The sequence below is a fragment of the Pandoraea sp. XY-2 genome (genome assembly GCF_004193915.1).
In the GTDB taxonomy this organism is placed as follows: domain Bacteria; phylum Pseudomonadota; class Gammaproteobacteria; order Burkholderiales; family Burkholderiaceae; genus Pandoraea; species Pandoraea cepalis.
In genome coordinates this window covers 3,456,002-4,378,747 of the sequence record NZ_CP030849.1, presented here as the reverse complement: position 1 = coordinate 4,378,747, position 922,746 = coordinate 3,456,002, and the positions used below count along the sequence as shown (strand labels likewise).

747 protein-coding genes, 17 tRNA genes, 3 rRNA genes, 92 pseudogenes and 3 riboswitches (2 of these 862 only partly in view) are annotated in these 922,746 nt (G+C 64.0%); of the genes and pseudogenes, 452 read left to right on the top strand and 407 right to left on the bottom strand.

The window, feature by feature from the left end; translation table 11 throughout:
- Positions 1–465: the 5' portion of a mechanosensitive ion channel family protein gene (locus DRB87_RS19740; protein WP_130027129.1), read on the bottom strand. It extends 411 nt beyond the left edge of the window; 465 of the gene's 876 nt are visible here — the first part of the coding sequence; its start codon is at positions 463–465; its stop codon lies off the left edge, out of view.
- A gap of 178 nt (positions 466–643) precedes the next feature.
- Here DRB87_RS19740 and pyrF point away from each other — a divergent pair, with 178 nt between their 5' ends.
- Positions 644–1,456 carry an orotidine-5'-phosphate decarboxylase gene (gene pyrF / locus DRB87_RS19735; protein WP_130027127.1) on the top strand — a complete coding sequence of 271 codons (813 nt, stop codon included), beginning with the start codon at positions 644–646 and terminating at the stop codon, positions 1,454–1,456.
- A gap of 55 nt (positions 1,457–1,511) precedes the next feature.
- Here the strand turns inward: pyrF and DRB87_RS19730 are convergent, their stop codons facing one another.
- From DRB87_RS19730 to thiL, 3 genes are all read right to left on the bottom strand, one after another.
- On the bottom strand, positions 1,512–2,015 hold the full coding sequence (locus tag DRB87_RS19730; protein ID WP_130027126.1) for a CinA family protein: 504 nt from the start codon (positions 2,013–2,015) through the stop codon (positions 1,512–1,514).
- Positions 2,016–2,151: 136 nt separating this feature from the next.
- Positions 2,152–2,673, bottom strand: coding sequence for a phosphatidylglycerophosphatase A (locus tag DRB87_RS19725; protein ID WP_130027124.1), 522 nt, complete (start codon positions 2,671–2,673; stop codon positions 2,152–2,154).
- Positions 2,670–3,671, bottom strand: a complete 1,002-nt coding sequence (thiL, locus tag DRB87_RS19720; RefSeq protein ID WP_130027122.1) for a thiamine-phosphate kinase — start codon at positions 3,669–3,671, stop codon at positions 2,670–2,672. Before thiL ends, DRB87_RS19725 begins: the two co-directional genes overlap by 4 nt.
- Before the next feature lie 430 nt (positions 3,672–4,101).
- On the opposite strand from thiL, the gene DRB87_RS19715 reads away from it, so the two are divergent.
- The 3 genes from DRB87_RS19715 to DRB87_RS19705 all read left to right on the top strand — a co-directional run bounded on the left by DRB87_RS19715 (position 4,102) and on the right by DRB87_RS19705 (position 7,649).
- Positions 4,102–6,405: an NADP-dependent malic enzyme gene (locus DRB87_RS19715; RefSeq protein ID WP_130027120.1), complete on the top strand. Its 2,304-nt coding sequence runs from the start codon at positions 4,102–4,104 to the stop codon at positions 6,403–6,405.
- Between the two features lie 292 nt (positions 6,406–6,697).
- Positions 6,698–7,093, top strand: coding sequence for a ribonuclease domain-containing protein (locus DRB87_RS19710; RefSeq protein ID WP_130027118.1), 396 nt, complete (start codon positions 6,698–6,700; stop codon positions 7,091–7,093).
- Positions 7,094–7,142: 49 nt separating this feature from the next.
- Complete coding sequence (locus DRB87_RS19705; protein WP_017231753.1) at positions 7,143–7,649, top strand: barstar family protein; 507 nt, start codon at positions 7,143–7,145, stop codon at positions 7,647–7,649.
- A gap of 167 nt (positions 7,650–7,816) precedes the next feature.
- Here the strand turns inward: DRB87_RS19705 and DRB87_RS19700 are convergent, their stop codons facing one another.
- From DRB87_RS19700 to DRB87_RS19685, 4 genes are all read right to left on the bottom strand, one after another.
- Positions 7,817–8,461: a YidB family protein gene (locus DRB87_RS19700; RefSeq protein WP_130027116.1), complete on the bottom strand. Its 645-nt coding sequence runs from the start codon at positions 8,459–8,461 to the stop codon at positions 7,817–7,819.
- A gap of 48 nt (positions 8,462–8,509) precedes the next feature.
- Positions 8,510–9,247, bottom strand: a complete 738-nt coding sequence (locus tag DRB87_RS19695) for a 16S rRNA (uracil(1498)-N(3))-methyltransferase (protein ID WP_130027114.1) — start codon at positions 9,245–9,247, stop codon at positions 8,510–8,512.
- Between the two features lie 79 nt (positions 9,248–9,326).
- A complete protein-coding gene (locus DRB87_RS19690) occupies positions 9,327–9,749 on the bottom strand; it encodes a glyoxalase/bleomycin resistance/extradiol dioxygenase family protein (protein WP_130027112.1) in 423 nt (140 codons plus the stop codon).
- A gap of 161 nt (positions 9,750–9,910) precedes the next feature.
- On the bottom strand, positions 9,911–10,615 hold the full coding sequence (locus DRB87_RS19685) for a polyamine aminopropyltransferase (protein ID WP_130027110.1): 705 nt from the start codon (positions 10,613–10,615) through the stop codon (positions 9,911–9,913).
- 399 nt (positions 10,616–11,014) lie between these two features.
- Between DRB87_RS19685 and tkt the strand changes: the two genes are divergently transcribed.
- On the top strand, positions 11,015–13,027 hold the full coding sequence (tkt, locus tag DRB87_RS19680) for a transketolase (RefSeq protein ID WP_130027109.1): 2,013 nt from the start codon (positions 11,015–11,017) through the stop codon (positions 13,025–13,027).
- 28 nt (positions 13,028–13,055) lie between these two features.
- Positions 13,056–14,066 carry a type I glyceraldehyde-3-phosphate dehydrogenase gene (gap, locus tag DRB87_RS19675; protein ID WP_017231759.1) on the top strand — a complete coding sequence of 337 codons (1,011 nt, stop codon included), beginning with the start codon at positions 13,056–13,058 and terminating at the stop codon, positions 14,064–14,066.
- A 91-nt stretch (positions 14,067–14,157) separates the two neighbouring features.
- On the opposite strand, the gene DRB87_RS19670 is transcribed toward gap, so the two are convergent.
- Together DRB87_RS19670 and fur are read right to left on the bottom strand one after the other, a co-directional pair.
- Positions 14,158–15,153, bottom strand: coding sequence for a hypothetical protein (locus tag DRB87_RS19670; protein WP_130027107.1), 996 nt, complete (start codon positions 15,151–15,153; stop codon positions 14,158–14,160).
- A 26-nt stretch (positions 15,154–15,179) separates the two neighbouring features.
- Positions 15,180–15,617, bottom strand: a complete 438-nt coding sequence (gene fur / locus DRB87_RS19665; protein ID WP_017231760.1) for a ferric iron uptake transcriptional regulator — start codon at positions 15,615–15,617, stop codon at positions 15,180–15,182.
- A gap of 166 nt (positions 15,618–15,783) precedes the next feature.
- On the opposite strand from fur, the gene DRB87_RS19660 reads away from it, so the two are divergent.
- The 13 genes and pseudogenes from DRB87_RS19660 to DRB87_RS19600 all read left to right on the top strand — a co-directional run.
- Positions 15,784–16,452, top strand: a complete 669-nt coding sequence (locus tag DRB87_RS19660; protein WP_240756070.1) for an outer membrane protein assembly factor BamE — start codon at positions 15,784–15,786, stop codon at positions 16,450–16,452.
- A 27-nt stretch (positions 16,453–16,479) separates the two neighbouring features.
- The gene (gene dapB / locus DRB87_RS19655) at positions 16,480–17,277 is read left to right on the top strand and encodes a 4-hydroxy-tetrahydrodipicolinate reductase (protein WP_130027984.1); all 798 of its coding nucleotides are present in this window, start codon (positions 16,480–16,482) and stop codon (positions 17,275–17,277) included.
- A gap of 315 nt (positions 17,278–17,592) precedes the next feature.
- A pseudogene (leuS, locus tag DRB87_RS19650) lies at positions 17,593–20,185 on the top strand (leucine--tRNA ligase).
- A gap of 95 nt (positions 20,186–20,280) precedes the next feature.
- Positions 20,281–20,796, top strand: coding sequence for an LPS assembly lipoprotein LptE (lptE, locus tag DRB87_RS19645; protein ID WP_165385375.1), 516 nt, complete (start codon positions 20,281–20,283; stop codon positions 20,794–20,796).
- Between the two features lie 11 nt (positions 20,797–20,807).
- Positions 20,808–21,887, top strand: a complete 1,080-nt coding sequence (holA, locus tag DRB87_RS19640; protein WP_130027103.1) for a DNA polymerase III subunit delta — start codon at positions 20,808–20,810, stop codon at positions 21,885–21,887.
- 208 nt (positions 21,888–22,095) lie between these two features.
- The gene (locus tag DRB87_RS19635; protein ID WP_130027102.1) at positions 22,096–23,364 is read left to right on the top strand and encodes a glutamate-5-semialdehyde dehydrogenase; all 1,269 of its coding nucleotides are present in this window, start codon (positions 22,096–22,098) and stop codon (positions 23,362–23,364) included.
- Between the two features lie 22 nt (positions 23,365–23,386).
- Complete coding sequence (locus DRB87_RS19630; RefSeq protein WP_130027101.1) at positions 23,387–23,995, top strand: HutD family protein; 609 nt, start codon at positions 23,387–23,389, stop codon at positions 23,993–23,995.
- A 233-nt stretch (positions 23,996–24,228) separates the two neighbouring features.
- Entirely contained in the window at positions 24,229–25,170 is a 942-nt protein-coding gene (locus tag DRB87_RS19625; protein WP_130027099.1) for an AraC family transcriptional regulator, read from the top strand.
- 171 nt (positions 25,171–25,341) lie between these two features.
- The gene (locus tag DRB87_RS19620; protein ID WP_130027097.1) at positions 25,342–25,785 is read left to right on the top strand and encodes a (2Fe-2S)-binding protein; all 444 of its coding nucleotides are present in this window, start codon (positions 25,342–25,344) and stop codon (positions 25,783–25,785) included.
- Positions 25,766–28,059 (top strand): annotated as a pseudogene (locus DRB87_RS19615) (molybdopterin cofactor-binding domain-containing protein). The gene DRB87_RS19620 and the pseudogene DRB87_RS19615 overlap by 20 nt, the downstream one beginning before the upstream one ends.
- A complete protein-coding gene (locus DRB87_RS19610) occupies positions 28,059–29,069 on the top strand; it encodes an XdhC family protein (RefSeq protein WP_130027095.1) in 1,011 nt (336 codons plus the stop codon). Before DRB87_RS19615 ends, DRB87_RS19610 begins: the two are co-directional and overlap by 1 nt.
- Positions 29,070–29,112: 43 nt before the next feature.
- A complete protein-coding gene (locus tag DRB87_RS19605) occupies positions 29,113–29,325 on the top strand; it encodes a hypothetical protein (RefSeq protein WP_130027093.1) in 213 nt (70 codons plus the stop codon).
- Positions 29,325–30,167 (top strand): annotated as a pseudogene (locus DRB87_RS19600) (porin); the annotation flags it as partial. The gene DRB87_RS19605 and the pseudogene DRB87_RS19600, both read left to right, overlap by 1 nt.
- Before the next feature lie 87 nt (positions 30,168–30,254).
- On the opposite strand, the gene purH reads toward DRB87_RS19600, so the two are convergent.
- The 7 genes from purH to DRB87_RS19565 form a co-directional block, all read right to left on the bottom strand.
- Positions 30,255–31,820 (bottom strand): bifunctional phosphoribosylaminoimidazolecarboxamide formyltransferase/IMP cyclohydrolase, encoded by a 1,566-nt coding sequence (gene purH, locus DRB87_RS19595; protein ID WP_130027089.1) that lies wholly within the window; start codon positions 31,818–31,820, stop codon positions 30,255–30,257.
- A 143-nt stretch (positions 31,821–31,963) separates the two neighbouring features.
- The gene (locus DRB87_RS19590; RefSeq protein WP_010803993.1) at positions 31,964–32,197 is read right to left on the bottom strand and encodes a Fis family transcriptional regulator; all 234 of its coding nucleotides are present in this window, start codon (positions 32,195–32,197) and stop codon (positions 31,964–31,966) included.
- Complete coding sequence (gene dusB, locus DRB87_RS19585) at positions 32,194–33,222, bottom strand: tRNA dihydrouridine synthase DusB (RefSeq protein ID WP_370363116.1); 1,029 nt, start codon at positions 33,220–33,222, stop codon at positions 32,194–32,196. Before dusB ends, DRB87_RS19590 begins: the two co-directional genes overlap by 4 nt.
- Positions 33,223–33,330: 108 nt before the next feature.
- A complete protein-coding gene (locus DRB87_RS19580; protein WP_240756069.1) occupies positions 33,331–34,617 on the bottom strand; it encodes a UbiH/UbiF/VisC/COQ6 family ubiquinone biosynthesis hydroxylase in 1,287 nt (428 codons plus the stop codon).
- A gap of 47 nt (positions 34,618–34,664) precedes the next feature.
- A complete protein-coding gene (locus tag DRB87_RS19575; protein WP_130027084.1) occupies positions 34,665–35,996 on the bottom strand; it encodes an aminopeptidase P N-terminal domain-containing protein in 1,332 nt (443 codons plus the stop codon).
- Positions 35,997–36,038: 42 nt separating this feature from the next.
- Entirely contained in the window at positions 36,039–36,779 is a 741-nt protein-coding gene (gene murU, locus DRB87_RS19570) for an N-acetylmuramate alpha-1-phosphate uridylyltransferase MurU (protein ID WP_130027983.1), read from the bottom strand.
- 19 nt (positions 36,780–36,798) lie between these two features.
- Positions 36,799–37,884, bottom strand: coding sequence for an aminoglycoside phosphotransferase family protein (locus DRB87_RS19565; protein ID WP_206100039.1), 1,086 nt, complete (start codon positions 37,882–37,884; stop codon positions 36,799–36,801).
- Positions 37,885–38,047: 163 nt separating this feature from the next.
- Between DRB87_RS19565 and DRB87_RS19560 the strand changes: the two genes are divergently transcribed.
- From DRB87_RS19560 to rsmA, 5 genes and pseudogenes are all read left to right on the top strand, one after another.
- Complete coding sequence (locus tag DRB87_RS19560; RefSeq protein ID WP_165385374.1) at positions 38,048–40,069, top strand: LPS-assembly protein LptD; 2,022 nt, start codon at positions 38,048–38,050, stop codon at positions 40,067–40,069.
- Positions 40,066–40,407: an LPS-assembly protein LptD gene (locus DRB87_RS19555; protein ID WP_165385373.1), complete on the top strand. Its 342-nt coding sequence runs from the start codon at positions 40,066–40,068 to the stop codon at positions 40,405–40,407. The genes DRB87_RS19560 and DRB87_RS19555 overlap by 4 nt, the downstream gene beginning before the upstream one ends.
- Positions 40,400–41,767, top strand: coding sequence for a peptidylprolyl isomerase (locus tag DRB87_RS19550; protein ID WP_130027078.1), 1,368 nt, complete (start codon positions 40,400–40,402; stop codon positions 41,765–41,767). Before DRB87_RS19555 ends, DRB87_RS19550 begins: the two co-directional genes overlap by 8 nt.
- A gap of 51 nt (positions 41,768–41,818) precedes the next feature.
- Positions 41,819–42,897 (top strand): annotated as a pseudogene (pdxA, locus tag DRB87_RS19545) (4-hydroxythreonine-4-phosphate dehydrogenase PdxA).
- Positions 42,898–42,907: 10 nt separating this feature from the next.
- The gene (rsmA, locus tag DRB87_RS19540) at positions 42,908–43,741 is read left to right on the top strand and encodes a 16S rRNA (adenine(1518)-N(6)/adenine(1519)-N(6))-dimethyltransferase RsmA (RefSeq protein WP_130027074.1); all 834 of its coding nucleotides are present in this window, start codon (positions 42,908–42,910) and stop codon (positions 43,739–43,741) included.
- On the opposite strand, the gene DRB87_RS19535 is transcribed toward rsmA, so the two are convergent.
- On the bottom strand, positions 43,716–44,606 hold the full coding sequence (locus DRB87_RS19535) for a DMT family transporter (protein ID WP_130027072.1): 891 nt from the start codon (positions 44,604–44,606) through the stop codon (positions 43,716–43,718). The two genes, rsmA and DRB87_RS19535, sit on opposite strands and share 26 nt — an antisense overlap.
- A gap of 240 nt (positions 44,607–44,846) precedes the next feature.
- On the opposite strand from DRB87_RS19535, the gene DRB87_RS24045 reads away from it, so the two are divergent.
- Complete coding sequence (locus DRB87_RS24045) at positions 44,847–45,284, top strand: rubredoxin (RefSeq protein WP_130027070.1); 438 nt, start codon at positions 44,847–44,849, stop codon at positions 45,282–45,284.
- Between the two features lie 108 nt (positions 45,285–45,392).
- On the opposite strand, the gene gloA is transcribed toward DRB87_RS24045, so the two are convergent.
- The 16 genes and pseudogenes from gloA to DRB87_RS24015 all read right to left on the bottom strand — a co-directional run bounded on the left by gloA (position 45,393) and on the right by DRB87_RS24015 (position 60,988).
- Positions 45,393–45,794, bottom strand: a complete 402-nt coding sequence (gene gloA / locus DRB87_RS19525) for a lactoylglutathione lyase (protein WP_026132205.1) — start codon at positions 45,792–45,794, stop codon at positions 45,393–45,395.
- Between the two features lie 111 nt (positions 45,795–45,905).
- The gene (locus DRB87_RS19520) at positions 45,906–46,784 is read right to left on the bottom strand and encodes a M48 family metallopeptidase (RefSeq protein WP_240756068.1); all 879 of its coding nucleotides are present in this window, start codon (positions 46,782–46,784) and stop codon (positions 45,906–45,908) included.
- Positions 46,785–46,869: 85 nt separating this feature from the next.
- Positions 46,870–47,672, bottom strand: a pseudogene (locus DRB87_RS19515) (lysophospholipid acyltransferase family protein).
- Positions 47,673–47,763: 91 nt separating this feature from the next.
- Entirely contained in the window at positions 47,764–48,357 is a 594-nt protein-coding gene (gmhB, locus tag DRB87_RS19510; RefSeq protein WP_017235209.1) for a D-glycero-beta-D-manno-heptose 1,7-bisphosphate 7-phosphatase, read from the bottom strand.
- 32 nt (positions 48,358–48,389) lie between these two features.
- Positions 48,390–50,519, bottom strand: coding sequence for a glycine--tRNA ligase subunit beta (glyS, locus tag DRB87_RS19505; RefSeq protein WP_130027068.1), 2,130 nt, complete (start codon positions 50,517–50,519; stop codon positions 48,390–48,392).
- Positions 50,516–51,454, bottom strand: coding sequence for a glycine--tRNA ligase subunit alpha (gene glyQ, locus DRB87_RS19500; protein ID WP_017235211.1), 939 nt, complete (start codon positions 51,452–51,454; stop codon positions 50,516–50,518). The genes glyS and glyQ overlap by 4 nt, the downstream gene beginning before the upstream one ends.
- A gap of 207 nt (positions 51,455–51,661) precedes the next feature.
- Positions 51,662–53,217: pseudogene (gene lnt / locus DRB87_RS19495) on the bottom strand (apolipoprotein N-acyltransferase).
- A gap of 48 nt (positions 53,218–53,265) precedes the next feature.
- Entirely contained in the window at positions 53,266–54,141 is an 876-nt protein-coding gene (locus DRB87_RS19490; RefSeq protein ID WP_130027067.1) for an HlyC/CorC family transporter, read from the bottom strand.
- A gap of 152 nt (positions 54,142–54,293) precedes the next feature.
- Positions 54,294–54,979: pseudogene (locus tag DRB87_RS19485) on the bottom strand (gamma-glutamylcyclotransferase).
- Positions 54,980–54,990: 11 nt separating this feature from the next.
- Positions 54,991–55,518, bottom strand: a complete 528-nt coding sequence (ybeY, locus tag DRB87_RS19480; RefSeq protein WP_130027065.1) for an rRNA maturation RNase YbeY — start codon at positions 55,516–55,518, stop codon at positions 54,991–54,993.
- Positions 55,515–56,576 carry a PhoH family protein gene (locus DRB87_RS19475; RefSeq protein WP_130027980.1) on the bottom strand — a complete coding sequence of 354 codons (1,062 nt, stop codon included), beginning with the start codon at positions 56,574–56,576 and terminating at the stop codon, positions 55,515–55,517. Before DRB87_RS19475 ends, ybeY begins: the two co-directional genes overlap by 4 nt.
- A 120-nt stretch (positions 56,577–56,696) precedes the next feature.
- Positions 56,697–58,040, bottom strand: a complete 1,344-nt coding sequence (miaB, locus tag DRB87_RS19470; protein WP_017235217.1) for a tRNA (N6-isopentenyl adenosine(37)-C2)-methylthiotransferase MiaB — start codon at positions 58,038–58,040, stop codon at positions 56,697–56,699.
- A 212-nt stretch (positions 58,041–58,252) separates the two neighbouring features.
- Entirely contained in the window at positions 58,253–59,113 is an 861-nt protein-coding gene (locus tag DRB87_RS19465; RefSeq protein ID WP_370363115.1) for a metal ABC transporter substrate-binding protein, read from the bottom strand.
- 80 nt (positions 59,114–59,193) lie between these two features.
- The gene (locus DRB87_RS19460) at positions 59,194–60,057 is read right to left on the bottom strand and encodes a metal ABC transporter permease (protein ID WP_130027061.1); all 864 of its coding nucleotides are present in this window, start codon (positions 60,055–60,057) and stop codon (positions 59,194–59,196) included.
- The gene (locus DRB87_RS19455; protein WP_130027060.1) at positions 60,054–60,869 is read right to left on the bottom strand and encodes a metal ABC transporter ATP-binding protein; all 816 of its coding nucleotides are present in this window, start codon (positions 60,867–60,869) and stop codon (positions 60,054–60,056) included. The genes DRB87_RS19460 and DRB87_RS19455 overlap by 4 nt, the downstream gene beginning before the upstream one ends.
- The gene (locus DRB87_RS24015) at positions 60,866–60,988 is read right to left on the bottom strand and encodes a hypothetical protein (protein ID WP_255501307.1); all 123 of its coding nucleotides are present in this window, start codon (positions 60,986–60,988) and stop codon (positions 60,866–60,868) included. The genes DRB87_RS19455 and DRB87_RS24015 overlap by 4 nt, the downstream gene beginning before the upstream one ends.
- A gap of 1,059 nt (positions 60,989–62,047) precedes the next feature.
- Here DRB87_RS24015 and DRB87_RS19450 point away from each other — a divergent pair.
- The 4 genes and pseudogenes from DRB87_RS19450 to DRB87_RS19435 all read left to right on the top strand — a co-directional run bounded on the left by DRB87_RS19450 (position 62,048) and on the right by DRB87_RS19435 (position 67,246).
- A pseudogene (locus tag DRB87_RS19450) lies at positions 62,048–63,968 on the top strand (PrkA family serine protein kinase).
- A 15-nt stretch (positions 63,969–63,983) separates the two neighbouring features.
- Positions 63,984–65,245: pseudogene (locus DRB87_RS19445) on the top strand (YeaH/YhbH family protein).
- A gap of 37 nt (positions 65,246–65,282) precedes the next feature.
- Complete coding sequence (locus tag DRB87_RS19440; RefSeq protein WP_130027059.1) at positions 65,283–66,827, top strand: SpoVR family protein; 1,545 nt, start codon at positions 65,283–65,285, stop codon at positions 66,825–66,827.
- A complete protein-coding gene (locus DRB87_RS19435; protein WP_130027058.1) occupies positions 66,827–67,246 on the top strand; it encodes a VOC family protein in 420 nt (139 codons plus the stop codon). Before DRB87_RS19440 ends, DRB87_RS19435 begins: the two co-directional genes overlap by 1 nt.
- Before the next feature lie 13 nt (positions 67,247–67,259).
- On the opposite strand, the gene DRB87_RS19430 is transcribed toward DRB87_RS19435, so the two are convergent.
- Entirely contained in the window at positions 67,260–68,627 is a 1,368-nt protein-coding gene (locus tag DRB87_RS19430; protein WP_130027057.1) for a diguanylate cyclase, read from the bottom strand.
- Positions 68,628–69,515: 888 nt separating this feature from the next.
- Between DRB87_RS19430 and DRB87_RS19425 the strand changes: the two genes are divergently transcribed.
- From DRB87_RS19425 to DRB87_RS19400, 7 genes are all read left to right on the top strand, one after another.
- Positions 69,516–70,250, top strand: a complete 735-nt coding sequence (locus DRB87_RS19425; RefSeq protein WP_206100038.1) for an ABC transporter permease — start codon at positions 69,516–69,518, stop codon at positions 70,248–70,250.
- A 20-nt stretch (positions 70,251–70,270) separates the two neighbouring features.
- Positions 70,271–71,212 carry a glycine betaine ABC transporter substrate-binding protein gene (locus DRB87_RS19420; protein WP_240756067.1) on the top strand — a complete coding sequence of 314 codons (942 nt, stop codon included), beginning with the start codon at positions 70,271–70,273 and terminating at the stop codon, positions 71,210–71,212.
- A gap of 48 nt (positions 71,213–71,260) precedes the next feature.
- On the top strand, positions 71,261–71,908 hold the full coding sequence (locus tag DRB87_RS19415) for an ABC transporter permease (RefSeq protein WP_130027056.1): 648 nt from the start codon (positions 71,261–71,263) through the stop codon (positions 71,906–71,908).
- Positions 71,905–73,104, top strand: coding sequence for a betaine/proline/choline family ABC transporter ATP-binding protein (locus DRB87_RS19410; RefSeq protein WP_130027055.1), 1,200 nt, complete (start codon positions 71,905–71,907; stop codon positions 73,102–73,104). The genes DRB87_RS19415 and DRB87_RS19410 overlap by 4 nt, the downstream gene beginning before the upstream one ends.
- Positions 73,105–73,271: 167 nt before the next feature.
- Positions 73,272–74,519: a mechanosensitive ion channel family protein gene (locus tag DRB87_RS19405; protein WP_130027054.1), complete on the top strand. Its 1,248-nt coding sequence runs from the start codon at positions 73,272–73,274 to the stop codon at positions 74,517–74,519.
- A gap of 184 nt (positions 74,520–74,703) precedes the next feature.
- Complete coding sequence (locus tag DRB87_RS23135) at positions 74,704–74,847, top strand: hypothetical protein (RefSeq protein WP_165385372.1); 144 nt, start codon at positions 74,704–74,706, stop codon at positions 74,845–74,847.
- Positions 74,848–74,921: 74 nt separating this feature from the next.
- A complete protein-coding gene (locus tag DRB87_RS19400) occupies positions 74,922–75,185 on the top strand; it encodes a type II toxin-antitoxin system PemK/MazF family toxin (protein ID WP_240756066.1) in 264 nt (87 codons plus the stop codon).
- 115 nt (positions 75,186–75,300) lie between these two features.
- Here the strand turns inward: DRB87_RS19400 and DRB87_RS19395 are convergent, their stop codons facing one another.
- Both DRB87_RS19395 and DRB87_RS19390 read right to left on the bottom strand, forming a co-directional pair.
- Positions 75,301–76,425, bottom strand: a complete 1,125-nt coding sequence (locus tag DRB87_RS19395; RefSeq protein ID WP_130027053.1) for an alkene reductase — start codon at positions 76,423–76,425, stop codon at positions 75,301–75,303.
- Between the two features lie 174 nt (positions 76,426–76,599).
- Positions 76,600–77,886 (bottom strand): MFS transporter, encoded by a 1,287-nt coding sequence (locus DRB87_RS19390; RefSeq protein WP_130027052.1) that lies wholly within the window; start codon positions 77,884–77,886, stop codon positions 76,600–76,602.
- A 210-nt stretch (positions 77,887–78,096) separates the two neighbouring features.
- Here DRB87_RS19390 and DRB87_RS19385 point away from each other — a divergent pair, with 210 nt between their 5' ends.
- On the top strand, positions 78,097–78,864 hold the full coding sequence (locus DRB87_RS19385; protein WP_130027051.1) for a TetR/AcrR family transcriptional regulator: 768 nt from the start codon (positions 78,097–78,099) through the stop codon (positions 78,862–78,864).
- 36 nt (positions 78,865–78,900) lie between these two features.
- On the opposite strand, the gene DRB87_RS19380 is transcribed toward DRB87_RS19385, so the two are convergent.
- Positions 78,901–79,497, bottom strand: coding sequence for a helix-turn-helix domain-containing protein (locus DRB87_RS19380; protein WP_370363114.1), 597 nt, complete (start codon positions 79,495–79,497; stop codon positions 78,901–78,903).
- A gap of 204 nt (positions 79,498–79,701) precedes the next feature.
- Between DRB87_RS19380 and kbl the strand changes: the two genes are divergently transcribed.
- From kbl to DRB87_RS19365, 3 genes and pseudogenes are all read left to right on the top strand, one after another.
- A complete protein-coding gene (gene kbl, locus DRB87_RS19375) occupies positions 79,702–80,919 on the top strand; it encodes a glycine C-acetyltransferase (protein ID WP_130027050.1) in 1,218 nt (405 codons plus the stop codon).
- Positions 80,920–80,921: 2 nt separating this feature from the next.
- Positions 80,922–81,886: pseudogene (locus DRB87_RS19370) on the top strand (NAD-dependent epimerase/dehydratase family protein).
- Between the two features lie 743 nt (positions 81,887–82,629).
- Positions 82,630–83,514: an outer membrane protein gene (locus DRB87_RS19365; RefSeq protein ID WP_130027049.1), complete on the top strand. Its 885-nt coding sequence runs from the start codon at positions 82,630–82,632 to the stop codon at positions 83,512–83,514.
- 71 nt (positions 83,515–83,585) lie between these two features.
- Here DRB87_RS19365 and DRB87_RS19360 read toward each other — a convergent pair whose 3' ends face one another.
- Both DRB87_RS19360 and DRB87_RS19355 read right to left on the bottom strand, forming a co-directional pair.
- Positions 83,586–84,902, bottom strand: coding sequence for an AAA-associated domain-containing protein (locus DRB87_RS19360; protein WP_130027048.1), 1,317 nt, complete (start codon positions 84,900–84,902; stop codon positions 83,586–83,588).
- A 10-nt stretch (positions 84,903–84,912) separates the two neighbouring features.
- The gene (locus DRB87_RS19355) at positions 84,913–86,652 is read right to left on the bottom strand and encodes an ABC transporter permease subunit (RefSeq protein ID WP_130027047.1); all 1,740 of its coding nucleotides are present in this window, start codon (positions 86,650–86,652) and stop codon (positions 84,913–84,915) included.
- Positions 86,653–87,264: 612 nt separating this feature from the next.
- On the opposite strand from DRB87_RS19355, the gene DRB87_RS19350 reads away from it, so the two are divergent.
- A complete protein-coding gene (locus DRB87_RS19350; protein WP_165385370.1) occupies positions 87,265–88,719 on the top strand; it encodes a tetratricopeptide repeat protein in 1,455 nt (484 codons plus the stop codon).
- On the opposite strand, the gene DRB87_RS19345 is transcribed toward DRB87_RS19350, so the two are convergent.
- Positions 88,701–89,774 (bottom strand): AI-2E family transporter, encoded by a 1,074-nt coding sequence (locus tag DRB87_RS19345; protein ID WP_130027045.1) that lies wholly within the window; start codon positions 89,772–89,774, stop codon positions 88,701–88,703. The genes DRB87_RS19350 and DRB87_RS19345 overlap by 19 nt on opposite strands.
- Positions 89,761–90,726, bottom strand: a complete 966-nt coding sequence (locus DRB87_RS19340; protein ID WP_130027044.1) for a LysR family transcriptional regulator — start codon at positions 90,724–90,726, stop codon at positions 89,761–89,763. The genes DRB87_RS19345 and DRB87_RS19340 overlap by 14 nt, the downstream gene beginning before the upstream one ends.
- A gap of 185 nt (positions 90,727–90,911) precedes the next feature.
- Between DRB87_RS19340 and DRB87_RS19335 the strand changes: the two genes are divergently transcribed.
- Positions 90,912–91,691, top strand: coding sequence for a TerC family protein (locus DRB87_RS19335; protein ID WP_130027043.1), 780 nt, complete (start codon positions 90,912–90,914; stop codon positions 91,689–91,691).
- Between the two features lie 193 nt (positions 91,692–91,884).
- Complete coding sequence (locus DRB87_RS19330; RefSeq protein ID WP_130027042.1) at positions 91,885–92,778, top strand: transporter substrate-binding domain-containing protein; 894 nt, start codon at positions 91,885–91,887, stop codon at positions 92,776–92,778.
- A 222-nt stretch (positions 92,779–93,000) separates the two neighbouring features.
- Here the strand turns inward: DRB87_RS19330 and DRB87_RS19325 are convergent.
- The 4 genes and pseudogenes from DRB87_RS19325 to DRB87_RS19310 form a co-directional block, all read right to left on the bottom strand.
- A tRNA-Met gene (locus DRB87_RS19325) sits at positions 93,001–93,077 on the bottom strand.
- A 179-nt stretch (positions 93,078–93,256) separates the two neighbouring features.
- The gene (locus DRB87_RS19320; protein ID WP_130027041.1) at positions 93,257–94,915 is read right to left on the bottom strand and encodes an MFS transporter; all 1,659 of its coding nucleotides are present in this window, start codon (positions 94,913–94,915) and stop codon (positions 93,257–93,259) included.
- 171 nt (positions 94,916–95,086) lie between these two features.
- Positions 95,087–96,645: pseudogene (locus tag DRB87_RS19315) on the bottom strand (sensor histidine kinase N-terminal domain-containing protein).
- A pseudogene (locus tag DRB87_RS19310) lies at positions 96,629–97,468 on the bottom strand (response regulator transcription factor). Before DRB87_RS19310 ends, DRB87_RS19315 begins: the two co-directional pseudogenes overlap by 17 nt.
- A gap of 202 nt (positions 97,469–97,670) precedes the next feature.
- Between DRB87_RS19310 and recA the strand changes: the two are divergent.
- The 9 genes and pseudogenes from recA (at position 97,671) to DRB87_RS19265 (ending at position 106,224) form a co-directional block, all read left to right on the top strand.
- Positions 97,671–98,735 (top strand): recombinase RecA, encoded by a 1,065-nt coding sequence (recA, locus tag DRB87_RS19305; protein ID WP_017232934.1) that lies wholly within the window; start codon positions 97,671–97,673, stop codon positions 98,733–98,735.
- A 99-nt stretch (positions 98,736–98,834) separates the two neighbouring features.
- Entirely contained in the window at positions 98,835–99,380 is a 546-nt protein-coding gene (gene recX / locus DRB87_RS19300; protein WP_130027040.1) for a recombination regulator RecX, read from the top strand.
- Between the two features lie 309 nt (positions 99,381–99,689).
- A complete protein-coding gene (locus DRB87_RS19295) occupies positions 99,690–100,376 on the top strand; it encodes a DUF2889 domain-containing protein (protein WP_017232936.1) in 687 nt (228 codons plus the stop codon).
- Positions 100,373–101,538, top strand: a pseudogene (sucC, locus tag DRB87_RS19290) (ADP-forming succinate--CoA ligase subunit beta). Before DRB87_RS19295 ends, sucC begins: the two are co-directional and overlap by 4 nt.
- Positions 101,539–101,620: 82 nt before the next feature.
- Positions 101,621–102,502: a succinate--CoA ligase subunit alpha gene (sucD, locus tag DRB87_RS19285; protein WP_017232938.1), complete on the top strand. Its 882-nt coding sequence runs from the start codon at positions 101,621–101,623 to the stop codon at positions 102,500–102,502.
- A 155-nt stretch (positions 102,503–102,657) separates the two neighbouring features.
- Entirely contained in the window at positions 102,658–103,386 is a 729-nt protein-coding gene (locus tag DRB87_RS19280; protein ID WP_130027039.1) for a TerC family protein, read from the top strand.
- Positions 103,387–103,615: 229 nt separating this feature from the next.
- Positions 103,616–104,140: a pilin gene (locus tag DRB87_RS19275; protein ID WP_130027038.1), complete on the top strand. Its 525-nt coding sequence runs from the start codon at positions 103,616–103,618 to the stop codon at positions 104,138–104,140.
- A gap of 312 nt (positions 104,141–104,452) precedes the next feature.
- A complete protein-coding gene (locus DRB87_RS19270; protein WP_165385369.1) occupies positions 104,453–104,914 on the top strand; it encodes a hypothetical protein in 462 nt (153 codons plus the stop codon).
- Positions 104,872–106,224, top strand: coding sequence for a PglL family O-oligosaccharyltransferase (locus tag DRB87_RS19265; RefSeq protein ID WP_165385368.1), 1,353 nt, complete (start codon positions 104,872–104,874; stop codon positions 106,222–106,224). Before DRB87_RS19270 ends, DRB87_RS19265 begins: the two co-directional genes overlap by 43 nt.
- Before the next feature lie 81 nt (positions 106,225–106,305).
- On the opposite strand, the gene DRB87_RS19260 is transcribed toward DRB87_RS19265, so the two are convergent.
- Complete coding sequence (locus tag DRB87_RS19260) at positions 106,306–107,148, bottom strand: hydroxymethylpyrimidine/phosphomethylpyrimidine kinase (protein WP_130027035.1); 843 nt, start codon at positions 107,146–107,148, stop codon at positions 106,306–106,308.
- A 217-nt stretch (positions 107,149–107,365) separates the two neighbouring features.
- Between DRB87_RS19260 and DRB87_RS19255 the strand changes: the two genes are divergently transcribed.
- The 7 genes and pseudogenes from DRB87_RS19255 to DRB87_RS19225 all read left to right on the top strand — a co-directional run bounded on the left by DRB87_RS19255 (position 107,366) and on the right by DRB87_RS19225 (position 113,484).
- Positions 107,366–107,536, top strand: coding sequence for a rubredoxin (locus DRB87_RS19255; RefSeq protein WP_006400971.1), 171 nt, complete (start codon positions 107,366–107,368; stop codon positions 107,534–107,536).
- Positions 107,537–107,776: 240 nt separating this feature from the next.
- Positions 107,777–109,174 (top strand): hypothetical protein, encoded by a 1,398-nt coding sequence (locus tag DRB87_RS19250; RefSeq protein WP_130027034.1) that lies wholly within the window; start codon positions 107,777–107,779, stop codon positions 109,172–109,174.
- Between the two features lie 144 nt (positions 109,175–109,318).
- Complete coding sequence (locus tag DRB87_RS19245) at positions 109,319–109,888, top strand: YqgE/AlgH family protein (protein WP_130027033.1); 570 nt, start codon at positions 109,319–109,321, stop codon at positions 109,886–109,888.
- Positions 109,885–110,313 (top strand): Holliday junction resolvase RuvX, encoded by a 429-nt coding sequence (ruvX, locus tag DRB87_RS19240; RefSeq protein ID WP_130027032.1) that lies wholly within the window; start codon positions 109,885–109,887, stop codon positions 110,311–110,313. The genes DRB87_RS19245 and ruvX overlap by 4 nt, the downstream gene beginning before the upstream one ends.
- A gap of 98 nt (positions 110,314–110,411) precedes the next feature.
- Positions 110,412–111,365, top strand: a pseudogene (locus tag DRB87_RS19235) (aspartate carbamoyltransferase catalytic subunit); the annotation flags it as partial.
- 7 nt (positions 111,366–111,372) lie between these two features.
- The gene (locus tag DRB87_RS19230) at positions 111,373–112,641 is read left to right on the top strand and encodes a dihydroorotase (RefSeq protein WP_130027030.1); all 1,269 of its coding nucleotides are present in this window, start codon (positions 111,373–111,375) and stop codon (positions 112,639–112,641) included.
- A 12-nt stretch (positions 112,642–112,653) separates the two neighbouring features.
- The gene (locus DRB87_RS19225) at positions 112,654–113,484 is read left to right on the top strand and encodes a 1-acyl-sn-glycerol-3-phosphate acyltransferase (RefSeq protein ID WP_130027029.1); all 831 of its coding nucleotides are present in this window, start codon (positions 112,654–112,656) and stop codon (positions 113,482–113,484) included.
- Between the two features lie 220 nt (positions 113,485–113,704).
- Here DRB87_RS19225 and DRB87_RS19220 read toward each other — a convergent pair whose 3' ends face one another.
- The 7 genes from DRB87_RS19220 to DRB87_RS19190 are packed head-to-tail and all read right to left on the bottom strand — an operon-like array spanning position 113,705 to position 120,557.
- Positions 113,705–114,730 (bottom strand): symmetrical bis(5'-nucleosyl)-tetraphosphatase, encoded by a 1,026-nt coding sequence (locus tag DRB87_RS19220; protein ID WP_130027028.1) that lies wholly within the window; start codon positions 114,728–114,730, stop codon positions 113,705–113,707.
- Positions 114,731–114,756: 26 nt separating this feature from the next.
- Positions 114,757–115,917, bottom strand: coding sequence for a glycosyltransferase (locus DRB87_RS19215; RefSeq protein ID WP_130027027.1), 1,161 nt, complete (start codon positions 115,915–115,917; stop codon positions 114,757–114,759).
- Positions 115,911–117,053, bottom strand: a complete 1,143-nt coding sequence (locus tag DRB87_RS19210; protein ID WP_130027026.1) for a glycosyltransferase family 4 protein — start codon at positions 117,051–117,053, stop codon at positions 115,911–115,913. The genes DRB87_RS19215 and DRB87_RS19210 overlap by 7 nt, the downstream gene beginning before the upstream one ends.
- 19 nt (positions 117,054–117,072) lie before the next feature.
- The gene (locus DRB87_RS19205) at positions 117,073–117,837 is read right to left on the bottom strand and encodes a glycosyltransferase (protein WP_130027025.1); all 765 of its coding nucleotides are present in this window, start codon (positions 117,835–117,837) and stop codon (positions 117,073–117,075) included.
- A 38-nt stretch (positions 117,838–117,875) separates the two neighbouring features.
- Complete coding sequence (locus tag DRB87_RS19200) at positions 117,876–118,202, bottom strand: glycosyltransferase (RefSeq protein ID WP_165385367.1); 327 nt, start codon at positions 118,200–118,202, stop codon at positions 117,876–117,878.
- Positions 118,199–119,335 (bottom strand): glycosyltransferase family 4 protein, encoded by a 1,137-nt coding sequence (locus DRB87_RS19195; RefSeq protein ID WP_165385366.1) that lies wholly within the window; start codon positions 119,333–119,335, stop codon positions 118,199–118,201. Before DRB87_RS19195 ends, DRB87_RS19200 begins: the two co-directional genes overlap by 4 nt.
- Before the next feature lie 4 nt (positions 119,336–119,339).
- Positions 119,340–120,557 carry an oligosaccharide flippase family protein gene (locus DRB87_RS19190; RefSeq protein ID WP_130027022.1) on the bottom strand — a complete coding sequence of 406 codons (1,218 nt, stop codon included), beginning with the start codon at positions 120,555–120,557 and terminating at the stop codon, positions 119,340–119,342.
- 359 nt (positions 120,558–120,916) lie between these two features.
- Between DRB87_RS19190 and DRB87_RS19185 the strand changes: the two genes are divergently transcribed.
- From DRB87_RS19185 to waaA, 4 genes are all read left to right on the top strand, one after another.
- On the top strand, positions 120,917–122,314 hold the full coding sequence (locus tag DRB87_RS19185; protein ID WP_130027021.1) for a phosphomannomutase/phosphoglucomutase: 1,398 nt from the start codon (positions 120,917–120,919) through the stop codon (positions 122,312–122,314).
- A gap of 252 nt (positions 122,315–122,566) precedes the next feature.
- Positions 122,567–123,535, top strand: a complete 969-nt coding sequence (gene waaC, locus DRB87_RS19180) for a lipopolysaccharide heptosyltransferase I (RefSeq protein WP_240756337.1) — start codon at positions 122,567–122,569, stop codon at positions 123,533–123,535.
- Positions 123,536–123,540: 5 nt separating this feature from the next.
- Positions 123,541–124,428, top strand: coding sequence for a Kdo hydroxylase family protein (locus tag DRB87_RS19175; protein WP_130027975.1), 888 nt, complete (start codon positions 123,541–123,543; stop codon positions 124,426–124,428).
- A 3-nt stretch (positions 124,429–124,431) separates the two neighbouring features.
- The gene (gene waaA, locus DRB87_RS19170) at positions 124,432–125,739 is read left to right on the top strand and encodes a lipid IV(A) 3-deoxy-D-manno-octulosonic acid transferase (RefSeq protein ID WP_165385454.1); all 1,308 of its coding nucleotides are present in this window, start codon (positions 124,432–124,434) and stop codon (positions 125,737–125,739) included.
- A gap of 12 nt (positions 125,740–125,751) precedes the next feature.
- On the opposite strand, the gene DRB87_RS19165 is transcribed toward waaA, so the two are convergent.
- The 3 genes from DRB87_RS19165 to DRB87_RS19155 are packed head-to-tail and all read right to left on the bottom strand — an operon-like array spanning position 125,752 to position 127,524.
- Positions 125,752–126,075, bottom strand: coding sequence for a rhodanese-like domain-containing protein (locus tag DRB87_RS19165; RefSeq protein ID WP_017232120.1), 324 nt, complete (start codon positions 126,073–126,075; stop codon positions 125,752–125,754).
- A 33-nt stretch (positions 126,076–126,108) separates the two neighbouring features.
- Positions 126,109–126,777 carry a protein-L-isoaspartate O-methyltransferase gene (locus DRB87_RS19160; RefSeq protein ID WP_130027019.1) on the bottom strand — a complete coding sequence of 223 codons (669 nt, stop codon included), beginning with the start codon at positions 126,775–126,777 and terminating at the stop codon, positions 126,109–126,111.
- A 60-nt stretch (positions 126,778–126,837) separates the two neighbouring features.
- A complete protein-coding gene (locus DRB87_RS19155; RefSeq protein WP_130027018.1) occupies positions 126,838–127,524 on the bottom strand; it encodes a TetR/AcrR family transcriptional regulator in 687 nt (228 codons plus the stop codon).
- Positions 127,525–127,622: 98 nt separating this feature from the next.
- On the opposite strand from DRB87_RS19155, the gene DRB87_RS19150 reads away from it, so the two are divergent.
- The 4 genes from DRB87_RS19150 to DRB87_RS19135 all read left to right on the top strand — a co-directional run bounded on the left by DRB87_RS19150 (position 127,623) and on the right by DRB87_RS19135 (position 130,314).
- Positions 127,623–128,405, top strand: coding sequence for an SDR family NAD(P)-dependent oxidoreductase (locus DRB87_RS19150; RefSeq protein WP_165385365.1), 783 nt, complete (start codon positions 127,623–127,625; stop codon positions 128,403–128,405).
- Positions 128,406–128,410: 5 nt separating this feature from the next.
- Positions 128,411–128,674 (top strand): YkgJ family cysteine cluster protein, encoded by a 264-nt coding sequence (locus DRB87_RS19145; protein ID WP_130027016.1) that lies wholly within the window; start codon positions 128,411–128,413, stop codon positions 128,672–128,674.
- A gap of 68 nt (positions 128,675–128,742) precedes the next feature.
- Complete coding sequence (locus tag DRB87_RS19140) at positions 128,743–129,384, top strand: DUF1439 domain-containing protein (protein WP_130027015.1); 642 nt, start codon at positions 128,743–128,745, stop codon at positions 129,382–129,384.
- Between the two features lie 87 nt (positions 129,385–129,471).
- Positions 129,472–130,314 carry an undecaprenyl-diphosphate phosphatase gene (locus DRB87_RS19135; protein ID WP_130027014.1) on the top strand — a complete coding sequence of 281 codons (843 nt, stop codon included), beginning with the start codon at positions 129,472–129,474 and terminating at the stop codon, positions 130,312–130,314.
- A gap of 48 nt (positions 130,315–130,362) precedes the next feature.
- Here the strand turns inward: DRB87_RS19135 and trmB are convergent, their stop codons facing one another.
- From trmB to DRB87_RS19095, 8 genes and pseudogenes are all read right to left on the bottom strand, one after another.
- The gene (trmB, locus tag DRB87_RS19130) at positions 130,363–131,163 is read right to left on the bottom strand and encodes a tRNA (guanosine(46)-N7)-methyltransferase TrmB (protein ID WP_130027013.1); all 801 of its coding nucleotides are present in this window, start codon (positions 131,161–131,163) and stop codon (positions 130,363–130,365) included.
- A gap of 286 nt (positions 131,164–131,449) precedes the next feature.
- Entirely contained in the window at positions 131,450–132,010 is a 561-nt protein-coding gene (locus DRB87_RS24010) for a DUF2894 domain-containing protein (protein ID WP_130027012.1), read from the bottom strand.
- A 50-nt stretch (positions 132,011–132,060) separates the two neighbouring features.
- Positions 132,061–132,321: pseudogene (locus tag DRB87_RS24360) on the bottom strand (DUF2894 domain-containing protein); the annotation flags it as partial.
- 4 nt (positions 132,322–132,325) lie between these two features.
- Entirely contained in the window at positions 132,326–132,994 is a 669-nt protein-coding gene (locus DRB87_RS19115) for an OmpA family protein (protein WP_130027011.1), read from the bottom strand.
- A complete protein-coding gene (locus DRB87_RS19110) occupies positions 132,991–136,017 on the bottom strand; it encodes a DUF802 domain-containing protein (RefSeq protein ID WP_130027010.1) in 3,027 nt (1,008 codons plus the stop codon). Before DRB87_RS19110 ends, DRB87_RS19115 begins: the two co-directional genes overlap by 4 nt.
- Positions 135,998–136,795, bottom strand: a complete 798-nt coding sequence (locus DRB87_RS19105) for a DUF3348 domain-containing protein (RefSeq protein WP_130027009.1) — start codon at positions 136,793–136,795, stop codon at positions 135,998–136,000. The genes DRB87_RS19110 and DRB87_RS19105 overlap by 20 nt, the downstream gene beginning before the upstream one ends.
- A gap of 117 nt (positions 136,796–136,912) precedes the next feature.
- Positions 136,913–137,869, bottom strand: coding sequence for an endo alpha-1,4 polygalactosaminidase (locus DRB87_RS19100; RefSeq protein ID WP_130027008.1), 957 nt, complete (start codon positions 137,867–137,869; stop codon positions 136,913–136,915).
- Positions 137,870–138,005: 136 nt separating this feature from the next.
- Positions 138,006–138,079, bottom strand: a tRNA-Gly gene (locus DRB87_RS19095).
- Between the two features lie 333 nt (positions 138,080–138,412).
- Here DRB87_RS19095 and DRB87_RS19090 point away from each other — a divergent pair.
- A complete protein-coding gene (locus DRB87_RS19090) occupies positions 138,413–139,201 on the top strand; it encodes a deaminated glutathione amidase (protein WP_130027007.1) in 789 nt (262 codons plus the stop codon).
- A 91-nt stretch (positions 139,202–139,292) separates the two neighbouring features.
- On the opposite strand, the gene DRB87_RS19085 is transcribed toward DRB87_RS19090, so the two are convergent.
- From DRB87_RS19085 to DRB87_RS19075, 3 genes are all read right to left on the bottom strand, one after another.
- Positions 139,293–141,209: an EAL domain-containing protein gene (locus tag DRB87_RS19085; RefSeq protein WP_130027006.1), complete on the bottom strand. Its 1,917-nt coding sequence runs from the start codon at positions 141,207–141,209 to the stop codon at positions 139,293–139,295.
- A 360-nt stretch (positions 141,210–141,569) separates the two neighbouring features.
- Positions 141,570–141,761, bottom strand: coding sequence for a hypothetical protein (locus tag DRB87_RS19080; RefSeq protein WP_017234820.1), 192 nt, complete (start codon positions 141,759–141,761; stop codon positions 141,570–141,572).
- Positions 141,762–142,141: 380 nt separating this feature from the next.
- Positions 142,142–142,918, bottom strand: coding sequence for an NAD(P)H-dependent oxidoreductase (locus DRB87_RS19075; RefSeq protein ID WP_130027005.1), 777 nt, complete (start codon positions 142,916–142,918; stop codon positions 142,142–142,144).
- Positions 142,919–143,024: 106 nt separating this feature from the next.
- Between DRB87_RS19075 and DRB87_RS19070 the strand changes: the two genes are divergently transcribed.
- Positions 143,025–143,918, top strand: a complete 894-nt coding sequence (locus DRB87_RS19070; RefSeq protein WP_130027004.1) for a LysR family transcriptional regulator — start codon at positions 143,025–143,027, stop codon at positions 143,916–143,918.
- A 3-nt stretch (positions 143,919–143,921) separates the two neighbouring features.
- Here DRB87_RS19070 and zapE read toward each other — a convergent pair whose 3' ends face one another.
- Positions 143,922–144,956: a cell division protein ZapE gene (gene zapE, locus DRB87_RS19065; RefSeq protein WP_130027003.1), complete on the bottom strand. Its 1,035-nt coding sequence runs from the start codon at positions 144,954–144,956 to the stop codon at positions 143,922–143,924.
- A 232-nt stretch (positions 144,957–145,188) separates the two neighbouring features.
- Here zapE and DRB87_RS19060 point away from each other — a divergent pair, with 232 nt between their 5' ends.
- Positions 145,189–146,046: an arylamine N-acetyltransferase gene (locus DRB87_RS19060; RefSeq protein WP_130027002.1), complete on the top strand. Its 858-nt coding sequence runs from the start codon at positions 145,189–145,191 to the stop codon at positions 146,044–146,046.
- Between the two features lie 126 nt (positions 146,047–146,172).
- On the opposite strand, the gene DRB87_RS19055 is transcribed toward DRB87_RS19060, so the two are convergent.
- Positions 146,173–147,411, bottom strand: coding sequence for an MFS transporter (locus DRB87_RS19055; RefSeq protein ID WP_130027001.1), 1,239 nt, complete (start codon positions 147,409–147,411; stop codon positions 146,173–146,175).
- Between the two features lie 98 nt (positions 147,412–147,509).
- On the opposite strand from DRB87_RS19055, the gene DRB87_RS19050 reads away from it, so the two are divergent.
- A complete protein-coding gene (locus DRB87_RS19050) occupies positions 147,510–148,490 on the top strand; it encodes a LysR family transcriptional regulator (protein ID WP_165385364.1) in 981 nt (326 codons plus the stop codon).
- 6 nt (positions 148,491–148,496) lie between these two features.
- Here the strand turns inward: DRB87_RS19050 and DRB87_RS19045 are convergent, their stop codons facing one another.
- Entirely contained in the window at positions 148,497–149,474 is a 978-nt protein-coding gene (locus DRB87_RS19045) for a LysR family transcriptional regulator (protein ID WP_130027000.1), read from the bottom strand.
- Positions 149,475–149,615: 141 nt separating this feature from the next.
- On the opposite strand from DRB87_RS19045, the gene DRB87_RS19040 reads away from it, so the two are divergent.
- The 3 genes from DRB87_RS19040 to mmsB all read left to right on the top strand — a co-directional run bounded on the left by DRB87_RS19040 (position 149,616) and on the right by mmsB (position 153,497).
- Positions 149,616–150,854 (top strand): ABC transporter substrate-binding protein, encoded by a 1,239-nt coding sequence (locus DRB87_RS19040; RefSeq protein ID WP_165385363.1) that lies wholly within the window; start codon positions 149,616–149,618, stop codon positions 150,852–150,854.
- A gap of 178 nt (positions 150,855–151,032) precedes the next feature.
- Positions 151,033–152,532 (top strand): CoA-acylating methylmalonate-semialdehyde dehydrogenase, encoded by a 1,500-nt coding sequence (locus tag DRB87_RS19035; RefSeq protein WP_130026999.1) that lies wholly within the window; start codon positions 151,033–151,035, stop codon positions 152,530–152,532.
- Between the two features lie 35 nt (positions 152,533–152,567).
- Positions 152,568–153,497, top strand: a complete 930-nt coding sequence (mmsB, locus tag DRB87_RS19030; protein WP_130026998.1) for a 3-hydroxyisobutyrate dehydrogenase — start codon at positions 152,568–152,570, stop codon at positions 153,495–153,497.
- An 85-nt stretch (positions 153,498–153,582) separates the two neighbouring features.
- Here the strand turns inward: mmsB and DRB87_RS19025 are convergent, their stop codons facing one another.
- Positions 153,583–153,957, bottom strand: a complete 375-nt coding sequence (locus DRB87_RS19025) for a hypothetical protein (RefSeq protein WP_130026997.1) — start codon at positions 153,955–153,957, stop codon at positions 153,583–153,585.
- A 235-nt stretch (positions 153,958–154,192) separates the two neighbouring features.
- Between DRB87_RS19025 and DRB87_RS19020 the strand changes: the two genes are divergently transcribed.
- The 4 genes from DRB87_RS19020 to DRB87_RS19005 all read left to right on the top strand — a co-directional run bounded on the left by DRB87_RS19020 (position 154,193) and on the right by DRB87_RS19005 (position 157,089).
- Positions 154,193–155,107, top strand: a complete 915-nt coding sequence (locus DRB87_RS19020) for a bestrophin family protein (RefSeq protein ID WP_130026996.1) — start codon at positions 154,193–154,195, stop codon at positions 155,105–155,107.
- 55 nt (positions 155,108–155,162) lie between these two features.
- Positions 155,163–155,519: a helix-turn-helix transcriptional regulator gene (locus DRB87_RS19015; protein WP_017234833.1), complete on the top strand. Its 357-nt coding sequence runs from the start codon at positions 155,163–155,165 to the stop codon at positions 155,517–155,519.
- Positions 155,503–156,450, top strand: a complete 948-nt coding sequence (locus DRB87_RS19010; RefSeq protein WP_130026995.1) for an SRPBCC family protein — start codon at positions 155,503–155,505, stop codon at positions 156,448–156,450. Before DRB87_RS19015 ends, DRB87_RS19010 begins: the two co-directional genes overlap by 17 nt.
- A 231-nt stretch (positions 156,451–156,681) precedes the next feature.
- Positions 156,682–157,089 (top strand): DUF4148 domain-containing protein, encoded by a 408-nt coding sequence (locus tag DRB87_RS19005; protein ID WP_017234835.1) that lies wholly within the window; start codon positions 156,682–156,684, stop codon positions 157,087–157,089.
- Positions 157,090–157,183: 94 nt separating this feature from the next.
- On the opposite strand, the gene kefC is transcribed toward DRB87_RS19005, so the two are convergent.
- Genes kefC through DRB87_RS18995 form a run of 3 tightly spaced genes read right to left on the bottom strand, consistent with a single transcriptional unit; the run spans position 157,184 to position 159,842 of the window.
- Positions 157,184–159,103: a glutathione-regulated potassium-efflux system protein KefC gene (kefC, locus tag DRB87_RS19000; RefSeq protein ID WP_130026994.1), complete on the bottom strand. Its 1,920-nt coding sequence runs from the start codon at positions 159,101–159,103 to the stop codon at positions 157,184–157,186.
- Positions 159,103–159,279 carry a hypothetical protein gene (locus tag DRB87_RS24355; RefSeq protein ID WP_370363113.1) on the bottom strand — a complete coding sequence of 59 codons (177 nt, stop codon included), beginning with the start codon at positions 159,277–159,279 and terminating at the stop codon, positions 159,103–159,105. The genes kefC and DRB87_RS24355 overlap by 1 nt, the downstream gene beginning before the upstream one ends.
- The gene (locus tag DRB87_RS18995; protein WP_370363112.1) at positions 159,276–159,842 is read right to left on the bottom strand and encodes an NAD(P)H-dependent oxidoreductase; all 567 of its coding nucleotides are present in this window, start codon (positions 159,840–159,842) and stop codon (positions 159,276–159,278) included. Before DRB87_RS18995 ends, DRB87_RS24355 begins: the two co-directional genes overlap by 4 nt.
- 284 nt (positions 159,843–160,126) lie before the next feature.
- Between DRB87_RS18995 and DRB87_RS18990 the strand changes: the two genes are divergently transcribed.
- On the top strand, positions 160,127–160,420 hold the full coding sequence (locus DRB87_RS18990) for a hypothetical protein (protein WP_130026993.1): 294 nt from the start codon (positions 160,127–160,129) through the stop codon (positions 160,418–160,420).
- 57 nt (positions 160,421–160,477) lie between these two features.
- Here the strand turns inward: DRB87_RS18990 and DRB87_RS18985 are convergent, their stop codons facing one another.
- The 5 genes from DRB87_RS18985 to DRB87_RS18970 form a co-directional block, all read right to left on the bottom strand.
- Positions 160,478–161,893 carry an amino acid permease gene (locus DRB87_RS18985; RefSeq protein ID WP_130026992.1) on the bottom strand — a complete coding sequence of 472 codons (1,416 nt, stop codon included), beginning with the start codon at positions 161,891–161,893 and terminating at the stop codon, positions 160,478–160,480.
- A gap of 613 nt (positions 161,894–162,506) precedes the next feature.
- Positions 162,507–163,277, bottom strand: coding sequence for an SH3 domain-containing protein (locus DRB87_RS18980; protein ID WP_130026991.1), 771 nt, complete (start codon positions 163,275–163,277; stop codon positions 162,507–162,509).
- 78 nt (positions 163,278–163,355) lie between these two features.
- The gene (locus DRB87_RS18975; RefSeq protein WP_130026990.1) at positions 163,356–164,462 is read right to left on the bottom strand and encodes an S-(hydroxymethyl)glutathione dehydrogenase/class III alcohol dehydrogenase; all 1,107 of its coding nucleotides are present in this window, start codon (positions 164,460–164,462) and stop codon (positions 163,356–163,358) included.
- A gap of 146 nt (positions 164,463–164,608) precedes the next feature.
- Positions 164,609–165,223, bottom strand: coding sequence for an EAL domain-containing protein (locus tag DRB87_RS23775; RefSeq protein WP_370364027.1), 615 nt, complete (start codon positions 165,221–165,223; stop codon positions 164,609–164,611).
- Complete coding sequence (locus DRB87_RS18970; protein WP_240756065.1) at positions 165,202–166,329, bottom strand: sensor domain-containing diguanylate cyclase; 1,128 nt, start codon at positions 166,327–166,329, stop codon at positions 165,202–165,204. The genes DRB87_RS23775 and DRB87_RS18970 overlap by 22 nt, the downstream gene beginning before the upstream one ends.
- A gap of 603 nt (positions 166,330–166,932) precedes the next feature.
- On the opposite strand from DRB87_RS18970, the gene DRB87_RS18965 reads away from it, so the two are divergent.
- The 4 genes and pseudogenes from DRB87_RS18965 to DRB87_RS24350 all read left to right on the top strand — a co-directional run bounded on the left by DRB87_RS18965 (position 166,933) and on the right by DRB87_RS24350 (position 170,891).
- Positions 166,933–167,379 carry a YfiR family protein gene (locus DRB87_RS18965; protein WP_240756064.1) on the top strand — a complete coding sequence of 149 codons (447 nt, stop codon included), beginning with the start codon at positions 166,933–166,935 and terminating at the stop codon, positions 167,377–167,379.
- Positions 167,380–167,513: 134 nt separating this feature from the next.
- Positions 167,514–168,746, top strand: a complete 1,233-nt coding sequence (locus DRB87_RS18960) for a diguanylate cyclase domain-containing protein (protein ID WP_130027972.1) — start codon at positions 167,514–167,516, stop codon at positions 168,744–168,746.
- 81 nt (positions 168,747–168,827) lie between these two features.
- Positions 168,828–169,427, top strand: a complete 600-nt coding sequence (locus DRB87_RS18955) for an OmpA family protein (RefSeq protein WP_305037076.1) — start codon at positions 168,828–168,830, stop codon at positions 169,425–169,427.
- Between the two features lie 196 nt (positions 169,428–169,623).
- Positions 169,624–170,891, top strand: a pseudogene (locus tag DRB87_RS24350) (SGNH/GDSL hydrolase family protein).
- 18 nt (positions 170,892–170,909) lie between these two features.
- On the opposite strand, the gene DRB87_RS18945 reads toward DRB87_RS24350, so the two are convergent.
- On the bottom strand, positions 170,910–171,572 hold the full coding sequence (locus DRB87_RS18945; RefSeq protein WP_130026988.1) for a 2-hydroxychromene-2-carboxylate isomerase: 663 nt from the start codon (positions 171,570–171,572) through the stop codon (positions 170,910–170,912).
- Between the two features lie 256 nt (positions 171,573–171,828).
- On the opposite strand from DRB87_RS18945, the gene DRB87_RS18940 reads away from it, so the two are divergent.
- Together DRB87_RS18940 and DRB87_RS23130 are read left to right on the top strand one after the other, a co-directional pair.
- The gene (locus DRB87_RS18940; protein WP_130026987.1) at positions 171,829–172,881 is read left to right on the top strand and encodes a YeiH family protein; all 1,053 of its coding nucleotides are present in this window, start codon (positions 171,829–171,831) and stop codon (positions 172,879–172,881) included.
- Between the two features lie 123 nt (positions 172,882–173,004).
- On the top strand, positions 173,005–173,175 hold the full coding sequence (locus DRB87_RS23130) for a hypothetical protein (protein WP_165385362.1): 171 nt from the start codon (positions 173,005–173,007) through the stop codon (positions 173,173–173,175).
- Between the two features lie 93 nt (positions 173,176–173,268).
- Here the strand turns inward: DRB87_RS23130 and DRB87_RS18935 are convergent, their stop codons facing one another.
- The 4 genes from DRB87_RS18935 to DRB87_RS18920 all read right to left on the bottom strand — a co-directional run bounded on the left by DRB87_RS18935 (position 173,269) and on the right by DRB87_RS18920 (position 176,234).
- Positions 173,269–174,162, bottom strand: a complete 894-nt coding sequence (locus DRB87_RS18935; RefSeq protein WP_130026986.1) for a glycosyltransferase family 2 protein — start codon at positions 174,160–174,162, stop codon at positions 173,269–173,271.
- A 16-nt stretch (positions 174,163–174,178) separates the two neighbouring features.
- Positions 174,179–175,369, bottom strand: coding sequence for an O-antigen ligase (locus DRB87_RS18930; RefSeq protein WP_165385361.1), 1,191 nt, complete (start codon positions 175,367–175,369; stop codon positions 174,179–174,181).
- 242 nt (positions 175,370–175,611) lie between these two features.
- The gene (locus tag DRB87_RS18925; protein WP_130026984.1) at positions 175,612–175,959 is read right to left on the bottom strand and encodes a hypothetical protein; all 348 of its coding nucleotides are present in this window, start codon (positions 175,957–175,959) and stop codon (positions 175,612–175,614) included.
- Positions 175,960–176,021: 62 nt separating this feature from the next.
- A complete protein-coding gene (locus DRB87_RS18920; RefSeq protein ID WP_130026983.1) occupies positions 176,022–176,234 on the bottom strand; it encodes a hypothetical protein in 213 nt (70 codons plus the stop codon).
- Between the two features lie 285 nt (positions 176,235–176,519).
- Here DRB87_RS18920 and DRB87_RS18915 point away from each other — a divergent pair.
- The 3 genes and pseudogenes from DRB87_RS18915 to DRB87_RS18905 all read left to right on the top strand — a co-directional run bounded on the left by DRB87_RS18915 (position 176,520) and on the right by DRB87_RS18905 (position 179,754).
- Positions 176,520–177,472, top strand: a pseudogene (locus DRB87_RS18915) (LysR family transcriptional regulator).
- Between the two features lie 214 nt (positions 177,473–177,686).
- Entirely contained in the window at positions 177,687–178,340 is a 654-nt protein-coding gene (locus tag DRB87_RS18910; RefSeq protein ID WP_130026982.1) for a DUF4286 family protein, read from the top strand.
- A gap of 65 nt (positions 178,341–178,405) precedes the next feature.
- Positions 178,406–179,754, top strand: a pseudogene (locus tag DRB87_RS18905) (MFS transporter).
- A 108-nt stretch (positions 179,755–179,862) separates the two neighbouring features.
- Here DRB87_RS18905 and DRB87_RS18900 read toward each other — a convergent pair.
- The 3 genes from DRB87_RS18900 to DRB87_RS18890 form a co-directional block, all read right to left on the bottom strand.
- Positions 179,863–180,459, bottom strand: coding sequence for a sensor histidine kinase KdpD (locus DRB87_RS18900; protein ID WP_240756061.1), 597 nt, complete (start codon positions 180,457–180,459; stop codon positions 179,863–179,865).
- Between the two features lie 445 nt (positions 180,460–180,904).
- The gene (locus tag DRB87_RS18895) at positions 180,905–182,206 is read right to left on the bottom strand and encodes a UDP-N-acetylglucosamine 1-carboxyvinyltransferase (RefSeq protein WP_130026980.1); all 1,302 of its coding nucleotides are present in this window, start codon (positions 182,204–182,206) and stop codon (positions 180,905–180,907) included.
- Between the two features lie 205 nt (positions 182,207–182,411).
- The gene (locus DRB87_RS18890) at positions 182,412–183,212 is read right to left on the bottom strand and encodes a GntR family transcriptional regulator (RefSeq protein WP_240756060.1); all 801 of its coding nucleotides are present in this window, start codon (positions 183,210–183,212) and stop codon (positions 182,412–182,414) included.
- 314 nt (positions 183,213–183,526) lie between these two features.
- On the opposite strand from DRB87_RS18890, the gene DRB87_RS18885 reads away from it, so the two are divergent.
- The 8 genes and pseudogenes from DRB87_RS18885 to mdoH all read left to right on the top strand — a co-directional run bounded on the left by DRB87_RS18885 (position 183,527) and on the right by mdoH (position 193,455).
- Positions 183,527–183,751, top strand: a complete 225-nt coding sequence (locus tag DRB87_RS18885; protein ID WP_130026979.1) for a DUF3311 domain-containing protein — start codon at positions 183,527–183,529, stop codon at positions 183,749–183,751.
- Positions 183,748–185,222 (top strand): annotated as a pseudogene (locus DRB87_RS18880) (sodium:solute symporter). Before DRB87_RS18885 ends, DRB87_RS18880 begins: the two are co-directional and overlap by 4 nt.
- Before the next feature lie 20 nt (positions 185,223–185,242).
- A pseudogene (locus tag DRB87_RS18875) lies at positions 185,243–186,432 on the top strand (amidohydrolase family protein).
- Positions 186,429–186,998, top strand: coding sequence for an MFS transporter (locus DRB87_RS24005; protein WP_130026978.1), 570 nt, complete (start codon positions 186,429–186,431; stop codon positions 186,996–186,998). The pseudogene DRB87_RS18875 and the gene DRB87_RS24005 overlap by 4 nt, the downstream one beginning before the upstream one ends.
- Positions 186,950–187,699, top strand: coding sequence for an MFS transporter (locus DRB87_RS24000; RefSeq protein WP_130026977.1), 750 nt, complete (start codon positions 186,950–186,952; stop codon positions 187,697–187,699). The genes DRB87_RS24005 and DRB87_RS24000 overlap by 49 nt, the downstream gene beginning before the upstream one ends.
- Positions 187,700–187,970: 271 nt before the next feature.
- Complete coding sequence (locus DRB87_RS18860) at positions 187,971–188,933, top strand: alpha/beta hydrolase (protein ID WP_130026976.1); 963 nt, start codon at positions 187,971–187,973, stop codon at positions 188,931–188,933.
- Between the two features lie 323 nt (positions 188,934–189,256).
- Complete coding sequence (locus DRB87_RS18855; protein WP_370363111.1) at positions 189,257–190,816, top strand: glucan biosynthesis protein G; 1,560 nt, start codon at positions 189,257–189,259, stop codon at positions 190,814–190,816.
- Complete coding sequence (mdoH, locus tag DRB87_RS18850) at positions 190,813–193,455, top strand: glucans biosynthesis glucosyltransferase MdoH (protein WP_130026975.1); 2,643 nt, start codon at positions 190,813–190,815, stop codon at positions 193,453–193,455. The genes DRB87_RS18855 and mdoH overlap by 4 nt, the downstream gene beginning before the upstream one ends.
- A gap of 112 nt (positions 193,456–193,567) precedes the next feature.
- Here the strand turns inward: mdoH and DRB87_RS18845 are convergent, their stop codons facing one another.
- Positions 193,568–194,317, bottom strand: a complete 750-nt coding sequence (locus tag DRB87_RS18845) for a M23 family metallopeptidase (RefSeq protein ID WP_130026974.1) — start codon at positions 194,315–194,317, stop codon at positions 193,568–193,570.
- Positions 194,318–194,655: 338 nt separating this feature from the next.
- Between DRB87_RS18845 and DRB87_RS18840 the strand changes: the two genes are divergently transcribed.
- The 3 genes from DRB87_RS18840 (at position 194,656) to DRB87_RS18830 (ending at position 196,754) form a co-directional block, all read left to right on the top strand.
- The gene (locus DRB87_RS18840) at positions 194,656–194,859 is read left to right on the top strand and encodes a cold-shock protein (protein WP_010805153.1); all 204 of its coding nucleotides are present in this window, start codon (positions 194,656–194,658) and stop codon (positions 194,857–194,859) included.
- A 222-nt stretch (positions 194,860–195,081) separates the two neighbouring features.
- Entirely contained in the window at positions 195,082–195,717 is a 636-nt protein-coding gene (locus DRB87_RS18835) for a LysE family translocator (protein ID WP_130026973.1), read from the top strand.
- 269 nt (positions 195,718–195,986) lie between these two features.
- Complete coding sequence (locus DRB87_RS18830) at positions 195,987–196,754, top strand: flagellar brake protein (RefSeq protein ID WP_017232471.1); 768 nt, start codon at positions 195,987–195,989, stop codon at positions 196,752–196,754.
- A gap of 98 nt (positions 196,755–196,852) precedes the next feature.
- Here the strand turns inward: DRB87_RS18830 and DRB87_RS18825 are convergent.
- The 8 genes and pseudogenes from DRB87_RS18825 to DRB87_RS18795 form a co-directional block, all read right to left on the bottom strand.
- A pseudogene (locus DRB87_RS18825) lies at positions 196,853–198,201 on the bottom strand (hemolysin family protein).
- Positions 198,202–198,344: 143 nt separating this feature from the next.
- Positions 198,345–199,256 carry a LysR family transcriptional regulator gene (locus DRB87_RS18820; protein WP_130026972.1) on the bottom strand — a complete coding sequence of 304 codons (912 nt, stop codon included), beginning with the start codon at positions 199,254–199,256 and terminating at the stop codon, positions 198,345–198,347.
- Positions 199,257–199,380: 124 nt separating this feature from the next.
- The gene (locus DRB87_RS18815; protein WP_130026971.1) at positions 199,381–200,208 is read right to left on the bottom strand and encodes a dioxygenase; all 828 of its coding nucleotides are present in this window, start codon (positions 200,206–200,208) and stop codon (positions 199,381–199,383) included.
- Positions 200,209–200,255: 47 nt separating this feature from the next.
- Positions 200,256–200,660, bottom strand: coding sequence for a DoxX family protein (locus tag DRB87_RS18810; RefSeq protein WP_130026970.1), 405 nt, complete (start codon positions 200,658–200,660; stop codon positions 200,256–200,258).
- A 183-nt stretch (positions 200,661–200,843) separates the two neighbouring features.
- Entirely contained in the window at positions 200,844–202,094 is a 1,251-nt protein-coding gene (glcF, locus tag DRB87_RS18805) for a glycolate oxidase subunit GlcF (protein ID WP_130026969.1), read from the bottom strand.
- Between the two features lie 8 nt (positions 202,095–202,102).
- The gene (locus tag DRB87_RS24345) at positions 202,103–202,321 is read right to left on the bottom strand and encodes a hypothetical protein (protein ID WP_370364059.1); all 219 of its coding nucleotides are present in this window, start codon (positions 202,319–202,321) and stop codon (positions 202,103–202,105) included.
- A pseudogene (glcE, locus tag DRB87_RS18800) lies at positions 202,270–203,226 on the bottom strand (glycolate oxidase subunit GlcE); the annotation flags it as partial. The pseudogene glcE (DRB87_RS18800) and the gene DRB87_RS24345, both read right to left, overlap by 52 nt.
- Positions 203,226–204,720 (bottom strand): annotated as a pseudogene (locus DRB87_RS18795) (FAD-linked oxidase C-terminal domain-containing protein). The pseudogenes glcE (DRB87_RS18800) and DRB87_RS18795, both read right to left, overlap by 1 nt.
- Before the next feature lie 368 nt (positions 204,721–205,088).
- On the opposite strand from DRB87_RS18795, the gene DRB87_RS18790 reads away from it, so the two are divergent.
- Together DRB87_RS18790 and oxlT are read left to right on the top strand one after the other, a co-directional pair.
- The gene (locus tag DRB87_RS18790; RefSeq protein WP_165385359.1) at positions 205,089–205,895 is read left to right on the top strand and encodes a FadR/GntR family transcriptional regulator; all 807 of its coding nucleotides are present in this window, start codon (positions 205,089–205,091) and stop codon (positions 205,893–205,895) included.
- 992 nt (positions 205,896–206,887) lie between these two features.
- A complete protein-coding gene (gene oxlT / locus DRB87_RS18785) occupies positions 206,888–208,213 on the top strand; it encodes an oxalate/formate MFS antiporter (RefSeq protein ID WP_130026967.1) in 1,326 nt (441 codons plus the stop codon).
- A gap of 154 nt (positions 208,214–208,367) precedes the next feature.
- Here the strand turns inward: oxlT and DRB87_RS18780 are convergent.
- The 3 genes from DRB87_RS18780 to fdxA all read right to left on the bottom strand — a co-directional run bounded on the left by DRB87_RS18780 (position 208,368) and on the right by fdxA (position 209,032).
- Positions 208,368–208,443, bottom strand: a tRNA-Asn gene (locus DRB87_RS18780).
- Positions 208,444–208,529: 86 nt separating this feature from the next.
- Positions 208,530–208,605, bottom strand: a tRNA-Asn gene (locus tag DRB87_RS18775).
- Positions 208,606–208,708: 103 nt separating this feature from the next.
- The gene (gene fdxA / locus DRB87_RS18770; protein WP_130026966.1) at positions 208,709–209,032 is read right to left on the bottom strand and encodes a ferredoxin FdxA; all 324 of its coding nucleotides are present in this window, start codon (positions 209,030–209,032) and stop codon (positions 208,709–208,711) included.
- 263 nt (positions 209,033–209,295) lie between these two features.
- Here fdxA and pncB point away from each other — a divergent pair, with 263 nt between their 5' ends.
- The 5 genes and pseudogenes from pncB (at position 209,296) to rmuC (ending at position 215,576) form a co-directional block, all read left to right on the top strand.
- A complete protein-coding gene (gene pncB / locus DRB87_RS18765) occupies positions 209,296–210,489 on the top strand; it encodes a nicotinate phosphoribosyltransferase (protein WP_130026965.1) in 1,194 nt (397 codons plus the stop codon).
- Positions 210,490–210,679: 190 nt separating this feature from the next.
- Positions 210,680–211,342, top strand: coding sequence for a lactate utilization protein C (locus DRB87_RS18760; protein ID WP_130026964.1), 663 nt, complete (start codon positions 210,680–210,682; stop codon positions 211,340–211,342).
- 245 nt (positions 211,343–211,587) lie between these two features.
- The gene (locus DRB87_RS18755) at positions 211,588–213,006 is read left to right on the top strand and encodes a sodium:proton antiporter (protein ID WP_130026963.1); all 1,419 of its coding nucleotides are present in this window, start codon (positions 211,588–211,590) and stop codon (positions 213,004–213,006) included.
- 38 nt (positions 213,007–213,044) lie between these two features.
- Positions 213,045–214,000: pseudogene (locus DRB87_RS18750) on the top strand (2-hydroxyacid dehydrogenase); the annotation flags it as partial.
- 122 nt (positions 214,001–214,122) lie between these two features.
- A pseudogene (rmuC, locus tag DRB87_RS18745) lies at positions 214,123–215,576 on the top strand (DNA recombination protein RmuC).
- Between the two features lie 121 nt (positions 215,577–215,697).
- On the opposite strand, the gene DRB87_RS18740 reads toward rmuC, so the two are convergent.
- The 7 genes and pseudogenes from DRB87_RS18740 to DRB87_RS18710 form a co-directional block, all read right to left on the bottom strand.
- Positions 215,698–216,204, bottom strand: coding sequence for a GNAT family N-acetyltransferase (locus tag DRB87_RS18740; RefSeq protein ID WP_130026962.1), 507 nt, complete (start codon positions 216,202–216,204; stop codon positions 215,698–215,700).
- 115 nt (positions 216,205–216,319) lie between these two features.
- Positions 216,320–216,604 carry a hypothetical protein gene (locus tag DRB87_RS18735; protein WP_130026961.1) on the bottom strand — a complete coding sequence of 95 codons (285 nt, stop codon included), beginning with the start codon at positions 216,602–216,604 and terminating at the stop codon, positions 216,320–216,322.
- A 103-nt stretch (positions 216,605–216,707) separates the two neighbouring features.
- Positions 216,708–217,990: pseudogene (glp, locus tag DRB87_RS18730) on the bottom strand (gephyrin-like molybdotransferase Glp).
- 86 nt (positions 217,991–218,076) lie between these two features.
- Positions 218,077–218,723, bottom strand: a pseudogene (mobA, locus tag DRB87_RS18725) (molybdenum cofactor guanylyltransferase MobA).
- A gap of 41 nt (positions 218,724–218,764) precedes the next feature.
- Positions 218,765–219,622, bottom strand: coding sequence for a hypothetical protein (locus tag DRB87_RS18720; protein WP_130026960.1), 858 nt, complete (start codon positions 219,620–219,622; stop codon positions 218,765–218,767).
- A gap of 93 nt (positions 219,623–219,715) precedes the next feature.
- Positions 219,716–220,842: pseudogene (moaA, locus tag DRB87_RS18715) on the bottom strand (GTP 3',8-cyclase MoaA).
- A gap of 297 nt (positions 220,843–221,139) precedes the next feature.
- Positions 221,140–224,364 (bottom strand): Rne/Rng family ribonuclease, encoded by a 3,225-nt coding sequence (locus DRB87_RS18710; protein WP_130026959.1) that lies wholly within the window; start codon positions 224,362–224,364, stop codon positions 221,140–221,142.
- Between the two features lie 621 nt (positions 224,365–224,985).
- Here DRB87_RS18710 and DRB87_RS18705 point away from each other — a divergent pair.
- The 4 genes and pseudogenes from DRB87_RS18705 to DRB87_RS18690 form a co-directional block, all read left to right on the top strand.
- Entirely contained in the window at positions 224,986–225,990 is a 1,005-nt protein-coding gene (locus DRB87_RS18705) for an RluA family pseudouridine synthase (protein ID WP_130027968.1), read from the top strand.
- Positions 225,977–226,639 carry an HAD family hydrolase gene (locus DRB87_RS18700; RefSeq protein WP_017232494.1) on the top strand — a complete coding sequence of 221 codons (663 nt, stop codon included), beginning with the start codon at positions 225,977–225,979 and terminating at the stop codon, positions 226,637–226,639. Before DRB87_RS18705 ends, DRB87_RS18700 begins: the two co-directional genes overlap by 14 nt.
- A pseudogene (locus DRB87_RS18695) lies at positions 226,636–227,051 on the top strand (Rieske (2Fe-2S) protein). Before DRB87_RS18700 ends, DRB87_RS18695 begins: the two are co-directional and overlap by 4 nt.
- Positions 227,052–227,194: 143 nt before the next feature.
- Positions 227,195–228,169, top strand: a pseudogene (locus tag DRB87_RS18690) (S49 family peptidase); the annotation flags it as partial.
- Between the two features lie 90 nt (positions 228,170–228,259).
- On the opposite strand, the gene DRB87_RS18685 reads toward DRB87_RS18690, so the two are convergent.
- Entirely contained in the window at positions 228,260–228,976 is a 717-nt protein-coding gene (locus tag DRB87_RS18685; protein ID WP_130026958.1) for an SAM-dependent methyltransferase, read from the bottom strand.
- Complete coding sequence (locus tag DRB87_RS18680) at positions 228,973–229,575, bottom strand: Maf-like protein (RefSeq protein ID WP_130026957.1); 603 nt, start codon at positions 229,573–229,575, stop codon at positions 228,973–228,975. Before DRB87_RS18680 ends, DRB87_RS18685 begins: the two co-directional genes overlap by 4 nt.
- A 202-nt stretch (positions 229,576–229,777) precedes the next feature.
- On the opposite strand from DRB87_RS18680, the gene DRB87_RS18675 reads away from it, so the two are divergent.
- The 21 genes and pseudogenes from DRB87_RS18675 to nagZ all read left to right on the top strand — a co-directional run bounded on the left by DRB87_RS18675 (position 229,778) and on the right by nagZ (position 249,392).
- Positions 229,778–230,380: a DUF177 domain-containing protein gene (locus tag DRB87_RS18675; RefSeq protein ID WP_130026956.1), complete on the top strand. Its 603-nt coding sequence runs from the start codon at positions 229,778–229,780 to the stop codon at positions 230,378–230,380.
- A 128-nt stretch (positions 230,381–230,508) separates the two neighbouring features.
- Positions 230,509–230,688 carry a 50S ribosomal protein L32 gene (gene rpmF / locus DRB87_RS18670; protein WP_017232500.1) on the top strand — a complete coding sequence of 60 codons (180 nt, stop codon included), beginning with the start codon at positions 230,509–230,511 and terminating at the stop codon, positions 230,686–230,688.
- 120 nt (positions 230,689–230,808) lie between these two features.
- The gene (gene plsX, locus DRB87_RS18665; protein ID WP_051060079.1) at positions 230,809–231,861 is read left to right on the top strand and encodes a phosphate acyltransferase PlsX; all 1,053 of its coding nucleotides are present in this window, start codon (positions 230,809–230,811) and stop codon (positions 231,859–231,861) included.
- A gap of 39 nt (positions 231,862–231,900) precedes the next feature.
- Positions 231,901–232,890, top strand: coding sequence for a beta-ketoacyl-ACP synthase III (locus DRB87_RS18660; protein ID WP_130026955.1), 990 nt, complete (start codon positions 231,901–231,903; stop codon positions 232,888–232,890).
- 140 nt (positions 232,891–233,030) lie between these two features.
- Positions 233,031–233,960, top strand: a complete 930-nt coding sequence (gene fabD, locus DRB87_RS18655; protein WP_130026954.1) for an ACP S-malonyltransferase — start codon at positions 233,031–233,033, stop codon at positions 233,958–233,960.
- A 24-nt stretch (positions 233,961–233,984) separates the two neighbouring features.
- Positions 233,985–234,734, top strand: coding sequence for a 3-oxoacyl-ACP reductase FabG (fabG, locus tag DRB87_RS18650; RefSeq protein ID WP_017232504.1), 750 nt, complete (start codon positions 233,985–233,987; stop codon positions 234,732–234,734).
- A 136-nt stretch (positions 234,735–234,870) separates the two neighbouring features.
- The gene (acpP, locus tag DRB87_RS18645; protein ID WP_017232505.1) at positions 234,871–235,110 is read left to right on the top strand and encodes an acyl carrier protein; all 240 of its coding nucleotides are present in this window, start codon (positions 234,871–234,873) and stop codon (positions 235,108–235,110) included.
- Between the two features lie 147 nt (positions 235,111–235,257).
- Positions 235,258–236,496, top strand: coding sequence for a beta-ketoacyl-ACP synthase II (fabF, locus tag DRB87_RS18640; protein WP_130026953.1), 1,239 nt, complete (start codon positions 235,258–235,260; stop codon positions 236,494–236,496).
- Positions 236,497–236,663: 167 nt separating this feature from the next.
- Positions 236,664–237,263 (top strand): RNA polymerase sigma factor RpoE, encoded by a 600-nt coding sequence (gene rpoE, locus DRB87_RS18635; protein ID WP_017232507.1) that lies wholly within the window; start codon positions 236,664–236,666, stop codon positions 237,261–237,263.
- A gap of 38 nt (positions 237,264–237,301) precedes the next feature.
- Entirely contained in the window at positions 237,302–237,997 is a 696-nt protein-coding gene (locus DRB87_RS18630) for a sigma-E factor negative regulatory protein (RefSeq protein WP_130026952.1), read from the top strand.
- Positions 237,998–239,056, top strand: coding sequence for a MucB/RseB C-terminal domain-containing protein (locus DRB87_RS18625; protein WP_130026951.1), 1,059 nt, complete (start codon positions 237,998–238,000; stop codon positions 239,054–239,056).
- A gap of 130 nt (positions 239,057–239,186) precedes the next feature.
- Positions 239,187–240,674, top strand: a complete 1,488-nt coding sequence (locus DRB87_RS18620) for a DegQ family serine endoprotease (RefSeq protein WP_206100037.1) — start codon at positions 239,187–239,189, stop codon at positions 240,672–240,674.
- Positions 240,675–240,686: 12 nt separating this feature from the next.
- Positions 240,687–240,932: a glutaredoxin family protein gene (locus tag DRB87_RS18615; RefSeq protein WP_130026950.1), complete on the top strand. Its 246-nt coding sequence runs from the start codon at positions 240,687–240,689 to the stop codon at positions 240,930–240,932.
- A gap of 199 nt (positions 240,933–241,131) precedes the next feature.
- Entirely contained in the window at positions 241,132–242,937 is a 1,806-nt protein-coding gene (gene lepA, locus DRB87_RS18610; protein WP_130026949.1) for a translation elongation factor 4, read from the top strand.
- Between the two features lie 18 nt (positions 242,938–242,955).
- The gene (gene lepB / locus DRB87_RS18605; protein ID WP_130026948.1) at positions 242,956–243,870 is read left to right on the top strand and encodes a signal peptidase I; all 915 of its coding nucleotides are present in this window, start codon (positions 242,956–242,958) and stop codon (positions 243,868–243,870) included.
- A 275-nt stretch (positions 243,871–244,145) separates the two neighbouring features.
- Positions 244,146–245,096 (top strand): annotated as a pseudogene (rnc, locus tag DRB87_RS18600) (ribonuclease III); the annotation flags it as partial.
- A 58-nt stretch (positions 245,097–245,154) separates the two neighbouring features.
- Positions 245,155–246,048, top strand: coding sequence for a GTPase Era (gene era, locus DRB87_RS18595; RefSeq protein ID WP_130026946.1), 894 nt, complete (start codon positions 245,155–245,157; stop codon positions 246,046–246,048).
- A gap of 241 nt (positions 246,049–246,289) precedes the next feature.
- Positions 246,290–247,047, top strand: a pseudogene (recO, locus tag DRB87_RS18590) (DNA repair protein RecO).
- Positions 247,044–247,805, top strand: coding sequence for a pyridoxine 5'-phosphate synthase (pdxJ, locus tag DRB87_RS18585; protein ID WP_130026945.1), 762 nt, complete (start codon positions 247,044–247,046; stop codon positions 247,803–247,805). Before recO ends, pdxJ begins: the two are co-directional and overlap by 4 nt.
- Before the next feature lie 37 nt (positions 247,806–247,842).
- Complete coding sequence (gene acpS / locus DRB87_RS18580) at positions 247,843–248,361, top strand: holo-ACP synthase (RefSeq protein ID WP_281352555.1); 519 nt, start codon at positions 247,843–247,845, stop codon at positions 248,359–248,361.
- Positions 248,358–249,392, top strand: a complete 1,035-nt coding sequence (nagZ, locus tag DRB87_RS18575; protein ID WP_130026944.1) for a beta-N-acetylhexosaminidase — start codon at positions 248,358–248,360, stop codon at positions 249,390–249,392. The genes acpS and nagZ overlap by 4 nt, the downstream gene beginning before the upstream one ends.
- A 123-nt stretch (positions 249,393–249,515) precedes the next feature.
- Here nagZ and efp read toward each other — a convergent pair whose 3' ends face one another.
- Together efp and earP are read right to left on the bottom strand one after the other, a co-directional pair.
- Positions 249,516–250,073 carry an elongation factor P gene (gene efp, locus DRB87_RS18570; RefSeq protein ID WP_017232520.1) on the bottom strand — a complete coding sequence of 186 codons (558 nt, stop codon included), beginning with the start codon at positions 250,071–250,073 and terminating at the stop codon, positions 249,516–249,518.
- 139 nt (positions 250,074–250,212) lie between these two features.
- Positions 250,213–251,448, bottom strand: coding sequence for an elongation factor P maturation arginine rhamnosyltransferase EarP (gene earP, locus DRB87_RS18565; RefSeq protein ID WP_370364025.1), 1,236 nt, complete (start codon positions 251,446–251,448; stop codon positions 250,213–250,215).
- Positions 251,449–251,599: 151 nt separating this feature from the next.
- Here earP and uvrC point away from each other — a divergent pair, with 151 nt between their 5' ends.
- The gene (uvrC, locus tag DRB87_RS18560; protein ID WP_240756058.1) at positions 251,600–253,819 is read left to right on the top strand and encodes an excinuclease ABC subunit UvrC; all 2,220 of its coding nucleotides are present in this window, start codon (positions 251,600–251,602) and stop codon (positions 253,817–253,819) included.
- Positions 253,820–253,832: 13 nt separating this feature from the next.
- Here the strand turns inward: uvrC and kch are convergent, their stop codons facing one another.
- A complete protein-coding gene (kch, locus tag DRB87_RS18555; protein WP_240756057.1) occupies positions 253,833–255,059 on the bottom strand; it encodes a voltage-gated potassium channel protein in 1,227 nt (408 codons plus the stop codon).
- A 176-nt stretch (positions 255,060–255,235) separates the two neighbouring features.
- Between kch and pgsA the strand changes: the two genes are divergently transcribed.
- The 5 genes from pgsA to DRB87_RS18530 all read left to right on the top strand — a co-directional run bounded on the left by pgsA (position 255,236) and on the right by DRB87_RS18530 (position 257,247).
- On the top strand, positions 255,236–255,829 hold the full coding sequence (pgsA, locus tag DRB87_RS18550) for a CDP-diacylglycerol--glycerol-3-phosphate 3-phosphatidyltransferase (protein ID WP_130026942.1): 594 nt from the start codon (positions 255,236–255,238) through the stop codon (positions 255,827–255,829).
- Positions 255,830–256,006: 177 nt separating this feature from the next.
- Positions 256,007–256,082: transfer RNA gene (locus tag DRB87_RS18545), tRNA-Gly, on the top strand.
- 49 nt (positions 256,083–256,131) lie between these two features.
- Positions 256,132–256,207, top strand: a tRNA-Gly gene (locus DRB87_RS18540).
- 113 nt (positions 256,208–256,320) lie between these two features.
- A tRNA-Cys gene (locus DRB87_RS18535) sits at positions 256,321–256,394 on the top strand.
- Positions 256,395–256,593: 199 nt separating this feature from the next.
- Positions 256,594–257,247, top strand: a complete 654-nt coding sequence (locus tag DRB87_RS18530) for a glutathione S-transferase family protein (RefSeq protein WP_130027962.1) — start codon at positions 256,594–256,596, stop codon at positions 257,245–257,247.
- A gap of 136 nt (positions 257,248–257,383) precedes the next feature.
- On the opposite strand, the gene DRB87_RS18525 is transcribed toward DRB87_RS18530, so the two are convergent.
- From DRB87_RS18525 to DRB87_RS18510, 4 genes are read right to left on the bottom strand one after another with little or no spacing between them, the layout of a single operon-like run.
- Positions 257,384–258,145, bottom strand: coding sequence for an MBL fold metallo-hydrolase (locus DRB87_RS18525; protein WP_130026941.1), 762 nt, complete (start codon positions 258,143–258,145; stop codon positions 257,384–257,386).
- Between the two features lie 41 nt (positions 258,146–258,186).
- Positions 258,187–259,089, bottom strand: coding sequence for an alpha/beta fold hydrolase (locus DRB87_RS18520; protein WP_130027961.1), 903 nt, complete (start codon positions 259,087–259,089; stop codon positions 258,187–258,189).
- Positions 259,090–259,141: 52 nt separating this feature from the next.
- Entirely contained in the window at positions 259,142–259,837 is a 696-nt protein-coding gene (locus DRB87_RS18515; protein WP_130026940.1) for an alpha/beta fold hydrolase, read from the bottom strand.
- Between the two features lie 38 nt (positions 259,838–259,875).
- Positions 259,876–260,535: an HD domain-containing protein gene (locus DRB87_RS18510; protein WP_130027960.1), complete on the bottom strand. Its 660-nt coding sequence runs from the start codon at positions 260,533–260,535 to the stop codon at positions 259,876–259,878.
- Between the two features lie 232 nt (positions 260,536–260,767).
- Between DRB87_RS18510 and DRB87_RS18505 the strand changes: the two genes are divergently transcribed.
- On the top strand, positions 260,768–261,733 hold the full coding sequence (locus DRB87_RS18505) for a GlxA family transcriptional regulator (protein ID WP_130026939.1): 966 nt from the start codon (positions 260,768–260,770) through the stop codon (positions 261,731–261,733).
- A gap of 96 nt (positions 261,734–261,829) precedes the next feature.
- Here the strand turns inward: DRB87_RS18505 and DRB87_RS18500 are convergent, their stop codons facing one another.
- Positions 261,830–262,735 (bottom strand): LysR family transcriptional regulator, encoded by a 906-nt coding sequence (locus DRB87_RS18500; protein WP_130026938.1) that lies wholly within the window; start codon positions 262,733–262,735, stop codon positions 261,830–261,832.
- Between the two features lie 116 nt (positions 262,736–262,851).
- On the opposite strand from DRB87_RS18500, the gene DRB87_RS18495 reads away from it, so the two are divergent.
- Positions 262,852–264,018 carry a mandelate racemase/muconate lactonizing enzyme family protein gene (locus DRB87_RS18495; RefSeq protein WP_130026937.1) on the top strand — a complete coding sequence of 389 codons (1,167 nt, stop codon included), beginning with the start codon at positions 262,852–262,854 and terminating at the stop codon, positions 264,016–264,018.
- A 159-nt stretch (positions 264,019–264,177) separates the two neighbouring features.
- The gene (gene dctA / locus DRB87_RS18490; RefSeq protein WP_130027959.1) at positions 264,178–265,494 is read left to right on the top strand and encodes a C4-dicarboxylate transporter DctA; all 1,317 of its coding nucleotides are present in this window, start codon (positions 264,178–264,180) and stop codon (positions 265,492–265,494) included.
- A gap of 92 nt (positions 265,495–265,586) precedes the next feature.
- Here the strand turns inward: dctA and DRB87_RS18485 are convergent, their stop codons facing one another.
- The gene (locus DRB87_RS18485; RefSeq protein ID WP_130026936.1) at positions 265,587–266,792 is read right to left on the bottom strand and encodes an MFS transporter; all 1,206 of its coding nucleotides are present in this window, start codon (positions 266,790–266,792) and stop codon (positions 265,587–265,589) included.
- A gap of 318 nt (positions 266,793–267,110) precedes the next feature.
- Between DRB87_RS18485 and DRB87_RS18480 the strand changes: the two genes are divergently transcribed.
- Entirely contained in the window at positions 267,111–268,379 is a 1,269-nt protein-coding gene (locus DRB87_RS18480) for a M20 family metallopeptidase (RefSeq protein ID WP_130026935.1), read from the top strand.
- Positions 268,376–269,020: a trimeric intracellular cation channel family protein gene (locus DRB87_RS18475; protein ID WP_130026934.1), complete on the top strand. Its 645-nt coding sequence runs from the start codon at positions 268,376–268,378 to the stop codon at positions 269,018–269,020. The genes DRB87_RS18480 and DRB87_RS18475 overlap by 4 nt, the downstream gene beginning before the upstream one ends.
- Before the next feature lie 97 nt (positions 269,021–269,117).
- On the opposite strand, the gene DRB87_RS18470 is transcribed toward DRB87_RS18475, so the two are convergent.
- From DRB87_RS18470 to DRB87_RS18460, 3 genes are all read right to left on the bottom strand, one after another.
- The gene (locus tag DRB87_RS18470) at positions 269,118–269,864 is read right to left on the bottom strand and encodes a FadR/GntR family transcriptional regulator (RefSeq protein ID WP_130026933.1); all 747 of its coding nucleotides are present in this window, start codon (positions 269,862–269,864) and stop codon (positions 269,118–269,120) included.
- 237 nt (positions 269,865–270,101) lie between these two features.
- Positions 270,102–271,262, bottom strand: a complete 1,161-nt coding sequence (locus tag DRB87_RS18465) for a porin (RefSeq protein ID WP_130027958.1) — start codon at positions 271,260–271,262, stop codon at positions 270,102–270,104.
- 71 nt (positions 271,263–271,333) lie between these two features.
- Entirely contained in the window at positions 271,334–272,626 is a 1,293-nt protein-coding gene (locus DRB87_RS18460; protein WP_130026932.1) for a glucarate dehydratase family protein, read from the bottom strand.
- A 311-nt stretch (positions 272,627–272,937) separates the two neighbouring features.
- Between DRB87_RS18460 and DRB87_RS18455 the strand changes: the two genes are divergently transcribed.
- From DRB87_RS18455 to DRB87_RS18425, 7 genes are all read left to right on the top strand, one after another.
- Entirely contained in the window at positions 272,938–274,113 is a 1,176-nt protein-coding gene (locus DRB87_RS18455) for an ABC transporter substrate-binding protein (RefSeq protein ID WP_130026931.1), read from the top strand.
- A gap of 21 nt (positions 274,114–274,134) precedes the next feature.
- Positions 274,135–275,217 (top strand): ABC transporter ATP-binding protein, encoded by a 1,083-nt coding sequence (locus DRB87_RS18450; RefSeq protein ID WP_130026930.1) that lies wholly within the window; start codon positions 274,135–274,137, stop codon positions 275,215–275,217.
- A complete protein-coding gene (locus DRB87_RS18445) occupies positions 275,214–276,095 on the top strand; it encodes an ABC transporter permease (protein WP_130026929.1) in 882 nt (293 codons plus the stop codon). The genes DRB87_RS18450 and DRB87_RS18445 overlap by 4 nt, the downstream gene beginning before the upstream one ends.
- A 110-nt stretch (positions 276,096–276,205) precedes the next feature.
- Positions 276,206–277,048 (top strand): ABC transporter permease, encoded by an 843-nt coding sequence (locus DRB87_RS18440; RefSeq protein ID WP_240756333.1) that lies wholly within the window; start codon positions 276,206–276,208, stop codon positions 277,046–277,048.
- Positions 277,049–277,266: 218 nt separating this feature from the next.
- Positions 277,267–277,659 (top strand): hypothetical protein, encoded by a 393-nt coding sequence (locus tag DRB87_RS18435; RefSeq protein WP_240756055.1) that lies wholly within the window; start codon positions 277,267–277,269, stop codon positions 277,657–277,659.
- A gap of 176 nt (positions 277,660–277,835) precedes the next feature.
- Positions 277,836–278,399 carry an RNA polymerase sigma factor gene (locus DRB87_RS18430; protein WP_130026927.1) on the top strand — a complete coding sequence of 188 codons (564 nt, stop codon included), beginning with the start codon at positions 277,836–277,838 and terminating at the stop codon, positions 278,397–278,399.
- Positions 278,399–279,394 (top strand): anti-sigma factor, encoded by a 996-nt coding sequence (locus DRB87_RS18425; RefSeq protein WP_206100036.1) that lies wholly within the window; start codon positions 278,399–278,401, stop codon positions 279,392–279,394. The genes DRB87_RS18430 and DRB87_RS18425 overlap by 1 nt, the downstream gene beginning before the upstream one ends.
- A gap of 144 nt (positions 279,395–279,538) precedes the next feature.
- On the opposite strand, the gene DRB87_RS18420 is transcribed toward DRB87_RS18425, so the two are convergent.
- Positions 279,539–281,113, bottom strand: coding sequence for an aldehyde dehydrogenase (NADP(+)) (locus DRB87_RS18420; protein WP_130026926.1), 1,575 nt, complete (start codon positions 281,111–281,113; stop codon positions 279,539–279,541).
- Between the two features lie 11 nt (positions 281,114–281,124).
- Complete coding sequence (gene kdgD, locus DRB87_RS18415; protein ID WP_017232956.1) at positions 281,125–282,036, bottom strand: 5-dehydro-4-deoxyglucarate dehydratase; 912 nt, start codon at positions 282,034–282,036, stop codon at positions 281,125–281,127.
- A gap of 386 nt (positions 282,037–282,422) precedes the next feature.
- Between kdgD and garD the strand changes: the two genes are divergently transcribed.
- Positions 282,423–284,030 (top strand): galactarate dehydratase, encoded by a 1,608-nt coding sequence (gene garD / locus DRB87_RS18410; RefSeq protein ID WP_130027956.1) that lies wholly within the window; start codon positions 282,423–282,425, stop codon positions 284,028–284,030.
- A 16-nt stretch (positions 284,031–284,046) separates the two neighbouring features.
- On the opposite strand, the gene DRB87_RS18405 is transcribed toward garD, so the two are convergent.
- Positions 284,047–284,523, bottom strand: coding sequence for a nitrate reductase associated protein (locus DRB87_RS18405; RefSeq protein WP_130026925.1), 477 nt, complete (start codon positions 284,521–284,523; stop codon positions 284,047–284,049).
- 579 nt (positions 284,524–285,102) lie between these two features.
- Between DRB87_RS18405 and DRB87_RS18400 the strand changes: the two genes are divergently transcribed.
- The 3 genes from DRB87_RS18400 to DRB87_RS18390 all read left to right on the top strand — a co-directional run bounded on the left by DRB87_RS18400 (position 285,103) and on the right by DRB87_RS18390 (position 287,281).
- Entirely contained in the window at positions 285,103–285,309 is a 207-nt protein-coding gene (locus tag DRB87_RS18400) for a hypothetical protein (protein WP_130026924.1), read from the top strand.
- Positions 285,306–286,286 (top strand): hypothetical protein, encoded by a 981-nt coding sequence (locus DRB87_RS18395; RefSeq protein WP_130026923.1) that lies wholly within the window; start codon positions 285,306–285,308, stop codon positions 286,284–286,286. The genes DRB87_RS18400 and DRB87_RS18395 overlap by 4 nt, the downstream gene beginning before the upstream one ends.
- A 101-nt stretch (positions 286,287–286,387) precedes the next feature.
- Positions 286,388–287,281 carry a DMT family transporter gene (locus DRB87_RS18390; protein WP_130026922.1) on the top strand — a complete coding sequence of 298 codons (894 nt, stop codon included), beginning with the start codon at positions 286,388–286,390 and terminating at the stop codon, positions 287,279–287,281.
- 48 nt (positions 287,282–287,329) lie between these two features.
- On the opposite strand, the pseudogene DRB87_RS18385 reads toward DRB87_RS18390, so the two are convergent.
- The 3 genes and pseudogenes from DRB87_RS18385 to egtB form a co-directional block, all read right to left on the bottom strand.
- Positions 287,330–288,156 (bottom strand): annotated as a pseudogene (locus DRB87_RS18385) (DUF4088 family protein).
- Positions 288,157–288,588: 432 nt separating this feature from the next.
- Positions 288,589–289,572 carry an L-histidine N(alpha)-methyltransferase gene (gene egtD, locus DRB87_RS18380; RefSeq protein ID WP_130026921.1) on the bottom strand — a complete coding sequence of 328 codons (984 nt, stop codon included), beginning with the start codon at positions 289,570–289,572 and terminating at the stop codon, positions 288,589–288,591.
- Positions 289,572–290,780: an ergothioneine biosynthesis protein EgtB gene (gene egtB / locus DRB87_RS18375; protein ID WP_130027955.1), complete on the bottom strand. Its 1,209-nt coding sequence runs from the start codon at positions 290,778–290,780 to the stop codon at positions 289,572–289,574. Before egtB ends, egtD begins: the two co-directional genes overlap by 1 nt.
- 523 nt (positions 290,781–291,303) lie before the next feature.
- Here egtB and DRB87_RS18370 point away from each other — a divergent pair.
- Positions 291,304–291,388 (top strand) — tRNA-Leu (locus DRB87_RS18370).
- 359 nt (positions 291,389–291,747) lie between these two features.
- Here DRB87_RS18370 and DRB87_RS18365 read toward each other — a convergent pair.
- The gene (locus DRB87_RS18365; RefSeq protein WP_130026920.1) at positions 291,748–292,359 is read right to left on the bottom strand and encodes a DUF2239 family protein; all 612 of its coding nucleotides are present in this window, start codon (positions 292,357–292,359) and stop codon (positions 291,748–291,750) included.
- A gap of 470 nt (positions 292,360–292,829) precedes the next feature.
- Between DRB87_RS18365 and DRB87_RS18360 the strand changes: the two are divergent.
- Positions 292,830–293,695, top strand: a pseudogene (locus tag DRB87_RS18360) (crotonase/enoyl-CoA hydratase family protein).
- A 40-nt stretch (positions 293,696–293,735) separates the two neighbouring features.
- Here DRB87_RS18360 and pdeR read toward each other — a convergent pair.
- Positions 293,736–295,739, bottom strand: coding sequence for a cyclic di-GMP phosphodiesterase (gene pdeR / locus DRB87_RS18355; RefSeq protein WP_130026919.1), 2,004 nt, complete (start codon positions 295,737–295,739; stop codon positions 293,736–293,738).
- Between the two features lie 525 nt (positions 295,740–296,264).
- Between pdeR and katG the strand changes: the two genes are divergently transcribed.
- Entirely contained in the window at positions 296,265–298,439 is a 2,175-nt protein-coding gene (gene katG, locus DRB87_RS18350; protein WP_130026918.1) for a catalase/peroxidase HPI, read from the top strand.
- A 48-nt stretch (positions 298,440–298,487) separates the two neighbouring features.
- Here katG and DRB87_RS18345 read toward each other — a convergent pair whose 3' ends face one another.
- Positions 298,488–299,672 (bottom strand): chromate transporter, encoded by a 1,185-nt coding sequence (locus tag DRB87_RS18345; RefSeq protein WP_130026917.1) that lies wholly within the window; start codon positions 299,670–299,672, stop codon positions 298,488–298,490.
- Positions 299,669–300,647 (bottom strand): annotated as a pseudogene (locus tag DRB87_RS18340) (chromate resistance protein ChrB domain-containing protein). Before DRB87_RS18340 ends, DRB87_RS18345 begins: the two are co-directional and overlap by 4 nt.
- Positions 300,648–300,776: 129 nt before the next feature.
- Between DRB87_RS18340 and DRB87_RS18335 the strand changes: the two are divergent.
- Positions 300,777–301,838: a DMT family transporter gene (locus DRB87_RS18335; protein ID WP_130026916.1), complete on the top strand. Its 1,062-nt coding sequence runs from the start codon at positions 300,777–300,779 to the stop codon at positions 301,836–301,838.
- A 123-nt stretch (positions 301,839–301,961) separates the two neighbouring features.
- Positions 301,962–302,735: a hypothetical protein gene (locus DRB87_RS18330; protein ID WP_130027954.1), complete on the top strand. Its 774-nt coding sequence runs from the start codon at positions 301,962–301,964 to the stop codon at positions 302,733–302,735.
- Between the two features lie 35 nt (positions 302,736–302,770).
- Here DRB87_RS18330 and DRB87_RS18325 read toward each other — a convergent pair whose 3' ends face one another.
- From DRB87_RS18325 to DRB87_RS18300, 6 genes are all read right to left on the bottom strand, one after another.
- The gene (locus tag DRB87_RS18325; protein WP_130026915.1) at positions 302,771–303,163 is read right to left on the bottom strand and encodes a hypothetical protein; all 393 of its coding nucleotides are present in this window, start codon (positions 303,161–303,163) and stop codon (positions 302,771–302,773) included.
- A gap of 72 nt (positions 303,164–303,235) precedes the next feature.
- Positions 303,236–303,904, bottom strand: coding sequence for an RraA family protein (locus tag DRB87_RS18320; protein WP_130026914.1), 669 nt, complete (start codon positions 303,902–303,904; stop codon positions 303,236–303,238).
- The gene (locus DRB87_RS18315; RefSeq protein ID WP_130026913.1) at positions 303,901–304,941 is read right to left on the bottom strand and encodes an amidohydrolase family protein; all 1,041 of its coding nucleotides are present in this window, start codon (positions 304,939–304,941) and stop codon (positions 303,901–303,903) included. Before DRB87_RS18315 ends, DRB87_RS18320 begins: the two co-directional genes overlap by 4 nt.
- A 30-nt stretch (positions 304,942–304,971) precedes the next feature.
- Entirely contained in the window at positions 304,972–306,294 is a 1,323-nt protein-coding gene (locus DRB87_RS18310) for an MFS transporter (RefSeq protein ID WP_130026912.1), read from the bottom strand.
- 170 nt (positions 306,295–306,464) lie between these two features.
- Positions 306,465–307,385: a LysR family transcriptional regulator gene (locus tag DRB87_RS18305; RefSeq protein WP_130026911.1), complete on the bottom strand. Its 921-nt coding sequence runs from the start codon at positions 307,383–307,385 to the stop codon at positions 306,465–306,467.
- 58 nt (positions 307,386–307,443) lie between these two features.
- A complete protein-coding gene (locus tag DRB87_RS18300) occupies positions 307,444–308,427 on the bottom strand; it encodes a LacI family DNA-binding transcriptional regulator (protein ID WP_370363110.1) in 984 nt (327 codons plus the stop codon).
- A 347-nt stretch (positions 308,428–308,774) separates the two neighbouring features.
- Here DRB87_RS18300 and DRB87_RS18295 point away from each other — a divergent pair, with 347 nt between their 5' ends.
- The 4 genes from DRB87_RS18295 to DRB87_RS18280 all read left to right on the top strand — a co-directional run bounded on the left by DRB87_RS18295 (position 308,775) and on the right by DRB87_RS18280 (position 314,149).
- The gene (locus DRB87_RS18295) at positions 308,775–310,070 is read left to right on the top strand and encodes an MFS transporter (protein ID WP_130026909.1); all 1,296 of its coding nucleotides are present in this window, start codon (positions 308,775–308,777) and stop codon (positions 310,068–310,070) included.
- A 102-nt stretch (positions 310,071–310,172) separates the two neighbouring features.
- A complete protein-coding gene (locus DRB87_RS18290) occupies positions 310,173–311,192 on the top strand; it encodes an SMP-30/gluconolactonase/LRE family protein (protein ID WP_370364021.1) in 1,020 nt (339 codons plus the stop codon).
- A gap of 46 nt (positions 311,193–311,238) precedes the next feature.
- A complete protein-coding gene (gudD, locus tag DRB87_RS18285; protein ID WP_130026907.1) occupies positions 311,239–312,588 on the top strand; it encodes a glucarate dehydratase in 1,350 nt (449 codons plus the stop codon).
- A gap of 73 nt (positions 312,589–312,661) precedes the next feature.
- Positions 312,662–314,149, top strand: coding sequence for a SulP family inorganic anion transporter (locus DRB87_RS18280; RefSeq protein ID WP_130026906.1), 1,488 nt, complete (start codon positions 312,662–312,664; stop codon positions 314,147–314,149).
- Positions 314,150–314,179: 30 nt separating this feature from the next.
- Here DRB87_RS18280 and DRB87_RS18275 read toward each other — a convergent pair whose 3' ends face one another.
- The 5 genes and pseudogenes from DRB87_RS18275 to DRB87_RS18255 all read right to left on the bottom strand — a co-directional run bounded on the left by DRB87_RS18275 (position 314,180) and on the right by DRB87_RS18255 (position 317,815).
- A complete protein-coding gene (locus DRB87_RS18275) occupies positions 314,180–314,638 on the bottom strand; it encodes a cytochrome c family protein (protein ID WP_370363109.1) in 459 nt (152 codons plus the stop codon).
- Between the two features lie 159 nt (positions 314,639–314,797).
- A pseudogene (locus DRB87_RS18270) lies at positions 314,798–315,594 on the bottom strand (transporter substrate-binding domain-containing protein).
- A 43-nt stretch (positions 315,595–315,637) separates the two neighbouring features.
- Positions 315,638–316,366, bottom strand: coding sequence for an amino acid ABC transporter ATP-binding protein (locus tag DRB87_RS18265; protein ID WP_017232990.1), 729 nt, complete (start codon positions 316,364–316,366; stop codon positions 315,638–315,640).
- Positions 316,350–317,003 (bottom strand): amino acid ABC transporter permease, encoded by a 654-nt coding sequence (locus DRB87_RS18260; RefSeq protein ID WP_017232991.1) that lies wholly within the window; start codon positions 317,001–317,003, stop codon positions 316,350–316,352. The genes DRB87_RS18265 and DRB87_RS18260 overlap by 17 nt, the downstream gene beginning before the upstream one ends.
- Positions 317,000–317,815, bottom strand: coding sequence for an amino acid ABC transporter permease (locus DRB87_RS18255; protein WP_130026905.1), 816 nt, complete (start codon positions 317,813–317,815; stop codon positions 317,000–317,002). The genes DRB87_RS18260 and DRB87_RS18255 overlap by 4 nt, the downstream gene beginning before the upstream one ends.
- A 419-nt stretch (positions 317,816–318,234) precedes the next feature.
- Here DRB87_RS18255 and DRB87_RS18250 point away from each other — a divergent pair, with 419 nt between their 5' ends.
- The 6 genes from DRB87_RS18250 (at position 318,235) to ubiA (ending at position 323,315) form a co-directional block, all read left to right on the top strand.
- Complete coding sequence (locus tag DRB87_RS18250) at positions 318,235–318,708, top strand: Lrp/AsnC family transcriptional regulator (RefSeq protein WP_130026904.1); 474 nt, start codon at positions 318,235–318,237, stop codon at positions 318,706–318,708.
- A 175-nt stretch (positions 318,709–318,883) separates the two neighbouring features.
- Complete coding sequence (locus tag DRB87_RS18245; RefSeq protein WP_130026903.1) at positions 318,884–319,507, top strand: iron transporter; 624 nt, start codon at positions 318,884–318,886, stop codon at positions 319,505–319,507.
- A gap of 100 nt (positions 319,508–319,607) precedes the next feature.
- Entirely contained in the window at positions 319,608–319,931 is a 324-nt protein-coding gene (locus DRB87_RS18240) for a cupredoxin domain-containing protein (RefSeq protein ID WP_240756331.1), read from the top strand.
- A gap of 58 nt (positions 319,932–319,989) precedes the next feature.
- Positions 319,990–320,826 (top strand): FTR1 family protein, encoded by an 837-nt coding sequence (locus DRB87_RS18235; protein ID WP_130026901.1) that lies wholly within the window; start codon positions 319,990–319,992, stop codon positions 320,824–320,826.
- Positions 320,827–321,022: 196 nt separating this feature from the next.
- Positions 321,023–322,366: a 4Fe-4S binding protein gene (locus DRB87_RS18230; RefSeq protein WP_130027952.1), complete on the top strand. Its 1,344-nt coding sequence runs from the start codon at positions 321,023–321,025 to the stop codon at positions 322,364–322,366.
- 76 nt (positions 322,367–322,442) lie between these two features.
- The gene (ubiA, locus tag DRB87_RS18225) at positions 322,443–323,315 is read left to right on the top strand and encodes a 4-hydroxybenzoate octaprenyltransferase (RefSeq protein ID WP_130026900.1); all 873 of its coding nucleotides are present in this window, start codon (positions 322,443–322,445) and stop codon (positions 323,313–323,315) included.
- A 147-nt stretch (positions 323,316–323,462) separates the two neighbouring features.
- Here the strand turns inward: ubiA and proC are convergent.
- Together proC and DRB87_RS18215 are read right to left on the bottom strand one after the other, a co-directional pair.
- Positions 323,463–324,274 (bottom strand): annotated as a pseudogene (gene proC, locus DRB87_RS18220) (pyrroline-5-carboxylate reductase).
- A 91-nt stretch (positions 324,275–324,365) separates the two neighbouring features.
- Positions 324,366–325,079, bottom strand: a complete 714-nt coding sequence (locus DRB87_RS18215; RefSeq protein ID WP_130026899.1) for a YggS family pyridoxal phosphate-dependent enzyme — start codon at positions 325,077–325,079, stop codon at positions 324,366–324,368.
- 227 nt (positions 325,080–325,306) lie between these two features.
- Between DRB87_RS18215 and DRB87_RS18210 the strand changes: the two genes are divergently transcribed.
- A complete protein-coding gene (locus DRB87_RS18210; RefSeq protein ID WP_130026898.1) occupies positions 325,307–325,804 on the top strand; it encodes a glutathione peroxidase in 498 nt (165 codons plus the stop codon).
- A gap of 53 nt (positions 325,805–325,857) precedes the next feature.
- On the opposite strand, the gene DRB87_RS18205 is transcribed toward DRB87_RS18210, so the two are convergent.
- The gene (locus tag DRB87_RS18205; RefSeq protein ID WP_130026897.1) at positions 325,858–326,349 is read right to left on the bottom strand and encodes a hypothetical protein; all 492 of its coding nucleotides are present in this window, start codon (positions 326,347–326,349) and stop codon (positions 325,858–325,860) included.
- 176 nt (positions 326,350–326,525) lie between these two features.
- Here DRB87_RS18205 and DRB87_RS18200 point away from each other — a divergent pair, with 176 nt between their 5' ends.
- Positions 326,526–328,058, top strand: coding sequence for a PLP-dependent aminotransferase family protein (locus tag DRB87_RS18200; RefSeq protein ID WP_370363108.1), 1,533 nt, complete (start codon positions 326,526–326,528; stop codon positions 328,056–328,058).
- Between the two features lie 51 nt (positions 328,059–328,109).
- On the opposite strand, the pseudogene glcE (DRB87_RS18195) reads toward DRB87_RS18200, so the two are convergent.
- The 4 genes and pseudogenes from glcE (DRB87_RS18195) to DRB87_RS18180 all read right to left on the bottom strand — a co-directional run.
- A pseudogene (glcE, locus tag DRB87_RS18195) lies at positions 328,110–329,114 on the bottom strand (glycolate oxidase subunit GlcE); the annotation flags it as partial.
- Positions 329,115–329,190: 76 nt separating this feature from the next.
- Positions 329,191–330,060 carry an ion transporter gene (locus tag DRB87_RS18190; protein WP_130026895.1) on the bottom strand — a complete coding sequence of 290 codons (870 nt, stop codon included), beginning with the start codon at positions 330,058–330,060 and terminating at the stop codon, positions 329,191–329,193.
- Between the two features lies 1 nt (position 330,061).
- Complete coding sequence (locus DRB87_RS18185) at positions 330,062–331,597, bottom strand: FAD-linked oxidase C-terminal domain-containing protein (protein ID WP_240756054.1); 1,536 nt, start codon at positions 331,595–331,597, stop codon at positions 330,062–330,064.
- 7 nt (positions 331,598–331,604) lie between these two features.
- Entirely contained in the window at positions 331,605–333,026 is a 1,422-nt protein-coding gene (locus tag DRB87_RS18180) for an FAD-binding oxidoreductase (RefSeq protein ID WP_130026894.1), read from the bottom strand.
- 334 nt (positions 333,027–333,360) lie between these two features.
- Between DRB87_RS18180 and DRB87_RS18175 the strand changes: the two genes are divergently transcribed.
- Positions 333,361–333,921 carry a cob(I)yrinic acid a,c-diamide adenosyltransferase gene (locus DRB87_RS18175; protein ID WP_130026893.1) on the top strand — a complete coding sequence of 187 codons (561 nt, stop codon included), beginning with the start codon at positions 333,361–333,363 and terminating at the stop codon, positions 333,919–333,921.
- Positions 333,922–334,035: 114 nt separating this feature from the next.
- Here DRB87_RS18175 and aroG read toward each other — a convergent pair whose 3' ends face one another.
- Complete coding sequence (gene aroG / locus DRB87_RS18170) at positions 334,036–335,109, bottom strand: 3-deoxy-7-phosphoheptulonate synthase AroG (protein ID WP_017235820.1); 1,074 nt, start codon at positions 335,107–335,109, stop codon at positions 334,036–334,038.
- Here aroG and DRB87_RS18165 point away from each other — a divergent pair.
- Entirely contained in the window at positions 335,108–335,509 is a 402-nt protein-coding gene (locus DRB87_RS18165) for a hypothetical protein (protein WP_130026892.1), read from the top strand. The two genes, aroG and DRB87_RS18165, sit on opposite strands and share 2 nt — an antisense overlap.
- A gap of 53 nt (positions 335,510–335,562) precedes the next feature.
- On the opposite strand, the gene tldD is transcribed toward DRB87_RS18165, so the two are convergent.
- The 3 genes from tldD to DRB87_RS18145 form a co-directional block, all read right to left on the bottom strand.
- On the bottom strand, positions 335,563–337,023 hold the full coding sequence (gene tldD, locus DRB87_RS18160) for a metalloprotease TldD (RefSeq protein ID WP_017235819.1): 1,461 nt from the start codon (positions 337,021–337,023) through the stop codon (positions 335,563–335,565).
- A 420-nt stretch (positions 337,024–337,443) separates the two neighbouring features.
- Entirely contained in the window at positions 337,444–338,793 is a 1,350-nt protein-coding gene (locus DRB87_RS18150) for a YhdP family protein (RefSeq protein WP_130026891.1), read from the bottom strand.
- Entirely contained in the window at positions 338,772–341,813 is a 3,042-nt protein-coding gene (locus tag DRB87_RS18145; protein WP_165385357.1) for a YhdP family protein, read from the bottom strand. The genes DRB87_RS18150 and DRB87_RS18145 overlap by 22 nt, the downstream gene beginning before the upstream one ends.
- A 155-nt stretch (positions 341,814–341,968) precedes the next feature.
- Between DRB87_RS18145 and glnE the strand changes: the two genes are divergently transcribed.
- On the top strand, positions 341,969–344,848 hold the full coding sequence (gene glnE, locus DRB87_RS18135) for a bifunctional [glutamate--ammonia ligase]-adenylyl-L-tyrosine phosphorylase/[glutamate--ammonia-ligase] adenylyltransferase (RefSeq protein ID WP_130026888.1): 2,880 nt from the start codon (positions 341,969–341,971) through the stop codon (positions 344,846–344,848).
- Between the two features lie 89 nt (positions 344,849–344,937).
- Here glnE and recN read toward each other — a convergent pair whose 3' ends face one another.
- Together recN and DRB87_RS18125 are read right to left on the bottom strand one after the other, a co-directional pair.
- Entirely contained in the window at positions 344,938–346,602 is a 1,665-nt protein-coding gene (recN, locus tag DRB87_RS18130; RefSeq protein ID WP_130026887.1) for a DNA repair protein RecN, read from the bottom strand.
- 23 nt (positions 346,603–346,625) lie between these two features.
- Complete coding sequence (locus tag DRB87_RS18125; protein ID WP_130026886.1) at positions 346,626–347,534, bottom strand: NAD kinase; 909 nt, start codon at positions 347,532–347,534, stop codon at positions 346,626–346,628.
- On the opposite strand from DRB87_RS18125, the gene hrcA reads away from it, so the two are divergent.
- The 4 genes from hrcA (at position 347,533) to DRB87_RS18110 (ending at position 353,156) form a co-directional block, all read left to right on the top strand.
- Entirely contained in the window at positions 347,533–348,675 is a 1,143-nt protein-coding gene (hrcA, locus tag DRB87_RS18120) for a heat-inducible transcriptional repressor HrcA (RefSeq protein ID WP_085982686.1), read from the top strand. The genes DRB87_RS18125 and hrcA overlap by 2 nt on opposite strands.
- 261 nt (positions 348,676–348,936) lie before the next feature.
- Complete coding sequence (locus DRB87_RS23125; protein ID WP_165385209.1) at positions 348,937–351,351, top strand: DUF6600 domain-containing protein; 2,415 nt, start codon at positions 348,937–348,939, stop codon at positions 351,349–351,351.
- A 202-nt stretch (positions 351,352–351,553) separates the two neighbouring features.
- Positions 351,554–352,627 carry a ferrochelatase gene (gene hemH / locus DRB87_RS18115; RefSeq protein ID WP_130026885.1) on the top strand — a complete coding sequence of 358 codons (1,074 nt, stop codon included), beginning with the start codon at positions 351,554–351,556 and terminating at the stop codon, positions 352,625–352,627.
- A gap of 124 nt (positions 352,628–352,751) precedes the next feature.
- The gene (locus DRB87_RS18110) at positions 352,752–353,156 is read left to right on the top strand and encodes an RNA-binding S4 domain-containing protein (RefSeq protein WP_130026884.1); all 405 of its coding nucleotides are present in this window, start codon (positions 352,752–352,754) and stop codon (positions 353,154–353,156) included.
- 117 nt (positions 353,157–353,273) lie between these two features.
- Here DRB87_RS18110 and DRB87_RS18105 read toward each other — a convergent pair whose 3' ends face one another.
- Positions 353,274–353,462: a hypothetical protein gene (locus DRB87_RS18105; RefSeq protein ID WP_130026883.1), complete on the bottom strand. Its 189-nt coding sequence runs from the start codon at positions 353,460–353,462 to the stop codon at positions 353,274–353,276.
- A 298-nt stretch (positions 353,463–353,760) separates the two neighbouring features.
- On the opposite strand from DRB87_RS18105, the gene grpE reads away from it, so the two are divergent.
- The 4 genes from grpE to DRB87_RS18085 all read left to right on the top strand — a co-directional run bounded on the left by grpE (position 353,761) and on the right by DRB87_RS18085 (position 359,714).
- Entirely contained in the window at positions 353,761–354,306 is a 546-nt protein-coding gene (grpE, locus tag DRB87_RS18100; RefSeq protein WP_017232022.1) for a nucleotide exchange factor GrpE, read from the top strand.
- 243 nt (positions 354,307–354,549) lie between these two features.
- Positions 354,550–356,475 (top strand): molecular chaperone DnaK, encoded by a 1,926-nt coding sequence (gene dnaK, locus DRB87_RS18095; protein WP_130026882.1) that lies wholly within the window; start codon positions 354,550–354,552, stop codon positions 356,473–356,475.
- Positions 356,476–356,602: 127 nt separating this feature from the next.
- Positions 356,603–357,754 (top strand): molecular chaperone DnaJ, encoded by a 1,152-nt coding sequence (gene dnaJ, locus DRB87_RS18090; RefSeq protein ID WP_017232024.1) that lies wholly within the window; start codon positions 356,603–356,605, stop codon positions 357,752–357,754.
- 4 nt (positions 357,755–357,758) lie between these two features.
- Positions 357,759–359,714 carry a chorismate-binding protein gene (locus DRB87_RS18085; protein ID WP_165385356.1) on the top strand — a complete coding sequence of 652 codons (1,956 nt, stop codon included), beginning with the start codon at positions 357,759–357,761 and terminating at the stop codon, positions 359,712–359,714.
- Positions 359,715–359,844: 130 nt separating this feature from the next.
- On the opposite strand, the gene DRB87_RS18080 is transcribed toward DRB87_RS18085, so the two are convergent.
- The 3 genes from DRB87_RS18080 to DRB87_RS18070 form a co-directional block, all read right to left on the bottom strand.
- Positions 359,845–360,873: an ABC transporter substrate-binding protein gene (locus tag DRB87_RS18080; RefSeq protein ID WP_130026881.1), complete on the bottom strand. Its 1,029-nt coding sequence runs from the start codon at positions 360,871–360,873 to the stop codon at positions 359,845–359,847.
- A 90-nt stretch (positions 360,874–360,963) separates the two neighbouring features.
- Entirely contained in the window at positions 360,964–361,875 is a 912-nt protein-coding gene (locus DRB87_RS18075; protein WP_206100120.1) for an ABC transporter permease, read from the bottom strand.
- Positions 361,876–361,894: 19 nt separating this feature from the next.
- Positions 361,895–362,695, bottom strand: a complete 801-nt coding sequence (locus tag DRB87_RS18070; RefSeq protein WP_130026880.1) for an ABC transporter ATP-binding protein — start codon at positions 362,693–362,695, stop codon at positions 361,895–361,897.
- Between the two features lie 244 nt (positions 362,696–362,939).
- On the opposite strand from DRB87_RS18070, the gene DRB87_RS18065 reads away from it, so the two are divergent.
- Both DRB87_RS18065 and DRB87_RS18060 read left to right on the top strand, forming a co-directional pair.
- Positions 362,940–363,602 carry a response regulator transcription factor gene (locus DRB87_RS18065; RefSeq protein ID WP_130026879.1) on the top strand — a complete coding sequence of 221 codons (663 nt, stop codon included), beginning with the start codon at positions 362,940–362,942 and terminating at the stop codon, positions 363,600–363,602.
- Positions 363,599–364,966 carry a sensor histidine kinase gene (locus tag DRB87_RS18060; RefSeq protein WP_130026878.1) on the top strand — a complete coding sequence of 456 codons (1,368 nt, stop codon included), beginning with the start codon at positions 363,599–363,601 and terminating at the stop codon, positions 364,964–364,966. Before DRB87_RS18065 ends, DRB87_RS18060 begins: the two co-directional genes overlap by 4 nt.
- A 143-nt stretch (positions 364,967–365,109) precedes the next feature.
- On the opposite strand, the gene panB is transcribed toward DRB87_RS18060, so the two are convergent.
- The 6 genes and pseudogenes from panB to hda all read right to left on the bottom strand — a co-directional run.
- Entirely contained in the window at positions 365,110–365,928 is an 819-nt protein-coding gene (gene panB / locus DRB87_RS18055; protein WP_130026877.1) for a 3-methyl-2-oxobutanoate hydroxymethyltransferase, read from the bottom strand.
- A gap of 54 nt (positions 365,929–365,982) precedes the next feature.
- Positions 365,983–366,639, bottom strand: coding sequence for a deoxynucleoside kinase (locus tag DRB87_RS18050; protein ID WP_026131614.1), 657 nt, complete (start codon positions 366,637–366,639; stop codon positions 365,983–365,985).
- A complete protein-coding gene (gene folK, locus DRB87_RS18045) occupies positions 366,636–367,148 on the bottom strand; it encodes a 2-amino-4-hydroxy-6-hydroxymethyldihydropteridine diphosphokinase (RefSeq protein WP_130026876.1) in 513 nt (170 codons plus the stop codon). The genes DRB87_RS18050 and folK overlap by 4 nt, the downstream gene beginning before the upstream one ends.
- Complete coding sequence (gene pcnB / locus DRB87_RS18040; protein WP_370364018.1) at positions 367,108–368,634, bottom strand: polynucleotide adenylyltransferase PcnB; 1,527 nt, start codon at positions 368,632–368,634, stop codon at positions 367,108–367,110. Before pcnB ends, folK begins: the two co-directional genes overlap by 41 nt.
- A gap of 20 nt (positions 368,635–368,654) precedes the next feature.
- Entirely contained in the window at positions 368,655–369,335 is a 681-nt protein-coding gene (locus DRB87_RS18035) for an HAD family phosphatase (RefSeq protein WP_130027947.1), read from the bottom strand.
- A gap of 75 nt (positions 369,336–369,410) precedes the next feature.
- Positions 369,411–370,100: pseudogene (hda, locus tag DRB87_RS18030) on the bottom strand (DnaA regulatory inactivator Hda); the annotation flags it as partial.
- A 146-nt stretch (positions 370,101–370,246) separates the two neighbouring features.
- Here hda and purM point away from each other — a divergent pair.
- Positions 370,247–371,293 (top strand): phosphoribosylformylglycinamidine cyclo-ligase, encoded by a 1,047-nt coding sequence (purM, locus tag DRB87_RS18025; protein WP_130026874.1) that lies wholly within the window; start codon positions 370,247–370,249, stop codon positions 371,291–371,293.
- Positions 371,294–371,385: 92 nt separating this feature from the next.
- Here the strand turns inward: purM and DRB87_RS18020 are convergent, their stop codons facing one another.
- The 9 genes and pseudogenes from DRB87_RS18020 to mutL all read right to left on the bottom strand — a co-directional run bounded on the left by DRB87_RS18020 (position 371,386) and on the right by mutL (position 382,138).
- Positions 371,386–372,300, bottom strand: a complete 915-nt coding sequence (locus tag DRB87_RS18020; protein WP_130026873.1) for a LysR substrate-binding domain-containing protein — start codon at positions 372,298–372,300, stop codon at positions 371,386–371,388.
- Between the two features lie 47 nt (positions 372,301–372,347).
- A complete protein-coding gene (locus tag DRB87_RS18015; RefSeq protein WP_130026872.1) occupies positions 372,348–373,589 on the bottom strand; it encodes an amidohydrolase family protein in 1,242 nt (413 codons plus the stop codon).
- A gap of 74 nt (positions 373,590–373,663) precedes the next feature.
- Positions 373,664–374,860: a Xaa-Pro peptidase family protein gene (locus DRB87_RS18010; protein WP_130026871.1), complete on the bottom strand. Its 1,197-nt coding sequence runs from the start codon at positions 374,858–374,860 to the stop codon at positions 373,664–373,666.
- 117 nt (positions 374,861–374,977) lie between these two features.
- Positions 374,978–375,898, bottom strand: coding sequence for an ABC transporter permease (locus DRB87_RS18005; protein ID WP_240756052.1), 921 nt, complete (start codon positions 375,896–375,898; stop codon positions 374,978–374,980).
- Positions 375,899–375,924: 26 nt separating this feature from the next.
- Positions 375,925–376,989 carry an extracellular solute-binding protein gene (locus tag DRB87_RS18000; protein WP_130026870.1) on the bottom strand — a complete coding sequence of 355 codons (1,065 nt, stop codon included), beginning with the start codon at positions 376,987–376,989 and terminating at the stop codon, positions 375,925–375,927.
- A gap of 76 nt (positions 376,990–377,065) precedes the next feature.
- Positions 377,066–378,118, bottom strand: coding sequence for an ABC transporter ATP-binding protein (locus DRB87_RS17995; protein ID WP_130026869.1), 1,053 nt, complete (start codon positions 378,116–378,118; stop codon positions 377,066–377,068).
- Position 378,119: 1 nt separating this feature from the next.
- A complete protein-coding gene (locus DRB87_RS17990) occupies positions 378,120–378,995 on the bottom strand; it encodes an ABC transporter permease (protein ID WP_130026868.1) in 876 nt (291 codons plus the stop codon).
- A gap of 233 nt (positions 378,996–379,228) precedes the next feature.
- A complete protein-coding gene (gene miaA / locus DRB87_RS17985) occupies positions 379,229–380,176 on the bottom strand; it encodes a tRNA (adenosine(37)-N6)-dimethylallyltransferase MiaA (RefSeq protein ID WP_130026867.1) in 948 nt (315 codons plus the stop codon).
- Positions 380,177–380,183: 7 nt separating this feature from the next.
- Positions 380,184–382,138 (bottom strand): annotated as a pseudogene (gene mutL, locus DRB87_RS17980) (DNA mismatch repair endonuclease MutL).
- A gap of 353 nt (positions 382,139–382,491) precedes the next feature.
- On the opposite strand from mutL, the gene DRB87_RS17975 reads away from it, so the two are divergent.
- Positions 382,492–383,160, top strand: a complete 669-nt coding sequence (locus tag DRB87_RS17975) for a VTT domain-containing protein (protein WP_017232728.1) — start codon at positions 382,492–382,494, stop codon at positions 383,158–383,160.
- Between the two features lie 101 nt (positions 383,161–383,261).
- Here the strand turns inward: DRB87_RS17975 and DRB87_RS23120 are convergent.
- The 3 genes and pseudogenes from DRB87_RS23120 to tsaE form a co-directional block, all read right to left on the bottom strand.
- Positions 383,262–383,336 (bottom strand): annotated as a pseudogene (locus DRB87_RS23120) (IS3 family transposase); the annotation flags it as partial.
- A gap of 8 nt (positions 383,337–383,344) precedes the next feature.
- Complete coding sequence (locus DRB87_RS17970) at positions 383,345–384,799, bottom strand: N-acetylmuramoyl-L-alanine amidase (RefSeq protein WP_240756051.1); 1,455 nt, start codon at positions 384,797–384,799, stop codon at positions 383,345–383,347.
- Complete coding sequence (gene tsaE / locus DRB87_RS17965; protein WP_130026865.1) at positions 384,793–385,317, bottom strand: tRNA (adenosine(37)-N6)-threonylcarbamoyltransferase complex ATPase subunit type 1 TsaE; 525 nt, start codon at positions 385,315–385,317, stop codon at positions 384,793–384,795. Before tsaE ends, DRB87_RS17970 begins: the two co-directional genes overlap by 7 nt.
- Positions 385,318–385,334: 17 nt before the next feature.
- Here tsaE and queG point away from each other — a divergent pair, with 17 nt between their 5' ends.
- Both queG and xerD read left to right on the top strand, forming a co-directional pair.
- Positions 385,335–386,597 carry a tRNA epoxyqueuosine(34) reductase QueG gene (gene queG / locus DRB87_RS17960; protein ID WP_240756050.1) on the top strand — a complete coding sequence of 421 codons (1,263 nt, stop codon included), beginning with the start codon at positions 385,335–385,337 and terminating at the stop codon, positions 386,595–386,597.
- Between the two features lie 98 nt (positions 386,598–386,695).
- A complete protein-coding gene (xerD, locus tag DRB87_RS17955) occupies positions 386,696–387,583 on the top strand; it encodes a site-specific tyrosine recombinase XerD (protein WP_240756329.1) in 888 nt (295 codons plus the stop codon).
- 109 nt (positions 387,584–387,692) lie between these two features.
- On the opposite strand, the gene DRB87_RS17950 is transcribed toward xerD, so the two are convergent.
- The gene (locus DRB87_RS17950) at positions 387,693–389,258 is read right to left on the bottom strand and encodes a class I adenylate-forming enzyme family protein (RefSeq protein ID WP_130026863.1); all 1,566 of its coding nucleotides are present in this window, start codon (positions 389,256–389,258) and stop codon (positions 387,693–387,695) included.
- Positions 389,259–389,372: 114 nt separating this feature from the next.
- On the opposite strand from DRB87_RS17950, the gene ybaK reads away from it, so the two are divergent.
- Together ybaK and plsY are read left to right on the top strand one after the other, a co-directional pair.
- Positions 389,373–389,867, top strand: a complete 495-nt coding sequence (ybaK, locus tag DRB87_RS17945; RefSeq protein WP_130026862.1) for a Cys-tRNA(Pro) deacylase — start codon at positions 389,373–389,375, stop codon at positions 389,865–389,867.
- Positions 389,868–390,000: 133 nt separating this feature from the next.
- Complete coding sequence (gene plsY / locus DRB87_RS17940; protein WP_017232735.1) at positions 390,001–390,609, top strand: glycerol-3-phosphate 1-O-acyltransferase PlsY; 609 nt, start codon at positions 390,001–390,003, stop codon at positions 390,607–390,609.
- 100 nt (positions 390,610–390,709) lie between these two features.
- On the opposite strand, the gene DRB87_RS17935 is transcribed toward plsY, so the two are convergent.
- Positions 390,710–391,195 (bottom strand): YajQ family cyclic di-GMP-binding protein, encoded by a 486-nt coding sequence (locus DRB87_RS17935; protein WP_017232736.1) that lies wholly within the window; start codon positions 391,193–391,195, stop codon positions 390,710–390,712.
- 253 nt (positions 391,196–391,448) lie between these two features.
- Between DRB87_RS17935 and murB the strand changes: the two genes are divergently transcribed.
- The gene (gene murB / locus DRB87_RS17930; protein ID WP_130026861.1) at positions 391,449–392,465 is read left to right on the top strand and encodes a UDP-N-acetylmuramate dehydrogenase; all 1,017 of its coding nucleotides are present in this window, start codon (positions 391,449–391,451) and stop codon (positions 392,463–392,465) included.
- Here murB and DRB87_RS17925 read toward each other — a convergent pair.
- From DRB87_RS17925 to argF, 3 genes are all read right to left on the bottom strand, one after another.
- Positions 392,455–393,456, bottom strand: coding sequence for a patatin-like phospholipase family protein (locus tag DRB87_RS17925; RefSeq protein ID WP_240756049.1), 1,002 nt, complete (start codon positions 393,454–393,456; stop codon positions 392,455–392,457). The two genes, murB and DRB87_RS17925, sit on opposite strands and share 11 nt — an antisense overlap.
- Positions 393,457–393,991: 535 nt before the next feature.
- Positions 393,992–394,315, bottom strand: a complete 324-nt coding sequence (locus DRB87_RS17920) for a pyrimidine/purine nucleoside phosphorylase (RefSeq protein WP_130026860.1) — start codon at positions 394,313–394,315, stop codon at positions 393,992–393,994.
- A gap of 470 nt (positions 394,316–394,785) precedes the next feature.
- Positions 394,786–395,712 carry an ornithine carbamoyltransferase gene (argF, locus tag DRB87_RS17915; protein ID WP_017232740.1) on the bottom strand — a complete coding sequence of 309 codons (927 nt, stop codon included), beginning with the start codon at positions 395,710–395,712 and terminating at the stop codon, positions 394,786–394,788.
- A 351-nt stretch (positions 395,713–396,063) separates the two neighbouring features.
- On the opposite strand from argF, the gene DRB87_RS17910 reads away from it, so the two are divergent.
- Complete coding sequence (locus DRB87_RS17910) at positions 396,064–396,378, top strand: DUF3579 domain-containing protein (RefSeq protein WP_130026859.1); 315 nt, start codon at positions 396,064–396,066, stop codon at positions 396,376–396,378.
- Positions 396,379–396,705: 327 nt separating this feature from the next.
- Here DRB87_RS17910 and rpsT read toward each other — a convergent pair whose 3' ends face one another.
- Positions 396,706–396,978 carry a 30S ribosomal protein S20 gene (gene rpsT, locus DRB87_RS17905; protein WP_130026858.1) on the bottom strand — a complete coding sequence of 91 codons (273 nt, stop codon included), beginning with the start codon at positions 396,976–396,978 and terminating at the stop codon, positions 396,706–396,708.
- A gap of 179 nt (positions 396,979–397,157) precedes the next feature.
- Between rpsT and murJ the strand changes: the two genes are divergently transcribed.
- Both murJ and DRB87_RS17895 read left to right on the top strand, forming a co-directional pair.
- Positions 397,158–398,708: a murein biosynthesis integral membrane protein MurJ gene (gene murJ / locus DRB87_RS17900; RefSeq protein ID WP_026131734.1), complete on the top strand. Its 1,551-nt coding sequence runs from the start codon at positions 397,158–397,160 to the stop codon at positions 398,706–398,708.
- A 46-nt stretch (positions 398,709–398,754) separates the two neighbouring features.
- Positions 398,755–399,621, top strand: a complete 867-nt coding sequence (locus DRB87_RS17895; protein WP_130026857.1) for a SirB1 family protein — start codon at positions 398,755–398,757, stop codon at positions 399,619–399,621.
- A gap of 112 nt (positions 399,622–399,733) precedes the next feature.
- Here the strand turns inward: DRB87_RS17895 and DRB87_RS17890 are convergent, their stop codons facing one another.
- The 7 genes from DRB87_RS17890 to DRB87_RS17860 all read right to left on the bottom strand — a co-directional run bounded on the left by DRB87_RS17890 (position 399,734) and on the right by DRB87_RS17860 (position 404,632).
- Positions 399,734–400,228 (bottom strand): DUF962 domain-containing protein, encoded by a 495-nt coding sequence (locus DRB87_RS17890; protein WP_130026856.1) that lies wholly within the window; start codon positions 400,226–400,228, stop codon positions 399,734–399,736.
- Between the two features lie 296 nt (positions 400,229–400,524).
- The gene (gene adk / locus DRB87_RS17885; protein WP_130026855.1) at positions 400,525–401,190 is read right to left on the bottom strand and encodes an adenylate kinase; all 666 of its coding nucleotides are present in this window, start codon (positions 401,188–401,190) and stop codon (positions 400,525–400,527) included.
- Positions 401,191–401,495: 305 nt separating this feature from the next.
- On the bottom strand, positions 401,496–402,275 hold the full coding sequence (kdsB, locus tag DRB87_RS17880; RefSeq protein WP_130027944.1) for a 3-deoxy-manno-octulosonate cytidylyltransferase: 780 nt from the start codon (positions 402,273–402,275) through the stop codon (positions 401,496–401,498).
- Between the two features lie 8 nt (positions 402,276–402,283).
- On the bottom strand, positions 402,284–402,490 hold the full coding sequence (locus DRB87_RS17875) for a Trm112 family protein (RefSeq protein WP_017232748.1): 207 nt from the start codon (positions 402,488–402,490) through the stop codon (positions 402,284–402,286).
- The gene (gene lpxK, locus DRB87_RS17870; RefSeq protein ID WP_130027943.1) at positions 402,471–403,487 is read right to left on the bottom strand and encodes a tetraacyldisaccharide 4'-kinase; all 1,017 of its coding nucleotides are present in this window, start codon (positions 403,485–403,487) and stop codon (positions 402,471–402,473) included. The genes DRB87_RS17875 and lpxK overlap by 20 nt, the downstream gene beginning before the upstream one ends.
- A 53-nt stretch (positions 403,488–403,540) precedes the next feature.
- On the bottom strand, positions 403,541–404,002 hold the full coding sequence (locus tag DRB87_RS17865; protein WP_130026854.1) for a biopolymer transporter ExbD: 462 nt from the start codon (positions 404,000–404,002) through the stop codon (positions 403,541–403,543).
- Positions 404,003–404,017: 15 nt separating this feature from the next.
- Positions 404,018–404,632 (bottom strand): MotA/TolQ/ExbB proton channel family protein, encoded by a 615-nt coding sequence (locus DRB87_RS17860; RefSeq protein ID WP_130027942.1) that lies wholly within the window; start codon positions 404,630–404,632, stop codon positions 404,018–404,020.
- Positions 404,633–405,081: 449 nt separating this feature from the next.
- Here DRB87_RS17860 and xseA point away from each other — a divergent pair, with 449 nt between their 5' ends.
- The 3 genes from xseA to DRB87_RS17845 all read left to right on the top strand — a co-directional run bounded on the left by xseA (position 405,082) and on the right by DRB87_RS17845 (position 408,218).
- Positions 405,082–406,455, top strand: coding sequence for an exodeoxyribonuclease VII large subunit (xseA, locus tag DRB87_RS17855; RefSeq protein WP_130026853.1), 1,374 nt, complete (start codon positions 405,082–405,084; stop codon positions 406,453–406,455).
- Positions 406,456–406,658: 203 nt separating this feature from the next.
- Positions 406,659–407,237 (top strand): superoxide dismutase [Fe], encoded by a 579-nt coding sequence (gene sodB / locus DRB87_RS17850; RefSeq protein ID WP_017232754.1) that lies wholly within the window; start codon positions 406,659–406,661, stop codon positions 407,235–407,237.
- A 240-nt stretch (positions 407,238–407,477) separates the two neighbouring features.
- Positions 407,478–408,218 carry an HD-GYP domain-containing protein gene (locus DRB87_RS17845; protein ID WP_130026852.1) on the top strand — a complete coding sequence of 247 codons (741 nt, stop codon included), beginning with the start codon at positions 407,478–407,480 and terminating at the stop codon, positions 408,216–408,218.
- A gap of 15 nt (positions 408,219–408,233) precedes the next feature.
- Here DRB87_RS17845 and DRB87_RS17840 read toward each other — a convergent pair whose 3' ends face one another.
- The 4 genes from DRB87_RS17840 to DRB87_RS17825 form a co-directional block, all read right to left on the bottom strand.
- Positions 408,234–408,713 (bottom strand): DUF192 domain-containing protein, encoded by a 480-nt coding sequence (locus DRB87_RS17840; RefSeq protein WP_017232756.1) that lies wholly within the window; start codon positions 408,711–408,713, stop codon positions 408,234–408,236.
- Positions 408,714–408,849: 136 nt separating this feature from the next.
- A complete protein-coding gene (locus DRB87_RS17835; RefSeq protein WP_130026851.1) occupies positions 408,850–409,059 on the bottom strand; it encodes a hypothetical protein in 210 nt (69 codons plus the stop codon).
- Between the two features lie 127 nt (positions 409,060–409,186).
- The gene (locus DRB87_RS17830; protein ID WP_174966570.1) at positions 409,187–409,438 is read right to left on the bottom strand and encodes a hypothetical protein; all 252 of its coding nucleotides are present in this window, start codon (positions 409,436–409,438) and stop codon (positions 409,187–409,189) included.
- A 50-nt stretch (positions 409,439–409,488) separates the two neighbouring features.
- On the bottom strand, positions 409,489–410,079 hold the full coding sequence (locus tag DRB87_RS17825) for a pseudouridine synthase (protein ID WP_130026850.1): 591 nt from the start codon (positions 410,077–410,079) through the stop codon (positions 409,489–409,491).
- Positions 410,080–410,362: 283 nt separating this feature from the next.
- Between DRB87_RS17825 and icd the strand changes: the two genes are divergently transcribed.
- The gene (gene icd / locus DRB87_RS17820; RefSeq protein ID WP_130026849.1) at positions 410,363–411,616 is read left to right on the top strand and encodes an NADP-dependent isocitrate dehydrogenase; all 1,254 of its coding nucleotides are present in this window, start codon (positions 410,363–410,365) and stop codon (positions 411,614–411,616) included.
- A 74-nt stretch (positions 411,617–411,690) separates the two neighbouring features.
- Here icd and DRB87_RS17815 read toward each other — a convergent pair whose 3' ends face one another.
- Both DRB87_RS17815 and DRB87_RS17810 read right to left on the bottom strand, forming a co-directional pair.
- Complete coding sequence (locus DRB87_RS17815) at positions 411,691–412,119, bottom strand: hypothetical protein (protein WP_130026848.1); 429 nt, start codon at positions 412,117–412,119, stop codon at positions 411,691–411,693.
- A 163-nt stretch (positions 412,120–412,282) separates the two neighbouring features.
- Complete coding sequence (locus DRB87_RS17810) at positions 412,283–413,206, bottom strand: LysR family transcriptional regulator (RefSeq protein ID WP_130026847.1); 924 nt, start codon at positions 413,204–413,206, stop codon at positions 412,283–412,285.
- Between the two features lie 108 nt (positions 413,207–413,314).
- On the opposite strand from DRB87_RS17810, the gene DRB87_RS17805 reads away from it, so the two are divergent.
- Entirely contained in the window at positions 413,315–414,058 is a 744-nt protein-coding gene (locus tag DRB87_RS17805) for an SDR family oxidoreductase (RefSeq protein ID WP_130026846.1), read from the top strand.
- 27 nt (positions 414,059–414,085) lie between these two features.
- On the opposite strand, the gene DRB87_RS17800 is transcribed toward DRB87_RS17805, so the two are convergent.
- Complete coding sequence (locus DRB87_RS17800) at positions 414,086–414,997, bottom strand: LysR family transcriptional regulator (RefSeq protein WP_130026845.1); 912 nt, start codon at positions 414,995–414,997, stop codon at positions 414,086–414,088.
- A 166-nt stretch (positions 414,998–415,163) separates the two neighbouring features.
- Here DRB87_RS17800 and DRB87_RS17795 point away from each other — a divergent pair.
- The 5 genes and pseudogenes from DRB87_RS17795 to DRB87_RS17775 all read left to right on the top strand — a co-directional run.
- A pseudogene (locus DRB87_RS17795) lies at positions 415,164–415,996 on the top strand (2Fe-2S iron-sulfur cluster-binding protein); the annotation flags it as partial.
- 168 nt (positions 415,997–416,164) lie between these two features.
- Positions 416,165–416,353: pseudogene (locus tag DRB87_RS24340) on the top strand (naphthalene 1,2-dioxygenase); the annotation flags it as partial.
- 74 nt (positions 416,354–416,427) lie between these two features.
- A complete protein-coding gene (locus DRB87_RS17785) occupies positions 416,428–417,717 on the top strand; it encodes an aromatic ring-hydroxylating dioxygenase subunit alpha (protein ID WP_240756047.1) in 1,290 nt (429 codons plus the stop codon).
- 12 nt (positions 417,718–417,729) lie between these two features.
- Entirely contained in the window at positions 417,730–418,203 is a 474-nt protein-coding gene (locus tag DRB87_RS17780) for an aromatic-ring-hydroxylating dioxygenase subunit beta (protein WP_130026844.1), read from the top strand.
- 13 nt (positions 418,204–418,216) lie between these two features.
- Positions 418,217–418,531 carry a non-heme iron oxygenase ferredoxin subunit gene (locus tag DRB87_RS17775; protein WP_130027940.1) on the top strand — a complete coding sequence of 105 codons (315 nt, stop codon included), beginning with the start codon at positions 418,217–418,219 and terminating at the stop codon, positions 418,529–418,531.
- 593 nt (positions 418,532–419,124) lie between these two features.
- Here DRB87_RS17775 and cspD read toward each other — a convergent pair.
- Positions 419,125–419,331 carry a cold shock domain-containing protein CspD gene (gene cspD / locus DRB87_RS17770; RefSeq protein ID WP_017232769.1) on the bottom strand — a complete coding sequence of 69 codons (207 nt, stop codon included), beginning with the start codon at positions 419,329–419,331 and terminating at the stop codon, positions 419,125–419,127.
- Between the two features lie 438 nt (positions 419,332–419,769).
- Between cspD and clpS the strand changes: the two genes are divergently transcribed.
- Both clpS and clpA read left to right on the top strand, forming a co-directional pair.
- On the top strand, positions 419,770–420,084 hold the full coding sequence (clpS, locus tag DRB87_RS17765) for an ATP-dependent Clp protease adapter ClpS (RefSeq protein WP_010807118.1): 315 nt from the start codon (positions 419,770–419,772) through the stop codon (positions 420,082–420,084).
- On the top strand, positions 420,081–422,378 hold the full coding sequence (gene clpA / locus DRB87_RS17760) for an ATP-dependent Clp protease ATP-binding subunit ClpA (RefSeq protein ID WP_017232770.1): 2,298 nt from the start codon (positions 420,081–420,083) through the stop codon (positions 422,376–422,378). The genes clpS and clpA overlap by 4 nt, the downstream gene beginning before the upstream one ends.
- Positions 422,379–422,469: 91 nt before the next feature.
- Here clpA and dut read toward each other — a convergent pair whose 3' ends face one another.
- The 7 genes from dut to DRB87_RS17725 all read right to left on the bottom strand — a co-directional run bounded on the left by dut (position 422,470) and on the right by DRB87_RS17725 (position 431,317).
- On the bottom strand, positions 422,470–422,916 hold the full coding sequence (gene dut / locus DRB87_RS17755; protein ID WP_130026843.1) for a dUTP diphosphatase: 447 nt from the start codon (positions 422,914–422,916) through the stop codon (positions 422,470–422,472).
- 86 nt (positions 422,917–423,002) lie between these two features.
- Complete coding sequence (locus tag DRB87_RS17750; protein ID WP_130026842.1) at positions 423,003–424,037, bottom strand: LLM class flavin-dependent oxidoreductase; 1,035 nt, start codon at positions 424,035–424,037, stop codon at positions 423,003–423,005.
- A 56-nt stretch (positions 424,038–424,093) separates the two neighbouring features.
- Positions 424,094–425,314 carry an MFS transporter gene (locus tag DRB87_RS17745; protein ID WP_130026841.1) on the bottom strand — a complete coding sequence of 407 codons (1,221 nt, stop codon included), beginning with the start codon at positions 425,312–425,314 and terminating at the stop codon, positions 424,094–424,096.
- A gap of 180 nt (positions 425,315–425,494) precedes the next feature.
- Complete coding sequence (coaBC, locus tag DRB87_RS17740; RefSeq protein ID WP_130026840.1) at positions 425,495–426,706, bottom strand: bifunctional phosphopantothenoylcysteine decarboxylase/phosphopantothenate--cysteine ligase CoaBC; 1,212 nt, start codon at positions 426,704–426,706, stop codon at positions 425,495–425,497.
- Positions 426,707–426,782: 76 nt separating this feature from the next.
- Positions 426,783–427,328, bottom strand: a complete 546-nt coding sequence (lspA, locus tag DRB87_RS17735) for a signal peptidase II (RefSeq protein WP_206100035.1) — start codon at positions 427,326–427,328, stop codon at positions 426,783–426,785.
- A complete protein-coding gene (ileS, locus tag DRB87_RS17730) occupies positions 427,328–430,165 on the bottom strand; it encodes an isoleucine--tRNA ligase (RefSeq protein WP_130026839.1) in 2,838 nt (945 codons plus the stop codon). Before ileS ends, lspA begins: the two co-directional genes overlap by 1 nt.
- Before the next feature lie 159 nt (positions 430,166–430,324).
- The gene (locus DRB87_RS17725; protein WP_130026838.1) at positions 430,325–431,317 is read right to left on the bottom strand and encodes a bifunctional riboflavin kinase/FAD synthetase; all 993 of its coding nucleotides are present in this window, start codon (positions 431,315–431,317) and stop codon (positions 430,325–430,327) included.
- Between the two features lie 238 nt (positions 431,318–431,555).
- Between DRB87_RS17725 and purN the strand changes: the two genes are divergently transcribed.
- The 6 genes and pseudogenes from purN to nadC all read left to right on the top strand — a co-directional run bounded on the left by purN (position 431,556) and on the right by nadC (position 438,752).
- Entirely contained in the window at positions 431,556–432,206 is a 651-nt protein-coding gene (gene purN / locus DRB87_RS17720; protein WP_130026837.1) for a phosphoribosylglycinamide formyltransferase, read from the top strand.
- A gap of 194 nt (positions 432,207–432,400) precedes the next feature.
- Positions 432,401–433,671 (top strand): annotated as a pseudogene (locus DRB87_RS17715) (RsmB/NOP family class I SAM-dependent RNA methyltransferase).
- A 46-nt stretch (positions 433,672–433,717) separates the two neighbouring features.
- Positions 433,718–435,111, top strand: a pseudogene (locus tag DRB87_RS17710) (mechanosensitive ion channel family protein).
- A gap of 313 nt (positions 435,112–435,424) precedes the next feature.
- On the top strand, positions 435,425–436,621 hold the full coding sequence (locus DRB87_RS17705) for an acyl-CoA desaturase (RefSeq protein ID WP_017232781.1): 1,197 nt from the start codon (positions 435,425–435,427) through the stop codon (positions 436,619–436,621).
- Positions 436,622–436,716: 95 nt separating this feature from the next.
- Positions 436,717–437,850, top strand: coding sequence for a quinolinate synthase NadA (gene nadA / locus DRB87_RS17700; protein ID WP_130026836.1), 1,134 nt, complete (start codon positions 436,717–436,719; stop codon positions 437,848–437,850).
- Between the two features lie 14 nt (positions 437,851–437,864).
- Positions 437,865–438,752: a carboxylating nicotinate-nucleotide diphosphorylase gene (nadC, locus tag DRB87_RS17695; RefSeq protein ID WP_130026835.1), complete on the top strand. Its 888-nt coding sequence runs from the start codon at positions 437,865–437,867 to the stop codon at positions 438,750–438,752.
- 108 nt (positions 438,753–438,860) lie between these two features.
- On the opposite strand, the gene nadB is transcribed toward nadC, so the two are convergent.
- The 4 genes from nadB to radC all read right to left on the bottom strand — a co-directional run bounded on the left by nadB (position 438,861) and on the right by radC (position 442,025).
- On the bottom strand, positions 438,861–440,465 hold the full coding sequence (gene nadB, locus DRB87_RS17690; protein WP_130026834.1) for an L-aspartate oxidase: 1,605 nt from the start codon (positions 440,463–440,465) through the stop codon (positions 438,861–438,863).
- Between the two features lie 242 nt (positions 440,466–440,707).
- On the bottom strand, positions 440,708–440,875 hold the full coding sequence (gene rpmG / locus DRB87_RS17685) for a 50S ribosomal protein L33 (protein ID WP_017232785.1): 168 nt from the start codon (positions 440,873–440,875) through the stop codon (positions 440,708–440,710).
- Between the two features lie 16 nt (positions 440,876–440,891).
- Complete coding sequence (rpmB, locus tag DRB87_RS17680) at positions 440,892–441,125, bottom strand: 50S ribosomal protein L28 (RefSeq protein WP_017232786.1); 234 nt, start codon at positions 441,123–441,125, stop codon at positions 440,892–440,894.
- A gap of 225 nt (positions 441,126–441,350) precedes the next feature.
- Positions 441,351–442,025, bottom strand: coding sequence for a DNA repair protein RadC (radC, locus tag DRB87_RS17675; RefSeq protein ID WP_130026833.1), 675 nt, complete (start codon positions 442,023–442,025; stop codon positions 441,351–441,353).
- A gap of 162 nt (positions 442,026–442,187) precedes the next feature.
- Between radC and DRB87_RS17670 the strand changes: the two genes are divergently transcribed.
- The 7 genes from DRB87_RS17670 to DRB87_RS17640 all read left to right on the top strand — a co-directional run bounded on the left by DRB87_RS17670 (position 442,188) and on the right by DRB87_RS17640 (position 449,379).
- Positions 442,188–442,643 (top strand): peptidylprolyl isomerase, encoded by a 456-nt coding sequence (locus DRB87_RS17670; protein ID WP_130026832.1) that lies wholly within the window; start codon positions 442,188–442,190, stop codon positions 442,641–442,643.
- 8 nt (positions 442,644–442,651) lie between these two features.
- Positions 442,652–443,626, top strand: coding sequence for a 4-hydroxy-3-methylbut-2-enyl diphosphate reductase (gene ispH / locus DRB87_RS17665; protein ID WP_130026831.1), 975 nt, complete (start codon positions 442,652–442,654; stop codon positions 443,624–443,626).
- Positions 443,627–444,345: 719 nt separating this feature from the next.
- Complete coding sequence (locus DRB87_RS17660) at positions 444,346–445,554, top strand: branched-chain amino acid ABC transporter substrate-binding protein (protein ID WP_130026830.1); 1,209 nt, start codon at positions 444,346–444,348, stop codon at positions 445,552–445,554.
- 211 nt (positions 445,555–445,765) lie between these two features.
- The gene (locus DRB87_RS17655; protein WP_130026829.1) at positions 445,766–446,716 is read left to right on the top strand and encodes a branched-chain amino acid ABC transporter permease; all 951 of its coding nucleotides are present in this window, start codon (positions 445,766–445,768) and stop codon (positions 446,714–446,716) included.
- Positions 446,717–446,734: 18 nt separating this feature from the next.
- Complete coding sequence (locus tag DRB87_RS17650; RefSeq protein ID WP_165385355.1) at positions 446,735–447,871, top strand: ABC transporter ATP-binding protein; 1,137 nt, start codon at positions 446,735–446,737, stop codon at positions 447,869–447,871.
- Positions 447,872–447,892: 21 nt separating this feature from the next.
- A complete protein-coding gene (locus DRB87_RS17645) occupies positions 447,893–448,666 on the top strand; it encodes an ABC transporter ATP-binding protein (protein WP_130026828.1) in 774 nt (257 codons plus the stop codon).
- Entirely contained in the window at positions 448,666–449,379 is a 714-nt protein-coding gene (locus tag DRB87_RS17640) for an ABC transporter ATP-binding protein (RefSeq protein ID WP_017232794.1), read from the top strand. The genes DRB87_RS17645 and DRB87_RS17640 overlap by 1 nt, the downstream gene beginning before the upstream one ends.
- 118 nt (positions 449,380–449,497) lie before the next feature.
- Here the strand turns inward: DRB87_RS17640 and DRB87_RS17635 are convergent, their stop codons facing one another.
- The 4 genes from DRB87_RS17635 to DRB87_RS17620 all read right to left on the bottom strand — a co-directional run bounded on the left by DRB87_RS17635 (position 449,498) and on the right by DRB87_RS17620 (position 453,142).
- Complete coding sequence (locus tag DRB87_RS17635; RefSeq protein WP_130026827.1) at positions 449,498–449,977, bottom strand: GNAT family acetyltransferase; 480 nt, start codon at positions 449,975–449,977, stop codon at positions 449,498–449,500.
- Complete coding sequence (locus DRB87_RS17630; protein WP_130026826.1) at positions 449,974–450,471, bottom strand: GNAT family N-acetyltransferase; 498 nt, start codon at positions 450,469–450,471, stop codon at positions 449,974–449,976. The genes DRB87_RS17635 and DRB87_RS17630 overlap by 4 nt, the downstream gene beginning before the upstream one ends.
- Before the next feature lie 83 nt (positions 450,472–450,554).
- A complete protein-coding gene (locus DRB87_RS17625) occupies positions 450,555–451,787 on the bottom strand; it encodes an acetylornithine transaminase (RefSeq protein ID WP_130027937.1) in 1,233 nt (410 codons plus the stop codon).
- 320 nt (positions 451,788–452,107) lie between these two features.
- Positions 452,108–453,142: a CDP-6-deoxy-delta-3,4-glucoseen reductase gene (locus DRB87_RS17620; RefSeq protein WP_130026825.1), complete on the bottom strand. Its 1,035-nt coding sequence runs from the start codon at positions 453,140–453,142 to the stop codon at positions 452,108–452,110.
- Positions 453,143–453,157: 15 nt separating this feature from the next.
- Between DRB87_RS17620 and DRB87_RS17615 the strand changes: the two genes are divergently transcribed.
- Complete coding sequence (locus tag DRB87_RS17615; RefSeq protein ID WP_240756043.1) at positions 453,158–454,366, top strand: SDR family NAD(P)-dependent oxidoreductase; 1,209 nt, start codon at positions 453,158–453,160, stop codon at positions 454,364–454,366.
- Here DRB87_RS17615 and DRB87_RS17610 read toward each other — a convergent pair.
- Together DRB87_RS17610 and DRB87_RS17605 are read right to left on the bottom strand one after the other, a co-directional pair.
- Positions 454,288–455,517, bottom strand: a pseudogene (locus tag DRB87_RS17610) (MFS transporter); the annotation flags it as partial. The gene DRB87_RS17615 and the pseudogene DRB87_RS17610 overlap by 79 nt on opposite strands.
- A 233-nt stretch (positions 455,518–455,750) precedes the next feature.
- The gene (locus DRB87_RS17605; RefSeq protein ID WP_206100034.1) at positions 455,751–456,326 is read right to left on the bottom strand and encodes an isochorismatase family protein; all 576 of its coding nucleotides are present in this window, start codon (positions 456,324–456,326) and stop codon (positions 455,751–455,753) included.
- A 162-nt stretch (positions 456,327–456,488) separates the two neighbouring features.
- On the opposite strand from DRB87_RS17605, the gene DRB87_RS17600 reads away from it, so the two are divergent.
- The 3 genes from DRB87_RS17600 to DRB87_RS17590 all read left to right on the top strand — a co-directional run bounded on the left by DRB87_RS17600 (position 456,489) and on the right by DRB87_RS17590 (position 460,085).
- Positions 456,489–457,103, top strand: a complete 615-nt coding sequence (locus tag DRB87_RS17600) for a LuxR C-terminal-related transcriptional regulator (RefSeq protein ID WP_130026822.1) — start codon at positions 456,489–456,491, stop codon at positions 457,101–457,103.
- 802 nt (positions 457,104–457,905) lie between these two features.
- On the top strand, positions 457,906–458,748 hold the full coding sequence (locus DRB87_RS17595) for a response regulator (protein WP_130026821.1): 843 nt from the start codon (positions 457,906–457,908) through the stop codon (positions 458,746–458,748).
- 2 nt (positions 458,749–458,750) lie between these two features.
- Positions 458,751–460,085 carry an ATP-binding protein gene (locus tag DRB87_RS17590; RefSeq protein WP_130027936.1) on the top strand — a complete coding sequence of 445 codons (1,335 nt, stop codon included), beginning with the start codon at positions 458,751–458,753 and terminating at the stop codon, positions 460,083–460,085.
- 72 nt (positions 460,086–460,157) lie between these two features.
- Here DRB87_RS17590 and ppk2 read toward each other — a convergent pair whose 3' ends face one another.
- Positions 460,158–461,078, bottom strand: a complete 921-nt coding sequence (ppk2, locus tag DRB87_RS17585; protein WP_130026820.1) for a polyphosphate kinase 2 — start codon at positions 461,076–461,078, stop codon at positions 460,158–460,160.
- A gap of 333 nt (positions 461,079–461,411) precedes the next feature.
- Between ppk2 and DRB87_RS17580 the strand changes: the two are divergent.
- A pseudogene (locus DRB87_RS17580) lies at positions 461,412–462,427 on the top strand (transporter).
- 37 nt (positions 462,428–462,464) lie between these two features.
- Here the strand turns inward: DRB87_RS17580 and DRB87_RS17575 are convergent.
- From DRB87_RS17575 to DRB87_RS17560, 5 genes and pseudogenes are all read right to left on the bottom strand, one after another.
- Positions 462,465–462,881, bottom strand: a complete 417-nt coding sequence (locus tag DRB87_RS17575) for a VOC family protein (protein ID WP_130026819.1) — start codon at positions 462,879–462,881, stop codon at positions 462,465–462,467.
- On the bottom strand, positions 462,878–463,405 hold the full coding sequence (locus DRB87_RS17570) for a helix-turn-helix domain-containing protein (RefSeq protein WP_130027935.1): 528 nt from the start codon (positions 463,403–463,405) through the stop codon (positions 462,878–462,880). Before DRB87_RS17570 ends, DRB87_RS17575 begins: the two co-directional genes overlap by 4 nt.
- 129 nt (positions 463,406–463,534) lie before the next feature.
- Positions 463,535–464,511: pseudogene (locus DRB87_RS17565) on the bottom strand (autotransporter strand-loop-strand O-heptosyltransferase).
- On the bottom strand, positions 464,484–464,795 hold the full coding sequence (locus tag DRB87_RS23750; protein ID WP_240756042.1) for a hypothetical protein: 312 nt from the start codon (positions 464,793–464,795) through the stop codon (positions 464,484–464,486). The pseudogene DRB87_RS17565 and the gene DRB87_RS23750 overlap by 28 nt, the downstream one beginning before the upstream one ends.
- Positions 464,796–465,025: 230 nt before the next feature.
- On the bottom strand, positions 465,026–465,988 hold the full coding sequence (locus DRB87_RS17560; RefSeq protein ID WP_130027934.1) for a LysR family transcriptional regulator: 963 nt from the start codon (positions 465,986–465,988) through the stop codon (positions 465,026–465,028).
- A gap of 205 nt (positions 465,989–466,193) precedes the next feature.
- Between DRB87_RS17560 and DRB87_RS17555 the strand changes: the two genes are divergently transcribed.
- Positions 466,194–468,482 carry an NADP-dependent malic enzyme gene (locus DRB87_RS17555; protein WP_130026818.1) on the top strand — a complete coding sequence of 763 codons (2,289 nt, stop codon included), beginning with the start codon at positions 466,194–466,196 and terminating at the stop codon, positions 468,480–468,482.
- Positions 468,483–468,623: 141 nt separating this feature from the next.
- On the opposite strand, the gene DRB87_RS17550 is transcribed toward DRB87_RS17555, so the two are convergent.
- Together DRB87_RS17550 and DRB87_RS17545 are read right to left on the bottom strand one after the other, a co-directional pair.
- On the bottom strand, positions 468,624–469,019 hold the full coding sequence (locus tag DRB87_RS17550) for a YXWGXW repeat-containing protein (protein WP_130026817.1): 396 nt from the start codon (positions 469,017–469,019) through the stop codon (positions 468,624–468,626).
- Between the two features lie 194 nt (positions 469,020–469,213).
- Positions 469,214–469,615, bottom strand: a complete 402-nt coding sequence (locus DRB87_RS17545; RefSeq protein ID WP_130026816.1) for a 4-oxalocrotonate tautomerase family protein — start codon at positions 469,613–469,615, stop codon at positions 469,214–469,216.
- Between the two features lie 129 nt (positions 469,616–469,744).
- Between DRB87_RS17545 and DRB87_RS17540 the strand changes: the two genes are divergently transcribed.
- The gene (locus tag DRB87_RS17540) at positions 469,745–470,632 is read left to right on the top strand and encodes a LysR family transcriptional regulator (RefSeq protein ID WP_240756041.1); all 888 of its coding nucleotides are present in this window, start codon (positions 469,745–469,747) and stop codon (positions 470,630–470,632) included.
- On the opposite strand, the gene DRB87_RS17535 is transcribed toward DRB87_RS17540, so the two are convergent.
- Positions 470,619–471,488 (bottom strand): MBL fold metallo-hydrolase, encoded by an 870-nt coding sequence (locus DRB87_RS17535; RefSeq protein WP_130026814.1) that lies wholly within the window; start codon positions 471,486–471,488, stop codon positions 470,619–470,621. The two genes, DRB87_RS17540 and DRB87_RS17535, sit on opposite strands and share 14 nt — an antisense overlap.
- 109 nt (positions 471,489–471,597) lie before the next feature.
- Here DRB87_RS17535 and DRB87_RS17530 point away from each other — a divergent pair, with 109 nt between their 5' ends.
- The 3 genes from DRB87_RS17530 to DRB87_RS17520 are packed head-to-tail and all read left to right on the top strand — an operon-like array spanning position 471,598 to position 472,858.
- The gene (locus DRB87_RS17530) at positions 471,598–471,969 is read left to right on the top strand and encodes a helix-turn-helix transcriptional regulator (protein WP_130026813.1); all 372 of its coding nucleotides are present in this window, start codon (positions 471,598–471,600) and stop codon (positions 471,967–471,969) included.
- Between the two features lie 23 nt (positions 471,970–471,992).
- Positions 471,993–472,439: a YeeE/YedE family protein gene (locus tag DRB87_RS17525; RefSeq protein WP_130026812.1), complete on the top strand. Its 447-nt coding sequence runs from the start codon at positions 471,993–471,995 to the stop codon at positions 472,437–472,439.
- Complete coding sequence (locus DRB87_RS17520) at positions 472,436–472,858, top strand: DUF6691 family protein (protein WP_130026811.1); 423 nt, start codon at positions 472,436–472,438, stop codon at positions 472,856–472,858. The genes DRB87_RS17525 and DRB87_RS17520 overlap by 4 nt, the downstream gene beginning before the upstream one ends.
- A gap of 10 nt (positions 472,859–472,868) precedes the next feature.
- Here DRB87_RS17520 and DRB87_RS17515 read toward each other — a convergent pair whose 3' ends face one another.
- Positions 472,869–474,203, bottom strand: a complete 1,335-nt coding sequence (locus DRB87_RS17515; RefSeq protein ID WP_240756328.1) for an MFS transporter — start codon at positions 474,201–474,203, stop codon at positions 472,869–472,871.
- A gap of 124 nt (positions 474,204–474,327) precedes the next feature.
- On the bottom strand, positions 474,328–474,936 hold the full coding sequence (locus DRB87_RS17510; RefSeq protein ID WP_174966574.1) for a GNAT family N-acetyltransferase: 609 nt from the start codon (positions 474,934–474,936) through the stop codon (positions 474,328–474,330).
- 774 nt (positions 474,937–475,710) lie between these two features.
- Between DRB87_RS17510 and DRB87_RS17505 the strand changes: the two genes are divergently transcribed.
- The gene (locus DRB87_RS17505) at positions 475,711–476,001 is read left to right on the top strand and encodes an H-NS family nucleoid-associated regulatory protein (RefSeq protein WP_017232823.1); all 291 of its coding nucleotides are present in this window, start codon (positions 475,711–475,713) and stop codon (positions 475,999–476,001) included.
- A 282-nt stretch (positions 476,002–476,283) separates the two neighbouring features.
- Here DRB87_RS17505 and DRB87_RS17500 read toward each other — a convergent pair.
- Together DRB87_RS17500 and DRB87_RS17495 are read right to left on the bottom strand one after the other, a co-directional pair.
- A pseudogene (locus tag DRB87_RS17500) lies at positions 476,284–477,556 on the bottom strand (ATP-binding protein).
- 121 nt (positions 477,557–477,677) lie between these two features.
- On the bottom strand, positions 477,678–478,397 hold the full coding sequence (locus tag DRB87_RS17495) for a response regulator (protein WP_017232825.1): 720 nt from the start codon (positions 478,395–478,397) through the stop codon (positions 477,678–477,680).
- Positions 478,398–478,925: 528 nt separating this feature from the next.
- Here DRB87_RS17495 and DRB87_RS17490 point away from each other — a divergent pair.
- From DRB87_RS17490 to DRB87_RS17470, 5 genes and pseudogenes are all read left to right on the top strand, one after another.
- Positions 478,926–480,275, top strand: coding sequence for an MdtA/MuxA family multidrug efflux RND transporter periplasmic adaptor subunit (locus tag DRB87_RS17490; protein ID WP_240756040.1), 1,350 nt, complete (start codon positions 478,926–478,928; stop codon positions 480,273–480,275).
- Between the two features lie 91 nt (positions 480,276–480,366).
- Positions 480,367–483,548, top strand: a pseudogene (locus DRB87_RS17485) (MdtB/MuxB family multidrug efflux RND transporter permease subunit).
- Positions 483,545–486,683, top strand: a pseudogene (locus DRB87_RS17480) (multidrug efflux RND transporter permease subunit). Before DRB87_RS17485 ends, DRB87_RS17480 begins: the two co-directional pseudogenes overlap by 4 nt.
- A gap of 199 nt (positions 486,684–486,882) precedes the next feature.
- Positions 486,883–488,382 carry an efflux transporter outer membrane subunit gene (locus tag DRB87_RS17475; protein WP_165385354.1) on the top strand — a complete coding sequence of 500 codons (1,500 nt, stop codon included), beginning with the start codon at positions 486,883–486,885 and terminating at the stop codon, positions 488,380–488,382.
- A gap of 551 nt (positions 488,383–488,933) precedes the next feature.
- Positions 488,934–489,572, top strand: a complete 639-nt coding sequence (locus DRB87_RS17470) for a response regulator (protein ID WP_017232830.1) — start codon at positions 488,934–488,936, stop codon at positions 489,570–489,572.
- A 57-nt stretch (positions 489,573–489,629) separates the two neighbouring features.
- Here DRB87_RS17470 and DRB87_RS17465 read toward each other — a convergent pair whose 3' ends face one another.
- A complete protein-coding gene (locus DRB87_RS17465) occupies positions 489,630–491,852 on the bottom strand; it encodes an FUSC family protein (RefSeq protein WP_130026809.1) in 2,223 nt (740 codons plus the stop codon).
- A gap of 256 nt (positions 491,853–492,108) precedes the next feature.
- On the opposite strand from DRB87_RS17465, the gene recC reads away from it, so the two are divergent.
- From recC to recD, 3 genes and pseudogenes are all read left to right on the top strand, one after another.
- A complete protein-coding gene (gene recC, locus DRB87_RS17460; RefSeq protein ID WP_130026808.1) occupies positions 492,109–495,534 on the top strand; it encodes an exodeoxyribonuclease V subunit gamma in 3,426 nt (1,141 codons plus the stop codon).
- Positions 495,531–499,270: pseudogene (recB, locus tag DRB87_RS17455) on the top strand (exodeoxyribonuclease V subunit beta); the annotation flags it as partial. The gene recC and the pseudogene recB, both read left to right, overlap by 4 nt.
- Positions 499,271–499,347: 77 nt before the next feature.
- Positions 499,348–501,492 carry an exodeoxyribonuclease V subunit alpha gene (gene recD, locus DRB87_RS17450; protein WP_130026807.1) on the top strand — a complete coding sequence of 715 codons (2,145 nt, stop codon included), beginning with the start codon at positions 499,348–499,350 and terminating at the stop codon, positions 501,490–501,492.
- Here recD and DRB87_RS17445 read toward each other — a convergent pair.
- A complete protein-coding gene (locus tag DRB87_RS17445) occupies positions 501,443–502,801 on the bottom strand; it encodes a hemolysin family protein (RefSeq protein WP_130026806.1) in 1,359 nt (452 codons plus the stop codon). The two genes, recD and DRB87_RS17445, sit on opposite strands and share 50 nt — an antisense overlap.
- Before the next feature lie 469 nt (positions 502,802–503,270).
- On the opposite strand from DRB87_RS17445, the gene DRB87_RS17440 reads away from it, so the two are divergent.
- Positions 503,271–504,374: a hypothetical protein gene (locus tag DRB87_RS17440; protein ID WP_130026805.1), complete on the top strand. Its 1,104-nt coding sequence runs from the start codon at positions 503,271–503,273 to the stop codon at positions 504,372–504,374.
- 139 nt (positions 504,375–504,513) lie between these two features.
- Here the strand turns inward: DRB87_RS17440 and thiC are convergent, their stop codons facing one another.
- On the bottom strand, positions 504,514–506,430 hold the full coding sequence (gene thiC, locus DRB87_RS17435) for a phosphomethylpyrimidine synthase ThiC (RefSeq protein WP_130026804.1): 1,917 nt from the start codon (positions 506,428–506,430) through the stop codon (positions 504,514–504,516).
- Positions 506,431–506,503: 73 nt separating this feature from the next.
- Positions 506,504–506,602, bottom strand: a riboswitch (TPP riboswitch).
- A gap of 392 nt (positions 506,603–506,994) precedes the next feature.
- Between thiC and DRB87_RS17430 the strand changes: the two genes are divergently transcribed.
- On the top strand, positions 506,995–507,450 hold the full coding sequence (locus DRB87_RS17430; protein WP_130026803.1) for a carboxymuconolactone decarboxylase family protein: 456 nt from the start codon (positions 506,995–506,997) through the stop codon (positions 507,448–507,450).
- Between the two features lie 37 nt (positions 507,451–507,487).
- Here the strand turns inward: DRB87_RS17430 and DRB87_RS17425 are convergent, their stop codons facing one another.
- Entirely contained in the window at positions 507,488–509,059 is a 1,572-nt protein-coding gene (locus DRB87_RS17425; protein WP_130026802.1) for a hypothetical protein, read from the bottom strand.
- A 331-nt stretch (positions 509,060–509,390) separates the two neighbouring features.
- On the opposite strand from DRB87_RS17425, the gene blaOXA reads away from it, so the two are divergent.
- Complete coding sequence (gene blaOXA, locus DRB87_RS17420; RefSeq protein ID WP_130026801.1) at positions 509,391–510,257, top strand: class D beta-lactamase; 867 nt, start codon at positions 509,391–509,393, stop codon at positions 510,255–510,257.
- A 73-nt stretch (positions 510,258–510,330) separates the two neighbouring features.
- On the opposite strand, the gene wrbA is transcribed toward blaOXA, so the two are convergent.
- The 3 genes from wrbA to DRB87_RS17405 form a co-directional block, all read right to left on the bottom strand.
- A complete protein-coding gene (gene wrbA, locus DRB87_RS17415; protein ID WP_017232841.1) occupies positions 510,331–510,963 on the bottom strand; it encodes an NAD(P)H:quinone oxidoreductase in 633 nt (210 codons plus the stop codon).
- 121 nt (positions 510,964–511,084) lie between these two features.
- On the bottom strand, positions 511,085–511,378 hold the full coding sequence (locus DRB87_RS17410) for a hypothetical protein (protein ID WP_130026800.1): 294 nt from the start codon (positions 511,376–511,378) through the stop codon (positions 511,085–511,087).
- Positions 511,379–511,610: 232 nt separating this feature from the next.
- Positions 511,611–512,579, bottom strand: a complete 969-nt coding sequence (locus DRB87_RS17405; protein WP_130026799.1) for a LysR family transcriptional regulator — start codon at positions 512,577–512,579, stop codon at positions 511,611–511,613.
- 213 nt (positions 512,580–512,792) lie between these two features.
- Here DRB87_RS17405 and DRB87_RS17400 point away from each other — a divergent pair, with 213 nt between their 5' ends.
- A complete protein-coding gene (locus DRB87_RS17400; RefSeq protein WP_130026798.1) occupies positions 512,793–513,860 on the top strand; it encodes a bile acid:sodium symporter family protein in 1,068 nt (355 codons plus the stop codon).
- A gap of 307 nt (positions 513,861–514,167) precedes the next feature.
- Positions 514,168–515,630: pseudogene (locus DRB87_RS17395) on the top strand (DEAD/DEAH box helicase).
- A gap of 112 nt (positions 515,631–515,742) precedes the next feature.
- Here DRB87_RS17395 and gluQRS read toward each other — a convergent pair.
- The gene (gene gluQRS, locus DRB87_RS17390) at positions 515,743–516,588 is read right to left on the bottom strand and encodes a tRNA glutamyl-Q(34) synthetase GluQRS (protein ID WP_130027930.1); all 846 of its coding nucleotides are present in this window, start codon (positions 516,586–516,588) and stop codon (positions 515,743–515,745) included.
- A gap of 113 nt (positions 516,589–516,701) precedes the next feature.
- Positions 516,702–517,601, bottom strand: coding sequence for a sulfurtransferase (locus DRB87_RS17385; protein ID WP_130026797.1), 900 nt, complete (start codon positions 517,599–517,601; stop codon positions 516,702–516,704).
- 217 nt (positions 517,602–517,818) lie between these two features.
- Between DRB87_RS17385 and dnaE the strand changes: the two genes are divergently transcribed.
- A complete protein-coding gene (gene dnaE, locus DRB87_RS17380) occupies positions 517,819–521,439 on the top strand; it encodes a DNA polymerase III subunit alpha (protein WP_130026796.1) in 3,621 nt (1,206 codons plus the stop codon).
- Positions 521,440–521,513: 74 nt separating this feature from the next.
- Positions 521,514–522,365: a glycosyltransferase family 2 protein gene (locus DRB87_RS17375; protein ID WP_130026795.1), complete on the top strand. Its 852-nt coding sequence runs from the start codon at positions 521,514–521,516 to the stop codon at positions 522,363–522,365.
- 102 nt (positions 522,366–522,467) lie between these two features.
- Here DRB87_RS17375 and DRB87_RS17370 read toward each other — a convergent pair whose 3' ends face one another.
- Both DRB87_RS17370 and recQ read right to left on the bottom strand, forming a co-directional pair.
- Positions 522,468–523,268 (bottom strand): glycosyltransferase family 2 protein, encoded by an 801-nt coding sequence (locus DRB87_RS17370; RefSeq protein WP_370363107.1) that lies wholly within the window; start codon positions 523,266–523,268, stop codon positions 522,468–522,470.
- Positions 523,269–523,315: 47 nt separating this feature from the next.
- Positions 523,316–525,135 (bottom strand): annotated as a pseudogene (gene recQ, locus DRB87_RS17365) (DNA helicase RecQ).
- Positions 525,136–525,297: 162 nt separating this feature from the next.
- Between recQ and msbA the strand changes: the two are divergent.
- The 5 genes from msbA to rfbC are packed head-to-tail and all read left to right on the top strand — an operon-like array spanning position 525,298 to position 530,271.
- Entirely contained in the window at positions 525,298–527,049 is a 1,752-nt protein-coding gene (msbA, locus tag DRB87_RS17360) for a lipid A export permease/ATP-binding protein MsbA (RefSeq protein WP_130026794.1), read from the top strand.
- A gap of 57 nt (positions 527,050–527,106) precedes the next feature.
- Positions 527,107–527,691, top strand: a complete 585-nt coding sequence (locus tag DRB87_RS17355; protein WP_130026793.1) for a peroxidase-related enzyme — start codon at positions 527,107–527,109, stop codon at positions 527,689–527,691.
- 28 nt (positions 527,692–527,719) lie between these two features.
- A complete protein-coding gene (gene rfbB, locus DRB87_RS17350) occupies positions 527,720–528,784 on the top strand; it encodes a dTDP-glucose 4,6-dehydratase (RefSeq protein WP_130026792.1) in 1,065 nt (354 codons plus the stop codon).
- Between the two features lie 7 nt (positions 528,785–528,791).
- Complete coding sequence (gene rfbA, locus DRB87_RS17345) at positions 528,792–529,679, top strand: glucose-1-phosphate thymidylyltransferase RfbA (protein WP_130026791.1); 888 nt, start codon at positions 528,792–528,794, stop codon at positions 529,677–529,679.
- Positions 529,680–529,722: 43 nt separating this feature from the next.
- On the top strand, positions 529,723–530,271 hold the full coding sequence (gene rfbC / locus DRB87_RS17340; protein ID WP_130026790.1) for a dTDP-4-dehydrorhamnose 3,5-epimerase: 549 nt from the start codon (positions 529,723–529,725) through the stop codon (positions 530,269–530,271).
- Positions 530,272–530,328: 57 nt separating this feature from the next.
- Here the strand turns inward: rfbC and DRB87_RS17335 are convergent, their stop codons facing one another.
- From DRB87_RS17335 to DRB87_RS17265, 15 genes and pseudogenes are all read right to left on the bottom strand, one after another.
- Positions 530,329–531,621 (bottom strand): cation diffusion facilitator family transporter, encoded by a 1,293-nt coding sequence (locus tag DRB87_RS17335; protein ID WP_130026789.1) that lies wholly within the window; start codon positions 531,619–531,621, stop codon positions 530,329–530,331.
- Positions 531,622–531,653: 32 nt separating this feature from the next.
- Entirely contained in the window at positions 531,654–533,123 is a 1,470-nt protein-coding gene (gene rng / locus DRB87_RS17330; RefSeq protein ID WP_017232858.1) for a ribonuclease G, read from the bottom strand.
- Positions 533,124–533,168: 45 nt separating this feature from the next.
- Complete coding sequence (locus DRB87_RS17325; protein ID WP_017232859.1) at positions 533,169–533,768, bottom strand: nucleoside triphosphate pyrophosphatase; 600 nt, start codon at positions 533,766–533,768, stop codon at positions 533,169–533,171.
- A 203-nt stretch (positions 533,769–533,971) separates the two neighbouring features.
- Positions 533,972–534,751, bottom strand: a complete 780-nt coding sequence (gene ugpQ / locus DRB87_RS17320; RefSeq protein WP_130026788.1) for a glycerophosphodiester phosphodiesterase — start codon at positions 534,749–534,751, stop codon at positions 533,972–533,974.
- A complete protein-coding gene (locus DRB87_RS17315) occupies positions 534,748–535,845 on the bottom strand; it encodes a sn-glycerol-3-phosphate import ATP-binding protein UgpC (RefSeq protein ID WP_130026787.1) in 1,098 nt (365 codons plus the stop codon). The genes ugpQ and DRB87_RS17315 overlap by 4 nt, the downstream gene beginning before the upstream one ends.
- Before the next feature lie 2 nt (positions 535,846–535,847).
- On the bottom strand, positions 535,848–536,693 hold the full coding sequence (gene ugpE, locus DRB87_RS17310) for a sn-glycerol-3-phosphate ABC transporter permease UgpE (RefSeq protein ID WP_017232862.1): 846 nt from the start codon (positions 536,691–536,693) through the stop codon (positions 535,848–535,850).
- Positions 536,690–537,586, bottom strand: a complete 897-nt coding sequence (ugpA, locus tag DRB87_RS17305; RefSeq protein ID WP_130026786.1) for a sn-glycerol-3-phosphate ABC transporter permease UgpA — start codon at positions 537,584–537,586, stop codon at positions 536,690–536,692. The genes ugpE and ugpA overlap by 4 nt, the downstream gene beginning before the upstream one ends.
- 157 nt (positions 537,587–537,743) lie before the next feature.
- Positions 537,744–539,075 carry a sn-glycerol-3-phosphate ABC transporter substrate-binding protein UgpB gene (gene ugpB, locus DRB87_RS17300; protein ID WP_130026785.1) on the bottom strand — a complete coding sequence of 444 codons (1,332 nt, stop codon included), beginning with the start codon at positions 539,073–539,075 and terminating at the stop codon, positions 537,744–537,746.
- Positions 539,076–539,340: 265 nt separating this feature from the next.
- Positions 539,341–539,811: a 23S rRNA (pseudouridine(1915)-N(3))-methyltransferase RlmH gene (gene rlmH / locus DRB87_RS17295; RefSeq protein WP_130026784.1), complete on the bottom strand. Its 471-nt coding sequence runs from the start codon at positions 539,809–539,811 to the stop codon at positions 539,341–539,343.
- Positions 539,812–539,838: 27 nt separating this feature from the next.
- Entirely contained in the window at positions 539,839–540,279 is a 441-nt protein-coding gene (rsfS, locus tag DRB87_RS17290; protein WP_130026783.1) for a ribosome silencing factor, read from the bottom strand.
- Between the two features lie 205 nt (positions 540,280–540,484).
- Entirely contained in the window at positions 540,485–541,000 is a 516-nt protein-coding gene (locus DRB87_RS17285; protein WP_370363106.1) for a nicotinate-nucleotide adenylyltransferase, read from the bottom strand.
- An 84-nt stretch (positions 541,001–541,084) separates the two neighbouring features.
- Positions 541,085–542,018, bottom strand: a pseudogene (hemF, locus tag DRB87_RS17280) (oxygen-dependent coproporphyrinogen oxidase).
- A 125-nt stretch (positions 542,019–542,143) separates the two neighbouring features.
- Positions 542,144–543,028 carry a mechanosensitive ion channel family protein gene (locus tag DRB87_RS17275; RefSeq protein WP_130026782.1) on the bottom strand — a complete coding sequence of 295 codons (885 nt, stop codon included), beginning with the start codon at positions 543,026–543,028 and terminating at the stop codon, positions 542,144–542,146.
- A gap of 279 nt (positions 543,029–543,307) precedes the next feature.
- The gene (gene purD / locus DRB87_RS17270) at positions 543,308–544,585 is read right to left on the bottom strand and encodes a phosphoribosylamine--glycine ligase (RefSeq protein ID WP_130026781.1); all 1,278 of its coding nucleotides are present in this window, start codon (positions 544,583–544,585) and stop codon (positions 543,308–543,310) included.
- A gap of 1 nt (position 544,586) precedes the next feature.
- Positions 544,587–545,312: a YebC/PmpR family DNA-binding transcriptional regulator gene (locus DRB87_RS17265; RefSeq protein ID WP_130026780.1), complete on the bottom strand. Its 726-nt coding sequence runs from the start codon at positions 545,310–545,312 to the stop codon at positions 544,587–544,589.
- 466 nt (positions 545,313–545,778) lie between these two features.
- On the opposite strand from DRB87_RS17265, the gene DRB87_RS17260 reads away from it, so the two are divergent.
- Together DRB87_RS17260 and DRB87_RS17255 are read left to right on the top strand one after the other, a co-directional pair.
- Entirely contained in the window at positions 545,779–547,263 is a 1,485-nt protein-coding gene (locus DRB87_RS17260) for a helicase HerA-like domain-containing protein (protein ID WP_240756327.1), read from the top strand.
- 118 nt (positions 547,264–547,381) lie between these two features.
- Entirely contained in the window at positions 547,382–548,317 is a 936-nt protein-coding gene (locus DRB87_RS17255) for a DMT family transporter (protein WP_130026778.1), read from the top strand.
- Between the two features lie 62 nt (positions 548,318–548,379).
- On the opposite strand, the gene upp is transcribed toward DRB87_RS17255, so the two are convergent.
- The gene (gene upp, locus DRB87_RS17250) at positions 548,380–549,030 is read right to left on the bottom strand and encodes a uracil phosphoribosyltransferase (RefSeq protein ID WP_130026777.1); all 651 of its coding nucleotides are present in this window, start codon (positions 549,028–549,030) and stop codon (positions 548,380–548,382) included.
- A gap of 210 nt (positions 549,031–549,240) precedes the next feature.
- Between upp and DRB87_RS17245 the strand changes: the two genes are divergently transcribed.
- From DRB87_RS17245 to DRB87_RS17235, 3 genes are read left to right on the top strand one after another with little or no spacing between them, the layout of a single operon-like run.
- On the top strand, positions 549,241–550,020 hold the full coding sequence (locus DRB87_RS17245) for an SDR family oxidoreductase (protein WP_130026776.1): 780 nt from the start codon (positions 549,241–549,243) through the stop codon (positions 550,018–550,020).
- A gap of 19 nt (positions 550,021–550,039) precedes the next feature.
- Positions 550,040–550,453 carry a methylglyoxal synthase gene (locus DRB87_RS17240; protein ID WP_130026775.1) on the top strand — a complete coding sequence of 138 codons (414 nt, stop codon included), beginning with the start codon at positions 550,040–550,042 and terminating at the stop codon, positions 550,451–550,453.
- 52 nt (positions 550,454–550,505) lie between these two features.
- A complete protein-coding gene (locus tag DRB87_RS17235) occupies positions 550,506–551,480 on the top strand; it encodes a quinone oxidoreductase (RefSeq protein WP_130026774.1) in 975 nt (324 codons plus the stop codon).
- A 131-nt stretch (positions 551,481–551,611) separates the two neighbouring features.
- On the opposite strand, the gene DRB87_RS17230 is transcribed toward DRB87_RS17235, so the two are convergent.
- Entirely contained in the window at positions 551,612–551,902 is a 291-nt protein-coding gene (locus DRB87_RS17230) for a YkvA family protein (RefSeq protein ID WP_130026773.1), read from the bottom strand.
- 580 nt (positions 551,903–552,482) lie between these two features.
- Here DRB87_RS17230 and DRB87_RS17225 point away from each other — a divergent pair.
- Positions 552,483–553,616 (top strand): gamma-glutamyl-gamma-aminobutyrate hydrolase family protein, encoded by a 1,134-nt coding sequence (locus DRB87_RS17225; protein ID WP_370363105.1) that lies wholly within the window; start codon positions 552,483–552,485, stop codon positions 553,614–553,616.
- A 113-nt stretch (positions 553,617–553,729) separates the two neighbouring features.
- Here the strand turns inward: DRB87_RS17225 and DRB87_RS17220 are convergent, their stop codons facing one another.
- On the bottom strand, positions 553,730–554,890 hold the full coding sequence (locus tag DRB87_RS17220) for a porin (protein WP_130026771.1): 1,161 nt from the start codon (positions 554,888–554,890) through the stop codon (positions 553,730–553,732).
- A gap of 832 nt (positions 554,891–555,722) precedes the next feature.
- Entirely contained in the window at positions 555,723–556,958 is a 1,236-nt protein-coding gene (locus DRB87_RS17215) for a sigma-54-dependent Fis family transcriptional regulator (protein WP_370363104.1), read from the bottom strand.
- A 181-nt stretch (positions 556,959–557,139) separates the two neighbouring features.
- Between DRB87_RS17215 and DRB87_RS17210 the strand changes: the two genes are divergently transcribed.
- Positions 557,140–558,084, top strand: a complete 945-nt coding sequence (locus tag DRB87_RS17210) for a LysR family transcriptional regulator (protein ID WP_130026770.1) — start codon at positions 557,140–557,142, stop codon at positions 558,082–558,084.
- Positions 558,085–558,110: 26 nt separating this feature from the next.
- Here the strand turns inward: DRB87_RS17210 and DRB87_RS17205 are convergent, their stop codons facing one another.
- The 3 genes and pseudogenes from DRB87_RS17205 to DRB87_RS17195 all read right to left on the bottom strand — a co-directional run bounded on the left by DRB87_RS17205 (position 558,111) and on the right by DRB87_RS17195 (position 561,865).
- Positions 558,111–558,866, bottom strand: a complete 756-nt coding sequence (locus DRB87_RS17205; RefSeq protein ID WP_130026769.1) for an SDR family NAD(P)-dependent oxidoreductase — start codon at positions 558,864–558,866, stop codon at positions 558,111–558,113.
- A 102-nt stretch (positions 558,867–558,968) separates the two neighbouring features.
- Positions 558,969–560,830 (bottom strand): annotated as a pseudogene (locus DRB87_RS17200) (TRAP transporter large permease subunit).
- Between the two features lie 15 nt (positions 560,831–560,845).
- A complete protein-coding gene (locus DRB87_RS17195) occupies positions 560,846–561,865 on the bottom strand; it encodes a TRAP transporter substrate-binding protein (protein WP_130026768.1) in 1,020 nt (339 codons plus the stop codon).
- Between the two features lie 586 nt (positions 561,866–562,451).
- Here DRB87_RS17195 and DRB87_RS17190 point away from each other — a divergent pair.
- The 4 genes from DRB87_RS17190 (at position 562,452) to DRB87_RS17175 (ending at position 566,221) form a co-directional block, all read left to right on the top strand.
- Entirely contained in the window at positions 562,452–563,618 is a 1,167-nt protein-coding gene (locus tag DRB87_RS17190) for an acetyl-CoA acetyltransferase (protein WP_130026767.1), read from the top strand.
- 82 nt (positions 563,619–563,700) lie between these two features.
- Positions 563,701–565,278 (top strand): acyl-CoA synthetase, encoded by a 1,578-nt coding sequence (locus tag DRB87_RS17185; protein WP_240756039.1) that lies wholly within the window; start codon positions 563,701–563,703, stop codon positions 565,276–565,278.
- Positions 565,275–565,811, top strand: coding sequence for a hypothetical protein (locus DRB87_RS17180; RefSeq protein WP_240756038.1), 537 nt, complete (start codon positions 565,275–565,277; stop codon positions 565,809–565,811). The genes DRB87_RS17185 and DRB87_RS17180 overlap by 4 nt, the downstream gene beginning before the upstream one ends.
- A complete protein-coding gene (locus tag DRB87_RS17175; RefSeq protein ID WP_130026765.1) occupies positions 565,808–566,221 on the top strand; it encodes a PPC domain-containing DNA-binding protein in 414 nt (137 codons plus the stop codon). Before DRB87_RS17180 ends, DRB87_RS17175 begins: the two co-directional genes overlap by 4 nt.
- A gap of 80 nt (positions 566,222–566,301) precedes the next feature.
- Here the strand turns inward: DRB87_RS17175 and alaC are convergent, their stop codons facing one another.
- Positions 566,302–567,519, bottom strand: a complete 1,218-nt coding sequence (gene alaC / locus DRB87_RS17170) for an alanine transaminase (RefSeq protein ID WP_130026764.1) — start codon at positions 567,517–567,519, stop codon at positions 566,302–566,304.
- 175 nt (positions 567,520–567,694) lie between these two features.
- On the opposite strand from alaC, the gene DRB87_RS17165 reads away from it, so the two are divergent.
- Positions 567,695–568,024, top strand: coding sequence for a multidrug efflux SMR transporter (locus tag DRB87_RS17165; RefSeq protein WP_130026763.1), 330 nt, complete (start codon positions 567,695–567,697; stop codon positions 568,022–568,024).
- A 93-nt stretch (positions 568,025–568,117) separates the two neighbouring features.
- Here the strand turns inward: DRB87_RS17165 and rocD are convergent, their stop codons facing one another.
- Positions 568,118–569,323, bottom strand: coding sequence for an ornithine--oxo-acid transaminase (gene rocD, locus DRB87_RS17160; protein WP_130027926.1), 1,206 nt, complete (start codon positions 569,321–569,323; stop codon positions 568,118–568,120).
- A 187-nt stretch (positions 569,324–569,510) separates the two neighbouring features.
- Here rocD and DRB87_RS17155 point away from each other — a divergent pair.
- Positions 569,511–569,587: transfer RNA gene (locus DRB87_RS17155), tRNA-Arg, on the top strand.
- A 280-nt stretch (positions 569,588–569,867) separates the two neighbouring features.
- Here the strand turns inward: DRB87_RS17155 and DRB87_RS17150 are convergent.
- Positions 569,868–570,794: a LysR family transcriptional regulator gene (locus tag DRB87_RS17150; protein ID WP_130026762.1), complete on the bottom strand. Its 927-nt coding sequence runs from the start codon at positions 570,792–570,794 to the stop codon at positions 569,868–569,870.
- Between the two features lie 307 nt (positions 570,795–571,101).
- Here DRB87_RS17150 and DRB87_RS17145 point away from each other — a divergent pair, with 307 nt between their 5' ends.
- Positions 571,102–573,150 (top strand): 3-hydroxyacyl-CoA dehydrogenase NAD-binding domain-containing protein, encoded by a 2,049-nt coding sequence (locus DRB87_RS17145; RefSeq protein ID WP_130026761.1) that lies wholly within the window; start codon positions 571,102–571,104, stop codon positions 573,148–573,150.
- 21 nt (positions 573,151–573,171) lie between these two features.
- On the opposite strand, the gene DRB87_RS17140 is transcribed toward DRB87_RS17145, so the two are convergent.
- The 4 genes from DRB87_RS17140 to DRB87_RS17125 form a co-directional block, all read right to left on the bottom strand.
- A complete protein-coding gene (locus tag DRB87_RS17140; RefSeq protein ID WP_130026760.1) occupies positions 573,172–574,671 on the bottom strand; it encodes an MmgE/PrpD family protein in 1,500 nt (499 codons plus the stop codon).
- A gap of 188 nt (positions 574,672–574,859) precedes the next feature.
- A complete protein-coding gene (locus DRB87_RS17135) occupies positions 574,860–575,597 on the bottom strand; it encodes an extracellular solute-binding protein (RefSeq protein WP_130026759.1) in 738 nt (245 codons plus the stop codon).
- A 76-nt stretch (positions 575,598–575,673) separates the two neighbouring features.
- Positions 575,674–576,936 carry an MFS transporter gene (locus DRB87_RS17130; RefSeq protein WP_305037075.1) on the bottom strand — a complete coding sequence of 421 codons (1,263 nt, stop codon included), beginning with the start codon at positions 576,934–576,936 and terminating at the stop codon, positions 575,674–575,676.
- 400 nt (positions 576,937–577,336) lie between these two features.
- Complete coding sequence (locus DRB87_RS17125) at positions 577,337–578,356, bottom strand: IclR family transcriptional regulator (RefSeq protein ID WP_370363103.1); 1,020 nt, start codon at positions 578,354–578,356, stop codon at positions 577,337–577,339.
- A 109-nt stretch (positions 578,357–578,465) separates the two neighbouring features.
- Here DRB87_RS17125 and DRB87_RS17120 point away from each other — a divergent pair, with 109 nt between their 5' ends.
- The 9 genes from DRB87_RS17120 to DRB87_RS17085 all read left to right on the top strand — a co-directional run bounded on the left by DRB87_RS17120 (position 578,466) and on the right by DRB87_RS17085 (position 588,866).
- Positions 578,466–579,470, top strand: coding sequence for a tripartite tricarboxylate transporter substrate binding protein (locus DRB87_RS17120; RefSeq protein WP_240756037.1), 1,005 nt, complete (start codon positions 578,466–578,468; stop codon positions 579,468–579,470).
- The gene (locus tag DRB87_RS17115) at positions 579,467–580,258 is read left to right on the top strand and encodes an enoyl-CoA hydratase/isomerase family protein (RefSeq protein ID WP_130026757.1); all 792 of its coding nucleotides are present in this window, start codon (positions 579,467–579,469) and stop codon (positions 580,256–580,258) included. The genes DRB87_RS17120 and DRB87_RS17115 overlap by 4 nt, the downstream gene beginning before the upstream one ends.
- A gap of 6 nt (positions 580,259–580,264) precedes the next feature.
- Entirely contained in the window at positions 580,265–582,349 is a 2,085-nt protein-coding gene (locus tag DRB87_RS17110; RefSeq protein WP_130026756.1) for an acetate--CoA ligase family protein, read from the top strand.
- A gap of 78 nt (positions 582,350–582,427) precedes the next feature.
- Complete coding sequence (gene pcaF / locus DRB87_RS17105) at positions 582,428–583,627, top strand: 3-oxoadipyl-CoA thiolase (protein WP_130026755.1); 1,200 nt, start codon at positions 582,428–582,430, stop codon at positions 583,625–583,627.
- Between the two features lie 96 nt (positions 583,628–583,723).
- Complete coding sequence (locus DRB87_RS17100; protein ID WP_130026754.1) at positions 583,724–585,064, top strand: MmgE/PrpD family protein; 1,341 nt, start codon at positions 583,724–583,726, stop codon at positions 585,062–585,064.
- 175 nt (positions 585,065–585,239) lie between these two features.
- The gene (locus DRB87_RS17095) at positions 585,240–585,668 is read left to right on the top strand and encodes a tripartite tricarboxylate transporter TctB family protein (RefSeq protein WP_165385353.1); all 429 of its coding nucleotides are present in this window, start codon (positions 585,240–585,242) and stop codon (positions 585,666–585,668) included.
- Positions 585,669–585,670: 2 nt separating this feature from the next.
- A complete protein-coding gene (locus DRB87_RS17090; protein WP_174966577.1) occupies positions 585,671–587,218 on the top strand; it encodes a tripartite tricarboxylate transporter permease in 1,548 nt (515 codons plus the stop codon).
- A 38-nt stretch (positions 587,219–587,256) separates the two neighbouring features.
- Positions 587,257–587,562 carry a hypothetical protein gene (locus tag DRB87_RS23745; protein ID WP_240756036.1) on the top strand — a complete coding sequence of 102 codons (306 nt, stop codon included), beginning with the start codon at positions 587,257–587,259 and terminating at the stop codon, positions 587,560–587,562.
- Positions 587,559–588,866 (top strand): methyl-accepting chemotaxis protein, encoded by a 1,308-nt coding sequence (locus DRB87_RS17085; protein ID WP_240756035.1) that lies wholly within the window; start codon positions 587,559–587,561, stop codon positions 588,864–588,866. Before DRB87_RS23745 ends, DRB87_RS17085 begins: the two co-directional genes overlap by 4 nt.
- Before the next feature lie 36 nt (positions 588,867–588,902).
- On the opposite strand, the gene DRB87_RS17080 is transcribed toward DRB87_RS17085, so the two are convergent.
- Entirely contained in the window at positions 588,903–589,847 is a 945-nt protein-coding gene (locus tag DRB87_RS17080) for a LysR family transcriptional regulator (protein WP_130026752.1), read from the bottom strand.
- A 246-nt stretch (positions 589,848–590,093) separates the two neighbouring features.
- Between DRB87_RS17080 and DRB87_RS17075 the strand changes: the two genes are divergently transcribed.
- The 9 genes and pseudogenes from DRB87_RS17075 (at position 590,094) to DRB87_RS17035 (ending at position 599,023) form a co-directional block, all read left to right on the top strand.
- Entirely contained in the window at positions 590,094–591,404 is a 1,311-nt protein-coding gene (locus DRB87_RS17075; protein ID WP_130026751.1) for a cation:dicarboxylate symporter family transporter, read from the top strand.
- Positions 591,405–591,424: 20 nt separating this feature from the next.
- Positions 591,425–591,985: a carboxymuconolactone decarboxylase family protein gene (locus tag DRB87_RS17070; RefSeq protein ID WP_130026750.1), complete on the top strand. Its 561-nt coding sequence runs from the start codon at positions 591,425–591,427 to the stop codon at positions 591,983–591,985.
- A 12-nt stretch (positions 591,986–591,997) separates the two neighbouring features.
- Positions 591,998–592,831, top strand: a complete 834-nt coding sequence (locus DRB87_RS17065) for an SDR family NAD(P)-dependent oxidoreductase (protein WP_240756034.1) — start codon at positions 591,998–592,000, stop codon at positions 592,829–592,831.
- Between the two features lie 14 nt (positions 592,832–592,845).
- Positions 592,846–593,648: pseudogene (locus DRB87_RS24335) on the top strand (amidohydrolase).
- A gap of 24 nt (positions 593,649–593,672) precedes the next feature.
- Positions 593,673–594,967, top strand: a pseudogene (locus DRB87_RS17055) (MFS transporter).
- A 6-nt stretch (positions 594,968–594,973) separates the two neighbouring features.
- Positions 594,974–595,911 (top strand): annotated as a pseudogene (locus tag DRB87_RS17050) (SMP-30/gluconolactonase/LRE family protein).
- Positions 595,912–596,033: 122 nt separating this feature from the next.
- Positions 596,034–596,765 (top strand): extracellular solute-binding protein, encoded by a 732-nt coding sequence (locus tag DRB87_RS17045; RefSeq protein WP_240756032.1) that lies wholly within the window; start codon positions 596,034–596,036, stop codon positions 596,763–596,765.
- A 341-nt stretch (positions 596,766–597,106) separates the two neighbouring features.
- Positions 597,107–597,988 (top strand): alpha/beta fold hydrolase, encoded by an 882-nt coding sequence (locus DRB87_RS17040; RefSeq protein ID WP_130026748.1) that lies wholly within the window; start codon positions 597,107–597,109, stop codon positions 597,986–597,988.
- A 78-nt stretch (positions 597,989–598,066) separates the two neighbouring features.
- Positions 598,067–599,023, top strand: a complete 957-nt coding sequence (locus DRB87_RS17035; RefSeq protein ID WP_130026747.1) for an amidohydrolase — start codon at positions 598,067–598,069, stop codon at positions 599,021–599,023.
- Positions 599,024–599,163: 140 nt separating this feature from the next.
- On the opposite strand, the gene DRB87_RS17030 is transcribed toward DRB87_RS17035, so the two are convergent.
- The 5 genes and pseudogenes from DRB87_RS17030 to DRB87_RS17010 all read right to left on the bottom strand — a co-directional run bounded on the left by DRB87_RS17030 (position 599,164) and on the right by DRB87_RS17010 (position 603,781).
- The gene (locus DRB87_RS17030) at positions 599,164–599,973 is read right to left on the bottom strand and encodes a fatty acid hydroxylase family protein (protein ID WP_130026746.1); all 810 of its coding nucleotides are present in this window, start codon (positions 599,971–599,973) and stop codon (positions 599,164–599,166) included.
- A 274-nt stretch (positions 599,974–600,247) separates the two neighbouring features.
- Positions 600,248–601,629, bottom strand: a pseudogene (locus DRB87_RS17025) (MFS transporter).
- Between the two features lie 130 nt (positions 601,630–601,759).
- A pseudogene (locus tag DRB87_RS17020) lies at positions 601,760–603,024 on the bottom strand (iron-containing alcohol dehydrogenase).
- Entirely contained in the window at positions 603,021–603,458 is a 438-nt protein-coding gene (locus tag DRB87_RS17015; protein WP_165385352.1) for an alpha/beta fold hydrolase, read from the bottom strand. The pseudogene DRB87_RS17020 and the gene DRB87_RS17015 overlap by 4 nt, the downstream one beginning before the upstream one ends.
- The gene (locus tag DRB87_RS17010; protein WP_165385351.1) at positions 603,413–603,781 is read right to left on the bottom strand and encodes an alpha/beta fold hydrolase; all 369 of its coding nucleotides are present in this window, start codon (positions 603,779–603,781) and stop codon (positions 603,413–603,415) included. Before DRB87_RS17010 ends, DRB87_RS17015 begins: the two co-directional genes overlap by 46 nt.
- A 312-nt stretch (positions 603,782–604,093) precedes the next feature.
- On the opposite strand from DRB87_RS17010, the gene DRB87_RS17005 reads away from it, so the two are divergent.
- Positions 604,094–604,729 carry a GntR family transcriptional regulator gene (locus DRB87_RS17005; protein ID WP_130026743.1) on the top strand — a complete coding sequence of 212 codons (636 nt, stop codon included), beginning with the start codon at positions 604,094–604,096 and terminating at the stop codon, positions 604,727–604,729.
- 48 nt (positions 604,730–604,777) lie between these two features.
- Here the strand turns inward: DRB87_RS17005 and catC are convergent, their stop codons facing one another.
- The 4 genes from catC to DRB87_RS16985 form a co-directional block, all read right to left on the bottom strand.
- A complete protein-coding gene (gene catC / locus DRB87_RS17000) occupies positions 604,778–605,053 on the bottom strand; it encodes a muconolactone Delta-isomerase (protein WP_130026742.1) in 276 nt (91 codons plus the stop codon).
- A 114-nt stretch (positions 605,054–605,167) separates the two neighbouring features.
- A complete protein-coding gene (gene pcaD, locus DRB87_RS16995; protein ID WP_130026741.1) occupies positions 605,168–606,004 on the bottom strand; it encodes a 3-oxoadipate enol-lactonase in 837 nt (278 codons plus the stop codon).
- Between the two features lie 154 nt (positions 606,005–606,158).
- A complete protein-coding gene (locus tag DRB87_RS16990) occupies positions 606,159–607,304 on the bottom strand; it encodes a muconate/chloromuconate family cycloisomerase (protein WP_130026740.1) in 1,146 nt (381 codons plus the stop codon).
- 105 nt (positions 607,305–607,409) lie between these two features.
- Complete coding sequence (locus tag DRB87_RS16985; RefSeq protein WP_130027922.1) at positions 607,410–608,336, bottom strand: LysR family transcriptional regulator; 927 nt, start codon at positions 608,334–608,336, stop codon at positions 607,410–607,412.
- Positions 608,337–608,517: 181 nt separating this feature from the next.
- On the opposite strand from DRB87_RS16985, the gene catA reads away from it, so the two are divergent.
- From catA to DRB87_RS16955, 6 genes and pseudogenes are all read left to right on the top strand, one after another.
- On the top strand, positions 608,518–609,453 hold the full coding sequence (catA, locus tag DRB87_RS16980; protein ID WP_130026739.1) for a catechol 1,2-dioxygenase: 936 nt from the start codon (positions 608,518–608,520) through the stop codon (positions 609,451–609,453).
- A gap of 108 nt (positions 609,454–609,561) precedes the next feature.
- Positions 609,562–610,920, top strand: a complete 1,359-nt coding sequence (locus DRB87_RS16975; RefSeq protein WP_130026738.1) for a Rieske 2Fe-2S domain-containing protein — start codon at positions 609,562–609,564, stop codon at positions 610,918–610,920.
- Entirely contained in the window at positions 610,917–611,405 is a 489-nt protein-coding gene (gene benB / locus DRB87_RS16970) for a benzoate 1,2-dioxygenase small subunit (protein WP_130026737.1), read from the top strand. Before DRB87_RS16975 ends, benB begins: the two co-directional genes overlap by 4 nt.
- A gap of 40 nt (positions 611,406–611,445) precedes the next feature.
- Positions 611,446–612,468: a benzoate 1,2-dioxygenase electron transfer component BenC gene (gene benC / locus DRB87_RS16965; RefSeq protein WP_130026736.1), complete on the top strand. Its 1,023-nt coding sequence runs from the start codon at positions 611,446–611,448 to the stop codon at positions 612,466–612,468.
- Positions 612,465–613,246 (top strand): annotated as a pseudogene (benD, locus tag DRB87_RS16960) (benzoate diol dehydrogenase BenD). Before benC ends, benD begins: the two are co-directional and overlap by 4 nt.
- Positions 613,247–613,401: 155 nt before the next feature.
- Positions 613,402–613,860, top strand: a complete 459-nt coding sequence (locus tag DRB87_RS16955) for a YaiI/YqxD family protein (RefSeq protein ID WP_130026735.1) — start codon at positions 613,402–613,404, stop codon at positions 613,858–613,860.
- 32 nt (positions 613,861–613,892) lie between these two features.
- Here the strand turns inward: DRB87_RS16955 and DRB87_RS16950 are convergent, their stop codons facing one another.
- Positions 613,893–614,765 (bottom strand): LysR family transcriptional regulator, encoded by an 873-nt coding sequence (locus tag DRB87_RS16950; protein ID WP_165385350.1) that lies wholly within the window; start codon positions 614,763–614,765, stop codon positions 613,893–613,895.
- A 301-nt stretch (positions 614,766–615,066) separates the two neighbouring features.
- Here DRB87_RS16950 and DRB87_RS16945 point away from each other — a divergent pair, with 301 nt between their 5' ends.
- From DRB87_RS16945 to DRB87_RS16920, 6 genes are all read left to right on the top strand, one after another.
- The gene (locus tag DRB87_RS16945) at positions 615,067–616,344 is read left to right on the top strand and encodes an efflux RND transporter periplasmic adaptor subunit (RefSeq protein ID WP_240756031.1); all 1,278 of its coding nucleotides are present in this window, start codon (positions 615,067–615,069) and stop codon (positions 616,342–616,344) included.
- Between the two features lie 2 nt (positions 616,345–616,346).
- Complete coding sequence (locus DRB87_RS16940; RefSeq protein WP_130026734.1) at positions 616,347–619,484, top strand: multidrug efflux RND transporter permease subunit; 3,138 nt, start codon at positions 616,347–616,349, stop codon at positions 619,482–619,484.
- Positions 619,481–620,941: an efflux transporter outer membrane subunit gene (locus DRB87_RS16935; RefSeq protein WP_130026733.1), complete on the top strand. Its 1,461-nt coding sequence runs from the start codon at positions 619,481–619,483 to the stop codon at positions 620,939–620,941. Before DRB87_RS16940 ends, DRB87_RS16935 begins: the two co-directional genes overlap by 4 nt.
- 110 nt (positions 620,942–621,051) lie before the next feature.
- On the top strand, positions 621,052–621,945 hold the full coding sequence (locus DRB87_RS16930; RefSeq protein WP_130026732.1) for a LysR family transcriptional regulator: 894 nt from the start codon (positions 621,052–621,054) through the stop codon (positions 621,943–621,945).
- A 159-nt stretch (positions 621,946–622,104) separates the two neighbouring features.
- Complete coding sequence (locus DRB87_RS16925; protein ID WP_130026731.1) at positions 622,105–622,872, top strand: LuxR family transcriptional regulator; 768 nt, start codon at positions 622,105–622,107, stop codon at positions 622,870–622,872.
- Positions 622,873–623,141: 269 nt separating this feature from the next.
- The gene (locus DRB87_RS16920) at positions 623,142–623,402 is read left to right on the top strand and encodes a DUF4148 domain-containing protein (RefSeq protein ID WP_130026730.1); all 261 of its coding nucleotides are present in this window, start codon (positions 623,142–623,144) and stop codon (positions 623,400–623,402) included.
- A gap of 212 nt (positions 623,403–623,614) precedes the next feature.
- Here the strand turns inward: DRB87_RS16920 and DRB87_RS16915 are convergent, their stop codons facing one another.
- The 6 genes from DRB87_RS16915 to DRB87_RS16890 all read right to left on the bottom strand — a co-directional run bounded on the left by DRB87_RS16915 (position 623,615) and on the right by DRB87_RS16890 (position 629,548).
- The gene (locus DRB87_RS16915) at positions 623,615–625,126 is read right to left on the bottom strand and encodes an efflux transporter outer membrane subunit (protein WP_130027919.1); all 1,512 of its coding nucleotides are present in this window, start codon (positions 625,124–625,126) and stop codon (positions 623,615–623,617) included.
- A 17-nt stretch (positions 625,127–625,143) separates the two neighbouring features.
- Complete coding sequence (locus DRB87_RS16910; RefSeq protein ID WP_130026729.1) at positions 625,144–626,127, bottom strand: efflux RND transporter periplasmic adaptor subunit; 984 nt, start codon at positions 626,125–626,127, stop codon at positions 625,144–625,146.
- Positions 626,124–626,333: a DUF1656 domain-containing protein gene (locus DRB87_RS16905; protein WP_130026728.1), complete on the bottom strand. Its 210-nt coding sequence runs from the start codon at positions 626,331–626,333 to the stop codon at positions 626,124–626,126. The genes DRB87_RS16910 and DRB87_RS16905 overlap by 4 nt, the downstream gene beginning before the upstream one ends.
- Positions 626,330–628,339 carry an FUSC family protein gene (locus DRB87_RS16900; protein WP_130026727.1) on the bottom strand — a complete coding sequence of 670 codons (2,010 nt, stop codon included), beginning with the start codon at positions 628,337–628,339 and terminating at the stop codon, positions 626,330–626,332. The genes DRB87_RS16905 and DRB87_RS16900 overlap by 4 nt, the downstream gene beginning before the upstream one ends.
- Positions 628,340–628,342: 3 nt before the next feature.
- The gene (locus DRB87_RS16895) at positions 628,343–628,816 is read right to left on the bottom strand and encodes a MarR family winged helix-turn-helix transcriptional regulator (protein WP_130026726.1); all 474 of its coding nucleotides are present in this window, start codon (positions 628,814–628,816) and stop codon (positions 628,343–628,345) included.
- 180 nt (positions 628,817–628,996) lie between these two features.
- On the bottom strand, positions 628,997–629,548 hold the full coding sequence (locus DRB87_RS16890; protein ID WP_130027918.1) for a MarR family winged helix-turn-helix transcriptional regulator: 552 nt from the start codon (positions 629,546–629,548) through the stop codon (positions 628,997–628,999).
- A gap of 145 nt (positions 629,549–629,693) precedes the next feature.
- Between DRB87_RS16890 and badH the strand changes: the two genes are divergently transcribed.
- The 11 genes from badH to DRB87_RS16835 all read left to right on the top strand — a co-directional run bounded on the left by badH (position 629,694) and on the right by DRB87_RS16835 (position 644,342).
- A complete protein-coding gene (gene badH / locus DRB87_RS16885) occupies positions 629,694–630,461 on the top strand; it encodes a 2-hydroxycyclohexanecarboxyl-CoA dehydrogenase (RefSeq protein ID WP_130026725.1) in 768 nt (255 codons plus the stop codon).
- 108 nt (positions 630,462–630,569) lie between these two features.
- The gene (gene badI, locus DRB87_RS16880; protein WP_130026724.1) at positions 630,570–631,352 is read left to right on the top strand and encodes a 2-ketocyclohexanecarboxyl-CoA hydrolase; all 783 of its coding nucleotides are present in this window, start codon (positions 630,570–630,572) and stop codon (positions 631,350–631,352) included.
- A gap of 14 nt (positions 631,353–631,366) precedes the next feature.
- Positions 631,367–632,521, top strand: a complete 1,155-nt coding sequence (gene aliB, locus DRB87_RS16875; RefSeq protein WP_130026723.1) for a cyclohexanecarboxyl-CoA dehydrogenase — start codon at positions 631,367–631,369, stop codon at positions 632,519–632,521.
- Positions 632,522–632,603: 82 nt separating this feature from the next.
- Positions 632,604–634,247 (top strand): cyclohexanecarboxylate-CoA ligase, encoded by a 1,644-nt coding sequence (gene aliA, locus DRB87_RS16870; protein ID WP_130026722.1) that lies wholly within the window; start codon positions 632,604–632,606, stop codon positions 634,245–634,247.
- A gap of 42 nt (positions 634,248–634,289) precedes the next feature.
- Complete coding sequence (locus DRB87_RS16865) at positions 634,290–635,459, top strand: acyl-CoA dehydrogenase family protein (RefSeq protein WP_130026721.1); 1,170 nt, start codon at positions 634,290–634,292, stop codon at positions 635,457–635,459.
- Between the two features lie 378 nt (positions 635,460–635,837).
- Positions 635,838–638,297, top strand: coding sequence for a nitrite reductase large subunit NirB (gene nirB, locus DRB87_RS16860; protein WP_130026720.1), 2,460 nt, complete (start codon positions 635,838–635,840; stop codon positions 638,295–638,297).
- A 10-nt stretch (positions 638,298–638,307) separates the two neighbouring features.
- A complete protein-coding gene (gene nirD / locus DRB87_RS16855) occupies positions 638,308–638,673 on the top strand; it encodes a nitrite reductase small subunit NirD (RefSeq protein WP_130026719.1) in 366 nt (121 codons plus the stop codon).
- Between the two features lie 46 nt (positions 638,674–638,719).
- Positions 638,720–641,437, top strand: coding sequence for a nitrate reductase (locus DRB87_RS16850; protein WP_130026718.1), 2,718 nt, complete (start codon positions 638,720–638,722; stop codon positions 641,435–641,437).
- Between the two features lie 90 nt (positions 641,438–641,527).
- Positions 641,528–642,331, top strand: a complete 804-nt coding sequence (cobA, locus tag DRB87_RS16845; RefSeq protein ID WP_130026717.1) for a uroporphyrinogen-III C-methyltransferase — start codon at positions 641,528–641,530, stop codon at positions 642,329–642,331.
- A 247-nt stretch (positions 642,332–642,578) separates the two neighbouring features.
- Positions 642,579–643,154 carry an ANTAR domain-containing response regulator gene (locus tag DRB87_RS16840; RefSeq protein ID WP_130027917.1) on the top strand — a complete coding sequence of 192 codons (576 nt, stop codon included), beginning with the start codon at positions 642,579–642,581 and terminating at the stop codon, positions 643,152–643,154.
- A gap of 9 nt (positions 643,155–643,163) precedes the next feature.
- Positions 643,164–644,342, top strand: a complete 1,179-nt coding sequence (locus DRB87_RS16835; RefSeq protein WP_130026716.1) for a CmpA/NrtA family ABC transporter substrate-binding protein — start codon at positions 643,164–643,166, stop codon at positions 644,340–644,342.
- A gap of 94 nt (positions 644,343–644,436) precedes the next feature.
- On the opposite strand, the gene DRB87_RS16830 is transcribed toward DRB87_RS16835, so the two are convergent.
- The gene (locus tag DRB87_RS16830) at positions 644,437–644,778 is read right to left on the bottom strand and encodes a zinc ribbon domain-containing protein YjdM (RefSeq protein WP_130027916.1); all 342 of its coding nucleotides are present in this window, start codon (positions 644,776–644,778) and stop codon (positions 644,437–644,439) included.
- 296 nt (positions 644,779–645,074) lie between these two features.
- Here DRB87_RS16830 and DRB87_RS16825 point away from each other — a divergent pair, with 296 nt between their 5' ends.
- Positions 645,075–645,410 (top strand): hypothetical protein, encoded by a 336-nt coding sequence (locus tag DRB87_RS16825; RefSeq protein ID WP_240756030.1) that lies wholly within the window; start codon positions 645,075–645,077, stop codon positions 645,408–645,410.
- A gap of 136 nt (positions 645,411–645,546) precedes the next feature.
- A pseudogene (locus DRB87_RS16820) lies at positions 645,547–646,532 on the top strand (GNAT family N-acetyltransferase).
- 203 nt (positions 646,533–646,735) lie between these two features.
- Here DRB87_RS16820 and DRB87_RS16815 read toward each other — a convergent pair.
- From DRB87_RS16815 to DRB87_RS16805, 3 genes are all read right to left on the bottom strand, one after another.
- Positions 646,736–647,548 (bottom strand): class I SAM-dependent methyltransferase, encoded by an 813-nt coding sequence (locus DRB87_RS16815; RefSeq protein ID WP_130026714.1) that lies wholly within the window; start codon positions 647,546–647,548, stop codon positions 646,736–646,738.
- A 156-nt stretch (positions 647,549–647,704) separates the two neighbouring features.
- Positions 647,705–647,781: transfer RNA gene (locus DRB87_RS16810), tRNA-Met, on the bottom strand.
- Positions 647,782–647,934: 153 nt separating this feature from the next.
- On the bottom strand, positions 647,935–648,663 hold the full coding sequence (locus DRB87_RS16805; protein ID WP_130026713.1) for a transporter: 729 nt from the start codon (positions 648,661–648,663) through the stop codon (positions 647,935–647,937).
- A gap of 479 nt (positions 648,664–649,142) precedes the next feature.
- Between DRB87_RS16805 and DRB87_RS16800 the strand changes: the two genes are divergently transcribed.
- Complete coding sequence (locus tag DRB87_RS16800) at positions 649,143–649,601, top strand: metal-dependent hydrolase (protein WP_130026712.1); 459 nt, start codon at positions 649,143–649,145, stop codon at positions 649,599–649,601.
- Between the two features lie 413 nt (positions 649,602–650,014).
- On the opposite strand, the gene DRB87_RS16790 is transcribed toward DRB87_RS16800, so the two are convergent.
- Positions 650,015–651,025 (bottom strand): serine/threonine protein kinase, encoded by a 1,011-nt coding sequence (locus DRB87_RS16790; protein ID WP_130026711.1) that lies wholly within the window; start codon positions 651,023–651,025, stop codon positions 650,015–650,017.
- 605 nt (positions 651,026–651,630) lie between these two features.
- Between DRB87_RS16790 and DRB87_RS16785 the strand changes: the two genes are divergently transcribed.
- The 5 genes from DRB87_RS16785 (at position 651,631) to rrf (ending at position 656,897) form a co-directional block, all read left to right on the top strand.
- Positions 651,631–653,162 (top strand): 16S ribosomal RNA (locus tag DRB87_RS16785).
- Between the two features lie 65 nt (positions 653,163–653,227).
- Positions 653,228–653,304: transfer RNA gene (locus DRB87_RS16780), tRNA-Ile, on the top strand.
- A gap of 112 nt (positions 653,305–653,416) precedes the next feature.
- A tRNA-Ala gene (locus tag DRB87_RS16775) sits at positions 653,417–653,492 on the top strand.
- Positions 653,493–653,775: 283 nt separating this feature from the next.
- Positions 653,776–656,653 (top strand): 23S ribosomal RNA (locus DRB87_RS16770).
- 131 nt (positions 656,654–656,784) lie between these two features.
- A 5S ribosomal RNA gene (gene rrf, locus DRB87_RS16765) occupies positions 656,785–656,897 on the top strand.
- Together the 16S, 23S and 5S rRNA genes with 2 tRNA genes alongside form the textbook arrangement of a ribosomal RNA operon.
- Before the next feature lie 724 nt (positions 656,898–657,621).
- Here the strand turns inward: rrf and DRB87_RS16760 are convergent.
- Both DRB87_RS16760 and DRB87_RS16755 read right to left on the bottom strand, forming a co-directional pair.
- Positions 657,622–659,367 (bottom strand): 3'-5' exonuclease family protein, encoded by a 1,746-nt coding sequence (locus DRB87_RS16760; protein ID WP_130026710.1) that lies wholly within the window; start codon positions 659,365–659,367, stop codon positions 657,622–657,624.
- Positions 659,355–659,879: a DUF2471 family protein gene (locus DRB87_RS16755; RefSeq protein ID WP_130026709.1), complete on the bottom strand. Its 525-nt coding sequence runs from the start codon at positions 659,877–659,879 to the stop codon at positions 659,355–659,357. The genes DRB87_RS16760 and DRB87_RS16755 overlap by 13 nt, the downstream gene beginning before the upstream one ends.
- Positions 659,880–660,023: 144 nt before the next feature.
- Between DRB87_RS16755 and DRB87_RS16750 the strand changes: the two genes are divergently transcribed.
- Complete coding sequence (locus DRB87_RS16750; RefSeq protein WP_130026708.1) at positions 660,024–660,743, top strand: glutathione S-transferase family protein; 720 nt, start codon at positions 660,024–660,026, stop codon at positions 660,741–660,743.
- Between the two features lie 105 nt (positions 660,744–660,848).
- On the opposite strand, the gene DRB87_RS16745 is transcribed toward DRB87_RS16750, so the two are convergent.
- Positions 660,849–662,027: a GGDEF domain-containing protein gene (locus DRB87_RS16745; RefSeq protein ID WP_130026707.1), complete on the bottom strand. Its 1,179-nt coding sequence runs from the start codon at positions 662,025–662,027 to the stop codon at positions 660,849–660,851.
- 127 nt (positions 662,028–662,154) lie between these two features.
- Here DRB87_RS16745 and DRB87_RS16740 point away from each other — a divergent pair, with 127 nt between their 5' ends.
- A complete protein-coding gene (locus DRB87_RS16740) occupies positions 662,155–662,706 on the top strand; it encodes a DUF4019 domain-containing protein (protein WP_130026706.1) in 552 nt (183 codons plus the stop codon).
- 74 nt (positions 662,707–662,780) lie between these two features.
- Here the strand turns inward: DRB87_RS16740 and DRB87_RS16735 are convergent.
- Both DRB87_RS16735 and DRB87_RS16730 read right to left on the bottom strand, forming a co-directional pair.
- A pseudogene (locus DRB87_RS16735) lies at positions 662,781–662,984 on the bottom strand (GNAT family N-acetyltransferase); the annotation flags it as partial.
- Between the two features lie 20 nt (positions 662,985–663,004).
- Complete coding sequence (locus DRB87_RS16730) at positions 663,005–663,595, bottom strand: helix-turn-helix domain-containing protein (RefSeq protein WP_130026705.1); 591 nt, start codon at positions 663,593–663,595, stop codon at positions 663,005–663,007.
- A 91-nt stretch (positions 663,596–663,686) separates the two neighbouring features.
- Here DRB87_RS16730 and DRB87_RS16725 point away from each other — a divergent pair, with 91 nt between their 5' ends.
- From DRB87_RS16725 to DRB87_RS16700, 7 genes and pseudogenes are all read left to right on the top strand, one after another.
- Positions 663,687–664,199 (top strand): GNAT family N-acetyltransferase, encoded by a 513-nt coding sequence (locus tag DRB87_RS16725; protein ID WP_017235074.1) that lies wholly within the window; start codon positions 663,687–663,689, stop codon positions 664,197–664,199.
- A gap of 556 nt (positions 664,200–664,755) precedes the next feature.
- The gene (locus DRB87_RS16720) at positions 664,756–667,575 is read left to right on the top strand and encodes a xanthine dehydrogenase family protein molybdopterin-binding subunit (RefSeq protein WP_130026704.1); all 2,820 of its coding nucleotides are present in this window, start codon (positions 664,756–664,758) and stop codon (positions 667,573–667,575) included.
- Positions 667,572–668,258 (top strand): (2Fe-2S)-binding protein, encoded by a 687-nt coding sequence (locus DRB87_RS16715; RefSeq protein ID WP_130026703.1) that lies wholly within the window; start codon positions 667,572–667,574, stop codon positions 668,256–668,258. Before DRB87_RS16720 ends, DRB87_RS16715 begins: the two co-directional genes overlap by 4 nt.
- Positions 668,259–668,388: 130 nt before the next feature.
- Positions 668,389–669,641: pseudogene (locus tag DRB87_RS16710) on the top strand (cytochrome c).
- 46 nt (positions 669,642–669,687) lie between these two features.
- Complete coding sequence (locus tag DRB87_RS24330; RefSeq protein ID WP_370363102.1) at positions 669,688–669,870, top strand: helix-turn-helix transcriptional regulator; 183 nt, start codon at positions 669,688–669,690, stop codon at positions 669,868–669,870.
- A 26-nt stretch (positions 669,871–669,896) separates the two neighbouring features.
- Positions 669,897–670,370, top strand: coding sequence for a helix-turn-helix transcriptional regulator (locus DRB87_RS16705; protein ID WP_370363101.1), 474 nt, complete (start codon positions 669,897–669,899; stop codon positions 670,368–670,370).
- Positions 670,371–670,532: 162 nt separating this feature from the next.
- On the top strand, positions 670,533–670,910 hold the full coding sequence (locus tag DRB87_RS16700) for a VOC family protein (protein WP_017235070.1): 378 nt from the start codon (positions 670,533–670,535) through the stop codon (positions 670,908–670,910).
- A gap of 85 nt (positions 670,911–670,995) precedes the next feature.
- Here the strand turns inward: DRB87_RS16700 and msrA (DRB87_RS16695) are convergent.
- The 3 genes and pseudogenes from msrA (DRB87_RS16695) to msrB all read right to left on the bottom strand — a co-directional run bounded on the left by msrA (DRB87_RS16695) (position 670,996) and on the right by msrB (position 674,239).
- Positions 670,996–671,783, bottom strand: a pseudogene (gene msrA / locus DRB87_RS16695) (peptide-methionine (S)-S-oxide reductase MsrA).
- Between the two features lie 113 nt (positions 671,784–671,896).
- Positions 671,897–673,719: pseudogene (locus DRB87_RS16690) on the bottom strand (cytochrome c biogenesis protein DipZ).
- 76 nt (positions 673,720–673,795) lie between these two features.
- Positions 673,796–674,239 carry a peptide-methionine (R)-S-oxide reductase MsrB gene (msrB, locus tag DRB87_RS16685; RefSeq protein ID WP_370364011.1) on the bottom strand — a complete coding sequence of 148 codons (444 nt, stop codon included), beginning with the start codon at positions 674,237–674,239 and terminating at the stop codon, positions 673,796–673,798.
- A 389-nt stretch (positions 674,240–674,628) separates the two neighbouring features.
- Here msrB and DRB87_RS16680 point away from each other — a divergent pair, with 389 nt between their 5' ends.
- Together DRB87_RS16680 and DRB87_RS16675 are read left to right on the top strand one after the other, a co-directional pair.
- Positions 674,629–675,372, top strand: coding sequence for a response regulator transcription factor (locus DRB87_RS16680; protein WP_130026702.1), 744 nt, complete (start codon positions 674,629–674,631; stop codon positions 675,370–675,372).
- Positions 675,369–676,849 (top strand): annotated as a pseudogene (locus DRB87_RS16675) (ATP-binding protein). Before DRB87_RS16680 ends, DRB87_RS16675 begins: the two are co-directional and overlap by 4 nt.
- Here DRB87_RS16675 and DRB87_RS16670 read toward each other — a convergent pair.
- The 7 genes and pseudogenes from DRB87_RS16670 to DRB87_RS16640 all read right to left on the bottom strand — a co-directional run bounded on the left by DRB87_RS16670 (position 676,833) and on the right by DRB87_RS16640 (position 682,502).
- Positions 676,833–677,753 carry a hypothetical protein gene (locus DRB87_RS16670; protein ID WP_165385349.1) on the bottom strand — a complete coding sequence of 307 codons (921 nt, stop codon included), beginning with the start codon at positions 677,751–677,753 and terminating at the stop codon, positions 676,833–676,835. The pseudogene DRB87_RS16675 and the gene DRB87_RS16670 overlap by 17 nt on opposite strands.
- A gap of 200 nt (positions 677,754–677,953) precedes the next feature.
- On the bottom strand, positions 677,954–678,142 hold the full coding sequence (locus DRB87_RS16665; RefSeq protein ID WP_130026700.1) for a DUF2256 domain-containing protein: 189 nt from the start codon (positions 678,140–678,142) through the stop codon (positions 677,954–677,956).
- Positions 678,139–678,719: pseudogene (locus DRB87_RS16660) on the bottom strand (lipocalin family protein). The gene DRB87_RS16665 and the pseudogene DRB87_RS16660 overlap by 4 nt, the downstream one beginning before the upstream one ends.
- A 107-nt stretch (positions 678,720–678,826) precedes the next feature.
- Entirely contained in the window at positions 678,827–679,513 is a 687-nt protein-coding gene (locus tag DRB87_RS16655) for a sigma-70 family RNA polymerase sigma factor (RefSeq protein ID WP_130026699.1), read from the bottom strand.
- A gap of 39 nt (positions 679,514–679,552) precedes the next feature.
- A complete protein-coding gene (gene folE / locus DRB87_RS16650; protein WP_130026698.1) occupies positions 679,553–680,284 on the bottom strand; it encodes a GTP cyclohydrolase I in 732 nt (243 codons plus the stop codon).
- 41 nt (positions 680,285–680,325) lie between these two features.
- Entirely contained in the window at positions 680,326–681,285 is a 960-nt protein-coding gene (locus DRB87_RS16645; RefSeq protein ID WP_130026697.1) for a MerR family transcriptional regulator, read from the bottom strand.
- A gap of 206 nt (positions 681,286–681,491) precedes the next feature.
- Positions 681,492–682,502 carry a LysR family transcriptional regulator gene (locus DRB87_RS16640; RefSeq protein WP_130026696.1) on the bottom strand — a complete coding sequence of 337 codons (1,011 nt, stop codon included), beginning with the start codon at positions 682,500–682,502 and terminating at the stop codon, positions 681,492–681,494.
- Positions 682,503–682,636: 134 nt separating this feature from the next.
- Here DRB87_RS16640 and DRB87_RS16635 point away from each other — a divergent pair, with 134 nt between their 5' ends.
- The 10 genes and pseudogenes from DRB87_RS16635 to groL all read left to right on the top strand — a co-directional run bounded on the left by DRB87_RS16635 (position 682,637) and on the right by groL (position 693,338).
- Positions 682,637–683,971, top strand: a complete 1,335-nt coding sequence (locus tag DRB87_RS16635; RefSeq protein WP_130026695.1) for an MFS transporter — start codon at positions 682,637–682,639, stop codon at positions 683,969–683,971.
- 98 nt (positions 683,972–684,069) lie between these two features.
- Positions 684,070–685,143 carry a porin gene (locus DRB87_RS16630; RefSeq protein WP_130026694.1) on the top strand — a complete coding sequence of 358 codons (1,074 nt, stop codon included), beginning with the start codon at positions 684,070–684,072 and terminating at the stop codon, positions 685,141–685,143.
- Positions 685,144–685,157: 14 nt separating this feature from the next.
- Positions 685,158–685,724, top strand: a pseudogene (locus DRB87_RS23995) (FAD-dependent oxidoreductase); the annotation flags it as partial.
- Positions 685,725–685,777: 53 nt separating this feature from the next.
- Positions 685,778–686,698 (top strand): FAD-dependent monooxygenase, encoded by a 921-nt coding sequence (locus tag DRB87_RS23990; RefSeq protein WP_255501271.1) that lies wholly within the window; start codon positions 685,778–685,780, stop codon positions 686,696–686,698.
- 4 nt (positions 686,699–686,702) lie between these two features.
- Positions 686,703–688,040, top strand: a complete 1,338-nt coding sequence (locus tag DRB87_RS16620) for an amidohydrolase family protein (protein ID WP_130026693.1) — start codon at positions 686,703–686,705, stop codon at positions 688,038–688,040.
- The gene (locus DRB87_RS16615; protein WP_240756028.1) at positions 688,037–689,026 is read left to right on the top strand and encodes an alpha/beta hydrolase; all 990 of its coding nucleotides are present in this window, start codon (positions 688,037–688,039) and stop codon (positions 689,024–689,026) included. Before DRB87_RS16620 ends, DRB87_RS16615 begins: the two co-directional genes overlap by 4 nt.
- Positions 689,027–689,063: 37 nt before the next feature.
- Positions 689,064–689,911, top strand: a pseudogene (locus DRB87_RS16610) (fumarylacetoacetate hydrolase family protein).
- Positions 689,912–689,969: 58 nt separating this feature from the next.
- Positions 689,970–690,916, top strand: a pseudogene (locus tag DRB87_RS16605) (VOC family protein).
- Between the two features lie 436 nt (positions 690,917–691,352).
- Entirely contained in the window at positions 691,353–691,643 is a 291-nt protein-coding gene (gene groES / locus DRB87_RS16600; protein WP_017231613.1) for a co-chaperone GroES, read from the top strand.
- A 48-nt stretch (positions 691,644–691,691) separates the two neighbouring features.
- Positions 691,692–693,338 carry a chaperonin GroEL gene (gene groL, locus DRB87_RS16595; RefSeq protein WP_130026692.1) on the top strand — a complete coding sequence of 549 codons (1,647 nt, stop codon included), beginning with the start codon at positions 691,692–691,694 and terminating at the stop codon, positions 693,336–693,338.
- Between the two features lie 142 nt (positions 693,339–693,480).
- Here the strand turns inward: groL and DRB87_RS16590 are convergent, their stop codons facing one another.
- The gene (locus DRB87_RS16590; protein ID WP_130026691.1) at positions 693,481–694,440 is read right to left on the bottom strand and encodes a LysR substrate-binding domain-containing protein; all 960 of its coding nucleotides are present in this window, start codon (positions 694,438–694,440) and stop codon (positions 693,481–693,483) included.
- Positions 694,441–694,543: 103 nt separating this feature from the next.
- Between DRB87_RS16590 and DRB87_RS16585 the strand changes: the two are divergent.
- A pseudogene (locus tag DRB87_RS16585) lies at positions 694,544–695,754 on the top strand (nitrate/nitrite transporter).
- A gap of 91 nt (positions 695,755–695,845) precedes the next feature.
- Here the strand turns inward: DRB87_RS16585 and moaC are convergent.
- Positions 695,846–696,325, bottom strand: a complete 480-nt coding sequence (moaC, locus tag DRB87_RS16580) for a cyclic pyranopterin monophosphate synthase MoaC (protein WP_130026690.1) — start codon at positions 696,323–696,325, stop codon at positions 695,846–695,848.
- Between the two features lie 317 nt (positions 696,326–696,642).
- Between moaC and DRB87_RS23735 the strand changes: the two genes are divergently transcribed.
- The 3 genes from DRB87_RS23735 to DRB87_RS16565 all read left to right on the top strand — a co-directional run bounded on the left by DRB87_RS23735 (position 696,643) and on the right by DRB87_RS16565 (position 699,811).
- Positions 696,643–697,062 (top strand): hypothetical protein, encoded by a 420-nt coding sequence (locus tag DRB87_RS23735; RefSeq protein WP_130026689.1) that lies wholly within the window; start codon positions 696,643–696,645, stop codon positions 697,060–697,062.
- Positions 696,987–698,216 (top strand): M48 family metalloprotease, encoded by a 1,230-nt coding sequence (locus tag DRB87_RS16570; RefSeq protein WP_370364009.1) that lies wholly within the window; start codon positions 696,987–696,989, stop codon positions 698,214–698,216. Before DRB87_RS23735 ends, DRB87_RS16570 begins: the two co-directional genes overlap by 76 nt.
- A 371-nt stretch (positions 698,217–698,587) precedes the next feature.
- Positions 698,588–699,811 (top strand): hypothetical protein, encoded by a 1,224-nt coding sequence (locus DRB87_RS16565; protein WP_130026687.1) that lies wholly within the window; start codon positions 698,588–698,590, stop codon positions 699,809–699,811.
- Positions 699,812–699,823: 12 nt separating this feature from the next.
- Here DRB87_RS16565 and DRB87_RS24325 read toward each other — a convergent pair whose 3' ends face one another.
- The 6 genes and pseudogenes from DRB87_RS24325 to DRB87_RS16540 all read right to left on the bottom strand — a co-directional run bounded on the left by DRB87_RS24325 (position 699,824) and on the right by DRB87_RS16540 (position 703,391).
- Positions 699,824–700,045: a hypothetical protein gene (locus DRB87_RS24325; RefSeq protein ID WP_370364057.1), complete on the bottom strand. Its 222-nt coding sequence runs from the start codon at positions 700,043–700,045 to the stop codon at positions 699,824–699,826.
- A gap of 119 nt (positions 700,046–700,164) precedes the next feature.
- Positions 700,165–700,464, bottom strand: a pseudogene (locus DRB87_RS24320) (DUF2946 family protein); the annotation flags it as partial.
- Between the two features lie 33 nt (positions 700,465–700,497).
- Complete coding sequence (locus DRB87_RS16555) at positions 700,498–701,529, bottom strand: YheT family hydrolase (RefSeq protein ID WP_130026686.1); 1,032 nt, start codon at positions 701,527–701,529, stop codon at positions 700,498–700,500.
- Between the two features lie 16 nt (positions 701,530–701,545).
- Positions 701,546–702,001: a nuclear transport factor 2 family protein gene (locus DRB87_RS16550; protein WP_130026685.1), complete on the bottom strand. Its 456-nt coding sequence runs from the start codon at positions 701,999–702,001 to the stop codon at positions 701,546–701,548.
- 60 nt (positions 702,002–702,061) lie between these two features.
- Positions 702,062–703,087 (bottom strand): lipopolysaccharide heptosyltransferase II, encoded by a 1,026-nt coding sequence (gene waaF / locus DRB87_RS16545; protein WP_130026684.1) that lies wholly within the window; start codon positions 703,085–703,087, stop codon positions 702,062–702,064.
- A 106-nt stretch (positions 703,088–703,193) separates the two neighbouring features.
- The gene (locus DRB87_RS16540) at positions 703,194–703,391 is read right to left on the bottom strand and encodes a zinc-finger domain-containing protein (RefSeq protein WP_130026683.1); all 198 of its coding nucleotides are present in this window, start codon (positions 703,389–703,391) and stop codon (positions 703,194–703,196) included.
- Positions 703,392–703,840: 449 nt separating this feature from the next.
- On the opposite strand from DRB87_RS16540, the pseudogene DRB87_RS24315 reads away from it, so the two are divergent.
- The 5 genes and pseudogenes from DRB87_RS24315 to fba form a co-directional block, all read left to right on the top strand.
- A pseudogene (locus DRB87_RS24315) lies at positions 703,841–704,275 on the top strand (AzlC family ABC transporter permease); the annotation flags it as partial.
- A 352-nt stretch (positions 704,276–704,627) separates the two neighbouring features.
- Positions 704,628–704,951: an AzlD domain-containing protein gene (locus tag DRB87_RS16530; RefSeq protein ID WP_017231600.1), complete on the top strand. Its 324-nt coding sequence runs from the start codon at positions 704,628–704,630 to the stop codon at positions 704,949–704,951.
- 86 nt (positions 704,952–705,037) lie between these two features.
- Positions 705,038–706,242, top strand: a pseudogene (locus DRB87_RS16525) (phosphoglycerate kinase).
- 233 nt (positions 706,243–706,475) lie between these two features.
- Entirely contained in the window at positions 706,476–707,909 is a 1,434-nt protein-coding gene (gene pyk, locus DRB87_RS16520) for a pyruvate kinase (protein ID WP_130026682.1), read from the top strand.
- 125 nt (positions 707,910–708,034) lie between these two features.
- Positions 708,035–709,099: a class II fructose-bisphosphate aldolase gene (gene fba, locus DRB87_RS16515; RefSeq protein ID WP_026131529.1), complete on the top strand. Its 1,065-nt coding sequence runs from the start codon at positions 708,035–708,037 to the stop codon at positions 709,097–709,099.
- A gap of 101 nt (positions 709,100–709,200) precedes the next feature.
- Here the strand turns inward: fba and DRB87_RS16510 are convergent, their stop codons facing one another.
- Positions 709,201–709,809, bottom strand: coding sequence for a hypothetical protein (locus tag DRB87_RS16510; protein WP_130026681.1), 609 nt, complete (start codon positions 709,807–709,809; stop codon positions 709,201–709,203).
- A 199-nt stretch (positions 709,810–710,008) separates the two neighbouring features.
- Between DRB87_RS16510 and DRB87_RS16505 the strand changes: the two genes are divergently transcribed.
- From DRB87_RS16505 to DRB87_RS16485, 5 genes and pseudogenes are all read left to right on the top strand, one after another.
- Positions 710,009–711,574 (top strand): hypothetical protein, encoded by a 1,566-nt coding sequence (locus DRB87_RS16505; RefSeq protein WP_130026680.1) that lies wholly within the window; start codon positions 710,009–710,011, stop codon positions 711,572–711,574.
- Between the two features lie 205 nt (positions 711,575–711,779).
- Positions 711,780–712,685, top strand: a complete 906-nt coding sequence (locus DRB87_RS16500; protein ID WP_240756027.1) for a phosphoribosylaminoimidazolesuccinocarboxamide synthase — start codon at positions 711,780–711,782, stop codon at positions 712,683–712,685.
- 15 nt (positions 712,686–712,700) lie between these two features.
- Positions 712,701–713,207 (top strand): 5-(carboxyamino)imidazole ribonucleotide mutase, encoded by a 507-nt coding sequence (gene purE, locus DRB87_RS16495; protein WP_130026679.1) that lies wholly within the window; start codon positions 712,701–712,703, stop codon positions 713,205–713,207.
- A gap of 41 nt (positions 713,208–713,248) precedes the next feature.
- Entirely contained in the window at positions 713,249–714,442 is a 1,194-nt protein-coding gene (locus DRB87_RS16490) for a 5-(carboxyamino)imidazole ribonucleotide synthase (protein ID WP_130026678.1), read from the top strand.
- A 3-nt stretch (positions 714,443–714,445) separates the two neighbouring features.
- Positions 714,446–715,497 (top strand): annotated as a pseudogene (locus DRB87_RS16485) (L-threonylcarbamoyladenylate synthase).
- A gap of 43 nt (positions 715,498–715,540) precedes the next feature.
- Here DRB87_RS16485 and DRB87_RS16480 read toward each other — a convergent pair.
- Positions 715,541–716,479: a sterol desaturase family protein gene (locus DRB87_RS16480; RefSeq protein WP_130026677.1), complete on the bottom strand. Its 939-nt coding sequence runs from the start codon at positions 716,477–716,479 to the stop codon at positions 715,541–715,543.
- Between the two features lie 176 nt (positions 716,480–716,655).
- Positions 716,656–718,171, bottom strand: a pseudogene (dacB, locus tag DRB87_RS24310) (D-alanyl-D-alanine carboxypeptidase/D-alanyl-D-alanine-endopeptidase).
- Positions 718,172–718,565: 394 nt separating this feature from the next.
- On the opposite strand from dacB, the gene DRB87_RS16470 reads away from it, so the two are divergent.
- Both DRB87_RS16470 and DRB87_RS16465 read left to right on the top strand, forming a co-directional pair.
- Positions 718,566–719,273 (top strand): response regulator transcription factor, encoded by a 708-nt coding sequence (locus DRB87_RS16470; protein ID WP_130026676.1) that lies wholly within the window; start codon positions 718,566–718,568, stop codon positions 719,271–719,273.
- On the top strand, positions 719,273–720,682 hold the full coding sequence (locus DRB87_RS16465) for an ATP-binding protein (RefSeq protein ID WP_130026675.1): 1,410 nt from the start codon (positions 719,273–719,275) through the stop codon (positions 720,680–720,682). The genes DRB87_RS16470 and DRB87_RS16465 overlap by 1 nt, the downstream gene beginning before the upstream one ends.
- Positions 720,683–720,712: 30 nt before the next feature.
- Here DRB87_RS16465 and DRB87_RS16460 read toward each other — a convergent pair whose 3' ends face one another.
- Positions 720,713–721,111 carry a hypothetical protein gene (locus tag DRB87_RS16460; protein ID WP_206100033.1) on the bottom strand — a complete coding sequence of 133 codons (399 nt, stop codon included), beginning with the start codon at positions 721,109–721,111 and terminating at the stop codon, positions 720,713–720,715.
- A gap of 253 nt (positions 721,112–721,364) precedes the next feature.
- On the opposite strand from DRB87_RS16460, the pseudogene DRB87_RS16455 reads away from it, so the two are divergent.
- Together DRB87_RS16455 and DRB87_RS16450 are read left to right on the top strand one after the other, a co-directional pair.
- A pseudogene (locus DRB87_RS16455) lies at positions 721,365–722,899 on the top strand (DegQ family serine endoprotease).
- 128 nt (positions 722,900–723,027) lie between these two features.
- A complete protein-coding gene (locus DRB87_RS16450; RefSeq protein ID WP_240756025.1) occupies positions 723,028–723,471 on the top strand; it encodes a carboxypeptidase regulatory-like domain-containing protein in 444 nt (147 codons plus the stop codon).
- Positions 723,472–723,630: 159 nt separating this feature from the next.
- On the opposite strand, the gene DRB87_RS16445 is transcribed toward DRB87_RS16450, so the two are convergent.
- Positions 723,631–724,650: an XdhC family protein gene (locus tag DRB87_RS16445; RefSeq protein WP_130026672.1), complete on the bottom strand. Its 1,020-nt coding sequence runs from the start codon at positions 724,648–724,650 to the stop codon at positions 723,631–723,633.
- Between the two features lie 301 nt (positions 724,651–724,951).
- On the opposite strand from DRB87_RS16445, the gene DRB87_RS16440 reads away from it, so the two are divergent.
- The 5 genes from DRB87_RS16440 to DRB87_RS16420 all read left to right on the top strand — a co-directional run bounded on the left by DRB87_RS16440 (position 724,952) and on the right by DRB87_RS16420 (position 728,050).
- Positions 724,952–725,569 carry a CoxG family protein gene (locus DRB87_RS16440; protein ID WP_130026671.1) on the top strand — a complete coding sequence of 206 codons (618 nt, stop codon included), beginning with the start codon at positions 724,952–724,954 and terminating at the stop codon, positions 725,567–725,569.
- A complete protein-coding gene (locus DRB87_RS24305) occupies positions 725,559–726,083 on the top strand; it encodes a winged helix-turn-helix domain-containing protein (protein WP_206100032.1) in 525 nt (174 codons plus the stop codon). Before DRB87_RS16440 ends, DRB87_RS24305 begins: the two co-directional genes overlap by 11 nt.
- A gap of 153 nt (positions 726,084–726,236) precedes the next feature.
- On the top strand, positions 726,237–726,827 hold the full coding sequence (locus tag DRB87_RS16430) for a cytochrome b/b6 domain-containing protein (RefSeq protein ID WP_130026670.1): 591 nt from the start codon (positions 726,237–726,239) through the stop codon (positions 726,825–726,827).
- 119 nt (positions 726,828–726,946) lie between these two features.
- Positions 726,947–727,675 (top strand): molybdopterin-dependent oxidoreductase, encoded by a 729-nt coding sequence (locus DRB87_RS16425; RefSeq protein WP_370364007.1) that lies wholly within the window; start codon positions 726,947–726,949, stop codon positions 727,673–727,675.
- Between the two features lie 81 nt (positions 727,676–727,756).
- Positions 727,757–728,050: a hypothetical protein gene (locus tag DRB87_RS16420; RefSeq protein ID WP_130026669.1), complete on the top strand. Its 294-nt coding sequence runs from the start codon at positions 727,757–727,759 to the stop codon at positions 728,048–728,050.
- A 114-nt stretch (positions 728,051–728,164) separates the two neighbouring features.
- On the opposite strand, the gene modC is transcribed toward DRB87_RS16420, so the two are convergent.
- From modC to DRB87_RS16400, 4 genes are all read right to left on the bottom strand, one after another.
- Positions 728,165–729,271: a molybdenum ABC transporter ATP-binding protein gene (gene modC, locus DRB87_RS16415; RefSeq protein ID WP_130026668.1), complete on the bottom strand. Its 1,107-nt coding sequence runs from the start codon at positions 729,269–729,271 to the stop codon at positions 728,165–728,167.
- Positions 729,261–729,959, bottom strand: coding sequence for a molybdate ABC transporter permease subunit (gene modB, locus DRB87_RS16410; protein WP_130026667.1), 699 nt, complete (start codon positions 729,957–729,959; stop codon positions 729,261–729,263). Before modB ends, modC begins: the two co-directional genes overlap by 11 nt.
- Positions 729,960–729,978: 19 nt before the next feature.
- Entirely contained in the window at positions 729,979–730,803 is an 825-nt protein-coding gene (modA, locus tag DRB87_RS16405) for a molybdate ABC transporter substrate-binding protein (RefSeq protein ID WP_240756024.1), read from the bottom strand.
- Between the two features lie 399 nt (positions 730,804–731,202).
- A complete protein-coding gene (locus DRB87_RS16400; protein WP_026131538.1) occupies positions 731,203–731,865 on the bottom strand; it encodes a TetR family transcriptional regulator in 663 nt (220 codons plus the stop codon).
- Positions 731,866–732,348: 483 nt separating this feature from the next.
- Between DRB87_RS16400 and DRB87_RS16395 the strand changes: the two genes are divergently transcribed.
- From DRB87_RS16395 to DRB87_RS16365, 8 genes and pseudogenes are all read left to right on the top strand, one after another.
- A complete protein-coding gene (locus DRB87_RS16395; RefSeq protein ID WP_130026666.1) occupies positions 732,349–733,623 on the top strand; it encodes an efflux RND transporter periplasmic adaptor subunit in 1,275 nt (424 codons plus the stop codon).
- Positions 733,581–736,760 carry an efflux RND transporter permease subunit gene (locus DRB87_RS16390; RefSeq protein ID WP_130026665.1) on the top strand — a complete coding sequence of 1,060 codons (3,180 nt, stop codon included), beginning with the start codon at positions 733,581–733,583 and terminating at the stop codon, positions 736,758–736,760. Before DRB87_RS16395 ends, DRB87_RS16390 begins: the two co-directional genes overlap by 43 nt.
- 3 nt (positions 736,761–736,763) lie before the next feature.
- A pseudogene (gene adeC / locus DRB87_RS16385) lies at positions 736,764–738,253 on the top strand (AdeC/AdeK/OprM family multidrug efflux complex outer membrane factor).
- A gap of 315 nt (positions 738,254–738,568) precedes the next feature.
- Positions 738,569–738,826, top strand: a complete 258-nt coding sequence (locus DRB87_RS16380; protein ID WP_017231656.1) for an acyl-CoA-binding protein — start codon at positions 738,569–738,571, stop codon at positions 738,824–738,826.
- Between the two features lie 349 nt (positions 738,827–739,175).
- On the top strand, positions 739,176–739,520 hold the full coding sequence (locus tag DRB87_RS23110; RefSeq protein WP_165385348.1) for a hypothetical protein: 345 nt from the start codon (positions 739,176–739,178) through the stop codon (positions 739,518–739,520).
- A complete protein-coding gene (locus DRB87_RS23105) occupies positions 739,517–740,470 on the top strand; it encodes a PilW family protein (RefSeq protein ID WP_165385347.1) in 954 nt (317 codons plus the stop codon). The genes DRB87_RS23110 and DRB87_RS23105 overlap by 4 nt, the downstream gene beginning before the upstream one ends.
- Positions 740,449–741,102, top strand: coding sequence for a pilus assembly protein (locus DRB87_RS16370; protein WP_130026662.1), 654 nt, complete (start codon positions 740,449–740,451; stop codon positions 741,100–741,102). Before DRB87_RS23105 ends, DRB87_RS16370 begins: the two co-directional genes overlap by 22 nt.
- Positions 741,092–741,619 carry a GspH/FimT family protein gene (locus DRB87_RS16365; protein WP_165385346.1) on the top strand — a complete coding sequence of 176 codons (528 nt, stop codon included), beginning with the start codon at positions 741,092–741,094 and terminating at the stop codon, positions 741,617–741,619. Before DRB87_RS16370 ends, DRB87_RS16365 begins: the two co-directional genes overlap by 11 nt.
- Positions 741,620–741,711: 92 nt before the next feature.
- Here DRB87_RS16365 and DRB87_RS16360 read toward each other — a convergent pair whose 3' ends face one another.
- The 3 genes from DRB87_RS16360 to DRB87_RS16350 form a co-directional block, all read right to left on the bottom strand.
- Positions 741,712–742,230: a DUF3318 domain-containing protein gene (locus DRB87_RS16360; RefSeq protein WP_165385345.1), complete on the bottom strand. Its 519-nt coding sequence runs from the start codon at positions 742,228–742,230 to the stop codon at positions 741,712–741,714.
- 13 nt (positions 742,231–742,243) lie between these two features.
- Positions 742,244–742,627, bottom strand: coding sequence for a phage holin family protein (locus DRB87_RS16355; protein WP_130026659.1), 384 nt, complete (start codon positions 742,625–742,627; stop codon positions 742,244–742,246).
- Between the two features lie 95 nt (positions 742,628–742,722).
- Entirely contained in the window at positions 742,723–742,998 is a 276-nt protein-coding gene (locus tag DRB87_RS16350) for a YqjD family protein (RefSeq protein WP_017231663.1), read from the bottom strand.
- A gap of 238 nt (positions 742,999–743,236) precedes the next feature.
- Between DRB87_RS16350 and DRB87_RS16345 the strand changes: the two genes are divergently transcribed.
- Positions 743,237–743,875, top strand: a complete 639-nt coding sequence (locus tag DRB87_RS16345) for a peroxiredoxin (RefSeq protein WP_130026658.1) — start codon at positions 743,237–743,239, stop codon at positions 743,873–743,875.
- A 258-nt stretch (positions 743,876–744,133) separates the two neighbouring features.
- Here the strand turns inward: DRB87_RS16345 and DRB87_RS16340 are convergent, their stop codons facing one another.
- Positions 744,134–745,327, bottom strand: a complete 1,194-nt coding sequence (locus tag DRB87_RS16340; protein WP_130026657.1) for an acyl-CoA dehydrogenase — start codon at positions 745,325–745,327, stop codon at positions 744,134–744,136.
- A 231-nt stretch (positions 745,328–745,558) separates the two neighbouring features.
- Here DRB87_RS16340 and DRB87_RS16335 point away from each other — a divergent pair, with 231 nt between their 5' ends.
- The gene (locus DRB87_RS16335) at positions 745,559–746,407 is read left to right on the top strand and encodes an IclR family transcriptional regulator (RefSeq protein ID WP_240756023.1); all 849 of its coding nucleotides are present in this window, start codon (positions 745,559–745,561) and stop codon (positions 746,405–746,407) included.
- A gap of 564 nt (positions 746,408–746,971) precedes the next feature.
- On the opposite strand, the gene kynA is transcribed toward DRB87_RS16335, so the two are convergent.
- The 5 genes from kynA to DRB87_RS16310 all read right to left on the bottom strand — a co-directional run bounded on the left by kynA (position 746,972) and on the right by DRB87_RS16310 (position 751,205).
- Positions 746,972–747,940: a tryptophan 2,3-dioxygenase gene (gene kynA / locus DRB87_RS16330; RefSeq protein WP_130026656.1), complete on the bottom strand. Its 969-nt coding sequence runs from the start codon at positions 747,938–747,940 to the stop codon at positions 746,972–746,974.
- A gap of 16 nt (positions 747,941–747,956) precedes the next feature.
- Positions 747,957–749,210, bottom strand: a complete 1,254-nt coding sequence (kynU, locus tag DRB87_RS16325; protein WP_130026655.1) for a kynureninase — start codon at positions 749,208–749,210, stop codon at positions 747,957–747,959.
- A gap of 82 nt (positions 749,211–749,292) precedes the next feature.
- Entirely contained in the window at positions 749,293–749,958 is a 666-nt protein-coding gene (gene kynB, locus DRB87_RS16320; protein WP_130026654.1) for an arylformamidase, read from the bottom strand.
- A 255-nt stretch (positions 749,959–750,213) separates the two neighbouring features.
- Positions 750,214–750,678: a MarR family winged helix-turn-helix transcriptional regulator gene (locus tag DRB87_RS16315; RefSeq protein WP_130026653.1), complete on the bottom strand. Its 465-nt coding sequence runs from the start codon at positions 750,676–750,678 to the stop codon at positions 750,214–750,216.
- A gap of 8 nt (positions 750,679–750,686) precedes the next feature.
- Positions 750,687–751,205, bottom strand: a complete 519-nt coding sequence (locus DRB87_RS16310; RefSeq protein WP_130026652.1) for a flavin reductase family protein — start codon at positions 751,203–751,205, stop codon at positions 750,687–750,689.
- Between the two features lie 160 nt (positions 751,206–751,365).
- Here DRB87_RS16310 and DRB87_RS16305 point away from each other — a divergent pair, with 160 nt between their 5' ends.
- The 13 genes and pseudogenes from DRB87_RS16305 to msrA (DRB87_RS16250) all read left to right on the top strand — a co-directional run bounded on the left by DRB87_RS16305 (position 751,366) and on the right by msrA (DRB87_RS16250) (position 761,077).
- Entirely contained in the window at positions 751,366–752,415 is a 1,050-nt protein-coding gene (locus tag DRB87_RS16305; RefSeq protein WP_130026651.1) for a peptidase M29, read from the top strand.
- Positions 752,412–753,209, top strand: a complete 798-nt coding sequence (locus DRB87_RS16300) for an alpha/beta fold hydrolase (RefSeq protein WP_130026650.1) — start codon at positions 752,412–752,414, stop codon at positions 753,207–753,209. Before DRB87_RS16305 ends, DRB87_RS16300 begins: the two co-directional genes overlap by 4 nt.
- Positions 753,210–753,218: 9 nt before the next feature.
- Positions 753,219–754,462, top strand: a pseudogene (locus DRB87_RS16295) (acyl-CoA dehydrogenase family protein).
- Between the two features lie 45 nt (positions 754,463–754,507).
- Positions 754,508–754,702 (top strand): hypothetical protein, encoded by a 195-nt coding sequence (locus tag DRB87_RS23715; protein WP_130026649.1) that lies wholly within the window; start codon positions 754,508–754,510, stop codon positions 754,700–754,702.
- Positions 754,618–754,809 (top strand): annotated as a pseudogene (locus DRB87_RS23985) (hypothetical protein); the annotation flags it as partial. The gene DRB87_RS23715 and the pseudogene DRB87_RS23985, both read left to right, overlap by 85 nt.
- Positions 754,810–754,994: 185 nt before the next feature.
- Complete coding sequence (locus DRB87_RS23980; RefSeq protein WP_255501265.1) at positions 754,995–755,531, top strand: class I adenylate-forming enzyme family protein; 537 nt, start codon at positions 754,995–754,997, stop codon at positions 755,529–755,531.
- The gene (locus tag DRB87_RS23705) at positions 755,516–756,058 is read left to right on the top strand and encodes an AMP-binding protein (protein WP_165385343.1); all 543 of its coding nucleotides are present in this window, start codon (positions 755,516–755,518) and stop codon (positions 756,056–756,058) included. The genes DRB87_RS23980 and DRB87_RS23705 overlap by 16 nt, the downstream gene beginning before the upstream one ends.
- 243 nt (positions 756,059–756,301) lie before the next feature.
- Positions 756,302–757,048 carry an IclR family transcriptional regulator gene (locus tag DRB87_RS16275; protein WP_130026647.1) on the top strand — a complete coding sequence of 249 codons (747 nt, stop codon included), beginning with the start codon at positions 756,302–756,304 and terminating at the stop codon, positions 757,046–757,048.
- Between the two features lie 37 nt (positions 757,049–757,085).
- Entirely contained in the window at positions 757,086–757,823 is a 738-nt protein-coding gene (locus DRB87_RS16270; RefSeq protein ID WP_130026646.1) for a transporter substrate-binding domain-containing protein, read from the top strand.
- 111 nt (positions 757,824–757,934) lie between these two features.
- Positions 757,935–758,603: an amino acid ABC transporter permease gene (locus DRB87_RS16265; protein ID WP_017235007.1), complete on the top strand. Its 669-nt coding sequence runs from the start codon at positions 757,935–757,937 to the stop codon at positions 758,601–758,603.
- Positions 758,600–759,376 (top strand): amino acid ABC transporter ATP-binding protein, encoded by a 777-nt coding sequence (locus tag DRB87_RS16260; protein WP_130026645.1) that lies wholly within the window; start codon positions 758,600–758,602, stop codon positions 759,374–759,376. The genes DRB87_RS16265 and DRB87_RS16260 overlap by 4 nt, the downstream gene beginning before the upstream one ends.
- A gap of 19 nt (positions 759,377–759,395) precedes the next feature.
- Positions 759,396–760,343, top strand: coding sequence for a formimidoylglutamase (hutG, locus tag DRB87_RS16255; RefSeq protein ID WP_130026644.1), 948 nt, complete (start codon positions 759,396–759,398; stop codon positions 760,341–760,343).
- A 158-nt stretch (positions 760,344–760,501) separates the two neighbouring features.
- The gene (gene msrA / locus DRB87_RS16250; protein WP_240756022.1) at positions 760,502–761,077 is read left to right on the top strand and encodes a peptide-methionine (S)-S-oxide reductase MsrA; all 576 of its coding nucleotides are present in this window, start codon (positions 760,502–760,504) and stop codon (positions 761,075–761,077) included.
- A 90-nt stretch (positions 761,078–761,167) separates the two neighbouring features.
- On the opposite strand, the gene DRB87_RS16245 is transcribed toward msrA (DRB87_RS16250), so the two are convergent.
- Both DRB87_RS16245 and DRB87_RS16240 read right to left on the bottom strand, forming a co-directional pair.
- Positions 761,168–761,992 (bottom strand): hypothetical protein, encoded by an 825-nt coding sequence (locus DRB87_RS16245; protein WP_130026643.1) that lies wholly within the window; start codon positions 761,990–761,992, stop codon positions 761,168–761,170.
- 94 nt (positions 761,993–762,086) lie between these two features.
- Positions 762,087–762,428, bottom strand: a complete 342-nt coding sequence (locus DRB87_RS16240; RefSeq protein ID WP_130026642.1) for a hypothetical protein — start codon at positions 762,426–762,428, stop codon at positions 762,087–762,089.
- 586 nt (positions 762,429–763,014) lie between these two features.
- Between DRB87_RS16240 and DRB87_RS16235 the strand changes: the two genes are divergently transcribed.
- Positions 763,015–764,553, top strand: a complete 1,539-nt coding sequence (locus tag DRB87_RS16235; RefSeq protein WP_130027907.1) for an MFS transporter — start codon at positions 763,015–763,017, stop codon at positions 764,551–764,553.
- Between the two features lie 168 nt (positions 764,554–764,721).
- Positions 764,722–765,915, top strand: a complete 1,194-nt coding sequence (gene fabV, locus DRB87_RS16230) for an enoyl-ACP reductase FabV (RefSeq protein ID WP_130026641.1) — start codon at positions 764,722–764,724, stop codon at positions 765,913–765,915.
- 278 nt (positions 765,916–766,193) lie between these two features.
- On the opposite strand, the gene DRB87_RS16225 is transcribed toward fabV, so the two are convergent.
- From DRB87_RS16225 to DRB87_RS16210, 4 genes are all read right to left on the bottom strand, one after another.
- A complete protein-coding gene (locus tag DRB87_RS16225; RefSeq protein WP_130026640.1) occupies positions 766,194–767,327 on the bottom strand; it encodes a DUF72 domain-containing protein in 1,134 nt (377 codons plus the stop codon).
- Positions 767,324–768,535, bottom strand: a complete 1,212-nt coding sequence (locus tag DRB87_RS16220) for a cyclopropane-fatty-acyl-phospholipid synthase family protein (protein ID WP_130026639.1) — start codon at positions 768,533–768,535, stop codon at positions 767,324–767,326. Before DRB87_RS16220 ends, DRB87_RS16225 begins: the two co-directional genes overlap by 4 nt.
- A 113-nt stretch (positions 768,536–768,648) precedes the next feature.
- Positions 768,649–769,296, bottom strand: a complete 648-nt coding sequence (gene pdxH, locus DRB87_RS16215; RefSeq protein ID WP_130026638.1) for a pyridoxamine 5'-phosphate oxidase — start codon at positions 769,294–769,296, stop codon at positions 768,649–768,651.
- 283 nt (positions 769,297–769,579) lie between these two features.
- Positions 769,580–771,616 carry an AsmA family protein gene (locus DRB87_RS16210; protein WP_240756021.1) on the bottom strand — a complete coding sequence of 679 codons (2,037 nt, stop codon included), beginning with the start codon at positions 771,614–771,616 and terminating at the stop codon, positions 769,580–769,582.
- A gap of 40 nt (positions 771,617–771,656) precedes the next feature.
- Between DRB87_RS16210 and tcdA the strand changes: the two genes are divergently transcribed.
- Entirely contained in the window at positions 771,657–772,493 is an 837-nt protein-coding gene (tcdA, locus tag DRB87_RS16205; protein WP_130026637.1) for a tRNA cyclic N6-threonylcarbamoyladenosine(37) synthase TcdA, read from the top strand.
- Between the two features lie 210 nt (positions 772,494–772,703).
- On the opposite strand, the gene DRB87_RS16200 is transcribed toward tcdA, so the two are convergent.
- Positions 772,704–774,356, bottom strand: coding sequence for an AMP-binding protein (locus DRB87_RS16200; RefSeq protein WP_130026636.1), 1,653 nt, complete (start codon positions 774,354–774,356; stop codon positions 772,704–772,706).
- 406 nt (positions 774,357–774,762) lie between these two features.
- Here DRB87_RS16200 and DRB87_RS16195 point away from each other — a divergent pair.
- A tRNA-Arg gene (locus tag DRB87_RS16195) sits at positions 774,763–774,839 on the top strand.
- 154 nt (positions 774,840–774,993) lie between these two features.
- A tRNA-Arg gene (locus DRB87_RS16190) sits at positions 774,994–775,069 on the top strand.
- Between the two features lie 273 nt (positions 775,070–775,342).
- On the opposite strand, the pseudogene DRB87_RS16185 reads toward DRB87_RS16190, so the two are convergent.
- From DRB87_RS16185 to DRB87_RS16175, 3 genes and pseudogenes are all read right to left on the bottom strand, one after another.
- Positions 775,343–776,787 (bottom strand): annotated as a pseudogene (locus DRB87_RS16185) (efflux transporter outer membrane subunit).
- A 6-nt stretch (positions 776,788–776,793) separates the two neighbouring features.
- Positions 776,794–778,307: pseudogene (locus DRB87_RS16180) on the bottom strand (DHA2 family efflux MFS transporter permease subunit).
- A gap of 297 nt (positions 778,308–778,604) precedes the next feature.
- Positions 778,605–779,840 (bottom strand): HlyD family secretion protein, encoded by a 1,236-nt coding sequence (locus DRB87_RS16175; protein ID WP_130026635.1) that lies wholly within the window; start codon positions 779,838–779,840, stop codon positions 778,605–778,607.
- A gap of 102 nt (positions 779,841–779,942) precedes the next feature.
- Here DRB87_RS16175 and DRB87_RS16170 point away from each other — a divergent pair, with 102 nt between their 5' ends.
- The 5 genes from DRB87_RS16170 to DRB87_RS16150 all read left to right on the top strand — a co-directional run bounded on the left by DRB87_RS16170 (position 779,943) and on the right by DRB87_RS16150 (position 783,510).
- Positions 779,943–780,692 (top strand): CerR family C-terminal domain-containing protein, encoded by a 750-nt coding sequence (locus DRB87_RS16170; RefSeq protein ID WP_130026634.1) that lies wholly within the window; start codon positions 779,943–779,945, stop codon positions 780,690–780,692.
- A gap of 201 nt (positions 780,693–780,893) precedes the next feature.
- Complete coding sequence (locus DRB87_RS16165) at positions 780,894–781,367, top strand: Lrp/AsnC family transcriptional regulator (protein ID WP_017235024.1); 474 nt, start codon at positions 780,894–780,896, stop codon at positions 781,365–781,367.
- Between the two features lie 65 nt (positions 781,368–781,432).
- Complete coding sequence (locus DRB87_RS16160; RefSeq protein ID WP_130026633.1) at positions 781,433–782,620, top strand: alpha-hydroxy acid oxidase; 1,188 nt, start codon at positions 781,433–781,435, stop codon at positions 782,618–782,620.
- Between the two features lie 241 nt (positions 782,621–782,861).
- A complete protein-coding gene (locus DRB87_RS16155; protein WP_130026632.1) occupies positions 782,862–783,047 on the top strand; it encodes a type II toxin-antitoxin system HicA family toxin in 186 nt (61 codons plus the stop codon).
- A 43-nt stretch (positions 783,048–783,090) separates the two neighbouring features.
- A complete protein-coding gene (locus DRB87_RS16150; RefSeq protein ID WP_130026631.1) occupies positions 783,091–783,510 on the top strand; it encodes a type II toxin-antitoxin system HicB family antitoxin in 420 nt (139 codons plus the stop codon).
- Positions 783,511–783,599: 89 nt separating this feature from the next.
- On the opposite strand, the gene DRB87_RS16145 is transcribed toward DRB87_RS16150, so the two are convergent.
- Together DRB87_RS16145 and DRB87_RS16140 are read right to left on the bottom strand one after the other, a co-directional pair.
- A complete protein-coding gene (locus DRB87_RS16145; RefSeq protein ID WP_130026630.1) occupies positions 783,600–784,037 on the bottom strand; it encodes a hypothetical protein in 438 nt (145 codons plus the stop codon).
- A gap of 135 nt (positions 784,038–784,172) precedes the next feature.
- Positions 784,173–785,099 (bottom strand): LysR family transcriptional regulator, encoded by a 927-nt coding sequence (locus DRB87_RS16140; protein WP_130026629.1) that lies wholly within the window; start codon positions 785,097–785,099, stop codon positions 784,173–784,175.
- A gap of 305 nt (positions 785,100–785,404) precedes the next feature.
- On the opposite strand from DRB87_RS16140, the gene DRB87_RS16135 reads away from it, so the two are divergent.
- The 3 genes from DRB87_RS16135 to DRB87_RS16125 all read left to right on the top strand — a co-directional run bounded on the left by DRB87_RS16135 (position 785,405) and on the right by DRB87_RS16125 (position 789,345).
- Positions 785,405–786,724 (top strand): MFS transporter, encoded by a 1,320-nt coding sequence (locus tag DRB87_RS16135; protein WP_130026628.1) that lies wholly within the window; start codon positions 785,405–785,407, stop codon positions 786,722–786,724.
- Between the two features lie 107 nt (positions 786,725–786,831).
- Positions 786,832–787,647, top strand: coding sequence for a substrate-binding domain-containing protein (locus DRB87_RS16130; protein WP_130026627.1), 816 nt, complete (start codon positions 786,832–786,834; stop codon positions 787,645–787,647).
- Between the two features lie 240 nt (positions 787,648–787,887).
- Positions 787,888–789,345, top strand: coding sequence for an amidase (locus DRB87_RS16125; protein WP_130026626.1), 1,458 nt, complete (start codon positions 787,888–787,890; stop codon positions 789,343–789,345).
- A gap of 32 nt (positions 789,346–789,377) precedes the next feature.
- On the opposite strand, the gene DRB87_RS16120 is transcribed toward DRB87_RS16125, so the two are convergent.
- Entirely contained in the window at positions 789,378–789,620 is a 243-nt protein-coding gene (locus DRB87_RS16120) for a DUF3820 family protein (RefSeq protein ID WP_130026625.1), read from the bottom strand.
- Positions 789,621–789,763: 143 nt separating this feature from the next.
- Between DRB87_RS16120 and DRB87_RS16115 the strand changes: the two genes are divergently transcribed.
- The 4 genes from DRB87_RS16115 to DRB87_RS16100 all read left to right on the top strand — a co-directional run bounded on the left by DRB87_RS16115 (position 789,764) and on the right by DRB87_RS16100 (position 793,497).
- Positions 789,764–790,336 (top strand): cysteine dioxygenase, encoded by a 573-nt coding sequence (locus DRB87_RS16115; protein WP_130026624.1) that lies wholly within the window; start codon positions 789,764–789,766, stop codon positions 790,334–790,336.
- A 284-nt stretch (positions 790,337–790,620) separates the two neighbouring features.
- Positions 790,621–792,201, top strand: coding sequence for a rhodanese-related sulfurtransferase (locus DRB87_RS16110; RefSeq protein ID WP_130027905.1), 1,581 nt, complete (start codon positions 790,621–790,623; stop codon positions 792,199–792,201).
- A gap of 172 nt (positions 792,202–792,373) precedes the next feature.
- A complete protein-coding gene (locus tag DRB87_RS16105) occupies positions 792,374–793,309 on the top strand; it encodes a heptosyltransferase (protein ID WP_130026623.1) in 936 nt (311 codons plus the stop codon).
- Positions 793,309–793,497: a hypothetical protein gene (locus DRB87_RS16100; RefSeq protein WP_130026622.1), complete on the top strand. Its 189-nt coding sequence runs from the start codon at positions 793,309–793,311 to the stop codon at positions 793,495–793,497. The genes DRB87_RS16105 and DRB87_RS16100 overlap by 1 nt, the downstream gene beginning before the upstream one ends.
- A gap of 340 nt (positions 793,498–793,837) precedes the next feature.
- Here the strand turns inward: DRB87_RS16100 and DRB87_RS16095 are convergent, their stop codons facing one another.
- Positions 793,838–794,998, bottom strand: a complete 1,161-nt coding sequence (locus tag DRB87_RS16095) for an iron-containing alcohol dehydrogenase (RefSeq protein WP_130026621.1) — start codon at positions 794,996–794,998, stop codon at positions 793,838–793,840.
- A gap of 149 nt (positions 794,999–795,147) precedes the next feature.
- Positions 795,148–796,595: pseudogene (locus tag DRB87_RS16090) on the bottom strand (NAD-dependent succinate-semialdehyde dehydrogenase).
- Positions 796,596–796,841: 246 nt separating this feature from the next.
- Here DRB87_RS16090 and DRB87_RS16085 point away from each other — a divergent pair.
- Both DRB87_RS16085 and DRB87_RS16080 read left to right on the top strand, forming a co-directional pair.
- Entirely contained in the window at positions 796,842–797,672 is an 831-nt protein-coding gene (locus tag DRB87_RS16085; RefSeq protein WP_130026620.1) for an IclR family transcriptional regulator, read from the top strand.
- Positions 797,673–798,143: 471 nt separating this feature from the next.
- Positions 798,144–798,791, top strand: a complete 648-nt coding sequence (locus DRB87_RS16080) for a flavodoxin family protein (RefSeq protein ID WP_165385342.1) — start codon at positions 798,144–798,146, stop codon at positions 798,789–798,791.
- A gap of 54 nt (positions 798,792–798,845) precedes the next feature.
- Here the strand turns inward: DRB87_RS16080 and DRB87_RS16075 are convergent, their stop codons facing one another.
- Positions 798,846–799,553 carry a GntR family transcriptional regulator gene (locus DRB87_RS16075; RefSeq protein WP_130026618.1) on the bottom strand — a complete coding sequence of 236 codons (708 nt, stop codon included), beginning with the start codon at positions 799,551–799,553 and terminating at the stop codon, positions 798,846–798,848.
- A 185-nt stretch (positions 799,554–799,738) separates the two neighbouring features.
- Between DRB87_RS16075 and DRB87_RS16070 the strand changes: the two genes are divergently transcribed.
- The 3 genes from DRB87_RS16070 to DRB87_RS16060 all read left to right on the top strand — a co-directional run bounded on the left by DRB87_RS16070 (position 799,739) and on the right by DRB87_RS16060 (position 805,587).
- Positions 799,739–800,959, top strand: coding sequence for an alanine--glyoxylate aminotransferase family protein (locus DRB87_RS16070; RefSeq protein WP_130026617.1), 1,221 nt, complete (start codon positions 799,739–799,741; stop codon positions 800,957–800,959).
- A gap of 188 nt (positions 800,960–801,147) precedes the next feature.
- Positions 801,148–802,425 (top strand): MFS transporter, encoded by a 1,278-nt coding sequence (locus DRB87_RS16065; RefSeq protein ID WP_130026616.1) that lies wholly within the window; start codon positions 801,148–801,150, stop codon positions 802,423–802,425.
- 165 nt (positions 802,426–802,590) lie between these two features.
- Positions 802,591–805,587: an FAD-binding and (Fe-S)-binding domain-containing protein gene (locus DRB87_RS16060; protein WP_240756324.1), complete on the top strand. Its 2,997-nt coding sequence runs from the start codon at positions 802,591–802,593 to the stop codon at positions 805,585–805,587.
- Between the two features lie 24 nt (positions 805,588–805,611).
- Here DRB87_RS16060 and DRB87_RS23295 read toward each other — a convergent pair whose 3' ends face one another.
- Positions 805,612–805,848: a hypothetical protein gene (locus DRB87_RS23295; protein ID WP_206100127.1), complete on the bottom strand. Its 237-nt coding sequence runs from the start codon at positions 805,846–805,848 to the stop codon at positions 805,612–805,614.
- Here DRB87_RS23295 and DRB87_RS16055 point away from each other — a divergent pair.
- The 3 genes from DRB87_RS16055 to DRB87_RS16045 all read left to right on the top strand — a co-directional run bounded on the left by DRB87_RS16055 (position 805,790) and on the right by DRB87_RS16045 (position 807,164).
- Positions 805,790–806,875, top strand: coding sequence for a DSD1 family PLP-dependent enzyme (locus DRB87_RS16055; RefSeq protein ID WP_130027904.1), 1,086 nt, complete (start codon positions 805,790–805,792; stop codon positions 806,873–806,875). The genes DRB87_RS23295 and DRB87_RS16055 overlap by 59 nt on opposite strands.
- 121 nt (positions 806,876–806,996) lie before the next feature.
- Positions 806,997–807,072, top strand: a tRNA-Ala gene (locus DRB87_RS16050).
- Between the two features lie 16 nt (positions 807,073–807,088).
- Positions 807,089–807,164, top strand: a tRNA-Glu gene (locus DRB87_RS16045).
- A 175-nt stretch (positions 807,165–807,339) separates the two neighbouring features.
- Here DRB87_RS16045 and DRB87_RS16040 read toward each other — a convergent pair.
- The 4 genes from DRB87_RS16040 to DRB87_RS16025 all read right to left on the bottom strand — a co-directional run bounded on the left by DRB87_RS16040 (position 807,340) and on the right by DRB87_RS16025 (position 809,642).
- Positions 807,340–807,636: a YciI-like protein gene (locus tag DRB87_RS16040; protein ID WP_130026614.1), complete on the bottom strand. Its 297-nt coding sequence runs from the start codon at positions 807,634–807,636 to the stop codon at positions 807,340–807,342.
- A 71-nt stretch (positions 807,637–807,707) separates the two neighbouring features.
- On the bottom strand, positions 807,708–808,025 hold the full coding sequence (locus tag DRB87_RS16035; RefSeq protein ID WP_130026613.1) for a hypothetical protein: 318 nt from the start codon (positions 808,023–808,025) through the stop codon (positions 807,708–807,710).
- A gap of 219 nt (positions 808,026–808,244) precedes the next feature.
- On the bottom strand, positions 808,245–808,757 hold the full coding sequence (locus tag DRB87_RS16030; protein ID WP_130026612.1) for a hypothetical protein: 513 nt from the start codon (positions 808,755–808,757) through the stop codon (positions 808,245–808,247).
- Positions 808,758–808,907: 150 nt separating this feature from the next.
- Positions 808,908–809,642: a YoaK family protein gene (locus DRB87_RS16025; RefSeq protein ID WP_130026611.1), complete on the bottom strand. Its 735-nt coding sequence runs from the start codon at positions 809,640–809,642 to the stop codon at positions 808,908–808,910.
- 275 nt (positions 809,643–809,917) lie between these two features.
- Here DRB87_RS16025 and DRB87_RS16020 point away from each other — a divergent pair, with 275 nt between their 5' ends.
- Entirely contained in the window at positions 809,918–810,439 is a 522-nt protein-coding gene (locus DRB87_RS16020) for a DUF1993 family protein (protein ID WP_130026610.1), read from the top strand.
- Positions 810,440–810,546: 107 nt separating this feature from the next.
- Here DRB87_RS16020 and DRB87_RS16015 read toward each other — a convergent pair whose 3' ends face one another.
- Positions 810,547–811,257: a type 1 glutamine amidotransferase domain-containing protein gene (locus DRB87_RS16015; RefSeq protein ID WP_130026609.1), complete on the bottom strand. Its 711-nt coding sequence runs from the start codon at positions 811,255–811,257 to the stop codon at positions 810,547–810,549.
- Between the two features lie 239 nt (positions 811,258–811,496).
- Between DRB87_RS16015 and DRB87_RS16010 the strand changes: the two genes are divergently transcribed.
- On the top strand, positions 811,497–812,111 hold the full coding sequence (locus DRB87_RS16010) for a glutathione S-transferase (protein WP_130026608.1): 615 nt from the start codon (positions 811,497–811,499) through the stop codon (positions 812,109–812,111).
- 57 nt (positions 812,112–812,168) lie between these two features.
- Here the strand turns inward: DRB87_RS16010 and DRB87_RS16005 are convergent, their stop codons facing one another.
- From DRB87_RS16005 to DRB87_RS15990, 4 genes are all read right to left on the bottom strand, one after another.
- Entirely contained in the window at positions 812,169–812,930 is a 762-nt protein-coding gene (locus DRB87_RS16005; RefSeq protein WP_026132215.1) for an ABC transporter permease, read from the bottom strand.
- 8 nt (positions 812,931–812,938) lie between these two features.
- On the bottom strand, positions 812,939–813,868 hold the full coding sequence (locus DRB87_RS16000) for an ABC transporter ATP-binding protein (RefSeq protein WP_130026607.1): 930 nt from the start codon (positions 813,866–813,868) through the stop codon (positions 812,939–812,941).
- A gap of 148 nt (positions 813,869–814,016) precedes the next feature.
- A complete protein-coding gene (locus DRB87_RS15995; RefSeq protein WP_130026606.1) occupies positions 814,017–814,445 on the bottom strand; it encodes a VOC family protein in 429 nt (142 codons plus the stop codon).
- A gap of 58 nt (positions 814,446–814,503) precedes the next feature.
- Positions 814,504–814,923, bottom strand: a complete 420-nt coding sequence (locus DRB87_RS15990) for an SgcJ/EcaC family oxidoreductase (protein ID WP_130026605.1) — start codon at positions 814,921–814,923, stop codon at positions 814,504–814,506.
- Between the two features lie 165 nt (positions 814,924–815,088).
- Here DRB87_RS15990 and DRB87_RS15985 point away from each other — a divergent pair, with 165 nt between their 5' ends.
- Positions 815,089–815,751, top strand: coding sequence for a TetR/AcrR family transcriptional regulator (locus DRB87_RS15985; RefSeq protein ID WP_130026604.1), 663 nt, complete (start codon positions 815,089–815,091; stop codon positions 815,749–815,751).
- Between the two features lie 79 nt (positions 815,752–815,830).
- On the opposite strand, the gene DRB87_RS15980 is transcribed toward DRB87_RS15985, so the two are convergent.
- On the bottom strand, positions 815,831–816,736 hold the full coding sequence (locus tag DRB87_RS15980; RefSeq protein WP_130026603.1) for a LysR family transcriptional regulator: 906 nt from the start codon (positions 816,734–816,736) through the stop codon (positions 815,831–815,833).
- A gap of 275 nt (positions 816,737–817,011) precedes the next feature.
- Here DRB87_RS15980 and DRB87_RS15975 point away from each other — a divergent pair, with 275 nt between their 5' ends.
- Complete coding sequence (locus DRB87_RS15975) at positions 817,012–817,770, top strand: SDR family NAD(P)-dependent oxidoreductase (protein ID WP_130026602.1); 759 nt, start codon at positions 817,012–817,014, stop codon at positions 817,768–817,770.
- Between the two features lie 71 nt (positions 817,771–817,841).
- On the opposite strand, the gene DRB87_RS15970 is transcribed toward DRB87_RS15975, so the two are convergent.
- Positions 817,842–818,798: a DMT family transporter gene (locus DRB87_RS15970; protein WP_130026601.1), complete on the bottom strand. Its 957-nt coding sequence runs from the start codon at positions 818,796–818,798 to the stop codon at positions 817,842–817,844.
- Positions 818,791–819,270 carry an Lrp/AsnC family transcriptional regulator gene (locus DRB87_RS15965; RefSeq protein ID WP_130026600.1) on the bottom strand — a complete coding sequence of 160 codons (480 nt, stop codon included), beginning with the start codon at positions 819,268–819,270 and terminating at the stop codon, positions 818,791–818,793. The genes DRB87_RS15970 and DRB87_RS15965 overlap by 8 nt, the downstream gene beginning before the upstream one ends.
- 343 nt (positions 819,271–819,613) lie before the next feature.
- Between DRB87_RS15965 and DRB87_RS15960 the strand changes: the two are divergent.
- The 3 genes and pseudogenes from DRB87_RS15960 (at position 819,614) to DRB87_RS15950 (ending at position 823,181) form a co-directional block, all read left to right on the top strand.
- Positions 819,614–821,841, top strand: a pseudogene (locus DRB87_RS15960) (TonB-dependent siderophore receptor).
- 194 nt (positions 821,842–822,035) lie between these two features.
- Entirely contained in the window at positions 822,036–822,620 is a 585-nt protein-coding gene (locus DRB87_RS15955; protein WP_130026599.1) for a TetR/AcrR family transcriptional regulator, read from the top strand.
- Positions 822,621–822,755: 135 nt separating this feature from the next.
- Entirely contained in the window at positions 822,756–823,181 is a 426-nt protein-coding gene (locus DRB87_RS15950) for an organic hydroperoxide resistance protein (RefSeq protein ID WP_017234280.1), read from the top strand.
- Between the two features lie 114 nt (positions 823,182–823,295).
- Here the strand turns inward: DRB87_RS15950 and DRB87_RS23700 are convergent, their stop codons facing one another.
- From DRB87_RS23700 to DRB87_RS15940, 3 genes are all read right to left on the bottom strand, one after another.
- Positions 823,296–823,454 carry a hypothetical protein gene (locus DRB87_RS23700; RefSeq protein ID WP_240756020.1) on the bottom strand — a complete coding sequence of 53 codons (159 nt, stop codon included), beginning with the start codon at positions 823,452–823,454 and terminating at the stop codon, positions 823,296–823,298.
- A complete protein-coding gene (locus DRB87_RS15945) occupies positions 823,451–823,873 on the bottom strand; it encodes a twin-arginine translocation signal domain-containing protein (protein ID WP_240756019.1) in 423 nt (140 codons plus the stop codon). The genes DRB87_RS23700 and DRB87_RS15945 overlap by 4 nt, the downstream gene beginning before the upstream one ends.
- Positions 823,874–824,110: 237 nt before the next feature.
- A complete protein-coding gene (locus tag DRB87_RS15940; RefSeq protein WP_017234278.1) occupies positions 824,111–824,323 on the bottom strand; it encodes a SlyX family protein in 213 nt (70 codons plus the stop codon).
- Positions 824,324–824,425: 102 nt separating this feature from the next.
- Here DRB87_RS15940 and DRB87_RS15935 point away from each other — a divergent pair, with 102 nt between their 5' ends.
- Complete coding sequence (locus DRB87_RS15935; RefSeq protein WP_026132006.1) at positions 824,426–824,743, top strand: YnfA family protein; 318 nt, start codon at positions 824,426–824,428, stop codon at positions 824,741–824,743.
- Between the two features lie 23 nt (positions 824,744–824,766).
- On the opposite strand, the gene DRB87_RS15930 is transcribed toward DRB87_RS15935, so the two are convergent.
- A complete protein-coding gene (locus tag DRB87_RS15930; protein ID WP_130026598.1) occupies positions 824,767–826,332 on the bottom strand; it encodes a GGDEF domain-containing protein in 1,566 nt (521 codons plus the stop codon).
- Positions 826,333–826,409: 77 nt separating this feature from the next.
- Positions 826,410–826,874: an Lrp/AsnC family transcriptional regulator gene (locus DRB87_RS15925; protein ID WP_130026597.1), complete on the bottom strand. Its 465-nt coding sequence runs from the start codon at positions 826,872–826,874 to the stop codon at positions 826,410–826,412.
- 267 nt (positions 826,875–827,141) lie between these two features.
- Between DRB87_RS15925 and DRB87_RS15920 the strand changes: the two genes are divergently transcribed.
- The 5 genes and pseudogenes from DRB87_RS15920 (at position 827,142) to DRB87_RS23285 (ending at position 832,308) form a co-directional block, all read left to right on the top strand.
- Positions 827,142–827,771 carry a LysE family translocator gene (locus DRB87_RS15920; RefSeq protein WP_130026596.1) on the top strand — a complete coding sequence of 210 codons (630 nt, stop codon included), beginning with the start codon at positions 827,142–827,144 and terminating at the stop codon, positions 827,769–827,771.
- A gap of 510 nt (positions 827,772–828,281) precedes the next feature.
- Entirely contained in the window at positions 828,282–829,319 is a 1,038-nt protein-coding gene (cyoA, locus tag DRB87_RS15915) for a ubiquinol oxidase subunit II (RefSeq protein WP_130026595.1), read from the top strand.
- Between the two features lie 15 nt (positions 829,320–829,334).
- Positions 829,335–831,313: pseudogene (gene cyoB / locus DRB87_RS15910) on the top strand (cytochrome o ubiquinol oxidase subunit I).
- A 2-nt stretch (positions 831,314–831,315) separates the two neighbouring features.
- A complete protein-coding gene (locus DRB87_RS23290) occupies positions 831,316–831,942 on the top strand; it encodes a cytochrome o ubiquinol oxidase subunit III (protein ID WP_017234270.1) in 627 nt (208 codons plus the stop codon).
- Positions 831,943–832,308: a cytochrome o ubiquinol oxidase subunit IV gene (locus tag DRB87_RS23285; protein ID WP_017234269.1), complete on the top strand. Its 366-nt coding sequence runs from the start codon at positions 831,943–831,945 to the stop codon at positions 832,306–832,308. It abuts the gene before it with no gap.
- Positions 832,309–833,220: 912 nt separating this feature from the next.
- On the opposite strand, the gene DRB87_RS15900 is transcribed toward DRB87_RS23285, so the two are convergent.
- Both DRB87_RS15900 and DRB87_RS24300 read right to left on the bottom strand, forming a co-directional pair.
- The gene (locus DRB87_RS15900; RefSeq protein WP_130026594.1) at positions 833,221–835,008 is read right to left on the bottom strand and encodes a penicillin-binding protein 2; all 1,788 of its coding nucleotides are present in this window, start codon (positions 835,006–835,008) and stop codon (positions 833,221–833,223) included.
- A 243-nt stretch (positions 835,009–835,251) separates the two neighbouring features.
- Positions 835,252–836,102, bottom strand: a pseudogene (locus tag DRB87_RS24300) (DUF3047 domain-containing protein).
- Between the two features lie 151 nt (positions 836,103–836,253).
- On the opposite strand from DRB87_RS24300, the gene DRB87_RS15890 reads away from it, so the two are divergent.
- Positions 836,254–837,603 carry a hypothetical protein gene (locus DRB87_RS15890; RefSeq protein WP_130026593.1) on the top strand — a complete coding sequence of 450 codons (1,350 nt, stop codon included), beginning with the start codon at positions 836,254–836,256 and terminating at the stop codon, positions 837,601–837,603.
- Positions 837,604–837,630: 27 nt separating this feature from the next.
- On the opposite strand, the gene DRB87_RS15885 is transcribed toward DRB87_RS15890, so the two are convergent.
- Together DRB87_RS15885 and DRB87_RS15880 are read right to left on the bottom strand one after the other, a co-directional pair.
- Entirely contained in the window at positions 837,631–838,161 is a 531-nt protein-coding gene (locus tag DRB87_RS15885; protein WP_017234266.1) for a chromate transporter, read from the bottom strand.
- Entirely contained in the window at positions 838,158–838,760 is a 603-nt protein-coding gene (locus DRB87_RS15880; protein WP_206100030.1) for a chromate transporter, read from the bottom strand. The genes DRB87_RS15885 and DRB87_RS15880 overlap by 4 nt, the downstream gene beginning before the upstream one ends.
- Positions 838,761–838,918: 158 nt before the next feature.
- On the opposite strand from DRB87_RS15880, the gene DRB87_RS15875 reads away from it, so the two are divergent.
- On the top strand, positions 838,919–839,842 hold the full coding sequence (locus tag DRB87_RS15875) for a LysR family transcriptional regulator (protein WP_130026592.1): 924 nt from the start codon (positions 838,919–838,921) through the stop codon (positions 839,840–839,842).
- A 60-nt stretch (positions 839,843–839,902) separates the two neighbouring features.
- On the opposite strand, the gene DRB87_RS15870 is transcribed toward DRB87_RS15875, so the two are convergent.
- Together DRB87_RS15870 and DRB87_RS15865 are read right to left on the bottom strand one after the other, a co-directional pair.
- Positions 839,903–840,502, bottom strand: coding sequence for a TlpA disulfide reductase family protein (locus tag DRB87_RS15870; protein WP_130026591.1), 600 nt, complete (start codon positions 840,500–840,502; stop codon positions 839,903–839,905).
- A gap of 26 nt (positions 840,503–840,528) precedes the next feature.
- On the bottom strand, positions 840,529–841,404 hold the full coding sequence (locus DRB87_RS15865) for a transglutaminase-like domain-containing protein (RefSeq protein WP_370363100.1): 876 nt from the start codon (positions 841,402–841,404) through the stop codon (positions 840,529–840,531).
- Positions 841,405–841,979: 575 nt separating this feature from the next.
- Between DRB87_RS15865 and selD the strand changes: the two genes are divergently transcribed.
- A complete protein-coding gene (selD, locus tag DRB87_RS15860; RefSeq protein WP_130026590.1) occupies positions 841,980–843,059 on the top strand; it encodes a selenide, water dikinase SelD in 1,080 nt (359 codons plus the stop codon).
- A gap of 170 nt (positions 843,060–843,229) precedes the next feature.
- On the opposite strand, the gene DRB87_RS15855 is transcribed toward selD, so the two are convergent.
- The 4 genes from DRB87_RS15855 to DRB87_RS15840 form a co-directional block, all read right to left on the bottom strand.
- The gene (locus DRB87_RS15855; RefSeq protein ID WP_370364001.1) at positions 843,230–843,808 is read right to left on the bottom strand and encodes an alpha/beta fold hydrolase; all 579 of its coding nucleotides are present in this window, start codon (positions 843,806–843,808) and stop codon (positions 843,230–843,232) included.
- 149 nt (positions 843,809–843,957) lie between these two features.
- Positions 843,958–845,529: a benzoate-CoA ligase family protein gene (locus tag DRB87_RS15850; RefSeq protein WP_130026589.1), complete on the bottom strand. Its 1,572-nt coding sequence runs from the start codon at positions 845,527–845,529 to the stop codon at positions 843,958–843,960.
- 136 nt (positions 845,530–845,665) lie between these two features.
- On the bottom strand, positions 845,666–847,252 hold the full coding sequence (locus tag DRB87_RS15845) for a 3,4-dehydroadipyl-CoA semialdehyde dehydrogenase (RefSeq protein WP_130026588.1): 1,587 nt from the start codon (positions 847,250–847,252) through the stop codon (positions 845,666–845,668).
- Positions 847,253–847,288: 36 nt separating this feature from the next.
- Positions 847,289–847,759, bottom strand: a complete 471-nt coding sequence (locus DRB87_RS15840) for a DUF4863 family protein (protein ID WP_130026587.1) — start codon at positions 847,757–847,759, stop codon at positions 847,289–847,291.
- A gap of 160 nt (positions 847,760–847,919) precedes the next feature.
- On the opposite strand from DRB87_RS15840, the gene DRB87_RS15835 reads away from it, so the two are divergent.
- The 11 genes and pseudogenes from DRB87_RS15835 (at position 847,920) to DRB87_RS15790 (ending at position 862,244) form a co-directional block, all read left to right on the top strand.
- Positions 847,920–848,834: a helix-turn-helix transcriptional regulator gene (locus DRB87_RS15835; protein ID WP_017234256.1), complete on the top strand. Its 915-nt coding sequence runs from the start codon at positions 847,920–847,922 to the stop codon at positions 848,832–848,834.
- Positions 848,835–848,946: 112 nt separating this feature from the next.
- The gene (gene boxC / locus DRB87_RS15830) at positions 848,947–850,602 is read left to right on the top strand and encodes a 2,3-epoxybenzoyl-CoA dihydrolase (protein ID WP_130026586.1); all 1,656 of its coding nucleotides are present in this window, start codon (positions 848,947–848,949) and stop codon (positions 850,600–850,602) included.
- A 99-nt stretch (positions 850,603–850,701) separates the two neighbouring features.
- Positions 850,702–852,129 carry a benzoyl-CoA 2,3-epoxidase subunit BoxB gene (gene boxB / locus DRB87_RS15825; protein ID WP_130026585.1) on the top strand — a complete coding sequence of 476 codons (1,428 nt, stop codon included), beginning with the start codon at positions 850,702–850,704 and terminating at the stop codon, positions 852,127–852,129.
- Between the two features lie 47 nt (positions 852,130–852,176).
- Positions 852,177–853,432, top strand: a pseudogene (boxA, locus tag DRB87_RS15820) (benzoyl-CoA 2,3-epoxidase subunit BoxA).
- Positions 853,433–853,677: 245 nt separating this feature from the next.
- Positions 853,678–854,259 (top strand): DJ-1/PfpI family protein, encoded by a 582-nt coding sequence (locus DRB87_RS15815; RefSeq protein ID WP_130026584.1) that lies wholly within the window; start codon positions 853,678–853,680, stop codon positions 854,257–854,259.
- A gap of 305 nt (positions 854,260–854,564) precedes the next feature.
- A complete protein-coding gene (locus tag DRB87_RS15810) occupies positions 854,565–855,914 on the top strand; it encodes a hypothetical protein (protein ID WP_130026583.1) in 1,350 nt (449 codons plus the stop codon).
- 135 nt (positions 855,915–856,049) lie between these two features.
- Positions 856,050–856,157: riboswitch (ZMP/ZTP riboswitch) on the top strand.
- A gap of 98 nt (positions 856,158–856,255) precedes the next feature.
- A complete protein-coding gene (gene glyA, locus DRB87_RS15805; protein WP_130026582.1) occupies positions 856,256–857,503 on the top strand; it encodes a serine hydroxymethyltransferase in 1,248 nt (415 codons plus the stop codon).
- A gap of 18 nt (positions 857,504–857,521) precedes the next feature.
- Positions 857,522–858,004 (top strand): transcriptional regulator NrdR, encoded by a 483-nt coding sequence (gene nrdR / locus DRB87_RS15800; RefSeq protein ID WP_130026581.1) that lies wholly within the window; start codon positions 857,522–857,524, stop codon positions 858,002–858,004.
- Positions 858,005–858,463: 459 nt separating this feature from the next.
- A complete protein-coding gene (locus DRB87_RS15795) occupies positions 858,464–858,877 on the top strand; it encodes a hypothetical protein (RefSeq protein WP_130026580.1) in 414 nt (137 codons plus the stop codon).
- On the top strand, positions 858,874–861,285 hold the full coding sequence (locus DRB87_RS23695; RefSeq protein ID WP_240756018.1) for a hypothetical protein: 2,412 nt from the start codon (positions 858,874–858,876) through the stop codon (positions 861,283–861,285). Before DRB87_RS15795 ends, DRB87_RS23695 begins: the two co-directional genes overlap by 4 nt.
- On the top strand, positions 861,213–862,244 hold the full coding sequence (locus DRB87_RS15790) for an autotransporter outer membrane beta-barrel domain-containing protein (RefSeq protein ID WP_370363999.1): 1,032 nt from the start codon (positions 861,213–861,215) through the stop codon (positions 862,242–862,244). The genes DRB87_RS23695 and DRB87_RS15790 overlap by 73 nt, the downstream gene beginning before the upstream one ends.
- A gap of 636 nt (positions 862,245–862,880) precedes the next feature.
- On the opposite strand, the gene DRB87_RS23095 is transcribed toward DRB87_RS15790, so the two are convergent.
- On the bottom strand, positions 862,881–863,288 hold the full coding sequence (locus DRB87_RS23095) for a hypothetical protein (protein ID WP_165385340.1): 408 nt from the start codon (positions 863,286–863,288) through the stop codon (positions 862,881–862,883).
- On the opposite strand from DRB87_RS23095, the gene DRB87_RS15785 reads away from it, so the two are divergent.
- Both DRB87_RS15785 and DRB87_RS15780 read left to right on the top strand, forming a co-directional pair.
- Entirely contained in the window at positions 863,268–866,543 is a 3,276-nt protein-coding gene (locus DRB87_RS15785) for an autotransporter outer membrane beta-barrel domain-containing protein (protein ID WP_165385339.1), read from the top strand. The two genes, DRB87_RS23095 and DRB87_RS15785, sit on opposite strands and share 21 nt — an antisense overlap.
- 572 nt (positions 866,544–867,115) lie before the next feature.
- On the top strand, positions 867,116–869,101 hold the full coding sequence (locus DRB87_RS15780) for an autotransporter outer membrane beta-barrel domain-containing protein (RefSeq protein ID WP_130026577.1): 1,986 nt from the start codon (positions 867,116–867,118) through the stop codon (positions 869,099–869,101).
- Between the two features lie 231 nt (positions 869,102–869,332).
- Here the strand turns inward: DRB87_RS15780 and DRB87_RS15775 are convergent.
- Together DRB87_RS15775 and DRB87_RS15770 are read right to left on the bottom strand one after the other, a co-directional pair.
- Positions 869,333–870,395: pseudogene (locus DRB87_RS15775) on the bottom strand (porin).
- A gap of 519 nt (positions 870,396–870,914) precedes the next feature.
- On the bottom strand, positions 870,915–871,844 hold the full coding sequence (locus DRB87_RS15770; protein WP_130026576.1) for a LysR family transcriptional regulator: 930 nt from the start codon (positions 871,842–871,844) through the stop codon (positions 870,915–870,917).
- 175 nt (positions 871,845–872,019) lie between these two features.
- Here DRB87_RS15770 and DRB87_RS15765 point away from each other — a divergent pair, with 175 nt between their 5' ends.
- From DRB87_RS15765 to DRB87_RS15755, 3 genes are all read left to right on the top strand, one after another.
- Positions 872,020–872,901 carry an NAD(P)-dependent oxidoreductase gene (locus DRB87_RS15765; protein WP_130026575.1) on the top strand — a complete coding sequence of 294 codons (882 nt, stop codon included), beginning with the start codon at positions 872,020–872,022 and terminating at the stop codon, positions 872,899–872,901.
- Positions 872,902–873,003: 102 nt separating this feature from the next.
- Complete coding sequence (locus DRB87_RS15760) at positions 873,004–874,518, top strand: aldehyde dehydrogenase family protein (RefSeq protein ID WP_130026574.1); 1,515 nt, start codon at positions 873,004–873,006, stop codon at positions 874,516–874,518.
- Between the two features lie 395 nt (positions 874,519–874,913).
- Positions 874,914–876,281, top strand: a complete 1,368-nt coding sequence (locus DRB87_RS15755; protein ID WP_130026573.1) for a DUF3100 domain-containing protein — start codon at positions 874,914–874,916, stop codon at positions 876,279–876,281.
- Positions 876,282–876,385: 104 nt separating this feature from the next.
- Here DRB87_RS15755 and DRB87_RS15750 read toward each other — a convergent pair whose 3' ends face one another.
- Both DRB87_RS15750 and DRB87_RS15745 read right to left on the bottom strand, forming a co-directional pair.
- Positions 876,386–876,958: an EF-hand domain-containing protein gene (locus DRB87_RS15750; protein WP_130026572.1), complete on the bottom strand. Its 573-nt coding sequence runs from the start codon at positions 876,956–876,958 to the stop codon at positions 876,386–876,388.
- Positions 876,959–877,053: 95 nt separating this feature from the next.
- The gene (locus DRB87_RS15745; RefSeq protein ID WP_165385338.1) at positions 877,054–877,320 is read right to left on the bottom strand and encodes a glycine zipper 2TM domain-containing protein; all 267 of its coding nucleotides are present in this window, start codon (positions 877,318–877,320) and stop codon (positions 877,054–877,056) included.
- Between the two features lie 765 nt (positions 877,321–878,085).
- On the opposite strand from DRB87_RS15745, the gene DRB87_RS15740 reads away from it, so the two are divergent.
- Together DRB87_RS15740 and DRB87_RS15735 are read left to right on the top strand one after the other, a co-directional pair.
- Positions 878,086–878,760 carry a TetR/AcrR family transcriptional regulator gene (locus DRB87_RS15740; RefSeq protein ID WP_130026571.1) on the top strand — a complete coding sequence of 225 codons (675 nt, stop codon included), beginning with the start codon at positions 878,086–878,088 and terminating at the stop codon, positions 878,758–878,760.
- 11 nt (positions 878,761–878,771) lie between these two features.
- On the top strand, positions 878,772–879,728 hold the full coding sequence (locus DRB87_RS15735) for a LysR substrate-binding domain-containing protein (protein WP_130026570.1): 957 nt from the start codon (positions 878,772–878,774) through the stop codon (positions 879,726–879,728).
- A gap of 210 nt (positions 879,729–879,938) precedes the next feature.
- Here the strand turns inward: DRB87_RS15735 and DRB87_RS15730 are convergent, their stop codons facing one another.
- From DRB87_RS15730 to DRB87_RS15675, 13 genes are all read right to left on the bottom strand, one after another.
- The gene (locus tag DRB87_RS15730) at positions 879,939–880,298 is read right to left on the bottom strand and encodes a DNA-binding transcriptional regulator (RefSeq protein ID WP_130026569.1); all 360 of its coding nucleotides are present in this window, start codon (positions 880,296–880,298) and stop codon (positions 879,939–879,941) included.
- 212 nt (positions 880,299–880,510) lie between these two features.
- Positions 880,511–881,221: an ABC transporter ATP-binding protein gene (locus DRB87_RS15725; RefSeq protein ID WP_130026568.1), complete on the bottom strand. Its 711-nt coding sequence runs from the start codon at positions 881,219–881,221 to the stop codon at positions 880,511–880,513.
- Positions 881,218–881,988 carry an ABC transporter ATP-binding protein gene (locus DRB87_RS15720; protein WP_130026567.1) on the bottom strand — a complete coding sequence of 257 codons (771 nt, stop codon included), beginning with the start codon at positions 881,986–881,988 and terminating at the stop codon, positions 881,218–881,220. The genes DRB87_RS15725 and DRB87_RS15720 overlap by 4 nt, the downstream gene beginning before the upstream one ends.
- Positions 881,985–882,959, bottom strand: a complete 975-nt coding sequence (locus DRB87_RS15715) for a branched-chain amino acid ABC transporter permease (RefSeq protein ID WP_130026566.1) — start codon at positions 882,957–882,959, stop codon at positions 881,985–881,987. Before DRB87_RS15715 ends, DRB87_RS15720 begins: the two co-directional genes overlap by 4 nt.
- Before the next feature lie 8 nt (positions 882,960–882,967).
- A complete protein-coding gene (locus DRB87_RS15710; RefSeq protein WP_017234233.1) occupies positions 882,968–883,888 on the bottom strand; it encodes a branched-chain amino acid ABC transporter permease in 921 nt (306 codons plus the stop codon).
- Positions 883,885–884,757 (bottom strand): alpha/beta hydrolase, encoded by an 873-nt coding sequence (locus DRB87_RS15705; protein WP_130026565.1) that lies wholly within the window; start codon positions 884,755–884,757, stop codon positions 883,885–883,887. The genes DRB87_RS15710 and DRB87_RS15705 overlap by 4 nt, the downstream gene beginning before the upstream one ends.
- Before the next feature lie 159 nt (positions 884,758–884,916).
- A complete protein-coding gene (locus tag DRB87_RS15700; RefSeq protein WP_017234231.1) occupies positions 884,917–886,110 on the bottom strand; it encodes an ABC transporter substrate-binding protein in 1,194 nt (397 codons plus the stop codon).
- Between the two features lie 209 nt (positions 886,111–886,319).
- The gene (locus DRB87_RS24295; protein ID WP_370363997.1) at positions 886,320–886,823 is read right to left on the bottom strand and encodes an amidohydrolase family protein; all 504 of its coding nucleotides are present in this window, start codon (positions 886,821–886,823) and stop codon (positions 886,320–886,322) included.
- Entirely contained in the window at positions 886,778–887,314 is a 537-nt protein-coding gene (locus DRB87_RS24290; RefSeq protein WP_370363099.1) for an amidohydrolase family protein, read from the bottom strand. Before DRB87_RS24290 ends, DRB87_RS24295 begins: the two co-directional genes overlap by 46 nt.
- Positions 887,315–887,348: 34 nt before the next feature.
- On the bottom strand, positions 887,349–887,903 hold the full coding sequence (locus DRB87_RS15690; RefSeq protein ID WP_130026564.1) for a 3-hydroxyanthranilate 3,4-dioxygenase: 555 nt from the start codon (positions 887,901–887,903) through the stop codon (positions 887,349–887,351).
- A 44-nt stretch (positions 887,904–887,947) separates the two neighbouring features.
- Positions 887,948–888,382 carry a RidA family protein gene (locus DRB87_RS15685; protein WP_130026563.1) on the bottom strand — a complete coding sequence of 145 codons (435 nt, stop codon included), beginning with the start codon at positions 888,380–888,382 and terminating at the stop codon, positions 887,948–887,950.
- Between the two features lie 89 nt (positions 888,383–888,471).
- Entirely contained in the window at positions 888,472–889,944 is a 1,473-nt protein-coding gene (locus tag DRB87_RS15680; protein WP_130026562.1) for a 2-hydroxymuconic semialdehyde dehydrogenase, read from the bottom strand.
- 170 nt (positions 889,945–890,114) lie between these two features.
- Positions 890,115–890,681 (bottom strand): SRPBCC family protein, encoded by a 567-nt coding sequence (locus DRB87_RS15675; protein WP_130026561.1) that lies wholly within the window; start codon positions 890,679–890,681, stop codon positions 890,115–890,117.
- Positions 890,682–890,993: 312 nt separating this feature from the next.
- Between DRB87_RS15675 and DRB87_RS15670 the strand changes: the two genes are divergently transcribed.
- The 6 genes from DRB87_RS15670 to DRB87_RS15645 all read left to right on the top strand — a co-directional run bounded on the left by DRB87_RS15670 (position 890,994) and on the right by DRB87_RS15645 (position 896,860).
- Positions 890,994–892,037, top strand: a complete 1,044-nt coding sequence (locus DRB87_RS15670; protein ID WP_130026560.1) for a LacI family DNA-binding transcriptional regulator — start codon at positions 890,994–890,996, stop codon at positions 892,035–892,037.
- Positions 892,038–892,223: 186 nt separating this feature from the next.
- Complete coding sequence (locus DRB87_RS15665; RefSeq protein WP_017234224.1) at positions 892,224–893,237, top strand: extracellular solute-binding protein; 1,014 nt, start codon at positions 892,224–892,226, stop codon at positions 893,235–893,237.
- 55 nt (positions 893,238–893,292) lie between these two features.
- Positions 893,293–894,117, top strand: a complete 825-nt coding sequence (locus DRB87_RS15660) for an ABC transporter permease (RefSeq protein WP_130026559.1) — start codon at positions 893,293–893,295, stop codon at positions 894,115–894,117.
- The gene (locus tag DRB87_RS15655; RefSeq protein WP_370363098.1) at positions 894,057–894,938 is read left to right on the top strand and encodes an ABC transporter permease; all 882 of its coding nucleotides are present in this window, start codon (positions 894,057–894,059) and stop codon (positions 894,936–894,938) included. Before DRB87_RS15660 ends, DRB87_RS15655 begins: the two co-directional genes overlap by 61 nt.
- A 43-nt stretch (positions 894,939–894,981) precedes the next feature.
- Positions 894,982–896,025, top strand: coding sequence for an ABC transporter ATP-binding protein (locus DRB87_RS15650; RefSeq protein WP_130026557.1), 1,044 nt, complete (start codon positions 894,982–894,984; stop codon positions 896,023–896,025).
- 7 nt (positions 896,026–896,032) lie between these two features.
- A complete protein-coding gene (locus tag DRB87_RS15645) occupies positions 896,033–896,860 on the top strand; it encodes a phosphodiesterase (protein WP_130026556.1) in 828 nt (275 codons plus the stop codon).
- 106 nt (positions 896,861–896,966) lie between these two features.
- Here DRB87_RS15645 and hmpA read toward each other — a convergent pair whose 3' ends face one another.
- From hmpA to DRB87_RS15625, 4 genes are all read right to left on the bottom strand, one after another.
- On the bottom strand, positions 896,967–898,169 hold the full coding sequence (gene hmpA / locus DRB87_RS15640) for an NO-inducible flavohemoprotein (protein WP_130026555.1): 1,203 nt from the start codon (positions 898,167–898,169) through the stop codon (positions 896,967–896,969).
- A gap of 201 nt (positions 898,170–898,370) precedes the next feature.
- Positions 898,371–898,640, bottom strand: coding sequence for a hypothetical protein (locus tag DRB87_RS23090; RefSeq protein ID WP_165385337.1), 270 nt, complete (start codon positions 898,638–898,640; stop codon positions 898,371–898,373).
- Between the two features lie 54 nt (positions 898,641–898,694).
- On the bottom strand, positions 898,695–900,272 hold the full coding sequence (locus DRB87_RS15630) for a hypothetical protein (RefSeq protein WP_165385336.1): 1,578 nt from the start codon (positions 900,270–900,272) through the stop codon (positions 898,695–898,697).
- 334 nt (positions 900,273–900,606) lie between these two features.
- Entirely contained in the window at positions 900,607–901,842 is a 1,236-nt protein-coding gene (locus DRB87_RS15625) for a hypothetical protein (RefSeq protein WP_130026553.1), read from the bottom strand.
- Between the two features lie 32 nt (positions 901,843–901,874).
- Between DRB87_RS15625 and DRB87_RS23085 the strand changes: the two genes are divergently transcribed.
- On the top strand, positions 901,875–902,027 hold the full coding sequence (locus DRB87_RS23085; protein WP_165385335.1) for a hypothetical protein: 153 nt from the start codon (positions 901,875–901,877) through the stop codon (positions 902,025–902,027).
- Positions 902,024–902,665 carry a DUF1415 domain-containing protein gene (locus DRB87_RS15620; RefSeq protein WP_240756017.1) on the top strand — a complete coding sequence of 214 codons (642 nt, stop codon included), beginning with the start codon at positions 902,024–902,026 and terminating at the stop codon, positions 902,663–902,665. Before DRB87_RS23085 ends, DRB87_RS15620 begins: the two co-directional genes overlap by 4 nt.
- A gap of 380 nt (positions 902,666–903,045) precedes the next feature.
- On the opposite strand, the gene DRB87_RS15615 is transcribed toward DRB87_RS15620, so the two are convergent.
- From DRB87_RS15615 to DRB87_RS15605, 3 genes are all read right to left on the bottom strand, one after another.
- Positions 903,046–903,121: transfer RNA gene (locus DRB87_RS15615), tRNA-Thr, on the bottom strand.
- A gap of 203 nt (positions 903,122–903,324) precedes the next feature.
- A complete protein-coding gene (locus DRB87_RS15610; protein ID WP_130026552.1) occupies positions 903,325–904,347 on the bottom strand; it encodes a class 1 fructose-bisphosphatase in 1,023 nt (340 codons plus the stop codon).
- A gap of 150 nt (positions 904,348–904,497) precedes the next feature.
- Positions 904,498–905,781 (bottom strand): aspartate carbamoyltransferase, encoded by a 1,284-nt coding sequence (locus tag DRB87_RS15605; protein ID WP_026131998.1) that lies wholly within the window; start codon positions 905,779–905,781, stop codon positions 904,498–904,500.
- A 134-nt stretch (positions 905,782–905,915) separates the two neighbouring features.
- Here DRB87_RS15605 and DRB87_RS15600 point away from each other — a divergent pair, with 134 nt between their 5' ends.
- The 3 genes from DRB87_RS15600 (at position 905,916) to DRB87_RS15590 (ending at position 909,420) form a co-directional block, all read left to right on the top strand.
- Positions 905,916–906,836, top strand: coding sequence for a LysR substrate-binding domain-containing protein (locus tag DRB87_RS15600; RefSeq protein WP_130026551.1), 921 nt, complete (start codon positions 905,916–905,918; stop codon positions 906,834–906,836).
- Positions 906,837–907,350: 514 nt separating this feature from the next.
- Complete coding sequence (locus DRB87_RS15595) at positions 907,351–908,769, top strand: MFS transporter (protein ID WP_130026550.1); 1,419 nt, start codon at positions 907,351–907,353, stop codon at positions 908,767–908,769.
- Positions 908,770–908,826: 57 nt separating this feature from the next.
- Positions 908,827–909,420, top strand: coding sequence for a bifunctional 2-polyprenyl-6-hydroxyphenol methylase/3-demethylubiquinol 3-O-methyltransferase UbiG (locus DRB87_RS15590; protein ID WP_130026549.1), 594 nt, complete (start codon positions 908,827–908,829; stop codon positions 909,418–909,420).
- Positions 909,421–909,454: 34 nt separating this feature from the next.
- Here the strand turns inward: DRB87_RS15590 and DRB87_RS15585 are convergent, their stop codons facing one another.
- Positions 909,455–910,378, bottom strand: coding sequence for a LysR family transcriptional regulator (locus tag DRB87_RS15585; protein WP_130026548.1), 924 nt, complete (start codon positions 910,376–910,378; stop codon positions 909,455–909,457).
- A gap of 132 nt (positions 910,379–910,510) precedes the next feature.
- On the opposite strand from DRB87_RS15585, the gene metE reads away from it, so the two are divergent.
- Positions 910,511–912,823 carry a 5-methyltetrahydropteroyltriglutamate--homocysteine S-methyltransferase gene (metE, locus tag DRB87_RS15580; protein ID WP_130026547.1) on the top strand — a complete coding sequence of 771 codons (2,313 nt, stop codon included), beginning with the start codon at positions 910,511–910,513 and terminating at the stop codon, positions 912,821–912,823.
- 108 nt (positions 912,824–912,931) lie between these two features.
- Here metE and pepN read toward each other — a convergent pair whose 3' ends face one another.
- The gene (gene pepN, locus DRB87_RS15575; RefSeq protein ID WP_130026546.1) at positions 912,932–915,643 is read right to left on the bottom strand and encodes an aminopeptidase N; all 2,712 of its coding nucleotides are present in this window, start codon (positions 915,641–915,643) and stop codon (positions 912,932–912,934) included.
- 116 nt (positions 915,644–915,759) lie between these two features.
- On the opposite strand from pepN, the pseudogene DRB87_RS24285 reads away from it, so the two are divergent.
- A pseudogene (locus tag DRB87_RS24285) lies at positions 915,760–916,460 on the top strand (DUF4136 domain-containing protein).
- Between the two features lie 172 nt (positions 916,461–916,632).
- Here DRB87_RS24285 and DRB87_RS15565 read toward each other — a convergent pair.
- From DRB87_RS15565 to xdhC, 5 genes and pseudogenes are all read right to left on the bottom strand, one after another.
- Positions 916,633–917,190 (bottom strand): TMEM165/GDT1 family protein, encoded by a 558-nt coding sequence (locus DRB87_RS15565; RefSeq protein WP_130027900.1) that lies wholly within the window; start codon positions 917,188–917,190, stop codon positions 916,633–916,635.
- A gap of 17 nt (positions 917,191–917,207) precedes the next feature.
- Positions 917,208–917,391, bottom strand: a riboswitch (yybP-ykoY riboswitch).
- A gap of 324 nt (positions 917,392–917,715) precedes the next feature.
- Entirely contained in the window at positions 917,716–919,053 is a 1,338-nt protein-coding gene (gene guaD, locus DRB87_RS15560) for a guanine deaminase (RefSeq protein ID WP_130026544.1), read from the bottom strand.
- Positions 919,054–919,072: 19 nt separating this feature from the next.
- On the bottom strand, positions 919,073–920,497 hold the full coding sequence (locus DRB87_RS15555) for an NCS2 family permease (protein WP_240756015.1): 1,425 nt from the start codon (positions 920,495–920,497) through the stop codon (positions 919,073–919,075).
- A 277-nt stretch (positions 920,498–920,774) separates the two neighbouring features.
- On the bottom strand, positions 920,775–921,815 hold the full coding sequence (locus DRB87_RS15550) for an adenosine deaminase (protein ID WP_130026543.1): 1,041 nt from the start codon (positions 921,813–921,815) through the stop codon (positions 920,775–920,777).
- An 86-nt stretch (positions 921,816–921,901) separates the two neighbouring features.
- Positions 921,902–922,746, bottom strand: a pseudogene (xdhC, locus tag DRB87_RS15545) (xanthine dehydrogenase accessory protein XdhC); it runs 234 nt beyond the window's last position.

Genomic DNA, 922,746 nt, shown 5'->3' with positions numbered 1-922,746 from the left:
GAGGGTGGTGGTGAACAAGCCAATCTCGTCGACCGTGCCGGCCACCGTCGTGCCGGCCGTGATGTAGTCGCCGTTGCGGAACGGTCGCAGTACCAGCAGCATCGTGCCCGCCGCAATATTCTGCAACGTGCCCTGCAGTGCCAGACCGATGGCCAGGCCTGCCGCGCCCAGCACCGCGATGATGCTGGCGGTCTGCACACCGAATTGAGCGAGCACGGCAACGAGCGTGATGATGCGCACCGACCACAGCGCGATCGACTCGATGAGCGGCTTGAGCGTTGCGTCGAAGTGTGGTGAACGGCTCAGCGTTCGGTGTACGAAGCGCGCCAATCGCTTTGCGATCCAGAAGCCGATCAACAGAATCAACACGGCCTGTACTAGCGACAGACCGTAGCGGACGGCGTTGGCCGCGAGAAAGCCCATCACGGCGTCGAAGGACGCGAGAGGGGGGGTAACCTCAGTCATATGGGGGTTCTCCGTGTTGATGGGGGCCCGAGAGCACCGATATCAAGATTGACGCGAAGCGCGCGGATTGGTTCGGCCGGCACGCGGAGCAGGTAAAATGTCGGCCTTGCTGGAACGAATCAGTCTCGAATCACCCGCCGTCGGAATACCGCCGCCGGAACCCCGCCGGAACCCCGTCATGACATTCACCGAAGTACTTAACGCGGCCTGGACGCGCAACAATTCTCTGCTTTGCGTGGGCCTGGATCCCGAGCCGTCGCGCATTCCCGCGCATCTGCAAGCGCAGCCGGACGCGATTTTCGAGTTCTGTCGCCAGATTGTGGATGCCACTGCCGCCTACGCGTGTGCATTCAAGCCGCAGATTGCCTATTTCGCCGCGCATCGCGCCGAGGAGCAGCTCGAACGGCTGATCGCCCATATCCACGCCGATCATCCGGGCCTGCCAGTGATTCTGGACGCCAAGCGTGGCGACATCGGCAGCACCGCCGAGCAGTATGCGCGCGAAGCGTTCGAGCGCTATCGTGCCGACGCCGTGACGGTGAATCCCTATATGGGCTTCGATTCGCTGGAGCCGTATCTGGCGCACGCCGAGAAGGGTGTCGTCGTGCTGTGCCGTACGTCGAACCCGGGCGGCAGCGATCTGCAATTCCTCGATGTCGACGGCAAACCGCTGTATCAGACGGTGGCGCGCCTGGCCGCTGGGCCGTGGAATACGAGCGGGCAGATCAGCCTGGTGGTGGGGGCGACGTTCCCGGCAGAAATCGCTGCCGTGCGCAGCATCGTCGGCGATATGCCGCTGCTGATTCCCGGCGTGGGTGCTCAGGGCGGGGACGTCGAAGCGACGGTCAAAGCCGGTCGCACCGCGAACGGGACGGGCATGATGATCAACTCGTCGCGTGCCATCATCTACGCCGGTCGCGACGAGCACTTCGCTGCGGCGGCTGCCACCGCTGCGCAAAAGACGCGCGACAGCATCAACGCCTATCGATGATCGGTCCGCGTGCCGATGCGCGGACGTCGTCAAACGTCGCAGGGCGGCGCGACGATTACGCCTCGGCCTGGTCGAGGAATTCGACGACACCGCGCAGCGCGTGCTGTGCGGCCTGACTGCGCACCTGTGTGCGATCGCCCTTGAAGCGCTTCGTCTCGACAAGGGTCGTGACGCGGTTGCTCCACGCGAAGCACACCATACCCACCGGTTTTTCGGGCGAACCGCCGCCCGGTCCGGCCACGCCGGTGATCGACAGCGAGATCTGTGCACGACTGTTCAGCAGTGCGCCTTCGGCCATGGCACGTGCCACCGGTTCGCTCACGGCGCCGTGCTTGTCGATCAATTCAGGCGGAACGCCGATCATTTCGGACTTGGCTTGGTTCGAATACGTCACGAAGCCACGCTCGAACCATTGGCTGCTACCGGAAACGTCGGTGATTGCTACCGCAACGAGGCCGCCGGTGCATGACTCGGCCGTGGTCAGCATCAGGCGTTCGTCACGCAGACGATTGCCGACTTTGACCGACAGTTGGGCCAGAAGATTTTGTTCGGAGACCACGGGACGGCGCCTTCAATAAGTCAATGCAACGAATAGGTAACGGGTATCGGTGCGCGTACCCGCGGGGACGACGCCAGCGAGGCACCCGTCATGAATGATGCGGCTTGCACCATCGCGCGGCGGCAAGCCCGGTCGATCAGATCGAGCGCCACAGCGCAATGACGAGCAACGTGCAAAAGGCGGCGACGAGATCGTCCAGCATGATGCCGAGGCCACCCTTGACCGTGCGGTCGAAATATCGGATCGGCGGCGGCTTGACGGCGTCGAAGAATCGGAACAGCACGAAGGCCACCAATTGGCCGACAAAGCTCGCCGGCGTAATGAGCAGCAGCACGATCCAGAACGCGACAATCTCGTCCCAGACGACGGGGCTCGGATCCGATGTGCCAAGTTTGCGCGCCGTGTAGGCGCAGATCCAGATGCCGCCAGCGATGGACGCGGCGATCAGCACGCCCCACCCCGTGACCGTCAGGTACAGATTGAGCACCAGATACGATGCCCATCCGAAAAGCGTGCCCACGGTGCCCGGCGCGAACGCCGACAGGCCCGTGCCAAAGCCGAGCGAAAAGAGGTGGGCAGGGTGCGACAGCAGGAACCGCGAGTTCGGCCGGCGCGGGCCGCTGCCCGAGTTGACGGCGGCCGGTTGATCAGTGCTCATTGGAAATGGTCGAAACTTTTGAAATCGGCAGCGACGGACGCGCCAGTCTTGTCTTGGAGGTGGAGCCGGGCGAGGCGCGCGTCGGGAAGCGCTATTGTACCGATACGCGTGAGGCGTATGCCGAGTTCGTTGCCGATCGCCTCGATATGCGGCCGTTGCGCACGGTCGGCGCAGAAGCCCAGTTGATAGTCGTCGCCGCCCGCCAGCGCACACATTCTCTGAATCGCCGGCGTTTGCGCGGTCAGCAGGTCGGAGCACGGTACATCATCGACGTTCACCGTCGCGCTCACGCCGGAGCGCTCCAGAATATGGCCGAGGTCGCCCAGCAGCCCATCGGAGATGTCGAGGGCGGCGCGAGCCACGCCGCGCAGCGCCAGTCCGAGTGTCACCTGCGGCTCGGGCCAGTCCAGCGCGCGGCGCGCGAGGGCGAGATCGACGTCCGACAAGGTCCATTCCCCACGTATCGCACCAAGCGCCAGCCGGGCATCGCCGAGGGTGCCGGAGACCCAGATGTCGTCGCCGGGCTGCGCGGCGTCGCGACGCAACGCCTGGGCGCCGGGCACGCTGCCGAAGACGGTCACGCAAAGATTGCGTGGGCCGCGCGTGGTGTCACCGCCGACAAGCGGGCAGGCGTAACGGTCGGCCAACGCCGACAGGCCCTCGGCAAAGGGCGCGAGCCAGGCCGGGTCGCTCTCGGGCAGGGCAATCGCCAATGTGAAGCCCATGGGCCGCGCGCCCATGGCCGCGAGATCCGACAGATTGACCGCGAGGGTCTTGTGACCAAGCGCGCGCGGGTCGACGTCGGCAAAAAAGTGGCGGCCCTCCACGAGCATGTCGGTCGAAATCGCGAGCTGCTCGCCGGCGGGGGGACGCAGCAACGCGCAGTCGTCTCCAATGCCGAGCGTCACATGCTCGCCCGGCCGGGTAGCGTGGGCGAAGAAGCGGTCGATCAGCGAGAACTCGGACAGCGGTGAAGTTGAGGCAGACGTCTGGGTCATGAGCAACGGCGCGGTTGCCCGCCTGGACCGAGCGCATCGCGTTGCGGGACCACTCCGGTGCAACGCGCGACGCCAGGGAGCATTAGGCGGTGGGCAATGAGTAAAGGGCTGCGGTGATGCACAGGCAAGACCCTATTCTAAGAGGCGACCCCGGCTTTCCCAAGCGGACAAAGCACGGACACCCGGAATTCAGACGGATTCTCATGCCGGTCTCGGATCCCCCCACGTTGCGAGACGTCCGTGGTCCGAAAAGGCGGGCGATGGTGCAGCGCAGCGTTGAAATCGCCAGCAATTTTGGCCACTATCGGCGAGGAAGCCGTACCGCGCAGGTGCAGCCCCTATTCGCTTTTTGCATAAGTGGCGTGAATAAATGGGGCTACAATTTGCACTGAAAATCCGACCCCATTTTGTTCGTCAAGAGCCTCCCCTCATGCCCACGCCGATCGATCCGAAACTGCGCGAAGCTGCGCTCGAGTATCACGAATTTCCCACGCCCGGCAAAATCGCCATCGCGCCGACCAAGCAGTTGCTCAACCAGCGCGATCTGGCGCTGGCGTATTCGCCGGGCGTTGCCGCCGCGTGTGAGGAGATCGTCGTCGACCCGCTCAATGCATCGCGCTACACGGCGCGTGGCAATCTGGTCGGCGTGATCACGAACGGCACGGCTGTACTTGGGCTGGGTGATATCGGCCCGCTGGCATCCAAGCCGGTGATGGAAGGCAAGGGCGTATTGTTCAAGAAATTCGCGAATATCGACGTGTTCGATATCGAAGTCGACGAGAAAGACCCCGAAAAGCTCGTTGACATCATTGCGGCGCTGGAGCCGACCTTCGGCGCCATCAACCTCGAAGATATCAAGGCGCCCGAGTGCTTCATCGTCGAGCGCAAGTTGCGCGAGCGCATGAAGATTCCGGTCTTTCACGACGATCAGCACGGCACGGCGATCGTGGTGGCCGCCGCGCTCATCAACGGCCTGAAGGTCGTCGGCAAGGATCTGAAGTCCGTGAAGGTGGTAACGTCGGGCGCGGGCGCAGCCGCGCTTGCGTGCCTGGACCTGCTCGTCGACATGGGGCTGTCCATCGAGAACATCTGGGTGACGGACCTGGCGGGGGTGGTGTACGAGGGCCGCACCGAACTGATGGATCCGGAGAAGATCCGGTTCTCGCAAAAGACCGATGCGCGCGGGCTGGCCGACGTGATTGGCGGCGCCGACGTGTTTCTCGGGCTGTCGGCTGCCGGCGTGCTGAAGCCGGAAATGGTCAAGACGATGGCCGACAAGCCGCTGATCTTCGCGCTGGCCAACCCGAATCCAGAGATCACACCGGAACTTGCGAAGGAAGTGCGTCCGGATTGCGTGATGGCGACGGGCCGCACCGATTACCCGAATCAGGTCAATAACGTCCTTTGCTTTCCGTTCATCTTCCGCGGTGCGATCGATGTTGGCGCCACGACGATCACGCGCTCGATGGAAATCGCGGCGGTGAATGCGCTGGCGGAATTGGCGCGTCAGGAGCAGAGCGATATCGTGGCGTCGGCCTACGGGATCAAAAACCTGTCGTTCGGCCCCGACTATCTGATTCCGAAACCGTTCGATCCGCGTCTACTGGTCAAGGTCGCGACCGCGGTGGCCGAAGCGGCGATGGCTGCCGGTGTCGCCACGCGTCCCCTTGCGGATGTGGAAGCCTATGCGCAATCGCTCCAGCAGTTCGTGTACCACAGCGGCGGTCTGATGAAGCCGCTGTTCTCGGTGGCGCGCAGCGTGCCTGCCAACATGAAACGGATTGCGTTTGCCGAGGGCGAAGAGGAGCGCGTGCTGCGTGCCGTACAGGTGCTTGTGGATGAACGTGTCGCCACGCCGATCCTGGTGGGGCGCCCGGCCGTGATCGAGCACCGTGTTCAGCAATATGGCCTGCGCCTGACACCGGGTGTCGACTTCACCGTCGTGAACCCGGAGCACGACGAGCGCTATCGCGATTACTGGGAAACGTATCACCAGTTGACCAACCGCAAGGGCGTGACGGCGTCTTATGCGCGCGTCGAGATGCGTCGCCGCACGACCCTGATTGCCGCCATGTTGGTGCGCAAGGGCGAAGCCGACGGCATGATCTGCGGCACGGTGTCGACGCCGGGTCGTCATCTGCATTTCATCGATCGCGTGATCGGCAAGCGGGCTGGCGGGCACGTCTATGCGGCGATGAATGCCCTGATTTTGCCGAACCGCCAGATATTCCTGGTCGATACGCACATCAATCAGGATCCGAGCGCAGAGGAACTGGCCGAAATCACGTTGATGGCCGCCGAGGAGATTCGCCGCTTCGGTATCCAGCCGAAGGTGGCCTTGTTGTCGCATTCGAACTTCGGTACCAGCGACGCCGCGTGCGCCCGTAAGATGCGCGAAACGCTGGCGATCCTGCAGGAACGTGCGCCCGATCTGGAAGTTGATGGCGAAATGCACGGCGATTGCGCTCTCGACCCGGAACTGCGCGCACGCATCATGCCGGAGTCGACGCTGACCGGTGCTGCGAACCTGCTCATCATGCCGAATATCGACGCCGCGAACATTGCGTACAATCTGCTCAAGACGGCGGCGGGCAATAACGTGGCGATCGGGCCGATCTTGCTGGGCGCTGCCAAGCCGGTGCATATCCTGACCGAGTCGGCCACGGTGCGACGCATCATCAACATGGTGGCGCTGGTGGTGGCCGATGCGGCGGCGCAACAACAGGCGCGCTGACGTCTGGCGAGCGCGCGGCGGTTCGCCACCGTTCGGCACATGTTAGCGACAAATCGCCGCCCCTTTTGGGGGCGGCGATTTGCATTCCGGCGAGACATTTTGCGCACTCACGCCGTCATGTGTGCGCTCACTCTCTTGAAAATCCTTTATTTTCAATAATTTGTGGCGTTGTTTCGTTGCAAAATGTAAGCCGACATTGATTCTCTGGACCAATAGCGATAACCTTACGGCTTCAACCACCAGAACAAGCCCGCGGCGCAATACGACGTCGGGCGACAGGCTAGCTATGACCATGGCACGTTGGCTTCACCGGAGCATCGTGGCGCTGACGGCGGCTGGTAGTGTGTTTCTGTGGTCCAATGCTGTGGCGCGCGAAACCGCGCCATACGTCACGGGTTCAACGGTCACAGTGTCCGTTGCCGAGTTGCCTCGCGAAGCACAGCGCACGCTGACGCTGATTGCCCAGGGCGGGCCGTTCCCCTACGCCAAAGACGGCGTTGTGTTCGGGAACTACGAAAAGCGGCTGCCCAAAATGCGGCGTGGCTATTACCATGAATATACGGTGCCGACCCCCGGTGCCCGCAATCGGGGCGCCAGACGCATCATCTGTGGCGGGGACCAGCGGTCGGTCGATCCTTGTTACTACACACAAGATCACTACAACAGCTTTAGACGCATAAGGGAATGACAGCAGTATGAGTGAGCCGGTTTTCGCACAGGAACGCGGGAAAGATCGTATGGCAGATCCATTCGGTGCGGGCGAGGGCAACTTGTTCAAGCAGGTGCTGGGCCTGCATGCTGTCGCGCGGGCCGGCCGCCGCCATACCTTATCGGAAGAGGGAGATATGAGTCTTTTCAAGACCGTCAGGCCGAATATCGTGCAGTCGATCCGCGCATTCCGCGTGCCGGAATTGGCCGCAGAGGCCGAGCGACTCGGGCAGCACTTCCTCTACGCCAATTGTTCGCAGGCGCAGAGCAAGGCCGAGGTGCTGGAGACGATCGCCACGTCGTTCCTGTTTCCCAAGCATTTCGGAAAGAATTACGACGCCTTGCACGATTGTCTGACCGATCTGGTGCATCACGCTGGCCCGCAGCCCGGTTTTGTCGTCGTGCTCGAGGGATTGCCGGTGGCGACGAAGTTCGATAAGGACGGTCGTGAAACCCTGCTGGACGTGTTTCGCGATGCCGCCGAGTTCTGGGCGGAGCGTCGTATCACGTTCCGCGTCTTTTACTCGTTTGCCTGACGGGCCGCCACGCGAATCGTCGGTGAGTGGCCTCGGAAACATCGTCTGACGTCACCGGTCTCGCCCCGACGCGAACATGCGTCACGTCAGCCTCACGAAAAAGGTCCGCATTGCGGACCTTTTTACGTTTTCAGCCTGGGATTATCTGATGCCTGGATGGCCTTGCCTCAACCGGGTCGTCCACCGAGGAATTGCTGGGCGAGACTCGCGAGGTCGAGATGACCTTGCGGTAGATCGCCGTTCGGGGTGAGGTGATTGACCACCTCCGGCAGCAGCGATGACAACTGCTGTGCTGCCTCATCCTGGCTTACGCCCGCCGAATCGGCCAGTTGCTGCAGATGTCCTCCCGGGCCAAGCGCCTGGGCCACCTGATCGGCCGACACTGGCTGATTGCTGCCGGTGCCGACCCACGAGCGCATCGCATCGCCCAGGCCGCCGTTTTCCAGCACCTGCGTCAGTCCGCCCAGTCCGCCGAGCGCGCCCACCAAGTCACCAGGGGATGTCGCGGGGTTGCCGGCGGCATCCTGCTGCGGTGCTTGTCCTCCGCCCAGCAGCCCGCCCAGCAAACCGCCAAGACCGCCGGCACCACCGCCGCCCGCCGCCGCGCCGCCCAGCATCCCGCTGAGTGCGCCCCCCAATGAGCCGATCAGGTCGCCGCCTTGACCGCCCTGTGCCTGCGCGTTGCCGGAACGGTTGGCGATCATCGCCAGCAAACCCATCAGCAGCAACATTTTGGTATTGCCGCCGCCACCGTTACCGCCTTCGGCCGAGTTGCCAGAAATGCCGCCGAGAATGGAATCCAGGATACCCATGGGATGACTCCTTTAGGCTTGTGAAGCCAATGTTCAAATCGTCGAGGCTTACCAACCGCCCCAGCGCGCGGCCAATGCCGCGAGGACCGCGATACCCGCCGTTTCAGTTCGCAAGATGCGTTCGCCCAGGTGAATCGCCGTAAAACCGGCCTCCCGCGCGAGGGATTCTTCGTGCGGTGCCAGTCCGCCTTCCGGGCCGAACAGCAAAACGCCTGGCTGAGACGGTGCGTGCAGCGGCAGCGAGTCGAAACCGCTGTCCGCTCTGGGTGACAATAGCACACGCCATCCGTCGTCTGTCACCGCGCCTTGCTCGCGCAGCCAAGCGCCGATCGGGCGAATCGGCAGGACGCGTGGCACGCGATTTCGGCCGCATTGTTCGCAAGCGGCCTGTGCCAGGGCCTGCCAATGGGCAACGCGCTTCGCCGCACGTTCTCCGTCGAGCCGGATCACCGAGCGCTCGGTGATCAGCGGCTGAATGTCCGTCACGCCCAGCTCGATGGCCTTTTCCATCAGCCAGTCCATCTTGTCGCCGCCAGCGATGCCCTGTGCCAGGGTGACGCGGTACGGCGTCTCCACCTCGCGCGCCTCCCGTTCGCCGAGTTGCGCCGTGGCGTGGCGCTTTTCCAGCGTCGTGAGCACTGCCGGATACTGGCCGCCCGTGCCGTCGAAAAGCGTGAGCGCATCGCCGATCTTCAGGCGCAACACGTGAACGTGACGCACCACCGTCTCGGGAAGATCAAGCAGTGAGCCGGCGTGCAGCGGCACATCGATAAAGAAGCGAGGCATACGGACGGGAGTCGAAAGGGAGCGGTCGGGCGTGGCGCCGGGGACAGAAGCATACCCCAACGCCAGAGGGAGAAACGGCTCAGCTTCGCGCAGCGACGGGGCGGGCGAAGCCCCAGCGATAGCCGTCCGGGTCTTCCAGTTGGCAAAAGCGGTCGCCCCAGAATTGGTCGCTGGGAGGCGTTAGCCCCTTCGCGCCGGCGGCGATCGCCTGCGCGTATAGCGCATCGACGTCTTCCGTATAGACATAGAAGCTCTGCGACGCCTCCACACCGGAGGTGCGCGGTGTGCGCGCGGTGCTCGCGAACGCGCCCTCGGGGGCGAACATCACGATCAATTGCCCTTGATAAAACATTTCCACGTGCATGACGATGCCGTCGTCGTTCACCATGTCATGCACCGAGAAGCCGAACGCCTGCGCATAGAACGTCGCGGCCGCCCTGGCGTCGCGAACGGTCAGGTAGGGCGTCAACCACGGCACATGGGCGGGGCGGGGATCGGGCATGACGGTGCTCCGGTATGAGCTTCGGCTGTGGACAAAGCAGACGCGTCCTGGCGCTTGCATACGCGAACGGTCCGCCGCCAAGGGTTGCGATGAGTTTTCAATATACAAGGAATGCGGGCTTGGTTCACTTGCGTCGCGTCATCTCGTCGTCGCGCGGTTTGTTATCGATCGCCGAACACGGCCATCAGTTCCGGCGGGATGTCGAAAAGCGCGGCACGCCGGGCCGGCGAATAGTGGCGCAGGGATTCTCGCGATAGCAGAGCCTGCGTGGCAACGGTTGCCTCGCTACCTCGCACGTCGAGCGAATCGCTGGCGAACGCGAGCGCCCACAACGTGCCGTACAGCGGCACATACGTGTTTATCGGCTGGACAAATTTGAACACCGAGCGCAGGGCATCGAGCATGCGTGCGACTTGATCGGCTTCGAACCATGGCGCCCCGAGTTGCAGGGCGATAGCGCCGCGTGGGCCGAGTAACGCGCGGAGTTTGGCGAAGAACGGCGCGCCGTGCAGCGTGGCCGCTTCGCCGTCAGCGTCGGTCAGGTCGAGAATCACGGCGTCGAACGCTTCTGCGCGAGCCAGCGCGGCGTCGACGAGAACCCGGGCGTCGCCGATGACAAGCGTGGTGCGCGGATCGTCGAATGCGCCGTCCGCCAACGTCGGCATGTACTGCAGGATCGTCGCGGGCACCTGGGCATCGAGTTCGGCGACGACAACCTCGCGCACGCTCGGGTGACGCAAGGCTTCGCGGGCCGAGCCGCCATCACCCCCGCCAAGCACCAACACACGCTGGGCGTTGCCGTGCGCAAGCAAGAGCGGATGCACCATGCATTCGTGGCAGATATGCGCATCGGCGAGCGAAGCCATGAACCGGCCGTCGAGTCGATACGCCCGCCCAAGTGCCCGAATGCCGGCAAATCCACGACCTCGATGTGCTGATAGGCCGACGTGGCGGCGAATACCGGGCGCGCGGCGAACACATAACCGGCCCAAGGCCCGAGCGGCGCCGTGCACGGGCGCAATGCGGCGGTCGATAGGTCGTCGCTGATGTCACGTTTGGCGGGCATTGGCGAGGCAACTTCCTCTAATGGGTGGCGATCATGCCTGTTCTTTGCATGATTCCACGTTCCCGTCATTTGGGGAAGTTCGCCGCGAGCGACCCGGGCAACGGCCGTATCTGGTAAAATCTTGGACTTTATTCCGCATTCGAATTTCGCGCGGCAGCTCGCGGCAACGGGGGCACGCCCGCTCTTCCGGCTGTTCACCATGACGAACTCCTCTTCTGCTACGCCTGCGCTGATGGCCTCTGCCATTCGCGTCCTCTCCATGGACGCGGTCCAACAGGCCAACTCCGGTCACCCTGGCGCGCCGATGGGCATGGCCGATATCGCGGTCGCTCTCTGGGGCCGTCACCTCAAGCACAACCCCGTCAACCCGCATTGGTTCGATCGCGACCGCTTCGTGCTGTCGAACGGTCACGGCTCGATGCTCATCTATTCGTTGCTGCATCTGACGGGCTATGACCTGCCGATCGAAGAGCTGAAGCACTTCCGCCAACTGCACAGCAAGACGCCGGGGCACCCGGAAGTGGGCGTCACGCCGGGCATCGAGACGACCACGGGCCCGCTGGGTCAGGGCATCACCAACGCGGTGGGCTTCGCGCTGGCCGAGGCCCTGCTCGCCAAGGAATTCAACCGCCCGGGTAACGATATCGTCGACCACTACACGTACGCGTTCCTTGGCGACGGCTGTCTGATGGAAGGCATCTCGCACGAAGCGTGTTCGCTCGCGGGAACGCTGCGCCTGAACAAGCTCATCGCGCTGTACGACGATAACGGTATCTCGATCGACGGCGACGTCGAATACTGGTTTGCCGACGACACGCCGAAGCGATTCGAAGCGTATGGCTGGAACGTGATTCGCGGCATCGACGGCCACGATGTCGACGCCGTTGATGCCGCCATTGCGCGGGCCAAGACCTCGGATCGTCCGACGCTGATCTGCTGCAAGACGTTGATTGGCAAGGGCGCGCCGAACAAGCAGGGCGGTCATGATGTGCACGGCGCGCCGTTGGGTGCCGACGAAATCGCCGCCACGCGCGCGTCGCTCGGTTGGCACCTGCCGCCGTTCGAGCTGCCGGCCGATGTCTACGCCGCATGGGATGCCAAGGCCGCCGGTCAGCGCGCCGAAGGCGCATGGAACGAGCGCTTTGCCGCCTACCGCAGCCAGTTCCCGGCAGAGGCCGCCGAATTTGAGCGTCGCATGAAGGGCGAGCTGCCCGGCGACTTCAAGTCGGCCGCCGCCGCGTTCATCGCCAAGACCAACGAGAAGGGCGAGACGGTCGCCACGCGCAAGGCCTCGCAGCTTGCGATCGAAGGTCTGGCCGCCGTACTGCCGGAGTTCCTGGGTGGCTCGGCTGACCTGACCGGCTCGAACCTCACGAATTGGAAGGCCAGCAAGGCGGTGCGCGCCAACGCGGAAGGCGTGCAGTTTGGCAATCACATCAACTACGGCGTGCGCGAGTTCGGCATGAGCGCCATCATGAACGGCATGGCGCTGCATGGCGGCTACATCCCGTTCGGTGGAACGTTCCTGACGTTCTCGGACTACAGCCGCAATGCGCTGCGTATGGCGGCGCTGATGAAGTTGCGCTCGATCTTCGTGTTCACGCACGACTCGATCGGCCTGGGTGAAGACGGTCCGACGCACCAGTCCATCGAGCACGTTTCGAGCCTGCGCCTGATCCCGCAGATGGACGTGTGGCGTCCCTGCGATACGACGGAGACGGCAGTCGCCTGGGTGGCAGCCGTCGAGCGTCACGATGGTCCGTCGAGCCTGGTGCTCAGCCGTCAGAACCTGCCGTTCGTCTCGCGTGACGATGCGCAGATTGCCGATATCCGTCGTGGCGGCTATGTGCTGCGTGACGTGGCGAATCCGAAGATCGTGCTGATCGCGACCGGCTCGGAAATCGAGCTGGCGCTCAAGGGCGCCGAGGCGTTGGCCGCCGAGGGCATCGCGGCGCGTGTCGTGTCGATGCCGTCGGCCAACGTGTTCGACCGTCAGGACAAGGCGTATCGCGAGCGCGTGCTGCCGCGTGGCGTGTCGCGCGTGGCGATCGAAGCCGGTGTGACGGCGTATTGGCATAAGTACGTCGGCCTGGAAGGCGGCGTGGTCGGCATCGACACCTTCGGCGAGTCGGCCCCGGCCGGCGTGCTGTTCAAACACTTCGGCTTCACCGTCGACCACGTGGTCGCGACGGTCAAGTCCGTGCTTGGCTGATTTCGTTAGACCTTACGGAGAAACCCCCATGACCATTCGCGTCGCTATCAACGGCTACGGCCGTATCGGCCGCAACGTGCTGCGTGCCCATTATGAAGGTGGTAAGAAGCACGACATCGAAATCGTCGCCATCAACGATCTCGGCAACGCGCAGACGAACGCTCACCTGACGCAATACGACACGGCGCACGGCAAGTTCCCGGGCACGGTGTCGGTCGACGGCGATTTCATGATCGTCAACGGCGACAAGATTCGCGTGCTGGCCAACCGCAACCCGGCCGAACTGCCGTGGGGCGAGCTGGGCGTGGACGTCGTGCTTGAGTGCACGGGCTTCTTCACGACGAAGGAAAAGGCTGGCGCTCACCTGAAGGGCGGCGCGAAGAAGGTCATTATCTCGGCCCCGGGCGGCAAGGATGTCGACGCCACGATCGTGTTCGGCGTGAACGAAGGCGTGCTTAAGTCGACCGATACGGTCATCTCGAACGCCTCGTGCACCACGAACTGCCTGGCGCCGCTGGTCAAGCCGCTGCACGAGAAGATCGGTCTGGAAACGGGCCTGATGACGACGGTGCATGCCTATACCAACGATCAGGTGTTGACGGACGTCTATCACGAAGACCTGCGTCGTGCGCGCTCGGCCACGATGAGCATGATCCCGACCAAGACGGGCGCCGCGTCGGCCGTCGGTCTGGTGTTGCCGGAACTCAATGGCAAGCTCGACGGTTACGCCATTCGCGTTCCGACGATCAACGTGTCGATCGTCGATCTGTCCTTCGTTGCCAAGCGCGACACGACGGTTGACGAAGTCAACGCGATTCTGAAGGAAGCGGCCGAGGGTTCGCTCAAGGCCATCGCAACGTACAACACGGCACCGCTGGTGTCGGTCGACTTCAACCACAACCCGGCCTCGTCGAACTTCGACGGCACGCTGACCAAGGTGTCGGGCCGCCTGGTGAAGGTTGGCTCGTGGTACGACAACGAGTGGGGCTTCTCGAACCGCATGCTCGACACGACCGTTGCGCTCATGTCGGCGAAGTAATCGCGTTTGACGCCCAGTCGTAAAAAAAAGCCGCTGTCGTGAGACAGCGGCTTTTTCGTTTTTGCGCGGCGTTGTGCTGGGATTTCGCGGTTTATGCGCTGCGTGCGCGGCCCTTGCGGCAGAGGCCGACGATAACGCCGACGACGGCGCCCAACACCAGCCCGCCGAGGCCGAAGTACGATTTTCGGGGAAAGACGGCGTTCTGGCCGACCTGAATTGCGCTGACGATGCGCGTGTTGTACGACTGATCCGGGGCAAGCATCTGTGAGACGCGAAAGCGACTTTCGTTGAGCGTCGCACGTTCTGTCCGGCTGCTCTGCAATGCGCCCAACGCGATGACCGAATCCGAATTTTTCGATCGAGCCAATGCGGCGCTCAATTGCTCCTGCGCTTTGGTGTTCGCCTCAATGGCGGTGTCAATGACGCTCAACTGCTGCTTGGGAAGCATGCGTGCGCGTTCGAGGATTGCCGCGTGTTCGGTTTCGATTCGTTGCGATGCGGCGTTGAGGACCTGTTCGGCTTGCTCGGGCGACGTGCCACGCGCGGTGATCTCGATGTACGCAGTACCCGGAAGCGACCGTGCCTTCATGGCGTTCCAGGCAACGGTTTTGCGCAGAGCGGCTTCGTCGCCCTGAAACTGGGGAAGTACCTCTGCGGTGACTTTGTCCCGGAACGTGCTCAGTTGCACTCGACCGACCGTTTGCTGAATCGACTCGATCAAGGGGCCATCAGGGCCGGCGACGGGCGAGCCGGCCGCGCGTCCGATCTGCAGCGTTACTGTGCCTTCCCATTTCTTGTGGAGTGCAAAGGTGCTGCCAACGCCGATGATGGCGCCGACCACGGCAAGTCCAGCAATCACTTTGACGTTGTCGCGGGCAAAATCGAGAATATCCGCCAGCGAAATTTCGTCGTCGTCGCTCTGAGCCATGTTGTTGGGCGATTCTTTGTGATTCATGTGAAGAATGGGGGGCTTCGATATCGTAGGGAGCGCCAGCAGGTCACATTCGACCGCCTCTGACGGCGGATGCGTATTAGCGCTCAAAGCATCAATGGCTGGGCCTTGGGGAAGATCCCAGAATGTCTTCATCAGAAGACATTCGGCCAAAACAACGTTTAATTCTTTTGACGATGCGGGCAGGGGTTTTTCGTGCAGCTCCCGTACATCGCTAGCGAGTGGTCCTGGAGCGCGAAGCCACGTTCCTTGGCGATCATTTTCTGGCGGCGTTCGATCTCGGCGTCGAAGAACTCTTCGACACGCCCGCAGTCGAGGCACACGAGGTGATCGTGGTGATGGCCTTCGTTGAGCTCGAAAACGGCCTTGCCGGACTCAAAGTTGCTGCGCGACAATAGGCCCGCTTGCTCGAACTGCGTCAGGACACGGTACACCGTGGCCAGACCGATATCGAGGTTTTCGTTGAGCAGATGACGATAGACGTCTTCAGCGGTTAAATGGTGCACCTCGCTCTCGCTGTTCTGGAAAATCTCCAGAATTTTGAGGCGCGGAAGCGTGGCTTTCAGTCCGATATTTTTCAGATCGGCGGGATTCGGCATCGCTCTACGTCCCTAGAGTACAATACAGCCGCAATAATAATGCCTTTTTGCCTTGCCCGGGCGCAAACCAGGGCAATCGGGACGGTTTGTGCCGTCAACGGGGGCGATGTGGCGGCGCGCCCGGCGTGCCGGATTCAAGGTCGATTTTTTTGAAAGCGAGTCAGATTTGCGTCGTTATCTCTCCCTTCCGCTCTCCGTCTGCGCTGCAGCGGCATTCCTGGTCCTGGCCGGTTGCTCGACGTATGACAGCGTGACCGACAAAGTGATCGGCGTGGTCACGCCGTATCGAATCAACATCGTTCAAGGCAACTTCGTCTCGAAAGAGGCCTATGAGCAGCTCAAAGCCGGCATGACACGTGATCAGGTCCGTCAACTGCTCGGCACGCCGCTGCTCACGGACATCTTCCACGCGAATCGCTGGGACTATGTCTTCTATTTCAAGCGCGGCAACGCGTCGGTGGTCCAGGAGCGTCACCTGAAGGTGTACTTCGATGGCGACACGCTGGCGCGCTGGGAAGGCGGAGAAAATCTGCCGACCGAATATCAGTTGGTGCGGGAAATCGATGGTCAGAAGGGCAAGACCGTAACTACCGACGCCTCGGCCCCGTCGACGGCGAGTGCTGCGACCGCGGAGACTGCCGCGCCTGCCGCGTCCGACGTCGCGGCCGTGTCGACCGCTGCGGCGGCTACCGCTTCCGAACCGGCCCCTGCGTCCAACGCACAGTCCACCGCTGGCGACAGCGCATCGGGCAGCGCGACGACGGCCACGGGCACGGGGCTTGTCCCGTCGCCGCGGGTGACTTCCGGCGGTGGCCTGTTCTCGATGCCCAAGTAAGCTGTCTGAAGAGTCAAGAATTCCATGATGAAGATTGCGATTGCTGGCGCCTCCGGCCGTATGGGCCGGATGCTGATTGAAACCGTACTGGCCACCGACGACGCCGAACTGGTCGGTGCGCTCGACCGCGAGGACAGCCCGGCGCTGGGACACGACGCCGGCGCCTTCCTGGGGCGCGAGACGGGCGTGAACATCACCGCCGATCTCGATGTCGCGCTCGCCAACGCGCAATATCTGATTGACTTCACGCGTCCCGAAGGCACGTTGGCGCATCTGGCTGCCGCCGAAAAGCACGGTGTCAAGATGATCGTCGGCACGACTGGATTCTCGGAAGCCGACAAGGCGCGTCTGGCCGCGGGGGCCGAACGCGTGGCCGTGGTGTTTGCGCCGAACATGAGCGTGGGTGTGAATGCCACGTTCAAGCTGCTCGAAGTCGCGGCGAAGATTCTGAACACGGGCTACGACATCGAGATCATCGAAGCGCATCACCGCCACAAGGTCGATGCTCCGTCGGGCACGGCGCTGCGCATGGGCGAAGTGGTGGCCGACGCGTTGGGTCGCGATCTGAAGGAATGCGCCATCTACGGGCGCGAGGGTGTGACGGGCGAGCGCGATCCGTCGACCATCGGGTTCGCGACCGTGCGCGGCGGCGATATCGTGGGCGATCACACGGTGCTGTTTGCCGGCATCGGTGAGCGCATCGAGATCACGCACAAGTCGTCGAGCCGCCTGTCGTATGCGCAAGGCTCGCTGCGTGCTGCCCGTTTCCTCGCGCAACACAACACGGGCCTGTTCGATATGCAGGACGTTCTGGGCCTGCGCTGATTCAGCCCTTGCCGGCGTGCGGGGCGCGGATGGCCCGTCGAGGTGGCGCATGAGAGGGCAGACGGTGCGCCAGCCGGCACCGGACGCCGACATCAAAGACGCACGACGCCACGGATCGCATGACGCATCGGGCGGCAGCCGCGCCAAGGCGGCCCCCAGACCGCATCTGCTCTCTACCGTCGCGCCGAATCCGTTGCCGTCGGCGTTATAATCATCGTTTTCCCCGGATTTGCCCCCAAACGCTTGCGTGCTGCGCGCCCTTTGCCGCGCACCGGCGGGGCCGAAGCCGAGCCGAATCCTACCCGCCGACCCATCATGCAAGAAAAATACGTTCCCGCCGACGTCGAAGCCTCCGCCCAGTCTCACTGGCAGGCCATCGATGCCTACAAGACCACCGAGCGCGCGGACAAACAGAAATTCTATTGCGTCTCGATGCTGCCGTATCCGTCGGGCAAGCTGCATATGGGCCACGTGCGCAACTACACCATCAACGACGTGATGTATCGTCAGATGCGCATGCGCGGGTACAACGTGCTGATGCCGATGGGGTGGGACGCCTTCGGCATGCCGGCAGAAAATGCGGCAATGGCCAACGGCGTGCCGCCGGCCAAGTGGACGTACGACAACATTGCGTACATGAAGAAGCAGATGCAGGCGATGGGCCTGGCGATCGATTGGTCGCGCGAAGTGGCCACCTGCAAGCCGGACTATTACCGCTGGAACCAGTGGCTGTTCCTGAAGATGCTCGAGAAGGGCGTCGTCTACCTGAAGACCGGCACGGTGAACTGGGACCCGATCGATCAGACCGTGCTCGCCAACGAGCAGGTGATCGACGGTCGAGGCTGGCGCTCGGGTGCGCTCATCGAGAAGCGCGAAATTCCGATGTATTACATGCGCATCACCGAATACGCCGACGAACTGCTCGGCGACCTGGACGACCTCGGCTGGCCTGAGCGCGTGAAGGTGATGCAGCAGAACTGGATCGGCAAGAGCTTTGGCGTGAACTTTGGCTTCCCGTACGAGCTGGACGGCGAACGCAAGTTGCTGCGCGTGTTCACTACGCGTGCCGACACGATCATGGGGGTGACCTTCTGCGCAATTGCCGCGGAGCATCCGCTGGCAACGCGTCTGGCCGCCGAGCGTCCCGACCTGCAGGCGTTCATCGCCGAATGCAAGCAGGGTGGCGTGGCCGAAGCCGACATCGCCACGATGGAAAAGAAGGGCATGCCGACGGGCTTTTTCGTCACGCATCCGCTGACCGGCGACAAGGTCGAGGTGTGGATCGGCAACTACGTGCTGATGGGGTATGGCGAGGGCGCGGTGATGGGCGTTCCGGCCCACGACGAGCGTGACTTCGCGTTTGCGCGCAAGTACGACCTGCCGATCAAGCAGGTTGTCGCGGTGGCCGGCGAGACCTATTCGACGCAAGCCTGGCAGGCCTGGTACGGCGACAAGGAAAACGGCACGCTGGTCAACAGCGGCAAATACGACGGTCTGGCCTTTGCGGCGGCCGTCGACGCCATCGCCGCGGATCTCAAGGCCCAGGGTGCCGGTGACAAGCAGGTCACGTTCCGTCTGCGCGACTGGGGATTTCGCGCCAGCGTTACTGGGGCACACCGATTCCGATCATTCACTGCGCGTCGTGCGGCGCGGTGCCGGTTCCCGAAAAGGACCTGCCGGTCGTGTTGCCCGAAGACCTCGTGCCGGACGGCACCGGCAACCCGCTGGCCAAGTCGGAAGCGTTCCTCAAGTGCGATTGCCCGAAGTGCGGCAAGCCGGCGCGCCGCGAGACCGACACGATGGACACGTTCGTGGACTCGTCGTGGTATTTCTCGCGCTATGCCTGCCCGGACGCCGACACCATGGTCGACGCGCGCACCGATTACTGGATGCCGATGGATCAGTACATCGGCGGCATCGAGCACGCGATTCTCCACTTGCTGTATTCGCGCTTCTGGACCAAGGTCATGCGCGATCTGGGCTTGGTGAGTTTCAAGGAGCCGGCGCAGAACCTGCTCACGCAGGGTATGGTGCTCAACGAGACGTACTATCGTGAGGATGCCGCGGGCAAGAAGACGTGGTTCAACCCGCTCGACGTGCAAGTGCAGTTCGACGACAAGGGCCGTCCGGTCAGTGCAACGTCGAAGGCTGACGGTGCGGACGTGACGCTCGGCGGTATAGAGAAGATGTCGAAGTCCAAGAACAACGGCGTGGATCCGCAGTCGCTGATCGATCAGCACGGCGCCGATACGGCGCGTCTGTTCGTGATGTTCGCGGCACCGCCCGAACAGCAACTCGAATGGTCGGGGCCGGTGTGGAAGGCGCGAGCCGCTTCCTGCGCCGCCTGTGGGGCTTCGGCCAGTCGCAGGCCGCGCTGCTGCGTCAGGCGGACGCCGCCATCGATACGGCGAACCCGGCGGCCAAGGCGCTGCGTCTCGAGATTCATGGCGTGCTCAAGCAGGCCAACTACGACTATCAGCGTGTGCAGTACAACACGGTCGTGTCCGCGGCGATGAAGATGCTCAACGCCATCGAGAGCGACAAGGGAGCGGCGGGCGCCGGTGCGGTGCGCGAGTGCTACGGCATTCTGCTGCGCGTGCTGTACCCGGTGGTGCCGCACGTCACCCACGGCTTGTGGGTCGAGTTGGGCTACGCGGCGCAACAGGGCGATCTGCTCGACGCGCCGTGGCCGGAAGTCGACGCCGCCGCGCTGGTGCAGGACGAGATCGAACTCGTGCTGCAGGTGGCGGGTAAGGTGCGTGGCGCCGTGCGCGTGGCGAAGGACGCTTCGCGCGAGGTCATCGAACAAGCCGCGCTGGCGCACGAAATGACCGCCAAGTTTGGCGAAGGTAAGCCGGTGAAGAAGGTCATCGTTGTACCGGGCCGACTTGTGAACGTAGTGCTTTGAAGCGGCCTTCGCAGCCGCCGGTCGATGAATTGATGACGTTTGGTGACAAGAGGGCACATCGCGTGCAAATGACATCCGGACAACGAAGCGTCGGTATGACGCGCAGAGTCTTCGGCGGCATCGCCCTGCTGAGTTGCGCGTTGATACTGTCGGCGTGCGGCTTCCAACTGCGCGGCGCGAGCGAGTATGCGTTCCACCGTTTATATATCTCGGGCGGTGGCCAGATGGCGACCGACATCTCGCGCTACATCCGTTACGGCAGCAAGGACACCGTTGTGGTGACCGAGCCTAAGGATGCCGATGCGCGGTTGGAATTCGTGAACACTACGTCGTCGCGTACGGCCATCAGTCTTGATGCCAATGGCCAGGCACGCGAATACGAGCTGCGTAGTGCGTTCACCTTTCAACTCGTGACACCGGACGGCATGCCGATCATCCCGTTGAACACGATTCGCCTGACGCGCAATCTGCCCTACAGCGACAGCGAAACGACGGCACGCGACGCGGAAGGCGCGCTGCTCAACCGCGACATGCAGAAAGATGCCGTCGACCAGATTATTCGTCGCATGGAAGCGGTGAAATCCTTGCCGGCGACAAAACCGGAAGAGTAACGCCTGCCACCATGCAATTGCGTCCCGACGCGCTTGACGCGCACCTCGCCAAGACCCTCTCGCCGATCTATACGATCTACGGCGACGAGAGCCTGCTCGTTCAGGAGGCGGTGGATCGTGTACGCGCAGCGGCACGTGCGGGCGGTTTCACCGAGCGTGATGTGCTCAGCGTCGAGCGCAGCTTCGACTGGGGCGCGCTCGCGAACGCCGGCCAGTCCATGTCGCTGTTCGGCGACCGCAAACTTATCGAGTTACGCATTCCCGGCGGAAAGCCCGGCAAGGACGGCGGCGCAGCGCTCAAGGCGCATGCCAGTGCCGCGAACAGCGACGTCCTGACCATTGTCACGCTGCCCCGGCTCGATGCGGCAGCGACCAAATCCGATTGGTTCACGGCGCTCGATCGCGAGGGCGTGACGATCAAGATTGACCCTGTCGACCGGAGCCGTCTGCCGGACTGGATTGCGCAGCGTCTCGCCGCACAAGGGCAGCGCGTCGAAGCCGGCGAGCCCGGACGACGTGTGCTGCAGTTCATCGCGGATCGCGTCGAGGGCAACCTGCTGGCGGCCCATCAGGAGATTCAGAAGCTGGGTCTGCTGTATCCGGCGGGTGCGCTCGCGTTCGAGCAAGTGCAGGATGCCGTGATGAACGTGGCGCGTTATGACGTCTTCAAACTCAGTGAAGCCGTCCTCGCAGGCGATACCGCTCGGCTCGTGCGCATGCTCGACGGCCTTCGCGGCGAGGGCGAAGCAGCACCGCTGGTCCTGTGGGCGTTGACCGAAGAAGTGCGCACGCTCACCAAGATCACGCGCGGGATGGCGTCGGGCAAGCCGCTTGCGATGTTGCTGCGCGAGTATCGTGTCTGGGGGCCACGAGAGCGCCTGATGGAGCAGGCGGTCCACCGAGTCACACCCGCCAAGCTGGCGCAGGCCCTGCAATTGGCCGCGCGTCTGGACCGGCAGGTCAAGGGGCTGCGGGCCGACGGTCTGTCCGGCGACCCGTGGGACGGCATGCTGCAACTCGGGCTACTGCTCACAGGCGAGCGACCGCCGATGGCGCGCTCCGCTCGCGCACCCCGTCCGGTGCACGCGTAGACCGCGCCCAAGCGCTGCCAAACGCCGGAACCCACCTCCCGGGGCACGGGAGCCGCGCCAGCAAGATCCCCACATTTGACGGACAATCTGGCGCATGACTGGCGACGTGCCGTGTGCCACCGCCCGAATTTCGTGACGATGGCCGTCACCGAAGACCCACCGAATGCACTGGCGATTGCGTCGCCAAGAGAACTGCGAAACAGACGATATGGATATCAAAGCCTACATGCAATCGTTGGGCCAGCGCGCCCGTGAGGCATCGCGCGCCATGGCGCGTGCCGACACCGCAGCCAAGAATCGCGCGCTGCTCGCGATTGCCGATGCCATCGAGCGCGATGGCGCGGCGTTGCAGGACGTGAATCGCCGCGATCTCGAGCGCGCCCGCGCCAATGGTCAGGATGCCGCCTTCATCGATCGTCTCACGCTGTCGGACAAGGCGCTGCGCACGATGATCGAAGGACTGCGTCAGATCGCGGGCCTGTCGGACCCCATCGGCGAGATCAGTAACGTGCGCGTGCAGCCGAGCGGTATTCAGGTCGGTCAGATGCGTGTGCCGCTGGGGGTGATCGGCATCATTTATGAATCGCGTCCCAATGTGACCATCGACGCGGCCGCGCTTTGTCTGAAGTCCGGCAATGCGACCATTCTGCGTGGTGGCTCCGAAGCCATCGAGAGCAACACGGCGCTGGCGGCCCTGATTGCGCAGGCGCTGGCGGCCAGCGGGTTGCCTGGCGATGCCGTGCAAGTCGTGAGCACGCCTGATCGTGCCGCGGTCGGCGAACTCATCACGATGACCGACTACGTCGACGTGATCGTGCCGCGCGGCGGCAAGAGCCTGATCGCGCGTTTGATGCAGGACGCGCGCGTGCCGATGATCAAGCACCTCGACGGCATCTGCCATGTCTACGTCGACGGTCGCGCCGATCCGGCGAAGGCGCTGGCGATTTGCGAGAACGCCAAGACGCATCGCTATGGCACCTGCAACACGATGGAAACATTGCTCGTCGACCAACAGGCCATCGACCAGTTGCCCGCCATCGCGCGCATGTTCCAGGATAAGCAGGTCGAGCTGCGCGGTTGCGGCCGAACCCTGGCTGCGCTCGGCGACGCCGGCGTGACGGGCCTGGTGGCGGCGACCGAAGAGGATTGGTCGACGGAATATCTGGCACCGGTGCTGGCGCTGAAGATCGTCGATGGCATGGCGCCGGCCATCGCGCACATCAATCGCTACGGCTCGCATCACACCGATGCCATCGTGACCGAGGATTACTCCGCCGCCATGCAATTCCTGCGCGAAGTCGATTCCGCGAGCGTGATGATCAACGCGAGCACGCGTTTCGCCGACGGCTTCGAATTCGGCCTGGGTGCCGAGATCGGTATCTCGAACGACAAGCTGCACGCCCGCGGTCCGGTGGGTCTCGAGGGCCTGACGAGTCTGAAGTACGTCGTGTTCGGACACGGCGAAGTCCGCAAGTAAGCCAATTCGTCAGAGACGTCGCATGAAACTGCAAACGCTCGGCCCGGCCGATTTTCAGAAGATGCCGTGGAAGAACGGCCTGGGGGTCACGACCGAGCTGGCGGTGGCGCGACGTCCCGGTGAAGACGGCTTCGATTGGCGCATCAGCACGGCCACGGTCACGAGCCCTGGGCCGTTCTCCGTGTTCCCGGGCGTCGATCGCTCGCTGGCCATCGTGCGGGGCGGCACGCTCACGCTCACGGTCGAAGGCCGCCCGGACGTGACGCTCTCGACGCGCACGCCTCCATATGCCTTCGGCGGCGAGTTGACGGTGAGCAGCACACCGATGCTGGAGACGTCCGGCGTGCCCATCGACGACTTCAATGTCATGACACGTCGCGCCGCATGGCAGCACACGCTGGCGCAGCATCGGCTCGATGGAGACGCCGTGACGTGGTCGCTGCCAGCGGACGCCGACGCCGTCGCCTTCCTTTACTGTGCGCAAGGGCAGGTGCGAGTGATCTTCGCGGACGGCCAAGCCGTAAGCGTTCCCGAGGGACATGCGCTTCGCGTCGACGGTGGCGATGCCTGTGAACTGCGGGCCGAGGCAAGCCCTGCCCACCTCTTCCTGACGACGCTCTCGCGACGATGAACCCCTTGGCCTGTGCCGCGCAGACGCTTACAGGCCGGTCTCACCCCATCCCATCCCCTCCGCTCGCGTGACACCGCGCCCCAACGCGCGCCCTCCGTCGTCTTCGTATTTTCCCTAGGCCGATCCCGATACTTTTCCAGTGAGCGAAACGGCATACTTCGGTTTATCCATATGTAAATCAAAGTTCCACCCATGAAACGAATGAATCTTCACGTCGTGCAACGCGGGGTGGCATGGATCCGCTGAGCGACGTTCTCCACGATTTGCGGGCGGATGCGGTCGTGACAGGTCGCTTCACGTTCGGGGCCCCCTGGTCTCTGCGCAAGCCCGCGATGGACGGTGCGCCGTTTCGCACGGCGACGGGAGAGCCGTTCTATCTTGTCGTGGCTGGCATGGCGCCGGTGCGCGTGGAGCCGGGCGACTGCGTGCTGTTGCCGCATGGACACGAGCACGTGATGTGCTCGTCGCTGGACGAGCCACCGGTGGTCTTCGAGCAGTTGATGACGGCGCAGGGTATCGAGCCCAGGCTCGACACACCTCTCGCGTTCCGCGCGGGCGGCGCGGGGCCGGTGAGCGACCTTTACACGGGCGTAGTGATGTTCCGTGAGCGCGTTCGCAATCCCTTGCTCGCGTCGCTGCCGCCGCTCATCCATATCCGCGCCGGCGATCCGGCCGTTCCCGCGCGGCTGACCACGACGCTGGCGGGCTTCATCGAAGAGTCGATGCAGTGCGGTGCGGGATGGCGCGTGGCCGTCGCGCGTCTGGCTGACGTGCTGTTCATCCAGATCCTGCGTGCCTATCTCGGTGCCAGCGGCGGCGCGACGACGCATTGGCTGCGCGGCATGACCGATCCGCAATTGGGGCGCGCCATCGCCTCGATGCACGACGCGCCGCAAAGGCCTTGGACGGTCGAGCAACTGGCCGACATCGCCGGCATGTCGCGCTCGAAGTTCTGCCTACGCTTTCGCGAACTCGTGGGTGAATCGCCGATGTCGTATCTCACGACGCATCGCATGTACCTGGCTGCGGAGCGTCTGGCGGGCGCGGGCGTGCGCATCGCCGACGTGGCCGATGCCGTCGGCTACGCGTCGGAGAAGGCGTTCACCCGCGCCTTTCGTCGCTGCTACGGCTTGCCGCCGCGCGAATATCTCAGACACTGCGGCCCGGCCAACTGACGCGACCGTCGCGCCTCGCGCGTGAGGGTTTTCCCGTCTCTGGACGAACGGCATCCTTTTCGGGCCGAGCGGTCGTTGTTCGCCAATTTTCTCGTTGTGAGAATTCACTCACCCTCTGCCGGCACGTCGTAAGGCACGCCGAGGCAGACGGCAGTCACAACGGGAGAGTCAATGGAATTCCAACTCAACGGGCGGCCCTTCGTCTTCGACGGCGATGACGGCACGCCTTTGCTGTGGGTCATCCGCGATGCCGCGGGGCTGACCGGCACCAAATACGGCTGCGGTATCGGCGCATGTGGTGCGTGCACGGTGCACCTCGATGGCGTAGCCACGCGCACCTGTGTGCTGCCGGTCTCGGCGGTGGCGGGCAGGCGCATCACGACCATCGAGGCCCTGTCGCCGACACGCGCGCATCCGATTCAGCAGGCGTGGATCGCCACGGATGTGCCGCAGTGCGGCTACTGCCAGTCCGGCATGGTGATGGCCGCGGCGGCGCTGCTCGACAAGCATCCGCATCCGACCGACGCCCAGATCGACGAGGCGATGACCAACCTCTGCCGTTGCGCGACCTATCACCGTATCCGGGAGGCGATCCATGCCGCTGCCAAACGCTGAGCGCACCACGGCCGATGTGAACGAGGCGGCTTCCCAGGCCCCCACGTCGCCGTCCCGCCGTCACTGGCTCAAAGGGATGTCGCTGGCAGCGGGCAGTCTGCTGGTTCCGATTTCGGCGTCGTGGGTGGTCAGTCCCGAAGCGCGTGCGGCGGGCGAGACCCTTGTCGAAATCAACGACTGGATTCGCATCGATGCCGACGGCACGACCGTGCTCGGTCTCTCGCAATGCGAAGTCGGACAGGGGGTCTACACCGGTTTGCCCCAGGTGCTGGCCGATGAACTCGACGCCGATTGGCGTCGGGTGCGCGTCGAATTCGTGACTGCGCGCGACGCCTACCGAACGGCTGCGGCCAACGAGGCGTTGCAGCAGTTCGTGGGGGCGTCGATGTCGGCCACGTTGTTCTATGAGCGTCTGCGAATCGCCGGGGCGCAAGCGCGTGAAGCCTTGGTCGCCGTGGCTGCACGACGGTTCGGCGTTCGCACGACCAACTGTGTGACGCGTGAGGGCCGCGTCATTCATCCGCAATCGGGCCGCTCGCTTGGCTACGGTGAGCTGGCCGCCGAGGCCGCGAAGCTGCCGCTCAATTCGCATCCGCGATTGAAGAACGAAGCCGCCCATGCATTGATCGGGAAGTCGGTGTCGCGTCTCGATACGCCGTCGAAGGTCGATGGCTCGGCCGTCTTCGGTATCGATGTGAAGGTGCCCGGCATGCTCTTCGGCGCCGTGCGCATGGCCCCGACCACAGGTGGCGTTCCGCTGTCGGTGCGCAATCGCGACGCGATCAAGGCGCGCAAGGGGGTGCACGACGTCGTGCAGGCGAGGGACGCCATCATCGTCGTCGCTAGCGATTACTGGTGTGCAAAGCAAGCGTGCGATGCCCTCGATATCGAATGGAAAGCGGGCGCCGCGGCCGACAGTGCGACGATACTCGCGCAGCGCCGTGCCGCGCTTGTCGACGGGAAGGCGGGCATTGCGACCGATGTCGGCGATGCCCCGGGCCTTATCGCTGCCGGTGTCTCAGGTGTCGCCGGCGGCAAGCGCGTGACGGCCGAATACCACACTCCATACATCGTCCACGCGACGATGGAGCCGGTGAACGCCACCGTGCACGTGCGCAAGGCGCAGGGTGAGATCGAGGTCTGGGGGCCGATCCAGGGCAGGACAAAGTTCGCTGGGCGCTAGGTGGCATCTTCAAGCTGCCACCGGAGAGGGTCATCGTGCACACGACGTTCCTCGGCGGCAGCTTCGGACGCAAATACGTGCCCGATTTCGTGATCCATGCGGCGGCGGCATCGGCGGCGGTCGGGCGTCCCGTCAAGGTGATCCGCTCGCGCGAAGACGACATACGACACGGCTTCTATCGCCCCTGCGCCTCCGGTCGTTTCGAGGCGGTGCTCGGTCACGACGGGCTGCCCACGGCGCTGCATGCGCGCGTGGCGGGGCAGTCGCTCTACAACGTCATCAAGAAGGACCACTACGAGAAGGCCGGCTATGACGAGACCATGCTCGACGGGCTCTACGACCTCGCGTACGCGGTGCCGAACCTGCGCGTCGAAGGCATCGACGTGCCGCAGCCCAACATTCCCGTGAGCTTCATGCGCTCGGTCGGCTCGACGTCGAGCGTGTTCTTTCTCGAGAGCTTTATCGACGAGATGGCCGACGCAGCCGGCGTCGATCCCGTCGAGTATCGCAAACGACTGCTCAAACACGATGCGCTGGCAACACGGGTGATCGAGACGACGGCGGCGTCTGCCGGTTGGCACACGTTGGCGAAGCCCGGTGTGCATCGCGGATTCGGCTACTGCACCTACACCGGACGCGGTGGCGCCTTCTCGACCTATGTCGCGCTCGCCGTGGAGCTGCGCGTCGTGAACGAGCGCTTCAAGATCGAACGCGTTGTGTGCGGCGTCGATTGTGGCCGTGCAATCAACCCGAACCTGATCCGCGCGAACATCGAAGGCGGCATCGGATTTGCGCTCACCAATACGTTCAAGAGTCAGATTACCTTCGCCGAGGGCGGCGTGGAGCAAAGCAACTTCGCCGACTATCCGCTGCTGTATCTCGTCGAGATGCCGACGATCGAGACCGTGATCGTGCCGAGCGACCGCCCGCCGCAGGGGTGTGGCGAAGTGTCGTTGCCGCCGGTGGCGCCGGCGGTGGCGCAGGCGATCCGTCGCGCCACCGGTGTGCGCTCGCGTTCGATGCCGCTGCCGCAGACCGTCGCGCAGGCGCGCGCGCTCGCCCGTGAAGCGCATGACGAGGGACACGCCTGATGGACGCGCTCGACGCTGAAGTGCTCGATGCCGTCGCTCGCTGGCAGGCCCAAGGCGACGACGTGCTGCTCGCGAGCGTCGCGCGGACATGGGGCTCGGCGCCGCGTCCCGTGGGCGCGATGATGGCGCTCGCCACGCGCGGGCGCATCGCCGGGTCGGTCTCCGGCGGTTGCATCGAGGACGACCTGCTCGCGAAGGTCGCCGGTGGTTTCCGGCCGGGCTTGCGACCTCACTTGCAGACTTACGGCCTTAACGCCGATGAGGCGCACCGCTTTGGCTTGCCGTGCGGCGGCACGCTCGAACTGGTCGTCGAGCGCGTGACCCCGCGCAGCGGACTCGACGCCATGCGCGAGGCCATCGGCCAGGGTCGACTCGGTGTGCGTGATCTGGATCTGCGCACGGGGGTGGCGCGTGTGCGCAACGTTACGCAGCCGGCAGCGTTCGACTATTCGCCAACGCGCCTGACGGTGCCGTTCGGCCCGCGCTGGCGAATCATCGTGATCGGCGACGGGCAACTGACGCAGCATCTGGTGACGATGGCGGTGCCGCTGGGTTATCGGGTCGTCGTCTGCGATCCCCGCGATATCCACGAGGTGATGCGAGACGCGATGGGCAGCGCCCACGTCTCGCATTCGCGAGAGATGCCGGACGACTTGATCGCGCGTTTGCGTCCCGATGGCCATACGGCGATTGTCGCGCTCACGCACGATCCGAAGCTCGACGATATGGCGCTGCTCGAAGCGCTCAAGTCCGACGCGTTCTACGTCGGTGCGATCGGCTCGCGCCGCAATCAGGCGTCGCGTCGCGAGCGTCTGGCGATGTTCGATCTGAACGCCGCGCAGATCGCCCGCTTGCACGGGCCGGTCGGCCTGCCGCTCGGGGCGCGCACGCCGCCGGAAATCGCGCTGGCGATTCTGGCGGAGATCACCGGGCTGCGCAACGGCGTCTCAAATGCCGTCTCAGTCGGTCACTTGCAGGGAAGTCGGGAATGTCGAACGCGTATTGCATGAGGCGTTTGTAATTCGTTATCCAATATAAAAAATAGGGAATGTCATGAAACACAAGGTTTGGTTGGCAATGGCGTTGACGCTTGCGGCGGGCTGCGCCAAAGCGGATGGGCTGCAGATCTACGGCATTCTGGACAACAGTCTGGAATACCTCAGTAACGCAGCCGCTGGCGCGAACGGCAGCAAGGCGTCACTCTTTCGCGTGAGCAACGGGTCTCAGGCGGCGAATCGCTTCGGCTTCAAGGGGCGGAAGATCTAGGCGGTGGGCTCAAGGCGATCATGCAGCTCGAAGCGGGGTTCAATCTCGACTCGGGACAGCTCCAGCAGGGCGGACGCATGTTTGGCCGCCAGGCGTATGTGGGTTTGCAGAATCAATGGGGGGCACTGACTTTCGGCCGACAGAAGAACCTGATTTACGATGCGTTCCTCGAACTCGATCCGCTTTCGTACTACAGCTATTCGCTGCCCGCACTCGATGCTCAGTTCGTTGGCAAGGCCGACAACTCGATCAAGTACGCCGGCAACTTCAACGGCATCAAGGTCGCTGGCCTGTTCTCGACGGGTTACGACGCCAGCATTGCCAATGGTGCGCAGGTGCCGGGGCAGTGGCGTGTGGGCAAGGAGTACAGCGTGTCGGTCGGGTACGGAAACGGTCCGCTCAATGTCTCGCTGGTGTACGACCAGCAACGTGGCACGTCGGTCGCGACGCAGGGCAATACCACGCAGCGGGTGGCGGCGGGGGCGAGCTATGCCGTCGGTAACTTCAAGCCGTTCGTGGGATATCAGTGGTATCTGAGCGACGTGCCCGGCGTCGCGGGCCGCAATGAACTGATCTTCGCCGGGTTGCAGTACCGGCCCGTGACCGAAGTGATTCTCTCGGGGGCGATCTACTACAACAACATCACGTCGGCCAATCAACATCCGTTTTTGCTGGCGGCCAATGCGGCGTATCTGCTTTCCAAACGCACACAACTGTTCGCGGAAGTCGGTTTATCGCGCAATCAGAACGGCTCCAATCTGGGCGTGACCGGCTATGGCGCGAGCATCCTGCCGGGCAGCAATCAGGTCGGTGTGGCCGTGGGTCTCGCACACTACTTCTGAGGCTGAGAAAAAAAAGACACCCGGGGATCCTGGGTGTCCTCTCATATCGCCTGTCGATGACCCGGCGAGGGCCATCGCGGCGAGGGCTTAGTGACGGAAGTGACGCGTGCCCGTCATCAGCATGGCGACGTTGCGCTCGTCGGCTGCGGCGATGACTTCGTCGTCGCGCATCGAGCCACCCGGGTGAATCACGCAGGTCGCGCCTGCGTCGACCACCACGTCGAGGCCGTCACGGAACGGGAAGAATGCGTCAGAGGCCACGGCGGAGCCGCTCAGCGACAGGCCGGCGTTCTGGGCCTTGATGCTGGCGATGCGCGCCGAGTCGACACGGCTCATCTGACCAGCGCCCACGCCCAGCGTCATACCGCCGGCGCAGAACACGATAGCGTTCGACTTGACGTACTTGGCCACGCGCCAGGCGAAGAGCAGGTCTTCCATTTCCTTCGGCGTCGGATGACGCTTCGTCACCACGCGCAGTTCATGCGGGGCCACGTTCTTGGCGTCCGGCGACTGAACGAGCAGACCGCCACCCACACGCTTGAAATCGTACTGGTTTACGCCGTTGCCGAGCGGCACTTCGAGCACGCGCACGTTCTGCTTGGCCGCAAAGACTTGCTTGGCGGCGTCGGTGAACGATGGCGCGAGGAGCACTTCCACGAACTGCTTGGCGACCGCTTGCGCGGCCGCTTCGTCGACTTCGCGATTGAACGCGATGATGCCGCCGAAGGCCGACGTCGGATCGGTCTGGAATGCCTTGGCGTAGGCGTCGACCGGCGATGCGGCCACGGCCACGCCGCAAGGATTGGCGTGCTTGATGATGACGCAGGCCGGCGCGTCGAACGTCTTCACGCATTCCCACGCGGCATCGGCGTCGGCGATGTTGTTGTACGACAGTTCCTTGCCCTGGAGCTGGCGATAGTTCGCCAGCGAGCCTTCCGGCGTGACGATGTCGCGATAGAACGCAGCGCTCTGATGCGGGTTCTCGCCGTAGCGCATGTCCTGCACCTTCGTGTACGCGAGATTCAGCGTGGCCGGGTAGGCGGAGCGCTCGGTGTGACGCAGCGACTCGCCCAGGCTCGTGAGGTAGTTCGTGATCGCGCCGTCGTACTGGGCCGTGTGAGCGAACACCTTCGTGGCCAGACGGAAGTTCGTGGCGTAGCCGACCGTGTTGCCGTTCGCCTTCATTTCGTCGAGCACCACGGCGTAGTCGGCCGGATCGACGATCACGGTGACGTCGCGATGGTTCTTCGCGGCCGAGCGCAGCATCGTCGGGCCACCGATGTCGATGTTCTCGATGGCGTCTTCGAGCGAGCAGTCATCGCGCGCGATGGTCTGCACGAACGGGTACAGGTTCACCACGAGCAGGTCGATCGTCGGAATGTCGTGCTTCGCGAGCGCGGCCATGTGCTCGGGCAGGTCGCGGCGGGCCAGAATGCCGCCGTGAACCTTCGGATGCAGTGTCTTCACGCGCCCGTCGAGCATTTCCGGGAAGCCGGTGTAGTCGGCCACTTCGGTCACCTTGAGGCCGGCTTGCGCCAGCAACTTGGCGGTACCGCCAGTGGAGAGGAGCGACACGCCCTGGGCAGCGAGCGACTTGGCGAAGTCGACGATACCAGTCTTGTCGGAGACGGAAATGAGAGCTTGCTTAATCATGACGGACAGTAGTGAAGCGGCAAAAACGGGCGAGTTGAGCAAATGGGGCGGGCGCGATGCGACGTCATCGACGCAGGCGCACCCCGCGATGGGGCTGACGGGCGGCGCGCGGGTCCAGCGGGCCTCCCGTTCGCGCGCAACGGCTAGAGCAGGCCGTGCTGCTGCAACTTCTTGCGCAGCGTGTTGCGGTTGATCCCCAGGTATTCGGCAGCGAGCGACTGGTTGCCGTCGGCCTTGCCGAGCACGAACTCGAGCAGCGGCTTCTCGACGACCGAGACGACCATATCGTAGACATCGTGTGGTCGTGCGCCGTCCAGATCGCGGAAATACGAATCCAGACTGTCGCGCACGCATTGTTCTATGTTTGTTTTGCTCATGCGGCTAATAGCTCCCTCGGCGATTCTTGTTCATAGCAGAGACGGTCCGAGTGCGCCTTCTGCTGTTCGAAAAACTCGTTGACCGCAGCCAACTGTTCCTGCGTGGTGTCGAGCGTATTCATACGCTGGCGGAACGTGGCTGCCCCCGGCAGGCCACGCGAATACCACGCGATATGTTTCCGCGCGGTCCGCACACCGGTGTATTCCCCGTAAAACTCGTAATGATCCTCGAGGTGTTCGTTCATGATTTGCTGGATCTCGTCGACGCGCGGCGGCAAGGCGATCTCGCCCGTCGTGAGAAACAGCTCGATGTCGCGGAACAACCACGGACGCCCTTGGGCGGCGCGGCCGATCATGATGGCGTCGGCGCCCGTGACGTCCAGCACATGCCTGGCCTTTTGCGCCGAGTCGATATCGCCGTTGGCGACGACCGGAATGCGGGCGGCGGCCTTGACGGCGGCGATGGTCTCGTACTCCGCGTCGCCGTGATACAGGTCGGCGCGCGTGCGCCCGTGCACCGTGAGCATGCTGATGCCGCAGTCTTCGGCAATACGGGCGACCGTGAGGGCGTTTTTGTGCTCACGATCCCAGCCTGTGCGAATCTTCAGCGTGACCGGTACCACATCGCCCACGGCGCTCACGACGGCGGACACGATGCGGGCCACGAGCGGTTCGTTTTGGAGCAGGGCCGAACCGGCGGCGACGTTGCACACCTTCTTGGCCGGACAACCCATGTTGATGTCGATGATCTGGGCGCCGCGCTCCACGTTGTAGCGGGCGGCCTCGGCCATCATGGCCGGGTCGGCGCCTGCGATCTGCACGGAGATCGGCGCGACTTCGCCCGCGTGATTGGCGCGGCGCATCGTCTTCTCGCTCTTCCAGAGCTGGGCGTTCGAGGCCACCATCTCCGAGACGGCATAGCCCGCACCGAGTCGCTTGCACAACTGGCGGAACGGCCGATCCGTCACACCCGCCATGGGGGCGACGAACAGGTTATTGCGGAGTTCGTGGGGGCCGATATGCACGATGTAGGGAAAAGGCGGGAAAAAGTTGGCATTTTACTGCGAAAACCCATTCTCGTCGCCTAAAAAATGAGCAGGCGGTCCGATCGTCGCGCCGGGGAAGCCGCACACTTAGCCGCGCTGGCCGAACATCATCTGGCGGGCGAAGGCGGATTTGAGCGGCGGAACGAGGTCGAGGCTGGCGAGGGCTACACTGCGCAGCAGGGCGACAGGGGCAGCGTCGATGCCGAAGACGCGGGGCAGCAGGTCGGTGATGCCGATCGTCAGACCGCGGTCGGCGCGGCGTCGGCGGGCGAAGGCGGTGAGGGTCGCCGGGCCCGGCACGCCGTGGTGCGGGGTGCCGCCGCGAATGTCGCGAACGAGAGCGTCGGCCAGGTCGAAGGCGTCGCGCAGGCCGAGGTTCAGGCCTTGTCCCGCCACCGGGTGGAGCGTTTGCGCGGCGTTGCCGATGGCGGCGATCCGGCCGTCGACGACCTGGCCGAGCGCGTTGAGGCCCAACGGGAAACCTGCACGGCCGACAATCGAGGTGAAGCGGCCCATGCGGTCGCCGAAGGCGGCGTGCAGCTCGCTCAGGAACTGGGCGTCGCCCAGTTCGCGCCGACGTTTCGCCTCGGCGTGCGGGCAGCACCACACCAACGCGTAGCCGTTTTCCTGCGGCAGCAGCGCCAACGGGCCTTCCGGCGTGAAGCGCTCCCATGCCCAGCCGATGCGGGGCCGCTCACAGGTGACGAACCCGACGAGCGCGGTCTGGCCGTAGTCGCGCGCGTGAGGGCGCGCCATCTGCCGCTCGAACAACCCCCCTTCGGCATTGACGGCGAGCGCGGCGTGCAGCGTTTGCGCGCGATCGTCGACGGACGTGCCGAGGGTCATCGTGACCTGCTGTGCGTCCTGGCTCAGGGCAATGGCTCGGTACGGGCGGAAGTGATGCAGACCCGGTCGATCCGGTGCGGGCAACGCGTCGGACCCCTCCGGCGAGACGGACGCTGGCGGCGGCGCGTGCTCGACGTGGGCGGGAACGCGCGACATGGCGGTGTCCAGTGCGCGCATCAGGGCGCCGTATCGCACCACGTAACCGAGTGCGGGGACGCCGTGATCGAGATAATCAATTTCAGTGCTGCCGAAGCGCCGCGCTTGCGAGACGTGAATATGTTGAATCGGTGTGCTGTCGAGACCGGCCGCGTTGTGCGGCCAGACGCCGGCGCGCGCAAGAATCTCACGGCTGCCATGCGAGAGCGCGAGCGTGCGAGGGTCGTCGTACCCGACCTGCGCGCCGCGCGCATCCACCAGCGCGATCCGTAGCTGCGGCGCGCGCTGCGCGAGCACAAGCGCGAGCACCGTGCCGACCGGGCCTGCGCCAACGATCGCCAGATCGAACCGACGCGCGCGAGCGTCGCCCACCGCGTGGGACGCGTGTGTGGAAGCTGCGGGAGCCTGAACGTCAGTCATCAGCCACGCATCAGCGCTTCGATCTCGTCGGCATCCACGGGCACGTCGCGGGTGAGCAGCGTGCAGCCGTCGGCGGTCACGACCGCATCGTCCTCGATGCGAATGCCGATGTTCCAGTAACGCTCGTCGATGTCCGGCGCGGGGCGCACGTAGATGCCCGGCTCGATGGTCGTCACCATGTTCGCGGCCAGTGTGCGCCACGGACGTTCGCCGTTCGGACCGTCTTCGCGGTACTCGCCGCAATCGTGGACATCCATGCCGATCCAGTGCCCCGTGCGGTGCATGTAGAAGCGGCTGAACGACTTGTTGGCGATCACGTCGTCGAGGCCGCCCACCGCATCGCGCTTGAGCAGGCCCGTGTCGAGCATGCCCTGGGCAAGCACGCGCACGGCGGCGTCGTGGGGGGCGTCGAAGCGCGCGCCTGCGCGCGTGACGTCGATGGCGGCCTGTTGCGAGGCGAGCACGATGTCGTACAGCTCGCGCTGCGCCGCGGTGAACTTGCCGTTGACCGGGAACGTGCGGGTGATATCCGACGCGTAGCCATCGAGTTCGCAAGCGGCATCGATCAGGCACAGATCGCCGTCACGCAGCTTGGCGTCGCCTGCGCGATAGTGCAGCACCGTGGCATTGGCGCCGGTGGCGACAATCGAACCGTAAGCGGGGAACTGCGAGCCGTTGCGGCGGAATTCGTACAGCAACTCGGCTTCGAGATGATATTCACGCAGCCCTGGGCGCGACGCTTTCATCGCGCGCACATGGGCTTCTGCCGAAATCTTGCCTGCGCGGGCCATGATGTCGATTTCAACCGGGTCCTTGATCAGACGCATCTCGTCGAGGATCGCGCGGATATCGCGTGCGACGGACGGTGCCGACACGCCCGTGCGTCCTTGCGCCCGCACGGCGCTCAGCCAGTGACGGACCTGACGATCCTGCTGCGCCGAAGCGCCGAGCGCATAGAACAGCGCCGGCGCGTCGGCCAGCAGTTGCGGCACGCGCGTATCGATCTCGTCGATGGGGTAGGCGGCGTCGAAGCCGAAGGTCTCGCGCGCGGCTTCCGGGCCGTAACGATAGCCGTCCCAGATCTCGCGTTCTTCGTTCTTCGCGCGGCAGAACAGGATGGAATGACCCGTGCGGCTGTCGAGCACCACGACCGCATCGGGCTCCGTGAAGCCTGACAGGTAATAGAAATAACTGTCGTGACGATAAGGGTAGTCGCTGTCGCGGTTGCGCGGCACTTCCGGCGCCGTCGGCAGGATGGCGACACCGCCACCGGCCTTGCGCATCTGTTCGATGACGCGCTCGCGGCGGGCGCGGTACGGAGAATCAGTCATCGCGGGCTCCATTTCGGTGGGTTCGGTCGATTGAATACGTTGTCAGGCGATTCTACTGCCGGGTGGGCGGTTGTGCCGGGCCTGCACGTCGGCATTCAAGGCAGCGAGTTGTGCCGGGGTGCCAACGTTTTCCCACAGGCCATCGAAACGTTCGCCGCTGACGCGCCCGGCGGCGATCGAGCGCTGGTACAGCGGCGTGAGCGCCATGCGCGTGCCCGAGGCGATGTCGGCAAAGAGTCGGAGGTCGTACAGCGCGATGCTGCCGAACGTCAGCGCCTGGGCCGTTGGCGGGGCGGCCTCGGGGAGATGCAGTTGGCCACCCGGATCGAGGGCGAAGTCACCTTTCGGATGAAACGGTGGGTTCGGCACCATCACCAGGTGCATGCCGGGCGCAGGCTGCGCGGCCATGCGTGCCGCATGAGGGCGCAACGCCGCGTAGTCGAACGAGGTGAAAATATCACCGGCGATCGCCAGGAACACATCGCCGGCGCCTTCGAGCAACGGGCGTGCGCAGGCGATTCCGCCGGCGGTTTCCAGGGCTTCGCGCTCGGCCGAGTAGGCAAGCCGAACGCCAAATGCGCTGCCGTCGCCGAGCGCAGCTTCGATCTGCGCGCCCAGCCACGCGTGATTGATGACGATGTCGGTGAACCCCGCGCGCGCCAGCGCTTCGATCTGCCAGACGATGATCGGCTTGCCGCCGACACCGAGCAGCGGCTTCGGTGTGGCGTCGGTGAGCGGGCGCATGCGCTCGCCGCGCCCGGCCGCGAAGATCATCGCCTTCATTGCGGACATGCGGTGCGCCTCAGAACGTGTAACCGACATCCGTGCCCTGGCCGGTCAGTGCATCGAGCAACTGGGCGAGCGGGCGGAGCGGCGCGTAGCGGTCGGCGACCTTGCGCGCGTAGCCGAGGAAGCGCGGCGTGTCGGCCAGATAGCGCGGCTTGCCGTCACGATAGTTGATGCGCGCGAAAATACCGAGCACCTTCAGATGACGCTGCAGCCCCATCCATTCCGCCTGACGGTAAAACTCGCCGAAGTCGGCGTCGACCGGCAGGCCGGCCTTGCGGGCGCGTTCCCAGTAATACGCCAGCCAGTCGAGCTGACGCTCCTCGTCCCAACTGAGGAAGGCGTCGCGCATCAGCGAGATCACGTCGTACGTGAGCGGTCCGTAGACGGCGTCCTGGAAGTCGAGAATGCCGGGGCCCGTGGTGCCCGGCAGGCCCGGCATCAGATTGCGCGGCATGTAATCGCGGTGCACGAACACCTTGGGCTGCGCGAGCGCATTGTCGATGAGCAACTGATTGACGCGGTCGAGCGTCGCCCGTTGGTCCGCGCTCAGCGTCACCTTCAGGTGCTTGCCAACGTACCAGTCCGGGAACAGATCGAGCTCGCGTTGGAGCAGCGCCGTGTCGTAGGCGGGCAGCACGTCCGGGCGGGACTGCCTCTGCCAGACGATCAGCGCATCGAGCGCGGCGCGCATGAGCGGGCGGGCATTGTCCTCGGTGATGACGTCGAGATACGTCTCGCACCCGAGGTCCGTGAGCAGCAGGAAACCCTGCGCGAGATCTTCGGCGAGCACCTTCGGCGCCTGCAGGCCCGCGTCGGCGAGCAATTGGGCGACGTGCACGAACGGACGGCAATCCTCCTGCGGCGGCGGCGCATCCATCACGATCAGGCTCGGATGCGCAGGATCGTGGCTGCCGATACGGAAGTAGCGCCGGAAACTGGCGTCCGCGGAGGCCGGCGCCCACTGCGCCATATCCAGCGCGAATGGTTCGGCGATGCTGGCGAGCCAGTGGCCGAGGGCTTGCAGGCGAGAATCGGTGGCGTTGGAGAGCGCGTGGGAAGCGTCGGAAACACTCGCGGAGGCGGCGGGATGTGCGGTCATGATGGGGGTCGTAAACGTCTTGCCATATAATACCCGATCATGTTTTCCAGACGCCCTGTTTCTCGACCTCGATCGACCGTCCCGAATGTCCCGGCAACGCCGTGCAGACAGGCGGGATTGGCTGCCTGCAAGCGGCGCCTCGATTGTCACGCTGTTTGCGTACATGCCGGATAAACAAGTCCATACGAATGAAGTTTCTTCGCTGCGGCGCCTGATGCGCGCGCGCCGAAAGCCGCTGGCCCTCCTGCTCTCCCTGCCGGGGGTGTGGTGTTCGCTCGCCGGTGCGCAGGAAGCCCCCCCTCCCGATATTGCCAAGAGCGATGGGTTGGTATTGCGCACGGTGCCGGCGCTCGTCGACAACCCGTTGGGTGCCGGAGACGACGTGCCGATGTATGTGCGCGGCATGCACCTCACTGGCCGGACCAACGTGGATGCGACCGTCGATGGGGACGCCGAGGCGCGCAAGTACCGTTCGTTCGTGAAGGGCGATCGCCTCACGTACGATCAGGACTCTGACGAGGTCGTGGCGCGTGGCAATGCGCGCCTGTCGCAAGGGGGCAATCTGTTCCTCGGCCCCGAGGCGCATATGTACACCGGTGCGGGCGACGGCTATATGCTGACGCCGACCTACAAGCTCGTGACGGGCGGGGGCGGAAAATCGGAGCGCGCGGACGTCGAGGCGAGCAACGTGGTGACCTTGCAGCGCGGCACGTATTCCGCCTGCGCGTGCACGGACGACGGCAAGACGCCGGCCTGGTACATCAAGGCGTCCGAGTTCGAGTTCGATCAGGAGCAGCAGGAAGGCACGGCGTACAACGGCATCCTGTTTTTCCAGGGCGTGCCGATTCTCGCCAGCCCGTATCTGTCGTTCCCGACGTCGAACGAGCGTCGCTCGGGCTTCCTGGCGCCGACTTTCACTCAGTCGACCCGCACCGGTTTCGAGCTGGCGACGCCGTATTACTTCAATATCGCGCCGAACCGTGACCTGACGCTCACCCCCCGCTTCATGACCAAGCGCGGTGTGATGCTCAACGGCGATTTCCGCTACCTCGAGCCGACGTACGCAGGGTTGTTCCATTTCGAATACCTGCCGAAGGACCGAATTACGGGGGACGCCCGCTACACGTTCACATGGCAGCATAGCCAGGCGCTCGGCTACGGCGTGAATGGCTACGTTAATTTCACGAAGGTCTCGGACGACACCTATCCGGACGATTTTGGTGCGGGCACCAACTTCCAGACCGGTGTGCAGCGCGTCTACAATCGCGAAGCCGGTTTGACGTGGGGGTACGGCAATTGGTCGTTCCTCGCCCGAGTGCTGAAGTATCAGACGCTCGCGCCGTCTGCGCCGCAGTACGAATCGGTGCCGGAACTGTCGGCGACCTACAGCAGGTTGGACTTCCACGGCTTCGATTTCACGATGCCGATCCGGTACAACCGGTTCCAGATTGCGTCGTCGACGGGGCAGCCGAATGGCGAGCGCATTTACGCGCAGCCTACGTTGAGCTACCCGATCCTGACGCCCGGCTACTTTATCGTGCCGAAGGTCATCTTCAACGCGGCCGCGTACAACATCGATTATCCAAACGGCTCGACAATGCAGTCGTCGATCACGCGCACGGTGCCGACGCTCAGTCTCGATACCGGACTGACGTTTGAGCGCCCGCTGAACCTGTTCGGCTCGGCGATGCGGCAGACGCTGGAACCGCGCCTGTTCTATGTCTACACGCCGTATCGAAATCAGAGTTCCATTCCGATATTCGACAGTGCGGTTTCCGACTTCAACCTGGCGGAAATCTTCAGCGAGAACTCGTTCATCGGCGTCGACCGGATTCAGGATGCCAATCGCGTGACGGCGGCACTGACCTCGCGCCTGATCGATGCGGAGTCGGGGGTGGAGCGAGGCCGTGTCTGGTACGCGCAGCGCTACAACTTCACGCGCTCGCTCGTGACGATGCCGGGCGGCACGCCGGAAGACGCCGGCATATCCGATTTTCTGGTCGGTGGTTCGGCATTGCTTTACCGAAACATCACGTTCAGCACCGCCGTGCAATACAGCCCGAGCACGTCGCAGTTCAACCGCTCGGATGTCGGCGTGACATGGCGCCCGGGGAGCGACGGGTGTTCAACGTGTATTACCGCTACCTCCGAAACCCTGTGCCGGTCGTGGGACAGACGGCATTGACCGTCACGCCGATCAATCAGGTCGAACTTTCCGGTCAGTGGCCGATCACACCGCGGTTGGGCGTTGTGGGGCGCCTGAACTACAGCATTACCGACAAGACCTTCATCGATGCCCTGGCGGGTTTCGAGTATGATGCCGACTGCTGGGCCTTCCGGGTGGGGCTCCAGCGCTATGCGACCAATGCCACCACGACAACTTCGCGTATCTTCGCGCAGTTGGAGCTAAAAGGCTTGACGAAGTCCGGCAACAGCGCCACAGAAGCCTTCAAGGTCGGGGTGCCGGGTTATCAGGCGCCGCCGACGAACCAGATTCCTTCTCGATTCAGCAACTATGAATGACATGTTTGTGAAGCGTGCCTCGCTGCTGGCGAGCCTGTGTCTCGCCGCCGGGGTGGCGGTGGCCCAGCCGGCGCCGGTGGGTAGCCGTGTCGCGGGAACGCCTGCATCGTCCGTGCGCGCGGTCGATTCCATCGTGGCCGTGGTCAACGACAGCGTGATCACCCGGAAGGAACTCGACGCGCGTATCGAGGAGGCCAAGCACCAGCTCGTGCTCGCCAAGCGCCCGATTCCGGACGCCGATCTGCTGCAGCGCCAGGTGCTCGAGCAATTGATCGTCACGCAAGTGCAGCTTCAACGCGCGAAGGAAGACGGCATCGTCGTGAAGGACGCCGACGTCGAGCAGGCCCTGCAACGCATCGCCGCCGACAACCATCTGAGCATCGATCAGTACAAGGCGAGACTGTCGCAGGCCGGTGTGCCGTGGGATGCCTTCCGCAAGGAAGTGCGCGAACAGATCGTGATGGCACGCCTGCGCGATCGCGAAGTCGACAGCCAGGTGCAGGTCAGCGATTCGGAAGTCAACACCTTCCTCGCCGCACAGCGCGGCGCCACGGCTACGCCGTCCGAGACCGAGTACCGTCTGAGCGAAATCCTCGTGAAGCTGCCCGAGGGCGCTTCGCCCGACCAGGTCAGCGCGGCGCAGAAGAAGGCGGACGAAGCGCTGGACAAGGCGAAAGCCGGCGGAGATTTCGCCGCGCTTGCCAAGCAGTATTCAGACGCCTCCGATGCCGCCAGCGGTGGCGACATGGGCTTTCGCATTCCCGAACGCATTCCCGATCTGTACCTGAGCCAGATTCAGAAGCTGCAGCCAGGGACGGTGGTTCCGCAGGTGCTTCGCAGCAACAACGGTTTCCACGTCATCAAGTTGGTCGAGACCCGCAAGCAGGGCGGTGAGCAGGGCATGACCGTGCCGCAGATCCACGCGCGTCACATCCTGATCCGGGTGGGCGATGGTGTGTCGGAAGCGCAGGCGCGTCAAAAGCTGCTCGATATCAAGGCCAAGATCGAAGCGGGCAAGGGCGATTTCGCCGACTTCGCGCGGCAGTTCTCGGCGGACGGTTCGGCATCGCAGGGCGGTGATCTCGGCTGGATCTCGCCGGGCGAGACCGTACCGGCGTTCGAGCGTGCCATGTCCGAACTCAAGGACGGCCAGATCAGCGACCCGGTGCGCTCGGAGTATGGCTATCACCTGATTCAAGTGCTGGGTCATCGCGAGACGCAGGTCTCGGGCGATCAGGAGCGCAATGTCGCCATGCAGGAACTGCGTGGCCGCAAGGCCGAGCAGCAGTACCGCGACTGGTTGCAGCAACTGCGCGACAGTGCTTACGTCGACTATCGTCTCAATAACGCGCAACAGTAAGCGGCGTGTGAGACATTTCAGTCCCCCTCTCCTTTCTCTCTCGTCCCAGGCATGACTTCCGACCGGTCCTTCGTCCTCGCCATCACCACGGGTGAACCGGCGGGCGTCGGGCCGGAGCTGACGGTGCAGGCACTTGTGAAGTGCCTGTCGCCCACGGAAGGTGCCACCGAGATCAGCGTCAACGCCCCCTTCTCCGTTGCCAGTTCGCCGTGCTCGGCGATGCGTCGCTGCTCGCGGCACGCGCGCAGGCGGTGGGGCTTGGCGACGCATGGCAGGCATTGCTGGCCAGTGCTCGCGTGCGCGTCGTGCATCATCCACTTGCCGTCACGGCACAGCCAGGTAAGCTAGACGCCGCCAATGGCCGTTACGTGCTGGCCCTGCTCGACGATGCCATCGATGGTGCGCTGGCCGGCGCCTATGACGCCATTGTCACGGCACCGCTACAGAAGAGCACGATCAACGACTGTGGCGTGGCCTTCACCGGCCACACCGAGTACCTTGCCGAGCGCACCGGCACGCCACGTGTCGTGATGATGCTGGCCGGCGGTGGACTGCGCGTGGCGCTGGCGACGACGCATCTGCCGCTCGCGCAAGTGCCGGGTGCGATTCGTCGCGACGATCTGCTGCAAACGCTCGTCATCCTCAATCAGGATCTGATGCGTCATTTCGGCGTGACGCGTCCGCGCATTCTCGTCACGGGTCTCAACCCGCATGCGGGTGAGTCAGGCTACCTCGGCCGAGAGGAAATCGACGTCATTACACCGGCCCTCGACGACGCGCGTGCTGCCGGCATCGACGCCCGCGGCCCGTATCCCGCCGATACACTCTTCCAGCCACGCCACCTCGAAGGGGCCGATGCGGTTCTCGCCATGTACCACGACCAGGGACTGCCGGTGCTCAAGTACGCGAGCTTTGGCGCAGGCGTGAACATCACGCTAGGCCTGCCGATCATCCGCACGTCGGTCGATCACGGCACGGCCCTCGATCTCGCCGGCACCGGGCAAGCCGAGAGCGGCAGCCTGCTTGAAGCCTTGCGTACGGCCGCCACCATGGCAGCCAATGCCGCGACACACGCATCATTGACCGCAGGCGCGAGCGGCGATCCGCACGCCGCAAAACCGCGTTCATAAGGAATTTCACATGAGTAGCGCATCGAAGCGCACGGGCGTCCAACAGGGCCACGTGGCGCGCAAACGTTTTGGTCAGAATTTTCTCGTCGACATGGGCGTGATCGACGCGATCGTGGGCGCGATCTCGCCGCGCACCGACGACCTGATGGTCGAGATCGGGCCGGGGCTGGGCGCGCTGACGACGCCGCTCACGGAGTGGCTCGCGCATTTGCATGTGGTCGAACTCGACCGCGACCTGGTTGCGCGCCTGACGCGCAAGTTCGGTGAGCGCGTGAGCGTGCATGCGGGCGACGCGCTCGACTTCGACTTTGGATCGCTTGTTCCGGCGGATCGACGCGACGAAGCCCCGCTGCGCATCGTCGGCAACTTGCCGTACAACATCTCCAGTCCGCTGCTTTTCCATCTGATGCGCTACGCTGCGCTCGTGCGCGATCAGCACTTCATGCTGCAGGACGAGGTTGTCGAGCGCATGGTCGCACCCGCGGGGTCGAGCAACTATAGCCGGCTCTCGGTCATGCTTCAGTATCGCTACTGGATGGACAAGGTGCTCGACGTACCACCGCAGGCGTTCAATCCGCCGCCGAAGGTCGACTCGGCCGTGGTGCGGATGATTCCGCGTGCCGTGGCCGATCTGCCGCAGGTCGATCTGGACGTGTTCGGCGCGGTGGTGGCGCAGGCGTTCTCGCAGCGCCGCAAGATGCTGCGCAACACGCTGCACAGTTACCGCGATCGTGTCGATTTCGACGCGCTGGGATTCGATCTCACGCGCCGCGCCGAGGACGTTCCGGTCGGCGAATACGTGAACCTCTCACGTGCCATCAGTGGCGCCGGTTCACCAGGCTGATCCCGGCGAACACGAGCACGACGGCGCCCGCGAAGCGCCAGCCGACCGATTCGCCCAGCACCAGCACGCCGAACGTTACGCCGAAGAGCGGGCTCAGGAACGAGAACGACGCGAGGCGGGCGGCGCTGTAGCGCGTCAGCATCCCGAACCAGATCAGGTAACTGGCAAACGCCACGCCAATGGACTGATAGGCGAGACTGACCCATGTCGTGGCCGTCATCGGACCGACGTGCACGCTGCCTGTCCCCAGTGCCAGTGCGCACAGCAACACGGCCGAGACGGCGAGCTGGTAAAGCAGCGTCTTCGACGGCGCGGCGCTCGCCAGGCGTGATGCCCGGACGATCACCGTCGTCATTCCCCAGAACACGCCGGCGAGGAGGCCGAGCAGGTCGCCGGGCCACGTTTTCGCGAGGTCTGAGCCGCTGCCGTCGGAGAACGCCACCACGATGCCGCAGAAGGCGACGGCCATGCCGAGCCATTGCATCGGTCGCAGCCGTTCGCTCGGCACCGTCCAGTGAAGGCCCATGGCGGTAAAGCAGGGGGCCGAGTACAGGAAGACGGCCATGCGCGAGGCCGTCGTGTGCGTCAGGCCGACGAAGATGCAGAGGAATTCCAGCGAGAAGAGCAAGCCCGCAAGGAGGCCCGCCGGCAAGGTGCCGTCGCCGGTGAAGAGCTTCTGACGGCGCCACAGCATCCAGCCGCCGACAAGCACGGTCGCGATCAGCGAGCGCAGGCCGGCTTGCAGCACGGGAGGCACGACAGGCACGGCCAGTTTGACGGCGACCTGCTGGCCGCCCCAAACCGCACATAGGCCAAACATGATGGCGAGCGCGGCGGCATCGATCGGACGCGGAGTGGTTTTCATGAAATTGGTTCGGATGGCGACGTATCGTGAGCCCGATACGCTGTGTGGCTCATTGTCTCCGATCCCGGTCGCCCGGGCATCATTCTGGTGCAGGCAACAGGGGTAATCCGGGACGCATTGTTTCGTCTCGCGACATTATGTTTCCCTATTCCACGGGTTTATTGCACATAGCCGTGGCGATACAATGCTCCGCGCGGGCCGTGGTGCCTGCCTCCGCCGTCATTTTTCGCACTATTGCGCATGTACAAGAAAGGCTCCGCCGTCGAACTTCAGTTCTCCCCGTCACGACTCAACGACGGGGCGGGCGATCCGTACTGGATCGATCTCACTCGCGATGAGGCGCAAGCACTGCTCGCCGCGCTCCAATCGCATTTGAGCCGGCGAGAACCCGTTGCCTCGGGCACCGAATCGCCGCTCGTGTTCCCTCTGTTGGATCCGGCGGCACCGCAGAAGACCGAAACGACACAGCACGACGGTGCTACGCCCGTCGTGTCCGGCGACACGGCGCCGGCCTACCGCCAATGGGTCTGTGTGATCTGTGGCTGGATTTACGACGAAGCGCTCGGCTGTCCGGACGACGGCATTGCCCTCGGAACCCGCTGGGAAGATGTGCCGGAGGACTGGCGTTGCCCGTTGTGCGACGTGGGCAAGGAGGACTTTGCGATGGTGGAGTTCTGACGCGTCGGGCCGGTCTGCACGGAGGTGGCCGGCACGCTGTTGTGTCATCCGGGTAACGGCCACCGCAAATGGGCGGCCGTTACCGCGTGGCGCGCGGATTGGCGGGCTTTACAAGCCGCCCTTGGCCGAATGCTTCTGGATCAATTCGATCTTGTAGCCATCCGGATCTTCGACGAAGGCGATGACCGTGGTGCCGCCCTTGACGGGTCCGGCTTCGCGGCTGACCTTGCCACCGGCCGCACGGATCGTGTCGCAGGCGACGTAGGCGTCGTCGACTTCGATCGCCAGATGGCCGAACGCGGTGCCGATTTCGTACTTCTCCACGCCCCAGTTGTAGGTCAGTTCAAGCACCGTGTGTTCCGACTCGGCGCCATAGCCGACAAAAGCCAACGTGTACTTGTACTCGGGATTCTCGCTCTGACGCAGCAGTTGCATGCCAAGCACACGCGTGTAGAAATCGATCGAGCGCTGCAGGTCGCCGACGCGCAGCATGGTATGGAGCATTCGCATGGTGTTTTTAACCGATGGGGACAACGAGAACTCAATTGTACCCGCGCGCATGAAAATGAGCTGCATTCACGCAGCGTTGAGCCATGCTAACGATCAGACGCGACCGTGCGGTCAGAATTCCGGTAGCCACTCGGGCGCATGCGACTTGAGCGTATCGCGCGCCGACTCGAACTCCGGGAAGATCGACGCCACGGCTTGCCAGAAACGAGGCCCGTGGTTCATCTCCTTCAGATGTGCCAGTTCGTGCGCGACCACGTAATCGATCACGCCCAGCGGGAAGTGAATCAGCCGCCAGTTCAAGCGGATACGCCCGTCAGCGCTGCAACTGCCCCATCGCGTGGTGGCCGATGACAGCCCCAGCGCCGAATGACGCACGCCGAGGCGCTCGCCATAGACTTCCAACCGCGTTGTAAAAAGTTTGCGGGCCTCCTGCTGCAGCCAGCCCTGCACGCGGTCGCGCATCTGCTCCGGCGCGGCTTGCGGCGGCAAATCGAGCCACAACGTATGCGTATGGATGTCGTACTGTGCAGCGCGAGCGCTCGCGCCGAGCCGAATCGTCAGCGTGTGGCCGAGGAACGGCAGCGTGGTGGCGTCGGCCCAGATCACACGCGGAATCACTCGACGCGCGGCGCGATCGCGAAATTCGGCGATCTTGTTGAAGATCCAGCGCTTTTTCTCGACCACGGCGGCTTCGACGTCCGCGAGCGTGACCCAGCGCGGGGCCGTGACGGCCAGTCCCGATTCGTCGATCATGAACCCGATGGTGCGTCGTGACGAGCGCTTGAACCGGTAGTAGATGGCATGGCCGTCGAGCACGATCACCCGCTCGCCGGCGGCGGGCAGGCGACGCGGACCCGGGGCCGCCGCCGTGGGCTCGTGGCGTGTGCTCGTGTCGCTTGCCGAGGGACTCTGTGTTACGGAAGGGCCTGGCACGTCCGTGGCCACCCCATTCGCTTCGGCCGCCGGGTTGCCGAACAGATCGAGTTCCATCTGGGGAACAGGTGTCTCATGCCGGGAGCGAGTGTCGCGCATAGCGGATTGGACTTTCGACATGAGACGGTTCCGGGAGATAGCGTCAGGTCCGTGGCGTGGTGTCGGGCTTGTCCGACGAAGCGGGTGAATCCGGCGATTGGGACGCGGTCTTCGCCGGCGTTGCCGTATAGGCACTCGGGTCGATGCGCACCATTTCGCGCTCGATCCATTCGGTCACGTCGGCGTTGACGGCCTCGGCCGTGCGGCCGCCGTCTCGATGACCGGCCCGATCGACACGATCACTTCCCCGGGCTTTTTCATGAACGTGTTGCGCGGCCAGACGCGCCCGGCATTGTGCGCGATGGGCACGACAGGGGCGCCGGTCGCCGTTGCGAGGCGCGCGCCGCCCGACTTGTACTTGTTGCGCGAGCCAGTCTTCGTACGTGTGCCTTCCGGGAACATGATGATCCACGATCCTTGGGCCAGGCGCTCGCGACCCTGCGCAACGACCGACTGAAACGCATCGGTGCCTTTGCTGCGATTGATGTGAATCATGCTGAGCAGGCCCAGCGTCCAGCCGAAGAATGGCACGTAAAGCAGCTCGCGCTTGAACACGAAACACAGCGGGCGCGGCATGAGCGCCGGCAGCGCAATCGTCTCCCAGGCCGACTGATGCTTCGACAGCAGGACCGCGGGGGTATCGGGCAGATTCTCCCAGCCGATGACCCGGTAGCGCATGCCACACAGCTTGTCGCCCACCCAGATGACCACCTTGCACCAGCCCGCCGCGACCCAGTAGCGTTGCACGCGCGAGAGGAACGGGAAGGAGACGATGCACGCGATGGCGTACGGAATCGTCCAGACGATCTGGAAGATGAAGAAGAGAATCGAACGAAGTTGCAACATCGGATCTTGGCCTGAAATAGGGTGCCGGAGCGATTGTCCTACGCGCGCCGATGCGCGTCCTGAGTAATGTGGCGGGCAAGCGCCGCGCCGCTCACGCGCTCTTGGCGTCCTCTTCGGCGAGCAGGTCGTTCACAAACGCCTGCAGGCTGTCATGCACACGCGTGCCTTCGGGCAGATTACCTGCGGCGAGCGTCTTTTTGCCCTTGCCGGTCAGCACCAGATGCGGGCGTGCGCCGACCGCCGCCGCCGCCTGCAAATCGCGCAGCGAATCGCCCACGGCCGGCACGCCGGTCAGGTCGACCTCGTAGCGGCGCGCGATTTCCTGAAACAGACCGGGCCGCGGCTTGCGGCAGTCGCAGGCGTCGGCGGCGGTGTGCGGGCAGAAGAACACGGCGTCGATGCGGCCGCCGGCGGCGACGGCCAGCTTCGACATCTTCGTGTGCATGGCACCGAGCGTCGCCATGTCGAACAGCCCGCGCCCCACGCCTGACTGGTTCGTCGCCACGACGACCCGGTAGCTGGCCTGATTCAGGCGGCCGATGGCCTCCAGACTGCCGGGCAACGGTACCCACTCATCCGTCGACTTGATGAACTGGTCCGAGTCGGCGTTGATGACGCCGTCACGGTCCAGAATCACGAGCTTGCGGGCGGCGGGGCCGGGGGTGCGGTCTTTACGCGAATCCATGACGAACGGGCTTCCGGGACATTAGGCCGCGATCAAGCGGCGAGCTTCGAGAGATCGGCCACGAGGTTCATCTTCAGATGCAGATGGCTGAGCAGGGCGAGGCGATTGTTGCGCAGTGCCTCGTCGTCGGCCATCACCATCACGTCGTTGAAGAACGCGTCGACCGCATCGCGCAGGTCGGCCAACGCCGACAGCGCTTGTGCGTACTCGTGCGCCCTGAACTTTTCATCCACCACCGGGGTGACCTTGTCCAGTGCGGCGGCGAGCGCCTTCTCGGCCGGCTCGATCAGCAGCGACGCCTTGATGACGCCCTCGGGCGGCGGCGCCGTCTTCTTAAGGATGTTGCCGATGCGTTTGTTTGCCGCGGCAAGCGCGTCGGCTTGCGGCAGCGCCGAGAACGTACGCACGGCCTCCAGGCGCTCGATTACATCGCTCAGGTCCAGGTAGATCGACGGGGATACCAGAACCGCCTCGATCTCGTTGGCGGCGTAGCCACGCTCGCGCAAATAGCCACGCAGGCGATCGAGCACGAACTGGTAGACGTCGTTCAGGTACGCGTCGCTGGCGACACCCGACGTAAATTGCCGGTACGTCACGTTCAGCAAGTCCGACAGCATGACCGGCAGGCGCCGCTCGACGAGCATACGCGCGATCCCCAGCGCATGGCGGCGCAGCGCGAACGGGTCTTTCTCTCCGGTCGGTTGCAGGCCGATGCCCCAGATGCCGACGAGCGTCTCGAGCTTGTCGGCCAGCGCCACGAAGAGACCCGTGTCGCTCGCGGGCAGGGCGTCGCCCGCGAAGCGCGGCTGATAATGTTCCGAGCAGGCGCGCGCGACGTCTTCGGCTTCGCCGTCGTGACGCGCGTAATACGTGCCCATCGTGCCTTGCAGTTCCGGAAACTCACCGACCATGTCGGTCAGCAGGTCAGCCTTGGCCAGCAGGGCGCCGCGCTCGGCCATCGCCACGGCGTTCTGGTCCGCGCCACGGATCATCTGCGCAATGGCACCGGCCAGTCGCACCAGACGTTGCGTACGCTCGAACTGCGAGCCCAGCTTGTTGTGATAAACGACGTTCGCGAGCTGGGGCACACGGTCCGCGAGCGGCTTCTTCTTGTCCTGCTCGAAGAAGAACTTCGCATCCGCGAGGCGCGGGCGCACCACGCGCTCGTTACCCGTGACGATCTGTTCGGGCGTGTCGGTCGCAATGTTGGAGACGATCAGGAAGCGGTTCGTCAGACGGCCGCCCTCGGCGAGCGGCTTGTCAGTGAGCGCGAAGTACTTCTGGTTCGTCTGCATCGTGAGAATCAGACATTCCTGCGGCACCGCGAGGAATTCCTCTTCGAAGTGGCAGGCGTAGACCGCCGGCCATTCGACGAGAGCGGTCACTTCGTCGAGCAGTGCGTCGGGCATGATCACATGATCGTTGCCCGCCGCGTCAAGCAACTGCGTGCGAATCGCATTGCGGCGATCCGCGAAACCGGCAAGCACCTTGCCTTCGGAGGCGAGGGCCGACGCGTAAGCGTCGGCATGCGCGACGACGACTTCGCCATTCGACAGGAAGCGATGTCCCAGTGTCTTGTTGCCCGAGGCGAGGCCGATGGCCGTGGCGGGCACGACGGTGTCGCCATGCAGCGCGATCAGGCCATGCACCGGGCGCACGAATTGCACCGTCTCGCCGTCCGGACGCTGGTAGCTCATGACCTTCGGGATCGGCAGTTTGCCCAGCGTCTCGTTGAGCGCCCCTTGCAGCGCGTCGCCCAGTTGGGCGCCCGCCGCCGTGTAGGTGTGGAAGAAGGCCTCGGCCTTGCCATCCATCGAGCGCTCCAGGCTGGCGACCGGCAGGTCGGCAAAGCCCATGGCGGCAAGCTTCTTCGCCAGCGGCGGCGTCGGGTTGCCGTCAGCGTCGAGGGCGACGGAGACCGGCAGTACCTTGGCGCGGATGCTCGCGTCCGGGGCGCGTTCGAGCACATTCGAGATCGAGACGGCCAGGCGTCGCGGCGTGGCGTACGGCGTGACGACGCTGACGTCCGTGGTCAGGCCGCGCGCGCGCAGGCCGTGGGCAATGCCGTCGGCGAACGCGTCGCCCAGACGCGCCAGCGCCTTCGGCGGCAATTCTTCGGTCAGCAGTTCGACCAGCAGGGTGCGTTGTGCGGTGCTCATCATGCGGCTTGCGTTTGGGTTGGGGCGGCGGGGGCGTTCAACATCGGGAAGCCGAGCTTCTCGCGCGAAGCGTAGTAGGCCTGTGCGATCAGGCGCGACAACGCCCGGATACGGCCGATATACGCCGCACGTTCCGTCACCGAAATGGCGCCGCGCGCGTCGAGCAGGTTGAACGTGTGGGCAGCCTTCAAAATCATCTCGTAGGCGGGCAATGCGAGTTCGGCTTCGATGAGGCGCTTGGCTTCGCTCTCATAGTTATCGAAGAAGCCGAACAGCATCGGTTGATTCGAATGCTCGAAGTTGTACGTCGATTGTTCGACTTCGTTCTGATGGAACACGTCGCCATAGGTCAGGCGACGCGTGACGGGGCCCTCGGCCGTTTGTTCTTCCCATTCGGTCCACACGAGGTCGTAGACGTTCTCGACCTGTTGCAAATACATGGCCAGACGTTCGATCCCGTAGGTGATTTCGCCGAGCACCGGCTTGCAGTCAAGCCCGCCGACTTGCTGGAAATACGTGAACTGGGTCACTTCCATGCCGTTGAGCCACACCTCCCAGCCCAGGCCCCAGGCGCCGAGCGTGGGGTTTTCCCAGTCGTCTTCCACGAAGCGCACGTCGTTTTCGGTCAGATCGAGGCCGAGCGCGCGCAGCGAACCCAGGTACAGGTCGAGAATGTTTTCCGGTGCCGGCTTGAGCACCACCTGGTATTGGTAGTAGTGCTGCATGCGATTCGGATTCTCACCGTAACGGCCATCCTTGGGACGGCGCGACGGCTGCACATAGGCGGCGCGCCACGGCTCCGGGCCGATCGCGCGCAGGAACGTGGCAGTGTGCGAGGTACCGGCGCCGACCTCCATGTCGTAAGGCTGGAGCAACGCACAGCCTTGCTTGTCCCAGTAATCCTGCAAAGTCAGGATGACTTGTTGAAAGGTAAGCATGATGAATTCGCGCGGACGAACAGAAAAAAATGCGGATTTTGCGCAGTCTTCTGGCCCGGCCGCGAGCGCGGCCAAAAGACTAAAACATTGAATTTTAGCGGGAATTCGACCCGAACGGGGCGTCGATGCCCTTCGGGTAGCCAGACAGGGGGATTTTCACGGCCCCCCGCGTCATTTCGATGTCGCCGTCGCGACGGCGGCTCGGACTCAGCGCACCCTGCGCGACATGGCCAGTCCGAGGCCCAGCGCGATCAGGGCGAGCCCCAGCGCGGGCAGGTTGCCGAAGCGGACGTACGGCGTGAGGCCGCTGTAGGGCTGCACGCTGCCCGTGAGAGCGCCTGTGGCCATCGTCGGCAGACGGCCCTGTACGCGGCCGTGGGCATCGATGATCGCCGTCGTGCCGGTGTTCGTCGCCCGCAGCATCGGACGTCCCGTTTCGAGCGTGCGCATGCGTGCAATTTGCAGATGCTGGTCGAGCGCGATGGTGTCGCCGAACCACGCCAGGTTGGTCGAGTTGGCGAGCACCGTCGCGGGCTCGGGCATGCTGCGCAGTGTCTGGGCGATTTCCTCGCCAAACAAGTCTTCGTAGCAAATGTCGAGCGCCACGCGCTGGTCGCCGACCGCGAAGCCGCTCGGCGTGGCCGTGCCGCGCAGAAAGTCGCCCAGCGGGATGTGCATCATGTCGACGAACCAGCGAAAGCCCCACGGAACGAATTCGCCGAATGGCACGAGATGATGCTTGTCGTAGCGATGCAGCGTCATGTCGCGCGGCGTGACGCCGAACAGGCTGTTGGTCAAGTCCGTCGGGCCGCGATCGGTGAGCGTGGCGCCGACGGCCCGAGCACCACGTGCGAGCCGGTGCGATCGGCGAATTCGCGGATCGGGCCGGCCACATCGGGCGGTATGCCTTGCAGCAACACGGGGAAGGCCGTCTCCGGCGTGATGATGAGGTCCGCCGGTGCGGCCACGATCATGTCGCGATACAGTGCCATCGCGTGATCGATCCCCGCGCGCTCGAACTTCATGTCCTGCGCGATATTGCCTTGCAGCAGCCGAACGGTGAGCGGCTTGCCCGACGGGGTGGTCCAGGCGTGGCGCGCAAGCCCGGCGCCCGCGCCGAGCAGCGCCAGCACGCTGACGACAGCCGCCAGCCGCCGGGCGGGCCCGGCCGGTGGTGTCGTGCCGGCGACGGGAAGCACCGCGCGGGCGAGCCAGGCCGCCGCGAGTGCGGCGAGTCCGCCAATGCCGTAGACCCCGATGAGCGGCGCAAAGCCTGCCAGTGGGCCATCGACATGGGCGTAGCCGGGCGACAGCCACGGGAAGCCCGTGAACACGGTGCCGCGCAGCCATTCCGCGAGCGTCCATGCCCCCGCGAACGCGAGGGTACGCCACAGGCCGCTGGGGGAGACCCCACGCGTGATGAACGTCGCCAGCGCAGGATAGATTGCGAGATAGATCGAGAACAGCAGCACGGCTGCACCGGCCATGATGCCGGGCATGCCGCCGTACGTATGCATGCTGATATAGAGCCACCAGATGCCGGACGCGAACGACGCGACGCCGAAACTGCCGCCTAGCCAGAGGGCGTCGCGGCGCGACGCGCTGCGCTCGACGAGCGCGAACAGCCCGGCCATGGCCAGCAGTTGCAGCCACCAGACGTCGCGCGGCGCGAAGGCGAGGGTCTGGGCGATACCGGCCAGGCCGGCGAGCGCGCGGGCACGCCAGGCGGGCCACGAGCGCCGCTCGGGCGCGTGGAGGGTCATTTCCTGCATGGGTCGATGAAGACGTTGATCGGAGCGTGAGTCAAGACGTCAGGCAGTCGGATCGGCGCCAGCCGTTTCCATGCGCCGCAACAGCAGCACGTGAATCTGACGGCCGTCGGCACGCAGCACTTCGAACACGAGATTGCCTAAACGCATGCGCTCGCCGCGACGTGGCACTCGGCCGAACTGGTGCGTGATCATACCGCCGATCGTGTCGTTCTCGGCGTCGGCGAACTGCGTGCCGAACGCCTCGTTGAACTGCTCGATCTCGGTGAGGGCACGAATGCGATACGTGCCGTCGGGCGCGGCAATGATGTTGTCTTCTTCCTCGTCGAAGTCGTACTCGTCCTCGATATCGCCGACGATCTGTTCGAGCACGTCTTCAATGGTGATGAGGCCGGCCACGCCGCCGTATTCGTCGACGACGATGGCGATGTGATTGCGATTGACGCGGAAATCGTGCAGCAGCACGTTAAGACGCTTCGACTCGGGAATGAACACCGCCGGGCGCAGCATGTCGCGCACGTCGAAGTCGTGATTGGCGTAGTAACGCACCAGATCCTTCGCGAGCAGAATGCCGATGATGTTGTCGCGATTGCCTTCGTACACCGGATAGCGCGAGTGCGCCTGTTCCAGCACGAAGGGGACGAACTCTTCGGGTGTCTGTTCGATGTTGATGGCGTCCATTTGCGCGCGCGGCACCATGATGTCGCGGGCACACAGGTCGGCCACCTGGAATACGCCCTCGATCATCGCCAGCGAATCGGCGTCCATCAGGTTGCGGGCGTGGGCGTCTTGCAGAATTTCTAGCAGCTCCGCACGCGACTCCGGCTCCGGGGAAATCAGATCGGTGAGGCGTTCGAGCAGCGAGCGGGGTTTATCGGTGTTTTTTCGACCGGGTCGACTGGGATATGGGTCGTTCATGACGGCGCGTCCAAGGTGGGCGGACGCCGAGCTGTTACAGGAAGCTAAAGGATACACCAGATGTACGGCAATTCTGCGTCAGTACCGCAGCCTGTCGCCTCGCCGGGTTCGTGTCTGCGCGATGCTACGGATTTCAGGACGGACGGGCCATGTCAGCGCGCACCGCAGCGGTGCAGCACGGCTTCCAGCGCCGGGTCGGGCATGCCGGCTTCGCGCAGCGCCTTGACCGTGCGCGCGACGTAATCGTGCGTTGTGCCGTAGCGTCCCTGCGCCTGATCGAAGACCTTGCGGATGATGTCGTCGGGCAGGCGGCCCGCGTAGCTCTTCACGTCGCGTCGCATGACAAACGCGAGTGCGGGCGCGCTGCGTCCGTCGGCGAGGCAGCAATTGAGCCATGCAGGACGATACGAGCCCATCGCCATCTCGCGATACCAGAGCGTTTCGAGTTCGGCGCGCGCCTTCGCTGCCGAGAGCCGCAGCGCCACACCCGCGCAGGACCCGCCACGGTCGAGGGCCAGCACGAGTCCCGGTTGCTCGGGGTGCCTCGATTGACGCGCGACCACAGATACAGCCCCCGGTGGTAACCGAAGACGCGAGCACGCAGGCTCTCCTCGACGGGCAGGCCCGGATTCCAGATGAGCGAGCCGTACGCGAAGATCCACAGATCCTCGCGACCATCCCAGTGGGCGAGCGCGGTATCCAGCGAGCCCGCGAGTTCTTGCTGGCTCAGATGACGGGCGTCGCCGAGATCCGGCGGGTACTGGTTGCACCCGGGGCCGCTCGACACACTGGCCGGTGGCGTCTCGGGGGCCGTCGGGCGATTGGGGAAGCGGTCCATGCGATATCGTTTCAGGCGCGGCGCGTGTTGGCCGGTGTGCGGGCCGTCGGGGACTTTTCGACCAAGTAAGGGTCGGCGTAGCCGAGACCGGTGAGAATCTCCGTTTCGAGGCCTTCCATCTCCTGTGCCTCATCGTCCGCTTCGTGGTCGTAACCTTGCGCGTGAAGCACGCCGTGCACGATCAGATGGGCGTAATGCGCTTCGAGCGTAATGCCCTGTTCGCTCGCTTCGCGCTCGACCACCGGACAGCACAACACGATGTCGCCCGTTACCGGGTCGCTGTCGTGCTGCGCATAGGCAAACGTGAGAACGTTGGTCGCGTAGTCTTTGCCGCGATAGCCGCGGTTCAGCGTCTGTCCTTCTTCCGCGCCGACGAAGCGCAGGGTCAGTTCGGCGTCGGCGAGCAGCGCGGCCTGCACCCAGCGGCGCAGCGTGGTGCGCGTGAGCAATGCCTTGTGCGTGGCGAACGCGGGACCGGCCACGAACTGGTGCGTCAGCGTGAGCGCATGACGCGGCGAACGCGAGGCCCGCTCGCTCATGCCTTGCCTCGCGATGCGCGGGCGGCGCGCGGGGCGCGTTCGGCCGACACGCGCGCCTCGAGGCTGGCTTCGTCAAGCTGCGCGTGAGCGTCGTATGCATCGACGATGCGGGCGACCAGCGGATGACGCACCACGTCCACGCTGGTAAAGCGGGTCACGGCGATGCCGCGAACGTTCTTCAGGATCACCTGCGCTTCCATCAGGCCGCTCTTCTGGCCGCGCGGCAGGTCGACCTGCGTGGTGTCGCCGGTCACGACCGCCTTGCTGCCGAAGCCGATGCGCGTCAGGAACATCTTCATCTGTTCGGGCGTGGTGTTCTGCGCCTCGTCAAGAATGATGAACGCGTGGTTGAGCGTGCGGCCACGCATGTACGCGAGCGGCGCGATCTCGATCATCTGCTTCTCGAAATACTTCTGCGTCTTGTCGAAGCCGAGCAGATCGTAGAGTGCGTCGTAGAGCGGGCGCAGGTACGGGTCGACCTTCTGGGCCAGATCGCCGGGAAGAAAGCCCAGGCGCTCGCCCGCTTCGACGGCGGGGCGCGTCAGGACGATGCGCTTGACGGCGTCGCGCTCCAGGGCGTCGACGGCGCAGGCCACGGCCAGATAGGTCTTGCCCGTGCCCGCCGGGCCGATGCCGAATGTCACGTCGTGCGACAGGATCTGCTTGAGATAGTCGCGCTGCGCCGGCGTACGACCGTGCAGATCGCTGCGGCGCGTGTGCAGCACGGGCGATCCGTCTTCCGTCTCGCCGGCGGCAAACGGGTTGTCGTCGCCGTGACGCACGCTGGGTACGAGCCCCTGACGCGACTCCACGAGTCCCAACTGGATATCGTCGACCGACAGCGGCTCGGTCGCGCGGTTGTAAAAGCTCTCGATGGCCTGGGTGGCGATCGCGGCGCTCTTGCCGCGAACGGCGAAGCGATGGCCGCGGCGGGAAATGGAGACGTCGAGCGCCTGTTCAATCTGACGCAGGTTCTCGTCGAGCGGGCCGCAGAGGTTGGCCAGACGGCGGTTGTCGTCGCGCGGTGCGGTGAATTCTTGGACGGGTGCTTTCAAGATGATCCGGTCGGGTGCCTGTTCAGATCGTTCGATGGAGTCGCCGGGGACAGGCTCGGGCACGCGATGCATGAGGTGGGTGCGCCCGAATCTGCCGGATCCGATCATAGTCGCAAATTTCGGTCAGTGCGTGGTGAGCAATTCGCCACGCAGCGAGTGCGGGTAGGCGAGCGTGATCACGACGTCGGTCATCTGGCCGATCAAGTGGGCGCGCTGGGCTTCGGTTGCCGGGAAGTTCACCACGCGGTTGTTCTCCGTGCGGCCTTGCAGCTCGTTGGGGTCCTTGCGCGACACGCCTTCGACGAGAATACGCTGACGCGAGCCGACCATGCGCTGGCTGATGCGCGCGGCGTTCTCCTCGATCACCGCCTGCAAATGTTGCAGACGGCGCAGCTTGACCTCGCGCGGCGTATCGTCCGGCAGGTTGGCGGCCGGCGTGCCCGGGCGCGGGCTGTAGATGAACGAGAAGCTCGTGTCGTAGCCGATCTCGTGAATCATCGCCATGAGCTTGTCGAAATCCTCTTCCGTCTCGCCGGGGAAGCCGACGATGAAGTCCGACGACATCGACATGTCCGGGCGCACCTGGCGCAGGCGGCGGATGATCGACTTGTATTCCAGCGCGGTATAGCCGCGCTTCATCGCCGAGAGCACGCGGTCGGCGCCATGCTGCACGGGCAGGTGCAGATGGCTCACGAGCTTGGGCACCTTGGCGTACGTGTCGATCAGGCGTTGCGTGAATTCCTTCGGGTGGCTGGTCGTGTAGCGGATGCGCTCGACGCCAGGCACCTCGGCCACGTATTCGATGAGCAGCGCGAAGTCGGCGATCTCACCGTCGGCCATCGACCCGCGATAGGCGTTCACGTTCTGACCCAGCAGCGTGATTTCGCGCACGCCTTGCTCGGCCAGGCCGGCAATCTCGGTGAGCACGTCTTCGAATGGGCGCGAGACTTCGTCCCCTCGCGTGTAGGGCACCACGCAATAGCTGCAGTACTTCGAGCAGCCTTCCATGATCGAGACGAATGCGGTCGCTCCCTCGACCTTGGCGGGCGGGAGGTGATCGAACTTCTCGATTTCCGGGAACGAGATGTCGACCTGCGAGCGCCCGGTGGCGCGGCGCGCTTCGAGCATCTGCGGCAGACGGTGCAGGGTCTGCGGGCCGAACACCACATCGACGTAGGGGGCGCGCTGCACGATGGCGGCGCCTTCCTGGCTGGCGACGCAGCCGCCGACACCGATGACCAGATCCGGCTTGATTTCCTTGAGCGCGCGCATGCGGCCCAGATCCGAGAACACCTTTTCCTGCGCCTTTTCGCGTACGGAGCAGGTGTTGAACAGGATGACGTCGGCGTCTTCGGGAGTGTCCGTCTTTTCCAGACCTTCGGCGGCGCCGAGTACGTCCGCCATCTTGTCGGAGTCATACTCGTTCATCTGACAGCCGAACGTCTTGATATAAATCTTCTTTGCCATTGAGTGTGCGCCGTTCGCAGTGGTTGACCTGGGGGCGTCCGTAATGAATGTTTCAGGGGTTCAGTCTTGCCCGGCCGCGAGAGAGAAGCGGCGGCCCAAACGCAAAAGCCGGCGTGGCCGGCCTGTCCGGACCTCCTTGGCGGGGCCGGTGTGTGGTGCACGCATTATAGCGCGTATAGCGCGTGCACCGTGGCGGGCGGGGCGGCGGCCGACTAGCGGTTGTCCTTCATCGCGGCGGCGATGGCGCGCACGTTGTGCTGGAACAACTGAAGGTAGGTCGTGGCTTCCGGATTCTGTGACAGGGCGTCGGAATACAGTTTGCCGTCGACCGTCACCTTGGCGTCGCGGGCGATGCGCTGGATCAGGCGCGGATTGGAAATGTTTTCCATGAAAACGGCCTTGATACCTGTGCGGCGAATTACGCGGATCAGGTTCGCCACGTCCCGGGCGCTGGCTTCGCTTTCGGTCGACACGCCTTCCGGGGCAAGGAACCTGACGCCGAAGCGCTGGCCGAGGTAGCCGAAGGCGTCGTGCGAGGTGAGGACAACGCGGCGGGCCGGCGGAATCGGGGCGAACTGCTTGTTCGCCCAGGTGATCAGGTCATCGAGTGCGCCGCGGTAGTTCCTGGCGCGGTCCGCGTAATAGGCGCTGCCGGACGGGTCCGCTTGCGACAGGGCGGCGGCGATGTTATCGACCATCGTTTTGACACGTTCCGGATCCTGGAACATGTGCGGGTCGGGCACGGTCCTTCCCTCGTCGACCATCGTGCGCGCTTTGAGGCCCTTGGTGACGGTGACGAGCCTGCCGGGATAGTGGCTCGCCTTCATTAGGCGAGGCATCCAGCCTTCGAAGCCCAGGCCATTGACGAAGAAGAGCTTGGTTCCCGAAATCTTGGCGACATCCGCCGGCGTGGGCTCGTAGACGTGCGTGTCCTGGTCGGGACCGACGAGCGTCGTCACGTCGACCCGGTCGCCACCGACGGCCTTGACGATGTCGGACAGGATGCTGAAGCTTGCGGCAACAGGCAGGTGCGTGTCCTGCGCGCGTGCCGGGCTGGCGAGCGCCAGCGCCATGGCGAGCAGTGCGGCGAGGCGCGCTGCGCCAAACCACGATTTGCCAGCCGATTGACCCAATCCGAACATGTTTTCCTCTCTCAAAGCGCCGGGGCCCTGGCCGTATTGGCGTGGCCCGGCGTGGCGAGCAGCGCGCCCAGGTAGGCGATGCCCGCCGTCAGAATGATGGCCGGTCCCGAAGGGCAGGCCAGATAATACGAAAGCAGCAATCCGATCACGCTCGACGCGCTCGCGACCAGCCAGGCCACGAGCAGCATGCCCGGCAGCGTGCGGGCGACGAGCCGGGCGGTGGCCGCCGGCAGCATCATCAGTCCCACGGCCATGAGCGTGCCCATCGCCTGAAACCCCGCGACGAGGTTCATCACCGTGAGCACCGTAAAGCCCAGGTGATAGCGCATGACGCCCCTGCCGTGGCCGTGACCGAGGAACGCCGGATCGGCGCTGTCGAGCACGAGACCGCGATAATGCCATCCGAACCATAGGAGCGTCACGGACGCGATCGCGGCCACGAGAATCAGCGACGGATCGTCCACCGCGAGCACCGAGCCGAAGAGCAGGTGCATCAGGTCGACGCTGTTGCCCCATTTCGAGACAATCACCACGCCACCGGCCAGCGCCAATAAATAGAAGCCCGCGAACGATGCCCCCTCGTCCAGCCGCGTGCGGCGGCTCGACAGTCCGGCGAGCAGGGCCACCAGCAAGCCCGCTACCATCCCGCCGCCCGCCATCCACGGCAGCGACAGGCCGCCAATCAGATAGCCGATGGCAGCGCCCGGCAGCACCGCATGCGAGAGCGAATCGCCCATCAGGCTCATGCGCCGCAGCAGCAGGAAAACGCCCACCGGCGCGCAGCCGACCGACAGCGCGAGGCTGCCGACCAACGCGTGGCGCATGAAGTCGAACTCGGAGAACGGGCCGACGATCAGATCCAGAATCGCGCTCATCGGTGGCTTCTCCCCGACGTCGCGATGGCGCCTGACGCGCGCGAGCCCCCGTGGGACGGCAAGCCATAGGCCGTCGACGCGGCACCTGCAACGCGGGCGGTATAGCCGCCGGCGCCGGACAAGCCCGCATGCGCGCCGCCGCCCGCGCTGTCGGCGGACGGCAACCCACCGTTCAGACACTCGGCCGGCGTACCCGTCGACACCAACCGACCGGCCATCACGGCGACGTGCGCAAAGCGCTCGCGCACGAGCGGCAGATCGTGGAGCACCGTCACCACCGTGCGTCCCTCGTTGCGCCATTGATCCAGCAAGGTGAGCAACAGTTCCGCAGAAGGCAAGTCGATGCCGGTGAGGGGTTCATCCAGTAAAACGATCGGGGTGTCTTCCACGATTAGCCTTGCGAAGCGGGCGCGCTGCCATTGCCCGCCGGACAAGGCCTCCAGGGCTTGCGTCCGTTTGTCGGCAAGACCGACGCGTGCAAGGGCGTCGAGAGCGCGCTCGACTTCGTCGCGTCCGAGACGTCGTGCGTCGCCCGTACGCCGCCATGTGCCGGTCAGCACGTATTCTTCGACGCACATGGGGAATCGGTGGTCGGTCTCGGGCCGTTGCGACAGGTAGGCGACCGGCCCGTCGCAGACGATCTTGCCCGTCGAGGGCTTTTGCAGGCCCGCGAGTGCGCGCAGCAGCGTGGTCTTGCCTCCGCCATTGGGGCCGACGACCGCGCAGAGCATGCCGGGCGCAAAGGTTGCGCTCACGCGATCGAGCGCTACGTTCGGTCCGAAATGAACCGAGAGATCCTGGCAGCCGATCACGGGGCGACCCCCTGCAAAGCCCAGCAGACGAGCGCCCAAAGCGGCACGAGCACCAGCAACGTCAGGACGGTGCGTTCCCAGCCAGCCAGGCGGTAGAGCCAAACGGAAAAACGAATCATGGACGACGCGTGGATGGATTAGGCGTCGGCGCGGCGACGCTCAGACACAGTTTGCAACTGTGTAATAAATGCAACAAGGTTGCATTATGGCATGAATTGATGCGTGTCGCTGTGCTCGTGGATCGTCGGGGCCCCTGGGTTCGAGCGGTCTGCGAGGCGTGCCGGGACACAGCACGTTACATATCGGCGCAGCAGAGTCGGGCGAACCGGCGTAACATGGGTTCAAGCTCGAGTCACTGGCACGCTGTTCGCTTCATTCCAGGGATCGGCAATTTGCAAGGCATTGATGAGACGGTGGCATGGTGGGGTGCAACGGCCCGGGTCGGAACCTTCCGACAGACGGTAGGGCAAGCGCCGCAGGCATGCCGAAATCGCCGAGGAGGTTCGCTCGTTCAGACATCCGGCCGTCGTCGACTTTCCGCTCGCGACACCATGCTTCGCTGCATGACGATCGCACGACCTTCGCGACTTCGCGCAGTCGCGTCGCCTCGACAGGAAAGCACCCCATCACGCGCCCACGTCTTCGCGTTCGTCGACGTCGTCGGGCCGCCCACTTTTTTCTGCAAACGCGTGCTCACGGCGCGCCGAATGTGCGTGGAAAAATCTATCGGATAGATAGCATTCCTTAGTAAGCGTCGACGAATTCAAACGCGGTCGAATGCAGATAAACCCGAGTGCGCATTGCGTGGAAGAATTGCCGAAAAATCGCGCGGTTTGTGAGGCGGTTCCGCTGACGTGCGCAATGCGTAGATGAGGCGCAAACCCGCGTGGAATATGGCGGATAGACGATGCTTAGCGCTGCGGAAAATATCTAGCGACAGTTTTTTTGTTTTGTGCATATGATGAGGTAACGGTTGCAATTTTCAGCGACAAGTTTAAAGTCAACCTAAACCTATTTTGAGTCGTTCATGTGAGGGAGGGGGCCGTGCGAAAGGTTTCGCGACAGTCGCTCCGGCATGCAGTGAGCCAGGTCGAAACCTTTGCGCAGTCATCCAGGTCTTAGGCAACAGAGCGGACATCGCGTCGCGATGTTTTCCGATGAGGCGGGGGGTGAGGCATATGGATATTTTCAGCCACTACACGACACGTTTCGAAGCACGCAAGGAAGAGGAATACAGCATCCAGGAGTATCTGGAAATCTGTAAGAAGGACGCGACGGCTTACGCATCGGCTTCCGAGCGGATGCTGCGCGCCATCGGTGAGCCTGAACTCATCGACACGCACCACGACCCGCGCCTTTCGCGGTTGTTCTCGAACAAGATCATCAAGATCTATCCTGCCTTCCGTGACTTCTACGGCATGGAAGACACGATCGAGCAGATCGTGTCGTTCTTCAAGCACGCCGCGCAAGGGCTCGAAGAGCGCAAACAGATCCTGTACCTGCTGGGCCCCCGGGCGGCGGCAAGTCGTCGCTGGCGGAGAAGCTCAAGGCGTTGATGGAAGACGTGCCCATCTATTGCCTGAAGGGATCGCCGGTGCACGAATCACCCCTGGGCCTGTTCTCGCCCGACGAAGACGGCAAGATTCTGGAGGAGGACTTCGGCATTCCGCTGCGGTATCTCAATACGATCCCGTCGCCGTGGGCCACCAAGCGCCTGAACGAATTCAACGGCGATATCACCAAGTTCCGCGTGGTCAAGGTGCGGCCGTCGGTGCTGCAACAGATCGCCATTGCCAAGACCGAGCCGGGCGATGAAAACAACCAGGACATTTCGTCGCTGGTCGGCAAGGTCGACATCCGCAAGCTCGAGGAATTTCCGCAGGACGACCCGGATGCCTACTCGTATTCGGGGGCTTGTGCCTGGCCAACCGCGGCCTGCTCGAGTTCGTGGAAATGTTCAAGGCGCCGATCAAGGTGCTCCACCCGCTGCTGACCGCCACGCAGGAGGGCAACTACAAGGGCACGGAAGGCTTCGGTGCGATTCCGTTCGACGGGATCGTGCTGGCGCACTCGAACGAGGCCGAGTGGCAAAGCTTCAAGGGCAACCGCAACAATGAGGCTTTCCTCGACCGGATCTACATCGTGAAGGTGCCTTACTGCCTGCGGGTGACCGACGAGGTGAAGATCTACGAGAAGCTCGTCAAGAACAGCTCGCTCTCCAACGCGCCACGCGCGCCGAATGTGCTCAAGATGCTCGCCCAGTTCGCGGTGCTCACGCGTCTGAAAGAGCCCGAAAACTCCAACATCTTCTCCAAGGTCCGAGTCTACGACGGTGAGAACCTCAAGGACATCGACCCGAAGGCCAAGTCGTACCAGGAGTATCGCGACTACGCCGGGGTAGACGAGGGGATGACGGGGATGTCCACGCGCTTCGCCTTCAAGGTGCTCTCCAAGGTCTTCAACTTCGACAACACGGAGGTGGCCGCCAACCCGGTGCACATGCTGTATGTGCTTGAGCAGCAAATCGAGCGCGAACAGTACCCGGGAGAAGTCGAGAAGCGGTATCTCGCCTACATCAAGGAGTATCTGACGGCGCCGTTCGTGGAGTTCATCGGCAAGGAGATTCAGACGGCGTACCTGGAGTCGTATTCGGAGTACGGTCAGAACATCTTCGATCGCTATGTGAACTTTGCGGATCTCTGGATTCAGGATCAGGAATATCGCGATCCGAACACCGGCGAGATCCTCGACCGCAACGCCCTCAACGACGAACTGGAGAAGGTCGAGAAGCCGGCCGGGATAACGAATCCGAAAGACTTCCGCAACGAGATCGTCAACTTTGTCCTGCGCGCGCGCGCCAACAACGCGGGCAAGAATCCGCTCTGGACGAGTTACGAGAAGCTGCGCGCGGTCATCGAAAAGCGCATGTTCTCGACCACCGAGGACTTGCTGCCGGTGATCTCGTTCAACGCGAAGTCGTCCAAGGAGGATCAGGAAAAACACGCCAACTTCGTCAACCGTATGGTGGAAAAAGGCTATACCCCGAAGCAGGTTCGCCTGCTCGTGGAATGGTATCTGCGCGTGCGCAAATCCTCGTAACCAATCGGGGCCACTATGTCAGCAATCATCGACAGACGGCAAAACGGCAAGAACAAAAGCGCCATCAACCAACAGCGCTTCATCAAGCGCTATCGCGATCAGATTCGACGCGCGGTAGCGAAGGCGGTGGCTGGGCGCAAGATTACCGATATCGATGGCAGCGGACAGGTCTCGATCCCGGTCAAGGACATTTCGGAGCCGTTGTTCCACCATGGACCCGGCGGGCGGCGGGAGATGATTCATCCCGGCAATCGCGAGTTCGTGGTGGGCGACAATTTCGAGCGTCCGCCGTCGGGCGCGGGGGCGGCGGCAGCCGCGCCAGCGACTCGGGAGAGGGCGAGGACGATTTCGTCTTCAACCTCTCGCGCGAGGAGTTCCTGAAATTCTTCTTCGAGGACATGGCCCTGCCGGACCTCGCGAAACGCCGGCTCGCGCAGATTCCGGAGTTCCGCAAGGTTCGCGCGGGCTATTCCGTCGACGGCACGCCGTCGAACCTCAACGTCATTCGTACGATGCGCAGCTCGCTGGGTCGCCGCATCGCGCTCACGGCGCCGTACCGCAAGCAGTTGCGTGAGCTGGAGGCCGCGTACGCGGACATTGTCTCGCGTGAGGGCGACACGTCGCCGCGCGCGCTGGCGATGTTGCCGGAGATGTCGCGCCTTCGCACGCGCATCGAAGCCATTCCGTACATCGAGAAGCTGGACCTGCGCTATTCGAATCGGGTCATGCAGCCTCGGCCGCAGGCGCAGGCTGTCATGTTCTGCCTGATGGACGTCTCCGGGTCGATGGACCAGAGCCGCAAGGAGTTGGCCAAGCGCTTTTTCATGCTGCTCTATCTGTTCCTGCGGCATAACTACGAGCGCATCGATCTGGTGCTCATCCGGCACCACACGACGGCGAAGGAAGTCAACGAAGACGACTTCTTCTATGCCCGCGAGTCTGGAGGGACGGTCGTCTCCAGCGCACTCAAGCTGATGACGGAAATCATCGCGGATCGCTATTCGCCGAGCGATTGGAATATCTACGGGGCGCAGGTGTCCGATGGCGATAACTGGGACGGCGATTCGCCCATCTGCCGCGATATCCTGATGCAGTCGATCATGCCTGCCGTGCAGTACTTCGCGTACGTGGAGGTGGCCAGCGCCGAGCCGCAGAACCTGTGGAACGAATACTTGTCGGTCAAGCAGCGGCACCCGAATTTCGCGATGCAGCGCATCATGGAGGCGGCCGAGATCTATCCGGTGCTGCACGACCTGTTCAAGAAGAAGGCGGCCTGAAAACCGCCCGGCGTCGGCCCCGCAACGAGGACGCATCATGGCGTATATATCCACCGGATCGGAATGGACGTTCGAGCTGATTCAGCGCTACGAGCATGAGATCGCGCGCATCGCGGCGAATTTCAGGCTCGACACGTATCCCAACCAGATCGAGATCATTACCGCCGAGCAAATGCTCGACGCCTATGCGACCGTCGGTCTTCCCATCGGCTATCACCATTGGTCGTACGGCAAGCACTTTTTGTCGTCCGAGCGCGGGTACAAGCGCGGACAGATGGGGTTGGCATATGAAATCGTCATCAATTCGAACCCCTGCATCGCGTATCTGATGGAGGAGAACAGCATGACCATGCAGGCGCTGACCATCGCGCACGCCAGCTACGGTCATAACTCGTTCTTCAAGGGCAACTACCTGTTCCGCACCTGGACGAGCGCCGACGCCATCGTCGACTACCTGCTGTTCGCGCGCAACTACATCACCGAGTGCGAGCAGCGCTACGGCGAACAATCGGTCGAACTGCTGCTCGACTCTTGTCATGCGCTCATGAACTACGGCGTCGACCGCTACAAGCGGCCAAAACGCCTGTCGCTCGCGCAGGAACAGGCGCGCCAGAAAGAGCGCGAGAACTATCTGCAAATGCAGATCAACGATTTGTGGCGCACGTTGCCTCATCACCCCTTGCACGATGACGAAGAGGACGACGGGCTCGACCCCACCGAGTCCGAAGAGGCGCCGTTCCCGGGCGAGCCTCAGGAAAACCTGCTGTATTTCTTCGAGAAGAACGCCCCCAAGCTGGCCCCCTGGCAGCGCGAGATTGTGCGCATCGTGCGCAAGCTCGCGCAGTACTTCTATCCGCAGCGTCAGACCAAGGTGATGAACGAGGGCTGGGCAACGTTCTGGCACTACACGATTTTGCAACAGCTCTACCAGGAGAAGCTCGTCAACGACGCGTTCATGATGGAGTTCCTGCATGCGCACACGAACGTGGTGTATCAGCCGTCCTTCGACAGCCCGTACTACAGCGGCCTGAATCCGTATGCGCTGGGCTTTGCGATGTTCCAGGACATTCGCCGCATGTGCGAAGCGCCGACCGAGGAAGATCGCCAATGGGCGCCGGACATCGCCGGCACCGACTGGTTGACGACGCTCGACTTCGCCATGCGCAACTTCAAGGACGAGAGCTTCATCCAGCAGTTCCTGTCGCCCAAGGTCATTCGCGATCTGAAGCTGTTCTCCGTGCTCGACGACGACCGCGACAGCCGCCTGCGCGTGACGGCCATTCATAACGACGCCGGCTATCGTGAAATTCGCGAGATGCTCGCGCAGCAATACAACCTCAGCCAGTTGGAGCCGAACATTCAGGTCTCGCACGTCGATCTGCACGGCGATCGATCGCTCACGCTGCGCCATGTGCAAAGTGAGCGCAAGCCGCTCGACGATAGCTTCGAAGAGGTGCTCAAGCACGTGGCGCGCCTGTGGGGCTTCACGGTGCGCTTGGAGACGGTGTTCGAGGATGGCCGCAACGAGATGACGCACGAGACCAAGGTCGAGAAGCGGCGGCGCTATGCGCTGAGTGCCTGATGAGGATTCCGCTCGTTGCGCTTGATCACGTGGTGCTGCGCACCAACGATGTCGAGCGGCTCCAGCACTTCTATATCGACGTCCTGGGCTGCACGCTGGAAAAGGTGCAGGCCGACCTCGGGCTAGTGCAACTGCGCGCGGGAGACGCGTTGATCGATCTGGTCGACGTCGCCGGCGAAATCGGCCGCCGGGGCGGCGCGGCACCCGGCCCCGAGGGGCGCAATCTCGATCACTTCTGTCTGCGGGTCGAACCGTTCGACGCGGTGGCCATCCGTCAGGAACTGGCCTTGCATGGGGTGACGCTCGGTGAGGTCGTGCCGCGCTATGGGGCGCACGGCGAAGGGCCGTCGTGCTACGTCGACGATCCAGACGGCAATACCGTCGAACTCAAGGGGCCGCCGTTCGGTCCGCTTCGTTGAGTCGGGCGCGACATCAGGCCGCCAACTGCCCCAGCACGCTTTGATCGCGTCCCTTGTGCTTGGCTTGATAGAGCGCCCTGTCGGCACGCTCGAGCATCGCGCTGATGACGAGCGGCGCGCCGGGTTGCCACGTTGCTATGCCCACGCTGATCGTGATGGCCTCGCCTCTGTCGCGCGCCTTCTCGGGAAGTAGCTCGGTGCTCGCGCGCTTGACCGATTCGCGAATACGGTCCGCCACGCGCAGGGCGGCCTGTTGATCGATTTCCGGCAGCACCACCGCAAACTCCTCGCCGCCCAGGCGCACCGCGAAATCGCTCGGCAGCCGAATACAGTGCTGGATCGTGCCGGCGATACGTTGTAGCACGGTGTCGCCGAATGGATGCCCGTAGCGGTCGTTGACCTGTTTGAAGAAGTCGATGTCGATCAGTAGCACCGACAGGGGGATCGCACGTTGCTGAACCCGGTCGGCCACGAGGCGGATGCGATTGTCGAAATAGCGGCGATTGTAGATGTGCGTGAGTGGATCGACGAAGACCTTCTCGACCAGGTCCGTATTCGTGAGCGCGAGCGACTGATACTGGCGCGTGATTTCCCAGACCAGGGCGAGCGTTGCCACACCGGGCGATGCCAACGCCAGCAGGCGTGCGGCATACCATTGATACGACGCGTCGTTGGGCGCTGTGAGCGAAAGCAGCAACTGGCACAGCGAGATGCTGACGACCACCCACACGAGCAGAAACAGCTTGTGAGACAGGCGCGTGACGGTCGCGACACGCCACCACAGCGCGACATAGGCGATGAAAAGTGCGTATAGGGCGAGCGTCTCGACGCCGATGCCATCGACCGGAGGCGCCATGATCAGCGGGCGGCCGGTGCCGATCAACGCCAGCGACACGGTCGCCCAGATGACGAGCACGGTAGCGCCATACCACGCCGCTTCCTTGTAGCCGGGACGGATGTGCGGATCGCTGCGCGTGCGTGTATAACTGCGCACGCTCAGCATTACGTACGCCGCGAAACTCGCTTCGGCCATCAACCAAAGCCAGAAGGGCGCGTGCGTGACATGCGTTGCAATGCCGGCGAGCTGGTTCGCGAGCAACACCCCTTCGGTAAACATGAAGAGTCCGCGCAGCAGAAAGGCGCATCCGAATTGCGCGAAATATCGCTTGCCGTTGTAGAGGTACTGCACGCCGAGCAGACACGCGGTCGACAGGTTAAGAATCCCGCCGGCCGAGACGAGGAAAAACGTCAGTAAGGGGTTGACCTCGCCCTGGATGGCGCGCGCGAAAAATCCGGCGAGCGTGAGTGCGGCGCACGCGACCAGGATGGTGGTTGCGGCGACACGATTGCCGGGTTCGGTACGGCTGATGGTAGTTTTCATAGTTCTTATTCGCCAATCAACGACCTCGTGCTTCGCGCACGATCGCCCTTTTGCCGTTCAACCATCGCGCCTGAGACTGGCCGCAAGATCGTTGCCTCACGTGACCGTCCCGTTTCCCCGATTTTTCGCTAAATAGTTGAAAACTAAGATAAACGTCGCAGAATACACGAGTTTCTTCGGGTTGGCATCCGTTTCGAATGGCGCGCGTTGCATTCCCGTTCGACCCTCGCCGAGGCGCGGATTTCGGACTGCCCGCGCAACGTTTTCGGGCGCGCGAAAGCGCGATGCCGTCGTCACGGAAAATAAATCAGAGTGGCACACTGATCCGCTGTGCGGAACTGTGCGTCGACGAAATTCGGGGCGCGCGCGGGGGAATTCCCGCAACGCCAGTGATGACGGTGGATTGAAGCGCGTGCAATTGATTTGGTATCCGATGCATTGTTCGTGATGAGAGCGGAGATTGCACGGAAATGCATGGGATTTCCCCCGTAAGGTGGGCGGCGGCTTGGCAGCGACGCACTATCTGTACTAGAATAAAAAAAGCCAATCGCCGCGATTGGCCCATAGAAGCAGAAGTCAAAGGGTTGTCGGTGTTCCTCGTTGCGCCGACATTCCGTTCCATCACGCAATGAGTTCATGCAGTAGAACATTCGCGCGCTTTCAATGAGCGTGCACCGAGAGGCCCAGGCGCTCATGGCGTCGAAAGCTTGTCTCTCATGTCGCATTTCGCGACGCCTGGTTCGTCACCGTCGTCTTCCACAGACCTTCGGAGCGAACACTTCACAATTCGCAAGGCAGCTAACAGTTGTCATGCTTGTTTGACCGCGTTGTCACGCGGGGCGATTGCTATTGCCCTGCGCCAACGCTGCCAACCCATTCAAAGGGAGCATGAACGTGGCGAAGCAGTACCGCATTTTCTATTTGGCAGGCTTCGGACTGCTCGGCGTTGCCGCCGCAGTCACCGGTCTGCTGTATTGGCTGGGTGTCGATGCGCTCGTCAAGTACCGGGGTGATCTGGTCTATTACACGCAGCAGCACCTCAAGCTCGTGGCGATCTCGATGACGATGGCGATCGTGGTCGGCGTGCCCGCCGGCATGCTGATCTCGCGTCCGAAGTTTGAAAAGCATGCCGAGCGCGCCGTGCAGATCTTCAATATCGGCAATACGCTGCCCTCGCTCGCCGTGCTGGCGCTGTCGATGGCCGTGCTGGGTATCGGTGATCGGCCCGCCATTCTCGCGCTTTGGCTCGCATCGTTGCTCCCTATCGTGAGAAATGCCTATGAAGGCCTGCGGCAGGTACCGCCCGCCTTGCGGGAGTCGGCGCGCGGCATGGGCATGACGCCCGCGCAAGTGCTGTTCCGTGTCGACATGCCCAGCGCCATGCCGGTCATCGTCGGCGGCATTCGCACCGCCCTTGCGATCAACGTCGGCACCGCGCCGCTCGCGTTCCTGATCGGCGCAGACAGTCTGGGGCAACTGATCTTCCCGGGCATCTATCTGAACGACCCGACGAAGCTGCTGCTCGGCGCCGGCGGGACCGCACTGCTCGCGCTAATGCTCGACGGCATCGTCGCCTTCGCCAGCGGCCTCTGGTTCGCGCGTCACGGCGCCCCTGCCCGCTAAGGCAAAGGAGATCCATACTTATGCAAGTTTCATTATTTCGTCCACGCAAGGGCATGACGCCGCGCTGGATACGACGACTCGGCGCGGCCTGTCTGGCGCTTGGCGTGATCGTCGCGGGCGCCGTGTGCGGCACCGCGCATGCCGAGACCCTCACGGTCGGCGGCAAGAACTTCACCGAGCAGTTGATCCTCTCGGAAATGACGACCCAGTATCTGCGCAGCCTGGGGTACGACGTCGAACTCAAGAACGGTCTGGGCAGTGTCGTCATGCGTCAGGGCATGGAGAGCGATCAGCTCGACATCGTCTGGGAGTACACCGGTACCTCACTGATCGTCTACAACAAGGTCACCGAGAAGCTCGATCCACAGCAGACCTATGCGCGCGTGAAGGAACTCGACGGCAGGATCGGCCTCGTCTGGCTCAACCCTTCGACGCTCAACAATACGTATGCGTTTGCCGTGCCGGGCAATATCGCGCGCGAAGCGGGCATCGAGACGGTGTCGCAACTCGTGGACCGGTTTCGAGCCAATCCGAAGATGCAGTTCGCCTTCGATTTTGAGTTTGTCGGCCGCTCGGACGGGCTTGTGCCGATGGAGAAGCTCTACGACTTTCATCTCGCGCGACGCAACATCAAGCAGATGGATCCGGGCCTCGTTTATACGGCGCTCAAGAACGCGCAGATCGACGCCGGCCTCGTCTACACGAGCGACGGGCGCAACAAGGGGTTCGACCTGAAGGTGCTGGCCGACGACAAGGGCTTCTTCCCGGCGTACGCGGCCACCCCTGTCGTGCGTCAGGCGGTGCTCGACGCCCATCCCAACCTCGCCGACGAACTCAACGCGCTGTCCGCGAAGATCAACAACGAGAACATGCGCGACATGAATGCGATGGTCGACATCGATCATCGTGCCGTTTCGCGTGTGGCGAGTGACTTCCTCAAGCAGGAAGGACTGGTGCAGTGACGGCGATCGCCCGTTGCGTGCCCTGAAAGTGACTGACCGAGGAGTCCCATGATTGAATTTCTCACCTATAACTGGCACCGCATTCTGATCCTCACCGGTCAGCATGCGTGGCTGGTGGCCGCGTCGGTAGGGGCGGCCATTGTGGTTGGCGTACCTCTGGGTGTGCTGGTCACGCGTTATCGCTGGCTGTCGGGCGCCGTGCTCGGCCTGGCCACCGTCGTGCTCACCATTCCGTCGATCGCGCTGTTCGGCCTGATGATTCCGGTGCTGTCGATCTATGGCATGGGCATTGGGCCAGCGCCGGCCGTTGCCGCCGTGTTCCTGTATTCGCTGCTGCCGATCATGCGCAACACGAGCCTCGCGTTGCAGCAGATCGACCCGAGCATTCGCGAAGCGGGCATCGGCATCGGCATGACCTTCTGGCAGCGCCTGCGCCTGGTTGAATTGCCGCTGGCCGTGCCGGTGGTGCTGGGCGGCGTGCGCACGGCCGTCGTCATGAATATTGGCGTGATGGCCATTGGCGCCATCGTCGGGGCTGGCGGTCTCGGGGTGTTGATCACCCAGGGAATCAGTCAGAGCGATACCCGGCAGCTTGTCGCGGGTGCGGTCATGGTGAGTGTGCTCGCCATCGTCGCCGACACCCTGTTGCACCGCCTGCAGCGCGTGCTGACACCCAAAGGAATCCGAACCGTATGATTACACTCGACAATCTCACCAAGCACTTCGTCCAGAAGGACGGCACGCCCATGACCGCCGTGAATTCGGTCAGCCTTGACGTGCCGCCGGGCGAGATCTGCGTCTTCCTCGGCCCGTCGGGCTGCGGCAAGACGACCACGCTCAAGATGATCAACCGGCTCATCAAGCCGACGTCCGGGCGCGTTCTGCTCAACGGCGAAGACACCGGCAACATCAACGAAATCGAACTTCGTCGTCACATCGGCTATGTGATTCAGCAGATCGGCCTGTTCCCCAATATGACCATCGAGGAGAACATCACCGTCGTGCCGCGTTTGCTCGGCTGGGACAAGACACGTTGCCGTGCCCGCGCGACCGAACTGATGGCGATGGTGGCGCTCGATCCGAAGCGCTATTTGTCGCGTTACCCGCGCGAGTTGTCGGGCGGCCAGCAGCAGCGTATCGGCGTGATTCGCGCGCTGGCCGCCGATCCGCCCGTGTTGCTGATGGACGAACCGTTCGGTGCGGTCGATCCGATCAACCGCGAATCGATCCAGAACGAGTTCCTGCAGATGCAGCGTCAACTGGGCAAGACCGTCATCATGGTCAGCCACGATATCGACGAGGCGATCAAGTTGGCGGACCGCATTGCGATCTTCCGTCAGGGGCGGCTGGTGCAGTGCGCGCAACCGGATGCGTTGCTGGCACGTCCAGTCGACGAGTTCGTGGCGAGCTTCGTGGGACATGACCGAATTCTCAAGCGCCTGTTGCTGGTGCGCGCAGAAGACGCGGCCACGCCGCAGCCGACCGTCAAGCCGCAGACGACGCTGGCCGAGGCCTACGGCATGATGGACGAACTCGACACACGCTCGTTGGTTGTCGTTGACGAGAATGCGCGCGCGTTGGGTTATGTTGCGCGTCGTGACACGCGCCATGCGCTCGGGGCGTGCGGTGAGCGGGTGCGCGAATTCAAGGCGTCGGCGGTGGCGGGCGACAACCTCCGGGTGCTCCTCTCGCGCATGTATGAGCACAACCTGGCGTCGTTGCCGGTGCTGGGCGACGACAACCAGTACCTCGGCGAGGTCACGCAGGATTCCATCGCGGACTATCTGAGTTCAGGCAAGTCGCGTGGCAACGGGGGCGGAACGATCACCGTGCCGCCGCCGCCAGGTGCGCCGCATGTGATCGCGAGTGTTCCGTTCGGTGCGACGGTGTAACCTGGCGCCTGATTCGAGACGATGGCTTGCGCGGTCGTCGATGGGTGAATGTCACTGACATTCGCCCGGCAAGTCAACGAATGACGGCCCGATGTCTGGCCGTCATTTTTTTGTATTCACCTGCGCGGCGTAACGCTCGGGACAATCAGCAGGCAAGGAGTTGCAGGATGACGTGGGAAGCAATGATGGCGTGGCTCGACAACGCGCCGTGGGCACGGTTGGCCGGTGCGTTGGCGATACTGTTCGCGGTGGCGCTGCTGGCGCAGGCGGTGGCGCAGTGCCTGATCGTTCGCGTGGTGCGCATCGTCGTGCAGCGCACGGCGAATCGCTGGGACGACGCTTTGCTCGCCCATCGCGTTTTTCACCGCGTGGCGCGGATCTTGCCGTACCTCGTGATTCAGTTCGGCATCGCGTGGGTGCCGGATCTGCCGGCGAAAGCGCTCATGATCGTCGGCAACGTCGCACTTGCGATGACGCTGCTCTACGCCACGCTGGCCATCGCAGGCATTCTCGATGCCGCACAAACGGTCTACGCGCTCTCGGAGCATGCGCGCACGCGCTCGATCAAGGGATACGTGCAGTTAGGCAAGATCGCGCTGTATGTGGTCGCGGCGATCGCGATCGTGGCGACGATCATCGACCGTTCTCCATGGCTGCTGCTCTCCGGTCTGGGGGCGATGTCGGCGGTGCTGCTGCTGGTGTTCAAGGACACGATCATGTCGTTCGTCGCCAGCGTGCAACTCACGTCGAACGACATGCTGCGCGTGGGCGACTGGATCGAAATGCCGCAAGTGGGCGCCGACGGCGATGTGGTCGACATCGCCCTGCATACCGTGAAGGTGCAGAACTGGGACAAGACGATCACCACGATCCCGACCTGGCGGTTGATTGCGGAGAGTTTTCGCAATTGGCGCGGCATGCAGCAGTCGGGCGGACGCCGCATCAAGCGCACGCTGTGCGTCGATGCGGGGAGCGTCGGGTTTCTCGACGAGGCGGAGATTGCACGCCTGTCGCGGCTGCATCTGCTCGGGTCGTATTTGACGGACAAGCAGCGTTCGTTGGCAGAGGCGAATGCGGCGCTGGGGTCGTTGGGTATTGCGGCGGCGGTACCGGCCAACACCCGGCGGCTGACGAACATCGGCACCTTCCGCGCGTATGCATTGGCGTATCTGAAGGCGCATCCGAACATTCACGAGGGCATGACGTGCATGGTGCGCTCGCTCGAGCCGTCGTCCACGGGCATCCCGGTCGAACTGTATTGCTTCACCAACACGACGGTGTGGGCCGAGTACGAACGCGTGCAGGGCGATGTCTTCGATCATCTGCTCGCGATCCTGCCCGAGTTCGGCTTACGCATGTACCAGAATCCGGCAGGCGCGGATCTCGTGCGCTGGCAAGGGCAGCGGGCGGCGTAACCGCGCAATGACGGGGAGTGACCTCGAATGCTGGTGAGTCCGAAACACATCTCGGATTGCCGGCGCTTTGCTTCAGGAAACTTCCGGAATACTTTCGACGTCGTTTACTTCGACCGTCCGGGCTGCGACGATGCCATCCAATCCACACAAGAGGGATCACGGGGGAATGACATCGGAGTGGAATATGGATGAACGAAACGAACAGGGTTGTGTGGGGAGTGAGCAGCGCGAATTGCCACCGATTGAACTGAGCGACATGGACAGCGACGAGGAGCGGCAGTTGTGGCGTTTCGGCAACGGCTTCGATGAGGAGGCGCGGGCGTGGTGAAACGAGGCGAAGTGTAGGTCGTTTTACTGGACCCCGCCATTGGGTGTGAGATCAGGAAGACGCGGCCATGTGTCGTGATCTCTTCCGCGAATATGCACAAGCACACGTGCACGGTGATCGTTGCGCCGATGACGTCATCATTGCATGCGTCTCGATATCGCGTCCCGACGAGGTCTGCCGGGCGGCCCGGATCGGTGACGCTTGATCAAGTCAGGGCAATTGATCGACGACGTCTGGTGCGCCGCGTCGGAGCGCTTGACAGCGGGGCGTTGAGGGCGACGATGGGAGGACTCCGGGGCGTCGTCTCGGACGACTTGCACGACGCATGCCGCGATTGATATGGCACTCAGCAGACAGAAAGGGCTCCCGCAGGAGCCCTTTCTGACGCAGCGCAACGATCCGACGCGAGGGCGTTACGGAGCGTTACGGGGCGTTGTGGAGCGTTACAGAGCGTTATGCCGCCGAATCTTCAAGCGTCGGATAGTCGAGATAGCCGTGCGCGTCGCCGCCGTAAAGCGTGGCGCGATCCAGGTCGTTGAACGGGCCGCCGCGCTGGAGGCGCTCCACCAGATCCGGATTGGCGATGAACGGTTTGCCGAACGCGATCAGGTCAGCTCGGTTCTCCTTGCGCGCCTCGATCGCCAGCGCGAGGTCGTAACCGTTGTTGGCCATGAAGGTGCCAGTGAAGCGTTGACGAAGCTTCTGCAGATCGAAGCCGTTTTCAACCTCACGCGGACCGCCCGTTGCGCCTTCGACGATGTGCAGATACACGAGGCCGAAACGGTTGAGCTGTTCAACCGCGTACGTGAATACCGGTTCCGGATGGCTGTCGCCGCAATCGTTCGCCGGGCTGACCGGTGAGAGGCGAATGCCGACGCGATCGGCGCCCCATACATCGACGACCGCCTGCGTGACTTCCAGTGTGAGCCGCACGCGATTCTCAATGCTGCCGCCGTACTGGTCGGTGCGATGGTTCGTCTTGTCGCGCATGAACTGATCGAGCAGATAGCCGTTCGCCGCATGGATTTCCACCCCGTCGAAACCGGCGCGCTTCGCGCACTCGGCGGCGTGACGATACTGCTCGACGATGCCCGGGATCTCGGCGGTCTCCAGCGCGCGTGGCGTCGGGTGCGGCTCGAAACCGTGTTCCGTGAAGGCCTTGCCCGCCGGTTGAATCGCCGAAGGCGCGACCGGCAGTGCACCGTCGGGCTGCAGCGACGTGTGCGAGATACGGCCGACGTGCCAGAGCTGGCAGAAGATCTTTCCGCCCTTGGCGTGGAGCGCGTCCGTCACCCCTTTCCAGCCGGCGATCTGCGCTTCGGTGTAGATGCCCGGCGTGAAGGCATAGCCCTTGCCTTGCTGCGAGATGTTGGTCGCTTCGCTGATGATGAGTCCTGCCGACGCGCGTTGCACATAGTACTCGGCGTTCATCGGGCCCGGCACGTCGCCGGCACCGGTGCGGCTGCGCGTAAGCGGTGCCATCACGATACGGTTGCGCAGTTCGAGCGGACCCAGCCGGTACGGCGAGAAGAGGTCGGTGTCGAGCGCGGTGAGTTGTGGGTGTTGCGAGTCCGTCATTGTTCAGGGTCCTGTGAAAATGGGGGGATGCTGTCCTGCACAAAACTTGAATAGGTTATGGCAATTGCTGAAATCTCGCCGACGTCACCAAAGGCGCCGTCTGTCGATGCCAAAACGCGCCTCGACGCTTGGCCATGCGTGTGCCGGTGCGAGGCATCATGGCGACCCGATGGATTACGCGCCGGCCGGGACGGGCTGACTCGGTGCGCGCCTGTTAATGCGCAGCACCATGAACGCGCCGATGATGCACACGCCGCCCGAGAGCATCGATGCCATTGTGTAGTTGCCGAGCGTGGCGCGCAGCGAACCGGCGACCAGGGCGGCCGTCGCTGCACCGAGCTGGTGCCCCGCGACGATCCAGCCGAACACGATCGGGGCCGCCGTTTTGCCGAACACATCGGTCGTCAGGCGCACGGTCGGCGGCACGGTCGCGATCCAGTCCAGGCCGTAGAACAGCGCAAAGAGCGGCAAGCCGAAGAAATCGAAGCCGAACGCATACGGCAGGTAAATCAGCGACAGCCCGCGCAACCCGTAATACCAGAACAGCAACACGCGACTGTTGTAGCGATCGGAGAGCCATCCCGAAAGCGTGGTGCCCACGAGATCGAGCATGCCCATCGCCGCGAGAATGCCGGCTCCCTTGACTTCGGAGAGCCCGTAATCGCTGCACATCGCGATGAAGTGCGTGCCGATGTAGCCGTTGGTGCTCGCGCCGCAGATGAAGAAGCTGAAGAACAAGAGCCAGAAGTCGCGCTTGCCGGCCGCCACGCGCAGTACCGACAACGCGTGGGTCAGCGGATTGCCTTGCGCGAGCGGAATATCCGGCGCGTCTTCAGGGGCGCCGACCGGGCGCAGGCCGACCGACCCCGGACGCTCCGGCAAGAGGAAGGCCACGAGCGGCAGCACCAGCGCCGCCACGATCGCCACGATCAGCACCACCGGTCGCCAGCCGTGACGCTCGGTGATCGCGGCCATCATCGGCAGAAAGACCATCTGACCGGTGGCCGAACTCGCCGTCAGAATGCCCATCGCCAGACCGCGATGCGTGTGGAACCAGCGGTTCGCCACGGTGGCGGCCAGCGTGATGGCCGCCACACCCGTGCCGCCGCCGACCATCACGCCCCAGATCAACACCATCTGCCAGGGGGCGGTCATCAGCGACGAAAGGGCCGTGCCCGAGGCGAGCAGCAGCAACGCCACCATGACTGTCGGGCGAATGCCAAAACGCTGCATTGCAGCCGCGGCGAACGGGCCGGTCAACCCATATAGCGCCAGATTCACCGAAATGGCCAGCGAGATGGTGGCGCGGCTCCAGCCGAAGTCGTGCTCGAGCGGCACCATCATCACGCTGGGCGTCGCGCGAATGCCCGCCGATGCGAGCAGAACCAGGAATATCACCCCGACCACGACCCAGCCATAGTGGAAGTGACCGTTGATGCGCCTTGCGATGGCTGCCTTCATGGCGGAAATCCTTGCGGGGGATCGGTCTCGTCAGCCGTCCCGGGAACGTTTGCGCGAACCGTGCTGTCCATGGTCAATCGTTAGCTTGTGACAGATCGGTAACATTAGGTTGCCATGGTATGAACCGATCGGTAACATGTCAAGTATTCGTTTGCGACATCCGGGTGCTGCCCGACATCGCGAATCACCGCTTCAGGGGAGTGCCGGATCATGGCCAAATCGACAACGCCTGTCATGCCCGATGTGCCTGGGACGCCGGATCCGGCGAAATCAGGGGGAGAAACGACCGCGGTCGCGAAGGCCACGAAGGATGCCAAGCGCGAAGGCACGGTGGTCCCTGCGCGCCGGGGCCGAGCAGCGACGCGCTCGGGCAAGACCGAGCGGCATGTGACGCCAGCGTCCGTCGCGCAGCAGTATCTGCTTAACGCTGCCGTGGAACTTTTCCATACGGAAGGGGTGCGCGCCGTGGGCGTGGACGCCGTCGTCAAACGCGCCGGTGTCAACAAAATGTGCCTCTATCGCCAGTTCGCGTCGAAGGACGAGCTGATTCTGGCGTATCTCGATCACATGCAGACGGCGAGTCTGGCGCGTATCGACGAAAGCGTTGCAAAACGGCGCGGCGAGCCGCGCGCACAATTGCTGCAAATCTTCGTGGATCTCTCCGAGCGGGCGAGTCATCCCGGCTATCGCGGGTGCCCGTTCGTGAACGTGGCCGCTGAATTCCCCGACCCGGCGCATCCCGCGCGCCAGTCGGTGGTGAATTACAAGGCGGAAATGGTGCGGCGTTTCACCGAACTCGTCACGGCCGCGGGTTTGCGGGAGCCGTCGCCGTTGGTCGATGCGCTCTCGCTGATTCTCGAAGGCGCTTATGCAGCGAGTCAAACCTTCGGACCCGGTTCGCCGCCGCTACGCATTTTACCGACGGTGGCGCGTCAGATCATCGACGCCGGAATGTCGGGTGCGCTGGCTGCCGACTGACTGCGTTCAGGCTGCTGCTGCCGTGGCGGCCCGCGCTTATCCGTGGATCACCACGAGCAGACCCCGTGCGACGGATTTACCGACATTGAGGATCGCGTGGGCGCGGTCGGCGGGATAGCGGGCGGTCTCGCCCGGCTTGGCGCGTCGCGCGAAGTGTTCGACCTCGATGTCGACCTGGCCGTCGAACACCGTGAAGTGTTCGCGCGTGCCCGGATCGTGCGGCTCGGAGACGAGTGCGGCGCCGGGTTGCAGCGTCAATTCATACCACTCATATTTGCCCGCCAGCTCCATCGGTCCGAGGATCTTGAGCTGATACGCGTGCTCCGCGCCCGCCAGTGTCGGAATTTCATGCTTGCCGATCACGCGTACCGGCTCGGGGTCGCCCGCCGGGGCGCCCAGCAGTTGGTCGAGGCGCACACCTAACGCATTGGCCAGCCGCCACGCCACGGCAATGGTCGGATTGGCCTTGTCGCGCTCGATCTGCGACAGCATCGACTTGGAGACGCCGGACGCGCGTGAGAGCGTCTCCAGCGTCATGCCGCGCTCTTTGCGCAGTTGCTGAATCATGTCGCCGACCGGCGGCGGGGCGACCGGTGACATCGCCGATGCTGCGGGAGTACTTGCCATATGCATTCCGGGATATTAGAATTTTTCAATATATTGAAACTAGTTCAATATAAAGTATAGTTTCCGATAAGGTGAATGGCTGCATGGTAGCAGAGCAAGCGCTCAATGCCGGGTAGCCCTTCGCGACCGGTCGGTATCCACCGATGCCGCAGGAATCCCACGACGGCGCTGCATAACGGCGCCGTCGCCCGCACCAAGGAGAGGCGCACGATGACCGCACATACCCCTGAAGCCCGCGAGGGCTTCTACCGTCAACTGACCGAACGACTCGAAGACACGCGCCGTCAGGGCCTTTTCAAGCAGGAACGCGTGTTGATGTCGCGGCAGGGGCCGGAGGTCATGTGCGACGACGGGCAGGCGCGTATCAACCTGTGCGCCAACAACTACCTCGGGCTTTCGGGCAGTGAAACGCTCGTCAAGGCCGCACAGCAAGCGCTGGAAGACTTTGGATTCGGCTTGTCGTCGGTGCGCTTCATCTGCGGCACGCAAGGTCCGCACAAGGCCCTTGAGGCTCGCATCGCCGCGTACCTCGGCACGGAAGACGCCATCCTGTACGCCGCAGCGTTCGACGCCAATGGCGGCGTCTTCGAACCGTTGTTCGACGAGCAGGACGCGATCATCTCCGACGCCCTCAACCACGCCTCGATCATCGACGGCGTGCGTCTTTGCAAGGCGCAGCGTCTGCGCTATGCCCACAACGACATGGACGACCTGGAGCGCCAGTTGCAGTCGGCGATGGGGGCGCGCCATCGCATCATCGTGACCGACGGTGTGTTCTCGATGGATGGCACGATTGCCCAGCTCGATCGCATCGTGGCACTGGCCGAGCAATACGGCGCGCTCATCATGATCGACGAGTGTCACGCGACCGGCTTCATGGGGCCGACGGGGCGCGGCACGCACGAGCATCATGGTGTGCTCGGCAAGATCGACATCATCACCGGCACGCTGGGCAAGGCGCTCGGCGGTGCGATGGGGGGCTTCACGGCCGGGCGACGCGAGGTTATCGAGACGCTGCGTCAGCGCTCGCGCCCGTACCTGTTTTCGAATAGCCTCGCGCCGGCCATCGTCGGCACGTCGCTCGCCGTGTTCGACGAACTCGAACACTCATCGGCGCGACGTGAGCAATTGCATGAGAACACCGCGTTCTTCCGCCGCGAAGTGGCGGCGCTGGGCTTCACCATCAAGCCCGGCACGCACCCGATCGTGCCGGTCATGCTCTTCGACGCTACGCTCGCTCAGCGCTTCGCGCAGCGGCTCTATGAGCTGGGCGTGATCGCCACAGGCTTCTTCTATCCGGTGGTGCCGCACGGACAGGCGCGCGTGCGCGTGCAACTCTCGGCGGCCCACACGCGCGATCAACTGAACCGGGCGCTTGCGGCGTTCGCCCAGGCCGGCAACGAACTCGGCATTCTCAAGCAAGGTTGAACATGGAACGCATCCTCATCATCGGCGCCAACGGTCAAATCGGCAGCGAACTCGTCGACGCGCTGGCCGCGCAGTATGGCAACGAGAACGTCATCGCCACGGACATCGCACCGGGACCGTCACGTCACGCGGTGCATTACGAGACGCTCGACGTGCTCGACGGCGCACGACTGGCCGCGCTGGTCGAGCGCTTCGGCATTACCCAGATCTTCCATTTGGCAGCGCTGCTCTCTGCAACGGGCGAGACCCGGCCGCTCCAGGCCTGGACGCTCAACATGAACGGCTTGCTGAACGTGCTCGAACTGGCGCGCGAACGCCAGGGACTGCGCGTGTTCTGGCCGTCGTCGATTGCCGCATTCGGTCCGCATACGCCGGCCGTCGAAACGCCCCAGCTCGCCATCATGGATCCGACCACGATGTACGGCATCAGCAAGCAGGCGGGCGAGCGGCTGTGCGAGTACTACTTCTCGAAGTTCGGCGTGGACGTGCGCAGCCTGCGTTATCCCGGCGTCATCAGCTACAAGACGCCCCGGGCGGCGGCACGACCGATTACGCCATTGAGATCTTCCAGGCGGCGCGTCGCGGCGAGACGTACACGTGTTTCTTGAAGGACGATGCGACGCTGCCGATGATCCACATGCCCGATGCGGTGCGTGCCACACTAGCGTTGATGAATGCCGACGCCTCGCGCCTGCGCGTGCGTTCTTCGTACAACGTGGCGGGGGTGAGCTTCGACCCGGCCACGCTGGCGGCGGCAATTGCACGTCGTGTGCCGGGCTTCACGGTGAAATACGCCCCGGACTTCCGCCAGGCGATTGCCGAGACCTGGCCGCATACGCTTGACGATACCCATGCCCGATACGATTGGGACTGGCAGCCGGCCTTCGGACTGGACGCGATGGTCGACGACATGCTCGCCAACGTGCCGCTCGACTGGCATGCGCCGGTCTTGGGAAACGCGGCTTGATCGGGAACGGGGAGGTGACGGCGGCGCTGAGGAGGAGGTGATGGCGCCGAAAGGCGAACCGGTCACTGCCAGGGAAATCGAGACAAGCCGAGCAAGGCGCGTGCGATATCGAGTCGTACGCGCCTTGTTGCGTTGCGCGCGGGGATTGCCGTGAGCCTTATTTCGGGTGGTGCACCGCGTAATAAGCCAGTGCGGCGATGACCGCACAGGTCACAGCAAAGGCGCGTCGGCGCCAGCGGTACGCGGGGGTCAAGCTGATGGCCCGCCCGCGGACGGCTTCTTTCGAATGGTAATAGCTCATATTGCGTCTTCTCGGGTCTGATGCACGGTCTTCGCCGCGGAAAGAACCTGCATGACTGCGCGTCGCTGCGCCCCCCGGTGCATGACCAGCAGGTTCCGTATTCATTATGCGACCGCATAAAAACGACCGCGAATCAGTATCTATACCGATACGTGTGGCCTTTTTGACACGGTCGGATCGTTTGATTCTCCTCAGCGATGACCGCTTCGGCCGGGGAAAATTTCCCGCCGTTTGCGCATCTGCCAATCGCCACGGCCATGCCGCCGACGTTTCCCGTTTCGATCGCTCGAACCGCGTGAATCTCAATTTGCCAAGGATCCGAAGAATCCACATTTCTCCGCTTGCATGCCACTTCACGCGCTGAAACAATGCCGAAAAACGGTGGCCACGCCGATGGCCATTTTCGAGTCGTCTGAGAGAACACGCCTGGGAGGGACGTGCCATGACGCCTAGTACCCGCCGCACCATCGCTTGCGGCCATCGCGGAAGCGCCATCAAGCGCGCCGCGTTCGTCTTCGTTGCCGCCAGCGTGTGTGCGGCCAACGTCTCTGCGCAGCAAGCCATGCTGCGCGCCAACAATCAGGTCTGGGTCGACGCGGGTGCCCAGCAATTGCATTACTGGGAAAATATCGCGCCCGGCAAGAGCGACTCCGAACGGGGAACGATCGCCGCGTTCGCGCTGGGGGCATCGACCCAGCGAGAGCTGTTCGGCGTGTCCAACCTCTATTTCGCTGGCTCGGTGCGTGTCTCGCACGGCAACGTTGATTACGGCGGTTATCTGCAAGATCTGACGGGCCGTGTTGTCCAGCCGAACTATCAGATGAGCACGCGTTCGACCGCGACGGACGTCACGCTCAAGGCCGGCAAGGCGATTCCATTCCAACTCGGCACCTGGCATGCGCAGATGATTCCCTATCTGAGCTACAGCTACCGGGACTGGATTCGCGACAGCAGTCGCGACCCGAACGGCTTTTACGAGCGCTATCGCCATCACGTGATCGGAGGCGGTCTCATGGGGCAGCTTGAAGTCACACCTAAGCTCGTGGCGACGGCGGACGTTCGCGCGGGCGCGATGGTTGGCGCCTCGATGACGCTGGCGGGCTCGCAGAACACGTTCAGCCTCGGCAACAAGCCGGTCGTCGTGGCTGGCTTCGGGCTCGACTATGCGATCGCGCGCAACTTCCACGTGAACGCGAGCTACGAGTGGTCTCGCTTCCAATACGGGCGCTCAAGTGTCACGCAGGTTGCGCCGGGCACGAACGCCTACGAACCCGATTCGAAGACGATCAACCAGACGTGGATGGTCGGTGCGGGCTACGCCTTCTAAAAATGACAACGCCGCGCGCTCAGTCGAGTCGCGCGGCGTTGGATTCCCGGCCGGACGCCGGCGGACGATAATCAGGTCGCGCCTTCCACGTCTTCCAGACTGAACGTCTCCGTGTGGTCGTTGTACGAGAAAATCTCGGCGTAACGTCCCCAGTTGATGGCGGTATCGAGCGTTTCCTGCGCGAGATCGTCCGACATTGAATCTTCCAGCTCCTGCTCGAACCGTACGCGCGGGGCGCGTTGCCCGCGGCGTTCCTGCAGCACGGCGCGAATCTTCGCGGCGAGCGGCACGTGACGCAGCAGATGCTCGGCGAACAGCACCTTGCGTTCCTGCGTGCTCACGTCCACGAAACGTTTGCCTGCGACGGTCAGCAGGATGTCGCCCTCCTTGAGTTCGGCGAAGCCCAACTGGTCGAGGATTTCGGCCACGGGGAAGAGGTCGTCGACTTCGAGCAGCAGCGTTTGCGCGATTTCCGGCAAGTCGGCGCGGCCGTTGTATGGAGGCCCGGCCAGCGCTTCGAGCAGACCGGCCATCAGGTTGGTCGACACTTCGTGCAGCGGGCTCGACAACTCCAGCGCCATCTTCTGCGTGGTGTGTGCGTTGCGACGCGACGTCATCAGTGCATAGATGTCGTCGACCATCTTGCGAAAGGCCGGGTCGAGACGGTTGCGCCGATGTGGGAACGGTACCTTGATCTCGGCGACCACGCGGCCGGGATTGGACGACAGCACCAGAATCCGGTCGCACATGAACACGGCTTCTTCAATATTGTGCGTGACGATCAGGATCGACTTGATCGGCAACTGCCGCTGGCTCCATAGGTCGAGCAAGTCGGTACGCAGCGTCTCAGCGGTGAGCACGTCGAGCGCGGAAAACGGCTCGTCCATGAGCAGCAGCGTGGGATTGACCACGAGCGCACGCGCGAAGCCCACCCGCTGGCGCATGCCGCCCGAGAGTTCGCGCGGATAGGCGTTCTCGAAACCGTCCAGACCGATCAGGTCGATCGCGGCGAGGGCACGGCGGCGACGCTCCTTCGGCTCGACGCCAAGCGCTTCCAGTCCGGCTTCCACGTTTTGCAGCACGGTCAGCCACGGAAACAGCGCGAAGGTCTGGAACACCATCGCCACCCCTTCGGGCGGTCCTTCGAGCGGTTCGCCGAGATAGCGGATGTCGCCCGCGCTCGGCTGAATCAGGCCGGCGATGATACGCAGCAGCGTCGACTTGCCCGAGCCCGAGCGGCCGAGCAGGCCGACGATTTCGCCTTCGTGCAGTTGCAGATTCACACCGTCGAGCACTTGCCGCTCGTCGCTGCCCTTGCGGAAGCCGCGGCCGACGTTGGCGAGCGAGAAGATCTCTTTTCCGGCAATCGGTTGGGTATCGTTCGGCATCACGGTCCCTTTAATTCAGGCGAAGCTTGTTTTCAGCGATGGCGTACATCGGACGCCACAGCAAGCGGTTGAACAGTACAACGAACAGCGCCATCACGGCGATGCCCAGCAAAATGCGCGGATAGTCGCCCGCTTCCGTCATTTGCGCGATGTAAGCGCCCAGGCCGTGCGCGGCAACCTTGTCGTTGCCCCATTGCACGTATTCCGAGACGATCGACGCGTTCCACGCGCCGCCCGACGCCGTGATCGCGCCCGTCACGTAGTAGGGGAAGATGCCCGGCAGCATGATCTGACGCCACCACTGCCAGCCGCGAATGCGGAAGTTGGTGGCGGCTTCCTTGAAGTCGTTGGGAAACGCCGTCGCACCGGCGATGACGTTGAACAGGATGTACCACTGCGTGCCCAGCACGATGAGCGGCGAGAGCCAAATGTCCGGATTGGCGTGGAAATGGACGATCGCCACCACGAAGACCGGGAACAACAGGTTGGCCGGGAACGCCGCGAGGAACTGGGCAACCGGCTGGATGCGTTCGGCAAGCTTCGGGCGCAGCCCGATCAGCACGCCCAGCGGCACCCACACCACCGAGGCGATGCCAATGAGCACCACCACGCGAATCAACGTGACCAGCCCCAAGCCGAACACGCGCAGCACTTCGGCGACGCCGACTTCGGCCGTCACGAAAGCGTAGATCTTCCAGGCGGCGACCACGCCCAGCACTACCAGCAGCGCGGCCCACACCCAATCGATCACGCGCGAAAGCGGGGTTTTCGATTCGGAATGCATCGCGGCGGGCAGCGAGAGCGGCATGCGTGCACGCGCGAGCGTACGCAGCAGCTTGCCGAACGGGCGGAGCAGGAACTGAATCGCGCGGGTGCGTTGAATCAGGTTGAGCACCCACGACTCGGGCGCGGCCTGCGAGACGGTGTCTTCCAGACGGAATTTGTCGGACCAGGCGACCATTGGCCGGAACAGGAACTGGTCGTAGATCACAATGACGACGACCATCGCCAGAATCACCCAGCCCACGGCATGCAGATTGCGCTGCACGATGGCCGTGGCGAGATAAGCGCCGATGCCAGGCAGCGTGACCGTCTTGTCGCCCACGGTGATCGCCTCGGACGCCACCACGAAGAACCAGCCGCCCGACATGCTCATCATCATGTTCCAGATGAGGCCCGGCATCGAATAAGGCACGTCGAGTTTCCAGAAGCGCTGCCACGGCGAGAGCCGCAGATTCACCGCCACTTCCGACAGATCGCGCGGCTGGGTGCGCATCGACTGATAGAACGAAAACGTCATGTTCCACGCCTGGCTCGTGAAGATCGCGAAGATGGCTGCGCATTCGGCGCCGAGCACGCGTCCCGGGAACAGGGCGAGGAAGAAAGTGACCGTAAACGAGATGTAACCCAGCACGGGCACCGACTGGAGGATGTCGAGCATCGGCACGAGCAGCGTCTCGGCCCGTCGGCTCTTGGCCGCAAGCGTGCCATAGACGAGCGTGAAGACGAGCGAGGCGACCATCGCCGCGAGCATGCGCAGCGTGGTGCGCAACGCGTACTCGGGCAGGTTGGCCGGATCGAGCGAGATGACTTCGGTTTGCAGGTTGGCCAGCGGGGCCAACGTCTGACGGATGCCCGACGAGCTGACCATCAGGAAACCGATGATGATCGGGAACGCAATGAAATCCCAGCGGTTGGGAAGCAGGCGTCGCGCAGTGGCGGGGATGAACGGACGGGCTACGCGCGTCATCAAGACCTCTTGAGGATGAGGGGTCGGACGGATAACAAGATTCGGCGTCGGCATGCAGCGCGGCAGCGACGTTGCGCGCGCGCAGGGACGGCAGCGGATGCTACCAGATTGCCCCGTAAAAATATGTTAAAGCGCGTGTCATACGCTGGCAAACCGGATCTTCCAAGAGGAATTGTGGTTTTTATGTTGCACTGCGGGAAATCAAGATTTCGACAGATGATACCCGAGGTGTGCGCTAAGACCGTTTGCGCCGACGCCGTGCCGCAAAATGAGGCTGGGATGATGTGAACTTTATGAGCGTTGCGCGGACCAATTCCCGCGGCTTGCTTCGCGCCGTGCGGTCGTGTAGTGTGCACCGCTCGATCGGGCCACGGCGCCAGTGGCCGGTGGCGCAAGGCGCCCCCGGTGGTCGTGTGGCTTGCCGGCCCGACTCCCTCTCATTCCAAGACAAGCAAGGATGCGCCGCATGACGACGCCATTAGACGCGCGTTGCGAGCGTGCACGACAACTGAGTGCCGCCGGCCGGCTCGACGAGGCGATCGCCGAGTTGCGCCAAGTACTGAAACAATCCCCGAATTCCTGCCGGCCCTCGAGGGCCTCGCCTACGTCTCGTTGCGCACCAACGCCTTCGAGTCGGCCGCCGACGCCTTCGACCGCCTGATCGCGCTCGTGCCGCAACCGGGCGCGCAGGCGAGTTTCGACGCTGCAATGGCCAGCCTCCAGGCCGGGCGCCAGATGCGTGCCGAGGCGTTGTTCGACGCCACCGTGCAGCAGTCGCCGGACGTCATCGGCACGATGCACACCATTGGTCTGACCTGGGCGCAGGCGGGCGACAACGCGCGTGCGCTCGGCTGGTTCGAGCGCACGTCGGCCAAGGCGCCGGCGTTGTGGCAGGCGCATTTCAACCGTGGCCGCGCGCTCGGTGCCCTGGGCCGCTACGACGAAGAGATCGACGCGTACCGGCTGGCCAACGCCATCGCCCCGCAGCAACCCGATCCGCTGGTGAACCTGGGGGTGGCGCTGCGTGAACAACACGCGTTCGGCGAGGCGCTGCAATGTTTGCGCGAGGCGGTGAAGCTCGCGCCGGACCATGCGGGCGCGCGCACCAACCGGGCGCAGACGAATCTGCTGCTGGGCGACTTCGAGCATGGCTGGCATGACTACGAGTGGCGCTGGCAGGAAGGCGGTCAGCGGCGGCGCTTCAGCGACCGGCTCTGGGACGGCCGCGCGCCGCTCGCGGGCAAGACGGTGTTCGTCCATAGCGAACCGGGCCTGGGTAATACGTTGCAGTTCGTGCGGTTTGTGCCGCGTCTGGTCGAGATGGGGGCGAACGTCGTGCTGTCGGTGCAAGCGCCGCTTGTCACGTTGCTGGGCGGCTTCGCGCGCGGGGTGACGGTGCTTGCCGAGCACATACCGGTGCCGTCGTTCGACTGGCAGTTGCCGCTGCTCAGCCTGCCGCATCTGTTGAAAGCAGGGGGCGATGTGGCAACCGCTTTGCCCTACGTGCGCTCGAGCGCAGGGCGGGAGATGATCTGGCGGTCGATGCTGGGCAAGCCGCAGGAAGGCGCGTTGCGGGTGGGCTTCGTGTGGCGCACCGGGCCGTTTCCGCCGCATCGCGACGTGGCGCTTGCGCATTGGGCACCGGTCTTCGGCGCCGACGCGCATTTCTACGCGTTGCAGGTCGATGTGACCGACGACGAGCGCGCCGAACTGGCCCGGTATGCCAATGTGCATGACATCGGCGCGAAACTCAGCGATTTTGCCGAGACGGCGGCCGTCATGGCGCAGATGGATCTCGTGATCTCAGTGGACACGGCGGCGCTGCACTTGGCCGGAGCGCTGGGAAAACCGGTCTGGGGACTCGTCGGCTTTACGCCGGACTGGCGCTGGCAGTTATCGCGTCGGGACAGCGACTGGTATCGGTCGCTCACGCTTTATCGCCAGTCGCCGCGCGGCGACTGGGATGGACTGACGGCGCAGGTCGGGGCCGATCTCGCTACCCTTGTGCATGAAGCGCGGGCGGCAGTGCCGATGAAGGCCCACGGATATCACCCGGCGTCGGCCTGATCGCTGTCGTCGTCGCGCAGGCGCGTGTAGATATTCCAGCTCGAGATGAACAGAGCGGCGATGAGCGGTCCGATCACGAAGCCCGTCAGGCCGAAGAGCGACATCCCGCCGAGGGTGGCGATCAGCACGACCCAGTCGGGCAGCTTCGTGTCCTTGCCCACGAGAATCGGACGCAGCACGTTGTCGACCAGGCTCACAATGGTGCCGCAGAACGCAAACAGCACCACACCCTTCCAGACTTCCCCGGAGAGCAACAGCCAGGTCCCCACGGGCACCCACACGACGGCCGCGCCCACGGCGGGTAAGAGCGACAGGAAGGCCATCACCACGGCGGCGAGCACGTAGCCCTGGATGCCGAGGACGGCGAAGATGAAGCCGCCGAGTACACCTTGCACCACGGCGACGGCAATGTTGCCCTTGACGGTGGCGCGCACGACCGTGGTGAACTGCCGGATCAGTTGGGTCTTGTGGCGTTCTTCGAGCGGCAGGGCGCGTCGGACCATCACGCCGAGCACTGTACCGTCGCGCAGCAGAAAGAACAGCAGGTAGAGCATTACGCCGAAGCTCACGAGCAGTTGCGCCGTGTTCTGACCGATGCTTACCAGATAGACCGCGACCAGGCGGCCGATTTGCGCGGCGCCGTCGCCGAGCTTTTGCTGGATCGCGTTGACGTCCTGCACACCGGCCAGGTCCATCACCCGATGCACACTCGCGGGCATCCGGTCGAGCAATTGCTGGAACGCTACCGTGAGTTGGGGAAGATCGGCTCGAAAACGAACGAGTGCCGTGCTGATTTCCTGCGTCAGCATGCCGATCACGAGCGTAAGCGGCAGGATCACGATGAGCAGGATCAGCGCCAGCGTGGCGAGGGCGGCCAGATTCGGCCGGCCGCGCAGACGAGTGAGCATGTGGCGCTGCACTGGCTGGAACAGCACGGCGAGAATCGTGCCCCAGAAGACGGCGCCGAATAGCGGAAACAGAATCCACCCGAACACGATCGTCACGACGAACAGCATGAGGTGGAAGAACTTGCGCTGATCGCTACGACTCGACATGGGGTTTCCTCGAAGATGACGGCGGCGCAGACGGAGACGGTGCGCCAGTCGTTCTTATAGCAGAACCGGCCATCGGGCCGATTTCACGGATGATTTGCGTCACGAGCGGATGGCATTCGCCACGTCGCGAGCGAATGGCGTAGATGTCCTCGAAAACCTCGGCAGGGCGGCCCAGCCAGCGCAGGCCGCGCAGTAGCGAGACGTCGCCCGCGCCCGCCTCGCTCAGCGCAAAGACGCCCATGCCTCGTGTGGCAAAGACGGCCATGAGCGCGCTGTCTTCGAATTCACCGACGATATTCGGGCGAATGCTCTGTGCCTCAAACCATTGGTCGAGTCGGGCGCGCAGGGCCGAGTGACCGGTTGGCAGCACGACGGGGAGGTCTGCCAGGCATTGAGGAAACGCGGCTCGCGCGGATTGGCGTACCAGCGATGCCGGCCCATACCAGTCGACCGGCGACGCGACCAGACGTTCGCTCGAGAGTCGCAGCGTAGGGTTATACGGGGCGGGCTGGCTCGCGAGCACGAGGTCGAGCTTGTGTAGCGCAAGTTCGGCGAGCAACTGCTCGTGCTCGCCTTCATGGCAGACGAGCCGCAGCGAGGGCGTGTCGAGCACCGGCGCGAGAATCGCGTGCGCGGCCAGTTTGGAGATACCGTCGGCCAGCCCGATGGCGAGCCTTGCCACACGACCGCTGGCGGCCTCGCGGACGTCGTCGGGGATCGACTGGCCGAGGCGAAAAATCTCTTCTGCACGCCGAAACGCCGCCTGCCCAGGGTCGGTCATTGCGACACCGCGTCCGGCGGGCTTGAGCAACTGGTGGCCGAGTGATTTCTCGAGCTCGCGCACCTGGGCGCTGATCGTCTGCACGGCCATGTCGAGACGCTCCGCCGCGCGCGAAAAGCCCCCTTCCTTGACGACGACCCAAAAATAGTAAAGATGACGGTAGTTCAACATATCAAATAGACTTCGGAAAAACCGAACTATTTTGAAGTATATAACTGGTTTTTGCGAAACTTGAGTTCGGGGATCATGCTGTCCTGGACCCGCACCTTGCGTTAGGTGTGGGATAACGAAGGGGCATGGCCGCTGTCGACCGGCGGCGAATGTTCCGATCACCCTAGGGAATCTCTGGCGCACATATGGACTATCTGCTTGCTTTGGCGGTTGACCCGGCGGTATGGGCGGCGCTTGTCACGTTGGTCGTCATGGAAGTCGTGCTTGGCATCGACAACCTGATCTTCATCTCCATCTTGACCAACAAGTTGCCGTTGTCGATGCGTGCGCGCGCGCAGCGCATGGGCATCGGTCTGGCGCTGGTTATGCGTTTGGCGCTGCTGGGTACGGTGGCATGGATCGCCAAGCTGACGACACCGCTCTTCGAGTTGTTCGGCCACGGCTTTTCGTGGCGCGACCTGATTCTGATCGCCGGTGGCCTGTTCCTCGTGTGGAAGGCGACGAAGGAGATGCATCAGCATGTGGCGTCGGCCACGGACGATGCCGAGCATGGCGAGGGCGCATCGACGGCGGGTACGATGGCGACGATCACCGCGCGTGCCGCCGTGGTTCAGATCCTGATGCTGGACCTCGTGTTCTCGATCGACAGCATCGTGACGGCCGTGGGCATGACCGAGCACATCCCGATCATGTTCGTTGCGGTGATTGCCGCCGTGACGGCAATGTTGTTCATGGCGGGGCCGCTCTCGCGATTCATCGAGGCGAATCCGACGGTCGTGATGCTGGCGCTGGGCTTTCTGCTCGTGATTGGCATGACGCTGATCGCGGAAGGCTTTGGCTCACATATCCCGAAGGGTTACATCTACGCGGCGATGGCATTTTCGGCGTTCGTGGAGGGGCTGAACATGTTGACGCGTCGCGCCAAGGCGCGCCGTAAGGCAGAGGCGGGGCGCGTATTGCATTAAGCCGCGTGGCGGTGATCGGGTGGGACGGGGGCGGTGATTGGGCGCCAGCAGACCGCGGCGTTGACCTGGATCAACGGCGCTATCGGATTGGCGCCTAGATTGAGACCAAACAGGTCAGAGATTCCTTTCGCGGCGCCCGCCACCGGTGGCGGGCGCCGCGCGCGAACGTTCCTCGCCTCCACGGAGAACAACAATGAAAACATCGTTCAAGATGGCTTATGCCTTCCTCGCGGGCGGAGTGTCGGTCGCGGCGGCGAATGTTCATGCTCAGACCTTGGAAAAGGTGGCTGCGGCGGACAAAATCACGGTCGCCTATCGTGAGTCGGCGGTTCCCTTCAGTTATTTGCTCGGCCCGCACAAAGCCGTTGGATTTTCAGCCGACCTGACGGAAGCCATTCTTGACGATGTGCGAAGCCGGCTTAAGCGGCCTGGTCTCAAAGTCGAATACATCCCGGTAACCGGACAGAATCGTATTCCGATGCTGGTCAACGGTACCTACGATTTGGAGTGTGGCTCGACCACGAATACCAGCGCGCGTGGCAAGGAGGTGGCGTTCTCGATCAATTTCTTTTATGCGGGAACGCGTCTACTGACCAAACGTGATTCTGGCATCAAGGGTTACGCGGATCTGGCGAACAAGACGGTAGCCAGCACGGCCGGCAGCACGAACGAGAAGGTGCTGAAAAAGTACAGCGCTGATCACAACATCGACGTACAGGTCGTTTCCGGCAAGGACTATGCCGATGCCCTGCAACTGGTGGAAAGCGATCGCGCGTCGGCGATTGCCCTGGATGACGTTCTGCTTTTCGGCTTGCGTGCCAATTCACGGAACCCTTCGTCGCTTGAGGTCGTGGGCGAAACGCTCCAGGTGGAGCCGTACGCTTGCATGGTCCGCAAGGACGATGCCGAATTCAAGAAATTGGTGGATGGAACGCTGACGAGGCTGATGAAATCAGGGGAATTTACGCGGCTCTATAAGAAGTGGTTTGAATCGCCGATTCCGCCGGCCGGCGTGAATCTGAATATGCCAATGAGCGAGCCGCTGCGCGCCAACATCAAGGCACGTAGCGACAAGCCGGCGTTCTGACGAGATACCCGTGCCATATAGAGTGTCAAGGGCGTGCGGTGCTCGCGAGGATGGCTGCGGTAAAAGACAAGCTAGGCCACGCTGACGAACAGATGACGCGGCGGTATGCCCGGCACCGCAAAGGGAAGCGGGTCATGGCAACTAAGTGATCGGTTTGCGGAACAGCCCCGTTTTTGCGGGACCAAAAAAAACGGCTCCCATCACTGGGAGCCGTTTCAAATTTGGTGGCGAATCAGGGACTCGAACCCCGGACCTGCGGATTATGATTCCGTCGCTCTAACCAACTGAGCTAATTCGCCGTAGAAGAAAGAGTATAGGTAAGCCCCCATGGGCTGTCAACATATTTTTGCGGGACAGCGCAAATAATCGCCGCCACCGCCCATCCCGCCGCGCCATCCGGGTGCCAGAAACGACAACGCCGAGACCCGAAGGCCCCGGCGTTGTCGATCCGTTTCAACCTGTCGGGCAGGTCACCCCATCAATCGTTGGCGTAGATATCGACGTCCTTGGTTTCCTTGATGAAGAGCATGCCGATCACAAAGGTCGCCAGGGCGATGATGATCGGGTACCACAGGCCGGAGTAAATGTCGCCCTTGGCGGCCACGATCGCGAACGCCGTGGCCGGCAGGAAGCCACCGAACCAGCCGTTACCGATGTGATACGGCAGCGACATCGACGTGTAGCGAATGCGCGTCGGGAACATTTCCACCAGCATCGCGGCAATCGGCCCGTACACCATCGTCACGAAGATCACCAGAATCGTGAGCAGCACCACGACCATCGGCTTGTTCATCTGCGCCGGGTCAGCCTTCGGCGGATATCCGTCGGCCTTGAGCGTACCGGACATGTCGGCCTCGAACGCCGCAGTCTTTTGCTTCGCATCCGCCGCTTTGCCATCGACCGACGAAATCACCTTGTCGCCGATCTTCACCGTGGTCATCGTGCCCGCCGGCGCTGCTTGATTCTCATAGTTCAGGCCGGAACGCGACAGGTAGCTCTTTGCGATGTCGCACGAACTCGTGAACTTCGACGTGCCCACCGGGTTGAACTGGAACGAGCACTCGTTCGGATCGGCGATCACCGTGATCGGCGAGCGAGCGGTTGCCGCTTCCAGGGCCGGGTTGGCGTAGTGCGTGAGTGCCTTGAAGATCGGGAAGTACAGCAGCGCGGCGATCAGACAGCCCCCCATGATGATCGGCTTGCGCCCGATCTTGTCCGAGAGCGCGCCGAAAAACACGAAGAACGGACTGCCGATAAGCAAGGCCAACGCGATCATGATGTTCGCGGTATTGCCATCGACCTTCAGCACCTGCGTCATGAAGAACAGCGCATAGAACTGGCCCGTGTACCACACGACCGCCTGACCGGCCGTCAGGCCGACGAGCGCCAGGATCACGATCTTCAGGTTCTTCCACTCGCCGAACGACTCCCTGAGCGGCGCCTTCGAGGCCTTGCCCTCGGCCTTCATGCGCTGGAACGCCGGCGATTCGCTCAATTGCATGCGGATCCACAGCGACACCAGCAACAGCAGGAGCGACAGAACGAACGGCACGCGCCAGCCCCAGTTGGCAAACGCTTCTTCGCCAATCACCGTGCGGGTGCCAAGAATCACCAGCAGCGAGAGGAAGAGACCCAGCGTGGCAGTCGTCTGAATCCACGACGTGTAGAACCCGCGGCGGCCATGCGGCGCGTGTTCGGCAACGTACGTGGCGGCACCGCCGTATTCGCCACCGAGCGCCAGACCTTGCAACAAACGCATGGCGATGAAGATCACCGGGGCGGCAATCCCCCACGACGCGTAGCCCGGCAGCAAACCGACAACCAGCGTCGACAGCCCCATCAGCGTGATGGTCACCAGGAACGTGTACTTGCGACCGACCAGGTCACCGATGCGGCCGAACACGATGGCGCCGAACGGACGCACCGCGAAACCCGCCGCGAACGACAACAACGTGAAGATGAAAGCGGCCGTCGGGTTGATCCCCGAGAAGAACTGCCGGCTGATGAAAACGGCCAACGACCCGGCCAGATAGAAGTCGTACCATTCGAACACCGTGCCCAGCGACGACGCGAAGATGACCTTTCTTTCTTCGGCGGTCATCGGCGCATGGGAGGTGGCTGTCGTTGTAGTAGCCATGCGGTTGTCTCCTGTAATGTAAGCACGCCCCTGGGTCGTGCCCGGGCCGCTACAACTGATTATTGGAGGACAACCTTACCGACGTCTGACGCCAAACTGACTCGAAGCTTACGTTGCTAGGGACTTACCCTCGACTTTGGCCCGATATTGAACGTATTTCGCGTGAATTCGTCACGCATGCGGGTTTTCGATAGGCGCATCGGCGAGGGGGAACGTGACACGAATGAGCGTGCCGGTTGCTTCGGGGTGCTGCGCGTCAACATGGTCGAGCACGCTCACGTCGCCCCGATGGATCTGCACGATCTCGCGCACGATGGCCAGACCCAGGCCGCTGCCGTCGCTGTCGCTGCCGAGAATGCGATAAAAGCGCTCGAACACCCGTGGACGCTCTGATGCCGAAATGCCCGGCCCGGTGTCCTCGACTTCGAGATGAACAAAGCCATCGGACGCCTCATGCCGCAGACGTACCGTCACCTTCCCACCCGTCGGCGTGTAACGGATCGCGTTATCGATCAGGTTGTTGAGCAATTCGCGAAGCATCACCGGTTGACCCGACAGATGCACCGAAAACGGCGGCTCCTCGAAGCCCAGATCGATCCGCTTGGCGAAGGCGGCCTGGAACCAGTCCTGCATGGCGCTTCGGGCAAGCACGCTGAGATTGACCGGCGTGAAGGCGGCGGCGTCGTTCGCGCTGTTCTCCGCGCGGGCCAGCGCCAGCAACTGGTTGACGAGGCGCGCCGCCTGCTCGGAACTTACGGCGATCTGCGACAGCGAACGGCGTAATTCGTCGGGAGACGTCTGGCGCAAGGCCAGTTCGGCCTGCATGCGCAGCCCCGCGAGCGGCGTTTTCAGCTGGTGCGCGGCATCGGCGATGAAACGCTGTTGAAGTTTCATGTTCTGCTCCAGCCGACCGAGCAGATCGTTCAGCGAACCCACGAGCGGTGCAATCTCCGGCGGGGCCTGGCGCGCTTCGAGGGGCGACAGATCGTCGGGACGCCGGGCGCGGATGTGTTCCTGCAACGCATGCAGCGGCGCAAGGCCGCGCGACAGGCCGAACCACACGAGCACGATGGCCAGCGGCAGGATCACGAACTGCGGCAGGATCACGCCCTTGATGATTTCGTTCGCCAGTTGGCTGCGCTTGTCGAGCGTCTCCGCGACCTGCACGAGCGCCATGCTGCCGGCGGGCGTCACACGCGGCAAGTCGACGTAGGTGAATGCCACGCGGATGTCGTTGCCGCCCACGGTTTCGTCGCGAAACTGTACGACGCCGGGTTGCGGACGGTCGTCTTCGTGCGGTAGCGGCAGGTCGGGCGTGCCGCCGACGAGTTCGCCCTTCGCCCCAGCACCTGGAAGTAGACGTTGTCGGTGGCGTCGGCGCGCAGCAGATCGCGTGCCGGCATGGGCAGCGTCAGGATGACTTGGCCGCGGTCCGAATGGACTTGCTGCGCGAGAACGTAAGCGTTGGTCTCGAGCGCCCGGTCGAAGGGCCCGTTGGCAATGGATTTCGCGACGAGGTACGTCACGGCAATGCTCATCGGCCAAAGCAGCAGCAGCGGCGCGAGCATCCAGTCGAGGATTTCACCGAAGAGCGAGCGCGGGGGCGGCTCCGCCTCGTGCTCGAGCGGCGCGCCAAAGCCGGGCCGTACGAACGGATCGGCGTAAGGGTCGAGCCGGTCGAACGGATCGTCGGCGCCGGGCGGCGAGGCGGTGTTAGGGCGTGGGGACACGCGCGCTGATGATGGAGGCGAGTGCGACGACGCGTCCGGGTCCGCAGGCGTGGCGCGATGATGGTGGCGAAAGCTCAGACGCATCGGACGGAAAGGCTAAAGAGGCTGGGGCGGCCGCGGCCGCATTCGGCGAACTATGCCGCATTGGCAGGCGCGGCGGCAGGCTTCTCCAGACAATACCCCAACCCGCGGATCGTGGCGATGCGCACGCCACTCGGCTCGATCTTCTTGCGCAGCCGGTGCATGTACACCTCGATGGCGTTGTTGCTCACCTCTTCGCCCCAGCCGCACAAGTGGTCTACGAGCTGCTCCTTGGAAACAAGCCGGCCGGTACGCAGCAGCAGGACTTCGAGCAATTCCAGTTCGCGGGCGGACAGGTCGAGCATCTGCTCATGAATATAGGCGGTGCGTCCGACCTGGTCGAAGCTGAGCGGGCCGTGACGGATGACCGTCGAGCCGCCGCCCGCGCCGCGCCGCGTCAGCGCCCGCACGCGTGCTTCGAGTTCGGCCAGCGCGAACGGCTTGGCCATGTAGTCGTCGGCACCGAGATCGAGCCCCTTGACGCGGGCGTCGACACTGTCCGATGCGGTCAGGATCAGTACGGGCAGATGGGAATTGCGCGCGCGCAAGCGGCGCAGGACCTCGTGACCGGGCAGGCGCGGCAGGCCGAGGTCGAGAATCAGCAGGTCGAACGTCTGGGCGCAGAGCGCGGAATCGGCTTCGAGCCCCGTCTTGACGTGATCGACGGCATAGCCCCCTGGCGCAGCGAGCGGGTCAGGGCGTCGGCCAGAATGCTGTCATCCTCTGCGATGAGAATTCGCATGGGCGTGATAGGCTCGTATTGGCACCGTCGCCTGACGGCTGCGGTGTGTCTCCTGTGATGTTGCGGCGCGTGGTTCGCGGCTTTTTTTGTCGTTTCGGCGCTTTCGGACAACAGGCACTTGCAAACAGCACTGGTTTTTTATACAGTACTGGCATTCACGCCTCACCCGAGCCGTCTCGCTCATCATATCAAAGGACGATTCATGGAAGAAAGCAAGAAAGGGTCTGCCAATCTGTCGGCCGAGAAAGGCAAGGCGCTGGCCGCCGCCCTCGCGCAGATCGAAAAGCAATTCGGCAAGGGCTCGATCATGCGTCTGGGCGACAGCGAGGTCGAAGCGGACATCCAGGTCGTCTCGACCGGCTCGCTGGGCCTGGACATCGCGCTGGGCGTGGGCGGCCTGCCGCGTGGGCGCGTGATCGAAATCTACGGTCCGGAATCGTCGGGTAAGACTACGCTCACGCTGCAAGTCGTGGCGGAAATGCAGAAGGTCGGTGGCACTTGCGCGTTTATCGACGCCGAGCACGCCCTCGATGTCGGGTACGCCAACAAACTGGGCGTGTCGGTGCCGGAACTGCTGATCTCGCAGCCGGACACGGGCGAACAAGCCCTCGAAATCGCCGACGCGCTGGTGCGCTCGGGCTCGATCGACCTCATCGTCATCGACTCGGTGGCGGCGCTGGTGCCGAAGGCCGAAATCGAAGGGGAAATGGGCGATTCGCTGCCGGGTCTGCAGGCCCGTCTGATGTCCCAGGCCCTGCGCAAGCTGACCGGTACCATCAAGCGCACGAACTGCACGGTGATCTTCATCAACCAGATTCGGATGAAGATCGGTGTGATGTTCGGTAACCCGGAAACCACGACGGGCGGTAATGCACTGAAGTTCTACTCGTCGGTGCGTCTGGACATTCGCCGGATCGGCTCGATCAAGAAGGGTGACGAGGTCGTCGGCAACGAAACTCGCGTCAAGGTTGTCAAGAACAAGGTGTCGCCGCCGTTCCGCGAAGCGATTTTCGACATCCTTTACGGCCAAGGGATTTCGCGCGAAGGCGAAATCATCGATCTGGGCGTGAACGCGAAGATCGTCGAGAAGGCTGGCGCCTGGTACAGCTACAACGGCGAGAAGATCGGTCAGGGCAAGGACAACGCGCGTGAATTCCTGCGCGAAAATCCGGATATCGCCCACGAGATCGAAAATAAGGTACGCGCATCGCTCGGCGTCACGGCAATCAACGAGACCGGCGAGATCGAAGCAGACGACGAGGTCTGAGGACTTCCCGCCTGTTCCGGAGCGGCAACGCGAAGCCAGTCGGCGCCGCGTTGCCGTTTTGCTTTTCCGGCCCCGCTTTGATGGCATCACGATGACGTCATGATCACTCGCCGTCCTCCCCGAGATCCGAACGCGCCGCCACCTCCGCCGGGCGACGCCGCCGTTGCGGCCAAGCCGTCGCGCAAACCCGTGCTGAGCCTCAAGGCGCGCGCGCTGTCCTATCTCGCGCGTCGCGAACACAGCCGAGCTGAGCTGCGTCGCAAGCTTGCGCCGTTCGCCGATGCCGACGATCCCGAGGCGCTCGATCGCGTGCTCGACGGTCTTGAGCAGGAGCGCTGGCTGTCCAATGAGCGATTTGCGCAAAGCGTCGTGCATCGGCGAGCGTCGCGCATGGGGACGACGCGTATCGTCAACGAACTCAAGCAGCATCAGGTCGACGCCGATACTGTGACGGCCCTCGCGACACAACTGCGCGAAACGGAACTCGTCCGGGCCCGCGCCGTATGGCAGAAGAAGTTCGGCGAGATTGCCACGACGCCCGAGGCGCGCGCCAAACAGATGCGTTTTCTCGCCTCGCGCGGTTTCTCGCGTACCGTTATCAGCAAAATCGTGTGGGGTGCCGACGAATTCTCGGACGACTTTTGACGCGACATCCATCACTTTCCTGATGGATGTCGCATCATTCATCGGGGAAGTGCGGGTGACGCCCGTGGGCTCGCAAGCCGCATGAATACTGGCGTGACATGACGCGGTATCTCGCGTGTCGCGTCATGCCACAGTTATCGCGATATGGCGTTGCACCATACGCCCATCACCCGCGGAATTTTGATAATCCGACCCATTGGTCGGGTAATTCGACCTTATGCGGCGGGCTTCTGTTGCGCTGCGGCAATCGCCCTCGCTGCCTATGCTAGAATTCAGATCTTTCCGCGTTCATGCATTGCACACTCTCGCATGCCGCTCTCTGAGCCCGCCTCTCGTACCCTGCGTCACCGCCGCGCGATCGCTGTCGAAGCGTTTTCGCGCGACGATGGCCTATGGGACATCGAAGCCTGTCTAACCGATCACAAGGATCGCGATTTTGCATTGGCAACGGGCCTTCGAAAGGAGGGCACGCCGATTCACTCGCTGTGGCTGCGTCTGACGATCGACGAGAGTTTCGAGGTGCGTGACGCCGAGGCCGTCTCCGACTGGGTGCCTTATCCCGGCATTTGTGACCAGATTGGCCCAGACTATCGTCAATTGATCGGACTTAACCTGCGACGCGGGTTCCGCCATGCGGTGCGCGAGCGCCTCGGCGGCGCGGCGGGCTGTACCCATCTGACCGAACTTTGCAGTGTCCTGCCCACGGCAGCGATTCAGGCCTTCGCCGGCGAGGTGATCCACACCCCCGACACGGCGCTCAAGGCCGCCCATGAGGCCGATGTTTCGGCGCCTCCTTTCCAACTCGGACATTGTCACGCCCTGCGGTTTGATGGCGAGGCGGTGCGCCGGTTTTACCCGCGCTGGTTCAACGGCCGCGCAAACGATCGAGCGAACGAGCCCACGACGCCCGCCACAACCGAAGCGGTGCGCGATGGTGCCTCGACTCGCCAGCTCGAACCCAAACTTCCAACTCAGCAAGAAGGGAATCACGCATGAAGATTCATGAGTATCAAGGCAAGGAAATCCTCCGAAAATTCGGAGTCGCGGTGCCCGCGGCATTCCGGCGTTTTCCGTGGACGAGGCCGTGAAGGCAGCCGAAGAACTCGGCGGTCCGGTTTGGGTGGTCAAGGCCCAGATTCACGCAGGCGGTCGCGGTAAGGGCGGCGGCGTGAAGGTTGCCAAGTCGATCGAGCAAGTGCGCGAATACGCCGGCCAGATCCTCGGCATGCAACTGATCACGCACCAGACGGGCCCGGAAGGTCAAAAGGTCAATCGCCTGCTGATCGAAGACGGCGCCGACATCAAGAACGAACTCTACGTCAGCCTCGTGGTCGACCGCATCACGCAGAAGATTGTGCTGATGGGTTCGAGCGAAGGCGGCATGGACATCGAAGAAGTCGCCGAAACGCATCCGGAACTGATCCACAAGGTCATCGTTGAGCCGTCCGTAGGTCTGACCGACGCGCAAGCCGACGACCTGGCCAAGAAGATCGGCGTGCCCGACGCTTCGATCGCCCAAGCCCGCACGATCCTGCAAGGTCTGTACAAGGCGTTCTGGGAAACCGATGCGTCGCTGGCCGAAATCAACCCGCTGAACGTGAGCAGCAACGGCACGGTCACCGCGCTGGACGCCAAGTTCAACTTCGATTCGAACGCGCTGTTCCGTCACCCGGAAATCGTGGCTTACCGCGATCTGGACGAAGAAGATCCGGCAGAAGTCGAAGCCTCGAAGTTCGATCTGGCCTACATCTCGCTCGACGGTAACATCGGCTGCCTGGTGAACGGTGCCGGTCTGGCCATGGCTACGATGGACACCATCAAGCTGTTCGGCGGCGAACCGGCGAACTTCCTGGACGTGGGCGGTGGCGCCACGACCGAGAAGGTCACCGAAGCGTTCAAGATCATGCTGAAGAACCCGAACCTGACCGCCATTCTGGTCAACATCTTCGGTGGCATCATGCGTTGCGACGTGATCGCCGAAGGCGTGATCGCAGCCTCGAAGGCCGTCTCGCTGAAGGTGCCGCTGGTCGTGCGCATGAAGGGCACGAACGAAGACCTGGGCAAGAAGATGCTCGCCGAATCGGGTCTGCCGATCATCTCGGCGGACAGCATGGAAGAAGCTGCCCAGAAGGTTGTCGCGGCTGCCGCAGGCAAGTAACCAGAACAGTCGAAGCCGCAGCGGCGCGACCCCAAAGGGGTGTGCGAACGCTGCCCGGCAACCGGATGAAGGAAATCAAGCAATGTCGATTCTGATCAACAAAGATACAAAGGTCATCACCCAAGGTATCACTGGCAAAACCGGCCAGTTCCATACCCGCATGTGCCGCGAATACGCGAATGGCAAGAACGCGTTCGTCGCCGGCGTGAACCCGAAGAAGGCTGGCGAAGACTTCGAGGGCATTCCCATTTTCGGTTCGGTCAAGGACGCGAAGGCACAGACCGGCGCGACCGTGTCGGTGATCTACGTGCCGCCCGCAGGCGCTGCCGCCGCGATCTGGGAAGCCGTCGAAGCCGATCTGGACCTGGCGATCTGTATCACGGAAGGGATCCCCGTTCGTGACATGATCGAAGTGAAGGACCGTATGCGTCGCGAAGGTCGCAAGACCCTGCTGCTCGGCCCGAACTGCCCGGGCGTGATCACGCCGGACGAACTGAAGATCGGCATCATGCCGGGTCACATCCACAAGAAGGGTCGCATTGGCGTGGTGTCGCGCTCGGGTACCCTGACGTATGAAGCCGTGGGTCAACTGACCGCCCTGGGCCTGGGCCAATCGACTGCCGTCGGTATCGGTGGCGATCCGATCAATGGTCTGAAGCACATCGACGTCATGCAAATGTTCAATGACGATCCGGATACGGACGCCGTGATCATGATCGGTGAAATCGGTGGCCCGGACGAAGCCATGGCGGCCGAGTGGATCAAGGGCAACATGAAGAAGCCGGTCGTCGGTTTCATCGCGGGCGTGACGGCGCCCCCGGGCAAGCGCATGGGCCACGCCGGCGCGCTGATCTCGGGCGGTGCCGATACGGCCGAAGCCAAGCTGGAAATCATGGACGCCTGCGGTATCAAGGTGACCAAGAACCCGTCGGAAATGGGCCGTCTGCTCAAGTCGGTGCTGTAATTCCCGTCGGACGACCGGCTCGTGCGCGCCGGAACTGGCGCGCACGAGCGAGGTCATGAAAAGGGAGCCCGGGACATCGGGCTCCCTTTTTTGCTATGGCGTTTCACAAGCCATTCGCGTCCATCGTTGCATTCGTTCCTGAGGATATTCCCGCCATGCTTGCGTTTTTTGCCGAGCTGAACTGGGCTGCGGTTCTGCAGATCATCATGATCGACATCCTGCTGGGTGGCGATAATGCCGTGGTGATCGCACTCGCCTGCCGTAACTTGCCGGCCAAACAACGTTTGCAGGGCGTCGTATGGGGCACGATCGGCGCCATCGTACTGCGCGTGATCCTGATCGCGTTCGCCGTGACGCTGCTCGCAGTGCCCTATCTCAAGGCGGTGGGCGGCGCGTTGTTGCTCTGGATCGGGATCAAGCTGCTGGTGCCCGACCATGAGGCTCACGATAGCGTACAGCCGGCCGACAAGCTCTGGACGGCGGTCAAGACCATCATCATTGCGGACCTGGTGATGAGTATCGACAACGTCATCGCCATTGCCGGCGCCGCGGAAGGGGCGGCCAAAGACCATCAGTTGCCGCTCGTCATCTTCGGTCTGCTCGTGAGCATTCCGCTGATCGTCTGGGGCTCGCAACTGGTGCTCAAGGCTCTGGACCGGTTCCCATTCATCGTGATGGCCGGGGCGGCATTGCTCGGCTGGATTGCGGGCGGGCTGATCGCGTCGGATCCGGGCATCGGCGACTGGTTGCATCTGCCGGGCGCCGCGGCCGAATATACGCATTACGTGGCGGCTGCGATCGGCGCACTGCTCGTCGTGGTGGTGGGGCGCGTGCTCAAGCGTCGGGCCGATGCACGTCAAATGCGTGCAACCTCTTCGGAATGATCGGGTCCATCCCCGGGACCGACATCGTCGGTCCGCGGTGGTTTTTCCAGGAGCCACTGTGCTGTTCGGCTGAATTGTCCCGCCTCTGAATAGGACGATTCTCCTCACCCATACGGCCCCGCCCGATTTTGATCTATGGCAGGGCGCTGGCCGAAGGGGGTATGGCATACTCCGCCCACTTCCCCCCGATGTCCCTTTTGTTTTCATTGCTTTCGCAGGGAGTTACACAATGCGTCGTTTCGGCCACCGGACCTCCGGTATTGCCAAGTCTCGGGGTTTCACCCTGATCGAGTTGATGATCGTGTTGGCGATCATCGGTGTGCTGGTCATGGCAGGGGTTCCGTATCTGCAGAGTTATCTGGTACGTGCACGTGTTGTCGAAGGGCTGGGGGCTGCGGCGTCCGCCAAGGCACTCGTGAGCGAGAACGCCATGCACGGCGCGCCGTTCAACAGCGGCTGGCAAGCGCCGAGCGCCACTGACAACGTGAATGCGGTGAGTATCGATGCCGTGACCGGCAACGTGACGGTCGCCTATACGCAACGTGCAGGCGACGGCGCCCTTGTGCTGGTGCCGACGAGCGCCGCTGCCGATGGCTCGCCGAAGGCGCTGACGGTCGGCAAGGCGCCCGAAGGCCAGATCGTCTGGACGTGTTACGCCCAAGGCCGCGAAGGGGCCCCGAATGGCGCGACGCTGCCGGGCAAGCTGGCGCCGCCCGAGTGCCGTGCGGCGGCGGTCACCGGCAAGTCGGGCTGAGACCGGTGCTCGGACGGCCGGATTGCGTCGATCCGTATCGGCGCGACATCCATGCAGCGTCGGCACGACGTCGGCCGACGCGGGCCCGGCGCTGGCGTTGATTTAGTGACGACCTGGCGTTGACGCACCGGCGGCGCAACCTTGACGTGCCCCCCGCGTGGCCTGCCGAGATGGCGGATTTGTCGACGGCAAAGTCATATACGTCCGCTGTGAAATGGCTGCCCCTGGGGCAGCCATTTTTCGTTATGCTTGCGCATCTTCCAACGGGTGCATTGCACGGCGGCGATCTTGTTTCCTCCTCTGCTTCTCTCAATGATCGGGCTCACGCTGACCCTGATCTGGGCCTTGCCCTATAACCTCGTCAAGCACACGTATCCGATTTCCACCTTCTATGCGGAAGCGCTGACATTCTCGCTGTTCGCGTTGCTCGGTGCGCTCTCGATGATCGCCGTGTGGCAACGCGACGCACGCGCGCTACGGATGCCTCGCGTCACCTGGATGCCGCTCGCTTTTGTGGCGGTCATCCTTGTGCAGCGTGCCACGATGCCGACCGAGCTGCCGCAACTGATGATGACTGCGCTGCTCTATGGCGTGGCGATGATCGTGGCCGTGAATGCCGGGTTCTGGCTGGCACAACTCGGGTGGCGCGACGTGCTCATGCGATGGAGTGCGATGGCGCTCACGCTGGGGGGCTGTACGCCGTGGGCGCGCAGGTCTTGCAAGCGTTTCATATGGAAGCCGACGTTCCCTGGCTGGTGGCCAAGTACTCCGTGACGGTCGCGCGCCGACTGTTCGGCAATATGTATCAGCCGAATCACCTGGCAACATATTTGTCGCTCGCCAGCGCGGGGGCGTTCTATCTCTGGTATCAGCGTAAGCTGCCCGCCTGGCTGTGGCTTGTGGTGTGTGCGACGTTCGACATCGGTATCTGCCTGACCGGCTCGCGCACCCCGTGGCTGCAACTGGCGCTGTTGTCGGCATTCGGGGTGTGGCTCGTGTGGGTGGCGCGTGCCGAGACGGCGCGCAACATGCGCCGGTCGACGCGCTGGTTCGTGCCCGTTGCCATCCTTCCGTTGCTCGCGCTGATGACGATGTTCGTCGGATGGGCGAATGTTGCCTGGGGGTTGCAGCTCGACGGCAGTGCCGTGGCCCGCATGCAGCAGGCCGGTCAAGTGACGGGACGATTGAACCTGTGGGAGTACGGTCTGGCAATCTTCCGCGAGCATTGGTGGTTCGGCGCGGGCTGGTCGAACTACATCGACGCGCAGTTTGCGTTGGTCGACAAGCTCGGCCCCGTTGAGATGGCCGACAACGCCCATAACGTGCTGCTTGATCTGCTCGCGAAGACCGGTATCGTCGGTGCGTTGGCGGTATTGGCGCCGCTGGCGTTCTGGTTCGCGCGCGCGGTGCGCGGCATCAAGGTGGCGTCGGTCGCGCTCGCCTTCGTTCTGCTGGGCATGCTCGCGGTGCACGCCATGCTGGAGTATCCGCAGCACTACGCATTCTTCCTCTTGCCCGCGCTGTTCCTGCTCGGTTTGTGCGAGACAAAGGCGATCGATAGCGTGTCACCCACCGCCGTCGGTGCCATCAATGGCGTGATCGTGCTGTTTGCATGCGTGGCGATTCCTTGGCTCTACCACGACTACCAACGCGTCGAAGTGGCCTATCGCGCCGGCAAGATCGAGGCCTATCGCACGGATCCGGCGCTCTTCTTCACCCCGTATGGCGACTACGCGGTCACGGGGGCGTTGTTCCTGAATCGCGATCAGCTCGACGAAAAGCTGGCGGCGCATCGTGAAGCGCTGGCGCTGGGTGCCGGGCCGACCATGATCAAGCGTTATATCGTGCTGCTCGCCCTCGCAGGGCGTGACGACGAAGCGCTCGAAGACATTCAGCGCCTGAAGAATTACAACTCGGCGATTTTCGATGGGCAGTACGCTGCGCTCGTCCGGATGTTACGTGAGCAGGGCGATACGCTGAAGCCGTTCGTCAAACGGGTCATCGAGGCGTGGGGGCGGCCGAAGGGCGAGGCCGACGAGGACGCGAGCGCCGCGCCGCGAGAGAAGACGTCATCGATGTCATAAGGTCAGTGGCGACCCTGCCATGAAACACAACGCCCGTGAATTTCACGGGCGTTGTGTTTTGCGGCGCCGTCGAACAACGGCTCAAGCCTTGGGGGTATCGCCTTCGTCGTCTTGATCGGTCTCTTCGCTACGCGCCCAGAAGAAACGGTCGGGGAAATGGCGCCCCATGCCCGGGCGGAATGCGTTCTCCAGAACCTGCTGCAGATACTCCTGTGCTTCACTGACCGCTTCCGGCACGGCGAGGCCGTTGGCGAGCATCGCGGTGACGGCGGCCGCCAACGTGTCGATGGCGCCGGCGACGTTGTGCGGCGGCCGGTCCCAGGCGTCCTCGCGCACGACGCCACCCTCGGTGTAGAGCGTATGCGTGAATTGCGGTGCGTTGTTGTCGCTCACCAGGATGAACTCGCAGCCGTTTTCCAGCAGGATGGCAACCGCGTCGTCGAGAGAAACGTTTTCGTTCTCCGTGACGGTCTGTGCCAGCGCGATGGCATTGGCCGGGCTCACCACGAGCACGCTGGCCTGCGGCACGAGCAGACTGGCCGTGGCCTCGCGCAACTCGTCGGCCGAGAGCAGATGCTCGCCGGCCAGGCCGAAGTCGGGTGCCACCACAAGGGGCGTCTCGTCGTAATCGGCCACGATCTCGGCAATGGCCGCGACGTTTTCCGCATTGACAGCGCTTCCGACCTTGAAGGCGGCGACCGGCATGTCTTCGAGCAGCATGCGGGCCTGATCGACGACCCAGTCCGGGTCGACCGGCTGTACGTCGTTGCAGGTGCGCGAGTCCTGGGAGGAATAGCCGGTGAGTACCGACACGCCGTAGCCGCCCATGCTCGCGAACGTGAGCAGGTCAGCCTGGACGCCGGTTGCCGAAGTCGGGTCGGAGAGTCCGAAGGTCAGGAGAATGGGAGGGGATTCAGTGTGCATGGAGGCAGGATAGACGGCGATCTGGTCACGCCTTGGGTTCGTTGGTACCATCACGCCTTAAATGCCCGTTTCGGAGCGCTGGAAAGCGTCGTGGGCATCGCCCGCCGGCGAACGAATGCACCGGCAGGTTCCCACTCCACCGTACGACATTTTTGTCTGCGGGGCCCGAAGCGGTTGACAAAGCCATTGTAACGGAACGCTCGTCGCTGAAGAAAGCATGGAATACAAGAGCTGGATGTGCCTCATTTGCGGTTGGATTTACGACGAAGAGGCCGGTTTGCCCGATGAGGGGATTGCGCCCGGCACGCGCTGGGAAGACGTGCCCATCAATTGGACCTGCCCCGAGTGCGGCGCGCGCAAGGAAGATTTCGAGATGGTGCAGATCTGAGGACGGGCGGCCCAGCCGCCGCCTGTTCCTCAAGGTCCTTGCGCGTCCTCCGCGTTTGTCGCGTTTGTCGCGCGCTCCGAAGCATCGGGTGCCTTCGATGCCTCTGATGTACCCGATCGCCGTTTCGCCGTCGTTACGGCATGGCGCTCGACGATCTGCCCGGCCTTCGGCCGGGACGATCACGCCGCGGACTTCCCGCCCGAATTCACGAAGACCGGCCGCATGGCCAGGAGATGGCCTATGGTGACGCCGCAAACGCCTTCCGACACCACCATCAACACGCCCGAAACGTCCGCGCGCGAAACTCGCGACACACGCGACACGCCCTTGTGGCGTTTGCCCGAAGTGGCAGATGCGCTGACCGAGGCGTCCGACGCCTGGTCGAACGGTCCGGCGGCCTCGCTCGGCCCGCTGCGACGGGCCAACCGGCTGCTCCAGTCGAGCGGCCACGCCGATTGGGCGCTGCACGGCGAGCGCCTTGTGCAGGCAATCGCCGAAGCGGCCTATGGGCAGCCGGCCAGCCAGGACACCCAGCGTAATGCCCTGCGTCAGTTCGAGCGCGACATCTGGCAGGCGGGGACGGCACCGGGTTCATCCACTGTGGCGGCCGATGATGCTCCTCGCGCTTCCGAGAGCTGGCCAGGCGCGCCGTCGCTGGGTGAGCTTCGTATGGCAGGCTGGCCGGCCGCGCACCCACGCCTGGACGGTCTGCCGGCGGGCACGGCACCGTTGCGAGCGGACGTCGAGCGCGTGCTGTTGCGACTGCTGCGTCCCGACGCGCAGGCCACCGACACCACGGCGGCCCTCGGTGAACTGGCTGATCTGGCGGCCGATCTCCACCGTGCGGGGGGTACGGCGCCGCTCGACTACTGGCGTCTGGCGGCCGCATGGCTGCGATTGGCCCGTGCGCCGTTGAGTCTGGCCGACAAGCGCCAGATTGGCCGGATGAATATGGCGTTACGCAAGCAACTGACGCGTGCGGTTGTGCCGGACGTCGGGGCCCCCGCCGCAACGCCTTCGTCCGCCACGGTGGGTATCGGCGCAAAGGGCGTGAACGAGGCCATTCCCGGCCACGATTTGCTCGAGGCGCTCGCCACGTGGCATGCGCAAGCCCCGGATCGCTGGCTGGGCGCGTTGCTGAGCGATTTCGGCGTACTGCGACATCCTGGCCATCTGCCCGAGCCGCTGGTCGATGCCGCACAGGTCGGTCAGAAGCAAGGCACGGGAAGCAGTTCGCGCGATTGGCTGCGCATTGGGCCGCTGGCGGTACGGCAGGACGTCTGCCAGACGTTCCTGAGCCTGGCGGACGAGGCGCTGCCCAATCTGAACGATCCGGCGGTGGCCGCGAAGGTGGCGCAATACTCGGCAGGCATCGGGCTGGCACCGGTCGCGCGGCTCGCGGCGGCGGTGGCGGCCACCGGCGAGCGGCTTGCCGCCTCGCCGCCGGCGGAGCCAGGGGGGCCGGCGGCGCTGGCGATGACGGTCAAGGCGTTGCGCGGCATGCTGCATCAGTTTGCCGCCGATACTTATCCGGAGTCGCGGCCCGACCTGATCGCGGAAATGGCGATGTGGCGCGAGCGTGCGCTGGACGCCAGCGTATTCGGACAGCGGCTCGTCACCGGGCGCGACGTTCCGTGATAAAGTCGGCGCAAAGGCTGCCATTGGCAGCCGATGGCCGTATCACGATGCGGAAAAAGTTCGTCTGCTGACCCGCAGCACCCGCTGCGCGAGGCAACATCCGGGCAGCAGACCGTCAAACAGCTTCCGATAAACTTTGGCCCTATGCCGAGCGACCGTATCAACCTCACGAATCAGTTCCTCATCGCCATGCCGGGCATGGCCGATCCGACGTTTTCCGGTACCGTCGTCTACCTTTGCGAACACAGCGAAAAAGGGGCGATCGGGCTGGTCATCAATCGTCCCACCGACATCGATCTGCAGTCGCTCTTCGAGCGGCTCGATCTCAAGCTGGAAATCGATCCCCTCGCGCATCAGCCGGTGTTCTTCGGCGGACCGGTGCAGACCGAGCGCGGCTTCGTGCTGCATGAGTCGACCGGCGCGCCCTATAGCTCCTCGCTGTCGGTGCCGGGCGGTCTCGAAATGACGACCTCGAAAGACGTGCTCGAAGCCGTCGCGAATGGTCAGGGACCGCGTCGTTTCCTGCTGACGCTGGGACATTCGGGTTGGGGCGCCGGGCAGCTGGAAGACGAGATCGGCCGCAACGGCTGGCTGACGGTCGCAGCGGATCCGGGCATCGTGTTCGACGTGCCGCCGGCCGAGCGCTTCGATGCTGCGTTGGCGTTGTTGGGCGTTACCTCGTCGATGCTGTCCGCCGACGCGGGTCACGCATGACGGCTGGCAGTGCCACGGTCCTCGCCTTCGATTACGGCGAGCGCCGAATCGGGGTCGCAATCGGCAATCTGATGTTGCGCGAGGCCAGCGCATTGACCGTCGTGGCCAATCTCAATCGTGAAGTCCGGTTCGCCGAGACCGGTAAGCTCATCGCCGAATGGGAACCCGAACTCATCGTCGTCGGGCTGCCGTGCCATCCAGACGGCACGCCGCACGAGATGACCCAGCAAGCCAAGCGCTTCGGCAACCAACTCAACGGACGATTCAACGTGCCGGTCGTGTGGGTCGACGAGCGTTACTCATCGGTCGCTGCCGCCGCGGCGCTGGCCGAGGCGGGCGTCAAGGTTTCGCAAAAGACATCGCTCGACGCCGAGGCCGCTCGCATCATCCTTCAGCAATATTTCGACGAGCATGGTCCTGTCTGATATCCCGAGCGGCATTCCGCCCGCGCGCCGCCAATGCGACGCCGCGCAACGCCATCTCGCCGCGGAGCCCCTGCATGGCTAACGGAATCCTGGGCCGGCGCGGCCACCCGCAGCTCAACCGCAACGGCGAGCTGAAGCATTTGCTGACGGTGGAAGGGCTGCCGCGCGCCGTATTGATGCACATTCTCGACACCGCCACGCAATTCGTCGGCGTGAACGATGCCGACGTGAAGAAGGTGCCGCTGCTACGCGGCAAGTCGGTCTTCAATCTCTTCTTCGAGAATTCGACACGTACGCGCACGACGTTCGAGATTGCCGCTGCGCGTTTGTCGGCCGATGTGCTGAATCTGAATATCAACGCGTCGTCGACGAGCAAGGGCGAAACGCTGCTCGACACCATCGGCAACCTGTCGGCCATGCACGCGGATCTGTTCGTCGTGCGTCACGCCCAATCGGGCGCACCCTATCTGATCGCGGAGCATTGTGCGCCGCACGTGCATGTCATCAACGCCGGCGACGGGCGTCACGCGCACCCGACGCAAGGCTTGCTCGACATGTACACGATTCGTCATCACAAGGGTGAATTTCAGAATCTGACGGTAGCGATCGTCGGTGACATTTTGCATTCGCGCGTGGCGCGCTCCGACATTCACGCGCTCACCACGCTGGGCGTGCCGGAAGTGCGCGCCATCGGGCCGCGCACGCTGTTGCCCGAGGGCCTCGAACAACTCGGCGTGCGCGTATTCCACGACATGGATGAAGGGCTGCGCGACGTCGACGTCATCATCATGCTGCGGTTGCAAAACGAGCGAATGAGCGGCGCGTTGCTGCCGTCGGCGGCCGAGTATTTCAAATATTACGGCCTGACGCCAGCGCGTCTCGCTTTGGCCAAATCCGATGCCATCGTCATGCACCCCGGACCGATGAACCGGGGTGTGGAAATCGATTCGGCGGTTGCGGACGGTCCGCAGTCGGTCATTCTCGAACAAGTGTCGTTCGGCATTGCCGTGCGCATGGCGGCGATGAGTATCGTTGCCGCGACTCACGGGTGAGGGCGCCATGAAACTGCATCTGAAGGGCGGCCGCGTCATCGATCCCTCGACCCGAACCGATCGTGTCCAGGACGTCTTCATCGCGGCGGGCAGTATTGCTGCGCTGGGCGCGCCGCCGGCCGACTTCGTCGCTGACCGAACCGTCGACGTGGCGGGGCTGGCGGTCATCCCCGGGCTGGTCGACTTGGCGGCACGTCGCATGACGGCGGCCAGCGAAGCTGCGGCGGCGCTTGCGGGTGGGGTCACGCGCGTCGTTTGCCCGCCCGATACCGACCCTGTGCTCGACGCGCCGGATCTCGTCGAAATGCTGCAGTTGCGCGCCCGTGCCGTGCACCGTGCGCAGGTGCATCCGCTGGGCGCCTTGACGGTGGGACTTGCCGGCCGAGAACTCACGGAAATGGCGCAGTTGGCGCGAGCAGGCTGCATCGGACTGTCGCAGGCCAACGCGTCGATCACTGACAACCGCACCTTGTTGCGCGCGATGCAGTACGCGGGCACGTTTGGGCTGACTGTCTGGTTGCGCCCGCAGGACGCCGCGCTGGCGGCCGGGGGCGTGGCGGCCAGCGGTGCCGTTGCCTCCCGTCTCGGACTGGCGGGCATTCCGGTGGCGGCCGAGACCATCGCGCTGCACACCATTTTGGAACTTGTACGCGTGACCGGCACGCGTGTGCATCTGTGCCGTCTGTCGTCTGCGGCGGGGCTGGCGCTCGTGCGCTCGGCCAAGGCCGAAGGGTTGCCGGTGACGTGCGACGTCGCCGCGCATCATCTCCACCTGAGCGATATGGACATCGGCTATTTTGATGCCCAGTACCGACTCGATCCGCCACTGCGAGGGCAACGTGACCGAGAGGCCATCCGCGACGCCGCGCGCGACGGCACGGTCGATGCCATCTGCTCGGACCACACGCCGCTGGCGGCCGACGCACGTCTCGTCCCGTTTGCCGAAGCCGAGCCGGGCGCGAGCGGTGTGGAGTTGCTGCTGTCGCTGGTGTTGAAGTGGGCCGACGAGTCGCGCGTGCCGCTGGTCGATGCGCTGGCGCGGGTGACGTACGGGCCGGGACAGCGGCTCGCGACGGTGGCCCCGGGCGCGGGCCGGCTTGCGCCGGGACGACCGGCAGATCTATGTGTCTTTGCGCCGTCGACACACTGGACGGTGGCCGCGCAACAGATGCGCAGTGCCGGCCACAACACCCCGTTTCTGGGTTACGAAGTGCCGGGGCGTGTAGGTCTCACGCTGGTGGGTGGCCACGTGGCGCACGAAACCCTCGCCGTCTAGGATGCGATTGTCGTGCTGCTAATCAAAAAAATTCGTCTTGGCTTGCACCTCACGCGCGGTCTGCTGACCGCGCTGCTGTTTTTCCCGTTCCTGTCGGAAGCGGCGAAGCATCGTCGCATTCGCGCATGGTCGCAAAAGCTGTTGAAGCTGTGCGGCATGCGTCTCGAAGTCGAGCAGCGTGCGCCGTTGCCCGACAGCGGCGTGATGCTGCTGTGCAACCACGTGTCGTGGATCGACATCTTCGCGATCAATGCGTGGCAGCCGGTGCGGTTTGTCGCCAAGGCCGAGATTCGCCACTGGCCGTTGGTCGGCTGGCTGTGCGTGCAGACGCGCACCATCTTCCTGCAACGTGAGCGCCGTGCCGACGCGCGCCGCATCATGCATTACCTATCCGATTGCCTGCGTGATGGGGACATCATCACGGTTTTCCCTGAAGGCACGACCACGGACGGTCGAAGTTTGTTGCCGTTCCACGCCAATCTGCTGCAGGCTCCGGTGGCTACGTCCAGGCCGGTGCAGCCGCTGTGTCTGTTCTATTCTGATGCCGAGAGCGGGCGCCATACGATGGCGCCGGCGTATATCGGCGAAACGAGTCTGATCGAGTCCATCGACATGATTCTGCGCGCGCCGCCCATGACGGTGCGCTTGTCGGTGGGCGAACCGCAGCATCCGCAAGACGGTCAGCACCGTCGCGAGTTTGCGCTCGGCGCGCAGCGGGCGGTTGGCGATGCCTTGCAGGGGTTTCTGCCCGAGGCAGTGTTGCCGCAGAGCGGCTCGGTCGGCTCGCGTGACTCGGCATTGGGGGACGAAGACGACGATACGGTGCGGGCCGTTCAGGTCTGACGCGTGTCGCGATAGTGCAGTAGCGCAGACGAAAACGGCGCCCATCGGGCGCCGTTTTTGTTGGTTGGGGTGATGGCCTTCGCGCCGCATACGTCACAGAGGCAGGCCATACGTGCAGATGTCGGAGGTAGTCCACAGGTGCGGATCTCAGAGGCACTCCAAAGAGGCAAGCCAAAGGGACCGGTCACGAGACAGACCACGAGTCCAAGCCTGCACGCGATCAATTGCCTTTGCGCTTCGCTCTTTTTTCGTCGCGTGCGCGCTTCTCGATTTTTTCCGCTTTCTCTGATTTCCCGGTCTTCTCGACCTTTCCGACCTTGCTTGCGGCGGGCCGACTGGGCTTCTCGGCTTTCGCGGCCTTGGGCGCAGCTTCCGACTTGCCGGTCTTGTTTATCTTGTCGCGCGCCTTGTCATCCGCAAATGCCAGCGGATCTCGAATCTGCGGGCAGTCGACCTGTATCAGCTCGCGCGCGGCGGGCGAGCCAGCCAGCTTCACCGCCGTCAATTGCCCGCCCCAGACACAGCCGGTATCGAGTCCAAGCAGATTGTCGCGCATGAGCAGTCCGAGCGCGGACCAGTGACCGAACGCCACCGTGACGTTGGCCGTGCGACGGTTCGGCGCGTCGAACCAGGGCTTCAACTCATCCGTGGCCGCGTTGGCCCCTTCCTTGATCTTGAAGTCGATGCGCCCGTCCGCTGTGCAAAAGCGCATGCGCGTGAGGGCGTTGATCGTGAGACGTTGACGGTCTTCGTCGCTCAGATCGTCGTGCCACCGATCGGGCTGATTGCCGAACATGCGCGACAGGAACGTTCTCCAGTCCGGGCCACGCAACTGCCGCTCCACGTCGCAAGCGAGCGTGATGACCTGCGCGGCGTCCCATTGGGGGAGGACGCCGGCATGCACCATCAGATGGCCCTTTGCGAAATGCGCGAGCGGTCGATGGCGTACCCAGTCGATGAGGGCATCGCGGTCGGGGGCCTTGAGAATGTCATCGAGGGTGTCGCTGCCGTGGGTCTGGCGCACACCGGCCGCCACGGCCAGCAGATGAAGATCGTGATTGCCGAGCACGGCCGTGACGCGATCGCCCAGCGCGATGACTTGGCGCAACGTATCGAGCGAGCGCGGCCCGCGATTGACGAGGTCGCCTGCCAGCCAGAGATCCGCGTCCTGAGGCAGGTGCGCGAGCAGTTGTTCAAACGACGTCTGGCAACCCTGCAGGTCGCCGATAGCATAGATGTCACGCATGGCGGAGGTGGCGCTGTCTCGTCTGTCTAGTTGTCCCGATCATGGGGATGGCGGGTGCCGCGGCTTCGCGCCTGCGATGCGTTGCCCTTGGGACGTTCATTTTTTGAAAATGAGCCAGCGGGTGCTTTGAAGCGAACGATGCGCAGATACAGCCAGACATACGTCACCATGAAGGCGACGCAGCACAGCGCGAGCACCAGACTGTGTCGCCAGAACACCGTCGCCGGGATCACTGCCAGCAAGCATAGCAGCCAGAGGTACGGTGACGTCAAGGAGTTGCGTTGCGTCAGCGCGCTTGCCGTGCGGGCGCCGACGGCCCAACGCATCAGCCGCTTGTAGACGAGCATGTGCAGGTGCACGCCATCGGGAATGCCGGGCGACATGCCGCGTACGAAGCGCTTGCGATAGATCGAGAAACAGACCTCGAAGGCGGGGTAAATCACCATCAGTGCCGGGTACCACGGCGACACCTGCGGGTTGCGCATGACCAGCAACACGGCAATTTCGGCCAGCATGAAGCCGATGAAATACGCGCCGCCATCGCCGAGAAAGATCAGTCCGCCGGGAAAATTGAAGATGAAGAATCCGAGGATCGCGCCCACCATGATCATTGAAGTAGTGAGCACAACGGGGTCTTGTACCTGAAACCCGACATAGCCGAGCGAGGCGAACATGATCATCGCGACCATCGCGGCGAGCCCGTTGAACCCGTCGATGATGTTGACGGCATTGGCCATGCCGGCCACGCAGAGCACGGTGAGTGGTACCGACACGGCGGCGAGCATCAGCGCGTGGTCGGCCAGGCCGATGTCGATGCGCGTGATATGAATGTCGAGCACAAGCCACGCCAGCAGCGCGGCGAACATCGTGCAGATGAGACGCACCGTCGGCGTCACTTTCTTGGTCAGGTCTTCGACGAAGCCGGAGAAGAATGCGGGCAGGCCGCAGGCGACGAGCAGGAGGATATCGCGCGAGACGACGGGATACGAGAAACCGAGCGCCGTGGCGGCCACGATCAGGCCCGCCAGAATGCCGACGCCGCCGATGCGCGGCACCGGACGCACGTGAAACTTCTGCACGCCGGCAACATCGCTATCGCCGGAGAAACGGGCGTGAACGTGCGCATAGCGAACGATCAAGAGCGTCGCGATGAACGACACGAGCAGGGCGATGGCGAGACTCAGCATGATGCGGGGAGGGATCCGAGAATCCGAAAATACTCTGCAATGACGACATGTTCGTCGAATTCGCGCGCTACTTTAGCACGCCCGGCATCGCCCATCCGGACGAGCTGGCTCGCGGGTATTTGGGCCATGTCCCGCAGGCAGGCGGCCAGTGCGGCGGCGTCGCGTGCGCGCACGAGCCGGCCGGTCGCTCCATCGTCGATCACGTCGCGGCAACCCGGCACATCGCTCGCGATGAGTGGTCGCCCCATCGCGCTGGCTTCGAGTAAGGTGCGCGAGAGGCCCTCGCGGTACGACGGCAGTACCACGCAATGCGCATTCGCAATAATGGGCCGGACGTCGCGGGTCGTGCCGAGATACTCGACGACGCCTTCGCGCTGCCAAGCGTCGACCTCGCTGCGTGTGACGGCCGTGGGATTCTCGACATCGGTCGCGCCGAGCATTTGAAAGGTCAGGTGCGGCATCTCGGCGCGTAGAGCGCGCGCGGCCTCCACATACTCCAGCACGCCCTTGTCGCGAAGCAGACGGGCGATGAGGAGAAAGCGCATTGGTTCGGGCGGAGCGTCGGCGGGCGCGTTCGATTTCGGCCACGGCGCCTTGGCGAAGTGAGCGAGATCGACACCCTCTCCCGGCAGCAACCGGGTCTTGTCGATCGCAACAAGCCCGCCTTCGACAAACGCGCGATGGTCTTCGGCGTTGAGAAACCAATTCTCGAGCGTATGGCGAAACGCGATGCGGTAGAGCTGTCGCGCCAGCCTCGTGGTCAGCGATTCGCGAATGAAGACGTATCCAAGCCCCGTGGTCATCGACACGCACGGAATACGAGCAAGGCGTGCGGCGATGGATCCGTAGATGTTCGGTTTGATCGTGTAGTGGAAGATCACCGCCGGACGAACTTGTCGGTAAAGACGAAAGAGTCGCCACATCAGTCCGAGATCCTGCAGCGGATTTTGTCCCTTGGCGGCCATCGGGACGCGATGGACGACGCAGCCCATTTCGGCAAGCTGCGTGGCGAACGCATCGTCTGGCGCCGCGACGTGCACCGGATGGCCCGCCGCCAACAGCGCGGCAATCGGGCCACGCCGGAAGTTGTAGATCGACCAGAAGGTGTTGGAGCAGAGCAGGACAGGCGATGTCATTGACAGGGTCGTGGTGTAATCAGGAACGGTTGCGACGCGTTTCGCGCAAACGCGCATAGACCGCGATCCAGCGCGTCACGACTGCATCGAGAGAGTAATGGGTGATGATGCGCTCGCGATTGGCGACGCCGGTCGCGTGACGCGCGCTCGCGTCGGCGCGCAGATGGCGAATCAGGGCGTCGCCGAGCGCCTGCGCATTGCCTACCGGCACGAGCGTGTTGCCCGAGACGGCGCCCAGCAGTTCACGCACCCCTCCGCAGTCAGTCGACACCACGGGCAAGCCGCTGGCCATCGCCTCGCCAATCACGAGCGGCAATCCTTCCCAGGCGGACGACATTGCATAGACGTCCGCAGCACACATCCATTGCGCGATGTCGTTGCTACGCCCGAGCAGCGTAATCGCATGGGCCAGCCCGCGTGCGTCCACGAGCGCCTGCATGGCGCCGCGCAGCGGCCCGTCTCCGGCGATCGCGAGGCGTGCTTCGGGCACCGCCAGGAGCACGTGCGAGAACGCGTCGATCAGCGTCGGATAGTCCTTCGCTTCAACCATCCGGCCCGCCGCGAAGACGATGGGCGTCGCCGTCGAGGGCAACGTGGGCATAGCCGCGCGCCACTGCGACCGAACTTGCTCGTCCGGACGGTAGCGATCCGTGTCGATGCCGTTGGGCACGCTCACGATACGTTCCGCCGGCGCGGCGCGTTGCGCAACGAAGGCGGCCACCGCGTCACCGCTGACGTTCGTCGTCAAATCCGTCCACCGATCCGTCAGCCGATAGGCCAGCATCCGCAGACGTCCGCCTTCATTGCGGCTGTGCGCGCTTGTCACCAACACCGGCACGGGGCAAACCACCGCGCCACGCGAGCCAGCAGATTGGCATGCACCATGTGGGCGTGCACGACGTCGGGCCGCCACGCGCGCACGTGCGTGACGAGGCTTCGTAACGCACACGCGAGGGACCACGGCGTCTTGCCCGCCTTCAATTCAATGAGCGTGAGCCGCGGCGATTCCGGCAAGGCGATCGCACAGGTGCCCGTGAGCGAGATGAGTGCGACATCATGCCCGTGCGCGAGGAAGCCCCGGGCGAGATCGGCCACCTGCGTCTCCGCTCCCCCCAATTGCAGACCGGTGACGAACAGGAGAATCTTCATCGCGCGCTCCCCGGTGTCGAAACCCCCTCGGCCCATAGCGCTTCCCAACGCGCCGCGATGGCATCCGCGCCGAAGTCCCGCGCATGGGCGTAGCCCGCCAGGCCAAGTCTGCGTCGCAGGGAGGCGTCGCCGATCAGTCGTTTGAGCCCGCCAGCCAACCCCTCGATATCACCGTCGTCGATGATCAGACTGTCGACCTCGTCATGCAACAGCGCGCGGGGCCCCGCATCGGCAGCGTAGGCCACGATGGGCACCGCATATGCCTTGGCTTCAATTAACACGAGTCCGAAACTTTCACGTCGCGACGGGAGACAGTAGATCGCCGCCCGCGCATAGTGCTGCGCGATGTCGGCCACGGCGGGCAGCACCTGCACGCTGTCGCCGACCCCGATGTCGCGCGCTTGCGCGAGCAGCGCGTCGCGCTGCGGGCCATCGCCCACGATACGCACCTGCCAGCCAGGGGCGTCGCGGGCAATACGCGCCCAAGCGTCGATCAGGCGGTCGAAGCCCTTCTCCGGAACCAGGCGCCCGACGGCGAGAATGCCGCCCTCGCCGCTGGGCTCGGGAGGCTCGTCAGGGATCGCAAGGCCCAGCGGATTGGGTAGCGTGACGAACTGCGCTCGAGCGTGGGGATGATGCGTTCGCCACGCGTCGCGGTCGGCGTCGGTGAGCACGACCACGGCGTCGTACCGACGTGCCGCCAGCGCACGCGCCCATCGGCGGGCGCGTCGGCCTAGGTCGCTGGCGTAGGTGCTGTGCTCCCAGGCGATGCGTTGCAGCGGTAGTCCGATCGTGGCGGGCACGGTGTAGAGCGCGAGCATCGGATCGACGTCGATCAGCACATCGATGGCGTGCTCGCGCACATAGCGCCGCACCTGCCGGACGATGGAAACGTAGTGATGCTTGAACGCCAAACGCTCGGCGAACATCGCGTGATGCGCGACACCGGGCGCCAACGGGAAGACGGGCGTATGGCCCCACAACGACAGCACGTGCACGCGATGCCCGCGCGCCGCAAGCGCGTTCGCGAGCGTGGCCGTCGCGCGTTCGGCGCCGGCGAAGGCCGCGAGTGTACCCGTGAACAGGCAGAGGGTACGGCCGACGTGGTTGTTCGGGGAATGAGACAGCGTCATCGCATCAGTCTCGCCGGAGCAACCAGACGCCGAGCACCAGCGCGGCCGCATACCCCGCGCCGTAGCCAAATGCTCCGGCGAGTGCCCCGAAGTGCGGGGCCAGGCCGCGCACGACCGTAAAGGCCACCACGGCCGCACACAGCCACTTCGCGATGACCCAGCGTCCGGCGCCGCGACGAATCAGCGTGAGGTTCAGGGCGGCGTCGGCGAACACCAGAATCCCCATGAGCGCCGAGACGCGAAGAATTTGCGCCGACTCCGCGAACCCGGCGCCATAGATCAGGTGCACGATCCAGGGCGCCAGCAGCGCAATCGGCATCGCCAGGCAAGCGCCTGCGGCGACCATCAGCCACACCGCCCGCACGGTATTGCGTCTCGCGGTCGCATTGTCGAACGTCTGAAAGATCAGTTGCGGCGCGAGCGAATTCGCGATGATCGGCGCCACGAGCACGAAGTTTTCCGTGATCTGCATGGCGGCGGCATACGCGCCGAGTTCCGCGAGCGGGATGAGCGGCTTGAGCACAAGCTGGTCGATACGCTTGAAGAGGATCATGAGCATCAGGCCACCCCAGAACGTCATGCCGCTCGAGAGCAGGTCGACCAGCAGCGTGCGCCGCCAGATCACAGGCGTCTTCGGCGAATGCCTGAAGTAATACCGAACCAGCAGCGCGGCGGCCACGACGGCCTCGACGGCGTAGACGAGCGCGAACGCGGCAACGCCCGCGTGCGTCACGAACAGGAGCGCCACGAGGGCGAGTTTGACGCCGAGACCGCAGAGGTTGGCCGCGACGCTCGGCCGGTTGAACGTGCGCGCCTGCAACCATGCGATGACAATGCCGGCAGGCTCGCGGAACCAGAGCGCCACGCCGAGCCAGAGGGCAACGGCGACCAGCTCGGACTCGGCAAACCCGATGACGTAGATGGCCAACGCCGCGTAGGCGACGGCCGCCGCGGCCAGGCGCAGCACGAAAGCATGGGCGATGACCGTGCGTTGCTCTGCCTCGGTCTTGCCGACCAGTCGCGGCACCACGACCTCGCTGCCGCACAACAGCGTGAGGGACGCGGCGAGGAACACGAGCGATTGCGCGTACTGAAACAGGCCGAACTGCGCGGCGCCGAGACTGCGTGCCAGAAGCCCGGAGACGGCAATGCCACCGGCGATCTGCGCGCCGCGCTCGGTCAGCATCCAGAGGATGTTGCGAATGATGGTGCGATAGGGCATGTGGCGCTCGCGCGGCTCACTCGTTCTCAAGTCAAGATAAGCAAAACCGGCCTCGCGAGGCCGGTGCTGGGGGACGTCACACGCTTGTCACGATGCGCGGACACCGATTGTAGGCGATCATTGACAAGGGTTTGGGGGGAAATGCCGCAGTGCGGCGATGTCCCGTATAATTTTAGCGTAATGCAGCCGATCCCGGCCGGGCTTCCTGCCGGGATTTCACGTTTGCTGCGCGGCCGATGCTGGCTTTCCGGCCGACGCGCTTCGCCACTTCCGGTACGCATGGGGTTCGCTCAGGCGACACGCCCGGCCCCTCGCGTCGGATGACGACTTTTTCCCTCGTTTCCGAGAGATCCTCCCCCATGACGCAAACCACGCAAGTTTCACCTGCGATTTTCAAGGCATACGACATCCGCGGCATCGTCGGCAAGACCCTGGATGCCAACGTCGCGCACCTGATCGGACGCGCGTTCGGCACGGCGGTGCGTCGCGAAGGCGGCAACGCGGTCGTGGTCGGTCGCGACGGCCGCCTGTCCGGACCCGAACTGGTCGGCGCGCTCTCTGACGGCCTGCGCGCCGCCGGCGTCGATGTGGTCGATATTGGCGTCGTCGTCACGCCGATGGTGTATTTCGCGACGAATGTCACACTGCACGGCCGCATCGTCGACTCCGGCATCATGGTCACGGGTAGCCACAACCCGCCCGACTACAACGGTTTCAAGATGGTCTTGCGCGGCCGGGCGATTTACGGCGATGCGATTCAGGGCCTCGCGACGCTGATCGACCAGCAGGACTTCGAGACGGGGCAGGGCACGTACACGGCCGACGAGATCGGTGAATCGTATCGCGCGCGCATCGCGGGCGACGTGCATCTGGCGCGGCCGATGAAGATCGCCGTGGACTGCGGCAACGGTGTGGCGGGCGCGTACGCCCCGGCGCTGTTCCAGATGCTCGGCTGCGATGTCATCGAGCTGTTCTGCGAGGTCGACGGCACGTTCCCGAACCATCACCCGGATCCCGCCCATCCGGAGAACCTCCAGGATCTGATCCGCACGCTGCAGACGACCGATGCCGAGATCGGCCTTGCGTTCGACGGCGACGGCGACCGTCTCGGCGTAGTCACCAAGGACGGTCAGATCATCTATCCGGATCGCCAATTGATGCTCTTCGCCGCCGAGGTGCTGAGCCGCCATCCGGGCGAGAAGATCATCTACGACGTGAAGTGCACCCGCAACCTCGCGGATTGGGTGCAAAAGCACGGCGGCGAGCCGCTGATGTGGAAGACGGGGCACTCGCTGGTCAAGGCCAAGCTCAAGGAGACGGGCGCACCGCTCGCGGGCGAGATGAGCGGCCACGTGTTCTTCAAGGACCGCTGGTACGGTTTCGACGACGGCCTGTACACGGGCGCGCGTCTGCTTGAAATCCTGTCGAAGGCGGCCGATCCGAGCGCGGTGCTCAATGCGCTGCCCAACTCGATTTCGACGCCTGAGCTGCAGATCCCGCTGGCCGAAGGCGAGAACTTCGCGTTGATCGACAAGCTGCGCGAGACCGCCAAGTTCGACGGGGCGCGGGACATCGTCAAGATCGACGGCGTGCGTGTCGAATATGCGGATGGCTTCGGTCTGGCCCGTTCGTCGAACACCACGCCGGTCGTCGTGCTGCGTTTCGAGGCCGATAGCGATGCGGCCATCGCGCGCATTCAAGACGACTTCCGCCGCGCCATCCTGGCCGTCAAGCCCGACGCGAAGCTGCCGTTCTGAGGCGAGGCCTGGGAGTCCCAGCGCCGGGCAACCGGCGCGGGGCGTCTTAAGGGATGCCTGATGGGCGTCGAGTGGACGCCATAAGATACGCCGTAAGGGGACCGCTGCAAGAACGGCGCAATCAACGCTGTTCGGCGGGCCGGGTCGGGGTAAAATCGCGGTTTTGCTCACGAGGCCCGGCCGAACCGCCGGGGCGTGCGGTTGCAGGTTCTGATCGTCAAAGTCTCGTCGCTCGGCGACGTCGTCCATAACATGCCCGTCGTGCAGGATATTCTGCGCCACCATCCCGACGCCCAGATCGACTGGGTGGTGGAAGAGGGCTTCGTCGACCTCGTGAAACTCGTGCGCGGTGTGTGCCGGGTCATTCCTTTCGCGCTGCGCCGCTGGCGCAAGCAGCCGCTCGCGGCGCGCATCTGGCAGGAAATCGGCGCATTCCGTCGCGCCTTGCGCGAAACCCCTTACGACTACGTGATCGACACGCAAGGCCTGATCAAGACCGGCTGGATCGCGCGAACGGCGCGCGGCACCGTGTGGGGGTTGGGCAACCGGACCGAGGGGGCCAGTTACGAATGGCCGGTGCGTTACCTCTACCGGCATACCGTGCGCATCGAGCCGCACACGCATGTGGTTACGCGCTCGCGGCTGCTGGTGGCTGAAGCGATGGGGTTCAAGGTCTCGGACGAGATCGACTTCGGCATTGCCACCGAGCGCGCCGACCACAGCCAGTGTCCGGACTATCCGTATGCGGTGTTCGTGCACGCCACGTCGCGCGACGACAAAACCTGGCCGGAAGACGACTGGATTGCGCTGGGTCGCGATCTGGCGTCGCAAGGGTTGCGGATCGTATTGCCGTGGGGCAGTGCGGCGGAGCGCGAGGTCTCGCTGCGATTGGCCACCGCGCTGGGTGACGACGCCTGGGTGCCGCCGAAGATGAATCTGTCGCAGGTCGTTGGCCTCATCGATCGCGGCGCGATCACCGTTGGCGTGGATACGGGGCTGGTGCATATTGCCGCAGCGCTGAACCGTCCCACCATCGAGTTATACAATTTCAGCACCGCGTGGCGCACCGGCGGATTCTGGTCGCCGCGCATTGTCAATCTTGGCGACGCCGCGCACAAGCCAACGCTCGCGCAAGTCCGCGACGCCGTGCGCCAGCTCGCACCGTCGCTGCGGCCTGTGCCGAGCGGCGACGGCGCGCCCCGGGAGGACCGAAGCGCATGAGCCAAATGAATGAAAGCGGCCAGATCGTTACCGTGGATTCCGGCGACTGGCAGGCAGGGCAACTGTCGGTGCCGCGCGAGACGCTGGTGGCCGATGTGGAGGCCGGCAAGGTGCTGTATTTCCCGCACCTGGCTTTCGCGATCGATGCCGCGGAGCAGCGCCTGCTCGATCCGGCCATTGCCGATCCGAAGCGCAAGAACATCAGCCTCGATCCCAAGTCCGACGTGCTGGTCGGCGTGGCCGCCGACGACAGCACGCAGCGCGCCGTCCATGCGCTGGTCAAGCGTTACTACACGCAGGCGTGCAGCCTGATCGACGGTCTGTTGCCCGAGTATCGCGGCAAGTTGCGCGCGGCGCCCACGAGCCTGCGTCTGCATCGGGTTGAAACGCGGCAGACGTCGTGGCGCAAGGACGACAACCGACTGCACGTCGACGCCTTTCCGTCGCGCCCGAACTACGGCGAGCGCATTCTGCGCGTGTTCACCAACGTCAACCCGGCAGGGCAGCCGCGGGTCTGGCGTGTGGGCGAGCCGTTCGAAACGGTGGCCAAACGCTTCCTGCCGAAAGTGCCGACCCAATGGCCAGGCTCCGCGTGGCTGCAGAACGCGGTGGGCATCACCAAGCGCAAACGCAGCGGCTATGATCACATCATGCTGCATCTGCACGATGGCATGAAGGCCGACATGGACTACCAGCGCGACGCCGAACAGCAGACCATGCCGTTCCCGCCGGGCTGTGTGTGGATCTGCTTTTCGGACCAGACGTCGCATGCGGTGATGTCGGGCCAGTTCATGATGGAGCAGACCTTCTTCCTTCCCGCCGAAGCGATGGTGCACCCCGAGTGCTCGCCGCTGGCGGTTTTGCAACGTCTCACGCATCGGGCGCTCATCTGAATGTTGCTGCGTCTCGTTTATCGCGCGCTCTGGTGGATCGTCGCGCCGCTGGCAGTGGTGCGGCTATGGTGGCGCGGCCGCTTCGAGCCCGGATACCGTCGTCACATCGGCGAACGCTTCGGGTTTTACGACGCGCCGCCCTACACCGGTCGGCCGCTGATCTGGGTGCACGCCGTCTCCGTCGGCGAGACGCGCGCCGCGCAGCCGCTCATCGACGCACTGCTCGAACGTTACCCGTCGCACGGCATCCTGCTCACGCACATGACGCCCACCGGGCGCGCGACCGGGGAGACCCTGTTCGGTGATCGCGTGCTGCGCTGCTATCTGCCGTACGACATGGTCGGACCGATTCAGCGCTTCCTGAAGCAATGGCGGCCGAGCGTTGGCGTGGTCATGGAGACGGAAGTCTGGCCGAATCTGATCTTCACCTGCCGTGAGCGCGGCGTGCCGCTGGTGCTGACCAACGCGCGGATGTCGGCGCGGTCCTTCCGGCGTGCCGCGCGCTTCGGCGATGCGGCCAAGCCCGTCTTCGGCGGGTTCAGCCGCGTGTTCGCGCAGAGCGATGCGGATGCCGAACGTTTGCGCATGCTGGGCGCGAACGACGTCGACGTGATGGGCAACCTCAAGTTCGACATGACGCCACCGCCCGCGCAGCTTGCGCTGGGGGCGCGCTGGCGCGAACGTTTCGGCGAGCGCAAGGTCTGGCTGGCCGCGAGTACGCGCGACGGCGAGGAGTCGCTGGTGCTTCACGCGCGCGCCATGTTGGCGGCGTCCTCGGAGGTGGGGCGGCGTTCGTTGCTGGTGCTCGTGCCGCGACATCCACAGCGCTTCGACGAGGTGGCCGAGATGCTGGATCGAGTGCGAATTCACTACGTTCGTCGCAGCACATGGGCTGACGACGACACGCCGCTGCCCGCGGACGTCGATGTTGTTCTCGGCGATTCGATGGGTGAGATGGCCGCGTATTTCTCGGCGGCGGACGTCGCGTTCATTGGCGGCAGCCTGCTGCCGCTGGGCGGTCAGAACCTGATCGAAGCCTGTGCGGCGGGCACGCCCGTCGTCTTCGGTCCGCACATGTTCAATTTCACGCAGGCCAGCGAGAACGCATTGACGGCGGGCGCCGCGCGACGGGTAAGCGACGCCGGTGACCTCGCGACGGTACTGGCCGAATTGCTGGTCGACGACGACCGGCGGCTCGCGATGCGCACGGCCGCCATGCTGTTCGCGAAACAGCATCAGGGCGCGACCGCGCGTACCGTTACCGCGCTGGGGCGTTGGCTCGACGCGGGCCTTGCCGTCCCGCAGGACTGACGCCGCGCAGGTTCAGTAGGTCGGCATCGACGGGTCGACCTGGCGAGCCCAGGCATCGATTCCGCCGTCCAGATTGAACAGTTGGGTAAAGCCTTGTTGTTCCAGGAACATCGCGGCGCGAGCGCTGCGCATGCCGTGATGGCAGATGCACACGATCGGCGCTTCGGCGTCGAGTTCCGTCAGACGGGCGGGCACGTCGCCAAGCGGTACGTTCCGGCTCTCGGCGATGCGGCACGTCTGCACCTCCCAATCTTCACGCACGTCGAGAAGCGTGGGTTGGCCGCGCTCCCCGTCCGCGAGCCACTGGGCCAATTGCGCCGGTGTAATGTTTTGCATGATGGTCGTGTGTCGTTTGGGTCGCGGCCCAGCTCAGAACTTGAAGCTGGACGGCTTCGTCGCGACCAGATAGGCCACTTGCGTCTCGAACAGGTTTTCGCGGCGGTATTCGGTCTCGGACACGCGCGTGATGAGCACGGCTTCCATGACCGGGCTACCCCCGATGAACGCTGCCAGACGGCCGCCAACCTTGAGTTGATCGAGGAACGCCTGCGGCAGTTCGACCAGCGCGCCCGAAATGGCGATCACGTCGTAGGGCGCGGCGGCGCTCCAACCTTGCGCGCCGTCGGCGTTGACGACTTCCACGTTGGTCACGCCATTGGCACGCAGCGTCTGCTGGGCCGTCTGGGCGAGATTGGCGTCGAACTCGATGCTCGTCACGTGGTGCGCATTGTAGGCCAGCAGCGCGGCCATATAGCCCGACCCCGTGCCGATTTCAAGCACGTTCTCATGCTTCTTCGGCGCGAGCGCTTGCAGAATGCGCGCTTCCACACGCGGAAACATCATGTGCTGGCTCTTGTCGGCAATCGCTGCGCCCGGCAGCGGCAGTTCGACGTCGGTGAACGCGAGTGCGCGCTGGGCCGTCGGCACGAATTCCTCGCGCTTGACGAGCTTGAGCAGATTGAGCACTTCTTGGTCGAGCACATCCCAAGGACGGATCTGCTGCTCGATCATGTTAAAGCGGGCCTGTTCGTAATTCATTTCGATTACCGTGGGTAGTAGGCAAACACAACCCGGCATTTTACCAGTTCCGGGCGGTAGTCATGTTACTGCGTGAACTTTTGTCGCCGCGACGTCGTCGGCCGCCCTGGCCACGCGATGCAGATAGGCGCCGCACATCGTCGCCATCTGATCGGCGATCTGGCTGGCGAGCGTCGCATAACAGGTGCCTGCGGGCGCGCGATTCTCCAGAATCGCCTTGATGGGCCCGGTCATCGAGTTCAGGAACACGAACGCGACGGTCTCGGGATCGTCGAAATGCGCGTTTTGCGCCGTTTTCAGCATAGCGACGACAGCCACGTGCATGCGCGTGGACGCCCCCGCAAACACTTCCCGCCCATCGAGATCTTCCGAGAGCCGGTACAGCGCCTGGGCTTCTTCGATGTCCGTCATCTTCGCGCCGACATACGCCTTGGCGAGCGTCTGCGCCATCGTTTCCAGCGGCTGGGCGTGCGAGGCCAGACAGGTCGCCTCCACCGTCTCGACGATCCGGTCGATGTGCCGCTCGAGCACCGCATAGAGCAGCACCTGTTTGTTCTGGAAATACTGGTACAGCGTGCCCACCGACACGCCCGCCCGTTCGGCCACACGCGTCGTGGTCAATTGACGCCCGCCATCGAGCAGCAAAACCTGAAGCGCCGCTTCGAAAATGGCGTCGATGGTGACCCGCGAACGCGCCTGCTGCGGCGTCTTACGGGGCGTTGCGGGGCCTCGGCTGTCAGGTTTCATATGCGAATGGAAAAACTGAAGGATTCTTCATAAACTCGATGCTAACAAATTTGCGTGCGGCCGGGCGCAACACGACAGGTCAATCGACGGGAGCAGGGATGAAACGGGACGCCATCGAGAATACGGTGCGCGCGGATGCCGAACGCCATCTGGGACGTGTGGCGCTGGTCACGGGCGCGACCCGGGGTATTGGGCAGGAAGTCGCGCGGGGGCTGGCCGAGGTGGGCATGACGGTGCTGGTGGGCGCCCGCGAACCCGCGAAGGGCGACGAGGTGGTCGAGCCGTTGCGCAAGGCGGGTTTTCAGGCAGAGACGCTCGTGATCGACCTGCTGCAGCCCGAGACGTTGCATGCGGCGGCCTATCGGATTGGCCGCTACTACGGTCGACTTGACCTGCTGATAAACAACGCGGGCGTGACCGATCCGCGCGACGACGCGCCTGAGAAAGCCTCCATCGAAGCCGTCGAGCGGGTGTTCGCGACCAATTTCTTCGGCACCTTGCGCGTCACGCAAGCCATGCTGCCGTGGCTCGCGCGCTCCGCGCGGGCACATATCGTCAATGTGTCGAGCGGCCTGGGCTCGCTGGCGCACAACAACGATCCGGCGTGGGAGCATGCGGCGTTCCGGCAGATCGGGTTCAACGCATCGAAGGCGGCCTTGAACATGCTGACGGTGCAGCTCGCGCAAACCTTGCGTGAGACATCGATTACGGTGAATTCGGTCGATCCGGGCGCGCCCGCGGATCTGACGGTCGATGCGGCCGGCAAGCGTGCGCGGCAGGGGGTGGCCCAAGGCGCGCGCAGTGTGCTGACGCTGGCGCTCGGCGAGCGCGGGCCGGTGACGGGCGGCTTCTTCGACGGCGCGGGCCGCTTGCCGTGGTGAGCGTCATGCAGTGTCGTCCTCACTGCGCGGCCTGCTGCATCGCGCCTTCCATCTCGACGCCCATTCCCGGCATGCCGAACGGCAAGCCGGCGAACACCCGTTGCGTGCAACTGGACGACGAGGACCGTTGCCGGATTTTCGGCAGCCCGCTGCGTCCGGCGGTCTGCGGATCGTTGCAGCCCTCGGCCGAGATGTGCGGGAACGATCGTGCGCGGGCCATTGCCTGGCTAACGCAGCTCGAAACGATGACCGCGCCGGCGACGCCGTAGTGGCGCGCCGCATGCGAATGCTATAGTCGCGCGTGTCGGGCGCCGGGCGCCCAGTCGCGGACTTTGTCATGCCGGGTAGTGCTCATCCAGATCAGCGAATTCGTCAGCAGTGCGATGGGCTTGCGTCGCAGGACATCTCGTGCTTCCCGTGCCGCCTCACGCGCCGCCGTTGGCTGACGCTTACCGGCGCGACGGCGCTTGCCGCCGGGCTGGCTGCCTGTGCGGGATTGCCGTTCGGCAACGACTACACCTTCTCCGAAAGCCAGTTGCAGCGCGCGCTCGAACGCAAGTTTCCGTTCGACCGTCGCGTGCTGGCGGTGCTCGACGTGAACCTCTCGCATCCGCGTCTGACCTTGCTGCCGGAGCGCAATCGTCTGGCGGTGTCCGTCGACGCGACGGTGACGCATCCGTTCGGTGGCGCGCCGCTCACCGGCACGCTCGCCATCGACAGTGCGCTTGCGTACGACCCGGCGACGATGTCGATCGTGTTGCGCGATCCGGAAGTCGAGACGTTCACCATCGACGGATTACCCGAGCGCTGGTCGCGCCAATTGAACGCCGCCGGGGCATTGATTGCGACGCAATTGCTGCAGGACGCGCCCCTCTATAAGTTCAAGCCCGAGCAACTCAGCGTTGGCGGCGTGGCGCGTCAGCCCGGCGCGATCACCGTGCGCTCGCATGGCGTGAACGTCAAACTCGATGCGCGCTGACGGCGTCGTCCGACGCGGACTGCCCCATCGCGCTCGCCCCCCGTTTTCCCGTTATTCGCGATTCGCAATTTCTCAGGAACTCATTGCATGGACTTGTTGCTGGCGTTCAAAGCCCTCATTCTCGGTGTCGTGGAAGGTCTGACCGAGTTTTTGCCGATCTCCTCGACCGGACACCTGATTTTGGCGGGCAGCCTGCTCGACTTCAACGACGAGAAGGGCAAGGTCTTCGAGATCGTGATTCAATTCGGCGCCATTCTTGCGGTGTGCTGGGAGTATCGCGAGAAGATCGTGCAGGTCGTGGCCGGCCTCGGCAGCGATGCCAAGGCGCGTCGCTTCGCGGTGAACGTGATCGTCGCGTGCCTGCCCGCCATCGTGCTCGGCCTGTGGCTCGGCAAGCACATCAAGGCCGCGCTGTTCAACCCCACCGTCGTCGCCACGGCGTTTATCGTCGGTGGCGTGGTCATCCTGCTGGTGGAGCGGCATAACCGTCGCAACACCGAAGCGGGCAAGCGCCCGCGCGTCAATTCGATGGACGACCTGTCGGTCGCCGACGCGTTGAAAGTTGGCCTCGCGCAGTGTCTCGCCCTCGTGCCGGGCACGTCGCGCTCAGGGGCGACGATTATCGGCGGCATGATGTTCGGGCTCGAGCGCAAGGTGGCGACCGAGTTCTCGTTCTTCCTCGCCATCCCGATCCTGTTCGGCGCGACCGTGTACGAGCTCTACAAGGCGCGCGCAACGCTGTCGGTCGACGACCTCAGCCTGTTCGGCATTGGCTTCATTGCCGCCTTCATCAGCGCCTTCATTTGTGTGCGCTGGCTGTTGCGCTACATCGCGTCGCACGACTTCACGGCGTTCGCCTGGTATCGCATCGTGTTCGGTCTAGTGGTGCTGGCGACGGGCTACAGCGGATGGGTGGTCTGGGCCGACTAAGAAAAAGGGGCACCGTGTGGTGCCCCTTGTTGCCTCTTGCGACGCGTCTCAGCCGCGTTTGCGGAACACGAGGTCCCACACGCCGTGACCGAGGCGCAGGCCGCGATTCTCGAACTTCGTCACTGGACGATAGTCGGGACGCGGCGCATAGCCGTCCGCCGTGTTTTCGAGCGTGGGTTCGCCGCCGAGCACTTCGAGCATCTGCTCGGCATATTCCTGCCAGTCCGTTGCGCAGTGCAGATAACCGCCCGGCTTCAGGCGCGACGCGAGCAGCGCGACAAAGGGAGGCTGAAGGAGGCGGCGCTTGTGGTGGCGCTTCTTGTGCCACGGATCGGGGAAGAAGACGTGCACGCCGTCCAGCGAGCCTTCGGGCAACATGTGCTGAACGACTTCCACGGCATCGTGCGCAATGATGCGAACGTTCGACAACGGCGTTTCGCCGATGCGCTTGAGCAATGCGCCCACCCCCGGCTCGTGCACCTCGACGCCAAGGAAATCGTCTTCCGGACGCAGCTTCGCAATGTACGCCGTGCCGTCACCCATGCCGAAGCCGATCTCGAGAATGCGAGGCGCATCGGCGCGCGCGAAGGCGGCGGGCCAGTCGAGCGGCTCAGGCGCGTAGGGCAGCAGGAACTGCGGGCCGAGGACATCGAACGCGCGCTTTTGCGCCTCCGAGCTGCGGCCGGCGCGACGCACGAAACTGCGAATGCGGCGCGGGTGCGCCACGTCGTTCGGGTCGACGTGTGTATCGTGGTCGCCCGTGGCGTTGGATTGCGGCGCGCTCAGGTCGGCGTCGTCGTCGTGGGCCGGGTGCGCGTCGTCAGCCGGCGGATGTCCGTGGTTCGTCATGGAAACAAAAAGCCGTCTGGGCGACGGCTTGTCGAGGAATGCTGCGGCGGGCGGCACATCCGGCATTGCGGCCTGATTCGGCACCCAACACGATGATTTTTCGAAAGTTTTTCCCGTGCCATGGCGGCGGGAACGGGCCCGATTATCTCCCGGAACGTCCTCCACTGGCAAGTTGACGTCGTGCACAGGCCGGGCAGGCGGCCCGCAATAAGCGTAGACGCATGGCACGAGGGCCTGGAATCTGTGCCTGCGACGGCAACCGACGCGGGCGATGTCCGCGCGGGCGTCAGCGCGTCTTCGTGCGCGACGGCTTGGCCGCCACGCGAGCCGCCGGCTTGTTGCCAAGCACGCCGGTGGTCTCCATATCTTCGAGCCAGGAGAGCGCGTCGGCGTGGCGCAGGAAGTGCCGCAGGTAGTCGGGCGAGATGTCGTGCATCAGCGACAGTGCGCGGTGTACCAGATGGCTGGAGTTGAGCGGTCCGGCGTTCTCCGGCACCTGGGCAAGCGACTGGCGCAGATTGCCGTCGGTGCTCACTTTCGACCACGTCTCGCGGAAATATTCGAGGACGTCGAGGTCGTCGAAGGCATCGTCGGTGGTGATGACCGTCGGTGTAAGCGCCACGGGGGCGGGCGGCGCGACGGGGCGTTTCGGCGGTGCCGTGGTCCCGCTGACCGGCTGAACGGTATCGGCGGTGCGGGTGCTGGAGCCATCGCGCAGCGTCTGGCTCGGCGGTGTTGCGGCCTTAACGGCGTGAGACGTCGTCGGCGGCGGCGCGGACCGTTCACGGGGGGGGCCACGCGCTGCGCAATGCTCGCCGTCAATTCCGCAAGCGGTGAGGCGAGACATTGTGTCCTCCGGGCAGCATCATCGGCGGACGCGGGCGATGCGTCAGATGCGTCAGATTCGGCAGATTCGGCAGATTCGGCGCCGGCCGCGCCAAGCGCCTGCGCAAACTCTTCCACGAGTGCCGTCAACCGTTCGTCGAGCACCCGTCGCACGTCGCCACGAAAGGCACGGCTGCGCAGCGCCAACGCCTCGATGCGATGAAAGCGCACCGGGTCTCGTTTGTCGGCCCCGTGCGCCCGCCATGCGGCGAGTTGCTCGGACAACGTGTCCGTTGCCTCGTGCGCCTGCGCGTCGCCAACCTCGGCGTGCATAGCGTCACGCATGGGGCTTGCCCGCGTTGCTGGCGCTGCTGCGTGGCATCGGCGCGATTTCCACGCGGCGGTTCTTCGCGCGACCGGCCTCGTCGCTGTTCGACGTGACGGGTTGTTCCGAGCCAAACGCCGCGGAAAAGACCGACGAAGGGGGCACGCCCGCGGCGATCAATTCGCGCGTAACGGTGAGCGCACGCTGGGCCGACAACTCCCAGTTATCGGCAAATCGCCGGTTCGTTTCTCGCACCTGTTGATCGTCGGTGAAGCCGCTGACCATGAGAATCTCGTCGCTCGCGCGCAGATAGGCGGCCAGCGGGGTGGCCAGGCTGCGCAGCACTTCACGCCCCTGCGGTTGCAACTGGTCCGAGTTCAGCGCGAAAAGCACATTGCCGCTGATGCCGATACGGCCGTTCACCAGTGTGACGCGTCCGCCCGCGAGGGGGCCGGCCAGCGCTTTCTCGAGCGTCTCGCGGCGTTGCGTTTCGGCTCGGCGCTCCTTGACCTCACGATCGAGCTTGGCGGACAGTTCGATCTGCACGCCGATCACACCGAGCATGATGAGCACGAACGCGCCGAGCATCACCGACATCAGGTCGCCGAAGACGGCCCATGTCGGCGCTGCCGCACCGACCTCGCCGCTGTCCCCGATGTCCGCGTCGAAATCGTCTCTCATGCTGCCGCGCTACCCGGTTGCGAGCGCGTCTGCGCCAGTTCCTGAAGGTTTTCGAGGATCTGCTTCTGCGACATCACGCTCAGCTCCACGACCTCGCGCGCCTGCGCAACGTAATAGCCGAGTTGTTCGTCGCTGCGCGCCATCGACTTGTCGAGCGCGGCTTCGATGCGTTGCAGATGGTCGAGCAGTTGTGAGTTAGATTCGCCGAACGATTGCACGGCGGCCCCGAAGGCGTCGCCCAGGCTCGCGATCTCCACCGCGCTGCCGGTGACTTGTGCCGAGGCGGCGGTGAGCTTCTCCGTTTGCGCGGCGATGGCGTCGCCCAGATGCGTGCCGGCACGTTCGAGCAGTTGTGCAGACGTCGTCACGAGGTCGTCGACCGCGGCGCGTTGCTCGTTGCCCGCGAGCTTGACGGTGTCGAGCAGCGTGCCCAGCGTGTCGAGCAGACGTGAGCGCTCTTCGAGCATGGCATTGTCGCGCACCATGCTGTCCGAGAGTTTCTGGCGTAGCTCGCCGATGATCTCGGCGGCGGCCTTCGGCGCCTCGGACGCGGTCTGCACCAGACGCGAAATTTCGGCGAGCGTGTCGCTGGCGTGGGCGCGCGTCTGTTCGGACATCTCCAGCGCGGTGCGCGCGAGCGTGTCGCAGATGGCCTGTTGCTGGCTGGCGCTGTGCTCACCGACCTGCTGCCATTCCGAGCGCAGCGTGGCGAGCGTGCCTTCGAGCGTTTGCGTCCACGCGGACAGGCGTTGCGTTTCGCGCTCGGCCGTGGCGTCGTGATGGGCCGCGTTGGCTTCCTGAAGCGCTTGCAGCAATGACGCGCTGTGGTCCGTGAAGACGCTGGTCGTCGCGGCCACGAGTTGCTGGTTGCCGTCGGCCAGCCGTTCGCTCGTGCGCGCGTGCTCCGCGATCGCGTCGCGCCACGTTTGCGCGACGTGGGTCGACGTTGCATCCATCTGCGCCGAGACGCTTTGCAGCAATTGCGAAGCGCGTGCCTCGAAGGTGTCCGCAAAGCGGGCAAGCGCGCTCGCCAGATCGCGGGCGAGGGCGTCATTGGCGGACTGCTGCGCGGTGAGGGCTTGCTTCCACTCGCCGGACACGACGCTGGCCGTCTCCGACACGCTGTGCATCGCGCCTTCCGTGCGCAGGCTCACGCCATCGATCAGATGCGCCGAGCGTTGCTCGAAGGTCTCGGTGAAGCGCGCGAGTGCGGCGCCGAGTTCGGTATTCAGGGCGGCGTTGGCTTGCTGTTGCAGCGCGATCGATTGATCCCACGCCTGGGCGACGCGCTCATGCGCGCCGCTGACGTTCCCGCTGGCGGCGTCGAGCTTGGCGGCCACGTCGCCGAGCAATGCCGTGGAGCGGGCTTCGAACGTCTGGGCGAAGCGTTCCAGCGCGGTGCCGAGGTCTTGCGTCAGGGCGTTGTGCGAGCGCTGCTGCTGGGCGAGGGCTTGCTCCCATGCTTGGGCGACGGTTGTCTGCGCCGTGGCGATGCTGCCGGTCGCATTGTCGAGACGCGAGGCGACGTTGGCCAGCAGGTCGGTGGAGCGGGTCTCGAAGGTCTGGGCGAATTGCGCAAGCGTGGCGCCGAGATCCCTGGCGAGCGCATCGTTGGTCTGTTGCTGTGCCGCGAGCGAGGTTTCCCACGTTTGTGCAACGCCGGCGTGCGAGGCGCTCACTTGTCCGGCTGTGGTTTCGAGACGCGCGGCGACCTCGTCGACGAGTTTGGCCGAGCGGGCCTCGAAGGTTTGGGCGAACTGGGCCAATGCGCCGCCGAGTTCCTTGGCGAGGGCATCGTTGGTGCGCTGCTGCGCGCTGAGCGACGTCTCCCAGGTTTGCGCGACACCCGCATGCGCGGCGCTGACGTGTCCGGTCACGGTTTCGAGCCGGGCGGCGACGTCGTCGACCAGTCGGGATGAGCGCGTCTCGAACGTTTGCGTGAATTCGCCCAGCGCGGCGCGCAGATCAGTGGCGAGCGATGCGTTGGTGCGCAACTGGGCGTCGAGCGAATCCGTCCAGACGTTTGCCACGCGGGCGGTGGTGGCCTCGAAGCGATCCGACAGGCCGTCCATTCGATCCTGCATGGCGGTGGACACGGTCTGGTGCCACGCGGCCGACTCGCGCGCGAGGCTGGCCATCGTCGCCTCGACCTCGGGGCGGATGGCGGCACTGGCCGCGTTGGCCGTCGTTGCCACGCTGTCCTTGAGGTACTGCTGCATGGCGCCCGTGAGTTGCGCGTACGAGGCGTCGGTCTTGGCGTGCAGGGCGTCTTGATTCGCGACGAGCCGTTCGCCAAGCGACTGACTCTGGCGCTCCATGGCGGCCATCATGTCCTGCAGACGGTCGACGAGGGCGGGCATGACCGTCGCCTGCTGTTGAAGCAATTGCAGCGTGGTGTCGCGCTGATGCTGTCGCGAGAAGGCGCGCAGCGTCGTGACGATGCGCGCGTCGAGCGATTGCACGACCTGGGCGCGTTGCTTGCGGGCGAGCGCGGCGAGCAGGCCGAGCATCGCGGACGTGGCGACCCCGGCCACCGACGTGCCGAACGCAAAGCCGAGGCCTCTGACGGGTGACGCGAGCGAGGCGCGGATGGCTTCGAGATCGGTGGCGCCTTCGAGCGCGAGACCGGTGCCGCGCAAGGTGGCGGCCATGCCGAGGAAGGTGCCGAGCATGCCGAGCAGCACGAGCAAGCCGACCAGATAGGGCGTGAGGGCGGGGCCGGGCAGGCCGACGCGTTCCCCTTCGACGCGCAGGCGCACGGGGGTGCGCAGGCCGGCCGGCAGCGTGTCGAGCCACGACGGCAGCGACGCGGGGGGCGAATTCAGGCCGGAGACGGCGTTGGCGAGAGCATCCGTGGCTTGATGGAAGCGTTTGAGTTCGAGCGCGCCGAAGAGATAGACGGCGGCGATGAGCAGGGCGACGGCCAGCGCGAGCGGGTTGGTGCCTGCATAGCCGATGGCGATCCAGCCGACGACGGCCAGGCCTGCGACAAAGGCGACGAGATCAACGAGGTAACGGGTCATGTTGTCCGGGTTCACTAACGTTTTCGCCGGGGGGCGCCGAGGCGAGGGCGGCGATCAGCCCTTCGATCGGTTCGAGGCGTATATCCAGTTCTGCGAGCAGGATGCTCTGCATGTCCCGGTGAAAGGTGTCGAGCCATGTGCCGGCGGGCGCGAGTGGCGGCGCGCCGGGCACGCGCGGGGCGGCCATGGCGGCTTGTTCCGTATCGCGCAGTCGCACGAAGTGCCCTTCGAGCAGATTCGGTACGCCGGCGAGAAGTGTGCGCTCACGGGCGGCCATCACGCGTTCCATGACGGCGTCGACGCTGGCGAGCCGCGCGGCGTGCGGCGCGCGGCGTGCCAACTGGCCGCGCAGGCGGGTGCGCAGGGTGCTGATTGCCGTATCCATCGTCTGTTGCGAGGTCGCGTAGCGCTGACGATAGGCGGGAAATTCCGCGAAGGACGCGGCTCGTTGACGCTCGGCGGCGCTCAGGGCGCGGATCTGCCCGCCGGGCGCGGCGGCAAGGCCGCAATCGCGGGCGATGGCGGCGGCGAGGTCTGCACGCACGCGTGCGAGTTCGCTCGCCGGATCGTGCGCAGCCGCGTGCGCGCCGGGCGTTGCGGCCGGCGGGGCGGATTTGAGGGCCGACGACAGGGCGATGGCGTCGGTCCAGCCCAGCCACTGGCTCATGCGGTCCGAGAGCGACGGCGCGGCCTCAGGTGGCGCGAACGTGCTCAGACGGGCCAGCGAGCGTATGAGTGTCGGGGCGCTGATAACGGGACGCCGGGGCACTTGCACCATTTCACTGGGGGGTCGAAAACCCAGCAGTTTACACTGCGCGCGGCCTTTCCCCGTCCTTCATTCCCCCTTCGCTCGTTGTCAGCTCGTTCTTCGCCTTCTTCGCGCCCGCCCGTCGCCTCAGAAGCCCCAGTAGCACACCACGTTCTGGCCTGCGCTGGCGTCGCTCACTGACGGGCTGAAGCCGCGCGCCCGGCTGCGGGAGAAGACGATTTTCGCCTGGCGCGCGTTGCCGCATCCGCCGACGTAGTCGAGCGTGCCGATCCAGAGCTTGCGACCTTGCATGCCTGGGTGCTCCCGTGACCACGTCAGCAATTCGCGCTCGACGGCGGCGTCGTACGTTGGCGCGTAGACCTCCTCATGCGCGATGCCGTCGAGCAGAGACGCGAAGGCGACACCGCCGGTGAGGCCGTGGCGCGTTGCCGGGCCGGTGGCGTTTTGCATGACGAGGATCTTGTCGGGAAAGGCTTCACGCAGTTCGCGCACGAGGTCGAGCGCGCCTTGCTGGCAGGCGGTGTCGCAGGGGCCATTGCGGGTGCGCACGCCATGCTCGATCAGTTCGAGATTGTCGAGGTAGAAGCCTTCGACGCCCTGTGCAATCAGCCGTGGCGCTACGTACGAGACGATGAGCTTGCGGTACGCCGGGTCGGACGGGTTCATCCAGGTTTCATCACGGTAGCCGTCATAGCGGCCCAGATGCGCGCGGCGATTGCGGCCGCAGGGGAGGAAGCCGGCGGGGGCGTGCTGCCAGTACGAACGAAAGCGCTCACAGGCGCCGAGATTGAGATAACTGATGACGCGGTTCGTGCCGTCGGCCTTGAGTGTGGCGATTTGAGCGGGCGTGACGTTGCCTTGATCAGGGTCGGCGTCGATATCGATGAGGCGGAAGGTGCTCGCCATACGGGCGAGGTCGAGATGGGCGACGTTGCCGTAGTAGCTGACCCATGGGGCACCGATACCGATATCACGCCCGGTCGGTGCGGCGACGGCTGCCCGGGGCTGTGTGGGCGTTTGCGCGGACGACACCAGGGCCGTGAGAGCGAGGAGAACGCACAGAACGCAGCGCAGCCATGACATCGGGGCTCGCGCACGCTGTGGAAACCCTTGTAGATCGACCTGCCGGGCGTGAGTCGTCATGGATGCGATGGACGCAAAAAAGCCGTCTGCAAGACGGCTGATCGATGAGTGCTACGAGCGTTGCTGAAGAATGCTGTGGAGCGGGCGATGGGAATCGAACCCACGGCTCTAGCTTGGGAAGCTAGGGTATTACCATTATACGACGCCCGCGAAGGGTGCCATTCTACGCGGGGATTGTGGCGTTTGGCAATCCACGCGTTTTACCGGTGGGTACGATTCTGGGGTGAGGGCTGACCTGACTGGTTTTTTCGTACCGCTGGCGTCTAGAGATTTACGGCCCCTGAACCACGCCGTGAATCGTGGAGGCCGTGCCGCAGGCGATGCCGAGCGGGTGCCCCTTTCGCGTGGGGTGGCCTGATTGCCGAACTGGCATACTTAAGCAAAGTTGAGCCACTTTCCCCGTTTCCATGTTCTGGAATTCAGCCGAGCCGCGCCCCATCCTCCGCTTGGGCCTGAGTCGCATCCGTCTTGAGAGAGAAAGTCATGAAAGCAGCTATTGGACAATTCGCCGTTGCCGCTGACGCGTCGATCAACGCGCAGACCTGCCTGCAATGGATGGCCAAGGCACGCGCCGCCGGTGCCGACCTGCTGGTACTCCCCGAGGGCGTGCTGGCGCGCGACATCGCCGACCCCGACCTCGTGCGCCGCGCCGCGCAACCATTGGACGGCGAGTTCGTGACCACCTTGCGCGAAGCAAGTCGAGGCAACAACCTCACGACGATGATGACGGTGCACGTGCCCGCGACCGCCGACGGCAAAGTGTGGAATGTCCTGATCGCACTGCGCGACGGTGAAATCATCGCCGAGTACAAGAAGATCCACCTTTACGATGCGTTCTCGGTGAAGGAGTCGACGAACGTGGTCCCGGGTAACGAGGTACCGCCGCTGGTCGACGTCTGCGGACTCAAGGTTGGGCTGATGACGTGCTACGACGTGCGCTTCCCCGAACTGGCGCGACGCCTCACGCTCGATGGCGCCGACGTGTTGGTGTTGCCGGCCGCGTGGGTGAGGGGACCGCTCAAGGAGGCGCATTGGGAAACCCTGTGCACCGCGCGTGCGCTGGAGAACACGTGCTATTTGGTGGCGTCGGGGGAATGCGGGCCCCGCAATATCGGCGCAAGCATGGTCGTTGACCCGTTGGGCGTGATTGTCGCGCGCGCCGCGGAAGCGCCCGCATTCCTGCTTGTCGACCTCGATCCGGCCCGCATCGCCGAAGCGCGCCGCGTGCTGCCTTGCAACGAAAATCGTCGTTTCGCGGCGCCGCAACTTTAGGGCGTGTCGGGCCGGCTCAGCGCATGGCATGAACGGCTGACGTGCCGGGCAAGCCGAGTGACGATGTCGGCCACGTCGGACGAAGCCGCCATTACATCAACCGATTGCGCGCTTCGAGCAGCAACTGCGCCGCCAACTTCCCCAGCACGGTACTTGGCGCGTGAGTATCGGGCACGCTCGGCACGCACGCCATCCATTCGGTCAACGCTTCGGCCGGCATCGGGCGCGCAATCGCATACCCTTGGGCGATATCGGCGCCGAGAATCACAACCGCCTCGAGCATGCCCTCGTCTTCGATGCCCTCCACCACGACGGCCTTGTTCAACGAGTGTCCCAGCTGGATCAACTGATAGGTGAAGCGCAGGGTCTCCAGGGGATCCCGACCGACAGCGCTAACAATGTCCCGGTCGATCTTGACCAGGTCGAACGGCACTTCGCGCAGACGCGTCAGACTGCTATATCCCGAACCAAGATCGTCCTCTGCCAACTGGATCCCCAGGGCTTTGAATTTCGCCAGTTCGTGCGATACGTCCACGCCGAGCGGGAAGGCATCGGTTTCCAGCACTTCCAGCGTCAACTGGTTTGGCGCGGCACCGCTCTTTTTGAGCGCCCGCTCCGTGACTTTGAAATAGCGGATGTCGCCGAGTGCACTCGATGGCAAGTTCACGGAGACGCTCAGCGGGAAACCCGCCCGCAGCCAGAGGCGGCGCTGCGACAGCGCTTGCTCGAGCCCGCGCTTGTATAGCGTGAGGAAGTCCTCGGACGACAGGGCCGGGAAGAATTCGCCAGGTGCCAGAAGGCGATCGCCATCCTGCAAGCGGGCCAATGCCTCCACCTTGGTCACTTGCCCTGTTTTGAGATCGAGCAGCGGTTGATAGTGGATCTTCAGCGCGTCAGTCCCGAGAAGCTTGGACCACCGCTGCCGAACGGTATAGGGCACGGTGCGGGTATTGCCGGCCAGGCGCTCGGTGCCGGCAATGGCGAAGCCCAGAATCGTCTGCAACAGGGAAACGAAGGCAATCTGATCGGCCCCGGTGAGTGCGCCGGGCAAGGGGCTGTACAGGTTCAGGATGGCGGCCGTGGGTTCGCCCGGCTGGTGCAGGGGAATCGCAATGCAGGAATGAAAACCGACCGGCAAGGCCGCGGCCCGCCACGGCACCATCTTCGGATCGTTCGCAATATTGAGCGAGCGCACCACATGGCCGCTGCGCCAGGCACGCCCCGTGGGCCCCTGACTGCCGAACGAATTGCCCACCGTGATGGGCGCCGTCTTTTCGATCCCGGCCAGATAGCGCTCGATGGTGCCGCCAGCCGCCAATTCGAAGCGAAACACCCCCTGACGATCAGGCCGGCCCACCGCACAGCCGGCGATCTCGTCATGTTCGCCCAGAATCTGGACCACCTGGCTGATCAGGTCGGTATAACTTTCCGTTCTCCACGCCAGCAACGTGACGCGCTGCAATACCTCATGACGGGAGATCTGCAGGCGCTGATAGGCCTCGGCCTGCCAGGCGAGATCCTGGTTCATGCGCCGGCTCAGCAGGCATAGCGCCTCGCCATGCGCCGCTGTATCGATGTACTTGACGATGGCTTCGCCAAGGACCCCTCGGGCGCGAACCAGATCTTCCCAGTTGAGACCGACAATGGCATGCGTACGCCCGGCCCTGATGGCTTGCGCACGATGATCGGCAGCCGTTAGCGCAGGGGCCGAAAGTGCGCATAGTCGGCGGGTCTGACGCGATTTGGCATACCGCATTTCCGCTGGCGTCAGGTGACCCAGGATGCGCTGGGACGCCGGCAGGCATGCAAGTCCATCGTGGAACTGGCTGACGATAGCTGCGGCGTGGCGTTGCACCTCTGCGAAGAGCGCCGTGAGTTGTGGCGTCCCTGCCATGCCGTACATCTCTCGTCCCTCGCTCACGGACGCAGGATCCTGAAGCGGGTGCCAGAACTTCTCGACGTTCGCTGAAACACCGGGAGATTGCATCTCGTCGTCTTGCGTGACCATGAACGTCGGCGGATCTGTGGTTTGCCTTGAAGGAATTAACGACCGGCAGTTGGAAATCCGCAGGCCGCGTCCAGCGACGAGCATACTGCACGGCCGGCCGCCATGCTACCGTGGTTTCACCTGACGATCCCAGCGGGGATCGTGGAAAATAGATGGCGCGCGGAGATGGATTGGCGAGAGCGCATCGTGCATGGAGCACCGATGGCCGCAAAGAGAGGGTGCCGGCAGAGGGTGCCGACAGAGCGCGCAGGCACCTTGACACGCCGACACGCTGACGTGCGGCATGTCCTGGAGACCGGCCACACGGCCATGGGAGGCCGCATTGTCGCGGTAAGGCGCTAACGCGTTACCGCGTTGCGATCAGCACCAGGCGGGGACGTAGGCGGACCGGCAGTACGATCTGCCATACGGCGTCAATTCGAGGCGCTCGCCCACTCGGCAGACCAGTTCACGCGCCAGCAGCGCGTTAATGATGGCATCCGAAGGGGGGTCGTCATTTCGAATGACGCGATAAATGGCAGCGACTATGGCCTGCTTCGACAGCGTGAGCATTCGTGCTCCTGACATGGATGAGATAACTGCGAGCCGCGTTGACCGACGCACATTTCGCGTCGGGCCTGAGATACCCGCACATGGCTCACGAACAAGATCGGTCGCGTAGCGATGGGCTATTGAGTTGGGTGGGTTTGTCGATGCCTGCAACGCTATTGGACCGTGCACCTCATCAAACGACGTAGGTCGGTTCTCGCGAAGTGATCGAATTCGCTTCGACCGACTGATTGAATCTCGCAAGGATCGAGGAGATTGACGCGGTGTGGACAAGCGTCAGACTTGAGATTCTCTTTGTCACTTATACGCGTGTTCCGCGCATCGCGCAATGCTTTGTGCCGCCGAACGCCCGCCGACTGTGGCATCCGACGACACGCCCCCTGTCAGCCGATATGCGCGGCAAACCCCGTCTGTCCGTTGGCGACGTTGTCCTTGAGCGTGAGCGCCGGAATGTCGTATTCGCCGTGGTTCTGCCGCCGATAGGGAATCGGCGCCGTCGTGGCGAGTGTATCGAGACGCTCGCCCAGCTCGCGCTGAATCTGTGCAAAGCGCTCGGCGTCGATGCGTCCCGTCCGGAAGGCGACGTAGGGTGGCAACACGTCGAACCCCGGGTAGAACAACATGCCGTGCTGAATCGGGAACAGCACATCGTCAATGGGACCGTTGATGCCGCGATCGCTGTAGTGCGAGTCCCAGCCGCCGGTCGTCACCACGAGCATTGCGCGCTTGCCCGCCATCGACCCTTCGCCGTAGCGGTCGCCCCAATGCGTATTCGAGTGCTCGCCAACGCCATACGCGAAGCCGTAGGCATACACGCGATCAAACCATCCCTTCATGATCGCCGGCATCGAGAACCACCACAGCGGGAATTGCAGGATCACCGTGTCCGCCCAGCGCAGCTTCGCCTGCTCGCGGGCGATGTCGGCGCGCTGCGTGCCGCTCGCGAACGCATGCTTCGAGTCGAGCGATGCATGGAACGGCTCGCTCGCATTGCGTTGCGGCGCGTCGTCCTCGTCGATGGTGCTCTTCCACTGCATTGCATACAGATCCGAGACTTGCACGTGGTGCCCGGCCGCTTCGAGTCGCTGCACAGCAAAGTCGCGTAATGCGCCGTTGAGCGAGCGCGGTTGCGGGTGGGCATAAACAATCAGTACATTCATTTTTCAAACTCCGTTGCGATTGGGTTCATTCGTTTCAGTGAACACATGCAGGTTAGGCGCACGGGAGGTATATTAGAAATGAATTCCTGATATGCCAGGTATAACGATGAATAATTTGCGACGTATCGATCTGAATCTGCTGGTCACGCTCGATGTTCTGCTTGCCGAACAGAACGTGACACGTGCCGCCGAGCGGCTGTACATGTCTCAGCCGGCGGTCAGTGTGCATCTGGCGAAGTTGCGCGATTTGCTCGGCGATCCACTGTTGCTCCCGGGGCCGCGTGGCATGCGCCCTACCGCGCGCGCAGAGGCGCTGCGCGAGCCGTTGCGCGATGCGCTTGAATCGCTCTCACGTGCCGTCTCACCCGCTGCGGCTTTCGATCCGGCCAACGCTGAATTGACCTGGCGTATTGCCGCCACCGATTACACGGAGTCGACCCTGGTACTGCCGGTGCTTCAGCGCCTGCGAGCGGCGGCGCCACGCACGCGCCTGGCGGTGTTCGATCTGTCGCCGTCGCGCGTTGCCCGGCAGGCGGAGCAGGGTATCGTCGATATCGCGTTTCACACAACGGATGGCGCACCACAGGGCTTGCGTCGCAAGGCCCTGTTCGCGGAGCGCTACGTTCTGGTGGGACGGCGTGGGCATCCGAAGCTCAAGCGACGGCCCACGCTCAAGCAGTTCTGCGAGCTGGAGCACGTCATTGTGTCGCAGGACGGCGGCGGCTTCCACGCGAGCACCGACGATGCCCTCGCGAGGCTAGGGGCATCGCGGCGCGTCGTCCTGTCCGTGCCGCATTTTCTCTTCCTGCGATCCGCGCTCGCCAGCACGGATCTGGTGGCGATGGCCCCCGAACGCCTCGTTCGCGACGATCCGGCGTTGCAGGTGACGCCGTCGCCCGTCGACCTGCCGGGCTTCGAGATCTCGATGTACTGGCACGAGCGTGTGCATCGCGATTCGTCGCATCAATGGCTGCGGGAATGCATCGCGAGCGTCGTGTGACCCTCAGCTCGGGCGAACGAGCGTACGGCGCTCGTAGTCGCGCGATCCCATCTCGGCCAGTCGGCTGATCGTGCGCGACAGATCGCGCCAGTCGCGCAGCGCATCGAGCGCGGGAATGAGCGGCATGTCGGACGCGATCAGCAACGTGCGTTGGCGGTCATAACAAATGTCGATCAGCCACAGGAATCGTTGCAGCGTGTCGGGGCGCCGGAGCCGTTCGACGTGCAGATCGCCCACGATCAAGGATGGCCAGCGCTCGGCAAGCGCGAGGTAATCCAGATGCGAGCGATGTGCGACGCAAAGGTCGTCGAAATTGGCCCACAGCACGCGCGCGCCTGCGCTTTGTGCCGGCAGTGCACGGCCGGCGATCGTCACCGTCGACGGATTTGACGCGGGTCGCCCCTCCAATTCGGCATAACGTAGCGGCAAGAGGTCGCGGGCTTCGTCGGGGGGGGCGATCCAGCGCGGTAGCCGTGCCGCTTCGCCGCCCATGCGGTAGTCGGTGGCGCCGTCGAAATGCACGACCGCGAAGCGTTGCAGAATCACGGCGATGGTCGGCTCGAAACGCTCGTGAAACTCGGGGTCCGGCAACAACTGCTGCGGCGCATAGTTCGACGTCAGCACCAGCCGCACACCCCGCGCCAGCGCGATGTCGAGAAATCGTCCGATCAGGAAAGCATCGGCAATGTCGTGGACGTGAAACTCATCGAAACACAGTAACGCGACGCCGTGGAGCCAGCGATTCGCCACCGCCAAGAGTCGGTCGTCGCATGCCGGTTCGCGCACGAGTTGCCGATGGATGTCGCGCAGGAATTCGTGAAAGTGCACGCGCCGCTTCTCGCACTCGGCGACGGCGAAGGCGGCGTCCACGACGAGGCTCTTGCCGCGCCCGGGGCGTCCGTAGCAGTACACGCCGTCGAAGGCCGGCCTGGTGGTCCCCAGCAGCGCGGTGAGCGCGGCGAGGGCGTCGCGTTGGCGAAGGTCGGGACGGACGTGGCGCTCAGCCAGCGCCCGCGTCACGCGCGCAATGTCGATCATGTAAAGCAGACTCCGGATAGCAGCAGCCGGCATACCCGGCCGGCCAATGGGGGCCACTATACCGACGCTGCGCGGTTCGGGCTAATTTGGACTGCGGTGCGAAATCCGCGAATTTCGGCATCGCCTGATCGCCCGCTCACCTCGTCGCCGTGACGGCATCGCGCAAAGACGCGGCGGATGCGCTAACGTATGGGCTCTGCGTAGGTCCGCATCCCTCAAGAGGACGTCAGGCATGTCTCATCCCTTCGATCCGGAACGCTATTTTCAGCGCATCGGCTACACCGGCCCGCGTGAAGCAACGCTCGATGTTCTGCGCGCCATCCACTCGCTGCATCCGCTGGCCATTCCGTTCGAGAATCTCGATCCGATTCGTGGCCAGCCGGTCGACGTCGATCTGCCGTCGGTCGTTGCCAAGTTGCTCGATGGCGGACGCGGCGGCTACTGCTTCGAGCAGAACGCGCTGTTCGCCAACGCGCTGACCCATCTCGGATTCGCGGTCACGCCCTTGATCGGCCGCGTCGTGTGGGGGCGCGCGTTTGATGGGGAAGCGCCGCTCACGCACATGCTGCTGCGCGTCGATCTCGACGGCGAGGCCTGGCTGGCCGATGTAGGTTTCGGCTCCGTCACGCTCACGGCACCGCTGCGCCTGCATTCGGCGCAACCCCAGTCGACCCTGCTGGAAACGTTCCGACTGGAGACGGTTCGCACGGAGGCCGGCGGGCCACCCAGCGAGTACCGCCTGAGCGTGCGCTCCGCCGACAAGTGGTTGCCTGTCTATCGCTTTGCGCCGAAGCCCGCCGAGTGGATCGACTACAAGCTGGGCAATTGGTATACGTCGAGCGCGCCCGATTCCATCTTCCGGAATCAGCTCATTGTCTGCCGTGTGCTGCCGCTGGGACGCATTGCGCTGCTCAACACCACGCTGACGGAGCGCTCGGCGCAAGGCGACGTCGTGGCGCAAACCGACATCGCGTCGGCGGCGCAACTCGCGCAGGTGCTGCAGGAACGTTTCGGACTGAGGCTTGACGGCATCGATATCGACGCTTTGTACGACCAGGTGCGCGCCTGTGCCGCAAAGGCCGCCAGCTGAGCGTTGTCGGCGCCATGCACTCGCCCAGCGCTCCCTAATTACCCAACGCGCCAAACGACAAGGCCGCCTCCCGAGGGAAGCGGCCTGGGTATCTTTGTCCCGTCGTCGTCAGCGGCGGGCTACGCGTCAGTGCGCCGACGTCGTGCCGGGCCACAGTCGCACGGCGAGCGCGGCGAGGGCCGCCAGCGTGGCGAGCGATGCGACGCCCGTCCAGCCCCAGTGGGCCAATGCCTGGGCACCGAGTGCCGCGCCGATCGACATGCCGATGAAGACACCGACGAAAAGCACAGCGTTCAGGCGGCTGCGGGCGGCGGGCTCGATGCCGTACACGATGGTTTGATGCGAGACCAGCGCGACCTGCACACCCAGGTCGAAGCCGATGGCGGCCAGACCGATCAGCCACAGTTGGGCATGGGCGCCGAGCATGGGCGCTAAGAGCATCGCCGCGAAGGATACGGCCACCAGGCTCGCCCCAAGACGGGTGACGATCTGCGGACCCTTGCGATCCGCGATGCGGCCGGCCAGCGGTGCGCCGAGCGCCCCGGCCGCGCCTGCCAGACCGAATGCCCCCGCCGCGGCCGCGCCCAGATGGAACGGAGCGTCGTGCAGCATGACGGCGAGCGTCGACCAGAAGGCGCTGAAGCCGACCGACAGCAGGCCCTGCGCCAACGCCGCCCGGCGCAGCGCCGGATGACGACGCCACAGGCCGGCCACCGAACCGAGCAATTGGCGATAGGTCATCTGCGTCGTCGGATGAAACGACGGCAGGCCGCGCCATGCCACCACGCCGAAACCGGCCACGCTGATGGCGGCGACGACATACATCGCCCGCCAACCGAAGTTCTGGGCCACGAAGCCGGACACCACGCGCGAGAGCAGAATGCCCAACAACAGTCCGGTCATCACGGTGCCGACGACTCGGCCCCGGATCGATTCGGGCGCGATCGCGGCCGCGGCGGGCACGATGTCCTGTGCCATCGTCGCGGTCAGCCCAATGGCCAGACTCGCGACGAGCAGCGTGCCAATGCCCGGCGCAAAGGCGGCCAGCAGCAGCGCGAGCGTGAGAATCGCGCCCTTGACGAGCACGATACGACGCCGGTCGATAATGTCGCCGAGCGGCACCAGCAGCAGAATGCCCAGCGCGTAGCCGAGCTGCGTGAGCGTCGGGACCCAGCCGACCGTCGTGTTGGCGGCGTGGATGTCGTCGGTCATGATGCCCAGCATCGGCTGGGCGTAGTACAGCGAGGCGACCGTCAGGCCGGTGCCCGTTGCCAGCAGCAGGATAAGCCGGGCAGACAACTCGGGCTGCGCTCGCGTGGCGACCTGATTCGCGCCAGTGGCGCTGGAAATCTGAGCAGAACGCATGAAGTGAGGCTCCAGTAGCAAGGTACGGGCCGTAGTGTCGCGCTTGGTGCGGTGCGGTGGTAGGCCTATAATCCGTACAACCTTTATACGTGTTACGTATGACAGAGCCCCTTCATTCCCCTGCCTTTGGTACCGATGGGCCCGCCGGCCGAGGCGGCGGCGCCGACCGCGTCGAGCTGATGCAGACGTTCGTGCGCATCGTCGAGGCTGGCAGTCTGTCGGCCGCCGCAGCGCTGCTCGGCACCACGCAGCCGACCGTCAGCCGGCGTTTGCAGATGCTCGAACGCTCGCTGGGACTTCGCTTGCTGCAACGCTCGACGCATCGCATGAAGCTCACCGAGGACGGTGAGCGTTGCTTCGTTCGGGCGAAGGAACTGGTGACGAGCTGGGAGGCGTTCGAAGCCGATCTGCGCGGCACCGGCGACGACCCGGAGGGCACCTTGCGCGTGCTCGTGCCCCACGCGTTCGGTCAGGAAATGATGATCGGCCCGCTCGCTGACTTTCTAGAGCGCTACGCCGGGATGAAGGTGCATTGGTTCTTGCAGGACCGCGAGCCCGATTTCATTGCGGAAGGCATCGACTGCGCGATTCACGTGGGCGAACTGCGCGACCCGTCGAATGTAGCGATTTCGCTGACCGACGTGCCGCGCATCGTCGTGGCGTCGCCCGATGTGCTGCGCGGACATCCACTGCCCTCGCATCCCTCGGATCTCGCCTCGTTGCCGTGGCTCTCGCTCACCACGTTCTACCGCAACGACATCACGCTCACGCACGAGCAAACGCACGAGACGGCCCGCGTCACATTCGATCCACGCATGAGCACGGACAACCTCTATGCATTGCGCAGTGCCGCATTGCGCGGGTTGGGGGTGGCGGTCTGTTCGGCATGGCTGATGGCCGAAGACGTGGCGCAGGGGCGCCTGATCCAACTCATGCCGCCATGGCGCTCGACGGCCTTGCCGATGTACCTCATCTACCCGTATGCGAAGTACTATCCGGCCCGGCTGCGCCGCTTCATCGAAGCGATGCGCTCGGCCATTCCCGCCGTGATCGACGCCGAGCAACGCAAGATTCGCTGATCGGAATCAGACCAGCCGCAGTTGCCCGGATTGGCCTTGCAACAGGGCGTCATTACGCTGGGCGGCGTCGCGTAAATAATCCCAAAGCACCGTAATGCGCTTGAGCGAGCGCAATTCCTCGTGGCAATAGATCCAGAAGCTGCGCGTGACGACCACTTCGTCGACGAGCAGCGGCACCAGCCGGGCATCCTGCGCGGCCATGAAGCACGGCAGGATCGCCAGCGCCTCGCCCTGCAACGCCGCCTGATACTGGGCGATGACGCTCGTGCTGCGCAGCACGACGTTGCCCCCGGGCACGATGTCCTCCAGATAACGCAGCTCCTTGCTGAACGTGAGTTCGTCGACATAGCTGATGAACCGGCGTCCGGACAGATCCGCGAACGTCGCGACATCGCCGTATTGCGCGAGATAACCGGGCGTCGCATACAACTGCAGACGGTAGTCGCACAGCTTGCTGCACACATACGGCCCGCGCTGAGGGCGTTCGATGGTGATCGCCAGGTCGGCCTCTCGCTTCGACAGGCTCACGAAGCGCGGCACCGGCAGCACGTCGAAGGCGATGGCCGGGTATTCGCGCTGAAAGCGTGAGAGGACCGGTGTGACGAAGTACGTGCCGAACGCTTCCGTCGAGCCGATACGAACGTGGCCCGAGAGCGTTTGCCCGAGCCCCGCCACCTGCTCGCACGCCGATTGCAGCGTGGTCTCCATTTGCTCCGCGTAGACGAGGAGCTGCTGCCCCTCGGGCGTCAGGGCAAAGCCCGCGTTGCGCGATTTGTCGAACAACAGCGTGCCGAGCGACTGCTCCAGCGCGCGCACCCGTCGCGAGACCGTCGTGTGATCGACCCCCAGGCGCTGCGCCGCCGCGCTTACGCGCTGTGTGCGCGCGACCTCCAGGAAGTAGCGCAAGTCGTCCCAGTCGGGACGCGGCTCCGCCCCCGAAGCGCCAGCGATGCCCGACGGCCGTGCCGCGGCGGTGCGAACCATTGCGCAACCTCCTATGTGTATTTATGCACAAAGTAGATGCATATATTCGCTATGTAAAGCAAATTCGCACAAATACAATTCATGAGCGCCGCGCATAGACGGCGACGACGAACGCATAAAAGACCTGAAGGAGACGAAGCGATGAAGATCAAGCCGTGGCTGCTCGCGCTGGGATTCGGCGTGGGCTTGGGGTTGATGTCGGTGGCGGGTATGGCGCAGTTGCCGGATCGCCCGGTGAAGGTGGGCGTACTCACCGACATGTCGGGACCGTATTCGGCGATGGGCGGTGCCGGCTCGGTGGCGGCCGCGCAAATGGCGATCGACGATTGTCTGGCGGCCGAGTGCAAGGGCATGAAGATTGCCCTGGTGTCGGCCGACAACCAGAACAAGGCCGATGTCGCCGCCAACAAGGCCCGGGAATGGTTTGATCGCGACAATGTCGATGCGATTGCCGATCTCACGAACTCGGCGGCCGCCCTGGCGGTGCAGAAGATCGCCATGGACAAGCAACGCGTGACGTTGTTCTCGGGCCCGGCGACCACGCGACTGACGAACGAAGACTGTTCGCCCACGGGCTTTCACTGGATGTTCGACACCTACTCGCAGTCGGCGGCAACCGCGCGCGCCGTGGTCGGCGACGGTGGAAAATCGTGGTACTTCATCACCGTCGACTATGCCTTCGGGCACTCCCTGGAGAAAGACGCCGCCGATATCGTGAAGACGCTCGGCGGCACGGTCCTGGGACAGTCGCGACATCCGCTCAATGCGTCCGACTATGCGTCGTTCCTGTTGCAGGCGCAAAGCTCGAAGGCACAGGTCGTGGCGCTCGCCAACGGCGGGCAGGACACCGTCAACGCGCTCAAGCAGGCACGCGAATTCGGCATTGTGCAACGCGGGCAGAAGTTGGCGGCGCTGCTGGTCTTCCTGTCGGATGTTCATGCGCTCGGCCTGAACACGGCGCAGGGCTTGTTGTTTACCGATGGCTTTTACTGGGATCAGGACGACGCCTCGCGTGTCTGGTCGGCCCGCTTCCAGAAAAAGTACAAGGATCTGAAGCCGACGATGGTGCAGGCGGGCGTGTATTCGAGTGTGCTGCATTACTTGCGTGCGGTAGCGGCGTCTCAGAGCGTGGATGCCAAGGTGGTCGCGCAAAAAATGCGGGAAATGCCGATTCGCGATCCGATCATGCACAACGCCTCGATTCGTCCGGACGGGCGGGTGATCCACGACATGTACCTGTTCCGCGTAAAGTCGCCGGCCGAGTCGAAAGGCCCGTGGGACTACTACACCAAGGTCGCCACGGTGCCCGCGACGCAAGCCTTCCAGCCGTTGTCGAAATCGACGTGCTCGCTCGTGAAGACGAGCACGGCGGCGAAGTGAGTGACGCTTGATCGTCACGGGATCGTCGCGGCGCAGGCCTCGCTGCGATTGCCTATCTTGTAATTGCCGGCGGCGCTGCGCGCTCACTCACCGCAGCCCGCCTTCCACCGAACTCTGAAATCATTCGCAGTCTTTTCGCCCCGAATCCTCGCATTCGTTTCCATCAGGAGAGCATGTCATGTCCCTACCCACCATTCCGCTGCTGATCGACGGCAAGCGCGTCGAGTCGAAGTCCTCGCAGTGGCGCGACGTTGTGAACCCGGCCACGCAGGAAGTCGTCGCACGCGTGCCGTTTGCCACGACGGAAGAACTCGATACCGCCGTGGCGTCGGCCAAGGCGGCCTACAAGGGCTGGCGCAATACGTCGCAAGCCAACCGCATGCGTGTGATGCTGCGCTTTCAGCAACTGCTGCGAGAGCATACCGGCGAACTCGCCGAGTTGATCACGCGTGAGCACGGCAAGACGTTGCCCGACGCCGAAGGCGAAGTCGGGCGCGGCCTCGAAGTCGTCGAGCACGCATGCTCGATTGCCTCGCTACAGTTGGGCGAGTACGCGCAGAACGCCGCGGGCGGCGTTGACGTCTACACGCTGATCGAGCCGCTGGGCGTGTGCGCCGGGATCACCGCGTTCAACTTCCCGGTGATGCTGCCGTGCTTCATGTTCCCGCTGGCGGTGGCCACCGGCAACACGTTCGTGCTCAAGCCGTCCGAGCAGGATCCGAGCGCGTCGCTGCGCCTGGCCGAACTCGCACTCGAAGCCGGCCTGCCGCCGGGCGTGCTCAATGTCGTGCATGGCGGGCCGGACATCGCCAACGGCATTTGCGATCACCCGGACATCAAGGCCGTGTCGTTCATCGGCTCGACGCACGTTGGCACGCATATCTATCGTCGCGCCTCGGAGGCGGGCAAGCGCTGCCAGGCAATGATGGGCGCGAAGAACCACTGCGTGATCCTGCCCGACGCGGATCGCGAGCAGGCCATCAACCATCTGCTGGGCGCGGCGTTCGGCGCGGCGGGGCAGCGTTGCATGGCCACGTCCGTGGCGGTGCTCGTGGGCGAGGCGCGCGCGTGGGTGCCTGAGCTGGTGGCCCGTGCGCGCGCACTCAAGGTCGGTCCGGGCTCCGACCGCACGGCGGATCTCGGCCCTGTGGTGTCGAAGCAGGCGCGTGCGCGCGTCGAGAAGCTCATTGGCGCGGGCGTGGAGGAGGGCGCGAAACTGCTGCTCGACGGCCGCGGCCACACGGTCAAGGAAGCGCCCGACGGCAACTTCGTCGGCCCCACGATTTTCGACGATGTCACGGCTGACATGTCGATCTACCGCGACGAGATTTTCGGACCGGTGCTGTGCATGACGGGCGTCGATACGCTCGATGAAGCGATCGCCTTCGTCAACGCCAATCCCAACGGCAATGGCGTGGCGCTGTTCACGCAGGATGGCGGGGCGGCGCGTCAGTTCCAGAACGAGATCGACGTTGGGCAGGTCGGGATCAACCTGCCGATTCCGGTGCCGGTCGCCTGGTTCAGCTTCACCGGGTCGCGTGCGTCGAAGTTGGGCGATCTGGGGCCGAACGGCAAACAAGCGATTCTGTTCTGGACGCAGACCAAGACCGTGACGGCACGCTGGCAAGCGCGCGGCACGGGCCCGGCGGGCGTGAACACGACGATCACGTTGAAGTAACGCGCACGACTCTTTCGAAGATTCGGAGACAGACGATGGCTACGGAAACGCAACAAGACGCCTGGCGTGTCGCCTTCATCGGGCTCGGCAACATGGGCGGGCCGATGGCGGCGAATCTGGTGAAGGCGGGGCACGCGGTGCGCGGCTTCGACTTGTCGGACGCGGCGCTCGCGCGACTCACAGCGGCCGGTGGCACGGCGGCCACTTCGATTGCCGACGCGGTGCGAAACGCTCAGGTGGTCATCACGATGCTGCCCGCCGGCGAGCATGTGCTCGCGGCGTACGATGGTCCGGACGGTGTGCTCGCGCACGCCGCGCCGGACGCGGTGCTGATCGACAGCAGCACGGTGCCGCCGGAAATTCCGCGCCAGTTGGCGACGCTCGCGCGTCCGGGCACGCCGTTGCTCGACGCGCCGGTCTCCGGCGGCACGGCGGGGGCGGCCGCGGGCACGCTGACGTTCATGGTGGGCGGCGATGCAGCGCTCGTCGAGCGCATGCGGCCGCTGCTCGGCAACATGGGGCGAGCGATTCATCACGGTGGGCCGCTGGGCGCGGGACAGACGCTCAAGCTGTGCAACAACATGCTGCTCGGTATTCTGATGGCGGGCACGAGCGAGGCGCTGCGTCTGGGGATCGCCAACGGACTCGACCCGAAGGTGCTCTCGGCGGTTATGCAGCAGAGCTCCGGGCGCAATTGGACGCTGGAGGTCTACAACCCGTGTCCGGGCGTGATGGAGAATGCGGCGTCGTCGCGCGGTTACACCGGCGGTTTTGCCACCGATCTGATGGCGAAAGACTTGCGTCTCGCCCACGGGGCGGCGGTGGCCGGCGACGTGGCGACCCCGCTCGGCGATCTGGCGCGGCGCATCTTCGAGGTGCATCGGGCCAACGGGCACGGCGCGCTCGACTTCTCGAGCATTTTCCAGGATCCGGTCACGCTGGCGCAGGCATTGGCCGTGAAGTAACGGTTGTCCGGCAAGGCCATTGAAACGCCCGTCGGCTAGCGGCCGACGGGCGTTGTCTTTGCGGATCGCGGCAGCCGTGTCGACGTCAGCCGGCGATCATGCGATGCAGTTGGTCGAGTTCCTGATTGAGGGCACGTTGCTCGTCGCCCGACAGGCCACCGCCGTGTTGCGCGGCCATGTCGCGGGTTTCCTGCGCAATGGCGCCAAGGCGGCGGTGCAACTCATTGCCGCGCGGCGGCGGGTAATAGCCGTGGTTGACGTGATTGTCGATGTCGCGCGATTCATTGCCGATACGGCGGTCGATTTGCTCGCGGCGTTGCACGGCCACGGTATGCGGGTCCGGCTCCACGATGACGCGCGCCGCAGGCGCTTGACGCGGCGGTTCGACCACGCAGCCCGACAGACTGCCGAGCGCGCCGGCGAGTCCGGTCAGCAGCGCGATGGCCGCCAGTCCGCGCATCTTGCCGGTCCCCCGGCGGTGTGAGGCGTGAGGTATGGGACGTTCATGATCGTTATTGAGTCCTGGTGTACGCCAAGGCGGCGTAATGCGATTTTCACCAGCCGTCCGGGCGGCGCACAGCGATGTTGCAATCGGTTGCAACCATTTCAAACCGGCCGATATGGGCGTATCATCCCGGCGCAACGGCTTCCCCCACAGCCAGTCCTTCCGCGCTTGCGAGCGCCTCCATTCCCCCATGATCGTCCGACCCAATCTGAACTGGCTGCGCATGCTCTTCGTCGTGCGCGGCTCGATCGTTCCCAAGATTGCCCCGCAGCTCATTTTTACCACCCTCATCTCGATCGCCGTCACGCTGGCCCACGGGCGCGTCTTCGAATGGAAGATTCCGCTCACGTTCGTGCCGTTCTCGCTGATCGGCATCACGCTCGCGATTTTCCTCGGCTTTCGCAATACCACGAGCTACGCCCGCTATTGGGAAGCCCGGATGCTCTGGGGCAGCGTGCTCAACGAGACGCGCGCGCTGGCCCGCCAGTCGATGACACTGGTGTCCGATACCTCGGATTCGTCGCGCTTCGTCGCCTATCTCATCGCCTTCGTGCATGGCATGCGTCATCAGTTGCGCGGCACGGACCCACAGGCCGACTTCGAACGGCTGCTCGACAAAGCGGACGTGGCCTGCCTTGCCCGCAAGCAGTTCAAGCCCATCGCGATCCTGCTCATGGCGGGCGAATGGCTCCGAGAACGCCGCTCGCGCGGGCAGATCGAAGCGCCGCTTGCACAGGTCATGGAGATGCATCTGGATCGGCTCGGCGAAGCCATCGGCGGCTGCGAGCGGATCGCCACCACGCCGATTCCGTTCACTTATGGCGTGATCCTGCACCGTGTGACCTATCTCTACAGTCTGCTGCTGCCCTTCGGTCTGGTCGATTCGATCGGTCCGATGACGCCGGTGGTCGTGGCCTTCCTCTCGTACACCTTCTTCGCGCTCGAAGCGGTCAGCGCCGAAATCGAGGAGCCGTTCGGACTGGAGCCGAACGACCTCGCGCTCAACGCCATGTCCGAGACCATCGAGCAATCGCTGCGGGAAATCCTCCATCGCCAGCACACGGCCCACCTGCGCCCACGCAACGCGCATCACATCATTACCTGACGAAATTGATACTAAAGTGCTTGCTTTACTTTTCTGAGCATCTATACTCAAGTACATGCTTGACCATGACATCACCCTCGATCTGACCTTTCAGGCGCTGGCCGACGCGTCACGCCGCGCGATGCTTGCGCGGCTGGCGCAGGGGCCGGCGTCGGTGAGCGCGCTCGCGCAACCGCTGGCGATGTCGTTGCAGGCGGTCATGCAGCACCTGGCCGTACTTGAGAGTGCGGGGCTGGTGCGAACGGAAAAGGCCGGACGCGTGCGAACGTGCCGGATCGAACCCCAGGCGCTGAGCCTTGCCGAGCGATGGATTCATCAGCGCCGTCACGAGTGGGAGGGCCATCTCGACCGATTGGGCGAGTATCTGGCCAGCCTGCCGCCCGAAGGAGGAGTTCATGAGGACAGCCAGTGAAGCCACACCCGAAACGCAGCCGCGTCCGTTGAGCGTCGGTCGGACTTACGCAACCACCCGCGAAACCGTATTTCTCGCCTGGACCCGCACCGATGCCGTGAAGCGCTGGTTTTGCCCGACCGGCTACACCGTGCCCGAAGCGAAGATCGATGCCCGTGTGGGCGGCGTTTTCGACCTGCGCATGCAATCGCCCGAAGGGGAGTCGCATTGGATTCGCGGGCGTTTCATCGAGATCGACGCTCCGGCACGTCTGGTGATCGACATGGAAGTGACCGACGCGAAGGGACAGGCTCTGTTCGGCGCGCGCACGACGGCGCAATTCACGGAAGTGGGGCAAGGCACGCGGTTGGATGTCGAGCAGCGCTACACCATTCACGATCCCGCATTCGCCTCGATGCCCGCGGGTGCCGGTCAGGGCTGGGCACAGACACTCGACAAGCTTGGCCGCGAGGTCATGCGCGACGCGGAGGCGCCAACGCAGCGCAGTGTGGTGCATGCGACCTTTCGCATCGAGCGTCAGTACGCCGCGTCGCCTGCACGCGTGTACCGTGCGCTGACCGAGCGCGACGCCAAGGATCGCTGGTTCGCCAGAAGCGATGGCCTGACGTTGCTCGAGCGCTCCATGGATGTGCGTCCCGGCGGCCGCGAGTTGGCGAAAGGGCGGTGGGCTAGCGGCATGGTGTCCACGTTCGACGCGGTGTACTTCGATGTCGTGCCCGATGCGCGGCTTGTCTACACCTACGAGATGCATCTGGATACGCGCAAGATCTCCGTGTCGCTCGCGACGATCGATCTTCGTGCGCACGATGGCGGCACGCAACTCGTCATGACCGAGCAGGGCGCCTTTCTGGACGGCTACGACGACGCGGGCTCGCGCGAACGCGGCACCCAGCAGTTGCTCGATGCCCTCGGCGCCTCGCTCGCCGACTGAGCCCCCGCACGTTTCCCCAACGCTTGCGACGCCGTTGCGCCCCGTCTCTCGGGGGCAGCGGCGTTCGTCGCAGCGCGATTGCCCCATTGTGGTGCGTCGATTCTCATCGAAAGCCGCAATAGTTCCTCGACAAATATCGCGTTTTTCATCTCGGCGGCGAGTTCTAGACTTCCTTCCATCGACGGCGCAATTGAAAACAAAGTCGTCGCAAACTAGACAGGAGTTAAGAAAATGAACCGCAAGAACATCGCAATCGCCCTTATCGCCGCCGTGGCTTCGTTCGGTGCTGTGGCCAGCAACGCTGCCGAGAACGGCAACAACTACCCCGAGATCGCCTCGCAAGGTCAGCCGCTCACGCGTGCCGCCGTGCTCGCTGATCTGGCACAAGCCCGCGCTCAAGGGCTGATCCCGAACGGTGACGCCGATTATCCGGTCTATGTCGCTTCGGCCTCGACCAAGAGCCGCGCCGACGTGAAGGCCGAGCTGGCCCAGGCACGCGCGCAAGGCCTCGTGCCGCAGAACGACGTCGACTACCCGATCGTCGCCTCGCAAGGCCCGAGCGCAACGCGCGCTGGCGTGAAGCAGGAACTGGCGCGTGCCCGCGCCGCAGGTGAGCTGAACGTCAGCCAAGGCAGCTGATCGCCGGCCGGCGGTCGCCGTAACGTCAAAAGCCGTCCCGAGGGAAAATCCTCGGGACGGCTTTTTGTTCGTCCGACGAATCGTGATTCGTCGCTCAGGCGCGCTGGTCTTCGGCCGCGGGCTTGTCCTGGGTTCGTGACGCCAGTGCGTCGGTGGGCGCCGGGGCAGGGGCCGTGTCGGTCGCGTGCTCGCCGTCCCAACCGAACGTGACGTGTCGCCGCGCATGACGCTGCGCGCGCTCGCGTGCCATCTGCTCTTCGAACTGGCGGCGGCCTTCCTTGGCCGCGGCGACCATTGCCTTGCGATCCTGGTATGCGGGATACATCTCGTCGGTCAGTTGCTGATTGGCGCGCCGGAAGGCCATCGCCGCCTCTCTCGCCTCGGCCGCCGGCCAGCCCAGGGTTTCAAGCACCGAGCGCGCACTGCGCAACGACGACTCGAAGACTTCCCGTTCAATGTGTTCGACACCACGATCGCGAAGCTGGAACAGATGGCCGACGTTGCGCGCCCGCGCCACGATGGGCACGTCGGGGAAGTGTTCGCGAAGCAGGTCGACGATTTCCAGGGACTGATCGACATCATCCACGGCGACGACCACCGCGCGCGCGTGCGCCACGCCCGCGATACGCAGCAGATCGAGTCGTGTCGCGTCGCCGTAGAACACCCGGAAGCCAAACTGGCGCAGGCTCTCGATGGTGTCGGGGTCGTGATCGAGCACGGTCACCGAAACGCCCTGCGGCACCAGCGTGCGGCCGACGATTTGCCCGTAGCGTCCAAAGCCGCAGATCACGACGCTGGCCGACTGCGGCTCGTCGATCTCTGCCATGCGGGGCGATCCCGTCACGCTGTAGCGCGGCAGCAGCCACTTGTCGATGGCCACGAGCAGCAGCGGCGAGACCAGCATCGAGAGCGCGACGGCGCCGATGAGGAACGACGACACCTCGGGCGGCAGCACTTGCGGTCCGGCCGACTGGAACACCACGAAGGCGAATTCACCGCCCTGTGCGAGCAGCAGCGTGAAGATCGGCCGTTCTTGATAGGGCAGTTGCATCCACCGCGACACCCCGTAGATGGCCAGTCCTTTGAGCGCCATGAAGCCGATGACGACGGCGATCATGCGCAGCGGTTGCGCGAGCAGTACACCGAAGTCGATGCTCATGCCGACGGCAATGAAGAACAGCCCGAGCAGAAGCCCCTTGAACGGTTCGATGTCGGTTTCCAGCTCCCGTCGGTATTCGCTCTCGGCGAGCAGCACGCCGGCGAGGAACGCGCCGAGCGCCATCGACAGGCCGACCCATTGCATCAGTGCCGCGATGGCGACGACGAGCAACAGCGACGCCGCCGTGAAAATCTCCGGCGTGCGGCTGTTGGCGATCCAGCGCAGCAGCGGGCGCAACGCCAGCCGCCCGCCAAGGATGATCGCCGCAATCACGCCGACGATTTTCAGGGCTTCGAGCGCGCGCGCCGTCCCGGTCATCACGTGGCTGTCGAACGAATTGGCCAGCAAGGGCAGCAGCGCGAGGATCGGGATCGCGGCAACGTCCTGGAACAGCAGGATCGAAAAGCCCGCCTGGCCGCTCGGGGTGCCGAGCAGATTGCGCTCGGCCATCACCTGCAAGGCGATCGCGGTCGACGAGAGCGCGAGGCCCAGGGCCGCGACGAGGGCGATGCGCCACGGCGCGCCGAGTGCGACGCCCGCCGCGAAGAGCAGCACCGCGCACCCGACGACCTGCGCCGAGCCCCATCCAAAGATCGGCCGTCGCAGATTCCACAGGCGTCGTGGTTCCAGTTCGAGGCCGACAAGAAAAAGCATCAGCACCACGCCGAATTCGGCGAAATGCAGCACGTCTTCCACGCGCGCGACAAGACCGAGTCCCCAGGGACCGATGGCAATCCCGGCGGCGAGATAGCCGATGATCGCGCCGAGTCCCAGCGCACGCGACAGCGGCACCACAATGACCGCCGCTGCGAGGTAAATCAGGCTGGCGAGCAACCAGGCGGGTACGTGTTCCATCAGGCGACCCTCCCTGGGCTTGCATTCATGGCGCGGGTGTCCTCCACGTCGGCGACGCCGGTTGCGCAGCGCGGACGATCGGCGAGCGGAATGTCCTGACACTCGGGCGCGTCTGCCATGGAAATCAGCTCGGGCCATTGCGGGTACGTGGCGAGCTTGCCGGCAAACGCGCTCACGTGGGCGTCGAGTGCGGCATCGTCGCTGCGTCGCGCGCCAAAGAACACGTGCGGGGCAGGAAACGCATGTTGCACAGGCGCGCCATCTGCTCGTAGGGCGGCAGGAACGCCGAGAACTCGTGCTCGTTGTAGCCCTCGGGGCGATAGCTCGCCTGTGGCCCGCCGGCACTCGCCACGAGCCAGAAGTCCTTGTTCGCGAGCGCATGTCCGTCGTGGCCGTAAGCCCAGCCCCACGACAGCACTTCGTCGAGCCAGAGCTTCTGCAACGGCGGCATGCTGTACCAGTAGATCGGGTGGACGAGCACGACCAGATCGGCGCGCGCAACGCGCCGTTGTTCGGCGGCAATGTCGATGCTGAAGTCGGGATACGTCGAGTACAGGTCGTTGACGTCGACACCTGCGATGCTGCGAGCGGCGTCGAGCAAGCGGTGATTGACGCGTGAGTCCCGCCAGCGCGGGTGCGCCACGATGACATAGACGGCTCGCGTCGGCGCATCGTGACGGGAGGCGCCATCGATGTCCGGGACGGCGGTGGGGAGAGGGGAAGGCGCGGGGGCAGTCATGCGGGGGAGCATACCGCATTCGTCTGGCGCCCGACATCACGTCGGGCATCGCCGGGGGTGGCCTGCGGCAGTCCCTTCGATATCGCGTCCGATACTGCCGCGTGGCGAACACAAACGCGATGTCAGGCTAAAGACTGCGGTCGCGAAAGCCGTTAAGCCAGGATAAGCGCTGCGCAGATTCTGCAGGCGGCGGCAGGCCGAACGGCATACCGCACGTCACACGACGAATAACCAGAACCCTGGCGCCGGTGGAGCATCCCTGCTCACGCCGGCGCAACACCGACATGTCGCCGCAATCCTTTCGTACTACCGTCAATCTGATCTATCACGGCCGCAACGTCGCGCTGGCGCTTTTGCTCGTCGCGCTGATGTACAACCAGACGTTCTGGATCGTCGTGAGCGTTGCGGCGGCGGCGCTTTGCACCGGTGCGTTGCGCGAAGCGGCGCGGATGCCGGAGGAGGACGATCTGCCGCCGCGTTCGCTGGTCATCCAGGTACTGCGCATCTCGGTGCCGTTGCTGCTCACCATGTTCGCGCTCGGCTACGGCGCCGTGTGGATCAATCGCAATTTCGGCTGAGCGGGGCCTGCCCGCGCACTCGCGCCTGGGCGCGAGGCGGGACAGCAAGCGGCGCGATTACGACTGCGCCGCAAGCGCGTCGCGCGACTTGTGCAGCAGCGCGTTGCGGCGTGCATACGTGAAATAGATCCCCAAGCCGATGACGAGCCACACCACGAAGGCGACCCATGTGGTCGCTTGCAGGTGCGCCATCAGGAACAGGCACAGACCGGCGGAGATAAGCGGCACGACCGGGGCGCCGGGCACGCGGAACGCGCGCGGCAGGTCCGGGTGCGTGCGACGCAGCACCAGCACGGCTACCGACACCAGCGCGAACGCCGACAGCGTGCCGATGTTGATCAGCTCGGCGAGCACGCCCAGCGGCACGAAGCCCGCGATGACGGCGAACACCACACCAATGATCCACGTGCCGGCGAATGGCGTCTTGTGCGTCGGATGAATGCGCGAGAGCAGCGGCGGCAGCAGACCGTCGCGCGACATGGCATACGTAATGCGGGTCTGGCCGTAGGTCATCACCAGGATCACGGTCGTCATGCCGAGAATCGCGCCCAGATCGACGAAGCCCGCGATCCAGTTCTGACCGGCGTATTGCAGCGCCAACGACACCGGGTGGTCCACGCCCGCGAACTTCGCGAACGGCACGATGCCGGTCATGATCGCGGCGACCGCCACATACAGCAGCGTGCAGACGATGAGCGAGCCGATAATGCCGATGGGCAGATCGCGGCCCGGATTGCGGACTTCCTCCGCTGCCGACGTCACGGCATCGAAGCCGATGAACGCGAAGAACACGAGCGCGGCGGCATTGAACATGCCGCGGGTGCCGAACGGCATGAACGGTGTCCAGTTGGCCGGCTTCACATGCCACACGCCCACCGCGATGAACAGCAGCACGACGCCGATCTTGATCGCCACCATCAGATTGTTGATGCGGGCGGACTCACGCACGCCGTACGACAGGACCCACGTGATGAGCAGCATGATGACGACGGCCGGCAGGTTGATGAAGGTCGTGATGCCGGGCACGCTGCCTGGTGCTGCCGTGATGGCGGCGGGCAAATGTAGACCGAACCCTGCCGCGAGCGACTGGAAGTAGCCCGACCACCCGACCGAGACGGCCGACGAGGCCAGCCCATACTCGAGCATCAGATCCCAGCCGATGATCCACGCGACGATCTCGCCGAGCGTGGCGTAGCTGTAGGTGTAGATCGATCCGGAGACGGGAATCGTCGACGCGAATTCCGCGTAGCACAGGGCCGCGAAGCCGCAAGCGGTTGCCGCGATGATGAACGAGAGCGTGAGCGCGGGGCCGGCGGTGAGGGCGCCGGTGCCTGTGAGCACGAAAATGCCGGTGCCGATGATGGCGCCGATGCCCATCAGGACCAGATCGACCGGGCCCAGCACCTTTTTGAGACTGCCGGTACGGCTTGCGACCAGCATGTTCTCGATGTTTTTGGTTCGAAAAAGACTCATGACCTGCAAAAGGTTCCTGCAACGTATGCCCCTGGCGTGCGCGTGGCACGCCATCGGGGAATCCACGGGAGAGGCCTCCCGCGACCTGGCTGCAAGGGCACCCCGGGCTTGTGGCCGCTCGTTCCCATGCCTGGCGGAACACCACAGGGTGGGTCGAACCTCCTCGTTGCGCTAACGTCGCGCGGTGCGCGTGGCACCGGCCTGTCGGCCGTCGGTGGCATGCGCGGGGGGCGCGCGCCGGATGCGGCAAGACGATAGACAACCACGGCGCGCGCAGTGCGCACCGGGGCGGGACGAACACGATCGAGACTTACGGAGGATCCTGCCGGACTGCCGTGTGCGTGACGACTGTCGCCGCGGCACATCGGAGAAGGGTGGGTCTGCAAGGTGGGTGCCCGTTCGACGCCGTGGCGTCGTTCGGGCGAAGGCTCGCTGTCCTGCGGTCCGGCCATCGGTGCCTGATCGGCGCCTCCGCCTGGCCGGAATTGCTCATATTTTAAGCGATTTTTCCCAAGGTGCGTACAACGTCTGCTGAATTGGGGGCACATCGATGGGGAGCCGCGGCGCGAGGGCCGCCGCGTCGCGGACAGGGCGACGCGCGCGGTTGGCGGGGTCAGTGGTTGGAACCACCGGGGCCACCGCCCCCCGGACCGCCGCCGGGCGGACGTCCACCGTGTCCACCGCCTTGTCCACCTGCGCGTCCCCCGCCCCGCCCACGATCATAGTCTGCGCGATTCCCCCCACCCGGCGGACGCGGACCCGCACTACCGCCGCCTCCCTGTGGACGCGGCCCCGGATTGGCGTTGTGCCCCGGGGGACGCGGCCCGGGCCCCGGGCCCGCACCGTGACCGGGCGGGCGGTGCCCCGGTCCGGCCCCCGGTCCCGGCGGGCGAGGCCCTGCGCCGGGATAGTGGCCCCCGGGCGGACGTGGTCCGGCGCCTGGAGAGTAGTGCCCCGGCGGCCGCGGTCGCGGAGGCGGGCGTTGCCAGTAGCGCTGATCGTGATACCACGGCCGGCCACGATAATAGTTGCCCCAGTACGCGCCGATCGAGAACGTCACGATGGGCAGCCCGATCATCGGGCCGTAGTTGAGCACGGGCACCGGGTTGCCCTGATACGGATAGCTGAGCAGCGCCGCGTAGATCCAGCCGCGCGTGCCGGGCAGGCCGATGTCGCACCACGAGTAATCGGACAGACAGCCGTAAACCGTCACCGGCATGCCCGCGCCGGTCTGGGCGACAACCGGGTAATCGACGGCCGGACCGGCGCGCACGTTGGCCGGCGCGTTGATCACCGCCTGCCCGGACTGCGCCGACGCCGCCTCCGGCAGCGCGACCAGCATCATGGCGCCCGCGAGCACGAGCGGCAAAGTCCATGTCTTCATGTCCGTCTCCTTGTCGTGACGGCGGTGCGTCCGGCACCCGTGACGCGCGGGCGGAACAGCGCCTTCGAAACGTGTCGATCAGTACAGCACGACCGAGCGGATCGACTCGCCGCGCTTCATCAGATCGAAGCCTTCGTTGATCTGGTCCAGACGCAGCGTGTGCGTGATCAGGTCGTCGATGTTGATCTTACCCTCCATATACCAGTCGACGATCTTCGGCACGTCGGTGCGACCGCGCGCCCCGCCGAACGCCGACCCTTTCCACTCGCGGCCCGTCACCAACTGGAACGGACGCGTACTGATCTCCTGACCCGCGGCGGCCACGCCAATGATGAACGACTGGCCCCACCCCTTGTGGCAGCATTCGAGCGCCTGACGCATGGTCGTCACGTTGCCGATGCACTCGAACGAGTAATCGGCGCCGCCGTCGGTCAATTGCACGATCGTGTCGACGACGTTTTCGACGTCATTCGGATTGATGAAGTGCGTCATGCCGAACTTCTTGGCGAGCGCCACGCGCCCCGGGTTGATATCGACGCCAATGATCTTGTCGGCACCGACCATCTTTGCGCCCTGGATCACGTTCAGGCCAATGCCGCCGAGGCCAAACACCACGACGTTCGCCCCTGCCTCGACCTTCGCCGAATAGACCACGGCGCCCACGCCGGTCGTCACGCCGCAACCGATGTAGCAGACTTTGTCGAACGGCGCGTCCGAGCGCACCTTGGCGACGGCGATTTCCGGCACGACGATGTAGTTCGAGAACGTGGACGTGCCCATGTAATGGAAGATGGGCTTGCCGTCGAGCGAGAAGCGAGACGTGGCGTCCGGCATCAGGCCGCGGCCTTGCGTACTGCGGATCGCCTGGCACAGGTTGGTCTTGCGCGACAGGCAGAACTTGCACTGGCGGCATTCGGGCGTGTACAGCGGAATGACGTGATCGTCTTTCTTCAGGGTGGTGACGCCCGGACCAACGTCGACGACGACGCCTGCGCCCTCGTGGCCGAGAATGGCAGGGAAGATGCCTTCCGGATCGGCGCCGGAGAGTGTGTAGTAGTCCGTATGGCAGATGCCGGTGGCCTTGATCTCGATCAACACCTCGCCGGCGCGCGGCCCTTCCAGATCGACTTCCTCGATGGTCAGGGGTTTGCCGGCTTCCCAGGCAATGGCGGCTTTGGTCTTCATGGCGATAATCCTCGTTGCAACGTCGTTCGGGGGAGTCCCTTCGCGACGTAACATACCGCGTTCTCAAGACGCGCGCGAGTCTTGACACGCCATGTCAGCGGAAATAGCGGGGCCGGGGGCACGGATTGCGTGACGGCGGCGCGAGGTCAGCGTCGGGCGCCGCTGCCCAGCGGTGCCACGAGGTGATAAAAGCTGCGCATGTCGACGGGCCGGGCGAACCAGAATCCCTGCGCTTCGTCGCATCCCAGCTCGGTGAGCCGCTGGGCCTGCGCCTGGGTCTCCACGCCCTCGGCCGTCACGCGCAGGCCCAGCGAGTGGGCCATCGCAACAATCGCGCTCACGATGGCATGGCTGTGGGCATGCGTGAGCATGTCGCGCACGAAAGTCTGGTCGATCTTGAGGCGATTGACGGGGAAACGGGTCAGGTAGGCGAGGCTGGCATACCCCGTGCCGAAGTCGTCGACCGCGATCTCCACACCCATGTCGTGCAGTGAGCGCAGACAACCGACCGCGGCGCTCGAGTCCCCGAGCAGCACGGTTTCCGTGATCTCGATCTCCAGGTGACGAGGTTCCAGCGCATGCGCGCTCAGGGCACGCTCGACCATGCCCACGACGTCCTGCCGTGCGAACTGCTGCGCCGACACGTTGACGGAGATGCGCGGCAGATGGCCGCACCGCCGCAGCAGACGGCTCGCCTCGCGGCAGGCGGTTTGCATCACCCATTCGCCCAGCGGCAGGATCAGTCCCGAGGTTTCCGCGATCGGGATGAATTCCGCCGGCCCGATGGCCCCAGCGCCGGGTGACGCCAGCGCAGAAGTGTTTCCGCGTGGCGGATCTCGCCGTCGGACAGACTGACTTGCGGCTGGTACACGAGATGCAGTTGCGCGTGCGTCTGCTCATGCACCGCGACGCGCAACAGACTCTCGAGTTCGTTGCGCCGCCGCGTCTGCGCGTCCATCTCGCTGCTGAAGACGCGCAGTCCGCCACCGGCGGCGCTGGCGATACCCAGCGCAATGTGGGCGCGGCGCAGCAGCGTGTCGGGGGTATGGCCGTGTTCGGGATAGCTGACCGCGCCGATGCTCGCGTCGAGCGCGACGGCATTTTGGTCGACGTCGGCCCATTGGGCGAGCCGTGCCTGAATTCGAGCGGCGAACAGACGCGCGCCGTCGCCCGTTTCGTTGGTGACGATGACGAACCGGCTGCCGCCGAGGCACGCGAGGGCGTCTTCGGGGCCGCTGGCTTCGCGCAGGCGTTCGGCGGCGATGCGCAGCGCCAGCTCTGCGGTCGGTGGACCGAAGGTGCTGCGCAATTGGCGCAAGTGATCGAGTTCGACCAGCAAAACCGTCAGCCCGACCTGCTGGCGCGCGCAACGATGAATCGCCAGTTCGAGCCGTTCGTTGAGCAGCGTCTGGTTGGGCAACTGGGTGACCGGGTCGTGATGCGTAACGTACCAGAGCCGGGACGCCACCTGCACCTGTTGCGAGAGGTCGAGCACGATGCCCACCCAACGTCGTTCGCCGGGGGCATGTTCGACGCAGGAAAGCGCCAGCCGTACGGGCAGCCAACTGCGCACATGTGTGAGCAGATGCCATTCGTCGTCATACGGTACCGCTTCGGTGGCCGACAGACTGGCCAGCGCTGGCAGGCGACGACGCGTCAGCTCGGACGGATCGAGCAACGACAGGAAGCTGCGCTTGCCCAGCAGGTCATCCGGGCGATGGCCCGTCAGCCGCGTGAACGCGCCGTTCATTCGCTCGAGCATGCCGTCGTCCGTGCAAACGAACATGGCATAGGGCGCACTGTCGAGCGCGGCGCGGCTCAACTCGGCTTGTACGTCGGGCACCCGACGAGGCACGGGATCGTTCATGCCCGGCCCCCCCGAAAGCCGGCCAAGCCGGACTTCAGGAACGTCATGCAATACCTCCCTGGCGTCGTGATTTTTATCTCGAAAATCGAGAGATCCGATCGCCGAATTTCTTTTGTTTTTCAAATGGTTGTGCGTACCATTCTGCCATGAGGAATGCGCGCGCGGGCAAGGGAAAACGCGGGGGCGATGGGGTTCCGAAAATGCGTGGGCACGCGCATGCTGTGGGCTGCGATCCGCCGCGGGCGCGCCTTGAATCGAGGCGGCCAGCGACGGCAAAACGCCGGCCGCGGCGAGGGGTGACCGGGGCATTCCTATGGCCCGAGCGCGATCCCTTCGGTATGATGCGGCCTGATTCACGCGGGTTTGCGCAGCACGCCGGTCAAGCCTCGCGTGACGTGCCCGCCACCACCGACATTCGGCAAAAGGAAGATAGCGTTGCATAACGCGTGGACATCGACGAGCGGTATGACCCGGGGCCTCTGGCGAGAACGTCGGACGCCTCGTCGTCTGCGCGCGCCCCTGGCGTGTTTTCTGTGGTTTGTGTGTTGGGCCACGTTTGGCAACGCATTTGCACAGACGCCGGAGGCCGCCACTGCACCCAACGTGCGGGACGCCAACGTGCGACAGGTGGTGCTCGGCATCATCAGTTTCACCCGCTGGCCGACGGACCCCGCCAAGGTGCGACTGTGCGTGGTCGGCAATACCGACTACGCGCGCGATCTGCTCGCCGGGCCGTTGCCCACCCTGGGCTTGCCGGTCGAGGCGAAGCGTGTTGCGGTGACGGAGCCTGCCATTGGTTCGTTGTGCGACGCGTTGTATCTCGGTGCCGTGAGCGACACCGAGCGTCGCCAATTGCTGGCGAACCTCGCCGGTCACCCCATTCTGACGATCAGCGAGCGGAACGACTCGTGCACGCTCGGGGTCATGTTCTGCCTGAACGTCGATTCGGAGCGAGTGACGTTCGACATCAATCTCGACACCGTTGCGCGTAGTGGCGTTCGTGTCCACCCCAACGTGCTCAAGCTGGCACGAAAGCCGGGGACACCATGACGACCCACCGTCCTTCATCCTCGCCCATGCCGCCCGGCGCTTCGTCGGTCGCCGGCCTGCTGCCTGCCGACGCATCGGCCGAAGGCGAACGTGAGCCGCCGTTGGCGACATCGCATGTCGCGGCTCCCGACCCGATGCGCGGTCGCCGGCCGTCGTTGCAGGGCATGCTGCGCCGTACCCACTTGCGCCTGGCCGTGTCCGCCGTCGTGCTCGCAGCGGTCTCGCTGTCGCTGGTGGCATGGATCGCCTTGCGCGCGTATGCCGAGAACAATCTTCTGCTGATCGGGCGCTCGCTTGCCTACACCACGGAGGCCGCCGTCGTGTTTGGCGACCGCGTGGCGGCTCAGGAAGCGATTGCGCTCATCGCGAGCGACGAGGACCTTGTTCAGGTGCGGGTGTTCGATGCGAACAATGCGCCGTTCGCGCAGTGGCGTCGTCCAGACGGCGGGGCCCTGACACAAGTCGAGCGCGTGATCGCGAACTTCGCGCTGCCCGGACCCGTGACAATGCCGATTCGTCATGACGGAAAAGTCGTCGGCACGATCGATGTGCAGGGGCAGGGGCATCAGTTCTTCCTTTTCCTGCTGAGCGGGGTGGGCGGCGTGCTCGCCTGCCTGCTGGTGACATTCGCCGTGGCGAACGTCCTGGCCAAACGGATGCACCGCGATATCGTCAAACCGTTGCGGGCACTGGCGGAAGTGGCCCACGCGGTGCGCCGCGAGCGAGCGTTTCATCAGCGCGTGGCGGCGACGCCACTGGCCGAACTGAAGGAACTCGGCGATGACTTCAACGCACTGCTCGACGAATTCGAGGGGTGGCAGAATCACTTGCGCGCGCAGAATGCCACGCTCGCGCACCAGGCCAATCACGATCGGCTGACGGGGCTGCCGAACCGGGCGTATTTCGAATCGCGCCTGGTGCAGGCGCTTGCCGACGCGCGCGAAATGGGCACGCACGTCGCGCTGCTCTATCTCGACAGCGACCGTTTCAAGGAAATCAACGACCAACTAGGGCACGGTGCGGGTGACGTGGTGTTGATGACCATTGCCGAGCGTCTGCGCCAGCCGCTGCGCGAGGGCGATCTGGTGGCGCGTCTGGGCGGCGACGAGTTCGCCGTCATGCTCGTGGGCGTGCGACAGACGTCGAATGCCGTGCGTCTCGCGCAGAGCCTGCTCGTGGCGATGGAAAAACCGATTGTGCTGCCGGATGGCGGCGAAATCGTCACAACGATGAGTATCGGTGTCGCGTTGTACCCGACCCACGCCGAGGACGCCGCCGCGCTGCTGCGCACGGCGGACGCGGCCATGTATCAGGCCAAGCGTGCTGGCGTCGGCACCTGGTTTGTGGCGGGTAGTCCCAAAGGGTGAACCAACGTGAATTGCGCCATGCTGAATTAGCACCATAACCATAATTGACGACCGGATGACACACTGCCATGGGGATCTGCTTTGGACTTCGCTGTTGAAACGCACGACACGCACGACACGCACGACTCGCATTCTGACCTTTCGCGCCGCGCAATGGTGGCCCATGGCGCTCGCGTCCTCGCTCGATGGAAGGCGTTGGCTCGCAAGCTGATGGGGCTGGTGTGCCTAGTGGGATTTGCCGCCCTGACGGGCTGCCAGACCACGCCCGTGCACGGCCTGACGGCCGAGCAGATCGCGGCGCTGAAATCTGAGGGCTTTACGCAAACCGAAGACGGTTGGGAGTTCGGCTTGTCCGACAAGGTGTTGTTCGATACCGACGAGTTTGTGATTCACGATGCGGCGCGCCAGACAGTGGCTCGCATCGGCCGCACGCTCCTGAAGGTTGGCCTGAACAGTGTGAGCGTCTATGGCTATACGGATTCAATGGGCAGCGACGCCTACAACGAGCAGCTTTCGGCACGCCGCGCCGACGCGGTGGCCGACGTGCTGGTCGAGGCGGGCATGCAGCGCGCGGCCATTCAGACGATCGGGGCAGGCAAGCGCAATCCCGTTGCGGATAACAGCACGGCGACAGGCCGCGCGCAGAACCGGCGCGTTGCCATCGTCATCTCTACGCGCTGAGCGACGACACATCCCGTTTCGTTCTGCCAAACCCGAGGGTGCCGCGGTACCCTCGGCGGTGACGTCAACCGTTGCCAACGACCACAATCAGGCACAATGACGGCTGCCGCCGGGCGATTCCGGCTGAACTGCCTACGTTGTCCCGATGCTCCCGACGTTTCTGATTCCCCGGTCTTCCTCTGCCGACGGCAGGCCCATGCGCACGCTCCGTGCGCTGCCCGTTGTCCTGATCCGTGGGGTGCTCGCCGTCGTGGCGACGGCCACGGTGACGACGGCCTTCGCGCAGAACGCGCGCGTCGGCGTGTGGGCGACGGCGCCGCAAGCGGTGGCGCAACATCCGGCGGCGCCGTCTTTCAACCGAGCGCCGGCCGTGGGCGGGCGCACCGTGCGTCAGATTGTCTATCCAACACTCTCGGGAAGTGAAGTCCGCGTGCGTTTCTCGAACGCTTACGGCACGCAGCCGCTGGTGATCGAGCGGGCAAGCCTCGCCGTGGCGCTACGCGGCGCGGCTGTCGATGCCGGTAGTCTGCGCGAGATGACGTTCGGCGCTCAGCCGACGGCGCGGATCGCACCGGGGGCCTCGCTCGAGAGCGACCCGTTGCCGTTCGCAGTTCGCGCCGGAACGCCACTGGCGGTGAGCCTCTTCACGCGCGAAGCCACCCCCCGACGACTTGGCACAAGATTGCGCAAGAGACGGCGTTTCTGAGTGGCGCCGGTGACTTTGTCGATGCCGCACAGGCATCGGCTTATCCGAAGCGCTTCACGAATACACTTTGGCTGGCCGGCGTCAGCGTGGTGCCGGCGCTTCCCGCACAAGCGATCGTCGCCATCGGCGACTCGATCACGGACGGCATGCGCAGCTCGTTGAATGCCAACCGGCGCTGGCCGGATGGGCTGGCGCGGCGGCTGGAGAATGCCGGACGACGCGATATTGCCGTGCTCAATCTCGGCATCAGCGGCAATCGCCTGCTGCACGATTCGGCCTGCTACGGCGAGCGGCTTGTCGCTCGCTTCCGGCGCGACGCGCTGGAACAGCCCGGTGTGCGAACGGTCATCGTGCAAATCGGCATCAACGATATCAATTTCGGTTACGTGCCGCCCCATGCGGGACTCGACTGCGATGTGCCGCATGTGATCGTGAGCGCGCCGGAGATGATCGCGGGGTATCAGTCGCTGATCGCCGCCGCGCGTTCGCACCACGTTCGCATCCTCGGCACGACCATCCCGCCGGGCAAACTGCCGCCCGAGCGCGAGGCGGTGCGTGACGCCGTCAACCAATGGGTGCGAACGAGCGGGGCCTTCGATGGCGTCATCGATTTCGACGCCGCGCTGCGCGATCCTGCCCAGCCGACGCGCTTGCTCCCACGTCTCGATAGCGGCGACGGCACCCACCCGAGCGATGCAGGCTACGCCGCCATGGCCGACGCCGTGCCGCTGCCGCTGGTCCTCGGCGGGGCGAAGTGAGCGCAAGACAGCGCGTTCTCAGCCCTCGCGCTTTACACCGATCGTGACGTGTTGCAAGCGCTCGACATCGGGCGAATGCAACCACGCCGGATCAGCGAGGCAGTGGCGGAACAGCGCGGTCGCGTCGTCTCCCCAGTACAGCACCCCGTCGAACGCGAACGTCGGCACGCCAAACACCCCGGCGGCAATCGCGGCCTCGGTGTTTTCGCGCAAGGTGGCCTTGACCGCCGGCGTTTCCGCCAGCGCGACGGCCTCGTCGGCGCGCAGCCCGAGCCGTGCGCACAAATCCTGCCAGCCCTGCGGGTCGGTGACATCGCGCCCTTCGGCCCAGATGAAACGGTAAATCGTACGCACCACGTCATGGGTCGCGCCGAGCGCTATCGCCAGGCGCAGCACGCGAATCGGATGAAATGGGTGGACGGGCGGCATTCGGTAGGTAATGCCGTCTTGCTCGGCGCGGAACTGCGCCATGCGATACGTGAAGAGGCGTTTGTGCGGTGTCTCTGCCGGGCCCTGCGTTTGCAGATGCGCCAGGATCGCGCCGAGCACGATCGGCTTGAGGTCGATGTCGAGCCAGCGCGGCAGCGTGTCGAATCGCTCGAATTGCAGGTACGCGAAAGGGGACGCGAAATCGAAATACCACTGCGCGCGGCGCGTGGGCGTGTTGACAGCTTGCGACATGGGTTCGGTCTCCGGGGGAGGGGGCTGATCGACGCTTCCAGGGGGTTTCGGAGAGTGTAGCGACCCACGGCAGGGGTTGGCTTGGGATGTTATGCGCAAATGCAGGCGCAAACGCAGGCCCATAGGCCCTTCGATTCGGGTATGACGTGCGAATCGATGAATTATCGTATTTATGGATAATTCGTATTTGATATAACGATTTTTATTATTTAATCGACGTTCGTAGACTTGTAGTCATTCCAGAAGCGAGGCTGTGATGACAACAAAAACCGATACGACTCCCCCTCCCACGGCCAGCCGTCCTAACGCGTTGGTGCCGGACCGTCAGAATCCGTGGGCAGGCCTGATTCTCTCGACCGTCATCGCGTTTGCCGCGCTGTTGTTGGGGCGTCAGATGCCGCTGGTCGGCGGCCCTGTGTTCGGCATTCTGCTCGGTATCGTCGTTCGCAATGTGTTCGCGCCCGGTGCACGGTATGAAGCGGGCATCCGGTTCGCCTCGAAGTACGTGCTCCAGTGGTCGATCATTGCCCTCGGCTTCGGCCTGAGCCTGTCGCAGGTGGCGCATACGGGCCTGGAGTCCTTGGCAGTCACAGCCGTGACGGTTACCGCCGCCGGTCTGTCGGCCTGGGCGCTGGGCCGCGCACTGGGTGTCGGCGGCAAGCTCAAGCTGCTCATCGGCATTGGCACGGCGATTTGCGGCGGATCGGCGATTGCGGCCGTCACCCCTATCATCAAGCCGGACGACCACGAAACGGCATTCGCGATCTCGACCATCTTCCTGTTCAATATCGCGGCCGTGGTGCTGTTCCCGATGCTCGGTCACCTGCTGCATCTTTCCGATCTGGGATTTGGCATGTGGGCGGGTACGGCGATCAACGATACGTCGTCGGTGGTCGCTGCCGGTTACAGCTACAGCAAGACCGCAGGTGATTACGCGACCATCGTCAAGCTCACGCGTGCCACGCTGATCATCCCCATCTGCCTGGCGCTGGCAGCGATTGTGGCATACCGCGCCAAGCGTGCCGGGGCCGCCAACTTCAGCCTCGCCCGCATTTTCCCGTGGTTCATCCTCGGTTTCCTGATCGCCTCGGGAGCGCGCACGGCGGGGTTTGTGCCGGCCGAGCTGCAACCCTGGATTCATGACGCAGCAGAATTCCTCATCATCGTCGCTCTCACGGCCATCGGCCTGTCATCGAACCTGCGTCGCATGGCATCGACCGGCGTACGTCCCATCCTGCTGGGGCTGGGCGTATGGGCTGCGGTCTCGGTGAGTAGCCTCGCGGTGCAACTGGCCATGGGCCAACTCTGACGCGCCGGGCGGTCGACGTCGTGTGCAAGTAGCGCAAATCCGGCGGGCAAGCCGGGTTGCGTCGCCTAGAATGGAATCACGGACGACCGCGGGTCGTCCGTGATGCCTTTTCAGGAGGCCGTCATGACAACGTCTTTTGGTGAGATGTGGTACACGATCGGTGCCCTGGCCGTGATCGTGCTGCTGGCCGGGATGGTGTGGGAGCTGGGTCTGTGGTGGACGCGACACCCCGATCATCGCGCGGTGCAGCGAGTCGGGCACGCGTGGGCGAGAATTCGTCACCCTCGGCATTGATGGCCGGACATCCGGCGTTTCGGATCGGTCGCGGGGGCTTCACGCCGTGCGGCTGACGTGTGTCGGCCGACGCAAGGGCGTTGGCTGCGCCGTTCAGTCCAGCTTCAAATGCCGCGGTACGTTGGGGTCCCAGCGTTCAAGATCTTCGAGCGGATAAGGCTTGCTGCCATGCAGCGCGCGCTTGAAGCGGCTCTTGCCGCTGGGGCGGGGGACGTTAGGCAGCGCGGCACCCGCCGGCGTGCCGGCCAGATCGAGGTAGTCGCGCTTGAACTCAGCCTGTGTCATTCCCCACTTCATCAAAAACTCGCGACTGCCGCGATTCTTCACCACACGCCCTGTCGAGCGGCATCCGAAATGATAGACCACGCTCTTGCCCACGATGCGGAACGTGCGGCAGCCGACGAGCCACAACTTCATCAGAAAGTCGTCGTCGCTACTCATGCCCGGCCCGAATTCGATGCTGTAGCCGCCGACCAGATGCCATAGTCCGCGGCTCACCAGCGTGGGCTGCGTCGGCACGCCGTTCACGTCGCTGCGGTTCAGCGAGGCGGCGAAGGCCAGCAGGGCGGTTTCGTCAAATGTCTGCGGGGTCGTGCCGAAGTCGTGCGATATCACTTGTTTGCTGACGCCGGCGTTCGGTTCGATCATCACCGACGAGAGGTAATAGATCGGCGTATCGAGCGCACGGGCGGCGTCGATGAGCGCGGTGTCCCAGCCTGGCGTGACGAACATGTCGTCGTTCAGGAAGAGCAACTGATCGTGTGATGCCAGCGGCGCGAGCTGATTCAGCGCGAGGCAGACCCCCACGTTGCCGACGCTGTGCGTGTAACGCAACCCCTGTTCCCGAACCCATGCCAGCGTGCCGTCGCTCCCGTCGTTGACGTGCACGAGGATCTCGTGCGCCTCGCCGGAATGACGGCGAACGCTATCGATGCACAGCTTGAGAAACGGTAGGTTGTTCCAGGTGGGAATCAGGATGCTTAGCATGGGGGGAGGCGGGCGGTTATTTGCGCTCCGTTGTGCCGGTCGTGTCTACGTTCTCAGATTTAGCGGGACACGCGATCGCGGCGAACACCGCCAGCATCGTCGCATAAAACGCGGTCGTGACCTTGAGATTGAAGGTCTCCACGGTCAGCCCAAAGATGAAGAACGCCACGGCGGTGAGCAGACCGAGCAGGCCGGTGCGGCGGGCTCGCTTGTCTCCACGGCGAATACAGAGGATGAAAAACCAGGCCGGTACGAAGTACACGGCAAGCATGGCGATAAAGCCGCCGATGCCATAGTCGGCGGTGTAGGCAAGAATCTGATTGTGGACCTCTCCACGTCCCAGCTCGGCGGCGGTTGGCGTGATGATGCCTTTTTCTGCCATCGGTGCCATGGCATCGTGGAAGCCGTGCGCGCCCAATCCCGTGACAGGGTTTCGGACAATGAGGAGAAGGGCTGCCTTGTATAGCTCCAGCCGTACGCCGACAGATGAGTCGGGTTGCCCCTTGGCCATGTTCGACAAATCGAGCGAAATATCTGTGAACATACGTGTGCGAACGGTCTGCGAGAGACAGATCGGCAACACAATGGCGGCACACAGCACGATAATTGCCGCCCCGCGTGCGCTGCGATTCAGCGCTTTGCCGCCGATCCAGATGCACAAGATGACCATCACCGGTAGTGCAATCCAGCCACCCCGCGATAGACTGGCCCACGACGCATAACCACCGGCCAGGGCGCCTACCAGTTTGACGATTACCCCCAACACGTGGTCTCGCTTGAGCCAGTTGATCGAGAGCGCTGACAGCACTCCCAGCAGCAAGGCGATGTCACCGAAATGAATCGGATTCAGGAATGTGCTCTCTGCTCGTGCCGCTAGTTCGATGACCGAATAGGACGCCATTACGGCTGCCGCAACCGCCCCCAAGGGGAGGCCGAACGACACCCAGGCGGGCAGGTTCTCGCTGAGCCGTCGCAACGCGAACATGACCACGATCGCGATCAGAAACCGGGAGGGCGAGTCAAGCGTGTTGCCGGCGACATGCCCGTGAATCAACTCGCTCAACATTACGGCAGCGAACGGCAGGCAGAGCGCGATGGTGAAAACAGTCAGGGCGTGACGCGGCATGACCGACGCCGATGGCGTCGGCACAGGCGTTCGCGCGTCCGCGACAAGCACGTAAAGACTGCATGCAAGCAGAAGGAACATCACGACGTTTCCCCCGCGAGGTACGACTAGCGTCGCAGCGGGAAAGAGAAGAAGCAATGCACCTAGAATCGATGTAACCGCTCGCCGTCGAATGCTGGACGGCAACGTCGAAGTGAGGGGCATGGGGTACTGAGGACGGATCCGCTAAAAATTAGCGAGAAGTATGCCAGAAACAGTCCCCAACAGTCGGGTTTTGCGTCCTCCGCGTGAAATCGCGTCGCGCGCGACGCTTGTCCCGAGCACTACAAATTCATCGCCCCCAGCACGCCGCACAGATGCAGCGCCACGTGAGTCCAGGCGGCTTCATCGTACGACTGGCCTTCGCGGGCCAGCCGCTGTGCCTCGTGAAACGCGCGCCAGAGGGCGGCGGCGCTCGACGGGGTGCCGCCGGCCAACTGATATTGACGTTGCAGGGCCTCCGCCAGCCACGGCTGCTCATGGGCACAGGCCTCGGCGTATGCCTCGACCGCGACGCGGGCATAAGGGTCGCCCGCGGGATCCAGCACGACCGGCTGGCGGGGGACCGAGCGCGGGATCGCGGACAGGACGTGGCGCTCGGCGGCGCTGTGGCGTGTGGCGTGATGTTTCATCAATGATGATCTCGTCTCGGTGACCGCGCCAAGGCCGCTGGCGCGGAATCGCTTGCGCGGACTCAGTCGCTTTCCATCTCTCGGATAAACAGCATGGCTGCATGCTTCGCCTGATCGATGCTGGTGAAGGTGCGGCCGTCCATGGGCCAAACGTCGACCAGCACCGCATAATTGCCGGGCTGATCGGCCTGCATGATGCGTATGTAATGCTGCCGGAACACGCACCGAGCAAGTTCCACGGTCGGATGCGGTCGGTGGAAATGGGGGGTTGCCATGACAGTCTCCAGATATACGGCCCTCCGGCCTCGACGGGCCGTTGCAAGACAGCCAGCAAATCTCGTGCCAAGCCTCTCGAGACGGTTAAGTGCATGATTTGTAAGGGGCGGGGCAGCGCTTGCCACCGACGCCCGACATAAAACGTTACGGAAACGAAACACGGCGGGAACGCCCGGCCGTAACAACCTTTCCCGGATGTCGCATGCCAGGCCATTTCGGGTGCCGGTTTTCTGTTCCCGCTAGAATCAGAGACTTCCGGCACTCACCACCGCCCATCACACCGCATGAACCTGCGATTTCTCGAAACCTTCGTCTGGCTCGCCAAGCTGCGTAACTTCCGTCTGACGGCCGCACGTCTGCACACCACGCAGGCGGGCGTGTCGAGCCGGATCGCGTCGCTGGAGCAGAGCTTCGGGGTGCGCCTGTTCGACCGCAGCGCCCGGGAGGTCACGCTCACGGCGGCCGGGCAGAAGGCGCTGGCGTATGCGGAGCGCATCGTCATGCTCGGGCAGGAGATGAAACGCGAGTTGACCGATCCCGACATGCCGCCGGGGTGCTCAAGATCGGTGTGGTCGAGTCGATCGTGCATAGCTGGTTTCCGGATCTGGCCGCGCGAATTCGCCACGACTATCCGCAACTCGAGATTGAAGTCACCAGCGAGACGACCATCCGACTTTGCAAGCAACTCGAAGCCGGTACGCTCGACCTCGCGCTGCAAACTGACGTTCTGCACGGCGCGGGCATCGAGAATTTGCCGTTGGCCGAATTTCCGATGCGCTGGGTGGCGAGCCCGAAGCTCAATCTCGAAGGCGAAACGCTCGATGTGGCCGATCTGGCGGCGTACCCGCTGGTGAGCTTTTCGCGCAACTCCGGCCCGCACAAGACCCTTGAACGCATGTTCTCGGTGGCGGCCGAGCGGCCGGTGCGCGTGAACTGCATGACCTCGGTCGCGGCGATCATCCGGCTGGTCGTGGACGGCTTCGGCGTGGCGATGCTGCCGCCGGCCATCATTCAGCGCGAACTGGGCGAGCACAGCCTGCATTTGCTGCGCGTGAACGCCCATTTCCCCAACCTGTCGTTCGTCGGGTCGTTCCGCCAGGGCGCACTGCTCGCCGAAAACGTGGCGCGCCTCGCGCAACGCACGGCCAGCGAATTTGCCCTGAACATGGGGCCGGACATCGCCATCCCACCCGCCGCCGCCATGACCGCCCCGGCCTGGGGCGCCGCCGAATCCTGAGCCTTCGGCGCTCGGCCCCGATCCTCGCCATGCCCAGCGCGCACACGCCCCGCGCCGCCACCGCCCGACATCGGTCATAAGAATTTTCTGTCGCGGCGAATTTGATTTCTTGTTGGACGCGTTTTCCCCCGTTTTGCACACTCGGCGAGACGGTCGACCCGCGAGCATCGCGTGTTGGCCGGCCTCCCGATTGTTGAAACCGATGGAATGCCTCATGACTGCGACTGCTCCCCGCGCCCAACTCTGCATCTGGACGAATATCGATCCGGCCTTCGACGCTGACTTCAACCGCTGGTACGACCGCGAACACATGCAGGAGCGTGTGGCCATTCCGGGCTTCAAGTTCGCTCGTCGCTTCAAGGCCCTGCACGACTGCGCGCGCCCCTATCTGGCGCTTTACTGCACGCAAGACGCCGCCGTCTTCACGAGCGAACCTTACGCCCGGGCTTTCCAGCATCAAACCGAATGGTCGCTGCGCAACTTCGCGCGCATGCAGGGCACACAGCGCCGTGTCGGCACGCTCGATATCGAGGCGGGCGAAGGCCAGGGCGGCATGCTGGCCATGTTCGTGCTGAGCGAGGCGGTCGTCACCCAGGCTCATGCGCGGCTGGGCGCGCAGCTCGCCGAACTCGCACAGGGCGACGGTATTGTCCGCGCCACGCTCCAGGTCACCGTGCCGACGCTGTCGGTCTCGCTCACCGCCAAGGACGCGCCGCTGCCGCCCGCCGATGCCGTCGTACTGATCGAAGGCACGGATCAGGACACAGTGCGCGCCGCCGCGCAATCGCTCGCCGCCGCCTACGGGGTGCCGGCCGGAGAAGTCACCCGCTTTGCCATGTTGTGGCGTCTCGGCGCCAACGACGACTGACGTCCCGCCATCCTCTCGCGGGATCCGGCCGTCCGGTGCATCCCGCAGACACCCTGGAGACATCCATGACAACGTATTCCGACACCCACGACGCTCGGCAAACCGACGCCGCCACCCCCTCCACCGCGGCCGCCACCGGTCATGCGAACCCGAAAAAAGGGCGGCTCGCGACCGCCAGCATGGTGGGCACTACGCTCGAGTGGTACGACTTCACCGTCTACAACACGCTCGCGGCGCTCGTGTTCAACCATCTGTTCTTCCCGTCGGTCGACCCGTTGGTCGGCACCATTCTCGCCCTGTCGACCTATGCCGTGGGCTACGTGTCGCGGCCGCTTGGCGGCTTCGTGTTCGGCAATCTTGGCGACAAGATCGGACGGCGCGCCGTGCTGGTGCTCACGCTCGTGGTGATGGGACTGACGACCGGCCTGATGGGCGTGCTGCCCACGTACGCGTCGATCGGTATCTGGAGCCCCGTGTTGCTCGTCGCCCTGCGCTTCGTGCAAGGCGTCGCGCTTGGCGGCGAATGGGCGGGTGCGGTGCTGCTGTCAGTTGAGCATGGCGATCAGCGCAAGCGCGGGTTGAATGCGTCCTGGACGCAAGTCGGCCCATCGTTCGGCACCCTGATCGCGACGGGCCTCATCGCGCTCATCACGCTGTCGATTTCCCCCGACGACTTCCTCGCGTGGGGTTGGCGCCTGCCGTTCCTGCTGAGCCTCGTGCTGGTCGGCTTCGGTCTGTGGGTGCGTCGCGGTGTGGAGGAAACGCCGATGTTCGAAGCGATGCAGCACTCGGCGCGTCAGGCGGACATGCCGATTGCCGAAGTCTTCCGTTCGCACTGGCGTAACCTGCTGGTGGCCGGCGGCTCGCGCATCGGCTCGGACGTGCTCTACGCGCTGATGGTCGTCTTCACACTGACGTATGTGACGGGGACGCTGCACCTGTCGCGTCCGCTTGCACTCACGGCCGTGCTGGCCGGCACGGCGTGTAATGCGCTGACGGTGCCCCTGTTCGGCGCCCTGTCCGATAAGCTGGGTCGCCGCCCGGTGTATGGCTTCGGTGTGCTGTGCGCGGTGATCTGGGCATACGGCTTCTTCGTACTGCTCGATACGTCCCACCCAGCACTGATCGTGCTGGCGGTGGTGATCGGATTGGTGATTCACGCGATCATGTACGGGCCGCAGGCGGCCTTCGTCACCGAGCAATTCCCGACGCGGGTGCGCTACGCCGGTTCGTCGCTGGCCTATACGCTCGCGGGCATTCTCGGGGCGGCTTCGCACCGCTCATCATCGTGACGCTGTACAAGACATACGGCACGACGGTCTCGGTGTCGCTGTATGTCACGGTGGCGCTCGCCGCCACGGCCATCGCGCTCCTGGCCGCGCGCGAGACGGCACACCTGCCGCTCAAAGACTGAGGGGACCGGCTTTCCGACGCAGTACCGCGGCATGCCCTCGGGCGTGCCGTTTTCGTTTGATGGGCGCCTAGTGGAACGTCGATGCCGCAGGGGCCTGGCACAGCGCGGTCAGTCCGGCCAGATCGCCACGCTGCGCGAGATGGTGAACCTGCCGCGCGGCAGGTCGTCCTTGGCGATGCCGCAGCCGGAATCCTCGACGCCGAAACAGACCTGCATGAGATCGGCGCGTGTCGCGTCCGGCGTTGCTGAAAGCGAGAGGGTGATCGTTCCGTTGGCGGTGTACTTCGCTGCGTTGTCCAACAGATTCCCGAGCACCTGACGCACTCGCTTGGCGTCGAACGCGAGCAGGGGCGGCAGCGGCGCACGCACGTCGAGCAGGAAGGCGTTACCGTGCTTGCCGGCGAGACTCATGCCCTCTTGCGCCACGCCGTCGACGAACGCATGGGTGTAGACCGGCGCGACATGCAGCGGGTCGGCCGCGCCCCCGCTCGCATACTCGATCAGGTCGTTGATCATGGCGAGCATGTGATGCGCGCTGCGGCGGATGATGCGTCCACGGTCGGCGTCTTCGCGCCCGCCCGACTGCACCAGATCGGCAAAGCCGATGATGGACGTGAGCGGCGTGCGCAGATCGTGACTGATGCGTGCCAGGACGTCGCTCTTTGCGCTGTTGGCTTCGTCCGCGGCGATGAGGGCGGCCTGCAACTCGCGCGTGCTCCTCGCGACGCGTCTGCAACACTTCGCGCTGCGCGCTGTTCGCGCACGAGTTCGCGCGAACGTCCCACCATCGGATCTCCGGCTGACGGCTGCCGGTCGGCATCGCGTAATAGCGCACGTCTTCGAGCCGCACGATGCCGACGCTCAACCAACGCGTGAGCGATGCCGTGCCGCGATTCTCGACGCTGCCCGTGAGTCAGAACGCCGAGCGGCTGTAACCCGGATTGAGCATGCAAACGTCATGTGCCGTCGGGCAAAGGTGCGATGATCGCGGGCGCGAGCGGCTCAGGTAAGGTCATTCGTCGGGTTCGTCGGGGCGAAGACCGGTGTGGGGCGATCGGGGGGTCGTCTACCGCCGGCGTGTCCCGTAGGGCGAGCCCGGCCCCCTGGGGGGGGGCCGGCAAACGACATGTGCACACACGAAAGCGCGGGCTTACTCCTGCGGTGTCCAGACGACGTTCGCGCCCACCGAGCACAGGTTCTCGACGAAGCGCGGATGCGCGCGCCGGATCGGATCGGCGTTCTTGATCGTCGAATGCCCGTCGATGCTGGCCGCCACCATCAGCAACGCAATCGCCACGCGGATGATGTACGGACTCTCCACGACGGCGGGCGAGAGCGGCACGCCACCGAACGTGATCAGGCGGTGCGGATCGGACTGGAACACATGCGCGCCGAACTTCGACAGCTCGGTCGACCAGCCCATCGCCCCGTCGTAGACCTTGTTCCAGAACATGGCGCTGCCTTCGGCCTTCACCCCCAGCGCGATAAAGATCGGCAGCAGGTCGACCGGGAAATACGGCCAAGGCGCGGCTTCGACTTTCGTGAGGATGTTCTGCGTGAACGGCGCTTGCACCTTGAGCTTGCCCTGCGCGGTGGCGGTCGACCAGCCGTCGCGATGCTCGACTTTCACCCCGAACTTCGCGAACGTGCGGTCGATGAGCGGGAACTGGTCCGGCGCCGTGTTCTTGACCGTGATTTCCCCGCCGGTGATGGCACCGAGCGCGAGGAACGTGGTGATTTCATGGAAGTCTTCGGCGAAGCGGAATTCGCCGCCGCCGAAGCGCTCCACGCCTTCGATCGCGAGCTGCGACGTGCCGACACCTTCAATGGGCACGCCCAGCATCTGCATGAAGCGGCAGAACTCCTGCACGTGCGGCTCCGACGCCGCGTTATTCAATTGCGAGCGGCCCCTGGCCGTTGCCGCGCACAGCACGAAGTTTTCCGTGGTGGTCACCGACGCGTAATCGAGCCAGTGATGGATCGCGGGGTGCGCCTCGTCCGCATGGATGAGCAGCGAGCCTTCGGTGCGCTCGACGCGTCCGCCAAAATGCCGCAGCACTTCGATGTGCGGATCGATCTCGCGCACGCCGAGCGTACAGCCCTTGACGTTGTCTTCGATGCGGGCGACGCCAAAGCGCGCGAGCAGCGGCGGCACGAGCATGATCGACGAGCGCATCTCTTCCGGCAGATGGTCCGTGCGCGGATCGAAGTGGGTATCGCGATGGTGGATGTCGAGCGTGCCGGCGTCGAAATCGACGTTCACCTCGCTGCCGAGCTGACGGAAGATGTCGAGGATCTTGCGAACGTCGGTGATCTCGGGCACGCCGATGAGGCGCACCGGCTGATCGGTGAGCAGCGTGGCGCACAGCACCGGGAGAACGGCATTCTTGTTGGCGGAGGGGGTGATGCGGCCACGCAGTGGCTGGCCGCCGTGGACTACCAGATGGGACATGGGCTTCCTTCGGGCTTCTTGCTTGAGCGTGTCAGGCGGGGGCGAAAGTGGCAGGCGGGCGCAGGCCCGTCGCGAACAGGCGCAATATACCCCCGATTCAGGGGAGTGTGCCACGCGACCCCCACGCCCGTGGTGGGATTGCCGCGCCGCTTGACGGGCGACGGCGCAACGTGTCGCGGGGGGAGATGGCGGCGCCGGAGAAAGCCTATGACGCCGTGCCCGCGAACGCCTCGGCAAAAATGGCGCGGAAGTCAGGCGTCTCCGCGGCGGCGGCGCGGGTGAGCACGCGTGCTTCGAGTTCGTCGAGGTGCGCCGTGGCGAGCGCAATCGCCGCCTGCGTCTTGCCGTCACGCAACTGGCCGACGAGTTGCGCGTGCTCCGTGGGCGCGCAATGCATGAATTCCGCCGGATCGTACAGCGCTTTGTAAAGCTCCGTCTTGGCCACGAGCTGACGCGCGAATGTATCGAGTTCGGCACTCTGCGCCATGCCGATCAAGATCAGATGAAACTCGCCCGCCAGGCGAATCGATCGCTCGTGCGTGCCCTGCGCATGCGAAAGCGCTTCCAACGCGACGTGCGCGTCGAGCGCCGCGAGCTGCGACGCACTCAATTGCCCGCAAATGCTCGCAATCACACCGCTCTCCAGCACGCGGCGAGCGCGGTAGGTCTGCCGGATGTCGTCGAGCGACGGTTGCGGGACGAACGCGCCCCGGTTGGGTTCGAGCACCAGCTTGCCTTCGAAGCCGAGCCGGGCGAGCACCTTGCGCACGGCGCCCCGGGTGCAGTCGAGCGCTTGCGCCAGATTGCGCTCGCGCAGCGGCATGCCCGGCCGCAGCTTGCCGGAGAGCAGCGCCTGCGAGATGGCCATGTAGACGCGCGCCTCGATCTGCTGTCCCGCGCTGCCCGACGTGCCATCGTCGCCGGCCGCCAGGCCCGCGGCGGTCTCGGTGGCGGCTTTGGGGCGTGACGCGTCGCGCGGCGACGCCGGTGCTGCAGTGCGGCTCAAGCCTCATCTCCTGGATAGACGCGGTTCGCGTGGGTGTGGGGCGCATTGTACCCGGCCCCCTTCGCCTGTCGGCGCTGCCTCCCGGAAAACCCTCGGTTTCGGCTGTGCCGCGATTGCAACCTTGCATTTCGGCAAATCGTTGCCGATAATGGTCAACAAAAATGGTTAACCATTTGTTTGTGTATGGTTGATGATATGGCGAATCGATGTAGTGCGCCATGACACCGGACACCACCGAATTGGCCAAGCCAGCGGGCCGCCCACGGCGACGTGTGTGCGGCCGACCATTGAATCCTCTAGGGTCTGGAGACGTCATGAAACCTGTGCATTGCCTGGCCGCGCTTCCCATCGCGGCGTTTTACAGCGGCGGTTGGCTGGCCGAACACGTGGGCACCCGTTTGGCGGGGCTGCCTTTCCTGATGGCGTGGAATATCGTCTGGCTGCTGCTCACGTCGGCGGTCATGGTCGTGATGTTCCGCTTTGACGGTTCGCGCGAGTCTGCGCAGGATGCGCGCGAACACGACGGAGCGGCATCATGAACGCCGCCCTGACCGTCATTGCGGCGTTCCTCGCTTTTGCGCTCTTCATCGGACTGCGCGCGCGGCGCGGTCGCACGATGAGTCTGGAGCAGTGGGCCGTGGGTGGCCGCGGCTTCGGCACGCTGCTTGTCTTCCTGCTGATGGCAGGCGAGGCGTTCTCGACCTTCACGTTCCTCGGCGCGAGCGGATGGGCGTACAGCAAGGGGCCTCCCGCCTTCTACATCCTCGCTTACGGCGCGCTCGCCTATCTGCTCGGCTACTGGATGCTGCCGGCGGCGTGGCGTCACGCAACGCGACATGGCTGTGTGTCGTTCTCCGACTTCTTCGCGACGGCCTACCGCTCGCGCGCGCTGGGTGTCGTCGTCTCGGTAGTCGCCGTGCTCGGCATGAGCGCGCTGCTGATCATTCAGTTGCGCGGCCTGGGCATCATCGTGTCGGAGGCATCGTACGGCACGGTTCCGCCGGTGGTCGCAATCTGGTGCGGCGCGATCGCGATGGTGGCGTACATCACGGTGTCGGGCATTCACGGTTCCGCGAGCATTGCGATCTACAAGGACATTCTGATTCTCGTCATTGCCGTGTTCCTCGGCGTCTATCTGCCGCTGCATTACTTCGGCGGATTCGGCGAGATGTTCGACCGCATCGAAGCGGCGCGGCCAGGCTTTTTGCAGATGCCCACAAGCGGCCTGACGCTGTCCTGGTACAACTCCACGATTCTGCTCACGTCGCTGGGCTACTACCTGTATCCGTACGTGTTCACGTCGGTGTACGCGGCCAAGACCGAGAGCGCCGTGCGCAAGAACACGATTCTGATGCCGCTGTACCAGATGGTGATCGCGTTCATGTTCTTCGTGGGCTTCGCGGCCATTCTGCAAGTGCCGGGCCTGACCGGCGCGGATTCGGATCTGGCGCTGCTGCGCATCGTCAAGCAGACGTTTTCGCCGTGGTTCGTGGGCGTGATCGGCGGCGTCGGGGTATTGACCGCACTCGTGCCCGGTTCGATGATCCTGCTCAATGCGTCGACGCTGATCGCGAAGAACATCTACCGCGACGGCTTCGCGCCGCATGCGAGCGATGCCTTCGTGGGCAAGCTCGCCAAGCGTGTGCTGCCGGTCTTCGGGCTGGTGGCGGTGGGCTTCGTGTTGCGTGGCGGGGCGACGTTCGTGGCGCTTGCGCTCTTCGCGTCGAGCCTGCTCACACAACTGTTCCCGTCGTTCGTGTCGAGCTTGTTGCCGCGTCCATTCGGCAACAAGTACGGCGCCTTCGCGGGATCGGCGCCGGCGCTGTCGTGCTGGCGGCGGCGGTCGGGTTCGACGTCACCCTGCGCACGTTGATGCCGGGCGCATCGGATACCGTCGGATCGATCAACATGGGGCTGGTGGCGCTGGCGGTGAATGCGCTGACGTTCGTGGTCGTGAGCCTGCTCACGCGCTCGCGCAACGTGGCGGCAGGCGTCCCGCAGGGCACCTGACAGGAAGCATAGAGGAAGGCATGACAACACTGGACATTCGCAACGCGCGCGGCCTCGATGGCGCGCCGCTCGACGTACGCGTCGAAAACGGACGGATTGCGGCACTTGCGCCGTCGCTGCCCAGCGCGCCGGGTAGCGGCATCCGTCTGATCGATGCGGGCGGTGCGCTGCTGCTGCCCGGTCTCGTGGAGGCACACACGCATCTGGACAAGACCGTCTGGGGCATGCCGTGGTACGAGAACGCGTGCGGCTCGCGGCTGATCGAGCGCATCGACAACGAACGTCAGTGGCGTGCGCAGAGTGGGCATGACGCGGGGGCCGCGTCGCTCGCTCTCGCGCGAGCGTTCCTCGCGGCGGGCACCACGCGGCTGCGCACTCACGTCGACATCGATACCGACGCGGGCCTGCGTCATCTCGACGGCGTACTCGCCACGCGTGAAGCGCTGGCGGACACCCTCGACATGCAGATCGTGGCGTTTCCGCAGTCGGGCGTATTGGATCGCGAGGGCACCGTTGCCTTGCTCGACGACGCGCTCGCACGGGGCGCGGATGTGCTCGGCTGGCTCGATCCGTGCGCCATCGATCGCGACCCGAAGGCCTCGCTCGACGCCATGTTTGCGCTGGCCGACAAACACGGTTGCCCCGTCGACATCCATCTGCACGAGCCGGGCGAGATGGGCGTGTTCTCGCTCGAACTGATGCTTGAGCGCATCGCTGCGCTTGGCATGCAAGGCAAGGTCGTGGTGTCGCATGCGTTTTGCCTGGGCGAGTTGGACGCCGCGCGCGCCGAGACGATGCTCGCGCGCCTGGCCGATGCCGGCGTGGCGCTGATCACCACCGCGCCGCCCTCGCGTATCGTGCCGCCGCTCATGGCCTGCCGGCGTGCCGGTGTGCCGCTGGCGGGCGGCAACGACGGCATTCGCGACACGTGGACGCCCTATGGCTCGCCCGACATGCTCGAGCGCGCCATGATGATCGGGCTGCGCTACAACCTGCGTCGCGACGATGAACTGGAAATAGCGCTCGATTGCGTCACCGATCAGGGGCGAGGGCATGTGGGTTCGATGACTACGGGCTGCGCGTGGGCGCGCGCGCCGACCTGGTGCTCGTCGATGCCGTGAATGCTGCGCAGGCTATCGTCACGCGTGCGCCGCGCCGCTGGGTGGTGGCGAACGGTCATGTGGTGGTAAGCGACGGTGTGGCGGTATGACACTGTGGCTCGCCATCGTCGCGGTCGGGCTGACGCTGCGGCCGACGCTCACGTCCATCAGTCCGCTGCTGCCGCAAATCCGCGAGGCTACGGGGATGACCTATCCCGTGGCGGCGTTGCTCACTTCGCTGCCGGTGCTCGCGATGGGCGCGGGCGCCTTTGCGGCGAGCGGGCTGACGCGCCGCTGCGGTGAGCGGCGTGGGGTGCTGCTCGGACTGGCGGCGCTTGCGCTCGCCTGCGGCATGCGTTTCGTGGCCGACGATACCGCCACGATGATCGCCACGGCACTCGCGTCGGGCATCGGCATCGCCGTCATCCAGGCGCTGCTGCCCGGCGTGGTGAAGGCGAACTACAGCGCCGCGCGCATGACCGCGATGATGGGCTTGTACTCGGCGGCGCTCATGGGCGGTGGTGGACTTGGCGCGGCGATCAGTCCGTGGGCGGCGTCCGAGGCGGGCGACTGGCGCGTCGGGCTGGGGATGTGGCTTGCGGTTGTCTGCACGGCCGCGTTGGCCTGGTGGCGCGCGCCGCTGATTCAGGCGGTGGCGGCACCACCGGGGCCGTGACGTCGGCGGCGGATTTGCGCGCGGCGTGTCGGGCGGCGGGCGAGCGTGTTGCCTCGGCAACGGGCGGTGCGCCATCGATGTTTGCGTTGCTACGCAAGCGTCGCGCCTGGACACTGGCCGTGTACTTCGGTCTCATCAACTGCACCTATACGACCATGGTCGCTTGGCTGCCCCCGTTCTATCAGCAACACGGCATGAGTGCGACACGCAGCGGGGCATTGCTGGCCGGGCTGACGGCCTGTCAGGTCGTCGCCGCACTGACGCTGCCTTGGCTGGCGCGCCGTCACGCCGATCGCCGTCGCTGGCTCACGCTCGCGCTTGCGGCCACACTCGGCGGACTCATCGGACTGGCGCTCGCACCGGTCGCCGCCGCGTGGGCGTGGATCGGCGCCATCGGCTTCGGGTTGGGTGGCACCTTCTCGCTTGGACTCGTGCTTGCGCTCGATCATCACGCGCACCCGCCACATGCGGCGGCGCTCGCGGCGTTCATGCAGGGCGTGGGTTTTTGCATCGCGGCGCTGGCGCCGTTCGCCGCTGGCGCGGTGCTCGATCGCACGGGCAGCTTCACGCCGTCGTGGATCGGACTCATCATGCTCAACGTGGCGTTGATCGCGCTGACGTGGCGCTTCGATCCTGCGGGCTATGCGTCGGCGCTTCGTTTGTCGCGCGACACGCCCGGCGGTCGCCCTCAGCGCGCATGAGGCGCGCTGAATGCGCGCTCGACGCACACTCGAAGCGCGCGCCCGGCGTACGCGCCGCACCTCTCGCGCGTTGCGCACGCGAGACACGTATCCCTTAGGCAAAATTCCTGCGGAGTCCCTACGCAATCCGCGCTAAGATGGTTTGTCGTGTGATGTCGCAGCGGGACGTTGGCGCGAGACCGTGATGCCTGGCCGATCGGCGGGATTCGGCCGGGCGCGTGCACCGCTGGATACCAAGGGAGAACGGATGCTCGGAATGTCGCGCGGGGCCGTGGGTCGATCTTTCGGGACGATGCTCGTCGCGCTCGGTGCCTGCAGTGTCGGCGTGGCCTTGCTCGCGTCGTTTCCCTCTCTGGCCGCGGCGGCCGACACGATCGTGCCGCGGCATCCGACCCTCGACGCCGCACCGACCGCGGCCCCTGTTCCCACGCCGAATGCTTCCTCGCCGCCGACCGGCATCGACCAGCGCGTGCCGCGCAGCGATGGGGCGTATGCCAATCTTCATGTCTTCCGGCCATCCTTGGCCTGTCGTGGCGTGGCGGTGCTGAGTCCCGGAGCGGGCGATGACCGCGACGCGCTTTCCTGGTTGGGCCGCGCACTCTCGCAATACGGGTGGTTAACCGTGACCATGGCCCACAAGGAAAGCGGGCGCGACTCTTTGCGCGATCGGGTCCGCAGCGGTGGATTGCGCGACGGTTTGCTGGCACTCACTACGGATCCCGAAGCTTACGACGACCGTCTCGAAGACGCCGGGGCGGCGCTGCACTGGGCGCGAACGCAGTGCCGCGCGGGACCGGCCGTCTTCGCGGGGCACTCCATGGGCGCGGCCACCGTGATGATCGAGGCCGGTGCGAAGAATAAGCTCGGGCTCGACAGCCGCGACCGTTTCGATGGCTACATCGCGCTCTCCCCGCAGGGGCCCGGCCCGATCTTTCCGTCGGGCGCTTGGCATGACATCCGCAAGCCCGTCCTGTTGGTGACCGGCACACGTGACGCACCGCTCGATGGCAAGTGGCAGACGCGCACCGAGCCCTACGCGGATCTGCCTGCCGGTTGTCACTGGCTCGCGGTCGTCGACAGCGCCACGCATTTCAATTTCGCCGGTTTCGGCTATGGTCACGGTGACATCGAGGCCAAGGTGCTGCCGCTGATCCAGCGGTTTCTCGACAACGTGCGCACGCAGCGGTGTGCCGTCCCCACGCCGGCGACCGGTGTGAAATTCGAGGCGAAGTAAAGCGGGCCATGGCCGGCCGGGGGCGCGACGCCACCGGAGGCCGTCAATCGAAGAACCGGTGCGGCATCGGCCGTGTGGGCAGGGGAATGGCGGGGAATGGGCGGGAAAGGCGGTGAAAGCCTTCCGTTTTTCCTATCGGTCACAAATCGTCACAAATTTGTGATGCGCCTGGAGCGGCGTCCCAGCGGACGATTGAGATAATGTGAGTGCCCGCTTCGAAGCTTTTGCGGATGCATCTTTCGTCAATCGGTAAATGAGCGGGTAAAATTGCGCGTTCGGCGCAAGCTGGCTACGGTCGGCACGCGCGTGTCACGCTATCTCCAATGCCGATGGAATTCCTGCTCAATTTCGTTTCCCGCATGATTTCCCGCCGTGCCTTGCGCCTGGCGCTCGCCGGCGTACTCAGTGGGTGCGCTCTGGTCTGCGGCGCCGCGCATGCCTTCTCGTTCGACGACGTTGCCAAACAGGCGCGCACGCTTGCGAACAGTCGCTACAAGCCGAAGGATCCGAATCTGCCGAAGGCGCTGCAGAACCTCTCGTACGATCGCTATCGCAATATCCGCTTCAAGCCCGAAAAGGCGCTGTGGCGTGCGCAGAAGCTGCCGTTCGAGCTGATGTTCTTCCATGAGGGCTCGTACTACGACCGTCCGGTGAAGATCAACGAATTGGCCGGCAACAGTGTGCGCGAACTGCGCTACAGCCCCGACATGTTCGATTTCGGCGCGCTGAAGGTCGATCCCAAGCAGTTGCGCGGGCTCGGCTTCGCGGGGTTCCGCATTCACTTTCCCGTGAACACCCCGAAATACAAGGACGAAGTGATGGTGTTCCTCGGTGCGAGCTATTTCCGCGCGCTGGGAAAGAACCAGACCTACGGCTTGTCCGCGCGCGGGCTGGCACTCGACACGGCGCTCAATTCCGGCGAGGAGTTTCCGCGCTTCACCGAGTTCTGGATCCAGCGTCCGGCCCCTGGCGCCAAGGAGTTGACGATCTACGCGCTGCTCGATTCGCCGCGTGCGACAGGCGCGTATCGCTTTACGCTGCGTCCGGGCGTCGATACGACGGTGGATGTGAAGGCCGAACTGTTCCTGCGTGAGAACGTCACCAAGCTGGGCGTTGCGCCGCTCACGAGCATGTTTTTCTTCGGCGAGAACCAGCCGGCGGCGGTGCCCGACTATCGTCCCGAAGTGCATGACTCGGATGGCCTGTCCATCGAGTCGGGCACCGGCGAGTGGATCTGGCGTCCGTTGGTCAATCCGAAGCGTCTGCTCGTCTCATCCTTCGCGTTGACGAACCCGGCCGGATTTGGGCTGCAGCAGCGCGACCGCGACTTCGGCGATTACCAGGATCTGGAGGATCGCTACGAATCGCGCCCGAGCGCCTGGGTCGAGCCCAAGGGCAAGTGGGGGCCGGGCCGGGTGGAGTTGGTGCAGATCCCGACCCCTGACGAGACCAACGATAATATCGTGGCGTATTGGGTGCCGGATGCGCCGCCCAAGCCCAGGCAACCGTATTCGATCGAATACCGGCTGTCGTGGCAGAAGGACAACGACAAGCGCCCGCCGATGGCGTGGGTGTCGCAAAGCCGGCGGGGACACGGCTACCGGGGAAAACCAGACGACAGTCAGCTGTTCGCGCTCGATTTCGAAGGTCCGGCGCTCAAGAAACTGCCAGAAGATGCCAAGGTCGAAGGGAACGTATCCATCGATGGCAATGGCAAGATCCTCGAAGTGCAGACGCAGCGCAATGACGTCACGGGAGGCTATCGCGTCATGCTCCGCATGCGCCGCCTCGATTCCGAGAAACCCGTCGAAATGCGCGCTTACCTGCGCAACGGCAGTAACACCCTATCCGAAACGTGGAGCTACCTGTTACCCCCCGAATGAGCGACCGTTCCGACATTCCGGTCGACGAGTTGTACGTCGACCGGCTGCCACTGCCCGCCGAGAAGCGCCGCGCCCTGTTGGCTCAAGCCAGGCGTGACGGCGGCGATTCGCTCGACGTCCTCACACGCTTGCAGCGTTTTCTCGCCGCGCGCGCTGTGAACGGCGCGGGCGATGTGCCGCCTGATGCCGACGATGCCACGGCCGATGCCGCCAGCGCGGCGCTCGCCGTGGCCGCGGGGCAGACCGCCGCGCAGGCCGACGCACCCGTTGCCACGGCCGGCGTGGCGACGGCCGCGTGGCATGCGCACAATATCGAGGAGATCGAATCCGGCAGCGACGCGGTGCTTGCCTCGCAATCGGTGCGTCTCACGCTCACCGACGGCGGATCGCTCGCCGCCGCTGCCGGATTGAACGAAGTGCGTGGCGTACAAACCTTGCGCACCGCACCGCCGGTGCGCCGCACGTCACTCATTCCGCGCGCCTGGTCACTCAATCCGCTCGCGCGACTGTGGCGCAAACTGACCGGTCGCGAAGATCCCGATCCGCTCGTGCGCGACGCCCCGGATCCCAAAGGCCGATGGTCGCAAGCGGGCCGGCGCCGCCGCTGGATGCTGCTCGTGCTGATGATTGCGCAGACGGCGCTGGCCACACATTTCATGGCGTCGGTGCTGCCGTATCACGGGGTCGATCCGCTGGAATTCTCCGTGCTGGTGCTGTTCGTGCTGCTCTTCGGCTGGGTCTCGGCCGGGTTCTGGACGGCGATCTTCGGCTTCTTCGTGCTGCTGTTCGGCGGCGAACGCCACATGATCTCGAAGATGGCCGCCGGCGACGCTCCGATCGCGCCGGAGGCGCGCACCGCGCTCGTGATGCCGATATGCAACGAAGACGTCGGCCGCGTGTTCGCCGGGTTGCGTGCGACCTACGAATCGCTGGCCAAGACCGATTCGCTCGAACGCTTCGATTTCTTCATCCTGTCCGATTCGAACGAGGCCGACAATTGCACGGCCGAAGTCGACGCGTGGCAGGCGCTATGCCGCCAGGTCGACGGCTTCGGCCGTATCTTCTATCGTCGCCGTCAGCGTCGCGTGAAGCGCAAGAGCGGCAACCTCGACGACTTTTGCCGCCGCTGGGGCAGCGACTATCGCTACATGCTCGTGCTGGACGCCGACAGCGTGATGAGCGGTGAATGTCTGACGAAGCTGGTGCGCATGATGGAAGCGCACCCGAGCGCCGGCCTGATTCAGACCGCGCCGCTCGCCGCCGGACGCGAAACGTTTTACGCGCGCCTGCAGCAGTTCGCCGGTCGCGTGTACGGCCCGCTGTTCACGGCCGGCCTGCACTATTGGCAATTGGGCGAATCGCACTACTGGGGCCACAACGCGATCATTCGCATGGCGCCGTTCATGGCGCATTGCGCGCTTGCCCCGCTGCCGGGCAAAGGCGCCATGTCGGGCGCGATTCTCTCGCACGACTTCGTCGAGGCGGCCCTGATGCGACGCGCCGGCTGGGGCGTTTGGATTGCCTACGATCTGCCCGGCAGCTACGAGGAAATGCCGCCGAACCTGCTCGACGAACTCAAGCGCGACCGCCGCTGGTGCCAGGGCAACCTGATGAATTTCCGGCTGTTCCTCGCCGAGGGCATGCACCCGGTGCACCGCGCGGTGTTCGTCACCGGCGCGATGGCCTACGTGTCAGCGCCGTTGTGGTTCATCTTCCTGATCCTCTCGACCTGTCTGCTCGCCAAGCACACGCTGGTCGTGCCCGAATATTTCACTGCGCCGCGGCAACTGTTCCCGGTCTGGCCGGAGTGGCATCCCGAGCGCGCGCTCGCATTGTTCTCGGCCACGGCCACGCTGCTCTTCCTGCCGAAGATCCTGGCCGTCGTGCTGATCTGGGCGAAGGGCGCGAAACGTTTCGGCGGGGCATTCGCGGTGACGGTGAGCATGCTCATCGAACTCGTGTTCTCGGCCGTGCTCGCGCCGGTGCGCATGCTGTTCCATACGCAGTTCGTGCTGGCGGCGCTCACCGGCATTGCGATTCAATGGAAGTCGCCGCCGCGTGAAGACGCCGAGACGCACTGGGGCGAGGCGATTCGCCGCCACGGCCTGCATACCCTGATCGGGCTGGGGTGGGGGGGCGTCGTCTACTGGCTCAATCCGGACTTCATTTGGTGGCTGATGCCCATTGTCGGATCAATGGCGATCTCGATTCCCGTGTCGGTGTTCTCCAGCCGGGTGTCGCTGGGGCGCGCGCTCAAGCGTGCGCGACTGTTCCTGATTCCGGAAGAGTCATGGCCGCCCAAGGAGCTGCGCATGACGGAAAAATACACGGAGGACGCGCGCCAGCATGTCACCTTTGTCGACGCCGTCGTCGACCCGATGGCCAACGCCCTCGTGGCCGCGAGCGTGGTGCCGACCCTTGACGACGCGAAGCGCGACGCCCGGCGTGCCGGCCGTGTCGAGACCGCGTTGCTCAAGGGACCGGCGAAGCTGACGAACACGCAGAAGTGGGAGTTGCTCAACGACCCGCGCGCGCTCGCAGCGCTTCATTTGCTCGTGTGGACGGACCCGCGTGCGCATCGCGATTGGCGCGACGCGCGCACCGACGGGCTGTCGCAGGGCTTTCTAGCGTCGGCCTGACCGGCAGACAGGCAGAGGCGGGAGGCAAGGAAAAAACGGCAAGACATCGAGCCTTGCCGTTTTTTTCGTTTGCGGTATTCGCCCGCCGGGAGAGACGGGCCGCAGCACTGAATTATCGCGAGGGCAGGAAGTCGCGGGGGTTGAACGGCGTGCCCTTCTGGCGCACCTCGAAGTGCAACTTGACCGTGCCATGCGAGTCGGTGTCGCCCATCTCGGCGATCTTCTGGCCCTTGCTGACCGACGCCCCTTCCTTGACCAGAATGGCGCGGTTGTGCGCGTAGGCGGTGAGGTACCCGTTTTCGTGCTGCACCATCACCAGGTTGCCGTATCCGCGCAACCCGCTGCCTGCATAAACCACCTTGCCGGCGGCTGCCGCATAGATCGGGTCGCCCGCTTTGCCGCCGATATCGACGCCCTTGTTGCTGCTGCCATTGAAGTTTGCCAGCACCGGGCCATTGGCGGGCCAGACCATCGGAATCCGGTTGGTCGCCGTGCGTGGGGCAGCGGGCGCGGGAGCCGGCTTCGGGGTCGAGCGGGCTTGCGGTGCGGGTCTGGCGGCCGCCGCGCCGGCGGGCGGCACGACACGCAGCACCTGACCGACTTCGATCTTGTCGGGATCGGTCAGGCCGTTCCAGCGCACCAGATCGGCGGCACTGGTATTGTTGGCGCGCGCGATGCCATAGAGCGTGTCGCCGGACTGTACGCGATAGCTTCCGGCGGGCACCGGGCCATAGGTCGGCGACCCGGCGCAGGCGACGAGCGTCAGGCAAACGGCCAGACTGAGCGCGTGCGTGCGGCAACGGGACACCCAAGCCGGTTGGCTTGGCGTACGAGCGTCAGACGGCGACGGCGAGGGGCGCATGAGGCGAGTAGACTCCATCCGTAGGCAGGTATGGGGGGTGAGTGGCGCGGGCGCGGGAAAAAACGCCCATTGTACGGGCAGCCACCCCGGCTCGAACACCCGAAGCCCGCCCAAATCTCCCGCGAGGGCGAGAAATTGTTACGAGATTTGCAGGCCTTACCCTGTTGACAAACGACGCGTCTACACGTATAAAACCAACTGCAGATTGTCAAGCCGCGAAGTTGTTGTCAGACGTAGTTTTCCTGCTTCTCGCTGGTTTCTAGTCCTTCATTTTCCCTTGATTGTCAGCGCTCACGGGGTTATTTCGACCTCAAGCTATTGTTTTATTAGGAAAAAATATGGAAACCGGTATTGTTAAGTGGTTCAACGACGCAAAGGGCTTCGGCTTCATTACCCCGGACGCCGGCGGTGAAGACCTGTTCGCTCACTTCTCGGAAGTGAAGGTTGACGGCTTCAAGTCGCTGCAAGAAAACCAACGCGTGTCGTTCGAAGTCAAGACTGGCCCGAAGGGCAAGCAAGCTGCGAACATCAAGCCCATCTAATTGGCTTGAACGCATTCCCGTGATGCCGCGCCAGCCTTAGGCGAGGCGGCGTCCCGAGATCAGCAGGCCCGATGACGAAAGTCATCGGGCCTGTTTGTTTTTTGGCTTCTTTTTTGATTCGCATGGGACGTGCACGCGGACGATGCGACTGTCGCGGTTCGACGCTACAATGCCTGATCGAATTCGCGTGAGCCCGCGCGTGAGCCCTTTTCCGAGGCAATCATGAGCTTGCAAACATGGTGGCTGTATGTCGTCACCGTTTTTTTCGTCTCGGCGACGCCGGGACCGAACATGTTGCTCGTCATGACGCATGGTGCGCGTCACGGGCTGCGTCCGTCGCTCGGCACGATGGCCGGCTGCATGACGGCACTCATCGCCATGATGTCGATTTCCGCGGCCGGACTGGGCGCGGTGCTCCGCGCGTGGCCGATGTTGTTTGACACGCTGCGCTATATCGGTGCGGCGTATCTCGTCTATCTCGGCTACAAGAGCTGGCGCTCGCCCGTGGATGCGAACGCGGCGGCGCCGTCCGACGTGCCCGCCACGGCCGTGGATTCGAGCTTCGGCAAACTCTTCAAGTCGGGCTTCCTGGTCGCGGGCAGCAACCCGAAGGCCATTCTCTTCGCCGCGGCGTTCCTGCCGCAGTTCATCGACCCGACCGCCGCCAAACTCCCGCAGTTCTCGATCCTGCTCGGCACGTTCGCGGTGATCGAGGTGAGCTGGTACCTGGTCTACGCCACCGGCGGGCTACGCATCGCGCCGTACTTGCGCGAAGCGCGTGTGCTCAAGGCATTCAATCGCATCAGCGGCGGCGTGTTCATGGGTTTCGGCGCGTTGATGGCCGCGGTACATCGCTGATCCGACGGTCGCGTGCGGCAAAGGTCCGAGGGCGCGTCCGGGGTGTGGCGCGCGACACGGGGCGCCGCAAGTTTGTGGGCCGGAGCCCTCAATATTCCGGGCCAGTGACCGTTAACGTTTTTGACCAGATTCATGAGACGGTGCATCAGCGCCGACAGACACGCATTCGCACAGTGACGTCGTGAGGCGTCACGTGTTGCCGAGACTTTATTACGTACGGCTTGCGCCGCCCGGCGTGGTCCGTCACGGGGACAATTAGAAGATCAGGTATGGAAATGACAGAACCGCAGGTGACACCGGCGCCCACGGACAACGAAACGCAACTGCATGATTCGTATCGCATCAGCAATCCGCTGGAAATTGGCGGCGTGCTGCGCCATCTGGCGACCCGTGGCGATTTCATGACGGTGTACTTCGCGAACGGGCAGCGGCAGCTCGTCACGCGCCTGCTCAAGGTCGAGCCGCAAGTGCGTGGCTTTTATTTCGACTGGGGCGGTGTGGAGGCGGAGAACCGGGCGCTGCTTGCCAACAAGCGCGCGCTGTTCGTGGGCGTGCCCGAAGGCATTCAGGTGCATTTCCCCATTGGCGATGTCGAGGAGCGCGAGTTCGAAGGGTATCCCGCCTTCTACGCCTCGTATCCGGAAACGCTCGTGCGTTTGCAGCGCCGCGATTACTTTCGCGTGAAAACGCCGATCCTTGATCCATACCCGTGCACGGTCAAATTCCCCGATGACACGCCGATGCGCCTGTCGGTGTTCGACCTGTCGCTCGGTGGCGTTGGCTTGCGCACGAAGGCCGACGCGGCGGCCGAAATTCCGAAGGGCTCGATGCTCATGCACGTCGAGATCGAATTGCGCGACTACGGCACCGTCCAGGTAGACCTGGAAGTCTGTGCGATTCGCACGGTGCCGTTGGCGAAGGACGTCGAGTATCACATCGGCTGCCGCTTTATCGCTCTCTCGCGTACCGCCGAGTCGCGTCTGCAAAAGCTCATCACGCAGCTCGAACTCAATCGAAAGGCATTCGCGCGCGGCTAAGCGTTAGGTGGAATGCGATCCACCCGGCGCTTGCACCCGCGGCGCCGGACCCGCTCGCCGAGCGCCGATGCGGGCGCGCTTCCCGACGCGCTTACGCATCAATCGTCGCGTTGCCGGCTGACCGCGTGGGGCGGTTCGCCGCGGGCTTCTCGTACACCGTCGGGATAGATGCGTACCAGCACGATACGCGGTCCCTGCATCTTCTTCACGACAACGGAAAAGCCTTCGAAGTCGACCTTCTGCCCCTCGTGCGGCAGGTAGCCCAGCACGTCCATGATCAGGCCCCCACCGATTCTGCGTGCTCGCTCGGGATCTCGATGCCCAGCGAGCGTTCCAGCGTCAGGATGGGTAAGCTGCCGCGGCCGATGAGCGTGCCATCCTCCATGTGGGTCCAGTCGTCTTCCGTCTGGCGGAATTCGTCGCGGATCTTGCCGACAAGTGCCGAGAGCAGGTTGTCGAGCGTCAGGAAGCCGATGGGCTTTTGGTCCGGCCATCCCACGATCGCGAAGTGAGGTGCGCCCCGGCGAAATCGGCGGAACAGCTCACGCGCCGGCATGTCGGGTTTCACGCGCTCCACGGGCCGCGCCATACTGCCCAGATCCTCGATCGACTCACCATGATGCTCTGCGAGGAACAGGTCTTTCAGGTGCACCACGCCGAGCACGGTTTCGCCATCGTTGTCGAAGAACGGGTAGCGGCTGTAGCGGTGACGATAGGCCGTATCCATGTTCTGCGCGAACGTTGCATTGCGCCGGAAGCTGGCCACTTCGCTCATCGGATGCATGAGATCTGAGACGGTCAGATCGCTGAAGTCGATGGCGTAGGCGACCACATTCCAGTCGTCGCGCGACAGTTTCTCGCTCGAAGCCCCCCGGCGCATGATCAGCTTGATTTCGTCGGCCGAGTAATGGGCATCGGTGCCGTGCGACGGATCGAGACCTGTCCAACGCAGCAGGCGGTTGGCGCTGTGGTTGAGAATCCAGATCGCCGGATACATCAGCCAGTAAAAGCCGTAGAGCGGGGCGGCTGTCCAGACGGAGACGATTTCCGGCATGCGCAGGGCCATCGACTTCGGCGCGAGTTCGCCCACGACAATGTGCAGGTACGAAATCGTGAAGAATGCGATGAAGAAGGCGAGCGCATGAATCAGCTCCGCCGAGTTGACTCCCAACGCGGCGAATAGCGGCGTGAGAATGCGCGCAAACGCGGGCTCACCGATCCAGCCCAGACCGAGCGAGGCGAGGGTGATGCCGAGCTGGCACGCGGAAAGGTAGGTGTCGAGCTGGCTGTGAACCTTGGCCAGGATACGGCCGCGCCAACCGCGTTGGCGGGCGATGACATGAACGCGCGTCTGGCGCAGTTTGACGAGGCCAAATTCCGCCGCCACGAAGAAGCCGTTGAGCAACACCAGCAGGATCGCGGCGACGATCAGTAAAAAGTTTTCCAAAATATATGAAATGGGACATCAGGCCCGTCAGTATAAGTGACATTCGCCTGCGGAAATCAATTGCCGTGACGTTCCGGTGTGTTGTCTGTCAATTGCGTGGGATTCAGGGGCTTTCGCGGTGGATGTCGGCAACACTGCGCGACTCAACGGCGGTCGATAGCCCGCCAGCCGGGCATGGCAAAGGCGTCGACGAGAAAGTCGATGAGGGCGCGGACCTTGGCGCTCAGGTACTTGCGCGAAGGATAGACGACGTAGACACCCATCTCGCCCTGCGTGTATTCGGGCAGGAATTCGACGAGCCGGCCGTCGCGCAAGGCGTCTTGCACGAGAAACGCCGGTTGCAGAATGATGCCCGCCCCGGCAACCGCGGCGGCCAGGCAGGTATCGCCGTTGTCGGCAATCAGCCGCGCGCGCGTACGCACGGAAACCGGGCCGTCTGGGCCGTCGAAGCGCCATTCGCGCCGATGCGAGAAGTAGCTGTAGCCGACTGTTTCATGATGGGCAAGTTCGCTGGGATGCGATGGCGTGCCATGCTGCGCGAGGTAGCCGGGCGAGGCGCACAGCACCAGCCGGGTGCCGGCGAGCCGCCGATGCACCAGCGACGAATCGGGCAGGCGCGTGATCCGAATGGCCAGATCGTAGCCTTCGTCAACGATATCGACGAGACGATCGCTCAGCGTGATGTCGAGTGAGACTTGCGAATGTCGCGAGAGAAACGTGGGCCAGAGCGGCGCGAGATGCAGCACACCGAAGGTGTGCGGGGCGTTGATGCGCAGCGGCCCGGCCGGCAGACCGTCCTGCTCGCCCGCCATGGCATCGGCCTCGTCGAGTTCGGTGAGGATCTGACGGCAGCGCTCGACGTAACGCTGGCCTGGCTCGGTGAGCGACAGGCGTCGCGTGGTGCGTTGGAGCAAACGCGTGCCCAGACGCGCCTCGAGATCGGCCACGTAACGCGAGATGGCCGTCTTGGAGATGCCCAACGTTGCGGCGGCCTTCACGAAGCTGCCCGACTCGACCACGGCAATGAAGCTCTCGATCTCGCGAAGTTTGTTCATGCCGGGATGGGGCTCCTCAGGAATGCGCACCGCGATGCGCGATCAGGCCGGTGGCCGGACAGGCGACGGCGCCGACGATGCCGCGACGGCCAGGCCTGTCGCGACACTCCCGGTGCCGATGTCGTTATTGTGCCAGTGCGCTCACTTGGGCGAGCGATGGGGCGGCGTTGCCGAACGCGAACGCGTCCATGCGCAGCGCGCCGTAGGTGGCGCCGGTGTCGAAGTGCGTCTGACGGGCGGCATTGTCGGCTGCGCCCAGGGCAATGTAGAGCGGCAGCAGATGCTCGTCGGTCGGATGAGCGCGCTCGGCGTACGGTGCGCGGGCGCGATAGTCGAACAGGGCATCGAGGTCCATCGTCGCGAGATGCTCGGTGAACCAGGCGACGAATTCGGCCAGGTAGGGCGCTTCGGCACGGTCCTCCGACGGGGCGCGGAACACTTCATGCAGGTTGTGCGTGAAGCTGCCCGACGCGAGAATGAGCGTGCCGTCCCGTGCGAGCGGTGCCAGATGCTGCCCGAGCCGATATTGCCACTCGGGACCTTCATGCCGTTGCAGCGACAACTGGGTGACCGGGACATCCGCGTCCGGGTAGAGGTAGCGCAGCGGCACCCAGGCGCCGTGATCGAGGCCCCACTGGTCGTCGGTGGTCGCGGGCAGACCCGCGTCGCGCAGAATTTGCACCGTGCGTTCGGCGAGCGCTGGTGCGCCTGAGGCGGGGTACTCCAGCGTGTACAGCTCGCGCGGGAAGCCGCCGAAATCGTGGATCGTGCGTTGCCGCGCCAGACTGCCCACGCGCGGAGCCGGCGTCGACCAATGCGGCGAAATCACGAGGATCTCCCGCGGACGCGGCACCGCACGCCCCAACGCCGTCAACAGCGGGCCGGTGCGGCCCGGATCGACCGCGAGCAACGGCGAGCCGTGGGAGACGAAGAGGGTAGGAAGGGCAGACATGGCAATGACTCCGGCAAAAGAACGCTAACGAGAACCCGACAAGGCAATCACGCAGTGCGCGCGCGGCGTACGGAGCAGGCGCCATCGCCGAGCAGGGCCAGGACCAGCAGCGCCACCAGCCAGAACGCGGGGAATTCCCAGCCGCCGCCCTTGTTGGTGAACATCCAGCCGTTGTGGCCGTGCACCGATACGATGGTGCCAAGCATCAACGCCGCCAGTGGCAGCGCTGCCCAGCGCGCATAAAAGCCCGTGATCAGCATCAGGCCGCCGATCAGTTCCAGCGCCATCGTGACATAAGCGACGAACGGCGGCAGGCCCAGCGAGCCCATGAAGCCGACGAATCCGGGCACGGTGAACACGAACACCTTGAGCGACAGATGGGCGAGGAAGAGGATACCCAGCGATACGCGCAGCAACAGTGCGGCGTAGGGGGCGGTTTTGTTGTCGATCATGACAGGCTCCGGCAAAGGAATCGAAGTAAGGGGCGGCTCAGCCATCAATGCGATGACTGACTTGGCTTCGATTTTAGGGAGCGCCATCGTTTAAATAAACGGGCATATTGGGGATTGATTGTCCCTTGTATGGGGACAATCAATCGTTGCCACGGAGGTGAATCGGGATGGTCGCGCCGGCGCTCAGGCCGACGCAATCATCCGGTCGAGCAGTTCGATCCAGTGTTGAACCGGCGCGTGATCGCGCGCGTGCTCGCCCTTGGCGGTCGCTTGCAAATGACAGATGCAGCCGACGTTCGCGGAGACGACCAGTTCGGGCTCGAGGGCGTCGAGAGCCTTCCACTTCGCGTCGCGCAGTTGATGCGACAACGTTGGCTGCGTGACCGAATAGGTGCCCGCGGAGCCGCAGCAGATATGGCTGTCCTGCGGCAGCGCGACGCTCACGCCAACCCCGGCGAGCACCTTCTCCACCACGCCCTTGAGTTGCTGGCCGTGTTGCAGCGTGCAGGGTGGATGGTAGGCAATCTTGCCGGTTTTGCGGCTCGGCACCCGTTGCTGCAGGGCTTCCAGGTTATCGAGCAGTACTTCCGACAAATCTCGCGCGAGCTCCGAGACCCGTTGCGCCTTGCCTGCGTACTGCGGATCGTGACGCAGCAGATGGCCGTACTCCTTGACCGTCGCGCCGCAGCCCGACGCGTTGATCACGATGGCTTGCACACCCGCTTCGATCTCGGGCCACCAGGCGTCGATGTTGCGTCGCGCATCGTCCAGGCCGTCGTCCTGATAGTTCAGATGCAGGCGGATCGCGCCGCAGCAACCGGCCGCCGCCGGACGCACCGTTTCGATCTCGAGTGCGTCGAGCACGCGGGCGGTGGCCTTGTTGACGTTCGGCAGCATGGCGGGCTGCACGCAGCCTTCGAGCATCAGCATGCGACGGGTGTGCGTGCCCTGCGGCCAACTGCCCGAACGCTGACGATGCGGCACCTTCTCGCGCAGCGAGCGCGGCAGCAGCGACCGGAACTGCTGACCCAGGCGAAGGGCGGGCGAGAAGAGCGTTCGATTGGGCAGCACGCGGGCGAGCGTCCAGCGCAGCGCGCGCTCGCTGGCGGGGCGACAGACCTTGGCGTCGACATGACGGCGGCCGATGTCCACGAGTCGGCCGTATTGCACCCCCGACGGGCACGTCGACTCACAGCTGCGGCAAGTCAGGCACCGATCCAGATGGCGCTGCGTTTCACGCGTCACGGGCTGGCCCTCGACCATCTGCTTGATAAGATAAATGCGCCCGCGCGGGCCGTCGAGTTCGTCCCCCAGTAATTGGTAGGTCGGGCACGTGGCGGTGCAAAAGCCGCAATGCACGCATTTGCGGAGAATGGCTTCGGCTTCGTCGCCGTCTGGCGTTTGACGGAGAAAGTCTGCGAGGTTCGTTTGCATCGTCGTCTTTAGCGGTACAGCCGATGGCGGTTGAAGATGCGGCTCGGGTCGAACGTGTGCTGCAAACGCTTGCCGATAGCGTGCAGCGCGGCCGATGGCGGGGTAAATACGCCAGCCGACTTGTCGCCGTGGCGAAACAGCGTAGCATGCCCGCCCACCGCTGCGGCAATCGCGCGCACATCGGCGGCGTCGCGCGGTGTGATCCACCAGCGTTGCGCGCCCCCCATTCGATGAGGTGCTCGTCGCCGTGAGCGAGGGGCGGCGTGGTCGAGGGCACCGACAGGCGCCAAAGCGGTTGGCCGTCTCCCGTGACCGGCGCGCTCGCGAAGAACCGGTGCGTCTGCTCGCGCAGAGTCTGCCAGAACGCATGTGCTTCGAGGGCCTCGACAGGTTCGCCGCCCATCGCTGCGCGCGCTGCGGCGATGGCGGCTGCGGCACCGCCAAGGCGCACGCGCAGCACGCCGTCGTGCCACGCCGAACCCATCAGGGGCAGCGGCTGAGCGGCCCAGCGGTTGAGTTGCTCGATGGCTTGTGCCTGCGGCAGTTCGAACTGCAGCGTGGCCTCGGCCACCGGGCAGGGCAATACTTTAATCGAGAGTTCGAGCAAGACGCCGAGCGTGCCGAGCGCGCCGGCGAGCACCCGGGAGATGTCGTAACCCGCGACGTTCTTCATGACCTGCCCGCCGAAATGCAGCACTTGGCCCTGACCGTTCATGACGACGGCGCCGAGGACAAAGTCGCGCGGTGCGCCGACGTGCGGCCGGCGAGGGCCGGCAAGGCCGGCCGCAATGCAGCCACCGAGCGTTGCCCCTGGCCCGAAATGCGGCGGCTCGAACGGCAGGATCTGCCCCCGCGCGGCCAGCGCCGATTCGATCTCGGTCAGTGGCGTGCCCGCTCGGGCGGTGATCACGAGCTCGGCCGGATCGTACGAAACGATGCCGCGATACGTCCGCATGTCGAGCGGCTCGCCCATGGGCGTCTGGCCGTACCAGTGCTTGGTGCTGCCACCCTGGATGTCAAGCGGTGTGCCGCTGGCGGTGGCCGCGAGCACGCGCTCGCGTATCGCGGCGAGCACTTGTGCCGCTGCATGCGTGTCCACGTCGGGCAACGCGAGGGAAGGGGCTGACGACATCAGAACCTCGGCAATTCGGGATGGGGCAACAGGCCGCCGCGCACGTGCATCTTTCCGTACTCGGCGCAGCGCGCACGCGTGGGAATGCCCTTGTCGGCGTTGAGCAGACCGGCGGGGTCGAAGGCACGCTTCACGCCGAAGAAGGCATCGCGCTCTTCCGGCGAAAATTGCACGCACATCGCGTTGATCTTCTCGATCCCGACGCCATGCTCACCGGTCACCGTGCCCCCAGCGCCACACAGGCTTCGAGAATGTCGCTGCCGAACGCTTCGGCGCGGTGCCACTCGTCGAGATCGTTGCCGTTGAACAGAATCAGCGGGTGCATGTTGCCGTCGCCGGCGTGAAAGACGTTGATGCAGCGCAGGCCGTATTGCACTTCCATCGCTTCGATGCGCTTGAGCAGCGTGCCGATGGTCCGGCGCGGGATCGTGCCGTCCATGCAGTAATAGTCCGGCGAGAGGCGTCCGGCGGCGGGGAAGGCGTTCTTGCGTCCGGACCAGAAGCGCAGACGTTCGGCTTCCGATGTGGACACCTGGATGCGCGTGGCGCCCGACGCGCGCAGCACCGCCGAGACCCTTGCGATTTCCTCCGCGACTTCTTCCGGCGTGCCGTCCGACTCGCACAGCAGAATGGCGGCGGCGTCCAGATCGTAGCCTGCGTGAACGAACGCCTCCACGGCCTGGGTGGCCGGCTTGTCCATCATCTCCAGGCCCGCCGGGATGATGCCCGCCGCGATGATGGCGGCGACGGCGTTACCGCCCGCCTCGACATCATCGAAGCTGGCCATGATGACTTGCTGCACCTGCGGCTTCGGCACGAGCTTCACGGTGATTTCCGTGACCACGCAGAACATCCCTTCGCTTCCGATGAACACGGACAGCAGGTCGAGTCCCGGGGCGTCGAGGGCGTGCGAGCCGAATTCCACGATCTCGCCGTCCATCGTCACGGCGCGCACACGCAGGACGTTATGCACCGTCAGGCCGTACTTCAGGCAATGCACCCCCCGGAGTTCTCCGAAACATTGCCACCGATCGTGCAGGCGATCTGCGACGACGGATCCGGTGCGTAGTAAAGCCCATAAGGCGCGGCCGCTTCGGAGACGGCGAGGTTGCGCACGCCGGGCTGCACGGTGGCGGTGCGCGCGTAAGGATCGACTTCGAGAATGCGTTTGAATCGGGCGAGCGAGAGCACGATGCCGTCGGTAATCGGCATGGCGCCGCCGGAAAGCCCCGTGCCGGCGCCGCGCGGCACGACGGGCACGTTGTGCGCGTGGCAGGCCCGCAAGATGCGGCAAACCTGATCCTCGTCGGCAGGTAGTACTACGGCAAGCGGGAGCTTGCGGTAGGCAGCCAAGCCATCGCATTCGTACGGCGTGATCTGTTCGCGGTCGGTCAGCCACTGGGCGTCGGGCACGGCGGCACGCAGTGCCGCGAGCCGGGCGGCGCGCGTGGCGTCGTCAATCGTCTCGAAGACGGGCTCGTCGTCGACGCGCATGGGCACCGGCGGCGAAGCCGGCAACGACGGGAGCGGGCGCTGCGGACTCAGCGGCGCAGAGGGAGACGGGGGCAACGCATTCGATGTCATCAGGCGGGCTCTCGGACAATCGTTAACGTGTGGTGGCGTTTCGCAGATTGCTGGTCTACTGGTAGACTGGTCGACCAATTATTGAATGATGCTATCGTAAAGGGAATGATCCGATTTCGACTACAGGGTTAACCCTTGTTTCAAGGGGCATTCCTGAGCGGTGCCGGTCATTCGACCGTGCGCCTGCCCTGAACGAAGCGTCATCCTGTATCGTCGTGTCTGTGATTTTTCCGTCGAGAACCGAAGCCGACATGTCGTCCAACCAGTCGTCCTTGCCTATGTCTTCCTACCCTGCCAGCGAAGCTTCCGGTACCGCCGCGAGTTTTGCGCCGGTCACGCCGCCGCCGCGTCTGCGTCTGTCCGACATGGTGTACGAGCAACTGGAGACGATGGTCGTCGAAGGCCGGCTCGCCCCGGGCTCGGCGCTGCCGTCCGAGCGCGATCTGGCCCAGCAGATGGGCGTGTCGCGCCCGTCCCTTCGCGAAGCGCTGCTGCGGCTGGAGTCGCGTGGCCTGATCGTCGGCCGTGCCGGTGGCGGGTATCTGGTCGCCAACGCCAGCCAGCCGCTGCTCGCCGAACCGTTGTCTCAATTGATGTCGCGACACAGCAAGACCGTCGACGACGTGCTGGAAATGCGCGAAGTGCTCGAAGCCAAGGCGGTAGAGCTGGCGGCCGCCCGCGCAACGCCCGAGGACATCGCACGACTCGCACAAGCGCTTGAAGCGCTCGAAGCGGCCTATGCCGCAGGGCGCGATGGTCTGGATGGCGAGGGTGATGCCAAGGGGCAGACGCTGCTTACCCGCGTGCCCGAACTCGATGCGCATTTCCATCTGGCGCTGGCGGAAGCCACGCACAACCTTGTACTGGTGCACCTGATGCATGCGATCTTCGAGCTGCTGCGCGGCTCGGTGGTCGACAACTACCGCGCCATCGTCGGCCATGGTGCGGATCTGGCCGAGCTGATCGAACAGCACCGCCGCATCTTCACCGCCGTGGCGTCGCGCGATGCCACCGTTGCGCAGCGTTCGTTGCGCGAACATCTCACCTTCATTCGCAACCACTCAGGCGACGTCGAGCCGGTCTAACGCCATTTTTCTCGCCGGCGAGTCGCCGCGCCGAGGGTTGGCGGCCCCCCTTAAAACATCATCGTTTTCCCTGAGCCTGTACCCGGCGATGCGATACCGCCCGAGGGGTGTCACGCCTCGTTCCGGCGCGCAATGTCCTGCAAGGCCCCGATTTCCCTACGTTTGCCGGTTATCGGGCGCTTACCCCGACGCCGTCCAGGCGTCGGAATGGGGGCGACGGCAACCGGAATGCGGGCGCTCTCGGGTTGACAGTGCCCCGGCCATGGACTACTTTTGGAACCATAAAAATACTTAATTCGATATATTGAATCTTGTATATCAGATGAAGGGCGCCAAAATGGTCCCGATAAGACTCGAGAATTCCTTCGGGCAAGGGCTGAATTGACGCCGTATTTTCTGGAGACATTCGTTGGGTAAGCACGCATTTCCTTTCGGGCAGCTTTCATGCGACGGTTTATCCGCACCGGCTGCCCTGTCGTATCCGCCGTTGGCGTCTGAGTTGGTGGTTCAGCGCTACGGTTTTCCTCATCTCCCTGCCGCCCGTTGTGGGCAGGCGATCCGGCGATCACGCGTCTGCGAGGCGCGCTCGCCTGAGTGATGGGACGTGGCCTGCGATGTGACTCATGGGAATCCATCGCGACCCGCTGACAACGCAGGCCGTTTCCCACTCGAATTGATTCACCCGTCACCCTTCGGCAGCCGGCAACTTGCCGGCGCGGGCCTAAAGCCTGCGTCGCCGCGCCGAAGTGGGGGCCGGAAGCGTCCTTTGGCGCTTCCGAAAGTCAGTCAGCCGGGGCTCAAGCCCTGCGAGCGCGCCGCCAGGCAGCGTTCCGTGATCAAGCGGCCACGCATGAGCCGCATGTAGCGCCAGGAGGCGTGCCGTATGCGCGATTCCCCCACGTTGGGGCGCGAGACGGCACGCGATGACGGCGGGTACCGCACAACGAAGCGCGGGCCGGCGTCAATCGTCTGACAGGAACAGGAGGCAAGTCATGCAAGCAAATGGACAACCGGAGGAGAAGACCTCTTTTCTGGGAGGGCGCTGGTCACAACTGGTGATCGGCATCATCTGTATGGGCCTGGTGGCCAATCTGCAATATTCGTGGACGTTGTTCGTCGAGCCGATGCAGGCGAAGCATCACTGGGGCGTCGCGGCCATTCAGGTGGCGTTCTCGATCTTCATCGTGGTGGAAACCTGGCTCGTGCCGATTGAAGGCTGGCTGGTTGATCGCTTCGGGCCTCGGCCGGTGGTGGCGGGCGGCGCGATTTGCGTCGGCCTTTCGTGGATCATGTACTCGTATGCCGAATCGCTCGCCGTGCTGTACACGGCGGCCGTGATCGCGGGTATTGGCGCTGGGTGCGTGTATGGCACCTGCGTGGGTAACGCACTGAAGTGGTTCCCGGACAAGCGCGGTCTGGCCGCCGGCCTGACCGCCGCCGGGTTCGGCGCCGGTGCCGCGATCACCGTGATTCCGATTGCCAATATGATCCGCGGGTCGGGTTACGAGGCAGCGTTCTTCAACTTCGGTATCGTGCAGGGCGTGGCGATCTTCATCCTCGCGCTGTTGCTCGTAAAGCCGCGCGCGCCGAAGGGGGTGACGGTGTCGCGCCGCGTTCTGTCGACGAAGGTGGACTACAGCTCGGGTCAGATGATTCGTACGCCGGTGTTCTGGGTGATCTACGTTTGCTTCGTTGCTGTGGCCGCTGGCGGTCTGATGGCGACGGCGCAGATCGGCCCGATCGCGAAGGATTTCGGCATTGCTTCGATGCCGATGACCCTCTTCGGCGCGACGCTGCCGCTGCTCACGATGACGCTGTCGATCGACAATCTGTGCAACGGCTTTACGCGCCCGTTGTGCGGCTTCGTCTCTGACAAGATCGGACGTGAGAATGCCATGTTCATCATCTTCCTGGGGGAAGGGTTGGCGATGCTGGGTTTGATGCACTTCGGTCAGAACCCGTACATGTTCGTGTTCTTCGCCGCGATGACCTTCCTGTGCTGGGGCGAGATCTTCTCGATCTTCCCGGCGCTGTGTGCGGACACGTTCGGTAGCAAGAATGCGGCGTCCAACGCAGGCACGCTGTACACGGCCAAGGGCACGGCATCGTTGCTGGTGCCGCTGGCATCGGTGCTCGCCGTCGGCGGTCACTGGGATCGTGTGTTTATCGCAGCGGCGATCATCAGTATCGCTGCGGCCGTGGGCGCGAAGTTCGTGCTCGCGCCGATGCGCCGGCGCTGGATTGAAAGCGTGAACAGCAACGAGGTGCAGGCCTCGGCGAATCGCTCGGTCGCGATGGGGGCGCCCGCAAGCGAGTAAGCGCGCGTTGTTCAGGAAGTCCGAGAGCGGGGTGCCGGAGACGGTGCCCCGTTTTTGTTTGCGCGCTCGGCGGGAGGGGGGCACGTTCGACCGATGCTGCGGCCTGTCGCCGAAAACAAAAAAGCCTCGCCGATCGGCGAGGCTTTCTGTGTTCTGGCTCCTCGACCTGGGCTCGAACCAGGGACCTACGGATTAACAGTCCGGCGCTCTACCAACTGAGCTATCGAGGATCAAACTTGGGTGCCGCGCACCGCTGTCACGGCGCGTCGACTAAAACAAAAGCCTCGCGTGCGCGAGGCCATCGCTTTGAAATGCTTGGCTCCCCGACCTGGGCTCGAACCAGGGACCTACGGATTAACAGTCCGGCGCTCTACCAACTGAGCTATCGGGGATCAAAAGAGAAAGAGATTATAGGGGCGGCGTTTGCACACTGTCAACACCGGGTGCGCATTTTTCTGCGCCTGGCGCGCGACGTCCGCCCAAGTCGCCCGAGGCTTAGCGCTCGAGCAAATGAAGCTTGTCGGTGACGTCCTTCCACTGATCCGCGTCGGGCAGGGACGGCTTGGTCTTCGTGATGCTCGGCCAGTTCGGGGACAGTTCCACGTTCAAGGCGATGAAGGCTTGCTGGTCGCCCGGCACGTCCTCTTCGGCATAAATGGCGTTCACCGGGCACTCGGCCACACAGACGGCGCAATCGATGCACTCGTCCGGATCGATGGACAGGAAGTTCGGACCTTCGCGGAAGCAGTCCACGGGGCAGACGTCCACGCAATCGGTGTATTTACATTTGATGCAGCTTTCGGTGACAACGTGCGTCATGCCAACAACTCCAGAGTAGGGCGCGAAACGGCTTCGAACGGCCGTTAAAGCCGTTATTGTAACGCAGCCGGGGGCGGCAGGTGCGAGAGCCGAAGCGCTTCGCGCGCACGCCGCGGCGTCACCCCCGCACCCCGCGCGCACGTCATGCGTGACGCCGCTTTGCGGTACGATGACTGCTCTTCCCGTGCGCCGCCTCGTGGCTGTCTTGCCGATCGGCGGCGTGCGCTGCTTTCTGTTGCGTGTTCCTTGCGAAGTCTGTCGTCATGATCATCACGTCGCTGCTCGATACCGATCTCTACAAGTTCACGATGATGCAAGTGGTGCTGCATCATTTTCCCGCAGCGCAAGTCGAATACCGCTTCAAGTGTCGCACCGAAGGTGTGGACCTCACGCCGTATGTCGACGAGATTCGCGACGAGATCCGCCTGCTGTGCGGGCTGCGCTTTACCGAGTCCGAGCTCCGTTACCTAGGTGCGATGCGCTTCATCAAGAGCGATTTCATCGACTTTCTCGACCTGTTCCATCTGAACGAGAAGTACATCACGGTGCAGCCCTCGCCAAAGGGCAACGGCGAGATCGACATCACGATTCGCGGGCCGTGGCTGCATACGATCCTCTTCGAGATCCCGGTGCTCGCCATCGTCAACGAAGTGTATTTCCGCAACACACAGCGCAAGCCGGCCTACGACGAAGGCCGTCAGCGGCTCAAGGACAAGATCGGCATGCTCGCGGGCCGCGTCGATTATCGCGACTGCAAGATCGCCGATTACGGCACGCGACGCCGCTTCTCGAAGGAGTGGCACGAGGAAGTGATTCTCACGCTGCGCGACGAACTGGGCGAACAGTTCGCGGGCACGAGCAACGTGTACTACGCGCTCAAGCTCGGGCTCACGCCACTCGGCACGATGGCCCACGAATACCTTCAGGCATGTCAGGCGCTCGGGCCGCGTCTGCGCGACTCGCAGATCTTCGGCTTCGAGACGTGGGCGAAGGAGTATCGCGGCGACCTCGGCATCGCGCTGTCCGATGTCTACGGCATGTCCGCCTTCCTGCGTGACTTCGATATGTATTTCTGCAAGCTGTTCGACGGTGCGCGTCATGATTCCGGCGATCCGTTCGTCTGGGGTGAGCGCCTGCTGGCGCACTACGCAGAGAATCGCGTCGACGCGCATACGAAAACCATGATCTTCTCGGACGGCCTCGATATTCCGAAGGTCCTTCAGCTTTTCGAGCGGTTCCGCGACCGTTGCAAGCTCGCCTTTGGCGTGGGGACGAACCTCACCAACGATCTGGGCTATCAACCGTTGCAGATCGTCATCAAGATGGTGCGCTGCAATGGCCAGCCGGTGGCGAAGCTCTCGGATTCGCCGGGCAAGAATATGTGCAACGACGATGCTTATCTGGCGTATCTGCGTCAGGTATTCGAGATCGCGCCGGCGTCAGCGGCCGGTGCGTGACGTTCGATGCCTGCCGCCTGGTCCGAGCGCCGCGCCAGAGCATTCCGATAGTGCGCGAACGTGCGTCGCGCCGGCAAGGGCAGCCGTTATAATTGCGCATCGCCCGCCGAACTTGCAACGGTGGCCTTTCGAGAGACGATAAGCGACGACGTTGGCCGCACACCGGCACGTCGGCTTCACAGGACAGCCCATGGATACCTCCGACGCCCGCAATCGCATCTTTGCCCGCATCCGCAATGCTCAGCATCGTCCCGATGCCGCGCGCGCGAACGAGCAGGCGGCGGCAGAGGACTACCTGGCACGGCATCCGCAGGGACCGCGTCCGGCCATGTCGGACGATCTCATCGCCACGTTCATCGACAAGGCGCAGGCGCTCTCGACCACGATCGCGCGCGTGCCGGGCATGAGCGACGTGCCGCCCGCGGCCGCGACGTACCTGCAGGCCAACGGCCTCACCGTCGAGGCGGTGGCGTGGCCGACCTTGCGCGAACTCGATTGGGCGGGTGCCGGGTGTCGCGTGGAATTCCGCAAGCCGCAGGGCGACGATCTGGTCGGCATCACCGGTTGCTTCTGCGCCATCGCGGAAACCGGCGCGCTGATGATGATGTCGGGTCCCGAGACAATTGCGTCGGCCACCCTGTTGCCCGAAACGCATATCGCGGTCGTGCCCGCGTCGCGCATCGTCGCCGGCCATGAGGACGGCTTCGCGCTCATGCGTAGTGAGCGCGGTCAACTCTCTCGCGCCACGAACTTCATCGCGGGCCCGTCGCGCACGGCCGACATCGAACAGACGCTGGTGCTGGGCGCCCACGGTCCCTACCGAGTGCATCTCATCATCGTCGACGGTGCCTGAGGCACGACGCCGTCCCATCGGCCTGCGACCGCGGGCCAACACCAAATGACTCGTTGCACCAGCGCGAATGCCGATACGCGATGGGGGGAGGCTTTCGAGAATCACCCGCCGTCTTCGGTATTTGATCCGCCGGGCCGTGTGGGACCTTGGTTTGAGATATTTCCCAAGGTTGCGCCATTTCGGGCACTCCTGCTTCGCGGGCGACTCGTACGTCGTCGACTATCAATCAATAGGAACCAAGAACAATGCACAAGGGGATATGGAGCGCATTGGGGGCGGCGGGGCTGACATTGGCAAGCCCCGCGGCGTTTGCTGCCGGGCCGGACGGCGCACAACTCGTCGCCTGGTGGGGCGTGCCGTTTGCCGGACTGCTGCTCTCGATCGCCATTGGGCCGCTGCTGGCGCCGGCTTTCTGGCATCACCATTTCGGCAAGATCGCGGCGTTCTGGGGCGCGGCATTCCTGGTGCCATTCGCATTGGTGTTCGGCGTGGGGGCGGCCTGGTATGGCGCAGTGCATGCCGTTGTCGCGGAGTACATTCCGTTTGTCGTTCTGCTTACGGCGCTGTTCACCGCCGCCGGCGGCATCTGCGTGCATGGCAACCTGCGCGGCGGGCCGTGGCTCAACACCGGACTGCTGACGCTGGGCACCGTGCTGGCCAGCATCATGGGCACGACGGGCGCGGCGATGCTGCTGATCCGCCCGCTCATCCGCGCGAACGACAACCGCAAACACAACGTGCACGTCGTCGTGTTTTTCATCTTCCTTGTGGCGAACGCCGGAGGCTCGCTGACGCCGCTGGGCGATCCGCCGCTGTTCCTTGGCTTCCTGCAAGGGGTCGACTTCTTCTGGACGACCGCGCACATCTGGCCTGAGACGCTGTTCATCTGCGCGATGCTGCTGGTGCTGTTCTTCCTGATCGATAGCTACTACTTCCGGAAGAAGAGCGAGCCTCGGATCGAGGCAATGGACCCGACGCCGTATTCCGCGCCGCTGCGACTCGAAGGCAAGCGCAACTTCGTGCTGCTTGCCGCTGCTGTGGGGCTCGTGCTGATGAGCGGGATCTGGAAGCCGGGCGTCGAGCTCGACGTCTTCGGTACGCCGGTCGCCTTGCAGAACCTCGCGCGTGACGTCGGGCTGATCGTGGTGACGTTGATGTCGCTGGCGATCACGCCGCGCACCGCGCGCGAGGGTAACGACTTCAATTGGGAGCCGATGAAGGAGGTCGCCAAGCTGTTCGCCGGCATCTTCCTGACCATCATCCCGGTGGTTGCCATTCTGCGCGCGGGAGAAGCCGGCGCGCTTGGCTGGGTCATTCGTCTTGTCACGGGGCCGGGCGGTGCGCCGGACAACGTCATGTACTTCTGGGCGACGGGCCTGCTCTCGTCGTTCCTCGACAATGCGCCGACGTATCTCGTGTTCTTCAATACCGCTGGCGGCGATGCCGCAACGCTGATGACCACCGGTGCGGCAACGCTCGCGGCGATTTCGGCCGGTGCGGTGTTCATGGGCGCGAACACATACATCGGGAACGCGCCGAACTTCATGGTGAAAGCTATCGCGGAGCAACGCGGCATTCGCATGCCGAGCTTCTTTGGCTATATGCTGTGGTCGGGCGCGATTCTGCTGCCGCTGTTCGTATTGACGACCCTGATATTCTTCTGAGCCGCGATGGTGTGACGCGGCCAACCTTTGCGAGACGACTGGTGAAACCGAAGATCCTGGTAGCCCGCGCCATTTTTCCCGACGTGATCGAGCGTCTGGCGCAGTATTTCGAGGTCGAGCGCAACGACGCCGATACCGTGTATTCGAGCGAAGAATTGCGCGCACGTCTGGCCGACAAGGCCGGCGCGATCACCACGGCGAGCGAGCGCATCGACGCATCGGTGCTCGCCGGTGCGCCGCAACTGCGTGTGGTGGCCAATATGGCCGTGGGCTACAACAACTTCGATATCGAGGCGATGACCGCCGCCGGCGTCATGGCGACGAACACTCCCGACGTGCTCAACGAGACGACGGCCGACTTCGGCTGGGCGCTGTTGATGGCGACGGCCCGTCGCGTGACCGAGTCCGAGCGGTGGTTGCGCGAAGGGCATTGGGATAAGTGGGCCTACGATATGTTTCTCGGCGCCGACGTGCACGGCAGCACGCTGGGCATCATCGGCATGGGCCGTATCGGGCAGGCGATTGCGCGCCGCGCGATGGGCTTCAACATGCGTGTCGTGTATCACAACCGGTCGCGTCTCGATGCCGCAACGGAAGCCGCCTGCAAGGCGAGCTTCGTCGACAAGGACACGCTGTTGCGCACGGCGGATCACGTGATCCTTGTGCTGCCATACTCGGGCGCAACGCATCATACGATCGGCGCCGCCGAGCTAGCCGTCATGAAGCCGACGGCAACGCTGGTCAATCTGGCGCGCGGGGCATCGTCGACGATGCGGCGCTCGCGGTCGCACTCGCAAACCGGCAGATTGCGGCGGCGGGTCTCGACGTCTTTGAGGGCGAGCCGAAGGTGCACCCCGATTTGCTCAAGGTGCCGAATGTCGTGCTGACGCCGCATATCGCGAGTGCCTCGGTGGCGACGCGTCGCGGCATGGCAAGTCTGGCGGCCGACAATCTGATCGCGGCGTTGGGATTCGGGCGGCGGCGGGCAAACCCCCTGTCTGCTCAATCCGGCCGCGCGCCAGTCGTAGCGGCGCAACATCGGCACAAATCAGGCATCGGTAGGCATAGGCAGCGGGATCGAAAGGTGTCAACGGGAGTCGCAACGCGATGGTAGAGATGGGGTGGGTGGCGCTGGCAGCGCTGAACTTGTTGTTGATGATCGCGATTGCGGTGAAGGTCTGGCAGCGCGGCGGCGATTCGACATTGCGCGAGACGCTCGTCGACTCGCTGACCCATGTCCGGGATGACTTGCTTCAGGCCGCCGATCGCAGCGAGCGTGGCCTGCGCCAGGAATTCGCGGAAACGGCGCGTGCCGGACGCGGCGAGCAAAGCGCGCAGATGGCGCAGTTCCAACAGACGCTGGCCGCGCAGATGACGAGCGTGGCCACGGTGCAGAACAACCAGATCGACGCGTTTGCCCAACAGTTGGCGAAGCTCACCGAGACGAATGCTGCCCAGCTCGACGCGGTGCGTCAGAGCCTGGTGCTCAACGGACAGCAGATGCGCGAAGAGCAGTCGTCGACGTTGCGCCGCTTCGGTGAGGCGCAGCATGAACAACTCACGCAATTGGCCGAGGGCAACGAACGGCGGCTGGCCGAAGTGCGCGCCACGCTCGAACAGAAGCTCAAGGACATCGAGGTCAACAACGCGGCAAAGCTCGAGGAAATGCGCCGCACGGTCGACGAAAAGCTCCATGCCACGCTGGAGCAACGACTCGGCGAGTCGTTCAAGCTGGTCTCGGACCGCCTGGAGCAGGTGCATCGCGGCCTGGGCGAGATGCAGACGCTCGCCGCCGGCGTAGGCGATCTCAAGCGCGTGCTGACCAATGTGAAGACGCGAGGCATCTGGGGGAAGTGCAATTGCAGGCGTTGCTGGAGCAACTGCTGACACCCGACCAGTTCGCCAAGAACGTTGCGACCAAGCCGGGAAGTGCCGAGCGAGTGGAGTTTGCGATCGCCCTACCGGGACAGAACGGCGACAGCAACACGCCGGTCTGGCTGCCGATCGACGCCAAATTCCCGCGTGAGGATTACGAGCGCCTGCTCGACGCGCAGGAGCGAGCCGATTTAGCAGCGGTGGAAGAGGCATCGAAGGCATTGGAGACGCGCATCCGCTTGGAAGCGAAGTCCATCGCGGACAAATATCTCGCGCCGCCCCACACGACCGACTTCGCGCTGTTGTTCCTGCCGACGGAAGGGCTTTACGCCGAAGTGCTGCGGCGTCCGGGACTCTCGGATCTGTTGCAGCGCGACTATCGCGTGACCGTGGCGGGCCCGACAACGTTGACCGCGCTGCTCAACAGCCTGCAGATGGGCTTCCGCACGCTCGCGATCGAACGCCGTTCCAGTGAGGTCTGGCAGGTGCTCGGCGCGGTGAAAACGGAGTTCACCAAGTTCGGTGATGTGCTTGCGAAGACCAAGGCCCAACTGGAGACGGTGACCCGTTCGATCGACAGGGCCGAGGTGCGAACGCGCGCAATGGCGCGTCAGCTCAAGTCCGTGGAAGCGTTGCCTGGTGAGCAGGCGGTCGAACTGCTCGGTGTGGAGATGGAGGCCGACGACGAGGCGTGAGCGCCCGGGCGGGGCGAGTCGCGCCCGGGCGCCTGCGGACGCGGGACGTTCACGACGCGCCTGGCAGTCCCGACTTGGATGACGTTCGCAGCGTTCCCGAATTTCCCAACCCGTGGCGTGCTCAGAACGCTCGGGGCGCTGGCGCTTCGCCGCTCTGGGCGAACCGCTCGAGTGCCTCGCCCGTCATGCGCACCACGCGCCAGTCGGGCAGCACCGTCGCGCCTTGCGAGGTGTAGAAGTCGATCGCCGGCTGATTCCAGTCGAGCACGGTCCACTCGAAGCGTCCGCAACCTCGTTCGACGGCGATGCCGGCCAATTGACGCATGAGCGCCTGTCCTACGCCCTTGCCGCGCATAGAGGGCTGTACGTAGACGTCTTCAAGGTACAGACCGCGCCGTCCGAGGAACGTCGAGAAGTTGTGGAAGTACAGCGCGTAGCCGACCGCCTCGCCATCCCACTTCGCCATCAGGCACTCGGCTGCCGGCGCCGGCCCGAACAGCGCCTCGTGCACGCTCTGCGGCGTTGCTTCGAAAATATCCAGCAACTTTTCATACACGGCCAGCTCTCGCATCAGGCCGTAAATCGCGCCGACGTCGTCGGCCTTGGCGGTACACAGGGTCAGGGACATGGGGTAGGGAAATCAGAAGCGGTACGGTTGACGGCGCGCGGTGCCGGGGGACATGTGCCTTGGATGCCCCCGATGCATTCGACGCGCCAGGATCAAATCGTCGCCGGTGTGACGGTCAGCGCTCTTCGTCGGGGATATCGCCCAGGGCCACTTCGATGCCGCCGAAGCGCTCGGCCACCCAGTTGTAGGCGTGACAGGCGATCCAGAGCAGCACGAAACCGACGATGGCGTTCAGGACCAGCGCGGAAATGAATGCGAGACCCGGCAGTTCACCGTAGCGGTAAAACGCTGCGAGGAACGCGAGGAGCACCATCGGGATACTGAAAGTGAGATAGACCAGCACCAGCGCTTTGGCCGTCTGGCCCGGACTGATATACGTGATTTGCTTTTTTGTTGTCATTGACGTGTGCTTTCGGTTGGGTGCCGACATCGTCGAAGCGCCGACGCCGGCAATATATCGCAATTTCGCTGCTTCGCTTTAGGGGGAATCCGAGAGGCTCGCGTTAAACCAATCCGTCGAACGCGATGACGTCGACCAGTTCGCCCGCCGCGACATCGCCGCGAGCGGTGCCTAGCGTGACGAAGCAGTTCGCTTCGCTCATCGTGCGCAGAATGCCGGCGCTTTGGGCATCGGCCACCGTCACCCGCCAGCAGCCTTGCGCGTCAGCGGCGAGCACGCCGCGCAGGAATTCGGTCCGGCCGGGACGCTTGGCAATGGCCGTTGTCGTCGGCACCGGCAGGTTGGGCGTGACTTGCGGTTCGGCGCCCATCAGCGCGAACAGGCCGTCTCGAACCAGGTGGTAGAACGACGCCATCACAGCGGCCGGGTTGCCCGGCAAGCCGAAGAGCAGCGCGCGATGGCCGTCGGTCTCGAGTTCGCCGAAGGCGAACGGTCGGCCCGGGCGCATCGCCATCTTCCAGAAGACGACATTGCCCAGGCGCGTCATCATCTCGCGGGTGAAATCGGCCTCGCCAACGGAGACCCCCCCGACGTGATGACGGCGTCGGCGTCGCGGCAAGCGGTGCGCAGGGTGTCCTCGATCGCTTGCGGGTCGTCGCGAACGACGCCCAGGTCGAGCACCTCGGCACCCAGACGTTGCAGCATGCCGAACAGCGTGTAGCGGTTACTGTCGTAGAGATTGCCCGGCGCGAGTGGCTCGCCCACCGAGCGGAGTTCGTCGCCCGTCGAGAAGAACGCGACGCGAATGCGGCGGCGCACCGGCACTTCGCCAATCCCCAGCGAGGCGAGCAGGCCGAGCGCGGCCGGGCGAATCCGCTTGCCCGCATGCAGCGCCGTGTGGCCGGCAGCCAGATCCTCGCCAACGTGACGCACGTGGCGCCCGGGCGTGACAGTGTTGGCCGCAAAGGTGACGATGTCGGTATCGCCTTCGCGCTGCACCTGTTCCTGGGGGACGACGGTGTCGCAGCCGGCGGGCAGCAAGGCGCCGGTCATGATGCGCACGCATTCGCCGGGCGCTGCCACGCCGTCGAACGGATGGCCGGCGAACGAGCGGCCGGCCACGCGCAGGCGTACGTCGCCCCCGGCGGCCAGCACGCTGCCGGCGAAGGCATAGCCGTCCATGGCGGCATTCTCGAAAGCGGGAACGTCGAGCGGCGACGTGACGTCGCGACCCAGCACACGGCCCAGCGCGCTGCGCACGGCGACCTGCTCGATGGCGGACACCGGACGCGCAGTGCGCGCAATGATGGCGCGCGCCGATTCGACCGTCATATGGTTGGGGTCGTAGTCCGGCAAGCCGGCCAGGGCTTCGTCAAGTGTAGTCATGGTGTGGCGTCGTCATCCGGCAAGTCCCCGGCATGCATCCCGTCAATGCGGTGGCGACAGATCGGGCCGCGTCGGTGTCCGCAATATCAGGGCGCGCGCGGCGTGTCGGACGTATCGGGCCTATCGGAGGTATCGGGTTGGAGGTCGTCCAGCGTGTTGACATTGTAAAACGGACGCTCGTCGCCGAAGTGAACTTGTACGGCCTTGTGGCGTGCCAGCCACGCCCTGACGCGATGTTCCCCGGCCGCGAGCGTGGCGGCAAGATCGTCGGCGAGCGTGCGATGCAAGAGGGCGAAGACCGGATGCGGCCCCTGTGGCGTGACGGCATAGGCCGCCAGAGGTGGGGCGGCGGTGTCCGCGCCAGAGGCGCTCAGCGCGGCCGCCAGCCGTTCGCCGAGATCCTCGGGAGGTAGGGCGAGTCGCACGGTGCGGTGAGGAGGTAGTCCGAGCGCGTTGCCCGCAGACCGGCCAGCATGCCGGCGAGAGGGCCGGCAAAGTCTGGCGTCTCGTCGCTCACCACTTGCGCGCCGAACGCCGCATAGGCATCGTGATGTCGATTGGCGCTAATCAGCAACGTCTCGACCTGTGGCCGCATGCGCTCGATGACGTGCTCGGCCAGCGTTCGGCCGGCGAATCGTTGCAAGCCTTTGTCGCGTCCGCCCATGCGTTGGCCTCGCCCCCCTGCGAGGACCAGGCCGGTTATAGCGCTACGAAGGATCGGCGCGGTAGTCATGGGGGGCAGAATGCCAGGGCGATGGGCGGGCGGCGGACCGGTCAGGACCGATTGAGCGCGATGACGCGCCCGGACGCATCGAACCAGACGGCGCCGTTGCCCAGCATCACGCCCTGATCGCGCGCGAACATCAGGCGGGGCACGGCCGCGCCGATGGTGCGCACGTAACCGTCGGTGAATATCTCGTTGTAGCGCGCGAGCAGCGATTTCGGGTTCCGAAGCATCATCGTCTTGCCGCGCAACGACACGCGCAATGGATAGCGAATCGATTGCGCAACCACGTCGCGCCGGTCGTCGAGAACCCCCTTGCGGAATTGCGTGGCCGCACGATTGACCGTTTCGTCGTCGTCCACGCCGGCAACGCCGTAGAGATGATCGAGCTTACCGTTCTGAACGCTGGCGAGCGCCAGCTCGAACGGCACCGAGCGCCCATTGCGAAGATCCTTCCATTGACCGGAAATGACCTCGCAACTGGACGACACACCGCGTTGGCGGTCAACCTCGTCGTTGGCGGCGAAATCGCCGTCGAAGGTCGCTCGCGGCATGCCGCCCGCGTCGAACTCGGTCAGATGCAGGCGCGACTTGTTCTCCAGCTTGCCCGTGAGGTACGTGTCGCCCAGCGAAGAAGCATTGGCATAACGGCCCTCGAGCTTGCCGCCGAACGACGGACGCAGCACGAGCCGCAACGGATTGCGCTCACCGAGCTGGCCGGTGTAGGTCATCACACGGTTTGCGACGTCGCGGCCGCCGGGGTCGCAATCGGCACGCGCCATCGCGGGCGCGAGGGCGGCCAACAACACTGTCAGAGCGCTCAGGCTGACGGCGACGAAACGTCGGGCCGCGAGGCGAGCGCTCGGGGCGAGACACGCCGGGAAATCTTCAGGGAGTCTCGAACGCAATGGGCGTCCGGGGCGTTAAAAATCATGAGTCGAGTGAGAGTTCGATATTACGAAAGCATGCGGACGAGCGGACGGGCACCGTGCCCGGACCGTTCAGCCGCCGATGTAGGACATCTCCACTTTCGGAGGGGCGTTTTCGGGCAGGCCAGTCGCCGCCGTGCGCAAGGCGGAGTAACGGTCGGTGCGACCCTGCCAGATGTCGCCGATGACGGTCGAGATCTGCGCGTCGCTCGCCCCGTTGCGTAGCAGCGTGCGCAGGTCGTAACCGGCGCTCGCGAACAGGCATAGATACAACTTGCCTTCCGTAGACAGGCGTGCGCGCGAACAAGTGCCGCAAAAAGCGCGCGTGACCGACGAAATGACACCGACTTCGCCGCCACCGTCGCGATACTGCCAACGCTGGGCCGTCTCGCCGGGATAGTTCGGCTCGAGCGCCTCGAGCGGCAATGCCTCGTTCAGCCGGGCGATGACGTCGGCCGACGGCAGCACTTCGTCCATCCGCCAGCCGTTCGACGTGCCGACGTCCATGTACTCGATGAACCGCAACATCACGCCGCTGCCGTGAAAATGCCGCGCCATGGGCACGATGTCGCCATCGTTGGTGCCCCGTTTGACGACCATGTTGACCTTGACCGGGCCCAGACCGACGCGTTGGGCTTGCGCAATGCCTTCGAGCACTGTGTCGACCGGAAAGTCGACATCGTTCATCTGCCGGAAAATCGTATCGTCGAGGCTATCCAGGCTGACCGTCACGCGCGTGAGCCCGGCATCCTTGAGCGATTGCGCCCGGCGCGCCAGCAGCGACCCGTTGGTTGTGAGCGTGATGTCGAGCGGTTTGCCCGACGGTGTGCGCAGGCGGGCGAGCATCTCGATCAGACGCTCGATGTGCTTGCGCAACAGCGGCTCGCCCCCGTGAGGCGCAGCTTCTCCACGCCATGTTCGACGAACAGGCGCGCGGCCCGCTCGATTTCTTCGAACGACAACAGGGAGGATTGCGGGAGGAATGCATAGTCCTTGCCGAACACGTCCTTCGGCATGCAGTAGACACAACGGAAGTTGCAACGATCCGTCACCGAGATTCGCAGGTCGTGCAGTGGCCGCGCCAGCGCATCTTCGAGATGGCCGGTGGCAGCGCGCACTTGCGCGGGCGCTTGCGGGGAATACGTCGCATAACGCGCGTCGCTACGCAGATCGGTAAGTCGGATGATCGTTTCGGTCATGGTGGGGCCTTGGCTTGCGTCTCCATTCTAACGAATTGGCCTGTTGGCCGCCGACGCCGACGAAATAAGCATCGGATATCGGGACCCAGGCATTCGCTGAGGGACGTCAAACCCGTTCTGAGCGACACGATACGGGGCGGGCCGGGCGGGCACAAGTCGGGACAACGTGGGGTCGCAGGGCGAAAAGCGATCCCCAACAGCAAAAAAGGAGGCCGAAGCCTCCTTTTCCAACATCACGTCAGGCGGATGGTCGCCAGCGGAACGGGTGCCGCCGCCTGAGTGTCACGCTACGGCACGTTAGGCCACGTGATCCGACGAGCCGCGCGTTTCCACTTGCTCCATCGGGCCACTGCTGGCCGGCTTGGACGGACGGCGCTCGCGCGGCACGTGCGGTGCCGGTGCAGCTTGCGCTGCGGCCTCCCTGGCGGCGCGGTGCTTGTCGGCGTCCGTGTGGACCCAGACCAGACCCACACTTGCCAGCGACGACTCCAGCGCGTTGCTTTCCAGCGCAGGCGCTACGGCGGCCGGGGCCGGCCGAGTCGTCGCGACTTCCGTCGCGGCAACGGTGGCTACCGGTGCGGTCGGTGCCGGCGTTTGCACCGGCTTCGCCGTTTCGACGATCTCGAGCGGCGTCGACGGTGCGGTGGATGCCATCGGCGCGGGGCTGACGTCCGCCGGGGTGCTGGCGATGGCTGCCGTGGCGGCGATCTCGGTCAGGGCCTCGGCCGGGACGATAGGCTGCGCCGGGCTCGGCGTGGCTGCAGGCAACGGCGCGCTGACCGGCGGGACCACCGGTGCGGCGACTTCCACTGCAGGCAGCGGTGCCACGTTGACCGGGGCGATCGGTTCGGCGATGACCGGCGACGCGACTTCCGGCAGCGCTAACGGCGCGGCTTCGGTCACGTGTGCCGCCGGGACTTCCGCCGGCTCGACGTGAACCGGGGCGGGCGTCGATTCGACCTGCACCGTCGGCACATCGGCCGCCGTGACAGTCTCTGCCGCAATGACGGGCGCTGCCGCACGAGCCGGGACATCGGTCGCGGTGGTGTCGACGGATTCGTGCGTCAGCACTGGGGCGTGCACACCTTCCTCGCCGGTCGATGTCGCGCCTTCGGCCTGATCGCCTTCGCCATGGAGTTGCTGCTCATTGGCCTCACGCTCGCGACGGCCACCGCGGCGACCGCGACGACGGCTGCGGCGGCGCTCTTCACCCCCTTGCTCGCCTTCCTCGCCCGCGAGAAGCGGTGCGCCTTCAACCTGCGCCGTCAGACGATCCTGTTCGAAATCTTCCTGCTCTGCGACGAGCGGGGCGGCTTGGGCGACGCGTTGCGGCGTGGCTTGCTGGCCGTCTTCCCCGTCGGGCTGACGACGATCACGACGCTCGTTGCGGTCGCGACGATTGCCGCGTTCGCGGCCTTCGCGCGGCTCGCGACCTTCCTCGGCACGCACGTCCTGCGCCGGCTGACGCGGCTGCGCTTCGTCGCGCTCACGCTTGTCACGGCCTTCCTGACGCTCATTGCGATCACCGCGTTCGTTGCGCTCGGCACGTTCCGGACGGGCGGCGCGACCCTCACGACCTTCACGGCCCTCACGACCCTCGCGGCCCTCACGACCTTCACGCGCCGGTTGGCCGGCGTTGTCCTTGCCGGACTTGCTGTCGTCGCGAGCATTGCCACGACGGTTGCGGTTTTGCTGATGCGGACGTTCGTGGCGCTCGCGCGGCGGACGAGCGTTGGGCTTGGCCGGTTCTTCGGCCTGGACCGGTGCGGGTGCTGCAGGCTCGAGGCCCAGCAGGCGCTTCACAAAGCCGATGAAGCCACCGCTGCGTGCGGGGACCGCAGGCGCGGGTGCGGTCGCCGCGACGGGCGCAGGACGCGGTTGCGCGGCCGGTGCCGGCTGTTCAGGCGTAATGCCCTTGACGGCGGCTTCCTGGCGCGGGCGCACGTCTTCCTTCTTCTTGCTGTAAGCCGCCGGATCCTCTTCCAGGGCACGCGCTGCCTCTTCGGCGAGGACGTAGCTGGCCCTCGGGGTATCCAGACGCGGATCGTCGAAACGCAGGCGCTCGAGCTTATAGTGCGGCGTTTCGAGATGCTTGTTCGGGATCAGCAGCACGCCGACCTTGAAGCGTGCCTCGATCTTGTTGATTTCCTGGCGCTTTTCGTTGAGCAGGAACGCGGAGACTTCGACCGGCACCTGGCAGTGGATGGCTGCCGTGTGCTCCTTCATCGCCTCTTCCTGGATGATGCGCAGGACTTGCAGAGCCGACGATTCAGCGTCGCGGATGTGGCCGGTGCCATTGCAGCGCGGGCAGGTCACGTGCGTGCCTTCCGACAGCGACGGACGCAGACGCTGGCGCGACAGTTCCATCAAGCCGAAACGTGAGATCTTGCCCATCTGAACGCGCGCGCGGTCATGCTTGAGCGAGTCCTTCACACGTTGTTCGACTTCACGCTGGCTCTTGGCCGACTCCATGTCGATGAAGTCGATCACGATCAGGCCGCCCAAGTCGCGCAGACGCAGCTGGCGCGCCACTTCATCGGCCGCTTCCAGGTTGGTGCGAAGCGCCGTTTCCTCGATGTCGGCACCCTTGGTGGCGCGCGCCGAGTTCACGTCGATCGACACGAGCGCTTCGGTGTGATCGATCACGATCGCGCCGCCCGAAGGCAGCGGCACTTGGCGTGCGTACGCCGTTTCGATCTGATGCTCGATCTGGAAACGCGAGAACAGCGGCACGTCGTCGCGATATTGCTTCACGCGATTGAGGTGATCGGGCATGACCACCTGCATGAAGTTACGCGCTTGCTCGGAGATTTCTTCCGTATCGATGAGGATTTCACCGATATCGGGTTGGAAATAATCGCGGATGGCGCGAATGACGAGGCTCGACTCGAGATAGATCAGCGCCGAGTCGCGCGGCAGTTCGATGTTGGTGGCGGCGCCTTCGACGGCGCGCCAGAGTTGCAGCAGGTAGTTCAAGTCCCACTGCAGCTCTTCGGCCGAGCGACCGATGCCTGCGGTGCGGGCGATGATGCTCATGCCTTCCGGCAGTTCGAGCTGACCCATCGTCTCGCGCAGTTCCTGGCGGTCTTCACCCTCGATGCGGCGCGACACGCCACCGCCACGCGGGTTGTTCGGCATCAGCACGAGGTAACGGCCGGCCAGCGAAATGAAGGTCGTGAGGGCGGCGCCCTTGTTGCCGCGCTCTTCCTTTTCGACCTGAACGATGAGTTCCTGGCCTTCGGAGAGGGCGTCCTGGATGCGCGCATTGCGCACATCGGCACCTTCGCGGAAGTACGCGCGGGCGACTTCCTTGAACGGCAGGAAGCCGTGGCGGCCTTCGCCGTAGTTGACGAAGCAGGCTTCGAGGGAGGGTTCGATACGGGTAATAATACCCTTGTAGATATTGCCTTTGCGCTGTTCGCGGCCGGCCGTCTCGATATCGATATCGATGAGTTTCTGCCCATCGACAATTGCCACGCGCAGTTCTTCCTGCTGCGTGGCGTTGAACAACATGCGTTTCATGAAAACGACTCCCACCCGCCGCAGTTGCCAATGTGCAGTGCGTCGGGCACGTATCACTCGAGTTATCCAACACGCGAGGTTCGAGCCGGGGGTGGAAGAATTGCCGGGGGGTCCGGGCGATGAGGCCAACGGACGCAATGGCGCCAGCGAATACGTTATCGCGCTCACCCGGATCCGCCGAGGCACCGGAAAATTCCGGCCCGGCGCGGATCACTTCGGGCTTGCAGTCCCTACCAAGAGATACTGGACGAGAAACTTCATCAGCGTTTTCTCGGGGCGCCTGCCGACACTTTTTCTTCTTGTGACGGCGCCTCACCAAGACTCTTGCGCGAACGATACTCAGCAAAGCGATCAGCCCAGACAATCAAACCCGGGCTGACCACCAAAAAATTCTATAACCACCAACTCTATCCGCATCACGCGCGCTGCGACCGAAGCGGCCTATGGGCCCACTTCCTGCCGACGCTGCGTGATGTGCGTGCGCTCGCTGCTCCAGGGTCACCGGACGAGCAGCCTGCCCGGGGTGCAAGTAAAATACCGTTTTGAGGTCAGCACCGACAGAGGTGGGGATTTGGCATGATTCCCGCTACCACCACCTCCGTTGGGCAAATTATATTCATAATGAATGAGTTAGGCAAAAATCGGCAGAAAATGGTTTCGCCGGCGTCTGCGCCGCAGGTTCGGCTCGTCGAGGTCGACGACGGCTCGGCCGGCCAGCGGATCGATAATTTCCTCTTGCGCGAGTGCAAAGGCGTGCCGAAAAGTCACATTTACCGCATTTTGCGTAGCGGTGAAGTGCGCGTAAATAAAGGAAGAATAGACGCTACCTATCGCCTTGTGCTTGGCGATATCATCCGCATTCCACCGGTTCGCGTTGCCGCGCCGGCTGCCGAAGCGCCGGCCTACGTTCCCGCCGCCACCTTCCCCGTGTTGTTCGAAGACGATTACCTCATGGCGATCGACAAGCCGGCCGGGGTGGCGGTGCATGGCGGTAGCGGCGTGTCGTTTGGGGTGATCGAGCAACTGCGCCGCGCCCTGCCGCACCTGAAGTTTCTCGAGCTGGTGCACCGTCTCGACCGAGAAACATCCGGGATCCTGCTGCTCGCGAAAAAGCGCTCGGCGCTCGTCGGCATGCACGAGCAGATCCGGCACAACCGGATGGACAAGCGTTACCTGGCCTGCGTCACGGGCGAATGGCGAGACCGTCAGCGTGCGGTCAAGGCCCCGCTGTATAAGTATGTGACGGCAGAGGGCGAGCGTCGCGTGCGTGTGCAGGAAGACGGTCAGGCATCGCACACTGTATTTCGCATGATGGAGTCGCATCCGCCCTATACGTTGCTCGAAGCGGAACTGAAAACGGGGCGGACCCATCAGATTCGCGTTCACCTGGCGCATTGCGGTACGCCGATCGTCGGTGACGACAAGTACGGCGACTTCACGCTGAACAAGACATTGGCCCGTCCCGGCACCCGTCCCGGCATCAAGCGGATGTTTCTGCACGCGTGGCGGCTGAAGTTCAACCATCCGGTTTTAGATACGCCGATTGCGTTGGAAGCAGCGTTACCGCCAGAATGTCAGCAATTTCTGAACCAACTTCGAGGCGCTTCTGCCGATGCCAAGCCCTGAGTTCGACCTGGTCGTGTTCGACTGGGACGGGACGTTGATGGACTCGACGCCCACCATTACCCGCTGCATCCAGGCCGCCTGCCGCGATCTGGGGCTGCCCGTGCCGTCCGACGAGATCGCGAGCCACGTGATCGGCCTCGGCCTGCGCGATGCCCTGCAAATGGCCGTGCCGTCCCTCGACCCTGCGCACTATCCGCGCCTGTCTGAGCGCTATCGTTTTCATTATTTGATAGGCGACAAGGAGACCGTGTTGTTCACCGGAATCCGTGAGCTGCTCGAAGCCTTGCGCGCGCGTGGCCGTTTTCTCGCCGTGGCGACGGGCAAGTCGCGTGTCGGTCTGAACCGGGCGCTCGAAGCCGCCGGGCTGATGCGGATGTTCGACGCAACGCGTTGCGCCGATGAGACATTTTCGAAACCGCATCCGGCCATGCTGCAAGAGCTGACGCGCGAACTCGGTCAGGACCTGCGTCGCACGGTCATGATCGGCGATACCACGCACGATTTGCAGATGGCGCACAGTGCAGGAACGTCCGCCGTGGCCGTGGCTTACGGCGGTGCGCATCCGCGCGAGCAACTGGTGGCGCTGGAGCCCGCGTATTGCGCCGGGAGCGTGGCCGAGCTGCGCGACTGGCTGCTGGAGCGCGTGTGAGCGAGTCCGTCGTGCCGCTGCCGATCTGCGAGGGCGCCGCGCTCGAGGATGGGGGCGCGGCGTGCGTTTCGAGGTATGCGTGAGCGGTCGTCGTACTCCGGCGTTCGTGATTCGCTATGGCGGGCACGTCTACGCCTATCTCAATCAGTGCGCCCATGTGCCGATGGAACTCGACTGGTCTGAGGGGCAGTTCTTCGAAACGTCCGGCTTATACTTGATGTGCGCGACGCACGGCGCAACCTATGAGCCCGATACGGGGCATTGCGTTGGCGGCCCGTGTCGCGGCGGTGCGCTGCAGCCCGTGCGTGTGGAGGAGCGGTCGGCTGACCCGAACGGGGGCGATGCCGCTCACACGACCGTCGTCTGGTGGCCCGATGCGTACATCGAAGCGCCCGGACCGTCGGCACGCTGACGACACGACATCCCGGTTTCAATCGCAGTTTTCGCCTTTTACCCCAAGTTCTCTGGATACGTTATGGCTGACGCCCTGCCGCCTGATTCACCCCGCACCGAACCTGGTTTTCCTCCGCCCGGTGGGCGGTCGTCGTCGGCAGCGGGGGCGGCGCGGGCCGCGATCCGGGCGAGGTGAAGCTCTGGGAGCGCGAAATGCTGGAAAAGGTGTTGATGGCCGGCATTCGCGAGCAACGTGCGTCGCGCCGCTGGAAAATCTTCTTCCGCCTGCTGGTGCTGGCGATCGTCGCGCTTGTCATCTGGTCGATTTCCGATTTCGATGGCGGTACGGCGACGGTCGGCGCCGGCTCCGGCAAACATACCGCGCTGGTCACGCTGAGCGGCGAGATCGCGCCCGACGGTCAGGCGAGTGCCCGTAAGATCAACGCGGCGCTCGAATCGGCGTTCGAAGACTCGTCGGCGGCGGGCGTGATTCTGCGCATCAACAGCCCTGGCGGCAGCCCGGTTCAGGCCGGGATGATCTATGACGACATCATGCGTTTGCGGGCGAAGTACCCGAAGAAGCCGCTGTATGTCGTGGTCGAAGAGATTTGTGCCTCGGGTGGCTACTACGTTGCGGCGGCCGCCGACAAGATCTACGTCGACAAGGCGAGCATCGTCGGTTCCATCGGCGTGTTGATGGATGGCTTCGGTTTCACCGGGTTGATGGACAAGCTCGGCATCGAGCGGCGATTGCTGACGGCAGGGCGTAACAAGGGGTTCCTTGACCCATTCTCGCCGCAGACGGATCAACAGAAGACGTATGCCCTCGATATGCTCGAGCAGGTCCATCAGCAGTTCATCGGCGCGGTGAAGAAGGGGCGCGGCAATCGACTGAAGGACGACCCGGATCTGTTCAGCGGTCTGTTCTGGACGGGCCAGCGTTCGATCGAGCTGGGCTTGTCGGACGGCCTCGGGACGGTCGATTCGGTAGCCCGCGACGTGCTCAAGGCGCCGAATCTCGTCGACTACACCGTCAAGGAAAACTTGCCTGAGCGCGTGGCGCGACGTTTCGGTGCGGCCGTGGGTGCCGCGGCGATGAAGACGATGATGATGGGCGCGACCCTCTCGCTCAAGTAACGCCGACGCACCGCGGAACGCAAGCATGCAAGCGACAACGCCACGGAAGCTCTCCGTGGCGTTGTCTTTTACTGAGGCCGATATCGGGTGTTACTGGCCCAGAAATAGGAAAATGGCGGGGCGCTTGTGCAGATCGATACTCGCCTGAGGCCATCCCTTGATCCGGTGCGTGACAATCTGCTCGCCGTCCTGCGTGACGTCGACCGCGACGCACAGCAGGGTGGAGGCGTCGCAGGTCTGCAGCAGCGCGTCGAGCATGGCCTTGTTGCGATAGGGCGTCTCGATGAAGATTTGCGTCTGCTTCTCCTTGCGCGAGCGTTGTTCGAGTTCGCGCAAGCGCTTCGCACGATCGGCCGCGTCCGTCGGCAGGTAGCCGTGGAAGGCGAAACTCTGCCCGTTCAGTCCGCTGGCCATCAAGGCGAGCAGGATCGAGCTCGGGCCGACGAATGGCACCACGCGCACCCCTTTCTCGTGCGCCCGTCGCACCAGCAGCGCACCCGGGTCCGCCACGGCCGGGCAGCCGGCCTCCGAGACGAGGCCGCCATCGGCACCGGCAAGCATCGGCGCGAGGAGCGCATCGATGGCCGCTGCCGGCGTGTTGACGTTCAACTCGCGAATATCGATTTCCTGAATCGGCGTGGACACCCCGACCAATTTGAGGAATGCTCGCGTGCTCTTGGCCTGTTCGCCGACAAAATACGTCAGGCCGGCCGTCACGTTGCGGACGTCTTCAGGCAGTACCGCCGGCAGGCCGCCGCGGGTGTTCGTGCCGAGCGTATTCGGGATCAGATACAGCGTGCCGCTCATGCTGGCGCTCCTGCTGCGCTGGGGCCGGGGCCTGGCAAGCGAATGCCGGTGTTCATCAACATGGTCGTGAGCGCAATCAGCGGCAAGCCGATGAGCGCGGTCGGGTCGTCATTCTCGATGGTTTCGAGCAGCATGATGCCCAGCCCTTCGGATTTGGCGGCGCCGGCGCAGTCGTAGGGTGTCTCTGCATGAAGATAGGCGGCGAGCACCTCGTCGGGCAGATTGCGGAACTTCACCCGTGTCACGACATCTTTGGCCTGACTTTCGCCGTTGCGGGCATCGTGCACGCACAGGGCGGAGTGAAACTCGACGACCTTGCCGCGCATGTCGCGCAACTGTGTCATGGCGTTCTCGAAATTGCCGGGTTTGCCGATCTGGCGGCCTTCGAACGTGGCGACCTGGTCGGCGCCGATGACGATGGCGCCCGGTCGGCGCCCGGCCACCGCCTGGGCCTTCTGACGGGCCAGGCGCAGCGAGGTATCGCGCGGCGTCTCGCCGGGGGCGGGCGTTTCGTCGATGTCCGGGACGTCGACCGTAAAGGGCACGCGCAGGCGCTCGAGCAACTCACGTCGATAGCGCGATCCGGAGGCCAGGATCACGGGTGGCGGGGGTGTGCGGTCATCAGGTTTAAGTGTTTGACGAGAAACGAAAAACTATTTAGAATTCACGGCTTTTGCAATCTGGCGCTCGGTCCCGCCAGTCTGCGCGGTACGGGTCCAAACATCCGGAAACGGTGTTGGATCAAGGCGCTGCGAGTGGCAGGGGACGTTGAAAACGCGCTCAGATGCGCCAAAGGCAAGGATGAGCGTGATGAACGAATATATCGTCGATCTGTTCGAATTCGCGCGTACCGGCCGGGTGGCGGAAGGTGACGTGCAACTTGCGGCATTGCCGCGCATGGTAACCGAAGTGCCTGCCGAAGTCTCGGCGTCGGGGCGCGCCCAGGGCGTGTTCCACTGGCGCGCCGAAGGCGTCGAGAAGCAGGTGCTGCGTGCCGACGGGAAGCCCGCGGTGGCGCAGTTCCTGACGCTGTCGGTCGAAGGCCCGATGTGGCTCGAATGCCAGCGATGTCTCACGCCGTACCAGGAGCCGCTCGATTCGGAGACGACCTTCGAGGTTGTGCGTGACGAAGCGGCCGCGGAAGCCCGGCCCCTCGATGAAGATGAGTTCGAGGCGTTGGTCGGCTCCAAACATTTCGATTTGCGCGAGCTGATCGAGGAAGAATTGCTGTTGGCTTTGCCGATCGTGCCCAAGCATGAGGTGTGTCCGAATGTGCACGAAAGCCTGGCCACGGGCGACGACGGGTTGACCGAACCTGCGCCGCCGCCCGAAGAGGAGGATAAGCCGTCTCCGTTCGCGGCGCTGGCAGCGCTCAAGCGCTCGCCGGACAAGGACGGAAAGTAACGTGCGGCCGGGTCTCCGGCGCACCAAAGTACAAGTTTGCGTTAGTCGCACAGGTCGGGCCGACAGGCCGACATCGTAGGGCGGCGCTCGAACTGTGTTAAAATTTCGCGATATTTTGAGGAGTTATCATGGCCGTTCAACAGAACAAGAAGTCGCCGTCGAAGCGCGGCATGCACCGTTCGCACGATTTCCTGACCGCGCCGGCGACCGCCGTCGAGCCGACGTCGGGTGAGACGCATATGCGTCACCACATCTCGCCGAACGGTTTCTACCGTGGTCGCAAGGTCATCAAGACCAAGAACGACTAAAACTCGGCCCTCCAGGCGATACGCGCCCATCATGGCGCTGTTTGATCGTCCGATGTGGCAAAAGCGGCACTTATCCTGCCGCTTTTTTTGTTACCTGTACCGCAAGCCAATCACGTCGACATGACAGTCACCCTGACGATCGATTGCATGGGCGGAGATCACGGCCCATCGGTGACGGTGCCGGCCGCGGTTCGCTTCGTGCAGTCCACCGACGATGTCGAACTTGTGCTGGTCGGACAGCAGGAGGTCATTAACGCGCAACTCGCAAAGTTGCGCGCGACGGATCACCCGCGCCTGTCCGTGGTCAACGCGACCGAAGTGGTCGCGATGGACGACTCCGTCGAGACCGCCCTGCGCAGGAAGAAAGACTCCTCGATGCGTGTGGCGCTCAACCTGGTCAAGGACGCGCGCGCGCAAGCCTGCGTATCCGCCGGCAATACCGGCGCGTTGATGGCCGTCTCGCGCTATGTGCTCAAGACGCTGCCGGGCATCGAGCGGCCCGCCATCGCCACCGTGCTGCCGAACCAGAAGGGTGGTTACACCACCATGCTCGATCTCGGCGCGAACGTCGATTGCGAGCCAACCCACTTGCTGCAATTCGCCGAGATGGGCCATGCGCTCGTCGCGGCGGTCGATGGCAAGGAGCGTCCGTCGATCGGCCTGCTCAATATTGGCGAAGAAGTCATCAAGGGCAACGACGTCATCCGGCAGGCGGGCGAGCTGTTGCGCGGCTCCACGCTGAACTTCTACGGCAACGTGGAGGGCAACGATATCTATCGCGGCACGACCGACATCGTCGTGTGCGACGGATTCGTGGGCAATGTTGCCCTCAAGACTTCCGAAGGCCTGGCACAAATGCTCGGCGACATGATCCGCGAAGAATTCACCCGTACGTGGTGGACGAAGGTGATCGCTGTCGTTGCGCTGCCGATTCTCTCCCGCTTCAAAAGCCGCGTCGATCATCGCCGTTACAACGGGGCAGCATTGCTCGGGTTGCGTGCGCTCGTGATCAAGAGCCATGGCTCCGCCGATGCTTACTCGTTTGAATGGGCCATCAAACGCGGCTATGATGCAGTTCGCAACGGCGTGCTCGACCGTTTGTCGCGCGCCATGCATGAGAATCAGACCCAGCTCCAGGACAACAAGCCGGTGGGCGCCATTCCGGCGCTCTGACGCCGGCGGCCTCGCTCCGGCGCTCTAACCGATCATAAGATGACTCAGTCCGCGATTCATTCCCGCGTCGTTGGTACCGGCAGCTACCTGCCGGCGCGCCGCGTGACCAATCAGCAGTTGGCCGACGAGCTGGCCACCCGTGGCATCGAGACGAGCGACGAGTGGATCGTTGCTCGCACCGGTATCCAGGCCCGCCATTTCGCCGCGCCCGATCAAACGAGCAGCGACATGGCGGTGGAAGCCGCCAGGCGCGCGCTCGACATGGCCGGCCTGAGCGCCAACCAGCTCGACCTCATCATCGTCGCCACGTCGACGCCGGACTTCGTGTTTCCGAGCACCGCCTGCCTCGTGCAGAACAAGCTCGGTATCGACAACGGCTGCGCGGCGTTCGACATTCAGGCGGTTTGCTCCGGCTTTGCCTACGCCATGGCGACGGCCGACAACTTCATTCGCACCGGTGCGTACCGCAACGTCCTCGTGATCGGTGCCGAGACCTTCTCGCGCATTCTCGATTTCACGGACCGTACGACCTGCGTGCTGTTCGGCGACGGTGCGGGCGCGGTCGTGTTGCAGGCGTCCAGCGAGCCGGGCATTCTGGCAAGCGCGCTGCATGCGGACGGCAGCCACGCGAACATTCTATGCGTGCCGGGTAATGTGAGCGGCGGCGCGGTGCAGGGCGAAGCGTTCCTCTATATGGATGGCCAGGCCGTGTTCAAGCTGGCGGTGCGCGTGCTGGAAAAAGTAGCCCTCGAGGCCCTCGAGAAGGCCGGTTTGGCGGCGTCGGCGATCGACTGGCTGATTCCGCACCAGGCCAACCTGCGCATCATGACGAGCACGGCTCGCAAGCTTGGACTGCCGGAAGAGAAGATGGTCGTGACCGTCGACCAGCATGGCAATACGTCGGCCGCGTCGATTCCGCTGGCGCTCGACGTCGCGGTTCGTGACGGGCGCATCAAGCCGGGCCAGAACGTCATGATCGAAGGCGTGGGCGGCGGCTTTACGTGGGGCGCCGTGCTGTTCCGCATGTAAGTGGACCCGGCGCCAAGGCGCCGCGCGGACCTGACGGTGGGCCTTCAGGGCGCCGCGTGGGGTAGTGCGCCCCACGCCGCCAGATCGGTGCGCGACAGGGTGCCGCAATGTTTCTGAATCTGACTGCAAAACCAGGCGCTATGACATTCGCTTTCGTTTTCCCGGGACAAGGTTCCCAATCGGTGGGCATGCTCGATGCCTTCGCGGACAACGCGGTAGTGCGCGAGACCCTTGCCGAAGCTTCGGATGCCCTTGGGCAGGATATGGGCAAGCTGATCGCCGCCGGCCCGGCCGAAGACCTCAATCTGACGACCAACACTCAGCCGGTGATGCTCACCGCCGCCTACGCGATGTACCGCGCATGGCTGGCCGAGGGCGGTGCCAAGCCCGCATTCGTTGCAGGCCACAGCCTAGGTGAATACACGGCGCTGGTCGCCGCGGGCGTAATCGCGTTCAAGGATGCCGTGCCGCTCGTTCGTTTTCGCGCGCAAGCGATGCAGGAGGCCGTGCCCGTCGGGCAAGGGGGCATGGCGGCCATTCTGGGACTGGATGACGACACCGTTCGCAACGTCTGCGCCGAAGCATCGGCCGCGGGCGTCGTCGAGGCCGTCAATTTCAACGCGCCGGCACAGGTCGTGATTGCCGGCGCGAAGGCGGGCGTGGAAAAAGCCTGCGAACTGGCGAAGGCCGCCGGGGCAAAGCGCGCGCTCGTGCTGCCGGTGTCGGCGCCGTTCCACTCGTCGCTGCTCAAGCCGGCGTCGGATCGTCTGCGCGAATATCTGGCTGACGTGACGTTCAGCGCGCCGCAGATTCCGCTCGTCAACAACGTCGATGTCGCCGTCGAAACCGACGTGGCCCGCATCAAGGACGCATTGGTGCGTCAGGCCGCGGCCCCGGTGCGCTGGGTCGAATCCGTCAAGTGGCTCGCTGCGCAGGGGGTGACCCAAGTCGTCGAGTGCGGTCCGGGCAAGGTGTTGAGCGGCCTGACCAAGCGCATCGACGGCACGCTCACCGGGCTGGCGATCACCGATCCGGCGTCGCTCGGCGACGTGCGCGTGCAACTCTCGTAAGACACAGTCAAGGGTATCTCTCTCATGAGCAAGCAACTCGATAACCACGTGGCGCTGGTGACCGGCGCTTCGCGCGGCATCGGTCGTGCCATTGCCCTCGAACTCGCTCGCCAGGGCGCGACGGTTGTGGGCACCGCCACCAGCGAAGCCGGTGCGCAGGGCATTACCGCGTACTTCAGCGAGGCCGGTGTGACGGGCAAAGGCATCGTCCTGAATGTGACCGACGCCGAAGGCGTGGCTGCGGCACTCGACGACATCCTCAAGCAGTACGGCAAGCTCGACGTCCTCGTCAATAACGCCGGCATCACGCGCGATAATCTCGCCATGCGGATGAAGGACGACGAGTGGGACGACGTGATTGACACGAACCTCAAGGCGATCTTCCGTCTGTCGCGAGCGGTCATCAAGCCGATGATGAAGGCGCGCAGCGGCCGCATCATCAACGTGACGTCGGTCGTCGGTTCGGCGGGCAACCCGGGTCAGGCCAATTACGCGGCCGCCAAGGCGGGCGTTGCCGGGATGGCCCGTTCGCTGGCCGCCGAGATCGGCAGCCGAAACATCACCGTCAACTGTGTCGCCCCGGGCTTCATCGACACCGATATGACCAAGGCGCTGGGCGAAGCGCAGCACGAGGCGCTCAAGGCACGAATTCCGCTGGGCCGCCTCGGCGCGCCGGAAGACATCGCCAATGCCGTGGCGTTTCTCGCGTCGCCGCAGGCGGGTTACATCACCGGGACGACGCTGCACGTGAACGGTGGCATGTTCATGAATTAAGGGAATTTCGTGGGAATTGTGCTGATAATGCGCAATTTTGAACGATATTGAACATTATTTGGCGCAGGCTAACTTTGCTTGGCAAACCTGTTAAAATGCGCGCACTTGTCTGAACTAACTACCCCGGAGGGTTTGAATGGATAACATTGAGCAACGCGTCAAGAAGATCGTCGCCGAACAACTTGGTGTGAACGAAGCTGACGTCAAGAACGAATCCAGCTTTGTGAACGATCTCGGCGCCGACTCGCTCGACACGGTTGAGCTGGTGATGGCACTGGAAGAAGAGTTCGAGACGGAAATCCCGGACGAGCAAGCCGAAAAGATCACCACGGTGCAGCAAGCCATCGATTACGTTCAAGGCAATTCCAAGGCCTAAGAGGCCCGCGGAGGATCGCCTGGACGGCCGGGGTGCCGACCGGTTCCCGGCGTCAGGCATGCCTGTCAGCCGCAGGGAGCACAGGGTCGAACCCTGTCGCCTCTGTGGCTTTTGTTTTGTAAGACCCAGCAGAAGAAGGGGAGTATCGTGAGTCGTCGTCGCGTCGTCATTACCGGTCTGGGCCTGATCTCGCCGGTCGGCAACACTGTTGCCGAGGGTTGGGAGAATCTGGTCGCAGGCCGTTCGGGCATCGCCAACATCACGAAGTTCGATGCGAGCGAATTCAAAGTGCAATTCGCCGGCGAAGTGAAAAACTTCAAGACCGAAGAGTACTTGTCGGCGAAAGAAGCGCGCCGCATGGATACCTTTATCCATTACGGCCTCGCCGCAGGCATTCAGGCGTTCGAAGACAGTGGCCTCACCGTCACCGAAGCAAACGCGGAACGTATTGGCGTGCTGGTCGGTTCGGGCATTGGCGGTCTGCCGATGATCGAAGACACGCATGACGATTTGCTCAAAGGCGGCCCGCGCAAGATTTCCCCGTTCTTCGTGCCGGGCTCGATCATCAACATGATCTCGGGCCACCTGTCGATCAAGTACGGCCTGAAGGGGCCGAACCTCGCGATCGTCACCGCCTGCACGACCGGTCTGCACTGTATCGGTCAGGCTGCGCGCATGATCCAGTACGGCGATGCCGATGCGGTGCTTGCCGGTGGCGCCGAATCGACGGTGTCGCCGCTGGGGATCGGCGGTTTTGCCGCCATGACCGCGCTGTCGACGCGCAACGACGACCCGGCGACGGCGAGCCGTCCGTGGGACAAGGATCGCGACGGCTTCGTGCTGGGCGAGGGTGCTGGCGTGATGATGGTCGAAGAGTACGAGCACGCCAAGGCGCGCGGCGCGAAGATCTACGCCGAGCTGACGGGCTTTGGCATGAGCGCCGACGCGTATCACATGACCGCCCCGTGCGAGGACGGCGACGGCGCCCTGCGCGCCATGACGAACGCGCTGCGCGATGCCGGTATCAACGCGGATACCGTGAACTATGTGAATGCGCACGGTACGTCGACCCCGCTGGGCGATATCGCCGAGACGGTTGCCGTCAAGCGCCTGATGGGGGATGCCGCCAAGCAGGTCGTGGTGAACTCGACCAAGTCGATGACCGGTCACCTGTTGGGGGGCGCGGGCGGCCTGGAGTCGGTGTTTACCGTGCTGGCTGTCCATCACCAGAAGTCGCCGCCGACGATCAACATCTTCAATCAGGACCCCGCTTGCGACCTGGATTACTGCGCAAACGTGGCGCGCGATCTGAAAATTGATGTCGCATTGAAGAACTCTTTCGGATTCGGCGGGACTAACGGCACGCTGGTCTTCCAGCGAGTCTAGGTTCGCGGGACGCCGCGCAGGCGTCCCGTTCCGCTGACCCACGCTCCGGTGAGTGTGCCCGGGCGTGCGGCGTAACAGACACTTCCCGCCGCGGTGGCCCGTGCTGCCGTGGAGCCATCAGGCCCGACCGGGGCCTGGCCGCCAGAGAAAATACGGATCCCAATCAGGTGAGTGAACGAGAAATCGACCAGGCGCTCGTCGAGCGCGTGCAAAAAGGCGACAAAGCCGCCTTCGAGCTGCTGGTCGCGAAATATCACCGCAAGATCATCCGCCTCGTATCGCGGCTCGTGCGCGACGCCGCCGAGGTCGAGGATGTGACGCAGGAGGCCTTCATCAAGGCCTACCGTGCCTTGCCGCAGTTTCGCGGCGAGTCGGCGTTCTATACCTGGCTGTATCGTATTGCTGTCAACACGGCAAAGAACCACCTGGCAACGCAGGGACGCCGTGCACCGACTTCGACTGAAGCGAACGCTGAAGAAGCGGAAACTTTTGCCGAGGCTGATCAACTAAGGGATATCAACACGCCTGAGTCGTTGCTGATGAGCAAGCAGATTGCTCAAACGGTCAACGCGGCGATGGAGGCTTTGCCCGATGAGCTTCGAACGGCCATTACCCTGCGGGAAATCGAGGGGTTGAGCTACGAAGAGATCGCCGAAGCCATGGGGTGCCCGATCGGAACGGTCCGTTCGCGAATTTTCCGGGCGCGTGAAGCGATTGCCAGCCGGCTCAGGCCGCTGCTGGACACGCCTGACGGCAAGCGCTGGTGAGCGCGCCGCCGGGGAAGTTATTTTCGTTAGGGGATATCATGGGATCAGCGACGGTGCAAACGCAGCGGGGGCTGCAAGCCGAGCGAATTTCCGCGTTGGTGGACGGGGAATTCGATTCGGACGAGCTGGCTGCCCTGCTGGATGAGGCTGACGCTTCCGGCCGGCCTTTGTGGGACGACTACCACTTGATTGGAGACGCCCTGCGTTCCGATGAGTTGACGTTGCCGCGGTCGGCGTCGGCCTTCATGGCGGCCTTCTCGGCTCGCCTCGAAACCGAGCCTCACCTCCTCGCGCCGGCCGCACTGGCCGACGCCCAGGCAAGCGCCGCACAGGGCGCCAAGACCGCGGGCTCGCGTGTCACCCGTATCAATCCATTCCTGCGCGTACGCCGTGTGCTGCCAACGGCGGCTGCCGCGGCGGCCGTGGCGGCGCTGTCATGGGTCGTGGTGCCGCGTCTACAGGATCACCCCGCCGGCGGCACGCAGCCGCAGGTGTTGGCTCAAGCCGCGACGCCGGCCGCTGGGGGCAGTAACCTCACGCGCGTTACGCTGTCGCAACCGTCGCAAGCCGCCGTGGCGGCCAACGGCGCGAGTGCGGGGGCACCGAACGATCTGATCGTGTTGCGCGATGCACGGCTTGACCAGTATCTGGCGGCACATCAGCAATATGCCCCGACGCCGATCGGCCAGGGCGTTTCCCCTTATATGCGAGCCTCGGCGCAAGCGGACGAATAAATGCAGCGCCTGAGTATCGAATCCTTGCCGCGCGCGCCCATCGGGCGCACCTTCTTCCTGTTCGCCTTATTGCTGGCGACCACGCTGCAATCGCAGGCGTGGGCCCAGGCTTCCGCACCGACGAACGACCCGCTGATCGAGCGGCGCGAAGTTGGCGCGTGGCTCAACAAGATCCACCGCGCGGCGCAGACGCAAAACTACATCGGCACGTTCGTTTATCAGCGTGGTTCGACCATGCGCTCGTCGAAGATCAGTCACTTCGCCGAGAAGGGTAACGAGTACGAGGCGCTCGAGACGCTGGACGGACGCCAGCGCCGCATTCTCCGGCAGAACGACGATGTCTACACGCTCATTCCCGAGCAGAAGACCGTGTTTCTGGAAAAGCGCGAGAGCAAGGACTCGTTCCCTGCCTTGCTCGCCACGCCCAATCGCGACGTGCTCGACTACTACGCACCGAAGCTGCTGCCGAATGAGCGCATGGCGGGCTTTGACTGCATGGTGATCGAACTCACGCCAAAGGACGAGTACCGCTTCGGCTACCGGTTGTGGGCCGATCGCAACACCGGCCTGTTGCTGCGCGCCCAGACCCTCGACGCCGAAGGCCATTTGCTCGAGCAGGCGGCATTCTCGCAGATCTCGATCGGTGTGCCGAGTGAGAAGGCGCGCATCGTGCACGCCATCCAGGCAACGCACGGCTGGCACGTCATCAAGCCGCAAATCGTGCCGATGCATCTGTCCGATGCCGGCTGGAGCATCGACGTCGACAAGAAGGTGCCGGGGTTCAAGGCGGTGCGCGAAGTGCGCCGCACCATGCGATCGACGGTCGACGGCAAACCGCTGGAAGTCCAGCAGGTGGTATATTCAGACGGCATGGCCGGACTTTCGGTATTTATCGAACCGGCCACGCGAGAGCGCAAGGAAGGCCACGGCAGCGCCGGCGCGACGAACATTCTGATCAAGCGCTTTGGTGACTACTGGCTGACCTTGCTTGGCGAAGTGCCGCAGGCAACCTTGCAGCAGTTCGCCTCCAGCATCGAGTACAAACAGCCGGCGAAGTGACCGGCTGTCGGGTGGGCCGCAACCGGTGACGGTGCGGTCCGGGCAGCGAGGCACCGACAGACGCAATGCCCTGTCGGGGAGCCGGGCTGCCTTCAAGCATTCCGAGACTATCGCGCACCACGATCTTCCAATGAAGAAGACCTTCCTGCTTCGTGTCATCCTTGGTGGCGCCATTGCCGCGCAATTGGCGGGGGCACCTGCTGCTTTTGCCGCCCCGGCCTCAGGGGCGGCGGCGCCACTCGTCAGTAATCTTCCCGATTTCACCCAGTTGGTCGACCGGGTCGGCCCGGCCGTCGTGAACATTCGGACGACCGAGCGCGTGAGCCGCAGTCAGAGCGGCTTGCCGCCCGGCATGGACGGCGACATGGCCGAGCTGTTCCGCCGCTTCTTCGGTGTGCCCCTGCCGCAGCAGCCAGGCCCGAAGGGTGGTACGCCCCGACGCGGCCAGCCGCAGCCGGATGAAGAGCAGAACAGCGGCGTCGGATCGGGTTTCATCGTCTCGGCCGACGGCTACATCCTGACCAACGCGCACGTGGTCGATGGCGCTGAAAGTATCTACGTTACCCTCACCGACAAGCGCGAGTTCAAGGCGAAGCTGATGGGTGCGGACAAGCGCACCGACGTCGCCGTGGTCAAGGTCGACGCCAAGGACCTGCCGACCGTGCCGGTAGGCGACTCGAACAAACTGCGCGTTGGCGAATGGGTGGTGGCGATCGGTTCGCCGTTCGGTCTCGACAATACGGTAACGGCGGGCATCGTATCGGCCAAGGGCCGCGATACCGGCGATTACCTGCCGTTCATTCAGACGGACGTGGCCGTGAACCCGGGTAATTCGGGGGGGCCGCTCATCAACATGCGCGGCGAGGTGGTCGGCATCAACTCGATGATCTATAGCCAGACCGGTGGCTTCATGGGCATTTCGTTCGCGATCCCGATCGATGAAGTCATGCGCGTAGCCGACCAGCTCAAGAAGAGCGGCAAGGTCGTGCGCGGCCGGATCGGCGTGGCGATCAGCGAGGTCAGCAAGGAGGTTGCCGATTCGCTGGGGCTGCCGCGGGCGCAAGGCGCGCTGGTGCGCAGCATCGAGCCGGGTAGTCCGGCCGAGAAGGCGGGGGTGCAGCCGGGTGACATCATCATGAAGTTCGAGGGCCGGGCCGTTGATCATGCGACCGACCTGCCGCGCATGGTCGGCGAGACCAAGCCCGGGTCGAGCGCAATGCTGCAGGTGCTGCGCAAGGGCAAGAATCAGGACTTGCGCATCACCGTCGCGGAAGCCGATACGGATACGCCGAAGGCGTCCAAGGCGCAGAGCGGGAGTGCCGACACGCCCCACCCGAATGCGCTGGGCCTGGTGGTCTCCGACCTGACCGAATCGCAGAAGAAGGACATGAAGCTGCGCGGTGGCGTGCAGGTCGAACTGGCCGAAGGTTCGGCAGGGCGGGCCGGTTTGCAGCAGGGTGACATCATCCTGCGCGTGGGCGATGCAGACATCGTCAGCGCGAAGCAATTTGAGGAGGTGGTCAAGGCGCTCGATCCGAAGCGCCTCGTGCCGATCCTCGTGCGTCGCGGCGATGCCACGCAATTCGTGCCGCTGCGTCCGCGCACGCCCGGCAAGTAACACCGCTGTCTCATGCACGCGCCGGCGCTGACGCTCTATGGCCGCAAGTGGTGTCATCTTTGCGATGACATGCTTGCGGCGCTCGAAGCGATGCGTCCGGCGTGGAATTTCTCAGTCACCGTCATCGATGTCGACAGTGACCCGGCGCTGGAAGCGCAATACGACGAGATCGTGCCGGTGCTTGCACTCGGCGAGCGCGAGTTGTGCCGGTATCGTTTCGACGCAGCGGCGGTCGCTGCCGCATTGCGCTCAGGTTGACGTTTCGCTCTATCCCATCCCAGCCTCGAACGACGCCCGATCGTCCCAAGCTTCCCGCCAATTCCGATGGACTGCCGTGATGCATGCGATTCCGGACGGCATCGCCGCGCTTTCGGCTAAAATATCGTGTTTGCCGATTCTCTCGAAAGTCGCTGCCGAGCCGAATCCGATGGCACCGACTCTTCTCTAGCCTCGCCTCATGGACCATATCCGCAATTTTTCGATCATCGCCCACATCGACCACGGGAAATCGACCCTGGCCGATCGCATCATCCAGTTGAGCGGCGGTCTGTCCGATCGTGAAATGGAATCCCGGGTCCTCGACTCGATGGATCTCGAGCGAGAGCGTGGCATCACCATCAAGGCACAAACGGCTGCCCTGGAATACAAGGCGCGTGACGGCAAGGTGTACAACCTGAACCTCATCGATACGCCGGGCCACGTCGACTTCTCGTACGAGGTGAGCCGCTCGCTCTCCGCATGCGAGGGCGCACTGCTCGTGGTGGATGCCTCGCAGGGCGTGGAAGCGCAGACCGTGGCGAACTGCTACACGGCGATCGAGCTGGGCGTGGAAGTCGTGCCGGTGCTCAACAAGATTGACCTGCCATCGGCCGAACCGGAGAACGCGATCCAGGAGATCGAGGACGTGATCGGTATCGAGGCAACCGACGCCGTGCGCTGCTCCGCGAAAACCGGCTTCGGCGTGGAAGAGGTGCTCGAAGCGCTCATCGCCAAGGTTCCGCCGCCCAAGGGCGATGCCGCCGCTCCGCTGCAAGCGTTGATCATCGACTCGTGGTTCGATAACTACGTGGGCGTGGTCATGCTGGTGCGCATCGTCAACGGCACGCTCAAGCCGAAGGAAAAAATTCAGTTGATGGCCACGGGCGCGACCTACCCGGTCGAGCAAGTGGGGGTCTTCACGCCGAAGTCGCAGCCACGCCCGTCGCTGTCGGCCGGCCAGGTGGGCTTCATCATCTCGGGCATCAAGGAACTGGGCGCCGCGAAGGTCGGCGATACCGTCACGCATGCGCTGACGACCACGACCAAGCCGGCGCCCGAGGCGCTTCCGGGCTTCAAGGAAGTCAAGCCGCAGGTGTTCGCCGGCCTCTACCCGGTCGAGGCAAACCAGTACGACGCGCTGCGCGAATCGCTCGAAAAGCTCAAGCTCAACGACGCCTCGCTGCAATACGAACCGGAAGTTTCGCAGGCACTGGGATTCGGTTTCCGTTGCGGCTTCCTGGGCCTGCTGCACATGGAAATCGTGCAGGAGCGCCTGGAGCGCGAGTTCGACATGGATCTCATCACCACGGCGCCGACCGTGATCTATGAGGTGGTCGAGCGCGATGGCACGGTGACCACGGTGGAAAATCCGTCGAAGATGCCGGATCCGGGCCGCATTGAAGAAGTGCGCGAGCCGATCGTCACGGTCAACCTGTACATGCCGCAGGAGTATGTCGGCTCGGTGGTGACGCTGTGTCAGCAAAAGCGCGGCGTGCAGATCGATATGCAATACCACGGCCGTCAGGTGCGCCTCATTTACGAAATTCCGATGGCCGAGATCGTGCTCGACTTCTTCGATCGTCTGAAGTCGGTGTCGCGCGGTTACGCGTCGATGGACTATGAGTTCAAGGAGTACCGCACGTCGGACGTCGTCAAGGTCGACATGCTGATCAACGGCGACAAGATCGACGCACTGTCGATCATCGTGCACCGTTCGGAGAGCCGCCGTCGCGGCGCGCAGGTCGCGTCGAAGATGCGCGAAATCATTCCGCGCCAGATGTACGATGTGGCGATTCAGGCGGCCATCGGCGCAAACATCATTGCCCGTGAGAACATCAAGGCTTTGCGCAAGAATGTGCTGGCCAAGTGCTATGGTGGCGACATCTCGCGCAAGAAGAAGCTGCTTGAGAAACAGAAGGAAGGTAAGAAGCGCATGAAGCAGGTGGGGAGTGTCGAGATTCCTCAGGAAGCGTTCCTTGCCATTTTGCAAGTCGAAGACAAATAACGTAGCGACAGGTCCCGCATGAATTTCGCCCTGATTCTTTTTGTCCTGGTGCTGGTGACCGGGGTGGCCTGGTTGGCCGACAAGTTGGTGTTTCAACCGGCGCGCCGCCGGGCAGCACAGGACGCCTTGGCGCAATTCGATCAACAGCAGCTTGCCACGCAGGGGTCTGGCATCCAGGGCTCCGGCTCACAGGATAGCGGCGTGATCGCAAGTGCGCGTGCGAAAGTGCGCGACGACAAGCTGCGTCAGCCATGGTGGCTCGAGTATTCGGCGAGCTTCTTCCCCGTGATTCTCGCGGTGTTCGTGCTGCGCTCGTTCGTGGTCGAACCGTTCAAGATTCCGTCGGGCTCCATGATTCCGACGCTGCTCGTGGGCGACTTCATCCTCGTGAACAAGTTCGACTATGGCATTCGCCTGCCGGTGGTCAACAAGAAGATCATCTCGATCGGTGAACCCAAGCGGGGCGATGTGATGGTGTTTCGCTACCCGAAAGATGAGTCGATGGACTACATCAAGCGCGTGATCGGCCTGCCGGGCGACGTGGTGGCCTATGAGAACAAGAAGCTCACGGTGAACGGTCAACCCGTGTCGGAGACCGCCTTGCCGGACTACTTCGACGAGGAGCACATCGCCTACTTCAAGCAGTTCGAAGAGACGGTGGGCGGCGTGAAGCACCGCATTCTGAACGACCCGAACGTGCCGCCGTATATCCTGGGTGCCGACGACTTTCCGAACAAGCAGAACTGCCAATACAACAGCCAGGGCGTGATCTGCAAGGTGCCGGAAGGCAACTACTTCATGATGGGCGATAACCGCGACAATAGCGCGGACAGTCGTTACTGGGGCTTCGTGCCCGAGCAAAACATCGTGGGCCGGGCGTTCTTCATCTGGATGAATTTCTCGAACCTCAAGCGCTTGGGCCGCTTCCAGTAAGCTTGCCGGTCGACGGGGAGGCCGCCGCCCCCGGGCGATGGTTCGATTAATGCGGAAATTGGCGATAAAAAGCTGATTTCCGCATTATTATTTTAAATTTCGAATTAATTGGTGCGACGGGCAGAGGGCATGGGGGAGATCGACGTATCGTCACCCGGAAATGTCCGATCCCGCCCCCTCTCGCGAGTCCGAAAAGCCCGCCGCAAGGCGGTCCGGCCCGTCGTTTCTTGGCGACGACGCGCGCCGGGGCGGGAGCGTCGCGCTATACTTGCGCCATGCCTCAATCTCTGAACTCACTGGAAGAACGTCTCCAGTACCGCTTCCACGATGCGGAATTGCTTTGCCAAGCACTGACGCACCGTAGCCATAGTGCCGCCAATAATGAGCGGTTGGAGTTTCTTGGCGATTCCATCCTCAACTGTTCGGTCGCAGCGATCCTGTTCCGTCGCTACGGCAAGCTCGACGAAGGCGACCTCTCGCGTGTGCGCGCCAATCTCGTCAAGCAGCAATCCTTGTACGAAATCGCGCAGACATTGGGCGTCTCCGAATTTCTGCGCCTGGGCGAAGGCGAACTCAAGAGCGGTGGTTTCCGTCGCCCCTCGATTCTGGCTGATACCCTTGAAGCGCTGTTCGGGGCGATGTATCTCGATGGCGGGTTCGAAGCGGCGTATGCCGTGATCGAGCGCTTGTACACGCCGGTGCTTGAACATGTCGATCCGAAAACGCTCGGCAAGGATGCCAAGACGCTGCTCCAGGAATACCTGCAAGGCCACAAGATTGCGCTGCCGCAATACACGGTGACCGCCACGCACGGCGCTGCGCACAACCAGCAGTTCGAGGTGGAGTGCACGGTGCCGAAGCTCGACATCAAGGCCGGCGGATCGGGCGCGAGCCGACGCGCGGCCGAGCAGGCGGCTGCCAAGAAGGCGCTGGAGGAAGTGCAGAAGATGCCGGCGCTGGCCAAGCCGAAGGCCGAGAAGAGCGCCAAGGCCGCGAAGAAGCGGGCGGCGAAGGCTGCGGCATCCGAGGCAAAAATGGCGGAGAGCGCCGGGCAGATGCGCGCTGCGCCGGCCATGACGGCGCCCGTTGGCAACGGTGCCGCTCGCACGCCGACAGCGCCCGCGGAAAAACCGGCCGACAAGGCAGCGGATAAGCCCATCGACAAGTCCGCCGAAAAACCCGCAGCCGAGAAGTCGGACGCCGCCAAGCAACCCCCGGCCGCCGCCTGAGCCCCATTCAGGGGAGAGCGCGATGCGCCGCCCCCTTTCAAGAGAGTTTCCAAACATGAACGATAAGACGGATTTTCGCTGCGGGACCGTGGCGATCGTCGGGCGTCCGAACGTCGGCAAATCGACACTGCTCAACGCCCTCGTCGGTCAGAAGATCAGCATCACCTCGCGCAAGGCGCAGACGACGCGGCATCGCATTACCGGCATTTGCACCACGGACGATGCGCAATACATCTTCGTCGACACACCGGGATTTCAGACGCGTCACGCCACTGCGCTGAACCGATCGCTCAATCGCGCCGTGACCTCCACGCTTTCCAGCGTCGATGTCGTCATGTTCGTCATCGAAGCGGGCAACTTCGGCCCGGACGACGAGAAGGTGCTCAAGCTGCTGCCCGACAACACCCCGGTGCTGCTCATCGTCAACAAGTTCGATCGCATTGCCGACCGAGCGGAAATTCTGCCGTTCCTGAAAAGGGTGGGCGACCTGCGCGACTTCCGCGAGATCGTGCCGCTGTCCGCGAAGCGTCCGGATGACACCCATCGGTTGCTCGGGGTGTTGCGTCCGTACCTGCTCGAAGGCGAGCCGATCTATGGCGAAGACGATCTCACCGACCGAAGCGAGCGGTTCATGGCGGCCGAGATCCTGCGTGAGAAGGTGTTCCGCTGGACGGGCGACGAGCTGCCCTACACAAGCACGGTGATCATCGACAAATTCGAGCAGGAAGGGGATCTGCGCCGCGTGTTCGCAACGATTCTGGTCGATCGCGACAGCCACAAGGCGATGATCATCGGCAACAAGGGGGCGAAGCTCAAACAGATTTCCACCGATGCCCGTCTCGATATGGCGAAGCTCTTCGACGGGCCCGTGTACCTGGAAGTCTGGATCAAGGTGAAGGGTGGCTGGGCCGACAACGAGGCCGGCCTGCGGGCGTATGGCTACGAGTGAACCTGACACCTTACGTGACGATATTGCACCGCCGGACGATGTGACGCTGGCGGCAAGCAGTGTGTCGGCTGCCGGTGCGCCGCTGACGTCGGTCCCTCGTGCCTCGCACGCCGGGGCGATTGGGGCGCGACCGGCTCGCCAGGCGCGCAGCGCGCGCGCACGGACTGTCGACGACGATGCGTCGGATGCGTTCCAGCACGCTGAAGCCGCCACCGATACCGTCAAGCGCGAAGCGAAACGCGTGCGCCGTGCGCCATCGCCCGCCCGGGCGGCCGAGCGCGAGCAAAGCCGCGTGACCGAGCAGCCCGGCTTTGTGCTGCACAGCTATCCCTACCGCGAAACCAGCCTGATCATCGACGTGCTCACGCGCGACCACGGACGTGTTGCGCTCGTGGCGAAGGGTGCCAAACGTCCGCACTCGGCGCTGCGTGGCGTACTCCAGACGTTTCAGCCGCTCTCGCTCGCCTGGCTTGGCAAGGCAGAGCTGCGTACGCTGACCAAGGCCGAGTGGGTTGGCGGATTGCGTCCGCTTGAAGGCGATGCGCTGCTCAGCGGGTTCTACCTGAACGAATTGCTGGTGAAGTTCTGCGCGCGCGACGATCCGCATGACAAGCTCTTCCAGCACTATCTGACCACGCTGCATCATCTCGCGCATGGCGAGCCGGCGGGCATCATCCTGCGGGCATTCGAGCGCGTGCTGCTGCGTGAGACCGGTTACGCCGTGGCGTTCGACCGCTGCACGCAGACGCGCGGCAAGGTCGCGCCCGAGCGCCGCTACGTGTTTCATCCCGACCGGGGGTACGCCCGGCGGGCGGCGATGAACCGTCGGACTGGCCGGTCGTCATCGGGCAGACGTTGCTCGACATGGAGCAAGACGATTATTCCCGGGCGCAGACCGTACAGCAAAGCAAGCTGCTCATGCGCTTTCTTCTCAACCACCACTTGGGCGGCGTTCCGCTCAACACGCGGCAGATCCTGCTCGACCTGCAAAAACTATGAGCCTCTTCTTCCACGGCAACCCCATCGACCTCGGGGTGAACATCGATCACGTCGCCACGGTGCGCAACGCGCGCGGCACGGCCTATCCCGACCCGGTCAGGGCGGCATTGCTGGCTGAAGCGGCGGGCGCCGATGTCATCACGCTGCACTTGCGTGAAGATCGTCGTCATATTCGCGACGACGATGTGGCGAATCTGCGCGACAAGTTGCTCACGCGGATGAACCTCGAGTGTGCCGTGACGGACGAGATGCTGGCGATCGCATGCCGCACCAAGCCGCACGACGTTTGCCTGGTGCCGGAGCGTCGTCAGGAACTGACGACCGAAGGCGGGCTGGACGTAGTCGGTCAGTACGACCGTGTGGCTGCCGCGACGCAGCAACTCGGCGAAGCGGGCAGTCGTGTGTCGCTGTTCGTCGATCCGGACGAAGCACCGATCCGCGCGGCGGCGCGCATGGGGGCGCCGGTGGTCGAGCTGCACACCGGACGCTACGCGGAGGCGCACGACGAGGCCACGCGCGAGGCCGAGTTCGCTCGCGTCGAACGTGCCGTCGCACTCGGTCTGTCGTTGGGCCTGCGCGTCAACGCCGGACATGGCTTGCATTATGAAAATGTGCAGCCGATCGCAGCGATTGAAGGCATTTCCGAACTGAACATCGGACACGCGATCGTCGCCCACGCCCTCTTCGCGGGCTGGGAGAACGCCGTGCGCGAGATGAAGGCCATCATGGTCGCCAGCCGCATCGCGGCGCGCGGCTGAGTCACGACGCCTTTCCTCCCACCATCAGGCGCTGCCCATGAGCGATCCGACGATGCCGTCGCCTTCGTCCCCCGACGTGCCGCCGCCAGGCGAGCGTGCCGCTGGCCCTGAGTCCGGGGGCACGGTGATTTACGGCGTAGGCACGGACATCCTCCAGATCAGCCGTGTTGTCGGCGTCATGACGCGCACCCACGGGCGGTTCGCCGAGCGCGTGCTGGGGCCCGAGGAACTCAAGGTTTATCACGCGCGTCAGAGCCGGTCCGCCGTGCGCGGACTCGCGTATCTATGCACGCGCTTCGCGGCGAAAGAGGCCGTGTCGAAGGCCATCGGGCTGGGTATGCGGTGGCCGATGACGTGGCGTGCCGTGCAAACGCTCAATGCGCCATCCGGCAAGCCGGTCGTGGTGGCGTCGGGCGAGTTGGTGCAGTGGCTGGCCGAGCGGCAACTGTCGATCGAGATTTCGATCACGGACGAGAAAGAGTATGCGGTCGCCTTTGCGATCGCATCACGTAATGTAGGCAACATTCGCAATATTGCATCGGAGAAAACGCAATGACGAAGCGCAGGCCGGGCCCGGTGATGCTGGACGTCGTCGGGCTGACCCTCAGCGAAGACGACGTCCGTCGCATCGACCATCCGTTGACCGGAGGGGTGATCCTGTTCGCCCGCAACTTTGACGATCGCGCGCAACTGTGTGCGCTCACGAAGCAGATTCGCGACCTGCGCGACGACATCGTGATCGCTGTCGATCATGAGGGCGGGCGCGTGCAGCGCTTTCGTACCGACGGCTTCACGCACCTGCCGGCCATGGGCAAGCTGGGCAAGCTCTGGCACGACGACGTGTTCAAGGCTACGCGCGTGGCGACGGCCGTCGGCTATGTGCTGGCGTCCGAATTGCGCGCGTGCGATATCGACCTGAGCTTCACGCCCGTGCTGGACCTGGACTACGGAACGTCGGCGGTCATCGGCGATCGTGCGTTTGACGCCGACCCGCGCGTGGTGGCCATGCTGGCCAAGAGCCTCAATCACGGCCTGCTGCTCGCCGGGATGGCGAACTGCGGCAAGCACTTCCCAGGGCATGGTTTCGTGGCGGCCGACTCGCACCACGAAATTCCGGTCGACGAGCGCTCGCTCGACGAGATCCTCAGCGTCGATGCGCAACCGTATGACTGGCTCGGCATGTCGCTGGCGGCGGTCATGCCGGCGCACGTGATTTACCCGCAGGTCGATCCGAACCCCGCCGGATTCTCGGCCAAGTGGCTCAAGGAAATCCTGCGCGGCAAGTACGCGTTCGACGGAGTGATTTTCAGCGACGACCTGTCAATGCAGGGGGCGAGCGCTGCCGGCGATGTCGTGACGGCGGCGCACGCCGCCATGGCCGCCGGCTGCGACATGGTCCTCATCTGCAACAGTCCGGAAAAGGCGGACCGATTGCTGCATGAAATGAAGTCGGTGCCCGATACCGCGTCTCAGCGCCGCATCAAGCATCTGCAGGGCCGCGGCAAGGTGCACGGCTGGGAAAAGATGCTCGCGCAGCCGGAATATCAGGCGGCAAAGCGTCTGATCACGGAGACGTTCGGCGCGTAAGCGAGACACGCCCGCCAAACAAAAAAGCGCTCAACCCTGACGGGAAGAGCGCTTTTTTTGTTGCCTGACGGTCGCGGATCGTGCCGCGTCGTCCGTGGACGGCGCGGGCCGAGTCGCAATCGCTTAGACGCGGCTGCGGTACTCGTCGGTACGCGTATCGATTTCGATCTTGTCGCCAGTGTTGACGAACAGCGGTACCTGGATTTCCAGCAGATCGTTGATCTTGGCGTTCTTCAGCACGCGGCCCGACGACGTATCGCCCTTGACGGCCGGCTCGGTGTATTCCACAACGCGCACGAGCGAGGTCGGCAGGTCGACCGAGATGGCCTTTTCATTGTAGAAAACGACTTCGCACTTCATGCCGTCTTCGAGGTACTTGATCGCGTCGCCCATGTTTTCGGCTTCGACTTCGTACTGGTTGTAGTCGGCGTCCATGAACACGTACATGGGGTCGGCGAAGTACGAGTAGGTCACTTCCTTCTTGTCGAGCACAACGACGTCGAACTTGTCGTCGGCCTTGTAGGCGAACTCGCCACGGCCTTCGCCCATCAACTTCTTGTACTTCATCTTGACGACGCTGGAGTTGCGGCCCGACTTGACGTATTCGGTCTTCAGCACGACATTGGGCTCACCGTCGATCATGACGACGTTACCGACGCGGAGTTCTTGAGCGGTTTTCATAAAAAACGAGATCCTGTGACGAAATAAGCGATTTGCCGCTTGTTGAGCGCTTCCATACGCCCACTCGCCGCTTGATTCCCGCGCCCGCCTGGAAACGGTCCGGTGCAGCAGGTTCAGCAGCAAAGCGTTGAAAAACCAGCTATTTTACCTGATTTTCGGTGAAGCTTGCCAACTGTCGCGCGAGGTCGGGGAGGGCCGCCTGCCTGCTTGCCCACTCGCGGGCATGGCGATTCAGCTCGGGCAGGACGGCGGCCAGGGCCGGCCAGTCGGGCGGGGTGCTGGCGTAGCCGTTCCAGAGATGCCAGAAAGTGCGCAGCGCCTCGCGTGCGTCGTGTCCCAAGGCGCCGGTTGCCGGCGAGTCGGCGCTCGGATCGCTCAGATAGCGGTCGAGAAACGCGTCGAGTTTCACGTGGTGCGCGTTGTCGTCTTGCGGGTAGATATGCCAGACGAGCGGTTTCGCCGCCCATTGCGCACGCACGAACGAATCTTCCCCACGCACGAAATTGAGATCGCACGCCCACAGCAGCGTATCGAACTCGGATTGCGGAACGAACGGCAGCCCGTACACCGTCAGCGCGCCTTGCGTTGCGCATTCGCGTGGCGCAAGCGCCTCCCGGCCGAGCCAGGCACCGACCGATGGTGCGATCCGACCTGGCGGAACCAGGCAGACGATGGGCGTCTCGCTGGCGGCCCACTGCGCAAGCAACGCCGGGAGCGCGACGTTTTCATACGCGAAGAGCGATATGACCAACGCGTTAACCGGTGCGGCGGGCAGCCCGACCGTGCGCTGCCACCAGGCGTCGCAAAGCTCGGGGGACGCAAGAAAGGCGTCACGCCGCGAGAACAGCTCCTGTTCGCGCGCGAGCCCACCCGTGCGTTCCGTGAAGCCCGGGAAGAAGAACGTTTTGACGAGCCCCAGTTGCGGGTGTATCGACTTTTGCAGATGACATCCCTCGACCCAGTCTTCGGCGCTCAGGTACTCGAGGTTGATCCACACCGGCGCGTGTCCCGCCTGTTTGCGCACATGCATCGCCTGAACGCAGGCGTCGGGAATCTGGCAGGCAAACGCTTCGATGACGACATCGCCCGGCGCATTGTCGTCAGTGATCGGGCCGAAGTCGGCATCCCAGCGGCGTACGTCCACGCCGTCGCAGCGTTGCCGGGCCAGCGAGGGATCGATGTCGGGGCGCAGATGACGGAAGCTCGCGAGGTCGTCGACCCAGAGCCGCACCGACCAGCCGTGTTCGCGCACGAGTTGCCGCGCGAGTCGCCAGCACACGCCGATGTCACCGAAATTGTCGACGACAGTGCAGAACAGATCGCAGCGCGGCACCAGAGGCAGGGTATTGGCGGCGGGCGAGAACGTAGTGGGCAGGGACATTGAGAGGCGGCAACGCAGATTGGTCTAAACTTCGGATTCTAGTCCCTGCGCCTGCTGGCGACGCGTGACGATGCCGTCGCACACAATTTGCGTGCCGCCGCGATCGCACGGTTTCGCCCCCGGGGACGCTCCGATGCCTGAGTTCATGACTGAAGACGCCCACGACGTCACGCCGCCGCGCAAGTCCCGCAAAGCCAAATCCGCCAAGGCCCCCGCGGTCGCCACGACGGCGGATGCCGCTCAGCCCTGCACCGAGGCGTTCGACGCCCGCACGGTGCTTGCCCAGTTGCCGAACCTGCCCGGCGTCTACCGCTACTACGACGCAGCGGGCAGCGTGCTGTACGTCGGCAAGGCTCGCAATCTGAAGAAGCGCGTGTCGAGCTACTTCAACAAGACGCAGCTTTCCCCACGCATTGCGCTCATGGTTGCGCGCATCGCGAAGCTCGAGACGACTGTCACGCGCTCGGAGACTGAAGCGCTGCTGCTTGAGAACAATCTGATCAAGGCGTTGCATCCGCGTTACAACATCCTGTTTCGCGACGACAAATCGTATCCGTTTCTCAAGCTCACTCAGCACAAGTATCCGCGCATGGCCTACTACCGTGGCTCGGTGGATCGCCGTGGACAGTACTTCGGACCGTTCCCCAGCGCGTGGGCCGTGCGCGAGAGCATTCAGATCCTGCAGAAAGTCTTCCAGTTGCGCACCTGCGAGGACTCCGTCTTCACGAATCGCACGCGGCCGTGCCTGCTGCATCAGATCGCGCGGTGCAGCGCGCCTTGCGTGGGCGCCATTCAGGATGAAGACTACGCACGCGATGTGAACAACGCGGCGGCATTTCTCTCGGGACGTCAGAGCGAAGTGCTGAGTGCGCTCGAAGCGAAAATGATGACGTATGCCGAGGCGCTCCAGTTCGAGCAGGCCGCCGTGGTGCGCAATCAGATGCAGGCGCTCTCGGGCGTGCTTCAGCAGCAGTCCGTCGAGACGGCCGGGGACGTCGATGCCGATATCCTCGCGGTCGCCTATGCGGGCGGGCGGGCGTGCGTGAATCTCGCGATGGTGCGCGGTGGACGCCACCTTGGCGACAAGGCGTATTTCCCGGCGCACGTGGAGCGCGGTGTCGAAGGCGGGATTGCCGACGAATTCGAGCCGGACGAGGCGCTCGCGCCGGAAACGTCCGAGGCCAACGCGGACGATGCCGCCACACAGGCGCGCGAGATCGCCAACGACATGCCGTCGGATACCCCGTTGGCATCGCTCGAATCGCGTTTGCTCGAAGCGTTCGTCGCGCAGCACTACCTGGGACAGTCGGTGCCGCCGGTGCTGGTCGTGAGCCATGCGTTGCCGAGCGACGAGTTGCTCGCCGCGTTATCCGAGCAGGCGGGCCGACGCATTGCGATGGTGCGCCAGCCGCAGGGACAACGGCGCGCCTGGCTCGACATGGCGCAACAGGGGGCACAGCTCGCGCTCACGCGTTTGTTGACGGAGCAGGGGAGTCAGCAGGCGCGCACGCGCGAGCTGGTGCAAACCATCGGACTCGATATCGACGATCCGGCGCGGCTGCGGGTGGAGTGCTTCGACATCAGCCACACGCAAGGCGAGGCGACGCAGGCGTCGTGCGTGGTGTTCCATCATCACAAGATGCAGACGAGCGAATACCGCCGTTACAACATCGCGGGCATTACGCCGGGCGACGACTATGCGGCAATGCGCCAGGTGCTCACGCGGCGGTATGGTCGCTTGATGGAGGCGGCGGCTCATGTGAGCGATGCGGCCGATCCGTCCTCCGTGGCCGCGGACGTGGCGCGCGCCGAAGCCGAGACGCGGGTGCTGCCGGACGACGGCGCGTCGCTGCAAGCCGACGGGTCTGCCGATACTAGCGGCGCATCGGCCGCACCCGAAGCGTCCGACGGGGAAGCCAATCTGCCGCAACTGGTGCTGATCGACGGCGGCAAGGGGCAGGTCGAGGTGGCGCGCCAGGTGTTCGTCGAACTGGGGATCGACATTGGTCGATTGGTCGGCGTGGCGAAGGGCGAGGGCCGCAAAGTGGGGCTTGAGACGCTGATCTTTGCCGATGGACGCGCGCCGCTGGAATTGGGGCGCGAGAGTGCCGTGCTGATGCTGATCGCGCAGATTCGTGACGAGGCGCACCGGTTTGCGATCACGGGCATGCGGGCCAAGCGCGCGAAGGCGCGCCAGACGTCACGACTCGAGGAGATCGAGGGCATCGGAGCGAAGCGCCGTCAGCGCCTGCTGATGCGGTTCGGCGGGTTGCAAGGGGTGGCGTCGGCCAGCGTGGACGAACTGGCCAGTGTCGACGGCATTTCGACAACGCTCGCCGAGCAGATCTATCGCCAACTGCACTGACGCGCGTCGCGCGTCACGTATCGCCGTGGAACAGCAGGCGCATGACGGTCTCGTTGTCGACGGTCTCGCCGGACAGCGTGCGGGCGAGCAGCTCGCCGCCGACGACGGGGGGCGCGAAAATCATGTCGGGTTGGACACGTTTGAGTTTGCTCAGGTGCTTGCTGTCGTTGACGGACGCGATGGTGCGCACCGTTGGCGCGATCTCTTTCGCCGCGAGCACGATGAAGGCATTCTCCGAGTCGTCGGCCCGCAGAGCGAGCACGGCCTTGGCGTGTTCGATGCCGGCGTGGGTGAGCACGGTGTTGTCGCTGGCATCGCCGTGCACGACGTCCGCCTCCTCGGGATACGGGTTATCGCTCCCGCTCGCGATGATGACCGTGACCGGCCAGCCGCGCTTGGTGAGTTCGTGGTGCACGTTGATCGCGAGCGGCGATGCGCCGGCCACGATGAAGTGGTTCTTTCGTATCACGTGAGTGAACCTCCCCGAGAGAATTTTCTTTAGGTTGCCGCCGACGAGCGGGCCGATGACGACGGTGAGCGACGTTGCGAAGACACTGATCCCGAAGACGATGACCGAGGCGGTGAACAGGCGTGCGTCGACGCTGTGCGGCACGATGTCGCCGTAGCCGACGGTCGTCATCGTGACGATGGCGAAGTAGAACGCCGTGGCCAGGTCGGTGACTGGCGGCGCGAACTCGTGGCCGAGATACATGGTGCCGAACGTGGCGTAGACGAGCAGCGCGAACACGGCGACGAGCGTGTAGAGCGTGGCCGCCGCGAAGCTGGCGTGGTCGAATTCCCGCCAGTACCAGAGCAATAGCGCAATGCAGGCGAGCGAGAGCGCGAACGTCAGGTCGAAGCGAATGTTCAGGTGGAAATTGATGGCGGCGGCCAGCACGAGCATGACGAGCGTGAAGGCCCAGGCGGTGCGCGCGCGGATGACGAGTCCGCAGGCGAGCGCGATGAGCGACAGGCCGGCGAGTGCACGGGGCAGATGCGAGAAGTCGATGCGCTCGATGGCGTTCAAGCCGAAGAGCAACCGCGGCAGGTGGCTGGCTTCGATGCGCCCGAGCGCAGAGAGGTCGCCGCGCACGAAGAGATCGATGAGCAGTGAACCGGGCACGCGCAGCAGCACGGAGGCGACGAGCAGCAGGCCGTCGATCCCGACCAGTGCCGCGATGAGGATGTGGGGTGAGAGCAGCGGTCGTCGTAGTGTGGGCAAGGGCCAGGGCGGTTTCACGAGATCGGTGCTATTGGCGGAGGGTTGCAAGCAAGATAGGGGCACACCGACGCACATGTCAACCGCCGCGCGGCGGCTCGGCCTTGTCGCTACGGGGCAGACACGGCACAATGCGGGTCTGGTACGGCTGCCGAGGGCGCCGTGTGTCGACCGCCGTTTGCCGAACTCATGCTGCCATGCCCTTTAACGTCCCGATATTACTGACCTGGCTCCGGATCGTGCTGATCCCGCTGGTGGTCGGCGTCTATTACGTGCCGCCGACCTGGTTGTCGCCGGTCGAGATGAATTGGGTGGCCTGCGGCGTGTTTGTGCTGGCGGCGCTGACCGACTGGTTCGATGGCTTTCTCGCACGGCGCTGGAACCAGACGTCGGCGTTCGGCGCGTTCCTGGACCCGGTGGCGGACAAGCTGATGGTCGCGGCGGCGCTGCTGATGCTGTTGCAGATGGGGCGGATCAATGCGTTGGTGGCGTTGATCATCATTGGCCGCGAGATCACGATTTCGGCGTTGCGTGAGTGGATGGCGCAGATTGGCGCGTCGCGCAGCGTGGCGGTGCATCAGTTGGGCAAGGTCAAGACAGCGGCGCAGATGGTGGCGATTCCGCTGTTGCTGTTCAACGGCACGGTCGTCTGGAGGGCGTGGCACTTCGACTCACGGTTCTGGGGGACATGGCTGATCTACGTGGCGGCGATTCTCACGTTGTGGTCGATGATGTATTATCTGCGCCGCGCGTGGCCGCAGATTCGAGAGCGAGGCGCGGGCAAGATGTGAGTGCAAGTCCCTGAAGACGCGGGATTTGCGCGGTCGGAGAGAATAATCTTCACAAAATTTCGGTGCAGATGCTTGACACTGAATCACGGTTTAGACATAATCTCCTTCTCGCTGCTACGGCGCTAGCCCAGCAGCGAAGTTTTAAGAATCGGTTGGATTGGTAGTACGCATGACAATGCGGGAGTAGCTCAGTTGGTAGAGCGCAACCTTGCCAAGGTTGAGGTCGCGAGTTCGAGACTCGTCTCCCGCTCCAGTTTTCACACTGGACATTGAGTGAAGCAATCCTTGGTGTTCGGTGTCATGCGGGAGTAGCTCAGTTGGTAGAGCGCAACCTTGCCAAGGTTGAGGTCGCGAGTTCGAGACTCGTCTCCCGCTCCAAATCCAGAGGGAAGCCTGGCTTCCCTTTTTATTTGCCGAAAAGCCCGCGGCGATCGATCCGAAGGGCGCCCTCGATGGCAACAGCGAGCGGTTACAATGCGGCATATCCCAATGGCGGGATGGCAGAGTGGTCATGCAGCGGCCTGCAAAGCCGTGTACGCCGGTTCGATTCCGACTCCCGCCTCCAAAATTCAAAAGCCCTGACTTGTCAGGGCTTTTTCTTTTTCCGCTGTTGATTCGGCGCGTCCATGCAAATGCTTATGCGCTGCCAAGTGCCGCTCGTTCGCAGCGTGGCACGGCTCACCCATGTCAGCACCATGGTCCGTTGAGAATTGCCGCATTAATATTCTGAGAAAGAACCCCGGCATCGGAAATCGATGAAAGACATGACCGTCCCGAAACTGTTTTATTACCCGAGCAACGCAAGCATGGCCCCTCATATCGTTCTGGAGGAAATCGGCCGGCCATTCGAATTGGTGCTTGTTGATCGCAAACACGACGAACACAAATCTGCGGATTATCTGCGCCTGAACCCCAACGGATTGATTCCGGTGTTGGTTGATGGCGACATGGTGCTGTATGAGACGGCCGCCATTTGCCTGCACTTGGCAGACGCATATCCTGAAAGCGAGATGGCACCCAAACTGGCCACGCCGGAACGTGCTCAGTTTTACAAGTGGCTCATGTGGTTGACGAATACGCTTCAGACAGCGTTGATTGTCTATTTCTACCCGGACCGTTGGGTGGACGCCGGCAATGTTGCAGGCGCGGACCAAGTGCGGGCGCACGCTGAATCGAAGGTGGGCACGTTGCTTGAACAGTTGGCGTTGCAACTTCAATCGAGCGGTGGCCCTTGGTTGCTGGGGGATCAATACTCGATCCTTGATCCCTATGCATGGATGCTCTGCCGATGGACAAGGGGCTTTGCGAAGCCGGCACGCGAGTGGTCGCCGCTCGGTCAGTATTTGCAACGAATGCTCACGCGGCCAGCGATCCAGCGCGTGCTCAACACCGAAGGAATCGCCGCGCCGTTCGTGTGAGCTAACGCATCGCGTGGCTGTCCGTCCCCGTTCAAGATGAACGGCCGCCCGGTTGAATCCACAGCCGGTCGTGGCCATGGGAACCGGTGGCATGAGCGCATTTTCGACGAGCACGCATTGCCGATGCCGGAAAGGGCTAGTGATGCAGGTGTTCGCATTGGCCGGACACGCACGGATTGCCCGCGAGCTTCGCAAGCGCTTGGGCATGGCGCAGCACCTCGCGAACCTCCAGAGGCCCACCGTGACCCATGTGGAACCGCTTGCCGCCGCGCTGCACCATCCGAATCAGTTCACGCGACACCGTGGCGGGATCATCTTCGAACGGCGGTCGAATGGCTCGCCCCTTTCGAATCACGCCACCGATAAGGATGCCCGAGGCGATCAAGTCGCCAACCATCATGTCCTGGGACGACAACTCCACGGCAATCGAGCCGGGCGTATGGCCGCCAGTATGCCGCACGATGCCATCAACCCCGAAGTCGAGCAGGTTCACCGTGTGGCCGTTGGTCATCATGATGTCCGGGACAAAGCCGTCGTACGGTTCATGCGGAACGGGCGTCTTGATAAACAGCTTGCCGACCCAACTCGTCGTGCAGTAGGTCATCGGCTCCTTGCGGCTGTAAAAATCCGCGTCATTCTGATGCGCCAGAATGGGCGCGCCCGACAATGCGCGCACACGTGCCGCGCTGCCGGCGTGATCGGTATGCGCATGCGTGACAACGATCAACTTGATGTCGCGAAACGTCAGGCCGTGTTCGGCGAGCACCTTGCCGATCTTGAGCTCCGACCCGGGAATGCCGGTGTCAATGAGTACACAACCGGCCTCGCTGCGGATGAGGTGGGCGTTGACCATACCGAAAGGCAAGATCGGAATGGTAATGATCTGGGTCTGAAACATGGCGTAATCCTTGGATAGGCAAGTAGACGGTGACATGCGGTCTATGGTGTCGTGGCGACGTCTTCGTCATCGCTGCGATGCGGTGCGACGCGTTGCCCGGTGCCCGCGATCATGTTGCGGTCGGCAGGAGGCGCTTCCGCAGGTTTGATCAGTGCGGGCGTTGCAGCCAGTAACGGCGTGGCAAAGTCCCGGATCAGGTCTGAGAGGTCGCCCGGTGCTTCCAGGGGCGAGAGATGGCCGATGCCCGACAAAATATGCAAAGTGGCGTGCGGTACGCGCGTCATCAACTCCTGCTGCAGCACGGCAGGGGGATCGACCTGATCTTTTTCACCTGAAATGACGAGCGTGGGAACGCGAATCAGTGCGGCTTGCGCGCTGATGTCTTCCTGGCTGGCGGCCAGCGGCCATGCCACTTTGGCAGCGGGCGCTCCGCGCAGGCTGTCCTGCACAACGGTTTCCAGATCGTCCGGCTGAAGCGGACTGGCTGCCAGCATCTGCCGGACGGTGGCCAGGATGCTTTCCCGGCTATCGTAGGCGCTGACCATGTCTTGCCTGACGGCGAGCGGCACGCGCATCGGCGATGGCGGCGATGGTGCTACCAGCACCAGTCCCGCCAGTCCTGCCGGGTGGCGCGATGCCAGCAGTTGCGCGACTTTGCCGCCCATCGAATGCCCGACCAAGAGGTAATGATCGAGGCCGAGACTTTCGATCAGCCGTTGGGCATCGTCGGCCAGAGTCGCTAGCGTATAACCGCTGGGTGGTTTGTCCGACTGGCCCCAGCCGCGCTGATCGAGCGCGATGGTGCGAAAAGCGGGCCTGAGGCGCTGCGTAACATGCCGCCACGTGCGCGACGACCCGCCCCAGTAATGCAGGAACACGAGCGCCGGCGCGTTGATCCCGAGATCCTCGACATGGAGTTGGACGGTGTCCGAAAAGGTGTTCATGAAACGGCTCCTGAAACAGGCTGGCAGCGCGGATATTGCGGCTGTGGTGATCTCAGGCGGCGGCCTGAAGGATGAAGTCAGCGACGACAACGGGATGCGACAACATCGGCACATGGCTGGAAGCAACACGCTTGACCGTTGCATTCATGCGCGCGGCCATGCGTTCCTGATCGACGCGCAGGATGGCCTGATCGTCTTCGCCAATCAGATAGAACGTGGGACGACTGCGCCATGCGGCCTGTGTCAGCGTGCCGCCGAGCGCCGCGCCGTTGATCGGGCCTTGCGTGGCATGGACGACTGTCTGCTCGGCGGAGTCGAGGTCTTGTGCGAACAGGGTGGCGACGCCTTTGGCGGTGAGCGACAGGAACCCTTGCGCGTCGGGCCTGATTTCGTCGTTGAGCGGGGCGGCTTCGAATTGGGCGAAGAGCGAGCCGGCTGATTCCCCCGCATCGGGCGCAAAGGCGTCGATGTACACGAGTCGTTTCACCTTGGGATCGTTGCCTGCCTGCCCGATCACGGCGCCCGCATAGCTGTGACCCACCAGCACCACGTCGCCCTGCGCCAGCGCGATGGCACGGCCAACCGACGCGACATCGGCCTCGAAACTGGTGAGCGGAAGCTGGACGGCAGTCACGGCCATGCCCTTGGCGGCCAGCAGAGGAATGATCTTGGCCCAGCTGGAGCCATCGGCCCAGGCGCCGTGAACGAGGATTACGTTAGAGATCGAGTTGGATACAGAGACAGTCATCGTATTTCTCCTTGAATAAAGGGTTTGGGGGAAGCGGCTTAGCCGTGCCAGTGTGAGCAGCGGATGACGGAGCAGAAATTTCCGCGATGGAAATGCGGCGCCTTGTCGGCGATCACGTCTGCCTTGACGTTGCCGAATGTGGTGTCGGGCTTATGCTTGATGCCGTCGTAGAAGGCCTGGATGATGTCTTCCTTGAAGGCGGGGGTGCGTGGAAAGGCGGCGACCACGGCCTCACGGATGTCCGCGGGATAGCGGTCATAGGTCAGGCCCAGCACGTCCATCTCAACGCCTGCGGTGGTAAGCGCGATCACCGGATGCATGAATTCGGGTACGCCCGGCGTGGTGTGCAGCGCAATGCCGGTCCACACCTTTTCAATGTCGGCGGGGTCGAGCTTGTAGCTTTGCAGGAAGTCGCGGGCGGCGTTCGCCCCATCCACTTCGAAGCGCAGGTCGGCGCTGCTGTGCGACGGCATCAGACCAACATCGTGAAACATCGTCGCCGCGTAAAGCAGCTCCGGATTGAAGGTCAGCCCGCGTTGCTGCCCGGCGAGGGCGCCGAAGAAATAGACCCGGCTCGAATGGTTGAAGAGCAGCTCGGTCTCGGTATCGCGCACAAATTCGGTGATCGCCCGGGCCAAGGCGCTGTCGGGAATGGCAATGCCATTGATGGCCGGCGTTGCGGGATGATGGTGGGTCAAGATGGTTCTCCGTAGGTAGCGAACTTGGCGGGTATCGGATGAATGCAGGGTTTGGCGGGGGCCCGATGAGGACCTTGCAGCCGGTCCAATCATCATCGCGACAATCCGGTTTGGCGGCAATTGCATTGGCCTGCGGAAAACTGCCAAGCGTGAGTGATAAACTGCCAGCGGCGTTTCGGGCAAATTGGCGTCCGAAAAACGGATCATTCTTGGCGCGAGGACACGGGTACCGATGGCAAAGAGAGAAGTTGCAGTCGTCATATTCGACGGCGTTCAAGCGCTTGACGTAGCCGGCCCGCTTGATGTCTTCACGGCAGCCAATGGCTTCTTGCCGGAACAGGACCATTACCAATGTGTCCTGGTGGCAAGCAGCACACAGCGCCTGCGCAGTTCCAACGGAATGTGGATGATGGCTGATCTGAGCTTCGATCAGGCAAACCGCGCTTTTGACACGGTGCTGGTGGCAGGCGGCCCGCACCTTCCCGCAAGTCCACCCGACGATGCCTTGTCGGCGTGGCTGAGGCGATGGGGTGTCGCGGCCCAGCGATATGGCTCGATTTGCACGGGCGCTTTTGCGCTAGGCCATGCCGGACTGCTCGACGACCGAACCGTCACGACGCATTGGATTTGTTCGGAGCAGCTCGCAACGCAGTTCCCTGCAGCGCGGGTGGAGCATGACCGGATCTATTCTCGTGACGATCGCTTGGTGACCTCCGCCGGCGTGACGGCGGGCATTGACCTCAGCCTCTCTCTGGTTGGCGAAGATCACGGACCTGCGCTTTCTCTCGCATGCGCCAAGGCGCTCGTTGTTATCGCGCAGCGCCAGGGAGGCCAATCTCAGTTCAGCCCCCTGCTGATCTCGGCCCGTGACCCGCAAACCCCACTGGGTAAGGTGCAAACCTATGTCATGGAACATATCCGCGAGGCGTTCCCGGTTGAGCGGCTCGCGGATATCGGCGGTGTAAGCCCGCGCAGTATTGCGCGGCTCTTCGTGAGTGAGCTGAGCGTAACCCCGCATGAATTCGTGGAAGGGGTTCGCCTGGATCAGGCTCGCAAACTTCTGGAATCCACCGAGGCGGCCCTCAAGACCATCGCGTTCGACTGTGGTTTTACCAGTCCCGACCATATGCGCAGCGCGTTTCAGCGGCGACTCAACGTCACGCCTCAGCAATATCGAGGAAGCTTCAAAACCGTGTAGAAGCATTTGCCCCGGTGAAGTTGGGCCTTCGTTGTTGAACGGCTCACTAGTCGGCAGTTTCGCGCAACACTCATGTCGCCGCGCCGAGGCGCGCGACTACCTGAGCGCGTGGTGACCAAAGCGTTCAACGAGAAAATCAATGAACGCGCGTGCGCGTGCCGACTGATTCAGTTTGTTCGGGTAGTAGACGAACAAATCGGCATCCGGCTGAACGTGTTCGGGGAGTACCACGCGCAGTCGCCCGCTCTCAACATATTTCGCCAGGTCCCATTCGGAGCGAATCAAGATGCCATGGCCGTCGAGCGCCCATCCCAACACGATGTCACCATCGTTGCTCGACATCGTTCCGTGCACTTTCATCGCCTCGTTGCGCCCGTCGCACACGAGACGCCAGACGCCGTAAGCATCGTCGTTCTGACGATGCACGATGCAGTTGTGATGCGCAAGATCGGCCAAACTTTGCGGCGTGCCGTGCTGCTCCAGATAGCGCGGTGAAGCACACAGAAATCGTCGATTGACCATGATGCGTCGCGCGATCAAGCGCTTGTCCGGCAGCGTGCCAAAACGGATCGCGAGATCCATCCCGCTCTCCACGAGATCCACCGGCCGATCCGTCACGTCCAATTGCACTTCCACGTGGGGGTGCCGCTTGGCGAATTCGGAAAGGAGCGGCGCAATCACGGTGCGCCCGAACCCCATGGGCGCGTTAACGCGCAACAGGCCTCGCGGCACTGAACGGCTCGACGATACCGCATCCTCCATCTCTCGAATCTCGGCCAGGATGCGCGTCGCATGGTGCAGGTAAGTTTCGCCTTCCGTCGTCAGGCTGATGCTTCGCGTCGTGCGATTGACCAGCCGCACCCCCAGTCTCGCTTCGAGCTGCGCCAGCCGTTTCGTGGCGGCCGGGGGCGTCAGGTCCAACTCGCGCGCCGCTGCCGTCAAGCTGCCGTGCCGGGCCAGCAGCACAAAGAATTCAAGCGGCGATGCGATGTCATTCTTCACTGTAAGTAAATAAAGATGTGATTTTTGGTGAATCTTAACCTAGTCGCGGACGCATAAGCTGACGCCTCGATCAGCACGTTGCCGTCGCAACGCGCCATGCGCCTAGAGGAGACACCATGAGAATCGTTGATATCCGCGAAAAGACCGTACCTATCAGCTCCCCCATCCGTAACGCCTATATCGACTTCAGCAAGATGACGCTGAGTCTCGTCGCCGTCGTGACCGACGTTCTCCGCGACGGCAAACCTGTCGTCGGCTATGGCTTCAACTCCAACGGCCGCTACGGGCAGGGCAAGTTGATGCGTGAGCGCTTCATCCCCCGCTTGCTCGAAGCCGACCCGGCGTCACTGGTGAATGACGCCGGCGACAACCTGGATCCCCACAAGATCTGGGCCACGATGTTTACCAATGAGAAACCGGGTGGGCACGGCGAGCGTTCGGTGGCGATCGGCACCATCGACATGGCGGTGTGGGACGCCGTTGCGAAGATCGAGGGGAAGCCGCTGTTCCAGCTGCTTGCGGATCGCTACGGCAACGGCCATCCGGACCGCAAGATCTTCGTCTACGCCGCCGGTGGCTATTACTACCCAGGGCAGGACCACCAGAAGCTGAAAGACGAAATGCGCAGCTATCTCGACCGTGGCTACACCGTCGTGAAGAAGAAGATTGGCGGCGCATCGCTCGATGAGGATCTGCGTCGTATCGATTCGATCCTGAGCGTGCTCGGTGATGGTCAAAAGCTGGCGGTCGACGCAAACGGTCGATTCGATCTCGATACGGCGGTGACCTATGCCAAGGCGCTCTCGCAATACGATTTGTTCTGGTATGAAGAGCCGGGCGATCCCCTGGATTTCGAGCTGCAGGCCACGTTGCGCAACTACTACGATAAGCCGATGGCCACGGGCGAGGATCTGTTCTCGATGCAGGACGCCCGCAATCTGATTCGTTACGGCGGCATGCGTGCCGATCGCGATTGGCTGCAATTCGACTGCGCGTTGAGCTACGGCCTGGTCGAATACCTGCGCACGCTCGACATGCTGCGCGAACACGGATGGTCGCCGAGCCGATGCATCCCGCACGGGGGCCACCAGATGTCGCTGAACATCGCGGCCGGACTCGGACTCGGCGGTAACGAGTCATACCCCGACCTGTTTCAGCCCTACGGCGGTTTCCCCGATGGCGTGCGCGTCGACAACGGCTACGTCACGATGCCGGACTTGCCGGGCATTGGGTTCGAAGGCAAGGCCGATCTCTATGCAGAAATGCAGAAGCTGTCTGCATAACTCTCGCGAGGCACACGCCGCGCCATCACGGGAGGGAAGGCGCGGCCCGTGCAATCCACCAACAGAACAATCGTCGACATCGCACTGCACCGCCGCGGCATGCCGCAGCCGGCCAGCGGCGTGATGCCATCCAGCAGTTATCGCGCACAGGAGACAACCATGCGTGCATCAAGGATTGGTAAGTACCTGTCCCGGCTCTACGTACAAGTATTGATCGGCATTCTCGCCGGTGTTGTTGTCGGGCATTTTTTCCCCGACATCGGCAGCCACCTCAAGCCGCTCGGAGATCTCTTCATCAAGCTGATTCGCATGCTGCTCGCACCGATCATTTTTGCATCGGTTGTCGTCGGCATTGCGCGCATGACCGACCTTCATGAGGCGGGGCGCGTTGGCGTCAAGGCTGTCATGTATTTCGAGGTGGCGTCGACCTTCGCGTTGTTGATCGGGCTCGCGGTGGTCAATCTCCTCAAACCCGGCTCGGGCATGAATATCGATCCCGCGAGCCTGGATGGCAAGGCGATCGCCAATTACACGCACGCGGCGCAGCAACATTCGATGCTCGACTTCTTCATGAACATCGTTCCGAACAGCGTGGTTGGGGCATTCGCCAACGGCGAGATGCTGCCCATCATCTTCTTCTCGGTCCTTTTCGCGATTTCGCTGGCGAAACTCGGCCCCCGCACGGCGCCGTTCGTCGATGTGCTCGACATGTTCCTTCAGGGCATGTTTGGCGTGGTTCGCATCGTGATGTATGTCGCCCCGATCGGTGCCTTCGGCGGCATGGCCTTTACCGTCGGCAAGTACGGAATCGGTACGTTGTCGTCGTTCGGCGAACTGATGTTGTGCCTGTATCTCACGTCGGTCGTGTTCGTTGTCGTCGTGCTGGGCAGTGTGATGCGTCTGTGTGGTCTGTCGCTGTGGAAGTATCTCCGATACATCAAAGACGAACTGTTGATCACGCTGGGTACGGCGTCGACGGAAGCGGTTCTGCCGCAAATGCTCTTCAAGATGGAGAAGCTCGGTTGTTCGCGCCCTGTGGTGGGGATGGTGCTGCCGACCGGCTACACGTTCAACGCCGACGGCACGGCCATTTACCTCACGATGGCGGCAATCTTCGTGGCACAGGCCGTGAACGTGCACTTGACGATCTGGGACCAACTGCTCTTGCTCGGCGTGTTGCTACTCACGTCGAAGGGGTCCGCCGGCGTGGCGGGCGCGGGCTTTGTCGCACTGGCCGCGACGCTGGCGACCATGCATAAGATTCCGGTGTCCGGGCTGGTCCTCTTGCTCGGCGTCGACCGATTCCTGAACGAAGCGCGCGCGGTGACGAACCTCATCGGCAATGGTGTGGCCACTATCGTGGTCGCGCGTTGGGAGGGGGCGCTTGACATGAACCAGGCCCGTGCAGTGCTGAATCGGGATGCGCCTGACGACCGGGTGCCAGACGAGGCCCGTCTGGTGGAAGGGCACGCATGATCTAACGTTAAGGGGAGGCGGAAGGGACGGGCGGCCGGTGCGGACCGACCGGCATCGGCCAGCAGCGTCGCTTTCCCTCCCCCGCCATTGCGTCAACCGATGGAGGGGCGTGGGGTGACCCGTCGTGACAACAGCAACAGCACCGTCAGCACGCAAAAAATGGCGCCTGCGTAAAACGTCGCCATGGCGCCGACCCGATCCCACAGCATGCCGGCAATGACGCTCGACCCGAGCGTGACGATGCCGCTCACCAGGTTGAAAACACCAAAGGCCGTTCCCCGCAATTGGGCAGGTGCCGTCTGGGCGACCATCGTGGCCAGCAGCCCCTGGGTCATGCCCATATGCAATCCCCAAAGGGCGACACCTACGAGCAGTACCGTCCAATGGTTGCCGTGCGCGAGCACGATGTCAGACGCGAACAACATCACAAGGCCCGCGATGAGCAATCGGGTGTGGCTCATCTGGTCGGCGAGCTTTCCAAAGGGATAGGCCGACAGCGCATAGACGGCGTTCATTGCCACCATCACCAGCGGCACCCATGCGACAGGCACGCCGCTGTCCATGGCCCGAAGCACCAGGAATGCTTCGCTGAATCGCGCCAGCGCAAATACACCGCCCACGCCGACGACCCACCAATAGTCGCGTCCGAGCCGTTTTGCATTCTCCCAGCGAATCGGGTTGACCCGCTTGGCCCCGCGATCGTGAGCGGGTTCTTCAATGCCCAGCGTGAGCAGCGCCACGGCGATCACGCCGGGGATCATGGCCAGCCAGAAGGCCAGCCGAAAGTTGTCCGATCCTGCGAGCATGATGACAACCGCCAGCAACGGTCCCAGGAACGCGCCCACCGTGTCCAGTGCCTGTCGCAAGCCGAACGCCGCGCCGCGTAGATGGGGGGGCGTAATGTCAGCCACCAGCGCATCGCGCGGGGCACCGCGTACGCCCTTGCCAACACGATCGAGCACGCGCGCGGTCACGACAACCCCGATCGTGGGCGCGATGGCAAACAACGGTTTGCTGATCGCACCGAGACCGTATCCCAGGACCGCAAGCCACTTGCGATTACGCAAATAATCGCTGAGCGTTCCGGAAAACACTTTCACGATCGGGGCCGTGGCTTCGGCGATCCCTTCGATCAGGCCGATCGTCGTCGCGCTCGCGCCGAGACTTGCCATCAGAAACATCGGCAGGAGGCTGTGGATGATCTCGGATGAAATGTCCATGAACAGACTGACGAAACCGAGTATCCACACGCTTCGTGGGATCTGTTGCAGTACCTTCGTTCGCGGGTTGGCTGACATCGAACATTTCCGAGGGGCGGCGGAATCGAGTGGGGGCTTGACCTAGCCCTCCCACAGGGTAAACCACCTGCAGGTTAGCTGGCAGGCACGTTTCCGGCTATTACAATTGTTGGAATCGCCGTGCCGCCGGAGCGACTGCTGCTGTGCATCGTCGCCCTGCCAGGGGTTCGACCGCGGAACGACGTGTGCGCGCGTGCCGGCTGGAAAGCGCCGGAACTCTTCTCTACAATGAAATCCCGCACTCGAAGCCGAAACCGAACATCGGCTTGCGAGCCCGCCGGCTGCGCTGGCGAACGCCGGCAACCCAGGAAGGTAACCATGTCGACACTGATCGAAACGATGACGGGCGCGATCGACGGCCTACTGCCGGAACTCGAGGCGATCTACAAGGACCTTCACCAGCATCCGGAACTGTCGATGCAGGAAGTGCGCACCGCACGGATCGTGGCGGACTACGTCGAGAAGCTCGGCTATGAAGTCGCGCGCAACGTGGGCGTGACCGGGGTGGTGGCCGTGCTGCGCAACGGCGCCGGGCCGACGGTGATGCTGCGTGCCGACATGGACGCGCTGCCGATGGCCGAAGCCACCGGACTGCCCTATGCCAGCACGGTGAGCGCGAAGGATGAAGACGGCGTCGAGGTCGGTGTCGCGCACTCGTGCGGTCACGATATGCACGTGACCTGGCTGATGGGCGTCGCGCGACTGATGGCCGAACATCGCGACGCCTGGCATGGCACCCTGATGGCCGTCTTCCAGCCTGGAGAAGAAGTCGCCCGCGGCGCGCGCAGCATGATGGACGATGGGATGACCCAGCGCTTTCCGAAGCCCGACGTGATTCTCGGCCAGCATGTGATGGTCGGCGCGGCGGGCACGGTGGGCTATCGAAGCGGCACGATTCTCTCCGCCGGCGACAGTCTCAAGGTCAAGCTGTTCGGCCGTGGCTCGCATGGGTCGCAGCCCCAGACATCGATCGATCCGGTCATCATGGCGGCGTCCACGACGCTGCGCCTGCAGACGATCGTGTCGCGCGAAATTTCGCCACGCGACAGTGCGGTGTTGACTGTCGGCGCCCTGCAGGCGGGAACGAAAGAAAATATCATCCCCGACGACGCCACGCTCAAGCTCAATGTGCGCACATTCGACGAAGACGTGCGCGAGTACATGCTCGGTGCGATCCGTCGTATCTGCTGCGCGGAGTGTGCCGCCTCGAACGCCCCGCGCGAGCCCGAATTCACAACGCTATCGAGCTACCCGCTCACGGTCAACGATGCCGCGACCCACGCGCGCCTGCTTGCCGCCTTCGAAGCCCATTTCGGCGAGCGCGTTTATGAAACGCAGCCCGCAGCGGCCAGCGAGGACTTCAGCGTGTTCGGCCGTGAATGGAACGTGCCGTATGCCTTCTGGTTCGTCGGCGGCACCGATCCCGAGGTCTTCCGGCGCGCCGTGGCGGCGAAGCGGATCAACGAGATTCCGAGCAATCATTCCCCGAAATTCGCGCCGGTGATCGAGCCAACGCTGCGCACCGGGTTGGAGGCCATGCTGTGCGCCGCCGGCGTATGGCTCGCCCCACACGACGCAGCGGCATGAATTCCCACACGGTCTATCTCGTTCTCGACCTGATCGGCACCTTCGCCTTCGCGCTCAGCGGCGCGGTCGCGGCGCGTCAACGGCGCCTCGACCTCTTCGGCATTGCGGCGGTTTCGTTCATGGTGGCTTGCGGCGGCGGCATCATCCGCGATGTCTGTATCGGCGCGATTCCGCCTACCGGGCTCTCGAACTGGCGCTATCTGGCGGTGTCGTTGCTGGCATCCGCCGTCGTGATTGCCGCCTACGCGCCGGTGCGCCGGATGCACCAGCCAGTGCTCTTCTTCGACGCGATCGGGCTCGGCCTGTTTGCGGTCTCGGGCGCGCAGAAGGCACTGGCCTTCAGTCACAGCGCCGAACTGGCGATTCTGCTGGGGATCGTGAGCGCGGTCGGTGGCGGCGTCATGCGCGACGTGCTGCTATCGCGCGTGCCATCCATTCTGGACCGGGAAATTTATGCCTCGGCGGCGCTTGTCGGCGCGGGCGTGCAAGTCGGTTTCTTCTATGCGGGATGGACGGACTGGTGGACGCCGTGGTTTGCCACGTTTGCCTGCGTCGCGCTGCGTCTCGCGTCACTCCGTTTCGGCTGGGGGCTGCCGGTATTCGGCAAGCCGCGCGTGATCGACGGCCCCGACGGAAAGTAGCGGGGCTGCCGGCAGGCAGGACCGCGAAACACAACTGGCCGTCAAACGTCGAACGTCGACTGTCAAAGGCGCCGTGCCCGCGTGCCGGGCTGCGGCGTTACCCTTGCGGACCGGCCGATTCCTGCGCGCGACGCAGACGCTCGCGGCTGTTGGTGAGGTGCGTGCGCATGGCCGCGCGCGCCGCTTCCGGATCGTGTCGCGCAATAGCGTTGTAGATGTCTTCGTGCTCGCGATTCACGCGATTGAGATACGACACCTGGTCGTCGTCGGCGAGCTCGGCGGAATTCACGCGCGTACGCGGAATGATCGTGTTGCCGAGCTGCTCGAGAATGTCGTGGAAATAGCGGTTGCCGGTAGCGTTGGCCACTTGCAGATGGAACGCGACGTCGGCCGTCACCGCATTGCCCGTGCGTTGGCGTACGTGCATCTCGAAGTCGTCAAGCGCCTGACGCATCAGCTTGAGCTGTGTGTCGGTACGGCGATTCGCCGCCAGCCCGGCCGCTTCCGTTTCCAGCGAAATACGCAGCTCCAGAATCGCCATCACGTCGAGCATCGTAAGGATGCGGTTGGTGTCGACCTGCAATGAATTCTCGCGCGGCGCTTCGAGCACGAAGGTGCCGATGCCGTGGCGCGTTTCCACCAGTTGCGCGGCTTGCAGTCGCGAGATCGCTTCGCGGACCACGGTGCGGCTCACGCCCAGGCTTTCCATGATGGCCGACTCGGTCGGCAGCTTGTCGCCCGGGCGGAACGTCCCGCTGCGGATCTGCTCGGACAAGGCGCTCACTACCTCTTCCGTGAGGCTGCGAGACTTGCGGCGAGGACGTGCGGGCAACGGGCTGGTCATGGACATGGCGTTGGTTGGAGTGATGGGTGACGACAGAACGCCCCCAGTTTACCTTATCGCCGGTCGCATACATACGACAACCGATAAGAATCGACCGCCAACGCCATCCCCTAATCGGGATCAGGCATCGGCGGCCGAAAGTACCACCTCGTGCGACTTCTCGCGACCACTCATGACTGCCTGGGCCGGCACGCGCACGGCGACAGCCCGGGCAGCTTTCCTACGGACGAACCCGCGTCAGAAATCGACGCGGATCCCCAGCATGCCGACGACCTGCGAACTCGTCGCCGACGGCGTGCTGTTCTGCGAGTCGCCAACCGCCGGGCCGGCATTGATGATGCTCGCCGCATTGGCCGAGAGCGACTTGCCGTTGGCGTGCTGCCAGGCTTCGAGCGCGTACAGCGAGGTGCGCTTCGAGAGCGAATACACTTGCGCAAGCGAGACCTGATGGTAGGTGGCGGCATCGGTGATGCCGTTCGCCTTCGAGGCCGCCGTGTAGCTGTACGCCGCCGCCAGACGCCACTGCGGCGACACGACCCATGACGCATGCACGCCGGCCGTGTTGAAGATGGCGGTGTCATGGAAGAGCGACGCCGCGCCCGGCTTGTACTGCACGTTGCTGTAGGTCGCGCCCAGCGTCACGCTGCCGATGGTGTAGATGCCGGCCACGGCGATGTGCTGCAGCACGTCGGCGGTGACATAGCCCTGGTTGAGGGAAGACGTACCCGGTGTGCCGGTCGACGCACCATTCCACGTCGCCCCGCCGCCGCCCACGTTGTTCAGGCGCAGGTAGCCGGCGGCCAGCGAGAGCGGGCCACCGTCGTAGCGCAGCGCGCCGGAGTACGTGTTGCCCTTGCTGAACGCACCGGCCTGACCGCCAAAGCCGTATTGCAGGCTGGCCGTCACGCCCCACATCACCGGCGACGTGTAGGTCACCGAGTTGTTGATGCGGATGGTGGTGTCGAGACCGTCGATATCGCCAGGGTGTGCGCCGGTCGCGCCCGTCACGTAGGTGGTCGGGCCGATGGTGCCGACCATCATGTAGTACGGTGTGTATTGACGGCCGATGGTCACCGTGCCGAGCCGGTCGTTCTTCAGGCCGACGAAGGCTTGACGATTGAACATCTGGCCCGACGAGCTGAACGCGCCGTTGTTGATGTCGAACCCGTTCTCCAACTGGAACAGCGCCTTGGTGCCGCCGCCAAGATCTTCCGTGCCGCGCAGGCCCCAGCGACTCCCCGCCAGATTGCCGCTGCGCAGATAGGTGTTCGACTTGCCGTTCTGGTTGCTGCTATAGGCCATGGCATCGTCGACGATGCCGTACAGCGTCACGTTCGACTGCGCGAACGCCGGTACGGCACCGGCGGCGAGACCGGCCAATACAAGCCCGGCAAACAATTTCGAATGTCTCACGACTTCTCCTTTTGTGGTGTGTTTTCTTGGACTTCGCTTGAAACGTTGTTGCATGCTCACGGGAAACTAAAAACGGGGGCTCTGCCGCTCCAGTCGGGTTGGTATTTGCGCATCTGAATGGCGTCGTTGCGAGTGCGCACTCCGCAACGCAGAAACTGCTCATGCAACCTTGCTAACTGGTCCTGATCGATCTCGAGACCAAGCCCAGGGGCCTGCGTCACGGCGACTGCGCCATTGCGAATGGCGATCTTGCCGCCGCGCACGACTTCCTCGTCCGGCGCTTGCCACGGGTAATGCGTATCGCAGGCGTACGACAGGCGCGGCACGCTGGCAGCCAAATGGGTCATGGCCATCAAGCTGATGCCGAGGTGGGAGTTGGAATGCATCGACAGTCCGAGATCGAACGTCTCGCACATGCGCGCGAGCAATTGCGTGTCGCGCAAGCCGCCCCAGTAGTGATGGTCGGACAGGATGATCTGCGCGCCATTGAGCCGCACGTTCTCGCGGAACTGCCGCAGGTCGGTCACGACCATGTTCGTGGCGAGCGGCATGCCCGTGGCGCGATGCAGTTCCGCCATGCCTTCCAGCGTAGGCGTAGGATCTTCGTAGTACTCGAGATCGCCCGCGAGTTCGCGGCCCATCGCAATCGCGGTGGCGAGCGACCAGTTGCCGTTCGGATCGATGCGCAACGGCTTGTCCGGGAAAGCGCGCTTGAGCGCCTTGATGCACTTCACCTCTTCCGACGGTTCGAGCACCCCGGCCTTGAGCTTGATGCTGCCGAAGCCGTGGGCGTCGATCATCGTGCGCGCCTGGGCAACGAGTTGCTCGGCGTTGAGCGTTTCGCCCCAAGGGTCGAGCGGATAGCCGGTCGCCGGCATGTCGATGTGCTGCGCGTACTTGAAGAACAGATACGCGCTGTAAGGCACCTCGGGACGGACTGCGCCGCCGAGCAGTTCGACCAGCGGAATGCCCAGATGCCGCGCCTGCAGATCGAGGAAGGGCACCTCGAACGCGGCGTAGATCTTCTCGGCGTCCTTGCGCGGATCGGTGCCCGGCGCGAGTTCGTATTCCACGCGCTCACCGCGCACGCCCTGACGCACTACCGCCGCGACGCGCGCGCGCAAGCCGTTGGTGTCGAACGGATCCATGCCGATAAGGTGCGCTCGGGTGCTGTCAAGCAACGCCAGTACCGGCGCGTCGCCGTACGTTTCGCCGAGGCCCACGTGACCGTTATCGGTCTCGATCTCGATGATCGAACGCAGCGCATACGGCTCGTGAATGCCGGCCGCGTTAAGCAACGGTGGGTCGCGAAAGGCGATGGGGGTGATCGTGATGCGGTGAATTTTCACAGCGACTCATCCTCCGGCTCCAGGGGGAGCAGGGCAAGGGACGGAAACGCAAATTGCGTTTTATGGACTACTTTTACGTCATCGTATGACTGGCCGTAATTTAGGTGACGGACGGGACGTCTCTCTATCGGTGAAATCCCTGATAAACGGTAAGAGATCCCTTTAAAATCGCCTGAAAATGCGCAAATAAACAAACGCATAGGAATCTCTAAGGGAAATCTCTGAGACGTTTCGAGGTGTCTTCTGATTGCAAATTCACCACTCAAGTCATATGATGACTTACGAGAAATTCAACACGAAGAGGAGACAGCATGGCCTTCAGCCGCAGAGGATTCTGGCAACGCACACTCGGCGCACTCGCATGTGCGACCGCATTGGGAAGCATCGCGAGTACCGCAACCGCTGCGCCGGTCGCGCTGAACATCGTGGACGTCGCAGGCAATCTCGCACTCACGCAGAAGGGCTTCGAGGCCTTCCGCGACAAGTACCCGGATCTTGTTTCCAAGATCACGTTCACCAACGCGCCCGCCCCGCAACTGCCGGGCAAGATCAAGGCCATGCAAGCGGCGGGTCGTTCCGACATCGACATCGTGCTCACGGGTACCGATGCGCTTGCCGCCGGTATTCAGCAAAACCTCTGGCAGCGTCTGTTGCCCGACTACAGCGCAAAGTTGCCGGGCGTGCTCGACAAGTACTCGCCGAACGTGCGTGCGATGCAGGACCTCTCAAAGGGCTACGGCCTTACCGTGACGTATAGTCCGGCCGGACCGCTCATTGAATACAACCCGGCCAAGGTCAGTCATCCGCCGAAGACGGCCGCCGAACTGCTCTCGTGGTGCAAGGCCAATCCTGGAAAGCTGATTTATGCACGTCCTGCCAACTCGGGCCCGGGCCGCGCATTCCTCATGGGGTTGCCGTATCTGCTGGGCGACAAGGACCCGCACGATCCGATCAAGGGCTGGGACAAGACGTGGGCGTTCCTGAAGGAGCTCGATACGTGCATTCCCTATTACCCGGGCGGCACGTCGGCGGTGATGAAGGAACTGGGTGAGGGCAGTCGCGACATGACCGTGACCATGACGGGTTGGGACATCAACCCGCGCGCCTTGGGCATCGTGCCGGCAAGCTTCAAGGTGCAGGCCTTCGACAAGTTCACGTGGGTCAATGATGCGCATTACATCGTCGTGCCCAAGGGCGTCGCCAAAGAGAAGATGGATGTCATTCTCAAGCTGATCAACTTCATGCTCGAGCCTGCGCAACAGGCGCTCGCCTACGACGACGGCTACTTCTACCCGGGCCCCGCCGTGAAGGATGTGCCGCTGTCCGCCGCGCCGGCGAAGAGCCAGGAAGTAATCGCGAAGTATGGCCGTCCGGAATACGCGAAGCTCATCGCCGACTTCCCGCATGCCGTGCCGCTCGATGCGACCGCGATGGTCGCCGCATTCCAGAAGTGGGATGCCGAGATCGGCGCGCGGAAATCGAAGTGACCGGAGTGATCGGAGTCGTCCATGAAGCACAACTTTCAACACCTGCGCCTCGATAACGTTGCGCGCGCTTTCACCAACGCGGAAGGTCAGTCCGTGGCCGCCTTGAACGGCCTGGACCTGACCATCGAGCGAGGCGAATTCATCGCGCTGCTGGGGCCTTCGGGATGCGGTAAATCCACCGCGCTCAACTGTATTGCCGGACTTACGCCGCTGACCGGCGGCGCCATCTGGCTCGACGACGAGCGCATTGACGTGTTGCCGAGCGAGAAGCGCGGCTTCGGCATGGTCTTTCAGAACTACGCGCTGTTCCCACACATGAGCGTGCTTGATAACGTGGGCTTCGGCCTGCGCATGCGGGGCATGCCACGTGCGGAAATCGAGAAGCGAGCCCGCGCGGCGTTGCAACTCGTGCAGCTCGTGGGGCACGAGCGCAAGCTGCCGGGCCAGCTCTCGGGCGGGCAGCAGCAGCGCGTGGCCATCGCTCGCGCCATCGTGATCGAGCCGCCCGTCGTGCTGATGGACGAGCCGCTCTCGAACCTCGATGCGAAGTTGCGCATCGAGATGCGCGCCGAAATTCGCCGCATTCACGGCGAACTCGACCGCGCCACGATCTACGTAACGCACGATCAGGACGAAGCGCTCTCGATGGCCGATCGCATCGTGGTGATGAAGGAAGGCGTCGTGCAGCAGATCGGTGTGCCGCGCGATGTCTATTGCCGTCCGCGCAATCTGCATGTGGCGCGCTTCATGGGCTATCGCAACGTGTTCGACGTGTCGATCACGTCGGCGCAGGGCGATCGCGCCCGTGTGTCGAGCGGTGGCGCGTCGTTCGACGGCGTGCTCATGGAGTCGCCCGGCAGCGAGGGCAAGGTCAGCGTGGCGATTCGTCCCGATGACTTCGAGCGTGCACAGGCCGCCAACGACAATGCGTTCGATACGGTCGTGGAGACCGTCGAATACGGTGGCCGCGATTCGCTGCTGCGCGTGGCGTCGCCGTTCGGCCCGTTGTATGCGCGCCTGCCCGGCGACTATGCCGTTGGCGAGCGCGTGCCGCTTTGCGTGCCGGCCGAGCGCACGCTCGTCTACGCCGGAGAGCGCGCATGAGTGCCGCCGCATCCCCATCGCTCACGCCGGCCGCGCGCTTCGACGGCCGTGGCTGGCTCGTCGCCCCGGCGCTTGTGTGCCTGCTCGCGATGTTCGTGTACCCGTTCGCCTACGGTCTGTTCCTGTCGTTTCAGCCGATGGAGGGCGGCGTCTTCGCGAATTACGTGAAGTTCTTCACCGACCCAACGCTGTGGCCGACGGTACTCATCACGCTCAAGCTCGCCGTGCCGGCCACGTTGATCAACGTCGGCGCGTCGATTCCGGCGGCGTTCGCGCTGCGCAAGAGTACGCGCGCGTCGAAGTTCGTGACGATGCTGCTGGTCGTGCCCGTCACGCTCGGCACGGTGCTGATCGCCGACGGCATGCTGACGTACTATGGACCGAACGGCTGGTTCCCGCAGGCATTGCATGCGCTGCATCTCTACAGCGACGAAGTCCGTCTGACGCACAACTATTGGGGCGTGCTGATCTCGCTGGTGATTTCCGGTTTCCCGTTCGCGTTCCTGCTGATTCTGTCGTACGTAACGGGTATCGATCCGACGCTCGCGCGTGCGGCCGGCACGCTTGGCGCCGGGCCGTGGCAACAGTTCCGGCTGATCTATCTGCCGCTGCTGGTGCCGGGACTGACGATGGCGGCGTGCCTGTCGTTCGTGCAGGCGTTCTCGGTGTTCCCGTCGGCGGTGCTGCTCGGGGTACCGGCCGGGGCCACACGCGTGGTGTCGATCGCAGCGTATGAAGCCGCGTTCGAGAGCTACGACTACTCGCTGGCGTCGTGCGTGGCGATTGTGATGGGCTTCGTGCAATTGCTGATCGTGGCAGGGATGCTCGGCGCGCGCCGGGCCTTCTATAGCGGTCCGACCACGGGAGGCAAGGGATGAGCGCCACCAACAAGCATTTGGCCGGACCCCTGGCCGCGCAAAACGGAGATTTCATGACCACGCCTTCGCCCGTGAGTTCGCTGGCGGCTGCCCCCACGGCACGACGCAAGATGCGCCGTGAAGGACCGGGCTCGCGTCTGTGGCGTGTGCTGGTGTGGGGCGCGATGATCTTCTTCCTCGTGAACGTGGGGTTGATGATCGCCACCGTCGCGATGAACTCGCTGGCCACCCGCTGGTTCGGCACGCCGCTGCCGCAAGGCTTCACGCTGCATTGGTACGCACAGGCATGGCGCGATTTCCAGCTTGCCGATGTGCTCTGGGTCACCATGGAGGTCGTGGGTGCGGTCGTGCTGCTGTCGATCGCGCTGGGCGTGCCTGCAGCGTATGCGCTGGCGCGTGCGCAGTTCCCCGGCAAGAAGCTCGCGATGCTGGTGTTCCTGCTTCCGTTGATGGTGCCGCCGGTCACATACGGCATTCCGATGGCGACGGTGCTCTACAAGGTCGGGCTGGGGGGCACGCTCGCGGGGGTGATTCTGGCGAACCTCGTGCCGTCGCTGCCGTTCGTGATTCTCGTGATGACACCGTTCATCGAGCAGATCGATCCGAATCTCGAAGCCGCCGCGCGCATCTTCGGGGCCAACACGCTGAAGTATTTCCGCTACGTGTTGCTGCCGCTGCTGGTGCCGGGCATTCTCGCGGCCGGGTTGCTGGTGCTCGTACGCACCATCGGGATGTTCGAGCTGACGTTCTTCACGGCGGGTCCCGACACGCAGACGCTCGTCGTCGCGCTGTACTACGCGGTGTTCTCGACCGGTGTGCGGGCGCCGCAGTCGATCGACGCCATGGCCATGATCTATATGGCGATCACGCTGTTGTGGGTGCTCATCGCGCTGCAATTCGTGAGTCCGACGCAGCTCGTGAGCCGCGTCAAGGAAGCGCCGAAGGGAGAGTAGGTCGTTGGGAGTGCCGCCGTCGCCTTGGGAAGGTCCGGGGGGATGTGCGGCACGTGCCGCTTACGCTGCCATGGCACTGCCGTCCCCCGCTGTTCTCTTCTTCGCACCGCACTGCATTGCGGTGCACCAAAAAAATCACTGACATCGGACGGAATAAAGCGTCGCGACCGGGCGTTCTGAGAGTGTCGTCCCCGACATTTCATTCAGGAGCCAATGTCATGAACCAACGTCAATCGATGTCCTCCGTTCTCACCGCAATCGTGGCGGCCGCCGGTCTGTTCGCCGCTGCCGCTGCCCATGCCGAAGCCCCGCTCAAGGCGATGGGCGGCATGATGGTCGATAGCCAGAACCGTACCGTCTACACGTTTGACAAAGATGTGGCCGGCAGCGGCAAGAGCACCTGTAACGGCCCGTGTGCCGCCGCCTGGCCGCCCGTGATGGCCGCGCCGGGAGCGAAGGCCGAGGGCGATTACACCGTCGTGACGCGCGACGACGGCACGATGCAATGGGCCTACAAGGGCAAGCCGATGTATCGCTTCTCGAAGGACACTGCCCAGGGTGACATGAAGGGCAACGGCTTCAAGGACGTGTGGCACGTGGTCAAGCCCTGAGCGGGAGCGCACGCAGATCCGGCGGGGAGTACAGGGTGTTGGCGGTCTGGCCGGCCACGCGGCGTAGTGCAAAGTCGCGGCGGCTCAGTATAATTTCGCGGCAAGCGTCGACGGTCGTCGCCGGCGCTGCTTCGGACTGGCTTGACGCCAGGCACCCTCCGCCAGGACATTTGCCGATGACCGGTCAGGATTTGCCCAGCTTGCTCCCTGGCTTGTTGCCGCGCCTCTGGGCGTTCGCCCTGCGCATCACGGGCGATCGCCACGACGCCGAGGATCTCGTGCAACGTGCCTGCCTGCACGCGCTCGAGCGCGTGCATCAGTGGCAGCCCGGTACCTCGGCATTGAGCTGGATGTACCGCATCGTGCACACCACGTGGATCAACGAGATCCGTGCGCGTCGCGTCCGCTCGCGCGGCAGTCTGGCCTGGGACGACGCCGACGTCGAGGCGATTCCCGATCTTCAGGCGTCGTCGCCCGAAGACCTGGCCAGTTATCACCAGGTGTTTGGCGCCGTCGACCGTCTGCCCGAAGCGCAGCGGCTCGTGGTACTGCTCGTCGCGGTCGAAGGTCTGAGCTACCAGGAGGCGGCGCTCGTGCTCGACGTGCCCATCGGTACTGTCATGAGCCGCTTGTCACGCGCACGCCGCACCGTCGGCGACCAGTTCCGTCAATCCAAGGGGCAACCCCGCCGTGCCGACAACGTCGGCCCTGACGCCGGCGCACGTGAGGAGGATGCGTGATGAACGAAGACGATATCCGCCTGCTCGCGTACGTCGACGACACACTCCCCGCCGCCGAGCGGGCCGAGGTGGAAGCGGCCATTGGCGCGTCGCCCGAATTGGCCGACGCGGTCGAGGCGTTGCGCGCGTCGCGCCTGCCGTATCGGGAGACGTTCGCCGCACAAGTGATTCCGCCCGTGCCGGCCAGCCTGAGCGCCCATCTAGAGGCATTGCTGCGCGCGCATGCGCAGCGGCAGACGTCGACGCCACAAGACGGTGCCGATGCCATGAAGCCGTTGACCCCGCTGTCGCCGGCCGCGTCCGTATCCGTCGATGCGTCCCTCAGTCCGCCCGCGGCGAACGATGCGCCCGCCGCCCGCCGCGTGCGCGCGGGGTGGCTGCTCGCCGCATTTGCGGCTGGCGTAGCGGCCACAGCGATCACCTTGCCCTGGTTGCCGGGCGCGCTGAGCCGGTTGGGCACGGGGGGCGGGGCACTCATGACCGCCTCGGTGACGGCGCCGCCGAAGTCGCCGCAAGGCACGACGTGGGTGCGCGCGGCCGCCGAATACCAGCAGCTCTATGTGCGCGACACGATCGCGTCGGTGCGGGTGGACGATGGCGACATCGCGCGCACCGTCAGCGATATTCGGCACGACGACAAGCTCGATATCAGTGTTCCCGACCTGCGCGCACAGGGGCTGACGTTCAAGGGGGTGCAACGCCTGCGCTGGCAGGATCGAACGCTGGTGCAGATGGTGTACCTGCCGGAGACGGGCGACCCCGTCGCCCTTTGCGTGGTGCGCGACCCGCGTCCGGATCAGGACGTGGCGGAGCAGCAGATCGACCGGATGGGCGTGGTGACGTGGCGCAAGGGACAGCTTGGTTACGCGCTGATCGGCGCGCCGGGGGCAATCAACCTGAAGGCGGTCGCCAGGGGGCTTTCACAGGGACAGGTCGCTCCGCTGTACGGTCTGGTGACGTTGCCGACGCACACGCAGGTGCCCGCGGCGTCGTAGCGGTGGTCAGCGCATCTATCGCATGCGCCGCATTCAACGCGCGCATTCAACACACCCAACGCGTCGTCCCCAAGACAAACGCCCTCGAAATCGAGGGCGTTTGTCTTTGCAGCAGTGACGTTTGCTACGCGTGGGGGCGGCGTGTCATGCCTGCGACATTGCGCCGTCGCGAAGTCGCCACAGGCCGAGCGGATTGCCTTCGCGCAGGGCTTCAGGCAACAGCGTGTCGGGCAGATCCTGATAGCAGACCGGACGCAGGAACCGATCGATGGCCGTGGCGCCCACCGACGTGAACATTGCGTTCGACGTCGCCGGGAACGGACCGCCGTGGACCATCGCATGACACACCTCGACGCCGGTCGGGAAGCCGTTGGCGAGAATGCGTCCGGCGCGACGCTCCAGACTCGGCAGCAAGCGGCGCGCTGCCTCGGTATCGCCGGCGTCGAGTTGCAGCGTCGCTGTGAGCTGTCCTTCCAGACGCTCGGTGATCGCGATCATCTCTTCGACGGTATCGCAGGCAATCACGACCGATGCCGGGCCGAAGACTTCCTCATGCAGTGCCGGCGTAGCGAGGAATTCGGCGGCGCTCGTGCGGAAGAGGGCGGCTTGGCCCTGGCATGCCCCCCCTGCCTGACCGCGCGCGAGCAGCGTCACGTTCGGTTCGTCGACCAGTCGCGTCACGCCCTTGTCGTAGGCCTGATGAATGCCCGGCGTCAGCATCGTGCCGGCGGCTTTCGCGCGGAGCGCTTCGGTGGCCGTGCGGCAGAAGCGATCGAGCGCTTCACCTGCGATACCCAGCACCATCCCCGGGTTGGTGCAGAACTGACCGACGCCCATCGTGAGCGAGTCGACGAAACCCTTGGCGATCGCTTCGCCGCGCGCGTTCAGCGCCTCAGGCAGCAAATACACCGGATTGATACTGCTCATTTCGGCATAGACCGGAATCGGTACGGCACGCGACTGCGCAATGCGTTGCAGCGCGAGGCCGCCGGTGCGTGACCCGGTAAAGCCCACGGCGGCAATCGCCGGATGCGCGACGAGCGCCTCGCCCACGGCGCGTTCGCCCACGAGCAGCGAGAACACCCCTTCCGGCAGGCCAAGCGCCTGCACTGCCGAGCGGATGGCGCGGGCCACGAGTTCCGACGTTCCCAGGTGCGCCGAATGTGCCTTGACGATCACCGGGCAACCCGCGGCAAACGCCGACGCCGTGTCGCCGCCCGCCACCGAAAACGCCAGCGGGAAGTTGCTCGCGCCGAACACGGCCACGGGACCGAGGCCGATCTTGGCCAGACGCAAGTCGCTGCGCGGCAGCGGCTCGCGCGCCGGCTGCGCCGGGTCGACGGTGGCGTCGAGGAAGTGGCCGTCACGCACCACGCGGGCGAACATGCGCAGTTGGCCAACGGTGCGCCCACGCTCGCCTTGCAGGCGGGCGGCAGGCAATCCGGTCTCGGCGTGAGCACGCTCGATAAGTGCGTCGCCCAGATCGAGAATGGCCTGTGCGACGGCCTCCAGGAACTCGGCACGCTTGGCGAGCGGCAATGCGCGGAACGGGTCGAACGCGGCGCGAGCCAGCTCGCAAGCGCGTTCGACGTCTTGCGCGCTGCCCGCGCCGAACGCGGGCGTCAGCCGCTCGCCGCGCGACGGATCGAACGCTTCGAGCGTTCCCGCGTTGCCTCGCACGTCGGCGTGGCCGATCAACATCTCACCGGTAATTTGCATGCGTGGGCTCCTTAGCCTTCAACCTTCTTGATCAGCGCGTCGAGCATCTCGAGTTCGTTCGGCAGCAGGTCGGTCAGCGGCGCGCGCACCGGGCCGGCATCGCGACCGACGAGCTTCGCGCCCGCCTTGACGATACTCACGGCGTAGCCCGCGCGGCGGTTGCGGATTTCCAGGTAGGGCAGGAAGAATGTGTCGAGCAGGCGGCCGATCGTGGCCTCGTCGTTCTCGCACACGGCGTGATAGAACGCCATGGCCGTCTTCGGAATGAAGTTGAAGACCGCCGATGAGTACACCGGCACGCCCAGCGCGCGGTAGGCTGCGGCATAGACTTCGGCCGTCGGCAGACCACCCAGATAAGAGAAGCGGTCGCCCATGCGGCGACGGATCTGCACCATGCGTTCGATATCGCCCACGCCGTCCTTGAAGCCGATCAGGTTCGGGCACGTCTCGGCAAGTCGCTCGAGTTGGTCGGCGCCGAGTTTCGAATTGGCACGGTTGTAGACGATCACGCCGATGTTGACCGAACGGCAGACCTGTTCGACGTGAGCGGCGATCCCGTCCAGGCTCGCTTCGGTCAGGTAGTGGGGCATGAGCAGCACGCCCTTGGCGCCAAGACGCTCGGCTTCCTGAGCGTATTCGATAGCCAGACGCGTCGGGCCGCCGGCGCCTGCCAGAATCGGCACCTTGCCTGCGCAGGTGTCGACGGCCGTCTTGATCACGGCGCTGTAATCGCGCGGGGTAAGCGAGAAGAATTCGCCCGTGCCGCCCGCCGCGAAAAGCGCCGTCGCACCGAACGGCGCCAGCCACTCAAGTCGGGCCGCGTAACCACGCGCGTTGAAGTCGCCGTTCGCGTCGAAGTCGGTGACGGGGAAAGACAACAAGCCGTCGGAGACGATCTGCTTGAGTTCTTGAGGTGCGGTCATGTCAAGAGTTCCTGTCGGCCACGGGGCCGTTTTCGATAAGGAAGAAAGAAGCTCAACCAGCGCTCGGCGCTGAGTTATATGTCATCGTATAACATGTAATGAAATCGAACAAGAGGCTGTTGAAAAGAATGGCAGTGGGATTAACCCGTACAAAGCATGGAAGGGGGATTTCCCCGATTTATCCGCCAGACTTGAGGGGTACGCACAGCGCGAATCTAGATGTATGATGACACATGAGTGGCGGCATGCGCGACAACGTCGAAATTCGACGCCGTTATGCGCGCTGGCCGAGAGAGTCTTCAGCGTCGATGGCGTATCGCATGTGTGAACCCGTGCAGGCGCCGCATCTCATCGGAAAACAGGAAGGAGTGAGCAACATGGCATCAATGACGGACGCGGGGCGCACGGACGCCGCGGGTGAAGGCGGGTCTGGGACGAAGGATGTGCCGCGCTATATTCGGATGCAGCCGGACGACAATGTCGCCATCGTCGTGAACGACGGCGGTTTGTCCGCCGGTCGCCGGTTTGCCGACGGACTCACGCTCGTGGACGCCGTGCCCCAGGGGCATAAGGTCACGCTGAGCGATCTGGCCGAAGGGGCGCCGGTGATTCGCTACGGTGTGGTGATCGGCTATGCGGCGCGTGCGCTGCCCGCGGGCAGCTGGGTCAACGAGCGCAATCTGGTCATGCCCGAGGCGCCTTCGCTGGATCGCCTGCCGATCAGCACGCGGGTGCCCGCGTCACTGCCGCCGCTCGAGGGCTTCACGTTTCAGGGCTATCGCAATGCCGACGGATCGGTCGGTACCCGCAACATTCTGGCGATCACGACCACGGTGCAGTGCGTGGCCGGCGTGGTCGAATTTGCCGTCAAGCGGATCAAGGAGACGTTGCTGCCTCAGTATCCGAACGTCGACGACGTTGTCGGGCTGGAACACACCTACGGCTGCGGCGTGGCCATCGATGCGCCGGACGCCGACGTGCCGATCCGCACGCTGCGCAACATCTCCACGAACCCGAATTTCGGCGGCGAAGTGATGGTCGTGAGTCTCGGTTGCGAGAAGCTTCAGCCCGAGCGCCTCTTGCCGGCGGGCAGTATTCCGATCGGCAGCGCCAATGCGGATGGCAAGCCCGATACCGTCTGTCTGCAAGACGACGCGCACGTCGGCTTCCTGTCGATGATCGACTCGATCCTGGCAACGGCACGCACGCATCTGGAGCGTCTTAACGCTCGCCAGCGCGAGACGGTGCCGGCGTCGGAGCTGGTGGTGGGCGTGCAGTGCGGCGGCAGCGACGCGTTCTCCGGGGTGACGGCGAACCCGGCGGTGGGCTTCGCCACGGATTTGCTCGTGCGCGCGGGCGCGACGGTCATGTTCTCCGAAGTCACCGAGGTGCGCGATGGGATCGATCAACTTACGTCACGCGCGGCGACCCCGGAAGTGGCCGACGCGATGATTCGCGAGATGGCCTGGTACGACGCCTATCTCGAGCGCGGCCGCGTCGACCGCAGCGCCAACACCACGCCGGGCAACAAGCGCGGCGGGTTGTCGAACATTGTGGAAAAGGCGATGGGGTCGATCGTGAAGTCCGGCACGGGGCCGATTCACGGCGTGATCGCGCCGGGGGCCAAGCTTGACCGCTCGCGCCAGCGCGGGCTGATTTACGCCGCCACGCCAGCGAGCGATTTCGTCTGCGGCACGCTGCAACTCGCGGCGGGGATCAACATGCACGTCTTCACGACCGGACGCGGCACGCCTTACGGGCTGGCCGAGGTGCCCGTCGTCAAGGTGGCGACGCGCTCCGATCTGGCCCGTCGCTGGCATGACCTGATGGATGTCGACGCCGGGCGCATCGCCACGGGCGAAGCCACCATCGAAGACGTCGGCTGGCAGCTCTTTCACCTGATGCTCGCCGTGGCGAGCGGCGAGAAGACCTGGGCGGAACGCTGGGGCCTGCACAACGCGCTAGTCCTCTTCAACCCGGCGCCCGTGACCTGACCCCGGGGGACGCACCTCAGAGATCGGCCGGCGTTTGCGCCAGCCCGAACTCGAGCATGGCCGGGACAAAGCAATGATTGAGCGTGTCGCGTCGCGAGAGCTTCGCGAGCACATAGCGACGGAACGGCGTGAGCGCGGCCCAGTCGCCCACCGCAGGCGGCAGCAGGTCGGCCAGTTCGCACTGCTTGAGCAGTCCCGGCGGCAACACGTTCGTATCCTGCCAGGCGGTAGGCGCAGGGTCGACGCTGCGCGCCACCGCTTGCCCTAAATACTGGTTCGCCATCTCGTCGAGACGCGCGGCAAAGTCCTCGTCGCCGGGCCTGCATGAGGCCAGCGCCTCGCGCGCCGCTTCGGGCAAGCGTTGCCAGTCGGCCAACGATAGATGTTGACCGTTGCGATCCAGATTGAAGCGAATCGCCATCGTGATGAACGTCAGGTTCTCGCAGGCCTCGATCTCGAAAACGAAGATCGGCAGACGCTGATAAAGATGCATGAGAGTCGCTCCCCGGGGCACAGCATCGGAAACAATCATGGTACTTCAAGTGGGCGCACTCTCGTGCGCTGCGCTGTGCCGCCCGCATCGCTACGAGGAAGGCGTGCCGGCGGAACGTCGTATTCCGACATCAATCCCCTAGGTTCTTGGGAAAAGTCTTGAATTTGCGTGTTTGAGCGACGTTGTCCGCATTTGCCGTTCACGATGGCGACCGACGTCGAATCGTCGTCATCCCTCGGGGCGCGGCCGGTCGTTCACGCCGCACCCGCGGGGAGGCCGGAGGGCGATGGAGCTACGTGGTTTGCGCACTTCTAGAGCCTCCGTTCTTTTTCGTATCCCTAAGGGATTCCTATGGTAGATGTTTGGCCCGCAGGCGCCTGCGTTCATGCCCGGCATGGCATGCGCGGCTTGCGCGGCAGTTTTGCAAGAGGCGCGGGCGTCCGCGCCATCCGATTTTCGAAAGGAGCCGACATGCCGTCCAATGCGCCGCCGTCACCGTTTCCTTTTCTTCCCGTCGTCCTGGAGGCGCCCGTCGGGGCGCAAGGTCGCGCGATGTCTCCGCCCGACGGGACCGCCTGCATGCCTGAGCCGGCGTCACGTCGGCTGGCGCGCGGCGCGCCGGACACGCCACGTGGCAAAGGGCGAACCCCGTCCCGCCGTCGTTTGGGCGCCGTGCAGAACGTGCCGGGGCTGTCGCTGGGCGATGGGGGGGCGACGCTGCGCGTGGAGGTCGTCAGGCGCATCGATCCCGCGGGGGTGGCGCTGCTGGGGGCGATCGTCCGATGAGTGCCCCGATCGCGTCACCGGTCGCCACTCCTCTGCCCGCCGCGCCGGTCGCGTTGGCGGCGTACGACACGGCGGTATGGGTCATCGCGTCGCCGCATGCGCGATGGACGGTCGAGGCGCAGGCCGTCGTCGTGTCGTCGCACGAGGTGTCGTGCACATTGCACGGCGCGCTCGCCGAAACCGCGATGTGGCTGGATCGTATGCGGCACGGTGTGCTGCTCGCCGAGGTGCCGTTGCCGGGCACCTGGCTCGCGATGCTGGTCGACGAAGCGCTGGTGCAGGTGTTGCCCGCCACGCAGGGCAATTTCGTGTCGGCGTTCGGGCGCATTTGCGACGATTGGGTGCGCGGCATTTTCGCCGCGCCATTCTGGGCCCGCTTCCTGGCAGGCGAATCGAGCGACGTCCAGGTGCTGGCGTTTCTCGCGCAGCACTACCATCGCGCGGCGGGGGCGGATGTGCACAATCGCATGGCGGTCGAGCGCTGCACCGACGCGGCGCTGCGACCGATGCTGTTGCGCCAGTATCGCGAGCAGCGCGGACAGGCGACGATGCTTGCCGCCGGCCTCCTTCGCTGTGGCCCGGCGGCCCGCACCTTCCTCGACAGCGGCGCGTTCGATGCGACGCATGCGCTCATCGACTTCATCATTGGCGCGGCGGGCGACATGTCCGCCTACGTGGGGTGTTGCGCGCTCAGTCAGGCGCCGGCAGCGGTGCGTGCGGCCAGCGAGATCGAGGCGCAGTTCGACGCGCTCGCGCAGCGGTATCCGTCGGCCGCCGAAGGGTTCGCGGCCGTCGGAGCGCACGCGCGGCAAGACGCGAGTGTCTGCGGCGGGACCTCGTTGCTCGCGCAATGGGTGGAGGAGGCGGGCGAGCCCGATGCGGCGTCGCGCTTGCGCATGCTGCGCGGGGCGCACGGTGTGGCGGCGGCCTATCGGGTCATGTTCGACACGTTGCATCATCTGGACGACGATATCTGAGGTCGGCGCGCGGGCCATGCCCCGAATGGGGCATGCGACTCGTATAATGGCGTCCGAACGGCGCGGGGCGGTGGTGCCTGCGAGCCGTCTGCCCCCAGACCATGACAACCCAACTCGCCTACCTTGCCGCGCTCGGTGCCGCCCTTTGCTGGGCCTTCAGCGGCATGATCGCCATTACGCCCGTGCGCCGGGCCGGTTCCTTCCCGTTCAATTACGCCCGCATGCTGCTCGTCTTCGCGATGCTGCTCATCGCGGTGGCGATGCAGCGTGGGTGGCCGTCGCTTACGCTGGAACAGTGGCTGCGACTCACGGCGTCGGGGCTGATCGGCATTCTCGTGGGCGACACGATTCTCTACACGTCGCTCGGCCGTCTCGGGCCCCGCCGCAACTCCATCATCTTCGCGACGAACGCCCCGATGACCGCCGTGCTCGGCTATGTTTGGCTCGGCGAGGCACTGGGCTGGCGGGCGGTGATCGGGGTGGCGCTGGTCACGACGGGCGTGGCGCTCGCCGTTGCGTTCGGTGGCCGCCGCGAGGATGCTCATCACTGGGAGTCCGTGCGTGGCGACGTGCGCGTGGGCGTCGCCATCGGGCTGGTGGCGGCGCTGTGTCACTCCGTGGGAACGCTCATCGCCAAACCGGTCATGGCCGCCGGCGTCGATCCGGTGAGCGCGTCGGCGGTGCGTGTGGGGGTGTCGGCGCTCGGGCTGACGATGCTCGCCGCGCGGCGCGGGCGTGACCTCTTCTCGGCCTTCACGCCGGGCACGCTCGCGCTCACGGCGGCGTCGGGCTTCGTCGGCGTGGCCGTCGGCATGACGCTGCTGCTCTACGGCATGGGGCACGGCAACACCGGCGTTATTGCGACGCTCTCGGCGACCACGCCGGTCGTGGTGTTGCCGCTGATGTGGATTCGCACCCGGCAGCGTCCGGCGGCAGGCGCCTGGTGGGGGGCGCTGATCGCGAGCGCGGGCGTCGCGTTGATCTTCAACCGGTGAGCGGAGACGGGCGCCAATACGGGGGGCGGCTCAGGTGCCGCCTCGCGGTCAGCGCGTGAGGGGCGGTTGCAGGGGGTCGGAATGCTGACGCGATGCGTCGGTCGTCATGCCGGACGGCGGTGCTTGCGGCGCAACGGCCGGGCGAGGCAGGTCTGGCGTCAGCAAACGCCGCAGCCAGGCCGCAAGCCGCTCGAAGATGCCTGGATCGTCGTTGAACAACTCGGGGCGCAGGACTCGGAGGTAGTCGAGAATCTGTTCGGCCTCCTGAGCACCAACCGATCCGTAGATCACCGCCAGATCGAGGAGTGCACGCAGTTCGCCGAGTCGCTCGCGCGCTTGCAGTGAACGGGCGGTCTCCACGCTGCGCTTGGCATCGAACACGCGCTCGCGCAGCACGGAGGCGGCGCGCCAAGCGGGCGTCTGCAAGGCGGCTTCCAGTGCGCGCAGGTCTTGCGCCGAACTGACAATCTGGCCCGCGAGCGATTCCACGATGCGTTCCTCGCCCTTCGCTTCGCGCACGATACCCTCGGCCCAGCGGCTCGCTTGACGCGACATGTCCTCGCGCGTCCATTCGGGGCGAGAGACGAAATAAAAGCCGTGTTGACGCGCCTGGTTCAGGATGATCGAGACGACGTCCGGGAACTGCTTGTCGAACGTGCGCTTGGCCCACGCGTAATGCCCCCGGCGAGCAATTGTGCGACGGCGGCTTCGGTGAGCGGAACGGTGCTGTCGAGCAGGCGGGCGCGCAGGAAGTCGTCGAAGGGCGGTGGCGTGAAGTGACGGTCGACGGCGGCGGAGATGCGCACGAACGCGTCGAAGTCTTTCTTCAGATCCGCCAGCGCGATGTCGGAAAGGGTTAGCGAAATGCGGCTCATCGTGACCGACCCCAAGGCGCCGTCGCGACGACGCAAAGCCGACGCGCGAACGAGTGCGCGTTAGCCAGTCGAGTGTCTGTGCCAGTGCCGCGAGCCGCGGGTGCTACTGCCGAAGCTCGTGCCACGTGCATCCCCATTGCGCGTGAAGTCATGTGCAGCGATACGTGTCAACGGTGCGCCGCGGTCATGGCCGCGCGCTGTGAAGATGGCCCTTGAGGGGACACAGGCGGACGTCCCGGCGTGTCGGATCCCATGGCGTTCATGGCGGCAATGCTAGCCTGATCCTGGCTGGCGATCCCCGCGTCTCCACCGTCTCCCCAGGAAATTCACATTTCGCATGGCGGACAGCAGGCGTCTGCATGCATCAACGGCATGGTGACGTCAAAACTTTAGCGATAAGGGTTGGATTTTTTGCGCGGCGTCGTGCGCGGCTCAGCTTCCCGCTGCGGGCCGCAGCAGATAGACGGCGAAGCGCGCGCGGGCATCGAGCCAGACGCGCTCGACATCCCACCCCGCGGAGCTTGCCAGGGCACGGAACTCCGTCTGACCGTATTTGTACGAGTTCTCGGTGTGAATGGACTCGCCTGTCATGAAGTCGAAGCGATGGCCCAGCACGCTCGCGCGGAAAGGGCGCTGGGCGACGAGATGCATTTCGATCCGGCTGGCGGCGGCGTTGAAGCGGGCTTCGTGACGGAAGGCGTCGAGCGGCAGGTCGCCGTCGAGTTCGCGGTTGATGCGCGTGAGCAAGTTCAGATCGAACTGCGCGGTGACGCCGCGCGCGTCGTCGTAGGCGGGCAGCAGCACGGCGGGGTCCTTGCAGGCATCCACGCCGACGACCATCCGGCGGCGCGGCCCGAGCATCTTGCCGACGTGGGCAAGAAAGGCGGCGGCCTGTCCGGGCGCGAAATTGCCGATCGTCGAGCCGGGAAAGAAGCCCAGGCGCGGCCCTTGCGTGGTCGGCAACTGCGGCGGCAGGCGAAACGGCCGGGTGAAGTCGGCGCGCACCGGCAACATGGGAATGCCCGGGCAGCGGCGGGCCAGCGTGGCGACGGCGTCGTCGAGGAAGTCGTCGGCAATGTCGACGGGCACATAGGCGCGCGGCGTGACCAGCGCGTCGAGCAGCAGCGGCGTCTTGCGACTTGAGCCGCTACCGAATTCGACGACGACGGCGTCCGGGCCGATGACGTCGGCAATCGCGGCGGCGCATTCGCCGAGCAGCGCCGTTTCGGTGCGTGTCTGGTAATACTCGTCGAGGCCGGTGATCGCTTCGAATAGTTCGCTGCCGAGCCGGTCGTAAAGCCAGATGCTGGGCAGCGACTTGGGCGTGTGGCCGAGACCGGCGAGCACGTCCGCCGCGAACGCATTTTCCGGCAACGACGGACAAACGAACGGCGTGGCTTGGGGGGCTTGCGACATCAACGATCCTCCGCGAGCCTCAGGCCGCAGAACTGCCAGCGCTGATGCGGGTAAAAGAAGTTGCGATACGTGGCGCGGGCATGTCCCGGCGGCGTGGCGAGCGAGCCGCCGCGCAGCACGAATTGTCCGCACATGAATTTGCCGTTGTATTCGCCGACGGCCCCTGCCGCCGGTCGGAATCCCGGATAGGCGACGTAAGGGCTGGCCGTCCATTGCCATACCGGGCCGAAGCGTTGCGCCATGGCGGGTTGCGACGCGGGCGACACGGTGGCCGCGACCTCCCACTCGTATTCGGTCGGCAGACGCTTGCCGGCCCATCGCGCGAAGGCGTCGGCTTCGAAATAGCTCACGTGCCGCACGGGCGCGTCGTCGTCGATCGGTTGCATGCCGGCGAGCGTCATCGACTGCCATTCGCCGTTGTGCAACTCCCAGTACAGCGGATGTCCCCACCCCTCGCGTTGCACCGTCGCCCAGCCGTCGGACAGCCAGAGTCCCGCCGTGCGATAGCCGCCGTCGTCGATGAACGCGCGCCACTCCCCGTTTGTCACCACGCGCGAGGCGATCGCGAAAGGGCGGAGCAGGATGTCGTGGGCCGGCGTTTCGCAGTCGAACGCAAAGGGTCCGCTCGATTCGCTCTCGTGCCCGACGCGATGCTGCCCGCCACTGTGCGCGATCCATTGCAGCGGCCCGGCGATGTCGCCGGCGCAGGCCGGCTGGCGATGCACGGGACGCAACGGATTTTGCGCGAACAGATGCAGCAAGTCGGTGTGCATCAACTCCTGATGCTGTTCCTCGTGATGCAGGCCGAGGGTGACGAGTGCATGAATGTCGGGCGGGAGATCGGCATGCAGCAGGCGCTCGTGCATGGCGGCGTCGACATGGCGGCGATAGCGCAGCACGTCATCGAGCGTGGGGCGGGAGAGCAAGCCTCGTTGTGGGCGCGGATGGCGCGGACCGGCGGCCTCGTAATATGAATTGAAGAGATAGGCGAAGCGCGGATCGTAGGAGTGGTAGCGGCTGCCCGACAGGGCGCCGGACTCGCTCAGCAGGAAGGTCTCGAAGAACCACGTGGTGTGCGCGAGATGCCACTTGACGGGGCTGGCGTCGGGCATCGACTGCACGGTGGCGTCGGCGTCGGACAGGCCTTGGGCAAAGGCGACCGAGGCGGCGCGCACGGCGTCATAACGCGCGTGCAGCGATGCCGGCATGGTCGCTACGAGACCCGTAGTGCCGTCGCGCTCGGTGCGCGGGCGGGGGAGACTGGCGGAGGTGCCGGAGGGCGCCTCGGCTTGCGACGTACAACAGGGGAGGGCCATGGGGGGACGCGCCGTGTTGTGAAACGTGCTGCCTATTGTAGACCGGTTGCGAGCCCGTCGTACCCAACAAGCCTAACGTGCCTGACGTGAGTCAGGGGGGCAAGGCCATGTTTGCAAGGTCACGATTGCCCGTTGCCGGTGGCGCTGCGGAGTTCGTGCTCGATACGCACGACCTCCTGGGCAACGAGCGCGATGGCGTTGCGAATTTCCATGAGCGCGGTGTACAGCGCTTGTGCGTTCTGGGGGATTGCAGGGCGAGGTCGTGAGCGGCGGCTTCGATGGCGTCGAGCGACAGGGCGATACGGTCGAGATTCTCCAGCATGGGGCGATCTCCGTTAGCGCGCAGCGAGTGCGTGCGTGACCCTATGATACCCAACTGACGTATCTCGGTGGGAATGTTAGAATGCGTGCCCTTGCCGGGGTGATGAAATTGGTAAACATAGCGGACTTAAAATCCGCCGCCTTCGGGCTTACCGGTTCAAGTCCGGTCCCCGGCACCAGTCATGCATTCGTCTTGCTGAAAACGTGAGCCGAGTTAGACGTTTCCGCACGCGTCCTCGGTCAGCCACTCGCGGGCATCCATTGATTCGCGTGGGCAAACGCACGGTGGCGTCCGGCTCGGACGCGGCATCATGTGCATGGAGCGCGACCGCGCCGCATGTCGAGACGCGCAGCACCGTAACCCTCCATCGTCTGTCGTCGTGGCCTACCGTCGCGGCACGACACCCAGCTTATCGTTCCCCGCCCATCATTGCGTCACCCGCAATGTGACGACGTCGCGGCCGCGCGTAAGCGGTGCAATGGCGCCGGTATTCAGCGGCGTGAAATTCATCCGTGCCATCTGTGCAACCAACGTCGCTCACGATGCGTCGCCAAAGCCCAGCGAGAATGCATGATCGCGCACATCAGCCGGCCAGCCGGCGACCCGTTCCCCAAAACACGCACGATCGTCTGCGAACAACGCTCGCGTCGCTTCCTCGAAGCCGGGCAGATCGCCGGCCAGCGCCGACATGAAGTGGTAGGCGCGCTCTTGTGAGGCGCGGCGATCGTCACGTTGGGCGTTGGCGCGACGTGCGTCTTCAACCAGCTTTCGCAGCGCGACCGATGCACCGCCTGGCTGCGTCGCGAGCCAATCCCAGTGGCGAGGCAACAGCGTGACCTCACGCGCGACGACACCGAGCTTCGGACGCCCTCGGCCACGTGCTTCGCTCTGCGGTGCCGCGCCGTCGGTGTCGTTGCCGGGTGGCGCGTCGGATACCGCCTGCGTGAAGCGCGCGGTGACTTCGTCGTCAGTGCCGCGCGTGTCGATGTCGATCGAGCGCCCAGTCGCGTTGTCGAAGATCAGCACCGGCGTCCGAGGCGCTTTTTCCACGGCACGCTTTACCGAAAGTGCGACGGCAGCAAGCGTGCCGGAGGCAATGCGTCGTTGACCCACGAAGGCGATGTGGGAGGGAAGCGTCGAAGGTGTCATGGTATCCCGCCAGAGAGTGAGGATTGCAATTTATACCCGGATAAAATTATTGTCAATATTATCCGGGCATAAATATGGTGCTGACCGCCAATCGAATGCAGCGGTACGCGCAGGCGATGCCGACCATGAGACGCCTGTCGGCGGCTATCCGAGCGGCAGGTCACAGGCGCGCAAAGCATTGGCCTGAGCGGCAGGTTGGGGGCGTTGACCTGATCCGGTCGCGTGGGGCGGGCGTCATGCGTGGGGGTGCTCAAGCCGACCGTCCGGGGAGTGTCCCGGTTTCGATCGCTGCCGGTCGAGCCTGCGCAACGTGGGCTGACTTTTTTAGGTATCGAAAATTTAAAGAATCCGCATTTCTGATAGTTGTGCGCGCGCAAGAATAGCGGTGCCGTGCGGCCACTTCGGCAACGTTTCCGAATGGCTTGTCGCGACGGCATTCAACCGCAAACCACAGCTACACAGGAAAAAACATGCAACTCCAAAACCACCCGTCATGCAGGCCTTTCTACGAAGCCGGGGACATGTCGCAAATGGCCGCATTTTATGAGGAAGGCCGAAACATCATGTGGATGATGCTCCGTGCCGCCCCCGCCCGTGCTTCAATCAGGGGCTTCTCACCGAGATCATGCACCTTGCCCGTACGGCGCGGGAATCCGGGCTGCGCATCGATTTTTGGGTCACGGGATCGCTGGTGCCCGAGCTTTTCAACGTTGGCGGCGACCTTAGCTTCTTTGTCGATGCGATCCGATCCGGAAAGCGTGACATGCTGATGGCGTATGCGCGGTCGTGCATCGATTGCATCTGGGAGATGTACAACGGCTACGGCACCGGCGCGATCTCGATCGCGATGGTCGAGGGCAGCGCGCTCGGCGGCGGACTCGAGGCGGCGCTCGCGCATCACTTCGTCCTTGCGCAGAAAGGCGTGAAGCTCGGTTTTCCGGAGATCGCGTTCAATCTGTTCCCGGGCATGGGCGGATATTCGCTCGTCGCACGCCGAGCCGGCATGCGCGTGGCGGAGGAACTGATCAGCACCGGAGAGTCGCACGTGGCCGAGTGGTTCACGGAAAAGGGGCTTGTCGACCAGCTATTCGAGCCCGGCGACGCGTTCCTCGCGACACGCACGTTTATCGACGTGATCCGGCCGAAGCTGAATGGGATTCGCGCGCTGATCCGCGCACGCCAACGCGTGCTGCCCCTGGATCGCTCGGAGCTGATGGACATTACCGAAGACTGGGTGCGCTCGACGTTTACGATCGAGACGAAGGACCTCGCCTATATGGAGCGTCTGGTGATGATGCAGAACCGCCGCGTTTCCAAGCTCCGCACGGTATCGTGAGGCACGGCGGCGGTAAGGTGAGGTAGCGAATCGGGAAAGCTCAGGCGATAAGCCTGAGCTTTCTTTTTTCGTTGATCCACGCCTCGAGATCGTGTGCGGGCATCGGTTTCGCGTAGAGATAGCCTTGCGCGCGTTCGATCCCGGCTTGCCGCAGGAATGCCGCTTGAGCGTCGGTCTCGACCCCTTCCGCCACGACCGAAAACCCCAACGCCTTGGCCAACGTGAATACTGACGACACGAGCGCCTGGGCATTCGTGTCGCTGTCGACGCTGGTCACGAAACTGCGGTCGAGCTTGATCACATCGAACGGCAGCCGCGCGAGCTGCGCAAGTGACGAATAGCCGGTGCCGAAATCGTCGAGGTAAATCCGTGCGCCGAGCTTTCGGAACTGCTCCATCAGACTGCGCACGCGGCCCTCGTCCTCGATGAAGCAGCTCTCGGTCAACTCTACGTCGAGCAGGCCTGGTTTCAAACCGACGCTGTCGCAGATCTCGCCGAAGTGATTGGCGACATTCAGGTCGGCCAATTGACGCGCGGACACATTGATCGATATGCGCATGTTCAGGCCCTTCGCTTGCCACTGAACGGCCTGCTTCGCTGCCGCTTCCATCACCCAGCGTCCGAGCGATCCGATCAGGCCGAACTCCTCGGCATGGCGAATGAATTCAACGGGCCCGACCAGCCCGCGCTCCGGCGATTGCCAGCGGATCAAGGCCTCGACACTTTGGATATCCCCCGTCGCGATGTCGACGAGCGGCTGATAGTGCAATACGAACTGCTTTTCCTCGAGCGCCTTGCGAAGATTGGTATCGAGCCACATTGCTTTCGCGACCTTCTGGTTCATCTCCTGCGTGAACACCCGATACGTCCGCTTTCCAGCTTCCTTCGCAACGTACATTGCCGTATCTGCGTTGCGGATCAGCGTTTCCATGGTGTCGCCATGCTGCGGATGCAGCGTGATGCCGATCGAGCAACTGGTGTAGACCTCCATCACGTCCAGGCGAACCGACGTCTCGAACCGGTCGATGATCGTCTTCGCGGTGTCTTCGAGCATGTCGAGCGTTGCGTGCTCGAACAGCACCAGGAATTCATCGCCACCGAGACGCGCGAGCGTCGCACATTCGGGCAGGCAGTTCCTGACGATCGCGGACACTTGGGTCAATAGACGGTCGCCGGTCACATGTCCATAGTGATCGTTCACATGCTTGAAGTTGTCGAGATCGAGAAACAGGATGCCGACCTGCCGCGGCGTCTCGTCCGGTCCGCCGGCGAGGGCGGCGCGGATCATCTCGGTGACGGCATGCCGGTTCGGCAGCCCGGTCAGCACGTCGGTATTCGCAAGCTCGGTCAGGCGCTGCTGCGCGTTGCGCTCCTCGGTGATGTCGACGCCCGAGCAGATCAGAAACCGCTCGTCGAGCCCGCTGCCGCTCTGCACGAACTTATTGCGAAACTGATACAGGCGCGGGCCGTTGACCGTATTGATGTAGCGCTCGACAGCGAATGGCTTGTCGTTTTCGAAGAAGCCCGTGATGTTCGTGCTCGACTTCCGGCCTTGCTCTTCGGTCATGAACAGTTCGAAGGCGCTCCTGCCGATGACGTCTTCCTCGCGTTTGCCCAGCACCTCTTCTGCGAGGCGATTGAAGCGCTGGAGGATGCCGTGACGGTTGAGGACCACGACGAGCGAATTGACTTCGGAGACGACCTGTTCGGCAAAGGCGAGACCGTGCGCGAGGTCGCGTGCGACAGAGCGAGTGTCCGAGTATGCGGACGCGGTGCCGGCCCAGGTGGTTGCATCGACCTTCTTGCCAACCATGTGCAGGCGCAACGGATGGCCGAACAGGGCGATCTCAAGTTCGAAGGACGAAGTGACGCCAGTGAGGCTGCGAATCGTGGCAGCCTGCGCGGCATCGAGTGCGATGCCGATGTTCGTCAAGCCGCGAACCGCGCAGAGCTCGAGTGCGTTGCTGTCAAAGCCCAGGCGCCAGTATGGGCTCTGCGTGCCTAGGTGGACTTCGAGGACTTCACTGTCGTTTTCGTCATGCATGGACGAGACCCGCCTTTAAACTGCATAAGTGAGACGGCGCTCCATGACAGATGCCCATCGACGCGCCTCGCCATACGTTGCGCCATTCGCGGCAAAGCGCGATGCGCATCTGTTCTCGCCGGCTGGCGTCCCGGCTTGCGCCGACCGGGCGGTCGCATGGGGTGCATTGAACGATTACGTGTCGTTCATCTTATCAAAAGATGACTATGGGTTTCAATGTTCATACGGAACAAGTGACGTTCGCGTGCGGTCGGTGCGCTTCCCCGCTCATCGTCGGCAATGAACGGACATTATCGAACCCGAACGCCGATCGGGTGGAAGTCGTATTTCAAACGCACGTCAGCGAGTACTGCTTTGCTTCACCCGTTGAGATGTCTTACGTCACGGTCCCACGTGTTGCATGACGCCTTCGCGCAGCGCCCGGAACCGCTGCCGCGCCGACCTTCGCCGAATCTGGTACTTTTGGGTATCTGCGCCCGGATGCAGATCCGATCGTCTGATTTCATGCAACGTATGGAGCGAGAAATGGAAAGCAAAAGCGCGAGTGCTTCTGGCAAGTGCCCGGTGATGCATGGCAGCGCCACGTCGGCGGGGATGTCCAACATGGATTGGTGGCCCAAGGCGCTGAACCTCGACATCCTGCATCAGCACGACAGCAAGACCAACCCGATGGGGGCATCGTTCCACTATCGGGACGCCGTCAAGACGCTCGACGTCGATGCGCTCAAAAAGGATCTCAAGGCCCTGATGACCGACAGTCAGGACTGGTGGCCGGCGGACTGGGGGCACTACGGCGGCCTGATGATCCGCATGGCCTGGCACTCGGCGGGCACCTATCGCATCGCCGACGGGCGAGGCGGCGGCGGCACGGGCAACCAGCGATTCGCGCCGCTAAATTCCTGGCCGGACAATGCCAATCTCGACAAAGCCCGCCGTCTGCTGTGGCCGATCAAGAAGAAGTACGGCAACAAGCTGAGTTGGGCGGACCTGATCATTCTCGCCGGCACGCTGGCTTACGAATCGATGGGGTTGAAGACCTTCGGCTTCGGCTTCGGACGTGAAGATATCTGGCACCCGGAAAAGGATATCTATTGGGGATCCGAAAAGGCGTGGCTCGCGCCCACCGACAACCCGAACAGCCGCTACTCCGGCGAACGTGATCTGGAAAACCCGCTGGCGGCAGTCATGATGGGGTTGATCTATGTGAACCCGGAGGGCGTCGATGGCAAGCCCGATCCGCTGAAGACCGCCCGTGACGTGCGCGAGACCTTCGCGCGCATGGCGATGAACGACGAGGAAACGGTCGCCCTGACCGCAGGGGGCCACACCGTTGGCAAGACGCATGGCAATGGCAACGCCGCCAATCTCGGCCCGGCGCCGGAGGGTGCGGATGTCGACGCGCAGGGGCTGGGCTGGATCAACGCGGTCAGCCGTGGTGTGGGGCGCGACACGGTCACCAGTGGCATCGAAGGGGCCTGGACCACGCACCCGACGACGTGGGACGGCGGCTATTTCGATATGCTGCTCGGCCATGAGTGGGCGTTGCAGAAGTCGCCCGCCGGCGCCTGGCAGTGGGAGCCGGTCGACATCAAGGAAGACGCCATGCCCGTGGATGTCGAAGATCCGTCGATCCGCCACAAGCCGATCATGACCGACGCCGACATGGCCATGAAGATGGATCCGGCATACCGGAAAATCTCGGAACGGTTCCACCAGGATCAAGCGTATTTCTCGGAAGTCTTCGCCCGCGCGTGGTTCAAGCTGACGCACCGCGACATGGGCCCGAAGTCCCGCTACCTCGGCCCGGATGTACCGAAGGAGGACTTGATCTGGCAAGACCCGGTTCCCGCGGGCCGCAAGGACTACGACGTGGCTGCGGTGAAGGCAAAAATCGTCGCCAGCGGCCTCGGCATCGCCGATATGGTGGCGACGGCGTGGGACAGCGCGCGCACCTTCCGAGGTTCCGACAAGCGCGGCGGTGCCAACGGCGCACGCATCCGTCTGGCACCGCAGAAGGATTGGGAAGGCAACGAGCCGGTGCGTCTGGCCAACGTGCTGGCCGTGCTGGAGAAGATCGCGGCCGAGACGGGCGCGAGCGTGGCCGATGTGATCGTGCTGGCCGGTAACGTCGGTGTGGAGCAGGCGGCCAAGGCGGCAGGGGCTCATGTCACCGTGCCTTTTGCACCGGGGCGTGGCGATGCCACGCAAGCGCAAACCGATGTGGCGTCGTTCGACGTCCTGGAGCCTGTGGCGGATGGTTTCCGCAATTGGCTGAAGCAGGCATATGTGGTGAGCCCGGAGGAACTGCTGCTCGATCGAGCCCAGTTGATGCGGCTGACGGCGTGCGAAATGACGGCCTTGATGGGCGGCATGCGCGTACTGGGCACCAACCACGCGGGCACCCGGCATGGCGTGCTTACGAACCGCGTTGGCGTATTGACGAATGATTTCTTCGTCAATCTGACCGACATGGCGAACATCTGGAAGCCCGCGGACAACAATTTGTACGAAATCCGCGATCGCAAGTCCGGCGACGTGAAATGGACGGCCACGCGTGTCGATCTGGTCTTCGGCTCGAACTCGGTGCTGCGGGCCTATGCGGAGGTCTACGCACAGGACGACAACAACGAGAAGTTTGTGCAGGACTTCGTCGCCGCCTGGACGAAGGTCATGAACGCCGATCGGTTCGACTTGGCGTAATTTCCGATGGGGAATCCCCCGCAGCGCGGGCACGGCTGCGGGGGGCGTTCAGACACCGTGCGAGCGGATGAGCGGATAAATCAGCACGCCAATGATCGCAGCCGCCACGACAACCACCGGCTCCTGCAGACGTTTGAAGCGCCATAACAAGGCGATGGTCACGACCGCTATCAGCAGCGTGGGCCAGTCGACGATCGAGCGGCGCGCGATGACAATGACCGACCCCGTGATCGCGCCCACGGCCGCCGCGGTGATGCCGTCGACGAAGGCCCGGATCGCGGGCAGCTTGCCATATTTCTTGAAGTACGGCGCCGGCAGAATGGTAAAGAGGTAGCAGGGGAGAAATGTGCCGAGCGCGGCAACGCACGCCCCCGTCAATCCGGCCACGAGATACCCGATAAAGCCGACGGTAATGACAACGGGGCCCGGCGTGATCATCGCCACCGCGACCGCGTCGACGAACTGCTTGTCGTTGAGCCAGTGGTGCTCGGTGACCACCCCGCCATATAGAAACGGCACGATAGCGAGCCCCGAGCCGAACACGAAGGCGCCGGCCTTTGTGAAGAACAGACCGAGTTGGCCAAGCAGTGGCCAATCGAGACCGCTGATTACGCCGCTTGCCGGCGGCAACTGCGCCAACGCGACTGCGTTGATGCCGCCTTTGCCCAGCCATTTGGGCGGTGCCTTAACCAGCCAGTTGATGACACCTCCCGCAATGAAAAGCCACGCGATCTCCGATTCGGTGACCACCGTGACGGCCGCCAGCGTCAGGTAGATCGCGAGTAGGAGCCGGTGTCTGCCCACCGTCTTTGTGGTGAGCTTGTACGCGCTCATGGCAATGATGCCGACGACGGCCGCACCGACGCCGTAGAAGACCGCCTGCATCCAGGGCAGACCGCCAAAGTGCGCGTAAGCCCATCCGAGCAGAACCACCATCGCAAACGACGGCAGGACGAAGGCGATGCCAGCGAGCGTCGCGCCGACCACACGATAGTGGACGTAGCCAAGATAGATGCCGAGCTGCGCGGCGAGCGGGCCGGGCATCATCTGCGCCAGTGCCAAGCCCTCGCGGTAGTCCGCGTCGGTAATCCAGCCGCGCCCATCGACAAGATCGCGATGCATGTACCCGACCAGTGCCACGGGACCGCCGAAACCGAAGGTGCCAAGCCGCAGCATGTAAAGCACCATCTGACCCAGCGTATAGCCTGGTGCGGAGGCGGTTGTCGTGCTCATGAGCGTCTCCTGCTTTCCTTGTGCTTCGTGCTGGCGGCAAAGTGCGCATAGAGCGCGTCGAGAACCGGCATCATCGCGTCGAGCAACTGATCATCGTCGGGCGCGCCCTCGCGCGTGCCGGCCAACACGGCTTCGAAGCCGCTGGCCTCCGGCACGGACTCGCCGCCGACATCCAGGGCGTGAACCAGTTGCCCAAGGCGCAGCAGCGCCGCGTCGTGATCGAGACCGAACGTCGCGAGCAAAACCTCGAAAGTCACCCGCTCGTCGACGTGCGTGAAGGCGGCTCCATCGAAATCGAAGCCGAGCGCGTCTGCGGGACACGCCTTGGGCGACTCGAGCCACACAAACCGAGCCTCGAGATCGATAAACCGACCAATCAGCCATGCGCTCGCTACCCGGTCTACCCACAGGCGACGACGTGTCGCCCAGATTCGCCGCTGATAGTCCTCGCGCTTGAGGGGGCGATGGGCTGGTGGGCCGCATGCGGCTCGCCCGGCGACAGGACCGTCTCGATATGAGAGACGAAGTCCCCCACGCGGCTGCCGCGCGGGCGGCCGCCTCGGTGGGAAAGTAATCGATTGCGGCAACGCTCTCATAGTCCTTTTGCAGCCGCCGCTGCAACCGGGCCAACTCGGCAGGCGACTGCGCAGACATCGCCTTGCGCGCCTCGGCGAGCGATTGGACGACGTTGTCGTAGTCGTCGGAGCGGTCGAACAGCCCGCGAAAGTACGCCTCCTGCGCCGCGTCGAGGCTTGGGGTGCGCAGCAGATGCGCGGTGCCGCCGCTGTCGCCGATGGATTCGGCAAGCTCGCGCAGCATGCCTTCACGCTCGGCGTTGTAGGGCAGCAGATAAACGCCGTCTCGCAGAACGGCACAGCCCCGGGCTTTCAATGCGCGCCAGTACCGCATGCGCGCGGTGGCATTTTCCGTCGGCAGTGACAGCACTAGCAGCGACCAGGTGGAAATTTGTGTCATGTAGATGACATTACGTTAACGTAGCATATTCTACAAGTTTACTTTTCGTGTGATTGGCCAGGTTTTGTCCGCCGAGCCGGCTGGGGGCCAGTACACTTCCCCCAATAGATGATGCGAGGTTTGACGACCGTGAAATCCCGATACAGCGCGGTATTCACCGCTTTGGCTGCCGCGGCGCTTTTTGGCGCCGCGACACCACTCGCCAAAGCGATGCTCGGCGCCGTCAGTCCATTCATGCTGGCCGGGCTGTTTTATCTGGGGAGCGGCCTGGGGCTGGGCGTCGGGATCGCGTGGCGGGCGTGGAGCGGGCGTGGGCGTCATGCCCGCAGGGACCATCACATCCAGCGGGGCGAGCTGCCGTGGCTGATCGGCGCGATTGCGATGGGGGGTGTCGCGGGCCCCGCGTTGCTGATGCTCGGGCTGTCGAGCACCCCGGCGGCAACGAGTTCGCTGCTGTTGAACCTCGAGGGCGTGCTGACGGCCGTCATTGCCTGGGTGGTTTTCCGGGAAAACGTGGACCTCCAGGTTTTGCTCGGCATGGTGGCGATCGTCGCGGGCGGCGTGCTTCTCTCATGGCACCCTGGCGGGGTGGGTTTGCCGGTGGGCGCGCTGTTGATCGTCGGTGCGTGTACGTGCTGGGCGATCGACAACAACCTCACGCGCAAGGTCTCGGCAAACGACGCGATGGTGATCGCATGTCTGAAAGGAGTGGCGGCCGGTCCGGTGAATCTTGGCATTGCGTTCGCGGCGGGTGCTTCGCTGCCGTCGCCAGGGACAGTGGCCGCGGCCATGGCGACAGGGCTTGCCGGTTACGGAATCAGTCTCGTGCTGTTCGTGGTCGCGCTGCGCAATCTCGGGACCGCGCGTACCGGGGCTTACTTTTCGGTGGCGCCGCTGTTCGGCGTCATACTTTCTCTGATCATCTGGCCCGCATGGCCTGATCTGACTTTTTCGTTGGCTGCCGGACTCATGGCGGTCGGTATCTGGCTGCATGTGCGTGAGCGGCACGAACATGCGCATACGCACGAGCGGCTCGAGCATACGCATCGTCACCGCCATGACGAACATCATCAGCACGAACACGACTTTCCTTATGCCGGCGATGCGCCGCACACGCACGCGCACGCACATCTACCCATCACGCATTCGCATGCGCATTTTCCCGACATCCATCACCGGCATCGACACTAGCCGGCGGGGTCAGTCCGAAGTCGGGGCAACATGCAGCGACACCTCGGGATCGCGCCATGCATGTTGTGGAAGCGGCCGTCCGGTGCGCGGCGCATTCCGGTCCTTTTCTTCATTACCTTGACGATGCGCCGAAACGCTCCGCAACCTCACACCCCAAACCACCTCACTTCGTACTTTTGGAGTGGTGATGCCATCCGCAGCCGGGGTGTGAGCGACGTTGTGCTGTCGGGCACTGTCGACGTACCTGAGCTGCCAACGCGCCTGCTCGCCGATTGGACGCGGGAGTTATCGTTGCGCATGACGCTGGGCGCCGGGGATGTCGATGTGATGCCGCTGGCGCGCGCGCGTGCGCGCTGGCCGAACTACTCGCACTTTGTGCAGGCCGCGTCCGATTGGACGAACACGCTTGGCTTGCCCGGGTCGCTCGCGTCGAAGGACGTCGCGCTTATGGCCTGCCGTGGTGCGAGGTATCACCACGACGGAGAACAGTACGGCGGTGCGGCCTTCTGCAATTTGTTCCTGAGCGAAGACAAGGGGCAGGACGTTCATTTCCCCAGATTGGACCTTCGCATTCCTTTGACCCGTGGGACGGTGCTGATATTCGACACCTGCCAGCCGCACGGGGTGATTCAACGCGGCCGCCACGCCTTCGATGCCGACGACTTCCCCGTAGATCAAGATGGCACGCAGGTATTCCTGACCTGGGAATTTCCGATCGAGGATCCCGATGTCGCACGCGCCCTCCACGTCGCCTTCGACGTCGACCCATCGGGCCCGACGACGGTGAATGACGAGCAAGTGCGGCGCCATGGCGACAGGGTAGAGGTCTGCCCGGAATCAGGTCAGTGGCGCCGCGCGGACGCATCGGTTCACGCGTTGACCGACGGCGTTCGATGATGCCAACGGGGTCGGCTGCTGCGCGCCAGCGCTGCCTATAGCGGGACGTCTTCGATCAAGGCCAGACGCACTGCGCGAATCCGTCGATCGACGAAATAACCACCGCCTTCCGTGTAGCGCAGATACAGCCGAGCGCACGACGTGCATTCCCACACGCTGCAGCGGTTGTATGGGAAGTAGCGCGGGGCGATCGGCGCATCGTCCGCCCAGTACGTCGACTTGCCCGGCAGGTATTCGGCAACGGTCGGTTCCGGAGCGTCTTCCGCGAGCAAGGTGCCGATCTCCCGCAATAGCGTTTCGTCGAGGGAAACCGGCTGGGATTGCCAGCCGTCGAGCGGCGTTTTCGTGCACGCACACGGACCGGGAGTCTTGGCTTGCGCGCGTCGTGCAAGATCGATCAGGGCGGCGGTGTCCAGAGGGGCGGGCATGGTGGGTATTGTCGTGTCGATGAGGCGGCGAACGCGCCATCATGCGCGCGTTCGCCTGGGTTCGGCAAGCTGTCAGCCGTTCATCATTCGGTCACGCTGGCCAGCGACCCACGAGCGGTCGAAGCAACCTTGCGCGATCGATTTCAGCGCCGCTGCCTCCTTGGCCGCCTGCTTGCGAGCGCCCTCGATGACGGCTTCAACATCCGCAGGCGCGATCGCGAGTACGCCGTCCTCGTCGCCGACGACGATGTCGCCCGGATGTACCACCATTCCGCCGACGGTCACGGGCACGTTGATCTCGCCCGGTCCGTTCTTGTATGGGCCACGATGCGTCACGCCGCGCGCGTAAACCGGGAAATCGCGCTGGCGCAGAGCGCCGACATCGCGGATCGCGCCGTCGATCACGAGACCTTGCACGCCAAGGCTTTCCGCGAAGCTCGCCATGATGTCGCCCATCAGCGCCTGTGTGAGTTCCCCGGCGCCGTCGATCACGAGCACGTCGCCAGGCCGGCAATAGTCAAACGCGCGATGGATCGCGAGATTATCGCCACCGCGCGTGCGCACGGTAACCGCCGTGCCAGCCATCGGCTTCGGTCGATGAAACGGGCGCAGGCGGGTCGTGCCGCTCACGCGGGCCATGTTGTCGCTCAATAGCGATACAGCGAGTTCGCGCAAGGCGACGAGCGTCGAGGGGCTCGTCTGGGCCGCCGATTCATATTCGCGCCATCCGGCCATATTCATGTCGTTGCTCCTTCGGTTGATCGTTGTCGCTCAAGCTGTGCGGATAGGCGCCCGTACACGGCACGCGCGTTGCCTTCGAAAATGCGCCGGCGGTCTGCGTCGCTGAGCCATTCGATGGCATCGATATATCGACGCGTGTCGTCGAAGTAATGGCCGGTTTCCGGATCGATCCCCTGCACCGCGCCGATCGTCTCAGAGGCGAACAGAATGTTCTTCACCGGAATAACCTTGGCGAGCAGTTCGGCGCCCGGCTGGTGGTAGACGCATGTATCGAAGAAGACATTGTTCAGCAGGTGCTCGGTGAGCAGCGGCCGATTCATCTCCTGAGCGAGCCCGCGATAACGTCCCCAGTGATACGGCACCGCGCCGCCGCCGTGCGGAATGATGAACTTGAGCGTCGGGAAATCGGCAAACAGGTCGGCGCTCAGCAACTGCATGAACGCCGAAGTGTCGCCGTTGATGTAATGGGCGCCGGTTGCATGGAAGTTGGGATTGCACGACGATGAAACGTGAATCATCGCCGGCACGTCGAGGTCAACCAGTGCTTCGTAGAGCGGGTACCACGAGCGGTGGCTCAACGGCGGCCCGGACCAGTGTCCACCTGACGGATCGGGATTCAGATTGCAACCGATAAAGCCGAAGTCCTCCACGCATCGCCGCAACTCGGCAATGCAGTTGTCCGGTGCTACGTCCGGCGCCTGAGGCAGCTGGCAGACGCCGACGAAGTTGCGCGGGAAAAGCTCGCACACGCGATGTACGAGATCGTTGCACGCCGCCGACCAGACCGCGTTGGCTTGCGCTGAAGCCAGGTGGTGGCCCATGCTGGCCGCGCGCGGGGAGAAGATCGTAAGATCCGTGCCGCGCTCGCGCTGGATGCGCAATTGACCGCGTTCGATGCTCTCGCGAATTTCGTCGTCGGAAATGTTGGGGCGAGGAGGGGGCGCAACGCCGTCTTTCAGCGCGGCGATCTGCTGCGCGCGCCATGTTTCGTGTTGCGGGGGCGAGGTCGTATAGTGACCGTGACAATCAATGATCATGCGTGACTTCCGTAGCGTTGTGTGCGGGATTCAGGTGCGGGCGGCGGATTTCGCCGTGGACAGCGAAGCGTCTTCGTCGTCGGCCGGCTTCACTCGCATCACGAGCGCGATGACTGTCGCCATGACGAGGAACGCCGCGATCGTCAGCAGCGCGAACTTGAAGTTGCCCGTCGCGCTGCGCACGAGGCCGATGCTCCACGGTCCAACCAGCCCGCCGAACTGCGCGATCGTGTTGATGAGCGCGATCGTCGCCGCGCCCGCCGCGCCGGTCCTGAACGAGGATGCGAGGCTCCAGAACAGCGGATTGCCGGCGTAGATGAAAAGGCCCGTTATGCACAGCAGTACGTAGGCGATGACGGGATTCGGCGCATAAGCACTGCCGGCGATGGCGATGGCACTCATGCCATAGACGAAGGCCAGATGTTTTTTGCGGTCGCCTGTGCGATCCGAACTGCGACTGATGATGAACGTGCCCAGCACGCCCAGCAGTGGCGGCACGGCCGAGAGAAAGCCGACCTCGATGTTGCTCAGATGGCCAAGACTCTTGACGATCTGAGGCAGCCAAAGAAAGAGACCGTAAATGCCGACCAAGGCGCAGCCGAACAGGCAGGCAAGGCTCCATACGCGAATGTCGCTCGCTACGCGCAGCAGCGGGAAATGTGCGTTGCCACCGACTGTTTCGCGTTCGGCCGCCAGCGTCGTTTCGAGCCATTGCTTCTCGTCATCGGCGAGCCAGTCGGCGTCGGCCGGGCGCTCGGTCATGATGCGAAGGGTGACAAGGCCCAGCAGCATCGCCGGAATGCCTTCGAGGATGAACATCCACTGCCATCCTTGCAGGCCGAGAACGCCATTGGCATAGGTCATCAGCGCGGTGGAGATTGGGCCGCCCAGCACCGCGGAAAACGATCCCGCTATGATGTAGCCGCCCACCGCGCGGGCCCGATAGCGCAACGGAAACCATTTGGTCAGGTACACCGCCACGCCGGGCAGGAAGCCCGCTTCCATCACGCCGAGCAAAAAGCGCAACGCGTAGAAGCTCTTGTCATCGAAGACGAAGGCCGTTGCGGCCGCCACCGCACCCCATGTGAGCAAGATGCGCGCGATCCAGCGGCGCGCGCCCACGCGATGCAACAGCAGGTTGCTCGGCACCTCCAGGAGCATGTAGCCGACGAAGAAAATGCTGCCTGCGAAGCCGAACACGGCGGGCGAAAAGCCGAGCGCCTTGTTCATGTCGAGCGCCGCGAAGCCGATGTTGATGCGATCGAGGTAGTTGAAGAACATCATCGCGAAGAGCATAGGCATGAGCCGCCCGTACACCTTTCGCATGGTTGCCGCTTCGTTGAATGGGGTCATGCCGTCTCCACGTTCTTTATGTCGGATCGCGAGGGCTCTGTGGCCCTGCGTTACAAACGGCCTTTGCCGTCAGCGTGCCCGAACCCGTGCCGCGCCTAACATGGCGAGCCGGTTCGGATCACGAAAACCGATGATAAGAAGCGCGGTGTTCGGCGTCCAAGACGCGTTGCTTATGTTTCTATAAGCTTCTTTTTATAGTGTGTGTCCTTGAGTGGCGCGGGAAGGCAGCCGAGGAAGGCGCGCAGATGCGCTGAGTCATCGTCAGCGCGGAATGTTGCAGCCAGCGTTGACCATTGCGACGCGCCTGGGTTCGCGAGATGGCGGAAAACGACGTCCTTGCGGCCATGCCGCGCCACGGACTCACCGACAAACGTCACGCCCAGTCCCGCCGCGACGAGCGCGATGGCGGTCTGGATTTCGTAAGCTTGATGAGCGACGAATGGCGTCACGCCCGCGTCGCGATACAAGGACTGCACAGTGCGCTTGAACTGCGCGTTCTGGTGCTTCGGATAAAGGATGAGCGGTGTGTCTTCGAGATCGGAAATGCAAACCTTCTTCTTCCCTGCCAGCGGATGATCCGGTGAAAGCACTGCCACGATGTGTTCACGCAGCAGCGGATGCGTCACGCAGCCGGGGATGTCGAGCGGTTGACGTCCGATGCCGACGTGAATGCGCATGTCGCGCAACGCATCGGCCTGCTCGTCGGTCAACATCTCGAAGAGCTTCAGTTCGATCTGTGGGTAAGCCCGATGGAATGCCTTCAGCGCGGGCGGCAGGATGCTGTACATCGCAGATCGCGTGAAGCCGATGGACAGCCAGCCACGTCGTCCTACGCCAATTTCCTGAGCACCGAGGCTCGCCTGCTCCCATGAGCCGAGAATCTGGCGTGCCTCGGTGCAGAGATAGTGGCCCGCTTCGGTGAGTCGAAGCGGCCGCCTTGCGCGGTCGACGAGTTGCGTGCCAAGCCGCTCTTCCAGCAGTCGTATCTGCTGACTCAGTGCGGGTTGCGCGATATGCAAGCGCTCCGCCGCGCGGCTGAAGTTCAGCTCCTCGGCAAGAATGACGAAACACTGCAAGGACCTGAAATTCATGTCAACTTTCCTAACGTCCAGTGAGTCGCGCGCATCAGGCGATTGGATAATGCGCTGCTCACGTGCTCTCTCGATCGATGATCGTGAACCCTGTATCGACACGCAGCGTTTCGTTGACGGGCGGGTTCCCGTCCAGTCGCTGCAGCAGGGCCTCGGCGGCAAGGCGTCCGATCATCGCCCCGTCGATGCGGACCGTCGACAAGGACGGATGGACGTGGGCGGCGGTGCTCAGATCGCCGAAACCCATCACCGCCACCTGCTGCGGAACGCCGATGCCGCGACTTGCCGCCTCGGCGAGAATGCCCTGCGCAAGCATGTCAGTGCTGCACACAATCACGTCCGGCAATCCTTTGTCGAGCAAGCGTACAAAGCCTTCACGCCCTGCTTGCAGTGTTGCCGGCGCGGGCAGGACTTCCAACGGCACATCGTCCATTCCGTGCTCCCTCAACGCCTCCACGATGCTGATGCTACGTCGTATTCCGCGCGGATCGTCGGCTGACATCAGGGCGAACCGCCGGTACGATTTCTTCAGCAGGTGACTGACCACCGCGCGGCCAACGGCTTCGTGCGAGAAACCGACCAGCATGTCGATGGGGTCGTCGGCCAGGTCCCACACTTCCACGATCGGCACGTTCGTCTTGAGCAATCGCTCGCGTGTGACGCGGGAGTGGTCTGTGCCGGTCAGGACGATCGCATCCGGTCGACGGCCGAGCAAGGTGTGCACGAGTTGCTCTTCACGCTCGCGACGGTAGTCCGTTAGCCCCAGCAGCGTTTCATAGCCCGACGCCGCCAGCGTCGACATCATCGTCTGCACCAGTTCCGTGAAGATCGACGTCGCAATTGTCGGCAATAGCAACGCCACGAGGTGGCTCCGGTTCGTGGCAAGCGCGCCCGCCAGCAGGTTTGGCACGTAGCCGGTCACGCGAACGGCGTCGAGCACCCGTTGCCGCGTTGTTTCGCGCACGAGTTCCGGTCGCTTCAGCGTGCGTGACACCGTCATCGCCGTAACCCCGGCCAGGCGTGCAACGTCTTCCAACGTCACGTTGTCGTTCGTCTGAGGCGGCCGACTGGCGGTCGGCCTGTAGTGCTCTTCCATCGCGGCTCCCTGTGTTCATCCATTCTATCGATAAGAGAACGCGATTAGAGGACTCAATGACATACGACGTCGTATGTATAAATCCCGGGAAAACCCGAATTTCCAGACTGTTTGCGCTAACATATGCTTCCAACACATAAGACATCACACAACATTTCGGAGACGACGATGGAAAATGGCGTAACGCGGGCGGCCCTGGCTCGGGATGAGGCGCTTGGCGCGGCGGCTGTGACGGCCGGCGGCGTCGATGGCCGTTATGCGGGCAAAGCAAGGCGCGCTACCTGGTCGTTTTCATGCTTTTTCTGATCACGACGGTCAACTACGCCGATCGGGGAACGCTCTCCATTACGGGCACGGCCATACAGCACCAACTTGGCATTTCGCCGGTCGCGATGGGCTACCTGTTCTCGTCGTTCGCATGGGCCTATGTCGCCGCGCAGATTCCCGGTGGCTGGCTGCTCGATCGCTTCGGTACCAAGCGGGTCTATGCCTGCAGTATCTTCTTCTGGTCGCTGGTGACGGCGCTGCAGGGATTGGTCGCGGGTTTGCCGATCGCGATGGCGGTCATCACGCTGTTCGCGCTGCGCTTTCTCGTCGGGGCGGCCGAGGCGCCAGCATTCCCGGGCAATTCGCGCATGACCGCCACGTGGTTCCCGACGGCCGAGCGGGGCACGGCGTCAGCCATCTTCAATTCGTCGCAGTATTTCGCCGCCGTGCTGTTCACGCCGCTCATGGGCTGGATCACGCATGCGTACGGTTGGCAGTACGTGTTCTATGTGATGGGCGCGCTGGGCATTGTGCTCACCGGCGTCTGGCTGAAGACCATCTATGCGCCGCGCCAACACCCGCTCGCGAACGACGCGGAAGTCCGCTTCATTGCCGATCACGGCGCGATGATCGACCTCGAAGACAAACAAGTCGTCGCGCAGCGTCGCGTCGCGACGGCGGGTTCGAACGACGGGTTGCAGGGGCGCAAGATTTTCAGGCAACTGCTCAAGAGCCGCATGATGCTTGGCGTGTTCATCGCGCAATACTGCATCACGACGCTCACCTATTTCTTCCTGACGTGGTTCCCGATCTACCTCGTGCAGGAGCGCCATATGTCGATCCTGAAGGCGGGCTTCGTGTCGTCGATCCCGGCGATCGCCGGCTTCCTCGGCGGCTTGCTCGGCGGCGTGGTGTCGGACCGGATGATGAAGCATGGCTTCTCGACGTCGACCGCGCGCAAGGTGCCCATTGTCGTCGGGCTGCTGTTGTCGACTTGCATGATCGCCTGCAACTACGTGGATAACCAATGGGTCGTGGTCGGCATCATGGCGGCGGCGTTCTTCGGTAAGGGCATCGGCGCGCTGGGCTGGGCCGTTGTGTCGGATACGGCGCCGAAGCAAGCAAGTGGACTGTGCGCGGGCCTCTTCAATACGTTCGGTAACACGGCAGGTATCACGACACCGATCGTGATCGGATATCTTGTGCAAGACACGGGGTCGTTCGCGGCGGCGCTGGTCTTCGTGAGCGCCAATGCGCTGATTGCAATCGTGTGCTATCTGTTCGTCGTGGGCAAGATCGAGCGCTTCGAGCTGGCGGCGTAACACATACCTGGCTACCGGTCCCATCGCAAGGAGATACGATTGAATACCGCCCGCGGATTGCACGAGCAAGGTTCGTCCATCGAGGCCGTATCGTCTGGCAACATGGCGCCGGCCGACGCCTTCGCTGGTGCGCAGCCGCTCGGCGGGTCGCCCGATGCACATCGGGTGGCATTCGAGCCGAGCACGCGCTACCCGGACGTCGCCATCGAAATTCTCGACCCGAGCTTCGCGAAATACCGGCTCTACAGCAGCGCGGTCGAGCAGTTGGGGACCGGAATGCGCTGGGCCGAAGGGCCCGTGTACTTTCCCGCAGCACGCTACCTCGTCTTGAGCGACATCCCCAACAATCGCATGATGCGCTATGACGAAGTGACCGGGCATTGGGGTGTCTTTCGCCAGCCGTCGAATCAGAGCAACGGGAACACCCGCGACCGGCAAGGGCGACTCGTCACGTGCGAGCATCTCACGCGGCGCGTCACGCGAACGGAGCACAGCGGCAAGATCACGGTGCTCGCGCACGGCTATCAGGGCAAGCGCCTGAACTCGCCAAACGATGTCGTCTGCCAGTCGAACGGCGCCATCTGGTTTACCGATCCGCCCTTCGGCATTGCCGGGCACTGGGAAGGCGAGAAAGCGACGCCCGAGCTGCCGCCATCGGTCTATCGTCTTTCGCCGGACGGCGAGTTGCAGGCGATGATCACCGACCTCGCCGGGCCGAACGGCCTGGCGTTCTCACCAGACGAGTCGAAGCTCTATGTGATCGATAGCCGGGCGACGCCGAGCCGTGTCATGTGGCAATACGACGTCGGCGCAAACGGCGTCACGTTGTCGAACAAGACAAAGCTGTTCGATGCCGACGGTGCCGGCGCCCTCGACGGCTTCACCGTCGACAAGGATGGCAACCTGTGGTGTGGCTGGGGCTCGGACGGACGCGCCGGTGTGAGTTCCGCCGACCTCGACGGGGTGAAGGTCTTCAACCCGAACGGCCAGCCGATCGGTTTTATCCGATTGCCGGAACGCTGCGCCAACTTGACGTTCGGCGGCCCGAAGAACAACCGGCTGTATATGGCAAGTTCGCATTCGCTTTATTCGCTTTACGTGGAAGCCGAGGGCGCCGTCTGATCGTCACGACGCTCGCCTGTTTCCCTCAACTACTGGTACTTCGTTTATGTCCACGACTCTCACTCGCGTCAACGCCACGCCTACCGTCACCGAACTGCGCGTCATTCCCGTCGCCGGGCGCGACAGCATGCTGATGAATCTTTCGGGCGCGCACGGCCCGTTCTTCACGCGCAATATCGTGATCCTGACGGACAGCGCGGGGCACACGGGGGTCGGCGAAGTGCCGGGCGGCGAGACCATCCGCAAGACGATCGACGATGCGCGTGCCTACGTCGTCGGTCAATCGATCGGCAACCTGCAGGCGATTCTGAACCGGGTGCGTACCGCGTTCGCCGATCGCGACGCGGGCGGTCGCGGTCTGCAGACTTTCGACCTGCGCACCACGATCCACGCCGTCACCGCGCTCGAAGCGGCGCTGCTCGACCTGCTCGGCCAGCATCTTGGCGTGCCGGTCGCCGCCTTGCTCGGCGAAGGCCAGCAACGCGACGAGGTGGAGATGCTCGGCTACCTGTTCTACGTCGGCGATCGTAACAAGACCGATCTACCGTATGCCTCGGGCGCGCAAGGGCGCGACGATTGGGAGCGTCTGCGCACGGAAGTCGCACTGACGCCGGAAGCGGTGGTGCGTCTGGCGCAGGCCGCGAAGGCGCGTTATGGCTTCAACGATTTCAAGCTCAAGGGCGGCGTGCTCTCAGGCGACGCGGAAATGGAAGCGGCCACCGCGCTCGCGGAGTGCTTCCCGGAAGCGCGCGTGACGCTCGATCCAAACGGCGCCTGGTCGCTCGCCGAAGCGATCCGCCTGTGTCGTGACAAGCACGACGTTCTCGCCTATGCAGAAGACCCATGCGGTGCGGAAAATGGCTATTCCGGCCGAGAAGTGATGGCCGAGTTCCGTCGTGCGACCGGCCTGCCGACCGCGACCAACATGATCGCGACCGACTGGCGTCAGATGGGCCATGCGATTCAACTGCAATCTGTCGACATTCCGCTGGCCGACCCGCATTTCTGGACGATGCAGGGCTCGGTGCGTGTTGCGCAGATGTGCAACGACTGGGGCCTCACGTGGGGCTCGCACTCGAACAATCACTTCGACGTGTCGCTGGCCATGTTCACGCACGTTGCCGCCGCCGCGCCCGGCAAGATCACCGCGATCGATACGCACTGGATCTGGCAGGACGGCCAGCGCCTCACGCGCGATCCGTTGCAGATCGTCGGCGGCAAAGTGAAGGTGCCGGAAGTGCCGGGCCTCGGTGTCGAACTCGACATGGATGAAGTCGAGAAGGCGCACGCGCTGTATCAGCAGCATGGCCTCGGTGCGCGCGACGACGGGGTCGCGATGCAGTACCTGATTCCGAACTGGACGTTCGACAACAAGCGTCCGTGCCTCGTGCGCTGAGGCACTTCGCTCGAGCATCGGTGGAAAACATCAGAGGCTGGTAAAATGCGCGTCCCATGCGGAACGCTATTTTATGAAGTCTCAAACACTTCGGGAGCAGTGGCTCCCGAATCTCCCCGGTAATGTACTTGCCGGTCTGACCACGGCGTTCGCGCTAGTGCCCGAGTGCATCGCCTTCGCGCTGGTCGCTCAAGTCAATCCGCTCATGGGCCTCTACGGGGCCTTCATCATGTGCGCGCTCACCGCCATCTTCGGCGGTCGTCCCGGCATGATCTCGGGGGCCGCCGGATCGATGGCGGTGGTCATCGTCGCACTCGTCGTCCAACACGGCGTGCAATATCTGCTGGCGACCGTCGTTCTGGGCGGCGTGCTCATGATGCTCTTCGGCCTGTTGCGTCTCGGCAAGCTGATTCGCATGGTGCCGCACCCGGTGATGATCGGTTTCGTGAATGGGCTCGCGATTGTCATCGCCATGGCGCAACTGGAACATTTCAAGCGCGCCACGCCGCAAGGCGACGTCTGGCTGCAAGGCACACCGCTGGCAATCATGTGCGCGCTGGTTGCGCTCACGATGCTGATCGTCTATGGGCTGCCACGCCTCACGAAGGCCGTGCCGCCCGCGCTCGTCGCCATCGTTGGCGTCGGGCTCTTCAGCCAAGGATTGCACCTGCGCACGCGTACGCTCGGCGACATGGCGCACATTGCCGGGACACTCCCGTCGCTCCATCTGCCGCAAGTGCCTTTCGATCTGGAAACGTTGCGGATCGTCTTCCCCTACGCTTCACTCATGGCGATGGTCGGTTTGCTGGAGACGCTGCTCACCTTTAATCTCACCGACGAGATCACGCAAACGCGCGGCCGTCCGAATCGAGAATGCCTCGCGCTCGGCGTGTCGAATGTCGTATCTGGAATGTTCGGGGGCATGGGCGGTTGCGCCATGATCGGGCAGACCATGATTAACCTGAGTTCGGGCGGGCGCAGCCGCGTCTCGGGAGCGACGGCTGGCATCATGATCCTGCTGTTCGTGCTTTGCCTGTCACCGCTCATCGAGCGCATTCCGCTGGCCGCGCTCGTCGGGGTGATGTTCGTCGTCGCCCAGCAGACGTTCGCCTGGGGCTCACTTCGCGTACTCGGCAAAGTGCCTCGAAACGACGCTCTCGTGATCGTCGCGGTGACGGTCATCACCGTGTTCACGGATCTGGCCGTCGCGGTGATGTGTGGCATTGTTATCGCCGCACTCAACTTCGCCTGGCAGCATGCCCGCGATATTCGTGCCGAAGTGCAAGAGAACGGCGACGACGCCCGTACCTATGTGCTTCATGGCACGCTGTTCTTTGCGTCGACCGCCAATTTCCAGGACCTGTTCCAGCCGTTGTCAGATGTCCGCCGGATCGTTGTGGATTGCCGGTCGCTGCACGTGGCGGATCACTCGGCCATCGTGGCGTTCGAGACGCTCAGGGAGCGTTATCGGACGTCGGGTCGAAACGTGCGCTTCGTCAATCTTTCGTCGCGCAATCAACGCCTGCTGGAACGAGCCGGTGTGAACCTCGTCGAGGCCTGAGGCACGCTTGCGGGCTATGGCCGTCGCGCGTTACTTGAACGTGTGCAGGTAGGCCAGCAAGTCGGCCACCTTGCGCTCGTTTCCGATGCCCCAGAAGCGCATCTTCGTTCCCGGCACGGTTTTGCCTGGATTGGCAATGAAGGCGGCGAGTGCCTTGTCGTCCCACACAATGCCGGACTGCTTCATCGCCGTCGAGTAATCGTAGTCCGGCAGGCTGCCCGCGCGGCGGTTGACAACGCGGTTGAGTTGCGGGCCGAAGCCCGACGTCGCCATGGGGCCGACCGCATGGCACGACGCACAGCGTGCCGCGAACATTGCCTTGCCGGCTTCCACGTCGCCAGCGGCCATGGCGGGCGACGCGAGCGCGCTCAGCACGCCAAGCAGCGCGAGCGTTGGCGCAACGCGGCGTCGGCGGGCGACAAGCGGGAGTGGCGCGAGTCGTACGACACGCGGGACAGCGAAGATCGGGAAAGCGGAGCGGGCAGTCATCGGAGGGCGTGCAGCGGGGGAACGGGTCGAAGGCAAGCCGCTAACTTACCGCGTTCCCTCCGGCGCGACCAGCGATTCCCGTGCGAAGGCGGTGCGACATCGTGTCGCGGCCGTCGACGCCTGGGCATCGACGGTCATTCGCCGCAGGCGGCAGCGGTCTTACGCCGCGCCCTTGATCACGCTCTGCGGCAGATCGCGACCGTGGTACTTCTTGTAGATCGCGTTGAGCTTGCCGTTCTTCAGATTGGTCTTCACCCAATTGTTGATCCAATCCTTGAGCGCCGGCTGATTCTTGTTGAGCGCGATGCCCAGATTGAATTCCGTCTGCGCGAACTTCAGTTCGAGGTTCTTGTCCGGGGCGCGCTTTTGCATCTCGCCGAGATTCGACGGCGTGCTCGAGAAGATGTCGACCTGACCGGTCACCATCGACGTAATGAGCGTCGCGTCGTCTTCGTAGCGCACGATCTGCGCGCCCTTGGCGTGTTGCGTGGTGAGCGTGTCGTTCACGGTCGCGCGCGTGAGGCCGATGCGCTTGCCGTTCAGATCGTCATAGCCCTTGATGACCATGCTCTTGGGGCCCCCGACGATGATCGAGATGACCGCGTAAGGCATCGAAAAATCGATCACCTTCTCACGCTCCGGCGAGATCGCGAGATCGGCCACCACGATATCGGCGCGGTTCGACTGCAGCGTGGGGATGCGCGCGGCGTTCGTCACGGACACAATGTCGAGCTTCACCCCAGATCCTGTGCCAGCAGCTTGGCCGTTTCGACGTCCGAGCCCACCGGTTGCAGGTTGGCGTCGGCGTACGAGTACAGCGGCGTGCCCATGGCGATGGCGACGCGGATCTTGCCTGCCTTCTTGATGTCGTCGAGCTGGTCGGCGAGGGCAGCGTGCGCCACGGCGCCGAGCAGAGCGGCGGCGCAAGCTTGGGTGAGGAACGTCTTGAGTTTCATGCGGATGTCTCCTTGGAGTAATGGATTGTCTTGCGTGGCCGGACTAAAGGCCGTTGGCGAGGAACGCACGCAGTTCGGGCGTTTGCGGGTTGTCGAGCATGTCGCCCGGACCGACTTCCCACACCTTGCCTTGATGCATGTAGATGATCTGGTCGGCGACGCGCTTGGCGAATGCCATTTCGTGCGTGACGAGCACCATCGTCATGCCGTTCGCCGCGAGGTCTTCCATGACGCGCAGCACCTCGCCCGTGAGCTGCGGGTCGAGCGCCGACGTCACTTCGTCGAACAGCATGACCTTCGGCGACATGGCGAGCGAGCGCGCAATGGCCACGCGCTGCTGCTGGCCGCCCGAGAGTTGCTCGGGATAGCTCTCGGCTTTGTCCGACAATCCCACCTGATCGAGCACGCGCTTGGCGACGTCTTGCGCTTCGCTGCGCGCCATGCGCTTGACGTGCCGCAGCGCGAGCATGATGTTTTCGCGCACGTTCAGGTGCGGGAACAGGTTGTAGCTCTGGAAGACGATGCCGACTTCGCGGCGCAATTGATGCAGGTCGATGTGCGGATCTTCCACGCGAATGCCGCACACTTCGATGGAGCCTTCGTCGATGGTCTCCAGACGATCGATGCAGCGCAGGGCCGTACTCTTGCCCGAGCCGCTGGCGCCGATGACCGCCACCATCTGGCCGCGCTCCACTTCGAATGACACGCCCTTGAGCACCGGGTTGTCGCCGAAGCGCTTGTGAATCTGGTTGACCTTAACGATTGCCGACATTGAGCTTGTCCTCCAGTGATGCGCTCCAGCGCGAGAGCGGGTAGCACAGCACGAAATAAAACACCCCGACCAGCGAGAACACGAGGAAGGGTTGGAAAATCGAGTTGTTGATGATCTGTCCGGCGCGCGTGAGCTCCACGAAGCCGATCACCGACGCGAGCGACGTCATCTTGATGATCTGCACCAGGAAGCCGATGGTCGGCGGCAACGACAGGCGCACCGCCTGCGGAATGATGACCAGACGCAGCGTCTGCCAGCGCGAGAGCGACAGGCACTCCGCGGCCTCCCACTGCGCCCGCGGCATCGCTTCGACGCAACCGCGCCAGATGTCGCCCAGGTAGGCGCTGGTGTACACCATCAATGCCAGCGCGGCTGCCACGATGGCCGGTAACTCGAAGCCATACACCGACAGGCCGAAGTAGACGATGAACAGCAGGATCAGCAGCGGAATGCCCTGAATCGCCTCGATGAACACTTGCGCAGGCAAGCGCAGCCACCGGCGCGGCGAGATGCGTCCGAGCATCACGACAAAGCCGCCCGCACTGCCGAGGACGAATGCGATGAGCGAGAGTACGAGTGTCCAGCCGATGGACTGCACCAGATAGTTGAAATAGGTCCAGGAAAAATTGCCCATCATGAGGCGCTCCGTTGCGCGGCGTTGGTACCGGATTTGCCTGAAGCGCCCGGCGTGCCGGCGTTGCCCGGGGCGTTCAGGCCGGCGGCGCGCGACGCGGCCGCCCGACGGCGTGCGGCCTGAGCGGTCTGCGCGGCGGCGCGTCGCACGATGCGGCGGCGCTTGAAGAAGTACTCGCCGGCGGCCCACGCCACGAGCTTGACCAGCAGCGAGAGGCACAGGTAGAGGGCGGCCACGACGATATAGGTTTCGAGCGAGCGGAACGTGTCCGACTGCACGGTATTCGCCACGGCCGTCAGTTCCTCGGCGGAAATCTGCGACGCCATGGCCGAGGCCTGCATCATCAAAATGAACTGGGTGGTGAGCGCCGGATAGACCTTTTCGATGGACGGTTGCAGCATGACGTGCCACGCGATGCGCCATTTCGGCAGCCCCAGGCACTCGGCGGCCTCGATCTGACCGCGCGGCACCGATTCGAGCCCCGCGCGAATGATCTCCGCCGCGTACGCGCCGATGTTGATCACCATCGCAATGACCGACGCGGCGAACGTCGGCATGTGTACGCCCACGCTGGCCAGGCCGAAATACAGCAGAAAGATCTGGACGAGGAACGGTGTGTTGCGCACCGCTTCGATATAGATGCCGCACAGGCGGGAGAGCCAGCGGTGGCGGCTGCGCTTGGCAAAGGCCACGAGCGTGCCGACGACGGTGCCGAGGACAACTGAAATCACCGTCATCTTCAGCGTGAGCCACGCGCCGTCCAGAAACACTGGCCAATAGGGGAGCAGCGGGGCGAAATTCAACGAGAAATGCATGGCAAGCGCCTGTCTCCGGTGACGTTCGGGGCCGACGCGCCAGGCAGTCCATTGCGGCCATGACACCCGCAATCACTGTGGTGGGTCTTTCTTGTACGTCGTCATATAAGTGATGCGATTTTGCGCATCGCGGCTCGACGTTGTCAATAGCGGAGGATTGGGGGGATACCCTTGGCTATTGCCTTGTCGGGGCAAGGGTTAAAGGCGATCTGGCCGGTTGGCTAAGGCGCCGCATGCGGTGTGAGGTGGCCTCAACGGCGGGTTGATGAGGACGGATTTTGTCTGCGTGTCATCGTATCTCTTTCCGTCGGGGCGCGTCGGACAGTTGGGCAGTAGGGAGGCGCAGGGCGCGGCGGCGCGGTTCCTGGTTCTATAATCGCGCATTGCCATTCCGACCGTGACATTCAAGGCGAAATCCGATGACGCTGTCCGCGACCGCCCTCGACGAACTCGACCGTAACCTGCTCGCCCTGCTGCGGGTCAATGCGCGCGAGAGTACGGCCAACCTGGCGCGCCGTCTCGGCGTGGCGCGCACGACCGTGGTGGCCCGCCTGGCGCGGCTTGAGCAGGCGGGCGTGATCGCCGGCTATACGGTACGACTTGGGCAGGACGCCGCCGGAGGCGGGTTACAGGCCTGTGTCGGCATCAGCGTGCAACCGCGCTCCGGGCGCGACGTGCTACGGCGCCTGAACAAGATGCCCGAGATTCACCTGCTGTGCACCGTCAGCGGCGAGTTCGATTACGTGGCATGGCTGCACGCGGCGTCGGCAGACCAGCTCGACGCGCTGCTCGACACCATCGGCGAGATCGACGGCGTCACCCGGACGACAACGTCGGTCGTGCTCGCCCGCAAGATCGACCGGGGGGCGTGCTGCCCTGAGCATCCCCGGTAATTTTTCGTAAACGTCGGCCAAGAATCGCGCCGCGCGCCCGCCGGCGCTCGCGCCGTGCCCGAATTTCCCGTTCATCCCCGTGTTGCCTTGACTTCGTGGTTTGTCTGACGAATGCGTTAGTGCTAAAATTACTGAGAATTGTTTGCATTAACTTCTTTGTCAATCTGGAGTGTGTATGCGCGTGAAATCCCTCGTCGCCGCGGCGCTGTTCGTCGGTGCAGCCACCCTGGCGAATGCCGCCGAATTTCCCATTGGTAAGCCGTTGAATGTGGCGGGCATGGAGATCAACACGGTGTATCTCCAGCCGATCTCGATGGAACCGGCCGGCATGATGCGCGACGCTGCGAAGTCGGACATCCACCTCGAAGCGGATATTCATGCGATTGCCAAGAACCCGAACGGTTACGCCGAAGGCGACTGGATTCCCGGTCTGGAAATCACGTACAAGCTGCAAAAGATGAAGAGCGACGGCAAGACCCCCGAGGGCGCATCCATCGAAGGGTTGATGATGCCGATGGTCGCAAGCGATGGTCCGCACTACGGCGATAACGTCAAGCTGGCCGGTGTCGGCAAGTACAAGCTGACGATGGTCGTCAACGCACCGGGCACGCTGCAGGCGTTCGGCTGCAAGATGGGCGGCATGCCTGCCGCCAACGCCCATGCGTCACACGGTGGCATGGGTCCGTGGTGCTTTGGCCGACACGTCGACAAGGAAACCGGCGTGGGTCCGTGGTTCAAGCCGGTGACCAAGGAAGTGGATTTCACTTTCTCGGGAATTGGCAAGAAGGGCGGGTACTGAGTCGCCCACATGAATTTGACTCGGCGTTGGCCTGCGGGCCGGCGCTGTTTTCGTTTGGAGCGGAAGAATGAATCAGCGCATCGCGCGCCTGCTGGCCACGATGACAGCCGTGGTGGCGACTTTGTTCGTGCTGGCGGGGCCGTCGCTCGCTCGCGCGGACGACTTGCCAACCTTCAGGCTGGAAATGAACAACGGCAAGCTCAACCCGGCGCGCATCGAGGTGCCGGCCGGCAAGCGCATCAAGATTGAAGTGCACAACACCGGCACGAACGCTGTCGAGTTCGAGAGTCTGCAACTTCGCAAGGAAAAGGTGTTGGCACCGGGCGCGCAATCGTTCGTGGTGATCGCGCCGCTGCAGCCGGGCGAGTATAAGTTTTTCGACGATTTTCACCCGCAGGCACAAGGCGTGATCGTTGCCAAGTAAGCGGGCGGAAGTCGTTCTGGATAGTCGGTAAGACACGCATCACGAGAGGAATCAAACGATGGGTCAGGTCATGTTCATCGTCTGGCGCGAAAGCGTCGAGGCATTGCTGGTTGTCGGCATTCTCCATGCCTGGCTGGCCAACCCGGAGCACGGTGCCAGGCGCGGACTGCCTTATCTGTGGGGCGGTGTGGCGCTCGGGATTGCGGCGGCCGTGGCGCTGGGCGGCGCTCTCGTTGGTTTTACCGAGGTTCTCTCGGGCGACGCGCAGGACTACTTCCAGACGGCCATGGTGCTGGTCGCCTGCGTGCTGATCGTGCAGATGGTCTTCTGGATGAAGCGCCACGGGCGAACGCTCAAACGCGACATGGAATCGTCGCTGCGCAAGAACCAGGATCAGGGCACCTGGTGGGGCGTGCTCGTGCTGGTGGCGCTGGCCATTGCCCGCGAAGGCAGCGAGACGACCATCTTCCTGTACGGCATTGGCTTCGGCCAGCAAGGCAGCGTGCCGCCATCGATGTGGCTCGCGGTGCTGATCGGCTTCGCCCTGGCACTCGCCACGTTCTGGCTGCTGCAACTGGGCGGGAAGATCTTCTCGTGGCGCCTGTTCTTTCGCGTGACCGAAATCATGCTGCTGTTCCTCGCCGCCGGGCTGCTGGAGTCCGGGCTCGATCGCCTGATCTCGCTCGAACTGGTGCCGACGCTGGTCGATCAACTGTGGGATACCTCGGCACTGCTCGACGACACCAGCCCGTTCGGCAGTCTCGTCGCCACGTTGACCGGCTATCGCGCCCATCCGTCGGGCATGAATCTGTTGGTGTACGGCATCTATTGGCTGTTCGTCTGGGCCTTGCTCAAGCGGGCAGACGGGCCGCTCAAGCAGGCCAAGCCCGCTTGAGCGGGCCGCAGGCATCGGCGGCGCAAATCTCGCCGGTGCACGACAACGGCCTGTTCGGACAGGCCGATGCCGGCGTCACAAGCGCCCCGGCATTCGCAAGATCCGCCAGCCTGACAAGGTTGTTCTCCCGACGTACGAGTTGAGCATGAGCATCGCCATACCTGTCCCGAACCGACTGGCCCGCGCAGGGCTTTGGATGCAACGCCACGGCAAGCTGATTCGTGGCGTGCAGTGGGGCATCGTGCTCGTGTACGTGTTCCTCATCGGGGTGCCGGTCATGTTGCCGCTGCCCGACGAGACGGCGCACATCCTCAATAACCTCACGGTCTTCGCGCAGTTCACTTTCTGGGGCATCTGGTGGCCGTTCGTGCTCATCAGCATGGTCTTGATGGGCCGCGTATGGTGCGGGGTGCTGTGCCCGGAAGGCACGCTCTCGGAATTCGCGAGCCGTCACGGACGCGGTCGCGCCATTCCGCGCTGGATGCGCTGGGGCGGCTGGCCGTTCGTGGCCTTTGCGGGCACCACGCTCTACGGCCAGATGGTCAGCGTCTACCAATATCCGAAGGCCGTGTTGCTGGTGCTCGGCGGTTCCACCCTCGGCGCGATGGTGATCGGCTATTTCTACGGCCGCGACAAACGCGTGTGGTGCAAGTACCTGTGCCCGGTCAACGGCGTGTTCTCGCTGCTCGCGCGTCTGGCGCCGTTCCACTTCAAGGTCGACGAAGACGCGTGGCGTCGCTCGTATCACACCAACGGCCACAAGATCATCCCGGTCAATTGCGCGCCGCTCGTGCCGCTGCGCAACATGAAGGGCGGCGCGCAATGCCATATGTGCGGGCGCTGCGCCGGGCATCGCGACGCCATCGCGCTCACGGGCCGCTCGCCGAGCGACGAGATCGTGAAGTTCGGCGCGACGGAGAACAACAGTGTGTGGGACAGCGTGCTCGTCATGTATGGCCTGCTTGGCGTGGCCATCGGTGCCTTCCACTGGACGGTGAACCCGTGGTTCGTGGCGACCAAGACAATGCTCGCCACGTGGCTCATCGACCGCGACATCATGTGGCCGTTCGCGACGAACGCGCCGTGGTTCGTCTTTACCAACTACCCGGCGCAGAGCGACGTCTTCTCGTGGCTCGACGGCGGCATGGTCGTCACGTACATCCTCGGCAACGGCCTGCTGCTGGGCTTGGCCTTCACGACGATCTTCGCGCTGGCGAACCGGGCGATGGGGCCGTGGCAGACGTCGCGATTCAATCACCTGGTGCAGTCGCTGATTCCGATTGCCGGGGCCGGGGTGTTCATCGGTCTGTCGGCCACGACGATCAGCCTGCTGCGCGCCGAGCATCTGCCGGTGTACTGGGCGAACGATGTGCGCGCTGCGATCCTCGCCGCGACCACGTTGTGGAGCCTGTGGCTTGGCTGGCGCGTGACCGGGCGGCATGCGCGCTCGCTGGGGCGGCGTCTGGCCGGAATGGCGGGTGTCGTGGCGGCACTGGCGCTGGTCAACTGGCTCTGGCTGTTGATGTTCTGGATCTGGTGACGCCCGGGGCGCGTCGATTGTCGCGCCTCAGGTCGGTGGCCTACAATGGCGCCACCGGTCTTTCTGTGTAACGCTCATGTTGCTCGCTCAACGTCTCCCGCTGTATTTCCGCCTCGTTCGTCTCGATAAGCCGATCGGCACCGTGCTGCTGCTGTGGCCAACGCTTGCGGCGCTGTGGATCGCGTCGAATGGGCATCCCGACCTCTGGCTGCTCGTGATCTTTACACTGGGCACCTTCCTCATGCGCTCGGCGGGTTGCGCCATCAACGATTACGCCGACCGCGACTTCGACAGGTACGTCAAACGCACGAAGGAGCGGCCGATCACGTCGGGACGCATTCGTGCCTGGGAAGCAGTGGCCGTGGCGGCCACGCTTGCGCTGGCGAGCTTTTTGCTGATCCTGCCGCTCAACGCGCTGACCAAGTGGCTCTCGATCCCGGCCTTGTTCGTGGCGGGCACCTATCCGTTCACCAAGCGCTTTCTGGCGATTCCGCAAGCATATCTCGGCGTGGCCTTCGGTTTCGGCATTCCAATGGCCTTCGCCGCGGTACAGGACCAGGTGCCGGTTATCGCGTGGGTGCTGCTGCTCTCGAATGTGTTCTGGTCGGTCGCCTACGACACCGAATACGCGATGGTCGATCGCGACGACGATCTGAAGATCGGCATCAAGACGTCGGCGATCACGTTCGGACGCTTCGACGTATTGGCGATCATGCTCTGCTATGCCGGGGCGCTTGGCATCCAGGCGGGCGTGGGCGTGTATCTCGGCTTCGGCTGGCCGTTCTGGCTCGGCATGGCGGTGGCGGTGAGCTTCGCGATCTATCACTACTTCCTGATTCGCACACGCGAGCGCATGCCATGCTTTGCCGCGTTTCGTCACAACAACTGGCTCGGTGCCGCCGTGTTCGCGGGTATCGCCGGGCATTACTTGCTGAGCGCGCAGTCGTAGGTTTTCGCATAAGCGCAAACGTCGAAGGCGGACGTTCGCGAAAAGCAAAGACGGACCGCAGGTGAACCGAACCCCGGAAGTGGGACGGTTCACCTGCGGTCCGTTTGTCTTTGCGACGGGCCGACTACGGCCTACTGTGTAATGAGCTCAGGCGTCGCCCAACTCGTCGCCAAGTTCCTTGGCGCGGGTATTGGCCGCATGCACGCCGCGCACGATAGCCGCCTTGATGGCGTCGCGATCGAACGAGCTGAGGGCAGCAAACGTCGTGCCGCCCTTGGACGTCACACGCTCGCGCAGCACGCTCGCGGGTTCGCTCGACTGCGCCGCCAGTTGCGACGCGCCGGTAAACGTGGCGATGGCCAACTGACGTGCCTGCTCGGGCGAAAAGCCCAGCTCGTTCGCGGCTTGCTCCAGCGCTTCGATGAAATAGAACACGTATGCCGGACCGCTGCCCGAGATGGCCGTCACGGCGTCGAGCTGGCTTTCCTTCTCCACCCAAACGATCTGGCCGGCCGCACCGAGCACGGTCTCGGCGCGCTTGCGCTGGTCCGAATCCACCCCGACAAGGCTGCCAGACCCGTGATGCCCATGCCGATCAAGGCGGGTGTGTTCGGCATGCAACGCACAATCTGATTGTGGCCGCCGAGCCAACGCGCGAGATCGGACGCGCGAATGCCCGCCGCGATGCTGATCACCAATTGACCGATCAGGTGCGGCTGGAGCGCTTGTGCGACGTCCTTGAGCACTTGCGGTTTGACGGCCAGCACGATCGTGTCGTAATCGCGCAGGCGATCGTTGGGCGCGCTGGCCGTGTCGACACCGTACTGCTTGACGAGGCCGTCGCGCGTCGATTCGTTGACGTCGATCGCGAGAATGTCGCGCGGGGCCGTGCCGCGCTTGACGAGTCCGCCGATCAGGGCATTGGCCATGTTGCCGCCGCCGATGAATGCAATTCTCATAACCATCCTTTGCGTTGCGTGAGTCGTTACCGTCGTTACCTTTTGCCGCGGCGAGTCGTCAAGGTGCGCTCACCGCCAGGGCACGCCGCGATCAGGCGCGTGAGCCATAATCGCGTGCGCCGAAAATCGCGGTGCCGATGCGCACCATTGTCGCACCCTCGGCAATCGCCGCCTCGAGATCGCCCGACATGCCCATCGACAGCGTGTCGAGCGGCAGACCGTCGGCGCGCAAGGCGTCGAACACATCGCGCACGGCCTTGAACGGTTTGCGCTGGCGGGCCGGATCGGCTTCAGGCTCGGGAATCGCCATCAGACCGCGCAATCGCAAATTCGGCAGCGCCGCGATGGCGTGTGCCACGGCGGGCACGTCGGCAGGCGCCACGCCGCTCTTGCTCGCCTCGCCGCTGATGTTGACCTGCAGGCACACCTGCAAGGGCGGGAGGTCTGCCGGTCGCTGCGCACTCAGGCGCTCGGCGATCTTCAGGCGATCGACCGAATGCACCCAGTCGAAGTGTTCGGCCACCGGCCGCGTCTTGTTGCTTTGCAGTGGGCCGATGAAATGCCATTCGAGCGGTTCGCCATCGACCGTCTCACCGGACAACGCGGCGATCTTGTCGAGCGCCTCCTGCACATAGTTCTCGCCGAATGCCCGCTGGCCAGCCGCCAGGGCGTCGCGCACCGCATCGGCGCCGAAGGTCTTCGAGACGGCGAGCAAGCGCACGCTGTCCGCTGGCCGGCCGGCGGCGGTGGTGGCACGGGCAATGCGGGAGAGCACGTCGTCGAGATGCGCGGCGATGGTCGACATGAGGCAGGGCGGAGCGTCAGTGAGGGGGTGTCTGTGGCGCGGGGGCGCGTTGCAACGGCGTTGCGGATCAACGATTATAGCCGTGCCCGCACGCGAGGTGCTACCCGGGAAAAACGAGGTGCTACCCGCGCCGGGGTTACGGACGGGACGGCACAACGCACGCGGCACGGCGTCGGCGCGCGGCTTGTGGCAGACTGCGCGGTGCCAACCATCACTCGGAGCCAGAGATGAGCGCGATTTCGCAGACCGTTTACGATTTTTCCGTCCAGACGCTCGCGGGCGAGACCGTCAGTCTGTCCCAGTATCGCGGCAAGGTGCTGCTCATCGTCAACACGGCGAGCGAGTGCGGGTTCACGCCGCAGTACGCCGGGCTGCAAACGCTATACGAACAGCTTGGCCCACGCGGGTTCGAAGTCCTCGCGTTCCCCTGCAATCAGTTCGGCAAGCAGGAGCCGGGCGACGCGCAAGCCATTCGCAGCTTCTGCGATCTGCGTTTTCACGTCACGTTCCCGATGTTCGCCAAGGTCGACGTCAAAGGGCCTGACGCCGCGCCGCTCTATGCCTACCTCACGCGAGAGAAGCCCGGTGTGCTGGGCACGAAGGCAATCAAATGGAATTTCACGAAGTTCCTCGTGGATGCAACGGGGCAGGTCGTGGCGCGCTATGCCCCGACGGCGAAGCCCGAGGACATTCGCGCCGATATCGAGAAACGGCTCCCCGGTTGAGCGGCGCCGTGGCCTGACCGGGTCGCCCCGGACAGACCATCGCACGGATCGGCTCAACACCCGAAGCGCTTGAGAATCTGCTGCCATTGACGCACGAGGTACCCTCGCGGCTCGGCAAGACGACCTGCTGAGTTCGCCCCCTCGCGCAGTGCAAGCTGCGCGCCGGCGTCGCTGGTCAGCGCCAGCCAGCCGGACGTCTCCACCACGTACACCTGCCCGGCACTCAGCGCGATGGCATCTCGCCAGACCTCCCCCGACAGCCAGCGCGGCGCGAGGCTGACCACCACCTGACCTCGCTGGACATGGAATACCGTGCCACGGCTCGCATACGCATGAAACGCTTGCCCACGCGCCAGCGCGAGGGGGAACGCTCGCTTGCCGGGCGTGGCGCCGTCCATGCCGGCCGGATGGGAGGGCGCACGAGAAAGGGCAACGCGTTCTCCTGGCGAGGTGGCCTCGCCGTGACTTCGCGCAAGACTGGCGTCAGGGCGCAGGGCAGACAGCGAAGGCAGTGCAGACGGCGGGGGGAAGGGGGGCTTGGCCATGTGGGACTCCGGGGCGTTGAACGGGTAAGGACAGCCTATCGGCCGCCGCGCCGCTCCGGTAGGCACACAGTTGCCCGGTTTCGCCCGCAACAGAATGGCCCCCGGCAATCTGTTACGATCAAGAATCGCTGAATCTGTATCTGTTATGGTCACGTGCGATGCACGATCATCTGCGCATGGATGCCGCCACTCTCCCTCTCGCTGCCGCGGACGACACACCGCTGACCTCGGACGTTCCGACGCCCCCACCCGTAACAGTCCCGCAGGAGCGCGTGCCCCTCTACCGCCAACTCGCGGGTCACTATCGACATGCCATCGACGCGGGTACGCTCGCGCCGGGCGACCGCATGCCGAGTGTTCGCACGTTGATGGAGCGTCATCAGGTCAGCTTGTCGACGGCGCTGCAGATGTGCCGTCACCTGGAGGCGCAGGGCTTGCTCGAGGCGCGTCCCCGCTCGGGCTACTTCGTGCGCGCACCTGCGCGGGCGAGTCTCGTACCCGTGGCTGAGCCGCGGCCGTGGATGCCCGATCTGCTGCAATACGTGGGCATCAACCAGCGTGTGTCGTCGATCCTCGCGCGAGGGCTTCAAGCGGACGTCAAGATCAACCTCGCCGTGGCCCACGGTTCGCCGTCGCTCTATCCGGTCAACGCGTTGCGCCAGGCCACGATTCGGGCGTTGCGCGATCACCCGATGCTCTATGGCACCCCGCCGCCTGGCGGTGGCGAAGCCCGTTTTCGCGCGGCGATTGCGCGGCGAGCGCTGGAAGCGCGCATGAACATCAATCCCGAGGAGATCGTCGTCACGCATGGCTGTATCGAGGCGATCAATCTGGCGCTGCGTGCGGTGGCAGGCGCGGGCGACGTGGTTGCCGTCGAGTCGCCCACGTATTACGCGCTGTTGCAGACGCTGGAGAGCATGGGCATGCGCGCGCTCGAAATTCCCACGAGTCCGCAGACCGGCATTTCACTCGAAGCGCTCGAACTGGCGAGCGAGACTTACGACAACATCAAGGCGATCATCGTCGTGCCGCATTTCCAGAATCCGCTCGGGTCGGTGATGCCGGATTCGCACAAGGCACGGCTTGTGACGTGGGCGGCGTCGCGCGGGATTGCGATTATCGAAGACGACACCTATTCGGCGCTCGGCGACGACGGCAATGTGCCTGCCGCCGTTCGTTCCTGGGATACGACCGGTAACGTGATTCATTGCGCATCGCTGCACAAGACGCTGGCGCCGGGCATGCGCCTGGGCTGGATCGCGGGCGGCAAGTGGCAGGGGCGCGTGGAGATGTTGAAGTACGCGCAGACGCGCCCCAACGAAGCGCTCGCCCAGATCGCGATGGGCGAGTTCATCGACTCGCCGCGCTATGACCGCCATCTGCGGCATTTGCGCGCCCAGTTGCGCGAGCATCGTGCGGCGATGGCCGAAGCGATCGCGACCTACTTCCCTGCGGGCACGCGACTGACGTTGCCCGCCGGCGGATTGAGTCTGTGGGTCGAGATGCCGGGCGGTGTCAGCTCGGAGTTACTGTTCGACGCCGCGCTCGCCAAGGGGATTCGCGTAGCGCCGGGTAGCCTGTTTTCCAACTCGAGACGCTACGACCACTTCCTGCGCATCAACGGCGGGCAGCCGTTCACGCGTGAGGTCGACGCGGCGGTGCGCACCCTCGCCTCCGAGATCGCGCGATTGCTCGACACGAAGCGTTGAGCGCACCGAGCGCGAGATTGCCCGACTTGGCGCCCCGCGGGGGCATCCTGCTTAGAACTCCGGATACATCCGTCCCGGATTGAAGATGCCGGCGGGGTCGAACACCGACTTCAGATTGCGGTGAATGCGCATGACCGGCGCGGGCAGCGGCGTGAAGACGCCCACGCCAGGTTCGCCGTAGCGGAAGAGCGTAGCGTGCCCGCCGTCCTGCCGTGCCGCCGAGCGCACGATTTGCGCGTCGGCGTCGGTGATCCACCAGCGCTGTGCGCCGCCCCACTCGATAAGTTGCTTGCCCGGCAGCCGGTGCGGCTCGGCCGTCGAAGGCACCGCCAGGCGCCACAGCGCCTGCCCCGGCCCTGCGTCGGCAAAGAAATTGTCGGTTTGCTCGCGGATGGCGTGCCAGAACTTGGCCGCATGAATGGCGTCGACCAACTCCCCGCCCATCTTTACGCGCGCGGCCTTGATCCCCGCCGACGCGCCCGCCAGACGAATCACCAGCAAGTCGTTGCGCCACGCACTGCCGGTGATCGGCAGCGGTTGCCCTCCCCATTCGTTGAGCTTGCGCACGGCGTCGATGGCGTTCATTTCGAATTGCAGCGTCAGCTCGGCGAACGGTTGAGGCAGCACCTTGAGCGACACCTCGAGAATGAGGCCCAGCGTGCCGAGCGAACCGGCGAGCATGCGCGAGACGTCGTAACCGGCGACGTTTTTCATGACCTGCCCGCCGAAGTTCAGCACATGTCCCCGACCGTCCATCAATTTGGCACCGAGCACGAAGTCGCGAACGGCGCCCACGGCGCTGCGGCGCGGCCCGGCAAGCCCTGCGGCCACCGCACCGCCGAGGGTCGCGCCGTGACCGAAGTAGGGCGGCTCGAACGGCAGCAACTGATTGCGTTCGGCGAGCGCCGCTTCAATGTCGGCCAGCGGCGTGCCGCAGCGGGCGGTGATGACCAGTTCCGCCGGGTCGTAGGCGACGATGCCACTGTAGTCGCGCGTGTCCAGCACGTCGCCCACGCGTTGCTGGCCGTACCACGCCTTGGTGCCGCCCCCCGCAATTGGAGGGGCGCACGGTGCGCCGTGGCGTGCTCGATGACGGCGCGGAAGTGCTCGAGAGTGTCGTTCGTATCGGTCATCAGCTGGGTTCTGGCGGCGGTGGCAGGTCGGATTGATAAGGCCCCAGCTCGCTGCCGCAATCCTTGCAGTAGCGGGCGTCGGGGTCGTGCCCTTCGGTGTGGCACTGATGGCAGGTGCGCGTGGTGATCGCCTTCTTGCGCATTGCCGAATGAATTTCGGCCCCCATGATGCCGGTGGGAATCGCAATCACGCTGTAGCCCAGCAACATCACGAAGCCAGTGATCGCCTTGCCCAGTGCGGTGACGGGCACTACGTCGCCATAGCCAGTGGTCGTGAGCGTGACGATGGCCCAGTAGATGCCGACAGGAATGCTCGTGAAGCCATGCTCCGGCCCCTCGATGATATGCATGAGCGTGCCGAAGATCACTACGATGATCGAGATGAACCCGAGAAACACGAGGATCTTGCGGCGCGCGTTGTAGAGCGCAATGCTGAGCACGCCGGCTTCGTTCACATACGCCGTGAGCTTGAGAATCCGGAATGCGCGCATCAGGCGCAGCAGGCGTACGTCGATCAGGCCGTGCAGCTCGGGCACCAGAATCGCCAGGTAGGTCGGCAGGATCGCGAGCAGGTCGATGACGCCATAGAAGGACAGCGCGTAACGCAGCGGCCGGTGCGCACTGAGCAGCCGCGCCAGATACTCGGCCGTGAAGAGCAGCGTGAAGAACCACTCGAGGATCGCCATCGGCAACGCGGCCGTGGCTTGAACGGCCGGCACGCTCGACACGATGACCGTGAGTACCGACAGCACGATGGCGATGAGCAGCGCAATGTCGAAGAGCCGCCCTTCGCGCGTGTCGGCCTCGAAGATGATGATGTAGAGCCGCTGCCGCCAATCGTGTGGCAGCCATTCCGACAGCGCTCGCATGTCAGAACCTCGGCAGATCGGGATGCGGTAAAAGGCCGCCACGCACATGCAGCTTGCCGTATTCGGCGCAACGCGCGCGCGTGGGTATCCCCTTGTCGGGATTGAGCAGCCCGACCGGATCGAAGGCACGCTTCACCCCGAAGAACGCGTCGCGCTCGTCGGGCGAGAACTGGACGCACATCGAGTTGATCTTCTCGATGCCCACGCCGTGCTCACCTGTGATCGTGCCGCCGAGTTCGACACAGGCTTCGAGAATGTCACTGCCGAACGCCTCGGCGCGGTGCCACTCGTCGAGGTCGTTGCCGTTGAAAAGAATGAGCGGATGCATATTGCCGTCTCCCGCGTGAAAGACGTTAATACAGCGCAATCCGTACTGTTGTTCCAGACCTTCGATGCGTTTGAGCAAGGTCCCAATCGCACGGCGCGGAATCGTGCCGTCCATGCAGTAATAGTCCGGCGATATGCGCCCGGCCGCGGGGAATGCGTTCTTGCGTCCCGACCAGAAGCGCAGACGCTCTTCTTCGCTGCGGGAAATCTGCAGCCGTGTCGCGCCCGACGTGCGCAGCACGTGGGAAATGCGCATGATTTCCTCGGCGACTTCTTCCGGTGTGCCATCCGACTCGCACAACAGGATGGCGGCCGCTTCAAGGTCGTAACCGGCGTGGACAAACGACTCGACGGCCTGGGTGGCCGGCTTGTCCATCATTTCCAGGCCCGCCGGGATGATGCCCGCCGCGATGATCGCGGCCACGGCGTTGCCGCCGGTCTCCACGTCGTCGAAGCTCGCCATGATGATCTGTGCCGTCTGCGCCTTGGGCACCAGCTTGACGGTGATTTCGGTGACCACGCCGAACATGCCCTCACTGCCGATGAAGACCGACAGCAGGTCCAGTCCCGGCGCATCGGGGCCGAGCGAGCCGAATTCGATGGCCTCGCCGGACATCGTGATGGCGCGCACGCGCAGCACGTTGTGCACGGTCAACCCGTACTTCAGGCAGTGCACGCCGCCGGAATTCTCCGCGATGTTGCCGCCGATGGTGCAGGCGATCTGCGACGACGGATCAGGCGCGTAATACAGGCCATAAGGTGCGGCGGCTTCCGAGATCGCCAGATTGCGAACGCCTGGCTGCACCGTGGCAGTACGCGCATAGGGATCGACTTCGACGATCTTCTTGAACTTGGCAAGCGAGAGCACCAGGCCGTCGGAGATGGGCATCGCCCCGCCGGACAGGCTGGTGCCCGCGCCGCGCGGCACGACCGGGATGCCGAGCTGATGGCACGCCTGCAGAATACGCAGCACCTGCGATTCCGACTCGGGCAGCACGACGGCGAGCGGCACGCGACGATACGCCGCGAGACCGTCGCACTCGTACGGTGTGGTGTCTTCGCGTCGATGCAGAATGCAATGCGGCGGCAGGATCTGCGCGAGCGCATCGAGCAAGTGACGCTGTCGCGTGTTCAGGGCGTCGGCGTTCTCGGTCGCGGCACCCGCCGGAAGCGGGCCGGATTGACCTTGCGGGGTGGCGGGGGCGTTCATGCGACGTTCAGATCGCCGGGTGCAGCTGGAAAATCTTGCCCGGATTGAGCAGATTGTGCGGATCGAGCGAAGTCTTGATCGCCCGCATGACGTCGATCGCGCCTTCGCCATGCTCGGTCACGAGGAAGCCCATCTTGTGCAGGCCCACGCCATGTTCGCCAGTGCATGTGCCGCCCATGCGAATCGCTCGCTCGACGATGCGCTGGTTGAGTTGTTCGGCCTCCTCGATCTCTTCAGGCTTGGTTGGGTCAATGAGGATAGCGACGTGGAAATTGCCATCGCCCACGTGACCCACGATCGGGCAGGGCAAGCTCGATGCTCGCAGGTCTTGCTCGGTTTCGCCCACACACTCGGCCAGACGCGAGATCGGCACACAAACGTCCGTGGTCACCGCGCGGCAGCCTGGCCTGAGTTGCAGCATTGCAAAGTACGCGCTATGCCGCGCGCTCCACAGACGGTTGCGGTCTTCGGTGCGGGTGGCCCATTCGAAACCGGTACCGCCGTTGTCCTTGGCCAGTTCCTCGACGGTTTGCGCTTGCTCCTTCACGCCCGCATCGCTGCCGTGAAATTCGAAGAACAGCGTTTGGGTCTCGGGCAGCGTCAGCTTGGAATGCTTGTTGATGGCGCGCACGGCCAGCGCATCGACGAACTCGACGCGAGCGACCGGCACACCCAGCTGAATCGTCTGAATGACGCAGTTCACGGCATCCGTCATGGTGGCGAACGCACAGATCGCCGCCGACACGGCCTCGGGCTGCGGATACAGACGCACCGTCGCCTCGGTAATGATGCCCAGCGTGCCTTCGCTGCCGACGAACAGGCGCGTCAGGTCGTAGCCGGCCGAGGACTTGCGGGCGCGCGTGCCGGTGTGGATCACGCGGCCGTCCGCGAGCACGACAGTCAATGCCAGCACGTTCTCGCGCATCGTGCCGTAGCGTACGGCGTTGGTGCCCGACGCGCGCGTGGCGCACATGCCGCCAATGCTGGCGTCGGCACCCGGGTCGATCGGGAAGAACAGGCCGGTGTCGCGCAGTGCTTCATTGAGCGCCTTGCGCGAAATGCCCGGCTGCGTGGTGACGGTCAGGTCTTCGGCGTTGATCGAGACGACCTGATTCATTTCCGAGAGGTCGAGCGACAGGCCGCCCTCGACCGCGAGCAGGTGACCTTCCAGCGACGAGCCCGCGCCGTACGGAATGATGGGGACGTTGTATTTGGCGCACAGCTTGACGATCTGCGACACCTCGTCGGTGCTATGCGCGAAGGCGACGGCATCGGGCAGCATGGGGTCGAACGGAGACTCGTCCCGGCCGTGATGTTCGCGCAGCGCCGCTTGCGTGCTTACGCGCTCGCCCAGCAGTGCTTGGAGCTCGGTGAGCAGCACGTCGGGGAACGCCCGCTTGGCGGCGAACGGCAGGTGGGGATGATTCACGGCTTTCTCCTTCGGGTCTCCGGGCGGCCAGCGCCGGTCGGCGGTGGCAGGCTCCAAATCGGTGGCGGGGTCTCGGGCATGGGGTGGAACGACAATACTTCGGTGCACATGCCCTGACGCCTTATGAGCGGGGATTTTACGCTGTGGCGGCGTTTTTCCCCACCCTTTGCGTCATATCATACGGACTTGCCGCCAATGCGCGCCATCGGAATCGCCCGAAAAGTGGCCATCCGGGGCCTGCGCGGCGCATTTCAATCGATGAAGGCAAGTGGCCCCCGCAGCCGGATTGCGTGCTGGCGGGGAAAGCGGTGCCGCAAGGGGTAGAGAGCAGAAGATGGGGAATCGTTTGAGCAAGATCGTCACGCGCACGGGCGACGGCGGCAAGACTGGCCTCGGGGACGGCGCGCGCGTGGACAAGTTCAGCCCGCGTATCGTCGCCATCGGCGAGATCGATGAGACCAATTCGCACCTCGGGGTGCTGCTGTGTGAAGACTTGCCGCCGGACGTGCGCGCCGTGCTTCTTGACATTCAGCACGATCTGTTCGATCTCGGCGGAGAACTGAGCATGCCACGTCACACGCTGATCGGCGATGCCCAGGTGGCCAGGCTCGACGCCTGGCTGGCGCATTACAACGCCGATCTGCCGCCGCTCAAGGAGTTCATCCTGCCGGGCGGCACGCGCGCGGCAGCGCTGGCGCACGTGGTCCGGACCGTTGCGCGAAGGGCGGAACGGGCCATGGTGGCGCTGGGCGTCGAGGAGACGGTGGCCCCCGCGCCGCGTCAGTACGTCAATCGCCTGTCCGACCTGATGTTCGTCCTTTCCCGAGTGCTCAATCGGGCCGGTGGCGGCACTGACGTGCTGTGGCGGCGCGATCGGTCCGAAGGCAACGCATAACCACGACGCGACCGGCTGACCGCGCCCCAGGCCCGCGGGAATTTGCGGGGAGGGTGGAGCGGCGGGGAGCGCGGGGAGGCAGGCAGAGCGGGCGGCCACCGGCCGCCCGCCCCATCAATTACCTGCGCCGCGTGCCAGACGGCGAGCCCGCACGGCATCGGCCAGCGTATCGAGCACCTTCAGGCTGTCTTCCCAGTCGATGCAGGCATCGGTGATGCTCTGGCCGTAGGTCAGGGGCTTGCCGGGCACATGGTCCTGACGCCCGGCCACGAGGTTCGACTCGACCATCACACCGATGATCCGGTCGTCGCCGCCGGCGATCTGGCGGGCGATGTCCTCGCAGACCGGGATCTGGTTTTCATGCTTCTTCTGGCTGTTGGCGTGCGATGCGTCGATCATCACGCGCGCGGCCAGGCCCGACTTGGCGATGTCGTCGCAGGCGGTCTGCACGCTGGCGGCGTCGTAGTTCGGCGTCTTGCCGCCCCGCAGGATCAGATGGCAGTCTTCGTTACCCGCGGTCGACACGATGGCCGAATGGCCGCCCTTCGTCACCGACAGGAAATGGTGCGGCTGCGACGCGGCCTTGATCGCGTCGACGGCAATCTTCACGTTGCCGTCGGTGCCGTTCTTGAACCCGACCGGGCACGACAGGCCCGATGCCAGTTCGCGGTGCACCTGCGATTCGGTCGTGCGCGCGCCAATGGCGCCCCATGACACGAGATCGGCGATGTACTGCGGGCTGATCATGTCGAGGTACTCGGTGCCGGCGGGTAGCCCCAGTTCGTTGATCTGGGCAAGCAGGTCGCGCGCGAGGCGCAAACCGTCGTTGATCTTGAAGCTGTTGTCCATGTGCGGGTCGTTGATCAGACCCTTCCAGCCCACCGTCGTGCGCGGCTTCTCGAAGTACACGCGCATCACGATTTCGAGTTCGCCTTTCAGGCGTTCGCGCTGTTCGACCAGGCGCGCGGCGTATTCCATCGCGGCTTTCGGATCGTGGATCGAGCAGGGGCCGATGATGACGACGAGACGGTCTTCCATGCCGTGCAGCACGCGGTGGATGGCGCCGCGCGAGCGATGGATGAGGTCCGCGCTCTTGTCCGAGCATGGGTATTCGCGAATCAGATGCGCCGGCGGCGTCAGTTCCTTGAGTTCGCGAATACGGACATCATCGGTGTTGTGGGGAGGCATGGCATTTCTCCTGCGCAGTTCGAACTGCGGTTCGTTTCTCGGGATTCGGGTCAAAAAAAAACCGCCAGGCTGTCTGGCGGTTTTTCAGGATTCGTTTCGGTGCTTACTGCTGCAACTGCCCCTCTCCTTCCGCCAGCGGTGTGAGAATCGCAAAAAAATAAAAGTAAGACGGATGGGCGGTCATGAGAGATGTGTTCAACATTGCATTGCACGCATTTGCCGTGCACTGGAATCACTTTATACGCCTAATCGAATGACGCCGCAACCGCAGGGGCCGCTAATCGGCCGGAAAACACGCGGATTTTACGTATTTAAAGCCATCAAATTGCATCGAATAATCGTGTTTATCGAAAAGCACGCGAAAACGCCCGGTTTGAGCCGGGCGCTTTGCTATGCTTGACGCATTTTTTGCGGTGCGCCATCCGACGCGTGACATGGCATGCGCCGCCAGCCTTAGGCCGTGCCGCCGACCGTCATGTTCTCCATGCGCAGCGTCGGTTGACCGACGCCTACCGGCACGCTCTGGCCTTCCTTGCCGCACACGCCCACGCCCGAGTCGAGCGACATATCGTTGCCGATCATCGTGACGTCCTTGAGCGATTCGGGCCCGTTGCCGATGAGCGTGGCGCCCTTGACCGGGTACGTGATCTTGCCGTCCTCGATCATGTAGGCCTCGGACATCGAGAACACGAACTTGCCGTTGGTGATATCGACCTGGCCACCGCCGAAGTTCACGGCGTACAACCCGCGCTTGACCGACGCGATGATTTCCTCGGGATCCTTGTCGCCGCCGAGCATGTAAGTGTTGGTCATGCGCGGCATCGGCAGTGCGGCGTACGACTCGCGCCGACCGTTACCCGTGACCGGCATCTTCATCAGACGCGCATTCAGGCTGTCCTGCATATAGCCGCGCAGAATCCCGTCTTCGATGAGCGTGGTGCACTGCGTCGGATTGCCTTCGTCGTCGATGTTCAGCGAGCCGCGGCGGTTGGACAGTGTGCCGTCGTCGACCACCGTGACGCCCTTGGCGGCAACACGCTCGCCGAGGCGTCCGGAGAAGGCCGACGAGCCCTTGCGGTTGAAGTCGCCTTCCAGGCCGTGGCCGATGGCTTCGTGCAGCAGCACGCCGGGCCAGCCCGGCCCGAGCACGACGGTCATCGCCCCGGCCGGTGCCGGGCGGGCGTCGAGCTTGACGATCGCGCCGTCGACCGCTTCCTTGACGTACTTTTCGAGCAGATCGTCGGTGAAGAACGCGTAGTCCAAACGCGCACCGCCGCCGCTGTTGCCCATTTCACGGCGGCCGTTGGATTCGACGATGACCGTGACCGACACGCGCACCAGCGGACGCACGTCGGCGGCGATCACGCCGTCGCTGCGCGCGACCAGCACGACGTCGTATTCGCCGGCCAGCCCCGCCATCACTTGCGACACGCGCGGATCGCGTGCGCGCGCGAGCTTTTCGATGCGTTCGAGCAACGCCACCTTGCCGTTCGCGTCGAGCGAGGCGAGCGGATCGGACGGCAGGTACAGCCCGTGCCCGCTGGTATTCGAGAGCTTGCTACCGACCTTCACACGCCCGCGTCCGGCCGTGGCGATGCTGCGCGTGGCCGCGGCGGCGTCCTTGAGCGCGATGTCGGAGATATCGTCGGAGTAGGCAAACGCAGTCCGGTCGCCCACGATGGCACGCACGCCCACGCCTTGATCGATCGAGAACGAACCCGATTTGACGATGCCTTCCTCGAGGCTCCAGGCTTCGCTGCGCGTGTATTGGAAGTACAGGTCGGCGTAGTCCACGCGGTGCGTGAAGATGTCGCCCAGTGCGCGTTGCAGGTGGCTTTCGTCAAGGCCGTACGGCGTGAGCAGCAGCTCGCGGGCCGTGGCCAGGTTCTGGATGCCGGTGTCGATGATTTTCATGCGGTGTCAGGCCAAGGAAATATGTTCGATAGATGAGGGCGGAGATAGCGAAATCAACCCTGCAGCGCGCCAGGCCGCCCCGCGCGCACGCCAGCACGTGGCAATGATGCGCGATGGCCCGTGGCCGCCAGGGGCCGCGGGTACGACGCCGAGCGTACCGTCGCCCATGGCACGGGGCAACTCGGGAAAACGCAGGGCGTCGCTACCCAACCGGCCCATGCGGCCATCAAAGACCCCGGCAAGGCGCGCTTCAAATGTCCGTATGGCAACGCCGGCGCGGCGGTGGACTGTGCGGTAGACGGTGTGTCGGGACTCGTCATGTCATGGGGGGAGGCGGCGCGAAACCGTGTCTCCGGCATTTCTGGCGAATAGAGCGGCATATGGTGCAAACCGAACGTCTCAGGCATCTCGGAAATGCCCTCAGTGGCCGCGCATGCCGGACGGCTGCGCGCTGTTTTGCGCGCCGGGCAGCGCTTCCGGGGATGGCACGATCTTACTCTTATTGCCGTCGGCTTGTTCGATGACGGGGTTGTCCCAGGATCCGCTCACATGGTAGGTCGTCGAGAGCGTGCGCGAAAGCTGCTCGCCCAGCGCCAGTTGCGCGAAAAACGAACCGATGCCCAGTGCCGGGTTGACAATCGCCCACGCGAGCGACGCCGACGCCGCGTTGATCTTTGGCAGCACCAGCACGGTCAGGTCCTGCGTCTCGCGCGCGAGGTCGGTATGACCGTCGATCCTGATGGTCGCGGCATTGGCATTGATCGTCAGATCGGTGGTGTTGGCCACGCCACCCTGCATCGTGGCGTTCCCGTCGATGCTGTCGAACGGCAGGCCGCTGCCGATCACGCTGCTGAAATTGAACGTCAGGAACTTGGCGAGTGTCTGCACTGAAAAAATGCCCAGCAGCTTGGCCAGTCCGGGGTCGGCCTTCAGGATCTGCCCGCGCTTGAGATCGATCGTGACACGGCCACCGAGCGTCGGGTAGTCGATCGCGTCGGGACCGCCTCGCCAACCGAAGCGGCCCGAGACCGTCCCCGAGCCGTCCTTGACGGTCTTGGGCAGCCCCAGGCGGTCGAGCAGGCCACCCGCGTCCTTCACGTCGAGATTGAAGTCGAGCACGGTGCGGCGCGGCACGTCGTCGCTCCCCGCGGGCGCTGCGCGGCGACGCGAGGTGCGCCAGTTGCCCTTGACGTTGAGCGTGGCGGCGCTGTTGCTGAGCGAGAGTTGGGTGAGTTGCCACACGGGCACGCCGTCCTCGATATCGTTGTGTGCGTTCAATTGCAGCCGGCCCAACGGCTTGTCGCGAAGCACGAACTCATTGGCCACGACGTCGATGGCCGGGAACTCGTCGCTCGGCTCATCGAGCACTTGCGTGAGCACATCGTTGCCGTGGTCCTCGCGCGGGATCACCAGCTTCGCGAGCCGCGCGCGCAGCGTGCCCGACGGGTTCTTCGCATCGGGCGCATGCCATTCGGCAAAGCCGGAAACGAGGTCGGACGCCAGACTGACCTGCCAGTCGCGATCGCTGCGCTGGGCGCCCACCACCAGTTCCGGCCACTGGCGCGACATCAGGCGCACCTGCTTGGCATGCAGGGCGAGACGCGTCGGCAGGTAGGGCGTGAGCGCGCCGAACTCGTCGCGCGCCGTCGTGGCCGCGCCAGGCGTCCCCGCCGGGGCGGGGGGCGTGCCCGGGGCGCTTTGGGGGGCTGGCGCGTTGGCGGTCCTGGCGTCGCTGGTGAGCGACGCGATCACGCTTCGCCAGGCGTCCACGTCGAGCGTATCGAACTGGGCGGCTGCCTGAACGCCCTCGCGCGGGCGGGCACGGGCTGGTTGATGCCAATGCCGCCACGCAGCACTTCGATGCGCGCGGGGCTCCCGGTGCTTCCCCCGCTACGCGCTTGCACGTAATTGCCTTGAACGCTGCCGACGGCGAAGTCGAGCGTATCGATGCGACGGCCGCCTGGATTCGGCTGGGGACGCAGCGTGAAGCGTGCGGGCAACGAGGCCTCCGCACGCTTGCCGAGCGGGGCGGGCAGGTTCACGGCCAGGCCGACGAGCGTGGATTGGACCGCCACCTCGGTCATGCCTTGACGCACCGTGACCGTTGCCGAATAGGGCGTGCCGCCCGTCATGCGCTTGGCCAGTTGCGCCAGCGACGCGCTGTCCTGATTGTCGCGCAGACCTTGCGCGCTCAACGTGCCGCCAATGTTCAGCGCGATGGTGCCGTCGCTGCGACTGCCGCCGGACGCGCGCACGTCGCCGCCGAGGAACGTGCCGCGCAGATTGTCGAGCGAAATACCGCGCTCGGTGAACGCGAGTTCCCCGTCCACGGCGCCGAAGGTCGGCAGACCGTTGAGCAATGTGATGTCGTTGCGCAGGAAGCGCGCGCGGCCCGTGACCTTGGACCGATCGGTGTGATCGAGCGGCATGGACAACTGCATCGCGAGCTGTGTGGTGCCGCTCGCGCGTGTTTCGTCGGTAAAGTCGCCGATCCAGTGCCCCACCGGGCTGCCATTCAGGTACTTCACGAAGTCGGCCGCCGGGCCGCGCGCGTCGCCCTTGAGGGTGAGCACGGAATCGTCCTGTCCGATGTCGTTGATGTCGCCCGCCACCTGGGTGAGCGTGACGCCGAAGACTGTGGCGCTGTCGATGGCAATGTGCAGCTTGTCGGCGTCGAAGCGCAGATTGCCGCGCACCTTGTCAAAGGCCGGCCAGACTTCCGTGTGGCCGGGGCGCAGCGGTGACGGGTTGAAGGTGACGTCGACGAGCGGAATGTCGATGCGGAACTTGCCGCCGCCCTTGCCGTAAGGGAAGTCGTCGAGATCGCCCTGTACCGCGAAGGGCGCGTTCTGCACGGTGCCCGCGAGCAGCGCGCGTTGCAGATAATCGCGCACGCTCGCGCCGATGTCGGTCGGCAGATAGCGCGGCACCGCGCTGGCGCTTGCGCGCACAATGTTGCCCTTCAGGTCGACGATGCCGTTGCCCTTGCCGCCGTTACGCCACGTGCCGGTCACATCGCCCGTCAATTCGGCGTTCTGCAGGTGCAGGGCGTCCACGCGCACCTCGACGTCCGCCGGGGCGTCGCGTTGCGTCGCCGAGTGCGAGACGCGCCACGACGTGCGCGCGGTGAGCGTATCGAGATCGATGCGCGGCTGGTCGAAGCGGCCCGGAAAGTCGAGCGCGGCGTGCTTCGCGTTGAGGGTCAGGCTGCCGCGCGACTGATCGGCGTCGATGTGCCCGCTCAGATTGGCGAAGCCCGGGCGTCCCGCATTGGGCGACCCCGGGTGCGCCGGCGGATGCTCACTCGGTGCGCTGTCGACACCAAGATCTTCAAAGTCGGCGACCACCCGATAGCGTTCGCGCTCGGGCGGCAGTTGCCGGATCCCCGGCAGGTCGCGCCAGTTGCCCGGGCCGTGCGGCTTGGGGGCCTGGTAGCTGATGTCGAAATTGGCCAGTCGGCCGCGTGGCTGGAAACTCGCGAGCGCGTCGCGCGTCTGCGGGGCGAGCGGCAGCGATGGCACGAGCGCCATCGCGGCGCCGATGTCGAAGCGCTGGCCCGCAAAGGTGGCGTGCAGTCCGTGCTCGTTCGTGCCCGGCGCGTAGGTGCCGCGCAGATCGGGCACGTCGAGCGTCGGGCGGCCCGCGGCTTGCAATGTCAGATCGCGGGCGCGCAGTTGCCAGCCGGCGTCGGCGTGGGGCGTTACGCGGGTCACGTCGATCCGGCCCTGCGTGGCGTCGAAGGTGAGCGCCGGCAAATCGTCGGCCAATTGCACCGACGTATTCGCTCCCGCGGCGCGCAGCGTTGCCCCCGTGATCGCCGCATTGTCGAAATCGACCCACGCCCGCGCGGCAACGCGACCGCGCGTGCCCTTGCCCGGCAAGTCGACGTAGCGGGCCAGTTCGGTCAGGTCGAGCGTGCCGACCTCGCCGTAGAGCTGACCGCGCCACCGTTTGACTTCGCCGGGGCGAGCAAACAGCGGATTCGTGAATCGTGCCCGAATGTCGAGCGGTGCCACGATGCCCGTCGGCGGCGTCGCCTGCATGCCGAATCGATGGTCGAAGCCGCGATTGCGCAGCATGGCGTTGACCTGCGTGACGACGACGTCGGGTGCGTTGCGCGTGGCATCGCGCCAGCGCAAGGTGCCGTTGCGGATCACGACGCGCGACTGACGCATGAGCCAGTCGGCGGCGGTCGAGTCGGTCGCGGCGCCGCCGGTCACCGGCATGCCCGCGACGAGAATCGAACCGTCGGTGAGGCGTTCGATGGTGAGATCGGGTTCGGACAACGTGAGGTTCGACAGGCGCACGTCGAGGTGGATCAGGCTGGTCCACGAGAGCACCGCATCGAGGCGGTGGAGCGTCAGGCTGGGCTCGGCGGGCGGTGGCGCCCCGGGCGGCGTGTCCGGCGAGGGGCGTGCTGCGGGTGTCGCGGGTGTCGCGGGTGTCGTTCGAGCGCTGAGCGAGGGCGCGCGCGCGGCGGGGGCGCGGCGCGTGATGCGAACGTCTTCGAGCGTCAGGTAAGGGTGCCAGCCGTGCCAGACGGCATCGATGCGGCCGATGGTGACGGGCAGGCCGATGGCACGCGAGGCGGCCGCTTCGATCTGCGCTCGGTAGTCCGACACGCGCGGCAGGATGACGTAGCGGGTTGTGAGGACGACGGCGCCGAGTCCGAAATAGGCGATGACGACGAGCGCCAGCAGCCATTCCAGGCCCAGTCGCAAGCCACGCGGCAGTGACGAGAACCAGGACCGGTTGCCGGTGGACGAGGCGGGCGGCTTACGGTCGGTCATGCTGCGCGTCTACGAGGGAATGTGGTAGTTTCTGTGGCAAAGACTGTAACACAAGCCCAAGGCCGCCCGACGGCCCGGCCGTAGGAGAAACAGACGTGTGATCCGGCGTTTCATCGCGCACGGGTAAGCCTTCGAAAGTCTCTTCAATCTCATTGATGACCGGAACCCCGCCAGTGAGTTCATCCGAAAATCCCATCGATATCCCGTCCTACTCGCGCTACGCGGCGCGCATGCTGGCGAGCCGTCCCGCGCTTGTCGAGGCATTGCCCGCCCTGGCCGAGCACCCTGTGGACGCGCGTTGGCTCGCCCGTCGCTTCGAAGCCATCACCGGCACGCAGCTATCGCCGCCCGAGCAAGCCACAGGGGTCTCGGGCGTCGACGAGGCGGGCCTCGCCCGCGCGCTGCGCGTGCTGCGCGCGGAAGCCCTGTGCGCCGTCATGCAGCGCGATCTGGACGGTCGCGCCGAGTTGGCCGAGGTCACCGAAGCCATGACGGCCCTCGCCGAGTTCGCCATCCAGGCGGGCATCACGGTCCTCTCGCGCGACCTCGAAGCCATCCACGGCGTGCCGCGCAATGCGGAAGGGCAGCGACAGACGCTCGCCGTGGTCGGCATGGGCAAGCTTGGCGGACGCGAATTGAACGTCTCGTCGGACATCGACCTGATCTTCGTCTATGAAGACGACGGCGATACGTCGGCGCCTGACGATGCCGATCCGGCGGCGGCGAGCCGCTTGCGTTCGCTCTCGAACCATGAATTCTTCACCAAGCTCGGTCGCAAGCTGATCGGCATGATTTCCGAACTCACGCCGGACGGCTATGTGTTCCGCGTGGACATGCGCCTGCGTCCCAATGGCGATTCCGGGCCGCTCGTTTGCAGCCTGCCGATGCTCGAAGAGTATTTCTACGTGCAGGGGCGCGAGTGGGAGCGCTACGCGTGGATCAAGGGGCGGCTGGTGTCGGAGGTGGCGAGCGAACCCGGCAAGCGCACCGAGCGGCTGCTCGCGGCACTGGTCCAGCCGTTCGTGTTCCGCCGTTACCTTGATTACGGGGTGATCGGCGCGATTCGCGCGCTGCACGAGCAGATTCGTCACGAGGCGGAGCGCCGCGCGCGCGCCAAGCCGGCACGCATCAACGACATCAAGCTCGGGCGCGGCGGCATTCGCGAAGTGGAGTTCTCCGCGCAAGTGTTCCAACTGATTCGGGGCGGGCAGGAGCCCGAACTGCGCGTGCGGCCGACGCTCGCCGTGCTGGGCGTGGCGGCGCGGCGCGGCTGGCTCGCCCAGAATGTGGCCGACGAACTCGCGAACGCCTACGTCTTCCTGCGTAAGCTCGAACACCGTATTCAGTATCTGGACGATGCGCAGACGCACATCCTCCCGGCCTCCGGCGACGATCGTCTCGCGGTGGCGCGCGCCATGGGCTTCCCCGACGAGGCGAGCTTCATGACGGTGCTCGACGAGCATCGCGAGTTCGTCGCCGCGCAGTTCGACGAGATCTTCGCGGACAAGGCCGGCGGCAGTGGGCGCAAGGCAGCGTCGGGCGCAGGCGATTGCGAATGTCCGCCGGAATTGTGGAGCGAATGTCTGGCCGACGAGACGCAGACGGGCGATCTCGGCGATCAGCTCGCGCGCCTGGGCTTCACCGACGCCGACGGCGCCCTCGACCGGCTACGCGCCGTCTGGACGTCGTCGCGCTACAAGGCGCTGGGCGAAACCAGCCGGCGCCGCTTCGATCAACTGGTGCAGCGCGCCGTGCAAGGCGCGGCGGGCACGGGCGAGGCCGACGCCGTGCTCGCGCGCATGCTCGACCTGCTCTCGACCATCAGCCGTCGCAGTTCGTATCTGGCGCTGCTCACCGAGTATCCGCGCGCGCTGGAGCGCGTCGTCAAGGTGCTGGCCGGCTCGCGTTGGGCGGCAGGCTACCTGATCCGTCACCCGCAATTGCTCGACGAGCTGCTCGACGACGAAGCGCTCGCCGCGCCGTTCGACTGGGCGTCTTTCAAAACACAGTTGCTGTTGAGCCTGAACGCGTCGGGCGCGGCCGGCAACGTCGAAGTGCAGATGGACATTCTGCGGCGCGCGCATCACGCCGAGGTATTCCGCATCCTGCTGCTCGATTTGCAGGGCGCGTTGTCGGTCGAGGCGATCGGCGACAGGCTCTCGGAACTGGCGGACATCATTGTCGACGTGACGATCTCGACCGTTTGGCAGCACGTGGCCACGCGCCACCGCGAGGTCCCGCGGTTCTCGGTCATCGCGTATGGCAAGCTCGGCGGCAAGGAACTGGGCTATGTGTCCGACCTCGACCTGATCTTCCTTTACGACGACGATGACGACCGCGCGCCGGACGCCTATGCCGCGCTCGCTCGCCGTTTCGTGACCTGGCTCACCACGCACACCGGCGCGGGCACGCTCTTCGACGTCGATTTGCGGCTGCGGCCGAACGGCTTGTCGGGCTTGTTGGTGACGAGCGTCGAGAGCTTCCGCCAGTACCAGTTCCGCGAGGGCAATGCGAACACCGCGTGGGTCTGGGAGCATCAGGCGCTCACGCGGGCTCGCTTCTGTGCCGGGGACGAGGCGATTGGCGCGACGTTCGAGACGATCCGCGCGCAGGTGCTCGCGACGCCCCGCGAGGCGCTACCGCTTGCCCAGGAAATTGTGTCGATGCGGCGCAAGGTGTTGGAGGGGCATCCGAACCCGACGCCGCTGTTCGATCTGAAGCACGATCGCGGGGGCATGGTGGATATCGAGTTCACCGTGCAGTACCTGGTGCTGCTGCATTCGGGGGCGCATTCGGCGCTGCTCCGCAATGCCGGCAACATCGCGCTGTTGCGCGAGGCGGCGCAACTCGGGCTGATCGATGCGACGCTTGCGGACGGTGCGGCGGCTGCTTATCGGATCTATCGCAAACGCCAGCACAAGTTGCGGCTCGATGGGGTGGAAGCGGCCCGCGTGCCGGCCAGTGACGTGGCGGCCGAGCGCGACGCCGTCATGGCGCTGTGGGATTCGGTGTTCGCGAGCGCCGGGCCGGTTTGACGACGCTCACGGGCGGACGATGCATCGCCGCCCGTGAGCCCGTGATTGCCCTGCGAGCGATCGGCGCGCGGTGGGGGCAACGTGCGCGCTCAGAGCGCGAGCATCTCCCGCGCGTGTTTGCGCGTGGTGGCGGTGATCTCGACGCCACCGAGCATTCGCGCGATCTCCTCGACGCGCTCCGTGCGACCGAGCGGCTCGATTTCACTCATCGTCGAATCGCCGTCGCTGCGTTTTTTCACGCGCAGATGCTGGTGGCCGAGCGCGGCGACCTGAGGCAGGTGGGTGACGCACAACACTTGCCGCCCCTGACCGAGTTCCCGCAGCAAACGGCCGACCACTTCGGCCACGGCGCCGCCGATGCCCGAATCGACTTCGTCGAAAATCAGGGTCGGCGTGAGGCTCACGCTGCTGGCGATCACCTGCAACGCCAGGCTGATGCGCGCCAACTCACCGCCCGACGCCACCTTGGCCAGCGGCCGCGTGGGCACGCCGGGGTGACCGGCGACAAGAAACTCGACCGTCTCCAGACCGAACGACTGCGGCTCCGGCGTGGGACTCAGGGCGACCTCGAAGCGTCCGCCCGGCATCGAGAGGTCCTGCATGGCGCGCGTGACTTCCCGCGAGAGCGACGCCGCGGCCGCCGCGCGTGCTTTCGACAAGGTGGCCGCCAGCGTCAGATAGCTTGCGTGCGCGGCGTCGGCGGCCGCCTGCATGGCGGCCGTGTCCTGCGACGCGGTCAGCTCTTCCAACTGGGCACGGCGTTCAGCTTGCTCGGCGGGCAGTTGCTCGGGCGTGACCCGGAACTTGCGGGCCGCCGAGTGCAGCGCCTCGAGCCGCTGCTCGACCACGGCCAGACGTTCCGGATCGAGATCGATGCGTTGCGCATAATGCGTGAGCGAGTGCACGGCTTCGCGAAGTTGGATCTCGGCCGGCTCCAGCGCGGCCAGTGCGTCGGCCAGCCCGGCATCGATCTCGGCCAGTTCGCGAATCTGGTGCACCACGTGACCGAGCGACGGGACGAGCGCGCCATCCGCTTCCGCGAGCACGTCAAGCGCGCCTTGCACGCCGTTGATGAGGCTGGCGGCGTGCGACAGGCGGCGATGCTCGGCGCTCACGTCGTCCCATTCCCCTTCCTGCGGATTGAGTTTGTCGAGTTCGGATGTCTGCCATTCGAGACGCTCGCGCTCGAGCTGTAGCTCGCGGTCGCGCCCGTGGGCTTCCTCGCAACGTTTGACGAGACGCCGCCATTCCTTGTGCGCCGCCGCCGTGTCTGACGCGAGCGCGGTGGCGCCGGCATGGGCGTCGAGCAGGCGGCGCTGTGCGTCGGGCCGCAGCAACTGCTGATGGGCGTGCTGCCCGTGAATGTCGACGAGCATCTCGCCGAGTTCGCGCAGTTGGGCGAGGGTGGCGGGCGTGCCGTTGACGAAGGCGCGCGAGCGACCGCCCGAGTCGAGCACGCGGCGCAGCAGCACGCCGCCGTGCTCTTCGAGCGTGAGCGCCTGCGCCTGCAGCCAGGCTTCGAGATCGGGGCGGGCCTCGGCGTCGGCGGCGAACTCAGCGGTAATGTCGGCGCGCGTTTGTCCGGCGCGCACCATACTGGTGTCGCCGCGCTCGCCCATGGCCAGCGCCAGCGCGTCGATCAGAATCGATTTACCCGCGCCGGTCTCCCCCGAGAACACGGTGAAGCCGGCGGAGAATTCCAGGTCGAGACGATCGACGATCACGAAATCGCGAATCGAGAGACTGCGTAGCATGGGCGGTCGGGTAGGGCGTGAAGTCAGGTCTGCGACGAATCTTCGTCGGAGATATGCTCGTTCCAGTGCAGCTTGCGGCGCAGCGTCGCGTAATAGTTGTAGCCGACCGGGTGCAGGAACGTCACCTGATGTTCGGAGCGGCCCAGCAGAATGCGGTCGCCCTGACGCAGCTCGGCAAACGACTGCATGTCGAAGTTGGCGCCGACCTCGCGCCCGCCGGTGATCGTGATGACGATATCGCTCGAATCCGGCAGCACGATCGGGCGGTTCGAGAGCGCGTGCGGGGCGATCGGCACGAGCACCACGCCACCAAGTCGCGGATGCAGGATCGGGCCGGTGGCCGAGAGCGCATAGGCGGTCGAGCCCGTGGGCGTGGCGACGATCAGGCCGTCCGAGCGCTGCTTGTACATGAAGCGGCCGTCCACATCGACACGCAGCTCGACCATGCCCGAGATGCCCGAGCGGTTCACCACCACGTCGTTGAACGCGAGCGTCTCGAACAGCGTCTGGCCGTCGCGCTCGATACGCGCGGCCAACAGGGTGCGCTGCTCGGCTTCGAAATGCCCTTCGAGCATGGCCGGCACGACCTGACGCATCTCGTCGAGCGGAATGTCGGTGATGAAACCGACGCGTCCATGGTTCACGCCGATGAGCGGCACCTTCGCGGCGGCCAACTGGCGGCCCACGCCGAGCATCGTTCCGTCACCACCGATGACCACCGCCACATCGGCCTGCGTACCGATTTCCTGAATATCGAGGGGGCGGTAGGGGTCGGCGGCCGCGCCGATGTTGTGCGCCGTATCACGCTCGAAGATGACGTGATGTCCTCGCTGGGCGATGCATGCCGCCAGCGTGAGCAACGGTTCGGCAACGCCGTCGGCATGGTATTTCCCGACGAGCGCCACGGTCTTGAAAGGGCTCCCTGTTTTCATGCCGCCATTACACCATAAGTCGATGACAGCAACCATCGGCACGCGCGGCCTTGCCGGCCCCTCGGGGTTTGCCGCACGCCGTGCTTGTACATTTCGCGTTACAATTTTCGCCATGCTAGATCAACGTGCGCAAACGCTACTCAAAACCCTGATCGAACGGTACATCGCCGATGGCCAGCCGGTGGGGTCGCGCACGCTATCGCGATACTCCGGGCTCGATCTGTCTCCGGCGACCATCCGCAATGCGATGGCCGACCTCGAGGCGCTCGGCTTCGTGGCCAGCCCGCATACGTCGGCCGGTCGTGTTCCGACGCCGCGCGCCTACCGGCTGTTCGTCGACACCATGCTGACGGTAAGTCCGCTCGGCGATGCCGTGCATCAGCTGGCGTCGCAGGTGCAGACCCGGTTGCAGCCGGCCGGGCCGCAGCAACTGGTCGCCTCGGCGGCGGAAGTGCTGTCGAATCTCTCGCAGTTCGCGGGCGTGGTATTGACGCCGCGCCGCAGCCAGATCTTTCGGCAGATCGAATTCCTGCGACTGTCCGAAAAGCGCGTGCTGCTTATCATCGTCACCCCCGACGGCGACGTGCAGAACCGCATCATCCTGACGGAAAAGGATCACTCCCCGGCGCAACTGGTCGAGGCGGCGAACTACCTGAACGCCCATTTCGGCGGCCAAAGCTTCGATGAGGTGCGCGCCAGCTTGCGCGGCGAACTCGATGCCCTGCGCTCCGACATGAGTGCCTTGATGCAGGCGGCCGTTCAGGCGGGCAGCGACGCCATGGCCGATACCTCGCGCGAGAGCTTGCTGATCTCGGGTGAGCGCAATCTGCTGGGCGTGGAGGACCTGTCGTCGAACATGGCGCGACTGCGCAAGCTGTTCGACGTGTTCGAGTCCAAGACCGGCCTGCTGCAGCTGCTCGACGTGTCGAGCCGGGCGCAGGGTGTTCAGATTTTCATCGGCGGCGAGTCGAGCCTCGTCCCGATCGAAGAAATGACGGTCATCACGGCACCGTACGAAGTCGATGGCGAAGTGGTCGGCACGTTGGGCGTGATCGGCCCGACGCGCATGGCCTACGAGCGCGTGATTCCCATCGTCGACATCACGGCCAAGCTGCTTTCCAGCGCGCTCAGCCAGCATTAGGCGGCGGGGGCAGCGTGACGCCCCAGCCTGCGCGTCGCCAGGCGTAACGTCTCGCGTATTGTCCCGGGTCCCCCACGCCCCCTCTCGTTACACCCCCGTAGCATTCCTTTACACGCTGTCACACACGGCCGTCTTACGCTTGAAGCGTCACTTGTGGCGAAGCCGTCGTCACGGCGTTCGCCGAAGGATTCGGACAGATCAACAAGGTGGTGCGACCGAGACAACGCTTGGCGCGTGCACCGGACAGTGCCCGGAGTGTCTATGAAATCCCTGATTTCCTGGCGGACGGTGGTTCGCTGTCTTGGCGTCGGGCTCGCGCTCGGCGCCCTTGGCGCGGCAGGACTTCCCGCGCTGGCGCAGGCACAGAGCGCCGATCCCCCGGGGCGAGTGGCGCGTCTGAATGCATTCGACGGCACCGTCACGTACGCCCCCGCAGGTACCAGCGACTGGCGCTATGCCGATCGCAACCGGCCGCTCACCACGGGCGATGCCGTCTGGGTCGAGCGCAACAGCCGCGCCGAGATGCATGTGGGCGGCACGGCGGTTCGCATGGGGGCGTCCACGAGCGTCGTTCTCTCGGCCGTGACCGACCAGAATGTGCAACTGAACGTAACGCAGGGTACGGTCGGTCTGCATTTGAGGGCTTTCGATCCGAACCAGCCTTACGAGATCGACACGCCCAACCTGGCGTTCGTCCCGCAACAGGCCGGGGAGTATCGTCTAGATGTCGATCCGGGCGGGGTGACGACCGTGAGCGTCTGGCGCGGGGCGGCGACCGTCTACGGTCAAGGCGCGTCGGTACTGTTGCAATCGGGCCAACGGGTGGCCTTTGTGGGCCAGAATCTGACGCAGCAGTCGGCCGGGCCCCTCGTGGCCGATGGGTTCGACCAATGGGTGCGCCAGCGAGACGCGCGCGAGGAGGGCTCGATCTCCGCGCGCTATGTGTCGCGCGACATGACCGGCTTCGAAAGCCTGGACGACTACGGCGAGTGGCAAGAGACCCCGGGCTACGGTGCCGTTTGGGTGCCGTCGGACGTGCCGACGGGCTGGGCGCCGTATCGCACGGGCCATTGGGCCTGGGTCGACCCGTGGGGATGGACCTGGGTCGACGATGCGCCGTGGGGCTTCGCGCCCTATCACTACGGACGGTGGGCCTATGTCGACGCACGCTGGTGCTGGGTGCCGGGGCCGGTCGCGGTGCGTCCGGTGTACGCCCCGGCGCTGGTCGGCTGGGTCAGCGGCAACAGCGGCGGAAACGCATGGGGGATCACGTTTGCGGCAGGGGGCGCGGGACTCGCGTGGTTTGCGTTGGGTCCGCACGACGCGTACCGTCCGGCGTATCGCGCCAGCGCGTCGTATGTCACCAATATCAATCGATCGACGGTGATCCAGACGACCAACGTCACGAATATCCACGTCAACAATGTTTATGTGAACCGTAATGTGCGCGGCGCTGTCTCGACGATGCCGGCACAGGCGTTCGTGCAGGGCCGGAGGGTCGGCGCGCCGGTGGCATTGGCCGCCCCGCGCGCTGGACAGACTTGGCGTATCGGAAATACGCCGGGCGTCGCACCGGTGAAGCAGAGCGTGTTTGGCAACAGTCGCCCGGCGCCGGTCACGCCGCCGGCCGGCGTGTTCAACCGGCAGGTGCTGGCCACGCGTGCGCCGGTCGGTCGCGCCATGCCGTCGCGTGAACTCACGAGCACGCTGCACGCGGTGCCGAATGCCGGTGGCGCACCGCTGACGTTCGGCCAGAACGCGCAACCACGCCAGAGCGGCAGGTCGACGGGGCCGAACCCGCAGGGGCGTGTGCAGCCGCGTGTAACGGTGGTCGACACGCACGGGCCGGTCGGTGCGGAGAACGGAGCGGCGGGTGCAACGCGCGCGCAACCGCCCGTCAAGGCCATGGGCGCGGAATCGGCGCATGGGGGGCCACCGCCGGCCCACGCCGTACCGCCGATGCAGACTGCGCCGGGAACGCCGGGAACGCCGGGAGCGCCGGGCATGCCAGGGGGCCAGGGGTGTCGGGAGTGCCGGGAGTGCCGGGAGTGCCGGGGCGCTCGGGGGTACCTGGAGTGCCGGGGGCCCGGGAGAACCCGGGGTGCCAGGGCGTGGCGTTTATCAGAGTCGTCCGGGGCAGTTCGCGCCGCAGTCCCAACCGCCAGTCCGGGGTGGACAGACGGTGCCGTCCGGCGTGCCACACCCGCCGGGCGTGATGATGCCGGGGCAACCTGCCGTGCGAGGCGAAGCCCCGCAGGCGGTGCCTCAGCCTGGGCACGACGCGGCGCAACGGGATATGCAGCGGAATCGCCCATCCCCGCAGACGCCCGCGGCGTCGCCCGAGCCGCAGCGTGTTCAACCGGATGCGGCCGGAGCATCGCGTCGACCGCAGCAGTGGCAGTCGCACTCACAGCCGCAAGCGCCCCAGCAACCCGTTCGGCCGCAACCGCAGATGGCGCATCCTCAGCCGCAGCCGCAGCCGCAACCTCGTCCGCAGCCGCAGATCGAGCGTCAGCAAGCCGCGCCGAGACCGCAGCCGCAGATCGAGCGTCAGCAAGCCGCGCCGAGACCGCAGCCTCAACCGGACCATCCGCAGGTCCCCGTTCGGCCGCAGCAGCCACCGCAGGTGGTGCCGCACCCGCAACCGCAGGAACGTCCGCAGCCTGCGCCGCGTGAACGCAAGCCAGAGGGAGCGCAAGTCCCCGCGCATGGCGTCGAGCGTCCCTCCGCATCGCATCGTCCGTCACGCGAAGGCGAGCCCCCGCGCGGCTAATTGGCGCCCCGAACGCCGCGACCCGCCGTCATCCGCTGACGGACGGCGGGTGCGCGGCGGCCGGGGCCCGGCACGTGGTGCCCGCCTTGCGGTAAAGTACGCTCCATGCGCTTCGATCCCGAACCCATTTCGCATGGTCAGACCGGCAAGACGGCCGTTCTGCTGATTAACCTAGGCACGCCCGACGAGCCGCGTCCCGCGGCCGTGCGCCGCTATTTGCGCGAGTTTCTGTCGGATCCTCGCGTCGTGGAAATTCCCTCGTTGATATGGCAGCCGTTGCTGCGGCTGGTAATCCTGCCGTTCCGCTCGCGCCAGTCGGCGCAAAAATACGCAACGATCTGGACGCGCGACGGCTCCCCGCTCAAGGTGAACACCGAATACCAGACGAACGCGTTGCGGGCCTTGCTGCACGCGAACGACTACGACGTGGTCGTCGACTACGCCATGCGCTACGGCAACCCGTCGATTCCGGAGCGCATTCGTGCGCTGCGGCAATCCGGCGTCGAGCGCATTCTGGTTCTGCCGCTCTATCCCCAGTATTCGAGCAGTACGACCGCCACCGCGACCGATGCCGTATTCCGCGTGCTCGGCCGGCTGCGCAATCAGCCCGATGTGCGCACGGTGCGCGACTATCACGATCATCCGGCGTACATCGAGGCATTGCGTCAGCAGGTCGAAGGCTACTGGCAGCAACACGGCCGGCCCGATTTCTCGGCAGGCGAGCGACTGTTGCTGAGCTTTCACGGCGTGCCGCGCCGCACGCTCGACCTGGGTGATCCTTACCACGATCAGTGCGTAAAGACCGCGCGTGCGCTGGGCGCCGCGCTGGGCCTCGACGAGACGACCTGTCGCCTCACGTTTCAGTCGCGTTTCGGCAAGGCTGAATGGCTGCAGCCTTACACGGCGCCCACGCTCGAAGAGCTGGGCCGCGGGGGCACGCCGCGTGTTGACGTATTCTGCCCCGGCTTCACCTCCGATTGTCTCGAGACGCTCGAGGAAATCAACATGGAAGGCCGCCACGCGTATCTGTCCGCGGGCGGCAAGGCGTTTCACTTCATCCCGTGCCTGAACGGCGCGAGCGCCTGGATCACGGCACTCGGCGAAATCGCGGCGCGTCACCTGCAAGGGTGGCCGGTGCTGACGCCCGAGGGGCCGCGCAGGCGTCGGTGGCGGCGGTAGCCTCGACCCGGCAACGACAAGTGGCGGCCGTGGCGGCGTTCGAGGAAGCCAACGCCGCGGCGGCGGCATCGAACGCAACGGCTGCGACAGCCGCAGCGGCGCAGGGCCAGCCGGGAGCGAGCACGTGACGGTCAAGGTCGACGACTCTCCGCAGGCGGCCACACGCATCGACAAATGGTTGTGGGCGGCGCGCTTTTTCAAGACGCGTTCGCTCGCCACGCAGGCGGTCGAGCGCGGGCGCGTGCTGTGCAACGAGGCGCGCGTCAAACCGTCGCGCGACGTGCGTCCGGGGGATCTCGTCTCGGTGGACAACGGCAGCACGCGGTGGGACGTGCGCGTGAAGGCCATCGCGGAAGTCCGGGGCTCCGCCCCGGTGGCGCAGTCGCTATATGAAGAGACTGAGGCCAGTGTTCGCGCGCGTGCCGACGCGAGTGAACGCCGGCGTCTGTTCCAGGAGCCTGCCGCGCAACTGCACGGGCGGCCGACAAAACGGGATCGCCGCCGTCTCGGGGGCGTCGGCGAGTTGTAATGAGGGGAAGGGGGCGCCGCGCGAACTCATCGCTTGACGTCGGCGTGCGGGGTCCAAGTTCGAGTTCGAAGTGCGAGAGCGCGGGCCTGTCGCCATGGCGGCCGCGCCCTCGGGTGACTAGCGCGAAGGAATTCCGGTATCGGACGAATGCACCGGAACGCCCGGCATTTCAAAGTCGTGATACAGCACCGCCCGCACGCCACCGTACTCGGTATCGCGGGGGGTGACTGCGCCGGACAAGCAGATCGTAATCGTTACCGTCGTCACCAACGCAAGGATGAAGACAACAGCCAGTGGCAGCTTCATGATGCGCTCCTGAAAGAACGCTCGACGGGACGGGGGATGTCCGGCGAGCGGCCGGGTTCAGCGCGGCACATGCCTCCGCTGAACCGTATTTCATGTTAGGTCGCAGCAACGGCCGATACAATAGCGGACTCGTAACGCGTGTAACCGGATATTTATCGGCACGCGGCGCGCACCGGCATGGCGCACAGCGCGCCGCCAGCCCTTGAAATCGGTGTGAACGCCCCTACTATCCAAAGGGATTTGAACCGGTGGCGCATCGTCGTGGTGCGCCGCAAGAACCTTTTGACGACTCAAGCTCATGACTGAACCGCAAAACACCCCCGATCAGCCGATTCCGTCCCAGGCCGAAGCGGCCCCGACCGACGCGGCGGGCGCGAACGACGCGCTGCCCTCGGTCGAGGCGCAACTGCTGGCGGCCCAGGCCGAAGCGGCAGCCCTGCGCGACGACGCCTTGCGCGCGCGCGCCGAGATGGAGAACGTTCGCCGCCGTGCGGAAGAGGACGTGGCAAAGGCGCGCAAATTCGCCGTCGAGAGCTTCGCGGAGAACCTGCTGCCGGTGATCGACAGCCTGGAAGCGGCCGCGGCCGACAAGAGCGGCGATGTGGCCAAGCTCCAGGAAGGCGTCGCCCTGACGTTGCGCCAGCTTGTCTCGGCGCTCGAACGCAGCCGGGTGACGGTCATCGACCCGGCCGGTGCGAAGTTCGATCCGCATCAACATCAGGCCATTTCGATGGTGCCCGCCGAGCAGGAGCCGAACACCGTCGTCGCGGTACTGCAAAAGGGCTACCTCATCGCCGATCGCGTGCTGCGCCCGGCGCTCGTGACCGTCGCGGCGGCCAAGTAATCGGGCCGCGCCGGCGTCGGACGTCATGACATCATGGCAAGTTCCGGCAACCGGCACGGCATTCCCGGCCGTGGACTGCACGGGCGTCATGCCGATGGTTACGCTGGCACGACGCGGGGTAAAACCGGACGACAAGAAGGGTCTTGAAATGGACCGGGCTGTACCCATATGACGTGCAGATCAACGATTTGAGCGGGCCACAGGCCCCACGGAACGACGCAAAGGACGCTAGGAGAAATAAACATGGGCAAAATCATTGGTATCGACTTGGGCACCACGAACTCGTGCGTGGCCGTCATGGAAGGCAATCAGGTCAAGATCATCGAGAACGCGGAAGGTGCCCGCACCACGCCGTCGATCATCGCCTATATGGAAGATGGCGAGATTCTGGTCGGCGCACCGGCCAAGCGCCAGGCGGTGACCAATCCGACGAACACGCTGTACGCTGTCAAGCGCCTGATCGGCCGCCGCTTCGAAGAAAAGGAAGTGCAAAAGGACATCGGCCTGATGCCTTACAAGATTGTCAAGGCTGAGAACGGTGATGCCTGGGTGGAAGTGCGCGACCAGAAGCTGGCCCCGCCGCAGATTTCCGCCGAAGTGCTGCGCAAGATGAAGAAGACCGCCGAGGACTACCTGGGCGAGCCGGTCACGGAAGCCGTGATCACGGTACCGGCCTACTTCAACGACAGCCAGCGTCAGGCCACGAAGGACGCCGGCCGTATCGCCGGTCTGGAAGTCAAGCGCATCATCAACGAGCCGACCGCTGCCGCACTGGCATTCGGTCTGGACAAGAAGGAAGGCGGCGACCGCAAGATCGCGGTGTATGACCTGGGTGGCGGCACGTTCGACATCTCGATCATCGAAATCGCGGACGTGGACGGCGAACACCAGTTCGAAGTGCTGTCGACCAACGGCGACACGTTCCTCGGTGGCGAAGACTTCGACCAGCGCATCATCGACTACATCATCGGCGAGTTCAAGAAGGAACAAGGTGTCGATCTGTCGAAAGACGTGCTTGCGCTGCAACGCCTGAAGGAAGCGGCGGAAAAGGCCAAGATCGAACTGTCGTCGAGCCAGCAGACTGAAATCAACCTGCCGTACATCACGGCCGATGCCTCGGGTCCGAAGCACTTGAACCTGAAGATCACGCGTGCCAAGCTCGAAGCGCTGGTCGAAGAGCTGATCGCCCGCACGATCGATCCCTGCCGTCTGGCCATCAAGGATGCCGGCGTGAAGGTGAGCGACATCGACGACGTGATTCTGGTCGGCGGGATGACCCGCATGCCGAAGGTGCAGGAGAAGGTCAAGGAGTTCTTCGGCAAGGAACCGCGCAAGGACGTGAACCCGGACGAAGCCGTGGCCGCAGGTGCCTCGATTCAGGGCTCGGTCCTCTCGGGCGACCGCAAGGATGTGCTGCTGCTCGACGTGACGCCGCTCTCGCTGGGTATCGAAACGCTCGGCGGCGTGATGACGAAGATGATCACGAAGAACACCACGATCCCGACGAAGCACTCGCAAGTGTTCTCGACGGCCGACGACAATCAGCCGGCCGTGACGATCAAGGTGTACCAGGGTGAGCGCGAGATGGCCGCCGGCAACAAGTCGCTGGGCGAGTTCAATCTCGAAGGCATTCCGCCCGCCGCACGGGGTACGCCGCAGATCGAAGTGACCTTCGACATCGACGCCAACGGCATTTTGCACGTCGGCGCGAAGGACAAGGCCACGGGCAAGGAAAACAAGATCGTCATCAAGGCGAACTCGGGTCTGTCGGACGCCGAGATCGAGCAGATGGTCAAGGATGCCGAGCTCAACGCCGAGGAAGACAAGAAGGCGCGCGAACTGGCCGACTCCCGCAATCAGGGCGACGCCCTCGTGCACAGCACCCGCAAGGCGCTGACGGAGTACGGCGACAAGATCGAAGCCTCGGAAAAGGAAGCGATCGAGTCGGCCATCACGGCGCTGGAAGGCGCGCTGCGCGGTTCGGACAAGGCGGACATCGATGCCAAGGTCGAGGCGCTCGGCACTGCCAGCCAGAAGCTCGGCGAGAAGATGTATGCCGACATGCAGGCGCAAGCCGGTGCTGCGGGTGCCGCGGGCGCCGAGCCGGGCAAGCCGCATGACGATAACGTCGTCGACGCCGAAGTGAAGGACGTCACCGACAAGAAGTAAGGCGTGCATGGCGCGCGACGCTCATGAACGTGCGTCGCGTGTAGGCCGGGTATCGAAGTTCTCTGCCAAGGGAATCTCGACCCGGCTTTTTGCCTGATGGCGACATGCGCCAACATTGGAAAGACTTATGGCCAAACGTGATTACTACGAAGTGCTTGGCGTTGCCAAGAACGCCGCCGACGACGAAATCAAGAAGGCGTATCGCAAGCTGGCGATGAAGTACCATCCGGACCGCAATCCGGACAGCAAGGACGCCGAAGAGAAGTTCAAGGAAGTCAAAGAGGCTTACGAGATGCTCTCCGAGCCGGAGAAGCGTGCCGCGTACGACCAGTATGGTCACGCGGGCGTCGACCCGAACATGGGCGGCTTCGGCGGGGCGGGCGGTCAGGGCTTCGGCGGCTTCGCGGACGCGTTCGGCGATATCTTCGGCGACATCTTCGGTCAGGGCGGCCCTGGCGGTGCGGGTGCCCGTGGTGGCCGGGGCGGTCCGCAGGTGTATCGCGGCGCAGATCTGCGCTACAACATGGAGATCACGCTCGAGCAGGCCGCGAACGGTTTCGACACGCAGATTCGCGTGCCGAGCTGGGACGAATGCGAGATCTGCCACGGCAACGGCGCGAAGCCGGGCACGAAGCCCGAGACCTGCCCGACCTGTAACGGATCGGGCGCGGTGCGCATGTCGCAGGGCTTCTTCAGCATTCAGCAGACCTGCCCGAAGTGCCACGGTACGGGCTCGTACCTGCCCGACCCCTGCACAAACTGCCACGGCTCGGGCAAGATCAAGAAGACCAAGACGCTGGAGATCAAGATCCCGGCGGGTATCGAAGACGGCATGCGCATTCGCTCGGGCGGCAACGGCGAACCGGGTGTGAATGGCGGTCCGGCGGGCGACCTGTATGTGGAAATCCACATCAAGGCGCACAACGTGTTCGAGCGCGACGGCGACGATCTGCATTGCCAGATGCCGATTTCGTTCGCGACGGCGGCACTCGGTGGCGACATCGACGCCCCGACGCTGCATGGAAAGGCGACGTTCGAAGTGCCGGAAGGCACGCAGACGGGCAAGACGTTCCGCCTGCGCGGCAAGGGCATCAAGGGCCTGCGCGCGAGCTATCCGGGCGATCTGTACGTGCATGTGCAGGTGGAAACGCCGGTCAAGCTCGACGACAAGCAGAAGCAAATGCTGCGTGACTTCGATACCGCACTCAAGGCCGGCGGCGCCCGTCACAGCCCACAGACGAAGGGTTGGTTCGACCGCGTGAAGCAGTTCTTCGAGTAATTCCATGTCATGTGAAGCCCCCATGGCCGCGTTCGCGCTGTTGGACGACAGCGCGGATCCGGCCGGCGGGGCGCGTCTGTATACCGGGCTCGTGCGCGAGGTGACTTGCGACGAGCCCGGTGTGCTTTCCGACGCGCTTCGCGAAGTGGAAGACGCCACGCGTCACGGCCTGCATGCCGTGTTGCTGGCCGACTACGAATTCGGTGTGCGTCTCGCGGGCGTACAGACGGTCGCGACGCGTCGCGCGCGGGGACGACTGCGTGTCCTGCTGTTTCGCGAGTTGCAGCGGCTCGACGCGACGCAAACGCAGGCGTGGCTGTCGCAACGCGAAGCGGCCGATGCCTGTGACGGCAGGGGGGCGCCTGTCGTTGCCGGTCACGGCGACGGCATTGCGCCGCCCGGCGTGGCCGGGGTCGCGGCGCTGCAAAGCGACGTGAGCGATGCTGCCTTCGACGACGCCATCGCCCGCATCCACGACTGGCTCTCGCAAGGCGAGTGCTATCAGATCAACTACACGTACCGTTTGAATTTCGACGCGTTCGGCTCGCCCGTCGCGCTGTATCGCCGGCTGCGCGCGCGCCAGCCGGTGCCGTACGGTGCGCTCGTCATGTTACCGGGCGCGTCGGGCGTGGCCGGCCGGGCGATTCTCTCTCTCTCGCCCGAACTGTTCCTGCGTCATTCGCGCGGCCAGATCGAGGCGCGTCCGATGAAAGGCACGGCGCCGGCCAGCGGCGACGCATCGGTGGACGCCGAGCGCAGCGCCGCGCTCGCGGCCGACGAGAAGAACCGCGCCGAGAACGTGATGATCGTCGACCTGTTGCGCAACGACCTCGGACGGCTCGCGATACCCGGCTCGGTCGAGGTGCCGAGGCGCTTCGAGGTGACGCGATTCGCGAGCGTCCTGCAGATGACATCGACCGTCACGGCAACGCTGCCGCAAGCGGCGACGTTCGCCGACGTGTTGCGCGCGCTGTATCCCTGCGGTTCGATCACGGGCGCGCCGAAATATCGCGCGATGCAACTGATCGGTGAACTCGAGGCGTCGTCGCGCGGGCTCTACACCGGCGCGATCGGCTGGCTGGATGCACGCGAGGACGACCCGCACGCGCTTGGCGACTTCTGCCTGTCCGTCGCCATTCGCACGCTGGAACTCGATGCGCCTGACGCCAGCGGGTTGCGGCGCGGACGATTGGGGGTCGGGGCGGGCATCGTGCTCGACAGCCGGGCGCACGAGGAGCGCGAAGAGTGCAGGCTCAAGGCGCGTTTCCTGAGTGCGCTCGATCCGGGCTTCGAACTCTTCGAGACGATGCAGGCGACGCAGGCGACGGGCGTGGCCCATCTCGCGCGGCACATGGCGCGCCTGGCGGCGTCTGCGACGGGGTTCGGCTTCCGGTTCGATGAGGCGGCTTTGCGTGCACAGATCGATGCGGTTGTCGCCACGCTGAGCGAAGACGACGTTCACCGTGTGCGTCTGGCGCTCTCGCATGACGGCACGGTCGCGATAACGCACGCCGTGCTGGCACCGCTACCGGGCAAGTCGGTCAAGGTGCTGCTGGCGGCGGCCGACGATCCCGCGAGCACGACCCGCGCGAACGACCTGTTCCTGCGCCACAAGACCACGGTGCGTGCGCGTTACGATGCGGCGTGGAAGAGGGCGGAAGCGAATGGCGCGTTCGACATGCTGTGCTTCAACGAGCGCGGCGAGCTGACCGAGGGCGGGCGCAGCAATGTGTTCGTCAAGCGCGATGGTATCTGGATGACGCCGCCGCTGTCGTGCGGTGTGTTGCCGGGCGTGATGCGCGGGGTGATGCTCGACGACGCGAAATGGTCGGCGGTGGAAGCCGTGCTCACACGAGACGACGTGCTGAGCGCACAGGCAATTGTCGTGTGCAATGCGCTGCGCGGTGCGCTGCCTGCGACGGTGTTGGCGGCGCCATCGACGACGCCATTGACCGCTTAAGTCGCTTAAGTCGCTTAAGTCGCTTCAGTCGCTTCAGTCGCTTCAGTCGCTTCAGTCGCATCAACCAGAACAAGCACACCCGGCGACTCACGCACGGCGGCGCCAACACGCGCCGCCGTGCGTTATGCCATTAACTGCCCTGACGCGCTGCCATCTGCGGCACGAACAGATCGCTCCACTTCGCCGGACGCGTCTTGATCGTGCCCGCGCGGCTCATGAACTCGACATACTGCATCAGGCCATTGGGCGTGGTGGTGAATTTCATGCCCGGATCGGCCAGAATCTGCTCGATGTCGGCTTGCGAAACGTTCATCTTCGACACGCGCAGGTACGTTTGCGCGGCGCCGACGTGATCCTTGGCGATGTACGCGGCCGCTTCGTCCTGGGCGTCCAGGATCGCCTGCACCAGCTTGGGATTCTGCACGGTGAACTGCTTGGGCGCGAAGACCACGTCGATGGTGATGTTGCCGAGCACGTCGGTGGAATTCAGCACCCGCTTGATGCGCGGATCCTTCAGTTCCTGGTACGAGAACGGCGGCGAGGTGAAGTGCGCCGTGATTTCCGTCTTGCCGGAGAGCAGGGCGCTGACGGCTTCCGGATGGCTCAGGCTGACCGTCAGCGGATCGAGCTTCGCGTAGTTCTCGATACCGAAGGCCTTGGCCGCCGCCATTTGCAGCAGCACGGCGGACAGCGACGTCTTGATGCCCGGAATCGCAATCTTGTCCTTCGAGGTGAAGTCCTTGAGCGACTTGACGTTCGGATTGTTCGTGTTGAGCCAGAGCGGGCCGCTCGACAGGGCCGACAGACCGATCACTTCCGAGCGCGGAATGCCGTGCGCCTTCGACCACAACGTGACGAAGCCCGGTGCGCCCGTGCCCGCGACATCGAGATTGCCGGCGAGCATGGCGTCATTGATGACATTGCCGCCGTCGAGAACGGTCCACGTCGTCTTCACGTCGCCCAGGCCCAATGCCTTCGCGTGCTTCTCGACGAGATGCTGGTCGCGCATGACCATCAGCGGCAGATAGAGAATGCCGTAGCCGTGCGACAAACGCACAGTGCTCGCTTCGGCGTGCGCGACGTTGCCGAGCGTGGAAAAGGCGGTCGTGGCGGCGAGCGTCAGCGCGCTTGCCCAGCGGGTGAAATGGCGTCGGTTCATGGTGTTGTTGTCTCCGGATAGTTGGAATTATTCATACCCCCGAAGGGGCGTCAATCAGACACTGCCGCAAAAAATCGTGTGAATCGTGAGTCAGTGCTGCATGCCCCAGCGGTGCAGCGTGCGCTTTTCGATGCGGGCGAACAGCAGGTTCTCGACCGCGAGACCGATCATGATCACGAAGAACAGGCCGGCGAACACGTTGGCCGTCTCCAGCGAATTGCGGTTCTCGAAGATGTACCAGCCCAGACCGCCCGAGCCGGACGACACGCCGAACACCAATTCCGCCGCGATCAGGGTGCGCCACGCAAACGCCCAGCCCACTTTCAGCCCGGTGAGAATGCTTGGGAACGCGGCCGGAATGAGCACATGCCGAACCAGCGCGAAACGTTTGAGCCCGTAGTTCTGCCCAACCATGCGCAGCGTTTTCGATACACCGCGAAAGCCGCTGTGCGTGTTGAGCGCCACGGCCCACAGCACCGAGTGCACGAGCACGAAGATCACGCTGCCGTTGCCCAGGCCGAACCAGATCAGCGCGAGCGGCAGCAACGCGATGGCCGGCAGCGGGTTGAACATGGCCGTGAGCGTTTCGAGCAGGTCGTTGCCGATCTTCGAGCTGATGGCGACGGTGGTCAGCACCGCGGCAAGCCCGATGCCGATGCCGTAGCCGATGAGCAGCGTTTTGAGCGAGACGGCAGCGCGCAGCAGCAGCACGCCGCTGGTCAATCCGCCGGCGAAGGCGCTGACCGTGTCGGTGAAACTCGGGAAGAGCAGCGCGTTGTCGAGCCAGCGGCCGTAGATTTCCCAGATCAAGGCGAGCACGCACAGGATGAGAGTCTTGCGCAGCCAGCTTAGCCGATACAGCGTTTCGAAGGTCGACAGCGGACGCTGAATCGACGACAGCTCGGCGGGCGTCGGTTCCAGCACGAATTCCGGCCGGTAGACGGCTTCGAGGGGCGCTTCAACGCTCGCCTTGGGGGACGACGGGGTGTGTTGCGAGGTCATGGCGTTCATGGCCGTCTCCTCAGTGGGCTGCGAACAGCAGTTGATCGATGCGCGTCTCGAGCGCGCTCTGGTGCGCCGTACCGAGTTGCTCCGGGGCGATGCTATTGAGTTCGGCCTTAACCTGGCCGGGGTGCGGCGAGAGCAGCAAAATGCGCGTGCCGATGCGAATCGCTTCGTCGATGCCGTGCGTGACGAACAGCACCGTGAAACGCGTGTCGTCCCACAGGCGCAGCAGTTCGTCCTGCATCTTGCGGCGCGTGAGGGCATCCAGCGCGGCGAACGGCTCGTCCATGAGCAGGACGTCGGGCTCCATCGCCATGCCGCGCGCGATGGACACGCGCTGCTTCATGCCGCCCGAGAGCGTGTGCGGATAGCTGTCGATGAACTTCGCGAGGCCAACCTTTTCGATGTAGTGGCCGGCACGCTCGGCGGCTTCGCGCCGCTTGAGGCGACCGCTGGCGATCAGCGCGAACTCCACGTTCTGACGCACGGTTTTCCACGGCAGCAGTTGATCGAATTCCTGGAACACCATCATGCGATCGGGACCCGGTTCGGTGATCGTGCGGCCCTTGAGGCGAATCTCGCCGTGGACCGGCGGCAGATAGCCGCCAATTGCCTTGAGCAACGTCGATTTGCCGCAGCCCGACGGGCCGAGCAGCACGAACCGGTCGCCCGGATAGACGTTGAAGCTCACTTGCTGCGCGGCGGTCACCAGGTAATCGTCGGTCTTGTATTGCAGCGTGACGCCATCGATTTCGAGTAATGGCGGCACCGCGGGCGCAGGGGTCCCGGCGGTGCCCGCATGGGCGGCGTTGTGCATTGCGTGTCTCCTGAGGGATGCTCTTATAATCGGTTCCCATGCTAAGCAGCGAAGCTGTAGCGAAGCTGACACGTCGGGCGCGCAGCACCCGAATGCAGGGGAAACCCCGAGGAAGTCGCCTGCGATTTCCGAGAGAATCCAGAGACCATCACGCACATCCGCCGGGAAGTCGCGAGAGAACAGCGGGAAAGCAGCGGAAAATACCGGGCGCCCCGTGATCACCATCGAAGGAGACTCAGGAACCATGCGCATCATGCTGGTGGAAGACACCGCCGATGTCGCCGAAGCGATTGCCACCCAGTTGCGCAGGCTCGGCCACGCGCTCGATTGCGAGACCGACGGCGCGGCCGCCGCGGCACGCATCGGCGACGATTACGACCTGCTGATCCTCGACGTCATGCTGCCGCACGTCGATGGCTTCGAGTTGCTGCGACGCGTGCGCGAGCGCGGCCTGTCCACACGCGTGCTCATGCTCACCGCGTGCGCGGAGATCGAGGAGCGGGTGCGCGCGCTCGATCTCGGGGCCGACGACTACCTCACCAAGCCGTTCGATTTTCGCGAGCTGGAAGCGCGCGTGCGAGCGCTCATGCGGCGCACCGGGCAGGACGCCACGAATCGGCTGACGTGCGCCAATCTCACGTTGGACCGCAAGAGCCGCGGCGTCGAGGTCGATGGCCTGCCGATCGAACTGACGCGTCGCGAAGTGACGCTGCTCGAAATTCTCGCGGCGCGCCCGGGACGCATCTTCGGCAAAGACGAACTCATGGATCGCCTGTATGGCGACGAGCCGGCACCGAATGCGAACGCCATCGAGCAATATGTGGCGCGTCTGCGCAAGAAACTGGCCGCCGCGCAATTCCAGATTCGCACGTTGCGCGGACTGGGTTATCAACTCGTGCTGTCATGATCGTTCCCGGCCGTTCCCTGTATCTGCGGCTGGTCGTTCGCATGGGCGCCGTGCTGGCGTTCGCCGTGGCGGCGGTGCTGCTCGGCATCTGGTTCTCGACGCGCGCGGCCGTCGACCGCGCGTACGACCGCTGGCTGCTCGGCAGCGCGCTGCAGGTCGCGGAAAACACGTGGTATCAGAATGGCGAGGTCAACGTCGACGTGCCGCTCGCCGCCTTTTCCGCCCTCGCGCCGGGCGATCAGATCTTCTACAACGTGCTCGATCCGAACGGCCGCTCGGTCGCGGGCGATTCGGAGTTCCGTCCCGATATTCCGTGGGACAAGCTGGCCGGCGGGCCGGTCGTGGTCGACGGCACGTACCAGGAGATGCCCATCCGCATCGCCATCGTCGGTCGCCGCATGCCGGTGAGCGCGCCGCATCCGTGGGCCGTGGTGGCACTGGCCCACACGCAGAACGCACGCGTGCGGTTCACGCGCGGACTGGCGGACAACACGTTGCTCATCACCATCGCCACCGGCGTGCTGACAATGCTCGCGGCGTTGTGGACGCTGCGTCAGGCGCTCGCGCCGCTCAAGCAGATCGAAGCGGCCATCCGGGCGCGCGATTCGAACGACCTCGTGCCGTTGGCGGTGACGGCGCCGGCCGAGACGCTGGCGCTCGTCGGTGCAATCAATGACTTCATGCAGCGGCTGGCCACCTCGCGCGCGCTGATGCGTCGTGTCATCGGCGACGCCGCGCATCAATTGCGCACGCCGGTGACGGCGCTCACCGCGCAGGCGGAAATGCTCACGCAGACGCAGGACGAGGCGGCGCGTCAGGCGCATATCGCGCGCATCCAGAAGCAGGCGCGTGGGCTGGGCGGACTCATTCACCAGTTGATCAATCACGCGATGGTGCAGCATCGCGCCGACAGCGTGGCGCCCACGCCGGTCGATCTGAAGGCGTTGTTGCCGGTGGCGATGCGCGAGACGCTGTCGTATGCAACACGCGATATCGATGTGGCCTTTCACGCACCGCCGACGCCCTGCATGATCGTCGGCGATGCACTGAGCTTGCGCGAAGCGATCAAGAACGTGCTGGTCAACGCGCTGGCGTATGGCGCACCGCATCGGCTTCACGTCGATGTGACGCGCGTCGACGATCAATGGCGCGTGCGTTTCTTCGACGATGGGCCGGGCATCCCCGAGTCGGAGTGGCAGCGGGTGCGCACGCCGTTCTCATCGCGCGCCGACGGACGCGAAGGGGCGAGCCTGGGGTTGGCGATGGTGGCCGAGGTGATGCATGCACACGGCGGAACGATGACGTTCGAGTGGGGCCCCGACGCGGGGTTCGCCGTCGTGTTGACGCTGCCGATGGCGGGATGAGCGCGGAACGATAGCGCAAGGGGGCGCAAGGGGTGCGTCAGGATCGCCGCAGGTTCGAGCGCGCGTGGCACATCAGCGTGCACAGAGGCAGCGGCGCGTTCGCGAGCCGCTGTCTCGTCAGCGCGTGGGCGGTGTCCGCTCGCTCAGAAGCAATGCGCTTGCGCAGGGAACGTGCCGTGCTTGACCGCTTGCACGTACGCCTCGATGGCGGCGGCAATGCTCGGTTGGCCTTCCATGAAGTTCATCGAGAACTTCGGTGACTTGCCGGGGAACACGCCGAGCATATCCTGCAGCACCAGCACTTGTCCGTCGCATTCGGGACCGGCCCCGATGCCGATGGTCGGCATCGTCGGCACTTCCGGGGTGACGCGCGCCGCAACGGCGGCCGGAATGGCTTCGAGCACGACCAACTGCGCGCCTGCCGCTTGCAGCGTACGCGCATCGTCGATCAACTGCGTTTGCGCAGCATCTTCACGCGCCTGAACCTTGAAGCCGCCGAACGCGTGCACCGACTGCGGCGTGAGCCCCAGATGCGCACACACGGGAATGCTGCGCTCCACCAGAAAGCGCACCGTCTCGGCGAGCCACGCGCCGCCTTCGATCTTCACCATTTGCGCGCCGGCCTGCATGACGGCCACGGCGCTCTGATAAGCCTGCTCCTTCGTGCCATAGGTGCCGAACGGCAGGTCGGCCAGTACGAGTGCCTTGTCGACACTGCGCGCGACGCATTCGGTGTGATAACAGATGTCGCGCAATGTGACGGGCAACGTCGTGCGCTGGCCCTGGATCACGTTGCCGAGCGAGTCGCCAATCAGAATGGCGTCGACCCCCACGCGGTCGAGCAGCGCGGCGAAACTTGCGTCATACGCGGTGAGCATGGCGATCTTCTCGCCCCGCTCGCGCATCTGGGCAAGCCCGGGAACGGTCACGGCCTTGCGGTTGGATTCTTGCAGATAACTCATGTCAGCCTCGGTTCGTGAGGTGTCGCCCGTTTGCCTGCGCGGCGCGGGCGACGATCAGGGGCGAGCGCCCTTGACGAAGACTTCCTTGCGTCCGCGCATCTGATCGATGCGTTCGACCAGCAGGGCGAAGTCATTGTCGTTATGCGCCGGGTCGAATTGTTCCGTGTCGACCGTCAATACCGGCGCAGCGGCGTAATGATAGAAGAATTCGCCGTAGATGTCGCACAGCGCGCGCAGATACGTATCGGGAATTTGCTGTTCCATCGGGATGGCGCGCTTCTGAATGCGCGCGAACAGCGTCTCGGGACTCGCCTGCAGATGAATCACGAGATCCGGCGCCCGGTGCGGCCGCTCGATGTGCGCCACGAGCCTGCGATACAGATCGAGTTCGTCGGCCGAGAGCGTCAGGCGTGCGAACAGGCCATCTTTTTCGGGAAGAAAGTCGGTGAAGATCGGTTTGCCGTCGATCTCGCGCCGGGCAATTTCTGTCGCTTCGTCGACCCGTTGCAGACAGAACGACAACTGCGCGGGCATCGCGTAGCGTGCGCTGTCGCGATAGAAACGTTCGAGAAACGGATTGAGCGTGGGCTGCTCGAGCAACACTGTGGCGCCGGCGGCATCGGCCAGGCGCTGCGCCAGCGACGTCTTGCCGACCCCGATGGGGCCCTCGACGGCCAGGTAGCGAAAACGCCCGAGCACGGGCGATCTCATGACACGTAGGCGCGCTTCGTCGGGCAGCAGCACTGCTCGACGCGCTCGATGCGCTGGTCGGCGACGCCTTGCAGCAAGGCGCTGACGCGGCCCAGGCCAGGGATGTCGAGTTCGGGAGCGAGATCCGCGAGCGGGCGCAGCACGAAGGCGCGCGCGGCCATGCGCGGATGCGGGACGATCAGGTCGGGTTCGGCGATGCACTCGTTGCCGTACAGCAGCAGGTCGAGATCGAGCGTGCGCGGCGCATTCTTGTACGGTCGCTCGCGTCCGAAATGCAACTCGATCTTCAGGCACAGCGTGAGCAACTGATGAGCGCTCAGGCTCGTCTCAACAGCGACGGCGCAGTTGAGATAGTCGTCGCCGCTCGATTCGATGGGGGCCGTGCGATACAAGTCAGACTTGCCAATGATCGTGACGCCGATCTGCTGCGCCAGGCAGACGATGGCGTCCTTGATCGATTGGCGGGCGTCACCGAGATTCGCGCCGAGCCCGATGTAGGCAACAGTCATGAGGCACCTTCGGAACCATGCTGTCGCGATGATACCCGCTTGCCCTGATTCTCGCTGGTCGCGCTCTCGTTGCCGCCGCCCCGTCGCCACGTTCGCCGCCCGCGCTTTCGCCACTGCTTCCGCCCGTCGGTTTGCGACGTCGGCGGCGACGCTTGGCGGCCGGCGTGGAGCCCGGTCCGCTGCCTTGGGAAAGCAGTGTGTCGCGTGTCGCGGCGTCGCCTTCGAGGAAGTCGGTCCACCATTGGCCGGCTTCGGCCGGGACTTCACCCGATTCGCAACGCAGCAGCAGGAAATCGTAACCCGCGCGCAGGCGCGGATGCTCGAGCATGCGCAGCGGCGTGCGGCCAACGCGTTTGTCCAGGCGCACCTGCAAGCCCCAGATATCCTTCATGTCGGCGACGAAACGGCGCTGGATCGCCAGCTTGCCGGTTTGCGCGTCGAGCACGTCGTCCATCGCGAGATGCAGCGCCGGAATCGGATATTCGCCCGCACTTTGATAGGCCTGCCACTTTTCGAGCACGAGATGCCAGAGCAGCGCGGCGAACAGGAAGCCCGGCGAGACCGGCTTGCCCGCGCGGATGCGTGCATCGGTGTTGGCGAGCGCCAGCATGACGAATTTCTCGCCCAACGGCTGCTCCAGTACCACGTCGAGCAACGGCAGCAGGCCGTGATGCAGGCCCTGCTCACGCAGTTGCTGCACACACGCCCACGCGTGACCCGAGAGCAGCAGCTTGAGCATCTCGTCGAACAGACGCGCCGCCGGCACGTTGTCGATGAGTGGCGCGAGCTGTGTAATCGGCTCGGCCGTCGCGTCGTCGATCTTGAAGCCGAGCTTGGCCGCGAAACGCACCACGCGCAGCATGCGCACGGGGTCTTCGCGGTAGCGCGTGGCCGGGTCGCCGATCATGCGCAGCACGCGCTTCTGAATGTCTTCCCAGCCGTGGTGATAGTCGTGCACCGTCTGGGCCGCCGGATCGTAATACATGGCGTTGACGGTGAAGTCGCGCCGGGCGGCGTCTTCCTCCTGCTCGCCCCAGACGTTGTCGCGCAGTACGCGGCCCGATTCGTCGGTGACGTGCGTCTTGCGGTCGAGTTCGCCTTTTTTCGGACGACGTGCGCCGATCTGCTCGCTGTCGACGGCATCGACCAGCGCCCGGAACGTGGAGGTCTCGATGATCTCCTGCCCGAACTGCACGTGCACGATCTGGAAGCGGCGACCGATGATGCGCGCGCGGCGGAACAGGCGCTGGACCTGCTCGGGCGTGGCGCTGGTGGCGACGTCGAAGTCTTTCGGCGCAATGCCCAGCAGCAGATCGCGCACGGCGCCGCCGACGATGAAGGCCTTGAACCCGGCTTGCTGCAGCGTGTCGGTCACGCGCACGGCGTTCTTCGAGAGCAGGCTCGGATCGATGCCGTGGACCGAGGCGGGGATGACGACCGGTTTGCCGGTCGGGGGCAGGTTGGCCTGGCTGTCTTTGCCAAGCAGTTTCTTGATGAGTTTGCGGATCACTGGAACAACTCGAGAATGGGCCAGCGACGCGCCAGCGCGATGTCGCGCAGCGCCTCATCGGGGTTCGTTGCCACCGGATGGTTCACCTTCTCCATCAGGGGGACGTCGTTGGCGGAATCGCTATAGAAAAAGACGTGGTCGAAATCGTGCCACGTCTTGCCAAGGCCGGCGAGCCAGGCTTCGGTGCGCGTGATCTTGCCCTCGCGGAAGCTTGGCGTACCGACATAGTCGCCGGTGTAACGCGCGTTCGGATCGTTGCTCGCGGTAGCCGGTTCGGTGCCGATCAGGTGATCGATGCCGAACGCCCGGGCGATCGGCCGCGTGACGAACGTGTTGGTGGCCGTCACGATCGCGCACAGGTCGCCGGCCCGACGATGCGTGTCGAGCAGTGCGAGCGCTTCGGGACGAATGTGCGGCAGGATTGCTTCTTCCATGTACTGCGCGTGCCACGCGTCGAGCTGGTCGCGCGGATAGCGCGCGAGCGGCGCGAGGCAGAAACGCAGATAAGCCGGCATATCGAGCCGGCCTTCGCAGTAATCCTGATAGAACGCCTCGTTGGCCTGCGCGTACGAATCACGCTCGACAGCACCCTGGCGCACGAGGAATCGACCCCACTCCTTGTCGCTGTCCGTGGGCAGCAGAGTGTGGTCGAGATCGAAGAGGGCTAAATTGGTCATTGCGCGAATTTTACCTGAAGCTAGGGGCGGCTTACCTGAACCGGCGCGATACCGGTCAGTTTTTCCCTTCGGGACGGCCGGATCGGTGTGGGTCAGCATCTGGCGCAGCAACGGCAGGGTCACCGCGCGCTTTTGTTCCATCGAAAAACGGTCGAGACGATCGAGCAACGCCATCAGGCTCGACATATCGCGCTCGAAGTGCGTGAGCAGATAGGCGGGCACGTCGGTCGCCAACTGCAACCCTCGCTCGCGGGCGGCATTCTGCAGCGCCTGCTTCTTGCCGTCGTCATCGAGTCCCACAATGTGAAATACAAGACCCCAGCCGAGGCGGGTGCGCAGGTCTTCGCGCAGCGGCATGTCGACAGGCGGCTGGGCGCCTGCGGCCACGAAGGCACAGTGCGGGCGGGCGCGCGTCTCGTTGAACAGGTTGAAGGCGGCGATCTGCTGGGTGGGGGAGAGATGGTCGCAATCGTCGACGCAGTAGACCGTGCTCGCGTCGTCGAACGTAAAGGCGGCCAGCGGGCTGTTCGGGCGCAGATAGCGCGCACTTGGGCCGACGGCATGGCACAGGGCCTCCATCAGGTGGGTGCGGCCGGACCCGGCCGTCCCCCAGAGGTAGATGCCGCGATCGCGCGCCGTGCCGGCCGAGAGTTCGGCGGGCAGGCCGGCGAGCGTTTGCGCCGCCTCGCGATTGGGCCCGACAATGAAATTGTCGAACGTGGCGGGCGGCGGTGTGCCGAGGTCGAGAAACAGTTGCTGGATCACGAACGAGGAAAGCCGGCAAAAGGCTGGCGGAGTGCGGTTTACAGGGCAAGCCGGCGTCGGCTTGCGTCCGATATCCGGTTTGCATGCCGAAAGGGCACGCGCATCGGGTAAAATCGCATTTTACCGAACCTTGATGCATTCCCGTCATGTCACACCCTAACGAAACATCCGGCCTTTCCTATCGCGACGCTGGCGTCGACATCGAAGCGGGCGACGCATTGGTCGAAGCGATCAAGCCGTTTGCCAAAAAAACCCTGCGCGACGGCGTGCTGGGCGGCATTGGCGGCTTCGGCGCGCTGTTCGAAGTACCCAAGCGCTACAAGGAGCCGGTGCTTGTTTCGGGGACCGACGGCGTGGGCACCAAGCTCAAGCTGGCCTTCACGCTGAACAAGCACGACACGGTCGGCCAGGATCTGGTCGCCATGAGTGTGAACGACATCCTGGTGCAGGGTGCCGAGCCGCTGTTCTTCCTTGACTACTTTGCCTGCGGCAAGCTCGACGTGGCCACCGCGGCCACCGTCGTCAAGGGCATCGCCCAGGGGTGTGAGCTGGCGGGCTGTGCCCTGATCGGTGGCGAGACGGCCGAAATGCCGAGCATGTACCCGGACGGCGAGTACGATCTGGCGGGTTTTGCGGTCGGTGCGGTCGAGAAGAGCAAGATCATCGACGGCACGACCATCGTGCCGGGCGACGTGGTGCTGGGTCTGGCCTCGTCGGGTGCGCATTCGAACGGTTATTCGCTCGTTCGCAAGATCATCGACGTTGCCAAGCCGGACCTGGACGCCGATTTCCACGGCCAACCGCTGCGCGACGTGCTGATGGCGCCGACGCGCATCTACGTCAAGCCGCTGCTGGCGTTGATGCAGTCGCTGCCGGTCAAGGGCATGGCCCACATCACGGGTGGCGGCATCGTCGAGAACATTCCGCGCGTGCTGCAAGCGCATTTGACGGCCGACATCAAGCAAGACGCCTGGACGCTGCCGCCGTTGTTCCAGTGGCTGCAGGCGCATGGCAAGGTGGCCGACGCCGAAATGCACCGCGTGTTCAACTGCGGTATCGGCATGGCGGTGATCGTCGCGGCGGCTGACGCCGACGCGGCCGTCAAGCACCTGGAAGCGTCGGGCGAGACGGTCTACCGTCTGGGCACGATCCGCGAGCGCAAGGAAGGCGAAGCGCAGACGATCGTGTCATAAGTCACGGGAGGGCGACGCCCTCCGGATATGCGAAATGTACTGAAAGCCCGCCGGCGATCGCCTCGGCGGGCTTTTTTTATGTCAGCGCTAGGTCAGCGCTTCATCCGCGCCTCCACGGCTCGCATGACATCTTCCAGCGTGGTCTCCATCACGCGCACGAGATCGTCGAGTTGCGCGCTGGGGGCTGCGGCGCGAGGCGTGATGCGCAGCGTATGGAACGGCATCGACGGCTCGAAACGTCGCAGCACGAGATCGGAGTCAAGGAAATCGTAAGCCGACACCGGATGCAGCAACCCGATGCCGACGTTCTCTTTCACCATCGTGCCGATGTTGACCGAGTAGCGGGCCGTGGCAACGACCTGCTGATGCAGATTGCCCTCCGCAAAGAGTTGATCCATGCCCCAGCGCACCATGTCGGTCGGCTCGTAAGACAGGATCGGCTGCCCCTTCAGATCGGCCAGACGGATCACCTTCTTGCGCGCGAGGACGTGCCCTGCGGGCAGGGCGCAGATCGCGTCGAGCTTGGCGAACGAGACGGCATCGGTCGCGGCCACGTCGATCGTGTTGGTCACGAGGCCGAGCGCGAGCTGATGCGTGACGACCTGGTCGCGGATGAGATCGGAGGCCCCCGTGGTCAGCGCGAGCTGCACGCTCGGATGCAACGCCCGGTAGCCGGCCATCACGCGTGCAAAGAAGCCCAGGCCGAACGACACGACCGACCCCACGCGAATGACGGCCGTGTCGGGGTTACGCAGATTCAGTGCGAATTCGCGGATGTTGTCGAGGCCGGCATAGCGGCGCTCGACTTCCTCGAAGAGCGCGAACGCCTCGGCCGTCGGTTCGAGCCGTCCGCGTGCGCGATCGAACAGCGTGAGACGCGTCGAGCGTTCGAGATCGGCCACGAGACGGCTGACCGCGGACTGCGACGTGCCGAGCACCTGGGCCGCTTTGGTGGTCGTGCGCGTGAGCATCAGCGCCCGAAAGGCGTCGATGTGCCGAAAATCCATCGATTCTCCACGGAAGGGTTAGCTGTCGGGGCCCTTGCGCATGGGGCCTACAGCGCGAAAGCGTGGATTCTACCGCCCTTCATCACCATCGGAATCCGCTCCCCCTGGCCGAGCAGACAATCGATCGACGCCAGTGGATTGCCGTCGACGATCAGCACGTCGGCATGCGCGCCGGGCACGATCTCGCCCAACTGGCCCGACTGTCCGAGCACCTCGGCACCGATGACCGTCGCGCTGCGCAGAATCTCCGCCGGCGAGAGCACTTCGGCGCGTAGACGGAATTCATCGCTCTGCAGGCGCTGCGACTCACCCAGCAGATCCGAGCCGTAGCCCATCTTCACGCCGGCTTCGCGGAAGATCTCCAGCGACCTTAGGCCCGCTGCATGAACGTTGGCGATCTTCGCGACGCTATCGTCGGGCAGCCCGAGCGACTTGCCTTCGTTGGCAAGGGCGTCGTACGTCACTAATGTGGGGACGACGTAAGCGCCTTGCTCGGCCATGTAGCGCGCCGTGGGGGCGTCGACGAGGTTGCCGTGTTCGATGGTGCGCACGCCGCAGCGCACGGCGCGTTCGATGGCCGATGCCGTGTAGGCGTGGGCGAGCACATAGGTGCCGCGCCCGCGCGCCTCCGCGACGATGGCGCGGATTTCGTCTTCGGAATAACCCCAGGCCCCAACGGGGTCGGTGGGCGAGGCCACGCCGCCCGAGGCCATGATTTTGATCTGGTCGGCGCCCATTTGCAGCTCTTCGCGCACCGCGCGTCGAACCTCGTCGACGCCATCGGCCACGCGCGACAGGGCGCCGACGCGCACGCAACACGGGCATGGGCCGTCGGTGCCAACGTAGTCGGTGCGCGCGCGCCCGTCGCCGTGTCCGCCGGTCTGGCTGATCGCACGGCCCGACACGAACAGGCGCGGCCCTTCGGCCAGTCCACTCTCGACCGCATGCTTGATGGCGTGTCCTGCTCCGCCCGCGTCGCGCACGGTGGTGAAGCCGCGTCGCAGCATGCCCTGCAGAATCGGCACCGACCGGAGCGTGACGAGCACGTTTGGCAGATGGGCTTGCGAGGCCAGGTTGAGCTGCGTGGCATGCACATGCACATGCAGATCGATCAGTCCCGGCATCACGGTGCGCCCGCGGGCATCGATCTCGCGTGCCGACGCCGCCCGAATCGGCTTGTCCGACACTTCCTTGATGCGTCCGCCTTCGATCAGTACGGCGTGGTCTTCGCGCAGCTCGCCCTTGACCGGGTCGAGCAACGCACAATTCGACAACAGAATCGACTCCATGACCTCTCCTCCAGGATGGTGTGTCAGAGGTTGCCCGGGTCAGCGGGCAACCGTGACTCGCGGGCCTGCAATCTTCAATCGATCGTGGCGTGGGCGAGCGTGCGGGGCGTGCGCGTGAGCATCACGGGGGTGTCGCCGGTGACGACCGAGTCGTCCAGACGGAAGCCACCCAGGCCGTAGACATAGATGCCGGGCTCGGCCGAATACACCTCGTTCGCGAGCAGCGGACGGTGGTTGAACGCCATGTCGTCCGGGTATTCGTGGCCGATGATGCCCATGCCGTGGCCCGTGCGATGTCGAATGAACTCACCGCATCCCGCTTTCTCGATGACGGCCTGCGCCGCGGCGTCGATCCCCGAGACGGGCTTGCCGGTCACGGCCGCGTTCACCGCGGCTTCATTGGCGGCGCGCGCGACCTCGTAGTAGCGCGCCTGCTCGCTCGACGGCTTGCCGCAGAACCACGTGCGTTCGTTTTCGATCACGAGACCGTTCAGGCGCGGGATCACGATGTTGACCATGCCGTCGCCCGCATTGATGCGCGCCCCGCACGACGCCCCATCGCCATGCGGCGAGGCCGAGGCGGGGCCGGACAGGGTCCAGCAGCGCATCACTTCGAGGTTTTCGCCGGGGAAGCGCTTGGCGCCTTCCGTGACCATCAGCGCGGCCATCGCGTAGTCGAGTTCCTGCACCAGACGCCCGGGACGAATGTTCTCGCGATACCGGTCCTGCACCCAGTCGGCCAACTCGGCGGCGGCGCGCATGATGGCGATTTCCTCGTCGTGCTTGACCCAGCGCAGGGCGCGCATCTCGGCAAGCATGGGCACGAGCTTCGCGTCGGCCAGCAGGCCACCGGCGCGCGCCAGCGGGCCACCGGCCGCATCGACGCCAATGCGCGAGCCCGCGAGACCGGCGGCGCGCAGCGTGTCGGCGATCAACGTGGGCACATCGGCGAGCAGCGGCTGGCGCTGGGTCACGCGCGGATGCTCGGCGTAAAGGGTGACGCGATCGAGATCGAGCCACAGATGGCCCCGCTCGCGCGCCATCATCAGGTGATGCGTCGACAGCTCGTTCATCACCGCGAACGGCTCGCCGTTGCGCGGCACGCACACGGCGATGGGGCGCTCCCACGTCTGCACATCGACGTGGAAGTTCGTGGCCCACTGAAAGAAATCGGCGGCGGTGAACACGAGCGCGTCGACGCGCGCGCGGTCCATCAGGTCATGCATCAGACGATGGCGGTACTGACGTGTCGCATCGGAGAGAGTCGGCATCACGAAGTCCTTATCGGCAAATTGGGGCGAATGTCAGGGGGTGGACGGCGTTGGGCACGACCGATGGACGGGGCCGGCCGGCACGCAAGGTCGCGCGGATCAGGGCGGGCGGGTGTGTCAGGTCATCATCGTCTTCGCATAGCGCCGATGGATGATCCAGTGCGACGCAATGGCGAGCACGAACGTCACCACCATCGAGACGATGGACAGCACCGCGCCGAACGGCCAGTTGTTCGCTTTCGCGATCTGGTCGTAGATCGTGGGCGTCATCATGGTGATGCCGGTGCCGCCGAGCAGTACGGGGGTGGCGTACGCGTTCATGCAGAGAATGAACACGAGCATGGTGCCGGCGGCGATGCCCGGTGCGGCCATCGGCAGGATCACGCGCGTGAGTGTTTGCCAGAAGGTGGCGCCCAGATTGCGCGCGGCTTCCTCGACGGAGAAGTCCATGCCTTCGAGCACGCTTTGCAATGTGAGGATCATGTAAGGCAGCACGACGGCGGTGGTGCCCACCACGACCGCGAACGGCGTGTACAGCAAGCGAATCGGCTGCGGCACGATGTCCAGCGACACGAGCATGGCGTTGACGAAGCCGGCCGTGCCGAGCATGACCATCCAGCCGGCCGCGCGCACGACATTGCCCACCAGCAGCGGGAAGACCAGCAGCATCACCAGCAGGCTCTTGAAGCGGGTTTGTGTGCGCGCGAGCACGTAGGCGACCGGGAAGCCAAACACGAGCGCGAGCGCCGTGCACAGCGAGGCAACCTTGATCGTCGTCCAGAGCACCGACAGGTAGTACGGATCGGTGAAGAACTTGACGTAGTTCGTGCCGGTCAGTGCCGCCTGCATCATGTCGACCGGATCGAACCGGTTGAAGCTGTAGCGCACCAGTTGCAACCCGGGCAGCACGATGACGAGCAACACCACGAGCGTGGCGGGCGTGGCGAGCGAGCCGCCCGTGAGCGCGCCGCGCACCGCGCGCGCGGTGGCGGCCCGGGAGGCTCGGGCGGCATCGGAAGCCGGTGGGGACGGCGTCATCGCAGGCTCCGGGGTGTCGGCGACGCTCACAGGCCCACCTTGAATTCCTTGTTCCAGAAGTCGAGCAGGGCGGGCTTGTCGGCGGTGAAGCGGGCGTAATCGAGCTTGACCATGCGATCGAGTTCGGCGCGGGTGAAGCCCACGCTTTCCTGCAGCGACGGCGGCAGATTCGCGTTCGTCACGGTCGGCGCATAGCCCATCGTCTCCGCAAAGCCGATCTGGGCGCGCGGATCGAGCATCGCGTTCAGGTAGTTGAAGCCACACAGCTTGGACTGCGAATTCTTCGGCACGGCGGCTTCGAACGTTACCGGCACGGCGCCTTCCTTGGGCACCACGTAATCGATCGGCACGCCCGCTTTCTTCCATTGCAGCGCGCGCGCTTTCCACATGCAGGTGAACCAGATGTCGCCGCTCTTGAGCGCCGACGCCACGGCTTCGTTCGACGGATAGACCTTGGGCTGCTGCGTCTTGCGCAACTCGCGCAGGAATTGCACACCCCCGGCCATGTCGCCATCCTTATGGCCGGCCGCGAGCGAGCTGCTCACCACGTTGAAGTTGTAGAGAATGTCCGAGAAACCTACACGGCCCTTGAGTTTGGGATCGAGTGCGGCGGTGAATGAGTCGGGCTTCGTGCCGAGCTTCTCCGGGTTGTAGACGATCACCATCGCGCTGAAGATGTGCGGGATCGAGTACGGACGGCGCAGCGCCTCCAGCGCATTCGCCAGATTCGGGACGAGCTTGGCGTCGACCGCTTCGAGAATGCCCGAGCGGTTGATGTCGTACATATCGAGATCGGCCAGGCAGGCGACGTCGAGCGAGCCGCGTCGAGACGCCTTCTCGGCGCGCAGTTTCGTCATGCGCTCGACCTGACCGGCCGAGTCGTATGTGACCTTGCCGCCGGCGGCCTCGATGATCGGCTTGCCGATGTTCTGTTCGAGAAGATTCAGATAGTCGCCGCCCCAGGTGCCGACGACCACGTTCGGGCAGGCGGCGGCAGCGTGTGCCGAGAGTGCATCGAGGCCGAGCGCGGGGGCGATCACCAGACCGGAGGCGGTCTTCAGAAACGAGCGGCGGTTCAGGGCGTGCGTCATGTCGTCATCCTTCAAAACGTTGGCCACGAGGTTGGCCAATACATGGGCCGAAGCGGGTGGAAGTGAGGCAGTGTCGTCAGGCGTTGAAAAACAGGCAATCGGTGCTGGCAAAGCATGCGTTGAGGGCGCGGCCCGGGGCATAGCGGCCGACGTCGTCGCGTGCGGTGTTCTGCACGTGCGCGACGAGCATCTCGCCCTGCGGACTCTTCAGACGGAGTTCGAGCGTGGAACCGAGATAGATCGTCTGATCGACCGTGACCGGCATGGCCGTTTCGTTGTGCACAGGCGTGTCGCTCAGGCGCAGGCGCTCGGGGCGAATGCCGAGCGTCGTGGCGTCGGGGGCGGCGCTCGGCAACGCCAGGCGCTCGCCTTTGGCGGTCACGAAATGGCCGTCGGTCATCCGCCCGGCGAGGAAATTCATCTTGCCGAGAAAGTTCGCGACGAATGGATTGGCCGGGCGCTCGTAGAGCGCATCGGCGGTGCCGATCTGCTGCACGCAGCCGTCGTGCATCACGGCCAGGCGGTCGGCAATCGCCAGCGCTTCTTCCTGATCGTGAGTGACGAAGATCGTCGTCAGGCCGAGCCGTCGCTGCAAGGCGCGGATCTCTTCGCGCACTTCGGTGCGCAGCTTGGCGTCGAGGTTGGACAGCGGTTCGTCGAGCAGAAACACGTCGGGACGAATCGCCAGTGCGCGGGCAATCGCCACACGCTGCTGTTGACCGCCGGAGAGCTGGCGCGGATAGCGATCCGCGAGCGACGTGAGACGCACCATATCGAGCGCTTCGCGAATCCGCGTAACGCGCTCGGCACTCGACACGTGCCGCATCTCGAGGCCGAACGCCACGTTCTCTGCCACGGTCATGTGCGGAAAGAGCGCGTAACGCTGGAACACCATGCCGGTGTTGCGTCGATGTGCGGGCAGGCGCGAGACCTCCTTGCCGCCGATCCAGATTTCGCCGGCCGTCGGCTCGACGAAGCCCGCGACCATGCGCAGCGTTGTGGTCTTGCCGCAGCCGCTCGGGCCAAGGAAGGCGACGAGTTCGCCGTCGGCAATTTCCAGCGAGAAGTCCGCCACGGCGGCGGCGTTGCCGTATTGCTTGCGCAGGCTGCGCAACGAGACGTTGGCCATGTCAGATTACCTGGCTGAGTTTGACGAAGCGATCGGTGATCAGCATGACGATGCCGAGCAGGACGATCTGCGCCGCGGAGACGGCAGCAATCGTCGGATCGAGGTTGAATTCGAGGTACTGCATGATCGCGATGGGCAAGGTGGTTTTGCCTGGTCCGACCAGCGGCAACGTGAGTTCGAGGTTCTCGAACGACACGATGAAGCTGAACAGTCCGGCCGCCACGACGGCGGGGCGCAACATCGGCAATGTGACGCGCCACAGTGTGCGCCACGGGCCTGCGCCGAGATTGCGGGCGGCTTCCTCGATGGTGCCGTCGATCTGTGCAAGGCTCGCGCCCACGAGACGCATCGTCCACGGAATGGTCAGGCAGACGTGCGCGATCACGAGTCCGCCGAAGGTGCCGACGATGTCCATGTCGAGCGCGTTTTCGGCGCGCAGATAGAAAAGGTAAGTCGCGATGCCCGCGACGATGCCCGGGACCACGAGCGGCAACAGCAGCACATTGCCGAGCGTACGGCGGCCGGGAAAGCGATAACGCGCGAGGGCGAGAGAGGCGGCGACACCGAGGATTACACCGCCGATGGCCGCGCAGGCGGCGAGTTGGAGCGAGAGCAGGAAGCCGTCGGCAAACGCGGCGTTGCGCCAGGCGTTCAAATACCACGAGAGCGTGTAGCCGCTCGGCGGGAACGTGATGATCGCGTCTTTGAAGAAGCTCAGCCAGATGACGAAGATCAGCGGGCTGAGCATGAACAGATAGATCAGCGTGATCCCGGCGCGCACCGCCCATTTCGCGACGGGCACGCGTCGCGCGCCGCCGGTCGGCCGCCGCAGCCCGTCACCCGCCATCCCACTTGGCTCCATCGAAGTCTGCGTCATTGGCGTCCTTCCCGGTATCGTGGATCCGATGCAAATTTGCATTGAACGAAACGTTGATATGCAAATTAGCATATCAAAATCGTCGTGCAAACCGGAAAGCTGTCAGGGTTTCAACGGAGGCTGGAGACGGCTGGGGCGATAAGGCGATGCGGGTTTCGCCGCGTGCGACGCACGCGGGCACAGAACGCCTCGCCGGACGATCAGCGAGGCGGACCAAAGGGATGGCGATGCGCTCAGACCTGCCAGAGCGCGCGTACGGCGTCGATGGCGTGTTGCAGGGCGTGGGCGGCCGTGCAGTCGACGATGTGGCGCTCGGGCATCGAGCGCAGCCAAGTGAGCTGACGCTTGCACAACTGGCGCGTCGCGAAGATGCCCTTGTCTCGCATCGTGTCGTAATCGATCTCGCCGTCGAGGTATTCCCATACCTGCCGGTAGCCGACACAGCGCATGGACGGCAGGCCCGGGTCGAGATCGCCGCGTGCGCGCAGGTGTTCGACTTCTTCGATGAACCCGGCCGCGAGCATCAGACGAAACCGTTCGGCAATGCGTGCGTGAAGCACCGCGCGCTCGCCCGGCTCCAGCGCCACCGGCACGAAGGTATGTGGCGGTGGCGCGGCAGGTGCCCGAGCTTCTTCGGCAAGCCATTGCGACATCGGTTTGCCCGACAGCACGAAGATTTCCAGCGCGCGTTGAATGCGCTGTGCGTCATTCGGCGCGAGGCGGGCGGCCGTCGACGGATCGACGCTCGCCAGCCGTGCATGCATGGCTGGCCAGCCCTCGCGCGCGGCGTCCTCGTCGAGTTGGGCACGCACGTCGGCGTTGGCCGACGGTAGCGGCGAGAGGCCTTGCGTGAGCGCCTTGTAGTACAGCATCGTGCCGCCGACGAGCAGCGGCCGGCGTCCGCGCGCGGCAATCTCGTCGACGAGACGCAGCGTGTCTTCCCGGAATTGCGCGGCCGAATAGGCGTCGCGCGGATCGATGATGTCGATCAGGTGATGGGGAACGGCGGCCAGCTCGGCCGCGCTCGGCTTGGCCGTGCCGATGTCCATCTCACGATAGACGAGCGCGGAGTCGACGCTGATGATCTCGAGCGGGGTGTCCTGCGCCAGCGCAAGGGCGGCGGCGGTCTTGCCGGATGCCGTCGGGCCCAGCAGGCAGACGATCGGAGGAGATGACGTCATGACCGGCTCAACGTCCCCGCATGAACAACTTGTCGAGATCGCCGAGCGTGAGCTGGTACCAGGTGGGACGTCCGTGATTGCACTGATCGGCGCGCTCGGTCGCTTCCATCTGGCGCAGCAGCGCGTTCATCTCTTCGTGCGTGAGCCGTCGATTCGCACGCACCGCCGTGTGGCACGCGAGCGTGCCGAGCAGTTCATGCTGACGTTCCGTGAGCACGCGCGAACCGCCGTACTGACGTAGGTCCGCGAGCACAGCGCGCGCCAGCGCTTGCACGTCGGCGCCGTCGAGCAGGGCGGGAATGGCGCGCACGGCGAGCGTGGTCGGCGACATCGCCGCGAGGTCGAAGCCCAGCGCGGTGAGCGTTTCCTGATGCTCTTGCGTCGTGCCGATTTCCACCGGGTCGGCGAAGAACGTCACGGGAATCAGCAGTGGCTGCACCGGCACGCTGCGTTCCACGAGCGCCTGCTTGAAACGTTCGTAGAGAATGCGCTCGTGGGCCGCGTGCATGTCGACGAGCACCAGGCCATAGGCGTTCTGCGCGAGGATGTAGATGCCGTGCAATTGGCCGAGGGCGAAGCCGAGCGGTTGTTCCAGCGCCATGGCGTCGGCGCTGCCGCCGGCGCCTGCCGGCAGGGTGTCGCTGCCGGTGAGTGCCGTGTCGCCTTGCGTCGCCCCGGCATGGCCATACGGCGGCGGGGGCACATCCGTGACGCCCGGCTGACCATACGGGCGCGGTGCGGGGGGCGCGGCGCGTCCGAACAAGTTGTCGTAGACGGACAGCGGTTGCGCCATCGGCAGCGTGCCTTGCTGCATGCGGGGATTCCAACTGCTGCCGCCGCCGATCCCTCCGGCCGGGCGCGCAGCCATCATGCCGCTGCCGCCGCCCCCAAGGTGGCACCCGGCCCCGCGGCAAGACCACCGCCGTCGGTCAGGTGGGCGGCGTGCGTCGCGCCGCCACTGCCCGCCGCGCGGGCCAGTGCGCGTTGTACGACGTGGAATACGAACTGGTGGACGCTGCGGGCATCGCGAAACCGCACTTCGATCTTCGAGGGGTGGACATTGACGTCGACCAATTGCGGCGGCAGTTCGAAATACAGCACGTAGGCCGGATAGCGGTCGCCGTGAAGCACGTCTTCATAGGCCGCGCGTACCGCGTGGGTGAGCAGCTTGTCGCGCACGAAACGGCCGTTCACGAAGAAATACTGCTGGTCGGCGCGCCCACGGCTGGCGGTCGGCAAACCGACGAAGCCCGACAGGCGCAACTCGGCGGCCCCCTCGTCCAGCGCCAGATGCGCGCCGGCAAAGTCGTTGCCGAGCACGCGCGTGACGCGCGTCGCGGCATCGGACGCGTTCCAGTGCTCCACCGCCCGGTTGTTGTGCAGGATCGAGAAGCCCACGTCGGGACGCGCGAGCGCGCTGCGGCGAATAACGTCCATGCAATGACCGAACTCGGTCTGCTCGGTCTTCAGGAATTTGCGCCGCGCGGGGGTGTTGAAGTACAGGTCGCGAACGTCGACCGTCGTGCCCACCGGGCCTGCGGCGGGGGTCAACGCACCGGTGTTGCCGTCGATGGCGCTCGCGTGCGGCGCATCGGCCTGGCGGCTCGACAACGTGAGCTGGGCCACCGACGCGATGGAAGCGAGCGCTTCCCCACGGAACCCCAACGTAAGCACCGATTCGAGTTCGTCGAGCGAGCGAATCTTGCTCGTCGCGTGACGCGTGAGCGCCAGCGGCAATTGTTCGGCGGACATGCCGCCGCCGTCGTCGGTGATGGCGATGCGGCGTACGCCGCCTTCTTCGAGCTTGATCTGGAGTGCGCGGGCCCCGGCATCCAGGGCGTTCTCGAGCAATTCCTTGACGACGGACGCGGGGCGTTCCACCACCTCGCCCGCGGCGATCTGGCTGATCAGCTGGTCGGGAAGGACCTGGATGGCGCGCAGCGGCGCGAGGCCTGCCGGCATGGGGCCGGGGCGGCGTTCAGGGGCCTCGGTGCCGGTAGGGTCGGGCACGCCGGCCGGGTCGTGTGCAGGGGGGAGGAGGTCGGGGTCGCAGACATGGGAACCATTATAAAGGTTGCCCTCAAAGACATAGGTCGAGCCAGGTTTCAGCGGGCAATACCCGCAACGGCGCCCGTAGCAGCACAACTCATTCCTGTCATGGGAGGGTTGTGGGCTGGACCATGGATTCGACATACCCGTGACGGTCGGCGCCGACCGTCACGGGCACGACACGACGCCCGACGTTTGCGCTGGTATCATGCGTTCGTCGCGTGCCCGCAGGGACGGGCCGGCGTCCTTTATCTTGAGGAATCGACTTGGATACTTTGGTGCAATTGGTGGAGATGGTGCTCCACATCGATAAACATCTGGGGGTGTTTATCGATCAATACGGAAACTGGGTGTATCTGTTCCTGTTCATGATCGTGTTCGTGGAAACGGGGCTGGTGCTCTTTCCGTTCCTTCCGGGTGATTCCCTGCTGTTCATTGGCGGCGCATTTGCGGCGACCGGTGCGATGGATCCGTGGTTGCTCGGCGTACTGCTCTTCATTGCGGCAGTGACCGGCAACACGCTCAACTTCTGGATCGGATCGAAGATCGGGCCGCGTGTGTACGAGAAGAACTGGCGTTTTCTCGATCGCGACGCCTTGCGCAAGACCCACGACTTCTACGAGCATCACGGCGGCAAGACCATTGTGATTGCGCGTTTCGTGCCGATCGTGCGGACGTTCGCGCCGTTCGTGGCGGGGGTGTCGGCCATGTCGTGGGTGCGCTTCCAGCTCTACAACTTGCTCGGCGCCCTGATCTGGGTGACGCTGCTCGTGGGCGGCGGTTACCTGTTCGGCAACCTGCCGATCGTCAAGCAATACCTGAACGTCATCGTGCTGGTGGGCATTTCGGCAGCGGTGGTGCCGATCGCACTCGGCGCGCTCTGGAAACTGGTCACGCGCGGTCGTCGCCGTGTGGCGCAGGGCCAGGGCGAGTAAGGTCGGCTGTCGGGCTGATCAGGACAGGCAGCCACCTCGCAGGCGCAATGAAAAATGGCGCGTCCGGGTCTGAACAGACCCCGTAAAGTTGGACGGGAAAGTTATGCCGTTAAGGGCTGAGTTCTGTACTGCACAGGACTCAGCCCTTTTAGTTTGAGCTTGATGCGATCGTGGTTGCGGGCCGTCAGGCCGTCCGATTCTTCGCGAGGGGCGGATTCTTGGCGAAGTAGGCCTTGATGCCCTTGAGCAGCGCATCGGCGAGCCGCTCCTGGTAGGCCGGATCGTTCAGCGCCTGCTCTTCCTTGGGGTTGCTGATGAAGGCCGTCTCGACGAGCACCGACGGGATGTCGGGGGCCTTGAGCACCGCGAAGGCCGCCTGTTCGACGTGCTTGCTGTGCAGCCGGTCCGCGACGGTCCCGATCTCGGCGAGCAGCGCCGTGCCGAAAACCTTGCTGTCACGGATCTGCGCCGTTGTCGACATATCGAGCAACGCATGCGCTACGGCGCGGTCGTTGGTCTTGATGTTGACGCCGCCGATCAGATCGGACGCGTTTTGCGTCTTTTCGAGCAGACGTGCCGTCGCACTCGTGGCGCCACGCTCGGACAAGGCGAATACCGACGCCCCGTTCGCCGACGGCGAGGTGAACGCATCGGCGTGAATCGACATGAACAGGTCGGCGTCCACGCGGCGCGCCTTCTGCACCCGCACGCCGAGCGGCACGAAGAAGTCGGCGTCGCGCGTCATCATCACCCGCATATTGGGTTGCGCATCGATCTTCTCGCGCAGCCGCTTCGCGATCTGCAGCACCACCACTTTCTCGTAGGTGCCGCTGCTGCCGATCGCGCCCGGGTCTTCTCCGCCATGGCCGGGATCGAGGGCGATGGTGAGCAGGCGGGCGGTCTTCGGTCCGCGTGACGGCGGCGTGAGCAGCCCGTCGTCGTTGCGCTGAGCGAGCGACGGCATTCTGTCCGTGGCCGAGGGCGCCGGCGGGCGCGAGACGCGCGGGCCAGGCTCACGTTGCGCGTAACGCTGAAAGAACGCTTCGCTCTCCTCCGTGCTCGGCGTGCCCGTGCCCGACGACGGGTTCGAGGGCTGAGCGGGCGGTGTGTTCTGCGCCAATGCCTCGGCCTTGTGGCTGGACTTGGCGAGCAGTTCCATGAGCGGGTCGGGCTCGACCGCCGGATACAGGTCGAACACGGTGCGGTACTTGTAACCCGCGACCGGCGGCAACGTGAAGGATTGTGGCTTCACGCCGGCCTTCAGATCGAACACCATGCGCACGACGCCGGGTTTGAACTGCCCCACGCGCACCTGCATGATCTGCGGGTCGTTGGGTTGGATCTTTGACACGAGATCGCGCAGCGCCGGGCTCAGATCCACTTCGTCGAGATCGATGACGAAGCGGTTCGGACTCGCCATAAGCTGCTGCTGGAACTTGACCGGGTTGTCGGTCTCCAGCGTGACGCGTGTGTAGTCCTTGGCCGGCCAGACGCGCACCGCCACGATGGCGTTGGCGAAGGCGAGACGCGGGCCGGTGAGGGCGAGGATGAGTGTCGAGGCGCCGGCGCGCAATGCACGGCGGCGGCCGGCATTGGGCGATGAGGCGTCATCGGTACGGCTAAAGCGTTTGATCAGCATGAGTTCAGGCAAGCAAGACCGGCCGGCGTGTAGGCGCTCGTCGTCAGACGGCGGCTGTTGCCGACAGGTTCCAGCCAAAGGCCCAAATCGGGGGTGCCCAGGAGACCTTCGGCTTTCTCCGGCCACTCGACGAGGCACAGGGCGTCGCCTGCAAAGTGCTCCCGAAAGCCCGTGTCGTGCCATTCGGCCGGATCGGCGAAGCGATACAGGTCGAAATGATAGACCGGCAACACGCCTTGTGGTGTGTCGATGTTGTAAGGTTCACACAATGCATACGTGGGACTTTTGACGCGTCCGGTATGGCCCAGCGCGCGCAGCAGGGCACGCACGAGCGTGGTTTTCCCTGCACCGAGGTCGCCCGAGAGCTGCACGTGCAGTCCCGCATGCGCCGGGTCGGTGTGCGCCGCGCGTGCCACGATGGCGCGCGCGAGCGCTGCGGCGAAGGCCTCGGTGGCGGCTTCGTCCGGCAGCGCGAAGATGCGCTCGCCCAGAGGCGTCGGCGTCGATGTATCGGGCATTGCGTAAAATGGAGTCGATGAAAGCTTCCGTGATTTTCCCCGCTACCGCCGCACAAGTCGAGTCGGCGGCACCTCCGAATGCCTCGGAAGTGTCGTCCTCGCGCGACAATGCGACGTCTCCCGCCCTCGATGCCGGGGACTTGGCCGTGCTTGCCGGTCAGATTCGCGCATGGGCGAGCGAACTCGGTTTTGGCCGGGTCGGCATCACGGACATCGATCTCTCGCACGCCGAAGCGGGGCTGCAACAGTGGCTCGACGACGGCTGTCATGGCGATATGGACTACATGGCGGCGCACGGCATGAAGCGCGCGCGGCCCGCGGAGCTGGTTCCCGGCACGGTGCGCGTCATCAGCGCACGCATGAACTATCTTCCGAACGACACCGACATGGCGAGCTGGCGCGAGCGTGAAACCGCGCGCGCGGCGATGCCTGCCGAGGCGGTCGTGTCGATCTATGCGCGCGGACGCGACTATCACAAGGTCATGCGCCATCGGCTGCAACAACTGGCCGAACGCATTACCCAGGCCATCGGGCCGTTCGGCTACCGCGCATTCACCGATTCGGCCCCGGTGCTCGAAGTCGAACTCGCGCAGAAGGCCGGGCTGGGCTGGCGCGGCAAGCACACCCTGCTGCTCTCGCGCGACGCGGGGTCGCTCTTCTTTCTCGGCGAAATCTTTGTCGACGTGCCGCTGCCGGTGGATGCCGATGCGCTCAGCACGCCGAGCGAGGTGCAAGGCAAGGCAACGGGGCACCGCCTGCAACCGGGCGAGCACTGCGGGCAATGTCAGCGATGCCGCGACGTTTGTCCGACCGGCGCCATCACCGAAGCGTTTCGCGTCGATGCGCGGTTGTGCGTGTCGTATCTGACGATTGAGCACAAGGGCGCGATTCCCGAGAATTTGCGCGCGAAGATGGGCAATCGCATCTATGGCTGCGACGATTGCCAGCTCTACTGCCCGTGGAACAAGTTTGCACAGCCGTCGCCGCTCGCCGATTTCGCTCCGCGCAACCGGCTCGATAGCGCCTCGCTCGTGGAACTGTTCGCCTGGAGCGAAACGGAATTCATGGATAAGCTGGCCGGCAGCCCTATTCGTCGTATTGGTCATGAGCGATGGTTGCGCAATCTGGCCGTGGGGCTCGGCAATGCGCTGCGCGACTCGGCAGATGCCGCCGCGCGCGCGCCGCTGCGCGATGCGTTGCTCGCGCGACGCGATCACCCATCGGCGTTGGTGCGCGAGCATGTCGAATGGGCGCTGGCCCAGGAAGGAGCCGCAGCTTGACCCCAGGCACCCACCCCGCGAGCGAGGACCTCACCGACGTCGACAATCTCGATGATCCGTCGGCGCCGCTAGCCTTCGCCCCCGAGGGCGCGACCTATGTGCGCAGTGTCACGCTCATCGACCAGTTCTGCGACACGATCTGGCTCGAAGACGGCCTCTCTCGCAATACGCTCGACGCTTACCGACGGGATTTGCGTCTCTTCGCGCAATGGCTCGCCGCCAAGCGCGAGACTTCGCTCGATGGCGTGGACGAGGCGGCGCTCGCCGCCTATCTCGCGTGGCGCCGTGAGAGTCTGGCGAGCAGCGTCAATCGTCGTCTGTCGGTCTTCAAACGGTTCTATCAATGGGCGCTGCGCGACCATGTCGTGCACCAGGACCCGTGTTTGCGCATCGCATCGGCCAAGCGTGCCCAGCGGTTGCCCTCGACATTGTCGGAGGCGCAGGTCGAAGCATTGCTGGCCGCCCCCGATCTGGCCCAGCCGCTTGGGTTGCGCGATCGCGCGATGCTCGAATTGATGTACGCGAGCGGTCTGCGCGTTTCGGAACTGGTCGCGCTCAAGACGATTGAAGTGGGATTGAACGAGGGCGTGCTGCGCATCTTCGGCAAGGGCGCTAAGGAGCGGCTGGTGCCGTTCGGCGAAGAGGCCAACGCGTGGCTCACGCGTTATCTGGCGCAGAGTCGAGGGGTGCTGCTGGCCGGTCGCGCCTGCGACACGCTGTTCGTCACGCAACGCGGCCAGGGGATGACGCGCCAGGCGTTCTGGTATCTGATCAAGCGCTATGCGTTGCAGGCGGACATTCGTGCGCCGCTCTCACCGCATACGCTGCGTCATGCCTTCGCGACGCATCTGATCAATCACGGCGCGGATCTGCGTGTGGTGCAGTTGTTGCTCGGCCACGCCGACATCTCCACCACACAGATCTACACGCACGTCGCGCGCGAACGCCTCAAGTCGCTGCACGCACAGCATCATCCGCGCGGGTGAGCGCTGTGTGTGAAGCGCGTGCTGCGTGGGCCACGTGGGCCACGTGGGCCGCGTGTACGGCAAGCAAGGCCGGCGCGGTAGGCGAGCGACGCCGCCGCGCCATCAAACTTCAAAGCAACGCCTTGAGCTTGTGCTTGAGCACCTTGCCCGTCGACGCGGCGGGCAGGGCATCGAGCACCCGAATCTGCGCCGGACGCTTGTACGGTGCGAGCCGCGTCGCCGCCCACGCGGCCAGTGCCGCGACGTCGATGGCATGTCCCGGGCGCGCCTCCACGAACGCGATCACCTGCTCGTTCTCCTCGTCGGGACGTCCGAGGACGGCCGCTTGCAGCACATCCGGATGGCTCGCCAGCGCCTGCTCGACTTCGAGCGGATAAACATTGAAGCCGGAGTGGATGATGAGTTCCTTGGCGCGTCCCGCGAGGAAGAGCGCGCCGTCTGCGGTGCGACGCGCCAGATCGCCGGTGCGCAGCCAGCCGTCGTCGGTCACGGCCGCCGCCGTCAATGCCGGGGCACGGTAGTACCCGAGCATTACGTTAGGACCCCGCACCCAGAGTTCGCCAACGTCACCATCGGGCAGGTCATGCCCGTCGCGATCGACAATACGGACCGTCACGCCGGGGATCGCCGGCCCCACGGCGCAGTCGTCGCGCGGGGCGTCGAGCAGCGTTTGCGAGACGGTCGGGCTACTCTCCGTCAACCCATACCCGTTGTGAATCGGCAGGCCATAGAACGCTTCGGCACGCGCCTTGAGCGCCGCATCGAGGGGCGAGCCGCCCGAGTAGACGAAGCGCAGCCGCGGTGCGATGAGCGCCCGGTTCTGCGCCGGCACATAGGCCATCAGGCGGGCGTGCATCGCGGGCACCCCTTGCAGGATCGTCAGCCCGTCGTGGGCGAGCGAATCGAGCACGGCTTCGGGGGCAAAGCGCGCGGCCAGCCGCAGCGTGCCGCCAGCGTACAGCGTGCCCAGACACACCGACGTCAGGCCATAGACATGCGAGATCGGCAGCACGCCGTAGGCGATATCGTCGGCACCGACGCGGCGCAGCGCGCTCGACACCGCGGCGATGAACATCAGGTTGCGATGCGAGAGACGAACGCCCTTGGGCGTGCCGGTCGTGCCCGTCGTGTAGATGAGCGCCGCGCATTGCAGCGCCGGATCGGTCTGCACCGGCTCGGCGGCGCTATCGGGGTCGATGTCGGACACCGCAATGGCGCCGAGCGCGAGGTCAGTCCAGGCGACCTTGGCGGCGTCCACCCGGGCGTGCGCGGCGGCATCGGGCGAGGCATCGACGGTGTAGATCGCGCAGCGCGGCTGCGCATGATCGCGAATGGCGTTCAATTCCGCGGCGCAGAGCCGCGCGTTGCACAGCAGCGGCCAGGCGTCGAGGGCTGCCACGGCGAGCAGCAGTACCACATACGCGATGCCGTTCTCACCGACGATCATCACGCGATCGCCGCCCCGCACGCCGTGCGCGCGCAGGCGCTCGGTGCAGGCGCTCACGGTGTTCGCCAGTGCCCCATAGGTGAGACGGCTGAAGTCGTCGATCAGGGCAATGCGCGTGGGCGCTTGCGCGGCGATCCGCGCGGGCAGCGTGTCGATGCGTGCGGGCAGATTCGCGAGCAAGCCGGCGGCGAAGGTGTCCGGATGAGAGGGGGCGGGAAAGGCTGACATGCCGGCATTGTAATGCGCTCGCCGTCATCGAGCATCGCACAAGCCGTCGAGGATGACGGCGGTGCGCGCATTCCGGGACCGCAGTCCTTGGCCGTTTCATTACAATAGGCGCCCATGAGCAAGACCAAACACGTCTCGGAAACGCCGGCCACGCAGTTTCTGAAGCAAAAGAAAGTGGCCTTCACCGAACATGTCTACGAGTACGTCGAGCATGGCGGGACCGGCGAATCGGCACGCCAGTTGGGCGTGCACGAGCATGCGGTTGTCAAGACGCTCGTCATGGAAGACGAGAAGTCCCGGCCGCTGATCGTCCTCATGCACGGCGACCGGACCGTCTCGACCAAGAACCTCGCGCGCCAGATCGGCGCCAAGCGCGTGGAGCCCTGCAAGCCTGAGGTCGCCCAGCGTCATTCGGGTTACTTGGTGGGCGGCACGTCGCCGTTCGGTACGAAGCGCGCGATGACCGTGTATGTGGAGGCGTCGATTCTCGATCTGCCGCGCATATTCATCAACGGCGGGCGACGCGGGTATCTCGTCGGCATCGCCCCGCAGGTGCTGCTCAATACGCTAGCGGCCAAGCCGGTGTCGTGTGCGCTGAGCGACGAGTAGACGCCACGGCACGGCGGCCTGCGCCTGTCCGATCGATACGATCCCGGCGCAACCCCGTGGTTGCCAGAATGGAGGGACGGAGCGCGTCAAGTAGAATGGCGGCCATTACACATTCTGCTCACGCTCGAAGTTCATGGCCACACTGGTTTTTATCGTTCTCGCGTATCTGATCGGCTCGTTGCCGTTTGCGGTGATCGTCAGCCGCACGATGGGTCTCGCCGACCCGCGCAGTTATGGCTCGGGCAACCCGGGCGCCACGAACGTGCTGCGCTCCGGCAACAAGAAGGCCGCCGTGCTCACGCTGATCGGCGACGCCCTCAAGGGTTGGCTTGCAGTCTATCTTGCGCAACGCTTCGCCGATACGTGGGGTGTAGGTGACTTCGGACTGGCGGCCGTGGCCCTCGCGGTCTTCATGGGCCATCTGTACCCGGTGTTTCTGCGCTTTGCCGGCGGCAAGGGCGTAGCGACGGCGGCCGGCGTCCTGTTCGCCATCCATCCGGTGCTGGGGCTTGCCGTGCTCGCAACCTGGCTCATCATCGCGATCTTCTTCCGCTATTCGTCGCTCGCGGCACTGGTGGCGGCGGTGTTCGCACCGCTTTACTACGTGTTCATGTCGGGCTTCGGACCGTACGCCCCAGCGGTGATCGTCATGGCGATCTTGCTGGTCTACCGGCACCGCGCCAACATCGGCAAGCTGATGGCGGGCAAGGAAAGCCGCATCGGGCAGAAGAAGGCGAAGTAAGGCCGGCGTTACATCGGCGCGGCCCGAACCCGGCACGGCCTGGACCATGACAAAACCCGCAGCGAGTCTGCGGGTTTTGCTTGTCTGCGGCGCGCGTCGGTCAGTCGCGGAAGTTGTTGAAGTCGAGCGGGGTGTCGGTCACGTCCTTGCGCAGCAGGGCCATGGCGCTTTGCAGGTCGTCGCGCTTGGCGCCCGCGATGCGCACGCTGTCGCCCTGGATGCTCGCCTGCACCTTCATCTTGCTGTCCTTGATCACGCGCACGATCTTCTTGGCCAGATCGCCTTCGACGCCTTTCTTCACCTTGACGACCTGCTTGACCTTGTCGCCGCTGATCTTCTCGACCTTGCCGTAGTCGAGGAAGCGCACGTCCACGTTGCGCTTGGCCATCTTGCTGATGAGCACCTGCGTGACTTGCTCGAGCTTGAAGTTGTCGTCGGCGAACAGCGTAAGTTCCTGCTCCTTGTGCTCGATTCGCGAGTCCGATCCCTTGAAGTCGAATCGTGTCGAGATTTCCTTGTTGGCCTGCTCGATGGCGTTCTTGACTTCAATCATGTTGGCTTCGCTAACCACGTCGAACGATGGCATCTGGCTCTCCTGAAAGGTAAAGGGTTCGTGAAATGGCACGCCGGGCGTGGCGCACGGCGGACCGTGGCGCCGGCGCACCCGTCCGGGACGACTGGGTCATGCGGGCAGCGCGAACCTCGGCCGCGTGGCCGCTATAATGGCGAGCAAAATTCTTTCGCCCGACATTGTAATTCAGCCGTCGCGCCCGCGTCCCATTCCGGATGCTGTCCGGGACGGCGGCCCCACGGATCACCCACGGATTTTTCCCGACTTCATGCCTCAGTTGCAACGCGACGTCAGCCTGCGCGACTTCAATACCTTCGGCCTGCCCGCCTCCGCCCGCTTTGTCGTGACGATCGACAGCGAAGCGGCGCTTCTCGATGCGCTCGCCATGCCCGAACTCGCAGGCTTGCCGCGTCTCGTGCTCGGCGGCGGAAGCAATGTGGTGCTCACGCGCGATTTCGACGGCGTGGTGTTCCGGATGGCGATTCGCGGCCGTGAGCGGCTCGCCGACGACGCGCACGCGCGCTATGTGCGCGGCGGTGCCGGCGAGGTCTGGCACGACTTCGTCGACTGGACGCTCTCGCAGGATTGTCCCGGCCTGGAAAATCTCGCCCTGATCCCGGGCACCCTCGGGGCTGCCCCGATTCAGAACATCGGTGCCTACGGGCTGGAACTGGCCGAGCGCTTCGCCGAGGTGCGCGCGCTCGATACGGCCACGGGCGCATTCGTCACCCTCACCCGCGAGGCGTGCGCGTTCGGCTATCGCGATTCGCTGTTCAAGCGCGAACCCGGGCGTTACCTCATCGTCTCGGTCACATTGCGGCTGCCACAGCCGTGGCAGCCCGTGACCGGCTATGCGGACGTGTCGCACACGCTTGCTCAGGCGGGCATCGAGCAGCCGAATGCGCGGCAGATCTTCGAGGCCGTGGCGGATATTCGCCGCCGCAAACTGCCCGATCCGGCCGACCTCGGCAACGCCGGGAGTTTCTTCAAGAATCCCGTGGTGGACGCCGCAACGTTTGCCGCACTGCGCGAGCGGTTTCCGCAAGCGGTCGGCTATGCGCAGCCGGACGGCGCCTGGAAAGTCGCCGCAGGCTGGTTGATCGACCAATGCGGCTGGCGCGGCAAGTCGCTCGGCCACGCGGGCGTGCATGAGCGTCAAGCACTCGTGCTCGTCAATCGAGGCGGCGCCAGCGGCGCGGAGATCGTGGCGCTCGCGCACGCCATACAGGCCAGCGTGCAGGAGCGCTTCGGTATCGGGCTCGAGCCCGAACCGCTCATGCTTTGATCGACGTGGCGTCGGGCAGGCGCTGCAGGTAATCGCGCCGCAGGTCGACGGTGGAGCGCACGCCGACGTCGTCGAAGTGCGCATCGAGCCAACGGCTCGCCGCCTCGCGGCCACGGTCGCGCAGCGTAGTGAGGAAGTGCCAGTCGGTCACGAATTTCGTCGATGACGACAAGTCGTACAGCGCCTTGTCCGCGCGAATCGAGTGAATCAACGGGTACTTCAGACGCTTGCGAAACTCGGGCTTGAGCCATCCTTCGTCGAGCAGTTTGTGCACGAAGGAAATGGCACGGAATTCGCGCTGTAGCGACGCATTGAAGGTGATCTCATTCACGCGATTCATGATCTGCCCCGGCAGCACGGGTTTCTCTTTGCGCTCGATCGGGTTGATGTGCACGATCAGGATGTCGCTCGTGAGCGTCTCGTAATAAAACGGATAGAGCGGCGGGTTGCCGAGATAGCCGCCATCCCAGTAAAAATCCTCGTCGATTTTCACCGGCTTGAAGAGCCACGGCAGACACGCCGACGCCATCGCGACGTCAAGCGTGATTTCGTGTGTGCGAAAGATGTGGATGTTGCCGGTGCGGACGTTGGTCGCGGACACGAACAGGCGCGTCGCGGTGCTTTCGCGCAACCGTTCGAAATCGACCTGCGCTTCGAGCACGGTGCGCAGCGGGTTGATTTCGGCCGGGGGCTGCGCGAACGGTGTCATCCATTGCTGCATGCTTTGCATCCAGTCGTGCCAGACCGGGTATTCGGTCGGACGGCCGTTGAGCCAGCTGAAGACGGTCTGTGCCCAGGCGGTTGCCGAGGAGCCTGCCTGCGACACGCCGAGCCAGAAGCTGTGCAGCGCCTCACGCGCCTTTTCGCGCGGGTCGACACCCGGACGATCAAGCAGGCCGTGCGCCAGTACGACGGCGTTCATCGTGCCGGCGGACGCGCCGCTGATGCCCTCGAATTCGAGACGTCCGTCTTCCAGCAATTTGTCGAGCACGCCCCAGGTGTAGGCCCCATGCGCACCGCCCCCTTGCAGCCCCAGGTCGATGCCTTTTCGCTTCGCGGAGCGCCCGCGTGAGGGTTTCGTGGATTTGGCGGGGCGCGCGCTCGGGGAGCCTCAGGTGTCTGCGCACCGCCCTTGGCCGAGAGGGTGTCGCTCGGCTCGTCGGTGTCGGAGGTGCGCTTGCGAGCGCGAGGCGAGGCGGATTTTTTTGTCGAGTTGCCGGCACGTGCCGGCCGGGTGAGTCCATCTGGCGGGAGCAACGGTACGTCGGTCGGCTCGAGATCGGTGCTCGTACCGTTCACTGATTCGGCAGCGGATTCGGCCGGCAGCGAGTGAGAGGACAGCGAGGCGGCCGAAGCCGCGGCCTGCGCATCGGCAGGGAGGGCATGAGCTCGGTCGCCGGTAGCATCATCGGCGGATTCGGGGGCAGACGCGACATAGTGAGTAGCGGCGCCGGGCCGCGCTGAACCGGCCGAGAGGGCGACGCCCGGGGGAGACCCCCCGCGCAGTCGCGATGCTGGCCGGTCGGTTAGCCGTAATGGCAGACGTAATCGAGCGTCTCCAAGACCTCGATATCGAACTTGCTGTTGCCCGGCACGGAGAACTGCTGACCGGCGGCGTACTCCTGCCACTCGGCCTGACCGGCCAGACGGATGCGGCAGCGGCCGCTCGTGACTTCCATGATTTCGGGCGCATCGGTGCCGAACTGGAGCGTGGCCGGGAAAATCACGCCCAGCGTCTTGCGCGTGCCGTCCGGGAAAAGCACGGTGTGCGACACGCACTTGCCGTCGAAATAGGTGTTGGCGCGCTTGATTACGGAAACGTTGTCGAACTGCGTTGCGTTTTGCGTCATGACCGAATGCGGAGTCGAATGCGATGGAAAGTCGCGATGATGGGTCGATAAGCCTGCCCCAACGGGGCAAACGTGAATTCATGCTAGCACGTTTCGAACGTCCATCCGTCTGCAATTTGTGCAATGCACAACGAATATGCCCCGTTGTGGTGCAAATTGCGAAATGTTCTGACGGACGATAAAGACTACAACGTGCGGTGATGAAGCGCGCGTCAACGAGGGACGCCTGCGCGTGAGCGATGATAGCGGAACGTTGGTCGCGGTGGGGATACCGGATGTTGGAGCGGGCGGCGAGGGTGACGCGAAGGTGATGCGAGGGACGTGCAGGGGACGTGCAGGGGACGTGCAGGGGAGGTGAAGGAGAGGTGAAGGGGAGGTGAAGGGGAGGTGCGGGGGAGGCGCTGGCGCGGTGGTCAAGGATAACGCCCCGGACGGCGTTGCACCGGTCCGGGCGTGTTCTGATCGACGCGTTAGACGCGACCGAGCATCAGGTATTCCATGAGCGCCTTCTGCACGTGCAGACGGTTCTCGGCTTCGTCCCAGACGACGCTTTGGGCGCCGTCGATCACGTCGGCCGACACTTCCTCGCCACGGTGCGCGGGCAGGCAGTGCATGAACAGTGCGTCCGGTTTGGCGCGCTGCATGAGGTCGGCGTTCACGCACCACTGAGCGAAGGCCGCTTTTCGCGCCTCGTTCTCCGCTTCATAGCCCATGCTCGTCCAGACGTCGGTCGACACGAGGTCCGCACCTTCGCACGCCTCGCGCGGGTCGTCGAACTCGCGCACGAACGGGCGGCTCGACTCGGCCACCATCGCCTGATCGAGGCGGTAGCCGGGCGGCGTCGAGATGTTGAACTGGAAGCCGAAGATCTCGGCGGCCTGAATCCACGTGTACGACATGTTGTTCGCGTCACCGATCCAAGTCACGGTCTTGCCCTTGATCGGGCCGCGATGCTCGTAGAACGTAAAGATATCCGCCATTACCTGGCACGGGTGATATTCGTTGGTCAGGCCGTTGATCACCGGTACGCGCGAGTGCTGCGCGAAGCGCTCGATGATCTCCTGACCGAACGTGCGAATCATGATGATGTCGGTCATTCGCGAGATCACCTGAGCCGCGTCTTCGATAGGTTCGCCACGGCCGAGCTGCGTGTCGCGCGTGTTCAGGAACACGGCGTGGCCACCCAACTGGTGAATCCCGGCTTCGAACGAGAGTCGCGTGCGTGTCGAGCTTTTCTCGAAAATCATCGCCAGCGTGCGGTCGTGCAGCGGGTGGTAAGTCTCGTAGTTCTTGAATTTCTTCTTGAGAATGCGGGTGCGCTCAAGCACGTAGTCGTACTCGTCGAGCGTCAAATCCGAAAACTGAAGGTAATGCTTGATGGGTTTGGCGGTGGTCATTTGGATGTTCTGCTGGAGGCCGATAGCGCGAGAATTCAAAGGGAACTCTCTTGCTTGCGGCACGACGAACAAGCCTTGAGGCCTGTCCCCGGTCAGGCGCGTGAAGGTGTTCTACCGGTTGCTGGCATCAGGGGGAACAGCCGCTAGTCTACCAAATCGTTTTGCCGTCACACGAAAAGCGTATGATCGAGCCCGATGCTGCACGGCCAAAAACGGCTGGCAAGACCGAAAAAAACATCGGCAGCGAGGGTGGGGGACAGGTTTGAGTCTTATATAAGATATAATACTGTCTCTGTCAGCGACGCTACCCGCGTATGGCTGGCCAGGTGCTTTTTGAGGTGATTGAGCGATATGACCGACCAGGTTCCCGCGCGCGAGTATTTCATCCAGGGGCTCACCCGGGGTGGCAAGAAGTTCCGTCCGAGTGACTGGGCGGAACGTCTGTGCGGCGCCGTGTCGTTTTGTGGCCGGCGCGATACCGGCCCGAACGCATACATGCAGTACTCCCCCTATGTGCGTCCGATCATGGTGGGCGACGTCAAATGCGTCGTTGTTGACGAGCGGTTGCGCGACATCGAGCCGATGGCTTTCGATTTCGTGATGAATTTTGCGCGTGACAACGACTTGCAACTGACCGAAGCCTGCTTCGTTCCCGACGTCAAGTAATCCCCCGTGGCCGTTTTGCGGCCAGACGTGAGTGTCGGGCCTTTGGCCCCGACTCACCGTCGCTTTACCCCTTCGTATTACCCCGTCGTAATACTCCGTCATCGCCCGTCGCCCGTCGCGCGGTGACCGCCCTTGCGGTTCACGCCATTCACGCATTCGTCCCGGATTATCTCGCAGCCGTGCAGTGGCTTGCGCGCGTGTCGCGTGAGTGTGGTCGGCGTTCTTTGGCTTTAGCGAAAAGAAAAAGCCCGCACGAAGCGGGCTTTTTTGTGTTCCGACCGGAGTCGGAACTGGCAAGCAATTGTGTCTGCTTGACCGCTTGCGCGGTTAGGCAGCAGCCGACATCGCCTTGATGGCGGCCGACAGGCGGCTCTTTTGACGAGCGGCGGTGTTCTTGTGAACGATCTTCTTGTCAGCGATGATGTCGATCGTCTTGGCCGACGTACGCAGCACTTCCTTGGCGGCGGCGGGATCGCCGGCGGCGATGGCCTTGCGGACCGCCTTGACTGCCGTACGCAGACGCGAACGCAGTGCCGAGTTGTGGGCGTTGATCTTAACGGTTTGACGCGCGCGCTTGCGTGCTTGTGCGGTATTTGCCATGTTCGGTGAATTCCTTGAATTGCTCCGCCTGATGCGGCTTCTATGCAGTTTGGCTCGGCTCCCTGGGAGACACGGTGGCCAGGAAGCAATCCATTGACTTCGAAACCGTTGATTATAGCCGAACGCCAATGGAAATTGCAACTTCTTTGCTGCAATGCTGTGCGTATAATACGCGCAACATGAATTTGCTCAAAGCTCTCGCTACGGTCAGCGGTTTCACGATGCTCTCGCGCATCACCGGTCTGGTCCGTGAAATCCTTATTGCACGCATGTTTGGCGCCGGTCCCATGACCGACGCCTACAACGTCGCATTCCGCATCCCCAATCTGTTGCGCCGCCTGTCCGCCGAAGGCGCGTTTTCGCAGGCCTTCGTGCCGATTCTGGCCGAATTCAAGTCGCAGCGCAGTCACGAGGAGACGAGAACCCTCGTCGATTCCGTGACCACCGTGCTGTTCTGGGGCTTGCTGGCGATCACGATTGCCGGGGTGCTCGGCGCGACCGGTGTCGTCTATGCCGTCGCGACCGGCCTCTCGCGTGAGAACGGCACGTTCGACTCAGCCGTGTTCATGACGCGCGTGATGTTCCCATACATCACGCTCATCTCGATCACGACCCTTGCCGCCGGGGTGCTCAACACGTGGCGGCGATTCTCGATGCCCGCGTTCGCGCCCGTGCTGCTCAATCTCTGTTCGATCATTGCCTCGCTGTGGGTCGCGCCGCATCTGGCGAAGCCGGTCTACGCGCTGGCCTTCGCGGTGATCGTGGGCGGCGTGCTGCAGTTGGTCATCCAGCTCCCGGCGCTCGCGCGCATCGACATGTTGCCGCGCATCACGATCAATATCGCGGCGGCGTTGCGTAACACCGGTGTGAAGCGGGTATTGGCAAAGATGGTGCCGGCCACGCTGGCCGTGTCGGTGGCGCAGGTGAGCCTTATCATCAACACGAACATCGCGTCGCGCCTCGCGCAGGGCAGCGTGTCGTGGCTGGCGTATGCCGACCGGCTGATGGAGTTTCCAACGGCATTGCTCGGCGTGGCACTGGGCACGATCCTGCTGCCGAGCCTCTCGCGCGCCCATGCCGATGGCGACGGTGCCGAGTATTCGGCCTTGCTGGACTGGGGGCTGCGGCTGACCTTCCTGCTGGCGATGCCGAGTGCCGTCGCGCTGTTCGTCTACGCCGAGCCGCTGACCGCAACGCTCTATCAGTATGGCCGTTTCGACGCAACCGACGTCGCGATGACGGCGCACGCGCTGACCGCCTACGGCGTCGGGCTGGTTGGCCTGATTCTCATCAAGATTCTGGCGCCCGGCTTCTACGCCAAGCAGGACATTAAAACGCCGGTGAAGATCGCCGTCGTGGTGCTCGTTGCCACGCAGCTCTCCAACCTGCTCTTCGTTCGGTGGTTCGCCCATGCGGGGCTTTCGCTGTCGATCGGCGTGGGCGCGTGCATGAATGCGGTGTTGCTGTTCGCGGGGCTTTACAAGCGTGGCATCTACCGGCCGGCGCCCGGATGGCGTCTGTTCTTCGTGCAATTGCTGGCCGCGTGCCTGATTCTGGCGGGCTTGCTGCTGTGGTTCACCCAAAGCTTCGACTGGGTGGCGATGGGCGCCCGCCCGCTCTCGCGCATTGCGCTGCTTGGCGCCAGTCTGGTGCTATGCGCGGTGGTGTATTTCGGGGCATTATTCCTCATGGGTTTCAACTTCTCGTTCTTCCGCCGACGCACTCGCTAGCGATTCGCTCGCAGGCCGCTGACACGGCAGACTCCACGGATACCGCATGGCGAATCGATTTCTCGAGTATTTTGCTGCGCTGGTCGCGTCCGACGACGGCCTGCCGCTGACCGAAGCGGCCATCGCCATCGCGCAAGACGTCTATCCCGATCTCGATGTCCAGGACACGCTGACCCGGATCGACGCGCTTGCCGCGCGTCTGGCCAAGCGTCTTCCGCCCGACGCCGGACCGCTGCAGAAGCTCCAGTTGCTCGACCACTTCTTCTTCCGCGAACTTGGCTTCTCCGTCAACCAGAACGATTACTACGACCCGGACAACAGCCACCTGCATATCGTGCTGGACCGGCGTCGCGGCATTCCGATTTCGTTGGCCGTGCTCTGCATGGAGATTGGCCACCAGATCGGCTTGCCGCTGCGGGGCCTGTCGTTCCCGGGGCATTTCCTGCTACGGCTTGCAGTGCCGGCCGGCGACGTGGTCATCGACCCGATCTCGGGCAACTCGCTTTCGCCGCAGCGACTGCTCGAAATGGTCGAGCCCTATCTGAAGCACTATCGCGACGAGAGCGCCGAGCCGATTCAGGAGTTGGCGCTGTGGGCGTTGCTGCACCCCTTTCTGGAGCCCGCCACGCCGCGAGAAATTCTGGCGCGGATGTTGCGCAATCTGCGAGCGATATACACGCAGAACGAGCGGTGGGAACGCGTGCTTGCAGTGCAGGAACGCATGGTGCTCGTCTTGCCCGACCAGCCGGTCGAGCAGCGCGATCGCGGGCTGGCCTATGCTCGCCTGGGGCTGGTACGTCCGGCGCATGACGACCTCGAGCACTATCTGGGCACGCGCCCCGATGCCGAAGACGCCAATGCGATTCGGCAGATTCTCGACGACCTGAGCCGTCGTCCGGGCAGCCACGGATAACCGTCTGCGCCTCCTGTTTTTCCTCGTCGCTTCCGTCGTCTCGAATGCAGAACGCCAGCCGTGCCGGCTGGCGCTGCGACCTCGCGCGTCGTTCGTTGCGGCACGCGGCCCATCATGCCGACTGCGCCGCCAACTCCTGGACTCGTCGTTGCAGACTGGGTTTGTAGCCGAAATGAAAGAACACCTCGGCCATCAGGAACATCGGTGCGATAAAGATCTGGAAGACGTTATCGAGCAGCGCGGGCTTGCGGCCCTCGAAATGATGGCCGATCAATTGAACGATCCAGCCGCCGACGAACAGCACGCCAAAGACGGTCAGCGCCCACGGCCACGACAATGCGGCCAGGTGCTGCGTGATGGCCAGCAGCGCGGCGAAGAAGGCCGTCATGGCGAGTGCCAGCGGGACATCGAGCAGGAAGTAATACATCAGCAACACCAGCACGATCACATGCGCGACATTCAGGCCGCTCGGGCCGAGCGGCAGCGTTGAGAACGCCTGCATCACGGCCAGTATGATCATGGGAACGCCGAAGAAATGGGTCAGACGATTCTTGGGACTGCGGTGATAGCGCTGGTAGAACGACATCTGTTGCGCCAGTGATTTCATGCCAGCCTCCTGCCATGGGGACGGGAAGAACGCGGGATCGCCACCGACAGCCTCGGCGATTGAACCGACCGCAAGTGTGTTCGGATCTCCATTGTAGTCATCGCCGCAACGACGGTTTGTTGCATTGCGGCAATTCGACTCGCCTCGTTGATGCGCCGGGAGCGACACGCCCTGACATCGGCAAAAAAGGCGGCCCAGGGTGACCTGGCCGCCTTTCTCTACGTCGTCGTTTGCGCCGACCCTGCCCCGGGGCGCGGCGAATGCCGCACGGGGTCAAAGGAGCGACGCTCGCGTGCTTACTTCAGTGCGTCGAACACGCGCGCACGAATTTCGTCCACGCTGCCTTGCCCCGAGATCTTGCGGTACTGCGGTGCCTCGACGGTCGCGCCCGGGCTGCCATGCTTCGCCCAATCCGAGTAGTAGGCCACGAGCGGCTTGGTCTGCGATTCGTACACGCTCAGGCGCTTCTTGACGGTGTCTTCCTTGTCGTCGTCGCGCTGCACGAGCGGTTCGCCGGTCACGTCGTCCTTGCCTTCGACCTTGGGCGGGTTGAACGTGACGTGGTACGTACGACCCGATGCCGGATGCGTGCGACGACCGCTCATGCGCGTGATGATTTCGTCGAAAGGCACGTCGATCTCGAGCACGAAGTCGATGGCGACACCGGCGTCCTTCATGGCTTCCGCCTGCGCAATCGTGCGCGGGAAGCCGTCGAACAGGTAGCCGCTTTTGCAGTCGTCGGCGCCCAGGCGCTCACGCACCATGCCAATGATGACGGCGTCCGGCACGAGGTCGCCCGCGTCCATGTAACGCTTGGCTTCGAGGCCAAGCTGAGTGCCTTCCTTGATCGCGGCGCGCAGCATGTCGCCGGTCGAGATTTGCGGGATGCCGAATTTCTCTTTGATGAAAGTGGCTTGGGTGCCCTTGCCGGCCCCGGGTGCCCCCAACAAAATCAGACGCATCAATGACTCCTGAAAGTTTGTGATTTGTGAATGCTGTGCGTGCGGCAGGCAGGCGCGTCCCCGGGATTCGGCAGCGGTTGCGGGTCGGGTGACCGGCCAACCGCGCTGCGCGCAGGCGACGCGTCGGCAGGGCGCGTCGCGCGCGGCCGGGGAGGCTGCTCGCGAGAATCAGAGCGATTATGCCACGATGAGCCCGTCTGGCGGCGTTTTGCCGACCGATGCGCGTCGTACCGGTGCGATTTCCGGGACAAGCGCGCGAGCGATTGGCCGGCGTGCCAACACCGGCATTCGTGCTGAATCGGGCGTTAGTTACGCAGCAGCGCGCGAACGCGCTCCAGATCATCCGCCGTGTCGACGCCCGGCAGCGGGGCGTCGGCGGTCACGAGCACGGCAATGCGCTCGCCATGCCAGAGGGCACGGAGCTGCTCGAGCGATTCGGCGGTCTCGATCGGGGCCTGCGGCAGGCTCGGATAAGTGCGCAGGAATTTGGCGCGATAGGCGTAAAGCCCAATGTGACGAAAGACGGGTGTGGTTGCCGCGGGTAACGTTGCGGTGTGGGCAAGCCCGGCGGACCAGGCATCGCGCGACCACGGAATCGGCGCGCGCGAGAAGTAGAGTGCGCGGCTATGGGCGTCGAGCACGACCTTGACCACATTCGGCGAGAAGATCTCCGCGTTGTCAGTGATCGGATGCGCCGCCGTCGACAGGGCACATTCCGGGTGCTCGGCCAGATGCGCCGCGACCGCGTGCACCAGACGCGGATCGATGAGTGGCTCGTCGCCCTGCACATTGACGACGATCGTGTCGTCGGGCCAACCCTGCTGGACGGCCACCTCGGCGAGACGATCGGTGCCCGTCGGGTGATCCGCACGCGTCAGGGCGACATCGAAGCCGTGCGCGGCGACGGCATCGGCCACACGCTGTGAGTCGGTCGCGACGACCACCTGACACGCCCCCGATTCGCGCGCCCGCTCGGCCACGCGCACGACCATCGGCTTGCCGCCGATATCGGCGAGCGGCTTGTTCGGTAGACGCGTCGACGCGAGACGCGCCGGAACGACGGCGACAAAGTCGACGGTGTTCATCGAATCGCTCACGATGCCGGCTTGTCGCCGCTCAGCGGCACAGGCGTACCTTCGACGGACTGGCGCGCTTCATCGGCCAGCATGACGGGAATGCCGTCACGAATCGGGTAAGCGAGCTTGTCGGCGTGGCAAATCAGCTCCTGGGCTTTCTTGTCGTACTCCAGGGGGCCCTTGCACAACGGGCAGACGAGAATCTCAAACAGTCGGTTGTCCACGCAATTTCTCCACTACCAGGGATACGAGGCGCGCGTCGAGCGCTGCCTCCGCAGGCACGGCCCACACACGCGGGTCGGACCAGGTGACGCATTTTACTGCATCCTTTTCGGTGATCAGGATGGCATCGGCCGCGGCGCCGTCGAACGGATTCGTCGCAAAGTCGTAATGATCGGGCAGCGCCAGCGTCTCGATCTGCAGACCCGCGGCACGCAGCGCCGCGAAGAAGCGCTCGGGCGCGCCGATACCGGCCGCCGCCAACACGCGTTTGCCCGAGAAGTGCGCCAGCGCCCGGGTCAGGCTCGGCTGGCTCACGCACCAGGCATCGCCCAGCTTAAGTGTCAGCCGCCAGGTGTCTGGCCACTCGGGGAGTGTTTTGCCGTAAGGGTCGTTGATCAGATTGGCGTCGCGTCGGCGCGAGAGCGGTTCGCGCAAGGGGCCGGCGGGCAGCAGGAAGCCATTGCCGCCCAGCCGGTGGTCGAATACCGCGATCTCGACGTCACGCGCGAGCGCGTAATGTTGCAGGCCGTCGTCGCAAACGATGACGTCGCATGCCGGATGCGCGGCCAGCAGCGCGCGGCCACCTTCGACACGCGACGGCCACACCCACACCGGCACCCCCGTGCGCTTGGCGATCAGCAGCGGCTCGTCGCCGACCGCGTCGGGGCGTGCCGTTGGACTCACTTCGGTCGGACGTGGCAGCGTTGCCCCATATCCGCGCGACAGAACGCCGGGCGTATAGCCGAGCGCGCGCAACGCGCCGACCAGCGCGATGACAGTCGGCGTTTTACCGGTGCCCCCCACGGTGAGATTGCCGACGACGACGACCGGAACCGGCAGCCGCGTCGACGTTCTCCATCCCCGGCGAAAGCTCAGGCGCCGCCAGGCCGCCATGGCGGCAAAAACCCACGATATCGGCCACAGCAGCCAGGCGATGAGTCCTCGTCGTTGCCACTGGGCGCTGACCCAATGCACCAACGCGCCCGACAGACGTGGCACCAGCGCGCGCGAGCGCACGCCCGCGGCAGGGCTGGGGTGTGATGAAGGTGTCGTCATCGGGCCGGTTGACCCGCCGCGCCGTGGGCCGTCGTCGAGCGTGCGGCGAACGTCAGGCGAGACAGACCGGCCTCGCGGGCGGCTTCCATGACGTTGATGACCGACTGATGCGCGCTTTTGGCGTCGGCATTGATCACGACGACCGGCGACTCGGCTTCGGTGTTCGCGGGACCGACCGCTTGACGCAGCGCTGCCGTAAGGCTCGCGACATCGCGCTGTGCGAGCGCGTGCCGGTCGATGGCGTAACTGCCGTCGGCGCCGACCGAGACCACGATTTGACGCGGCGGCACGACAGCCTTCTGTGCGTCGGCCGTCGGGAGGTTGACCTTCAGCGCGGTGTAGCGCGTGTAGGTCGTGGTGACCATCAGGAAGATCAGAATGACCAGCAGCACGTCGATGAGCGGGATCAGGTTGATCTCCGGTTCGTCGCGTGTGGAGAGACCTCGACGGAAATTCATCGTGCGCCCCTCGGATCAATGCCGCGGCAGCGTGGCATCGAGGAAATGGACCGCCTGCGTCTCGAGTTCGACCAGGAACGCGTCGACACGGGTGCGGTAGTAACGATAGAAGATCATCGCGGGAATCGCGATCATCAGACCGAAGCCGGTGTTATAGAGCGCAACCGAAATGCCGTGCGCCAATTGCGCGGGATCCGTGCCGGAGGCGTCTTGCGCACCAAAGATTTCGATCATGCCGACGACGGTGCCGAACAGGCCCATCAGCGGTGCGACCGACGCGATGGTGCCGAGCGCGGGTAGAAAACGCTCCAGCTCGTGCGCGACAGCACGTCCGGTCTCTTCCAATGCTTCTTTCGCGCCGTCGCGCGGACCCTGCGGGTTGTGGGCGACGTAGCGAACGCCGGTGGCGAGCACGCGCCCGAGCATCGAGCCGCGCGCCAACGCGTCGGTCGCGTCTTGCTTGCCTGAACCCCGCCTGGCGAGCGTGATGGCATTTTCGAGCACGCCGCTAGGCAGCACCCGGGTGCGGCGCAGCGACAGGGCGCGCTCGACGATCAGGGCGAGCGCGAAAACGGAGGCGATGAGAAGCGGCCAGATGGGCCAGCCGGCGGCCTGGATAACGGCAAACAAGGACGACCTCTTACTTATTGCGGGGGATCGGGCAAACGAGTCCGAACTGTAGCTTGCAGGGGGGGGATGGGCAAGCACCGTTTTCCACACGACAGGCGCACAAGGATGTGGAAAAGCTTGGGATACATTCGGCAACTTATTGATGCGACGTGATTTTTTTCTCCGTGATGAAAAAATGGGCAGGAAAACGTTTCAGAAATGAACACACCCGCAAACTCACGATTCCCAGTCAATCGCCGCGCGCCTGTGGATAACTATGTGAACATGTCGGCGAATCAAGAGATCCCGTCACGATGGCGTTGATATCGCGTCGCCGCATCGCCGCGAAGCGCTCCGCAAGGGCCAATAAATCAAGGGTTTGGCATCGGGGCGAAGGAAAAATGCGGCGACCGGGCGAGAAAACCCTTAAATTAGCGGGCCTGTGGACAGCTTTTTGCCGGCAAACACGCATGAACTTATCTTTCAACGACGCCCGGCCCGCTGGTGGCGCGGATCGCGTGCTAAGTGTTTCGGATTTGAACAAAGCCGTGGCCGGCGTGCTGGAGCGGAGCTTCCCCCTGGCATGGGTCAGCGGCGAAATTTCGAACTTCACGCGCGCGGCAAGCGGCCATTGGTATTTCTCGATCAAGGATGCGCAAGCGCAAATGCGCTGCGTGATGTTTCGCGGCCGCGCCCAGCACGCCGATTTCTCGCCGAAGGAGGGCGATCGGGTCGAAGTCCGCGCGCTGCTCTCCATGTATGTACCGCGCGGGGAGGTGCAGCTCAATGTCGAAGCGATTCGCCGCGCCGGGCAAGGCAATCTGTATGAGGCGTTTCTGCGACTCAAGGAAAAGCTGGCGGCGGCCGGGCTGTTCGACGCGGCGCGCAAGCGCGAGTTGCCGCGCTATGCCCGTCGCATCGGCGTCGTAACGTCGCTGCAGGCGGCAGCCCTGCGCGACGTGCTGACGACGCTCGCCCGGCGCGCACCGCACGTCTCGGTCGTCGTCTATCCGGCGCCGGTGCAGGGCGCCGATGCCGCCATGCGGCTCGCGGCGGCACTCGACACGGCCAACGCTCGCCGCGAGGTCGATACCCTGTTGCTTTGCCGGGGCGGCGGTGCCATCGAAGACCTGTGGGCATTCAACGAGGAAGTGCTGGCCCACGCGATCGCGCGCAGCGAGCTGCCCGTGGTGTCCGGTGTGGGACATGAAACCGATTTCACCATTGCCGATTTTGTGGCGGACGTTCGGGCGCCCACGCCGACGGCGGCGGCGGAGCTGATCAGTGCGTCGCGCGACGAATGTTTGCGCGAGCTCGACCGTGAGCGCCAACGCCTGACGCGGGCCATGTGGCGCATGCTCGAGCAACGCGCCCAGCAGCTCGACAGTGTGTCGCGCGCGCTGGTGTCGCCGCGTGAGCGTCTGGCGCGCCAGCGGGGCGAACTGGCTCACTTGGCCGATCGATTGCGTCACGCGCTTGAACGCCCGCTGGCCCAGCGCCGCGGCCGCTTCGAAATGCTGCGCTTGCGCCTGACGCGCGCCGTACCCGGCATCGCCCCGCAACACGAGCGCATTGCGCTCCTCTCGCAGCGCCTGCATAGCGCGATGTCACGTCGTACAGAGCGCTCGACACAACGGCTGGCCGATGCAACGGCGCAACTCGAGCTGCTCAACCCGCGCCGCACGCTGCAGCGCGGCTATGCCGCCGTGCTCGACGCCAAGGGGCAGCCGTTGCGCGACCCCCGCAAACTCCAGCGCGGCCAGCATGTGACGATGCATCTGGCCGACGGCGCGGCCGACGTGGGTATTGGTGATGTTCAGGTCAGGCTAGACGATACTTTTTAGCGGGGCTCGGTGCGGCAATCCGAGTCAATCGCGGGCATCGTGCGTCGATCAGGCGGTATTGGCCAGCAATCGTCGCGTTGAAGCCACCCGGCGCGGCCGGGCGAGTAACCGTGCGGTTTGCGGGGTTATCGCATCTGCCCTAGAATCGATGGCTCCGGATAACGCAAAATCGGGTTCCCCTCAGAGCACAAAGGACAATCGCCATGGAACACAAGCTCCCTGAACTGCCGTACGCCATCGACGCACTCGCGCCGACCATCTCCAAGGAAACGATGGAGTATCACTACGGCAAGCATCACCAAGCCTATGTGACCAACTTGAACAACCTGATCAAGGGCACCGAATTCGAAAGCGCAAGCCTCGAAGACATCATCAAGAAGTCGTCGGGCGGCGTGTTCAACAATGCGGCGCAGGTGTGGAACCACACCTTCTTCTGGAACACGCTGTCGCCGAAGGGCGGCGGTGCGCCGTCGGGCGATCTGGCCAAGGCCATCGACGCCAAGTTCGGCTCGTTCGACGCGTTCAAGGAAACCTTCTCGAAGTCGGCCGTCGGCAACTTCGGTTCGGGCTGGACGTGGCTTGTGAAGAAGGCCGACGGGTCGGTCGACATCGTCAACACCAGCAACGCCGCCACGCCGCTGACCGGCGCGGACAAGCCGCTGATCACGATCGACGTGTGGGAACACGCGTACTACATCGACTACCGCAATGCCCGTCCGAAGTTCGTCGAGGCATTCTGGAACCTGGTCAACTGGGACTTCGCCGCAAAGAACTTCGCGTAATCGAGGCCCCGGACGTTGCCGGTCGACGCAGTCGACGCTGGCGACGTGCCACCGAGGTGACGCCAGGTGCCCAACCCGAGCGTCCGGCGTCACCGGCAAAATGAAAGCCCACCGCTCGCGGTGGGTTTTTGGTTTGTGGCAATTGCCGGACCGCACGCATCTGCCCAGGGCTTGATGGCGATCAATATTTGCCGGCCTGTGCGTCGTTAGAGTGTGCGCTTCAAACCCATCGAACGATGTATGCCCGACCCCGCGCCAACGCACGCCATCCCCTTGGCGAGCCCTTTCTCCGCCCGCGATGCTTCGCGCGCAGCGACCGGTCACGACGCCTCGCACGACCGCGCACAACCCCACTCGCACCGCCACTGGCTCGCAGACGCCCGTCTCATGCGCAGCCTGCCGCCCGCCGCGTGGGCACTTTTCCGGTTGGCCGAACATAAGCGCGGCGGCACCGCGACCCACATGTGGCGTGTCGGCGCGCTCACCTGGCGTTTCGCCCAGGCGTTGGGGATCCAAGCCGTCGAGGCGCAGGCCCTCGGGCTCGCTGCCGCGCTGCACGACACCGGCAAGCTGTGTGTTCCGAACGCGATATTGGAAAAGCCGGGCAAGCTGACGCCCGATGAGATTCGCGTGATGCGCATGCATCCGCAATCAGGCGCCGACATACTGAGTGCGCTCGGCGGTGCCGCCTGCGCGTTGGCCGCGACGGTCGCCCGCGCGCATCACGAGCGTTACGACGGCGGGGGTTATCCGGGTGCGCTGTCGGGGAATCGTATTCCCTTGGCGGGACGGATCGTAGCGCTGGTCGATGTGTTCGACGCGCTCGCGAGTCACCGTCCGTATCGCGCGGCACTCAGTCCCGCGCAGATCGTCGAGGCGATGCTCGCGGAGCGCGGGCGTCACTTCGATCCATGGCTGCTGGATTGTTTTCTCGAGCGCTCGCTCGGGCCCGCGTTGCGGCTATCGAGCGGCGCGGACTGAGCGCAACGCCATCATTCAGCGCGGCAGGCCGGAGATCTTTGCGCCGGGGCCGATGTGTTTGCTTTTGAACCAGCCTTGATTCATTTCCAGCGCGTAACGCACGGCGGCGCGCGGGCAATGATTGTCCTCGGTCTGCGGCGCCATGTCTTCGATGTTGACGATCGTGCCGTCGTCGGCCAGGAACGCGATCGACAGTGGCAGATCGGTGTTCTTCATCCAGAAGCAGTGACCGGCGCGTTGTTCGAACACGAAGAGCATGCCGGCATTGGCGGGCATCGTCGTGCGATACATCAGGCCCTGTTCGCGGTCGGCCTCATTGGCGGCGACCTCGGCCTTGATGAGATACATGCCGGCGGAGAGCTGAACGGTTGGGAATTGCCCCGCCTGCTTGATTTGTGCCGAGGCGCTGGCCGGCGCGATTGCCAGGACGGCGGCGGTAGCGGCAAACGTGGCGCTGGCGGCGAGCGCGGCCAGTTGACGTGGAATCCGGATCACAAACGGCTCCTGGAAAGATCGGGGGAACGTCAGGTACGTGGCGAGCCATTGTAGCCGCCGGGCGAAAAAAAAGCAGGCTGCGTGAGCAACCTGCTTATTACCATGCGTTGCGCAGCGAGGCTGCGCGACGTGGTACTTACTTGCTGGCAGCAGCCGGAGCTTCGGCAGCAGCAGCCTTCTTGGCCGACTTCTTGTGCGACTTCTTGTGGGCCTTCTTGTGGGTCGACTTGGCAGCCGGCTTCGTAGCGGCAGCCGGAGCAGCAGCGTCAGCGGCCGGAGCCGAAGCTTGGGCGAACACGCCCGTTGCGAACAGGCCAGCGACCAGGGCAGCGATCAGTTTTTTCATGAGATTCCTCGTTGGAGCTCGATGTTGGGGTGATGTACTCGTTGACCCGCGAAGTGAGTCACTTCCTATAACGTCCGTTCAGGACATCGGTTGACAACCCGCACGCGGATTTTTTCGGTGAAACGTATTACGGCTTGTTACCGACGGCCGGTTGCTTGGTGGCCGGCTTCTTGTGGTGATACTTCTTGTAGTGATGCTTCTTGTGTTTGGGGGCCTTTTTCGCGGGGGCTGCGCGATCCGCCGCCGGTGCCGACATCGCGGGCGCCGCTGCTGCGGGTGCCGCCGGTGCGACGGGCGCCGTGGCCGGCGCCGATTGTTGGGCCATCGCGGCGCCGGACACGATCAGCCCGGCGGTCAGTGCAAGCAGCAGTTTGTTCATGACTTGGTTTCCTCGTTTCGGAGTGGTGCGTATGTTGCGCACCTGTTCCCTCAACGAGGTGGACGACGGCTTCGTTGACCGGGAAGTGTAAGTATTTGTTGCGGCAATTCGCACCATTGTCCCGGGACAAGCTTCAACGAAAAGACGTCAACCGGGCCGATCGCGATGCGAACCAGTCGCAGCGTCGGTTTGCCGACGGCGGCGGTCATGCGTCTGACCTGGCGGTTCTTGCCTTCGACGAGCGTGATTTCGAGCCAGTGGGTCGGGATGCTGGCGCGATAGCGAATCGGCGGGTGACGTGGCCAGAGCTGGGCGGGCTCGACGATCTCGCGCGCCTCGCACGGCAGCGTAACGAAGTCGCCCAGATCGAGGCCGGCGCGCAGACGTGCAACGGCCGCCTCGTCGTACTCGCCCTCGACCTGCGCCCAGTACGTCTTCGGCAATTTGCGTTCCGGCTCCGCGATGCGGGCCTGCAGACGACCGTCGTCGGTGAGCAGCAGGAGTCCCTCGCTGTCGGCGTCGAGCCGTCCGGCCGGATAGACGCCCGGGCGCGTCACGCACTCGGCGAGCGTGGGACGTGTCGGATGCGGCGAAAACTGGCAGATCGTGCCGAAGGGCTTGTTGAGTGCGAGAAGTGTCATACGAAGGGAAGAAAATCGGAAGTTGCCGATGCTGTCGGGCGCGATCGGCGCTCGACCCCGGCTCGACCCCATGGCGCTACGCCCGCCGAGCGCGTGCGGCGCTGGTCAGCCCCGTCATGTTAATGCATAATCGAGATCGTCAGTCTTATGTCTTATATAAGACTTGATTTGCGTCAACGCGCCATACAACGCTGTGACTACAATAAAGCCGTAATGCGGCGAGCGGTGGCATCCTTCGCTCCGTTTGACGCGCACAGTCCGATTCATCCCATTGGAGCCCACCATGTCGTATCAGCACATCAAGGTCCCGGCCGGCGAGAAGATCACGGTCAACCAGGATTTCTCCCTGAACGTACCGGACAATCCGATCATCCCGTTCATCGAGGGCGACGGCACCGGCGTGGATATTACGCCGGTGATGCTCAAGGTCGTAGACGCGGCAGTGGCCAAAGCGTACGGCGAGAAGCGCAAGATCCATTGGATGGAAGTCTATGCCGGCGAGAAATCGACGCGCGTCTACGGACCGGATGTATGGCTGCCCGATGAAACGCTCCAGGTTGTCAAGGACTACGTAGTATCGATCAAGGGGCCGCTGACCACCCCCGTGGGAGGTGGCATTCGATCGCTCAACGTCGCGTTGCGCCAGCAGCTCGACCTTTATGTGTGTCTGCGCCCGGTGCAGTACTTCAAGGGCGTTCCGTCGCCGGTGCGTCAACCCGAGAAGATCGACATGGTGATCTTCCGCGAGAACTCCGAGGACATCTACGCGGGCATCGAGTGGGAGGCGGAATCGGCCGGCGCGAAAAAGCTGATCGCCTTCCTGCAGGACGAGATGGGCGTGACCAAGATTCGCTTTCCGAAGACGTCGGGCATCGGTATCAAGCCGGTATCGCGCGAGGGCACGGAGCGATTGGTGCGCAAGGCCATTCAGTATGCGATCGATAACAACCGCGACTCGGTGACGCTCGTTCACAAGGGCAACATCATGAAGTTCACGGAGGGTGGGTTCCGCGATTGGGGATACGCGCTCGCCAGAAACGAATTCGGCGCGACGGAGATCGATGGCGGTCCATGGTGCAAACTGAAGAACCCCAAGACGGGCAAGGAGATCACGATCAAGGACTCGATCGCGGACGCCTTCCTGCAACAGATCCTGCTGCGACCGGCGGAATATGACGTGATCGCCACGCTCAACCTGAACGGCGACTACATCTCCGATGCGCTCGCCGCGCAGGTGGGGGGCATCGGAATCGCCCCAGGGGCGAACCTGTCCGACTCGGTTGCGATGTTCGAAGCGACGCACGGCACGGCGCCGAAGTACGCGGGCAAGGACTACGTGAATCCAGGGTCGGAGATTCTCTCGGCCGAGATGATGCTGCGGCACATGGGCTGGACGGAAGCAGCGGATCTGATCATCGCGTCGATGGAAAAGTCGATCCTGTCGAAGCAGGTGACCTATGACTTTGCCCGCCTGATGGAAGGGGCGACGCAGGTGTCGTGCTCGGGCTTCGGCAACGTGATGATCGCCAACATGTAACGCGCCACGGGGTTGCCGCTGATTTGCCGCCGCTCGCCTGGCAACGCCGACGCTTCCGTCTGGGAGCGCTCGGCCTAGTGCACGACGATGGTGGTGCTCACGCGGTGGTCGCCGGTGCTTGGGACACGGCTCGTCAGTTCGCGCGGAAAGCCGACGGTCCAGACAACGGTGTCCGTGCCCGGCGACGATCCCGCCTGATACCAGACGACCATGCCGGGAAAATGCATCGTCTCGCAGCGTTGTCCGTCCGGAACCACGTAGTCGATCCATTCCGCCGTGACTTTACCGAGTGCGGGCGTCGAGTCGAGTTCGAACGTCGGCTGGCCCAACGAGCGGCACAGCACGCTGAAGTTGGGTTGCACCCAGATCGCCACCCTCTCGCCGACGCCCACGCTTACCGCGAGGGTCGGCGGAGGATACGCCGACTGTGCATGCGCCGCGCCCGCCGTCAGCAGGCACGCGACGAGTACCATGACTCGCCATGCGGTTGTCGTGGTGTCCATGCCGGACCTCCCAACCCCCTTTCGCGGCCGACACGTGGGCGTTCTCCTTGCCCGCACAAGCCGTCGGCACAACGCTTTCATTACAGTGCATGCGTACGCGTAACGCAAGGGACGGGCGCGTCGGGTCGCCATGCGCACGGGGGCGCGATGCTGTCGAGGCCACTCACCGCCCGTCGAAATACGCGGCGAGGCGTTGGGCTTCGAACGCGTGGACAACGTGATCCACGAACACGCGTGTCCGCAGCGGCAGCTGCTTCTTGTTCGAATAGTAGATGGACACCCCGCCGTATTCCTCGAACCAGCCCGGCAACAGCCGTTGAATGCGACCGGACGCGAGCAGGGGCGCGGCATGCGGCATCGGTAGCAACGCCACGCCGTAGCCCAGCGCGACGGCGTGCGCCATTGCCTCCGGGTCGTCGAAAATCATGCGGGTTCGCGCCTCGACGTTGACCCGCTCACCGATCGCGTTTCGCAAATCCCATGCGCGCAGCCGGCCCGACGTTCCGGAGCGCCGGACGATCGCGTCGAACGTCGCGAGTTCGGCGGGATGCCCCGGCACCTGACGCGCGCGCATATAGTCGGCCGACGCGCAAATCACGGCGTACGTCGGTGCCAGGCGCCGGGCGATGACGCCGGGGGTGAGTTCGATGCCTCCGCCTATCGCGGCGTCGAAGCCCTCGCTCACTACGTCCACGCCCCGGTTGTCGAATCGCCAATCCGGCACGACATCCGGATAGCGGGCAAGAAAGTCGCCCAGCAGCGGCACCAGATACTGGCGGCCGAAGGCATGGGCCACGCTCACCTTGAGGATCCCGGACGGGGTGCTTTCGCGCTCGGCGGCACGTGAAAAGGCGTCGTTCAGGGCCGCGAACGGGCCATCGACATCCAGCAGGAATCGCTCGCCGCCCGCCGTCAATGTCAGGCTGCGAGTACTGCGGTGAAACAGCCGCAAGCCGAGCTGCCCCTCCAGCCGCGCCACATTCTTGCTCACCGCTGCAGGGGTCATCCCCAGTCGTCGCGCGGCCGCCGAGAAACTACCCGCACGCGCACTCAGGACAAATGATTCGATCAGATGCAAGGCGTCCATCGTTCATCTATTCCGTGGAGTTGAAAGTGATGATAGGGATTATGGTCTAGTTGAGGCGTAATTTGCCCGCGATACTGGCTTCACCTCTTAACCGAATGGAGCAATGAGATGGCAACGAACTTTCAAGGCAAGGTGGCTTTCGTGACAGGTGGCTCGCGCGGTATCGGCGCGGCGATCGTGCAGCGGCTCGCGCATGGCGGTGCGGCGGTTGCGTTCACGTACAAGGGATCGAAGGCCGCGGCGCAGGATCTGGTCGAGCGCGTTCAGGCGTCCGGCGGGCGTGCCATGGCCTTGCATGTGGATGCAGCAGATGCCACCGCGCTGACCCAGGCAATCAACGACGCCGCCCACGCACTCGGCAAGATCGACATTCTGGTGAACAATGCCGGCGTGTTTTCGATGGCATCGGTGGCCGACCTCGCGCTGGAGGAGTTCGACCGCATGCTCGACGTGAACGTGCGCGCTGTGTTCGTGGCCTCGAAGGCGGTACTCGCGCACATGGGCGAGGGCGGTCGCATCATCAATATCGGCTCGTGCAACGCAGAGCGCATGCCGTTTGCGGGCGCCGCGACGTATGCGATGAGCAAGGCAGCACTGGTGGGCCTCGTCAAGGGCATGGCTCGTGACCTTGGGCCGCGCGGCATTACGGTCAACAACGTGCAGCCGGGCCCGACGAATACCGACATGAATCCCGCCACCGGGGATTTCGCGGCGACGATGCACGACCTGATGGCGCTCAAGCGTCATGCGCATCCCGAGGAAATCGCATCGATGGTGGCTTATGTCGCCAGCGACGAGGCGGGTTTCGTAACGGGTGCCAGCCTGACCATCGATGGCGGTTTCAACGCGTGATTCGGAACGGGGCGGCGGCCCGCCGCCTCACTCCGAGAACAGATCGAACAGTAGCGCGCGCATCCACTGGCTTGCCGGTTCGCGGTGATAGCGCGCGTGCCAGAACAGGTTGATCTGCACGTCGGGCAGGTCCAGCGGATGGTCGACGTAACGCAAGCCGAAGTGCTGCGCGCTGCGCTGGGCAAACTTCTCCGTCACCGTGGCGATGAGATCCGTGGCGTGCAGAATGTCGGCGAGCGCGACGAAGTGCGGCACGCGCAGCCGGATGTTGCGCTGTACGTGAGCGCGCGCCATGAAATCGTCGACCCGGCCGTGCCCGGTGCCGGCGGCGACCACCATCACCTGCTCGGCGTGCTCGAAATCCTCGCGCGCCATCCTCGCCGTCGCCGGTCGGTCGAGCGGATGCCCGGGGCGAAACATGCACACATACTTCTGCCGAAACAGACGCCGCTGGAAAAACTCCGTCGTCAGATCCGGCAGATGTCCCACGGCGAGATCCACCTGACCCGCCGCCATCTCCTCCTGCAAGTTGACCGCCGTATTGCGCACTGTGCTGATCGTAATGCCCGGTGCCCGCTCGCCAAGCGCGTGCATGAGCCTGGGCAGGAAGTGCACTTCACCAATGTCCGTCATGGCGATTTGAAACGCGCGCTGGCTCGTTGCCGGATCGAAGGCGAGCTGACGATTGAAGACCCCATGTAGCGCATCCAGCGCCGCGGCGACCGGCTCGGCCAGTTCGATGGCCATCGGGGTCGGCAGCATGCCGCGCGATGTGCGGATGAACAACTCGTCGTTGAACAACTTGCGCAGACGCGCGAGCGAATTGCTGATCGCGGGTTGCGTCACGCCAAGCGTCTCTGCCACGCGAGACACGCGTCGCGCGTTGTACAGATGCTGGAAGACCACCAGCAGGTTCAGGTCGACGGAATGCAGGTCCATGGGGAGGAACGCGTCTCGATGCTCAGTTAAATCACTGAAATTTATAGGCCGTATAACCTGAATTCTATTGGTTTATAACGCGGCTTGCGAGATGCTTCTTGCAAACGGCGTCCAAACGCCACGCGCGGTGCCCGAGGCGGGTGCCGTCATAACGGAGACCCTCCCCATGCAAGTTCACGTGCAGCCACTCGGCGAACGCTTCGAGGTCGCGCCCGGCGACAATTTGCTGAAAGCCCTCACCGATCATCAGATCCCGGTGTCGTACAGTTGCCTGTCCGGACGTTGCGGCACCTGCCGCTGTCGCGTCGTTTCGGGCGAGGTGCGCGAAGCCGAAGGCGTCGAATATTGTCATCACGATGGCAATTGCGATGGCTTGGCGGGAAGCGCGCCATCCCCCGCGCGTTACGTGCTCGCGTGCCAGTCGACCGTCCACGGTGACTGCGAGATCGCCTTGCCGGATGTCGATGAAGTCGTCGTGCATCCCGCGAAAATTCTCAAGGCGACGGTGCTCGCGATCGAACCACTGACCCACGACATCAAGCGCCTGGTGCTCAGGACGGCGAAGCCGCTCAGCTTCTCGCCCGGTCAGTACGCCACGCTGCAATTCACCCCGCGCATATCCGGCCATATTCCATGGCCGGACTCGATGCCGACGACACGCTCGAATTTCACATCCGCCGGGTGCCCGGTGGGGCCGTGACCGGCTATGTCGACGAACAGCTCAAGGTCGGCGATGCTGTGCGGGTGTCGGGCCCGCTTGGCACGTCGTATCTGCGCACGCGGCACGACGGGCCGATGCTTTGCGTCGCCGGCGGCACCGGCTTGGCGCCGGTGCTGTCGATCGTGCGCGGGGCGCTCGCCCGTGGCATGACCAACCGCATCGACATTTATGTCGGCGCGCGCTCGCCGGCGGACGTGTATGGGCTCGCGTGGCTGCGCGAACTCGCGTCGCGTCACGACGGCATTCGCCTGCATGTCGTGACGACGACCGACGCCCCGGGCGCACCCATGGCGCCCATCGCACCCACCACACCCACCACACCCACCACACCCATCGAACCCATCGAACCCATCGATCCCATCGAACCCATCGAACCCATCGATCCCATCGATCCCATCGATCCCATCGAACCCGACGCATCCATCGCACCCGACGCACTGAATCCGGGGTTCCGCCTGGGACATGTCACGCACGCGCTCGCTGCCGATTACGTCGGCCCCGATGCGCTCTCGGGCTGGCGCGCCTATCTGTGCGGCGCGCCGCCGATGGTCGATGCCGCCACCCGGCTGCTGCGCGAGCGCGGCATCGATGCCGCCCATATCTACGCCGACGCGTTTTACGCGAAGGCGGCATGACAGTCGGTGAAGTGCCCGCCAGCAGCGCACTGGCGCCTTCCCGGTCTTTCCCGCATCCCCCTCAGGAGACGATCATGAGTACCACATCGCAGACCGCCGAGTTCGACCCGGCGCCGTCCGCCGGCGCACAGCCGTCGGACGTCTGGCCCGCCGAGGGCTCGAGCCGTATTCCCTTTCGCGTCTATACGGACGTGGAACTGTATCGGCGCGAGCTGGAGACGTGTTTCTACCGCAACCACTGGAATTACGTCGGGCTGGAAGCCGAGGTGCCGAATCCGGGCGATTTCAAGCGCACGGTGATCGGTGAGCGCTCCGTGATCGTGACGCGAGACGCCGCGGGTGACATCAACGTCGTCGAAAACGTCTGCGCCCATCGCGGCATGAAGTTCTGTCGCGAGAAGCGCGGCAACCGCACGGACTTCCATTGCCCCTATCACCAGTGGAACTACGACCTCAAGGGCAATCTGCAAGGCGTGCCGTTCCGGCGTGGCGTGAAGCAGGACGGCAAGGTCAACGGCGGTATGCCGAAGGATTTCAAGCCGGAAGATCACGGCCTCACCCGGCTCAAGGTCGCCACGCGCGGCGGTGTGATCTTCGCGTCGTTCGATCACGACATCGAATCGCTCGAGGACTTTCTCGGACCGGAGATCTGCGCCTACTTCGATCGTCTGTTCGACGGGCGAAAGCTCAAACTGCTCGGCTACAACAAACAACGCATTCCGGGGAACTGGAAGCTGATGCAGGAGAACATCAAGGACCCGTACCACCCAGGGCTACTGCACACCTGGTTCGTCACGTTCGGGTTGTGGCGCGCCGATAACAAGTCGCGTCTGGTCATGGACGAACACGGGCGTCACGCCGCGATGGTGTCCACGCGGGGGCAGGGCGGCGGCGGGGAGGTGACCTCGGGCGTGTCGAGCTTCAAGGCGGCGATGTCGCTCAACGACATGCGCTTTCTCGACATCGTTCAGGAAGACTGGTGGAAGGGGCCGACAGCGGTCCTCATGACACTCTTTCCCAGCGTGATCCTGCAGCAGCAGGTCAATTCGGTATCGACGCGTCACATCCAGCCGCGCGGTCACGATGCGTTCGACTTCGTCTGGACGCATTTCGGTTTCGAAGACGACACCGAGGAGATGACGCAGCGCCGTTTGCGTCAGGCCAATCTGTTCGGCCCGGCCGGATTCGTGTCGGCCGACGACGGCGAGGCCATCGAGTGTTCGCAGGAGGGGTTCGCGCAGAAGCCCTGGCATCGCGCCATTGCGGAGCTGGGCGGCACCGGCGTGGAAAACACGGAACACATGGTGACGGAAACCTTGATTCGCGGCATGTACGCCTATTGGCGCCGCGTCATGGGCGTTTGAGGAGACGACGTGATGGTGGATTTTGCAACGTTTCAGGCCGTGGTCGACCTCAATGCGGCCTACGCCGCGGCGCTCGACGCGCAACAGTGGGATGCCTGGCCCGATTTCTTCCTGGATGACTGCGTGTATCGTGTGCAGCCGCGCGAGAACTTCGAGATGGGCCTGCCGCTGGCGACCCTGTCGTTCGAGAGCAAGGGGATGCTGCGCGATCGCATCTACGGGATTCGCGACACGCTGTTCCACGACCCTTACTACCAGCGCCACGTGATCGGACTGCCGGCGATTCGGCGACTCGACGACGACACGCTTCAGGTCGAGGCCAACTACGCGGTATTTCGGACGAAGCCGGATCAACTCACCGACATTCTGTCGGTCGGGCGCTATCTGGACATCGTCAAACGAACGGGCGACGGATGGAAATTCGCGTCGCGCCAATGCATTTTCGACAGCGAGATGATTCCCAACTCGCTGATCTATCCGATCTGAAGCGAGGCACATGATGAGCGGCAACTGGATTGAGGCGGCGTCGCGCGACGCCATTCCCGAGGACGACGTGATCGGCGTGATCGTGGGCGGACGGGAGATTGCCCTGTACGGCGTGGACGGCGAGGTGTATGCCACGGACAACGCCTGCACACACGGAAACGCCCGCCTGTGCGACGGCTTTCTCGAGGGGCACGAGATCGAGTGCCCTCTGCATCAGGGGAAGTTCGACGTGCGAACCGGCGCAGCGATGTGCGCGCCGCTCACCGCAGCAGTGAGGCGCTATCCGATTCGCATCGAGGCCGATAAGGTCTACGTCGATCTGAGCTAACGCTTTTGCCGTGAGACCGGTGCGTTGCCCCGCCTTGGGGCAACACGACTACACGGGCCGCCTATCGAACTTGAGAGGGTTCGGGGCGGCCCGTCGCATTTCCGCGGCGGGGCCGATGGTCAGCGCGACGAGAGGGAGCGACGTTCAAATGACGAAGAATCATTCGTTGCATTTTTGTTTCGTATGAAACAAATAATATTCATGCGTAAATCGCATAGCTGTCACGGATTCGGTTTGCACAGTCCTTAAACAACCCGTTCATTCCGATACTTAACTCGCGAAGATTGAGTGACGGTTGACCGGCCGACTGTATAGGAATGCTGAGTCAAATTGGTCGGATGCGTAATAGGTTTCCGCAGAGCGACAATGTCCGGTCCACTTTTAATTGTGGAGCGGAATATATCGATGAAGCCAGGTAGCAAATGGATTAAACGCCATCGAGTTTCAAAAAGCTGCCGCGCCAGAGTGGAATGCGGCGTCGGCTTTGATATTCGCAAAGCGAACCGCAAAATTCACCGGCGCGTGTTGCATTGTTGCGACGCAATAAAAAACCCGGCCGGAGCCGGGTCTTCAATACGACGAGCGGCGCTACCTCAGGCGGGCGCCTGAATGTTCGAAGCCTGCTTGCCCTTCGGGCCTTGAACGACCTCGAACTGCACCTTTTGACCTTCCTTGAGGGTCTTGAAGCCGTTCATCTGAATTGCCGAGAAGTGGGCGAACAGATCTTCGCCACCCTCATCCGGCGTGATGAATCCAAAACCCTTGGCGTCGTTAAACCATTTGACCGTACCGGTTGCCATACGAACTTCCCCTGAACAATTACGACTACTACATATCACCGCAACAACGAGCACATCTGAAAATCCCGCCGGCTGGCGGCGGCTTCTTAGGCTCACCCAGGCATCTTTTCTTTTAAAACCCTTATTGAGGAAAAGCGCCACGTTGATTGTTTTCGCTAACTACCAATAGTGTCAAGCCCTTTTTGAACGATAGAAGTTGTGCTCGATCAGGTTTTACCCTGATGCTTGTGCGTGCGCCGGGCCTGCGGAGACACGCCCTTGAAATTTGGGTTAAGCTGACTCATATGGGTGTGGCACGCCCCGGTGGTCGGGGCTGCGGTGCCTTGCTGGACAACGCGCGTAACGACGAGTGTTGGCATTCCGGTGGACGACCGGACGGCAGGCGGCAATCGGGACGCCGATGGCTTGCTGAACCCGGGAGTTGTTTAGAATCCACGTATGGCAACCTTACCGACAACGCATGACGACACCGTACAGGAGCGGCAGGAGCAACAGCTCAAGCCGCCATCGATGTACAAGGTGGTACTGTTGAACGACGATTTCACCCCGATGGAATTCGTGGTGATGGTCATTCAGGAATATTTCAATAAGGACCGGGAGTCTGCCACGCAGATCATGCTCAAGGTTCACCGAGAGGGCAGGGGAGTTTGTGGGGTCTTTACGCGCGACGTCGCGGCGACCAAAGTTGAGCAAGTTGTTAGCCATGCAAGGCAGTCCGGGCACCCGCTGCAGTGCGTGATGGAGGAAGCATGATTGCCCAGGAATTGGAAGTCAGCCTGCACATGGCGTTTATGGAAGCGCGCCAGGCACGACACGAATTCATCACGGTCGAGCACCTGTTGCTCGCCCTGTTGGATAACCCGACCGCTGCCGAAGTGTTGCGCGCCTGCGCCGCAAATCTTGAGGATTTACGGCAGAACCTGCGCAACTTCATCGCCGACAATACGCCGACGGTGCCGGGTAGCGACGAGGTCGACACACAGCCCACGCTCGGGTTCCAGCGCGTGATTCAACGCGCCATCATGCACGTGCAATCGACTTCCAACGGCAAGAAGGAAGTGACGGGCGCCAACGTGCTGGTCGCCATCTTCGGTGAAAAGGACTCCCACGCGGTCTACTACCTGCAGCAGCAGGGCGTGACGCGTCTGGATGTCGTCAATTTCATCTCTCACGGCATTACCAAGACGGGCGCGCCCGGCGAGTCGGCCAAGGCCGGCGAAGGCAGTGCCGAAGGGGAAGAGGGGGCGAACGCCAAGGAAAGCCCGCTCGCGCAGTACACCCAGAACCTCAACCAGTTGGCGCGCGACGGCAAGATCGATCCGCTCATCGGGCGCGAGGCGGAAGTCGAGCGCGTGGTGCAGGTGCTTTGCCGCCGCCGCAAGAACAACCCGCTGCTCGTCGGCGAAGCCGGCGTGGGCAAGACCGCCATCGCAGAAGGCCTCGCCTGGCGCGTGACGCGCGGCGAAGTGCCCGAGATTCTGCAGGACGCCACAGTCTACTCGCTCGACATGGGCGCGCTGCTCGCCGGCACGAAGTATCGCGGCGACTTCGAGCAACGCCTGAAGGCGGTGCTCAAGGAACTCAAGGAGCGCAACAACGCGATTCTGTTCATCGACGAGATTCATACGCTGATCGGCGCGGGCGCCGCGTCGGGCGGCACGCTCGACGCCTCGAACCTGCTCAAGCCGGCGTTGTCGTCGGGGCAGCTCAAGTGCATCGGCGCCACGACCTTCACCGAGTATCGCGGCATTTTCGAAAAGGACGCCGCGTTGTCGCGTCGCTTCCAGAAGATCGATGTGAACGAGCCGACCGTCGAGCAGACGGTGCAGATCCTGCGTGGGCTGAAGTCGCGTTTCGAAGAGCACCACGGCGTGAAGTACTCGTCGAGTGCGCTGTCGGCCGCGGCCGAGCTGTCCGCCAAGTTCATCACCGACCGTCACCTGCCTGACAAGGCCATCGACGTGATCGACGAAGCCGGCGCCGCCCAGCGCATTCTGCCGAAGTCCAAGCAGAAGAAGACGATCGGCAAGGGCGAGATCGAGGACATCGTGTCGAAGATCGCGCGCATTCCGGCGCAGAGTGTGTCGGCCGATGACCGCGGCAAGCTCCAGACGCTCGACCGCGACCTCAAGAGCGTGGTGTTCGGGCAGGACCCGGCCATCGACGCCTTGTCGGCCGCGATCAAGATGTCGCGTGCCGGGCTGGGCAAGACGGACAAGCCGATCGGCGCGTTCCTGTTCTCGGGCCCGACCGGTGTCGGCAAGACCGAAGTCGCGAAGCAGCTCGCGTTCACGCTGGGCATCGAGCTGATCCGCTTCGATATGTCGGAGTACATGGAACGTCACGCGGTGAGTCGTCTGATTGGCGCGCCCCCGGGGTATGTGGGGTTCGACCAGGGTGGGCTGCTCACCGAAGCCGTCACGAAGAAGCCGCATTGCGTGCTGCTGCTCGACGAAATCGAGAAGGCGCACCCGGACATCTTCAACGTGCTGCTCCAGGTGATGGACCACGGCACGCTCACCGACAACAACGGTCGCAAGGCGGATTTCCGTAACGTCATCGTCATCATGACGACGAATGCGGGCGCGGAGACGATCAACCGCGCGAGCATCGGTTTCACGAACGAGCGTCAGGCCGGCGATGAAATGGCCGATATCAAGCGCATGTTCACGCCGGAGTTCCGCAACCGTCTGGACGCGATCATCAGCTTCAAGCCGCTCGACGAACAGATCATCCTGCGCGTGGTCGACAAGTTCCTCATCCAGCTCGAAGACCAGTTGCACGAGAAGAAGGTCGAAGTGGTCTTCACCGACAAGCTGCGCGCGTTCCTGGCGAAGAAAGGCTTCGATCCGCTGATGGGGGCGCGTCCGATGCAGCGTTTGATTCAGGACACGATCCGTCGTGCGCTGGCCGACGAGTTGCTGTTCGGTCGTCTGACCAGCGGCGGGCGCGTCACCGTGAATCTGGACGAGCATGATCAGGTACAACTGTCCTTCCCGCAGGATGGCAACGCCCGTGCCGAACCGGAAGCGGCCGAAGTCGAGTAATCGTCAAGGCATCGCCCAATGAAAAAGCGCCGCTTCATGCGGCGCTTTTTTTGGGTCCTCGTCGGCCGGGGCGCGCCGCGGCCGCGTGGCGTCAGTGCTTGCCGGTGCTGCCGAAACCGCCCGCGCCGCGATCGCTCTCGGGGAACTCGTCGACGAGGTTGAACGTGGCCTGCACGACCGGCACGATCACCAGTTGCGCCAGACGCTCGAACGGATTCAGGACGAACGGCACATGACCTCGGTTCCAGGTCGAGACCATCAATTGGCCCTGGTAATCCGAGTCGATCAGTCCCACCAGATTGCCAAGCACGATGCCGTGTTTGTGGCCGAGGCCCGAGCGCGGCAGGATCAACGCGGCGTAGCCGGGATCGGACAGATGAATCGCCAGCCCCGTCGGCACGAGCACCGTCTGTCCCGGTTCAATGGTCATCGGTGTGTCGAGGCACGCCCTGAGGTCAAGCCCGGCGCTACCGGGCGTGGCATAGGCGGGCAGCTGCGAGCGCAGGCGTTCGTCGAGAATCTTGACGTCGAGGTTCATGGTCGTATGGCGTTGGATGGGGGATGGCTGTCGAAAAATGCGGCCGGGGACGCTTCGCGCACAGGCGGGCGCGTCCCCGGTGCCCGTCAGTCGGCGCTGCGCAACGAAAACGCTTGCGCGAGCAGTTCATGTGAGCGCAGCCGGGCGCGATAACTGCCGGCCACGGTCAGCACGACAATCTCGTCGGCCTCGAACTGTTCCTGCAACACCAGCACGCGTTCGGTCACGCGCTCCGGGGTGCCGATGATACTACGCGGCTTCTCGCGCGCGATCACGGACAACTCCCGTTCACGATACTGCGCCGTGGCCTGCGCGCCTTGCTCAAGGCTCGGAATCGGCTCGTTCATGCCGTAAGCCATCTGCACGCGCCGAAGGTCTACGCCGGCTTCCAGGGCTTCGGCCTCGGCGTCGGTATCGGCACAGATGACGAAGAGCGCCACGGCGCAATAGGGTTTGCTCAACGCGCCCGGCGTGAAGCGCTCGCGGTACGCCTGCGTAACACGATGGCCATAATGGGCATTGATGAAGTGGGCGAAGCAGTAGCGCAGGCCGAGCTGCGCGGCAAGCAGCCCGCCGAACTCGCTCGAACCCAGCACCCACAGCTCGGGGCGTGTCGCCACCGCCGGCTGAAGCAGCACATCGCGGTATGGGTGATCGTCGGCCAGCGTGTCGTTGAATAGGCCGGCCAGCTCGGCCACCTGTTGCGGGAAGTGCTCGCCGGCGTCGTACGGCCCTTTCGCAACGGCGCGCGCCGTGCGCATGTCGCCGCCGGGGGCACGTCCGACGCCAAGGTCGATGCGATTCGGAAACAACGCCTCTAGCATCAGAAACTGCTCGGCCAGTTTGAACGGGCTGTAGTACGGCAGCATGACGCCGCCCGAGCCGACCCGTAGGTGCTTCGTCACGCTGGCGAGCCGGGCGATCATGACCTCCGGTGCCGGATTGGCCACACCACGCAACCCGTGATGCTCAGCGCACCAGTAGCGCGTATAGCCCAGGTCGTCGGCGGCTTGCGCCAGTTCCACGGTCGCTGCGATGGCGTCCGCCACACTGTGGCCGTGAATTACGGGGGTTTGGTCGAGGATCGACAGCTTGATGCGTGCCGCGGCCGTAGTCGTCATGAGTTCGAGGCTCCAGGTCGACGGCGTCGGACCATCGACATCGTAGTGATGCGAAATCAGTGGCCGCTGCCGGCGGACGAATCCGCCGGAGTCGCGACCGGGCCTGCGTGCGGCAGGCGCGCAATCATGAGTATCGCCACGATGCCACCGAGGGCACCGCACAAAAAGATCGAGGCGTAGCCAAAATAGTTGGCGACGAGTCCGGCCATCGGACCGATCAGGCCGAGCGCCAGATCGAAGAATGCCGAGTACGCCGCCAGCGCCGCGCCGCGGTTCTGCGGCGGGACCTGACGCAGCGCCTCCACGCCGAGGGCCGGGAAGACCAGCGAGAAGCCCACGCCGGTGAGTCCGGCGCCCACGAGGGCCATATCCGGGTTCACCGCGCCCCACAGCAGGAACTGGCCGATGGCGCTGAACACGAGCGAGGCCATGGCCACTCGGCGTCCGCCGAATCGATCGACGGCGTGCGCGAGCACGATCCGCATGCCGATAAAACACGCACTGTAGAGCGTGAGCGCGAACGCGGCACCCGACCAGCCGTGGCTCGCATAGTAAAGCGTGATGAACGCGGCAATGACGGCATAGCCGATGCTGCCCAGCGTCATGGCCAGTCCCGGGCGCCATACCAGCCCCACCACTCGCAAGAACGGCAGGCGATTCCCGCCAATGGGCGCGGCTGCCGGCAGACGCAGCGCGATCGCGAACGCGATGGCGGGCAGCGCGATGTTCACCAGCGAGACCGCCGTAAAGCCCGCCGATTGCAGCAGGTAGGCCCCGAACGGCGCACCGATGGCGATCGCCGTGTACATCGACACGCCTTGCCACGAAATCGCCTTGCTGGCGTGGGCGGCGCCGAGCAGGCCGATGCCCCACGACATGCCGCCGGTCAGGATCAGGCTTTCGCCGAAGCCGAGCACAACGCGTCCCGCGATGAGAATGCCCAGCGCAAGTGCCGGGTGCGGCACCATCGACGCCGCCAGATAGAGCACGCCCGCCGCGCCGCAGCCGCACAGGCCGGTCAGCACGGCGCGGCGCGGGCCGCGGGTGTCGACGGTGCGTCCGGCGTAGGAGCGCAGCAGCAATGTGACGACCGACTGGATGCCGATGGTCACGCCCACCACGAAGGCGCCGTAGCCGAGCGTTTCGTGCACGTAGACCGGCAGCACGGGCAGCGGCATGCCGATCGTCATGAAACCGAAGAACATGATTGCGGCGAGCATGCTCAGGGTTCCGTAGACACTGACGGCGGGCCGCGCGGAGGTAGGAGGTTGCGTCATTTGGCTTGTTATTGTTTGCGATGGCCTTCGAGGGTCGACGGCGGAAGGGCCGAAGGGCCGCAGCGCTGAGGCCGTGACGTCGAGCGTTGCCGTCAGTCTGTCAGCGTCGCCGGACAACGACGATGACAGACGAGACACCGGTGAGACGGTGTGCGGTGTGTGGTTTGGCGCAGACGGTCGTCAGCCCGGCGCGCGCGAGGGAAGCCGGGCGGCGATTTCGGCGATCAGGCGTTGGGCGAGCGACGCCTTGTCGGCACGCGGCAGGTGTTGCTGCCCGGCCTCGTCGAACAGGATGACCTCATTGTCGTCCTGCCCGAACGTGGCCGGCCCGAGATTGCCGACGAGCAACGGCACCTGCTTGCGTTTGCGCTTCTGGGCGCCATGCGTCTCCAGATCGCCCGACTCGGCCGCGAACCCCACGCAGTAGGGCGGCGTCGGCAACTGCGCGACGGCCGCGAGGATGTCGGGGTTCTGCACGAATTCGAGCGTCGGCACGTCGGCGTCGCCCGCCTTCTTGATCTTGTCACGGGCCACATCGCGCACGCGCCAATCGGCTACGGCGGCCACCGCGATGAAGATGTCGTTGTGCGAGATGTCGGACATCACGGCGTCGTACATTTGCTGCGCCGTCTGGACGTTGCGGCGCGTGACGCCGTAGGGCGTCGCCAGCGCACACGGGCCGGCGATCAGAAGCACCTCGGCACCGGCCTGCGCCGCGGCACGCGCGAGCGCGAAGCCCATCTTGCCGCTGGACAGGTTGGTCAGGCCGCGAACCGGGTCGATGGGCTCGAAAGTCGGGCCGGCGGTAATAAGCACGCGGCGCCCGGCGAGTCGCTTGGGCTGGAAGAAGCTGGCAAGCGCCTCGAACAGGTCCTCCGGTTCGAGCATCCGCCCGTCGCCGATTTCGCCGCAGGCCTGCTCGCCGCTGCCGGGGCCGAGGATCGCGATGCCATCGCCGCGCAGCGTCGCCGCATTGCGCTGAGTGGCCGGGTTGGCCCACATCTGACGGTTCATCGCGGGCGCCACCAGCAGCGGGCAATCGCGCGCCACGCACAGCGTGGACAGCAGATCGTCCGCCATGCCGTGCGCGAGCTTGGCGAGAAAGTCGGTGGAGGCCGGGGCGATGAGAATGGCGTCGGCCTCGCGCGAGAGGTCGATGTGCGCCATGTTGTTGTCGATGCGGCCATCCCACTGACTGGTGAAGACCGGGCGGCCCGAGAGCGCCTGCATCGTGAGCGGGGTGATGAATTGCGTGGCGGCCTCGGTCATCACGACCTGCACCGTCGCACCGGCCTTGATGAGCAACCGGGTGAGTTCGGCCGACTTGTAGCAGGCAATGCCGCCGGTCAGGCCGAGAACGATGGTCTTGCCCGCAAGTTCACCGCGATCCATAGGGAGTGCCTCCTCCAAAGTGCTGCGCGGCGCCTCCTGGGCGCCGCGACGGTGTTTTGCCTCGATCCGCGGTGCGCTATTTGCCGCGCCGTACGCGTCGCAGCTCGTCGATCACCAGCAGTACAGCGCCCACGCAAATGGCCGAGTCGGCCATGTTGAACGCCGGCCAATGCCAGCCGCCGACGTGAAAGTCCAGAAAGTCGATCACGTGGCCGTAGATCACGCGATCGATCACGTTGCCCAGCGCGCCGCCCAGAATCAGCGAGAGCGACAGGCAGAACATCTTCTGGCCGTTATGGCGCTTGAGCAGGAAGATGATCACGGTCGCCGCCACCAGGCCGAGCAGCGTGAAGAACCAGCGCTGCCAACCGCCTGCGGCTGCCAGGAAGCTGAACGCCGCGCCCTTGTTGTACACCAGCACCAGATTGAAGAACGACGTCAGCGGATGAAACTCGCCGTACTGGAACGTCTTCAGAATCGTCAGCTTGGTGACCTGATCGACCAGGATCGCGATGACCGCGACCCCAAGCCACGGGGCCAAGCCATAAGCGGCGCCGCCCCGCGCGCCCCCATTGCCATTGCTGCGTCGTGCGCCCGTACGGGCGCCTGCCTTGCTTGCCATTATGCCGCGCTCCGGTGTTCGCCGCTGCCGAACAGATTCGACACGCAGCGGCCACAAAGGGTGGGATGGGCCGCGTCTGCGCCCACGTCTTCACGATAGTGCCAGCAACGCTCGCACTTCTGGTGCGAGGACGGCGTGACGATCACGCCTTCGTCGGCTTCGGTCGCCACCTGGGTGACGGCCGCCGCCGACGTGATCAGCACGAAGCGCAGGTCGTCGCCGAGGCTCGCCAGCACCTCGTACTTGCGCCCCGAGACGCGCACGTCGACTTCGGCCTGCAGCGACGAACCGATCTGCTCCGCCGCGCGTGCCTCTTCGAGCGCCTTGGTGACGTCGCCGCGCACCGTGCGCAGGAGGTACCACTTCTCAAGCAGACGCGAGCCTTCCGCGACGTCCGGATAAGCGTAGTACGTCTCCGTGAAGATCGTGTCATTGCCCGGCTGGAACACCTGCCATGCTTCTTCGGCCGTAAACGACAGGAACGGGGCCATGAGCTTGAGCAGGCCATGCGTGATGTGGTACAGGGCGTTCTGGGCTGCGCGGCGGGCCGGCGAGTCCGGCGCGCTCGTGTACAGACGATCCTTCAGAATGTCGAGGTAGAAGCCGCCGAGGTCCTCGGAGCAGAACGTCTGGAGCTTGGCCACGACCGGATGGAACTCGTAGCGGTCGTAGTGGCCGAGCACTTCGGTTTGCAGCGACTGGGCCAACGCCACGGCGTAGCGGTCGATTTCCAGCCACTGGTCGGCCGGCAGCGCGTGCTTCGCGTGGTCGTAATCGGCCAGATTCGAGAGCAGGAAGCGCAGCGTGTTACGAATACGGCGATACCCTTCGGTCACGCGCTTGAGGATTTCGTCCGAGATCGACAGCTCGCCCGAGTAATCGGTCGACGCCACCCACAGGCGGATGATTTCGGCACCGAGCTTGTCTGCGACGTCTTGCGGCAGAATCGTGTTGCCGATCGATTTCGACATCTTGCGGCCCTGACCGTCGACCGTAAAGCCGTGCGTGAGCAGCGCCTTGTACGGCGGGCGGCCGTCGATCATCGAGGCCGTGAGCAGCGACGAATGGAACCAGCCGCGGTGCTGATCCGAGCCTTCCAGATACAGGTCGGCCGGGAAGCCCAGCTCATGCGCGTGCGAGCCGCGCAGCACATGCCAGTGCGTCGTGCCCGAGTCGAACCACACGTCGAGCGTGTCGCGGTTCTTCACGTAATCCTTGGCCTCGTCGCCGAGCAGCTCCACCGGGTCGAGCGTTTGCCACGCTTCGATGCCTTCGGTTTCCACGCGCTTGGCCACGGCTTCGAGCAGTTCCGGGGTGCGCGGATGCAGCGCGCCGGTTTCCCTGTGCACGAAGAAGGCCATCGGCACGCCCCATTGGCGCTGGCGGGAGAGCGTCCAGTCCGGGCGGTGCGCGATCATGTTGTGCAGACGCTGCTTGCCCCACGCCGGGAAGAACTCGGTGGCTTCGATGCCGGCGAGCGCGATCTCGCGTAAGGTCTTGCCGCCGCCCGGCGCGCCGTCGACCGGCTTCACGTCCATGCCGGCGAACCACTGGTTGGTCGCGCGGTAGATGATCGGGGACTTGTGACGCCAGCAGTGCATGTAGCTGTGCGTGTACTTGAACGAGTGGAACAGCGTACCGGCTTCGCGCAGCGCTTCGACGATCTGCGGGTTGGCGTCCCAGATCGACTGGCCGCCGAACAGCGGCAGGCTGTCCTGATAGTGTCCGTCGCCCAGCACCGGCATGCGGATATCCGCGTCGGACATGCCATGCGCCTTGCACGACACGAAGTCTTCCACGCCATAGGCGGGGGCCGAGTGGACGATGCCCGTCCCCGTCTCGGTCGTCACGTAGTCGCCGAGATAGACCGGCGAGGTGCGCTCGTAGCCGGCGTCGGCCGTCGACAAGGGGTGACGGAAGCGGATCAGCGAGAGCGCTTCGCCCTTCGTGCGCGCGATGATGTCGCCGTGCAGGCCGTAAGTCTTCAGGCAGTCTTCAACGCGTTCGCTTGCCAGAATCAACAGGCCGCGCTCGGTCGAGACCAGCGCGTATTCGACTTCCGGGTGAACATTGAGCGCCTGGTTCGACGGGATCGTCCACGGGGTGGTCGTCCAGATGACGATGTGGCCGTCCTCGCGCGGCAACTTCGGCAGGCCGAAGGCCTTCGCGACTTTCTCCGGCTCGGCGAAGGCAAAGCCGACATCGATGGCCAGATCGGTCTTGTCCTTGTACTCGACTTCCGCTTCGGCGAGTGCGGATCCGCAGTCGAAGCACCAGTTCACCGGCTTCAGACCACGGTAGACGTAGCCGTTCTCCATGATCTTCGCGAGCGCACGAAGCTCGTTCGCTTCGTTCGAGAAGTTCATGGTCTTATACGGGTTGTCCCAGTCGCCGAGCACGCCCAGACGCTTGAAGTTGGGCTTCTGGCGTTCGATCTGTTCCGCCGCGTAGGCGCGCGCCTTTTCCTGCACTTCGCGCACCGGCAGGTGCTTGCCGAATTGCTTTTCGATCTGGATTTCGATCGGCATGCCGTGGCAATCCCAGCCCGGCACATAGGCGGCGTCGAAGCCCGCCAGGCTGCGTGCCTTGACGATCATGTCCTTGAGGATCTTGTTGACCGCGTGGCCGAGGTGGATGTCACCGTTGGCATACGGCGGGCCGTCATGCAGGATGAACTTCGGACGGCCTTTGCTTGCGCGGCGGATCTTGTCGTAGATCTTCTTGTCCTGCCATTGCTTGACCCACTGAGGCTCGCGCTTGGGCAGGTCGCCGCGCATCGGGAACGGCGTGTCCAGCAGGTTGACGGGATATTTGCTCGGGGCTTTCTTTTCGCTCATGGGGCTTCGCTACGAATTTGGAATGTCGGGTGTAGGGCGCTCGCGCCGTTGGCGTTGCAGGCGGGCCTTGTGGGCCGGAAGCGGCAACGCCCGGGCAGGTGCCAGTGGCGGCGGCGGGCCGCGCGCGAGGCGCTGGGCGCCGGCGCACGCGGGCGAAGATCAACTAATTCGGTCGGTGGCCGAGGTGGCAAAGTCGCGTCGTGCGCTTGGGCTGTTGGCATCCAGCGCATGCGCGAAGTAGGCGCGCGCCTCGCGCGTGTCCTGCGCGATGGCGGCTTCCAGTTCGGCCAGCCCGTCGAATTTGGCTTCGTCACGCAGCTTCTGCAAGAATTCCACACGCACCAGCTTGCCATAACAATCGCCGTCGAAATCGAGCAGGTGGACTTCGAGCAGCACGCGCCCGGAATCGTCCACCGTCGGGCGCCAACCCAGGCTGGCCACGGCGGGCAGCGGTCGGTCCGCCAGGCCATGCACCTGCACGACGAAAATTCCCGTGAGCGCCGGATGCTTGTGGGCGATGCGCAGATTGAGCGTTGGGAAGCCCAGCTTGCGGCCGAGCTTCATGCCATGCACGACATGGCCCGTGATCGCGTACGGACGGCCGAGCAGCGCATGGGCGCGCTCGAAATTGCCGTCGGCGAGCGCCGTGCGCACTTCGGAACTGGAGATCCGCACGCCGTCGTGCGCGATGGTCGGCATTTGTTCGACGACGAAATCGAAGCGACGGCCGGCATCGCGCAAATATTCGATGTCGCCCGCGCGTTTCGCGCCGAAGCGGAAGTCGTCGCCCACGAGCAGCCAGCGGGTGTGCAACCCGTCGACGATGATGTTGCGCACGAAGTCTTCAGGCGACTGGCCGGCGAAATGGGCGTTGAAGTGTTCCACCACCAGTCGGTCGACCCCATGCGAGCGAAGCGCCTCGAACTTGTCGCGCAGGTTGGAAATGCGCGCGGGCGCCCGGTCGGGCATGAAATACTCGCGGGGATGCGGCTCGAACGTCATCACGCAAACCGGCAGGCCGCGTGCGGCCGCCGAGGCGCGAACGCGGGCGAGCAGCGCCTGGTGGCCCAGGTGCACGCCGTCGAAATTGCCGATCGTCAGCACGCAGGGCGCTTTGCTCTGCGCGTTGGGTAGACCCCGGAAGACTCGCACGATAATGGAAGCGTCAGGTCAGGACGTCGAGTTGAGCGTTGGTGGATAATCCCGCGCGGCGCGGTTGCGAAGACCCACCGGCCTGCGGCGACGGGGCGAGCCCAGGGCGGCGCAGGACGGCCGATCCGACATTGCGGCGCCGCAGAACGTTGAATTATAAACGCTTCGCGGCCATCGCGGCGTACGACGCGGTCAATGCCACGTGTCTGGTGCGTCGCACCAATGATAAAATCCTGCGATGAAGAACATTGTCATCCTGATTTCCGGACGAGGCAGCAACATGCAGGCCATCGTCCGTGCCTGTACCGCAGAAGGCTGGCCGGCCCGCGTGGCGGCCATCATCACCAATCGCGCCGACGCCGAAGGCCTGGCATTCGCCCAGGAAAACGGCATCGCAACGGCCGTGGTGCCCAGCCAGGGCAAGACGCGCGAGGCGTTCGACGCCGAACTTGCCGCCGAGATCGATCGCCATCAGCCCGATGTGGTGGTGCTCGCCGGCTTCATGCGCATTCTCACGCCGGCCTTTACCGAGCACTACGCCGGCCGACTCCTGAACATTCACCCGTCGCTGTTGCCTGCCTTCCCGGGTCTGCAAACGCACGCCCGTGCGCTCGATGCCGGCTGCAAGGTCGTTGGTGCAACCGTGCATTTCGTCACGGCCGAGCTCGATCACGGCCCGTACATTCTGCAGGCGGCCTTGCCGGTGCGAACAGGAGACACCCCCGAGACGCTGGCCGAGCGCATTCTGCCGCTCGAACACATCATTTATCCGCGCGCCGTGCGCTGGTTCGTGGAAGATCGTCTGGTCGTGGCCGATGGCCGCGTGACGATCACGCCCGGGGCCGACGGCACGCCCGATCCGCAATGGCTTTTTGGTGAGGACGCATGAGCACCCGCCCGACACAGCGCCGCGATGGCGCCAATCAATCCGGTCATCGCGCCGGTGGCCGATCCACCGATACCCGTCAGCCGTCAAAGGGCGGGCAGGCGGGAGAGCGTCAGGAGCGATATGTCCGCCCTGACCGCTACGACCGTTCACGCAACGATCGCCGCCCGGAGGCGCCGCCCGCCGAGACGGCCCGCATGCGCGGCGAGCACCTGTCGCCCGCACTCTTCGAACACACGCAACGCCTGCTCGGCAGCGTGCTGACGTTCAGCGGCCCGGCCGATACGCTCGTGAGCACATACTTCCGCGCCAACGCCAAGCTGGGCCACCGCGAGCGCGGTGTGCTGGCGGAAACGGTCTTCGCCATTCTGCGCCGCAAGCTCGAATTCGGTCAGCACGCAGGCAGTGGCTCCGGGCCGCTGGAGCGACGCCTGGCACTGCTCGGGCTGGCGTTCACGCGCGGTCTGGCGTCGGTGCAACTGGTGGCAACGCCCGATGAAGTCTCGTGGCTCGAGCATGTCGGTCAGATCGACCCGGCAAGTCTGTCTGCACGCGTGCGCACCAATTTGCCGGAATGGCTCTACGAGCGTCTGGCCAAGCGATTCGACGGCACTGAGCTCGAAGCGCTCGCCGCCGCCCTCAACCAGCCCGCGCCGCTCGACTGCCGCGTGAACGTGGTCAAGGCGAACCGGGACGATGTGCTCGCGCAACTGCGTGCGGACGGCTTTTCGGCCGAACCGACGCCGTTCGCGCCCAACGGCATTCGTCTGGCCGGCAAGCCTGCACTGCAAAAGCATCCGCTGTTCGTCTCCGGTGCGATCGAAGTCCAGGACGAGGGAAGCCAGTTGCTGTGCCAATTGGTCGCGCCGCGTCGCGGGGAGATGATCGTCGACTTCTGCGCCGGGCCGGCGGCAAGACGCTCGCCATCGGCGCGCAGATGCGTTCGACGGGCCGCCTTTACGCGTTCGACATCTCGGAAAAGCGTCTGGCGAAGCTGAAGCCGCGTCTGGCGCGCAGCGGCCTGTCGAACGTCTATCCGGTCATGATCGACAGCGAGAACGACAGCAAGATCAAGCGTCTGGCGGGCAAGATCGACCGCGTGCTGGTCGACGCCCCTTGCAGTGGGCTTGGCACGCTGCGTCGCAATCCGGATCTGAAATGGCGTCAGTCGCCACAGTCGGTCGCGGAACTCACGCAAAAGCAGGCGTCGATCCTCGCGAGCGCAGCACGTCTGGTGAAGCCGGGCGGCCGTCTCGTGTACGCTACGTGCAGCCTGCTGAGCGAAGAGAACAGTGCCATCGCCGAGGCGTTTGCCGCCGCACATCCGGATTTCACGCTGTTACCGGCGAATGCGTTGCTGGCGGCGCAGAAAATCGACATCGACACGGGCGAGTATCTCGAATTGCTGCCGAACCGCCACGCGACCGACGGCTTTTTCGCCGCCGTGTTCGAGCGACGTCCGGCGTAACGCCGTGCTCGGCGTCGGCTAACCAAAAACAAGACGAGAGAGAGCGATGCAGGAAAGTCCGGCTTTCGCGAGATTGGTGCGGGACGTCGTGCGTGACGTCGGCGAACCGCAGATCGTCTGGCAGGTCGTGGCGCTCGCGGGGGCGCTCGTCGTCGCCTTCGTGCTGCGGCGCTGGATGATCGGCCGGCTCGACCGTCATTTCGAGCGTGTCGCGCCGGCGCGCCGGGCGGGGTCGTCGAGCCTGCGTCGCGCCTTCTTCCCGATCTTCGGCTGGATCTGCGTGGCGCTCACGCGCGTGGTGCTTCAGGACTACACGCACGTCTCGCTGCTCATGCTCGCGGAGGTGCCGCTCTTCGGCACTGCGCTCATCTACCTGGCGTTCTATCTCGCGCGCCGGTTGTTCGCCTCTTCTCCTCACGCGTCGGGGCTGCTGAAAGTCTTTGAGCGCGTTATCACGACACTCGCCTGGCTGTCGATGCTGGCGTACGTGCTCGGTGTCCACGACGACATTCTGAAGTGGCTCGCCAGCGTGCGCTTCGCCGTGGGGCGAGCCATCTGACGTTGCTCTCGATCCTCTCCGGCCTGCTCTGGATCGGCGTGACGCTCGTGCTGGCGATGTGGGTGGGGGCGCTGATCGAAGACCGGATCATGCGCACGGCCACGCTCGACGGCAATCTGAAGGTGGTGCTCTCGCGGCTGGTCAAAGGCGTGCTGACGCTGATCGCGGTGCTCACGACGCTGTCGTTCGTCGGCATCGACATTACGGTGCTCGGGGTGTTCGGCGGCGCGCTTGGCGTGGGGCTGGGCTTCGGTTTGCAGAAGATCGCGTCGAATCTCGTGTCGGGCTTCATCATCTTGCTCGACCGCTCGGTACGCATTGGCGACCTCATCACGGTCAGCCCGTATCACGGCACCGTTTCGCAGATCAATACACGCTATACGGTCGTTCGTGGGCTGGACGGCGTTGAAGCCCTGGTGCCGAACGAGCAACTGGTGACGAACGTCGTCCAGAATCACTCGTTTACCGAGACCCGCGGGCGCGCCAAGGTCAACGTGCAGGTGGCTTACAGTGCCGATGTCGAACTGGCGATGTCGCTGATGCTCAAGGCGGCCGTGGGCATTCCCCGCGTGTTGGCCGATCCGGCGCCTTCGGCATTGTTGTTGAACTTCGGCGCGGATGGGATGGATCTCGAAATGGGCTTCTGGGTGCAAGATCCGGCTCAGGGCAGTGGCGCGATTCGTTCCGAGATCAATTTGCGGATTTGGCGCACATTTCGCGAGCACGGTATTGAAATTCCGTATGCGCAGCGCGAAATACGCATTCTGAATGATTGGACCGAGGGCATGTCGGTCGGCGGTGCGCATCCGCCGGCGTTGCCGGCAGAATCGTCTGAACTCGCGCCACAGCAGGCCGAAGACGGCGTCAAGCGGCCCGCATAGCCCGGAATTGATGCTTTTCCCCGGGGCAGCGGGTTGACCTGCGACAAAATGCGTGGCGGGGACGTTACACACGGGCGTCAGTCCGTCAGGTAAAATGCTTGCCAAACCATAAAAACCCGACGTTCACTGGCACGTTTTCCGCCCATCTCGCCCCGGCATTCAGCAACTTGCCGATCTTCAGCGAATCCAAGCGTCAAGCGAGCTCAAGAACGAGACCTGACGCGACGGCCATCGATGCCTTATCGGCCCGACAAGACAAGACACGGCAGCGATGCCGTGATTGCTACCGTATTGATTAGTTTGGAGTGATATTTTGCTGGACAGTCTCCTTGGATTCATCTCGACCGGCCTGCTCGACTGGAGCGGCTGGAAGATCACCTTGTTCACGTTGATCGTCACCCATGTGACGATCGCGGGCGTGACGATCTACCTGCACCGTTGCCAGGCGCACCGCGCGCTCGACGTGCATCCGATCGTCGCCCATTTCTTCCGTTTCTGGCTGTGGATGACCACTGGCATGGTCACCAGCGAGTGGGCTGCCATTCACCGCAAGCACCACGCCAAGTGCGAAACGCCGGAAGATCCGCACAGCCCGCAAACGCGCGGTCTGTGGAAAGTGCTGGCCGAAGGCGCTGAACTCTATCGCGCCGAAGCGAAGAACGAAGAAACGCTGCGCAAGTTCAGCCACGGCACGCCGAACGACTGGATCGAGAATCATCTCTACAAGCGCTATCCGATTCTGGGTGTGAGCTTCATGATGATCATCGACATCGCCCTGTTCGGCGCGGTTGGCCTGACGGTGTGGGCCGTGCAGATGGTGTGGATTCCGTTCTGGGCGGCCGGCGTGGTCAACGGTCTGGGCCACTATTGGGGTTACCGCAACTTCAATTGCGCGGACGCGTCGACCAACCTGCTGCCGTGGGGCATCATCATCGGCGGTGAGGAACTGCACAACAATCACCACACGTACGCGACGTCGGCCAAGCTCTCGAACAAGTGGTACGAATTCGACATCGGCTGGCTCTATATCCGCGTGTTGTCGGCGCTGGGCCTGGCCAAGGTGAAGAAGATCGCGCCGACGCCGAAGCTCGCGAAGAACAAGGCGGCGTGCGACGATGACACCCTGCAGGCCGTGCTCTCGAACCGCTACGAAGTGATGGAGCGATACGCCAAGACATTCAAGCGTGCCTACGGTCAGGAACTGGCGCGCTTCAAGGAAAAGCGTCAGCTTGGCGAGTATCAGTTGCTGCGTGGCGCAAGCAAGTGGCTGCATCATGACGAAGCCTCGCTGCAAGAGCCGCAGAAGCAGCAGTTGGGCGAGATCTTCGCGCACAGCAATGCCGTCAAGACGTATTACGAACTGCGTCGTGAACTGGCCGGCATCTGGGAGCGCTCGAATGCATCGCGCGAACAGCTCCTGGGCCAGTTGCAGAACTGGTGTCATCGCGCCGAGCAGAGCGGTATTCACGCGCTGCAGGAGTTTGCGACCCGTCTGCGCCGTTACGCATGAACGGGCTCAGCCAGAAATTCGTTTTTGACGCATAATCAAAACCCCGCCAAGGCGGGGTTTTGTCATTCCCGGTCCCCCCTGCGGGCCACGTGAAAATGAACGCCTCAATCAAATCCGTAGAATTCGAGCGCCCCGCACCGAGCGGCGCCACGTGTGTTGCCCATGCGTGGGCACGGGTCCCGGATGCGCCATCGCAAGTAGAACGCGCAGCCCTCAAGGCCCGAATCAAGCGCCTGCTCGTAGAGCAGAATGCTGTGCTGGTGGCCCATTACTACGTCGACGCCGACTTGCAGGATCTCGCCGAAGAGACGGGCGGTTGTGTGGCCGACTCGCTCGAAATGGCCCGTTTCGGCCGAGACCATTCCGCCAAGACGCTGGTGGTGGCCGGCGTGCGTTTCATGGGCGAGACCTCGAAGATTCTGAGCCCCGAAAAACGCATTCTGATGCCCGATCTCGATGCGACCTGCTCGCTCGATCTCGGCTGTCCCGCCGATGAGTTCGCTGCATTCTGTGATGCGCATCCCGACCGAACGGTCGTCGTGTATGCGAATACCAGTGCTGCCGTGAAGGCGCGAGCCGACTGGATGGTGACGTCGTCGATCGGGCTGGAAATCGTGGCGCATCTGCACGCGCAGGGGAAGAAAATTCTCTGGGCGCCGGATCGCCATCTGGGCAGTTACGTCCAGAAGCAGACGGGTGCCGACATGCTCTTGTGGCAGGGCGCTTGCCTGGTGCACGACGAATTCAAGGGGACCGAGCTGGAAGTGCTGCGTCGCGAATTTCCGAACGCCAAGGTGTTGGTGCATCCGGAGTCGCCCGCCTCGGTGGTCGAGCAGGCCGATGTGGTGGGTTCGACGTCGCAGATGATCACGGCCGCTCAGACGATGGCGGCAACCGAGTTCATCGTGGCGACCGACAACGGCATTCTGCACAAGATGCGCGCTGCGGCGCCGGGCAAGCGTTTCATCGAAGCGCCGACGGCCGGCAACAGTGCCACGTGCAAGAGCTGCGCGCACTGCCCGTGGATGGCGATGAACAGTTTGCAGAATCTGGCCGACGTACTGGCGTCCGGGCGCAACGAGATTCACGTGGATGCGGAGATCGGCCGCCGCGCCCACACCTGTATCGACCGAATGTTGAAGTTCGCCGAGGCGCGCAAGCAGAACGTCCGCGCCAGTGGCGATTTCGCGCGCGATGGTGCGCTGTTTGCCGGCGTGGGCCCCGCATGATGACGTCATCCAAAATGTTGAGTACCGACGAGGCGCTCTCGCCCGATTTCGCCGCGTTCGGCGAGCCGCTCGAGGCGGCGCTCGCGCGCAACGTGCGCGACGCGCTCGCGGAAGACATCGGCGCCGGCGATTTGACCGGCTTGCTTGTACCGTCCGAGGAAATGGCGCACGCGCGCATCATCGTGCGTGAGTCGGCAGTGCTGTGCGGCGTACGTTGGTTTGAGCGCTGCATGCAAGGGGTCGATGCCTCGGTGCGCGTGCAGTGGCACTACCGGGAAGGCGAGCGCATGACGCCCGACTCGGCGGTGTGCGATATCCACGGCCCGGCGCGCGCGCTGCTCACGGGTGAGCGCACTTCGATGAACTTCCTGCAATTGCTTTCCGGCGTGGCGACAGCGGTGCGTCGTTATTCGGATATCGTCGAGGGCACGAAGGCGCGGGTGCTCGACACGCGCAAGACATTGCCGGGCCTGCGTCTCGCGCAGAAGTTCGCCGTGCGCGTGGGCGGCGGGGCGAATCAACGCCTGGCGCTCTACGATGGCATTCTCATCAAGGAAAACCACATCGCAGCGGCCGGCGGCATTCGGCAGGTACTGGCGAACGCCGACCGTCTGGCCGACGGTGCGCCGGTGCAGATCGAGGTGGAGTCGCTCGAAGAGTTGGAAACGGCGCTGGAATGCGGCGCGACCTCGATCCTGCTCGACAACTTCACCTTGGAAATGATGCGCGAGGCGGCACGCGTCACGGATGGCCGCGCCGTGCTCGAGGCTTCGGGCGGGATCCATCTCGAAACGCTGCGGGCGATTGCGGAAACGGGCGTCGATCGGATTTCCGTCGGTGCACTGACCAAGGATGTTCGCGCGACCGATTTTTCGATGCGGATTCTGGAGACGGTGGGGTAAGCGCCATTCGCGCTTGTCATGCTGCAAGATCGAAGGCCGCAGGGCGACCCTCTGCGGCCTTTTTGTTTTCGTCGGTGCGGCTGTGTGCGTCGATCAGTGGCTGATCGATCAGCGTGCGCGACGCGGTAACACGGGCGAAAGCACTGTTGGCAGGGCTTTCGGCAGGGTGTCGGGGAAGTCTCGCGAGAAGTGCAGGCCTCGACTCTCGTGGCGCGACAGGGCACTGTCAACGATCAACGACGCCACGTCGACCAGGTTGCGCAACTCCAACAGATCGCGGCTTACGCGAAAGTTTGCGTAGTACTCGGCAATTTCCTCGCGCAGCAGGGCGATACGATGCTGCGCCCGCTCCAGCCGCTTGGTCGTGCGCACAATGCCGACGTAGTTCCACATCATGCGGCGCAATTCGTCCCAGTTATGCGCGACCACCACTTCTTCGTCGGCATCCGAGACACGGCTTTCATCCCACGCCGGAACGTCTTCTGCCGGCGGCGGCGTTGCTTCGTCCCGTTGAATATCCTCGGCAGTCGCCTTGCCGAGTACCAGGCATTCCAGAAGCGAGTTGCTGGCAAGACGGTTGGCCCCGTGCAGGCCGGTGTAGGTGGCTTCGCCGACGGCGTAAAGACCTGGCAGGTCGGTGCGGCCGCGCATGTCGGTGACGATACCGCCGCACGTATAGTGCGCTGCCGGCACCACCGGAATCGGTTGCTTGGTGATGTCGATACCCAGTTCCGCGCAGCGCGCCAGAATCGTGGGGAAATGCTCGTGCAGGAATTCAGGGCTTTGGTGGCTGATGTCGAGATACACACAGTCCAGACCGTGCCTCTTCATCTCGAAGTCGATGGCGCGGGCCACGATGTCGCGCGGTGCCAGCTCGGCGCGCGGATCGTGCTGCGGCATGAAGCGAGTGCCGTCGGGCAACACCAGGCGTCCGCCTTCACCGCGCACGGCTTCCGTGATCAGGAACGACTTGGCGTATGGATGATAAAGACAGGTCGGGTGGAACTGGATGAACTCCATGTTCGCGATACGGCAACCGGCACGCCATGCCATCGCGATGCCGTCGCCGGTCGCGGTGTCGGGATTGGTCGTGTAGAGATACACCTTGCCCGCGCCGCCCGTGGCCAGCACCGTGTGCCGCGCCGTCATGGCGTGGACCTCGCCGGTGTCGAGATCCTGCACGTAAAGGCCTTGGCAATGACGCCCGGCCGTCGGTGCCGCGTCGGCACGGTCGGAGGTGATCAGATCGACCGCGAAGTGATTCTCGAAGACGGTGATATTCGGATGCTGGCGCACGCGTTCGGTGAGCGTGGCGATCACGGCGTGCCCGGTGGCGTCGGCGGCATGAATGATGCGGCGGTGGCTATGGCCACCTTCGCGCGTCAGATGGAAGCCGAGTTCGGCGGCGTCGTCGCGGGTGAACGGCACGCCTTGCGCGATGAGCCATTCGATGGCTTCGCGGCTGTGTTCGACGATGAATCGCGTCGCGGCTTCGTCGCACAGGTCGGCGCCGGCGATGAGGGTGTCCGCAACATGCTCGTCGACGCTATCGGTCGAGTCGAGCACGGCGGCGATGCCGCCCTGTGCCCAGTCGCTCGCCCCTTCGGGCATGGGGCGTTTGGCGACCAGCGCTACGCGGCAGGTTTTGGCCAGGTGCAGGGCGACGGACTGGCCGGCGAGCCCACTGCCGACGATGACGACATCGAAATTCATGATACGCGCGCTCTCTGGAATCGACGCCACGGGCGTGGTGCGATTCTCGTGATGGGAAATGAGCCAGTATAGCGAGTCAATACGCGCGCGACACATGACCCTATGCGCACATCGGAGAAATTCTGTGTTGCGTGACTACGCATAGCGTAGCGTTGCGAATTTCGGGACACCCAAACGAAAAACCCCGCCTGAGGCGGGGTATCGAACGCAGCAGCGAACCGCTGCGAGAAAACCTGTTGATCTTATTTGATCTTGGTTTCCTTGTAAGCCACATGCTTACGAGCCACCGGATCGAACTTGCTGATTTCCATCTTTTCCGGATGGGTACGCTTGTTCTTGGTGGTCGTGTAGAAATGACCCGTGCCAGCGGTCGATTCCAGCTTGATCTTGTCGCGAGCGCCTTTTGCCATGATGATCTCCTAAAACTTAGATGGCGTTGCGCGAACGCAGGTCCGCCAGAACGGCGTCGATGCCGTTCTTGTCGATCAGGCGCAGGCCGGCCTTCGAAATGCGCAGGCGCACAAAGCGGTTTTCGGTCTCAACCCAGAACCGGCGATTTTGCAAGTTCGGAAGAAAACGACGCTTGGTTTTGTTGTTGGCGTGGGAAACGTTATTGCCGACCATCGGCGCTTTCCCGGTCACTTGACATACGCGTGCCATGAAGCACTCCTAACCCAGAATTCTGTGTAAAAAAAGGTGAGTCGAAAAGACAGACCGCGATGATACCACAAAAATCCCAGACAAATCAATCGCTTTCGCGATGCAGGATGCGAGTCCCTGGCGGGAAACGTCTGTCGGAGATTCGGGAAGGGACGGATTATAGCGCAAGCGCTGCGCGAACGCGACCCAACTGCCAAAATTCTGTGCAGATGTTGTTGTGGGGTGTCACAGCTCGCCGTTCTCCGCGAGTGAATACACGCGGGTTCCGGCCACGATGAAGTGGTCGAGCAGCCGGATTTCCAGCAGCGCCAGCGCGTCGCCCAACTGGCGTGTGAGCGCCAGATCGGCCGCACTCGGGGTTGGAACGCCGGACGGATGATTGTGCGCGACGATGACGGCCGCCGCGTGAACGTCGAGCGCGGCGCGCACGATCTCGCGCGGATAGGCGCAGGTCTGGGTGAGCGTTCCCTCGAACATGACGCGCGTGCTGATCAGCCGATGCGCGGCGTCGAGAAAGAGGCAGGCGAAGCGCTCGCGCGACCGATCCTGCAGCGTGAGGCGCAGATAGTCATGCACGCGGGCCGGGGAATCGAGCAGATTGCCGGACTGCATGCCCTCTCCCAACATGCGGCGCGCCACTTCGAGGGCGGCCTGAAATTGCAGGACTTTGGCCTGACCCAGGCCGGGAATTTGGCGCAACGTCTCGAAGGGCGTGGCGAGCAGCCGGGTGAGCGATCCGCTCCGTGCCAGCAAATCTCGGCCGAGATCGACGGCATTGCGCCCGTGCGAGCCCGTCCGCAACAGGATGGCGAGCAACTCGGCATCGGACAGCGCACCGGCACCGCGGGCCAGCATTTTTTCACGGGGACGCTCGGCGAGCGGCCATTGAGCGATGGACATGACGACTCCAGGGAGGGACACGATCGCGCGCATGATCGCGGGTGCCACGAATATCACAAACGATGCCGTCGACAGGAAAAAATCGGGGCTGCTTCGATGGGGAGCCGGACGCGCAACGCGCCGTCCTTTACAATATTAGCTTGACCTTGCTGTGAGACCCCCATGAGTTCTGCCGTAACCCCTGTGGTTCAAGACGATTCCTATCTGACGCTCCACTACCGGATCGCCGCCCCCGACGGCGCGGACATTGTCAACACTTTTGAAGGTACGCCGGCGACGCTGCAACTCGGTGGCGGCCAGATGGCGCCGACGTTGGAGCAGTCGCTGCTGGGGATGACGGTAGGGGAGCGCCGCCGGACCGAGCTGGCGCCGGAGCAGGCGTTCGGCCCGCGCAACCCGGAGCTGCTGCAACGCGTTTCGATGAAGACGTTGCAGGAAAACAGCAATTTTGGCGAAGCCTATAACGTTGGCGATCTGGTCGAGTTCAACGCGCCGAGCGGCGGCCGCTATGCGGGCATCCTGCGAGAGTTGGGCGACGGCTGGGCCTTGTTCGACTTCAACCATCCGCTGGCCGGCCAGCCGATCGTGTTCGAAGTCCAGATTATCGGCATTCTGTAGGAATCGAAATGAGCGCCACCCAAGTCGTAGCACCGACCCTGTCGGATGCGGAAATTCTTCTGGCCCAGCCGCGCGGTTTTTGCGCGGGCGTCGACCGCGCGATCGAGATTGTCGAGCGCGCGCTCGCGATGTACGGCGCGCCGATTTACGTGCGCCACGAGATCGTGCACAACGCCTATGTCGTTGACAACCTGCGTAAGCAGGGCGCGATTTTCGTCGAGGCGCTGACCGACGTGCCGGCGGGCAACACGCTGATTTTCAGTGCCCATGGTGTGTCGCAGGCCGTACGGGCCGAGGCGGAAGCGCGCGGCCTGCGCATCTTCGATGCGACCTGCCCGCTCGTCACCAAGGTGCACGTCGAAGTCGCGAAGATGCGTAGCCAAGGGCTCGAGATCATCATGATCGGCCACAAGGGTCACCCGGAAGTGGAGGGCACGATGGGGCAGTCGGGCGAGGGCATGTTCCTCGTCGAGACGATCGACGACGTGCTGGCGCTTCAGGTCGCCGATGAGAGCAAGCTCGCCTATGTGACGCAGACGACGCTATCCGTCGACGACGCCGCCGAGGTGATCAATGCACTCAAGCGGCGTTTCCCTTCGATTACCGAGCCGAAGAAGCAGGATATTTGTTACGCCACGCAGAATCGCCAGGATGCCGTGAAGTTCATGGCGCCGCAGTGCGACGTGGTCGTGGTCGTCGGTAGCCCGAACAGTTCCAACTCCAATCGCCTGCGCGAAGTGGCCGAGAAGATGGGCGTACCCGCCTACATGATCGATGCCCCGGAGCAACTCAAGCCGGAGTGGTTCGACGGCAAACGCCGGATTGGCGTGACGGCGGGGGCGTCAGCCCCGGAAGTGCTGGCGCAATCGATCGTTTCGCGTCTGCGTGAGCTGGGCGTCAACCAGGTCAAAGTGCTCGATGGCGTGGAAGAAAATATTGCGTTCCCCCTTCCCAAGGGCCTTGTGCCGGTGACGGCCGGCTAAGCGCCGTCGTCGCAACAATGCCGATCGGCCAGCGGTAACCCCGCATGGCTGACAAACCGGGTGCCATATTGCGTGGCCCCGGTTTTTTTGTGCCTCCTTCCTGCGCCTCGCCCCCCCGCGCCGGATTCCCCACGACCCCGCACGTCGACCCTCCCTGACGCAAGCGCCGCGTCGCTCACCGAATCGCAGATCGCGCTCGGGATTCGCCATGCGGTATCTGTGCGAAATCAAATTAAATTTCGCGGATAATCCGCGCGACTTATTTTATCAATTTGGCGTCTTGTTAGATAAAACTTGTCGACTCGACTCGCAATTCAGCGAATACAGAATTGGTTGGGCAATTAGCATTCGGTTTCGAGAAAATCAATTATTTATTTATTCACTTAATTAGATCAAGCACTCCAGATCGCGCGGGCATGCAACTTGCATATCTAGTTATTGCTGTGTCCGAGCCCATGACTGGTGCATCGGTTGCACCATGACGTTACCCGCGCCGGTGGGCACGGTGTGTAAAACCTTTAACCAATTCGGGGTTGCGCTTTTGAAAAAATCGGGTTGCACAAGTCGGTATAAAACCTTAGGCCTCCATTATGGAAAACCCTGTGGCGGCGAGCATCGCATCCGCAAAGAATGGAGTTACAATGCGCGCGTTTCGCATACGAAACGTTGAATTGGCGTTACTGGCGTTATTCATCCGCCGACAATCTGGAGATAATCACATGCAACTCAAGTTCGCGAAGGTACTGCCCGTCGTTGCCGCAGTGACGCTGTTGGCGGCATGCGGTCAGAAGGAAGAAAAGCAGGCCGATTCGGGCGCCGCTTCGGCGCCCGCCGCGACGACTGCCGCCAGCGGGGGCGGCGATGCGGTTGTAGTTAAAATTGGTCACGTTGCGCCGCTGACGGGCCAAATTGCCCACTTGGGCAAAGATAACGAAAATGGTGCACGCCTCGCTATCGAAGAAGCCAACAAGGCGGGCCTGACCATCGACGGCAAGCCGGTCAAGCTCGAACTGCTGGCTGAAGATGACGCGGCCGATCCGAAGACCGCAACGCAGGTCGCCCAGAAGCTCGTCGACGAGAAGGTCGTTGCCGTGGTGGGCCACTTGAATTCGGGCACCACGATCCCGGCCTCGAAGATCTACAGCGATGCTGGCATCGTGCAGATCTCCCCGTCGGCCACTAACCCGGCCTACACCCAGCAGGGCTTCAAGACGGCCTATCGTGTGGTGGCTACCGACGCTCAGCAGGGCCCGGCACTGGCCAACTATGCGACCAAGGCATTGGGCGCCAAGTCGGTGGCCATCGTCGATGACGCAACGGCCTACGGCAAGGGCTTGGCCGACGAGTTCGAGAAGACCGCGAAGGCCAACGGCCTGAAGGTGCTCTCGCACGACGCGACCAACGACAAGGCGACGGACTTCCGCGCGATTCTGACGAAGATCAAGGGCGAGCGTCCGGACATCATCATGTACGGCGGTATGGACGCGACCGGCGGCCCGTTCGCCAAGCAGTCGAAGGAACTGGGCATTGGTGCCAAGGTGCTGGCCGGCGACGGCGTGTGTACCGACAAGGTGGCCGAACTGGCCGGCGACGCGATCGACAACATCGTCTGCTCGGAAGCGGGTATGGCGCTGTCGAAGATGGAAGGCGGTGCGGACTTCGCGAAGCGTTATGAAGCCCGTTTCAACCAGCCGATCCAGATCTACGCCCCGTTCACGTATGACGCCGTCAACGTGATCATCGACGCCATGAAGCGTGCCAACTCGACCGATCCGGCCAAGATCCTGGCGGCCATGCCGGCCACCGACTACAAGGGTGTTATCGGCCACATCGCCTTCGACAGCAAGGGCGACATGAAGGAACCGGTCATCACGCTCTACAACTACAAGGACAAAAAGAAGAGCGTGCTTGACGTGGTGAAGATGTAACTCTAAGGCATTTGCGCCATGAAACGGCACCGCTGCCTACCCGTTCGGTGCCGTTTCTATCTCTGCGGAAATACGCCGTGCCTGCATGACGGGCACGGCCCCCCTCCTGACACAGGATTACGCCTCATTACCCGCAATTCTCTCGACCCCCTCGCGCGCCCGATCGGGCATGCGTGTCGAGAGCCCGTTCTCGGGACAAGGAGTTAGCTTCATGGATATCTTTATCCAACAAATCTTGAACGGCCTCGTGCTTGGTAGCGTCTACGCGATCATTGCACTGGGCTATACGATGGTCTATGGCATTTTGGGCATCATTAATTTCGCCCACGCCGATGTGATGATGATCGGCGCGATGGTCGCGCTATCCACCATCAATCTCTTGTTGAAAATCGCGCCGGACATGAACCCGGCGCTCATGCTGGCCATTGCCACGCTCGTGTGTATGCCCGTGTGTGCCTTGACCAACTTCGTGATCGAGCGCGTGGCCTACCGGCCGTTGCGCAACGCGCCGCGTCTGGCGCCGCTGATCACCGCGATCGGTGTGTCGCTGCTCTTGCAGACGATCGCCATGCTGATCTGGTCGCGCAACCCGCTCTCGTTCCCGCAACTGCTGCCGACCGACGCCATGACCGTGATTCCGCAACACGGCGACCAAATCGGCGCCGTGACCAACGGCACAGGTGTCGTGATCGTGGTCGTTGCCTTCCTCGTGATGTTCGGTCTCACGCAGCTCGTGAACCGCACCAAGCTCGGCCGCGCCATGCGGGCCACCGCGGAAAATCGCAACGTCGCCGGCCTCATGGGCGTGAACCCGAACTTCGTGATCTCCGCAACGTTCGCGCTGGGCGGTGGACTCGCGGCGCTCGCGGGCGTAATGATGGCGTCGAACTACGGCAACGTGCACTTCTACATGGGCTTCATTCCCGGGATGAAAGCGTTCACGGCGGCGGTGCTGGGCGGTATCGGCAACCTGCAGGGCGCGATGGTCGGCGGTGTGTTGCTGGGCCTGATCGAAGCGCTGGGCGCGGGGTACATCGGGGATCTGACCGGTGGCGTGTTCGGCAGTAACTATCAGGACGTGTTCGCTTTCGTTGTCCTGATTGCGGTGCTCGTGTTCCGCCCGAGTGGTTTGCTCGGCGAGCGCGTGGCGGATCGTGCATAAGCGGGGAGAAACGACATCATGAATCAACCCGTACAAACCTCCTCCGGCGCCGCGACGCCGATCACGGAAGCGGCCGCTGCTCGCAAGGCCTATCGCGGCCTCGCGTTCTTCCTCATCGCGGCGATTGTCGCGCCGGTGCTCGTCGGATACGCCGGCGGCAACTACTGGGTGCGCGTGCTCGACTTCGCGCTGCTCTACATCATGCTCGCGCTGGGCCTGAACATCGTGGTGGGCTTTGCCGGCCTGCTCGACTTGGGCTACATCGCGTTCTATGCGGTGGGCGCGTACGTCACCGCTTTCCTCAGCTCGCCTCACCTCACGCTGCACTTCGCGTGGATCGCGCATCTGTTCCCAGGCGGACTACATGTGCCGGTGTGGTTCACGATTCCGATCGGGGCAGCGGTCGCCGCCACGTTCGGTATTCTGCTGGGCGCACCGACGCTGCGTCTGCGCGGCGACTACCTGGCCATCGTGACGCTGGGCTTCGGGGAAATCATCCGTATCTTCATGAACAACCTGGACCGGCCGGTGAACATCACCAACGGCCCGAAGGGGATCACCGGCATCGAGCCCGCGTCGTTTGCCGGCTTCGATTTCTCGAAGGCGCACAACTTCTTCGGGATCCAGGTCGCCTCGGTGTACATGTATTACTACCTGTTCGTCTTCCTGGCACTGTTGATCGCGTTCGTCTGCGTGCGTTTGCAGCACTCGCGCATCGGACGCGCCTGGGTGGCCATCCGTGAAGACGAAGTTGCCGCCAAGGCGATGGGTATCAACACGCGCAACATCAAGCTGCTCGCGTTTGCCATGGGCGCGTCGTTCGGTGGTGTGGCCGGCGGCATGTTCTCGGCGTTCCAGGGCTTCGTCTCGCCCGAGTCGTTCACCTTCTGGGAGTCGATCATCGTGCTCTCGATGGTGGTGCTCGGCGGCATGGGCCACATTCCGGGCGTGATCCTGGGCGGTATCCTGCTCTCGGCGTTTCCGGAAGTGCTGCGCTCGACCATGGGCCCGTTGCAGACGAGCCTGTTTGGCAGCGTCATCGTCGATCCCGAAGTGATCCGGCAGTTGCTGTACGGTCTGGCCATGATCCTGATCATGCTGTACCGTCCGGCCGGCCTGTGGCCGTCGCCGCGTCCAGAAGAACGGACACTGTAAGTTGAGGGAGATGACCTGACTATGAGCGAACAAATTCTTCTGTCCGTCAAGGGCGTGAACAAGCGCTTCGGCGGTCTGCAGGCCCTCACCGATGTGGGTCTGGAGATCAAGCCGGGGCAAATCTACGGGCTGATCGGCCCGAACGGTGCCGGCAAGACGACGTTCTTCAACGTGATCACGGGCCTCTATACGCCGGACTCCGGCGAATTCAGGCTCGACGGTTCGTCCTACAAGCCGACCGCCGTGCACGAAGTGGCGAAGGCGGGGATTGCCCGTACATTCCAGAACATCCGTCTGTTCGGTGGCATGACCGTGGTCGAGAACGTGATGGTCGGCCGCCATGTGCGAACGAAGATGGGCGTGATCGGCGCGATCGTCCGTTACCCGGGCGCGAAGGCCGAGGAGCGTGCCATTCGCGATCGCGCGATGGAGTTGCTTGAGTATGTGGGCGTGGCGAAGTATGCCAACTACACGGCGGCGAACCTCTCGTACGGCCACCAGCGCCGTCTGGAGATCGCGCGTGCGTTGGCGACCGACCCGAAGCTGCTCGCGCTCGACGAGCCGGCCGCAGGCATGAACGCGACCGAGAAAGTGGAGCTGCGCGGCTTGCTCGACAAGATCCGTAGCGACGGCAAGACGATCCTGCTCATCGAGCACGACGTGAAGCTGGTGATGGGCTTGTGCAACCGCATGACGGTGCTGGATTACGGCAAGGTGATTGCCGAGGGTTTGCCGCAGGATGTGCAGAAAAATCCGGCGGTGATTGAAGCGTATCTGGGTTCGGGAGGCCATTGATGAGCGCAATGTTGACGATCAAGGGCCTGAAAGTCGCTTACGGCGGGATCAAGGCGGTCAAGGGGATCGACCTGAGCATCCAGCCGGGCGAACTGGTCACGCTGATTGGCGCGAACGGCGCAGGCAAGACGACCACGATGAAGGCGATCACAGGTCTGCTGCCTTGGGCCGATGGCGACATCGAGTATCTGGGCAAGTCGATTCGCGGTGTGAAGGCGTTCGATCTGCTCAAGCGGGGGCTCGCGATGGTGCCGGAAGGGCGCGGTATCTTCACGCGCATGACCATTCTCGAGAACATGCAGATGGGCGCGTATCTGCGCAACGACACCGCGGGGATCAAGCAGGACGTCGACAAGATGTTCGGCATCTTCCCGCGCCTCAAGGAGCGTCGTGACCAGCTCGCCGGCACGTTGTCGGGCGGCGAGCAGCAGATGCTTGCCATGGCGCGCGCGCTCATGAGTCAGCCCAAGCTGTTGCTGCTCGACGAGCCGTCGATGGGACTCTCGCCGATCATGGTGGAGAAGATCTTCGAGGTGGTGCGTACGGTGTCGGGCGAAGGGGTGACGGTGCTGCTCGTGGAGCAGAACGCGCGCCTGGCGCTCCAGGCCGCGCACCGCGCCTATGTGATGGACAGCGGTCTGGTGACCATGACCGGTGATGCGAAAGACATGCTCGACGATCCGAAGGTGCGCGCCGCGTATCTGGGGGAATAAGCGAGCATGAGCGTCCGGCGTGAGCCGGACGACGATCGAAGGGCGCCGAAGGCAACTCCGGCGCCCTTTGTGTTTTTCGTCGAGCGCCATGCGCGCAACGCGGTCCCGTCGAACCGGACTACAGCAATGTCGACGGGGCCGCGCCCGGCACGAGCGGCAAGCGTTTGCCGAGGCTCACGACATCGTCGGCCGCATAGCCGTGCGCGGTGTAGAACGCCAGCGCATCGCGCGATTGCGTGAGCACTTGCAAGTTGAGCTTGAGGCAGCCGCGCTCGGCCAGCGCGCGCTCGGCGTGGCGAAGCAGGGCGCTGGCCACGCCACGACGTCGCAGCGCACGCCCCACCGCCAGGGAGTAGACCCAGCCGCGATGGCCGTCATATCCCGCCATGACCGTGCCCACGATGGTCCGGTCGCGTACGGCGACGAAGAACAATCCGTCGCGCATGGCGACCTTGTTGGCGATCGAGCGGCGTGGCTCGCGGTGCGGCTTGTCGGCCGAGAGGTATTCGGGAAACGCGTCGCGCCAGAGAGCGAGCACGGCGTCGGTGTCGGCGTCGTCGAAGCCGCGGATGTGAATGTCGGCGGGCGGGGCGATCATGGCGCGTCCTGTTGACCGGTATAGATATCGGGGCGATGGATCTGCATCATCTTGTTCACCGGGTCGAGCGGTTCGAATCCGTAGCGAGCATAAAGGCCCGCCGCGTCGGTGGTGGCGAGCAGAAAGCGCCGCAGCCCTTGCAAGGCGGGATGCGCCAGCACGTTCTCGCATAGGCGCTTGCCGATGCCGAGCCCGCGCATCGACGGATCAACGAACACGTCGGCCAGGTAGGCGAACGTTGCACGATCGGTGATCACGCGCGCGAAGCCCACCTGACGCGCCGCGCCGCCGTCGACCTGTGTGGCATAGGCGCCGAAGCACAGAGAGTGCGCGATGGCGCGCATGAGCGTCACGCGTGGGATGTCCTTTGCCCAATAGGTTTGCGTCGCGAGCGCGTGATGGATGAAGCCGATGTCGAGCCGCGCCGGATCGGACGAAATGTCGACGATGGCGTCGGCGGGCGGTGTCGGGTGCGCGTGACTCAGATCGTTCATTGAGGGTGCCTCCTGTGCGGTAGGGTGAGCGCCGCGCCGCCCGCCAGTGCCGGGCATGTCGCGGCGCGCATCACGTCGATTCGTTAGGCGTGCTTGGCGAGCAGCGTGTCGAGCATCGAGAGCATCTGGTCGATCTCGTCGCGGCTCACGTTGAGTGCGGGCATGAAGCGCAGCAGGTTCGGGCGCGCTGCGTTGAGCAGCAGCCCGTCGGGGGTCATCTCACGTGCAGCTTCCACCAGTTGCGGGCCGATGTCGCGCCCGAGCAGCAATGCCCGCAGCAGGCCGGCACCGCGCTCGCCCTCGCCACCGTAGCGCGACGACAGGTGCTGCAATCCGGCACTCAGATAGTCGGCCTGCGCGCGCACGAATTCGAGGAAGCCCGGTGCGCTGACCGTGCGCATGACCGCGAGGCCAACGGCGCACATGAGCGGATTGCCGTTGTACGTGCCGCCCTGATCGCCCGGCTGGAAGACCGCGAATTCGTCGCCGCAGAGCATCGCCGCGAGCGGCACGCCGCCGCCAATGCCTTTGCCGAGCGTCATGATGTCGGGCACGATGCCCGCCTGCTGATGCGAGAAGAGGGTGCCGGTGCGCCCGCAGCCGGTCTGCACTTCATCCACGATCAGCAGCAGTCCGCGCGATTTCGTGAGTGTGCGCAGTTCCTTCAGAAACGCGTCGGTGGCCGGCACGACACCGGCTTCGCCCTGAATCGGTTCGAGCATCACCGCGACGGTGTCGGGGCCGATGAGGGCTTCGACGGAGGCGATATTGTTCAGTTCGGCCTTTGGGAAGCCCGGCACTTGCGGCGCGAAGATCGTGTCCCAGCCGGGCTTGCCGCTCGCCGACATGGTGGCGAGCGTGCGGCCGTGGAAGGCGTCCTTGAACGTGATGATCTCGAAACGAGCGCCACCCGACGGGTTCGGGTGTAATTGGCCCCACTTGCGCGCGAGCTTGATCGCACTCTCGTTCGCCTCGGCGCCGCTGTTCGCGAAGAAGACCTTGCCGAGTCCCGAGAGCGTGGCGAGCAGGCCGGCCAGCTCGATCATCGGCACGTTGTAGTAGGCGGGGCTGGGATTGAGCAGCAACGCGCTTTGCGTGGCGAGCGCATCGCGCATCACCGGATGACAATGGCCGAGGCTGTTGACGGCCCAGCCCTGAATGAAGTCGAGATAGCGCTTGCCCTCGTGGTCATACAGCCAGCCGCCCTTGCCGTGCGTGAACACGAGCTCGGGGCGCGACGTGATGGGCAGCAACGCCTGCGTGGGGAATTCAGCGAACCTGGCGTGGCGTGCCGCCTTGGGGGCGGCGGACGCCATGGGCGATGCGGCGGCGGACGGGTTGGCAAGCGACATGACGGTCTCCGAAGGACGAGGGTGAGCGAGACGTAACAATGAAAAAAGCCACGGGGGTTGCCCGTGGCTTCGCTGTGCTTGAGAACCTGCGAGTTATCGCAGTCGATAGCGTGCCGCGCGGCATCCCGGTTGGGGCAGCGTATGGCGACGTCGGATCGAGGCGATGGCAATCAGGTTCATGTCGGCAAGCATAAGTCGGTGACGCGGCGCTTGTCAAAGGGTTCGCGCACGCTGTGGCGTGCGCGCCGCGTGGCGCCCGGTCGGCATCGCCCGATTCGGGCGGCTCACAGACCGCCACCCGGGTTGTCGGCCTCGGTGGTGAACGCATCGGCGAAGAATGCCGCGTCGGGCAGGTGGTGATGCGCGATGAAGTCGCGGCGCGCCGATTCCACCATCACGGGGGCCCCGCAGGCGTAGACCTCGTAGTCCGACAGATCCGGCAGGTCTTCCACCACGGCACGATGCACGAACCCTGTGCGGCCTTGCCACTGGTCTTCCGGTGCGGCGTCGGAGAGCACCGGCACGAACTTGAAGCCGGGAATCTCGCGCGCCCACTGTTCGGCCAGCTCGCGCAGATAAATGTCCTTCAACTGTCGCGCGCCCCAGTACAGTGTCATGGGGCGGTTCAGTCCCTTGTGCACCGCATGTTCGACGATGGCCTTGATCGGCGCGAAACCCGTGCCCGACGCAAGCAGCACGATCGGCTTGTCGGTGTCTTCACGCAGGAAGAACGTGCCGAGCGGGCCTTCGAAGCGCAGGATTTCGCGTTCCTTCATTTGAGTAAAGACGTGGTCGGTGAACACACCGCCGGGCATGTGACGCAGGTGAAGCTCAAGGAAACCTTCTTCGTGCGGCGCGGTGGCCATCGAGTAGCTGCGACGCTTACCGTCTTTCAGAATGAACTCGATGTACTGCCCGGCGAGATATTGAAAGCGCTCGTTGGCAGGCAGTTGCAGGCGCATGACGATGACGTCGTCGGCACGGCGCTCCAGCGCGTTCACGCGGCAGGGCAGGCGCTTGACCGGGATGTCGCCGAAGCCTTTGACTTCGCGCGATTCGATGACGAGGTCGCCCTTGGCATGGGCGCAGCAAAGCAGCGCAAAACCGCGTGTTTCCTCGTCCTTCGAGAGTGCTGAGCTGGAATGCGCGCCGTGCTCGACGTTGCCCTCGACCAGCTTGGCCTTGCAGGACCCGCAACCGCCGTTTTTGCACCCGTAAGGCAGGCCGACGCCCTGACGCAGCGCAGCGCTGAGTACGGCCTCGCCGTCTTCGACCTGGAACTCGCGCCCGCTCGGCACGAGGGTAACGTTGTAAGCCATACTACAATCCGAAAAATGAATAAATCGTCAAAACCCTTCGGTCGCCCGCGCCTGCTGGTGGTGGGCTGCGGCGACGTCGGCATGCGCGCGCTGCCGGCCCTCGTCAAACGCTTTCGTGTCTTTGCGGTCACGTCGAGCGATGCTCGCCATGCGGCATTGCGCGCGGCGGGGGCCGTGCCCGTTGTCGCCAACCTGGACGACGCGGCAAGCCTGCATCGCATCGGCCGATTGGCGCCGCGAGTGTTGCATCTCGCCCCGCCCGCCGGGGTTGCCGGCAGCGGCACCCTGGACTGGCGTACCCGTCGTTTGCGCGCAGCGCTCGCCCTGCCGCCGAAGCCCACAATTGTACCCGAGGGAGGGCGGCGCGCCTTGTCGCGCCTGCCGCGAGCGCCGCGTCGCATTCTCGTCTATGCGAGCACCAGCGGCGTATACGGCGACTGCGGTGGCGCCCATGTGGATGAAACGCGCACACCGCGGCCGCGATCGCCGCGTGGCCAGCGTCGTGTGGACGCGGAGCGCACGGTGCGCTCGCTGGGCCGACCGTCGACGCACGCCCGGAACGTGCATCGTGTGCTGGCCGCCGGCCCGGCGCGCGCCCGGGCGGCATCGATGAGCGCCACGAGTGCCGCCTGGCGTTTCACCGAGAGAGCGCGCGCGCGGTGGCGAACGACGCTCGTGCGCATTCCGGGGATTTACGCGGCGGATCGTCTTCCGGTCACGCGTTTGCAAAAGGGTACGCCGGCGTTGCAGACGGCAGACGACGTCTTCACCAACCATATTCATGCCGACGATCTCGCCGCGATCCTGGTGCGCGCGATGTGGCGCGGCAAGTCGCAGCGGATCGTGCATGCCAGCGACGACACCGAGTGGCGCATGGGCGAGTATTTCGACCATGTGGCCGATGCGCTGGGCCTGCCCCGGCCGCCGCGGATTTCGCGAGACGAGGCGCAGCGCGTGCTGGAGCCGACGCTGCTGTCGTTCATGTCGGAGTCGCGACGGCTCGCCAACACGCGGCTCAAGCGCGAACTGGGCTATCGGTTGCGGTATCCCGACGTGGCGGCGCTGCTCGCCACGCTCGCCCCAAGCCGCCACAACGCCGTTGCCGATATGACCGCCGACCCCACCATGAACCAGGCGACCGACGATCCCTTCCCGGTTGCGGACAGCAACGCCGTCGTGACGATGGGGGTCGCCGCGCTGCCCAGCAAGCCGGACAGCATGTAGCTCACCGATAGGCCGGAGTAGCGAATCTCTGGGCCGAACAGTTCCGCGAGAAACGTCGCGATCGGTCCGTAGTTGGCAGCGAAGGCGGTCATCATCAGCAAGTAGCCGAGCAACGCCGGGAAAAACTCGCGGGTGTCGAGCAGCCAGAACAGCGGAAATGCCAGCAGCGCCTCGGCGAGGATCCCGCCCATGATCACGCGCCTGCGGCCGATCCGATCGGAGAGCCATCCAAAGGCGGGCAACAACAGGAGGCAAAGCGCGCAGGCGATGAGCGCGATGGTCAGCATTGCGCCGCTCGAAAAGCCCAGGGTTTGGGTTCCATATGTCAGCCCGAACGCCACGATCAGGTTGAACGACGTGCCCGTCGACATGGTGGCGATGCCGCCGAGCAGCACCCGTTTCCAGTGCTTGCTCAGCAACGCTGCCAGCGGCACCTTGACCTGTGCATTGGCTTTTTGAATTCGACGGAACGAAGGCGTCTCGGAGGTGTTCAGTCGAACGTAGAGGCCGACAAAGACCAGCAATGCGCTGATCAGGAAGGGGATGCGCCAACCCCATGCGAGCAGGGCGCCATCGGGCAGCATGGCGTTGCTCAAGAGAAACACGAGATTGGCGATCAACGTGCCTGCCGGTACCCCGATCTGGACCCACGACCCGAAGAGCCCGCGCTGATGCCCGGGCGCGTGTTCGACCGCCATCAACACCGCTCCACCCCATTCGCCGCCCAGCGCCAGGCCCTGCACGATGCGAAGTGTGAGGAGCAGAAGCGGCGCCCAGAGGCCGATCGACGCGTAGTCCGGCAGCAGGCCAATGCAGAACGTGGAGACACCCATCATGACCAGCGAGACAAGCAACATCGACTTGCGCCCCAGCCGATCACCGAAATGGCCGAACAGCGCGGCACCCACCATACGCGCAAGATACGCGGACGCGAAGGTGCCGAAGGCGAGCAGAGTGCCGATCAGCGGGACAAAGCCTGGAAAGAAGACCTTGTTGAACACTAGCGCCGAGGCGGTTGCGAACACGAACAGGTCGTACCATTCGACCGTCGTGCCGATGACGCTTGCGATGGCAATGGTTTTGATGCTGCGCTCGTTTTCGTTGACTTCGTTCGCTTCGAGCGTGCGTTCAACAGTGTGTGTTTGATTCATGGAACCCTCCACGAGGACAGGGGGCGCGAGCCGGTCACCGATCGCTGGCGACGGGACCGGACACGGTTGGGGGAGAGCGCGTGGCGGCGCATGCGGGTGCGGCGAGTTGACCATGCAGCGCATCGAGGATTCGGGGCGCCCCGCCAGACCAACCCGCCACCCGAAGCCGGACGCTGGAAGGGGGGCTCCCAGCGTCCGAAAATTGGCGGATACCCGCCGAGGCGCGCTGCCGTTTAGGCCATCGACTGTCGGATATAGGCAATCACTTCGTCTGCGCTCGACACGTCCGCGTAGCGCCGGCCGACGTCGCGCAAATTGTCGCGGTGCGGACCTTCCTCGATGTCGCCAACGCAGTCTTCTGGAACAATTGTGCGAAAGCCCCATTGGAAGCTGTCGATGGTCGACGCGCGAATGCATCCGCTCGTGTTGCAGCCCGTGATGATGACCGTCTCGACGCCCTCTTTCACGAAGTACGGCACAACCGGCGTCTGGAAGAAAATCGACGGGCCATACTTGCACACGACCACGTCGTAGTCTTTGTCGTAGATCCGGGGGTCGAGGGCCGAGCTGGGGTGATCGAGCCTGAACTGATCGCGAACCGCGGCAATTTTCCAGTACGGCATGTCGCGCTCATTTTTGTAGGCGGTGAAGCATGTCGCGATCGGAACGTTGTGCGCGCGGGCCACCTTGAGTAGGCGCTCGGTGTTGGCGAGCCCACGCATGACCAGCGGCGCACCGCCAAGCGGGTATTTCGGCTCGGTGAAGGCCAGTTGATAGTCCACCACGACAATTCCGACTTTCCCCTTCATGCCAATTCCGACAGCTCCATACGAGCGGTTTTGGTAATCGTCCATTTATGACTCCAATTCAATGAGTTGAGCGACATTGCACTTAAGAGTCTAGTGGTGCAGCATACGTATATATATACGTATCGATTACGTACGGAATCACCCTGACGGCAAGGAGATGGCATGGACGACATGACGGCCGGCGCGCTCGCGTCTGAACCGATCGACTATGAACAGGTGTTCGCGAACGTACCGGTCGCGCTCATGGTTACCCGCAGGCGAGTGATATCCGCCTGCAACAAGCAATTTCTGGACATGTTTCGGACGAGCGGCGACGCCGTGATCGGCCAGTCGGTTCGCATCCTGTACCCCAACCAGGTGGCCTTCGATCGATTTGGTGCCCGTGTGATTCCCGCGCTGAAAAAGTTCGGGCGAATCATGGAACCGCGAGCCATGCAGCGGCTCGATGGGCAGTTGTTTTGGGTGAATGTGACCGGCGTCAGCGAGCACCGGGACGACCCGTACCGGGAGGCACTCTGGTTTTTTTCGGAGATGGGGGCGAGCATGAGTCTGTCGGGTGGCGCAAGTGCCGCCAACAAGCGGCTCGCAGAGACCAAGCATTCCATGACGAAGCGCGAGCGCGATGTGGCGGCATTGCTCATTCAGAACCAGACCGCCAAGGAAATTGGCATCGTGCTGGGGATCAGTCCGCGAACCGTGGAGGTCTTCCGGGGGAAGCTCTTGAAGAAGTTTGACGTTCCTACGACGCACGAACTGGTCAAGACGCTCCTTGCCTAGGCGTTTTCGGTGCGGGATGCGCACCGGCCTGCCAATCAGATTCGCGCACGGCGGCCCCGAGCGAGGCAGGCAGTCGACCATGGGCGCGACAATGTGCAGACGCGGATCGTGGCGGAAGTGTTGCGGTGTCGTCGGCGCGCCCGCGCCCGCGGCGGGTCCGCAAGCGCCGTCAGCCCCGCGAGACTGGGCTTCAGTCGCGCATCGAGGGGGGGCGCGATCACGACAACGCTCGTCACCCGCGTGCTCGCGACGCGACTGCACAGTGTGGAGATTGCGCGGCGCATGTCGGACGCCCAGCCCCGTCCCGCGTAACGGGACAACATCGCGGTGCAGATGCGCGCGCGATAACATGAATATAATTGCGTGCTATATCGCTTAACGTCGGTGAAACGCAAGACTCTGTTCGGGCTTGCTCGTGGTCATGGCGCCGCTCGATGCCGACGCACCTTTCCAATCCTTTCTGAAATAAGGATTGAGCTGCATTTTGTAAGATGCTTCGGCCAATGCCGGTCTGGACGAACGCACACACTTCGGTGCATCTCGACACCAAGGGAGCACACGTTATGACCACAGGCATAGGCGCGCCGGGTTCGGCGCTACATCGCGCCTGGCGTTTGCCGGGGCAGGGGCCTGCCGCGACGCTCGGCACACGTCGCGCGTCGCCGACGCCGGATCGATTTACGAATGCGCTGCGGGCGCTGTCCACGACCTCGGCGCCGTCTGCGGTGACGCAAGACAGTGCCGTGACACTGTCGCACGCCGCGAGCGCCCGGCGTCAAACTTAAACCACCGAGAGAATTTCATGAGTCTGCATGTTCTGCTGGTCGACGACGATCCTGTCGTTCGCGACCTCTTGCGCGAATTGCTGCATGCCAACGGCATGCAGGTCTCGGTGCTGCACAACGGGGCCTCGCTGCTGCGCCGGCTCGAACTCGAGCGGCCGTCGGTGATTCTGCTCGACATCATGATGCCGGAGCGCGACGGCTTGCGAGCGTTGCAGGATTTGCGCGCGGCCGGCGAAGACATCCCGGTGATCATGCTCTCGGCGCGTGGCGGGCCGCTCGACCGGGCGCTCGGGCTGGAACTGGGCGCGGACGACTATCTGGCCAAGCCGTTCGATCCGCGTGAGTTGCTCGCGCGGATTCACGCCGTGCTGCGCCGCCGCGGGCCGGTGGCCGCCAGCGCCCCCGACGCGCGCGCCCCGTACCGCTTCGGTCCATTTGAACTCGATTACTCGCTGCGCACGTTGCAGCGCGAAGGCGAGCGTTTACCGCTGCGCGATACCGAGTTCGCCATGCTCAAGGCGTTCACTCAGCACCCCATGCAGGTGCTCCCGCGGGTCAAGCTGCACGCCATGCTTTATGGCGACGGCATCACGTTTCGCGATCGCAGCCTGGACGTGCCGGTGTGGCGTCTGCGACGGCTCGTCGAGGCCGATCCGTCCGAGCCTCGCTATATCCAGACGATTCGCAGCAAGGGTTACGTCTTCGTGCCGGGCGGCGAATTGTCCGATGGCGCGACGCCGGACTCGCGTGAGCGATCCAGGGCCGGCGACGTGAGCAGTCAAGACGACGGGCGGGCGCTCGCTTCGCCCGCGCCGGTGGTCAAGCGTGCGGTGCGCGGCTGGCGGGAGTCGGCGGCGTGAAAATGCGTTGGCGGCTGCGCGACTCGCTCTTCGCGCGCATGGCAGGGCTGGGCATTGCCGTCCTGCTGGTGATGCATCTCGTGTGGAGCGCGTTGGTTTTCTATCAGCGTCCGCGTCAGCAGGTGGACGGATTTGCGCGCGGCCTGCTCATTGCCATCCAGAGCGTGGATCAACGCGCAGTGGACCCCGGCAGCCTCGCGCCGCCGCATGGCCTGCGTCGCGTGCCGCTGACGCAGGCGCCGGCGTTCGCCGATCGCGAGGACGACACACGCGCCGCGCGCCTGCGCAGCGAACTGCTCTCGCGCTTGCCGGCCGGCACGCAGCTTCATCTGGTCGACGAGCGCAAGCACGGTAGTTTGTGGGTCTTGCTGCCCCAACGCAGCGAGTGGATCGTCATCGGATTGGATTTGCCGCCGATGCCACCCTTTGTGCGCGAGACGGTCGGTATTCTGATCGGCGCGGTATTGCTGGCGTTGCTGGTGGCCTGGCAGATGCAGCGCCCGATCGCGCGCGTCGCGCACGCCGCGCGCGTGATCGCGCGTGGACGTCGTCCCGCCTTGTTGCCCGAGCAAGGGCCGCATGAGTTGCGCGACCTCACGCACGCCTTCAACGACATGGCCAAGCGCCTGGCCGAAGCGGAGGACAATCAGGCGATCATGCTGGCGGGCATTGCCCATGACCTGAAATCGCCGCTCACGCGTTTGCGTCTTCGCGCCGACTTGATCGATAGCGACAGCTCGCGCGACGGGTTTGTGCGCGACATCGCGTCCATCGACCACATCGTCCAGCAGTTCCTCGCCTACGCCCGCGACGAAGCCGATACCAGTCCGCTTGTGGGCGTCGATGCGTTCTTGCGCGAACAGTTTCCGGCGCAGGGGGGCGACGAGGTCACGGCACCCTCGGCCACGGCGACCGAGTTGGCCGAGTTGGCCGAGAGCGCGCCGTTGTTCGCCAGCCATTTGCGCGCGGGCCCGGCGTTCCAGTTGCCGCGCACGTTGCTCGACCGGGTCATGACGAATCTCGTCGACAACGCGCTCGAGCACGGCGCGCCGCCCGTGCGTCTGGCGACGTGGTGCGAGGGCGCGGTGGGCTGTATCGAGGTGAGCGACTGCGGGGAGGGGATTCCTGACGATCAGGTGGCGCTGGCGATGCGCCCGTTCGTGCGGCTCGACGCCTCGCGCGGTGGCGAGGGCCATTGCGGACTCGGTCTGTCGCTGGTGGCACGCTTGGTCGAGGGACTGGGCGGCGCCGTGCGTCTGGAGCGGTCGCCGGACGGCGGCCTTCGTGTCACGCTGCGCTTGCCCGTGACGCCCGCACCTGGGCTCGCCGGCGGCTGAGGTGATGCCTCGGGTGGCTCGGGCGGCGCAGGCGGCGTGCCGCCGCGCTGAGCCGCCATCGCGCCAGGCGCGTCAGTAGACCTCCGGCACGATCATTTCATCCGGCACCGGGTGACGCATGTAGTCTTCGCTGCGGGCGCGTTCGGGCAATATCACCGACGAGCGCTCCACGTCGTGATAAGGCACTTGCGCGAGTAAGTGATGCATGCAATTGAGGCGCGCGCGCTTCTTGTCGTCGGCCTGCACGACCCACCAGGGGGCTTCCGGAATGTGCGTGCGCTCGAGCATCACTTCCTTGGCTCGGGTGTAACTTTCCCATCGGCGGCGGCTTTCCAAGTCCATCGGACTGAGCTTCCATTGCTTGAGCGGGTCCTGAATCCGTGCGAGGAAGCGTGCCTCCTGTTCATCGTCCGAGATCGAGAACCAGTACTTCACGATCTGGACACCGCTGCGAACGAGCATTTTTTCAAACTCGGGGACCGAGCGGAAGAATTCTTCGTATTCGCTCTCGGTGCAGAATCCCATCACGTGCTCCACGCCGGCGCGGTTATACCAGCTACGGTCGAACAGCACGATTTCGCCGGCGGCGGGCAGATGCTGAACGTAGCGCTGGAAATACCACTGCGTGCGTTCGCGGTCGTTCGGGGCGGGCAGGGCGGCCACGCGGCACACGCGAGGGTTCAGCCGTTGCGTGATGCGCTTGATCGCGCCGCCCTTGCCGGCCGCATCGCGGCCTTCGAAGATCACCACGAGCCGGTGGCGGCTGCGGATCACCCAATCCTGCAATTTGACGAGTTCGCCCTGCAGACGAAACAGTTCGCTGAAATAGTGCAGGCGGTCGCTGCGGGCCTCGGCGCTCAGGTCATTCAGCCCGGGCAGACGAAGATCGTCGATCTCCATCTCGATCTCTTCATCGTAGCTGTCGATCAGGTCATCCTGGAGGCGGCGCGCAAGCGAGGCGTCGCGGTCGGCATCGGAATCGAATTGGGTCATGGCGACGATCTCTTACGGACCAAAAAAATACGGAAGGCACCCGTCCAGCATGGGTGAAGACACGCGGACACGCGGCGTAGCCTCGCGTGCAGAGCGTACCCGAGGGTGAGCCAAAGTCTGCGACGATTTTATGACACTAGCATGGCGTTGACGTACGCCGCGCTGAGGAGTTCCCGCTCCGCCCCGCCCGGTGGGCGACAGTGGTGTTGGCAGGCGGTGCGAGGGATAGGTGACTTGTCACAGAAAAGTCATGTGACGGGGTCATGATGTCTGGCCCATGCGCGCTGCCGCGCGGGCCACGCCGTTTCCCACTTTCGCCTACACACCGCCCGCATGTTCGCCGACTTGGTTCACAACGCTTATGGCTGCGATCAGGCGGGTCTGATCTATGGCTATCGATTCGCCGACGGCACCTCGCCTGAGCCCATCGATTCGGGCGAGGCCCTCGCGTGGCTGGCGCAGGGCGAGTGTGCGCCCGGCTTCCTGTGGCTGCATTTCAACTTCGCGCATGCCGCGTGCGAGCGGTGGCTGCAGCAGCATCTGCGCTTGCCGGACGAATTTTACGAGCATCTGAGCGAAGGTTCGCGCTCCACGCGCATCGAGCATTCAGACGACTGGCTGCTGGCCGTCATCAACGATGTGATTTTCGCGTTCGACATCGCGCAGTCGGAGATTTCAACGCTGCGTGTCGCGGCCAATGCCCGGCTGCTGGTGACGGGTCGGGTGAAGCCGCTGCGATCCATCGATAAATTGCGCGCGTCGGTCAAACGTGGCGAAGCCTTCCGTTCGCCGCTGGCGTTGCTGGTGCATCTGTTGCGCGATCAGGCGGATGTGCTCGAACGCATCGTGCGCGAGACGAGCGGGCGCGTGGATACGGTCGAAGACCGGCTATTGCAGCAGCGTATCGAGAGCAATCGTGCCGATCTGGGGTCGTTGCGCCGGGTGCTCGTGCGCTTGCAGCGATTGTTGGCACCGGAGCCGGCGGCGCTTTTTCGTCTGCTGAGCCGGCCTCCGCCCTGGGGCATGTCGAGGACGTGCAGGAGTTTCGTCAGGCAACCGAAGAATTTGCCGTCGTGCTCAATGACTTGTCGGCCTTGCTGGAGCGAATCAAGCTGCTGCAGGAAGAGATTGCGGCAATGGTCAGCGAACGCACCGAGCGCACGATCTACACGCTCACCGTCGTGACCGTGCTCGCCCTGCCCATCAACATCGTGGCGGGCTTCTTCGGCATGAACGTGGGCGGTATACCGCTGGCGGATCACCCGCACGGCTTCTGGGTTCTGGTCGCAATCGTTGCCACGGGGACCGCCGCCGCCGGCGGATGGGCGTTTCGGCGGCGGCCGGATTGATGGTGTCACGTAGAACAGCGACGCCAACGCGAGCGGCTCATTGACCGTCCGGCGCGGCTTGAATCATCTTCCACCCGTTGCCCGCCGGGTCGCGAAAGCCCGCGTCGACACTGCCGTAGCGCTCGACCGGCGCCTGCGTGAACTCGACGCCGCTGGCTTTCAGCCTGGTGTAGCTTTCCTGGCAGTCCGATACGTGAAGTACCAGTGGCGGCATGGCGCCCTTGGCGACCATCGCCCGCAACGTTTGCGCGGTTGCTTCGTCGTGGATGGGCGGGCCAGGGGTGAACAGGCCGAGCTGGAACGAGGGCTGGTCCGGGTGCTGGACGGTCAGCCATCGGTATGGTCCGTTGCGCACGTCCGTATGCACGCGGAATCCGAGTTTCTCCACGTAAAAGGCGAGCGCTGCATCCTGATCGTCGACGTACACACCGACCACTTGAATACCTGGCTTCATAAGACCTCCTGGGTTGAGGGAGGAACTGTACCTTCGCTCACGCGGCGGCGCTTCTCCAAAACTGCGATCTTGAGATCGGGCCGTTGCGCCGCTTTCAGGACGCACGCGGGAACACGATTCAGGCAGTCGGGCGCGGTGTTCCGTGCCGACTGTCGGACTGCGCTCGGGCTTTGCCCATTGATGTCGCGAAAGATGCGGCCGAACGTGCCAACGCTCTCCCAGCCAGTGGCGAAGGCAATGTCGGTGATGCTCAGATCGGTGTCGCGCAGCAGCGTGTTGGCCTGCTCGATGCGCCGAGTCAGCAGGTAGCGATGCGGGGGAATGCCGAAGGCGCGCTTGAACGAGCGGGCGAAGTGCGCTTCGGAAGTGCCGCTGACCGCGGCCAGGCGTTTGACGGGCCAGGCCTCGTGCGAGGCCGAGTCCATGCGGTCTTTGGCGCGCAGCAGACGCCGCAGCAAGGCCGGGTCTTCCAACGGCGACGTGTCGGCCGATTCGGCGCAAGGGGCCGAAGACGGGGCTGGCATCGAGTCACGACGGCATTCGCGAGGGGCCATGAGTTCCAACGGCGCAGACGAGATCCGCCTAGTTTAGGCGAAACACGGGGGCGGCGTAGCAACGGACTCGACGTTCGACCCGCGGCCCACGATGGCCAGTCAGCGCGACAGGCGCATGCCTGCGACGTCAGGCACCCGATCCAGCGCGGCCAACACATCGTCCGGGCGAATCTCTCGCGTGCACTCGAACGCGCGCGGCGTGTCGCGATGCCGTGGGCACCAGTGAAAGTCGTCGTGGTTGAAGCGCAGCGCCGGGTCGTGCCAGCAGCCGGTGCAGACGTCGCGCGCACTCACCCGGTAGGGCGTAGCGAACTCGTTGTGCGGCAGGGTGAAACCCGAGATCAGCACCGTGGGCGTGCCCATCGTCCACGCGAGCCACGACAGTCCGCTCGACAAGCCGACAAACGCACTCGCGTGCATCAGCCAGCGCGCGCGTTCCGTCAACGGCAGGTCGCCCGTGGCATCGATCGCGCCGGCCGGGATCGACTGCCAGAAATCCCCCTTGCCGTGCCGCGCCTTCTGATCGATGCACACGACCTGCGTACCGCGTTCTCGCAGTCCGGCCACAACCGCATCCCATCCCCCGGCCGATTCCAGTATTTGCATTGCGCGGTGCTTTGCACGGCGATGCAGACGTAAGATGCCGCCATCGGCCGCGACGCGTCCGGCAGCACCGTCTTCGCGCGCGCCTCGGCATCGTCTACGCCAAGAATGTGCGCCGCGGTGCGATGTAGCCCCGTCGCGCGGAAGTCGCGCGGTTGTTTCACGCGCGCCACGTCGTCGAAAAACAGGCCGATGTTGTACGTCGCGTAATACTTGCGTCTCTCCACCTTGTCCTGCGCGACGAAATCGACGTCCGGATACGCGTCGCGGAACAGCGACGCCACGGCCGGGGTGACGACACAGGCCAGACGGCACCCATGCAACTGCGCAAAACGCAGCGCATAAGGCAGCCAGCCGAGCACGTCGCCCAGGGCGGCCAACGGAAACTGGACGAGCACCTCCTGGTCGCGCGCGTCGTAACGATGCGCGAACACTTCCACATCGTTTAGCCAGATCGTGATGCCATATGGCACGAAATACTTGGCCGGGCTGCGCACGACCCCGAGCAGAGGGAGACATCGGCCAGCGTGCTGTCGTCTCGCAGGTCGCTGATCCGCACGCGCCACGGTAGCGGCTGACCGAAATCGGGAATGACTACGCGTGCGCCGTCATTGAAATCGAAGCGCAGGCCGGCCGGGCCGACTTGCGTGGGCAGCAGGGCCGGCGACAGGAAAATCTGGTGCGGTGAGGGCGCAAACGGCGTGACTGCCGACGAAGGGTCGGCGGATGCGTTATCGGCGTGAGGCGGGGCAGGCATGGCATGGGTCATGCCCGACACCATACGCCGGACATGGCGTGAGCGATTGCGCAGCGAACGAGCCGAAAAGGGTCTATTTCTGGACATTGGCTGGTTTTGGCGTCTAAAGGCCTTTCAGACCCTTTCGGCAATCCGTCCGGCAGCGGGCCCGCAGAACCGTTCGACGACGCCAAGCATTGTCTATGGCGCCACGCGAACGCAACCGTAACCGGGGCCGCAGCGGCAAACGCTCAAGCCGCGCCGGCCACCACCTGGTACTGCGCGCGCAGCGCCTGCGTGAACAGGCGATGCGTCTCGCGAGGATTTTCCCGGCGGGTGAACATCGCCACCGGAGGCAGCGTCCATGTGAGCGACCAGGGCACGATCGCCACGCCGGCGATACGCACCAGCTCCTCGGCTATGTCTGCCGGCAACAGCGACACCGCGCGCTCGCTGCTGGCGAGCAACTCCCCCGTCAGGCGCGACGAAAAGCTCTCGACCACCGGCACCGGCGGTACCACGCCCGCGTGCAGGAATAGATCGGATAACTGGTCGCGCATCGGTGTGTGGGGCGCGCCCATCACCCAGTCGAGTTCGGCGAGCTGCGCCCACACCGGGGCGCTTCGTCCGAGCCGGGCGGCCAGACGGCGGTTGGCGACAACGCGCGGCATCTGGTGATGCAGGACTTCAAATTGCACCTGCGTCAGGTCGAGGTCGGCGCCCGCGCGTCCGATCACCACGTCGAGCGAGTGGTCGCGCAATTGCGCCATCAGCGATTCGCTGGTGCCTTCATGGAGGGTGACCGTCAGCCGCTGGGGGATCTCGGCAAGCGTTTGCTGAATGGCGGCGGCGAGCGTCTTGCCGGAGATATAGGGGATCACGCCCACCTGCAGCCGCGCGGCGTGTCCGGCCATCACGGCCTCGATGTCGCGAGTCAGGTGATCCAGGTCGTGCACCATCGCCTGCGCACGGGCGAGAACGACGTCGCCGAGCGGCGTGGGCGTCATGCCGCGCGGCGTGCGGTCGAACAGCGGGCCACCGAGCATGCCTTCGAGCTCCGCGAGGGCACTGGTGACCGCCGGCTGACTCGTCGCCATATGCTCGGCCACTCGCGTGAGCGAGCCGTGCTGCTGAATTTGCAGCAACAGCACGAGATGACGCATCTTGAGCCGAGTGGTCAACCGCCGGACCACTTCCCCCTTATCGAAAGGCACCGCCCCCATCTGTCCCCAATCCCCTGAAACCCCCGATGCTCCGGGCTTATAACGAAAACATGATGCCCCCATAGTAATTCAGAATCGTCCCTCGCTGGCGGCTCCCTAGAATGGCCTCACCTCTGATGCGCCACGGCGGTAACCGTCTCCAGAATGGTCCGCGGCGCAAGGCAGAGCCGAGACATCGACCGAGGACGACACCCCCATGAGCCAAAGCAACGATCACCAGGCCGCCCTGGAATATCACCAGTTCCCGACCCCGGGCAAGATTTCCGTGACGGCCAGCAAGCCGCTCGTCACGCAGCGCGATCTGGCGCTCGCCTACACCCCGGGCGTCGCCATCCCGTGTCAGGAAATTGCCGCCGATCCCGCGCAGTCGTTCAAGTACACCGGTCGCGGCAATTTGGTCGGCGTGATCACGAACGGCACGGCCGTGCTGGGTCTTGGCAACATCGGCGCGCTCGCCTCCAAGCCGGTGATGGAAGGCAAGGCCGTCCTCTTCAAGAAATTCGCCGGAATCGATGTGTTCGACATCGAAATCACCGAGAGCGACCCGGACAAGCTGGTCGAGATCATCGCGAGTCTCGAAGCCACGTTCGGGGGTATCAACCTCGAGGACATCAAGGCCCCGGAGTGCTTCACCGTTGAGCGAAAGCTGCGTGAACGGATGAAGATCCCCGTCTTCCACGACGATCAGCACGGCACCGCCATCACCGTTTGCGCCGCGTTCATCAACGGCTTGAAGGTCGTGGGCAAGGACATCCGCGAAGTCAAGGTCGTGACCTCGGGCGCCGGCGCCGCCGCGCTTGCCTGCCTGGATCTGATGGTCGACCTGGGCCTGCCGGTCGAGAATGTCTGGGCAACCGACATCGATGGCGTGGTCTACGAAGGCCGCACGGTGGGCATGGACCCGGACAAAGCGCGCTTCGCGCAGCCGACCGACAAGCGCACGCTCGCGGAAGTGATCGAGGGTGCCGACGTGTTCATCGGCCTGTCCGCCGGGGGCGTGCTCAAGCCGGCCATGCTCAAGACGATGGCGGCGCGTCCGCTGATTCTGGCGCTGGCCAACCCGACGCCGGAAATCTTCCCGGAAGAAGCCCGCGCCGCACGCGACGACGTGGTGCTCGCCACCGGCCGTTCGGACTTCCCGAACCAGGTCAACAACGTGCTGTGCTTCCCGTACATCTTCCGCGGCGCGCTCGACGTGGGCGCGACCACGATCACGCGCAACATGGAAATCGCCGCCGTGCACGCGATCGCCGCGCTGGCCCAGGAAGAGCCGAACGACTCCGTGGCAACCGCCTACGGCGCGTATGACCTGTCGTTCGGGCCGGAATACCTGATTCCGAAGCCGTTCGATTCGCGTCTGATCGTGCGCATTGCCCCGGCCGTGGCGCGCGCCGCCATGGAAGACGGCGTGGCCACGCGTCCGATGGCCGACTTCGACGCGTATGCCGACCAGTTGCAACAGTTCGTGTATCACTCGGGCGCGTTCATGAAGCCGATCTTCTCGGCGGCCAAGCAACTCGTGCGCGACGGCGGCAAGTCGCGCATCGTGTTCGCGGAAGGCGAGGAAGAGCGCGTGCTGCGTGCCGTGCAGGTGATCGTCGACGAAAAGCTGGCGCGTCCGATCCTGGTGGGCCGCCCGGAAGTGCTGCTCGCGCGCATCGAGAAGTTCGGCCTGCGCCTGCGCCTGGGCGAGGATGTCGAAGTGACCAATCCTTACTACGACGAGCGCTTCCACCAGTACTGGACCAACTACTGGGAGCTGCGTTGCCGTGACGGCATCACGAAGGAAATGGCGCGTGTCGAGATGCGCCGTCGTCTCACGCTGATCGGCGCGATGATGGTGCGCCTGGGCGATGCTGACGGCATGATCTGCGGCACCGTGGGCGCGTATCACGACCACCTGCGCTTCGTCGACGAAGTCATCGGCAAGCAGCCTGGCGCGAATACTTACGCGGCGATGAACATCCTGCTGCTCGACAAGCGCACCGTGGCGCTCGTGGACACGCACGTCAACGATGATCCGACGGCCGAGCAGATCGCCGAGTTCACGATGGCCGCCGCCAAGCAGATGTCGTGGCTGAACCTGAACCCGAAGGTCGCGCTGCTCTCGCGTTCGAATTTCGGCTCGGGCAGCGCTGCGTCGGGGACGAAGATGCGTCGAGTACTGGAGATGGTCAAGGCGCAGGCGCCGGAGTTGGAGATCGACGGCGAAATGCACGGCGACTGCGCGCTCGATGAAGGTCTGCGCAGCCGCATTCTGCCGCAGTCGCGTTTGAAGGGCGCGGCGAACCTGCTGGTGTGCCCGAACGTCGACTCGGGCAACATCGCCTACAACCTGCTCAAGACGGGCGCGGGCAGCAACGTGGCGGTAGGACCGTTCCTGTTGGGTGTCGGAGCACCGGTCAACGTGCTGACGTCGAGCTCCACAGTGCGACGCATCATCAACATGACGGCGCTGACCGTTATTCAAGCCAATCGCGACTGATGACTACACGGGGGGCACGCTTGGGGAGAATTTCCTGGGTGTGACACCCGTCACGGCCCCGGCCGGTCCGGCAGACGTATCGATTCGATGCGCTGCCGGCCGAGCCGGGGCTTTTTTCGTTTTCACGCCGTGCGGCGCGAATCAGTTGCGATGATCGCGGCCGTGATCTCGGCCGTCGTGGCCATGGCCGCGGCCACGATCGTGATCGTCACGACGATCCGGTCCCCGGCCGCGATCCCAGCCGCCGCGACTCAGTGCCCAGCCGTTCGGACCCTGATGCCAGGCCGGCGCGCGATACGCGTAGCCCGGACGGTCACGTTCCCAGTGACCGCGGCGCCACTCATGGCGATGGCCGTCCCAGTCCCAGAAACCCGGCGCCCAAATGTATCCGACGCGCGGCGGCGGCATCGGCTCATAGCGCGGCGCCGGCGGTGCGCCGATGTTGATGGACACGCCTACCTGTGCATGGGCCGGGGCGGTGGCAATGCCCCCGAGCGTCGCGGCAACAAGGGCAACGGTCAGCGTCAGCTTTTTCATGATGGCTCCCTTCGAGTTCGATTTTTGAGTACGTCTTCATCGTACGAGGAGCCGCGTCTACCGCGAAGCGAATAGTCGTAAAAAAGTGTTGGAATTGTTTCGTTTTGTTCGTCGAAACATGACGTATGCCGCAACTTTGCATTGACTGGCAGACGCTCGGAAGCGCCCCGCCAGTCAAAGTGAGCGCCGAGGCGTCACGACTTCGACGCGTGCTGATGGCGATATTCCTGCGTGCGTCCGCCGTAACCATAGGCCGCGCCGCGCGCGTCGATCACGTGGATGTACGAGCACTCGTGCACGTTGCCGAGCAGGCCCGACAACGTTTCGAACACCTGAGCAATGAACTGCGCCTTCTCCGCTTTCGTGTTCGTCTCATCGGTCACGCTGATGTCCAGATGGAAGGCGTTTTTTCCTTGCTCCGAGAGCGGCGCTCCGCCGATGAACCAGCGCGTGTGCGGAATATAGTCGACTGTCACGGCGATGACCTCCGGCGCCTTGTGCAGCGTGTCGACGGTCAGCTGCGAGACCGCGCGAACGGCGTTGCGCGAGAGGGTGTCGTCGGGTGTGCCCGAGAGTTGCAGGACGATGTGCGGCATGGTGCGGCTCCCAAAGGTTAAGCGATGCTGAATGATGTGAAGACAACGCCCTCAGTCTAGGGGGAGGATTGACATCGGAAAAGCAGGAATTTACGATTTGATCCATCGTTTTTGTCAATGGATGGATGTATGACGCCCGGTTTCGATTTCGATCAGTTGCGCACCTTCGTTGCGGTGGCCGAGGCGGGCAGTCTGTCGGCCGCCGCGCCGCGCGTGTTCCTGTCGCAGTCGTCAGTGAGCGAGCAGATTCGCAAGCTCGAAGCGCGCATCGGCGTGACGTTGTTCACACGCGGCAAATTTGGCGTAAGCCCGACGCCGGCGGGCGAGCGTCTGCTTGGACACGCTCGGCAGTTGCTCGCGCAGTCCGAACGGGCGTGGCATGACGTGCGCGGATTCTCCCTCGCCGGCGAGTTGCGGCTGGCGATCACGGACTACTTCCGTCCGGCCGAAGTCGCGCGCATGCTGCGGCATCTCGGCATGGCGTATCCGTCGCTGCGCATTCACGTCACGATTCTGAAAAGCGGGGAGATCGAGGCGGGTTATGACACGGGCGACTTCGACATCGGTCTGTCGATGCGCGTGCTCGGCAAGGCGCTCGGTCGCGAGGCGGTGGCCGGCACGCGCACGCTGGGGCGCGAGTCGCTCGAGTGGGTGGCGTCGCCGGACCTCGTTCTGGCGGCCGGCGCGCCGCTACCGCTGCTGGTGCTGCCCGATAGCTGTGCGCTGCATCGCTTCACCACACAATGGCTTGACGCCCACCGGGTGCCCTACACGATTGCGCACGTGGCCTCGGGCGTGGCGGGGCTTCAGTTGGCGTTGAGCGCGGGGCTCGGGGTGGCGTGCCTGAATGCGTCGGCGTCGGGGCCATCGCTTGCGCGTATCGAAACGTTGATGCCCGGGCGGCGCCTGCCCGCGCTGCCGGACGCCGAATTTCATTTGCTTCCCGCGCGCCGTGGCGAGCCTGAGTGGGTCACGCACGCGCGCGATGCGTTGGCCGAGCAGCTTACAGCGCGTTGAGAGGGATCTTCAGATAGCGCGTGCCGTTGGCTTCCGGCGCCGGCATGTCGCCTGCACGGATGTTGACCTGCACGGCGGGCAGAATCAGCGTCGGCATCTCGAGCGTCTTGTCGCGGGCCTCACGCATGGCGACAAAGGTGTGCTCATCGATGCCGTCGTGCACGTGGATGTTGGCGCGCCGTTGCTCGTCCACGGTCGTTTGCCAGTTCACCGCGCGACCGGCGGGCGGATAGTCGTGGCACATGAACAGACGCGTCGACGCCGGCAGCGCCAGCAGGCGGCGGATCGAGCGGAAGAGCGTGTGGGCATTGCCGCCGGGGAAGTCGCAGCGTGCCGTGCCGACATCGGGCATGAAGAGGGTGTCGCCGACAAACACGGCGTCGCCCACACGATAGGCCATGTCCGCCGGCGTATGGCCGGGGACGAACAGCGCTTCGGCCTGCAGCGCGCCAATGGCGAACGTCTCGCCGTCTTCGAACAAATGGTCGAATTGCGAGCCGTCTGGCGGCACGTCGGCGCCCAGATGGAACAGTGTCTTGAAGACGTGCTGCACCTCCCGGATGTGCGCGCCGATGGCAATGCGTCCGCCGACGCGTTCCTTGAGCCAGTGCGCTGCGGACAGGTGATCGGCATGCGCATGCGTCTCAAGAATCCAGTCGACCGTGAGCTTGTGTGCGGCCACGAAGTCGAGCACGCGCTCAGCCGATTCCGTATGCGTTCGGCCCGCCTTGGGGTCGTAGTCGAGCACCGGATCGATGATGGCCGCGCGTGAGCCCGGCGCATCGAACACCACATAGGTCACCGTGGAGGTGGTGGGGTCGAAGAAGGCTTCGATGTTGGCGGGCGTGGCTGGCATGATCGGCTCCTGCATTAATTTATTAATTGATATATTATAGTCTAGTATAATGTTTATGGCGACGTGACCTCTCGCCACGCCGCAATGCTCTGAACTGTTCGATCCTGCCATGCCAAAAGTGACTGCGCTATCCCCTGTCGACCGGGCCACGGCCTCCACGGCCTCCGCGGACACCGTACCGCTGGATGTCGCACGGTTGCGCGCCGCCGCGTACGATGCCACCGCGCTGCTGCGCGCGCTGGCCAACGAAGACCGTCTGCTGATCCTGTGCCAGCTCACACAGGGCGAACTGTCTGTGGGGGAACTGGAGGCGCAGCTCGACATTCGGCAACCGACACTCTCACAGCAGCTCGCCGTGCTGCGTACCGAGTCGCTGGTGACGACCCGGCGTGACGGCAAACGTATCTACTATTCAGTCGCCGATGGCGCAGTGCTTGCCGTACTGGCATGCCTCTACGACCAGTTTTGTCCGAAATCCTGATTAATTGACGGGACGCTCCGCACATGACCCTCGATACCCTTCACTTCACCCCATGGACCGCGTTGGCCGGCGGTTTGCTCATTGGCGTTGCCGCCGTCTGGCTGATGCTGGCGACCGGGCGCATCGCGGGCATTTCCGGCATTGCCGGTGGCCTGTTGCGTCCTCGCGCCGGCGATGTGGGCTGGCGCATCGCCTTCGTCGTCGGGTTGATGGCAGCCCCATGGGCGTACCGCGCCGTGGCCGTCGTGCCCACGGCGCAGATCGACGCCAGTGCCGCGATGCTCGTGGCGGCGGGTGTGCTGGTCGGCTTCGGCACGCGACTCGGGTCGGGCTGTACGAGCGGCCACGGCGTGTGCGGTTTGTCGCGGTTGTCGTGGCGCTCGCTCGTCGCCACGCTGTGTTTCATGGCGATGGGTTTCCTGACCGTGTTCGTCGTGCGCCACGTGCTCAATCTGGGAGGTGCGGCATGAAGAAGCTGCTTTTTGCGTTCATTGGCGGCCTCGTCTTCGGGCTGGGGCTGATACTTGCCGGGATGGCGAATCCGGCGAAGGTGCTGGGCTTTCTCGATTTGGCCGGCCAGTGGGATCCGTCGCTGGCGTTCGTGATGGGCGGGGCCATCGCGGTGGGGCTGGTCGGGTTCCGACTGGCACGCTCGCAGGCACTGGCCTGGACGGGCGAGCCACGTGCCTGGCCGGGGGCGAAAGGTTTGGACAAACGGTTGGTGCTCGGGGCGCTGACGTTCGGCGTCGGCTGGGGAATCGCGGGGATTTGCCCGGGACCTGCGCTGGTGCTGCTCGGCGCCGGTTCGGGCAAGGGGCTGTTGTTCGTCGTCGCCATGATCGCCGGCATGGCGCTGCACGCGGTCATGACACGGGCTGACGCGAAGTAACGCGCGCGGCTCAGTGCTTTCTCGCCAACTCCGTGCCCGCGTCGGCAGCCAGTTGGCGGGTGACCGGAATCGATAGCCAGGAGAACAGGCCGATCACGAGGAACGCCGGCAGGAAATCGCGGGTGGTCAGGTGTTCGTGGCCGGCCAGCCGGCTGCTCGCCTGCAGCACCATTCCCGAAATCGTTACGCCCAGCCCCAGCGACAACTGCTGAACCACGCTGGCAAGACTCGTGGCTCGGCTGGCGTCGGCGCTGGCAATGTCGGCGTACACGATCGAATTGAGGCAAGTGAACTGCAGCGACGGAAAGAAGCCGCCGAACGCGACGACGGCTAGCATCACGATCACCGGCGTGTCATGCGAGAAGAATCCGTAAGACGACAGCGCCAGACCGGCCAACGCCGCATTGACGATCAGCACGCGGCGAAAACCGAATCGCGCGAGCACGCGCTGCGCGATCGCCTTCATGAAAATCGCCCCGAACGCCGACGCGCAGGTAATCATGCCGGATTCGAACGGATCCATATGCAGCCCCTCCTGCAGCGCCAACGGCAGCAAAAACGGCACAGCCCCCAACCCGATGCGAAAGAGCGATCCACCGACGACACTGGCGTGGAACGTTGGGATGCGCAGCAACCTGAGGTCGAGCAGAGGCGCTTGCACACGATTGGCATGGCGCCAGTAGGCGTAGACAAAGAGGGCGCCCACGGCGCACAGGGTGACGACAACGCTGCCGTCGATGTGGGGTTCGCCGATCATGGCCAGCCCGAGCATGAGCAGGCCGCTGCCGAGCGCGGAGAGGACGAAGCCTAGCGTGTCGAGGCGTCCGGCGTCGCCGCCGCGCTCGTTGTCGATGTATTTGCCCGCGAGGTAGATGCCGAGCAGGCTCACCGGAATGTTGACGAAGAAGATCCAGCGCCAATGCAGATAGGCCGTGATCGCGCCGCCCAATGGCGGGCCGATGACCGGGCCGAGCAGTGCGGGCATCGTCAGGTAGCCAATGGCCTTGACCAGATCGTGCTTGGGCACCGCGCGAAAGATCACGAGACGGCCGACCGGCACCATCATCGCGCCGCCCACGCCCTGCAGAAAGCGGGCGAACACGAACGTCGGCAGCGAAAACGACAGCGCGCAGAGAATCGAGCCGGCCATGAAGATGCCGATCGCCGTGCGGAAGACGTTGCGCGCGCCAAAGCGATCGGAGACCCAGCCGCAGATCGGAATGAAGATGCCGAGCCCGACCACGTAGGCGGTGAGCGCCATCTTCAGCGAAATCGGGTCTTGATGAAGATCTCGCGCCATGGCGGGCAGCGAGGTGGTGATCACCGTGGCGTCGATGTTCTCCATGAACAGGGCGCAAGCGATGATGAGCGGAATGATGACGGCGCGCGACACAATGGGGGGAATGGCTGGCGCAAAGACTCGGATTGTCCCACGATTTAAGCGACTGCTTCAATCGCCGAGGCGACGCCTAGCGCTGGTTGGCCGCCAATTCGTCGGCGTTGAGCCGGTACAGCACGTGACGGCGCATCCGGTGGCCGGCCGGAATCAGCGGATGCAGAAAGTCTTCGTCGGGGCAATGGCGCATGCCGATGCGCTCCATGACCGCGCGTGAGCGAACGTTCGCGGGAACGGTGAACGACACCAGTGCTTCCAGGCCGAGCGTTTCGAACGCGAAATGTGCGGCGGCGAAGGCCGCCTCGGTCGCATAGCCTTTCGACCACCAGGCACGCGCCAGCCGCCAGCCGATCTCCACGGCCGGCGCGAAAGGGGCGTCGAAGCCCACGCGCATCAGGCCGACGAATCCCGCGAACGGCGTCACGCCAGGGATTTCCAGCACCCAGGGACCATAGCCATGCGTCTCGATATGTTGGGCCAGCCGGTGCGCGATGGCGTCGCTCTGGGTCCGGTCGAGTGTCGTCGGAAAGTGGCGCATGACATCTCGATCGGCATTGAGCGCGGCGAAAAGTGGCAAATCCTCCGGTCGCCACTGACGCAAGACCGTGCGCTCGGTAGTGAGCACGCGCGCGGGGGTACCGAACGGCGAATGCGAATCCTCAGCCAGCGTCGACGTGCTCATGCGCTCAAAATTCCGTTGAATTCGCCCGAATCCGAATCGCAAATCGCCGATTGTGACAATTCTGGATTGACTTAACTCGATCTGCGCGAACATTGTGTTCGTGCCCATCAATATTGCCATACGAACCTTGACGCGCAGTAGCGTCAGGCCCGACGGTTCTATTGTACGAAAATGCGATCGACTCGGGAGATGGCATCGACGCATGCGTTTGATGGCTACGATTCGAAAATCGAGGGTGACACCGATGGCACGCCCGAGACGACGTCCCGCGAATCGCACGGGTCCGATTGTCGCTCGGGTTATCCGTGAATTACGGCGCTGGGATGCGGATAATCCGAAAGAGTGAAGTCTTTCGGATCACGGAACGATCGGATGGCGATTGAATGTTTGGGAAACACCTATTGCCTGAGGCATCGCGCGATGATGCCGTCTGCGTCGTCGGCGCCAAACATGGCCCGGTGAAAAAACCTTACGAAAACTTGCAGAGAAAAGTGTGAACTTATCATGCCGCCTCGCGTCCACATCGCCCGATGGCGGGAATGCTTTTGCGATTGCCGGCAATGGGTCACGCTAATGCATCGATATCGACGAGGCCGATTTGATGGTATTCCCGGAATCGCGCCCCGATTCTGTGCATTGTCGGAAGCATCGATCGGACGATTCAATGCGATTTTGGCGTTTCCAGACTCATTCTCTGGAAATGCGGTTTTCAAATTATTAAAACTCGTGCTATTTTAAGTGGCGATCCATTTTAACAACCCAAGGACAGGCCAGATGGCAAGCTATAAAGAACTCGTCGCGCAGCGCGAAAAGATTGAAAAGCAAATCGAAGAGGCTCGGGCCCGTGAAGTCGCTCAGGTCATCGCTGAAGTCAAACAGAAGATTCAGGAATATGAACTGTCCGCCAAGGATCTGGGGCTTGTCGCAACCGATGGTCGTCGCCGTGCCGCGCGCGCCCAGATTGCGCCGAAGTACATGAATCCGGCCACGGGCGAAACGTGGTCGGGCCGTGGCCGCGCCCCGAAGTGGGTCGGCAAGAACAAAGAGAAATTCCTGATCAAGTAATTCGCTGACCCAATCCGAACCGGTACTGCCGGTCACATGCCAGGGGGGCGGGGCGCCACCATCGCTGCGCCGCGGTCAGTCCGCGGCGGCGAGCGTTGGCCGCCGTGTCCCTGTGCGCACTAGCGCAGCCATTCAGTCGTCGCATTGCCCCAACCCGGATCGTCTGGCTGTGGCTTGATGTGATGCCGTGCCGTAAAGGACAAAACCCGCCGTTCGTACACCGACGGCGGGTTTTTTATGGTGCGTGCCGTGTATCCGGCACGCGCCGTACGCAGAGCCCGCTTATTCCGAGCCCGGATCTTCCGGCGGAAACATCAGCGTGACCTGCAAGCCGCCGGTGGGCCGATTGCTGAACGATACGCGTCCGCCCAGTTGCTGGGTGAGCTTATCGACAATCGCGAGACCGAGCCCGCAATGCGCATTGCCGCCGCGGGCCGGATCGAGCCGGACAAACGGTCGCACGATGCGATTGATGTCTTCATTGGCAATGCCCGGGCCGCTGTCTTCGATCACGAGACGCCATCCGCTGGCGTCGTGTGACGTACGAATCGCGAGCGGCGCCTGTCCGTACGTCACCGCGTTATCGAGCAGGTTGTTCACGATGCGCTCGAGATAGGTCTGTCTGAGCTTGAAGCCCGGACCGGCCTGAAGATCGAGTTCGATGGCATAACCTTGATCGAGGAACGGGGCGACCAGTGCGGGAATGCGGGCTTCCACCGGCGACGTCGCACTTTCCATTTCAATGCCCGGGCAAACAGCAGGAACTGATCGACGATGCGGGTCATCGATTCGGCGTCACGTGTAATGCCCTCGCTCATCTGGGCGTCGTCGAGCATTTCGGCACGCAGACGCAACCGTGCAAGCGGCGTTTTCAGATCGTGGGCAATGCCGGCAAGCATGGTGTTGCGTTCCCGGTCGGTTTGCACGATGTCGTGGCTCATGCGATTGAAGCGCTCGGTCAGTTGACGCAACTCCAACGGGCCGCGCTCCTTGACCTGGGTGCGAATGCGATGGGTGGCGAGTTGCTCGGCGGCGGCGGCCATGTCCCGCACCGGCCGCTGTAATTGCCACGCCGCGAACAACGCAAAGACGACGGTAATGCCGAGGACTGCGGCCAGGCCCGGCAAAATCATGGCCGTGCCCGGCGGATTACGCACGGACAGCACCGGCGTGGCGATCCAGTAGTCGCGGCCCGGCAGGCGGCCCAGATGCGAGGCGGTGGCGTGCGCTCCACGCGCAATTGCGTGCCGGCGGGCAGGCGCCGCGCGAGTTCGGTCGTGAGGCGGGCGGTCTTGCTGGCGGCCTCGAAGACGTCGCCATGCGCGAACGAGACCGGCACGACCTGCACGAGATCCGGCAATGTGAGCGTCGAGCTGCCGTCGTGTACTTCGGCCGCCGCCTTGATGATGAAGGCCATTTGCTCGGCGGCATTTTGCACGCGCGTCTCATCGTGATCGCTGCGCAGGATCGTGAGATACGAGAAATGGCTGATGACCAGCGCTGCAATGATGAGCAGCGCGAGCCGGCCAAATAGAGTGTCAAAACGGCCTTTCATGCAGGGCTCTGCCTGTGGGCTGGGGTAAGCAGTATCGGCAGCATGCCGGCGTCCTTGTCAGACGGGGAGGTGACGTCGTCGAACAGGGCGACGACGCAGCGTTGTGTCCGGCGCCGGGCCATCAACCGGTGGCCATGTCGGCGCGTTGACCGTCGGGAACGAAGATGTAACCGCGCCCGCGCACGGTCTGGATGAAGCGCGGGCTCTGCGCGTCTTCGTCGAGCAGGCGGCGCAGGCGCCAGATCTGCACGTCGATGCCGCGATCGTTGACATCGCTGTCCGCGCCGTAGAGCAGTTCGATGATGCGCTCGCGCGAGAGCACCTGCATCGCGTGGTTTACCAGCAGGCGCAACAAGCCGTATTCGCCGTCGGAGAGCGTGAGCAACTGCGCATCGCGGGTGAGCGTGCGACTGCGGAAGTCGAGCACGAACGGGCCGAACGTGTAGTTCTCGCGTTGCTCGGGCACCGCGGCATCGGGCTGCTTGCGACGGCGCAACACGGCATTGATCCGGGCGAGCAGCTCGCGCGGGCTGAACGGCTTGCCGAGATAGTCGTCGGCACCGATTTCCAGCCCGACGATGCGGTCGATCTCGTCGCTGCGCGCGGTGAGCAGGATCACCGGCACATCGTCGTTGCGCGCGCGCAAGTCCCGCAGGGCCGTGAGGCCATCGACCTTGGGCATCATCAGGTCAAGCACGATCAGGGAGGGACGCTCACGCTCCAGGCGTGCGGCCAATCCGTCGCCGTCATGCATCACGGCCACCGAGAAGCCGTGGCGGCTCAGATATTCGCGCAACAGATCACGCAGATCGGGATCGTCGTCGACAACAAGAATCTTCATATTCGTTCGGACAGGGAGTGTTGTCATGATAGTGGCCTCCCGCGCGGCTTGACGCGGGTATTGTTTCCAGACATTACAGCATTGGTCACCCGTAACGTTGCGTAATAATAGAGCCAGCGCCGGTGATACACGAAATTCGCCCCCATCGCATAAGGTTCGATCGAACCGGCGAGCCACCCTGTCGGTGGCCAGTTCCGCGCACTCAGCCGTACGTCTCGCGTTGCGAGAGCGCTGCGACAGGGCAATGCAGCGCATCGCGACGCGCATTGCCAACGCCGCCATGCGAACCATCGCGCGCGCGGACGGTCTTTCCTCTGCCGCGCCAAACGCGATTCCCCTTGGGGAAAGCGCGTGTAATCAGCCGTCCTATCGGGCTTTGACAACGGTCTGCTATGCTGATTGGCCGGATCTGGCCTGAGGCAAAGCCCCCGGGGCGTGCGGACGTTTTGCTGCGCCGCGGCACCCGATTGCAAGACCGTCGTCCACACGGGACGAATCCACCTACTACTGCGCTGTAATGAGGAAGTCATGACCGAGCACGGTCCCCACGGTTCCGAACCACCGAACGGTTCTGATCGGCCCGCATCCGCCGCGGGCACGCAACGCGACACCGGGCCAGCCCCTGCGGCTTCGCGCACGCGCCGCTGGCTCGTGCCCGCCGTGATCGGGCTGATCGTCGTGCTCATCGCCGGGGGCGTTTACTACCGACTGCATTCGCAAAGTGCGCAAGGTCCGGCTCAAGCGGGCGGGCGGCGCGGCGCGGCGCCGGGCGGCATGGCCGGCGCGGGTGCGCCCGCCACGCCGGTGACGGCGGTCGAGGCAAAGACGGGCGACCTGCCGGTCTTCCTCAACGGGCTGGGCACCGTCACGCCCACGCGCAGTGTGACCGTGCATTCGCGTGTCGACGGACAGCTCATGAAGGTGCACTTCAAGGAAGGCGACATCGTCAAGGAAGGCCAGTTGCTCGCCGAAATCGATCCGCGTGCCTTCCAGGTACAGGTCACCCAGATGGAGGGCCAACTCGCCCGCGACCAGGCGTTGCTCAAGAATGCGCAACTCGACCTCGCCCGTTACGAGACACTGCTCAAGCAGGATTCGATCGCCGCGCAGACGGTGGATACTCAGCGTGCACTCGTCAAGCAGTACGAAGGAACTGTCAAATCCGACGAGGGGCAGCTCGGCAACGCCCGCCTGCAACTGAACTATGCAAGCGTGATCGCGCCGGTGTCCGGGCTCGCAGGGCTGCGCCAGGTCGATCCGGGCAACATCATTCACGCGTCGGACACCAACGGCATCGTCATCATCAACGAGGTAACGCCAATTACCGTCGTCTACACGATTCCCGAGGACAACCTGTCGAAGGTCCTCAAACGCTCGCGCGACGGGGAGACGCTGCCCGTCGAAGCCTTCGACCGTGCCGGCAAGGTGAAGCTGGCCACCGGCAGGCTCGCCTCCATCGACAACCAGATCGACACGACAACCGGCACCGTCAAGCTCAAGGCCGAATTTGCCAATCGCGACGGCTTGTTGTTTCCGAACCAGTTCGTCAACGTGAAGATGCTCGTCGACACGCTCAAGGGCGCCACGCTGATTCCAAGCGCGGCGGTGCAGCGCGGTACGCAGGGCAGTTTTGTCTACACGGTGCAGCCGGATCAGACGGTCAAGCTCAAGACCGTGAAGCTCGGGCCGACCGACGGCACCAACGTCGCGGTGGAGTCCGGCATCGCGCCGGGCGAGAAGCTCGTGATCGACGGCATGGACAAGCTGCGCGACGGCGCCAGGGTCGAGGTGATCACGGCCGCGAGCCGTGCGGCGGCGGTTGCGCCGCCCGCGCCGGGGGACAAGCGCAACGGCGGTCATCGCCGTCCGGCGCAATAGGACGGTCTCGCGTGACGTCGCACGACCTCACGCGTCCACGCCTCGCCCACGTTTGGCCCACGGCCCCCAGAGACACCCTTCGACGTAGCCAATGAATCCGTCCCGCCCGTTTATTCTCCGACCGGTCGCCACCTCGTTGCTGATGGTGGCGATCCTGCTTGCCGGTTTCGTCGCCTACCGTCTGCTGCCGCTCTCGGCATTGCCGGAAGTCGACTACCCGACCATTCAGGTGGTCACGCTCTATCCGGGCGCCAGCCCGGATGTGATGACCTCGTCGGTGACGGCCCCGCTGGAGCGCCAGTTCGGCCAGATGCCGGGCCTGAACCAGATGTCGTCGACCAGTTCGGGCGGCGCGTCGGTGATCACGCTGCAGTTCTCGCTCAATCTCGGGCTCGACGTTGCCGAGCAGGAAGTGCAGGCCGCGATCAACAGCGCCAGCAATCTGCTGCCCACCGATCTGCCGATGCCGCCGATCTACAGCAAGGTCAATCCGGCCGATACGCCGATCCTGACGCTGGCGATCATGTCGAAGACCCTGCCGCTGCCCAAGCTCGAAGATCTGGTCGACACACGTGTGGCGCAGAAGATTTCGCAATTGCCCGGCATCGGTCTGGTGAGCCTCTCGGGTGGCCAACGCCCGGCGGTGCGCATTCAGGTCAATCCCCGCGCGATTACGTCGTACGGGCTGAGCATCGAGGACGTTCGCACGTCCATCGCGGCGGCCAACGTCAATCAGGCGAAGGGCAGTTTCGACGGCCCGCTGCGTGCCTCGACCATCGACGCCAACGACCAGCTCGCGTCGGCCGACGAGTACCGCAACCTGGTCATCGCGTATAAGAACGGCGGCCCGATCCGTCTTTCCGATGTCGCCGACGTCATCGACGGCGCCGAGAACACCAAGCTTGCGGCGTGGGCGGATACCACGCCGGCCATCGTGCTCAACGTGCAGCGTCAGCCGGGCGCCAATGTGATCGAGACAGTCAACCGGGTCAAGGCGTTGCTGCCGCAGTTGCAGGCCTCGCTGCCCGGCAGCATCGACGTGAAGTTGCTGACCGACCGCACCACGACGATCCGCGCCTCGGTCTCCGACGTGCAGTTCGAACTCCTGCTCGCGGTGGCCCTGGTGGTCATGGTGATTTTCCTGTTCCTGCGCAACGTCTCGGCGACGATCATCCCAAGCGTGGCCGTCCCGCTCTCGCTCGTTGGCACGTTCGGCGTGATGTACCTGGCCGGCTTCTCGATCAACAACCTCACGCTCATGGCGCTCACCATCGCGACCGGCTTCGTGGTCGACGATGCCATCGTGATGATCGAGAACATCGCGCGTTACATGGAGCAGGGGGAAAAGCCGCTGCAGGCGGCGCTCAAGGGCGCGGAACAGATCGGCTTCACCATCATTTCGCTCACGTTCTCGCTGATCGCCGTGCTGATTCCGCTGCTGTTCATGGGCGACGTCGTCGGCCGCCTGTTCCGCGAGTTCGCGATCACGCTGGCGGTGTCGATCCTGATCTCGGCCGTGGTGTCGCTCACCCTCACGCCGATGATGTGTGCGAAGCTGCTGCGCCACGTGCCCGAAGAGAAGCAGGGCAAGTTCTACCGCAAGACCGGCGAGATGTTCGAGCGCATCATCGCGAAGTACGGCGAGTGGCTCTCATGGGTGCTCGATCGTCAAACGGCCACGCTGCTCGTTGCGCTCGGCACGCTTGTGCTCACGGTGCTGCTGTATCTGTGGGTGCCGAAGGGATTCTTCCCGGTGCAGGACACGGGCGTGATTCAGGGAATCTCCGAGGCGCCGCAGTCGATTTCGTTCGCGGCAATGGGCGAGCGCCAGCAGGCATTGGTCGCCGCCGTGCTCAAGGATCCGGCCGTCGAATCGGTGTCGTCGTTCATCGGGGTGGATGGAGTGAACACCACGCTCAACAGCGGGCGTCTGCTCATCAATCTGAAGGACAAGGCCGTGCGCGGACTCGACGCCTCGGCAGTGATCCGCCGCATCCAGCCCGAGGTGGCGAACGTGCCCGGCATCGCGCTCTATATGCAGCCGGTGCAGGATCTGACCATAGAAGACCGCATCAGCCGAACGCAATATCAGTTCACGCTGCAGGATCCGAGTCTCGATACGCTCGGCATCTGGGTGCCAAAGCTCGTCGACAAGCTGCAACACGTACCGCAACTGGCCGACGTGACGAGCGACCTGCAAGTCAATGGCTTGCAGGCGTACGTGGACATCGATCGCGACACGGCGAGCCGCCTGGGCGTGACGCCGGCGGCCGTCGACCAGACGCTCTACAGCGCGTTCGGACAGCGACTGATTTCGACGATCTACACGCAGGCGTCGCAGTACCGCGTGGTGCTCGAAGTGGGTAACGATTTCCAGCGCGGCCCCGACGCGCTGAAGGGCATCTACGTTGCGTCGACCTCGGGGGTGCAGGTGCCGCTGACATCGTTCGCGAAGATCGTGGAGAAGCCGACCCCGCTGGCGATCAACCACCAGGCCCAGTTCCCGGCCGCCACGATCTCGTTCAACCTCGCCAAGGGCGCGTCGCTCGGCGATGCCGTGAAGGCGATTACCGCGGCCGAGGCGTCCATCGGCCTGCCGGTGAGCACGCAGACGACGTTCCAGGGCGCGGCGCAGGCGTTCCAGGCGTCGCTCTCGAACACGCTATGGCTGATTCTCGCGGCGGTCGTGACGATGTACATCGTGCTGGGGTACTCTACGAGAGCTACATCCACCCGATCACGATCCTGTCGACGCTGCCGTCGGCCGGTGTCGGCGCGCTGCTCGCCCTGATGGTCTCGGGCAACGATATCAGCATCATCGCGATCATCGGCATCATCCTGCTGATCGGTATCGTGAAGAAGAACGCCATCATGATGATCGACTTCGCGCTCGAGGCGGAGCGTGAACGCGGCATGGCGCCGCGCGAGGCGATCTATCAGGCATGTCTGCTGCGTTTTCGGCCAATCCTGATGACGACGATGGCCGCCGTGCTTGGGGCGCTGCCGCTCATGCTTGGCTCGGGCGTGGGGTCCGAGTTGCGCCAGCCGCTCGGGATCACCATGGTGGGCGGGCTGATGGTCAGTCAGGTGCTCACACTCTTTACCACGCCCGTGATCTACCTGTGGTTCGACCGCCTGGCCGCACGGGCGCGCGCCTGGCGCGATCGGCGTTTCGGTACCTCGGGGCCGCCGGACGATCCGGGGCACGGCGATCATGGCACGCCGGGCGGCGGCAGTGACGGCCCGGCCACCACAGGCGGCCCAGCGCGATGAACCTGTCGGCTGTCTTCATCAAGCGCTCGGTCGCGACCGTTCTGCTCACCGTCGGGGTGACGCTGGCGGGCATCGTCGCGTTCGGGTTGCTGCCCGTCTCGCCGCTGCCGCAGGTCGATTTTCCGACGATCTCCGTCTCGGCGTCGCTACCCGGCGCGAGTCCCGAGACGATGGCCGCGAGCGTGGCCACGCCGCTGGAGCGCTCGCTCGGCCGGATTGCCGGGGTGACGGAAATGACGTCGAACAGCACGCTGGGCTCGACCCGTATCACGCTGCAGTTCGATCTCTCGCGCGATATCAACGGCGCGGCGCGCGACGTGCAGGCGGCGATCAACGCAGCGCGCAGCCTGCTGCCGTCGGGCCTGCCGAGCAACCCGACCTATCGCAAGGTGAATCCCGCGAGCGCGCCGGTGATGATTCTTGCGCTGACGTCGGACAGCATGACGCGCGGGCAGATGTACGACTCCGCGTCGACCATCCTCGCGCAGAAGATCTCTCAGCTCGACGGCGTGGGCGATGTCACCGTGGGCGGCAGTTCGCTGCCGGCGGTGCGGGTCGAACTCAACCCGACGGCGCTCAACAAGTACCAGATTCCGCTCGAGACGGTGCGCACGACGATTCAGGCCGCCAACGCAAACCGGCCGAAGGGGGCGCTCGAAGACGGCGATCAGCGCTGGCAGATTCTCGCCAACGATCAGGCGAAGACGGCCAAGGACTATCTGCCGGTCGTCGTCAGCTATCGGGACGGCCGTCCGGTGCGCCTGTCCGATGTCGCCGACGTGGTCGATTCGGTTCAGGACTTGCGCAACGCCGGGTCGGCCAATGGCAAGCCGTCGGTGGTGCTCATCATCACGACGCAGCCCGGCGCGAACATCATCAAGACGGTCGACGGCATCAACAAGATCCTGCCGGTGCTGCGCGCCTCGATCCCGGCGGCCATCAATCTCGACGTGGTGATGGACCGCACGCCGACGATCCGGGCATCGCTCAAGGAAGTCGAGCGCACGCTGCTGATTTCGATTGCGCTCGTCATCATGGTGGTGTTCCTCTTCCTGAGGAACTGGCGCGCCACGCTTATTCCGAGCGTGGCGGTGCCCGTCTCGCTGATCGGCACGTTCGGCGTGATGTACCTGTGCGGCTTCAGTCTCGACAACCTGTCGCTCATGGCGCTCACCATTGCGACGGGCTTCGTGGTCGACGACGCCATCGTGGTGCTCGAGAACATTGCCCGCCATATCGAAGATGGCCTGAGTCCGTTCGCCGCCGCGCTCAAGGGCACGCGCGAAGTCGGCTTCACGGTGCTCTCGATGAGCATTTCGCTGGTGGCGGTTTTCATCCCGCTGTTGCTCATGGGGGGCATCGTGGGGCGCCTGTTCCGCGAGTTTGCCGTCACGCTCTCGGCCGCCATTCTGGTCTCGCTGGTCGTCTCGCTCACGGCGACGCCGATGATGTGCGCGCGTCTGCTCAAAGGCAAGCCCATGCGGGGCGCGCCCGAGCCGCCGCCGCGACCATCGGTCTGGACACGGATCGGCGGATGGACCGAGCGCATGTTCGACGGCATGCTGCGCGAATATGAGCGCTCGCTCTCGTGGGCGTTGCGCCATGGGCCGCTCATGCTGGGGATTCTGTTTGCCACGATCTGCCTGAACGTCTGGCTGTATACCGTCGTGCCGAAGGGCTTCTTCCCGCAGCAGGACACGGGGCGGATGATCGGCTTCATTCAGGCCGATCAGGCGATCTCGTTCCAGGCGATGGAAAAGAAGCTGGCCGATTTCATCAAGATCGTGCAGGCCGATCCGGACGTTGCGACCGTCACGGGCTTTACCGGCGGATCGAACCGAAACGGGGGCTTGATGTTCGTTACGCTCAAGCCGTTGGGCGAGCGCAAAATCTCGGCCGATCAGGTGATTGCGCGATTGCGGGGCAAGCTGGCCAAGGAGCCTGGTGCAATGCTCTACCTGCAGTCCGTGCAGGACATTCGCGTAGGTGGGCGGGCGAGTAATGCGCAGTACCAGTACACGCTGCAGGCAGATGATCTTCAGCAGTTGCGCGAGTGGGAGCCGAAGGTGCGCAATGCGCTCTCGCATCTGCCGAATCTCGTCGACGTCAACACGGACCAGCAGGACAAGGGCTTGCAGACGACGCTCGACGTCGATCGCGATCAGGCGTCGCGCCTCGGTCTGACGATGAGTCAGATCGATAGCGTGCTCAACGATGCGTTCGGGCAGCGGCAGGTCTCCACGATCTACAATCCGCTCAATCAGTACAAGGTTGTGATGGAAGTCGCGCCGCAATGGTGGCAAAGCCCGGAGTCGCTCAAGGACATTTATGTGGTGACCTCGGCGGGGCGCAGGTGCCGCTCTCGGCATTCGCGCGATATCGGCCGACGAATACGGCGCTGGGGGTCTCGCACCAGGGGCAGTTCGCGGCGAGTACGATTTCGTTCAACCTCCCGCCGGGGTATCGCTGTCGCAGGCGCAAGCCTCGGTCCAGGATGCCGTCGGCCGGCTGGGCATGCCGACGTCGGTGCACGGCAGCTTCCAAGGCACGGCGCAGGCGTTCCAGTCGGCCTTGTCGTCGCAGCCGATGCTCATTCTGACCGCGCTGCTCACGGTGTATATCGTGCTCGGCGTGCTCTACGAGAGCTATATCCATCCGCTCACCATTCTGTCGACGCTGCCGTCGGCGGGGGTCGGGGCGTTGCTCGCGTTGCTGCTCTTCAACACCGAGTTCAGCATCATCGCGCTGATCGGGGTGATTCTGCTGATCGGCATCGTGAAAAAGAACGCGATCATGATGATCGACTTCGCGCTCGATGCCGAACGGCGCCAGAACATGCCGCCGCGCGAGGCCATCTACCACGCGTGCGTGCTGCGCTTTCGCCCGATCATGATGACGACGATGGCCGCCATGCTCGGTGCGATTCCGCTTGCGTTGGGCACGGGTGATGGGGCGGAGCTGCGTCAGCCGCTGGGGATCTCCATCGTGGGCGGCCTGCTCGTGAGCCAGGTGCTCACGCTTTATACGACGCCGGTGGTGTACCTCTATCTCGATCGCTTGCGGCTGCGCTGGGCGCGATGGCGTGCGCGTGGTCAACGTGGCCAGGGCGACGTCGGGGAGGTGGGGCATGGCTGATGCCGCGCGCTGCCTGCACCGTGCGCGTCCATGGGCGCCGCGTCCCGGGGCGTCTTTTGAAACTTCTGTTCTGGCCGAAGGGCCGATGCGTGCCATGTCCCGTAACCTGAATCGTCAAGTCGCCACCGTTGGATCTCATCCGCCCGCTGCAGCCCCCGTGGTTGCGCCGCGAGGGCGAGGCGCGAGGACGCCGCCGTGCATGCGTCGCGCCGCCGCGTGGCTTGCGGCAAGTGCCGTACTGTGGCTCGCGGGCTGCGCGGTGGGGCCGGACTATGTGCGTCCAGCAATCGACACGCCGGCCGCCTTCAAGGAGACCGGGGACTGGAAGCTCGCCGAGCCCAGTGATGCGGCGTCCAAGGGCGAGTGGTGGGCGATCTATCAGGACCCGGTGCTCGCTGACCTGATGGCGCAGGTCAACGTCGACAATCAGAACATCAAGGTTGCCGAGGCCAACTATCGGCAAGCGCTGGCCGTGGCCTCGCAGGCGCGCTCTGCTTTCTTCCCGACAATCGGCGCTGACGCCGGTCTCACACGCGCCAGCTCACGCGTGAGCAGCTCCGCGGTGAGCGGGTCGGGGGCGGGCGGGATCTCGAACAGCTATAGCTTGTCGGGCACAGCGAGCTGGGAACCGGACATCTGGGGTAGTGTGCGCCGCTCGGTCGAGGCCGGCAACGCGAGCGCCGAGGCGAGCGAGGCCGATCTGGCTAATGCGCGTCTGTCGGCGCAGGCGCTGCTCGCCCAGAACTACTTCGACCTGCGGGTAACGGACGCTCAGAAGGCGCTGCTCGACCGTACGGTTGCGGCGTACGAGCAAACGCTCAAGCTCACGCAGAATCAATACGCCGTCGGCGTGGCGCAGCGCTCCGACGTGATTCAGGCGCAGACGCAATTGCAATCGGCACAGGCCTCGGCGCTCGATATCGAGGTGACGCGCGCTCAACTGGAGCATGCGATCGCGCTGCTTGTCGGCAAGGCGCCGGCGGCGTTTTCGCTCACGCCGACGCCGCTGCGCGCCGCGTTGCCGATGGCGCCGGTGAGCCTGCCGTCGACCTTGCTGGAACGGCGACCCGATATTGCGGCGGCCGAGCGCTCGGTGGCGGCGGCGAACGCGAAGATCGGCGTAGCCAAGGCGGCCTTCTTCCCGACCCTTACGCTCTCGGCGACGGGCGGTTTCCAGAGCAGCAGCTTCGCCGACTGGCTGACGCTGCCGAGCCGCTTCTGGTCGGTCGGTCCGGCGTTGGCGGCCACGCTCTTCGACGGCGGCCTGCGTCGCGCGCAGACCGACGCGGCCATTGCGGCATACGACGCACAGGTCGCGACCTACCGTCAGACGGTGCTCACGGCGTTCCAGGCGGTCGAAGACAACCTCGCCGCGCTGAACTATCTGGGCCGCGAGGCTGCCGTGCAGAACCAGGCGGTGCAGTCGTCGCGCGAGGCGCTGCAACTCATCCTCAATCAATACAAGGCGGGCACTGTCGGGTTCCAGAACGTGTTGACTGCGCAGACGACGGCGTACACCACGGAGCGTACGGCGCTGACGATTCTTGGACGTCAGTTCACGGCCAACGTGCTGCTCGTGACCGCACTCGGTGGCGGCTGGCATGGTTTGTCGTCCGCGGGCGAGAACCCTGGCGCGTCGCAGGCGGTGAAGGCGTCCGCGGACGCCACCTCCGCCGATGGCCGCGACGGGCAGAAGTAACGCGCCTAACGCGCGTAACGTGCATAAAGCGCGTAAAGCGCGTAAAGCGCCGTCCGAACCGCCTCGTCAGCTCCCGGTCGAGGCGTTCGCGACCGCGGCACCCCCTCGGCATGTCTGCCCGCGCGAACTACGCATATTCCGACGCGCGCAACGAGCCGATCACTAAATCGGGCGTTGGTGTTTAAGGTAATTCCGAACTTCGAGATTGGAATGCCGGAAGCGCTCACCGCGAATCGTCCGAATACCGGTAACGCGAGTAGCACAGACTACGCTGCCGGACGTCTGAGCAATTTCACCTCCGGGCGAGTCCCGTCAAGCAGTTAGGCCGCAGTACCCGCTCTATCGGGCAGCATGCGGGACGCGCGGGCATTGACCACACCGCGTGGCAAGGCGACCCATGCGCATCGTCTATGTGACGTTTCCCAGCCGGTCGGGATGATCCCTTTTTGCCAGAATGGACTCGCTTCGCGGCAATGGCAGGCGCGAAGCACCGTACGTGTCGTGCGGCGATGACGGTGCTGCCAGATGACGAATAAGGGGAGGGGGCAACGATGACGATCAATGTCGTGGTCGCGGACGACCATCCGATTGTGCGCTATGGAATACGACGTCTGCTCGAAGAGCGGGAAATGATTCATCTGGTCGGCGAGGCGGCCAATTCGTCAGAACTCGTGAATTTGCTGGCCAAGGCGCCATGCGACATTCTCGTGACCGATTTTTCAATGCCAGGGGGAAATTTCAAGGACGGACTGTTTCTGATCGGCTATGTGCGCCGATATTTCCCGAACATCAAGATCATCGTCGTCACGATGCTGGAAAACCTGGCGATTCTTCGCGGCATGCTCAAGCTCGGTGTGCATTCGATTCTCTCCAAGCTCGACGAGCAGAGTTCGATTGCCGATATCGTGTGCGTGGTCGCGGACGGTAGCCGCTATATTCCGGCGGGACTGGCGACGCGCCTGCACGACTCGGTGGTCGACGATACCGAGATCGATGCGTCGAAGCTCTCGGGCCGCGAAGTGGAAGTGGTGCGGCTGTTCGTCTCCGGGCTCACCATCAGCGAAATCGCATTCCAGCTCAGTCGCAGCGTCAAGACGGTCAGCTCGCAGAAGACCAACGCCATGCGCAAACTCGGGCTGGACCGCGACGTCGACCTCTATCACTACGCCACGCGCACGGGCATCGCCTGACGGAATCGTTCAACGCGCCGGCGAGGGGGCGGCGGGGCGGCGATGCCCCGCGCGCGGTCAGGCCGGCAGGCGAATGGCTCGCATATCGCGCAGGATCAACTCTCCCGCCCGGAGCATCTGTTTGAGCTGATGCACCACCTGCTTGATTTCCTGGACCTGAGCCTCCGGCGTGTCGGATTGCTGCTCCTGGGCGACGACCAGCGCGTCGAGGCGCCGCGTGTAGTCGCGCATCGCTTCGCTCGCGGCCTGCGCATCCGTCGGCACCGAGGCGGCCGGGGCCGCCACGGCCTGCGAAAGCAGATCGCTGATCGCGGCGACGACCTGCGCCAACTCGCCGCTCTTGTCCGCTGCAATCTGACGCGGCAGCACGTCCGACATCCCCGTGATGTACGACGCCATTACATGGTTCTGCACCAGCAGATCGTTGAGCTCCCCGACCGAGACCTGTTTGGATTTGGGCTCGAGCATCATGCGCCTGAAGGCCGCGCCGAAATTTCCGAACGCAATGTGCATGTCCTTGCGCGCCATGCGATAGGCGAGCTCGTCGCGCTTGCCGTCGCGGCCGGTGCACGATTCCAGGTACGCGCGCGTCGACTGCACCGCCTGCCGGATGAGAGGTCCCATCAGGCGGTATTCCCAGTACGGGAAAAGATAGGAGCACACCAGCGCCACGGCGGAGCCGATCAGCGTGTCGATCGCGCGCTCGCCGATCACCGACAGCGACCCGGGGAGCAGGAAGTGGAACAGCAACAGCACGTAGGACGACATGAACACGACTGACAGGCCGTAATTGAACAGCGACAGGCTGTTGCCCATGACCATGCAGAAGAACATGAGGGCGAGCAGTATCCACGCCTTGTGCACGAAGGCCAGAATGACCAGCACGCTCACGCATCCCACCAGTGTGCCGGTCAGACGCTGCGCGTTCTTTTGTTTGGTCAGGCTGAAGCCGGGCTTCAGAATCACGATGATCGTGAGCAACACCCAGTAACTGTGTGCCTGCCCCGCGAGCAGCGACCAGTTCTCGCAGATGATCATGCCGGCCGTGATGGCGATCGTCACCCGCAAGGCATGACGAAAGCTCGGTGAGGAAAACGTCAGATTCTTCCAGAGCAATTTCGGAGAATAGCTCTGTCGTGAGGTGAAGCGCACGAGCGCCTGATCGATCTGGACTTCGGTGGCCGACCCCGCCGTGGCGAGATTCGTGTTGCGGTGCATGCGTTCCACGACACGCGTGCTGCTCCAGACGCGGCGGAAGGTGCTCGTCAGCGCCTGATAGGCTTCGGGCGCGCGCTGCGGCAACGACTGCTTGCGCATCAGCTCGATCTCGTACTCGATGGCCCGCAATTCCGCGCGCCAACTGCGCTGCGCCCGCGATGGTTCGTTGGTGGCGATGGCGTAGCCGATGGCATCGACTTCGTTGGCGATCTTTCGGATCATGTCGCGGAAGAACAGGAGCACGTCATGGTCGGCGAACTCCCGGCGCAGCATCGGGTAATCGGTGTGCACCGACACCACGACCTCATGCAGGTCGACGATGTTGATGAACAGGTTGAACAGCATCGTGCGGCGCGGCTCCAGCGTGCCGGTGCGCAGGCGGGGCAGGTTGCGCAGAATGATCTCGCGCGCCGCCTGCTGCTTTTCCACGACGTTGACCTGCGCGGCGATCAGTCGCCGGTAGCATTCGTCGATGTCGGTCGACGTGTCGTAGAACGCCGCCTTGGCTTCGAGATACTGCGCCGTGACGAAGAAACACTCGGCCAGCGTCTGCTGTTCGATGCGAAACCACCAGACGCGGCAGACGACGAGGCTGAAGTAGGTGTACCAGAGGCCGCCCGCGAGCACGGCGCCGGCATCGAGCACGGCCTGATGCCGGGTGAGATCGCCCTCGACGTTGAGCACCATCATCATCAGGCAGGCGAAGCTCACGAGCGACGCGCGATAGCCATAGATCACGAGCATCGACAGACCGAAAGTCAGGGTCAGCGACGTGATCCAGAGCTGCCACGGTTGCGCGGCGGTGGCCATGCCGGTGATCAGTACCGTAAGGGCGCCAAGCAGTGTGCAACTGAGCAGCTCCGCGTGCTTGTGACGCAGCGGTCCGTTGATGTCGACCACGCTCGCGCACAGCGCCCCCGAGGCGACCTCGATGCCGAGCAGGTGCTGGTCCATCCCCCAGAACAGCACGAGCGCCGGCAACACGACCCCCAACGCCTGACGGGTGCCAGTGAAAAAGTAATGGCTGAAGAGGAATTTCTTGATATCGGTCTGGTAGTCCATGCGTCGGGTGCGAGGGTTCCGCAGCAAAGCCGGCCGCGCGGCGGGGGTAGGGCGCGGTGCAGACAGAGTCTAGCCGAAGCCCTGCGTGGCGCGAAGAGGGGATGCCGCCGGTGACAGCCCACATGCCGACGGACGGGTAACGGCGCCTGACGCTGCCGTTACTCATGTCGGGGCAAGTTTTCGGATCTGCCCGATGGGCTTCGCGAGGAGGCTTTTGTTATGCTTGCGAACAGACTCGCTCAGCCGCCACGCCCGCATGCTCCACCTATTCTTTTCCAACCGGTTCACCACCCTCGAAGCCGCCCTGTTGCGCGATCTCGCCCAGGCGCCCGGCAGCACGGGGAAAGCCGGTAATCCGTTCGAGACGGAAACCATCGTCGTGCCAAGTGTGGCCGTGCGGCGCCGGCTCGAACTGGACTATGCCGATGTGTTCGGCGTGTGTGCCAACGTTCGTCTGACCTATCTCGCCCAGTGGCTGTGGGACATGGCGGGGCAACTGGTCACGGTGCCCGAGAGTTCGCCGTTTGCGCCGGACCGGCTTGTCTGGCCGCTGTATCAGTGCCTCGCCCAGCCGTGGGGGGACGCCTCGCCGCGACTGGCGGGCTATCTGACGGGCGCGGACGATGTCATGCGCTTCGAATTGGCCGACCGACTGGCGCATCTCTACGACCAATATCTGACCTATCGGCCGAACTGGCTTGAGCGGTGGCAATCCGGAGAGACGATCGAGCCGGGCGCCGCCACGGGCTGGGGGGAGACGCAGCGTGCCGACGAAGTGTGGCAGAGCGCCTTGTGGCGGCAGGTGTTGGCGCATCTGGAGATTCGCGAGCGTCACCCAACGTTGCGGGCCATCGACCGGATCGAGGCATTGACGCCGCAGACGGTGCCTGCCGGATGGCCGTCACGGGTGTCGGTGTTCGCACTGTCGTCGATGCCGCCGCTTTCGATGGCGCTGCTCAAGGCGATGTCTCGTCTGATCGAGGTGCACCTGTACGTGCTGAATCCGTGTGAGAGCTATTGGTTTGACATCGTGCCGCCGTCACGACTGTCGTATCTGGCGCGGCGCGATGGGGTGGCGCATCGGGAAGTGGGGCATCCGTTGCTCGCCGAATGGGGGCGCCAGACGCAATCGCACATCGATGCGCTGTATGCCGACCTCGCACCGCAGGCGGTGGAGGACCGGGCGCTGTTCCAGGCCAATCCCGCACCGACGCTGCTCGCCGCCCTGCAAAACGGCATTCTCACGTTGGACGATGGCCGTCACGGCGCGCCCGATGGCGTGAGCGTCGACGGGTCGGTGCAGGTGCATGTGTGCCATAGCCTGGCGCGTCAGATCGAAGTGCTGCATGACCGGTTGTTGGCGTGCTTCGACGAGATTCCCGATTTGCGTCCCGATGATGTGCTCGTCACCGTGCCGGATCTGGGGCGCGCGGCCCCGCTGATCGACGCCGTGTTTGGTACCGCGACACCTCGCATTCCCTATCTGGTGACGGGGTTGCCGCCGACGCGGACCAACCCCGTCGCGCGGGCGTTCGCCGCCATCCTGGCCTTGGCGCAGCAGCGGGTGGCGGTGTCGAGTCTGGTGGAACTGGCACGCACGGAGGCCATCGCACAACGCTACGACCTCGGCGGCAATGGGCTCGACACCGTTCAAAACTGGTTGCATGCCGCCGGTGCACGACGCGGCTGGCGCGGTGATGCCTTGCTGCGGCTCGACGCGCCGCAGGCGTGCGCGCTGACCGGGGCCGATGTCTCGCCGGCGTTGGAGCGGCACACCCTGGGCGATGCGATGATGCGGCTGTTTCTCGGCTACGCCTTACCTGATGACGCCTTGCCGGTCGACGATTGGCTACCTGTTGGGGGAATCGAGGGCGGCCGTGCCGAATGGCTCGGGCAGTTGGCGCGGCTCATCGACGATCTTGATGCCACCGCCGTCACGCTGCAAACGATGCGCACGGGGCTCGCGTGGCGCGATCAGTTGCTGGCGATGCTGGAGCAGTTCTTTTCTGATGAGCCACGTTTTGCCGACGATGTTGCCGAGGTGCGCGTGGCCATCGAACAGATCGGCTCGGCCATTGCCGATGGGGCGCCCGAAGTGCGGGTGCCGGTTGACGTGGTGGCGCGCGTGTTGGCCAATGCGCTCGACGATCCGACGCGCGGCGGCGTGCCATCGGGGCGTGTGACGTTTGCGGCGATCCCCAGCCTGCGCCTGCTGCCGTACCGGGTGGTGTGCATGATCGGCATGGACGACGGGGTGCTGCCGGGGCGCGTGCGCGCCGACGAATTCGACCTCATGCGCGCGTTGCCGCAACGTGGCGATCGCCAGCGGCGCGACGACGAACGCAATCTTTTCCTCGATCTGATGTTGAGTGCGCAGGACCGGTTCCTGATGACCTACACGGGCCGAAGCGTGCGCGACAATGCGCCGCTGCCGCCATCGACGGCTGTGGACGAATTGCTCGACTTCGCCGGGCAGTTGCTCGCACCAGTGTCGCAGGGGTACAGCCTCGACGATCAGCGCGAAGCCCGCGAGCGGCTTGCCGTGTCGCATCCGCTTCAACCGTTTTCTCCTGCCTATTTCGATGGCCACGACTCGTCGCTCTACAGCTACGACGTGGCGAACGCCGAGGCGGCGCAGCAATTGGCGGATCAACTGGCGTCTCCCACACCGAATGCCCGCCCCGCGCCATTCGTGCGTGAACCGTTGCCCGCTGTCGTACAAACCCATTTGACGTTGGACGACCTGCTGCGTTTCTGGCGTCATCCCGGCAGAGCGTGGGCGCGTGACCGGCTGGGACTCTCGCTCGGCGAACTGCTCACCGAGGTCGACGACGAAGAGCCGTTCGTGCTCGACTGGGCCGGACGCGATGCGCTGGCGGCACGCCTGCTGCCGCGCCTGATGCGCCACGACGCACGCGATGAGCCCGCCGCACGCGCGCATGCCGACGCCATCGAGCGTATTGCGAAGGTCAGTCACGAGTTGCCGGGCGGGGCGACCGGTGCCGTCTGGCGCCGCAGAGCGTTGGGCGGCCTGCGCGCGCTGGCGTCGCAGGTGCGAGAGGCGCAGGCGGAAGGCACGCGGGAGCTGCAGGTGACGCTGCCTTTGACGCCGGCGCTGCCGCCGTCATGGCGCGAATCGACGGACGCTGCCTGGCATGGCGACGCCACGTTGCGCGCAGCATGTCTGTTGCAGGGACGCTTGGCCCCGGTGTCGCGCTATGGACTGGTAATGTATCGATTCGGCAGCCAGCGACCGAGCGATCTGCTTGCCGCGTGGCTGGCCCATCTGGCGCTTTGTGCGCATCTCCAGCAGCCCGAGCACGCCGGAATGGACGTAGCCGCCAGAACGCTCTGGTACGGCGAAGACGAGACATTCGCGTTGCGGCCGGTGGAAGACGCGGCGACGCTGTTGGGGCAATGGGTGGCGCTGTACCGCCTCGGCCAGACGCGGCCGTTGCCATTCTTCACGCGAAGCGCGTGGAAGTTGGCGAGTACCGGCAAGCCGGGCGAGGCGCAAAGCGCGTGGCTCGGTTCGGCATTCGCACGGGGCGACGCGGACGACCCGTACACGCGACTGATCTGGCGCGGCGTGGAGGATCCGCTGGCGCCGCCGTTCGATGCGCTCGCCAATCTCCTGCTCGGCCCTCTGGTGCAACACCTTGACGCGGCGGAGGGCGCATGACGCAGCTCATCGACCTCGACGTCTTCAGTTGCGATCTCGACGGCGTTTGCCTGATCGAAGCGTCGGCCGGCACTGGCAAGACCTGGAACATCTGCGCGCTGTACGTGCGGTTGCTGCTCGAGAAGCGATTGACGGTCGAGCAGATTCTTGTCGTCACCTTCACCAACGCGGCCACGGCGGAGTTGCGTGAGCGGATTCGCGCACGGCTGGCTGCGTTGGTGGCTGCGATGGCGCCGGTCTTCGAGGAGGAGGACGAGAACGACGATGTCGTCGACTTCGATCCGGACGCCAGCGACGATCCGTTGTTCAACGTCATGATCGCGGGGTTGATCGAGCGCGGTGACATGACACCGAAGGCCATTCGCGATTGCTTGCAAACGGCATTGCGCGGCTTCGATCAGGCCTCGATTCACACCATTCACGGATTTTGCCAACGTGCGCTGGCGGAGGTGCCGTTTGCGGCCGGATTGCCGTTCGCCTACGAGCTGGTGCCGGACGACAATGGCGTGCGTCACGACCTGGCGGTCGAATTCTGGCGGCGTGTGGTCGAACCGATGGCAGCGCAGGACGACGGCTTCGCCGCGTGGCTGGTCGATGCGAAACGCTCGCCCGGCACGCTCACCGACCAGTTGGCGCGTCGGCTGAAGAAACCCATGTCGGAATTGCGCTGGCCGTCGGCGGTCGAGGCAGACGCTCAAGCGTCGTCGGACCCGGGATGGTTCGCGACCTACGCGGCGGCCTGCGAGTGCTGGGACGCCGAGGCCGTTGCAATAACCGATCTGATGCGCGCGGCGTTGCCGTCGTACAAGAAAAACATTTACGACGAGGTATCGCTTGCGCAAGCCGTATCGGCCTGGGCGCGCTATCTGGGCGCGCGCGATGCCGGGGCGCCGTTGAGTCCGAAGGCCGAATTGCTGACCACCACGCGCCTCGCCAAGGACATCAAAAAGGGCGAAACGCCGCCCGATCACCGGTTTTTCGGCATGGCCGATGCGCTGGTGCAAGCGCGTGCCGACGCGCACGAGCGTTACGCGATGCAGTGGCTGCGGATGCTGCGCGAGTGGCTGATGCAAGCCCCGGACCAGTTGGCGCTTCGCAAGCGCGAGTTGCGGGTGGTGTCGTTCGACGACCTGCTTGGCAATATTGCACGGGCACTGAACCAGCACCCCGATCTGGCCGAGGCCCTGCGCGAGCGATACCCCTGCGCACTGATCGACGAGTTCCAGGACACCGATCCGCTGCAGTTCGACATTTTCAGCGCCGTGTACGGTCGGCGGGAGACGGCCGCATCGAACGTCGGGCGGGGCCGATGTTCATGGTGGGTGACCCGAAACAGGCGATCTACAGCTTCCGGGCAGCGGATCTGCATACGTATCTGGCCGCTCGCGAGAACGCCGACGCGGCGTACACACTGGCGGTGAATCAACGCTCGACACCGGCCATCATCGAGGCGGGCAATCGCCTGTTCGGGGCCAACGATCGGGCGTTCGTACTCGACGGGCTCGAGTATCCGCCAGTGCGCGCGGGGGCGCGGCAGCGTGCGCCGTTTACCGACGCTCGCGAAGTGGCCGACTTCACTGTCTGGTGGCTGCCGGACGATGACGAGCCGCTGTCGAAGGACGACGCTCAGCAGGCGTGTGCGCGGGCGACGGCGGCCGAGGTGGCGCGCTTGCTCGCGGGGGCGGCTCGCGGTGACGTGCTCGTGGGCGAGCGACCGCTCGCACCGGGCGATATTGCCGTGATCGTGCAGACGCACCGGCAGGGCGCGCTGATGAAATCGATGCTTGCCGAGCACGCGGTGGGCAGCGTGGAGCTGACGCAGGACTCGGTGTTTGCCAGTGACGAGGCACAAACGCTGTTGCGGGTGTTGCGTGCAGTGGAGTCTCCCGGCGACGTGCGGGCGCTGCGCGCAGCGCTGGCGACCGAATTGTTCGGGCTCGATGCCACGGCGTTGTATCGCATGCAGACCAGCGAAGCCTCCGATGCCGAGGCGATCGCGTGGATCGAGCGGCTACAACGCTATCGTCAGTTATGGATCGACCGTGGCTTCTCGGCGATGTGGCGCACGTTGATGCGCGAGCTGGGCCTCGCGGCACGTCTGGTCGCTCAGGCCGGCGGCGAGCGACGCCTCACGAACTTCATGCATCTGGCAGAGCTTGCACAGGCCCGCTGGGCCGAGCAGCCTGGCATGCCGGCGCTGCTGCGCTGGCTGGCCTCGCAGCGCAATGCGAGCGGCGGTGAAGACGCGCAGTTGCGTCTCGAGTCGGATCAGAATCTGGTGCAGATCGTGACCGTTCACAAGTCGAAGGGGCTTGAGTATGGCGTGGTGTTCTGTCCGTTTCTTTGGGACGGCGCAGTGCGCGACGGTGGGCGTCTCGACGGACTTGAGTATCACGATGGTTCCAAGGCCGTTATCGACTTCACCGATGGGGCGGGCAAGGGGTCGCCCGCCGCCGCCGCGCTACGGCAGGAGCAATCGGCAGAGCAGGCACGATTGCTGTACGTAGCGCTGACGCGCGCGGTCTACCGTTGCTACCTGGCGGCCGGCATTTATGCGTCGCGACGCAGCGTGAAGGAGGCGTGCGGCGGCATGCTCAACTGGCTCGCGGCAGGGCAAGGGAATACGTTCGATACGTGGGTTTCGTCGACGCTCGATACCGACGAGCGGGTGGCCACGATCCGGTCGGCATGGAAGGCGCTCGTCGGCGGCCCACTGGCTGTGGTGCCGTTGCCAATGGGCGATGCGTTGGATGCCGACATGCGTGTCGTCCACGACGCGGCGCCGCAACTCACGCCGCGCGCGAGTGCTCGCGCGTTGCGCGAAGTCTGGCGGATCGGGAGCTTCTCGGGGCTGTTGGCGGGGATGCATGCCGGTCCGCAACTGGGCGGCGGTCAACTCAGTGCGCCGGAGCGTACGCGTCCCGATTACGACGCGCAGGCCAATGCCGGGCCGACGTTCGCTCTGCCGCCGGAGGCGGACGATGCCTGGCCGCCCGCCGATGACATTCTTCGTTTCCCACGCGGACCGGCGGCCGGCGAGAGTTTGCACCGTGTGTTCGAACTGGCTGATTTTCAGGCGCGCGCGCAATGGCCACATGCGGTCGCTAGAGCCTTGCGCGAACGACCGCCCGGGCGCGGAGCCGAGCACAACGATACGTGGCGCGCCATGATGATGAGCATGCTGGCCGATACGCTCGCTACACCGTTGCGACCGGGCATGCAACTGGCCGACGTGGCGATGACCGAACGGCTCACCGAAATGGAATTCACGTATCCGGCCGATGCCGTGTCGCTCGAGGCGCTGCGCGGCGTGTTGCGCCAGTTCGGTTACCCGGACTTGCCGCTCGACGCCACGGTGCTGCGTGGCTACCTCAAGGGGTTCATCGATCTGGTGTTTCGCCACGGCGGCCAGTGGTGGATCCTCGACTGGAAGTCGAACTACCTCGGCACTGCCCCGGAAAACTACGGCGCCGACGGCCTGCGCGAAGCAATGGCCGAGCACGGCTATCACCTCCAATACCTCCTCTACACATTGGCGTTGCATCGCTACTTGCAACGCCGATTACCCGACTACCGATACGACCGCGATATGGGCGGCAGCCTCTACTTGTTTGTCCGGGGCGTTCGGCCCGACTGGGCGCGTGCGCATCTGGCCGGTGACGATGTTCCGGGTGTCTTCTTCGACAAGCCGTCGCTTGAGATGGTCGACGCGCTCGATCGGCTGTTCGCCTCGGGCGAGAACGCTGCACTGGCGCAAGCGTTGTCGCCGGACGTTCCAGGTGACGACGCGGGCGCTGCCGACGGGGAGGGCGCATGAGCGATCGACGAGATCGGGGGGACGTGGCCGGCGCACCGTTGGCCGACAGCGGCGTGGTGCGATTGGCGCAGGGGTTCGCGCGTCGAATGGCACTGCTCGCGCGCGGTCACGGGGCGGACGAGTCGACGTGCCGCTATGTGTGGCGCGCCGCCCTCGCGGTGAGCCTCGCCACGGCCGAGGGGCACGTCTGCGTGCCGCTCGATAACCTGCTCGACGGGCAAGCCAGCGGCGAACTGTTTCCGGGTGACGCCCCCGCCTTGTCCGTCTGGCGCGAGGCACTCTTTGCCAGCGGCTTGTGTGCCCCCGCCAGCCTGGCGCTGGCGCGCACCGGCGATGTGCAGGCCGACGCCTTCCCGCTATTGCTCGACGACCGTGATCGCCTCTATCTCGCACGTTATTACAGCTATGAGGCGCGGCTGGCGACGGCGCTCGGACGTAAGTTGTCGCTGACCGAACGCACACCGGTCACCGCTGCGGATCGCGCTCGTCTGCATCGTTACTTTGGCGAAGGCGCGCTTGTGTCGTCCGATGGGCAGCAGGAACCGAACTGGCAGATGGCGGCGGCGGCGCTGGCGCTGCAACGCTCGTTGGTTGTGCTCAGCGGCGGTCCCGGCACGGGCAAGACGACCACCGTGGTGGGGTTGCTCGCCTGCCTGCTCGAGCGAGACGCCAACCTGCGCGTGGCGCTCGCCGCACCCACGGGGAAGGCGGCGCAGCGCATGCAGGAGGCGTTGACGGCCCGTCGGGATCTCCCGGAAACAGTGCGCAGGGCCCTGCCCGAGGCGGCGGTCACGTTGCATCGGCTGCTGGGTGTCTTGCCGGAGTCGGCCGAGCAAGCGGGGCGGCGTTTTCGACATCACGCGGGCAACCCGCTGCCCTACGATCTGATCGTCGTGGACGAGGCGTCGATGATCGATCTGTCGATGGCGACGCAATTGCTCGAAGCAGTGCCAGAAAGCGCACGCCTGATCCTGTTGGGCGACAAGGATCAGTTGGCGGCGGTTGAAGCGGGGGCCGTCTTCGGAGAGTTGAGCGCGCAACGCATGTTCTCACCGGACATGCGTAGGCGATTGTTGTCCGCGCTCGAATGGCCCGTCGATGCGCCGCCCCGGTCGGGACCTTTGGCTGCCGTCGTAGGGAACGGCGTGCCGGATGCGGCCGCAGGAAGCGGTCGAGTGTCGCAAGGACTCGAAGACACCGTCGTCTGGTTGGAGCGAACTTATCGCTTCGGCGAAAATTCTGCGATTGGTCGCCTGGCAACCGCCATCAAGTCGGGCAAAGTGATTGAGGCGCGCAAGGCCTGCACCCTTGCGGACGACGGGGCGCTCGCCGGCATCGGTTCGACGGCAGCGCCAGCCGCAAGCGACGCCGACCGCGTGATGTTCAGTGAGGACGGCGGCGTGCAGTTGTCGCCGGCCAGTCTGCACGCGCTGGCGGACGGGTATTCGGCCTATCTCGCCGCGCTGGCCGAAGCGGTAGCGACGATCGAGCAACTGGGCGATCCGGCGACGGTAACCGCCGCCGATGTCGCCATGGTCGCGCAGCCGGTGTTTGCGGCGTTCGGTCAGTTTCGCGTGCTGTGCGCGACACGCGGTGGGCGACGCGGCGTCGAGTTGCTCGGCGCGCAACTGACGGCGGTACTCGCGCGTCGAGCCGGTATGGCGCTCGGGGCTGGCGGGGGCGCCTGGTTTGCCGGGCGCCCGGTGTTGGTCACGCAGAACGAATACGCGCTGAACTTGTTCAACGGTGACATTGGCATCGCGTTACCGCTCGGACCGTCCGGCACACTGCGTGTCGCGTTTGCCACGCCGGATGGGGGATACCGCCTTTATTCCCCGGCCAGCTTGCCGGCCCACGAGACCGCATTCGCCATGACGATCCACAAGTCGCAGGGCTCGGAATTCGAACGCGTGGCGATGGTGCTGCCGGAACAGGCGAGCCGGGTACTCTCGCGGGAGCTGATCTATACGGGGGTGACGCGAGCGCGCCGTCAGGTATGGCTTTACGCGCCGTGGCAGGTCGTCGCGTCGGCCATCGCGCGGCCCACGCAGCGCGACGGCGGCTTGACCGACCGGTTGAGGGAGGTGCTGGCTACGATGCCTCCTTCGGTGCCTGCGCCGCCGCCGTCGCTGCCGCGATAGCGGCCTCGGCCACCGAGCCCAGCCGCGTGACAAGCAACTGGTCGATCTTGTAGTTGTCGATGTCGACCACTTCGAACTTGTACCCCGCGGCCTCGGTGGCTTCCGATTTCTTCGGAATGCGCTTGAGCTGATAGATCATGAATCCCGCGATGGTCTCGAACTCGCCTTCTCCAGGAAGCTCGTCGATATCGAGTGCTTTCTTCACGTCCTCGACCGACGTGACACCATCCACGAGCCATGAGTGCTCGTCGCGCTGCACGATCTGATCTTCGTCCGCCGGGTGAATCACGTTGCCCATGAGCGCGCCCACAATGTCGTTGAGCGTCACCACACCGACCACCAGACCGTATTCGTTGATGATGACGGCAAAGCCTTCGCGGGTTTCCTTGAAGCGTGCGAGCGCTTCCGAAAGATTCAGGGTGTCGGGGATCACCAGCAGCTTCTTCGCATAAAGGCGGTCCAGATTGCGAATCACGCTCGACAGGTCTTCGCTCGCAATACGCTGGAGCAAATCCTTCGAGTCGACGTAGCCGAGCACGTTGTCGATTTCGTCCCGGCACACGAGATACTTCGAATGCGGGCTTTGGATGATCTTTTCGCGAATACTGCGCTCGTCCTCGGCGATGGTGAAGTACACCACGTCGTCGCGAAATGTCATGACCGAGCCGACGGTGCGCGATTCCAGCTCGAAAACGTTCTCGATCAAATGGAGTTCCTGCTTGCGCACCACGCCGGCTTGCGCGCCCGCACCGACCATCGCTGCGACATCTTCCGACGTAATGTTCTCGATGGCATGCGTCGGCAGCTTGAACAGACGCAGAAACAGGTTCGCCACGCCATTGAAGAGGTACACGAGGGGCCGCAGCACTTTCAGGCACAGCAACATCGGATCGATGATGCCCATGGCAACGCGCTCGGGGTTGACCATCGCGAGGCGCTTGGGAATCAGGTCGGCGAACTGAATGAAAGCGATCGTGATGAACAGGAACGAGCCAATGCCTGCCAGGCGCAACGCCAGCGCCTGATCGGTGAGCGGCGAGAGCCACGCGAACAGATAGCCGGTCAGGAAACTCTCGCCAAGCACGCCGCCGAGCACGGCGACCGCGTTCACGCCGATCTGCACAACGGTGAAGAAATTGCCTGGCTGCCCCTTGAGGGCGAGTACCTTGATTGCCTGCGGGTTGCCCTTTTCCATGAGCACGTGCAGCTTGGTGCGCTTGGCGGCGGTCAACGAGATTTCGGCGGCGGAGAAGAATGCGCTGGCCAGAACCAGCACGAAGATACTGAAAAGAAAGCCATAACCACTCATGTTGTCATCCCTGTAAATGCGAAGGCGGGTACACAGCCGCGACGCTGGCCGGACCGATGAGCAAGGAAGCGGGTCCGGTGGGCAGGGAGACATTTCAAAACAAGCCCGGCGGGCCGTCATTTTGAGATGCCTTCAGGCGGGTGCGCGGAAGGCGCGTACCCGGTGCGGTGTCGTCTGCGAGTCAAAAATGCCGCCGACGCCATTTTTGCGGGCCGCGTCAGCCGCGTAGGCTGTGCCGCTGTCCAATAGCATGCCATAAGTTCGGGGCTTGCCGACACCCATGCCCCAACGATTGGGCGAGCGCTGGGGCATGGGTGTCTACTTTCGGACGGTGGCTTGCGCGAGCTGCGCGACACCGCGTTCAGAACCGACAATGGGCGCACGCCGCCTCGGGCATCGTGAACTTCGCCGCGACACCTTGTCGAGGCCGTGGCGACCGGCCACGTATCTCTTTACTGAGGATCTCACGATGATGAACGGCATCCAGGCATTCCACTATTCGCCGGGGTTGGGCAACGTTGCGGCAGCAGCCCCCATTGCGCTGACGCCAGGAGCAGGGCTCGCCAACGCCGCCGGCATTCCGCTGGTGCGCATCGCCAACGCTCGCGCCGATAGCCTGACGCACCCTTGGACCGCGCGGGACGTGCGTGCCGAGCCAGTGTCTCGTGGCATGGACAAGGCCTTCGGCAGCGATTTCCTGGGCGCGTCGGCGGAGGTCGAGGCGTCCGGCGAAGTCGCTGCCGGCCGGTTCATACCCGAGGAAGGCGGCATTGACAGCGGCGAACTGGCTGCACTTGTGCTCGACGTTCCCACGAATGGCGCAACGCGTGGCGCGCAACCGGTCCTGAGCGCGTCCGCCCTGCAAACGCTTCATGTGTGCGCCAGTGCGCAGGACACCGGCACACGCGGCGTATCGCCGGACGGTCGCAATCATCCTGTGTTCATGCCCGACGGGCGCAGCGAGCGGGCACAGATCTGCCGGGAGATTGTGAGCGGCTCGCTGCTCGGCACCGGCGGTCGCAACGGAACGGTGGCGTTCGATACCCGTCGCGACGACGTGGCGACGATCGTCGCGGATACCGCGCGCCGATGGACGGGCAAGCCGGCACTGGCAGGGAGAAAGGAGTGGTCGAAGGCGTGCGAGGAACTGGAGTCGCCCGCCACGTTCATCGAGAAAGTGAACGATCGGCTGCACCAGGGATCGCGGGTCCTGCCGTCGCGCGAGAGTACCGAATGGATGCTTCGCGTGGGGTTCGCCGACGGCTTGCCGATGCATCAGGCCATGGTGCGCGCCGATCTGCCGCCGTCCGTCGGACTGGGCACGGACGAGTGGGTCAAACTCGCCCTCGGGGTCGAGCAACTGGGCGAGCGTCACTGGGCGCTTCGTCACACGGAGGTGATGAACGCGGCGGCGCTGCCCGCGACGAACACGAAGGCCTTCACGGCACTCGCGACGTCGATGTCGTCGCGGCCGCCGCATATCGCGACGCAGCGCCTGCGCAATCAATTGGCGATGCGTGGTGTGCCGACCGTTCCGGCCAGCACCACGATCGATCCGTCAGCGCACGGCTAAACTCGCTCGCCGCCTGATCGCCAGGCGTCATCCATGAAAAAACGCGCCCGGTTTGACCCGGGCGCGTTGACTTCCATCGTTGACGACGGGCAACGGTGCAGCGGCGCAAGGCGAAACGCTCACCGCCGCGTGCGCATCGTCAGGTGCGACGATAAATTTCGGCGCCGCTCTTGACGAACTCCACCGCCTTGACTTCCATGCCCTGCTTGAGGGCGGCTTCGTCGGTCAGGCCTTGCTTGGCGGCGTAATCGCGCACGTCCTGCGTGATTTTCATCGAGCAGAAGTGCGGTCCGCACATTGAGCAGAAGTGGGCAACCTTGGCCGAGTCCTTCGGCAGCGTCTCGTCGTGGAATTCACGCGCCTTGTCCGGATCGAGACCCAGATTGAACTGGTCTTCCCAACGGAACTCGAAACGCGCCTTCGACAACGCGTTGTCGCGAATCTGCGCGCCCGGGTGGCCCTTGGCGAGATCGGCGGCGTGCGCGGCGAGCTTGTACGTGATGATGCCTTCCTTCACGTCGTCCTTGTTCGGCAAGCCGAGGTGTTCCTTCGGCGTGACGTAGCACAGCATGGCGGTGCCGTACCAGCCGATGGTCGCCGCCCCGATGCCCGACGTAATGTGGTCGTAGCCGGGGGCGATGTCCGTCGTCAGCGGTCCGAGCGTATAGAACGGGGCTTCGTCGCAGTACTCGAGCTGGAGATCCATGTTCTCCTTGATGAGCTGCATCGGCACGTGGCCCGGGCCTTCGATCATCACCTGCACGTCGTGTTTCCAGGCGATCTGCGTGAGCTCACCCAGCGTCTTCAGCTCGGAGAGTTGTGCTTCGTCGTTGGCGTCATAGATTGAGCCCGGACGCAGGCCGTCGCCCAGCGAGAACGCGACGTCATAGGCCTTCATGATTTCGCAGATCTCTTCGAAGTGCGTGTAGAGGAAGCTTTCCTTATGGTGCGCGAGGCACCACTTGGCCATGATCGAGCCGCCGCGGCTCACGATGCCAGTCATGCGGTTGGCGGTCATCGGCACGTACGCGAGGCGCACGCCGGCGTGAATCGTGAAGTAGTCGACGCCTTGCTCGGCCTGCTCAATGAGCGTGTCGCGGAACATTTCCCACGTCAGGTCTTCGGCCTTGCCGTTCACCTTCTCGAGCGCCTGATAGATCGGCACCGTGCCGATGGGCACCGGGCTGTTGCGCAGGATCCATTCACGCGTCTCGTGGATGTGCTTGCCGGTCGACAGATCCATCACCGTGTCGCCGCCCCAGCGGATCGCCCACGTCATCTTGTCCACTTCCTCGCCGATCGACGAGGTCACGGCCGAGTTGCCGATGTTCGCGTTGATCTTCACGAGGAAGTTGCGGCCGATGATCATCGGCTCCGATTCCGGGTGGTTGATGTTGTTCGGGATGATGGCGCGACCGCGTGCGATTTCGCTGCGTACGAATTCCGGCGTGATTTCGGCGGGGAGGCTCGCGCCGAAATGCTGACCCGGATGCTGGCGCGAGAGCAGCTTGGCCAGACGCTCGCCCTGCGGGCCGGCGTTGCGCACGCTCTCGATGTATTCCTGACGGCGCAGGTTTTCGCGAATCGCGATGTATTCCATCTCGGGCGTGATGATGCCCTGACGCGCGTAATGCATCTGCGTCACGTTCTTGCCGGCCTTGGCGCGGCGCGGTGTGCGATGCAGACCCGGGAAGCGTAGCTCGGCGGTGGCGTCGTCGGCGGCGCGCTCGCGGCCGTAGGCGGACGTCATGCCCGGCAGCGCTTCGGTGTCGCCGCGCTCCTCGATCCATGCCGCGCGCAGGGCGGGCAGGCCGGAGCGGATGTCGATTTGGGCGTCCGGATCGGTGTACGGACCGGAGGTGTCGTATACGAAGATCGGCGGATTCTTTTCACCGCCAAAGCTTGTCGGCGTGTCGGCTTGCGAGATTTCGCGCATCGGGACACGCAGGTCGGGGCGCGAGCCTTCCACGTAAATCTTGCGGGAATTCGGCAGCGGTGCGATCGCGGCTTCATCCACGCGCGCATTGGCTGAGAGGAATTTCGGATTGGCGTTCATGCAATGTCTCCTGGCGGGGCACGTGTTGACGCCGACAATTTCGGCGAAAAGCGGCTCAGGAGCATGAACGGGGGCGAGGAATTTCTACGCTCCCTGCGCTGGCATTATCCAGATCAGGTTCTAAGGGTATTTCTCACCCACAACTCACGTTGCAGGACCCCTGCGCTAGCTTTGCGGCAACAATACACTGACATGCCCGGCAAACACAAGCACGATACGTCCCGAAAAACGTGAACGGCCGATGCTGCGATGCGACATGACACGTGCCGGCGGACGCAAACGCTGGTTGGGCGGCGGCGTCAGGCGAGGGCGAGTGCGCTGACGTCGCCGAGCGTGCGCGCCAGTCGTTGTGCGATGTCACCGGCCGGCGCCTGGGGTACCGCACTCCCGGATGTGCGGCTTGGCTCACTTTGGCCTAACAATTTTCGTCGGTTTTGGCCCTTCCGGGGGCGACAAGGGGTGCGTATCGTCGAAGGCGTGGAGGCATGGCAAGCGTGAGAACGGCATGCCACCGGTGGGTGAAGCCTATTCTGAACGGAATTGAACGGAACGGAGAATCGATTCATGCTACGACTGAACTACATCAAGGCCGCGCCGCGCCCCTACGAACAGATGAGCGTGCTGAGCCAGTATTTCCATGACTGCGGCCTGCCGGGTGGCCTGGTCGAGCTGGTTTGGCTGCGAGCCTCGCAACTCAACGGCTGCGCGTTCTGCATCGACATGCACGTGGTAGACGCCCTGAAAACGGGCATCGAACCGCGCCGTCTGCATTTGCTCGACGCCTGGCGTGAAACCGAGCTGTACTCGCCGGCCGAGCGCGCCGCGCTGGCTTGGACGGAAGCCGTCACCAACGTGCAGGACGGCCATGTGCCGGACGCGGTGTTCGCCGATCTACGCGCGCATTACGACGACAAGCAGATCGCCGATCTGACGTTCGCCGTCGCCACGATCAATGCGTGGAACCGTATGGCGATCGCGTTTCGCGCGCCGCTGCCAAAGACACCCCACGGCGTACGCTGAGCGCCAGCCCGACGCGAAGCGCGTTCTGACGCCTTCGCTACTGCGCCAGGCGCACTTCGCGCTGAAACTCGCGCGGCATCAGCCGTAGCGCGTCGCGGAAGAACCGCCGGTCGGGCGGGGGCAGCAGTGGCAGCACGCGGCCCAGCGACTGGGCGGCATGCACCGCCTGCGGCGAGTCGCCGTCCTGGTGCAGCGCGAACCACAACATCTCGAACCACAAGTTGGCGAGCTGCAACGGCTCGAAGCAGACGCGCCCCTCTTCATGGTCGGCAAGCGTCGTCGCCAGGACATCGGTCCAGCGCTGGAAACCCTTCGCCCGCGAGAAGGGCGCGCCGAATGGCTGCACGGCGTCGAGAAAGGCGTCGACCGTCAACGGCGTGCTCGCGCGCAGCGTCGCCAGATCGGGGTCGCGCCGCCCCGGCACGGCACCGCGCGCGATGCGTAGCAGGAAGACCGTATTCCAGACGGAATTGCCACCGACACCGAACCGGTCGCAGATCCATTCCGAGAGCCCGATCCAGCGCAGCGCCTGCCGCTGAACGTCCGTGGCGGCGAGCCGTCGGCCGGGATCGATGAGCGCGCCTTGCCAAAACAGCCACAATGACAGCCCGATGTTGGCCGCGACATGCTGCGCGAGTTCAATGGAGTCGGCTTCGAACGCGGCTTGCAGGGCGTCGGAAAAGGCGGCCAGCGCGTTCGCCGCCGACTGCTCCCGCGCGGGCATCGGGCCGCCGCGCGCGGCGTGCGACTTGTGCAGCAATGCCTGCAGGTTACGGCTCTCGAAGCGAATGCGCGGGTTGTAGACGAGACAGGGGGCGAGCGAGGCATCGTCGGCGATGCGTTGCAGGTGGGCGAACGCGCCGGCCTCGTCGCGTGACCCGTAGGCTTGCCAAGCCTGCACGATCCAGTGCATGGCGCGTAACGTGGGCGAGCCCGGCGGGTTCGCGCCAAAGGTCGAGGCGAGCGTTGCCAGCGTTCGATTCGTGCGCGCCGCGTCGCCCATGCGACGCCAGGCGATCGTCTCGGCAAGCAGGGCGATGCCGCGTTGCACGTCGTCAACGGCGCACACCTGCGCTGCATGAAACGATGGAATCGCGCCAGTGCGCGGTTGGCGGCGTACCTCGCTTTGCGATGGCGCTTGGGGCGGCGCGAAGAACACGCCGTCCTGCATATCGCGCTTGCCCAGCGTCAGGTGATGCCAGAACGCAATGTCCTGCATGACGTAATCGAGTGCCGGCGATGGGGTATCCGACGACGCATCCTGTGCAAGCCCGAGAAACGAGGCGATGGCGCGACGCGGGTCGGCGGGCGTCGCGTCCCCGATCGTCACGGCGATGCGCGACATCTCATCGCGGGCGAGCCAGAATGGCCCTTTGCCCCGTCCGCGCGTCGGCAGCAGACGCGCATCGGCGAGTACATCGTCGCCCCAGCCCACGGCAACGCCCCAACGCGCAAAGTCGGAGAACGCGCGGCTGATCAGCATACGCAGATCGCCCGCCGCGCCGGCTTGACTGAACCGGATCTTCAACGAGGCAAGCGAGACCGACGACATCTCGTAATGCGCCGCATAGTAGACCCGCATCAACAACCAGAGGCTCTGATATCGCACGGGTTGGCCGTCGACATGCTGGGGGCATCGAGGCGGACGACGAGCGTTGGTGCGCCAGTGACGGGCGTTGTGCTGCGCGAGGGAGGAGTGTCGGACATGGCGTCGAGGCGAGTCGAGTGGCGTCGGGCCACGGACGACGGCCGCACACGCGACGGAATCTACGAATGGGGTGCACCGATGATACGGCGGTTACGACGGTTACGGTAGCGCTGCTTTGTGCCTGCCGAAACGCAGACTATGCTGCAAACGCTCCCGGAAGCGGGCGCCTGGCCGGCGCCACCGACGTTCTCCCTGCCACCCCGATGGCACGCATTGAAATCAGGACAACGAAATGAAAATGAAAATCTCTCGCTGGCGACGCGGTGTTGTTGCCCTACAGACGGCTGCGGCTGCCGCGCTCGTCTCGGCGACTTTGTTCACCCCGCCGGCACAGGCGGAGGAAACCAAGGCATCGACGCCGGCGGCACCGGTGCGCATTATCGAGCGTGCCGACTGGGGCGAACGTTTCGCGGCGGAAGGCGTGAAGGGCACGATCATCGTGCTCGACGCTCGCACGCGAACGTATCAGGCGTTCGACACCGCGCGTGCCGAGCGGCGGGTGTCGCCTGCATCAACTTACAAGGTCTTCAACAGTTTGCTCGCGCTGGAGTCGGGCGCGCTCGAGAACGAGCGCGAGATCATTCCCTGGGATGGCAAGCCGCGTCAGGTGAAGTCCTGGAATGCCGCGATGGATCTGCGCCGTGCATTCCGGGTGTCGTGTCTGCCGTGCTATCAGGTCGTCTCGCACAAGGTCGCGCGTGAATACGCGCAGGCAAAGCTGGACGAAACCGGTTACGGCAATCGCACCATCGGCCGCGCCGCCGACGCCTACTGGGTCGACGACAGCCTGCGGATCTCGGCCCGCGAACAGGTCGACTTCCTGCAACGGCTCGCACGCGGCACACTGCCGTTCTCGGCGCACACGCAGGACATCGTGCGTCAGATCTCGATTGTCGAAGCCACGCCGGACTATGTGCTGCACGCCAAGACGGGCTGGTTCGACGAGAAGACGCCCAATATCGGCTGGTGGGTCGGCTGGATCGAGCGCGACGACAATATCACGAGCGTGGCGCTGCACATCGATATGGCGGGGGCCGCGGATGCGCCGAAGCGCGCGCGCATCGTGCGGGCCGTGTTGCAGGATCTGAAGCTGATCTGAGGACGGCGGGCGCCGTGGTGAGCCTCGCGCGGTGCGTACGCCAACCGGCGGCGCGCCGCGCGACGAAAGCGGGCTACAGCGCGCGTCCGTGCTTAAGTGCGGACGCGATTTCCGCCACGTGACGGCCTTGCGTCCTCGCGATCTTCAACTCGTTCTCGCTGGGTTTGCGAGACCCATCGGCCGCGGCGAGCGTGGTCGCCCCGTAAGGCGTGCCGCCGGTGATTTCGCCCATGTTGGTGAGGCCAGGCTCGGTGTAGGGCACGCCAACGATGACCATGCCGTGGTGGAGCAGCGTGGTGTGAAAGCTCGTGATCGTCGTTTCCTGTCCCCCATGCTGCGTGCCTGTGCTGGCGAACACGCTGCCGACCTTGCCGACGAGCGCGCCCTTGGCCCATAGGCCACCGGTCTGATCCAGGAAGTTGCGCATCTGTGCGGTCATGTTACCGAAGCGGGTCGGGGTGCCGAACAGGATCGCGTCATAGTCGGCCAGTTGGTCGACGCGGGCGACGGGCACGTTCGCGAAGGCAGCGCGCGCCGCTTTCGCGCCGCTCTTTTCGAGGACTTCGTCGGGTACCAACTCAGGGACTTGCATGACGGTGACATCGGTGCCGGCGACGCTGCGCGCGCCGTCGGCGACAGCTTCGGCCATCGTGTGGATATGCCCGAACATGCTGTAGAACACCACCAGGATCTTGGCGTTGGCCATGTGAATCTCCTTAGGGGTCGAGAGAGGCCGGCGTCGCGGGCAATTCGCCACGCGAGGCGAGCCGTTTCATGATAGTCGACGCTCGGGACGAAACACTGGATTCGTTGGGGACCAAGCGCGCTTAACGCAGGCGCGAGCCGATGAGGCAGCCAAGCGCGAGCGCCGCGATGAGCACGGTCACGCTCGCCGATACCCCGCCCGCCAGCGCGAGCCCAGTGGCCGCCATGCCATGCGCCATGACTGCGGCCGGCACGAGCAACATGGCGCTCACGACACACCAACGCATCACATACCGCCACATGAAGCGACTGATGACATGCATGCGCGCGTCGAGTTGATGCCGTTGCCAGAATGACAGATCGGCTGCCGCGTGGAAGAGCCACAGCGGACTGAAGTATTTGATGAACAAGTCCATGACGCCATACCGGAAACATAATGCCCGCAGGGCGCGGGCATGTCGTCGAGGCGCGATGGCGGGGCAGACGCCCGATGGCACACTCACGCACTTGGGGGAATCGACGCTCAATAATTGTAGCAGGCGCTCACTCACTTTGTGGTGCCGGGGTTGGGTCGACGCGAGAAGGATTCGCCGGAATTTCGCGCAATGCACCTCGAAATTTCGGCATCATCGCGCATCTCCCATCGTGTCAGGGTCTGGCCGAAGTGTCGTGTTTCTCTCCGCTTTCTTCCGGCTGGCCGATCAGGGTGTGCGCGGAAGTGGCCGTGATTTCCTGGATCAACGCCCAGACCGACTGTGCGGCGGGCGAGAGCGTGCGGTTCTTGCGGCGCACGAGCATGATGGTGCGGTCGAGTTGCGGCACGAGCGGCAGGGCGACAAGGCGGTCCCCATGCGCAGGTAGTCCCGGCATCGCGGGAAGTGCCAGGGCTGGCATGATGCTGATGCCGATACCTGCTTCGATCATTCGGAAGACCGTGATCGCATGCCCGACTTCCTGCGCCACCTGGCAATAGGCGCCATGCTCGGCCAGCGCCCGGTCGATCAGCGGCCGGCTACCCGACGCGTAGTCGAGCAGTACGAGCTTCTCGCCATTGAGTTCCTCCCACGTCACCTGCGTCTGTGTCGCAAAACGATGTGAGCGGTCGCACACGACGAGAAACGGTTCCACCATGATGGGCTCGCCGACCAGATCCTCGGTTCCTTCCGACGCGACGATGACGCCGAAATCCACTTCACCGTGTCGCACGCTGTCGCTCGCGAGCGTCTGCACCTGATCGCGCAGCAAGAGCGTGATGTCCGGGTAGCGGGCCGCACAGGCGGAGATGCATTCGGGCATCAGATTGGCGGAAATCGTGGGCGCGCTGGCGACGCGCACCCGGCCTCGCCGCTCTTCGGCTAAACCGTGGGTGTCGCGCAGGGCGCTCTCCAGCTCGTCGAGCACCCGGGCGAGCGTTGCCGAGAGGCTAGCGCCCACTTCGGTCAGGGTGACCTCCCGCGTGGTCCGGTCCACCAACTTGAGTCCGAGTTCTTGCTCCAGTTCACGGATACATCGGCTGACGGCCGGCTGGGTCAGGCCGATGTCCTCGCCGGCACGGCTGAAACTCCCGTGGTTGGCCACTGCGAGGAACACTTTGAGCTGGCGCAGCGAAACATTCATGCGTGTTTGGTATGAATAATTTTTTTAAATGAATTTGTATTTTAACTGCCCTTGCGCTCTAATACGTAAAAACCCGTATCGCGAGCGCACACTTCCGGTCATCCTCGATCGTTTGTCGATCGGCTGACCGACGATCGCTGGCGGCCGCCGCGCCGTCGCGTTCTGTGTCCTGGCGGACGGGCTTTGTCTTTTCCGACGGATTCGAGATCGACGATGGCCAGACCGCGTTACCTTCCCGACAATTTCACGTTGATGCTTGTGGCGACTGTCGCGCTTGCCAGCTTCCTGCCGGCACACGGCGAGGGGCGAGTGGCCTTCAACCTGCTCACCAACGTGGCGATTGCCGCCCTGTTCTTCCTGCATGGCGCGAAGCTCTCGCGCGAGGCGGTGCTCGCCGGTGCGACGCACTGGCGTCTGCACCTGCTGGTGTTCGCCAGCACGTTTGCCGTCTTCCCGATCGTCGGCCTGGCGCTCAAGCCGATGCTCTCGTGGATGGTGACGCCGGATCTGTATCTGGGCATCCTGTTTCTGTGTACCCTGCCGGCAACGGTGCAGTCCGCCATCGCGTTCACCTCGATCGCCCGGGGCAATGTGCCGGCGGCGGTATGCAGCGCGTCGGCGTCGAGCCTGTTCGGCATATTCATCACGCCGGTGCTCGTCGGCCTGGTGGTCATCCATCACAACGGTGCGAACGGCGCGTCGCCGTTCGACTCCATCGGCAACATCATGTTGCAACTGCTCGCGCCATTCATCGCGGGACAAGTGTCGCGCAAGGCCATCGGCAAGTGGGTCGAGCGCAATCGCGGATTGCTCAAGATCGTCGATCAGGGCTCGATTCTGCTGGTGGTCTACACGGCGTTCAGCGAAGCGGTGAACACGGGCTTGTGGCACCAGATTTCGCCGCTGGCGTTGCTCGGCCTGCTGGGTTGCTGCGCGGTGATTCTGGCGATCATGCTCGCCTTCACCACCTATTCCGCCCGCTGGCTCGGGTTTTCCCGCGAGGACGAGATCACCATCGTCTTCTGCGGATCGAAGAAGAGCCTTGCGAGCGGTATTCCGATGGCAAAGGTGCTGTTCGCGACCGGGCCGCTCGGCGCCATCGTGTTGCCGCTGATGCTGTTTCACCAGATGCAGTTGATGGTGTGCGCCGTACTCGCGCAGCGCTACGCCAATCGCCAGCGCGCGGCTCAGGCGGGCAGGACGATCAAGGCAGGCGCTGCGAAGCCGGCCTTGCGCGACGGCAAGTCCGACAATAGCGCCAACGCCGGCGCGGGCCGCTGAGCGCGGAATCCCGGCGGAACACAGCCCGTCAACGGCGACTGTCACACGTTGGTCGTGCGCAAGTGTTAGAATTGCGCTTGTTTTGCTTCTTCATGACCTCCCTGGTCCGGCGGCGCCCGACGCATCTGTCCCTCGACAGGCCCCTCTCGCGCCAGCCCCGAGCATGGCGCGCAGCGCCCCTTGAATCTTCGCGAGTGAGCTTTGATGCGGAATCCTTCCGCGTGGCGGCCCCCGTTTTTTAAAAGAGATGTCCCTCCACCATGGCTGATGTAAATGCTGTTCCGACCCCGGCTTCGATAGCTTTGGGCTGCATGCGGACATCTTGCGGGCCATCGCCGAGCAGGGCTACACCCAGCCGACGCCGATCCAGGCGCAGGCCATCCCGGTAGTGCTGTCCGGACGTGACGTCATGGGTGCCGCGCAAACGGGAACGGGCAAGACCGCCAGTTTTTCGCTGCCGATCATCCAGCGCTTGCTGCCCGAAGCCAACACGAGTGCATCGCCTGCCCGTCACCCGGTGCGTGCGCTGATTCTCACGCCGACGCGTGAACTTGCCGATCAGGTTGCCGAGAACGTGCGCGCCTACGCGGGGCACACGCCGTTGCGCAATACGGTGGTGTTCGGCGGCGTCGACATGAATCCGCAGAAAGACGCGTTGCGACGCGGCGTTGAGATCCTGATCGCCACGCCAGGTCGCTTGCTCGATCACGTTGAACAAAAGACGGTGAATCTGAGCCAGGTGAAGATGCTCGTGCTCGACGAGGCCGACCGCATGCTGGACATGGGCTTCCTGCCTGACCTTCAGCGCATTCTGAATTTGCTGCCGAAGCAGCGTCAGACGCTACTGTTTTCGGCCACGTTCTCGAACGAGATCAAGAAACTTGCGTCGAGCTATCTCACGAATCCGCTCACGATCGAAGTCGCCCGCCGCAATGCCACGGCCGACAATGTCGAGCAGGTTGTCTATCAAGTGGATGAAGACGACAAGCGCGCCGCCGTGGTGCAGATTCTGAAGGAGCGCGATCTGAAGCAGGTCATCGTGTTCGTCAACAGCAAGGTCGGTGCGAGCCGACTGGCGCGCCAGTTGGAGCGCGAGGGCATCGTAACGGCCGCGATTCACGGCGACAAGTCGCAAAACGAGCGTATGCAAGCGCTCGAAGCGTTCAAGCAAGGCGGTATTCAGGCGCTTGTGGCCACCGACGTTGCAGCGCGCGGGCTGGACATCTCGGATCTGCCGGGGGTGATCAACTACGATCTGCCGTACAACCCGGAAGACTATGTGCACCGTATCGGCCGCACGGGCCGTGCGGGTGCGTCGGGTGAGGCAATCTCGCTGTGCGCCCCGACGAACGCAAGCAAATCGTGGAAATCGAGAAGCTGATCAAGCACGAGCTCAAGCGTGGAGAGTTGGTGCTGGAGCGTCGTAGCCGGTCGCGCGACGACCGTGGCGAGCGCGTTGTTGACCGCGGCGACCGCGGTGACCGTAGCGAGCGCGGTGAGCGTAGTGACCGCAGCGAGCGCCACAGTCGCCACGACGGCCTGCGGGCCAGCCGTAGCGGCGGCAGTGCCGCACCGCGCCGCGTTCGTCCGGAAGACGAGTTCTTCTACAAGCCGTACGAACCGTCGCCGTCGGCGAGTGAGCCGCAACACGATGCTCGTTCGTCGCAGGAGTCCGCTGTGCCGACGTCGTTTGGTGGGTTGCCTGACAAGGCACCGAAGCGTCAGGTGGCGGCGTTGCTTGCGGGCATCCCGCGCAAGGCGAGCCACTGAGCCGATGATGGATGGCGGCGCGCATTGACGATGCGTGTTGAAGTCGAAAAGCCAGCGTAGTTGCGCTGGCTTTTTTCATTTTGGGGAGCGCCAATGAAGGCAGGTGTGGGCTTCATTGCCCGTGCTGAACCCGCCAAGCCTGTGTCGCTGCGGCGTAGAAGTCTTCACGATGGGAGACGTGGGCGAGCATCGCCGGTAATCCGAGATGTGCCGCGGCGTCCTTGAGCGCGGAGAGCGTCGCGTCTGCCGTGTCGAGGACGAGCGGGGCCGCGCCATTCTGCTTGCTCAGCTTCTCGCCGTCGTCGGCCATGACCAACGGTACGTGCAGATAGCGAGGTGTCGGGGCATCGAGGCACGCCTGCAGATAGATCTGGCGCGCCGTCGAATCCAGCAGATCCGCACCGCGCACGATATCGGTCATGCCCTGCGCCTGATCGTCGACGACCACGGCCAACTGATAGGCCCATTGGCCGTCGGCGCGTTTGAGCACGAAGTCCCCGACCTCGGTCGCCAGATCCTGCGTCTGCGGGCCCATCCAGCGATCTTCGAAGTGGATGCGAGCGGCCTCGCCGTCTGGGACACGCAAGCGCCATGCGCGAGGCGTTTTGCCGTGAAGGCCGTGGCGGCACGTGCCCGGATATGCGAGTGTGCTGTGGCGCGCATGCACGCGTGTGAGCGAATCGGCGATTTCGCGCCGCGTGCAGCCGCAGGGGTAAACGAGTCCGCGCGCGATGAGCGAGGCGAGCGCCTGTTCATACTGCGCGTGTCGCTGACTTTGCCAGACGACCGGCTCGTCCGAATGCAGGCCCAGACCCGTCAGCGTCGCGAGAATGGCGTCGGCCGCCCCCGGCTCACACCGCGGTTCGTCAAGATCTTCCATACGGACGATCCAGACGCCGTCGTGCGCGCGGGCATCGAGCCAACTGGCCAGGGCGGTGACGAGCGAGCCGCGGTGCAGCGGCCCGGTCGGGGAGGGCGCGAAGCGGCCCCGGTAACGCGTACCCCGGTAGCACGCATCAGGGCTGGCGGGCGGCGTGGCGTCGTGCGGGCAAGCGTGAGCCACCGGCGCGCTCAGACAGACGGGGCAGATGGCGCTGACGGGGCGGCAGTAATGGCCTTCTCAACCGTGTTGGCCGCCGTGCGGCTGCCCACGCAGGCAGGACAATGCTCGCCTTCGACATAAGCCGGGCTGCGCTGATCCTCGGCGGTGACCACGGCGCGACAGGCGAAGCACTGCTGGGTCGTCGAGGGCGTGAGGTCTGGCGTGAGCGCCGTGCGGTAATCGAACACGAAGCAGTCGCCTTGATAGTGCGCGCCGCCAACGTCCTCGAAGTATTTGAGAATGCCGCCGTCGAGCTGATACGTATGCTCGAGGCCGATGTCGCGCATGTAGATCGCGGCCTTTTCGCACCGAATGCCACCGGTGCAGAACGACACGATGGTCTTGCCTTCGAAGTCATCGCGGTGAGCGGCAACGACGTCGGGGAATTCCGAGAATTTGGTCAGACGATAGTCGACGGCGTTGTCGAACGTACCGACATCGACTTCGAAGTCGTTGCGCGTGTCGAGCATCACCACCGGGCGGCCCTCATCGTCCTGGCCGGCGTCGAGCCAGCGCTTGAGCGTGACCGGATCGATGCCGGGCGCCCGGCCGTCCGCCGGCTTGATGACCGGCATTTTCATCGTGATGATCTCTTTCTTCGGGCGCACCAGCATCCGGCGGAACGGCTGCGTCTCGGAAAGGCTTTCCTTGACAGCCAGATCGGCGAACCGGGCGTCCGAGCGCAGTTCGGCGAGGAAGGCGTCGACGGCTTCGCGCGCGCCGGCCAGAAACAGGTTGATGCCCTCCGGCGCGAGCAGGATGGTGCCCTTCAGGCCGAGCGCCTGGCAGCGTGCCTGCAGGGCAGGACGGAGGGTCGCGATGTCGTCGAGCGTGACGAACTTGTACGCAGCGATGTTGACGATAGACATGGCAACGGGATTTCGCAAAAGCGTGAAGCAATAAAGCGCCATTATCGCCGATTCGGCGGGAACGCACTTTGATTTCACCCCGGATTTCGCCGAATCGGACGGCATCCCGGTCACGACGGGGAGGAATTCCTAGTGCCCGCCCGGTCTCATCCGAAAAGCGCGCCAAAGTGGGACGTTTCGCGACGCGGGGCGCTGTATCCGGGGGCGGCGCGTTACAATACGGCCCATGTCAGAACCTCGCTTCGTCCACCTCCGTCTCCATTCCGAATACTCGATCGCCGATGGCATCGTGCGGCTCGACGACGTCGTCAAGGCCGCCGCCAAGGATGGTCAGGGCGCGCTCGCGCTGACCGACCTCGCGAACATGTTCGGCGCCATCCGTTTCTACAAGGAAGCCCGCGGCAAGGGCGTCAAGCCGATCATTGGCTGCGATGCCTGGATCACGAATCCGGTCGACCGCGACAAGCCGTCGCGGCTGTTGCTGCTCGCACGCGACAGGGAGGGCTACCTGAACCTGTGCCAGTTGCTCTCCAAGGCGTGGCTCGGCAATCAGTGGCGCGGGCGGGCGGAGATCGAATCGTCGTGGCTCCAGGCCGACGGCCTGGCGCGCGGTCTGCTGGCACTCTCCGGGGCCCAGATGGGCGATGTCGGCGCGGCGCTGGCGGCCGGCAACCCCGAGCAGGCGCTGCAGTGCGCGCAGCACTGGGCGAGCGTTTTTCCCGGTGCGTTCTACATCGAGTTGCAGCGCACCGGTCAGGCGGGCATGGAGATGTACGTGCAGCAGGCGGTGCAGCTGGCGGCGAAAGCGGGCTTGCCGGTCGTTGCCACGCATCCGATTCAGTTCATGACGTCGGACGACTTCACCGCGCACGAGGCGCGCGTGTGTATTTCGGAAGGCGAGATGCTGGGCAACGCGCGCCGTGTGCGGCGGTTCACGCAGGATCAGAGTTTCCGCACGCAGGACGACATGATCGCCGCGTTTGAAGACGTGCCCTCCGCGGTGGCGAATACTGTCGAGATTGCCAAGCGCTGCAACCTGACGCTCGAGCTCGGCAAGCCGAAGCTGCCGCTGTTTCCCACGCCGGACGGTATGTCACTCGACGACTATCTGGTGCATCTGTCCAAGGAAGGGCTGGAGACGCGTCTCGCCCAACTGTTCCCCGACGAGGCCGAGCGCGACGCGCAGCGTCCCGCGTATTACACGCGGCTCGACTTCGAGACCGGCACGATCATCAAGATGGGCTTCCCCGGCTACTTCCTGATCGTGGCGGACTTTATCCAGTGGGCGAAGAACAACGGTGTGCCGGTCGGGCCGGGTCGCGGGTCGGGGGCGGGTTCGCTCGTGGCCTATGCGCTGGGCATCACCGATCTCGACCCGCTCAAGTACAACCTGCTGTTCGAGCGCTTCCTGAATCCGGAACGCGTCTCGATGCCCGACTTCGACATCGACTTCTGTCAGGACGGGCGCGATCGCGTCATTCAGTATGTGAAGGACAAATACGGCGCCGACGCCGTCTCGCAGATCGCGACCTTCGGCTCGATGGCCGCGAAGGCGGCGGTGCGCGACGTCGGCCGCGTGCTCGATCTGGGCTACAACTTCGTCGACGGTATTTCCAAGCTGATTCCGTTCAAGCCGGGCAAGCACGTCACCATCGACGACGCGCTCAAAGAAGAGCCGCAACTTGCCGAGCGCTTCCAGACCGAAGACGAAGTCAAGCAGTTGATCGAACTGGCGCAGCGCGTTGAAGGCCTCACGCGTAACGTCGGGATGCACGCGGGCGGCGTGCTGATCGCACCGGGCAAGCTGACGGATTTCTGTCCCCTGTACACGCAGGGCAGCGGCGAAGATGCCAGCGGCGTGGTGAGCCAATACGACAAGGACGACGTGGAAGCCGTCGGCCTGGTGAAGTTCGACTTTTTGGGTCTGACTACGCTCACGATCCTGAATTGGGCCGAGCGCTACATCAAGCGACTGCACCCGGAGATGACGGACTGGTCGCTCGACCAGGTCTCGCTCACAGACCCGGCCGCCTTCAGCATCCTCAAGAAAGCCAACACGGTAGCGGTGTTCCAGCTGGAAAGCCGCGGCATGCAGGGCATGTTGAAGGACGCCCAGCCGGACCGGTTCGAGGACATTATCGCGCTGGTGGCGTTGTATCGTCCGGGCCCGATGGACCTGATCCCGAGCTTCTGCGCCCGTAAGCACGGTCGCGAGAAGGTCGAGTACCCGGACCCGCGCGTCGAGCCGGTGCTCCAGGAGACCTACGGCATCATGGTCTACCAGGAGCAGGTGATGCAGATGGCGCAGATCATCGGCGGCTACTCGCTCGGTGGCGCCGATTTGTTGCGTCGCGCGATGGGCAAGAAGAAGGCCGAGGAGATGGCCCAGCACCGCGAGATTTTCGCGCAGGGTGCCGCGGCGAACGGCCTGACACGCGAAAAGTCGGACGAGATCTTCGACTTGATGGAGAAATTCGCGGGCTATGGTTTCAACAAGTCGCACGCCGCGGCGTACGCGCTGCTGGCCTATTACACCGCGTGGCTGAAAGCACACCATCCCGCCGAATTCATGGCCGCCAATATGAGCTTGGCCATGGACGACACGGACAAGGTCAAGATTCTCTACGAAGACTGCCTGACCAGTGCCAATGGCCTGGGCGTGCTGCCGCCGGATGTGAACGTCTCCGCCTATCGATTCGAGCCGGCCGACGCGAAAACTGTGCGTTACGGCCTGGGCGCGATCAAGGGGAGTGGTCAGTCGGCCATTGAAGAAATTCTGCGGGCGCGCGAAGGGAAACCGTTCACCGACCTGTTTGACTTCTGCGCACGCATCGATCGTCGTGTGGTGAACCGTCGCACGATCGAAGCGCTCATTCGTGCCGGTGCCTTCGACAGCATTCATGCCAACCGTGCACAGTTGATGGCGTCGGTGCCGTTGGCGATGGAGGCCGCCGAGCAGGCGAGTGCGGCGGCCAACCAGGTCAGCCTGTTCGATCTGGGTGACGAAAGCCTGCAGGCGCCGCTCGAGCTGGCCGACGAGCCGGCCTGGACCGACAAGCGCAAGTTGCAGGAAGAGAAGCAGGCGCTCGGCTTCTACCTGTCGGGCCACATGTTCGATTCCTACGCCGAGGAAGTGCGGCGCTTCGTCCGTACCCGCATTCGAGACCTGACGGAGGGCCGCGACAGGCTGGTCGCCGGCGTGATTGCCAGCATGCGCACCATGATGACCCAGCGCGGCAAGATGCTGATCGTACAGCTCGACGACGGCACGGCAACGCTCGAAGTCACGATCTTCAATGAGCAGTTCGAGGCGAACAAGCACCTCTTCAAGGAAGATGAGCTGCTCATCGTGCAGGGCAACGCACGCCCGGACAGCTTCACCGGCGGCCTGCGCTTCACCGTGGAGAGCCTGATGGATCTCGGCCGTGCGCGGGCGCGTTTTGCGCGTGCGCTCAAGTTGTCGTTCAACGGCAATGCCGACTGGACGCGTCTGCGCGCCACGCTGCAACCGCACTGCACGATGTACCGCGTCGCGGCAATGGCCGGCGCGGGCGGTGGTTCCCGAGCGGGCGGCGGCGGCTTCAACGGAGGCGGAGGCGGAGGCGGCGGTAGTGGCGGTAGTGGCGGTAGTGGCGGTGGCCGGGGCGGTGCCTTCGGACGTCGCAACGACGACGACAACGACAAGCAGAACGGCTTGCCAGTGCACATTGTGTATCGACGTCCTGATGCCGAATGCGAGTCGCGACTGGGTGACGACTGGAAGGTCCAGCCGGGCGACGAATTGCTCGGCGAGCTTCGCCAGTGGCTCACGACCGATTCGGTGCAAATCATCTATTGAGGCAGACGGGGCGGTGCGGCATTGCATGACGCCGCGCGATGCCGTGCGTCTTTCGATTCAACAAGGAATTCCGGATGTTCTCCATCATCGTTCCGACGTGGAACAATCTCGCCTTGCTGCAACTTTGCGTGCGCAGCATTCGCGAGAATTCGAGCCATCCGCATCAGATCATCGTCCACATCAACGACGGCTCCGACGGCTCGCTCGACTGGGTGCGGGCCGAGGGGATCGAGCATACGGCGTCGCCGGACAACATCGGTATCTGCTACGCAGTGAATCAGGCGGCGGCGCTTGCCCGTGAAAAGTACATCGTCTACCTGAATGACGACATGTATTGCTGCCCGGGCTGGGATCGTGCGCTGATCGAGCGTGCCGAAGCCATGCCCGACAAGGCCTTCATGCTCTCGGGCACCATGATAGAGCCGGTCGACACCGGCAATCCGTGCGTGCTCGTGCAGGACTTCGGCCGCGACGTCGACACGTTCGACGAGGCGGGGCTGCTCGCCGCCGTCCCGACCTACCGCAAGCCGGACTGGTTCGGCGCAACCTGGCCACCTACGCTCGTGCACCGCGATTGGTGGTTTCTCGTCGGCGGTTACAGCACCGAGCTTAGCCCTGGCATGAGCAGCGACAATGACTTCTCGATGAAAATGTGGGCAGCGGGAGCACGCCACTTCGTTGGCGTTGGCGCGAGCCTTGTGTACCACTTTCAGTGCAAAAGTACGGGCAAGGTAGTGAAGAACGACGGTCGCACGCAGTTCCTGCGCAAGTGGGGCATGACACAGTCCATTTTCGATCGCTACTACCTGCGTCGTGGCAAGCCGGTGCCGGCAGGTAACGACGGGCGGCTACCCGAGCCGGTCGATGACGGCAAGCTGCGCTGGGAATTGTTCCGCTCACGCGTGAAGCGGGCGCTCGCCAAGTAACGCGGAAGTCGGAGGAAACAAAACGGACGCCATCGGCGTCCGTTTTGCTTTCGAGGTGCGCACTTAGCCGATCGTGATTTGCGATAGGCCTGTGAGGGGGCGTCAGGCGTCTGCGCGCCGCAGCAGCGCGTACTTCAGAAACGCGCTGCGGGCATTCATCCGCGCAATCGCGGCGCCGGTGGCGCCGTCGAGAAATCCTCTGCGCAGCAAATACGTGCGCACGAACGCCCATCCGCCATTGATCCAAGGTTTCAGCGGCGAGACGCGTTTGCCGCGCAACGCCATCTCCGTCGCGCCCGCGCGCGCATACCGCTGAACCTTGTCTTCGACCTGGCGAACCTCGGTATAGCTGTAATGCAGCAGGTGATGCGCAAGGGTGCCGATCTCGCCGTCGACGATCACCCGCTCGTGCACGAGATTGTCGGAGAAGCGACCGGCTTCGCGCCGAAACAGTCGCAACACGTAGTCCGGGTACCAGCCGCAATGCCGCACCCAGTGTCCGAGGAACTGCGACAGGCGAGGCATGCGAAAGCCCGTGTAGCCGCCGCGGTCACTGCTGGCAATCGCCGCCGCAATCTCGGCCGCCAGTTCGGGCGTAACGCGTTCATCGGCATCGAGCGATAGCACCCAGGGTTGTGTCGCAAGCGACAGCGCGCGATTTTTCTGCGGGCCGAAGCCGGGCCAGTCATTGGTGACGTGCACCTCCGCGCCTGCGGCGCGAGCGATGTCCGTCGTGTCGTCCGTGCTCGCGTTATCGAGCACGACGATCTGCGACGCCAACGATTGCACCGACGCGATGCAATCGGCAATGTTGTGACGCTCGTTGCGCGTGAGAATCGTTACCGTGAGCGGCAGACGCGGCGAACATTCGAGAGAGGCGGCAGGCGATGAAGCTTCAATCATGACAACTCACGAAATGGCGGCGTCCGATTTCCGGATCCGCGCGGTGATCAAGCGTTGGCAACGTCGTTGAGCAACTCGACAAGCGCTTCACCGTAGCGTTCGATCTTGGCTTCGCCGAGTCCGGTGATGTCGGCCAACCCCTCGCGATGGCGGGGGCGACGCTGGGCGAGTTCGCGCAGTGTCCGGTCGTGCAGGATAACGTAGGCGGGCACCTGTTGCGTCTTGGCGATCTCCTGCCGCCAGACCCGCAGCTTTTCGAACAGTTGCTGATCGGCGGCATCCAGCTCGATCGCCAGCGATGACGCATACCCGGCAAAACGACTTTTCTTCCCAACGGTGGCCCGTTGGCGCCGCAACGACAGTGTCGTTTCCCCCTTGAGCACTGGGCGTGCCGCCGCGTTGAGCGTCAGCGCGCCGTATTGGCTGCTGTCGGGCTCGATGATGCCGTGCGCGATCAACTGCCGGAACACCGCGCGCCAGCCTTGATCGTCGAGTTCACCGCCAACGCCGAACGTCGGCAGGGCTTCGTGCCCGAACTGACGAATCTTGTCGGTGCTGCGCCCGCGCAGCAGATCGACCAGATGCCCGGCGCCAAAGCGCTGGCCCGTACGCAGTATGGCCGAGAGGGCCTTCTGGGCGGCGATGGTCCCGTCGAAGACTTCGGGCGGACTCAGGCAGACGTCGCAGTTGCCGCACGGCGCGCTCGACTCGCCAAAATACGACAGCAGCACGGTGCGGCGGCAGCGCGGCGCTTCGCAATAGCCGAGCAGGGCGTCAAGTTTCTGGCGTTCGATGCGCTTTTGCTGGTCGGGAGCGTTCGACTCGTCAATGCGGCTGCGATGCACCACGACGTCGTTCAGCCCATACGTCATCCAGGCTTCGGCGGGTTCGCCGTCGCGCCCCGCGCGTCCCGTCTCCTGGTAGTAGGCTTCGAGGCTCTTGGGCAAATCGAGGTGGGCGACGAAACGCACGTCGGGCTTGTCGATGCCCATGCCGAAGGCGACCGTGGCCGACATCACCAGCCCTTCCTCGCGCAGGAAGCGCTGTTGGTGCGTGCGGCGCACGTCCGCGTCCAGCCCGGCGTGATAGGGCAGGGCCGGAATGCCCTGCGTCTCGAGCCAGGCGGCGGTTTCTTCCACCTTCTTGCGTGACAGGCAATAGACGATGCCCGCCTCGCCCCGATGCCGCCCCAGAAAGGCGAGCAACTGCTTGCGGGGATTGTCGCGATCGACGATCTCGTAGCGAATGTTCGGCCGGTCGAAGCTCGAGACGAACAACCGCGCCTCGGTCAGGCCAAGCCGCGTCTGGATGTCCTCGCGCGTCGCGGCGTCCGCCGTGGCGGTCAGCGCGATGCGCGGTACGCGCGGATAACGTTCGTGAAGTGCCGAGAGCTGAATGTACTCGGGACGGAAGTCGTGTCCCCATTGCGAGACGCAATGCGCCTCGTCGATCGCGAAAAGCGCCAGTTGACTGCGCGCGTCGAGGCGGTCGAGCAGATCGAGAAAACGATCGGTCAGCAAGCGCTCGGGCGCCACGTAGAGCAGATCGAGTTCGCCACGTGCGGCGCGGCGCTCGGTATCGAGCGCTTCCTCGAAGCCGAGACTGGAGTTCAGATAGGCTGCCCGTACCCCGGCTTGCAGCAGCGCATCGACCTGGTCCTGCATGAGCGCGATGAGCGGCGAGACGACGATGCCGACGCCGGGGCGCAGCAACGCGGGGATCTGATAGCACAGGGACTTGCCGCCGCCGGTCGGCATCAGCACAAGCGCGTCGCCCCGTCGGCCACGTGGTCGACGATAGCGGCCTGATCGCCACGGAATGCGTTATAGCCGAATACGGTACGGAGGACTTCGAGTGCGCTTGCCATGGGCGGGAGTATACCGGTTCCCCCTGCGCTGCGGCGCGCATCGGCCCCCGAGGGCGGCCATTGTGGCGAATTTTGCGGTGATGTCCGAGTCAGGCTCGGACGTGTCCCGGCAAGACCGGCCGGTACGATAGAATAGCGGTTTTTCCGCCGTCCCCCACCTACATGAGCGCACCGCATAAGCCCGTCGGACCGATTCTTCGGCGTCTGCTGGGCTATCTTCAGCCGTATTGGCACATGGGCCTGCTGGCCGTTCTCGCCATGGCGCTCGTGGCCGCGACCGAAGCGGCGATTCCGGCTGTCCTCAAGCCGGTGCTCGACAAGGGATTCTCGGGCCAGGATCCATGGAATCTGTGGTACGTACCCGCCGCCGTGATCGGGCTGGCCGTCATCCGGGGCGTGGCGCAATATTCGGCCAACTACATGCTCTCGTGGGTGTCCAACCGCGTGCTGCTCGACCTGCGCGTGCGCATGTTCGACCGCCTGCTGCATGCGCCGGCCGTTTTCTATCAACGGGAGACGACGAGCACGCTCATCAATGCGCTCGTCTATGAGGTCAACCAGGTGCTCGGCGTACTGACCACGGTGCTCATCACGCTCGTGCGCGATTCGCTCACTGTCGTCGGCCTGCTGGGCTACCTGTTCTATCTGAACTGGCGCCTTACGCTCGTCGTGGCGGTGATTCTGCCGTTCATCGGCTGGCTCGTCGGCAAGATCAACCGGCGCTTGCGTCGTTTGAACCGCGAGCAGCAAACGCTGACCAATGCACTGTCGTACGTGGTCGAAGAAGCCGTGGGCGGCTACAAGGTGGTGAAGATCCACAACGGCGAAGCGTACGAAAAGTCGCGCTTCGACAAGATGACGAGCACGCTGCGCGGCTATGCCATGCGCGTGACCGTCTCGGGCGGTCTGGCGCAGCCGGTGACGCAGGCCCTCGCCTCGCTGGCACTGGCCATCGTCATTACGGTGGCGATGATCGAGTCGTCGTCGGGCGAGATGACCGTGGGCGGCTTCACGGCCTTTGTCACGGCACTGCTGCTCGTCGTCTCCCCGCTCAAGCATCTGATGGATGTCAATCAGCCGCTGCAGCGCGGCGTGACGGCCGCGGAGCTGATTTTCGAAGTCATGGACGTCGAAGTCGAGCCGACCGGCGGCGAGCGCACGCTCGAGCGCGCCAAGGGGCGCGTGACGTTCGATCAGGTGAGCTTCCACTATGGTGCCAGCGAGCGTCCGACGCTCGATCGGATTTCGCTCGACGTGGCGCCCGGTGAGATGGTGGCGCTGGTGGGGCCCTCCGGCAGCGGCAAGACCACGCTGGTCAATCTGGTGCCGCGCTTTTACGATCCGACTGGTGGCCGGATTCTGCTCGACGACATTGCGCTGACGGACCTGCGCCTGGCCGATCTGCGTAGTCAAATTGCATTCGTGAGCCAGGACGTCGTGCTGTTCAACGACACCATCGCCGCGAACGTGGCCTACGGCCAGGAGATCGACGCCGAGCGCGTGCAGGCGGCGCTGCGGGCGGCCAATCTGGCCGATGCGGTCGCGGCCATGCCCGAAGGCGTCGAAACGCTCGTGGGCGACAACGGCATGCGCCTGTCGGGCGGTCAGCGTCAACGTCTGGCCATCGCACGCGCGATTTACAAGGATGCCCCGATCCTGATCCTGGACGAAGCAACGTCCGCACTGGATTCGGAGTCCGAGCGTCACGTGCAGGCCGCGCTGGAAGTCCTGATGGAAGGGCGTACCACGCTGGTGATCGCGCACCGCCTCTCGACCATTGAGCGCGCCGACCGGATCGTCGTGCTCGAACACGGCCGCATCGTGGAGCAGGGCTCGCACCAGGCGCTGGTGGCGCATAATGGCCTCTACGCGCATCTGCACCGTATTCAGTACGCACAGCAGCAGGACGCCTGACGTCGCCGTCGCGTCGCGAACGTCAGTGCTTATCCGCCCGACTTGGAGAAGATCACGATGAGTCAGCCGCCGATCAGCCGTTTCCCTGTGCCCGACCTTGCCGCGTTGCCGGCCGATATTCGGGCACGTATCGACGACGTGCAGGAAAAGGCAGGATTCATCCCGAACGTGTTCCTCACGCTGGCGCATCGCCCCGCCGAATTCCGCGCGTTTTTCGTGTATCACGATGCGCTGATGGCCAAAGAAGGCAATCTGAGCAAGGGCGAGCGCGAGATGATCGTGGTCGCCACGAGCGCGGTGAATCAGTGTCTGTATTGCGTCGTCGCACACGGTGCACTGGTGCGCATCTATGAAAAGCACCCACTGCTCGCCGATCAGGTGGCTGTCAACTATTTGAAGGCGGACCTGAGCGCGCGTCAGCGGGCGATTCTCGACTATGCGATGAAGGTGTGCGAGCGCTCCCACGAAGTCGGCGATGACGATTACGCGGCGCTGCGCCAACACGGTCTCGACGACGAGGACATCTGGGACATCGCCGCGATCACGGCGTTTTTCGGTATGTCCAACCGCATCGCCAACGCCATCTCGATGCGGCCCAACGACGAATTCTTTTTGATGGGACGCGTGCCGCGCGCCCGATAACCCGACATCTCTTTATCTTTCGATACTTATGATCTTCGTGACTGGCGGCGCCGGCTTCATCGGTGCAAATTTCGTTCTCGATTGGCTTGCGCAGCACGACGAGCCGGTCGTCACCATCGACAAATTGACGTATGCCGGCAATTTGGCAAATCTGGCGAGCCTGGAACGCGATCCCCGTCACCGTTTCGAACAAGTCGATATTTGTGATCGCGCAGCGCTCGACCGCTTGTACGCTGAGCATCGTCCGCGCGCGGTGCTGCACTTCGCGGCGGAAAGCCATGTCGACCGTTCCATCCATGGCCCGGGCGACTTCGTGCAGACGAACATCGTCGGCACGTTCACGATGCTCGAAGCCGCACGCGCCTATTGGGGAGCGCTCGACGCCGAGGCGCGCGATGCCTTCCGCTTCCTGCACGTCTCGACGGACGAAGTCTATGGCTCGCTGAGCCCGAGCGATCCGGCATTCACCGAGACCACGCCGTACGCGCCCAACAGCCCGTACTCGGCATCGAAGGCCGGTTCCGACCATCTGGTGCGCGCCTATCACCACACGTATGGCCTGCCGGTGCTCACGACCAACTGCTCGAACAACTATGGCCCGTACCAATTTCCGGAAAAGCTCATTCCGCTGGTGATTGCCAATGCGCTGGCCGGTAAGCCGCTGCCGATCTATGGCGACGGCAGCAACGTGCGAGACTGGCTGTATGTCGGCGACCATTGCTCCGCCATCCGCGAGGTGCTGGCCAGAGGTGCCACGGGCGAGGTGTACAACGTGGGCGGCTGGAACGAGCAGAACAACCTGTCGGTCGTGAAACACTTGTGCGCACTGCTCGACGAACTGTCGCCGCGCACCGACGGCAAGTCGTACGGCGATCAGATCACGTTCGTCACCGACCGCCCGGGCCATGACCGCCGCTATGCCATCGACGCGCGCAAGCTCGAGCGCGAACTGGGCTGGCGCCCGGCCGAGACGTTCGAAACCGGCATGCGCAAGACGGTGCAGTGGTACCTCGCCAACGGGGAGTGGGTGCGTCAGGTGCAGTCGGGCGAATACCAGCGCTGGATTGAAACACACTACCAAAAGAACGACTGAGGCACGCATGAGTATCAAACGCAAAGGCATCATTCTTGCCGGCGGCTCCGGCACACGACTGTATCCGGCGACGCTCGCCGTCTCCAAGCAGTTGCTCCCGGTCTACGACAAGCCGATGATTTACTACCCGCTGACGACGCTGATGCTGGCGGGGATTCGCGACGTATTGATCATCTCCACGCCGCAGGACACGCCGCGCTTTGAGCAACTGCTGGGCGATGGCAGTCAGTGGGGCTTGAACCTGCAATACGCCGTGCAACCGTCGCCGGACGGACTGGCGCAGGCATTCCTGATCGGCGCGGACTTCATCGGTCGCGACCCATGCGCGCTGGTGCTTGGCGACAATCTGTTCTACGGGCATGATTTCGCGTCACTGCTGTCAGCAGCGAATACCCAGACGGATGGCGCCTCCGTGTTCGCGTACCGCGTGCACGATCCCGAGCGATACGGCGTGGTGACGTTCGATGAAAACGGCAAAGCCATCGACCTCGTCGAGAAACCCAAGGAGCCGAAGTCGCGCTACGCCGTGACCGGGTTGTACTTCTGCGACAACGACGTCATCGAGATTGCTCGCTCGATCAAGCCGTCGGCGCGTGGTGAGCTGGAAATCACCGACGTCAACAACGAATACCTGCGTCGCGGCAAGCTCAACGTCCAGATCATGGGGCGGGGTTATGCATGGCTGGACACCGGCACGCACGAATCAATGCTCGAGGCGAGCACGTTCATCCAGACGATCGAAAGCCGTCAGGGACTGAAGGTCGCGTGCCCCGAAGAGATCGCGTACCGGCGCGGCTGGATCGATGCCGCGGCCATCGAGGCACTCGCGCAACCGCTCGCCAAGACCGGTTACGGCCAATACTTGCTCTCGATGTTGCGCGAGCGGTTGTTCTGAGTCTGGCGCACGGCTCACTTTCGATTCTTAAAGGTATCTCGCTATGCAAGTGACTCCCACCGCCATTCCTGCCGTTCGCGTGATCGAACCGAAGGTCTTTGGCGACGCTCGCGGCCATTTCTTCGAGAGCTTCAACCAGCGCGGCTTCGACAACGCGCTCGGCGAGACGCTCACCTTCGTGCAGGACAACCAGTCGCGCTCGGCCCGTGGCGTACTGCGCGGCCTGCACTACCAGGTCAAGCAACCGCAGGGCAAGCTCGTGCGCGTGCTGCACGGCGAAATCTACGACGTGGCGGTCGATATTCGTGAAGGCTCGCCGACCTTCGGCAAGTGGGTCGCGGAAGTGCTGAGCGCCGAAAACAAGAAGCAGCTATGGATCCCGGCAGGCTTCGCCCACGGTTTCGTGGTGATGTCGGAGACGGCCGCAGTGCTGTACAAGACGACGGATTACTGGGCACCACAGTTCGAGCGCTGCATTCGCTGGGACGACCCGACGCTTGCGATTCCCTGGCCGCTCGACGGCATCACGCCGATCGTCTCGGACAAGGATCGGCAGGGCATGCTGTTCTCGGAGTACCGGCAGGAAGACTGATGTTCCCCTACGGAACACCGTTTCGTAGGGGACCCCTCGGCCGCTGTGGCCCGGTCGTCAATCGACGGCGGGACCAGCGGCCGTGGCTTTTTCAGGCGGCGCCGCGCGGGTGGCGACGTCGGTCTCGCCCGGTGCGCCAGACGTGTCGCCTGTCACGCGCAGTACCCTCACGGCGCGCAGACCAAAGCGCGCGGTGAGTGCATCGGCCACGCTCTGCGATGACGGTTCGATGCCGTCGTCGATGGGCACGCCATTCGCGCCCTCCGTGCCCGAACTTGCCGGTTCACGTAGTCCTTCGACGATCACGTCGGCTTCCAGCCCGTTATTCAGATAGTGCAGTTTCACGTCGTGCAGCGCCAGCGCATTGGCGCGGCACAGTGTCTCTGCCGCGCCGACCACGACCGAGCGTGCAGGCCATTGCTGCAACGCGGTGCCCTTGGTGTCGCTCTCCGGATCGACGTGTACGAGCACATCGAGAATCTGCGGCTCCAGCATGACCGTCGCGCGCGCCTGTTCCGCGATGTAGTGTCCCTCGGAGACCGACAGCCGCGCATCGACGAGGATGTGCACATCGACGACGATTTCGTCGCCCATGCGCCGTGTGCGCAACATGTCGATGGTGCGCACGCCGGGCGTCGCGAGCAGCCGCTCCCGAATGGTGACGGTCGTCGCATCGTCCACGCCGCGATCGATGAGGTCCTGCAATGCGTTCCAGCCGAACTTCCACCCGGTGCGTCCGATCATCAGTCCCACGAGGGCGGCGGCGAGCGGGTCGAGAATGCGATAACCCGCAAGGTTGCCCAGAATGCCGAACGCCACGACGAGCGACGAGAGCGCGTCGGAGCGCGCGTGCCACGCATTGGCCACGAGCATCGCCGAGCGCACGCGCTGCGCGGCGCGCAGCATGTAGCGAAAGAGGCCTTCCTTGCTGACCAGCACCAGGACCGCAACGACCAGCGCGATCATGTGCACTTCCGGAATGTCTTCCGGGTGCAGCAACCGCTCGATGCCGCGCCACAGCATTCCGGCCCCCACGACGAACAGAATGACGCCGAGAAACAACGACGCCGCGTTTTCGTAGCGGCTGTGACCGTAGGGGTGGTCGGCGTCCGGCGCGCGGGCGCTGCCCCGTGCGGCGGCCAGCACGACGAAGTCCGAGACGATGTCCGAGAGTGAGTGAATGCCATCGGCAATCAACGCCTGCGAACGGGCAAAGATGCCGATGACGATCTGCGCCGTCGTGAGCACGATATTGACCCAGATGCTGACCCAGGTCGTATGGCGCGCGACGGCGTGTTTGTCGAGCGCCTCGCTCGATGCCGCCAGGTTGTCGTAGTTCGAGTAGGGCATTACGTCGGAGCGTGCGTGCGTTGAGTGTGGGGTTACATCAGAATGATGTCGTACTGTTCCTGATGGAACGACGACTCCACTTGCAGCGAGATCGGCTTGCCGATGAAGTCGATCAGCATCGCGAGATGCTGAGACTCTTCTTCGAGGAACAGGTCGACGACTTCCTGCGAGGCGATCAGGCGGAATTCGCGCGGATTGAACTGGCGCGATTCGCGCAGAATCTCACGCAGAATGTCGTAGCACAGCGTGCGCGGCGTCTTGACCTGTCCCTTGCCCTGACAGACGGCACACGGCTCGCACAGCACATGGGCGAGCGATTCGCGTGTGCGCTTGCGGGTCATTTCGACGAGTCCGAGCTGGGAGAAGCCGTTCACGGTAATGCGCGTCCGGTCGCGGGCGAGCGCCTTCTTCAGCTCGGCGAGCACCGAATCGCGATGCTCGGTGTTCTCCATGTCGATGAAGTCGATGATGATGATCCCGCCCAGATTGCGCAGCCGCAACTGGCGCGCGATCATCAATGCCGCTTCGAGATTCGTTTTGAAGATCGTGTCGTCGAAGTTGCGTGCGCCGACGTAGCCGCCGGTGTTCACGTCGATGGTCGTCATCGCCTCGGTCTGATCGATCATCAGATACCCGCCGGACTTCAGATCGACGCGACGCGACAACGCCCGCTCGATTTCCGTCTCGACGTTGTACAGGTCGAACAGCGGCCTCTCGCCGGTGTAATGCGTGAGCTTGCCGAGCACCGCAGGCGTATACGTGGTCGCGAATTCGGCCAGCTTCTGAAAGGTCTCGCGCGAGTCGACCAGGATCTTGCCCGTCTCCTCGTGCACGAAATCGCGCAGCACGCGCTGGGCAAGGTTCAGATCCTGATACAGCAGGGCCGGCGCAGGCACGCGCGTGCTCTGCTCGCCGATGGTTTGCCAGGACTTGCGCAGATAGGCGATGTCGTTCGCCAGTTCGGCGTCGGCCGCGTCTTCCGCGATGGTGCGCACGATGAAGCCGCCTTTCTCGTCGGCCGGTACGAGTGCCTGGATCTTGCTGCGCAGCGCCTCGCGCTCCGCTTCGCTCTCGATACGCTGCGAAATGCCGATGTGCGGCTCCTGCGGCAGGTAGACGAGCGTGCGCCCGGCAATGCTGATCTGCGTCGACAGGCGCGCGCCCTTGGTGCCGATCGGATCCTTGATGACCTGCACCATCAGCGTCTGCCCCTCGAACACTGTTTTCTCGATGGGCGGCTGCGGATGCGGCGTTGAGGTGTCGTTGTTCGTGCGCGGATGCCAGATATCGGCCACGTGCAGGAACGCCGCTCGCTCCAGCCCGATATCGATGAACGCCGATTGCATGCCTGGCAGCACGCGCACGACCTTGCCCAGATAGATGTTGCCCACCAGGCCGCGCGAGAGCGTGCGCTCGATGTGCAACTCCTGCACGGCACCGAGCTGCATGAGTGCCACACGGGTTTCCTGCGGCGTGATGTTGACCAGAATGTCTTCGTTCATAGAGTGTCGACCCGACTCAATAGGGCGTGGCAAATTCGGTAAGCGTCAGAAGTCGACGCCGGCCTGACGCAACAGCGCGGCGGTCTCGCACAGCGGTAGCCCCATGATGCCGGAGTAGCTGCCATCGATGCGCAGCACGAATTCGGCGGCCTTGCCCTGAATGCCGTATGCCCCGGCTTTGCCTCTCGGCTCGCCCGAGGCGACGTAACGCTCGATCTCCTCACGGCGCATCGGCCGGAACCAGACGTGCGAGATGTTTACTGCTTGATGGATCTGGCCGTCGGCGCAGACGGCGACGGCGGTCAGCACGCGATGGCGTGTGCCCGACAGTCGGGCGAGTACGGCACAGGCGTCGGCGTCGTCGAAAGGCTTGCCGAGGATGGTGCCGTCCAGGCATACCGTCGTGTCGGCGGCCAGAATGGGGGCGCCAGGCAGGCCTGCGCGGGCCAGACGCGTGAGCGCCGCTTCGGCCTTGGCACGCGTGACGCGCTGCACGTAGTCGTCGGGTGGCTCTCCCGGCAGCACGGCTTCGAGTGCTTCGGCGTCCTCGTGGGCGCCCGGCAGCAGCAGCTCGAAACGAACGCCGAGCTGTTGCAGCAGTTCCTGGCGGCGGGGACTTTGCGACGCGAGATAGATGTACGGCATGGCGGCTTGGCTTGAATTCGTCCAGCCCGGCACACGGTTTCGCAACGATTGGCAAGCGCGTGCACCGGGCCGCGGGATGGGCTGGGCGAGGGGGAACGTCCTATTATGCCGCCTTGCGCTCACGCCCGCCAGCGCGTGCGGGGGCAGACGGCGATGTCGACGGGAAAACGGGCGGATAGCCGCGGATTGCGCGGGGCAAGCGTTCAAGCGCCGGCGAGGAAGTCGGCGCCGATCAGGTCGATGCGGTCGGTGCAGATGGCATCGACACCCCACGCCGCCAGTTCACGTGCACGGGCCGGATCGTTGACCGTGTAGACCAGCATTTGCAGGCCGGCCGCCTTGACCTGTGCGACCTGCGGGCCGTCGAGCGGCTGATGGCTCGCGTGCAGCGAGACGGTGCCGAGCTGGCGGGCGTCCTCGCGCCAATGCGCCGGAATGGCCTCGTACAGCATGCCGCGCGGCAGGTCGGGGACAGCGGCCGCCGCGGCTTCAAGCGCCTCGTACGAGAACGACGAGAGCAGCGGCGGCTGGGCCTGTCCGGCCCACAGCGCCTGCACGGCCTGGGCGACCTGCTTGCCCGTTTCCGCCTCGCGGCCCGGGCACGGTTTGATTTCGACGTTCGCCGCCAGCCCCAGCGCAATACAGCGCTCGGCCACCTGGGCGAGGGTCGGCATCGCCTGACCCGCGAAGCGCGCGTCAAACCAACTGCCGGCATCGAGCTTCGCGATGTCGGCGTAGGTCATTTGCGCGGCAGCGCCGTGGCCGTTGCTGGTGCGATCGACCGTGTCGTCGTGCAGCAGGAAGACGGTGTTATCCGCCGAGAGCTTGGCATCGAACTCGACCATGCGCAGGCCGAGCGACGCGCCCATCTCGAACGCGGCCAACGTGTTTTCCGGGGCCAGCTTGCCGCCGCCGCGGTGCGCGACGATGCGGGGATAGGGCCAGGTGGGCCACAAACGCGTCGGTGTCGAGGGGGCGGTCATGCTTCGACTCGCTTGCCGGTCGACGGATCGAACAGGTGCAACGCCCTGGCCGAGATGGCCAGCGGCACCACGGTGCCTGCCGCGGGCCGCATCTCGTGCGGCAGACGCACCGTGACGGGCTGCTCGCCCCAGCGGCCATGCGCCAGATTGTCGGCACCGAGCAGCTCGAGCTGATCGACGAGGATGTTGGTCTGCGCGGCGAAGGCACCCAGGCCGTTGTGCTGCTCGGCGGGCACCAGATGTTCGGGGCGCACGCCGAGCACGAGTTCACGGTTGGCATACGCCATGCTCGTGGGCGGCAAACGCAGGGCCGGCCCGCCACCGTCGACCTCGAACGTACGGCCTTCCGAGTCTACGCGGCCCTTCAGCAGGTTCATGGCGGGCGAGCCCATGAAGCTCGCCACGAACAGCGACGCGGGGCGCTCGTACACGTCCGTCGGGGTGCCGATCTGCTCGGCGTAGCCCTTGTTCATGACGATCACGCGATCCGCGAGCGTCATCGCCTCGATCTGATCGTGTGTGACATACAGGCTGGTGGTCTTGAGGCGCGCGTGCAGACGTTGGATTTCCAGACGCATCTGCACACGCAGCTTGGCATCGAGGTTCGAGAGCGGTTCGTCGAACAGGAATACCGCGGGCTCACGCACGATCGCGCGGCCCATGGCCACGCGCTGGCGCTGACCGCCCGAGAGTTCGCGCGGCTTGCGTGCGAGCAGGGGTTCCAGTTCCAGAATGCGTGCGGCGGCGAGTACGCGCTCGTCGATGATCTTCTTGTCGATGCCACGGATCTTCAAGCCGTACGACATGTTCTGGCGCACATCCATGTGCGGATAGAGCGCGTAGTTCTGGAACACCATCGCGATATTGCGATCCTTCGGCTCCAGTTCATTGACGACTTGCGAGCCGATCAGGATGCTGCCTTCGCTGACCGATTCGAGGCCGGCAACCATGCGCAGCAGCGTCGACTTGCCGCAGCCCGAGGGGCCGACGATGACCACGAATTCGCCGTCTTCGATGTCGATGTCGACACCGTGCAGGACATAGTTCTTCCGGTCGTAGGTTTTCTTGACACGATGGAGTTTGAGATTTGCCATGATTACTTTTCCGAATCGACCAGACCGCGCACGAACCAACGCTGCATGAGCAAGACCACCGCGAGGGGCGGCAACATGGCGAGCAGCGTGGCGCTCATGACGAGTTGCCATTGGGTGGCGGTGTCGCCGCTGCCGATCATGCTCTTGATGCCGACCACGGCCGTCGTCATCGACGGGGCGTTGGTCACCAGAATCGGCCACAGGTACTGATTCCAGCCGTAGATGAAGGTGATGACGAACAGCGCCGCGATGTTCGTCTTCGAGAGCGGCAACACCACGTCGACGAAGAAGCGCATCGGGCCGGCGCCGTCGATGCGCGCGGCTTCGACGAGCTCGTCGGGCAGCGTCATGAAGAACTGCCGGAACAGGAACGTGGCCGTAGCCGACGCGATAAGCGGCAGCGTCATCCCCGTGTAGGTGTTGATGAGGCCGAGGGTCGAGATCACCTGCACCGTCGGGAAGATCCGCACTTCGACCGGCAGCATCAGCGTGACGAAGATCAGCCAGAAGAACAGATTGCGCAACGGGAAACGGAAATACACGATGGCGAAGGCCGACAGGATCGACACCGAGATCTTGCCGATGGTGATGACCAGCGCCATGAACAGGCTGTTGCCGAGCATTAGCCCAAACGGCATGGCGGAATCGCCCGTGCCCTGATTCCACACGGTGGCAAGGTTCTGGAGCAGGTGCGTGCTCGGGATGAGCGACAACGGAACGTTGAAGATTTCGCGCTCGTTCATGGTGGCGGCGACGAACGCCACATAGAGCGGGAAGACGACCAACAGCACGCCGATGACCAGCATGACGTGGCAGAAGATATCCAGGCCGCGACGATTCTCGATCATGCGTATTGCACCTTGCGTTCAATGAAACGGAACTGCACGACCGTGAGCACGATGACGATGACCATCAGCACCACCGACTGGGCAGCCGAGCTGCCGAGGTCGAGCCCCTTGAAGCCTTCCGAGTAGATCTTGTAGATCAGCGTCATGGTCGACTGGCCCGGCCCGCCGCCGGTCGCGGCATCGATCACCGGGAACGTGTCGAAGAACGAGTACACGAGGTTGACCACGAGCAGGAAGAACGTCGTCGGCGAAATCAGCGGCAGCACCAGCCCGAAGAAGCGCCGGATCGGCCCGGCGCCGTCGATGGCTGCCGCTTCCACGAGCGAGCGCGGAATCGCCTGCAAACCCGCGTAGAAGAACAGGAAGTTGTAGCTGATCTGCTTCCAGATCGAGGCGAGTACGACGAGGAACATCGCCTGGCCGCCATTGAGCGCGTGATTCCACTCGATGCCGAGCTTCGCCAGGCCGTAGGTGACAAGCCCGATACTCGGATTGAACAGGAAGGCCCACAGGACGGCCGCAATGGCCGGTGCCACCGCGTAGGGCCAGATGAGCAGCGTCTGGTAGGTGCGCTTGCCCCGCGTGACCCGGTCGGCCATGGCCGCGAGCAGCAACGAGATGACCAGTCCGCAAACCGTCACCAACCCGCTGAAGATCATCGTGGTGCGAAACGACGCGAGGTAGAGCGGGTCGCGCCATAGCGAAACAAAGTTGTCCAGGCCGACGAACTCACTCGACAGCCCGAAGGCATCCTGCGCCGATGTCGATTGCCACAGGGCCTCGCCCGCGGGCCACAGGAAGAACACGACGGTGATGATGAGCTGCGGGGCGACGAGCGCGTAGGGCAGCCAGCCGGTTCCGAAGCGAGGGCGTTCTCTGGAGTTATGCGCCATAACGTAATGAGCAGAAAAAACCAACCCGGCCCGTGTTGTCGACGGGCCGGGTGGTCATGGTAACGTTGCGACGGTAACGCCGCAATGCACGCCGCGAACGCCATTCATTGGCCAATTCACCGGCTTCGCGTGCGCGATCGGGCGGATTGAGGACGGCTTAGCCGCCCTGTTTCTGGAAGCGACGGAGCAGCTCGTCGCCACGGGCGACGGCCTTGTCCAGAGCGGCTTTGGGCGTTTGCTTGCCGCTCCACACGCCTTCGAGTTCCTCGTCGACCACCGTGCGAATCTGCGGCATGTTGCCCAGGCGCAGACCCCGCGTGAACGGCAGAGGCGGCTTGTTGAGCATCTGCTTGATGGCCACGTCGGCGCCGGGGTTCTTCGCGTAGAAGCCTTGCTTCTCGGTCAGTTCATAGGCGGCCTTCGTCACCGGCAGGTAACCGGTATCCTGGTGCCACTTCGCCGCCACCGCGGGCGACGCGAGGTAGTTCAGGAACTTGGCCACACCCTTGTACTCGGCGGACGATTTGCCAGCGAGCACCCACAGGCTGGCGCCCCCGATCATGGCATTCTGCGGTGCACCCTTCACGTCGGCATCGTACGGCATCATGCCCACGCCATAGCTGAACTTGGCGTACTTGGCGATGTTGGCGAGGGCGCCCGATGAGGTGATGGCAATGCCGCAGTCGCCGCTGTAGAACTTCGAGGTCACTTCATCCTTGCGGCCCACATACGTGAACGTGCCTTCCTTGGCCATGTCGGCCAGGAACTGGATGTGCTTGATCTGCTGCGGGCCGTTGAAGATCAGCTTGGCGTCAAGACCGTCGAAGCCGTTGTTCTTCGTGGCGAACGGCAGGGCATGCCAGGCGCTGTAGTTTTCGAGTTGCGTCCAGCCCTGCCAGCCGGTGCTGAAGCCGCACGACAGGCCGGCGGCCTTGAGCTTCTCGGCGTCGGTCTTCACGTCGGCCCAGGTCTTCGGCGGGGTATTCGGATCGAGGCCCGCCTTCTTGAAGGCGTCCTTGTTGTAATACAGCACCGGCGTCGAGCTGTTGAACGGCATCGACACGAGATGATTGGTCTTGCTGTCGGCGTAGTAGCTCGCCACGGTCGGCACGAACGCCGCTTCGTTGAACGGCTCGCCGGCGTCCTTCATGACTTGCCACACCGGCTTGACCGCCTTCTTGGCTTGCATCATCGTGGCCGTACCCACTTCGTACACCTGAAGAATGGCCGGCGCGTTACCGGCGCGGAACGCGGCGATACCGGCGGCCAGTCCCTGCTCGTAGTTGCCCTTGTAGATCGGGACAATCTTGTAGTCGCTTTGTGACGCGTTGAAATCGTTGGCGATTTGATTGACGCGATCGCCGAGGGCCGATTCCATCGAGTGCCAGAACTGAATCTCGGTTGCGGCCAGGGCCGACGTGCTCATGCCGAACGCCATTGCAGCGCCAACGCCGGCCAAAACGATACTTCGCAGGGACGGTTGCTTCATGCCAATCTCCGGTGGTTCACGAGAAGTCTAGTTGTTGTTCGCGGTGCGAACCTTGCAGCGCGGGCTAGACTACCACGTCATTGTGTTTTTTCCACCCGCAGCGCACAACGCGTGTTGCATGGCGGCGTCAAAGGGGAATTGACAATCGTCGGGGTGTGCCGGGAAGTAGGGCGAGAGCGCGCTAATGGACATGCAGCGCAACGTGGCGTTGCACTGCACAAGACGAATTGACTTATTTCCGACTTATTTCTGACTTGGTGTGTCGTCAGACGCGATGATAGGGATGATTGGCATTGATGCTCCACGCGCGGTAGAGCTGCTCGGCGAGCAACACCCGCACCATGCCGTGGGGCATCGTGAGGCTGGAGAGTCGGATGAGGGTGTCGGCGCGCGCCTTGAGGGCCGGGTCGAGGCCGTCCGCGCCGCCGATCACGAACGCCACGTCGCGCCCGTCTTGCTGCCAGCCGGTGAGCGATTGAGCCAGACGCATCGTCGTGAGGTCCTGTCCGCGTTCGTCCAGGCACACGAGGCGGCAGCCACGCGGCAGGGCCGCGTCAATGCGCTGCGCTTCGGCCGCCATCACCGTCTCGGCCGTGCGGGAGTTGGAGCGTTGCTCCGGTTTGATTTCCCTGAGTTCGATACGCAGCTCGGGCGGCATGCGCTTGGCGTACTCGGCGAAAGCGGTCTCGATCCAGCCGGGCATCTTGTGCCCGACCGCGAGTATGAACAGACGCATGACGGCTGACTTCCGCGCAGCGCCGGCTTACTTTGCCTTGCGGCGTGCGGGGGCCGGCGCGTCGACGGAGTCGTCCTCGTCGTCTTCGTGATCTTCCGCGCTAGCCTTGGCGCCGGCCTTGGTGCCGGCCGCTTTCAGGCGCACGGGCTTCTCGCCCCAGATCTCTTCGAGGTTGTAGTACTGGCGCAGGGCCGGCTGCATGATGTGCACGATGACGTCGCCCGTGTCGACCAGCACCCATTCGCCGACGTCTTCGCCTTCCATGCTGACGATGTCGCCGCCGGCGGCCTTGACCTTGTCGCGCACGCTCGCGGCGAGCGCCTTGGTCTGGCGATTGGACGTGCCGCTCGCGATGATCACGCGCTCGAACAGGGCGGTGAGGTGCTCGGTGTTGAACACCTTGATGTCCTGGGCCTTGACGTCTTCGAGGGCGTCGACGATCAGGCGCTGAAGTTTACGAATATCCATAGTGCGTCTTTTTGGTGAAACAGGGAGCGCCGAGGCGGCGACCGGGTAAGGGCCAAGGGCCGTCAGGCGCGATACAGGTGTTGCGCGCGGATGTAATGCCACACGGATTCGGGCAGATTCGCCGGGGGCGTGGCCGCGTCTCGCGCGTGCGCCAGCGTGGCGCGCAACTCGGTGGCGGAGATGTCGACAGCCAGTGAGTTGTCGATCAGTATGCCGCCGCATGGCGTGGATTGTACCCGAGCGCGGACTTTTCCCGTTCGGCGAAGACCTGGCGCAGTTCTGAGGAGGCGGTGGCCCAGCGGAAACCGGGTCGCGCGGCCGCGCAGACGTGCGCGTAGTCGAATAGCTCGCGCCAGGCGTGCCAGGTATCCAGGCGCACCAGTTGGTCGGAGCCGATAAGCAGTGAGAGCGAGACCCGCGGGCCCAGGTCACGGCGCATCTCGCGCAGCGTATCGACGGTGTAGCTCGGCCCGGCGCGCTCGATCTCCCGCGTGCTGACCCGCAACCGAGTGGTCGGTCGCGTGAGCGCCAGCTCGGCCGCGAGTTGCTCGGCGGCGAGGCGCGTCATGGCCAGCCGATGTTCGGCCGCGGTGCTGCCTTGCTTCTGCGGCTGCTGGCCGGCCGGCATCAGGATCAGTTCGTCGAGGGCGAGTGTGCGGGCGAACAGCGCGCCGAGTGCGAGGTGCCCGGTGTGAATCGGATCGAACGTGCCGCCGAGCACGCCGATGCGCCGGATCGGACCGGCGGGCGACGGATGCGTGGCGCGGGGGCGGCAGGGGAGGAGACGGTCATTCGCGGCCGGCCTTCACACCCACTCGCGGCGCACGAGGAAGTCGGTATAGAGCTTCGCTTCCGGGGTGTCCGGCTCGGGTTTCCAGTCGTAGTGCCATTTCACGATCGGCGGCATCGACATCAGGATGGATTCGGTGCGTCCCCCGATTGCAGGCCGAAATGGGTGCCACGGTCCCAGACCAGATTGAATTCGACATAGCGGCCACGCCGGTGGGCCTGGAAATCCCGTTCGCGCTCACCGTAGGGCATGCCGCGACGGCGCTCGACGATGGGGACATAAGCGTCGAGGAAGGCATCTCCCACACTTTGCATGACGGCGAAGCCCGTGTCGAAACCGCCGCCCGAGAAGTCGTCGAAGAAGATGCCGCCGATGCCGCGCGGCTCCTGGCGATGCTTCAGGTAGAAGTACTCGTCGCACCACGTCTTGAAGCGCGGATACCACGCGGTGTCGAACGGATCGAGCGCGTCCTTGCAGGTCTGATGAAAGTGCCGGCAGTCCTCTTCGAATGGATAGTACGGCGTGAGATCCATGCCGCCGCCGAACCAGAACGCGGGCAACTGCCCGGGGCCGTGGCGATCAGAATGCGCACGTTGAAGTGCACGGTCGGGCAGTACGGATTGCGCGGATGCAGCACGAGCGAGACACCGAGCGCTTCGAAGCCACGCCCGGCCAACTCCGGGCGGGAGGCACTGGCCGAACCCGGCAGCTTGTCGCCGACCACGTGGGAGAAATTCACGCCGCCGCGCTCGAAGAAGTCGCCGTCGTCGAGCACGCGGGTGCGGCCGTCGCCGCGCAGCGCGCTATCGGCCGGACGTTGCCAGTCGTCGGCGAGGAAGCGTTTGCCGTCGAGGCGCCCGAGCGTTTCGACAATACGGTCCTGAAGCCCGAGCAGATAAGTTCGCACTGCGCCCGTATCCGGCGCCGGTGCGGCGTCTTGCGCTGTCATTCTGTGACGTCCCGATGCGTGGTAATAACCGCGATTGTACCGGCAGCCACGCGGTCGGGGGCAGGCCGAGGCGGCAAACGGTCGCGCCGAATGCCGGCCGAATGACCTGTATCAAGCTCTGGCGGTCATGGCGCTGGCGCGTTGGGCAGAGGACTGGCCGTTGGCGCGCCGCCCGCGGGCGCAATGGGCATGCCTTTGCCAGGGTCGCCCGGGGGCGGCATGAGGATCTGACGCGGCGCCGGCACCGGCCATTGGGCCGTGCCACCGACCTCGGCGATGGCCCGGTTGGTATCGAAATACACCTGCCAGTAATCGCGGTTGTGGCAGTACGGACGCACCGCGAGCACAGGCCCGGCGGGATTGAATTCGAGAATCACCACATCGATCGCGGGCGTGCTCATCACGTTCGGGATCTGCGCGATGCGTGCCTTCAGGCGCGCTATCGCGTCCTGCACATCGACCGTGTGGGCGAGCTGCGCCGTCAAGTCGACGCGGCGAAACGCGTTGGCGTCGTACACCGTGATGTTGTCGCCGAAGACCTTCGTGTTGCCGACGTACACCCGCAGATTGTCCGCCGTCGTGAGCGTGGTGACGAACAGGCCGATCTCGTCGACCACCCCGGTCACGCCGCCTGCGCTGATCATGTCGCCCGTCTTGAAGGGGCGCAGCACGATGAGAAAGATGCCGGAGGCGAAGTTCGACAGGAGTCCGGACCACGCTGCGCCGATGGCGATGCCGGCGGCGGCAAGCAGCGCGGCGAACGATGTCGTCTCGATACCGCAGACACTGAGGATGGAAATGATCAGCGCAATGCGCAAGGCGATGCGCAGCGTCGATTCGCTGTAACGAACGAGCGTGGGATCGATGGCCCGGCGAGTCATGGCGCTGCGCACGAGCCGCGCCACCACGTTGATGGCGATACCGCCGACAATCCAGATGACCACGGCCATCACAATCTTCAGGCCGAACGGCATCAGATAATCGTTGACCAGCTTGTCGAGATCGAACATGTAAGTCTCCGTCGAGCGAGGGTCTGTCGGGAAAACTGTATGCATTCCGCCGGGGCTGGCCGGACGCGCGATGGTGACGCACCCGCGCCGTGTCAGCGTGCCAACTTGCTCCGCGCTTGTCAATCGCGACGCTGTGACGGCATTCGCGGTTGTCATGCCGCCAAAACGACAACGGCCCGGACGACATGACGTCTCCGGGCCGTGGCACAACGATTTGGCGCTTCAAGGTCTGCCTTCCAGCGTGGCCGACCTGACGCCAGTTGCCTGACTTTGGCTGGCTTACTCCGGCTTGCGCGCCAGTGCGCGGTTGCCGATATCGTGGCGATACTGCATACCGTCGAAACTGATCTGATTGACGGTCTGGTACGCCACGCTCTGCGCGCCGCGCACGGTGTCGGACAAGCCAACCACGCACAGCACCCGCCCGCCCGTCACCGTCAGCACGTCGTTCTCGAGCTGCGTGCCCGCGTGGAACGTGACACATTCAGCGGTCTCGGCCGGCACGTCGGAGATCCGGTCGCCCTTGCGCGGGGTGTCCGGATAGCCGTGCGCGGCGAGCACCACGCCCAGCGCATAACGGCGGTCCCAGTCGAGTTCGACCTTGTCGAGGGTGCCGGCAATCGCGTGCTCGACCACGACCGAAAAGTCGCCCTTCAGGCGCGCCATGATCGGCTGCGTTTCGGGGTCGCCCATGCGGCAGTTGAATTCGAGCGTCTTGACGTTGCCCTGTGCGTCGATCATCAGACCGGCGTACAGGAAGCCCGTAAAGCGGATGCCGTCGGTTTCCATGCCGCGCACGGTCGGCAAAATGATCTCGCGCATCACGCGCGCATGGATCTGCGGCGTGACGATCGGTGCGGGCGAATACGCGCCCATGCCGCCGGTATTGGGTCCCTGATCGTTGTCGAGCAGACGCTTGTGATCCTGCGACGTCGCGAGCGGAAGCACGTTCTTGCCGTCGACCATCACGATGAAGCTGGCTTCCTCGCCTTGCAGGAACTCCTCGATCACCACGCGGGCACCGGCGTCGCCGAGCTTGTTGTCCGCGAGCATCATGTCGACGGCGTGATGCGCTTCGTCGAGCGACATCGCCACGACCACGCCCTTGCCTGCGGCCAGGCCGTCTGCCTTGATGACGATCGGCGCGCCCTTGGCGTCGATGTAGGCGTGGGCGCTGGCCGCGTCGGAGAACGTCTCGTAATCGGCGGTGGGAATGCCGTGGCGCTTCATGAACGCCTTGGCGAAGTCCTTCGACGATTCGAGCTGCGCTGCTTCCTTCGTCGGGCCGAAAATCTTCAGGCCACGCGCGCGGAAGATGTTGACGATACCGGCGGCGAGCGGCGTTTCCGGGCCGACCACGGTCAGCGCGATGCCTTCGCGCGCGGCGAACTCGGCGAGCACATTGGGATCGCTGATCGGGACATTGCGCAGGCGCTCGTCGAGCGCCGTGCCGCCGTTACCCGGGGCGACATAGACCAACTGAATACGAGGCGATTGGGCAAGCTTCCACGCCAGCGCGTGTTCGCGGCCGCCCGAGCCGACAACCAGAATCTTCATCTTATTCCTCGATGACGGCGTTGGTGAATACTTCCTGCACGTCGTCGAGATTTTCGAGCGCGTCGAGCAGCTTTTGCATCTTCACGGCATCTTCGCCGGTGAAGACCACTTCGGTTTGCGGTTTCATCGTGACTTCCGCGACTTCGGCCTTCAGACCGGCCGCTTCAAGCTTGGCCTTCACGGCCTGGAAGTCGTTCGCCGGGCAGATGACTTCGAAGCTGCCGTCGTCGTTGGTGATCACGTCGTCGGCGCCGGCGTCGAGCGCCACTTCCATCAGCTTGTCTTCCGGCGTTTCCGGCGAGTACAAGAACTGGCCGCAATGCGTGAAGAGGAAGGCCACCGAGCCGTCGGTGCCCATGTTGCCGCCAAACTTGGAGAAGGCATGGCGCACTTCGGCGACGGTGCGCACGCGGTTGTCCGTCATCGTATCGACGATCACGGCAGCGCCGTTGATGCCATAGCCTTCGTAGCGGATTTCTTCGTAGTTGGCGCCGTCAAGACCGCCAACGCCGCGATCGATCGCGCGCTTGACGTTGTCCTTGGGCATATTCGCGTCGGCGGCCTTTTCCACGGCCAGGCGCAGGCGCGGGTTGCTGTCGACGTCGCCGCCGCCCAGGCGCGCGGCCACCGTGATTTCCTTGATCAGGCGTGTCCAGACTTTACCGCGCTTGGCATCTGCCGCCGCTTTCTTGTGTTTGATGTTGGCCCATTTGGAATGACCCGCCATGAATTTCTCCGTCGTGCCGCGCTGTGCGGCGAAGTAGCCTCTGCCGGCCAGCGCGGTGCGGCGCGGCCAACCATTGAAACAGGCGCGCCCGCCACCACCGGGGTCGCGGGCGCGAATTGCCGAATCGCCTCGTTGGCGCCCATGGGTCGTGTCGACCCATCGGTCCCCCGTCGTTTCGGGGCCAGGGCAGTCCGAGCGGCATCGTGCCGCTATAATCGGAGGCAATTTTATCATGCCGTCGCACCGTGCCACGGGTGTTTGCTGCGCCGTGTCACGAGCCACGCTGCGTCTACCGCCGAGGTCTCTCATGCCCCAGAAGCCCGTGCCGCCGCAAGCCTCGTCGCTTGCCGCTTCCTCAACGGCATCCCCGCCCGCCTCCACCGGGGCCGTGAGCCCTGCCGGCGACGCCAGCGACCGGCTTCTCATCGCACGCAACGATCAGCACGTTCTTGGCCTGCTGCCCGCCATGGGCAATCGCCACGGGTTGATTACCGGGGCCACGGGCACGGGCAAGACCGTCACGCTCCAGGTCATGGCACAGGCCTTCTCCGACATCGGCGTGCCCGTGTTCCTCGCTGACGTGAAAGGCGACCTGACGGGCATCGCGCAGCCCGGCGCCGAGACGCCCAAGCTCAAGGAGCGCATTGCCCAGTTCGGCTTCGAAACGCCCGACTGGCATGGCAGCCCCGCCACACTTTGGGATGTGTTCGGCGAGCAGGGCCACCCGGTACGCGCAACGGTTTCGGATCTCGGTCCGCTGTTGCTCTCGCGGCTGCTGGGCCTGAACGAGACGCAGACCGGCGTGCTCAATCTCGTCTTCAAGATTGCCGACGACAACGGCCTTCTGCTGCTCGACAGCAAGGACCTGCGCGCCATGCTCCAGCACGTGGGCGAAAACGCCTCGACCTTCACCACGCAGTACGGCAACATCTCGGCCGCGTCGGTCGGCGCGATCCAGCGCGGGCTGCTCACGCTCGAGCAACAAGGCGCCGACAAGTTCTTCGGCGAGCCGATGCTCGATATCGACGATTTCATGCAGACGGACGCGCAAGGGCGCGGCATCGTCAACATTCTCGCGGCGGACAAACTGCTGGCCGCGCCGCGCATCTACGCCACATTCCTGCTGTGGCTGCTCGCCGAGCTGTTCGAGCGTCTGCCGGAGGTGGGCGATCCCGACAAGCCCAAGATCGTGTTCTTCTTCGACGAAGCGCATTTGTTGTTCGACGAGGCCCCTAAGCCGTTGCTCGAGCGGATCGAGCAGATGGTGCGGTTGATTCGTTCGAAGGGCGTTGGCGTGTACTTCGTGACGCAGAATCCGGTCGACGTGCCGGACACCGTGCTCGGTCAGTTGGGCAATCGCGTGCAGCATGCGCTGCGGGCGTATTCGCCGCGCGATCAAAAGGCGGTCAAGGTGGCGGCGCAGACCATGCGCGCCAATCCGTCGCTCGATATCGAAGCGGTGATCGGCGAGCTGGGCGTGGGCGAGGCGCTGGTGTCGTTGCTCGACGAGAAGGGGCGTCCCGCCGTGACGGAGCGCGCGTACATCGCGCCGCCGGCCTCGCGCATCGGACCGATTACCCCGCAGGAGCGGGCAGCGCTCATCGCCGCGTCGCTCGTGGCTGGCGTGTACGAAAAAACGGTGGATCGCGAGTCGGCTTATGAAACGCTGGTCGGGCGCACGCGGACGCGCCAGGGCGACGTGCCGCTCGCCTCAGAGGGTGGGGCGGTGCCGCAAGCGCCGAACGGCGGTGAAACGACGGGCGGCGGTCTGCTCGATGCGGTCAGGGACTCGCTCGGCGGCTTGCTGGGCGGCGCGGGCGGCTCGCGTCGCAAGGACACGGTCGTCGAAGCGATGGTCAAGAGTACGGCGCGCACCATCGGTAGCCAACTGGGCCGCGAGATCGTGCGCGGCGTGCTGGGCAGCATTCTCGGCGGCAGCAAGCGGCGATGACCGGGCCCGTCGATCGCCGCGACAACGCCCGCGTCGGACGATCGGTCGCGAGTGGCGTATGCCTTGCCACTGATGTATCGCCGGCACCGTCTCCTCTATATCGATCGCTCGCCCCCTCATGTCGCTGAAATCTTCGCTGGATCCGGTGCGTACCGGTGTCGCCCACGACCCGTTGTGGCTGCGCGCCGCGCCGCTCATTTTTCTGTTTCTGTGGTCGGTCGGTTTTACCGTCGCCAAGATCGGCCTGACCTATGCCGACCCGCTCACGTTCCTCGCGCTTCGCTACGGGCTTGTGCTCGTGCTGCTCGCGCCGCTGGCGCTCGTCATGCGCCCGCCGTTGCCGAACACGGTGGCCGCCTGGGGCCATCTCGTCGTCATCGGTCTGCTCATTCAGGCGCTGTACTTCAGCATGACGTATCTGGCGCTACGCCTGGGCGTGTCGGCCGGCAGCGTGGCGCTGATTACCTCGCTGCAGCCGATTCTCGTGGCGCTGGCCGTGCCGCACCTGGTGGGCGAGCGCGTGAGCGGGCTGAACTGGGTCGGACTGGTGCTGGGGCTGGCGGGGGCGGCGCTGGTCATTGTGGCGCGCTCGGCGGTGGAGGCGACTTCCGCGCTGGGGCTGGTGCTGACGTTCGTGGCGCTTGGCGCGATCACCTGCGGCACGCTCTACGAGAAGCGCTTCGGCGTGGGCCAGCACCCGGTCACGTCGAATCTTGTGCAGTACGCCGTGGGCTTCGCGGCGACACTGCCGCTCGCCGCAGGGCTGGAGCCGATGCACATCGAATGGACGTGGCAGCTCGGCGCAGCGCTCGTCTACCTCGTGATCGGCAACTCGATCGTCGCGATTTCGTTGCTGCTGGCGATGATCCGGCGTGGCGAGGCGTCGCGTGTCTCGGCGCTGTTTTTCCTTGTGCCGCCGTCAGCGGCGCTGGCTGCGTGGCTCATGGTCGGGGAGCACATGCCGCCGCTCGCGTGGGCAGGGATGGGGCTGGCGGCCGTTGGCGTGGCGATGGCCACACGGCGCCCGGGCCAGGGGCGCCGGGGAAAGCGGTAGCGCGGTAGGGTGGGACGCGTTGCTCCGGCGCAGGCGGGCCGGGGCGCGGAGTCCGTCTTGCGTCAGTTCTTGGTGCCGAACAGTCGGTCGCCCGCGTCGCCCAGACCCGGAATGATGTAGGCATGGTCGTCCAGACGCTCGTCGAGCGACGCGACATACAGCTTCACGTCCGGATGCGCGTCATGCAGCACCTTCACGCCTTCGGGCGCCGCCACGAGGGCGAGGAACGCGATGTTTTCCGAGGCCACGCCGCGCTTGCGAAGCACGTCCACGGCATGCACGGCCGAATAGCCGGTCGCCACCATGGGGTCGCACAGGATGAAGCGGCGGTCGGCGATATCCGGCAGACGCACAAGATATTCGACCGGACGATGTTGCTCGTCGCGATACACCCCGATGTGACCGACGCGTGCCGACGGCACCAGATCGAGCAGGCCGTCGCTCATCCCGACGCCGGCGCGCAGTACGGGCACGATGGCGAGCTTCTTGCCCGCGATGACGGGCGCGTCCATGGCGACCATCGGCGTGTCGATGCGCTCGGTCGTGAGCGGCAGGTCGCGCGTGATTTCGTAGCCCATGAGCAAGGTGATCTCGCGCAGCAGGCCGCGGAACGTGCGCGTTGACGTTTCCTTGTCGCGCATGTGCGAGAGCTTGTGCTGGATCAGCGGGTGATCGCAGATAAAGAGATTCGGGAAGCGGGGATCTTGTTTCATGGCTGGCAATCTGGGGCAGGGCCGGTGTGGCCCGCATGGCCGCGATTTTAGCCGATGCGGGCGCCGTCGGTCCGGGTTTCGCTGTCAGTCCATACCGATTGCCCAAGCGCTCCCCCGACAAAGCGGGGTGCGCACGATTCCCTTAGAATCGCTGCAAGACGGCGGTACCACCGCCGTTGTCCAACGTGTCACTTGTCTGGAAGGCTGAACATGGATCTGGGAATCAAGGGGCGCACCGCGCTGGTCTGCGGCGCGAGCAAGGGGTTGGGACGCGCGTGCGCGCAGGCGCTGGCCGAAGCGGGCGCGAATGTCGTGATCGTCGCGCGCACGGCGCAGCCGCTCAACGCGGCGGCCGACGAGATTCGCGCGGCCACGGGCGTGAGCGTGACCGCCGTGGCCTGCGACATCACCACGCCCGAGGGGCGGGCACAGGCGCTCGCGGCGTGCGGACAACTCGACATTCTCGTGACCAACGCGGGCGGCCCGCCGCCGGGCGACTTCCGCGATTGGCAACGCGACGACTGGATTCGCGCGCTGGACGCGAACATGCTCACCCCCATCGAACTGATCAAGGCGTGCGTGGACGACATGATGGCGCGCGGTTTCGGCCGCATCGTGAACATTACGTCGTCGGCCGTGAAGGCGCCCATCGACATCCTCGGGTTGTCCAATGGCGCCCGCTCGGGACTGACCGGGTTCGTCGCAGGACTGGCGCGCACGACTGTTGGGCACAACGTCACCATCAACAATCTGCTGCCGGGGGCCTTCGATACCGACCGACTCACGGGCACCCTGCAGGCATCGGCGGCCAAGCGCGGACAGACGCTCGAAGAAGTCCGCACCCAGCGCGCTGCCGCGATTCCGGCCCGCCGTTTCGGGCGGCCCGACGAGTTCGGCGCGACCTGCGCGTTTCTTTGCAGCGCGCAGGCGGGCTACATTACCGGACAGAACGTGCTGATCGACGGTGGCGCGTATCCGGGCACGTTTTAACCTTTTTGAGATGGCTTCAATGACTGTATCGACGGTACCCAAAGTCCGGATTGCGCTGATCGCGCACGACAAGAAAAAAGACGACATTCTGGCCGTGGCGCGCGACTACGCCGACGTGCTGCGCCAGTGCAAGCTCGTCGCGACGGGCACGACCGGCGGACGCATCGCCACCGAGCTTGGCCTGGACGTTGAGCGAATGCTCTCCGGCCCTCACGGCGGCGACCTCCAGATAGGCGCGCAACTGGCCGAGGGGCGCGTCGACATGGTGCTGTTCCTGCGCGACCCGATGACGCCGCAACCGCACGAACCGGATATCAACGCCCTCGTGCGGGCTTGCGACGTACACAACGTGCCGTGTGCGACCAACAGCGCCACGGCGCGCATGCTGCTCGAGCAGTTGATCGTGCGTCTGGCCGCACAGCCGGCGGCGTGACGCCGAGAACCGACAGTTCACAACACACTTCACACGAGTGAGAGGGGCGAGGATGACCAAGGCAATTCGCATCGAACAGAATGGCGGTCCGGAAGTGATGAAGTACGTCGACGTCGAAGTCGGCGACCCCGGGCCGGGCGAGGCGCGCGTGCGCCACAACGCCGTCGGGCTGAACTACATCGACGTGTATTTCCGCACCGGCCTGTACCCGCAGCCGCTGCCGGCCGGTCTGGGCATGGAAGCCGCCGGCGTGGTCGAGGCCGTGGGCGAAGGCGTGACACTCGTCAAGGCGGGCGACCGCGTCGCCTATGCCAGCCGTCCTTGCGGCGCCTACTCGCAGGCCCGCGTGATGCCGGTGGCCTCGCTCGTGCGTCTACCGGACAGCATCAGCGACGATCAGGCCGCCGCGATGATGCTGCAGGGCATGACCGCGCAGTACCTGCTGCGCCGCACGTACCCGGTCAAGGCAGGCGACACGATCCTCATTCATGCGGCCGCCGGCGGCGTGGGGCTCATCGTGTGCCAATGGGCCAAGGCCTTGGGCGCGACGGTGATCGGCACGGTCGGCTCCGACGAGAAGGCGGCGCTCGCGCGCCAGCATGGCTGCGACCACCCGATCGTCTATACGCGTGAGAATTTCGTCGAACGGGTCAAGGAGATCACGAGTGGCGAAGGGGTGCCGGTCGTCTACGACTCCATCGGCAAGGACACGTTCATCGGCTCGCTCGACTGCCTGCGGCCGCTGGGCATGATGGTGAACTTCGGAAGCGCGTCGGGGCCCGTCGCGCAGATCAACACGGCTGACCTTGTGTCGCGCGGCTCGCTGTTCTTCACGCGCCCGACGCTCTTCAGCTACACGGCCAAGCGGGCCGATCTGGAAGCCACGGCCAACGACCTGTTCGACGTTGTCGCCAAGGGCTCGGTCAAGATCGAGGTCAACCAGCGTTACGCATTGGCCGACGTGGCCCAGGCCCATCGCGATCTCGAGGCGCGCAAAACCACTGGGTCGACATTGCTCATGCCCTGAGTGAGGGGGATGTCGCTAACGCCAACGCGCGCGATGCGATGTACCCCCGTAACGCTGGACGTCGGCCCAACGTTCGGGGGACTCGGCCAGGGTCCGTTGCTCATGGCGGGCGACGCCGTCAACGACCCGATTCAGACTCGCTGCGAAAAGCTGTGGACGCCGTGGGCGCGCGCATCCTCGCGCACGTCCTCGGGCAGCCGGTTGATGAGCCAATGCACCACCAGCCCGATCACGACGACATCGTCGAGCAGGCCGAAGACTGGCACAAAGTCCGGAATCAGATCGAACGGACTGACTAAATAGACGCCGAGCAGCGCCAGCGCGGGCAGCAACCAGCGCGGGCGGCGCGGATCGCGGGCCGCCCGCCAAAGCACGCGGAAATCGTGGCGGGCAACTTGCCACAAACGCAGAAAACGCTTCATTAGCAGGCTCCTGAACGAATATTGCAGCCGGATGAGGCCGGTGCCCTCATTGAATTGATGGAAACGTCGCTCATTGATTCGTTAAATTCTCGCATCGCACGCTTATCCGTCTGGTGGGCTGAATCGTCCGTGGCGTGTGGGTTCATACGCACGATGCGTGATATTGTGCTTCGACCACGCCGAGTCGAGGTGGTTTCATCGCTCATCGAGCCCTGTCTGGTGCCGTCGTGCCGGATCGGGCGGTCGATTGGCTTTCCCGGTTGCGGCAGGATCGGGCCAGCGGGATAATTTGCCAGCCGCAGCGGTCCATCCATTTTTCCCCCTTCGCGGACGCCATCCAAACGCCACCATGACTGACGCTCAAGATCCGAAATCGCCGCAGCCGTCGCAACGGTCGAATACGCCCGAATCCGATACGAATAAGAGCGCAACCCCACCGCAGACGCCGCCGTCCAGCGACGCCGGTACGTCGCCAACGCCAGCTTCGCAGGGCGCGTCCGAGTATGTGGAGCCGCCGACAACGGCGATGTCCCATGCGACGGCGAAACCCGTTGCGGGCACGGCTGAGGCTTCGGGCAACATGCCAGCGAACCCCGACACGCTCACGCGTCCGGCACCCGCGCCCGAGGCGTCGCCAGGGGCTTCTGCCGCAGCGACGAGCCCCTCAGTTCAGGCGTCGGCGGCCGAAGTGGCCGCGGATCGTAATCCGATTGGCACGCCGGCGCCAAAGCCGAGCGAAGCGGCCACTGCGGCCGGCAGCGACGAGCCGCCGCATCAGCCGACATTCGGCCCCGGTGCCGCGCGTCCTGGCAGCCCCGCCTCGATGGGCACCCAGCCGTCGTACCTGCGGGCGGGCGATTCACCGTGGTCGGTGCTGCGTCGCATTACTTCGGCGCGGTTTCGCGCGTGGTACGACCGCGCGGGGCAGCGCATCACGCAGCGCACCCTGAAGATCGGCATTTCAGCGCGCATCTTTCATCCGGAGCCGGGGGCGAAGGGCCTGCGCAGCAAGACGCTTCAGTACCTCGAAGAGTCGATCGCGCACTGGGTGATGTCGCGCGACGTGCTGGTGTTCATGATTCCCACGGTCGACACGCAGGGCCTGCTGCACCCGAGCCACATCCGTTTGCACGATTATGCGAAGCACCTCGACGGACTGGTGTTGCAGGGCGGGGCTGACGTGTCGCCGCACAGCTATTCGGAAGTGGCGACGCGCCACGAATGGCAAGGCGATCGCATGCGCGACATGTACGAACTCGAACTGCTGCATGAGTTCGTGGAGCAGGGCAAGCCGATTCTCGGTGTGTGTCGCGGCTGCCAGCTCATCAACGTGGCGTTTGGCGGCACGCTGCACCAGGACATCGCCACGGATCTGCCCGACGCGATCCCGCACGTGACCGATACCTACGAACACAACCGTCACACGCTGACGTTTCCCGAGGGCTCATCGCTCGCGCAGATGCTCGGGCCGGTCGACGTGCCGATCGTCAACTCGATCCATCACCAGTCGGTGAGAACGCTTGGGCGCGACCTGAGTGTGGAGGCGGTGTGCTCGGAAGATGGGGTGGTGGAAGCCATTCGCTATCGCAAGGCGCCGTTCGTGATGGGCCTGCAATGGCACCCGGAATTTCACCGGGCGGGCGGGCCGGAGTATCTCGATTGCACACCGGTGCTCGACAACTTCCTGCGCGCCGCGCGCGAAACGCGCTTCTGATTGGGCGTTTGATCGCACCGCGATCGACGCAATGAAAAATGGGCAGCCGCGAGGCTGCCCATTTTCATGTCAGGCGCACCGGCATCATGCCGCCGGTGTGCGCACCGCGTCGATTAGAAGCGGTGACGGATGCCCGTGCCCACAACGGTTTGCGAGCTGGTCGACGACATACCGCCGGCAGCGCCGACACCGGCTTGGAGGCCCGTGCCTTCGTTGTCGGAGATGTGCTGGTACGAACCGGTCAGGTACACATCGGTACGCTTCGACAGACGGTAGTCGGCTTGCAGCGTCACGGTGTGGAACTTCGGCTTCTTGTCCGTCGAATCTTGCTTGGCCATCGTGTACGTGTACGCGGCGGACAGCGAGACTGCCGGGGTCAGCATGTAGCGACCGTTGACTTCGAAGTTGTCGAACTTCAGGCCGTCGTTGCCGAAGGCAACCGACGTGCTGTTGAAGTTCAGGCCGGTCAGGCCTTGGAGTTGCGTGTGGGTGTACACCAGGCCGACGGTTGCCGGGCCGAAGGCGTAGTTACCACCGATACCCCAGACGCGTTGCTTCGAGGCGCTGAACACCGAGTCACCGCCAGTCGACGTGTCGACTGCGCCGCTGGTGTTGTTGGCGCCCGTGTTGCCTTGGCGTTCCAGGTAGGCTGCGGCCACGGTCAGCGGGCCGTTCGCGTAGTTCACGCCAGCGCTGAAGGCGCGGTTGTTGGCGAAATCGCCAGCCTTGTTCGAGAAGCCATACAGGCCGCCGAAGGTCAGGCCGTTGTAGTTGGCGCTCGAGTACTTGACCGAGTTGTTCACACGGAACGAGTTGTTCGTGTTGTCGTTATCGTACGGGTGCGCTGCGATCGTGCCACCGAACGACGAACCGTTCAGGGTCAGCGGTGCCAGGTAGTCAACCAGCGAGTCGTATTGACGACCGATCGTCACCGAGCCGAACTTGTCGTTCTGCAGGCCAACAAACGCCTGACGACCGAACATGCGGCCGTTTTGGCCCGACGTGCCGTTGTTGATCGAGAAGCCGTTTTCCAGCACGAAGATGGCCTTGTTACCGCCACCCAGATCTTCCGCGCCCTTCAGGCCCCAACGGCTGCCGTTGATCAGGCCGCTCGTTGCGCGGAAGTTCTTCGAACCCGAAGCCGTCGAGGTCGTCGAGTTGCTGGTGTAAGCGACGCCAGCGTCGATCAAGCCATACAGGGTGACGCTGCTTTGCGCTTGGGCGCTCGCGGAGAACGCGCCGACAACGGCAGCGGCAAGAAGAGTTTTTTTCATGGTTTAAGCTCCAGTAACGTGACACGAATCGCAGAATTCGCGTGAAAACAGAACGCGGCGAAACAGAACATGTCGAGGTGACGGTTTGTCATTCGCGGACCCGATCAGGTATCGGCACTGCTCTGTTGACAGGGGGCAGTGTATGAGTGAGCGAGACCCGCGCCTATTTCAGAATCCGCAAGAATCTATTGCGGATACGGGAAGAATCCGCCGAATGTGCCGAAAAGCGTTGTCCAATAAGGGATTGGCTCGATTAAGCCTAGGCGATAAATGACCACGCAAGCGACGTGTGTTGCGCTTGGGACACAGTGCAGAGGGCAAGCGGCATCGCTCGCGAAGCGTTGCCAGCACTGGATCTACACGCGACATGGGGCAAGGCGTTAAGTTCCGGCGACAGATGATCGCCGCGATGGCGATCATTGACCCACGTCACGCGCCGAACGAAATAATGCCGTCGATGGAGGCACCTTCCGTTGCGTGATCAGTGAGGTTTTGTGGTGGCAATATGCCGAGGTGTCGGGGGGCGGTGCGGGTAGCCGTCATGATCACGTCAGCGCGCGTACTGAAGCCCATGCGATGAGGAAAATCCGAGATGCCGACAGGCGTAAAACATTGACTCGCGCCTAAAAGTCCTTTGTTGATAGCGTTTTACGGACTATTGCGAGTCGCCGAATAATGCATTGCGCCGAATGATGAGAATGATTCGGGAGGCCAGACCCTATACTACGTTCCGCGAGAAGTAGACTTTTGCGTTGAGTGAAAAGTCTCCAAACCTTGGCGCGGCCTCATTGGCCGCGCTTTTTTTTGTCTGCGTTTTTTGCCGCATGTAGGGCTACGCGTAAGGGCTCGCGCCGAAGGCGTCGCCGCAATCGCGGACGTGCGGAATGCGCAACTGCTTGAGCTTGCGATACAGCGACGCTCGGCAGAAGCCGAGGGTGCGCGCCGCTGCGGAAATGTTCCAGCGGTGTTGCGCGAGCGCCTGCAGAATGCGGTCGCGCTCGCGGTGGTCGTGCGGCGATGCCTGCGCACTTGCTTCGTTCGGGGCGGCGACGGGGCTCGACGCCACGACATCTCGCGCTTCCAGGACACGCATTGCGACATGGCCGTCCGCATTGCGCGCCGGCGACGACATGACGAGTTCCGGCGGCAGGTCGTCCATCCCCAGCATATCGCCAGCCATTACCGCGCACGCGTAACGCAATGCGGCGCGCATCTGGCGCAGATTGCCCGGCCACGCGTGGGCGAGCAGGCACGACATGGCGTGCGGCGCTACGCGAGCCAATGCCTGATCGGCGCGTAATCCCGGCCATTCGTCGCACAACATGCGCGCGATCAACTCGCGCTTGTCGTCGCGCTCGCGCAGTGTCGGCAGCGTGAGTACGCCCACGGCGATGCGGTAGTAAAGATCTTCGCGGAACGTGCCCTGTGCCACCGCGCCGGCGAGATCCTGATGCGTGGCGCAGATGAGCTGAACGTTGACGGGCACCGGATGACTCGCGCCCAGCGGCGTGACTTCCTGCTCCGAGAGCACGCGCAGTAGCCGCGTTTGCAGCGCATAAGGCATGTCACCGATCTCGTCGAGGAACAGCGTGCCGCCGTCGGCCTGCTGCAACTTCCCTTTCATTCCGCCGGGCAGGGCGCCCGAAAACGCGCCGCGCTGATAGCCGAACAATTCGCTCTCGACGAGATGTTCCGGCAGCGATGCCGTATTGATCGCGACAAACGCTTGCGCGCGCCGTTCGCTGTACTCGTGCAGCGCGCGGGCCAGAAACTCCTTGCCCGTTCCCGTCTCACCGAGGATCAGCACCGGCAGTCCGCGATCGACGAAGCGCTTGCCGCGCGAGAGCAACGCGCGCATTCGGGCGTCGGTGCCGCACAGATCGTCAATGGCGAGATAGTCGGGGCGCATTTGAGGTGCGGCGGCGGGCGCGGCCGGTACCCGATGGATGCGCTCGGCGAGCGTGGCGATGTGGCTGAAGGCGGCGGTACTGGCAGTGGCGGCGCCGAGGGGGGCGGCGGGGCCGACAGGTCGAGCGGGGGCTGACGCTACAGCAAGGTGAGCGGGCATGACTTGTCTCCTTCTCGTATCGGTACGAAAGGGCGCCGTCGGTGGCTTGTGGCCTGGCGATTCCTGACGTCTCTTTATGTCGCAGCCGGCTCGGGTGGCCAACCGCTGATGCAGGATACGACTGCCCAGTCATAACATCCAATACAATATAGATGCGCCATTAATACCTTTGGGGTATCAGATGATTGAGCTGCGCCATTTCCAGTACTTTGTGGTGCTCGCCGAGACCCTTCACTTCGGCCGAGCCGCCCAGCAATTGCATATCTCCCAACCGCCCCTGTCGCGCCAGATCGCGCTAATGGAGGCAGAGCTGGGTGTGCAGCTTTTCGAGCGAACGCGCCGCAGCGTGCGCCTCACGCGCGCCGGCGCTCGTCTTTATCAGGACGCTGTGGAAATTCTCAACTCGGTCGATCGGGCGCGCCGCAATGTCGTGGCGGCGAGCCGGGGAGAGGATGGCGCGATCACAGTCGGCTTCATGATGTCCTCCGCGTACAACATCCTGCCCGCGCTCACGCGCACGTATGCCGCCGCGTATTCGCGCGTCGACATGAAATTGGCGGAAACGTTACCGAATCTGCTCGCCGAATCCGTGCGGGCTGGGCAGACCGACGTCGGCATCATGTATCGCCCTGAAGACCTGACCGGGCTCGGTACGGCGACCGTGTTTCGCGAGGAGATGGTGGCGGTGCTCCCACGCACGCACCCGTTGGGGAAGGCGCGGGTGCTCGACGCCGCGCAACTGGCCGAAGAGTCGTTCGTGAGCATTCCGCGCGAGATCGCCCCGCTTGTCTATGATCTGGTCGTCGACCATTGCCGTCGCGCGGGCTTCTCGCCGCATATCCGGCTCGAAACCAACCTGCAGCAGACCATCATCAACCTGGTGGGCGAAGGGCTGGGCGTGGCGATGGTGCCGATGTCGATGAGCAGCACGAGCGCGTTCGGCAATGCGGTTTTCAGACCATTGCGCAATGCACCGGTGGCGGAAGTGGCGCTCCTGTGGAGCCGCGACAATCACAATCCGTGCGTCGAGACGTTTGTGGAGAACGCGCGAGCGGTGTGGCGCGATATGCAGCGCGCACCGGGCGCACGGCTGGTGCCCGATGGGCCGGACACCAGCGCGCGCTGAAGGCGGCGCGAGAGACAAGCGCGCTGTCAGATTTCCAGAATGCCGGCGGCCACGAAGCCGCCGTCGACCGGCAGGATGTGGCCGGTCACATACGAGGCGTCGTCCGACGCGAGAAAGCTCACGGCGCCAGCGATCTCACGCGGCTGCCCATAACGGCCGAGCGGTGTCGTCTCGGTGTAGTGGCGACGCGAAATGTCGGAATGCAGCGCCTGCGTGAGCGGCGTGTCGACGGGACCGGGAGCGATCGCGTTGGCGGTGATGCCGAACGGCGCGAGTTCGATGGCCATCTGACGCGTGAGCCCGATGACGGCGGCCTTCGACGTGCCGTAGGCGGTGCGTCCGGCGCTGGCCAGAATGCCCGCCACCGACGCCAGATTGACGACGCGCCCCCAGCGTTGCTCACGCATGAGTCGCGCGGCGTGCTGGCCGCACAGCAGCGTGCCCGTGAGGTTCACGGCCATGACCTGATGCCAGTGATCGAGTGGATAGTCGAGAAACGGAAACGTCTTGGCGATACCGGCATTGTTCACGAGCACGTCGCAGCGGCCATGGCGCTGCGCAATCTTTGCGAAGCCGTCGGCAATCGACGCCGCGTCGCCCACATTCATGGCCAGCGCCCACGCCGTGCCGCCCGCCGCGTTCAGTTTTTCCGCCGTTTCGGCGGCGGCGCCTTCGTTCAGGTCGGCGACCACCACGGTCATGCCGTCATGCATCAAGCGCTCGCAGATGGCGGCGCCAATGCCCATTCCACCGCCCGTCACTACCGCCACTTTTTCCGTCATACTATGGACTCCTAAATTCAATGATTTTTACAGATCGGGCTCCGCCGCCAGCAGTGCGGCGGAGCCCGTCGGTGATATTGCGAAACCGCTAGCGGATTTGCCTTACTTCAGGAAGCCGATCGAGATCCAGGGAACGAGCACCACGAGGAGCAGCGCGACGAACAGCGCGCCCATGTAGGTCCACATCCGGTTGAATACCTTGTCCGGCGATGTCTTGCCGATGGCGCACGCGGCGTAGAAGCCGACACCCAGCGGCGGGGCGAACAGTCCCATGCCCATCGAGAGGATCACGACCATGGCGTAATGCACGTCGTGAATGCCCAGCGAGCGCGCGACCGGGAAGAGCAGCGGTCCGAACAGCACGATGGCCGGAATGCCTTCGAGCACGCTGCCCAGGATGATGAAGACGACCATCGAGATGAGCAGGAAGCCGACCTGACCGCCGGGCATGCCGTGCATCAGACTGACCAGCGCGGCGGAGAACCCGGATTGCGTGAGCGCCCAGGCCATGGCCGTGGCCATGCCGATAATCAGCAGGATCGCGCCGGAGAGCGCGGCCGTTTCCGTCAACAGCGGGTACAGGCGCTTGAAGTTCAGGTGCTTCTTGAACGCATGCACGATCAGGCCGATCACGACCGTGTAGGCGATACCGACGGTCGAGACTTCGGTGGCCGTGGCAGCCCCTTCGATCACGGCCGTGCGGATGAGAATCGGCAGGGCGAGCGCCGGCAAGGCCACGATGAACGTCTTGCCGATCACGCGCCACGGCGCGCGGCGGGCCGCACTCGGCGCTTCCTTGCGCGAACGTGCGAAACACACCACGACGATGGCGAGCGTGGCGATGACCGCGGGCAGCAGGCCGCCGATGAAGAGCGAGGTGATCGATACACCGCACACGGCGCCGATCGTGATGAGTACGAGGCTCGGCGGGATCGTCTCCGTCATGGCGCCGGTCGACGCGAGCAGCGCCACGAGATCTTCCGGCTTCGAACCGCGTCGCTGCATCTCGGGGAAGAGCGCGGGCGCAACGGCCGCCATGTCGGCCGCTTTCGATCCGGAAATGCCCGAGACCAGGAACATGGCACCGAGCAGCACATATTGCAGGCCACCGCGCACGTGACCGAGCAGCGCGGCCATGAATTCGATCAGGCTGCGTGCCAGCCCGCTCATTTCGATGAGCGCGCCGAGCAGTACGAACAGCGGCACCGACAGCAGGATGAGGCCTGACATCCCTTCGTCCATGCGGCTGACGACGATCTGCAGCGGGGCGTCGGTTACGAGCGCCAGATACGCCAGCGTTGCCGTCCCGAACGCAAACGCAATCGGAATGCCGCCAGCCACGCAGACGCCGACGATCAGCACGAAGAACACCAGCAGGTTGTAATTGCCCATGGCGATGAGCGCGGGGCGCCCAAGCCAGAGCGCGGCACCCAGCGCGGCCACGACCAGCACACCGAGTCCGAGCTGGCGCAGGCTCGAGCAGCGCGCCAGGCGCGAGACGGCGGCGATGAGCATCAGCACAGCGCCCACGGGCAGGGCCGCGGCGCGCAGCCCGTCGGGAATTTCCAGCGCGGGCGTGGTGATGTCCATCTGCTCGATGGCATGCGAATACGCGGGCACGATAATGAGCGCGACGAATACGCAGACCGTGAGCGCGGCCATGGTCTGAAACCAGTCACGCCATGCCGCCGGGAGTTTGTTGACGATGGCGGACAGCCGCATGTGCTCGCCCCGGTCGAGCGCGAGCACGGCGCCGAGCATCGATAGCCAGATGAACAGGATCTGTGCCAGTTCGTCCGACCAGGTGAGCGGATTATCGAACCCATAACGCGAGATCACCCCGCGAGCAGGATGAGCGTCTCGGCCACCACCAGCAGCACGGCAACCGCTTCGGTGACTTTCATCACCGCGCGGTTGACGTGGCAGAAGAGGCGGGCAAGCGCGTGCGTCGGCTCGGCCGTCATCGTCAACGTTTCCATTTACGCAAGCTTCCCGGTGTACTTTTCGAGCATCGACCACGCCTCGTCGCCGAACTTCTTGTGCCATTCGGCATAGAACCCGGCGGCGCGAAGCTTGTCGCGGAACTGCTCGTTGTTCGGTGCGTTGAACACGAGGCCCTTCTGCTTGAGTTCAGTCGTCACGCTGTCGTTGAGCTTGCGCACATCGTCGCGTTGCGCGAGCGCCGCGGCGTTCACGTTGGCGGTGACGACCGCCTGCAGGTCCTTCGGCAGCTTGTCCCACTTCTGCTTGTTGCCCAGGAACCAGAAGCCGTCCCACATGTGGTTCGTCATCGACACGTACTTCTGCACTTCGTACAGCTTGGCCGTGGTCAGAATGGCCAGCGGATTTTCCTGGGCTTCGACGATGTGCGTCTGCAGGGCCGAATACACTTCGGAGAAGTTGATCGACGTGGGCGCGGCGTCGAACGCGCGGAACATCGACGTCCACAGCGGGCTCGTCGGCACGCGGATCTTCAGGCCCTTGAGGTCGGCCGGCGAATTGATCGGGCGGCTGCTGGTGGTGATCTGGCGATACCCGTTTTCCCAGATCTTGTCGAAGGCGAACACGGAGGTCTTTGCGATCTGGCTGCGTACGTGGGCGCCCAGGTCGCCGTCCATCGCGGCCCATACCTGACCGTAGTCCTTGAACGCGAAGCCCACGCCGGAGATCTGCGCCGAGGGCACGAGCGTGCCGAGAATCAGCGGCGAGAGCGTGAAGTAGTCGATGGCGCCCGAGCGAACCTGGCTCAGCATGTCGCTGTCGCTGCCCAACTGGTTGTTCGGGTAGATCTGGAAGTCGATGCGACCTTTCGACTGCTCCGCGATCTTCTGCGCCATCTCTTTGGCGCGAACGTTCATCGGGTGGCTGACGGGAAGATTGTTGGCGAACTTCAGCGTGAATTCGGCAGCGTGCGCTTGCGTCTGATACAAGCCCGTGGCGGCGGCGGCCGACGTGGCGGCTACGACTTTGATGAAGTGGCGGCGATCCATGTTGCTCATACTGCATGTCTCCTGATTTTAGGTTTGGTGACTGCGTCTGAAGCGCGAGGTGGGCGGACGTGTTGCCCTGCAACGCCTCGGCCATCTCGTAAGGCGAGCGTGACGCGGCTCGCAAGTGGCTTGGCTATCTTACGCAAATCGAGTGCCAGTTCGCCGTCCGGACGGGAAAACCCTTACGTTATTAAGCATTGTTGAGCTCTCGCGCCGTGGGCATTGCTTGGTTGACCGACAGATCGTGCGACACCTGTCGCATCGGCTGCCCGTGCTGCGACACCTGTCGCATGCGGCGGACGACAACGATGCGACAGGTGTCGCTGGGTTTCCGGGGCGAGATATCGCGTTGCGGTGCAGCATGTCGTGATGACCCCGCGCGTCGACAAGTTTGCTTGATGGGCCGGCGATGGCGGCTTTACGCTTACGTCAACGGCGAGTGCGCCACGCGAGCGGACAAGGCGATGAGGACGCAATGAGTCGGCACTGTGCCGTGGGCGCTCGTGCGGCGGGCACACCGAGACGGTGCGGCTTCGGTCTGGCATCGAAATTGCTCACCGGAGTCTGAATGACCTAATTTTTCCGGAGACACTTCATGGTTGCTGCATGCCTCACCGGCTGGGCTCACTCCCAGTTCGGAAAACTCGATAATGTCGATGCCGAAGTTCTGCTGGCCGATATCGCCCAGGCCGCGCTCGACGACGCGGGCCTCGCGCCCGAGCAGATCGATTCCATTCACGTCGGTACGTTCAACGGCGGCTTTCTGTACCAGGACTTTCCGTCGTCGCTCGTTTTCAATCGCATTCCCGGACTACGTTTCAAGCCTGCCACGCGCTACGAAAATGCGTGCGCAACGGGGTCGGCGGCCGTGCACGGCGGTTTGCAGTCCATCGAGGCGGGCAAGGCCACCCACGTGCTCGTGATCGGCTTCGAGAAGATGACCGAGTTGGCGACGCCGCAGGTTGGCGAAGTCCTGCTCAAGTGTTCGTATGCACGCGAAGAGGCGGACATTCCGGGCGGCTTCGCCGGCGTTTTCGGCACGATCGCGCAGGCCTACTTCGACCGCTATGGCGATCAGTCCGATGCCCTGGCACGCATCGCGGCGAAGAACCATCGCAATGGGTCGGTCAATCCTTACGCGCATATGCGCCGCGACTTCGGTTACGACTTCTGCCGCAACGTCTCCGAGAAGAATCCGTTCGTGGCCGGGCCGCTCAAGCGCACCGACTGTTCCATGGTGTCGGACGGCGCCGCGGCGCTCGTGATCTCGAAGGCCGACGTGGCGCGCACGATGCCCAAGGCGGTCGGCTTCCGCGCGGCGGTGCAGGTCAACGACTACCTGCCGCTCTCGCGTCGCGATCCGCTGGCGTTCGAAGGCGGCCAGCATGCGTGGCGTCAGGCATTGGGGGTGGCCGGTGTCTCGTTGAAGGATCTGTCGCTGGTCGAGACGCATGATTGCTTCACGATCGCCGAGCTGATTGAGTACGAGGCGATGGGCCTGGCCAAACCGGGGCAGGGTGCGAGTCTGGTGGCCGAGGGCGTGACGGAGAAGAACGGTCTGCTGCCGGTCAATCCGTCGGGTGGCCTGAAGGCGAAGGGCCATCCGGTCGGCGCCACAGGCGTGTCTATGCACGTGATGGCCGCGATGCAACTGACGGGGACCGCGGGCGAAATGCAAATTCCCAATGCGCGGCTCGCGGGCGTGTTCAACATGGGCGGCGCGGCGGTGGCCAATTACGTGAGCATCCTCGAAGCGCGCTGATGCTTCGCTTGAACGGTGGTGAGGCAGGCTGCCCGGCATTTGCCGGGCAGGACTGAGCGAAAAGAACGAGGAGACGAGCGACATGCTCAAGAAGGTCATGAATCTCGGCCGCCTGCTGGCCGACGTTGCCCGACGTCATCCGGACGAACCCGGTCTGATCGTCGGCGACAAGGTCAGCACATGGGGCGAGATCGATGCGCGCGTGAACGCTGCCGTCGATGCGCTGCGCGAGCTCGGTGTCGGCAAGGGAGACAAGCTGCTGGTGCACTCGCGCAATAACCTGCCCATCTTCGAGAGCGCATGGGTCGCTTTTCGGCTGGGCGCGGTGTGGGTGCCGACGAACTTCCGTATTACCGCACCGGAAGCGGCGTATCTGGGCCAATCGAGCGGTGCGTGCGTGATGATCTACGACGCCGGCTTCGAGGGACACGTCGACGCCGTGCGCGCCGCGTCGCCCGCGTTGCGCCATGTGATTGCGCTGGGCGAGCCGCGTGCAGGGGAGCTGCATTACGAGACGCTGATCGCGGAACACCTCGGCGCGCCCGGCTACGAGGCGGAAGTCGAGTACGAGGATCCATTGTGGTTCTTCTACACGTCGGGCACGACCGGGCATCCGAAGGCGGGCGTGCTCTCGCATGGGCAGATGGCGTTCGTCGTGACGAATCATCTGGCCGACCTGATGCCGGGCATTACCTATCGCAGCCGCTCGATGGTGGTGGCGCCGCTCTCGCACGGCGCGGGCATTCACGCCATCGTCAATACGGCGCGCGGGGCGGCCAGCGTGCTGCTGCCGGGCGAGAAGATGGATGCCGAACAAGTCTGGCAGGCGATCGAGCGTCATGGCGTGGACAACATGTTCACGGTGCCGACCATCGTCAAGATGCTGGTGGAAGATCCTGCCGTGGATCGCTACGACCATCGCTCGCTGCGCTTCGTGATTTACGCCGGAGCACCGATGTATCGTGCCGATCAGAAATACGCGCTGCAGAAGCTGGGCAAGGTACTGGTGCAGTACTACGGGCTGGGCGAGGTGACGGGCAACATCACCGTGTTGCCCCCGTGGCTGCACACCGATGACGACGACGCACCCGACGCGCGCGTGGGCACCTGCGGCGTGCCGCGTACTGGTATGGAAGTGGCGATTCTCGACGAGCGTGGCGAGCGTCAGCCGCCGTTCGCGTCGGGCGAGATCTGCGTGCGCGGTCCGGCCGTCTTCATGGGATATCACAACAATCCGGAGGCGAATGCCAAGGCGTTCAAGGACGACTGGTTTCACACCGGCGATCTCGGGCACGTCGATGCGCAGGGGTTCCTGTACATCACCGGCCGCGCGTCGGACATGTACATCTCGGGCGGCTCGAACGTCTATCCGCGCGAGATCGAGGAAGCGTTGCTCACGCACCCGGCCGTGTCGGAGTGCGCGGTGCTTGGCGTGCCCGACCCCAAGTGGGGCGAGAGCGGGCTTGCCGTGGTGGTCGCCCGGGAAGGCATGGCCACTCAGGCCGATGAACTACTCGGGCATCTCGAGGCGCGTATCGCCCGCTACAAGTGGCCGCGGCGCTTCGTATTCTGGAATGCCATGCCCAAGTCGGGCTACGGCAAGATCGTGAAGAAGCAAATCAAGACGATGCTCGAAGAGCAAGGAGACTATCGACTATGAAACCTGCGCTTTCACGGATCTATCGACATGCAGGCGCCCCCACGTTACCCCGTGTGGAAGACTGCGTGTTGAGCGGGCAGCACGAACTGCGCGTCACGATCCGGTCGGGTGCGAATCTCGGCGAGTCCTTACGCGAAGCGTTATCCCGCTATGCGTATGGTGGCGGCGTCGGCCGTTTCTGCGCGGGCACCGCGCGTGGTCTGCGGTATCACATGATCGAGACCACCGCGGACTCGGAGCGACCCTTTGGCTATGGGGCGCCGGTGGACGAAATCCGGGAGGTGGATCTGATCGGCGGCGCGATCACGGTAGGCCGCACGGCCGACGGCGCCACGCTGCTCCATTGCCATGCGGGGTTTTCCGACCCGAGCGGCGAGTTGCATGGCGGCCATCTGATTCTCGATCACACATGGGCCGGCGATGAGCCGGTCGTGATTCGCCTATGTTTATTCGAGCGCGGCGGCTACGTGAGCGCGGATGACGAGGAGACGCGTTTCCGTCTGCTCCATCCCATCGCGGGAGATCTCTCATGAGCGCCGCACTGGATATCTCGGTCGACATCGAGAACGGCACGCTGGGCAGGTTGGTCGTGGCCCGTCTCAAACCCAATCAGGACTTGACGGAAAGCATCGAAGCGCTATGTGCGGAGCATGCCATCTCGCGCGCCATCGTGCGCGGTGCCGTGGGAAGCCTGGTCGACGCGCGTCTGGCGTTTCGCGCGGGCGACGGCTGGCGCGAACAGCGGGTGAGCGGCCCCGGGGTGGAAATCCTCAATGTATTCGGTGAGGTCGACGTACGGTCCGATGTCGTGAGCGAGCTTCCCACGCTGCACGGCATGGTCGCCGATACCGACGGGCGGATGTTCGCCGGGCGCTTCGTGCGCGGCGGCAACCTCTCGTTCATCACCATTGAAGTGACGTTGCAGGAGTGGTTGCCAGCATAGAGGTCGTAGGCATCGATCAGGGCAAGGCAAACGGGGAGTCTTCGGACTCCCCGTTGCTTTGTGGCGTGTTCCGACGCGGGTCAGGCGACCGTCGGGTGGACCAGTCCGTCTTCGCGGAACATGTGCTTGATGCCGCGCACGGCCTGACGAATGCGCGACTCGTTCTCGATCAAGGCGAAGCGCACATACTCGTCGCCGTACTCGCCGAAGCCGATGCCCGGCGAGACCGAGACCTTGGCCTGCGCGAGCAGCTTCTTGGCGAATTCGAGTGAGCCGAGCGCGCGATACGGTTCGGGAATTCGTGCCCAGATGTACATCGACGCGCGTGGCAGATCGACGTCCCAGCCGGCTTCCGTCAGCCCCTTGTAGAGCACGTCGCGGCGGCGCTGATACTGTGCGCGAATTTCTTCGACGCAGTGCTGATCGCCTTCGAGCGCGGCGATGGCGGCGACCTGCAGCGGCGTGAACGTGCCGTAGTCGTGATAGCTCTTGATGCGGGCGAGCGCGGCGACGAGTTCGGCATTGCCGACCATGAAGCCGATGCGCCAGCCGGCCATGTTGTAGCTCTTCGAGAGCGTAAAGAATTCGACCGCTACGTCTTGTGCGCCGGGCACTTGCATGATCGAGGGCGCCTTGTAGCCGTCGTAGACGATGTCGGCGTAGGCCAGATCGTGCACGACGAGAATATCGTGCTTGCGCGCGAGGTCAACCACACGCTCGAAGAATTCGAGTTCGACGCACTGGGCGGTGGGGTTCGACGGGAAGCCGAGGATCACCATCTTCGGCTTCGGATGGCTTTCTCGAATGCCGCGCTCGAGTTCGGTGAAGAAGTCGATGCCGGGCGTCATCGGCACGGAGCGAATGTTCGCCCCCGCGATGACGGCACCGTAGATATGGATCGGGTACGACGGATTCGGCACCAGCACCGTATCGCCCTGATCCAGCGTGGCGAGCATCAGGTGAGCGAGACCTTCCTTCGAGCCGATCGTGACAATGGCTTCGCGCTCGGGATCGAGGTCAACGTCGTAACGATCCTTGTACCAGCGCGTGATCGCGCGGCGCAGACGCGGAATGCCGCGCGATGTCGAATAGCCGTGCGTGTCGGGGCGTTGTGCGACTTCCACGAGCTTGCTGACGATGTGCGGCGGGGTGGCCCCGTCGGGGTTGCCCATCGAGAGATCGATGATGTCCTCGCCACGTCGGCGTGCGGCCATCTTCAGCTCGGCGGTGATATTGAAAACGTATGGGGGAAGACGATTGATGCGCGCGAAGCTGCGCGAGCCCTGAGAGCTGGACATGAGAATCCTGGAACGTAAGCGCCCGGAACCGTCCGAGCGACGCCGGTGTGCTGGCCACACCGTGACGGTGACTGTAGCGCGACGCCGGGCGCTTGGGCAAGTGAATTTTGCGGGGCTATGTGGAAAGCCCGTCGGTTATGATGGTCGGCCGCGAGTTCGAGGAAAAGGAGAGTCGATGGCGTACCTGTACCTGCTGGTGGCGATCGTGGCGGAGGTGATTGCCACGTCGGCGCTGAAGGCCTCGGAGGGATTCACGCGCGTTGGGCCGGTGGCGCTGGTTGTCGTGGGCTACGGCGTGGCGTTCTATATGTTGTCGCTCACGCTGCGCACCATTCCCGTGGGCGTGGCTTATGCAATGTGGTCGGGGCTCGGCATCGTGCTCATCTCGATCGCCGCGCGCGTGCTATTCGGTCAGAAGCTCGACGCCCCCGCGGTGATCGGCATGGCGCTCATCATCGCGGGCGTCCTCGTGATGAATCTCTGGTCGAAGTCATCGGCGCATTGACGGGGCGCGATGCTCAGGCGCTCAGGCGCTCAGGTGCTCCAGCGCTCATGCACCTGGCCGGGCCCAATGCCGGGCCTCATGTCGGGCCTTGTGTCAGGACTCGTCTTCGGCTTCGGCCAGCACGGCCTTGAGCGCGGAGATGCAGGTGTCGATCTCCGCGCGCTCGATGACGAGCGGCGGCGCAAGGCGCAGCACGGTCGCGCGCGTTTCCTTGGCGAGCACACGACGGCGCAGCATGCGCATGGACAGGTCGTGTGCGTCCGCGCGTGCAGGATCGATTTCAATCCCGGCCCAGAGGCCGCGGCCCCGGACTTCGCGAATGAGCGGCGAGTGAATCGCGCGCAATCGCGAGAGCAGGTATTCCCCCATCTCCGCACTGTGTCCCGGCAGGTCTTCGTCGGCCATGACGTCGAGCGCTTCGAGCGCGACGGTCGCGGCGAGCGCGTTGCCGCCGAAGGTCGAGCCGTGGCTACCGGGTTCGAACAGGTCGATGATGTCGCGTCGCGCCACGAAGGCGGACACGGGCAGCAGGCCACCGCCGAGCGCTTTCCCGAGCATGACGCCATCAGGCACGATGTCTTCATGTTGATAGGCGAACCAGCGGCCGGTGCGTCCGAGGCCCGACTGGATTTCATCGAGCAGCATTAGCACGTTGTGTTCTGTGCAGAGCTGTCGCAGAGCGCGCAGGAAGCCGTCGGGCGGGACCACGATACCGCCTTCGCCCTGGATCGTTTCGAACAGCACGGCGCAGGTGTTGGGCGTGATGGCGGCGCGCACGGCGTCGATATCGCCGAAGGGCACGCGGACGAACCCGGGGGCGAACGGGCCGAAGTCGGCGCGATAGGCGGGTTCGGACGAGAAGCCGACGATGGTGGTGGTGCGTCCGTGGAAGTTGCCGTCGGCGACGATGATTTCGGCTTTGTCGGCGGGGATGTGTTTGGTGCTGTAGCCCCAGCGGCGAGCAGCCTTGATGGCGGTTTCGACGGCTTCCGCGCCGGTGTTCATCGGCAGGGCGCCGCCGAGCGTGGTGAGGTCGCACAGCCGTTCGAGGAACGCGCCGAGCCGGTCGGTGTAAAAGGCGCGGGAGACGACGGCGAGGCGTTGTGCCTGCGCGGTGAGCGCGGCGACCAGGCGAGGGTGCGCGTGGCCGTGGCTGACGGCGGAGTAGGCGCTCATCATGTCGAGATAGCGATTGCCCTCGACATCCCAGACCCAGACACCCTTGGCGTGCGAGAGCACGACGGGCAGCGGCGCGTAGTTGTGGGCACCAAAGCGTTGTTCGCGTTCGATTTCGTTCATGCTCGTGCTCCTCCACGTCACCAGTCTAAAGGCGAACGAGACGGCACGCAAAGGGGAACATGTCCTGAAGCAGCGCCGCTGGAATTGGCATGCGCGTGAGTTATAATCTTTGATTGCTTGGACGTGATGGGTTATCTCGTCACAGCAAGTCCCGCCGGCAGCGACGTCTTGTCGCCGTCATCACGCACTGCCCATAGCTCAGTTGGATAGAGCATCGGCCTTCTAAGCCGACGGTCGGGGGTTCGAATCCCTCTGGGCAGGCCAGTTTCCCTTGAAATTTCATTCGATTGCGCGGACTTCGGTTTGCGATGCGTTACTTGTGTCCGCGATTTTCGGCACGTAGAACGTGCGACCATTGCGCCAATTGCCGGCGGCGCGGATCGCATCGATTGACAGCGAAATTAACACGCTCCAGTTCGCTCCATCGGCATATAAAGGTGTTGCTCATATGTTTCAATGCCAAATTCGGCTATCGTAATTGCAGATGCTGTCATCTGCTATGCCAGATGGCGTATGCCAGTGATTTTCGGTGAGCATTCTCGCGTTAATCCGTGTCAGGACTCATTGGACCGTTACCCTTCCCCCAGGCCCTGGCCTTTTCAACGACAAAGTCGATCAGTGTTCGAACGGCAAGTGTCTGGTATCTACCCGGCATCCGAAGCAGGAACATACGAGCGCCGAATACGCTGAGACGCCATTTCTGCAGCCCTATCACCATCCGCCCCTCATTCACGTCAGGCTCGACGACATAGTCGGGGACTAGCCCTATGCCAAGCCCGGCAAGGATCGCCTCCCTCAGAAACTGAAAATTCTCGGAAGCCAACGTGGGATGTAGCGTCAATTCGCGTCGTTCTTCACCCTCATACGCAGACACTCGCAGGTCGCGCCCGGCGACGGATGAAGTGATCAGAGGAACGTTGCGGAGGTCGTCCAGGCGAACTGGCATTTGATGTGCATGCGCATAATCCGCAGAGGCACATATGATGTGACGGACCTGCACCAGCTCGACAGCGACCATGTTCTGAGGCGGCTCCGACATGACTCTAACGGCAATATCAACTTCTTCTCGCAATAGGTCGTCAACGCGGTTGTCGAACAGCAAATCCAACGAGATCTCGGGGTAGCGACGTTTGAATTCGATCAACCATGCCGACATCACGACGTGACCGAATCCGGTCGGCACGCTCAGGCGCACCGATCCATGCAAGCTCTTGCCAAACATCGCTACGGACTCCTTGGCGGCCAACACTTCGTCACGAATGACCAAGCCGTGCTGATAAAGCCGCTGACCGACTTCCGTGAGCTCCACTCGCCGCGTGGTACGTCGCATCAATTGCATGCCGACCGATCTCTCGAGCTGAGTGAGGTGGTAACTGACATTGGCGCGCGTCATCTTCATGTTTCGCGCAGCAAGGCTGAGATTACCCGCTTCCACGATCGCGACAAAAAGTACCAGCGAGTGGGCATCCATCGCATCTCTATATGTAAAAAATTTTGAACATATTGTTAACGATCCTTGTAATTGTCAAGTCGAATCGATGGGTGAAGAATACGTTGGGTTCACAAGGAGACGTAATGCCATTTGCCATAGAAACCGGCGAAATCGGAATTGAAACCGCTCAGCACTTGATTCGCGTGGGGCGTTTGCTTGTCGATGGGAAAACCGACACGCGCGTGCGGTTCATGACTATCGCGTCTAACACCACGACTGCACTTGATCCACATGGAGGGCTTGCAAGCGAGCGCCATCACCTCCGCACGATGACGAGGGCGTAAGCGTGTACAACAACCTGAACGGCATCGCGGTCATCGCGCTCGATCATCCACCTGTCAATTGTCTGTCCCACACGCTGCGCCAGCGCATTCTCGACGAACTTGACACCGCTTTGGCAGATCCCGCGATTCGTGGAATCGTGCTGACGGGCAATGACAAGGCTTTCTCCGCGGGTGCGGACGTTGGTGAGTTTGGGAAGCCAATTCAACTGAAGGAACCGATCCTGCGCACGGTGATTGCGCGCGTCGAAACGAGCAAGAAGCCCGTCGTTGCCGCCATCGCTGGCGTGGCGTTGGGCGGTGGACTGGAGCTCGCCCTCGGGTGTCACGGTCGCGTCGCTCAAGAGAACGCGCGGATTGGCTTGCCAGAGATTAACTTGGGGCTTATCCCTGGCTCGGGTGCGACGCAACGGTTGCCTCGCCTGATTGGCATCGAACAGGCTCACGCGCTGGTATCCAGCGGAATTCCCAGGTTGGCTCGTCAACTTGCGAACATCGGCCTGTTTGACGAGGTTGTGGCAAGCGACGTCATTGACGCGGCCATTGCGCTGGCCAGCGAAATGGCCGAACGAGGAACCCCTTATCCGCGCGCACGCGATCGCCCACTTGATGTGTGTGTAGTCCGGAACGTCATCGAGGCGCAGCGGGAAAAATTGACGGTGCGGCAACGATTACAGCCGGCGTACGCTGCGCTGCTTGACGCGCTCAGTGCGTCGTCATTGCCCTTCGATGAGGGCATGAACCGGGAGCGCGAACTGTTCCTTGCGCTCATGCAAACGACCGCCGCGCAAGCGCTTTGTTACCAGTTCAAGGCGGAACGGGACGCAGCAAGGCTACCGCCTGACCTTCAGGTTACTGCGCGTCCGATAAAGTGTGTTGCGATAATTGGCGCGGGAACGATGGGTTCCGGCATTGCGATCTCGGCACTCGATTGCGGTCTGAATGTGCTACTGCTTGAGCAGAATGACGAAGCGCTTGCACGTGGCCGCGAGCGCATTCTCCAACATTATGAATCGCGCGTGGTTGCCGGCAAACTTCTGAGCGAGACCGCGACGTCGAATGCACAGCGACTTTCCACGAGTACGTCATGGACACTGCTGGAGCAGGCAGACCTCGTGATAGAAGCGGTCTTTGAGGATCTCGCAGTCAAACAGGAAGTATTCCGCCAGATCGACGCCCACGCGCGAGCGGGCGCCATTCTGGCGACAAATACATCGTACCTGGACGTTGATGCGATCGCGTCGGTGACATCGCGCCCTCGGGACGTGCTTGGATTGCACTTCTTCAGTCCCGCACAGGTTATGAAGCTGGTCGAGGTGGTTCGTGGCAGCGACGCCGCTGCTGACGTGATCGCTACCGGTATGAATTTTGCCGTTGCCCTCAAGAAGATCCCGGTAATGACAGGCAACGCGTTCGGCTTTATCGGCAACCGTATCTACAGTGCATATCGGCGACAGTGCGAGTTCATGCTTGAGGACGGTGCATGGCCGGAGGACATCGACAACGCTTTGACGGCGATGGGTTTTGCCATGGGACCGTTTGCGGTCGCGGATCTCTCCGGACTTGATATTGCGTGGCGCATGCGCAAGGCACGGGCATCGACGCGCGATCCGCGCGAGCGCTACGTCACCGTTCCAGACCAGCTGTGCGAAGCGGGGCGCATCGGTCGGAAGGCGGGGGCAGGCTACTACACTTACGTTGACGGCAAGCAATCGAGAACGGTCGATAGTCACGTTCGAGCGCTGATTGAGCGGGCGAGCGCAGCGCGCGGCATTGTCCGTAGGGGACTATCGCCGCTCGAAATCCAGCGGCGCGCCTTGCTATCGATGGTGAATGAGGCTGCCCTGCTGCTGGCGGAAGGCGTCGCAAGCCGCCCGAGCGATGTCGATGTGGTGATGGTGCAGGGTTATGGCTTTCCTCGATGGGAAGGTGGGCCTGTATTCTGGGCTCAGCAGCAAGACCGCACAGCGATGGAAATGGAACTAAAGGCACTGGCGGAAGCGGCCGGGCACGGATTCGTCCTGGGCGACCTCGAATCTGTCCTGATGCGTTGATGGTTCGTCGCGGCGTGCGGTTCAGCACGCCGCGATAGCGTCGGTCGTCACGTTCCCGCGCCCGATGATCGCCAACGCAAGTCGACGGCGGGCACTGACGTCGTCAACTGCCCTGCGCCATGGCCGGGTTCGCAGCGTTCGGGGTGAGGCACGCAAGCGAAATCGTCTGAACGAATGTGTCGACGCCGTCAATGGCGTCGAACCGGGCGACAAACGACGCCAGTCGGAGCGCTTCAGACGCCGCGGGCGTGCGCTGGAGTTGATCCACAAACTTCCTTTGCAATTCGTCCCATGACATGGGGGCCTCAGGTTCTCCCGAGCCGAACGCCGCATGTTGAGTAACGACGAGGCCGTCCGTCGTTTCGATCTCCAGTTGAACTTCCCCCATAGACTGGAATCGGAAGCCTGGCGCGCCGCGATTGCCTCCGAGAATTTGAGCGAGATAGTGTCCTGGACCGCTTCAAGCTCGGGGTCGCCCATGGACGACTGTAGCGACTCACGCGATACCTTGCCATGTTTCAACGCCACCGCAAGTACGAATGGCATGCTGCCTTGCGCGGCCACCAGCGTTGATGGCCGCCGTGCATCCGCCTTAAGGACGAAGTCGCCGGCATTAACCACAATTCGCCGAACGTTCTCCAGTGAAAGCGCATGCTGCTTGCGTGCGGCCAGCAGCGCGTCGATTGCGGCATGAAGGCGTCGCAGGCACGCATGTGCCTTGAAGTAAGCCGTCATGATGTGTCGCGTTGTACCCAACGTCGCGCCGAAGTTCGATAGGTCGGCATTCTCGGAAAAGCATCGGAATAACCCATGCGTTCCCTCCAGCACACTGTCGGGGCCAGTGAAGCCGCATTCCGCCATTTCGACACTTCTGAGCCCGGTTGCCGCGGTCCACGCAGGGCAAAGCAACTTGCCCGAAGAGCCGTCACTTAGATATTCGATAAAGCCACCGCTATGCAGGGCCGCGATGGCCATGGCGTGCTTGGTCGTCTCCATATCGAGGTGCTTCAGCTTCGCAATGGCCGCCGCAGCGGCAACGGTTCCAGCAACACCCGTGGTATCGAAGCCCTTCACGGTGTATGAATAAGGATTGATCGCCATACCGATTTCGATATACACGTCGTAGGCAGCAACAATGGCCGCAATGGCTTCCTGGGTGGTGGCGTGTAGTACTTCGCCCACGGCGAGCACGGTGGGAATGATGACGACACCCGGATGTCCCATTGCGCGGCGATGTCCATCGTCAAGGTCCATGACTCTGGAAAAGGCAGCGTTGCAGAAGGCTGCCTTCTCAAGGGTAACTTTCTGGAACCCGAAGATGGTCGCGCCATCAGGCTGGATGCTACTGGCGGCGTGTCGAAGAAATCCGTCCGCTTTACCGCTGAATCGCCCGGCCAGCATATTGCCGAGACAATCGAGAAGGCATTGCTTAGTGCGATCGACTTCGGCTGTCGTCAGGTCCTCGAAGCGTGTCGAGTGCACATGCTGAGCCAAATGACGGATCAGATTTTTGGAATCCATGGTCGTGGGGAGTCCTGCTGCATACGGGATGACGGTTAGATCGTCACCCCGGCGGTGGGCGTCGGCATACGTCCGACAAGTGGGTGATTTCGCGCGATGCTCGCTGGGGCCATGTTTCCGTGTCAACCCAGTGGGGGCCGGGAGCCCCTAAGCGCGGGGCGGCAAATCACATTCGTCCCCGCTGACGCTTACGGAGCGATCTGGCGCGGCGCAATTTCGAGCCCGGCTTTGAGCAACGTATCGGTTGCGGCGTCGGAGCAGAGAAAATCGAGGAAACGCGTGGCAAGGTCCTGACAGCGCGCTTTCGACGACACCGCGCCGGAAACCACGCTCGTGTATTGAACCGCGTCGGGCAACGGCCCCAAGATAGTGATATCTGATACGAGCTTCAATTCACTGATCTGTTGTATTCCGACTTCGACCTCACCGCTCGCGACCGCTTCTCCGACGAATTTCTGCCCCAAGACGAGATGCATCTTGCCGGCAAGTTCCGCCTGAATTCCAAGGCGCTTGAATAGCGTGTTCTCGACATAGCTCCCACTCGCGCCCTCGGAATACCCGATGGAGTGTGCGTTCAGAAGCAGCTGCCGTAATGCCTCCACGCTACTGACATCCACGCTCGGATGTCCCTGACGTACCGCGACACCAATCTTCGACGTCACTACGTCCTGGCGGACGATGGGCGTGAAATAGCCCTCGCGGATCAGATTGTTCATGCCAGTGGTGACCATTAACAGGACATCGACGTGTTCACCATTTCTGATTCGAACCTGGTTGGCCTCGGGAGAGTTACCGGCGGAGGGTCCCCAGGAAGCCGCAACCCGGCATCCGTGATCGGCTTCGAATTGCTTTGCAAGTTCGCGTAAAGGCTGCTTGAGGATTCCGGTTGTCAGAACCTTCAGTTCGTTCTCGAGAGTGTCGCTCATTATTGTGTGATCGCGAAAAGGCGGAAGTTGGCAAGCGACCGAGCAAAGCCCGGTCGAGTTGCCTTGTTCCGTTAGATTAATCTTCCGACCGGGATGCGGAAGGAATCAACTGGGAAAATGAATCATTCGGCGTAATGGCCGCGGCTTTCGATTTCGGTAGCATGAACGTTGCGATGCCGCTGCAAATCGCCGCAAAGATCAGCCAATACGCGGGCGAAGCCTTGTCGCCGGTCGCATGGATCAACCAGGTCGAAATCAACGGAGTGAATCCCCCGAAAATGGCGACGGCCAGGCTGAAAGCAAACGAAAAACCGACTGTTCTGGCCTCCGGCGGCATGATTTCCGTGAGCGTTACCATCGCGGCGCCGTTGTAGGCCGCGTAGAGGAACGCGAACCAGAGTTCCGTCATCAACAGATTGCCGAAACTAACGTTCGAGACCAACCACGACAGCAGCGGGTATGCCGTCACGATGGCCAAACCGGTGGTGGCGAGCAGCAGCGGTCGACGGCCGATTCGATCGGAGAGCGCTCCCATGGCGGGGACACAAAAGAAGCTAAGCAACCCGACGCAGAACGTGGCGAGCAGGCTGTCGGCGGCGCTCAACCCAAGCACACTTCGCCCGAACGTTGGGGTGTAGACAGCGACCAGATAGAACGTCACAGTCGTCATCACCACCAGCATCATCCCAATGACAATCAGTCGGTAGTTCGTGATCAGCGAAGTTGTAATCTCCGCGAACGTCGGTGGACGCTTGCGGGCCAGAAACGCTTCTGTTTCTTCCAGCGAGCGTCGCAGCACAAAGATCAGCGGGACGATCAGACAGCCGATAAAGAAGGGGATGCGCCAAGCCCACGCGTGAATGATCTCGGGCGACAGGAGCGTGTTCAAGAGGTAACCGAGTCCTGCGGCGGCCATCGTCGCGACCTGCAAGCTAGACGCTTGCCAGCCAACATAGAATCCCTTTTGGTCCGGCGGTGCGATCTCGGAAAGGTAGACGGACACGCCGCCGAGTTCCACCCCTGCTGAAAAGCCCTGGATCAACCGTCCGAGCACCACAAGGATCGGCGCAATGATCCCGATACTGGCATAGCTGGGCACGGCGGCGATTGAGATAGTGCCAATCGCCATGATGCCGAGTGTGACGGTCAACCCCTTTCTGCGCCCCACGCGGTCGATGTAACTGCCAAGTACGATGGCGCCGATCGGTCGAACCAGGAATCCCGCGCCAAATGTAGCGAACGTAAGAAGGAGCGACGCGTAGTGATTTTCGCTAGGGAAGAAAGCGGCAGATATGTATCGCGCGTAAAAACCATAGAGAAAGAAATCGAACATCTCCATGAAGTTTCCGCTCGCCACGCGGAGTATTGCCGGAATCCTAGACCGGGTCGTGTTTTTCATGGGAGCCCCTTCAGCGAATCGTGGCAGCACGCATCTGCGCGTGTGCCTTGTCCATGGAGGGGTAAGCACGGACGAATGGGATTGCTCGCCGTGATGATCCGGAATTGGGTGGGTGCATCGTTTGTCTCCGTCATTATTTGAGTCATGTGCTTAGCGCACATGATCATTATTAGTTCGTCTGCGCGGCGGTCTACAAGAGATCAATTCCATACATTGAAATTGACTCGGCAGATCCGGCGTCTGGAAGCGGCGGAGGTAACGGTGTGGGTCTTGGGCGTTCAAGCCGGCTAAAACGGCCGGGAAATATCATTTCCCGATCTCCGGAATGGGGGGGCGTCCTTCATCCGATGTCTCCCGGATGCTCCATTTCCAGTCCTTGGCGCACGTCCCGCATGAGTTTCAACAAATGAAAAGCCAGGCGCTCGATTTCAGGCTGCATTGCATCGCTGGTGGACGTGCTGACGTTGAGCACATAGATGGCGCCAGACAAACGTATTGGACTTGCCACCGCAATGACTTCGGGTTGCCACGAAACCGCGCAGTATCCGTGAGCGGCAATTTGCTCGGCCGCCAAGTCGATCCCCTTGGAAATCGTTGACCAATGTGCTCCGCACTTGCGCTCGAAGAACCCAAGGAGCGCATGACGTTCCGTGTCGGTGAGCGTCGCCAGATACGCGCGCCCGAGCGATGTGAGCTCCATTGGCACGCGTTGGCCCGATACCACCTGGCGCAATGCCACTCTGCGACTGTACCGAATGGACTCGAGATAGACCATCTCGTCACGATCCGGTGCTGCGATGCCCACGTTGATGCGCTGACTTTCCGCTAACGTCCGCATAAAGGGGGCGGCGATCTTCAGTAGCCCAGAGCCGGTCTTCATTGCATGTCCAAGGCTCAGGACGGCGGGCGCCAGTCGGTACGCTCGAGCATGGCGATCGAGTTGCAGGTAGCCGGCACCGGTCAGTGTCTGCGTCAGGCGGGTCACCGTCGCGCGCGACAACCCGGTGCGCTCCGCGAGTTCGCCATTGCCAAGAACTTCCGAACCCGGGCGAAAGGCGCGAAGGATTTCGATACCGCGCTCAAGCGAGCGGTTCGCCGGTGAGCGCCCCGGCTTGCCGGGCTGGAGCGACTTTGCCCCGCTTTGCGAGATCTGACGTGTCATGGATGGCAATCCCTTATCGGAAGAAGCGTCGTCGGCCTCGGATCGACGGATCGATGTGGATGTTGGCGTCAGAAGGCATCCTGGCTCCCGCAATTTTTGGTGCCGCGCGTCACTGTTGCGCTTCTGCGCGCCTGAACGGCATTTTGCCCCAACAGCATCGACACTGCATTGTAATTTCACTCTTTGAAAATCACCCATCGGATTTCGTGGGCTCCGCGGCTAGACTGGCTTTACCCAACTCGGCATGCCTGTGCATGAACCGTGAGGGGCTTTAGGCATAAGACCGAATCGTAGATAGGAGACAAGCATGTTTGCATTGATGCGCAAGGCCCTGATTGGCCTGGGCGCCGTGGTCGTTTCTACCGGCGTCGCTATTCCCTTGGCTCACGCGGCGTACCCGGATCAGCCGGTGCACATCGTCGTACCGTTCTCTCCGGGCGGAGGCACCGATTTGATCTCCAGAGCACTCGGTGTCGGCATGGCAAGCACGCTCGGTCAACCGGTCGTCATCGACAATCGTCCCGGGGCAGGCACCATCATCGGCGCCAATGAGGTTGCGCGCAGCAAGCCGGACGGTTACACGGTCGTGATGCACACGTTCGCGTTCGTTGTGAATCCCAGTCTGCACAAGCAGTTGCCGTATTCGACCGAAAAAGGCTTCGCGCCGATCTCGTTGATTGCCCGTGGACCGACGGTGCTTGTGGTTCCGGTCAACAGTCCGTTCAAATCGGTGAAGGATATCGTTGATGCCGCCAGATCGCATCCGGGCAGCGTGACATTTGCGACGCAAGGTATCGGTACATCGGCAGACATGGCGGGCGAGTTGCTCCAAAACCTCGCCAAAGTTTCGTTGACCCAGGTGCCTTTCAAGGGCGCCGGTCCGGCACTGACGGACCTGCTCGGCGGACACGTGCAAATCATGTTCGGCACTGCGGCCGCAGTATCCGACCTGGTGAAAGCCGGCAAGCTGCGTGCGTTGGCTGTGACGACCCCCAATCCATCGCCTGCATTCCCGGGAATTCCCACGGTTGCCCAAACGGTCCCTGGCTATTCGATCGAGGCCTGGTACGGACTGTTCGCCCCGGCCGGTACGCCGCCCCAGGTCGTTGAAAAGTTGCGCGCCGCGGCGGCGCAAGCCACGCACACGCCCGAGTTTGCCGAGAAAACCAAGCATGAAGGGTTGTCCATTACGGCGAGTACCCCGAGGAGCTCGAGAGTTTCGTACGAGCCGAACAAGCACGTTGGCACAAGGTCATCGTTGAAAACCACATCGAATCCAACTGACGGCGTCGAATCGCCGAGCATCTCATGAACTACGAACTCATTGACTATCAGTGCGACGCTTCGGTCGCCACCATTACGTTCAATCGTCCCGATAAGCGAAACGCGATGAGCGACGAAATGCGAAGCGAGTTCATCGACGCCCTCGAAGCGGTGGCGAACGACAAGGGCATTCGGGCATTGATCCTGACTGGCGCGGGCAAGGGCTTTTGTGCTGGCGGGGACATTGCCGGCATGCAACGTCGCATGAGTGCGCCGTCCGGCGAAGTGGGATTCAACGGCTGGCACCGTCAACAGCGTGTCCATCACGCGCAGACGCTGCTCTACTCGATGCCCAAGCCGACCATTGCAGCCGTCAACGGCGCGGCCGCAGGGTTGGGGGCCGATATTGCACTGGCGTGCGATTTCATTATGGCCAGCGAGTATGCGAGCTTTGCGTGGTCGTACGCGCTTCGTGGAATCATTCCCGACGGCGGTGGGATGTATTTCCTGCCGCGTCGCGTCGGGCCTGCCAAAGCTAAGGAACTGGTGTTTACGGGGCGCAAGGTGTCATCCGACGAGGCGCTTCGGCTCGGCATTGCCGACCGTGTGTCGGGCGCCAACACCTTGCTGGCCGACGCCAAGGCCTGGGCGTCCGAGCTTAGCGCCGCGTCCCCCACCGCGCTTGCCTTGGCCAAGGGGATTCTTAACAAGTCTTATGAGTCTGGCGTGCACGAAATCTTTGCGCAAGGAAGCCAGGCGCAAGGCATTTGCTACACGAGTACCGAACACAGAGAGGCGGTGCAAGCATTTCTCTCTAAAACCGCCACTAAGGAATGACCCACCATGGATGCGATTGATCGCCTGTTGAAGCCGCGCAGCGTTGCCGTCATCGGTGCCTCGGCGGATCCCGCCAAGACGTCTGGCCGCCCGGTCTCTTATTTGCTCAAGCACCGCTTTGCTGGAGATATCTATCCGGTAAACCCCAAGGTCAGCCACATTGGAGACCTGGCGTGCTATCCGACTATTGCCGCGCTTCCCGCCGTCCCGGATGTCGGCATCGTTTTGCTCGGGGCCGAGCGCGCGTTTGAAGCGGTGCGCGACCTGTCGCGTCGCGGTACTGCGGCGGCAATCGTGCTCGCTAGCGGCTATAGGGAGGCGGGAGGAGAGGGGGAGCGTCGGCAGCAGGAGTTGCTGGATGCCGCCGGTGGTATGCGCTTGCTCGGGCCCAACACGATTGGCCTCGTCAACCTGACCGACAGCATCGTGCTATCGGCCACGGGGGCGCTGGAAATGGAACAATTCCCGGTCGGGTCCATTGGCGTTGTGTCCCAAAGCGGCGGGATATTGGGTTCGTTCCTGTCGCGCGCCGCGGCACGGGGCATCGGACTGTCCAAATTGGTCTCCACGAGCAACGAAGCCGATCTGGAGCTTGCCGATTTCATCGATCATCTCGTTGACGACGACGCGACGCGCGTAATTGCGCTGTACGTGGAAACGGTAAGAAATCCGGTCAAATTCCGGATGGCCGCCTTGCGCGCAGCCCACGCCGGCAAACCGATCGTCGCGTTCAAGATTGGCCGTTCCGAGGCAGGTGCAAAGGCGGCCGTGTCGCATACCGGCGCAATGGCCGGTGCCGATCGCATGTATGACGCATTGTTCAAGCAAGTCGGAATAATCAGAGCCAAGAGTTTTGACGACCTCCTCGACGTGTCCGCCGCGTTGGCCGTTGGGCGCCGATTGCAAGGCCGCCGCGTGGCCGTTCTGACCTCGACGGGCGGTGCCGGGACCTTGGTCTCCGACGAACTCGGTGTGGCGGCGTTCGAGACGCCGGCCCCAGACGAACCCACGAGCGAGGCGTTGCGCGCGCTTCAGACCGGCGACCACGCCGTGCTCGATCGCAATCCCATCGACGTGACGTTGGCCGGATTGCGCCCCGATCTGCTGCGGGGGGCCATTCGCACGTTGCTGGAAAGCGCGAGCTACGACGCTCTCATCAGCATCGTCGGGTCGTCGGCGCTGGCGATGCCCGAGCTGGTGGTCGGTGCGATCCAGGATTGCATGCACACGTCCGACAAGCCGGTCTTGGCGTATGTGAGTCCGCACGCGCCGGAGATTCGCGCACTGCTTAACCGCCGAGGTGTTCCCGCGCTCACCACCGCAGAAGGATGCGCGGCAGCGCTTGGCGCAATGTTGCAGCATGCGCAGTGGGTGGGAGCCGACGACGAACCGGCGCTCGAACCCATCGCGCTTGAGGATCTGCCGAAGGGGGCGCTGGACGAATCCCAGGCCAAGGCATTCTTCGCCAAATTTGGGATTACCGGTCCGCGCGAAGTCGTGGTGACCAATGCGGCGGAGGGCGCGGAGGCCGCCGCGCAGATTGGCGGACGTGTCGCACTCAAGCTCTTGGCATCTGAGACTTCGCACAAGAGTGATGTCGGCGGCGTCGCGCTCAACCTGAGTGCGACCGAGGTGGGAGGGCGCCTCGAAACGATGCGCGCCGAAGTGGAACGACGAGCCGGTTTTCGCCCCGAGCGTTTCCTCGTGCAGGAGATGGTGAGTGGTGGTGTCGAATTGATCCTGGGCATGCATCGAGACGCGCTTGGTACGGCGATCCTGCTGGGAGCGGGTGGCACGGGCGCCGAATTGCTTCAAGACACCACCCTTCGGTTGATGCCGCCGCAAGGGGGACTCAGGGAAGAAGACGCCAGCGCCATGCTGCGCGAACTCAAGACCTGGCCGCTGTTGGATGGCTACCGCGGCGCTGAGAAAGCCGACGTCGACATGATGGTCGCGGCAATTGTCGCCTTCTCGCGCATGGTAGCGCAGCTGGGCAAACGGTTGGTTGAGGCTGAGATCAATCCTGTCATCGTATTGCCGGCAGGGCGGGGCGTGCGTGCGGTGGATGGCGTCGCGGTTTTGCAGAGTTGAAGGGGCGGGAGAACGACACTGGCGCGCCCTCGGTGCCCGCTTCAATCCACCCATCCCCATTGAGCGAGAGTCAATCTCATGCAAGCCTACATTTGCGACGCAATTAGAACCCCTTTCGGCCGTTATGGCGGGGCACTTGCCTCAATCCGCGCCGATGACCTTGGTGCGGTCCCGATCAAGGCGTTGATGGAGCGCAATCCCAACGTCGATTGGGGAGCCATAGACGATGTGATTTTCGGATGCGCCAATCAGGCCGGCGAGGACAACCGCAATGTTGCGCGCATGAGCGCACTGCTTGCCGGGCTGCCAGAGCAGACCTCCGCGTCGACGATTAACCGGCTGTGCGGATCGGGGCTGGACGCATTGGGAACTGCGGCGCGAGCGATCAAGGCCGGCGAAGCGGGACTGATGATTGCCGGCGGCGTCGAGAGCATGAGCCGGGCGCCGTTCGTTCTACCAAAAGCCGACACCGCGTTCTCGCGCGCCAACTCGATCGAAGATACGACGATTGGGTGGCGGTTCGTCAATCCCGCGATGCGAGCGCGGTTCGGTGTCGATTCGATGCCGCAGACGGCGGAGAACGTAGCGCGAGAGTTTGGCATTGAGCGTGATGCCCAAGATCGTATGGCCTTGGCGTCACAACGCAAAGCGCTGTCGGCCCGCGCGTCGGGCATTCTGTCCCAGGAGATTACACCGGTCGTTGTCCCGCAGCGCAAGGGGGACTCCGTGGTTGTGGAGCATGACGAGCATCCGCGGGAAACGAGCTTGGAGGCGTTGTCGCGGCTTAAAGGCGTGGTTGCTTCGGATGGAACTGTGACTGCGGGCAATTCGTCAGGGGTGAACGATGGTGCCTGCGCCCTACTGCTCGCAACCGAGCGTGCCGCCGCGATGCATGGACTCACGCCGCTGGCACGTGTCGTGGGAATGGCGACCGCGGGCGTTCCTCCGAGAATCATGGGGATGGGGCCGGCCCCGGCCACGCGAAAGGTACTTGAGGCGACGGGCTTGCGTTTGGACGATCTTGACGTGATCGAGCTCAACGAAGCATTCGCTGCACAAGGTCTGGCGGTCCTGCGTGACTTGGGACTTGCCGACGACGATCCGCGTGTCAATCCGAACGGTGGGGCGATCGCCCTGGGGCATCCGCTGGGCGCGTCCGGCGCACGCCTCGCGACCACCGCGATCAGACAGTTGCATCGAATTCGAGGGCGTTATGCGTTGTGCACCATGTGCATCGGCGTAGGGCAGGGTGTGGCCGTCATCGTCGAACGCGTGTGAAATCCGACCGTTCCATACGCGTGTCGCACGGCCGGCAATGGTTTTGCGCCCCGCGCCGGTTGCGCGAGCGCATCGAGATTAGCAGGAGATGATTGTATGCAGGTGACGGAAACCCTGGCGCGCTATGCCAGCTCACTGGAAACTTCGCCCCCGCCGGAAGCGGTCGTCCATCACGCGAAACGTGCCGTTGTCGATTGGTTTGCATCCGCGTTCGCGGGGTTGGACACGCCGCCGACGCCGATGCTCGCGCAGGTCCTGGCGGATGACCTCGGGCATGGTAGAGCATGTTTGCTGAACGGCGGGAAGGCAACGGCACGTGCTGCCGCATTGATTCACGGCGCCGCAGCGCACGCGGCAGAGGTGGACGACAGCTTCCGGGATGCCATGTATCACCCCGGTGCGGCGACGGTGGCCGCAGCACTGGCCGCCGCTCAACAGTCAGGATGCAGCGGACTGCGCTTTCTGCATGCCGTGATTGCAGGCTACGAGATATCGACGCGCATCGGCGTTGCGCTGGGACGTGCCCATTATCGTTATTGGCATAACAGCGGAACAGTGGGAACCTTCGGCGCAGCGACTGCCGCCGGGGTCGCTCTGTCGCTTGGTGAAGCTGGCCATGGGCATGCACTCGCGACGGCTGCGACCTTTGCAGCCGGACTGCAGCAGGCGTTCCGGACAGACTCTATGTCAAAACCCCTCCATACCGGCCGGGCCGCCGAGGGGGGATATCTTGCAGCGCAGCTCGCCGCTGCTGGTGTTACGGGCGGACGAGACGTGCTGGAAGGGGAGAGTGGTCTTGGGGTGGCAATGAGCGGTCAGGCGGACTGGTCCGACATTGCGCTGACCTTGGGACGCGATTTTCACATCGCTCGACTCACGATCAAAAACCACGTCGGGTGCGGTCACACGTTTGCAGCAGTGGACGCGGCAATCGAACTGCGCCGGAATGCGTCCTTCGCCGTTGATGAGGTTCGCAGCATCGCCATCGAGACGTATCGCCCCGCCGTCGAGATCGCGTGCCACGTCAACCCGCTGACGCCCAATGAAGCCCGCTTCAGCATGCGCTACATGGTCGCATCAGCACTGATCAATGGAAGTGTGCGCCAGCAGGCGTTTTCGCCCGCGCAACTGACAGACCCAACTGTTCGGCGGTTGATGACCTGTACACAAGTAACCGTGAGTCCGGAATTGGACGCCGCGTTTCCGGGCGAGCGTTCAGCACGTGTGGAAGTGACGTTGGAAGGGGGGGAGCGTTTGGTTCATGTACAGCGCCACCGTAGGGGAGATCCCGAGCTACCGCTCAGCGACGAAGAATTGAACGCGAAGTTCATGGAACTGGTGTCGCCTGTCGTTGGCGCGGTGTCGGCCCGCAATTTGCTGGGCCAGTTGTGGGGGCTTGAAGATCGACCCGACGTCGCTGGGATGGGGGGCGCTTAAGCGTCGGGCGAAACGCGTCACGCGTTGTCGGCAACGCGGCCGCAATAGGTTCGGTGACGATTGCGTCAAATACCTGAATTTCGCCGTAGACCCCGATCGAGGGCCTGGTGCCGAATAGTAATACAGAACAGATTGGAGACACCAAATGACTAGACACGCGTGGATAAGGCGGGACTTGTGGGCAGGATTGCTGCTCGTTCTATTGGGGGGCGCGGTACTGTTCGAGAGCAAGAGCTATGGCTTCGGCACGCTTGGTCAGATGGGGCCGGGCTTCTTTCCCGCCACCCTGGGCGTCCTGTTGCTGCTGATCGGAACGCTGATTGCAGCGACGTCGAAAAACACCGAAGTACTGGCGAAGCCGTCTGCCAAGGCATGGCGAGGCGCCGGGCTTGTGTTGTTGTCTGTTTTGGCATTTGTTGGCGTTGCCGCGCACATGGGCTTGCTGCCGGCGACGTTCATCTCCGTTGTGATCGCGGGCTTTGCCGATCAGCGTAACCCCGTGCGCGACGTGTTTTTGATGGCCGCGGTGCTTACCGTATTCTGCTTTGTCGTTTTCAGTTGGGGGCTGCACCTGCAACTTCCGGCGTTTCGCTGGGAGTGGTAATCATGCACCAGACCATCATGGATCTCATGTACGGCTTCAGCGTCGCGTTGCAGCCGACTCATTTAATGTGGGCTGTCGTTGGGGTGCTGTTGGGAAACCTGATCGGCGTGCTGCCTGGAATGGGGCCCATCACCGCGATCTCGATCCTTCTGCCGCTGACTTATTTTATGGCGTCAGTGCCATCGATCATCATGCTCGCCGGGATCTTCTATGGATCTCAGTACGGTGGGGCAATTGGCGCAATCCTGCTGAATCTGCCAAGTCATCCGCCTCACGCGGTCACATGCATCGATGGTTATCCGCTCACGCGTGCAGGTAAGGGCGGCGCCGCCTTGGGTGTCGCCATGCTGTCGTCATTCTTTGCCGCCACCGTTGGCATTCTGGTGATGATATTCCTGTCCCCGCTGCTGGTGAGTGTGGCATTCAAGTTTGGCCCCACCGAGATTGCCGCAATCATGGTGCTCGGACTGATCTCCGGCTCGACCATGTCGCGGGGCTCGCCGCTCAAGGGTATCGCCATGACGCTGTTCGGGCTGCTGTGTGGAACGGTTGGGACTGACCTCATCACAGGCACGTTCCGGTTTACCTTCGGCAGCGCTTCGTTATACGACGGCGTGGAACTTGGCGCGATCTGCATGGGGGTATTCGCTATCGCCGATTTTCTGATGCACGTTAATCGGGAGAAGATTGTCGTGACGCGGGCGAAGGTACGTGCGCGTGACATGCGCCCCTCGCTTGCCGATTTGCGCAAGGCGGTGGCGCCTACGCTTCGTGGCACGCTGGTCGGTGTTCTGTTCGGTGGCATGCCGGGAACGGGGCCGACAATCACGACCTTCATCGCGTACGCGCTGGAACGAAAGATCGCGAAGGATCCAAGTCGGTTCGGCAAGGGCGCCATTGAAGGCGTCGCTAGTCCGGAGGCAGCTTCGCACTCAAAGACACAGGTGGATTTCATCCCCACGATGACACTGGGTATCCCGGGCGACGCCGTTATGGCGCTGATCATGGGAGCCTTGATCCTGAAAGGCATCCAACCCGGACCATTGCTGATTACCGAGCATCGCGACATCTTCTGGGGTTTGATCGCGAGCTTCTGGATCGGCAATGCCATCCTGATGATTTTGAACGTCCCGCTCATTGGGGTGTGGGTCAAGCTGCTGCAGGTCCCCTACCGGATTCTTTATCCTGCCGCAGTCTTTTTCGTTTGCGTCGGCGTGTACAGCATGCGCAATGACTTGTTCGACGTCGCTTCCGTTGCCGCGTTTGGTCTCATTGGCGCGTTGTTCATGGTCCTGGATTTTCCCATCGCGCCCATTGTGTTGGGCTTCGTGCTCGGCCCAATGCTGGAATCGAATGTACGCCGCGCGCTCCTGCTGTCGCATGGAGATCTGGGAGTCTTCGTGAATCGCCCCATCAGCGCGACCGTCCTTGGAATCGGCGCAATCATCGTGTTCTGGCAGGCTGGCTCATATCTCGCGTGGGGTTCCGATTCGTTGTTCATGCGCTTTCGCGTGCGCATGCAGCGACGACTCACGAAGGTGCAGGACTGACCTGCTTCTGTGATTGAAACTCCCTTTCGAGAGAAGACATGAAGTTGTCGTTTTCGCAGAAGTTGTGGCTGCCGCTGATTTTAAGTCTCGCGTGCTTTGCGTGCCTTTCGATATCGGATGCCATTAGTAGTCGGCGAATTCGTCTCGAAGAGAGGCAATCCGGTCTCGTTCACGCGATGGAGCTTGCAAAGTCCGTCATCCAAAGCTACGCGGACCAGGCAGCCACCGAGACGTTGACGATCGATGAAGCCAAGCGCAGCGCGATAGGTGTGATCCGCAAGATGCGTTACGCCGGGGGAAAGGCTATTTCACGATCCTCAACCCGGACGGTGTCCTGCTCATGAGTGCCACGAAACCGGAGGACGAAGGGCGAAACGTCAGTGGCTTCAGAGATCGAAATGGCGAACCATTCAATCAGAACGTGCTGAACCAGATCCACCGGGACGGTAGCGGCTTTACCCGATACGCCTTCGGCAAGCCGGGCGCGACCGGCATTTTTCCGAAGATCTCCTACAACGACGCGTATCGGCCATGGCAATGGATATTGATGACGGGCGTATATGTCGACGACATCAATGCCGCTTTCTACGCGTCGCTCGTGCGGAGCCTGGGTGTATTTGCCGTCATCGGCACGCTTCTGAGCATCGCCGTCGTCGGGGTGAACCGCGGGATATGGCGCTCGCTTGGCGGAGAGCCCAAGTACGCGGCTGAGATCGCCACGCGCATCGCGGAAAACGACTTGGCGTTTGTAGTGCAAGACGAGCGTGCGGGCAGCGGCAGTTTGCTTCACTCGATGAAGCGGATGCGGGACCACCTTGCGGAAACGATTCGCGTCATCAACGTGTCTGCTGAGTCGGTGTCTGTTGCTGCACACGAAATCGCCGGCGGGAATATCGATTTGTCGATCCGAACCGAGGCGCAGGCAGTCTCGCTCAACCAGACTGTCGCCAACATGGCCGAGTTGGCCGGTACGATCAGACATAACGCCGATAACGCCTGCCGCGCCGATATGTTCGCTGCGAATGTGGCCGGTCTGGCTGATGCCGGTGATCAGGCCGTGGCCGCGATGCTCCAGACGATCGGGCGAATCAGCGAAAGCTCGGCGAAGATCTCGGAGATTACGGGAATGATAGAAGCGATTGCGTTTCAAACCAATATTCTTTCGCTCAACGCCGCCGTCGAGTCGGCCCGCGCCGGCGCCCACGGGCGTGGCTTCGCCGTCGTTGCATCTGAAGTGAGAGCATTGGCACAGCGCGCCGCGTGTGCGTCGCGCGACATAAAAGCGCTGATAGAGACTTCGTCAACGCTCGTCGCAGACGGCTCGCGGCAGGCGCACGACGTCGGCACGACAATGGGGCGCGTAAGGCAAGCGATAAACGAGTTGTCCAATATTGTCGGAGAGATCGCCGCCGCCTCGTCGGATCAGGGCAAGCGCATAGAACTGGCCAATCAGGCGTTCATGCAGATGGATGAAAGCACCCAGCAGAACGCCGCTCTCGTCGAAGAGGCCGCCGCGGCGGCACAATCGCTTGAGGAGCAAGCGTCAAACCTGAGGGAAGCCGTGTCCGTATTTCGGCTTTCCGACCCCCAGGACTCGCGACGTTCGCCCCCGGATCGTGCGATGACTTTGGCGTTGGGAGCATTGTGAAGCCCGCCCGCCAGTGGTGACATATGCCGTGTTGATTCACTTCTCAAGGGGAGCGCCCATCCACTGCACCTCCGTACCCCACGGTGCTAGCGCCAAAAAACGCTTCAAGTGTCGCTGAAGCAACTCGATCCAGGCCAGCGCGAAGCGCGACGCAGACGTATCCCTCAGGGTTGTCACGGCAACGCTGGACCGAATGGACGGTCGCTCAATGCGATGCGCAACGAGCTCGCCTGACGCTATTTCCTGCTGAACCGCGATATAGGCAAGTATCGAATACCCCTCGCCAGACTTCACCAACTGCTTGGTAAGGGCAACGCTGTCCACTTCGAGTGCAACTCTGAGCCTCACGCCATGCTGAGCCGCTGCCTGTTCAACCAGAAGGCGGTTGCTGTGGGGCATGCCGGGAAGAATTAGTGGCGTGTTTGCCAGATCTCGAATGTGGTAGCTGCGAGATCCGCCGCCGTCTCCAGGCGGTCCGATAAGCATCATGGGTTCGCTATAGAGAGGCTGGATCTGAAATGCCTCAAGGGGCGGCTGGTTGTAGACCACGGCAAGATCTACACGTCGGTCCATTACCCACTCTTGCAACGAAGTACTCAACCCTTCGCGAACATGCAACGACACATTAGGCCACTGCGTGCGAAATTCGCGCGTCAGTTCTGCGCCGATCAGCGCGCTCATCGTCGGAGGCAGGCCGACTGCCAAGTGACCTCGCTCCTCATCGGCACTTGCCCGTACCTCCTCGGCCGTTTCGTTGAGCAGGTGCGCGATCATCTCTGCGCGCTCAAGTAATCGAGCGCCGGCAGCTGTCATCCGAACCCCACGACCGTGGCGCACGAACAAGGGAACACCAATTTCGGCCTCAAGCTTCGCGATCTGTCGGCTGAGGGCTGGCTGAGCCACATAAAGCTCGGCGGCCGCTCGGCTCAGGCTGCCGGCACGGGCCACCCGAATAAAGCTACGCAGCTCCCTGATTTCCATAGCGTCTAAGGTATTCCTGTATGTTATAGCTTCTTATGATTATACGGTGTTTGTCAGCAGATCTACGTGGAACTATGCTTTTAACAAATACCGAGAATGGCGAGCAGCGTGGTAGTTCACAAAGCTGACGACGCTGTTCCGCAGTGATCCTGGCTTGATGGTCGGATCGCACCTAACGATATGAGAAGTCGGACGGCGTTTGCAGCGATCGCTGCGCGAGAACGTACTGTCGGCTCAGGAGACAACATGAAGCATCTCAAGAAGCTACACATTCAGGTCCTCATTGCGCTTGCGTGCGCGATCGCGCTCGGCCTGGTGGCGCCCGCGTGGGCAATCGCCATGAAACCGATCGGCACTGCCTTTATCGCGCTGCTCAAGATGATGCTGGCGCCGATCATCTTCTGCACCCTCGTCCAGGGGTTGGCCCACGTGCGTGATCTGCGCATGCTTGGACGCATGGGCATCAAATCGCTGATCTACTTCGAAGTGGTGAGCACGATCGCGATGGTGCTCGGCTTTGTGTTGGTCAACGTCTTTCAACCGGGCGTCGGGTTGCACGCGAGCAATCTGGCCGAAGCCGCCGACGCCGCCAAGGTCACTTCCGGTGCGCACAACGTCTCCGCAGTCAGTTACCTGCTTAGCCTGATTCCGCACACGCTGGTCGATGCATTTGCCAAGGGCGATATCGTGCAGGTGCTGATCATCTCGGTGCTGGCCGGCTTGGCTCTGAACCTGTCGGTCGGTGCGGATTCGGTGCTGTTGCGCGGAATTGACGAAGCCACGTCGGTGCTGTTCCGCATGCTCGGCTTCATCATGAAGTTGGCCCCGCTCGGCGCCTTCGGTGCGATGGCCGCAGCGGTGGGCAGCTACGGCGGCGCGACGCTCCTGTACCTCCTCAAGGTCATCATTCTGTATTACGCCGCATCCCTGATCTTCGTCTTCGGCGTCCTTGGCGCGATCAGCACCGGTATTGGTCTGCCGTTTTTAGGCGTGTTGCGCCTGATTCGTGACGAGATCCTGCTGATTTTCGGCACTGCATCTAGTGAAGTGGCCTTCCCGCGACTGATTGAGAAGCTGCGTCGTGCGGGCTGCGACGAGGCAGTGGTCGGCTTCGTCCTGCCGGCGGGCTACAGCTTCAACCTCGACGGCACTTCCATCTACATGGCTATCGCTGTTGGTTTCATTGCGCAGGCCACTGATACGCCGTTTTCTCTCTGGCAGCAGCTCGGCCTGCTGGCGATTCTCAGCCTGACCTCCAAGGGCGGTACCACCGTCGCGGGCGGTGCTTTCGTGAAGCTCGCAGCCACGCTGCAATCGATGCGCACGCTGCCGGTAGCCGGCCTCGGCCTGCTCTTCGGGATTGACCGGATCATGGCTATCGCCACAGCGCTCGTGAATGTGGTCGGCAACACCGTCGCCGTATTCGCCATCGCCCGCTGGGAAGGCGCATTCGATGCCGACGCGTTTGCTCAAGAAACCGGCGGTCGCGTGCGTCCCTCGCTTCTGAAACTGTCTGCTGGCGCGCCGGATTCGGTAGCCGCTGCGCAGGCGAATTGATTCTGCCGGAACTGATCATCATGGAACTTCGTCTTCCCGCCATCGACCCGACGCAACTCTCGCCGGAGCAGCGCATCGTCTACGACGCCATTGCCTCGGGTCCCCGCAAGGGCGTGCGTGGTCCGCTCGCGGTCTGGTTGCATCGACCGCTTCTGGCTGATCGCGCGCAAGCATTGGGGCGCTACTGCCGTTATGACAGCAGCCTGCCGCCGCGACTCTCCGAGCTTGCCATCATGTGCATGGGCCGATATTGGCTTGCCGAATATGAGTGGGCCGCCCATAAGCCGTTCGCGCTGGAAGCCGGGGTTGCGCCCGAGGTGCTTGATGCGTTGCGTGACGGCAAGGCGCCGCAGTTCGTGAATCGGGACGAGGCGCTGATCTACGAATTCATGACGCAGCTTCACGCGCAACGCAGCATCGGAGATGCGTTGTATGCCGCGCTGATCGATGAGATCGGTCAGGACGGCCTGGTGGATCTTGTCGGCATCGCGGGCTACTACACGCTCATCTCCATGACTATCAAGGTCTTCAACGTGCCGGCGCCGGCTGGTGTCGCGCCTGAACTGCCCATTTCTCTGTAACAAGGATCAATCGTGCAATCGAATACTGAGCTGCAAGCCGCGCTTGCTAATGGTCGTCTGCAAGGCAAGGTGGCAATTGTGACTGGCGCCGGATGCGTCGGGCCGGGCTGGGGCAACGGTCGTGCGGTGACCGTGCTGTTTGCAATGGCCGGCGCACGCGTTTTCGCCGTCGACAAGAGTCTCGACGCAATGGAGGAAACCATTCGCCGCGTGCGTGAGGCCGGCGGAGAGGTGACGCCTTACACGTGTGACGTCACCGATTCCGTGGCCGTCAAGGCCATGGTAGCGGCGTGTGTCGAAACCTACGGCAAGGTCGACGTACTCGTCAATAACGTGGGCGGCTCCGCCTCCGGTGGTCCGGTAGATCTGCCTGAAGAGAAGTGGGACGCCCAAGTCGCCTTCAATCTGAAGAGCGTCTTCCTGGCATGTAAGCACGTTATTCCAGAACTCGAACGTGCCGGGGGTGGTGCCATCGTCAATACGGCATCGACGTCCGGCATTCGCTGGACGGGCTCCGCGCAAGTGGCCTACGCCGCTTGCAAGGCTGGCGTGATCCAGCTCTCGAAGGTTGTCGCGGTCGAGTATGCGAAGAAGGGCATTCGTGTGAATACCGTCGTTCCTGGGCAATTGCACACGCCGATGGTGGAAGTCCGTCTGGCCGGTCAGCGTACGGGCGGCGATATCGACAAGCTGCTGGAAGCCCGCCTTGCACGTATTCCGCTGGGCTTCATGGGTGACGGTCGAGATACCGCTTATGCCGCATTGTTCCTTGCCTCCGACGAGGCCCGTTTTGTGACGGGAACCGAACTTGTGGTCGACGGCGGCATGACCGCACGTTGCGATTGAGGTAGCGCAGACGTATGTCGACACATCGCGGCGTCTGGGATTGCCATACCCATATCTACGGACCTTGGAAAGCCTTCCCGCTGCCTGAGGGTGCCGCCTATCTGCCGGCCCTCGCGCCCATGGACGATCTATTGGCCATGCACGACCGCATTGGCGTTTCGCATGGCGTGCTGGTACAAGCGGCTTGTTATGGACGCGATCACAGCGCCTTGCTTGACGGTATCGCCATGACGGGGGGCGGTATCGCGGCGTTGCGCTCGTCGACGATGCCACCACGGACGCCGAACTGCATCGTCTCGACCAAGGGGGCGTGCGCGGCGTTCGTTTCAACTTCATGGGGCACCTGCCTGGCGAGCGCAACTTCGCTCGACTGCGAGAGACCGCGGTGCGTGTGAAGGCATTGAATTGGCACGTTCTGGTTCACGGTCGTCTTGATCAGATCCTTCCTGTGCTCGACGCGTGGTCGGATCTGGATATACCTATCGTCGTAGATCACATGGGGCGGCAGGACGCTACGCTGCCGATCGACGAAGTCGCGATGAAGGCGTTGGAACGACACCTGGAAAACCCAATGCGCTGGGTCAAACTCTCCGGTGTCGACCGATTGATGCAAGGCGCGACACCTCCGTGGGATACCGCCGTGCCGCTCGCGCGTCGCCTTCTCGCGGCGGCGCCCGATCGGGCGATCTGGGGCTCGGATTGGCCGCATCCGAATATTAGGGGGATGTGCCTGACGACGCCGCGCTACTGGCATTCGTTCGCCTGGTGTGCGCCGACGAGGCTTCCGCGCAGGCGGTGCTCTGCGATAACCCGATGAAGTTGTACGCCTGAGAGAATATCGATGTCCACACCGATTGCTCTGAATTCCACGTCGAGAGACAGCGCTGAGCAAAGCGCATGCCGAAAGGCCGCGTGGCGGTTGATCCCGCTGCTGGCGTTTGCTTATTTCATCAACTATCTGGATCGCACCAACGTTGGCTTTGCCGCGTTGACCATGAACCGGGACCTGGGCCTGAGTGCATCGGCCTTCGGACTGGCCGCCGGGATTTTCTACGTCGGATACTGCCTGTTCGAAGTGCCCAGCAACCTGGCGCTTTATCGGTACGGTGCGCGTCGCTGGCTCGCTCGCATCATGATTACTTGGGGCTGTTCGCGGCCGCCACGAGCTTCGCCGTCGGCCCGACAAGTTACGCCTTTATCCGATTGATGGCCGGCATCGGCGAAGCCGGCTTTTTCCCCGGCGTGATCTTCTATCTGACGCTTTGGTTTCCGTCGCAGTTTCGCACACGAATGATGGCCATTTTTCTAGCCGCCATTCCGTTGTCGTCGGTGTTCAGCGGCCCGCTTTCCGTCTCGATGCTGCAACTCGACGGCGTGCTCGGACTACACGGTTGGCAGTGGCTCTTCGTTCTGCAAGGTCTACCCGCGTGCGTGCTTGGCGTGGTGTGTCTGTTCGCGCTTCCCGACGGGCCTGCGCACGCAAAGTGGCTGACCGATGACGAGCAGCGGGCGCTGCAAGACGCATTGGAGCGCGAGCGTTCAACGACGCACGAGCGCGATTTCCGCAAATCGCTCAAGGATTCGCGCGTTTGGTTGCTCGCCGCGATTCTCTTCAGCTACATCATCGGGATTCTGGGGATCGGCGTGTGGATGCCCACGATCCTCAAAACACATCATCTCACCGACATGCAGGTTGGCCTTGCAACTGCCATTCCGTACATTGTCGGCAGCCTGGCAATGCTGGCGTGGGCGCGCGTGCTCGCCAGGAAGCGTCGCTACGTCAAGCATCTCGTGCTGACGTGCGCCGTGGCGGCCATCGGCTTTTTCGCGTCGGTGGCGCCCAGCTCGTTGTTGCCCGCCATGTTCGGCCTGACAGTGGCGATTGTGGGCCTGTCGTCCGTGCGGACCTGCTTCTACAGCATTCCGGCGACCTTCCTCGACAAGCAGGCAGCGGCCGGTGGCGTCGCATTCATCAACGCAGTGGGCAGTCTGGGCGGCCTTGTCGGGCCGGCCATGGTCGGCTGGCTAAAGGACGTAACCGGATCGTTCAATGCCGGCTTGACGGGGATGGGCGGGATGCTCGTTCTCGCGACGCTGCTCTCGGCCTATCTCAAAACACAGGTCAAGGAGGCCTGACACACCATGATCGATACGTGGCAGCCCAACTTGCGTACCCCCGATCCGGCGATTCGGATCCTGGACGAGCGATTCGCGCATTACCGCTTGCCTCACGCGCGCGTCGAGCGTTTGTGGACCGGCGCGCGCTGGGCGGAAGGCCCCGTCTGGTTTGGGGACGCCCGCGCACTGTACTGGACCGATCTGCCCAACGACAGAATCCTGCGGTGGGACGAAGTGACCGAGAGCGTCAGCGCCTATCGCGCCCCATCGACCAAGGCCAACGGGCTGACGCGTGATCGCGAAGGACGCCTGATTGCCTGTGAGCATGGCGAGCGTCGCGTAACGCGCACTGAATACGACGGCAGTATCACGGTGCTCGCCGAACGCTACCAGGGTAAGCGACTGAACTCGCCCAACGATGTGGTCGTCTCGCGTGACGGCGCTGTGTGGTTCACCGATCCGCCTTTCGGTCTGGTAAGCGACTACATGGGGCAAATTGCGGAAGCCGAACTGCCGGGGGCCTCTACCGGTTGGACCCGCAGAGCGGTGAGCTCGCGTGTATGGCGGACGACATTCCGGGCCCCAACGGGCTCGCGTTCTCTCCCGACGAGACGATGCTTTACGTGGTGGCGTCACGCGCGCGTCCGCGAACGATCATGGCGTTTGATGTAGTGGGTGGAGCGGCATTGCGTCATCCGCGCGTGTTGATCGATGCGAAGGACGGAACGCCGGATGGCTTCCGTGTCGATGTTGACGGCAACCTCTGGTGTGGGTGGGGGACAGGCAGTGCCGAACTCGATGGGGTGCGGGTATTCGCGCCTGACGGATCGCCGATCGGTCACATCGACTTGCCTGAGCGTTGTGCCAACTTGTGCTTTGGTGGCCGACATCGCAATCGTCTCTTCATGGCGGCGACGTCGTCGCTATATTCCCTGTTCATCAACACACGCGGAATGACCTGATTTCTAGCAGACTCGCCGACCACCGATAAATAGAAAAGAGATACGTAGGAGACAACTTGATGATTCGTCGTCCATTCGCTCGCGCGGCTATTGCCTCTGGCATTTGTGGGTTTGCCATGTGTATGGCATCAGTGGCTGCTCAGGCTGCGGAAGTCCATGTGCTCGCCACCGGCGCGTTGCGAGCTGCCTTTGCACAGGTCGTACCGGCGTTCGAACGTGAGACTGGCAATCACGTCGATATCGAGTGGGGGCCCTCGTACGGCACGTCAGCCGATGCACTGCCGACGCGGATTCGCGCCGGCGAGCCCATGGATGTCTGTTTCATGATCGGCGCAGCGCTTACCGATCACGTCAAGCAAGGATACTTCGACCCCGCGTCGCGAGTGGATCTGATGAGTAGCGGCATTGGTGTTGCCGTTGCCCCCGGTGTGGCGAAGCCGAGCGTGGTCACCGTCGACGATCTGCGCAAGACGTTGTTGGCGGCGAAGTCGGTGGCGTTCTCGGAAGGTGCGAGCGGTACCTACATCACGCAAACGTTGTTCGAGAGACTTGGAGTGGCACAGCAGATGAAATCGAAGAGCGTGCTTATCCGCGGCAAGGAACTCGTCGGCACGGCACTGGCCCGCGGCGACGCGGAGCTGGGTCTGCAGCAAATCAGCGAGTTGCGCGCTATCTCCGGCATTCAGTACGTAGGGCCGCTGCCTGCGCAAGTGCAGAAGGCCAGCGTGATTGCTGCGGCCATTGGCGTGCACGCTGGAGAACGCGCAGCGGGTCAGGCGTTCATCGACTATCTGCGAACGCCCGAAGCGCGTGCCCTGATGGCGCGCAGTGGGCTGGACCCGATCGCGAAGTAGGCGGCTCCCCCACGCATTCTCGGCGTTGCCGGTCAGCCGGACACGCTTCGCTGGCTGTTGCCCACGTTGCTCGAAGCAACGGCGGGATCGGGTGATTCAACGGCCATCGAGACGACGCATGCGCAACATTCAACTGTGCGATCGCTGATCGCCTGGGGGGCGCCCATTCGGACGTGGGTCACTCGCCCGTTCACTACGTCAAAGTATGGCCCCGGCTGTTGAGCCTGCGCCGCGGGTCGCACACGGTGTTTCTATTGTCGCTTCGGGCAATTGGGCCGGAGCGCCAGGCCACCCATCGTTATTCATTCTGACTGCCAGACCATTCACTGAGGATTTGGAAAATGAACTGCATCCGTAACATCTCTGCTGCCGTCGTTGCCTTGGGCGTGAGCTTTGGGGCGCTTGCCGCTAACGTGGAACACACCCTCGTCAAGCATGACAACGTGCAGATTGACGTCATGCGCCAGGGTAAGGGTCCGTTGATCGTGATGTTGCCATCGCTTGGCCGCTCGGCACGCGACTACGACGATGTTGCGGCACGACTCGTTGCAGACGGTTTCCGCGTAGTCCGTCCTGAGCCGCGCGGAATTGGGCGAAGCGTGGGCCCGATGGAATCTCTGAACATGCACGACTTTGCGCGTGACGTCGCTGCCGTGATCGAGAACGAGCATGCGGGTCCAGCTGTCGTCGTTGGGCACGCATGGGGCAACTTCCCGGCTCGCCAGGTGGCGACGGATCGCCCGGATTTGGTTCGCGGTGTCGTACTCGTCGCAGCATCCGCCGGCAAGGTTCCGCCGGGTTCGACCGAGAAGCCGATTGGTCCGGAAATGCGCAAGGCGATTGACGGTGCGGGAGACCTTCGGCTATCGCGTGCCCAGCGCCTGATTTACCTGAAGGAAGCATTTTTTGCGCCGGGGAATGACCCGACCGTTTGGCTGGACGGTTGGCATCACGATACCCACGAGGCTGAATCGCACGCGCGAAAGGTCACGCCGGTGGATGACTACTTTGCGGCCGGCAGTGCACCGATTCTCGATTTGCAGGGAGAGAGCGATCCTGTGGCTCCCCGTCGTTTCTCCATGGTGCTCAAGTCCATGTTGGGGGATCGAGTAACCGTGGTGGTCGTGCCGAATGCCGGTCATGCGTTTGCGCCGGAGCAACCGAAGGCGATGGCCGATGAAATTGTGAAGTTTGCGCGTCGCGTCTCTTGGACGAAGCAGTAACGCGGGCATTTCGATACTTGGGCTGACTTCCCTGAGGGCAGCTCACAATTTGGCCTATCTGTACGTGGAGAGTAGATCATGGTGAATGTGATTCGACGCCGACTGGTTGCGGGACTCGCGCTCGCAGGGGGAGTGGGCGTGACGCCGCTCGGCTTTGCGGCTCAGCCAGAGGAGTTTCCAAATTCAGCCGGCGCCGAGCGTCCTAAAAGCAAGGCGCCGGCACTGGCGTGCGATTCTCATGTGCACATTTACGATGACGCGTTTCCCGTGCTCAACACGGCAGCGGCCAAACCCGTGAACGCGGACGTTGCAGCCTACCGCAGGATACAGGCGCGGCTGGGGACGACTCGTACTGTCGTCGTTCAGCCCGCCAATTACAAGACGGACAATCGCGTGACATTGGCAGCAATTTCAGCGCTGGGCGCAAAGAATACCCGGGGCATTGCGGTGGTTACGCCGGATGTCACCGACGAAGAACTTCAGCATCTGCATGATGGCGGCATTCGTGGCGTCAGGTTCTCGCTGTTTCAGCCAACGGGCGCAATTACGAATGTCGACATGATCGGCGCGCTTGCACCGCGAATTCAGGCACTGGGGTGGCACGTTCAGTTACAGATGCGGGCCGATTTGATTGTGGCGAACGCACGCATGCTCAGCACGTTGGCTTGCCCCGTTGTTATCGATCACATGGGGCGACTGCCCCACCCGGTCATTGGCAGCGAAGCTCATCGAGTCATGCTGTCGCTGCTACAGCAAGGACGTTGCTGGGTGAAGGTGTCGGGCGCCTATCTGAATTCAAAACAGGGTGCCCCTGATTACGCGGATGCTAGACCCATCGCTCAATCATTTGTTGACGTTGCGCCAAACCGAATCGTTTGGGGCAGCGATTGGCCGCACCCGACGGAGCATGATCGCAAGCCGGACGATGCCCGGCTTTTCGATCTTGTCGGCGAGTGGTTTACCGACACGGCTGTGTCGCATCGCATTCTTGTCGATAATCCGGCGGAGCTTTATGGCTTTGACATGCCGAATTGATTGATGCGTGAGGGTGACGACAAAGGACTTCCGAACGCGGATCGGCAAGCCATGTGGTCGCCCTCGTCAAACGTTGACGTGCGACGAGCCGTTCTCAGATATCAAACGACGGGGGACACCCCCCCATAAGCATCGACACGTCAAATCGCCGTCATCGCTTCTCGCTCTTCCGCCGTGAGAATGGGACCATCCAGGGTAACTTGCGAGTGGTCGTCCTTGAACTTCGCAATGATCGGCTTCAGCTCGCTCTTGATGTGCTTTTCGCTGTAGCCGTTGAACAAGTGGCCAAGCAAGCCTCGGCGCAAGTCGCTGCTCCCCATGTACCAGTCGGCGATCGGGAACGTCAGGTTCATGTTGTATTTCATCATGATGCCCATGTTGTGATGGGCAGTGTGATGCCGACGAATCGTATTGATGAACGGCATGTTGCGCACGAACCAATTTTCATGGCAGTGGCAGCAGTAATGGAACGTCTCATAAATCAAATACTGGCCGACCATCGTGAGAAAGACCATCCAGCCGGCGTTCGTGCCCAGGATCAGTGAAGTCGCATAGCCCAGGGCACCGCCGCCAACGCCCAGCGTCATCAATACGCGCCACGGAAAGAAGACGATGCGGAACTCGCGCGTCGTGTCGATCGTCGACAATTGATCGCTGAAGTATTGGTGATGCTGGCGCGTGTGGCGATTGTAGATCTCGCGCAACCCCCAGACATTCACGCGGCGGTGCATCACAAAGCGATGCATGAACCACTCCACGAAGTTGCCTGCCAGGAAGACGGGAATCATCAACAGCCATTCCCACGTCGGGTGCTGCAATCGGCTGACCGCATAGACGACCGCGCCGATGGCCACGATATACATCACGACGATGTGCAACAGGCCGTTGTACATCGGACTGATGTCGGACTTGTACTGCTCTCGGAATTTCAGTTGGCGCTCGGTAATCATGGCTTGTCTCCTGCGTCTGAATGAATGGAAATCATCAAATACACAGCTAACATATTAGTTATCGGAAAATAAAAGTCAACCGGATTGCGTGCATGGTTCGGGATGGCGATGGAATCGGTGAACGCCTTTCAGTCGGGCCGCGATCCGCTCGAGGATATGCGAGGAGACGCGGCGGCCTGCGTCGGCTGGCCGCCGGTCATGCAACGCTACGGTGGGCGCGACTCTGCGAATCGGCGCGAGGAGCAGCCCGCCGTTCAGTGCGGGCTAGTGCGGGTTAGTGCGAAACGTCTTCAAGCGATCGGCCTTTGGTTTCCACGCCCAGCAGCAACACGGCGAGCGCTGCAATGACAAAGGAGAGGGCACCCATGGTGAAAACGCCTGCCTGGCCCCATGTGGGAAGCAGTACGCCAATGGCAAAGGGGCCCGCCAGGGATCCGATGCGTCCGACGGACGACGCGAAGCCGGAGCCGGTCGCGCGCGTGCGGGTCGGGTAAAGCTCCGGCGTGTAGGCATACAGCACCGACCACATGCCGAACAGGAAGAATTGCATCATCAGCCCGGCGGCAATCAATTGTTCGACAGGCGCCTTCGTGCCAGCCGCCTGACCGTAAAGATAAGCGGCCACGGCACTTCCCAGCAGCATCAGCGCGCACGTTGGCTTACGGCCCCACTTCTCCAGCAACCACGCCGAGAACATGAACCCGGGAATCCCCGCCAGCGAGATGTAGACCGTGTAGAGCACCGATTTGGTCTGCGCATAGCCGGCCTGTTGCAGCAGGGCCCTAGCCATGTCGTCAGTCCGTAGTAGCCGAGCAGCGCGAAGAACCAGGTGGTCCAGAGCATGACAGTCCGTTTGGCATAAATGCCGGTCCAAAGCTCGGCGAAGAGCGCCTTCCTGCCAGATTGGGCGCGAGGCGCGCTCTGCGTCAGGGTGGGCGCTGGCAACTTGCGTCCGTAGGCTTTCTCCACCTTGGCTTCGATGTTGTTCATCACATCCGAGGCTTCTTTCATACGCCCGGTGTCTTCTAGCCACCGCGGTGACTCGGGCACCATGCGCCGGATGACGAACACAAACACGGCCGGGACCGACAAGGCGATGAAAATGCCCCGCCAGCCGATCACCGGAAGCATGAAGTAGGAGAGGGCGCCGGCAACGATAAACCCGATGGGCCAAAAGCCTTCAAGGATCGCCACGTACTTGCCGCGGCTCTTGGCCGGCACGATCTCCGAGACCATCGACAGGCCGATCGGGAATTCCATGCCCATGCCGAAGCCGAGAACCACGCGGTACAGCATCAGCGAATCGACGTTGTGTGCGAAGCCGCACATCAGACTACCGACGCCCCAGAAAATCATGCTGATCTGGAACACCGGCTTTCGACCGAACTTGTCCGCGAGCAGGCCCGCGATCGCGGCGCCGGCGAACATCCCAAGGAAGCTGGCGCTGGCCAGCAGCCCTGTCTGCGACGCCGACAGGCCGAATTCCGCCTTGATCGACCCGAGGACAAAGGTCATCAGACCAAGATCCATGGAATCGAAGAACCAGGCGGTGGCAATGATCGAGAACAAGGTTCTCTGGTAGCGGGTCATCGGCAGCCGCTCAAGACGCGCCGCGACCCCAACACCCAGCCGCGAAGCGGCAGTGGACATATCCATGTTTGTGTCTCCTCCAATCTATGCTGCTAATAATCAGCTAACATGTTAGACATCGAGGCGCAAAGCGGCCGGTTGGTCCGGCCGAATTCTAATAGTGTCTTTGCGTCGCTACAGCACCGGGCCGAAGCGCTCAGTCTGCCGCGAATCTCGCTGTCGTCTCGTTTTGAAGACGGCCATGCCACGCGTTATTGATGATGTCCGCATAGCTTTCTTCAATATTCCCAACCGGGAACGCTTTCGCCAACCGAGTCACGCCGAGCGCATCGGTGAGCAAATTCTGTAGAGATGTCCTTGCGATCCCGAACGCGTTGAGATCGGTGGGAATCCCAAGTTTGCCGACCAGGTCGCGTAATTGGTGCGGCAACGCGCGCACTGCCTGGACTTCGTCGGTCGTCTGAATGCCGAACATTCGGACAACGTCCAAAAGTTCGGCGTGCCGCGACTCGCTCAGGGCGTCGATGACATAGGGCAGCACAACGGCATTCGTCGCGCCGTGAGACTTGTGGGTCAGCGCTGCCACACCGTAGGCAATGCCATGTACCGCGTTCAGACCCGCGCTGCCATAGGACATCGCTGCATAGACGCTGGCGTAGCACATGCCGACCCGCGCCTCGACATCGTTGCCGTCCCGATAACAACGCAGAAGATATTGGACGCAAAGTCGGATCGACTCGCGGGCAAACATCATGGTCAAGCTGTTGCGGCCGCTGTAGCCCGGGTCGACACTGCCGCCCCGATCGAACAGGTTCGAGTCAAGGGTGACAAACGACTCGAGGGCGTGCGTCAAGGCGTCGATGCCGGATTCCGCCGTGACTTTTGGCGGGCAGGTGAAGGTGAGGTCGGGGTCGATGGCGGCGATGACCGGGCGAAGCCGGTTGTCCATCACGGCGATCTTGATGCCGGTGTTCGTGTCGAACAGGATGGTGCCGGGGGTCAGCTCCGAGCCTGTGCCGGCCGTCGTGGGCACTGAGATATGGTCGATGACTGGTGTATCGCTCGTGATGCCGGCACTGAAGTCGCGAACGGGTCGACCTGCCGCCAGTGTGACGCAAAGCGCCTTGGTAAGATCGATGTTGCTGCCGCCCCCAGCGACACGATGTGGTCGGGCAGACGACCGTCCAGTTTGATGCGCAGTTCGGCTGTTGCACGGTCGCACAGGTCGGTGGTGGGGTCGGGCTGACCGCCGGCAAAGACCTCGACATGAACGCCGAGGCGTTCGCACGCCGCTACGTAATCCTTCACCCAAGGGGTCTGCTCGGCAAAGAAGCGATCGGTGACGAGCAATCCACGCCGATAGCCGATGCTATGCAAAAGACCCGGGAGCTTTTGACGGTAGCCACGTTCGATGATCAGTCGGGAGGGGGCGCAAAAGTGGATGCAATCGTCCAGCCTCATGAAGTCTTCTCCGGGGTGCTCGGGCATCGGGATGCCGTGTTGTATTGGGTGAGAAATTGCCGCATGGCGATGCAGACCTCTTGCGTGTTCTGCGACAGGATCGAATGGCGCGCGCCCGGAATCACTTGCAGCGTTGCGCCTCGAATTCCCTCGCACATGCGGTGTGCGTGTTCGACGGGACAGTCTTCGTCTTCGCCGCCGTGGATCAGCAGCGCGGGCACGTCGACGTGCGCCAGATTCGGGAGATGGGAAATCCGTTTCAACGCATTCCATGTCCATGACACAGTGAGCGGGTCAGCCGCGTGTGTCAGGCCCAAACGGATCTGCCTGTGCCGGATTTCGTCGATGAGGGTTGTCCCGTCGGATGCCTTGAACCAGGCAACCTCGTTCAACTGCGCCGTGCCGGACAGGAGCACGATGGCGGCTGGGGGCAATGACGCGCCGTGCCGTTCGCCAACTGCGCCATCAACGCGAGGATGACCGAGACGCCCATGCTCCAGCCGGCCAGCGCATAGGGACGTGCGCCGACTTCCTGCTCAATTGCCAAGCTGGCAATTCGCGCGAAGTCGTCGGCGCTGCATGCGCTTGGGGCGCTTGGGGAACCCGCGTAGCCGCGACCGGGCATGTTGGGCAAGATGAAGTCGAATGCGTCCCCCAATGCGGTTGCCACCGGAACCCAGGCGTCGCTCGTGCCTTGAATCCCATGCAGGGCAACCACCGGGAAGCCATCGGGCTTTCCTATCCGACGAATATCCACCGCGTGCCCTCTCTGTGAGTAATATATTAGTTGGTTAATAATAGCATATCAGACGATGGAAGCAAGTCACTGAGGCTGAGGGAAAACTCGGGGGATGAGGGCGGGCGGGAAAGCGTCGAGCAGGGGCAGGGCTGCCCGAACCGTGGGCGCGCTGAGCGCGGTGCGCCATCGAAAGCTTGAGAGCAGGTGATATACAATTAATATTTGCTCTGAAGCATTGACCAAATGGCGACACGAAAAGCGACGCAACGCACGGGGAAGCCGGAGACAAACGCACCGGATGACGCGCGGGAATCCATCCCGCGAGGTCGCATGGTCGACATGGCTTACGAGTGGATTGAAGAGGCGATCGTGACGTTGCGGCTCGCACCGGGTTCGACCTTGTCGGAGCTGCAACTGAGCGAGATGACAGGCTTTGGCCGAACGCCGATCCGGGAAGCCGTCCAGCGCCTGGCCCGTGAGCACTTGATCGTGGTGCTGCCGCAGCGCGGGCTACTCATTCCGCCGATGGACGTCGCCAAGCAACTGCGCTTGCTGGAGACGCGCCGTGAGGTGGAGCGCTTGATTGCCCGGAGTGCCGCGAAGAAAGCCACGGCCGAGCAGCGCGAGCATTTCACGCGTCTGGCGAAGGAATTCAAGAGTTCGGCGCGCAGCGGCAAGGATGTGGAGTTCATCCGTGCCGACCGCGAGTTCAACGAATTGTGTCTGGTCGCCGCGCGCAACGAGTTCGCCGAGGGCGCGATGCGTTTGTTGCACGGACTGGCGCGCCGGTTCTGGTACTACCACTATAAGGAAGCGGCCGATCTACCCACGATGGCGCGCCTGCATGCGCAAGCCGCGGAAGCAATTGCCGCGGGCGAAGTGAAACGTGCCGGCGACGCAATCGATGCGCTGTTGGACAATATCGAGGCATTCACGCGAGCCACGGTCTTGGGCGAGCGAGCCTAATACCGGGGCCTGTCCGAAGGAGGAGGGGGCGGCGTTGCCGCCCCAGACTCAAATCGCCGACGGATGGCGAGCCAAGGGCGTCACCGAGATGTCCATGTACGGGAACAGGGGCAACTGGCTCAGCAGCGTGTGCAACTCGTCGTTACTGTCCACATCGAAGACGCTGTAATTGGCATATTCCCCGACCACGCGCCAGATGTTTGGCCACTTGCCCGAGCGTTGCAGCGATTGCGAATATTCTTTTTCTTCTGCCTTGATGCGTGCAGCCTCTTCCGCCGGCACCGTATCGGGAATCCGAACGATCATATGAACCAGGTACAGCATTTCACTCTCCTTGAAACGCGGGCGTAGCGCCCTTGACAGTTACAGGTGGGGCCACGCCGCGATGACCGTGGCATCCACTTCCCGAATTTGGCGTGACCGCCGATGCGCCTCGCGTCAGTCGAGCGCCTTGGCTAGGAACTTGCACAGCGCGGCCTCGAACTGGGCCGGCGCTTCAATGTTCGACAGATGCGAAGCGGGCACCAACGCCACCGTCGATCCGGCGATGGCGTGTTGCATTGCCTTGGCGTCGGCAACTGTCGTCACCGGATCGAACTCGCCGGCGATCAGCAGCGTCGGCACCTTGATGGACGAGATCTCATCTCTGAGATCCGAGCTCGCCAGAGCGTCGCAGCATGACGCGTAGCCTTCCGGTGCGAGTGCTGCAATCCCGGCCTGCGCGCGCGTCACACACTCCGGCTCGCGAGCGATGAAGCCCTCGGTAAACCAGCGCGACGGTGAGGACGCGGCCAACTCCGCCATCGCCGCCTTCCCATGGGCACGGACGTGCGTGGCGCGGGTAGTCCACCCGTCGGTCGTGCCGATCCGGGCCGCGCTGTTGCACACGGCAATCGCATCGAAGCGCGCCGCCGCATGCAGCCCCAGCCACAAGCCCGTGTGCCCGCCCATCGACACGCCGCAGAAGCTTGCGTGAGGCACATCGAGCGCGTCGAGCAGCGCTACGACGTCATCCCCCAATTGGTCAAACGTGTAAGGACCCTGCGTAACAACGCTGCCGCCATGCCCTCTCGTGTCATAGCGCACGACACGGAAGTCGCGCGCCAGACCCGGCACTTGCGCATCCCACATCTCCAGCGTCGTGCCGAGCGAGTTGCTCAGCACCAGCACCGGTGCCGATGCCGGGCCGGAGATGGCGACGCGAAAGCGGCCGTTTCTCGTTTCAATGTGGGTGTCGCCAGGCGTGTCGCGCGCCGTGTCGAGGATGGCGGACATACGGTGTCTCTCTCGGATCGGCGCGAATTGCGGCAACCGTGTGCCGCAATTCGATGCGCCTTAGGATTTGGATGGGAGGCCATTGGCTCGCAGGCGTGTGGTCCGTCGCAACACCTGACGGTCCGCAATGCGCAGGTCGCTCGCAGCCCCCGGCTTATTGCGCGCCGGTGACGACGCGCTGCGCGTCGCGACGATAGTGAGCGAGCTTGTCTTCGTCGATCGTGACGCCCAGGCCCACGCCGGTGGGCAGATGCAGGGCGAACTCGCGGTAGGTCGGCCGCTCGACGACGATATCGTCCTTGAGCAACAGCGGACCGAACAGTTCGGTGCCCCAGGCGAGCTGACGAAGCGTGCAGAAGCAGTGCGCCGCCGCGATCGAGCCGATCGTGCCTTCGAGCATCGTGCCGCCATACAGCGAGACACCGGCCGCATCGCCAACGGCCGCGGCACGCAGCGTGCCGTAAAGGCCGCCGGCCTTCGCGATCTTCAACGCGAACACATCGGCACAACCGCCGCGCACGAGTTCAACGGCATCCTCGGCACCGAGGATCGCTTCGTCCGCCATGATCGGCACCACAAAGCGAGCGGCCAGGCGAGCGAGGCCGGCGCGCTGGTCGCGCGGGATCGGTTGCTCGATCAGGTCGACGCCGGCGGCTTCGAGCGCGGCGATGCCCGTGGCCGCTTCCGCTTCGTTCCATGCCTGGTTGACGTCCACCGTGACGCGCGCACGGTCGCCCAGGGCGCGCTTGATCGCGGCAACGTGGGCCACGTCATCGCTTACGGCGCGCCGCCCGATCTTGAGCTTGAAGGTGTTGTGACGACGCTCGGCCAGCAGGCGCTCGGCTTCGTCGATGTCGCGTGCGGTATCGCCACTGGCCAGCGTCCAGAGCGTCGGAAGCGTCTCGCGCACCGCGCCACCCAGGAGCGTGACGAGCGGCACGCCAAGACGCTTCGCTTGCGCATCGAGCAGGGCCGTTTCCAGTGCGGACTTGGCGAAGCGATTGCCGCGCGCGATCTTATCCAGACGCACCATGGCCGCGTGCACATTGGTTGCGTCGACCTCGCTCAATGCTGGCGCGAGATAGGTGTCGATCGCGAGCTTGATGCCCTCCGGACTTTCCTCGCCGTAGGACAGCCCGCCGATCGTGGTGGCCTCGCCGATGCCTTCGATGCCGTCGCTGCAACGCAGCCTGACGATCACCAGCGTTTGCTTCTGCATCGTCGTCATCGCGAGCTGATGCGCGCGAATCGTCGGCAGGTCGACCAGAATGGCCTCGATGGAGCTGACGGTTGGTTTCATACCCGGGAAGTACAGTTGGACAGTGAATCGCAGTATGCAAGCCGCGTTATGTCCCTGTCCAAGACCGATGGCGTCTGGTTCAATACCTGCCGGGTATGGTGTTGATCAGGGTGAGCCGAGGTCAGAAGGCGGGAGGTGCTCCATGTTCCCCTCGGCGTAGAGGTCGTAGATCAATTCGAGCATGGCGCGAATATCGGGCGACTCGTCGAGCAATCGCATGCTCAGGATAATAGGCGATACGAGATTGGGATCGTCGAGTTCCTTATAGGCGATGTCGTCGCGCTTGAGGCCATTGACGCTCTGCGGCACGATGGCGATGCCTTCGCCGGCCGCGACAAGTCCCAGCGCAATCTGCAATTCCCGCGTCTCGTAGATGCGCTCCGGTTTGAGTGCGCGATCGTGGAAGGCTGCAAGCACCTGATCGGCGTAGCTCGGGCGAGGGGCTTGGGGAAAAATGATCAGCGTCTCCGACACGAGGTCATGCAGCGACAGCACGAGTTTGCTCTCGATCAACGGATGGCCGAGCGGCAGGGCGACGATCATGCGTTCCTCGCGCAGCACCACGCGACGAATGCTCGGGTCTTCGTGGCGAATGCGGCCGAAGCCGACATCGATGCGACCCTCCTTGAGTGCCTGGATCTGATCCATCGTCGACATCTCGTGCAGGCTCAACGCGACCGTGCTGTTCTCTTCGCGAAAACGTCGGATGATCTTCGGCAGCATGCCGTAGAGCGTCGAGCCGACAAAGCCGACCGAGAGACTGCGATCGATCTTGCCCACGCGCCGCGTCATCGATTCGAGTTCGGAGGTTTGCGCGAGCAACTGCACGGCGTGCGAATAGAAAAAGCGCCCTGTATCGGTCAGTTTAAGCGGACGCGAGTCGCGCTCGAACAGTTGAACGCCGAGCAACTCCTCGAGTTGCTGAATCTGGCGACTGAGCGGCGGCTGTGCGATATGCAGCCGCGCGGCGGCGCGCGTGAAGTTGCGTTCTTCGGCAACCGCCACGAAGTAGCGCATATGACGCAACTCAATATTCATTTCATACCTTTCAGATATCGCGCCGATACTAAATCAGTGTTGGACGGTGCTATACCCGTCATTATCCTGACTTCATGCTCTGCATCAGTGCTCGATTATACCTAGCGCGTATGGACGATGAATGCTTGGTGCACGGGTTAACCCCAGCAAAATTCGAATAGAGGTAGGAGAAGACATGAGCGTGAAAGTATTCGACACGAGCGAAGTGCAAGCGCTGTTGAGCGCCGCTGCCAATCTCGGAAATCCCACTGGCGATGCGCGCACCAAGCAGATCGTCCATCGCTTGCTGAGCGACCTTTTCAAGGCGATCGACGACCTCGATATCACGCCGGATGAGATCTGGGCTGGCGTCAACTATTTCAACAAACTGGGCCAGGATGGCGAGGCGGCACTGCTGGCCGCGGGTCTTGGCCTCGAGAAGTATCTCGACGTGCGCATGGACGCCGAGGACCGGGCCGCCGAGATTGAAGGCGGTACGCCACGCACCATCGAAGGCCCGCTCTATGTCGCCGGTGCGCCGCTGCGCGACGCGGTGTCGAAGATCGACCTCGATGCAGATGCCGACGCTGGCCCGCTGGTGATTCGCGGCACGGTGACCGGCCCTGACGGTCAACCGGTGGCGGACGCCATCGTCGAATGCTGGCACGCCAACTCGAACGGCTTCTATTCGCACTTCGATCCGACCGGCGCGCAATCGCCTTTCAATTTGCGCGGCGCCGTGCGCACCGATGCGCAAGGCAAGTACGAATTCCGCACGCTGATGCCGGTGGGCTACGGTTGCCCGCCGCAAGGCGCCACGCAGCAACTGCTCGACGTATTGGCCCGTCATGGCAACCGCCCCGCGCACGTGCACTTCTTCGTGACCAGCGAACCGCATCGCAAGCTTACGACGCAGATCAACATCGAAGGCGATCCGCTGATCTGGGACGACTTCGCGTACGCGACGCGCGAGGATCTGATCCCGCACGTGATCGAGAAGACCGGTGGCGCCAAGCTCGGCCTGAAAGCGGACGACTACAAGGAAATCGTATTCGATATCCAGTTGAGCCCGCTCACGCACGGCAAGGACAACCAGATCGTCCATCGCCTGCGCGCTTCGGCGGCGGCCTAACCGTTCGCCACGGCGGCGGCGCCGTCGCGCAGCCGCCTCTCTCATCGTTCCAACTTTGATACCGGCGCGATCGCTCCCTGGCGGGGCGCGCGCGCGGGGAGAGCCCCCATGTCCTCCATCACCCAAACACAAGCGCAACTGGACGCGCTGCTCGACACGGCCGTCCAGGACGACAAGCAGGCCGGCGTCTTCCGCTGCCGCCGCGACATCTTCACCAACACCGAATTGTTCGAACTCGAGATGAAGCACATCTTCGAGGGCAACTGGGTCTATCTGGCGCATGAAAGCCAGATCCCGAACAACAACGATTACTACACGACGTGGATTGGCCGTCAGCCGGTGGTTGTCACGCGCGACAAGAACGGTGAGCTGCACGCGGTCATCAATGCCTGCGCGCACAAGGGGGCCATGCTGTGCCGTCGCAAGCACGGCAACAAGGGCAGCTTCACCTGCCCGTTCCACGGCTGGACGTTCTCCAATACCGGCAAGCTGCTCAAGGTGAAGGAAGAGAAGACCACGCAGTACCCGGTGCAATTCAATACGCACGGCTCGCATGACCTGCGCAAGGTCGCGCGCTTCGAGAGCTACCGCGGCTTCCTGTTCGGCAGCCTCAACCCCGATTCGATGCCGCTCGCGGACTATCTCGGCGAGACCCGCGTGATCATCGACCAGATTGTCGACCAGGCCCCGGAAGGGCTGGAAGTCGTGCGCGGCAATTCCTCGTACGTCTACGACGGCAACTGGAAGATGCAGATGGAGAACGGCTGCGACGGCTATCACGTCAGCACAGTTCACTGGAACTACGCGGCGACCATGGGCCGACGCAAGGACGAGGGTACGAAGGCCGTCGACGCCAACAGCTGGAGCAAGTCGGTGGCAGGCGTCTATGGCTTCGATCATGGCCACATTCTATTGTGGACCAACACGATGAATCCGGAAGTTCGTCCGGTCTACGCGCATCGTGACGAAATCAAGGCCCGCGTCGGCGACGTCAAGGCCGATTTCATCGTCAACCAGACGCGCAACCTCTGTCTCTACCCGAACGTGTTCCTGATGGACCAGTTCAGCACGCAAATTCGCGTGGTGCGTCCGCTCGGCGTCGACAAGACCGAAGTCTCGATCTTCTGCTTTGCGCCGAAGGGCGAAAGTGCCGAAGTGCGCGCCCACCGCATCCGCCAGTACGAGGACTTCTTCAACGTGACGGGCATGGGCACGGCCGACGACCTCGAAGAGTTCCGCGCCTGCCAGGCGGGTTATGCCGGTACCACGGCACTCTGGAATGACCTGTCGCGCGGCGCACCGCTTTGGATCGACGGACCGGACGACAACGCCAGAAAGATGGGACTGACGCCGCGCCTGTCGGGCGAGCGCAGCGAAGACGAAGGGTTGTTCGTCTGCCAGCACGAATACTGGGTCGAAGTGATGCGCGACGCCGTGAAGAAAGAACAAGCGGAGGCCACGGCATGAGCTTCGATTACGCAACGATCTGTGCCGCGCTGTATCGCGAAGCCCGTCTGCTCGACGATCGTCAGTGGGACGAGTGGCTGGCGTGCTACGCCGCCGACGTCACGTACTGGATGCCGGCGTGGGACGACGACGATCGACTGACCGACGACCCGCAGAGCCAGATCTCGCTGATGTACTACCCGGATCGTGGGGGGCTGGAGGATCGCGTGTTCCGCATCAAGACCGAGCGTAGCAGCGCGTCGATGCCCGAGCCCCGCACCGCACATACGGTCGCGAATGTGGAAGTGCTGGCGCAGCGCGATGACGAGGTCGACGTGCGCTACAACTTCAGCACGCTCAGCCATCGTTACAGGGCGACCGATCAATTCTTCGGCACGATGTTCGTCACGTTGCGCCGGGCCGGCGATGCGCTGTTGATCGCCAACAAGAAGATCGTTTTGAAGAACGACTATATCCGTCAGGTACTCGACGTCTATCACGTTTGACGTTGCCTATCGCATCAGGACTGGAAGTCGAGGAGGCTATATGTCCAGCTACAACGTAGCGCTCAATTTTGAAGACGGGGTGACCCGCTTCGTCGAATGCAAGGCCGGCGAAAAGGTGCTCGACGCGGCGTTTCGCGCCAAGATCAATCTGCCGATGGACTGCTCCGACGGTGTCTGCGGCACTTGCAAGTGCCGTGCCGAGAGCGGCAGTTACGACATGGGCGACGACTACATCGAAGACGCCCTGAGCGCCGACGAGAAGGACAGCGGCCTCGTCCTCACATGCCAGATGGTGCCGCACAGCGATTGCGTGATTGCGGTGCCGGCCTCGTCCACCGCGTGCAAGACCGAGCAGAGCCGCTTTGCCGCGACCGTCACCAAGGTCGAGACGCATAACGACGCGGCGGTCGTGCTGGAACTCGATGTGGGTGCCGCGGCGCCCGTGTTTCTGCCCGGCCAGTACGTCAATATCGATGTGCCCGGTAGCGGCGTGCGTCGTTCGTATTCGTTCTCGTCTGCTCCGGGAGAATCGCGTATCGGCTTTCTCATCAAGAAGATTCCAGGCGGGGTCATGAGTTCGTGGCTCGATAGCGCGCAACCCGGCAATGCGCTCGAGATGACAGGCCCGCTCGGCAGCTTCTATCTGCGAGCTGTCGAGCGCCCACTACTTTTCCTCGCGGGCGGCACCGGGCTGGCGCCGTTTCTGTCGATGCTCGAAGTCCTCGCGCGAACACAGTCGCAACAGCGCGTGCATCTGATCTACGGCGTGACGCGGGATCTCGATCTCGTCCAGGTCGAGGCGATCGAGGCTTACACGGCCAAGATGGCGAATTTCACCTTTGCCACGGTGGTGGCGGACGCCGAATCGAAGCATCCGCGAACGGGTTGGGTGACGCAGCATATTCCGGCCGATGCGCTCAACGATGGCAACGTCGACGTGTATTTGTGCGGACCGCCGCCGATGGTCGATGCCGTGCGCAAACACTTCGATGACAACGGCGTGAGGCCCAACAGCTTCCATTACGAGAAATTCACGCCCAACGCCGCAATGGTGGACGCATGACGACGCAACGATTTGCCGGCAAGGTGATGGTCGTGACCGGCGCGGCACAAGGCATCGGCCGGGGAGTCGCACTGCGCGCGTCGGCCGAAGGGGCGAGGGTGCTCTTCGTCGATCGTGCCGAATTCGTCGCTGAGGTGGCGGCCGAAGCGGCTGGCGGGGCTGGCGAGTCGGCCGGCTTCGTCGCCGATCTCGAGACCTACGAAGGCGCTGCCGCGGCCATGGCGTTCGCCAACGAGCGCTTCGGCGGCATCGACATCCTGATCAATGGCGTGGGCGGGGCGATTCGTATGCGTCCGTTCGCCGAGTTCGAACCTGCGCAGATCGACGCGGAGATTCGCCGCTCGCTGATGCCTACGCTTTACACCTGCCACGCGGTGCTGCCGTACTTGCTCAAGCGTGGCGGCGGCACGATCGTCAACGTGTCGTCGAATGCGACGCGGGGGATTCGCCGCGTGCCCTATTCCGCTGCGAAGGGCGGGGTGAACGCCATCACGCAATCGCTGGCGATGGAATATGCCGAGCACAATATTCGCGTCGTAGCGACCGCGCCGGGGGCACCACGGCGCCGACGCGCCGGATTCCGCGCAACGCCGCGGGCGACAGCGAGCAAGAGATCGCCTGGATGAACGAAGCGGTCGCACAGGTGACCGACTCGACGTTTTTCAAACGTTACGGCAGCCTCGACGAGCAAATCGCGCCCATTCTCTTCCTGGCCTCCGACGAAGCCGGATACATCACCGGCACGGTGTTGCCTGTCGCGGGCGGCGATACGGGCTGAAGCCAGACGCTGCGAGAGCTTGCGAGGGGGCGTTGCGCAATAAGCTTCGCGCTGCCTCGTCGGTCGAGGGGAGGCAGCAAACCGAGCCGCTGCGGTGAAAGCACGACGATTGGCATATGATGGGAGGCCTTTGACTCCCCCGGAACGATCTTCACATGCAAGTTTTCGTCGACGCTGACGCCTGTCCCTTTGCCGTCAAGGAGATATTGTTCCGGGCCGCGCGACGAGAGGAAGTGCAGGTCACGCTGGTCGCGAACCAATTCCTGCGCACGCCTCCGTCACCGTTCATCAAGGCGATTCAGGTGCCGGCAGGCTTCGACGTGGCGGATGCCCGCATTGTCGAGCTTGTCGTCCTGGGCGATCTGGTGATTACCGCGGACATCCCGCTTGCCGCCTTGGTGCTCGACAAAGGGGGGCTGGCGCTCGATCCACGCGGGAATTGGTTCACGCGTGAAAACATCGAGGAACGACTGAGCATGCGCGACATGATGGATCAACTGCGCAATGCGGGCATCGAGACCGGCGGTCCTGCCCCCTTCAGCGCGCGCGACAGTCAATCGTTCGCTGGGCAACTCGATCGCTTCCTCGCCCGTCATCGCGCGTCGCGCCGGTAAGCGGTCCGTGCCGGAACGCGCAAAAAGCGCGCTTACTCCGCTTCCGAACTCGCCCGCAACAGTTCGCCAAACCGGGTGTTGCACCATCTCATCACGTCGTTGGGCTCTCGACCAAAACGCCAGAGCATGCGCACAGGCAGTTGCGGTAGGCCGAGATCGTCGCAGCGCAGTTCGTGAAGATCCTCGTACTCCGCAATATCGATGGGCAGCACGGCCCAGCCAAGTTTGTCGACTACCATGCCGGCGATCACGTAAAAACTGTCCGCCCGCCAGATTGACGGGCTCAGTTGCCACGGCGTGAAATCGTCCATTTGCAGCAGAATCTGACGGTACTTGGCCAGATCGCCGCGCGTGACCTGATCGCGGTAAGCGAGCGGATGGTCGCCCGCGACAAAGACCCCCTGTACGGCAGAGCCCACATACTTGTGCCCAAGCGCCGAAGAGATCGCGCCGCGATCCACGTGAAAACCGATGTCCGCGCGCTGCTTCTCCACATACTCGGCCACTTCCGTTGAGGTTCCGTTGAGCAACGTCAGCTCCAGATAAGCGAACTGGTACGCGAGATCGCGCACCAGTTCGCTCACGGCCTGATACGGCAACGCTTCGTCGATCGCCAGCGACAACTGCGGCTGCTCGCCGAACGCCAGCGCATTGGCTCGATGGTTCAAGCCCTCGGCCTGACGCAGCAACTCCTTCGCCTCGAGCAACATCACCTCTCCCTGTGCGGTGAGTCTCGCGTTGCGACGGCTACGGTCGAATAGTTCAAATCCCAAATCAGCCTCGAGCAGCGAAATCGCCGAACTCAACGCCGATTGGGCTTTGCCGAGTCTTCGGGCGGCAGCCGATATCGATCCTTCCTCCGCGGCAGCCACAAAGTAGCGCAATTGCTCTATTGTCCAGTTCATTCATCCATTTTATCGATAGGTTCCAACTTTTTCTAACAGAAATTTCGCGGCAGAATCGCGCTTCTCCAATGTAGGACGCCAGATTGAATCGCCAACATAGGCGAGGCGGCAGACGACCGGATCTTCCGGTCCGGTGGTCTCGGGGACTGACCCCTTCGCGCAATGCGCACCTGCCACCCACGGCGACCCTGGAGAGATGCGGGCCCCCGGTACCCCATCCGTGGCTGCGCCATGGGTCGACGTCGCGCACTGAGCGCGGTCTCGACACCCCGACCGGTTGTCGTCAATCCAACGTACTTACATGTCATCGAATATTCATTACCGAACTCGCTTCGGACGGCTGACCGGCCTGTCAGCCAGCCTGATCGCCAGTGTTCTCGTTCTCGCCGCCTGCGCCGACCGAGATCCAAAGGACGAGGCCGATGCGACGCCGGAAGCCGTCGTGCGCGTCGTCGAGCGCCGTGCACAGACCCTCACGACGCAGCAGCCGGGACGTCTGGCCGCCTACCGCAGCGCCGATGTGCGTGCGCGTGCGGGCGGGGTCGTCGTCGAACGCCGATACCAGGAAGGGCAGACCGTCGCCAAGGGCGATGTGCTCTTCCGCATCGACCCGCAACCGTTGTCGGCTGCGCTGGACGCCGCACGCGGTGCACTCGCCAAGGCGCAAGCTGAACACGACGCGGCTCGCGACAAGGTCGAGCGATATCGCGGCCTTCTGGAAGCGCGCGCCATCAGCGCCCGGGAAGATGCCGAGTCTCGCTCGGCCGAAGCGCGCGCGCGCGCGGAGGTGTTGGCCGCTCGCGCGGAGGTCCGCAAGGCGGAACTCAATCTCGGCTATACGCGCGTCGTCTCGCCCATTGCGGGGCGCGTGCGCCGTGCCGAAGTCACGGAGGGCGCGCTGGTCGGTCTCGACTCGGCCACGCTGCTCACACGCGTGGAGCAGATCGATCCGATCTACGTGAACTTCTCGCAGCCGGCCGCCGAGGTGTATGCCATGACGCGCGATTTGCGCACCGGTAAGCTGCAGCACGGCAACGCGTCGGCCGCGCCTCCGGTGCATGTGACGCTGCCCGACGGCCGTGAATATGCGCTACCGGGCCAATTGCTCTTTACCGATCTGGCGGTCGATCCGGGCACGGACACCATCGCCATGCGCGCCGTGCTGCCAAACCCCGACGGCGTGTTGTTGCCCGGCGCGTTCGTGCAAGTGCGCCTGCAGGGGGCGGTGAATCCGAACATCGTGCGCGTGCCCCGCGAGGCGCTCACGCGCACGGCCAATGGCGCCGTGGTGCGCGTGGTCGACGCACAGGGCACGGTGCGCGACACGAAGGTGCATGCGGATGAGATCGACGGCCGCGATTGGCTCGTCACGGAGGGCCTTGCGGGCGGCGAGACGATCATCGTGCAGAACGTCGCGCAGTTCTCCGACGGCATGCACGTCAAGGTCAAGGCCGAGGCCAAGCAGACGGACGACACGAAGGCCAAGCCGGTGATGTCCCGCGACGCGAAGCCGAAAGACAATGGCGGACCGGTCGAGCCTGCGCGCGCCGGACCGGCCTCCCACGCGGAGACGCAATAATCATGGCTCGCTTCTTTATCGATCGCCCGGTCTTTGCCTGGGTGATCGCCCTGTTGATTACGCTCGTTGGCGTGCTCTCCATCCGTGCGCTTCCGGTGGCGCAGTACCCCGACATCGCCCCGCCGACGGTCAGTGTCTGGAGCAGCTATCCGGGCGCGTCGGCCAAGGTGGTCGAAGATGCCGTGACGGCGATCATCGAGCGCCAGATGAACGGCGCGCCGGGGCTGATGTATACGTCGGCGTCCAGCGGCAACGGTCGTTCGTCGGTCAATCTCACCTTCCAGCAGGGCACCAATCTCGATCTGGCCGCCGTCGAGGTGCAGAACCGCTTGAAGACGGTCGAATCGCGTCTGCCTGAAGTCGTGCGCCGCGATGGCGTCGTCGTTGAGCGCGCGGCCGACAATATTCATATGGTGGTCACGCTGGCGTCAGCGAATCCGGCGATTGGCGAATCCGATCTCGGCGAGATCGCCGCGGCGCAGGTCATCAACCAGCTCAAACGCGTGCCGGGCGTCGGACAGGTGCAGTTCTGGGGCACGGAGAAAGCGATTCGTATCTGGCCCGACGCAGCGAAGCTCGTCGCCCTCGACTTGAGTGCTTCAAACATCGTCTCAAAGATCCGGGCCTACAACGTGCGCGTGACCATCGGCGATATCGGCGCAGGCTCGACGCCCGCGTCGGCCCCGATCAACGCCAACGTGGTGTCGGAAGGCTCGCTTTCCTCGCCCGAAGCCTTTGCAGCGATTCCGTTGCGCGTGCGTGCCGACGGCTCGGCGATCCGGCTCGGCGATGTCGCTCGCGTGGAATTGGGGGCGGCCGATTACGCCTATTCGTCGCGCGTGGACGGCATGCCGGCCAGCGCGATGGGCATCAAGCTTGCCGCCGGCTCGAACGCCGTCGCGGTGATGAAGGCGGTGCGCAAGGTGATGGACGATCAATCGGCGCTGTTTCCGGCCGGTGTTTCATACCAGATCCCGTACGAGACCGCGTCGTTCGTCAAGGTTTCGATCCAAAAGGTCGTGAAGACGTTGCTCGAAGCCGTGGTGCTGGTGTTCCTGGTGATGTACCTGTTCATGCAGAACCTGCGCGCCACGCTCATTCCCACACTGGTGGTGCCGGTCGCGCTGCTCGGCACCTTCGGCGTGCTGCTGGGACTCGGCTATTCGATCAACACGCTCACGATGTTCGGCATGGTGCTGGCCATCGGCATTCTCGTCGACGACGCGATCGTCGTCGTGGAGAACACCGAACGCATCATGGTGGAAGAGGGCCTTTCGCCCTATGCCGCCACGGTCAAGGCGATGAAGCAGATCAGTGGGGCCATCGTCGGGATCACGGTGGTGCTGGTCGCGGTGTTCGTACCGATGGCGTTTTTCCCCGGCGCGGTGGGCAACATCTACCGTCAGTTTGCAATCACGCTCGCGGTGTCGATTGCTTTCTCGGCGTTCCTTGCCCTCTCGCTCACGCCCGCGCTGTGCGCCACGCTGCTGCGTCCGATCGCGGCCGGCCATCACGACAAACGCGGTTTCTTCGGTTGGTTCAATCGCACTTTCGCGCTGGGCACCGAGCGCTACACACGGACGGTGAGCAAGACGCTGCGCCGTCCGTGGCGCGCGGTGCTGGTGTATGGCGCGGTGCTGATCGCCGTGCCGCTCGCGTTCATGCGTCTGCCCTCGTCGTTCATTCCCGACGAGGACACCGGCAGCTTCATGGTGATGGCGTCCGAGCCGCAGGGCGCCACGTTGCCCGAGGCGATGTCGGCGCTCGAGCGCATCGAGCACTATCTGATGCAGCACGAGCCGGTCAAACACGTCTTTGCGCTGGGCGGATGGAACGAGTTCGGGTCGGGCCCGGGCGGCGGCATGCTGTTTGTCACGCTCAACGACTGGCACGAGCGCACGTCCGCACACGACGAGGTGAGCGCCATTGTCGAGCGCGTCAACGCCAAGTTTGGCGGACAGCCCGATCGCATGGTGATGGCGATGAACAGCCCGGCGCTGCCGGAACTGGGTTCGTCGAACGGCTTCAATCTGCGCTTGCAGGACCGGGCCGGTGTGGGTAAGGACGCGCTCACCGCCGCGCGCGACACGCTGCTCAAGAAGGCGGCGCAAGATCCTGTGCTCAAGAACGTGATCTTTGCCGGTCAGGGCGACGTGCCACAAATCGACGTCGCCATCGACCGGCACAAGATGGAAGCGCTCGGCGTCAAGATGGACGACGTCAATACCACGCTCGCGACGATGTTCGGCTCCGACTATGTCGGCGACTTCATGCTGGGCGCGGAGAATCGCCGCGTGATCGTGCAAGCGGACGGACGTCAGCGCGTGTCGCCGGAGGACGTGGGCAACCTGCGTGTGCGCAATGCAAATGGCGACATGGTGCCGCTTTCGGCATTCGTCTCGCTCAAGTGGAAGCTCGGCTCGCCGCAGCTCAGGCGATACAACGGCTACCCGTCGTTCACGATCCAGGGCGAATCGGCACCGGGCAAGAGCAGCGGCGAGGCGATGGTGCGCATGGAGCGATTGATGGCCGACCTGCCCAAAGGCATCGGTTACGAGTGGAGTGGCCAGTCGCTCGAAGAGCGCATCTCGGGCGCACAGGCGCCGGTGCTGTTCGCCTTGTCGGTGTTGGTGGTCTTCCTCGCGCTCGCGGCGTTGTACGAAAGTTGGGCGATTCCGGCGGCCGTCGTCATGGTGGTGCCGCTTGGTGTGATCGGCGCGCTCGGCGCGGTGAGCTTGCTGGGCATGCCCAACGACATCTACTTCAAGGTGGGGTTGATTGCGACCATCGGCCTGTCGGCGAAGAACGCCATCCTGATCGTGGAAGTCGCCAACGACATGACGAAGCAGGGCATGGCTTGGCTCGATGCGGCGGTCGAAGCCGCGCGTCTGCGCCTGCGCCCGATTGTGATGACGTCGCTGGCATTTGGCTTCGGCGTAGTGCCGCTGGCCATTGCTTCTGGCCCAGCATCGGGCGCACAGCGCGCCATCGGTGTCGCGGTGCTCGGCGGGATCGTGACGGCCACGGTGCTGGCGATCTTTCTGGTGCCGTTGTTTTTCCTGTGGGCCGGTCGCTTCGTGCGCCGGCCAAAGACGAACGCGTCGGGCGATGCCGCACCGGCCATCGAGGGGAAGGTATGAAGATGTTTCGACCCCGCTTGCGCGGGATAGCCGTGCCCGGCGTGTGCTTGCTGGCGCTGGTCGGCGGATGCACGCTGGCGCCGACCTATGAGCGCCCGGCCGCTCCGGTGCCGACCACGTACGAGGCGGCACCGTCGGGCACCGGTGCGCGTCTGGCGCTCGCCGAACCGCTCGCGGCTGACGCGGATTGGGCCGACGTATTCACCGATCCCGCCTTGCAGACGCTGATCCGTCGCTCGCTCGCACAGAATCGCGACTTGCGTCTGGCGTCGCTGCGGGTGCAGGAAGCGCGTGCGCTGTATGGCATCGAGGCGGCCAATCTGCTGCCCAGCGTGCAGGCGGGCGGCGCATTCTCCCGTCAGCGGTACTCGGGGTCGGCAGGCCTGCCTGAGGGCAGAGGCGCCGCCGCAGGTTACGTCGCCAACGACTTACGGGCGACGCTGGGCGTGAGCGCTTTTGAACTCGATTTCTTCGGGCGCGTGCGCAGCCTGCGCGATGCGGCCCTGCATTCGTATCTGGCAAGCGAGGAAGCGCAACGGGCGGCGCAGGTGAGTCTCGTGGCGGAAGTGGCCACGTCCTACATTGGGCTGGTGGCCATCAATGAACAGATCGCCTACGCGCGCGAGGTGCTGGCGGCGCGCGAGGAGGGCATTCGCGTGGTTCGCCTGCGCGCCGAGCGCGGGCTGATCGACGATCTCGACCTGAATGCCGAGACCACGCAGGTCGAAGTGGCGCGGGCATCGCTCGCCGAACGCGAGCGGCAACGCAGCGAGATCGTGCACGCGTTGCAGGTTCTGACCGGCGATGTGAGTGCGAAGCCAGTCGCGGCGGCATCGCTCGACGACGCATTCGTCGTGCCCGTGGCCGCCGGATTGCCGTCCTCGTTGCTGATGCGTCGTCCGGATATTCGGCAGGCGGAAGCGCAACTGCGTGCGGCCAACGCGGATATCGGTGCCGCTCGCGCGGCGTTTTTCCCGTCGATCAAGTTGACGACGGACGTCGGTACCGCCAGCGCAGGCATTGCGGATCTGTTCGGCGCGGGCACCGGTGTGTGGTCGTTTCTGCCGCAAGTTACCGTGCCGATCTTTGCGGGCGGGCGTCACCGGCAAGGTCTGACTCTGGCGAACGTACGCAAGGAGATGGCCGTTGTGTCGTACGAGCGCGCGATTCAGACGGCGTTTGCCGAAGTGGATGACGCCTTGGCCGCGCAAGGGCTGCTATCGCGCCAGTTCCAGGCGCAACAGCGCGTGTCGGACGGCGAGCGCGAGCGGCTTCGTCTGGCCCATCATCGCTATACCAACGGCGTGGCGAGCTACCTCGAACTGCTCGACGCGCAGCGCAGCGCATTTCACGCGGCGCAACAGTTGATCGATGTGAAGCAGCGGGTGCTCGTCAACCATGTGGCGCTGTACCGAGCGCTGGGCGGAGGATGGCAACCGGAGAGCGGCACGTCCTGAGATGGTGGGCGGCGGGACCGCTTGGCGGGCAGCGCATTGACATGGCGCATCGATAGCGTCTCTTGGTAAAGTCTTGGCATGCCACCACGGTTCATAAGGAAAACTTTGAGATGCGCCGCCTCAATCTGGATCAGCTTCATACGTTTTCCGAAGTCCTCGACGCGGGGAGTTTCTCCGCGGCCGCCGCGCGGCTCGATCTGTCGCAGCCCGCCGTGAGCTTGCAGGTTCGCCAGTTGGAACAGCGATTGAACGTCCGGCTGGTTGAGCGCGTGGGCAAGCGGCTCAAGCCGACGTCCGCCGGGCTGACGCTGCTGGACCATGCCCGCCGCATCGATGCTGTCGTCGAAGACGCCATGCATGCGCTGTCCAGCCATGCAAGCGGCGAAGTCGGTGAAGTGGCGATCGGCACCGGAGCGACGGCCTGCATTCATTTGTTGCCGCCGATACTGCGAGCGATGCGTAAGCGCCACCCGATGCTCGACATCCGTGTGAGCACCGGGAACACCGACGACGTGGTCGCCGCCGTGACCGAGAACCGGCTCGATATCGGTCTCGTCACCTTGCCCACTGCCGGGCGCAGCCTGCATATCCGGCCCGTATTGCGCGACGCGTTCGTCGCCATCGCGCCGGCAGGCGACTCGCACTGGGCGACGGAGGTCACGCCGCAGATGCTCGCCGCGGCACCGATGGTCGCGTTCGAGCCGGGGAGCAGCACCCGGTTGTTGATCGATGAATGGTTTCTCCAGGCGGGATTGCGCGTGCGGCCGGTCATGGCGCTGGGCAGCGTCGAAGCCATCAAGGAAATGGTGGCGGCCGGCTTGGGTTACAGCATCGTGCCCAGGCTTTCCGTCAACGCGGCGCACTACCGGCGGGGATTGCGTGTCTCGACGCTCACACCGGGGTTGACGAGAACGCTTGCGGTCGTCATGCGCCGCGACAAACCGCTGACACCGGGATTGCGCAGGATCGTGTCGGCACTTGAGGCGTTGGGCGATGCCGCCTGATGGCGATGTGATGGCAACGTGGAAATGATCGGTAATTCACGGCAAATCAGTTTGCGGGCCGGTAACGTAGAATTGCCAACCATGACCGCATAAAGATAGGACTACCATGCGAGAATACGGGAAATTTGCCGGAAATCATTGAGAAGCGCGTAATTCGCAATGCATCATCATCTTTATCGATATGACGGGCTGCTCGGTGCCCGCTCGGTCGATGCACTTGACGCCGAGTTTCAGAAGCTGACGCAATCCCTGGGATATGAAGCGTTGTTCTATGCGCCGCTGTCACCGCGTCGCGAACGGGAGGCCGCTGCATTCCAGATGGGGGACCAGCGCATTACCTCGCAGGGAATGCCTAGCCGGCACATTTTCACGACGTTTCCGGCCGCCTGGATCGAGCGCTATCAAAGCGTGGGATATGCCGAAGTGGATCCCGTATTGATTGCCGCGAATTTGTCGCCGCTGCCGATTCTCTGGCGAACCTTCCTCGCACAGGCGCAGCCGCACCCCATTTTCGCGGACGCGCGCGCACACGGTCTCGGGTCCGGGGTGTCGATTCCGATCTACGGTGCGACCGGCGAGCGCGCGATCTTCAGCGCCGCGACGGCCGCGTCGCCCGAAGCCTCGGCCGAGCACGAAGCGCGCATGCTCGGAGAGATTTATCTTGCGGCAGTGTATTTTCACCAGGCGATTCAGCAGCTCGACATGCAATGGGTGGCGAGTCGCAGCACCGGCAAGCTCAGCCCGCGTGAGATCGAAAGTCTGCTGTGGGCGGCGCGCGGCAAAACCGCGTGGGAGATCGGTTTGATTCTGCGCATCTCCGAGCATACGGTGACGTTTCACCTCAATAACGCCAAGCGCAAGCTCGGTGCGGTCAATCGGCACCAGGCCATTGCCGCGGCGATCAGCAGCGGGGCGATATCACCCTGAGGCATCGTCGATGCCGTCATCTCCCGGGAGCGTCCTCGACTTCACGCTCGCGCGGCCGCTTCGCCTGCCATCCCCGTCCCGGTTTTGTTTCGTTTTCGCGTAATTCCTTCATCGGATTGCGAGGATTTCACAGCGTTTGTGAAACAGTGTGTTGTCGCTTTAGGGCTGGTTCATTAATGAGGGAAAACTATAATTTACTCATGGCGAAAACGGATTGAGTGCGGTTTTCGTGTCCATGCGTAACCGATGAACGATAAAAGGAGTTTTCCATGAAAAAGAACCTGTTGAGCGCTGTCGCCCTCGTTGGCTTGACGATGGCTGCCGGCTCGGTATTCGCCGAAGGTCAGGCGCAAACGAGCGGTGTCACCCGCGCCCATGTGCGCGCCGAACTTCAGGCAGCCCGTGAACTGGGTCTCTCGCCGGTGACGGAATTCAACTTCCCGTACACCTATGAGCAGTCGGTGCAATTGCAGAACCTGACGGCCCAGATCGAAGCGCGCAATCAAACGGCGACCCCGGCCGCCAACTGAAGGTGATGCGATAACCGTCGACAGGTTATCGATGGCAGTGCCTGGATTCGCCGACGGCCCGCCCGACTCGCGACCGAGTCTCGCCTGCGCCGCGCGAATCACCCCCACCGACGCCGTAGTGCGTCCTACCACAGCCCCGCCGAGGATTCGTTCCCGACGGGGCTTGTGTGTTTCTGGAGGCACGGCGTCGCGAAGACGCCACCTGCCTAATCTCAACGGGTGGATACCGATGATGCCGTGGAGGTTGCCGGCGTGTTGCCGCCGCCGGCCGTCTCAGCGGATGCCACTGGCGACGCCTTCTCGTGACTTGCACTCGCCGCACTCGATTGCCAGCCCCCGCCCAACGCCAGGAACAGATTGACCTGGTCCAGCGCGACTTGTGTTTCGGAGGCGGCCAGCGCGGCCTCGGCACTGGCGTGCGTGCGCTCGGCGTCAAGACTCGTCAGATACGGCGCGCGACCGGCCTGGTAGAGCTTGTGGTTCTGTTCGGCAGCGGTGCGCGATTTGTCGCGGGCATCGCGCAGGGCGTCGTCGCGCTGCAGCTCACGCGTGTATGCCGAGAGCGACGTCTGCGTTTCTTGCAGGGCCTTGAGCACGACGCCGTCGAAATGCGCGAGCGCGGCATCCGCCCCGGCTTCCATGCCCTTGATGTGCGAACGCACGCCGTTGGTCGGCAGCGACCACGTGATCATCGGTCCCACGCTCCACTGCTCGGTGCGGCCTTGCCCGAAGTGTTCCAGGACACCGCTCGCCCCGACCGACGCGCCAATGCGGATCGACGGGTAGAGATCCGCCGTGGCAACGCCGATCTTCGCCGTGGCGGAGGCGAGTTCGCGCTCGGCCTGACGCACGTCGGGGCGGCGCTTGAGCAGCGCCGTGCCGTCGCCGACCGGCAGCGGTTGCGCGAGTTGAGGAATGCGGCGGCACTGCGCCGCGCTCGGGTCGATCGTTCCCGGAACCTTGCCGAGCATCACGGCCAGCCGGTAAGTTGCCGCGTCGTGCTGCGCCTGGAAATGCGGCAAGGCGGCGCGCAAGGTGTCGGCCTGCGCCTGAGCGCGCAGCAGATCGGTTGGCTGATCCCGGCCGGCATCGACAAGCTTGCGCGTAATCGCCACGCTCTTTTCCTGCAACTTCAGTTGTTCGTTGGCGATGTCGAACTCGTGGTTGGCCGCGCAGCCTTGCACATAGGCGCGCACCGTTTCGGCGGCCACGCTCACACGCACGACGTCGAGGGCCGCCTGACTGGCTTCGGCGGCGGCCAGCGCGGCTTCATCGGCGCGCGCGAGTTTGCCGAAGAAGTCGATCTGATACGAGATGGACAGGGCGGCGGCGGCCAGATTGACCACCGGCAATTTTTCTTCCTTCAGGAAGCTCTCGCCGGAGATCTGGGCGCGGGCGGCTTCGGCTTGCACGCCGCCTTGCGGCAGATTCTCCGATTCGACTTCGTGGTACATCGCGAGCGCGCGCTGCACGTTGGCGGCGGCTACGCGAATGTTCGTGTTGGCGGCCAGCGCCGTTTTCACGAGTGCGTCGAGCTTGGGGTCGTCGTAGAGTTGCCACCAGTCGTCAGGCACGGCGCCGATCGAGACACCGCGTTGCGCTGCTTTCGCGATGGGGCCATTGGCGTCGGGCGAGCGCATGAGCGCGTGGTCCGGAAGATGATAGTCAGGCCCGACGGTCGTGCAACCGGCAACGAGCGCGGTGGCCGCTGCCACGGCGCTCATCAGGCATACGCGTGATTTCACCGCTGGGCTCCTGGTTGGGCGGACGTGGCCGATGTGGCCGACGTGATCGACGTGATCGACGTGACCGACGAAGGAGATGGCGTCGACGATTGCGATTGACCGGCGGTGTCCTGCTGACCCTCCACGACCGTCACGGTCGCGGTGCGCCCGGCGACCAGACGCATGTCCTTGGGCACATCGTCGAGCGCAATGCGCACCGGAATGCGTTGGGCGAGACGCACCCAGTTGAAGGTCGGGTTGATGTTGGGCAGCATCGACGCACCGCTCGTGCGGTCGCGATCCTCGATGCCGGCGACGATGCTCTGGACATGACCGTGCAGCACCTGGCGCTCGCCCATCAGACGCACCTCGACCTTGTCGCCGATGTGGATGCCGCGCATCTTCGTTTCTTCGAAATAGCCTTCCACGTGCAGCGAGTTGGCATCGACCATCGAGAGCACCGGGCGGCCGGTGCTGACGTAGTCGCCAACCCGTGGCAGGTGATCGTTCAGGTAGCCGTCGGCGGGCGCGAGTACCCGGGTGCGCGCGAGGTTGAGTTTCGCCAATCGCACGGCGGCGTTCGCCTGGGCTACCGCCGCCTCGCCCGATTCGACCTTGGCCTGGCCGGCTTCGACGACTTCCTTGGCGACCACTTCCGTCAACTGATGGTTGCGCGCATTTTCGCGGCGCGCCTGTGCGAGCGTGGCGCGCAGCGCCGCGACGTTGGCCTCGGCCTGCTGCACTGCCAGCGTGTAGCGGTCGGGGTCGATCACGAACAACAGATCGCCACGGTGCACCGGCTGATTGTCCTTGACCTCGACATCGGTGATGAGGCCGGAGACGTCGGGGGCGACCTGCACGATGTCGGCGCGAATGCGGCCGTCGCGCGTCCAGGGGGCGACGGTGTAGTAGTCCCACAGATGCAGCAGAACGTACACCGCGACGCAAGATACCGCGAGCGTCAGCGCGACGGGGCCGATGGAGCGAAATTTCAGTTTCATGGTTGGCAGGCGTGCGCGACGGCGACAATGCCGCCCAGCGCGATGATGTACACAGCAAGGTTGAACAGGGAACGGTGCCAGACGAGCTTGTAAAAGCCCAGGCGCGCGAGTACGAAGCGCAGCGCGCCAGTCAGGACGAAGGCCACGACCATCAGCACGAGCAGCGTCGGTACGAACACGCCGTAGATATCGATCTCTCCGCTCATTGAGCACTCCCGGGGCGTACGGTGGGGAACAGCGCGACGTGGATGTCCATGAGCGACGCGCGCGCGCTGCGCGCCGCCTGGTCGGTATGCGCCACCATCGAGCGCACGGCACCCAGCAGTTTGTCTTGCAGCGTGGCGTCGGGGGTGCTTACCGATTCGTCGAGCCGCGCCTGATAAAAGCGCGCCACATCGGTGAGCACGGCCTGAACGGCGTCGCGCTGCGATGCATTGAGATGCGGCAGCTCTCGCTGCAACGCCAGCGCCGAGAGTTCAACGCGCACTTCGGTAAAACCATCGCTCGACGTTTCGCTCTCGCTCGCAGCCAGGCGCGGCACGAGCTGGCCCAACCGATCGAGCAGACGCGTGCGCAGACGGTTATGTTCGGCAACGGAGCGCCCGAGCGCGTTGCGCGCGATGTCGCGCCAGCTCGAATGAATCAGTCGGCGCATGGCAACGCGCGTCCCGAAGGGGCGCGTCTGCAGTGTCCAGAGCAAGGCGAAAAGCACGCCGGCCAGTCCGGCGAGATTGCCGTTGAAGAACGCCTGGAAGTCGGCGCTGTATCCGCCCTGAATGCCCACGAAGCTCGCCGTATTCACCGCGACGAGCATGGCCACCATCGTGAAGCGCGGTTGTGGAATCAGCGTGCCCAGCAACAGATACGGAATGGCGAACAGCGCGACGAGCAGCCCGAAGTCATGCGCATTCGTCAGGATGAAGAACACGTACACGGCGGCGAACACCACGCATACGGCCGTCGCCCAGAAAAACGAGCGGATGAACGGCGCAGGCTCGTCCATCGCGGCGAAGAAGCAGCAGGCCACGGCACCGAGCGAGACGCCGGCGGCGCCATCGTTCCATCCGGTGTAGATCCACGCCATGCCCATGAGGAACGTGCACAGTGCCGCCGACACCGTCGAGAACAGCAGGAGACCGTGGTCGTAGTGGCGCGCGCCGCCCAGCTCCCAATGCTGGAAGGCGGGCGTCCATTCACCCTCGCCCTCGTAATGCTCGCGCTGACCGAAGCGGCGCTGCAGCGACGCGCAATCTTGCCAGAGCTGTACAAGCGAGCGCAGACGGTCTTCGGTGGCTGCGACCAAGGCACCATACCAGTCCGAGGCCTCGCCGGCCGATGGCGCCGGGCTCAGTAAATGCGCCGGGGCGGGCATCGGCGCACCGCGACGCAGCCAGGCGACCACGTCGGCCATCTTCGCCTCGAGCGTCTCGGGCGCGCCGCTGGGGTGCTCGCGCAACGCCTGCACGAGCGATGCGACCGTCGAGAGCACGGGCATCATCATCGTCATGCGCCCGCGCAATTCCTGCGCATCGCGCACGCGTTCGGATGTGTCGGCGTCATACGAGAGCTGGCTGATCAACTGGTCGAGGGCCAGAATGTCGGCCGCCATGCGGTGACGGCTCATGTGGCGCGTTGCCTTGCCGTCGGGGTCTGCCGAGAGCATGTCGGTCGTCCAGCGCGCGGCGTCGGTCAGCCAGCGCGCCGAGCGGTCGTGCAGGACCTTGGCCACGCTCGTGGGCAGGACCACGGCGCCGACCACGCTCGCACAGACGATGCCGAGGATGATTTCTTCGGAGCGTGCCACGGCGATATCGAAGATGACGCCAGGCGTGTTGACGGCCGGCAGGGCGATCAGCGGCAGCGTGTATGAGGCGAGCAGGAACACATAGCTGCGCGGCGAGCGATGCAGCAGCGAAATATAGAGCAGCGTGCCGGTCCACAGCCCGACGGCCGCCATCAGCAGCTCTGGCGTGTTGACGAGCGCCGGCACGAAGACGATGGACGCCGCGGCGCCGAGCAGCGTGCCGAACACGCGATACAGCGCCTTGGAGCGCGTGGCGCCCGTGAGCGGGTGCGACACGATATAGACGGTGGCCATCGCCCAGTACGGACGCGGCAGGCCGAGCGCGAGCGCGATGTAAAGCGCCAGCATCGAGGCGAGGAACGCCTTGATCGAGAAGATCCAGTCGCGGGAGGAAGGCCAGGTGAGCACGGTTTACTTCTTGGGAGGAGCCAGTGCGAGGATGGACCCATCGGGGCCCGCTGCGCGAGAGAGCACTTCGAACACGCGCAACACCGCTTCGAAATCCTCGCGCGGAATGTCGGCGAACACCTTCGCGCGCAACTCGCTGAGTTCGATTTCGAGCTTTTCGGCGAGCGCTTCGCCGGCCGCGGTCAGACGCAGCGCATTGGCGCGGCGGTCACTTGCATCGACTTCACGCAGCACGAGACCGGCCCCGCACAACTGATCGAGCAGTCGCACCAGGGACGCGCCTTCGAGCCCGACATATTCGGCAAGCTCGACCTGCCGCACCCCTTGGCCAAGCCGGCGGATGAACAGCAACGGGCCGGCGCTCGCCGCCGAAATACCGTATTCGGCGATCGCGCCTTGCGATAGCTGGCGCCATTGTTTGCCGGCCAGCAGCAGATGGCTCGTAAAGACGAAGCGGAGCGATTCCAGGGAGGTCATGAGAAAGATTATATGTTAACTAATAATTAGGATGCTAGTTAATGCGCTATTGCGTCAGATGGCAGAATCTCCGCAAACCAAGGCCTGTATTGGCTTTGCGGAAGATCCTTGCGCCAGTGGCCAGCGCTTTGGCGGGCGTTTTCGGCGACGTTCGCGCGTTTTATTTCTGATGAGGCGATCTCAGGCGCCCCGGCGCTCGCTGCCGTTGCCGGCGCTTTCTCGCTCGATTTCACCATCAGACGGGCCGCCCGCCGCCTCGTCGATTCGCTTCATGTTTTCGAGAAGCTTAAGCAGATAGTGCAGCGTGTGAGTCATGTCGCCGGTCGAGAATTCGTCGAGCGCCTGCGCGTAATAGCCGTGGATGCGCGGCACCGCCTCCCGGTGCCAGACCTCGTGCCCGTGCTCGGTCATGGTGATGCGGCGCGATCTCCGGTCGCGGCCGTCCGGTGCGCTCGCGATATGACCGTCGCGCTCCATGCGGCCGATCAGGCCCGACAGATTCTGGCGACTCACCATCAGATAACGCGCGAGATCGCCCACGCTCATGCCGTCGGACACCTCGGGGCGCGAGAGGGCGCCAAGTACGGCCCATTGCTGCGTCGTCAGCCCCAGGCTTTCGACCGCCCGCGTGCCTGTTTTATGCAACATGTTTGCGCATTGATAGAGCCGGAAGAACAGCCTGTTCGCCAGCTCCATTCGCGTTATTTCTGCATTATTGCTAGGGTTTTCCATATCAATTTCTCCGCTTCCGCGTGCTTGCGTATCGCCGATGTCGCGTCTAGTATACGACAACATATTGACGTAATTTGATGGGTGGGCCGGAATCTCCGAGGTCAGCAAGGATACCGCGCCCCCCCTGTGACTCTGGAGGCGAGACATGCAGCGATTCGAGGGCAAGACCGTCATCGTGACGGGCGGTGGGGGCGGGATCGGTGGGGCGACGTGCCGCCGTTTCGCCAGTGAAGGCGCGGCGGTGGCGGTCTTCGACCGCGATCTGGCGGCGGCCGAGCGCTGCGCAGGCGAGATCGTGGACGCTGGTGGGCGTGCGCAGGCATTCGCGTGCGACATCACAGTGCGTGAGCAGGTCGACGCCGCCGTCGCGGCGGTATCGGCGGCGTTGGGGCCGGTGGACGTTCTGGTCAACAACGCCGGGTGGGACATCTTCAAGCCCTTCACCAAGACGACACCGGCGCAGTGGGAATCGCTCATCGCCATCAACCTCGTGGGGGCGCTGCACATGCATCACGCAGTGTTGCCGGAGATGGTGGCGCGGCGCAGCGGACGCATCGTGAACATCGCGTCGGACGCGGCGCGCGTCGGGTCGTCGGGCGAAGCGGTGTACGCCGCCTGCAAAGGCGGGCTCGTCGCGTTCTCGAAGACGCTTGCCCGCGAGCATGCGCGCCACGGCATCACCGTCAACGTGGTGTGCCCGGGGCCGACCGACACGGCACTGTTTGCCGATTACAAGGAAGGCGCGGGCAATCCGGAAAAGCTGGTCGAAGCGTTCACCAAGTCCATTCCGCTCGGCCGCATCGGGCAGCCGGACGACTTGCCGGGGGCCATTGCCTTCTTCGCGAGCGACGACGCCGCGTTCGTCACCGGTCAGGTGCTGAGCGTCTCGGGCGGCCTCACGATGTGCGGTTGAGCCAGGCCATTTTCCGATCTCTCTTATCGATTTCACCATTGGCGCGCGTCACGGCTTTCAGCGACACCCAACGACCGCGAGCGACGCGCAGCGGCAAGGAGCGAAACCATGCAATACGAAGACATCCTTTATGAAGTGCGCAACGGTGCGGCGTGGATCACGATCAACCGTCCGGACAAGATGAACGCTTTTCGTGGGCGCACCTGCGACGAATTGATTCACGCCATCAACAAGGCAGGCTATGACCGCGAGATCGCGAGCATCGTGCTTGCCGGCGCTGGCGAGAAAGCGTTTTGCACCGGCGGCGATCAGTCGGCGCACGAAGGGCAATACGACGGGCGCGGCACCATCGGGCTACCGATGGAGGAGCTGCACAACGCCATTCGCGACGTGCCCAAGCCCGTGATTGCGCGCGTGCAAGGCTATGCCATCGGCGGCGGCAACGTGATCTGCACCTTGTGCGACTTCACGATTGCGTCCGAGAAGGCCGTGTTCGGTCAGGTCGGCCCGAAGGTCGGCTCGGTCGATCCGGGCTTCGGTACCGCATTTCTCGCGCGCGTCGTCGGCGAGAAGAAGGCGCGTGAGATCTGGTATCTGTGCCGTCGATATCCGGCGGCGGAAGCGCTGGCGATGGGGCTCGTGAATACAGTCGTGCCGCACGATCAACTCGATGCGGAAGTCCAGAAGTGGTGCGACGAGATTCTGGAGCGCAGCCCGACGGCGATTGCGATTGCGAAGCGCTCGTTCAACATGGATACGGCGCAACAGGCGGGCATCGCGGGCATGGGGATGTACGCGCTCAAACTCTATTACGAGACGGAAGAGTCGCGCGAAGGCGTGCGTGCGTTCCAGGAGAAGCGCAAGCCCGAGTTCCGGAAATACGCCAAATAAGCGAGGCAAACGCCATGCACAATCCGTATCTCGACGACGATCTCGTCGCGCTGGCCGAGCACACGCAACGTTTCGCCCAGGTGCGTGTCGCACCGGGCTTTCTCGAGCGCGACAAGACACGTGTGCTCGATCGCACGCTCATGCGCGAGATGGGCGAGCTTGGCCTGATTGCGCCGGAGCTGCCGGAAGCGTTCGGCGGGCAGGGCATGGGATGCCTCGCGGCCGGCGTGATTCATGAAGCGATTGCGCGCGCGGACCTGAGCCTCTCCTACGTCAATCTGCTGGCCTCGCTCAATGGCCAGATTCTCGCGGCACATGGACAGCCCGAGGTCGTCTTGCCCTGGTTGCGAAAGCTCACGCGCGGCGAGACGCTGCTCGCCATCGCGCTCACCGAGCCGCGCGGCGGATCGGACGCCGCCAACCTGCGCATGCGGGCCGAGTTCGACGCAACGCACTACGTGCTCAATGGGGAGAAGACGTCCATCTCCGCCGCGGACCAGGCCGATGCCGCCGTCGTGTTCGCGCGCACGGGCGACGTGGCGTCGGGCGCGCGCGGCATCTCGGCGTTCCTCGTGCCGCTCGATCTGCCGGGCATCACACGGCAACGCTTCGATTGCCACGGCCAGCGCGCCATCGGCCGGGGCTCGCTGTTCTTCGAAAACGTGAAGATCCCGGTGGATCACGTGCTGGGGGCGCCGGGCGAGGGCTTCGTGCAAGTGATGCAGGGCTTCGACTTTTCGCGCGCACTGATCGGCTTGCAGGTGCTGGCCGTCGCCCGCGCCTCGCTCGACGAGACCTGGGAATACGTGGCGCAGCGCGAAGCGTTCGGCAAACCGCTGTCGGCGTTTCAGGGCGTATCGCACCCGCTGGCCGACTTCGACACGCAGGTCGAGGCGGCGCGTCTGCTCTGTCTTCAAACGCTGTGGCTCAAGGATCGCGGCCTGCCGCACAGCGCCGAGGCGGCCATGTGCAAATGGTGGGGGCCGAAGCTCGCTTACGACGTCATCCATCAGTGCCTGCTGATGTTCGGTCATGGCGGCTACGACCGCGGAGTGATGGAGCAGCGCTTGCGCGACGTGCTCGGTTTCCAGATCGGCGACGGCACCGCGCAGATCATGAAGACGATCATTGCGCGCACTCGCGCCGGCCGGCAGGCAGTGCCCGTTTGACCGAACGGCGGCTGGCGTTTGCGTCAGGGCATGGACAAGACCTTAACAGCGGGACATCCGCGACAGCACAGGAGACGATGCGATGGAGTTCGATGCGGTATTGCTTCCCCCTCGACGTGAGCACAGTGTGGCGCGCGGCTGGTGGCCCGAACGCACGATCAACGACGCGCTCGACGCGGCGCTCGCGGCATGGCCCGACAAGGTGGCGCTCACGGCAGTCTCGACGGCGACCGGCCAGACCACGCAACTGACCTACGCCGCGCTGGCCGATGCCGCGGAGCGTCTTGCGCTCGGCCTGTTGCGTCGCGGCGTTGGCCGCGGCGACGTGGTCGCTTGCCAACTGCCCAACGGCTGGCCGTTCGCGGTGACCTACCTGGCGTGTGCCCGCCTCGGCGCGGTGATCAATCCCCTCATGCACATCTTCCGCGAGCGCGAACTGTCGTTCATGCTGCGCCATGGAGAAGCGAAGGTATTCATCGTGCCGCAGCAGTTTCGCGGCTTCGATCATGCCGCGATGGCGCGCGCGTTGCAGCGCGAACTTGCTGCGCTCAGCCATGTAATCGTGGTCGGCGAGGCCGCGACAGGCGACAGCTTCGATGCCGTTCTCATGGCGGGTGAGCCGGCGGCGAGCGACGCCGAGCGGGCGCGGATGCAAGCGTCGCGTGCGCGCCCGGACGACGTGATGCAATTGATGTACACGTCCGGCACCACGGGCGAGCCGAAGGGCGTGATGCACAGTGCGAACACCACGTTCTCGAACATCGAGGCCTACGCGCAGCGCATGCGCCTCGGTCGCGACGACGTGATTCTGATGGGCTCGCCGCTCGCGCACCAGACCGGCTTCATGTACGGCCTGATGATGCCGATCATGCTCGGGGCGAGTGCGGTCATGCTCGACGTGTGGGATCCGGTGAATGCCGTGCGGCTGATTCGGGCGCACGGGGTGACGTTCACGATGGCGTCCACCCCATTTCTCTCGGATCTGACCAAGGCGGTGGCGGCCAGCGGCGAGACTGTGCCGAGCCTGCGGGCGTTCCTGTGCGCGGGGGCGCCGATTCCCGGTCCGGTGGTCGAGCAGGCGCGCAAGGTACTCGGTGCGAAGATCGTATCCGCATGGGGCATGACCGAGAACGGTGCCGTCACGCTCACGCGTCTGGAGGATGACGACGCGCGCGCGTCCGCGACGGACGGCTGCCCGCTGCCGGGCGTCGAGCTACGGGTGGTCGATGCGGATAATCGCGACCTGCCGACGGGTGAGACCGGCCGCTTGCTCGTTCGCTCGTGTTCGAATTTCGGCGGCTATCTCAAGCGCGCACAGTGGAACGGCACCGATGCCGCCGGGTGGTTCGACACCGGCGACATGGCGTGGCTCGATGCCACGGGCTACGTGCGCATTGCCGGGCGCAGCAAGGACGTGATCATTCGGGGCGGCGAGAATATCCCCGTCGTCGAGATCGAGGCACTGCTGTACCGGCACCCGGCGATCGCGACGGTGGCTATCGTCGCGTATCCGGACGAGCGGCTCGGCGAGCGCGCCTGTGCGGTCGTGGTGCCTCGCCCGGGACAGTCGGTCGATCTGCCCGCGCTCACCGGCTTCCTGGCGTCGCACAAGGTCGCTCGGCAGTATTGGCCGGAACGCCTCGAAGTGCGCGAGGCGCTGCCCACGACCCCGACGGGTAAGATACAGAAGTTCAAATTGCGCGAGATGCTGCAGGCGGACGAGTAAACACCTGCACGCGGCGCGGCATTCTTCAAGGATGAAAGGTCAATGACATCGAAGGGACTGGATAGCGAATCGTTCGAGCTTTTGCTAGCGGCGGTGCAACGTTTCATACGCGAGCGGCTGGTGCCCGCCGAAAACGACGTGGAAGAGCACGATGAAGTGCCCGCCGCCCTCGTCAACGAGATGAAGGAGATGGGCCTGTTCGGCCTGTCGATCCCCGAAGCGTTCGGCGGCATTGGGCTGTCGATGACGCAGGAAGTGCGCGTGGCCTACGAGTTCGGGCAGACGTCGCTGGCGTTTCGCTCGGTGTTCGGCACCAACGTGGGCATCGGCTCGCAGGGCATTCTGATGGACGGGACCGAGGCGCAGAAGCGCGACCTGTTGCCGCGTGTGGCGAGCGGCGACCTGATCATGTCGTTCGCGCTCACGGAGCCGGACGCGGGATCGGACCCGGCCGCGCTCAAGACACGGGCCGTACTCGACGGCGACACCTATGTGCTCGATGGTGTGAAGCGCTTCATTACCAACGCACCGCGCGCCGGGGCGTTCACGCTGATGGCGCGCACGGGCGGCGAGGGCGCGGGCGGTATCTCGGCCTTCATCGTGCCGGCCGACACGCCGGGCCTGTCGCTGGGCAAGCCCGACAAGAAGATGGGGCAGCGCGGAACGAAGACGTGCGACGTCGTGCTGCAAGGCGCGCGCGTGCCGGCGGCGAACATCATCGGCGGCGAGGCGGGCAAGGGCTTCAAGACGGCCATGAAGGTGCTCGACCGTGGGCGCTTGCACGTCGCGGCGCTCGCGTGCGGCATGGCGCAGCGGATTCTCGACGAGTCCGTGACGTATGCGCGCGAACGCAAGCAATTCGGGCAGCGCATCGGTGACTTCCAGCTCGTACAGGCGATGCTCGCGGACAGCCAGGCCGAACTGTACGCGGGATGGTCGATGGTGCAGGACTGCGCGCAGCGTTACGACGCGAAACCCGAGGGCAAACGCGATGCCGATGTCAGCACACGGGCGTCGTGCGCCAAGCTGTTCTGCACCGAGATGGTCGGGCGCGTGGCCGATCGCGGCGTGCAGGTGCATGGCGGGGCCGGCTACATCAACGAATACAAGGTCGAGCGCTTCTATCGCGACGTGCGCCTGCTGCGTCTGTATGAAGGCACCACGCAAATTCAGCAACTGATCATTGGGCGCGCCCTGATGCACGACGATTGAGGCGGCATCGTCGATCCTCGGTGCGCTAACGTGTTCACGCTGCGCATCAAGGTGGTGCGCGCAACGTCAGCGCCGCACCGCCTTGCACTGCTGCGGTGCAGCAGATTCGGCCAGACTTTCGGGCATTTCCCATAGACAAAACACCTGTCCTGCGTTGCTGAATAACGCTTTGCCGACGTTTCTTCGATGTCTGGCACGCTTGTTGCATAACTGTGTGTGCCAGCGGCAAAGACGTCGCCGGCCATGAATTCCGGTACGGTGTCAGGCGAGAGCGCCTGCGACGTACCCACAGGACAACGGCGTCCCTCCGTGCTTCGGCATGGTCGGACGCCGTTTTGTTTTTCGGGCGCTGCAAGCGCTGCAACAGGAGAAGACAGCATGCGCAAACCTCGTCTGGTCGTCATCGGCAACGGCATGGCCGGCATCCGCACGCTCGAAGAGCTGCTGGAAATCGCACCGCATCAGTACGACATCACAGTATTCGGTGCCGAGCCGCATCCGAACTACAACCGGATCCTGCTCTCGCCGGTGCTCGCCGGTGAGCAGTCGTTCGCCGACATCGTGCTCAATCCGCTCGACTGGTATGCCGAGAAGGGCATCACGTTGCATCTGGGCAAGGAAGTCACGCAGATCGATCGACCGCGCCGCGTCGTGCGTTGCGCCGACGGCACTGAGGCGCCGTACGACCGTCTGTTGATCGCCACCGGCTCCAGCCCGTTCATTCTGCCGGTGCCCGGCAAGGATCTCGATGGCGTGATCAGCTATCGCGACATTCGCGATACCGAGATCATGATCGAGACGGCGAGCATGAAGCGTCATGCGGTCGTGATCGGCGGCGGTCTGCTCGGTCTGGAGGCGGCCAACGGCCTCAAGCTGCGCGGCATGGACGTGACCGTCGTGCATCTGGCCGAGACGCTGCTGGAGCGCCAACTCGACAGTACGGCGGGCAAGTTGCTGCAACAATCGCTCGAAGCGCGCGGTCTCGCGTTCCGACTGTCGCATCAAACGGCGGCGATTCTCGACGACGGCAACGGCAGCGTGCGGGCCGTGAAGTTCAGCAACGGCGAAGAAATTGACGCTGACCTCGTGGTGATGGCCGCAGGAATTCGGCCGAACACGACGTTGGCCGAAGCGGCCGGTCTGTATTGCGCCCGTGGCATCGTCGTGTCGGACACCCTGCAAACCTATGATCCGCGCATCTACGCTGTGGGCGAATGCGTGAGCCATCGCGGCGTGGCCTACGGACTCGTGGCCCCGTTGTTCGAGCAGGCCAAGGTCTGCGCCAACCACCTCGCGCTCATGGGCATCGGCAGCTATCGCGGCTCGGTGCTGTCGACGAAGCTCAAGGTCACGGGCATCGACCTGTTTTCGGCGGGCGACTTTCTCGGCGGCGAAGGCACTGAGGAGATCGTGTTGTCCGATCCCGCGAGCGGCGTCTACAAGAAGCTGGTGATTCGCGACGACAAGCTCGTCGGCGCGTGCCTGTACGGTGACACGGCTGACGGCGCCTGGTACTTCAAGCTGTTGCGCGATGGGCGCTCGCTGGGCGAGTTGCGCGAGCGCATCATGTTCGGCGAGTCGAGCGTGGGCGACGTTGGCACGCAAGGGCAGAACCGCGCGTCGGCCATGTCCGATACCGATGAAGTGTGCGGCTGCAACGGCGTGTGCAAGGGCACGATCGTCAAGGCGATTACCGAGAAGGGCTTGTTCACGCTCGACGAAGTCAAGAAACATACGAAGGCTGCCAGCTCGTGCGGTTCGTGCGCCGGGCTGTGCGAACAGATTCTGATGAGCACGCTGGGCTCGACCTACGACGCGGCACCGAAGGAGAAGGCGGTGTGCGGTTGCACGGATCTGTCGCACGCCGACGTGCGTCGTGCGGTGCGTGAGCATCACCTCACGTCCCACCGTGCCGCCTTCGACTTCCTCGAATGGCGCACGCCCAACGGGTGCGCCACGTGCCGTCCGGCGCTGAACTACTACATGCTCAGCACGTGGCCGAAGGAAGCCGTGGACGATCCGCAAAGCCGCTTCGTCAACGAGCGCGTGCACGCCAACATTCAGAAGGACAACACGTTCTCCGTCATCCCGCAGATGAAGGGCGGCGTGACGAACCCGAGCGAGCTGCGCCGTATCGCCGACGTGGCGGACAAGTACCAGATTCCGATGGTCAAGGTCACGGGCGGTCAGCGTATCGATTTGCTGGGCGTGAAGAAAGAAGATCTCGTGAGCGTCTGGCGCGACCTCGGCATGCCGTCGGGACACGCCTACGGCAAGTCGATCCGCACCGTGAAGACGTGCGTGGGCAGCGAATTCTGCCGCTTTGGCACGCAGAACAGCACGCAGATGGGCATCGATCTCGAGACCATGCTCGCGAACATGTGGTCGCCCCACAAGGTCAAGCTGGCCGTGTCCGGCTGCCCGCGCAATTGCGCCGAGGCCGGGATCAAGGACGTGGGCGTGATCGCGGTCGATTCGGGCTGGGAGCTGTATGTCGGCGGCAACGGCGGTATCAAGACGGAAGTCGCGCAGTTCCTCGTCAAGGTGAAGACGGCCGACGAGGTCAAGGAGTACACGGGTGCGTTCCTCCAGCTCTACCGCGAGGAAGCCTATTACCTCGACCGCACGGTGCATTACCTCGACCGGGTTGGCCTCGACTACGTGAAGCAACGCGTGGTGAACGACGCCGCCAATCGGCGCGCGCTGTACGAGCGGCTGCTCTTCTCGCTCGACGGCCTGCCCGACCCGTGGCAAGCCCGCATCAACGGGGCGCAAGCCAATGAATTTCGTCCGCTGACCTCGATCGTGCCGGTGAGCGTCGAACCCGCGACTGTTTGAGGAGACCAACATGACGCAATCCAAACCGATCTGGTTGCACGTCTGCGATGTGGGCGCGATCCCGCGCCTGGGTACGCGCGTGCTGTCCCATCCTAGCGGCGACATCGCCCTTTTCCGCTCCGAGAGCGACAAGGTCTTTGCGTTGCGCGACAAGTGCCCACACAAGGGCGGGGCGCTCTCGCAGGGCATCGTGCATGGCGAGAAGGTCACATGCCCGCTGCACGCCTGGAACATCGACCTGACGACCGGCGAAGCCTGCGCACCCGACGTGGGCTGTGCAGAGCGCTTCGCCGTGCGGATCGACGCGGGCGAGGTGTATGTGTCGCTCGACGAGGCGATCGGTACCGAGGCGAGCGCGGCGACGGCTGCCGCTTGACCCGCTACCCCCGCCCCCCTGACCCCTCGCGATTGCCGGAGCCCCCATGACAACCCTCACGCAAACCACCTGCTGCTACTGCGGCGTCGGTTGCGGCATGCTCGTCGAGAGCGACGATGATCGCATCGTCGGTGTGCAGGGCGACCCGGCGCATCCGGCGAACTTCGGGCGACTGTGCAGCAAGGGCATGACGCTGCCGCTCACCGCACAGTCGCTCGCCGGACGCGTGCTGACGCCCGAGCTGCGCACCACGCGCGACGCCGAGCGCACGCCCGCCAGTTGGGACGACGCGCTGGAGACGGTGGCGTCGCGCTTTGCCGACGTCATCCGCCGGCATGGCCCGGACGCCGTCGCCTTCTACGTATCGGGACAGTTGTTGACCGAGGACTATTACGTCTTCAACAAGCTCGCCAAGGGGTTGGTGCGCACCAACAACATCGACACCAACTCGCGACTGTGCATGTCGAGCGCCGTGAGTGCCTACAAGATGGCGCTCGGCGCAGACGGCCCGCCCACCTGCTACGACGATCTCGAAGCGGCGCGCACCGTGCTGTTCGCAGGCAGCAACATGGCCTACGCGCACCCGGTGCTGTTCCGGCGACTCGAGGCGGCCAAGGCGGCCGATCCGTCGATTCGCTGGATCGTCGTCGATCCGCGCCGCACCGACACGGCCGCGATGGCCGATCTGCATCTGGCCATCGTGCCGGGCACCGACGTTGCGCTCTTTCACGGCATGCTGCACCACCTGATCTGGGAAGGACGCATCGACCGGCGCTACATCGATGCCCATACCGAAGGCTTCGACGCCCTCAAGAAGGTGCTGCGCGGCTATACGCCGGCACTCGTGGCCGATATCTGCGGCATCGAAGAATCGGCGTTGCGTCAGGCGGCCGACTGGTTTGGCGAGAGCCCGGCGGCGCTGTCGCTTTACTGCATGGGTCTGAATCAATCGAGCCACGGCACCGAGAAGAATCTCGCGCTCATCCATCTGCATCTGGCCACCGCGCAGATCGGACGCCCGGGCGCCGGGCCGTTCTCGCTCACCGGTCAGCCCAATGCGATGGGCGGCCGTGAAGTCGGCGGGTTGGCCACCATGCTCGCCGCGCATCGCGACATCGGCAACGCGGCGCATCGCGCGGAGGTCGAGCGGCTTTGGGGCGTGCAGGGGCTGTCTGACAGGCCGGGCCTGCCCGCTGTGGAGATGTTCGACGCCGTGCGCGACGGCCGTATCAAGGCGATCTGGATCGCGTGCACGAACCCCGTGCATTCGATGCCGGACAGCGAGCGCGTGCGTGAAGCGCTCGCCGCTGCGGAGTTCGTGGTGGTGCAGGAGGCGTTTCACCAGACCGACACCGTTCCTTATGCCGACGTGCTGCTGCCGGCAACGAGCTGGGGCGAGAAGGCGGGTACGGTCACGAACTCGGAGCGGCGCATCTCGCGCGTGCGAGCCTGCGTCTCGGCGCCGGGGGAGACTCGGGCCGACTGGTGGATTGCCAGCGAGGTCGCCCGGCGTCTTGCGCCCAAGCTCGACGCGTCGCCCGAACCGTTCGCGTTCTCGTCCATTGAGACCATCTTCGACGAGCATCGCGCGCTCACCGTGGGACGCGACCTCGACATCGGCGGTATCGATTACGCGTTGCTCGAGCAGCGCGGACCGCAACATTGGCCGTTTCCGGCCGGCGCGGTGCAAGGCGTTGCGCGCCGCTATGAAGACGGCGTGTTCGCCACGAGCGACGGCCGTGCTCGTTTTCATGCGTTCGAATACCAACCGGTGGCGGAGCCGATCAATGCCCGCCATCCGTTGCGACTGATTACCGGTCGCCTGCGCGATCAGTGGCACGGCATGAGCCGGACGGGGCGTGTGGGGCAACTGTTCGAGCACGCACCGGAACCGGCGCTCACCATGCATCCGGCCGACGCGGCGCGTCGAAGCCTGCGCCCGGGGGATGTCGTGCGGCTGTCGAGCCGTCGCGGCGAGCGGGTGCTGACGCTGGCCGTGAGCGACGACGTCGCCTCGGGCACGGTTTTCGTGCCGATGCACTGGAGCGGACAGTTTCTCGGCGGCGGGGGCGTGAACGACACGACCCTCGGCGCCGTCGACAAGTATTCGAAGCAGCCCGAATTGAAGCACGCCGCCGTGCGCGTCGATCCGCTCGCGCTGCCCTGGCGCGTGGCGGCGGTGCGGCGCGGCGACGCCTTGCAATTGCACGCGGCGGTGCAGCCATTGTTGGCCGAGCGGCGCTTCGCGACGGTGCGCCTGGAGGGCGACGACCGGATCGTGGTCATGGCCGCCGACAACCAGCCGGACGCCGACTGGCTGGAGCGCTTGCACACGGCACTGGCCCTGCCGCGCGACGAATCGCTGTTGGAGTATCGCGATGCGCGCCGGTCGATGACCAAGCGTGTGGCATGGCGCGACAGCTTGATCGACGGCGTGCTGGTGGCGGGCAGTGAAGCCGATGTCGCCGCGTCGACGTCGCTACTCGCGCGTGTTCGCGAAACGTCTCCCTGGACACGCGCGCGCCATGCGGTCTTCGTGGCCGACAGCGGGCCGGCGGTACCGCGCGATCGCACCGTGTGTCAGTGCAAGTCAGTGACGGCGTCGACCATTAATGCGGCGATCGGCGCGGGAGCGGACGTCGCGCAGCTCAAGGCGAGGCTCGGCTGTGGGACCGTCTGCGGCTCGTGTGTGCCGGAGTTGCAGCGCATGTGCGCTGCGCCGGTCAACGCCGCGGCGCAGCCGTTCGCGACGAATGTCGCTTGAGCCCGGGGCATGGGCAGCGCATCGTGAACGCACCGACTGGATTTGAATTGGGCGACATGCAGGACATCGAGGAATTGAGGGAGAACGATCATGAAGAACGGCAAAGTCACCCTGCTGAGCGCCGGTCCCGGCGCGCTGGATCTGCTGACGTTGCGCGCGGCACGCGTGCTCGGCGAGGCGGATGTGCTACTCGTCGACGATCTGGCCAATCCGGAGATCGCCACGCTCGCGCCACGGGCCCGCGTGATTGCCGTGGGCAAGCGCGGCGGCTGTCGCTCGACGCCACAGGCGTTCATCGAGCGGCTGATGTGTCGCTTTGCGCGACGCGGCGCGCACGTGGTGCGCGTGAAGGGGGGCGACGCGCTGATGTTCGGGCGTGCGGGCGAGGAAATCTCGGCGCTGCGTCGCGCGGGGGTGCCGGTGGAGATCGTGAGCGGGGTGTCGTCCGCGTTCGCGGCGGCGGCCGGTCTGGGCATGTCGCTTACGCATCGCGACCACTGCGCGGGCGTGACGTTCGTCACCGCGCACCGGCAGGACGGCAGTGCCCCCAACTGGGCGGCGCTGGCGGCGACCGGCACCACGCTGGCGATCTACATGGGCCTGCATCGGGTCGAGGAGCTGAGCGAGACGCTACTGGCGCATCTCGATGCGGCGACCCCGGCGGGGGCGGTGCAGTGGGCGGGCTCGCCGCAAGAGCGGCGCATGGTCACGTCGCTGGGCCGTCTGGCGGCCGACGTTCGCGCCGCCGGGTTTGCCAGTCCGACCGTTCTGCTCGTGGGCGGCGCGGTCGGTGAAGCGGCGCTCGCGGCGGGTGAACCGGGCGTGGCGACAGGTGTCGACGACGGGGATGTCGCCGGGGACATTACGCGCGAAGTCATCGCCAGAGCGGCCTGACGCGTTGTATCGTCACTACGTATACTGAGTAGCGCGTGTTCGATTAGCACACGAGACGTCGCCGACGGGGCGCAGCCGATGCTGCCTCGCCACGGCGACGTGGATGGAATTTCACTGACTGGCCGAGCGCATTGGCCCCACGAACTTGCCGAAAACACCGGATGCCGGGGACGTCGATCCTCAGGCCGACACGCCCCGCAAACCCGCAGTGCCTGCCGCCCCTGTCACCACAGCCGGGGCGCACGGCATGCTGCGCGTGCTGCTCGTCACGGATACCGACAAGCCGATTGGCGATTTGCGCGCGGCGCTCGCGCGTCTGGGGTGCGAGATGCTGGTGGAAGTCGCCAAGCCGCAGGCGTTGCCGCGCGTGGTGGAGAGCGAGCGCCCGGACGTCGTCATCATCGATACCGAATCGCCGTCGCGCGACACGCTGGAACAACTCGCGGTGATGAATGCGGCGGCGCCGCGTCCGGTGCTGATGTTCTCGGCCGACGGCAATCAATCGCTGATTCGCGCGGCCGTCGATGCCGGGGTGACGGCATACTCCGTCGAGGGACTGGCGGCAGACAGGCTCGCGCCGATTCTCGAAGTCGCGCTTGCGCGCTTCGCCCATGAGGAAAAGCTGCGCGCACGACTGGCCAAGGCCGAGACCGAACTGGCCGACCGAAAGCTGATCGACCGCGCCAAGCGGCTGCTGATGGACCGACGCAAGATTTCCGAGCAGGAGGCCTATGCCATCCTGCGCAAACGGGCGATGGATCAGGGCGAGAAGCTCGTCGAAGTGGCGCGCCAGCTCGTCTCGATTGCCGAATTACTGGGATAGACACTGCTCATGTCGACGTCATCATGGTTGGCTTCTGACGCGCAATTGCCGGACGGCGCGCCAGAGAAACGTCATCTGCGCGTGGGGTTCATCGCGCTGTCCGATGCGGCGCCGCTGATTGTCGCGAAGCGTCTGGAGCTGGGGCACGAGCATGGACTGACCTTGGAGCTGAGCCGCGAGTCGTCTTGGGCCGCCGTGCGCGACAAGCTGCTCACGGGCGAGCTGGATGCCGCGCACTCGCTGTATGGCCTCGTGTACGGGGTGCAGTTGGGCATTGGCGGCCCGCGTGAAGACATGGCCGTGCTCATGGTCCTCAATCGCAACGGGCAGGCGGTGACGGTTACGCCGTCGCTCGCTGAGGCGATGGCGCGCACGGGCGACCTGCGCGCGGCGCTGGCGTCGCTCGGGCGCAAGCCGGTCTTCGCGCAGACGTTCCCGACAGGCACGCACGCGATGTTCCTCAATTACTGGTTTGCCGCGCAGGGCATCGATCCGCTCACCGAGATCTCCAGCATCGTGATTCCCCCGGCGCATATGGTCGCCGCAATGGAAGAGGGCGGGCTCGACGGGTTTTGCTGCGGCGAGCCGTGGCATGCCGTGGCCCAGGCGCGTGGGCTCGGGCGCACCGTCGTGGTGTCGAGCGACATCTGGCCGAATCATCCTGAGAAGGTGCTGGCCTGCCGCCGGGACTTTGTGTCGCGCTATCCGAAAACGGCACAGGCGCTGGTGCGCACGCTGCTCAGCGCGTGCCGCTGGCTGGATATGCCCGGGCATCGGGCGGAAGCGGCGGGATGGCTGGCGGAGCCGGCGTGGGTCGGGGCGCCACGTGACCTGATCGCGGCGCGTCTGCTGGGCGACTTCGGTCGCCTGCAGGGACGGCACGCGTTGTTGCCCGTGAGCTTCTTCGACGGGGGCGTGGTGAATTACCCGCATCCTTCGGATGGCATGTGGTTCATCGCGCAATATCGTCGCTGGGGGATGGTGGGCGATGCGGCGGTGGCCGGTGCCGCGCAAACGGCGGCAGCGGTGAACCAGACGGCGCTGTTCGAGGCGGCGGCGCGTGCCGAGGCGGTGCCGGTGGTGGCCTCGCCGGCGCGTGAGGTGCTTTGCGACGGCAAGGTCTGGGATGCAGCCAGTGCCGCCGATTTACGCGCTTACGTGGACGGGTTCGATATTCGGGCGCGGTGATTTCGACGCGCCGGGTTGGCGCTTCAAGCCCGTGATGTCCGTGATGTCCGTCACGCCCGTCAAGACAGCGAAGTCGACGGGCGTCGGAACCCGATCAGACCTTTTTGACGAATTCGGATTTCAGGCTCATGGCGCCAAAGCCGTCGATCTTGCAGTCGATATCGTGGTCGCTGTCCACCAGCCGAATGTTCTTCACCTTGGTGCCCATCTTGATCACGCCCCCCGAACCCTTCGGCTTCAAGTCCTTGATGACGGTCACGGTATCGCCATTTTGCAGGAGCGTTCCGGTGGCATCGCGATAGACGCGTTCGGACGGTTCCGCTGAAGCGGTAGCCTGCGCCGACCACTCATGCGCGCACTCGGGACAAATATAGACACCCCCGTCTTCGTATGTGAATTCGGAGTTGCATTTCGGGCAAGCAGGCAAAGTACTCATGTCGATGGGTCCTGAACGGCCGATGAAGGCCATCAAAGCGCAGGATTATAGCGCTGCCGGATGATTTCCCCGGCAGCGCCATCCCCTTCGCCGGCGTGGGGATCAGATTCGCGCTTCGATGACATCCCTAATTGATTCGGGAAAGCAGATTGCGGACACTTGAACGATCGATAATGCAATGTCGACGTCAGTCCCGCCAACGTCCCCCCTGTCCGTACCCTATGGTCGACGAGACCCGCTTCCCAATTCGCAAGGAATGCCCACCGGGTGCCTGCACCTGTGATCGGGAAAGCCTCATGCAAGACCCGCACGGTGATCGCCGCATCCTGCTGTTGACGCAGACGGAGGAGAAGCGGCTGATCGCGCGCATCGAAGCCGTGACCAGTTACGCCGATCTTCAGCGCGTAGCTGACCTGATGCAGGCCCAGCTCGGGATTTCGTTGCAGATCGCGCCGAGTGTGAATGAAGTCCGGACGGTCCGCGGTATCAGTATTCGGTTGGCGGCAAAACCGGGGCTTTGCCGGAAGATCCAGGCGTCGATCCCGGCCGCGGTTCGGCGCTGTCTCGATAGTCGTCCGGGTATCGCTTACGCGATCCTGGATGCCCACGATTTGCTGGGTGGCGGTCAATGACGCCGTGACGGCGGGGCTCGGTCACGCTGGGCGGTCTTCCTCGCTTGTCGAGCACGCGCATGCACAATCAGCGACTTGCACAAGTTGCGCATCGCAACTATATTGGTTGCGATGCGCAACTGATAGGGGTTGAGATATGGATATCGTCGATCTGCCTGGCAAGCCTCGCGAAGCGGAGATTCTGGAACTCCGCGACTTCTCGCGTCGACTGGTTCGCGAACTCGGCTTCATGCGAACGACGCTGGCCGACAGCGATCTCGCGCCGTCGGCGGTTCACGCCATCATCGAGATCGGGGCGACGCCCGGGATCAATGCCAAGGACCTTGGCAACCTGCTGCGGCTGGATAAATCGAACACGAGCCGGCAAGTGGCGAAGCTCGAGGCCAGCGGGCTCGTGAGGCGCACGACGGCAAGCAACGACGCGCGTGCATCCGAACTCTCTCTGACCGAAGCAGGTCAGCGGCTTCGCAGCAAGATCGACCGCTTTGCGACCGATCAAGTGTCCAGCGCGCTGCGGCGCATCGTGCCCGCGGATCAGGCGGCCCTGGTCCGGGCGCTTGCCCTGTACGCGGACGCGCTCGCACAGGACAACTCGGCCAAAGGCGCGATCGAGGGGGAAGTCTCCGCCCAAGGGGTCGAAGGCTATCAGCCGGGGTGTATCGGCGACATTGCCAGCCTGCACGCGCGCTTTTACGCAGAACATTGGGGTTTGGGGTGTTCTTCGAGACGAAGGTCGCAACGGAACTGGCGGCGTTCGCCAGCGCGTTGCCCGCAGACGGCAAAGCGCTGTGGCGCCATGTCGAGAATGGACGCACGCTGGCCTCGCTCGCGATCGACGGCGACCATGAAACGGGTGTCGCGCATTTGCGGTGGTTCATCGTTGACGATTCATTGCGTGGGTCCGGGGTCGGGCGGCGACTGATGTCGGAGGCGATGGCCTTTGTCGATGCACGCTTTCGCGAGACCTACCTATGGACGTTCAAGGGGCTGGATGCGGCACGGCATTTGTATGAGTCGTTCGGCTTTGCATTGACCGAGGAATCCGAAGGTGAGCAATGGGGGAGCCGGGTCGTGGAGCAACGGTTCCGTCGTCGCGCGGGCGGTGCGACGGCGCTGGGCTGACTTTCCCAGGCAGGCGGGGCGCAATGCAGCGTCGAAGCACGCCTTTGCGACGGGATGCATCGGCGTCGCAGAAGCCGCCGCCGTCCCACTGCCATCGCGCCGCCGCCATCCCTACGCAAAGGACGCGACGCAGCCAACCCGACACAGGTATCCCGCCGCTGCCGTCTTGCCGCCACGATCCCACCACAGCCATCCCTGCGCAGCTATTCCACCGCAACGATCACGTGTGCCTGAATTTTGCCGGCCACCGGACCGTCGCCGTGACGTTGGGCTATCGCCGCCGTCGCCCGGTCTGTGGCGAGTTCAAGCAGGCCGGGGTCGCGCGCTTCGATCTCGTTGCGCAGCGGCGTTCCGAGGCAATAGGCAGTGGCGGCGTCGCGGGCCGATGCCGCATAACTCACTTTCTCGTGCGTCTCGATCTCAATGTGGACGAAACCGGCGCGGCTCAGATCCTCCCGGATCCGTGTCACGTCGTAATAGCCGTGAGGTGTGCGGGCGAGAAACCTTGGCGGGTCATGCGGGAACAATGCACCGACGGCTTCGGTGACCTCGTCGGCGAAGGCGTTAGCTTCGATGCGGTCCCAGACGCTGAAGATGAAGCGTCCACCCGGCCTCAGCATGCGACGCGCCTCGGTATAGCCGGCAGCGCGGTCGGGGAAGAACATCGCGCCGAACTGGCAGAAGACCACATCGAACGACGCATCGTCGAACGGCAAGGCGAGCGCGTCGGCCTGCTGCCATTCGATCCGGGCGTCGGCCGGTTGCCTGTCGGCGGCATAGTCGAGCATTGGCTGATTGAGGTCGGTCACCACGTAGCGCGTGTCGGGGCCGAGTTTCGGGGCAAGCGCTCGCGTCACGGCGCCGCTGCCGGCTGCCGTCTCCAGGATCGACCTGGGCGAGGCGGCCGCGACAAGCGCTGCCGTATCGATGGCGTAGGTGTCGAAGATCAACGGCACCATCAGCGTGTCGTAGCACTTTGGAATCGACCCAGCAAACACCTTGTCGCGCTCGGCCATGATGCCCCTTGAATGCGTTGACGCGGGTCTAGGGTTGCCCCGCCGGCCTTTTATTTTAGGTGGACCAAGGCCAGGCCGTAGCGGCATTCGTTGACGAGGAGGATCGCGCGAAATGACAAAAGCCCGTCGACCTTGCGGCCGACGGGCTTTCGAATTTGGTTGCGGGGACAGGATTTGAACCTGTGACCTTCGGGTTATGAGCCCGACGAGCTGCCAGACTGCTCCACCCCGCGTCTGAGAAATGAATAATACGAGAGTTCCGCGCATCGTGTCAAGCATTTATGACATTAAATTTATGGACCCCGGAAAAACATGCGCGACGTGTGCATTTTCGCTGCATCCCGCGCGCACGCCGTATCACTCGGAAGTCAACGTCGTGGCGGCGCTCACCAGCGGATCGTGGCGCCCGCCTGCACAGAGTGGGAGAGCGACGCCGGGTTCAGGCCGCGCTTGTAGCCGACGTCCAGATCGAGGTCCTTCGTCGGGCTGTAGATCGCGCCGACCAGCGCGTAAGTGGGCTTTGTCCGGGTCGTGGCGTCCGGATTGGTCGCGAGACCGATGTCGGCAACCAGACGCACCGTGTCCGTCGCACTGAAAAGCACGGCCGTGGACGCGTTCCACAGGCTCTGTTGGTTGCCGATGCCATTGTTGTTCCACGTATAGCCGGCGTTGGCGAGGAATGTCCAGCGATCGAGGTTGTATTGCATCAACAGATTCGCGCCGGTGGTTGCGCGCCCGTTGCCGAGGCCGCGATCCTGGCTGGCTGTCGGCAGCGAGACGAACGGCTTGAGGCCGAGGCTCCACTGATCGGTTTCGAGAAAGCGCCATTTGGCTTGCAACTGGAGGTCGGTGACGCCGCTGGTCCAGCCAGCGCCATCGGGTCGCGTGCGCTGGTAGGGCGCCTGGATGGCGACGTCGAGGTTGGGCATCACGCCGTACGTCAGCGTGTTGTTCCATTGTTGCTGGCGGGCGCTCGGCATGGTTATCCACTCGCTGTTCAGCTCGAGTTGCCAGTTGCCGGTGTCCTGTGTGCCGGTGTCGTCCGTTACAAGCGGGTTGGTGGCGTGAGCGGCAAGCGGCGCGAGCGCTGCGGCAAGCATCAGAAACTTCTTCATTGAAAACTCCTGCGGGGCGATGAGTGTGTCCCGGTGCGAACGTCTGGAAATCCGTCGCGCGGATCGTACGGGGGGCATGTGACACGGTCAACCGAAACTCGCCGAATGTGCGGTATTCGAGATTCGCGTATTGGGAGCGTTGCTCGTTGGCGGGGCTGCGTGGTGGGAGGCAGGGAGGTAGAGACGTAGAGGCGTGGAGACGTAGAGGGGTAGAGAGGTAGAGAGGTAGGGAGGTAGGGAGGTAGGGAGGTAGAGACGTAGAGGCGTAGAGGCGTGGAGGCGTGGAGACGTAGAGAGGTAGGGAGGTCGGGAGGTAGGGAGGTGGGGGATAGAGACGTGGAGACGTGGAGAGGCGCAGAGGTGGAGATGCGAGGGGAAGAGGGGGCACGAAAGGGACGCCGAGGCTGCCTACGTCGTGTATCGAGTGGTAGACTTCGGGCCCATTTTTAGCGGGCCGGGCGCACCGCCGCCGACTCACCATGCAAGCCAGAAGTCATCTCATTTTCGGTATCGGCGCAACTTGGCTGATGCATCGCACTGGGTGGGCCGCCAGCGTCCACGCCTGGCCCTTGACGCTCGTTGGCGCATTGCTGCCGGACATCGATCACCCGAAGAGCATGCTGGGACGCCGAGTCGCACCGGTGTCGCTCTTGGTCTCCGGTCTTTTCGGCCATCGCGGCATGACGCATTCGCTGCTGCTGCCGATCCTGGCGGTCGTGGGCTGCCTGTATGGCTGGGGCCATGTGCCGGTGTGGATGCTGGCGTTGGCAGCCGGGTATTTGTCACATCTGCTGGCCGATTGGCTCACGCCGTCCGGCGTGCCGCTGTGCTGGCCGTTGCGAACGCGCTTCCGTTCGCCGCTTTACGTGACGACCGGGTCGGCTGCGGAGTGGTGCGTGGCCGCGGCGCTCGCGTTCGCCATGTGGCGATGGTGGTGAGTGCGGGGCGGACGTGCCGGCGGAAGCCAAGGAGGAAGTGAGCGCGGTGGAGGCAGAGGAATCAGCGGTAGCGGTGTCGGCTGACACGGCTGACACGGCTGACACGGCTGACACGGCTGACACGGCTGACACGGCTGACACGGCTGACACGGCTGACACGGCTGACACGGCTGACACGGCTGACACGGCTGACACGGCTGACACGGCTGACACGGCTGACACGGCTGACACGGCTGACACGGCTGACACGGCTGACACGGCTGACACGGCCAACTCGGCCAACTCGGCCAACTCGGCCAACTCGGCCAACTCGGCCAACTCGGCCAACTCGGCCAACTCGGCCAATTCGACCAATTCGACCAATTCGACCAATTCGGCTGACAGGCCCGCGAGTCGGCCCGCGCGGATGTCGGTCAGCGCCAGGACAACGGCGGCTCGTCCATGAGGGCAACCTGTTCGCGAAGCTCCAGGATGCGGTCCTGCCAGTAGCGCTGTGTGTTGAACCACGGAAAGGCGGCGGGGAACGCCGGATCGTCCCAGCGCCGGGCCAGCCAGGCGCTATAGTGCAGCAGGCGCAGCGTTCGCAAGGCTTCTGTCAGATGCAGCTCGCGCGGGCTGAAGTCGGCAAAGTCCTCGTAGCCGGAGAGGACTTCATCGAGCTGGACCGTCATCTCTTCGCGCGTGCCCGAAAGCAGCATCCACAGATCCTGCATCGCCGGCGCCATGCACGTATCGTCGAAATCGACGAAGTGCGGGCCGGCATCGGTCCACAACACGTTGCCGCCGTGGCAGTCGCCGTGCACGCGCAGCAGTTTCACATCTCCAGCCCGCTCGTAAGCGCGCGCGACACCGGCGAGCGCCAGGTCGACAATGCTGCGCCAGGCGTCGCGCAGGTCGTTCGGAATGAAGTCGCTCGCCCACAGATAGTCGACCGGGGTGCGTCCGTACGTGTCGATGTCCAGGGTGATACGGTGCCGGAACGGCTGGATGGCGCCGACTGCGTGAATACGGCCGAGAAAGCGACCGAGCCAATTGAGCGTGTCGGGATCCTGCAGTTCGGGGGCTCGGCCGCCGCGTCGGGGGAAGAGGGCGAAGCGGAAACCGTTGAAATGGTGCAGGGTCGTGCCTTGCGTCTCGAGCGGGGCAACGACCGGAATTTCCTGATGGGCGAGCGCTTGTGTGAAGGCGTGCTCCTCAAGGATGGCGTCGTCGGTCCATCGCTGGGGGCGATAGAACTTCGCGATGAGCGGAGGGCCGTCTTCCATCCCTACCTGATAGACGCGGTTCTCATAACTGTTGAGGGCGAGCAGGCGCCCGTCGCTGAAATAGCCAAGCTGCTCGACGGCGGCAATGACGGTGTCGGGCAGGAGGGTGGAGAATGGATGCGCGGGCCCGGAGGCGTCCTGGGAAAGATCAGTGTTCATGGGCGCTATTGTGCCAAAGGCGGTGCGACGGGCGCCGGTACTCTTCTCTATAGCGTCTGGATACAGATAGGACGCGGTGGGGCAGAACGCGAAAACGCAGAAAATTGCCTCGCGTTCAAAAAAGTTTCACAAAGGGCTTGCGCGGTTCGTCGAAGGTGTCTAATATTCCGTCTCTCGCAACGACGGCGACGCAGCGAAAGCAGCGAAGCGGTGGAGGCGACGGGCTGGAAAGCCCGGTGGTTGGTGGTTTTGGCGCTTGTGAGTCGCTACGGCGGCGAGCGAAGAAGGCGAAAAAAACTGTTGACGACGACGAGAAGCTGCGACATAATCTTGCTTCTCTGCTGCAGATGCAGCGACGCAGAAAACGAAGCGACGGCGCGGTAAGTGTGCGACGAAGCGAAGTTCGATGCGATTGATCTTTAAAAACTAGACAACCGATAAGTGTGGGCACTCGATGAATAGTGCGTCTGCTTCGGCAGATAAGCTTTAAATTTATTGAGGCTCACATAAGTAATAGGTAAGTTAAGTAATTAACTTGTCAGCATACTTTGAGAGCGACCGGTTCGAGTGATTTATCACGAAAAACCGAAAACAGTAACAGGTTTAAACTGAAGAGTTTGATCCTGGCTCAGATTGAACGCTGGCGGCATGCCTTACACATGCAAGTCGAACGGCAGCACGGGTGCTTGCACCTGGTGGCGAGTGGCGAACGGGTGAGTAATACATCGGAATGTACCTTGTAGTGGGGGATAGCTCGGCGAAAGCCGGATTAATACCGCATACGCTCTGAGGAGGAAAGCGGGGGACCTTCGGGCCTCGCGCTACAAGAGCAGCCGATGTCAGATTAGCTAGTTGGTGGGGTAAAAGCTCACCAAGGCGACGATCTGTAGCTGGTCTGAGAGGACGACCAGCCACACTGGGACTGAGACACGGCCCAGACTCCTACGGGAGGCAGCAGTGGGGAATTTTGGACAATGGGCGAAAGCCTGATCCAGCAATGCCGCGTGTGTGAAGAAGGCCTTCGGGTTGTAAAGCACTTTTGTCCGGAAAGAAATCCTCTGGGTTAATACCTCGGGGGATGACGGTACCGGAAGAATAAGCACCGGCTAACTACGTGCCAGCAGCCGCGGTAATACGTAGGGTGCAAGCGTTAATCGGAATTACTGGGCGTAAAGCGTGCGCAGGCGGTTTTGTAAGACGGATGTGAAATCCCCGGGCTTAACCTGGGAACTGCATTCGTGACTGCAAGGCTAGAGTATGGCAGAGGGGGGTAGAATTCCACGTGTAGCAGTGAAATGCGTAGAGATGTGGAGGAATACCGATGGCGAAGGCAGCCCCCTGGGCCAATACTGACGCTCATGCACGAAAGCGTGGGGAGCAAACAGGATTAGATACCCTGGTAGTCCACGCCCTAAACGATGTCAACTAGTTGTTGGGGATTCATTTCCTTAGTAACGAAGCTAACGCGTGAAGTTGACCGCCTGGGGAGTACGGTCGCAAGATTAAAACTCAAAGGAATTGACGGGGACCCGCACAAGCGGTGGATGATGTGGATTAATTCGATGCAACGCGAAAAACCTTACCTACCCTTGACATGTACGGAATCCTGCTGAGAGGTGGGAGTGCTCGAAAGAGAACCGTAACACAGGTGCTGCATGGCTGTCGTCAGCTCGTGTCGTGAGATGTTGGGTTAAGTCCCGCAACGAGCGCAACCCTTGTCCTTAGTTGCTACGCAAGAGCACTCTAGGGAGACTGCCGGTGACAAACCGGAGGAAGGTGGGGATGACGTCAAGTCCTCATGGCCCTTATGGGTAGGGCTTCACACGTCATACAATGGTCGGTACAGAGGGCTGCCAAACCGCGAGGTGGAGCTAACCCCAGAAAACCGATCGTAGTCCGGATCGCAGTCTGCAACTCGACTGCGTGAAGCTGGAATCGCTAGTAATCGCGGATCAGCATGTCGCGGTGAATACGTTCCCGGGTCTTGTACACACCGCCCGTCACACCATGGGAGTGGGTTTTGCCAGAAGTAGGTAGCCTAACCGTAAGGAGGGCGCTTACCACGGCAGGATTCATGACTGGGGTGAAGTCGTAACAAGGTAGCCGTAGGGGAACCTGCGGCTGGATCACCTCCTTTCTAGAGCATGCACTGGAAGTTGAGTGTTCACGCTTATCGGTTGTTTGACTGCGTAGATCTAAGTCGGGTCTGTAGCTCAGGTGGTTAGAGCACCGTCTTGATAAGGCGGGGGTCGAAGGTTCAAGTCCTTCCAGACCCACCAAACTCTTTCCACCGACGCCTGGTAGAAAGAAATCTGGCTGAGGCAAGGCACAAAAAGCCGCCGCATACATGGGTATGCAAGGTTTTTTGTAACGCCGCATCAGACTGATTTGGGGGGCATAGCTCAGCTGGGAGAGCACCTGCTTTGCAAGCAGGGGGTCGTCGGTTCGATCCCGTCTGCCTCCACCAATTCCTTAGATCGCACATCGATGTCAGTCAAAAGCTTTTACGTCTGTAGTAAATCCCAATAGTGATTTAGCGTGAATGTTTTTGAATGACAGCAATGTCATGCAGTATTTGTTCTTTAACAATTTGGAAGAAGTAGTAGTACAACGGAAGCGCGTTAGAGATGGCGCGTGGAAATTGTACGGGTTGTGATTGTATCAACTAGTATTTAAGTGATCGAAAGATGACTTGGAATACGGCACAACGCGAAAACTCAACCTATAACGGGGAGACATTCTCGTTATAGGGTCAAGCGAATAAGTGCATGTGGTGGATGCCTTGGCGATTACAGGCGATGAAGGACGCGATAGCCTGCGAAAAGTTGTGGGGAGCTGGCAAATAAGCTTTGATCCACAAATGTCCGAATGGGGAAACCCGGCCCTCTGGGCCATCCTAGACTGAATACATAGGTCTAGTGAAGCGAACGCGGCGAACTGAAACATCTAAGTAGCTGCAGGAAAAGAAATCAACCGAGATTCCCAAAGTAGTGGCGAGCGAAATGGGACCAGCCTTCAAGATTTAGCACCGGTGTTATCAAAACGGAATGGAAAGTCCGGCCATAGTGGGTGATAGCCCCGTATGAGAAAACCCTGGTGTGGAACTAAGCTTGAGAAAAGTAGGGCGGGACACGTGAAATCCTGTCTGAAGATGGGGGGACCATCCTCCAAGGCTAAATACTCGTAATCGACCGATAGTGAACCAGTACCGTGAGGGAAAGGCGAAAAGAACCCCGGGAGGGGAGTGAAATAGATCCTGAAACCGCATGCATACAAACAGTAGGAGCCTCGCAAGGGGTGACTGCGTACCTTTTGTATAATGGGTCAGCGACTTACATTCAGTGGCAAGCTTAACCGAATAGGGAAGGCGTAGCGAAAGCGAGTCCGAATAGGGCGTTCAGTCGCTGGGTGTAGACCCGAAACCAAGTGATCTATCCATGGCCAGGTTGAAGGTGCGGTAACACGTACTGGAGGACCGAACCCACTAATGTTGAAAAATTAGGGGATGAGCTGTGGATAGGGGTGAAAGGCTAAACAAACTTGGAAATAGCTGGTTCTCTCCGAAAACTATTTAGGTAGTGCCTCGTGTATCACCTTCGGGGGTAGAGCACTGTCATGGTTGAAGGGTCCATTGCGGATTACTTCGCCATAGCAAACTCCGAATACCGAAGAGTGCAATCACGGGAGACAGACATCGGGTGCTAACGTCCGGTGTCAAGAGGGAAACAACCCAGACCGCCAGCTAAGGTCCCTAAATATTGCTAAGTGGGAAACGAAGTGGGAAGGCTAAAACAGTCAGGAGGTTGGCTTAGAAGCAGCCACCCTTTAAAGAAAGCGTAATAGCTCACTGATCGAGTCGTCCTGCGCGGAAGATGTAACGGGGCTAAGCAATATACCGAAGCTGCGGATGCGAGCTTGCTCGCATGGTAGGAGAGCGTTCTGTAAGCCTGTGAAGGTGTCTTGTGAAGGATGCTGGAGGTATCAGAAGTGCGAATGCTGACATGAGTAGCGATAAAGGGGGTGAAAGGCCCCCTCGCCGTAAGCCCAAGGTTTCCTACGCAACGTTCATCGGCGTAGGGTGAGTCGGCCCCTAAGGCGAGGCAGAGATGCGTAGCTGATGGGAAGCAGGTTAATATTCCTGCACCGTCGTATGATGCGATGGGGGGACGGATCGCGGAAGGTTGTCCGGGTGTTGGAAGTCCCGGTCCCTGCAGTGGAGAAGGCGCTTAGGCAAATCCGGGCGCGTAATTCAAGGCTGTGGGGCGAGTACCTTCGGGTACGAAGCAATTGGAAGTGGTTCCAAGAAAAGCCTCTAAGCTTCAGTCATACGAGACCGTACCGCAAACCGACACAGGTGGGCGAGATGAGTATTCTAAGGCGCTTGAGAGAACTCGGGAGAAGGAACTCGGCAAATTGGTACCGTAACTTCGGGATAAGGTACGCCCTTGTAGCTTGACTGGCCTGCGCCAGGAGGGTGAAAGGGTTGCAATAAACTGGTGGCTGCGACTGTTTAATAAAAACACAGCACTCTGCAAACACGAAAGTGGACGTATAGGGTGTGACGCCTGCCCGGTGCCGGAAGATTAAATGATGGGGTGCAAGCTCTTGATTGAAGTCCCGGTAAACGGCGGCCGTAACTATAACGGTCCTAAGGTAGCGAAATTCCTTGTCGGGTAAGTTCCGACCTGCACGAATGGCGTAACGATGGCCACACTGTCTCCTCCCGAGACTCAGCGAAGTTGAAGTGTTTGTGATGATGCAATCTACCCGCGGCTAGACGGAAAGACCCCATGAACCTTTACTGTAGCTTTGCATTGGACTTTGAACCGGTCTGTGTAGGATAGGTGGGAGGCTTTGAAGCAGGAACGCTAGTTTCTGTGGAGCCGTCCTTGAAATACCACCCTGGTTTGTTTGAGGTTCTAACCTAGGTCCGTAATCCGGATCGGGGACAGTGCATGGTAGGCAGTTTGACTGGGGCGGTCTCCTCCCAAAGTGTAACGGAGGAGTACGAAGGTACGCTAGGTACGGTCGGAAATCGTGCTGATAGTGCAATGGCAAAAGCGTGCTTAACTGCGAGACTGACAAGTCGAGCAGGTGCGAAAGCAGGTCATAGTGATCCGGTGGTTCTGTATGGAAGGGCCATCGCTCAACGGATAAAAGGTACTCTGGGGATAACAGGCTGATACCGCCCAAGAGTTCATATCGACGGCGGTGTTTGGCACCTCGATGTCGGCTCATCTCATCCTGGGGCTGTAGCCGGTCCCAAGGGTATGGCTGTTCGCCATTTAAAGAGGTACGTGAGCTGGGTTTAAAACGTCGTGAGACAGTTTGGTCCCTATCTGCCGTGGGCGTTGGAAGTTTGAAGGGGGCTGCTCCTAGTACGAGAGGACCGGAGTGGACGAACCTCTGGTGTACCGGTTGTCACGCCAGTGGCATCGCCGGGTAGCTATGTTCGGAAGAGATAACCGCTGAAAGCATCTAAGCGGGAAACTCGCCTTAAGATGAGACTTCCCTGGGAACTCGATTCCCCTTAAGGGTCGTTCAAGACCAGGACGTTGATAGGTCAGGTGTGGAAGCGCAGTAATGCGTTAAGCTAACTGATACTAATTGCCCGTGAGGCTTGATCCTATAACCAGTGTGTTTTCCTGGTGTGAGTGTCGTGCAATGTGCCGATACAACTCGCAACCCAACAAACGTAGTACTACGCTTCTTCCGAATTGGTTTTGTTGAGCCCCGCTCAGCAGAACACACAAGTTATGCCTGATGACCATAGCGAGTTGGAACCACCCCTTCCCATCCCGAACAGGACCGTGAAACAACTCCACGCCGATGATAGTGCGGATACCCGTGTGAAAGTAGGTAATCGTCAGGCTCCCCTTAAAAACCCCTTGCTAACTCGTGTAGCAAGGGGTTTTTGCTTTTCCCCGGCGATATCGCCCAGCCCTGGCGCGGCTGCATGGCTTGATGCCCAGGTCGTGCCGACGGCGATAATTCCGAGCGCCGGCGCGGCTCGATGCCTAGGTCATGTCGACGGCGATAACGCCTGGCCCTGTCGCGGCAGCGTGGCTTGATGCGCAGGTCGTGTCCACGGCGATAATGCGCAGCGCCGGCGCGCTTGCGTGGCTCGATGCCCAGGTCGTGTCCACGGCGATAACGCCTGGCCCTGTCGCGGCAGCGTGGCTTGATGCCCAGGTCGTGACGGGGCAGCTTGATCTGGCTGACATTCCCCTGACCTATCCACCATTTCGGAACCCGTTCGCCGGACGGTCTTCGGTGGATGCCGTTGCCGGAATGGGGAGCCTCAATTGTCACAATGCGCTGGGTGATCGAACAGCGTTATCGCCGGCGCATGGCCTCTCGCGACTGACGTCTGCTTGGCTATTTCAGGAATGGGGTGCCTCAATTGTCTCAATGCGCTGGGTGATCGAACAGCGTTATCGTCGGCGCGTGGCTTCGCGCGACTGACCTCCGTCCGGCTATTGGGACGGAATTCGGTCAGGGTCCCATACTACAAACTTAATTGCGGGCGTTACGGCGACGGGGCCGCGGGCGTCCGGCGGACGACGCATTAAGGCGGCCGTTGCCGACCGCCTGCGCTACTGAGCGTCGAACGGCAGCCGATATTGCGCAGGGTCTTCTGGGCGTGGTCGACGGCGACGCAACAGCGCCGCGCTGGGCCTGTCGGGCGCTGGGGCCGGTGGATCTAGCAAGCTGAGGCGAAACGCCGGGCGGCTCAGCGGCAGAACGGCCAGTAGTGCTGCCTTGCCGCGTACCGACGTCGGGATGTCGTCTTCCACTGCGGCCGACTGAGCGCCAGCGACGTCATGTACGACGGTATCGCTCGCCTGATGCAAGGCAGCGAGGCGTCGGCCCAGGAGTCGGTATATATCAGGATCAAAGCCGGTCACGGCAGGCAAGGTGTCGACGAAGGCGTCCAACGCGTCACGCGACGTCACAGTGCCCAGATACTGCCAGCGGTCGATCACGTGGTAGTCGACCTCCAAGGTATCGGCGCTGCGTTCTTCAACCGCGATAGGGCCTTCGTACGGCCACGTTTCCAACCGTAGCGTGGCGAGCGCTTGGCGAACCCGCTCGGTGTGCGCGGCGAGCGGCATATCGCCGACGCATACACCATCACAACGCTTGACCTGGTATCCGAAGCACGGCCGGCCGGCGCCCACGGTCTCCAACCCGAGCTGCGCGCAGCACAGACGATGTTCGTCCGCCAGCGTGCGCAGCGCGCTCTGCGCACGCGTGCGCGACGAGAAGGTGCCGTACAAGGCCTCGGCGCCCGCAAAATCGACCGCCTTCGCGCTGACCAGCTCGGGCGTCTCGGCATCCGGCGTGAGTTGCCAGCTGTAGAGTTGCGAAGCACGGCGCAGTTGACGGTTATGTACCGGCTGCAACTGCTTGACCAGTTGCGACTCCAGCAGCAACGCGCCAAGCTCGCCCGCCGTGCGGCGCGCTTCCACACGCCGGATTTCCTGCGAGATACGCAGATCCTTGGCGACCTGATGATCGCTGGAGAAATGCGAACGCACGCGTGCGCGGATGTCGACGCTCTTGCCCACATACAGCAGCGTGTCGCCTTCGCCATAGAAGAGGTAGACGCCGGGGCGGTTCGGCAGGGCGTCGATGGCGTCGTCCGGTAACTGCGGCGGCTGGCTCGACCGTTTGGTCACGCGTTGCACCGCCTGCTCAATCAGATCGGGCGTGTAAATCGTGTGAAGCCTTTGCCAGAACTGCCAGAGTAGATCGGCGTCGGCGAGCGCGCGGTGACGGCCCAGCGGGGCGAGGCCGAACCGGGCGATCAGCGCATCCAGACCGTGCCGCGCCGCCGAGGGAAACAGCAGACGCGACAGACGCACCGTGCACAAAACATCGGCTTGAAACGCGATGCCGGCACGCCGGAATTCGTTTTTGAGAAAACCATAATCGAAGCGCGCATTGTGGGCGACAAACAACTTGCCTTGCAGACGTTCCGCCAATCCGTGCGCCAGCGTCTCGAACGACGGCTGACCGCGCACCATCTCATTGGTGATTCCGGTCAACTGCTGGATAAACGGGGGGATCGGTTCGGCCGGATCGAGCAGGGTGCTCCACTGTTCCACGCCATGCGGGCCGACTTCGACCACGCCGATCTCGGTGATGCGGTCGCCGAGCGCATTGCCACCCGTCGTCTCCAGATCGACGAAGACCATCGGCGCCGGCAACGAGCGGGCGAGTGCGTCAGGATCCATCACATCGCGGATCGCGGCGTCGTCGGCGTGCTCGATTGCGATGTCCCGCATGTCATCGGTCGCGTTGCGCTTGCGCACTTCGGCCGCGCTCAGGCCGGCCATGCCGGCGCATTGGCGTGCGACGCGATCGGCCGAACGGATCGGTCGGACGGAAACGGCGCGGCGTCGTCGCCGGTTAGGTCGTCATCTGCGAATGCCGCGACGATGGCACGGAATACCGCCGGTGCCGGGGCGTCGGGCCAATGCAGATCGACGAGTGCATCGAGCTGCGGCAAAGCGCCGCCGCGACACAGCGCTTCGTCGCCGGGCAGGCGCAGCAGCCGCGCCAGCGCCCACGCCTCATGCCGTGCATGCAGGCCAATATCCGCCTCTGCCTCGTCGGCAATGGCGAGGAGCGTGCGCCAGTCGAGCGTCAATGCCGCTGCCGCTTCGCTCGGATGATTCGCTTCGTTCGCTTCCTCAGGGGCTGTCGCAACGGCGGCAGTGCGTGCCGATGTGGCTTTCGCGGTGCCCGCACGCTGTTGCGCGTAGCGCGCGGCAATCGCTCTCACGATGCCAGCAAGGTCGCGCTCGGCAGCGCTTAACGCCAGTTGATCCCAGTCGATGGTTTCCATAAGACATTCCTCGATTGGAGGACATGATACTGTATAAAATCACAGTGCGCGAGTGACGTGACCCGACAGACCCGACGGGGTCGCCGCAGTCGTCGCCGCATGTAATACTTTGCGCCATGCCCACCCTGCGGGAACCCGACCTCGATGTTGACCCTGTACACCTTTGGCCCGTCGTTCGGGCTACCCGATGCCAGCCCGTTTGTCGTCAAGGCGGAGATGCTGCTCAAGCTCGCCGGACTGTCCTATCGGACGGATCGCAGTGGATTTCGGCATGCCCCCAAGGGTAAGCTTCCCTATATCGATGACGAAGGTGAGATCGTCGCGGACTCCACGCTGATCCGGTTGCACATCGAGCGTAAGTACGGGTTCGATTTCGATGCCGGTCTCACGCCCGAGCGACGGGGCGCGGCGTGGATGTTCGAGAAGGCGCTGGAAGATCATTTCTATTGGCACGTCGTGCAGGCGCGCTGGTGCGACGAAGACAACTTCGCCAAGGGGCCGGCTTCGTTCTTCAAGGCGATTCCCTGGCCGGTGCGGCCACTTGCGCAAGCGTTCATCCGTCGCAAGATCCGCGGCACGCTGCACGCGCAGGGCACCGGGCGCTATACGCCGCAGGAGCAAACGCAACTGCTCAAGCGCGGCGCACAGGCGGCGGCCGAATTGCTCGGCGACAAACCCTATTTTTTCGGTGATGCGCCGTGCGGCGCCGATGCCACGGCTTTCGGTTTCATCGGTAGCGCCGCGTCGCCGCATTTCCGCATGGCGCTGCGCGACGAAATCGCAAACCATCCGAATCTGATGGCCTATGTCGCGCGCATGCAGCGCGAGTTCTTTCGCGACGCGGGCGAAGGCTCGAGCGCTTGAGGCGTAGCGTCCGATAGGCAGGACGGCAAATCGGCAGATCCGCGATTTCACGACGTCACACCGCCGCGAATTGACATCGACGCCGGAGGCCGACGCCGGGCGGGATCAGCCCGCCTCGGACGCTGTCTCGTCGCTCGGCAGCACGTCGGAGAGCACGAGGTTGCGCCCGGAAATCTTCGCGGCGTACAGCGCGCGGTCGGCGCGCATGCACAGCGCCTCGAGACTTTCATTCTCGTGCCACGTCGCCACGCCGCCACTGAGCGTGTATTGACACACGCCGAACGGGCCGGCCACCAGATGTCGGCTCGCCTGGCTGCGCAGGCGCTCGGCAATGCGAATTGCACCGGGCGTGTCCGTGCCCGGCAGCAGCACGGCAAATTCCTCTCCCCCCAGCCGCCCGAAGACATCGCCTTCGCGCAGGATATCGCGCACGAGCTTCACGAATTCGCGAAGCACCGTGTCGCCGCCCGCATGGCCGTGCGTATCGTTGATCCGCTTGAAATGATCGAGATCGATGACCACGATCGAGAGGGGCCAACTGCGGGCTACCGCCCGAGCCATCTCCTGACGCGCGAGCAGGTCGAAGTGTTTGCGAGAGAGCGCGCCGGTCAGATAGTCGCGGTTGGCGGCCTCTTCTGCGGTGGCGAGCATGGCGTCGTGAATCATCATGACCGCGCCCATCGTCATGGCGGGCATGACGATCGTGCCGATGGTGAGCATCACGGCGTTGAACATCGTGGGCGCGAACACTTCGGGCCCGGGCGCCGGCGCCCAGCCGAAGGCCACGCCGCGCACGGCATGCCCGATGGCGAACGCCGCCGCGAGGCCCGTCGTCAGCCAATAGTTGTAAGGATGCCGGCGCGGGGGAATATGTCGGGCAATGAGCACGGCCGTGGCTAACAGCCACGCCGCGTGAAACGCGGAGACGACGACCACGCGCGCCTGTGGGTCGTCGGTGCCGTAGCGCCAGAACACGATGGCGGCAGCGAGCACGCCGAGCGATGCGCCCAATGCCGGCCAATGCGGCGATTGGCCGAGAAAGCGAGCACAGCCCGCGAAGTAAAGCAGCAGGCCGCCCGCTAGGGTAACGTTGGCGACAGCGATCGACAGGACGTCTGGGACGACGCCGCGCAGCGCAAACAGCGGCAGGGCAATGAGTACCGCGACGTTGGCGAAGCACCACTCGCGAACGCCCGCCACGTGCGAGCGTAGAAGAGATCCCATGATCAGCAACATCATGAAGCTGAGCAGGGAGGTGATCGCGAGCAAAGACGTCGTCAACATGGCGATGACCAGCGGGGGAAGCGGACATGTGTTGTGCATTGTAATGTACGCCGCTACGCGCGTTACATGCCTAACACGCCAGTAGAATGACTGGGTTCGTCTTTTTTGTTTCAAGGAGTTTGCGTCAATGCCGAAGACCCGATCCTATCCGTCACATCGCTCCCCTCGCTTTCGCCGGTCCCCCACGCTGGCGCTGGCCGTCGTGGCCATCGCCGGGCTTGCCGCACTCCCGGCGCAGGCGCAGCAAGAGCCGATGTTGCGCCGCTCGGCCCAGCCGCCGCTATTTTCTGCCCCGGCCAGCAGCGCAAGCGCCCCGGCGGCGGATATCAATCGCGACGTGCGTCCCGCGCTCGAGGCCGCCAACCTCTGGCTGGGACTGACGGACATCAATCGTGGAAAGCAGAGCTGGGAGCAGGCCGCCCCGGTGTTCCAGCGAGCGATCACGGCCGACGACTGGGCTCAGCGCCTGCAGGCCGCGCGCGAGCCGCTGGGCCGGGTGAAGTCGCGCAAAACCGCGGATGCGGTGTTTACGCGCACGCTGCCCGGGCAGCCGGACGGCGAGTATGTGGTCATTCAGTACAACACGGTCTTCGAGCACAAAGCCGAGGCCCATGAGATGGTGACGATGGTCTTCGGCATCGACAGCCGTTGGCGGGTCGCGGGCTATTTGGTGCGCTGATGTCGGGCTGACGGGGCCAGCGGGGGCTGGCCGACGATTTCCCCGTCGCGAGCCGAGCCGGGTTCACGCCAACGGGCGACGAGCAGCGCACGCTCGCCACGCGTAACACCTTCAGCGACTTTTCGCCAGAATGCGGTAGCGCGCTCACGTGTGAGCGGTTGCATGAAACTCACGGATGTACCGCCCTGCACGCAGTCGATGAGTACGTCGGCAAGCACGTCGATCGCCGCCAAGGTCTGGGCGCCGTCAAGTCGCTGCAGGGCGATGGGCGGGGCGATGGACGACAAGGCAAAAGGAATCACGGTGTTCTCCTTGCAGCCACGAACGGTAACGTTACGAGCCCGACCAGATAGCGCGCAGAGACCGGCGTGGGATTGTGGAAGCTGATCGGCCGATCGAGCCGCATGGCGAGACAATCGCCGCCACCCAGCCGCCATGCGACGTTGTCCAATGTGACCTCGATCGCGCCTTCAATCACCCAGATCTGTTGCCAGACTTCATTCTCTCGCGTGCCGGCCTCATAGGCGACGCGCTCGCCCGGCGGGAAGCGAACTTCGACAAGCTGCAACGGCGACGGCTGCGTCGGCGAAAGGTTGCGTCGCACGTAGCCCGAGTCCGGGTCCGTCCAGACCGGCTGGTCGGCACGGCGTGCGAGCGGCGATGGCAGCGTATCTTCCCTCGCCCGGTCATCGAACAACGAAGCGAGCGTAACGTCGAGCGCAGTGGCAAGCTTGTCGAGCACGTTGGCCGTCGGGCTGGTCTGCGCCCGCTCGATGAGCGAGATGCTCGAGCGACTCACGCCGCTGCGTTCCGCCAGCGTATCCAGCGAATAGCCGCGCTCGCTGCGCAAATCTCGCACACGGCGGGCGATGCGTTCGTTGATGTCCATGGCGTCCAGTTTACTGGAAATTAATTTCCAGTAAAATAGATGGCATTGTTCACGCCGTCATCCACGGCTTCTTGTTTGCGGGACCCCTCAAATGACTTCCTCGCTCATCGTGCGCGACGCCACCGACGCCGACCTCCCGGCTATTCGCGACATCTATAACGACGCTGTCGAGCACACGACCGCCATCTGGAACGAGGTGCTCGTCGACGTGGACAACCGGCGCGAGTGGCTCGCGGCACGCGTGGCGCGTGGGTATCCCGTGATCGTCGCCGAGCGCGACGGCAAGGTCGCGGGATACGCGTCGTTTGGCGACTGGCGCGCGTTCGACGGCTATCGTCACACGGTCGAGCATTCCATTTACGTGGACAAGAACGCGCGAGGCGGCGGCGTCGGCGAGACGCTCATGCGCGCGCTGATCGAGCGCGCGCGCGCCATCGGCATTCACGTGATGATCGCGAGTATCGAAGCGCAGAACGCACCGTCGATTCGGCTGCACGAAAAGCTCGGCTTCCTTACGGTCGGCACGTTCAGCGAAGTCGGCACGAAGTTCGGCCGCTGGCTCGATCTCACGTGCATGGAATTGCGTATCGACGCCACGCGCTGAAACGCGCGCCGTACCCTCCGTTCGATGCCGCTATGTCCAAACAGATATAGCGGCATTTCTCATTGGGCATAGGCAACATCACCCGCTTCGAATAGCAACCGTCCGCGCCCGCTGCACGGCGTGCATTGGACGACGGCACATGCGCATTCTCTCGCGGCGTGCTATGGCCAACCTTGTCATTCCTGGACTCGGCGTGTAGCCTTGCTACGTCCGGTGTCACTCATGAAGCGTCTTCTCACCGAACTTCACGAGCGCATCACGGCAGGTGAATGTCACGCGTCGTGACCATGCCTCGTGGGTCGAGTCGGCAAGTGTCCGATATCTCGCCCCGGTGATCGTCGCGGTGCCGTTTTGTGCGCATTGGTGTCTGCGCGAGCTTGGTGATCGTGATACATCCCCCCAAAACAAGACGGACGGAACGCTTATGCCGCGCCTGCCAAGAAAGCCCGCTCCCCCTGCGGTTGTGTCGAGCGACGACGCTCGTCACAATACCGCCGCCGAATCTCCGGCGTCTTCTCGAAACGCCCAGTGTCCCGATGCCGCCCCCGGTATCGCGGTGACGCGTCGCGGGTTTCTCAAGGCGTCGGTGATTGCGGGTATCTCTGTGTATATCGCCCCGTTGGGCAGCCGGGCGTTCGCCGCGCTGTTCGAAGACAAGAACCTCACGCCGGTTGCGTGGGACGCCGCCAAGGGACAAGCGAAGTTCCGTATCGACGGCACGGCCAAGGTGACCGGGGAAAAGATTTTCGCGCGCGACGTGCGCTCGCGCGACATGCCGGGTTGGCCCGTGCAGCAAGCCCATGCCTTCGTGCTGCGCGCGACGCATGCTGACCGCGCATATCTAGGTTTCGATCTCTCGCGTCTGGACGATGGCCTGCAACCCGATCGTGTTGTGACGGCCGACGATCTGGCCCGCGACGGGATAGCGTTCCCGGCATTCTATGGCGACGACATGTTGCTGCCGGCCGGCAAGACGCCGGCTTATCTCGGCCACGCCGTCGCGATCCTGATCTATCGCGACTTCACGCGCTTTCGCTTCGCCAAGGACAAGCTCAAGTTCCACGACGAGATCATTCGCTATGGTGACGTGACAGGTCCGCTGGAACGCGATCCGTGGGGCAGCTTCCGCTTCGTGCGCGTGGGCGGCAAGACGGCCTATGACGATGACGTCTACTCGAGTCTGAAGGACGCGCCGATCTTCCCGAGCATGATGCGCAAGCATCTGCCCGTGTGGCCGGACGGCAACGACCACGGCAAGCTCGACGAGCAAGGCATGGCCTACGCGGCGAAGATCGGCGAATCGCTCTCGCACCCGCCGGCGAACTGGCTGGTGATGTCGCGCGAGTACCGCACGCAGTCGATCGACACGGCGGCGCTCGAACCCGATAACGCCAACTGCTGGTACGACGCCGCCACGCAGACGCTGCATATGGTGGTGCCCTCTCAATCGCCGTCGGAAGTCGCGGAGAACGCGGCGGCCATGGCGGCCAAGGGCCACTTCCCGGTCAAGCGCCTGATCGTCTATCCGTGCTACACGGTGGGCTACGGGTCGAAGGATCACTACAACATGCCGTTCTACGGTCTGGCCGCAGCGATGTACGGCGACGGCCTGCCCGTTCGCCTGGCCAACGACCGCTACGAGCAGTTCCAGACGTCGCTCAAGCGTCACGCGTTCACGCTGCGTTATCGCCTCGGCGTCGACAAGGAGAGCGGACTGCTCCAGGCGTTCGCGGCCGACATGGAGTGCAACGGCGGCGGGCGGATGAATTTCTCGCCCTCGGTGGCAATGGTCGGCGCGACGGCAGCGCAGTCGATCTACTACATCCCGCAGAGCGATCTGGCGAGCGTGGCAATTGCGTCGCGGGCCATCGATGCCGGGTCGGCGCGCGGTTACGGCACGTTGCAGTCGATGGCCGCCACGGAAATGATGATCGACGAGATGGCGGCGCAGCTTGGCGTCGATCCCATCGAGTTCCGTCTCAAGAACGCGCTGCGCTCGGGCATGAAGAACACGCAAGGGGCGATTCCAGCGGGCGCGGTGCGGGTGGATGAGGTGCTTGCTCGCGCGAAACGGCATCCGTTGTGGACGCAGCGCGAAAAGAAGAAAGCGGAGTTCGAGGCGACACATCCGGGACGTCGTTACGGGGTCGGATTCGCTTGCGTGCAAAAAGACTTCGGCACTGGTGCCGAGACGTCGTTCGCGCGTGTCGAGATCGACGAGACGGGCAAGATAGCGTTACATCACACGGCCGTGGAGATCGGTACGGGCACGTCGACGTCGCAGGCGGTTGCCGTGGCGAAATGGCTTGGCATGCCGGCCACGGAGGTGCATGTCGCGATCACCGACTGGCCGGAGTTGCCGGTCGTGACGAGCGGCGATCCGTATCTGATGTCGCAGGCCGATCAGGACAGGCTCGCTGCCAATGCGCGTTGGTCGCCGGGATACGCCTCGCCGTCGAGCGCGACGAACTCTGCCTACTACTTCACGCACAGCACGCGAGAAGCGGCACGGTTGCTCTTCATGCAGGGATTGTGGCCGGCGGCGCTGTCGATCTGGCGTCGCGGCCTCGGCGGCGGACAGGCCGCACCGCTCGTGGTGCGGGCGGAAGACGCACGCTGGGTCGACGGCAAACTCACGGCCGCCGGGCTCGAAGCGCTGCCGTTACCCATGCTTGCGAAGGCGGCCCACGAACTGGGCCTGGTGACCGGAGCGACGGTGCATGTCTTCAATCGTTGGCAGTGGGCCGAAGCGGACTGGGATCTGGGCAACGGCGCGATGCAGCGACTGCCTGTCGATGGCATTGCGTTGCGCTTTGGAAAGGGTGGGGCCACGCCGTCGACGGCCACTGCGTCGACGTCGGCCACCGGCTATCGCACCCTCGATCGCAAGCGCGTGTACTACCCGCCGGTGCAGCGTAACAACGCGGCGGTGACGTACTACAGCGCCGTCGGCACGCTCGTGGCGCTGTCGGTGCACGAGGCGACCGGCAAGGTCGAACTGCTCACCCATCATTCCATTGTCGAATGCGGCAACCAGATCTCGCCGCAACTCGTCTCGGGCCAATTGCAGGGCGGTCTCGCGATGGGAATCGGCCATGCGCTGCACGAGTATCTGCCGCTTTATGAAGACGGCCCGGGCAATGGCACATGGAACTTCAATCGGTATCACCTGCCGCGTGCGGTCGACGTCGCCGTGTGGACGCAAACCGGAGAGGTATTGCCACCGATCTCCGAAACCGACGTTCCGAAAGGCATTGCGGAAGTGGTGATGATTCCCGTCGTTGGCGCGATTGTGAACGGTCTCGCGCATGCGATCGGCCATCGATTTACGACGTTGCCGGTGACACCGGAGAAGATCCAGGAGGTACTGGCATGACAAACGCTTCGAGCACACCGCAGGCCGCGTCGGACGCCACGGCGTCGACGGGCGCGGGACAACCGATGAGCGCGGCGAGTGCGGCGCCGGCACCGCTTGCGGCGAATGCGGCGGCAGCCCCGGCAAACGGCAAAGCACCGTGGGAGACGTTGCCCGTCACCGTGAAGGTGAACGGTGTGTCGCATGGCCCGATGGACGTGCCGGCCGGTTTGATGATGATCGACTGGCTGCACGAGACCCTGGGCCTGACCGGCTCGCGTCTGGGCTGCGGGCAGGGCATCTGCCACGCCTGCGTGGTGATCGTCGATCACGCCGACGGCAGCAGTGAGACCGTACGCACGTGCATTACCGGGGCGAACTATTTCGACGGCAAGACGGTGCGCACGGTGGAAGGCCACGCGGTGCGCGATGCCGACGGCAAGCTCACGCTCGCACCGATCCAGCAGGCGTTTCTCGATCACTTCAGTTTCCAGTGCGGCTACTGTACGCCGGGCTTTGTGAATGCTGCGACGGTGTTGATCGAACGGCTGAAGCGCCACCCGGTCGCGCGCGCCGATCTCGAAGCCGCGATCACCGAGGGACTCAACGACCATATCTGTCGGTGCACGGGGTATGTGCGCTATTACACGGCCGTGCGCGACGTCGTGCTCAAGACGCCCGGTTGTATCAGGGATGCGAAATGAGAGGGGACGCCATGCGCCTGAATCGCGCCACCCGCTGGAGCGCGCGCGCGGCTTGTCTTGTCGCGCTGCTGCTCGTCGCCGCCTGCAACGACTCGACGGTGCCCAAGCCCCCAAGCCCGCCCAGCCGCCAATGCCCAAGACGACGGCGGCGCCCGCGCTCGTGACGAGCGGGATGGCCGCGGATGCACCGAGTGCCTCGGCATCGTCGGCCAGCGGTGGGGCCGCGGCATCGGCCTCGCCGGCGGAGAACGCATTGCCCGAGCGAATCGCTCGCGGCAAATATCTGGCGCGAGCGGCCGATTGCGCCGCGTGCCACACGAGCGCGAACGGCGCGCCGTTTGCGGGCGGCGTGCCGCTCAAGTCGCCGTATGGCACGTTCTATGGCACCAACATCACGCCGGACAAGACACACGGCATCGGCGGCTGGACCGCCGACGACTTCTACCGCGCGCTGCATGACGGAATGGCCCGGACAAGGCGCTGTATCCGGCCATGCCGTACACGTCCTATCGGCAGATGACCCGCGCCGACAGCGACGCCATCTACGCCTACCTGATGTCGGTGAAGCCGGCGGCCGTGCCCAATCGAAAGCACGATCTCTCGTTCCCCTACAACGTGCGCCCGAGCATGCGCGTGTGGGACTGGATGTTCCTGAAGGACACATTGCCCGATGCCTCGAAGGGACAGTCCGCCGACTGGCTGCGTGGACGCTATCTCGCGAACGCCTTGGGACACTGCGCCGAATGCCACACGCCACGCGGCACGTTCGGTCAGCTCGACAGCGCGAAGCCGCTCGGCGGGGCGGCGCTCGCCCGGATTGCCGCGCCTGATCTGACGCCCGACGCCCTGGCGGCACGCGGCTGGACGGTGAAGGATCTGCAGTCGTTCTTTGGCACGGGAATTGCCCCGCAAGGGTCGGCATTCGGCGAGATGTATCCGGTGGTGCATCTGAGCACGCAATACCTCACACCCGACGATCTGCGCTCGCTCTCGACGTACCTGCTTGGTGACGCGCCGCCCGCGCCGACCCCGCTGCCGGCGCACGCCGACACTAGCCAATTGAAGGCGGGACGCAACCTCTATCTCGCCGTGTGTGCGGGCTGCCATGCGGTGGACGGCACAGGCAAGCCGCATGTGGCGGTGGCGATGCTGGGGAACTCGACGGTGCGTCAGAAGGATCCGCGCAATCTGATCGTCGCGATTCTCGATGGCATCGAGCCGCAGCAGTTCCCTGGGCTGGAAGCGATGCAGGACATGCCGGGCTTCGCGCGCCAGTTCACCGACGCGCAGATTGCCGAGTTGAGCAATTACCTGCGTGTGGCCTACGGCGCTCAGGCGGGCGACGTGAATTCCGAGATCGTCAGACAACTGCGCCAGAAGTGATCCGGTGCACTGCCGCGCGCAACGGCATGACGCATAATGTCGCGCCATGTCCCGCACACAACGTCTCTTCTCATTGATGCAGCTGCTGCGCCGCAACCGCTACCCGGTGGCGGGCGCGGCGCTGGCCGACTCGCTCGGCGTGAGCCTGCGCACGCTCTACCGCGACATCGCCATGCTTCAGGCCCAGGGCGCGCACATCGAGGGGCGCCGGGGCTTGGCTACGTCCTGAAGCCGGGCTTTCTGCTCCCGCCGCTGATGTTCTCCGAGGAGGAAATCGAGGCCATCGTGCTGGGCTCGCGGTGGGTCGCCAAGCGTACCGACGGCGCCCTGGCCGAAGCCGGCGCGAACGCGCTGGCCAAGATCGCGGCGGTGTTGCCGCCGGACCTGCGCGCGTCGCTCGAGGCATCCACCTTGCTCATCGCCCCGGGCGAACCGTTACCGCCGACGATCGTCGACATGACGGTCATTCGCGAAGCCATTCGCGCCGAGCGAAAACTCCAACTGTCCTATCGCGACGAAGCGGGTCGCCTGTCCGAGCGTGTCATCTGGCCGTTTGCGCTCGGCTTCTTCGATCACATGCGCATGATCGTCGCGTGGTGCGAGCTGCGCGACGACTTCCGTCATTTCCGCGCCGATCGGATCGAGGCGCTGACGGTGAGCGCGACGCGCTACCCGCGCGGGCGACGGGCGCTGCTCAAGGCGTGGCGCGAAACGACGGGCAATCGGTGAGCTCCGCCGGCTTTCGCGATGCTTCGCGGGCGCCGGTCGACTGCTGACAAAAATTGACAGCATCGCTTCGTACGATGCGATGCATGACAGCGCACGACGGCACCGCAGATGCGGGGACCGGCCGGGCGAAACGTCATCCATCACTATCGACAGGAGCGAATCATGCTGCATCCGAACTTGGTCATTTTGTATGTTTCGAGTCCCCCCGAAAGCGCGGCGTTCTATGCCGAATTGTTCGACCTCGAGCCGGTTGAAGCATCGCCCGGATTCGCGATGTTCGTGTTCCCGTCGGGGATGAAGTTGGGACTGTGGGCGCGCTATGGCGTGGCGCCGACGGCCATCGCGCCGCCCGGCGGCAGCGAAATCGTGCTGCCGGTGGCGTCGAACGCCCACGTGGACGCCACGTGGGAGGACTGGAGCGCGCGAGGCATCACGATTCTGCAGGCGCCGACGACGATGGACTTTGGTCGCACGTTCGTGGCGTCCGATCCCGATGGTCACCGCGTTCGCGTGTACAAGCTCGCCGACACGCCGCGATAAGCCGAGCGTGCGGCAAGGGTAGGGGCGAGGGGGGCGCCAGAGTCGCGGGCCGCCCGGGCCCATCGCCCATCGCCGCATTGACGCCTTACATCGCGGTGGCGGATTTCACGAGCACGGGCGTGTCGCGATACTGTGCGGGGAACAGACGCTTGAGGTCTTTCACCTTCGGCAGGTCGTTGATGACGATGTACGGATACGTCGGGTGCTCGGTCAGGAAATCCTGATGATAGGTCTCGGCCGGATAGAAGCCCGAGTACTTTTCCAGGCGGGTGACGATGGGCTTGCTGTAGACATGCGAGGCGTTGAGCTGCGCGATATACGCGTCGGCGACACGGCGTTGTGCGTCGCTCATCGGGAACACGGCCGAACGATATTGTGTGCCGGTGTCGGGGCCCTGACGATTGAGTTCGGTCGGATTGTGCGCGACGGAGAAGTAGATTTGCAGCAGTGTCCCGTAGGAGACTTGCTGAGGGTCGAACGTCACTTCCACCGATTCGGCGTGGCCCGTCGCACCGCCGCTGACGGTTTCGTAATCGGCCGTCTTCGCGGTGCCGCCTGCGTAGCCGGACACGGCTTTCGTCACGCCCTTCACATGCTGGAACACCCCTTGCACCCCCAGAAGCAGCCACCGGCGAATACGGCCGTCTCGGTGTGGACCCCCGTGGCGGGCTCGTCGAGCTTTGGGGCGGCGATGACAACGGCTGTCTCGGCACCGCCGAAGGCGTACGCGCCCACTTGCCAGACGAGTACCCCGACGGCGGCGGTGCCAAGCAGCAGGCGTCGCACTCGCGAAGCGGGCGTCGTGCGGCGGGGCGACTGGCCTGGCGTTTCGTCGCGGGCCTGCGACGGGTGAAGCGGATCGAACGGATTCATCTGAAAACTCCCGGCGTCCGTAGACGCCTCGATGGCAGCGGTCATGCGAAGTCGCTGCCGGGTCATTGGATTTTAGGGCGGGGCGCGGTGCGATGCACCGAATGCCATCGACCTCAGCCGAAGGTGAACGCGTAGGCCGACACGCCCGGATCGAGAAACTCGATGCTGAACGTACGGTCGCGCACGTCGCCCGACTGTCGCACCAACTGGTACAGGCGCTGGGAGGCGACGGTGCCGGTACCGTCGGCGCCCACGTCGGTGCCATGCGCGTCGCCCGGCGGCTTACCGTCGACCGTTACGCGAAAGCGCACCGGTTCGCCGCCGGCCTTCGGGCCGAGCACGAGATGCAGGTCACGCGCGTGGAAGCGATAGACGATACGCGCCCCGGCCTGCATGGCGGTGGCCTGTTCCGGCCCACGCGCCAGTCGCCGGCCAGCGCCCATTGGTTGAGCGACGGCGTTGATGGCGCGCGGTAGTCGCTGACCTGATCGCGCACGGCCCCGCCGGGGGAGGCGAAGTTCTCCGCGCGCGTGTAGCCGACATAAGTCTCCGGCGATCGAACGTCGCCCATGTCGGCCGCTTGCTGGATACCACCGGCCTGCACGTCGGCAATGCCGCTCGCGACCTGCTTTGCACCGGCCTCGCGCAACAACTGCTGGATCACGCGTTCCGACTCGGCGTAATTGCCTTCGCCGAAGTGGTGGTAGCGCACGCGGCCCTGGGCATCGACGAAATAGTGTGCCGGCCAGTATTGATTGTGAAAGCCGCGCCAGATGGCGAAGTCGTTGTCGATGGCCACCGGGTAGTCAACGCCCAGATCGTGTACGGCCTTTTTCACGTTGCCGATGTCGCGCTCGAACGCGAATTCGGGCGCGTGCACGCCGATGACGACAAGGCCCTGGTCGCGATACTTCTGCGCCCAGGCTTTGACGTAGGGCAACGTGCGCAGGCAGTTGATGCAGGAATAGGTCCAGAAGTCGATGAGCACGACCTTGCCACGAAGCGCCTGCGCCGTGAGCGGAGGCGAATTCAGCCATTGCACGGCGCCGTCCAGCGAGGGCAACTGGCCTTCGACCGGCAACGGCGCTGGGGCATCGGCGGTGGCGCGCATCGTGGTATCGCGCACGGGCATCATGGTCGGGCCGGCAGTGTGGCTATCGACGCTCGCGCCGACCTGAGCGGCGGCGCGGCGTGTACCAAGCGCGTCGACGAGCCGCTGCTCGATACCCCCTGTCGACGCCGTCGAGAGTTGCGCCAGCGCGCCGGTGTCGAGCCCGAGGGCGATGGCGGCGACGCCCGCGAGCATCAGCCCGCCGAGCCCGCGGCGAACCCATTCACCTGCGCCGAGCGAGCGTTTCATGGCGGCGAAGACGCGTCCGCCGACCAGGAGGGCCAGCCCAAGCGACGTGGCGGCGCCGGCCGCATAGGCGGCGAGCAGCAGCGTGGTGCCGACGCTGGCGCCTTGCAGCGCCGCGCCCGTGAGCACAAGGCCGAGGATCGGACCGGCGCAGGGCGCCCAGAGCAGGCCGGTGGCAATGCCAAGCAGGAACGACGCTCCCGGACGGGGGCCCGTGTTCGCGTTACCTGTCGCGGCGCCGTTGCCTTGCGCCGACTGCGACAGACGATCACCCAGCGACACGAGCGGATGCGTGAGCCGTTCGGCGAGTTTCGGGAAGAGGAGCGTCGCACCGAACAGGGCAACGAGCGCGAGCGCTAGCCAGCGGCCATACTGGTTCGCCTGCACGACCCAGCTTCCGCCAACGGCGGCGAGCGTTGCCACCAGCGCGAACATCAGCACCATGCCCGCAAGCATTGGCAACACGCTGCGCGAGAAGGATTGGCCAGCCCGCGAGAAAACAAACGGCAGCACCGGCAGGATGCACGGACTGACGATCGTCAGAATCCCGCCGAGGTAGGCGAGGATGAGCAAAGTCATGAAGCGCTCCTTGAGCCGCACCCGTTGGCGGGGCGAAGCGGAGGTGGGTAACTTGACGACGGCTGACGCATGGCGCTCAGGCGGGTTGCGGCTGGAACGTCATCGCTAGGCCGTTCATGCAATAGCGCAGGCCGGTCGGCTTCGGACCGTCGTCGAACACATGGCCGAGGTGGCCGCCGCAACGTCGGCAATGGACTTCGGTGCGAACCATGCCGAAGGTCGAGTCGGTGTGCGTGCCCACGGCATGATCCAGCGGCATCCAGAAACTTGGCCAACCCGTGTGACTGTCGAATTTCGTGCGCGACGAGAAAAGCGGCAGCGCACAGCCGGCGCAGGCGAACGTTCCGGCGCGGTGTTCGTCATTGAGCGGGCTGGAATAGGGACGCTCGGTGCCCGCCTGACGCAAGATCTCGTACTGGGCGGGCGTCAGACGCTTGCGCCATTCGGCATCGCTGTAGGCGACCTCGAAGTGCTCGGGATCCGTGGCGCGACGGGCATCGTCGGCGTGTGCGGGGCGCATGAGGCGCGGCACCAGCCCGGCGGCGACGGCGGCGGCTGCCGCAGTGGCGCTCAGCAGGAACGCGCGGCGCGACGGCGTCGGGGCAGCCTTCGCGGCGTGCGTGCGCGACGGTTTGCGCGGTGGGTTATCGGACAAACGCATGACATCCTCCGGTCAGTAGGGCGATCCGGCGCGGGGCTGGCCCGCCGCCGCGTGTTCAGGGGAGCGCGACGGCCGTGGTTCGGCTCAGCAGACATAGCAGGCGTTCGCGCCGGATCGATAATTGAAGGGTAGTGCGCCAGCGATGGCAAAGTCCTCACGTAAAATTAAACAATTCGTGATACCTCGCGGTGCGGGAACTGCGCACAATGGGGCCTTCAAGACCCACTTTTCCAGGAGTCTTTCCTGCGATGGAATCGCCGCGCCGTGTTCTGCTCGTCGAAGACGACGTGCATATTGCCGACCTGCTCGCGCTGCATCTGCGCGACGAGCGGTTCGAGGTCGTGCATTGCGCCGACGGCGACGAAGGTCTTCGTCGATTGTCCGAGGGCGGGTGGGATGCGCTGGTCCTCGACCTGATGCTGCCCGGCGTCGACGGATTGGAAATCTGCCGTCGCGCGCGGGCCATGACCCGATACACGCCGATCATCATCATCAGTGCGCGCGCGAGCGAAGTGCACCGCATCCTCGGGCTGGAATTGGGCGCCGACGACTATCTGGCCAAGCCGTTTTCAGTGCTGGAGCTGGTGGCGCGGGTCAAGGCGCTCATGCGGCGGGTCGATGCGCTGGCGCGCAACGCGCGCATGGACGCGGGCAGCCTGGCGATGGCGGGGTTGTTCATCGACCCGATTGCGCGGGAGGCATCGCTTGGCGGCAAGCGGCTCGATCTCACGCCGCGCGAATTCGATCTGCTGTACTTCTTCGCTCGCCAGCCCGGCAAGGTGTTCTCGCGCATGGACCTGCTCAATGCGGTCTGGGGCTATCAGCATGAGGGTTACGAACACACCGTCAACACGCACATCAATCGCCTGCGTGCCAAGATCGAGGCGGATCCGGCGCAGCCCACGCGTATCCTCACGGTCTGGGGACGCGGCTACAAGTTCGCCAATGACGGTGGGCCCGACGGCACGGGTGCCGAGGCAGGAGGCGCATGATGCGTCGCTGGAATCTCACCCTCACGCAGCGCCTGTCGCTGGTATTCGCAGGACTGCTGCTGGTGTGCTGCGGCACGTCGGCGTGGATGCAGGTGCGCGCCAATCGCATGCACGAAGCCGAAGTGATTCAGGGACTCTCGCGCGGACTGGCGGAGCATATCGCCGCGAACGCCCAGCTCATGGACGCGAACGGCATGAAGCCCGACGCCGTGAGGCGTCTGTTCGGGCAACTCATGGTGGTGAATCCGAGCGTCGAAGTGTATCTGCTCGACATGCAGGGGCGCATTACCGGTCACGCGGCGCCCGAGGGCCATCTGCGTCGCTTGCAGGTCGATCTGGCCCCGTGCATCGGCTGATCGATGGCGAGGCGTTGCCGATCTATGGCGACGATCCCCGTAACGCCGATGTCCGTAAGGTATTCAGTGCCGCACCGCTGCGGGTGGACGGTCGCGAGGTCGGCTATGTCTACGTCGTGCTGGTCGGCGAGGCGCACGACCGCTTCGCGGCGCGCGGCGCGACGAGCGCGGCGCTCGATACGGCGCTATGGTCGATCGGCCTGGTGGCGGCGCTGTGCCTGATTGCCGGTCTGACGGCGTTCGCGCTGATTACGCGTCCGTTGCGCCGATTGACGGATTCCGTGCGCGAGTTCGATATCGACGCGGCCCCGGTGCCGCTGCCTGCCGTCTCCGCAGATGAACTGGCGTCGCAGCAGGCGCGGCCGAACGACGAGATCGTGGTGCTCGAACGTGCCTTCCGCCAGATGGTCGAGCGGCTGGGCACGCAGTGGCGCACGCTTACGCGTCAGGATCAGGAGCGGCGCGAACTCATCGCTAACATCTCGCACGATCTGCGCACGCCGCTCTCGTCGCTGCACGGCTATCTCGAGACGCTTTCGCTCAAGGACGCCACGCTCACCCCCGCCGAGCGGCGGCGTTATCTGGGCATTGCGCTCGATCAGAGCCGCAAGGTCGGCGCGCTGGCGCGGTCGCTGTTCGAACTGGCTCGTCTGGAACATGGCTTCGTGCAGCCCGAGGCCGAGCCGTTCTCCGTGACGGATCTGATCCAGGACGTCTTTCAGAAATTCGAACTGAGTGCCGAGTCGCGCGGCGTCGCCTTGCGCGCGCAACTCGCGCCGCAAATTCCCGTTGCGCGGGCCGACCTCGGCCTGATCGAGCGCGTGTTCACGAACCTGCTCGACAACGCGCTGCGCTACACGCCGTCGGGTGGTGAGATCACGGTGGCGGTGGCGCCGGTGGGCGCCGACATCGAAGTGTTGGTGAGCGACACGGGTCCCGGCATTCCCGAGACCGCGCGCGAAGGCCTGTTCGAGCGGCCATTCACGGTCGGCGGCGCCCGCCGCGAGGGCGGGCTGGGTTTGCGCATCGTGCATCGCATTCTGCAACTGCACGGACGGCGCATCACGTTGGTCGACACGCCCGGGCAGGGGGCGACGTTCCGTTTTACTTTGCCGACGTGAGTTGGTTGGACGCCGGGGCTGCCGGCGCCGCGTCGAAGTAGGTCAGCTTGCGCACGAAGACATTGGCGAACGGGTCGACCTTCTCGCCATGCGCGGCGGGCGAGGTGATCACGACGCGCACGATATTGCCGTGCGCGTCGTACTTGTAGTGGTACTCCGACACATGGCGCTCGCCAGTGGCGGCGTCGGTGCGGGTCACGCGCGTGAGTTCGTGACGCGGTGAGTATTGCGCGACCTCGTTGTCCCACGCCAGCGCGAGCCATTGACCGTCGATGAGCGCGGCGGCGCCGTTGTCGCGGACGATGCGCCCACCGTCCGGCGTGCGCTCCACGCTGGCGAACGTCCGGTAGGAGACCCGCTTCGGCGCTGGACGCACCTTGCCGTCGGCCGTGACGACCTGACGTGCTTCGTTGGGCGCCGACCATTGACGCGAGAGCGCGAAGCACTCGTCGTCGAACCGTCGCGCCTGCAGGCTGCCCGTACGGTGGTGATGCGCGCCGTTGGCGGCAGCGATGAGGCTACGGGTCCATTCCCACTGCCCGTTGTTCTCCTGGCGCACCTGCTCCTTCCATGTGGCGCGACGTCCGGGACCGCGCACGATCCAGGCGTCGGCGCTCTGCCACTCGACGGGGGCGCCATCGATGCTCTCCAACCGGCCGCTGGCGTCATACGAATAGTGGCCGCGGTCGGTGTTCGCGAGCAGGTGACCTTGTGCGTCGAAATCCATCACGAAGCGATTCCCGTTGTCGAGCGGCCCGACCTTGCCGGTGGCGCGATCGTAGCTGGCGATGAAGCGGGTTTCTTCGATCCGGCGAACGCCGGCGGGAATGCCGCCGAAGTTGCGCATCAAGTCGTCCTCCTCGCGCAGCGAGGTCTGCACGCACCACGGCAGCGCGGCGGCCACCTGCGGTGCGTCGGCGGCGGGAGATGGACGCGTGGAAGCGGGGGGTACCGCGCTGGCGCTCGGCGGGGTCGCCGGCGTGGCCTGCGACCGGGGACCCGCGCAGCCGGCCAGTGCGCTCGCCAGTGCTGCCAGGACAAGCGCTGCCCGGACAGGGCGAGCGGAAGGGGCTGAACGGATGAGGCGGATGGATGAAACTGACATCATCGGAAGGGTTTGGCGAAGGTATTTTGTCCCGATTGTACCGGCTCCGGGCGACGCACCCGTCGGCATCGCTCGGAACAGTACCTGACGTCGTCCCACACCCGCGCCCATTTCTTGCGCCAGGCAAAGGGTCGGCCGCAAGCATGACACACCTTGCTGGGCAGAAACGCCTTACCGTGCTGGGTCATTTGTCGGGATCGACGCGATCATGAGACACCCAGACAAGCGACGCCGTATCGACCCCAACGCTTGCGCACGCGCCACAATGCGCTCCAGCTCGCTCGCGCCGAGATGCTTCTCCCTCGCGAGAATCCAGCAGTAACCGGTATTCGGCCCCACCACCAGCGCCCAGCGATAGTCGGGGTCGATGGCGGCCACGTGGTACCCGCCGTAGAACGGCCCGAAGAACGATACCTTCAGCGATGCGACAGACGGCGACCCGGTAAACAGCGCCTTGCCGGTCACCGCTTGCCACCGACCGTTCGATGTATCGAAGCCTCGGTTGAGCACGCGAATACTGCCATCTGACTGCGGCGTGTAGGTGGCGGACACGTCCGTCATACCGCGCTCGAACGCATGGTCGAGGCGAGCCAGTTCGTACCATTGGCCCTGATAGCGACTTACATCGAAGGGCGACACGGGGGAGACCCCAGGCGGCGGACTCGTGCTGGCGCACCCGGAGAGCAGGAAGAACGCGAACGAGAAGGAGAGCGCGCTCAGCAACCGCAGCGCGACGGATCTTTTGGCGGGAACAGCGTTTGTCATATCAGTCCCTGTGTGGGTGAAGGGAAATCTGCGTTTGCGCCCGTCGTTCATCACGGACGTCGACATCGAATGTCGGTATCGTCGACCGTGATCGATGGCGCGAATTTTCAGGACTCGAGCACATCCCGGAGCTTGGCGAGGCCTCGACGAATCCAGCTTTTGGCAGTGCCCTCCGGTACACCCAGCGTTCGGGCAAGTTCCGTGTAGGTGAAACCGCCGAAGTAGGCGATCGTAATGGCCTGTCGCTGTTGCGCAGAGAGGGCGGTCATTGCCACCGAGAGTCGTTGCCTTTCGCGATCTTTTTCGGTCAGTTCCGGCGGCGGGGCGGTATCCGCGGCGATGGACGACATGAGGGTCTCGTCCAGCGGAATCGGTTGTCGTTTGCGTAGATAGCTGATGGCTCGGTTCCGGGCAATGGTCGACATCCACGCAAGCACGTCGCCGCGTTGCGCATCGAACACAATACGACGCTGCCACAACGCCATATAGACGTCCTGAAGAATATCCTCGGCTTCGGCGCGATGATGGATCACGCGGAGGATGACGCCGAACAGCACGGACGAGGTATGCCGGTAAAGCTGCGCGAACGCGTCCTCGTCGCCGAGCTGGGCAAGCGTCACCAGACCCGTCAGGTCGGCGCAATCGCCGAGGGAAGTACGAGCCGACACGCGGGCGGCACCCGCGCTGTCACCGGCCGCGCTCGAGCACGCACTCGCGGGCGCGTTCTTCGACGCGGTACCCGCGACGCCCGCGCCCGTTGGACAAGCGTATTGACTGATGTCGATGGTTGTCATCGCGGCGTCTCCAGGGAGGATGCTGCGGGATCGATGCCGTTACTGCGAGCGGTCGGGCATCAATGCCAGAAACTCGCGGCGCAACGCGGGATCTTCGAGGAAACGTCCCCGCATGACGCTGCTTACCATGCGGGCCCCGTCGTCTTTGGTCCCTCGCCAATGCATGCAGAAGTGGTCCGCCTCCATCACGACGGCGAGTCCGTCGGGGGCGATTTTTTCTTCGAGCAAGTCGGCGATCTGCTTGACGGCTTCTTCCTGAATCTGCGGTCGTGCCATGACCCAATTGAGCAATCGGGCGTATTTGGACAGACCGGGCAGGTTCGAATTCGCCGCAGGCAAAACGCCAATCCACGCGCGACCCATGATCGGGCAGAGATGATGCGAGCACGCGCTGCGCACGCGAAGTGGCCCGATCAGCGTGAGTTCGTTGAGTTGCCCGATGTTTGGGAATTCCGTGACCGCGGGCGGCGGCTCGTAACGTCCCGAGAACACTTCCCGGACGAACATCTTCGCCACGCGCTTCGCGGTTTCACGCGTGTTGTGGTCGTTGTCGACGTCGATGACGAGCGCGCGAAGCGCGTTCTCGATATGCGTCGCGACTTCGCCCTGCAATGTCTCGACATCGCCTTCGCGCAGGTAGGGGGCGATATTGTCGTTGGCGTGAAACCGGACACCGGCGTTGCGCAAGCGCTGCCGGACGACTTGCGACAACGGGACGCCCTCTGCGGCGCCCTTCGTGATGGCCGGTTGCGAATCGATGATCGCGCCCATGAGGTTCTCCGGAAAAGGAATGCGCCGATGCGTCCCGACGTTCAGCGGTCTCCGGGCGTGGTCGCCGGAATGGGCCAGCCTTCATGCTCAGCCACGGCGGCGAGGGCCGCTTCGAACATGGCAACGGCCTTGTTGGCCGCGTCGCCGAGGTGTCGATGGAGCAGCGAGTCGGCCGGTGAACGCGACTCGCATTCATCGCTATAACGCTCGAACGCGGCAATCTGCAGCACCAGTTCGGCGAGATGCTTGGGGCACTCGCAAGCGATGGTCGTCGAGCGGGAAACCGCGCTGATCAGTGTCTCGTTGTCGAACCGACGCGGCGTCCTGCGCCAGATCCGTTCCTGGCCTTCGTTGCTGGAATCGCTGCGGTGCCACGTCTGCAGGTACTCGGCGAGGAGGTCGTTCGCGTGTAACAAGGCGTTGGGAGCTCGTCTGAGGTTGATGCCTTCCAAGCGCGCCAGTTCAGCCGCTCGCGTCGTGCCGAAGGAATAGACGACGAGTACGTCGTCACACACAAGTCGCTGCGCTGCCGTGACGATAGATAGAACAACGTCTTCGTGGAGTGCCTCAACCCGAATGACGAGGCAGGTCGCAGCGGACTCGTTGCCGCCAGGGGAGGGGACATCTTGAACCGTGTCGAGCCGGACGGCATTGACGCCTTTCGGCATCTCAAGCGTCACGCTTTCACCAAATCCCACGATGAAGAGGTTCGTGTCTCGCATGGGGGCGGTCGTAAGCGCGCGGACGTTGTCTCCGCTCGCCAATTGTCTCAACTGATCACTATCCAAGTGGGCAATCGAGCTGATGGCGTGCCCTCGGTTAACCAGTGCCTTGATCGTCTTCAGACGATGGACATCGACATCGGAATACAGGCGCTGACCCGAGGCACTGGTGGGCGGCGACACCACGCCATACCGTTGCTCCCAGATACGCAATGTCGCCGCAGGCATGTCGACGAGCTTGGCTGCCTCGCCGCTTCGATACCGTCGAACTGTGTCCACCGTCTTCTCCACCCTGAGGCCGTTGTCGTGCAAAAGCGAATCAATGAGCCGTAAATTAACTCAAATCATATTATGAGTCAATAATACAAACTCAATGCGTTGAATTTGTAATAAATGAGTCTAAATGTCGACTCGTATTGTCTATCCCCTTAGCCTGCGGTAGAAACACGGCGTTGTCGGCACTAGGCTGATGGATTGGCACGCAGCTAATTTGCGGTTTTCGATCGCTTGATTTTGGGTTCGGCGCGCCGATGCGTCCCGCGCCCGGCGCCTGATTTACGGACGGCCTCTTCGCCGGGCGTCGAGATTGGGGGCAAGCGTTCGGCGGTCTCACGAAACAGCGACCGCAGCCAGGCGATGGCCGGATCACGTTCTTGATACTTGTGCCACTGAAGGTTCTCGACGAAGGCCGGGATGCCGACAGGGCATTCCAGCACGCGAAGGGGGAAACGTTGCGCCATCTGATGCGCCAGCCGGGAGGGGAGCGTGGCGATGCGCGAGGTACCCACGAGCAACGCGGGCACCAGCGTGAAGGTCGGCGCGATCACCGTCTGGCGCCGTGTGCGCTTGCTCGTGGACAGTGAGCGGGCGTCGAAAGTAATGCGACGCCCGCCCCCCCATTCGACACCCACATGAGCGGCGTCGAAGTACTCGTCTTCCGTCAACCGGTCGCCCGCCAATTGGTACTCGGCGCACACGAGACACGAAAACGTATCGTCGAACAAAGGCTCCGCCGGATGGCCGGCAACCTTGGCGAACTCTGGTGCGATCAGCAGTTCTGCCTCGCCGTTCTCCAGATGCTCGGGCGTCTGCGGACTGATCGCGCGCAAATCGAACTGCATCAGGGGCGCCAGCGTTGTCGCGCGCTTGACAACTTCCGACAGGAACACACTGATCACGTAGTCGGACGCCTCTATTGTGAAGCGACGTGTCGATGTCGCAGGATCGAACGTGGGACGTGCGCGCGTGATCGTCTGGATTTGGAGCAGGACGTCCCTCACGGGTTTTGCCAACTCCTCGGCTAGCGGTGTGAGTACCTGCATTTTTCCCACCGGCACGAGCAACTCGTCCTCGAAATACTCGCGCAGGCGGGACAGCGAGCAACTGGTCGCGGGCTGGCTCAAGAACAAACGCTCGGCGGCTTTGCCGACGCTGCGAGTGGATAGAAGGGCATCTAGCACCACGAGTTGGTTGAGATCGAGTTTATTGAATCGCATGACCTGTTTGATATTTACGGTATGGATGCACCGTATTTAAACAATAAATTATATAAATGTCATGCGATACCTATAATCGGCTCAACAGGCACCCATAGCCTGGAAACCAACAAGCATCACGGAGACATGAACCTATGCAGGCGTATCGTAAGGCGGGCTCGCGGCTTGCCCAGTGGGGGCTGGTCGCCACCTTGACGCTGATGACCATGCTGGCCCAGATCGACAAGAACATCCTGGTGCTCATGGTCGCGCCGATCCAGCGTGATTTCGGTGTGAGCGACGTGCAAATCAGCTTTTTGATTGGGGCGGCATTTGCTGTGGCCAATATCGTGGTGGGATTGCCGGCGGGCTGGCTGGCCGATCGATTCGACCGTCGTCTGATCATTGCCGCCGGGGTGTTGGTGTGGTCACTGGCAGTCGCGGCCAACGCTGCAGCGACCACCTTTGCCGTCCTGGTGGCCGCGCGCGTCATTGTGGGTGGGGCCGAGGCGTTGATTCCCCCGTCGTCGTATTCACTGATTCGCGACGGCGTGGACGAGGACCGGCGCGCGCGAGCGCTCTCCGTCTATACGATGGCGTTGATGCTTGGCACCGGACTGTCGCTGGTCCTTGGCGGTCCGTTGATGAGCGTGATTCAGTCGTCCGGCATGAACACCATCCCGTTCCTGGGAAATGTGACGGCCTGGCAGATGACGCTGTTCCTGATTGGGTTGGTCGGCGTGCCGATGAGCGTGATGATTTTCCTGAGCAAGGATCCGGGGCGTCAACGCGACGGCGCGACGAACCAGCCGCGGCGCACGCACCACCTCGCCACCTATCTCTGGGCGCATCGTGCCATCTTCGGACCGTTGTTCCTCTTTGTTGTGGCGAACGCCATCATCACGTTCGGCCTGGCGGCGTGGCTCCCAACGGTGATCGTTCGACGCTTTCATCTCGGCATGAGAGAGATTGGGCTGATTCAGGGGGCCGTGCTGCTGACCATGGGGCCGCTCGGGCTCTGGTTGGCGGGAATGGCGATGGAGCGCAGAGCGGCGGCGCTGACCGGCGTTGCACGGGTGGGCATGGTGACGAGTATTGCCGTTGCGGGACTCACGGTGGCGCTGGTGCTGACGGGAACGCTGCAGACGTTCTGGATCGTCGATGCGCTGGTTGTTCTTTTCTCCTGGACCTTCATGTCCGTCACCTCGACGATCGTGGCGCGCGTCGTACCCACGCAGTCGATCGGCATCGTCATGGCGATCGTGCTCGTGTTGAATGGGTTGCTTGGTCAGGGCCTTTCGCCCACGCTCATCGCCCTCGTCGGGCGACTCCTGTTCGCCGGTAGTGCAGATGCCTTGCCCAATGCCATGGCAGTTGTATTCGCCGTGTCAGGGGGGATCGCACTGGTGGCGTCTGCAGCGCTGTACCGGAGTGTGTCGCGTACCGAAAGCGTCATATCGAACGTTGCGACGCAAGTGGGTGCGCCTTGAGTCGCCGTTGATCGTGCTTAACATCGCACCCGCGTGCGACCGCGCATTGCGACATGCGTGAGGTGGGAAACAAAAAACAATAGCCAGGAGACGTTTCAATGAAGCTCGTAGAAATAAAATTTATTAGTACTGCGATATTGTTGTCGGCAAGCGCATCCATTCATGCTCAATCGAGCGTGACGCTCTCTGGGCTGCTTGGTATGGGTGTCTCGTACACCAGTAACGCCAGCCCAATCGGTAGTGGAGCACTGTGGCAAGCCACCAATACCCACGCCGTGCCGTTCTTTGCGATCTCGGGTAAGGAAGTGATCGACAGCGACACCTCCGCGGTATTCCGCTTGAGCCGCTACGCTTTTCTCAATAACGGAGCCGACGCGCCATTCGAGAGCTTCGTCGGGTTGAGTTCCGCGAGCAAAGGTACGTTGACCATGGGTTCGATGTACGACTTGCTGGCCGATCTGGTGCCCTTCACCTCCGAGCGGTTTACGTCACTTCTCGCGACGCATCCGGGAAATCTTGACAGAACGGTCGGCAACGCCCTGAACAACTCGTTCAAATACAAGTCACCCCTCTATGGCGGATTTCAGTTCGGTCTGATGTACGGGATCGGGCAGGCAGGCTCGACCACCAACACGGGCCGCGTCGTCGGTGCCGAAGTGGCTTACACGGCAGGGCCGTGGCAATCCGTTGCCGTTTGGGAGTCCGTCAATGGCGTTCCGTATGCGCCGGGGCTCAAATTGGGAGTGTCGCACCTGTACGGTCTGGATTTCACGAAGACGCCTACGGCATCGGTATTCCAGAACCAGAACACCAGCACGGTGGGCGTCGCATACGTGAACGACGGCTGGCGCGTGATGGGTAACTACAGCTACACGCGCCTATCGGCTGCTGGCGCATCGGCCACGGCGCAATCGATTGATGTGGGCGCCTACAAGTACGTGACGCCGCAGACGCGAATTGGCGGTGGCTACTCGTACACAAAACTCGAGTCTTACAAGTGGAATCAGTTTCACGGGCATATCGACTATGCCCTTTCGAAACGCACCAGTCTTTATCTCCTCGGCGTGTTTCAGTTCGCTGGGTCAGGCCAGTTTGCCGTGCTTCGAAATCAACCGCCGGCTTCGGCATCGCACCAGGCGGTGCTTGAGGCCGGTGTCACGCACTTCTTTTAACCGGCGACGTGAACATGTCGGCCGGTTCTGTCTCGGGTTCTGATGGAGAAAATGCAATGCAGTGGGATGTGATTGTTGTCGGTGGTGGCCCGTCGGGTTTGACGATGGCTGCCGAGTTGGCCGGCGCCGGCGTAAAGACGCTTGTCCTTGAGCGACGCACCGAAGGCGTGCAGTCGCGCGCAGGCACGATTTTGCCACGGGTTCTGGAGCTGTTCGATACCCGAGGCGTCGCTGATCGACTGATCCGAAAGACGCGTGAAATTGCGGACTATCCGTATCGACCATCGCACATTTGGGCGGGATTCCATCCGATCGAATGGAAGTACCTCGATACGCGCTTCGGCTTCACGCTGGGTTTGCCCCAGAACAAGACCGAGGAAGTACTGTGGGAGTGGGCCGCTGAATCGGGCGCGGTGATCCGGCGAGGCGAGGAAGTCCGTGACGTCCGCGAGGTGAATGACGGCGTGGAGCTTGCGCTATCCGATTCCACCGGCAATCTCTCGACGCTGCGCGCCCGGTACGTTGTCGGCGCGGATGGCGGGCGCAGCGTCGTGCGTTCAAAGCTGGGTCTTCCGTTCGACGGGCATTCGGGGACGTTTCGCGGCATTGTTGTCGACGCTGAGCTTGAGGCGCCGTGGCCGGGGGGCGTATCAATGTGGACAACGAGATGGGGTGGGTGCGCGGCTACGTATTCGGCGAAGGCATTACGCGATTCAATATCGTGCATCGTGATCGCCGGCACGCACCGAAGGACGAGCCGGTTACGCTCGATGAGGTGTTGCAGTGCATTCGTGACGTGCACGGCACCGATTACGGCATCAAGGGATACCGCTGGGCTTCGCGTTTCGATGACCAGATGCGCGCGGTGCCAACCCTTCGGCAGGGACGTGTGTTTCTGGTAGGGGAGTCCGCCCGTATTCACTATCCGGCCAGTGGCGTAGGCATGAACTTCTGCTTGCAGGACGCGTTCAACCTTGGCTGGAAGCTGGCCAACGTCATCAACGGCGTGGCGGACGCCGAGACCCTAGACACCTACGATGCGGAACGCCTTCCGGTCATGCGCCGGCTGCTCGAGAGCGTAAAGGCGCAGTGCGCGTTGCAATTCAACTTCGGCCCCGAGGCCGTCGCGCTCAAGCGGCGGATGCAGGAGCACCTGATTCCGCTGCCGGAGGTGCAACGCAAATTGGTGCTCGAACTCAACGGTCTGGAGACGGCCTATCCGTGCGATCCCGGCAGCCATCCGTTGACCGGGCAGCGGTGCCCAGATATCGACCTGGTCTTGCTTGACGGCCGGTCGGTGGCGATCACGCAGGCGTTGCGCGAGCGGAAATTCTTGCTGATCGATCTGGACGGCTTTGCACGTCAGTTCGAATCGATCGACGTTACCGGTCGGCCGGTGAGCGTGCTCAGGGCTCGTGTCGCACGCATTCCTGCGGTGCTCGAAGGTGTCAAGGGATTGCTGGTGCGTCCCGATGGCTATGTCGCGTGGGCAAGCGAGGCGTTGGCTCGCGAAGAAGACATCGACGTGCAACTTGGCAAATGGATGAAGCGGTGACCCCATGAGCGAACATCGACGATTACTGACGGGCGGCTGGGTGCTGAGCATGGACCCGGCGATCGGCGATCTGCGCGTGGGTGACGTGCTGATCGAGGGCGAGCGCATTCTGGCGGTGGCGCCACGCATTGACGCAGCGGATGCCGAACGCGTCGACGCAAGCGGCATGATCGTCCTGCCGGGGTTTGTCGATACCCACCGCCATACCTGGCAGAGCTGCGTGCGGCATCGCTACGCGGATATCGATCCGCAAATTTACTTCGCCGAAATGCTGGGCGCGAAGGGGGCTGCGTTTCGCCCGGAAGACGTTCATGTTGCCACGATGCTTGGCGCAGTGTCCGCGCTTGACGGTGGCATCACCACGATGCTGGATTGGTCTCATGTCCAGAACAGCCCCGATCACGCGGATGCCGCGATCCTTGGGCTGCGCGAGGCCAACATTCGTGGCGTGTTTGCACATGGCTGGCCGCTAGTGGACGGTGCGTCGTGGATGTTCGACAGTCAGCGGGGGCATCCGGAAGATATTCGCCGGTTGCGAACGCGGTATTTTTCGTCGGACGATCAACTGCTCACGCTTGCCATGGCGGCACGGGGCCCAGAGATGACGCGGCGCGATGTCTGGCTGGAAGATCTGCGCCTTGCGCGCGACCTCGGAATTCGATCGAGCATTCACATGGGGGCGTATGCGCGAAACGCCTCAGTACGAGCGATCGCGCAGATGCATGACGCGGGCGTGTTGGGCGACGACTTGACGTTCGTGCACTGCTGTTTTTCCGGCGCCGACGAGATCGCGATGATGGCGGATGCCGGCGTAAGCGCTTCGCTCGGCGTGCACTGCGAGTTGAACGCACAAGGCATTGGCGATATCCCGTTTGATCGCTTGCTAGCGGTGGGCATCCGGCCTAGCTTGAGCGGCGATACCGAGACCAAATGCTCGGGCGATATGTTCACGCAGATGCGTCATGCCTTCGCGTACTACCGTTCGTGGATGGGCGGGCAACACTCGCGGGTCCAGAACGCACCCGCAACGCTCTCGATGCGCGAGGTGCTGGAGTTTGCCACGCTGGCGGGGGCGCGCGCCAACGGGCTGGATCACAAAGTCGGCTCTCTGACGCCTGGCAAACAGGCCGACATCATCATGATCCGTGGAGAGGACCTCAACCTCACCCCGGTGTCGGACGCCGTGGGCGCTGTCGTGCTTGCCGCGCATCCGGGCAATGTGGACTCGGTCTTCGTCGCCGGGCGCGCAGTGAAGCGACAGGGCCGAATGATCGGTGTCGACCTGAACGTTCTACGACAGCGTGCTGTTGCGTCCCAGCAATACATTCTTGAATTGAAATGAGTGACGCTAAATTGCCTCAGCCGTTGGACCGCGAGCTGGCGGATCTCGTGTCAGCGATGCGTGCCGCGCAAACGCTTCCGCCATTTTCCGGAACGCCGCAGCAAGCCCGTGAACGTATGCGCCGCGGCATTATGGCAGCGCGTGAACGCAATCCATTGCCGAAGGTCGGCGCGATGGAAGATGCGATCGCCGAGTCTGCGGGGGCGCATGTCCCAGTACGCGTCTACCGTCCCTTGGATCCGAGCGCGGTGATGCCTACGGTGGTGTTTTTCCATGGTGGCGGATTTGTTCTCGGCAGTGTCGAGCTGATGGATGACATCGCGCGCAAGCTCTGCCGCGACATGCGGGCGGTGGTGGTGTCGGTTGACTATCGACTGGCCCCGGAGCATCCGTTTCCCGCCGCACATCACGACGCGTTGACCGCGACGCGCTGGGCGGTCCGCCATGTCGCGGTGCTTGGCGGGGATCCGTCGCGGGTCGTGCTGGCGGGGGAGAGTGCCGGCGCCAATCTGGCAACGTCGGCGGCACTGACGTTGCGCGATTGCGGCGTCGGTATCTCCGCGCAACTGCTCGTTGTGCCGGGCGTCGACATGGCTCGCGACGTCGCGCGCATAGAGGCAAAGGGCATCGACTTCCCGATGCTTTCGCCATCCGACCTGCGAGACATCTCGCGGCTTTATATGGGCTCGGCTTTGGCGCGTGCGCGGGAGTTCCCCCCGTCGCCGCTGCGCGCTGCCGATCTGCGCGGCATGCCTGCCGCGTTGATCGCAGTCGCTGGCCATGACCCGCTACGCGACGAAGGTATTGCCTACGCGCGGCGTCTTGAGGCGGCGGGTGTGCCGGTGCAACTCCTGTGCTTCGAAGACATGTTTCATCCGTTCTTTGGCTTCTTCGAAGCCTCACGTTCGGCGCGTCGCGCCAACGACACCATCTGCCGCGCTTTTTCAGCGTGGCTCGAACAACATGCGCTGCCCCGCGATCTGTGAGCGGGCGCGCCAACCCTAAAGTCTCTGGAGAACACCCATGCGTTATGTATCGTTCGTAAAAAATGGAAAGGCGACGCTGGGCGTTCGCGATGGCGACGCCATTCGCGTGCTCGGCGAGGACACCCTGGAATCGTTGTTGGCGCGCGGGGTCGATCTCGTCGCTCATGGCCGCGCGCACGCCGGGCAGGAAAAGGTGAGCGCCGAAGGTCTCGTGTACCTGCCGCCGCTTGCCCGTCCCCCAAGCTCATCTGTGTCGGCCTCAACTATGCTGACCACACGGAGGAAAGCCCATACGAGCAACCGGATTACCCGACGATTTTTTTTCGCGTTGCAACCAGCCTGGTGGCGCATGAACAACCGTTGGTGCGCCCGGCAGTATCCGATAGCCTGGGCCTCGACTTCGAAGGCGAAATCGCGGCCGTGCTGGGCAAGGGCGGTCGCCACATCCGCAAGGAGGATGCGCTCGAATGCGTTGCGGGCTACGCGCTCTTCAACGACGGGTCGGTTCGGGAGTACCAGTTCAAGTCACCGCAATGGACGGTCGGGAAGAATTTCGACGGCACAGGCGCATTCGGTCCCGACCTCGTGACGGCCGACGAGTTGCCACCCGGCGCCAAGGGGCTGCTTCTGGAGACACGTCTGAATGGTGAGGTCGTGCAGTCCGCCAGTACCGACGACATGATCTTCGACGTCGCTCAACTGATCAGCATCGTCAGCCAGGCCATTACGCTCGAAGCGGGCGACGTGATCGTGACCGGTACGCCTTCAGGTATCGGCTGGGCACGCACACCGAAACTGCTGATGAAGCATGGCGACCTTTGTGAGGTCAGCGTGGCGGGCATCGGCGTGCTGCGCAATCGCGTCGTTGACGAGGCCATCCGCTAAGGTGTTTCATGAACGATCGACCAACGAGTTGTCGCCGATGATTTCCGAGGAGCGAGTCATGACCGAATTCTCATCGACGCATCCGCGGGCAGCGGTGCATTCCATCGACCATTTCGCGCTGAATGTCCCGTCGATCGACGAAGCCCATCGCTTCTTCGAGGCTTTCGGCCTGACGGTCAACCGCGCCGGACTGCAGGGCGACGAACTCGAGATCAGGGCGACTGACGGCCATCGTTGGGGACGCGTGCTCGCGGGGAGCGAAAGGAGATGGCATACCTTAGCTTCAACTGCTACCAGGACGATCTCGCGGACCTGCGTGCCCAGACGGTCGCGGCGGGCGCGAGCGTTGTCGCTTCGATGGCGGGAGGGGGCGGTGCCGGTTTTGAGTTCCGAGATCCCGACGGTAATCTGATTCAAGTGCGGGTGGGGCCGAAAACCAGCCCGAATAGCAAGACGGCGAGCCAGGCCGTCGTTGTCCCGGCGGACGCCCGCGGCGCTTGTACTCGGGCGGAGGTGGTGCGGGTGAAGCCGCGACGGCTATCGCATGTGTTGCTGTTTTCGCCAGATGTCCTGGGAGCGGTCTCGTTCTACGAACGCGCGCTGGGTCTTCGTTTGTCCGATAAATCGCTGGATCTGATCGCGTTCACGCACGCGCCGCATGGCTGCGACCATCATTTGGTGGCGTTTGCCAAAAGTCGCGCGCGTGGCTGGCATCATTCGTCGTGGGATGTCGAAGGCGTCGATCTGGTTGGGGAGGGGGCTGCCCAGATGCTGGCCGCCGGCTACGCGAAGGGATGGGGGACCGGGCGGCATGTGTTGGGGTCGAATTACTTTCATTATGTCGAGGATCCATGGGGATCCTTTTGCGAGTACTCGGCCGACATTGATTTTGTCTCGGCCGGACGAGATTGGCCCGCCGGGGATTTCGCACCGGAGGATTCGTTGTACCTATGGGGGCCGAACGTCCCGGAGAATTTTATTCACAACACCGAGGCCCAGGATTGACGAGACCCATGCCGCCGCGGTCTTGGCGCAGCACATGCCGGCCCTGAACGGTCCCGGCGTGCGGCCGTAAGCCCAATACGTTGCTCACCGCTGCGCCAATGTATTGACGGCGCTCGACCTGACCCGGCCGAAAGGGCGGCAACGATGGGCAGCGATTCGGTGGCCCACTTTTGATTGTTAAGTAGTTGATTTTGAATGTTTTGTGCGCTGCATTGGGTGTGAAAGGTTCACTGCGACATGAGCCAGACTCATCGCGACATGAATCTCGACACCCGAAATTCACCTCCGGGAAAACCCCGCGTCTTGAAATCGTCAAACCCCGTCCCTATAATTAGCACTCGTTGGCGCAGAGTGCTAACGCCATGAATTCACCAAATATGCAAATGTTTGCATATTTAGGTTTTGTCGATCTCACAGAGAGAAAGAGGAGCTTGTAATGAACCTTCGTCCCTTGCATGACCGCGTGATTGTCAAGCGCCTGGACAACGAAACGAAGACCGCATCGGGCATCGTGATCCCTGAAGCCGCTGCTGAAAAGCCGGACCAGGGCGAGATCCTGGCCGTCGGCCCGGGCAAGAAAGACGATCAAGGTAAGTCGATCGCACTCGATGTGAAGGTGGGCGACCGCGTTCTGTTCGGCAAGTACGCCGGCCAAAGCGTGAAGGTCGATGGCCAGGAACTGCTGGTCATGCGCGAAGAAGACATCATGGCCGTCGTGGCCGCCTAAGACTGTCTCCCCCAGACATCTACGTAAAGTATTCAAGGAGTTAATGCAATGGCAGCTAAAGAAGTCGTTTTCGGCGATGCCGCTCGTGCCAAGATGGTCGAGGGCGTCAACATTCTCGCCAACGCCGTCAAGGTGACCCTGGGCCCGAAGGGCCGCAACGTCGTGCTCGAGCGCAGCTTCGGCGGCCCGACCGTGACCAAGGACGGTGTGTCGGTCGCCAAGGAAATCGAACTCAAGGACAAGCTCCAGAACATGGGCGCGCAAATGGTCAAGGAAGTGGCTTCCAAGACCAGCGACAACGCCGGTGACGGTACCACCACCGCCACGGTGCTGGCCCAGTCGATCGTGCGCGAAGGCATGAAGTACGTTGCCTCGGGCATGAACCCGATGGACCTGAAGCGCGGTATCGACAAGGCCGTTGCCGCCGCCATCGAAGAACTGCGCAAGATCAGCAAGCCCTGCACGACGAACAAGGAAATCGCTCAAGTCGGCTCGATCTCGGCCAACAGCGATACCTCGATCGGTGACTACATCGCCAAGGCGATGGACAAGGTCGGCAAGGAAGGCGTGATCACCGTCGAAGACGGCAAGTCGCTGCAAGACGAGCTGGACGTCGTCGAAGGTATGCAATTCGACCGCGGCTACCTCTCGCCGTACTTCATCAACACCCCGGAAAAGCAAGTCGCGATCCTGGAAAACCCGTTCGTCCTGCTGTTCGACAAGAAGGTGTCGAACATCCGTGACCTGCTGCCGGTGCTCGAGCAAGTCGCCAAGGCTGGCCGTCCGCTGCTGATCATCGCCGAAGACGTCGAGGGCGAAGCCCTGGCTACGCTGGTGGTCAACAACATCCGTGGCATCCTGAAGACCTGCGCCGTCAAGGCTCCGGGCTTCGGCGACCGCCGCAAGGCCATGCTGGAAGACATCGCCATCCTGACGGGTGGCCAGGTCATCGCCGAAGAAATCGGCCTGACGCTGGAAAAGGCCACGCTGCAGGAGCTGGGCCAAGCCAAGCGCATCGAAATCGGCAAGGAAAACACCATCATCATCGATGGTGCCGGCGAAGGCGTGAACATCGAAGCCCGCGTCAAGCAAATCCGTGCCCAGATCGAAGAAGCCACGAGCGACTACGACCGTGAAAAGCTGCAAGAGCGCGTGGCCAAGCTGGCCGGCGGTGTTGCCGTGATCAAGGTCGGCGCTGCGACCGAAGTCGAAATGAAGGAAAAGAAGGCACGCGTCGAAGACGCGCTGCACGCTACCCGCGCTGCCGTGGAAGAAGGCATCGTCCCGGGCGGTGGTGTTGCACTGCTGCGCGCTCGCGTGGCCGTGGCCGACATCAAGGGTGCCAACCCTGACCAGGACGCCGGTATCAAGATCGTGCTGCGCGCCATGGAAGAACCGCTGCGCCAGATCGTCGCCAACGGCGGCGAAGAAGCCAGCGTCGTTGTGGCCAACGTGATTGCCGGCAAGGGCAACTACGGCTACAACGCTTCGAGCGGCGAGTACGGCGACCTGGTGGAAATGGGCGTTGTGGATCCGACGAAGGTCACCCGCACCGCACTGCAAAACGCCGCTTCGGTGTCGGGCCTGCTGCTCACGACCGATTGCGCCGTTGCCGAACTGCCGAAGGAAGATGCTCCGATGGCTGGCGGCATGGGTGACATGGGCGGTATGGGCGGCATGGGCATGGGCATGTAAGTCTCGCAAGAGACGGCATGACGGGGTGCCGCAAGGCACCCCACCTGTCTGGTCGCCGGACTTCGCCACGGAATCTTCGATTTGGCGGCGCAAGTCCGCACCGGAAACGGCAACGACTTCTTCGGAATTCGTTGCCGTTTTTTTATGCCTGGGCGATCGGCACGTCGCCGTCGCCGCGCCGCAGACCGGGTACGGCAAGCGGAGTCGTGGCCGCAATCTCATCCTGCATCCACTGCCAGAAGGCGTGAATCGCGCGCTCGCGCGGATGGTTTTCCCGCCAGCTCACGTGATATTCGAGGCTCGGCGCAATGCGGACATCGCCAATCTGCACCAGCTCGCCGCACGCGAGCGCATCGCGAACGAGCAAGCTGCGTGTGGTGGCGACACCTTGTCCGGCCATGGCGGCACGCAGGAGCAACCCGGAGTCGTCGAAAATCGGCCCGCGCGTTGGCTCATGTGGCGCCAATCCGGCGGCGACCTGCCAATCGCGCCATGATCGATAGGCGAAGCGCAGCATCGGCAGTTTGTGCGTATCGGCCACCGTGAACCCGGGCACGCGCGCGATCAGATCGGGGTGGCACACGGCGATCACATAGTCGTCGAGCAGCTTGCGCGTGACGAACCCGGTCGCTTCGACCCGTTGATGCCAGATGCCGACGTCGACCGAATACGGATCGGGCGCGGCAATATCCGCGTGAATTCGCACCACCAGATCGATATGAGGCTGCTGCTCGCTAAAGCGGCCCAGCCGAGGAATCAGCCATTGGGCCGCGAGATCGGTCATGACGCTGATTTCCAGACGAACGACGGCGGGCGACGCGCCCGACGCCGTGCCCGCTCGGGCTTCATTCATCGCCTCAATGAGTTCCGACATCCCAATGCGTACTCGCTCGGCCAGACGCGCCCCGACACTGGTCGGGATCATGCGAGCCCCCACGCGGCGAAACAGCGCCGTGCCGAGTTGCTGTTCTAGCGAGCGCATGTGATGACTCACGGCGCTGTGCGTCAAATTCAATTCGTCGGCCGCCCGCGTAAAGCTACGGTGGCGGGCCGCAGCTTCGAGTGCGCGCAGCGATTGGAGGGGCGGGAGGTGAGGAATCATGATGTCAAATTCTACTCACAATACGGGCGCAAAGGTTTCGTTGGCTTCATGCCGGCGTTCCACCGACAATCGATACCCGAGCAAATGACTAAGGTATAGCTTCATGTCGAAGGCACTTCGCATCTTCGTCCTGTTCGCCTGCGGATACTTCGTCTCCTACGTGTATCGCGGCGTAAATATTGGGTTTGCGCCGTACATGACGCGCGATCTCGGCCTCTCGTCGGCCGACCTCGGGTTGTTGACGAGCCTCTACTTTCTCGGCTTTGCCGGCGCGCAATTGCCGGCGGGCGTGCTGCTCGACAAGTTCGGCCCGCGCCGGGTCGCGTCGCTGGTGCTGCTGCTCGCGGCCGCGGGTGCCGCGCTGTTCGGGCTGGCGCAAGGCGTCGGCGCACTGATGGCGGGACGCTTGCTCATCGGTGTCGGCGTGTCGGTGTGTCTGGGCAGCGCCTTCAAGGCATTGGCGCAATGGTTTCCGGTGGCACGTTTGCCGCTGCTCAACGGTCTGGTAATGGCCGTGGGGGCATGGGCGGGGTCGTGGTGGGAACGCCGCTCAACTGGCTGCTCGGGCTGACCGACTGGCGCATTGTGTCGTTCGGACTGGCGGCGTTGACCGTTTTCATGTCGGTCGCGCTGTGGTTCGGCGCGCCCGAGAAGCCGGGTTCGCACGCGCAAGGCGGGTTGTCCGAGGCGCTCAAGGGCGTGCGTCAGGTGCTGGGGAGCGGAATGTTCTGGAAAGTGACTTCGCTCTCGGGGATCACGCAGGGCGTGTTCTACGCAATGCAATCGCTATGGATGGCGCCGTTCATGCGCGACGTTGAAGGGCTGTCGGCGTCGCAAGCTGCCTCGCTGGTGTCGGTCGTGGGGCTTGCGATGATGGCCGGCAGCGTCGTGTTCGGTGCGGCTGCGCGCTCGCTCGAACGCCGTGGCGTGAGCGTGTTTGCCTTTTCCGGTGCCGGGATGGTGCTGTTCGTCGTGGTGCAGTCGCTGTTGTTGATGCGTACGCCGATTCCACCGGTCTGGCTTTGGGCCGCCTATGGCATCTTCGGCGGCACGGGCATCCTGTCTTATGCGGTGTTGGCGGAGCATTTCCACGGCACGTTGATCGGGCGCGTAAATACGTCGCTCACGCTCGTCATCTTCCTGTTGATCTTCTTGTGTCAGGTGGGCGTCGGGGCCGTGCTCGGCACTTACGCGGCGCACAGTGCGCAAGCGCATTTCTCCGCTTGGACGGGCCTGATCGCACTGCAAGCGCTGGGGGCAGTGTGGTATTTCTGGCCCCAACGTCAGGGCGCGAGCAAGGTCGCAGCCGCGTGAGGCGGTGTGGTGTGACTTGATGGGGCGGCCCGCATAGCGGGCACGCCGTCTTGAGCATCGGGAGTCGAGTGGCGCGTGGCGCGTCGCTGGCTTAGTCCTGCGCCACCCAATCTCCCGATTTCCCGCCGTGCTTCTCCAGCACGCGCACATCGGTGATCGTCATGCCGCGATCGACGGCCTTGCACATGTCGTAGATCGTCAGCAGGCCGACTTGAACCGCGGTGAGCGCTTCCATTTCCACCCCCGTACGGCCGATGGTTTCGACCTGCGCGCGGCAGTGTACGGCGTTCGCGCCGTCGTCCACCAGAAACTCGACCGTCACACGCGTAAGCGCGAGCGGATGACACAGCGGAATCAGATCGGCGGTGCGCTTGGCACCTTGGATGGCCGCAATGCGAGCGATGCCCAGTACGTCACCCTTCTTGGCCGTGCCGGTGCGAATCAGCGCCAGCGTTTCCGGCTTCATCTGAATGGTGCCGCGCGCCACGGCGATACGATGCGTGCTGTCCTTGCCGCCGACATCAACCATGTGGGCCTGACCGGCGGTGTCGAAATGGGTGAGTTCTGCCATGAGTCGATGCTGAAAAGAGGTTGCAAAAGTGCCGGCATCGGACACGCGAGCGCCTTTCGCGACCGAAAGTTTGGCGGTGTTTCGGATGTATTTTGACGGTATCGAAGACGTTCTGGCGATGCCGCGGAACGTCTACGTCTGGCTGCTATCATAGCAGCAGCCCCGTATGATCAGCGCCACGCGGCGCCCATTTCCATGACGCGTTCGTTACGTTCGTTGCGCGCTGCCATCGGCATGTCCGACAGGATTCCCATGCGTCGCCCGCTCCCGTCGCCTTCTCCGCGCTGCCCGTCGGGCGCACGGTACGCATGACCGCCATGTCGAAACCCTCTGCTCAGCCGATTCCGCGCGAGCGCAACGTCGCGCGCTGGCGGCGTGTGCTCGCGTTCGCCATGCTGCCGGTCATGACGGCGATGACGTTCGCGGCCGTCGTCGTGCCCACGCAGGCGGCCGCGCAGTCGCTCCCGTCGCTCGGCCAGAGTTCCGCCGCCGACTTGTCTCCCGCGATGGAGCACAAGCTGGGCGAGCGGGTGATGCGGGAGATTCGCGCCGATCCCGATTACCTGTCGGATTTGCTGCTCTCCGACTACGTCAATGCCTTGGGTGGCAAGCTCGTGGCGGCCACTCGCAAAGTGGGGCTCGACGCCAGCCAGAGTTTCGAATTCTTCGTGGTGCGCGATTCGAGCATCAACGCCTTCTCGCTGCCGGGGGCTTCATCGGCATCAACACGGGACTGATCGTCGCCACTCGCACCGAGTCGGAACTCGCCTCGGTGATCGGCCATGAGACGGGGCACGTTCTGCAACATCACATCGCGCGCATGCTCGGGCAACAGGCCCAGAACTCGTGGATTGCCCTCGGCGGCATGCTGCTCGGTCTGCTCGCCGGCATTGGGGCGCGTAGCCCGGATCTCGGCATGGGGATCGCAATGGGCGGGCAAGGCCTTGCCGTCGACCGGCAACTGCGTTTTTCGCGCGATGCGGAACGCGAGGCCGATCGGGTCGGCTTCCAGTTGCTCCAGGCGGCGGGCTTCGACACGTACGCGATGCCGACCTTCTTCGAGCGTCTGCAACGGGCGGATTCGATCAACGAAGCCGGCGTACCGGAGTATGTCCGGACTCACCCGCTGACGACGGATCGCATCGCCGACATGCTCAATCGCTCGCGCACTGCCGCTTATCGTCAGCCTGTGCAGTCGCCCGAATATGCGTTTGTGCGGGCGCGCTCGCTCGTCTTGCAGCAGAAGTCCGCAAGCGATTACGCGGCGATCGCCGACGCGCAACGCACAGCGATCCGCACGCAGACCACATCGAATGTGGCGGCGGCATGGTATGCGGTGGCGTTGGCCGAGTTCAAGCAGCGTCGCTGGGTGCCGGCGCGCGAGGCGCTGGAGAAGTCGCGCGCGGCCTTCGGCGGCACGGGGCCGGGCACGCCGAGTCTGGCGGTGCTGGCGTCGGATATCGCGCGCTTGTCGGGTCAGCCGGACGAAGCCTTGCGCGTCGCCGCGCAGGCGCGTGCCGCGTTCCCACTCTCGCAGGCCGCCGATATGGCTTATGCCGACGCCTTGGTCGCCAGTCAACGGATTCCCGACGCGACGAAGTTCCTGCAAGCGCAGGTCGAGCGCTACCGGAGCGAGCCCATCTGGTGGCGGGCGCTGGCAGGGGCATTGGCCGCGTCCGGCAAGCGGGCGCGTCAGCACGAAGCGTTGGCGGAACAATATGCGCTGCAAGGGCAGTGGATGGCGGCCGTCAGCCAGTTGAAGCTCGCGCGCGAGGCCGGCGATGCCAGCTTTTACGAGATGTCGGTCATCGACGCGCGTCTTCACGAGTTCCAGCGCCGCTACAAGGACGACAAGGAAGACGAGAAGGACTTCGGCAAACTGGCCGGATAAGCGGCACGTGCTGCAAAGCTGCGTACACTTTTTCGCGCGCGAATCGCGCCGTCGCGTTTAAGTTCTCGGAAAGCGCCTGGCATGTGGAATTGGCGAAGTGAACTTGGAACATCTGACTTTTCCCATTCGGGATTCTGATGCCCCCATTGCATACAACACTTCGATTGGCCAGTATGGCGAGTCGGTGCCGCGCTCGCTTCGCAGCGCGATTCCGCTGCGAACTTTTCTTAGCCGCCCACTAATACTCGCCTAAGGGCTGCCACGGCCGACGTTCGGTCGTGGTTGCTCTCTCACCTCGCACCGTGTCCCCATTCCGCGTTTACCTGTCGTTGGATTTTCTCCTTGCGGCCTACTTAGGCATGTGGAACGCAATGGTCCCCATCGTATTGCTCGGCCGCTTCGGTACCGCGGGCGTCGTGGCGTACGAGATAGCGCTCGCCACGAGCGCCTTCATCGCGCTGCCCATGGCGGCATCATGGACTGAGCGGTTGTCTCGCAGCAAGGTCCTGCGCTGGGCATGTTTGATCATCGTGCTATGCGGCATGTCGCGGCTGGCGATTGCGAGCGCAACGCACAGTGTCACTTTTTGGATAGTGAATGACATGGCGGCGGTCGCCGCCTTCGCGGTCTTACAACCGCTACTTAGCATCTACCCCGCGGAGCTTGTCGAGAAAGCGCGCGTGTTATCCGCGTTTCGCCTGAAGCGGGTTACGGTCAATCTCGGTCGTATTATCGGGCCATTGTTCGCCGGAGCCGCCTTACTACTCACCACTCACCAATACGCTTTGTGGTGTGTTGCATTGTTCGGGGGCGCTTTACTGCCCCTGCTGTCACGACTTCCAGTACTGCCTTCGTTGTCCCGGATCGGGACGTCAGCACCGGCCCCCGCGAGAACATGGTTTCGTGGTGCGTTTGCTGGATTTACACTGAAAATCCGGTTGCCGGCGGAACGCTTCTTCACGCTCTGCGACATGTTGCTGGTTATCGCGACGGCAGGGATCGTTCCGATGCTGATTCCTCAACTGGTTCAAAACGCGACACTACCGGACGCGCAGGTCGGTTGGTTGATTGCCGCATTCGTCGTCGGATCGATTGCGGGGGTTGTTGTTTTTCACCCCATCCTCTCCGGCGCACTGCAACACAGGCTTGGTTACATTGCGATATGGGCGGCGCTGGGCGCTAGTCTTGCCGTGGCAACGGCTGTCTATTCCGTTGTCGCACTGGGTGGGTGCTTGATGTCGGCCGGTGCATTCGGGGCGTGTCTGTCCATGAACGGCATCGATCGGCGGGTGATTGCGATGCCATCTTCCGTGCGCGTTAGAGTCGCGAGCGCAACGCTGCTGACGGGGCAGATGGCGAGCATGCTGTCATTCGCACTTTACGGCGCCTCGAACGCCTTGGGCAGCATGAGTGGGAGATGGTGGTTGTACGGCGGGCTGGTCTGCATCGCCGGATTGGCGTCGTGTCTCGCGCGTGAACCGTGGAAATTGCTCAGCGAGAATGATGCTGGCGATGGCGTTGAGCGCTTCTATACGAATCGATATCCCGATGCATTTGGCGAGCCCGCGACAGTGCGCCAAGATGTCGCGGCGTAAGGGCGCAATGACTCACGCCGATTGGTCGTCGGCCTGCGGGGTGCGCTCGAACCCATAAGTGTGCGGCAGGGTACCCGCATGAACCGTCGCGAACGGGAGCGAGTCGCCGTTGCGCCAATGCAGACGCACGGCGCCCTTGGCGTCGGCCGTATCGTCCGATGTCTGTGCAATCTCGAAGGCCTGAGCCAGATCGGACACCTGCGTGAGCAGATCGATGTCGTGATCGTGCAGCAACGCGAGCGGCGCGTTTGGCGTCGATCTCCCATCCCCTTCGGCTCCAGACACCGCCCCACGAACGCGACGTTGCCGTCCTCGTCGAGCAGACATGCCTGCGGCACGAACGCGTGGCCCAGCTGGTCCGTCAATACCGGCGCGCCGCGACCGTCGTTCGCCATCGCATTCCATGTCAGCCGCACCACGAACGGGGCATACGCCAGCGCAACGTACACGCGTTGCGGGCCGTTCTGGAAATACCATCGCCCGGCGTCGTCGCTGGCGTAGTTGCGTGCGATGAACGCCAGCAGCGCCGCATGGCGAATCGGATCGCCAGCCGTGCCCGCCGCCTGCGCCGCTTCGTCTCGCATGCGCCACTGTCCGCGCCGGTCGAGGGCGAGCCAGCCGTAGCAATGCGGCACGTTGGGCCACTTGGCCATCGCCTGTCGAACGATCTCATCCATGGGGCACCCTTAGGCCGGAGTCGGCAAAAATTGACGGAAGTAGTCGATGACCGTATGCGGCATCCACGTCATGCCGCCCGGAAACGGCCCACTCATGAAGCCGACGTGTCCGCCGTGCACCGGCTGCAGGAGCCGCACGTGGCGACCGACGTCGTCTTCGCCCGGCAACACATTGGCCGGCTGGAACGGGTCGTTGCGGGCATTGATGACCAGCGTCGGCACTTCGATGGCCGGCAGAATCGGCTTGCTCGACGCACGCGTGTAATAGTCGAAGGCGCTGTGATAACCATGCAAGGGGGCCGTCACCACATGATCGAATTCGCCGAGATCGCGCGCGGCCATCATCCGATCGCGGTCGTACAGCCCGGGGTATTGGTCGAGCTTCGCGAGCGCCTTCTTCTTGAGTGTGCCCAGGAAATTGCGCGTGTACACCATGTTAAACCCGTGCGAGAGCGCCAGTCCGCCCGCCCGCAGATCGAGCGGCGCAGAAATCGCACACGCGGCGCTCACCACCTGCGCCGCGTGCCCCTCGCGCTCGCCAAGCCAGCGCAGCAGCACATTGCCGCCCAGCGACACGCCCGCCGCAAAGATCGGGCCCGACGCGTTCGCACGCAACCGTCGCAGCATCCAGTCGACCTCGGTACTGTCACCGGAGTGATAAAAGCGCGGCGCGCGGTTCATGCGGCCGCTGCAACTGCGGAAGTGGGGAATCACGCCGCGCCACCCCTGCGCTTCGACTTCGCGCATCAGGGTGCGCGCGTAGTGGCTGCCGGACCCGCCCTCCAGTCCATGGAAGAGCACGATGAGCGGTGTCTCCACCAGCCCTTCGGGCGCGGGTGGGGCTTTCTGCGCCGCAGGCGGGGCAACCAGCCAGTCGACATCGACGAAGTCGCCGTCGGGCGTGTCCCACGTTTCGCGACGGAATTCGACGCATGGGCGTCGACCCAGCAGCGCCGGGTAGATCGTCTGACTATGCCCGTCGGGCAGCCACCGCGGTGGCCGGTAATCCAGGGGAAGGAACGTCGCGGGGCGCGCCGTCATCGTCGTACCGTCGCGCTCAGTGCAGCCCGTCCGGACGCGCGTGCATCATCAGGCTGAACTGCTCGACAGCATGCGGCGGCAACGGGCTGGAGTGGATATGGGCGAAGCGCCAGTCGCCCTGCTCGTGCACCAGCACGTAAGTCGTGTGGATGAGCTGGGCGGTCGTCTGGCCGGCGTCTTCCTTGCCGACGCGCATCGCTTCGGTCGCCGTGTGCACGACCGTGCCAACGGTGTCGTACTCGGTCGTATCCAGCGAGTCGATGAGCACTACGCTTTGCGCGAACTGGGCGACCAGACCGTTGCGGATCTGCTCCAGACCGTCCCAGCGGGTGCCGTCGGCGCGAATGTAGCTGACGAAATCCTCGTTAGCCCACATTGACATGGCGCGATCCGTCTGCCCACGGCGCAGTGCATCGTAAAAGGCCGTGATGGTTTCACTGGCGGCATCGAACAGACGGACAAAACGTGGCATGTGGATTTACCGTTGAGTGTTACCTGAATCGAGCTGAACGCGCCGCTGCCATGGACTACATCAGCGCTGCGTGAGCAGGATGTTGCGCACATTCGCGAACACGTGCTCGGGCATCAGCTCATTGAGGCAGCGTGTATGGCCCAACGGGCATTCGCGGGCAAAACACGGGCTGCACTCCAATTGTAGCCACAGGATATGCGCCTGGTCGGACAGCGGCGGTGTGTGGCGCGGATCGGACGAACCGAACAGGGCAATCTGCGGGCGGCGCAATGCGGCCGTCACATGCATCAGGCCCGAGTCGTTGCTCACCACCGCATTGGCGCGGGCCAGCAGCGCGCACGCTTCGGCCAGCGACGTCTGTCCACACAGGTTGCGCACGAACGGCGCATCGGCGGCGATTTGCTGCGCGAGCGCACCGTCCTTGCCCGAGCCGAGCGCAATGATCTGCGCATATGGGAACGAGCGGCGAACCAACTGAGCCAACTGCGCGAAATGGCCCGGCGGCCAGCGCTTGGCCGGTCCGAATTCAGCACCCGGGCAGAACACGACGAGCGGTACGCGCAGATCGAGGCCGAAGCGCGCGAAGACACGCGCCGACTCGTTCAGGTCGGCGTCGATGCGCGGCGTGGGCAGGGCATCGGGCAACTTGGCCCCGGGTGCGAACGCGAGCGCAGCGTAGTGCCGCACCATGGGCGGCCGCTCGTCTTTGCGCGGATTGGCGTGGCGCACGTTGAGCAGACCGTAGCGCTGCTCGCCCTTGTAACCAATGCGCAACGGAATGCGCGCCAGCCACGGAATCAGCGACGACTTCAGCGAGTTCGGCAGCACATAGGCGGCGTCGTACCCCTCGTCGGCGAGTACGCTCGCGAGCCGGTAGCGCTCCAGCGGCTGCAACTTGCCGTGCGCGAGGTCGGTGGCGACGACGCGCGAAATCTCCGGCATGCGTTCCAGCACCGGGGCGACCCAGCTGGGCGCGATCGCGTCGATGGTCAGACGCGGATGCAGGCGCTTGAGCAGGGTGAACAACGGCTGCGCCATCAGCGCGTCCCCAATCCAGTTGGGGGCGATCACCAAGGCTTTATGCATCGTGGCGGAGACTCTAAACGTTAAGCGTTGCGAAGATGCGGACAGTCAACCGGCGGTACAGCGCAACCGCAGGCGGCTGCGCCCGGTTGGAGCAACGGCAGCCGGCTCAGTGGTGACCCTTGAGCACGACCCCGGCCTTCACGCGATAACGCGTGCCGCAGTACGGACAGGCCGCTTCGCCATGCGTCACATCGATGAACACGCGCGGATGGGCGCTCCAGGCTTCCATCTTCGGATTCGGGCAATGGACCGGCAGATCTTCAGCGCCGACTTCGACGACCGGCATTTGTTTGATTTCGCTCATGGGGTTCGGACCGTGATGGGTATTCGGACTATTGGGGATTGCATGGCCGGTGCAAAGGACAAAGCCGTCGCCCGCACGCTTACCAAAAGTCGCTATTGTAAAGCAGCCACGGCCCTTTGCGGATGGCTCGCAGCGCTCGCAGCCGCGACGCATGCCAGTTCTTGTCACCGTCGAAGCCCCGCGTGGCGCGTACGCGACACCTCGTCCGTTGCCCTCGCAAAAACGCCTGGATATGCGCTTTCGACGTAGTAAGTAAATATTTACCCTGGCTATAATGGCCTGACGCTCGCCGCCAACGATGACGATATTCAGGAGACACTCCGGCAACCCTGGCGGGCGCTGTGACCGCCAGCGGTCATCATGGGCGTGCCGGGCGCCGTCGGGACCGCTTTGCCCCGCAATGCCAGACACTGCGCCGAACGGCTCGGTGCTCGCCCCCCAAGCCGACCATGCCAATGCTTCGTCTGCCAGCCGCTGAACGTGACGGGTTCAGGGCCGGTTTCCGCATTATTTCGCCGCTGTTGCCTGCCATCTTCTCGTGGGGACTCGTGACCGGGGTCGCCATGGGCAAATCGATACTCACGGTGCCCCAGGCCATCGGCATGAGCCTGATGCTCTACGCCGGATCGGCCCAGTTGGCCTCGTTGCCGCTGTTCGCCGCCGGCATGCCGTTGTGGACGATTCTGCTCACGGTCGGCATCGTCAATCTGCGCTTTGTGATCTTCAGCGCCGCGCTCCAGCCGCATTTCTCTTATTTGTCGCTGCCGCGTCGCATCGTGCTCGGGTACGTCAATGGCGACCTCGGATTCGTGATGTTCATGAACCAGAAGTTCGCGAGCGGCTATGTCCCGGGCAAGGAGGGGACCTACTACGGCATCACGCTCAGCAATTGGGCGGTCTGGCACGTGTCGTCGATTCTCGGCATTCTGCTCGGCGCGCTCGTGCCGGATAGCTGGGGCCTCGCCTTCGCGGGCACGCTCGCCCTCATTCCGATGATGGTTCACACGATCTCCAGTCGCTCGACGATGCTGGCGGTCACCCTGGCATCGGTCCTCGGCCTGCTCGCCTTCGATTTGCCGTATCGGCTCAATCTCGTGCTCGGGGTGGTCGGCGCGCTCGCCGCCGGCATGGTTTGCGACGAACTTTCGGCGCGTCAGGCGAAGCGGGTCGCGCTGGCGAATCCCCCGCGGCCGCGCGCGACGGCGCCCAGCCCGGTCGTTCGGGAGAGCGTCGCTCATGAGTACGGTCGAAATCTGGCTCTCCTTCGTGGCGATGACGGCCATCACCATCGTCACGCGCACGTTCTTTCTGCTCGCGGGAGACCGCGTGACGCTGCCGCAGCGCCTGCAACGCGCGCTGCGCTATGCGCCGGCGGCGGCGCTCGCCGTCATCGTGGTGCCCGAGGTGCTGCTGCTCGATCACCAGTTCTCGCTGCATCTGCACAATCCCAAGCTGGCCGCGGCCGTAGCCGCCACCGGCTGGTTCGTCTGGCGACGCAACATGATCGAGATGATCGTCGTCGGCATGGCCGTCTACACGCTCTGCCGTCTGTTCCTGTAGGCGGAACCCTCGTCGGCCAAAATGGGCATCTGGACGGGCGGATCAGTTAAAATGCATGTTTTTCCCACCATTTATTCCGGATTCTCATGGCTTCCGTCGTACGTCTTTCCGATTTGATCGCCCAGGGTCGCCTGGCAGGCAAACGTGTCTTCATCCGCGCCGATATGAACGTGCCGCAAGACGATGCGGGCCGCATCACGGAAGACACGCGTATCCGCGCCTCGGTGCCGGCCATCCAGATGGCGCTCGACGCCGGTGCGGCCGTCATGGTCACGTCGCATCTGGGCCGTCCGACGGAAGGCGAATTCAAGTCCGCCGACTCGCTTGCACCGGTTGCGCAACGCCTGTCCGAACTGCTGGGCCGCGAGGTGAAGCTGATCGCCAACTGGGTCGACGGCGGTTTTGAGGTGGCGCCGGGCACGGTCGTGCTGCTGGAGAACTGCCGCGTCAACAAGGGCGAGAAGAAGGACAACGACGAGCTGGCGCGGAAGATGGCCGCGCTGTGCGACGTGTACGTGAACGACGCGTTCGGCACCGCCCACCGCGCCGAAGCCACGACGCACGGCATCGCCAAGTATGCGCCGGTCGCCTGTGCCGGCCCGCTGCTCGCCGCCGAACTCGAAGCGCTCGGCAAGGCGCTGAACGCCCCGGCTCGCCCGCTCGTGGCCATCGTAGCCGGCTCCAAGGTCTCGACCAAGCTCACCATTCTGCAGTCGCTGGCCGACAAGGTCGACCACCTGATCGTGGGCGGCGGCATTGCCAACACGTTCATGCTGGCCGCCGGCCTGCCGATCGGCAAGTCGCTCGCCGAAGCCGATCTGGTCGGGCAGGCCCGTTCGATCATCGACGCGATGGCCGCGCGTGGGGCCTCGGTGCCGATTCCGACGGACGTCGTATGCGCCAAGGAATTCAGCGCGACGGCTGAGGCAACGGTGAAGGCCGCCAGCGACGTGGCCGCCGACGACATGATTCTCGACATCGGTCCGCAAACGGCTGCCAAGCTGGCCGAGCAACTGGCGGGCGCGGGCACGATCGTGTGGAACGGCCCGGTGGGCGTGTTCGAATTCGATCAGTTCGGGCACGGTACCGAGACGCTGGCGCGCGCGATTGCCGCCGCCAAGGGCTTCTCGATCGCCGGGGGGGCGATACGCTCGCCGCCATCGCCAAGTACGGTATTGCCGACCAGGTCAGCTATATCTCGACCGGTGGCGGCGCGTTCCTCGAATTCCTCGAAGGCAAGACACTGCCGGCCGTCGACGTGCTGCAACAACGCGCCAGCGAGGTCAACTGATCCCGCAGCGCCAGGTGGAGCGGGGCTCGCAGGCCGGTTTGCCGGTCGACGACGGGCGCGAACGGAGCCGTTTCGACCGGTTTATTGCGAACATCTAAGATCGAATCAAACGATTTCGTACGGACAATACGAACTTTTTGGTTAACCTGTGGCGGCCTAAATGCGCTACAAATCGCTAAGCGCCAGACATGTCGAATGCGCTGTTACCCAAAGAGGATGAAGAGATGGATGTAATGAACCGCTCCACCAAGATCGTCGCCACCATCGGTCCGGCATCGAGCACCCCGGAAGTGCTCTCGCGCATGATCGCCGCCGGCGTCGATGTCGTTCGCCTGAATTTCTCGCACGGCAAGGCGCAGGACCACATCGAGCGCGCCGAGATGGTGCGCGCGGCCGCCAAGGCGGCCGGCCGCGAAGTGGCCATCATGGCCGACCTCCAGGGTCCGAAGATTCGCGTCGGCAAGTTCGAGAACGGCAAGGCCACGCTCGAGGCGGGCGCGAAGTTCATCCTGGATGCCGATTGCGAAGTCGGGAACGAAGAGCGCGTCGGGCTGGACTACAAGGAACTGCCGCGCGACGTGCGTACGGGCGACGTGCTGCTGCTCAACGACGGCCTGATCGTGCTGATCGTCGATCGCGTGCTCGGCAACGAGATCCACACGACCGTGAAGGTCGGCGGCGACCTGTCGAACAACAAGGGCATCAACCGCCAGGGCGGCGGGCTGACGGCGCCGGCGCTCACGGCCAAGGACATGGAAGACATCAAGACCGCGATGGCGCTGGGCGCCGATTACGTCGCGGTCTCCTTCCCGAAGAACGCCACCGACATGGAAATGGCGCGCCGTCTGGCCAATGTGGCCGGTGAGCCGTATGGCATCAAGCCGCTGATGATCGCCAAGATCGAGCGGGCGGAAGCCATTCCGGCGCTCGAAGAGATTCTGGCGGCATCGGACTGCATCATGGTCGCACGCGGCGATCTGGCGATCGAAGTGGGCAATGCCGCGGTGCCGGGGCTGCAGAAGCGCATGATCAAGCTGGCGCGCGAGATGAACAAGACCACCATCACGGCCACGCAGATGATGGAGTCGATGATCCACAATCCGGTGCCGACCCGTGCCGAAGTCTCGGACGTCGCCAACGCCGTGCTCGATGGCACCGACGCCGTGATGCTCTCGGCCGAGAGCGCGGCGGGCAAGTATCCGGTGGAGACCATCGAGGCGATGGCGGCGATCTGCGTCGAAGCCGAGCGCTCGGAGATGGTGGAACTCGATCGCGACTGGCTCGACCAGACTTTTACGCGCATCGATCAAACGATTGCGGCCGGCGCCTTGTTTACCGCGTATCATCTTGGCGCGAAAGCCATCGTGGCGCTGACCGAATCGGGCGCGACCGCGTTGTGGCTGTCCCGCCACAAGATCCATGTGCCGATTTTTGCGCTGACCTCGCAGCTCGGCAGCCATCGCAAGCTGGCCCTGTACCGCAACGTCTACGCGATGCGTGCCGACGCCACGCTCGACCGCGATCACGCGCTCAAGCAAGCCGAGCAACTGCTGCTCTCGCGCGGGGTGGTCAAGCGCGGCGACACGATCGTGCTGACCGTGGGCGAGCCGATGGGACAACCCGGCGGTACCAATACGCTGAAAATCGTTCAGGTGGGCCTGGCATGACGAAGGAGGCCGCGCGAGTGCGGCAAGGCGCCAACGCGCTGCGCCGCCCGCGAGCCGTCGTCATCAGGGGGCACCTCTGGATCGAGGAAAGATTTGCTTAGTTTTGTGATTCCAAGGAGAACATCATGCCCCTAGTCTCTATGCGACAGCTGCTCGACCATGCCGCCGAAAACGGCTACGGTCTGCCGGCCTTCAACGTCAACAATCTGGAGCAGGTTTCCGCCATCATGGCCGCCGCCGACGAAGTCGGCGCGCCGGTCATCATGCAGGCCTCGGCAGGTGCTCGCAAGTACGCTGGCGAAGCGTTCCTGCGTCACTTGATCTCGGCGGCCGTGGAAGCGTATCCGCACATCCCGGTGGTGATGCACCAGGATCACGGCCAGTCGCCGGCCGTGTGCATGGCCGCCATCAAGAGCGGCTTCTCGAGCGTGATGATGGACGGCTCGCTCGAAGCCGACGGCAAGTCGGTCGCCAGCTACGAGTACAACGTCGAAGTGTCGAAGAAGGTGGTCGAGTTCTCGCACTACATCGGCGTGACGGTGGAAGCTGAGCTGGGTGTTCTGGGTTCGCTCGAAACGATGAAGGGCGACAAGGAAGACGGCCACGGCGCCGACGGCACGATGACCCGCGAGCAACTGCTGACCGACCCCGATCAGGCCGCCGACTTCGTGAACCAGACGCAATGCGACGCGCTGGCCATCGCCATCGGCACCTCGCACGGCGCCTACAAGTTCAGTCGCAAGCCGACGGGCGACATTCTCGCCATCGACCGCATCAAGGAAATCCACCGCCGCATTCCGAACACCCACCTCGTGATGCACGGTTCGTCGTCGGTGCCGCAGGAACTGCTCGCCGAGATCCGTGAATTCGGCGGCGACATGAAGGAAACCTACGGCGTGCCGGTCGAAGAGATCGTCGAAGGCATCAAGCACGGCGTGCGCAAGATCAACATCGATACCGACATCCGTCTGGCCATGACCGGCGCGATCCGTCGCTATCTGTTCGAAAACCCGAGCAAGTTCGACCCGCGCGACTACCTCAAGCCGGCCCGCGAAGCCGCCAAGCTGGTTTGCAAGGCGCGCTATCTGTCGTTCGGTTGCGAAGGTCAGGCTGGCAAGATCAAGCCGGTTGCGCTTGAGAAGATGGCCGAAAAGTACAAGAGCGGCGACCTCTCGCAGATCGTGAAGTAATCGCACGCATCATCGCCATGCCGGGCTTGTCCCGCATGGCTTGCTGCCCGACCGGGGCGGCGTGGCGCCGACGCGGCAATCCGCTCGGAGGCACACGACGCTCAGGTCGCAGGCCCGGCTTTGGCCAGCACACGCTGGAACAGAAGCCGGGCTTTTTCTTTTGGCATCTGCAACTGAAACTTGCCGCCCAACTCTGAGCGGATCGTGGCGGTAAGCATTTCCACGCCGTCGACGATCAGCGTCATCGGTTCGTTCATATGCTGACGCGAGAAATCACGCATCCGTGCGGTGGCGCCGTCGCGCAGGCTCATCGTGACGACGACCTCGATATCTGCGGGGGCGACGCTGTCTTGCGCCGGAAACTGCAAACCCAACTGTTCGATATCGCGCGCGGCAAACAGGGCGAAACGCGGAATGCCGTCGTCGTTTTCCGGCGTGGCGATTGCGACGAGACGGGGTAGTGCGGGCCGCTCGACGGTGTCGGCGGTGGCCGTTGCGCCCGAGGTTCCCGACGCCGCGCGCGCCCCACTGGCCCGATGGGCCGGTGCATGCGTGTGGGCGCCGGCGACCGGTGGCGCGGCCGCGTGCGGCGGCGCTGCCGTTTGTGCCGGCACGGGCAGGCTCGCGAGCGCCAGCACGGCGGCGAGGGTTGCGACGCATTGCCCTGCACGGGCCGGCCAGACAGGTCCGGGTGTCGATGTGATCGTCATGGCAGCGCCTTGGTTCGGGTGAACGCTTCCATTCTAGGCAACATCCGGCGCGGAGGCAGGCGGGGAAAGCGCCCGCATTGCGGCGGTGCAAAACGACAGGGATCCGCCGAAACCTGAAGTCCGGTGCGACATCGCGTGGCAGTCTCCGGTGCCCCCCGCCAATCCGCCCATGCCAATGATGGGCCACCCGGAGATATCGATGCCATTGAATCGCCTTCCCAAGACCGTCGCCTGGTGCCTCGGACTGTCCAGTTCCGAAGAGACGTCCCGTACGCCGACGCAGCGTTCGTCAATGGCGACGACGATGACCTCAGCCGCTAACCGAGCCACTCACGTGCGCGTCTCGCAACCGAGCCCTGATGAGGCCGATGTCGCTGCGCCGGTTCCGGGGCCGTCGGTGCGCTCGGCGTCGATGCACTCGATGGCCGCCGACTGGCGCGGGCAGATGGCCCCGACGCAGGGCGCGCCCGAGCCGATTGCGCTTTGGGGGATGGAGGATCCGGCGCCCGAATGGGCAGGGGGCGTCTCGGCAAATCCGTGGGTCGAGGCGTATGGCGTGAATACATCGACGCTCATCCGCGTGGACGGCCAATGCACGCGCTTCGGACTGATCGAGCTGGGCGGGCACCGATTCATCGTGGGCCCCACGGCCACACCGGCAGAGGCGCCGGTACTCACCCGCATGCTCAAGACGCACCCCCAGATCGGCGCGATCTTTTGCGTCGAGCCCGGGACCATGCACGTTCGCGACGCCCCCGTCGAAACGGCCGGCGAGCCGGACTATCGCGAGCGCCCGATCGACGGATACATCCATAGCGTGATGCAAGGCGCGCGAGGCGGTCGCGGGTCTGCCGCGCCGCAGGCGTTGGCGTCGCCCGTGGGCCTCGACGGCGGTCTGTCGCATGTGCAGTTCATGGAGTTTGCGGGCATGGAGCGATTCGACGCCCAGATTCCCCGCGAGGTGCTATGGCGCGCCGGTCGGGGCGTGGCGAAGTTCATGCGAGAGAACCCGGGCAAGATCGCGCTGGTGTGCTCGGAGCGTGGCATCGCGCGTCCGAGTGCCGTGGCGGCCAGCGCGGCGCTGCAACTCCAGCGCGGCGATGCGCGCCTGCGTAACGACCTGGCAACAAAGGTCGCCGCGCAGCGTTCGGAGGCGAGCGACCACCATATCAACGTCGCCACTCGCAGCTTCGATCTCATTGCCGAATTTGCCCGGTTGCTCGACATGCTTCGCAGCCCGGGGCGAGGGGAGCCGCGCTGGGAGCGCAAAGTGCATCTGCTCCGGCAGCGGCTGCCGGAACTGACCGGCGCTCGCGGTGCGGCCATCGATTGGCAGACCGATGCCGGCCGTCGCCATGCGGCCGACATTCTGGAAGCGAACTTCGACAGCGTTGCCCCGTTGCTGGCCTCGGGCGGCTTGCCGGCCGGCATGGCGCTGCTCTGGCTGCGAGACGAAATCAATGTTCTGAGCGGGGTGCGGTTCCTGAGTCCAGGCTATGTCGACGGGCACATCGACCGGATCTCGCACGACGATATCGACCCGGAGAGTCCGGACGCCGTGCGCCTGGTGTCGTTCGACGATTACGGGTTGATGTGCGACAACAAGTATTACGATGCGTCGTCGGTGGCCGGCTGGTACCGGTCGTGCCTGCGCCAGGACGGCTATTTGACGAACCCGATCTCTCGGGCGCCGGTGGTCGCCTTGCTGATTCACGAGGCCGAAAAAGCGCGGCTGGAACCACAGTTCCTTAACGGCATGCGGTAATCCGCGGCGCATGGGGGTACCTCGGGGGGCGCGTTCGGGCGAATTAGGTCGTATTAGGTCGCGCTGGGTCGCGTTGCGCTGCCCTGGATGGCGCCGAACGTCGACGGTGAAGGGCCCCGGCGAGTTGCCGGGTCCACATCTTCGTGAAACGTCGCCCGACGCGCGTATAATTACGCCTTTGCCCTTCCTGATATTGGGTCCCGCCGTGACTACCCCCGCTCCGAACGCCCTGTACGAATCCTCCCTCAAGAGCCTGCCGCTGCTCTCGCGCGGCAAAGTGCGCGACAACTACGCCGTCGGCGACGACAAGCTGCTGATTGTGACGACGGACCGCCTCTCGGCGTTCGACGTGATCATGGGCGAGCCGATTCCGGGCAAGGGCCGCGTGCTCAACCAGATGGCCAACTTCTGGTTCGACAAGCTCGCGCACGTCGTGCCGAATCACCTGACGGGCGTGGCGCCCGAGACGGTCGTCGCAAGCGACGAAGCCGCCCAGGTCGCCGGCCGTGCGGTTGTGGTCAAGCGCCTCAAGCCGATTCTCGTGGAAGCGGTGGTGCGTGGCTACCTGGCCGGCAGCGGCTGGAAAGACTACCAGGCAACGGGCGCCGTGTGCGGCGTAACGCTGCCCGCCGGTCTGCAAAATGCGCAGCAACTGCCCGAGCCGATTTTCACCCCGGCGGCCAAGGCCGAGTTGGGCGAACACGACGAGAACATCAGCTTCGACGAGATGGTGAGCCGTATCGGCCGCGAACTGGCCGAGCAGATTCGCGAGATCTCGATTCGTCTGTACAAGGAGGCGGCGGCCTATGCGGCCACGCGCGGCATCATCATCGCCGATACGAAGTTCGAATTCGGTCTCGACGACAACGGCAAGCTGCACCTGATGGACGAAGCGCTGACGGCCGATTCGTCGCGTTTCTGGCCGGCCGATTCGTACGTGGTGGGCAGCAACCCGCCGTCGTTCGACAAGCAATTCGTGCGCGACTGGCTCGAGACGCAGCCGTGGGGCAAGACCCCGCCCGCCCCGAAGCTGCCCGACGAAGTGGTCGAGAAAACGGCCGCCAAGTACCGCGAGGCGCTCGAGCGCCTGACCGGCCAGCAACTGGCCTGAGCGGGACGTTACGACATGAGCGAGAAACAAACCGTGGCCCCGCGCGTTGGCGTGGTAATGGGGTCCAACTCGGACTGGGAAGTGATGAAGAACGCGGCCGCCGTGCTGGCCGAGTTCGGTGTGCTCTATGAGGCACAGGTTGTCTCCGCGCACCGCATGCCGGACGACATGTTCCGCTACGCCGAAGCCGCGCGCGAGCGCGGACTCGTCGCGATCATCGCGGGTGCGGGCGGTGCTGCCCATTTGCCGGGCATGATCGCTGCCAAGACGTCCGTGCCGGTGCTGGGTGTGCCGGTGCCGAGCAAGTATCTGCGCGGCGAAGATTCGCTGCTCTCGATCGTGCAGATGCCCAAGGGTGTGCCCGTCGCCACGTTCGCCATTGGTGAGGCGGGCGCGGCCAACGCGGCATTGTTTGCGGTTGCGATGTTGGCGGCCGACGACAAGACGCTCGCCGGCAAGCTCGACGCGTTCCGTGCGAAGCAGACCGAAGCGGCGCGCGGCATGACCCTGCCCACGCTGTAAAAGAAAAGCACGTCCCTGCTACTGTCAGCGCCTCAACCAAGATGAATTCTGCCTCCGCTGCGCCCGTTCTTCCCGGTCAATGGCTGGGTATGCTGGGCGGCGGCCAACTCGGCCGCATGTTCTGTTTTGCCGCCCAGTCGATGGGCTACAAGGTCTGCGTGCTGGACCCGGACCCGCGCTGTCCCGCCGGTGCCGTGGCCGATCGCCTGATCGTGGCCGATTATCGCGACGAGACGGCGCTCTCTGAACTGGCCTCGCTGTGCCCGGCGGTGTCGACCGAGTTCGAGAACGTGCCGGCGCAGTCGCTCGACTTCCTCGCCGCGTCCACGACCGTGAGCCCCGCCGGGCGCTGTGTCGCCATCGCGCAGGATCGTGTGGCGGAGAAGCGCTTTATCGAAAGCTGCGGCGTGCCCGTGGCCCCGCATCTGGTCATCGAATCGAACGAAGCGCTCGCGGCCATCGGCGATGCGGCCATCGAACCTGTGCTGCCGGGCATTTTGAAGACGGCGCGCCTGGGCTATGACGGCAAGGGCCAGGTGCGCGTGAATACGGTCGCCGAGGCCCGCGAGGCTTACGCGGCGCTTGGCGGCGTGCCCTGCGTGCTGGAAAAGCGCCTGGCGCTGGCCTTCGAGGTGTCGGTGCTGAGCGCGCGAGGTGCCGACGGCGCAGTCGCCACCTATCCGCTCGCCCAGAACGTGCACATCGACGGCATTCTCGCGACCACGACGGTGCCCGCGCCCGACGCCGCGCCGGCGCTGGCCGATGCCGCACGCGCCGCAGCCGCCAGGATCGCGTCGCAGATGGATTACGTGGGCGTGCTGTGCGTCGAGTTCTTCATTCTCAAGGATGGCTCGCTCGTCGCCAACGAAATGGCGCCGCGTCCGCACAACAGCGGGCATTACACGATCGATGCCTGTGCGGCCAGCCAGTTCGAGCAACAGGTGCGTGCGATGGCCGGGCTGCCGCTCGGCGAGACACGTCAGCACTCGCCCGCGGTGATGCTCAATGTGCTTGGCGACGTCTGGTTCGAAGGCGAGGCCAAGGATCGGCCGCGCCCGCCCGCGTGGGCGGATGTGGTGGCGCTGCCCTCGGCGCGCCTGCATCTCTATGGCAAGGAAGACGCCCGTGTCGGCCGCAAGATGGGCCACATTACGTTTGCCGGTGCGTCGCTGGACGAAGCGCGCCAGGCGTGCGTGACGGCGGCGGCGAGCCTCGATATTCCGCTGGAAGACTGAGCGATGACGTTGCCTCAAGCGCCGCGCATCGTCATGCCGCCGGCAGACGCGATCACGAAGGCCGCCGAACAACTGGCGGCCGGTGAGCTGGTCGCGTTCCCGACGGAAACGGTCTACGGTCTTGGCGGCGACGCGGAGAACCCGACGGCCATCGCGGCCATTTATGCCGCGAAAGGCCGCCCGGCGAATCATCCGGTCATCGTGCACTTCTGCCCGGAAGGGGACCCCGGCTACTGGAGCGACGATGTCACGCCGGCCGCCCGCAAGCTGATGGATGCCTTCTGGCCCGGCCCGCTCACATTGATTCTCAAGCGCGCGCCGCATATCCCCGATGCCGTCTCCGGCGGGCAGGATTCGGTGGGGCTGCGTTGCCCGTCGCATCCCGTGGCGCAGGCACTGCTGCGCGAGTTTGCCCGGATCAAAGGGGGCAGGGCGGCGTGGCGGCTCCCTCGGCCAATCGTTTCGGTCAGGTGAGCCCGACGGCGGCACAGCACGTGCGCGACGAGTTTGCCGGACTACCGGGCGTCACCGTGCATGTGCTCGATGGCGGCGAGGCCGCCGTGGGGATCGAGTCGACGATCGTGGATCTGTCGCGTGGGTTCCCCTCGTTGCTGCGTCCCGGGCATATCACGCCCGAGCAGATTGCCGAAGTACTCGGCGAGATGCCGCGTTTGCCGGGGCAGGACACCGACGCACCGCGCGCCTCGGGCACGCTCAAGGCGCACTACGCGCCGCGCACTCCGTTGTATCTGTGCGATGCCGGGCAATTCGGCCCGGCACTGGCGGTGCGTCCCGAGGGCGAGCGCGTCGCGGTGGTAGCCTTCGCATCGACGCTCGCAGCGCTGCCCGCCGAGGTGTCCGCGTCGGCCGCGATCGTGAAGGTCGAGTTGCCGGGCACGCCCGCCGCGCTCGCGACCGACCTGTACGCCATGCTGCGCCGGCTCGACCGCGCCAACGTCACACATATCCTGTTCGAGCGTCTGCCGGACACCCCGGCGTGGGCGGCGGTCGGCGACCGCCTGGGCCGCGCAGCAGCGGCGTTCGAGCGCGCATAACGCGCAGTGACGGGCTGGCGAGGCGATCGCGCCTCGTCAAGGATCAAGGCGTGTGGCGCGACGCCCCAACGTCCCCGACATTTCCCATATTTCCCGATAATCCGCCGGCCGACGGCGTGACCGTCTGTCCTGCCGCGACTTGTGCCGCCTGCCACGCGCGTCGCCACTCGGGCGGCCCGAACAGCGCCATTGCCTTATTGCGCCAACCCGGCATCGTGAGCGCGTCGCGCGCCATCGCCTGCCATTCGTGAAATGTCAGCGTGATCGGATTGTGCGTGCGGATCGGATCGACGATGCCGAATTCGCACGGCTCGGCCTCGCTTTCTTCCACGTAAGACCCGAACATCCGATCCCAGACGACCAGCACCCCGGCATAGTTGCGGTCGATGTAGCGCGGATTGCGCGCGTGATGGGCACGGTGAATCGACGGCGTGTTCAGCACGTATTCCAGCCAGCCCAGTTTCGGAATCGCCTGGGTGTGTACGAAGAACTGGAACGCGAGGTTGAGCAGGACCACGCCGACGATCTGTATCGGCGTGAAGCCGATGAGCGCCATCGGCGTCCAGAACAGCCACATGCCCGCGACCGGATACATCAGGCTTTGCCGGAAGGCCGTCGACAGGTTGAGCCGCTCCGACGAGTGGTGCACGACGTGTGCCGCCCACAGCCAGCGGATTCGGTGACTGGCGCGATGAAAAACGTAGTAGAGAAAGTCCTGCACGACGAAGAGCAGCGCGAAGCCGAGCCATCCGCCCGGCATCGTATAGAGGCGGTGATGGTCGTAGAGCCACGCGTAAAACGGCACGATGAGCAGCCAGGCCAGTTTGTCCGCGCCCTGGTGCATGAGCGCGAGCGTGGCGTTGCTGACCGTGTCCTTCAGGCTGTACAAGCCGGGGCGGCGGCGCCGCCAATACCAGGCTTCGATACCGATGCACAGCACGAACACCGGCGCGAGCGCCAGCAGGATCAACTCGACGTTCATGACCTCGCGTCTCCTCACGATGGGGTCATCGGAACCGGTGCCCCGGCGTCTTGGCGACGGTGGCACCGATGGAACGTCTATTCTGACGCGAATGGCACGCGACAGCGCGGCGGTTAGAGGGAAACGTCAAATGCGCTCAGGTGAACCGCCTTTTCAGACGGTGCGCCGCTTCCCCATCAAGGCGCGTTCTCATACACCCACGAAATGAGCGCGTCGTTGAACCCGCGGGCCTGGCTCGCCCGCGGATCGTTCACGAGCGAGACCACAACATAGATGTTGCCGGAGCGTGAGCCGACATAGCCGGCCACGGCGCCCACATCGTCGAGCGTGCCCGTCTTGATATGCGCGTTGCCGGCGACGTCGCGATTCATCAGACGATTGCGCATGGTGCCGTCGACGCCGACGGTCGGCATCGATTCGATGAGCACCTGGGCGGTCGGACTGTTGATGCCGTGTTGCAACAGACTGGCCAGCTCGGTCGCGCTGATACGTTCGATGCGCGACAGACCCGAGCCGTTCTCCACCACGAGCCCCGGCATGGCGAGATCATTTTTGTCGAGCCAGCGGTTCAATACGTCGCGCGAGCGCGTCAGGCTGGCCGGCGTGCGGTTGTTGTCGGCGGCGAGACCCAGCGTCAGAAACAGCTGCCGGGCCATCACGTTGTTGCTGAACTTGTTCATGTCGTGCACGACTTCGGCCAGCGTCTGACCCCGATGCGTGACGAGCAGGTGGGCGCCCGGGGCACGACGCCGGTGCGCACATTGCCGTTGAACTGTCCGCCCGAGGCTTGCCACAGGGCGCGGAAGCCCCCAGGAAGAATTGATCGCGATCGGGGGCGGCCACGTTCCAGCCCTTGTCTTCGCACGAGGCCGGATACGTACCTGAGAAGTGGGCGACGTAGCTGCCGTCGGCCATCGCATTCAGCGTGGGGTGAATGCGGGCGAGCCAGTCGCCGCAGTGGCCGGAGCCGGTCGACGACAGGTTGTTTGCCACTTGCAGATTCGCCAGCGGTGGCAGCACGCCGACCTCGACGGTGCCGTTCGGATGGCCGGTGAAGCTGAACGAAACCGCCTTGAACGAGTACAGCAGGGGATCCGGTGCGACGTTGTACGGCCGGTCGTCACCGCCGTCGATGGCCCCGGTGTCGCCGATGTCTGCACTGTAGGCGGAGCGGTCGAGCACGATGTCGCCGTTGATGTTCGTCACCCCGGCGTGGTGCAACTCGGCGACGAACTTCTCCATCTCCTCGGGCACGAGCTTCGGGTCGCCCGAGCCCTTGAAATACAGATTGCCGTTGAGCGTGCGGCCGTCGGACGTGCCGTCGGTGAAGGCCTGCGTGCGCCAGCGATAGTCGGGGCCGAGCGTGTCGAGCGCCGCAATCGTCGTGACGAGCTTCATCGTCGAGGCCGGGTTGCGCGGCACGTTGGCATTGACGGCAAGCAGCGGCGGCCCGATGCGGCCACGCGTTTGCAGCGGGTTGTCGACCTTCGCGACGATCACGCTCACATGGGCGGCGGGTACCTTGCTGGCCGCGAGCGCGCGCGCCAATTCGGGCGGCAGCGGCGTGGCGCGCGCGGCGCTCGCCGGTACCCTGGGCATCTTCGCGTGCTTGAGCGGCTTTGCCTGGACCGGGGCGCTCACGATCATCGCGAGTGCCAGCGCCGCGCAACACGCGCGAGCGACGTTGCGCATGAGGCGGCCCGATGACGGCGAATGAAGAGGGCTGCGCAGTGAGCCCGAAAGGTCGGGGGAGCGACAGGCGCTGCGAAGCAGGCGAGGAACGCGCATGACGGGCGAGGGTCTCCAGTGTTGCGCGCAGCGAAACCGTACGGCCTGAATGCGTGACGGGCACAGGCAAGGCGATGCGGACGCGGCGGCGAAGCGATAAGCGGGTTGCGGGGCCGCGACGTGCGTCTGCCATGCGCGGCCCATGCGTGCCATTGTAAGACGGTCATGCAACGAACTGTCGCTACAATGGGTCGAATTCCGGCGAGTGTCACGTCAAGGCAACATCAAGCAAGCGCAAACAACGTTGCGTCGGCCGCCAGTGTCACGCCAAGAGATGGTCTCAACCGGTGCCCAAGCCATGCGAATTTTGTTGGTGGAAGACGATGCGATGATTGCCACGGCCGTCATGAAAGGACTGCGCCAGGACGGCTGGACCGTCGATCATGTTGGCGACGGTCAGCGTGCGCTCGACGTGCTCTCGCTCGAGTCGTACGACGCGCTGCTGCTCGACCTGGGCTTGCCTCGCCGCGACGGTATCGACGTGCTGCGCACGTTACGCGCGCGCGGCCAGACGTTGCCAGTGCTCATCGCCACGGCGCGCGATGCGGTGGCCGACCGCGTGAAAGGACTCGACGCCGGCGCCGACGATTACCTTGTCAAGCCGTTCGATCTCGACGAGCTGGCGGCGCGTTTGCGTGCGCTGGTGCGACGTCAGGCGGGGCGCAGCGAGCCGTTGCTGCGTCATGGCGGTATCGTGCTCGACCCCGCGACGCGCCAGGTCACGTGCGGCGGCGCATCGGTGGGGCTCTCCGCGCGCGAGTACGCCGTGCTCGAAGCGTTGCTCAATCGGCCGGGCGCGGTGCTGTCGAAGGCGCAACTGGAAGAGCGCATTTATGGCTGGGGAGAAGAAGTGGCGAGCAACGCGGTGGAAGTTCACATCCACGGGCTGCGCAAGAAGCTGGGCGCGGACGCCATTCGTACGGTGCGTGGCGTCGGTTACATGATGCCCGCGCAAGCGGGTGAGACGCCGCCTGCGGCCGGCATGACGGCACCGGAGGCGAACTGATGCGCTCGATTCGCCGTCGTCTCCTTTTCGGATTGCTGATCACGCTCGCGGTAGCGCTGCTGCTCGCGGGCATCGCCATCTTCCGCCAGTCGCGCACGGAGGCCAACGCGCTGTTCGATTTCCAGTTGCAGCAAATGGCCCTGTCGCTGCCGGCCGAGCCGTTCTCGAGCGTGCCAGGCGCGCACAACGAGTCAGGCGGACTCGTCATCCAGATTTGGAGCCGCAACGGCGTGGAGTTGTACTACTCGCACCCGAGCACGCCGTTGCCGCCGCGCGCGGAACTCGGTTTCACGACGGTGCAGACGCCCGAAGGCGACTGGCGTGTCTACGCGGCGCTCGTGGGCGACAACGTCGTGCAGCTCGCGCAGCCGATGGTCATTCGCGATTCGCTCGCGGTCTCGATGGCGGTGCGCACGCTGTTGCCGCTGGTGGTCGCGATGCCGGTGCTCGCGTTGCTCGTCTGGATCGTGGTGGGGCGCGGTTTGCAGCCGCTGCGACGCGTGACGAAGGCGCTCGACAGCCGTGCGCCGGGGGCGTTGGATGCCTTACCCGAGGTCGGCTTGCCCGACGAGGTGCGTCCGCTCGTGCGCGCGCTCAACAGTCTGCTCGGCAGACTCGACGCGTCGCTCGCACAGCAAAAAGCCTTCGTGGCCGACGCCGCGCACGAATTGCGTACGCCGCTCGCCGCGCTGCAACTGCAAGTTCAACTGCTTGACCGTGCCCACACCGACGCGGAGCGGGCCGAGGCGATGCGGGATCTGCGCGACGGCGTGCGACGCGCTTCGCACATGGTGGCCCAATTGCTCACGCTCGCGCGACAGGAGCCGGACGCCGCGCGTGCGGCCGCGGCATTTGTCGAGGTGCCGCTGGCCCCGTTGCTGAGTGAGGTGGTGGCGCATCATGCGGCGCTGGCGGTGGCGCGCGGGATCGATCTCGGGCTGGACGCTCCCGACGCACTGGCGGCCGTCAGTCGCGTGCACGGCGAGGCGAACGCGTTGCACACGCTCTTCGGCAATCTGGTCGACAACGCGCTGAAATACACGCCGCGCGGCGGTCATGTCGACGTGCGGCTGGTGGCGGCAACGCCGGCACCGGTCGTGGAGATCGAGGACACTGGGCCGGGCATTGCGCCCACCGAGCGCGAGCGCGTGTTCGACCGGTTCTTCCGCGGCGGTGCGGCGTCGGTGGAGGGGGCCGCGCCCGGCCATTCGACGCCGGCGAGCGACGCGACGCAAGACGATGCCGATACCCCGCGTGCGCAGGGCAGCGGTTTGGGGCTGGCGATTGTGCGCAACATCGCGCAGGCGCATGGCGCGCGCGTCGAGTTGTTCGATGCCTCCAACGGCCAGGGGCTTCGCGTTCGCGTGAGCTTCGGCGGCGCGACATCGGCGCCGCCGCCTGCGCTTTGATACGTCTGTCGCACGTGATGTCTGCGGCCCTCACCCCCGTGTCACGCTCGTGACCTTGTCATTGTCGATCGTGAGCGTGCGGCGATCCGGGCGGTAGTCGCGCGTCGTCGGCATGGCTCTGCCATCTTGCGTGCCGATGCGCCACGGGCAACCTTGTAGCATCGATTTGGCTTCGCTGAGCGACTTGCCGACGATGGCCTGATCGGCTGGCGCGTCCGGAGTGCAGGCACTGCTTTGGCTCGGCAGGGTCATCGCGTTCGGCATCGAATCGGCCGGGCCTTGTGTTCCCATCCCATCGCCATGGCCGCCGGGCGCGGCGTGCACGGAAGCCGCGAAGGCGAGGCACAGAATAGCCCCGACGCATCCCATCCAGCGAGCGGCGCGGCCATGCACGGACCTGCGATAAAGCGGCGTGTCGATCGTAGACATCATGATTCTCCTGTAGACGAAGACTCGCGGCGCGGGATCGCGCCGCTTCGACACCGTAGTCAGCGGAACGCAACATTCGCAAGGCGAACCACGCGAGTTGTCCCTCCAAACGCTTGCTGCCGTAACGCATAGCACTCAATGCATCATCTGTTGGCAGCCGATGGGTCACTTTTCAGACCGTCTTAAGGTTGCCTTAAGGGAGCCTCTCTACCATCACAGTCATGTCAAACGTGGTGTCAGTCAGGAGAGACTCATGCGGACCTCGAAGCTCACTCGTACGCTGGTTGCCAGCGCTGTGCTCGTCGCGTTGACGGGCGGCTATGTTGCCGGACGTCAGCACTGGCAGGCGCCGCTCGCCTCGGAGATGGTCGCCGACGCCAATGCGGCCAACCCGGCGACGCCAGCCGCCAATGCACCGAATACCCCGAATGCCGCGCCACGCATGCTGGTGCCGGACTTCTCGCAACTGGCGGAACAATACGGACCGGCCGTAGTCAACATTAGTGTGACGCACGATGGGAAACCTTCGGCGGGGGCGGTGCCACGGCGATGCCGATGCCGCCGGGCATGGATCAGAACGATCCGCTGTTCCAGTTTTTCCGTCACTTTTACGGCGCGCCGGGCAACGACGGCGGCGACGGCAGTGGCGATGGTGGCAGCGCACCGACGCGCAGTCTCGGTTCGGGCTTCATCGTGAGCGCGGACGGCTACATCCTGACCAACGCGCACGTCGTGGACGACGCGAGTCAGGTCACGGTGAAGCTCACCGACAAGCGCGAATTCAAGGCGAAGGTCGTGGGCAGCGACAAGGCGAGCGACGTGGCTTTGCTCAAGATTGCCGCCACGAATCTGCCGACGGTGAAGATCGGCGACCCGTCGAAATCGAAAGCGGGCGAGTGGGTGGTGGCCATCGGGTCGCCGTACGGCTTCGACAACACCGTGACGGCGGGCATCGTGTCGGCAAAGGCGCGTGCGTTGCCGGACGAGAACTACACGCCGTTCATTCAGACGGACGTGCCGGTCAACCCGGGTAACTCGGGCGGACCGCTGTTCAACCTGAACGGCGAAGTCATTGGCATCAACTCGATGATCTATTCGCGTACCGGCGGCTTCCAGGGGCTGTCGTTCGCGATTCCGATCGACATGGCGATGAAGGTCAAGGCGCAGCTCCAGCAGTTTGGCAAGGTGAGCCGTGGCCGTATCGGCGTGACAATTCAGGAAGTGAACCAGTCGCTGGCGAAGTCGTTCGGCTTGCCCAAGCCCGAGGGGGCGCTGGTGTCGTCCATCGACAAGAACGGTCCGGCCGCGAAGTCGGACCTGAAGCCGGGCGACGTGATTCTGGCGGTCAACGGCACGACCATCGAGGACTCGGTGCAGTTGCCGGAGAAGATCGCCGATATGCGTCCGGGCGAGAAGGCGACGCTGACTGTCTGGCGCAATGGTGCGAAGCAGGACGTAAGCGTGACGGTGGCGGCGCTCAACGAGAAGAAGGACGTCGCGAGCACGGACGACTCGGCCACGCATGGCCGGCTGGGACTCGCGGTACGCGACCTCTCGCCGGACGAGAAGCGCGCGGCTCAGGTGACGCACGGTTTGCTGGTGGCCCGTGTCGGCGGACCGGCCGAGCAGGCGGGCGTGCAGGCGGGCGACATCATCCTGTCGCTCAACGGCACGCCGGTGACGAGTGCGTCGCAACTGAGCGATAAGCTCAAGAAAGCGGGCAATAATGTCGCGTTGCTCGTACAACGCGACGGGCAACAGATTTTCATCCCGGTCGATCTCGGCTAAGCGCCGGGCGAGGCACTCACGGGATGCCACGCACTACCTTGTGTGCCGGTGCTCGGCAGCGATGGCTTCACGGCTGCCGTGCCACCGGTGCGATCCTGCATCGTGATGTCATGAACGGGAGGTCGAACATGGGGCAACAATGGCAACGCTGGACGATGGCAGCCGCGACGGCCGCGGCATTGGTCGGAGGGCTTGGCATATCGGTGGCGCATGCGCAGGGCGGCATGCTGCCGCCGTCAATGCAGCAGGGCGACGTGACCTACGTCTCGGGCGGTATCGACAGCGATCAATCGGGGGCCTTCAAGCGCGAAGCGTCTCACTGGCCGCTGTCCATCGAGATGGCGGCTCGCGGCGACGGCGCGAACGAGTACATCGCCGACGCTCAGGTGCAGATCATGCACGGTAGCAAGACGGTACTCGACGTACGCGCGAAAGGGCCGTTCATGCTGGTGAAGCTGCCGCAAGGCAGTTACACCGTGAAGGCGACGTACGACGGCAAGCCCATGACGAAAGATGTGAAGGTGCCCGCGAAGGGGCATGCAGCGGTAACGTTTCTGTGGCCACATGACTGATGTGCCGATCGGTCGTGTCGGGTAAGGCGCCACGGATGACGAGGTAACCCAGGTAGTACTCCGTAGCAACGAGTGAGCGAGTTGCGCCGCCGAAAGGCGGCGTTTTTTTGTTCAATGGGAAGGGGAAGCGGGCGATCAGCGCGGGGCGCGCGTGGCGGGTCAAACCGTGTCGCGGCACACCGAGGTGTCGTCGCCGATAGTCTCCTCGCTCGTGCGCACGGCGAATGTTTGTTTGACGTCAATGCCGTTCTTGATCGCCGTCATCTCGGCGAGAATGGCCACGGCGATCTCTGCCGGGGTGCGCGCACCCAGATGCATGCCGACCGGCCCGTGCAACCGTTCGATTTCCGCCGAACTCAGATCGAACAGCGACAGCCGTTCGCGGCGTCGCGCGTTGTTCACCCGCGAGCCGATGGCGCCGATGTAGAACGCCGGGGACTTGAGCGCTTCGAGCAACGCCATGTCGTCGAGCTTCGGGTCGTGCGTGAGCGTCAGGACAGCACTGTGCGAGTCGAGTTGTTGCCGCACGATCAGGTCGTCCGGCATTTCGCGAGAGAGTTCGGTGCCGGCCACGTGCCATTCGTCTGCGTATTCGCTACGCGGGTCGCAAACGATCACGTGATAGTCGAGCGCGCACGCCATGCTCGCAACGTACTTCGAGAGCTGCCCGGCACCGATCACCACCAGCCGGTGGCGCGGGCCGTGCGAGGTGATGAGGCGCGCGCCGTCGAATTCGAGCGGCGGGGTATGGTGCCCGGGGGCGATGCGCACCGCACCGGAGGTCATGTCGAGTTCGCGCACGACGAGGCGGAATCGCGAGATGGCATCGAGCAGTTCCGAAATGCGCGAGGCGTCGCGCACCGGCTCCAGCACCAGTTGCAGCGTGCCGCCGCAGGGCAGTCCGAAGCGATGCGCTTGCTCGGCCGTCACGCCGTAGCTGGTGAGTTGCGGGCGATCCTGCGGCCAGTCGCCGTCGCGCAGCCGGGCGATCAGGTCGTCCTCGACGCAACCGCCCGACACGGCGCCGACCAAATGGCCATCCTCCCGAATCGCGAGCATCGAGCCCACCGGACGCGGGGCGGAGCCCCACGTGCGAACCACCGTGCCCAGCGTGACGAAAAAGCCCGCGCGGGTCCACTGTACGGCGGACTTCAGCACTTCCAGATCGACACTGTCCATCCCACGGTTCCTTGGTCAATACGCGAGCGGTCGCGCATCGGCCAAGGCATGGGCCGCCGTCATGTCACCGCTCGATGTGATGCGCCGAGTATAGCGCGCCTTGGCTTGCGCTGTATCCCACGGAATATTGCGCTTGGTCTTCCCTTTGCGTGACCTGGCGAAGCCTTGTGCGGCGCGTTGCGGACCGCGGGCAAGCGGTCGCGGCGGTGATCTGGCGCGGAGAACTCGTGTCACAATAGTTTGCAGGTCGAGATGACGCCGCGTGACCGACGAGCGACCGCATCACGTTTGGGGAGGGGCAATGGAGCTACATGACAGACGGCAATTGCCGGTGGCGCGAGACCTCGCGTGGATCGCGCTGAACGACCCGGGCATCTTGCAAGGGTGCATCCCAGGCTGCGAGTCGATCGAGCGGCTCGACGACACGACGTGGACGATCGTCGTGAGCGTCGCGTCGGGTCCGTTGGGCGGTCGCTGGTCGGGCCGAATCACGGTGACGGACGTCATGGCGCCGACATCCTACACATTGAATGTCGACGCCCTGGGCTCGGCTGCCGGACACGCACGAGGCAGGGCGACCATCACGTTGCAAGCGCAGGGACCGATGCACACATTACTGACGTACGACCTCACGACGCACCTGGGCGCCGAGTCCGCGCATCTGGACACGCCCCAGGCGCAGGCGGCCGCCCGCAAGCTCATCGATGAATGCCTCGCGCGGCTGACGGCGGCCATTGCCCCGCATGCCGCAACTTATCCGCCGATTGCCGCCGACGGCGAAGTGGCCGCCGCACTCGCAACAGATGCCGCGCTGCGCGACATGCCGTCCACGCGGGGCAGGCTGGCGCGCTGGTGGCCGTGGGCCGTGGCGGCGCTCATTGCGATCGTCGTCTTCCTGTGGGGCAGCCATGCCAGTTGAGCGTCGTCGAGGCAAGGTGGACGTCGCGCCCGCCGGGGGCGCCCACGCGCGCAGGCAACTGGCGACGGCCGCGGCGCTGGAGGCACTGGAAGCCGCGGGGAAAGTGCCGGCGCCGGCCGGCGAGGCGGGCCACGACGTGCGCGTGCGCGTGCGGGATGGCGATACGCCAGTGTTCGGGCCCGGGCGCCTGGCGTTGCTGCGGGCCATCGAAGCGACGGGGTCGATTTCCGCCGCCGCGCGCCGCATGGGCATGTCGTACCGGCGTGCGTGGCTGCTCGTCGAAGCGATGAACCACGAATTCCGCGAACCTCTCGTCACCCGACATATTGGCGGTGTGGCCGGGGGCGGCGCGCAGCTCACGCCGTTCGCGCAGAACCTCGCCGCGCACTACGACACGCTCATCAATGAGATCCGTCTGCTGCTCGACGCCCACGTGCCGACGTTCGACGCATATCTCAGAAGCGGCACGGCGGATGACCCGGAGACCGAATCGGTACCGTCGCATCGCCCTTGATGCCCGGACTCGCCGAATATCACGAAAACGTTATTTCTCCGTGAGGACTTCGTCACCGTCTTGAAGTGACACTGGCTCCATCGACGCAAACCCAGCGATGGAGGTCTCCATGTCACCCTTGACGAAGTCCGTGCCGCCCGCCGCACAGCCCCCGTGCGAACCGGTCCGGTCCAGCCGGGTTGGCTGCGCGTCACCCATTGGCTGAACGCGCTGGCAGTTCTCGCGATGGTCACGAGCGGCTGGCGGATCTACAACGCGTCGCCGATCTTCGGCTTTCGCTTTCCCAACGAACTCACGCTGGGCGGCTGGCTGGGCGGTGCGCTGCGGTGGCATTTTGCCGCGATGTGGCTGCTGGCGGCCAACGGGCTCGTCTATCTGCTCTTCAATGTGTCGAGCGGACGCCTGTCGCGCCGCTTCTTTCCGTTGACGTTGCGCGGTGTGGTGCGCGACGCGTTCGCCGCACTGCGTGGCCGACTCGCCCACGACGATCCCCATCAATACAACCAGGTTCAGCGTATCGCGTATCTGTTCGCGGTGCTCGACCTCGTGCTGCTCGTGGCGTCGGGACTCGCGATCTGGAAGCCTGTGCAGCTTGGCTGGCTCTGCGCGCTGTTCGGCGGATTCCAGGGGGCGCGCTGGGTGCATTTTCTCGCGATGGCGGGCCTGGTGGCATTCGTCGCGATTCATGTCGTGATGGTCGCGCTGGTGCCGCGCACGTTGCGCACGATGATTACCGGACGCTGAGTGCGCCGACGACAAGACACGGTGCTGCCATGACCCTCGATCGAAAGCCCAGCCACCTGCCTGCCGACGCACCGGTCGTCCGCGACGGCGAAGCGATTCTCCATGAGGCGCGTGCGTTGATGACGCGCCGCGTGGCCGAGCCCTCGCGCCGCGCGTTTCTGACGCGTACGCTGTCGCTCGGTGGCGTGGCGCTGCTCTCGGGTTGCTCGCTGGACGACAACGCGGGTGTCTCGTCGGCGCTCGACACGATCTCGCGATGGAACGATCGTGTGCAGGCCGCCTTGTTTCGTCAGAATGTGTTGGCGCCAACGTTCCCGGCGTCGCGCATCACGCGACCGTTCCCATTCAACGCGTTCTATTCGATGGACGAAGCGCCCGTCGTCGAAGAAAGCGATTACCAACTGGAGTTGTCCGGCCTCATCGCGGACAAGGCCCCTTGGCAGCTTGACGCGTTGCGCCGTTTCGCCGCCCCGCGCGCGGCCGAGCAAATCACGCGTCACGTGTGCGTGGAAGGCTGGAGCGCCATTGGCCGCTGGGGAGGGGTGACGTTCGCCGACTTTCTGCGTCGTATCGGCGCGGACACCACGGCACGCTACGTCGGCTTCAAATGCGCCGACGACTACTACACAAGCATCGATATGCCGACGGCGCTGCATCCTCAGACGCTGCTCGCGCTGACTTATGACGGCCAGACGCTACCCAGGGAATACGGATTTCCGATGAAGCTGCGGATTCCCACGAAGCTCGGCTACAAGAATCCCAAGCATATCCGCGCGATTTTCGTGACCAACACGTATCCGGGCGGGTATTGGGAGGACCAGGGCTACAACTGGTTCGGCGGCAGTTGACGCAACCGCTCGACTGCATGATTGACGGGGCACATGCGTGACGCTCCGGCAAGGCTCACTCACTCTTTGAGGACTACGGCAATGAAAATGCGATATCTGGCGGTCATGACAATGGGACTGGCACTCGGCACCGGTGCGGCGTTCGCGCAGGACGCGATGGGCAAGGGCGACGCGATGTCCAAAGGCGGCGCGATGAGCAAGGGCGATGCGATGTCCAAAGGCGGCGCGATGAGCAAAGGCGATGCCATGAGCAAGGACATGGACAAGAGCGGGAAGATGTCCAAGTACGACGCGAAGTCGAAGGGCGGTGCGATGGGCAAATCCGACGCCATGGGCAAGAAGGAAAAAGGCGACGCGATGGGCAAGACCCAGTAAGCAAGCTCAGTTAGCACGACAAGCCGACAAGGCGTCGCCCCGAATGTGCGTGGCGACGCCTTGCGTCGTTTGGGGGTGACGACCGCGCCGCGTCATTGCCAAGCGTTGAGCGTATCAGCGCGTCAGGGCGACCGATTTGATGAGCAGGTAGACCTCGCGGCCCGGCACCAGTTGCAATTGGTCAGCGGAGAACCGAGTGATGCGAGCGCGCACCACGGTCCCGGCCTTGTCGCCGAGTAGCGCGGCGCCGACTTCCACCGAATCGCCCAGATCGCGCAGCGTCGCCACGCGTGCGCTCAGCACGTTCAGCACGCTGATGTCGACAGGTGGCGAAGTGGCGATGGCAACGTCGCGCTCGCGCACGAGAATTCGGCAGGCGTCGCCCGCCTCGCCGCCGGCGCGCGGAACTCGCAGCCGAACCGTGTCGCTGCCGTTCACGGCCAGCTCGGTCAGACCGTATCCGGCATCATGCGCGACGATGCGCGTCTCGAGCACGGTGCCCGGCGACTCCGCGGTGCCGTCGAGCGCATCGCGATGCACATTGAGCACGTCGGCCGGCGCCCCTTGTGAGATCGTGCGGCCATCCTTGAACAACACGACCTGATCGGCCAGTCGCATCACTTCGTCGAGCGAATGGGTGACGTAGAGCACCGGCAGCGCCAACTCGTGGCGGATGCGATTGAGGTAGTCGAGCACTTCGAGGCGCCGCGCGTGGTCGAGCGAAGCGAGCGGCTCATCCATGAGCAGCAGGCGCGGGCACGACAACAGCGCGCGGCCGATCCCCACGCGCTGCTTCTCGCCACCGGAGAGCGCGCCCGGGCGACGGCTCAGCAAGTGTCCCAGGTCAAGCACGTCGACCACATGTGCGAGCGCAATCGCACCGGTACCGGCAGCGGCGACATCGCGGCGTCGCATCCAGCGGCCGAACAGCAGGTTCTGACGTACGGTCAGATGCGGCAACAGGCGTGCGTCCTGAAACACGTAGCCGATGCGGCGGCGCCATGTCGGCAGCGCGACACCTGCGGTGCTGTCGAACAAGATGTCGCTGCCGACGACGATGCGACCGGCGTCGGGCTTGAGCAGGCCGGACACGGCATTGACGACCGTGCTCTTGCCGCTGCCCGACGGCCCGAACAGTGCCGTCACGCCCATGCCCGCGGCGAATTCGGCATCTAGCGAGAAATCGCCGAAGCGATGCTGGAGTCGCACTTCAACCGTCATGACCGAGCGCCTTGCGGTGGCCGAAGCGGATCAGCACCTCGGAGCCGATCAGTGTGGCGACCGCCAACACGACCGAGATAGCGCACAGGCGCCAGACCATGGCGTCGCCGTCGGGCACCTGCGTGGCCGTGTAGATCGCCAGCGGCAGCGTCTGCGTTTGTCCGGGAATGTTCGAGACGAACGTGATCGTTGCGCCGAACTCGCCCAGTGCGCGTGCGAACGCGAGCACGAAGCCGTGCAATGCGCCGGTCGCGGTGAGCGGCAAGGTCACCGTCAGAAAGGTGAGCCAAGGGCCTGCGCCAAGCGTCTGTGCCGCCTGTTCGAGTTTCGTGTCGGCCGCGTCGAGCGCTTGTCGGATGGCGCGCACGAGCAGCGGGAATCCCATCACGCCGGCGGCCAGCGCCGCGCCTGTCCAGCGAAACGCGAAGGTGAAATGAAACCATTCGTGCAGCACCTTGCCGATGGCGCCCTGTGTGCCGAACAGCACGAGCAGCGCGAAGCCGACGACCACCGGCGGCAGCACGAGCGGCAAATGCAGCAGGGCATCGAGCAGCGCTTTGCCGGGGAACTGCCGGCGTGCGAGCAGCCACGCCGCCGCGTAGGCGAGGGGCAGGCTACACAGCGTGCCCCACAGGCCGACGCGCAGGCTCAGTTCAACGATGCCCCATTCTTGCGGGGTGAGATTCATGAAGGATGGGCGGGCGAATTCACGGGCGGGTGAAGCCGAAGCGCTGGAACGTGGCCTGGGCGGCCGGCGTTTGCAGGAATCGGTAGAACGGATCCGCGTCGGCGCGGTTGGCTCGCTTCGTCACCGCCACCGGGTAGACGATCGGGGCATGGCTGTCGGCCGGGAACGTACCGGCGATGCGCACGCGCTTCTCGGCGTTGGCGTCGGTCTTGTAGACGATGCCGTAGGGCGCTTCGCCACGCGCGACCAGCAACAGCGCGTTACGCACGTTGTCGGCGGCCGCGACCTTGCCTTGCACCTTCGACCAGAGACCGAGCTTTTCAAGCGCTGCCTTGCCGTAGAGACCGGCCGGTACGTGCGCTGGGTCGCCCATCGCGAGCTTGCCGCTGCCGAGCTTGGCGTCGAGGTCGGCCGCACCCGGCGTCAGATCGACGTTGCCCGTGGTCGCGGCCGGGGCGATCAGCACGAGCGCGTTGCCGAGCAAGTTGTGACGCGTGCTCGTGTCGATCAGATCGTGTTTCTGCGCGTAGTCCATCCAGTCCTGGTCGGCCGAGATGAATACGTCGGCTGGCGCGCCTTTTTCGATTTGACGAGCCAACGTCGAACTGGCGCCATAGACCAGCACCGGTGTCTTGCCGGTTTCCTTTGTGTAGGCAGCCGAGACATCGTCGAGCGCGTTCTTCATGCTGGCGGCGGCATACACTTGCTGGGCCGCCGCGTGGCCGGCAAACAACAGGCATGCGCCAACGGTGGCGACGCCCAGTGCGCGGTGCAACATGGCGCCGGCTTTGGTCGGCGCGTGGGACTTGCGGCGAGCGATTACGACAGTAACGACAGCTTTCACGAACGTGGTCTCCAGCGTAGGTTGGCTCGGCTGACTCGGTATTCGGCGAATGTCGCCGTGAGCCGGCTCATGAATGCAGTCCGGCGGCGAGGCTGGACCACCGGTTGCGCAAGGTGCGCAACGCGTTATGTAGGATTATATATAACGCTGCGCCGCTGTACAGGTATACGCCGTATCACGGTGCTCAGATGGCACTCGTAGGGCGCGAGGGAGCATCAAGGCGCGTGAGAGACCTTTGGGGCGGGCAAAGGCGCACATAGGCGCGCAAGGGCACATCATATGGCAGCGTAAGGCTGCGCAAGGGCTGTAAGGATGCCTGGAGGCGCGCGAGGGCGCGTAAGGACATGTAAGGGCGCCTAGAGGCGCGTAAGGGTGCGTAAGGGGGTGCGTAAGGGGGCGTCAGGCGGCGCTCGGCGGCGGCTCGCTGCCGGCGCGCAACATCGCGGGGCTCGTGCGCAGCATGTCGAAGAAGCCGTCGACCACGGCATCGCATTCCACGCCGAGGTCGTAGTCGGGCAGGAAGAGCCAGTCCGACATCATGCCGACCACGAGCGCATGCAACATGATCGCTGCGCGGCGCGTGTCGAGCGCCTGGGGGAGTTGACCGCGCTCGATCGCGCGTTCCATATCTCGCATGATGCGCTGCTTGCCGTCGGCGCACGCTTCGCGCTGACGTTCGAGCACCGACAGCATCTCGTTGGTGTATTCGCACTTGTGAAACAGAATGTCGAGCACGCGACGACGGCGCTCATTGCGCGCCGTCTCCCTGAGCACGAGCTTGCAGATCTCGTGCATGCGCGCCATCGGGTCACCGTCCTGGGGCTCGGTGCATTCCTCGTCGATCATGCGTTCCATCGGCAGGCGGATGCGATCCGTCATGGCGTTGAACAGATCGATCTTGTTCTTGAAGTGCCAATAAATGGCGCCGCGGGTCAGGCCTGCGGCCTCGGCGATGTCGGCGAGCGACGTGCGCGATACCCCTTTCTGCGCAAACACCGTCTCGGCGGTGTCTAGCAACAGATTGCGGGTCTCGATCGCTTCCTCTTTGGTTCTGCGGGCCATCGTCGTGTCACAGGGGCGGCGGAAATTTGCGAAATGCAGTGGAATGAAACGTAACGAGCGCCGCACATTGATGCGACGCAATATGATTTACATACATTCATGAATGTATCTATAATAGCAGCCGCTTGCTCTATTGCACAGGGAACATTTAAGCTCCTTCGTCTAAGGGAAACACCTCACTGATCCCAGGGAGCGAATTGACTGGGGCGCGCCGGGCGGTTCAGGGCAGGATTCGCCTGCTCACCTGCCAGGGGCCCAGAGCCTGTTCGACGATCTCACATGAGTGCCAGCGCGCGCGGTTCGCCGCGCCGGGGACGTCTTCTTGGCCGCCTTCCGGGCCTGTCTCCGAGGGCCCGCATTCCGGGCCTCAGGCACTTCCGACCCGCCTCTGCGCGACGGGATTGCGGACGGGCCTTTGTCGCCGCAATCGTACGCAACGTACTTGTCATTTTGTTTGACCGCATTCCATTTATCGGGGCGTATATGCACGTCAAGAGAAGTTCACTGGGGATGGTCACTGCCGTCGCACTCGCGGTGTTGGCCTTGGCAGCATGCGGCAAGAAGCCGCCGCCGCCGCAGGCCATGGTGCCGGAAGTCGGCGTCGTGACGCTGCAATCCCAGAACGTAACGCTGACGACCGACCTGCCCGGACGCACCTCGCCCTTCCGCGTGGCCGACGTTCGCGCGCGTGTCGACGGCATCGTGCTCAAGCGCGATTTCACCGAAGGCGGTGACGTCAAGGCGGGCCAGCGTCTGTACAAGATCGATCCGGCCACGTATCAGGCCGCGTATGAAAACGCCAAGGCAACGCTGGCGAAGGCCGTGGCGAATCAGTCATCGACGAAACTGCTGGCCGATCGCTACAAGCAACTCGTGGCCGTCGAGGCGGTGTCCAAGCAGGACTACGACAACGCCGTCGCCGCATCGCTGCAAGCCGACGCCGAAGTGCAGGCCGGCAAGGCGGCCGTCGACACGGCGAAGATCAACCTCGGCTACACCGACGTGCCGGCGCCGATTTCGGGCCGCACGGGGTTGTCGCAGGTCACGGAAGGTGCCTACGTGCAGGCAGGGGCCGCCACGCTGATGACGACCGTTCAGCAGATCGATCCGATGTATGTGAACGTGACGCAATCGGCGGCGCAAGGGTTGCGCCTGCGTCGTGCGCTGGCCGAGGGCAAGCTGCAAAGCGCGGGCAAGAACGCCGCCAAGGTGGAACTGACCCTGGAAGACGGCACGACGTACCCGCTCGAAGGCAAGCTGCAGTTCTCCGACATTACCGTCGATCAGACGACCGGCTCGGTGACCGTGCGTGCCATCTTCCCGAATCCGAACCGCGAGTTGTTGCCCGGTATGTTCGTGCACGCGAAGCTCCAGGAAGGCGTGAAGGAAGGCGGTCTGCTCGTGCCGCAGCAAGGGGTCACGCGTGATCAGAAGGGACAGCCGACGGCACTGATCGTGAACAAGGAAGGCAAGGTCGAGTTGCGCCAGCTTGTCACCGATCGCGCGATCGGCAACATGTGGCTGGTGAGTGCGGGTCTGGCCGCCGGCGATCAGGTGATCGTGTCGGGTCTTCAAAAGGTGCGCCCGGGCGCGCCGGCGAAGGCGGTTCCGGCGCAGTTGCCGGGGGCTGAGGCGCCTGCGGGTGCCAGCGCACCGGCAGCGGCCGCTGCCGCCCCGCCTCGGGCGCCAAAGCTCAATAACGCGGAGCCTCTTTCATGGCAAAGTTTTTTATCGATCGCCCGATCTTTGCTTGGGTGATCGCGATCGTCATCATGCTGGCCGGTGCGCTTTCGATCCTGAAGCTGCCGGTTTCGCAGTACCCGCCGATCGCCCCGCCGTCCGTTCAGATCACTGCCGTTTATCCGGGCGCTTCCGCACAGACCGTGCAGGATACGGTCACGCAGGTGATCGAGCAGCAGATGAACGGTATCGACAACCTCGAGTACATGTCGTCGACGTCCGACGGCTCGGGTACCGCTCAGATCACGCTGACCTTCGCGCAAGGCACGAATCCGGATATCGCGCAGGTGCAGGTGCAGAACAAGCTGCAGCTCGCCACGCCGCTGCTTCCGCAGCAGGTGCAGCAGCAGGGGATCAAGGTCGCCAAGGCGACCAAGAACTTCCTGTTGGTGATCGGCGCCTATTCCGACGACGGCAAACTGACCGACATCGACCTCGCGAACTATCTGGCCGCCAACGTACAGGATCCGATCAGCCGTGTGAACGGCGTCGGTCAGGTCCAGCTCTTCGGTGCGCAGTACGCCATGCGTGTGTGGGTCGATCCGCAGAAGCTCAACGGCTACAACCTGACGATCCTCGACGTCTCGAGCGCCATCCAGGCGCAGAACGTGCAGGTTTCGGCGGGCGAGCTGGGCGGCGCACCGGCGGTGAAGGGGCAGCAGCTCAACGCCACGGTGATGGCGCAGAGCCGCCTGCAGACGCCGGAGCAGTTCCGCAAGATCCTGCTCAAGGTCAACAAGGACGGCTCGCAAGTGCGTCTGGGCGATGTCGCCCGCGTGGAGCTGGGCGGTGAATCGTACCAGGTGGTCGCTCGCTATAACGGCAAGCCGGCGGCGGGTCTCGCGGTCACGCTGGCCACGGGCGCCAACGCGCTGCAAACGGCCACGGCCGTCAAGCAGAAGGTGGCGGACCTCGCACAGTACTTCCCGACGGGCATGAAAGCCGACTTCCCGTACGACACCACGCCGTTCGTGAAGATCTCGATCGAGGAAGTGATCAAGACCCTCATCGAAGGGATCGTGCTCGTGTTCCTCGTGATGTATCTGTTCCTGCAGAACCTGCGGGCGACGATCATTCCGACGATTGCCGTGCCGGTGGTGTTGCTCGGTACTTTCGGCATCATGGGCGCGGCGGGTTTCTCCATCAACACGCTGTCGATGTTCGGGCTGGTGCTCGCCATCGGTTTGTTGGTGGACGATGCGATCGTGGTGGTGGAGAACGTCGAGCGGGTGATGTCCGAAGAGGGGCTGAGTCCGAAGGAAGCGACGAAAAAGGCCATGAGCCAGATCGTCGGTGCGCTGGTGGGGGTGGCGCTCGTGCTCTCCGCGGTGTTCGTGCCGATGGCATTCTTCGGCGGCTCGACCGGCGCCATCTATCGCCAGTTCTCGCTGACCATCGTGGCGGCCATGGCGCTGTCGGTGCTCGTGGCCATCGTGCTCACGCCGGCGATGTGCGCCACGATTCTCAAGCCTATCAAGAAGGGCGAAGTGCATGAGAAGCGCGGCTTCTTCGGCTGGTTCAACCGCACGTTCGACAACAGTTCGAAAAAGTACCAGAGCCAGGTGGAGCGCATTCTCAAGCGCAGCACGCCGTTCCTGATCGTCTATGTGGTGATCGTGGCCGTCGTGGGCTTCCTGTTCGTGCGCATGCCGACCGCGTTCTTGCCCGACGAAGACCAGGGCTACTTCTTCAACCTCGTGCAATTGCCGCCGGGCGCGACGCAGGAGCGTACGCTCGACGTGATGAAGCAGGTCGAGAAGCACTATCTGGAGAATGAAAAGGACGCCGTGCGTTCGATCTTCACGGTGACGGGCTTCGGCTTCAACGGCCGTGGTCAAAACGTGGGTCTCGCGTTCACGATGATGAAGCCGTGGGATGAGCGTCAGTCGGCCGATCTCAAGGTGCAGTCGGTGATCGCACGGGCGTACCGGGCGTTCGCCGGCATGAAGGACGCAATGGTCTTCGCGATCAACCCGCCGTCGGTGCCGGAGCTCGGTAACGCAGGCGGTATCGACTTCGAGTTACAGGATCGCGCGGGTCTCGGCCACGACGCGCTCATGGCCGCCCGTAACCAGTTGCTGGGCATGGCGGCGAAAAACCCGAACCTTGCGAACATGCGTCCGAACGGACTCGACGATACGCCGCAGTACAAGGTGGACGTCGACGAAGAAAAGGCCGCGGCGCTGGGGCTGTCGATTGCCGACGTGTACAACACGCTCTCGGCGTCGTGGGGCTCGTCGTACGTGAACGACTTTATCGATCGCGGTCGTGTGAAGAAGGTGTACGTGATGGCAGAAGCGAAGGATCGCATGCTGCCGCAGGACATCAACAAGCTTTACGTCCGTAATTCGAGCGGGGCCATGGTGCCGTTCTCGGCCTTTGCCACAGGGCAGTGGATTTACGGCTCGCCGCGTCTGGAGCGCTACAACGGGGTGCCTGCCGTGGAAATTCAGGGCATGCCGGCACCGGGCAAGTCGTCGGGCGACGCCATGAAGGCGATCGAGGAAATTGCGAAGCAACTCCCGACGGGTATCGGTCTGGAGTGGACGGGGCTGTCGTTCGAAGAGCGCATCTCTGGCTCGCAGGCGCCGGCGCTCTACGCCATCTCCATCCTGATCGTGTTCCTGTGTCTGGCGGCGTTGTACGAGAGCTGGTCGATTCCGTTTTCGGTGATTCTGGTGGTGCCGTTGGGGGTGTTGGGGGCACTGCTCGCCGCGACCCTGCGCGGGTTGTCCAACGACGTATACTTCCAGGTGGGTCTGCTGACCACGGTGGGGCTGTCGGCAAAGAACGCGATTCTGATCGTGGAATTCGCCAAGGACCTCCAGGAGCAGGGCCGCACCCTGATGGAAGCGACGATGGAGGCGGTGCGTCTGCGTCTGCGCCCGATTCTGATGACGTCAATGGCGTTCGTGCTCGGCGTGTTGCCGCTGGCGATCTCCAACGGCGCGGGCTCGGCTTCGCAGCATGCGATCGGGACGGGCGTGATCGGCGGTATGCTGGCGGCGACGTTCCTGGCGATCTACTACGTGCCGGTGTTCTTCGTGCTGGTGCGCAAGCGCTTCGCGCATGAAGACCTGGACACCGTGGAGCATCCGGAAGCGCGCAAGCCGAACCCGGACGCCACCGAAGGCCCCGCCAAGGAAGGAAACTGAGCTATGAAGCACAAAGCATTGTCGATGGCCTTGGCGGCCGCGTCCCTGGCAGGCTGTACCCTGGCGCCGCATTATGAGCGGCCCGAGGCGCCGGTCGCCACGACGTTCCCCAGTGGCCCGGCCTACAAGACGCCGGGCGCGGCAAACCAGAACGACACCGCAGGCAGCAATAGCGTGGCGGCGGCCGATTTGGGCTGGCGCGATTTCTTTACCGATCCCCGCCTGCAGAAGTTGATCGAGATCGCGCTGCAGAACAACCGCGATCTGCGCGTCTCGATGCTCAACGTCGAAGCCGCGCGTGCGCAATATCAGATCCAGCGTTCCGCGTTGCTGCCCTCGGTGGGGGTGGCGGGGCAGGGGTCGGTCCAGCGCACGCCGGGAGACCTGACGTCCTCCGGGCGGGCCAGCATCAGCCGCAACTACCAGGTGGGCGTGGGCTTTACGTCGTACGAACTCGATCTGTTCGGTCGTATCCAGAGCCTGAAGGATCAGGCATTGGAGACATATCTGGCCAGCGAGGACACGGCCAAGACGGCCCACATCACGCTGATCTCGGAAGTGGCGACGGCCTACCTCACCTGGTTGGCCGATCAGGATCTGCTCAGACTGACGGCCGACACGCTCAAGAGCCAGGAGTCGTCGTATCAGCTGACCAAGCGTAGCTTCGACGTGGGGACGGCCTCGGGGCTCGATCTGCGTCAGGCGCAAACGCCGGTCGATGCCGCACGGGCGAATCTGGCGCAGTACACGCGTCAGGTCGCGCAGGACGAGAATGCGCTCGCGCTGCTCATCGGTCAGCCGTTACCGGCGGACTTACCGCCGGGGCGTCCGCTCGACGGGCAAGGCCTGCTCACCGATCTCCCCGCCGGGCTGCCGTCCGATTTGCTGCTGCGTCGCCCTGACGTGACGGCGGCCGAGCACACGCTCAAGGGCGCCAACGCGAACATCGGCGCGGCGCGTGCCGCCTTTTTCCCGTCGATCTCGCTCACGGCGAGCGCGGGGACGGCGAGCGCGTCGCTGGGCAATCTGTTCAAGGGCGGGCAGGGCGCATGGTCGTTCGCACCGACCATCACGCTGCCGATTTTCGCGGGCGGGCAGAACCGGGCCAATCTCGATCTGGCCAAGGTGAAAAAGCGCATCGAGATCGCCAACTACGAGAAGGCGATTCAGACGGCGTTCCGCGAAGTGTCCGACGGGCTGGCCGCACGCGGCACGCTCGACGATCAGATCGCCGCGCAGGAGTCACTCGTCAAGGCGAGCGACGAGAGCTACAAGCTCTCGGACCTGCGGTATCGCAATGGCGTGGATAGTTACCTGAACGCGCTCGTCTCGCAACGCTCGCTGTATGCGGCGCAGCAGACACTGATCGCGACGCGCCTGTCGCGCTGGACCAACCTCGTTACGCTGTACAAGGCGCTCGGGGCGGTTGGGAGGAGCACACCGCGCCGGCCAGCGCCGGGGTGGCATCGGCACCGGCGGCACCCGCATCGTGATCGTGTCGCGAGGCAGGTGCGCGGCGTGATCGGCGCAAATGTCTCGCGACGGTGCAAGGTTTGACGATCGAGACGCCCGGCAATACGCCGGGCGTTTTACGTTCAGGCGTCGCGTTTCGCGCTAAACAAGCTCAGTTCCCGAGAGGTTTAGACGCTGGGTTCTACGCTCGCCCCTACCTGGCATACCGCTTCGTCGATATCCTAGTTCGCGTTGTGTTCGCAACACCCCGAGCGTCGACGCTAGCGTTTGCATGACGTTGCCGACGCGACGCGCGGGTCACTTATAAGCTGACTGTTTTTCCAGGGAGAGACACCATGAGCGATCTTCAAACGCGCTTCGACGAGGCCGTAGCCCAATCCAAGGCGCTACCCGAGCGCCCCGACAATTTCACGTTGCTGCGAATCTACGCGCTCTTCAAACAAGGCACGGAAGGCGACGTGTCCGGTGCGCGTCCCGGCATCACGGATTTCGTCGGGCGTGCCAAGTTCGACGCCTGGGAGATGCTCAAGGGTAAGTCGAAAGAAGAGGCGCAGGAAGCGTACGTCGCACTTGTCGATGAGCTGAAGGGATAAGGTTGCCGGGGGCGGCAATGAAGCGATGACGCGATGAAGCGGCGTCGCGTCCCGTCGGAACGACACGCCAACAGACGGCGACTTCGGTCGCCGTTTTTTTATGGGCGTTTGGTTAATGGCGGGCATGCGTTGCGTATGAGAAGTGAGGTGGCGCATGACGGGGCGGGTTTTGCGGCGGTGTCCGATTGGCGTTTCGTCGACCGTGCGCGACGATGGATGCGTCATCAACGAGACGAGGTATCGAACCATGAGACAGGATCGCCGACACCCCATGCGCTTGACCGACCGGCATACGCTTCGCGATGCGTTGACCCATCGCGCCCGAACGCGCTCGCGGCGAGGTCACGGTATGCCGCCGCTCGACGCGGGCCGACGCGGGCGGCGGGGAGCGCAGCCCTGGACACCGCGCGCCTCGGTGGCACCGAGGCAGGCGCTGTTGACGGGGCGGCCGCCGTGCGGTGTGCGGCGCAGGGCGTTGGCACGGGGCGCGACACTGCTCGACGTCATGTTTGCCGTGCTGGCGCTGACGGCCGGTGCGCAGGGCTTTGCACGATGGCAGGCCGCCGGGGGAATGTCGTCTGCCGAACTCGCATCGACGCCGAGCGTGACGATGATGGCCTTGCCAGCCCGGGGGGCGGCAATGTCGCGAACCCCAGCGGCGGGCGATGCGTGGTTCGCTCTCGGTCAACCATGAGCGCGCCGCGCGGCGACTGGGGCGATGGCTGGCGCAAACGTCGCATGACGGGCTTCACGTTGCTCGAGGTGGTACTGGCCATGCCGCTGGGCTTGCTGGTCGTCATGGCGGCGACGGCGATCTATCTCGCGGGCATTCGCTTGTGGCGAGTGCAGGCCGAGCGATACGACGTCAACGAGCGCGCCATCTTTGCACTGACGCAGCTCACGCGTGCCGTTGGTATGGCCGGATATCGGAACTGGGACCCGATGGAAGGCGCGATCCGATTGCCCGGGCAAGCGGTGAGAGACTGGCCGTCGCTGCGTGTCGGTGCCGAGTGTGCGCTCACGGCCGACAACTGCTCACGGTTCGGTTGGCAGGGCAGTGCGCTGCTGGAGGTGCAATTTCACGGGGCGGGCTTTTCGATGGGTAATGGGGCTGTGCACAACTGCGGCGGGTACCGCGTGAAAGCCACGGGACGGCTGGACGAACGTCAACTCAGCATCTTCTATGTGGACAAGGGAGAAGACGCGATTCCGTCACTTTACTGCCGCTACGGCGAGCGTCAGGCGGCGGCGACCGATCTGCGCCGCCCGGAAGTGTTGGTCATGGGGGTGGAGGCCATGTACATCCGATTGGGCTTGCGTGACAGGGGGACTGGGGGCTTGCGTTGGGTCGCGCCGGCTACGCGAATGCGGAACCGACCAGCGCGCCCGCCGGTCGGCGAGCGGGGATGGGAGAACGTGGCAGCGGTCGCGTTTTCGTTGGTGATGCGCGGGGCGCCGCGTCGCGGTGGCAAGCCGCGGGCAGTGAGCGTGATCGAAGTGTTCGACGGGGCGACCGGTGGTCGTGAGTTCAAGCGACTGGGCAACACCGGCGACGTCCATTTGCATGTGTTCAATGCGGTGGCCTATCGTCGCAACGATGGTGGCGTGGGGGAGGAGGCCGAATGGTTGGCGTCTTCATTGTGATGTGGTTGGCGGCCCTGATGGCGCTGGCCGCCTCCGGCATGCAACATCGTCAATTGGCGAACCGTTTCGTCGCGTACACGAATGATCGTGTCGGGGCGTTTGCCGCAGCCGACAAGGCGCTTGCCGAGGCGCGCGACTGGCTTACCGACGGCGCGCAGGCTGCGGAGATCGCGAGCATGTCGGCGTTCGACGCCGGGCCAAATGGGGTGTTGGCGGCGAGCCATCGCGGCGACGTCTGGTATCCAAAACGCGTGCCGCGATGGCGGACAGTCGAGTGGGGTGGCAGTGGAGCGGTCGTCAAACGGCGTAAGGCAAGCTACTTTATCGAGCGAATCGCGTTGTCCGCCTATTGGACCGACAACGCGGCAAAGCGCACCGCGTCGGTGCGACGCTATCGGGTCAGTGCGATGGGGTGTGGCGACTTGCCCGGGACGCGAGTCTACCTGCAGGCGATCTATGAGGTTCGTCGTCGTGAGCAGGACGTTCGTTCCGGTGGGGCCAGCGGATCGGATGCTTCGCGTTCGTCGTATTCGTCGCGCGCATTGAGTTGGCGCGAGGTGGTGACGTGGCACGACGATGCCGTGGGGCAGACCACGCACGGCGCTCAGCGTGAGTCTTGCGATGCATCGTGATCCGCGGGCGATGTCGGGCATCACGCTGCTGGAGTGTGTTGTCGCGGTGGCGGTGCTTGCCGTGGCGCTGCTGGCGGTCGCGCCTTCCATCGAGGCCGTTCGCCGCCGGGTGGGGGTGGATATCACGGCGCGCGCCTTCCTGGCGTCGATGCAGGCTGCGCGAGCGGAAGCCCTGGCGCGCCACCGGCGCGTGGCAATAGCGCCGCACGATGGCGGGGCGCTGAGCGGAGGCTGGGTAACGTTCGTGGACGAAAATCGGAATAATCGCTTCGACGCGGGAGATCAATTGCTGGGGCGACATGCGCCATTACCACCGGGAGTACACATCGAAGCGGACTGGGCGCTGTACTACACGGAAGGGCTGGCATTCGCCGAAAGCGGCTTCATGCGAGCCGATCACGACAAATGGCTCTCGGGTACGGTGCGGATCGAGGGGCATGAGCGGCGCATCTGCATCACGATCAATGCCTATGGCCGCGCCCGCGTGGCACGTCGGTGCCCTGCCGCGCCGCGATGATGCCATGAACGCGCGCCGTCATGCAGTCATGCGGCCTTGGCGTCGAGAAGTGGTGTGGCCGCCATGTCCCGAGGCATAAGGGGGCGTGCCAATTACATGACGGGGGGGATGCCGGCGTCGTTCGCGTTGGCGTGGGTGCTGTTCGTGGCGGACGCGGCAGTGGCGCGTTCCGAGTTGGGTTCATCGGTGTGCGGCGCTGACGGCTTGGTCGAGTCCTGCCAGAGCTTGATGCCTTGCCATGCGAGCACGCCGAGGCCGCCCCACTTGAGACCGCGACGAACAACGCGTCCGACGGGGGTATGCGACAAACCGGTGAGCGCAAGAGAGGCCACCGAGCTGACCAGGGGGTAGCGCTCGAGCAGACCGCCGAGTTTGAGTCCGGAGTTCGCGAGGCCCCCGAGTCCGGCGAACTTCGCGAGGCCGCCCGGCAACAGGTAGCGCACCCAACGGAAATTGCGCAAACGCTCGCGCGTAACGTGCGCGGCCTGGATCAGTTCGGCGCGCTCGACGGCGATGCGCGTGAGCACCAGCTCCTTGCGAATGGCGAGGAGATCGTGGCGCGAGCGTCGTGACGGTCGCGTGCGGCGAGGGCGGTTCGGTTCGAGCGGCACGGGCAGATCTCCTTCAGTCCGGACGCAGCGCGTCGCGATCCTTTTCGAACTCGGCCACCGTGGCCTCGAACGGCATCGGCGCATCGCGCAGAATGTTGCGCGCACGCACGGCGCACCACCCCGCCAGCACCAGATACACGGCGAAGATGCAGGTCATGGCCTGAAGACGGTAGGTGTCCCAGAAAATCACGATCACCAGTGCGGTGAGCGACACCAGAGCGAGCACGCCGAAGAGCATCGCGGCCAGGCCGAGGAAAGCCACGCCCATCAGGCGTTCCTTCTCCTCGGTCAACTCGATGCCGATCAGTTCGATGCGCGACTGTACGATCTCGAGCAACGCACCGGCGAGGCGCCGCAGCGAAGGCCGCGGCGGGGTCGTGCGATCATTGTCGGTCATGAGGTGGGCTTGGCGGCCCACCTGACCCGTCGCGCCGGTCAGGTGGGCTCCGCCTTGGGCAGAGTAGGCGAGGGAGTGACTTGCGTCGGCGTAGCTTACTTACGGTTGAGCAGGAGGCCGATCACCACGCCGATGCCGGCGGCAATGCCCACGGCCTGCCAAGGATGATCGTGAACGTAGTCGTCGGTCACGCGCGCTGCCTGCTTGCTCTTCTCGACGACGACAACCTGCACGTCGGAGGCTTTTTCCTTGGCTTGCTTGAGCAGCGCCAGGGCCTTGTCGCTCAGTTCGGAGGCGCGCTCACCGGTCGTGTTGGCGGCTTGCTTGAGCAGATCTTCGGCGTCGGCCAATACGGATTTGATATCGGTCATGAACTTCTCCTAGTTGGTAGGTACTTGCGACATGGTCGTTACCCGATTTTGGGAGGAAAATGCGAGAGGGATATGAGTCACATCGTAACGCGTTCAATGCGTCGTTGCCAGAAAACAACGTCCCAACCGCCTTATATTTCGAATAATTATTTGCACCAAATTTTTTATTCGTTCTGGCAAAGGTTAGCATCCTTTAGTCTTTACCCCACTGAGTTGACGGATCTCAAGGAGACTGTAAATGACATTGCGTTTGGGTGACATTGCCCCCGATTTCGAGCAAGACTCGTCGGTTGGCAAAATCAAGTTCCACGAATTTCTCGGCGACAGCTGGGGAGTCCTCTTCTCGCACCCGGCCGATTACACGCCGGTGTGCACGACCGAGCTCGGTCTGACCGCCAAACTCAAGGGTGAGTTCGAAAAGCGCAACGTAAAGGCCATCGCATTGTCGGTCGACGATGCCGAGTCGCACAAAGGCTGGATCAACGACATTAACGAAACGCAGCACACGACGGTCAACTTCCCGATCCTGGCCGATGGCGATCGCAAGGTGTCGCAGCTCTATGACATGATCCATCCGAACGCCAGCGAAACCGTGACCGTTCGCTCGCTGTTCGTGATCGATCCGAAGAAGAAGGTGCGCCTGATCATTACGTATCCGGCCAGCACGGGGCGCAACTTCGACGAAATCCTGCGCGTGATCGATTCGCTGCAACTGACCGACAACTACTCGGTGGCGACGCCGGGTAACTGGAAAGACGGCGAAGACGTCGTGATCGTCCCGTCGATCAAGGACGAAGCCGTGCTGAAGGAGAAATTCCCGAAGGGCTACAAGGTCGTGCGTCCGTACCTGCGTCTCACGCCGCAGCCGAACAAGTAATCCGGCTTGCATGTCGGAACGCTGTCGACGGATGTCGACAGCGTTCGATGGCCGCAGAAACGGAAAATGCCAGCGCGAGAGCGCTGGCATTGTTGTTTGGTACGCGCCGTCGCCCGGGGGATTGACGGCCCGCGACTTGCGGCCTGAGAAACGACGCGTACCAGACAAGTGCCCTACACCGCGCGAGCGGCGGGCGGTGTAGGGCATCGAACCCATCCAATCGGTCGAATCAATCGATTGGATGCGGTCCGACGACAATCAGAAGAACGCCTGGATGCCGGTCTGTGCGCGCCCGAGGATCAGGGCGTGAATGTCGTGCGTGCCTTCGTAAGTGTTGACCACTTCGAGGTTCACGAGATGGCGGGCGATGCCGAACTCATCGGAGATGCCGTTGCCACCGAGCATGTCGCGCGCGAGACGGGCAACATCAAGGGCTTTGCCGCATGAATTGCGCTTCATGATCGACGTAATCTCGACGGCGGCGGTGCCCTCGTCCTTCATGCGCCCCAGACGCAGGCATCCTTGCAGACCCAGCGTAATTTCCGTCTGCATGTCGGCCAGCTTCTTCTGGATCAACTGATTGGCGGCGAGCGGGCGACCGAACTGCTGACGGTCGAGCACATACTGGCGTGCCATGTGCCAGCAGAATTCGGCGGCACCCAGCGCACCCCAGGCGATGCCGTAGCGGGCCGAGTTCAGGCAGGTGAACGGGCCCTTCAGACCAGAGACTCCCGGCATCAGATTCTCTTCGGGCACGAACACCTGGTCCATCACGATCTCGCCGGTGATCGACGCCCGCAAGCCGACCTTGCCGTGAATCGCCGGGGCGGAGAGGCCCTTCCAGCCCTTTTCCAGAATAAAGCCGCGAATCTTCTCCTCGCCATTTTCATCGGCGAGCTTGCCCCAGACGACGAAGACGTCAGCGATCGGTGAATTGGTGATCCACATCTTGCTGCCGCTCAATTCATAGCCACCGGCGACCTTCTTGGCGCGCGTGGTCATGCCGGCGGGGTCGGAACCGTGGTTGGGTTCCGTCAGGCCAAAGCAGCCGATCCATTCGCCGCTGACCAGCTTCGGCAGGTACTTCTGCTTCTGCGCTTCGCTGCCGAATTCGAAGATCGGCACCATGACAAGTGACGACTGCACCGACATCATCGAACGATAGCCCGAATCCACGCGTTCGACCTCACGCGCAATCAGACCGTAGGCCACATAGTTCAAGCCCGGGCCACCGTATTGTTCGGGAATCGTCGGGCCGAGCAGGCCGATCTCGCCCATCTCGCGGAAGATCGCCGCGTCGGTGCGCTCGTGCCGGAACGCCTCGAGCACGCGCGGTGCGAGCTTGTCATTCGCGTAGGCGGCTGCCGCGTCGCGAATCATGCGCTCCTCGCTGGTGAGCTGCGCATCGAGCAACAGCGGATCTTCCCATTGAAACTGTGCATTGCCTGCCATGACCTATCTCCTCCGATGTTCTCGAAAAATGCGCTGACACAATTCTCGTCGGCCCCGCCTGATCGGCCGGTGGACCTTGCGGCCACCCGAACTCACGACGTGCTCCGACTTGACTAAAGTTCCGCAATGCGGAACAATGTTCCAAAACTGAAGTTAGTTTAACACTAAAATTTTTGGCTCGGCAACGGTCACTTGTTGCGCGGGTCGCCTCTTTTTGATGAGGAGCGCGCGATGGTTGTGGTCAAAACGTCCCTGTCTGCCTTTGCCGGTGCGCCGGCGCATGGTGTGCCGCCGTCACATGACGAGCGCAAGTTCGTCACGGCGCTGGCACGTGGTCTTGAGCTGTTGCGTGCCTTTGGGCCTGACGATGTCCTGTTGGGCAATCGCGACTTCGCTGCGCGCACCGGGCTGCCGAAGGCGACCGTTAGCCGGTTGGCCTACACGCTCACTGAATTGGGCTATCTGCGTTACGACGCCGATCTGGGCAAGTACGCGCTCGACGCCGGTGTGCTGGCCCTGGGCTACGCGTTCCTGAATGGCACCGACATGCTGACGTTGGCACGTCCGCACATGCGCGCCTTGGCCAAGGAAATGGGGTGTTCGATTTCGCTCGGTGTCCGGGAAGGCATCGACATGATGTATCTCGAGACCATCCGCAGCGATTCGGCGCATCTCACGCTGGGCCTGACGGCAGGATCACGCTTGTCGATGTTGACGAGTTCGATGGGGCGCGTCTACCTGGCGGCCATGACGCCTGTCGAGCGGGAGACGATGCTGGCCGATCTGCACGATGCCTATGACGCGAATCCGACGGCGCTGCGCAATGTCGGTTGGGACGCGCTGCAGTCGGGCGTCGACAAGGGCATCGAGACGTACCGCCGCGAGGGGTGTTGCTATTCGTTTCGCGATTGGCACGAAGGGGTGAACGCGGTCGCGGTGCCGTTGCGCGACGTAAGACAGAACCGATGGCTGGCGATCAGTTGCAGCGGCCCGTCATCATCGATTCCGGATGCAGTCTTCCGCGAGGAGATCGCACCTCGATTGAAGCAACTCGCCGCGCGCCTCAGTGGGCAGGTGTAAGTCAGTGCAAGCCTGACGACGTCGGTGTAAGTCGGCAAAAATCGGCAAGCGGTGGTGGTCCATCGGGTTGGGGGCCGCCCGCGGCACTCCATTGCCGGTTAAGTCGCACCGCGGGCGGCCCCCAACCCGATTCGCAACCGCCCTCGACGCGACGAAACCCACCAACATGACACGGCCAACAATGCCAGGACGTCCGCAGTAACCACAGCAAAGACGAGCAGCAACGAGCAGTAACGAGCGGCAATGAGGAGAAACGAGGGGAAACGAGGGGAAACGAGGGGAAACGAGGGGAAGCGAGGGGAAACGAGGGGGCGAGGGGAAACGAGGGGCGAGGAGGGCGAGGAGGGGCGAGGAGGAGCGAGGAGGAGCGAGGAGGAGCGAGGGGGGAACGAGGAGGGCGGAACGTAGGGGCGCACGATGGCGGTGATTGTCCGTCCCCTGACGTAGCGACTTAACCGGCATTGGAGCGGAGTCAGGGGACGGGCAAGCGCCGCGGCCCTGGGCATGTGACAGGGCTGGGTGCGAATCTATGCGATGGGTGTTATCACCGCACCGAAAAAAAACTCACAGCAACGTCCGCACATGCCAAAGCTCGGGGAACAGCACGACATCGAGCATCTTCCGAAGGTAGGGGGCGCCATTGGTACCACCGGTGCCTTGTTTGAAGCCGATGATTCGCTCGACCGTCGTGACGTGGCGGAAGCGCCATTGCCGGAACGCGTCTTCGAGATCGACCAGCTCCTCGGCCATCTCGTACAGTTCCCAGTGTTGCGATGGGTTGCGATACACCTCGAGCCATGCGGCCTCGACGGTGGCATCGTGCGGCGTCGGCGTCGTCCAGTCGCGCTCCAGGCGTTCAGGGGCAATGGCAAATCCGCGCCGTGCCAGAAGGCGCACCACCTCGTCGTAGAACGAAGGGGCGCCCAGCGCGGCCTGCACCTGCGCGAAGACATCGGGGCGATGCGAATGGGGCTTCAACATCGCCGCATTCTTGTTGCCGAGCATGAATTCCAGAATGCGGTACTGATACGACTGAAAGCCCGATGAGCTGCCCAGCGACGGACGCATCGACGAATACTCCGACGGTGTCATCGTCGCGAGAACGCTCCACGCCTGCACGAGTTGCTCGAGAATGCGCGACACGCGGGCGAGCATTTTGAACGCCGGGGGCAGGTCATCGTTGTGCACCGCCGTACGGGCCGCCTGCAACTCGTAGAGGGCAAGCTTCATCCACAACTCGCTCGTCTGATGCTGGATGATGAACAGCATCTCGTTGTGGTCGGTCGAGCGCGGGTGCTGCGCATTCAGAATCGGATCGAGCGACAGGTAGTCGCCGTAGCTCATGCTCTTCGAAAAGTCGAGCTTCGCCTCATGCCATTGCGTGGCATCGGTCGACGCGTCCGCCGGTGCGGTCGATGCGTCCGGCGTCGTGTCGTCCGCGCCTTGATGGCCGAACGGGCACCCGCCCGAGGCGGGCGCGGCCTGGGGCGGAATGTTCTGCGGGTCGTGCGCGCTGGAACGGGTCTTGCTCATGCTTTTGATTCCTCTCTCAGGTCACCGCACCGCGGCGACGAAACTCGGGCTTGTCCCACGAACCCGTGGTCAGCACGTCACGCAGAATTTCGACTGAATCCCAGACATCGGCAAAACTCGTATACAGCGGCGTCATGCCGAAGCGCATGATGCGCGGCTCGCGATAGTCGCCAATCACGCCGCGCGCGATCAGCGCCTGAATCACGGCGAACCCCTCCGGATGCTCGAAGCTTACCTGCGACCCGCGCGCCGCGTGATCGCGCGGCGTCACCAGCGTGAGCGGGAATTCGGCGCAACGCGTTTCCACCAGCTCGATGAACAGATCCGTCAGCGCCAGCGATTTACGACGCAGGGCGTCCATCGAGGTCTGCGCGAAAATATCCAGGCCGCATTGCACCAGCGAGAGCGAGACGATCGGTTGCGTGCCGCACAAGTAGTGCCCGATGCCATTGTCCGGCGTGTACTCCGGCTGCATCGCGAACGGCGTGCGATGGCCCCACCAACCCGACAGCGGCTGCCATGACGTATTCAGACGGCGCTTGTTAACCCACACGAACGCGGGCGCGCCCGGGCCGCCATTCAGATACTTGTACGTGCAGCCCACGGCATAGTCGGCATTGGCGCCGTTCAGATCGACGGGCACCGCACCCGCGGAGTGGCACAGATCCCACACGCACAGCGCACCGGCCGCATGAATCTCGGCCGTACGCGCGGCCATGTCGTACATGGCGCCGGTGCGGTAGTTCACATGCGTGAGCAACACCACGGCGACGTCATCGCCCAGCGCGGCGGGCAGCTCGTCCGGGGAATCAATCATGCGCAGCGAGTAGCCGTCGTCGAGCAGGCGCGTGAGGCCTTGCACGATGTACAGGTCAGTCGGGAAGTTGCTGCGCTCGGAGACGACCACCTTGCGTTGCGGCGCGAGGGTACGCTGCGCATCAAGGGCGGCGGCCATTACTTTGAAGAGGTTGCTCGACGTGGTGTCCGTCACCACCACTTCGCCTTTACCTGCGCCGATGATCGGGGCCAGGGCGTCGCCGAGCGTGCGCGGCAGCGCGAACCAGTCGGCCTCGTTCCAACTGCGGATGAGACCTACGCCCCATTCGGCGGCGATCACCTCCTGGGCACGCTTGGCCGAGGCCACCGGGCGGGCGCCCAGCGAGTTGCCGTCGAGATAGATCACGCCGGGTGGCAGATCGAATTGGGCGCGCAGCGGGGCGAGCGGATCGGCCGCGTCAAGGGCCAGACATTCGTTGCGAGAAGACGTCATGGTTTGCGTTTTGTCAGTGAAAGCTATGCGGAAAAGGGAAGTCGTAAGTCGTGGTGCATGAGCCCGGCGCAGCCCACGCGCCTCAAAGCGAACGCAGCACTGCACGTACCGGACTCGCATCGAGCCGCATGAACTTGAGCGGCAATGCAATGAGTTCGTAGTCGGACGGTGCAATGGCATCGAGCACCAGTCCTTCGAGGATCGCCATGCGATGCGCCCGAATGCGGTGGTGGGCGTCCATCGTCTTGCTCTCCTGGGGATCGAGCGACGGCGTGTCGATTCCGACCAACTTCACCCCATGCGCCGCGAGCAGGTCGATGGTCTCGGGCGCGACGGCGCAAAACGCACGGTCCCAGCGAGCGATGGGCGCCTGTGCATACGTGCGCAACAGCACGCGCGGCGGCACGTCCGTCAGGTAGGGCGCGACCTGATCCGGTGTGACGACCGGCGACGCGCCAACGCAATGTATGACCCGGCACGGCCCAAGATAAGTCTCGAGCGGCACTTCCCCGATAAAGGCGCCGTCGTCGTCGTAATGACGCGGCGCGTCGGCATGGGCGCCCGTATGCGGCGACAGCGTGATGCGCCCGACGTTGACCGGGCAGCCCGGTCCGATCTGCCACACCGACTGTTCCGAGAACGGCGTGTCACCGGGCCAGACCGGCGTGTCGCTCGAGAGTGGCGCGCTGATATCCCACACGCGGCGCTCGTCGGGCGCGTTGGCTGGGCGGTGGCTGGGTTCGGTCATGGGTGTGCGCAAAATCGTCAATCGATATGCGCATCTTAGAAGAATTCGCTTCGCAAGTGCTTGCGTATTCAGGGATGGTGAGGCGTGAAATTGATCAAAAAAATAGGATTTTCTTAATTTTAAGAAAGAATATTCGACAATATTGTGAAGTGATCGAATATTCGACGATTCGCCGCGCAAGGCGGTCTGCGATTTCGGACGCCGCCGCGCGGTGATCGGAATGCGCCTACACGGGCGTTGCGCCCGCGGTGTCCGTTACGTTCCAGACGGCCCCGACGTACTCTGCGTCATCTCGTCGATCAACCGGCGCAGGGTCGCCTTGAGCAAGGTGGATTGTTCTGTACCGAAGCGGGCGAGCACGCCGGCTTCGTGACGTCGCGCGCTGGCGAGCAGCGGGGTTACGCGCTCACGTCCGGCCTGGGTGAGCGAGACCATCGACTGGCGGCGGTCCGTGGCGCTCTCGCCGCGCACGACGTCGCCGGTCGCTTCGAGCCGGTCGACGATCTTGGTGAGCGTCGGCTGCTTGGCGAGCACGATGTCGGCCAGTTGATTGATGGTGCGCGCGCGACCGTCGGAGAGCGTAGCGAGGACACGCCACTCCGTCACACCGAGTCCGGCCGCCGCGACTTCACGGTGAAATTCGTCGGACACCAGCGTGCTCGCGCGCGCGAGCAGATAGGCCAGGTAGTCGTCGACGAACGGTGCACCGGCGGCAGGCATGAGGCGGCTCAGCCGAGTGACTGCGGCTTGTGGAAGCCACCGGCGTGGAAGATCAGCGGCATGCGCTCGCCAACGTCGGCATGCACGCCGCAACGCTCGACTTCGCCAACAAAGATGACGTGGTCGCCCTCGTCGTAGCGGCTGCGGTTATGACATTCGAACCAGGCCAGCGCACCGTCGAGAACGGGCGTGCCCGACGCCGAGAGCGTATAAGGCACACCCGCAAAACGGTCGCCCTTCATCGTGGCGAAACGCTTGCAGATGTCGAGTTGATCAGACGCCAGCACATTCACGGCATAGTGCGAGTTCTCGCGGAAGACCGGCATGCTGCCTGCGCGCGTGGCAAGACTCCACAGAATGAGCGGCGGCGTGAGCGACACTGAGTTGAACGAACTGGCGGTGATCCCGATAAGCGATCCGTCGTCGGCGCGCGTGGTAATCACGGTCACCCCGGTCGCGAATTGACCGAGCGCATGACGAAAGGCCGCGTTGTCGAAATCTGGCGCTGAGGCGCGTTTGGCGTTCACTGTCCCTGCACTCCCGTCCGGCAAATTTGATCGGGTTGATTTGTATGAATATTCATATACTATGGCACGAACAACAGATCGACAAGACGCATGACGGCCAGCCGCGTGCCAGAGGGGAATGTCCCCGGCAGGCGAGAAGGTCAGACGCTCAGGAGACGATATGCTGATCGAGCGAATCGAGCATAAGTGGATCGACGTATTTGCCGAGACCTTGCGGCGCTGCGGCATCGGACCCGGTGATGTGGTGGCGATTGTAGCCGAAACGCAATCCCGGCCTGTCAACGTGGAATTAGCGCAACTTGCCGCCGAATCGCTTGGCGCCGCGCCTTTCCGGCTGGTCGTGCCGAGTCCGCGCGTGAGTGCGCCGGTGCCGGTGCGCTCGACCGGCGCGAGCGACGCGCTGGGGGGATTGGCGCCCGTCGTCGCCGCGCTCAAGGCGGTCACGCTGGTCGTCGACTGCACGGTCGAAGGCCTGTTGCATGCCCCTGAACTACCTGACATCCTCGGCGGCGGCGCGCGCGTGTTGATGGTCTCGAACGAACATCCCGAAATTCTGGAACGCTGCGCGACCGACCCGGCGCTCGAGCCGAAAGTGCGCGCCGCGATCAAGCGTTTGCGCGCGACCACCCAAATGCACGTTACCTCCGCCGCCGGTACCGATCTGCACATCGGGCTTCGCGATGCGCGTGTGGGCGGTGTCTGGGGCTGGTGCGCCAAGCCGGGACAGGTGGCCCACTGGCCGGGCGGTCTGGCGCTGGCATTTCCCGCCGCGCACAGCGTGAACGGGCAGCTCGTGCTCGCCCCCGGCGACATCAACCTAACGTTCAAGCAATATCTGCGCGATCGCATCGCGCTCACCGTCGAAGACGACTATGTTGTCGCCATCGACGGCGAAGGCGTGGACGTCGACCTCATGCGCGACTACTTCGCGGCGTGGGGCGATCGCGACGCCTATGCCGTCTCGCACGTCGGCTTCGGCCTGAACCCTCGTGCCCGCTGGGACGCGCTCGCCTGTTACGACAAACGCGATTGCAACGGCACCGAGCAGCGCGCCTTTGCGGGCAACTTCCTGTACTCGACCGGTGCCAACGAAGTGGCGGGACGTCACACGCTCGGGCACTTCGACCTGCCGCTGCGGCGTTGCACGATCGCGCTCGACGGCCACATCGTTGTGCGCGACGGCCAGTTGCAAGGCGAGTTCGCGTCATGACGCGCCCCGTGCCCGCCTGTCGCATCGCCGGTGACGGTCCGCTCACGCTCGTGCTGCTGCATGGCATCGGCGGCAATCGTCACGTGTGGCCCGCGCAATTCGAGACGTTCGTGGCGGCCGGTTATCGCGTGGCCGCCTGGGACATGCCCGGGTACGGCGAGAGCGCCATGCCTGCCGAGCCCACAATGGCGGCGCTGGCCGAGCGCTTGCGAACGCTGCTCGACGCGTTGGGACCCTCGCGTTTCGTGCTCGTCGGCCACAGCATGGGCGGCATGGTCGCGCAGGAGCTGATGGCGCGCGGCGCGCCGTTCACGCGCGATATCGCCGCGCTGATCCTGTGCGGCACATCGCCCGCGTTCGGCAAGCCCGACGGCGACTTTCAGCGCGAGTTCGTGCGGCAGCGCACCGCCCCGCTCGACGCCGGCAAGACCTTGCGCGAGATGGCTGAAGCCATCGTGCCGGGCATGCTTGGCGAACCATCCGCGACCGCGCGTGCGAGTGCGCACACACTGGCCGTCGATGCGATGGGGGCGCTCACGCCCGCGGCTTACCGCACGGCGCTCCAGGCGCTGGTCGGTTTCGAACGGCGCGCCGCACTCGCGCGTCTCGCCGTGCCGGTGCTGCTGATCGCCGGCGAGCACGACACCAACGCGCCGGCGAAAGTCATGGCGCGCATGGCCGACGCCATCCCGGAGGCGCGCTACGTCTGCCTGCCCGGCGCCGGGCATCTCATGAATCTGACGCATCCGGCGGAATTCAATGCCGAGGTGCGCGCCTTCCTCGAATCACTCTAGGAGACCACCGTGGCCTATCAGCCCCCTTCGATCGTCGGCGAGCATCACCCGCTCACGGACAAGCAACGGCGCCTGCTGGCGCTGGCCGAGCAGGTGGGACGCGAGTCGCTCGCGCCGCGCGCGGCCCGCTGGGACCGCGAAGCGTCGTTCCCGTTCGAGAACTACGACGACATGCGCGCCGCCGGTTTGCTGAAGTTGTGCATTCCCGAGTCGGACGGCGGCCTGGGCGCCGATTTCGCCACGTACATGATGGTCTCCGCCGAACTGGGCCGCCATTGCGGTGCGACGGCGCTCACGTTCAACATGCACACATGTTCGATGATGTGGACCGGCATTCTCGCCGACGATCTCGACATGACGCCCGAGCAACGTGCCGAGCATGCGCGCTATCGCGAGCATCACTTCGCGCGCGTGATCCAGGACGGGGCGATCTATGCGCAACCGTTCTCCGAGGGCAGCGCGGCCGCGGCGGGCAAGGCGCCGTTCGGCACCACGGCGACGAAAGTCGACGGCGGCTGGAAGATCAACGGACGCAAGATTTTCGCGTCGCTCTCGGGGCGGCGAACTACTACGGCGTGCTGTGCACCGAAGACAAGCCCGAGTTGTCGATGAAGGACACGTTCTATATCGCGGTGCCCGGCGACGCCCCGGGCGTCACCGTGACCGGCGACTGGGATCCGCTCGGCATGCGCGGCACCGTCTCGCGCACGCTGCTTTTCAAGGATGTGTTCGTTCCCGACGAACTGCAATTGATGCCGCGCGGCGTCTACTATCAGGCCGCCAGTCGTTGGCCGCACATGTTCATGACGCTGGCCCCGACGTACATGGGCATCGCGCAGGCCGCGTACGATTTCACCGTGCGCTATTTGCGAGGAGAAGCCGAGGGCATGGGGGCGCCGGTCAAGCGTCGTATGTATCCGACCAAGCAGATTGCCGTCGCGCAGATGCACATCATGCTCGAGCAGACGCGCGCGCTTTTCCTGCGCGCGTTGCAGGACGGCCGGGCCGACCCGGGCAAGGAGGCGCGTCTGCGCGCCTATGCGGCGCAGTACACGATCATGGAGAATGCCAACGAGCTGTGCCGTCTGGCCATTCGTACGTGCGGCGGGCAGTCGATGCTCAAGACGCTGCCGCTCGAACGCCTGTATCGTGATTCGCGTTGCGGTGCGCTGATGTTGCCCTGGACCGCGGAACTGTGCCTCGATCGCATCGGCCGCGAGGCGCTTTACGAACCGGGCGAGCGCGACGAGTAAGCTACGCACTCACGCCTCACCGTCTCTCTTGTCACGGAGAATCAGTTGACGCCCTTTGTAGAAGCGCTTGCCCGTCACGCACGTGCCACGCCGCAGCGGCTCGCGCTGCGCTGCGGCGTTGGCGACGAAGCGCAGCAGACCGACTTCGCCGCACTGTGGCGCCGCATCGAACGCGTGGGCGGGCATTTGCGCGGCACGTGGCGGATCGCCCGGGCGAGCGCGTCGCATGCCTGGGGCTGAACGACGAGCTACAACTGGCGCTGCTGTTCGCGTGCGCACGTGCCGGTGCCATCTTCCTGCCGCTGAATTTCCGTCTCGCCGTTCCCGAACTGGCGGCCATCGTGCGCCATGCCGGGGTGCGCGTGCTCTGGTCCGACGCGACGCACCGCGACATGGCCCGTCAGATTCGCGATGCGCTCGAAGTCACCGGCGACGCCGACCTGCCGCCACCGGCCATTGCGTCGATCGAAGGGCTGATCGCGGTGCCGTCGATCAAGCCGGTCGATTACCCGGACGTTGCCGCCGATGCCCCGTGTTGCTCGCCTATACGTCGGGCACAACGGGCGAGCCCAAGGGGGCCTTGCACACACAGGCCGGGCTGCTGGCCAACGCCGAGGCCAGTTGGTGGGCGCACGAGATGCGTGCCGAAGACCACGTCCTCTCGACCTTGCCGATGTTCCACGTCGGCGGTTTGTGCATTCAGACGTTACCGGCGCTGTTGCGTGGGGCGAGCGTTACGTTGCATCCGCGCTTCGATCCGGCCGCCTGGCTCACCGACGTGGCGAAACATCGGCCGACGCTGTCGTTGATGGTGCCCGCGACAATGCGCGCGGTGCAATGCCACCCGCTATGGCAGACGACCGATCTGTCCTCGTTGCGCGGCGTGATGGCCGGTTCCAGCGTTGTGCCGATGTCGGCCATCGACGCCTTCCATGCACGCGGCATTCCGCTCGGGCAAGTCTATGGCGCGACCGAGACCGGCCCGGTGTCGATCGCATTGCGCTTCGGCGAGGCGAAGGCGCATCCGGGCGCGGTTGGCCGGGCGTGCCCGGCGTGGAAGTCCGCCTGACCGATGCCGCGGGCCAGCCGGTTCTCGCCGGAGAGGTTGGCGAGATTCTCGTGCGCGCGCCGAATGTGATGCGCGAGTACTGGCGCGCGCCGGACCACGCGTCATTTGAAGGCGGCTGGTTTCACTCCGGCGATCTGGCACGGATGCGCGACGACGGTTGTTTCGAAGTCGTGGGTCGCAGCAAGGACATGATCATCTCGGGCGGCGAGAACATCTATCCGGCAGAAATTGAAAACGCGCTGGTCGACTGTCCGGGCGTGTTGGAGGCCGCTGTCGTCGGGGTGCCGGATGAGCGATGGGGCGAGGTGCCCGTTGCCGTCGTCGTGTGCGCATCATCGGCGAGCGCGACGCAACAATCCGTGCTCGATTTTCTCGGCGCACGCATCGCTCGCTTCAAATTACCGCGACGGGTGGTCATCGTCGACGCGCTGCCGAAGAGTGCCCTTGGGAAAGTGCAGAAGCCGATTCTCATTGGCTGGTTATCGGCGACCTCCGAATCGCGAACGTCGATGACCGGTCGATCATAAAAAAGATCACCCTGTTGTCGCTGAAAAAACGCCGAATCCCTTGTTTTATAAGAGGTTCGGCGTTTTTTTATGCGTCGCTTGCGTAGTGCGTAAGGGAAAATCCCTATGCGTAATCCTTCGGTTTGTTACCATCCGGTGGGAATTCAATTTTTTACTTTGGGAATTGCGTCGCAAGATAGCGCCCATGTCGTCATCAACGGGGTAGCCCGCTGATTTCTTTGCTTTCTTTGGCTTTTTAAGACGATGGACACCACCGAAGCGCAATCGGTCTCAGAGCGTGTGTTGCAAGTGCTTGTGACGGTCGCACGTCATGGAAGACCGATCGCGGCACGCGAGATCGCCGCGCAAACGAGGTTGCCGCTCTCTACCGTTTACCGCCACCTTGTGCCGCTCAAGAAGTGGGGCCTGGTGCAGGAGCACGCCCATGAGGCGCTCTACGAACCGGGACCGGTCGGCGTGCAATTGGCTTGGGGTTTCGACCACAACTCGCATCTTGTCACTCAGGCACGCGAAGAAATCGAAGCGCTCGTGCAGCGCACCGGCGAGACCGTCGGTCTGCTGGTCGCCGCGAATGGCCAGGTCGTTTGCCTTGACATGCACGAGAGCGAGCAATCGCTGCGTTGCTCCTTTGCGAAGGGGCGTGCCCACCCGCTGGTGCATGGCGCTTCCGCCAAGGCGCTGCTCTCGTTCCTGCCGCAAGCCACCCGCGAGAGCTTGATCAGCCGACAACTGGCGGGCCAGCCGGTGGCGCAGGAGCGTCTGGTCGCGCAGGTCGAGGAGATTCGCAAGCAGCGGTATGCGGTGTCCGAAAGCGAAGTCGACTTCGGCGTCTGGGGCGTGTCGGCCCCGGTGTTCGCCGCCAAGGAGCGTCTGGAAGGCACCATCACCTTGATGGCGCCGGCCGTGCGTGTGGCTCAGCGCCACGACGAGCTGATTCGCCTCACGTTGGCGGCAGCCGAGCGTATTTCGAATCGATTGCAATACTTTTAACCGGTTATCCGACCGAGACTACACGAAGGAGTCCCAGATGAAATTGCGTCACATCCTGTTCACGATGGCGCTGGCCATCACCTGCTCAAGCAAGGTTTTCGCGGCCGACGACGTGCTGCGTGTCGCCACCGATGCGACCTTCCCGCCGTTCGAATACGTGGAAAACGGCAAGCGTACCGGGTTCGACGTCGAGATGATCGAAGCCCTCGGCAAGGTCATGGGCAAGAAGATCGAGTGGATCGACATCGATTTCAAAGGCCTGATCCCGGCCGTGCTGTCAAAGCGTGCCGACGTGGCCGCATCGGCGATCTATATCACCGACGAGCGCCTGAAGGTCGTGAACTTCACGCATCCGTACTACACCGGCGGTCTGGCGATTCTGGTCAAGGCTGACAACACGGCCATCAAGGAACCGGCCGACCTGAACGGCAAGAAGGTGTCGGTCCAGGTGGGCACGAAGTCGGTGCAGTTCCTGAAAGAAAGCTACCCGAAGGTCGAGCGCGTGGAAGTCGAGAAGAACGACCAGATGTTCGAACTCGTGAAGATTGGCCGCGCCGACGCCGCCGTGACCGGCAAGCCTGCGGCGTTGTTGTACGCCAAGGCGAACCCGGTCGTGAAGGTGCTCGACAAGACGCTGACTGTCGAGCGCTATGGTTTCGCCGTGCGCAAGGGCGACACCGAGCTGACCAACGAGATGAACAAGGCGCTTGAGAAGCTGCGTGCCGACGGCACCTACGCCGCGCTGGTCACCAAGTACTTCGGCGCTGCGAAGTAAGTTTTTCACCAACGTAATGCCAACGTAATACCGGGCGGGTCGACCGTCGCCCGAATGGGGAGACGGTGCCCGCCGACGCAATAAAGCCGTAGAGCTACTGACGGAGTACGCATGGAACTCGATTTTTCGCCGGTGTGGGCCAACTGGCAGGACCTCGCGCGGGGCGCGCTCGTGACCGTCGAGGTAACGGCTTGCGCGCTGGCGCTGGGCTGCGTGTTGGGTTTGCTGATCGGCATGGGCCGCCTGAACCCGGCGCATCGCATTCGCTACAGCATTTGTACCGCCTACGTCACATTCATTCGCGGTACGCCGCTGCTGGTGCAACTCTTCATTTTGTTCTTCGGCCTGCCGCAGTTCAACATTCTGCTGCCGGCATTCCTGTGCGGTGTACTGGGCCTGGGCATCTATAGCGGCGCCTACGTCTCGGAAATTGTGCGCGGTGCCATCCAGTCGATCGAACGCGGTCAGATGGAAGCCGCCCGCTCGCTCGGCATGCCTTACGGCATGGCCATGCGTTCGGTGATTCTGCCGCAGGCGATCGTGCGCATGATCCCGCCGCTGGGCAATGAATTCATCGCGCTGATCAAGAACTCTGCGCTGGTGTCGCTGCTCACGATTCACGACGTGATGCACGAAGGCCAGAAGATCATCAGCGTGTCGTACCGCTCGCTCGAAGTGTATTTGGCGATTGCGTTTGTCTATCTGATTCTGACCGGCACCACCACGCTGCTGCTGCAGCGCGCCGAGAAGTCCCTGCGTGCCGGAGGTGCCGTGCAATGAACGAAGTAAAGAAGGAATTCGGCGCGCCGATCCTGAAGATTGAAGGATTGGGCAAGGCTTACGGCAGCCTTCAGGTACTCAAGGGCATCGATTTCGAAGTCGATGCGCGTCAGGTGGTCGTCGTCATCGGCCCGAGCGGCTCGGGCAAGAGTACGTTCCTGCGCTGCTGCAACGGGCTGGAGACGGCCGAGCAGGGCACTATCGAGATCGTCGGCCACAAGCTCGTCGATCACGGCAAGATGATGGGCGAGAGCGCGCTCAATCAGCTACGCACCGAAGTGGGCATGGTGTTCCAGTCGTTCAATCTGTTCCCGCACTTGACGGTGCTCGAGAACGTGACGCTTGCGCCGCGCAAGCTGCGCGGCATGAAGGCCGCCGAGGCCGAGACACTGGCCCGCGAACTGCTCGCCAAGGTAGGACTGGCTGCAAAGGCGGACGTCTTCCCGGGCACGCTCTCGGGCGGCCAGAAGCAGCGTGTGGCGATTGCCCGCGCGCTGGCCATGCAGCCGCAGGTCATGTTGTTCGACGAGCCGACGTCGGCGCTCGATCCGGAACTGGTGGGCGAAGTCCTGCAAGTGATGAAGACGCTGGCGAACGACGGCATGACGATGCTCGTCGTCACGCATGAGATGGGGTTCGCACGCGAAGTGGCGGATGTCGTGGTGGTGATGGACCAGGGCCGGATCATCGAAGCCGGGTCGCCCGAGCAGATCTTCACCGCGCCGCGCGAAGCGCGTACGCGGGAGTTTCTGCAAGCGGTTATTGCACGGTAAGGCAAGGCAGGCAAAACGTATGACAATCGATCGAACGGTCTGGCAAGGCCGCGTGGATACCGGTGAAGCCGGCCACACCCTGCGTCTGCATCAGGTGCTGCGCGACTACGACGCGTCGCAGGTCGCGGGTGGCGCCGTTGTGCTGGGGTTTTGCAGTGACGAAGGCGTGCGCCGGAATCACGGACGTTTGGGCGCCGTCGCCGGCCCGGACATGCTGCGTCGCGCGCTGGCGAGCTTGCCCGTGCAGGGCTCGCCCGCGGTGTTCGACGGCGGCAATATTGTGTGTGCCGACGGCCGGCTCGAAGCGGCGCAGGCTGCACTCGGCCATCGCGTGGCCGAGGTGCTGGCGGCGGGCGCCCGTCCGGTGGTGCTGGGCGGCGGACACGAGATCGCCTACGGCACATTCCTTGGCGTGGCCGAGCATTTCGGCGACCGCCTGCGCGACGAGCCGATGCTGATCCTCAACTTCGACGCCCACTTCGATTTGCGTGCCCAGCCGAGTGCCAGTTCGGGGACCCCTTTCTGGCAAATCTCGCAGTGGCTCGCGGGCCGTCAGGCGCCTTTCCGCTACGCGTGTCTTGGCGTGAGTCGTTACAGCAATACCGACGCACTGTTCGAGCGGGCGGCGGCGTTGCAGGTGGACTATTGGCTCGACGAGGCCATGTTGGCGCATCGTCTGCCGGAGATGTGCGAACGACTCGACGCAATGCTCGCCGAGGTGAGCCACGTGTACCTGACCATCGACATGGACGTGTTGCCGGGCGAGAAGGCGCCGGGGGTGTCGGCGCCAGCGGCCCATGGCGTGGCGCTCGAAGTGGTCGAGGCGCTCATCGGTGTCGTGCGTCGTTCGGGCAAGCTGCGCGTGGCGGATATCGCCGAGTACAACCCGACGTACGACCGCGACGGTCTCACGGCCCGCGTCGGTGCGCGGCTGCTGCATCCGCTCATCACGCAATTCCGTGGCTAGCCGGTCCATCATGCGCGGACGCGACGTGCGGGCCGCATAGGGTTATTTGCGCCGTTCACCGGACTTCTGCGCGACAATAGGGCGGGCGATCGAACCATGGATCGCCCGCCCTATTGGTTTGGTGCGCCGCGGCAAAATCATAGTCGACAAGCGAGGTCATGATGACAGAGCAGACGAACTCCCTGAGCAATACCCATATGGAAGTTGCCACGCTGGCCGGTGGTTGTTTCTGGTGCCTCGAGGCCTGCTACCAGCAGCTCGATGGCGTCAAGTCCGTAGTCTCGGGCTACGAGGGCGGTCATGTCGACAACCCGACCTACGAGCAGGTCTGCGAGGGCGAAACCGGTCACGCGGAAGTGGTGCGGCTGATGTACGACCCCGGCGTCGTGACGTTCGAGGAACTGCTGATCGTGTTCTTCCAGATCCACGATCCGACGACCGTCAATCGCCAGGGCAACGACATCGGCACGCAGTATCGCTCCGCCATCTTCTATCAGGACGAGGCACAGAAAACGGCGGCAGAACATCTCATCGCCGAGTTGATGGCCGAGATGACCTATGCGCATCCGATCGTCACGCAAGTGGTGCCCGCGCAGACGTTCTGGCCCGCCGAAGCGTATCACCAGAATTACTTCCGCCAGCATCCCGATCAGGGCTACTGCGCGTATGTCGTGGCGCCGAAGCTCAAGAAATTCCGCGAGAAGTTTGCGCGACGCCTTAAGTCGGCCGCATAACCACGCCAACCCTCAACCGCCGCCCCGTTTCTCACGTATCGACTGGCGTGTGGAGACTCGGGACGGCGGCGAGGTAGGGCCGCCCTAACGTCAAAGAATCACGCACCCGCCGTTTTGCATCAGGTCGAGCGGATCGTAACGGGTGTTGCGGTCCTCGACTGAGCGAGGCGAGCGGCTCGGATCGGTTTGTTTTTGGCATCGGGCCAACTGCGAGGTGAAATCGCACAGGGTCGTGTCATCCTGGATCGCCAGTGCATATCCACCGGGCGGCAACGTGGTGTATCCGCGCATCCCCGCTGCGCGGTAATGGAAGGCGAGAATCGCCGAGTGATCTTCCCGGATACGCGCGGCGTAAGGATTGCCTTCATGGAGAAACGCCAGCTCACTCTCGCCGGCGAACAGAAATGCCGCCTCTTGCTCGATGTCAGGTTCTGGGAACGTGAACCGGCCGATATCGATACTGTGTCCCCCAACATCGAAGGTCAATGCGTTCAGCGTGCCGGGCAGATAAGCCGGATCGTCTCGCAGTAGTGAAGGCAACCCCAATTCGCTGATTCGCGCATCGACCGAGACCTCGGCGCCGTCGGGGTGAAGCGTCAGCAAGTCGCCGAGCGTCTTGCGAAGTTCTGCATTGTTGGGGTGCCGAGGTGTCCCGCACGCGCCAAGCGGGGTGATGAGTTCTGCGAGCACATCATCGAAGTAGTCGTTGACTGGCATGGTTCGGCACGTGAAAGCGGCACCATGGAAGTGAGCGTTGGATCGCTTCGCAGCTTGCGACGTCGGTTGCCACGCGTGAGACTGATTCTCGATTTTTTCGATATCGATGGCGATTTCGTGGCGATTCGCGCGAGCGTCAAACGCATATGATATCGGGTTGGATTGCGCGTAAGGAATTGCCAAGGCGAGGAACGGCATGGTCCATGCTCCCTGAAGTAGGTCACGCGGGGAAGGGGGGGCGCTGAGAAAATTCGACGTGCGTGCGACGGGAATCGTCGCCGAAAGGCCTGTGTCAACCTACGACACGCGCGGACGCACCACCAGCCGCTGCAAACAGGATCAGACATGGCTCTCCGACTTGCGCCGCGTGTCCCTGGGCAGCGGCGAGGCTGTCGAAGAAGAACGCTTCGGCCGCACTCTGCACCTGTTGCGTCACGATTTCGAAGCGATGGTGATCGAAGCGGATGTCGAGATACGTAAGACTCGTGTGAAACCAGACCACGTAGCCGGCAAATGGCAGTGCCGACGGTAACGCCGGAACGATTCGCGCCGAGTGCTGCTCGCTGTCTGACGCCGTGGCGGTCTGCGCTTGCAGCCAGCGTCGATAGTCCTCGCGCACAGGTCGGTTATTCATGGTCGTATCTCCTGAGAAGTGACGACGACGCACCCTGAAGTGTCGAGCGATGGTGCAGCCGTTGATAAGGCACGGTTTTCGCAAATGGCCCGGACCTTGCAGGATGTGCGTCGCGCTGTCGAAACGCGCGGCGTTCGGCGACGCGGCAACGTCCTATGGGCGCCGACATGCTTGCCGGGGCCCGACGCAATCTAAGGCTGGCGATCGGATTCGATCGATGTCCCGCCAACGAATCGATCATGCCCGCTGCGCTGGCTGACGGGCTAAAGGAGCGTCCGAAAGGGGTATCGGACAACGCCTGGTTCTAGCGGTACGGGTGAGACGACGGGCACCGAGGCGACCGTCGTGGCGGTGAATGTGCCTCGGTCTGCCGTTGAATTTTTCTTCGGCGATGGCCGCCGTCGTGGGTTCTGCACCGTCGGATCGCCGCCTGCCGGGGCGTCGCGGGCGATCGAGCCCGGAAACCCGCGCCGCGCCTAACCGTTCATATGTTCATTAATTTTCACGTAAAATGTCGGCTCCCCTCCATGTAGTCTTCAGGTAGCCCGCCGTGCGCCCCCTGCCTTTTCGCGATGCGTTGATGGCCATGATTGGCATTGCGCTCGTCAACATGCTGGTCGCTCTCGACCAGACCGTCGTCAGTACTGCGCTGCCGTCCATCGTCGCCGAACTCAAGGGTTTCGAGTATTACGCCTGGATCGCGAGCATTTACCTGCTGGCCTCCGTCGTGACCGTGCCGGTGTTCGGAAGACTTGGCGATTACTTCGGTCGTCGCCGGTTCGTGATTGCCTCGGTGGTGACCTTTACCGTCGCCTCGGTGCTTTGCGGTCTGGCCCCCAACATGCCGTTCCTCGTTTTCGCGCGCGGATTGCAGGGGATCGGTGGCGGCATGATGGTCGGCACCGCTTTCGCCTCCGTGCCCGACCTGTTCCCGGACGCTCGCTCGCGCGTGCGCTGGCAGGTCGTGATCACCACGGCCTATGGCATTGGCACGGCGGCGGGGCCATCGCTGGGGGGCCTGCTCTCCGAGCATTTCGGCTGGCGCTCCACATTTTTCGTGAACCTGCCGGTCGGTCTGGCGGCGCTGTATTTCGTCTGGCGATACCTGCCCAAGTTTCCGTCGGCACATCAAGGCGACGTGCGCGTCGACTGGCGTGGCGCACTGTGGATCGCCGTCGTACTCGGCGGCTTCCAGGTGTTCATCGAGAACTTGCCGGCCCATGGCGCATCGCTCGGGAATGGGCTGTTGATTGCCGGGGTCGCGATCGGCTTCTGGGTATTGCTGCGCACGGAACGGCGCGCCACCCATCCCATCGTGCCGCTCGACATGTTCCGTCACCCGCAGCTCGTGGTGCTCTTCACATTGTCGGTGCTGATCGGCTTCGTGATGTACTCGCTGATTTTCTTCGCGCCATTGCTGTTGCAGGGCGGCTTCGGTCTGAGCCCGCAGGCGGCCGGCTTGATCGCGACACCGCTCGCCGCGTGCATCGCGCTGGGCAGCTTCATCAATACCCCGATCGTGGTGCGCCTGTCGCGTCCGACAAACATGCTGATCCTTGGGTTCTGTCTGCTGGCCGTCGCCTCGGCCGGCGTGGGGCTGTCCCATCGCGTGACGTCGCATGGCATGATCGCCCTGATGATGGGCTGCGCGGGCATTGGCATCGGCTTCATCCTGAACAACATGAACGTGTTCGGGCAGGAAATTGCCGGGCGCGAACGTTTTGGCATCACCACCGCGCTGTTGCAGTCGACGCGCATGGTCGGCGGCATGCTGGGCACGACGATCGTGGGCACGCTGGTCAATCACTGGTATGCCAACGGGGTGGCCGGTGTGGTGTCGGGTTACGACGGTACGCCGGCGGCCCATGCCGTCGGGCGCGCGCTCGACCCGCGCATCCTGATCGATCCGACGTTGCGTGCCGACCTGTTGACCGATCTGCGGGCCATGGGAATCGACGGCATGCCGCTGGTCGAAACCGCTCGCCAGACGCTCGTGAACGCCGTCCACGCCGGTGTGCTGCTTACCGGGATCGCGGCGATTACCGCGGCCGTGCTGGTGCGTCGTATCCGGCAAATTCAGTTTCCCAAGCGACACGATCGCTCGGCCGTGGCCGCACCCGAATAAGCCGAGAACCGCCCGGCGTTGTCCGAACGGGCTACGCCTGGCGTCTGAAAGCCGAAGCGCGGGGTGAGAGAACCCCCGTCAAAATGCCGGGGCGGTCCCGACCTCGTTTACAATGCGCGGTGTTTGCCGGGTGAGCCGGCATCTCCGATTTTTGTGAACGAGGTTTCCATGATCATCAAGCCACGCGTGCGCGGCTTCATCTGCGTCACCACCCATCCTGTCGGCTGCGAAGCCAACGTCAAGCAACAGATCGCGTATGTGAAGGCGCAGGGTGCGATTGCGAACGGCCCGAAGAAGGTGCTCGTGATCGGCGCGTCGACCGGCTACGGCCTGGCTGCGCGCATTACCGCCGCCTTCGGCAGCGACGCCGCAACGCTGGGCGTGTTCTTCGAGCGCGCCGGCAGCGAGACCAAGCCGGGAACGCCGGGTTGGTACAACACGGCAGCCTTCGACAAGTTCGCCACCGAGAAGGGGCTATACGCGAAGAGCATCAACGGCGACGCCTTCTCCAGGGAAATCAAGGCCAAGACCATCGAGACGATCAAGCAGGATCTTGGTCAGGTCGATCTGGTCGTCTACAGCCTGGCTTCGCCGCGCCGCACGCATCCGGAAACGGGGCAGGTGTTCAGCTCGGTGCTCAAGCCGGTGGGCAAGTCGGTGACGTTGCGCGGTATCGATACCGACAAGGAAGTCGTCAAGGCGTCGGTGTTCGAGCCGGCCACGCAGGAAGAGATCGACAACACGGTGGCCGTCATGGGCGGCGAAGACTGGCAGATGTGGATCGACGCGCTCGCCGACGCGGGCGTGCTCGCCCCGGGCGCCAAGACCACGGCGTTCACGTATCTCGGCGAGAAGCTCACGCACGACATCTACTGGAATGGGTCGATTGGTGCGGCCAAGAAGGATCTCGACGAGAAGGTGCTGGGCCTTCGCGCCAAACTCGCGGCCAGCGGCGGTGACGCGCGCGTGGCCGTGCTCAAGGCGCTGGTCACGCAAGCCAGCTCGGCCATCCCGATGATGCCGCTCTACCTCTCGCTGCTGTTCAAGGTGATGAAGGCCAAGGGCACGCATGAGGGTTGCATCGAGCAGATCTACGGCCTGTACAAGGACAGCCTGTATGGCGCGACGCCAAAGCTCGACGACGAAGGCCGTGTGCGCACCGATCAGAAGGAGCTCTCGCCCGACGTGCAAGCCGAGGTCGCGGCCCTGTGGGACAAGGTGACCGACGAGAACCTGTATGACCTCACGGACTTCGCCGGCTACAAGCACGAATTCCTGCGCTTGTTTGGATTCGAGATCGACGGTGTGGATTACGAGGCCGACGTGAATCCAGACGTGCCGATTCCGCATCTCGTAGCGTAACGCGTCAGGGCGTCCCAGGCTTTTTAAAGACTGCCGGGGACGTTCGGTAACAGCGCAGCGCAATAACGATGGCTCGAGTTCGGCGTAGGCGCCGGCTCGGGCCATCGTCGCTTCCGGGGGCGAGGGAGGCGCTTGCCGCCCACGTGCCGCATGCCGAGCGTGGCTTGGTCGTGTCCTGGCGCTGAGCGTTGCGTTGCGGTGACGCCGCGTCGTCGTGTCGTCCCTTCGTGTCGTCCCCGTCGTCCCGTTGCCCCGTTGCTGCGTCGGGCCGGGCGGTGTCACTCCGTGCTGGCGAGCGACGCTGCGGCGGACAACTCGACGACGCGCTCGGCCAACGCGCGGCACGACAGGGGCGAAGAGCCTTCGGCCTTGTTGTTGACGATCACGTAGACGGGATGGCCGGCGAGGGCGTAATGGGTGGCCAGCGCGGCCAGCACATCGCGCGTTGCCGGGTCGGGATCGACGATCTTGTCGAACGGCGCATATTTGGCCTTGGCTTGCTCGTAGCGATGGCCGCTGTTTAGATTCCAGCGCACCACCAGCGGTCCCGCGCCCGCTTCGTCGAGCATGGCCAACGCTGCGGCCTGACGCTCCACATGCGGCATCCGCGCGTGCAGGCCGATGCAATAACGCACCCCCAGTTGCCCCAGCGCTCGCATGAGACGCGGCGTGAGCAACGCGCCGTCGCGAATTTCCAGTGCATAACATGGCCCTGGGTCGGCGATGCCGACGGACGTAGTGTCACTCCGCGGCAATGGCGGCAGCGCCCCGAAGAACGCTTCGATGCGTTGAACCAACGCGGGAATGTCACGCAGTAATTCCGACGGCAATGGCGAGACTTGAAACACGAGTACGCCGGCCTTCGGCCCGAGCCCGGTCAGACACGGCGTCACGAACTGTTCGGCGGCGATTCTCGCGTCGAGAAAGCAGGGATTCGCGCTCAGGCCTTCGCCTTTTTCTCCACGAACAAGTGCGTCGGTCACGACGCTCGGTGCCTTGACCAGGAACCGGAAGTCCTCCGGCACCTGCTGCGCGTACGTCTGATATTCGACAATCGACATTGGCTTGTAGAACGAACGGTCGATCCCGACGCAACGCAGCACCGGATGGCTCGCGTAAGCCGTCAGTCCTTGGCGGGAGAGCTTGGCGTCGCTGTAGTCGTCGTCCCAGACAATGCCTTTCCAGCCGGGGAACGACCACGACGAGGTGCCCAGACGGATCGAGCCGGGCAACCGTTCGCCCAAGGACTGCATGGCAGCGGGAATGTCGGCCGCGCCGACACCGCTGCGGCGCTTTGTGCCCGCGCGAGGGACTTGGCTTTTCGGCGTTGCGGGGTTGCCATCGACCTGCCTGGCATGTCCGCCTGTCGCGGGATCGTCAGGCGTCGTGCCAAACAGATCGAACTGGCTCATCGGTTCTCGTACATGTAACGGCGCGACCAGGGCAGGCGTGTGGCGGACTGACCCGCCTTGCGGCAGACGATCTGATAGAGCGAGACGTGATCGTGCTCGAACGCGTACGCGCAGCCCGCCAGGTACACGCGCCAGACGCGGAAGCGCTCTTCGCCCGCCAGTTCGCGCAGACGCGGGGCGTGCGCTTCAAAGCGCTCGGACCAGAGCGAGAGGGTGCGTGCGTAGTGACGGCGCAAGCTTTCCACATCACTCGCTTCGAGTCCCCCGCGCTGCATCGATTCGAGCGCGAGGCTGATGTGCGGCAACTCGCCATTCGGGAACACGTACTTGTCGATGAAATCGCCGCCGCCCATCGCCGTCTCGCCGCTATCCGGATCGGTCGACGTGATGCCATGGTTCATGGCGACGCCGTCGTCCTTGAGCAGCGACGCCATCTGGGCGAAGTAGTCTTTCAGGTGCTTGCGTCCAACGTGCTCGAACATCCCCACGCTCGTGATGCGATCGAACTGACCCTCCACGTCGCGGTAATCCTGGATGCGGATCTCGATCCGATCCGTCAGACCGAGTTTCCTGACCCGTTCGGTGGCCAGATCGAACTGATTCTGCGACAGCGTGATGCCGACACACTTCGCCCCGAACTTCTGCGCGGCGCGAATCACAAGGGCGCCCCAGCCGCAGCCGATATCGAGCAGTGTCTGCCCGGGCTGCAAGGCGATCTTGGTGAGAATGTGATCGATCTTCTTCTCTTGCGCCGTGTCGAGGTCTTCGTCACCGTTCTCGAAGTAGGCACACGAATAGACCATGTTCTTGTCCAGCCAGAGCTGGTAGAACTCGTTCGACACGTCGTAGTGGAACTCGATCGAGCGCTTGTCGGACTTCTTGCTGTGCGTGTAGTGGCGCACCGCGCGTTCCAGCGGGCCGAGCGTGGTGAGGCTGCTGCCGGCGAGCGCGTAACTCATGTCGATGACGTCGACGAGCTTGCCCTCGACGTCGATCTCGCCCTTCACATAGGCCTCGCCAAGATTGTCCAGGCTGGGACTCAACAGACGCGTCACGGCCGCGGGGCCATTGATGCGCAGCGTTACGCTCGGATTATCGAACGCGCCGAAATCGTAGTGCTGTCCATTCCAGAGCGCGAGGCGGATCGGCAGGTTGGAGGATGTCTTGACGCCGCTGACCCAGTTTTCGAGTTTTTTCTCCCACAACATGGATATGCTCCAAGTGTCACCAAAAAAACTTCATTCCGTAGCGCACGGCACAGTGACGTCTCCTCGTCAAACGGGCAGGCAGGCGTACCGCGTCGGCGTCGCCGACATCATGATTACGGGGACAGGCGCGCGACGCGCCAGGATCCGTCGGCAAGCTGGAAATATTTGATGCGATCGTGCAGGCGCGACTCGCGGCCCTGCCAGAATTCGAAGGTCTCCGGCAGGAGCCGGTAGCCCCCCCAATGGGGCGGTCGCGGCGGGGCGTCGCCGAACTGGCGCCGGAATTCCGCCTCGCGTTGCTCGATGATGCTGCGATCCGCCACTTCGGCGCTCTGTACCGAGGCCCACGCCCCGAGACGAGAGCCCACCGGGCGCGAATGATAATACGCGTCGCTCTGCGCTTCGCTCACCTTCTCGACACGACCCTCGATGCGCACCTGGCGCTCGAGTTCGATCCAGTGGAACAGCAGGCAGCCGTAAGGCGTGGCCTCCAGTTCGCGGCCTTTGCGCGACTCGTAATTCGTGAAGAACGTGAATCCGTTTTCGTCCGCGCCCTTGATGAGTACGATGCGGGCGTCGGGCCGACCGTCAGGCGTGACGGTGGCGAGCGTCATGGCATTGGGCTCGGGCAGTTGAGCCGCGAGCGCTTGCTCGAACCAGCGTCGGAATTGATCGAACGGGCTGGGCGCGACATCGGTCTCGGAAAGTGAGCCGAGGGCGTAATTTTTGCGCAGGTCCGCGAGAGAAAGCGTCTGGGTCACGACGATCGGTGTCGGTCTGTTGCGGGTGGGGTTGCGACACAGTATAGCGAAGAGTCGGCGAACGTGCGCAAGAGACAATTTGCCGCATTGCCGGTGCATCGATTCGCCGAATACACCGTGGGACGGGCGATTCGCGTCATGTGCTTGATATTTAAGGAGTGAACTAATGGACGGTACTGTTGGCGCCATCCGCGACGTTGCGTGGCGCGGCAGCGACAATTCCCTCACGCTGGCATGGGCATTGCTTTGGCCGAGCGAAGGGGCGGCGTGAGCGACATCGGGGTCAGGGCGTTTCGCGGCCCGGCCCGAACGTCGGGGCCGTGGCCGACGCGCGCGGTTCGCGCTGGCCGCCGGCCGGGTTGCCGTTCGCACCGGACACCGGTTTGACCGCCGACGGATGGCGGCTGGGGGGACGCTTCAGGCTGGCGAGCAGTTCGCCGCAAGGGCTGTCCTTGCCCGGGCCGAGTTCGAGCAGCGGCACGAGGGCCGTGTACGGCGCGAGCACGCCCAGCGCGATCGCCCCCCCGGCGCGGGCGATCAGCGTGGGGACATTCACGCCGACGTCCGGATGCTTGAATGTGCCCCGCACATAGAGCGGCGAGCGCAAGGACAGGAGGCCAAAGTGCTTCGGCTCGGGCCGGATGGTCAGATTGAAGTGCTCGCGCTTGAGATCGACCTGTCCTGTAACGCCAATGCTCGTGTCGTCGGTGTCGACGACGAACGTACGCGCGTCCATGACACCGTCGCGCACGGCAAAGTCGGCGGCCGCGCATCGCATCTCGATCTGCTTGTCGCCGAAGAGTTTGGTGACGACGATATTACCGACGTTGAGCCCCAGATACTCCAGCAGCAGCTTGCTCATCGAGCCGCGGTCGATCAGTGTCTTGATCTCGCCATTCGACGAGCCGGCCAGCGCGGCAATCGAGTTGCCGGTCGCCGTGAGCGCGGCGTCGCCGTTGACCTCGCCGACGCTCGTCTTCATCAGATTGACGTCCGGCAGCAACTGCTTCATCTGCAGGTGGCGGAGCGAGACCTGCGAATCGACCTTCATCGGCGTGGTCTGTCCGTCGAGCACGAGGGTCGAGGTGATGCGTCCGCCCGCAACGCCGAATTCCAGTGGGCGGAGCGAGAGTACGCCGTCGTCGAGCACGAGATGGGTGACGAGGTTGTCGATCGGCAGGCGTTTGTCCTTGATGATCTTGCGGCCGGTGAACTGCACGTCGGCGTCGATGGCGCGCCAGCGATCGGTCTTGAACGGGTCGACCGGCAGCACCTTGTCGGAAGGCGGCGCTTTCGGCTTGCCCGTCAGATCGCCGCCGCCGGAAGGGTTCTGTGCGCCGACGAGCGGGCCGAGATCGACCAGCCGCAGCTGATTCGACACGACCGCGCCCTGCAGGATATTGCGCGGCTGCCGTTGACGAAAGACCAGGGTGCCGGACAGATCGCTCTGCCCGACCTTGCCCTGGAAGCGTTCATAACGCCACACGCCCGCCGTATGCAGCAGATGACCGTTGGTCTCGTAGGCCGGGGTTTGCGGCAGCAGCACGCCGGTAATCGGATACAGGTCGGCCATCGTCGGCCCGGACAGGCGCAGATGCATGTCGAGCGCGGAGAGCGTGGCCGGATTCGTGAATGTGCCTTTGGCGGCGATCTGCGTGCGTCCGATGCGCACGTCGGCATCGAGCGGGTAGGGATCGCCGCTATCTTCGAGCGAGAGCACGTCGCCCGCGCGGGCGTGGCCGGTGACGGCGACCTTGCGGAAGGTGCCTTTGAGCGAGATGCCGATGCCGTACGGTGCCTGGCCGTCGATGGTGGCGATGTTCGCGCTCAGATCGAGCTGCTGCGGCACGAGATTGGCGTGTATCTCACCGTCTTCGAGAATCAGGCGGCCGATGCGCAGTGTCCACGGCGACGGTTTGCCGTCGCCCTTCGTGAAGGTCCAGTTGTTTTGGCCGTCGGCCCGCTGCTCGATGAGCACCTTCGGCGCGGACAAGGCGACTTCGGGCAGGACCACGCGCTTGTCGAGCAGCGGCAGCCATTCAAGTGAGAACGTGAGCCGGCCCAGCGTGATCATGTTCGGCGTCTGGCTCCACGCAACATTGCCTAACACGATATCATTCGCGATCAGGCGAGGCCGCGGCAGCCAGCGCCCCAGCCCCGGGGCATTGGCGTTCGGGGCCAGCCAGTGCAGCGAGAGGTCGCCCCGGATGTCGAACGGACGACCGGTCGCGGTGCTCACCTCCCGGTTGATGAAGGGCCGGGCGTAGTTCCAGTCAAACCACGTGATGAACGCCGCGAATGCCAGCACGATGGCGACCATCGTGATCGCCAGCCATTTCAAGGACGTTACCCATCGCATCATGAACAGTACCCCGTCGATTATTGTTGCTCCGGTGCTCACCACGCCACCGGAGGAAGATTTTGACGCCAGCCGCCGTTTCGGCGGCGTCGCGCGTTTGTACGGTGACGACGGTCTCGCGCGCCTGCGTGACGCGCACGTGGCCGTCATCGGCATTGGCGGCGTTGGCTCGTGGGTGGCCGAGGCACTGGCGCGCAGCGCCGTGGGCCGGCTCACGCTCATCGATCTCGATAACGTCGCCGAAAGCAATGCCAATCGTCAGGTGCATGCCCTCGACGGCAACTTCGGCAAGCCGAAGGTCACTGCGATGGCCGAGCGAATCCTGGCCATCAATCCTGCCTGCCAACTCACGCTGGTCGAGGACTTCGTTGCCCTGGACAACCTCGACGCCATGCTGGGCGGCGGCTTTGACTGGGTCGTCGACGCCATCGACAGCGTCCGCGTGAAGACGGCACTCATCGCGTGGTGCGTGGCGCATGCGCAGCGTCTGATCACCGTCGGTGGGGCCGGCGGTCAGATCGATCCGACACGCATCCGTATCGACGATCTCACCCGCACGATCCAGGATCCACTGTTGGCCAAAGTGCGCGCGCAATTACGCAAGCAACATGGTTTTGTCCGTGGGCCGAAAGCCAAGTTCAACGTACCCGCCGTGTACTCGGATGAGCCGTTGCAGTACCCGGAAGCGGCGTGCGCCCCCGCTGAAGCGGCGAATGCCGTGGCGGGCCCGCAGGGCCTGAACTGCGCCGGTTTCGGCTCGAGCGTGTGTGTCACGGCCACCTTCGGCATGGCGGCTGCCGCTTACGTTTTGAAGCGAATCACCACGCGTGCCGCCTGAAAGCTTCGCTGACGTGCTCCTGTTGTACCAAGGTGTGCACGTCACGTCTGTAACCAAAAGTTACGAATCGAGGCCGATCTCTCGATCGAGAGGACGATGTTTCGCCGTCTGGAATGACAATGGCCGGGATTGCTCCCGGCCATTGTCAACGCGGTGCCCACGTTTTTGAATGTCGTTACGGACGACGAGACAACCCGATGACGTGAATCGTTAGCGCAGTTCGCGGCGCAGCACTTTGCCGACCGGCGTCTTGGGCAGTTCCGTGCGGAACTCGATCAAGTGCGGCACCTTGTAGTTCGTCAGGTGTTCGCGGCAGAAGTCGACGATGGCCTTCTCCGTCAGGTCCTGCGCCTTCTTGACGATCACGGCCTTCACCGCTTCGCCGGTACGCTCGCTCGGCACGCCGACGACTGCCGATTCGAGCACGCCCGGGCACATGGCCAACACGCTCTCCACCTCGTTCGGGTACACATTGAAGCCCGACACGATGATCATGTCCTTCTTGCGATCGGTGATGCGCACGTACCCTTGTTCGTCCATCGTGCCGATGTCGCCCGTGCGCAGCCAGCCGTCGGGCGTGACGGTCTTGGCGGTCTCGTCCGGTCGGTTCCAGTAGCCCTTCATGACTTGCGGGCCGCGCACACAGATTTCCCCTTCCTGTCCGAAGCCGAGCGCTTCGTTGGCATCGTTGCGGATACTCACCTCCGTCGACGAGATCGGCAGGCCGATGGAGCCGTTGAACTCGCTGCCGAGTGGGTTGATGCACACGGCGGGCGATGTCTCGGTCAGACCGTACGCTTCGATCAGCGCATGGCCCGTGACCTTCTGCCAGCGCTCGGCCACCGCCCGTTGCACGGCGGCGCCGCCGCCGAGTGCGCATTTGAGTGCGCTGAAGTCGAGTTGGTCGAAGCCCGGGGTATTGAGCAGTCCGTTGAAGAGCGTGTTGACGCCGGTCATGAACGTGAACCGCCACTTCCCCAATTCCTTGACGAAGCCGGGCATGTCGCGCGGATTGGTGATCAGCAGGTTCAGTGCGCCCAGTTGGAGGAACACCAGGCAGTTCGCCGTCAGGCAGAAGATGTGATAGAGCGGCAGGGCGGTGACGATGATTTCCTTGCCTTCCTCGAGTCCCTCGCCGATCCAGGCGCGCGCCTGCAACATGTTGGCGATCATGTTGCGATGCGTGAGCATGGCGCCCTTGGCGACGCCGGTGGTGCCGCCCGTGTATTGCAGGAACGCGATGTCGTCGTGACCCAGTGGCACTTCCTGATGCGTGGCGCGCGCGCCGTTCGCCAGCGCGGTGCGGAACGGCACCGCGTGCGGGATGTGCCACTCGGGCACCATCTTCTTCACGTGGCGCACCACGTAGTTCACGATCCAGCGCTTCGGCGCGGGCACGAGGTCGCCGATGGCCGTCGTGATCACGTGCTTGACCGGCGTGTTGGGCAACGCCTTTTGCAGCGTGGCGGCGAAGTTCTCGATCACGACGATGGCGCCGCAGCCGGCATCCTGGAGTTGATGCTCGAGTTCACCCGCGGTGTAGAGCGGATTGACGTTGACGACGACCATTCCGGCACGCAGGATGCCGAAGACGGCGACCGGGTATTGCAGCAGGTTCGGCGACATGATTGCCACGCGCGAGCCGCGCTCGAGTCCGGGCAGGCTTTGCAGATACGCGGCGAAGTGGCGCGATTGGCGCTCGAGGTCGGCGAATGTCATCGTCACCCCGAGATTGGTGAACGACGGACGATTCGCAAACTTCCGGCAGCTCTGCAGGAACAGATCGTTCAGCGAACGATACGTGTTGACGTCGATCTCGGCCGGCACGCCGGGCGGATAGCTCTTGAGCCAGACTTTTTCCATGAGCGCCTCCTTGAATATGGTTTTTATCGCATCGTCGTCGCCGGGGGAAGAGCGTAGGCGCGCGGTGCGTGGTTTCGTCGCATTTTTCTTTTGGCCGCGTGAGAGGGAGCCGAACCGATTGTCTTGCCGATCCGGTCTCGCGCGTGCGGCAAACGCGTCCTTCGACGCGCTGCAAAAAGTCGTAGCATACCGTGCAGTCACGCGCAGGCGCACATGGAAAGCCCTGATTCGGCGCGGGTTTGCGTGGAGTAATTGCTCTAGCTGCAAAGACTTGCCAGTGCGGATGATTCCGCGCTAATCCCGCATGGAATGCGCGATACGGTAGGGAAATCGGAGTTATGACAAAAGAATTGCAAAAATCACTTGCGTGGTAGGCGGGTTTCTTACATAATTCTGTTCTCACGACGCGGCTGTAGCTCAGTTGGATAGAGTACTTGGCTACGAACCAAGGGGTCGTGGGTTCGAATCCTGCCAGCCGCGCCACTTATTTCGAGGGTCTCCTCACGGGGAGACCCTCCGTTTTTCGGGAGAGTCCTTCCCAGTGACGCGCCGCATGTCATGTACATTCGGCCCGCGTCGATGAGAAGGCGAACCGACAGCAGTAGCATCGTCTGATCGGGTCTCGCGTGCAGTAAATGCGGCTGTAGCTCAGTTGGATAGAGTACTTGGCTACGAACCAAGGGTCGTGGGTTCGAATCCTGCCAGCCGCACCAACTCAGTTGGTAAAAACGCTCCAGACGCGAAAGCTTCTGGAGCGTTTTTTCATTGGCACCGCCGAAAGGCACGGTGCCATGTGATGCCCGCTGCGCCAGCGCCGCCGGGCACGCCGACGCTCAGAGGCGTGCGTCATGCTCCCCGGCGCAAGTCGACTCCCATTGCCCGTCGCGTCACCCCGTGTCGCATTATCCCGCGTCGCATTACCCGGCGCAGCATTACCCGGCGCAGCCGGTTGCGGCGCTTTGCTTCATTTCACGTCGCGTCGTGCCTCACTCCATGGTGGGCCCTACCTGCCATCCCAGACCCAGCGCCTTCTGTAGCGTCACGAACGACTTGAGCAGTTGCGCATCGCCTGCGACCCGGTCCTGCTCGGCGGAAAAGCGCGTGCGCTCGGCATCGAGCCAATCGAGCGTGCTCGCGGTGCCGGCGCGATAACGTTGACGCGTGAGCGTTGCGACCCGCGTGGCCGAGGCCTCCACACTGCGCAGACGGTATACGTTTTCGCGCTGATGCCCGTAACGTGCCAGTGCCACATCGGCGTCGCGCAACGCGCTGAGCACTGCGCTTTCATACTTCGCCTGGGCCTGATCGCGACCGGCCTTCGCGCCGTCGACGCTCGCCTGCACGCGTCCAAAATCGAGCACATTCCATTGCAGGCGCGGCAGCGTCATCCAACTGAAGTTGTCTTTGCGTACCAGATGGCCCGGATCCAGTGCCGAATATCCAAGTTCGCCCATGATCGAGAGTTTCGGAAACCAGTTGGCCGTCTGCACGCCGATCTGGGCGTTCTGCGACGCCAGGCGACGTTCTGCCGCACGAATGTCCGGACGTGCCTGCAACAACGCGGACGGATCGCCGATGGCGACCGTCTTCGGCACGCTCGGCAAGGCCCTGGGGACCGACAACTCGGTGTCCAACGTACCCGGCGCGCGGCCGGTGAGCAGCGCCAACTGATCGAGCGATTCGATGACGTCCGCTTCGAGCGGCAGCACGCGCGATTGCGTCTGTTCCACCTGCGTGATGAGCCGTTCGACGTCGAGTTCCGACGCGACACCCCCGCGCGACGCTGGCGGGTGAGATCGAGCATCTCACCTTCAAGTTGTGCCGAGTCGCGCACCAGCGCCAGCCGTGCCTGCTGATCGCGCAAGGCGACGTAGGCCTGTGCGACTTCGGCGGCGAGTTGTACGTGGGCGTCCGCGAGATCCTCCGACGCCGCATCGGCATCGGCGCTGGCGGCCTCGACAGCGCGTCGCGTGCCGCCGAACAGATCGATCTCCCAACTCGCGTCGAACCCGGCGATATACAAGTCGAGCGGGCCGCGGCCACTGCCGCTATTGCCGCCAAGCAGGCTCAGATCGGGTGAGCGCGTGCGCAGCGTCGCGAGATCGACACTCGCCTTGGGCAGCAGGTCGGCCCGGTGATTGCGCAGGCTCGCGCGAGACTGGCGCACCTTCGCCTGTGCCGCGCGGATATCCGGGCTATGGGCGATGGCGTCGTCGATCAGCGCCGTGAGTTGCGCATCGCCAAGCGTCGTCCACCACCGGGCGACCCCCGGCGTATGCGCCGCGATGCCGTCTCCGGCATGCGCATACGTGGCGCCCGTGCGCAGGGCATTGGCCGCCACCTCGGGCGCGCCACGATAATCGGGGCCAACCGTGCAGCCGGTGACGAGAAGGGCGGCCGCGAGGGCCATCGTTCGGAAATGCAGCGTCATGATCGTTCAATGTCCGCCCGAACTGAAGCCGGTCGGTTGCTTGAGCAGCAGGGCCAGCGGCACGCAAAGCAGCAGCGCGATCCCCAGTGCATAGAAAGTTTCGGAAAAGGTCATCACGCTCGCCTGCTGCGCGATCTCGGCGGCCAGCTGTGCGGTGGCCTGCAATTGCGCATGCACGCTATCCCCCGTCTGCGCGAAGAAGCTCGCCGCGTTGGCGGCAAGATGCGCCTGACCCAGCGAACTGTTAGCGGTGATCGTCTCGCGCAGCATGGCGTCGTGATAGGCGGTGCGACGGTCGATCAGCGTACCGAGCAACGCGAGTCCGACGGACCCGCCCAAGTTGCGGGCCATGTTGTACAGACCGGCGGCGTCTCCCGCGTCCTGCGCCTCGACGGCCGCCATCGACGCCTGGTTGAGCGGCATCATCGCGAGCATCTGTCCCACGCCGCGCAGCAATTGCGACATCGTAAAGTCATGCCCCACGCTTTGTGCGGTCAGATCGATGTCGAGCATGCAACTGGCGAAGAAGCACAGCAGCCCGAGAATCACGAGCAGACGAATGTCCACGCGGCTGATCAGGCGCGGCAGGAACGGCATCATCAGAAAGGCAGGCAGCCCCGAGAGCAGCATGATGTTGCCCGACTGCTGCGCGTTGTAGCCCGCGATCGTCGCGAGGAACTGCGGCAGCAGATACGATACGCCATAGAGTCCCGCGCCCACCGTGAACACGATGTAGATCACGCTCGCGTAGTTCCTGTTACCCAGCAGCGAGAGCTTGACGATCGGTTTCTCCGCCGTGAACTGCGCCACCAGCATCATGGCGATGCCGACGGCCGACACGATCGAGAGCCAGACGATCAGCGGCGAGTCGAACCAGCGTTCGCGCTGTCCTTCCTCCAGCACAACGGTCAGCGTACTCAGGCCGATGGTCAAGCCCACGATGCCCAGCCAGTCTGCTTTGAAGAACGCCTGCAGATGGGTCGGTTCGCGCTTCAGGCCGAGCATGAGCAACGTGACGATAGTCGCCGAGATCGGCAGGTTCAGGAAGAAGCACCAGCGCCAGTTGGCATTCTCGGTGAGCCAGCCGCCGACCACCGGGCCGAGCAGGGGCCGAGCAGTACGATCAGGCCGAACATTGCCATGCCCACGGGCATCTGGTGGCGGGGCAGGCGCGTGCGAATGATCATTTGCGCCGTCGGAATCATGGCGCCGCCGGCAAAGCCCTGCCCGATGCGGCCGACAATCATCTCGGCCAGACTGCTCGATGCGCCGCACATCATCGAGAAGAGCGTGAAGAAAACGGCGTTGAGCATCAGGAAGCGCCGTAGACCGAGCACGCGCGTGAGCCACGCGGCGAGCGGAATCATGACGATTTCCGACATCAGGTAGCCGGTCGAGATCCAGGTGCCCTCGGTGCCCGACGCACCGATCTGCCCCTGTATTTGCGGCAGGGCGGAGTTGGTGATCGAGATGTCGAGCGTGGCCAGCAGGGCGCCCAGTGCGCCGGCCGCCACGGCGATCCAGTCCGACGCCGACGCGTTGCGCGGCGTGGCGGCGTTCGCGGCGCCACCGCCTGGGTTTCCCCCGCGTCCGCCAGGTCCCCCATGCCCGCCGCTGCCGGCCGCCACGGCACTACGCGCCTGATCACGCGTCAGCGCGACGGGCGAGGGCGACGAAGTCGACGCGAGCGGCGACGGCGAGGCGATCGACGATGTGTCCATCGCGCCACGCTCAGCCACGTTGCGCCCCAACGTTTGCCGATGACGGTGCGGCATCGGCGTTCGACGGCGCGCTGGTGACGGGGCCGACGAGGGCGTTCAGCGGCGCGCTGAGCGCGAGCTGTACCGCGGGGTCGCCCGCCCGATCTGCCTGATCGGCCCGACTCGCCTGCTTGGCGGGGCGGCCGTATCGCGGCGATGCGTGTCGACGTCCGCCGTCACTGACAGGCCCGGCAGCAGCACCGTGCGCAGCGATGCCGGCACGTCGAGCCGGATGCGCACCGGCACGCGCTGGACGATCTTCGTGAAGTTCCCGGTCGCATTTTGCGCGGGCAGCAAGGCGAACTGTGCACCCGTGCCCGGTGAGAGCGAATCGACCACACCGTGAATCGGCTGATTCGGCAGGGCGTCGACGTGAACCGTCACCGGCTGGCCGGGCCGCATATGACCCACCTGCGTTTCCTTGAAGTTCGCCGTCAGATACACGTTCTGCACCGGCACGACGGTCAGCAACCGGGTGCCCGGCTGGGCGAACTGGCCGACGCGCACGGCGCGATCGCCGACGCGTCCGGCCAGTGTGCTCTTGACCACTGTGTCGGCGAGATCGAGTTCCGCCTTGCGCGCACTGGCCCGCGCGACCGTCAATTGGGCCTTGGCTTGCGCCAGCGCGGCGTCGAGCGTGTCGGTCTGACGCTCGCTCGCCTGAACGCTGGCCTGGTGGCTCTTGAGCGTGGCGTCAGCGCGGGTGCTGGCATTGCGCAGCTCGGCAAGACGCTCGTCGGTTTCCGCGCCGGTGGCCACGAGCGGCGCATAGCGTTTGACTTGACCCGCTGTGTAGCGCGCGTCCGCTCGCGCACCGTCGAGTTCGGCGCGCGCTTGCGCGATCGTCGCGGTCTGCTGGGCGCGTTCGGCCTCGGCGCGCGCGACATCGGCTTCGCGCGCCTGCACGGTCGCCTGTGCCTCGTCGAAGGCGGCCTGGTATTGACGCGCGTCGAGCCGCACGAGCGGTTGACCAACGCTCACCGTTTCGTTGTCACGCACTAACACTTCCGTTACGTAGCCGCCCACTTTCGGCGCGACAGTCATGCTGTCGGCTTGCAGGTAGGCATCGTCGGTCGACTCGACGAAGCGCCCAACGAGCCACCAGTGCGCGCCCCAGCCAAGACCCGCGGCGACGCCCACTGCCAGCGCACCAAGCAGAATCGTTTTGCGACGACGGTTGGCCGGCGTCTGCGTGGTCTCGGCGGCTTCCACGGTCCTGGCGGTCGGGGTGTCGGCGGGGCGTGCGATCGGCGGCGTCGAGGTTGTCGGTTTGACCGGTGCTGCGGTTGACATGAGGGGTCCTTCAAATTATTCCGTTTGGCAAAATTATTCCAGTTGATCGATTTGTGTCAAGTGTTATATTTTTGACGAAAGTTTTGGCAAGCAAGGACAGACATGACAGGAACTTCACGCGCCGGGCGGGCACCGCGCACGCCTGTGCGAACGCGGCATGCGGTCGACACGGGGTATCAACGGGGTGAGGAAACGCGCGCGCGCATCATCCTGGCGGCGATCAAGTGCTTTGGCGAGTTCGGTTTTGCGGGGGCCTCCACGCGAGACATCGCGCACGAGGCCGGTGTGAACGCACCGGCGCTGCAGTATTACTTCGACAACAAGGAGGGGGTGTACACGGCGTGCGTCGAGTACATCGTGAGTCTTGTCATGGGGCAGATGGGCGAAGCGATCGAGGCGGCCGAGCGCGTGGTGGCCGAACCGGAGGCGACCGACAAGCAGCTTATCGACGCATTCTGCGAGCTGCAGAACCGCAAGGCGGGGTTCATGGAGGAAGTGCCGGAGATCGAGGGTTGGCACATGTTCATGGCCCGTGAGCAGGCAGGGCTTGGACCCGAGGCGGGGTTCAAGGTATTCCACGAGCGCTTTTCGAGCCGGCTCGCCGCGGTAGGGGCGAACATTGTGACGCGGCTCGCGGGCGTGGCGCCCGACGATGAGGCGATGCGGGTTCGGGCCGTGTGCATCAGCACGCTGGGCATGGCGTTTCGGGTGATGCGCCGCTCCGTCGACAGTTCGATGGGGTGGGCGAGCGAGCCGAATCCCGAACGCAACCGGATGGTGCGCGAGGCGGTGCTCGAACAGACGCGGTACCTGCTGCAACGCATCGTCAAGCAACGCAAGTCGGGCGGGTAGGCACGTCGCAACACGTTGGCGGCACGACAGCGGCAATCTCGGAAAACGGCGTTCACGGCCCGGATAGCACACCGTGCCCGAGCTTGGCCGGGCGTTACGATTTCAACGCAAAAAATGGAATTTGCTGGCCATTTGTGGCGGACAACTGGCGGCGATTCGAAGGATCTGCCAGAATCCGGGGGAACTTGATGGATTCTGCCAATGAACCTTGACCTTGCCGATCTGCGTATCCTGCGCCATCTCGAACTCAACGGGCGCATCTCCAACCAGGAGTTGGCGGATGCCGTCGGGCTGTCGCCATCGGCCTGCCTTCGCCGGGTGAAGTTGCTCGAGGATCGCGGGGTGATTTCCGGATACCGCTGCATCGTGGATGCACAGCATATCGGCCTCGAGTTCGAAGCTCTGGTCCAAATTTCGCTGCGTCCCGATGTCGATCAATGGCACGAGAAATTTCTCGCTTGCGTCCAGAATTGGCCTGAGGTGGTGACCGCACGCATCGTCACTGGCTCGGCCAATTACATCTTGACCGTCAGGGCCCGGAATCTCGCGCATTACTCGGATTTCATCGTGAACGAGTTGTACCGTGCGCCGGCGGTCATGGCGATCCAATCGAACATCGTGCTCAAGACAATCAAGCAAACCCAGTCGCTCGTCGATCTGGTGAAGCAGAAATAAAAATATCGACGATATTCACCCGTTCCCGAAAGACGGTCGGGACTTTCCGGAAGAAGAGACGCAGCATGGCAGTGATTACCACCATTGAGGACTTGCGGGTGCTCGCGCAGCGGCGCGTGCCGCGCATGTTTTACGAGTATGTCGATTCCGGCTCATGGACCGAGTCGACGTATCGGGCGAATGCGGCGGACTTTGGCGGGATCGGGTTTCGCCAGCGTGTCGCGGTCAACATCGAGCATCGCAGCACGCGCACGACGATGTTGGGCGAGCCGGTCGCCATGCCGGTGGCGTTGGCGCCGACCGGCATGACCGGCATGCTGCATGCTGACGGCGAGATTCTCGCGGCGCGCGCGGCCGAGGCGTTCGGCGTGCCGTTCACACTCTCGACCGTGTCGATCTGTTCCATCGAGGATGTCGCCGCGCATACCAAGGCGCCGTTCTGGTTCCAGTTGTATGTGATGCGCGATCGCGACTTCATCGAGCGGCTGATCGATCGCGCCAAGGCGGCGGGGTGCTCGGCGCTGATGGTGACGATGGATCTGCAAATCAGCGGTCAGCGTCATCGCGACATCAAGAATGGCCTGTCGGCGCCGCCCAAGCTCACGCTGCCCAACATTGCCAACATGATGACCAAGCCGCGCTGGTGCCTGGGCATGCTGGGCACGCGCCGTCGCACGTTCGGCAACATCGTGGGGCATGCCAAGGGCGTTGACGACATCGGCTCGCTCGCCGCGTGGTCGGCGGCGCAGTTCGACCCTCGCCTTTCATGGGACGACGTGGCGTGGATCAAGAAGCGTTGGGGCGGCAAGCTCGTGCTCAAGGGCGTGCTCGATCCGGACGATGCGCGCGCGGCGCGCGACACGGGGGCCGATGCGATCGTGGTGAGCAATCACGGCGGGCGTCAGCTCGACGGTGCGATCTCGACGATCCGGGCGCTGCCCGACATTGTCGCGGCGGTGGGACGCGACACGGAGGTGTGGCTCGACGGCGGCGTGCGTTCCGGGCAGGACGTGATCAAGGCGATGGCGCTGGGCGCGAAGGGGACATTGATCGGGCGACCGTTCCTGTACGGGCTGGGGGCAATGGGCGAGGCGGGCGTGCGCCGCGCGCTGGCGGTCATTGCCAAGGAGATGGACGTGACGATGGCGCTGACCGGTCGCACGAGCGTCGACCGTCTCGACACGTCGATGCTCATCCCCGGAAGCTATCCGACGGGCATTGGACCGTACCTTGCGGAGCCCGGCAGGCGGTGAGCCGTCTGTCGCGCGAGTGAGAGAAGCCGCAGCCATTGTGCTGCGGCTTTTTTATTGGCGTAGGGGCTTTCCGATAGTCGGCCTGTCGGCTTTCGCCGGACCGCGGGCGCGGCGATGATGCAAGGCGTGAGTCAGTCGGCCGTGAAGTGGCGTTACAGGAATTTGCAACAAATTTGTTGTGGTCTCTGTGCGGCGTATACGACAGATTTGTTGTAGCATTCGATTCCATCACGGGTGAAGTATGAAGTACAGCGAATTCCGAAGGTGGCGTCGGCGAGAGGGCGCGACATTCGAGCAGCACCGTGCCGGATCCAGTCACTTTCGAGTCACGCTCAATGGGCGCTCGACGGTATTCCCGGATCATGGTGCCAAGGAGATGGGACGCGCACTGGTGGAAGCCATCAAGAAGCAGCTCGATCTGAAATAGCGTGAGCTGATCCCCGTGGGTGCAACGAATTGCGAGGCGAACGATGTTGACCTATCCCATTACGCTCAAGCGCGACACGAACGACACGTTGCTGGTCACGTTCCCGGACGTGCCGGAAGCGATTACCGTCGGCGAGAACGAGGCGCACGCGCGTGAGCAAGCGCTTGAAGCGCTTGAGGCGGCGCTGGAGTTTTACTTTGCTCAGAAGCGGCCGATCCCGTGGCCGTCCCGTGCGAAGCGCGGGCAGGCCACGATCACGTTGCCCATCATGGCGTCGATCAAGGTGCTGCTGGCGAACGAGATGATCGCGCAGAACGTGCGAAAGGCCGAGTTGGCCCGGCGTATGCACGTCAATCAGGTGCAGGTGGATCGGTTATTGAAGCTTGGCTATGCGTCTCGCCTCGACGCGGTGGAGAGCGCCTTTGCCGTGTTGGGCAAGCGGCTGGAAGTTCGCGCGGTATAGCGCCGTCGGGGCGGCCGCGCCAAGCTGTCATGCCCAACGACAACGCCCCGCAATCGCGGGGCGTTGTCGTTCAGGCAGACGCGGGGCGATCAGTGATGATGATGTTTGCGATGGCCGTGGCGCTTGCCACGGTAGCCGTAGCCATCGTTGTCGTACGAACTGGAGCGCGACATGTTGCCGCCGAGCGCGGCGCCGGCGCCGCCGCCGACGGCCGCACCGATCAGGCCGCCCGAGCGTCCGCCCATCGCATTGCCAGCGGCCGTGCCGGCACCACCGCCGAGCGCGCCGCCAACGATGGCGCCCGTGCGCTCGCGACGATTGGACGTGATCGCCCCGCCGGCCCCGCCGCCGACTGCGCCGCCAAGCACCGCACCGGTGCTGCCGCCGAGCGCGCCACCCACGGCCGCGCCCGCCACGCCGCCCAGCGCACCGCCAACGGCATTGTTCATATCACTGGCCGACGCGGCCAGCGAGGTCGTTGCAACCACGGCGGCGATCGCCACCATCGGGAAAATTCGTTTGATCATAGGTCGTGAATAAGATGCGGATGAATGCGGACCCAGTATAAAGACACGCGACCGTGCCGCCGTCACCCCAATGTTTCATGTCTCGTAAGGCCAGTAACAAAATGTTTCAGTGCGTGCGTTGAAAGCGGTTAGCTTTTATGAGGCATCTCCGCCCGTGCGACGCCGCGATGGCACTTTCATCTCGGCCACGTAACGATATAACTGTGCCGCCGCCGGCGAGAGCGGCCGCGCCTTGCTGCGTATCATCCCCATGCGGCGCGTCACGACGGGATCGACCAACGGCACGCTCGTGAGCAACGGATGTTCGCTACCCGGCATTGCCATCGTCGGCACGGCCGCCACGCCGAGCCCCGCTTCGACCAGACCGAGCATGGTGGTGACGTGCTGTGTCTCGCAGATGCTTGGCGGGCGCTGTGACAGCGAGGTGAGCGCTTGATCGAGCAGCAGCCGGTTGCCCGAGACGCGGCCGACACTGATGTAGTCGTATTCGTAAAGCTCACGCCACGTCACCCGCTTTCTGCCCGCGAGTGCATGGTCGCGCCGGCAGGCCGCCACATAGCGCTCCTGCAACAGGAGCTTGAACTCGATGTTCGGCTCCTGGCTGCCGATGAAATTCAACCCGAAATCGGCATCGCCATTCGCCACCGACGCGAGCACCTCATTGGCACTTGCGTCGAGCACCGAGATGCGGATGCGCGGAAACGCCTGGTGGTAGCGTGAGATGACCTGCGGCATGAAGTAATACGCGGCCGACGGCACACAGGCGATGGTCACGTGCCCGAGGCTCGACGACGCCACATCGCGTATGCCGAGCAGGGCGTTGTCAAGATCGTCCAGAATCCGCTCCGCGTCGCGGGCGAACGCGCGTCCGACGGTTGTCAGCGCCACGCGCCGCGTGCTGCGCTCGAAGAGTTTGACCCCGAGCGCGTCCTCGAGCTTGTCGATACGGCGCGAGAGCGCGGGCTGCGAGAGATGGATCGACTCGGCCGCGCGGCGAAAGCTCGCCAGTTGCGCCACCGCGCGAAATGCCTGCAAATCGTTCAGATCGAAGTTGATCGCCATGACGTTGGGAGCAGAAAGTCGGGTAGACGCCTCGAGGCACTCCGACGGCCGGAACACGCCGAGGCTTGGTTGCGGTGCGGAGTGTAGCCCGTTACCGCTCGGTAGACGCATCAGCATCCTACGATTGATCGCATATGTGCATCAATGCTTCCAAAACTTGCAATTCACAAATCGGGAACTTCCGGCGCACCATTGGCAACTTCCAAAAAGCGCTCATGACGATTCAAACGTCCCTGGCAGAGGCGCATTCCGAAGCTACATTGGCGGCCCGATCTCCCGGGCTGCCGGCAACAAGGAGACAGCGCATGTCACAGCGCCCCAACGACGCGGTTTCGCGTCGCCCCTCAAAAGCCGGCGCGGTCGTGCGCGTCACCGCCGGCAACTTCCTCGAGCAGTTCGATTTCTTCCTGTTCGGCTTTTACGCCACCCATATCTCGCACGTCTTTTTTCCGGCGACCAGCGAGTTCGCATCGCTCATGATGACCTTCGCCGTCTTTGGCGCGGGCTTCCTGATGCGACCGCTCGGCGCGATCGTGCTGGGCGCGTATATCGATAACGTCGGCCGCCGCAAGGGCTTGGTCACGACACTGGCGATCATGGCGAGCGGCACGATCCTCATCGCCTTTGTGCCAGGGTACGCCACCATTGGTCTGGCGGCACCGGTGCTCGTGCTGATCGGCCGCTTGCTGCAGGGTTTCTCGGCGGGTGCCGAGCTGGGCGGCGTGTCGGTGTACCTGGCGGAAATCGCCACGCCGGGACGCAAGGGCTTCTACACGAGTTGGCAGTCCGCGAGCCAGCAGGTCGCCATTGTCGTCTCGGCGGCGCTCGGCTTCACGCTCTCGCTCACGCTCAACGCGCAGCAGATCGCGGCATGGGGCTGGCGTGTGCCGTTCTTCGTGGGGTGCATGATCGTGCCGGTGATCTTCGCGCTGCGCCGCTCGCTCCAGGAGAGCGAGGAATTCAAGCAGCGCAAGCGTCATCCGTCCGTGGGCGAAGTGTTCCGCTCGATGGGCGCCAACGCCGGCGCCGTGATCGGCGGTACGATGCTCGTGGCGCTCACCACGACGGCGTTCTACCTGATCACCATCTACGCGCCAACCTTCGGCAAGAGCGTGCTGCACCTGACCAGCGCCGATGCGCTGCTCGTCACGCTGTGCGTGGGCGTGTCGAACTTCATCTGGCTGCCGATCGGCGGCACGCTGTCCGACCGCATTGGCCGTCGCCCGGTGTTGTTGATCTTCGCGGGGTTGACGCTGGTGTCCGCCTACCCGGTGCTCACGTTCCTCGTGCAGGCTCCGAGCTTCGCGCGCATGTTGATTTCGCTGCTGTGGCTGTCGTTCCTTTACGGCATGTACAACGGCGCCATGATTCCGGCGCTGACCGAGGTCATGCCGCCGGACGTGCGAGTGGCTGGCTTCTCGCTCGCGTATAGCCTCGCGACGGCAATCTTCGGTGGCTTCACGCCGGCGTTGTCGACGTATCTGATCCACGCCACGGGCGACAAGGCCGCGCCGGGCTACCTGATGAGTTTCGCCGCGCTGTGTGCGATTTGCGCGACGCTGGCCCTCTACCGACGCCGTCCCGGCGGGCAGGGCCGCCCCCGTACCGAACTCGCCGCCGGCTGAGCCACGCGGCAGGCGCGCCCCGTTCGCGGGCGCGCCCGGCAACGCTTCCCCAAAACGGGTGCCGACGCGCATCCATCCCCAAAAGCAAAATTCAGAGAGACACTGCCATGAAAGCCATCGCCCTTCCGGCGCGCCTGCGCGCACCCCGACACCTGCTCGCCGCGCTCGGCGCAGGCATCGCCCTGACCACACTGCTCGGCACCACGGCGGCCAGCGCGGAAGACCTGCACGTGATGAACTCCGGCGGCTTCACGGCCGCATACAAGTTGCTGCTGCCCAAGTTCGAGGCGTCGAGCGGCGATCATGTCGACACCGCGTGGGGGCCGTCGATGGGCAAGGCGCCCGAGGCGATCCCCAACCGTCTGGCGCGTGGCGAGTCTGCCGATGCCGTCATCATGGTCGGCTACGCCCTCGACGGTCTCATCAAGGCCGGCAAGGTGCGCGCTGATTCCCGCGTCGACCTGGCCGATTCGCGCATTGGCGTTGTCGTGAAAGCGGGCGACGTGGTGCCAGACGTCAGCACGCCCGAAAAGCTCAAGGCCGCGCTGCTCGCCGCGAAGTCAGTCGCATACTCCGACAGCGCAAGCGGTGTGTACGTCGAGCGCGAGCTCTTCAAGAAGTTGGGCATCGTCGACCAGATGCGGGGCAAGGGTGTGATGGTGCAGAAGACGCCTGTGGCCGAAAAGGTCGCCGCCGGCGAGTATGCGCTGGGGCTACAGCAAGTCAGCGAACTGCTGCCGGTCAAGGGAGCTGCGTTCGCGGGCAAGATTCCCGAGTCGCTGCAATCGGTCACGCGTTTCGCCGGTGGCGTGCCGGTGAATGCGCCGCATCCGGACGAAGCGAAGAAACTGCTGACGTACCTCGCCGCACCCGCGGTGGCGAAGGAAGTCGAGTCCACCGGTCTCGACCCGCTGGCACATTGATGTGCCGGTCTTCATTGAAGATATGAACTAACGTGTTGCCTGCGTCGGGGGAGATAATTTTCCCTCGGCATCCTTGGCGGGTTTGACCGACAATGACGCGTCAGACAACGGCGTTGCACAGGACGACGCCACCGCCAAGGAGACCGACATGGCCTCAGCGCCAGCTCAACCCGCTCAGCCGATACAGGCTGCCGATTCGCGTGCCGGCGCAGCCGGCACCTCGGCCCCCATGCCCCGCCCTTGAATGAGATCGTCGCGCTCGACGCGCTGGCGTTGTCCGACGCCATTCACACGCGCCGCGTGTCGTGTCGCGAGGTCATGCAGGCTTATCTCACGCACATTGCGCATTACAACCCGGCGGTCAACGCCATCGTGTCCTTGCACGATGCCGACGCCTTGCTTGCGCGGGCCGACGAGCGCGACCAGCAGTTGGCCAATGGCCAGTCCCTGGGGTGGATGCACGGCATGCCGCATGCGGTGAAGGATTTCGCCGCGTGCGCGGGATTTCCCACGCGTAAAGGATCGCCGTTGACGTCGGCGGCGCCCGACACCCAGGACAGCATCGGCGTTGCGCGCATCCGCGCGGCGGGCGCGATCTTCATCGGCAAGACCAACGTCTCCGAGTTCGGATTGGGCTCGCATAGCTACAACCCCGTCTTTGGCACCACAGGCAACGCCTACGACCCGACGCGCAGCGCAGGTGGCAGCAGCGGCGGGGCGGGCAGCGCACTTGCGCTGCGCATGTTGCCGGTCGCGGATGGCAGCGACATGATGGGGTCGCTGCGCAATCCGGCCGCGTTCGGCAACGTGTATGGGTTCCGGCCGTCGCAGGGCCGGGTGCCCTATGGTCCGGCGCCGGAGTTGTTCGTCCAGCAACTGAGCACCGAGGGGCCGATGGGGCGTTCTGTCGCCGACGTCGCCCAACTGCTTGCCACGCAAGCGGGCTACGATGCGCGCAGTCCGCTTTGCCTGGCGCAGGCGCATGGCGCGGTGCCGTTCGCGAGCGCGTTGCAGCGCGACGTCAAGGGATTGAAGCTGGGCTGGCTGGGCGATTACGGTGGCCATCTGCCGATGGAAGACGGTGTGATGGCCCTGTGCGAGGCATCGTTGCGCGACTTCACGGCGATGGGGTGCGAAGTGCAATCTTGTGCGCCCGACTTCGCGCCGGAGCGATTGTGGCAGACGTGGCTCACGTTGCGTCACTGGCTCGTGAGCGGCTCGCTGGGCGAGTTGTATGCCGACCCTGCGCGTCGCGACAAGCTCAAGCCGGAGGCGCAGTGGGAAGTCGAGGGCGGGCATGCGTTACGAGCGGCCGATGTATATCGCGCGTCCGTTGATCGCAGCGAGTGGTATCGCTCGCTCGCGCGGCTGTTCGAGCGTTACGACTTCCTGCTGCTGCCTTCGGCGCAGGTCTTCCCGTTCGACGCACAAATGCACTGGCCGTCGTCCGTCGCGGGCAAGCCGATGGACACCTATCATCGGTGGATGGAAGTGGTGATCGGGCCGACGCTGGCCGGACTGCCGGCGATCAGCGTGCCGGTCGGATTCGATGCGCGCGGGTTGCCGATGGGACTGCAAATCATCGGGCCGGCGCAGGCCGATCTCGCGGTGTTGCAACTGGCGCATGCGCACGAGCAGCAAACGCAGTGGGTGCGTCGCCGGCTGCCGCCGATGCTTGCGGGCACCGCGCGGGGCTGAGCGCCGCGCGAAGGGGCGGGCGGCCGTTCGGCTTACCGGGGACGAGCGGTCCGCGCCTGATCGCGTAGCGGGCGCAGCAATTCACCCAGCGCATTGTGATCGATCTCGTGCATGAGGGCGAGCAGGCGGCCGATATCGCCCGGCGGAAAGCCCTCGCGGGCGAACCAGCTCAGGTAATTGCCGGGCAGGTCGGCGATGAGCGTGCCCTTGTGTTTGCCGAACGGCATGGGCGTGGTGACGAGGCGCATCAGCGCGTCGGCATCGAAATCGAGCATAAGAGACAGGCGCGGAGGGCGCGCGGGCACGAGGGAATGCAAAGCGTTACGCTACCACATGCGTTCGCCGGTTCGCCGGCGAGCGCGCCAAACTTAGGGGGGCATATGCATCAAGGAAGGGATGGCATCGCGGCCTCGGGGAGTTGCCCGACCCGGATGACAATGCGCTCGATCCGCTGCACACGTTTGTCGCGGCGCTCTCGCGACTGCTTGAGGGGCATCCGGACGAGACGACGTTACTCGACGCCGGCGCGGGCCTGCTGGCGCAACTCGTCGCGCGTGACGACTGGCTGCCAGCCGCGTTCGCGGCGCCGCATCCCGAGCACTATCAGCAATACCTCTTGTATTGCGATCCGGCGCAGCGCTTTTCTGTCGTGAGTTTCGTCTGGGGGCCGGGGCAGGTTACGCCGATTCATGACCACACCGTGTGGGGCCTGATCGGCATGCTGCGCGGGGCCGAGGATTCACAACCCTATCGGCTCGACGCGCACGGCGTGCCGGTCATGACGGGCAAGTCGGTGCGTTTGTTGCCGGGCGATGTCGAGGTTCTCTCGCCACGCGTGGGGGACATTCACCGCGTGAGCAACGCCTACGCCGACCGGGTCTCGGTGAGTATCCACGTCTATGGCGCGAACATTGGCGCAGTGCGTCGAAGCATGTTTACCGAATCGGGCGAACGCAAAAGCTTCGTCTCCGGCTATGCCAACGCGCAATGACCGGAACCGCGCGGGTAAGGTGTCGCGGCGCACGCCAAGTGGCTGATGCGACCCGGCCTTGCGCGGCGCAGGCCGAAGCATGGCGTTGCCGCACATCACGCATGCGGGCGGCTTCTGCCACAATAGCTGTCCGGTTGTGCGGATGCGCGAGCCCGCCGCACCGAGACTCAAACCGAATCGACGTTTGACGAATTCAAGGAACTGCCGTGTCCTCTTTCTCGACCGATGCGCCGTCGCAGACAACCGCTCCGACCCTTGCTGCCGACGATCCCGCCTTCCCCGAACTGACCTTTGCCGACGTACGCGCCGCGCTGCTCGCCCGTGAGGAGATTGCGTTGCTCGACGTTCGCGAAGAAGATCCGTTCGCGCAGGCGCACCCGTTGTGGGCGGCGAATCTTCCGCTCTCGCGCATCGAAATCGACGCCTGGGCGCGCATTCCGCGACGCGACACACGCATCGTCGTCTATGGCGAGCATGGCGGCGAGGATCTGGCGCCGCGGGCGGCCGGCGTGCTGCGCAAGCTTGGCTACACCAACGTGAATTGTCTCGCGGGCGGCCTCGGCGGTTGGATCGCGGCCGGCGGAGAAGTCTTTCGCGACGTCAACGTGCCGAGCAAAGCCTTTGGCGAATGGGTCGAAGGGCTGCGTCATACGCCGTCGCTCTCTGCACAGGAAGTCCAGGCATTGCTCGATGCGCATGCCGATGTGGTCGTGGTCGACGCGCGGCGTTTCGACGAATACCAGACCATGAACATTCCCGGCTCGACCAGCGTACCCGGTGCGGAACTCGTGCTGCGCGTGCGCGAACTTGCGCCGAACCCGGCCACGCGTGTGATCGTCAATTGCGCAGGACGCACACGCAGCATCATCGGCACGCAATCGCTCGTGAACGCCGGCCTGCCGAATCCGGTGGCGGCGCTGCGCAACGGCACCATCGGCTGGACGCTGGCCGGTCAGACACTCGAGCGCGGGGCCGATCGTCGGCACCCGGCACAGGTGAGCGACACCACGCTGGCCGTCGCGCGCGTAGGGGCGCGCGCTATCGCCGATCGTGCGGGCGTGCGCCGAATCGCGGTGGGCGACGTGCCCGCATTGAGCGCACCGGGGCGCACCGTCTATCGTTTCGACGTGCGCACGCCCGAAGACTACGCTGCCGGGCACTTGCCCGACTTTGCCAATGCGCCAGGCGGACAGCTCGTGCAGGAGACCGACCATCAGGCGCCGGTGCGCGGCGCGTGGATCGTACTCTCGGACGACAATGGCGTGCGGGCCGACATGACCGGTTCGTGGCTTGCCCAGATGGGCTGGACCGTCTACGTCGTCGAGCCGCATGGCGACGAAGCGCGCAGTGCCCAGGGCGGATGGCCGTTGCATACGCCGAGCGCGCCCGACGTTGCGACCGTCGCGCCGGCCGTGCTCGCGCGCTGGCTTGACGAGTCCGAGTCGGGACAGATCGCGGTGCTCGACGTCACCTCGGGCGTCAACTACGTCAAACGTCACATTCCGGGGGCGTGGTTCGTCATTCGCGCGCGCCTGGCCGAGGCCTTGCGGGAGGTCGGCCCTGCGCGGCGATACGTGATTACCTGTGGTTCCAGCTTGCTCGCGCGCTTTGCGGCGGCCGATCTGCGGCGCCTGACCGATGCCGAGATCGTAGTGCTCGACGGCGGCACGCAGGCGTGGATCCAGGCCGGGCTGCCGCTCGAATCGGGACCGACGCGACTGGCCAGTCCGCGCGACGATCGCTATCGTCGCCCATACGAGGGCACCGACAACGCGGCCGAGGCGATGCAGGCGTATCTCGATTGGGAGTATGGGCTCGTCGACCAGTTGCATCGCGACGGAACGCACCATTTCCAGGTGGTGTGAGCGAGTCAGGGCGACGCCCGGTGGTGCAGGCGGCGACGTGTTGCGTCGCCGTCAGGTGGGGCAGACGTGGCATACTCCCCAACTTCTGACGCCGCCGCCTGACGCCTCGAAGTGAGCCCGGTTCACGGGCCTTGTGGGCCAGCGCTGCGGCCGAGTCGCTTTCGAATCCATCATGCCATTGCAGCGCTTCATTGCCCGCCGACTGGGCGCTCTCACCGAACCGAGCACCCGCATTCCTTATGCCTGGGTGTACCACGAGCCCGACGTATTCCTGCAGCGCACGTCGTCGCTTACCGTTGCCAAAAAATACCTGCATCGCCGCTTGCGGCTTGCGTTGAGCGGGCAGTCGAGCCGCGAGGTGCGTCGGGTGTCGCCGAGTGCGCGCGTGCTGTGGATCTATGGGGGCAAGGCATCGGTCGGCGATGCGGTGATGGATGTGTCGGGCCGTGCCTTGTTGCGTGGGCGCGAGGGGCCGGTCGATCTACTCATCACGTCGGGCCTGAAGGCTGTGTTCGAGGGCGACGATATCTTCCGTCACGTGTACGACGATCCTGCCAGCGTGAAGCCGGGCGACTACGACGTCGTCGTGTTGCAGGAGTTCAACTATCCGACGCTGCGGCTGAAGCGGAAATATTTTCCGTCGTTGCCGTTTGCGTGCCTGTTCCGATTCTTTCACGGCCCGGACCGCAACCAGACGCAGTTCAGCCTTGCGGCGGTCAACGACGTCTTTTCGCTGGGCTTGGCGTCTGACGACTTGTTTGTGCGCGCGAAGCCTTACTTGCGACAGGAGTCGGCGTTGCCTGAGGCGGTTGCGGGGCAACTCACGCCGGGGACGTTCCTGGTATTGGCGATGGGGGGTGTCGAGCCGCGCCGGACGTATGCGCATTGGCGCGAATTCTTGCAGGCGTACGACATTGCCTATGCGCCGGGAATGCCTGATGGCGTAGTGCTATTGGGGTCGGGCAATGGTATCGAAGCGGCGAGCGCGTTGATGGAGGCGAAGTTTGTTCATTTGAAGCTGACGTCGTTGGTGGGTGAGTTGACGTTACGCGATGCGAAGCGAGTGATTGCGAATGCGGCGTTGTTCGTGGGGCTGATGGCGGTTTGATGCATGTGGCGCACACGACGGTGACGCCGAGCGTCACATTGTTTGCGAAGGCCGAGCCGCCGTATCTCAGGCTCACTCCGGCGTGTCGGTCGACGCCGTTGCAGACGGATTCGGACGTGAGTGCGGTCGATGCGTCAGAGTTGGTGGAGACGGTGGTGGCGACGTTGGCGAGCGCACCGGCAGGGTGAGAACGCAGGCCGTAGCGAGGGCGCATGGGAAAGCGGGGGGGAGGGGTAGGGGGTGGGGAAGAGACGGATCGGGGCCCCTTTCTGCAGCGAGTTGGGTTTATGTCTGAGAGGCGGAAAGGGGCTCCGGTCCGTCGTGGAAGCACTGTGGGGGAATGAAGCAGGGGCCCCGGGATTTGATAAGCACTGTGGGGGAATGAAGCAGGGGCCCCGGGATTTGATAAGCACTGTGGGGGAATGAAGCAGGGGCCCCGGGATTTGATAAGCACTGTGGGGGAATGAAGCAGGGGCCCCGGGATTTGATAAGCACTGTGGGCGTCCGAAGCCGGCGCCCGGGCGTCAATCAAAGCGCCGCACGATAAATAGCAAAAGCATCGGCCTGGGTCACTTCGCGCGGGTTATTCACGAGAAGCCGGGTTTGCAGCATCGCGTCGCTGGCCATCCGAGCGAGGTCGGTTTCTTTCACGCCCACTTCACGCAGTGTTCGAGGAATGGCGGTGTCGACGATCAACGATTCGATGTGCCGGATGAGGGCATCGGTTTTAGCGTCATCGCTGCCGGCGGCCTTGGCGGGCAGAATCACATCGGCCAGTTCCGCGTAGTGCTGGCTGGCGGCGGGGGCATTGAAGCGCATGACGTGCGAGAGCACGAGCGCGTTCGAGAGACCGTGAGCAACATGAAAGATGCCGCCGATCGGGTAAGCCAGGGCGTGAACGGCGGCGACCGGCGAATTGGCGAACGCTTGTCCGGCGAACATCGCGCCGACCAGCATGGCTTCGCGAGCGGTGCGATCGTTGCCGTCGTGACAGGCGCTCAGCAGATTGCGCGAGAGCAATTCCAGCGCTTTCACGGCGAGCGTGTCCGAGATCGGATTCTTCAGGTGAGCGGACGTATAAGCTTCGATCGCGTGCACCATCGCGTCGATGCCTGTGGCAGCCGTGGCCGCGCGGGGTAGACCGAGCGTGAGTTCCGCGTCCAGAATCGCCAGATCCGCAAAAAGCTGCGGCGAGACAACCCCCATCTTTGTCGTCTCGCCCGTCGTCACGATCGACACGGCCGTCACTTCCGAGCCCGTACCGGCCGTCGTCGGCATCTGCACCAGCGGCAGGCGCGTGCCCGTCACCTTCTTGATGCCATACATCTCCTTGAGCGATTGCGCGCCTGGCAGCAGCACCGCAAGCAGCTTCGCCACATCCATCGACGAGCCGCCGCCCAACCCCAGCACGATCTCCGCGTCGGCCGCGCGAGCGCGTTGGGCCGCTTCCAGTACCACATGCTCCGGCGGGTCGGCGATCACATCGTCGATCACCGACACCTGCCAGTCATGCTTTGCCAGATCCGCCAGCGCCGGGGCCAGCAAGCCGCTCTTGTGCAGAAAGCCGTCCGTCACCACGCACAAGCGCGTGCCCGTCGGATATTGCTCGCGCAGCAATGCCCCCAGACGGCGCGCCGCGCCAAATTCCACAACGACGGTCGGAACCGTCTGGAAACGAAAAGCGTTCATGGCCGATTTCCTCGTGAGACCTTCACCACCCCATGCGCGACAAGCCTGTCGCGATCTATCCGGTCGATGCGGTTGGCGCCGTCGGGCACCGCGCCGCGCGCCACCGAACGATGCGAGCCTGAGCGTGAGCCTGATCTGTTACCCAGCCATCACACTTGCAGGCAAAGGTACTTCATTTCGAGATATTCCTCGATGCCATAACGCGACCCCTCGCGACCCACCCCGACTGCTTGATGCCGCCGAACGGCGCCACCTCATTCGAGATCAGGCCGGTGTTCAGACCCACCATGCCGTACTCCAGCGCTTCGGCCGTGCGCCATGCCCGTGCGATGTCGCGCGTGTACAAATAAGCCGCGAGCCCGAACTCCGTATCGTTCGCAAAGGCGACGGCGTCCGCGTCGTGCGTGAAACGGAACAGCGGGGCGACCGGACCGAAGATTTCCTCACGCGCCACGCGCATTTGCGAAGTGGCCTCCGCAATCACCGTCGGTGTGTAATAAGTGCCGCCCAGCGCGTGCGCGGTGCCGCCCACCAACACGCGAGCGCCGCGCGACGTCGCGTCGTCCACCAGCGCCACGACCTTCTCGACCGCCTTGCCCTCGATCAGCGGGCCGACCACCACGCCGTCTTCCAGACCGTTGCCCACCTTCATGCCCGCAACGCGCTTGGCGAATTTTTCCGCGAAGGCGTCGTAAATGCCGTCCTGAATATAGAAGCGATTCGCACACACACACGTCTGCCCGCCATTGCGGTACTTCGCCGCGATCGCGCCGTCAACGGCGGCATCGAGATCGGCATCGTCGAACACGATGAACGGCGCATTGCCGCCCAGCTCCAGCGACATGCGCTTGACCGTCGGCGCACACTGCGCCATCAGCAGTCGACCCACCGCTGTGGACCCCGTGAACGACAGCTTGCGCACCCCCGGATGCGACGTCAACACACCACCCACCGCGCGTGCGTCGCCCGTTACCACCTGGAATACACCGCCCGGAATTCCGGCGCGGTGCGCCAGCTCGGCCAGGGCAAAGGCGGAGAGCGGCGTCAGTTCCGAAGGCTTCACCACAATCGCGCAGCCTGCGGCCAACGCCGGGGCCACCTTCCGCGTAATCATCGCTGCCGGGAAATTCCACGGCGTGATCGCCGCGCACACGCCGACCGGTTGCTTGAGCGTGACCAGACGCTTGTCCGAGGCGGGCGTGGCGAGCACGTCGCCATCCACACGCTTGGCTTCTTCCGCAAACCACTCGATGAAACTCGCTGCATAGGCGATCTCGCCACGGGCCTCCGCCAGCGGCTTGCCCTGCTCGCGCGTCATCAGATACGCCAGGTCGTCCGTGTTGGCGACCATCAGATCGAACCAGCGGCGCAAGACCGCCGCACGTTCCTTGCCGGTGCGCGCGGCCCACGGCTTTTGTGCAGCTTCCGCAGCCGCCACGGCCCGCGTCGTTTCCGCCGCGCCGAGTTCCGGCACCTTGGCCAGAACTTCACCGGTGGCCGGGTCTAGTACGTCGAGCGTCTTGCCGCTGTCCGACGCAATCCATTGGCCATCGACCCAGGCGAGTGTCTTGAAGAGGGAGGTGTCTTTAAGTTGCATGGCAGTTGGCCGGGCTCGCCGGCAGTTCCGGTTGGGGGAAACGACGCACGGCAGTGTCTCGAATCGCCGCTTGCCGTTCCATCTATTGAACGATATTCTATGTATTGAACCTCATTCTACGTATCGAACGTTTTCCGTGCAACTCAGGGTTTTCCGAAGGCGGCATCCGCATCACTTGCCCGTACCCTACGGGCGGCGTAGCCCGCCCCGATCCATTTCGACCATTCTGAAGCCGATTTCCGATTCATGCCCAAGCGCAAACTCGATATTCCCGCCAACGCCGCCAACGAAGCCCGCGACGGCGAACCGCTCAAGACCACCGCGCCCGCCGTGGTGCGCGCCGTGCGCATCCTCGATGTGATTGCGGCGGCGGCCGAGCCGATCGCGCTGGCCGATCTGGCGAGGGAGACGGGCGTGCCCAAGAGCACACTGCACGGCCTGTGCGACACGCTGGTCAAGTTGCGGCTCGTGAAGCGCCACGCCAATGGCGGCATGACGATGGGCTCGTACGTGATGGGATGGGCGAATGCGTTCCTGTCGCAGACCCACGTCACCGAAGAATTCCGCGCGGTCTGGGAGGCGTCGTCCGCCTTCGCGCAGGAGACCGTCACGCTGTCCGTGCTCGATGGCACCGACGTGATCTATCTCGCCTGTCACAACGGCAATCGGCCGCTCGGCGTGACCTTCCGCACCGGCATGCGGCTGCCCGCGCCTTACACGGCGACCGGCAAGGCCATGCTCTCGACGCTGCCCGCCGACGAGGTCGCCGATCTGCTCGCAGGGGCCTGGCCCGCGCCGCTTACCCGTGCGAGTGTGGGGACCTATGCCGCGCTCACCGAGGAGATGTCGCAGGTGCGGCGCGCGGGCTACTCGATTGATAACGGGCAAATGCGCGAAGGCATGATTTGCTTCGGTGCGCCGGTGTTCGATGCGAGCGGCGGACGCGCCATCGCGGGACTCGCCGTCAGTTACGTCACGAACGATATCGACCTGGCCACCGGGCAGCGCATCGGGCGGCAGATCCGCGAACTGGCCGATCGGTTGTCGGAGCGGCTGGGGGCGTCGGAGCGGCATTGAAGCATTGAGGCGAGGCGCGCGGAGCGACGTTGACCGCCGCGCCGAGTCGTTGGCAGACCGACGTGGGATGCATTTCCGGGCGCCATGCGCCAACCGAGGTATTCGACCTGCGGACTATTCCCAAATTTGATGGCGAGGACAACCCGAGCTTGAGCACCGATCGCGGCGAGTCGAGGCGGCTTGAGCGCACCCAAGGCGGCGCGCAGGCGGCCCGTCTCAGCACTGGGGGCACCGGCCCGGCTTGCCGTCAGCGGCATGCCATCTTCCTGTCAGGTGCCTGATGACTGGCCGACAGCGTGGCGTCGCCGTTCGATTGTTACCGTTGGCGGAACAGTCATGTTCGATTCTGCCAGCTATTCCCCTAGGGTTTTCACTGGCATCATTTGGCCTTGACCGATGTCCAGACAAGCCAGCGGAAGCGCGATCCGGGCGGTGCCATGGGGCGGACATCCATTCGGGAAGCACTACGCCATGTCCAATATCGCAATCGTCTATTACTCGCAAGGCGGCGCGACCGCCATGATTGCGCATTCCGTCGCCCAAGGGGTCAACGACGCCGGTGCGCATGCGCAATTGCTCAGCATCGAGCCGCATCAATTCATCGACGGGCAGTGGCACGACGAGGCCATGCTCATGCGCCTGGCTTCGGCGGACGCCATCATTTTCGGCGCCCCGGCCTTCAAGGGCGGCATCGCCGCGCCGTTCAAGGCGTTTGCCGATGCGACGACCGGCATGTGGCGCATGCTCGGCTGGCGCAATAAAGTGGCTGGCGGGTTTTCGTTCAGCTATCGTCCCGGCGACGACAAACGCGACACGCTGGACTACTTCGCGGCGCTCGCCGCGCAGCAGGGCATGTTGTGGGCCGATGCCGATGCCGATGAGGTCGAGATTGCGCCGCGCGCGAGCGCACCCCTGCAACCGCTCGCCAATTTTCCGGCCGTCACGGCACCCGGAGGGGATGTCGATGCCGCCTACGCGCTCGACCCGGTGGACGTGATCGCCGGCAAGCAATACGGTCGTCATGTCGCGGCGCTCGTCGCGCGTCTGGCCGGCGAGGTGCTTGAGTCACCGGCCGTGCTGGCGCGTCGCGCACGCGAAGCGGCCGAGCGCCGACTGTGATCGGAATCGGCAGCGTCTGAGCGCTGTCAATGTGGGTCAGACGGCCGCTCGAATTCAGTTGCTCGGCGCGCCTTGCGCCGGTTCGGCGTGGATTTGCAACACGGCGTCGCGTTTGGCGAGCAAATGCTTGCGCAGGATGTCGCCAAGGCGTTTGCCGTCGTGCTTTTCCAGCGCGTCGATCATCTGCTCGTGCTCGGCAATGGCGCGATCCCATTTGTCCGCGTGGAAGTTCGAGCGAAAACGCAGCGCCATCAACCGGCGGTTGATTGCGACATAGGTCTGGCGCAACGCGCCGTTGCGCGCGGCTTCATTGATGCGATCGTGAATCGCCTGATTGCGTGCGTAATAGCCCGGCAGATCCTGCTGCGCGCGGCACGCGAGCATCGCATAATGCAGCGCCTTGATTTCGGCCAGCTCGACGGGCGTCATCCGTTCGGCGGCCAACTCGCCTGAAAACGCTTCGAGCGCGCTCATCAGCTCGAACATCTCCCGGATTTCCTTCTCCGTCATGCGGGCAACGCTTGCCCCGCGATTCGGCGCAATCTCGATCAGTCCCTCGGCGGCCAGCACTTTGAAGGCCTCGCGCAGTGGCGTGCGCGAGATGCCGAGGGTCTCGCACAACTCCCGTTCATTGAGTTTCACGCCCGGCGATAGCACGCCCTCGATGATGAGCTTGCGCAGGTGCTCGACGACCGTGTCGTGCAAGCGCAGGCGCTCCACTCGCGGAATGTCTGGGGCGGCAATCGTCGACGTGTTTTCCATGCTTTGTATTCAAAATCCGTAAATCCCTATGTTCGCGATTGTAACGTATCGCGCGATCTGCTCGTAACGCTAGGGTAAACGACTGTATTAAAACGGCTTCCGACCTCTTGCGAAAGTGGCGTGCTCTGCTAAAGTATTTTGCATGCAAAATTCAAAAGAGAATTTTCAAGAGGAGAAAGACGTTCATGTTGAAGCTTGATTTCCATCCCTCGGGCCGTCACTTCCTGCAAATTCCGGGGCCCAGCCCGGTGCCCGATCGCATTCTGCGCGCCATGAGTTACCCGACGATCGATCATCGCGGCCCGGAGTTCGGCGCGCTCGGTCGCAAGGTACTCGCCGACATCAAAAAGATTTTCAAGACCGAGCAGCCGGTGGTGATCTACCCGGCATCGGGCACCGGTGCGTGGGAGGCGGCGCTGTCGAACACGCTCTCGCCGGGGGATTCGGTGCTGATGTTCGAGACGGGGCATTTCTCCACGTTGTGGAAGAAGATGGCCGAGAGTCTCGGCCTGAAGCCCGAGTTCATCGGCCTGCCGGGGACCGACGGCTGGCGCCGCGGGGTGCAGCCCGACATGATCGAAGCGCGTCTGCGCGCCGACACCGGGCACGCGCTCAAGGCCGTGTGCGTAGTGCATAACGAAACCTCGACGGGCGTCACGTCTGACATCGCCGCCGTGCGCCGTGCCATCGACGCGGCCGGACATCCCGCGCTGTTGCTCGTCGACACGATTTCGGGCCTGGGCTCGGCCGATTACCGTCATGACGAATGGGGCGTGGACGTCACCGTCTCGGGCTCGCAAAAGGGACTGATGCTGCCGCCGGGCATCAGCTTCAACGCGGTCTCGACCAAGGCGCTCGACGCCGGTCGCCACGCAAAGCTGCCGCGCGCGTTCTGGGGCTGGCAGGACATCATCGAAGCGAACAAGAACGGCTACTGGCCGTACACGCCGAACACGAACCTGCTGTATGGCCTGTCCGAAGCGCTCGACATGATCTTCGAGGAAGGGCTGGACAACGTATTCGCGCGCCACCAACGCTTGGCCGAAGCCACGCGCCGCGCGGTGCGCGCGTGGGGGCTGGAGATTCAGTGTCAGGACCCGTCGGTCTACAGCCCGGTGCTCACCGGCGTGGTCATGCCGCAAGGCGTGGACGCCGACGACGTGCGCAAGCGCATCTACGAACGTTTCGACATGTCGCTGGGGCAGGCGCTGGGCAAGATTCGCGGCACGATGTTCCGCATCGGCCATCTGGGCGACTGCAACGACCTCACGCTGATGGCAACGCTTTCGGGGTGCGAAATGGGGCTGCGGATGTCCGGCGTGAAGCTGGCCGGGTCAGGCGTGGTTGCCGCAATGGACTACCTGGCGCACGCGCGGGACACGCCGTCGCTCAAGGTGGCCGCCTGAGGCGTCGTCGTCGCAGGGACTGGGAGATGGGGGGCCGCCAACGACTGGGGGCGCCCCCGCAGTGAACGCTTGATCTGTCATTCAGACGGCACGGGGCCACACCATAGAAGGGCCCCGGCCGCCGCAACACCTTTTGCGCCGCCGGCATGTTGCCGGCGCGCTTCACAGGCTGTTTCAGGAGACATGCAATGAAGCTTTTCAGAGCGACCCGGGTCGTGCTGGTGATGCTATGCGTCATGTATTTCATCACCTATCTCGATCGCGTCAACGTCAGCACGGCCGCGGCCGGCTTCGGCAAGGAATTCAATCTCAACAAGACGGAAATCGGGCTCGTCTTCTCGGCATTTGCCTATCCTTATCTGGTCTTTCAGATCATCGGCGGCTGGGTGAGCGATCGATTCGGTGCGAAGCGCACGTTGCTTGTGTGCGGTGCCTTGTGGGCGGTCGCGACGATCCTCACGGGCATGGCGGGCGGTCTCGTCACGCTATTACTCGCGCGCCTGCTGCTCGGCCTCGGCGAGGGCGCCACGTTCCCGGCCGCCACGTCGGCCATGTCGCGCTGGGTCGCCAAGGAGAAGCGCGGCTTTGCGCAGGGCATCACGCACGCGGCCTCGCGCATCGGTAACGCCGTGGCGCCCGCCGTCGTCGTGTTCATCATGGCCACGCATGGCTGGCGTGAATCGTTCTATCTGTGCGGGATCGTGAGCCTGGTGTGGGTCGCGGTGTGGGGGCTCACGTTTACCGAGCGCCCGCAGGATCATCCTCGCATCACGACCGAAGAACTCGCCGTGTTGCCGCCGGTGAAAGCCAAGCGCGCGTCGTTGCCGTGGGGACCGCTCTTCAAGCGCATGATGCCGGTCACGATCGTGTACTTCTGCTACGGCTGGACGCTTTGGCTCTTCCTGTCGTGGATTCCCCAATACTTCCTGCACAGCTACGACCTCAATCTGAAGAAGTCGGCGCTGTTCGCCTCGAGCGTGTTCTTCGCCGGTGTGCTCGGCGATACGTTGGGCGGTATCGTGACCGACAAACTGTACGAGCGCACCGGCAGCCTGAAGCGCGCACGTAGCTGGATGGTGTCGATCTGCATGCTGCTCACGCTGCTCTCGCTCGTGCCGATGTTGTTCACGCACCAACTGTATGTGTCGGTGGCATGCCTGGCGTTCGGCTTCTTCTTCGCCGAGATGACGATCGGGCCGATGTGGTCGATTCCGATGGATATCGCGCCGGAACACTCGGGCACGGCCAGCGGCATGATGAACACCGGGTCGGCGTTGGCGGCGATTCTCTCGCCGGTGATCTCGGGGTATCTCATCGATCGCACGGGCAACTGGGAATTGCCGTTCGTCGGCAGCATGGTGCTCATGGCCCTGGGTGTCGTGCTGGCCTTCCGCATGCAGCCCGAGAGCAAATTCTCCCTCGATGGCGACGCCGCCGCAGCGAGCACCACCCGTCAGGCCGTCTGACTTGCGCATAACCCCTGCCGGGCCGGCGTCATGCATGCCCGGCAGGATCGTCTCGCCCCGATTTGACCTGGGTCCGTCCCGTCCAACACCCGCAACGTCATGAATTCCCAATCGAACTCTCGCGCGAACGCGCATCCGAATCTCGTCGGCCAGCCAGTGCCTCTGATGCCGATGCAGCGCGGCGGCGTTGCGCTCACGCCGTTGCAGGACCGTCTGCGTCGCGAGCTGCGCGGCGATGTGTGCTTCGATCGCGCGAGCCGTGGCCGCTACGCGACCGACGCGTCGATCTATCAGATTTTCCCGATCGGCGTGGTGGTGCCGCGCGATCAGGATGACCTGATCATCGCACTCGATATTGCGCGCGACCTGCGCGTGCCGGTGCTCGCGCGCGGCGCGGGCACGAGCCAGTGCGGCCAGACCATCGGCGAGGCGCTCGTCATCGACAACAGCAAGTGGCTGGGCCGCGTGGTGGCCTTCGACGCCGTGGCGCGCACGGTCACCGTCGAGCCGGGCATCGTGCTCGATCACCTGAACGCGTGGCTCAAGCCGCACGGCCTGTGGTTCCCGGTGGACGTGTCGACGGCCGCGCAATGCACCATTGGCGGCATGACGGGCAACAACTCGTGCGGCTCGCGCTCCCTCGAGTACGGCAACATGGTGCACAACGTCCTGAGCATCGATGCGGTGCTGGCCGACGGCGCGCAACTGCGTTTCGGCGCGCTCCATTCGCCGCCCACCGACGCCCGCACGCAGGCGATTCTCGCGAGCGTGCAAGCCATTGCCATGCGCGAACGCGAGGAATTGCGCGAGCGTGTGCCGCGCGTGCTGCGGCGTGTCGCGGGCTACAACCTCGATCTGTTCGACTGCCTGAACCCGCGCGCCTATACGGACGACGGCGTCGCGAACCTGTCGCATCTGCTGGTCGGCTCGGAAGGCACGCTGGCGTATAGCCGCCAGATCACGCTCAGGCTCGTGCCGCTGCCGGTGCACAAGACGCTGGGCGTGGTGAACTTCCCCACGTTCTATCAGGCGATGGATCTCACACAGCACATCGTCAAGCTGGGGCCGGTGGCGGTGGAACTGGTCGACCGCACGATGATCGACCTGGCGATGGACAACCCCGCGTTCCGTCCCGTGATCGAGACGGCGCTCGTCGGCGATCCGCAAGCGATTCTGCTGGTGGAATTCGCGGGAGACGACGCCGGCGCGCTGCGCGCCAGGCTCGACGATCTCGCCACGCTCATGGCGGATCTCGGGTTGCCGGGCGTCGTGGTGAAGATGCCCGACGCCGGGCCGCAGAAAGCGCTCTGGGAAGTGCGCAAAGCGGGCCTGAACATCATGATGAGCATGAAGGGCGATGGCAAGCCGGTGTCGTTCATCGAAGATTGCGCGGTGCCGCTGGAACACCTTGCCGAGTACACGCGGCGCCTGACTGATGTGTTCCATCGCAACGGCACCGAGGGCACATGGTATGCGCATGCAAGCGTGGGCACGCTGCACGTGCGGCCGATCCTGGACATGCGTCGCGACGGTGCCGTGAAGATGCGTGCCATTGCCCAAGAGGCGGCGGCGCTCGTGCGCGAATACAAGGGCGCCTATTCGGGCGAGCACGGCGACGGGCTGTGCCGCGGCGAGTGGGTGGCGTGGCAATACGGTCCGCGGCTGAACGCGGCGTTCGGCGAGATCAAGCAACTGTTCGATCCGGACAATCGCTTCAACCCGGACAAGATGGTTCGCCCACCGAAGATGGACACGCGCGAGTTGTTTCGCTTCGCGCCGGGCTACGCCGCCCAACCGATCGCGCCCGCGCTCGACTGGACGGCGTGGAACGTAAAGCGCGACGCGCTGACCGGCGAGCAGACGGCGCCCGACACCGGCACCGATGCCACACACGGACTCGCGTCGGCCGTCGAGATGTGCAACAACAACGGGCACTGTCGCAAGTTCGACGCGGGCACGATGTGTCCGAGCTACCGCGTCACGCGCGACGAGCAGCACGTCACGCGCGGACGTGCGAATACGTTGCGTCTGGCCGTCTCGGGGCAATTGGGCGAGGCGGGGCTCGCCAGCGACGACGTCAAGGCGGCACTCGATCTGTGCGTGTCGTGCAAGGGCTGCAAGCGCGATTGCCCGACGGGTATCGACATGGCGCGCTTCAAGATCGAGGCGCGTCACGCGCGGGCCAAGCGTCATGGCGTGTCGCTGCGCGACAAGCTGATCGCCTATCTGCCGCGCTACGCCCCATGGGCCAGCCGTGTGGGCGGCCTGCTCGACGCGGTGCAACGACTGCCTGGCAGCCACGTGGCGAAGCGCTGGCTCGGCCTGGCGCCGGAGCGCTCGCTGCCGGCGCTGAAGGCTTCGTTCCTGGAACATCAGGTGTCGCTGGCGGATCCGAGCGCGGCAGATTCGGCGGGGCTGCGCCAGGTGCTGCTGTTCGTCGACACGTTCAACAACTACATGGAGCCGGAGAACGCGCGCGCCGCGAAGCGCGTGCTCGAAGCCGCCGGGTACACCGTTCACGTGAATCGGCGCTCGGGCGAGCGGCCGTTGTGCTGCGGTCGCACGTTCCTCGCGGCGGGGCTCGTGGATGAGGCGAAGGCGGAGGCGCGGCGCCTGCTCGACGCGCTGATGCCGTTCGTCGAGCGCGGTGTGCCGATCGTGGGCCTGGAGCCGTCGTGCCTGCTGTCGCTGCGTGACGAGATGCTGAGCTACGGTTTTGGCGATGCGGCCCGCAAGTTGGCCGACAACGCGTTTCTCTTTGAGGAATTTCTGGTTCGTGAGAAGACGGCGGGGCGCTTCGACGTCGCCTGGCGCGCGCTGCCCGACGGTGTGGGCGAAGCCCTGGTGCACGGGCACTGCCATCAGAAGGCGTTCGACGCGTTCTCGCCCGTCACGGCGGTGCTTGGATGGGTGCCGGGGCTGAAGGTATCATCGATCGAATCGTCATGCTGCGGCATGGCGGGCAGTTTCGGGTACGAGGCCGAGCACTATGACACGTCGCGAGCGATGTCCGAATTGACGCTATTGCCGGCGGTCAGACAGCGCGGCGAGAATACCATTGTGGTTGCCGACGGCACCAGTTGCCGTCATCAGATCCACGATGGCGCGCAGACGCAAGCGCTCCATGTGGCGTGTGTGCTGGACCGCGCGCTGCCCGCGTGAATGCCGATTTTTTGCAAACGCCTTTCAAAGGATTGTGATGCCCGATTCGGACAATACGGCTTCGGCTTCGGCTTCGGCCTCTTCGGTCTCTTCGGCCTCTTCGATCGCTTCGATCGCTTCGATCGCTTCGATCGCTTCGACCGCCGCCTCGGGGCGTCTTGCGGTGCCGCCGGTCGCCCGTGTGGGCGATTCGCTTGCCCAGGTGGCAACGCCGTCCTTGCTGCTCGATCTCGACGCCTTCGACGCGAACGTCGCGCGCATGGCGAGCGCGGCGGCCGCGCGCGGGGTGGCGGTGCGTCCGCATGCCAAGGCGCACAAGTGCGCCACGATTGCCCGGGCGCAGATGGCGGCGGGCGCGGTGGGCATCTGCTGTCAGAAGATCACCGAGGCGATTCCGTTCGTCAACGCGGGCATCGGCAGCATCCACATCAGCAACGAGTTCGTTGGCGAAGCCCGTGTGGCGCTGGCCGTGGCGATGGCCGCGCGCGTGACGCTGTCCGTGTGCGTGGACGACGTGCGTCAGGTGGCGCCGCTCGGCAAGGCGGCACAGCGCGCCGGTGTGCGCATCGCGGTGCTGCCCGAGGTCGATGTGGGGCAGGGGCGTTGCGGTGTCGATTCCACGCAGGCCGTGGGCAAGCTGATCGACGCGATCGATCATTACGAAGGGCTGCGCTTCGGCGGGTTGCAGGCGTATCACGGCAGTGCGCAGCATGTCGATGGCTGGGACGCGCGACGCGACGCGGCGCGGCTTGCCGCCGATCGTGCGGCGGCCTATGTGCGCTTTCTGGAGGCGCGCGGCATCACCTGTCCAGTGGTGACCGGCGGCGGGACCGGCACGGCCGAGTTCGACATCGAGAGCGGTATTTACACGGAGGTTCAGCCTGGCTCGTATGTGTTTCTCGACGGTCATTATGGCTCGCTGGAATGGCGCGACGACTGGCGCTTTCGTCACGGTCTCTTTCTCGCGTCGACAGTCATGAGCACGGCCCGCGCGGGCATCATCGTTTGCGACGCGGGACTCAAGAGTGTGGCGACCGATTCCGGGTTGCCGCGCTTCTGGTCGTCGCAACAGGCGGGCCAGCCGCAATACCGCACGGCGTCGGACGAGCATGGCGTGCTCGAACTGGCGTCGCCCGACGAGGACGGCGCTCCCTGGCTCGGCGAGCCGATTCTGCTTGTGCCGGGGCATTGCGACCCAACAGTCAATCTCTACGACCGATACGTCGCGGTGCGACACGGACGAGTCGAAGGGCTGTGGCCTATCGAGGCGCGCGGACTCAGTCAGTGAGCGCGAGCGGGGCATGGCCGATCGGGATGGACGCCGATACGTCGCGTCCGGGCCAAATATTTTGGGGCGGGGGCTTCCCAACCTTCGAAAACCGCGCTATAGTCTCACTTCTTCGCCGTACGGGGGTATAGCTCAGCTGGGAGAGCGCTTGCATGGCATGCAAGAGGTCAGCGGTTCGATCCCGCTTACCTCCACCAAAACGGAAGACTTTATGTCCCCTTCGTCTAGAGGCCTAGGACATCACCCTTTCACGGTGAGTACAGGGGTTCGAATCCCCTAGGGGACGCCAGATTTACCGGCGTGACTCTCGGAGCTTTCCGAAAGCACGACGCTCAATCGGTTGTCGACAAACGCGCTTGGCTTCATCGCCAAGCGCGTTTTGTTTTTCTGCGGCGAGTTGTTCGTGCATCCACGGCACGCGATACGGCAATCGCGGATCCGGAGGCGTGCAATGGCCGTCGCGCTTAACGCACCGGCGAACTCGCCATCTTCCCCACCACCGTTTTCCACGGGCGCACGCGCCACGACTTCACCAGTCCATGGGCTACATAGGGATCGGCGTTCGCAAACGCTTCCGCCGCAGCCGGCGAGTCGCCTTCGAAGAGCAGGGCGGCCGTGTCGACGGGGGATTCCAGGGCGCCGGCCAAGAGCAGTTCGCCGCGCTCGGCCGCTTGCCATGCGAGCGCCAGATGCGCATCGCGGTACTGACCTCGCCGTTCGAGATAATCGTCGACGAGGTCGTAGGTGAGCAGGTAATGCATGGTCATGCCTCCGTTGAGTTCGCTGCCGTACCGCGTCATTATCCGCAAAACGCCGACGGCAGGGCAGAGGGCTACGCGTGACGCACCGCTACCCCGTAAGTGCTCACTATGCGCTGATCCTGCTCCTTCGCGGAAAACGCTTCCCACATCAAGCCGTTGCAATCGGTGCTGCTCGAGTATTCCGGGGCGGCGTCGTCCTCGAAGCCGACGTGTCGCAGTTCCCCGGCGCGTGACGCCGATTGATTGATCGAGAAGTTCAGCAGATCGGTGCGCCACATGGCGTATGCACCCGGCACGACAGCCGTTGGCGGCTGACCGAGACGGGCCGAATAGTCCTGGATAGATTCGTCGAGATCGCGCACTGCGAGTGCGATGTGAAAGCGTTTCATGGGGTCTCCTGACGGTGAGCATTGCGATGCAGCGACAGCGACGCGGGGCAGTGTGAGTGCCCGCTTGCATGGCAAGCGGTGCATCGGTGAAGCCCATCATAGAGCGCGTTGGAAGGCCTAGCCAGACGGGACATTATCCCGGTATCCAACGTAATGGCGTACCGCGCCGCGGCCGATAGAGAACCCGATGACAACGCCGGGCGTTACGTGAGCGGGCGCTTACTGGGGCCGCTGGAAATCGTTCTCGATCCACGCGCGGGCGCTGTGGCGCGAGAGCTTGAACGTGGGCGGTACCTTGACCGACGCGACGGTTTCGCCGAAACGGTCGACGGCGCTCAGCACAGCGTGGGGGTCGTAGTCGTCGGGCACGATGTCGAGCGTGACATCGATGTCGCCGTCGGGGCCGTCGACGCTCACGCGCTTGTGCAACTGGGCGCGCAACTGCTGTTCGTGACGGCGCAGTACTTCGTCGGCCGTTTTCACCAGCGTGTGGAAAGCGCCAACATCGAGCGGCTTCGGATTCTTCTTGTCACGCCCCATGGTCCAGGGACCGACGAGCGCCGGCTCCGATTCGCCGTCCTTGTACATGGCGACAGCCCAGCCGTCGTCGTCCTCGTTCTTGACGACCTTGGCCGTCCATCCGTCGTCGCGCCAAAGGCGGGCGTCGTGAATGGCATCGCCGCTATCGGCGGCGTTCTCGGTCGGAAGAATATCGGCGGGGGTGGCAGTCACTGGCGAAGATCGGTGCTTGAGGATGAGCGGATGGTGGTGCGAGGCGCGTCTAAGCGCACGGGTGAAGAGTGCGATTTTACCGCGTCCGGCCAAAGCGCGGACGCATTCCCTGTGCTGCGTAGGCAAACGCGTGATGCCAGCGTCAACCGCTCACTCGTTGGCGATCGCCAGCGCCACGAGCAGCAGCACTGGCAGCAACACGCACCAGAACCCCGTGCCGTGATAAGCGAAGCCGCCGAAGACGGCCCCGACAGCGAACGCCGCCAAGGCGGGGATCATCTTGCGCAGACGCGCTCGCACGGCGTTGTCGTCGCTGCAATGACCGCTCGCCAACTCGACGATATCGATCACGATTTGCGTAGTGTTGCCGGTCATGATCGTGGTCGGGGCCAGCTCGGCGAGCACCAGGCGCCCGACGGCATTCTGGATCGCGAGGGCGGCCACGCCGAACATGCCCGACAGGATCGCCAGCGGCGCATCGGCCGAGACGATGGGTTGTGCCGCCATGCCCACGATCATGAAGCCGAGCAGCAGCAACGTTTGCACCACGAGCAGCCGCCGCAGCGGCCGTCGTTCCGTTCGCGAGAAGCGCTGCACCACGAGTTTCACCAGCGCGACGACGATGACGAACACGGGCAGTGCCAACAGTTTGGCCAGCACGCCGACATGGGTGCTCGCGACCAACTGCACGCCGATCATCACGAAGTTGCCGGTCACGTGCGCGGTGAACAGTCCGAACAACGCGATGAAGCCCACGACATCGATATAGCCCGCCACGAAGGCGAGCGTCATGCCGATGGCCGTGGGTTTGGCAAAGTGGCTTACCCACGTGCGCGCAACGGTGGCGGCCTCGGTCGGCGTGGGGATGTGGCGGGGGGCACCCATGGCAGCTCCTCTGTCGACTTGCATGGCAGGTTTTGCGCATCCGGTGTGGCATGCCGGGCAAGCGCAGGCGGGCACGGGGTGCGGATGAAGCATATCACCACCGTCTGCGGGACGAACGCGCGGTGACACCGCGCAGCGTCGGTCCCGCAGACGGTCCCGTAACCGTTCCCGCTAGGCATCGGCGTGCCCGGCGAGAATGTTTCGGGGCTGATAGCATGTCTTGTCGCACGCTTCGAGTGCGCTCACCGTCATGCCAAACTTCGAGGAGCCTTCCGATGTCGATCTCTCTTTTTCGCGCCACCGTTCCGGTCTATCTGCGTGGCCTGACCGTCACGGCCGACTACCTCCGGAAGGCGCGCGCGCATTGCGAAGCGAACGCGCTTGAGCCCGCGACGATTCTCAAGGCGAAGCTCGCCCCCGACATGCTCGACTTCGTGGCGCAAGTGCAGCGCGTGAGCGACACGGCCAAGTTCGCGGTCGCGCGAATCACGGGCGTGGAGTCGCCGAAGTTCGACGACATCGAGACGACGTTCGACCAACTGCGCGATCGCGTCGCGAACACCGAGGCGTTCATCGCCGGCATTCTCGAAGATCGATTCGACGGGGCCGAGTCGCGACAGATCACCCTGAAGTTCAAGGACCATCAGACGACGCTGGACGCGGTCGACTATCTGTTGAAGTTCGCACTGCCGAACTTCTATTTTCATGTGACGACCACCCACGACATTCTGCGTGCGCAAGGCGTGGCGGTCGGCAAGACGGATTATCTCGGCCCGTACGAGGCGCAGAAAATCTGACCGGCGCGTGCCGATTGGCAGCGCCGGCGGGAAACGCGCCGATGCGGGCTGACAGAGGCCGCCGCGTCAGCGCGTGGCGATGGCACGATGCACACGCCTCTCGTGCGTCACGCAAGGGACGACGGCAGAGACGGCAGACGCGGTTCCATCATGGCGAGCACCGTGCGCGCTGCTTCGTCCGACGAGGCCGGATTCTGGCCCGTGACCAACCGGCCGTCGCCGACCACATGCGATTGCCAGTTGCCGGCCTTCTCATACAACCCGCCCAGGCGTTTGAGTTCGTCTTCGACCAGGAACGGCACCACGTCGGTGAGGCCGACGGCGGCCTCCTCCTCGTTGGTGAAGCCTGTGACGTGGCGCCCCCGTACGAGCGGCTCACCGTTCTCGGTGCGCACCTGACGCAGCACCCCCGGCGCATGACAGACAAAGCCGATGGGCTTGCCGGCGCGCTCGAAAGCTTCGATCAGACGGATGGAGTTCGGGTCTTGCGCGAGATCCCACAGCGGGCCATGGCCGCCGGGGTAAAAGACGGCGTCGTAGTCGGCGACGTTGACGTCGGCCAGCCGGAGGGTGTTCGCCAGCGCCTGCTGCGCGACCGAGTCTTCACGGAAGCGTCGCGTGGCATCGGTCTGGGCATCGGGCTCGTCGCTTTTCGGATCGAGCGGCGGCTGGCCGCCTGCGGGGGACGCCAGCGTGACCGCCAGTCCCTCGTCGATGAACACGTAGTACGGTGAGGCGAATTCTTCGAGCCAGAAACCAGTCTTCTTGCCCGTGTCGCCGAGGCGGTCGTGCGAGGTCAGCACCATCAGGATGTTCATGAATCGTCTCCTTGTCGAGTCGGCCATTCGAGCAATTCTACCCGTCATGGGGCACGCTCGCCCGCGACAGGCTCGCGCGCGTCTCTTGTGAGCCAAATTCGCAGAAAGCGGTGATCGAATTCGATTTGCGGAGCATCGGAGGTCCGCTATGCTTGTGCGGATGCGGGCACCGCCCGCCGCCATTCAGCCTACGCAAGACCCTACGACCCGGCGGCGACTGCCGTCCTCAGGAGCAAGACATGCAATTGATCGGAATGCTCGATTCCCCCTACGTGCGCCGCACGGCGATTTGCCTGAAGTTGCTGGGCCTACCGTATGCGCATCACGCGCTCTCCGTGTTTCGAACGTTTGACGAGTTTGCCGAGATCAATCCGGTCGTGAAGGCCCCGACGCTCGTGACCGACGACGGCACGGTGCTCATGGACTCGACGCTGATCCTGCAATACCTGGAGACGCTGGTCGATCCGGCGCAGCGGCTTGTGCCGAGCGATCCGGCCGAGCGTTTGCGCGCATTGCGCCTGACGGGCCTGGCCTTGGCGGCGTGCGAAAAGTCGGTGCAACTGGTGTATGAGCGCGAACTGCGTCCGAGCGAGAAGCGGCACGTCCCGTGGACCGATCGCGTGCGCAAACAGGTGCATGCGGCCTTTCACGCGCTGGAGGTCGAACTGGCGCAAGTGCCGATCATGGCGACGCCGGACCGGATCGGCGAGCACGGCGTGACGATTGCCGTGGCATGGCGGTTCCATCACCTGATGGTGCCGGAACTCGACTTTACCGCCGAGTTTCCGGAAGTCGCCAGCTTTTCCGTGCAGGCGGAAGCGCTCCCGGCGTTTCTCGAAACACCGCCGACCTGACCGACACGGCGGCGGCAAACGCCCGGCGCCGGACGGCTTGCCGTCCGGCAGGCGGGGTCAGCTCTTGAGCCGGTAACCGGTCTTGAACATCCAGGCGACGATGCTCAGGAAGACGGCGAGGAAAACGAGCGTCATACCCAGACTCACCCCGACGCTCACGTCCGCCAGCCCATAGAAGCTCCAGCGAAAACCGCTGATGAGATACACAACCGGATTGAACAGCGTGACGGTACGCCAGAACGGCGGCAGGATGTGCGTCGAGTAGAAGCTACCGCCGAGAAAGGTGAGCGGCGTGATGATGAGCAGCGGCACGAGTTGCAGTTTCTCGAAGCCGTCGGCCCAGATGCCGATGATGAAACCGAGCAGGCTGAACGTCACGGCCGTGAGCACCAGGAACAACACCATCCATATCGGATGTTCGATGCGCAGCGGCACGAACAGCGCGGCCGTGCCGAGCATGATCACCCCGAGCACGATCGACTTGGTGGCTGCCGCGCCCACGTAGGCAATCACGATCTCCATATACGACACCGGCGCGGAAAGGAGTTCGTAGATCGTGCCGGTGAAGCGAGGGAAATAGATGCCGAACGACGCGTTCGTTACGCTCTGCGTGAGCAGCGAGAGCATGATGAGGCCCGGCACGATGAACGCGCCGTAAGGCACGCCCTCGATTTCGGGAATGCGCGAGCCGATGGCCGCACCGAACACCACGAAGTACAGCGAGGTCGAGATGACCGGCGAGATGATGCTCTGCATCAGCGTGCGACGCGTGCGCGCCATCTCGAAGTTGTAGATCGCCCTGACGGCGTAGAAATTCATGGCGCGGCTCATCCTTCTTTCCTGTGCACGAGCGAGACGAAGATATCTTCGAGCGAGCTTTGCGTCGTATGCAGATCCTTCACCGAGATACCGGCGCGTTCCATGTCGCGCAGCAGGGTGGCGATGGACGTCTGCTCGATGTTGGCGTCGTAGGCGAAGACGAGTTCGGTGCCGTTGGCGTCGAGCGTGAGGCCGTAGGCGGCCAGCGCCTCGGGCACGGCGCTGAGCGGCTCGGTCAGTTGCAACGTGAGTTGCTTGCTGCCCATGTGCCGCATCAGCTCGGTCTTCTCCTGCACGAGCGTGATCTGCCCGCCGGTGATGATGCCCACGCGATCGGCCATCTCCTCGGCTTCCTCAATGTAGTGCGTGGTGAGGATCACGGTCACGCCGGTCTCGCGCAACGAGTTCACGAGACGCCACATGTCGCGACGCAACTCCACGTCGACCCCAGCGGTGGGCTCGTCGAGGAACAGCACGCGCGGCTCGTGCGAGAGCGCCTTGGCGATCAGCACGCGCCGCTTCATGCCGCCCGAGAGCTGCATGATGCGGCTGTCCTTCTTCTCCCACAGCGAGAGCGAGCGCAGCACCTTTTCGATGTGCGCCGGATTCGCGGGCTTGCCGAACAGGCCGCGCGAGAACGAGACGGTGGCCCACACCGACTCGAACGAGTCCGTGGTCAGCTCTTGCGGAACCAGCCCGATGGCCTCACGCGCGGCACGGTAGTCCGTGACGATATCGTGACCGTCGACGGTGACCGTGCCCGACGTCGGACGCACAATGCCGCAAATGGTGCTGATGAGGGTCGTTTTGCCGGCGCCGTTCGGGCCGAGCAGGGCGAAGATCTCGCCGCGCTGGATTTCCAGATTGATGTTCTTGAGCGCCTGGAAACCCGTCGCGTACGTCTTCGACAGATTCTGGATTGAGATCACGGATGGCATGGCGGCGACGATAGCACAGGCGTGAAGAACTTGTTGGGCACGCCGCGCGGGGCGCAAAAAAGCGGGCAGCGGGGCCGTCGTCGGCGCCGATACCCGCCCACAGCATCGAAGCGAGCGGCCGGACAAGCGCCCGGCGCGCGCCGATACCTCAGCCCTTCGGCATTTCCTTCGGCACGATTACCATCCAGTTCATGCCGAAGCGATCCTTGACCATGCCGAACGTCTTCGCGAAGAAGGTCTCGCCGAGCGGCATGTTGACCTCGCCGCCGTCGGCGAGCGCGTGGAAAGCCTTCTCGGCCGTGGCCACTTCGGCGAAGTCGACCGACAGCGAGAAGCCGTCGAACTTGGGCTTGCCGCTCACCATGCCGTCCGAGGCCATCACCATCGAGTCGCCGATGGTGAATTCGCCATGCATGATCTTGTTCTCGCTCCCGGGCGGCAGCATCCCCGACGGACACGGCTCGGGGCTCTCGCTGTAGCGCATGAGCATGCCGCGCTTCGCGCCCAGCACTTTCTCGTAGAACGCAATGGCTTCTTCGCAACGACCTTCGAAAAACAAATAGGAATGGACTTGCATGGAACGCTCCTCTCGATTCGGAAAAAGGGGGGCGTGGCGACGCCCCGGCAGTCAAGGATTACGGTGCGAACGTCATGGGTACCGACGCGTGCTCGTGCACCACGCGCCAGCGGCCTTGCGTCTTGCGATAGCCCACGGTCGCGCGCACGGTGGCGCCGTGCGTGTGTCCGTCGGGGCCGGTGTTGCGGACCACATTCACACTGTGGCTGAACGCCAGATCGCCGGCGTGCACGAGATGCCACTGTGTGACTTCGAAATGGATTGGCCCGACCGTATGGCCGAACCAACCCTCGAGCAGACGGCGATACGCCTCGGTGCCGCGATGCTCGATGGGCGGCATCACGTCGAACACGACGACGTCAGGGTCGTAATGATCGAGCAGCGTGCCGACCGACTTGCTGCGCACGGCGTCGAGCCATGCCGAATGGATCGCCCGAATGGCGGCTTCGTCGCCGTGTGCGGGATACGTCTCAACCATAGTGCCTCCTGATGTAAAGCGAGTGACTTCTGGTGGGGAACGGCAACGGCGACGATACTCCCCTGCCGCCCGGTACATCGAGACATGATGCACCGCAACTTGTCTTTGTGGACAGTGTACACAAACAATAGCAGACATAATGGACACTGTCCACAAGGGGTTGTAATGACTGAACAGGTAACAACGGCCGGCCCGGCGCGCACGACATATCGACATGGCGACCTGCGCCGGGCGTTGCTCGAGGCCGGGATTGCGCTGGCACGCGAGGGCGGGCCGGATGCCGTCGTCTTGCGCGAGGCGACGCGCCGTGTCGGGGTCGTGCCGAATGCGGCGTACCGGCACTTCGCGAATCGTCAGGATTTGCTCGACGCCGTGCGCTCGGCGGCCCTGGCCGAGTTGGCGGTGGCCATCGAACATGAGTTGGCGGCGCGCGAGACGTCGGCGCTCGACATGATTGTCCGCGCCCGCGCCGGGCTGCGTGCTGTCGGCATCGGTTATCTGCACTTCGCTCGCGCGCATCCGGGGCTGTTTCGAACGGCCTTTTCTCCGTCGGAGAATGTGCGTTCGGCGGCCGATCCGGCCAAGGCGGGGGCGACCGGTCTCAACCCGTTCGAACTGCTGGGGGCGGCGCTCGACGGTATGGTCGCGGCCAAGCTCATCGACGCGGCACAGCGGCCCGGCGCGGAGTATCTGGCTTGGGCGGCCGTGCATGGATTGTCCGTGCTGGTCATCGACGGCCCGCTGCGCAATCTGCCCGACGATCAGGTCGACGGGTTGGGGCAGCGCCTCGTGGTGATGGTCGAGCGAGGTCTATCGCAAGCGGGCTGATGCCGGTGAGACACAGGCGGCTGCGATAGTTGTGGCGTAGGGCGTTGGCCGACCGTCGTCAGCCGATGACAGCGCATATTCAAATCGCCGTCAGACGCGGCGTCAGCAAATCGGCGAGCCAGTTCATGAACGCTTGTGCGCGCCGGGGCAGGTGACGGCGGTTCGCGTACAGCAACGTGACGGCCAGCGGCTCTGCTTGATACTCCGGCAATACGGCTTGCAGTGTGCCGTCGGCCAACAGCCCGCGCACGCCGCTCTCGGGCGCTTGAATCAGCCCGAGTCCGGCGAGGCATGCCGCTTGATAGGCGTCGGCGTTGTTCACGGTCAGCACACCCTCCATCGGCCACTGCGTGTAGCGTTCGCCGTCGTAGTATTCCCAGCCCACGGGGCGAGAGCCCAGCGTCGTCGTGTAATGGATCATTCGATGCGAGCGCAGATCGTCAAGCGAGCGCGGCATGCCGTAGCGTGCGAGGTACGCCGGGCTCGCGACGTTGATCTGTCGCATGTGGCCAAGCGGGCGCGCGATCAGCGTCGAATCCGCGACGGCGCCCACGCGCAGCACACAGTCGAAGCCTTCGCGCACGAGATCGACACGCCGGTCGGTGCTCGAGAGTTCCACACGCAAGGCCGGGTGTTGCGCCAGAAACGCGGGCAGTTGCGGAATGACGGTCGTACGCGCGAGCGTGGCGGGCAAGTCGACGCGCAGGCGGCCCGTCAACGCTTCGCCGCGCGCGACGAACATCGTCTCCCACTCTTCCATGTCGGCAAGCAAATCCTGGCATCGCTCAAGGCACGCCTGCCCGTCCTGCGTGAGCTGCACGCGGCGCGTGGTCCGATGCAGCAGGCGCGTGCCCAGCTTGGCCTCCAGTTGTTTGATGGCGTTGGACACACTGGCGCGAGGCAGGCCGAGACTGTCGGCGGCCTGCGTGAAACTGCCGGTCTGCGTAACACGCACGAAGATGCGCATGGCGTCGAGCTGATGCATGGCGGGAGACGGTCGATCCAACCGTCGATTGTTATGGGAATTTGATCAGTGTAATCAGGTTTGTGGGGTTTATTGGTGAAATTCGTTGCAATAACCTGTTGAACATACCGCGGCACCTGACGCGCTCTGTCCAGTTCAGTCGGTCACGACATCGACGAGCACAAGCCAGTGCAGGCCGCTGCGGGCCAACGCGACCGGCACGGTCGTCGACCGGGTTCAACGGGGCCTTCGCCAACGGGCACGGCCCAATGCCCAATGCCTTCTGGAGCAACACCATGACACGCAAGATCGTTCTCATCACCGGTGGTAGCCGCGGCCTGGGCCGGGCTTCGGCGCTCGGCGCCGCACGTCGCGGTATCGACGTCATCCTCACCTATCGCAGTCAGCGCACGGAAGCCGACGCGGTCGTGGCCGAGATCGCCAAGCTGGGCGCGAACGCCGTGGCGTTGCCGCTCGACGTGTCGGATGCCTCGCAGTTCGGCCCGTTCGCCGCGCAGATCACGCGTGTGCTGGGCGACGTCTGGCAGCGCGACACGTTCGATTTCCTCGTCAACAACGCCGGAACGGGCTTGCACGCGCCATTCGCCGAGACGACCGAAGCGCAGTTCGACGAACTCGTGCGCCTGCATCTGAAGGGGCCGTATTTCCTGACGCAGACCTTGCTGCCGCTGATCGCGGATGGCGGACGCATCCTGAACGTCTCGAGCGGTCTGGCGCGATTCTCGCTGCCGGGCGCGTCGGCCTACGCGATGATGAAGGGCGGTATCGAAGTGTTTTCGCGCTACCTGGCGAAGGAGTTGGGCGCGCGTGGTATCCGTGCCAATACGGTCGCGCCGGGCGCCATCGCGACGGACTTCAACGGCGGCACGGTGCGCGACAACCAGGGCGTCAATCAGATGATTGCGGCGAACACGGCGCTGGGCCGCGTAGGCGAGGCCGATGACATCGGCGGCATGGTGGCGGCGCTGCTGGCCGAGGAGACCGGCTGGATCAATGCGCAGCGCATCGAGGCGTCGGGCGGGATGTTCGTCTGACGGCCGCAGTGAGGCGTCAGTGAGCCATCAGTGAGCCATCGGTGAGACATCGGTGAGACATCGGTGAGACATCAATGAGCGGGGCGGCGTGAGCGCATCGCACCGGACCACGCTACGGCACCGACGATGCACACGCCGCCCGCGGCCATCTTGAGCGTGGGCGAGGTGCCGAACAGCACCCATGCGAAGGCGATGGCGTAGACCGGTTCGAGGGCGATGACGACCGCGGCCTGGCTGGCTTTGACGGTGCGCAGCGCATGGATGAACAGCGTGTAGGCGAGGGCGGTGCATACGACGCCGAGGCACGCCAGCCATCCCCATTGCGCCGCGGGGAGCGACAGGGCCTCGCGCCAGGCGAACGGGCCGAGCACGAGCAGGATGCCGAAGCATTGCCACCAACTGGCCTGCAGCGGCGATGCCTGCGCGCCCATCACGCGATTGGAGAGGGCGATGACGGCGTAGATGGCGCCGGAGAGCACGCCCCACGCTAGGCCGATGGTCGCCCCGGCGCGCCAGTCGAACGCGGGGGTGACGAGCGCCAGTCCGACGCACACGAGCGCGATGACGCCCGCGTCGCCCAAGGTGGGGCGTTCGCGACGCAATGGCCATTCGAGCAGGATCACGAACGCCGGGAAGCAGGCGAAGCCGAGCGTGCCGACGGCAACGCCGCCCGCTTTGATCGCGAGGAAGAACGCGAGCCAATGCGCGCCGAGAAGCCCGCCGGCGAGGATGAGTCGCAACGCCGAGGCGGGCGAGAGCCCGCGCCACGGCGCGCCGCCCGCGACCCGCGCGGCACTGCGCATGCCCGCCAGACCTGCGAGGGCGATGACGCTCAGCGCAAGCCACGAAAAAAGGCCGCGACCGAAGACGATCATCGCGCTGCTCGCGGCGATGTGCTCGCCGAACAGCGCCGAAGCGCCGAACAACATGGCCGCGACATGCAAGGCGATCTGCTGGCCGGCCCCGCCGTGCGGGGGCTGGCCGGCGTCGGACGTCGCGAGCGCGTTGGGCGTGACGACCTCAGGCATCGCCGGAGCGCTCGGGCACCGGGACGGCCGTGGTGTACAAGACCTGCTTGAGCGCGAAGCTCGAACGGATGTTGCGGATGCCCGGGATGCGGGAGAGCCGATCGGTGATGAGCGTCTCGTACGCACTCATGTCGCTGACCATGACGCGCAGCAGGTAATCGGCGTCGCCCGACATCAGGTAGCACTCCATGACGTTGGGCAAGGCGGTGACGGCCGCCTCGAAGGCATCCAGACCGTCGCGATTCTGGTTTTCGAGCGTGACGTGGATGAAAACGTTGATGTGCAACCCGAGCCGGGACGGATCGAGCAGCGTCACGCGCTGACGAATGTAGCCCGCCGCTTCGAGCGCTTTCACGCGCGCCAGGCAAGGCGACGGCGAGAGGTTCACGCGCGAGGCGAGTTCTACGTTGGTGAGGCGCGCGTCGGCTTGCAGCTCCCGCAAAATCTTCAGATCAATGGCGTCGAGGTCCATACCACATTGCACGCGCGCCCCGGATGAGGGTCGGCGGTCCAGTCGATTAGCCGCTCGGTCGGCGACAGTGCCGCAATACTAGCCTATTTGACACGGTTTCCGATGCGCCGGTCAGACCACCGCCCCGAAACCACCGCCGCGGCAACTGTCCGGCGGCGTCGTTCGCCAACATTCCCTTCATGTAAGGGATGGAAATGTTGTATTTCCGTGTTGTCCCGCGACGCCAATCTTCAACACGTGTTGACGATACGTGAACGTTTGTTAATATTCCGATCTTTGAATGAGAACGTTAACGATTCTCATTAACTATAAATATTTCAAACCGTCACTCGGGATTTCCAGCATGATCTTCGCTTATCACCACTGCGCCTCGGGGGAGGCAGGCCGCACCGCTACGGGCAACGTCGTCGTTCCTCGTAGCCGTCTGGCGCCGCTCGCGCTGGCCGCACTTCTGGCCTTTGCCGCCGCACCGGCCATCGCCCAGTCGACGGCGGCCACGTCCACGGCCGGAACGAGAACCGACGCCGACGCCCAAGCCACGCTCCAGGCCACAACGGTGACCGGCTCGGCCCTGCGTGAAACGCCGCAGAACCTCAAGCAGCCGGTGCAATCCGGCGCGCTTGGCTCGCGCAGCCAGCTCGATACGCCGTTCTCCACAACGGTGGTCAGCCAGGAGCAGCTCGAACAACGCCAGCCCGCGAAGCTTGGAGACGTGTTCTCGACCGACGCCTCGGTGACCGACGGCAGCAACGCCTTCGACGCCTGGGCCGGTTACATCTACGTGCGCGGCATGCCGATCGACTGGCAAGCCGGCTTCAAGCTCGACGGGATGCCCGTGATGACCTACGGCGTGACGATGCCGTACGAGCAGTTCGACCGCGTGGAACTGCTCAAGGGGTTATCCGGTTTCATGTACGGTTTCGTTGCCCCGGGCGGTGTCGTCAACTATGTGACGAAAAAGCCGACGGACGAGCGCATCGCCAGCGTCGATGTCGGTTTCCATTCGAACGGCATCTGGCGCGAGCATGTCGATCTCGGGGGCGTGCCGGGCCGAACGACATGTTCGGCGCCCGGCTGAATTACACGCACGAGGAAGGCCGCACCTATTCGGACGGCAATCTGAATCGCGACACGGTGTCGCTCGCGCTCGACGCACGTTTGACGCCCGACCTGACGTGGAACTTCGGCGCGATGTACCAGGATCGCCGGGCGACGGGCACCACGCCCTCGCTCTCGACGGCGTCCTTTCAGGGTCATCAGTTGCCGGGGCCGATCAATGTGTCGAACGCGAATCTTCAGACGCAGGCCACGCATCTGAACACCATCACGCAGTTCTACACGACCGGCCTGCAATATCAGTTGAATCCGGACTGGAAGGTGTCGGCCAACTTCGCCTACAACAAGTCGACGCGCGACCGTAACGAAGCCACGCTCTATTTGCTCAACGGCGCAGGCGACTTCCGTGGTCTGAACGATCTGGGCGACGAAATCAATACGTTCCACGCGTGGCAGGTGGCGGCCGAGGGCAAGGTTCGTACGGGGCCGCTCGCGCACCAGCTCACGTTCGGCTACGCATCGCAATATCAGACGAACGACTACACGTATCTGTACAGCCCGGTCACCGCGAACGCGTATGTTCCCTTCTCGACTTACTCGGGCAATCTGTACCAGGGGGCGTCGTATCAGTTCTTTGGCGACGGCTCGACGCTCCAGGCGCAACGCGCCAGCGCCATTGAACAGCGTTCGGTCTTCGCCTCCGACACGGTCCAGATCACGGATCGACTGTCGGTCCTCGGTGGTGCGCGCTTCACGAACTACAATCAGACGAACGCGCAAGGAATCTCGACGTACTCGACTAACGGTGTGTTCACGCCGACGCTCGCCGTCATGTACAAGCTCGCGCCGAACACGACGGCGTACGCCAGCTATGTGGAAGCGCTGGAGGCTGGCGAAGTGGTGGGGGCGACCTACGCCAACGCCGGCGCGGTGCTCAACCCGTTCAAGAGCCGCCAGTACGAGGTCGGCGTGAAGACGGAGCAGGCCACGTGGAGCACGACGGCGGCGCTCTTTCGCATTGAGCGGGGTGCGGTGTACACGAACAGCGCCAACGCGCGCGTCTCGGACGGCCAGTCGATCTACCAGGGGATCGAGTTGGCGGGGGCGGTGAAGCTGGGGCCACGGTGGACTCTCGGCGCCAGCGCCATGGCGCTCGATAGCTGGTACGCCCGTACGAACGGTTTCGACGGCAACCGGGTGGGCGGCGCGCCGCGCTTCGTGCTCTCGGGCAACGTCGAGTACAAGGTGCCTTACGTGCCGGGTCTGTCGGTCGGGGGCGATATTCGCTACAACGGTCGCACGGCGCTCAATCCGCAGAACTCGCTGACCGTCTCGGGCTATACGTTGATCAACCTCGGCGCAACCTACCGCACGCGCGTCGCAGGCAAGGACGTGACGCTGCGCGCGGCGGTGAGCAACCTGACCAACCGTAAGTATTGGGAATATCAGTACGACAACTACATCAAGCCGGCCGACCCGCGCATGGTCAGCCTGAACGCGAAGATCGACTTCTGAGCGACGTCGGACACCTGGCGAAATTTGGCCATTGATGGAACAGCGGCTCGCAAGATTCGCTGTTTGTCTTCTTGGACGCCGTACATGGCAGGGGGCGGAGTGGCGTCCCGGCTATGGCCTTCATTGAAAAAATCCATCGATCGATCCGATAAAACGGCTTGACTATCTATCTACTAGTAGATAAAGTTCGTTCCATGAATCGCACAAACACATCGCCAACGACACCGACCGTCAAGGAACAACTGCTCGAGCACGCGCAGCGGTTCCTGATGACGCGGGGCTACAACGGCTTCAGCTATCGGGATCTCGCTGAGCAAGTCGGGGTCAAGACGTCGAGCATCCACTATTACTTCCCGGCCAAGGAAGATCTCGTACTCGAAGCCATCAAGGCCTACGACGCGTTTATCAAGGAAGGGCTGGCGGGCATCGACGAGGCGCTGCCGCCTGGGCAGAAGCTGGCGTTGTATGCGCAAGGATTCGGGCGCATCGCGGCCGACGGGCATCGTATCTGTCTGTGCGGCATGCTGGCGGCCGACATCGAAACGCTGCCGGAGACGGTTCGCGAAGCGGTGCAGCGATTCTTCGCGTATCACGAAGCGTGGTTGGCACGTGTGCTGGCCCAGGGCGTGGCAGACGGTTCACTCACGCTGACGTCGTCGCCCGAAGGCACTGCGCGTGCGCTGTTTGCCGGGTTTCAGGGGAGCGTGATGGCTTCCCGTTTGTTCCGGGCGCCGTCGCGCCTGGAGGATGTGGTGGCGTCGGTGTGCGGCGTCGCTTGAGTTGACGCCGGCTCGCACGAGCCGGCCAGCGGATGTCAGAGGGGTCGTCGGGCCGGGAGGCAACGCCGTGAAGGTGTGCCGGGCTGGGGCGATCGAAGTTTGGAAGTGAAATTCTCTACTCACCAGGAGTTCGTTATGTCGATCGAAAAAGTGCTGTACACCGCCCATGCCACCGCTACCGGAGGCCGTGATGGCCGTGCCGTGTCGTCCGATGGCGTGCTTGACGTCAAGTTGGTTGTCCCCAAGGAAATGGGCGGCGCGGGCGTTGGCGGCACGAATCCGGAACAACTGTTTGCCGCCGGTTACTCGGCCTGCTTCCTGGGCGCGCTGAAGTTCGTGGCGGGCAAGGAAAAGATTGCGCTGCCCGCCGACACGAAGATCGACGGAAGCGTCGGAATCGGCCAGATCCCGACGGGCTTCGGCATTCAGGCGGAACTGAAGATCAGCGTGCCGGGCGTGGATCGCGCGACGGTCGAAGCGCTGGTACAGAAGGCACACATCGTGTGCCCCTACTCGAACGCCACGCGTGGCAACATCGACGTGACGCTGACGGTGGTCTGAGTTCGTGGCGTTCCCGGTCTCACGCGCAAGCGCGCCGCCGGAGAACGCTGCGGGATAAGGCAAGGGCAGCCCGCGGGCTGCCCTTGTTCTTTTGCTTCACGGCGCGCGATCCCGTCACTTCGTCTTGACTTCGACCTTGATGCCGTCGGACAGCACGGTGATGGTGCCGGGCTCGACATCGCGTCCGCCATAACGCAATTGCTCGGGTTTGAATGTATAGATCGGATACTGATTGAGCACTTGCTGGGCGAGCGAGCCGCCGATGGCCGTCAATTGTTGGTCGTATGCCGGGGCATGCCGTTCACATTCACACGCTCCACGTTCGGGTTGTCGAGCAACACGGCGCGTTTGACCGGGTCGTATTTCAGCGCGCTCGACAGGCTCAGCACGCCAGCGAGCGGCTGGCCTTGCAGCAAGACGTTTTGCAATTGCGCGTCGATCTGCGTGATGACGCGGTTGGCCTGCGGGTTGAAGCCGATTTTCGGATGCGTCAGTTCGACGGACAGCAGTTGGCCGTAGTTGAGCGTGGTCGGGAAGCGCTTGCCGACGGCAGCCTCGATGTCCTGACGTGTCATCGTGTACTCGCCGGTCCAGATGTTGTACGCGGCATTGGCCGGGCGCATGAGCGGGGCGAGCGCAAGGCCGAGGAGCCCCGCCGCCGTCAGACGCAGTGCGTCGCGGCGCGAGGTCACGCCCCTGTCCGAGGTGTCGGTGGGGAGGAGGCGACGGGGCGGGCGGTAAGCGGTCATGTTACGAAGGTCCGAGGGACGGGCACGGCGCGGCCGTGCCTGAATCGTCGATGATGATGTGACCCGGACGATGCAGAATCGTTCTACGTGAGGCAATTGCTCGTGCGAACCGTGTCAATCCGTGCCCACACTCGTTCGTCTTCGTGCAACAGCGGTATCGGCTCGCCGGTTCGATCCGGTTCAATAATGCGGCGGGACTTCGTGACGTGGATTCCCATCGTTCCCCCCTTGTCCCTGCGACTGCATCTGCTGGTACAGCGCCTTGATCTGCTTTTGCAGCAAATCGAGCTGCTGCTCCTGACGCGTGACGATGTCGTTGAGGGTTTCGAGCAAATCCTCCTGAAACGCTGCCTTGACTTCGAGTTCGACGACGCGTGCTTCCAACGATTCCATGAGCTTCTCCGGTAGACGCGGCATTGTAGGCCACCCGGCGCTTCGCCAGTCGAGGCTGCCTGCGATATGACGCATTCGATTCGCGCCGGGCATAATCGCACGATGAAAACCTTCCTGCTTTATGTCGTCACGGCGGTGGCGGAGATCGTCGGCTGCTATTTGCCCTGGCTGTGGCTCAAGCACGATCGCAGCGCATGGTTGCTGGTGCCGGGGGCGATGTCGCTTGCGCTTTTCGCGTGGCTGCTGACGCTGCATCCGTCGGCGGCCGGTCGTGTTTATGCGGCGTACGGCGGCGTTTATATCAGCGTGGCGATCGTGTGGCTGTGGCTCGTGGATGGGGTGCGCCCAACGCCGTGGGACATGGCCGGTGTGGCCATTGCGTTAGCGGGCATGAGCCTGATCGCGTTCCAGCCGCGCTAGTCGCCTCAGTCGCCTCAGTCGCTTCAGTCGCGACTGCCGTCACCGCTCATCTCGCCGGTGCCGGACGGCAGTCCATCGAGCACACGCCGTTCGTTCATGGTGCCGGCGTAGTGATTGCGCTTTTCTTCATACATCAGCAAATCGGCCCGCTGGGTCGTGGCTTCGAGCCGCTCTCCAGCCTCGCACGTCGCCATCCCCATCGAGAACGAGAGCGCCGTGCCAGGGTAGAACGAGTTGTTCAGCTCCACGAGTTGGCGAATGCTCTCGATCAGCGCCGCGCCACTCGTCGCATCGGTGGAGGGCAGCAGCAACGCGAATTCGTCACCGCCGATGCGCGCCGCGATCTGCGGGGCGGTGACCGCTTTGCTCAACACCTCGCCCGCACGGCGCAGCAGCGCGTCGCCTGCGGCGTGCCCTAGCTGATCGTTCACGGTCTTCAGGCCGTTCAGGTCGGCGACGATCACCGTCACCGGATAGGGCCCCTTGCGCTCGAGCCGGTTGAGTTCGTCGACATAGAACGAGCGGTTGCGCAGCTTGGTCAGCACGTCGTGCTTTCCGAGGAATTCGAGATACGACTCGGCCTTCTTGCGGGCGGTGATGTCGGTGAGCGCCACGAGCACCAGGTCCCAGCGCGCCTCGTGACCGGGCAGCACCGCGAATTGCAGGTGAACGTTGATCTCGTTGCCATCGAGCGCGTAGTTGACGACTTCGCGCTGCTGGAACAGCTTGTTCTCCCACAGGTCGACCAACTGCTCGCGGAAATTGTGTCGCATGTCGTCGCGGAACACTTCGGGCAGGCGAGCGAGCAGCGAGGCCTTGTCGGGCGCGACGAACATCGCGAGCGTGTGGCGATTCACGTCGAGCACGTGGATTTCGGTCATGCACCGTTCCACGAATTCGGGGTGAACGTCGGTAAACGTGCGGAAGTCCGTGATGCCGCGCGCGCGGGCGTCGTCGAGCAGCAACTTGATGGCGCTGAAATCCTCGACCCAAAGCGAGACCGGCGAGTATTCGAACAGCCCGCGTGCGTATTGTTCGCCCATCGTCACGCGCTCACGGGCGTGTTCGAGTTCGGTGACGTTTTCCAGCGCGATCAGCACGCGCTCCAGCGTGGCTTCGTGCCCGGGCAGGACCGAGCCGTTCAGGAGCACATCGAGACGCCGGCCATCGAGGGTGTAGTTGACCGTCTTGCTCGTGAAGTGTGTACGGCCGTCCCACAACTGGCAAAGCTCTTCGATGTGAGTCTTGAGCATGTCGTCGCGGAAGATGCGCGGCAGGCCGGCCACGAGCGCGTCGAGCGATGGGGCGTTGAACATCGACAACGTTCGACGATTGACCTTGATGACGCGAATGCGTCGCGAGCAAGCGGCGACGTGCGCCGGGTCGATCTTGAAGTGGGCGCGCAGGTCGGTGACCCCTTGCGCGCGCCATTCGTCGAACAATTGCTTCACACCGCTGAAGTCCTCGAGCCAGAGCGAAACGGGGGCGAGGTCGAACATCAGCGCGTCATCGTTGGCGGCGCTGGCCCCGAGCGCATCGCGCGGCAGGGAGGGCGGCTGGGAAGGTACGACGGGCGTGGCGTCCGGCATGAGGCACCTGGGGTCTGCTAAGTCGAGTCAGCCCGCCATTCTACGGGCAAATGCGCGCCATGCCACCGAGAGTCGGATTAGAGCAACGGCGCACCGGTGTCGCGTTTGACTTCTCGCAGCGACAGCATCGATTCGATTGACGAGACGCCGGGCAGGGCGCGCAGCACGTCGCGCGTAAACATGCCGTAATCGTCGAGATCCGTGGCTACCACCTCCAACAGGTAATCGGCGCTGCCGGAGATGTTGTGGCACGACACGATGCGCTCGATGGCCTGAACTTCGCGCTCGAACTGCTCGGACAGCGCGCGGTCATGCACGGCGAAGCGCACATGGACGAATGCCGTCACGCCAAGCCCCAGCGCGCGGTGCGAAAGTTCTGCCCGATAGCCGGTGATATAGCCCTCGGCTTCGAGCCGTTTCAGACGTCGCGCACAGGGCGTTTCGGACAGCGACACACGTTCGGCAAGCCGGGCGTTGGAAATGCGGCCATCGCGCTGGACGATGGAGAGAATCGCCCGATCGATGGCGTCGAGTTCGTTCATGATGAGTATCCCGCTACGAAAGCTACTGCAAAGATGGCATTCCACCACGATCTGCAGTTTCCGGAAAGTGTTGCCCTCACCCTTCCGGATTAGGTTGATTGTCTCGGGTGTGACCGCTGGTGTGGAGGGATTTCAAGGTTTGGTGTGTGTGGATGGTGGAATATTCTAAATATATCGCTGAATATGAGTGAAAAACGCAGAATTTCGCTCGTTGAATAGCGAGATCATGATGCTCGTTTTGGCCATTCCGGCCGCCAGAGGAAAGTCATGGTTTCGCTGCAGTTGCTCACTGTCTTCGTCGGCGCTCTGATCGTCGTCTACGCCTTGCCGGGCCCGGACATGGCGCTCGTCATGCAGACGAGCATGACGCGAGGAGTGCGACACGGATTGGCGACGGCGGCCGGCTTGGCGTTGGCGCGCGCCGGGCACGTGACGCTCTCGGCCTGTGGCGTGGCGGCGCTGTTGCGTGCGGCGCCATGGCTCTTCGAGACCGTGCGCATCGCAGGCGCGATCTATCTGGCGTGGGTGGCGATCCAGATCTGGCGCTCTCCCGCGTTCGGCATTCAGACGGCTGTCGCGCCGACCGACGCCGCACCGCCGCTCGCACATGCCGTGCGGCGCGGCGTGCTCTCCAGCGTGCTCAATCCGAAGGCGCTCCTGTTCTGTTCGGTGCTGCTGCCCCAGTTTGTCCGCGCTGACGCCGGGCCGGTGTGGGCGCAGGTGCTCGAACTGGGCGTATTGCTGCTGGTCGTGGGCGCGATCTTCGACGTGACACTCGCCTTTGGCGCCGCCCGCATCGCCCGCTGGCTGCGCACCCGTCCGCTGGCACAAAAAGTCCAACGCTGGTCGTTCGGCGCGGCGCTCATGGCGTTCGCCGTGCGCCTGTCGCTGGATTGAAACGCCGGGCCAACATCCCCCGCTCTCCTTCCTTTTCCTCAGTGCACCAATTCGGTGCGTTTCGCTGCGACACGGCAAATGGAGGTGCGACACAACGTCGCACCTCTTGAAATCTAAGAACCTTCCCGAATTGCTGCATTGCACAGCGTTTACCGCCAAACAGGTGCCGATCTGCTTTGAAATCGTCGCGCGCGTATGCGTGAGGGCTGCGCGACACATTGTCGCGCCGGTGTGTGTGCGATGTCCGGCCTAATTAAACTTCGGCATAATGCCGCACCGTGATGGAAGTAAAAGACAAGAAGTCGGGCAGTGACTTGAGGTCTTCGGGGCGGCAACCCGCCCCGGTTCCCGTCTTTTCGATGACACAGTCGTCGTAGTTCGGCCGGTGCAATATCGGCGCGGCGACTGCTCCCGTCTCACCTTAACCCTTGCCAACCTCCTGCGACCCTGCATCAGGCCGGTAAGCCCGTGTTGCGCCGTTCGTTGGCCAACTCAACCCTGTCGTGTGACATGAAGAAACACAGAAACCCGCGATTGCTAAGGCTCCTCGCCCTGTGCTCGCCGCTGCTTTTGGCTGGCTGCGACATGGCCGTTCTCAACCCCAAGGGGCAGATCGGAGAAGAGACCAAATCCCTGATTCTCACGGCCACCTGGCTGATGCTGATCGTCGTGATTCCGGTCATCTTGATGACGCTGTGGTTTGCGTGGAAATATCGCGCGAGCAACAAGGCGGCCCGCTACGAACCGAACTGGTCGCACTCCACGGCCATCGAGGTCGTGGTCTGGCTCGTGCCGATCATCATCATTGCGATCCTCGCGCGCATCACCTGGGTCTCCACCCACGAACTCGATCCTTACAAGCCGCTGCAAAGCGATGTGAAGCCGATCACGGTCGAAGTGGTGTCGATGAACTACAAGTGGTTGTTCATCTACCCGGAGCAAGGGATTGCGTCGATCAACGAGTTGGCCGTTCCGGTCGATACCCCCGTGAATTTCAAGATCACGTCGGAATCGATCATGAACTCGTTCTTCATTCCGCAATTGGGTAGCCAGGTCTACTCGATGGCCGGTATGCAGACGAAGCTGCACTTGATCGCCAACCACGTCGGCGCGTACGACGGCATTTCGGCGAACTACAGCGGCGGCGGCTTCTCGGGCATGCGTTTCAAGACGCTGGCGATGACCGACAACGACTTCGAGCAATGGGTGACGAAGGTGCGCGAGTCGAAGAAGGTGCTCGACAAGGACGCCTACGCATCGCTCGTGCCGATGAGCGAAAACACGCCGGTCACGTACTACAGCTCGGTCGACGCGAACCTGTTCCAGTCGATCGTGCACGCCCCGATGGCATCCGGCATGGCCCAACAGCAGGACGGCCATGAGAACCACGGTGCCATGGACATGAAGGGCATGGACATGAAGATGGACATGAAGGGTGCGGCCAACGACACCGCGACGGCACCGGCCGCCGCGATGACCATGGCCATGGACAATGCCGGCGCGCATGCGATGCACGCCGGTGCGTCTGCGCACGCGCATAAGGAGTAAACAACAATGTCAACGCTGTTTGGCAAACTGACTCTCGAAGCCATCCCGTACCACGAGCCGATCATCGTCGGCGCGGTCGGCATGATGGTGCTGGGGGGGCTGGGCATCATTGGGCTGCTCACCTACTTCGGCAAGTGGAAGTACCTGTGGAACGAATGGGTCACGTCGGTCGATCACAAGAAGATCGGCATCATGTACGTGCTCGTCGCTCTCGTTATGCTGCTGCGCGGCTTTGCCGACGCCTTGATGATGCGTACGCAGCTCATGCTCGCGCACAACTCGCCGGGCATTCTCCCGCCGGAGCACTACGACCAGATCTTCACCGCCCACGGCGTGATCATGATCTTCTTCGTGGCGATGCCGTTCATGACGGGTCTCGTCAACCTCGTGGTGCCGCTGCAGATCGGCGCCCGCGACGTGGCATTCCCGTTCCTGAACACGCTCTCGTTCTGGCTGTTCGTGGCCGGCGCAGCGCTGGTGAACCTGTCGCTGGGCGTGGGTGAATTCGCGCGCACGGGCTGGCTGGCTTACCCGCCGCTCTCGGGCATTCAATACAGTCCGGGCGTGGGGGTGGATTACTACATCTGGGCCTTGCAGATCTCGGGTCTGGGGACGTTGCTCACGGGTGTGAACTTCGTCGTCACGATTCTGAAGATGCGTGCGCCGGGCATGAACCTGATGAAGATGCCGGTCTTCACTTGGACCTCGCTGTGCACGATGGTGCTGGTGTGCGCCGCGTTCCCGGTGCTGACGGTGACGCTGGCGCTGCTCTCGCTCGACCGCTACCTCGACTTCCATTTCTTTACGAATGAGTTGGGCGGCAATCCGATGATGTACATCAACCTGATCTGGATCTGGGGTCACCCGGAGGTGTACATCCTGATTCTGCCGGCGTTCGGAATGTTCTCGGAGATCATCTCTACGTTTTCGGGCAAGAAGCTGTTCGGCTACAAGTCGATGGTGTACGCCACGGCCGCGATCATGGTGCTGTCGTTTCTCGTGTGGGCGCACCACTTCTTCACGATGGGCTCGGGTGCCAACGTGAACGCGTTCTTCGGTATCGCGACGATGATCATCTCGATCCCGACCGGCGTGAAGATCTTCAACTGGCTTTTCACGATGTACCGCGGTCGCGTACAAATGACCGTGCCGGTGCTGTGGACGCTGGGCTTCATCGTCACGTTCGTGATCGGTGGCATGACGGGCGTGCTGCTGGCCGTGCCGGGCGCCGACTTCGTGCTGCACAACTCGCTGTTCCTGATTGCTCACTTCCACAACGTGATCATCGGTGGCGTGCTGTTCGGTTACATCGCCGGGATGAACTACTGGTTCCCGAAGGCCTTCGGCTTCAAGCTCGACGAGCGTCTGGGCAAGGCAAGCTTCTGGTGCTGGCTGATCGGCTTCTACCTTGCGTTCATGCCGCTGTACGTGCTGGGCCTGATGGGCATGACCCGTCGCCTGAACCACTACGAAAACGCTGCGTGGCAGCCGTGGCTGATCGCCGCGTGGGTGGGGCACTGTTCATCGCCGCCGGTATTGGTTTCCAGGTGCTGCAACTGGTCGTCTCGATCAAGAACCGCAAGGCGCTGGCCGACACGACGGGCGATCCCTGGAATGGCCGTACGCTGGAGTGGATGACGTCGTCGCCGCCGCAGTTCTACAACTTTGCCGAAGAGCCGCGCGTGCATGACATCGACGAGCTGGCCTATCGCAAGGCCCATGGCATCAAGGGCGACCTGAAGACGAGCTACACGCCGATTCACATGCCGAAGAACACCGGCGCCGGTTTCATCATCAGTGCGTTCTCGCTGGTGTTCGGTTTCGCGGCCATCTGGCACATCTGGTGGCTGGCCATCGTCGGCTTCGTCGGCATGATCGTGACCTTCATCTGCCGCAGCAACGACGATTCGATCGACTACTACGTGCAGTCGCCGGAAGTGGTGGCCATTGAAACGGCTCACCATCAGGCACTGGCCGCAGCAGCAAAGGCTTAATCATGACGAGCGAAGTTCTCAAACACTCTGGCGCGCATGCCGATGCGCATGCGCACGACCACGCGCACCACGACACCGGTGGCAACACGATCTTCGGTTTCTGGGTGTACCTGATGACCGACCTGGTGCTGTTCGCCGGCCTGTTCGCCACCTTTGCGGTGTTGCGTGACTCGTCTGCGGGCGGCCCGACGGGCAAGGAACTGTTCGACCTGAAGTTCGTGCTGGTCGAAACGTTCATCCTGTTGTTCTCGTCGATCACCTATGGCTTTGCCATGGTGGGGCTGCACAACGGCAAGAAGAGCACGGTACTGGGCTGGCTGGCGGTGACCTGGTTGCTGGGTGCCGGGTTTATCGCGATGGAACTGTATGAGTTCCACCATCTGATTCTGGAAGGTGCGGGCCCGAACCGTAGCGGTTTCCTGTCGTCGTTCTTCGCCCTGGTGGGCACCCACGGTCTGCACGTGGCGTCGGGCCTGCTGTGGATGGCCGTGCTGATGTTCCAGATCGGCAAGAAGGGTCTGAATTCGACCACCACCACGCGCCTGCAATGCCTGTCGCTGTTCTGGCACTTCTTGGACGTGGTGTGGATTGGCGTGTTCACGGTCGTGTACCTGATGGGAGCGATGTAAATGAGCAATACGAAATCGGTGCAATCGCACGGCCACGACGCTGGCCACAATGCGGCCGGGGGTAGCCACGGCAGCGTGAAGTCGTACCTGATCGGCTTCGTGCTCGCGGTGATCCTCACGGTCGTGCCGTTCAAGCTGGTGATGGATGGCACGATGCCGCCGTCGACGGTGCTGCCGCTGATTCTCGGCGCGGCCCTCGTGCAGATCATCGTCCATCTGATCTACTTCCTGCACATGGACCGTTCGTCGGAACAGCGCTGGAACGTCATGGCCTTCGCGTTCACGATCCTGATCGTGTCCATCGTGCTGGTCGGCTCGCTGTGGATCATGCACAACGCCAACACACTGATGATGCCGGGGATGTAAGGCTTCTTCAGAACTTGTCTGCGTTACTTATGGCAAGTGAGAGAAAGGCGGCGCCGGTTTCCGGGCCGCCTTTTTCTTTTTGGGGCGCTTTGGAGAGGAGGCCTTCCCGCCGATTTCCGAGCCGACTCGCTAACCGGTTTCGGTGAACGATTCGACGCGTTGCCAGGGGCACGGGCTTGTGCGTGCCGTTTGGCGCCTCAGTGCGCAAAAAGGGCAGTTCGAGTCATCGAACTGCCCTTTTTGCTCACACCTTCCCGATCCGTCGACACCGCCCGCTCATTTACCCCCAACGCCCCCGCAATCCCCCATACCCGCGACGCTTGCCGGTACCCTGACTGCGCTCCACTTTAAAGTCGCTCCGTCAGGGCACCGGCAAGCGTCGCTCACGCATCCTGTCATTCCAGAGCCCGTCGCCTCATCGGCGTCGTCATATCGTTTGCGCTGACGGATCGGGAAGGGGCGCCGGCAAGCGTCGCTCACGCATCCTGTCATTCCAGAGCCCGTCGCCTCATCGGCGTCGTCACATCGTTTGCGCTGACGGATCGGGGAGGGGCACCGTCAAGCGTCGCTCACGCATCCTGTGATTCCAGCCCCGTCGCCTCATCGGCGTCGTCACATCGTTTGCGCTGACGGATCGGGAGGGGCACTGGAGAGCGTCGTTCAAGCCTCCTGTCGACGCCCACCGGGGTTGTCCGATGGGTGTCGTCGCATCGCTTTCGTTGACATATCGGGTTGGGGGCCGCCCGCGGTGCGACTTAACAGGCATTGGAGTGCCGCGGGCGGCCCCCAATCCGATTTGCCGCTAACGTGGGAAGCGACCGGGCGCATCAAGACATAAGGGGGCAACACGGAGCTACGAGGAGCTACAAGACGTTACAAGACGCTACGAACCGATATCAAGCCCAAAAAGCCCTATCCGTGCGACGCCGCCTTGTCATCCGGCGGCGTATCCGACGTCGGCGCGGCGAGGATCACCCCGGGCCGCACCGGCAGATCTGGACGAATCCCCAGCAACGGCAACGCCTGCGATGCAATCTCCGCAAACGCCGGTCCCGCCGCCTGACCGCCAAAGTGCTGCGACGCTTTTGGCTCATCCACCGATACCGCAATCACCAGGCGCGGTGCCGACAACGGCGCGATCCCCACGAACGATGCCCGATACTTCGAGTGGTCGTATCCATGCGCGCCCGCCTTGTAAGCCGTGCCGGTCTTGCCGCCAATGCTGTAACCGGCCACCTGTGCCGTCGTGGCCGTGCCGCCCGTATCGACCACGCCTGCCAGCATCTGACGCATCTCGGCCGCCGTGTGCGCGTCGATCACCCGCACGCCCTCAGGCTGCACCGGTGTATCCGGCTTGATAATGGTGATGGGCACGAGCACGCCATCGTTGGCAAAGATCGTGTACGCCCGCGCCAACTGGAACAGCGACGCCGAGATCCCGTAACCGTACGCCATCGTCGCCTGCTCGATCCGCCGCCACGATTTGTACGGACGCAAACGCCCCGATACCGCGCCCGGGAACCCCAGCTTCGGCTGCTGACCCAGTCCGATCTCGGTGAACATGTCCCACATTTCCTCCGCCCGCAACATCGTCGACACCTTGGTCATGCCGATGTTGCTCGACTTCTGAATGACACCCGCTGCCGTCAACACGCCATTCGCGCTGTCGTCGCTGATGGTCGCGCCTTCGAAGACGTATCGCCCGGGCCCCGTGTCGATGAGCGTGGTCGGCGTGAGCCGATGAAGGTCCAACGCCAGTGCCATGGTGAACGGCTTGAGAATCGAGCCCGGTTCGAAGACATCCGTGAACACGCGGTTGCGCAATTGCTCGCCCGTCAAATGCGCTCGGTCGTTCGGGTTGTAGGTCGGCAAGTTGGCCAGTGCCAGCACCTGGCCGGACTTGGCATCGATGACGACCGCCATCGCCGCTTTCGCCCCCGTGCGTTCCAGTGCATTCTTCAACGCCTCGTAGGCGATGTACTGCACACGTGTATCCAGCGTCAGGCGAATGTCCTTGCCGTCTCGCGGCGGGCTGGAATCGTCGAGATCCTGAATGGTCCGGCCGATGCGGTCCTTGATGACGCGTCGCACGCCCGCCTTGCCCTCGAGCAAGGGCTCCTCGCCCAGCTCCATGCCTTCCTGGCCCTTGTCTTCAACATTGGTGAAGCCCACCACATGCGCCGCGACTTCGCCTTCGGGGTAGAAACGCTTGTATTCGCTGCTTTCGTACACGCCGGGGATGCCCAGGACTTCCATCTGTTTGCCGATCTCCGGCGAGACCTGACGCTTCACATAGACGAACTTCTTCTCGCCGATGAGCTTGGCACGCAGTTCCTTCGTGGGAATGTCGAGCAGTTTGCTGGCCTTCTGCAGGGCACTGTCGGACAAGTCGTCCGGCACCTCGGCCGGTACCGCCCAGATGGTGCGCATCGGCAGGCTGGTCGCGAGTACGCGGCCATCGCGATCTTCGATCTTGCCGCGCACCGCAGGCATGACAATGGTGTGCTCGTATCGCTTTTCGCCCTGCGCGATATAGAAACTATTGCCCGGGCCGGCAATCCAGAACGCTCGTGCGACCAGTCCGATGAACGCGAGGGTGATCGTGATGACGACGAACTTGGAGCGCCACATCGACATGCGCGACTGCAATACCGGACTGGAAGCGAACGTAACGTCCTTGGGCTGGCGATTCTTTTGCATGGCGCTCGCGGGGCGGTGAGAGGCGTGAACAGCAATGAGCCCGTCGACAAACTCTGGCTCAGATTCTAGGCGAGATAGCGTAGCACGCAAGTGACTGTTGTAATAGCGCAAAGGCCCCGTCAGACGGGGCTTTCCGGGATTTTTTCGACGGCATGGTCGTCGCCTCTCGAATCAGTGTCGGCAGATAAAACCGGACGCGGAATGTCTCTCGACATCGCCCTGCGCGCGGCGCACGCCGTGGCGTCACTTTCCCGCGCCGAACCGAACGTCGCCGTACCAGGCGTGCGCGCTGGCGTGCGTGTTGTCGCTGTCGGTAAAGATGCCATAGCCGAGCAGCTTGCCCGGCTTCTCCCGGTAGATGCGTTCGTAGTCCGCCGCCACGTTGCGCGAGAACGTTTGCCACTTGCCGAGCGACGCATTGCCGCCCGCCACCACGAGCATCTGCACCCGATCGGTGTGCGGGTTCTGGATGACGCCGCCCGGCGCGGCATCGTTGGACCAGATATACATCAGCGTGGCATAGGGTAGGTCTTTGCCCCCGCCTTGGCCAGCGCCATGGCCGCCCGATCGCCGAACGGCAGCGACGATGTGTTGCCGTCGAAGAAGAACACCAGCCGCGCCGGCGAATCCTCTTTGTCGCCCACCCGATTGTCGGCGCCCGGTATCGCCTGGTCGACTCTCCAGCGCCACGACACGACGGGCGTCACGCTCAGGTCGACGCCGTCGCCCTGGGCCATGAGCGCCGAGGCGGAGTCGACCGAAGTGGCCTCGATGACGTTGTGCCCGCCATCGACGACGACGGTGTAGGTCGTGAGTTTCTTCCCGCTCACGACCGGCAGGTTTCGCCATCCGGACGGCAAGGCACCGCCCGGCGCGGCCTTTGAGAAGAGAAGGGGCTCCGGGGCAGGACCGCCCGCCCATGCCACCGCCGCGCTCAGGCCGGCGGCCACGACCGTCAGCCTGCCCACAAACGCACGCGTCCCCGCGCGCCGAGGGCCATCACGTCGACACGTCGGGACCCACGAGCGCGCGAGTTGCCCAAGCGGCCCAAGCAAAGCGAAACGGGATGCGGCCAACTCGGGGACGATCGACATGGAGCCTCCAACGGATTCGGTGGCGACGCAATGCCGCCATCATCCCAGATTCCGCGTGAGGCTGTCCGACAGCGGGGCGGGCGAATCCTGAAGCGTCTCGCGCCGCGACGGCGGACGATGCTCGTTTCTACGACATCCAGGAGGCGGCGACATGCCATTCGTGTCCCATGCAGCATTCCACCCGGTGAACCCATTCCTGCGCCTGGCCGACGACGCGATGAACTGCCTGCACGAAGGGTTCCGCGGCAATTTTGCAGGCGCGGCCTTGTGTTGGCGAGACAGCGGACTGCATCACCTGCTCAACGACGCATGGCAAAGCGCGAGCCTAAGGTTTCAGCGACACGGCGCAGCACTCCCCGGGGCCGCTGACGTGACGTTCGCCTGTGCGCTGAGCGCCGTCACGGTGGGCGCCACGTGCCGATACCTTTGGCCCGAGCTGCGCGCGCTGGAGCGTGCCTGCACGGCGGGCGAGGGCGCGCTGCGCGAGTGGGCGCTCGACACCGATGCGCAACTGCGGCGTCGGACCGTGGAGGAAGTCACGGCCATGCGCCAGTGTCTGGCGGCATTCGCCGCAACGCAGACCGCCACCCATCCCCTGCCACCCACTGCGGTTTCGCAACGCGCCAGCACAACGACGCGTCGCAAGTTCGCGGAACTGCGCATCGCGGAATCGCTGATTCTGCATCTCGCCGACACGCCGCAAGCGAGCCTGGCGCAAAGCGACCGCGTCGTCGGGCTTTGCCAGCTACTGGCCCATGGCCTGGGTTTCCGGCTGTCCGGCGCCGTCCGGCACGCGCTCAACCTGAGCGATGACCGTCCCTCGCTGATCCGTGACGATGCTGCCTTCGCGCTGCTGCGCGAACGTCTCGAACCCGATTGGCGACACGATGCCGAGGGCTCGCCGACCTTCAGCGTGCATCCGGTCGATGTCCAACTCTTCGATCCGTTGGAGACAACTGACGACCTCTCGGACGACACGCGAGCCGCCCGCGCGATGCTGACCCATCCGGAGGCCCTGCGACGCGTTCGATCCCGCGTGGTCGCGCTGTTCGCCGCCAGCGTACGCGATGACTGTGGCGGCGACGGCGACTGGCGAAATCTCGCCGTCCGCGCGCTGAATACCGCTGCCGAACGCGGGATGACCTGCGAGCGCGTCCTCGACGCCATGGGCGTCGCGACACGCGCGAGTATCAGCGCGCGCTTCGCTTGGCGCTGGACCGACGAACCGGTGCCGCAGGCGGGAGATGTTCGGGGCCCGGCGATTCCGATGGACGTTGCGCCATGGATTGCCCGAGTGATGCTGGTGGCCGGAAGGCCTGGAAGGTCCGGGCGGCGCACGCCGTGTCCGCCGCGTCTTGCGGCGTTGGCACGCGGCGATACGCCCGCATCGCTGGTGATCGGGTCCACCGACTGGATGCATCTGGTCGACGGAATCGCCGCGTTGGGCCGTGATCACTGGCACGCGTCGTACGCGCACGTGCGCGAGGCGGGCAGGGGGTGATGTAAGCGGCGGGCGCGACCGCTGCCGCTACAGGTACGCCCCGCCGAGCAAACCCGCGATGCTGCCCGCGGCGAGCCACCACAGCGGATGCACGCGTGTGCGGATCGCAAGCACCGCCACGGCCGCCGTGATCCCGCCGAGCCACCACGATGTCGCCGACGCTTCGACGATCAAGGCCGCACTCGCGGCAACGAGTCCCGCTGTCATCGGCACCAGACCGGCCTGCACAAGGCGACGCCATGGCCGGTCCTTGAAGCGCTCCCACAGGTGCAACACGCCGATTGTGATGAGCGATGATGGCCCGAACTTCGCGAGCGATGTCACGAGCATGCCCTGCCAGCCGGCCACGTGCCATCCGACGAGCGGCACGATCATGAGGTTCGGGCCGGGCGCCGCCTGCCCCAGCGCAAACAGTGCGCTGAATTGTTCCGACGTCATCCAGTGATGCAGATCGACGACCTGACGCTCCATCTCCGGCAGGATGGTGTTGCCACCACCGAAGGCCAGCACGGACAGCTGCGAGAAGATGAGCGCAAGCGAGACGAGGGTGCCGGTCATTGCGACACCCGCCACGTGGCGTAAAGGGAGATCGGGGTCATCACCAGCATGGTGAGCACGAGCGGCAGGCGCAGCACTGCGATGGCGATGAAACACGCCGCCGCCACCGCGGCAAGCACCACGGACTTGCGCAGCGGCCACGAGACTTTCCAGGCGATTTGGATCAACAGCCCGGCCGCGGCCGCGGCGAGTCCGGCGAAGAGATGCCGCACGTGCGGGTCGTGTTGAAAATGCTGATAGATCGTGCCCAGCGCGATCACCACCGCCGACGGTACGGCGATCAGGCCGAGGATCGATGCGAGCGCGCCGCGCCAACCATGAAAGCGCATGCCGAGCGCGACGGACAGATTGATGATGTTGCCGCCGGGCAGAAATTGGCACAGCCCGAGCAAGTCGGTGAATTCGGCGGGCGTGATCCATCGATGCTTCTCGACGATCATCCGACGCGCCAACGGCAGCGCTCCGCCGAACGCGGTCATGCCAAGGCCGAGGAAGCCCAGGAACAAGGCGCGAATGCTTGGGGCGTCGGCAACCGGCGGTGCCGGCGTTGTGGCGGGCGCGCCGGAAGCGGCAGGTGCGGAGGGGGCCGGAAGGCTCATGGCAGGTTCGATCTGAAAACGGGACTGCGGTGGGGGACGCACGACAGCGGGCCATCGAAGGACGGACAGCACCGATGCCGCGCGGAACCCCTTGAGCGTAGGCGGATTGCGCTATATTGTCCAATATATGGAAGTGACTTGAATCATATCGAATCAATATGGCAAATATCGACGTGCGGTTGTTGCGCTACTTCATTGCGGTGGCCGAAACGGGGCACATGACGCGCGCGGCTGAGCGTCTGGGCATCGGACAACCGCCGCTCTCGCAACAGATCCGGGTGCTGGAAAGCCAACTGGGCGTGACGCTCTTCGAACGCCTGCCGCGCGGCATGGCGCTCACCGACGCCGGCCAGGCGTTTCTTGGAGACGCGTACGAGGTCGTGCGCAAACTCGATCAGGCGGTCGACGACGTGCGCCGCGTCGCGGCCGGCATCAAGGGACGGCTGTCGGTAGGCCTGACCAGTTCCGCGGCGCTGCACCCGTTCGTGCCGACGGTGATTCGTACCTTCCGAAGCGATGCGCCAGCCGTCTCGCTGATGCTCGACGAGAGCAGTACAAGCGAGCTGCTCGACGGCCTGCGCGACGGGCATCTGGACGTTGCATTCGTACGCCAGCCACAGGGGGACACCGCGCAGATTGTCTTCGTACCGGTGCTCGAAGAGCCGATGGTGCTCGCGGTCCCGTCGGCGCATCCGCTGGCCCTGACGGGGCGGGCGGGAAAAGCGGCCGTCCCGATGACGGCCATTGCCTCGCAGAAACTGATTTTGTATCGACGCCGCACAGGGCAGGGGCTGTACGACGCCATCATCGCGGCGTGCCATGGCGCAGGCTTCAGTCCGAACATCGAGCAGGAAGCCCCGCGTCTGCTGACGACGCTCTCGCTCGTCGCGGCGGGATTGGGCGTGTCGGTCGTGCCTGCATCGCTCATGCGCATGCAGGTGGAAGGTATCGTCTACCGGCCGCTTGCGCCCGCGCCACGTGCACCGTTGTTTTGCGCCCACCGCGAAGGCGTGCTCGCCGGGCCGACGGCGCGACTGCTCGATCATGTGCGCGAGGCCGCGCAGTCGATCGCGGCCGAATGAGGGGGAAGGAGGGAAGTCGGAAGAGGCTTGATGGCGTAGGGGGGCGGCAACGACACACGCTCAGGCCGTCGTGCCCCCCTTTTGCGTGAGCAACGCCTCGATATGCCCGTGCAGTCCCACGTCGCTCCATTCCAGTTCGCCCATGCGCCAGAAGCGCGCGTTGCCCGCGCGATCGACGAGATAGGTGGCCGGCAGGCCGAGCGATCCGAAACGCTTGTAGACGGCACCGTCGGCGTCGAGCAGCACGGTGCCGTCGATGGGGATTTTGTCGACGAACGGCTTGACCGTCGCCAGCGGTTCCTTGTAATTCACGGCGACCAGTGCGAGGCCTCGCTGACGGTATCGACGTGCCACCTCGCCCATCGCCGGAATCTCCTCGCGGCAGGGGCCGCACCAGGTGGCCCAGAAGTTGAGGATGACCACGCGCCCGCGCCATTCGGACAAGGCGTGCGGCCGGCCGTCGAGTCCGTCGAGTGTAAAGGCGGGCGTGGCCCCGCGCCACGCCGAGAGCGTGCCGCCGGATGTGCCCGCGAGCGCACTGTCATCGACTTCCGCCGCCCCATTGACCGGCCCGGCGGCCCGCGCCGGTGCGCCGATGCCCCCCAGCGCACCGGCCGTGCCGAGGGCGCCGAGGGTGTGAAGAAAATGACGGCGATGCATGGCGGTGCGCTCCTTCGTGCGTGACGTCAGGCGGTGATTTCGCGGGCGTTCATGCGATAGCGGAAGGTGTCTGGATCGAGGCTGTCGAGTCGGGCGTGCGCCACTTCGCCGTTCGGATACATGAGGAACGGCACGGTGCTCTCGCGCGCCGCCAGTGCGCCCGGGGCCTCCGGCAACGCAATGTCCGCGCCGTGATTGAACGCGACCCAGTTCATTTCCCATTGGCCGAAGAGCATCGCACGCGCGGCGCGCACGCGCAGGTCGTCGATCGGCAAACCGCCGGCCACTTCTTCGAGCATGACCTTGCGCACGTCGGCCGGGTCGACCGGCACCCACCCGTAGCCGGCCGCGTAGAACTCGGCGCGGCAATGCTGCGCCCGCGTGACGTCCCCCGCCTTGCCCAGACTGTTGAAACCCCGCCGCGACGTCGCGACGCGCACGCCATAGGCATCGCGGGCGGGGATGCCGACCGAGCGCGCGAGCGCGGTGAAGAGGGCGTTGATGTCGGCACATTTGCCCGCAAGGTTGCCGGTGGTGAGCATGTAGCGCACGTCGCCCGTGCCGCAGCCGCGCACGGTGCCTTCGCGCCGGCAGTTTTCCACGATCCACTGATAGATGGCGCGCGCCTTTGCCACATCGCCCGTCTCGCCGCGCGTGATCTTCTCGGCCGTCTCGCGCACGAGGCCGTCGGTCGGCTGGAGCGCTGTCGGCTGGAGATACTGACGCAACACCTCCGGCGATTCGCGCGGGGCGTTGGCCGAGGGCGGCTGCGACAAGTCAACGGATCGATCGCGCGTGGTAAAGGTATTCACCAACGTGACGGTGCGAGTGTCCTGGGCCGCCCCCTCGGGCCATGCCACCGCGAGCATCGGCACACCGATGCCCGATGCGCCATGCACCATGCGCAACGCGGCATTCGCCCCGGGGCCTCCCAGCGCGTGCCAAGGGCATGCTGGTAGGTACCGGACGGCGATATCGCCACCGGCAGCCAGACATTCGCCGGACCTCGCGTGGCGGGCAAGTCGACGCGCGTGGTCAGCTCGAACGTACGCCAGCCGTCGGCCGGGCGCGGCGACGGTGAGTCCGTCGACGCGGCCTGGGCCGCGGCCGGAACGAGCGAGGTGGACAGAACGGAGGCGGGCAGGGCGAAGGCGCCCAGCGAGAGGAAGCGGCGGCGTTGCATGGTGGGGTCCCCTTAGGCGTCAGCGCTCACGGCGCGTAGTGGTTAGGGTGTTGCGATGCGGCAGCATTGGCGTCCCCCCGATGGCGGGACGCGGTGAATCGGTCGCCTTATGCCGTCGACCGCCATTTCGAGACAAATCGACGTGCAAAAGCTGCTTCATAATACGTCGACTTTTGGCAAACTGTCGTCATTCCGGGCGCAGCGAGTGCGAATTTCTCGCCGGCGACGCGCCGATCGAGGCTGCCGCACGCCTTGTGACGGGTTCCCGGCCATTCGCAACGCACACCAACGACCATGACCGCAATCGATGCAACCCAAGCGGGCGCCACGCCGGCCGCTCCGCGTCTCACTTCGCTCTCGCACGGCGGCGGCTGCGGCTGCAAGATCGCGCCGGGCGTGCTCTCCGAACTGCTCGCCCGCAACGACACGCCGCTGCCGACACCCGCCGCGCTGCTCGTGGGCACGGAAACCTCCGACGACGCCGCGGTCTACCAGCTCAACGATGAGCAGGCGATCATCGCTACGACGGATTTCTTCATGCCGATTGTCGACGACCCGTTTGACTTCGGCCGCATCGCCGCGACCAACGCCCTGTCCGACATCTATGCGATGGGGGGCAAGCCGATTTTTGCGCTGGCCATCGTCGGCATGCCGATCAACGTGTTGCCACGCGAGACGATTCGCGAAATTCTGCGCGGCGGCGAATCGGTCTGCACCGAGGCGGGCATTCCGATTGCCGGCGGGCACAGCATCGATTCGGTCGAGCCGATCTACGGTCTTGCCGCGCTCGGGGTGGTGCATCCGAAGCGGCTCAAGCGCAACGCCGATGCGCAGGCGGGCGACGTACTCGTGCTCGGCAAGCCGCTGGGTGTGGGCGTGATGTCGGCGGCGCTCAAGAAGAACCAACTGGATGCGGCGGGCTATCGCCGCATGATCGACGCCACGACGCGCCTGAACCGTGTCGGCCCGGCGCTCGCGGCTTTGCCCGGCGTGCATGCACTCACGGATGTGACGGGTTTCGGTCTGCTCGGCCACACGCTCGAAATGTGCCGCGGCGCGAATCTGGCGGCGTATCTGCGCATGTCCGACGTGCCGCTGTTCGACGGCGTGCGCGAACTGGCCGACCAAGGGTGCATTACCGGCGCGTCTGGCCGGAATTGGGCGTCCTACGGGGCGTCGGTCGAGCTGGGGGAGCGGCTGACGACGCGTGATCGCGATCTGTTGTGCGATCCGCAGACGGCGGGCGGCCTGCTGGTGTCGTGCGCGCCCGGCGCGGTCGACGATGTGCTCGCGGTCTTCCGCGCAGACGGCTTCCACGAAGCCGGCATCATTGGCGCCATGCGTCCGGGTACGCCCGGCGTGCGCGTGATCTGACGACGGACATCGTCGCAACGGGTGCCCTCCCTCGGTGGGCGCGCGCCCGTCACGTCATGCCGCCTGACGGTTTGCCGCCGCGTGATGGCGGCCAATGAACGCGATGATGGCCTCGGCCAGTGGCTGGGGCGCGTCGCGGTGCGGTGAGTGTCCGCATGCCGGCAGCTTCACTACGCTCGCGTGCGGCACATGCGTGGCAATGCTGTCCATCTGCGCCATCGTGCCGTACTCGTCGTCCTCGCCCTGGATCGCGAGCAGCGGCTTCGAGATACTCGCCACCGCGCCGACCAGATTCCACTCGCGAAACGCCGGGTCCAGCCAGATATCGTTCCAACCCCAAAACGCCGAATCGACGTCGTCGTGATAGCGGCCAAGTTTCGCGCGCAGGTCGGTCGTCTCGTACACCGTCTTCGTCTTCGCGATGCTCTGCACCGAAAGATCTTCGACGAACAGATGGGGGCGAGCACGACCGCACCGGCGAGCCGGTCGGGGAATGCTGCGCTGAACAGCAGCGAGATCGAGCCGCCGTCGCTATGGCCGACAAGCCACACGTGCGCGGCCTGCTCGGGGCCGACGCCCACTGCATCGAGAAACGCGGGCAACACTTCCCGCGCCTGACGGTGCATGAAGTCGACCGGCCATTTCTCGCCGGGCTCACGCGGGGTGGAGCGGCCATAGCCGTTGCGCGAATAGACGAGCCCGCGAAAGCCGCCCGCGTCGCACAACTGCTGCGGCCAGTCTTTCCACATCGCAACAGAGCCCAGCCCCTCGTGCAGGAAGACCAGCAGCGGCGCATCGGCAAGCTCACGGTTGATCCATCGGTATTCCAGCGAGAGCGGGCCGTGCGAGGCCGTCTCGATCCGGGCGAACTGTACGTCCGACATCGTCTTGTCGTCTCCTAAAGCAACTCGCGCAGCTTGAAGCGCTGCACCTTGCCCGTCGCCGTCTTCGGCAGATCGTCGACGAACACCAATTCGCGCGGGTATTTGTGCGGGGCGAGGCGCGCCTTGACGAAGGCCTTCAACTCGGTGGCCATCTCGTCGGTGGCTGCGATGCCGGGCTTGAGCACGACAAAGGCCTGTGTCTTGGTCAGGCCGCCATCGTCGCGTCCCACGACGCCTGCCTCCAGCACCGCGTCATGCTGCATCAGCACCATCTCGACTTCGATGGGCGAGACGTACTGGCCGCTGACCTTGAGCATATCGTCACTGCGCCCGGCATAGACGTAATACCCATTGGGCAGACGCCGGTACTTGTCGCCGCTCTTGAGCCAGTCGCCGAGGAACGTCGCGCGCGTCTTGTCGCGATTGCACCAATACATGAGCGCTGCGCTCGGGCCTTTGATGTACAGATCGCCGATCTCGCCGTCGGGCACGGGATGACCGTCCTCGTCGCGCAATGCCACGGCGTAGCCCGGCACCGGTTCGCCCGTCGTCCCGTAGGCGACCTGGCCGGCGCGATTCGACAGGAAGATGTGCAACATTTCGGTCGAGCCGATGCCGTCGAGAATCTCCGCCCCGAAATGCGCCGTGAACCGCTCGCCGATCTCGCGCGGCAACGCCTCGCCCGCCGACGTGCACAGCCGCAGCGCCACGTCTTCACGGGCTGGCAGGTGGGGTGAAGCGAGAAGATTGGCGTAGAGCGTCGGCACGCCGTAGAAGATCGTCGGGCGATGCTCGCGAAGCCGTTGTGCCACGGCTTGCGCGGTGGGTCGCTCGGCCATCAGCACGACGCTCGCGCCGACCGAGAGCGGAAACGTCAATGCGTTACCCAACCCGTAAGCGAAGAAGAGCTTCGCCGCGGAGAAGGCGATGTCGTCTTCGCGAATGCCGAGCACGTGGCGGCCATAGGTTTCGGCTGTCCAGTACAGGTTGGCGTGCGTGTGCACGGTGCCCTTGGGCTTGCCGGTCGAACCCGACGAATATAGCCAGAAGGCGATGTCGTCACCGTCGGTATCGGCGGGCAGTGCACTCGGGGGGCCGTCGATGAGGGCGTTGAAGGTCGGCAGGGCACGTGCGTTGCCCGCCTCGGTCGCGATCGGTTGCGAGACAATGCACGGCGGCGGCGCCGCGCCCTCGCCCACCTTGTCGAGCGCGGCCTGTACGGTCGGCAGGAGCGCGCCGGACGCAATCACGAGCTGCGCCTTGCTGTGCGAGATCATGTAGGCGTAATCGTCGGCCGTGAGCAAGGTGTTGACGACGACGGGGACCACACCGGCGTACAGGGCGCCGAGAAAGGCGACCGGCAGGTCGATGGTGTCGAGCATGATGAGCAGAATGCGCTCTTCACGATGAATCCCCGCGCGCGCGAGTCCGGTCGCGAAACGTCGGCTTTGCTCGGCCAGCTCGCCGTAGGTGAGCGCGCGCGTGTCGTCGAGATAAGCAGTCTTGGCAGCGCGCCCGCGGTTGAGCGCCTCCAGATGCGCGGCGAAGTTGAAGTTCGCCGGCGGTGGGGTGAGTACGGCTTCCATGGTGTCTCCGGTGGATCACCGCACGGCGCACGCGTTGGACGCGTGCACGCGCGGCGTGAGGACTTGTCGGCGCTCTGGCGGCGCCTGAATGAATCACCTTGACTGCGACGGTTTGCGACAGCCGCTGAAGAACAGATTACGCCTTCGGGAGTTCGACAGCATCCTGCGTGATCGCTTCGATCAGCGCGGCGGGCCCCTGTACGGCCGAGCGCACGTGATAGAAGCGCAACGCGCGCAAACCGCCCAGTTCTTCGCCACCGCCGGCGCGGCCCGGGCCGCCATGCAGCGATTGCGGCATGACGTTGCCGTGGCCTGTCTGTGTCTTCACGACCGATGGGTCGACCGCATGCACACGGCCGTGTGCGTCGGCCAGCGCAAGCGCGGGGGCGCGCATCGCCACGGCGTCGTTGCTGTATAGCGAGACGACGAGGGAGCCCTGCCCACGCTTGGCCAGCGCGAGCGCTTCGTCGAGATCGCGATAGCCGACGAGCGTCGCGACGGGGCCGAAGACTTCGGTGTCGTGCACGCGCTGCCCGCGCGCGCCATCGCGCAGGCCGAGCAGCACGGGGGCCACGCACGCGCTGTCGGCACCGGCGTCGACGAAAGTGGTCTCGCGATTGCCGTCATAGAGGGTTTCGGCTTCCGCCTGCAAATGGGCGATGCCGTCGAGCACGGCGCGTTTCTGCGCCAGACTCACGAGCGAGCCCATCGTGACGGCCTCGTTGCGTGGATTGCCGACGACCGTCTTGGCCAGACGCTCGGCCATGGCGGCCGCCGCGGCATCGAAGTGCGCGACGGGAACCATCGCGCGCCGAATGGCCGTGCATTTCTGGCCGGCCTTGACGGTCATCTCGCGCGCCACCTCGCGCACGAACTGGTCGAACGCGGCGGTGCCGGGCGTCGCGTCGGGCAGCAGCACGGCGCTGTTCAGGCTATCGGCCTCCACGTTGATGCGCGCCGAGCGTTCGGTAAACGCCGGATGCGCGCGCAGCGTGGCGGCGGTGTCGGCCGAGCCGGTGAAGGAGACCACGTCGAACGGGCCGATCCGGTCGAGCAGACCGGCGGCGCTGCCGCAGATCACCGACAGGCTGCCCGGCGGCAGCAGACCGGCGGCGACCACATCGGCCACCATGCGCTGCGTGAGCCAGGCGGTCGAGGTCGCCGGTTTGACGATGACCGGCACGCCCGAGAGCAACGCGCCAGCGGCCTTCTCCCAAAGTCCCCAGGCGGGAAAGTTGAACGCGTTGATGAACAGCGCCACGCCCGGTGTCGGACGGAACACATGACGCACGGCAAACGACCCATCCTTGGCCAACGGCGCCGCCGCGCCGTCGAGCAGCGTGTGCGCGTCGCCCAGCGTTGCGCCGAGCTTGGCATACGTCGACAGGGTGTAAATGGCGCCATCGATGTCGACGGCGGAGTCGGTGGCGACCGTTCCCGAATTGGCGGTGGCGATGGCGTAGTAGTCGTCGCGGTTCGCCTGCAGCGTGGCAACGATCTGCGCGAGGCGCTGCGCACGCTCGCCGTACGACAAGGCGCGCAGCGCCGGGCCGGCGACGTCTCGCGCAAAGGTGAACGCGGCGTCGAGATCCAGTCCGGCGCTCGATACGAAGGCGAGGATCTCGCCCGTCACGGGATCGGTGAGCGCGGTGGGCGCGCCGCCGCCGGCCACCCATTGGCCAGCGACGTAATTTTCCAGCAAGGCAGGGGATGGCATGAGCATGAACCGAGGGATATCAGGGACGGGGCGGGCGCCGGATCAGGCGCTGCGCGTGAATTCGATGGCGCCGCCGGGCAACAGGTACAGCACCAGGGCGCGCCCGCTGGCCACCGTCGGTCGATGTGCCGTGCCGGGACCGTAGACGCACCAGCCCGCGGGGTGTCCGTCGAACGTTGCGCCGGGAGTGAGCGGCATGATCAGATCGATTTCGCCGTTCGGATGCACGTGGTGCGGCCCGGCCAGATCGGCCATGTCCACCACGTCGACGGAAAAGCCGTGCGTGTCGGGAGTGGGCTTGATGACGCGTCCGTAACGAATGCCGCCGCCTTCGCGGTTGCACAGCCAGCCTTCGGCAACGCCGGTGCGGCAGGCGTCGGCCAGCGCTTCATAGCCTGCGGAGCCGGCGCCGTAATGCGCATTGAGCCAGTCGGCGAGCAGGGCGTCGAGGACGCGGCCATCGAGTTGCCGCGTCAGGTCGGCGATCAGCGCCTGGAATTGGGGCACATCCATCCATGTCTCCTGGGGACGTCGATACGACGCCGATCAATGGCGAGACTCGGGATGTCCGGTCCGCGTTTGCTTTTTTATCGGCGCATGGTGAAAATTAGAGCATGCAATTTTGTCTGTCAAGCAATATATTACATGTTACCTGCATTGAGGATCTTGTCTGATGAATAAGAGTGCGCAAGCCGATGGGGTGCCGACGGCGCGAGGCGCCGGTGAGAAAGACCCGTTTCTGGTCGCGCTGGGTGAGCGGGTGCGCACGCTGCGCGCCCGGCGTGGCTTGACGCGCAAGGCGCTTGCGCTGGACGCCGGTGTTTCCGAGCGCCACGTGGCCAATCTGGAGTCGGGTGTCGGTAACGCGTCTGTGCTGTTCCTGCGTCAGCTCGCACAGGCACTAAATTGCACGTTGGCTGAAATCGTGGGCGACGAGACGACGTCGTCAGCGGAATGGTTGCTCATTCGGGAAATTCTGCACGGGCGCGACGGCGAGGCGCTCACGCGTGCGCGTCAGGCGCTCAGCGAGCTGTTTGCCGGGAGCGAGCGCGACCCGGACCGACGTGGCCGCATCGCGCTGATCGGGTTGCGGGGCGCGGGCAAGTCGACGCTGGGCCGCATGCTCGCCGACGACATGCACGTGCCGTTCGTCGAACTCAATCGCGTGATCGAACAACTGGCGGGGTGCCCGCCGTCGGAGATCTACTCGCTTTATGGTGCGAGCGCCTATCGCCGCTATGAATTGCGTGCACTCGAGGCGGTCGTGGCCGAGCACCCGCGTGCCGTGATCGCCTCGCCGGGCGGTATCGTGAGCGACGCGGCGACCTTCAACTTCCTGCTCACTCACTGCTATACGGTATGGCTGCAGGCGTCGCCCGAAGAGCATATGAAGCGGGTGGTGGCGCAGGGCGATCTGCGTCCGATGTCGGGCAACGCGGAAGCGATGGACGACCTCAAGCGTATTCTGGCCGGCCGCCAAGACTTTTATGCCAAGGCGGATATGAGCTTCGACACCGGCGGGCGGGTGCTGGCCGACGCCTATTTGCAGCTGCGTGGACGCCTCGCCGTGCAATTGTCGTCAGATTGACCATCATTGGAATGCAAAATAATTCATTTTTATTTGGTAAATTAGTTGACGGAGGAATTGTGCTGCACTATATTGCAATCCAACAAGATCATTATTCGTGTTGGAGGCAATCATGTTCGGCAAACCCCACGTCGACTATCGTACGGATCCCACGCAGTACAAGCACTGGAAACTGAGCTTCGAAGGCCCGGTGGCGACGCTCGCCATCGATATCTCGGAAGACGGCGGCATTCGCGAAGGCTACAAACTCAAGCTCAATTCGTACGATCTCGGCGTGGACATCGAACTGCACGATGCCGTTCAGCGCATCCGCTTCGAGCACCCGGAAGTGAAGACGGTGGTCGTCACGAGCGCCAAGGACCGCGTGTTCTGCTCCGGTGCGAATATCTTCATGCTCGGCCTGTCCACGCATGCGTGGAAGGTCAACTTCTGCAAGTTCACCAACGAAACGCGTAACGGTCTGGAGGATTCCAGCCGCCATTCCGGGCTGAAGTTCCTCGCGGCCGTAAATGGCGCGTGTGCGGGCGGCGGCTACGAGCTGGCGCTGGCCTGTGACGAGATCTATCTGGTCGACGACCGTTCGTCGTCGGTCTCGCTGCCGGAAGTGCCGCTGCTGGGCGTGCTGCCGGGCACCGGCGGCCTGACTCGCCTGACCGACAAGCGTCACGTGCGCAACGACCGCGCCGACATCTTCTGCACCGTCGTCGAGGGCATTCGCGGTGAGCGTGCCAAGCAATGGCGGCTGGTCGACGAGGTGGTCAAGCCCGCGCAATTCGCACAAACGGTGTCGGCGCGTGCGCTGGAACTGGCGCAAGGCAGCGACCGTCCGGGCGGCAAGGGCGTGACGCTCACGCGCCTGGAGCGCACCGACGAGCCGGACGCGATCCGCTACGAATTCGTCGACGTGGAAATCGACCGCGCCAACCGCACCGCCAGCCTCACCGTGAAGGCGCCGAAGTCCGCGCCGCCGGCCGACATCGCCGGTATCGAGGCCGCCGGCGTGAACTGGTGGCCGCTGAAAATGGCACGCGAACTCGACGACGCCATCCTCAATCTGCGCACGAACGAACTCGATATCGGCACGTGGCTGCTGCGCACCGAGGGCGAGGCGAAACACGTGCTGGCGGCCGATGCATCGCTGCTGGCCCATCAGGATCACTGGTTGGTGCGCGAGACCATCGGCATGCTGCGCCGCACGTTTGCGCGTATCGACGTGTCCTCACGCTCGCTCTTCGCGCTGATCGAACCGGATTCGTGCTTCACCGGCACGCTGGCCGAATTCGCCTTCGCGGCCGACCGCACGTATATGGCGGCGCTGCCCGCCAGCGAGGAAGACGAACCGGCGATCACGCTCACCGAAGTCAACTTCGGCCTGTTGCCGATGGTCACCGATCAATCGCGTCTGGCACGGCGTTTCTATGAAGACGCGGCGGAACTCGACGCCGTGCGCGCCACGATCGGCCGCCAGGTGCGCCCCGATGAGGCGGAACGTCTCGGATTGGTCACGGCCGCGGTCGACGATCTCGACTGGCCGGACGAAATCCGCATCGCGATCGAAGAGCGAGCGGCCATGTCGCCCGACGCGCTCACCGGCCTGGAGGCGAACCTGCGCTTCAACGGGAAGGAGACGATGAACACCCGCATCTTCGGCCGTCTGTCGGCGTGGCAGAACTGGATCTTCATTCGTCCGAACGCCGTGGGCGAGAAGGGCGCGCTCAAGGTCTACGGCAAGGGCAACAAGGCGCAGTTCGATCCGAACCGCGTCTGACGAATGGGCTGCAACGCCGCCGGTGACGAACGCCGGGCGGCGGCAGGACCGAACAAGTCGTTTTACACAGAATACGTACGAGACACGAGGATTCCCACGATGGCTTCGATCAACTACAGCGAGAAGATCCCCAACAACGTCAACCTGTCGGATGACCGCACGCTGCAACGTGCGCTTGAACAGTGGCAGCCGAATTTCCTGTCCTGGTGGGGCGACATGGGGCCGGAAGGCTCCCACGGCTTCGACGTCTATCTGCGCACCGCCGTGAGCGTGGACCCGGGCGGCTGGGCGCACTTCGATCACGTGAAAATGCCGGACTATCGCTGGGGCATCTTCCTCACGCCGGGCGACGCCGATCGCAAGATCCACTTCGGCGAGCACAAGGGCGAAGCCGCGTGGCAGGACGTGCCGGGCGAACACCGCGCGAACCTGCGCCGCATCATCGTCACGCAGGGTGACACGGAACCCGCATCGGTCGAGCAACAGCGTCACCTCGGGCTGACGGCACCGTCGATGTACGACTTGCGCAACCTGTTCCAGGTGAACGTGGAAGAAGGCCGCCATCTGTGGGCGATGGTCTACCTGCTGCATCGCTACTTCGGCCGCGACGGCCGTGAAGAAGCCGAAGCGCTGCTCGGCCGCCGCTCGGGCGACGAAGACAATCCGCGAATTCTCGGTGCGTTCAACGAGAAGACGCCGGACTGGCTGGCGTTCTACATGTTCACGTACTTCACCGATCGTGACGGCAAGTTCCAGCTGTCGGCACTGGCCGAGTCGGGTTTCGATCCGCTCGCGCGCACCACCAGGTTCATGCTGACCGAAGAGGCGCACCATATGTTCGTGGGCGAGTCCGGTGTTTCGCGCGTGATCGCTCGCACGGCGCAAGTGATGAACGAACTGAAGACCGATGACGTGGCGAAGCTGCGGGCAGCGGGCGTGATCGATCTGCCGACGATCCAGCGCTACGTCAACTTCCATTACTCCGTGACGATCGACCTGTTCGGTGCGGATCAGTCGTCGAACGCGGCCATCTTCTATAGCTCGGGCTTGAAGGGCCGTTATGAAGAGGGCAAGCGCGACGACGACCATCAACTCAACGGCCAGATGTACCGGCTGCTGGACGTGGACAACGGCAAGCTCGTGGAGCGCGAGGTGCCGATGCTCAACGCGATGAACGAAGTCCTGCGCGACGATTACATCAAGGACTCGGTCGCGGGTGTGAATCGCTGGAACAAGGTGCTGGAGAAGGCCGGTATCGACTTCCGCCTGAGCGTGCCGCACAAGGCGTTCAATCGTCAGATCGGCACATTCGCGGGCGTGCGTGTGTCGCCGGACGGCCGTGTGGTGAGCGAGGCCGAATGGGCCGCGCATGAGCGTGAGTGGCTGCCGTCGGCGGAAGATCGCGCGTATGTGGCGTCGCTCATGGGCCGCGTGACCGAGCCGGGCAAGTTTGCCAACTGGATCGCGCCGCCCCCGCTCGGCATCAACCGCCAGCCGATCGACTTCGAGTACGTGCGTTTCAACTAAGGCCAACGAGAGCCCAGGCGCGAGCCATCCGACAAGGAGACAGCATCATGAACGGCCCCGTTCCGGTCGAAGTTCTGAAGCAGCATCTGATCGATCCGGAGATCTGCATTCGCTGCAACACCTGCGAGGAGACGTGTCCGGTCGACGCGATCACGCACGACGAGAACAACTACGTTGTGCGCGCGGACACGTGCAATGGGTGCATGGCGTGTATCTCGCCGTGCCCGACGGGGGCCATCGACAACTGGCGCGATGTGCTCAAGGCCGACGCGTATGCCGTTGACGACCAGCTCACGTGGGACGAGTTGCCCGTGCAGGACGATGCGCTCGCCGGTCAGGGCACGATCGGCGAGGCGGCGACGGGCGTGGCTGGCGGTGCGTCGGCCGACGTCCCCGAGCCCGTCATCGCCGGCTCGGATTTCGTACGCGGCTCGGTCGTGCCGCCGTGGTCCGCCGCCAAGCCCTATGTCAATCTGTACAACCACAAGGCGCCGGTACAGGCGACCGTGGTCGGCAACTATCGTCTGACCGACGCCAGCACCGAGAGCGACATCCACCACATCGTGCTCGATTTCGGCAAGCAGCCGTTCCCGGTGCTCGAAGGACAGTCGATCGGCATCATTGCGCCGGGCACGTCGAGCGACGGGCGGGCGCACCATGCGCGGCAGTACTCGATTGCATCGCCGCGCGACGGCGAGCGTCCGGGGTACAACAACCTGGCGCTCACGGTCAAACGCGTGACGAAGGATCACCATGAGCAGGCGGTCGGCGGGGTGTGCTCGAACTACCTGTGCGATCTGAAGAAGGGCGACGTGGTGAACGTGATGGGCCCGTTCGGCAGCACGTTCCTGATGCCGAACCACGCCGATTCGCACCTGCTGATGATCTGCACCGGCACGGGGGCGGCCCCGATGCGGGCGATGACCGAGTATCGCCGCCGTCGCCGTCTGAAGGGCGCGACCGGCAAGCTCATGCTGTTCTTCGGCGCGCGCACGCAGGGCGAGCTGCCCTACTTCGGCCCTTGCTCAACTTGCCGAAGGATTTCATCGACACGAATCTGGCCTTCTCGCGTACACCAGGACAGGCCAAGCGCTACGTGCAGGACGCCATGCGCGAGCGCGCGGCCGATGTGGCGGCGCTGCTGCGTCATGACCATACCTACATTTATGTGTGCGGGCTCAAGGGCATGGAGGACGGCGTGCTGCAAGTGCTGCAGACCATCGCGGGCGACGCCGGGCTCGACTGGCAGGCCCTCTGGCAACGGATGAAGACGGAGGGGCGCCTGCATCTCGAAACCTACTGACGACTGACGATATCGGCGCGCGCCATGCCGGACAGACCGTGTGGCGCGCGCCTCGGCTTGACCGACGGCGTATTGCGCCGGCTTGACACCGCGTGCTTCGGCACGCGGTTTTTTTTCGTCTGTCCGTCTGTCGGTCGTTTGCGGAGGGGGATCGGGGTGCCGACGCTTGTCCCGGCGACGTCATCGGAATTGAGTAACATGGAGGGGCGGTTCCCCTTCCATTTTTTCTCTGAACGGAGAGTCATATGGGCAAGAAGCGGATTCTGGTGCTGGCAGGCGACTATGTCGAAGACTACGAGTTGATGGTGCCGGTGCAGGCACTCATGGCCGTGGGGCACCGGGTGGAAGTCGTCTGCCCGGGCAAGAAGGCGGGCGACAAGGTGCGCACGGCGATTCACGACTTCGAAGGCGATCAGACGTACAGCGAGAAGCGTGGTCACGACTTCACGCTCAATGCGACATTCGACGGACTGTCTCCCGCCGACTTCGACGCACTGGTGATTCCCGGTGGCCGCGCGCCGGAGTATCTGCGTCTGAATGACGAGGTCGTCGCGATCGTCAGACATTTTGCCGAGAGCGACAAGCCGATTGCCGCGATCTGTCACGGCGCGCAGCTGCTGGCAGCGGCCGGTGTGATCGAAGGGCGCGAGTGTTCGGCGTATCCGGCCTGTGCGCCGGAGGTGCGGCTGGCCGGCGGGAAGTACATGGAGATCGGGATTGACGAGGCGCATACCGACGGCAAGTGGGTGACCGCACCCGCGTGGCCTGCGCATCCGGCGTGGATCGCGCAGTTCCTCGCCGTGCTGGGAACGAAGATCGAGCTTTGACGTCCGCTTGCGCCGGCGCACGCGCGTTCGAGGCGGGCGCGCGTGGGCGCATGCCGGTGCGCGTCGATGCGTGTTGGCGCATGTCGGTGTGCGCGTGCATTACGGTCCCGTACTGCGGGTCGTTTTGCGTGCATGGGCGACGTCGGTATGTGTGTCATCCATCACGCGCGGCGGATTTGTCCGAACTTGCCTCGTTTTCGAAAGCTTGACGTCCGGTGGCGCAGCAAGATCGGCCGATCTCAACCGGGTCGGTCGACAGGCGCTGCGCGCGCCGGAGCCCCGCCATACGACGAAGGAGAGTCGTGATGGACGTCAACGCTTATCGCTTCAGGGGCCATGCCGCAGGCTCCGCTGCCAGTCCCACGGCCGCCAGGCCGACGCGGGCCGAATTGTTACCGGAAGCCGGACCGCTCGGAACGTTCGGGGCGGTCACCGGACATGACGGTAGCGGCGCACCGCTGCCGCCCATCGGACCTTACGATTTTTCTGCCGCGCGGCGTGTGCACGACGCCCTTTCGGCCGCAGGCCCCGGCACCGCCGTCCGACTGTCGTTCGACGCGGACGCGCAAGCGCCGCAGTACGTGGTGACGGCGTTCCCGAGCCCCGGGCATGCCACCCGGACGTGGCTTGCCTCACGCCTGTTCGGCGCGTTAGGCCTGGCGACACCGACGGCCATGTTGGTGCGGGGATGCTCGCTGGCGTTCGATGGAACCCAGGCGCCCGAACGGATCTACCTGGCGACGACGTATCTTCCCGTGTACCGGCCCCTCGGTGAATGGCTGGAGGGGGAGGCCGCATGGCGCGCGATCGAGGGGGCCGACGGCGCACAACTCTTGCAGCGTGCGCGTGGCTGTGACGGGGCGGTGGGGACACGTGCCCGCGATGGCGCGCTCGAAGGTGGGCGGCAAATGGCGCAAGTGCTTGCGCAGTCCGGCGGTGCGCCGATCGACGCGTTGGCCGGCGCGGCGGCACAGTCCTATGCCGAAGCCGCGCGCCGGCGCCACGAAATGCGCGGCGTGCTCTGTGGTTGCCTCCCCGACGTCTATCAGTGCGCATTGGCGCGTCAGTACGTCGCCGCGCTGTGGCTAGGCAACCGGGACCTTTGCCGCGACGTCATGGAAAACGTCGGCGTCTGGCGGGACCAGAACGACTTGCCCTATATGATGACGGTCGATTTCCGGACCTGCCTCGATGCCGGCTTTCAGGGCACGCTTGTCGATTTGACGCCGTTTCGCGGCGGCGAGCCCTTCACGGCGTTTATCCGGCGGCTGACCGGGGTGTCGCAAGCCGCCGACAGCAAGACCGTGCTCGACGAACTGAAGAACCCGACCGGCGCGCGGGCACTGGCGGCCGAGATGGCCTTCCGCCTCGGGCGAATCTCGGCGGACGACATCGTGCCTTGGGTGGACGTGGCACACGACGTGGTCTGCGCCGCGTCTCGCGCTGCCGAGGCGGCCGAAGCGACCCCTGCGGCCGAAGCGCGAGGCGGATTCGTGAACCAACTGCTGGACCGACGCGACCGTCTCGTGACATTGCTGGGCGGTGCATGGGCCGCCCAGGCATGGACGCAGCTGTACCCGACGCGCGCCCGGGCCATCGAGGCCCATCAGGCGCCGTTCTTGCTTCCGGCCGCCACCGCCCGCGATCGTCCATGAACGCACCGGATCGGGCCGTCCGGCTGTCTGTCAGGCCGGCGCGAGGTGCGGCACTAAATTGGTGCATAAACGTCAATCGAGGCGTGTTTCCGCTGGTTGCCTAACGTCGCAAGCTCGCATAAACTATCGACGCCACAAACCCCGCGTGACTGGCGATTAGGGTGCACAGCCTTGTGTGCCCGAGGTGGAGCAACCCACCGGGAAGCGCCGGGGTCTTATTTGCCGTTCGCCTGGGCAGCCGTGATGGTTGGTGCTGCCCTGTCTATCGTCTTCCGAAGCACAAAGGAAGATGCGCTGCGCCATCCCCTCCCGGAAAATCTGTTCAATTCAACGGAAACGCCATGTTCGACAAATCGAAATCCACCGTTGCCTCCGTCGATCCCGACGTTTGGGCCGCGATTCAGAAAGAAAATCAGCGTCAGGAAGACCACATCGAGCTGATCGCATCGGAAAACTACACCAGCCCGGCCGTGATGGAAGCGCAGGGCTCGCAACTGACCAACAAGTATGCGGAAGGTTATCCGGGCAAGCGCTACTACGGTGGTTGCGAGTATGTCGACATCGTGGAACAACTGGCCATCGACCGCGTGAAGGCACTGTTCGGCGCCGAGGCCGCGAACGTGCAGCCGAACTCCGGCTCGCAGGCTAATCAGGGCGTGTACTTCGCCATGCTCAAGCCAGGCGACACGATCATGGGCATGAGCCTGGCGCACGGGGGCCACCTCACGCACGGCTCGCCGGTCAACATGTCGGGCAAGTGGTTCAACGTGGTGAGCTACGGCCTGAATGAGAATGAAGACATCGATTACGACGCTGCCGAGAAGCTCGCGCAGCAACACAAGCCGAAGCTGATCGTGGCGGGCGCCTCGGCGTTCGCCTTGAAGATCGACTTCGAGCGTATGTCGCAGATCGCCAAGTCGGTCGGCGCGTACTTCATGGTCGACATGGCGCACTATGCCGGTCTGATCGCCGCTGGTGTGTACCCGAACCCGGTGCCGCATGCCGACTTCGTGACGACGACCACGCACAAGAGCCTGCGCGGCCCGCGCGGCGGCGTGATCCTGATGAAGGCCGAGTTCGAGAAGCCGATCAACTCGGCCATCTTCCCGGGCATCCAGGGCGGCCCGCTCATGCACGTGATCGCCGGCAAGGCCGTCGCGTTTAAGGAAGCCGCATCGCCGGAATTCAAGGCGTACCAGGAACAAGTCGCGAAGAACGCTCGCGTGATGGCCGAGACGCTGGTCAAGCGCGGCCTGCGCATCGTGTCGGGCCGTACCGAATCGCACGTGATGCTGGTTGACCTGCGCGCCAAGAACATCACCGGCAAGGCGGCGGAAGCGGCGTTGGGCGAAGCCCACATCACCGTCAACAAGAACGCGATCCCGAACGATCCGGAAAAGCCGTTCGTGACGAGCGGTGTGCGCCTGGGCTCGCCGGCCATGACGACGCGCGGTTTCAAGGAAGCCGAGGCGGAACTCGTCGGCAACCTGATCGCCGACGTGCTGGACAATCCGGAAGACGCCGACAACCTGGCCCGTGTGCGTGCACAAGTGGCCGAGTTGACGAAGCGTTTCCCGGTCTACGGCTAAGCCCCGGACGCCGCGCGCATGCGCTGCCCGTTCTGCCGTCACGACGACACGCAAGTCATCGACTCGCGTGAAGCGGAAGACGGCGCCGCCATCCGGCGGCGCCGGAAATGCCCGTCGTGCGACAAGCGTTTCACCACGTACGAGCGTGTCGAGCTAGCGATGCCGGCGGTCGTCAAGAAAGACGGCAGCCGCGCCGAGTACGACCGCGCGAAGGTGCGCGCCAGCATGCAGTTGGCGATTCGCAAGCGCCCCGTGAGTGCCGAAGCGATGGATGCCGCGATTGCGCGCATCGAATACAAGCTGCTGGCCGGTGCGGAGCGCGAGGTGATGAGTCAGCGTATCGGCGAGCTGGTGATGCGCGAGTTGAAGCGGCTCGACAAGATCGCGTACATCCGCTTTGCGTCGGTGTATCGCAGCTTCGAGGACATTGCGGAGTTCCGCGACGTGCTCGAGGAAATTGACAGCACCGATATCAAGCCCAAGCGCAAGCCGGTGGCCTGAGTCGACGACGATGCAAGCGCGTGTAAGGCGCGTCTGAGCGCGCGCAGGAGGCGATAAGGCCTGTCTGCTGCAAAGAGGGACGGAAAACCCGTCGTGCCCGAAAGGGCACGGCGGGTTTTTTTATGCCTTTCTCTCTGAGGCACGCGACGGCGAAACACCTGGATGGGGCGATGGCCTAAATGCGTTGTGAGTGCCGCTATTTACGGTGTTTTGCGATGATTTCTTCGCGTGAATTGCGCTCGTTAATTCGCGCTATTCGAGTGATTTTAAATTAGGATTCTGATTGATATCTGTGATTTCTCCCAAAATCATTAAAAGTGATTTGTCGTAGGAAAAAGTACCAAATCAATCGGTATTGAATGAGATTTTGAAAGATCGTCTCCTAGAATCGCTCCCTTCCATTGACGACCCCTATGCCGCTCTCGAAGAGACCGTGGCCAATGTCGTCGATGCTTTTGAATGAAACCAAGGGAGTATCAGATGCTAGGAAAGTCTCAAACGGTTGGCGCGTTGCGCCAAACCAAGATTTGCATGGCGGTGGCTGCGATGGTGGCGGCCACGGCGTTCCCGAGCGTTGCCACGGCGGAAGTCGAAACGGCTGATGTCATCGTTCAGCGGGACAAGGCGCATATTGCCAAGGCCCTGGCGTCGCAACTCGAGACGATGACGGCGATGAATGACGCGAAGAACCTCACGTACGTTCAGGCGAAAACATGGCTCTCAAGCGCCACGATTGTTCAGAATATTCTGAAGATCGAAGATCCGGAAAAGCGAAATGAGGAACTGAAGGGGATCGCTTCGAGAGTTGATGAGATGCTCGAGTCGGCGAAAGTCGGGGAAGAGGGGACCCCCCGACGCATGTCGATTGGATGAGCGTCGAGGATCTGAAGAAAATAAAGGAAGGTGCGAACGCCATTGCGCAGGCAAGTGAAGAGGAGCGCGCCAATGAAATCGAGAAGCTGTCGAATTTCTTGTCTCGTGACGTCGGACTCAAGGCCATCGAGGCCGATGCTCTCGCGCATTGGAAGGAAATGGACAGCGTCCAGGAGAATCTGAAGACGCTGAATGAAGCGGATGGCCAATCTTTGCACGAACTCGTCAACCGATTCGAACTGAAGGCTGAGATGGCGGGCGGAACGGCCAAGGAAATCGGTTCGTGGGCATCGGATAACTTGAGCGGCAAGTTCTCCGATATCCAGAAAGCGAACGGCGGCAGCCGTATCAACGAGAAAACCATTCTTGAAATCACGCAGCATTCTGGCGCGGCATCGAATCCGGTCACCGGAACGGCGGATCGCGAGCGAGATATCGGTACGTTGCGTCTGTTGGAAGGGGCTGATCACCGCTTGGACATCAAGGACGGTCAACTGAATATCCTTCAGGGAATTGAGGGCAAGGGGAAGCTGAGCATTGCTGTCGGTACCAGCGGCTTTCTGACGTTTGAGGAAGGCGGTCAAGGTGTTCACGGTGACGCCGACGGCGTCGAGATCACGGCCGGGCGCGATGCCGATGAATCTGTCACACCGGTCCTAAGCCAGGGTGATGCGCATGCAGGTGCGCAAAGTATCGACGTTGACGTTCGTGAGGGCGATAGCCTCACGGTTGAAGAAGATTCGGGTGAGAGCAAATTAGAAGAAGGGGGGCGTGTCAACTTTGACGCCGGTACCAGCGCGGGAAATGCGCGCATTTCGATTCGTGACGGGGGCACCCTCGGGTTTGACGGGTCCGACGCCGGTAACAGCAGCATCTCGATTTCGCAAGGCGGTGACGTAGGCTTTTCTGACGCTGGCGCCAAGCAATCATCGATCGTCAATTCCGGGGTGCTCGCATTTGCCTCGTCATCGGGCGGAGATGCCAAAATCACGAATGAAGGCGACGGCAAGTTGTCGTTTTCGCGCTCGACCCTCGACCGCTTGCATCTGAAGAACAGTGGCCTTGCGGAAATTGATGCGACGTCCGGCGGCGAAGCGACCATCGTCAACGAGGCCATGGGGGAGTTGGAATTCGACGGGGCATCGCTCGAAAAGCTCAAGCTCGACAATCAGGGCGTAGCGGTCATCTCCGAAGCTTTCGGCGGAGAAGCGACCGTTCACAATCGTGCTGTGGGACGGATGGCGATCATCGACACCGCCCTCGAAAGCATTCGTTTGTCAAACGAGGGTTGGGTTGGCTTGGCTGGCGAGACCACTGCGGACAACGCGGTCGTCAAGATGAGCGGGGGCATGCTGGATGTCTCGCTCGTCGGGGATATTGCGCACGAATCCGTCGCGGCGGAGACCGGCACCCAAAAGGCCATCACGATTGGTTCGCTTTCAGGCACCGGCGATGTCATCACCGGGGCGACGGAAGTGACGCTGGGCTCGGCCAACCAGGACGACGAATTCGGCGGCCGTTTCATGAAGACGATCGCTATCGTTGAGCCTCAGGTCGAGGACGAAGCGACGACGGCAACGACCGGGTCGGTTGCGCAGCGCACGCCGTCGGTCGCGCAGACGACCCAAGGCGTTCAACTGACCAAGATCGGCACCGGCAATCTCACCTTGGCCGGCGACCAAAGCGGCGTCGATCGTCTGAGCATTCAAGGCGGTACGTTGACGGCAGCGCATGCTAATGCGCTGGGCTCGGGCACCGTGAGCGTTGCCAGTGCCGGTACGATTGCGCTGGCAGCGGACGTCAGCGGTGTGACCGATCTCACGAATGCCGGTACGCTCGATCTCGGTACGAACAAGCTGGCCGTGCGCAAGTACGCGTCGAGCGAAGGTGCGAAGATCAACTCGCGTGTGGCCAAGCTCGGCGACGACTTGGCGTTCGGCGCGATTCAAGTCTCGGAGAACAGTGATTTCCGCACGACCAAGATCAAGGTCACCGTCGAAGACGGCATTGAAGTCAACGACTTGCTCAAGCAGGAAGTCACGGTCGTGGACGCGCAGGGCGATGCCGAAGTGCAGATCGGTGAAGTCGATTTCGGCAGCATCTCCACTGGCGTTGAGACCGGCGACGGTACCGATGGCGGTACTGACGGTGGCACCGATGGCGCTACAGACGGAGGCACTGGCGGCCAGGTGATCATTACCGAGACCAGCGCGGTCAACTTCCTGGGGCAGACAGCGGTTACACGGCCAACGAGCAGGCTCTGCTGGCGTCGGTCGATGGCGTGGCGCTGGGCGATCTGGCCTCGGGCAAGATCGGCGGCAAGGTACTTTCGGCCATGGCGCTGCAAACGGCGGGTTCGGACGAGCAACGTCGCTCGGCGCGTCTGCTCTCGGGCGAATCGCTGGTGAACAACGCCACGGCCGCTCAAGGTTCGGCCACGTCGTTCCAGCGCGGCATGCAAACGCGCATGATCGCGGGCGGCTCGATGTTCGACGATGCGACAGCCAACGGTGCGATGGCGTCGGACAACGGCATTGCCGGTTGGGCCTCGTTCAAGGGCGGCAACGCCAGCCAGCGCGGCGACGGCATGTCGTTCGACGTGAAGGGCCTGGACGGTGCGATCGGTATCGACAAGCGCGTGGGTCAGAACACGCTGGTAGGCGCTTCGGTGGGCCTGGGCAACCAGGAGTCAAAGGCCAAGGGCATGCCGGGCGAGTCGAAGGTCAACAGCGTGAGCGTGGGTCTGTACGGTTCGCACCTGGCGGCGACGAACTGGTTCGTCAACGGCGGTGTGTCGTACACGAATCACAGCGTGAAGACGGATCGCACGGTGGCGGCGCGTAACGCGTCGGCGCGCCTGACGGGCAAGACGAGCGGTCAGACGTTCGGCATGTTCGGTGAAGTGGGTAAGCGCTTTGGGGTGTCGAGCGTGAACATCGATCCGTCGGTGGGCGTGCGTGTGGCGTCGACGCGTCTGAATGCGTTCGATGAGACGAACCGTGATGGGCAAGGTACTGACGGCCTGAAGGTGGGTTCGCAGTCGCAGACGTCGACGCGCGGTGTGGTGGGCGTGCGTCTGTGGAGCGAAGTGGCGAGCATTGCGGGCGGCAAGGTGGCCCCGTCGCTGCGCCTGTCGTACGAGCACGAGTTCGGCAACACGCAGAGCAGCCTGACGAATGCGATCTACGGTGCGCCGAGCCAGTTCACGGTGAAGGGTCCGAAGCTGGGCCGCGATATCTTCACGGCGGACCTGGGCGTGGACATGCAGATCAAGAAGCAACTGGAAGTGCGCGTGGGCGGTAACGTCAGTGTGCGCAAGGGCGAAAGCGCGCTGGGAGGCGGTATCTCGGCGAAGTATCGCTTCTAAGCCGGAGTGTTGATGCCGCACGGGCAGAGGATCGCTGTGTGACGTCTGCACGAAATTGACGAAACCCGTCGTGCCTGAAAGGGCGCGGCGGGTTTTTTTTACTTTTCGGGCGTGATGAACGCATCCAGTGCGCATCAGGTCACCGGAATGCGGCGGGAATCGCATGACGCCGGACAGTAATTTGCCGCTGGGAATTGGCGCACTTTCCTCAGATGCCCGTTGTTTGCGGGTCTCAGTTTTCGAGTGATTGGGAGATTGCTGGCGAGATGTCGGCAATTATTGGGATATTCGCGCTGGTTTATTTTTTTAATTTAAATATTTATCCCAATTTAATCTTTGATGAATGTCTTGGGTTAAGTATCAAAACGCAATGCTTTTGAATCGATTTCGATAGTCCGGCTTTTAGACTTCGTGAGCCTTGACGCAGGTCGTCGTGCCGTGTCTGGAGCGTGATGGAGCGATTCGTCACTTTTCACGAATTAATTAATGGATTACCGAATGCAAAAGAACCATCCGAAGTCGAGCGCTCTGCGTCAGACGAAGATTTGCATGGCCGTCGCGGCCGTGGTCACTGCAGCGGCGCTGCCCGGGTATGCGGTGGCGGAGGCTGTTGATCCGATTCAAGATCAGAGAAATTCACGACTGGCTGCACTCCAAGTTTATGACGGTCCCATTAAAAAGGCCGGCATTGCCGAAGCTCGCGCCGTTCTCGAATTGGAACATGCTGAGACATTCGCCGCATTGGCGACGACGGTGAATACGGCCCTGGTCGCTGGAGGCAATGAGGGGACGGCTCAGCAGCGATTTGACGCCCTTCAGGAAGTGCTCCCCCTGATTCAAACCGCACTGGATAACGTGCGAGAGAACGAGTCGCTCGGTCGACTCGGCGCCGAGGATGGCGCACATCACGATCGCCTCATCTCCCTTCAGAAAGCGGCGAAGGCTGTCACGGTCACCAACATCGCGGACAATTCCAGCGGTGAGCCGCGCGACAAATTGAATGGTCTCGTTGCGAAGAATGAAGTGGACAGCACTGTTGCCCAAGCGCAAGCCAAGGCCGCTACCGCACAGCAGAGTCACGCGCTCCTGAAGCGCAAGGTCGACGCTTGGACCGCCGTCGGGAACGAGGCTGATGTGAAGCGACTGGCCGTTACGTCGCTGCTCGATGCCAATGCCGCCGGCGCCATCGTAGACGGCGCCAGCGTGCTGACGTGGTCCGACAAGAATCTCAAGGCTTTCGACGTCGAGACCGCCGTATCGGCGACGGATGCGCACGATCGACTTGCCAAGGCTTCCCGTCTTGAAATCGGCAGCTTCTCGGGTGACGCGTCCAACGCGCTCCATGGTGCTGAAAGCACCACACGCGCAATCGGCACGATTCACGCGCTCGACGATGCCAAGCACAACGTGAACGTCGCTGGTGGCACGTTGAACGTTCATCATGGCATCGAAGGCCAAGGCGCGCTGACGATGACGGTCGGTGCAGGCGGTACGCTGAACTTCGTGGCCCAGGCAGTCGGCGCCAAGGGCGGCATCGCGGGCCAGAACGTCGTGCTTTCCGCCGGTAACGTCACCGGTGGTGGCGCGGCCGATGGCGATCAAGGCGCGATTGCGTTTGAACGCGGCATGAGCGCGGGCGAAGCGACGATCGGTCTTCACAGCGGCGGCAAATTGGCCTTCAATCAAGGCGCCGATGCCGGGCACAGCAAGATCGCCGTTGGCGGAGCGGTGACGTCGGAGCAGGTCGCGGATCGGAACAAGGCGCGACTGGTGGACAATGCCGATTTGAAGGCGCTTCCCGTGCTTACCGCAGGCATCGCCGCCACACTCGCGTTCGATCAGTCGTCCGCAGGCAATGCCGAAATCGCCAACCAAGGCGTGCTGACCTTTGCCGCGTCGGATCTGAGCGCGGTGAAGCTGACCAACGAAGCGGCTGGCACCGTCGCCATCACCGGCAAGCGGGTAAATGTTGTCGACAAAGACGGCAAACCGGTACTCGACGACGAGGAAAAGCCGACGCAGCGGATGCTGAATTCGCTCGGCGGCACGGCCGAAGTCACCAACCGCGGCACGCTGAGCGCCACAAACATGGCGTTGCAGGGCATGACGCTGAATAACGAGGGCGGTACCGCCACGATGTCGGCGTCGGAAGGCGGTAACGCAATGGTTGCCAACGCCAGCGACGCGACGCTGCGCTTCGTCGACACACAGCTCGAGGAAATGCGCCTGACGAACTCGGGCCGTACCACGCTATCCGGCAGCACCACGGCCGGTCAAGCCAAGATCGACATGGCTGGCGGCGTCCTGGACATTTCGGAAATTTCTGCCGTCGCGGACGTGCAGGCGCTCCATATCGGTTCGCTGTCCGGTAAGGGCGGTGCGATCCACACCGGCGACACGACGCTTGTGCTCGGCGCATTGAACGACGATGCGCACTTCGCCGGCACGATTTCGCAACGTGCGCCGATCGTCGCAGGCGACGACGGCGATGAAGCGGCGGGGGATAGCAACGCATCATCGGATGCTGACGTGCAAGCGTTGGATGTCGCGCTGGAACCGTCGGATTCGCAGCGCATGGCGCTGGACGCCACCCCTGCCGCACTTGGCTCGGACGTGGTCAAGATGGGCACGGGCAATCTGACGCTCGCGGGTGATCAGAGCGGTGTATCGAGCTTGAGCGTGAACGCAGGCACGGTGACGGCGGCGCATGCCAACGCCTTGGGTGCCGGCACCCTGAGCATTGCGAAGACCGGTACCGTTGCCCTGAGCACCGACGTCAGCGGCGTGACCCACGTGAAGAACGCGGGTGCACTGCATCTCGACACCAACAAGCTGACGGTGCAAACGTATAGCTCGGAAGCGGGCGCGAAGATCAAGTCGCGCGTCGAGAAGGTCGAGGGTGAGATCGTTGGTGGCCAGATTCACGTCACGCAAATCGGTGACTTCAGCAATACGAAACTCGACGTTGCGGTGGCCGATGACATTGAAGTCAGCGATCTCCTGGGCAACTTCCAGGTGGTGACGTCCGAAGAGAATGCCGCAGTGCTCGGCGGGGAAGTGACCGTGGGTAGTATCACTGGCGGCAAGCAACCGGACCCGACCATCGAACCGGGTGTCGAGACGAAGATCACGGAACAGAACCTCGTCAAGTTCCTGGCAGCCGACGGCGGTTACTCGGCCAACGAGCAAGCCGTCCTGGCATCGGTCGATGGCGTGGCGCTGGGCGATCTGGCCTCGGGCAAGATCGGCGGCAAGGTGCTTTCGGCTATGGCGCTGCAAACGGCCGGCTCGGACGAGCAACGTCGCTCGGCGCGTCTGCTCTCGGGCGAATCGCTGGTGAACAACGCCACGGCCGCTCAAGGTTCGGCCACGTCGTTCCAGCGCGGCATGCAAACGCGCATGATCGCGGGCGGCTCGATGTTCGACGATGCGACAGCCAACGGTGCGATGGCGTCGGACAACGGCATTGCCGGTTGGGCCTCGTTCAAGGGCGGCAACGCCAGCCAGCGCGGCGACGGCATGTCGTTCGACGTGAAGGGCCTGGACGGTGCGATCGGTATCGACAAGCGCGTGGGTCAGAACACGCTGGTAGGCGCTTCGGTGGGCCTGGGCAACCAGGAGTCAAAGGCCAAGGGCATGCCGGGCGAGTCGAAGGTCAACAGCGTGAGCGTGGGTCTGTACGGTTCGCACCTGGCGGCGACGAACTGGTTCGTCAACGGCGGTGTGTCGTACACGAATCACAGCGTGAAGACGGATCGCACGGTGGCGGCGCGTAACGCGTCGGCGCGCCTGACGGGCAAGACGAGCGGTCAGACGTTCGGCATGTTCGGTGAAGTGGGTAAGCGCTTTGGGGTGTCGAGCGTGAACATCGATCCGTCGGTGGGCGTGCGTGTGGCGTCGACGCGTCTGAATGCGTTCGATGAGACGAACCGCGACGGCCAGGGTAACGACGGCCTGAAGGTGGGTTCGCAGTCGCAGACGTCGACGCGCGGTGTGGTGGGCGTGCGTCTGTGGAGCGAAGTGGCGAGCATCGCGGGCGGCAAGGTGGCCCCGTCGCTGCGCCTGTCGTACGAGCACGAGTTCGGCAACACGCAGAGCAGCCTGACGAATGCGATCTACGGTGCGCCGAGCCAGTTCACGGTGAAGGGTCCGAAGCTGGGCCGCGATATCTTCACGGCGGACCTGGGCGTGGACATGCAGATCAAGAAGCAACTGGAAGTGCGCTTGGGCGGTAACGTCAGCGTACGCAAGGGCGAAAGCGCGCTGGGTGGCGGTATCTCGGCGAAGTATCGCTTCTAAGGGCGTGAGCAGGACGCTTTCCTCGCAAGGGGAAAGCATGGATCACTTCCCAAAGTGATCTGCATGGCGCACGGAATCGTCATGATCGGTGCGCCTAAGGCTTCATGCCATTGGGTCGAGACCCCCGTTACTTATCGGTAACGGGGGTCTTGTTATTGGGCGACGCCTTCTGAAAGCGGAGATAAAACCGTTAAAAAAGTGCGCCGATTGGTGGGCCGATTGATGCGCCGATCATTCGCTTCCGTGTGGGTCGATCCGGCGAATTCCATGCGCACTTCGCGCTGCCGGTGACCTCCTGTTGCTTCCCATGTTGTGAGGGATAAAGGCTCGGAATGTATCGAAATGTTGGCGGATTATTGGTATTGAAATGGTGTCGGTAGGGATTTTCACTATGATTTTCGTGGGATATGTCCCAAGGCTGGGGTTTTGGGTGAGTAAATTCCCAATGCCCCGGTTCAAAGACCGTTAATACGTTAATCACGTCCTAAGATTCGTGTCACTCATCGGATGCAACGCAACTTGCGGATTGGCATTCGACATTGCCAATCACGAATTGAAGAGGGACGCAGAACATGAAAGCGAATCGTATCAACGCCGCAGCACAAACGGATCACAACGTTTCGACGGACGGACTGACGCTCCGCCTGCGACGCACCGCAATGGCGGGTGCGGCAGCGCTGGCATTGACGGGCGGTCTCGCCGCTCCCAGCAATGCGGTGGCGGAAGTCATTGATGAAGTGAGTGTCGATGAGAAGAAGCGAACGCGATTTGCCAATGTTGCTCAGCGATTCGTGACACCGGACTTCGTTGCGTCACGTGCAGACCGCGCGGCCGCGAGTCGTTTGCTCGACGAGCAACGCAAGCGTGTCGCCCAAGCCAATCGGGACGTCACGACGATGCAAACTCGATCCGACACCGCGAGCGAGGGTTTGGCCGAGGTGGTGGCAGGACTGAGCTTCTGGGAGCGGAACGTTACGTCGCCGCAAAGGCTCCTCGACGCACAGGCTGCGAAGGTTGCCGCGGACACCGCCTTGACGTCGGCACAGGGCCGTCTTGCGGACGAAAAGCACCAAAAGACGCAGCGTCTTGCCGAGGCGGCGAATGCAACGCTTCGTGAGGCATTGGCCTACACGAAGCAGAAAGACACCGCGCAATTCAGAGCGGAGACAATTCAGTCCCTGCGGGACAGTGCTTCTGAAGAAAACCCAACAGGTGAGACGGGCGACGTGAGTGTGCCGACGGTTACCGACCCGACCGAAACGGGCGGCACGGATACGAACGCGGGCAACAAAGGCACGGGTGAGGCTACCGAGCAAACCGAAACGAGCGTGACGGATGTGAACGCTGGCAACAAAGACACCAGTGGCGAGACGGTCGCCGAGGTCACCAAGCCGACTGAATCGGGTGTGGACGATACGAATGGCGGCGATGTGAGCACGGACGGGGAAACCGAGGCGGATACGGCGTCCGAAGTATCCACACCCGAATCTGGCGATGCAGATGCCGACGCAAATGCCGATGCGCGTGAGAATCCGACTGCCGAAGCGCTCCTTGAACAGCCACAGGTCGACCCGGCCATCCAGGCCATGGCCGCCGGCGTCGTGCTGACGCAGATGGCCAACGCGGCACAGCAGAACGCCGATCTGTTCCGTAAGGGCATGCAAGACCGCCTGTCGGGCGACGATGCGTTCATGCAGCCCACGGACATCGCCGCGGCGACGAGCGGTATCTCCACTTGGGCACAAGCCATGGGCGGCCAGACGACCGGCCAGGCGCGCGGCGATGTTGCCGGCTTCTCGATGCGCGGTGCCGGGATGGTCGCGGGGATCGACGCCAAGAAGAACAACACGCGTATCGGTGTGGCCGTCGGCTACGCGGATGCCAGTGTCGACGCCAACGGCGAGCACAGCCAGAACGCTTCGTCGAAGGTCAGCACATACAGCGTCGGTCTGTATGGCGCCCACGAAGTCGACGGCTGGTTTGCGAACGGCGGCGTGTCGTATAGCGCACACAGCATCAAGAGCCAGCGCACGGCCAAGCTCGGCGGCGAGGTCTATGGCCTCTCCGGCAAGACGAGCGCTACGACCATCGGTGGCTTTGCGCAGTTCGGCAAGCATATCGTCACCCGCGCCGTGAACATCGACCCGAGCGTCACGCTCAAGGTGTCGAACACGTCGGTCAAGGGGTTCACCGAGCAAGGCGAGGCGGGCCTCAAGGTCGACGGCAGCCAGTTCAACTCGGCCCGTGTGGGCATCGGCGCCCGCCTGTGGAAGGAATTCGGCGACGAGTCGCACAGCATCACGCCGTCGCTGCGCATTGCCTACGAGCGTGAGCTGGCGCATGCAGCACCGTCGATGGACGTTGCCCTCGCCAACGCGGCGAACGCCGGCACGATGACGGTCACGGGCCACAAGCTCGGCCGCGATATCGTGAGCGCGGAAGCCGGTGTCGACGTAAAGTTCGGCAAGAAGCTCTCGCTGCGCGGTGGCGTGAACGGCAGCCTGCGTCAGGGTCAAACGCAAGCCGGCGTGGCCGGCTCGCTCAAGTACGTCTGGTAATCCAGAGGTGAGCGGGTGCCGGCACGTTCGGCGCCCACTTCGCGAGGTAGTCGCAGTAGCAGTAGCAGCAGTCCGTGACGTATCGGCAGCAATCGCAGAAGTAACGGCAGTAGTGATCGCAGTAAGTTTTGTCCATGCCGTCAAAGAAAAGCCGTCCGGCAATGCGCCGGACGGCTTTTTTTCGTCTTGCGTTCGTGCGCTGCTTTCGCGCGTTCCGTTCGCACGACCCGATCAGAACGAGTGCGACACCCCGATATAGGCACCGGTCTGGCTCTTCCCGGCGGGCGGATTGTCGAGCGAGTCGCTCGGAATGGCCGCCACCGAGAAGTTCTGGTTCGAGCTGTTCTTCACGAAGGCGAGGGTGCCATACAGGAACGTGCGCTTAGAGAGGCTGTATGTCGTGCCGACTTCGAACATCGTGGCGTTGCCGAAGCCCCCGGCACGTTGACGTGATAGATCGCGGCATTGGCCGCCCAGACCTGCGTGGCTTGATACCTGACGCCGGCCCAGTAATGGTCGGCGCGTGTGGCGAAGTCGGGCGACGGGGCGTCCGGGGCGGACATATGCGTGTAGCCGAGCGAAATCGTGAAGCGGTTGAGGAACACGTTCGCGCCGGCGAAGTACTCGCGCGACGTGGCGAAGACGTCGGTAAAGCGTCCGGTGCTATCGCGAATTTCGTCATATAACGCGCGCAACTGGAACCGGTCATGTGTGTAGGTCAACTGGGCCCCCATGCCGCGCCCGTTGTTGAACTGCCCGGCGATGTTGGAGAACGCGTATTGGCCCGCCACGTCGAAGCCATACCAGTTCGGGCTCTGGTAGTTGACGGTGTTGCTCGCCTGCGGCCAGTTACGCCCGCGCACGAGCGACGCCGAGGAGAAGGCTTGCTGCTGGAACGGATCGAAGTCCCAGACCCCGTTGCTGATGAACAGATTTCGCCCGATCGTCAGTTGCCCCACGAGCGGGAGTTGAAGCCGACCAGCGCGCGCCGGTCGAAGATCGAACCCGCGCCATTGTTGTTGAAGCCGTTCATCAACTGGAAGCCGCCTTCCAGGTTGAATACCGCATGCAATCCTTGCCCGAGATCCTCATAGCCGCGCAGGCCGAACAGGCTCGTGCCGTAGTCGCCGCCTTGCGCGCTCCAGCGCGAGACGGTGCCGCCGTTGCCGTCCTGAAGGTGGTTCATGAACTGAAAGCCGCCATCGACGCGGCCATAAAGTTGCACGCTCGACTGCGCGTGCGCAAACGTGCCGATGCTGCAAAGCAGGCTCGCTGCGATGAGCTTCTTTTTCATGGTCTGCTCCCCAGTTGCGTTTTGCCCCGCACCTTCTTGCGCGGTTATGACCGTCGTCGTCGCACAGCGTCCAAGCGAAGACAACACGAGATGTCGTCGGAAAAGCTTGAAAAGCCTGAAAATTCGTTACGAGTCACAAAGCATCGGGAAGCGGACACGCCTGGGCAACGGGCGCCGCATGGGGGAATGCGGGCGGTTGCGAGTGATGCCGTCACGCTCTGGTTGTCAGAGATCATCGTCATGGCAGTCCACTGGCGTAGGGTCGGCGGCGGTGTGACGCCCAGGCAGGCGCACACGCGGCCATACGACCGGATTCGGCTGGCGAGGCGGCACGCGATGCGTCGCATGTCATGGACTGCGACGCAACGAGCCGTTATCGCCCGGATGGCTTCATTTATAGACGAATTCCCCCGCGTGCAACATCGGGGAAAGGCTTAGTACGACGATTGTTGCGTGCCAGCAACCGAAATCGGGCGACGCGTCGACCCAATCCGCGCCCGGCGACGTTGGCCGTTTTCGTCAGTCCGGGGCGCCGAACGCTTCCATCTTGCTCTCCAGATGGGTCAGCAGGCGGTTGGCCGCGCCGGACAGCCGCCGGCCGGTGCGCGTGACGAGATGCGCTTCGGCCTGATCGAGAATCGGGTGATCGATCGGCAGCGCGCGCAGCTCGCCGGCCTCGATCTCCTGCGACACGGCAAACGCGGGCAGGAACGTGGCGCCCAGTCCGGCGCGCACGAAATGCTTGAGCACGGAAATCGAGTTGGTCGTGACCGCGGGCGTCAGCCGATACTTTTCCGACTGCTCGGCCAGCGCCATCAACTGGCGGGTGCCATACGCCCCATGCATAAGGGCGAGCGGCACGTCGTAGAGCGCGTCGAGCTTGAGCCCCCCGGCCGCGCGACACCGGTCGACGAGCGGCGAGTCGGGCGCGACGATCGCGTGCACCGGTTGGCGCATCTGCGCGCGCGACACGATCTTGGGTTCGATCGGAGGGTTATAGACCAGCCCGATATCCGCATCGTCTTCCGCGACCAGCCGAATGACTTCGTTGGTGCCCGCCAGATCGAGCGTGAGCGTGATGTCCGGATAGCGCTTGCAGAAGTACTGCAGCGGCGCGCCCATCAGATCGCTGACGAACCCCTCGCCGACCGCCAGCCGGATATGCCCGCGCCGCAACCCCCGCACCTCCTGCAGCTTGGCAAGCAAGTCCTCCTGGTGCGCGCGCTGTTCCCGGTAGTACTCCATGAGCAGCCGACCGGCCTGCGTCAGGTGGACGCCGCGTTTGTGACGTTCGATCAACGGCAGCGCCATTTCGGCCTCCAGCAAGGCGATCTGACGGCTGACGGCCGAAGGGGCAATGTCCAGTCTGTCCGCCGCGGCGCGCACGGTGCCGCACTGGACGGCTTCAAACAAATACAACAGTCGGTTTTCGTTGATGGTAGGTGTCATACCATAAAGACTAATTTTTAGAACAAAAATCTTCAAGCGTTGTCATTGAGCGTCGATTTTTTTCATCCCACACTGCCAATCAATTCCCAAGCGTTGGCCGGCACGTTCGGCTGACGAAGTAACGCGATGTCGCCCAAGGGGGAGACGTCATCCTCGCAGTCAATCTGGAGTCAACATGAAAATCATCGGAGTGGTCGGACTGGGCAACATGGGACGCGGCATGGCGCTGTCGTTGCAGCGCGGCGGTTTCACGGTGCTCGGCTTCGATCCGTCGCCGGCCGCCGGTCGCGCCTTGGCCGACGCGGGCATCGGACTGCGGGCTTCGGTTGCCGAACTGGCCCGCGAGGCCGACGCCCTCGTGCTGTCGCTGCCGACCTCGCAGGTCGTCGAGGCCGTGGTGAATGGCGCCGATGGGATTGCCGCGAACGGTCGCGAAGGCCTGATCATCGTCGACACCTCGACGGCCGATCCGGCAAGCACGCGTGGACTGGCTGCCACGCTGCGCGAGAAGGGCATCGCACTGGTCGACGCCCCGGTCTCCGGCGGCCCGAAGGGCGCCCTGAACGGCGCGCTCACGATGGTGCTGGGCGGTTCGGTGGAGGACATCGCGCGGATCGAACCGGTGCTCGCCGCCATGTCGGCCAAGCGCGTGCATATCGGCGACGTGGGCGCCGGTCACGTGACCAAGCTGATCAACAACCTGATGTGCGCGGCGCACCTGGTCGTGGCGGGCGAAGCGATGCGCCTGGCCGAAGCCGCCGGCGTGGCGCCGGCGCAAGTGCTGGAGGGGCTGAATGCCGGCTCGGGCCGCAGTGGCGTCACGCAGACCAATTACCCGACGTGGATCCTCAACAACGCGTTCGACTCCGGTTTCACGATGAAGCTCATGCGCAAGGACGTGCGTCTTGCGATGGCGCTCGCCGAGCAGACGGGCACGCTCGCCACGGGACCGCTCTCGGCCGAAGTCGGTCGTCTGTGGGCGGCAAGCGCGGCAACGGTAGGCGATGACGAGGACTTCAATCGCATCGTCCAGTTCATCGAGCCGGGCCGGGCGTGATCGCGCGTCAGCCCGCGCCGGCGTTACGCCGGGTCGTTCGATTTTCCATTTTTGTTTGACGAAACGATGCGCCCGATGCGGCGCGTCGCACGGAGTGTTCTCATGGCAGACTCACAAGCCGCCGCCTTGCTCGGCGCATTCGCAAAGTTCTTCCCCAAGGCCACCACCCTCGGCTCGTTCGTGAACGGCGAACTGCTCGAAGGCACGGGTGACGCGAACATCGAGATCGTGAACCCGGCCGCCGGCCAGACGGTATTGACGTATCGCGACGCCGGTGCCGCCGTCGTGGCCCTGGCGGCCCACGCCGCGCAAGCCGCGCAGAAAACCTGGTGGTCGCTGACCCATGCGGCGCGCGGTCGCGTGATGCAGGCCGTCGGCAGCAAGATCCGCGAAAACGCCGAAGCGCTCGCGCAACTCGAATCGATTGGCGCGGGCAAGCCGATTCGCGACTGTCGCGGTGAAGTCGCCAAGGTCGCCGAGATGTTCGAGTACTACGCGGGCTGGACCGACAAGTTCTATGGCGATGTCATCCCCGTGCCGAGCACGCACCTGAACTACACGCGTCGCGAAGCGATGGGCGTGGTGTTGCAGATCACGCCGTGGAACGCCCCGGTCTTTACGTGCGGCTGGCAACTCGCCCCAGCGATCGCCATGGGCAACGGCGTACTGCTCAAGCCGTCGGAACTGACCCCGGCCAGCTCACTGGTGGTGGCCGAACTGGCCGAGCAGGCGGGCGTGCCGCGCGGTCTCATCAACGTGCTCGCCGGTTTCGGACACACCACCGGTCAGGCGGCGATCTCGCATCCGGTCGTCAAGAAAGTGGTGTTCGTCGGCTCGCCCGCCACGGGCAGCAAGATCGCCGCGGCCGCCGCGCAGCGCCTGCTGCCGAGCGTGCTGGAACTGGGTGGCAAGTCCGCGAATATCGTGTTCAACGATGCCGACCTGAAGCGCGCCTGCCTCGGCGCCCAGGCCGCCATCTTCTCAAGCGCAGGCCAGAGCTGTGTGGCCGGCTCGCGCCTGCTGGTGCAGCGCGGCGTGTACGACGAGATGGTCGACATGCTCGCGCGCGGCGCAGAGAAGATCCGCGTGGGCGAGCCGCTCGACGAGACGACCGAAGTCGGTCCGATCTGCAACCGCACCCAATATCAGCACGTGATGAACATGATCGACGCGGGCGTCGCGGGCGGTGCGCGTCTGGCGGCCGGCTCGCAGCAGCGCGGCGACGGCGGCTTCTTCGTGCGCCCCACGGTGCTGGCCGACGCGACCAATGCGATGGGCGTGGCGCGTACCGAAATCTTCGGCCCGGTGGTCGTGGCGATCCCCTTCGACTCGGAGGAAGAGGCGCTGGCGATCGCCAATGACAGCGAGTTCGGCCTGGCGGGTGCGGTGTGGACGCAGGATGTCGCGCGCGCGCATCGTGTGGCGGCGCAGGTCAATGCCGGCACCTTCTGGATCAACGGCTACAAGACGATCAACGTGGCGTCGCCGTTCGGTGGCTACCACCATAGCGGTTACGGTCGCTCCAGCGGCATGGAAGCGCTGTATGAGTACACGCAGACGAAGAGCGTGTGGGTCGAGACCGCGGCGAACCCCGCCACGCCGTTCGGCTACGTCTGATGCCGGTCCGCGGCGAGCGTAGGGCCATCCGGCGGGGAGGGGTGTCGTCATGCGTTCAGCCGTCGGGGGCGTCGCGTCGACGGGGGCGCGCTGGACCGGGGCGACGGTCGTGAGACGCCGCTCGCTACGGAGCCGTTTCAGCCCGTGAGATTCGGGGCCGAAACGGCCATTTTGGCCGCGTATAATGCCGCCCTCGGGTGGTTCGGCGCGGAACGCTGTTGCTGTCACCGAGGCGTGCCAACCTGGCGAGCCGTCAGGCGTCATGGGGAAGTCCGACGGTCTGGGGACCGGACGGATGGCGTGCCGAATTTCCTTAACCACCGAAATGTTCGTACACCTTCCGGGTCACCGGACGGCACCGGACCGGTTCAATAGCAAGTGCAGGGGAGACCCAGATGGCAGTCATGGAAAAAAGCGCGGGCCAACCGCAAGGGGGCGCCTTCAGCGATGGCGTGCGCCTATATATTTGGGCAATCGTGATTCTCGTCATCGCGGAGCTGATCGGGGCGATCAGCATCAATGCGGGGCACGGCAAGATCGTGTTGTTGCCGATGGTCTGGGCGTTGTTGCTCGGCGCGGCGTTGGGTTTGTCGCAAGCGCGTCTGCCGCGTTTTGCGCAGATCAACCTGCCGATGCAACACAAGGCGTCCGCCATTCTGCAACCGGCGCTGCTGCTCTTCGTGGCCAAGCTCGGGCTGCTCGTGGGGGGCTCGCTGCCCAAACTCGTGGCCGCCGGTTGGGCGCTCGTGTTCCAGGAGTTCGGCCATTTCGTGGGTACGATCATCCTGGGCTTGCCGGTCGCGCTGATGCTCGGCATCAAGCGCGAGGCCATCGGCGCGACGTTCTCGGTCGGTCGTGAGCCGAGCCTGGCCATCATCGGTGAAAAGTACGGCTTCGATTCGCCGGAAGGCCGTGGCGTGCTGGCCGAGTACCTGACGGGCACCGTGTTCGGCGCAGTGTTCATCTCGCTGTTCGCGGGCTTCATCGCCAGCCTGAATCTGTTCCACCCGCACTCGCTCGCGATGGGCGCCGGCGTGGGCTCGGGTTCGATGATGGCCGCTGCCGCCGGCGCCATCGCCGCGCAGCAAACGCCGGAAGTCGCCAAGGAAGTGGCCACGTTCGCCGCCGCATCGAACCTGATCACGACGACCATCGGCACGTACTTCACGCTGTTCATCTCGCTGCCGCTCGCCGTGTGGGGCTACCGCGTGATGGAGCCGGTGCTGGGCCGCATGAGCCGCCGTGGTCGCGCCAACGCCGAAGCCGCTGCGGTGGCCGACGCCGACGCCGCCAAGGAGCTCAAGGAAGCGAGCACGGCGCACACCGTCGACATGAATTTCGGTGCGCGTTTGTTCGCCTGGGTGTTCTCGGGTGCGCTGGCGCTGGTCGGTAACACCATTGCCTTCAAGACGCCGTTCCTCGACGGCGTGCCGGGCATGGTCATCATGATCGGTGCCGTGATCGTGGGCGAGGCGCTGTACTACGTCACGCGCCGCAAGGTGCCCGCCGTGTGCTGGGTGTCGCTCATCGCGATGTTCCTGACGTCGCCGGCCTTCCCGTTCGCTCCGATCGTCGAGCAGTTCACCGGCAAGATCAACTTCCTCTCGTTGGTGACGCCCATGCTGACGTACGCCGGTCTGTCGGTCGCCAAGGATGTGCCGGCGTTCCGTCGTCTGGGCTGGCGCATCGTGGTTGTGTCGTTCCTCGCGAATGCCGGTACGTTCCTCGGTGCTGCGCTCATCGCCGAGTTCTTCCACGTGTAATACGTGCCTGTTGTGCGCGGCGGCGACACGCCGCGCGCACGACGCGAAAGCGAATACGCCACGGCATGCCGTGGCGTATTTTTTTGCGCTACCGAACGAGGGGCTCAGGGCTTCGTGGTCGCCGCGTCGGCTTGCGCGCGCTCGTGATAATAACGGCGGAAGTAAGCGCGAATCTCAGCGGGCGAGAGCTTGCCGTCGCGATTGGCGTCGATCAGCTCGAAATGCCGATCGAGGAACGGCTCGGCGGTCGCCGTTTCGTCGCGGCTCAGATAACCGTCGCCATCCTTGTCCGCCGCCTTGAAATAGCGCTCGAACGTGGCGCGACGCGCCTGCAACTGGCTGTGCTGATAGGCCGACCATTCATTGCGGTCGATCTTGCCATCGCGATTGGTGTCGATGGCGTCGAACGAGCGTTGCAGGTACAGCCCGAGCGCTGCGTTCTGATCCGACGCGTCGCCGTAGTCCGGGCCCGGTGACGGCGCAGGCATGGGCGCCGAAGGTGTCGTCGGCACGACGCCGTTCATCGGCGCCCGCGTCTGTGCGTGGCCGGGCAGCGCGACGAGCGACAGGGCGGCGGCGCTGGCGCAAAGCGCGACGACGGCGAGTGTGCTGCGCGCCATACGTCGTGTCGCAAGGGTTCGAAGCGTACGTTGATGGGGTGTCTGTTGAGATGTCATGCCGCGCTTCTCCTGATTCGTTGAACAGTGACGGCCGGCCTCGCGACGCGAAGCGCTGACGAGACGGGAGCCGCCCGTTGACGGAGGGACCGGTGTCAACGGCGACGGCGGTCGTCCGTGATGACATTGCCGATTACGCCGCCGACGACGGCGCCTCCCACGGTCGTGCCCAGGTCGCCGCCGGAGATGAGGGCGCCACCCAGGGCGCCGACGCCGGCGCCAACTGCCGTATTACGCGATTCGCGGCGCGTCATGCCGCCGCAACCCGCCAACGTGCCGACCAAGGCGGCGCCCACGAGCACCGGGCCGGCCGAGCGCGACACACGGGAGAGGTGCGAGATCCATCGTTGTGTAGTTTTCATGACGCATGACTCCTTCAAAGAGGGGGCGTCGGGCCCCGGGGGCAATCGCAGGCATCGCCTGCCGTTCAAAAACAGCAGTCGCTGACGGCGCAGGCTAGATACACGATCCATTGATTGTCGATGCACAGTCCAATGCGGTATTGCGCTGTCTTCATGGCACCTGTCGTCAGCGTTGGTTGATTTAGATTTGACGCAAGTTGCGGTATTTGGATCGCGCGATCTTGTAAGACTTTGTAAAGCCCCTCGGTCGCGCGTGAAGGTCGGGAATGTGCGGGTGTCTCGGTGATTTCTGTGCGATCGATATATACAACGTAGTGCGAAATAAAATGTGGACGCTCAAACAAATGGGGAGCGACGCCAGCGAAGCATGGTGCATGCACCATCGCTCATGTTCGTTGACGTCTAGGACATCGCCGGGGATGTCGCCGTATAGCGGCGCTGTCGAAAGCGTGACACCGAAATTTTTCAAATTTGAAATATCTCGACCGGCGCTTTAAAAAGCCGCCATTCATGCCGGAAGGTGCGGAATGCGCGGAATAGCCGATTGCGCGGCGTATTACGCGGCGTATTACGCGATGTCTGTCATCGCAATTCGCGCTGAATGCGTTGAAACCATCGGGAAAGTCCGGGGGGGTGTTTGCGCTTAGTTTTCGCCGCAAGCTGCGTTTGCGCTGGCATACTGTGCCCGCTGAAGTTCGGTACTGAATTCAGCGATTGTTGAGACAAATCGATTGAGGTGCTCGGCCTATCCGTGCAAGCTTATCCATGCCACAAGTCAAGAAAGAAGACATTCGTCTGGCCATCCTGGAAGCATCGCATGCCCTGTTTCTCGACAAGGGCTATGTCGAAACTACCATGGTGCAGATCGCGAAGCGTGCCGGCATTTCCCACGCGAACATCTACAGCTACTTCACCGCGAAGTTGCAGGTCTTCTTCTGCGTCTACGAAACCTGGTTCAAGGCGCGCATTACCTTGCTCGAAGCCGAGGTGATGGCCGCACACGGCGCCCATGCCCGCATGCGCACCCTGCTCGACGGCCTGCTGGTCAAGATGCCGAGACTCGACAACGGGTTCTCGCATAACCTGGTGCAGGCGCTGGCCACCGTCCGCCCGGGCGATCCGTACGACGCATCGCTGCTGCGCTGGTTTCGCGAGCACCTGTCGAACATGCTGGCGGCAGCGGCACCGAGCCTTGCGCGCGATAGCGTGCGACGTGCGCGTCTGGTGGAGATGCTCGTGCTGACTTTCGACGGATGCCTCGTCAACCACCATGTCAATCCGGCGTCCCTGCCGGACGCCGCGATGCTGGAGGAGTACGTCGTCGCATTCCTGTCGGGCGAACCTGCCGAGCCTGACGCCGCTACGTCGGTGGCGCCAGCGGCGCAGGGCGTGCCGGGGGCGGGGGCGGTGATGCCGTCCGGCTCCGCGGCGGCGGCCTGAACGGCACGCCGATGCGCTCGCTGCCCTGGACCTCCCTCAATCTCGGACGAAAGCTCAAGTTCCACCAGCTTCAGGTGTTCGATCGCGTGCTCGAGACGGGCTCGCTCGTGCGCGCCGCCAACGAAACCGGTCTCACACAACCGGCCGTGAGCAAGATCGTGCACGAGCTGGAATCATGTTTCGAAGGACCGCTCTTCGTACGCAGTAATCGCGGCATGCAGCCCACCGAACTGGGCGAACTGCTCGGGCATCGCGTGAAATCGCTGATGGCGGAGCTGCGCTACCTCACGGACGAAGTGAATGCGTTCAGCGCGGGTACCAGTGGACACGTCATCGTCGGTACGCTCATCTCGGCCGCCGCGGATCTTCTCCCGCGCACGATTGCGATGCTCAAGTCGCGGACCCCGGGCGTACTGGTCACAGTGCGTGAAGCGACGACCGCGCAACTCTTCCCCGCGCTGGCCAGCGGCGACCTGGATATTGTCGTGGGCCGTCTGCCCGAGCGGGCATTGCCTGTCGCGAACGCCTTCGCCCTGACGCACGAAGTGCTCTTCAACGAATCGCTCAGCGTGGTCGGTGGGGCGCGTCACTGGTCGCAGGGGCCGGCGCGCGTGCCGCTTGCGCAGTTGCGTGAAGGGGCATGGATTCTACCGGTGCCGGAATCGCCGTCGCGGCTCGCTGCCGAGCGGCTCTTCCACGATGCGGGGCTGGCGTTGCCCGAGGACGTCGTCGAGTCGCTCTCGGTGCTCACCAACATCGGCTTGATGCTGGAGACCCCGCGAGTGGCGCTGATGCCGCGTGTGGCGGCCACGCCGTTCGTGGAATCGGGATTGCTGCGGGTGCTGGCCGATACCATGCCCGGCAGCTTTGGCGATGTGGGGTATTCGCTACGTGCCGACAGGCCACCGAGCCCGGCTTGTGAGCGCTTCGTCGCCTGCCTTCGCGAAGCGTGCGGCCTCAGGCCGTAGCGCCTTCCTGCCGATGTCGCCAAGACGAAGGGCGGCACGCCGGTGTATCGGCGTGCCGCCCTTTGCGATGGGCCGGCGCATGAACCTGCCCACGCGCCCCAACCGTAACGCGACCTGCCGGCGCGGCGAATGGCGTGAATGCAATCGCGACACTTGCGAAACCCTGCAGCGAAGCCACCACGGATGCGATGACGGTCGTGCGAATGCGGGTCAGAGACGTGCGAGCGACGAGACTAGCCCTGGGTTCTGTTGCACGAGCCGAATGAGACAGGCGGCCTGGGCATTGGGGCGCGCGCGACCCTGCTCCCAGTTCTCCAGCGTACGCGGATTCGTACGCAAGTAGTGAGCGAAGACGTTACGCGACATGCCGAGATGCTTGCGCAGGGCGAGCAATTCGTCGGGATAGATTTCAAGTTTCGGAAGCGGTGTGCGCGGCAGCTCCTTGATATTGAGCGGAAGATCCGCGGGAAGGCCGTTCTTGACGTGCGCCGGTTCGGCTGGCGGTGGCGCACCGGTGTCCTGAGAGAGCAGCCAGCGGAAGGGATTCGAAGGCGTATTGGAGTAAGCCATAGTCCTACCCGGGTGTCGGTGTTAAATGAAGGGATAAGCACGCTTGCGAAGTCAATCAAGCGGAACCGATTGCACCACAGAGTTCTACTGGGTGCTTTCACAAAACACTCCGGATTTTCGCGTATGACACCCATCGAGGACTAAGCACCCCGCCGAAACGAGGTGCCGTAGAGTGTACGCAAAACGGTGCGGTACGCAGCGTGGCGCGCGCCTCAAACGCCCAGGTAAGCCTGTAATTCCGGCAACGCCCGACGCAGGCTTGACGAGTCGCCTTGCCAAGCTACGCGGCCTTTGTCGACGATGTAGTGGCGATCGCCGAGTTCGAGCATCGGTGCAAGGTTCTTGTCGATGCACAGGATCGACAGGCCGCTGCCTTTGAGTTGCTTCAGGCACTGCCAGATTTCACCCCGAATGAGCGGTGCCAGCCCCTCCGTCGCTTCGTCGAGAATGAGTAATTTCGGATTCGTCATCAACGCGCGGCCGATCGCGAGCATCTGCTGCTCGCCGCCCGACAGGTTGCTGCCGAGGTTTTTCTCGCGTTCGCGCAGCCGCGGAAACAGGGCGTAGATGCGCTCCAGTGTCCACGGCGAGCGTGCACCATGACGATTGCTGGCGGTGGCCACGAGGTTCTCGCGCACTGTCAGCGTGGGGAAAATCTGGCGTCCCTCCGGCACGAGCCCCATGCCCGCGCGCGCGATACGGTGCGACGGGCTGGCGTGCACCGGCTGTCCGTCGAACACGATTTCGCCACGGGCAGGACGCATGAGGCCCGTCATCGACTTGACCGTAGTCGACTTGCCCATGCCGTTTCGGCCGAGCAACGTGACGAATGCACCGCGCTCGATGTCGAGTTGCATGCCGAACAGCGCCTGACTCGCGCCGTAGTAGGACTCGACGCCAGACAAAGACAACAAGGGGCTCATGCGGTCGCTCCCAGCATTTCGTTGCGGGTGTCATCCCCGAGATAGGCTTCGCGCACGCCCGCGTCGTTGCGGATCGTGTCGGCGTTGCCGCACGCGATGGCGCGCCCATAGACGAGCACGGTGATGCGATCGGCCAGGGCGAAGACGGCGTCCATGTCGTGCTCCACCAGCACGATGGCGTAATCGCCCTTGAGATCGGCAAGCAAATGCGTCATCTGTTCGGACTCGGCCTGCGACATGCCGGCCATCGGCTCGTCGAGCAGCAGCAGTTTCGGGCGTCCCGCGAGCGCCATGGCCAGTTCGAGCTGACGATGTTCGCCGTGGGCAAGCGCGCTGGCGGGCACGTGCATGCGCGCGGCCAGTCCGGTGCGCGCCAGGATCTCGCGCGCCGGTTCGACGAGCGCCGCTTCGCGAATGGCGGGTCGCCAGAAGCCGAAGCTATGGCCTTGCATCGCCTGTACGGCCACGAGCACGTTCTCCAGCGCGGTGAATTCGCGAAACACCGACGTGATCTGGTACGAGCGCGCGAGCCCTGAGCGGGCGCGCTGCTCGATCGGCATGGCCGTGATGTCGTGTCCGTCGAAATGAATGCTGCCTTCGTCGGCGCGCAACTCGCCGGCCAGTTGGCCGATGAGCGTGCTCTTGCCGGCGCCGTTCGGGCCGATGATGGCATGCAGCTCCCCCGGCGCGACATCCAGGCAAAAGTGGTCGGTGGCGATCAGCCCGCCGTAGCGTTTGACCAGTTGGTCGACTCGAAGCAGCGTCATGCCTTGCCCTCCACGGTACGGGCGCGCCGGGCGAGCCGCAGTTGCAGGTCGCCGAGCAGGCCATACAGGCCGCGTCGCGACACCAGCACCGCCACGACGATGAGCGGCCCGAAGATAATCATCCAGTGTTCCGTCATGCCCTTGAGCCATTCCTCGATCAGCAGCATGGCGGCGCTGCCCAGTACCGGGCCGAAGAACGATCCCAGCCCGCCGAGGACGACCATCACGATCAACTCGCCCGACGCCGTCCACGCCATATAGGCGGGCGAGACGAAGTGCGTGAGGTTGGCGTAGAGCATGCCCGCCACGCCGCAGGTCATGGCGCTGATGACGTAGGCCACGAGCTTGTAACGCAGCGTCGGATAGCCGAGCGCGCGCATGCGGCGATCGTTCTGGCGCGAGCCGCGAATGACCATGCCGAAGCGTGCATCGACCAGCCGGCGACCGGCCCACACGCACAGGCACAGCACGGCGAACGCCACGTAGTACAGCGTGGCGGGGTCGTCGAGCGTCATGCTGCCGAAGCGGCTGCCGGCGGCCACCGGCAGGCCGTCGTCGCCGCCGTATTGCCGCAGGCCGACGGCGAGGAAGTAGAACATCTGGGCGAACGCCAGCGTGATCATGATGAAGGCGATGCCGGTCGTGCGCAGCGAGAGCAGGCCGGTGACGGCGCCGACGACGGCGCACAGCAGCAGCGTCACCCCGAGATGGAGGAAGCCGTTGTCGATGCCGTGATAGCTGAGGATGCCGACGACATACGCACCCAGCCCGAGATACAGCGCGTGGCCGAAACTCACCATGCCGCCGTAGCCGAGGATCAGGTCGAGCGAGACGGCCGCGATGGCGAACACCACGATGCGCCCGAACAGGGTGAGATAGAACGGTTGCTGGGCAAACGTCGCGTAGAGGGGCACCAACGCCAGCACGGCGAGCAACAGCAGCGGCACGGCGGTGCGAAGATTGAGTTTCATTTCCATCGTCAACCGTGTTTGACCGGGAAGAGACCTTGCGGACGCACGGCAAGTACGGCGGCCATGACAAGGTAGATGAGCATCGAAGCGAGCGCGGGCCCGGCGGTGTCGGCGGTGCTGCGCTCCATGAGGCTGCGCAGCAGCGTGGGCAGGGCAGTGCGTCCCACGGTGTCGACCACGCCGACGATCAGCGCCGCGAGAAATGCCCCGCGCACCGAACCGATGCCGCCGATCACGATCACGACCATCGTCAGGATCAGAATCGGCTCGCCCATGCCCGGCTGCACCGACAGGATGGGGCCGGCCATGAGCCCGGCAATTCCGGCGAGAATCGCGCCCAGTCCGAACAGCAGCGAGTTGAGCAGCACGATGTTCACGCCGAGCGCGCCGACCATCTGGCGATGGGTCGACCCGGCGCGGATCAGCATGCCGATGCGCGTGCGGTGAATCAGCAGATAACAGCCCAGCGCCACTGCCAGCCCCACCACGATGATCAGGAAGCGATACGCCGGATACGCGAGACCGAACAAATCCACCGTGCCGGCGAGCCAGTCGGGCACTTCCATGTAATACGGCGACGGCCCCCAGATCATGCGCGCGAGCTCGTTGAAGAACAGGATCAGACCGAAGGTGGCCAGCACCTGATCGAGGTGATCGCGGTCGTACAGCGTCTTGAGCGCGACGAATTCGACGATCAGGCCAATCACGAGCATTGCGGGAACGATGGCGATCGCGGCGAGCGCGAATGATCCCGTGTGGTTGTACACGGTGGCGGCGATGAACGCCCCGATCATGTAGAGCGAACCGTGTGCGAGGTTGACGAAGTTCATGATGCCGAACACCAGCGTGAGCCCCGCGGCCATCAGGAACAACAGCACCCCGAGTTGCAGCCCGTTCAGGCACTGCATGACGAAGAGCGTCAGACTCATGTGGCCTCCCGGGGTAGCCCCATCAGGCGAAAGATGGCTTGCGTGAGCGGACTGGCGGTGTCGTTGAGTGTGAGCACGATATCGAAGTGATTGGTGCCGGGCATCGGGACGTAATCGCCTGCGAAGCCACGGGCGCGCCATGCCGCGAGATAGTCCTCGCTCTGGCGCTTGAATTCCGCCGTCTCGCTCTCGCCATAGGACACCACGATCGGGCAGCCGTGCGCGGGCAGATGGAAGTGGGGGCTGTTGCGATGCGCATCGTCGGCGGACAGTTTCATCCAGTCGTTGATGTGCGTGAACGGAATCGGCGTGAGATCGAACAGGCCGGAGAGCGGGGCGGCGCCGGCGATGACGTCGTGGGGCACGCCGTAATCGGCGTGCCAACCCTGAGCGAGGAGCATGCCCACGAGATGGCCGCCGGCCGAGCTGCCGCACACGTGGATGCGGCGGGCGTCGCCGTGGTGTTCGCCAATGTGACGGTACACCCAGGCCAATGCACGGCGCGTCTGGTCGACGATGGTATCAAGCGAGGCGCCGGGCGCAAGCGAATAGTTGATCGTGACGACCGTCGCGCCAGCGCGTGTGAAGGCGGGCGCCATGTTGCTCGAATCGTCCTTGCCGAGCGCGCGCCAGTAGCCACCGTGAACAAAGAAGAAGACGGGGGCGTCGGGGACCGGCGACGGGAAGATGTCGAGCGTCTCGTCGGGGTGATCCCCGTAGGCGACATCGAGGACGCAGGGCGTGGTCGCGCGGGCGTGCGCGCTCTCGGTGGCGTACTGCGTCAGGATGTCGAGAACGTTGGGCGTGGTGGCGCGAGCGTTGTACTGAACGTCCAGCTCGGCCTCGTCGAAATTGCGGTAGCGCTTCATAAACCCTCGATCGTGCTCAGGTACGGCTCGGGTCGTGCACCTGCAGTGCCGCCGGCCTATCGCGGTGTATCGCGCCCGCCCGGGACGGCCGGGCGGCGCGTCGGCAACGGCGGGCATCGTCCGCGTCGAACCGCACGCGAACGATGCCCGCCTGTCGCCTTACGACTTGATCTTGCACTGCGCGGCCAGGTCGGCGCGCGTCTTGATCTGAATCTGCCCCTTGGTTGCGAACCGGGCGCCGTTGGCGTCCTTCACGACATCCACGCGGTAGAACTGCGCCACGGGGAACTGGTTGCTGGCGAACTTGAACGGCCCGCGCACCGACGAGAAATCGGCCGCCTTGAGTGCGGCGCGCAACGCTTCGCGATCCGCCACGTTGCCCTTGGTCTTCGTGAGGGCCGAGTCGATCAGGTTGGCGGCGTCGTAGGACTGCGCTGCGTACATCGACGGCACGCGGTTGTATTTCTTCTGGAAGGCGGCCACGAACTGCTTGTTCTGCGCGTTGTCGAGATCGGGCGAGTACGGGGCGCTGGTGATGGCGCCGACCGCCAGTTCCTTGAGCGCGGGCAGGGTCGAGCCGTCGATGGTCGACACGGAGATCAGCGGAATCTTGCCGAGCAGCCCGGCCTGACGGTATTGCTTGACGAAGTTCACGCCCATGCCGCCCGGATAGAACACATAGACGGCGTCGGGCTTGGCCGCCTGCAACTGGGCGATTTCGGCCGAGTAGTCGGGCTGGTTGACCTGCGTGTAGACCTCGTCGACGATCTGGCCCTTGTAGTCGCGCTTGAAGCCGTTCACGGCGTCGCGTCCGGCCTGATAGTTCGGGGCCATCACGTACATCTTCTTGTAGCCCAGGTCGCTCGAGAGCTGGCCACCGGCCTCGTGCAGTTCGTCGTTATCCCACGACGTCGAGAAGAAGTTCGGCGAGCATTGCGCGCCGGCAATCGGGGTCGGCCCGGCATTCGAGCCGACCATGACCACGCCCGCATTCGTCACGGTCTTGTGGATGGCCATCATGACGTTCGAGAACGTCACGCCGGTGATGAGCGACACCTTGTCGCGCTCCACCAGCTTCTGCGCGGCCTGCACGCCGACGTCGGGCTTGAGCTGGTCGTCTTCCTTGATCACCTGCACCGGCACGCCGCCCAGTTTGCCGCCCTTTTGCTCGATGGCGAGCATGAAGGCGTCGTACTGGTCCTGGCCGAGCGCGCCGCCCGGGCCGGAGAGCGTGCCGATGAAGCCGATTTTCACCTGGGCGTGCGCGCCGCTCGAGGCGAATATCGCCGCGCCGGCGGCAAGGGCGCCGAGCACGGCGATGGCTTTGCGTTGCGTGGTCTTCGTTCCCGTCATCATGGTCTCCAAACTTAGTTCCAAAACAGGCAAACACTTTCCGCAGAGGACTCGCGCCGGGAGACTTGACCGCTTCTTCACGTCGGTCATCGCAGGCCAGGCGCGTCAGACTACCTAAATTGTTTAAGCGTCAAATATTTAAGTGCTCAGCGTAAACGACGCCTTTTACGTAGGCAAGCGATTTCAAAAACACCTCGGGAAAGCACCAGTTACAGGCCGAAGAACTCGCGGGCGTTCGCGGCCAGAATGCGGTGGCGAGCAACGTCGTCCAGATCGGGCTGTTCGGCCACCAGGCGACCGATGTCCTGCTCGCCGAGCGGGAACGGATGGTCCGAGCCGAGCATGACGCGCTCCGCGCCCATGGTGTCGACCAGCAGGCGCAAGGCGCGCGGGTCGAACACGGCGCTGTCCACGTAGAAACGATCCAGATAATGGGACGGCGGATGCGGGCTGTCGGCACGCACGATGTCGCGGCAATGCCAGGCATTCTCGGCACGGCCCAGCAGATACGGGAAGGCGCCGCCGCCGTGAGCGAAGCACAGCTTGAGCGAGCGGGGCAGACGCTCGAACGCGCCCGAGAGGATCAGCGAGAGGATCGAGAGCTGCGTCTCGGCAGGCATGGCGACGAGCCACGGCATCATCCATCGCTTCATGCGGCCATCGGTCATCATGTCCCACGGATGCACAAGCACGGGATGTGTTCGTTGCCGCAGTGCCGCAAGAAGGCCACGAGCTGTTCGTCGTCCAGGTCCTTGTCGCCGAGATGGTTGCCGATCTGCACGCCGACGTGGCCGCTCGCTTTGGCGCGCGACGCTTCCGCGCAGGCCAGATCGAGGTCCTGCAGCGGCACTTGCGCCATCGCCTTCAAACGTGACGGCGCGTAGGCACAGTGCTCGAGCGCCAGATCGTTCATGCGCTGCACCCAGTCCATGACTGCGTGCCCGTCGTAGCGATAGCCGAACATGATCGGCGTGGCACAGACCACTTGCAGGTCGATGCCGTGACGGTCGAGTTCTTCGACGCGCAGCGCGGGGTCCCACAGCGCGCGGTAGACCGGTCGGAAGGCGCGGTCGTCGATCATGATGTTGCCGGTCTCGCCGCCGTCGTCGATGCGCAGCCACGGCGCGGTAGCGGGGTCAAGGCGGGCCGCCTCGTCCCGCGTGATGCGCGGGAAGAAGTGGGCGTGCATGTCGATTTTCTTCATGACGTAACGGGTAAGGGGGGCGCGGCGTCGCGAATCAGGCCGACGCCGGTGCCGTAGTCTTGGGTTGCGCGGCGCGGCCCGGGTGGATCTCGCCGCAACTCGGGCAGCGGCGTAGCGACTCGGTGCCGTAGAACGTTTCGAACAGCGGCGGCAGGTCGGTCACAATGCTCTTGAGCTGCACTTCCACACGGTGAACCCGCGTGCCGCATTGGAGGCAGTACCACTCGAAGCCGTCGAGCAGGCCGGGCGGGCGCTGGCGCTCGATCACCAGGCACAGGCTTCCCGCTTCGGGCCGCTGCGGCGAGTGGCGCACATGCGGCGGCAGCAGGAAGATGTCGCCCTCCTTGAGGTCGATGCGCTCCGGGCGGCCGTCGATCCACAGATTGACCCACGCGTTGCCCTTGAACTGATAGAAAAACTCCTCGAGCGGGTCGTCGTGATAGTCGGTGCGATGGTTCGGTCCGCCCACCACCGTCACGATGAAATCGCTGTCCTGCCAGACCTGCTGATTGCCGACGGGCGGCTTGAGCAGCGGCGCGTGATCGTCGATCCAGCGCTGGAAATTGAAAGGCTTGCCATACGTCAACATGCTGTCTCCCGGGTCATGCGGCGTCAGGTGGAATCTCGGGGGCTTCAACGCGAACGCGGCGCGTAGGCCACGCACTTGATTTCGATAAGCAGCAACGGATGCGGCAACTGGTGGACGGCCACCGTGGTGCGCGTCGGCCCGCTCTCGTCGAAATACTCGCCGTACACCGCGTTGTAGCAGCCGAAGTCGTTCATGTTCACGAGGAACGCGCCGACGTCGACCACGTCGGCAAGGGTGGCGCCTTCGCTGGCGAGAATGTCGCGAATGTTTTCAATGACGGCGCGCGTCTGCTCACGAATGTCCAGCTGCGTCACGCCCAGCGCATCGACCTGCGCACCGGCGTAGGTGTTGTCCGGGCGGCGCGAGCTGGTGCCCGAGACGAACAGAAAGTCGCCGGCGCGCTTGATGTGTGGGAACTTGCCGCGCGGCTTGGCCTTGCCGGCCACCACGCGGGCCTGCGTGTCTTGCGATGCGCTCATGTGTCGTCAGTCTCCGTTGTGCCTTGTTCTTGGGACGGCGCACGGGTGCGGGGGGGCTCGACCCCCATCGATACCCCCGCACCGTCGCCTCACAGTTTGATGCAGATGTTGGTGATTTCGGAATAGAAGTCGAGCGAGTGGCGTCCGCCTTCGCGGCCCAGTCCCGAGCGCTTCACGCCGCCGAACGGCGTGCGCAGGTCTCGCAGGAACCAGGTGTTCACCCACACGAGCCCCGTCTGGAACTGACGCGCCACGCGATGCGCGCGCGACAGGTTCGTTGTCCAAACGCAACCGGCAAGTCCGTACTCGCTGTCGTTGACGCGGCGAATCACTTCGTCCTCGCTATCGAACGGAGCGACGTGGCACACCGGGCCGAAGATCTCCTCGCGGACACAGCGCGCCGTATCGGGCAGGCCGGTCCAGACCGTGGGCTGGACGAAGGCGCCGTCGTCGCGGGCATCGCCGAAGGCGGGCACGCCGCCGCCGGTCACGACCGTCGCGCCTTCTTCCACCGCCAGACGATAGTACGCGAGCACCTTCTCTCGATGTTTGCGAGACACGAGCGGACCCATCTGTACGCCGATGGCGTCGGGGGCGTCGATGCGCAACGCGGCGGCACGCTCGGCCAGCGCGGCGACGAAACGCTCGAAGATCGGCCGCTCGACATAGACGCGCTCGGAACACAGGCACACCTGACCCGCGTTGGTGAACGACGAGCGGACCACGCCATCGAGCGCGCGCTCGAAGTCGGCGTCCGCGAACACGACAGCGGCATTCTTGCCGCCCAGTTCGAACGAGATTTCCTTCACGCCGTCGGCCACGGCCTTCATGATCGCGCTGCCGGTCCGCGACTCGCCGGTAAAGGTGATCGCCGCTACGTCCGGGTGTTTCGTCAGGTGTTCGCCGGCCGAGTCCGGGCCGAAGCCGTGCACGAGGTTGAAGACCCCGGGCGGCACGCCGGCGGCGTCCATCACCTCGGCGAGCAGGGTGGCGGAAGAGGGCGTTTCTTCCGACGGCTTGGCGACCACGCAGTTGCCCATCGCCAGCGCGGGGGCCACCTTCCATGTGAAGAGCAGCAGCGGCAGGTTCCACGGCGAGATGATGCCGATGACCCCGAGCGGTTTGCGTGTGACGTAGCTCATGACGTCGCCCCCGTCGGCGGCGCGCATGTCGTACATCTCGGTGCCGGCCGTCTTGACGAGATCGGCGAACATGCGGAAGTTGGCGATGCCGCGTGCGATGTCGAGGGTGCGGGCCTGTTCGACGGGGCGGCCCGTGTCGGCCACTTCGGCCGCGACGAAATCGTCGAAGCGTGCCTGGATGCCGTCGGCGATCCGATGCAGCACGGCGGCGCGCTCGGCGGGCGTGGTGTTGCCCCACGGCCCGTCGTGCAGGGCACGGCGCGCGGCGCGCACGGCGCGATCGACGGTAGCGGCGTCGGCTTCGCAAACCTTCGCGACGAGCCGCCCGTCGACGGGGCTGACATTATCGAACTGGCGATCGGTGGCAATGAACGCGCCATCTACGTAGTGCCGCAGCAGCGGCGGAGTCGCAAGGCTCACGAGGTCTCCTGGAGCAGGGTGTTTTGCGGGGTGGCGAGGGCGTGAACGCAAGCGCACAACCGCCGGATGCCCTCCAGTCTAGGCATCCGGTTATATAAAAAATAATGAAAACTAACGTGGTGTCTATTCCTGATTGGAATAGCAGGGGCGGCAAGGAACAGCAGCCAGACTCAGTGGTGCGCGTCGTGGCTCATTCGTGTGCGCGCTTCGCGCAGGTCGCGCGCATCGCGTGCTTCGCCGATGGCGGCGGGCGGCAGGTCGGTGTCGAGGCACTCGACCAGATGGGCGTTGAGCAATGCCGCGAGGCCTTCGCCGCCACGTCGCATGACGTAGTTGTGATTCCAGCGGAACAGCGGACGGGCAATGGGCGCGAGCTTGTTCATCCAGGCGCGCTCCGTATGCACGTCCCAGGCATAGCGCACGGCCGTGATCGGCCCTTCCGTGTCGAAGCACCACACGCCGGTGCCTTCCAGCTCGCCTGATGCGACACTGCGCACCTCGCGCATCGGGTCGACGTGCGTGACGCGCGTCTCGATGGTGAGCGTGTAGGGCAGCGCACCGTGCCAGGTCAGCACACGCACCGCGCCCACGCCTTGCGCGTCGCCCGGATCAAGCGTGCGCACGTCGCGCACGCACGGCCACCACCGTGCCCAGTGGTCGACGTCGCGAATCGCGTCCCAGACTTCGTCCAGCGGCGCGGTGAGCCGCCACAAGGTGAGGAAGTGATAGTCGTTCATGGCCGATCCCGGTCGTGGAGGGAGAGGGTGCCGTCATGCCCCTTCGGGCAGGGGAATTTCAGTATAGGCGGCATCCCGGGGTCCGGCGTGCCGCTCGTGTCGACCACGCCGGGTAATGCGAGCCAGGGCTGGACGGGCGAATTGCCGGCGGTGTCTGCCCGTTGTCGTTCCTTGCCATTTTTCGGGGCGATGTCATGAATCCATCACATTGTCTCCATAGAATCCCGAAGTGAAAACGTTTTCGTAAACGTTTACATTTGCAAAAAATCCGTCAACGGCAAATGTCGACGGCACGACACAAGGGAGACTAGCGTGGCAGATATTCGGGACGTGGCGCAGCGCGCGGGGTGTTCGATTGCGACGGTATCGCGCGCGCTCAATTCGCCTCGATTGGTGCGTCCCGAGACGCTGGCACGCGTGCAGGCGGCTGCCGCCGAGCTCAAATTTCGTCCCAATGCGCTTGGCCGACAGTTACGCGGCGAGCGCACGGGACTGATCGGCGTGATGCTGCCCACGCTGGGCAACCCGGTCTTTGCCGATTGCCTGGAAGGCATTGAAGCGGCCATCGACGGCACGGGCCGACGGTTGTTGCTCGTTACCACCCAATACGACCCGGAGCGCGAGCGCAACGCCATCGAGACCTTGCTGCAACAGCGCGTCGATGGCCTGCTGCTGACGCTGGCCGATGCCGAGCACAGCGCGCTGCTCGACGATATCGCGGCGGAAGGCGTGGCATGCCAACTCGTCTATAACGATGCCCCGGAGCGTCCGTGCGTCTCCGTGGACAATCGGACCGCTGCCGCGCAGGGGGTGGCCATGCTGATCGAGGCGGGTCATCGCGACATCGTGATGGTGACGGGTGCGTTGCACGCATCCGACCGCGCCAAGCGCCGCTATCTCGGCTACGGCGATGCCATGCAAGCCGCTGGGCTGACGCCGCGGCCGGCCTTTGAGATCGACTTCAACAGCGGGGCCCGTGGCGAGCGGGTGCGCGAATGGCTGGCGCAGCGCGAGCGCGACGGCGCGCGTCCCACGGCACTGTTTTGCTCCAACGATCTGCTCGCCCTTGGCGTGATGCGCGCCCTGCGCGAGGCGGGGCTGCGGGTGCCCGACGATATGTCGGTGCTGGGTTTCGACGGGCTGGGGGTGGGCGAGCTGCTCTCGCCGACGCTGGCGACTGTCGTGCAGCCGAGTGTGGACATCGGCCGTCATGCGGCGCAACGCCTGCTCGCCCAGATCGACGCGCGCGCCGGCGCGACGCCCTCGCACGACGCCTCACTCGGCCATGCGCTGATTCTGCCGCACGAGATTCGCCGCGGCGGCACGGTGTCGGCACCGCCGCGCCGGCGGGGGTGAGACGCGCCATCGAACGGTATTGCACGGTTTTGAAGGGAAGGTAGTCGCAAGGAAAGCGGCCGACGACTGGCTCCGGAAAGAGAGTTCAGCGCCGGCCAAGGCAATCAGGCATCCGGGCACGAGGCCCGCACATATCCGGCGGCACGTGAGTTCCGCCAACGCTCAGACATTCAGGAGCTTACCAACATGAAGCTTTGGATCACCCGCGCCGCCCGCACGCTGGCGCTCTTCACCCTGCTCGGCGCTGGCGCCGCGCAGGCCCAGCAGACAGCCATCTGCTACAACTGCCCGCCGGAATGGGCCGACTGGGCCGGTCAGGTCAAGGCGATTGCGCAAGACACCGGCATTCGCGTGCCGCTCGATAACAAGAACTCCGGCCAGGCCGTTGCGCAATTGATCGCCGAGCAGAAAGCGCCGGTGGCCGACATTGTGTACCTGGGCATCACGTCTGCCATCGAAGCGGCGAAGAAGGGCCTGCTCGCGCCGTACAAGCCGGCGAACTGGGATCAGGTGCCGGCCGCCATGAAGGATCCGAACGGCATGTGGACGACGATCCACTCGGGCACGGTCGGCTTCTTCGTGAATCGCGACGCGCTGGAAGGCAAGCCGGTGCCGCGGTCGTGGGCCGACCTGCTCAAGCCGGAATATCGCGGCATGGTGGGTTATCTGGATCCGAGCAGCGCATTCGCCGGCTATGCCGCCGCGATTGCCGCCAATCAGGCGCTCGGCGGGTCGATGGACAACTTCGGTCCGGCCATCAGCTATCTCCAGAAGCTCAAGGCGAACGCCCCGATCGTGCCGAAGCAAACGGCGTATGCGCGCGTGCTCTCGGGTGAGATCCCCATCCTGATCGACTTCGATTTCAACGCCTATCGTGCCATCTACAAGGACCACGCCAACGTGCAGTTCGTGATCCCGAAGGAAGGTACCGTGTCGCTGCCGTACGTGATCGCGCTCGTGAAGAACGGCCCGCACCCGGACAACGGCAAGAAGGTGATCGACTACACGCTGTCCGACAAGGGCCAGGCGCATTGGGCGCAAGCGTTCCTGCGTCCGGTGCGCGCGAGCACGATGCCGGCCGAGGTTGCCGCCAAGTTCTTGCCCGCGAGCGACTACGCGCGGGTAAAGCCGGTCGATTTGCAGAAGCTCGCCGCGCAGCAGGACGCGTTCGGTCAACAGTATCTGAAGAACGTGCGCTAAGCACGCAGGGTCGTTTCGCCCTGACGTTCAACGAGGAAGAGGAGCAAAACAAGCGATGCGTGACCTGACTCTGCCGCGCGGCTGGCGCGTGGCACTGCTGCTACCGGCGCTGGCGGTCTTTCTGGCGTTCTGGCTGTTGCCAATGGCTGCCCTGGTGCAGGTGAGCGGCGACGGTCACGCGTTCGAGACCTATCGTGCCATTCTCACCAATGCGCGTTATCTCGACAGCCTGTGGCAGACCATCGTGCTCTCGGCGCTGGTCACCCTTGCCACGCTGGCGTTATCGCTGGTGGCGGGCCTCTTCCTCACCCGTCACGACTTCCTGGGGAAATCGGCGCTCGTATCGATGCTGACCCTGCCGTTGGCGTTTCCCGGCGTGGTGGTCGGCTTCATGGTCATCATGCTGGCGGGTCGTCAGGGGCTCATCGGCGATCTGTCGGCGAAACTCCTTGGCCACAAACTCGTGTTCGCGTACTCGCTCACCGGGCTTTTCATCGGCTACCTGTATTTCTCGATTCCGCGCGTGATCCTCGCCGTGATGGCCGCGGCGGAGTCGCTCGATCACTCGCTCACGGAAGCGGCCGCGTCGCTGGGCGCCGGGCCGTTCGCCATCGCGCGCGACGTGACGCTGCCTGCGCTGGCACCGGCGCTGATCGCGTCGGGCGCGATGTGTTTCGCCACCTCGGTCGGCGCATTCGGCACGGCCTTTACGCTGGCGACCGACATCGACGTGCTGCCCATGACCATCTACACCGAGTTCACGCTCAACGCCAACGTGGCGACGGCGGCGGCGCTCTCGGTGGTGCTCGGCGTGGTGACGTGGGCGGTGCTCATGCTGGCCCGCAATTTCACGGGGCAGGCGGTCGCCGCCGGAGGTTGATTCACATGCTCAAGAAAACACTTTTCACGCTGCAACTGCTGCTCACGCTGCTGATGTGTGCGTTCCTGCTGGTGCCGGTGGGCATGTCGATTCTCGCCGGGCTGTCGGTGAACTATTTCCGGGGGCCGTCGGCCGGCCTCACGTTCAAATGGGTGATCCAGGTCTGGCAGGACTATCACGACGCGATTCTGAATTCGATTTACGTTGGCGCCGCCACGCTTGTGCTGGTGACGCTGCTCGGGGTGCCGGCCGGTTACGTGCTGGCGCGCTGGCGCAGCCGCATGGCGCGCTGGATCGAGGAGCTGCTGACGTTGCCCATTGCGCTGCCAGGGCTGGCAAGTGCGCTCGCGCTGATCAGCGTGTACGGCGGCATGCGCGGCTTCCGCGAGAGTCTGGCGTTCATCGTCGTGGGGCACGTCATCTTCACGCTGCCGTTCATGGTGCGTGCCGTGGCGGCGGCGTGCGCCGACTCGCGCATCAAGCTGATGGAGGAGGGGGCGGCAAGCCTCGGCGCGGGTTTCCTGCGGCGCTTCACGACGGTGGTGCTGCCCAACATTCGCAGCGAGATCGTGGCGGCCGCACTCATCGTGGTCACGCTTTCGCTCGGCGAATTCAACCTGACATGGATGCTGCACACGCCCGACACCAAGACGCTGCCCGTGGGGCTGGCGGACGCTTACGCGTCGCTGCGCCTGGAGATCGGCAGCGCGTACACCGCGGTGTTTTTCGTGATGATCGTGCCGTTGCTGGTCGTCATGCAGATGACGGCGCAACGGGCCAAAGTGTCGAACGGGAAAACGTCGACGCGTGGCCGCACTTGATCCGGCGGATGCGAGTACGCCACCGAATGCTTAGGATATGACGATGAAACTGACTTCCATCCCGATTCATCTCGAACGCTGTGCCAAGACGTTTCACGGCACCACGGTACTGCAGCCCCTCGATCTGACGATCGGGGCGGGCGAGACGCTGGTGTTGCTCGGCCCGTCGGGGTGTGGCAAGACCACGACGCTGCGCATGATTGCCGGACTGGAGCGGCCCGACGCCGGCGGCCGCGTGCGCTTCGGCGACGAAGACGTCACGCGTCTGCCCATCGAGAAGCGCCGCGTGGGGATGGTGTTCCAGAACTACGCGCTGTTCCCGAACTTCACCGTGCGTGGCAACGTCGCGTACGGCCTGAAGCTGCGAGGCCTGCCGTCCGCGCAGATCGACAAGCGCGTGAACGAGCTGCTCGACCTCGTGCAGCTCACGCCGTTCGCCGAGCGCGCGATCGCGCAACTCTCGGGCGGTCAGAAGCAGCGCGTGGCGTTGGCGCGCGCGCTCGCGCCGGAGCCGCGCGTGTTGCTGCTCGACGAGCCGCTCACGGCCCTCGACGCCAAGCTGCGCGAGACGGTGCGCGCCGATATGGATCGTCTGCTGCGTGGCCTGGGGGTCACGACGGTGTACGTCACCCACGATCAGGACGAGGCGATGGCGTTGGGCGATCGTATCGTGGTGATGAGCGCGGGTCGCATCGAGCAGATCGGCGCGCCGCGAGACATCTACTATCAACCGTCCTCGCGCCATGTGGCCAACTTCGTCGGTACGATCAATCGTCTGGCCGGCGTGTGGCGCGAGGGGCATTTCCATCTGGAAGGCGGCCGTTTTGCCTGCCCGAATGTGCGTGCCGACGTGCAGGAGTTGTACTTCCGTCCGGAAGACGCGGTGGTCGTGGCCGCGGCCGATGCGCCGCTCGTCGGCCGTATCGAGGAAGTGCAGTTTCTCGGCGACCGCACCCGACTGACGCTGGGCGGCGTGTCCGCCGCGGGGTCGGTGCTGGTCGAAGTGTCCAGCCGTCGCGAGTGTCGCGTCGGCGAACAGGTCGGGTTGTCGCTGCCCGCCGCCCATGTCTTTTCGCTTCACGGATAAACTGCCCATGCTGTTCGCACAAATCAGCGACCTTCACATCAAACGGCCCGGCAAGCTGGCCTATCGGCGCGTGGATACCGCCGCCTATCTCGAGCGCTGCGTGGCGCGTCTGAATACGCTGGTACCGCGTCCCGAATTCGTTGTGCTGACAGGCGATCTCGTCGATTTCGGCGCGCGCGAGGAATACGAGCACCTGCGTCGTTTGCTCGCGCCGTTGCAGATCCCGTACTACCTCATCATCGGCAATCACGACGGTCGCGACGCACTGCGCGAGGTGTTTCCCGAGCACACGTATCTCGGCGAGCCGGGCAGCTTCGTGCAGTACACGGCGACGCTCGGCGCGCTGCGGCTCGTGGCGCTCGATACGCAGGACCCGCCCAACGGCGGTGGGCGCTTGTGCGACCAGCGTCTGCAATGGCTCGAAGCGGCGCTCGCCAGCGATACCGCCACGCCGACGGTGATCGCCATGCACCATCCGCCTTTCGCGTGTGGTATCGAGCACATGGACGCTCAGGCGCTCGACGCCGCCGATGCGGCGAAGCTCGCCGACGTGGTGCGCCGCTTCGACAACGTCGAGCGATTGATTTGCGGTCACGTCCATCGGCCGATTCATACGCGCTTTGCCGGCACGATTGCGAGCGTATGCCCGTCACCGGCCCACCAGGTCGCGCTCGATCTGCGCGAGGGCGGACCGTCCGCGTGGGCGCTCGATCCGCCGGCGTTCCAACTGCATCGATTCACGCCGCAGGTCGGGCTGGTCTCGCATCTGGCCTTCGTCGACGATGCGGGCGGCTCGCATCCGTTCTATGACGCCTCGGGCGCCCTGATCGACTGAGGTGTCATCGGCGGCGGCCCGCGCGGCGGGGGCGCCGCATCTCGATGACACAACGACACGAGGCCCCCAAATTCGGGGGCCTCGTGTCGTTTACCGCGGGGCTGGATCAGAGCAGGTGATCGAGCGCGTCCGGACCGAAGACTTCACGATGCAGACGCTCAGCCGGCACGCCGGCGTCACGCAGGGCGCGCCATTGCGTCTGCATGAACGGCACCGGGCCGCACAGCAGGTAATCGGCGTTGGCAGGCAGTGCGAGGCGCGAGATGTCCATGCGGCCGGCGTAACTGAAGTCGGCGCCTTCGCGTTCGTGGCTTTGCGGCGTTTCGAAGAACGTCGCCACGCGCAGGTTGGGCAGTTGCGTTGCCGCGAACGTCAGGTGACGGCGCAGGGCGACATGCGAGCCGTGGCGGGCGGCATGCGCGAACAGAATCTCGCGGCGCGACCCCTTGGCCGCCAGCGCGGCGACCATCGACATCATCGGCGTAATACCGACGCCGGCGCTGAGCAGCACGAGCGGGCGAGCGTCGTCGAGCGACGTCGTGAACTCGCCGTACGGCGCGCTCACGAGCAGGCGGTCGCCGGCCTTCACATTCGCATGCAGCCAGTTCGAGACCTGACCGGCCGGCTTCGTTTCGTCTGCGGCCTCAGCCTTGACGGTGATGCGCCAGTGCGCGGCTTGCGGTGCGTCGGACAGACTATATTGGCGGCGTTGTTGCAGGCCATCCGGCAGCGTCACCGAGACGCTCACATATTGTCCCGGGGCGAACTCACCCGGCGAGCCACCTTCGGGCGTGCTCAGGTAGTACGAGACGATGTGATCCGTTTCGCGGTCGACATCGGCCACCACCAGTTCGCGCAGCGCGCCCAGCGGCGAGTGCGTGCGTTCCGACAAACGAGCTTCGGCCGCGATCAGTTCGCCGGCGAGCAGCCAGTAGGCTTCGTCCCACGCGGCGATCAGTGCGGGCGTGGCGGCGTCGCCCAACACGTCCTTGATGGCGCCGAGCAGATGGCGGCCAACGATCGGGTAATGCGACGGCGTGATGCCGACCGACACGTGCTTGTGCACGATACGCTCGAGCACCGGCCCCAGCGCCGCGGCGTTGTCGATGTTCGCGGCGTACGCGAACACGGCCGAGGCGAGCGACTGTTGCTGCGCGCCACTGGCTTGATTGCCCATGTTGAAGAGATTGCGCAGCTCAGGATGGGCTTCGAACATGCTCGCGTAGAAGTGGCGCGTGATCGCAAGACCGTGCTCGCGCAAAACCGGAACACTCGCATCGATGTAGGGGCGGGAAGCTGCGGAAAGCATGGCAAAAACTCCTGAGTTTGTAAGATGCAATTCATATGCATCTTTTTTGTCGCACTTGTGGGTATTCCATTGGCACCGCCGGATCTCATTGTGCGGAAGATTCTCGGTGCGGCATTCGGTCGCCGGTGTCCCAGGGCTCACAACACGACCATCACTTTAGGGACCCGGCGAGCGCATTATAAGATGCAAATCAAATGCATGTTATAGGGATGCGGCGTAATGTCGCATCGGCGCGACGGGTGCGACCGGCGCCACGAATGCCACCGATGCGATCAAGGCCTCGGCCGCGGCGGGCACGCGCGACGAGGCCAACGAGGCCAACGAGACCAACGAGACCAACGAGACCGACGAGACCGACGAGACCGATGAGACCAACGAGACCAACGAGATCAACGAGACCGACGAGACCGACGAGACCGACGAGACCGATGAGACCGACGAGACCACTACGACCGAGGCAAGCGACGTCACTGACGCCACCAACGTCAGTGATGCAAGCCACGTCACCGGAGACTGAGCATTGCGCTAGCGACGGTTGGCGACCTTTCTTTGTGCGTTGAGGCGCGTCTCGGTGACGAAGGCAAAGCTGGCCCGTACGAATCGAGTGCGCTCGGCCGACAGGAACGAGAGCGCCGTGTTTCCGCAACGATTGGGCAAAGTAGGATCCCCGCCGTAGCGCAATGCCGTGGTGAGCATATAGTCGGCGAAAATGGCGCTCTCCCGGATGCGGGTCGCGCCCGAAAGGGCGTGCATGAGGGTGTTACCGTTCGGCTCGCAGACGTTGGCGTTCGGATTCAGCGCGAGCAGCACTTCCGCCGCACCGCAGTACCCCTGCCGGGCCAGCCACAGTACAGGGGGCGTGCCATCGGGGTGCGGCTGTCCGATATCGATGCCATCGTGCAGGAAAGACATTCCCAGTTGAACGAGTGCTTCGTGTGGGAGCAGCGGGTCGTGGCCCTGCTCGCAGAGACGACGCGCCTCGGCGGCCAGAGCGATAACGAAGGGCGGCACGTGGCGGTTGCTGTTTTGCGCAGACAGTCGCGCGGGGGGCGATACGCCACGCTTCGCTCGTTCTCGCGCCTGCGTAATCATCGTGTGATTCAGCCGCAGGTACTGCGCGAGTCCCTCGCCAAGCAGTGCGTATGCCGTCGTGCCTTCACGGTTGGGCTCATCGGGATCTCCGCCGAATCGCATGGCGAGGTTGAGCATGAAGAACGCGCAGACTGCGTGCTGGCGGAGGTGCGTTACCGCCGCGAGATAGTGCATGAGCGTATTGCCGTTGCGGTCGGCGCTGTGGCGGCCCGCACCCAGGGCGAGCAGCGCTTCGGCGGCTGCGCAATAGCCGTTCAGGGCGAGCAACATGACGGGGGGCGATCCCGTGCGCGAGCGCAGGGACAGATCGGCGCCATGCGACTGGAGCATCGCCCCGAACTGGTAGAGCGACAGGTGCGGGACCAGCAGGTCGTGGCCTTGCAGGTGAAGGCGCTGGGCTTGCGCGGCCAGCGCGGTGGCGACCAGTGGCACACCGTTCGAGGTGCGCTGATTGGCGTCGGCGCCGAAGCTCAGCAGTGCGGGTAACCACTCGGGAGCGACCTGGCTGCACACGTGCGAGAGTGGGAGATAGACGATGCCCGGGATCTCGGACGCGGCGACATCGTTGGTCGTATCGCGGCCGCTGGCGACCAGCACCCTGAGCGCTGCCGCGATTGTGCCCGTGGGTTCGGCGGGAGGCGCCTCGTTCAGAATCGAATCGACAAACACGCTCAGGTAGGCCGAAGGCGACGCCGCGAACCGGAGCCAGAGTTGCAATCCTTCGTCGCTCAACAGTAACGCGGCGTCTTCGGGCCGCAATCGTTCACGGCGCGCCCGGTCGATGAAGATGCCGGCTTCGTCGAGCTTGGCGAGGGTGCGGTCCTGCGCTGACATGCAGAACAGCGTGGCCATCGAGAATGCCATTTCCTCGGGACGCGCCACGCCGGTAGCCAGGCAACTGTCGCGTAGCGCTCGACCCGCCGTCGTGTTCAGGTTCATCAGGATTTCCCACGCCTGTTGCGACGAGCATTGCCCGTCTCGCCTGGCGATCAGCAGGCGATCGAGCGTCATTTCGGACAGGGCAAGGGGGGGTGCGGCGGCGCGTGACCCGTTAGGAACAACGTCGGGGGTATCGAGCAGCGGCGCGGGACTTGGATAAGAAGAGGGGGCGGCGTAAGAGGACGCCGCCGCCAGTGGGGATCGAGGCATGGAGGATATGGGTGTGTGAAAAACGTGAGCGCGTGAAAGATGTGAGCGATAGCAACAACGAGTGAAACGCGGCGCATCGAGCCTGCGTCGCAATACGGCGTGTCACGACGCATGGCGCATGACTCACGACATGTTGCGACGGCCACGTCGGAATGCTGTGCGATGGACGACGGCGGATCTCCGGCCGACGGGCGCGCTAGATAAGTGCGCGAATCCGTCGACGCGCGGTGGTTCTGACGATCTCCAGGCGCTGATCGCCGATTTGCAAGGTGGTTGACAAGGGTTCGGAAAGCCAAGAGCGAGGCGTTTGTCCTGCACGGTTGGCTCGGTCCATGTCGCCGCCGTAGCCTGACGCGACAGCGAGGGCGTGACGCGCGAGGCAGGCGCAATCGAGCTTTACCGGGTCGTCTTGCAAGCGAACGACGTGCGCGAGATGGTGCATCAGTGTGTTGCCGTTCCGGTCGGGCGTGTTCGGATCGGCGCCAGCGGCCAGCAACGCTTCGGCGGCACCGCAGAGCCCATGGAACGTGAGCAATGCCGGCGCGGGCATGCCTTCCCGATTCGATCGCGCGAGATCCGCACCCTGCCGCCTGAGCAGTTGCGCGAGCTGGTGCAGTGAGTCGTGCGGATCAAGGGGATCGTGACCGGCGGTGTACAGGCGAAGCGCCTGTGCGCGCATGGCCACCACCGTCAGCGGCATGCCCTGGTCGTTCATCTGCTCGGCGCACGCGCCGAGTTGGAGCAGGCGGCGCAGCCACTGCGGGGCGGTCTGGCTGCACAAATGCGCGAGCGGATTGCGAGGTGCCGTGGCGGTCGGGTTCGCGGGCGTGGCATCGGTCTTGTCGCGCCCGACCGCCACCAGCACGCGGAGGATCTTGTCGATGCGCGCGCGGCTCTTGGTGGTCGCTTCGCCGAAGACGTCGGAGCCGTCGAACACGCTCAGATAGCAGGTGGGAGACGCGGCGTATTGCAGCCAGAGTTTCAGCCCTTCGTTGCTTCGCAACAAGGCGGCGTCGTCGGCGCGCAGTTGCCGGGCGAGTGCCGGCACCAGGAAGATGCCGACGTCGATCAATCGATCCAGGGTGCGTTCCTCCTCGGGCGTGGTGAGCAGCGTCGCCATCTGGAGGAACAACGGTCCGTTGGGGGAGGCGCTCTCGCACGCGAGCCGCAACTCACGACTCGCGTAGGCTTGCGGGTCAACCAGGGCGCGCCAGATGTCCTGGGTGCGATATTTGCTCGACTGCTGGGCGTTGAGCAATTGACTGAGCGTCATGGCCGTCAACGGCGCGGTATCGATGCTGTAGACGCGGCGCGCTACGTTGCGCCCGATGGCGGGCGGGGCGGGCGAGAGGATTTCGGGCGAGCTGGCGGCGGGCGAGAGGATTTCGGGCGAGCTGGCGGCGGGCGAGGGAATGGACGACGGACCGGGCATAGTCGTTGGGCACGTGGCGGTGGAAAAGCCGCATGGTGGCGCATAAGCCGCCGGTCGATCTTGGCATTTGTGCCCCGGGATTATCGGTGGCGGGCATGCGGGTGGAAATGCGGGCGGAAATGCGGGTGGGAAGCGCTGGGAATTACAATGCGATATTCATGATTTATCGCCAAATGCTTGTATGACAGAGAAGACCTTTCCGGCCGCTGACGCCGCGCCCCCTTCGGTGCAAGCGCAGGACTCTGAGGCCGTGATTGCGGCGACGCGCCATTGGCTCACACGCGCGGTGATCGGGCTGAATCTTTGCCCGTTTGCGAAGGCGGTGCACGTCAAGGAACAGATTCGCTATGCCGTGAGCACCGCATGCGATACGGAAGGCGCGTTGCTCGATCTCGAACGCGAGTTGCAGTGGTTGGCGCAAGCCGATCCGCGGGGCGTGGACACGACGCTGCTGATCATGCCGGGCGCGCTGCTCGATTTTCACGAGTACAACGACGCCTTGTTCTTCGCGCAGCGCATGCTCAAGCAGTTGCGTCTCGAAGGCGAATTGCAGATCGCCAGTTTTCACCCGGACTATCAATTCGAGGGCACGTCACCGGACGACGTGGAGAACTACACGAACCGCTCGCCGTATCCGATATGGCATTTGCTGCGCGAGTCGAGCATCGATCGCGCGGTCGAGGCGTTCCCCGAGGCCGAGGCGATCTTCGCGCGCAACGAAGCCCTGATGCGGCAGATGGGCGTGGCGGGCTATCACGCGTGGATGGCGCGGACGGCGGAGGATGAGGACGGGGCGAACGATAATGGGATCGGCGGTGCCTAAGAGATGCGCCGAACGGCGGGGGATATCCGCAGTCGCGGTGTCAGCGAGTTAGGGCGCGACTGGAAGGGCGGACGGGAGACGGTCGTGGGCGCCATCGATCGAGCGAGGTATCGACGATGCCCTCGGATGTCGTCGGCAAGTCGATACGTCTTTTGTGCTGGTTTCGCTGTGCGAGCTTCAGCGTCTGTCAGTGCCATGATCGCGACTCCCTGCCTGTTGGGGGCATGGGTCGCCGGAGGCTCAGTTGTGCCCCCAAAATGCCCCCAGATTGCTCGAGGTTGGGGGGCATTGCACGGTACCTCGCGAACAAACAAAAAACCCGCAAAGCTAATGCTTATGCGGGTTTTAAGGACTTCGTCATATCCAACGATTTAAGTCGCTGGTGCCGGAGAGAGGAATCGAACCCCCGACCTTCTCATTACGAATGAGCTGCTCTACCGACTGAGCTACTCCGGCGCTGCGAAGAAGTGAGATAATAGCAGACTTTGCCCGTTTGTCACTACCTTTTCCAAAGATTTTTTGCTGTCTTTGCGTGAGTCACGCGTAAATCTTTGAAATCTCAGACATTCGGCGCTTTCGTCGTCGCAAGGCATTTTTCCCAATCATGGGCTCGCGTCATGCGGCCTTCGCAACGACGATCCATCCGCCTTGATTCCGCTTCATTCGCCCTGTTTCGCCCCTGCTTCCAGGTGATAGCCCGTCACGCGCTCGACTTCATGCTTCGAGCCGAGGAACACCGCCACGCGCTCATGCAACTTTTGCGGTTGAATTTCCAGAATGCGCTGCACGCCGTTCGTCGCCGCGCCACCCGCCTGTTCGACCAGGAAGCTCATCGGGTTCGCTTCATACATGATGCGCAGCTTGCCGGGCTTGTCCGGATCGCGCTTATCGGCCGGGTACATGAACACACCGCCGCGCGTGAGAATGCGATGCACGTCCGCCACCATCGAGGCGATCCAGCGCATGTTGAAGTCCTTGCCGCGCACGCCTTCCTTGCCTTGCAGCAGCTCGTTGATGTAACGCTGCACCGGCGCATGCCAATGACGCTCGTTCGACATGTTGATCGCGAATTCCTTGGTGTCCTCCGGAATGCGCATGCCTTCCTGCGTGAGCACCCACGACCCCATCTCGCGATCGAGCGTGAAGCAGTTCACGCCGTGCCCCGTTGTCAGCACCAGTACCGTTTGCGGGCCATACACCGCGTAACCGGCCGCGACCTGTTGCGTGCCCGGTTGCAGGAAGTCCTTCTCGGTCGGATCCGTCACGCCTTCCGGGCAACGCAGCACCGAGAAAATCGTGCCGATCGACACGTTCACGTCGATATTCGACGAGCCATCAAGTGGATCGAACATCAGCAGATACTCGCCCTGCGGATAGCGGTTAGGAATGTGGAAGACGTCTTCCATCTCTTCCGACGCCATCGCCGCCAGGTGCCCGCCCCATTCGTTCGCTTCGAGCATGATCTCGTTGGAGATCACGTCGAGCTTCTTCTGTACTTCGCCCTGTACGTTCTCACTGCCCGCGCTGCCCAGCACGCCGCCAAGCGCACCCTTGGACACGGCATGGCTGATCGACTTGCACGCGCGCGCGACCACCTCGATCAGCAGACGCAGCTCCGCAGGAATGTTGTCGAACTCCCGCTGCTGTTCGATGAGATATTGGGTAAGGGTCTTGCGCCGCATGTGGGCCTCCGGGAAAGCAAAAAAGCGTACCGATTCGAGATGGACGCAATTTTACTCGTAAAGACGCACGGCCCCCGCGAAAAATCCTTGGGGCCGTGCAATTTCAGGTGTGGCTGAGGTAGGCTTCGGTGTTTTCCGAGCGACGACCGATCAGTCGAGGCCGTCGAACAGGGCGTCGTCCGGGCCGATGTGCGAAGGCGCGCGCCATGCGGCGTCGCGCATGCTGTGCTGTACCTGCTTGTCCACGCCGAGCAGGATCGCGAAGATCGCCATGCGCACCGGAATGCCGTTGTCGGTCTGACGGAAGATCGCCAGGCGCGGGTCGTGATTCAGGTCCGTCGACAGATCGTTGGCGCCGGGCCGGCTGTCACGCGGCAGCGGGTGCATGATGATCGTGCGGGCGTCGCAGTACTGGTTGATCAGCGCTTCGTTGATCTGGAAGTCCGGCGTGTAGCCCTCGATGGCCTCATCGGCGAAGCGTTCCTTCTGGATGCGCGTGGCGTACACCACATCCGCACCGTTCAGATCAGCGAGCGAGTGGCTCTGCACGATCACGTGACCGTTTTGCGAGATCTGATCGAGGATGTACGTCGGCATTTCCAGCGACGGCGGCGAGATCAACGTAAACTTCAGGCCGCGGTACAGGGCGAGCAGCTTGATGAGCGAGTGCACCGTGCGGCCGTAGCGCAGGTCGCCGACCATCGCGACATGCGCGCCGTCGACCAGCTTGCCCAGACGCGAAAACTCGCGGCCGATCGTATAGAGGTCGAGAATCGCCTGGCTCGGGTGTTCGCCCGGGCCGTCGCCGCCGTTGATCACGGGAATGTTCGTGGCGCGGGCAAACTCGGCGACCGAACCCTTTTCCGGGTGACGTACGACGAGCGCGTCAACATATCCGCTCATCACGCGACTCGTGTCGTAGATCGATTCGCCCTTGGCCATCGACGAGAACGTGAAGCCGGTCGTGTCGCACACCGAGCCGCCCAAGCGACAAAAGGCTGCGCCAAAGCTTACGCGGGTACGCGTGCTGGCTTCAAAGAACAGATTGCCGAGCACCGCGCCTTCGAGCACGCGCGAAATCTTTTGCCGGCGCGCAATCGGTTGCATGATATCGGCGACGTGGAACAGGGCTTCGAGCGAATCGCGCGAGAACTGGTCGACCGAGATCAGATGCGGCTTGCCGTCGAGGCCCATGCGTTCACGCAGTGGCTTGTGTGCGCTTTGCGTAGATTCCGAGGACGGGGCTTCGCGACCGAGGATTTCACCGACGAATTTCTCCACGATGCTCGGCATCGTGCGATATTCGCTCGAATCCTCCGGCAGCAGCCAGGTGTCGAGGGCGCGCCGGCGAACGCCGATGCGCTCGGCGAAGCTGTCGCGGGTCATGTTCAGGCGGCGCATCGCGTCGCGCAGGAAAGTCTGCTGTGCACTCATGGTCGGGTCGGCAGGGAGGTGTACGCGATGCGTATAATAGGCGTCGATTCGTTGTTTGTCCAGCAAAAGACGTGCCCCGCGCGGGGCCGCGCCAGCCGGGCGTTTCCGGCATTTCCGGCGTATGCCGTACGGGTATGGAAAACCTTCTCCGCAAGCTAGACCTTACATCTTTGCGCCTTTTCGTGGCCGTGTGCCAGGAGCGGAGTATGGCGCGTGCCGCCGAGCGCGAATTCATTGCGCCGTCGGCGATCAGCCGCCGCATTGCCGACATCGAAGCGATCGTCGGTCTCCCGCTTATCCAGCGTCATCAGCGCGGTATTACCGTCACGCCGGTGGGTGAGACGGTGCGCCGCTACGCCGAACACATTCTCGGCACCATTGAATCGCTGGGGGCGGAGTTGTCGCAGTTCCACGAAGGCGCGCGCGGCAGTGTGCGCATCGCGGCGAACCTGTCGGCCATCGTGCAGTTCCTGCCGGAAGATCTGGCCGCATTCGGCCGAGTGTTCCCCGCCGTGGACGTCGAGCTCGACGAACAGCACAGCAACGAAGTGCTCCAGCGCGTGGCCGAGCGGGCCGTGGACGTGGGAATCTGCAACGCCGTCGAAGGCATCGAGGCATTCACGATGGTGCCGTACCGCCGCGACCGCCTCGCCGTGATCCTGCCCGCTGGGCATCCGCTGGCCGCGCGTGCGGGCGAGATCCCGTTCTCGGCCTGTGCGGGAGAGACGCTGGTGGGCCTTCAAGGCAACAGCGCACTCACGCAGTTGCTGCGCCAGCAGGCGAGCGCAGCAGGGGCGCCGTTGCGGATCAAGATTCGCGTGTCCAGTCTCGACGCGTTGTGCCGCATGGCGCATGCGGGCCTCGGCATTGCCATCGCGCCCGAGCAGGTCGGTCAACTCTACGTGGGCAAGCTCGATGTGGTCGTGCGCCCGCTGACCGACGAGTGGGCGCATCGCCAGCTCTGGCTCGTGTTCCCCTCGCGCGAGCAGTTGAGTGCGACGGCATCCGCCGTGGTGAATTTCCTCGCACAAGGGCAGGCGGGATCCGGGCTGTAACGGGAACTCGCGACGCGCGAAGGCCTTTCATCGGTTCGTCGCGGCGGCACACTGGCGGCCCGAGGCGCCCCCGCAACGGCTCACGCCGACGCGCCGAACCGGCGATCCGCCGCGCGCGCCTCACTTCGCAAACGGTCACGCCGGCCTTGCCAAGACGGCACGGCAGGGTGCAAACCGCGCCGCTATGCTGTCTTCGGGAGCACGGTTCGGCTGCGACGTTCGTTTCGGTGGCTGCATTCGGTTCCTGTCCGACGTTTCGGTCATCGTGCGCGGTGCGCGGACTTGATGAATATCGCCATTTTTCGTACTACGTCGCAAAGCTGACAGGCGCGGTGTCATTCGCGGCACAATTTCGCCCCCTTGCCTGTCGATTCATGGTGTATCCGATGCGCCGGCCAAGGCTCGTCTGGCGATTGCCTGCCAGCCGGTCGGCCGGGACGCGTCGGACAATGATCTGTTCGGCCATGACCGAGCGGGCCCGGAGACGATTTCCATGCTATCCCCCGACGCTTCAATGCCTTCCATGCCTCGCGCCGCTCAAGCGCCCGCCGCGGCAACTCGCCTGAGCCCCGGCGATATTTCCGCCCGCCTCGACCGTCTGCCTCCGACACGCACCGTCTGGAAACTGGTGGTGCTGCTCAGTCTCGGCTTCTTCTTCGAACTCTACGACCTGCTTTACACGGGCTATGTGGCGCCCGGGCTGGTGAAAAGCGGCATCCTGACGCCTACGACATCGGGGCTGTTCGGGATGACGGGCGTGGCGAGCTTCATCGCGGCGCTGTTCACCGGTCTGTTCATCGGCACCATCGCCTGCGGCTTTCTCGCGGATCGGTACGGCCGTCGCGCCGTGTTCACGGGCTCGCTGCTCTGGTACACGGTGGCCAACGTCATCATGGCGTTTCAGGACACCGCCACGGGTCTTAACTTCTGGCGCTTCGTAGTGGGGCTCGGCATCGGCGTGGAGCTGGTGACGATCGGCACCTATATTGCCGAACTTGTACCCAAGCAGATTCGCGGTCGGGCGTTCGCGTGCGAACAGGCGGTCGGCTTCACCGCCGTGCCGGTCGTTGCGCTGCTCGCCTACTGGCTCGTGCCGCGCGAGTTCCTCGGCCTGGAGGGCTGGCGCTGGGTGGTGCTCATCGGCGCCCATGGTGCGGTGTTCGTCTGGTGGATTCGCCGCGCGCTGCCGGAGAGCCCGCGCTGGCTGGCGCAGAAGGGGCGCCTCGACGAGGCGGACCGGGTCCTCTGCGAACTGGAAGCGAAGGTCGCCCGCGAGTACGGCAAACCGCTGCCGCCCCCGGGCGAGCCGGAGCGGGTCGTGCCGAAGGGCGCGTTCCGCGACATGTGGGCACCGCCGTATCGCAAGCGCGCGATCATGATGATTCTGTTCAACATCTTCCAGACGGTCGGCTTCTACGGTTTCGCCAACTGGGTGCCTACGCTGCTCATCAAACAGGGAATTACCGTGACGACGAGTCTGGCATACGCCAGCGTGATCGCGCTGGCCGCCCCCGTGGGTCCGCTGATCGGGCTGTGGATGGCCGACAAGGTCGAGCGCAAGCACGCCATCGTGTGGACGGCCGGCATCGGTATCGTGTGTGGGATCGCGTTCTCGCAGGTGACGTCGTCGTTCCTGCTCGTGGCAATGGGGATCGGCCTGACGCTCGCGAACAACATCATGTCTTACAGCTATCACGCGTACCAGACCGAACTGTTCCCCACGGGGATCCGGGCGCGCGCCGTCGGCTTCGTCTATTCGTGGAGCCGCTTCTCGGCGATCTTCACGGCATTCCTGATCGCCGCCGCGTTGCGCCATTTCGGGGTAACCGGGGTGTTCGTGTTCATCTCTTGCGCGATGCTGATCGTCATGCTTGCCATTGGCCTGATGGGCCCGCGCACGCGTGACATCGCGCTGGAGAAGATCTCGCAGTAAGGCATAGCGCCGCGCGCCGACGCGGCCATTCCCCGCTTGCTTTCGGAGTCGCCGATCATGACGGATCTGCAAACAGAAGCGGCCTACGAGGCCAACGCCGTTCGTTACAACGAGGACTGGCGCAACCAGCCGCCGCCTCACGACATGTACGCACTGCTGGTGCGCCATTTCGTCCCCGGTGGACGCACGATCGATGTGGGCTGCGGCAACGGACGCGATGCCGCCTGGCTCGCGCAGCAAGGGTTCGACGTGGTGGGCTACGACAGTTCGCCCGCACTCGTCGACCTGGCGCGTCAATCGTTTGCGTCGGTGACGTTTCACGTCGGGCACCTCCCGGGACTGGAAGGCGTGACGACGCAGTTCGATAACGTGGTGTGCGAGACGGTGCTGATGCATCTGCCCGCGAATGAAGTGCCGCAGGCGGCCGCCCGGCTCTGGGCGCTCGTGCGTCCTGGAGGCGTGCTTTACGTTTCCTGGCGTGTCACCGAGGGTGACGATCTTCGCCATGCCGACGGACGGCTCTATAGCGCCTTCTCGCCCGACGTGGTGCGCGCTGCCCTTCACGGCGGCGTTGCCTTGCACGAGGAAGACGTCACCAGCGCGAGTTCCGGTAAGCGAGTGTGCCGTCTGGTCGTACGGCGCCCGGCTTGACACCGGGCATGGCAATTGAACGCGCGACACCGCGTCAGAGCAATTCGATTTCCGGTAGCGTGAGCAGGCTCGTCTCGCGCATGAGTGAGACGAACTCGCCGATATAGGGACGCGCGGTGATCGCCGGCAACGTTGCCGCCCAGAGTTCGGCGGTGAGCCCCTGTGGCGTGATCGGGCGCGCGCTCACATAGCGTCGCTCGAGATACCCCGACACAGCCCACAGCGGCAGAGCCGCCAGCCCGCGCCGGCTGGCGACCAGTTGCAGAATCGCCACCGTCAACTCGGTGGTGCGGCGCGTCGGCTCGATCCCTGCGGGACGCAGCACCTGACGCACGATATCGAGCATGTCGTCGGGCACGGGATAGGTGATGAGCGTTTCGTCACGGAAGTCGTCGGCGTCGAGATACGGCCTGCTCGCGAGCGGATGGTCGTTCGCCATGATCGCGATCATCTGGAAGCGGAACAGCGGGTGGAAGTCGACCGCCTCGCCTTCCTCACGTTCGGAAATGATCGCCAGATCGGCGCGGTCCTGATGCAACAGCCCGATGGGGTCGGCATGAAAGCCCGACACGATATCGAGTTCGACTTCCGGCCAGCGTTGCCGGAAGGCATCCATCGCGGGCATCAGCCAATCGAAACACGTGTGGCATTCGACTGCGATGCGCAGCGTGCCCTGGGTGCCTTGCGCGAGCCGCGTGAGGTCGCGTCCCGCTTCGTCGACCGCCGGCACGACTTCCTCCGCCAACGCCAGCAGCCGCTTGCCCGCGGGGGTGAACACCAGCGGCGACGACTTGCGCACGAACAGCGGCAAGCCGTAGAAATCCTCCAGTGCCTTGATCTGATGAGAGAGCGCGGACTGCGTCAGGTGCAGCCACAACGCCGCACGCGAGACGCTGCCTGTATCGCGCAACGCGAGCAGCGTCTGTAGATGGCGAAGTTCGATGGGTGTGCGTTGCATGAATAAAATTAATAATAAATAGCAAAAACTTTCGTTTGAATAATACATGGATGGCCCGGATACTGCCAGCCTGGACGGGTATTGCCCGTAGACGACTTCGCAACATCGCACGCTTCCCGGAAGGACACCCCCATGGCTCAGGCCCACGTACTCGGATTGCCGCGCATCGGCGCACACCGTGAACTCAAATTCGCCGTCGAGGCGTTCTGGCGCGGCGAGATGAGCGCCTCGGCGTTGCAGGAGACCGGGCGGCAGATTCGCGCGGCCAATCGGCGCGCGCAGCGCGAGGCGGGGCTCGACTGGATCACCGTTGGCGACTTCCATTGGTACGACCACGTGCTCTCGACGCTGGCGCTCGTCGGCGGGCTGCCGGCGCGTTTTGGCCGGGCGCCCGCAGCGCTGAGCCTCGACGACTACTTCGTCGCTGCGCGGGGCGATGCTGGCCAAAGCGCGATGGAAATGACGAAGTGGTTCGATACGAATTACCACTATCTCGTGCCGGAATACTCGCCGCAGACCCGTTTCGGCGAGGGCACCGAGTGGCTGTTCGACGACGTGGCGGAAGCGCTGGCCGAGGGCGGAAGCGTCAAGCCGGTGTTGCTCGGCCCGCTTTCGCTGCTGTACCTGGGCAAAGAGAAGAACGGCCTGGCCGACCGTCTCTCGTTGCTGCCCGACCTGCTCACGCAATATGAGCGGGTGCTGGCGCGCCTGAAGACGCAAGGCGTGACGTGGGTGCAGATCGACGAGCCGATTCTGGCGCTCGACCTGCCCGAGCCGTGGCGCGACGCCTTCACCTCTGTGTATCACCGTCTCGCGCCCATCGCCCCATCATTGCTGCTCGCCACGTACTTTGGCGATGTCAGCGAGCACGCGGCGCTGCTGGCGACGTTGCCCGTGGCCGGGGTGCATCTCGACGGCGTGCGTGCACCCAAGCAACTCGACACATTCGCCGCGCAGTGGCCGCAACAGAAGGTGCTGTCTGTGGGAGTGGTCGACAGCCGAAACGTCTGGCGTTGCGATCTGACGAAGGCGAGGGCGCTACTCGCGCCGTTGGCGGATGCGCTCGGGGACCGGCTGTGGGTGGCGTCGAGCGGCTCGCTGATGCACTGCCCGGTCGATCTGGCGAGCGAGGGGCGTCTGGACAAGGAAGTGCGCACTTGGCTCGCCTTCGCCGTGCAGAAGCTTGCTGAAGTGGCGCTGCTGCGCCGCTCGCTGGACGCTGCGGCGTTCGCGAGCGCCGACGTAAGCGCCGCCTTCGTCGCCGATGCCACCGCGCAGGCCGCGCGTCGGACGTCGCCGCGCATTCACAACAGCGTGGTGCAAAAGCGTCTCGCGGCGCTCACCGACGCGCATGCGCGCCGTGCGTCCGACTATCCAACGCGTGCCAGCGCTCAGCGCGCTTGGCTCAAGCTGCCCGTACTGCCGACGACGACCATCGGATCGTTCCCGCAAACGCCGGCGATTCGTCGGGCGCGAGCCGACTTCAAGCGACGCGCCCTCTCGCATCTCGATTACCTGGAAACGATGCGTGCGCAGATTCGTCTGGCCGTCGAGAAGCAGGAAGCTTACGGCCTCGACGTGCTCGTGCACGGCGAGGCCGAACGCAACGACATGGTCGAGTACTTCGGCGATCTGCTGTGGGGCTTCGTGATCACCGAGCAAGGCTGGGTGCAGAGCTACGGCTCGCGCTGCGTGAAGCCGCCGGTGATCTATGGCGACGTGTACCTGCCCGAGCCGATGACCGTCACGTGGAGCGCCTACGCGCAACAACTCACTGACAAACCGGTCAAGGGCATGCTGACCGGACCGGTAACGATGCTGCAATGGTCGTTTGTGCGCGACGACCAGCCGCGCGAAGTCACGGCGTTGCAAATCGCGCTGGCGCTGCGAGAGGAAGTGGCGGCGCTGGAAAAGGCCGGCGTGCGCGTGATTCAGATCGACGAACCTGCGCTACGCGAGGGGCTACCGCTGCGCGAGGGGGATTGGCCGTCGTATCTGGCGTGGGCGGTGCGCGCGTTTCGCGTGTGTTCATCGGGCGTGGCTGACGACACGCAGATCCATACGCATATGTGCTATTCGGAGTTCCACGACATTCTGCCGTCGATCGCCGCGCTCGACGCCGACGTGATCTCCATCGAGACCACGCGCTCCGACATGGAACTACTGGGCGCTTTCGAAGCCTTTGCGTATCCGAACGAGATCGGGCCGGGCGTGTATGACATTCACTCGCCGCGCGTGCCGTCGCAGGCGGAAATGGAGCGTCTGATCGAGGCTGCGCTCGCACGCATTCCTGCCGAGCGTCTGTGGATCAACCCCGATTGCGGTTTAAAGACCCGCGACTGGGCGCAGGTCGATAGCGCGCTGACGAATCTGGTCGCGGCCGCGAATGCCGTGCGTACGCGCCTGACTGTGGCGCAAGGGCAAGGACAGGTGCTGGCTGCCTGACGCCGCGCCCCTCTCCCTCGCATGGCACCCACGACAAAACGCCGCCGATGCGGGAAGCATCGGCGGCGTTTCGGGCTTGCGGGTCAGTTCAGCACAGGGCGGCGCGGCTCAGGCGAGCGATTTCTCGACGATCTCGCGCACATCCTTCGACAGTGCCGCGTGCTGCGAGACTTGCTGCAACGCCTCACGCATGCGCTCGCGCAGGGCCGGCGTGTATTTGCGCCAGCGGTCGAGCACGCGAGCCAGCCGGGCGGCCACCTGCGGATTCAGTGCGTCGAGCGCGAGGACCTGCTCGACCCAGAATCGATAACCGGAACCGTCGGCCGCATGGAACTGCGCGGGATTGCCGCTGCAGAAGCTGAAAATCAGCGAACGCGCGCGGTTGGGGTTCTTCAGCGTAAAAGCCGGATGCCCCATGAGGGCGCGCACCCCGTCGATCACGCAATGGCCGCCGTCGCCGCGTTGCATGGCTTGCAGCGCGAACCACTTGTCGATGGCGAGCGGCTCGTGCTCGAAGCGCTGATAGAAGTCTGCCAGCACCTCGGCGGCATGGTGCGACCCATGTGCCGCGTCGCTCTCGCGCGCGGCGCCGCCGCGTTGTACAAGCGCGGTGAGCGCGGCGAAACGGTCGGTCATGTTGTCGGCCGAGTCGTATTGGGTACGTGCGGTCTGCGCGATACCCGCATCCGAGAGTTCCATCAGGTACGACAGCGCGAGGTTCTTCAGCGCGCGCTCGCCCGCCGAGGCGGCGTCCGGGCGGTAGGCGCCCGGCACGCGATGGTTGTGATACGCGGCGAGCCACTCGGTATGCAGCGATGCGGCCAGTCGCTGACGCAGATATTGACGCGCCGCGTGAATGGCCGCCGGGTCGATTTCCGTCATCTGCTCGCCGAGATACGATTCGGCCGGGAGCGTGAGTGCTTGTGCGCGGAAGGCGGGGTCGAGCGTCTCGTCGCGCAGCACCTGGCGGAAGGCTTCGAGCACATAGCTGTCCACGCTCGGCAATTGGCCCATCTGAATCGATTCGACGAGCGCCAGCAACTGACGCGTGGCCAGCCGCTGTCCCGCCTCCCAGCGGTTGAACGGATCGCTGTCGTGCGCCATCAGGAACGCGAGTTCGTCGATGGTGTACTCGTGCTCGACGATTACCGGCGCCGAGAAGCCGCGCAGCAGCGACGGCATCGGGTTGTGCGGCACGTCGACGAACGTGAAGCTCTGGCGCTCCTGCGTGAAGTCGAGCACCTGCGTGGTGGCGGCCGGCGCATCGCCGGGCTCACCGGCCAGACGTAGTGCCATGTCGCGACCGTCGCGATCGAGCAGGCCGACGGCGAACGGGATATGGAACGGCTGCTTGACGAGCTGGCTGTCCTGCAATTCCACGCCGACCTTCGGGCAGCGCTGAGTCAGCGTGAGGGTATAGGTGCGCGCGGCCTCGTCATAGGCGGCTTCGACGCTCACGCGCGGGGTGCCGGCCTGGCTGTACCAGCGGCCAAACTGCGTGAGATCGCGCTGATTGGCATCGGCCATCGCGGCGCGGAACTCGTCGCACGTGACCGCCTGCCCGTCGTGACGTTCGAAGTACAGGTCCATGCCCCGGCGGAAGCCCTCGCGCCCGAGCAGCGTCTGATACATGCGCACGACCTCGGCGCCCTTTTCGTAGACGGTGACCGTGTAGAAGTTGTTGATTTCGACGTAGCTCTCGGGACGCACCGGGTGCGCCATCGGACCGGCGTCTTCCGGGAACTGGGCCTGGCGCAGCACGCGCACGTCGTCGATACGCTTGACGGCGCGGCCCGACTCGGAGCCCATCATGTCGGCCGAGAATTCCTGATCGCGGAACACGGTCAGGCCTTCCTTCAGGCTCAACTGGAACCAGTCGCGGCAGGTCACGCGATTGCCGGTCCAGTTGTGGAAGTACTCGTGGCCCACCACGGCTTCGATGTTGCCGAAGTCGTCGTCGGTGGCGGTGGCGGCATCGGCCAGCACATACTTCGTATTGAAGATGTTCAGGCCCTTGTTCTCCATCGCCCCCATGTTGAAGTCGCTCACGGCCACGATCATGAAGCGGTCGAGATCGAGCACGCGGCCGAAGCGCTGCTCATCCCACCGGATCGAGTTGACCAGCGAATCCATCGCATGTTCGGTCTTTTCCAGGTCCTGCGGCTGTACCCAGACCTGGAGCAGCTTCTCGCGGCCGTCGCCGGCGACGAGGTGCTCCTCACGGCACACCAGTTGACCGGCGACCAGCGCGAACAGATAGCTGGGCTTCTTGAACGGGTCGTCCCAGACGGCGAAATGACGGCCATCGGGCAGGTCGCCCTGATCGATGAGGTTGCCGTTGGCCAGCAGCACCGGATACGCTTCGCGATCGGCGCGCAGCGTCACGGTGTACGTTGCCATCACATCCGGGCGGTCGAGGAAGTACGTGATCTTGCGAAAGCCCTCGGCTTCGCATTGCGTGAAGAAGTTGCCGCCCGAGACATACAGCCCCATGAGCGACGTGTTCTCCTGGGGGCGACAGCGCGTGACGAGCATGAGGTCGAAGGCCTCGGGGGGCGCGTCGACCGTGAGCGTTTCCTCGCCGGTGCGGTAGCCGGGCCAGGGCTTGCCGTCGAGTTCGAGGCTCACCAGTTGCAGGCCTTGCCCCACCATGTCGAGCGCGCCGCCCGGACCCGCCGGGTTGCGGCGCACGCGCATGCGGCTGGTGACGGTGGTGACGTCGGGGGCGAGGTCGAAGTCGAGTTGGACGGTGTCGATCAGATATGCCGGGGGCGTATAGTCGGAGCGTTGGATGACACCTGCGAGGTCGGTTCTGAGCATGGACGGTGTTTTGCGGACGGCCAAGGATTTGCAAATTGTAACGGAGTGGCGGCGCCTTGGCGTTCAAGCGAGCGATTTGCTGAATTTTGCGTCGGCGCCGCCGTCAAAGGTTTCGGATGTGCGCGCTGCGCCGTCCTATGTTTAAATCGGCGCGACGGGGGCACGGCGGTGCGCCCGGCCGCTTACTGGAGCAGGCGATCATGGGGAAACGATGGGCCTTGGCGACGTTGGCCGTCGTCAGTGTTTTGCTGGCGGGGTGTGCCAGCACGGTCACGAGTCAGGTGACCGCGTTCGGCGATGCACCGGGCTTCGACGGCCCGCGAACTTACGCGCTCGTGCGCACGCCCGAACAGCAGAACAATCAGGAGCACGCGACTTACGAGCAGTGGTTGAGAACGCGTCTGGCCGGAGACGGCTTCAGCGAGCGAAGCTCGTCGAGCGCGCACTATCTGGTCGGGATGAGCTACGGCATCACCCAACAGATAATGCGCGTGGCCGAGCCCGTCTACGATCCGATGTTTGGGCCCGGCCCGTGGGGCCTTGGGGGCCTTGGGGACGTCCGTGGGGCGGTTACGGCTACCCGTTCGGCGCGCCGCCCGCGTACGTCCAGCGGGATTATTCGTATGGACTGGCGGGTTTGCAGTTGCGCTTCACGGACCGTGCGAGCGGCAAGGAGGTCTACCGAGTGCAGGCCAATACCAGTGACGCAGGCACGTCGCTGGCCTCCGCCATGCCATACCTGATCGACGCCGCGCTCAAGCAGTTGCCGTTGCCAAGCGGGCGCACGATCAATGTCGAGCAGAAGGTCGGGCGTTAGGGGGGGCGCTAGGCGGGCGTCAGGCCGGCCGAGGGCGGTAAGGCGGTAGGTTAGACCCGGCGGACGTCGGGCGGTCATCCAGAGATCGCGCCGACGAACGGCATGCGACAGACTTACGCCAAGGCGAGGCGATGTGTCTTCGAAACGCGCGACTCGCCTTGGCGTTTGCTGTTTACTGCATCAACGTGATGATGCCGAGCACTGCGAAGATCACGGCGGCCACGGCGTGTACGGTCTTGGTCGGCAGACGACCGGCGAATTTGTGGCCCACGAGCACGGCCGGCACGTTGGCCAGCATCATGCCGAGCGTGGTGCCGGCCACGACGCCGAAGAAGTCCTGGTAGCGCGCGGCGAGCATCACCGTGGCGATCTGCGTCTTGTCGCCCATCTCGGCGATGAAGAACGTGAAGACGGTCGTCACGAACACGCCGAACTTGCGTCGCGTGGTGGTCTCTTCGTCATCGAGCTTGTCGGGGATGAGAATCCAGATCGCCATGCCGAGGAACGACGCGACGACGGCCCACTTCATGATGGCGGGACTGATGGCCGTGGACAGCCATTCGCCGACGGCACCGGCAAAGCCATGATTGACGAGGGTGGCGACGAGAATGCCAAGAATGATCGGCACGGGCTTCTTGAAGCGCGCGGCGAGCACGAGGGACAGCAGTTGGGTTTTATCGCCGATTTCAGCGAGCGCGACCACACCGGTCGAGACCAGGAAGGGGGACATCGTATTTTTTATCTCCGCCGGGCCGTGAATGCGCGAGCCAATGACCATGCGTCCCGGCCCGGTTGGCGGAAGCATCGTCATCGGTCTCGCCAGGCCCGAGGGCTGCGCACGCCATAGCCGGAATCGGCCAAGTCTGTTGACGTACGCCCCTGCCGAAGACCATCGTCTCTGACAGGGCGGCTACTCCCCAATGAATCGGAGCGGATTATAGCATTTGTCGCGTGACGGGGGCATGACGGGGGGACGTTGTCCGCTGGATGGGGGCTTGTCGGGCACTTGATGAGCGCACACCCGGCAAGGAAAAAAGGGCAGCCGATCGGCTGCCCAAGGAGATCCCCGGCCGCATGCCCCTTGCGCGCGACCGGTGACCGCGAGGGAATGCGCGTCGTGCCAAGGCGACGGCGCGCGTTCTCTCGCGTAAGTCGTGACGCTCCGTGATGTCTCACAGCGTCCCAAACGTCCCAAACGTCCCGAATGTCTCGAACGACCCGAACGACCCGAACGCCCGTGCGGGCGCGCGGGGCATCAGTGCATCAGTGCGTCCGTGCGGCGATGCACCGGCTGGCCGGCGGCGTAGGTCGTGGCGATGGCACGATCGTCGCCAAGCATGGCGAATGCGAACAGCAGCTCTTCGAGCGATTCGGCCAGTGCCGTGCGACGGGCGAGCAGCGGGGTGGCCTTCGGGTCGAGCACCACGAAGTCGGCCTCGGCGCCCACGGCCAGCGTGCCGATGGTGCCGTGCAGATCCAGCGCGTGCGCGGCGCCTTCGGTGGCCAGATAGAACATGCGTTCGGCCGACAGGTGATAGCCCGACAACCGCGCCACCTTGTGGGCCTCGTTCATCGTCTGCAGCATCGAGAAGGTCGAGCCGCCGCCCACGTCGGTCGCGAGCGTCACTGGCATGCGGCTCGCTTCCGCCGCCGCGAAGTCGAAAAGACCACTGCCGAGGAACTGGTTCGACGTCGGGCAATGCGCGGCGACGGTGCCTGTCTCGAACATGCGGCGACGATCATGCTCGTCGAGCCAGATGCAATGGCCGTACACGGCGCGCTTGCGCAGCAGCTTGTAGTGGTCGTACACGTCGAGGTAGCTGCGATGCCCGGGAAACAGCGAGCGCACCCATTCGACCTCGTCGGTGTTTTCGGCCACGTGGCTCTGGATGAACACGTCCGGATACTGCGTGGCGAGTTCGCCGCAAACGCCCAATTGGGCTTCGGTCGATGTCGGCGCGAAGCGCGGCGTGAGCGCGTAGAGCTGGCGTCCCTGGTTGTGCCATCGTTGAATCAGCGCCTCGCTGTCGCGCGCGCCGCTCTCGGCTGTGTCGCGCAGGAATTCGGGGCAGTTGCGATCCATCATCACCTTGCCGGCGATCATGCGCAGATTGCGCGCGTCGCTGGCCTTGAAGAACGCATCGACCGAGCCGGGGTGCACCGTGCAGTACACGAGCGCGCTCGTGGTGCCGACACGCAGCAGTTCGTCCAGGAAGAACTGGGCGACGTCGGCCGCGTACGCCGGATTCTCGAAACGGCGCTCGGTCGGGAATGTGTACTTCTCGAGCCACGGCAGCAGTCCCGGCGCGGGCGACGCGATCATGTCCGTCTGCGGATAGTGGATGTGCGTGTCAATGAAGCCGGGCGTGACGACCTTGTCGCGCAAATCTTCGATCGGCGTGCCGTCGGGCAGCGTGGGAGCCACCTTCGCGTAGTCGCCCACAGCGGTGATGCGCCCATTCTCGAAGGCAACGAGGCCGTCGGTGTGGTGCACGGTGCCGGGCGAGCCGTCGAGGTAGGCGCGCGACGGATCGTGCGTGAAGTAGACCAGTTGCGCGCGCACAGCGCGCAGGGCTTGGTGTGTCGTGGACATGTACTGGGTCCTTGCGTCGTTACATTTGCGTGAGCAGCAGCACTGCCAGCGCGGCGACGATCCACATCGCCGGCTTGATCTCCTTCACGCGTCCCGTGAACAGCTTGAGTACGACGAACGCGAGAAAGCTATAGGCAATACCGTCGGTGATCGAGTACGAAATCGGAATCATCACGACTGCGATGAAGCTCGGAATCGCTTCGTCCATGCGGTGCCATTCGATGCGCGCCACGGACTCCATCATAAACACCCCGACCAGGATCAGCGCCGGGGCTGTCGCGATGGCGGGCACCAGCGAGAGCATCGGGGACACGAACAGGAACGGCAGAAACAGCAGGGCGCAGACGACGGCGGTCAGCCCGGTGCGTCCGCCTTGCGCAATGCCGGCGGCCGATTCGATATAGGCGTTGGCCGGGCTCGTGCCGAGCGGGCCGGAGATCAACACCGAGAACGAATCGACGATCATGGCTTGACGCATATTGCGCGGATTGCCGTCGCGATCCTTCATGTTGCCGGCCTCGGCAATGCTCATGAAGGTCGAGAGCGTATCAAAGAACGCGGTGAAGAGCATCACGAAGATGAACGGCAGGTACGCGACCTTGAGCGCACCCAGTAGATCGAGCTGGCCGATACCCGAGAAATCGGGCGCGGCGAAGAAACCGTGGAAGTTCACTAACGTAGCCGTGGCGATTTCCTTGGGGAAATACGCGCTGCCGTCACCCCACAGACGTCCGACCGGAATGGCCATGAGCGTGGTCGCGATGATGCCGATCATCAGCGCACCGTTCACGCGGCGCGCGACGAGCACGGTCGTGATGGCCAGCCCGATGAGGAACGTGACGGTCGGCGGCGACAAGTGGGCCAGCCGCACGACGGTGACCGGGTCGCCGACCACGAGCCGGGCATTGACGAGGCCGATCACGGTGATGAACAGGCCGATGCCGCACGAGATCGCATAGCGCAGGTTCGCCGGAATCGCCTCGACCACGAAGCGTCGCACATTGAGCGCGGCGAGCAGCGCGAAGAGGATGCCCGACCAGAACACGCAGCCGAGTGCGGTCTGCCATGGCATGCCCACGCCGTGCACCATCGTGAACGCGAACAGCGCGTTCAGCCCCATGCCCGGCGCGACCAGCACCGGATTGCGCGCGTAGAGCCCCATCGCGCAACTGCCGAAAAAGCTGATGAGCACCGTAGCGGTCAGGGCCGCCGGGAACGCCATGCCGGTCTTCGACAGAATGGCCGGGTTGACGACGATGATGTACATCGCGGCAAGAAACGTCGTGATACCCGCGATCACTTCCGTACGGAACGTCGATCCGAGTGCGGTGATGCCGAAATATCGGTCGAGGGTCGAGACAGGTTGCGCGCCCGCCACGCGCGCGCTGTCGTGGGCCGCTTCGGGCGCGGCACTGCCCGCAGGAGGGCTGAGCGATGAGTCCATGGGGTGTTGTCTCCGATGTTCTAAGGTGTCGTGCTCGCATGACGCCGCAGGTGTGGGGGCACCGCGTGACGCCTATCTGGGCACGCTCGAAAAATAGCATCGGGCCCCGGCGAAAATATTCCCCTTGCGGCATGTTCCACATCATCGCGAGATGATGTGGCGATGCATGGGGGCGCGGTGTGCGTTGCGCCGGAACAAAAAAACGCCCGAAGGGCCTTCGGGCGTTGTGGGGTTCGATGCGGTTCGGGGTGGCCGATCGACGGGGCTCGGCTAACGCTTACCCCGCCTGCGCGGCGCGAAAACGCGCTAATTCGTCCACCAGGCGTCGTTTTTCGCCGTCGTCGATGAACGAGGCTTCGAAACTATTCCTTGCCAACGTGTAAGCGTCGTCGAGCGTCATGTCCAGCGAGTCGAACGTGGCGAGGAAGTTCTCATTCAGGTAGCCGCCGAAGTAGGCCGGGTCATCCGAGTTGATCGTGACGGCCAGTCCGCGCTTGAGCAACGCGTGCAGCGTGTGCTGACCCATATGGTCGAACACCTTGAGGCGGATGTTCGACAGCGGGCACACTGTCAGCGCGATCTTTTCACGGGCCAGACGCTCGAGCAGCGCCTCGTCTTCAATAGCGCGAACGCCGTGGTCCACACGCTCGACGTGCAGCACGTCCAGCGCCTCGTGAATGTACGCGGGCGGCCCTTCTTCCCCGGCATGCGCCACGAGGTGCAGCCCCAACTCGCGGCACCGCGCGAACACGCGCGCGAATTTGGCGGGTGGGTGGCCCTGCTCGGACGAATCGAGGCCTACGCCGACGAGCCGGTGCCCGTGGCTGTTGAAATACGGCAGTGCCGTTTCCAGCGTTTGCAGGGCATCCGCTTCGGGCAGATGACGCAGGAAGCAGAGGATCAGGCGGCTTGTGATGCCGTGCTGCGTCTCGGCTTCGGCCAGTGCGCGTTCGATGCCGTGGATCACCGTCGCCATCGACACGCCGCGCGCGGTGTGCGTCTGCGGATCGAAAAAGATTTCCGTATGGCGGATGTTGTCGGCGGCCGCGCGCGCAAGGTAGGCGCGCGTCATGTCGTAGAAATCGTCTTCGGTGAGCAAGACGCTCGCGCCCGCGTAGTAGATGTCCAGGAACGACTGCAGATCGGTGAAGGCGTAGGCGTCGCGCAGGGCCTCTACACTCGGGTAGGGCAGCGTGACGTGGTTGCGCGCGGCGAGCCGGAAGATCAGTTCGGGCTCCAGCGTGCCCTCGATATGCACGTGCAGCTCCGCCTTGGGCATGGCGCAAAGGGTCTTGGCGAGTTCGGGCGTGAGTGGCATGACTAGGTGTTGATGAGGGGGATGGGCGGGATTTTACCGTCGCCCGCGAAAGTCGGTCACCCGGTGTCCCGGGCGCCAGGGGGCCTTCAAACTTGGACGCCGGTGTCCTGCGACGCGGCCGGTCCGCTGTGTTGCATCTGTTGCTCGCGCACGCGCAGCAGTTGCGCGGCGACCGCGATTGCGATCGTCGCTGGCGCCTTGCCCGTGATGCCCGCCACGCCGATCGGGCAGATCATCTGCGCGAAACGCTCCGGCGGCACCCCGCGATCGCGCAGGCGATGCTCGAACTGACGACGTTTGGTCATCGAGCCGATCAAACCGAAGTAGGCGAAGTCGTCGCGCTTGAAAACGGCCTCGCACAGGCGCTGATCCAGCGCATGGTTGTGCGTCATGACAAGGAAGTACGCGCCCGGTGGCGCCTCGGCGACGAGGGCCTCGGGAGTGTCGGTCGACTCGACGACGGTGTTCGGCGGCACCGTCTCCGGGAACGTCTCGGTCCGCTCGTCGGCCCAGGTGACCCTGCACGGCAACGTGGCCAGCACCTGCACGATGGCCTGTCCGACGTGACCGGCACCGAACAGCACGATGTGAAAATCGCTGGGCGCCAGCCGCTCGCTCAGCCAGAGCCAGCCGTCGCTGGCTTGCCAGAACGAGCAGGCGGCGTCGTCGGCGTCGCGCGTCAGCGTGTGCGGATGCGCGAGCGGTTCGTTCGGGTCGAGTGCCGTCAGCAAGACGGCGCCGCCTTGCTGCTGGCTGGCCGCCGCATCGGCCCCGGGTGCGCCGAACGCGACGCTGCGCAAGCTGGCCTCGCCGGCTGCGAGCCGCTTGTGCAAGGCGCTCACCCAGGCCAGGTCGGTCAGCGTAAGCACCTCGAAGGCGAGGGTGACCGCACCGCCGCAGCACTGCCGAGGCTTGGGCCGAGCGCGAAACG

Coding starts and splice junctions, on each gene's coding strand:
- pyrF (WP_130027127.1), top strand. CDS start 644: ATGACATTCACCGAAGTACTTAACGCGGCCTGGACGCGCAACAATTCT.
- DRB87_RS19725 (WP_130027124.1), bottom strand. CDS start 2,673: ATGAGCACTGATCAACCGGCCGCCGTCAACTCGGGCAGCGGCCCGCGC.
- thiL (WP_130027122.1), bottom strand. CDS start 3,671: ATGACCCAGACGTCTGCCTCAACTTCACCGCTGTCCGAGTTCTCGCTG.
- DRB87_RS19715 (WP_130027120.1), top strand. CDS start 4,102: ATGCCCACGCCGATCGATCCGAAACTGCGCGAAGCTGCGCTCGAGTAT.
- DRB87_RS19710 (WP_130027118.1), top strand. CDS start 6,698: ATGGCACGTTGGCTTCACCGGAGCATCGTGGCGCTGACGGCGGCTGGT.
- DRB87_RS19705 (WP_017231753.1), top strand. CDS start 7,143: ATGGCAGATCCATTCGGTGCGGGCGAGGGCAACTTGTTCAAGCAGGTG.
- DRB87_RS19700 (WP_130027116.1), bottom strand. CDS start 8,461: ATGGGTATCCTGGATTCCATTCTCGGCGGCATTTCTGGCAACTCGGCC.
- DRB87_RS19695 (WP_130027114.1), bottom strand. CDS start 9,247: ATGCCTCGCTTCTTTATCGATGTGCCGCTGCACGCCGGCTCACTGCTT.
- DRB87_RS19690 (WP_130027112.1), bottom strand. CDS start 9,749: ATGCCCGATCCCCGCCCCGCCCATGTGCCGTGGTTGACGCCCTACCTG.
- DRB87_RS19685 (WP_130027110.1), bottom strand. CDS start 10,615: ATGGCTTCGCTCGCCGATGCGCATATCTGCCACGAATGCATGGTGCAT.
- tkt (WP_130027109.1), top strand. CDS start 11,015: ATGACGAACTCCTCTTCTGCTACGCCTGCGCTGATGGCCTCTGCCATT.
- gap (WP_017231759.1), top strand. CDS start 13,056: ATGACCATTCGCGTCGCTATCAACGGCTACGGCCGTATCGGCCGCAAC.
- DRB87_RS19670 (WP_130027107.1), bottom strand. CDS start 15,153: ATGAAGACATTCTGGGATCTTCCCCAAGGCCCAGCCATTGATGCTTTG.
- fur (WP_017231760.1), bottom strand. CDS start 15,617: ATGCCGAATCCCGCCGATCTGAAAAATATCGGACTGAAAGCCACGCTT.
- dapB (WP_130027984.1), top strand. CDS start 16,480: ATGAAGATTGCGATTGCTGGCGCCTCCGGCCGTATGGGCCGGATGCTG.
- lptE (WP_165385375.1), top strand. CDS start 20,281: ATGACGCGCAGAGTCTTCGGCGGCATCGCCCTGCTGAGTTGCGCGTTG.
- holA (WP_130027103.1), top strand. CDS start 20,808: ATGCAATTGCGTCCCGACGCGCTTGACGCGCACCTCGCCAAGACCCTC.
- DRB87_RS19635 (WP_130027102.1), top strand. CDS start 22,096: ATGGATATCAAAGCCTACATGCAATCGTTGGGCCAGCGCGCCCGTGAG.
- DRB87_RS19630 (WP_130027101.1), top strand. CDS start 23,387: ATGAAACTGCAAACGCTCGGCCCGGCCGATTTTCAGAAGATGCCGTGG.
- DRB87_RS19625 (WP_130027099.1), top strand. CDS start 24,229: ATGGATCCGCTGAGCGACGTTCTCCACGATTTGCGGGCGGATGCGGTC.
- DRB87_RS19620 (WP_130027097.1), top strand. CDS start 25,342: ATGGAATTCCAACTCAACGGGCGGCCCTTCGTCTTCGACGGCGATGAC.
- DRB87_RS19610 (WP_130027095.1), top strand. CDS start 28,059: ATGGACGCGCTCGACGCTGAAGTGCTCGATGCCGTCGCTCGCTGGCAG.
- DRB87_RS19605 (WP_130027093.1), top strand. CDS start 29,113: ATGAAACACAAGGTTTGGTTGGCAATGGCGTTGACGCTTGCGGCGGGC.
- purH (WP_130027089.1), bottom strand. CDS start 31,820: ATGATTAAGCAAGCTCTCATTTCCGTCTCCGACAAGACTGGTATCGTC.
- DRB87_RS19590 (WP_010803993.1), bottom strand. CDS start 32,197: ATGAGCAAAACAAACATAGAACAATGCGTGCGCGACAGTCTGGATTCG.
- DRB87_RS19575 (WP_130027084.1), bottom strand. CDS start 35,996: ATGACTGATTCTCCGTACCGCGCCCGCCGCGAGCGCGTCATCGAACAG.
- murU (WP_130027983.1), bottom strand. CDS start 36,779: ATGAAGGCGATGATCTTCGCGGCCGGGCGCGGCGAGCGCATGCGCCCG.
- DRB87_RS19565 (WP_206100039.1), bottom strand. CDS start 37,884: ATGACCGCACATCCCGCCGCCTCCGCGAGTGTTTCCGACGCTTCCCAC.
- DRB87_RS19560 (WP_165385374.1), top strand. CDS start 38,048: ATGCCGGATAAACAAGTCCATACGAATGAAGTTTCTTCGCTGCGGCGC.
- DRB87_RS19550 (WP_130027078.1), top strand. CDS start 40,400: ATGAATGACATGTTTGTGAAGCGTGCCTCGCTGCTGGCGAGCCTGTGT.
- rsmA (WP_130027074.1), top strand. CDS start 42,908: ATGAGTAGCGCATCGAAGCGCACGGGCGTCCAACAGGGCCACGTGGCG.
- DRB87_RS19535 (WP_130027072.1), bottom strand. CDS start 44,606: ATGAAAACCACTCCGCGTCCGATCGATGCCGCCGCGCTCGCCATCATG.
- DRB87_RS24045 (WP_130027070.1), top strand. CDS start 44,847: ATGTACAAGAAAGGCTCCGCCGTCGAACTTCAGTTCTCCCCGTCACGA.
- gloA (WP_026132205.1), bottom strand. CDS start 45,794: ATGCGAATGCTCCATACCATGCTGCGCGTCGGCGACCTGCAGCGCTCG.
- DRB87_RS19520 (WP_240756068.1), bottom strand. CDS start 46,784: ATGGAACTCGATCTGTTCGGCAACCCGGCGGCCGAAGCGAATGGGGTG.
- gmhB (WP_017235209.1), bottom strand. CDS start 48,357: ATGGATTCGCGTAAAGACCGCACCCCCGGCCCCGCCGCCCGCAAGCTC.
- glyS (WP_130027068.1), bottom strand. CDS start 50,519: ATGATGAGCACCGCACAACGCACCCTGCTGGTCGAACTGCTGACCGAA.
- glyQ (WP_017235211.1), bottom strand. CDS start 51,454: ATGCTTACCTTTCAACAAGTCATCCTGACTTTGCAGGATTACTGGGAC.
- DRB87_RS19490 (WP_130027067.1), bottom strand. CDS start 54,141: ATGAACGACCCATATCCCAGTCGACCCGGTCGAAAAAACACCGATAAA.
- ybeY (WP_130027065.1), bottom strand. CDS start 55,518: ATGAGCGAGCGGGCCTCGCGTTCGCCGCGTCATGCGCTCACGCTGACG.
- miaB (WP_017235217.1), bottom strand. CDS start 58,040: ATGGCAAAGAAGATTTATATCAAGACGTTCGGCTGTCAGATGAACGAG.
- DRB87_RS19465 (WP_370363115.1), bottom strand. CDS start 59,113: ATGGCGCTGGCGCTCGCCAGCCCGGCACGCGCGCAGGACACGCACCTG.
- DRB87_RS19460 (WP_130027061.1), bottom strand. CDS start 60,057: ATGAGCGCGATTCTGGATCTGATCGTCGGCCCGTTCTCCGAGTTCGAC.
- DRB87_RS24015 (WP_255501307.1), bottom strand. CDS start 60,988: ATGATTCGTTTTTCCGTTTGGCTCTACCGCCTGGCTGGCTGGGAACGC.
- DRB87_RS19440 (WP_130027059.1), top strand. CDS start 65,283: ATGGCGTATATATCCACCGGATCGGAATGGACGTTCGAGCTGATTCAG.
- DRB87_RS19435 (WP_130027058.1), top strand. CDS start 66,827: ATGAGGATTCCGCTCGTTGCGCTTGATCACGTGGTGCTGCGCACCAAC.
- DRB87_RS19430 (WP_130027057.1), bottom strand. CDS start 68,627: ATGAAAACTACCATCAGCCGTACCGAACCCGGCAATCGTGTCGCCGCA.
- DRB87_RS19425 (WP_206100038.1), top strand. CDS start 69,516: ATGAACGTGGCGAAGCAGTACCGCATTTTCTATTTGGCAGGCTTCGGA.
- DRB87_RS19420 (WP_240756067.1), top strand. CDS start 70,271: ATGCAAGTTTCATTATTTCGTCCACGCAAGGGCATGACGCCGCGCTGG.
- DRB87_RS19415 (WP_130027056.1), top strand. CDS start 71,261: ATGATTGAATTTCTCACCTATAACTGGCACCGCATTCTGATCCTCACC.
- DRB87_RS19410 (WP_130027055.1), top strand. CDS start 71,905: ATGATTACACTCGACAATCTCACCAAGCACTTCGTCCAGAAGGACGGC.
- DRB87_RS19405 (WP_130027054.1), top strand. CDS start 73,272: ATGACGTGGGAAGCAATGATGGCGTGGCTCGACAACGCGCCGTGGGCA.
- DRB87_RS23135 (WP_165385372.1), top strand. CDS start 74,704: ATGGATGAACGAAACGAACAGGGTTGTGTGGGGAGTGAGCAGCGCGAA.
- DRB87_RS19395 (WP_130027053.1), bottom strand. CDS start 76,425: ATGACGGACTCGCAACACCCACAACTCACCGCGCTCGACACCGACCTC.
- DRB87_RS19390 (WP_130027052.1), bottom strand. CDS start 77,886: ATGAAGGCAGCCATCGCAAGGCGCATCAACGGTCACTTCCACTATGGC.
- DRB87_RS19385 (WP_130027051.1), top strand. CDS start 78,097: ATGGCCAAATCGACAACGCCTGTCATGCCCGATGTGCCTGGGACGCCG.
- DRB87_RS19380 (WP_370363114.1), bottom strand. CDS start 79,497: ATGCATATGGCAAGTACTCCCGCAGCATCGGCGATGTCACCGGTCGCC.
- kbl (WP_130027050.1), top strand. CDS start 79,702: ATGACCGCACATACCCCTGAAGCCCGCGAGGGCTTCTACCGTCAACTG.
- DRB87_RS19365 (WP_130027049.1), top strand. CDS start 82,630: ATGACGCCTAGTACCCGCCGCACCATCGCTTGCGGCCATCGCGGAAGC.
- DRB87_RS19360 (WP_130027048.1), bottom strand. CDS start 84,902: ATGCCGAACGATACCCAACCGATTGCCGGAAAAGAGATCTTCTCGCTC.
- DRB87_RS19355 (WP_130027047.1), bottom strand. CDS start 86,652: ATGACGCGCGTAGCCCGTCCGTTCATCCCCGCCACTGCGCGACGCCTG.
- DRB87_RS19345 (WP_130027045.1), bottom strand. CDS start 89,774: ATGTCGAGTCGTAGCGATCAGCGCAAGTTCTTCCACCTCATGCTGTTC.
- DRB87_RS19340 (WP_130027044.1), bottom strand. CDS start 90,726: ATGTTGAACTACCGTCATCTTTACTATTTTTGGGTCGTCGTCAAGGAA.
- DRB87_RS19335 (WP_130027043.1), top strand. CDS start 90,912: ATGGACTATCTGCTTGCTTTGGCGGTTGACCCGGCGGTATGGGCGGCG.
- DRB87_RS19330 (WP_130027042.1), top strand. CDS start 91,885: ATGAAAACATCGTTCAAGATGGCTTATGCCTTCCTCGCGGGCGGAGTG.
- DRB87_RS19320 (WP_130027041.1), bottom strand. CDS start 94,915: ATGGCTACTACAACGACAGCCACCTCCCATGCGCCGATGACCGCCGAA.
- recA (WP_017232934.1), top strand. CDS start 97,671: ATGGAAGAAAGCAAGAAAGGGTCTGCCAATCTGTCGGCCGAGAAAGGC.
- recX (WP_130027040.1), top strand. CDS start 98,835: ATGATCACTCGCCGTCCTCCCCGAGATCCGAACGCGCCGCCACCTCCG.
- DRB87_RS19295 (WP_017232936.1), top strand. CDS start 99,690: ATGCCGCTCTCTGAGCCCGCCTCTCGTACCCTGCGTCACCGCCGCGCG.
- sucD (WP_017232938.1), top strand. CDS start 101,621: ATGTCGATTCTGATCAACAAAGATACAAAGGTCATCACCCAAGGTATC.
- DRB87_RS19280 (WP_130027039.1), top strand. CDS start 102,658: ATGCTTGCGTTTTTTGCCGAGCTGAACTGGGCTGCGGTTCTGCAGATC.
- DRB87_RS19275 (WP_130027038.1), top strand. CDS start 103,616: ATGCGTCGTTTCGGCCACCGGACCTCCGGTATTGCCAAGTCTCGGGGT.
- DRB87_RS19270 (WP_165385369.1), top strand. CDS start 104,453: ATGATCGGGCTCACGCTGACCCTGATCTGGGCCTTGCCCTATAACCTC.
- DRB87_RS19265 (WP_165385368.1), top strand. CDS start 104,872: ATGGAAGCCGACGTTCCCTGGCTGGTGGCCAAGTACTCCGTGACGGTC.
- DRB87_RS19260 (WP_130027035.1), bottom strand. CDS start 107,148: ATGCACACTGAATCCCCTCCCATTCTCCTGACCTTCGGACTCTCCGAC.
- DRB87_RS19255 (WP_006400971.1), top strand. CDS start 107,366: ATGGAATACAAGAGCTGGATGTGCCTCATTTGCGGTTGGATTTACGAC.
- DRB87_RS19250 (WP_130027034.1), top strand. CDS start 107,777: ATGGTGACGCCGCAAACGCCTTCCGACACCACCATCAACACGCCCGAA.
- DRB87_RS19245 (WP_130027033.1), top strand. CDS start 109,319: ATGCCGAGCGACCGTATCAACCTCACGAATCAGTTCCTCATCGCCATG.
- ruvX (WP_130027032.1), top strand. CDS start 109,885: ATGACGGCTGGCAGTGCCACGGTCCTCGCCTTCGATTACGGCGAGCGC.
- DRB87_RS19230 (WP_130027030.1), top strand. CDS start 111,373: ATGAAACTGCATCTGAAGGGCGGCCGCGTCATCGATCCCTCGACCCGA.
- DRB87_RS19220 (WP_130027028.1), bottom strand. CDS start 114,730: ATGCGTGACATCTATGCTATCGGCGACCTGCAGGGTTGCCAGACGTCG.
- DRB87_RS19215 (WP_130027027.1), bottom strand. CDS start 115,917: ATGCTGAGTCTCGCCATCGCCCTGCTCGTGTCGTTCATCGCGACGCTC.
- DRB87_RS19210 (WP_130027026.1), bottom strand. CDS start 117,053: ATGACATCGCCTGTCCTGCTCTGCTCCAACACCTTCTGGTCGATCTAC.
- DRB87_RS19205 (WP_130027025.1), bottom strand. CDS start 117,837: ATGCTGGCCTATCGGCTGACGGATCGGTGGACGGATTTGACGACGAAC.
- DRB87_RS19200 (WP_165385367.1), bottom strand. CDS start 118,202: ATGAAGATTCTCCTGTTCGTCACCGGTCTGCAATTGGGGGGAGCGGAG.
- DRB87_RS19195 (WP_165385366.1), bottom strand. CDS start 119,335: ATGACGCTGTCTCATTCCCCGAACAACCACGTCGGCCGTACCCTCTGC.
- DRB87_RS19190 (WP_130027022.1), bottom strand. CDS start 120,557: ATGCCCTATCGCACCATCATTCGCAACATCCTCTGGATGCTGACCGAG.
- DRB87_RS19185 (WP_130027021.1), top strand. CDS start 120,917: ATGACGCAAACCACGCAAGTTTCACCTGCGATTTTCAAGGCATACGAC.
- waaC (WP_240756337.1), top strand. CDS start 122,567: ATGCCCGTCGTGCAGGATATTCTGCGCCACCATCCCGACGCCCAGATC.
- DRB87_RS19175 (WP_130027975.1), top strand. CDS start 123,541: ATGAATGAAAGCGGCCAGATCGTTACCGTGGATTCCGGCGACTGGCAG.
- DRB87_RS19165 (WP_017232120.1), bottom strand. CDS start 126,075: ATGCAAAACATTACACCGGCGCAATTGGCCCAGTGGCTCGCGGACGGG.
- DRB87_RS19160 (WP_130027019.1), bottom strand. CDS start 126,777: ATGAATTACGAACAGGCCCGCTTTAACATGATCGAGCAGCAGATCCGT.
- DRB87_RS19155 (WP_130027018.1), bottom strand. CDS start 127,524: ATGAAACCTGACAGCCGAGGCCCCGCAACGCCCCGTAAGACGCCGCAG.
- DRB87_RS19150 (WP_165385365.1), top strand. CDS start 127,623: ATGAAACGGGACGCCATCGAGAATACGGTGCGCGCGGATGCCGAACGC.
- DRB87_RS19145 (WP_130027016.1), top strand. CDS start 128,411: ATGCAGTGTCGTCCTCACTGCGCGGCCTGCTGCATCGCGCCTTCCATC.
- DRB87_RS19140 (WP_130027015.1), top strand. CDS start 128,743: ATGCCGGGTAGTGCTCATCCAGATCAGCGAATTCGTCAGCAGTGCGAT.
- DRB87_RS19135 (WP_130027014.1), top strand. CDS start 129,472: ATGGACTTGTTGCTGGCGTTCAAAGCCCTCATTCTCGGTGTCGTGGAA.
- trmB (WP_130027013.1), bottom strand. CDS start 131,163: ATGACGAACCACGGACATCCGCCGGCTGACGACGCGCACCCGGCCCAC.
- DRB87_RS24010 (WP_130027012.1), bottom strand. CDS start 132,010: ATGTCTCGCCTCACCGCTTGCGGAATTGACGGCGAGCATTGCGCAGCG.
- DRB87_RS19115 (WP_130027011.1), bottom strand. CDS start 132,994: ATGAGAGACGATTTCGACGCGGACATCGGGGACAGCGGCGAGGTCGGT.
- DRB87_RS19110 (WP_130027010.1), bottom strand. CDS start 136,017: ATGACCCGTTACCTCGTTGATCTCGTCGCCTTTGTCGCAGGCCTGGCC.
- DRB87_RS19105 (WP_130027009.1), bottom strand. CDS start 136,795: ATGGTGCAAGTGCCCCGGCGTCCCGTTATCAGCGCCCCGACACTCATA.
- DRB87_RS19100 (WP_130027008.1), bottom strand. CDS start 137,869: ATGTCATGGCTGCGCTGCGTTCTGTGCGTTCTCCTCGCTCTCACGGCC.
- DRB87_RS19090 (WP_130027007.1), top strand. CDS start 138,413: ATGAAAGCAGCTATTGGACAATTCGCCGTTGCCGCTGACGCGTCGATC.
- DRB87_RS19085 (WP_130027006.1), bottom strand. CDS start 141,209: ATGGTCACGCAAGACGACGAGATGCAATCTCCCGGTGTTTCAGCGAAC.
- DRB87_RS19080 (WP_017234820.1), bottom strand. CDS start 141,761: ATGCTCACGCTGTCGAAGCAGGCCATAGTCGCTGCCATTTATCGCGTC.
- DRB87_RS19075 (WP_130027005.1), bottom strand. CDS start 142,918: ATGAATGTACTGATTGTTTATGCCCACCCGCAACCGCGCTCGCTCAAC.
- DRB87_RS19070 (WP_130027004.1), top strand. CDS start 143,025: ATGAATAATTTGCGACGTATCGATCTGAATCTGCTGGTCACGCTCGAT.
- zapE (WP_130027003.1), bottom strand. CDS start 144,956: ATGATCGACATTGCGCGCGTGACGCGGGCGCTGGCTGAGCGCCACGTC.
- DRB87_RS19060 (WP_130027002.1), top strand. CDS start 145,189: ATGTCTCATCCCTTCGATCCGGAACGCTATTTTCAGCGCATCGGCTAC.
- DRB87_RS19055 (WP_130027001.1), bottom strand. CDS start 147,411: ATGCGTTCTGCTCAGATTTCCAGCGCCACTGGCGCGAATCAGGTCGCC.
- DRB87_RS19050 (WP_165385364.1), top strand. CDS start 147,510: ATGACAGAGCCCCTTCATTCCCCTGCCTTTGGTACCGATGGGCCCGCC.
- DRB87_RS19045 (WP_130027000.1), bottom strand. CDS start 149,474: ATGGTTCGCACCGCCGCGGCACGGCCGTCGGGCATCGCTGGCGCTTCG.
- DRB87_RS19040 (WP_165385363.1), top strand. CDS start 149,616: ATGAAGATCAAGCCGTGGCTGCTCGCGCTGGGATTCGGCGTGGGCTTG.
- DRB87_RS19035 (WP_130026999.1), top strand. CDS start 151,033: ATGTCCCTACCCACCATTCCGCTGCTGATCGACGGCAAGCGCGTCGAG.
- mmsB (WP_130026998.1), top strand. CDS start 152,568: ATGGCTACGGAAACGCAACAAGACGCCTGGCGTGTCGCCTTCATCGGG.
- DRB87_RS19025 (WP_130026997.1), bottom strand. CDS start 153,957: ATGCGCGGACTGGCGGCCATCGCGCTGCTGACCGGACTCGCCGGCGCG.
- DRB87_RS19020 (WP_130026996.1), top strand. CDS start 154,193: ATGATCGTCCGACCCAATCTGAACTGGCTGCGCATGCTCTTCGTCGTG.
- DRB87_RS19015 (WP_017234833.1), top strand. CDS start 155,163: ATGCTTGACCATGACATCACCCTCGATCTGACCTTTCAGGCGCTGGCC.
- DRB87_RS19010 (WP_130026995.1), top strand. CDS start 155,503: ATGAGGACAGCCAGTGAAGCCACACCCGAAACGCAGCCGCGTCCGTTG.
- DRB87_RS19005 (WP_017234835.1), top strand. CDS start 156,682: ATGAACCGCAAGAACATCGCAATCGCCCTTATCGCCGCCGTGGCTTCG.
- kefC (WP_130026994.1), bottom strand. CDS start 159,103: ATGGAACACGTACCCGCCTGGTTGCTCGCCAGCCTGATTTACCTCGCA.
- DRB87_RS18995 (WP_370363112.1), bottom strand. CDS start 159,842: ATGACTGCCCCCGCGCCTTCCCCTCTCCCCACCGCCGTCCCGGACATC.
- DRB87_RS18990 (WP_130026993.1), top strand. CDS start 160,127: ATGTCGCCGCAATCCTTTCGTACTACCGTCAATCTGATCTATCACGGC.
- DRB87_RS18985 (WP_130026992.1), bottom strand. CDS start 161,893: ATGAGTCTTTTTCGAACCAAAAACATCGAGAACATGCTGGTCGCAAGC.
- DRB87_RS18980 (WP_130026991.1), bottom strand. CDS start 163,277: ATGAAGACATGGACTTTGCCGCTCGTGCTCGCGGGCGCCATGATGCTG.
- DRB87_RS18975 (WP_130026990.1), bottom strand. CDS start 164,462: ATGAAGACCAAAGCCGCCATTGCCTGGGAAGCCGGCAAACCCCTGACC.
- DRB87_RS18970 (WP_240756065.1), bottom strand. CDS start 166,329: ATGAACGATCCCGTGCCTCGTCGGGTGCCCGACGTACAAGCCGAGTTG.
- DRB87_RS18960 (WP_130027972.1), top strand. CDS start 167,514: ATGCGCGGTCGCCGGCCGTCGTTGCAGGGCATGCTGCGCCGTACCCAC.
- DRB87_RS18945 (WP_130026988.1), bottom strand. CDS start 171,572: ATGTCGCAAGCTGTCAACACGCCCACGCGCCGCGCGCAGTGGTATTTC.
- DRB87_RS18940 (WP_130026987.1), top strand. CDS start 171,829: ATGACAACAAAAACCGATACGACTCCCCCTCCCACGGCCAGCCGTCCT.
- DRB87_RS23130 (WP_165385362.1), top strand. CDS start 173,005: ATGACAACGTCTTTTGGTGAGATGTGGTACACGATCGGTGCCCTGGCC.
- DRB87_RS18935 (WP_130026986.1), bottom strand. CDS start 174,162: ATGCTAAGCATCCTGATTCCCACCTGGAACAACCTACCGTTTCTCAAG.
- DRB87_RS18930 (WP_165385361.1), bottom strand. CDS start 175,369: ATGTTCCTTCTGCTTGCATGCAGTCTTTACGTGCTTGTCGCGGACGCG.
- DRB87_RS18925 (WP_130026984.1), bottom strand. CDS start 175,959: ATGAAACATCACGCCACACGCCACAGCGCCGCCGAGCGCCACGTCCTG.
- DRB87_RS18920 (WP_130026983.1), bottom strand. CDS start 176,234: ATGGCAACCCCCCATTTCCACCGACCGCATCCGACCGTGGAACTTGCT.
- DRB87_RS18910 (WP_130026982.1), top strand. CDS start 177,687: ATGACTGCGACTGCTCCCCGCGCCCAACTCTGCATCTGGACGAATATC.
- DRB87_RS18895 (WP_130026980.1), bottom strand. CDS start 182,206: ATGTCCCATCTGGTAGTCCACGGCGGCCAGCCACTGCGTGGCCGCATC.
- DRB87_RS18885 (WP_130026979.1), top strand. CDS start 183,527: ATGAAACCTGTGCATTGCCTGGCCGCGCTTCCCATCGCGGCGTTTTAC.
- DRB87_RS24005 (WP_130026978.1), top strand. CDS start 186,429: ATGACACTGTGGCTCGCCATCGTCGCGGTCGGGCTGACGCTGCGGCCG.
- DRB87_RS18855 (WP_370363111.1), top strand. CDS start 189,257: ATGCCGATGGAATTCCTGCTCAATTTCGTTTCCCGCATGATTTCCCGC.
- mdoH (WP_130026975.1), top strand. CDS start 190,813: ATGAGCGACCGTTCCGACATTCCGGTCGACGAGTTGTACGTCGACCGG.
- DRB87_RS18845 (WP_130026974.1), bottom strand. CDS start 194,317: ATGCGCCCCTCGCCGTCGCCGTCTGACGCTCGTACGCCAAGCCAACCG.
- DRB87_RS18840 (WP_010805153.1), top strand. CDS start 194,656: ATGGAAACCGGTATTGTTAAGTGGTTCAACGACGCAAAGGGCTTCGGC.
- DRB87_RS18835 (WP_130026973.1), top strand. CDS start 195,082: ATGAGCTTGCAAACATGGTGGCTGTATGTCGTCACCGTTTTTTTCGTC.
- DRB87_RS18830 (WP_017232471.1), top strand. CDS start 195,987: ATGGAAATGACAGAACCGCAGGTGACACCGGCGCCCACGGACAACGAA.
- DRB87_RS18820 (WP_130026972.1), bottom strand. CDS start 199,256: ATGAACAAACTTCGCGAGATCGAGAGCTTCATTGCCGTGGTCGAGTCG.
- DRB87_RS18815 (WP_130026971.1), bottom strand. CDS start 200,208: ATGTCTGCCCTTCCTACCCTCTTCGTCTCCCACGGCTCGCCGTTGCTC.
- DRB87_RS18810 (WP_130026970.1), bottom strand. CDS start 200,660: ATGATCGACAACAAAACCGCCCCCTACGCCGCACTGTTGCTGCGCGTA.
- glcF (WP_130026969.1), bottom strand. CDS start 202,094: ATGCAAACGAACCTCGCAGACTTTCTCCGTCAAACGCCAGACGGCGAC.
- DRB87_RS24345 (WP_370364059.1), bottom strand. CDS start 202,321: ATGGGGGGCGCGCAACGCTGGTGGATCACACCGCGCGACGCCGCCGAT.
- DRB87_RS18790 (WP_165385359.1), top strand. CDS start 205,089: ATGTCTTCCTACCCTGCCAGCGAAGCTTCCGGTACCGCCGCGAGTTTT.
- oxlT (WP_130026967.1), top strand. CDS start 206,888: ATGCAAGCAAATGGACAACCGGAGGAGAAGACCTCTTTTCTGGGAGGG.
- fdxA (WP_130026966.1), bottom strand. CDS start 209,032: ATGACGCACGTTGTCACCGAAAGCTGCATCAAATGTAAATACACCGAT.
- pncB (WP_130026965.1), top strand. CDS start 209,296: ATGATCATCACGTCGCTGCTCGATACCGATCTCTACAAGTTCACGATG.
- DRB87_RS18760 (WP_130026964.1), top strand. CDS start 210,680: ATGGATACCTCCGACGCCCGCAATCGCATCTTTGCCCGCATCCGCAAT.
- DRB87_RS18755 (WP_130026963.1), top strand. CDS start 211,588: ATGCACAAGGGGATATGGAGCGCATTGGGGGCGGCGGGGCTGACATTG.
- DRB87_RS18740 (WP_130026962.1), bottom strand. CDS start 216,204: ATGTCCCTGACCCTGTGTACCGCCAAGGCCGACGACGTCGGCGCGATT.
- DRB87_RS18735 (WP_130026961.1), bottom strand. CDS start 216,604: ATGACAACAAAAAAGCAAATCACGTATATCAGTCCGGGCCAGACGGCC.
- DRB87_RS18710 (WP_130026959.1), bottom strand. CDS start 224,364: ATGAAACGCATGTTGTTCAACGCCACGCAGCAGGAAGAACTGCGCGTG.
- DRB87_RS18705 (WP_130027968.1), top strand. CDS start 224,986: ATGAATGAGTTAGGCAAAAATCGGCAGAAAATGGTTTCGCCGGCGTCT.
- DRB87_RS18700 (WP_017232494.1), top strand. CDS start 225,977: ATGCCAAGCCCTGAGTTCGACCTGGTCGTGTTCGACTGGGACGGGACG.
- DRB87_RS18685 (WP_130026958.1), bottom strand. CDS start 228,976: ATGAGCGGCACGCTGTATCTGATCCCGAATACGCTCGGCACGAACACC.
- DRB87_RS18675 (WP_130026956.1), top strand. CDS start 229,778: ATGAGCGTGATGAACGAATATATCGTCGATCTGTTCGAATTCGCGCGT.
- rpmF (WP_017232500.1), top strand. CDS start 230,509: ATGGCCGTTCAACAGAACAAGAAGTCGCCGTCGAAGCGCGGCATGCAC.
- plsX (WP_051060079.1), top strand. CDS start 230,809: ATGACAGTCACCCTGACGATCGATTGCATGGGCGGAGATCACGGCCCA.
- DRB87_RS18660 (WP_130026955.1), top strand. CDS start 231,901: ATGACTCAGTCCGCGATTCATTCCCGCGTCGTTGGTACCGGCAGCTAC.
- fabD (WP_130026954.1), top strand. CDS start 233,031: ATGACATTCGCTTTCGTTTTCCCGGGACAAGGTTCCCAATCGGTGGGC.
- fabG (WP_017232504.1), top strand. CDS start 233,985: ATGAGCAAGCAACTCGATAACCACGTGGCGCTGGTGACCGGCGCTTCG.
- acpP (WP_017232505.1), top strand. CDS start 234,871: ATGGATAACATTGAGCAACGCGTCAAGAAGATCGTCGCCGAACAACTT.
- DRB87_RS18630 (WP_130026952.1), top strand. CDS start 237,302: ATGGGATCAGCGACGGTGCAAACGCAGCGGGGGCTGCAAGCCGAGCGA.
- DRB87_RS18625 (WP_130026951.1), top strand. CDS start 237,998: ATGCAGCGCCTGAGTATCGAATCCTTGCCGCGCGCGCCCATCGGGCGC.
- DRB87_RS18620 (WP_206100037.1), top strand. CDS start 239,187: ATGAAGAAGACCTTCCTGCTTCGTGTCATCCTTGGTGGCGCCATTGCC.
- DRB87_RS18615 (WP_130026950.1), top strand. CDS start 240,687: ATGCACGCGCCGGCGCTGACGCTCTATGGCCGCAAGTGGTGTCATCTT.
- lepA (WP_130026949.1), top strand. CDS start 241,132: ATGGACCATATCCGCAATTTTTCGATCATCGCCCACATCGACCACGGG.
- lepB (WP_130026948.1), top strand. CDS start 242,956: ATGAATTTCGCCCTGATTCTTTTTGTCCTGGTGCTGGTGACCGGGGTG.
- era (WP_130026946.1), top strand. CDS start 245,155: ATGAACGATAAGACGGATTTTCGCTGCGGGACCGTGGCGATCGTCGGG.
- pdxJ (WP_130026945.1), top strand. CDS start 247,044: ATGAGCCTCTTCTTCCACGGCAACCCCATCGACCTCGGGGTGAACATC.
- acpS (WP_281352555.1), top strand. CDS start 247,843: ATGAGCGATCCGACGATGCCGTCGCCTTCGTCCCCCGACGTGCCGCCG.
- nagZ (WP_130026944.1), top strand. CDS start 248,358: ATGACGAAGCGCAGGCCGGGCCCGGTGATGCTGGACGTCGTCGGGCTG.
- efp (WP_017232520.1), bottom strand. CDS start 250,073: ATGAAAACCGCTCAAGAACTCCGCGTCGGTAACGTCGTCATGATCGAC.
- uvrC (WP_240756058.1), top strand. CDS start 251,600: ATGACTGAAGACGCCCACGACGTCACGCCGCCGCGCAAGTCCCGCAAA.
- pgsA (WP_130026942.1), top strand. CDS start 255,236: ATGCCCTTTAACGTCCCGATATTACTGACCTGGCTCCGGATCGTGCTG.
- DRB87_RS18530 (WP_130027962.1), top strand. CDS start 256,594: ATGACCGTCCCGAAACTGTTTTATTACCCGAGCAACGCAAGCATGGCC.
- DRB87_RS18525 (WP_130026941.1), bottom strand. CDS start 258,145: ATGTTTCAGACCCAGATCATTACCATTCCGATCTTGCCTTTCGGTATG.
- DRB87_RS18520 (WP_130027961.1), bottom strand. CDS start 259,089: ATGAACACCTTTTCGGACACCGTCCAACTCCATGTCGAGGATCTCGGG.
- DRB87_RS18515 (WP_130026940.1), bottom strand. CDS start 259,837: ATGACTGTCTCTGTATCCAACTCGATCTCTAACGTAATCCTCGTTCAC.
- DRB87_RS18505 (WP_130026939.1), top strand. CDS start 260,768: ATGGCAAAGAGAGAAGTTGCAGTCGTCATATTCGACGGCGTTCAAGCG.
- DRB87_RS18495 (WP_130026937.1), top strand. CDS start 262,852: ATGAGAATCGTTGATATCCGCGAAAAGACCGTACCTATCAGCTCCCCC.
- dctA (WP_130027959.1), top strand. CDS start 264,178: ATGCGTGCATCAAGGATTGGTAAGTACCTGTCCCGGCTCTACGTACAA.
- DRB87_RS18485 (WP_130026936.1), bottom strand. CDS start 266,792: ATGTCAGCCAACCCGCGAACGAAGGTACTGCAACAGATCCCACGAAGC.
- DRB87_RS18480 (WP_130026935.1), top strand. CDS start 267,111: ATGTCGACACTGATCGAAACGATGACGGGCGCGATCGACGGCCTACTG.
- DRB87_RS18475 (WP_130026934.1), top strand. CDS start 268,376: ATGAATTCCCACACGGTCTATCTCGTTCTCGACCTGATCGGCACCTTC.
- DRB87_RS18470 (WP_130026933.1), bottom strand. CDS start 269,864: ATGACCAGCCCGTTGCCCGCACGTCCTCGCCGCAAGTCTCGCAGCCTC.
- DRB87_RS18455 (WP_130026931.1), top strand. CDS start 272,938: ATGGCCTTCAGCCGCAGAGGATTCTGGCAACGCACACTCGGCGCACTC.
- DRB87_RS18450 (WP_130026930.1), top strand. CDS start 274,135: ATGAAGCACAACTTTCAACACCTGCGCCTCGATAACGTTGCGCGCGCT.
- DRB87_RS18445 (WP_130026929.1), top strand. CDS start 275,214: ATGAGTGCCGCCGCATCCCCATCGCTCACGCCGGCCGCGCGCTTCGAC.
- DRB87_RS18440 (WP_240756333.1), top strand. CDS start 276,206: ATGCGCCGTGAAGGACCGGGCTCGCGTCTGTGGCGTGTGCTGGTGTGG.
- DRB87_RS18435 (WP_240756055.1), top strand. CDS start 277,267: ATGAACCAACGTCAATCGATGTCCTCCGTTCTCACCGCAATCGTGGCG.
- DRB87_RS18430 (WP_130026927.1), top strand. CDS start 277,836: ATGACCGGTCAGGATTTGCCCAGCTTGCTCCCTGGCTTGTTGCCGCGC.
- DRB87_RS18425 (WP_206100036.1), top strand. CDS start 278,399: ATGAACGAAGACGATATCCGCCTGCTCGCGTACGTCGACGACACACTC.
- DRB87_RS18420 (WP_130026926.1), bottom strand. CDS start 281,113: ATGCAAATTACCGGTGAGATGTTGATCGGCCACGCCGACGTGCGAGGC.
- kdgD (WP_017232956.1), bottom strand. CDS start 282,036: ATGACCGCACCTCAAGAACTCAAGCAGATCGTCTCCGACGGCTTGTTG.
- garD (WP_130027956.1), top strand. CDS start 282,423: ATGACGGACGCGGGGCGCACGGACGCCGCGGGTGAAGGCGGGTCTGGG.
- DRB87_RS18405 (WP_130026925.1), bottom strand. CDS start 284,523: ATGCATCTTTATCAGCGTCTGCCGATCTTCGTTTTCGAGATCGAGGCC.
- DRB87_RS18400 (WP_130026924.1), top strand. CDS start 285,103: ATGCCTGAGCCGGCGTCACGTCGGCTGGCGCGCGGCGCGCCGGACACG.
- DRB87_RS18395 (WP_130026923.1), top strand. CDS start 285,306: ATGAGTGCCCCGATCGCGTCACCGGTCGCCACTCCTCTGCCCGCCGCG.
- DRB87_RS18390 (WP_130026922.1), top strand. CDS start 286,388: ATGACAACCCAACTCGCCTACCTTGCCGCGCTCGGTGCCGCCCTTTGC.
- egtD (WP_130026921.1), bottom strand. CDS start 289,572: ATGTCGCAAGCCCCCCAAGCCACGCCGTTCGTTTGTCCGTCGTTGCCG.
- egtB (WP_130027955.1), bottom strand. CDS start 290,780: ATGCCGGCATCGCTGCACGCGCGTTATGACGCCGTGCGCGCCGCCTCG.
- DRB87_RS18365 (WP_130026920.1), bottom strand. CDS start 292,359: ATGACACCTTCGACGCTTCCCTCCCACATCGCCTTCGTGGGTCAACGA.
- pdeR (WP_130026919.1), bottom strand. CDS start 295,739: ATGCATGACGAAAACGACAGTGAAGTCCTCGAAGTCCACCTAGGCACG.
- katG (WP_130026918.1), top strand. CDS start 296,265: ATGGAAAGCAAAAGCGCGAGTGCTTCTGGCAAGTGCCCGGTGATGCAT.
- DRB87_RS18345 (WP_130026917.1), bottom strand. CDS start 299,672: ATGAGCACGACAACCGCCTCCGCACCAGGCTATACGCTGGGTCAGATG.
- DRB87_RS18330 (WP_130027954.1), top strand. CDS start 301,962: ATGCGCCGAAACGCTCCGCAACCTCACACCCCAAACCACCTCACTTCG.
- DRB87_RS18325 (WP_130026915.1), bottom strand. CDS start 303,163: ATGCCCGCCCCTCTGGACACCGCCGCCCTGATCGATCTTGCACGACGC.
- DRB87_RS18320 (WP_130026914.1), bottom strand. CDS start 303,904: ATGAATATGGCCGGATGGCGCGAATATGAATCGGCGGCCCAGACGAGC.
- DRB87_RS18315 (WP_130026913.1), bottom strand. CDS start 304,941: ATGATCATTGATTGTCACGGTCACTATACGACCTCGCCCCCGCAACAC.
- DRB87_RS18310 (WP_130026912.1), bottom strand. CDS start 306,294: ATGACCCCATTCAACGAAGCGGCAACCATGCGAAAGGTGTACGGGCGG.
- DRB87_RS18305 (WP_130026911.1), bottom strand. CDS start 307,385: ATGAATTTCAGGTCCTTGCAGTGTTTCGTCATTCTTGCCGAGGAGCTG.
- DRB87_RS18295 (WP_130026909.1), top strand. CDS start 308,775: ATGCTTTTTCTGATCACGACGGTCAACTACGCCGATCGGGGAACGCTC.
- DRB87_RS18290 (WP_370364021.1), top strand. CDS start 310,173: ATGGCGCCGGCCGACGCCTTCGCTGGTGCGCAGCCGCTCGGCGGGTCG.
- gudD (WP_130026907.1), top strand. CDS start 311,239: ATGTCCACGACTCTCACTCGCGTCAACGCCACGCCTACCGTCACCGAA.
- DRB87_RS18280 (WP_130026906.1), top strand. CDS start 312,662: ATGAAGTCTCAAACACTTCGGGAGCAGTGGCTCCCGAATCTCCCCGGT.
- DRB87_RS18275 (WP_370363109.1), bottom strand. CDS start 314,638: ATGACTGCCCGCTCCGCTTTCCCGATCTTCGCTGTCCCGCGTGTCGTA.
- DRB87_RS18265 (WP_017232990.1), bottom strand. CDS start 316,366: ATGTCGGCAATCGTTAAGGTCAACCAGATTCACAAGCGCTTCGGCGAC.
- DRB87_RS18260 (WP_017232991.1), bottom strand. CDS start 317,003: ATGATGGGCAATTTTTCCTGGACCTATTTCAACTATCTGGTGCAGTCC.
- DRB87_RS18255 (WP_130026905.1), bottom strand. CDS start 317,815: ATGCATTTCTCGTTGAATTTCGCCCCGCTGCTCCCCTATTGGCCAGTG.
- DRB87_RS18250 (WP_130026904.1), top strand. CDS start 318,235: ATGACGCTGTCCGCGACCGCCCTCGACGAACTCGACCGTAACCTGCTC.
- DRB87_RS18245 (WP_130026903.1), top strand. CDS start 318,884: ATGCGCGTGAAATCCCTCGTCGCCGCGGCGCTGTTCGTCGGTGCAGCC.
- DRB87_RS18240 (WP_240756331.1), top strand. CDS start 319,608: ATGACAGCCGTGGTGGCGACTTTGTTCGTGCTGGCGGGGCCGTCGCTC.
- DRB87_RS18235 (WP_130026901.1), top strand. CDS start 319,990: ATGGGTCAGGTCATGTTCATCGTCTGGCGCGAAAGCGTCGAGGCATTG.
- DRB87_RS18230 (WP_130027952.1), top strand. CDS start 321,023: ATGCAACGCCACGGCAAGCTGATTCGTGGCGTGCAGTGGGGCATCGTG.
- ubiA (WP_130026900.1), top strand. CDS start 322,443: ATGTTGCTCGCTCAACGTCTCCCGCTGTATTTCCGCCTCGTTCGTCTC.
- DRB87_RS18215 (WP_130026899.1), bottom strand. CDS start 325,079: ATGTCGACCATCGCCGCGCATCTCGACGACGTGCTCTCCCGCATTGCC.
- DRB87_RS18210 (WP_130026898.1), top strand. CDS start 325,307: ATGAGCGCGATTTCGCAGACCGTTTACGATTTTTCCGTCCAGACGCTC.
- DRB87_RS18205 (WP_130026897.1), bottom strand. CDS start 326,349: ATGGCCAAGCCCCCCTTCCCCCCGCCGTCTGCACTGCCTTCGCTGTCT.
- DRB87_RS18200 (WP_370363108.1), top strand. CDS start 326,526: ATGGATGCCGCCACTCTCCCTCTCGCTGCCGCGGACGACACACCGCTG.
- DRB87_RS18190 (WP_130026895.1), bottom strand. CDS start 330,060: ATGCGAGCGCTGTCGGAATGGCTGCCACACGATTGGCGGCAGCGGCTC.
- DRB87_RS18185 (WP_240756054.1), bottom strand. CDS start 331,597: ATGAACGCCCCCGCCACCCCGCAAGGTCAATCCGGCCCGCTTCCGGCG.
- DRB87_RS18175 (WP_130026893.1), top strand. CDS start 333,361: ATGGGGAATCGTTTGAGCAAGATCGTCACGCGCACGGGCGACGGCGGC.
- DRB87_RS18165 (WP_130026892.1), top strand. CDS start 335,108: ATGGCATTTCTCCTGCGCAGTTCGAACTGCGGTTCGTTTCTCGGGATT.
- aroG (WP_017235820.1), bottom strand. CDS start 335,109: ATGCCTCCCCACAACACCGATGATGTCCGTATTCGCGAACTCAAGGAA.
- tldD (WP_017235819.1), bottom strand. CDS start 337,023: ATGAAAATCATCGACACCGGCATCCAGAACCTGGCCACGGCCCGCGAG.
- DRB87_RS18145 (WP_165385357.1), bottom strand. CDS start 341,813: ATGACCGACCGTAAGCCGCCCGCCTCGTCCACCGGCAACCGGTCCTGG.
- glnE (WP_130026888.1), top strand. CDS start 341,969: ATGACCGGAACCCCGCCAGTGAGTTCATCCGAAAATCCCATCGATATC.
- recN (WP_130026887.1), bottom strand. CDS start 346,602: ATGCTACGCAGTCTCTCGATTCGCGATTTCGTGATCGTCGATCGTCTC.
- hrcA (WP_085982686.1), top strand. CDS start 347,533: ATGCCGCCATTACACCATAAGTCGATGACAGCAACCATCGGCACGCGC.
- DRB87_RS18125 (WP_130026886.1), bottom strand. CDS start 347,534: ATGAAAACAGGGAGCCCTTTCAAGACCGTGGCGCTCGTCGGGAAATAC.
- DRB87_RS23125 (WP_165385209.1), top strand. CDS start 348,937: ATGAAATCCCTGATTTCCTGGCGGACGGTGGTTCGCTGTCTTGGCGTC.
- hemH (WP_130026885.1), top strand. CDS start 351,554: ATGCGCTTCGATCCCGAACCCATTTCGCATGGTCAGACCGGCAAGACG.
- DRB87_RS18105 (WP_130026883.1), bottom strand. CDS start 353,462: ATGAAGCTGCCACTGGCTGTTGTCTTCATCCTTGCGTTGGTGACGACG.
- grpE (WP_017232022.1), top strand. CDS start 353,761: ATGACTGAACCGCAAAACACCCCCGATCAGCCGATTCCGTCCCAGGCC.
- dnaK (WP_130026882.1), top strand. CDS start 354,550: ATGGGCAAAATCATTGGTATCGACTTGGGCACCACGAACTCGTGCGTG.
- dnaJ (WP_017232024.1), top strand. CDS start 356,603: ATGGCCAAACGTGATTACTACGAAGTGCTTGGCGTTGCCAAGAACGCC.
- DRB87_RS18085 (WP_165385356.1), top strand. CDS start 357,759: ATGTCATGTGAAGCCCCCATGGCCGCGTTCGCGCTGTTGGACGACAGC.
- DRB87_RS18080 (WP_130026881.1), bottom strand. CDS start 360,873: ATGAACCGACGCCATTTCACCCGCTGGGCAAGCGCGCTGACGCTCGCC.
- DRB87_RS18075 (WP_206100120.1), bottom strand. CDS start 361,875: ATGACCTCGCAACACACCCCGTCGTCCCCCAAGGCGAGCGTTGAAGCG.
- DRB87_RS18070 (WP_130026880.1), bottom strand. CDS start 362,695: ATGCACAACGCCGCCCATGCGGGCACCGCCGGGACCCCTGCGCCCGCG.
- DRB87_RS18065 (WP_130026879.1), top strand. CDS start 362,940: ATGCGCATCATGCTGGTGGAAGACACCGCCGATGTCGCCGAAGCGATT.
- DRB87_RS18060 (WP_130026878.1), top strand. CDS start 363,599: ATGATCGTTCCCGGCCGTTCCCTGTATCTGCGGCTGGTCGTTCGCATG.
- panB (WP_130026877.1), bottom strand. CDS start 365,928: ATGAGTTATCTGCAAGAATCCAACCGCAAGGCCGTGACCGTTCCCGGG.
- DRB87_RS18050 (WP_026131614.1), bottom strand. CDS start 366,639: ATGAGATCGCCCGTGCTCGGGCGTTTTCGCTACCTGGCCGTCGAGGGC.
- folK (WP_130026876.1), bottom strand. CDS start 367,148: ATGACTGTTGCCTACATCGGGCTCGGCGCGAATCTCGGTGACGCCCGC.
- DRB87_RS18035 (WP_130027947.1), bottom strand. CDS start 369,335: ATGACCAATTTAGCCCTCTTCGATCTCGACCACACTCTGCTGCCCACG.
- purM (WP_130026874.1), top strand. CDS start 370,247: ATGTCACACCCTAACGAAACATCCGGCCTTTCCTATCGCGACGCTGGC.
- DRB87_RS18020 (WP_130026873.1), bottom strand. CDS start 372,300: ATGGATTTTCGGCACATCGACGCCTTTCGGGCGCTGATGCTCACGCGC.
- DRB87_RS18015 (WP_130026872.1), bottom strand. CDS start 373,589: ATGGAGTCGATTCTGTTGTCGAATTGTGCGTTGCTCGACCCGGTCAAG.
- DRB87_RS18010 (WP_130026871.1), bottom strand. CDS start 374,860: ATGCCGACTCTCTCCGATGCGACACGTCAGTACCGCCATCGTCTGATG.
- DRB87_RS18005 (WP_240756052.1), bottom strand. CDS start 375,898: ATGACGCCGTCCCCACCGGCTTCCGATGCCGCCCGAGCCTCCCGGGCC.
- DRB87_RS18000 (WP_130026870.1), bottom strand. CDS start 376,989: ATGACGCACGCCCTGAACCGCCGCTCGTTTCTGAAGACCGCCTCCGGT.
- DRB87_RS17995 (WP_130026869.1), bottom strand. CDS start 378,118: ATGGCCAACGTCTCGTTGCGCAGCCTGCGCAAGCAATACGGCAACGCC.
- DRB87_RS17990 (WP_130026868.1), bottom strand. CDS start 378,995: ATGACGCAGACTTCGATGGAGCCAAGTGGGATGGCGGGTGACGGGCTG.
- miaA (WP_130026867.1), bottom strand. CDS start 380,176: ATGACGTCATCTCCTCCGATCGTCTGCCTGCTGGGCCCGACGGCATCC.
- DRB87_RS17970 (WP_240756051.1), bottom strand. CDS start 384,799: ATGCTGATCAAACGCTTTAGCCGTACCGATGACGCCTCATCGCCCAAT.
- tsaE (WP_130026865.1), bottom strand. CDS start 385,317: ATGCCCGATACATCGACGCCGACGCCTCTGGGCGAGCGCATCTTCGCG.
- queG (WP_240756050.1), top strand. CDS start 385,335: ATGAAAGCTTCCGTGATTTTCCCCGCTACCGCCGCACAAGTCGAGTCG.
- DRB87_RS17950 (WP_130026863.1), bottom strand. CDS start 389,258: ATGTCAGCCTTTCCCGCCCCCTCTCATCCGGACACCTTCGCCGCCGGC.
- ybaK (WP_130026862.1), top strand. CDS start 389,373: ATGAGCAAGACCAAACACGTCTCGGAAACGCCGGCCACGCAGTTTCTG.
- plsY (WP_017232735.1), top strand. CDS start 390,001: ATGGCCACACTGGTTTTTATCGTTCTCGCGTATCTGATCGGCTCGTTG.
- DRB87_RS17935 (WP_017232736.1), bottom strand. CDS start 391,195: ATGCCATCGTTCGACGTGGTTAGCGAAGCCAACATGATTGAAGTCAAG.
- murB (WP_130026861.1), top strand. CDS start 391,449: ATGCCTCAGTTGCAACGCGACGTCAGCCTGCGCGACTTCAATACCTTC.
- DRB87_RS17920 (WP_130026860.1), bottom strand. CDS start 394,315: ATGACGCAAAACGCAACGCAGTTCGACAACGTTTCCGTAATCAAGCGC.
- argF (WP_017232740.1), bottom strand. CDS start 395,712: ATGACCACCGCCAAACCCATCAAGCATTACCTTCAGTTTTCGGATTTG.
- DRB87_RS17910 (WP_130026859.1), top strand. CDS start 396,064: ATGACCGACCAGGTTCCCGCGCGCGAGTATTTCATCCAGGGGCTCACC.
- rpsT (WP_130026858.1), bottom strand. CDS start 396,978: ATGGCAAATACCGCACAAGCACGCAAGCGCGCGCGTCAAACCGTTAAG.
- murJ (WP_026131734.1), top strand. CDS start 397,158: ATGAATTTGCTCAAAGCTCTCGCTACGGTCAGCGGTTTCACGATGCTC.
- DRB87_RS17895 (WP_130026857.1), top strand. CDS start 398,755: ATGGCGAATCGATTTCTCGAGTATTTTGCTGCGCTGGTCGCGTCCGAC.
- DRB87_RS17890 (WP_130026856.1), bottom strand. CDS start 400,228: ATGAAATCACTGGCGCAACAGATGTCGTTCTACCAGCGCTATCACCGC.
- adk (WP_130026855.1), bottom strand. CDS start 401,190: ATGCGTCTGATTTTGTTGGGGGCACCCGGGGCCGGCAAGGGCACCCAA.
- kdsB (WP_130027944.1), bottom strand. CDS start 402,275: ATGAACACCGTCGACTTTGTCGCCGTCGTTCCGGCGCGTCTCGCGTCG.
- DRB87_RS17865 (WP_130026854.1), bottom strand. CDS start 404,002: ATGAATTTCCGTCGAGGTCTCTCCACACGCGACGAACCGGAGATCAAC.
- xseA (WP_130026853.1), top strand. CDS start 405,082: ATGAACTTATCTTTCAACGACGCCCGGCCCGCTGGTGGCGCGGATCGC.
- sodB (WP_017232754.1), top strand. CDS start 406,659: ATGGAACACAAGCTCCCTGAACTGCCGTACGCCATCGACGCACTCGCG.
- DRB87_RS17845 (WP_130026852.1), top strand. CDS start 407,478: ATGCCCGACCCCGCGCCAACGCACGCCATCCCCTTGGCGAGCCCTTTC.
- DRB87_RS17835 (WP_130026851.1), bottom strand. CDS start 409,059: ATGAAAAAACTGATCGCTGCCCTGGTCGCTGGCCTGTTCGCAACGGGC.
- DRB87_RS17830 (WP_174966570.1), bottom strand. CDS start 409,438: ATGAACAAACTGCTGCTTGCACTGACCGCCGGGCTGATCGTGTCCGGC.
- DRB87_RS17825 (WP_130026850.1), bottom strand. CDS start 410,079: ATGACACTTCTCGCACTCAACAAGCCCTTCGGCACGATCTGCCAGTTT.
- icd (WP_130026849.1), top strand. CDS start 410,363: ATGTCGTATCAGCACATCAAGGTCCCGGCCGGCGAGAAGATCACGGTC.
- DRB87_RS17815 (WP_130026848.1), bottom strand. CDS start 412,119: ATGGACACCACGACAACCGCATGGCGAGTCATGGTACTCGTCGCGTGC.
- DRB87_RS17810 (WP_130026847.1), bottom strand. CDS start 413,206: ATGGACGCCTTGCATCTGATCGAATCATTTGTCCTGAGTGCGCGTGCG.
- DRB87_RS17805 (WP_130026846.1), top strand. CDS start 413,315: ATGGCAACGAACTTTCAAGGCAAGGTGGCTTTCGTGACAGGTGGCTCG.
- DRB87_RS17800 (WP_130026845.1), bottom strand. CDS start 414,997: ATGGACCTGCATTCCGTCGACCTGAACCTGCTGGTGGTCTTCCAGCAT.
- DRB87_RS17785 (WP_240756047.1), top strand. CDS start 416,428: ATGAGTACCACATCGCAGACCGCCGAGTTCGACCCGGCGCCGTCCGCC.
- DRB87_RS17780 (WP_130026844.1), top strand. CDS start 417,730: ATGGTGGATTTTGCAACGTTTCAGGCCGTGGTCGACCTCAATGCGGCC.
- DRB87_RS17775 (WP_130027940.1), top strand. CDS start 418,217: ATGAGCGGCAACTGGATTGAGGCGGCGTCGCGCGACGCCATTCCCGAG.
- cspD (WP_017232769.1), bottom strand. CDS start 419,331: ATGGCAACCGGTACGGTCAAATGGTTTAACGACGCCAAGGGTTTTGGA.
- clpS (WP_010807118.1), top strand. CDS start 419,770: ATGGCAACCTTACCGACAACGCATGACGACACCGTACAGGAGCGGCAG.
- clpA (WP_017232770.1), top strand. CDS start 420,081: ATGATTGCCCAGGAATTGGAAGTCAGCCTGCACATGGCGTTTATGGAA.
- dut (WP_130026843.1), bottom strand. CDS start 422,916: ATGAACCTCGACGTCAAGATTCTCGACGAACGCCTGCGCTCGCAGCTG.
- DRB87_RS17750 (WP_130026842.1), bottom strand. CDS start 424,037: ATGACGACTACGGCCGCGGCACGCATCAAGCTGTCGATCCTCGACCAA.
- DRB87_RS17745 (WP_130026841.1), bottom strand. CDS start 425,314: ATGACGCAACCTCCTACCTCCGCGCGGCCCGCCGTCAGTGTCTACGGA.
- coaBC (WP_130026840.1), bottom strand. CDS start 426,706: ATGGATCGCGGTGAACTTGCGGGCAAGACCATCGTTCTCGGCCTGACC.
- lspA (WP_206100035.1), bottom strand. CDS start 427,328: ATGGCAAGCAAGGCAGGCGCCCGTACGGGCGCACGACGCAGCAATGGC.
- ileS (WP_130026839.1), bottom strand. CDS start 430,165: ATGAGCGAAAAGAAAGCCCCGAGCAAATATCCCGTCAACCTGCTGGAC.
- purN (WP_130026837.1), top strand. CDS start 431,556: ATGAAGAACATTGTCATCCTGATTTCCGGACGAGGCAGCAACATGCAG.
- nadA (WP_130026836.1), top strand. CDS start 436,717: ATGAACGCCTCAATCAAATCCGTAGAATTCGAGCGCCCCGCACCGAGC.
- nadC (WP_130026835.1), top strand. CDS start 437,865: ATGTTGAGTACCGACGAGGCGCTCTCGCCCGATTTCGCCGCGTTCGGC.
- nadB (WP_130026834.1), bottom strand. CDS start 440,465: ATGAATTTCGATGTCGTCATCGTCGGCAGTGGGCTCGCCGGCCAGTCC.
- rpmG (WP_017232785.1), bottom strand. CDS start 440,875: ATGGCAAAAGGCGCTCGCGACAAGATCAAGCTGGAATCGACCGCTGGC.
- rpmB (WP_017232786.1), bottom strand. CDS start 441,125: ATGGCACGCGTATGTCAAGTGACCGGGAAAGCGCCGATGGTCGGCAAT.
- radC (WP_130026833.1), bottom strand. CDS start 442,025: ATGTCCATCGCTCAATGGCCGCTCGCCGAGCGTCCCCGTGAAAAAATG.
- DRB87_RS17670 (WP_130026832.1), top strand. CDS start 442,188: ATGAGTTCTGCCGTAACCCCTGTGGTTCAAGACGATTCCTATCTGACG.
- ispH (WP_130026831.1), top strand. CDS start 442,652: ATGAGCGCCACCCAAGTCGTAGCACCGACCCTGTCGGATGCGGAAATT.
- DRB87_RS17660 (WP_130026830.1), top strand. CDS start 444,346: ATGCAACTCAAGTTCGCGAAGGTACTGCCCGTCGTTGCCGCAGTGACG.
- DRB87_RS17655 (WP_130026829.1), top strand. CDS start 445,766: ATGGATATCTTTATCCAACAAATCTTGAACGGCCTCGTGCTTGGTAGC.
- DRB87_RS17650 (WP_165385355.1), top strand. CDS start 446,735: ATGAATCAACCCGTACAAACCTCCTCCGGCGCCGCGACGCCGATCACG.
- DRB87_RS17645 (WP_130026828.1), top strand. CDS start 447,893: ATGAGCGAACAAATTCTTCTGTCCGTCAAGGGCGTGAACAAGCGCTTC.
- DRB87_RS17640 (WP_017232794.1), top strand. CDS start 448,666: ATGAGCGCAATGTTGACGATCAAGGGCCTGAAAGTCGCTTACGGCGGG.
- DRB87_RS17635 (WP_130026827.1), bottom strand. CDS start 449,977: ATGATCGCCCCGCCCGCCGACATTCACATCCGCGGCTTCGACGACGCC.
- DRB87_RS17630 (WP_130026826.1), bottom strand. CDS start 450,471: ATGAACGATCTGAGTCACGCGCACCCGACACCGCCCGCCGACGCCATC.
- DRB87_RS17625 (WP_130027937.1), bottom strand. CDS start 451,787: ATGGCGTCCGCCGCCCCCAAGGCGGCACGCCACGCCAGGTTCGCTGAA.
- DRB87_RS17620 (WP_130026825.1), bottom strand. CDS start 453,142: ATGGCTTACAACGTTACCCTCGTGCCGAGCGGGCGCGAGTTCCAGGTC.
- DRB87_RS17615 (WP_240756043.1), top strand. CDS start 453,158: ATGAATAAATCGTCAAAACCCTTCGGTCGCCCGCGCCTGCTGGTGGTG.
- DRB87_RS17605 (WP_206100034.1), bottom strand. CDS start 456,326: ATGAAGGGGAAAGTCGGAATTGTCGTGGTGGACTATCAACTGGCCTTC.
- DRB87_RS17600 (WP_130026822.1), top strand. CDS start 456,489: ATGGACGACATGACGGCCGGCGCGCTCGCGTCTGAACCGATCGACTAT.
- DRB87_RS17595 (WP_130026821.1), top strand. CDS start 457,906: ATGAGTCTGCATGTTCTGCTGGTCGACGACGATCCTGTCGTTCGCGAC.
- DRB87_RS17590 (WP_130027936.1), top strand. CDS start 458,751: ATGCGTTGGCGGCTGCGCGACTCGCTCTTCGCGCGCATGGCAGGGCTG.
- ppk2 (WP_130026820.1), bottom strand. CDS start 461,078: ATGACCCAATTCGATTCCGATGCCGACCGCGACGCCTCGCTTGCGCGC.
- DRB87_RS17575 (WP_130026819.1), bottom strand. CDS start 462,881: ATGAAGCCAGGTATTCAAGTGGTCGGTGTGTACGTCGACGATCAGGAT.
- DRB87_RS17570 (WP_130027935.1), bottom strand. CDS start 463,405: ATGCCAGCCCCGTCTTCGGCCCCTTGCGCCGAATCGGCCGACACGTCG.
- DRB87_RS23750 (WP_240756042.1), bottom strand. CDS start 464,795: ATGCCTGCCCCGCCTCACGCCGATAACGCATCCGCCGACCCTTCGTCG.
- DRB87_RS17555 (WP_130026818.1), top strand. CDS start 466,194: ATGAGCCAAAGCAACGATCACCAGGCCGCCCTGGAATATCACCAGTTC.
- DRB87_RS17550 (WP_130026817.1), bottom strand. CDS start 469,019: ATGAAAAAGCTGACGCTGACCGTTGCCCTTGTTGCCGCGACGCTCGGG.
- DRB87_RS17545 (WP_130026816.1), bottom strand. CDS start 469,615: ATGCCGCACATCGTCCTGCAACTCTCGGGCACACCCGACGACACCCTC.
- DRB87_RS17540 (WP_240756041.1), top strand. CDS start 469,745: ATGACGCCCGGTTTCGATTTCGATCAGTTGCGCACCTTCGTTGCGGTG.
- DRB87_RS17535 (WP_130026814.1), bottom strand. CDS start 471,488: ATGCCAGCCACGCCCGCCAACATCGAAGCCTTCTTCGACCCCACCACC.
- DRB87_RS17530 (WP_130026813.1), top strand. CDS start 471,598: ATGCCAAAAGTGACTGCGCTATCCCCTGTCGACCGGGCCACGGCCTCC.
- DRB87_RS17525 (WP_130026812.1), top strand. CDS start 471,993: ATGACCCTCGATACCCTTCACTTCACCCCATGGACCGCGTTGGCCGGC.
- DRB87_RS17520 (WP_130026811.1), top strand. CDS start 472,436: ATGAAGAAGCTGCTTTTTGCGTTCATTGGCGGCCTCGTCTTCGGGCTG.
- DRB87_RS17515 (WP_240756328.1), bottom strand. CDS start 474,203: ATGGAGAACATCGACGCCACGGTGATCACCACCTCGCTGCCCGCCATG.
- DRB87_RS17510 (WP_174966574.1), bottom strand. CDS start 474,936: ATGAGCACGTCGACGCTGGCTGAGGATTCGCATTCGCCGTTCGGTACC.
- DRB87_RS17505 (WP_017232823.1), top strand. CDS start 475,711: ATGGCAAGCTATAAAGAACTCGTCGCGCAGCGCGAAAAGATTGAAAAG.
- DRB87_RS17495 (WP_017232825.1), bottom strand. CDS start 478,397: ATGAAGATTCTTGTTGTCGACGACGATCCCGATCTGCGTGATCTGTTG.
- DRB87_RS17490 (WP_240756040.1), top strand. CDS start 478,926: ATGACCGAGCACGGTCCCCACGGTTCCGAACCACCGAACGGTTCTGAT.
- DRB87_RS17475 (WP_165385354.1), top strand. CDS start 486,883: ATGCGTCGCGCCGCCGCGTGGCTTGCGGCAAGTGCCGTACTGTGGCTC.
- DRB87_RS17470 (WP_017232830.1), top strand. CDS start 488,934: ATGACGATCAATGTCGTGGTCGCGGACGACCATCCGATTGTGCGCTAT.
- DRB87_RS17465 (WP_130026809.1), bottom strand. CDS start 491,852: ATGGACTACCAGACCGATATCAAGAAATTCCTCTTCAGCCATTACTTT.
- recC (WP_130026808.1), top strand. CDS start 492,109: ATGCTCCACCTATTCTTTTCCAACCGGTTCACCACCCTCGAAGCCGCC.
- recD (WP_130026807.1), top strand. CDS start 499,348: ATGAGCGATCGACGAGATCGGGGGGACGTGGCCGGCGCACCGTTGGCC.
- DRB87_RS17445 (WP_130026806.1), bottom strand. CDS start 502,801: ATGAGTGGTTATGGCTTTCTTTTCAGTATCTTCGTGCTGGTTCTGGCC.
- DRB87_RS17440 (WP_130026805.1), top strand. CDS start 503,271: ATGATGAACGGCATCCAGGCATTCCACTATTCGCCGGGGTTGGGCAAC.
- thiC (WP_130026804.1), bottom strand. CDS start 506,430: ATGAACGCCAATCCGAAATTCCTCTCAGCCAATGCGCGCGTGGATGAA.
- DRB87_RS17430 (WP_130026803.1), top strand. CDS start 506,995: ATGCTACGACTGAACTACATCAAGGCCGCGCCGCGCCCCTACGAACAG.
- blaOXA (WP_130026801.1), top strand. CDS start 509,391: ATGAAAATGAAAATCTCTCGCTGGCGACGCGGTGTTGTTGCCCTACAG.
- wrbA (WP_017232841.1), bottom strand. CDS start 510,963: ATGGCCAACGCCAAGATCCTGGTGGTGTTCTACAGCATGTTCGGGCAT.
- DRB87_RS17410 (WP_130026800.1), bottom strand. CDS start 511,378: ATGGACTTGTTCATCAAATACTTCAGTCCGCTGTGGCTCTTCCACGCG.
- DRB87_RS17405 (WP_130026799.1), bottom strand. CDS start 512,579: ATGAATGTTTCGCTGCGCCAGCTCAAAGTGTTCCTCGCAGTGGCCAAC.
- DRB87_RS17400 (WP_130026798.1), top strand. CDS start 512,793: ATGGCCAGACCGCGTTACCTTCCCGACAATTTCACGTTGATGCTTGTG.
- DRB87_RS17385 (WP_130026797.1), bottom strand. CDS start 517,601: ATGTCTATCGTCAACATCGCTGCGTACAAGTTCGTCACGCTCGACGAC.
- DRB87_RS17375 (WP_130026795.1), top strand. CDS start 521,514: ATGTTCTCCATCATCGTTCCGACGTGGAACAATCTCGCCTTGCTGCAA.
- DRB87_RS17370 (WP_370363107.1), bottom strand. CDS start 523,268: ATGATTGAAGCTTCATCGCCTGCCGCCTCTCTCGAATGTTCGCCGCGT.
- msbA (WP_130026794.1), top strand. CDS start 525,298: ATGAGCGCACCGCATAAGCCCGTCGGACCGATTCTTCGGCGTCTGCTG.
- DRB87_RS17355 (WP_130026793.1), top strand. CDS start 527,107: ATGAGTCAGCCGCCGATCAGCCGTTTCCCTGTGCCCGACCTTGCCGCG.
- rfbB (WP_130026792.1), top strand. CDS start 527,720: ATGATCTTCGTGACTGGCGGCGCCGGCTTCATCGGTGCAAATTTCGTT.
- rfbA (WP_130026791.1), top strand. CDS start 528,792: ATGAGTATCAAACGCAAAGGCATCATTCTTGCCGGCGGCTCCGGCACA.
- rfbC (WP_130026790.1), top strand. CDS start 529,723: ATGCAAGTGACTCCCACCGCCATTCCTGCCGTTCGCGTGATCGAACCG.
- DRB87_RS17335 (WP_130026789.1), bottom strand. CDS start 531,621: ATGCCCTACTCGAACTACGACAACCTGGCGGCATCGAGCGAGGCGCTC.
- rng (WP_017232858.1), bottom strand. CDS start 533,123: ATGAACGAAGACATTCTGGTCAACATCACGCCGCAGGAAACCCGTGTG.
- DRB87_RS17325 (WP_017232859.1), bottom strand. CDS start 533,768: ATGCCGTACATCTATCTCGCGTCGCAAAGTCCCCGCCGCCAGGAACTG.
- ugpQ (WP_130026788.1), bottom strand. CDS start 534,751: ATGACCGCCCCCTCGACACCGACGCGTTTGTGGCCCACCTGGCCCTAT.
- DRB87_RS17315 (WP_130026787.1), bottom strand. CDS start 535,845: ATGGCAAATCTCAAACTCCATCGTGTCAAGAAAACCTACGACCGGAAG.
- ugpE (WP_017232862.1), bottom strand. CDS start 536,693: ATGATCGAGAATCGTCGCGGCCTGGATATCTTCTGCCACGTCATGCTG.
- ugpA (WP_130026786.1), bottom strand. CDS start 537,586: ATGGCGCATAACTCCAGAGAACGCCCTCGCTTCGGAACCGGCTGGCTG.
- ugpB (WP_130026785.1), bottom strand. CDS start 539,075: ATGAAGCAACCGTCCCTGCGAAGTATCGTTTTGGCCGGCGTTGGCGCT.
- rlmH (WP_130026784.1), bottom strand. CDS start 539,811: ATGCGTCTGTTCATACTCGCGGTCGGGCACAAGATGCCCGGCTGGATC.
- rsfS (WP_130026783.1), bottom strand. CDS start 540,279: ATGGATATTCGTAAACTTCAGCGCCTGATCGTCGACGCCCTCGAAGAC.
- DRB87_RS17275 (WP_130026782.1), bottom strand. CDS start 543,028: ATGTTCGATCTCGACAAGCTGGTCAACGATTATCTGATGCCGTTCGGC.
- purD (WP_130026781.1), bottom strand. CDS start 544,585: ATGAAGATTCTGGTTGTCGGCTCGGGCGGCCGCGAACACGCGCTGGCG.
- DRB87_RS17265 (WP_130026780.1), bottom strand. CDS start 545,312: ATGGCGGGTCATTCCAAATGGGCCAACATCAAACACAAGAAAGCGGCG.
- DRB87_RS17260 (WP_240756327.1), top strand. CDS start 545,779: ATGGGCAATCGCCACGGGTTGATTACCGGGGCCACGGGCACGGGCAAG.
- DRB87_RS17255 (WP_130026778.1), top strand. CDS start 547,382: ATGTCGCTGAAATCTTCGCTGGATCCGGTGCGTACCGGTGTCGCCCAC.
- upp (WP_130026777.1), bottom strand. CDS start 549,030: ATGAAACAAGATCCCCGCTTCCCGAATCTCTTTATCTGCGATCACCCG.
- DRB87_RS17245 (WP_130026776.1), top strand. CDS start 549,241: ATGGATCTGGGAATCAAGGGGCGCACCGCGCTGGTCTGCGGCGCGAGC.
- DRB87_RS17240 (WP_130026775.1), top strand. CDS start 550,040: ATGACTGTATCGACGGTACCCAAAGTCCGGATTGCGCTGATCGCGCAC.
- DRB87_RS17235 (WP_130026774.1), top strand. CDS start 550,506: ATGACCAAGGCAATTCGCATCGAACAGAATGGCGGTCCGGAAGTGATG.
- DRB87_RS17230 (WP_130026773.1), bottom strand. CDS start 551,902: ATGAAGCGTTTTCTGCGTTTGTGGCAAGTTGCCCGCCACGATTTCCGC.
- DRB87_RS17225 (WP_370363105.1), top strand. CDS start 552,483: ATGCCAGCGAACCCCGACACGCTCACGCGTCCGGCACCCGCGCCCGAG.
- DRB87_RS17220 (WP_130026771.1), bottom strand. CDS start 554,890: ATGAAAAAAACTCTTCTTGCCGCTGCCGTTGTCGGCGCGTTCTCCGCG.
- DRB87_RS17215 (WP_370363104.1), bottom strand. CDS start 556,958: ATGCCCGCTCACCTTGCTGTAGCGTCAGCCCCCGCTCGACCTGTCGGC.
- DRB87_RS17210 (WP_130026770.1), top strand. CDS start 557,140: ATGATTGAGCTGCGCCATTTCCAGTACTTTGTGGTGCTCGCCGAGACC.
- DRB87_RS17205 (WP_130026769.1), bottom strand. CDS start 558,866: ATGACGGAAAAAGTGGCGGTAGTGACGGGCGGTGGAATGGGCATTGGC.
- DRB87_RS17195 (WP_130026768.1), bottom strand. CDS start 561,865: ATGAGCAACATGGATCGCCGCCACTTCATCAAAGTCGTAGCCGCCACG.
- DRB87_RS17190 (WP_130026767.1), top strand. CDS start 562,452: ATGGTTGCTGCATGCCTCACCGGCTGGGCTCACTCCCAGTTCGGAAAA.
- DRB87_RS17185 (WP_240756039.1), top strand. CDS start 563,701: ATGCTCAAGAAGGTCATGAATCTCGGCCGCCTGCTGGCCGACGTTGCC.
- DRB87_RS17180 (WP_240756038.1), top strand. CDS start 565,275: ATGAAACCTGCGCTTTCACGGATCTATCGACATGCAGGCGCCCCCACG.
- DRB87_RS17175 (WP_130026765.1), top strand. CDS start 565,808: ATGAGCGCCGCACTGGATATCTCGGTCGACATCGAGAACGGCACGCTG.
- alaC (WP_130026764.1), bottom strand. CDS start 567,519: ATGTCCAGCTCTCAGGGCTCGCGCAGCTTCGCGCGCATCAATCGTCTT.
- DRB87_RS17165 (WP_130026763.1), top strand. CDS start 567,695: ATGGCGTACCTGTACCTGCTGGTGGCGATCGTGGCGGAGGTGATTGCC.
- rocD (WP_130027926.1), bottom strand. CDS start 569,323: ATGAACGAAATCGAACGCGAACAACGCTTTGGTGCCCACAACTACGCG.
- DRB87_RS17150 (WP_130026762.1), bottom strand. CDS start 570,794: ATGGATGCCCACTCGCTGGTACTTTTTGTCGCGATCGTGGAAGCGGGT.
- DRB87_RS17140 (WP_130026760.1), bottom strand. CDS start 574,671: ATGGATTCCAAAAATCTGATCCGTCATTTGGCTCAGCATGTGCACTCG.
- DRB87_RS17135 (WP_130026759.1), bottom strand. CDS start 575,597: ATGAGCGACACTCTCGAGAACGAACTGAAGGTTCTGACAACCGGAATC.
- DRB87_RS17130 (WP_305037075.1), bottom strand. CDS start 576,936: ATGGAGATGTTCGATTTCTTTCTCTATGGTTTTTACGCGCGATACATA.
- DRB87_RS17125 (WP_370363103.1), bottom strand. CDS start 578,356: ATGGGTGATTTTCAAAGAGTGAAATTACAATGCAGTGTCGATGCTGTT.
- DRB87_RS17120 (WP_240756037.1), top strand. CDS start 578,466: ATGTTTGCATTGATGCGCAAGGCCCTGATTGGCCTGGGCGCCGTGGTC.
- DRB87_RS17115 (WP_130026757.1), top strand. CDS start 579,467: ATGAACTACGAACTCATTGACTATCAGTGCGACGCTTCGGTCGCCACC.
- DRB87_RS17110 (WP_130026756.1), top strand. CDS start 580,265: ATGGATGCGATTGATCGCCTGTTGAAGCCGCGCAGCGTTGCCGTCATC.
- pcaF (WP_130026755.1), top strand. CDS start 582,428: ATGCAAGCCTACATTTGCGACGCAATTAGAACCCCTTTCGGCCGTTAT.
- DRB87_RS17100 (WP_130026754.1), top strand. CDS start 583,724: ATGCAGGTGACGGAAACCCTGGCGCGCTATGCCAGCTCACTGGAAACT.
- DRB87_RS17090 (WP_174966577.1), top strand. CDS start 585,671: ATGCACCAGACCATCATGGATCTCATGTACGGCTTCAGCGTCGCGTTG.
- DRB87_RS23745 (WP_240756036.1), top strand. CDS start 587,257: ATGAAGTTGTCGTTTTCGCAGAAGTTGTGGCTGCCGCTGATTTTAAGT.
- DRB87_RS17085 (WP_240756035.1), top strand. CDS start 587,559: ATGAGTGCCACGAAACCGGAGGACGAAGGGCGAAACGTCAGTGGCTTC.
- DRB87_RS17080 (WP_130026752.1), bottom strand. CDS start 589,847: ATGGAAATCAGGGAGCTGCGTAGCTTTATTCGGGTGGCCCGTGCCGGC.
- DRB87_RS17075 (WP_130026751.1), top strand. CDS start 590,094: ATGAAGCATCTCAAGAAGCTACACATTCAGGTCCTCATTGCGCTTGCG.
- DRB87_RS17070 (WP_130026750.1), top strand. CDS start 591,425: ATGGAACTTCGTCTTCCCGCCATCGACCCGACGCAACTCTCGCCGGAG.
- DRB87_RS17045 (WP_240756032.1), top strand. CDS start 596,034: ATGGCATCAGTGGCTGCTCAGGCTGCGGAAGTCCATGTGCTCGCCACC.
- DRB87_RS17040 (WP_130026748.1), top strand. CDS start 597,107: ATGAACTGCATCCGTAACATCTCTGCTGCCGTCGTTGCCTTGGGCGTG.
- DRB87_RS17035 (WP_130026747.1), top strand. CDS start 598,067: ATGGTGAATGTGATTCGACGCCGACTGGTTGCGGGACTCGCGCTCGCA.
- DRB87_RS17030 (WP_130026746.1), bottom strand. CDS start 599,973: ATGATTACCGAGCGCCAACTGAAATTCCGAGAGCAGTACAAGTCCGAC.
- DRB87_RS17005 (WP_130026743.1), top strand. CDS start 604,094: ATGGTCGACATGGCTTACGAGTGGATTGAAGAGGCGATCGTGACGTTG.
- catC (WP_130026742.1), bottom strand. CDS start 605,053: ATGCTGTACCTGGTTCATATGATCGTTCGGATTCCCGATACGGTGCCG.
- pcaD (WP_130026741.1), bottom strand. CDS start 606,004: ATGTCCGCCATCCTCGACACGGCGCGCGACACGCCTGGCGACACCCAC.
- DRB87_RS16990 (WP_130026740.1), bottom strand. CDS start 607,304: ATGAAACCAACCGTCAGCTCCATCGAGGCCATTCTGGTCGACCTGCCG.
- catA (WP_130026739.1), top strand. CDS start 608,518: ATGAGCGTGAAAGTATTCGACACGAGCGAAGTGCAAGCGCTGTTGAGC.
- DRB87_RS16975 (WP_130026738.1), top strand. CDS start 609,562: ATGTCCTCCATCACCCAAACACAAGCGCAACTGGACGCGCTGCTCGAC.
- benB (WP_130026737.1), top strand. CDS start 610,917: ATGAGCTTCGATTACGCAACGATCTGTGCCGCGCTGTATCGCGAAGCC.
- benC (WP_130026736.1), top strand. CDS start 611,446: ATGTCCAGCTACAACGTAGCGCTCAATTTTGAAGACGGGGTGACCCGC.
- DRB87_RS16955 (WP_130026735.1), top strand. CDS start 613,402: ATGCAAGTTTTCGTCGACGCTGACGCCTGTCCCTTTGCCGTCAAGGAG.
- DRB87_RS16950 (WP_165385350.1), bottom strand. CDS start 614,765: ATGAACTGGACAATAGAGCAATTGCGCTACTTTGTGGCTGCCGCGGAG.
- DRB87_RS16945 (WP_240756031.1), top strand. CDS start 615,067: ATGTCATCGAATATTCATTACCGAACTCGCTTCGGACGGCTGACCGGC.
- DRB87_RS16940 (WP_130026734.1), top strand. CDS start 616,347: ATGGCTCGCTTCTTTATCGATCGCCCGGTCTTTGCCTGGGTGATCGCC.
- DRB87_RS16935 (WP_130026733.1), top strand. CDS start 619,481: ATGAAGATGTTTCGACCCCGCTTGCGCGGGATAGCCGTGCCCGGCGTG.
- DRB87_RS16930 (WP_130026732.1), top strand. CDS start 621,052: ATGCGCCGCCTCAATCTGGATCAGCTTCATACGTTTTCCGAAGTCCTC.
- DRB87_RS16925 (WP_130026731.1), top strand. CDS start 622,105: ATGCATCATCATCTTTATCGATATGACGGGCTGCTCGGTGCCCGCTCG.
- DRB87_RS16920 (WP_130026730.1), top strand. CDS start 623,142: ATGAAAAAGAACCTGTTGAGCGCTGTCGCCCTCGTTGGCTTGACGATG.
- DRB87_RS16915 (WP_130027919.1), bottom strand. CDS start 625,126: ATGAGCGCCGTGGCAGCGGCCACCGCGCTCGTTGCCGGTTGCACGACC.
- DRB87_RS16910 (WP_130026729.1), bottom strand. CDS start 626,127: ATGAAACTGAAATTTCGCTCCATCGGCCCCGTCGCGCTGACGCTCGCG.
- DRB87_RS16905 (WP_130026728.1), bottom strand. CDS start 626,333: ATGAGCGGAGAGATCGATATCTACGGCGTGTTCGTACCGACGCTGCTC.
- DRB87_RS16895 (WP_130026726.1), bottom strand. CDS start 628,816: ATGACCTCCCTGGAATCGCTCCGCTTCGTCTTTACGAGCCATCTGCTG.
- DRB87_RS16890 (WP_130027918.1), bottom strand. CDS start 629,548: ATGGAAAACCCTAGCAATAATGCAGAAATAACGCGAATGGAGCTGGCG.
- badH (WP_130026725.1), top strand. CDS start 629,694: ATGCAGCGATTCGAGGGCAAGACCGTCATCGTGACGGGCGGTGGGGGC.
- badI (WP_130026724.1), top strand. CDS start 630,570: ATGCAATACGAAGACATCCTTTATGAAGTGCGCAACGGTGCGGCGTGG.
- aliB (WP_130026723.1), top strand. CDS start 631,367: ATGCACAATCCGTATCTCGACGACGATCTCGTCGCGCTGGCCGAGCAC.
- aliA (WP_130026722.1), top strand. CDS start 632,604: ATGGAGTTCGATGCGGTATTGCTTCCCCCTCGACGTGAGCACAGTGTG.
- DRB87_RS16865 (WP_130026721.1), top strand. CDS start 634,290: ATGACATCGAAGGGACTGGATAGCGAATCGTTCGAGCTTTTGCTAGCG.
- nirB (WP_130026720.1), top strand. CDS start 635,838: ATGCGCAAACCTCGTCTGGTCGTCATCGGCAACGGCATGGCCGGCATC.
- nirD (WP_130026719.1), top strand. CDS start 638,308: ATGACGCAATCCAAACCGATCTGGTTGCACGTCTGCGATGTGGGCGCG.
- DRB87_RS16850 (WP_130026718.1), top strand. CDS start 638,720: ATGACAACCCTCACGCAAACCACCTGCTGCTACTGCGGCGTCGGTTGC.
- cobA (WP_130026717.1), top strand. CDS start 641,528: ATGAAGAACGGCAAAGTCACCCTGCTGAGCGCCGGTCCCGGCGCGCTG.
- DRB87_RS16840 (WP_130027917.1), top strand. CDS start 642,579: ATGCTGCGCGTGCTGCTCGTCACGGATACCGACAAGCCGATTGGCGAT.
- DRB87_RS16835 (WP_130026716.1), top strand. CDS start 643,164: ATGTCGACGTCATCATGGTTGGCTTCTGACGCGCAATTGCCGGACGGC.
- DRB87_RS16830 (WP_130027916.1), bottom strand. CDS start 644,778: ATGAGTACTTTGCCTGCTTGCCCGAAATGCAACTCCGAATTCACATAC.
- DRB87_RS16825 (WP_240756030.1), top strand. CDS start 645,075: ATGCAAGACCCGCACGGTGATCGCCGCATCCTGCTGTTGACGCAGACG.
- DRB87_RS16815 (WP_130026714.1), bottom strand. CDS start 647,548: ATGGCCGAGCGCGACAAGGTGTTTGCTGGGTCGATTCCAAAGTGCTAC.
- DRB87_RS16805 (WP_130026713.1), bottom strand. CDS start 648,663: ATGAAGAAGTTTCTGATGCTTGCCGCAGCGCTCGCGCCGCTTGCCGCT.
- DRB87_RS16800 (WP_130026712.1), top strand. CDS start 649,143: ATGCAAGCCAGAAGTCATCTCATTTTCGGTATCGGCGCAACTTGGCTG.
- DRB87_RS16790 (WP_130026711.1), bottom strand. CDS start 651,025: ATGAACACTGATCTTTCCCAGGACGCCTCCGGGCCCGCGCATCCATTC.
- DRB87_RS16760 (WP_130026710.1), bottom strand. CDS start 659,367: ATGGCCGGCCTGAGCGCGGCCGAAGTGCGCAAGCGCAACGCGACCGAT.
- DRB87_RS16755 (WP_130026709.1), bottom strand. CDS start 659,879: ATGGAAACCATCGACTGGGATCAACTGGCGTTAAGCGCTGCCGAGCGC.
- DRB87_RS16750 (WP_130026708.1), top strand. CDS start 660,024: ATGTTGACCCTGTACACCTTTGGCCCGTCGTTCGGGCTACCCGATGCC.
- DRB87_RS16745 (WP_130026707.1), bottom strand. CDS start 662,027: ATGTTGACGACGTCTTTGCTCGCGATCACCTCCCTGCTCAGCTTCATG.
- DRB87_RS16740 (WP_130026706.1), top strand. CDS start 662,155: ATGCCGAAGACCCGATCCTATCCGTCACATCGCTCCCCTCGCTTTCGC.
- DRB87_RS16730 (WP_130026705.1), bottom strand. CDS start 663,595: ATGGACATCAACGAACGCATCGCCCGCCGTGTGCGAGATTTGCGCAGC.
- DRB87_RS16725 (WP_017235074.1), top strand. CDS start 663,687: ATGACTTCCTCGCTCATCGTGCGCGACGCCACCGACGCCGACCTCCCG.
- DRB87_RS16715 (WP_130026703.1), top strand. CDS start 667,572: ATGACAAACGCTTCGAGCACACCGCAGGCCGCGTCGGACGCCACGGCG.
- DRB87_RS24330 (WP_370363102.1), top strand. CDS start 669,688: ATGTCCCGCACACAACGTCTCTTCTCATTGATGCAGCTGCTGCGCCGC.
- DRB87_RS16705 (WP_370363101.1), top strand. CDS start 669,897: ATGTTCTCCGAGGAGGAAATCGAGGCCATCGTGCTGGGCTCGCGGTGG.
- DRB87_RS16700 (WP_017235070.1), top strand. CDS start 670,533: ATGCTGCATCCGAACTTGGTCATTTTGTATGTTTCGAGTCCCCCCGAA.
- msrB (WP_370364011.1), bottom strand. CDS start 674,239: ATGCGCCCCGCACACGCCGACGATGCCCGTCGCGCCACGGATCCCGAG.
- DRB87_RS16680 (WP_130026702.1), top strand. CDS start 674,629: ATGGAATCGCCGCGCCGTGTTCTGCTCGTCGAAGACGACGTGCATATT.
- DRB87_RS16665 (WP_130026700.1), bottom strand. CDS start 678,142: ATGACCCAGCACGGTAAGGCGTTTCTGCCCAGCAAGGTGTGTCATGCT.
- DRB87_RS16655 (WP_130026699.1), bottom strand. CDS start 679,513: ATGACAACCATCGACATCAGTCAATACGCTTGTCCAACGGGCGCGGGC.
- folE (WP_130026698.1), bottom strand. CDS start 680,284: ATGGGCGCGATCATCGATTCGCAACCGGCCATCACGAAGGGCGCCGCA.
- DRB87_RS16640 (WP_130026696.1), bottom strand. CDS start 682,502: ATGCGATTCAATAAACTCGATCTCAACCAACTCGTGGTGCTAGATGCC.
- DRB87_RS16635 (WP_130026695.1), top strand. CDS start 682,637: ATGCAGGCGTATCGTAAGGCGGGCTCGCGGCTTGCCCAGTGGGGGCTG.
- DRB87_RS16630 (WP_130026694.1), top strand. CDS start 684,070: ATGAAGCTCGTAGAAATAAAATTTATTAGTACTGCGATATTGTTGTCG.
- DRB87_RS16620 (WP_130026693.1), top strand. CDS start 686,703: ATGAGCGAACATCGACGATTACTGACGGGCGGCTGGGTGCTGAGCATG.
- DRB87_RS16615 (WP_240756028.1), top strand. CDS start 688,037: ATGAGTGACGCTAAATTGCCTCAGCCGTTGGACCGCGAGCTGGCGGAT.
- groES (WP_017231613.1), top strand. CDS start 691,353: ATGAACCTTCGTCCCTTGCATGACCGCGTGATTGTCAAGCGCCTGGAC.
- groL (WP_130026692.1), top strand. CDS start 691,692: ATGGCAGCTAAAGAAGTCGTTTTCGGCGATGCCGCTCGTGCCAAGATG.
- DRB87_RS16590 (WP_130026691.1), bottom strand. CDS start 694,440: ATGATTCCTCACCTCCCGCCCCTCCAATCGCTGCGCGCACTCGAAGCT.
- moaC (WP_130026690.1), bottom strand. CDS start 696,325: ATGGCAGAACTCACCCATTTCGACACCGCCGGTCAGGCCCACATGGTT.
- DRB87_RS23735 (WP_130026689.1), top strand. CDS start 696,643: ATGTCGAAACCCTCTGCTCAGCCGATTCCGCGCGAGCGCAACGTCGCG.
- DRB87_RS16565 (WP_130026687.1), top strand. CDS start 698,588: ATGGTCCCCATCGTATTGCTCGGCCGCTTCGGTACCGCGGGCGTCGTG.
- DRB87_RS16555 (WP_130026686.1), bottom strand. CDS start 701,529: ATGACGGCGCGCCCCGCGACGTTCCTTCCCCTGGATTACCGGCCACCG.
- DRB87_RS16550 (WP_130026685.1), bottom strand. CDS start 702,001: ATGCCACGTTTTGTCCGTCTGTTCGATGCCGCCAGTGAAACCATCACG.
- waaF (WP_130026684.1), bottom strand. CDS start 703,087: ATGCATAAAGCCTTGGTGATCGCCCCCAACTGGATTGGGGACGCGCTG.
- DRB87_RS16540 (WP_130026683.1), bottom strand. CDS start 703,391: ATGAGCGAAATCAAACAAATGCCGGTCGTCGAAGTCGGCGCTGAAGAT.
- DRB87_RS16530 (WP_017231600.1), top strand. CDS start 704,628: ATGAGTACGGTCGAAATCTGGCTCTCCTTCGTGGCGATGACGGCCATC.
- pyk (WP_130026682.1), top strand. CDS start 706,476: ATGAACCGCTCCACCAAGATCGTCGCCACCATCGGTCCGGCATCGAGC.
- fba (WP_026131529.1), top strand. CDS start 708,035: ATGCCCCTAGTCTCTATGCGACAGCTGCTCGACCATGCCGCCGAAAAC.
- DRB87_RS16510 (WP_130026681.1), bottom strand. CDS start 709,809: ATGACGATCACATCGACACCCGGACCTGTCTGGCCGGCCCGTGCAGGG.
- DRB87_RS16505 (WP_130026680.1), top strand. CDS start 710,009: ATGCCATTGAATCGCCTTCCCAAGACCGTCGCCTGGTGCCTCGGACTG.
- purE (WP_130026679.1), top strand. CDS start 712,701: ATGAGCGAGAAACAAACCGTGGCCCCGCGCGTTGGCGTGGTAATGGGG.
- DRB87_RS16490 (WP_130026678.1), top strand. CDS start 713,249: ATGAATTCTGCCTCCGCTGCGCCCGTTCTTCCCGGTCAATGGCTGGGT.
- DRB87_RS16480 (WP_130026677.1), bottom strand. CDS start 716,479: ATGAACGTCGAGTTGATCCTGCTGGCGCTCGCGCCGGTGTTCGTGCTG.
- DRB87_RS16470 (WP_130026676.1), top strand. CDS start 718,566: ATGCGAATTTTGTTGGTGGAAGACGATGCGATGATTGCCACGGCCGTC.
- DRB87_RS16465 (WP_130026675.1), top strand. CDS start 719,273: ATGCGCTCGATTCGCCGTCGTCTCCTTTTCGGATTGCTGATCACGCTC.
- DRB87_RS16460 (WP_206100033.1), bottom strand. CDS start 721,111: ATGTCTACGATCGACACGCCGCTTTATCGCAGGTCCGTGCATGGCCGC.
- DRB87_RS16450 (WP_240756025.1), top strand. CDS start 723,028: ATGGGGCAACAATGGCAACGCTGGACGATGGCAGCCGCGACGGCCGCG.
- DRB87_RS16445 (WP_130026672.1), bottom strand. CDS start 724,650: ATGGACAGTGTCGATCTGGAAGTGCTGAAGTCCGCCGTACAGTGGACC.
- DRB87_RS16440 (WP_130026671.1), top strand. CDS start 724,952: ATGGAGCTACATGACAGACGGCAATTGCCGGTGGCGCGAGACCTCGCG.
- DRB87_RS24305 (WP_206100032.1), top strand. CDS start 725,559: ATGCCAGTTGAGCGTCGTCGAGGCAAGGTGGACGTCGCGCCCGCCGGG.
- DRB87_RS16425 (WP_370364007.1), top strand. CDS start 726,947: ATGACGCGCCGCGTGGCCGAGCCCTCGCGCCGCGCGTTTCTGACGCGT.
- DRB87_RS16420 (WP_130026669.1), top strand. CDS start 727,757: ATGAAAATGCGATATCTGGCGGTCATGACAATGGGACTGGCACTCGGC.
- modC (WP_130026668.1), bottom strand. CDS start 729,271: ATGACGGTTGAAGTGCGACTCCAGCATCGCTTCGGCGATTTCTCGCTA.
- modB (WP_130026667.1), bottom strand. CDS start 729,959: ATGAATCTCACCCCGCAAGAATGGGGCATCGTTGAACTGAGCCTGCGC.
- DRB87_RS16400 (WP_026131538.1), bottom strand. CDS start 731,865: ATGGCCCGCAGAACCAAAGAGGAAGCGATCGAGACCCGCAATCTGTTG.
- DRB87_RS16395 (WP_130026666.1), top strand. CDS start 732,349: ATGCACGTCAAGAGAAGTTCACTGGGGATGGTCACTGCCGTCGCACTC.
- DRB87_RS16390 (WP_130026665.1), top strand. CDS start 733,581: ATGGCAAAGTTTTTTATCGATCGCCCGATCTTTGCTTGGGTGATCGCG.
- DRB87_RS16380 (WP_017231656.1), top strand. CDS start 738,569: ATGAGCGATCTTCAAACGCGCTTCGACGAGGCCGTAGCCCAATCCAAG.
- DRB87_RS23110 (WP_165385348.1), top strand. CDS start 739,176: ATGCCGCCGCTCGACGCGGGCCGACGCGGGCGGCGGGGAGCGCAGCCC.
- DRB87_RS23105 (WP_165385347.1), top strand. CDS start 739,517: ATGAGCGCGCCGCGCGGCGACTGGGGCGATGGCTGGCGCAAACGTCGC.
- DRB87_RS16370 (WP_130026662.1), top strand. CDS start 740,449: ATGGTTGGCGTCTTCATTGTGATGTGGTTGGCGGCCCTGATGGCGCTG.
- DRB87_RS16365 (WP_165385346.1), top strand. CDS start 741,092: ATGCATCGTGATCCGCGGGCGATGTCGGGCATCACGCTGCTGGAGTGT.
- DRB87_RS16355 (WP_130026659.1), bottom strand. CDS start 742,627: ATGACCGACAATGATCGCACGACCCCGCCGCGGCCTTCGCTGCGGCGC.
- DRB87_RS16350 (WP_017231663.1), bottom strand. CDS start 742,998: ATGACCGATATCAAATCCGTATTGGCCGACGCCGAAGATCTGCTCAAG.
- DRB87_RS16345 (WP_130026658.1), top strand. CDS start 743,237: ATGACATTGCGTTTGGGTGACATTGCCCCCGATTTCGAGCAAGACTCG.
- DRB87_RS16340 (WP_130026657.1), bottom strand. CDS start 745,327: ATGGCAGGCAATGCACAGTTTCAATGGGAAGATCCGCTGTTGCTCGAT.
- DRB87_RS16335 (WP_240756023.1), top strand. CDS start 745,559: ATGGTTGTGGTCAAAACGTCCCTGTCTGCCTTTGCCGGTGCGCCGGCG.
- kynA (WP_130026656.1), bottom strand. CDS start 747,940: ATGAGCAAGACCCGTTCCAGCGCGCACGACCCGCAGAACATTCCGCCC.
- kynU (WP_130026655.1), bottom strand. CDS start 749,210: ATGACGTCTTCTCGCAACGAATGTCTGGCCCTTGACGCGGCCGATCCG.
- kynB (WP_130026654.1), bottom strand. CDS start 749,958: ATGACCGAACCCAGCCACCGCCCAGCCAACGCGCCCGACGAGCGCCGC.
- DRB87_RS16315 (WP_130026653.1), bottom strand. CDS start 750,678: ATGCCTGCCGCCGGTGCACCGTTCGTCGACGACTACCTGGCCTATCTG.
- DRB87_RS16305 (WP_130026651.1), top strand. CDS start 751,366: ATGCTGATCGAGCGAATCGAGCATAAGTGGATCGACGTATTTGCCGAG.
- DRB87_RS16300 (WP_130026650.1), top strand. CDS start 752,412: ATGACGCGCCCCGTGCCCGCCTGTCGCATCGCCGGTGACGGTCCGCTC.
- DRB87_RS16275 (WP_130026647.1), top strand. CDS start 756,302: ATGGACACCACCGAAGCGCAATCGGTCTCAGAGCGTGTGTTGCAAGTG.
- DRB87_RS16270 (WP_130026646.1), top strand. CDS start 757,086: ATGAAATTGCGTCACATCCTGTTCACGATGGCGCTGGCCATCACCTGC.
- DRB87_RS16265 (WP_017235007.1), top strand. CDS start 757,935: ATGGAACTCGATTTTTCGCCGGTGTGGGCCAACTGGCAGGACCTCGCG.
- DRB87_RS16260 (WP_130026645.1), top strand. CDS start 758,600: ATGAACGAAGTAAAGAAGGAATTCGGCGCGCCGATCCTGAAGATTGAA.
- hutG (WP_130026644.1), top strand. CDS start 759,396: ATGACAATCGATCGAACGGTCTGGCAAGGCCGCGTGGATACCGGTGAA.
- msrA (WP_240756022.1), top strand. CDS start 760,502: ATGATGACAGAGCAGACGAACTCCCTGAGCAATACCCATATGGAAGTT.
- DRB87_RS16245 (WP_130026643.1), bottom strand. CDS start 761,992: ATGCCGTTCCTCGCCTTGGCAATTCCTTACGCGCAATCCAACCCGATA.
- DRB87_RS16240 (WP_130026642.1), bottom strand. CDS start 762,428: ATGAATAACCGACCTGTGCGCGAGGACTATCGACGCTGGCTGCAAGCG.
- DRB87_RS16235 (WP_130027907.1), top strand. CDS start 763,015: ATGATTGGCATTGCGCTCGTCAACATGCTGGTCGCTCTCGACCAGACC.
- fabV (WP_130026641.1), top strand. CDS start 764,722: ATGATCATCAAGCCACGCGTGCGCGGCTTCATCTGCGTCACCACCCAT.
- DRB87_RS16225 (WP_130026640.1), bottom strand. CDS start 767,327: ATGAGCCAGTTCGATCTGTTTGGCACGACGCCTGACGATCCCGCGACA.
- DRB87_RS16220 (WP_130026639.1), bottom strand. CDS start 768,535: ATGTTGTGGGAGAAAAAACTCGAAAACTGGGTCAGCGGCGTCAAGACA.
- DRB87_RS16210 (WP_240756021.1), bottom strand. CDS start 771,616: ATGGTCGCCATCGTGCTGGCATTCGCGGCGTTCATCACGTGGTTTGAC.
- tcdA (WP_130026637.1), top strand. CDS start 771,657: ATGAACAGTACCCCGTCGATTATTGTTGCTCCGGTGCTCACCACGCCA.
- DRB87_RS16200 (WP_130026636.1), bottom strand. CDS start 774,356: ATGGAAAAAGTCTGGCTCAAGAGCTATCCGCCCGGCGTGCCGGCCGAG.
- DRB87_RS16175 (WP_130026635.1), bottom strand. CDS start 779,840: ATGTCAACCGCAGCACCGGTCAAACCGACAACCTCGACGCCGCCGATC.
- DRB87_RS16170 (WP_130026634.1), top strand. CDS start 779,943: ATGACAGGAACTTCACGCGCCGGGCGGGCACCGCGCACGCCTGTGCGA.
- DRB87_RS16165 (WP_017235024.1), top strand. CDS start 780,894: ATGAACCTTGACCTTGCCGATCTGCGTATCCTGCGCCATCTCGAACTC.
- DRB87_RS16160 (WP_130026633.1), top strand. CDS start 781,433: ATGGCAGTGATTACCACCATTGAGGACTTGCGGGTGCTCGCGCAGCGG.
- DRB87_RS16155 (WP_130026632.1), top strand. CDS start 782,862: ATGAAGTACAGCGAATTCCGAAGGTGGCGTCGGCGAGAGGGCGCGACA.
- DRB87_RS16150 (WP_130026631.1), top strand. CDS start 783,091: ATGTTGACCTATCCCATTACGCTCAAGCGCGACACGAACGACACGTTG.
- DRB87_RS16145 (WP_130026630.1), bottom strand. CDS start 784,037: ATGATCAAACGAATTTTCCCGATGGTGGCGATCGCCGCCGTGGTTGCA.
- DRB87_RS16140 (WP_130026629.1), bottom strand. CDS start 785,099: ATGGCGATCAACTTCGATCTGAACGATTTGCAGGCATTTCGCGCGGTG.
- DRB87_RS16135 (WP_130026628.1), top strand. CDS start 785,405: ATGTCACAGCGCCCCAACGACGCGGTTTCGCGTCGCCCCTCAAAAGCC.
- DRB87_RS16130 (WP_130026627.1), top strand. CDS start 786,832: ATGAAAGCCATCGCCCTTCCGGCGCGCCTGCGCGCACCCCGACACCTG.
- DRB87_RS16120 (WP_130026625.1), bottom strand. CDS start 789,620: ATGCTCGATTTCGATGCCGACGCGCTGATGCGCCTCGTCACCACGCCC.
- DRB87_RS16105 (WP_130026623.1), top strand. CDS start 792,374: ATGCCATTGCAGCGCTTCATTGCCCGCCGACTGGGCGCTCTCACCGAA.
- DRB87_RS16100 (WP_130026622.1), top strand. CDS start 793,309: ATGCATGTGGCGCACACGACGGTGACGCCGAGCGTCACATTGTTTGCG.
- DRB87_RS16095 (WP_130026621.1), bottom strand. CDS start 794,998: ATGAACGCTTTTCGTTTCCAGACGGTTCCGACCGTCGTTGTGGAATTT.
- DRB87_RS16085 (WP_130026620.1), top strand. CDS start 796,842: ATGCCCAAGCGCAAACTCGATATTCCCGCCAACGCCGCCAACGAAGCC.
- DRB87_RS16080 (WP_165385342.1), top strand. CDS start 798,144: ATGTCCAATATCGCAATCGTCTATTACTCGCAAGGCGGCGCGACCGCC.
- DRB87_RS16075 (WP_130026618.1), bottom strand. CDS start 799,553: ATGGAAAACACGTCGACGATTGCCGCCCCAGACATTCCGCGAGTGGAG.
- DRB87_RS16070 (WP_130026617.1), top strand. CDS start 799,739: ATGTTGAAGCTTGATTTCCATCCCTCGGGCCGTCACTTCCTGCAAATT.
- DRB87_RS16065 (WP_130026616.1), top strand. CDS start 801,148: ATGAAGCTTTTCAGAGCGACCCGGGTCGTGCTGGTGATGCTATGCGTC.
- DRB87_RS16060 (WP_240756324.1), top strand. CDS start 802,591: ATGCCGATGCAGCGCGGCGGCGTTGCGCTCACGCCGTTGCAGGACCGT.
- DRB87_RS23295 (WP_206100127.1), bottom strand. CDS start 805,848: ATGCGCGCGACGTTCGCGTCGAAGGCGTCGAGATCGAGCAGCAAGGAC.
- DRB87_RS16040 (WP_130026614.1), bottom strand. CDS start 807,636: ATGCATTACCTGCTCACCTACGACCTCGTCGACGATTATCTCGAACGG.
- DRB87_RS16035 (WP_130026613.1), bottom strand. CDS start 808,025: ATGAAACGCTTTCACATCGCACTCGCAGTGCGCGATCTCGACGAATCT.
- DRB87_RS16025 (WP_130026611.1), bottom strand. CDS start 809,642: ATGGGTGCCCCCCGCCACATCCCCACGCCGACCGAGGCCGCCACCGTT.
- DRB87_RS16020 (WP_130026610.1), top strand. CDS start 809,918: ATGTCGATCTCTCTTTTTCGCGCCACCGTTCCGGTCTATCTGCGTGGC.
- DRB87_RS16015 (WP_130026609.1), bottom strand. CDS start 811,257: ATGAACATCCTGATGGTGCTGACCTCGCACGACCGCCTCGGCGACACG.
- DRB87_RS16010 (WP_130026608.1), top strand. CDS start 811,497: ATGCAATTGATCGGAATGCTCGATTCCCCCTACGTGCGCCGCACGGCG.
- DRB87_RS16005 (WP_026132215.1), bottom strand. CDS start 812,930: ATGAATTTCTACGCCGTCAGGGCGATCTACAACTTCGAGATGGCGCGC.
- DRB87_RS16000 (WP_130026607.1), bottom strand. CDS start 813,868: ATGCCATCCGTGATCTCAATCCAGAATCTGTCGAAGACGTACGCGACG.
- DRB87_RS15995 (WP_130026606.1), bottom strand. CDS start 814,445: ATGCAAGTCCATTCCTATTTGTTTTTCGAAGGTCGTTGCGAAGAAGCC.
- DRB87_RS15990 (WP_130026605.1), bottom strand. CDS start 814,923: ATGGTTGAGACGTATCCCGCACACGGCGACGAAGCCGCCATTCGGGCG.
- DRB87_RS15985 (WP_130026604.1), top strand. CDS start 815,089: ATGACTGAACAGGTAACAACGGCCGGCCCGGCGCGCACGACATATCGA.
- DRB87_RS15980 (WP_130026603.1), bottom strand. CDS start 816,736: ATGCATCAGCTCGACGCCATGCGCATCTTCGTGCGTGTTACGCAGACC.
- DRB87_RS15975 (WP_130026602.1), top strand. CDS start 817,012: ATGACACGCAAGATCGTTCTCATCACCGGTGGTAGCCGCGGCCTGGGC.
- DRB87_RS15970 (WP_130026601.1), bottom strand. CDS start 818,798: ATGCCTGAGGTCGTCACGCCCAACGCGCTCGCGACGTCCGACGCCGGC.
- DRB87_RS15965 (WP_130026600.1), bottom strand. CDS start 819,270: ATGGACCTCGACGCCATTGATCTGAAGATTTTGCGGGAGCTGCAAGCC.
- DRB87_RS15955 (WP_130026599.1), top strand. CDS start 822,036: ATGAATCGCACAAACACATCGCCAACGACACCGACCGTCAAGGAACAA.
- DRB87_RS15950 (WP_017234280.1), top strand. CDS start 822,756: ATGTCGATCGAAAAAGTGCTGTACACCGCCCATGCCACCGCTACCGGA.
- DRB87_RS15940 (WP_017234278.1), bottom strand. CDS start 824,323: ATGGAATCGTTGGAAGCACGCGTCGTCGAACTCGAAGTCAAGGCAGCG.
- DRB87_RS15935 (WP_026132006.1), top strand. CDS start 824,426: ATGAAAACCTTCCTGCTTTATGTCGTCACGGCGGTGGCGGAGATCGTC.
- DRB87_RS15930 (WP_130026598.1), bottom strand. CDS start 826,332: ATGCCGGACGCCACGCCCGTCGTACCTTCCCAGCCGCCCTCCCTGCCG.
- DRB87_RS15925 (WP_130026597.1), bottom strand. CDS start 826,874: ATGAACGAACTCGACGCCATCGATCGGGCGATTCTCTCCATCGTCCAG.
- DRB87_RS15920 (WP_130026596.1), top strand. CDS start 827,142: ATGGTTTCGCTGCAGTTGCTCACTGTCTTCGTCGGCGCTCTGATCGTC.
- cyoA (WP_130026595.1), top strand. CDS start 828,282: ATGAAGAAACACAGAAACCCGCGATTGCTAAGGCTCCTCGCCCTGTGC.
- DRB87_RS23290 (WP_017234270.1), top strand. CDS start 831,316: ATGACGAGCGAAGTTCTCAAACACTCTGGCGCGCATGCCGATGCGCAT.
- DRB87_RS23285 (WP_017234269.1), top strand. CDS start 831,943: ATGAGCAATACGAAATCGGTGCAATCGCACGGCCACGACGCTGGCCAC.
- DRB87_RS15900 (WP_130026594.1), bottom strand. CDS start 835,008: ATGCAAAAGAATCGCCAGCCCAAGGACGTTACGTTCGCTTCCAGTCCG.
- DRB87_RS15890 (WP_130026593.1), top strand. CDS start 836,254: ATGCCATTCGTGTCCCATGCAGCATTCCACCCGGTGAACCCATTCCTG.
- DRB87_RS15885 (WP_017234266.1), bottom strand. CDS start 838,161: ATGACCGGCACCCTCGTCTCGCTTGCGCTCATCTTCTCGCAGCTGTCC.
- DRB87_RS15880 (WP_206100030.1), bottom strand. CDS start 838,760: ATGAGCCTTCCGGCCCCCTCCGCACCTGCCGCTTCCGGCGCGCCCGCC.
- DRB87_RS15875 (WP_130026592.1), top strand. CDS start 838,919: ATGGCAAATATCGACGTGCGGTTGTTGCGCTACTTCATTGCGGTGGCC.
- DRB87_RS15870 (WP_130026591.1), bottom strand. CDS start 840,502: ATGCATCGCCGTCATTTTCTTCACACCCTCGGCGCCCTCGGCACGGCC.
- DRB87_RS15865 (WP_370363100.1), bottom strand. CDS start 841,404: ATGGTGCATGGCGCATCGGGCATCGGTGTGCCGATGCTCGCGGTGGCA.
- selD (WP_130026590.1), top strand. CDS start 841,980: ATGACCGCAATCGATGCAACCCAAGCGGGCGCCACGCCGGCCGCTCCG.
- DRB87_RS15855 (WP_370364001.1), bottom strand. CDS start 843,808: ATGTGGAAAGACTGGCCGCAGCAGTTGTGCGACGCGGGCGGCTTTCGC.
- DRB87_RS15850 (WP_130026589.1), bottom strand. CDS start 845,529: ATGGAAGCCGTACTCACCCCACCGCCGGCGAACTTCAACTTCGCCGCG.
- DRB87_RS15845 (WP_130026588.1), bottom strand. CDS start 847,252: ATGCTCATGCCATCCCCTGCCTTGCTGGAAAATTACGTCGCTGGCCAA.
- DRB87_RS15840 (WP_130026587.1), bottom strand. CDS start 847,759: ATGGATGTGCCCCAATTCCAGGCGCTGATCGCCGACCTGACGCGGCAA.
- DRB87_RS15835 (WP_017234256.1), top strand. CDS start 847,920: ATGAATAAGAGTGCGCAAGCCGATGGGGTGCCGACGGCGCGAGGCGCC.
- boxC (WP_130026586.1), top strand. CDS start 848,947: ATGTTCGGCAAACCCCACGTCGACTATCGTACGGATCCCACGCAGTAC.
- boxB (WP_130026585.1), top strand. CDS start 850,702: ATGGCTTCGATCAACTACAGCGAGAAGATCCCCAACAACGTCAACCTG.
- DRB87_RS15815 (WP_130026584.1), top strand. CDS start 853,678: ATGGGCAAGAAGCGGATTCTGGTGCTGGCAGGCGACTATGTCGAAGAC.
- DRB87_RS15810 (WP_130026583.1), top strand. CDS start 854,565: ATGGACGTCAACGCTTATCGCTTCAGGGGCCATGCCGCAGGCTCCGCT.
- glyA (WP_130026582.1), top strand. CDS start 856,256: ATGTTCGACAAATCGAAATCCACCGTTGCCTCCGTCGATCCCGACGTT.
- nrdR (WP_130026581.1), top strand. CDS start 857,522: ATGCGCTGCCCGTTCTGCCGTCACGACGACACGCAAGTCATCGACTCG.
- DRB87_RS15795 (WP_130026580.1), top strand. CDS start 858,464: ATGAAACCAAGGGAGTATCAGATGCTAGGAAAGTCTCAAACGGTTGGC.
- DRB87_RS23695 (WP_240756018.1), top strand. CDS start 858,874: ATGAGCGTCGAGGATCTGAAGAAAATAAAGGAAGGTGCGAACGCCATT.
- DRB87_RS15790 (WP_370363999.1), top strand. CDS start 861,213: ATGGCGCTGCAAACGGCGGGTTCGGACGAGCAACGTCGCTCGGCGCGT.
- DRB87_RS15780 (WP_130026577.1), top strand. CDS start 867,116: ATGAAAGCGAATCGTATCAACGCCGCAGCACAAACGGATCACAACGTT.
- DRB87_RS15770 (WP_130026576.1), bottom strand. CDS start 871,844: ATGACACCTACCATCAACGAAAACCGACTGTTGTATTTGTTTGAAGCC.
- DRB87_RS15765 (WP_130026575.1), top strand. CDS start 872,020: ATGAAAATCATCGGAGTGGTCGGACTGGGCAACATGGGACGCGGCATG.
- DRB87_RS15760 (WP_130026574.1), top strand. CDS start 873,004: ATGGCAGACTCACAAGCCGCCGCCTTGCTCGGCGCATTCGCAAAGTTC.
- DRB87_RS15755 (WP_130026573.1), top strand. CDS start 874,914: ATGGCAGTCATGGAAAAAAGCGCGGGCCAACCGCAAGGGGGCGCCTTC.
- DRB87_RS15750 (WP_130026572.1), bottom strand. CDS start 876,958: ATGACATCTCAACAGACACCCCATCAACGTACGCTTCGAACCCTTGCG.
- DRB87_RS15745 (WP_165385338.1), bottom strand. CDS start 877,320: ATGAAAACTACACAACGATGGATCTCGCACCTCTCCCGTGTGTCGCGC.
- DRB87_RS15740 (WP_130026571.1), top strand. CDS start 878,086: ATGCCACAAGTCAAGAAAGAAGACATTCGTCTGGCCATCCTGGAAGCA.
- DRB87_RS15735 (WP_130026570.1), top strand. CDS start 878,772: ATGCGCTCGCTGCCCTGGACCTCCCTCAATCTCGGACGAAAGCTCAAG.
- DRB87_RS15730 (WP_130026569.1), bottom strand. CDS start 880,298: ATGGCTTACTCCAATACGCCTTCGAATCCCTTCCGCTGGCTGCTCTCT.
- DRB87_RS15725 (WP_130026568.1), bottom strand. CDS start 881,221: ATGAGCCCCTTGTTGTCTTTGTCTGGCGTCGAGTCCTACTACGGCGCG.
- DRB87_RS15720 (WP_130026567.1), bottom strand. CDS start 881,988: ATGACGCTGCTTCGAGTCGACCAACTGGTCAAACGCTACGGCGGGCTG.
- DRB87_RS15715 (WP_130026566.1), bottom strand. CDS start 882,959: ATGAAACTCAATCTTCGCACCGCCGTGCCGCTGCTGTTGCTCGCCGTG.
- DRB87_RS15710 (WP_017234233.1), bottom strand. CDS start 883,888: ATGAGTCTGACGCTCTTCGTCATGCAGTGCCTGAACGGGCTGCAACTC.
- DRB87_RS15705 (WP_130026565.1), bottom strand. CDS start 884,757: ATGAAGCGCTACCGCAATTTCGACGAGGCCGAGCTGGACGTTCAGTAC.
- DRB87_RS15700 (WP_017234231.1), bottom strand. CDS start 886,110: ATGACGGGAACGAAGACCACGCAACGCAAAGCCATCGCCGTGCTCGGC.
- DRB87_RS24290 (WP_370363099.1), bottom strand. CDS start 887,314: ATGAAGAAAATCGACATGCACGCCCACTTCTTCCCGCGCATCACGCGG.
- DRB87_RS15690 (WP_130026564.1), bottom strand. CDS start 887,903: ATGTTGACGTATGGCAAGCCTTTCAATTTCCAGCGCTGGATCGACGAT.
- DRB87_RS15685 (WP_130026563.1), bottom strand. CDS start 888,382: ATGAGCGCATCGCAAGACACGCAGGCCCGCGTGGTGGCCGGCAAGGCC.
- DRB87_RS15675 (WP_130026561.1), bottom strand. CDS start 890,681: ATGAACGACTATCACTTCCTCACCTTGTGGCGGCTCACCGCGCCGCTG.
- DRB87_RS15665 (WP_017234224.1), top strand. CDS start 892,224: ATGAAGCTTTGGATCACCCGCGCCGCCCGCACGCTGGCGCTCTTCACC.
- DRB87_RS15660 (WP_130026559.1), top strand. CDS start 893,293: ATGCGTGACCTGACTCTGCCGCGCGGCTGGCGCGTGGCACTGCTGCTA.
- DRB87_RS15650 (WP_130026557.1), top strand. CDS start 894,982: ATGAAACTGACTTCCATCCCGATTCATCTCGAACGCTGTGCCAAGACG.
- DRB87_RS15645 (WP_130026556.1), top strand. CDS start 896,033: ATGCTGTTCGCACAAATCAGCGACCTTCACATCAAACGGCCCGGCAAG.
- hmpA (WP_130026555.1), bottom strand. CDS start 898,169: ATGCTTTCCGCAGCTTCCCGCCCCTACATCGATGCGAGTGTTCCGGTT.
- DRB87_RS15630 (WP_165385336.1), bottom strand. CDS start 900,272: ATGACGCTCGATCGCCTGCTGATCGCCAGGCGAGACGGGCAATGCTCG.
- DRB87_RS15625 (WP_130026553.1), bottom strand. CDS start 901,842: ATGCCCGGTCCGTCGTCCATTCCCTCGCCCGCCGCCAGCTCGCCCGAA.
- DRB87_RS23085 (WP_165385335.1), top strand. CDS start 901,875: ATGGTGGCGCATAAGCCGCCGGTCGATCTTGGCATTTGTGCCCCGGGA.
- DRB87_RS15620 (WP_240756017.1), top strand. CDS start 902,024: ATGACAGAGAAGACCTTTCCGGCCGCTGACGCCGCGCCCCCTTCGGTG.
- DRB87_RS15610 (WP_130026552.1), bottom strand. CDS start 904,347: ATGCGGCGCAAGACCCTTACCCAATATCTCATCGAACAGCAGCGGGAG.
- DRB87_RS15605 (WP_026131998.1), bottom strand. CDS start 905,781: ATGAGTGCACAGCAGACTTTCCTGCGCGACGCGATGCGCCGCCTGAAC.
- DRB87_RS15600 (WP_130026551.1), top strand. CDS start 905,916: ATGGAAAACCTTCTCCGCAAGCTAGACCTTACATCTTTGCGCCTTTTC.
- DRB87_RS15595 (WP_130026550.1), top strand. CDS start 907,351: ATGCCTTCCATGCCTCGCGCCGCTCAAGCGCCCGCCGCGGCAACTCGC.
- DRB87_RS15590 (WP_130026549.1), top strand. CDS start 908,827: ATGACGGATCTGCAAACAGAAGCGGCCTACGAGGCCAACGCCGTTCGT.
- DRB87_RS15585 (WP_130026548.1), bottom strand. CDS start 910,378: ATGCAACGCACACCCATCGAACTTCGCCATCTACAGACGCTGCTCGCG.
- metE (WP_130026547.1), top strand. CDS start 910,511: ATGGCTCAGGCCCACGTACTCGGATTGCCGCGCATCGGCGCACACCGT.
- pepN (WP_130026546.1), bottom strand. CDS start 915,643: ATGCTCAGAACCGACCTCGCAGGTGTCATCCAACGCTCCGACTATACG.
- DRB87_RS15565 (WP_130027900.1), bottom strand. CDS start 917,190: ATGTCCCCCTTCCTGGTCTCGACCGGTGTGGTCGCGCTCGCTGAAATC.
- guaD (WP_130026544.1), bottom strand. CDS start 919,053: ATGTCCACGACACACCAAGCCCTGCGCGCTGTGCGCGCGCAACTGGTC.
- DRB87_RS15555 (WP_240756015.1), bottom strand. CDS start 920,497: ATGGACTCATCGCTCAGCCCTCCTGCGGGCAGTGCCGCGCCCGAAGCG.
- DRB87_RS15550 (WP_130026543.1), bottom strand. CDS start 921,815: ATGCCACTCACGCCCGAACTCGCCAAGACCCTTTGCGCCATGCCCAAG.